Annotated in this window: 794 protein-coding genes, 4 tRNA genes, 3 rRNA genes, 9 pseudogenes and 3 riboswitches (2 of these 813 only partly in view); of the genes and pseudogenes, 304 read left to right on the top strand and 506 right to left on the bottom strand. The window is 71.4% G+C overall.

What is annotated here, in order from left to right; translation table 11 throughout:
• Window positions 1–391 carry the final stretch of an Mrp/NBP35 family ATP-binding protein gene (locus tag ACSYGO_RS29935; RefSeq protein WP_426680045.1) on the top strand. 743 nt of this gene lie to the left of the window's left edge, so 391 of the gene's 1,134 nt are visible here — the last part of the coding sequence; the start codon falls outside the window, past its left edge; its stop codon occupies window positions 389–391.
• Window positions 392–692: 301 nt separating this feature from the next.
• Here ACSYGO_RS29935 and ACSYGO_RS29930 read toward each other — a convergent pair whose 3' ends face one another.
• From ACSYGO_RS29930 to sigE, 5 genes are all read right to left on the bottom strand, one after another.
• Complete coding sequence (locus ACSYGO_RS29930) at window positions 693–1,349, bottom strand: hypothetical protein (protein ID WP_426680046.1); 657 nt, start codon at window positions 1,347–1,349, stop codon at window positions 693–695.
• Window positions 1,350–1,673: 324 nt separating this feature from the next.
• Window positions 1,674–2,114, bottom strand: a complete 441-nt coding sequence (locus ACSYGO_RS29925; RefSeq protein ID WP_345652809.1) for a sec-independent translocase — start codon at window positions 2,112–2,114, stop codon at window positions 1,674–1,676.
• A 191-nt stretch (window positions 2,115–2,305) separates the two neighbouring features.
• Complete coding sequence (locus ACSYGO_RS29920; RefSeq protein WP_460388313.1) at window positions 2,306–4,408, bottom strand: S1C family serine protease; 2,103 nt, start codon at window positions 4,406–4,408, stop codon at window positions 2,306–2,308.
• Between the two features lie 138 nt (window positions 4,409–4,546).
• Window positions 4,547–5,533, bottom strand: coding sequence for an anti-sigma factor family protein (locus ACSYGO_RS29915; protein WP_460388311.1), 987 nt, complete (start codon window positions 5,531–5,533; stop codon window positions 4,547–4,549).
• Complete coding sequence (gene sigE / locus ACSYGO_RS29910) at window positions 5,530–6,228, bottom strand: RNA polymerase sigma factor SigE (RefSeq protein WP_095936463.1); 699 nt, start codon at window positions 6,226–6,228, stop codon at window positions 5,530–5,532. The genes ACSYGO_RS29915 and sigE overlap by 4 nt, the downstream gene beginning before the upstream one ends.
• A 226-nt stretch (window positions 6,229–6,454) precedes the next feature.
• On the opposite strand from sigE, the gene ACSYGO_RS29905 reads away from it, so the two are divergent.
• Complete coding sequence (locus tag ACSYGO_RS29905; protein ID WP_078629139.1) at window positions 6,455–7,153, top strand: O-methyltransferase; 699 nt, start codon at window positions 6,455–6,457, stop codon at window positions 7,151–7,153.
• Window positions 7,154–7,533: 380 nt separating this feature from the next.
• Here the strand turns inward: ACSYGO_RS29905 and ACSYGO_RS29900 are convergent, their stop codons facing one another.
• Window positions 7,534–7,701 carry a DUF3117 domain-containing protein gene (locus ACSYGO_RS29900; RefSeq protein WP_003966491.1) on the bottom strand — a complete coding sequence of 56 codons (168 nt, stop codon included), beginning with the start codon at window positions 7,699–7,701 and terminating at the stop codon, window positions 7,534–7,536.
• Between the two features lie 363 nt (window positions 7,702–8,064).
• Between ACSYGO_RS29900 and chcB the strand changes: the two genes are divergently transcribed.
• On the top strand, window positions 8,065–8,868 hold the full coding sequence (gene chcB, locus ACSYGO_RS29895; RefSeq protein WP_460388309.1) for a 2-cyclohexenylcarbonyl CoA isomerase: 804 nt from the start codon (window positions 8,065–8,067) through the stop codon (window positions 8,866–8,868).
• A gap of 108 nt (window positions 8,869–8,976) precedes the next feature.
• Here chcB and ACSYGO_RS29890 read toward each other — a convergent pair whose 3' ends face one another.
• On the bottom strand, window positions 8,977–9,549 hold the full coding sequence (locus ACSYGO_RS29890) for a DNA-3-methyladenine glycosylase I (protein WP_432174184.1): 573 nt from the start codon (window positions 9,547–9,549) through the stop codon (window positions 8,977–8,979).
• Complete coding sequence (locus ACSYGO_RS29885; protein ID WP_028801968.1) at window positions 9,546–9,896, bottom strand: DivIVA domain-containing protein; 351 nt, start codon at window positions 9,894–9,896, stop codon at window positions 9,546–9,548. Before ACSYGO_RS29885 ends, ACSYGO_RS29890 begins: the two co-directional genes overlap by 4 nt.
• A gap of 152 nt (window positions 9,897–10,048) precedes the next feature.
• Between ACSYGO_RS29885 and folP (ACSYGO_RS29880) the strand changes: the two genes are divergently transcribed.
• A complete protein-coding gene (folP, locus tag ACSYGO_RS29880) occupies window positions 10,049–10,909 on the top strand; it encodes a dihydropteroate synthase (RefSeq protein ID WP_426680051.1) in 861 nt (286 codons plus the stop codon).
• Window positions 10,910–10,939: 30 nt separating this feature from the next.
• On the opposite strand, the gene ACSYGO_RS29875 is transcribed toward folP (ACSYGO_RS29880), so the two are convergent.
• Both ACSYGO_RS29875 and dapE read right to left on the bottom strand, forming a co-directional pair.
• Window positions 10,940–11,698, bottom strand: a complete 759-nt coding sequence (locus tag ACSYGO_RS29875) for an LOG family protein (RefSeq protein WP_426680052.1) — start codon at window positions 11,696–11,698, stop codon at window positions 10,940–10,942.
• Window positions 11,699–11,840: 142 nt separating this feature from the next.
• The gene (gene dapE, locus ACSYGO_RS29870) at window positions 11,841–12,920 is read right to left on the bottom strand and encodes a succinyl-diaminopimelate desuccinylase (protein WP_426680053.1); all 1,080 of its coding nucleotides are present in this window, start codon (window positions 12,918–12,920) and stop codon (window positions 11,841–11,843) included.
• 130 nt (window positions 12,921–13,050) lie between these two features.
• On the opposite strand from dapE, the gene ACSYGO_RS29865 reads away from it, so the two are divergent.
• Together ACSYGO_RS29865 and ACSYGO_RS29860 are read left to right on the top strand one after the other, a co-directional pair.
• The gene (locus ACSYGO_RS29865; RefSeq protein WP_432174182.1) at window positions 13,051–14,031 is read left to right on the top strand and encodes a heavy metal transporter; all 981 of its coding nucleotides are present in this window, start codon (window positions 13,051–13,053) and stop codon (window positions 14,029–14,031) included.
• 331 nt (window positions 14,032–14,362) lie between these two features.
• A complete protein-coding gene (locus ACSYGO_RS29860) occupies window positions 14,363–14,809 on the top strand; it encodes an ATP-binding protein (RefSeq protein ID WP_426680055.1) in 447 nt (148 codons plus the stop codon).
• Between the two features lie 91 nt (window positions 14,810–14,900).
• Here the strand turns inward: ACSYGO_RS29860 and ACSYGO_RS29855 are convergent, their stop codons facing one another.
• A complete protein-coding gene (locus tag ACSYGO_RS29855) occupies window positions 14,901–16,004 on the bottom strand; it encodes a bifunctional succinyldiaminopimelate transaminase/glutamate-prephenate aminotransferase (protein ID WP_432174180.1) in 1,104 nt (367 codons plus the stop codon).
• 180 nt (window positions 16,005–16,184) lie between these two features.
• The gene (gene fdxA, locus ACSYGO_RS29850) at window positions 16,185–16,505 is read right to left on the bottom strand and encodes a ferredoxin (protein ID WP_019058397.1); all 321 of its coding nucleotides are present in this window, start codon (window positions 16,503–16,505) and stop codon (window positions 16,185–16,187) included.
• A 140-nt stretch (window positions 16,506–16,645) separates the two neighbouring features.
• Here fdxA and ACSYGO_RS29845 point away from each other — a divergent pair, with 140 nt between their 5' ends.
• Together ACSYGO_RS29845 and ACSYGO_RS29840 are read left to right on the top strand one after the other, a co-directional pair.
• Window positions 16,646–17,692 (top strand): GNAT family N-acetyltransferase, encoded by a 1,047-nt coding sequence (locus ACSYGO_RS29845; RefSeq protein ID WP_460388305.1) that lies wholly within the window; start codon window positions 16,646–16,648, stop codon window positions 17,690–17,692.
• Window positions 17,693–17,709: 17 nt separating this feature from the next.
• Window positions 17,710–18,564 (top strand): transglutaminase family protein, encoded by an 855-nt coding sequence (locus tag ACSYGO_RS29840; RefSeq protein ID WP_432174178.1) that lies wholly within the window; start codon window positions 17,710–17,712, stop codon window positions 18,562–18,564.
• 6 nt (window positions 18,565–18,570) lie between these two features.
• Here ACSYGO_RS29840 and ACSYGO_RS29835 read toward each other — a convergent pair whose 3' ends face one another.
• The 9 genes from ACSYGO_RS29835 to ACSYGO_RS29795 all read right to left on the bottom strand — a co-directional run bounded on the left by ACSYGO_RS29835 (window position 18,571) and on the right by ACSYGO_RS29795 (window position 27,589).
• The gene (locus ACSYGO_RS29835; protein ID WP_028801960.1) at window positions 18,571–19,185 is read right to left on the bottom strand and encodes a response regulator transcription factor; all 615 of its coding nucleotides are present in this window, start codon (window positions 19,183–19,185) and stop codon (window positions 18,571–18,573) included.
• Complete coding sequence (locus tag ACSYGO_RS29830; protein WP_432174177.1) at window positions 19,182–20,366, bottom strand: sensor histidine kinase; 1,185 nt, start codon at window positions 20,364–20,366, stop codon at window positions 19,182–19,184. Before ACSYGO_RS29830 ends, ACSYGO_RS29835 begins: the two co-directional genes overlap by 4 nt.
• Entirely contained in the window at window positions 20,363–21,103 is a 741-nt protein-coding gene (locus ACSYGO_RS29825; protein ID WP_460388303.1) for an ABC transporter permease, read from the bottom strand. Before ACSYGO_RS29825 ends, ACSYGO_RS29830 begins: the two co-directional genes overlap by 4 nt.
• Window positions 21,100–22,023, bottom strand: a complete 924-nt coding sequence (locus tag ACSYGO_RS29820; RefSeq protein WP_426680060.1) for an ABC transporter ATP-binding protein — start codon at window positions 22,021–22,023, stop codon at window positions 21,100–21,102. Before ACSYGO_RS29820 ends, ACSYGO_RS29825 begins: the two co-directional genes overlap by 4 nt.
• A gap of 172 nt (window positions 22,024–22,195) precedes the next feature.
• Entirely contained in the window at window positions 22,196–24,355 is a 2,160-nt protein-coding gene (locus ACSYGO_RS29815) for a hypothetical protein (protein WP_460388302.1), read from the bottom strand.
• A gap of 160 nt (window positions 24,356–24,515) precedes the next feature.
• Window positions 24,516–24,935 carry a DUF6113 family protein gene (locus ACSYGO_RS29810; RefSeq protein WP_426680062.1) on the bottom strand — a complete coding sequence of 140 codons (420 nt, stop codon included), beginning with the start codon at window positions 24,933–24,935 and terminating at the stop codon, window positions 24,516–24,518.
• Window positions 24,932–25,834: an N-acetyl-1-D-myo-inositol-2-amino-2-deoxy-alpha-D-glucopyranoside deacetylase gene (gene mshB / locus ACSYGO_RS29805; protein ID WP_426680063.1), complete on the bottom strand. Its 903-nt coding sequence runs from the start codon at window positions 25,832–25,834 to the stop codon at window positions 24,932–24,934. Before mshB ends, ACSYGO_RS29810 begins: the two co-directional genes overlap by 4 nt.
• Window positions 25,835–25,988: 154 nt before the next feature.
• Window positions 25,989–26,921, bottom strand: coding sequence for a helix-turn-helix domain-containing protein (locus ACSYGO_RS29800; protein ID WP_460388300.1), 933 nt, complete (start codon window positions 26,919–26,921; stop codon window positions 25,989–25,991).
• Between the two features lie 473 nt (window positions 26,922–27,394).
• Entirely contained in the window at window positions 27,395–27,589 is a 195-nt protein-coding gene (locus ACSYGO_RS29795; protein WP_028801953.1) for a hypothetical protein, read from the bottom strand.
• A gap of 175 nt (window positions 27,590–27,764) precedes the next feature.
• Between ACSYGO_RS29795 and ACSYGO_RS29790 the strand changes: the two genes are divergently transcribed.
• Complete coding sequence (locus ACSYGO_RS29790; RefSeq protein ID WP_426680065.1) at window positions 27,765–29,921, top strand: S9 family peptidase; 2,157 nt, start codon at window positions 27,765–27,767, stop codon at window positions 29,919–29,921.
• A gap of 347 nt (window positions 29,922–30,268) precedes the next feature.
• On the opposite strand, the gene ACSYGO_RS29785 is transcribed toward ACSYGO_RS29790, so the two are convergent.
• The 5 genes from ACSYGO_RS29785 to ACSYGO_RS29765 all read right to left on the bottom strand — a co-directional run bounded on the left by ACSYGO_RS29785 (window position 30,269) and on the right by ACSYGO_RS29765 (window position 35,927).
• Window positions 30,269–31,354 (bottom strand): ABC transporter ATP-binding protein, encoded by a 1,086-nt coding sequence (locus tag ACSYGO_RS29785; RefSeq protein WP_435222447.1) that lies wholly within the window; start codon window positions 31,352–31,354, stop codon window positions 30,269–30,271.
• Complete coding sequence (locus tag ACSYGO_RS29780; protein ID WP_426680067.1) at window positions 31,335–32,330, bottom strand: ABC transporter ATP-binding protein; 996 nt, start codon at window positions 32,328–32,330, stop codon at window positions 31,335–31,337. The genes ACSYGO_RS29785 and ACSYGO_RS29780 overlap by 20 nt, the downstream gene beginning before the upstream one ends.
• 5 nt (window positions 32,331–32,335) lie before the next feature.
• Window positions 32,336–33,313 carry an ABC transporter permease gene (locus ACSYGO_RS29775; protein ID WP_426680068.1) on the bottom strand — a complete coding sequence of 326 codons (978 nt, stop codon included), beginning with the start codon at window positions 33,311–33,313 and terminating at the stop codon, window positions 32,336–32,338.
• Window positions 33,306–34,229, bottom strand: a complete 924-nt coding sequence (locus tag ACSYGO_RS29770; RefSeq protein ID WP_426680069.1) for an ABC transporter permease — start codon at window positions 34,227–34,229, stop codon at window positions 33,306–33,308. The genes ACSYGO_RS29775 and ACSYGO_RS29770 overlap by 8 nt, the downstream gene beginning before the upstream one ends.
• Window positions 34,230–34,292: 63 nt before the next feature.
• Window positions 34,293–35,927, bottom strand: a complete 1,635-nt coding sequence (locus ACSYGO_RS29765) for a peptide ABC transporter substrate-binding protein (RefSeq protein WP_426680070.1) — start codon at window positions 35,925–35,927, stop codon at window positions 34,293–34,295.
• 489 nt (window positions 35,928–36,416) lie between these two features.
• Between ACSYGO_RS29765 and ACSYGO_RS29760 the strand changes: the two genes are divergently transcribed.
• The 5 genes from ACSYGO_RS29760 (at window position 36,417) to ACSYGO_RS29740 (ending at window position 42,596) form a co-directional block, all read left to right on the top strand.
• Window positions 36,417–37,445 (top strand): ABC transporter permease, encoded by a 1,029-nt coding sequence (locus ACSYGO_RS29760; protein ID WP_426680071.1) that lies wholly within the window; start codon window positions 36,417–36,419, stop codon window positions 37,443–37,445.
• A gap of 80 nt (window positions 37,446–37,525) precedes the next feature.
• On the top strand, window positions 37,526–39,286 hold the full coding sequence (locus ACSYGO_RS29755) for an ABC transporter substrate-binding protein (RefSeq protein ID WP_426680072.1): 1,761 nt from the start codon (window positions 37,526–37,528) through the stop codon (window positions 39,284–39,286).
• A 168-nt stretch (window positions 39,287–39,454) separates the two neighbouring features.
• Window positions 39,455–40,435, top strand: a complete 981-nt coding sequence (locus ACSYGO_RS29750) for an ABC transporter permease (protein ID WP_426680073.1) — start codon at window positions 39,455–39,457, stop codon at window positions 40,433–40,435.
• Between the two features lie 57 nt (window positions 40,436–40,492).
• A complete protein-coding gene (locus ACSYGO_RS29745) occupies window positions 40,493–41,530 on the top strand; it encodes an ABC transporter ATP-binding protein (RefSeq protein WP_426680074.1) in 1,038 nt (345 codons plus the stop codon).
• A 25-nt stretch (window positions 41,531–41,555) separates the two neighbouring features.
• Window positions 41,556–42,596 carry an ABC transporter ATP-binding protein gene (locus ACSYGO_RS29740; protein WP_426680075.1) on the top strand — a complete coding sequence of 347 codons (1,041 nt, stop codon included), beginning with the start codon at window positions 41,556–41,558 and terminating at the stop codon, window positions 42,594–42,596.
• A 149-nt stretch (window positions 42,597–42,745) separates the two neighbouring features.
• On the opposite strand, the gene ACSYGO_RS29735 is transcribed toward ACSYGO_RS29740, so the two are convergent.
• Both ACSYGO_RS29735 and ACSYGO_RS29730 read right to left on the bottom strand, forming a co-directional pair.
• Window positions 42,746–43,123 (bottom strand): VOC family protein, encoded by a 378-nt coding sequence (locus tag ACSYGO_RS29735; RefSeq protein ID WP_432174211.1) that lies wholly within the window; start codon window positions 43,121–43,123, stop codon window positions 42,746–42,748.
• 9 nt (window positions 43,124–43,132) lie between these two features.
• Window positions 43,133–43,636, bottom strand: a complete 504-nt coding sequence (locus ACSYGO_RS29730) for a DinB family protein (RefSeq protein WP_426680076.1) — start codon at window positions 43,634–43,636, stop codon at window positions 43,133–43,135.
• 102 nt (window positions 43,637–43,738) lie between these two features.
• Between ACSYGO_RS29730 and ACSYGO_RS29725 the strand changes: the two genes are divergently transcribed.
• Window positions 43,739–44,482, top strand: a complete 744-nt coding sequence (locus ACSYGO_RS29725; RefSeq protein ID WP_432174169.1) for a class I SAM-dependent methyltransferase — start codon at window positions 43,739–43,741, stop codon at window positions 44,480–44,482.
• 58 nt (window positions 44,483–44,540) lie between these two features.
• Here ACSYGO_RS29725 and ACSYGO_RS29720 read toward each other — a convergent pair whose 3' ends face one another.
• The 7 genes from ACSYGO_RS29720 to ACSYGO_RS29690 form a co-directional block, all read right to left on the bottom strand.
• The gene (locus ACSYGO_RS29720; protein ID WP_432174210.1) at window positions 44,541–45,584 is read right to left on the bottom strand and encodes an ABC transporter ATP-binding protein; all 1,044 of its coding nucleotides are present in this window, start codon (window positions 45,582–45,584) and stop codon (window positions 44,541–44,543) included.
• 86 nt (window positions 45,585–45,670) lie between these two features.
• Window positions 45,671–46,735 (bottom strand): ABC transporter ATP-binding protein, encoded by a 1,065-nt coding sequence (locus ACSYGO_RS29715; RefSeq protein WP_426680078.1) that lies wholly within the window; start codon window positions 46,733–46,735, stop codon window positions 45,671–45,673.
• A 20-nt stretch (window positions 46,736–46,755) separates the two neighbouring features.
• On the bottom strand, window positions 46,756–47,733 hold the full coding sequence (locus ACSYGO_RS29710; RefSeq protein ID WP_426680079.1) for an ABC transporter permease: 978 nt from the start codon (window positions 47,731–47,733) through the stop codon (window positions 46,756–46,758).
• Window positions 47,734–47,814: 81 nt separating this feature from the next.
• Complete coding sequence (locus ACSYGO_RS29705) at window positions 47,815–49,614, bottom strand: ABC transporter substrate-binding protein (RefSeq protein ID WP_426680080.1); 1,800 nt, start codon at window positions 49,612–49,614, stop codon at window positions 47,815–47,817.
• Window positions 49,615–49,728: 114 nt separating this feature from the next.
• On the bottom strand, window positions 49,729–50,757 hold the full coding sequence (locus ACSYGO_RS29700) for an ABC transporter permease (protein WP_345652922.1): 1,029 nt from the start codon (window positions 50,755–50,757) through the stop codon (window positions 49,729–49,731).
• Between the two features lie 629 nt (window positions 50,758–51,386).
• Window positions 51,387–53,294, bottom strand: a complete 1,908-nt coding sequence (gene typA, locus ACSYGO_RS29695; RefSeq protein WP_426680081.1) for a translational GTPase TypA — start codon at window positions 53,292–53,294, stop codon at window positions 51,387–51,389.
• A 289-nt stretch (window positions 53,295–53,583) separates the two neighbouring features.
• The gene (locus ACSYGO_RS29690) at window positions 53,584–55,992 is read right to left on the bottom strand and encodes an ABC transporter family substrate-binding protein (protein ID WP_460388294.1); all 2,409 of its coding nucleotides are present in this window, start codon (window positions 55,990–55,992) and stop codon (window positions 53,584–53,586) included.
• A gap of 694 nt (window positions 55,993–56,686) precedes the next feature.
• On the opposite strand from ACSYGO_RS29690, the gene ACSYGO_RS29685 reads away from it, so the two are divergent.
• The 4 genes from ACSYGO_RS29685 to ACSYGO_RS29670 are packed head-to-tail and all read left to right on the top strand — an operon-like array spanning window position 56,687 to window position 60,580.
• Entirely contained in the window at window positions 56,687–57,013 is a 327-nt protein-coding gene (locus ACSYGO_RS29685) for a hypothetical protein (protein ID WP_460388292.1), read from the top strand.
• Window positions 57,014–57,031: 18 nt separating this feature from the next.
• Window positions 57,032–57,853, top strand: coding sequence for a hypothetical protein (locus ACSYGO_RS29680; protein ID WP_426680084.1), 822 nt, complete (start codon window positions 57,032–57,034; stop codon window positions 57,851–57,853).
• 16 nt (window positions 57,854–57,869) lie between these two features.
• A complete protein-coding gene (locus ACSYGO_RS29675; RefSeq protein WP_426680085.1) occupies window positions 57,870–59,813 on the top strand; it encodes a fumarate reductase/succinate dehydrogenase flavoprotein subunit in 1,944 nt (647 codons plus the stop codon).
• Entirely contained in the window at window positions 59,810–60,580 is a 771-nt protein-coding gene (locus tag ACSYGO_RS29670; protein WP_095936425.1) for a succinate dehydrogenase/fumarate reductase iron-sulfur subunit, read from the top strand. The genes ACSYGO_RS29675 and ACSYGO_RS29670 overlap by 4 nt, the downstream gene beginning before the upstream one ends.
• Before the next feature lie 40 nt (window positions 60,581–60,620).
• On the opposite strand, the gene ACSYGO_RS29665 is transcribed toward ACSYGO_RS29670, so the two are convergent.
• Both ACSYGO_RS29665 and ACSYGO_RS29660 read right to left on the bottom strand, forming a co-directional pair.
• A complete protein-coding gene (locus ACSYGO_RS29665) occupies window positions 60,621–60,983 on the bottom strand; it encodes a hypothetical protein (protein WP_426680086.1) in 363 nt (120 codons plus the stop codon).
• Window positions 60,984–61,079: 96 nt separating this feature from the next.
• Window positions 61,080–62,303, bottom strand: coding sequence for a glycoside hydrolase family 18 protein (locus ACSYGO_RS29660; protein WP_460388290.1), 1,224 nt, complete (start codon window positions 62,301–62,303; stop codon window positions 61,080–61,082).
• Window positions 62,304–62,828: 525 nt separating this feature from the next.
• On the opposite strand from ACSYGO_RS29660, the gene ACSYGO_RS29655 reads away from it, so the two are divergent.
• Window positions 62,829–64,418, top strand: a complete 1,590-nt coding sequence (locus tag ACSYGO_RS29655) for a hypothetical protein (protein ID WP_460388288.1) — start codon at window positions 62,829–62,831, stop codon at window positions 64,416–64,418.
• 74 nt (window positions 64,419–64,492) lie between these two features.
• Here ACSYGO_RS29655 and ACSYGO_RS29650 read toward each other — a convergent pair whose 3' ends face one another.
• The 6 genes from ACSYGO_RS29650 to ACSYGO_RS29625 form a co-directional block, all read right to left on the bottom strand.
• Window positions 64,493–67,360, bottom strand: coding sequence for a SpoIIE family protein phosphatase (locus ACSYGO_RS29650; RefSeq protein WP_426680088.1), 2,868 nt, complete (start codon window positions 67,358–67,360; stop codon window positions 64,493–64,495).
• 303 nt (window positions 67,361–67,663) lie between these two features.
• A complete protein-coding gene (locus tag ACSYGO_RS29645; RefSeq protein ID WP_426680089.1) occupies window positions 67,664–68,065 on the bottom strand; it encodes an ATP-binding protein in 402 nt (133 codons plus the stop codon).
• 225 nt (window positions 68,066–68,290) lie between these two features.
• Window positions 68,291–68,692: a (deoxy)nucleoside triphosphate pyrophosphohydrolase gene (locus tag ACSYGO_RS29640; protein ID WP_426680090.1), complete on the bottom strand. Its 402-nt coding sequence runs from the start codon at window positions 68,690–68,692 to the stop codon at window positions 68,291–68,293.
• A 30-nt stretch (window positions 68,693–68,722) separates the two neighbouring features.
• Window positions 68,723–68,905, bottom strand: a complete 183-nt coding sequence (locus ACSYGO_RS29635; RefSeq protein WP_101400465.1) for an SPOR domain-containing protein — start codon at window positions 68,903–68,905, stop codon at window positions 68,723–68,725.
• Window positions 68,906–69,570: 665 nt separating this feature from the next.
• Window positions 69,571–70,323, bottom strand: a complete 753-nt coding sequence (locus ACSYGO_RS29630; RefSeq protein ID WP_426680091.1) for a GntR family transcriptional regulator — start codon at window positions 70,321–70,323, stop codon at window positions 69,571–69,573.
• 148 nt (window positions 70,324–70,471) lie between these two features.
• Entirely contained in the window at window positions 70,472–71,827 is a 1,356-nt protein-coding gene (locus tag ACSYGO_RS29625; protein ID WP_460388286.1) for a DUF4190 domain-containing protein, read from the bottom strand.
• A 160-nt stretch (window positions 71,828–71,987) separates the two neighbouring features.
• Here ACSYGO_RS29625 and ACSYGO_RS29620 point away from each other — a divergent pair, with 160 nt between their 5' ends.
• Both ACSYGO_RS29620 and ACSYGO_RS29615 read left to right on the top strand, forming a co-directional pair.
• Complete coding sequence (locus ACSYGO_RS29620; RefSeq protein WP_460388284.1) at window positions 71,988–73,094, top strand: threonine synthase; 1,107 nt, start codon at window positions 71,988–71,990, stop codon at window positions 73,092–73,094.
• 205 nt (window positions 73,095–73,299) lie between these two features.
• Entirely contained in the window at window positions 73,300–75,897 is a 2,598-nt protein-coding gene (locus ACSYGO_RS29615; RefSeq protein ID WP_460388282.1) for a glycosyl hydrolase family 65 protein, read from the top strand.
• A gap of 57 nt (window positions 75,898–75,954) precedes the next feature.
• Here the strand turns inward: ACSYGO_RS29615 and ACSYGO_RS29610 are convergent, their stop codons facing one another.
• Entirely contained in the window at window positions 75,955–76,395 is a 441-nt protein-coding gene (locus ACSYGO_RS29610) for a MarR family winged helix-turn-helix transcriptional regulator (protein ID WP_426680095.1), read from the bottom strand.
• 191 nt (window positions 76,396–76,586) lie between these two features.
• Here ACSYGO_RS29610 and ACSYGO_RS29605 point away from each other — a divergent pair, with 191 nt between their 5' ends.
• Window positions 76,587–77,666 (top strand): SMP-30/gluconolactonase/LRE family protein, encoded by a 1,080-nt coding sequence (locus ACSYGO_RS29605; protein WP_460388280.1) that lies wholly within the window; start codon window positions 76,587–76,589, stop codon window positions 77,664–77,666.
• A gap of 78 nt (window positions 77,667–77,744) precedes the next feature.
• Here the strand turns inward: ACSYGO_RS29605 and ACSYGO_RS29600 are convergent, their stop codons facing one another.
• On the bottom strand, window positions 77,745–80,033 hold the full coding sequence (locus ACSYGO_RS29600; protein WP_460388278.1) for a DEAD/DEAH box helicase: 2,289 nt from the start codon (window positions 80,031–80,033) through the stop codon (window positions 77,745–77,747).
• 195 nt (window positions 80,034–80,228) lie between these two features.
• Here ACSYGO_RS29600 and ACSYGO_RS29595 point away from each other — a divergent pair, with 195 nt between their 5' ends.
• Entirely contained in the window at window positions 80,229–80,810 is a 582-nt protein-coding gene (locus ACSYGO_RS29595; protein ID WP_435228084.1) for a Uma2 family endonuclease, read from the top strand.
• A 69-nt stretch (window positions 80,811–80,879) separates the two neighbouring features.
• Here the strand turns inward: ACSYGO_RS29595 and ACSYGO_RS29590 are convergent, their stop codons facing one another.
• On the bottom strand, window positions 80,880–82,298 hold the full coding sequence (locus tag ACSYGO_RS29590) for an ATP-binding protein (RefSeq protein WP_426680099.1): 1,419 nt from the start codon (window positions 82,296–82,298) through the stop codon (window positions 80,880–80,882).
• A gap of 241 nt (window positions 82,299–82,539) precedes the next feature.
• Window positions 82,540–83,628 (bottom strand): redox-regulated ATPase YchF, encoded by a 1,089-nt coding sequence (gene ychF / locus ACSYGO_RS29585; RefSeq protein WP_426680100.1) that lies wholly within the window; start codon window positions 83,626–83,628, stop codon window positions 82,540–82,542.
• A gap of 269 nt (window positions 83,629–83,897) precedes the next feature.
• Here ychF and ACSYGO_RS29580 point away from each other — a divergent pair, with 269 nt between their 5' ends.
• Window positions 83,898–84,407 (top strand): DUF6542 domain-containing protein, encoded by a 510-nt coding sequence (locus ACSYGO_RS29580; protein ID WP_460388275.1) that lies wholly within the window; start codon window positions 83,898–83,900, stop codon window positions 84,405–84,407.
• Window positions 84,408–84,803: 396 nt separating this feature from the next.
• On the opposite strand, the pseudogene ppgK reads toward ACSYGO_RS29580, so the two are convergent.
• Window positions 84,804–85,554: pseudogene (ppgK, locus tag ACSYGO_RS29575) on the bottom strand (polyphosphate--glucose phosphotransferase).
• Window positions 85,555–85,583: 29 nt separating this feature from the next.
• On the bottom strand, window positions 85,584–86,600 hold the full coding sequence (locus ACSYGO_RS29570; protein ID WP_460388273.1) for a 4-hydroxy-3-methylbut-2-enyl diphosphate reductase: 1,017 nt from the start codon (window positions 86,598–86,600) through the stop codon (window positions 85,584–85,586).
• Window positions 86,601–86,695: 95 nt separating this feature from the next.
• On the opposite strand from ACSYGO_RS29570, the gene ACSYGO_RS29565 reads away from it, so the two are divergent.
• The 4 genes from ACSYGO_RS29565 (at window position 86,696) to ACSYGO_RS29550 (ending at window position 90,985) form a co-directional block, all read left to right on the top strand.
• Window positions 86,696–88,120, top strand: a complete 1,425-nt coding sequence (locus ACSYGO_RS29565) for an APC family permease (protein ID WP_460388271.1) — start codon at window positions 86,696–86,698, stop codon at window positions 88,118–88,120.
• 452 nt (window positions 88,121–88,572) lie between these two features.
• Entirely contained in the window at window positions 88,573–89,781 is a 1,209-nt protein-coding gene (gene xseA, locus ACSYGO_RS29560) for an exodeoxyribonuclease VII large subunit (RefSeq protein WP_460388269.1), read from the top strand.
• A 9-nt stretch (window positions 89,782–89,790) separates the two neighbouring features.
• Entirely contained in the window at window positions 89,791–90,030 is a 240-nt protein-coding gene (locus ACSYGO_RS29555; protein ID WP_432174154.1) for an exodeoxyribonuclease VII small subunit, read from the top strand.
• A 364-nt stretch (window positions 90,031–90,394) separates the two neighbouring features.
• Window positions 90,395–90,985, top strand: a complete 591-nt coding sequence (locus ACSYGO_RS29550; protein ID WP_432174153.1) for a malonic semialdehyde reductase — start codon at window positions 90,395–90,397, stop codon at window positions 90,983–90,985.
• Between the two features lie 104 nt (window positions 90,986–91,089).
• Here the strand turns inward: ACSYGO_RS29550 and ACSYGO_RS29545 are convergent, their stop codons facing one another.
• The gene (locus ACSYGO_RS29545) at window positions 91,090–91,608 is read right to left on the bottom strand and encodes a DUF4245 domain-containing protein (protein WP_426680110.1); all 519 of its coding nucleotides are present in this window, start codon (window positions 91,606–91,608) and stop codon (window positions 91,090–91,092) included.
• A 125-nt stretch (window positions 91,609–91,733) separates the two neighbouring features.
• On the opposite strand from ACSYGO_RS29545, the gene glpX reads away from it, so the two are divergent.
• Window positions 91,734–92,765, top strand: a complete 1,032-nt coding sequence (glpX, locus tag ACSYGO_RS29540) for a class II fructose-bisphosphatase (protein ID WP_426680111.1) — start codon at window positions 91,734–91,736, stop codon at window positions 92,763–92,765.
• Between the two features lie 234 nt (window positions 92,766–92,999).
• Here glpX and ACSYGO_RS29535 read toward each other — a convergent pair whose 3' ends face one another.
• Together ACSYGO_RS29535 and ACSYGO_RS29530 are read right to left on the bottom strand one after the other, a co-directional pair.
• Window positions 93,000–93,377, bottom strand: coding sequence for a WhiB family transcriptional regulator (locus ACSYGO_RS29535; protein WP_095936405.1), 378 nt, complete (start codon window positions 93,375–93,377; stop codon window positions 93,000–93,002).
• Window positions 93,378–93,576: 199 nt separating this feature from the next.
• A complete protein-coding gene (locus ACSYGO_RS29530) occupies window positions 93,577–94,329 on the bottom strand; it encodes a DUF1707 SHOCT-like domain-containing protein (protein WP_426680112.1) in 753 nt (250 codons plus the stop codon).
• Between the two features lie 165 nt (window positions 94,330–94,494).
• Between ACSYGO_RS29530 and ACSYGO_RS29525 the strand changes: the two genes are divergently transcribed.
• From ACSYGO_RS29525 to ACSYGO_RS29500, 6 genes are all read left to right on the top strand, one after another.
• Window positions 94,495–96,162 carry a fumarate hydratase gene (locus ACSYGO_RS29525; RefSeq protein ID WP_426680113.1) on the top strand — a complete coding sequence of 556 codons (1,668 nt, stop codon included), beginning with the start codon at window positions 94,495–94,497 and terminating at the stop codon, window positions 96,160–96,162.
• 323 nt (window positions 96,163–96,485) lie between these two features.
• A complete protein-coding gene (locus tag ACSYGO_RS29520) occupies window positions 96,486–97,889 on the top strand; it encodes a class II fumarate hydratase (protein ID WP_359504380.1) in 1,404 nt (467 codons plus the stop codon).
• Window positions 97,890–98,004: 115 nt separating this feature from the next.
• Window positions 98,005–98,697, top strand: a complete 693-nt coding sequence (gene fomD / locus ACSYGO_RS29515; RefSeq protein ID WP_426680114.1) for a cytidylyl-2-hydroxypropylphosphonate hydrolase — start codon at window positions 98,005–98,007, stop codon at window positions 98,695–98,697.
• A 454-nt stretch (window positions 98,698–99,151) separates the two neighbouring features.
• Entirely contained in the window at window positions 99,152–101,329 is a 2,178-nt protein-coding gene (locus ACSYGO_RS29510; RefSeq protein ID WP_460388263.1) for an ATP-binding SpoIIE family protein phosphatase, read from the top strand.
• 250 nt (window positions 101,330–101,579) lie between these two features.
• The gene (locus ACSYGO_RS29505; protein WP_435222368.1) at window positions 101,580–103,043 is read left to right on the top strand and encodes a catalase; all 1,464 of its coding nucleotides are present in this window, start codon (window positions 101,580–101,582) and stop codon (window positions 103,041–103,043) included.
• A 195-nt stretch (window positions 103,044–103,238) separates the two neighbouring features.
• Window positions 103,239–103,808 (top strand): DUF6461 domain-containing protein, encoded by a 570-nt coding sequence (locus ACSYGO_RS29500; protein WP_460388261.1) that lies wholly within the window; start codon window positions 103,239–103,241, stop codon window positions 103,806–103,808.
• A gap of 232 nt (window positions 103,809–104,040) precedes the next feature.
• On the opposite strand, the gene ACSYGO_RS29495 is transcribed toward ACSYGO_RS29500, so the two are convergent.
• Window positions 104,041–108,405 (bottom strand): golvesin C-terminal-like domain-containing protein, encoded by a 4,365-nt coding sequence (locus ACSYGO_RS29495; RefSeq protein ID WP_460388260.1) that lies wholly within the window; start codon window positions 108,403–108,405, stop codon window positions 104,041–104,043.
• 606 nt (window positions 108,406–109,011) lie between these two features.
• A pseudogene (locus ACSYGO_RS29490) lies at window positions 109,012–110,022 on the bottom strand (LacI family DNA-binding transcriptional regulator).
• A 313-nt stretch (window positions 110,023–110,335) separates the two neighbouring features.
• Here ACSYGO_RS29490 and ACSYGO_RS29485 point away from each other — a divergent pair.
• From ACSYGO_RS29485 to ACSYGO_RS29470, 4 genes are all read left to right on the top strand, one after another.
• Window positions 110,336–111,646, top strand: a complete 1,311-nt coding sequence (locus tag ACSYGO_RS29485; RefSeq protein WP_432173836.1) for an ABC transporter substrate-binding protein — start codon at window positions 110,336–110,338, stop codon at window positions 111,644–111,646.
• A gap of 90 nt (window positions 111,647–111,736) precedes the next feature.
• The gene (locus ACSYGO_RS29480; protein ID WP_435222363.1) at window positions 111,737–112,732 is read left to right on the top strand and encodes a carbohydrate ABC transporter permease; all 996 of its coding nucleotides are present in this window, start codon (window positions 111,737–111,739) and stop codon (window positions 112,730–112,732) included.
• Between the two features lie 12 nt (window positions 112,733–112,744).
• Complete coding sequence (locus tag ACSYGO_RS29475; protein ID WP_460388257.1) at window positions 112,745–113,665, top strand: carbohydrate ABC transporter permease; 921 nt, start codon at window positions 112,745–112,747, stop codon at window positions 113,663–113,665.
• A 108-nt stretch (window positions 113,666–113,773) separates the two neighbouring features.
• The gene (locus tag ACSYGO_RS29470; RefSeq protein WP_426680123.1) at window positions 113,774–115,213 is read left to right on the top strand and encodes a GH1 family beta-glucosidase; all 1,440 of its coding nucleotides are present in this window, start codon (window positions 113,774–113,776) and stop codon (window positions 115,211–115,213) included.
• A 198-nt stretch (window positions 115,214–115,411) separates the two neighbouring features.
• On the opposite strand, the gene ACSYGO_RS29465 is transcribed toward ACSYGO_RS29470, so the two are convergent.
• Window positions 115,412–117,730 carry a transglycosylase domain-containing protein gene (locus tag ACSYGO_RS29465; RefSeq protein WP_426680124.1) on the bottom strand — a complete coding sequence of 773 codons (2,319 nt, stop codon included), beginning with the start codon at window positions 117,728–117,730 and terminating at the stop codon, window positions 115,412–115,414.
• Window positions 117,731–117,974: 244 nt separating this feature from the next.
• On the opposite strand from ACSYGO_RS29465, the pseudogene ACSYGO_RS29460 reads away from it, so the two are divergent.
• The 5 genes and pseudogenes from ACSYGO_RS29460 to ACSYGO_RS29440 form a co-directional block, all read left to right on the top strand.
• Window positions 117,975–118,175 (top strand): annotated as a pseudogene (locus ACSYGO_RS29460) (hypothetical protein); the annotation flags it as partial.
• Window positions 118,172–118,453: a type II toxin-antitoxin system antitoxin gene (locus ACSYGO_RS29455; RefSeq protein WP_426680125.1), complete on the top strand. Its 282-nt coding sequence runs from the start codon at window positions 118,172–118,174 to the stop codon at window positions 118,451–118,453. The pseudogene ACSYGO_RS29460 and the gene ACSYGO_RS29455, both read left to right, overlap by 4 nt.
• Before the next feature lie 125 nt (window positions 118,454–118,578).
• Window positions 118,579–119,106, top strand: coding sequence for a PadR family transcriptional regulator (locus ACSYGO_RS29450; protein ID WP_095936386.1), 528 nt, complete (start codon window positions 118,579–118,581; stop codon window positions 119,104–119,106).
• On the top strand, window positions 119,103–119,792 hold the full coding sequence (locus tag ACSYGO_RS29445; protein WP_426680126.1) for an ABC transporter ATP-binding protein: 690 nt from the start codon (window positions 119,103–119,105) through the stop codon (window positions 119,790–119,792). Before ACSYGO_RS29450 ends, ACSYGO_RS29445 begins: the two co-directional genes overlap by 4 nt.
• Before the next feature lie 122 nt (window positions 119,793–119,914).
• Complete coding sequence (locus ACSYGO_RS29440; RefSeq protein ID WP_460389778.1) at window positions 119,915–122,215, top strand: ABC transporter permease; 2,301 nt, start codon at window positions 119,915–119,917, stop codon at window positions 122,213–122,215.
• Between the two features lie 58 nt (window positions 122,216–122,273).
• Here the strand turns inward: ACSYGO_RS29440 and ACSYGO_RS29435 are convergent, their stop codons facing one another.
• From ACSYGO_RS29435 to ACSYGO_RS29420, 4 genes are all read right to left on the bottom strand, one after another.
• The gene (locus ACSYGO_RS29435; RefSeq protein WP_095936383.1) at window positions 122,274–122,702 is read right to left on the bottom strand and encodes a hypothetical protein; all 429 of its coding nucleotides are present in this window, start codon (window positions 122,700–122,702) and stop codon (window positions 122,274–122,276) included.
• Between the two features lie 4 nt (window positions 122,703–122,706).
• The gene (locus tag ACSYGO_RS29430) at window positions 122,707–123,087 is read right to left on the bottom strand and encodes a roadblock/LC7 domain-containing protein (RefSeq protein WP_426680127.1); all 381 of its coding nucleotides are present in this window, start codon (window positions 123,085–123,087) and stop codon (window positions 122,707–122,709) included.
• Between the two features lie 83 nt (window positions 123,088–123,170).
• Window positions 123,171–125,057 carry a DNA polymerase III subunit gamma/tau domain-containing protein gene (locus ACSYGO_RS29425; protein ID WP_460388253.1) on the bottom strand — a complete coding sequence of 629 codons (1,887 nt, stop codon included), beginning with the start codon at window positions 125,055–125,057 and terminating at the stop codon, window positions 123,171–123,173.
• A gap of 186 nt (window positions 125,058–125,243) precedes the next feature.
• Window positions 125,244–126,218 (bottom strand): LysR substrate-binding domain-containing protein, encoded by a 975-nt coding sequence (locus ACSYGO_RS29420; protein WP_426680129.1) that lies wholly within the window; start codon window positions 126,216–126,218, stop codon window positions 125,244–125,246.
• Between the two features lie 159 nt (window positions 126,219–126,377).
• Here ACSYGO_RS29420 and ACSYGO_RS29415 point away from each other — a divergent pair, with 159 nt between their 5' ends.
• Both ACSYGO_RS29415 and ACSYGO_RS29410 read left to right on the top strand, forming a co-directional pair.
• Window positions 126,378–126,932 (top strand): peroxiredoxin, encoded by a 555-nt coding sequence (locus ACSYGO_RS29415; protein WP_426680130.1) that lies wholly within the window; start codon window positions 126,378–126,380, stop codon window positions 126,930–126,932.
• A 6-nt stretch (window positions 126,933–126,938) separates the two neighbouring features.
• Window positions 126,939–127,472, top strand: coding sequence for an alkyl hydroperoxide reductase (locus ACSYGO_RS29410; protein ID WP_426680131.1), 534 nt, complete (start codon window positions 126,939–126,941; stop codon window positions 127,470–127,472).
• Window positions 127,473–127,749: 277 nt separating this feature from the next.
• Here the strand turns inward: ACSYGO_RS29410 and ACSYGO_RS29405 are convergent, their stop codons facing one another.
• From ACSYGO_RS29405 to ACSYGO_RS29390, 4 genes are all read right to left on the bottom strand, one after another.
• A complete protein-coding gene (locus ACSYGO_RS29405) occupies window positions 127,750–129,204 on the bottom strand; it encodes an AI-2E family transporter (protein WP_432188531.1) in 1,455 nt (484 codons plus the stop codon).
• 145 nt (window positions 129,205–129,349) lie between these two features.
• Window positions 129,350–130,060, bottom strand: coding sequence for an aggregation-promoting factor C-terminal-like domain-containing protein (locus ACSYGO_RS29400; protein ID WP_460388250.1), 711 nt, complete (start codon window positions 130,058–130,060; stop codon window positions 129,350–129,352).
• A gap of 416 nt (window positions 130,061–130,476) precedes the next feature.
• Entirely contained in the window at window positions 130,477–131,802 is a 1,326-nt protein-coding gene (locus ACSYGO_RS29395; RefSeq protein ID WP_426680134.1) for a PhoH family protein, read from the bottom strand.
• A 331-nt stretch (window positions 131,803–132,133) separates the two neighbouring features.
• Complete coding sequence (locus ACSYGO_RS29390; protein ID WP_345658818.1) at window positions 132,134–132,907, bottom strand: isoprenyl transferase; 774 nt, start codon at window positions 132,905–132,907, stop codon at window positions 132,134–132,136.
• 177 nt (window positions 132,908–133,084) lie between these two features.
• On the opposite strand from ACSYGO_RS29390, the gene mgrA reads away from it, so the two are divergent.
• Both mgrA and ACSYGO_RS29380 read left to right on the top strand, forming a co-directional pair.
• Window positions 133,085–134,122 carry an L-glyceraldehyde 3-phosphate reductase gene (gene mgrA / locus ACSYGO_RS29385; protein ID WP_460388247.1) on the top strand — a complete coding sequence of 346 codons (1,038 nt, stop codon included), beginning with the start codon at window positions 133,085–133,087 and terminating at the stop codon, window positions 134,120–134,122.
• A 389-nt stretch (window positions 134,123–134,511) separates the two neighbouring features.
• Complete coding sequence (locus ACSYGO_RS29380) at window positions 134,512–134,847, top strand: DUF192 domain-containing protein (RefSeq protein ID WP_426680136.1); 336 nt, start codon at window positions 134,512–134,514, stop codon at window positions 134,845–134,847.
• A gap of 200 nt (window positions 134,848–135,047) precedes the next feature.
• Here the strand turns inward: ACSYGO_RS29380 and ACSYGO_RS29375 are convergent, their stop codons facing one another.
• A complete protein-coding gene (locus ACSYGO_RS29375; RefSeq protein WP_426680137.1) occupies window positions 135,048–135,410 on the bottom strand; it encodes a winged helix-turn-helix transcriptional regulator in 363 nt (120 codons plus the stop codon).
• A gap of 78 nt (window positions 135,411–135,488) precedes the next feature.
• Here ACSYGO_RS29375 and ACSYGO_RS29370 point away from each other — a divergent pair, with 78 nt between their 5' ends.
• Window positions 135,489–136,658: a winged helix DNA-binding domain-containing protein gene (locus ACSYGO_RS29370; protein ID WP_426680138.1), complete on the top strand. Its 1,170-nt coding sequence runs from the start codon at window positions 135,489–135,491 to the stop codon at window positions 136,656–136,658.
• A 3-nt stretch (window positions 136,659–136,661) separates the two neighbouring features.
• Here the strand turns inward: ACSYGO_RS29370 and ACSYGO_RS29365 are convergent, their stop codons facing one another.
• On the bottom strand, window positions 136,662–137,429 hold the full coding sequence (locus ACSYGO_RS29365; protein ID WP_460388244.1) for a class I SAM-dependent methyltransferase: 768 nt from the start codon (window positions 137,427–137,429) through the stop codon (window positions 136,662–136,664).
• An 84-nt stretch (window positions 137,430–137,513) separates the two neighbouring features.
• Between ACSYGO_RS29365 and ACSYGO_RS29360 the strand changes: the two genes are divergently transcribed.
• The gene (locus ACSYGO_RS29360) at window positions 137,514–137,642 is read left to right on the top strand and encodes a mycothiol transferase (protein ID WP_460388242.1); all 129 of its coding nucleotides are present in this window, start codon (window positions 137,514–137,516) and stop codon (window positions 137,640–137,642) included.
• Window positions 137,643–137,703: 61 nt separating this feature from the next.
• Here the strand turns inward: ACSYGO_RS29360 and ACSYGO_RS29355 are convergent, their stop codons facing one another.
• The 15 genes from ACSYGO_RS29355 to ACSYGO_RS29285 all read right to left on the bottom strand — a co-directional run bounded on the left by ACSYGO_RS29355 (window position 137,704) and on the right by ACSYGO_RS29285 (window position 150,784).
• Complete coding sequence (locus ACSYGO_RS29355) at window positions 137,704–138,576, bottom strand: LLM class flavin-dependent oxidoreductase (RefSeq protein ID WP_460388240.1); 873 nt, start codon at window positions 138,574–138,576, stop codon at window positions 137,704–137,706.
• Window positions 138,577–138,622: 46 nt separating this feature from the next.
• A complete protein-coding gene (locus ACSYGO_RS29350) occupies window positions 138,623–139,270 on the bottom strand; it encodes a dihydrofolate reductase family protein (RefSeq protein ID WP_426680141.1) in 648 nt (215 codons plus the stop codon).
• A gap of 119 nt (window positions 139,271–139,389) precedes the next feature.
• Window positions 139,390–140,010 carry an OmpA family protein gene (locus tag ACSYGO_RS29345; RefSeq protein WP_432188526.1) on the bottom strand — a complete coding sequence of 207 codons (621 nt, stop codon included), beginning with the start codon at window positions 140,008–140,010 and terminating at the stop codon, window positions 139,390–139,392.
• A gap of 2 nt (window positions 140,011–140,012) precedes the next feature.
• Window positions 140,013–140,606 carry a hypothetical protein gene (locus ACSYGO_RS29340; protein ID WP_460388237.1) on the bottom strand — a complete coding sequence of 198 codons (594 nt, stop codon included), beginning with the start codon at window positions 140,604–140,606 and terminating at the stop codon, window positions 140,013–140,015.
• Between the two features lie 15 nt (window positions 140,607–140,621).
• The gene (locus tag ACSYGO_RS29335; RefSeq protein WP_460389777.1) at window positions 140,622–141,161 is read right to left on the bottom strand and encodes a pilus assembly protein TadG-related protein; all 540 of its coding nucleotides are present in this window, start codon (window positions 141,159–141,161) and stop codon (window positions 140,622–140,624) included.
• Window positions 141,162–141,226: 65 nt separating this feature from the next.
• On the bottom strand, window positions 141,227–141,454 hold the full coding sequence (locus tag ACSYGO_RS29330) for a hypothetical protein (RefSeq protein WP_460389829.1): 228 nt from the start codon (window positions 141,452–141,454) through the stop codon (window positions 141,227–141,229).
• Window positions 141,455–141,574: 120 nt separating this feature from the next.
• Window positions 141,575–142,306 carry a response regulator gene (locus tag ACSYGO_RS29325; protein WP_432188524.1) on the bottom strand — a complete coding sequence of 244 codons (732 nt, stop codon included), beginning with the start codon at window positions 142,304–142,306 and terminating at the stop codon, window positions 141,575–141,577.
• Window positions 142,299–143,735, bottom strand: coding sequence for a sensor histidine kinase (locus ACSYGO_RS29320; RefSeq protein WP_460388235.1), 1,437 nt, complete (start codon window positions 143,733–143,735; stop codon window positions 142,299–142,301). Before ACSYGO_RS29320 ends, ACSYGO_RS29325 begins: the two co-directional genes overlap by 8 nt.
• On the bottom strand, window positions 143,735–144,625 hold the full coding sequence (locus tag ACSYGO_RS29315; protein ID WP_095936360.1) for a DUF5936 domain-containing protein: 891 nt from the start codon (window positions 144,623–144,625) through the stop codon (window positions 143,735–143,737). Before ACSYGO_RS29315 ends, ACSYGO_RS29320 begins: the two co-directional genes overlap by 1 nt.
• A gap of 13 nt (window positions 144,626–144,638) precedes the next feature.
• Window positions 144,639–145,580: a type II secretion system F family protein gene (locus ACSYGO_RS29310; RefSeq protein WP_432173823.1), complete on the bottom strand. Its 942-nt coding sequence runs from the start codon at window positions 145,578–145,580 to the stop codon at window positions 144,639–144,641.
• A 142-nt stretch (window positions 145,581–145,722) separates the two neighbouring features.
• Complete coding sequence (locus tag ACSYGO_RS29305) at window positions 145,723–147,063, bottom strand: CpaF family protein (protein ID WP_426680147.1); 1,341 nt, start codon at window positions 147,061–147,063, stop codon at window positions 145,723–145,725.
• 18 nt (window positions 147,064–147,081) lie between these two features.
• The gene (locus ACSYGO_RS29300; RefSeq protein WP_426680148.1) at window positions 147,082–147,447 is read right to left on the bottom strand and encodes a TadE family protein; all 366 of its coding nucleotides are present in this window, start codon (window positions 147,445–147,447) and stop codon (window positions 147,082–147,084) included.
• Window positions 147,444–149,060: an AAA family ATPase gene (locus ACSYGO_RS29295; protein ID WP_426680149.1), complete on the bottom strand. Its 1,617-nt coding sequence runs from the start codon at window positions 149,058–149,060 to the stop codon at window positions 147,444–147,446. Before ACSYGO_RS29295 ends, ACSYGO_RS29300 begins: the two co-directional genes overlap by 4 nt.
• Window positions 149,061–149,098: 38 nt before the next feature.
• A complete protein-coding gene (gene cpaB / locus ACSYGO_RS29290) occupies window positions 149,099–149,812 on the bottom strand; it encodes a Flp pilus assembly protein CpaB (protein ID WP_432188522.1) in 714 nt (237 codons plus the stop codon).
• Window positions 149,813–149,902: 90 nt separating this feature from the next.
• A complete protein-coding gene (locus tag ACSYGO_RS29285) occupies window positions 149,903–150,784 on the bottom strand; it encodes a hypothetical protein (RefSeq protein WP_432173820.1) in 882 nt (293 codons plus the stop codon).
• Between the two features lie 404 nt (window positions 150,785–151,188).
• Here ACSYGO_RS29285 and ACSYGO_RS29280 point away from each other — a divergent pair, with 404 nt between their 5' ends.
• Window positions 151,189–152,886, top strand: a complete 1,698-nt coding sequence (locus ACSYGO_RS29280) for a chitinase (RefSeq protein ID WP_460388231.1) — start codon at window positions 151,189–151,191, stop codon at window positions 152,884–152,886.
• A gap of 136 nt (window positions 152,887–153,022) precedes the next feature.
• Here ACSYGO_RS29280 and ACSYGO_RS29275 read toward each other — a convergent pair whose 3' ends face one another.
• Both ACSYGO_RS29275 and ACSYGO_RS29270 read right to left on the bottom strand, forming a co-directional pair.
• Window positions 153,023–153,370: a hypothetical protein gene (locus tag ACSYGO_RS29275; protein WP_460388229.1), complete on the bottom strand. Its 348-nt coding sequence runs from the start codon at window positions 153,368–153,370 to the stop codon at window positions 153,023–153,025.
• Between the two features lie 18 nt (window positions 153,371–153,388).
• Window positions 153,389–157,969: an RHS repeat-associated core domain-containing protein gene (locus ACSYGO_RS29270; protein ID WP_460388227.1), complete on the bottom strand. Its 4,581-nt coding sequence runs from the start codon at window positions 157,967–157,969 to the stop codon at window positions 153,389–153,391.
• A 131-nt stretch (window positions 157,970–158,100) separates the two neighbouring features.
• Here ACSYGO_RS29270 and ACSYGO_RS29265 point away from each other — a divergent pair, with 131 nt between their 5' ends.
• Entirely contained in the window at window positions 158,101–158,268 is a 168-nt protein-coding gene (locus ACSYGO_RS29265) for a hypothetical protein (RefSeq protein ID WP_435222323.1), read from the top strand.
• Between the two features lie 13 nt (window positions 158,269–158,281).
• Here ACSYGO_RS29265 and ACSYGO_RS29260 read toward each other — a convergent pair whose 3' ends face one another.
• Window positions 158,282–159,613, bottom strand: coding sequence for an Nramp family divalent metal transporter (locus ACSYGO_RS29260; RefSeq protein ID WP_432173816.1), 1,332 nt, complete (start codon window positions 159,611–159,613; stop codon window positions 158,282–158,284).
• Between the two features lie 352 nt (window positions 159,614–159,965).
• Between ACSYGO_RS29260 and ACSYGO_RS29255 the strand changes: the two genes are divergently transcribed.
• Window positions 159,966–161,330 carry a M14 family metallopeptidase gene (locus ACSYGO_RS29255; protein ID WP_432188519.1) on the top strand — a complete coding sequence of 455 codons (1,365 nt, stop codon included), beginning with the start codon at window positions 159,966–159,968 and terminating at the stop codon, window positions 161,328–161,330.
• 24 nt (window positions 161,331–161,354) lie between these two features.
• On the opposite strand, the gene ACSYGO_RS29250 is transcribed toward ACSYGO_RS29255, so the two are convergent.
• The 5 genes from ACSYGO_RS29250 to ACSYGO_RS29230 all read right to left on the bottom strand — a co-directional run bounded on the left by ACSYGO_RS29250 (window position 161,355) and on the right by ACSYGO_RS29230 (window position 166,165).
• The gene (locus ACSYGO_RS29250) at window positions 161,355–162,050 is read right to left on the bottom strand and encodes a hypothetical protein (RefSeq protein ID WP_432173814.1); all 696 of its coding nucleotides are present in this window, start codon (window positions 162,048–162,050) and stop codon (window positions 161,355–161,357) included.
• 64 nt (window positions 162,051–162,114) lie between these two features.
• On the bottom strand, window positions 162,115–163,632 hold the full coding sequence (locus tag ACSYGO_RS29245) for a GntP family permease (protein WP_460388225.1): 1,518 nt from the start codon (window positions 163,630–163,632) through the stop codon (window positions 162,115–162,117).
• Between the two features lie 132 nt (window positions 163,633–163,764).
• Window positions 163,765–164,175 carry a RidA family protein gene (locus ACSYGO_RS29240; RefSeq protein ID WP_095936347.1) on the bottom strand — a complete coding sequence of 137 codons (411 nt, stop codon included), beginning with the start codon at window positions 164,173–164,175 and terminating at the stop codon, window positions 163,765–163,767.
• The gene (locus ACSYGO_RS29235) at window positions 164,172–164,951 is read right to left on the bottom strand and encodes an IclR family transcriptional regulator (RefSeq protein ID WP_028803056.1); all 780 of its coding nucleotides are present in this window, start codon (window positions 164,949–164,951) and stop codon (window positions 164,172–164,174) included. Before ACSYGO_RS29235 ends, ACSYGO_RS29240 begins: the two co-directional genes overlap by 4 nt.
• Entirely contained in the window at window positions 164,948–166,165 is a 1,218-nt protein-coding gene (locus ACSYGO_RS29230; RefSeq protein ID WP_432173841.1) for a sugar kinase, read from the bottom strand. Before ACSYGO_RS29230 ends, ACSYGO_RS29235 begins: the two co-directional genes overlap by 4 nt.
• 333 nt (window positions 166,166–166,498) lie before the next feature.
• On the opposite strand from ACSYGO_RS29230, the gene ACSYGO_RS29225 reads away from it, so the two are divergent.
• On the top strand, window positions 166,499–167,776 hold the full coding sequence (locus ACSYGO_RS29225) for an amino acid deaminase (RefSeq protein WP_460388223.1): 1,278 nt from the start codon (window positions 166,499–166,501) through the stop codon (window positions 167,774–167,776).
• 9 nt (window positions 167,777–167,785) lie between these two features.
• Window positions 167,786–169,414, top strand: coding sequence for an N-acyl-D-amino-acid deacylase family protein (locus ACSYGO_RS29220; protein ID WP_435222313.1), 1,629 nt, complete (start codon window positions 167,786–167,788; stop codon window positions 169,412–169,414).
• A gap of 18 nt (window positions 169,415–169,432) precedes the next feature.
• On the opposite strand, the gene ACSYGO_RS29215 is transcribed toward ACSYGO_RS29220, so the two are convergent.
• Window positions 169,433–170,326 (bottom strand): S1 family peptidase, encoded by an 894-nt coding sequence (locus ACSYGO_RS29215; RefSeq protein ID WP_460388221.1) that lies wholly within the window; start codon window positions 170,324–170,326, stop codon window positions 169,433–169,435.
• Between the two features lie 155 nt (window positions 170,327–170,481).
• Window positions 170,482–171,249 (bottom strand): hypothetical protein, encoded by a 768-nt coding sequence (locus tag ACSYGO_RS29210; protein WP_460388219.1) that lies wholly within the window; start codon window positions 171,247–171,249, stop codon window positions 170,482–170,484.
• A gap of 126 nt (window positions 171,250–171,375) precedes the next feature.
• Between ACSYGO_RS29210 and ACSYGO_RS29205 the strand changes: the two genes are divergently transcribed.
• From ACSYGO_RS29205 to ACSYGO_RS29180, 6 genes are all read left to right on the top strand, one after another.
• The gene (locus ACSYGO_RS29205; protein ID WP_426677239.1) at window positions 171,376–172,587 is read left to right on the top strand and encodes a pyridoxal phosphate-dependent aminotransferase; all 1,212 of its coding nucleotides are present in this window, start codon (window positions 171,376–171,378) and stop codon (window positions 172,585–172,587) included.
• A 103-nt stretch (window positions 172,588–172,690) separates the two neighbouring features.
• Complete coding sequence (locus tag ACSYGO_RS29200; protein ID WP_460388217.1) at window positions 172,691–173,113, top strand: SCO4983 family protein; 423 nt, start codon at window positions 172,691–172,693, stop codon at window positions 173,111–173,113.
• Between the two features lie 314 nt (window positions 173,114–173,427).
• On the top strand, window positions 173,428–174,507 hold the full coding sequence (locus ACSYGO_RS29195) for a hypothetical protein (RefSeq protein WP_432173809.1): 1,080 nt from the start codon (window positions 173,428–173,430) through the stop codon (window positions 174,505–174,507).
• Between the two features lie 13 nt (window positions 174,508–174,520).
• Window positions 174,521–175,696 carry a toxic anion resistance protein gene (locus ACSYGO_RS29190; protein WP_432173808.1) on the top strand — a complete coding sequence of 392 codons (1,176 nt, stop codon included), beginning with the start codon at window positions 174,521–174,523 and terminating at the stop codon, window positions 175,694–175,696.
• Window positions 175,693–177,228 carry a substrate-binding and vWA domain-containing protein gene (locus tag ACSYGO_RS29185; RefSeq protein ID WP_432188514.1) on the top strand — a complete coding sequence of 512 codons (1,536 nt, stop codon included), beginning with the start codon at window positions 175,693–175,695 and terminating at the stop codon, window positions 177,226–177,228. The genes ACSYGO_RS29190 and ACSYGO_RS29185 overlap by 4 nt, the downstream gene beginning before the upstream one ends.
• Window positions 177,215–177,823, top strand: a complete 609-nt coding sequence (locus ACSYGO_RS29180; RefSeq protein ID WP_460388214.1) for a hypothetical protein — start codon at window positions 177,215–177,217, stop codon at window positions 177,821–177,823. Before ACSYGO_RS29185 ends, ACSYGO_RS29180 begins: the two co-directional genes overlap by 14 nt.
• A gap of 60 nt (window positions 177,824–177,883) precedes the next feature.
• Here ACSYGO_RS29180 and ACSYGO_RS29175 read toward each other — a convergent pair whose 3' ends face one another.
• From ACSYGO_RS29175 to ACSYGO_RS29145, 7 genes are all read right to left on the bottom strand, one after another.
• Complete coding sequence (locus ACSYGO_RS29175; RefSeq protein WP_426677245.1) at window positions 177,884–179,062, bottom strand: hypothetical protein; 1,179 nt, start codon at window positions 179,060–179,062, stop codon at window positions 177,884–177,886.
• Window positions 179,059–179,865 (bottom strand): PP2C family serine/threonine-protein phosphatase, encoded by an 807-nt coding sequence (locus tag ACSYGO_RS29170; RefSeq protein WP_426677246.1) that lies wholly within the window; start codon window positions 179,863–179,865, stop codon window positions 179,059–179,061. Before ACSYGO_RS29170 ends, ACSYGO_RS29175 begins: the two co-directional genes overlap by 4 nt.
• Before the next feature lie 3 nt (window positions 179,866–179,868).
• Window positions 179,869–180,630 (bottom strand): vWA domain-containing protein, encoded by a 762-nt coding sequence (locus ACSYGO_RS29165; protein WP_426677247.1) that lies wholly within the window; start codon window positions 180,628–180,630, stop codon window positions 179,869–179,871.
• A 15-nt stretch (window positions 180,631–180,645) separates the two neighbouring features.
• Complete coding sequence (locus ACSYGO_RS29160; RefSeq protein ID WP_460388211.1) at window positions 180,646–181,797, bottom strand: hypothetical protein; 1,152 nt, start codon at window positions 181,795–181,797, stop codon at window positions 180,646–180,648.
• Between the two features lie 117 nt (window positions 181,798–181,914).
• Window positions 181,915–182,379: a hypothetical protein gene (locus tag ACSYGO_RS29155; protein ID WP_426677249.1), complete on the bottom strand. Its 465-nt coding sequence runs from the start codon at window positions 182,377–182,379 to the stop codon at window positions 181,915–181,917.
• Window positions 182,366–183,352, bottom strand: coding sequence for a serine/threonine-protein kinase (locus ACSYGO_RS29150; RefSeq protein WP_426677250.1), 987 nt, complete (start codon window positions 183,350–183,352; stop codon window positions 182,366–182,368). Before ACSYGO_RS29150 ends, ACSYGO_RS29155 begins: the two co-directional genes overlap by 14 nt.
• 264 nt (window positions 183,353–183,616) lie before the next feature.
• On the bottom strand, window positions 183,617–185,452 hold the full coding sequence (locus ACSYGO_RS29145; protein ID WP_432173805.1) for a phosphoenolpyruvate carboxykinase (GTP): 1,836 nt from the start codon (window positions 185,450–185,452) through the stop codon (window positions 183,617–183,619).
• Between the two features lie 460 nt (window positions 185,453–185,912).
• On the opposite strand from ACSYGO_RS29145, the gene trhA reads away from it, so the two are divergent.
• The 4 genes from trhA to ACSYGO_RS29125 all read left to right on the top strand — a co-directional run bounded on the left by trhA (window position 185,913) and on the right by ACSYGO_RS29125 (window position 189,768).
• The gene (gene trhA / locus ACSYGO_RS29140) at window positions 185,913–186,626 is read left to right on the top strand and encodes a PAQR family membrane homeostasis protein TrhA (protein WP_426677252.1); all 714 of its coding nucleotides are present in this window, start codon (window positions 185,913–185,915) and stop codon (window positions 186,624–186,626) included.
• Window positions 186,627–186,775: 149 nt separating this feature from the next.
• Complete coding sequence (locus tag ACSYGO_RS29135; protein ID WP_460388207.1) at window positions 186,776–188,344, top strand: MFS transporter; 1,569 nt, start codon at window positions 186,776–186,778, stop codon at window positions 188,342–188,344.
• On the top strand, window positions 188,341–189,027 hold the full coding sequence (locus ACSYGO_RS29130; RefSeq protein WP_432173803.1) for a TetR/AcrR family transcriptional regulator: 687 nt from the start codon (window positions 188,341–188,343) through the stop codon (window positions 189,025–189,027). The genes ACSYGO_RS29135 and ACSYGO_RS29130 overlap by 4 nt, the downstream gene beginning before the upstream one ends.
• Window positions 189,028–189,039: 12 nt before the next feature.
• On the top strand, window positions 189,040–189,768 hold the full coding sequence (locus tag ACSYGO_RS29125) for a Mut7-C RNAse domain-containing protein (RefSeq protein ID WP_435222300.1): 729 nt from the start codon (window positions 189,040–189,042) through the stop codon (window positions 189,766–189,768).
• A 19-nt stretch (window positions 189,769–189,787) separates the two neighbouring features.
• Here ACSYGO_RS29125 and ACSYGO_RS29120 read toward each other — a convergent pair whose 3' ends face one another.
• The 5 genes from ACSYGO_RS29120 to ACSYGO_RS29100 all read right to left on the bottom strand — a co-directional run bounded on the left by ACSYGO_RS29120 (window position 189,788) and on the right by ACSYGO_RS29100 (window position 198,542).
• Window positions 189,788–192,052 (bottom strand): galactose oxidase-like domain-containing protein, encoded by a 2,265-nt coding sequence (locus ACSYGO_RS29120; protein ID WP_460389776.1) that lies wholly within the window; start codon window positions 192,050–192,052, stop codon window positions 189,788–189,790.
• Between the two features lie 152 nt (window positions 192,053–192,204).
• Entirely contained in the window at window positions 192,205–193,410 is a 1,206-nt protein-coding gene (locus tag ACSYGO_RS29115; protein ID WP_460388205.1) for a glycosyltransferase, read from the bottom strand.
• Window positions 193,407–195,065 (bottom strand): ArnT family glycosyltransferase, encoded by a 1,659-nt coding sequence (locus tag ACSYGO_RS29110; RefSeq protein WP_432173800.1) that lies wholly within the window; start codon window positions 195,063–195,065, stop codon window positions 193,407–193,409. The genes ACSYGO_RS29115 and ACSYGO_RS29110 overlap by 4 nt, the downstream gene beginning before the upstream one ends.
• Entirely contained in the window at window positions 195,062–196,324 is a 1,263-nt protein-coding gene (locus ACSYGO_RS29105; protein WP_426677258.1) for a glycosyltransferase, read from the bottom strand. Before ACSYGO_RS29105 ends, ACSYGO_RS29110 begins: the two co-directional genes overlap by 4 nt.
• A gap of 184 nt (window positions 196,325–196,508) precedes the next feature.
• Window positions 196,509–198,542: a thioredoxin domain-containing protein gene (locus ACSYGO_RS29100; RefSeq protein ID WP_426677259.1), complete on the bottom strand. Its 2,034-nt coding sequence runs from the start codon at window positions 198,540–198,542 to the stop codon at window positions 196,509–196,511.
• Window positions 198,543–198,757: 215 nt separating this feature from the next.
• Between ACSYGO_RS29100 and ACSYGO_RS29095 the strand changes: the two genes are divergently transcribed.
• From ACSYGO_RS29095 to ACSYGO_RS29080, 4 genes are read left to right on the top strand one after another with little or no spacing between them, the layout of a single operon-like run.
• The gene (locus ACSYGO_RS29095; protein WP_460388203.1) at window positions 198,758–201,958 is read left to right on the top strand and encodes a tetratricopeptide repeat protein; all 3,201 of its coding nucleotides are present in this window, start codon (window positions 198,758–198,760) and stop codon (window positions 201,956–201,958) included.
• A 7-nt stretch (window positions 201,959–201,965) separates the two neighbouring features.
• Window positions 201,966–204,575: a hypothetical protein gene (locus ACSYGO_RS29090; protein ID WP_432173798.1), complete on the top strand. Its 2,610-nt coding sequence runs from the start codon at window positions 201,966–201,968 to the stop codon at window positions 204,573–204,575.
• Window positions 204,576–204,580: 5 nt separating this feature from the next.
• Window positions 204,581–205,864, top strand: coding sequence for a CHAT domain-containing protein (locus ACSYGO_RS29085; protein WP_432173797.1), 1,284 nt, complete (start codon window positions 204,581–204,583; stop codon window positions 205,862–205,864).
• Window positions 205,861–206,883 carry a hypothetical protein gene (locus tag ACSYGO_RS29080; RefSeq protein WP_460388200.1) on the top strand — a complete coding sequence of 341 codons (1,023 nt, stop codon included), beginning with the start codon at window positions 205,861–205,863 and terminating at the stop codon, window positions 206,881–206,883. Before ACSYGO_RS29085 ends, ACSYGO_RS29080 begins: the two co-directional genes overlap by 4 nt.
• A gap of 24 nt (window positions 206,884–206,907) precedes the next feature.
• On the opposite strand, the gene ACSYGO_RS29075 is transcribed toward ACSYGO_RS29080, so the two are convergent.
• Both ACSYGO_RS29075 and mca read right to left on the bottom strand, forming a co-directional pair.
• Window positions 206,908–207,165 carry a hypothetical protein gene (locus ACSYGO_RS29075; protein WP_426677264.1) on the bottom strand — a complete coding sequence of 86 codons (258 nt, stop codon included), beginning with the start codon at window positions 207,163–207,165 and terminating at the stop codon, window positions 206,908–206,910.
• Window positions 207,158–208,018, bottom strand: coding sequence for a mycothiol conjugate amidase Mca (gene mca, locus ACSYGO_RS29070; protein ID WP_426677489.1), 861 nt, complete (start codon window positions 208,016–208,018; stop codon window positions 207,158–207,160). Before mca ends, ACSYGO_RS29075 begins: the two co-directional genes overlap by 8 nt.
• Before the next feature lie 199 nt (window positions 208,019–208,217).
• Here mca and ACSYGO_RS29065 point away from each other — a divergent pair, with 199 nt between their 5' ends.
• Window positions 208,218–208,619 (top strand): DUF4307 domain-containing protein, encoded by a 402-nt coding sequence (locus ACSYGO_RS29065; protein WP_426677265.1) that lies wholly within the window; start codon window positions 208,218–208,220, stop codon window positions 208,617–208,619.
• 211 nt (window positions 208,620–208,830) lie between these two features.
• Window positions 208,831–209,328, top strand: a complete 498-nt coding sequence (gene greA / locus ACSYGO_RS29060) for a transcription elongation factor GreA (RefSeq protein ID WP_028803024.1) — start codon at window positions 208,831–208,833, stop codon at window positions 209,326–209,328.
• 64 nt (window positions 209,329–209,392) lie between these two features.
• Here the strand turns inward: greA and ACSYGO_RS29055 are convergent, their stop codons facing one another.
• The 3 genes from ACSYGO_RS29055 to ilvA form a co-directional block, all read right to left on the bottom strand.
• The gene (locus tag ACSYGO_RS29055) at window positions 209,393–210,250 is read right to left on the bottom strand and encodes an ABC transporter permease (RefSeq protein WP_426677266.1); all 858 of its coding nucleotides are present in this window, start codon (window positions 210,248–210,250) and stop codon (window positions 209,393–209,395) included.
• On the bottom strand, window positions 210,247–211,254 hold the full coding sequence (locus ACSYGO_RS29050; RefSeq protein ID WP_426677267.1) for an ATP-binding cassette domain-containing protein: 1,008 nt from the start codon (window positions 211,252–211,254) through the stop codon (window positions 210,247–210,249). Before ACSYGO_RS29050 ends, ACSYGO_RS29055 begins: the two co-directional genes overlap by 4 nt.
• A gap of 213 nt (window positions 211,255–211,467) precedes the next feature.
• A complete protein-coding gene (gene ilvA, locus ACSYGO_RS29045; protein WP_426677268.1) occupies window positions 211,468–212,697 on the bottom strand; it encodes a threonine ammonia-lyase in 1,230 nt (409 codons plus the stop codon).
• Between the two features lie 164 nt (window positions 212,698–212,861).
• Between ilvA and ACSYGO_RS29040 the strand changes: the two genes are divergently transcribed.
• The 3 genes from ACSYGO_RS29040 (at window position 212,862) to ACSYGO_RS29030 (ending at window position 214,375) form a co-directional block, all read left to right on the top strand.
• Window positions 212,862–213,368: a MarR family winged helix-turn-helix transcriptional regulator gene (locus tag ACSYGO_RS29040; RefSeq protein WP_179332545.1), complete on the top strand. Its 507-nt coding sequence runs from the start codon at window positions 212,862–212,864 to the stop codon at window positions 213,366–213,368.
• Between the two features lie 264 nt (window positions 213,369–213,632).
• Complete coding sequence (locus ACSYGO_RS29035; protein WP_426677490.1) at window positions 213,633–214,130, top strand: sigma factor-like helix-turn-helix DNA-binding protein; 498 nt, start codon at window positions 213,633–213,635, stop codon at window positions 214,128–214,130.
• Window positions 214,127–214,375 carry a hypothetical protein gene (locus tag ACSYGO_RS29030; protein ID WP_426677269.1) on the top strand — a complete coding sequence of 83 codons (249 nt, stop codon included), beginning with the start codon at window positions 214,127–214,129 and terminating at the stop codon, window positions 214,373–214,375. The genes ACSYGO_RS29035 and ACSYGO_RS29030 overlap by 4 nt, the downstream gene beginning before the upstream one ends.
• A gap of 4 nt (window positions 214,376–214,379) precedes the next feature.
• On the opposite strand, the gene ACSYGO_RS29025 is transcribed toward ACSYGO_RS29030, so the two are convergent.
• Window positions 214,380–215,537 (bottom strand): cystathionine gamma-synthase, encoded by a 1,158-nt coding sequence (locus ACSYGO_RS29025; protein ID WP_426677270.1) that lies wholly within the window; start codon window positions 215,535–215,537, stop codon window positions 214,380–214,382.
• A 345-nt stretch (window positions 215,538–215,882) separates the two neighbouring features.
• Here ACSYGO_RS29025 and ACSYGO_RS29020 point away from each other — a divergent pair, with 345 nt between their 5' ends.
• On the top strand, window positions 215,883–217,001 hold the full coding sequence (locus tag ACSYGO_RS29020; protein ID WP_460388197.1) for a hypothetical protein: 1,119 nt from the start codon (window positions 215,883–215,885) through the stop codon (window positions 216,999–217,001).
• Between the two features lie 174 nt (window positions 217,002–217,175).
• On the opposite strand, the gene ACSYGO_RS29015 is transcribed toward ACSYGO_RS29020, so the two are convergent.
• On the bottom strand, window positions 217,176–218,426 hold the full coding sequence (locus ACSYGO_RS29015; RefSeq protein WP_460388196.1) for a S1 RNA-binding domain-containing protein: 1,251 nt from the start codon (window positions 218,424–218,426) through the stop codon (window positions 217,176–217,178).
• A gap of 640 nt (window positions 218,427–219,066) precedes the next feature.
• Between ACSYGO_RS29015 and ACSYGO_RS29010 the strand changes: the two genes are divergently transcribed.
• The 4 genes from ACSYGO_RS29010 (at window position 219,067) to ACSYGO_RS28995 (ending at window position 222,419) form a co-directional block, all read left to right on the top strand.
• Complete coding sequence (locus ACSYGO_RS29010; protein WP_426677272.1) at window positions 219,067–219,423, top strand: carboxymuconolactone decarboxylase family protein; 357 nt, start codon at window positions 219,067–219,069, stop codon at window positions 219,421–219,423.
• Window positions 219,424–219,573: 150 nt separating this feature from the next.
• Window positions 219,574–220,677 carry an NUDIX hydrolase gene (locus ACSYGO_RS29005; protein WP_426677273.1) on the top strand — a complete coding sequence of 368 codons (1,104 nt, stop codon included), beginning with the start codon at window positions 219,574–219,576 and terminating at the stop codon, window positions 220,675–220,677.
• A 150-nt stretch (window positions 220,678–220,827) separates the two neighbouring features.
• Window positions 220,828–221,247 carry a YciI family protein gene (locus ACSYGO_RS29000; RefSeq protein ID WP_426677491.1) on the top strand — a complete coding sequence of 140 codons (420 nt, stop codon included), beginning with the start codon at window positions 220,828–220,830 and terminating at the stop codon, window positions 221,245–221,247.
• The gene (locus ACSYGO_RS28995; protein WP_460388193.1) at window positions 221,244–222,419 is read left to right on the top strand and encodes an RNA polymerase sigma factor; all 1,176 of its coding nucleotides are present in this window, start codon (window positions 221,244–221,246) and stop codon (window positions 222,417–222,419) included. The genes ACSYGO_RS29000 and ACSYGO_RS28995 overlap by 4 nt, the downstream gene beginning before the upstream one ends.
• Window positions 222,420–222,592: 173 nt before the next feature.
• On the opposite strand, the gene ACSYGO_RS28990 is transcribed toward ACSYGO_RS28995, so the two are convergent.
• A complete protein-coding gene (locus ACSYGO_RS28990; protein WP_426677275.1) occupies window positions 222,593–223,636 on the bottom strand; it encodes an NAD(P)-dependent alcohol dehydrogenase in 1,044 nt (347 codons plus the stop codon).
• A gap of 175 nt (window positions 223,637–223,811) precedes the next feature.
• Here ACSYGO_RS28990 and ACSYGO_RS28985 point away from each other — a divergent pair, with 175 nt between their 5' ends.
• Window positions 223,812–224,726, top strand: a complete 915-nt coding sequence (locus tag ACSYGO_RS28985) for a helix-turn-helix domain-containing protein (protein ID WP_432173793.1) — start codon at window positions 223,812–223,814, stop codon at window positions 224,724–224,726.
• Between the two features lie 115 nt (window positions 224,727–224,841).
• Here the strand turns inward: ACSYGO_RS28985 and ACSYGO_RS28980 are convergent, their stop codons facing one another.
• The 6 genes from ACSYGO_RS28980 to ACSYGO_RS28955 form a co-directional block, all read right to left on the bottom strand.
• On the bottom strand, window positions 224,842–225,612 hold the full coding sequence (locus ACSYGO_RS28980) for a group II truncated hemoglobin (protein WP_426677277.1): 771 nt from the start codon (window positions 225,610–225,612) through the stop codon (window positions 224,842–224,844).
• Between the two features lie 117 nt (window positions 225,613–225,729).
• On the bottom strand, window positions 225,730–229,029 hold the full coding sequence (locus tag ACSYGO_RS28975; RefSeq protein ID WP_460388190.1) for a S8 family peptidase: 3,300 nt from the start codon (window positions 229,027–229,029) through the stop codon (window positions 225,730–225,732).
• A 230-nt stretch (window positions 229,030–229,259) separates the two neighbouring features.
• On the bottom strand, window positions 229,260–229,943 hold the full coding sequence (locus ACSYGO_RS28970) for an ABC transporter ATP-binding protein (RefSeq protein ID WP_426677279.1): 684 nt from the start codon (window positions 229,941–229,943) through the stop codon (window positions 229,260–229,262).
• Window positions 229,944–229,981: 38 nt separating this feature from the next.
• On the bottom strand, window positions 229,982–231,454 hold the full coding sequence (locus ACSYGO_RS28965) for an ABC transporter permease (protein WP_426677280.1): 1,473 nt from the start codon (window positions 231,452–231,454) through the stop codon (window positions 229,982–229,984).
• A gap of 196 nt (window positions 231,455–231,650) precedes the next feature.
• The gene (locus ACSYGO_RS28960; protein WP_426677281.1) at window positions 231,651–232,916 is read right to left on the bottom strand and encodes a L,D-transpeptidase; all 1,266 of its coding nucleotides are present in this window, start codon (window positions 232,914–232,916) and stop codon (window positions 231,651–231,653) included.
• 206 nt (window positions 232,917–233,122) lie between these two features.
• Complete coding sequence (locus ACSYGO_RS28955; RefSeq protein ID WP_426677282.1) at window positions 233,123–233,467, bottom strand: hypothetical protein; 345 nt, start codon at window positions 233,465–233,467, stop codon at window positions 233,123–233,125.
• Between the two features lie 110 nt (window positions 233,468–233,577).
• Between ACSYGO_RS28955 and ACSYGO_RS28950 the strand changes: the two genes are divergently transcribed.
• Together ACSYGO_RS28950 and ACSYGO_RS28945 are read left to right on the top strand one after the other, a co-directional pair.
• Entirely contained in the window at window positions 233,578–233,895 is a 318-nt protein-coding gene (locus ACSYGO_RS28950) for a hypothetical protein (RefSeq protein WP_426677283.1), read from the top strand.
• Window positions 233,896–233,933: 38 nt separating this feature from the next.
• Window positions 233,934–234,683: a DUF2625 family protein gene (locus ACSYGO_RS28945; protein ID WP_095936251.1), complete on the top strand. Its 750-nt coding sequence runs from the start codon at window positions 233,934–233,936 to the stop codon at window positions 234,681–234,683.
• A gap of 186 nt (window positions 234,684–234,869) precedes the next feature.
• On the opposite strand, the gene ACSYGO_RS28940 is transcribed toward ACSYGO_RS28945, so the two are convergent.
• The 5 genes from ACSYGO_RS28940 to ACSYGO_RS28920 form a co-directional block, all read right to left on the bottom strand.
• On the bottom strand, window positions 234,870–236,669 hold the full coding sequence (locus ACSYGO_RS28940; protein WP_432173791.1) for a DEAD/DEAH box helicase: 1,800 nt from the start codon (window positions 236,667–236,669) through the stop codon (window positions 234,870–234,872).
• Between the two features lie 133 nt (window positions 236,670–236,802).
• Complete coding sequence (locus ACSYGO_RS28935; protein ID WP_095936249.1) at window positions 236,803–237,006, bottom strand: cold-shock protein; 204 nt, start codon at window positions 237,004–237,006, stop codon at window positions 236,803–236,805.
• 218 nt (window positions 237,007–237,224) lie between these two features.
• Window positions 237,225–238,763: a histidine ammonia-lyase gene (gene hutH / locus ACSYGO_RS28930; protein ID WP_426677492.1), complete on the bottom strand. Its 1,539-nt coding sequence runs from the start codon at window positions 238,761–238,763 to the stop codon at window positions 237,225–237,227.
• A gap of 132 nt (window positions 238,764–238,895) precedes the next feature.
• Window positions 238,896–240,047, bottom strand: coding sequence for a GGDEF domain-containing protein (locus ACSYGO_RS28925; protein ID WP_460388186.1), 1,152 nt, complete (start codon window positions 240,045–240,047; stop codon window positions 238,896–238,898).
• A gap of 393 nt (window positions 240,048–240,440) precedes the next feature.
• Window positions 240,441–241,271, bottom strand: a complete 831-nt coding sequence (locus ACSYGO_RS28920; protein ID WP_435229489.1) for an enoyl-CoA hydratase/isomerase family protein — start codon at window positions 241,269–241,271, stop codon at window positions 240,441–240,443.
• Between the two features lie 442 nt (window positions 241,272–241,713).
• Here ACSYGO_RS28920 and ACSYGO_RS28915 point away from each other — a divergent pair, with 442 nt between their 5' ends.
• Entirely contained in the window at window positions 241,714–242,826 is a 1,113-nt protein-coding gene (locus tag ACSYGO_RS28915) for a hypothetical protein (protein WP_460388184.1), read from the top strand.
• Between the two features lie 85 nt (window positions 242,827–242,911).
• Here ACSYGO_RS28915 and ACSYGO_RS28910 read toward each other — a convergent pair whose 3' ends face one another.
• Together ACSYGO_RS28910 and ACSYGO_RS28905 are read right to left on the bottom strand one after the other, a co-directional pair.
• Window positions 242,912–244,006, bottom strand: coding sequence for an adenylate/guanylate cyclase domain-containing protein (locus ACSYGO_RS28910; RefSeq protein WP_426677493.1), 1,095 nt, complete (start codon window positions 244,004–244,006; stop codon window positions 242,912–242,914).
• Window positions 244,007–244,324: 318 nt separating this feature from the next.
• A complete protein-coding gene (locus tag ACSYGO_RS28905) occupies window positions 244,325–245,200 on the bottom strand; it encodes a biotin--[acetyl-CoA-carboxylase] ligase (protein WP_426677288.1) in 876 nt (291 codons plus the stop codon).
• Window positions 245,201–245,336: 136 nt separating this feature from the next.
• On the opposite strand from ACSYGO_RS28905, the gene ACSYGO_RS28900 reads away from it, so the two are divergent.
• From ACSYGO_RS28900 to ACSYGO_RS28885, 4 genes are all read left to right on the top strand, one after another.
• Complete coding sequence (locus ACSYGO_RS28900; protein ID WP_426677289.1) at window positions 245,337–246,929, top strand: acyl-CoA carboxylase subunit beta; 1,593 nt, start codon at window positions 245,337–245,339, stop codon at window positions 246,927–246,929.
• Between the two features lie 27 nt (window positions 246,930–246,956).
• Window positions 246,957–247,166 (top strand): acyl-CoA carboxylase epsilon subunit, encoded by a 210-nt coding sequence (locus ACSYGO_RS28895; RefSeq protein WP_426677290.1) that lies wholly within the window; start codon window positions 246,957–246,959, stop codon window positions 247,164–247,166.
• A gap of 144 nt (window positions 247,167–247,310) precedes the next feature.
• Entirely contained in the window at window positions 247,311–247,439 is a 129-nt protein-coding gene (mmpB, locus tag ACSYGO_RS28890) for a morphogenic membrane protein MmpB (RefSeq protein ID WP_359493777.1), read from the top strand.
• 67 nt (window positions 247,440–247,506) lie between these two features.
• Window positions 247,507–248,127, top strand: coding sequence for a Maf family protein (locus ACSYGO_RS28885; protein WP_426677291.1), 621 nt, complete (start codon window positions 247,507–247,509; stop codon window positions 248,125–248,127).
• Here ACSYGO_RS28885 and ACSYGO_RS28880 read toward each other — a convergent pair whose 3' ends face one another.
• Window positions 248,128–248,628: a hypothetical protein gene (locus tag ACSYGO_RS28880; protein ID WP_460388182.1), complete on the bottom strand. Its 501-nt coding sequence runs from the start codon at window positions 248,626–248,628 to the stop codon at window positions 248,128–248,130.
• 355 nt (window positions 248,629–248,983) lie between these two features.
• Between ACSYGO_RS28880 and ACSYGO_RS28875 the strand changes: the two genes are divergently transcribed.
• Together ACSYGO_RS28875 and ACSYGO_RS28870 are read left to right on the top strand one after the other, a co-directional pair.
• On the top strand, window positions 248,984–250,756 hold the full coding sequence (locus ACSYGO_RS28875; RefSeq protein WP_426677293.1) for an acetyl/propionyl/methylcrotonyl-CoA carboxylase subunit alpha: 1,773 nt from the start codon (window positions 248,984–248,986) through the stop codon (window positions 250,754–250,756).
• 277 nt (window positions 250,757–251,033) lie between these two features.
• Window positions 251,034–251,579 carry a TetR/AcrR family transcriptional regulator gene (locus tag ACSYGO_RS28870; RefSeq protein WP_179332551.1) on the top strand — a complete coding sequence of 182 codons (546 nt, stop codon included), beginning with the start codon at window positions 251,034–251,036 and terminating at the stop codon, window positions 251,577–251,579.
• 78 nt (window positions 251,580–251,657) lie between these two features.
• Here ACSYGO_RS28870 and ACSYGO_RS28865 read toward each other — a convergent pair whose 3' ends face one another.
• Together ACSYGO_RS28865 and ACSYGO_RS28860 are read right to left on the bottom strand one after the other, a co-directional pair.
• Window positions 251,658–252,626, bottom strand: coding sequence for a DeoR/GlpR family DNA-binding transcription regulator (locus ACSYGO_RS28865; RefSeq protein WP_078629255.1), 969 nt, complete (start codon window positions 252,624–252,626; stop codon window positions 251,658–251,660).
• 177 nt (window positions 252,627–252,803) lie between these two features.
• The gene (locus tag ACSYGO_RS28860; protein WP_095936239.1) at window positions 252,804–254,252 is read right to left on the bottom strand and encodes an NAD(P)H-quinone dehydrogenase; all 1,449 of its coding nucleotides are present in this window, start codon (window positions 254,250–254,252) and stop codon (window positions 252,804–252,806) included.
• Window positions 254,253–254,360: 108 nt separating this feature from the next.
• On the opposite strand from ACSYGO_RS28860, the gene ACSYGO_RS28855 reads away from it, so the two are divergent.
• The 4 genes from ACSYGO_RS28855 to ACSYGO_RS28840 all read left to right on the top strand — a co-directional run bounded on the left by ACSYGO_RS28855 (window position 254,361) and on the right by ACSYGO_RS28840 (window position 258,884).
• On the top strand, window positions 254,361–254,798 hold the full coding sequence (locus tag ACSYGO_RS28855; protein WP_095936238.1) for a gamma-glutamylcyclotransferase: 438 nt from the start codon (window positions 254,361–254,363) through the stop codon (window positions 254,796–254,798).
• Window positions 254,799–254,925: 127 nt separating this feature from the next.
• Window positions 254,926–255,750 carry a purine-nucleoside phosphorylase gene (locus ACSYGO_RS28850; RefSeq protein ID WP_426677295.1) on the top strand — a complete coding sequence of 275 codons (825 nt, stop codon included), beginning with the start codon at window positions 254,926–254,928 and terminating at the stop codon, window positions 255,748–255,750.
• A 112-nt stretch (window positions 255,751–255,862) separates the two neighbouring features.
• Window positions 255,863–257,503 (top strand): phospho-sugar mutase, encoded by a 1,641-nt coding sequence (locus tag ACSYGO_RS28845; protein ID WP_426677296.1) that lies wholly within the window; start codon window positions 255,863–255,865, stop codon window positions 257,501–257,503.
• A 169-nt stretch (window positions 257,504–257,672) separates the two neighbouring features.
• On the top strand, window positions 257,673–258,884 hold the full coding sequence (locus ACSYGO_RS28840; RefSeq protein WP_460388179.1) for a hypothetical protein: 1,212 nt from the start codon (window positions 257,673–257,675) through the stop codon (window positions 258,882–258,884).
• A 24-nt stretch (window positions 258,885–258,908) separates the two neighbouring features.
• On the opposite strand, the gene ACSYGO_RS28835 is transcribed toward ACSYGO_RS28840, so the two are convergent.
• Window positions 258,909–259,592 carry a PH domain-containing protein gene (locus ACSYGO_RS28835; RefSeq protein ID WP_460388177.1) on the bottom strand — a complete coding sequence of 228 codons (684 nt, stop codon included), beginning with the start codon at window positions 259,590–259,592 and terminating at the stop codon, window positions 258,909–258,911.
• A gap of 675 nt (window positions 259,593–260,267) precedes the next feature.
• On the opposite strand from ACSYGO_RS28835, the gene deoC reads away from it, so the two are divergent.
• Genes deoC through ACSYGO_RS28820 form a run of 3 tightly spaced genes read left to right on the top strand, consistent with a single transcriptional unit; the run spans window position 260,268 to window position 263,552 of the window.
• A complete protein-coding gene (deoC, locus tag ACSYGO_RS28830; RefSeq protein ID WP_037765347.1) occupies window positions 260,268–261,218 on the top strand; it encodes a deoxyribose-phosphate aldolase in 951 nt (316 codons plus the stop codon).
• Window positions 261,219–261,223: 5 nt separating this feature from the next.
• Window positions 261,224–262,675, top strand: coding sequence for an aldehyde dehydrogenase family protein (locus tag ACSYGO_RS28825; RefSeq protein ID WP_426677299.1), 1,452 nt, complete (start codon window positions 261,224–261,226; stop codon window positions 262,673–262,675).
• Entirely contained in the window at window positions 262,668–263,552 is an 885-nt protein-coding gene (locus tag ACSYGO_RS28820; protein WP_028802981.1) for an aldehyde dehydrogenase family protein, read from the top strand. The genes ACSYGO_RS28825 and ACSYGO_RS28820 overlap by 8 nt, the downstream gene beginning before the upstream one ends.
• A 123-nt stretch (window positions 263,553–263,675) precedes the next feature.
• Here ACSYGO_RS28820 and ACSYGO_RS28815 read toward each other — a convergent pair whose 3' ends face one another.
• The 3 genes from ACSYGO_RS28815 to ACSYGO_RS28805 all read right to left on the bottom strand — a co-directional run bounded on the left by ACSYGO_RS28815 (window position 263,676) and on the right by ACSYGO_RS28805 (window position 264,979).
• A complete protein-coding gene (locus tag ACSYGO_RS28815; protein ID WP_432173785.1) occupies window positions 263,676–264,086 on the bottom strand; it encodes a hypothetical protein in 411 nt (136 codons plus the stop codon).
• 114 nt (window positions 264,087–264,200) lie between these two features.
• Window positions 264,201–264,515, bottom strand: a complete 315-nt coding sequence (locus ACSYGO_RS28810) for a hypothetical protein (RefSeq protein ID WP_460389828.1) — start codon at window positions 264,513–264,515, stop codon at window positions 264,201–264,203.
• The gene (locus ACSYGO_RS28805) at window positions 264,461–264,979 is read right to left on the bottom strand and encodes an alpha/beta hydrolase (protein WP_460389775.1); all 519 of its coding nucleotides are present in this window, start codon (window positions 264,977–264,979) and stop codon (window positions 264,461–264,463) included. Before ACSYGO_RS28805 ends, ACSYGO_RS28810 begins: the two co-directional genes overlap by 55 nt.
• A 190-nt stretch (window positions 264,980–265,169) precedes the next feature.
• Between ACSYGO_RS28805 and ACSYGO_RS28800 the strand changes: the two genes are divergently transcribed.
• A complete protein-coding gene (locus tag ACSYGO_RS28800) occupies window positions 265,170–265,808 on the top strand; it encodes a uridine kinase family protein (protein WP_460388174.1) in 639 nt (212 codons plus the stop codon).
• A gap of 33 nt (window positions 265,809–265,841) precedes the next feature.
• Here ACSYGO_RS28800 and ACSYGO_RS28795 read toward each other — a convergent pair whose 3' ends face one another.
• A complete protein-coding gene (locus ACSYGO_RS28795) occupies window positions 265,842–266,249 on the bottom strand; it encodes a peptidase inhibitor family I36 protein (protein WP_426677313.1) in 408 nt (135 codons plus the stop codon).
• 216 nt (window positions 266,250–266,465) lie between these two features.
• On the opposite strand from ACSYGO_RS28795, the gene ACSYGO_RS28790 reads away from it, so the two are divergent.
• Window positions 266,466–267,488 (top strand): hypothetical protein, encoded by a 1,023-nt coding sequence (locus ACSYGO_RS28790; protein ID WP_460388171.1) that lies wholly within the window; start codon window positions 266,466–266,468, stop codon window positions 267,486–267,488.
• A gap of 157 nt (window positions 267,489–267,645) precedes the next feature.
• Here the strand turns inward: ACSYGO_RS28790 and ACSYGO_RS28785 are convergent, their stop codons facing one another.
• Window positions 267,646–268,437 carry a SigE family RNA polymerase sigma factor gene (locus ACSYGO_RS28785; protein ID WP_095936228.1) on the bottom strand — a complete coding sequence of 264 codons (792 nt, stop codon included), beginning with the start codon at window positions 268,435–268,437 and terminating at the stop codon, window positions 267,646–267,648.
• 295 nt (window positions 268,438–268,732) lie between these two features.
• Here ACSYGO_RS28785 and afsQ1 point away from each other — a divergent pair, with 295 nt between their 5' ends.
• The 5 genes from afsQ1 to ACSYGO_RS28760 all read left to right on the top strand — a co-directional run bounded on the left by afsQ1 (window position 268,733) and on the right by ACSYGO_RS28760 (window position 272,661).
• A complete protein-coding gene (afsQ1, locus tag ACSYGO_RS28780) occupies window positions 268,733–269,410 on the top strand; it encodes a two-component system response regulator AfsQ1 (protein ID WP_028802973.1) in 678 nt (225 codons plus the stop codon).
• 121 nt (window positions 269,411–269,531) lie between these two features.
• A complete protein-coding gene (locus ACSYGO_RS28775; RefSeq protein WP_426677315.1) occupies window positions 269,532–271,103 on the top strand; it encodes an ATP-binding protein in 1,572 nt (523 codons plus the stop codon).
• Window positions 271,100–271,726, top strand: coding sequence for a hypothetical protein (locus tag ACSYGO_RS28770; protein ID WP_426677316.1), 627 nt, complete (start codon window positions 271,100–271,102; stop codon window positions 271,724–271,726). Before ACSYGO_RS28775 ends, ACSYGO_RS28770 begins: the two co-directional genes overlap by 4 nt.
• A gap of 91 nt (window positions 271,727–271,817) precedes the next feature.
• Window positions 271,818–272,369: a VanZ family protein gene (locus ACSYGO_RS28765; protein ID WP_426677317.1), complete on the top strand. Its 552-nt coding sequence runs from the start codon at window positions 271,818–271,820 to the stop codon at window positions 272,367–272,369.
• 91 nt (window positions 272,370–272,460) lie between these two features.
• Entirely contained in the window at window positions 272,461–272,661 is a 201-nt protein-coding gene (locus tag ACSYGO_RS28760) for a PspC domain-containing protein (RefSeq protein ID WP_095936224.1), read from the top strand.
• Window positions 272,662–272,738: 77 nt separating this feature from the next.
• Here ACSYGO_RS28760 and ACSYGO_RS28755 read toward each other — a convergent pair whose 3' ends face one another.
• Together ACSYGO_RS28755 and ACSYGO_RS28750 are read right to left on the bottom strand one after the other, a co-directional pair.
• Window positions 272,739–273,092 (bottom strand): ATP-binding protein, encoded by a 354-nt coding sequence (locus ACSYGO_RS28755; RefSeq protein WP_426677318.1) that lies wholly within the window; start codon window positions 273,090–273,092, stop codon window positions 272,739–272,741.
• Window positions 273,093–273,231: 139 nt separating this feature from the next.
• Complete coding sequence (locus ACSYGO_RS28750; RefSeq protein WP_426677319.1) at window positions 273,232–274,386, bottom strand: adenosine deaminase; 1,155 nt, start codon at window positions 274,384–274,386, stop codon at window positions 273,232–273,234.
• Between the two features lie 113 nt (window positions 274,387–274,499).
• Between ACSYGO_RS28750 and ACSYGO_RS28745 the strand changes: the two genes are divergently transcribed.
• Complete coding sequence (locus tag ACSYGO_RS28745; RefSeq protein ID WP_426677320.1) at window positions 274,500–275,264, top strand: alpha/beta hydrolase; 765 nt, start codon at window positions 274,500–274,502, stop codon at window positions 275,262–275,264.
• A 235-nt stretch (window positions 275,265–275,499) separates the two neighbouring features.
• Here the strand turns inward: ACSYGO_RS28745 and ACSYGO_RS28740 are convergent, their stop codons facing one another.
• Window positions 275,500–276,450 (bottom strand): LysR family transcriptional regulator, encoded by a 951-nt coding sequence (locus ACSYGO_RS28740; protein WP_460389774.1) that lies wholly within the window; start codon window positions 276,448–276,450, stop codon window positions 275,500–275,502.
• A gap of 65 nt (window positions 276,451–276,515) precedes the next feature.
• Here ACSYGO_RS28740 and ACSYGO_RS28735 point away from each other — a divergent pair, with 65 nt between their 5' ends.
• Window positions 276,516–277,814 (top strand): MFS transporter, encoded by a 1,299-nt coding sequence (locus ACSYGO_RS28735; RefSeq protein ID WP_460388168.1) that lies wholly within the window; start codon window positions 276,516–276,518, stop codon window positions 277,812–277,814.
• 234 nt (window positions 277,815–278,048) lie between these two features.
• The gene (locus tag ACSYGO_RS28730) at window positions 278,049–279,056 is read left to right on the top strand and encodes a sigma-70 family RNA polymerase sigma factor (RefSeq protein ID WP_460388166.1); all 1,008 of its coding nucleotides are present in this window, start codon (window positions 278,049–278,051) and stop codon (window positions 279,054–279,056) included.
• Here ACSYGO_RS28730 and ACSYGO_RS28725 read toward each other — a convergent pair.
• Complete coding sequence (locus tag ACSYGO_RS28725) at window positions 278,949–279,335, bottom strand: STAS domain-containing protein (protein WP_426677323.1); 387 nt, start codon at window positions 279,333–279,335, stop codon at window positions 278,949–278,951. The genes ACSYGO_RS28730 and ACSYGO_RS28725 overlap by 108 nt on opposite strands.
• Before the next feature lie 122 nt (window positions 279,336–279,457).
• On the opposite strand from ACSYGO_RS28725, the gene ACSYGO_RS28720 reads away from it, so the two are divergent.
• Window positions 279,458–280,378 (top strand): AEC family transporter, encoded by a 921-nt coding sequence (locus ACSYGO_RS28720; protein WP_432189764.1) that lies wholly within the window; start codon window positions 279,458–279,460, stop codon window positions 280,376–280,378.
• Between the two features lie 57 nt (window positions 280,379–280,435).
• Here ACSYGO_RS28720 and ACSYGO_RS28715 read toward each other — a convergent pair whose 3' ends face one another.
• From ACSYGO_RS28715 to ACSYGO_RS28660, 12 genes are all read right to left on the bottom strand, one after another.
• Window positions 280,436–281,713: a thymidine phosphorylase gene (locus ACSYGO_RS28715; RefSeq protein ID WP_345656466.1), complete on the bottom strand. Its 1,278-nt coding sequence runs from the start codon at window positions 281,711–281,713 to the stop codon at window positions 280,436–280,438.
• Window positions 281,714–281,795: 82 nt separating this feature from the next.
• A complete protein-coding gene (locus ACSYGO_RS28710) occupies window positions 281,796–282,209 on the bottom strand; it encodes a cytidine deaminase (protein WP_426677325.1) in 414 nt (137 codons plus the stop codon).
• On the bottom strand, window positions 282,206–283,471 hold the full coding sequence (locus ACSYGO_RS28705) for an ABC transporter permease (protein WP_426677326.1): 1,266 nt from the start codon (window positions 283,469–283,471) through the stop codon (window positions 282,206–282,208). The genes ACSYGO_RS28710 and ACSYGO_RS28705 overlap by 4 nt, the downstream gene beginning before the upstream one ends.
• Window positions 283,468–284,592 carry an ABC transporter permease gene (locus tag ACSYGO_RS28700; RefSeq protein ID WP_432173778.1) on the bottom strand — a complete coding sequence of 375 codons (1,125 nt, stop codon included), beginning with the start codon at window positions 284,590–284,592 and terminating at the stop codon, window positions 283,468–283,470. The genes ACSYGO_RS28705 and ACSYGO_RS28700 overlap by 4 nt, the downstream gene beginning before the upstream one ends.
• Window positions 284,592–286,259, bottom strand: coding sequence for an ABC transporter ATP-binding protein (locus tag ACSYGO_RS28695; protein WP_426677328.1), 1,668 nt, complete (start codon window positions 286,257–286,259; stop codon window positions 284,592–284,594). Before ACSYGO_RS28695 ends, ACSYGO_RS28700 begins: the two co-directional genes overlap by 1 nt.
• 287 nt (window positions 286,260–286,546) lie before the next feature.
• A complete protein-coding gene (locus tag ACSYGO_RS28690; protein ID WP_426677329.1) occupies window positions 286,547–287,596 on the bottom strand; it encodes a BMP family lipoprotein in 1,050 nt (349 codons plus the stop codon).
• Between the two features lie 298 nt (window positions 287,597–287,894).
• The gene (locus ACSYGO_RS28685) at window positions 287,895–288,950 is read right to left on the bottom strand and encodes a BMP family lipoprotein (protein WP_426677330.1); all 1,056 of its coding nucleotides are present in this window, start codon (window positions 288,948–288,950) and stop codon (window positions 287,895–287,897) included.
• 305 nt (window positions 288,951–289,255) lie between these two features.
• A complete protein-coding gene (locus ACSYGO_RS28680; protein ID WP_460389773.1) occupies window positions 289,256–290,476 on the bottom strand; it encodes an amidohydrolase in 1,221 nt (406 codons plus the stop codon).
• A 349-nt stretch (window positions 290,477–290,825) separates the two neighbouring features.
• A complete protein-coding gene (locus ACSYGO_RS28675) occupies window positions 290,826–291,938 on the bottom strand; it encodes a hypothetical protein (RefSeq protein ID WP_435226877.1) in 1,113 nt (370 codons plus the stop codon).
• A 29-nt stretch (window positions 291,939–291,967) separates the two neighbouring features.
• Window positions 291,968–292,906, bottom strand: coding sequence for an N-acetylneuraminate synthase family protein (locus ACSYGO_RS28670; protein ID WP_028802952.1), 939 nt, complete (start codon window positions 292,904–292,906; stop codon window positions 291,968–291,970).
• Window positions 292,907–292,920: 14 nt separating this feature from the next.
• The gene (locus ACSYGO_RS28665) at window positions 292,921–294,234 is read right to left on the bottom strand and encodes a cytidylyltransferase domain-containing protein (RefSeq protein WP_460388162.1); all 1,314 of its coding nucleotides are present in this window, start codon (window positions 294,232–294,234) and stop codon (window positions 292,921–292,923) included.
• 80 nt (window positions 294,235–294,314) lie between these two features.
• Window positions 294,315–295,640 (bottom strand): DUF6716 putative glycosyltransferase, encoded by a 1,326-nt coding sequence (locus ACSYGO_RS28660; RefSeq protein WP_426677332.1) that lies wholly within the window; start codon window positions 295,638–295,640, stop codon window positions 294,315–294,317.
• A gap of 198 nt (window positions 295,641–295,838) precedes the next feature.
• Here ACSYGO_RS28660 and ACSYGO_RS28655 point away from each other — a divergent pair, with 198 nt between their 5' ends.
• From ACSYGO_RS28655 to ACSYGO_RS28640, 4 genes are all read left to right on the top strand, one after another.
• A complete protein-coding gene (locus ACSYGO_RS28655) occupies window positions 295,839–296,819 on the top strand; it encodes a glycosyltransferase family 2 protein (RefSeq protein ID WP_345656344.1) in 981 nt (326 codons plus the stop codon).
• Window positions 296,816–298,150 (top strand): polysialyltransferase family glycosyltransferase, encoded by a 1,335-nt coding sequence (locus tag ACSYGO_RS28650; RefSeq protein WP_432173775.1) that lies wholly within the window; start codon window positions 296,816–296,818, stop codon window positions 298,148–298,150. Before ACSYGO_RS28655 ends, ACSYGO_RS28650 begins: the two co-directional genes overlap by 4 nt.
• The gene (locus ACSYGO_RS28645) at window positions 298,147–299,316 is read left to right on the top strand and encodes an acyltransferase family protein (protein WP_426677334.1); all 1,170 of its coding nucleotides are present in this window, start codon (window positions 298,147–298,149) and stop codon (window positions 299,314–299,316) included. Before ACSYGO_RS28650 ends, ACSYGO_RS28645 begins: the two co-directional genes overlap by 4 nt.
• A 172-nt stretch (window positions 299,317–299,488) precedes the next feature.
• Entirely contained in the window at window positions 299,489–300,400 is a 912-nt protein-coding gene (locus tag ACSYGO_RS28640) for a class I SAM-dependent methyltransferase (protein WP_460388159.1), read from the top strand.
• Here ACSYGO_RS28640 and ACSYGO_RS28635 read toward each other — a convergent pair.
• Window positions 300,397–301,059, bottom strand: a complete 663-nt coding sequence (locus tag ACSYGO_RS28635) for a TetR/AcrR family transcriptional regulator (RefSeq protein WP_426677336.1) — start codon at window positions 301,057–301,059, stop codon at window positions 300,397–300,399. The genes ACSYGO_RS28640 and ACSYGO_RS28635 overlap by 4 nt on opposite strands.
• Window positions 301,060–301,121: 62 nt before the next feature.
• Between ACSYGO_RS28635 and ACSYGO_RS28630 the strand changes: the two genes are divergently transcribed.
• On the top strand, window positions 301,122–302,555 hold the full coding sequence (locus ACSYGO_RS28630) for an FAD-dependent oxidoreductase (RefSeq protein ID WP_460389772.1): 1,434 nt from the start codon (window positions 301,122–301,124) through the stop codon (window positions 302,553–302,555).
• 31 nt (window positions 302,556–302,586) lie between these two features.
• On the opposite strand, the gene leuE is transcribed toward ACSYGO_RS28630, so the two are convergent.
• The gene (gene leuE, locus ACSYGO_RS28625) at window positions 302,587–303,237 is read right to left on the bottom strand and encodes a leucine efflux protein LeuE (RefSeq protein WP_426677338.1); all 651 of its coding nucleotides are present in this window, start codon (window positions 303,235–303,237) and stop codon (window positions 302,587–302,589) included.
• A gap of 90 nt (window positions 303,238–303,327) precedes the next feature.
• Window positions 303,328–304,908: an acyl-CoA mutase large subunit family protein gene (locus ACSYGO_RS28620; RefSeq protein ID WP_426677339.1), complete on the bottom strand. Its 1,581-nt coding sequence runs from the start codon at window positions 304,906–304,908 to the stop codon at window positions 303,328–303,330.
• 245 nt (window positions 304,909–305,153) lie between these two features.
• Between ACSYGO_RS28620 and ACSYGO_RS28615 the strand changes: the two genes are divergently transcribed.
• Entirely contained in the window at window positions 305,154–305,978 is an 825-nt protein-coding gene (locus ACSYGO_RS28615) for a L,D-transpeptidase family protein (RefSeq protein WP_432189771.1), read from the top strand.
• A 286-nt stretch (window positions 305,979–306,264) separates the two neighbouring features.
• Here ACSYGO_RS28615 and ACSYGO_RS28610 read toward each other — a convergent pair whose 3' ends face one another.
• Complete coding sequence (locus tag ACSYGO_RS28610; protein WP_460388156.1) at window positions 306,265–307,332, bottom strand: hypothetical protein; 1,068 nt, start codon at window positions 307,330–307,332, stop codon at window positions 306,265–306,267.
• On the bottom strand, window positions 307,332–307,994 hold the full coding sequence (locus tag ACSYGO_RS28605; RefSeq protein ID WP_028802944.1) for an RNA polymerase sigma factor: 663 nt from the start codon (window positions 307,992–307,994) through the stop codon (window positions 307,332–307,334). Before ACSYGO_RS28605 ends, ACSYGO_RS28610 begins: the two co-directional genes overlap by 1 nt.
• Before the next feature lie 722 nt (window positions 307,995–308,716).
• On the opposite strand from ACSYGO_RS28605, the gene ACSYGO_RS28600 reads away from it, so the two are divergent.
• The 4 genes from ACSYGO_RS28600 (at window position 308,717) to ACSYGO_RS28585 (ending at window position 311,852) form a co-directional block, all read left to right on the top strand.
• Window positions 308,717–309,166, top strand: coding sequence for a hypothetical protein (locus ACSYGO_RS28600; RefSeq protein ID WP_432189773.1), 450 nt, complete (start codon window positions 308,717–308,719; stop codon window positions 309,164–309,166).
• 78 nt (window positions 309,167–309,244) lie between these two features.
• The gene (locus tag ACSYGO_RS28595; protein WP_460388154.1) at window positions 309,245–310,528 is read left to right on the top strand and encodes a hypothetical protein; all 1,284 of its coding nucleotides are present in this window, start codon (window positions 309,245–309,247) and stop codon (window positions 310,526–310,528) included.
• Window positions 310,529–310,581: 53 nt separating this feature from the next.
• Window positions 310,582–311,124: a hypothetical protein gene (locus ACSYGO_RS28590; RefSeq protein WP_460388152.1), complete on the top strand. Its 543-nt coding sequence runs from the start codon at window positions 310,582–310,584 to the stop codon at window positions 311,122–311,124.
• Window positions 311,121–311,852: an ATP-binding cassette domain-containing protein gene (locus ACSYGO_RS28585; RefSeq protein WP_460388150.1), complete on the top strand. Its 732-nt coding sequence runs from the start codon at window positions 311,121–311,123 to the stop codon at window positions 311,850–311,852. The genes ACSYGO_RS28590 and ACSYGO_RS28585 overlap by 4 nt, the downstream gene beginning before the upstream one ends.
• A gap of 33 nt (window positions 311,853–311,885) precedes the next feature.
• On the opposite strand, the gene ACSYGO_RS28580 is transcribed toward ACSYGO_RS28585, so the two are convergent.
• The 5 genes from ACSYGO_RS28580 to ACSYGO_RS28560 all read right to left on the bottom strand — a co-directional run bounded on the left by ACSYGO_RS28580 (window position 311,886) and on the right by ACSYGO_RS28560 (window position 316,496).
• A complete protein-coding gene (locus ACSYGO_RS28580) occupies window positions 311,886–312,617 on the bottom strand; it encodes a hypothetical protein (RefSeq protein WP_460388148.1) in 732 nt (243 codons plus the stop codon).
• Window positions 312,618–312,662: 45 nt separating this feature from the next.
• Entirely contained in the window at window positions 312,663–313,280 is a 618-nt protein-coding gene (locus tag ACSYGO_RS28575; protein WP_460388147.1) for an RNA polymerase sigma factor, read from the bottom strand.
• 175 nt (window positions 313,281–313,455) lie between these two features.
• Entirely contained in the window at window positions 313,456–313,902 is a 447-nt protein-coding gene (locus ACSYGO_RS28570) for a hypothetical protein (RefSeq protein WP_426677348.1), read from the bottom strand.
• A gap of 274 nt (window positions 313,903–314,176) precedes the next feature.
• A complete protein-coding gene (locus tag ACSYGO_RS28565; RefSeq protein ID WP_460388145.1) occupies window positions 314,177–315,454 on the bottom strand; it encodes a DUF4241 domain-containing protein in 1,278 nt (425 codons plus the stop codon).
• A gap of 94 nt (window positions 315,455–315,548) precedes the next feature.
• Window positions 315,549–316,496, bottom strand: a complete 948-nt coding sequence (locus tag ACSYGO_RS28560) for a hypothetical protein (RefSeq protein ID WP_460388143.1) — start codon at window positions 316,494–316,496, stop codon at window positions 315,549–315,551.
• Window positions 316,497–316,860: 364 nt separating this feature from the next.
• On the opposite strand from ACSYGO_RS28560, the gene ACSYGO_RS28555 reads away from it, so the two are divergent.
• Window positions 316,861–319,491 (top strand): FG-GAP-like repeat-containing protein, encoded by a 2,631-nt coding sequence (locus ACSYGO_RS28555; RefSeq protein ID WP_460388142.1) that lies wholly within the window; start codon window positions 316,861–316,863, stop codon window positions 319,489–319,491.
• A gap of 106 nt (window positions 319,492–319,597) precedes the next feature.
• On the opposite strand, the gene ACSYGO_RS28550 is transcribed toward ACSYGO_RS28555, so the two are convergent.
• From ACSYGO_RS28550 to ACSYGO_RS28530, 5 genes are all read right to left on the bottom strand, one after another.
• Window positions 319,598–319,984, bottom strand: coding sequence for a hypothetical protein (locus ACSYGO_RS28550; RefSeq protein WP_078629248.1), 387 nt, complete (start codon window positions 319,982–319,984; stop codon window positions 319,598–319,600).
• 266 nt (window positions 319,985–320,250) lie between these two features.
• The gene (locus tag ACSYGO_RS28545; protein ID WP_432175799.1) at window positions 320,251–320,814 is read right to left on the bottom strand and encodes a hypothetical protein; all 564 of its coding nucleotides are present in this window, start codon (window positions 320,812–320,814) and stop codon (window positions 320,251–320,253) included.
• Between the two features lie 86 nt (window positions 320,815–320,900).
• The gene (locus tag ACSYGO_RS28540) at window positions 320,901–321,404 is read right to left on the bottom strand and encodes a hypothetical protein (RefSeq protein WP_426677353.1); all 504 of its coding nucleotides are present in this window, start codon (window positions 321,402–321,404) and stop codon (window positions 320,901–320,903) included.
• 94 nt (window positions 321,405–321,498) lie between these two features.
• Window positions 321,499–322,353, bottom strand: coding sequence for a DUF4328 domain-containing protein (locus ACSYGO_RS28535; RefSeq protein WP_460388140.1), 855 nt, complete (start codon window positions 322,351–322,353; stop codon window positions 321,499–321,501).
• Between the two features lie 126 nt (window positions 322,354–322,479).
• Window positions 322,480–324,108: a beta-N-acetylhexosaminidase gene (locus tag ACSYGO_RS28530; RefSeq protein ID WP_460388139.1), complete on the bottom strand. Its 1,629-nt coding sequence runs from the start codon at window positions 324,106–324,108 to the stop codon at window positions 322,480–322,482.
• A 502-nt stretch (window positions 324,109–324,610) separates the two neighbouring features.
• On the opposite strand from ACSYGO_RS28530, the gene ACSYGO_RS28525 reads away from it, so the two are divergent.
• From ACSYGO_RS28525 to ACSYGO_RS28495, 7 genes are all read left to right on the top strand, one after another.
• Window positions 324,611–325,222, top strand: coding sequence for a 2-oxo-4-hydroxy-4-carboxy-5-ureidoimidazoline decarboxylase (locus ACSYGO_RS28525; RefSeq protein ID WP_426677497.1), 612 nt, complete (start codon window positions 324,611–324,613; stop codon window positions 325,220–325,222).
• Window positions 325,223–325,370: 148 nt separating this feature from the next.
• On the top strand, window positions 325,371–325,751 hold the full coding sequence (gene sdhC / locus ACSYGO_RS28520) for a succinate dehydrogenase, cytochrome b556 subunit (RefSeq protein WP_078629246.1): 381 nt from the start codon (window positions 325,371–325,373) through the stop codon (window positions 325,749–325,751).
• A 5-nt stretch (window positions 325,752–325,756) separates the two neighbouring features.
• Window positions 325,757–326,248 (top strand): succinate dehydrogenase hydrophobic membrane anchor subunit, encoded by a 492-nt coding sequence (locus tag ACSYGO_RS28515; protein ID WP_426677355.1) that lies wholly within the window; start codon window positions 325,757–325,759, stop codon window positions 326,246–326,248.
• A gap of 23 nt (window positions 326,249–326,271) precedes the next feature.
• Window positions 326,272–328,026 carry a succinate dehydrogenase flavoprotein subunit gene (gene sdhA / locus ACSYGO_RS28510; protein WP_426677356.1) on the top strand — a complete coding sequence of 585 codons (1,755 nt, stop codon included), beginning with the start codon at window positions 326,272–326,274 and terminating at the stop codon, window positions 328,024–328,026.
• The gene (locus ACSYGO_RS28505; RefSeq protein WP_095936182.1) at window positions 328,026–328,787 is read left to right on the top strand and encodes a succinate dehydrogenase iron-sulfur subunit; all 762 of its coding nucleotides are present in this window, start codon (window positions 328,026–328,028) and stop codon (window positions 328,785–328,787) included. Before sdhA ends, ACSYGO_RS28505 begins: the two co-directional genes overlap by 1 nt.
• A gap of 237 nt (window positions 328,788–329,024) precedes the next feature.
• On the top strand, window positions 329,025–329,492 hold the full coding sequence (locus ACSYGO_RS28500; RefSeq protein ID WP_426677357.1) for a hypothetical protein: 468 nt from the start codon (window positions 329,025–329,027) through the stop codon (window positions 329,490–329,492).
• A gap of 12 nt (window positions 329,493–329,504) precedes the next feature.
• Window positions 329,505–329,870: a hypothetical protein gene (locus ACSYGO_RS28495; protein WP_460388137.1), complete on the top strand. Its 366-nt coding sequence runs from the start codon at window positions 329,505–329,507 to the stop codon at window positions 329,868–329,870.
• Window positions 329,871–329,873: 3 nt separating this feature from the next.
• Here the strand turns inward: ACSYGO_RS28495 and ACSYGO_RS28490 are convergent, their stop codons facing one another.
• The 3 genes from ACSYGO_RS28490 to ACSYGO_RS28480 form a co-directional block, all read right to left on the bottom strand.
• Complete coding sequence (locus ACSYGO_RS28490) at window positions 329,874–330,764, bottom strand: hypothetical protein (protein ID WP_460388136.1); 891 nt, start codon at window positions 330,762–330,764, stop codon at window positions 329,874–329,876.
• 76 nt (window positions 330,765–330,840) lie between these two features.
• On the bottom strand, window positions 330,841–333,309 hold the full coding sequence (locus ACSYGO_RS28485) for a DUF4132 domain-containing protein (protein WP_460388134.1): 2,469 nt from the start codon (window positions 333,307–333,309) through the stop codon (window positions 330,841–330,843).
• 2 nt (window positions 333,310–333,311) lie between these two features.
• Window positions 333,312–333,704, bottom strand: coding sequence for a hypothetical protein (locus ACSYGO_RS28480; protein ID WP_028802932.1), 393 nt, complete (start codon window positions 333,702–333,704; stop codon window positions 333,312–333,314).
• Between the two features lie 127 nt (window positions 333,705–333,831).
• On the opposite strand from ACSYGO_RS28480, the gene ACSYGO_RS28475 reads away from it, so the two are divergent.
• From ACSYGO_RS28475 to ACSYGO_RS28460, 4 genes are all read left to right on the top strand, one after another.
• The gene (locus ACSYGO_RS28475; RefSeq protein ID WP_426677361.1) at window positions 333,832–334,248 is read left to right on the top strand and encodes a VOC family protein; all 417 of its coding nucleotides are present in this window, start codon (window positions 333,832–333,834) and stop codon (window positions 334,246–334,248) included.
• Between the two features lie 110 nt (window positions 334,249–334,358).
• Window positions 334,359–334,766, top strand: a complete 408-nt coding sequence (locus tag ACSYGO_RS28470; RefSeq protein ID WP_095936176.1) for a hypothetical protein — start codon at window positions 334,359–334,361, stop codon at window positions 334,764–334,766.
• Window positions 334,767–334,771: 5 nt separating this feature from the next.
• Window positions 334,772–335,341: a thiol-disulfide oxidoreductase DCC family protein gene (locus ACSYGO_RS28465; protein WP_426677498.1), complete on the top strand. Its 570-nt coding sequence runs from the start codon at window positions 334,772–334,774 to the stop codon at window positions 335,339–335,341.
• A gap of 10 nt (window positions 335,342–335,351) precedes the next feature.
• On the top strand, window positions 335,352–336,116 hold the full coding sequence (locus ACSYGO_RS28460; protein ID WP_426677362.1) for a TetR/AcrR family transcriptional regulator: 765 nt from the start codon (window positions 335,352–335,354) through the stop codon (window positions 336,114–336,116).
• A gap of 232 nt (window positions 336,117–336,348) precedes the next feature.
• Here ACSYGO_RS28460 and ACSYGO_RS28455 read toward each other — a convergent pair whose 3' ends face one another.
• Complete coding sequence (locus ACSYGO_RS28455; RefSeq protein ID WP_460389771.1) at window positions 336,349–338,760, bottom strand: MMPL family transporter; 2,412 nt, start codon at window positions 338,758–338,760, stop codon at window positions 336,349–336,351.
• A 175-nt stretch (window positions 338,761–338,935) separates the two neighbouring features.
• On the opposite strand from ACSYGO_RS28455, the gene ACSYGO_RS28450 reads away from it, so the two are divergent.
• The 3 genes from ACSYGO_RS28450 to ACSYGO_RS28440 all read left to right on the top strand — a co-directional run bounded on the left by ACSYGO_RS28450 (window position 338,936) and on the right by ACSYGO_RS28440 (window position 343,461).
• Entirely contained in the window at window positions 338,936–339,625 is a 690-nt protein-coding gene (locus ACSYGO_RS28450) for a response regulator transcription factor (protein WP_095936173.1), read from the top strand.
• Complete coding sequence (locus ACSYGO_RS28445; protein ID WP_432175792.1) at window positions 339,625–341,076, top strand: sensor histidine kinase; 1,452 nt, start codon at window positions 339,625–339,627, stop codon at window positions 341,074–341,076. Before ACSYGO_RS28450 ends, ACSYGO_RS28445 begins: the two co-directional genes overlap by 1 nt.
• Window positions 341,077–341,253: 177 nt before the next feature.
• Window positions 341,254–343,461, top strand: coding sequence for a sulfatase-like hydrolase/transferase (locus ACSYGO_RS28440; RefSeq protein WP_460388132.1), 2,208 nt, complete (start codon window positions 341,254–341,256; stop codon window positions 343,459–343,461).
• Window positions 343,462–343,575: 114 nt separating this feature from the next.
• On the opposite strand, the gene ACSYGO_RS28435 is transcribed toward ACSYGO_RS28440, so the two are convergent.
• From ACSYGO_RS28435 to ACSYGO_RS28425, 3 genes are all read right to left on the bottom strand, one after another.
• Window positions 343,576–345,132 carry an ABC transporter substrate-binding protein gene (locus ACSYGO_RS28435; protein WP_432175790.1) on the bottom strand — a complete coding sequence of 519 codons (1,557 nt, stop codon included), beginning with the start codon at window positions 345,130–345,132 and terminating at the stop codon, window positions 343,576–343,578.
• A 214-nt stretch (window positions 345,133–345,346) separates the two neighbouring features.
• Complete coding sequence (locus ACSYGO_RS28430; protein WP_460388130.1) at window positions 345,347–346,747, bottom strand: metallophosphoesterase; 1,401 nt, start codon at window positions 346,745–346,747, stop codon at window positions 345,347–345,349.
• A gap of 16 nt (window positions 346,748–346,763) precedes the next feature.
• Window positions 346,764–347,006: an SCO4848 family membrane protein gene (locus tag ACSYGO_RS28425; protein ID WP_028802923.1), complete on the bottom strand. Its 243-nt coding sequence runs from the start codon at window positions 347,004–347,006 to the stop codon at window positions 346,764–346,766.
• A 91-nt stretch (window positions 347,007–347,097) separates the two neighbouring features.
• Here ACSYGO_RS28425 and ACSYGO_RS28420 point away from each other — a divergent pair, with 91 nt between their 5' ends.
• Complete coding sequence (locus tag ACSYGO_RS28420; protein WP_426677367.1) at window positions 347,098–348,372, top strand: D-alanyl-D-alanine carboxypeptidase family protein; 1,275 nt, start codon at window positions 347,098–347,100, stop codon at window positions 348,370–348,372.
• On the opposite strand, the gene ACSYGO_RS28415 is transcribed toward ACSYGO_RS28420, so the two are convergent.
• The 4 genes from ACSYGO_RS28415 to ACSYGO_RS28400 are packed head-to-tail and all read right to left on the bottom strand — an operon-like array spanning window position 348,326 to window position 351,201.
• On the bottom strand, window positions 348,326–349,309 hold the full coding sequence (locus tag ACSYGO_RS28415; RefSeq protein WP_432175787.1) for a YihY/virulence factor BrkB family protein: 984 nt from the start codon (window positions 349,307–349,309) through the stop codon (window positions 348,326–348,328). The two genes, ACSYGO_RS28420 and ACSYGO_RS28415, sit on opposite strands and share 47 nt — an antisense overlap.
• The gene (locus tag ACSYGO_RS28410; RefSeq protein WP_426677369.1) at window positions 349,297–349,734 is read right to left on the bottom strand and encodes a GtrA family protein; all 438 of its coding nucleotides are present in this window, start codon (window positions 349,732–349,734) and stop codon (window positions 349,297–349,299) included. The genes ACSYGO_RS28415 and ACSYGO_RS28410 overlap by 13 nt, the downstream gene beginning before the upstream one ends.
• Complete coding sequence (locus ACSYGO_RS28405) at window positions 349,731–350,675, bottom strand: decaprenyl-phosphate phosphoribosyltransferase (protein WP_426677370.1); 945 nt, start codon at window positions 350,673–350,675, stop codon at window positions 349,731–349,733. Before ACSYGO_RS28405 ends, ACSYGO_RS28410 begins: the two co-directional genes overlap by 4 nt.
• Window positions 350,668–351,201, bottom strand: a complete 534-nt coding sequence (locus tag ACSYGO_RS28400; protein WP_426677500.1) for a phosphatase PAP2 family protein — start codon at window positions 351,199–351,201, stop codon at window positions 350,668–350,670. The genes ACSYGO_RS28405 and ACSYGO_RS28400 overlap by 8 nt, the downstream gene beginning before the upstream one ends.
• Before the next feature lie 196 nt (window positions 351,202–351,397).
• Between ACSYGO_RS28400 and ACSYGO_RS28395 the strand changes: the two genes are divergently transcribed.
• Window positions 351,398–352,747 carry an FAD-binding protein gene (locus tag ACSYGO_RS28395; protein ID WP_432188480.1) on the top strand — a complete coding sequence of 450 codons (1,350 nt, stop codon included), beginning with the start codon at window positions 351,398–351,400 and terminating at the stop codon, window positions 352,745–352,747.
• Window positions 352,748–352,847: 100 nt separating this feature from the next.
• Window positions 352,848–353,603, top strand: a complete 756-nt coding sequence (locus ACSYGO_RS28390) for a decaprenylphospho-beta-D-erythro-pentofuranosid-2-ulose 2-reductase (protein WP_426677372.1) — start codon at window positions 352,848–352,850, stop codon at window positions 353,601–353,603.
• Between the two features lie 179 nt (window positions 353,604–353,782).
• Here the strand turns inward: ACSYGO_RS28390 and ACSYGO_RS28385 are convergent, their stop codons facing one another.
• Together ACSYGO_RS28385 and trpS (ACSYGO_RS28380) are read right to left on the bottom strand one after the other, a co-directional pair.
• Complete coding sequence (locus ACSYGO_RS28385) at window positions 353,783–354,364, bottom strand: 2'-5' RNA ligase family protein (RefSeq protein ID WP_426677373.1); 582 nt, start codon at window positions 354,362–354,364, stop codon at window positions 353,783–353,785.
• A 197-nt stretch (window positions 354,365–354,561) separates the two neighbouring features.
• Window positions 354,562–355,575: a tryptophan--tRNA ligase gene (trpS, locus tag ACSYGO_RS28380; RefSeq protein ID WP_028802914.1), complete on the bottom strand. Its 1,014-nt coding sequence runs from the start codon at window positions 355,573–355,575 to the stop codon at window positions 354,562–354,564.
• A 78-nt stretch (window positions 355,576–355,653) separates the two neighbouring features.
• Between trpS (ACSYGO_RS28380) and ACSYGO_RS28375 the strand changes: the two genes are divergently transcribed.
• From ACSYGO_RS28375 to ACSYGO_RS28360, 4 genes are all read left to right on the top strand, one after another.
• Window positions 355,654–356,265: an RNA polymerase sigma factor gene (locus ACSYGO_RS28375; protein WP_426677374.1), complete on the top strand. Its 612-nt coding sequence runs from the start codon at window positions 355,654–355,656 to the stop codon at window positions 356,263–356,265.
• Complete coding sequence (locus tag ACSYGO_RS28370) at window positions 356,258–357,121, top strand: hypothetical protein (RefSeq protein ID WP_432188478.1); 864 nt, start codon at window positions 356,258–356,260, stop codon at window positions 357,119–357,121. Before ACSYGO_RS28375 ends, ACSYGO_RS28370 begins: the two co-directional genes overlap by 8 nt.
• A 140-nt stretch (window positions 357,122–357,261) precedes the next feature.
• Window positions 357,262–357,954: a hypothetical protein gene (locus ACSYGO_RS28365; RefSeq protein WP_426677376.1), complete on the top strand. Its 693-nt coding sequence runs from the start codon at window positions 357,262–357,264 to the stop codon at window positions 357,952–357,954.
• 379 nt (window positions 357,955–358,333) lie between these two features.
• Entirely contained in the window at window positions 358,334–359,008 is a 675-nt protein-coding gene (locus ACSYGO_RS28360; RefSeq protein ID WP_426677501.1) for a hypothetical protein, read from the top strand.
• A gap of 15 nt (window positions 359,009–359,023) precedes the next feature.
• Here ACSYGO_RS28360 and ACSYGO_RS28355 read toward each other — a convergent pair whose 3' ends face one another.
• Window positions 359,024–360,469 carry a glycine hydroxymethyltransferase gene (locus ACSYGO_RS28355; RefSeq protein WP_460388125.1) on the bottom strand — a complete coding sequence of 482 codons (1,446 nt, stop codon included), beginning with the start codon at window positions 360,467–360,469 and terminating at the stop codon, window positions 359,024–359,026.
• A 31-nt stretch (window positions 360,470–360,500) separates the two neighbouring features.
• Window positions 360,501–360,588: riboswitch (ZMP/ZTP riboswitch) on the bottom strand.
• Window positions 360,589–360,835: 247 nt separating this feature from the next.
• On the opposite strand from ACSYGO_RS28355, the gene rocD reads away from it, so the two are divergent.
• Window positions 360,836–362,050: an ornithine--oxo-acid transaminase gene (gene rocD, locus ACSYGO_RS28350; RefSeq protein WP_460388124.1), complete on the top strand. Its 1,215-nt coding sequence runs from the start codon at window positions 360,836–360,838 to the stop codon at window positions 362,048–362,050.
• Window positions 362,051–362,263: 213 nt separating this feature from the next.
• Here the strand turns inward: rocD and ACSYGO_RS28345 are convergent, their stop codons facing one another.
• Window positions 362,264–363,451, bottom strand: coding sequence for a glutathionylspermidine synthase family protein (locus ACSYGO_RS28345; RefSeq protein WP_460388122.1), 1,188 nt, complete (start codon window positions 363,449–363,451; stop codon window positions 362,264–362,266).
• A 14-nt stretch (window positions 363,452–363,465) separates the two neighbouring features.
• Window positions 363,466–363,810 carry a hypothetical protein gene (locus tag ACSYGO_RS28340; protein WP_028802906.1) on the bottom strand — a complete coding sequence of 115 codons (345 nt, stop codon included), beginning with the start codon at window positions 363,808–363,810 and terminating at the stop codon, window positions 363,466–363,468.
• A gap of 152 nt (window positions 363,811–363,962) precedes the next feature.
• Between ACSYGO_RS28340 and ACSYGO_RS28335 the strand changes: the two genes are divergently transcribed.
• On the top strand, window positions 363,963–364,790 hold the full coding sequence (locus tag ACSYGO_RS28335) for a DMT family protein (protein ID WP_460389770.1): 828 nt from the start codon (window positions 363,963–363,965) through the stop codon (window positions 364,788–364,790).
• A gap of 673 nt (window positions 364,791–365,463) precedes the next feature.
• Here the strand turns inward: ACSYGO_RS28335 and pdxR (ACSYGO_RS28330) are convergent.
• On the bottom strand, window positions 365,464–366,864 hold the full coding sequence (gene pdxR, locus ACSYGO_RS28330; RefSeq protein WP_426677380.1) for a MocR-like pyridoxine biosynthesis transcription factor PdxR: 1,401 nt from the start codon (window positions 366,862–366,864) through the stop codon (window positions 365,464–365,466).
• Window positions 366,865–366,912: 48 nt separating this feature from the next.
• On the opposite strand from pdxR (ACSYGO_RS28330), the gene ACSYGO_RS28325 reads away from it, so the two are divergent.
• The 3 genes from ACSYGO_RS28325 to ACSYGO_RS28315 are packed head-to-tail and all read left to right on the top strand — an operon-like array spanning window position 366,913 to window position 368,626.
• Window positions 366,913–367,431 (top strand): carboxymuconolactone decarboxylase family protein, encoded by a 519-nt coding sequence (locus ACSYGO_RS28325; protein ID WP_432175782.1) that lies wholly within the window; start codon window positions 366,913–366,915, stop codon window positions 367,429–367,431.
• Window positions 367,432–367,487: 56 nt separating this feature from the next.
• Complete coding sequence (locus tag ACSYGO_RS28320; protein ID WP_460389769.1) at window positions 367,488–367,889, top strand: carboxymuconolactone decarboxylase family protein; 402 nt, start codon at window positions 367,488–367,490, stop codon at window positions 367,887–367,889.
• The gene (locus ACSYGO_RS28315; protein WP_460388119.1) at window positions 367,883–368,626 is read left to right on the top strand and encodes an isocitrate lyase/PEP mutase family protein; all 744 of its coding nucleotides are present in this window, start codon (window positions 367,883–367,885) and stop codon (window positions 368,624–368,626) included. Before ACSYGO_RS28320 ends, ACSYGO_RS28315 begins: the two co-directional genes overlap by 7 nt.
• Window positions 368,627–368,684: 58 nt before the next feature.
• Here ACSYGO_RS28315 and ACSYGO_RS28310 read toward each other — a convergent pair whose 3' ends face one another.
• From ACSYGO_RS28310 to ACSYGO_RS28290, 5 genes are all read right to left on the bottom strand, one after another.
• Complete coding sequence (locus tag ACSYGO_RS28310; RefSeq protein ID WP_426677383.1) at window positions 368,685–369,641, bottom strand: ABC transporter substrate-binding protein; 957 nt, start codon at window positions 369,639–369,641, stop codon at window positions 368,685–368,687.
• Window position 369,642: 1 nt separating this feature from the next.
• Entirely contained in the window at window positions 369,643–371,586 is a 1,944-nt protein-coding gene (locus tag ACSYGO_RS28305) for an ABC transporter permease (protein ID WP_432175780.1), read from the bottom strand.
• The gene (locus ACSYGO_RS28300) at window positions 371,586–372,863 is read right to left on the bottom strand and encodes a quaternary amine ABC transporter ATP-binding protein (protein ID WP_426677385.1); all 1,278 of its coding nucleotides are present in this window, start codon (window positions 372,861–372,863) and stop codon (window positions 371,586–371,588) included. Before ACSYGO_RS28300 ends, ACSYGO_RS28305 begins: the two co-directional genes overlap by 1 nt.
• The gene (locus ACSYGO_RS28295; protein ID WP_432175778.1) at window positions 372,863–374,386 is read right to left on the bottom strand and encodes a GMC family oxidoreductase; all 1,524 of its coding nucleotides are present in this window, start codon (window positions 374,384–374,386) and stop codon (window positions 372,863–372,865) included. The genes ACSYGO_RS28300 and ACSYGO_RS28295 overlap by 1 nt, the downstream gene beginning before the upstream one ends.
• 77 nt (window positions 374,387–374,463) lie before the next feature.
• Window positions 374,464–375,975 (bottom strand): aldehyde dehydrogenase family protein, encoded by a 1,512-nt coding sequence (locus tag ACSYGO_RS28290; protein ID WP_432188473.1) that lies wholly within the window; start codon window positions 375,973–375,975, stop codon window positions 374,464–374,466.
• 337 nt (window positions 375,976–376,312) lie between these two features.
• Between ACSYGO_RS28290 and ACSYGO_RS28285 the strand changes: the two genes are divergently transcribed.
• Window positions 376,313–377,239, top strand: a complete 927-nt coding sequence (locus ACSYGO_RS28285) for a bifunctional helix-turn-helix transcriptional regulator/GNAT family N-acetyltransferase (RefSeq protein WP_460388117.1) — start codon at window positions 376,313–376,315, stop codon at window positions 377,237–377,239.
• 185 nt (window positions 377,240–377,424) lie between these two features.
• Here the strand turns inward: ACSYGO_RS28285 and ACSYGO_RS28280 are convergent, their stop codons facing one another.
• The 7 genes from ACSYGO_RS28280 to ACSYGO_RS28250 form a co-directional block, all read right to left on the bottom strand.
• Complete coding sequence (locus ACSYGO_RS28280; RefSeq protein WP_460388115.1) at window positions 377,425–378,420, bottom strand: hypothetical protein; 996 nt, start codon at window positions 378,418–378,420, stop codon at window positions 377,425–377,427.
• 33 nt (window positions 378,421–378,453) lie between these two features.
• Complete coding sequence (locus tag ACSYGO_RS28275; protein ID WP_426677390.1) at window positions 378,454–378,816, bottom strand: hypothetical protein; 363 nt, start codon at window positions 378,814–378,816, stop codon at window positions 378,454–378,456.
• Window positions 378,816–380,492, bottom strand: a complete 1,677-nt coding sequence (locus ACSYGO_RS28270; protein WP_426677391.1) for a hypothetical protein — start codon at window positions 380,490–380,492, stop codon at window positions 378,816–378,818. The genes ACSYGO_RS28275 and ACSYGO_RS28270 overlap by 1 nt, the downstream gene beginning before the upstream one ends.
• Window positions 380,493–380,696: 204 nt before the next feature.
• Window positions 380,697–381,686: a malate dehydrogenase gene (locus ACSYGO_RS28265; RefSeq protein ID WP_426677392.1), complete on the bottom strand. Its 990-nt coding sequence runs from the start codon at window positions 381,684–381,686 to the stop codon at window positions 380,697–380,699.
• Window positions 381,687–382,820: 1,134 nt separating this feature from the next.
• Complete coding sequence (locus ACSYGO_RS28260) at window positions 382,821–384,071, bottom strand: helix-turn-helix domain-containing protein (protein WP_460388113.1); 1,251 nt, start codon at window positions 384,069–384,071, stop codon at window positions 382,821–382,823.
• A 711-nt stretch (window positions 384,072–384,782) separates the two neighbouring features.
• On the bottom strand, window positions 384,783–385,451 hold the full coding sequence (locus tag ACSYGO_RS28255) for a response regulator transcription factor (RefSeq protein ID WP_426677394.1): 669 nt from the start codon (window positions 385,449–385,451) through the stop codon (window positions 384,783–384,785).
• Entirely contained in the window at window positions 385,448–386,620 is a 1,173-nt protein-coding gene (locus ACSYGO_RS28250; protein ID WP_426677395.1) for a sensor histidine kinase, read from the bottom strand. Before ACSYGO_RS28250 ends, ACSYGO_RS28255 begins: the two co-directional genes overlap by 4 nt.
• A 311-nt stretch (window positions 386,621–386,931) precedes the next feature.
• Here ACSYGO_RS28250 and ACSYGO_RS28245 point away from each other — a divergent pair, with 311 nt between their 5' ends.
• Complete coding sequence (locus ACSYGO_RS28245) at window positions 386,932–387,375, top strand: hypothetical protein (RefSeq protein WP_432175773.1); 444 nt, start codon at window positions 386,932–386,934, stop codon at window positions 387,373–387,375.
• Between the two features lie 74 nt (window positions 387,376–387,449).
• On the opposite strand, the gene ACSYGO_RS28240 is transcribed toward ACSYGO_RS28245, so the two are convergent.
• Window positions 387,450–387,881 (bottom strand): DUF3017 domain-containing protein, encoded by a 432-nt coding sequence (locus ACSYGO_RS28240; RefSeq protein WP_257004929.1) that lies wholly within the window; start codon window positions 387,879–387,881, stop codon window positions 387,450–387,452.
• Between the two features lie 79 nt (window positions 387,882–387,960).
• Entirely contained in the window at window positions 387,961–388,815 is an 855-nt protein-coding gene (locus ACSYGO_RS28235) for a bifunctional methylenetetrahydrofolate dehydrogenase/methenyltetrahydrofolate cyclohydrolase (RefSeq protein WP_399076982.1), read from the bottom strand.
• A 267-nt stretch (window positions 388,816–389,082) separates the two neighbouring features.
• Between ACSYGO_RS28235 and ACSYGO_RS28230 the strand changes: the two genes are divergently transcribed.
• The 3 genes from ACSYGO_RS28230 to ACSYGO_RS28220 all read left to right on the top strand — a co-directional run bounded on the left by ACSYGO_RS28230 (window position 389,083) and on the right by ACSYGO_RS28220 (window position 392,276).
• Window positions 389,083–389,721, top strand: a complete 639-nt coding sequence (locus ACSYGO_RS28230) for a hypothetical protein (RefSeq protein WP_426677397.1) — start codon at window positions 389,083–389,085, stop codon at window positions 389,719–389,721.
• Window positions 389,722–389,871: 150 nt separating this feature from the next.
• Window positions 389,872–390,627, top strand: a complete 756-nt coding sequence (locus tag ACSYGO_RS28225; protein ID WP_460388110.1) for an FHA domain-containing protein — start codon at window positions 389,872–389,874, stop codon at window positions 390,625–390,627.
• Complete coding sequence (locus tag ACSYGO_RS28220; protein ID WP_460388108.1) at window positions 390,624–392,276, top strand: protein kinase domain-containing protein; 1,653 nt, start codon at window positions 390,624–390,626, stop codon at window positions 392,274–392,276. Before ACSYGO_RS28225 ends, ACSYGO_RS28220 begins: the two co-directional genes overlap by 4 nt.
• 119 nt (window positions 392,277–392,395) lie before the next feature.
• Here ACSYGO_RS28220 and purH read toward each other — a convergent pair whose 3' ends face one another.
• The gene (purH, locus tag ACSYGO_RS28215) at window positions 392,396–393,985 is read right to left on the bottom strand and encodes a bifunctional phosphoribosylaminoimidazolecarboxamide formyltransferase/IMP cyclohydrolase (protein WP_432175771.1); all 1,590 of its coding nucleotides are present in this window, start codon (window positions 393,983–393,985) and stop codon (window positions 392,396–392,398) included.
• On the bottom strand, window positions 393,982–394,650 hold the full coding sequence (gene purN / locus ACSYGO_RS28210) for a phosphoribosylglycinamide formyltransferase (RefSeq protein WP_095936308.1): 669 nt from the start codon (window positions 394,648–394,650) through the stop codon (window positions 393,982–393,984). Before purN ends, purH begins: the two co-directional genes overlap by 4 nt.
• Window positions 394,651–395,039: 389 nt before the next feature.
• On the opposite strand from purN, the gene ACSYGO_RS28205 reads away from it, so the two are divergent.
• Window positions 395,040–395,885, top strand: a complete 846-nt coding sequence (locus ACSYGO_RS28205; RefSeq protein ID WP_460388106.1) for a hypothetical protein — start codon at window positions 395,040–395,042, stop codon at window positions 395,883–395,885.
• Between the two features lie 530 nt (window positions 395,886–396,415).
• Here ACSYGO_RS28205 and ACSYGO_RS28200 read toward each other — a convergent pair.
• Entirely contained in the window at window positions 396,416–398,512 is a 2,097-nt protein-coding gene (locus ACSYGO_RS28200; protein ID WP_460388104.1) for a cell division protein PerM, read from the bottom strand.
• A gap of 96 nt (window positions 398,513–398,608) precedes the next feature.
• On the opposite strand from ACSYGO_RS28200, the gene ACSYGO_RS28195 reads away from it, so the two are divergent.
• Entirely contained in the window at window positions 398,609–399,748 is a 1,140-nt protein-coding gene (locus tag ACSYGO_RS28195; protein ID WP_426677403.1) for a helix-turn-helix domain-containing protein, read from the top strand.
• Between the two features lie 110 nt (window positions 399,749–399,858).
• On the opposite strand, the gene sucD is transcribed toward ACSYGO_RS28195, so the two are convergent.
• The 7 genes from sucD to ACSYGO_RS28160 form a co-directional block, all read right to left on the bottom strand.
• Window positions 399,859–400,743: a succinate--CoA ligase subunit alpha gene (gene sucD, locus ACSYGO_RS28190; protein ID WP_460388102.1), complete on the bottom strand. Its 885-nt coding sequence runs from the start codon at window positions 400,741–400,743 to the stop codon at window positions 399,859–399,861.
• Window positions 400,744–400,765: 22 nt separating this feature from the next.
• Window positions 400,766–401,944 carry an ADP-forming succinate--CoA ligase subunit beta gene (gene sucC, locus ACSYGO_RS28185; protein WP_359494112.1) on the bottom strand — a complete coding sequence of 393 codons (1,179 nt, stop codon included), beginning with the start codon at window positions 401,942–401,944 and terminating at the stop codon, window positions 400,766–400,768.
• Between the two features lie 453 nt (window positions 401,945–402,397).
• A complete protein-coding gene (locus ACSYGO_RS28180; RefSeq protein ID WP_426677404.1) occupies window positions 402,398–404,065 on the bottom strand; it encodes a hypothetical protein in 1,668 nt (555 codons plus the stop codon).
• A 193-nt stretch (window positions 404,066–404,258) separates the two neighbouring features.
• Window positions 404,259–405,419 (bottom strand): hypothetical protein, encoded by a 1,161-nt coding sequence (locus tag ACSYGO_RS28175; RefSeq protein ID WP_460388100.1) that lies wholly within the window; start codon window positions 405,417–405,419, stop codon window positions 404,259–404,261.
• A gap of 131 nt (window positions 405,420–405,550) precedes the next feature.
• Window positions 405,551–406,678, bottom strand: a complete 1,128-nt coding sequence (locus ACSYGO_RS28170) for a VWA domain-containing protein (RefSeq protein ID WP_426677504.1) — start codon at window positions 406,676–406,678, stop codon at window positions 405,551–405,553.
• A 182-nt stretch (window positions 406,679–406,860) separates the two neighbouring features.
• Window positions 406,861–409,470: a DUF5682 family protein gene (locus ACSYGO_RS28165; protein ID WP_460388098.1), complete on the bottom strand. Its 2,610-nt coding sequence runs from the start codon at window positions 409,468–409,470 to the stop codon at window positions 406,861–406,863.
• Window positions 409,467–410,621 (bottom strand): ATP-binding protein, encoded by a 1,155-nt coding sequence (locus tag ACSYGO_RS28160; protein ID WP_432176252.1) that lies wholly within the window; start codon window positions 410,619–410,621, stop codon window positions 409,467–409,469. The genes ACSYGO_RS28165 and ACSYGO_RS28160 overlap by 4 nt, the downstream gene beginning before the upstream one ends.
• Window positions 410,622–410,754: 133 nt before the next feature.
• Here ACSYGO_RS28160 and ACSYGO_RS28155 point away from each other — a divergent pair, with 133 nt between their 5' ends.
• Together ACSYGO_RS28155 and ACSYGO_RS28150 are read left to right on the top strand one after the other, a co-directional pair.
• Complete coding sequence (locus tag ACSYGO_RS28155; RefSeq protein ID WP_460388097.1) at window positions 410,755–412,110, top strand: SWIM zinc finger family protein; 1,356 nt, start codon at window positions 410,755–410,757, stop codon at window positions 412,108–412,110.
• Between the two features lie 61 nt (window positions 412,111–412,171).
• Entirely contained in the window at window positions 412,172–413,794 is a 1,623-nt protein-coding gene (locus ACSYGO_RS28150; RefSeq protein ID WP_426677409.1) for a DUF5691 domain-containing protein, read from the top strand.
• Window positions 413,795–414,851: 1,057 nt separating this feature from the next.
• Here the strand turns inward: ACSYGO_RS28150 and ACSYGO_RS28145 are convergent.
• On the bottom strand, window positions 414,852–415,268 hold the full coding sequence (locus ACSYGO_RS28145) for a cobalamin B12-binding domain-containing protein (RefSeq protein ID WP_359494128.1): 417 nt from the start codon (window positions 415,266–415,268) through the stop codon (window positions 414,852–414,854).
• Window positions 415,269–415,909: 641 nt separating this feature from the next.
• Between ACSYGO_RS28145 and ACSYGO_RS28140 the strand changes: the two genes are divergently transcribed.
• Window positions 415,910–416,770, top strand: a complete 861-nt coding sequence (locus tag ACSYGO_RS28140) for an esterase/lipase family protein (protein WP_426677410.1) — start codon at window positions 415,910–415,912, stop codon at window positions 416,768–416,770.
• 334 nt (window positions 416,771–417,104) lie between these two features.
• A complete protein-coding gene (locus tag ACSYGO_RS28135; protein ID WP_426677411.1) occupies window positions 417,105–418,697 on the top strand; it encodes a M23 family metallopeptidase in 1,593 nt (530 codons plus the stop codon).
• A 226-nt stretch (window positions 418,698–418,923) separates the two neighbouring features.
• Here the strand turns inward: ACSYGO_RS28135 and pcrA are convergent, their stop codons facing one another.
• A complete protein-coding gene (gene pcrA / locus ACSYGO_RS28130) occupies window positions 418,924–421,374 on the bottom strand; it encodes a DNA helicase PcrA (protein WP_460388094.1) in 2,451 nt (816 codons plus the stop codon).
• A gap of 559 nt (window positions 421,375–421,933) precedes the next feature.
• A riboswitch (cyclic di-AMP (ydaO/yuaA leader) is annotated at window positions 421,934–422,105 on the top strand.
• Between the two features lie 8 nt (window positions 422,106–422,113).
• Between pcrA and ACSYGO_RS28125 the strand changes: the two genes are divergently transcribed.
• Both ACSYGO_RS28125 and ACSYGO_RS28120 read left to right on the top strand, forming a co-directional pair.
• Window positions 422,114–423,313 carry a C40 family peptidase gene (locus tag ACSYGO_RS28125; RefSeq protein WP_432176248.1) on the top strand — a complete coding sequence of 400 codons (1,200 nt, stop codon included), beginning with the start codon at window positions 422,114–422,116 and terminating at the stop codon, window positions 423,311–423,313.
• Between the two features lie 110 nt (window positions 423,314–423,423).
• Window positions 423,424–424,386: a tellurite resistance/C4-dicarboxylate transporter family protein gene (locus ACSYGO_RS28120; protein WP_460388092.1), complete on the top strand. Its 963-nt coding sequence runs from the start codon at window positions 423,424–423,426 to the stop codon at window positions 424,384–424,386.
• Window positions 424,387–424,462: 76 nt separating this feature from the next.
• Here the strand turns inward: ACSYGO_RS28120 and ACSYGO_RS28115 are convergent, their stop codons facing one another.
• A complete protein-coding gene (locus ACSYGO_RS28115) occupies window positions 424,463–424,816 on the bottom strand; it encodes a hypothetical protein (protein WP_095936118.1) in 354 nt (117 codons plus the stop codon).
• Window positions 424,817–425,205: 389 nt separating this feature from the next.
• Between ACSYGO_RS28115 and ACSYGO_RS28110 the strand changes: the two genes are divergently transcribed.
• Entirely contained in the window at window positions 425,206–426,267 is a 1,062-nt protein-coding gene (locus tag ACSYGO_RS28110; protein ID WP_460388090.1) for a C40 family peptidase, read from the top strand.
• 19 nt (window positions 426,268–426,286) lie between these two features.
• Here the strand turns inward: ACSYGO_RS28110 and pdxR (ACSYGO_RS28105) are convergent, their stop codons facing one another.
• On the bottom strand, window positions 426,287–427,879 hold the full coding sequence (gene pdxR, locus ACSYGO_RS28105; RefSeq protein ID WP_460388088.1) for a MocR-like pyridoxine biosynthesis transcription factor PdxR: 1,593 nt from the start codon (window positions 427,877–427,879) through the stop codon (window positions 426,287–426,289).
• Window positions 427,880–427,907: 28 nt separating this feature from the next.
• Here pdxR (ACSYGO_RS28105) and ACSYGO_RS28100 point away from each other — a divergent pair, with 28 nt between their 5' ends.
• On the top strand, window positions 427,908–428,744 hold the full coding sequence (locus ACSYGO_RS28100) for a methyltransferase domain-containing protein (protein ID WP_460388086.1): 837 nt from the start codon (window positions 427,908–427,910) through the stop codon (window positions 428,742–428,744).
• 29 nt (window positions 428,745–428,773) lie between these two features.
• Here ACSYGO_RS28100 and ACSYGO_RS28095 read toward each other — a convergent pair whose 3' ends face one another.
• Complete coding sequence (locus tag ACSYGO_RS28095; RefSeq protein ID WP_426677417.1) at window positions 428,774–429,526, bottom strand: LuxR C-terminal-related transcriptional regulator; 753 nt, start codon at window positions 429,524–429,526, stop codon at window positions 428,774–428,776.
• On the bottom strand, window positions 429,523–430,848 hold the full coding sequence (locus ACSYGO_RS28090) for an ATP-binding protein (RefSeq protein ID WP_426677418.1): 1,326 nt from the start codon (window positions 430,846–430,848) through the stop codon (window positions 429,523–429,525). Before ACSYGO_RS28090 ends, ACSYGO_RS28095 begins: the two co-directional genes overlap by 4 nt.
• 141 nt (window positions 430,849–430,989) lie before the next feature.
• Here ACSYGO_RS28090 and ACSYGO_RS28085 point away from each other — a divergent pair, with 141 nt between their 5' ends.
• Together ACSYGO_RS28085 and ACSYGO_RS28080 are read left to right on the top strand one after the other, a co-directional pair.
• The gene (locus tag ACSYGO_RS28085; protein WP_432176245.1) at window positions 430,990–432,369 is read left to right on the top strand and encodes a PspC domain-containing protein; all 1,380 of its coding nucleotides are present in this window, start codon (window positions 430,990–430,992) and stop codon (window positions 432,367–432,369) included.
• The gene (locus tag ACSYGO_RS28080) at window positions 432,356–432,562 is read left to right on the top strand and encodes a hypothetical protein (RefSeq protein WP_095936113.1); all 207 of its coding nucleotides are present in this window, start codon (window positions 432,356–432,358) and stop codon (window positions 432,560–432,562) included. The genes ACSYGO_RS28085 and ACSYGO_RS28080 overlap by 14 nt, the downstream gene beginning before the upstream one ends.
• A gap of 138 nt (window positions 432,563–432,700) precedes the next feature.
• Here ACSYGO_RS28080 and ACSYGO_RS28075 read toward each other — a convergent pair whose 3' ends face one another.
• Window positions 432,701–433,231, bottom strand: coding sequence for a DoxX family protein (locus ACSYGO_RS28075; protein WP_426677421.1), 531 nt, complete (start codon window positions 433,229–433,231; stop codon window positions 432,701–432,703).
• Between the two features lie 810 nt (window positions 433,232–434,041).
• Entirely contained in the window at window positions 434,042–435,403 is a 1,362-nt protein-coding gene (locus ACSYGO_RS28070) for a hypothetical protein (protein ID WP_460388084.1), read from the bottom strand.
• A 197-nt stretch (window positions 435,404–435,600) separates the two neighbouring features.
• Here ACSYGO_RS28070 and ACSYGO_RS28065 point away from each other — a divergent pair, with 197 nt between their 5' ends.
• Window positions 435,601–436,488 (top strand): DUF4429 domain-containing protein, encoded by an 888-nt coding sequence (locus ACSYGO_RS28065; RefSeq protein ID WP_460388082.1) that lies wholly within the window; start codon window positions 435,601–435,603, stop codon window positions 436,486–436,488.
• A 137-nt stretch (window positions 436,489–436,625) separates the two neighbouring features.
• On the opposite strand, the gene ACSYGO_RS28060 is transcribed toward ACSYGO_RS28065, so the two are convergent.
• Window positions 436,626–437,420 carry a class II aldolase/adducin family protein gene (locus ACSYGO_RS28060; RefSeq protein ID WP_426677424.1) on the bottom strand — a complete coding sequence of 265 codons (795 nt, stop codon included), beginning with the start codon at window positions 437,418–437,420 and terminating at the stop codon, window positions 436,626–436,628.
• A gap of 159 nt (window positions 437,421–437,579) precedes the next feature.
• Here ACSYGO_RS28060 and ACSYGO_RS28055 point away from each other — a divergent pair, with 159 nt between their 5' ends.
• Both ACSYGO_RS28055 and ACSYGO_RS28050 read left to right on the top strand, forming a co-directional pair.
• Window positions 437,580–438,116, top strand: a complete 537-nt coding sequence (locus ACSYGO_RS28055; protein WP_426677425.1) for a hypothetical protein — start codon at window positions 437,580–437,582, stop codon at window positions 438,114–438,116.
• Between the two features lie 454 nt (window positions 438,117–438,570).
• Entirely contained in the window at window positions 438,571–439,008 is a 438-nt protein-coding gene (locus ACSYGO_RS28050) for a pyridoxamine 5'-phosphate oxidase family protein (RefSeq protein WP_432176258.1), read from the top strand.
• 9 nt (window positions 439,009–439,017) lie between these two features.
• Here the strand turns inward: ACSYGO_RS28050 and guaA are convergent, their stop codons facing one another.
• A complete protein-coding gene (gene guaA, locus ACSYGO_RS28045; protein WP_460388080.1) occupies window positions 439,018–440,604 on the bottom strand; it encodes a glutamine-hydrolyzing GMP synthase in 1,587 nt (528 codons plus the stop codon).
• A 369-nt stretch (window positions 440,605–440,973) separates the two neighbouring features.
• Here guaA and ACSYGO_RS28040 point away from each other — a divergent pair, with 369 nt between their 5' ends.
• Complete coding sequence (locus tag ACSYGO_RS28040; RefSeq protein WP_460388078.1) at window positions 440,974–441,258, top strand: chorismate mutase; 285 nt, start codon at window positions 440,974–440,976, stop codon at window positions 441,256–441,258.
• Between the two features lie 861 nt (window positions 441,259–442,119).
• Here ACSYGO_RS28040 and ACSYGO_RS28035 read toward each other — a convergent pair.
• Window positions 442,120–443,268: a hypothetical protein gene (locus ACSYGO_RS28035; RefSeq protein WP_435226063.1), complete on the bottom strand. Its 1,149-nt coding sequence runs from the start codon at window positions 443,266–443,268 to the stop codon at window positions 442,120–442,122.
• A gap of 215 nt (window positions 443,269–443,483) precedes the next feature.
• On the opposite strand from ACSYGO_RS28035, the gene ACSYGO_RS28030 reads away from it, so the two are divergent.
• On the top strand, window positions 443,484–444,473 hold the full coding sequence (locus ACSYGO_RS28030) for an LAETG motif-containing sortase-dependent surface protein (RefSeq protein ID WP_426677429.1): 990 nt from the start codon (window positions 443,484–443,486) through the stop codon (window positions 444,471–444,473).
• 238 nt (window positions 444,474–444,711) lie between these two features.
• Here the strand turns inward: ACSYGO_RS28030 and ACSYGO_RS28025 are convergent, their stop codons facing one another.
• Together ACSYGO_RS28025 and ACSYGO_RS28020 are read right to left on the bottom strand one after the other, a co-directional pair.
• Window positions 444,712–446,520 (bottom strand): GMC oxidoreductase, encoded by a 1,809-nt coding sequence (locus ACSYGO_RS28025; RefSeq protein WP_432176241.1) that lies wholly within the window; start codon window positions 446,518–446,520, stop codon window positions 444,712–444,714.
• 135 nt (window positions 446,521–446,655) lie between these two features.
• On the bottom strand, window positions 446,656–448,311 hold the full coding sequence (locus ACSYGO_RS28020; protein WP_460388075.1) for a succinic semialdehyde dehydrogenase: 1,656 nt from the start codon (window positions 448,309–448,311) through the stop codon (window positions 446,656–446,658).
• Window positions 448,312–448,746: 435 nt separating this feature from the next.
• Here ACSYGO_RS28020 and ACSYGO_RS28015 point away from each other — a divergent pair, with 435 nt between their 5' ends.
• A complete protein-coding gene (locus ACSYGO_RS28015; RefSeq protein ID WP_460388073.1) occupies window positions 448,747–449,577 on the top strand; it encodes a hypothetical protein in 831 nt (276 codons plus the stop codon).
• A gap of 207 nt (window positions 449,578–449,784) precedes the next feature.
• Here the strand turns inward: ACSYGO_RS28015 and ACSYGO_RS28010 are convergent, their stop codons facing one another.
• The 5 genes from ACSYGO_RS28010 to ACSYGO_RS27990 form a co-directional block, all read right to left on the bottom strand.
• Window positions 449,785–451,452, bottom strand: a complete 1,668-nt coding sequence (locus tag ACSYGO_RS28010) for a serine/threonine-protein kinase (protein ID WP_460388071.1) — start codon at window positions 451,450–451,452, stop codon at window positions 449,785–449,787.
• Between the two features lie 249 nt (window positions 451,453–451,701).
• On the bottom strand, window positions 451,702–453,330 hold the full coding sequence (locus tag ACSYGO_RS28005; protein ID WP_460388069.1) for a serine/threonine-protein kinase: 1,629 nt from the start codon (window positions 453,328–453,330) through the stop codon (window positions 451,702–451,704).
• A 62-nt stretch (window positions 453,331–453,392) separates the two neighbouring features.
• On the bottom strand, window positions 453,393–455,078 hold the full coding sequence (locus ACSYGO_RS28000; RefSeq protein ID WP_426677506.1) for a serine/threonine-protein kinase: 1,686 nt from the start codon (window positions 455,076–455,078) through the stop codon (window positions 453,393–453,395).
• 196 nt (window positions 455,079–455,274) lie between these two features.
• Window positions 455,275–458,178, bottom strand: a complete 2,904-nt coding sequence (locus tag ACSYGO_RS27995) for a protein kinase domain-containing protein (protein ID WP_460388067.1) — start codon at window positions 458,176–458,178, stop codon at window positions 455,275–455,277.
• Between the two features lie 169 nt (window positions 458,179–458,347).
• A complete protein-coding gene (locus tag ACSYGO_RS27990) occupies window positions 458,348–460,474 on the bottom strand; it encodes a protein kinase domain-containing protein (protein ID WP_460388065.1) in 2,127 nt (708 codons plus the stop codon).
• Between the two features lie 183 nt (window positions 460,475–460,657).
• On the opposite strand from ACSYGO_RS27990, the gene ACSYGO_RS27985 reads away from it, so the two are divergent.
• On the top strand, window positions 460,658–461,758 hold the full coding sequence (locus ACSYGO_RS27985) for a serine hydrolase domain-containing protein (RefSeq protein ID WP_426677436.1): 1,101 nt from the start codon (window positions 460,658–460,660) through the stop codon (window positions 461,756–461,758).
• A 61-nt stretch (window positions 461,759–461,819) separates the two neighbouring features.
• Here ACSYGO_RS27985 and ACSYGO_RS27980 read toward each other — a convergent pair whose 3' ends face one another.
• A complete protein-coding gene (locus tag ACSYGO_RS27980) occupies window positions 461,820–463,526 on the bottom strand; it encodes a glycerol-3-phosphate dehydrogenase/oxidase (protein ID WP_095936094.1) in 1,707 nt (568 codons plus the stop codon).
• Window positions 463,527–463,798: 272 nt separating this feature from the next.
• Here ACSYGO_RS27980 and ACSYGO_RS27975 point away from each other — a divergent pair, with 272 nt between their 5' ends.
• The 3 genes from ACSYGO_RS27975 (at window position 463,799) to ACSYGO_RS27965 (ending at window position 465,974) form a co-directional block, all read left to right on the top strand.
• Window positions 463,799–465,007 carry a nucleotide sugar dehydrogenase gene (locus tag ACSYGO_RS27975; protein WP_426677437.1) on the top strand — a complete coding sequence of 403 codons (1,209 nt, stop codon included), beginning with the start codon at window positions 463,799–463,801 and terminating at the stop codon, window positions 465,005–465,007.
• A 152-nt stretch (window positions 465,008–465,159) separates the two neighbouring features.
• Window positions 465,160–465,705, top strand: a complete 546-nt coding sequence (locus tag ACSYGO_RS27970; protein WP_426677438.1) for a hypothetical protein — start codon at window positions 465,160–465,162, stop codon at window positions 465,703–465,705.
• A gap of 2 nt (window positions 465,706–465,707) precedes the next feature.
• Window positions 465,708–465,974, top strand: a complete 267-nt coding sequence (locus ACSYGO_RS27965) for a hypothetical protein (protein ID WP_426677439.1) — start codon at window positions 465,708–465,710, stop codon at window positions 465,972–465,974.
• A 74-nt stretch (window positions 465,975–466,048) separates the two neighbouring features.
• On the opposite strand, the gene ACSYGO_RS27960 is transcribed toward ACSYGO_RS27965, so the two are convergent.
• The 4 genes from ACSYGO_RS27960 to ACSYGO_RS27945 all read right to left on the bottom strand — a co-directional run bounded on the left by ACSYGO_RS27960 (window position 466,049) and on the right by ACSYGO_RS27945 (window position 470,556).
• Window positions 466,049–467,173, bottom strand: coding sequence for a GuaB3 family IMP dehydrogenase-related protein (locus ACSYGO_RS27960; protein ID WP_426677440.1), 1,125 nt, complete (start codon window positions 467,171–467,173; stop codon window positions 466,049–466,051).
• Between the two features lie 175 nt (window positions 467,174–467,348).
• Complete coding sequence (guaB, locus tag ACSYGO_RS27955) at window positions 467,349–468,854, bottom strand: IMP dehydrogenase (protein WP_426677441.1); 1,506 nt, start codon at window positions 468,852–468,854, stop codon at window positions 467,349–467,351.
• A gap of 246 nt (window positions 468,855–469,100) precedes the next feature.
• Complete coding sequence (locus tag ACSYGO_RS27950; protein ID WP_028805397.1) at window positions 469,101–469,676, bottom strand: sigma-70 family RNA polymerase sigma factor; 576 nt, start codon at window positions 469,674–469,676, stop codon at window positions 469,101–469,103.
• Between the two features lie 268 nt (window positions 469,677–469,944).
• Window positions 469,945–470,556 carry a response regulator transcription factor gene (locus ACSYGO_RS27945; protein ID WP_003948568.1) on the bottom strand — a complete coding sequence of 204 codons (612 nt, stop codon included), beginning with the start codon at window positions 470,554–470,556 and terminating at the stop codon, window positions 469,945–469,947.
• Window positions 470,557–470,945: 389 nt separating this feature from the next.
• Here ACSYGO_RS27945 and ACSYGO_RS27940 point away from each other — a divergent pair, with 389 nt between their 5' ends.
• Entirely contained in the window at window positions 470,946–471,275 is a 330-nt protein-coding gene (locus tag ACSYGO_RS27940) for a WhiB family transcriptional regulator (protein ID WP_028805398.1), read from the top strand.
• Window positions 471,276–471,364: 89 nt separating this feature from the next.
• Here ACSYGO_RS27940 and ACSYGO_RS27935 read toward each other — a convergent pair whose 3' ends face one another.
• The gene (locus tag ACSYGO_RS27935) at window positions 471,365–472,258 is read right to left on the bottom strand and encodes a LysR family transcriptional regulator (RefSeq protein ID WP_460388062.1); all 894 of its coding nucleotides are present in this window, start codon (window positions 472,256–472,258) and stop codon (window positions 471,365–471,367) included.
• An 80-nt stretch (window positions 472,259–472,338) separates the two neighbouring features.
• Here ACSYGO_RS27935 and ACSYGO_RS27930 point away from each other — a divergent pair, with 80 nt between their 5' ends.
• From ACSYGO_RS27930 to ACSYGO_RS27920, 3 genes are all read left to right on the top strand, one after another.
• Window positions 472,339–473,010 (top strand): MOSC domain-containing protein, encoded by a 672-nt coding sequence (locus ACSYGO_RS27930; RefSeq protein WP_432188601.1) that lies wholly within the window; start codon window positions 472,339–472,341, stop codon window positions 473,008–473,010.
• 94 nt (window positions 473,011–473,104) lie between these two features.
• On the top strand, window positions 473,105–473,878 hold the full coding sequence (locus tag ACSYGO_RS27925) for an SDR family NAD(P)-dependent oxidoreductase (RefSeq protein ID WP_426677443.1): 774 nt from the start codon (window positions 473,105–473,107) through the stop codon (window positions 473,876–473,878).
• A gap of 126 nt (window positions 473,879–474,004) precedes the next feature.
• Complete coding sequence (locus tag ACSYGO_RS27920) at window positions 474,005–474,712, top strand: ester cyclase (RefSeq protein ID WP_426677444.1); 708 nt, start codon at window positions 474,005–474,007, stop codon at window positions 474,710–474,712.
• 156 nt (window positions 474,713–474,868) lie between these two features.
• On the opposite strand, the gene groL is transcribed toward ACSYGO_RS27920, so the two are convergent.
• The 4 genes from groL to ACSYGO_RS27900 form a co-directional block, all read right to left on the bottom strand.
• On the bottom strand, window positions 474,869–476,497 hold the full coding sequence (gene groL / locus ACSYGO_RS27915; RefSeq protein ID WP_426677445.1) for a chaperonin GroEL: 1,629 nt from the start codon (window positions 476,495–476,497) through the stop codon (window positions 474,869–474,871).
• Window positions 476,498–476,608: 111 nt separating this feature from the next.
• On the bottom strand, window positions 476,609–476,917 hold the full coding sequence (gene groES, locus ACSYGO_RS27910) for a co-chaperone GroES (RefSeq protein ID WP_028805404.1): 309 nt from the start codon (window positions 476,915–476,917) through the stop codon (window positions 476,609–476,611).
• 250 nt (window positions 476,918–477,167) lie between these two features.
• Window positions 477,168–477,953, bottom strand: a complete 786-nt coding sequence (locus ACSYGO_RS27905) for a polysaccharide deacetylase family protein (protein WP_460389768.1) — start codon at window positions 477,951–477,953, stop codon at window positions 477,168–477,170.
• A 56-nt stretch (window positions 477,954–478,009) separates the two neighbouring features.
• Window positions 478,010–478,894 (bottom strand): polysaccharide deacetylase family protein, encoded by an 885-nt coding sequence (locus ACSYGO_RS27900; protein WP_432174865.1) that lies wholly within the window; start codon window positions 478,892–478,894, stop codon window positions 478,010–478,012.
• 137 nt (window positions 478,895–479,031) lie between these two features.
• On the opposite strand from ACSYGO_RS27900, the gene ACSYGO_RS27895 reads away from it, so the two are divergent.
• Complete coding sequence (locus ACSYGO_RS27895; RefSeq protein ID WP_460388060.1) at window positions 479,032–480,225, top strand: THUMP-like domain-containing protein; 1,194 nt, start codon at window positions 479,032–479,034, stop codon at window positions 480,223–480,225.
• A 209-nt stretch (window positions 480,226–480,434) separates the two neighbouring features.
• Window positions 480,435–480,737 carry a hypothetical protein gene (locus ACSYGO_RS27890; RefSeq protein ID WP_460388058.1) on the top strand — a complete coding sequence of 101 codons (303 nt, stop codon included), beginning with the start codon at window positions 480,435–480,437 and terminating at the stop codon, window positions 480,735–480,737.
• A 43-nt stretch (window positions 480,738–480,780) separates the two neighbouring features.
• Here ACSYGO_RS27890 and ACSYGO_RS27885 read toward each other — a convergent pair whose 3' ends face one another.
• From ACSYGO_RS27885 to tsaB, 16 genes and pseudogenes are all read right to left on the bottom strand, one after another.
• On the bottom strand, window positions 480,781–482,073 hold the full coding sequence (locus tag ACSYGO_RS27885) for an RNA polymerase sigma factor (protein ID WP_432188604.1): 1,293 nt from the start codon (window positions 482,071–482,073) through the stop codon (window positions 480,781–480,783).
• Window positions 482,074–482,160: 87 nt separating this feature from the next.
• Window positions 482,161–482,517, bottom strand: coding sequence for a YciI family protein (locus ACSYGO_RS27880; protein WP_028805410.1), 357 nt, complete (start codon window positions 482,515–482,517; stop codon window positions 482,161–482,163).
• Between the two features lie 188 nt (window positions 482,518–482,705).
• The gene (locus tag ACSYGO_RS27875; protein WP_460388055.1) at window positions 482,706–483,782 is read right to left on the bottom strand and encodes an LCP family protein; all 1,077 of its coding nucleotides are present in this window, start codon (window positions 483,780–483,782) and stop codon (window positions 482,706–482,708) included.
• A 105-nt stretch (window positions 483,783–483,887) separates the two neighbouring features.
• Window positions 483,888–485,249 carry an endo-1,4-beta-xylanase gene (locus tag ACSYGO_RS27870; RefSeq protein ID WP_460388053.1) on the bottom strand — a complete coding sequence of 454 codons (1,362 nt, stop codon included), beginning with the start codon at window positions 485,247–485,249 and terminating at the stop codon, window positions 483,888–483,890.
• Between the two features lie 212 nt (window positions 485,250–485,461).
• Window positions 485,462–485,728: pseudogene (locus ACSYGO_RS27865) on the bottom strand (substrate-binding domain-containing protein); the annotation flags it as partial.
• A gap of 10 nt (window positions 485,729–485,738) precedes the next feature.
• Window positions 485,739–486,589, bottom strand: a pseudogene (locus tag ACSYGO_RS27860) (IS5 family transposase).
• Window positions 486,590–486,610: 21 nt separating this feature from the next.
• A pseudogene (locus tag ACSYGO_RS27855) lies at window positions 486,611–487,417 on the bottom strand (LacI family DNA-binding transcriptional regulator); the annotation flags it as partial.
• A 109-nt stretch (window positions 487,418–487,526) separates the two neighbouring features.
• Window positions 487,527–489,755 (bottom strand): beta-xylosidase/alpha-l-arabinosidase, encoded by a 2,229-nt coding sequence (locus tag ACSYGO_RS27850; protein WP_432174870.1) that lies wholly within the window; start codon window positions 489,753–489,755, stop codon window positions 487,527–487,529.
• 86 nt (window positions 489,756–489,841) lie between these two features.
• The gene (locus ACSYGO_RS27845; RefSeq protein WP_426677454.1) at window positions 489,842–490,702 is read right to left on the bottom strand and encodes a carbohydrate ABC transporter permease; all 861 of its coding nucleotides are present in this window, start codon (window positions 490,700–490,702) and stop codon (window positions 489,842–489,844) included.
• Window positions 490,699–491,706 carry a carbohydrate ABC transporter permease gene (locus ACSYGO_RS27840; protein ID WP_432188608.1) on the bottom strand — a complete coding sequence of 336 codons (1,008 nt, stop codon included), beginning with the start codon at window positions 491,704–491,706 and terminating at the stop codon, window positions 490,699–490,701. Before ACSYGO_RS27840 ends, ACSYGO_RS27845 begins: the two co-directional genes overlap by 4 nt.
• Before the next feature lie 9 nt (window positions 491,707–491,715).
• Window positions 491,716–493,011: an extracellular solute-binding protein gene (locus ACSYGO_RS27835; protein WP_432188609.1), complete on the bottom strand. Its 1,296-nt coding sequence runs from the start codon at window positions 493,009–493,011 to the stop codon at window positions 491,716–491,718.
• A gap of 252 nt (window positions 493,012–493,263) precedes the next feature.
• Window positions 493,264–494,286 (bottom strand): LacI family DNA-binding transcriptional regulator, encoded by a 1,023-nt coding sequence (locus ACSYGO_RS27830; RefSeq protein WP_460388051.1) that lies wholly within the window; start codon window positions 494,284–494,286, stop codon window positions 493,264–493,266.
• A gap of 165 nt (window positions 494,287–494,451) precedes the next feature.
• Window positions 494,452–494,703 (bottom strand): hypothetical protein, encoded by a 252-nt coding sequence (locus ACSYGO_RS27825; protein ID WP_426677457.1) that lies wholly within the window; start codon window positions 494,701–494,703, stop codon window positions 494,452–494,454.
• Window positions 494,700–495,803 (bottom strand): tRNA (adenosine(37)-N6)-threonylcarbamoyltransferase complex transferase subunit TsaD, encoded by a 1,104-nt coding sequence (tsaD, locus tag ACSYGO_RS27820; protein ID WP_432174874.1) that lies wholly within the window; start codon window positions 495,801–495,803, stop codon window positions 494,700–494,702. The genes ACSYGO_RS27825 and tsaD overlap by 4 nt, the downstream gene beginning before the upstream one ends.
• A complete protein-coding gene (gene rimI, locus ACSYGO_RS27815) occupies window positions 495,796–496,302 on the bottom strand; it encodes a ribosomal protein S18-alanine N-acetyltransferase (RefSeq protein ID WP_345656450.1) in 507 nt (168 codons plus the stop codon). The genes tsaD and rimI overlap by 8 nt, the downstream gene beginning before the upstream one ends.
• 68 nt (window positions 496,303–496,370) lie before the next feature.
• Window positions 496,371–497,018: a tRNA (adenosine(37)-N6)-threonylcarbamoyltransferase complex dimerization subunit type 1 TsaB gene (tsaB, locus tag ACSYGO_RS27810; RefSeq protein ID WP_426677459.1), complete on the bottom strand. Its 648-nt coding sequence runs from the start codon at window positions 497,016–497,018 to the stop codon at window positions 496,371–496,373.
• A gap of 110 nt (window positions 497,019–497,128) precedes the next feature.
• On the opposite strand from tsaB, the gene ACSYGO_RS27805 reads away from it, so the two are divergent.
• Window positions 497,129–497,683 carry a hypothetical protein gene (locus ACSYGO_RS27805; protein ID WP_426677460.1) on the top strand — a complete coding sequence of 185 codons (555 nt, stop codon included), beginning with the start codon at window positions 497,129–497,131 and terminating at the stop codon, window positions 497,681–497,683.
• Between the two features lie 251 nt (window positions 497,684–497,934).
• Here ACSYGO_RS27805 and ACSYGO_RS27800 read toward each other — a convergent pair whose 3' ends face one another.
• From ACSYGO_RS27800 to glmS, 8 genes are all read right to left on the bottom strand, one after another.
• Window positions 497,935–498,105 carry a hypothetical protein gene (locus tag ACSYGO_RS27800; RefSeq protein ID WP_179332536.1) on the bottom strand — a complete coding sequence of 57 codons (171 nt, stop codon included), beginning with the start codon at window positions 498,103–498,105 and terminating at the stop codon, window positions 497,935–497,937.
• A 175-nt stretch (window positions 498,106–498,280) separates the two neighbouring features.
• The gene (gene tsaE / locus ACSYGO_RS27795) at window positions 498,281–498,814 is read right to left on the bottom strand and encodes a tRNA (adenosine(37)-N6)-threonylcarbamoyltransferase complex ATPase subunit type 1 TsaE (RefSeq protein WP_460388048.1); all 534 of its coding nucleotides are present in this window, start codon (window positions 498,812–498,814) and stop codon (window positions 498,281–498,283) included.
• Window positions 498,780–500,012, bottom strand: coding sequence for an alpha/beta fold hydrolase (locus ACSYGO_RS27790; protein WP_432174875.1), 1,233 nt, complete (start codon window positions 500,010–500,012; stop codon window positions 498,780–498,782). The genes tsaE and ACSYGO_RS27790 overlap by 35 nt, the downstream gene beginning before the upstream one ends.
• A 166-nt stretch (window positions 500,013–500,178) precedes the next feature.
• Window positions 500,179–501,336 (bottom strand): alanine racemase, encoded by a 1,158-nt coding sequence (gene alr, locus ACSYGO_RS27785; protein ID WP_426677463.1) that lies wholly within the window; start codon window positions 501,334–501,336, stop codon window positions 500,179–500,181.
• Window positions 501,337–501,412: 76 nt separating this feature from the next.
• Complete coding sequence (locus ACSYGO_RS27780; protein WP_460388046.1) at window positions 501,413–502,141, bottom strand: L,D-transpeptidase family protein; 729 nt, start codon at window positions 502,139–502,141, stop codon at window positions 501,413–501,415.
• Between the two features lie 638 nt (window positions 502,142–502,779).
• A complete protein-coding gene (locus ACSYGO_RS27775) occupies window positions 502,780–504,240 on the bottom strand; it encodes an NAD(P)H-hydrate dehydratase (RefSeq protein ID WP_432174877.1) in 1,461 nt (486 codons plus the stop codon).
• Between the two features lie 53 nt (window positions 504,241–504,293).
• Window positions 504,294–504,665 (bottom strand): holo-ACP synthase, encoded by a 372-nt coding sequence (locus tag ACSYGO_RS27770; RefSeq protein ID WP_426677466.1) that lies wholly within the window; start codon window positions 504,663–504,665, stop codon window positions 504,294–504,296.
• Between the two features lie 40 nt (window positions 504,666–504,705).
• On the bottom strand, window positions 504,706–506,553 hold the full coding sequence (gene glmS / locus ACSYGO_RS27765) for a glutamine--fructose-6-phosphate transaminase (isomerizing) (protein WP_426677467.1): 1,848 nt from the start codon (window positions 506,551–506,553) through the stop codon (window positions 504,706–504,708).
• Window positions 506,554–506,720: 167 nt separating this feature from the next.
• Between glmS and coaA the strand changes: the two genes are divergently transcribed.
• Both coaA and ACSYGO_RS27755 read left to right on the top strand, forming a co-directional pair.
• Window positions 506,721–507,710: a type I pantothenate kinase gene (gene coaA / locus ACSYGO_RS27760; RefSeq protein ID WP_426677468.1), complete on the top strand. Its 990-nt coding sequence runs from the start codon at window positions 506,721–506,723 to the stop codon at window positions 507,708–507,710.
• 16 nt (window positions 507,711–507,726) lie between these two features.
• Window positions 507,727–508,677: a DUF389 domain-containing protein gene (locus ACSYGO_RS27755; protein ID WP_426677469.1), complete on the top strand. Its 951-nt coding sequence runs from the start codon at window positions 507,727–507,729 to the stop codon at window positions 508,675–508,677.
• A gap of 6 nt (window positions 508,678–508,683) precedes the next feature.
• Here ACSYGO_RS27755 and glmM read toward each other — a convergent pair whose 3' ends face one another.
• The 4 genes from glmM to ACSYGO_RS27735 all read right to left on the bottom strand — a co-directional run bounded on the left by glmM (window position 508,684) and on the right by ACSYGO_RS27735 (window position 512,617).
• Window positions 508,684–510,042, bottom strand: a complete 1,359-nt coding sequence (gene glmM, locus ACSYGO_RS27750; RefSeq protein ID WP_426677470.1) for a phosphoglucosamine mutase — start codon at window positions 510,040–510,042, stop codon at window positions 508,684–508,686.
• A 169-nt stretch (window positions 510,043–510,211) separates the two neighbouring features.
• Complete coding sequence (rpsI, locus tag ACSYGO_RS27745) at window positions 510,212–510,733, bottom strand: 30S ribosomal protein S9 (protein WP_426677471.1); 522 nt, start codon at window positions 510,731–510,733, stop codon at window positions 510,212–510,214.
• Window positions 510,734–510,775: 42 nt separating this feature from the next.
• Complete coding sequence (gene rplM / locus ACSYGO_RS27740) at window positions 510,776–511,219, bottom strand: 50S ribosomal protein L13 (RefSeq protein WP_359494287.1); 444 nt, start codon at window positions 511,217–511,219, stop codon at window positions 510,776–510,778.
• 186 nt (window positions 511,220–511,405) lie between these two features.
• A complete protein-coding gene (locus ACSYGO_RS27735; RefSeq protein ID WP_426677472.1) occupies window positions 511,406–512,617 on the bottom strand; it encodes a glycosyltransferase family 87 protein in 1,212 nt (403 codons plus the stop codon).
• Window positions 512,618–512,691: 74 nt separating this feature from the next.
• Here ACSYGO_RS27735 and ACSYGO_RS27730 point away from each other — a divergent pair, with 74 nt between their 5' ends.
• Window positions 512,692–513,579, top strand: coding sequence for a hypothetical protein (locus tag ACSYGO_RS27730; RefSeq protein ID WP_460388042.1), 888 nt, complete (start codon window positions 512,692–512,694; stop codon window positions 513,577–513,579).
• Window positions 513,580–513,691: 112 nt separating this feature from the next.
• Here the strand turns inward: ACSYGO_RS27730 and ACSYGO_RS27725 are convergent, their stop codons facing one another.
• The 43 genes from ACSYGO_RS27725 to ACSYGO_RS27515 all read right to left on the bottom strand — a co-directional run bounded on the left by ACSYGO_RS27725 (window position 513,692) and on the right by ACSYGO_RS27515 (window position 545,645).
• Window positions 513,692–515,224 carry a glycosyltransferase family 39 protein gene (locus ACSYGO_RS27725; RefSeq protein WP_460388040.1) on the bottom strand — a complete coding sequence of 511 codons (1,533 nt, stop codon included), beginning with the start codon at window positions 515,222–515,224 and terminating at the stop codon, window positions 513,692–513,694.
• Entirely contained in the window at window positions 515,221–516,873 is a 1,653-nt protein-coding gene (locus ACSYGO_RS27720) for a glycosyltransferase family 39 protein (RefSeq protein ID WP_460388038.1), read from the bottom strand. The genes ACSYGO_RS27725 and ACSYGO_RS27720 overlap by 4 nt, the downstream gene beginning before the upstream one ends.
• Entirely contained in the window at window positions 516,870–517,853 is a 984-nt protein-coding gene (locus tag ACSYGO_RS27715) for a glycoside hydrolase family 26 protein (RefSeq protein WP_460388036.1), read from the bottom strand. Before ACSYGO_RS27715 ends, ACSYGO_RS27720 begins: the two co-directional genes overlap by 4 nt.
• The gene (locus ACSYGO_RS27710; protein ID WP_426677477.1) at window positions 517,853–519,460 is read right to left on the bottom strand and encodes a glycosyltransferase family 2 protein; all 1,608 of its coding nucleotides are present in this window, start codon (window positions 519,458–519,460) and stop codon (window positions 517,853–517,855) included. The genes ACSYGO_RS27715 and ACSYGO_RS27710 overlap by 1 nt, the downstream gene beginning before the upstream one ends.
• A 316-nt stretch (window positions 519,461–519,776) precedes the next feature.
• Window positions 519,777–520,643, bottom strand: coding sequence for a tRNA pseudouridine(38-40) synthase TruA (gene truA / locus ACSYGO_RS27705; RefSeq protein WP_426677478.1), 867 nt, complete (start codon window positions 520,641–520,643; stop codon window positions 519,777–519,779).
• 92 nt (window positions 520,644–520,735) lie between these two features.
• Complete coding sequence (rplQ, locus tag ACSYGO_RS27700) at window positions 520,736–521,239, bottom strand: 50S ribosomal protein L17 (protein ID WP_426677479.1); 504 nt, start codon at window positions 521,237–521,239, stop codon at window positions 520,736–520,738.
• Between the two features lie 171 nt (window positions 521,240–521,410).
• Window positions 521,411–522,433 (bottom strand): DNA-directed RNA polymerase subunit alpha, encoded by a 1,023-nt coding sequence (locus ACSYGO_RS27695; protein WP_003966937.1) that lies wholly within the window; start codon window positions 522,431–522,433, stop codon window positions 521,411–521,413.
• A gap of 147 nt (window positions 522,434–522,580) precedes the next feature.
• Window positions 522,581–522,985, bottom strand: coding sequence for a 30S ribosomal protein S11 (gene rpsK / locus ACSYGO_RS27690; protein ID WP_003956432.1), 405 nt, complete (start codon window positions 522,983–522,985; stop codon window positions 522,581–522,583).
• 64 nt (window positions 522,986–523,049) lie between these two features.
• A complete protein-coding gene (gene rpsM, locus ACSYGO_RS27685) occupies window positions 523,050–523,430 on the bottom strand; it encodes a 30S ribosomal protein S13 (protein ID WP_028805755.1) in 381 nt (126 codons plus the stop codon).
• A 212-nt stretch (window positions 523,431–523,642) separates the two neighbouring features.
• Complete coding sequence (gene rpmJ / locus ACSYGO_RS27680; RefSeq protein WP_003974245.1) at window positions 523,643–523,756, bottom strand: 50S ribosomal protein L36; 114 nt, start codon at window positions 523,754–523,756, stop codon at window positions 523,643–523,645.
• 69 nt (window positions 523,757–523,825) lie between these two features.
• Complete coding sequence (gene infA / locus ACSYGO_RS27675) at window positions 523,826–524,047, bottom strand: translation initiation factor IF-1 (RefSeq protein WP_003948620.1); 222 nt, start codon at window positions 524,045–524,047, stop codon at window positions 523,826–523,828.
• Window positions 524,048–524,258: 211 nt separating this feature from the next.
• Complete coding sequence (gene map / locus ACSYGO_RS27670) at window positions 524,259–525,095, bottom strand: type I methionyl aminopeptidase (RefSeq protein ID WP_426677480.1); 837 nt, start codon at window positions 525,093–525,095, stop codon at window positions 524,259–524,261.
• A gap of 239 nt (window positions 525,096–525,334) precedes the next feature.
• The gene (locus tag ACSYGO_RS27665; RefSeq protein ID WP_028805753.1) at window positions 525,335–525,991 is read right to left on the bottom strand and encodes an adenylate kinase; all 657 of its coding nucleotides are present in this window, start codon (window positions 525,989–525,991) and stop codon (window positions 525,335–525,337) included.
• Complete coding sequence (secY, locus tag ACSYGO_RS27660; RefSeq protein ID WP_426677481.1) at window positions 525,991–527,304, bottom strand: preprotein translocase subunit SecY; 1,314 nt, start codon at window positions 527,302–527,304, stop codon at window positions 525,991–525,993. Before secY ends, ACSYGO_RS27665 begins: the two co-directional genes overlap by 1 nt.
• A 245-nt stretch (window positions 527,305–527,549) precedes the next feature.
• On the bottom strand, window positions 527,550–528,005 hold the full coding sequence (gene rplO / locus ACSYGO_RS27655; RefSeq protein ID WP_003974249.1) for a 50S ribosomal protein L15: 456 nt from the start codon (window positions 528,003–528,005) through the stop codon (window positions 527,550–527,552).
• Between the two features lie 2 nt (window positions 528,006–528,007).
• On the bottom strand, window positions 528,008–528,190 hold the full coding sequence (rpmD, locus tag ACSYGO_RS27650; protein WP_003974250.1) for a 50S ribosomal protein L30: 183 nt from the start codon (window positions 528,188–528,190) through the stop codon (window positions 528,008–528,010).
• Window positions 528,190–528,795, bottom strand: a complete 606-nt coding sequence (gene rpsE / locus ACSYGO_RS27645) for a 30S ribosomal protein S5 (RefSeq protein WP_006376045.1) — start codon at window positions 528,793–528,795, stop codon at window positions 528,190–528,192. Before rpsE ends, rpmD begins: the two co-directional genes overlap by 1 nt.
• A 38-nt stretch (window positions 528,796–528,833) precedes the next feature.
• A complete protein-coding gene (rplR, locus tag ACSYGO_RS27640) occupies window positions 528,834–529,217 on the bottom strand; it encodes a 50S ribosomal protein L18 (RefSeq protein ID WP_095936049.1) in 384 nt (127 codons plus the stop codon).
• A 3-nt stretch (window positions 529,218–529,220) separates the two neighbouring features.
• Window positions 529,221–529,760: a 50S ribosomal protein L6 gene (gene rplF / locus ACSYGO_RS27635; RefSeq protein WP_095936048.1), complete on the bottom strand. Its 540-nt coding sequence runs from the start codon at window positions 529,758–529,760 to the stop codon at window positions 529,221–529,223.
• Between the two features lie 24 nt (window positions 529,761–529,784).
• The gene (rpsH, locus tag ACSYGO_RS27630; RefSeq protein WP_014674378.1) at window positions 529,785–530,183 is read right to left on the bottom strand and encodes a 30S ribosomal protein S8; all 399 of its coding nucleotides are present in this window, start codon (window positions 530,181–530,183) and stop codon (window positions 529,785–529,787) included.
• A gap of 212 nt (window positions 530,184–530,395) precedes the next feature.
• Complete coding sequence (locus ACSYGO_RS27625; RefSeq protein ID WP_003948630.1) at window positions 530,396–530,581, bottom strand: type Z 30S ribosomal protein S14; 186 nt, start codon at window positions 530,579–530,581, stop codon at window positions 530,396–530,398.
• Window positions 530,582–530,586: 5 nt separating this feature from the next.
• Window positions 530,587–531,144, bottom strand: coding sequence for a 50S ribosomal protein L5 (rplE, locus tag ACSYGO_RS27620; protein WP_095936047.1), 558 nt, complete (start codon window positions 531,142–531,144; stop codon window positions 530,587–530,589).
• Window positions 531,144–531,467: a 50S ribosomal protein L24 gene (rplX, locus tag ACSYGO_RS27615; protein WP_053674523.1), complete on the bottom strand. Its 324-nt coding sequence runs from the start codon at window positions 531,465–531,467 to the stop codon at window positions 531,144–531,146. The genes rplE and rplX overlap by 1 nt, the downstream gene beginning before the upstream one ends.
• 2 nt (window positions 531,468–531,469) lie before the next feature.
• The gene (gene rplN / locus ACSYGO_RS27610; protein ID WP_003998823.1) at window positions 531,470–531,838 is read right to left on the bottom strand and encodes a 50S ribosomal protein L14; all 369 of its coding nucleotides are present in this window, start codon (window positions 531,836–531,838) and stop codon (window positions 531,470–531,472) included.
• A gap of 104 nt (window positions 531,839–531,942) precedes the next feature.
• Window positions 531,943–532,227 (bottom strand): 30S ribosomal protein S17, encoded by a 285-nt coding sequence (gene rpsQ / locus ACSYGO_RS27605; RefSeq protein ID WP_095936046.1) that lies wholly within the window; start codon window positions 532,225–532,227, stop codon window positions 531,943–531,945.
• Window positions 532,227–532,451, bottom strand: a complete 225-nt coding sequence (gene rpmC, locus ACSYGO_RS27600; RefSeq protein ID WP_003998824.1) for a 50S ribosomal protein L29 — start codon at window positions 532,449–532,451, stop codon at window positions 532,227–532,229. Before rpmC ends, rpsQ begins: the two co-directional genes overlap by 1 nt.
• Window positions 532,451–532,870, bottom strand: coding sequence for a 50S ribosomal protein L16 (gene rplP, locus ACSYGO_RS27595; protein WP_028805743.1), 420 nt, complete (start codon window positions 532,868–532,870; stop codon window positions 532,451–532,453). The genes rpmC and rplP overlap by 1 nt, the downstream gene beginning before the upstream one ends.
• A 5-nt stretch (window positions 532,871–532,875) precedes the next feature.
• Window positions 532,876–533,709, bottom strand: coding sequence for a 30S ribosomal protein S3 (rpsC, locus tag ACSYGO_RS27590; RefSeq protein WP_028805742.1), 834 nt, complete (start codon window positions 533,707–533,709; stop codon window positions 532,876–532,878).
• Window positions 533,709–534,056, bottom strand: a complete 348-nt coding sequence (rplV, locus tag ACSYGO_RS27585; protein ID WP_003974262.1) for a 50S ribosomal protein L22 — start codon at window positions 534,054–534,056, stop codon at window positions 533,709–533,711. Before rplV ends, rpsC begins: the two co-directional genes overlap by 1 nt.
• A 42-nt stretch (window positions 534,057–534,098) precedes the next feature.
• Window positions 534,099–534,380, bottom strand: a complete 282-nt coding sequence (gene rpsS, locus ACSYGO_RS27580; RefSeq protein ID WP_005481224.1) for a 30S ribosomal protein S19 — start codon at window positions 534,378–534,380, stop codon at window positions 534,099–534,101.
• Between the two features lie 12 nt (window positions 534,381–534,392).
• Window positions 534,393–535,229: a 50S ribosomal protein L2 gene (gene rplB / locus ACSYGO_RS27575; protein WP_028805741.1), complete on the bottom strand. Its 837-nt coding sequence runs from the start codon at window positions 535,227–535,229 to the stop codon at window positions 534,393–534,395.
• A gap of 39 nt (window positions 535,230–535,268) precedes the next feature.
• The gene (rplW, locus tag ACSYGO_RS27570; protein ID WP_095936045.1) at window positions 535,269–535,685 is read right to left on the bottom strand and encodes a 50S ribosomal protein L23; all 417 of its coding nucleotides are present in this window, start codon (window positions 535,683–535,685) and stop codon (window positions 535,269–535,271) included.
• The gene (gene rplD, locus ACSYGO_RS27565) at window positions 535,685–536,338 is read right to left on the bottom strand and encodes a 50S ribosomal protein L4 (RefSeq protein WP_426677482.1); all 654 of its coding nucleotides are present in this window, start codon (window positions 536,336–536,338) and stop codon (window positions 535,685–535,687) included. The genes rplW and rplD overlap by 1 nt, the downstream gene beginning before the upstream one ends.
• Before the next feature lie 8 nt (window positions 536,339–536,346).
• Window positions 536,347–536,991: a 50S ribosomal protein L3 gene (rplC, locus tag ACSYGO_RS27560; protein ID WP_095936043.1), complete on the bottom strand. Its 645-nt coding sequence runs from the start codon at window positions 536,989–536,991 to the stop codon at window positions 536,347–536,349.
• Between the two features lie 17 nt (window positions 536,992–537,008).
• On the bottom strand, window positions 537,009–537,317 hold the full coding sequence (gene rpsJ, locus ACSYGO_RS27555; RefSeq protein WP_003948644.1) for a 30S ribosomal protein S10: 309 nt from the start codon (window positions 537,315–537,317) through the stop codon (window positions 537,009–537,011).
• A 445-nt stretch (window positions 537,318–537,762) separates the two neighbouring features.
• The gene (locus ACSYGO_RS27550; protein WP_460388023.1) at window positions 537,763–538,620 is read right to left on the bottom strand and encodes an SUKH-3 domain-containing protein; all 858 of its coding nucleotides are present in this window, start codon (window positions 538,618–538,620) and stop codon (window positions 537,763–537,765) included.
• A 144-nt stretch (window positions 538,621–538,764) separates the two neighbouring features.
• On the bottom strand, window positions 538,765–539,121 hold the full coding sequence (locus ACSYGO_RS27545) for a hypothetical protein (protein WP_426677484.1): 357 nt from the start codon (window positions 539,119–539,121) through the stop codon (window positions 538,765–538,767).
• Window positions 539,122–539,130: 9 nt separating this feature from the next.
• Complete coding sequence (locus ACSYGO_RS27540) at window positions 539,131–539,595, bottom strand: hypothetical protein (protein WP_426677485.1); 465 nt, start codon at window positions 539,593–539,595, stop codon at window positions 539,131–539,133.
• 25 nt (window positions 539,596–539,620) lie between these two features.
• Window positions 539,621–543,055, bottom strand: a complete 3,435-nt coding sequence (locus tag ACSYGO_RS27535; protein WP_460388020.1) for an RHS repeat-associated core domain-containing protein — start codon at window positions 543,053–543,055, stop codon at window positions 539,621–539,623.
• 194 nt (window positions 543,056–543,249) lie between these two features.
• Window positions 543,250–543,897 (bottom strand): hypothetical protein, encoded by a 648-nt coding sequence (locus tag ACSYGO_RS27530; RefSeq protein WP_460388019.1) that lies wholly within the window; start codon window positions 543,895–543,897, stop codon window positions 543,250–543,252.
• 2 nt (window positions 543,898–543,899) lie between these two features.
• A complete protein-coding gene (locus ACSYGO_RS27525; RefSeq protein WP_460388017.1) occupies window positions 543,900–544,430 on the bottom strand; it encodes a hypothetical protein in 531 nt (176 codons plus the stop codon).
• Between the two features lie 32 nt (window positions 544,431–544,462).
• A complete protein-coding gene (locus ACSYGO_RS27520) occupies window positions 544,463–544,957 on the bottom strand; it encodes a hypothetical protein (RefSeq protein WP_460388015.1) in 495 nt (164 codons plus the stop codon).
• 46 nt (window positions 544,958–545,003) lie between these two features.
• The gene (locus ACSYGO_RS27515) at window positions 545,004–545,645 is read right to left on the bottom strand and encodes a hypothetical protein (RefSeq protein ID WP_435222837.1); all 642 of its coding nucleotides are present in this window, start codon (window positions 545,643–545,645) and stop codon (window positions 545,004–545,006) included.
• A gap of 244 nt (window positions 545,646–545,889) precedes the next feature.
• Here ACSYGO_RS27515 and ACSYGO_RS27510 point away from each other — a divergent pair, with 244 nt between their 5' ends.
• Entirely contained in the window at window positions 545,890–546,933 is a 1,044-nt protein-coding gene (locus ACSYGO_RS27510) for a hypothetical protein (protein ID WP_460388013.1), read from the top strand.
• A gap of 133 nt (window positions 546,934–547,066) precedes the next feature.
• Complete coding sequence (locus ACSYGO_RS27505) at window positions 547,067–548,317, top strand: cytochrome P450 (protein ID WP_460388011.1); 1,251 nt, start codon at window positions 547,067–547,069, stop codon at window positions 548,315–548,317.
• Between the two features lie 114 nt (window positions 548,318–548,431).
• On the opposite strand, the gene tuf is transcribed toward ACSYGO_RS27505, so the two are convergent.
• The 4 genes from tuf to rpsL form a co-directional block, all read right to left on the bottom strand.
• Entirely contained in the window at window positions 548,432–549,625 is a 1,194-nt protein-coding gene (tuf, locus tag ACSYGO_RS27500; protein WP_093905285.1) for an elongation factor Tu, read from the bottom strand.
• A gap of 144 nt (window positions 549,626–549,769) precedes the next feature.
• A complete protein-coding gene (fusA, locus tag ACSYGO_RS27495; protein ID WP_426680618.1) occupies window positions 549,770–551,896 on the bottom strand; it encodes an elongation factor G in 2,127 nt (708 codons plus the stop codon).
• A 39-nt stretch (window positions 551,897–551,935) separates the two neighbouring features.
• Window positions 551,936–552,406: a 30S ribosomal protein S7 gene (gene rpsG, locus ACSYGO_RS27490; protein ID WP_003998848.1), complete on the bottom strand. Its 471-nt coding sequence runs from the start codon at window positions 552,404–552,406 to the stop codon at window positions 551,936–551,938.
• A gap of 2 nt (window positions 552,407–552,408) precedes the next feature.
• Window positions 552,409–552,780 carry a 30S ribosomal protein S12 gene (gene rpsL / locus ACSYGO_RS27485; RefSeq protein WP_003948652.1) on the bottom strand — a complete coding sequence of 124 codons (372 nt, stop codon included), beginning with the start codon at window positions 552,778–552,780 and terminating at the stop codon, window positions 552,409–552,411.
• A 393-nt stretch (window positions 552,781–553,173) separates the two neighbouring features.
• Between rpsL and ACSYGO_RS27480 the strand changes: the two genes are divergently transcribed.
• Window positions 553,174–554,169 (top strand): hypothetical protein, encoded by a 996-nt coding sequence (locus ACSYGO_RS27480; RefSeq protein WP_426680617.1) that lies wholly within the window; start codon window positions 553,174–553,176, stop codon window positions 554,167–554,169.
• Here ACSYGO_RS27480 and ACSYGO_RS27475 read toward each other — a convergent pair.
• From ACSYGO_RS27475 to ACSYGO_RS27420, 12 genes are all read right to left on the bottom strand, one after another.
• On the bottom strand, window positions 554,114–554,785 hold the full coding sequence (locus ACSYGO_RS27475) for a hypothetical protein (protein WP_460388008.1): 672 nt from the start codon (window positions 554,783–554,785) through the stop codon (window positions 554,114–554,116). The genes ACSYGO_RS27480 and ACSYGO_RS27475 overlap by 56 nt on opposite strands.
• Window positions 554,786–554,960: 175 nt before the next feature.
• On the bottom strand, window positions 554,961–558,860 hold the full coding sequence (locus ACSYGO_RS27470) for a DNA-directed RNA polymerase subunit beta' (RefSeq protein ID WP_426680615.1): 3,900 nt from the start codon (window positions 558,858–558,860) through the stop codon (window positions 554,961–554,963).
• A 97-nt stretch (window positions 558,861–558,957) separates the two neighbouring features.
• The gene (gene rpoB / locus ACSYGO_RS27465) at window positions 558,958–562,443 is read right to left on the bottom strand and encodes a DNA-directed RNA polymerase subunit beta (RefSeq protein ID WP_095936034.1); all 3,486 of its coding nucleotides are present in this window, start codon (window positions 562,441–562,443) and stop codon (window positions 558,958–558,960) included.
• Between the two features lie 662 nt (window positions 562,444–563,105).
• Window positions 563,106–563,489 (bottom strand): 50S ribosomal protein L7/L12, encoded by a 384-nt coding sequence (rplL, locus tag ACSYGO_RS27460; RefSeq protein ID WP_426680614.1) that lies wholly within the window; start codon window positions 563,487–563,489, stop codon window positions 563,106–563,108.
• Between the two features lie 113 nt (window positions 563,490–563,602).
• Window positions 563,603–564,133, bottom strand: a complete 531-nt coding sequence (gene rplJ, locus ACSYGO_RS27455; protein ID WP_028805112.1) for a 50S ribosomal protein L10 — start codon at window positions 564,131–564,133, stop codon at window positions 563,603–563,605.
• Window positions 564,134–564,527: 394 nt separating this feature from the next.
• The gene (locus tag ACSYGO_RS27450; RefSeq protein WP_432174895.1) at window positions 564,528–565,391 is read right to left on the bottom strand and encodes a LolA-like protein; all 864 of its coding nucleotides are present in this window, start codon (window positions 565,389–565,391) and stop codon (window positions 564,528–564,530) included.
• A gap of 218 nt (window positions 565,392–565,609) precedes the next feature.
• The gene (locus ACSYGO_RS27445; RefSeq protein ID WP_426680612.1) at window positions 565,610–566,524 is read right to left on the bottom strand and encodes a hypothetical protein; all 915 of its coding nucleotides are present in this window, start codon (window positions 566,522–566,524) and stop codon (window positions 565,610–565,612) included.
• 167 nt (window positions 566,525–566,691) lie between these two features.
• Window positions 566,692–567,417: a 50S ribosomal protein L1 gene (rplA, locus tag ACSYGO_RS27440; RefSeq protein WP_028805115.1), complete on the bottom strand. Its 726-nt coding sequence runs from the start codon at window positions 567,415–567,417 to the stop codon at window positions 566,692–566,694.
• Between the two features lie 76 nt (window positions 567,418–567,493).
• Window positions 567,494–567,928, bottom strand: a complete 435-nt coding sequence (rplK, locus tag ACSYGO_RS27435; RefSeq protein ID WP_028805116.1) for a 50S ribosomal protein L11 — start codon at window positions 567,926–567,928, stop codon at window positions 567,494–567,496.
• Window positions 567,929–568,120: 192 nt separating this feature from the next.
• Window positions 568,121–568,981: a transcription termination/antitermination protein NusG gene (gene nusG, locus ACSYGO_RS27430; protein ID WP_432174896.1), complete on the bottom strand. Its 861-nt coding sequence runs from the start codon at window positions 568,979–568,981 to the stop codon at window positions 568,121–568,123.
• Between the two features lie 77 nt (window positions 568,982–569,058).
• Window positions 569,059–569,340, bottom strand: coding sequence for a preprotein translocase subunit SecE (secE, locus tag ACSYGO_RS27425; RefSeq protein ID WP_028805118.1), 282 nt, complete (start codon window positions 569,338–569,340; stop codon window positions 569,059–569,061).
• Between the two features lie 107 nt (window positions 569,341–569,447).
• Window positions 569,448–569,520, bottom strand: a tRNA-Trp gene (locus tag ACSYGO_RS27420).
• Between the two features lie 248 nt (window positions 569,521–569,768).
• Between ACSYGO_RS27420 and ACSYGO_RS27415 the strand changes: the two genes are divergently transcribed.
• Both ACSYGO_RS27415 and ACSYGO_RS27410 read left to right on the top strand, forming a co-directional pair.
• Window positions 569,769–570,995, top strand: coding sequence for a pyridoxal phosphate-dependent aminotransferase (locus ACSYGO_RS27415; protein ID WP_426680610.1), 1,227 nt, complete (start codon window positions 569,769–569,771; stop codon window positions 570,993–570,995).
• Between the two features lie 227 nt (window positions 570,996–571,222).
• The gene (locus tag ACSYGO_RS27410) at window positions 571,223–572,254 is read left to right on the top strand and encodes an adenosine deaminase (protein WP_426680609.1); all 1,032 of its coding nucleotides are present in this window, start codon (window positions 571,223–571,225) and stop codon (window positions 572,252–572,254) included.
• A gap of 136 nt (window positions 572,255–572,390) precedes the next feature.
• On the opposite strand, the gene ACSYGO_RS27405 is transcribed toward ACSYGO_RS27410, so the two are convergent.
• The 9 genes from ACSYGO_RS27405 to ACSYGO_RS27365 form a co-directional block, all read right to left on the bottom strand.
• Window positions 572,391–573,446 carry a UDP-N-acetylmuramate dehydrogenase gene (locus ACSYGO_RS27405; RefSeq protein ID WP_460388004.1) on the bottom strand — a complete coding sequence of 352 codons (1,056 nt, stop codon included), beginning with the start codon at window positions 573,444–573,446 and terminating at the stop codon, window positions 572,391–572,393.
• Window positions 573,447–573,583: 137 nt separating this feature from the next.
• Window positions 573,584–573,964 (bottom strand): DUF3291 domain-containing protein, encoded by a 381-nt coding sequence (locus ACSYGO_RS27400; RefSeq protein ID WP_359502148.1) that lies wholly within the window; start codon window positions 573,962–573,964, stop codon window positions 573,584–573,586.
• 20 nt (window positions 573,965–573,984) lie between these two features.
• Window positions 573,985–575,460: a DHA2 family efflux MFS transporter permease subunit gene (locus ACSYGO_RS27395; RefSeq protein ID WP_460388003.1), complete on the bottom strand. Its 1,476-nt coding sequence runs from the start codon at window positions 575,458–575,460 to the stop codon at window positions 573,985–573,987.
• Window positions 575,461–575,703: 243 nt separating this feature from the next.
• Window positions 575,704–576,273: a TetR/AcrR family transcriptional regulator gene (locus ACSYGO_RS27390; RefSeq protein WP_432174899.1), complete on the bottom strand. Its 570-nt coding sequence runs from the start codon at window positions 576,271–576,273 to the stop codon at window positions 575,704–575,706.
• Window positions 576,274–576,595: 322 nt separating this feature from the next.
• Window positions 576,596–577,024, bottom strand: coding sequence for a MaoC family dehydratase (locus ACSYGO_RS27385; RefSeq protein ID WP_432188637.1), 429 nt, complete (start codon window positions 577,022–577,024; stop codon window positions 576,596–576,598).
• 1 nt (window position 577,025) lies between these two features.
• Window positions 577,026–577,478, bottom strand: coding sequence for a MaoC family dehydratase N-terminal domain-containing protein (locus tag ACSYGO_RS27380; protein WP_095936023.1), 453 nt, complete (start codon window positions 577,476–577,478; stop codon window positions 577,026–577,028).
• A 272-nt stretch (window positions 577,479–577,750) separates the two neighbouring features.
• On the bottom strand, window positions 577,751–577,915 hold the full coding sequence (rpmG, locus tag ACSYGO_RS27375; RefSeq protein ID WP_003948671.1) for a 50S ribosomal protein L33: 165 nt from the start codon (window positions 577,913–577,915) through the stop codon (window positions 577,751–577,753).
• 88 nt (window positions 577,916–578,003) lie between these two features.
• Window positions 578,004–578,076: transfer RNA gene (locus tag ACSYGO_RS27370), tRNA-Met, on the bottom strand.
• A 46-nt stretch (window positions 578,077–578,122) separates the two neighbouring features.
• Window positions 578,123–578,195, bottom strand: a tRNA-Thr gene (locus ACSYGO_RS27365).
• 304 nt (window positions 578,196–578,499) lie between these two features.
• Here ACSYGO_RS27365 and ACSYGO_RS27360 point away from each other — a divergent pair.
• Window positions 578,500–579,750, top strand: a complete 1,251-nt coding sequence (locus tag ACSYGO_RS27360; protein ID WP_460388000.1) for an amidohydrolase family protein — start codon at window positions 578,500–578,502, stop codon at window positions 579,748–579,750.
• A 427-nt stretch (window positions 579,751–580,177) separates the two neighbouring features.
• On the opposite strand, the gene ACSYGO_RS27355 is transcribed toward ACSYGO_RS27360, so the two are convergent.
• Window positions 580,178–581,284 carry a hypothetical protein gene (locus ACSYGO_RS27355; RefSeq protein WP_460387999.1) on the bottom strand — a complete coding sequence of 369 codons (1,107 nt, stop codon included), beginning with the start codon at window positions 581,282–581,284 and terminating at the stop codon, window positions 580,178–580,180.
• Between the two features lie 69 nt (window positions 581,285–581,353).
• Between ACSYGO_RS27355 and ACSYGO_RS27350 the strand changes: the two genes are divergently transcribed.
• A complete protein-coding gene (locus ACSYGO_RS27350) occupies window positions 581,354–582,010 on the top strand; it encodes an SDR family oxidoreductase (RefSeq protein WP_426680601.1) in 657 nt (218 codons plus the stop codon).
• 322 nt (window positions 582,011–582,332) lie between these two features.
• On the opposite strand, the gene ACSYGO_RS27345 is transcribed toward ACSYGO_RS27350, so the two are convergent.
• From ACSYGO_RS27345 to ACSYGO_RS27330, 4 genes are all read right to left on the bottom strand, one after another.
• Window positions 582,333–582,545, bottom strand: a complete 213-nt coding sequence (locus tag ACSYGO_RS27345; RefSeq protein WP_345656177.1) for a hypothetical protein — start codon at window positions 582,543–582,545, stop codon at window positions 582,333–582,335.
• Between the two features lie 140 nt (window positions 582,546–582,685).
• Complete coding sequence (locus ACSYGO_RS27340) at window positions 582,686–583,891, bottom strand: cytochrome P450 (protein ID WP_426680600.1); 1,206 nt, start codon at window positions 583,889–583,891, stop codon at window positions 582,686–582,688.
• Window positions 583,891–584,886, bottom strand: a complete 996-nt coding sequence (locus tag ACSYGO_RS27335; protein ID WP_426680599.1) for a DUF1259 domain-containing protein — start codon at window positions 584,884–584,886, stop codon at window positions 583,891–583,893. Before ACSYGO_RS27335 ends, ACSYGO_RS27340 begins: the two co-directional genes overlap by 1 nt.
• Before the next feature lie 395 nt (window positions 584,887–585,281).
• Window positions 585,282–585,363: transfer RNA gene (locus tag ACSYGO_RS27330), tRNA-Tyr, on the bottom strand.
• Between the two features lie 202 nt (window positions 585,364–585,565).
• On the opposite strand from ACSYGO_RS27330, the gene ACSYGO_RS27325 reads away from it, so the two are divergent.
• Window positions 585,566–586,054: a YajQ family cyclic di-GMP-binding protein gene (locus tag ACSYGO_RS27325; protein ID WP_028805132.1), complete on the top strand. Its 489-nt coding sequence runs from the start codon at window positions 585,566–585,568 to the stop codon at window positions 586,052–586,054.
• A gap of 170 nt (window positions 586,055–586,224) precedes the next feature.
• Here ACSYGO_RS27325 and ACSYGO_RS27320 read toward each other — a convergent pair whose 3' ends face one another.
• Window positions 586,225–586,491, bottom strand: coding sequence for a GlsB/YeaQ/YmgE family stress response membrane protein (locus ACSYGO_RS27320; protein ID WP_028805133.1), 267 nt, complete (start codon window positions 586,489–586,491; stop codon window positions 586,225–586,227).
• 205 nt (window positions 586,492–586,696) lie between these two features.
• Between ACSYGO_RS27320 and ACSYGO_RS27315 the strand changes: the two genes are divergently transcribed.
• Window positions 586,697–587,947: an APC family permease gene (locus tag ACSYGO_RS27315; RefSeq protein WP_460387995.1), complete on the top strand. Its 1,251-nt coding sequence runs from the start codon at window positions 586,697–586,699 to the stop codon at window positions 587,945–587,947.
• 231 nt (window positions 587,948–588,178) lie between these two features.
• Here the strand turns inward: ACSYGO_RS27315 and ACSYGO_RS27310 are convergent, their stop codons facing one another.
• The 14 genes from ACSYGO_RS27310 to ACSYGO_RS27245 all read right to left on the bottom strand — a co-directional run bounded on the left by ACSYGO_RS27310 (window position 588,179) and on the right by ACSYGO_RS27245 (window position 601,465).
• The gene (locus tag ACSYGO_RS27310; protein ID WP_460387993.1) at window positions 588,179–588,745 is read right to left on the bottom strand and encodes an SMI1/KNR4 family protein; all 567 of its coding nucleotides are present in this window, start codon (window positions 588,743–588,745) and stop codon (window positions 588,179–588,181) included.
• Window positions 588,746–588,796: 51 nt separating this feature from the next.
• Window positions 588,797–589,690 carry a barstar family protein gene (locus ACSYGO_RS27305; protein WP_460387991.1) on the bottom strand — a complete coding sequence of 298 codons (894 nt, stop codon included), beginning with the start codon at window positions 589,688–589,690 and terminating at the stop codon, window positions 588,797–588,799.
• A gap of 9 nt (window positions 589,691–589,699) precedes the next feature.
• Complete coding sequence (locus tag ACSYGO_RS27300; protein WP_028805136.1) at window positions 589,700–590,092, bottom strand: YccF domain-containing protein; 393 nt, start codon at window positions 590,090–590,092, stop codon at window positions 589,700–589,702.
• Window positions 590,089–590,952, bottom strand: a complete 864-nt coding sequence (gene htpX / locus ACSYGO_RS27295; protein WP_432174906.1) for a zinc metalloprotease HtpX — start codon at window positions 590,950–590,952, stop codon at window positions 590,089–590,091. The genes ACSYGO_RS27300 and htpX overlap by 4 nt, the downstream gene beginning before the upstream one ends.
• Window positions 590,953–591,165: 213 nt before the next feature.
• Window positions 591,166–592,665 (bottom strand): NADH-quinone oxidoreductase subunit N, encoded by a 1,500-nt coding sequence (locus ACSYGO_RS27290; RefSeq protein ID WP_432190260.1) that lies wholly within the window; start codon window positions 592,663–592,665, stop codon window positions 591,166–591,168.
• Window positions 592,662–594,239: an NADH-quinone oxidoreductase subunit M gene (locus ACSYGO_RS27285; protein WP_460387988.1), complete on the bottom strand. Its 1,578-nt coding sequence runs from the start codon at window positions 594,237–594,239 to the stop codon at window positions 592,662–592,664. The genes ACSYGO_RS27290 and ACSYGO_RS27285 overlap by 4 nt, the downstream gene beginning before the upstream one ends.
• A gap of 6 nt (window positions 594,240–594,245) precedes the next feature.
• Window positions 594,246–596,237, bottom strand: a complete 1,992-nt coding sequence (locus ACSYGO_RS27280; RefSeq protein ID WP_460387987.1) for an NADH-quinone oxidoreductase subunit 5 family protein — start codon at window positions 596,235–596,237, stop codon at window positions 594,246–594,248.
• Entirely contained in the window at window positions 596,234–596,608 is a 375-nt protein-coding gene (nuoK, locus tag ACSYGO_RS27275; RefSeq protein ID WP_095936011.1) for an NADH-quinone oxidoreductase subunit NuoK, read from the bottom strand. The genes ACSYGO_RS27280 and nuoK (ACSYGO_RS27275) overlap by 4 nt, the downstream gene beginning before the upstream one ends.
• Window positions 596,608–597,270, bottom strand: a complete 663-nt coding sequence (locus ACSYGO_RS27270; RefSeq protein ID WP_426680591.1) for an NADH-quinone oxidoreductase subunit J family protein — start codon at window positions 597,268–597,270, stop codon at window positions 596,608–596,610. Before ACSYGO_RS27270 ends, nuoK (ACSYGO_RS27275) begins: the two co-directional genes overlap by 1 nt.
• Window positions 597,267–597,893 carry a NuoI/complex I 23 kDa subunit family protein gene (locus ACSYGO_RS27265; protein ID WP_426680590.1) on the bottom strand — a complete coding sequence of 209 codons (627 nt, stop codon included), beginning with the start codon at window positions 597,891–597,893 and terminating at the stop codon, window positions 597,267–597,269. The genes ACSYGO_RS27270 and ACSYGO_RS27265 overlap by 4 nt, the downstream gene beginning before the upstream one ends.
• A 2-nt stretch (window positions 597,894–597,895) precedes the next feature.
• Window positions 597,896–598,864: a complex I subunit 1/NuoH family protein gene (locus tag ACSYGO_RS27260; protein ID WP_426680589.1), complete on the bottom strand. Its 969-nt coding sequence runs from the start codon at window positions 598,862–598,864 to the stop codon at window positions 597,896–597,898.
• Window positions 598,861–600,453, bottom strand: coding sequence for an NADH-quinone oxidoreductase subunit C (locus ACSYGO_RS27255; protein ID WP_460387984.1), 1,593 nt, complete (start codon window positions 600,451–600,453; stop codon window positions 598,861–598,863). Before ACSYGO_RS27255 ends, ACSYGO_RS27260 begins: the two co-directional genes overlap by 4 nt.
• Entirely contained in the window at window positions 600,450–601,061 is a 612-nt protein-coding gene (locus tag ACSYGO_RS27250) for an NADH-quinone oxidoreductase subunit B (RefSeq protein ID WP_460387982.1), read from the bottom strand. The genes ACSYGO_RS27255 and ACSYGO_RS27250 overlap by 4 nt, the downstream gene beginning before the upstream one ends.
• Window positions 601,052–601,465: an NADH-quinone oxidoreductase subunit A gene (locus tag ACSYGO_RS27245; RefSeq protein ID WP_028805147.1), complete on the bottom strand. Its 414-nt coding sequence runs from the start codon at window positions 601,463–601,465 to the stop codon at window positions 601,052–601,054. The genes ACSYGO_RS27250 and ACSYGO_RS27245 overlap by 10 nt, the downstream gene beginning before the upstream one ends.
• A 447-nt stretch (window positions 601,466–601,912) precedes the next feature.
• On the opposite strand from ACSYGO_RS27245, the gene ACSYGO_RS27240 reads away from it, so the two are divergent.
• The 5 genes from ACSYGO_RS27240 (at window position 601,913) to ACSYGO_RS27220 (ending at window position 609,835) form a co-directional block, all read left to right on the top strand.
• Complete coding sequence (locus ACSYGO_RS27240; protein WP_432174911.1) at window positions 601,913–603,172, top strand: sensor histidine kinase; 1,260 nt, start codon at window positions 601,913–601,915, stop codon at window positions 603,170–603,172.
• A gap of 457 nt (window positions 603,173–603,629) precedes the next feature.
• On the top strand, window positions 603,630–604,994 hold the full coding sequence (locus ACSYGO_RS27235; RefSeq protein WP_435228223.1) for a sensor histidine kinase: 1,365 nt from the start codon (window positions 603,630–603,632) through the stop codon (window positions 604,992–604,994).
• Between the two features lie 890 nt (window positions 604,995–605,884).
• Entirely contained in the window at window positions 605,885–606,544 is a 660-nt protein-coding gene (locus tag ACSYGO_RS27230) for a response regulator transcription factor (RefSeq protein ID WP_306453571.1), read from the top strand.
• A 287-nt stretch (window positions 606,545–606,831) separates the two neighbouring features.
• Complete coding sequence (locus ACSYGO_RS27225) at window positions 606,832–608,763, top strand: 2-oxoacid:acceptor oxidoreductase subunit alpha (RefSeq protein ID WP_426680698.1); 1,932 nt, start codon at window positions 606,832–606,834, stop codon at window positions 608,761–608,763.
• Window positions 608,756–609,835, top strand: coding sequence for a 2-oxoacid:ferredoxin oxidoreductase subunit beta (locus ACSYGO_RS27220; protein ID WP_426680697.1), 1,080 nt, complete (start codon window positions 608,756–608,758; stop codon window positions 609,833–609,835). Before ACSYGO_RS27225 ends, ACSYGO_RS27220 begins: the two co-directional genes overlap by 8 nt.
• A 30-nt stretch (window positions 609,836–609,865) precedes the next feature.
• Here the strand turns inward: ACSYGO_RS27220 and ACSYGO_RS27215 are convergent, their stop codons facing one another.
• Entirely contained in the window at window positions 609,866–610,270 is a 405-nt protein-coding gene (locus ACSYGO_RS27215; RefSeq protein WP_426680696.1) for a winged helix-turn-helix transcriptional regulator, read from the bottom strand.
• An 88-nt stretch (window positions 610,271–610,358) separates the two neighbouring features.
• Between ACSYGO_RS27215 and ACSYGO_RS27210 the strand changes: the two genes are divergently transcribed.
• From ACSYGO_RS27210 to ACSYGO_RS27195, 4 genes are all read left to right on the top strand, one after another.
• On the top strand, window positions 610,359–611,216 hold the full coding sequence (locus ACSYGO_RS27210; protein WP_460387979.1) for an SDR family oxidoreductase: 858 nt from the start codon (window positions 610,359–610,361) through the stop codon (window positions 611,214–611,216).
• 148 nt (window positions 611,217–611,364) lie between these two features.
• The gene (gene rarD / locus ACSYGO_RS27205; protein ID WP_460387977.1) at window positions 611,365–612,417 is read left to right on the top strand and encodes an EamA family transporter RarD; all 1,053 of its coding nucleotides are present in this window, start codon (window positions 611,365–611,367) and stop codon (window positions 612,415–612,417) included.
• 82 nt (window positions 612,418–612,499) lie between these two features.
• Complete coding sequence (locus tag ACSYGO_RS27200; RefSeq protein WP_460387975.1) at window positions 612,500–612,967, top strand: VOC family protein; 468 nt, start codon at window positions 612,500–612,502, stop codon at window positions 612,965–612,967.
• A gap of 278 nt (window positions 612,968–613,245) precedes the next feature.
• Entirely contained in the window at window positions 613,246–614,193 is a 948-nt protein-coding gene (locus tag ACSYGO_RS27195) for a M28 family metallopeptidase (protein ID WP_426680692.1), read from the top strand.
• 13 nt (window positions 614,194–614,206) lie between these two features.
• Here the strand turns inward: ACSYGO_RS27195 and ACSYGO_RS27190 are convergent, their stop codons facing one another.
• The 4 genes from ACSYGO_RS27190 to ACSYGO_RS27175 form a co-directional block, all read right to left on the bottom strand.
• The gene (locus tag ACSYGO_RS27190) at window positions 614,207–614,653 is read right to left on the bottom strand and encodes a hypothetical protein (RefSeq protein ID WP_460387973.1); all 447 of its coding nucleotides are present in this window, start codon (window positions 614,651–614,653) and stop codon (window positions 614,207–614,209) included.
• A 220-nt stretch (window positions 614,654–614,873) separates the two neighbouring features.
• On the bottom strand, window positions 614,874–617,486 hold the full coding sequence (locus tag ACSYGO_RS27185; RefSeq protein WP_460387971.1) for a hypothetical protein: 2,613 nt from the start codon (window positions 617,484–617,486) through the stop codon (window positions 614,874–614,876).
• 8 nt (window positions 617,487–617,494) lie between these two features.
• Window positions 617,495–618,196 carry a hypothetical protein gene (locus ACSYGO_RS27180; RefSeq protein ID WP_426680689.1) on the bottom strand — a complete coding sequence of 234 codons (702 nt, stop codon included), beginning with the start codon at window positions 618,194–618,196 and terminating at the stop codon, window positions 617,495–617,497.
• A 17-nt stretch (window positions 618,197–618,213) separates the two neighbouring features.
• Window positions 618,214–619,248 carry a peptidoglycan DD-metalloendopeptidase family protein gene (locus tag ACSYGO_RS27175; protein WP_426680688.1) on the bottom strand — a complete coding sequence of 345 codons (1,035 nt, stop codon included), beginning with the start codon at window positions 619,246–619,248 and terminating at the stop codon, window positions 618,214–618,216.
• Window positions 619,249–619,422: 174 nt separating this feature from the next.
• On the opposite strand from ACSYGO_RS27175, the gene ACSYGO_RS27170 reads away from it, so the two are divergent.
• From ACSYGO_RS27170 to ACSYGO_RS27105, 14 genes are all read left to right on the top strand, one after another.
• On the top strand, window positions 619,423–619,974 hold the full coding sequence (locus tag ACSYGO_RS27170) for a DUF6668 family protein (protein WP_460387968.1): 552 nt from the start codon (window positions 619,423–619,425) through the stop codon (window positions 619,972–619,974).
• Complete coding sequence (locus tag ACSYGO_RS27165; RefSeq protein ID WP_345644744.1) at window positions 619,971–620,231, top strand: hypothetical protein; 261 nt, start codon at window positions 619,971–619,973, stop codon at window positions 620,229–620,231. The genes ACSYGO_RS27170 and ACSYGO_RS27165 overlap by 4 nt, the downstream gene beginning before the upstream one ends.
• Window positions 620,232–620,578: 347 nt before the next feature.
• Window positions 620,579–620,878 (top strand): hypothetical protein, encoded by a 300-nt coding sequence (locus ACSYGO_RS27160; protein WP_028805325.1) that lies wholly within the window; start codon window positions 620,579–620,581, stop codon window positions 620,876–620,878.
• A 56-nt stretch (window positions 620,879–620,934) separates the two neighbouring features.
• Window positions 620,935–621,714 carry a hypothetical protein gene (locus ACSYGO_RS27155; RefSeq protein WP_095935971.1) on the top strand — a complete coding sequence of 260 codons (780 nt, stop codon included), beginning with the start codon at window positions 620,935–620,937 and terminating at the stop codon, window positions 621,712–621,714.
• A 1-nt stretch (window position 621,715) separates the two neighbouring features.
• On the top strand, window positions 621,716–622,858 hold the full coding sequence (locus ACSYGO_RS27150) for a hypothetical protein (RefSeq protein WP_460387966.1): 1,143 nt from the start codon (window positions 621,716–621,718) through the stop codon (window positions 622,856–622,858).
• Window positions 622,859–622,971: 113 nt separating this feature from the next.
• The gene (locus tag ACSYGO_RS27145; RefSeq protein ID WP_345644735.1) at window positions 622,972–624,465 is read left to right on the top strand and encodes an SCO6880 family protein; all 1,494 of its coding nucleotides are present in this window, start codon (window positions 622,972–622,974) and stop codon (window positions 624,463–624,465) included.
• Window positions 624,462–625,943 (top strand): ATP/GTP-binding protein, encoded by a 1,482-nt coding sequence (locus ACSYGO_RS27140; RefSeq protein WP_426680683.1) that lies wholly within the window; start codon window positions 624,462–624,464, stop codon window positions 625,941–625,943. Before ACSYGO_RS27145 ends, ACSYGO_RS27140 begins: the two co-directional genes overlap by 4 nt.
• Before the next feature lie 43 nt (window positions 625,944–625,986).
• On the top strand, window positions 625,987–627,741 hold the full coding sequence (locus ACSYGO_RS27135) for a type IV secretory system conjugative DNA transfer family protein (RefSeq protein WP_426680682.1): 1,755 nt from the start codon (window positions 625,987–625,989) through the stop codon (window positions 627,739–627,741).
• On the top strand, window positions 627,738–628,133 hold the full coding sequence (locus tag ACSYGO_RS27130; RefSeq protein ID WP_426680681.1) for a DUF4913 domain-containing protein: 396 nt from the start codon (window positions 627,738–627,740) through the stop codon (window positions 628,131–628,133). Before ACSYGO_RS27135 ends, ACSYGO_RS27130 begins: the two co-directional genes overlap by 4 nt.
• A 286-nt stretch (window positions 628,134–628,419) precedes the next feature.
• Window positions 628,420–628,869: a hypothetical protein gene (locus tag ACSYGO_RS27125; protein ID WP_460387963.1), complete on the top strand. Its 450-nt coding sequence runs from the start codon at window positions 628,420–628,422 to the stop codon at window positions 628,867–628,869.
• A 7-nt stretch (window positions 628,870–628,876) separates the two neighbouring features.
• Window positions 628,877–630,229, top strand: coding sequence for a tetrahydrofolate dehydrogenase/cyclohydrolase catalytic domain-containing protein (locus tag ACSYGO_RS27120; RefSeq protein ID WP_460387961.1), 1,353 nt, complete (start codon window positions 628,877–628,879; stop codon window positions 630,227–630,229).
• A 286-nt stretch (window positions 630,230–630,515) separates the two neighbouring features.
• Complete coding sequence (locus ACSYGO_RS27115; RefSeq protein WP_426680700.1) at window positions 630,516–631,787, top strand: amidase; 1,272 nt, start codon at window positions 630,516–630,518, stop codon at window positions 631,785–631,787.
• Window positions 631,784–632,113: a hypothetical protein gene (locus ACSYGO_RS27110; protein WP_426680678.1), complete on the top strand. Its 330-nt coding sequence runs from the start codon at window positions 631,784–631,786 to the stop codon at window positions 632,111–632,113. Before ACSYGO_RS27115 ends, ACSYGO_RS27110 begins: the two co-directional genes overlap by 4 nt.
• Window positions 632,110–633,228, top strand: coding sequence for a zeta toxin family protein (locus ACSYGO_RS27105; RefSeq protein ID WP_426680677.1), 1,119 nt, complete (start codon window positions 632,110–632,112; stop codon window positions 633,226–633,228). Before ACSYGO_RS27110 ends, ACSYGO_RS27105 begins: the two co-directional genes overlap by 4 nt.
• Before the next feature lie 4 nt (window positions 633,229–633,232).
• Here the strand turns inward: ACSYGO_RS27105 and ACSYGO_RS27100 are convergent, their stop codons facing one another.
• Window positions 633,233–633,790: a hypothetical protein gene (locus ACSYGO_RS27100; protein ID WP_432176866.1), complete on the bottom strand. Its 558-nt coding sequence runs from the start codon at window positions 633,788–633,790 to the stop codon at window positions 633,233–633,235.
• A gap of 44 nt (window positions 633,791–633,834) precedes the next feature.
• Here ACSYGO_RS27100 and ACSYGO_RS27095 point away from each other — a divergent pair, with 44 nt between their 5' ends.
• Window positions 633,835–636,594, top strand: coding sequence for a hypothetical protein (locus tag ACSYGO_RS27095; protein WP_460387959.1), 2,760 nt, complete (start codon window positions 633,835–633,837; stop codon window positions 636,592–636,594).
• A gap of 109 nt (window positions 636,595–636,703) precedes the next feature.
• Entirely contained in the window at window positions 636,704–637,297 is a 594-nt protein-coding gene (locus ACSYGO_RS27090; protein ID WP_435228649.1) for a flavodoxin family protein, read from the top strand.
• A 123-nt stretch (window positions 637,298–637,420) separates the two neighbouring features.
• Here the strand turns inward: ACSYGO_RS27090 and ACSYGO_RS27085 are convergent, their stop codons facing one another.
• From ACSYGO_RS27085 to ACSYGO_RS27065, 5 genes are all read right to left on the bottom strand, one after another.
• Window positions 637,421–638,344 (bottom strand): ABC transporter permease, encoded by a 924-nt coding sequence (locus ACSYGO_RS27085; protein ID WP_432176863.1) that lies wholly within the window; start codon window positions 638,342–638,344, stop codon window positions 637,421–637,423.
• Window positions 638,331–639,332 carry an ABC transporter ATP-binding protein gene (locus tag ACSYGO_RS27080; protein ID WP_460387957.1) on the bottom strand — a complete coding sequence of 334 codons (1,002 nt, stop codon included), beginning with the start codon at window positions 639,330–639,332 and terminating at the stop codon, window positions 638,331–638,333. The genes ACSYGO_RS27085 and ACSYGO_RS27080 overlap by 14 nt, the downstream gene beginning before the upstream one ends.
• 32 nt (window positions 639,333–639,364) lie before the next feature.
• Entirely contained in the window at window positions 639,365–640,579 is a 1,215-nt protein-coding gene (locus tag ACSYGO_RS27075; RefSeq protein WP_426680671.1) for a LolA family protein, read from the bottom strand.
• Window positions 640,580–640,853: 274 nt separating this feature from the next.
• Window positions 640,854–641,870: a CHRD domain-containing protein gene (locus ACSYGO_RS27070; RefSeq protein ID WP_432174446.1), complete on the bottom strand. Its 1,017-nt coding sequence runs from the start codon at window positions 641,868–641,870 to the stop codon at window positions 640,854–640,856.
• A 442-nt stretch (window positions 641,871–642,312) separates the two neighbouring features.
• A complete protein-coding gene (locus ACSYGO_RS27065) occupies window positions 642,313–643,323 on the bottom strand; it encodes a polyprenyl synthetase family protein (RefSeq protein WP_359499211.1) in 1,011 nt (336 codons plus the stop codon).
• 542 nt (window positions 643,324–643,865) lie between these two features.
• On the opposite strand from ACSYGO_RS27065, the gene ACSYGO_RS27060 reads away from it, so the two are divergent.
• Window positions 643,866–645,905 (top strand): CocE/NonD family hydrolase, encoded by a 2,040-nt coding sequence (locus ACSYGO_RS27060; protein ID WP_460387955.1) that lies wholly within the window; start codon window positions 643,866–643,868, stop codon window positions 645,903–645,905.
• 464 nt (window positions 645,906–646,369) lie between these two features.
• Window positions 646,370–646,482, top strand: a riboswitch (cyclic di-AMP (ydaO/yuaA leader).
• Between the two features lie 22 nt (window positions 646,483–646,504).
• A complete protein-coding gene (locus tag ACSYGO_RS27055) occupies window positions 646,505–647,236 on the top strand; it encodes a transglycosylase SLT domain-containing protein (RefSeq protein ID WP_426680668.1) in 732 nt (243 codons plus the stop codon).
• Between the two features lie 144 nt (window positions 647,237–647,380).
• Here ACSYGO_RS27055 and ACSYGO_RS27050 read toward each other — a convergent pair whose 3' ends face one another.
• The 3 genes from ACSYGO_RS27050 to ACSYGO_RS27040 all read right to left on the bottom strand — a co-directional run bounded on the left by ACSYGO_RS27050 (window position 647,381) and on the right by ACSYGO_RS27040 (window position 650,932).
• Complete coding sequence (locus ACSYGO_RS27050) at window positions 647,381–648,190, bottom strand: HAD family hydrolase (RefSeq protein ID WP_426680667.1); 810 nt, start codon at window positions 648,188–648,190, stop codon at window positions 647,381–647,383.
• Between the two features lie 203 nt (window positions 648,191–648,393).
• A complete protein-coding gene (locus ACSYGO_RS27045; protein WP_435229696.1) occupies window positions 648,394–649,662 on the bottom strand; it encodes an FAD-dependent oxidoreductase in 1,269 nt (422 codons plus the stop codon).
• A gap of 34 nt (window positions 649,663–649,696) precedes the next feature.
• Window positions 649,697–650,932 (bottom strand): carboxylate--amine ligase, encoded by a 1,236-nt coding sequence (locus ACSYGO_RS27040; RefSeq protein WP_426680665.1) that lies wholly within the window; start codon window positions 650,930–650,932, stop codon window positions 649,697–649,699.
• A gap of 253 nt (window positions 650,933–651,185) precedes the next feature.
• Here ACSYGO_RS27040 and fahA point away from each other — a divergent pair, with 253 nt between their 5' ends.
• On the top strand, window positions 651,186–652,427 hold the full coding sequence (gene fahA, locus ACSYGO_RS27035; RefSeq protein ID WP_460387953.1) for a fumarylacetoacetase: 1,242 nt from the start codon (window positions 651,186–651,188) through the stop codon (window positions 652,425–652,427).
• A 660-nt stretch (window positions 652,428–653,087) separates the two neighbouring features.
• Window positions 653,088–653,394: pseudogene (locus ACSYGO_RS27030) on the top strand (GntR family transcriptional regulator); the annotation flags it as partial.
• Window positions 653,395–653,552: 158 nt separating this feature from the next.
• Here the strand turns inward: ACSYGO_RS27030 and recQ are convergent.
• The 15 genes from recQ to ACSYGO_RS26955 all read right to left on the bottom strand — a co-directional run bounded on the left by recQ (window position 653,553) and on the right by ACSYGO_RS26955 (window position 671,803).
• The gene (gene recQ / locus ACSYGO_RS27025; RefSeq protein WP_460387951.1) at window positions 653,553–655,574 is read right to left on the bottom strand and encodes a DNA helicase RecQ; all 2,022 of its coding nucleotides are present in this window, start codon (window positions 655,572–655,574) and stop codon (window positions 653,553–653,555) included.
• Window positions 655,575–655,804: 230 nt separating this feature from the next.
• Entirely contained in the window at window positions 655,805–657,454 is a 1,650-nt protein-coding gene (nuoN, locus tag ACSYGO_RS27020; protein WP_426680662.1) for an NADH-quinone oxidoreductase subunit NuoN, read from the bottom strand.
• Window positions 657,451–659,049, bottom strand: coding sequence for an NADH-quinone oxidoreductase subunit M (locus ACSYGO_RS27015; protein WP_460387949.1), 1,599 nt, complete (start codon window positions 659,047–659,049; stop codon window positions 657,451–657,453). Before ACSYGO_RS27015 ends, nuoN begins: the two co-directional genes overlap by 4 nt.
• A 5-nt stretch (window positions 659,050–659,054) precedes the next feature.
• A complete protein-coding gene (gene nuoL / locus ACSYGO_RS27010; protein WP_460387948.1) occupies window positions 659,055–660,968 on the bottom strand; it encodes an NADH-quinone oxidoreductase subunit L in 1,914 nt (637 codons plus the stop codon).
• A 14-nt stretch (window positions 660,969–660,982) separates the two neighbouring features.
• Window positions 660,983–661,282, bottom strand: a complete 300-nt coding sequence (nuoK, locus tag ACSYGO_RS27005) for an NADH-quinone oxidoreductase subunit NuoK (RefSeq protein WP_003974374.1) — start codon at window positions 661,280–661,282, stop codon at window positions 660,983–660,985.
• Window positions 661,279–662,097: an NADH-quinone oxidoreductase subunit J gene (locus ACSYGO_RS27000; protein WP_460387946.1), complete on the bottom strand. Its 819-nt coding sequence runs from the start codon at window positions 662,095–662,097 to the stop codon at window positions 661,279–661,281. Before ACSYGO_RS27000 ends, nuoK (ACSYGO_RS27005) begins: the two co-directional genes overlap by 4 nt.
• Entirely contained in the window at window positions 662,094–662,723 is a 630-nt protein-coding gene (gene nuoI / locus ACSYGO_RS26995) for an NADH-quinone oxidoreductase subunit NuoI (protein WP_460387945.1), read from the bottom strand. The genes ACSYGO_RS27000 and nuoI overlap by 4 nt, the downstream gene beginning before the upstream one ends.
• Complete coding sequence (nuoH, locus tag ACSYGO_RS26990) at window positions 662,716–664,089, bottom strand: NADH-quinone oxidoreductase subunit NuoH (RefSeq protein ID WP_432174452.1); 1,374 nt, start codon at window positions 664,087–664,089, stop codon at window positions 662,716–662,718. Before nuoH ends, nuoI begins: the two co-directional genes overlap by 8 nt.
• Complete coding sequence (locus tag ACSYGO_RS26985) at window positions 664,086–666,590, bottom strand: NADH-quinone oxidoreductase subunit G (RefSeq protein WP_460387943.1); 2,505 nt, start codon at window positions 666,588–666,590, stop codon at window positions 664,086–664,088. Before ACSYGO_RS26985 ends, nuoH begins: the two co-directional genes overlap by 4 nt.
• A complete protein-coding gene (gene nuoF, locus ACSYGO_RS26980) occupies window positions 666,587–667,960 on the bottom strand; it encodes an NADH-quinone oxidoreductase subunit NuoF (RefSeq protein WP_426680655.1) in 1,374 nt (457 codons plus the stop codon). Before nuoF ends, ACSYGO_RS26985 begins: the two co-directional genes overlap by 4 nt.
• Window positions 667,960–668,805 carry an NADH-quinone oxidoreductase subunit NuoE gene (gene nuoE, locus ACSYGO_RS26975; RefSeq protein ID WP_095935936.1) on the bottom strand — a complete coding sequence of 282 codons (846 nt, stop codon included), beginning with the start codon at window positions 668,803–668,805 and terminating at the stop codon, window positions 667,960–667,962. Before nuoE ends, nuoF begins: the two co-directional genes overlap by 1 nt.
• Window positions 668,802–670,142, bottom strand: a complete 1,341-nt coding sequence (locus ACSYGO_RS26970; protein ID WP_426680654.1) for an NADH-quinone oxidoreductase subunit D — start codon at window positions 670,140–670,142, stop codon at window positions 668,802–668,804. The genes nuoE and ACSYGO_RS26970 overlap by 4 nt, the downstream gene beginning before the upstream one ends.
• Window positions 670,139–670,879 carry an NADH-quinone oxidoreductase subunit C gene (locus ACSYGO_RS26965; protein WP_426680653.1) on the bottom strand — a complete coding sequence of 247 codons (741 nt, stop codon included), beginning with the start codon at window positions 670,877–670,879 and terminating at the stop codon, window positions 670,139–670,141. Before ACSYGO_RS26965 ends, ACSYGO_RS26970 begins: the two co-directional genes overlap by 4 nt.
• The gene (locus ACSYGO_RS26960) at window positions 670,876–671,430 is read right to left on the bottom strand and encodes a NuoB/complex I 20 kDa subunit family protein (RefSeq protein WP_003998928.1); all 555 of its coding nucleotides are present in this window, start codon (window positions 671,428–671,430) and stop codon (window positions 670,876–670,878) included. The genes ACSYGO_RS26965 and ACSYGO_RS26960 overlap by 4 nt, the downstream gene beginning before the upstream one ends.
• Window positions 671,431–671,443: 13 nt before the next feature.
• On the bottom strand, window positions 671,444–671,803 hold the full coding sequence (locus tag ACSYGO_RS26955; protein ID WP_007383963.1) for an NADH-quinone oxidoreductase subunit A: 360 nt from the start codon (window positions 671,801–671,803) through the stop codon (window positions 671,444–671,446).
• Window positions 671,804–672,516: 713 nt separating this feature from the next.
• Here ACSYGO_RS26955 and ACSYGO_RS26950 point away from each other — a divergent pair.
• Complete coding sequence (locus ACSYGO_RS26950; protein WP_432188876.1) at window positions 672,517–673,356, top strand: C40 family peptidase; 840 nt, start codon at window positions 672,517–672,519, stop codon at window positions 673,354–673,356.
• A 116-nt stretch (window positions 673,357–673,472) separates the two neighbouring features.
• On the opposite strand, the gene ACSYGO_RS26945 is transcribed toward ACSYGO_RS26950, so the two are convergent.
• Window positions 673,473–675,302, bottom strand: a complete 1,830-nt coding sequence (locus ACSYGO_RS26945) for a hydroxysqualene dehydroxylase (RefSeq protein ID WP_460387940.1) — start codon at window positions 675,300–675,302, stop codon at window positions 673,473–673,475.
• Between the two features lie 90 nt (window positions 675,303–675,392).
• Between ACSYGO_RS26945 and def the strand changes: the two genes are divergently transcribed.
• A complete protein-coding gene (gene def, locus ACSYGO_RS26940) occupies window positions 675,393–676,019 on the top strand; it encodes a peptide deformylase (RefSeq protein ID WP_460387938.1) in 627 nt (208 codons plus the stop codon).
• A 190-nt stretch (window positions 676,020–676,209) separates the two neighbouring features.
• Here def and ACSYGO_RS26935 read toward each other — a convergent pair whose 3' ends face one another.
• Window positions 676,210–677,499, bottom strand: a complete 1,290-nt coding sequence (locus ACSYGO_RS26935; protein ID WP_426680649.1) for a geranylgeranyl reductase family protein — start codon at window positions 677,497–677,499, stop codon at window positions 676,210–676,212.
• A 100-nt stretch (window positions 677,500–677,599) separates the two neighbouring features.
• On the opposite strand from ACSYGO_RS26935, the gene ACSYGO_RS26930 reads away from it, so the two are divergent.
• Window positions 677,600–678,109, top strand: a complete 510-nt coding sequence (locus ACSYGO_RS26930) for a GNAT family N-acetyltransferase (protein ID WP_426680648.1) — start codon at window positions 677,600–677,602, stop codon at window positions 678,107–678,109.
• Between the two features lie 261 nt (window positions 678,110–678,370).
• On the top strand, window positions 678,371–678,703 hold the full coding sequence (locus ACSYGO_RS26925; protein ID WP_426680647.1) for a PASTA domain-containing protein: 333 nt from the start codon (window positions 678,371–678,373) through the stop codon (window positions 678,701–678,703).
• 64 nt (window positions 678,704–678,767) lie between these two features.
• On the opposite strand, the gene ACSYGO_RS26920 is transcribed toward ACSYGO_RS26925, so the two are convergent.
• The 4 genes from ACSYGO_RS26920 to ACSYGO_RS26905 form a co-directional block, all read right to left on the bottom strand.
• The gene (locus ACSYGO_RS26920; RefSeq protein WP_095935927.1) at window positions 678,768–679,460 is read right to left on the bottom strand and encodes a demethylmenaquinone methyltransferase; all 693 of its coding nucleotides are present in this window, start codon (window positions 679,458–679,460) and stop codon (window positions 678,768–678,770) included.
• 94 nt (window positions 679,461–679,554) lie between these two features.
• A complete protein-coding gene (locus tag ACSYGO_RS26915) occupies window positions 679,555–680,937 on the bottom strand; it encodes an acyltransferase family protein (protein ID WP_460387935.1) in 1,383 nt (460 codons plus the stop codon).
• On the bottom strand, window positions 680,938–683,235 hold the full coding sequence (locus tag ACSYGO_RS26910; protein ID WP_460387933.1) for a bifunctional polysaccharide deacetylase/glycosyltransferase family 2 protein: 2,298 nt from the start codon (window positions 683,233–683,235) through the stop codon (window positions 680,938–680,940).
• Between the two features lie 19 nt (window positions 683,236–683,254).
• Window positions 683,255–683,662 carry a hypothetical protein gene (locus ACSYGO_RS26905; protein ID WP_460387931.1) on the bottom strand — a complete coding sequence of 136 codons (408 nt, stop codon included), beginning with the start codon at window positions 683,660–683,662 and terminating at the stop codon, window positions 683,255–683,257.
• 310 nt (window positions 683,663–683,972) lie between these two features.
• Here ACSYGO_RS26905 and ACSYGO_RS26900 point away from each other — a divergent pair, with 310 nt between their 5' ends.
• Window positions 683,973–685,025, top strand: a complete 1,053-nt coding sequence (locus tag ACSYGO_RS26900; protein ID WP_460387929.1) for a chitinase — start codon at window positions 683,973–683,975, stop codon at window positions 685,023–685,025.
• Window positions 685,026–685,216: 191 nt separating this feature from the next.
• Here the strand turns inward: ACSYGO_RS26900 and ACSYGO_RS26895 are convergent, their stop codons facing one another.
• The 4 genes from ACSYGO_RS26895 to ACSYGO_RS26880 form a co-directional block, all read right to left on the bottom strand.
• On the bottom strand, window positions 685,217–685,666 hold the full coding sequence (locus ACSYGO_RS26895; protein WP_460387928.1) for an imidazolonepropionase-like domain-containing protein: 450 nt from the start codon (window positions 685,664–685,666) through the stop codon (window positions 685,217–685,219).
• Between the two features lie 7 nt (window positions 685,667–685,673).
• Window positions 685,674–686,873 (bottom strand): cyclic dehypoxanthinyl futalosine synthase, encoded by a 1,200-nt coding sequence (mqnC, locus tag ACSYGO_RS26890; protein WP_432174459.1) that lies wholly within the window; start codon window positions 686,871–686,873, stop codon window positions 685,674–685,676.
• Between the two features lie 102 nt (window positions 686,874–686,975).
• On the bottom strand, window positions 686,976–687,800 hold the full coding sequence (locus ACSYGO_RS26885) for a prepilin peptidase (RefSeq protein WP_426680640.1): 825 nt from the start codon (window positions 687,798–687,800) through the stop codon (window positions 686,976–686,978).
• 795 nt (window positions 687,801–688,595) lie between these two features.
• Window positions 688,596–691,586, bottom strand: coding sequence for a BTAD domain-containing putative transcriptional regulator (locus ACSYGO_RS26880; RefSeq protein WP_460387926.1), 2,991 nt, complete (start codon window positions 691,584–691,586; stop codon window positions 688,596–688,598).
• Between the two features lie 343 nt (window positions 691,587–691,929).
• Between ACSYGO_RS26880 and ACSYGO_RS26875 the strand changes: the two genes are divergently transcribed.
• The 6 genes and pseudogenes from ACSYGO_RS26875 (at window position 691,930) to ACSYGO_RS26850 (ending at window position 695,415) form a co-directional block, all read left to right on the top strand.
• Complete coding sequence (locus tag ACSYGO_RS26875) at window positions 691,930–692,586, top strand: hypothetical protein (protein WP_426680638.1); 657 nt, start codon at window positions 691,930–691,932, stop codon at window positions 692,584–692,586.
• Complete coding sequence (locus ACSYGO_RS26870; protein ID WP_426680637.1) at window positions 692,583–693,656, top strand: hypothetical protein; 1,074 nt, start codon at window positions 692,583–692,585, stop codon at window positions 693,654–693,656. The genes ACSYGO_RS26875 and ACSYGO_RS26870 overlap by 4 nt, the downstream gene beginning before the upstream one ends.
• Before the next feature lie 165 nt (window positions 693,657–693,821).
• A complete protein-coding gene (locus ACSYGO_RS26865; protein ID WP_426680636.1) occupies window positions 693,822–694,217 on the top strand; it encodes a hypothetical protein in 396 nt (131 codons plus the stop codon).
• Between the two features lie 124 nt (window positions 694,218–694,341).
• The gene (locus ACSYGO_RS26860) at window positions 694,342–694,716 is read left to right on the top strand and encodes a hypothetical protein (RefSeq protein ID WP_460387924.1); all 375 of its coding nucleotides are present in this window, start codon (window positions 694,342–694,344) and stop codon (window positions 694,714–694,716) included.
• Window positions 694,717–694,806: 90 nt separating this feature from the next.
• Window positions 694,807–695,055: pseudogene (locus ACSYGO_RS26855) on the top strand (hypothetical protein); the annotation flags it as partial.
• Between the two features lie 21 nt (window positions 695,056–695,076).
• The gene (locus tag ACSYGO_RS26850) at window positions 695,077–695,415 is read left to right on the top strand and encodes a hypothetical protein (RefSeq protein ID WP_028805782.1); all 339 of its coding nucleotides are present in this window, start codon (window positions 695,077–695,079) and stop codon (window positions 695,413–695,415) included.
• A gap of 101 nt (window positions 695,416–695,516) precedes the next feature.
• On the opposite strand, the gene ACSYGO_RS26845 is transcribed toward ACSYGO_RS26850, so the two are convergent.
• The 15 genes from ACSYGO_RS26845 to ACSYGO_RS26775 all read right to left on the bottom strand — a co-directional run bounded on the left by ACSYGO_RS26845 (window position 695,517) and on the right by ACSYGO_RS26775 (window position 710,882).
• Window positions 695,517–696,242: a hypothetical protein gene (locus tag ACSYGO_RS26845; protein ID WP_460387922.1), complete on the bottom strand. Its 726-nt coding sequence runs from the start codon at window positions 696,240–696,242 to the stop codon at window positions 695,517–695,519.
• A gap of 43 nt (window positions 696,243–696,285) precedes the next feature.
• Complete coding sequence (locus ACSYGO_RS26840) at window positions 696,286–696,846, bottom strand: TadE/TadG family type IV pilus assembly protein (RefSeq protein ID WP_432188863.1); 561 nt, start codon at window positions 696,844–696,846, stop codon at window positions 696,286–696,288.
• Entirely contained in the window at window positions 696,846–697,286 is a 441-nt protein-coding gene (locus tag ACSYGO_RS26835) for a TadE/TadG family type IV pilus assembly protein (protein WP_426680632.1), read from the bottom strand. The genes ACSYGO_RS26840 and ACSYGO_RS26835 overlap by 1 nt, the downstream gene beginning before the upstream one ends.
• Window positions 697,286–697,666, bottom strand: a complete 381-nt coding sequence (locus ACSYGO_RS26830) for a TadE family protein (protein ID WP_257004899.1) — start codon at window positions 697,664–697,666, stop codon at window positions 697,286–697,288. The genes ACSYGO_RS26835 and ACSYGO_RS26830 overlap by 1 nt, the downstream gene beginning before the upstream one ends.
• A gap of 107 nt (window positions 697,667–697,773) precedes the next feature.
• Window positions 697,774–698,025, bottom strand: coding sequence for a hypothetical protein (locus tag ACSYGO_RS26825; RefSeq protein WP_028805786.1), 252 nt, complete (start codon window positions 698,023–698,025; stop codon window positions 697,774–697,776).
• Between the two features lie 47 nt (window positions 698,026–698,072).
• Window positions 698,073–698,996 (bottom strand): type II secretion system F family protein, encoded by a 924-nt coding sequence (locus tag ACSYGO_RS26820; RefSeq protein WP_460387919.1) that lies wholly within the window; start codon window positions 698,994–698,996, stop codon window positions 698,073–698,075.
• Complete coding sequence (locus ACSYGO_RS26815; protein ID WP_460387918.1) at window positions 698,993–699,967, bottom strand: type II secretion system F family protein; 975 nt, start codon at window positions 699,965–699,967, stop codon at window positions 698,993–698,995. Before ACSYGO_RS26815 ends, ACSYGO_RS26820 begins: the two co-directional genes overlap by 4 nt.
• 7 nt (window positions 699,968–699,974) lie before the next feature.
• The gene (locus ACSYGO_RS26810; protein WP_426680630.1) at window positions 699,975–701,288 is read right to left on the bottom strand and encodes a CpaF family protein; all 1,314 of its coding nucleotides are present in this window, start codon (window positions 701,286–701,288) and stop codon (window positions 699,975–699,977) included.
• On the bottom strand, window positions 701,285–702,154 hold the full coding sequence (locus ACSYGO_RS26805; RefSeq protein ID WP_426680629.1) for a hypothetical protein: 870 nt from the start codon (window positions 702,152–702,154) through the stop codon (window positions 701,285–701,287). Before ACSYGO_RS26805 ends, ACSYGO_RS26810 begins: the two co-directional genes overlap by 4 nt.
• A 20-nt stretch (window positions 702,155–702,174) precedes the next feature.
• Entirely contained in the window at window positions 702,175–702,903 is a 729-nt protein-coding gene (locus ACSYGO_RS26800; protein WP_435221754.1) for a hypothetical protein, read from the bottom strand.
• A gap of 598 nt (window positions 702,904–703,501) precedes the next feature.
• Window positions 703,502–704,098, bottom strand: a complete 597-nt coding sequence (locus ACSYGO_RS26795) for a hypothetical protein (RefSeq protein WP_460387915.1) — start codon at window positions 704,096–704,098, stop codon at window positions 703,502–703,504.
• A 1-nt stretch (window position 704,099) separates the two neighbouring features.
• Entirely contained in the window at window positions 704,100–704,690 is a 591-nt protein-coding gene (locus tag ACSYGO_RS26790) for a hypothetical protein (protein ID WP_432188860.1), read from the bottom strand.
• A gap of 11 nt (window positions 704,691–704,701) precedes the next feature.
• On the bottom strand, window positions 704,702–709,285 hold the full coding sequence (locus tag ACSYGO_RS26785) for an RHS repeat-associated core domain-containing protein (RefSeq protein WP_460387913.1): 4,584 nt from the start codon (window positions 709,283–709,285) through the stop codon (window positions 704,702–704,704).
• Between the two features lie 93 nt (window positions 709,286–709,378).
• The gene (locus ACSYGO_RS26780) at window positions 709,379–710,026 is read right to left on the bottom strand and encodes a hypothetical protein (RefSeq protein ID WP_426680154.1); all 648 of its coding nucleotides are present in this window, start codon (window positions 710,024–710,026) and stop codon (window positions 709,379–709,381) included.
• Window positions 710,027–710,138: 112 nt separating this feature from the next.
• Complete coding sequence (locus tag ACSYGO_RS26775) at window positions 710,139–710,882, bottom strand: hypothetical protein (RefSeq protein WP_460387911.1); 744 nt, start codon at window positions 710,880–710,882, stop codon at window positions 710,139–710,141.
• A 449-nt stretch (window positions 710,883–711,331) separates the two neighbouring features.
• On the opposite strand from ACSYGO_RS26775, the gene ACSYGO_RS26770 reads away from it, so the two are divergent.
• The 5 genes from ACSYGO_RS26770 to ACSYGO_RS26750 are packed head-to-tail and all read left to right on the top strand — an operon-like array spanning window position 711,332 to window position 715,020.
• A complete protein-coding gene (locus tag ACSYGO_RS26770; RefSeq protein ID WP_426680155.1) occupies window positions 711,332–711,634 on the top strand; it encodes a hypothetical protein in 303 nt (100 codons plus the stop codon).
• A 7-nt stretch (window positions 711,635–711,641) separates the two neighbouring features.
• On the top strand, window positions 711,642–712,916 hold the full coding sequence (locus ACSYGO_RS26765) for an enoyl-CoA hydratase/isomerase family protein (protein ID WP_460387909.1): 1,275 nt from the start codon (window positions 711,642–711,644) through the stop codon (window positions 712,914–712,916).
• Window positions 712,917–712,929: 13 nt separating this feature from the next.
• The gene (locus ACSYGO_RS26760) at window positions 712,930–713,820 is read left to right on the top strand and encodes a hypothetical protein (protein ID WP_460387907.1); all 891 of its coding nucleotides are present in this window, start codon (window positions 712,930–712,932) and stop codon (window positions 713,818–713,820) included.
• 14 nt (window positions 713,821–713,834) lie between these two features.
• Window positions 713,835–714,485: a hypothetical protein gene (locus ACSYGO_RS26755; RefSeq protein WP_460387905.1), complete on the top strand. Its 651-nt coding sequence runs from the start codon at window positions 713,835–713,837 to the stop codon at window positions 714,483–714,485.
• Window positions 714,486–714,492: 7 nt separating this feature from the next.
• Window positions 714,493–715,020 (top strand): hypothetical protein, encoded by a 528-nt coding sequence (locus tag ACSYGO_RS26750; RefSeq protein WP_460387904.1) that lies wholly within the window; start codon window positions 714,493–714,495, stop codon window positions 715,018–715,020.
• Between the two features lie 91 nt (window positions 715,021–715,111).
• On the opposite strand, the gene ACSYGO_RS26745 is transcribed toward ACSYGO_RS26750, so the two are convergent.
• The 7 genes from ACSYGO_RS26745 to ACSYGO_RS26715 all read right to left on the bottom strand — a co-directional run bounded on the left by ACSYGO_RS26745 (window position 715,112) and on the right by ACSYGO_RS26715 (window position 721,084).
• Window positions 715,112–715,672, bottom strand: a complete 561-nt coding sequence (locus ACSYGO_RS26745) for a hypothetical protein (RefSeq protein ID WP_460387902.1) — start codon at window positions 715,670–715,672, stop codon at window positions 715,112–715,114.
• Window positions 715,673–715,708: 36 nt separating this feature from the next.
• On the bottom strand, window positions 715,709–716,317 hold the full coding sequence (locus tag ACSYGO_RS26740; protein ID WP_460387900.1) for a hypothetical protein: 609 nt from the start codon (window positions 716,315–716,317) through the stop codon (window positions 715,709–715,711).
• Entirely contained in the window at window positions 716,314–716,967 is a 654-nt protein-coding gene (locus tag ACSYGO_RS26735; protein WP_460387898.1) for a hypothetical protein, read from the bottom strand. Before ACSYGO_RS26735 ends, ACSYGO_RS26740 begins: the two co-directional genes overlap by 4 nt.
• A complete protein-coding gene (locus ACSYGO_RS26730) occupies window positions 716,964–717,746 on the bottom strand; it encodes a hypothetical protein (RefSeq protein WP_460387897.1) in 783 nt (260 codons plus the stop codon). Before ACSYGO_RS26730 ends, ACSYGO_RS26735 begins: the two co-directional genes overlap by 4 nt.
• Window positions 717,747–718,299: 553 nt before the next feature.
• Window positions 718,300–719,820 (bottom strand): putative T7SS-secreted protein, encoded by a 1,521-nt coding sequence (locus ACSYGO_RS26725; protein ID WP_460387895.1) that lies wholly within the window; start codon window positions 719,818–719,820, stop codon window positions 718,300–718,302.
• Window positions 719,817–720,140: a hypothetical protein gene (locus ACSYGO_RS26720; RefSeq protein WP_460387893.1), complete on the bottom strand. Its 324-nt coding sequence runs from the start codon at window positions 720,138–720,140 to the stop codon at window positions 719,817–719,819. The genes ACSYGO_RS26725 and ACSYGO_RS26720 overlap by 4 nt, the downstream gene beginning before the upstream one ends.
• Before the next feature lie 635 nt (window positions 720,141–720,775).
• Window positions 720,776–721,084, bottom strand: a complete 309-nt coding sequence (locus ACSYGO_RS26715; RefSeq protein WP_078629450.1) for a WXG100 family type VII secretion target — start codon at window positions 721,082–721,084, stop codon at window positions 720,776–720,778.
• A gap of 300 nt (window positions 721,085–721,384) precedes the next feature.
• On the opposite strand from ACSYGO_RS26715, the gene ACSYGO_RS26710 reads away from it, so the two are divergent.
• Window positions 721,385–725,959, top strand: coding sequence for an FtsK/SpoIIIE domain-containing protein (locus ACSYGO_RS26710; RefSeq protein WP_460387891.1), 4,575 nt, complete (start codon window positions 721,385–721,387; stop codon window positions 725,957–725,959).
• Window positions 725,960–726,270: 311 nt separating this feature from the next.
• On the opposite strand, the gene ACSYGO_RS26705 is transcribed toward ACSYGO_RS26710, so the two are convergent.
• The 3 genes from ACSYGO_RS26705 to ACSYGO_RS26695 all read right to left on the bottom strand — a co-directional run bounded on the left by ACSYGO_RS26705 (window position 726,271) and on the right by ACSYGO_RS26695 (window position 731,675).
• A complete protein-coding gene (locus tag ACSYGO_RS26705; protein ID WP_426680166.1) occupies window positions 726,271–728,649 on the bottom strand; it encodes an outer membrane protein assembly factor BamB family protein in 2,379 nt (792 codons plus the stop codon).
• 182 nt (window positions 728,650–728,831) lie between these two features.
• Window positions 728,832–730,727: a serine/threonine-protein kinase gene (locus ACSYGO_RS26700; RefSeq protein WP_460387890.1), complete on the bottom strand. Its 1,896-nt coding sequence runs from the start codon at window positions 730,725–730,727 to the stop codon at window positions 728,832–728,834.
• Window positions 730,728–730,826: 99 nt separating this feature from the next.
• Window positions 730,827–731,675 (bottom strand): menaquinone biosynthetic enzyme MqnA/MqnD family protein, encoded by an 849-nt coding sequence (locus ACSYGO_RS26695; RefSeq protein WP_426680168.1) that lies wholly within the window; start codon window positions 731,673–731,675, stop codon window positions 730,827–730,829.
• Window positions 731,676–732,007: 332 nt separating this feature from the next.
• Here ACSYGO_RS26695 and ACSYGO_RS26690 point away from each other — a divergent pair, with 332 nt between their 5' ends.
• On the top strand, window positions 732,008–732,211 hold the full coding sequence (locus ACSYGO_RS26690; RefSeq protein ID WP_010986243.1) for a cold-shock protein: 204 nt from the start codon (window positions 732,008–732,010) through the stop codon (window positions 732,209–732,211).
• Between the two features lie 144 nt (window positions 732,212–732,355).
• Here ACSYGO_RS26690 and ACSYGO_RS26685 read toward each other — a convergent pair whose 3' ends face one another.
• Window positions 732,356–732,940 (bottom strand): helix-turn-helix domain-containing protein, encoded by a 585-nt coding sequence (locus tag ACSYGO_RS26685; RefSeq protein ID WP_460387889.1) that lies wholly within the window; start codon window positions 732,938–732,940, stop codon window positions 732,356–732,358.
• Between the two features lie 68 nt (window positions 732,941–733,008).
• On the opposite strand from ACSYGO_RS26685, the gene ACSYGO_RS26680 reads away from it, so the two are divergent.
• Window positions 733,009–733,701: an AzlC family ABC transporter permease gene (locus ACSYGO_RS26680; RefSeq protein ID WP_460387888.1), complete on the top strand. Its 693-nt coding sequence runs from the start codon at window positions 733,009–733,011 to the stop codon at window positions 733,699–733,701.
• The gene (locus ACSYGO_RS26675; protein WP_460387886.1) at window positions 733,698–734,012 is read left to right on the top strand and encodes an AzlD domain-containing protein; all 315 of its coding nucleotides are present in this window, start codon (window positions 733,698–733,700) and stop codon (window positions 734,010–734,012) included. The genes ACSYGO_RS26680 and ACSYGO_RS26675 overlap by 4 nt, the downstream gene beginning before the upstream one ends.
• Window positions 734,013–734,024: 12 nt before the next feature.
• Here the strand turns inward: ACSYGO_RS26675 and ACSYGO_RS26670 are convergent, their stop codons facing one another.
• Entirely contained in the window at window positions 734,025–735,887 is a 1,863-nt protein-coding gene (locus ACSYGO_RS26670) for an AMP-dependent synthetase/ligase (protein WP_426680224.1), read from the bottom strand.
• A gap of 424 nt (window positions 735,888–736,311) precedes the next feature.
• Entirely contained in the window at window positions 736,312–737,661 is a 1,350-nt protein-coding gene (locus ACSYGO_RS26665) for an acetyl-CoA C-acetyltransferase (RefSeq protein ID WP_460387885.1), read from the bottom strand.
• An 86-nt stretch (window positions 737,662–737,747) separates the two neighbouring features.
• Here ACSYGO_RS26665 and ACSYGO_RS26660 point away from each other — a divergent pair, with 86 nt between their 5' ends.
• Both ACSYGO_RS26660 and ACSYGO_RS26655 read left to right on the top strand, forming a co-directional pair.
• Window positions 737,748–739,127, top strand: a complete 1,380-nt coding sequence (locus ACSYGO_RS26660) for a 3-oxoacyl-ACP reductase (RefSeq protein WP_460387883.1) — start codon at window positions 737,748–737,750, stop codon at window positions 739,125–739,127.
• Between the two features lie 373 nt (window positions 739,128–739,500).
• A complete protein-coding gene (locus ACSYGO_RS26655; protein ID WP_460387882.1) occupies window positions 739,501–740,490 on the top strand; it encodes a MaoC/PaaZ C-terminal domain-containing protein in 990 nt (329 codons plus the stop codon).
• Here the strand turns inward: ACSYGO_RS26655 and ACSYGO_RS26650 are convergent, their stop codons facing one another.
• The 8 genes from ACSYGO_RS26650 to ACSYGO_RS26615 all read right to left on the bottom strand — a co-directional run bounded on the left by ACSYGO_RS26650 (window position 740,491) and on the right by ACSYGO_RS26615 (window position 747,179).
• Window positions 740,491–741,138, bottom strand: coding sequence for a TetR/AcrR family transcriptional regulator (locus ACSYGO_RS26650; protein WP_426680175.1), 648 nt, complete (start codon window positions 741,136–741,138; stop codon window positions 740,491–740,493).
• An 85-nt stretch (window positions 741,139–741,223) separates the two neighbouring features.
• Window positions 741,224–741,526, bottom strand: coding sequence for a DUF4229 domain-containing protein (locus ACSYGO_RS26645; RefSeq protein WP_095935989.1), 303 nt, complete (start codon window positions 741,524–741,526; stop codon window positions 741,224–741,226).
• A gap of 127 nt (window positions 741,527–741,653) precedes the next feature.
• Entirely contained in the window at window positions 741,654–742,190 is a 537-nt protein-coding gene (locus ACSYGO_RS26640) for a GNAT family N-acetyltransferase (protein ID WP_426680176.1), read from the bottom strand.
• 7 nt (window positions 742,191–742,197) lie between these two features.
• A complete protein-coding gene (mqnE, locus tag ACSYGO_RS26635; protein ID WP_435221715.1) occupies window positions 742,198–743,361 on the bottom strand; it encodes an aminofutalosine synthase MqnE in 1,164 nt (387 codons plus the stop codon).
• 86 nt (window positions 743,362–743,447) lie between these two features.
• Entirely contained in the window at window positions 743,448–743,903 is a 456-nt protein-coding gene (locus ACSYGO_RS26630; RefSeq protein WP_095935880.1) for an Lrp/AsnC family transcriptional regulator, read from the bottom strand.
• 213 nt (window positions 743,904–744,116) lie between these two features.
• The gene (locus ACSYGO_RS26625; protein ID WP_095935879.1) at window positions 744,117–744,797 is read right to left on the bottom strand and encodes a UbiX family flavin prenyltransferase; all 681 of its coding nucleotides are present in this window, start codon (window positions 744,795–744,797) and stop codon (window positions 744,117–744,119) included.
• 31 nt (window positions 744,798–744,828) lie between these two features.
• Window positions 744,829–745,731, bottom strand: a complete 903-nt coding sequence (gene mqnP, locus ACSYGO_RS26620) for a menaquinone biosynthesis prenyltransferase MqnP (protein WP_028805062.1) — start codon at window positions 745,729–745,731, stop codon at window positions 744,829–744,831.
• Window positions 745,728–747,179: a menaquinone biosynthesis decarboxylase gene (locus tag ACSYGO_RS26615; protein WP_432174491.1), complete on the bottom strand. Its 1,452-nt coding sequence runs from the start codon at window positions 747,177–747,179 to the stop codon at window positions 745,728–745,730. Before ACSYGO_RS26615 ends, mqnP begins: the two co-directional genes overlap by 4 nt.
• A gap of 89 nt (window positions 747,180–747,268) precedes the next feature.
• Here ACSYGO_RS26615 and ACSYGO_RS26610 point away from each other — a divergent pair, with 89 nt between their 5' ends.
• Both ACSYGO_RS26610 and ACSYGO_RS26605 read left to right on the top strand, forming a co-directional pair.
• Complete coding sequence (locus tag ACSYGO_RS26610; protein WP_426680178.1) at window positions 747,269–747,664, top strand: PLD nuclease N-terminal domain-containing protein; 396 nt, start codon at window positions 747,269–747,271, stop codon at window positions 747,662–747,664.
• On the top strand, window positions 747,664–748,560 hold the full coding sequence (locus ACSYGO_RS26605; protein WP_426680179.1) for a LysR family transcriptional regulator: 897 nt from the start codon (window positions 747,664–747,666) through the stop codon (window positions 748,558–748,560). Before ACSYGO_RS26610 ends, ACSYGO_RS26605 begins: the two co-directional genes overlap by 1 nt.
• On the opposite strand, the gene ACSYGO_RS26600 is transcribed toward ACSYGO_RS26605, so the two are convergent.
• The 3 genes from ACSYGO_RS26600 to ACSYGO_RS26590 form a co-directional block, all read right to left on the bottom strand.
• On the bottom strand, window positions 748,457–749,416 hold the full coding sequence (locus ACSYGO_RS26600) for a DMT family transporter (RefSeq protein ID WP_426680180.1): 960 nt from the start codon (window positions 749,414–749,416) through the stop codon (window positions 748,457–748,459). The genes ACSYGO_RS26605 and ACSYGO_RS26600 overlap by 104 nt on opposite strands.
• Window positions 749,417–749,600: 184 nt before the next feature.
• Entirely contained in the window at window positions 749,601–749,714 is a 114-nt protein-coding gene (locus ACSYGO_RS26595; RefSeq protein ID WP_324608134.1) for a DUF397 domain-containing protein, read from the bottom strand.
• Window positions 749,677–750,624, bottom strand: coding sequence for a helix-turn-helix domain-containing protein (locus ACSYGO_RS26590; RefSeq protein WP_460387878.1), 948 nt, complete (start codon window positions 750,622–750,624; stop codon window positions 749,677–749,679). Before ACSYGO_RS26590 ends, ACSYGO_RS26595 begins: the two co-directional genes overlap by 38 nt.
• A 111-nt stretch (window positions 750,625–750,735) precedes the next feature.
• Between ACSYGO_RS26590 and ACSYGO_RS26585 the strand changes: the two are divergent.
• Window positions 750,736–751,185, top strand: a pseudogene (locus ACSYGO_RS26585) (DUF7848 domain-containing protein); the annotation flags it as partial.
• An 83-nt stretch (window positions 751,186–751,268) separates the two neighbouring features.
• Here the strand turns inward: ACSYGO_RS26585 and ACSYGO_RS26580 are convergent.
• Entirely contained in the window at window positions 751,269–751,610 is a 342-nt protein-coding gene (locus tag ACSYGO_RS26580) for an ArsR/SmtB family transcription factor (protein WP_028805057.1), read from the bottom strand.
• Window positions 751,611–751,706: 96 nt separating this feature from the next.
• Here ACSYGO_RS26580 and ACSYGO_RS26575 point away from each other — a divergent pair, with 96 nt between their 5' ends.
• Complete coding sequence (locus ACSYGO_RS26575) at window positions 751,707–752,681, top strand: quinone oxidoreductase family protein (RefSeq protein ID WP_426680183.1); 975 nt, start codon at window positions 751,707–751,709, stop codon at window positions 752,679–752,681.
• A gap of 34 nt (window positions 752,682–752,715) precedes the next feature.
• Here ACSYGO_RS26575 and ACSYGO_RS26570 read toward each other — a convergent pair whose 3' ends face one another.
• Complete coding sequence (locus tag ACSYGO_RS26570) at window positions 752,716–753,453, bottom strand: hypothetical protein (protein WP_432174496.1); 738 nt, start codon at window positions 753,451–753,453, stop codon at window positions 752,716–752,718.
• 401 nt (window positions 753,454–753,854) lie between these two features.
• Between ACSYGO_RS26570 and ACSYGO_RS26565 the strand changes: the two genes are divergently transcribed.
• From ACSYGO_RS26565 to ACSYGO_RS26540, 6 genes are all read left to right on the top strand, one after another.
• A complete protein-coding gene (locus tag ACSYGO_RS26565; RefSeq protein ID WP_432174497.1) occupies window positions 753,855–755,006 on the top strand; it encodes an abortive phage infection protein in 1,152 nt (383 codons plus the stop codon).
• Between the two features lie 220 nt (window positions 755,007–755,226).
• Window positions 755,227–755,838 carry a phosphatidylserine decarboxylase gene (locus ACSYGO_RS26560; RefSeq protein ID WP_460389767.1) on the top strand — a complete coding sequence of 204 codons (612 nt, stop codon included), beginning with the start codon at window positions 755,227–755,229 and terminating at the stop codon, window positions 755,836–755,838.
• A 144-nt stretch (window positions 755,839–755,982) separates the two neighbouring features.
• Complete coding sequence (locus tag ACSYGO_RS26555) at window positions 755,983–756,441, top strand: nucleoside deaminase (RefSeq protein ID WP_426680185.1); 459 nt, start codon at window positions 755,983–755,985, stop codon at window positions 756,439–756,441.
• Window positions 756,434–757,417: an isopenicillin N synthase family dioxygenase gene (locus ACSYGO_RS26550; RefSeq protein WP_460387875.1), complete on the top strand. Its 984-nt coding sequence runs from the start codon at window positions 756,434–756,436 to the stop codon at window positions 757,415–757,417. The genes ACSYGO_RS26555 and ACSYGO_RS26550 overlap by 8 nt, the downstream gene beginning before the upstream one ends.
• Before the next feature lie 128 nt (window positions 757,418–757,545).
• Complete coding sequence (locus ACSYGO_RS26545) at window positions 757,546–759,675, top strand: hypothetical protein (RefSeq protein ID WP_460387873.1); 2,130 nt, start codon at window positions 757,546–757,548, stop codon at window positions 759,673–759,675.
• Window positions 759,675–761,219 (top strand): ABC transporter substrate-binding protein, encoded by a 1,545-nt coding sequence (locus ACSYGO_RS26540; RefSeq protein WP_432189338.1) that lies wholly within the window; start codon window positions 759,675–759,677, stop codon window positions 761,217–761,219. Before ACSYGO_RS26545 ends, ACSYGO_RS26540 begins: the two co-directional genes overlap by 1 nt.
• Before the next feature lie 32 nt (window positions 761,220–761,251).
• Here the strand turns inward: ACSYGO_RS26540 and ACSYGO_RS26535 are convergent, their stop codons facing one another.
• The 8 genes from ACSYGO_RS26535 to hemL all read right to left on the bottom strand — a co-directional run bounded on the left by ACSYGO_RS26535 (window position 761,252) and on the right by hemL (window position 769,666).
• On the bottom strand, window positions 761,252–761,659 hold the full coding sequence (locus ACSYGO_RS26535) for an SRPBCC domain-containing protein (protein ID WP_426680189.1): 408 nt from the start codon (window positions 761,657–761,659) through the stop codon (window positions 761,252–761,254).
• Window positions 761,660–761,775: 116 nt separating this feature from the next.
• Window positions 761,776–762,867, bottom strand: a complete 1,092-nt coding sequence (gene ccsB / locus ACSYGO_RS26530; protein ID WP_432174502.1) for a c-type cytochrome biogenesis protein CcsB — start codon at window positions 762,865–762,867, stop codon at window positions 761,776–761,778.
• A complete protein-coding gene (gene resB / locus ACSYGO_RS26525; RefSeq protein WP_426680191.1) occupies window positions 762,864–764,651 on the bottom strand; it encodes a cytochrome c biogenesis protein ResB in 1,788 nt (595 codons plus the stop codon). Before resB ends, ccsB begins: the two co-directional genes overlap by 4 nt.
• A 3-nt stretch (window positions 764,652–764,654) precedes the next feature.
• Complete coding sequence (locus tag ACSYGO_RS26520) at window positions 764,655–765,416, bottom strand: cytochrome c biogenesis CcdA family protein (RefSeq protein ID WP_359503657.1); 762 nt, start codon at window positions 765,414–765,416, stop codon at window positions 764,655–764,657.
• 21 nt (window positions 765,417–765,437) lie between these two features.
• Window positions 765,438–766,061: a TlpA family protein disulfide reductase gene (locus ACSYGO_RS26515; RefSeq protein WP_426680192.1), complete on the bottom strand. Its 624-nt coding sequence runs from the start codon at window positions 766,059–766,061 to the stop codon at window positions 765,438–765,440.
• A gap of 149 nt (window positions 766,062–766,210) precedes the next feature.
• A complete protein-coding gene (locus tag ACSYGO_RS26510) occupies window positions 766,211–767,503 on the bottom strand; it encodes a polysaccharide deacetylase family protein (protein WP_460387870.1) in 1,293 nt (430 codons plus the stop codon).
• Between the two features lie 157 nt (window positions 767,504–767,660).
• Window positions 767,661–768,353, bottom strand: coding sequence for a histidine phosphatase family protein (locus ACSYGO_RS26505; RefSeq protein ID WP_426680194.1), 693 nt, complete (start codon window positions 768,351–768,353; stop codon window positions 767,661–767,663).
• The gene (hemL, locus tag ACSYGO_RS26500; RefSeq protein WP_460387868.1) at window positions 768,350–769,666 is read right to left on the bottom strand and encodes a glutamate-1-semialdehyde 2,1-aminomutase; all 1,317 of its coding nucleotides are present in this window, start codon (window positions 769,664–769,666) and stop codon (window positions 768,350–768,352) included. The genes ACSYGO_RS26505 and hemL overlap by 4 nt, the downstream gene beginning before the upstream one ends.
• Window positions 769,667–770,112: 446 nt before the next feature.
• Between hemL and ACSYGO_RS26495 the strand changes: the two genes are divergently transcribed.
• The 6 genes from ACSYGO_RS26495 (at window position 770,113) to ACSYGO_RS26470 (ending at window position 779,881) form a co-directional block, all read left to right on the top strand.
• Window positions 770,113–770,766, top strand: a complete 654-nt coding sequence (locus tag ACSYGO_RS26495) for a hypothetical protein (RefSeq protein ID WP_179332520.1) — start codon at window positions 770,113–770,115, stop codon at window positions 770,764–770,766.
• A gap of 222 nt (window positions 770,767–770,988) precedes the next feature.
• The gene (locus tag ACSYGO_RS26490; protein WP_460387866.1) at window positions 770,989–772,035 is read left to right on the top strand and encodes an alcohol dehydrogenase catalytic domain-containing protein; all 1,047 of its coding nucleotides are present in this window, start codon (window positions 770,989–770,991) and stop codon (window positions 772,033–772,035) included.
• 427 nt (window positions 772,036–772,462) lie between these two features.
• Complete coding sequence (locus ACSYGO_RS26485) at window positions 772,463–774,811, top strand: protein kinase domain-containing protein (RefSeq protein WP_460387864.1); 2,349 nt, start codon at window positions 772,463–772,465, stop codon at window positions 774,809–774,811.
• A 110-nt stretch (window positions 774,812–774,921) separates the two neighbouring features.
• Window positions 774,922–775,485, top strand: coding sequence for a hypothetical protein (locus ACSYGO_RS26480; RefSeq protein ID WP_460387862.1), 564 nt, complete (start codon window positions 774,922–774,924; stop codon window positions 775,483–775,485).
• 135 nt (window positions 775,486–775,620) lie between these two features.
• The gene (locus tag ACSYGO_RS26475; protein ID WP_460387860.1) at window positions 775,621–777,660 is read left to right on the top strand and encodes an APC family permease; all 2,040 of its coding nucleotides are present in this window, start codon (window positions 775,621–775,623) and stop codon (window positions 777,658–777,660) included.
• A 271-nt stretch (window positions 777,661–777,931) separates the two neighbouring features.
• Window positions 777,932–779,881, top strand: coding sequence for an APC family permease (locus ACSYGO_RS26470; protein WP_426680200.1), 1,950 nt, complete (start codon window positions 777,932–777,934; stop codon window positions 779,879–779,881).
• Between the two features lie 37 nt (window positions 779,882–779,918).
• On the opposite strand, the gene ACSYGO_RS26465 is transcribed toward ACSYGO_RS26470, so the two are convergent.
• The 4 genes from ACSYGO_RS26465 to ACSYGO_RS26450 form a co-directional block, all read right to left on the bottom strand.
• On the bottom strand, window positions 779,919–781,373 hold the full coding sequence (locus ACSYGO_RS26465; protein ID WP_432174509.1) for a HAMP domain-containing sensor histidine kinase: 1,455 nt from the start codon (window positions 781,371–781,373) through the stop codon (window positions 779,919–779,921).
• 66 nt (window positions 781,374–781,439) lie between these two features.
• Complete coding sequence (locus ACSYGO_RS26460) at window positions 781,440–782,171, bottom strand: response regulator transcription factor (protein WP_460387858.1); 732 nt, start codon at window positions 782,169–782,171, stop codon at window positions 781,440–781,442.
• A gap of 111 nt (window positions 782,172–782,282) precedes the next feature.
• Complete coding sequence (locus ACSYGO_RS26455) at window positions 782,283–782,966, bottom strand: CE1759 family FMN reductase (RefSeq protein WP_426680203.1); 684 nt, start codon at window positions 782,964–782,966, stop codon at window positions 782,283–782,285.
• Entirely contained in the window at window positions 782,963–784,051 is a 1,089-nt protein-coding gene (locus ACSYGO_RS26450) for an LLM class flavin-dependent oxidoreductase (RefSeq protein ID WP_460387856.1), read from the bottom strand. Before ACSYGO_RS26450 ends, ACSYGO_RS26455 begins: the two co-directional genes overlap by 4 nt.
• Before the next feature lie 132 nt (window positions 784,052–784,183).
• Between ACSYGO_RS26450 and ACSYGO_RS26445 the strand changes: the two genes are divergently transcribed.
• Both ACSYGO_RS26445 and ACSYGO_RS26440 read left to right on the top strand, forming a co-directional pair.
• Window positions 784,184–785,020, top strand: a complete 837-nt coding sequence (locus tag ACSYGO_RS26445) for an AraC family transcriptional regulator (protein ID WP_426680204.1) — start codon at window positions 784,184–784,186, stop codon at window positions 785,018–785,020.
• Window positions 785,021–785,077: 57 nt separating this feature from the next.
• The gene (locus tag ACSYGO_RS26440) at window positions 785,078–786,496 is read left to right on the top strand and encodes an MFS transporter (RefSeq protein WP_460387854.1); all 1,419 of its coding nucleotides are present in this window, start codon (window positions 785,078–785,080) and stop codon (window positions 786,494–786,496) included.
• Here ACSYGO_RS26440 and ACSYGO_RS26435 read toward each other — a convergent pair.
• Window positions 786,493–787,374 (bottom strand): NADP-dependent oxidoreductase, encoded by an 882-nt coding sequence (locus ACSYGO_RS26435; RefSeq protein WP_460387852.1) that lies wholly within the window; start codon window positions 787,372–787,374, stop codon window positions 786,493–786,495. The genes ACSYGO_RS26440 and ACSYGO_RS26435 overlap by 4 nt on opposite strands.
• 112 nt (window positions 787,375–787,486) lie before the next feature.
• Between ACSYGO_RS26435 and ACSYGO_RS26430 the strand changes: the two genes are divergently transcribed.
• Window positions 787,487–787,885 carry a winged helix-turn-helix transcriptional regulator gene (locus tag ACSYGO_RS26430; protein WP_432174514.1) on the top strand — a complete coding sequence of 133 codons (399 nt, stop codon included), beginning with the start codon at window positions 787,487–787,489 and terminating at the stop codon, window positions 787,883–787,885.
• Here the strand turns inward: ACSYGO_RS26430 and ACSYGO_RS26425 are convergent.
• Both ACSYGO_RS26425 and ACSYGO_RS26420 read right to left on the bottom strand, forming a co-directional pair.
• Window positions 787,867–788,349 (bottom strand): MarR family winged helix-turn-helix transcriptional regulator, encoded by a 483-nt coding sequence (locus ACSYGO_RS26425; RefSeq protein WP_426680208.1) that lies wholly within the window; start codon window positions 788,347–788,349, stop codon window positions 787,867–787,869. The two genes, ACSYGO_RS26430 and ACSYGO_RS26425, sit on opposite strands and share 19 nt — an antisense overlap.
• 397 nt (window positions 788,350–788,746) lie before the next feature.
• Window positions 788,747–789,034 carry a hypothetical protein gene (locus ACSYGO_RS26420; RefSeq protein WP_426680209.1) on the bottom strand — a complete coding sequence of 96 codons (288 nt, stop codon included), beginning with the start codon at window positions 789,032–789,034 and terminating at the stop codon, window positions 788,747–788,749.
• A 379-nt stretch (window positions 789,035–789,413) separates the two neighbouring features.
• Between ACSYGO_RS26420 and ACSYGO_RS26415 the strand changes: the two genes are divergently transcribed.
• From ACSYGO_RS26415 to ACSYGO_RS26395, 5 genes are all read left to right on the top strand, one after another.
• The gene (locus tag ACSYGO_RS26415; protein ID WP_426680210.1) at window positions 789,414–789,752 is read left to right on the top strand and encodes a YnfA family protein; all 339 of its coding nucleotides are present in this window, start codon (window positions 789,414–789,416) and stop codon (window positions 789,750–789,752) included.
• A gap of 147 nt (window positions 789,753–789,899) precedes the next feature.
• A complete protein-coding gene (locus tag ACSYGO_RS26410) occupies window positions 789,900–790,682 on the top strand; it encodes an SDR family NAD(P)-dependent oxidoreductase (protein WP_432174515.1) in 783 nt (260 codons plus the stop codon).
• Window positions 790,679–790,966, top strand: a complete 288-nt coding sequence (locus tag ACSYGO_RS26405; protein ID WP_460387849.1) for a hypothetical protein — start codon at window positions 790,679–790,681, stop codon at window positions 790,964–790,966. Before ACSYGO_RS26410 ends, ACSYGO_RS26405 begins: the two co-directional genes overlap by 4 nt.
• Before the next feature lie 37 nt (window positions 790,967–791,003).
• The gene (locus ACSYGO_RS26400; RefSeq protein ID WP_460387848.1) at window positions 791,004–791,786 is read left to right on the top strand and encodes a tyrosine-protein phosphatase; all 783 of its coding nucleotides are present in this window, start codon (window positions 791,004–791,006) and stop codon (window positions 791,784–791,786) included.
• A gap of 240 nt (window positions 791,787–792,026) precedes the next feature.
• Window positions 792,027–793,649, top strand: coding sequence for an alpha/beta hydrolase (locus tag ACSYGO_RS26395; RefSeq protein ID WP_460387847.1), 1,623 nt, complete (start codon window positions 792,027–792,029; stop codon window positions 793,647–793,649).
• Window positions 793,650–793,888: 239 nt separating this feature from the next.
• On the opposite strand, the gene ACSYGO_RS26390 is transcribed toward ACSYGO_RS26395, so the two are convergent.
• Entirely contained in the window at window positions 793,889–795,082 is a 1,194-nt protein-coding gene (locus ACSYGO_RS26390; protein WP_426680215.1) for an RtcB family protein, read from the bottom strand.
• 203 nt (window positions 795,083–795,285) lie between these two features.
• Here ACSYGO_RS26390 and ACSYGO_RS26385 point away from each other — a divergent pair, with 203 nt between their 5' ends.
• The 3 genes from ACSYGO_RS26385 to ACSYGO_RS26375 all read left to right on the top strand — a co-directional run bounded on the left by ACSYGO_RS26385 (window position 795,286) and on the right by ACSYGO_RS26375 (window position 798,694).
• On the top strand, window positions 795,286–796,167 hold the full coding sequence (locus tag ACSYGO_RS26385) for a DUF3558 domain-containing protein (protein WP_460387845.1): 882 nt from the start codon (window positions 795,286–795,288) through the stop codon (window positions 796,165–796,167).
• Between the two features lie 147 nt (window positions 796,168–796,314).
• Window positions 796,315–797,181 carry a DUF3558 domain-containing protein gene (locus tag ACSYGO_RS26380; RefSeq protein ID WP_432174520.1) on the top strand — a complete coding sequence of 289 codons (867 nt, stop codon included), beginning with the start codon at window positions 796,315–796,317 and terminating at the stop codon, window positions 797,179–797,181.
• Between the two features lie 163 nt (window positions 797,182–797,344).
• Complete coding sequence (locus ACSYGO_RS26375) at window positions 797,345–798,694, top strand: DUF2637 domain-containing protein (RefSeq protein WP_460387842.1); 1,350 nt, start codon at window positions 797,345–797,347, stop codon at window positions 798,692–798,694.
• A gap of 89 nt (window positions 798,695–798,783) precedes the next feature.
• On the opposite strand, the gene lysS is transcribed toward ACSYGO_RS26375, so the two are convergent.
• Window positions 798,784–800,523, bottom strand: a complete 1,740-nt coding sequence (gene lysS, locus ACSYGO_RS26370) for a lysine--tRNA ligase (RefSeq protein WP_435228590.1) — start codon at window positions 800,521–800,523, stop codon at window positions 798,784–798,786.
• A 146-nt stretch (window positions 800,524–800,669) separates the two neighbouring features.
• On the opposite strand from lysS, the gene argS reads away from it, so the two are divergent.
• The gene (argS, locus tag ACSYGO_RS26365) at window positions 800,670–802,430 is read left to right on the top strand and encodes an arginine--tRNA ligase (RefSeq protein WP_426682559.1); all 1,761 of its coding nucleotides are present in this window, start codon (window positions 800,670–800,672) and stop codon (window positions 802,428–802,430) included.
• Window positions 802,431–802,512: 82 nt separating this feature from the next.
• Here the strand turns inward: argS and ACSYGO_RS26360 are convergent, their stop codons facing one another.
• On the bottom strand, window positions 802,513–803,460 hold the full coding sequence (locus tag ACSYGO_RS26360) for a hypothetical protein (protein ID WP_426682560.1): 948 nt from the start codon (window positions 803,458–803,460) through the stop codon (window positions 802,513–802,515).
• A gap of 195 nt (window positions 803,461–803,655) precedes the next feature.
• Between ACSYGO_RS26360 and ACSYGO_RS26355 the strand changes: the two genes are divergently transcribed.
• Complete coding sequence (locus ACSYGO_RS26355) at window positions 803,656–804,537, top strand: DUF4253 domain-containing protein (protein ID WP_432176824.1); 882 nt, start codon at window positions 803,656–803,658, stop codon at window positions 804,535–804,537.
• Window positions 804,538–804,666: 129 nt separating this feature from the next.
• On the opposite strand, the gene ACSYGO_RS26350 is transcribed toward ACSYGO_RS26355, so the two are convergent.
• From ACSYGO_RS26350 to ACSYGO_RS26340, 3 genes are all read right to left on the bottom strand, one after another.
• Window positions 804,667–805,884 carry an aminotransferase-like domain-containing protein gene (locus ACSYGO_RS26350; RefSeq protein ID WP_432176823.1) on the bottom strand — a complete coding sequence of 406 codons (1,218 nt, stop codon included), beginning with the start codon at window positions 805,882–805,884 and terminating at the stop codon, window positions 804,667–804,669.
• Window positions 805,885–806,036: 152 nt separating this feature from the next.
• Complete coding sequence (locus ACSYGO_RS26345; RefSeq protein ID WP_426682563.1) at window positions 806,037–806,939, bottom strand: SAM-dependent methyltransferase; 903 nt, start codon at window positions 806,937–806,939, stop codon at window positions 806,037–806,039.
• Window positions 806,940–807,097: 158 nt separating this feature from the next.
• Window positions 807,098–807,505, bottom strand: a complete 408-nt coding sequence (locus ACSYGO_RS26340) for a DUF4232 domain-containing protein (protein ID WP_460387839.1) — start codon at window positions 807,503–807,505, stop codon at window positions 807,098–807,100.
• Here ACSYGO_RS26340 and ACSYGO_RS26335 point away from each other — a divergent pair.
• Complete coding sequence (locus ACSYGO_RS26335) at window positions 807,504–807,707, top strand: hypothetical protein (protein ID WP_426682565.1); 204 nt, start codon at window positions 807,504–807,506, stop codon at window positions 807,705–807,707. The two genes, ACSYGO_RS26340 and ACSYGO_RS26335, sit on opposite strands and share 2 nt — an antisense overlap.
• A gap of 453 nt (window positions 807,708–808,160) precedes the next feature.
• Here ACSYGO_RS26335 and ACSYGO_RS26330 read toward each other — a convergent pair whose 3' ends face one another.
• A complete protein-coding gene (locus ACSYGO_RS26330) occupies window positions 808,161–809,663 on the bottom strand; it encodes a helix-turn-helix domain-containing protein (protein ID WP_460387837.1) in 1,503 nt (500 codons plus the stop codon).
• A gap of 215 nt (window positions 809,664–809,878) precedes the next feature.
• Here ACSYGO_RS26330 and ACSYGO_RS26325 point away from each other — a divergent pair, with 215 nt between their 5' ends.
• Both ACSYGO_RS26325 and ACSYGO_RS26320 read left to right on the top strand, forming a co-directional pair.
• Window positions 809,879–810,598, top strand: a complete 720-nt coding sequence (locus ACSYGO_RS26325) for a DUF4232 domain-containing protein (RefSeq protein WP_460387835.1) — start codon at window positions 809,879–809,881, stop codon at window positions 810,596–810,598.
• A 95-nt stretch (window positions 810,599–810,693) separates the two neighbouring features.
• On the top strand, window positions 810,694–811,599 hold the full coding sequence (locus tag ACSYGO_RS26320) for an NAD(P)-dependent oxidoreductase (RefSeq protein ID WP_432190034.1): 906 nt from the start codon (window positions 810,694–810,696) through the stop codon (window positions 811,597–811,599).
• Here the strand turns inward: ACSYGO_RS26320 and hemB are convergent.
• The 6 genes from hemB to ACSYGO_RS26290 all read right to left on the bottom strand — a co-directional run bounded on the left by hemB (window position 811,585) and on the right by ACSYGO_RS26290 (window position 818,647).
• Window positions 811,585–812,583, bottom strand: a complete 999-nt coding sequence (hemB, locus tag ACSYGO_RS26315; RefSeq protein WP_426682569.1) for a porphobilinogen synthase — start codon at window positions 812,581–812,583, stop codon at window positions 811,585–811,587. The two genes, ACSYGO_RS26320 and hemB, sit on opposite strands and share 15 nt — an antisense overlap.
• A 204-nt stretch (window positions 812,584–812,787) precedes the next feature.
• Window positions 812,788–814,491 carry a bifunctional uroporphyrinogen-III C-methyltransferase/uroporphyrinogen-III synthase gene (locus tag ACSYGO_RS26310; RefSeq protein WP_426682570.1) on the bottom strand — a complete coding sequence of 568 codons (1,704 nt, stop codon included), beginning with the start codon at window positions 814,489–814,491 and terminating at the stop codon, window positions 812,788–812,790.
• Window positions 814,488–815,465, bottom strand: a complete 978-nt coding sequence (gene hemC / locus ACSYGO_RS26305) for a hydroxymethylbilane synthase (protein ID WP_426682571.1) — start codon at window positions 815,463–815,465, stop codon at window positions 814,488–814,490. Before hemC ends, ACSYGO_RS26310 begins: the two co-directional genes overlap by 4 nt.
• Window positions 815,462–817,249: a glutamyl-tRNA reductase gene (locus ACSYGO_RS26300; RefSeq protein WP_426682572.1), complete on the bottom strand. Its 1,788-nt coding sequence runs from the start codon at window positions 817,247–817,249 to the stop codon at window positions 815,462–815,464. The genes hemC and ACSYGO_RS26300 overlap by 4 nt, the downstream gene beginning before the upstream one ends.
• Complete coding sequence (locus ACSYGO_RS26295) at window positions 817,246–818,004, bottom strand: redox-sensing transcriptional repressor Rex (protein ID WP_095935822.1); 759 nt, start codon at window positions 818,002–818,004, stop codon at window positions 817,246–817,248. The genes ACSYGO_RS26300 and ACSYGO_RS26295 overlap by 4 nt, the downstream gene beginning before the upstream one ends.
• Window positions 818,005–818,368: 364 nt before the next feature.
• Complete coding sequence (locus ACSYGO_RS26290) at window positions 818,369–818,647, bottom strand: glutaredoxin family protein (RefSeq protein WP_359503959.1); 279 nt, start codon at window positions 818,645–818,647, stop codon at window positions 818,369–818,371.
• Window positions 818,648–818,831: 184 nt separating this feature from the next.
• On the opposite strand from ACSYGO_RS26290, the gene ACSYGO_RS26285 reads away from it, so the two are divergent.
• From ACSYGO_RS26285 to ACSYGO_RS26275, 3 genes are all read left to right on the top strand, one after another.
• Window positions 818,832–819,779, top strand: a complete 948-nt coding sequence (locus ACSYGO_RS26285) for an HAD family hydrolase (protein ID WP_051371535.1) — start codon at window positions 818,832–818,834, stop codon at window positions 819,777–819,779.
• Window positions 819,780–820,568: 789 nt separating this feature from the next.
• Entirely contained in the window at window positions 820,569–821,339 is a 771-nt protein-coding gene (locus ACSYGO_RS26280; protein WP_028805573.1) for an ECF subfamily RNA polymerase sigma factor, BldN family, read from the top strand.
• Between the two features lie 253 nt (window positions 821,340–821,592).
• Entirely contained in the window at window positions 821,593–822,819 is a 1,227-nt protein-coding gene (locus ACSYGO_RS26275; protein WP_432190031.1) for a DUF5667 domain-containing protein, read from the top strand.
• Window positions 822,820–822,936: 117 nt separating this feature from the next.
• Here ACSYGO_RS26275 and ACSYGO_RS26270 read toward each other — a convergent pair whose 3' ends face one another.
• From ACSYGO_RS26270 to ACSYGO_RS26215, 12 genes are all read right to left on the bottom strand, one after another.
• Entirely contained in the window at window positions 822,937–823,986 is a 1,050-nt protein-coding gene (locus tag ACSYGO_RS26270) for a lysophospholipid acyltransferase family protein (RefSeq protein WP_426682575.1), read from the bottom strand.
• A gap of 14 nt (window positions 823,987–824,000) precedes the next feature.
• Entirely contained in the window at window positions 824,001–825,062 is a 1,062-nt protein-coding gene (locus tag ACSYGO_RS26265; protein WP_095935818.1) for an NAD-dependent epimerase/dehydratase family protein, read from the bottom strand.
• 355 nt (window positions 825,063–825,417) lie between these two features.
• Window positions 825,418–825,516 (bottom strand): 30S ribosomal protein bS22, encoded by a 99-nt coding sequence (locus ACSYGO_RS26260; RefSeq protein ID WP_003948845.1) that lies wholly within the window; start codon window positions 825,514–825,516, stop codon window positions 825,418–825,420.
• 142 nt (window positions 825,517–825,658) lie between these two features.
• On the bottom strand, window positions 825,659–825,871 hold the full coding sequence (locus tag ACSYGO_RS26255) for a helix-turn-helix domain-containing protein (protein WP_004984898.1): 213 nt from the start codon (window positions 825,869–825,871) through the stop codon (window positions 825,659–825,661).
• A gap of 129 nt (window positions 825,872–826,000) precedes the next feature.
• A complete protein-coding gene (locus ACSYGO_RS26250) occupies window positions 826,001–826,816 on the bottom strand; it encodes a phosphatase (protein WP_426682576.1) in 816 nt (271 codons plus the stop codon).
• A 111-nt stretch (window positions 826,817–826,927) separates the two neighbouring features.
• Window positions 826,928–828,100 carry an acetoin utilization protein AcuC gene (locus tag ACSYGO_RS26245; protein WP_460387830.1) on the bottom strand — a complete coding sequence of 391 codons (1,173 nt, stop codon included), beginning with the start codon at window positions 828,098–828,100 and terminating at the stop codon, window positions 826,928–826,930.
• On the bottom strand, window positions 828,051–829,259 hold the full coding sequence (locus tag ACSYGO_RS26240; protein ID WP_426682578.1) for an MFS transporter: 1,209 nt from the start codon (window positions 829,257–829,259) through the stop codon (window positions 828,051–828,053). Before ACSYGO_RS26240 ends, ACSYGO_RS26245 begins: the two co-directional genes overlap by 50 nt.
• A gap of 158 nt (window positions 829,260–829,417) precedes the next feature.
• On the bottom strand, window positions 829,418–830,119 hold the full coding sequence (locus ACSYGO_RS26235) for a VC0807 family protein (protein WP_432176815.1): 702 nt from the start codon (window positions 830,117–830,119) through the stop codon (window positions 829,418–829,420).
• Between the two features lie 146 nt (window positions 830,120–830,265).
• A complete protein-coding gene (locus tag ACSYGO_RS26230; RefSeq protein ID WP_460387828.1) occupies window positions 830,266–830,910 on the bottom strand; it encodes an HAD family hydrolase in 645 nt (214 codons plus the stop codon).
• Between the two features lie 100 nt (window positions 830,911–831,010).
• A 5S ribosomal RNA gene (rrf, locus tag ACSYGO_RS26225) occupies window positions 831,011–831,127 on the bottom strand.
• Window positions 831,128–831,213: 86 nt separating this feature from the next.
• A 23S ribosomal RNA gene (locus ACSYGO_RS26220) occupies window positions 831,214–834,333 on the bottom strand.
• Window positions 834,334–834,645: 312 nt separating this feature from the next.
• Window positions 834,646–836,171 (bottom strand): 16S ribosomal RNA (locus ACSYGO_RS26215).
• The 16S, 23S and 5S rRNA genes sit together here, the layout of an rRNA operon.
• 853 nt (window positions 836,172–837,024) lie before the next feature.
• Between ACSYGO_RS26215 and trpS (ACSYGO_RS26210) the strand changes: the two genes are divergently transcribed.
• Window positions 837,025–838,023: a tryptophan--tRNA ligase gene (gene trpS / locus ACSYGO_RS26210; protein WP_460387826.1), complete on the top strand. Its 999-nt coding sequence runs from the start codon at window positions 837,025–837,027 to the stop codon at window positions 838,021–838,023.
• A gap of 193 nt (window positions 838,024–838,216) precedes the next feature.
• Here the strand turns inward: trpS (ACSYGO_RS26210) and proC are convergent, their stop codons facing one another.
• From proC to ACSYGO_RS26195, 3 genes are all read right to left on the bottom strand, one after another.
• Complete coding sequence (proC, locus tag ACSYGO_RS26205) at window positions 838,217–839,026, bottom strand: pyrroline-5-carboxylate reductase (protein ID WP_359491811.1); 810 nt, start codon at window positions 839,024–839,026, stop codon at window positions 838,217–838,219.
• Between the two features lie 96 nt (window positions 839,027–839,122).
• Window positions 839,123–839,947: an ABC transporter permease gene (locus tag ACSYGO_RS26200; RefSeq protein ID WP_426679943.1), complete on the bottom strand. Its 825-nt coding sequence runs from the start codon at window positions 839,945–839,947 to the stop codon at window positions 839,123–839,125.
• Complete coding sequence (locus tag ACSYGO_RS26195; RefSeq protein ID WP_460389766.1) at window positions 839,944–840,903, bottom strand: ABC transporter ATP-binding protein; 960 nt, start codon at window positions 840,901–840,903, stop codon at window positions 839,944–839,946. The genes ACSYGO_RS26200 and ACSYGO_RS26195 overlap by 4 nt, the downstream gene beginning before the upstream one ends.
• A gap of 322 nt (window positions 840,904–841,225) precedes the next feature.
• Between ACSYGO_RS26195 and ACSYGO_RS26190 the strand changes: the two genes are divergently transcribed.
• Complete coding sequence (locus tag ACSYGO_RS26190; RefSeq protein WP_460387823.1) at window positions 841,226–842,647, top strand: SulP family inorganic anion transporter; 1,422 nt, start codon at window positions 841,226–841,228, stop codon at window positions 842,645–842,647.
• On the opposite strand, the gene ACSYGO_RS26185 is transcribed toward ACSYGO_RS26190, so the two are convergent.
• The 3 genes from ACSYGO_RS26185 to ACSYGO_RS26175 form a co-directional block, all read right to left on the bottom strand.
• On the bottom strand, window positions 842,611–843,402 hold the full coding sequence (locus tag ACSYGO_RS26185) for a class I SAM-dependent methyltransferase (protein WP_432189161.1): 792 nt from the start codon (window positions 843,400–843,402) through the stop codon (window positions 842,611–842,613). The two genes, ACSYGO_RS26190 and ACSYGO_RS26185, sit on opposite strands and share 37 nt — an antisense overlap.
• A 411-nt stretch (window positions 843,403–843,813) precedes the next feature.
• On the bottom strand, window positions 843,814–844,308 hold the full coding sequence (locus ACSYGO_RS26180) for an EamA/RhaT family transporter (protein WP_426679940.1): 495 nt from the start codon (window positions 844,306–844,308) through the stop codon (window positions 843,814–843,816).
• Between the two features lie 74 nt (window positions 844,309–844,382).
• Entirely contained in the window at window positions 844,383–844,718 is a 336-nt protein-coding gene (locus ACSYGO_RS26175) for a peptidase (protein ID WP_426679939.1), read from the bottom strand.
• Between the two features lie 134 nt (window positions 844,719–844,852).
• On the opposite strand from ACSYGO_RS26175, the gene ACSYGO_RS26170 reads away from it, so the two are divergent.
• Entirely contained in the window at window positions 844,853–847,222 is a 2,370-nt protein-coding gene (locus ACSYGO_RS26170) for a serine/threonine-protein kinase (RefSeq protein WP_460387820.1), read from the top strand.
• A gap of 148 nt (window positions 847,223–847,370) precedes the next feature.
• Here the strand turns inward: ACSYGO_RS26170 and ilvD are convergent, their stop codons facing one another.
• The 4 genes from ilvD to ACSYGO_RS26150 form a co-directional block, all read right to left on the bottom strand.
• Window positions 847,371–849,224 carry a dihydroxy-acid dehydratase gene (gene ilvD / locus ACSYGO_RS26165; protein ID WP_426679937.1) on the bottom strand — a complete coding sequence of 618 codons (1,854 nt, stop codon included), beginning with the start codon at window positions 849,222–849,224 and terminating at the stop codon, window positions 847,371–847,373.
• Window positions 849,225–849,405: 181 nt separating this feature from the next.
• Entirely contained in the window at window positions 849,406–850,023 is a 618-nt protein-coding gene (locus ACSYGO_RS26160; protein WP_359491829.1) for a TetR/AcrR family transcriptional regulator, read from the bottom strand.
• On the bottom strand, window positions 850,020–850,844 hold the full coding sequence (locus ACSYGO_RS26155; protein WP_028799027.1) for a sugar phosphate isomerase/epimerase family protein: 825 nt from the start codon (window positions 850,842–850,844) through the stop codon (window positions 850,020–850,022). Before ACSYGO_RS26155 ends, ACSYGO_RS26160 begins: the two co-directional genes overlap by 4 nt.
• 647 nt (window positions 850,845–851,491) lie before the next feature.
• Window positions 851,492–852,424, bottom strand: a complete 933-nt coding sequence (locus ACSYGO_RS26150) for a Ppx/GppA family phosphatase (protein ID WP_095935764.1) — start codon at window positions 852,422–852,424, stop codon at window positions 851,492–851,494.
• A 71-nt stretch (window positions 852,425–852,495) separates the two neighbouring features.
• On the opposite strand from ACSYGO_RS26150, the gene ACSYGO_RS26145 reads away from it, so the two are divergent.
• A complete protein-coding gene (locus tag ACSYGO_RS26145) occupies window positions 852,496–853,344 on the top strand; it encodes a hypothetical protein (protein ID WP_426679935.1) in 849 nt (282 codons plus the stop codon).
• A 123-nt stretch (window positions 853,345–853,467) separates the two neighbouring features.
• On the opposite strand, the gene ACSYGO_RS26140 is transcribed toward ACSYGO_RS26145, so the two are convergent.
• Window positions 853,468–855,219 carry a BACON domain-containing protein gene (locus ACSYGO_RS26140; RefSeq protein ID WP_426679934.1) on the bottom strand — a complete coding sequence of 584 codons (1,752 nt, stop codon included), beginning with the start codon at window positions 855,217–855,219 and terminating at the stop codon, window positions 853,468–853,470.
• A gap of 298 nt (window positions 855,220–855,517) precedes the next feature.
• Here ACSYGO_RS26140 and radA point away from each other — a divergent pair, with 298 nt between their 5' ends.
• Together radA and disA are read left to right on the top strand one after the other, a co-directional pair.
• Window positions 855,518–856,927 carry a DNA repair protein RadA gene (radA, locus tag ACSYGO_RS26135; protein ID WP_426679933.1) on the top strand — a complete coding sequence of 470 codons (1,410 nt, stop codon included), beginning with the start codon at window positions 855,518–855,520 and terminating at the stop codon, window positions 856,925–856,927.
• Between the two features lie 68 nt (window positions 856,928–856,995).
• A complete protein-coding gene (gene disA, locus ACSYGO_RS26130) occupies window positions 856,996–858,120 on the top strand; it encodes a DNA integrity scanning diadenylate cyclase DisA (protein WP_095935760.1) in 1,125 nt (374 codons plus the stop codon).
• Window positions 858,121–858,531: 411 nt separating this feature from the next.
• Here the strand turns inward: disA and ACSYGO_RS26125 are convergent, their stop codons facing one another.
• Entirely contained in the window at window positions 858,532–859,371 is an 840-nt protein-coding gene (locus ACSYGO_RS26125) for a hypothetical protein (RefSeq protein ID WP_460387817.1), read from the bottom strand.
• A 220-nt stretch (window positions 859,372–859,591) separates the two neighbouring features.
• Here ACSYGO_RS26125 and ACSYGO_RS26120 point away from each other — a divergent pair, with 220 nt between their 5' ends.
• The 5 genes from ACSYGO_RS26120 (at window position 859,592) to cseC (ending at window position 864,295) form a co-directional block, all read left to right on the top strand.
• The gene (locus ACSYGO_RS26120) at window positions 859,592–860,500 is read left to right on the top strand and encodes an HhH-GPD family protein (RefSeq protein ID WP_426679931.1); all 909 of its coding nucleotides are present in this window, start codon (window positions 859,592–859,594) and stop codon (window positions 860,498–860,500) included.
• A 253-nt stretch (window positions 860,501–860,753) separates the two neighbouring features.
• Window positions 860,754–861,305: a SigE family RNA polymerase sigma factor gene (locus ACSYGO_RS26115; RefSeq protein ID WP_028799035.1), complete on the top strand. Its 552-nt coding sequence runs from the start codon at window positions 860,754–860,756 to the stop codon at window positions 861,303–861,305.
• Window positions 861,293–861,943, top strand: coding sequence for a hypothetical protein (locus ACSYGO_RS26110; RefSeq protein WP_426679930.1), 651 nt, complete (start codon window positions 861,293–861,295; stop codon window positions 861,941–861,943). The genes ACSYGO_RS26115 and ACSYGO_RS26110 overlap by 13 nt, the downstream gene beginning before the upstream one ends.
• A gap of 19 nt (window positions 861,944–861,962) precedes the next feature.
• Window positions 861,963–862,670, top strand: a complete 708-nt coding sequence (gene cseB / locus ACSYGO_RS26105; protein WP_426679929.1) for a two-component system response regulator CseB — start codon at window positions 861,963–861,965, stop codon at window positions 862,668–862,670.
• 8 nt (window positions 862,671–862,678) lie between these two features.
• On the top strand, window positions 862,679–864,295 hold the full coding sequence (cseC, locus tag ACSYGO_RS26100) for a two-component system sensor histidine kinase CseC (protein WP_460387814.1): 1,617 nt from the start codon (window positions 862,679–862,681) through the stop codon (window positions 864,293–864,295).
• 60 nt (window positions 864,296–864,355) lie between these two features.
• On the opposite strand, the gene ACSYGO_RS26095 is transcribed toward cseC, so the two are convergent.
• The 3 genes from ACSYGO_RS26095 to ACSYGO_RS26085 all read right to left on the bottom strand — a co-directional run bounded on the left by ACSYGO_RS26095 (window position 864,356) and on the right by ACSYGO_RS26085 (window position 867,147).
• Entirely contained in the window at window positions 864,356–864,793 is a 438-nt protein-coding gene (locus ACSYGO_RS26095; protein ID WP_426679927.1) for a VOC family protein, read from the bottom strand.
• Window positions 864,794–864,867: 74 nt separating this feature from the next.
• The gene (locus ACSYGO_RS26090) at window positions 864,868–865,299 is read right to left on the bottom strand and encodes a helix-turn-helix transcriptional regulator (protein ID WP_426679949.1); all 432 of its coding nucleotides are present in this window, start codon (window positions 865,297–865,299) and stop codon (window positions 864,868–864,870) included.
• A gap of 255 nt (window positions 865,300–865,554) precedes the next feature.
• Window positions 865,555–867,147 (bottom strand): MDR family MFS transporter, encoded by a 1,593-nt coding sequence (locus tag ACSYGO_RS26085; RefSeq protein ID WP_426679926.1) that lies wholly within the window; start codon window positions 867,145–867,147, stop codon window positions 865,555–865,557.
• Between the two features lie 193 nt (window positions 867,148–867,340).
• Between ACSYGO_RS26085 and ACSYGO_RS26080 the strand changes: the two genes are divergently transcribed.
• Window positions 867,341–867,934 (top strand): TetR/AcrR family transcriptional regulator, encoded by a 594-nt coding sequence (locus ACSYGO_RS26080; protein WP_426679925.1) that lies wholly within the window; start codon window positions 867,341–867,343, stop codon window positions 867,932–867,934.
• 67 nt (window positions 867,935–868,001) lie between these two features.
• On the opposite strand, the gene ACSYGO_RS26075 is transcribed toward ACSYGO_RS26080, so the two are convergent.
• Window positions 868,002–868,619, bottom strand: a complete 618-nt coding sequence (locus ACSYGO_RS26075) for a M23 family metallopeptidase (RefSeq protein WP_432189155.1) — start codon at window positions 868,617–868,619, stop codon at window positions 868,002–868,004.
• A 466-nt stretch (window positions 868,620–869,085) separates the two neighbouring features.
• Between ACSYGO_RS26075 and ACSYGO_RS26070 the strand changes: the two genes are divergently transcribed.
• The 3 genes from ACSYGO_RS26070 to ACSYGO_RS26060 all read left to right on the top strand — a co-directional run bounded on the left by ACSYGO_RS26070 (window position 869,086) and on the right by ACSYGO_RS26060 (window position 876,145).
• A complete protein-coding gene (locus ACSYGO_RS26070) occupies window positions 869,086–872,400 on the top strand; it encodes an NACHT domain-containing protein (protein WP_460387811.1) in 3,315 nt (1,104 codons plus the stop codon).
• An 80-nt stretch (window positions 872,401–872,480) separates the two neighbouring features.
• Entirely contained in the window at window positions 872,481–872,831 is a 351-nt protein-coding gene (locus ACSYGO_RS26065; RefSeq protein ID WP_426679922.1) for a trypco2 family protein, read from the top strand.
• Window positions 872,831–876,145 (top strand): NACHT domain-containing protein, encoded by a 3,315-nt coding sequence (locus ACSYGO_RS26060; protein WP_460387809.1) that lies wholly within the window; start codon window positions 872,831–872,833, stop codon window positions 876,143–876,145. The genes ACSYGO_RS26065 and ACSYGO_RS26060 overlap by 1 nt, the downstream gene beginning before the upstream one ends.
• Before the next feature lie 149 nt (window positions 876,146–876,294).
• On the opposite strand, the gene ACSYGO_RS26055 is transcribed toward ACSYGO_RS26060, so the two are convergent.
• Window positions 876,295–878,820, bottom strand: a complete 2,526-nt coding sequence (locus ACSYGO_RS26055; protein ID WP_095935746.1) for an ATP-dependent Clp protease ATP-binding subunit — start codon at window positions 878,818–878,820, stop codon at window positions 876,295–876,297.
• 430 nt (window positions 878,821–879,250) lie between these two features.
• Here ACSYGO_RS26055 and ACSYGO_RS26050 point away from each other — a divergent pair, with 430 nt between their 5' ends.
• Entirely contained in the window at window positions 879,251–879,952 is a 702-nt protein-coding gene (locus tag ACSYGO_RS26050; RefSeq protein WP_460387807.1) for an SCO3374 family protein, read from the top strand.
• Here the strand turns inward: ACSYGO_RS26050 and ACSYGO_RS26045 are convergent.
• The 10 genes from ACSYGO_RS26045 to ACSYGO_RS26000 form a co-directional block, all read right to left on the bottom strand.
• The gene (locus tag ACSYGO_RS26045) at window positions 879,931–880,269 is read right to left on the bottom strand and encodes a histone-like nucleoid-structuring protein Lsr2 (protein ID WP_028799045.1); all 339 of its coding nucleotides are present in this window, start codon (window positions 880,267–880,269) and stop codon (window positions 879,931–879,933) included. The two genes, ACSYGO_RS26050 and ACSYGO_RS26045, sit on opposite strands and share 22 nt — an antisense overlap.
• Before the next feature lie 226 nt (window positions 880,270–880,495).
• Entirely contained in the window at window positions 880,496–881,065 is a 570-nt protein-coding gene (locus ACSYGO_RS26040; RefSeq protein WP_095935742.1) for an amino-acid N-acetyltransferase, read from the bottom strand.
• Between the two features lie 9 nt (window positions 881,066–881,074).
• Window positions 881,075–881,515, bottom strand: a complete 441-nt coding sequence (locus ACSYGO_RS26035; protein WP_426679919.1) for a BlaI/MecI/CopY family transcriptional regulator — start codon at window positions 881,513–881,515, stop codon at window positions 881,075–881,077.
• Window positions 881,516–881,691: 176 nt separating this feature from the next.
• Window positions 881,692–881,871 (bottom strand): hypothetical protein, encoded by a 180-nt coding sequence (locus tag ACSYGO_RS26030; RefSeq protein ID WP_435224681.1) that lies wholly within the window; start codon window positions 881,869–881,871, stop codon window positions 881,692–881,694.
• A 13-nt stretch (window positions 881,872–881,884) separates the two neighbouring features.
• Window positions 881,885–882,493, bottom strand: coding sequence for a hypothetical protein (locus ACSYGO_RS26025; protein ID WP_426679948.1), 609 nt, complete (start codon window positions 882,491–882,493; stop codon window positions 881,885–881,887).
• A 193-nt stretch (window positions 882,494–882,686) separates the two neighbouring features.
• A complete protein-coding gene (locus tag ACSYGO_RS26020) occupies window positions 882,687–883,484 on the bottom strand; it encodes a type III pantothenate kinase (RefSeq protein WP_426679917.1) in 798 nt (265 codons plus the stop codon).
• Between the two features lie 8 nt (window positions 883,485–883,492).
• Window positions 883,493–884,470 (bottom strand): carboxylating nicotinate-nucleotide diphosphorylase, encoded by a 978-nt coding sequence (gene nadC / locus ACSYGO_RS26015; RefSeq protein WP_028799051.1) that lies wholly within the window; start codon window positions 884,468–884,470, stop codon window positions 883,493–883,495.
• A gap of 5 nt (window positions 884,471–884,475) precedes the next feature.
• Window positions 884,476–886,239 (bottom strand): L-aspartate oxidase, encoded by a 1,764-nt coding sequence (locus ACSYGO_RS26010; protein ID WP_426679916.1) that lies wholly within the window; start codon window positions 886,237–886,239, stop codon window positions 884,476–884,478.
• On the bottom strand, window positions 886,236–887,228 hold the full coding sequence (panC, locus tag ACSYGO_RS26005) for a pantoate--beta-alanine ligase (protein ID WP_460387804.1): 993 nt from the start codon (window positions 887,226–887,228) through the stop codon (window positions 886,236–886,238). Before panC ends, ACSYGO_RS26010 begins: the two co-directional genes overlap by 4 nt.
• 127 nt (window positions 887,229–887,355) lie before the next feature.
• A complete protein-coding gene (locus tag ACSYGO_RS26000) occupies window positions 887,356–888,303 on the bottom strand; it encodes a Rossmann-like and DUF2520 domain-containing protein (protein WP_460387803.1) in 948 nt (315 codons plus the stop codon).
• 172 nt (window positions 888,304–888,475) lie between these two features.
• Between ACSYGO_RS26000 and ACSYGO_RS25995 the strand changes: the two genes are divergently transcribed.
• A complete protein-coding gene (locus ACSYGO_RS25995; RefSeq protein ID WP_460387801.1) occupies window positions 888,476–889,699 on the top strand; it encodes a threonine aldolase family protein in 1,224 nt (407 codons plus the stop codon).
• Between the two features lie 161 nt (window positions 889,700–889,860).
• On the opposite strand, the gene ACSYGO_RS25990 is transcribed toward ACSYGO_RS25995, so the two are convergent.
• Window positions 889,861–890,079: a hypothetical protein gene (locus ACSYGO_RS25990; protein ID WP_460387800.1), complete on the bottom strand. Its 219-nt coding sequence runs from the start codon at window positions 890,077–890,079 to the stop codon at window positions 889,861–889,863.
• Between the two features lie 156 nt (window positions 890,080–890,235).
• Between ACSYGO_RS25990 and ACSYGO_RS25985 the strand changes: the two genes are divergently transcribed.
• Entirely contained in the window at window positions 890,236–891,342 is a 1,107-nt protein-coding gene (locus ACSYGO_RS25985; protein WP_426679911.1) for a DUF5937 family protein, read from the top strand.
• A 210-nt stretch (window positions 891,343–891,552) separates the two neighbouring features.
• Here ACSYGO_RS25985 and ACSYGO_RS25980 read toward each other — a convergent pair whose 3' ends face one another.
• The 3 genes from ACSYGO_RS25980 to ACSYGO_RS25970 all read right to left on the bottom strand — a co-directional run bounded on the left by ACSYGO_RS25980 (window position 891,553) and on the right by ACSYGO_RS25970 (window position 894,213).
• A complete protein-coding gene (locus ACSYGO_RS25980) occupies window positions 891,553–892,185 on the bottom strand; it encodes an AAA family ATPase (RefSeq protein WP_426679910.1) in 633 nt (210 codons plus the stop codon).
• Between the two features lie 46 nt (window positions 892,186–892,231).
• Window positions 892,232–892,903, bottom strand: coding sequence for a response regulator transcription factor (locus ACSYGO_RS25975; RefSeq protein WP_426679909.1), 672 nt, complete (start codon window positions 892,901–892,903; stop codon window positions 892,232–892,234).
• Window positions 892,904–893,007: 104 nt separating this feature from the next.
• Window positions 893,008–894,213 carry a sensor histidine kinase gene (locus ACSYGO_RS25970; RefSeq protein ID WP_426679908.1) on the bottom strand — a complete coding sequence of 402 codons (1,206 nt, stop codon included), beginning with the start codon at window positions 894,211–894,213 and terminating at the stop codon, window positions 893,008–893,010.
• A gap of 252 nt (window positions 894,214–894,465) precedes the next feature.
• On the opposite strand from ACSYGO_RS25970, the gene ACSYGO_RS25965 reads away from it, so the two are divergent.
• Window positions 894,466–895,503: an SAM-dependent methyltransferase gene (locus ACSYGO_RS25965; protein WP_460387798.1), complete on the top strand. Its 1,038-nt coding sequence runs from the start codon at window positions 894,466–894,468 to the stop codon at window positions 895,501–895,503.
• A gap of 141 nt (window positions 895,504–895,644) precedes the next feature.
• Here ACSYGO_RS25965 and ACSYGO_RS25960 read toward each other — a convergent pair whose 3' ends face one another.
• The gene (locus ACSYGO_RS25960; RefSeq protein ID WP_426679906.1) at window positions 895,645–896,796 is read right to left on the bottom strand and encodes an NADH-quinone oxidoreductase subunit D; all 1,152 of its coding nucleotides are present in this window, start codon (window positions 896,794–896,796) and stop codon (window positions 895,645–895,647) included.
• A gap of 31 nt (window positions 896,797–896,827) precedes the next feature.
• Between ACSYGO_RS25960 and ACSYGO_RS25955 the strand changes: the two genes are divergently transcribed.
• Both ACSYGO_RS25955 and ACSYGO_RS25950 read left to right on the top strand, forming a co-directional pair.
• Window positions 896,828–897,322, top strand: a complete 495-nt coding sequence (locus ACSYGO_RS25955) for a PH domain-containing protein (RefSeq protein WP_426679905.1) — start codon at window positions 896,828–896,830, stop codon at window positions 897,320–897,322.
• 56 nt (window positions 897,323–897,378) lie between these two features.
• Window positions 897,379–898,716, top strand: coding sequence for a PH domain-containing protein (locus tag ACSYGO_RS25950; protein ID WP_460389765.1), 1,338 nt, complete (start codon window positions 897,379–897,381; stop codon window positions 898,714–898,716).
• A 222-nt stretch (window positions 898,717–898,938) separates the two neighbouring features.
• On the opposite strand, the gene ACSYGO_RS25945 is transcribed toward ACSYGO_RS25950, so the two are convergent.
• Both ACSYGO_RS25945 and ACSYGO_RS25940 read right to left on the bottom strand, forming a co-directional pair.
• On the bottom strand, window positions 898,939–900,420 hold the full coding sequence (locus ACSYGO_RS25945) for a hypothetical protein (RefSeq protein WP_460387795.1): 1,482 nt from the start codon (window positions 900,418–900,420) through the stop codon (window positions 898,939–898,941).
• A 204-nt stretch (window positions 900,421–900,624) separates the two neighbouring features.
• Window positions 900,625–901,755: an alpha/beta hydrolase gene (locus ACSYGO_RS25940; RefSeq protein ID WP_460387794.1), complete on the bottom strand. Its 1,131-nt coding sequence runs from the start codon at window positions 901,753–901,755 to the stop codon at window positions 900,625–900,627.
• Window positions 901,756–901,980: 225 nt separating this feature from the next.
• Here ACSYGO_RS25940 and ACSYGO_RS25935 point away from each other — a divergent pair, with 225 nt between their 5' ends.
• From ACSYGO_RS25935 to ACSYGO_RS25910, 6 genes are all read left to right on the top strand, one after another.
• Window positions 901,981–903,786 (top strand): phosphatidylglycerol lysyltransferase domain-containing protein, encoded by a 1,806-nt coding sequence (locus tag ACSYGO_RS25935; RefSeq protein WP_460387792.1) that lies wholly within the window; start codon window positions 901,981–901,983, stop codon window positions 903,784–903,786.
• Window positions 903,787–904,020: 234 nt separating this feature from the next.
• Entirely contained in the window at window positions 904,021–904,881 is an 861-nt protein-coding gene (gene folP / locus ACSYGO_RS25930) for a dihydropteroate synthase (RefSeq protein ID WP_426679901.1), read from the top strand.
• Entirely contained in the window at window positions 904,878–905,363 is a 486-nt protein-coding gene (locus tag ACSYGO_RS25925) for a nuclear transport factor 2 family protein (protein WP_426679900.1), read from the top strand. The genes folP (ACSYGO_RS25930) and ACSYGO_RS25925 overlap by 4 nt, the downstream gene beginning before the upstream one ends.
• 248 nt (window positions 905,364–905,611) lie before the next feature.
• Window positions 905,612–905,971, top strand: coding sequence for a dihydroneopterin aldolase (gene folB, locus ACSYGO_RS25920; protein ID WP_095935720.1), 360 nt, complete (start codon window positions 905,612–905,614; stop codon window positions 905,969–905,971).
• Window positions 905,968–906,579, top strand: a complete 612-nt coding sequence (folK, locus tag ACSYGO_RS25915; protein ID WP_426679899.1) for a 2-amino-4-hydroxy-6-hydroxymethyldihydropteridine diphosphokinase — start codon at window positions 905,968–905,970, stop codon at window positions 906,577–906,579. The genes folB and folK overlap by 4 nt, the downstream gene beginning before the upstream one ends.
• An 85-nt stretch (window positions 906,580–906,664) precedes the next feature.
• Entirely contained in the window at window positions 906,665–907,150 is a 486-nt protein-coding gene (locus tag ACSYGO_RS25910; RefSeq protein ID WP_426679898.1) for a DUF3180 domain-containing protein, read from the top strand.
• A gap of 136 nt (window positions 907,151–907,286) precedes the next feature.
• Here ACSYGO_RS25910 and folE read toward each other — a convergent pair whose 3' ends face one another.
• The 4 genes from folE to tilS all read right to left on the bottom strand — a co-directional run.
• On the bottom strand, window positions 907,287–907,892 hold the full coding sequence (gene folE / locus ACSYGO_RS25905; protein ID WP_426679897.1) for a GTP cyclohydrolase I FolE: 606 nt from the start codon (window positions 907,890–907,892) through the stop codon (window positions 907,287–907,289).
• Window positions 907,893–908,036: 144 nt separating this feature from the next.
• Window positions 908,037–910,064 (bottom strand): ATP-dependent zinc metalloprotease FtsH, encoded by a 2,028-nt coding sequence (gene ftsH / locus ACSYGO_RS25900; protein ID WP_426679946.1) that lies wholly within the window; start codon window positions 910,062–910,064, stop codon window positions 908,037–908,039.
• A 200-nt stretch (window positions 910,065–910,264) separates the two neighbouring features.
• Window positions 910,265–910,825, bottom strand: coding sequence for a hypoxanthine phosphoribosyltransferase (gene hpt, locus ACSYGO_RS25895; protein WP_010986089.1), 561 nt, complete (start codon window positions 910,823–910,825; stop codon window positions 910,265–910,267).
• A gap of 76 nt (window positions 910,826–910,901) precedes the next feature.
• Window positions 910,902–911,424 carry the end of a tRNA lysidine(34) synthetase TilS gene (tilS, locus tag ACSYGO_RS25890; protein WP_095935715.1) on the bottom strand. It continues 599 nt past the right edge of the window, so 523 of the gene's 1,122 nt are visible here — the last part of the coding sequence; the start codon falls outside the window, past its right edge — the gene reads right to left on this strand; the stop codon is at window positions 910,902–910,904.

Raw genomic sequence — 911,424 nt, 5'->3', positions numbered from 1 at the left:
CACCACCCCGCAGCAGGCCGCCGCCGAGGTGGCCGAGCGCGCCGGCTCGATCGCCGTCCAGACCCACCAGAAGATCGTCGGCGTCGTCGAGAACATGTCCGGACTGCCCTGCCCGCACTGCGGCGAGATGGTCGACGTGTTCGGCACGGGCGGCGGCCAGACGGTCGCCGACGGCCTGACCCGCACGACCGGCGCCACGGTCCCGGTCCTCGGCTCCATCCCGATCGACGTCCGCCTCCGCGAGGGCGGCGACGAGGGCAAGCCGGTGGTCCTCTCCGACCCCGACTCCCCGGCGGGCTCCGCCCTCCGCTCCATCGCCGGCAAGCTCGGCGGCCGCCAGCGCGGCCTGTCGGGCATGTCCCTGGGCATCACCCCCCGAAACAAGTTCTGACCCGGACCAGGCACCCCATCGGGGCGCGAGGAACTGCGCGCGCACCCCACACGGACCCGCGGACAACACCCTCACGGAAGCGCCCCGCAAGGGGCGCGAGGAACTGCGCGCCCAGCCCCCACCGCCCCGCGGCCGACACCCGCACGAAAGGCGCCCCGCCAGGGGCGCGAGGAACTGCGCGCCCAGCCCCCACCGCCCCGCGGCCGACACCCGCACCGAGAGCACCCCAAGAGCACCAAGAAGGGGGCGCCGCCCACCAGGACGGCGCCCCCTTCCCCGTAGATCCCCGCAGAACCGCCAGCTAGGCGTACGCGCCGATGTCCTTGATCATCGCGAACCCCAGCCCATACGCACTCATCCCCCGCCCGTACGCGCCCACGTGGACGCCTTCCCGGGTGGATCCCGCGAGCACCCATCCGAACTCGGACTCGCGGTAGTGGAAGGACGTCGGCACGCCGTCCACGGGAAGGGACAGCGTGGACCAGTCGGCCCCGTTCAGGTCGTCGGCCAGCACCCACGCGGTCTCGGTCTGCTGGTCCAGCCAGTTGTCCCGCAGGCTGTGGTCCATCTGGCCGGGCCAGGTGAAGGACAACAGCCCCACACCGGCCAGCCAGGCCGCGGAGGACACCGAGGTGGCCTCCAGCAGCCCCGTGCCGTCCGCGCTGCGACGGTCGGGGCTGGCCGCGACGGTGACGACGACGGCGAACCGCTCCTTGTCCTCCGTCGCCTCACTGCGCACCGTGGGCTCGTCGCCGTGTCCGATGGAACCGTGCTCGACGGCACCGTCCGCCGACGTACCGACCTGCATCAGCCAGCGCGGGCCCGTGAACGCCTCGTCGAGGCCGTACCACGGGAAGGGCGCCAGCAGGTAGCCGTCGACCGTACGCCGGGCGGAGGGGACGTGTTGTCCGCCCTCCGCGGCCGGCGCCTGCGCGCCTACCCGACTTGTCGTCTCCATCTGCCGGACGCCTCCTCGCTCTCGTCGGACCGGGCGGCCCGCCCCCCTCGGGCGTCCTTGTCGGTCCGCACAACAACTCGGCAGCATAGCCACCCCGATCGGAGCAGCAGGGAAACCGCCCGGCGCGTGAGCCGCTTACGCGCCCGATTCAGGCGCGCGGGGCACGCCCGCACAAGGGCTGGGTGCCGAGCGCGGGTTCCGGGCCTCAGGGGCCCGGTCACGGGGGCCCTACGGCCCGGTCAGGGGGCCGCGGGGCCAGGGATCCACCGAAGAGCCGTACGGCCCCTCATGGGCGTACGGCCCGTCGAAGGGCGCCGTGACGGCTCAGGTGGCGTCCGCGTCGTAGGGCGGGCGCTCGTCCGGGTCGAGCTTCTCGCGCTTCTTGGTCATGTCGACGGAGCCGCCGCTCGCGCCACCGGAGGACGACGAGGAGTGGTCGGATTCACGGCCGTGCACGGCGTCCGTGACCTCGGCCATCTCCTTCTTCAGGTCGAAGCCGTTGCGGATCTCCTTGAGCCCCAGCTCGTCGTTGTCCAGCTGCTTGCGGATGAACGTCTTGGGGTTGAGGTCCTCGAACTCGAAGTCCTTGAACTCCGGGCCGAGTTCATCGCGGATGTCCGCCTTGGCGCTCTCGGAGAAGTCGCGGATCTTGCGGATCGTCCGAGTGACGTCCTGGATCATCTTCGGGAGCTTGTCCGGACCGAAGACGAGCACGGCGAGGACGACGAGCGTCACCAGCTCCAGCGGTCCTATGTCATTGAACACCTGATGCTCCTTGCGATGTCCTCGGTCCTCGGCCCTCGGCAGGTCTTCCGTGGTCCAGGCCGGGTCCACGGTACCTGTCGACCCCGTCCGTCCGGAACTGTCCCGGGGCTTCCGAGTTCATGTACACGGCCGGTTTTCCGTGATGTTTGCCCTTCGGAGCTGGGAGATTGCCTCCGGCTGTGAGGTTCGTGTCAGTCCCCGTCGGCCGAACCGAGCACCAGGGTGACCTTCTTCTCGGCACCGTCGCGCCGCAGGGTCAGCTGGAGCCGGTCGCCCGGCCGGTGGGCCCGTGTCTTCACGATGAGCTCCTCACCGGAGTGCACGCGCTGGCCGTCGACCTCGGTGATCACATCGCCCGGCTCGATGCCGGCCTTCGCCCCGGGGCCGCCCGCGGTGACCGGCGGGCCGCCGCCGTTGCCCTTCGTGCCGACCCGGGCGCCGTCGCCCGTGTAGTTCATGTCGAGTGTGACTCCGATCACCGGATGCGTGGCCTTGCCGGTGTTGATCAGTTCCTCGGCGACGCGCTTGCCCTGGTTGATCGGGATGGCGAAACCCAGTCCGATGGAACCGGCCTGACTGCCCTCCAGGTCGGAGCCGCTGTCGGCGGAGCGGATGGCGCTGTTGATGCCGATGACGCGGGCCTTGGAGTCGAGGAGGGGCCCTCCGGAGTTGCCGGGGTTGATCGGCGCGTCGGTCTGCAGGGCGTCCACGTACGAGACGTCGCTCCCGTCGCCCTTCTCGCCGCCCGCGGTGATGGGCCGTTCCTTGGCGCTGATGATGCCGGAGGTGACGGTGTTGGCGAGGTCGAAGGGCGCTCCGATGGCGACGACGGGGTCGCCGACCTGGACGTTGTCGGAGTTGCCGAGGGGCATGGGGTCGAGTCCGCTGACGCCGGAGACCTTGACGACCGCGAGGTCGTAGCCGCTGTCGTGTCCCACGACCTCGGCCTCGGCGCTCTCACCTCCGCTGAACGTCACGGATATCTCGCCGCTGCTGCCCGCCGGTTCGATCACGTGGTTGTTGGTGAGGATGTGGCCCTGGCCGTCCAGCACGAAGCCGGTTCCGGTGCCCTCCTCGCCGGAACCGCGCACGTGCAGGGTGACGACGCTGGGCAGGGCGTGCGCGGCGATCCCCGCCACGCTGTCCGGGGCCCGCCCCGGCGCCTCCTTGGACGCCTGGGGCAGCTCGACGCCGCCCATGCCGCCGTTGCGCTCCAGATACGCCCCTACGGCGCCTCCGACGCCCCCGGAGACGAGGGCGAGCACCACGGCCGCGAACACCAGCACCTTCGTGGCCCGCTTGCGCCGCTGCGTCACGGTCGCCACGGCGGCCCCGTTCTGCTGGAGGGCCCCCGCGGCGGCCCAGGGGTCGTAGTTCTGCCAGGGGACGTGCGCGGCGGCCGCCTCACCCTGCTGGGCGGCGTCCTGGGGGCCGCCACCCGTGTACGGGGCCACGGAGGAGGCCGGCTGCGCGGAGTGGCCCTGCGCCGCGTGCGGGACGGGTGCTCCCGCGGGCAGGTGTGTGCCGTGGGCGGGCGTACCGGCCGGGACGTGCGGGCCGGGAACGGGCGCACCGGCCTGTGCGGGCGCACCGGCCTGTGCGGGCGTACCGGCCGGGACGTGCGGAGCGGGAACGGACGCACCGGCCTGTGCGGGCACCCCATGGGCCGGCGTTCCCTGCGGGACGGGCGCCGGCGCGGGCAGGTGCGTGCCGTGCGCGGGCGTGGCCACCGGGTGCTGGACCGGCGGAGCGGGCGCCCAGGGACCGGGCCGGCCGTACGGCGGGGTGCTGTACGGATCGGGGTCGTGCAGCGGCTTGGGACGGTCCAGCTCGTAGTCGTCGGCGGTGTCCACGGGGACGCCGGCGCCGCCCGCCGCGGCCACGCCCGGCGCCGCGGGCCGAGCGGGAGCACCCGCGACGGCATCCGGCGCCCGCTCGTCCGAGGCGGGCCCGGCCACGGCACCGTCCACCACCGGTCCCGGCGCGGCGGAACCCGCGACCGGTCCGGGCACGGCGGAACCCGCAGCATCGGCGGGCCCAGCGGAACCCACGGCGAGGTCGGGCGGGACCGCGCCCCCGGCCGCACCGGCCGCCTCCGCCGCGCGGACGTCCTCCGGACCCTCCGGCGCGGTGTCGCGTGACGGGCTCGTACCGGGGACCGGCTGCGCCGTGGGCGCGGGCACGACGTCCGAAGGGCCCGGCTCCGGGTGGTGATCCGGGGTGGTTCCGGGCCCCGCGTCATGCGGCCGGGGCCTGCTCCACCACTTCGCCTTCGTGGGCTTCCCCTCGTCCATGCTCTCCCCACACCTGACCCGAGGCACAACTCGCCTACGGCCACCACAGATTGCCGATTCCGCGCCCGGGATCTCCCGTGCGGGCGCGGCTCACCCTGGATTCAACCAGGTTCACGGGCTGCCGCGCAGAGGGCGGGGTCAGCGGGCGGTACGAGAGGAGGGGGAGGTGGGGGACGGGGAGTAGGACGGGGACGACGTGGCGGCGGGGGCGGTGAGCAGACCCGGAGTGGCGAGCTCCTGGACCGCGGACCATGTGCTCAGCGCGAGCGGCTGGACATCTGTCAGCGGACGTATGAGCGGGGACATCGCCGCGGCACCCGCCATCACCGGTGTCGTCAGCGTATGCACGGCGTCCTGGCCGCGGTCCGGAGCGGGGACTCCGGGCAGCAGCGGTGCGGACACCTCGGTCGGCGCCAGAGGGCTCTCGCCGGACATCCGCTGGCCCTGCGCGAGCAGGGGGCCGACGGACCGTCGGCGCTGCGACTCGGGGGTCGTCGCGGCTCCCGGGGTCTGCGAACGGGACGGCGTGACATTGCTGCCGGCCCCGGACCCGCCCCGGGCGTCCGTGGTGTCCCCGGGCATGCCGGTGGTCACCCCGCCGAGCGCGACCGCGGCCAGCGACACCGCGCCGGCGGCGGCGAAGGCGAACCGGCGGCTGCGCGAGGACGACCGCTCGGCCTCGTGACGGCTGACGTCATGGATGCGGAAGCCACGCCCCGGGGAGGGGGGCAGGACATCGGCGTGCGGTCCGGCGGGGACGTATCCGAAGGGCTCGCCCCGCACTCCGAAGAGTCCGGGGACGCCGGTGCCTCCGGCCAGCCCGCCGCTGCCGAATCCGGCTCCGCCCAGCGGTGACCCGCTGTCGGAGTCGCCGCCCCCGGGAAGCCCCTGGAGACGGGCGAGGAAGCTTTCGGAGGGTGGCGGTGGGGCGACTTCCGCGAACACGTTCTTCAGTCGGCGCTGGGCGTCCGCCTCCGCCTTGCACTTCGCGCAGGTGGCGAGGTGGGCGAGGACGCGCTCACGCGACTCATGACCGAGCTCTCCGTCCACCAGGGCGGAGAGGCGGTCTCCCAGATGCTGCTCAGCCACGGGCCTCTCGGCTGAATTCGGCCGGGTTCCACTCACGCGGTCGCGCCCCCTCCTCCCAGCACGGGTACTCCGGCCACGGCGAACGAGCGGCGCTCGGCGCGGGCCTCGGGAGAGCGGTGGGCCAGGGCCTTGCGCAGCTGCGAGCGGCCGCGGTGGATCCGGCTGCGGACCGTGCCGAGCTTGACGCCCAGGGTCGCGGCGATCTCCTCGTACGACAGGCCCTCGATGTCGCACAGGACGACGGCGGCGCGGAACTCGGGCGCGAGGGTGTCCAGCGCCTGCTGGACGTCGGCGTCGAAGTGCGCGTCGTTGAAGACCTGCTGCGGGGACGGCTCGCGGCTGGGCAGGCGCTCGGCCGCGTCGTCGCCGAGGGCGTCGAAGCGGATGCGCTGCTTGCGGCGCACCATGTCCAGGAAGAGGTTCGTGGTGATGCGGTGCAGCCAGCCCTCGAAGGTGCCGGGCGTGTACGTGGACAGTGAGCGGAAGACGCGGACGAAGACTTCCTGCGTGAGGTCCTCGGCGTCGTGCTGGTTGCCCGTCAGACGGTAGGCGAGGCGGTAGACCCGGCCGCTGTGCGTGCTGACGATCTCCTCCCAGGTGGGCGGAGTCCACGCCTGCGACTCCGCGTCGGTGGTGAACGTCGCGGTCTGCGCCGGGGCAGCATGGAACGTGTCAGCGATGTCGGTCACGGATTTCGGCTCACCCGCCGATCTGAGTAGGCGCCGCAGCACCCCTCCCCGATCCACAGGCGCAGCCGCACCTCCCCTGTCGGCTCTGGTGGTGTCCAGTGGAGCCCCTACCATAGCCACCTCGCCCGTTAGCTCCGGATAAGCGGTTTTACGAGAATTTGATGCGCGCTCATACGACTGCGTCAGCACTTGCTCGTCGTCCCACTCCGCGTCCTGGTCCATACATTTCCCCCCGCTGTTTTCCCCACCCCTTTAAACGCCCGGTCCCATCTGCGGGTTCCCGGCACCAACGGATACAGTCACGCCGAGGCAATCACGGGGACAGGAGAGGGTCATTACCGGCAACCGGCAGACGAGCTGGGCGTTCGCCGACGCCTTTGTCGCCGAGGACGAAGCGCTGCGCTGGGCCCGGGACCGGGCTCGGGAGGCAGGGCTGCGCTCGGTGTCGCCCGGCACCGGCGCCGCGCTGCGTCTGCTCGCCGCCACCGTGGACGCGAAAGCGGTGGCGGAGATCGGGACCGGGACCGGTGTCTCCGGAATTCATCTGCTGCACGGCATGCGGCCGGACGGGGTACTGACCACGGTGGATCCGGAGCCGGAGCGCCAGCAGTTCGCCCGGCAGGCCTTCCGCGCGGCCGGTTTCGCGAGCAACCGCGCCCGCTTCATCCCGGGCCGCGCGCTGGACGTGCTGCCCCGGCTGGCGGACTCCGGGTACGACCTCGTCTTCTGCGACGGGGACCGTCTGGAGTGCCTGGACTATCTCGCTGAATCGTTGCGCCTGCTGCGGCCGGGCGGGCTCGTCGTCTTCGAGGGCGTCTTCGCGGACGGCCGCACGGTGGACTCGGGGCCGCAGCCCGCGGAGGTCGGCAGGCTGCGCGAGCTGCTGCGCGCGGTGCGCGAGAGCCAGGACCTGGTGCCGTCGCTGCTGCCGGTGGGCGACGGGCTCCTCTGCGCGGTCAAGCGCTGACCGGACCGGGCCACCGGCCACCGGCCACCGGCCACCGGCCACCGGCCACCGGGCCACCGGGCCACCGGGCCACCGGGCCACCGGGCCACCGGGCCGATCATCACGAACGGCGCGGCCTCGCCGGCCGGCCGGCGAGGCCGGATCCCGAACCAGGGCCGGCCCGGTTCCTCCAGATGGAGCGGACCGACAGGACCGACAGGACCGGACGACCAGGACCGGCCGGCGCGCGGGACCGGCTCACGGACCACCCGCCACCCCGCCGACCTGGCAGGACGCCCCTCCGACGGACGCGACACGTCAGCCCCGCGCTCCTGAAAAACGACTTCCCCGGCACCGCGTACGATGCCGGGGAAGACGAACAGGTATGGTCGCGTTCCGCGTCAGCCGACGACCTTCTTGAGGGCGTCGCCGAGCGCGTCGGCCTCGTCAGGGGTCAGCTCGACGACGAGCCGACCGCCGCCTTCGAGCGGAACGCGCATGACGATGCCCCGCCCCTCCTTGGTCACCTCGAGCGGGCCATCGCCCGTCCGCGGCTTCATGGCCGCCATGCTCGTTCCCCTTCCTGAAACCAGCTCATCGTCGCCGACGGCCCCATGGAGGGCACGCACGTCCTCTCATCGGACACACGTCACCGGCATCGAACACATTGCTTCCAGGCCATTATCCCGCATCTCAGGACCCGATGACCAACATCAGTCGGCATCGCTTGCGCAACGCGCTCGACCAAAACCACTCAATTCGGCGATGTGCCTGCGATACTGCGCCGCCGCATGGACTTCCGCCGCTCGGAATTCTTTGACGCAGGTCACATGTCCGGTCCGCGCGACCGTCGGTGATCTCCGCCATGCTGTCATCGGACACATGACGTACCGACCGGTACGACCGAGCCGCGACACCGGAGGGGACCCACCATGGCCGACACCGTGCTCTACGAGGTGAGCGACGGACTCGCGACGATCACGCTGAACCGCCCCGAGGCGATGAACGCCATGAACGTCGAGACCAAGGTCGCCCTCCGGGACGCGGCGCAGGCCGCGGCGGCGGACCCGGGTGTGCGGGCGATCCTGCTGACCGCCGCCGGTGACCGGGCGTTCTGCGTCGGTCAGGACCTCAAGGAGCACATCGGTCTGCTGGCCGCCGACAAGCAGTCGGGGTCGGGGCAGACGATGAGCACCGTGCGCGAGCACTACAACCCCATCGTGCGGGCCCTGACGGGTGCGGCGAAGCCCGTGGTCGCCGGCGTGAACGGCGTCGCGGCCGGGGCCGGCTTCGGCTTCGCGCTGGCCGCGGACTACCGGGTCGTCGCCGACACCGCGGCCTTCAACACGTCCTTCGCCGGGGTCGCGCTGACCGCCGACTCGGGCATGTCCTGGACGCTGCCCCGGGTCATCGGGCCGAGCCGCGCCGCCGACCTGCTGCTCTTCCCGCGCAGCATCACCGCGCAGGAGGCGTACGAGCTGGGCATCGCGAACCGTGTCGTGCCCGCGGCGGACCTGCGGGCCGAGGCGGAGAAGGTGGCCCGCGCGCTGGCCGAGGGCCCGACCCTCGCCTATGCGGCGCTCAAGGAGTCCCTCGCCTTCGGCTTGACCCACTCCCTGGACGAGGCGCTGGAGAAGGAGGACGAACTCCAGGGCCGGGCCGGTGCCTCGGAGGACCACACGATCGCCGTGCAGGCCTTCGTGAACAAGGAGAAGCCCAAGTACCTGGGCCAGTGACCGTGCGCGGGGCCGCCGGCCGGCGAGGACCGGCCGCGGTGCCCGCACACTCGTCGTCCGCCCGGCGCTTCTTCCCGGATCCCCGGGGTGCCGGGCGGGTCAATACACCTAGCGGACGGAACAGTCCGCCAGGTGGTCGTTCACCAGGCCGCAGGCCTGCATCAGCGCGTAGGCCGTGGTCGGGCCGACGAACCGTATGCCGCGCTTCTTGAGTGCCTTGGACAGGGCGGTCGACTCGTCGGTGACGGCAGGCACGTCGGCCAGGGTCCTCGGGGCCGGGCGGGCGGCCGGGTCCGGGGCGAACGACCAGATCAGCTCGTCCAGCTCGCCCGCCGCCCAGTCGGCCAGCACGCGCGCGTTGGCCACGGTCGCCTCGATCTTGGCGCGGTTGCGGATGATGCCGGGGTCGGCGAGGAGGCGCTCCTTGTCGGCGTCCGTGAACGTCGCGACCTTGGCGATCTCGAAACCGGCGAAGGCGGCCCGGAAGCCTGGGCGGCGGCGCAGGATGGTGATCCAGGACAGGCCGGACTGGAAGGCCTCCAGGCACAGCCGCTCGTACAGCGCGTCGTCGCCGTGGACGGGGCGGCCCCACTCGTCGTCGTGGTAGGCGACGTAGTCCTCGGTCGACAGGGCCCAGGGGCAGCGCAGGGCTCCGTCGGGGCCGGCGAGTGCGTCGCTCACCGGGAGTCCTCCTCGGTGTCCTTGTGCAGCGAGGGGCCGGGGGTCGCGCGGGCGCCGGCGAGCGCGGACTCCAGGTCGGCGATGCGGGAGTCCCGCTCGGAGATCTCGGCGCCGAGGCGGACGAGCGCGTCGTCGACGTCGGCCATGCGGTAGCCGCGCAGGGCGACGGGGAAGCGCAGCGCGTCCACGTCGGTGCGGTTCACCGGCCGGTCCTGGGGCAGCGGGTCGGCGAGCAGTTCGGGCGTGGCCTCGGGCAGGGGCGCGCTCTCGCCGCCGCCCACGACGGACAGGGTCACCGCGGCGACCACGACGGCGAGCGCGACGACCAGGAACAAGAACATGTACATCGCTGAGGTCCCCACGCTCTGGTGCCGGCACGGGCGCGCCGACGCGGAAGTACGGAAGCTGAAACTGTCAGGGTCAGATCGTGCCATGCGAGTCTGACAGTTAGGGTCGCAGGCGGCTCATCGGCGGAACTTACTGGGAGAGGTCACAGGGGATGCTCAGGCTGGGCAGGCGTGAATTCGGCACGCACGAGCCGGTGATCATGGCGATCGTGAACCGGACCCCGGACTCCTTCTACGACCAGGGAGCCACCTTCCGCGACGAGCCGGCGCTCGCGCGCGTGGAGCAGGCGGTGGCCGAGGGCGCCGCGATCATCGACATCGGCGGGGTCAAGGCGGGGCCGGGCGAGGAGGTCACGGCCGAGGAGGAGGCACGGCGCACGGTCGGTTTCGTGGCCGAGGTCCGCCGGCGCTTCCCGGACGTGGTCATCAGCGTCGACACCTGGCGGCACGAGGTGGGCGAGGCGGTCTGCGAGGCGGGCGCCGATCTGCTGAACGACGCGTGGGGCGGGGTCGATCCGCGGCTGGCGGAGGTGGCCGCGCGGTACGGGGCGGGGCTGGTGTGCACCCACGCCGGCGGGGCCGAGCCGCGTACGCGTCCGCACCGGGTCGCGTACGACGACGTCATGGCCGACATCCTGCGGGTGACCGTGGGGCTCGCCGAGCGGGCGGTGGAGCTGGGGGTGCCGCGGGAGTCCGTCCTCATCGACCCGGGGCACGACTTCGGCAAGAACACCCGGCACAGCCTGGAGGCGACGCGGCGGCTGGCCGAGATGACCGGTACGGGGTGGCCGGTGCTGGTCTCCCTGTCCAACAAGGACTTCGTCGGGGAGACGCTCGACAAGCCGGTGAAGGAGCGGGTGCTCGGGACGCTGGCGACGACCGCCGTGTCGGCGTGGCTGGGTGCCCAGGTGTACCGCGTCCACGAGGTCGCGGAGACCCGGCAGGTGCTGGACATGGTGGCGTCGATCGCGGGGCACCGGGCCCCGGCGGTCGCCCGGCGGGGGCTGGCGTAGGGGCGCTCGCCCCCACGCCGCCCGCGGGAGCTACCTGCCCGCCTCCTTCGACACCAGGGCCACCGCCTCTTCCACCTCGTCGGTCAGGTGGAAGAGCATCAGGTCCTTCTCCGAGGCCTTGCCCTGCGCGATGAGGGTGTTCCTGAGCCAGTCGACGAGGCCGCCCCAGTAGGCCGTGCCGAACAGGACGATCGGGAAGCGGGTGACCTTCTGGGTCTGGACGAGGGTGAGGGCCTCGAAGAGTTCGTCGAGGGTGCCGAGGCCGCCGGGCAGCACCACGAACCCCTGGGCGTACTTGACGAACATCATCTTGCGGACGAAGAAGTACCGGAAGTTGAGGCCGATGTCGACGTAGGGGTTGAGGCCCTGTTCGAAGGGGAGCTCGATGCCGAGGCCGACGGAGATGCCCTTCGCCTCGCAGGCACCCTTGTTGGCGGCTTCCATGGCGCCGGGGCCGCCGCCGGTGATCACGGCGAAGCCGGCCTCGACCAGGCCGCGGCCGAGGGCGACGCCCGTCTCGTACTCGGACGAGTCCACCGGGGTACGGGCCGAACCGAACACGCTGATGGCGGGCGGGAGTTCCGCCAGCGTGCCGAAGCCTTCGATGAACTCCGACTGGATGCGCAGCACCCGCCAGGGGTCGGTGTGCACCCAGTCGGACGGACCGCCCGCGTCGAGCAGCCGCTGGTCCGTGGTGCTCGCCTGCACCTGGTCCCGCCTGCGCAGCACCGGTCCCAGCCGCTGCTCCTCCGGTGGCCGCTTCTTGCCCTCGGGGTTGCCAGTAGCCATGTCCGCTCCCTCCGCATCGGGGTCTTACCCGGCCCGGTCCAAGCCGGAGACCGGGGAAGGCCGTTCCGCCCCAGCGTAGATCCACGCCGGTTACGGAGGGGGGACGCGAGCATGTCCGCCATGAACCGCCGTCGAGTACGGCTCAGGCGGTGAGCCAGGCCCTCAACCGCTCCTCGCCCGCGAGGATCTTGGCCGTTTCGACCCTTTCATCACGCTTGTGCGCCAAGTGCGGGTTGCCCGGACCATAATTCACCGCGGGGACGCCGAGGGCGCTGAAGCGGGAGACGTCCGTCCAGCCGTACTTCGGCTGCGGGGTCCCGCCGACCGCCTCGATGAACGCGGCGGCGGCCGGGTGGGAGAGCCCGGGGAGGGCGGCGCCGCTGTGGTCGTCGACGACGAACTCCTCGACACCGCAGTCCGCGAAGACCTCGCGGACGTGCGCGACGGCCTCCTCCTCGGTGCGGTCGGGCGCGTAGCGGAAATTGACGGTCACCACGCACTCGTCGGGGATGACGTTGCCGGCGACGCCGCCGGAGACGGCCACCGCGTTCAGGCCCTCGCGGTACTCGAGGCCGTCGATGACGGGGTAGCGGGGCCGGTACTCGGCGAGCCGGGCCAGGATCGGGGCGGCCGAGTGGATCGCGTTCGAGCCCATCCAGCTGCGGGCGGAGTGGGCGCGCTCGCCCGTCGTCCTGAGCAGCACCCGCAGCGTGCCCTGGCAGCCGCCCTCGACCTGGCCGTCCGAGGGCTCCAGGAGGACGGCGAAGTCGCCCTCCAGCCAGTCGGGGTGGGCCTCCGCCACGTGCTTCAGACCGTTCAGGTCCGCCGCGACCTCTTCGTTGTCGTAGAAGACGAAGGTGAGATCGCGGTTGGGGGCGGGAACGGTGGCCGCGATGCGGAGCTGGACGGCCACGCCCGACTTCATGTCGCAGGTGCCGCAGCCCCACAGCACGCCGTCCTCGTCGAGGCGGGAGGGGACGTTGTCGGCGATGGGCACGGTGTCGATGTGGCCGGCGAGGATCACGCGCTCGGCGCGGCCCAGGTTCGTCCGCGCGACGACGTTGTTGCCGTACCGGTCGACCGTCAGGTGCGGCAGGGCGCGCAGGGCGGCCTCGACGGCGTCGGCGAGCGGCTTCTCGCTGCCGCTCTCCGAGGGGAAGTCGACGAGCTGGGCGGTGAGCCGGGCGGCGTCGAGGGTGAGGTCAAGCGGGGTGTCGGCCATGGCGTCGACCCTAGCGTTTCCGGTCCGTGACCCCGCTCCGCGGCCGCAGGCGGCCGGTCGCCCCGGGCGGCTCAGAAGTTGTCCACAACCCCAGGTACCACCGACAGGACCCTCCAGTACCTTGTACGTCGTGTCAGAGCCGTCCCCCGCACCCGTCCGGCGCGGCCGCCTCCTCCGTTCCGGGGCGGCCGTCGTGGTCCTGCTCGCGCTCGCGGGCTATCTCGCCGTGCAGTACCTCACGGGAGGCACCGGCGCGCCGAGATGCAAGGTGGTCTCGGGCAAGGGCGACGGCGCGTCGTACGAGTTCACCCCGGAGCAGGCGGTGAACGCGGCGACGATCTCCGCGGTGGGCACCTCCCGGGGCATGCCCGAGCGCGCGGTGGCGATCGCCCTGGCCACGGCGCTCCAGGAGTCCGGCCTACGCAACATCACCCACGGCGACCGGGACTCGCTCGGCCTGTTCCAGCAGCGGCCCTCGCAGGGCTGGGGCACGACGAAGCAGATCATGGACCCGACGTACTCGGCGGGGATCTTCTACGAGCACCTGGCGAAGGTGCCGGGCTATTCGCGGCTGCCGCTCACCGTCGCGGCGCAGCGGGTGCAGCGCAGCGGCTATCCCCAGGCGTACGCGAAGCACGAGCCGGACGCCACCCTGCTCGCCGCGGCCCTGACCGGCCGCGCGGCGGCCACGCTGACCTGCGAGGGACGCCCGGACGCGACCGAGGCGGGCGGTTCGGACTCGGTGCGGACCGCGCTCGTACGGGACTTCGGACGCGATGTGCTCCAGGAGGCGGGTGCCGACGTGGGCGCCGCCGGTGCGTCCGCCGCGCCGTCGGCCGCCGCGTCCACTCCGGCGACGGGCGGCAGCCGGACCGTGACCGTCCCCGTGCGCGAGGGGACCTCCTCCAGCGCGGACGCCGCCCGGCGCGGCTGGGAGCTGGCGCACTGGGCCGTGGCGAACTCCTCGGCGCTGCACATCGACCGGGTGTCGTACGCCGGACGCGAGTGGACCGCCGGCAGCACCGAGGGCGAGTGGCGCACGACAGGTGCGCAGGGAAGCCCGGCCGCGGGGAAGGCCGCCGCCGAGGTCCGGATCGTCACTGCGCAGTAGTACGGCACCTCACCCGTCCGGGGGACTCGCTCCGTGTGACTCCGCCGATGTGCGCAGGTTTTCGCGCGGTCACCCCCGCCACCGCCGAATCCCTTGAGAACAAAGGGCGGTAAGGATTCGGCAGACTTTCCGACCGGGTGCCCTTTGCCCGCTTTTATCCGCAGCCGATAATGCGACGCATTGCCAACTCTTTACGTCGGGCCACCGCAACCTTCGCGGGCTTCGAGCGGTAGTCACTGCGTCCGACGCCCAGAACGATCACCGGCAGCCAGCCGGTCAACTGCCGGGCTCGGGTGGACACTTCCCCGTTCTCTCCCGTCTAAGGAGCATCATGTCCCTCCCCCTGACCCGCCGGATCGCCCGCGCCGCGCTGCTCATCGCAGCGGGAGCGGCGCCCGTGGTCGGTGCGGCCGGCTCCGCCAGCGCTGCGGCCGAACTCCCGGCCACCCCCAACCTCGGCGGGCTGACCGCCCTGGACGGGGCGAGCGTCGGCAACACCGTCGACGGTGCGGCACGGAACGTCACCGGGCTCGCGGGCGACACCGGCGGCAAGGCGGTCAAGAAGGCCGTGCCCGCCGCGGGCAAGACCGGTGGGAAGGTCGCCAAGAAGGCGACGCCGGCCGCGCAGAAGGCGGCCGGCGACGCGGCGGGGCAGGCCGGCGGCCTGCTCGGCGACACCACGAAGACGGCGACCGGTGGTGGCCTGCCGACGGACGCGGTCACCAAGGGCGGGCTGCCGACCGGCCAGCTGCCGCTGAAGGGGCTGCCGCTCGGCTGACCACCGGGCCGGTACGCCTGATCCGAGGCCGGTACGACGGAGGGGTCCGGGGAGCTGTCCCCGGACCCCTCCGCGTTGCCCGGCCGCGGGCTCAGGCCTGGCGGGACAGTCGCTCGACCGCCGCGGCGACCCGCTCGTCCGAAGCCGTCAGGGCGACCCGCACGAACGTCTCGCCCGCCGTGCCGTAGAAGTCGCCGGGGGCGACCAGGATGCCCAGCTCGGCCAGGTGGGCCACCGTGTCCCAGCAGGACTCGTCGCGGGTGGCCCAGAGGTAGAGGCTCGCCTCGCTGTGCTCGATGCGGAAGCCGTGGCCGAGCAGCGCGTCACGCAGCGCGGTGCGCCGGGCGGCGTAGCGCTCGCGCTGCTCACGGACGTGGGTGTCGTCCGAGAGGGCGGCGACCACCGCGGCCTGGGTCGGCGCGGACGTCATCATGCCGCCGTGCTTGCGGATCTGGAGGAGTTCGCCGAGGACGGCGGGGTCGCCCGCGAGGAAGGCGGCACGATAGCCGGCCAGGTTCGAGCGCTTCGAGAGGGAGTGCACCGAGACGATCCCCTCGTAGGAACCGCCGCACACGTCCGGGTGCAGCACCGAGACCGGGTCCGCCTCCCAGCCCAGCTCGATGTAGCACTCGTCGGAGAAGACCAGCACGCCGTGCTCGCGGGCCCAGGCGACGATCCGGGTCAGCTCCTCCTTGGACAGGACCCGGCCGGTGGGGTTCGACGGCGAGTTGAGCCACAGCAGCTTCAGACCCGTCGGGTCCAGTTCGGTGGGGTCGTCGTAGACGACGTGCTCGGCCCGGGCCAGCCGCGCCCCGACCTCGTACGTCGGGTACGCGAGGCGCGGGTGGGCGACCTTGTCGCCGGGGCCGAGGCCCAGCTGCGTCGGCAGCCAGGCCACGAGCTCCTTGGAGCCCACGACGGGCAGCACATGGCGGTGGGTGACGTCCCGCGCCCCGAGGCGCCGCTCCACCCAGCCCGTGAGCGCGTCCCGCAGCTCGGGCGTGCCCCACACGGTGGGATAGCCCGGCGAGTCCGCGGCCGCGACCAGAGCCTTCTGGATCAGCTCGGGCACCGGGTCGACCGGGGTGCCGACGGACAGGTCGACGATGCCGCCCGGGTGAGCGGCGGCCGTCGCCTTGTAGGGCTCCAGCTTGTCCCAGGGGAAGGTGGGAAGCCGGTCGGAGACTGCGGACACGGGATCGGGCTCACTTTCTCGTACGTACGACCCGTACGTATCGCTGGTACTCGCTGTGCTCGCCGCGGGCCGTACCCGTCGCGCGCGGCGCACGCGCCCGGTACGGCAAACGCCTCGGTCCCGTACGGCGACCGGAACGATCCGGCCGTACGGGACCGAGGCGGTGCGTGTGCGAGCCGCTTACTGGTTCTGCGGCGGCAGCGCTGCGACGAAGGGGTGGTCGCGCTCGATCAGACCGAGCTTGCTGGCGCCGCCGGGCGAGCCGAGCTCGTCGAAGAACTCGACGTTCGCCTTGTAGTAGTCCTTCCACTCTTCGGGAGTGTCGTCCTCGTAGAAGATCGCCTCGACCGGGCACACCGGCTCACAGGCTCCACAGTCGACGCATTCGTCCGGGTGGATGTACAAGGACCGGGAGCCCTCGTAGATGCAGTCGACCGGGCACTCCTCGATGCACGCCTTGTCCTTGACGTCGACACAAGGCTGCGCGATGACGTAGGTCACGCTGTCGTTCCTCCTCGATAGGGCGCTGGCGGGCCTCTTCAGGCTCCGCCGCCTGGCGCGCGGGAGCGCGGCGTCGTCGATGCCCGCCCCTAGTATCTCCGTTCTTGGGCATGATCCGAACAGGAGGGGTGAACTGACCTGTGGAAATCTCGTCGTCCGGCCGCCTTGAGGTCCGTATCACCGCTGCTGACGTGGGAAAACGTGTCTCGGTACGACGCTTGAGCGACGATGGAGACACGGGAGAGAAGTTCACCGACACGGTCGGTGTTCTCACATCATGGGACAACGGTGTGCTGCTGATCACACGGCGGACCGGCGAACGTGTCCGGATCACGGAATCCTCGCTGGTCGCGGGCAAGGTCGTGCCGGCCGCCCCGGCGCGTCGGCGGGGCCCCGCGGCCTCGTACGAGGAGCTGGCGCGGGTCTCCGCGCGGGCCTGGCGGCCGGTGGAGAGCGAGCGGCTCGGCGGATGGGAGCTGCGGGCCGCCGCCGGGTTCACCCGGCGGGCCAATTCCGTGCTGCCCCTCGGGGACCCCGGCATGCCGCTGGACGACGCGCTGGCGTACGCGAGCGCCTGGTACACCGCCCGTGACCTGCCCGCCTACGTCCAGACCGCGACCGGGGCCGAGGGCACGCAGGAGCTGCTGTGCGCGGACCTGGAGGAGCGCGGCTGGGTCCGTGAGGTGACGGCCGGCCTGTGGATCGGCTCACTCGCGCCGATCGGGGACCGGGACGCGCCGGGCGTCACGCTCTCGCGCACGGCCGACGACGCCTGGCTGGGCCGCTACCAGCGCAAGGGCCTCGGCGAGGTGGCGCTGAAGGTGTTGGGCAGCGGGCCCTCCGTGTGGTTCGCGACCGTGCCGGGCGAGGAGGGCGCGGGGCCCGCCGCGATCGGCCGCTGCGTGGTGGACGGCCGCTGGGCCGGGTTCGCCGCCGTCGAGGTCGACCCGGCGCACCGGCGCAGGGGCCTGGGCACCGCCGTGATGGCCGCCCTGGCCCGCCGGGCCCTGGACGAGGGTGCCTCGGCCGCCTGGCTCCAGGTGGAGGACGACAACGCGGCCGCACGTGCGCTGTACACCGGGATGGGCTTCGGGCCCCACCACTCCTACCACCACTACCGCCGGGGCGCGGACGCCGGAGCGGCCGGGCACGGTTTCGGCCCCGCCGAGCCGTATCGATCGGCGTGAAGGGGCACGAGTCCGGCATGCGTTGCTCTCCACAGCCACCGGAACCGGAGCGGGCCGCCGAGGTGCGACGGCTCTTCGCCGAGGAGGCCCGGACCGAACGGCCGGACCTGTCGATGCTGTGCCTGCTGATCGGGGCGGCGGCCGACGGGACGCTCGACGAGGCCGGGACGGACGCGGCGCAGATCGAGCTGGACCGGCTGGCGGGGCTGCTGCCGTTCCGTCCGGGCGGGCCGCGGTCCTGGGCCGCCGCCCTCGCCGAACTGCTGGGCGGGCGCTGCGGGTTCCACGGCTCGCCGGCCGACTACCAGCGGCTGGAGTCCTCCCTGCTGCACGAGGTGCTGATGCGGCACCGCGGGCTGCCCATCCTGCTCTCCGTGGTGTGGATGGAGGTGGCGCGACGGGCCGGCGCGCCGGTGTACGGGGTCGCCCTGCCCGGTCACTTCGTCGTGGGCTTCGGACCGGCCGAGCAGCAGGTGCTCGCCGATCCCTTCGACGGCGGGCGGGTCCTGACCGGCCCGGACGCCGAGCTGCTCGTCGCGGGGGCGACCGGCGCGCCCCTCGACCCGTCGATGCTCTCCCCCGCCGACCCGCTCGACGTCGTCCTGCGCGTCCTGAACAACATCCGGGCCTGGGCGGCCCCCCGTCCGGAGCGCTCCGACGTGTCGCTGTGGGCCGTCGAGCTGTCCCTCCTGCTGCCCGCGCACCCGGCGCGGCTGCGCTACGAGCGGGCCCAGCTCCTGGTCAAGCGCGGCGACTTCCTGGGTGGGGCCACCGAACTCGACGCGTACGCCGACGTGGTGGCCGCCGTCGACGAGCCGGCCGCGGTCCGGGTGCGCCACCAGGCCGACGCGGCACGGGCGATGCTCAACTGACCGGGCCTACAGCCAGCCCTTCTCGCGGGCGATCCGTACCGCTTCCGCCCTGTTGCGGACCGCCAGCTTCTGGATGGCGGTGGACAGGTAGTTGCGGACGGTGCCCTGGGAGAGGTGGAGGGCGGCCGCCAGCTCGGCGTTGGTGGAGCCGTCGGCGGCGGCGCGCAGCACCTCACGCTCCCGGTCGGTCAGCGGGTTGGCCCCCTCGGCGAGCGCCGCGGCCGCGAGGGTCGGGTCGATGACCCGCTCTCCGTCCAGCACCTTCCGTACCGCCGCCGCGAGTTGGGCCGCGGGGGCGTCCTTCACCAGGAAGGCGTCCGCGCCGGACTCCATGGCGCTGCGCAGATAGCCGGGGCGGCCGAACGTCGTCAGGATGAGCAACTTGACGTCCGGGAGGGCCGCGTGGACCTCGGCCGCCGCCTCGATGCCCGTCCTGCCCGGCATCTCGATGTCGAGGAGCGCGACGTCGACGTCGTGCTCGCGGGCGGCGGCCAGCACCTCGTCGCCGCGCGCCACCTGGGCGACCACCTCGATGTCCGGTTCCAGGCCCAGCAGGGCTGCCAGCGCCTCGCGGACCATCGACTGGTCCTCGGCGAGCAGGACCTTGATCGTGCGGCTCATGCACCGGATCCTACGGGGTCGTCCGCGGCGTCCGCGCCTGCCTCCGCCCCCGTCAGCGGCACCCGCGCGACCAGCCGGAAACCGTGCCGCACCCGGCCGGCCTCCAGGGTGCCGCCCGCCTTCTCCAGGCGTTCGGTCAGCCCGGTCAGACCGTTGCCGTGCGAGCCGCCGGAGCCGCCGGAACCGTCGTCCTCCACGGACAGTTCGAGCACCGGACCGTCCAGCGTCTGACGGCGCAGGAGCTCCACCGTGCAGCGCCGGGCCCCGCTGTGCCGTACGACGTTGGTGACCGCCTCGCGCAGCGCCCAGGCGAGCGCCGACTCGCTCTCCTCGGGCACGCCGGTGAGATCGGGTTCGACCGGCAGGTCGGCCCGCACGCCCGCCGCGGTCAGCGCGACCTGGGTGCCGGCGAGTTCACCCGCGAGCCGGGGCCGGCGGTAGCCGGTGACCGCCTCGCGCACGTCGACGAGGGCCTGGCGGCTGACCTGTTCGATGTCGGCGACCTGCTGGGCCGCCTTCTCCGGGTGGTCGGGAAGCATCCGCCCGGCCAGTTCGCTCTTCAGCGTGATCAGCGACAGCGAGTGCCCGAGCAGGTCGTGCAGATCTCTGGCGAGCCGCAACCGCTCCTCGTTGGCGGCGAGTTGGGCCACCGTGGCGCGGGCCTCGCGCAGCGCGATGGTCGTCCGCAGGAGCTCGCGCACGCCGGTCATGGCGAACCCGCCGAGGAAGGCGGGGATGAGCAGTCCCGCCAGATAGGCCCTGCCGCCCGGGACGATCAGGGCGACCGTCGTCAGCACGGCCGCCACGGCCGGGATGGTCAGGCGCGCCCAGCGCAGCGGGAGGGCCGCGCCGGCCGCGATGGCCACGTACACGAACAGGACGAGCCATTCCCGTCCCAGCGTGAGGGAGAGGACGGCCGCCTGCGTCGCGAGGGCGCCCAGGGAGCCGAGCACCATGCTGTTGCCGTCCCCGCGCCCCGTGCGGAAGACGAGGGCGCCGTACCAGAGCACGAAGGCGATCAGGCCGATCCAGCCGAGCACCACGACACCGGTGCTGTGTCCGCCGTGCACGAGGTCGCTGACCGGCGCGCTCAGGTAGACGAGCCAGATGCCGGTCCACACGACCTTGACGATCTGCTGCTTGCGGTTCTGCGGGCGCTGCCCGATGCCGACGCTGCTCACGCCTTCAGCGTGTCCTTCCGGTACAGCCAGGCCGCGCCGCCCACGAACAGGACGAAGGAGACGGCGAGGATGGCGAGGTCCTTCGCGTGCGGGGCGTCGCCGAGTTCGATGGCCTGCCCGAGGGCAGCGTACGCGTGCGTGGGCAGCCACTTGGCGATGTTCTGCAGCCAGTCGGGGAAGGTGGTGGTGGGCATCCACAGGCCACCGAGCATCGACAGGCCGAAGTAGGTGATCATCGTGATCGGGCGGACCACGTCACCGCTGGCGAGGTAGCCGATGGCGACGCCGAGCGCGGCGAAGACGAGGCTCCCGGCCCAGATGGCGAGGGTGAGGGCGATCCACTGCCAGGCGTCCAGCCGTACGTTCTTCACGGCCGCGGCGACCACGAAGACGATCACGATCGAGGGCAGGCTGATCACGGCGGCGCTCGCCGTCTTCGCGAACACATAGCCGCGGCCCGGCAGCGTGGTGAGCCTCAACTGCCGTACCCAGCCGCTCTCGCGCTCCTTGGCGATGCGCTCGCTGTTGCCCATCAGGACGGCGGTCAGGGCGCCGAAGGACGCCATGGAGACCATGAAGAAGGTCGGCAGGTTCAGGCCCGTCCCGTCGACCTCGGTCGTGCTGTCGGCGCTGCCCGCGATCAGCAGGAACAGGGCCGAGGGGTAGATCACCGAGAAGAACAGGAACTTGCGGTTGCGCAGGGCGCGGGTGATCTCCAGCTTGATCAGGCTGTTCACTTCGCCTTCGCCTCCTCGGCGGCCGTGATGGCGACGAAGGCCTGCTCGAGACCGAGCCCGGACACTTCGAGGTTGCGGGGGTAGACGCCGAGCCCGTACAGCGCGTGCACGGTCGCGTCGGCGTCGGAGGACTGGATGCGGACGGTCTGCCCGGACACGTCGACGGACGTCAGGAAGGGCAGCGCACGCAGCGGGCTCTCGTCGATCGGACCCTCCAGGTCGAAGGAGATCCGGCGGGCGCCGGCCTTCGCCTTGATCTCCGCCGCGGTGCCGTCGGCCAGCAGCCGGCCCCGGTGCAGGACGAGCACCCGGTCGGCTATCGCGTCGGCCTCCTCCAGGTAGTGCGTGGCGAACAGGACCGTGCGCCCCTGGTCGGCCTGTTCGCGCATGGTCGCCCAGAAGGACTGGCGGGCGGAGACGTCCATGCCGGTGGTGGGCTCGTCGAGCACGATCAGGTCGCTGTCGCCCGCGGTCGCGAGGGCGAAGCGGACGCGCTGTGCCTGGCCGCCGGAGAGCTTGTTGACCTTGCGGTCGGCAATCGCGGAGATCCCGGCCCGGGCGAGGACGTCCTGGACGCGGAAGGGCTTCGGGTGCAGGTCGCACGCGAGCTTCACCAGCTCGCCCACCGTGACCTCGTCCATCAGCCCGCCGCTCTGCAGCATGGCGCCCACCCGGCCGCCGACGATGGCCTCGCGCGGGCTGGTGCCGAAGACGCGGACCGCACCGCTGTCGGCCTGCTTGAGGCCGAGGAGGAGGTCGAGGGTGGTGGACTTGCCCGCGCCGTTGGGGCCCAGCAGGGCGACGGTCTCGCCCGGGTGCAGGTCGAGGGTCAGCCCGTCCACGGCCCGTACGCTGCCGTAGGTCTTGGTCACCGATTCGAAGCCGACCACCGAGGTGGCGGTCGCCGCAGTCGTTGTCATGGCATCCATCGTGGCGACGGACAGGGTGCCCGGGGCAGTGCAGCTTGTCGTCTCTCGGAGATGACAGATGTCATGTGCGGCGGGTGGCACACCACTTCGCGCCGCGCGTGGTCCCGGTCGTGCGAAAGGGGGGCCCGGTCGTGACCGGGCCCCCCTTCCAACCGGCTCGGGACTAGTTCGGGTCGGTCTCGATGACCGCGACGCGGTTGGTCTTGCTCATGAGCGCCTGGCGGAGGGCACCGTAGACGTCCTGCGGCGTGACGGGCGTCTTCTTGCCGTTGGCCCGGGTGATCAGCACCCCGTCGAACGTCTGCCCGTACAGCTCCTTCAGGGCGTTCAGGTCCGGCTTGTCGGTCAGCTTGCCGTCGGGGGTCGCTTCCACCCGGAGGAACTTCCACAGCGAGTTCTGCGGGCTCAGCGGGATCGAGTGCGCCGCGTCCGTCTGCACGGTCACGTTGGCCGACATCGCCGGCTTCGCGAACTTCGCCATCATCCGGTCGACCTCGGCGTTCGCGACCTTCGGCTGACGTGTCGTGGTGGCGACCTTCACCGCAGTGGTCGTGCCGGTCTCCACCTGGGCGCGGTACGCGTCCTGCACGGCCTGGGTCGAGGAGGCCGCGTCGACGCCCTTGCCCGCCTTGCCGTACACGGGGACGGCCTTGCCGGACACGAACTTGATCGTGCCGTCCTGCATCGACCCGGAGCCGCCCGCGACGCCCTCCAGCGCGGCCTGGAGCTTCTCCTCGTCGACCGGCATCACGGGCTCGACCACGCGCTCCTGGCCGAACAGCGACCCGATCACCGAGACGGGGTTGTAGTCGCTGCCCGCCGCGGCACGGACCGTGGCCTGGCTGTCGAGCTGGAGCCCGGCCTGGTCCGGCTTGAGGGTGACGGTGTCGCCGTCGACCGACAGCTTGAGCGCCGTGTTCGTGCGGTCGCCGAGGGCGTCGTCGAGCTTCCTGACGGCGTCGTCGCGGGTGCCGCCGCCGATGTCGACGCCGAGCACGGTGGTGCCCTTGGGCACGTCCGAGTGGTTCATCAGGAGGCCGGCGCCGTAGGCACCGCCGACGAGGACCACCACGAGGACGCCGAGGAGGGCCGGCTTGTTGCGGCCCTTCTTCTTGGCCGGCTTCGACGAGGCCGGGGGCTGCTGGACCGGCTCGGGCAGCTTCGGCGGGGTGTGCGGCAGCGGTCCGTCGGTGTGCGCGCCCGGCGCGAACGGTGCGTTCTGCGCGGACGGCACGACGGGGATGCCGCTGGTCAGGGTGTGGCCGGAGACGTTGTCCCCGGGGGCGCCGTAGCCGCCGGGGCCCGGCTCGGGGGCCGGCTTCTGCGGCGTGAGGATCGCGGTGTCGTCGCTCAGGCCGCCGCTGAGGCCGCCGGGTACGGCACCGGGGGCACCGGAGCCGCCCGGAGCACCGGGTCCGCCCGGCCCCGGCCTCGCGGCCAGGCTGCCGGGCGCCGCGCCGGGACCGGCGGGCGGCACCATCGGGCCGTCCCCGGTGACCGGGCCGCCGGTCGGGCCCGCGGGTCCGCCCTGGCCGTTCTCCGCGAAGTACGGGAGCTCGTCGCGGCGCGGCTCGGAGCCGCCCGCGCCGACGGCGGGGAAGGAGCCGGTGCTGCCGAGCGCTCCGGAGACGTCGAAGGAACCGGTGCCGCCGCCGTGGCCGGGGGCCACGGGTCCGGCGCCGGTGGCGCCGGGCAGCCCGGCACCGTTCGTGCCGCCGGGGCGGGGAGGGTTCGCCCCGCCGCCGCGCCGGGCTCCGCCGGAGGCGCCGGCCTGGGGACCCGGCCGCGCACCGTTCTGGCCGCCGGTGCGTCCGCCCTGCGCCGGCGCGGCGGTCGAACCGCCGGTGACGCCCGCTCCGTTGGTGGATCCGCCGCCCGGCCCGCCCTTGGGCGCACCGGACTTGCGGGGCGCGAACCAGTCGCTCGCCTTCTCCTCGGCCGCCGCGGGCGCGGCGCCGGACTGATCGGCGGCCGCCGGCGCGGGGGCGGAGCCGGCGGCGGGCGCGGGCGAACCGGCGCTCCGCGGCGGCTCCGCGGGGTTCCCGCTGCCGTCGGCGGTGTCGGCGGACGTGTCCGCGTCCGCGACGGGTGTGCGCACGACGACGGGCGGGATGGGCCGCGATCCGGGGATGTTGATCCGGATGCGCGTCGTCAGCGTTGTCTCGGTCTTGCGCTCCTCCGGCGGGTTGCCGGCGGCCGAACGGCCCGCGTCGGCACCGCTCTGGGAAGCCGTGGGGGTCCCGTACGGCGGCGTCCCCGACGGGTACGCGGCTCCACCGCGGCCGTTGGGCCCGGAGGACGAACTGTCAGTTTCACGACTCAAGGCAGGTTCTCCCGGTTGGCTCCACCGCCCGTTTACTCGACCTCATCTCGGGCAGCTCGGCGGCGCGCACCACCATACTGGCCGTGTCCGGCGCGCAAACCTCGCCCGCGAAGGAAACCCGCACGGGACCCGCACCTGTCCGATGCGGCGAAGTGGTACGTCACTTGCCAAGTCGGACGTCGGAGGCGTCCGGTTGCCGCCCCTGACCGAGGGTGGCGCACATCACAGCGACAGCCATGCCACCGAGCAGGAAGAGGTAGGAGACAAGTCCCGCGCCGAACAGGAAGTCGCCCTCGGGGCGGCTGGCGGTGAGCAGGATGACGGCCACCAGCCAGCCGGCCGCGGGTGCGACGGCCCCGGCACGTGTGCCGGTCGCCCGGCTGCCTCCGAGGAAGAGTCCGGCCGCGCCCGCGAGCGCGAGCAGCAGTCCGAGGGGGAACCAGCCGGACTGCACCAGCGCCCCGGCGGCGCCCACGAGGGCGCCGAGCAGAAAGAGCGCCAGATGGGCGGCGATCCGCCCGGCGGAGGGCCGCGTCAGCGGCTGCGCGAGCATGTTCCCGCGCTGTCCGGTCGTACTCATCGCGCGTCCGCTTCCTCTCGGTCGATCCCCGCGAACAGGTCGGTCTCCCGCGTCCCGGGCCGCTCCCCGCTCACCAACTCGTAGTACTCGGTGGTGAAGAGCGGCTGCGCCAGCTGGTTCGAGAGGACGAACCAGGGCTCGGACACCTCGATCTGGGTGGCGTGGGCCCGCATGGCGGCCGCCTTGGCGGCGGCGTACGCGGTTCCGTCGATCTCGGTGGTGATCGCCGTGTCGTCGACGACACCCGGGACGTCGGCGAGGTCGGCGGACCGGCTGAACGGCAGCTCCGGGAGCGCCTCCCGCAGTCGCGCGAACGCCTGCTCGCCCACGGAGCGCGGCACCCGGTTCCAGTAGACCTTGGTGATCTCCCAGGGGTCGCCGAGATCGCGGCGGAAGGCGGTCCCTGCGGCGAGCTCGGCGGCGCGCACGGCCACGCGGTGGGCCTTGATGTGGTCGGGGTGCCCGTATCCGCCGTCGGGGTCGTAGGTGACGAGCACCTGGGGGCGCACCTCGCGGATCACGGCGACGAGGTCGCAGGCGGCCTCGTCGAGGTCGGCGGACCAGAAGGCACCGGCGCGACGGTTCTGTTCGACACCCATCATCCCGGAGTCGCGATGGCGCCCCTGGCCGCCCAGGAACCGGTGGTCGGTGACGCCCAGTTCCTTCATGGCGGCGGCCAGCTCGCCGGCCCGGTACGGTCCGAGCCCGCCCTCGCGGTCGGGCGCCAGGTGGGCGAGTCCGGGCGGGATGACCTCGCCCTCCTCGCCGAGGGTGCAGGTCACCAGCGTCACCTGGGCGCCCTCGGCCGCGTACTTGGCCATGGTCGCGCCGTTGTTGATCGACTCGTCGTCCGGGTGCGCGTGCACCAGGAGCAGACGCCGGTCGGGCAGTTCCGTCATGGAACCCACCCTACGAGGCGGCCGCCCCGCCGGGCGTCTCCCGTCCTTCGGTCAGCCTGCGGCATCGGGGACACGCGCGTCCTCCGGTGGGTGCCCCGGCCGGCGCTCGGGGCGGGCTGGTGGCGGGGCGGGCCGACAGGGCAGCGGCTTCGCATCAGGATGACGTCCGAAGATCGGATCGACAGTCACGGCAGAGGCCGCGCGCCGGGGCGCGGAAGGCACGCTCGCAGCCGTCGCAGGTCTGGAGCGGGTGCCGGACGTCCGGTGACGCGGCGGGCGCGCGGAACGGCGGAGGAGGCGGTAGCCGGGCGGAGATGCGGTGCGCCAGTAGGGCGGCCGGGCGCCGGAGCCCCTCGGACGGCAGGTCTCCGGTCAGCGCGTGGCGTACGGCGACGGGGCTGACGTCGCGCTCCAGCCAGGCGGCGACGCCGGGCGCGAGGTGGGCCGTGTCGCTGATGGAGAGCAGCAGGCGGGGGTCGTGGCGGCGGAGGTCCGCGAGAACGTCTGCGGCAGCCTGGAGGAGGGCGGGAGAGGGGCAGGCGGGGCGTGGTACGGCGGGGAGCGGCTTGCGGGGTACGTGCCGCTCGCTCGCCTCCTGCTTCTCGCGCGCCCTGTGCATGGTGTCGGCCTCGCGTCTCCCGTGCCTTTGCGGGGCCGTTGCCGGACGGGCAGGGGCGGGGCCCGGTTCGGGCATGTCCTCGCCCCGTCGTCCCGGCTGGTTGCAGGAGACCGTGCGGGTGACGATCCGGCCGCCGGGGACGCGTTCGCGCGTACGGCGCAGGTAGCCGTGGGCTTCGAGCTCGCGCAGGGCGGCGGCGATGCGGGTCACACCCTCGGGGAAGCGGCGGGCGAGGGTCTTGATGTCGACGGGGGCGCCGGCGGGAAGGGACTGGATGTGGGCGCCGAGGCCGATCGCGAGTCCGGACAGCTCCGGGTGCTGGGCGAGGTGGTTGCCGATCACCGTGAAGCGCGTGGTGTGCCGGGTGTTGTCGTGGACGAGTCCGCCGGTGTGAGGGCGCTGCGGGGGGTTGTTCCCCGCAATGCGGGACCGGGCGCGCGGGGGCGCGCTAGGGTTCTGCGTATCCATCGGGAAGCTCTCTTCTTCCTCGGTGGTCAGGCCCTCGCACTGGGATTGGCGTCCCGGCGGGGGCCGTCGCATGTCTGCTGCCGTGTCGCGCTGAGCGTAGGGCAAGCAACCGGTCGCGAATCCAGCCGAGTTGGCGATGTTCACACGCGCGAGTGAGTTTGCCCGGCGGGCGGGAGGGGTGGGCTCGGTCGGGTTCTTTCACCGGAGTGGTTCTTGGAAAAGACCGCGCGCCGCACCGAAGCACGGCCGGCCGGGTTCCGGTGCGCGATCGACTTCCGCCCACACCGTCTTGCGCGGGGACGGTCCCGGCACTACGCGCCGCCGGTCGGCCGAGGTGTCCACCGGAACGAGGCCACGGCCGGGCCCGGCGTCGGCCGGCAGGCGTCGAGCCGAGCACCGTGAGAGCGCGGAACAGCACGGGCAGGAGTGGGCTCCGGCCGGTGGCCTCGCAAAGCCCTGGCCCCCAGGCCCGCTCAGAACTTGATGCTGCCGATCATCCCCGCGATGTTCGTGGTCAGCTCGTTGATCGTGGGAGCGACCGTCGAGGAGGCGAGGTAGAAACCGAGCAGGACACACACGATGGCGTGGGCGGCCTTCAGTCCTGACTTCTTCACCAGGATGAAGACGATGATCGCCAGCAGCACCACCGCCGAAATCGAGAGTGCCACGGCGGTTCACCTCCAAAGATCCCAGGGACATGGGGGGTCGGACATGGGGGTCGTAAATACATACGGAAGCCAGCAGGTTCATACCCACGCAGCGCTAGTGATCATAACTATCCGTACGCGCGCATCGATCGGCGCACGGCCGCACAAGGGGGCGCATGGCCAATATGGTCGGGGCATGACGAGCGAGCCTTTCTCCTTCCCGCGTCGGTACGCCCGGACGCAGCGGTTCACCTCCGGCGCACCGCGGGCGTTCACGGTGTCTCCCGACGGTTCCCGTGTCGTGTTCCTGCGGTCCCTGTCCGGCACGGACCGGGCGCATCACCTGTGGGTCCTCGACGTGCCCCGGGACGGGTCGGGAGCCTCCCCGGGCGGTGGCGGGGAGCGGGTCGCGGCCGATCCGGCGGCGCTGCTCGGCGGCGCGGGCGAGCAACTGTCCCCGGAGGAGCGGGCGCGCCGCGAACGCAGCCGTGAGGGCGGTGCCGGGATCGTCGGCTACGCCACCGACACCGCGGTCGAGCTGGCCTCTTTCGCCCTGTCGGGGAGGCTTTTCACGGCGGAGCTGCGGGCCGGGACGGCGCGTGAACTCCCCGTGGCGGGACCGGTGATCGACCCGCGTCCGTCGCCCGACGGCCGGTTCGTCGCGTACGCGGCCGGGGGCGCCCTCCGGGTCGTCGGCGCCGAGGGCGAGGACGACCGGGCCCTGGCGGAGCCGGAGCCGGCCGCGGGCGAGGGGTCGGTCTCGTACGGACTGGCCGAGTTCATCGCGGCCGAGGAAATGGGGCGTTCGCGCGGGTTCTGGTGGTCGCCCGAGAGCGACCGGCTGCTCGTCGCGCGGGTCGACGACACGCCCGTTCAGCGCTGGTGGATCGCCGATCCCGCGCAGCCCGGGACCGATCCGCAGCGGGTCGCGTATCCGGTGGCGGGCAGCGCCAACGCGGACGTACGACTCTTCGTCATCACGCTCGACGGGGTGCGCACGGAGGTCTCCTGGGACCGGGCGCGCTACCCGTATCTGGCGCATGTGCACTGGTCAGCAGGGGGTGCGCCGCTGATCCTGGTGCAGGCGCGGGACCAGCGCAGCCAGCTGTTCCTGGCGGTGGACCCGGACACCGGGACGACCCGCATGGTGCACGCGGACGAAGATCCACAATGGCTGGATCTTTTCCCTGGTGTGCCGTGCTGGAGCCCCGCCGGACAGCTCGTGCGGATCGCCGACGAGGGCGGTGCCCGGGTGCTCGCCTTCGGTGAACGCCCGCTGACGGGGCCGCAGTTGCACGTGCGTGCGGTGCTCGACGTGTCGGACGACGACGTGTTGGTCTCGGCATCGGCGGGCGAGGCTGCACCCGCCCCGGAGACCGGCGAAGTGCATGTGTACCGCGTGAACGAGCTCGGGGTGGAGCGCGTCTCACAGGAACCCGGCGTGCACTCGGCCGTGCGCGCCGGGGGCGTGACCGTGCTCGCCTCCTCGGTGCTCGACCAGCCGGGCGTCCAGGTCCATGTCCTGCGCGAGGGGAAGACGATCGCGACCGTACCTTCCCTTGCGGAAAGTCCCGGTCTGTCCCCGCGCGTGACTCTCACGCAGGGGGGCGCACGGAAAATCCCATGCGCCGTGCTTATGCCTACTGACTACGACGGTGTCACTCCCCTCCCCGTCCTCATGGACCCCTACGGCGGTCCGCACGGCCCCCGGGTGCTCGCCGCGCACAACGCCCACCTCACCTCGCAGTGGTTCGCCGACCAGGGTTTCGCCGTGATCGTCGCCGACGGGCGGGGCACTCCCGGGCGCTCCCCCGCCTGGGAGAAGGCGGTCCGCGACGACTTCACGCTCTCGCTCGACGACCAGATCGACGCCCTCCAGGGCCTCGCGGAGACGTTCCCGCTCGACCTGTCCCGGGTGGCGATCCGCGGCTGGTCGTACGGGGGGTGGCTCGCGGGGCTCGCCGTGCTGCGCCGGCCCGACGTCTTCCACGCGGGCATCGCCGGCGCCCCGGTCACGGACTGGCGGCTCTACGACACCCACTACACCGAGCGGTACCTCGGCGACCCCGCGACCGACCCGCACACGTACGCGCACAGCTCGCTGATCACCGACGAGGGGCTCTCCGAGCCCGCCGCCCGGCACGCCCCGCTGATGATCGTCCACGGCCTCGCCGACGACAACGTGGTGGTGGCGCACGCCCTGCGGCTGTCCTCCGCGCTGCTGGCCGCCGGACGCCCGCACGAGGTGCTGCCCCTGTCGGGTGTCACGCACATGACCCCGCAGGAGCAGGTCGCCGAGAACCTGCTGCTGCTCCAGGTGGACTTCCTCAAGCGCGCCCTCGGACTCGCCTGACGCCCGGGCCCGCGGTTGCGGGTGCGCAGGGGCGCGGCGCACCGGACCGGACGGGTACGCGGAAGCGGTCCCGCTCGCCGGAGAGGTCCGGCGTGCAGGGCGGGACGGCGAGCTCCGTCAGTTGCAGACGGTCGCGTAGCGGGCGGAGTCGCTCGGCAGCCGCTCCGCGGTACCGGCCGCGGGCCACGAGGCCGCCGGCACGGCAACGAGCCGGGGTGACATGGTGCACCCCGGCTCGTTCACGGCACCCGCACGGCCGTACGGTGTTCACCTTGGCGCGTCCGTATATCGGTACCGCTTCCGCCAAGTTGCCTGCGTGTTAACGAAGTTCATGCGGATTTGCACACTTATGGTGTCGACTCCGGCCCCTCCGCGGGGGGTTCGGCGCCCGGCTCCTCCGGCGGGACGACCTGCTTCTCCTCCGCGAAGTGACACGCGGAGTCGTGCGCGGCCGGCCCCTCGGTGAACCGGAACTCCGCGGGCACCGCGAGCAGCGGCACTTCCAGCGCGCACCGCTCCTGCGCCTTCCAGCAGCGGGTGCGGAAGCGGCATCCGGACGGCACGTTCGCCGGGGACGGCACGTCGCCGGTCAGGATGATCCGCTCCCGGTGCTCCCGGGCCTCCGGGTCGGGCACCGGCACGGCGGACAGCAGGGCCTGGGTGTAGGGGTGCGTCGGATGGTCGTAGATCTCGGCGTCCCTGCCGGTCTCCACGATCCGCCCGAGGTACATCACCCCGACCCGGTCGGAGATGTGCCGCACGATCGACAGGTCGTGCGCGATGAAGACGTACGACAGGTCGAACTCGTCCTGCAGTCGCTCCAGCAGGTTGACCACCTGGGCCTGCACGGAGACGTCGAGCGCGGACACCGGCTCGTCGGCGACGATGATCTCGGGCCGCAGCGCCAGCCCGCGCGCGATGCCGATGCGCTGGCGCTGGCCCCCGGAGAACTGGTGCGGATAGCGGTTGACGTACTCCGGGTTGAGCCCGACCACGTCGAGCAGATCCTGGACCCTCCTGCGGCGGTCGCCCTTCGGCGCGACCTCGGGATGGATCTCGTACGGCTCCCCGATGATGTCGCCGACGGTCATGCGCGGGTTGAGCGAGGTGTACGGGTCCTGGAAGACCATCTGGATGTTGCGGCGCACGGCCTTGAGCGCCCTGCCGGACAGCCGGGTGATGTCCTCGCCCTTGTACTTGATGGTCCCGGCCGTGGGCCGCTCCAGGTTGACCAGCATCCTGGCCACCGTGGACTTGCCGCAGCCGGACTCGCCGACGATGCCGAGGGTCTCTCCGCGGCCGAGGCGGAAGTCGACCCCGTCGACGGCCTTGACCTCGCCGATCTGCTTCTTGAACAGGATCCCCCGGGTGAGCGGGTAGTGCTTGACCAGCCCGTCCACCTCCAGGATCGTCTCAGCCGTCGCGTCGGCCATCGAGGCACTCCCTCCAGAAGAAGCAGGCGCTCCTGCGGGCCCCGCCGCTGCCCTCCACCTCCGCCTGCGGCGGCACGTCGGTCCGGCAGACGTCACGGGCCATCGGGCAGCGTGGGTGGAAGGCGCAACCCGGCGGAATACGCATGAGGTTGGGTGGCAGCCCCTTGATGGCGTAGAGCTCGTGGCCCTTCTGGTCGAGCCGCGGGATCGAGTCGAGGAGGCCCTTCGTGTAGGGGTGGGCGGGTGCCTTGTAGATGTCGTGCACGGGTGCCGACTCCACGATCCGCCCCGCGTACATCACGGCGATCCGGTCGGCGACGTCGGCGACCACGCCGAGGTCGTGGGTGATGAGGATGAGCCCCATGTCGAGTTCGCGCCGCAACTCGGCGAGCAGATCCATGACCTGGGCCTGGACGGTGACGTCGAGCGCGGTGGTCGGCTCGTCGGCGATGATCAGGGCGGGCTCCAGGGCCAGCGCCATGGCGATCATGATGCGCTGGCGCATGCCGCCGGAGAACTGGTGCGGATAGTCCCGCACCCGGTCGGCGGCGGCCGGGATACGGACCCGGTCCATCAGCTCGACCGCCTTGGCGCGGGCGTCCTTGCGGGACATGCCGCGGTGCACCACGAACATCTCACCGAGCTGGTCGCCGACGCTGAGCACCGGATTCAGGGCGGACAGCGCGTCCTGGAAGATCATCGCCATCCCGGCGCCACGGACCTTGCGCCGCTCGTCCTCCTTGAGCTTGAGCAGGTCCCTGCCCTGGAAGAGGATCTCGCCGCCGGTGATGCGCGCGGGCGGTGTGTCGAGAATGCCCATCACGGCCTGCGCGGTCACCGACTTGCCGGAGCCCGACTCGCCGAGCACGGCGAGGGTCTCCCCCTCGTCCACGCCGTAGGCGACCCCGTTGACGGCTTTGGCGACACCGTCCCTGGTCCTGAACTCCACATGCAGATCACGCACTTCGAGCAGCACGGCCGTCACCTCAGCTTCGGGTCGAGGGCGTCGCGCACCGCGTCGCCGAGCATGATGAACGCGAGCACGGTGATCGCGAGCGCGCCGGCGGGCCACAGCAGCATGTGCGGGGCCTGGCGGATGTACGCCGACGCCGAGGAGATGTCGATGCCCCAGGAGACGGTCGGGGGTTTCAGACCGACACCGAGGTAGGAGAGCGTCGCCTCCAGGGCGATGTACGTACCGAGCGCGATGGTGGCGACGACGATCACCGGCGCGACGGCGTTCGGGGCGATGTGCCGCAGCAGCAGCCGGGAGTTGGAGGCGCCGAGGGCGCGGGCGGCCTGCACGTAGTCGTTCTGCCGGGTCGTGATGACGGAGCCGCGGGCGATGCGGGAGATCTGCGGCCAGCCGAGCAGCACCATGAACCCGATGACCGGCCAGACCGTATTGCTGGTCACCACGGAGAGGAGGACCAGTCCGCCGAGCACGACGGGGATGGCGAAGAAGATGTCGGTGATGCGGGACAGGATCGAGTCCCACACCCCGCCGTAGAACCCGGCCAGTCCGCCGAGCAGTGAGCCGAGGAGGGCGACACCGAGGGTGGCGAGGACACCGACGCTGATCGAGATGCGGGTCCCGTACACGGTGCGCGTGTAGACGTCGCAGCCCTGGCCGTCGAAGCCGAAGGGATGTCCCGGCTGCGACCCTTCCTGGGCCTTGGCGAGGTCGCACTTGAGCGGGTTGCCGGAGGTGATCAGCGAGGGCCAGACGGAGATGACGACCAGGAAGAGGATGACCAGCGCGGAGACGATGAAGACGGGGTTGCGCCGCAGGTCCCGCCACGCGTCGGACCACAGCGAGCGCGGCTTCTCCTGCGGTCCGGTGCCCTCGGGTCCGCCCGGCGTCTTCTCCAGGGTGAGGGCCTCACCGGCGCCGAGGTCCATGGTGCCGCCCATCCCCGTGGGGGCGATGACGCCTTCCGGCTGCTGCGGTTCAGGCATAGCGGATCCTCGGGTCGAGTACGGCGTACAGCAGGTCGACGAGCAGGTTGGCGACCAGGAAGACGAGGACGAGGATGGTCACGAAGCCGACCACGGTCTGCGTGTTCTGCCGGACGATGCCCTGGTAGAGCTGGAAGCCGACGCCGTGGATGTTGAAGATCCGCTCGGTGACGATGGCGCCGCCCATCAGCGCGCCGATGTCGGTGCCGATGAAGGTGATCACGGGGATCAGCGAGTTGCGCAGCAGGTGCCGGGTGATCACCCTGCGCCGGGGCAGCCCCTTGGCGACGGCGGTGCGGACGTAGTCGGACCGTCTGTTCTCCGCGATGGAGGTGCGGGTCAGCCGGGTCACATAGGCGAGCGACACGGACGCGAGGACCAGACCCGGGACGATCAGCTCCCCGAAGGTGGCGTCCGGGGAGACGGACGGTCTGATCCAGCCCCACTCGACTCCGAGGAGCAGCTGGAGCAGCAGACCGGTCACGAAGGTCGGCACCGAGATGACGACGAGGGTGAGCAGCAGGACGCCGGTGTCGATCGGCCGACCGCGGCGCAGTCCGGTGACGACGCCGAGCGAGATGCCGATGACGATCTCGAAGAGGATGGCGACGATGGTCAGCCGGATGGTGACGGGGAAGGAACTGGCCATCAGCTCGGTGACCGGCTGTCCGTTGAACGCCGTCCCGAAGTCACCGGTGAACACTTTGCCCATGTATGTCAGATATTGCTGCCATACGGGCTTGTCGAGGTTGTACTCCTGGCGCAGCTGAGCGGCCGTGGCGGGGTCGCACTGCTTGTCGCCGCACAGGCCGGCGATGGGGTCGCCCATCACGTTGACCATCAGGAAGATCAGCAGGGTGGCGCCGATGAAGACCGGGATCATCTGGAGCAGGCGCCGGATCACATACCGTCCCATGGAGAGGCTCCGGGGGTCGTGGGACAGCCGGCCGCCCGCGGACGGTCCGGCTGTCCCGGCGGCTCAGCTGACCTTGATCTCGTTGTAGACGGGGACGCTGAACTGGTTGAGCGCCACGTTCGAGAGCCGTTCCGAGTAGCCGGCGCTGCCGTTCTGGTACCAGAGCGGGATGGCGGCCATGTTGTCCCGTACGACGCCTTCGGCCTGCTGGAAGAGCTGGACGGCCTTGGCGCGGTCGGTCTCGGCGTTCGCCCGGTCGACGAGCTTGTCGAAGTCCTTGTTCGACCACTTGCCGTCGTTGGAGGAGGCGTTCGTGTAGTACAGCGGCTGCAGGAAGTTCTGGATGAGCGGGTAGTCCATCTGCCAGCCGGCCCGGAAGGGGCCGGGCATCTTGTGCTGGTCGATCTGCTTGCGGAAGTCCGCGAAGGTGCCGACCGGATTGCCGACGCAGGCCCTGTCGTTGCCCAGCGCGTTGTTGATGGAGTTGCAGACGGCGTCGATCCACTCCTTGTGGGAGCCGGTGTCCGCGTTGTACGTGAGCTTGACCTGACCGCCGGGCAGGCCGCCGCCCTCCTGCACCAGCTGCTTGGCCTTGGCGGGGTCGTACTCGCAGGAGGCGCCGCACAGCCCGTCCTGGAAGCCGCCGTCCTTGCCGAGGACCGGCGAGGTCCAGTCGCTGGCCGGGGTGCGGGTCTTCTGGAAGATCGTGTCGGTGATCTGCTTGCGGTTGATCGCCATCGACAGGCCCTGGCGGACCTTCTGCGCTCCGCTCGAATCCCACTTCTCGTCGTAGAACGGGAAGGCGATCGTCTGGATGATGCCGGCCGGCGTGTTGATGTACCGGCCGCCGAGGTCGCTCTTCGCGTTCTTGAGCTGGGCGGCGGGCACGTCGTCCACGAGGTCGAGGTTGCCGGCCAGCAGGTCGGTGTAGGCGGTGTTGTTGTCGGTGTAGACCTTGAGGTCCACTCCGCTGTTCTGCGCCTTGTCCTGCCCGGGGTACGCGTCCCACTTGCGCAGGGACAGCTGCGAGCCCTTGGTGTAGGAGTCCACCGTGTACGGCCCGTTGCCGACCGGCTTCTGGAGCCAGGCGTCGTGGTCGCTGAAGAACGCGCCGGGCAGTGGCGAGAAGGCCGCGTAGCCGAGGGTGTCGGGGAAGGTCGAGAACTTCTGGTTGAGCTTGACGGTGAACGTGTCGGTACCGGTCACCTTGAGCCCGGACAGGGTGTCGGCGCTCTGGGCGCCCGAGGAGGGGTGGACCTTGTCGTAGCCCTCGATGTAGCCGAAGAAGTACGCGTTCTTCTGCTTGTTCTTCAGGCTCGCCCCGTAGTTCCAGGCGTCGACGAAGGACTTCGCCGTGACGGCCTCGCCGTTGCTGAACTTCCAGCCGTCCTTCACGGTGATCGTGAAGTTCTGCGAGTCCGGGGTCTCGATCTTCTCGGCGAGCATGTTCTGGGCCGCGCCGGTCTTGGCGTCGTAGCGCTTCAGCCCGCGGAAGATCATGTCGAGGACCTTGCCGCCCTGCACCTCGTTGGTGTTGGCCGGCTCCAGCGGGTTCTGCGGGTCTCCCCAGGAGGAACTGAGGACTCCGGCGTTGCCACCGCCACCGCCACCGTCTCCGCCGCCGCCTCCGCAGCCGGCCGCCGCGAGGGCGACCGCTGTCGCACATGCGGCCCATCTGGCGTGCGTGGCTCCACGCATGGAGTGCCTCCTCAAGAGTGCGCTGTGGCACCGCCTCCGGGTGTTCGCTTCCGGCTCCGGTGCGCCCTGCCTGTAGCGCCCAATATCGGCACAGACAGCACGTATCGCACATTCACCCCACCCGTCTGGACCCCACCGTCACCCGGATGCTTTCGGAGGCGGCCGCTCCGGATGATCTATGCAATGGATCTTCGCCGTTCGATGCAGAACCGTTGATTTGGGTGCACCAGATGTACGCATTCCGAGACTCTGGCGTCCGGTTATCGAACCCCTTGCCCGTTTCGCGCAGTTGGCCCGATTCCGGACACAGAACGGCCACGGTGCGCTACACGCGTAGTTACGCTGAGGTCAAGCCAGGGCAAAGAAGGTAAAGAGAAGCCCAAGGCGACCGAGAATTTATTGACCTTGAATGAATTGCGTTGAAAAAGTCCGGCGTAGCCCGTAGGGAGCGCCCTGCGGAGCCGTTGACCCCATCGGGCCTGGAGCACCATGACCCTCCCTACTCCTTCCGCGGCCGCATCGCTTGAGGTGACCGACGAGATCGGCCAGATCCCGGATTCGTCCGCCAACCCCAAGGGCTCGGAGAGTCGCTCCCCGGGACGACTCGCCTGGAAGCGGTTCAAGCGTGACCGCACGGGCGTCATATCCGCGTACATCGTGATCTTCTTCTTTGCGATCGCGATCCTCGCGCCGCTGATCGCAAAGCTGTACGGCAAGGACCCGTACACCACGTACGCCAGCCAGCGCCCGGAACTCCTCGACGCCTTCTCGTACCCCGCAGGTCCCAACGGCGGTATCAGCTCGGAGTTCTGGTTCGGCATCGAGCCGCAGCTGGGCCGTGACGTCTTCACCTTCCTGCTGTACGGCATCCGCACCTCCCTGGGCATCGCCGTGGCCGCCACGCTGCTGACCACCTTCATCGGTGTGGTCGTCGGCGTCACGGCCGGCTACCTGGGCGGCAAGACGGACTACCTCGTCGGCCGGATCATCGACATCCTGCTGTCGTTCCCGTCGACGCTGTTCTTCATCGCCTTCATGCCGGTGGTGTACGGCCTCTTCGTCGCCCCCGACGAGAACATCCCCACCTCGCTGCGGGCCATCTCCCTGATCCTGGTCCTCTCCGCCTTCGGCTGGGCGTCCATCGCCCGTCTGCTGCGCGGCCAGGTCCTGGGTCTGCGCGAGCGCGAGTACATCGAGGCGGCCAAGGTCACCGGTGCGTCGCCCCGGCGCATCGTGTTCAAGGAACTGCTGCCCAACCTGTGGACGCCGATCATCATCCAGTCCACGCTGATGCTCCCGGCGTTCGTGACCGCGGAGGCCGGTCTGGCCTTCCTCGGCGTCGGCATCATCGACCCCACCCCGGACTGGGGCGTCATGATCCAGCGCGGCGCCCAGTTCTACACCGAGGACATCACCTTCATGCTCTTCCCGGGCCTGTCGATGGTGATCTTCGTCCTCGCCTTCAACCTGCTCGGCGATTCGGTGCGCGACGCGCTCGACCCGAAGTCCAAGCGGTAGCCACCAGATCCACCCGGCCACTTCAGTGTCGTGCGGCCGGTAACACCCGTCCCGATCGTCCCTATAAGGCAGGCTCATCCATGTCTTTCTCCCGTAGAAACTTCCTGATCGCCACCGGCGTGGTCGCGGCCTCGTCGTCCGTCCTGACCGCCTGCGGCGGCAGCGGAAGCGACAGCAAGTCGAAGAGCAAGGTCCCCTCGGTCAGCGGCTCCAAGACCCAGGAGATCCCGGTCGGCACCAAGGCCGACTCCGTCGGCCCCGCGCCGGAGGTCAAGGGAGCGGTCAAGGGCGGCACGATCTACTCGCTCGACCAGTTCGACATGGACCACATGGACCCGGCGCAGATCTACGTCTCGACCGAGGGCGCCATCACCGTCCCGATCCTGCGTGGTCTCACCGGCTACAAGATCGACGAGAAGGGCGGCGCGACGCTGGTCGGCGACGCGGCCACCGACGCCGGCACCATGAAGGACGGCGGCAAGACCTGGACCTTCACGCTGAAGGACGGCGTGAAGTGGGAGGACGGCTCCGACGTCTCCTCCGACGACCTCCGCCACACCTTCGAGCGCCTCTTCGCCTCCTTCATCACCGAGGGCCCCCGCTACGTCCAGCAGTGGCTGGAGGGTGGCGACAAGTACAAGGGCCCCTACGGCGGCAAGAAGCTCGACTCCATCGAGGTCGACGGCAAGACCATCACGTTCCACCTCAACGAAGCCCGCACGGACTTCAACTTCACGCTCGCCATGCGCGGCTACTCCCTGGTGAACAAGAAGCACGACACCAAGGAGAAGTACGACAAGAAGCCCTTCTCCTGCGGCCCGTACAAGATCGGCGCCCGCAGCATCGGCAAGTCGCTCACCTACGTGCGCAACGAGCACTGGGACCCGAAGACCGACGCGATCCGCAACAACTACCCGGACAAGTACGTCTTCCAGTTCGGCTTCGAGCTGCTGGCCTCGACCGACCGCTACATCGCGGACAAGGGCAACGACCAGTACGCGATGTCGATCTTCAACGAGGTCGCCCCGGAGCGCATCGCCCAGGTCCTCACCAACGCGAAGCTCAAGCAGCGCGTCCTCACCGAGGTCGACACGGTCACGTACTACTGGCCGATCAACATGACCCGCATCAAGGACGTCAAGGTCCGTCAGGCCATCAACTGGGCCTGGCCGCACCAGCAGCTGCAGACGATCCGCGGCGGCGCCTCCACCAGCGAGCTCGCCACCACGATCCTCTCGCCGGTGACCCCGGGTTACCAGAAGTTCGACCTCTACGGCGTCACCAAGAAGCCCGGTGGCGACGCGGCCAAGGCCAAGGCCCTGCTGAAGGAGGCCGGCAAGGTCGGCCAGAAGCTGGTCATCGCCTACCAGTCCTCGGACAACTCGGTGAAGTCGGCCGTCGCGATCAAGAACGCCCTGGAGGCCGCCGGCTTCAAGGTCGTCAACAAGCAGGTCGACAAGTCGACCTTCTACACGCAGATCGGCAAGATCGACAACGACTTCGACCTGTTCGCGGCCGGCTGGAGCCCGGACTGGCCGAACGGTTACTCGGTCTTCTTCCCCTGCTGGAGCGGCAAGAACATCGGCGACGGCCGCAGCAACTACGCCCAGCTGAACGACCCGAGCGTCAACAAGGCGATCGACGCGGCCGCCAAGATCACCGACGTCGAGGCCGCCAACAAGGCCTGGGGCGAAGTCGACCGCCAGATCATGGAGCTCGCCGCGGTGGTCCCGGACTACCACTCCATCCGTAACTGGATGCACGGCTCCAAGGTCGGCAACGTCACGTACGACAGCGGCAACACCTGCGTCGCGCTCTGCAAGCTGTACGCGATGAAGTAAGCCGTACGACCCGGGTCCTGTCGCCGGACTCCGCCCGATCCGCCCACGAGGCGGAGAGAGCGGGTCCGGCGGCAGGGCCCAAGGGCGGTGTTCACCCGAACGCCTCCCTGCGGCCCTCCCACACCCACGCCCCCGGCGACGGCGCCCCGTCCGGAAAGTCACGCCCCCATGTCCCGCTTTCTCATCCGCCGAGTCTTCGGCGCACTGGTCATCCTCCTGATCATCAGTGCCATCACCTTCGGCCTGTTCTACGCCATTCCGCGTGACCCGGCGATGATGTCCTGCGGCAAGAACTGCACGCCCGACATGCTCGCGCAGATCCGGCACAACCTGGGCATCGACCACCCGATTCCGGTGCAGTACTGGGACTGGCTCAAGGGTGTGTTCGTCGGTCGCGACTACGGCAGCTTCGGCAACTGCAACGCCCCCTGCCTCGGCTACTCCTTCGCCAACCGCGAGCCGGTCCTCGGCACGATCCTGGACCGTCTGCCGACGACCCTCTCGCTCGCCTTCGGCGCGGCCGTCGTCTTCCTGATCTTCGGTGTCGGCGCCGGCATGCTGGCCGCCGTCAAGCAGGGCAAGTTCCTGGACAAGTTCGCCAGCTCGGCCTCGCTCTTCGGCTCCTCGCTGCAGATCTACTTCGTCGGCTACATCGCGATGTTCTTCTTCGTCGCCAAGCTCGGCCTGTTCGCGCAGCCGTCGTACACGCCGCTCAGCGAGGACCCGGTCTCCTGGTTCTCCGGACTGCTGCTGCCCTGGCTGACCCTGGCGATCATCTTCACCGCCAACTACACCCGCATGACCCGCTCCCAGCTGGTCGAGCAGCTCAGTGAGGACTACGTCCGCACGGCCCGCGCCAAGGGCCTGTCCCGTGCGAACGTGTTCTTCCGGTTCGCCTGGCGCGGTGCGATGGGCCCCATCGTCACGGTCTTCGGCATCGACCTGGGCACCCTGATCGGTGGCGCGATCATCACCGAATCGACCTTCAGCATCCAGGGCATCGGCCGCCTCGCGGTGGACTCCGTGAACAAGAGCGACCTGCCCATGCTGCTCGGCGTCACCGTCCTGTCGGCCGGCGCGATCGTGTTCTTCAACATCGTCGTCGACGCCGTCTACGCCCTCATCGACCCGCGGATCCGGCTCGCCTGACCCCGGGCACCCCGCCCCCGACAGCAACCCCGGCATCACCCCCTCAGGAGCGTCCCCGTGACGAGCACCGATCAGCAGCCCTTCCTGTCCGTCAGGGATCTGAAGGTCCACTTCTCCACCGAAGACGGCGTCGTCAAGGCCGTCGACGGTCTCTCCTTCGACCTGGCCAAGGGCAAGACGCTCGGCATCGTGGGCGAGTCCGGTTCGGGCAAGTCCGTCACGAACCTCACGATCCTGGGGCTCCACGACCGGGACCGCACCTCCATCGACGGGGAGATCCTCCTCGACGGCAAGGAGCTGCTCACCGCCGGCGAGCGGGAGCTGGAGCAGCTGCGCGGCAACAAGATGTCGATGATCTTCCAGGACGCGCTGGCCTCGCTCTCGCCGTACCACACCATCGGCAAGCAGATCGGCGAGACGTACCGCAAGCACACCGGTGCCTCCAAGAAGGAGGCCCGGGAGCGCGCCATCGAGATGCTCAGGCGCGTCGGCATCCCGCAGCCGGACGTCCGGGTGGACGACTACCCGCACCAGTTCTCCGGCGGTATGCGCCAGCGCGCCATGATCGCCATGGCCCTGGTCTGCGACCCCGAGCTGCTGATCGCGGACGAGCCGACCACCGCGCTCGACGTGACCGTGCAGGCCCAGATCATGGACCTCCTCAAGGACCTCCAGCAGGAGTTCGGCACGGCGATCATCTTCATCACGCACGACCTCGGTGTCATCGCCGACATCGCGGACGACGTGCTGGTGATGTACGGCGGCCGGTGCGTGGAGCGCGGCACCAAGAAGGAGGTGCTGCGCGCCCCGCAGCACCCGTACACCTGGGGTCTGCTGGGCTCGATGCCGAGCCTGGACGGGCCGGTCGACGTCCCTCTGTCGCCCATCCCCGGCTCGCCGCCCTCGCTGCTCAACCCGCCGTCGGGCTGCCGCTTCCACCCGCGGTGCACCTTCGCGGAGAAGGTCCAGGGCGGCCTGTGCTCCACCGAGCAGCCGCTGCTGGACATCACGGACGGGCGGGGCTCCGCCTGCCACCTCACGGACGACCAGCGCCGTGAGTTCTTCGCCGACTACGCCGCGACCCGGTCGCACTGACGGACACGAGACGGGAATCACGATCATGAGCAACACGAACCCCCTCCTGGACGTCACCGGACTGACCAAGCACTTCCCGGTCATGGGCGGCTTCCCCTTCAAGCGGAAGATCGGCGCCGTGCAGGCCGTGGACGGCCTGGACTTCCAGGTCGCCGAGGGCGAGAGCCTGGGTCTGGTCGGCGAGTCCGGCTGCGGCAAGTCGACCACGGGCCGGCTGATCACGCGTCTGCTGGAGCCCACCGGCGGCAGCATCAAGTACCGCGGCCAGGACATCACGCACGCGGGCCGCAAGCAGCTGGCTCCGGTCCGCTCCGAGATCCAGATGATCTTCCAGGACCCGTACGCCTCGCTGAACCCGCGACAGACGGTCGGCAAGATCATCTCGGGCCCCATGGAGATCAACGGGATCAACCCGCCCGGCGGCCACGAGAAGCGCGTGCGTGAGCTGCTGGAGACGGTGGGTCTCAACCCCGAGCACTACAACCGCTTCCCGCACGAGTTCTCCGGCGGTCAGCGCCAGCGCATCGGTGTGGCCCGCGCGCTCGCGCTGGAGCCCAAGCTGATCGTCGCGGACGAGCCGGTCTCCGCCCTCGACGTCTCCATCCAGGCGCAGGTCGTCAACCTGCTCCAGGAGCTCCAGCAGGACCTGGGCATCGCGTTCGTCTTCATCGCCCACGACCTCGCCGTCGTCCGCCACTTCTCGCAGCGTGTCGCGGTCATGTACCTCGGCAAGATCGTGGAGATCGCCGACCGCGACGACCTCTACAACAACCCGCGTCACCCGTACACGCGCGCCCTGCTCTCCGCCGTCCCCGAGGCGACGGCCGACGACATCCCGGCCCGCGAGCGCATCCGCCTCACCGGCGACGTGCCCTCGCCGCTCAACCCGCCGTCGGGCTGCCGTTTCCGCACCCGGTGCTGGAAGGCGACGGAGAAGTGCGCGACGGAGGCTCCGCCGCTGGTCCAGGTCGCGGGCAACAAGGAAGGCCACCTGACGGCCTGCCACTACCCCGAGACCCACGACACCGTCCCGGCGCCCCGTCTCTCCAAGGACGTCGCGGCCTGACACACCCCTTTTCGTCAGCCCGCGGCTTGCGGGACCGACTTTCGCCGGCCCATTGACCCGAGCCCACGAACGTCCGGTTCCCGGGGAAGAAGAAGGCCCGCACCCTGCTGGGTGCGGGCCTTCGTACGTTCGTCCGGCGGCGTGCGGGCTCAGCCCGCCGCGCCGCGCTCCATACAGAACTCGTTGCCCTCGGGGTCGGCGAGGGTGACCCAGCCGCGGCCGTCGGGTCGGGTGTGGTCCGCGACCACGCGGGCCCCGAGCCCGATGGCGCGCTCGACCTCCGCCCCCCGGGTGCGGTCCTGCGGCTGGAGGTCCAGATGGATGCGGTTCTTGGCCGTCTTGCCTTCGGGGACGCGCACGAACAGCAGGGCCGGTCCCCCTGACGGGTCCTGGATCACCGCCTCCGGGTCACCGGGCTTGTCGTCGTCGGCGAGCGGCCGTCCGAGCAACTCGCTCCAGAACAGCCCGAGATCGTACGGGTCTCCGGTGCAGTCGAAGGTGATGGTGCGGATGGTGGGGTTCAACAGGGCTTCTCCCTAGGAGCCGGTGCGGCCGTCGGCCAGTTCGCGCAGGATGTCGAGGTGGCCGTTGTGGCGGGCCGTCTCCTCGACCAGATGCAGGATGATCCAGCGGAGGTTCACATGGCGGCCGTCCCGGTTGGCCCGCTTCGCCTCGGCCTCCAGGTCGTGCCCGGCCACCAGATCCCGGTAGCGGGCGCTCTGCTCCTCGTACTCGTCGAGAAGCTGGGCGAGAGGGACGTCGACGGCGATGCGCATCTCGCGGTCGGGGTCCTCGTCCGTCCAGGGGCCCTCGTCCTCCTCGCCGAGGAAGACGACCTGGAACCAGAAGTACTCGACCCAGCGCAGATGGCTGATCAGCCCGCACAGGGTCATCAGCGGGGAGCCCGGCAGCGGTGCCTTGACGGCGTCCTGCGCGGAGACGCCCTCGCACTTGTCGCGGGCGGTGGCCCGGGCGTAGTCGAGGAAAGTGGCCAGCTGAGTGCGCTCGTCCCAGGAGGGAGGCGTGTCGGTTCGCGTCATCGAACGGAAGCATCCCGGCCCGACCGTTCGATGTCGAGCGATTTACCACCGGTACTTTCCGAACGTGGTTCGAGCGGCCTCGCGGGCTGACAGACTGCTGCGATGACTGATCGTTCGTTCAGTGACGTCACCCTCGCCGCCCTGTACGACGCGCTCAATCCCTGGGGCCCGAGCGACGACTTCTATCTGGACCTGGTGATGTCCGCGCGGTCGGTGCTCGATGTCGGGTGCGGGACGGGGCAGTTGCTGGGCCGGGCCCGGGAGGCCGGGCACCGCGGCAGACTGTGCGGGCTCGATCCGGCGGCGGCCATGCTGGTGCAGGCGCGGCGGTGGGACGCGGTCGAGTGGGTGCTCGGGGATCTCGCCTCCACCCGCTGGGAGCGGGAGTTCGACCTCGTGGTGATGACCGGGCACGCCTTCCAGGTCCTGCTCGGTGACGAGGAGTTGCGTGTCGCCCTCGGCACCGTGCGCGAAGCGCTGTGCGACGACGGGCGGTTCGTGTTCGAGACGCGCCATCCCGCCGCCCGCACCTGGGAGTCGTGGAGCCCCGAGCACGTGCACGAGGTGAGCGACGCGCGCGGAGCGGTCGTCCGCGTGTGGCACGAGGTGGAGGCGCCGGTGCTCGGGGAGCGGGTGACGTTCACGGAGACGTTCGAACATCCGGCGTGGGAACGGCCGCGGACCAGCCGCAGCACACTGCGCTTCCTCGGCCCCGAGGCGCTGTCCTGCTTCCTGGACGAGGCCGGGCTGGCGGTGCGCGAGCAGTTCGGGGACTGGGGGCGGGGGCCGCTGACCCCCGCCTCCCCCGAGATCATCACCGTGGCCGGCCCGGCCGGGCGCGGCTGACCGTTCCCGGCCGAGGACCGGGACGCGGAGCCCGCACGGCCGGGCCGCGATCCAGGCCCTAGTCGTCCCCGGCCTCCAGCGCCGCCAGTGCCGGATCCAGCACGATGTCCTCGGCACGCGCCTCGATGGTGGGGTCCTCCGGGAAGTGGCAGGCGGTGAGGTGCCCCTCGGCGTTGCCGGAGATGCGGACCAGTGGCGGTTCCTCCTGCGCGCACTTGTCCTGCGCCTTCCAGCAGCGCGTACGGAAACGGCAGCCGGACGGCGGGGAGATGGGGGACGGGACGTCGCCCTGGAGACGGATGCGTTCCTTCTTCTCGGCATCGATGTCGGCGTCGGGGACGGCCGACATCAGCGCGTGGGTGTACGGGTGCCGGGGGCCGGTGTACAGCGACGTACGGTCGGCGATCTCCACGATCTTGCCGAGGTACATGACCGCCACACGCTGCGAGAAGTGGCGGACGACGGCGAGGTCGTGGGCGATGAAGACGAACGCGATGCCCATCTCCCGCTGGACCTCCTGGAGGAGGTTCACCACCTGCGCCTGGATGGAGACGTCGAGGGCGGAGACCGGCTCGTCCGCCACGATCAGTTTCGGCTTGAGCGCGAGCGCGCGGGCCACACCGATGCGCTGGCGCTGACCGCCGGAGAACTCGTGCGGGAAGCGGTTGTAGTGCTCGGGGTTGAGACCCACCGTCTCCAGCAGCTCACGCACGCGCTTCTCACGCCCGCCGGGCGGGTTGACGCCGTTGATCTCCATCGGTGAGGAGATGATCGTGCCGACCGTCTGCCGCGGGTTCAGCGAGGCGTACGGGTCCTGGAAGATCATCTGGATCTCGGAGCGGATCGGGGACAGCTCACGCCGGCTGGAGCGGCTGATGTCCTTCCCGCGGTACGAGATCGTGCCGTGGGTGGGTTCCATCAGGCGGGTCAGCAGCCGTCCCGTGGTGGACTTGCCGCAGCCCGACTCGCCGACCAGTCCGAGGCTCTCACCGGGGAACACGTCGAAGGAGACGCCGTCCACGGCCTGCACGGCGCCGACCGTCCGGCGGATCGGGAAGCCTCCCTTGACCGGGAAGTACTTCTTCAGGTCGGTCACCCGCATGAGGGGTTCGCCCGGGTCCACGTCCCGCTGACCGGGGATCACATCGGTCACGACCGCGGTTTTCTCGTCGCTCACAGTCAGTCCCCTCAGCCCAGCCTGGGCCGAATCGTCTCGGTGAAGATGCGGCTCTTTTGATCCGACGTCAGATGGCAGGCGGCGCCGCGTCCCGTCGGCAGCTCGGGCCGGATGTCCACGCACCGGTCGGCGCCCTCGACCTCGTTCCGGAACGCGCACCGCGGGTGGAACGGACAGCCCGAGGGCGGGTTCAGCAGCGACGGCGGCGCTCCCGGAATGGGGGTCAACGGCTCGTCCACGTCCGCCGTCAGGCGTGGCATGGACGCCAGCAGACCCCAGGTGTACGGGTGTTGCGGAGTCTTGAGCACCTCACGGACGGTGCCGCGCTCCACCGCGCGACCCGCGTACATCACGAGCAGGTCGTCCGCCATGTTGGCGACCACGCCGAGGTCGTGGGTGATCATGATGATCGCGGAGCCGAACTCCTGCTGGAGGTCCTTGAGCAGGTCCAGGATCTGCGCCTGGACCGTCACGTCGAGGGCCGTCGTCGGCTCGTCGGCGATCAGCAGGTCCGGGTTGCAGACCAGCGACATCGCGATCATCGCGCGCTGGCGCATACCGCCGGAGAACTGGTGCGGGTAGTCGTCCACGCGCCGCTTGGCGTGCGGGATGCCCACCTTCTCCAGCATCTCGATCGCCCGCTCCCGCGCCTCCTTCTTCGAGGCGCCGGTGTGCTTGCGGAACGGTTCGCCGATCTGCCGCCCCACGCTGTGGTACGGCGACAGGGCGGTGAGCGCGTCCTGGAAGATCATCGCCATCTTGTTGCCGCGGAGCTTCTCCAGCTCCGGCTCCGTGGCGGTGATGAGTTCCTTGCCGTCGAGGACGATCTCGCCCTCGATCGTGGTGCTCAGCGGGTTGTGCAGGCCCAGGACGGTCAGGTTGGTGACGGACTTCCCCGAGCCGGACTCGCCGACGATGCCGAGCGTCGTCCCGCGCTCCAGGTCGAAGGAGAGGCCGTCGACCGCCTTGACGACGCCGTCCTCCGTGGCGAACCGGACGTGCAGATCGCGCACCGACAGGAACGCGTCGGAGGCGCCGGCGGCCGGGGCGTCCTCGGGCTTGGTGAGTGTGGTCACTTCAGAGGGCTCCTCAAGCACTAGGACAGCCGCACACGCGGGTCGATCACGGCGTACAGGGCATCCACGATGACGTTGAGCAGGAGGATGAACGCGGCGCTGAAGAGCATCACGCCCATGAGTTTCGGCAGGTCCTTGCCGACCACCGAGTCCACGGCGAGCCGTCCGATCCCGGCGAGTCCGAAGGTGAACTCGGTGACGACCGCGCCGCCGAGGAGCGCCGACAGGTCCATGCCGAGGATGGTGAGGATCGGGATCAGCGAGCCGCGCCAGGCGTACCGGAAGAAGACGTACTTACCGGTCATGCCCTTCGCACGGGCCGCGCGGACATGCTCCTCCTGGAGTTGCTCGATCATCGTCGAGCGGGACATACGTGTGTAGTTGGCGGTGAAGATGACGGACATCACGATCCACGGGATCAGCAGGCCCATGAACCACTGCGCCGGATTCTCGCTGAACGGCACGTACTTGGGCTTGTCCAGCCAGCCGGTGCTGTAGACGAAGATGCCGAGGACGACCGGGCCGAGGAAGTAGATCTGCATCGAGCTGAGCACCAGCGAAATGCTGGAGAACGTCTTGTCGAGCCAGGTCCCGCGGTAGCGGGCGGCGATGAGACCGGTGCCGAGACCGACGATCAGGAAGACGAGCAGGCCGCCGATGGTGAGCGACAGCGTCAGCGGGAAGCGGTCCATGATCGTGTCCCAGACCATCTGCTGGTCACGGAAGGAGACACCGAAGCAGGGTGCCGGGCAGTGTCCTACGGCGAAGTCGCGCCCGACGAACAGGCCGGAGAGGAACTTCCAGTACTGCACCGGGATCGGATCGTCGAGCCCCAGGTTCTTGTGGATGATCGCCAGCGCGTCCGGGGTGCAGTTCTTGCCGCACGCGAGTGTCGCCGGGTCCTGGGGGATCGCGTAGTACATGAAGAACGTGAAGGCGCTGATCAGCAGGAGGATGAGCACCGCGCCGAACGTCCGGCGAAGGATGAATCGAAGCATGGCGGAACGCTGCTCTCAGGACGGCGGCCAGGGACAGGAGCGCCCGGGGCGCACTGCGCGCAGTGCGCCCCGGGAGGGTGGTCAGCTCTTGAGGAAGACCCGGGTCGGGTCGGTGTAGCTGGTGACCGTGGAGTAGCGCAGGCCGCCCACGTTGGTGCCGGCGATCTGGAACGTCTTGGTGTAGTAGATCGGCGACGCGGGGTTGACCTTCTCGCTGATGTACTGGTTGAGCGCGGTCCAGGCCTTGGTGGCCTCGGCGGTGTCCGTGATCTTCAGGATCCGCTGGATCTCGGAGTTCACGTGGTCGTCGTTGATGTGCGCGTAGTTCGACGCACCGTCCTGGATCTGCGCGCCGTCGTACAGCGGCGGGAAGACGGTCGAGGCGGAGGACCAGTCCTGGCCCCAGCCGGTCATGTAGATGTCGAAGCCGTTCTTGACCTTGCCCACCTGCTCGTACCAGGTGGCGGCGTCGATCTCCTTCTTCTGGACGTCGAGGCCGATCTTGGTGAGGGCGTTCTCGACGAGGACCGCCTGCTGCTGGCGAACCGGGACGTTGGCGTAGGCGTAGACGATCTTCATGCCCTTGGCGCCGGCCTCGTCGATCAGCTTCTTGGCCTTCTCGATGTCACCGTTGGGCTTCTTCGAGCGCTCGAAGGGGTCGTAGCCCTTCTGGTAGCCCGGAGTGGTCGGCGACATCAGGCTGTTGGCGACCTCACCGCCGTACGCGCCACCGTCCGCCTTGTACATGGCGGTGGACGGCATGGCGTAGGTGATCGCGTCGCGGATCTTCTTGTCCTTGATGCGGTCCATGTTGAAGTTCATCTGCCACACGTACGGCGCGTAGCCCTGGATGGTGCGCTTCATCGCCGCGGCGTTGGAGACGACCTTCTGCACCTGCGTGGTCGCGACCTGACCGGTCATCATGATGGCGTTCTTGGCGTCACCACGGTCGGCGAGGATCGTCTTGGTCTGGTCCTCGTCGTCGTGGTTGATGTCGATGTTGAAGCCGTCGACGTACTGGTGACGCATGGCGTCGCTCTTGGCGTCCCAGTTGGTGTTCTTGACCAGCTTCACGCTCTTGCCGGCCTTGAACTCCGAGATCTTGTACGGGCCGATGGCGACCGGCTTGGTGTCGTACTTCGCCTTCGTGTCGGTCTTCTCCGGGACGACGGAGTAGCCGGCCATGGCCAGGGCCTGCGGCAGGTCGGGCTGGGCTTCCTTGAAGTGGAAGACGACGGTCTTGTCGTCGGGGGTGGCGAGCACCGAGTCCGGCAGGTGCTTGCCGCCCTTGAACGGACCGGCGTACGCCTTGCGGTAGGTGGTGCCGGTACCCGACAGCCACTGCTGGATGTACGACGGGCCGTCCGTGATGAACGGGTCGTAGAGCCGCTCGAAGGTGTGCCGGACGTCGGCCGAGTCGATCACATGACCGGTCTCGTCCTTGATCCCGTCCTTCAGGGTGTACGTCCACGTCTTGCCGCCGTCCGACATCTTGCCGGGGTCGGTGGCGAGGTCACCCACGACGGTGAGGGCGCCCTTGTCGTCCTCCTTGTACGTGGTGAGGCCGCGGAAGATGAGCTTGGAGAGCAGGCCGGCGTCGCTCACGTAGATCTGGCCTGGGTCGAGGTGCGAGAAGTCGTCCTCCTCGTACACCTGGATCGTGCCGCCCGGCTTGGCACCGGGGACCTCCTCGGCAGGACCCGTCGAGTCCGCTGCGGTACCCATCGTCACCGCGGCCGACTGGGCGGCGGCCTCTTTCTTGCTCTTGCTCTTGTCCTTGCCGTTGCCGCTGTCACTGCTGCTGCAGCCGGCCAGCGCGAGGGCGCCGGCCGCGACCGCGACGACGGCGGTCCGCGCTCTGCGAGAACTGATGATGCTCATGGAGTCGAGTCCACCTGCCTGTGAGTTGTGATCAGTGATCCACTGGTGCTGCCTGGCGGTGCACTGCCGGTTCGTCGCCGGCTCCCGGGTGGCAGCGGCACCCCACGCTCGGGGTCAGCGGCCCGTCTTGGGATCGAAGGCGTCCCGGACCGAGTCACCGAGGAGGTTGAACGCCACGACGAAGATGACCATGGCGACACCCGGGAAGAACATGTAGACGGGGTCCTGTTCGTAGATGTCCGACCCGATGGCGAACATCCGGCCCCAGTCGGGGGTCGGTTCGGTGTAACCGACGCCGACGAACGAGAGAAACGCGACCGACAGGATGGTGCTCGGCAGCATGTAGGTGCCCTGCACCAGGATCGGTGTGACGAGGTTGGGCAGCAGTTCCTTGCGGATGATGCGCCACGGCGAGGCGCCCGCGACCCTCGCGGCCTCGACGAACTCCCGCTCGCGCAGCGAGAGGGCGACCGCCCTGATCAGCCGGGCGAGGCCCATCCAGCCGAGGAACCACAGCACTCCGATGATCGCGAGCGCGTGGATGTAGGTGGGCGTCTCCTCGTCGGGGGCGACGAACACCGCGGTGATGACGGGCATCGAGGCGATCATGAACAGCTGCTGCGGGAACGCGAGCAGGAAGTCCGTGAGCCGGCCGAGCCAGTAGTCGACCTTGCCGCCGAAGTAGCCGCCGACCAGGCCGATCAGCACGCCCATGAAGACCATCGCGACGGTCGCCGCGAGCGCCGTGTACAGCGAGGTGCGCATGCCGTACAGGAGCTGCATGAACACATCGCGCCCGAGGGTGGGTTCGATCCCGAACCAGTACTCCGACGTGATGCCGCCGTTGGGGCCCGCCGGCATGTTGAAGTCGTTCAGGAGCGTGGGGTCGTCCTGCCCGTACAGCGTGTACGGGTTCTTGCCGTACAGCTTCGAGATCAGCGGAGCGAGGGCGGCGATCAGGAAGAAGAACAGCACCACGTAGGCGGAGACCACACCGGTGCGGTCTCGCTTGAACCGGCGCCACATCAGCTGGCCGGGCGATCGGCCCTCCAGCTTCTCCGGCGTGTCGGAACCCTTCTGCGGCGTCTGCTCGTCGACCTCGGTGGAGGCTTCCGCGCCCTCGATCTCGATCGGACTCGTCATGATTCGTCCATTTCATGGGTACGCCGAGTCCGTGGCCGCCTCAGGGTGCGGGCGGCCACGTTCGGACCATGCGGATCAGGAGAGACGTATGCCTAGCGGTCGCTGTGCGCCGCAGCGCGGCGTGCGACAACTCGCAGATGAACACGCGTAGTTGGCATCTGGTGCCTCCTCATGACTCAACCGTTGCACGGACAGGAGGGGCCCTGACTGACCTCCGACACCCCTGACGGAGGGTCAAACACCCCACTGTGCTCGTGAGTCGGCGCTGTCCCCACAGCGCATGACCCATTGACCCGAGCGTTACGCGGCTAACTATCTGACATGAGCCAACTACCGACCACTGCCTTTAGGTCTCGGTTCCATCACAGCTGTCGCGTACATCTTCCAAAATCTGGACAAAATGATCTGAGAGAGAAGCCCGCGAAACGGACGTGTTACATGCGTATCGGGCGGCAGGCTCCGCATTTCGGACACGAGAGCCGGAAAAAACCGGTTGTACGGGACGGCGTGAACGGCTAGATCTTCCGCAACGAAAAAACCCGGGCACCCCGTGACGGGGTACCCGGGCTCGATTCCCGGTGGATCAGCCGCGCGGGGCGCGGTGGATCAGCCGTGCTCGCCGACGTGGATCAGCTGTGCTTGGCGCGGCTCGCGGTGCGGGCACGGTCACGCTGGTCGAGCACGACCTTGCGGATGCGAACGGCCTCCGGGGTCACCTCGACGCACTCGTCGTCGCGGCAGAACTCCAGCGACTGCTCCAGCGAGAGCTTGCGCGGGGGCACGATCGCCTCGAACGAGTCGGCCGAGGACGACCGCATGTTCGTGAGCTTCTTCTCCTTGGTGATGTTCACGTCCATGTCGTCGGAGCGCGAGTTCTCGCCGACGATCATGCCCTCGTACACCTCGGTGCCGGGGTCGGTGAACAGCACGCCGCGCTCCTGGAGGTTCGTCATCGCGAACGCGGTGACGGCGCCGGCGCGGTCGGCGACGAGCGAGCCGTTGTTACGGGTCGCCAGCGTGCCGAACCACGGCTCGTGGCCCTCGTGGATGGAGTGGGCGATGCCCGTGCCGCGCGTGCCGGTCAGGAACTCCGTACGGAAGCCGATGAGGCCGCGGGACGGGACGACGAACTCCATGCGGACCCAGCCGGAGCCGTGGTTCGACATGTTGTCCATCCGGCCCTTGCGGACGCCCATGAGCTGCGTGACCGCGCCCATGTGCTCCTCGGGCACGTCGATCGTCATGCGCTCGACGGGCTCGTGGATCTTGCCGTCGATCTCCTGGGTGACGACCTGCGGCTTGCCGATGGTCAGCTCGAAGCCCTCACGGCGCATCTGCTCGACCAGGATGGCGAGCGCGAGCTCACCACGGCCCTGGACCTCCCAGGCGTCCGGGCGCTCGGTGTCGAGCACGCGGAGGGAGACGTTACCGATCAGCTCGCGGTCGAGGCGGTCCTTGACCTGGCGGGCGGTGACCTTGCGGTCCTTGACCGCGGCCTTGGCGTCCGCGCCCTTGCCCGTGCCACCGCGGCCGACCAGCGGCGAGGTGTTCGTGCCGATGGTCATGGAGATCGCCGGCTCGTCGACCGTGATCAGCGGCAGCGCGATCGGGTTCTCGGTGTCGGCGAGGGTCTCACCGATCATGATGTCCGGGATACCGGCGACGGCGCAGATGTCACCGGGGCCGGCCACCTCGGCGGGCTTGCGGGTGAGCGCCTCGGTCATCAGCAGCTCGGTGATGCGCACATTGGCCATCGTGCCGTCGCGCTTGATCCACGTGACGGTCTGGCCCTTGCGCAGCTCGCCCTGCTCGACGCGGAGCAGCGCGATACGGCCGAGGAAGTTGTCGGCGTCCAGGTTGGTCACGTGGGCCTGCAGCGGCGCGGACTCGTCGAAGGACGGGGCCGGGACGTGCTCCAGGATCGTGGAGAAGAACGGCTCCAGGTTGTCGCTGTCGGCCGGGACGGTGCCGTCCTCCGGCTTGGTCAGCGACGCCACGCCGTCACGCGCGCAGGCGTAGACGATCGGGAACTCGATCTGGTCCTCGTCGGCGTCCAGGTCGAGGAAGAGGTCGTACGCCTCGTTCACGACCTCGTCGATGCGCGAGTCCGGGCGGTCCGTCTTGTTGATGCACAGGATGACGGGCAGGCGGGCCTGCAGCGCCTTGCGCAGCACGAAGCGGGTCTGCGGCAGCGGGCCCTCGGAGGCGTCGACGAGGAGGACGACCGCGTCCACCATCGACAGACCGCGCTCGACCTCACCACCGAAGTCGGCGTGGCCGGGGGTGTCGATGATGTTGATCGTGATGGCGTCGCCGCCATCCTTCGGGTGGTACTTGACCGCCGTGTTCTTCGCCAGGATCGTGATGCCCTTCTCACGCTCCAGGTCGTTCGAGTCCATCATGCGGTCGTCGAGCGACTCGGCGGCGTGCGCGGCGAAGGCACCGGCCTGCTTGAGCATGGCGTCGACCAGGGTGGTCTTGCCATGGTCGACGTGGGCGACGATGGCGACGTTGCGGATGTCGTGGCGCGTGGCCATATTGAGGCGCTTCTCCCGGGGTGAGTGGACGGCCTCCGCTGCGCGGGGCCTGCCGGGCTGAACACGCCACGGCCTTACCCCATGGTACGTGGCCGCGACGGAGGCGGCCTCCGCAGGGCCACGACGGCGACGGCCCGGCGAGCTCTTTACCGAGCTCACCGGGCCTTTTCGGTCCGCCGGGTGCCACTCCCGGGGAAGGGGGACCCCAGGACGTCCCCGGCTGTTCGACCGACGGTCCCCCGCTGTTCGACGCGGGGTCCCCGGCACGCAGGGGGTGGTCCCCCGGCGGCTAGCTCTTCGACGGGCCGGCCGAGGGGTTCGCGCCCTTCTTCAGGAAGCCCATGTCCTCGTAGACCGGGGTCTGGAAGCCGAAGGCGCCGGTGTTGACGAGGGTCGAGCGGGCGGCCGTGAGCTGGGGGCGCTGGAAGAGCGGGATCGATCCGGCGGCGGCCCAGATCCGGGCGTCGGCCTTGCGGACCAGCGAGCTCGCCTCGTCCTCGTCGAGCGTGGCGATGGCCTGGTCGAAGAGCTGGTCGACCTGGTCGGTACCGACGCGGGTGTAGTTCTGCTCGACGCTCAGGGAGCCGTCGGCGGCGGGCACGGGCTTGGCGTAGATCGGGCGCGCGTCGGTGGCCGGGAAGGCGGAGGCGGGCCACGAGTAGAGCGCCAGGTCGTACTGGCCCGAGGCGATGTGGTCCTTGAAGTAGCTCTCGTCCGCGACCTTGGACACGTCGGTGCGGATGCCGATGCGCTGGAGCATCTGCGAGATGCGGTCGGCGACCGTGCGCAGTGGCTCCGAACCGGGGCCGGAGGGCAGGACGAAGCGGAGCGTCAGCGGCTTGCCGTCCTTGGCGAGCGCGCCGGCCGCGGCGCCGGCGGGGGCGGCCGTGCCCTTGGGCGCGTACGCCCCGGGCGCCCCGCCCGCCGGAGCGTCCCGATGGGCGTCCTTGTGCCCGTAGCGGGTGCCGTCGAGGTGCCCGCCGGCCTGTTCGTCCGCCGACTTGTACTGGTGGTTCCCCGAGTGGTCCTTCGGGTCGTTGTTCTGCTCCCGGTCGGCCTCGGCGGGCTTGTTGTCCTCGCCGACGATGTACGTCCCGTCGTCCCCGGAGCCGTCCTGGTCCTCGGCGTCCTCCGCCTTCTTGCCCTTGGACCCGGCGGCCTTCTCCGTCTTCTTCTCCTCGGTGATCGGCCCGCCGCGCACCCATCCCGCGTCGGAGAGCAGGGCCTGCGCCTCGGCGGTGTCCTGGTCGCCGAGCGCACCGCTGTTGTCGGCGTACGCCTGCTGGCCCGCGAGCGCGAGGTGGCTGCCGACAGGCTCGGCGGGCAGACCGAGCGGCTGGAGCACCACCCGGGCGAGTTCCTTGCGGTCGAGGGCGCGGGCCACGGCGCGGCGCACGCGCTCGTCGGCGAGCGGGCCCTCGGAGCCGTTGAGGGCGAGCTGGGTGTAGGCCGGTTCGAGGGACTTGCGGATCACGAATCCGCTCAGGCCCGCGACCTGGTCGGCCGGCTCCGCCTTCGTCCCGTGCTCCGTGCGGCGCGCGGGCTTGCCGTCGTCGGACGCGCTCGCCGACGCCTTGCCGCTCGCGCTCGCGGACGCCTTCTGGGAACCGTCGGGAGAGGCCTCACCGGACGCGCTCGCCGAGGCCCCGTCGGACGCGCTCGCGGACACGTCGGCGGACGCGCTCGCGGACGCCTCCTGCGACGTCCCGGCGTCCGCGCCCGCGGACGCCTCGCCGGATGCCGTGGATGCCGTGCCCGACGCCGACGCGGACGTGCCGGGCGAGACGTGCGCCCCCTGGAGGGGGGCGGTGCCCTTGCCGCGGGAGGCGAGGGTGATCTGCTCGGCCTGCGCGGCGTCGACCTCGGCCAGGTCGACCCGGCCCGCGGCGAGCGCGGTGGTCCGATCGGCGCGCGGGACGGCGACGAGGTCGATCTCGGAGAGCTTGGTGGGACGGCCCCACCAGCGGGGATTGCGGGTGAGGCTGACCTGCCCGGCCGTGCGGTCGACCGCCTGGACGGCGAACGGCCCGGCGGTGACCTTGAGCTTCCTGCGCGCGCCGTCGTTGAAGGTGTCCGGGGTGCCCATGACGTCCTTCGGGTACAGCGGCGAGAACAGCGACTTCCAGTCGGCGTAGGGCCGGCTGAAGGTGACGCGGACCTCCAGGTTGTTCTTGCCGCGCTCGACCTTCTCGATCCGGTCGTAGCCGGCGTTGCGGGCGGTCCAGTACGCGGTGTCCTTGCCGGACAGGGCCCGCCACTGGGCGGCGAAGTCGGCGGCGCCGATCTCCCGCCCGTCGCTCCAGACCGCCTGCTGGTTGAGCTTGTACAGCACGACCTGCTTGGGCTCGCTCTCGACGACCTTCGCGGACTCCAGGTAGTTCGGGTTGATCTGCGGGCGCCCGTTCTGGTCGAGGCGGTACATCGACGGCAGGACGGCACCGGCGACACGCGTGGTCGCGGCGTCGGCGTCCGCCTGGAAGGCGTTCAGCGTCTCCGGAACGGAGTCCACGGCCCAGCGCAGCGTGCCGCCGTCGGTGATCAGGTCACGGGACGCGGGCGCGATGTCCTGCGCGGCACTGGGCTTGCTCGCGTCGTCCTCCGAGCTGCACGCGCTGAGCAGGGGGACCGCGAGCGCTCCCGCGGTGAGGAACGCGACCGAGCGCATCACCGCGCGCAGTCCGACGCCGTCGTGGGACATCACTGCAACCTCCGGGGGATGCTCCGCTGTGGGGCAGGTCGGTTTCTGATCACGTTTGGCGGTATATGGAGCTGATCAGATCTATGCGCCCACTGAAGGGGAGAAGGGCTTCGCGGGCGCGGCGACACGGCGGTGGAGGGCCCGAAGCCCACCCGTGCGGAGCAATGCCGGACCGTGCCGGGGCCTCCGTGGCCGCCCTGAGCGCGGAACGCCCGGCCTGTCACCGCCGCGCCCCCGGAGTCGCGTCGTTCCCTGAGCCGGCCCTCCCCGGAGTCGCGTTAATCCCTGAGCCGGCCGCCCCGGAATCGACGCGCTCGGAGCCACGCCATTCCCCCGGGACCCGGTCCGCCCCAGGAGCCGCGTCGTTCCCCGGACCGGGCCCGTCCCCCGGAGCCACGACGGTCTCCCGGAGCCACGACGGTCTCCCGGGGCCACGACGGTCCCCCGGGCCCGGCCGCCTCCCCGCGCCTCGCCGCCCTCAGCGGCTCCGGAGAGCTCCGGAGGGTTCCGGGGCGCCGCGGGCTCCCGTCCCCCGCGCCCCGGCTCTCACAGCCGATCCGGTGGCCGAGCCGCGGGGGGCGTGACCTCAAATCCGTGCACGCGCCTTCACACGGGCGTATGTGACGCGCAACACTCGCAGGCGCATGAACGTTGCCGCCTGGGACCGCAGTGTCCGTGGAAGTGAGGGCAAGTCATGTCCGTGCACGACGACTTGACGTCAGTCCAGCGCTGTCTCGACGACCTCCACAGGTCGGTGGGGCGCCTGGAACAGCAGATGGGCGGCGGTCTGGAGATGCGCCGGGTGCGCGCAGACGCCGATCACCTGCGCGAGAGCGTCGCGCTGCTGCGCGAGGCCGCCTCGGGGACCTCCCCCGAGCGCTCGGCCGCGACCGCCCGGGGTGGCCCCCCGTCGCCCCGCCGACCCGACCTGGTCCCCATCCCCGACACCCCGTACGACAGCTCTCTGTGGACCGATTCGGACGACGAGGGTCTCGGCGCCCGCGACCGGCACGCCCCCTGACCCCGACCGGAGCATTCGTTGACCACTGGTACGGAACCCCATCTGAACAGCGGCGGCGTACGGTCCGGTACGCGCGCCGCGATCGCCGAACCGCATCTGCGGACCGACCGCTGGTGGCTGGCGCCCGCCGTCACGGCGGCCGGGCTGCTGGCCTTCGTCGTGTACTCGACCTGGCGGGCCTTCGCCGACTCGTACTACTACGCGGCGCCGTACGTCTCGCCCTTCTACTCGCCGTGTCTCGCGGACCGGTGCAGGACGATGCACGCCGGGCCCAACGCGGACCTCTTCGGGAGCTGGTGGGGCCTGTCCCCCGCCATCATCATCCTGATCTTCCCGCTCGGCTTCCGGCTGACCTGCTACTACTACCGCAAGGCCTACTACCGGGGCTTCTGGGCGTCGCCGCCGGCCTGCGCGGTCGCCGAACCGCACAAGAAGTACACCGGCGAGACGCGCTTCCCGCTGATCCTCCAGAACATCCACCGGTACTTCTTCTACGCGGCCGTCGTCGTCGCGGGAATCCTCACGTACGACACCGTGCTCACCTTCCGCGACGAGCACTACCGCTGGGGCCACATGGGCCTGGGCACGCTGGTGTTCCTCGTCAACATCGTCCTGATCTGGGCGTACACCGTCTCCTGCCATTCCTGCCGGCACATCGTCGGCGGCAAGCTGAAGCACTTCTCCAAACATCCCGTGCGTTACCGGATGTGGCAGTGGGTCGGGAAGCTGAATGCCCGTCACATGCTGCTGGCCTGGTCGTCGTTGGTGAGCGTGGCACTCGCCGACTTCTACGTGTACCTGGTCGCGTCCGGCGCCTTCGACGATCCGCGCTTCTTCTAGTGAGTGGGGCCTTGTGATGTCCGTGGTCGACCGGCAGGAGTGGGACGTGGTCGTGGTCGGCGCCGGTGGCGCCGGGCTGCGTGCCGCCATCGAGGCCCGGGAGCGGGGCGCCCGTACGGCGGTGATCTGCAAGTCGCTGTTCGGCAAGGCGCACACCGTGATGGCCGAGGGCGGCATCGCCGCGGCCATGGGGAACGTCAACTCCGGTGACAACTGGCAGGTTCACTTCCGCGACACCATGCGCGGCGGGAAGTTCCTCAACCAGTGGCGGATGGCCGAGCTGCACGCCACCGAGGCTCCGGACCGCGTCTGGGAACTGGAGACGTGGGGCGCGCTCTTCGACCGCACCGCGGACGGACGGATCTCGCAGCGCAACTTCGGCGGCCACGAGTATCCGCGGCTCGCCCACGTCGGCGACCGGACGGGTCTGGAACTGATCCGCACGCTCCAGCAGAAGATCGTCTCCCTCCAGCAGGAGGACATGAAGGAGACCGGGGACTACGAGTCGCGCCTGAAGGTCTACCAGGAGTGCACCGTCACCCGGATCCTGAAGGACGGCGAACGCGTCTCCGGTGCCTTCTGCTACGAGCGGGAGACCGGCCGTTTCTTCGTCCTCGAAGCGCCCTCCGTGGTGATCGCCACCGGCGGCATCGGCAAGTCCTTCAAGGTGACGTCGAACTCCTGGGAGTACACCGGCGACGGGCACGCGCTCGCCCTGCTCGCCGGTGCGCCCCTGCTGAACATGGAGTTCGTGCAGTTCCACCCGACGGGCATGGTCTGGCCGCCGTCGGTCAAGGGCATCCTCGTCACCGAGTCCGTGCGCGGCGACGGCGGAGTGCTCAGGAACTCCGAGGGCAAGCGGTTCATGTTCGACTACATCCCCGACGTCTTCAAGGAGAAGTACGCGCAGTCGGAGGAGGAGGGCGACCGCTGGTACGAGGACCCGGACCACAACCGGCGTCCCCCCGAACTGCTCCCCCGGGACGAGGTCGCGCGCGCCATCAACTCCGAGGTGAAGGCGGGCCGCGGCTCGCCGCACGGCGGTGTCTTCCTCGACGTGTCCACCCGTATGCCCGCCGAGGTGATCAGGCGCCGGCTCCCCTCGATGTACCACCAGTTCAAGGAGCTCGCCGACGTCGACATCACGGCGGAGGCGATGGAGGTCGGCCCCACCTGCCACTACGTCATGGGCGGCATCGCGGTCGACTCGGACACGGCGGCAGCCCGCGGCGTACCGGGGCTGTTCGCGGCCGGTGAGGTCGCGGGCGGCATGCACGGCTCCAACCGGCTCGGCGGCAACTCGCTCTCCGACCTGCTGGTGTTCGGCCGCCGGGCGGGCCTGCACGCGGCCGAGTACACCGCCGGCCTGGACGGCGGGCGCCCGCCCGTGGACGACGTCCAGATCGACACGGCGGCCGCGGAGGCGCTGCGGCCCTTCTCCGCCGAGGGCCCCGAGGCGGGTGAGGAGGACGGCCGCCCGCCGGAGAACCCGTACACCCTGCACCAGGAACTCCAGCAGGCCATGAACGACCTGGTCGGCATCATCCGGCGCGAGGCGGAGATGGAACAGGCCCTGGAGAAGCTCGCGGACCTGCGGGTGCGGGCACGCCGGGCCGGCGTGGAGGGGCACCGCCAGTTCAACCCGGGCTGGCACCTCGCCCTCGACCTGCGGAACATGCTGCTGGTCAGCGAGTGCGTGGCGCGGGCCGCGCTGGAACGCACCGAGTCCCGGGGCGGGCACACCCGCGAGGACCATCCGGCGATGGACCGCGCCTGGCGGCGGATCAATCTGCTCTGCCGGCTGACGGACCCGACGGGCGGACTGGCCGCGACCGACCCCGTACGCGGGCAGATCGACCTGGTCCGCGAGACCACCGACCCCATCCGCTCCGACCTGCTCGCTCTCTTCGAGAAGGAAGAGCTGGTCAAGTACCTCGCCGAAGAGGAGCTCTACGAGTGAGCAGCTACGAGGCCCGCTTCAAGGTGTGGCGGGGTGACGTCAAGGGCGGCGGCCTGGAGGACTTCGCGGTCGAGGTGAACGACGGCGAGGTGGTGCTGGACATCATCCACCGGCTCCAGGCCACACAGGCCCCCGACCTGGCCGTGCGCTGGAACTGCAAGGCGGGCAAGTGCGGTTCGTGCTCGGCGGAGATCAACGGACGGCCGCGGCTGATGTGCATGACGCGGATGTCCGTGTTCACGCGCGAGGAGACGATCACCGTCACGCCCCTGCGCGCGTTCCCCGTCGTGCGTGATCTCGTCACCGACGTCGGCTTCAACTACACGAAGGCGAGGGAGGTCCCGGCCTTCGTCCCGCCCGCCGGACTGGGACCCGGCGAGTACCGGATGCAGCAGGAGGACGTCGACCGGTCGCAGGAGTTCCGCAAGTGCATCGAGTGCTTCCTGTGCCAGGACACCTGCCATGTCGTGCGTGACCACGAGGAGAACAAGACCGCCTTCGCCGGCCCGCGCTTCCTGATGCGGGTCGCGGAGCTGGACATGCACCCGCTGGACGCCGCCGCCGACACGGGACTCGACCGCAAGGCGACCGCCCAGGACGAACACGGCCTCGGCTACTGCAACATCACCAAGTGCTGCACGGAGGTCTGCCCCGAAGGCATCAAGATCACGGACAACGCGCTGATCCCCCTGAAGGAACGCGCCGTCGACCGCAAGTACGACCCGCTGGTGTGGCTCGGGTCGAAGATCGGCAGGCGCCGCACGTAGCGGACACGAGCCGGCGGCAGGCAGTGGCCGCGGGCCCGGCTCAGGGCCGCCGGCCGGGTCGCTGCGCCGCCAGCTGGAACACGTTGCCCAGCAGGAACAGGCCCATGCCCGACAGGGCGAACGAGGTCATCTCGGCGTCGGGGCCGTGGAACGGGCCGAGGAACATGAACAGGGTCATCCCGACGCTCGCCGTCACCGCTCCGTAGCCCCACAGCTTCGGACGCAGCACGCGGTGGCGGCCCAGCGGCATCAGCCAGCCCGTCGTGATGGCCACGATCCCCAGCGTCGCGAGCGACACCACGGCCAGCACGGCCGCCGTCACCAGATACGGGTGCATCGCTCCCCCTTCCTCCGGCGCGCCGGAGGAGCACGCCGTCGCGTGGGTGGGCCGGAGCACACCCACGGGCCGATCGTGGCACGCGAGGGCCCGGGCCTCCAGAGGCCCCGCGTCAAGAACGCGTACGGAACGGATCGGTGGCTCCCGGCGGGGGCGGACGTGTCAGCGCACCCAGCCCTCCCGGTAGGCGGTCCAGTCGGCCTCGGTCGCCGCGAAGTCGACGTAGAGGGCGAGGCCGAAGCGGTCGCGGTGGCGGTCCGTGCGGGACAGGCCGAGGCGCGCGCCGCGCACGGCCGCGGTGACCGTCTCGGCGGACTCGTGGTGGCTCATGTCGTCCTCGTGGAAGAACGGCAGGCCCATCAGCAGGTCGGTCGACTCCGGGGTGACCTCCAGGGCGAGGGAGGTCTGCTGGGCGACGTAGCCGCCGTACAGGCTCTCCATCGGAAGGGCCGTGTCGTACGACATGAGGGCGATCTGGTCGACCCGGCGGGCGACCTGTCCGAAGTACCACTGGGACCACCACTTGGGGTGGTTCGTGAGGGAGCCGCGGACGGCGTGGGCGGCCGGCAGCGGGTCGATCTGGTGGGCGGCGACGGAGAGCGGCACGTGCCGGGAGCGGGTCACCTCGTGCAGGTCGTCGAGGAGGGAGAGGTAGTCGCGGTTGCCGGAGTGCAGGGGCTCGAAGTCGAAGTGGACGCCGTCGAATCCGGCCGCCAGGATCTGCCGGGTAGAGCCCACGACCGCCTTCCGGGTGTCCGCCCGCTCCATGCGCAGCCCGTGCGGCCCTTCGCTCGCCAGCGCGTCGCCGAGCCAGGCCTGCACACGTACGCCGGGCAGTTCGCGGTGCACCGCGGCGATCAGCCACGCGGCCCTCGGGTAGGCCGTCCTCGGCAGGGTCCCGTCGTGCTCCAGCGGTCCCGCGTGCACGTACAGATCGCGTATGCCGGTGCTCCGCAGCCGCGCCGCCAGCGTGGTGACGTCCGCGTCCTTCTTCCGCCCGTCGACCCAGGCGTGCCCCAGCCAGACGGCGTCACGGTTCCTCGTCGCGGTCCCGGGGCCGGGGTCCCCGGCGTAGTTCACCCGCAGGGCGATGCCCGCGACCAGGGAGGGCACCAGCAGGACGAGGACCAGCGCGAGCAGCACACGCTTGGGCCACCGCAGGCGCGGGTGCCGCCAGACCCGCCCGACGCGCCCGCGCCGGGTTCTCGCCCCGGTTCCCGGGAGGACCCCTGTCGGCTCCTCGGTGGGGTGCTGCGGGGTCTCGGCGGGGCCTGACGGAGCATCCGCGGGGGCGGACACGGTGTCGGGGGCCGCGGGGCCCGACGCGGGGCCCGACGCGGGATCGGTCGCAGGGCCCGGCTCGGGAACGGTTGCAGGGCCGGTCACGGAGTCCGGCGCGGGATCCGGCGCGGGAACGGTTGCAGGGCCGGTCGCGGGAACGGCCGCAGGACCGGTCACAGAGTCCGGCGCGGGATCCGTCGCCGAGTCCGGCGCGGGATCGGCCGCAGGACCGGTCACAGGGTCGCCCGCAGGACCGGTCGCGGAGGCCGGCACGGAACCGGTCACGGAGGCCGGCGCAGGACCGGGTCCGGGGTCCGGCACAGGATCAGGGGCGGAACCGGCTTCGGGATCCGGGGCGGGACCGGCTTCGTGGTCCGGGGCCGCCGGGGCCGCGGTGGTGGGCGGTGCGGCGGGCGATGCCGCGGCCGGTGTCCCCGTGGCGGGCTCCGCCCGCCGTGTCCCCGTCCCGGGACCGGGGCCGCCCGCACGGGCCTCGTTTCCGGAATCCGCCCGCCCAGTAGCCATCCCCCGCGCCCCTCCCGTACGTCCCCGTATCCCCCGTACCTTAGGCGCCCCCGCCTCGGCGCACCCCGGTCGCGTCTGCGCGCATGCGGCCATACGCTCCCAAATGTGACGTCGCCCCTGAGCCGAAGCCGGTCGCGCCAGGCCCCGTCGCACATAGCCGTGCGGGTGGCGCATGCCGCGCTCGGGGGGCTCATGGCGGTGGGGTGGCTGGTGTTGCCCCTGGCCACGGAGGACGGCGAGGCGCCCGTGACCGCGGCACGGAGCGCGCGGGGCACCGACGGGGCCGTGGCCCAGGAGACGGCGGTCGCGGACGGACCGGACGGGACGGCCACCGGGGACCTCGTCCTGCCGCTCGTCGCCGTCGGCACCGCGGCGGCGCTGGGGGCGTACGGATACGCGCGGCGCAGGCAGCGCGCGAGGACCCGCACGACACCCGGCGGGCACCCTGCCGGACTCCCGTCCGTGCCCGAACTCGACCGGCAGATACGGTCGTTACTCGTGGCAACCGACGACTGCGTCCGCACGAGTGCCGAGGAACTCGACTGCGCCGGGGCACAGTTCGGCGACGCGGCCGTCGAGCCGTACGCGGGCGCACTGGCCGGTGCGAGGTCCGAGCTCGCGGCGGCCTTCGGGCTCCGGCAACTGCTCGAGGAGACCGGCCGCGGCGCCGAGGACCGGGGCGCGCTGGAGGAGATCCGGGCCCACTGCGGCGACGCCGGGCGGCGGCTGGACGCGGAGGCGGCCGGGTTCGACCAGTTGCGCGGCCTGGAGCACGACGCGGCCACCGTGCTGGGGCTCACGGAGACCCGGTTCCGCGCGGTGGCGGCGCGCACCCCGGCCATGGAGACGACGCTGGGCGAGCTGCACAAGCGGTACGCCCCCTCCGCGACCGCCCCGGTGACGGGATACCGCGAACACACCAAGGAGCGGCTGGTGTTCGCCACCATCCGCCTCAACCTCGCGCGCCAGTGCGCCGACCGGGGCAAGGGCGGCAAGGCGGCGGCCTTTCTGCGTGCGGCGGAGGGCGCCCTCGGCCAGGCCGCCCTGCTCGTCGACGGGGTCGACCGGCTCGCGGGCGAACTGGGTTCGGCGGAACGGCGGTTGCCGGCCGCACTGGACGCGCTGGAGGACGATCTCGCCGAGGCGCGCGGTCCGCGCACCGACGGGGCCGTCGGTGAGCTGCCCGTGCGGGTCGCGCACGCCGAGGCACTGCTCGCCGATGTGCGCCGGGAGATCAGGGCCGGACCGTACGATCCGCTCGACGCGCTGCGGCGGGTCGCGGAGGCGGGCGTCGTCCTCGCCGAGGCGTGCGCCGTGCCCGGCGAACGCTTCCGCGCCCTGCGCGACGACGCCCTCCTTCCGGCCCGTGCGGCGGTCGGTTCCGCGGCGGACTTCGTGGCCACGAACCGGGGGGCGGTCGGCTGCACGGCGCGTACCCGTCTCGCGGCGGCCGAACAGCTCCTGGCGGCGGGGGCCTTCGCCCTCGCCGAGGTGCGGCGGGCCGACGTGCTCGCCCGGGAGGCACGGGACCTCGCGGAGCGGGACGTGCGGGCGCACGGCAACCCCACCGGGGGGTACGAGGGTGCCGGGGTCGGCGGCGCCGTGCTCGGCGGCATCCTGCTGCCCGGTGCTGCCGGTCCCGCGTGCTTCGGCGGCCCCCGCACCCGGGGCCGGCGGGCGGTGCGTCCCGGCTGACGCCCGGCCCCTGCCCACGACCCGCCGCGGCCCTTCGCGCCTCGACGGCGGGAGCAGTTGCCGGCCGCTTCGCCTCAGAACAGGCTCAGGAGCGCCTCCGCCGGGTCCACCAGGCCCGATTCGCCGTCCGGCAGGGGGAGTTCGAACCACACCGTCTTTCCGCGAGGGGTTCGCCGGGAGCCCCAGGCGGCGGACAGCAGGCCGACGAGCTGAAGGCCCCGGCCGCCCTCGTCGGTGTCCCGGGCGCGGCGGCGACGCGGCTGCACGAGGCCCGCGTCCCACACCTCGCACACCAGGGTGCGGTCGAGGAGCAGCCGGAGTCTGATCTCCCCCTCGCCGTACCGCAGTGCGTTGGTCACCAGCTCGCTGACGAGGAGTTCCGTCGTGTCCACGAGGGGCTCCAGGTCCCAGGCCTGGAGCTGGGTGCGCGCGTACTCGCGGGCGCGGCCCACGCTGCGCGGCTCGCGCGGCAGCGTCCAGTCGCCGACGGACTCGGCGGGCAGCCCCTGAACCCGTGCCATCAGCAGGGCGATGTCGTCCTCGCCGTGGTGGGTGTCGAGGGTGTTGAGGACGTGGTCGCAGACGTCCTCCAGGGGGCGGGTGGGGTCGGTCAGGGCGCCCACGAAGGCCTGCAGGCCCTCGTCGAGGGGATGGTCGCGGGATTCGACCAGCCCGTCCGTGTAGAGCGCCAGCAGCGCGCCCTCGGGGAGTTCGACCTCGACCTCCTCGAAGGGCTCGCCGCCCACGCCGAGCGGCATCCCGGGCGGCACGTCGAGCATGAGCGCGCTCTCGCCGGGTTCGACGAGAACGGGCGGCAGATGGCCCGCGTTGGCGAAGGTGCACCGGCGCGTCACGGAGTCGTAGACGGCGTACACGCAGGTCGCGAGGTACACCTCGGAGAGGTCGGCGTCGCGGGGCTGGCGGGCCGTGCGGGTGGCCTGCTGCACCCCGCCGGGGGTGCCGAGGCCGCGGGCGATCTCGTCCAGCGCCGAGAGGACCTCGGCGGGTTCCAGGTCCAGCAGCGCCAGCGTCCGTACGGCGGTGCGCAGTTCACCCATCGCCACGGCGGCGCGCAGCCCGCGCCCCATCACGTCACCGACTACCAACGCCGTGCGGTGACCGGGAAGTTCGATCACGTCGAACCAGTCGCCGCCCACCTCGGTCGCCGCGTTGCCCGGCAGATAACGGCACGCGATGTCCAGGCCGGACGCCTCGGGGTCGCCCGGGGGCAACAGGGAGCGCTGGAGGATCAGCGCGCGCTCGTGCTCACGGCGGTACAGGCGCGCGTTGTCGATGCAGACGGCGGCACGCGCGGCCAGCTCCACCGCGAGCGCGCGGTCGCGTTCCCCGAACGGCTCGCTGCCCTTCGTGCGGGAGAACTGGGCGAGCCCGACGACGGTGTCGTGGGCGACCATCGGGACGGCGAGCGTGGACTGGATGAGGCCGCCCTCGTCGGCCGGGATGTTCTGCGGCCGCGCGGTGCGCAGGGCGTCCGCGCAGGGCGAGTTGAAGGGGTAGTGGTGGACGGCGCCCACGGCCACCGGTGCGGGCCCGCCGACGAACGGCGCGTCGGCGACGGCACTGGCGAAGGCGACGCGGCGGAGTTCGGCGCTGCCGTCGGCTAGGCCCGGCGGGGTCTCGTCGCCGGCCAGCAGGCCCTGGTACAGGTCGACCGTCGCCAGGTCGCAGAACCCGGGGACGACGACGTCGAGGAGTTCGCGTGCGGTGGTCTCCAGGTCGAGGGAGTTGCCTATGCGGGCGCCGGCCTCGTTCAGGAGGGCGAGATTGCGCCGGGCGGCGGCTGCCTCACGGGCGGCGGCGCGGCGGGCGGTGATGTCGGTTCCGAGCCAGGCGATGCCGATGGGGCGCCCGGTTCCGCTGTGTACGCGGTAGAGGTTGACGGACCAGTGGCGGCGCTCGTCGGACCCGGGGACGTGGCCGGTGACATGCATGTCCGTGATGGAGTCGCCGGTCTCCATGACGCGGCGCAGGGTCGCCGAGACGCGTTCGGCCTCCGCGTGCGGCAGGTAGTCGTGGACGCCGCGTCCGCGGTGGTCGTCGACGGTGCCGCCGAAGGTCGAGGCGAAGCGCTGGTTGGCGCGGCGGACGCGCAGGTCGGTGTCGATCAGCAGGAAGCCGAAAGGAGATTGACCGAAAATCGCCTGCGAGGCGGCGAGGTCCGTCTCGATCCGGCGGAGGGTGCGGACGTCCACGACGATGCACACGGCGGCCCGCTCGCCGTCCTCCGTCGTGGTGGGCATCACATAGACCTCGGCGAGCCCCTCGACCCCTTCGCCGATGCCCTCGGGGTCCGCGTCGAGGGGGTCGGGCGCCCGGAACGGGACCACACCCGTCCACTCGCGGCCGTCCAGGATCTCCGCCATCTTGCGCTGCCCGAACTCACGCCGGTCGGGGGTGACGAACGCCTCGATGGGGTCCATGCCCACGGCGCGTTCGGAGGAGATGCCGAAGAGCTGTTCGGCGCGCAGGCTCCACTGGTCGATCAGCCCGTCGGCGCCGATGGAGAAGGAGGCGACCTTGATGTAGTCGTACATCGAGCCGGGCGGGCTGCTCTGCCACATGGTGTCGCCCGCAGAGTCGCCCTCACCGGGCGTCATGCGCAGGGAGTCGCGGGCCTCACCGCCCGCGGAACCGCCCTGGTCCCGGGCCTCGCCCCGGGGGCCTTCCCCGCTCCGGGAGGCCTCCTCGCCCCGCACCCCGCGACGGACGGCCTCCCCGGCCCTGGTGCCGCTCCCGGAACCGTCCGCGGCATCCGTCCCGCCGGGCGTCGTGCGCCGGGCGTCGCCCGCAAAGTGGCCCCCGTCGGGCGTCTCGCGCACGGAGTCGTTCCCCGAGTCGCCCGCAGGATCGCCCGACGCATCAGCCCTCGCGCCGTCCGACGGGTCCTCGGACTCCGTGGCCTTCGCTGGTATCTCGCTCACGCGAACCGTCCCCTCCAGCTCACCGCGTCCGGCACCGGTCACCGGAGGCGGCTGCCCGCAGTATCCAGCACTACGGCGCCGCACAACACGGTGTTCACGATCACAGCAGGGTCCCGATGGTTTTTGGACCCGCCGCGACATACTCCCAGTCTTCTAACCAGGTCGCGCCCCCTCGAACCAAAGAGTCCGGCAAGCGCCAGTGGCCTGAACCATACGGTCGCATCCCGTCGCGTCCGGACGTGCCCCGCCCGCCCCGCCCGGCCTGCTCACGGGGCCGCTCGGCGGGGGAGCCTCCGCGGGCGATCAGCCGGGTACCGCGAGTTCGAACCAGACGGTCTTGCCGGCCTCCGCGAGGCGGGTGCCCCAGCGCCGCGACGATCCGGCCACCAGCTGGAGTCCGCGGCCGCTCTCGTCCTCGGCGTCGGCGGTCCGCTCGCGCGGCGGTTCGGGCAGCGGGTCGGACACCTCGACCAGCAGGGTTTCGCCCGGCAGCCCGTCGGGGCGGACGAGCCGCACTCCGATGGGGCCGGTGGCGTACCGCAGGGAATTCGTCACGAGCTCGCTGACCAGCAGGGCGGCGATGTCACCGAGCGAGTCCAGCTCCCACGTGCGCAGCTGGCTCCGGACGACGGCGCGTGCCGTGCGGACGGCACCTGGCTCCGCGGGAAAGGTCCACTCGGCGCAGTCGCCTTCGGTGTCGATCACGCTCGATCACTTCCCAGGCCAGCAACCCATGTCCGGTTTCGTGGGGTTAATGGGCACATACCCGATATCCGGGGCGGCTTACCGCCCACGGAGGCGCACTGTGGCACGAACGGCGTACGAGCCGCGAAACCCGTTCCGCCCTTTCCCTACGCCATCCGTACGAGGCGTCCGTCGCGGCGACCGGGGCACGGCCGGGGCACATCGGCACGGCCGCGCGCCGGGGCGTCACGCCTGCGCGTCCAGCCTCCGCAGCGCGCCCTTCACCGCCGGGACGTCCTGGTCCAGCCAGTCCACGTCCCAGATCTCGTCGGGAGTCAGCCAGCGCAGCTCGTCGTGGTCCTCCAGGGGCCGGGGCTCTCCGGAGAGCAGCCGGGCGGTCCACACCCGCAGGACGCATCCGGGCTTCAGGGGCCACTCGCCGGGGATCCGCTCCAGCGGTTCCGCCTCCACGCCCAGTTCCTCGCGCAATTCGCGTACGAGCGCGTGCTCGGGGGTCTCCCCCTCCTCGACCTTGCCGCCCGGCAACTCCCAGCGCCCGGCCAGCTCGGGGGGCGCACTGCGGCGCGCGGCGAGCAGGCGGCCGCCGCCGAGCAGGGCGGCTCCGACGACCACGATCCGTTCCGTCATGCGCCGGAGCCTACGGGAGCGCCGCCCCGGTCACCGGCTTCCGTTCTGCGCGATGCGCTCGACCCAGTAGAGCTGCTTGTGCCCGCGATCGTCGAGGCTGTCCGCGATCTTCTGGGCCTCCGCGCGGGTCGCGTACCTGCCGACGCGATAGCGATTGCCGTTGTCGTCCTGTCGTATGACGAGCCAGGGAAGAGTGATCGTGCCGTCGTTCATCGCGCCCCTCCACTTCCCGCCCCGGGCCCCCGTCGTGCTCCGCCCTCTAAGGAAACCGCAATCCGCATATGCCCGAGCCTACGCCTAACCTTCACGCAGCGAATACGCCTTTTCACAAAGAGGTACGCAACCAGCCAATAAGGGAGCCGGGACCGGGGGGCGCGCGCCGTGCAACGCGCTGCCGGCCGCTCCTGGTGCGCCGTCGAGCAGGGCGAAGTCCGGTCCGGGCGCGGCACTTGAGAAAGGCCAGATTCCAACCGGGCGTCACGAGATGGCCACTTGGCGGCCGGCCCGGTCGGCGCGGCAGCCCCGTCACGGCAGTGGCCACCAGGCGATTCTCGTCCCGGAAGACCCGTCCGCCACAGCGCCCGCGGGCGCCCCACGCCCCTTCACTCCCGGGCCGAATCCGGGCACTTCGCACGACGACATCCTGCCCCGGGCCCACCGCCGGTCCGTGTGTCGGCACCCCTGGGCCCACCGCCGGTCCGTGTGCCGACACCCCCGAGCCCCTCGCTGGTCCGCATGTCGGCGCCCGGCCGCCGGGACGTGCCGGCCGCGGGCGGCGGGGCGGCCGCGGGCGGCGGGGCGGCCGCGGGCGGCGGGGCGGCGCCCCGCCCGCCTGTCCCCCGGCGGCACCGTCCGGCCGGCCGCCGGAACGGCGCCCGCTACTTCACCGGCAGGTGATAGGCGATCCGGTACCGGTCCGCCGGGACGACGACGTCGGCCGTCTCCACCGGACGTCCCGACGCGTAGAACGTCCGCTGGATCACCAGGACCACATGCCCGGGGACCCCGCCGAGCGCGAGCAGTTCCTCGGCGAGGCCCGGGCGCGCTCCGACCTCCTCGGTGACGTTGTCCACGATCACGTCGATGGCGGCCATGCGCTCGACCACACCCATGCCGCCGAGCGGTCCCTCCTCGGGGAGCATGACGGGGGTGCGGCCGGTGACGGCGAGGGGTTCCCAGGACGTGGAGAGCATCATCGCCTCGCCGCCGTCCCGGTAGACGTAGTGCGTGCACATCACGCGGTCGCCGGGCCGGAGGGACAGCCGCTCGGCGATGGCGCCGCTCGCCTCGACCTGCCGGCTGTGGGACTCCCAGGTGCCGCGCGCGGCGAGGTCGGCCTGCTCCTGCCGGAAGGGGGTCGCGCCACTGTCCGGGCGGTACCCGGAGCGGGCGACACGGCGCGGCACCGGGCGCTCGCGCACATAGGTGCCCGATCCGGAGCGGCCCTCGACCAGCCCTTCGGCCATGAGCACCTTGCGCGCCTCCAGGGCCACGGTGTCCGAGACGCCGTACTCCTCGCGGATTCTCGCCTGCGAGGGGAGGCGGGTGTGCGGTGGCAGCGAACCGTCGACGATCTTCTTGCGGAGATCACCCGCGACGCGCAGATACGCCGGCTGCTCACCGAATGTCACTTAGCCGCTCCCATCAGGTTGTACAGACAGCAACAGCGTGGCAACCGTGGGTTGTGCCGTGCAAGCGAAGGCCAGAGAATCACTCGATGTGATGACGAGATCTGTACAAGGGCTTTACGCAGGCACTTTCTCCCCGCTATAGCCGCCGTCACACCTCCATGCCGGTGCCACTTCCCGCGCCGCTTCCGTCGCCGCCCTCCTCGTCCACCGCCGGTGGTGTGGTGGCGAGGCCCAGAGCCTTGCGTGCGGTGACCGTCTTCTTGGGGTCGATGAGCTTCATGGCCTTCTCGTAGTGGGCGTAGAAGGCCTCGGCGTCCTCCGCCTTCGCCGCCGCGGCCCACTCCTTCCGCGACCGGCCGATGTCCTCGACCAGCGTGGCGACCGGCTTCCCGGCGGCCGGGGCGAAGGTGTGGCCGCGCAGCCGGTCCGCCTGCCGGCCGAGCGCCTCCACGACATCGGTCGCCCACTTCTTGTGGCCGGGCAGGTCGTCCTCGACGTACTCCTCGTCGGGTGCCGCCTCCATCGCCCTGTTGAGGATCTGAGCGGCCCCCAGGTAGGCGTACTGGTCGGGGTCGAGCGTCAGGGAGTCCTTGCGCAGCGAGCCCGTCAGGCTGCCCTTCTCGTCGGTGTTGCCGAACAGGCAGGTGATCTCGCGGTCGCCGAGCCGCCAGCTCTGCGAGGTCGGGGTGAAGTAGTACACGTCGACGTCGTCCGGGACGGCCCAGGTGTCCATCGCGTAGCTGTCCTTCAGCGCGTAGCACCGCTCGTCGGCCGTCTCGGTGATCGAGCTGTCTCCGGGGTAGCCGCCGCTGTCGCGGAGTTCGAAGTCCGCGAACACCTCGGCGTCGTGCTCGCCCGTGCAGGACACCTTGTCGACGTCGTACGCCATGCCCTCCAGCGCACCGCCCGGCGCGTCGAAGCACTCGCCCTTCTCGAGCGAGAAGGCGGCGCCGCCCCCGTCGTTCGCCGCGTCGCGGAAGCCGTCCCAGAAGTCGCGGGCACCGCCGGTCGCCACCGCGACCGCGAGCAGCACGACGCCGATCGACGACATCACCATGCCGCCCACGGCCATGCCCCGGCCGCGCTCCCCCCGCTTCTTGATCTGCGCGAGCGCCACGGCCCCGAGCACGAGACCGACGGCGGGCAGGAAACAGAGGATGCCGAGCACGAGGGCGGAGATGGCGAGCCCGTTGACCGGCGCCGGACTGTTGTACGGGGAGTACCCCTGGCCCCACGACTGGTACTGCCCGGGGACTCCCGGCTGCGGGTACGCCCCGGGCTGCTGGTACGGGCCCGGTTCGCCGGCCTGCGGATACGCACCGGGCTGCGGGTACGCCCCGGGCTGTTGATACGGGCCCGGTTCACCGGGCTGCGCGTACGCCCCGGGCTGCGGGTGCGGACCTTGGGAGTGCGAGGGGTACGCGGGGTGTCCGCCCGGCGGCGTCCCTGGAGGCGGGTACTGGCCCTCGGGCTGCTGCGACCCGGGCGGCGGGGGTATGGCCACGAGTTCCCTTGCTCCTAGTCCAGGCGGGATGGAACGTGCGTACGGCTGCCAACTGGCTGGGCGCATCGTAAGCGCGCGGCGGCCGGGCGCGGAACGCGGGCACCCCGCTGCCCGCCCGTCCTGCCACGGCCTCCCCGGTCACCGCGTCTAACCTGCGGGCATGACTTCCTTGCCGGACTGCTTCTGCCCCGTGGACGGCACCCGCGTCCCCGGGGGTTCCCTCGCCTGGTGCTGCCCGGTGTGCCGCGGTCCGCTCGACCTGGACTTCGCGCCGACCCCGGCCCCCCTCAAGTCCCTGACGGGGCGGGTGAACTCGCTGTGGCGGTACGCGGAGTGCCTGCCGCTGGCCGCTCCCTCGGTCAGCCTGGGTGAGGGCCGCACCCCGCTGGTCCCGCTGCGGGACGGCATCTCGGCCAAGCTCGACTTCCTGATGCCGACCCTGTCGTTCAAGGACCGCGGGGCGGTCCTGCTGGCCGAGCTGGCGCTGCGGCTGGAGCCCCGGCGGGTGCTCGCGGACAGCAGCGGCAACGCGGGCACGGCGATCGCCGCCTACTGCGCGCGGGCCTCGCTGCCCTGCACGGTGTACGTCCCCGAGGGCACCTCGCCGAAGAAGCTGGAGCAGATCGAGGCGCACGGGGCGCGGCTGCGCGTCGTCGAGGGCGACCGTGAGGCGACGGCACGGGCGGCGCGCGAGGACGCGGACGAGCCCGGCACCTTCTACGCCTCGCACGTCTTCAACCCGTACTTCCTGCACGGCACGAAGACCTACGTCCACGAACTCTGGGAGGACCTCGGCGGACGGCTCCCCGACGTCATCGTGGTCCCCGTCGGCAACGGCACCCTGCTGCTCGGCGCCGCGCTCGCCGTGGCCGAGCTGTACACCGCGGGGCTCGTGGACCGCCGGCCCGCCCTGTACGCCGTGCAGTCCGCCGCGGTCGCACCGCTGGCGCACGCCTGGTCGAAGGGCGCGGACGACCTGATCGGCGTCACCCCCATGGCGCCCACCTTCGCCGAGGGCATCGCGATCCCGGCTCCGCCGCGAGCCCGCCAGATCCTGCGGGCGGTACGGGACTCCGGGGGCACCTTCCTGACCGTGACGGAGGATCAGATCCGCCACGCCCAGGCGGATCTGGCCTCCCGCGGACTGTACGTGGAGTCCACGGGGGTGGCCTGCTGGGCGGCCATCCGGGAGGGAGCGCTCGGGGAGCGCTCGGCCGTGGTGCCGCTGTGCGGGGCGGGACTGAAGACGGGGTTGGCGCGGGCGTGACGGACGGCGGCCCGGCGCCACCGCCGGAACGGCCCCCGGGGCGAGCGTCCCGGACCCCCGGCCGGAACGGCCCGTACCGGCCGCCGGATGCGCTCCGTGCGGCACAGGGCAGTGGGCGCCCGCGCCGTCGCCGGGTGCGCTCCGTCCGTGGGACGCCCCGGCGCGCGTACCGCTGCCCGGCGGGTGCGCGCCGCATGGTCGGACGGTGATCACCCCGCGCCGCCTCGTCCCGCTGCTCGCCGCCGCCCTGCTGCTGCCCGTCCCCGCGGCGTCCGCGGCCGACGGGCCCCGGGGCTGCGCGGAGGGTGATCCCGCCTGGTCCCCCACCGCGACGACGATCGACCCCGCGGACAGCCACCACCCCTACGTCGGGAACGGCTACCTCGGCGCCCGCGTCCCGCCCGCCGGCACCGGGTACGCGGCCACCGGCGAGAGGACGGGCTGGCCCCTCTACACCCCGCGCTACGACGGCGCGTTCGTGGCGGGGCTCTACGCCCGGGGCCCGGAGAACACGGCCGGCCGCGAGGCACTGGCGGCGCTGCCCACCTGGACGGGCCTCGACATCCGCGTCGGCGACGAGACGTACGGCGCGGGCAGCCGGACCTCGCACTACCGCCAGGCCCTCTCCCTGCGCTGCGGATACGTCCGCACCTCCCTGACCTGGACGACCGCCGACGGCCGCCGCACCGACCTGACATACGACGTGCTCACCGCCCGGGACTCCCCGCACACCGCGGCCGTACGCCTGCGCCTCACCCCGCACTGGGACGGCGAGGTCACCGTCACCGACCGCATCGACGGCCGCGGGGCCCGGCGTCTCACGCAGACGGGCATGGTCCGCTCCGGCCGCCGCACCACGGGAGTGACGTTCCGCGCGGACGGCACCGCGGTGGACGGCGCGGTGGTGTCCACGCTGGACGCGCCCCGACGCCCGCGGCGGGCCACCGCACACGGCACGCTCGGCGCGGACCGGCCGGCGACGTTCCAGGTCCGCGCGGGCCACGCCGCCGACGTCACCAAGTACGTCGGCGTCGACACCTCGCTCACCGCGCACGATCCCCGCGACGCGGCCCGCAGGGCCTCACTGCGCGCCGCGGACCGCGGCTGGGACGCGCTCGTCGCGGCGCACACCGCGGCCTGGCGGGCGTTGTGGAGCGCGGACATCGAGGTGCCGGGCCACCCGGACATCCAGCTGTGGACGCGTTCGGCGCAGTACGGCCTGCTGTCCGCGCTGCGGGCCGGAGCCCGCGACAGCGTCGCACCGGCCGGGCTGACGAGCGACAACTACGCGGGCATGGTCTTCTGGGACGCCGAGACGTGGATGTTTCCGCCGCTGCTCGCCACCCGGCCCGAACTCGCCCGCCCCGTGGTCGAGTACCGCTACCGCACGCGCGGCGCGGCGGCCGACAACGCGCACAGGACCGCCGTCCAGGGGCTGTTCTATCCGTGGACGAGCGCGCGACACGGCCGGCTGTGGACCGAGTGCCAGAGCTGGAACCCGCCGCACTGCCTCACCCAGAACCACCTCCAGGGCGACATCGCGCTGGCCGTCTGGCAGTACTACCTCGCGACCGGCGACCGCGCGTGGCTGCGCACGCACGGCTGGCCGCTGCTCAAGGGCCTCGCGGAGTACTGGACTTCGCGGGCCACGGCGAACACCGACGGCTCGTACTCCGTCAAGGGGGTCGCCGGGCCGGACGAGTACAGCAACGGCGTCGACGACGGCGTGTACACGAACGGCGTCGCGGCCACCGCCCTGCGCGCCGCGACCCGCGCGGCGGCTCTCCTCGGCACACCCGCCGCCCCCGAGTGGGCCGAGGTCGCGGGCCGGCTGCGCATGCCGTACGACCCGGAGCGCAGGATCTTCCTCCAGTACGCGGGGTACGACGGGTCACGGATCAAGCAGGCGGACACCGTTCTGCTGATCTACCCGCTGGAGTGGCCGATGCCCGAGGGCGCCGCGTCCGCGACCCTCGACCACTACACGGCGCGCACCGATCCGGACGGCCCCGCGATGACCGACTCGGTGCACGCGATCGACGCGGCCGCGATCGGCGAACCGGGCTGCGCCGCGTACACCTTCCTCCAGCGCGCCTACCGGCCCTTCGCCCGCGGCCCGTTCGCCCTCTTCTCCGAGGCGCGCGGCGACAAGGCGGGCGCGGGCGACTCCCTCGCGGGCTCCCCGGCCCAGGACTTCCTCACCGGCAAGGGCGGCTTCCTCCAGATCTTCACCCACGGGCTGACGGGGCTGCGGCTGCGCGAGGACGCCCTGCGCCTCGATCCGCTGCTCCCGCCCCAACTGTCCGCCGGGGTACGCCTGTCGGGCCTGCGCTGGCGCGGCCGTACGTACGACGTCGCCATCGGGCCCAGGACCACGACCGTCCGGCTGCGCTCCGGCGCCCCCTTCACCCTGGAGACGCCCGAAGGGCGCCGCACGCTCACCGGCACCACCACCCTCAGGACCCGCCGTCCCGACCTCGCCCCGACCGCCGACCTCGCCCGCTGCCGCAAGGTGACGGCCACCTCGTCGGAGCCCGGCCTCTACCCGGAGGCGGCGGTGGACGGCAACGCGGCGACCGCGTGGGCGCCGGACACCGACCGGGCCTCCCTCACGGTCGACCTCGGACGCGTGACCCAGGTCGGGTCGGTCCGGCCCACCTGGACGACGCGGCCCGCTTCGGCCCGTGTCGACGTCTCGGCGGACGGGCGGACCTGGCACGCGCCCGACGGCGGCGCGGCCCGGTACGTACGCGTGAGCGTGCAGGGGTCCGCGGGGCTCGCCGCACTGGACGTCCGGCGCTGACGGCGGAACGGGGACCTGAACCAAGGGGGCCCAGGCGGTCTAGGGAGCCCAGGCCGGCTAGGGGCGTTCCTTCTCCAGGAGTGCGACGCACCTGCCGACGAGTCCGACGAGCGTCGCGCGCTCCTCGTCGGTGAACTCGGCGGCGAGGGCGCGTTCGACCCGCACCGCGCGGGCGTCCGCGTCGGCCAGGACCGAGCGTCCCTCTTCCGTGAGCCGGGTCTCCAGCACGTTCTTGTGCCACTCGTGCGGAGTGCGCTCGATGAGCCCGCGGTCCTGGAGGTTCTTCAGGACCGTGTTCATGGTCGGGGGCGTGACCGCGCACAGGCGGGCCAGGGCCGCTGCCGAGATGCCGGGGTTGGCGCCGAGGTGGAGCAGCGCCGAGTACTGGGCGACGGTCACGCCCGCCGGTTTGAGGACCGCGGTCTTGGTCGCGTTGAGAGCCTGTTCGGCGCGCTTGAGGTGGGAGCCGAGGCGCTCGGACACGGGCATGGACGTCATCTCCGCATGGTAGCGGCGCACCGTACAGGCGAAACGAAGATGAGCATCCACTCGTCAATAAATACATTGACGATGATTAGAGCTCTAACATAGATTCGCATGCGTTGCTCACCGCCAGATGCTCGTCGCCCTTTGCTCCCTGCTCCTTGCCCGTGCCGTGGAATTCGAGAAGCCGACCGAGAGGCACCGTCGTGTCCCGTCCGATCCAGCACCCTCCGCTCCTGGACCACACCCGTCACGCACTTCGGGAGAGCCCCTCCCGGCAGCCCTCCTCGCTGCCGCGCCGTTCGTTCCTGGCCGCCGCCGCCTCGACCGTGGCCGCGGTCGCCGTCGCCACACCGGCCGCGGCCTCCGCGCGCCGGGCCTCCGCCCCGGCCGCCGCTCGCGTCTCCACCGCCTTCGCGCTGCCCGGCGACGGCGTCTATCCCGAGGGCATCGCGGCCGACCCGCGGACCGGAGACCTGTACGTGGGCTCGTACACCACCGGTGCCGTGTACCGGGCGGCACCCGGGCGCCGCACCGCCGACGTCTTCCTGCCCGCCGGCGCGGACGGCCGGAACACCGCCAACGGGCTGAAGGCCGACGCGGCGGGACGCCTCTGGGTGACCGACTCGACCGCCGGCGTCGACGTGTACGACCTGCGGACCCGCGCGCTGCTCGCCCGTTTCGACGTGCCCGGCGACGCGCCGCGCTTCGTCAACGACCTGGCGATCGCAGCGGACGGCACCGTGTTCCTGACGGACAGCGTGCGCGAGGTCGTCCATCGGGTCACCCCGGCCGACCTGGCACGCGCCGTGGCGCGCGGCGGCCGCGGCGAACTCACCACCGCGTACGACCTCGGCGGCGTCGTGGCACCCCACCCCGCGGGCACCTTCACCCTGAACGGCATCGTCGCCCGTGGCCGCCACCTGTTCGTCGTCGACATGACCGCGGGCGCCCTCCACCGGGTGGACCTCGTCGACGGTTCCCTACGACAGGTCACCCTGCACGGGGGCGACCTGGTGAACGGCGACGGCCTGGAACTCGTGGGCGGCACGCTGTGGGCCGCCCAGAACAGGACCGACACCGTCAGCCGCTGGCACCTTTCGGCGGACGGCACCTCGGCCCGCCTGGAGCGGAGCGTCACGGACCCGGCGCTCCAGATCCCGACCACCCTGGTCCGCCACCGCGGCCGCACGCTCGTCGTCCGCTCCCAGTTCGACAAGGGCGGGCCGATGGGGCCGGGCACACCCGAGACGCCCTTCACCGTGGCTCAGGTGCACGGGATCTGAAGTGCACGGGATCTGAGGGGCACTCAGCCTCCGGGCCCGGGTGCACGGGATCTGAGGGGCACGGGATGTGAGGGGCACTCAGCCTCCGGCGGCCAGCCGCCGCTGTTCCTCCTCGACGATGCGCCGGGCCAGCCCGCCGTCCGAGACGTCGATCGCGTCCGGGGTCGCCTCCGCCGTGTCGCTACGGCGGGCGTACGCGTCGAACAGGCGGTCCTTGTCGCGCAGGATGTGCAGGAGCCGGTCGTCCACGCTGTCCGCGGCGAGCAGCCGGTGCACCTGGACCGAACGGACCTGCCCCATGCGGTGGGCACGGGCCACGGCCTGGTGCTCCAGGGTCGGCTTCACCTGCGGTTCGCAGAGCACGACCACGGACGCCGCCTGGAGATTGAGGCCGACGCCGCCGGCCTCGATCTGGCAGAGCAGTACGGCGTGCCCGTCCGTCGCCGCGAACTCGTCGACGAGCCGCTGGCGTCGGGCGGCGGGCACGCTCCCGGTGACCGGCCCGAACACGCGACCGCCGTCGGCTTCCCGGCCCGGCCCGCCGCCCGGGGCCGCGGAACCGGCCACGCTGTCGGGGCCGGACTCCTCGGGGGTCGCGTCGGCGCCCTCCTCCAGAGCCTGCCGGACGGTGGCGAGCACATCGCGGAAGTACGAGAACACGACCACCTTCAGCCCGTTCCCCGCCGCCTCCGAGACCAGCTCCCGCAGCCGCTGGAGCTTCGCGGACCTCTCCGCGTCCACGTACGCCGCCCTGCGCATCGCCATGAAGTTCCCCGCCTCGACGGCCTCCCGGTACGCCTGCCGGTCGGCCGCGCTGAACTCCTCCCACTCGTCGACGTGCAGCAGCGCGGGGAGTTCGGTGAGCACGTCCTGCTGGTTGCGGCGCAGATAGGCGGGTGCGACGGAACGGCGGAAGGCGTGCGGGCCCGCCGCCGCGCTGCTCCCGTGGATCTCCGGCAGCAGCTCGGGGCGGAGGTGGCGCACGAGAGTGCGGAACTCCTCGACGCGGTTCTCCATCGGTGTGCCGGTGAGGAACAGGACGCGGTCGCACCGGCCGGTCCAGGCCGCGACGGCCCGGGAGCGGCGGGTGTCCGGGTTCTTCACGTAGTGCGCCTCGTCGACGACGAGCATGCCCGGCGCCGCGCCGTCCGGAGCGGGCAGCGTGTGCAGCACGTCGTACGTGGTGATCGCGACGCCGCCGGTCTCCCGCCACTCGGCGTACGCGTCCTGCCGGTCCGCGCCGTGCACCGGGAGCGCGCGCAGGGTGCTGCGCGCGCGGATCTCCCTGGTCCAGTTGATCAGCACGCTGGCCGGGCACACCACCAGGAAGTGGCTGTCGCCCCGCCCCGCGAGATGGGCGAGCGCCGCGACGGCCTGGACGGTCTTGCCCAGCCCCATCTCGTCGCCGAGGACGACTCGGCGCTGCGCGAGCGCGAACCGGGCTCCGAAGGACTGGTAACCACGCAGCGAGACCCGGCGGTGGGTGTCGTCGAGCGGCTGCGCGTGGACGCGCTCGGCGATCGCGGACGGCAGGAAGCCCTCGGCGGCCTCGACGTCCCCCGCTACCCCGGGGCGGTCGGAGATCTCGGCGAGCTGGCTGTAGTACTCCGTGGAGCGCAGTTCGAAGTCGACCCACGCCTCGATGTCGGAGGCCGGTTCGCGCAGCAGGTCGGTGGCGGCCTGCGCGAGCAGCAGGCGTACGTCCCTGGCGGCGGCGTCCGCGGCCAGTTCGCGGATCTCGGCGACGGCCGCGAGCGCGTCCCGGCGCCGGCTGCGCCCCGCGAAGGCCATGCGGAGCCGTCCGCCGGCGGGGCGGGCGGCGGGCAGCAGCACCCCGAGCCGCCCGTCGAGCCGCCGGGCCGCGTCGACCGCCCGGCGCAGCTCGGGCCCGGCCTCGACCAGCCGGCCCAGGGCCATGACCAGCGCGGTGGTGCGGGGCTCGGGGTGGTCCACGTCGATCCGTACGGACACGGTCTCCTCGACCGCGCGGGCGATCTGCCGGGCGGCGGCGAGCGCCTGGTCGGCGGTCTGGGCGCCGACCCCCGGGATCTGCCGCAGTTCGTAGCGGCTCGCCTCGTGCACCGCGCGCACCGAGCCGAGGCCGGCCGCCTCGACGGCCGCGAGACGCAGTCGCCCCTCGGTGACGTCCTTCAGCCGTGAGACCGGGATGGACTCCAGTTCCTGGGCGACGAGTTCGGCGCGGAGCGGCGCCAGGGCCGTACGCACCGCCTCCACGGCGCGGGTGTGGTCGGCGAGGACGGTGCGTGCGGCCTCGTACAGCCCCGCGCCCTCGGCGAGCAGCTCGCGCGCCGCGCGCCCGACGGACGGCGGGCCGCCCGCCGCCGCTTCCGCCTCGCCCCGCGCCATGACACCCCCCGCGCCTGCGCCCACACCGCTCCGTACGCACCGATGCGCGCATCCTTCCACGCGGCGCCGACAGTCCCGCGGGGACGGGCGCGACGCCGGCCGGCCCCGTCCCCGCGCCCGCCCGGGCAGCCCCAGCTCGGTCGCACCGTCGACGATCTCGTGGCCCGGCCCTCGCCGAGTCGCTACCGTTGAACCATGACCGCACTGCCCGACTGGATGCGCCCACCGCGTGCGGAAGGCTGGTTCGCGGAGGACCTGGACCGCCTCCCCGAGGCACCCCGCCACACCGAGCTCATCGACGGAGCACTCGTCTTCATGATGTCGCCGCAGAGGTGGTGGCACGGCCACCTCGTCACCATGCTCACGCTTGCCCTCATGGAACAGGCCCCCTCGGACACCCGGGTCAGCCGCGAGATGACCATAAGGCTGGACGACCGCAATCGACCGGAACCGGACCTGCTGGTGACGACAGCCGACTTCGACGGCAACCGCACTTGGTTCGCGCCGGAGGAAGTACGACTCGTCATCGAGGTCGTCTCCCCCGAGTCCGCCCACCGCGACCGCACCGTCAAGCTCCGCAAGTACGCGGAGGCAGGCATCCCGCACTATTGGTGCATCGAGGATGAAAGCGGCGCACCTGTCGTGCACGTCTACGAACTCGACGGACCGACCGGCCGCTACGCGCCCGCGGGCATCTTCCGGGGAGCCCTGGAGCGCCCCGTGCCCTTCGAGATCAGCCTTGACCTCGACAAGCTCACCCCGCCGAGGGGCAAGTAGGGGTCGGCGTCGACGGAACGCGGAGGCCGGGATCTCACCGACTCCCGTGCCTCACCTGCCATCCGCCCCTCACAGCGGCCAAGCGGTCAGCAGATCGCCGGGGCCGTAGGCGGCATCGAGGCCCGGACAGTCGACTCCGCTGCGCGAGACCGCCACGACGGGAACAGGTTCGTCGGTGAGGGCGGCGCGGTGGCGGTGGAGAGCTGCCAGGTCGTGCCGGTCGAAGGGCGACTGCTCCAGCCACTTGACGGAGCCGACGAAGAGCAGCTCCTTGGCAATGGGGGCGCGATCCGCCCCGACGATGTCGATCTCGACGTCGTTGGTGCGGCTCCAGTAGCCGCCCACTGCGGGGGCCGCGGGCAGCCGGTCATCGGGCAGTATCCGCGCCAGAGCCTCGCGGACAAGGGGCTCGACGGCCCGGCCGCGCCAGCTGGTCCAGCTCTCCCGGATCCGCGCCAGCGTCAGATCGCCCCGCCCCCGTTCGATCTCCTCCATGGACGGGCCGAGCAGGTGCAGCCAGAACCGCAGGTAGGGATCCGTCACCCGGTAGCGGCGGTCCTTCGAGGGACGCAGCGATACAGGCAGTTCCCCAGCGACAATTCGTTTGCCCGTGAGCAGCTCCAAGGCTCGCTGCAGCGGCGTGGCGCCGATCCCACCGGCTGCACGGGCGATGTTGGTGAAGGTCCGCTCGCCACTTCCGATGGCCGCCAGCACCGTACGCGCCTGGGCCTGCGGAGGGAATTCGGCAGCCAGCGAGCGCTCGGCCGACACCAGCAGGGCCGAAACCGGGTCACTCAGCGCCTCACCGAGGAAGTCCCACAGCCCCGCGCCGCGCGGCCACTCCGCGCAGATCAGCGGCAGCCCGCCGGTGACCAGCGCGGCGTCGAAGGCTTCCGCCGGATCCAGGCCAAGCATCTGCCCCACCTCGGCGGGGTTCAGCGGTCCCAGCACCATCTCCCGGCCGCGCTGATGGAAAGGTCGTCCGTAGCTGTTCAGCGCCTCCATCATCGACAGATCGGAGCCGATGAGGACCAGCAGCACCGGCTTGGTCTCCAGCATCCGATCCCAGGACCGCTGCAGCATCCCCTCAAAGGCGCCGGCAGTATCCATCAGGTACGGCACTTCATCGATGACCAGCACGCTCGCCCGGTCGGCGGGCAGCGCCGCAGCCAGCACGTCGAATGCGGCATCCCAGCTCTCCGGCCGCGCGGCGGCCACCAGACCCGCCAGCGGAAGCGTCGAGGCTCGGGCGTCCCGGGCCAGCCGTGCCAGATCATCCCTGGGGGACGCACCCGTCGCCGCGTAGAACAGGAACGGGACGCCGGAGCGCTCCGCAAACCGCTCGACCAGTCGCGACTTGCCCACTCGGCGCCGCCCGCGCAACATCACGCATCGACCGGGCCGCTCCCCGCCAACCCCTGCCGCCACCTTCTGCAGCTCTCGCTCCAGCGTCGCCAGCTCCTGGCGACGGCCTACGAAATCCACCACGTCCGCCGGCCTCCACGGATGACACCAACAATGATGTTACTAACATTCACGTTAGCATCTCCGACCCCCGAGTCCCTGTTCCCCACAATCCCAGCACGGTACGGATGACCAGGGACGATGACAGGTGACGAGGGGGCAGCCATCCCAGCACGGAAAAAAAGCCAAGGGCCCGACTCCGAAGAGCCGGACCCCACCTGAGCTGGATATGTGCCGGACCAGCGACGTGGTGATACGTCAGCCACTACACGTTGAAGCGGAACTCCACCACGTCGCCGTCCTGCATGACGTAGTCCTTGCCCTCCATGCGGGCCTTGCCCTTGGCGCGGGCCTCGGCGACCGAGCCGGTCTCCACGAGGTCCCCGAAGGAGATGACCTCGGCCTTGATGAAGCCCTTCTGGAAGTCGGTGTGGATGACACCGGCGGCCTCGGGGGCGGTGGCGCCCTTCTTGATGGTCCAGGCCCGGGACTCCTTGGGGCCCGCCGTCAGGTAGGTCTGGAGGCCGAGCGTGTTGAAGCCGACCCGGGCGAGGGTGGCGAGGCCCGGCTCCTCCGCGCCCACGGACTCCAGCAGCTCCATGGCGTCCTCCTCGTCGAGCTCGGCGAGGTCCGCCTCCAGCTTGGCGTTGAGGAAGATCGCCTCGGCGGGGGCGACCAGGGCGCGCTGCTCGGCCTTGAAGTCCTCGTCGACCAGTTCGTCCTCGTCCACGTTGAAGACGTAGAGGAACGGCTTGGTGGTGAGCAGGTGCAGGTCGTGCAGCAGCTCCTCGTTGCCGGAGCCCTGGACGATGCCCGCGGAGAACAGCGTGTCGCCCTTCTCCAGGATCTCCTTCGCCGCCTCGACGGCCGCGACCTTGGGGGCGATGTCCTTCTTGATGCGCGACTCCTTCTGGAGGCGCGGCAGGACCTTCTCGATCGTCTGGAGGTCCGCGAGGATCAGCTCGGTGTTGATCGTCTCGATGTCGTCCTTGGGGGAGACCTTGCCGTCCACGTGGACGACGTTCTCGTCCTTGAAGGCGCGGATGACCTGGCAGATCGCGTCCGACTCGCGGATGTTCGCGAGGAACTTGTTGCCCAGGCCCTCGCCCTCGGAGGCGCCGCGCACGATGCCGGCGATGTCGACGAAGTCGACGGTCGCCGGGAGGACGCGCTGCGAGGCGAAGATCTCGGCCAACTTCGTGAGCCGGGTGTCCGGGACGCCGACCACGCCCACGTTGGGCTCGATCGTGGCGAACGGGTAGTTGGCCGCGAGCACGTCGTTCTTGGTCAGGGCGTTGAACAGGGTCGACTTGCCGACATTGGGCAGACCGACGATTCCGATCGTGAGCGACACGTTGCGACTTCCCGTACGTGAGGATGGTGTGGAGTGCGGACCGGGCCGCGTGGCCCCGGACCTCCTGGCTGACATGACCGACGTGGCGATGCGCGGGCCGATCCACCAGTCTACGGCGTGCCGGGGGCCCGGACCGGCGGCGTATCGAACGCTTGGCCAAGCTCTTCTCATCGGCGTGTCTGTGGGGCCATTCGGCACATAAACCGACCTAAGTTGGTCCAGTGGAGCAACACAGGACGCGTCCCCCTCAGTACAGGCCGCGGCGCGGCATGCCCGTTCCGGCGCAGACGGGGCGTGGCGGGGCCGACGCGGTCCGGCGGACCGCGCCCGTGGTGCGACGGCCCCCGCCGCCCCGGGCCCCCGCGGCGCGACGCCTGCCGAACCCCCGGCTCACAGGGCTGGGCACCGGGCTGTTCTGTGGCGTGACGATGTTCGCGCTGGCCTGCCTCGACCAGTTGCTGTTCGGGGCGTCGATGGTGGTGTACGGGGTGCTGTTCCTGCCGGTGTGCGCGCTGACCGCGGTATGGGTACGGCGGGGGGACCTGGCGACGGCACCCGTCGTCGTCCCCATCGCCTTCACCTTCGGACTGCTGCCCGTCGCCGACGACAGCGGCGGCCGGCTCGGGGGCCGGTTCATGGGCCTGGTCACCGCGCTGGCCCTCCAGGCGGGCTGGCTGTACGGGGGGACGCTGGTCGCGGGTCTGATCGTGACCTTCCGCAAGGTGCGGCTGATGAGCCGCCGTGCGGCGCAGCGGCGGGCGGCCCGCCGCCCGGTCTGACCCCGCCGGGCCCCGAGCGCATGCCGGGTCCGGCCTCTTGGCCCACCGCGAACCCGGACGCAGGTACGGTCCGTGCCGCTCTCCGCCCACCCCGAACCCGGTCGTACGCGGCGGAGCCCTTCACCGCCTCTGGGTGACCCCGAACCCGGGCGCATGCGCGGTCCGTGTCGCTCTCCGACCGCCATGAACCCGGGCACATGCCAGGTCGGAGTCCCCCGACGCCCCCGGGCGACCCGAACCCGGCGCAGGCGCCGTCGGAGTCCCTCACCGCCCACCGTGAACGCGGGCGCACACCCGGTCCCCATCCCCCGCCTGCTCTCCGGGCGACCGCCTCGGCCCCGGTCTGCCGTCGCGCGGCCACGGACCGGGCCGGACCGGGCCGGCCGCAGGAAGGTGTCAGCCGCCGGCCTTCGCCGCCCGCATCGCCGCCCCCACGATCCCCGCGTTGTTCTGCAGCTGCGCCGGGACGAGCTCCGCCTTGATCCCCTCGATCAGGTGCAGGAACTTGTCCGCCTTGCGGCTGACCCCGCCGCCGATGATGAAGAGCTCCGGGGAGAACAGCATCTCCACATGGGCGAGGTACTTCTGCACGCGGTGCGCCCACCGCTCCCAGGAGAGGTCCTGGTCCTCCTTGACCTTGGTGGAGGCCCGCTTCTCCGCGTCGTGGCCGCCCAGCTCCAGGTGGCCCAGCTCGGTGTTCGGGACGAGGTCGCCGTCGATGAAGAGGGCACTGCCGATGCCCGTGCCGAAGGTGAGGAGGATGACCGTGCCCTGGCGGTCGCGCCCGGCGCCGAACTGCATCTCGGCCACGCCGGCCGCGTCCGCGTCGTTCAGCACGGTCACCGGGAGGCCCCCCCAGCCGTTCGCCCAGGAGGGCCCGCGCGTCGGTGTCGATCCAGCCCTTGTCGACATTGGCCGCCGTACGGATCGTGGCACCGCCGGTGACCACGCCGGGGAAGGTGATGCCGACGGGGCCCGTCCAGCCGAAGTGGCCGACGACCTCCTTCACGCCGTCGGCCACCGCGTCCGGTGTCGCCGGATGCGGGGTCAGCACCTTGAAGCGCTCCTGCGCCAGGTCCCCGCGGTCAAGGTCCACAGGGGCGCCCTTGATGCCGGATCCGCCAATGTCCACGCCGAAGATCTGCATGGCTCTACGTTACGTCGTACGACGGACAGTCACTCCGCGGAGGGACCGGTGCCCGTGCGCCGCTCCACGAGGGCCGCCGCCTCCGCGCGCAGGTCACGGCGCAGTTCCTTCGGCAGCGAGAAGGTGATGGACTCCTCGGCGGCCTTGACGAGCTCCACGTCCTCGAAGCCGCGCTGCGACAGCCGCTCCAGGACCTGCTCGACCAGGATCTCCGGGACGGACGCGCCCGAGGTGACACCGACCGTGGTCACGCCGTCCAGCCAGGCCTCGTCGATCTCGTCGGCGAAGTCCACGAGGTACGCGTCGCGCGCGCCCGCGAGCTTGGCGACCTCGACGAGCCGCTTGGAGTTGGAGGAGTTCCGGGAGCCGACGACGATCACGAGGTCGGCTTCCGCGCCCATCTGCTTCACGGCCAGCTGGCGGTTCTGCGTGGCGTAGCAGATGTCGTCGCTGGGCGGGGAGATGAGCTGCGGGAACTTTTCCTTGAGCGCGTCGACCGTCTCCATGGTCTCGTCGACCGACAGCGTGGTCTGGGACAGCCAGACGACCTTGGACGGGTCGCGGACCTCGACCTTGGCGACGTCCTCGGGGCCGTCGACGAGGGTGATGTGGTCGGGCGCCTCACCGGAGGTGCCGATGACCTCCTCGTGGCCCTCGTGCCCGATGAGGAGGATGTCGAAGTCCTCGTTCGCGAACCGGACCGCTTCCTTGTGCACCTTGGTGACGAGGGGGCAGGTCGCGTCGATCGTGGCGAGCTTGCCGGCCGCGGCCTCCTCGTGGACCACGGGGGCGACGCCGTGCGCCGAGAACATGACGATGGACCCCTCGGGGACCTCCGCCGTCTGCTCGACGAAGATCGCGCCCTTCTTCTCCAGGGTCTGCACGACGTATTTGTTGTGGACGATCTCGTGGCGGACGTAGATCGGGGCCCCGTACTGCTCCAGGGCCTTCTCGACGGCGATCACGGCGCGGTCCACGCCCGCGCAGTAGCCCCGGGGGGCGGCGAGCAGGACACGGCGGCCAGGCGAAGCAGACATGCCCCCCATCGTAAGGCCGCGTCCGGCGGGTCGGAGATCGCCTCCTTGGGGAGACTGGTGGGGAGCCGGGAGGGGTGGGACAGGCGCGACCCTCGGGAGAGACGATGTCCGACACGCGGACCGCCGCGGACGCCGCCGGCGCCGAGCGGGGACTGCGGCGCAGCCTCGGATTCCGCGATCTGGTGGTCTACGGACTGCTGTTCATCGCGCCGATGGCGCCGGTCGGTGTCTTCGGGACCCTCGACGCCAAGTCGCACGGCGCCGTCGCGCTGGTCTACGTCGTCGCCACGGTCGCCATGGCGTTCACCGCGTTCAGCTACGCCCAGATGGTGCGTGTGGTCCCCCAGGCGGGGTCCGTGTTCGCCTACGCGCGCGCGGGGCTCGGCAGGAGCGCGGGATTCGTCGCCGGGTGGATGGTGATGCTCGACTATCTGCTCATCCCCGCGGTGGCCTACCTCTTCTCCGGGATCGCGATGAACGCCCTGGTCCCGGAGGTCTCCCGGTGGGTGTGGACGGCGCTGGCCGTGGTCGTCACCACGGCGCTGAACCTGCGGGGCGTGCGGACGGCCGCCCGGGTCGGGTTCCTGGTCCTCGCGATGGAGATCGTGGTCCTGCTCGTGTTCGTCGTCTCCGCGGTGGTGGTGCTCGGGCGGGACGGGGCCCATCGCGGCTGGCTCTCCCCGCTGTCCGGTGACGGCGCACAGGGGGTGTTCGCTCTGTCGGCGGTCGTCGGCGCCGTCTCGGTCGCGGTCCTGTCGTACCTGGGCTTCGACGCGATCGCCACGTTCGCCGAGGAGGTCACGGGCGGCTCGGAGAAGGTGGCCCGCGCGGTGCTGTTCTGCCTCGCTCTGGCGGGCGCGCTGTTCGTCGCGCAGACGTATCTGGTCGCGCTGCTGGAGCCGCTGTCGTCCGCGCAGCTGGCCGCCGATCCCGGGAAGCAGGGTTCGGCCTTCTACGACGCCGTGGACTCCTCGGTCGGTACGTGGCTGCACAACGTGGTGGCCGTGAGCAAGGCGATCGGGGCGGCGTTCGCGGCGCTCGCGGGGCAGGCCGCGGCCGGCCGGCTCCTCTTCGCGATGGCCCGTGACCGGCGGCTGCCGCGGGTCCTCGCCCGGACGGACTCGGGTGGGCCGCGGCCGGCCCTGCTGTGCGCCGCGGTCATCACGCTGGTCGCCGCGGTCTGGGCGGCGCGGCGCGACGACGGCCTGGACAAGCTGGTGTCCGTGGTGGACATCGGCGCGCTGACCGCGTTCACGCTGCTGCACGCGAGCGTGGTGGGCTGGTTCGCGGTACGCCGCCGGGGCGGGCCCGTGGTGTGGTGGCGGCACGTCCTCGTGCCGGTCGTCGGGGCGGCGGTCACCGTCGCGGTGATCGTCGAGGCGTCGGGGACGGCGCAGGTGGTGGGGGCGGTCTGGCTGGGGGTGGGGCTGGTCGTCCTGCTCGCGCAGCGGGGGCGCGCGGAGCCGGGGGCTCCCGTCGCGCCGGGCTCGCTCAGGGGGGCCTCGGACGGTTCGCCCGGTCGGCCGTGACGGGCCGGCTCCGGCGCCAGCGCCTGGGCCGACGGGAGGTCCGGCGGTCCGGTGGGTGGGCCTCGCCTCTGGTCCGGTGGGTGGGTCGGGTCCGTGCCGGTGATCCGCCCGTTGCAGCCGTCGTGTCGTCCGGTGGGTCGCCGCCGGTCCGGTGGGTGGGCCGCGCCGTCTGTCCGGTGGGTGGGTCGGGTCCGTGCCGGTGATCCGCCCGTTGCAGCCGTCGTGTGGTCCGGTGGATCAGTGCGGTGGGTTCGTGTTGCCGTCCGCAACGGGCATGTGATGCACCGGCACGGCCCCTTCCGTGAGAGGGCGACCGCGGGTGGTGGAGGGGTGCGGTCCAGGGATGATGCCGCTGGGCGGCGGCCGATGGTCGGGGCGGGGGTTCCCGGTGGCGGGCGCTGCCGGCGGGGATACCGGGGGCGCTGTCGGTGGTGGCCGTTACGCTCGGGCGCATGGCTCTCAACACGTCCGCGGACGCTCCGCTGCCCGTCGGAGAGGTGTCGCGGCTCATCGGGGGATGGATCGACCGGCTCGGCGCCGTGTGGGTCGAGGGGCAGATCACCCAGTTGTCGCGGCGCCCGGGGGCGGGCGTCGTGTTTCTGACGCTGCGCGACCCGTCGCACGACATCTCCGTGAGTGTGACCTGTTATCGGCAGGTGTTCGACGCCGTCGCCGACGTGGTGAGCGAGGGCGCCCGTGTCGTCGTACACGCGAAGCCGGAGTGGTACGCGCCGCGGGGGCAGCTGTCGCTGCGGGCCGCCGAGATAAGGCCGGTGGGCGTGGGCGAACTTCTCGCCCGGCTGGAGCAGTTGAAGAAGTCCCTGGCCGGCGAGGGGCTGTTCGCGCCCGAGCGCAAGAAGCCCCTGCCCTTCCTGCCGCAGCTCGTCGGGCTGGTGTGCGGGCGCGCCTCCGCGGCCGAGCGCGACGTCCTGGAGAACGCGCGGCACCGCTGGCCCGCCGTCCGCTTCGAGGTCCGCAATGTCGCCGTGCAGGGCGTGCACGCGGTGCCGCAGGTGGTGCAGGCCGTGAAGGACCTGGACGCAATGGACGACGTAGACGTGATCATCGTGGCGCGGGGCGGCGGCAGCGTGGAGGATCTGCTGCCGTTCTCGGACGAGCAGCTCGTACGGGCCGTGGCGGCGTGCCGTACGCCCGTCGTGTCGGCGATCGGGCACGAACCCGACACCCCTCTCCTCGACTATGTGGCCGACCTGCGCGCATCGACCCCGACGGACGCCGCCAAGAAGGTCGTGCCGGACGTCGGCGAGGAGTACGAGCGGGTGCGGTTCCTGCGGGACCGGGCGCGGCGCTGTGTGGCGTCCCTCATCGATCGCGAGGAGCGCGGCCTGGCGCACGCGCTGGCCCGGCCGTCGATAGAGGACCCGCACCGGATGGTCGAGGAGCGGGCGGACCACGTCGCCTCCCTGCTGGACCGCGGGCGGCGCACTCTCGGCCACCTCCTGGACCGGGCCGACTCCGAGCTGACGCACACGCACGCGCGCGTGGTGGCCCTCTCCCCCGCCGCCACCCTCCAGCGCGGGTACGCGGTGCTGCAGAAGGCCGACGGTCACGTGGTGCGTGACCCGGAGGAGGTCGCGGCGGACGAGACGCTGCGCGCGCGGGTCGCCGAGGGTGAATTCACGGTTCGAGTCGATGCATAGGGTGGGCGGATGACCAGCAAGGTGGACGAGGCGCTCGGGTACGAGCAGGCGCGGGACGAGCTCATCGAGGTCGTACGCCGCCTTGAGGCCGGCGGTACGACCCTGGAGGAGTCCCTCGCCCTGTGGGAGCGGGGCGAGGAGCTGGCGAAGGTGTGCCGGCGCTGGCTCGAGGGCGCACGGGCGCGCCTGGACGCGGCACTGGCCGAGGAGGAAGCGGAAGAGGAGGACGCCGCCGCCGACTCCGAGTGACCGACGCCGACGGATCCTTGGGGTTCGTCGGCGTGCCCGGTCATGGACGATGCCGGTCGGCGTGCCGTCACCCGCCATCGCGTTCACCGTCGACGTGTGTCGCCGCCACGACCGGCGCCGCGTCACGGTCACGGGCGGCGCGCCTCGTCGTCGCGATCGGCACCCTCTGACGAGGGCCGTCGGCACCGCCACTGTCGCGGTCCGCGCGCCTCGCCGCCCAGGTCAGGCCCTGTTTCATCACTTCATGGCGTGTGAAGCGGATCACCACGCCCCGCTTTTGGTTGAAACTTAAACCTCCAAGTCGTACTGTCGGTGCTGCAAGAAGATCCCCCCGGATCGACCGCACGTACCGAGAAGGTTTTCGATGTCCCTCGTTCTTGACCCCACCGCACAGGACCTGCTGTTCCGCGAGGCCCGTACCGCGAACACGTTCACCGACGAGCCGGTGACCGACGAGCAGGTGCAGGCGATCTACGACCTGGTCAAGTACGGCCCGACCGCCTTCAACCAGTCGCCGCTGCGCATCACCCTGGTCCGCTCCCCCGAGGCCCGCGAGCGCCTCGTGCAGCACATGGCCGAGGGCAACCAGCCGAAGACGGCCACCGCCCCGCTCGTCGCGATCCTCTCCGCGGACAACGAGTTCCACGAGGAGCTGCCGACCCTCTTCCCGCACTTCCCGGCCGCCAAGGACGTCTTCTTCTCCGAGCGTCCGGCCCGTGAGGGTGCCGCCGCGCTGAACGCCGCCCTGCAGGCCGCGTACTTCATCATCGGCGTCCGCGCCGCCGGCCTCGCCGCCGGCCCGATGACCGGCTTCGACTTCGCCGGCGTCCAGAAGGAGTTCCTGGACGACGACCACACCCCGCTGATGGTCGTCAACATCGGCCGCCCGGGCGACGACGCCTGGTTCCCGCGCTCCCCGCGCCTGGAGCTCGACCAGGTCATCACGACCGTCTGATCGCACGCAGGGCGCGTACACCGGCCCCGTACGCGCACGAGAAGGGCCCCCGGCACTCGGGGGCCCTTCTGCTGTCTCGGTGCGTACGGCGCGCGGAACGGGGCTCAGGAAGTGGCGAGCGACTGCGCCATCTTCGTCAGCCGGTCGAACGACGCCGTCCCCGTCACCACGGTCGTGGAGCCCTTGCCCCTCAGCACGAGCGCGTCGTAGTGGTCGCCCTCGTAGCGCTCCCAGGTCTGGTCGCCGATGCGCTGGGTGCTCTTGGTCTGCTCGGCGCCCTGGCTGGCCGTCTCGATGAACACGGCGGGCTTCTGAGTGGACTGCTCGACCGCCACGTACTGACCGTCGGGGTCGTGGAAGCCCAGGTGCCAGGCGTCGAACTCGGAGCCGTCGTAGCGCACCGACGTCGCCTTCCACGTCCGGGGCAGGCCCTCGGGCGCCGCCACGGGATAGCTCGCCGCACGGCGCGCCGTCAGCAGCTCGACACGGTAGTCGACACGCTTGAGAGGAGGCTCGGAGTCGTCGTGCGGGATGAAGATGTAGATGATGCCCGCCATGAGCCCGATGAGGCCCAGGGAGATGAGCATGTCCCGGACCGACTGCTTGCCTTTCATACCTGCCACGTACCTATCGTCGCAGGTGCCCTGGCCTGCTCATCCGTGGGGCCCCCTGCTCATTTTGTCTGCCTAACGATAGAGTCGGGACACACCCTCATCCGGCCGTCGTCGTATCAGAAAGGTGCGCTCCGATGACCGAGCATCATCTGCCGTCCGAACTCGAGGTCCCTTCCGAGGCCCCGGACCGAAACCTCGCCCTGGAACTGGTCCGGGTCACCGAAGCCGCCGCCATGGCCGCGGGCCGCTGGGTCGGCCGCGGCGACAAGAACGGCGCCGACGGCGCCGCCGTCCGGGCCATGCGGACCCTCGTCTCCACCGTCTCGATGAACGGCGTCGTCGTCATCGGTGAGGGTGAGAAGGACGAGGCCCCGATGCTCTTCAACGGGGAGCGCGTCGGCGACGGGACCGGGCCCGAGTGCGACATCGCCGTCGACCCGATCGACGGGACCACGCTCACCGCCAAGGGCATGACCAACGCGATCGCGGTGCTCGCCGCCGCCGACCGCGGCACCATGTTCGACCCGTCCGCGGTCTTCTACATGGACAAGCTGGTGACCGGCCCCGAGGCCGCCGACTTCGTCGACATCAACGCGCCCGTCTCGGTGAACATCCGGCGGGTCGCCAAGGCCAAGCGGGTCACGCCCGAGGACGTCACGGTCGTCATCCTCGACCGCCCCCGCCACGAGGGGATCATCAAGGAGATCCGGGAGACCGGCGCCCGCATCAAGCTGATCTCCGACGGCGATGTCGCCGGCTCGATCCTGGCCCTGCGCGAGGGCACCGGCATCGACCTGCTGCTCGGCATCGGCGGCACGCCCGAGGGCATCATCTCGGCCTGTGCGGTCAAGTGCCTGGGCGGCACCATCCAGGGCAAGCTGTGGCCCAAGGACGAGGACGAGCGGCAGCGCGCCATCGACGCCGGTCACGACCTCGACCGCGTGCTGACCACCGGTGACCTGGTCTCCGGCGAGAACGTGTTCTTCGTCGCGACCGGCATCACCGACGGCGAGCTGCTGCGCGGGGTGCGCTACCGCTCCGAGACGGCGACGACCGATTCGATCGTCATGCGCTCCAAGTCCGGCACCGTCCGCCAGATCAACTCCGAGCACCGGCTGAGCAAGCTGCGCGCGTACAGCGCGATCGACTTCGACCGGGCCAAGTGAGCGCCGGCGGCGTCGGGTGACCGGCGCCGCCCCGGTGCTCGAACCAGCTGTGCGGACGCGACCGGGCGGTCGCACGGGCAGCGGGTGAAGGCGGGTCCGCGGGCCCGCCGTAAGCGGTCGTACAGATGTGAAAGAGGGCGCCCTCCGTGCGGGGAGGGCGCCCTCTTTCGCGTCCGACGGACCGGGCGGGCGGCTCCGGACCCGCAAGGGCGAGCCACCCGGTCACGGCCCCGGCTAACCGGCGGCCGCTATCCTCCCCGTCGCGCGCGCGGCCTTCTTCAGTTCGAGGTCGCGGCGGCGACGCCGGGCGAGCACCACACGGCGCTCGGCGGCGGTGAGGCCACCCCACACGCCGTAGGGCTCGGGTTGCAGCAGCGCGTGTTCGCGACACTCGACCATCACCGGGCAGCGGGCACAGACTCGCTTGGCCGCCTCCTCACGCGAGAGGCGGGCAGCGGTGGGCTCCTTGGAGGGGGCGAAGAACAGGCCGGCCTCGTCTCGGCGGCACACGGCCTCCGTGTGCCATGGCGCTTCCTGATCCCTGTCCCGCACGGGCGCCCGCGGGGCCGGAACGGCAGCTACCTGCAGGGACTGATGCGGCGGTTGCAGCACGGTCTACTCCTGACGACGGCTTCGCGAGCGTGCCGGGCGCCGCGGAAAGTCCCACGGCGCCCTCCAAGAGACGATGCAGCAAGGCCTACCCGCTGTGCGCGTGCCTATGCACTGAGTTCCGAAGCCCTGGAATTCTCGTGCGCGGCACGGCCGTTGGGACTGGACCAATACGCGGCCGACGCCGTTGAATTCACAAGCGTCAACGGTCCAGGTGCTTGCGCAAACCCCTGTCGACGCGGTCCGCCACTCGCTCGCTCACGCGGCTGGTCACGCGGTCGAGAATGTCCGCGACGAGCTTGCCGCGCCTGGGCCGTGCCTCGACATTTCCCAGCACGGCGAATCCGTCGACATAGACGACCGGCGCGTGAGGATCGCCCGAATCCAGCGTGTCCACTTCGAAGTTGCCCAGGACGCCGCCGCCATTGCCGCGCAGCGAGACATTCTCCGGGACGCGGACCTCCACGTGACCGAAGACGGAAATCGCCTTGATCACGACCTGCTGGTACTCGAAGATCGCCTCGCTGAGGTCTATCTCGACGCTGCCGAAGATCGAGTACACGTGGATACGGCGGCCGGCGCGCCAGCGGCCCTTGCGGACCGCGGCGCTGAAGACCGCCACCACGTTCTCGTCGGCCTCGACCGGGATCGCGCCCGCGGCCGGGCGGTTGGGCGCCGAGGTGTACGCCGCGTTCGCCCGGGCCGCGTGGGCGGCGGGCAGGTCCTGGACGAAGCGGTCGAGCTCGCCCACGGTCTTGGTGGCGAGCACGCCCTCCACCCGCTCGGCGTGCTCCTCGGCGGTCAGGCGCCCTTCGGCGAGCGCCTCGCGCAGGATGTCGGCGATCCGGTCGCGGTCGGCGTCGGAGGCACGGAGCTCGGACGGCTGCACGGCCGTGGCCACGGTCGGCTTCGCCGCCGTCGGGGCGGTCGGGTCGGGGCGCTTGTGAAGGTCCACGGCAGCAGCGTACCCAAACGCGATAGATCGCGACTAGGGGTGTGGACGACTCTTGGGCCGGCAACTGAGCCCTACCTCACAAGCTCACCGTCCGGGCCAGGTTCTAGGCTGGTGGGCGCTGCCAATGGAGGCACGCCGCTGTCTGTCGAGTGAGGAATGGGCGAGATGCCTGAGTTCGCGTACACCGATCTGCTCCCCATGGGAGAGGACACCACCCCCTATCGGCTGGTGACCTCCGAGGGTGTCTCCACCTTCGAGGCCGACGGGCGCACGTTCCTCAAGGTCGAGCCGGAGGCGCTGCGCAAGCTCGCCGAAGAGGCCATCCACGACATCCAGCACTACCTGCGGCCCGCCCACCTCGCCCAGCTGCGCCGGATCATCGACGACCCCGAGGCGTCGGCCAACGACAAGTTCGTCGCGCTGGACCTGCTGAAGAACGCGAACATCGCGGCGGCGGGCGTCCTGCCCATGTGCCAGGACACCGGCACCGCCATCGTCATGGGCAAGCGCGGCCAGAACGTGCTCACCGAGGGCGGCGACGAGGCGGCCCTGTCCCGCGGCATCTACGACGCGTACAAGAACCTGAACCTGCGCTATTCGCAGATGGCTCCGCTCACCATGTGGGAGGAGAAGAACACCGGCTCGAACCTGCCGGCGCAGATCGAGCTGTACGCGACCGACGGCGGCGCCTACAAGTTCCTCTTCATGGCCAAGGGCGGCGGCAGCGCCAACAAGTCGTTCCTCTACCAGGAGACGAAGGCGGTCCTCAACGAGGGCTCCATGATGAAGTTCCTGGAGGAGAAGATCCGCTCGCTCGGCACGGCGGCCTGCCCGCCGTACCACCTGGCGATCGTCGTCGGCGGCACCAGCGCCGAGTACGCGCTCAAGACCGCGAAGTACGCCTCCGCCCACTACCTGGACGAGATCCCGGCGGAGGGTTCCGAGCTCGGGCACGGTTTCCGGGACAAGGAGCTGGAGGAGAAGGTCTTCGAGCTGACGCAGAAGATCGGGATCGGCGCGCAGTTCGGCGGCAAGTACTTCTGCCACGACGTGCGTGTGGTCCGTCTGCCCCGGCACGGCGCGTCCTGCCCGGTCGCGATCGCCGTGTCCTGCTCGGCCGACCGCCAGGCCGTCGCGAAGATCACCGCCGAGGGCGTGTTCCTGGAGCAGCTGGAGACCGACCCGGCGCGCTTCCTGCCGGACACCACCGACGAGCACCTGGACGAGTCGTCGGACGTGGTCCGCATCGACCTCAACCAGCCGATGGACGACATCCTCGCCGAGCTCACCAAGTACCCGGTCAAGACCCGGCTCTCGCTCTCCGGTCCGCTCGTCGTGGCCCGTGACATCGCGCACGCCAAGATCAAGGAGCGGCTCGACGCGGGTGAGGAGATGCCGCAGTACCTGAAGGACCACCCGGTGTACTACGCGGGCCCGGCCAAGACGCCCGAGGGCTACGCGTCCGGTTCCTTCGGCCCGACGACGGCCGGCCGCATGGACTCCTACGTCGAGCAGTTCCAGGCGGCGGGCGGCTCCAAGGTGATGCTGGCCAAGGGCAACCGGTCCCAGCAGGTCACGGACGCGTGCGGCAGCCACGGCGGCTTCTACCTCGGCTCCATCGGCGGTCCCGCCGCGCGTCTGGCACAGGACTGCATCAAGAAGGTCGAGGTCGTCGAGTACGAGGAGCTCGGCATGGAGGCCGTCTGGAAGATCGAGGTCGAGGACTTCCCGGCGTTCGTCGTGGTCGACGACAAGGGCAACGACTTCTTCAAGGACCCGGCGCCCGCGCCGACGTTCACGTCGATCCCGGTCCGGGGCCCCGGCCTGGCGTAGGACGCCCCGGGCGTCGCGACGGACGCGCGACGCCTCCGGCGTCATGAAGGACTCGCGCAGGGCCGCTCCTCGGGGGGTGGCCCTGCGCGACCGGGGGTCCGCCGAAAGGGCCGCTCCGTCGGAGCGGCCCTTTCGGCGTGTGCGGGTGAGGGCGGTCCATCCCGAGGGCTGTCCTCCGCCGCCTCCGCGCGCGTGTCCAGGACGGGCGGCGTGCCCGTGGCGTACGGCTGGTCCGCCCGGACGAACACCCTCCGCCCCGCTGACCGGCCGCGGTGGGAACACCCGTGGGGTCCAGGATGCTGTCCCCCATGGAGGTGTCGTCAATGACAGATGGCCAGGCGGAAACCGCGTACCGGACCGAGCACGACTCCATGGGTGAGGTCCGGGTGCCGGCCGACGCGAAGTGGCGGGCGCAGACACAGCGCGCCGTGGAGAACTTCCCGATCTCGGGGCAGCGGATCGAGCGGGCCCACATCGAGGCGCTCGCCCGGATCAAGGCCGCCGCGGCGAAGGTGAACGGCGAGCTGGGCGTGATCGGCAAGGACGTCGCGGAGGCGATCCAGGAGGCCGCCGCCGAGGTCGCGGAGGGCCGCTGGGACGCGCACTTCCCGGTCGACGTGTTCCAGACGGGGTCCGGGACGTCGTCCAACATGAACACCAACGAGGTCATCGCCACGCTCGCGAGCGAGCGGCTCGGCCGGGACGTGCACCCCAACGACCAGGTGAACGCGTCCCAGTCGTCGAACGACGTGTTCCCCTCCTCCATCCACATCGCCGCGACCGCGGCCGTGACCCGGGACCTGATCCCCGCGCTGGAGCATCTGGCGACCGCGCTGGAGCGCAAGGCGCGGGAGTTCGCCGACGTCGTGAAGTCCGGGCGCACGCACCTGATGGACGCGACACCCGTGACGCTGGGGCAGGAGTTCGGTGGGTACGCGGCCCAGGTCCGGTACGGGGTGGAGCGGCTGCGCGCCTCGCTGCCCCGGCTCGCCGAACTGCCGCTCGGCGGCACCGCCGTGGGGACCGGGATCAACACGCCGCCGGGATTCTCCGCCGCCGTCATCGCGGAGGTGGCCCGGGCCACGGGGCTGCCGCTGACGGAGGCCCGCGACCACTTCGAGGCGCAGGGCGCGCGCGACGGCATCGTCGAGACCAGCGGGCAGCTCAGGACCGTCGCGGTGGGTCTGACGAAGATCGCCAACGATCTGCGGTGGATGGCCTCCGGGCCGCGCACCGGTCTGGCCGAGATCGCCCTGCCCGACCTCCAGCCCGGATCGTCGATCATGCCGGGGAAGGTGAACCCCGTCATCCCGGAGGCCGTGCTCATGGTCGCCGCCCAGGTCACCGGGAACGACGCCACGGTCGCGGTGGCCGGAGCGGCCGGGAACTTCGAACTGAACGTCATGCTGCCGGTCATCGCCAGGAACGTCCTGGAGTCGGTCCGGCTGCTCGCCAATGTGTCCCGGCTGCTCGCCGACCGCACCGTCGACGGGATCGTCGCGCACCGCGAGCGGGCCCGCGAGTACGCCGAGTCGTCACCGTCCGTGGTGACGCCGCTCAACAAGTACATCGGGTACGAGGAGGCCGCGAAGGTCGCCAAGAAGGCGCTGGCGGAGCGGAAGACGATCCGCCAGGTGGTCCTGGAGTCCGGTCACGTGGAGCGCGGGGACCTCACCCTGGAGCAGCTGGACGAGGCGCTGGATGTCCTGCGGATGACGCGCCCGTGACGGCTCCCGCCTCTCCGCGGACGCCGGATGACATGGCGGTTACGTCCTGGGCCGGCTGACGAGAACCGTGACGCGTGCCGCAGCGTCGTATGCCTGGGGCACCTAATATCTGTTCATGGCAGACGGTGGAGCGGTGAGGCGAGTGGGAGCGGACGGGCCGGCGGAGCACTGGACCCCCGGCAGTCACATCCTGTGGCGGTACCGGGAGAACGCCGGCGCGCGCTTCCACATCTGCCGTCCGGTGACCGTCGTGCGCGATGATCCGGAGCTGCTCGCCGTGTGGATGGCCCCGGGCACGGAGTGCGTGAAGCCGGTGCTGGCCGACGGTACGCCGGTGCACGGGGAGCCGCTCGAGTCGCGCTACACCAAGCCGCGCTCGGTGCTGCGCGACCGCTGGTTCGGCACCGGGGTGCTGAAGCTGGCGCGGCCCGGGGACGCCTGGTCGGTGTGGCTGTTCTGGGATCCGGGCTGGCGTTTCAAGAACTGGTACGTGAATCTTGAGGCACCGCTGACCCGTTGGGAGGGCGGGGTCGACTCCGAGGACCACTTCCTGGACATCTCCGTCCACCCGGACCGGAGTTGGCGCTGGCTCGACGAGGACGAGTTCGCGATGGCCCAGCGGGCCGGTCTGATGGACGCTCAACTGGCGGCGCGGGTGCGGGAGGCGGGCTGGTCGGCCGTGGATGTGATCACGTCGTGGGGCGCGCCGTTCTCGGACGGATGGCAGCACTGGCGGCCGGATCCGTCCTGGCCGGTTCCCTTCCTGCCCGATGACTGGGACCGTACGCCCGCGCACGTGTCCTCATGAGACCCTTGATGCGCCCCCGTGGTACAACCGTAGGATCGTCTTCCGCAAGGGCGCACCGCAGCAACAACTCCCGCAGTACGAGCCGGGCTTGACCATATGTCATCGAGGGGCGGCAGGACGTGAGCGAGCGGTACGAGGGGCACGGCGGCGCGGCCCGTGGCGGACCGGACACAGCGGCGTCCCGCGCGGCGCTGCCGTCGGCGTCCGGCGCGCGGTCGCGTACGGTTTCCCTGTCGGCGTCGTCCGGCACGGCGTCGTCCGCGCGGCCCGCAGGGCTGCCTGACGCGGTGTCGCGCACGGCGCTCCGGTCGGCGCGGCCCGTCCCCGGCACGGCCGCGGCCGTGCTCACCCTCGGGCCCGACCCCGACGACGCGCAGATTCCGTTCCTGGGGCACACATTCCGGGTATCGGGGCTGCGGGACGAACTGCACGCACGGCGCGCAGCCCCGGACGGATGGATTCGACACGCGTGACGGAGTACCCCACCTCGCACGAGCGCCGCCAGCCCGGTGCCGGCCGGCCGCCCGCCCCCGCGGACCCCCGCGGGGCGCTCCTGCGTACCCCGGAACAGTCGTCATCCCTGCCGGGTGCCTCCGCGTTACCCGTCCAGTCCGCCCGCACGGGCGACGCGCCCCAGGGACCGGCCGCCGCCACGCCGTGCGGCCGGCGCGCCACCGGTCAGGTCTCGGCCGACGTCGACATGACGTCGTCGTCGGGCTCCTCCGGCACCGGCGCGTCCACACCGCCGCCCGCCTCCTCCGGCTCCGAACACTCCCAGCCGTCGGCGACCGAACCCGACACGCACCGCCCGCGCCCCGCGCCGGAGGGCATCCCGGCCCAGCCGGCCGCGGAGCAGGACCGCCCGCCGCGCGCCCTCGGCGCCAAGGAGCGGCGCACCGGGCAGACGCTGCCGCAGGGCGGCCCGATGCCGATGCGCAGGGACGGCGACCGGCTGCGCTTCGTGGGCGCGGCGACCCGAAGGATCGCGCGCGGCATCGACCTCGACGAGATCGTGATGGGCCTGTGCCGGGCCACCGTGCCGACGTTCTCGGACGCGATCCTCGTCTATCTGCGCGACCCGCTGCCGGTCGGCGACGAGCGGCCCACCGGGCCCCTCGTGCTGCGGCTGCGGCGCACCGACCGGATTCCCGAGGAGCGGGACACGGACGGCGGCTTCATGCCCGCGCTGCGGCCCGAGCCGAGCGAACTGTCGGCGATGACGGCCGAGCTGTGCGAGGTGCGCCCTGGCGGTGCCCTCGCCGAGGTGCTGCGCGGTGTCCGCCCGGTGTTCGCGGACGCGCCCGCCGCACGGGCGGCGCTGCCCGAGCTGCTCGGCGACGATCTGGTGGTCCCCGGCGGGCAGCGCGCGATCCTGGCCCCGCTGCGCGGGCGCCGCAGGGTGATCGGCGCGGCCCTGTTCCTGCGCCGCCCGGAGCGTCTCGCCTTCGAGGCGGACGATCTGCTGGTCGCCGCGCAGCTCGCCACACACAGTGCCCTCGGCATCGACAAGGCCGTGCTGTACGGGCGTGAGGCGTACATCGCCGACGAGCTCCAGCGCACGATGCTGCCCGAGACGCTGCCGCGGCCCACGGGCGTGCGGCTGGCCAGCCGCTACCTGCCCGCCGCCGAGACGGCGCGCGTCGGCGGGGACTGGTACGACGCGATCCCGCTGCCGGGCAGCCGGGTCGCCCTGGTCGTCGGTGACGTCATGGGGCACTCGATGACGTCGGCGGCGATCATGGGGCAGCTGCGGACGACCGCGCAGACCCTCGCGGGGCTGGATCTGCCGCCTCAGGAGGTGCTGCACCACCTCGACGAGCAGGCGCAGCGGCTGGGCACCGACCGCATGGCGACCTGCCTGTACGCGGTCTACGACCCGGTCTCGCACCGCATCACCATCGCCAACGCCGGCCATCCGCCGCCGGTCCTGCTGCATCTGGGCGGGCGCGCCGAGGTGCTGCGGGTGCCGCCGGGCGCCCCGATCGGCGTGGGTGGCGTGGACTTCGAGGCGGTCGAGCTGGACGCGCCTGCCGGGGCGACGCTGCTGCTGTACACCGACGGTCTGGTCGAGTCCCGGCTCAGGGACGTGTGGACCGGCATAGAGCAGCTGCGGGAGCGGCTGGCCGCCACGGCGCAGCTGACCGGGCCCGACCACCCGCCGCCGCTGGAGGCGCTGTGCGACGAGGTGCTCGACATGCTCGGTCCGGGTGACCGGGACGACGACATCGCGCTGCTCGCGGCCCGCTTCGACGGGATCGCGCCGAGCGACGTCGCGTACTGGTTCCTGGAGCCGGAGGACGCCGCTCCGGGGCGGGCCCGCAAGCTGGCCCGGCGCGCGCTGTCACGGTGGGGCCTGGAGGAGCTGACCGACTCGGTGGAGCTGCTCGTCAGCGAGGTCGTGACGAACGCCGTGCGCTATGCGTCACGGCCGGTGACGCTGCGGCTGCTGCGGACCGACGTCCTGCGCTGCGAGGTCGGTGACGACGTGCCGCAGCTGCCCAGGCTGCGGCAGGCCCGCGCCACCGACGAGGGCGGCCGTGGGCTGTACCTGGTGAACCGGCTGGCCAGGCGGTGGGGCGCGACACGGCTGAGCACCGGAAAGGTCGTCTGGTTCGAGTTGAACCGGGGCTGAGGGGGGTACTCGCCCCGTCTCACCCCGGGGCGGCCCGGACCGGCACGGACGTGCGGCGCCGGGCGCCTGTGCCCGGCGCCGGGCCGATTTCCGGCGTCGGCATCCCCGTCGGCGCCGGACCGGTGCCGGGACCGGACAGGGTCCAGATGTGGACGAACTCGGTCCACATGTTGCCGACATTCCGTCGGCGGCGTTGACTGCTGGGGTGAGCGAAGCGACCTGACGACTCTTTTCCGACGGGAGGACGCTCGTGACGCAGGCACCCCAGAAGGCTCCGTACACCACGAACAACGTCGGGAATCCGGTGGAGAGCGACGAGCACTCGCTCACCGTCGGCCCCGACGGACCGATCCTGCTCCAGGACCACTACCTGATCGAGAAGATGGCCCAGTTCAACCGGGAACGGGTCCCCGAGCGGGTGGTGCACGCCAAGGGCAGTGGAGCGTACGGATTCTTCGAAGTCACCAACGACGTCAGTCAGTTCACCAAGGCGGATCTCTTCCAGCCGGGCAAGCGCACCGAGATGCTGGCACGGTTCTCCACCGTCGCCGGCGAGCAGGGATCGCCGGACACCTGGCGCGACCCCCGCGGCTTCGCGCTCAAGTTCTACACGGAGCTCGGCAATTACGACCTGGTGGGCAACAACACTCCGGTCTTCTTCGTCCGTGACACGATCAAGTTCCAGGACTTCATCCGCTCGCAGAAGCGCCACCCGGCGACCGGGCTGCGCAGCAACGACATGCAGTGGGACTTCTGGACGCTCTCGCCCGAGTCGGCGCACCAGGTCACCTGGCTGATGGGCGACCGCGGCATCCCCAAGACGTACCGCCACATGAACGGCTACTCGTCCCACACCTACATGTGGATCAACGGTGCCGGTGAGCGGTTCTGGGTGAAGTACCACTTCAAGACCGACCAGGGCATCGACTTCCTCACCCAGGCGGAGGCCGACGAGCTGGCCGGCACGGACGCCGACGTGCACCGCCGGGACCTGTACGAGTCGATCGAGTCGGGGAACGCTCCGAGCTGGACGCTGAAGGTCCAGATCATGCCGTTCGACGACGCGGCGGACTACCGCTTCAATCCGTTCGACCTGACGAAGGTCTGGCCGCACGGGGACTACCCGCTCATCGACGTCGGCCGGATGACCCTGCACAGGAATCCCGAGGACTACTTCATCCACATCGAGCAGGCCGCCTTCGAGCCCTCGAACCTGGTCCCGGGCATCGGCCCCTCGCCGGACAAGATGCTGCTGGGCCGGCTCTTCTCGTACCCGGACACGCACCGGTACCGGATCGGCCCCAACTACAGCCAGCTGCCGCCCAACCGGCCGCACTCCCCGGTCAACTCGTACGCCAAGGACGGCCCGATGCGCTACGAGCCGTCGAACGCCGCCCGGCCGTACGCGCCCAACTCGTACGGCGGACCCGACGCCGACTACGGGCAGTTCGGGGATCCGGCGAGCTGGGAGACCGCGGGCGAGCTGGTGCGCGAGGCGTACCGGCTGCACAGCGAGGACGACGACTGGGGGCAGCCCGGCACGCTGGTCCGCCAGGTGCTCGACGACGCGGCCCGTGACCGGCTGGTGTCGAACGTCACCGGGCATCTGAAGGCCGACGTGTCGCGGCCGGTCCTGGACCGCGCGCTCCAGTACTGGCGCAACATCGACAAGGAGATCGGCGACCGGATCGCGCACCAGGTCAACGGAGGCTGACCCGGTCCCGTCCGGACGACCCCGGCGCCCCGCCCCTGCACACCGCGGAGGGCGGGGCGTCGTCGTCGCAGATCATTTTCAGCCGCCGTGGTGGCGAAGGCCGCGCCGTCGTCCGCGAACCCGGATACGGTTCCGGAACACCGGAAGGGCCGGATCGGGCGGGCCCGTGCGGCGGCGAGAGGCGGGGACGGCACTGTGGACGGCATCGCATGGATCCGGGAGACCTACGACGCCTACTGCGTCACCTTCGCCAAAGGCCTGAGCGCGGAGGAACTGGTCCGCCGGATGGGCGGGGCCCCCGGGCGGATCATGCCTTCCCTGTCCGCCGAGGACGCGCTGGAGCTCGCCGGCGACAAGGGCCCGGTCGCCCGGCTGGGCACGAGCAACGGCTGGGCCTTCGCCCTGGAACCCGCGAGCGCCGAGGGCACCGACCGGCGCCTGCTGCGGCGCGTCTCCGAGGGCACCGAGGCGGTCATGCTGCTGGACAGCGGGATGCCGCCGTACTGGTTCGTCCACGCCCGCGACGGCGAGATCGCGGCGGACTTCGAACCGGGCGTGGAGGCCGAGCAGATCGGCGGCAGCGACCCGTCGTTCCTCGTCCCGGCCATGCAGAGCGCGGGCATGCTGCTGCCGGACGGCACGGCGGACCCGGAGGACTGGGAGCCCGAGCAGCGGATCCTCACCGTGGCGGAACGGGTCTTCGCGCTGGACCTCCCCCGCACGGCACTCGAGGCCGGAACGCTGCCGGCGGTTCTTCTGTCCTGAGGGCTGTCCCGGACGCGCCGGACGCGCCGGATGCACCGGCGCGGCGCGTTCCGTCGCGCCGGGCCGTCCGTCCCACCTGGCCGTCCGTCCCGCGGGGCCGTCCGTCCTGGCGGGTCGGCGCGGAGACCGGAGCCCGGCCGGCCGGCATGACGCCGATCGGCCGGGCTCCTGTGGGCCGGGCGGTCGCGGGCACGGCTCCGGCCGTGCCCGCGGGACCTGACGGTCCGCTGCCCTACCGGGTACGGACCACACAGATCTGCGAGAGATCCGTGCACCCCTCGAAGCCCGGCACGCTCACATAGAACGCGTCCTTGTCGAGCATCCGGTTGTTCGGCACGAAGAACAGGCCGATCCGGTTGGCCGCTCCCGAGTTCTCGTCGCCCGGAATGCTGGCCCGGCCGCAGATCTCGTTCCAGGTGTTCACCCGGGCGTAGCGCGGGTCCTCCAGCAGGGTCCAGCCGGTGCTGAGCGGCTTGGCGTACAGCTGGGTGCACTCCTTGCCGTTGCTCACCGCCTGCGGGGGCATGCCACCGCTCTGGTAGGTCGCCGCGAACGGGTACTCGTCACAGCTCGACGTGCTGTTCGGCGGCTTCGAGTCGGGGTGGCCGACGAACTTGTCGGGTCCGCTCGTCGGACAGATCACCTTGCGGTTCGCCTTCTGGCGGTCGGTGCTCGCCAGGTAGTTCAGCGGCGAACTGTGATCGCGGCTGCCCGGGTGGTACGGCAGCTTCTGCATGAGGATCCAGTAGAACGCCGCCGCCGAGGGGTTCGCCTCGGTGTTGACGACGTACGTCGGGATGTAGTCGGGGAAGACGCATCCCACCGTGCTCTTGCCCTTGGCCTCACGGTCGCAGCGGATGCCGAGCTTCCCGCTCGGCGGCTGGTAGTCCGCACCGCCGTTCGGGGCGCCGCCCATGGTCGAGGAGAGGATCCAGTTCAGGTGGACGGTCTCGTTGCCCGCCGTGCCCGACCAGGTGTGGTCGATCCGGCCGACCGCCTCGTGCTTGTCGAGGCCCGACCACTCCGGCAGGCCGGACCAGGTGATCCCGGCCGACGAGCAGTTGGACTGGCAGAAGGACTGCACGTTGATCGTGACGGGCGGAACCTTCGGGTCGACCGTCGTCGGCTGGACCGACACGGTCTGCTGGATCGTGGGGCTGTCGAGGTTCAGGTCGATCTCGTGCTTGTACGCGTAGATGTTCTGCGCGATGGGCGTGCCGTTCTCGTACAGCGTGGCCGAGAAGCTGTCCTGGAGACACGCTCTGGTGCGTGTGTAGAACATGTCGGCGCCGCTCTTGGAGCAGAACGCGGTGCCCGCCGCGGCCGCGGCCCCCTTGCGCTGCGCCGTCTTCCCGGCCGGCTTCCCTCGGAACTCCAGACAGACCTCGGAGTCCTTCTTGCCCTTGACGGCACGGCAGTCGAAGGCACGCGGGTGTTCGTCGGCGGTCGCCCCCGCGCGGGAGGACTGCACACCGGGCCGCGGGAAGACGTGTCCGGGCAGGGTGGTGACGGGCTCCACCGCGGGCGGCTCGGGAGCGCCGGGGTTCCACTCCGGCAGCCGCATGTCGGTGATCAGGTCGTAGCTGCCCGGCACGAAGGCCACCGCGTCGAAGGCGATGTCCTGGTCCCCGGTGCCGTCCGGGGTGATGGTGTCCAGCCGCACCGCGGCTGCGTTGTCGAAGCGGTACGCGCCGAGCGACACCCAGCGGTTGCCGTCTCCGGGCTGCTTGATCGTGCGGGTCTCGGTCCCGTACGCGGTGTCGATCTCGTACCGCGCGTAGTTGGTCTGCGCTCCGTGGTCGGGCAGATGCACCATGACCTTCGCCTGGCCCTTGAGCGTGTCCTTCAGCTTCCAGGTGCCGGTGATCTTCAGCCGCCGGCCCTTGGCGTCGTCCTGGCGGGTGTGGCCGAAGTAGAAGTGGCCGCCGAAGCCCGCGCCCAGCTGGTGGAGGTCGACCTTGGCGGGATAGACGGTCTCCACTCCGTTGTTGGCGAAGTTGAAGCTGAACGTCCCGGAGTTCGTCCAGGAGTTGGTGCAGCCGGGGCGGACGACCGGGGTGCCCGCCGGCACGTCGTCGACGACGATCGCGTTGCCCGGAAGGCCGCTGGTGCTGCACACGGGCGGGTACGCCGTGCCGTCGGCCTCCTCCGGCATGCTGTCACCGAAGCGGATGAACTCGTATCCGCACGTGTCGGCGCAGTCGCTCTTCCAGGTCACCGGCTTGTTCCACCAGCACTGGAAGTCGCTGCGTCCGCAAGGCCCGCTGCTCGCGGTGTCGTTGGAGGCGCCGTCGGAAATCCGGGCCGGGTCGCAGCTGTTGGAGGAGTTGCAGAACGCGTCCTCCGGTGCCTTGAGGTGGGCGCGGTTGTACAGGGCGCTGCCCTTGACCGTGACGGCCTCGGAGGTGCCGTTCCAGGTGGAGGGGCGGAAGGCCGGGACCATCACGCCCGGGGACTCCAGGAAGGACGGCGGGTGTGCGGCGAAGCCGAGGACCTTCTCCTGGTAGGGCCAGTTCTGCGGGCGGGCGGCGGCGCTGGCGTCCTCGCCGCCTGCGGCGTTCTCCATGAACGGCAGGCGTCCGGCGTCCCATTCGGGGTTGGCGGGGTTGTTCGCCCAGCCCAGGCCCCAGGGCGAGCCGTTGCCGGCGTTGGGGTGGAAGCCGGAGTTGTACGCCCACAGGGCGAAGTACCAGTTCTCGGGCCGTCCCGTGGTGCCGTGGTTGGCGATCATGCCGGCGGCGCGGGTCTCGTTCCACTTGGAGATGAGGGTCTGCAGGCCCGCGGAGATGTTCGCGGTGTAGTCCAGGGCGGCGGCCCGCTGCTTCTGGTAGTCCCAGGCGGCACCGCCGTGGCCGTCCTCGCGTCCGGCCATCCGCATGTGGTCGGTGATCTGCGTGATGCCGTAACCGCAGTCCGCCTTGGCGAAGTTGACGTCCCAGTCGTTGCTGGTGTCGCCGTCGTAGAGGTTGATGCCGTAGTAGTTGCCGATCAGCGGGCTGGCGGTGACGCCCGGCACGGCCGAGCGGGCGGCCTGCCACATGTTCGACTCCTGGGTGGTCACGCCGAGCATGACCTGCGCCATGGCGCGACCGCCGCCGTCCAGCGCCGGGTTCAGGAAGAGGGCCTGCGGCATGTAGGCGGGCATGCCGAGGTTCTTCCAGTTCGCCGCACGCGAGATGTGCGTGTTGAGCATGCCCTTGACGGCCTGGTCGACCGCCCACTCCACCTGGCGGGGCTTGGGCTGCATGGCCTGGTTGCGCGGGTCGTTGCGGGGCACGGAGCAGGTGCGCTCCGACTCCACCGGGTCGCTCGGGTCACCGGCGGCCGTCGCGGTCACCGACGCCTTGCCGCCGCCTCCGGAACCGGTCAGCAGACCCGGCGAGGCGTCACGGCCCTGGCCCGCGAAGGCCGACACCCGCCGGGCCGGGTCCACGGTGAAGGACGCCGCACGCCCCGTGGCGCGGGTGGTCAGGGACATCTTCACCGTACGCGCCTTGGCGGTCTCGCCGGGCAGCAGCAGCGTGCCCTTGCCGTCGGCCCATGTCGTGCGGGTCAGGACGGCCTCGCCGCGCGAGGAGACGGTGGCGTCCTTCGGCACCGACGCCAACCGCCGTACGGTGGACGGAAGTCGGTCGGCCGTCGGTCGCGTGCTGCCGGTCACGTACACGGTGCCGGCGCTCCGGGTCAGCCCCGTCTCGGTCGCGAGCCCCTTGGCCAGTACGGCAGCACGCGTACCGCGCGGGTCCGGGTGCGCCACGGCGTCGGCCGCGATGCGCTTCACCCGGGACGTGGCGCCACGCTTGTCGAGGAAGGCCAGCCCGCCGTCGCCGTCGGGCGTGAGCCGGTAGGGGACACCGTCGGTGCGGACGAGGGCCTTGCGCGTGCCACGGGCGTCGATCTTGACGACCTCCGCGCCGGAGGCCGCGAGGACAGAGCCGTGCGCGGCCGGGACGGCCGAGGTGACCTGTCCTGTCAGCGCGATCGGCTTGCCCACCCTGCCCGTCGACGCGTCCAGCCGGAACAGCCGGGTGCCGGGCAGGTCTTCGCCCCCGGACTGGGTCAGGACCACCGACTCCCCCGGCCCGCAGCCCGGGTTGTAGTACGACAGCGATGCCTTGAGCTTCAGCTTCGTCACCCGGCCGGAGGCCAGATCGACGACAGCGGTGAACCCGCCCCGGGCCATCAGCTGGGGTTTGTTGGTGAAAGTGCGGGGCGCGTAGACCACTACTGCCCGCTTGCCCGAACCGGTGACGCAGATGTTGCCGATCCAGGCGTCGGCGTCGAATCCCGGCTCGGAAAGCGACGCCGTGCTGTGCCAGGTGTAGCCGTCCTTCTTCCGGGCCGTGAGGATGTGGAATCCCTCCGCGTCACCCGATGTGGTCCACGCCAGGTCGCCCGAATTCTTCCAGGTCCTGCCCAGTACCGCGGCCCGCTCTGCCGCCGGCACCGCGTCGCGCCGTTTTTCGGCCGCCGTCTTCGTGGCGGGAGCCGCCGGTGCGGGCGGGGCGGCCCAGGCCACGGCCTGGGTCAGTCCCGCGAGCACCGCCCCGGCCGCCACGGCGGCCAGCGGTGCCCTCGTTCGTCTGTGGAATCTCAACGGTTCTCCTTCACAAATGGGCTCCCGCGATGCGGGAGTTCTGGAAGGGGAAAGGGCGCATGAAACGCAATCCGGGCACGCGTGACAGCCCGCGCACGGTCGTCGGAATTCGTGAATACAGGCCGTAAAGAGGCGCGGGCCACTGGTCAGTGTGGAGCGCGCGTTGCCACTTGGGTTCCCTCCCCGTTACCGGAAAGCATGATCCGCGCGCGCAGCCCGGGTCAACAAAATTCTCATCGAACTCTGAGCTTCCGGAACGTCTGGCCAATAATCGACCGTCGACATATCCGGTAAGTCCCGCCCGCGCACGAGGAAAAGGGCGTCCGGTGAATCACCGGGCGCCGTTTTCGCATGCTGCTGCACGGTGTCCTCGGCTTCGGCGCAGGCATCCGTGTCCGACCCGGCAGACCCCGGCCAAGGGCTGTCCCGTAATCCCTGGCGGGCACGCGACGACAGCTACAGCACCTCGCCGCGTTGTCGGATCGCCCGCATACGCCCAGTACGAGGACGACCGCCCCCTGCGTTCGGCGGGAGGACCCCCCACCGCCTCGCGATGCACCGCATCCGACGCCGCGCGCCGATCCACCAGGGATTGCGGGACAGCCCTCAGGCCGACTCGCGCACCACCAGTTCCGTCGGCAGCATCACCTGCTGCCGGGCCCCACCGTGCTGGGTGATCTCGGTGAGGATCCGGACCATCGTGCGGCCCAGTTCCTCCACCGGCTGGCGCACCGTGGTCAGGGGCGGGTGAGCATAGCGGGCGAGTGAGTCCTCGAATCCGACGACGGCGACGTCACCGGGTACCTGCCGCTGCCGGCGGCGCAGTTCTTCCAGGGCGCCGAGCGCCATGAGGTCGGAGGCGGCGAACACGGCGTCCAGGTCAGGGGCGCGTTCAAGAAGCGAAAACATCGCCCGGCGGCCGCTTTCCCAGCTGAAGTCGCCGGTCTCGACCAGGACTTCGCTTGCAGGTGCCCCCGCTTCGCGATGAGCGGTGCGCCAGCCCTCGAGCCGGCTGCGGCCGACGTCCATGTCCAGCGGGCCGGCGATCGTGGCGATCTTGGTGCGTCCGCTGCCCAGCAGGTGCCGCACGGCCTCCGCCGCCCCGCCGGCGTTGTCGGCGTGCACGTAGCTCAGCCGCTCGCCGACGTCGCGGCGGCCGGCCAGCACGGTGGGCAGACCCAGGTCCTCCAGCATCCCGGGCAGCGGATCGTCGGCGTGGACGGAGACCAGCAGGACGCCGTCCACGCGGCGTGCCGCCACCGACTCGGTGAGCTGCTCCCGCTCGGCCTAGTCGCGGACGAGCATCAACTGCAGCTGCGTCCGGCTGTCGGCGAGGGCTTCGCTGACGCCGCGGATCAGTGCCGCGAAGAACGGTTCCGAGCCGAGTCGGCTCGCCGATTCCGGGATGACCAGGGCCACCGCGTCGGTGCGACTGGTCACGAGACCGCGGGCGACCGTGTTGGGGACGTAGTTGAGTTCCTTGATCGCCGCCAGGACCCTGGCCCGGGCGTCGGCGCTGACCAGCTCCGAGCCGTTGACGACCCGGGACACCGTCGTCCTGCCCACACCCGCACGGGCGGCGACCGTCTTGATCGTCGGGCGGCGATTCCCAGCCATGCGCTCCCCTCCCGGCAGCCGCGGCAGTGTCTGCCGCGCTGATGACCTGCACCGATTCTTGCAGACGCCGCTGTCGCGCGGGCCCGGCGCCGTCCAGGAACGACGAACGCGATGGCCGGCCAATCTCCCTTCGTCGCGTTCAAGTCATTGACAGATCGGCTCGATGCGGTGAGTCTGCCATGCGTCGGTGGGAACGTACCCACCTTTTCTTCGGTCCGGGATGGGCACGTTCCCACCACCCCACCAGAGCCGCAGTAGTCGTCGCAAAGCGTGTCAATTCGACGCGTCCGCGTCGCCGCCTAGGAGGAGACCCATGAGCAGTCCCGGTTCGTTCGGCAGAAAGAGGCTGGCGTCAGCAGCTGCGGCCGTATGCGCGTTGGCGCTCGTCGCCGGCTGCGGCAGCAGTGACGGCTCGGTCACGGGCGGTGGCAAGAAGGACGGCAGGACCGTCATCACCATGGGCATGTTCGGGGTGATGGGCTTCAAGGAGTCGGGCCTTCTCGAGCAGTACGAGAAGGAGCACCCGGACGTCGAGATCAAGGCCGAGATAGCCGGCGACGAGCAGACCTACTACACCGCGCTGCAGACCCATCTCGCCGCGGGCAACGGCCTGAAGGACATCCAGGGCATCGAGATCGGCCGGGCCAAGGAGATCACCGAGACGCAGGCCGCCAACTTCGCCGACTTCTCCAAGACGCCGGGCACCGACCATTTCCTGCCCTGGAAGCAGTCCCAGATCACCACCGAGGACGGCAAGGTGCTGGGCCTCGGGACCGACGCCGGCCCGATGGCCGTGTGCTACCGCAAGGACTACTTCGCCCAGGCCGGCCTGCCCACCGACCGCGAGCAGGTCAGCAAGCTGTGGGCGGGCGACTGGAAGAAGTACGTCGAGGTCGGCCGCACCTTCAAGAAGGACTTCAAGGGCGGCCGCGTGTCGTACATGGACTCCTCCAGCGGCCTGTTCAACGCCATGGTCTACGGCTACCCGCAGCAGTACTACAGCGAGAACGGCGACCTGATCTACGACAAGAACCCGGTCGTCAAGCAGGCCTGGAACCTTGCCGCGGACGCCGCCGACGACGGGCTGAGCGCGAAGTTGCGCCAGTTCCAGCCCGGTTGGGACCCGGGACTGGCCAACGGCACCTTCGCCACCGCGGTCTGCCCGGCGTGGATGCTGAGCCACATCAGCGAGAAGGCCGGTGAGAAGAACAAGGGCAAGTGGGACGTCGCCAGGGCCCCCAAGGGGGCCAACTGGGGCGGTTCCTTCCTCGGCGTGATGGAGAAGAGTCCGGTGAAGGCGGAGGCCCAGAAGCTCGTCGCCTGGCTGACCGCTCCGGAGCAGCAGGCCTACATCTTCAAGAAGCTGGGCAACTTCCCCTCCTCTCGCCAGGCGCTGGACCAGGACGACGTCAAGAACGTCACCTCCGCGTACTTCAGCGACGCGCCGATCGGCCAGATCTTCGGTGCCGCCGCGCAGGAGATCCCCGACAAGCAGGTCCTCGGCCGCAAGGACGGCACGATCAAGGACACCTTCACCCAGGGCCTGGCCCTGGTCGAGCAGGGCCAGTCGCGGGACAAGGCGTGGAAGACCACCGCTGAGCGCATCGACAAGGCGGTCGGCTGACCCTCGGGCCTCCGACCCCCCGGGCGCGCCCGCACTCTGCCGGCGCGCCCGGGGCCCGGCTCAGACATCCGCTCTCAGGAAGGAAGTCCGGTGGCCACCTCCACCACCAACGCCCTGGCCGGCGAGGAGCGTTCAGGTCCGCCCACGAAGACCCCCGGCGGGGAGACGGGCCGGCGGCGCAGCGCGCTGCTGCACCGGCTCGACCTCAAGGGCGCGCCGTATGCGTTCGTCGCGCCGTTCTTCGTGGTCTTCGCCGCGTTCAGCTTCTACCCCCTCGTGTACACGGCGTGGATCTCGCTGCACCACGTGGAACTGGCCACCCTCGACTCCATGCAGTGGGTGGCGTTCGACAACTACGTCGACCTGTTCAAGGACTCACGGTTCTGGAACGCGCTGCAGAACACCATCACCATCGGCGTCATCTCCACGGTGCCGCAGCTGCTGATGGCGCTCGGAATGGCGCACCTGCTCAACTACCGGATGCGCGCCTCGCTGTTCTTCCGCGTCGCGTCACTGGTGCCCTACGCCACCTCGGTCGGCGCGGCCGCCCTCGTGTTCACCATGCTCTTCGAACGCGACTTCGGCATGATCAACTGGGTGCTCGGCTGGGTCGGCATCGACCCGCTGGACTGGGAGGCCGACAAGTGGCCCGCCCAGGTGGCCATTTCCACCATCGTGATCTGGCGATGGACCGGCTACAACGCGCTGCTGTACCTGGCGGCCATGCAGGCCATCCCTGCCGAGCGGTACGAGGCGGCGTCCCTCGACGGCGCCTCACGGTGGAAGCAGTTCACCCATGTCACCGTTCCCGGGATCCGCTCCACCGTCGTCTTCACCATCGTGCTCTCCACCATCGGCGCCACCCAGCTGTTCGGTGAGCCGCTGATCTTCGGCCAGGGGCCCAACGGGGTCACCGGCGGCGCGGACAACCAGTACCAGACGCTGGGTCTGCTGCTGTACGAGGAGGGCTGGAAGAACTACCAGATGGGCCGCGCGGCGACCGTCGCCTGGGCGATGTTCCTGCTGCTCATCCTCGTCTTCGCGGCGCAGCGCCTGATCCGCCGGCTGCGCCCCCGCACGCCCTGACCAGGAGCCGTCATGACCGTCAACTCCCTCCCGGTCCGCACGGACACCGCGGTCCGGACCCCCGCCCCGAAAGCCCCTCGCACCGGCCGTCGGCTGCTGCGCATACGCGCCGGCCGCCAGCACCACGCCGGCCCGCTCGCCTACGTCCTGCTCGCCGTCATGGCGATCGTGTCGGTCTTCCCGCTGTACTGGACGATGGTGGCGGCCTCCACGGACAACACCCGGGTCAGCCAGACGCCTCCGCCGTTCCTGCCCGGCCCCAACCTGTTCAGCAACCTCGCCCGCGCGTGGGACGAGGCGGCGATGGGGAAGGCCATGATCAACAGTCTGATCGTGGCCGGGGTCATCGCACTGTCCACGGTGCTGTTCGCGACGCTGGCGGGCTTCGCCTTCGCCAAACTGCGGTTCAAGGGACGCAACATCCTGCTGACGCTGGTGATCGGCACCATGATGGTGCCGCCGCAGCTCGGCGTCGTACCGCTCTTCATGATGATGTCCGAGCTCGGCTGGTCGCAGCAGCTGCCGGCCGTCATCTTCCCCACGCTGGTGAGCGCGGTCGGGGTGTTCTTCATGCGGCAGTACCTCTCGGAGGCGCTGCCGGACGAGCTCGTCGAGGCGGGACGCGTGGACGGCGCGCACTCGCTGCGGATCTTCTGGAGCATCGTGCTTCCGGTCGCACGGCCCGCGATGGCGGTCCTGTTCATGATCACGTTCGTGCACGCGTGGAACGACTTCTTCTGGCCCTTCGTGGTGCTCGACATGACGAACCCGACCGTCCCGGTCGCGCTCACCCAGCTCAGCGCCGGCTATGTCCGCGACCAGTCACTGATCATGGCGGGTGCCCTGCTGGGCACCCTGCCGCTGCTGGCGATGTTCATCGTCTTCGGCCGCCAGATCGTCAGCGGGATCATGGCCGGCGCCGTCAAGGGCTGACGTCGGCCGGCCTTCCGCACCGGCCCGGCGCCCGGTCACCGGGCCGCCCCCCCTTTCGTATCCCTGTTTCTTCGCACCCCCCGCGACACACCCCTTGAGAGGATCTACGTGGTCACCGCAGCACGACATGGCGGATCTGCCCCGGACGCGGCCCGAACCTTCCCCGACGGCTTCCTGTGGGGCTCCGCGACCGCCTCGTACCAGATCGAGGGCGCAACCGCCGAAGATGGCCGCACCCCCTCCATCTGGGACGTCTACGCCCGCACCCCCGGCCGCGTCCGCAACGGCGACACCGGCGACGTCGCCACGGACCACTACCACCGCTGGCGCGAGGACGTCGCGCTCCTGGCCGACCTCGGCCTCGGCGCCTACCGCTTCTCCCTCGCCTGGCCCCGGATCCAGCCCACCGGCCGCGGCCCCGCCGTCCAGAAGGGCCTGGACTTCTACCGTCGTCTGGTCGACGACCTGCTGGCCAAGGGCATCACGCCCGTGGCCACGCTCTACCACTGGGACCTGCCGCAGGAGTTGGAGGACGCGGGAGGCTGGCCCGAGCGTGTCACGGCCGAGCGGTTCGCCGAGTACGCGGGCATCGCCGCGGACGCCCTCGGCGACCGGGTGAAGACCTGGACCACGCTCAACGAGCCCTGGTGCAGCGCCTTCCTCGGCTACGGCTCCGGGGTCCACGCCCCCGGCCGCACCGACCCGGTCGCCGCCCTGCGCGCCGCCCACCACCTCAATCTGGGACACGGACTGGCCGTGCAGGCACTGCGCGGCGCGCTTCCCGCCGACGCCCAGTGCTCGGTCACGCTGAACTTCCACGAGGTGCGCCCACTGACCGGCAGCGACGCCGACACCGACGCCGCCCGCCGGATCGACGCGCTCGCCAACCGGGTCTTCACCGGCCCGATGCTGCAGGGCGCCTATCCGGAGGACCTCCTCAAGGACACGGCGGCCCTGACGGACTGGTCCTTCGTACGCGACGGCGACCTCCGGCAGGTCAACCAGCCGCTGGACTTCCTCGGCATCAACTACTACACGCCCACGCTGGTTTCGGAGGCCGACGGCAGCGGCACGCACAACGCGGACGGACACGGCAGGAGCACGCACAGCCCCTGGCCCGGAGCGGACCTGGTCGCCTTCCACCAGCCTCCCGGCGACACCACCGCCATGGGCTGGGCCGTCGACCCCACCGGCCTGTACGACCTGCTGCGCCGGGTGTCATCCGAATTCCCCGCCCTGCCGCTGGTCATCACGGAGAACGGGGCGGCCTTCGACGACTACGCCGACCCCTCCGGCAAGGTCAACGACCCCGACCGGATCGCCTACGTGCGCGGCCACCTGGCCGCCGTGCACCAGGCCATCACCGACGGCGCGGACGTACGCGGCTACTTCCTGTGGTCGCTGCTGGACAACTTCGAGTGGGGGTACGGCTACAGCAAGCGCTTCGGCGCCGTCTACGTCGACTACCCGACGGGCACCCGCATCCCCAAGGCCAGTGCCCGCTGGTACTCCGAGGTGGCCCGCACCGGCGTCCTGCCCGGCGCCTGACCGGACCGGGTGGCGGCACCACCCTGCCCGCCCCGCACGGTGCCGCCACCGCGGATCCTGTCCCCGGCCCGTTTCCCACGGGCCGGGGACAGGATCAACTCACCGTCCCGGCAGGGAGATCGGCTCTCCGGGCGGCGGCGGCCGGGGCCTCCCCCGGCTGCGGGCACCCGGTGGATCACCGGGTGCCCCTTCCGCACGCTACTGACTGTCCGGATCGAGGGGGTTGTCGGGAATTCCGTCGGTCGGTGTCCCCGTCGGCGTGGTCGGCCTCGTGGTCGTCGGCTCGGTCGTCGTCGGCTCGTCCGTCGGAGACGGCGGACTGCTGCTCGTCGGCGGCTCCGTGGTCGGCTCCTCGGTGGTCGGAGTCGACGACGGCGTACTGGACGGCGTCTGGGTGCGGGTGGGCAGATCGGTCGGCTCCACAGCCGCGCCCGACGTGGTGTCGAGGTCGAACTTGGTGACCTTGCCGTCCAGCGCGTCGAAGGTGTACGCCGCCCAGATCTGCGCCGGGAAGCCACCGCCGTTGACGCGGCCGCCCTCGGCGACGAGGCCGGTGGCGCCCTTCATGGAGACGTGCTTGCCCGCATCGGCGGTACCGACCGCGCCCTCACCGAACAGGCCGACCGAGGTGACCAGGTCCGGCGTGTAGCCGGTGAACCAGGCCGACTTGTTGTTGTCGGACGTACCCGTCTTGCCGGCGACCTGCTGGCCGCCGCGGGACGGGTTGTCCCGCACGGACGTCCTGGCCGTACCGTCGTCGACCACGCCGGTCAGCACCGAGGTGACGGTGTCGGCCGCCTCCTCGCTGATGACCGGGTCGCCGATCGGGTCGGGGAAGTCGACCGAACGGTCCTTGTGCTCGGCCTTGGCGACGATGGCCGGGGTGACCTTCTTGCCGTGGTTGTCGAGCGTGGCGTAGACGCCGGCCATCTCCAGCGGGCTCGCGCCCATGGAGCCGAGGGTCTGGGCGGGCACCGCGTCGAGACCCTTGGTGTCCATGCCGAGCTTGTCCGCGACCTTCAGGACCTCGTCCATGCCGACGTCGACGCCCATCTGCGCGAAGACGGAGTTGATGGACTTGTTCATCGCGGTCTGCACGGTGACGTCGCCGTAGCTGTGCTCGTCCTCGTTCGGCGGGGCGAAGCCGATGTCGCTGCCGACCACGGGCCGGCGGTTCGTGCCGTCGTAGACCGTGTTCGCCGTGATGGGCCTGTCGCGCTGCGTCTTGGCCTCCTCCTCCAGGGCGGCGGCGAAGATCAGCGGCTTGAAGGTCGAGGCGACCTGGTAGTCCCGGCGCGTGGCGTTGTTGTAGTAGTGCTTGAAGTAGTCCTTGCCGCCGTACATCGCGAGGACCCTGCCGTTCTTCGGGTCGACGGAGACGGCACCGGCCTGGATGTTGCCGTCGACCTTGCGCTTCTTCGGGTCCAGCTTGCTGGTGAGCTGCGCCTTGACGGTCTTCTCCAGCAGGGCCTGCTTCTTCTTGTCGATGTTGAGCGTGATGGTCCAGCCGCCGGCCTCCACCATCGCCTGGGCCTGGTCCAGGTCGGAGGCCGTGCCGTCGCTGACGAGCTGCTTGGCCAGTTCGTTCTCTGCGGACTTGACCAGGTAGCCGGTCTGGCCCTCCATGCCCGGGGCGCCCTGGGGGTCCTTCGGCACGGGGAACTTCAGCCCTTGGCGCTCGCCGGAGTCCAGCCAGCCCTGCTCGACCATGTTGTCGAGGGTGTAGTTCCAGCGGGCGGTGACCAGCTTCTTGCCGGTGGCCGTCGCGACGCCCCAGTCGTACTGGCTCGGGGCCTGGAGCAGCGAGGCGAGGTAGGCGCCCTGCGCGACGTTCAGCTCGCTCGCGTCGACGCGGTAGTACGCCTGCGCCGCGGCCTGGATGCCGTAGGCGTTGCGGCCGTAGTAGCTGGTGTTGATGTAGCCCGCGAGGATGTCGTCCTTGGACTTCTGGCGGTCCACCTTCAGGGAGATGACCAGTTCCTTCAGCTTGCGCGTGACGGTCTGGTCCTGGTTCAGGTAGTAGTTCTTCACGTACTGCTGGGTGATCGTCGAGCCGCCCTGCTTGCCCTTGCCCGACAGGGTGTTGATCAGACCGCGGGCCGTGCCCTTGAGGTCGACGCCGGAGTCCTTGTAGAAGGACTTGTTCTCGGCGGCGACGAAGGTCTTCTGGACGCTCTTCGGCACCTTGGACAGGTCCACGACCTCACGGTTGACCTTGCCCGTGCGGGCGAGGACGTCGCCGTTGCGGTACTTGTAGATGTTGCTCTGCAGCCGTGCGGCCGCGTTGCCCTTGGGGACGTCGACGACCATGTAGAGCACGATGAAGGCGCCCATGCCGAGCAGGCAGAGGCCGAAGAACGTCCCGGTGATCGTCTTCCAGTTGACGAACCGGCGTATGCCGCTGCGTCGGCTCTTTCCCCCGGCCGGCGCGCCCGCGGCGCCCGCTCCGGACGAGCGCTTGGGCGCCGCGCGGCGGCCCCGTGCCTGCCGCGCTCGTCTCTCTTCCGCTCGTCCCATGGGTCGATCCGCTCCGCTTCACTCTCGTGTGGCACACAGGTTCGTCGCTCAGGTCAGCTCAGAAAGCTAACACCGCGCGCTATGACAAAGGGCCGCCGATCCGGTCTTTTCCGGACGTGACAATCAGCACGCCGGGCGCTCCCTCCCCAACGAAATCGACGAGCGGGAGGGGTGGAAGGTTGCCGAGCGATTTAAAGTGTTATCAGTTAGCTAGAAGGAAGCTATGCCGTACGGCCCGGCGGCAGTGCACGGCGCGGTCGGCATGGCCGAGGCGGCGATCGCCCGGATCACCGTGGGCGTACCTCCCATGCCCTTCAGGCAGTGCGGGGACATCGTGGAGCTGGATTCGGAGCGGAAGGCGGCGATGGTGTCGAACCTGATGGTGGTGCCGTGCGGGGACCGCGTGGCGCAGCCGGTCCTGAACACCGGGACCCTCCACCGGTGACGACTCCCTCCGAGGGGGCGTCCCCTCAGCGTCGGCCGCAGCAGCGCAAGCAGGTGCTGCTGCGGCTGGACCCGTTGGTGTACGAGGCGCTCGCACGCTGGGCCGGGGACGAACTGCGGTCCGCCAACGCGCAGATCGAGTTCCTGCTGCGGAAGGCGCTGGCCGAGGCGGGACGCCTGCCCGGCGGGACCGGGCCGCTGCCCCGGCGGGGACGGCCGCCGGCGGAACCCGAGGGCCACCCCCACCAGGAACGACCGCCGGCGGAACCCGGAACGTAGGGCGTCGCCCGTCACCGGTGACAGAACCGTGACAATCACCCCTCACCTGCATCGCGGTACGCGCCGCCATGATCTACACACTGGGCGTATACATACGGCGTATACACCGTGTGTAGAGTGCTCGCATGTCCATCGGTCACACCCTCCTGGGGCTCCTGGAGTCCGGGCCGCGTCACGGCTACGACCTGAAGCGGGCCTTCGACGAGAAGTTCGGTCACGACCGGCCGCTGCACTACGGCCAGGTCTATTCGACGATGTCCCGGCTACTGAAGAACGGACTCGTCGAAGTCGACGGGATCGAGCCGGGCGGCGGGCCCGAGCGCAAGCGGTACGCCATCACCGACGCCGGCATCACCGACGTGCAGCAGTGGCTCGCGACGCCGGAGAAGCCCGAGCCCTATCTCCAGTCGACCCTCTACACGAAGGTCGTGCTCGCGCTCCTCACGCACCGCAACGCCGCCGAGATCCTCGACACGCAGCGCTCCGAGCACCTGCGCATGATGCGCATCCTGACCGACCGCAAGCGCAAGGGCGACCTCGCCGACCAGCTGATCTGCGACCACGCCCTCTTCCACCTGGAGGCCGACCTGCGGTGGCTGGAGCTCACCGCCGCGCGCCTCGACAAGCTCGCCGAGGCGGTGACGACCCGATGACTCCCCCACCCGGTTCCCTGCTCACCGCCTCGGACCTGCGCAAGGCGTACGGGCCGACGACCGCCCTGGACGGCGCCGAGTTCTCCATCCACCCCGGCGAGGTCGTCGCCGTCATGGGCCCGTCCGGCTCCGGCAAGTCCACGCTGCTGCACTGCCTCGCCGGGATCGTGACACCCGACTCCGGGTCGATCACGTACAACGGCCGCGAGATGGCCACGATGAACGACGCGCAGCGCAGCGCCCTGCGCCGCAGCGACTTCGGCTTCGTCTTCCAGTTCGGCCAGCTCGTACCGGAGTTGACCTGCGTCGAGAACGTCGCCCTGCCGCTCCGGCTGAACGGGACGGGCCGCAAGGAGGCCGAGCGCGCCGCCCTCACATGGATGGAACAGCTGGAGGTCGACGACCTCGAGGGCAAGCGCCCCGGCGAGGTCTCCGGCGGTCAGGGACAGCGCGTCGCCGTCGCCCGTTCGCTGGTCACCAACCCGCGCGTGCTGTTCGCGGACGAGCCGACCGGCGCGCTCGACTCCCTCAACGGCGAACGCGTGATGCAGCTCCTCACCGACGCCGCACGCTCGACCAACGCCGCCGTCGTGCTCGTCACGCACGAGGCGCGGGTGGCCGCGTACTCGGACCGCGAGATCGTCGTGCGCGACGGCAAGTCCCGGGACATGGAGCGGATCGTATGAGTGTCCGTCCCTCTGCCGGGACCGGCCCGGCCGGGGCTCCGCCCGGCCCCTCGCCCGTCGCCGCGCCCGCCGGGGAACCGCGTGTCCCGCGCGGCCTGCGGCAGTGGTCCCGTGACCTCGCCATGGGCGCCAGGTTCGCGGTGACCGGTGGCCGCGAGGCCTGGGTGCGCGTGCTGCTCACCGCCGTCGGCGTCGGCCTCGGCGTGGCCCTGCTGCTGCTCACCACGGCCATACCGAGCGCCCTGGGCTCCCGCCACGACCGGGAACAGAGCCGCAACGACATGACGTACCGCTCGGACGTCCTGAAGAAGTCGGACCGCACGCTGCTCGTCGCGACCGCCGGCACCACCTTCCACGACAAGGACGTACGCGGACGGGTGCTGCGGCCCGAGGGCCCCCGGGCGCCGCTGCCGCCCGGGCTGAAGGAGTTCCCCGCGGCCGGCGACATGGTCGTCTCGCCCGCCCTGGACCGGCTGCTCAAGTCCCCGGACGGCAAACTGCTCCGCGAGCGCCTGAACTACCGCATCACCGGCACGATCGCCGACAGCGGCCTCGTCGACCCGCACGAGCTCGCCTACTACGCGGGCTCCGACAGCCTGAAGGCGACCTCGCAGACGACCGGCCGGATCGAACGCATCGACTCGTTCGGGGCCGACAACCCGTCCGAGGCCATGGACCCCGTCCTGCTGCTGCTCGTCCTGATCGTCTTCGTGGTGCTCCTGATGCCGGTCGGCGTCTTCATCGCGGCGGCCGTACGGTTCGGCGGCGAGCGGCGCGACCGCAGGCTCGCGGCGCTCCGGCTGGTCGGCGCGGACGGGCGGATGACCCGGCGGATCGCGGCGGGCGAGGCGCTGGCCGGCGCCCTGGTCGGGCTGGTGCTCGGCGCCGGGTTCTTCCTGATCGGACGCCAGCTCGCCGGAATGATGGAGGTCTTCCGGGTCAGTGTGTTCCCCGGTGACCTCAATCCGGCGCCCGGCCTGGTGGCACTGGTCGCCGTCGCCGTCCCGGCCGCCGCCGTCGCCGTGACGCTGTTCGCGCTGCGCGGGGTCGTCATCGAGCCGCTGGGCGTGGTCCGTACGGCCCGGCCTTCGCGACGCCGGCTCTGGTGGCGGCTGCTGCTGCCGCTCGGCGGTCTCGCCCTCCTCTACCCGATGATCGGGCAGGGACGCGACAACGGAGACTTCAACCAGTACCTCGTCATCGGCGGCGTCATGCTGCTGCTGGTCGGCATCACCGCCCTGCTCCCCTGGGTCGTCGAGGCGGTCGTCGCCCGGCTGAACTCCGGCGGTGTCGCCTGGCAACTGGCGATCCGCAGGCTCCAGTTGAGCAGCGGCACCGCGGCCCGCATGGTCAACGGCATCGCGGTGGCGGTGGCCGGCGCGATCGCCCTGCAGATGCTGTTCGCCGGCGTCGACAGCGACTACACCAAGGTCAGCAAGAACGACCTCACCCGCGCCCAGATGTCCATGGGGGTGCCCGACGGCCTCCCGGCGAGCGAGGTCGCCCGGCGGCTCTCCGCGACCGAGGGCGTCCGGCACACCGTCGCCCTCGCCAACAGCCAGGTCGGCGACGGCAGGAACGAGCCGGAGCGCCAGGCGTCCGTGACCGTCGGCGACTGCGCCGCCCTGCGCGAGGTCGCCCGGCTGCCCTCCTGCAAGGACGGCGACGTCTTCGCCGTGCCGAACGCCCGGTGGGACGAGTACACCGAGCAGCTGGACAAGGCCGGCACCAAGCTCTACATCGACCCGTCCTACGGCAGCGACAACAAGGGCAGGGAGATCGCCTGGACGGTACCCGAGGGGGTCCGGGAGGCGGCCGCGCGCAAGGACCCGCAGGGCGACGAGCGCGGGGGCTTCCTGTTCACCCCGGCCGCGCTGCCCGAGAAGGCGGAGCCGGCCCTGTACGGGACCGTCTTCATCGCGCTCGACGAGTCGGTGCCGGACGTACGGGAACTCGTCCGCAACACCGCGGCGGAGATCGACCCGCTCGCCGATCCCTTCACCTGGAGCGAGTCGACCCAGTCGAAGCGGTTCACGTCCATCCGCACCGGCCTGTTCGTCGGCGCGACCTGCGTCCTCGTGCTCATCGGGGCGAGCCTGCTGGTCTCCCAGCTGGAGCAGCTGCGCGAGCGCAAGAAGCTGCTGTCGTCGCTGGTCGCCTTCGGCACCCGGCGCCGCACGCTGAGCCTGTCCGTGCTGTGGCAGACCGCGATCCCCATCGCGCTGGGCCTGGCGCTGGCGTCGGTCGTCGGCCTGACGCTCGGCACGGTGCTGCTCAAGATGACCAGCACGCCGGTCGGCGTGGACTGGGCGAGCGTGCTGTCGATGACGGGCATCGGCGCGGCGGTCGTGGTGCTGGTGACGGCACTCAGTCTGCCGCCGCTCATCCGTCTGATGCGGCCGGACGGGCTGCGCACGGAGTAGCCGGACGGCGCCGCGCGCGGGCGGCCCTTCCCCACCGGGGAGGGCCGCCCTTCGGCGTTCAGAGCCCGTACTCCCGCACCACGCGCCGGGTCTGGGCGAAGAGCATGCCGACGTTCACCGACTTACGGCAGACGACCACGGCGACCACGTCCTGCTGCTCGCTCATGCGCACGAACAGGTGCGTGAGGTTGTCGCTGTTCACCAGGATCTCCTGGAAGAAGTGCTGGTCGCTCTCGCTGCCGCGGCGTTCCTTGAAGACGTCCTCGATCATCTGCACCGTGCGCCCCTGGAACAGGTCGAGGGTCGCGCCCGCGAGCAGGTCCAGCACCTCGGGCGGGTGGTTGTCGACGGTCTCGTACGACAGCAGCATCCCGGTCGCCATGTCGACGACGCCCGAGGCGACGCAGTCCGGTGCGTCGGTACGCAGTGCCTTGACCAGGCCCATGACCTGGTCGGAGAAGCCCGATGTCATCCGCTTGCTCGCCATCCTCTCAAACTCCTTCGGTAGCGGTCAGGATCGAACCGATGCGTCCCAGGGCCGGCCGGGTCTCCTCGTGCAGACGCTCGATGTCGATGCCCTCGTCGCCGAGCACGACCATCAGCGCCGTGTCGCCGACGGCGTAGAAGGCCGCGCAGCCCTGACTTCCGTACGTCACCGTCTGCCGGAAGGTGCCGCGGCCCGTCGCCTCGGCGGCGCGCCGGGCGATGCCCAGGCCCGCCGCGGCGATCGCGGCGAGCCCCTCCGGGTCGATGGTGGCGGCGGTGTCCGCCGCGATGAGCATTCCGTCCGCGGCTGCCACGGCCGTGTCGGTGATTCCGGTGACCTGCTCCCGCAGGCCTCTCATTTCCATCGCCAGTGCCTCGTGATTCATGTGCCGAACTCCCTGACAGCTGATCGCATTTGCTTGTTCTCGCGCTGACGAACGCGCGTCCACTACGCAGTTCTCCGGGAATGTCAGGTACCGGAATCCGGGGTCCAGATCCGGTTGCGCAGACGGAAGAACCCTTTCCAGCTCCCCCCGGCCGTTTCCGGGGCGAGAGTCTCGGTGATGCCGCTCGCCCCTGGTTTTCGCCGGGGCAGCGACGGCGCGTGGGGGGAAGGGGGGCCGCCCGGTGGTCCGGGCTCGCCCGCGGTGTGTTCGACCCCGGCCGACGGCTCGGACCCGGCCGGCTCCTCGGGTCCCGGCGCCGCGGTCCCGGGCTGCCCGGGCCCGGCCTGATCGGCGGGGGCGCCCCCGGATTCGGGCCACTCGGACTCGGGCCAACGGATCTCGGGCCATCCGGCGTCGGCCCACCGGGCGTAGGGCCACTCCGCGTCGGCCGGGTCGGCCCCGGCACGCCCGGTGTCGGCCTGTTCGGGCTCGGCGGGCCCGGGAGACACGGGAGGGGTGCTTCCGTCCTCGGACCGCCCGGCGTCGACGAGTTCGGGAAGGGTGCTCCCCTCCTGGGACCGCCCGGCGTCGACGGGCTCGGGAAGGGTGCCGCCGGCCTCGGGCGACTCGGCGTCCGCAGCCTCGGGAACCGTGCTGCCCTCCTGGGACCGCCCGGCGTCGACGGACTCGGGAAGGGTGCCGCCGGCCTCGGGCGACTCGGCGTCCGCAGCCTCGGGAAGCGTGCTGCCCTCCTGGGACCGCCCGGCGTCGACGGGCTCGCCTCCACCGCTGCCGGCCTCGGACCGCTCGGCGCCCGCGGACCCGGCACCGGTGCTCCCGGCGTCGGGCCGATCGGCATCGGACCGATCGGCATCGGACCGATCGGCATCGGCAGGCTCCTCACCGCCGCGCCCGGCCGCCGGCCGCTCGGTACCGGGGGGCTCGGCCTCGGCGGTCCCACCCTCGGCGGGACCACCGACGGAGGGCCCGGCGTCAGGGGGCCCGGCGTCGGAGGGACCCGCGCCGCCGACGTGCTCCGCGCCGCCGGACTCCGCGGCGCCGGACTCCGCGCCGCTCGGCTCCGCGTCGGCGGGCTCGGCGCCCGTGCCGCCCTCGTCGGCGGGCTCGTCCGCCCCGGTCTGCTCGGCGTAAGTGCGCCCGGGTGTCTCCTCCGGCGGCGGGCGGTGGCCCGGCGTGCCGGTGGCCGGCGGGGTCCGGGCGGCTATCGGTCCGGTGACCGGAATGCTGATCGGGGCGACGGCCCCGGAGTCCCCGGCGAGTTCCAGCAGGCCGTCGCCGAGCATGCGGGCCATCGCGACGGTGACGGTGTAGACACCGAGGCCGGTCGCGAAGGCGATGTCACGTGCGGTCCGCCGCCCGTCGGCGTGGGCCAGCAGCTCCCGCTGGAGCCCGGGGAGACCGGCTTCGGCACCGTCGGCGGCCGGGGTGGGCACCGGCCGTTCGCGCTCGGGCCGCACGGGGCACGGCAGGGCGGCGACGGCGGCCAGTTTCCGTGTCGCGTCCTGGAGCAGCCTCGCGGGCTGTTCCCCCACCGCGACCGGAGCGAGCGGCTCGCCGGCGTCGAGCGGGGCGCAGCCGTCGACCCGTCCGGCGACGACCGCGAAGGCCGCGTCCTGCGTGGCCATCACACAGACGACCCTGAGCTGCGCGGCCCCCGCGTACCCGTGGGCGATCAGCCCGGCCTGCGGCCAGCGCGGGCCCTCGTTCTCCCGGAGCAGCTCCGCCCACTGGTCGCCGCTGACGCGCCCGGTCCGCAGCAGTCTGGCCTCCGGCCCGGGTGCGCCGGGGCTCTCGACGGCGACGACGAGTCCGTCCCGCAGATGGAAGGCACCCCCGGGCCTGCCGGACACCCGCAGTCTCCCCGTCGCCCGCGAGTCCTGGCACTCGGTGAGGGCGTGCGACAGCAGGTCGAATCCGACCCGGCCAAGGGAATCCCGAATGCCCGACATCACTCCCCTTGGAGATTCCGGCACTTCTCGAACTTCGCACAGATGCCTGATGCATCACGCTGAAGTGGAATGTGTATCAGTCCGGGGGCATATCTCAGCGAGAGTCGCACTACCTGACGGAAGTTGAAATATCCCGTCTCTCAATAGCCTTCATCGGTCGTCCGGTTGACCGACTCTGCACCGCCGTCAGGCGTCCGCGCCCAATACTCGGACGGGCAGCGGGCACAGCGCCTCGCGCAGTGCCGCGGCGAGTTCCTCGTACTCCGTGCTCCGTGCGGCGCCCGCACGCATGGCGAGGGCGATACGACGGGTCGGCGCCGGATCGGCGAAGTATCCGGTGAGCAGCTGATTGCTGCGGGTCGTCTCGACCTTGACGGCGGTGCGTGGCAGCAGCGTGACGCCGAGACCGCCGGCGACGAGCTGGACGAGCGTGGAGAGTCCGGCGGCGGTGGTGGTGACGGGAGCGTCGGCGCGGCCCGCCTCACGGCAGATGTCGAGGGCCTGGTCGCGCAGGCAGTGACCCTCGTCCAGCAGCAGGAGGTTGAGTTCGCGCAGCGCTTCGCGGGGGATGCCCTCTCTGCCGCCCAGCCAGTGGTCCAGCGGGGTGACCAGCACGAAGTCCTCGTCGAACAACGGGAGTTCGACCACTCCGGGCACCCCGAGCGGCACGGCGAGCAGCAGCAGGTCGAGCCGGCCGACCGCGAGGCCCTCCAGCAGGCTCGCGGTCTGCTCCTCGTGGACCTGGAGGTCGAGGTCGGGGTAGCGGTCGTGGACGAGCCTGAGGACGGTGGGCAGGAGGTAGGGCGCGACGGTGGGGATGACGCCGAGACGCAGGGCCCCGGTGAACGGCGCCCGCACCGCCTCCGCCTCCTCCAGCAGGGCCCCGACCTCGTCGAGCACGGCCTTCGCCCGTACGGCGAGGCGCTCACCGGCGGGCGAGAGGAGCACCTTGCGCGTCGTACGCTCCAGCAGCGTCACACCGAGGGTCTCCTCCAGCACCGAGACCGCGCCGGACAGGGCGGGCTGGCTCATGCCGATCGCGGCGGCGGCATCACGGAAGTGCAGGTGCTCGGCCACGGCGGCGAAGGCGCGCAGCTGGGCGAGACTGGGCTGACGGCGCCCGTTCCCCTTGGGGCCCGCCTTGCCGATGGGGCTCGCCATGCCCGTACCTCTTCACTCGTAGTCACTGATAGCTGTTGCCGATCAACTTGACCGAGTGTAGCTATTTCCGCAATCAATGCAGCCTGTGCCAACATCAGCTTCGTCCAACCCATGGGAAACGCCCTCAAAAGGGGTTTTTCCTCGCTGCAAGGAGAGCGTGTGCTCACTGTCGGTGACAAGTTCCCCGAGTTCGATCTGACTGCCTGTGTCTCGCTGGAGAAGGGCAAGGAGTTCGAGCAGATCAACCACAAGACCTACGAGGGCCAGTGGAAGATCATCTTTGCGTGGCCCAAGGACTTCACCTTCGTGTGCCCGACCGAGATCGCGGCCTTCGGCAAGCTGAACGACGAGTTCGCCGACCGTGACGCCCAGGTCCTCGGCTTCTCCGGCGACTCCGAGTTCGTGCACCACGCCTGGCGCAAGGACCACGACGACCTGCGCGACCTGCCCTTCCCGATGATGGCCGACTCGAAGCACGAGCTCATGCGTGACCTCGGCATCGAGGGCGAGGACGGCTTCGCCAAGCGTGCCGTGTTCATCGTCGACCAGAACAACGAGATCCAGTTCTCCATGGTGACCGCCGGTTCCGTCGGCCGTAACCCCAAGGAGGTCCTGCGGGTCCTGGACGCCCTGCAGACCGACGAGCTGTGCCCGTGCAACTGGACCAAGGGCGAGAACACCCTCGACCCGGTCGCGCTGCTGGCCGGTGAGTGACCTTTCATGGCCCTCGACGAACTGAAGTCCGCCCTGCCGGACTACGCCAAGGACCTGCGCCTGAACCTGGGCTCGGTCATCGGCAACAGCGACCTTCCGCAGCAGCAGCTGTGGGGCACCGTGCTCGCCTGCGCCATCGCGTCGCGGTCTCCGCGCGTGCTGCGTGAGCTGGAGCCGGAGGCGAAGGCCCAGCTGTCGCCGGAGGCGTACACGGCCGCCAAGGCCGCGGCCGCCGTCATGGCGATGAACAACGTCTTCTACCGGACGCGGCATCTGCTCTCCGACCCGGAGTACGGGACGCTGCGGGCCGGGCTGCGGATGAACGTCATCGGCAACCCCGGTGTCGAGAAGGTCGACTTCGAGCTCTGGTCGCTCGCCGTGTCCGCCGTGAACGGGTGCGGGCAGTGCCTCGACTCGCACGAGCAGGTGCTCCGCAAGGCCGGTGTCGACCGGGAGACGATCCAGGAAGCGTTCAAGATCGCTGCGGTGGTTCAGGCCGTCGGTACGACGCTGGACGCCGAGGCGGTCCTCGCCGGCTGACCCTCCGGGTCCCCCCTTCGCCCCGTCCACCGTCCCCGGTGGGCGGGGCGAGGTGTTTTCGCCCCCGCCGCCCCTACCCGTCCCTTGTCCCTGGTGGCTCCGCCCCCAGACCCCCGCATCGGCCTGACGGCCTCGTCCTCAATCGCCGGACGGGCTCAAATCTCCCCCACCGCACGCACAGCGGCTCCCGGGCGAAGCGGGCGAAGCGGGCGAACTTCCCTCGCCCCAGGCCGGACGAGGCCGTTCAGGCCGATGGCTCGGTGTGCGCGGGGATCCGCTACGGCGTCGGGGAGCTCGTGGCGGCCGCGTCCGCCGCGGTGGCGCCCCGCGGCTCCGGGGCATGGCGGCGGGACGCCTCCTGGGCGTACGAACGCAGGTACACCACCACGGTGTTGGTGACCGCGACGAGCGGCACCGCGACCACCGCTCCGCCGATCCCGGCCACCATGCCGCCCGCGGCCACGGACAGCACCACGGCGAGCGGATGCACCCGTACCGCCCGGCCGAGGATGAACGGCTGGAGGATGTGCCCCTCGATCTGCTGCACGGCGAGCACGACGACCAGCGTCATGACGGCGGTGAAGACGCCCTGCGTCACCAGCGCCACGACGACCGCCAGCGCACCGGAGATCACCGCGCCCACGAGCGGGATGAACGCGCCGAGGAAGATGAACACGGCGAGCGGCACGGCCATCGGCACGTCGAGGAAGTAGATGCCGAGGCCGATGAAGATGGCGTCGATCAGCGCGACGATCACCGTGCCGCGGACGTACGCCGTCAGGGTGCGCCACGCGCGCGGGCCCGCTCCCGCGACGCCGGGCCGGGCGGCGGCCGGGACGAGCTTGAGCGTCCACTGCCAGATGCGCTTGCCGTCGTAGAGGAGGAAGAGGGTCGAGAACATCGTCAGGAGGATGCCGGTGAGGGCCTCGACGATGACCGTCACGCCTTCGAGGCCCGCCGAGGTGATCTGGTCGGTGTTCGCGCCGACCGCCTCGCGCAGGTTCTTCGCGATCTCGTTGATCTGCTTGTCCGTCACATGGAACGGGCTGTTGAGGAGCCACTTGCGCAACTCGTCGATGCCGTCCTGGATCTGGTCGGAGAGGTTGTCGATGTTCTCCTGGACCTGCCAGACCACGAACCAGCCGACCAGCCCCATGATGACGAAGCCGAGGATCGCGGTGAGCGCGGTGGCCAGTCCGCGCGGCACCCCGACGCGCTTGAGGCGGGCCACGGTCGGCTGGAGCAGCGCGGTGATGAGCAGCGCCGCCACGAAGGCCAGGACCACGAGCTGTACCGCGCTGATGACCCGCATCAGCACCCAGACGGTCCCCGCGAGCACGAGCAGCCGCCAGCCGGCCTCGGCCGCGACACGCACCCCCCACGGTACGGCCAGCGCCGGGTCGGGACGTCCGGCCGTCACGGGACCGTGCGCGGCAGGCGCGGGTGCGGACGTGACGGTGGTGTCGCCGCCGGCGGAGCGGTGCCCGGCGCCGTCGGCGGGGTGGTCCTCAGGGGCGGTCACCGCGTCGTCGCCGGTCGCGGCCCCGGCGGTCCCGGATCCGGGCCGCGCGTCCTCGGGGGCTCTTCTCACATGCGGGACTTCCGGTCCGTCCTCCGTGGACAGGGAGCCCTGGGACTCCTTCTCCACTTCGGCGCGGCGTTCGTCCAACCGCTCCCCCAGCTCGGACAGTCCGGCGCCCAGCCGGCCGAGCCACCCTGGCACTCGCGACATGATCCGTCCTCTTCCCCCGTTGCGCCCCACCACTCCCCCCTGGAGTCGTCGGCTCCGACCGTACATGGCCGAAGCCCCTCCCCCTAGGACGGGGAGGGGCTTCGCAAGGTTGAGCGGTTCGAGCGGCCGACGTGCGGCCCGGTGCTCAGTACCAGTTGTTCGCCTGCCAGAACGTCCAGGCCTCACAGGGGCTGCCGTAGCGGCTGTCCATGTAGTTGAGGCCCCACTTGATCTGGGTGGCCGGGTTCGTCTGCCAGTCGGAACCGACCGACGACATCTTGGAACCGGGCAGTGCCTGGAAGAGACCGTAGGCGCCGGAGGAGGCGTTGACCGCCTTGTAGTTCCAGCTGGACTCGTGGTCCACGATGTTGCTGAAGCACTGGAACTGGCCGGACGGCACCATCTGGCGTGCCATCGCCTGGATCTGCGCGACGGTGTACGAGCTCTGGACGGAGAAGCTGGAGGCGTCACGCGTCGCGGAGCGGCTGGCCGCTTCCTGCGCCGCCTTGCGCTCCTTGGCTTCCTTCTCCGCCTTCTCCGCCGCCTTCTCCGCTGCCTGCTGCTTCGCGACGGCGTCCTCGGCGGCCTGCTTGCGGGCAGCCTCCTCGGCGTCCTTCTTGGCGCTCGCGTCGGCGGCGATCGCCTGCGCGTCGGCCTGCTGCGTCAGCGATGCGGTCTGCACCTGGGCCTGCTGGCCCGCGGGTATGTCCGCGAGGAGGGTCGAGTCGCCTGCCGTCGCCTCGGCGTCGTTCGAGGGCTGGGCGGTGCTGCCCGAGGCAACTCCGACGACGCTTCCGACAGCGGTGACCGCGGTGGCCGAGGCCACTGCGAATCCCCGGACCGAAATCCGGCTCACACGGTTTCCTTCCAGCATCGCCCGCTTAGGTGACCCTCGCGGACGCAATCGTGCCCCTTGGCGCTGGCCTCCCAACTGCGGGGTCACGGGAGGCACGGGCCCGGTGGGCAACTCCCGTGAAGGGAGCGCCGCGTGGTGCGCGGGCGGCATACGACGGCTCTATGGAGTTCTGAGGTTCCTGTTGTGCCGTACCGCTGGGGGTACAGGTGTGTCGTATGCGGGGCCTGACAGGAGTGAGACTCTGCCGTAACCGGACGCCGCAAGGCAATTCTGTGTTGCGTGTGAAAGCTCACACCTCGTTTGCCCCAGAAGTTTTACGGAAACGAGCACACGCCAAGACGCCGCCCGGCTAGGCTCTTCGCCTTTGCCGGACGGCGCCAACTACCGCGTATCCGCCACCCTTTGAACAGGTGGGGTCAGATCTGCCCGTCCTCCAGCATTTCGGTCACAAGGGCAGCAATCTGGGACCTCTCGGACCGGTTGAGGGTGACATGCGCGAAGAGCGGATGCCCCTTCAATTTCTCCACGACGGCGACGACTCCGTCGTACCGGCCGACCCGCAAATTGTCCCTTTGTGCCACGTCATGGGTGAGAACAACCCGGGAATTCGCCCCGATCCGTGACAGCACGGTCAGCAGGACGTTCCGTTCCAGGGACTGCGCCTCGTCCACGATCACGAAGGCGTCGTGGAGGGAGCGGCCCCGGATGTGGGTGAGCGGCAGGACCTCCAGCATGCCGCGCGCCGTGACCTCTTCGATGACTTCGCGGCTGGTGACCGCGGAGAGCGTGTCGAAGACCGCCTGCGCCCAGGGGCTCATCTTCTCGGACTCGGAGCCGGGCAGATAGCCGAGCTCCTGCCCGCCGACCGCGTACAGCGGGCGGAAGACCATCACCTTCTGGTGCTGGCGCCGCTCCAGGACGGCCTCCAGGCCCGCGCAGAGCGCGAGCGCGGACTTGCCGGTGCCGGCCCGGCCGCCCATGGACACGATGCCCACTTCGGGGTCGAGCAGCAGGTCGAGCGCGATGCGCTGCTCGGCGCTGCGGCCCTTGATGCCGAAGGCCTCCCGGTCGCCGCGCACCAGCCGGACATTGCCCTCGGAGGTGACACGGCCGAGGGCCTTGCCGCGCTCCGACTGGATCGTCAGGCCCGTGTGGACGGGCAGGTCGGCCGCTTCGGGCACGTAGGCGTGACCCTCTTCGAAGAGGATGTCCACCTGCTCGCCGGACAGGGTCAGTTCGGACATTCCGGTCCAGCCGGAGGAGCCCGTGATGGCCAGTTCCGCGCGGTACTCCTCGGCGAGGAGACCGACGGAGGACGCCTTGATCCTGAGCGGCAGGTCCTTCGAGACGACGGTGACGTCGTACCCCTCGGCCTGCAGGTTGCGGGCGACCGCGAGGATGCGGGAGTCGTTGTCCCCCAGGCGGTACCCGCTGGGCAGGACGCTGGGGTCCGAGTGGTTGAGCTCGACGCGTACGGTCCCGCCGAGGTCCCCGATCGGGATGGGGGAGTCGAGGCGGCCGTGCCGTACCCGGAACTCGTCGAGCAGGCGGAGGGCCTGCCGGGCGAAGTAGCCGAGTTCGGGATGGTGCCGCTTGGCCTCCAGCTCCGTGACCACGACGATCGGGAGCACGACCTCGTGCTCGTCGAAGCGGCTCAGGGCGTTGGGGTCGGCCAGCAGGACGCTGGTGTCGAGAACATAGGTGCGCCGGTCTGGCTTGTGGCGCTTTGTGCTGGTCACCACGGAAGGACGTACCCCCTCGGATGAGGTCGGGGAGCGACGAAGGAGATCTGGACCGGTCTCGGGCACCGATGCGCGGGCCGAAAACCGGCCCTCCGCTTCGTCCGTACTGACCGCACGGTCGGGCTGGTGCAAAGGGCCTCCCGGGCGGACGGCCCCGTGCCGCCCGCTGAGATACGACACCCGTGGTTCGGGCATCGACCTGGAAGGCTTATGCCCTTTAACGAGCCACGCCATGCCACGGCATATGACGGCGCGTTCGTTAACTCCAGATGACGTGCGTCCCGTCCCGCGGTCCGGGACGTCCCTCACCGGCCGTGGGACCGGTCCCCGGTCAGCCGCCGTACCGCCGGTGACGAGCCGCGTAGTCGCGCAGGGCACGCAGGAAGTCGACCTTGCGGAAGGCCGGCCAGAAGACTTCGCAGAAGTAGTACTCGGAGTGGGCGGTCTGCCAGAGCATGAATCCGGACAGCCGCTGCTCGCCGCTCGTGCGGATCACCAGGTCCGGATCCGGCTGGGCCCCGGTGTAGAGGTGCTTGCCGATGGCGTCGACGTCGACGGCGTCGGCGAGGTCCTCCATCGAGGTGCCCTTGTCGGCGGCGTCGAGGATCATCGAGCGCACGGCGTCGGCGATCTCCTGGCGGCCGCCGTACCCGATCGCGACATTGACGAGTATCCCGTCGACGTGCGCCGTGGACTCCTCGGCCTCCTTGAGCACCGTCTGCATCTGCGGGGGCAGCAGGTCGAGCGTGCCCACGTGGTGCACGCGCCAGCGGCCGTCGGCGGCGAGGGTGCGGACGACGCCCTCGATGATGCCGAGCAGCGGGACGAGCTCCTCCTGCGGACGGTCGAAGTTGTCCGTGGACAGCAGCCACAGGGTGACGACCTCGACGTCGGTCTCGGAGCACCAGCCGAGGAACTCCTCGATCTTGTCCGCTCCGGCCCGGTGCCCCTGCGCGGTCGTGGAACCCGCCGCCTTGGCCCAGCGCCGGTTGCCGTCCATGATGACGCCGATGTGCTTGGGCACCTGGTCGTGGTCGAGGTGGCCTTCCACCCTGCGTGCATAGAACCTGACCAGCAGACGGCGCAGGTTTTCGCGCAGGTTCACGTGTTGTCAGCCCCTCCGTGTGGAAGTGACAGGTGCGCGGCTGAGCGCAAGCCCTGTCCATATGGCGGTCCCCGTCGGCGAAGCCTACCCCCGGAGCACGTCTGCCCGGGGAGCACCCCCGGGCGCCCGGCCGGGCCGTCACCCGGGTCGCCGTCGGCCTGTCGTAGTTTCGTATGCATGAACGACATGTCTGCATACCGCGCCGCAACGGAGCGGTACGACTCGATGGAATACCGCCGTACGGGCCACAGCGGGCTCAAGCTGCCCGCCGTCTCGCTGGGCCTGTGGCACAACTTCGGCGACGACCGTTCGCTCGACTCCCAGCGCGCGATCCTGCGCCGCGCGTTCGACCTGGGCGTCACCCACTTCGACCTCGCCAACAACTACGGTCCGCCGCCCGGTTCCGCCGAGCTCAACTTCGGCAAGCTGCTCCGCCAGGACTTCGCTCCGTACCGTGACGAGCTGGTCATCTCCACCAAGGCGGGCTACCTCATGCACCCCGGGCCGTACGGCGAGTGGGGTTCGCGCAAGTACCTGCTGTCGTCCCTGGACGCCTCGCTGAAGCGGATGGGCGTGGACCACGTCGACATCTTCTACTCGCACCGCTTCGATCCGGACACCCCGCTGGAGGAGACGATGGGCGCGCTCGCGTCCGCGGTCCAGCAGGGCAAGGCGCTGTACGTGGGTGTGTCGTCGTACACCGCCGAGCAGACCGCCGAAGCGGCCCGCATCCTCACCGGGATGGGCGTCCGCCCGCTCATCCACCAGCCCTCGTACTCGATGATCAACCGCTGGACCGAGGACGACGGCCTGCTCGACACGCTGGAGGACGCCGGCATGGGCTGCATCTCCTTCGTGCCGCTGGCGCAGGGCCTGCTGACGGGCAAGTACCTCAAGGGGATCCCGGAGGGCTCGCGTGCCACGCAGGGCAAGTCGCTGGACCCGAACCTCCTGAGCGACGAGGTGGTCCGCCGGCTGAACGGGCTGAACGACATCGCGGCCCGCCGCGGCCAGTCCCTCGCCCAGCTCGCGCTCACCTGGGTGCTGCGCGACGAGCGGATGACCTCGGCCCTCATCGGCGCGTCCAGCGTGGCGCAGCTGGAGGAGAACATGGCCGCGCTGGCCGCCCCGAAGCTGACGGACGAGGAGCTGAAGGAGATCGACACCTTCGCCGTGTCGACGCCGGGGACGAACATCTGGGCCGGTCGGCGCTGAGTCACCGCCGCCGGCGCGTACGGCGGCCGGGGCGCACGGGGGGCGCCCGCCGGGCCGTCGGCCGCGGGCATGAAAAACGGGCCGGTCCGTGGGGGGGGAGACGGACCGGCCCGAGGGGGGGTTTCCACCATAACCCTTCGTAAGTGATGCTGCGTGCATCGGCGTGCCACAACTACTCTCCGAAACCGTCCGGCGACGCCACGGTGGGGGCGGAATCTCTGATTCAGGGCCTGATCATGGCCGAATCGCAACTGATTCCAAGGGATTCGCGAAGGATCCGCGAAGATCCGATGGGCACACCCCCGGCCGCGCCGACCCGCCGCGACGTACTCCACGCGAGTGACGGGGGCTCCGCCCGAGTGCTTGACGCGGCCGCTAGCTTCGCACCCATGGCCACCTTCACGACGGAGCGGACGACCGGGCCGGTGCCACTGGAACTCGCCCTGTCGGCGCGCGCCCGGCGCCGGGGACTGCTCGGTCGCGACGGTATCGACGGCGCGCTGCTGCTGAGCCCGGCGAGCTCGGTGCACACGTTCGGGATGCGGTTCGCGATCGATGTCGCCTATCTGGACCGCGACTCCCGGGTCCTCGCGGTGCGCACGATGCCTCCGGGTCGTGTGGGACTGCCCCGGCCACGGGCCCGGCACGTCCTGGAGGCGGAGGCCGGGGCGATGGAACGCTGGGGCGTACGGCCCGGGGCGCGGGTCACGGTGCGGCACCCCTGACCGCACGTCAGAAATGCAGGCAGCACCGCGCAGCCCCCTCCTCTGCGCGGTGCCACACGCGCAGCTTTGCTCACGCGAATTACCTTGGTCTGAACTTACGTGAGGCGAACATCCGAAGCGAGCCGCCCTCGATAACGATGTGGAAACCCTGTGCCGGTTCCGTGTCGCTGCTCGGGACATCCGACATATGGGCGCTCATCTCACGCACCAGATGCCGCATGGGGATGTTTTCGGTCAATCAGCTCACCCATGTGCCGATCACCCCATTCCCCCAGCGGCAGCAGCGCGGTGTTGAGCGCCTCCCCCAGCTCGGTCAGTGAGTACTCGACGCGGGGCGGGACCTCCCCGTACACCTCCCGGTGCACGATCCCGTCGGCCTCCAGTTCGCGCAGCTGCTGGCTCAGCACCTTCTCGCTGACCCCCTGGACGTGGCGGCGCAGCTCTCCGAAGCGGAGGGTCCCGCCGACGTGCAGCGCCCACAGGATCATCGGCTTCCATTTGCCCCCCACTACGTCCACGGCGGCATCGAGACCGCAGGTGTAGGGGCCCTTGCCCTTCGACATGGTCAACTCCTCGGCGGATGCGCCGCCTTCGACGGAAGCGGACAGAATCTGGCCTCTTTCCCGCCTAACGTCGTCCGCATGACCTTGAGGATCACATGGGACGAGGCGAGCGCGCGGCGAATGGAGCGGCAGTTCCTGGCCGTTCCCGCGCCGGCCGGGACACCGCTCGCGGAGGTGGTCGGCGCGATGCTCGGCGCGCACGCGCAGATCCTGTCGGCGGCGGAGATGTCGGTCGGCGTGCGCGCGGACGGGGTGACACGGGCGGACGTGCGCACGGCGCTGTGGGAGGACCGGTCCCTGGTGAAGACCTTCGGCCCGCGCGGCACGCTGCATCTGCTGCCGACCGCGGAACTTCCCCTCTGGACGGCCGCGTTGACCGCGATCCCCACCGGACCGAGCACGTCCGCACCCGCCGTCCGGCTGACCGCGGCGCAGGCGGACGAGGTCGTCGCGGCGATCGGCGACGCCCTCGACGGGGCCTGCCTCACCGTCGACGAACTGAGCGAGGAGGTCGTACGGCGCACCGGACCGTGGGCCGGCGATCTCGTGATGCCCGCCTTCCAGGGGATGTGGCCGCGCTGGCGGCAGGTGATGCACCGGGCGGGCCAGCGGGGCGCGCTGTGCCTCGGCCCGAACAGGGGCCGCAAGGTCACCTACACCCGGCCGCCGCACTTCACGCCGCTCGACACGGACGAGACGGCCGCTCGCGCGCTGGGGATCGCCCGGCTCGTCCACCGGTATCTGACCGCGTACGGTCCCGCGACCCCGGCGCACTTCGCCAAATGGGCCGCCGCGCCGCGCGGTTGGGCCGGCGAGCTGTTCGCCTCGCTGGCCGCGAGCGGGGAGATCGAGGAGGTCGACTTCCTGGGCGGCCCGGCGTGGGTGGTGGCGGGCGACACGGAGTTCCCGCGGGAGCCGGTGCGCGGGGTGCGACTGCTGCCGTACTTCGACGCGTACGGCATCGCGGTCCAGCCGCGCGAGGTGCTGTTCCCCGGGCCGGCGTACGAACGGGCCCTTGCCCGCGGCCAGGCGGGCAACCATCCCGTCCTGCTCGTCGACGGCGTGGTCGCCGGCGTCTGGCACCAGCGGCGCCAGGGCCGGCGCACCACGGTCACGGTCGAGCCGCTCGGCGAACTGACGGCCGCCGCCGAGCGGGAGCTGGCCGAGCGCGTGGAGCGGATCGGCGAGATCCTGGAGGCGACGCCGGACCTGGTGGTCGGCACGGTGACCGCGGGTCCGCACGCCTGACCCCTACGCCGGCTTGCGCGCCGCGATCAGGAAGCGGGCGCTGTGGGTGACGAACGGGCCCTCCGCCTCGATCCGCTCGTGCAGCGAGCGCAGCAGGGGCCGGTACTCGTCGACGGTGAAGCCCGGGACCATCCAGATCACCTTGCGCAGGAAGTGGACGACGGCCCCGATGTCGAAGAACTCGATGCGCAGCCGCTCCGCCCGCAGGTCCACCACGTCGAGCCCGGCGGCCTCGGCGGCGGCCCGGGCACGCTCCGGGTCACGGGCGTTCTTCCGCTCCTCCGGCTGCGGTCCGAGGAAGTACTCGACGAGCTCCACAGCGCTCGCGGGACCGATCTGCTGGGAGAAGTAGGTGCCGCCGGGGCGCAGGACCCGGGCGATCTCCGCCCAGTACGTGTCCACGGGATGACGGCTGGTGACCAGGTCGAAGGCCTCGGCCGCGAACGGGAGCGGCGCCTCCTCCGGGGAGGCGACGACCACCGCGCCGCGCGGGTGCAGCAGGGCGGTGGCCCGGGCGACGTTCGGCGGCCAGCCCTCGGTCGCCACCATCAGTGGCGGCAACTGCGGTGCGGAGTCGAGGACTTCACCGCCGCCGGTCTGGATGTCCAGCGCGGCCGTCGCGTCGGCCAGTCGCTCCCCCATCGCCTTCGCGTACCCCCACGAGGGCCGCTCCTCCGTGGCCCGGCCCTCGAACCAGGAGAAGTCCCAGCCGTCGACGGAGACGGCTGCGGCCTCGGCGACGAGGTCCTCGAAAGTGCGGCTGTTGTCCATGGCGGGCATCCTCCCAGCGGCCGCGTGCCGGAGCGACGCATTTTCCCCGGCGGCACTGTCGGTGGCCGCTGCCGCGTTGCGGGCATGACGACGCATCCGGCAACCGTCCGGGTGCCCTGCGCCGGCGCTGCGGAGACCGCACGGCACGCCGGGCACACGGACGTCGTGCGCGAGCTGATCGACGGGGCGACGGGCGGCCACCGGCCCGGGTGAGGCGGGCCAGGAGCCGACGGTCTGCCCGGGACCGCCACGCCCGCGCCCCGACGCAGCTCCCTCAGTCGACGAGGGGGCGCACCTCGCGCGCGGCGAAGCGGATGAAGCCCTCGGGGTCGGGCTCGTCGGCGGTGGGCTGGAGGACCACGGTGTCGGCGCCCGCCTCCGCGAGGCGCCGCACGGCCTCGGCGACGGCCTCCGCGTCCCCGGCGGCTCCGTGGTCCGGCACCGGGTTCTCGCCGTCGGCCTCGATCTCGGCGCGCAGCCGGGCGGCGGCGCCCGGCCCGGTGGCGGTGAGGAGGTAGACGACCACCGGGTGGTGTTCCGTGCGGCCCGCCGCCCGCCGGCCCTCGTCGATGAGGCGGCGGGCCCGGCGTACACCTTCGGGGGTGGTGGAGGCGGTGAGGATGGTTCCGTCGGCGGCCTCGCCCGCGAGCCGGAGCGTGCGCGGGCCGGTGGCACCCGTGAACACCTCGGGCGCCTCCGCGGGCGGCCAGTCCAGCGCGACGCCGTCGAGCTTCACGTACCGTCCGTCCGTGGTCAACCGCTCGCCCAGCAGCAGGGCGCGCAGCGCCTGGAGGTGCTCGCGCAGCAGGGTCACGGGCGACTCGGCCCGCGCGCCGACCTGCCCCATCCAGTCCTGGACGCCGTGGCCCACGCCGAGCACCGCGCGCCCGGGGAACAGGCGGTGCAGTGTGGCGGCCTCCATCGCGGTGACCGCGACGTTCCGCAGGGGGACGGGCAGCAGGCCCACGCCCACCCGCAGCCGTTCCGTCCAGGCGAGCGCGGCCGAGGCGGCGGAGACGCCGCCTTCGAGGAAGCAGTCCTCCCACAGCCACAGTTCTCCGAGGCCCTCGGAGTCCGCCAGTCGCGCGAGGGAGCGGAGCCGCTCGGGAGGCAGTTGGGGCCGGAACACGGCACCGAGTCCAGTCATACGGCCTTCCTAGCGAGGGCGGGTGTCACGGACAACCGCATTACGCCTAGGCGGTGTTGCCGCCGTCGCCGACTTCGGCACCCTCGATCCCGACGTCGGCCTCGGCCTCCGTCCCGCTGCCCGCGGTGTCCGCGTCGGCGCGCTCGTACCGCAGCAGTACGACTCCATTGCCGAAGGGCCGTGACTCGACGAGCCGGAGCCGGGTCATCGTGTCCGTCTCCGAGAAGAGGCGCCTGCCCCGGCCGAGCAGCACGGGGTGCACGTACACCCGGAACTCGTCGACGAGGCCGTGGCGCATGAACTCGGCGGCCAGCTCGGCCCCGCCGAGCCCCAGGTCGCCCAGCGACCGCTCCTTCAGTTCCCGGATGCTCTCGGGCACGACCTCCGGCACGATCGTGGTGTGCCACTCGGCCCGCTCCAGCGTCCGCGAGAACACCACCTTGGGGATGCTCCGCCAGATCCGGGCGAACTCCACCATCGTGGGCGGGCTGTCGGGGTCCTTGTCGGCCGTCGGCCAGAACGCGGCCATCAGCTCGTACGTCACGCGCCCGCTCAGCAGGGCGCCCATGTTCCGGATCTCCTCGTTGAAGTGCGCGTGCAGTTCCTCGTCGACGAGATGCCAGTCGATCTCGCGGTTCGGTCCCTCGAAGAATCCGTCGAGGGACACCGACATCATCAGGATGATCTTGGGCACGGGGTCGTCACCTCACCGAAGGCGGACGTCGGGGTCCTGGGGCGCCTCATTGTCACTCCCCCGCGGCCGTCCCGGGCCCTACGGCATCCCGACGGCGCGGCGCCGCCACCTGCCGCGCCTCAGCCGCCGCGCGGGAACGTCACCTCCACACGACGGTTCTTCCTGCGGCCCTGCTCGGAGGTGTTGTCGGCGATCGGGTAGTCCTCGCTGTAACCCCGCACCTCGAAGGTGATGTCCGTCGAGCCGAGATCCCCGGCCAGGACGTCGTGGACGGCCTCGGCACGCTTCTTCGACAGGGTCAGTCCGTGCGCGTAGGAGCCGAGGTTGTCGGTGAAGCCGAAGACCCGCACGGTCGTCGCCTTCTGCGCCTTGATCTCGTCCGCGATCGCCTGGATCCGGGAACGGGCCTCCGGGTTCAGCTTCGAACTGTCCTTGGGGAACAGCACCTCCGCCTGGAGCGCGAACGACACGTCCTCGTTCGTGTCCTCCCGGCGCTCCTCCCCGCCGAGGTCCTCCACGACGGACTTGATGTCCAGCACCTTCGCGGGCGCGAGCGTGGCGCCGTCGGCGAGCTTCAGCCCGGGGCTGTTGGCATCCACCTCGGGGGGCGGGGAGGTGGTGACGCTGCCGGGTGGGGCGCTGGGGTCGTCGTCGGCGTGGGCCGGTCCACCGGTGAGCACCAGCGTGGCGAGCACGGCGAGTGCCGTGAGGACGTGCGGGGCACGGGGGGTGGGGGCCATGGTTACTCGCCCTCGGAGATCTCGATGGGCGCGGGAGGCATGGCGCCGACCTGGAAGTCGACCTTCGTGGTGTCGGCGGGTGGGGCGGGGAACTGGGCGAACCACTGAGCGGTCGCACCCTGGCGGACGCCGCCGGTGAACTGCGTGCACAGGCAGCGGCCAGACGTGTCCCTGAGGATGAAGTACTTCTTCTTGCCCTTCTGGTCGATCAGGGCGGCACCCGCGATGGATGAGCCGTTCTTCGCCAGCTCCCGCTCCTCGCCACGCCAATTCGCCGCGATCCAGGTGTTGTCCGTGTTGTTGGTCACCGTGCCCTCGACGGTGACGAACCCACCGCTGTCGCGTTTGGCGGAGGTGACCGTGAGGGTCAGTCCGTTCTCACCCTTGACCTCGGCAAGTACCTGATCCGCCTGCGGCGCCTGCGATTGCGTCCTGTCCCCGTCGCTGCTCTTCGAGCTGGCCGCCGAGGGCGAGGCACCCTCGTCGTTCCCGCCGTCACCGCCTCCGCCGCAGCCGGCCACCGTGAGGAGCAGCCCAGTCGTGATCGCCACTGCGCTCAACGCACTGCGGCCCTTCATGGTGTGCCGAAAGTCCATCAGTACGGCTTCCTCTCACTCGGCCAGTCGCACGGAGAACAGCACGGACGCGTCCGGGAGGTCGTCCGGATCGAAGTCCCCGGGATCTATGTTCACGATCTCCCCGTCACAGCTCAGTTCGACGGGTTTCTCGGGATCCGCGTCCGGATCGAAATCGCAACGCGGCTTGATGATGGCAACGGCGTGAGCCGTGGCCCGCTTGTTCTCCGTGCCGGGAATGAGCGATTTGCCGACCGTGTAGTTGGTCTGGATGTCGGCCTGGTATCCGGAATAGCCGTCCTTCGTGACGGGCTGTACGCCCTGAAGCGTCGAGTCGTTCTCCGCGGCCAACTGCTGGGCCGCGGCCGCCGCACCCGTGCCGGGGAGGTCCTGGCCTCCGTCCAGCCAGTCGAGCCAGTCGTCGTCCTGGCCGATCGCATCCGTCAGGTGGTCGATCAATTCGTCCCGGGCGTCCTGCGCCGCCGCCAACGCCGCAGCGTCCGCCGCGGATTGAGCTCCATTGCGGGCGGACGCTGCCTGGGCGAAAGCGAAGAAGGCGAACGCGGCGAAGAGCAGAATCCCCGTCAGCCAGATGTAGATCGGGAGAGTCTGCCCTCGGTCGCTCAGCAGATGTGCGGCTGTCAGCCGCCGATGACGTCCTGGACCGCGTTGAGGATCGCTGTCGAGATCAGACCGTCCAGACCGAGGCTGTCGATCAACGTGAAGATCCCCGCAATGATGATCATCAGGCCCGCATACTCCACGAACCCGGCCCCGGCGTCCCGCTTCCGGCCGCGCATCCGGTCGGAGACCGTGCTCGCCCAGGTTTCCACCCGAACCGTCGCCCTGAGCTTCCAGTCCTTCGTCACCACGGCCCCTGCCCTCCCACCCGACGCCACAACCACCGACCCGTGCACCGTACGTGAGAGAGCGCCTACTGCGAGTGGGCCCAGGGGCCCAACTTCCCCGGCTCGGGGAGAGGGGCGGAGTCATCGGGTCCACCCCTCGTGTGTCGTGCCCAGCCAGTGGGCGATCGCTTCGCTGCGCGAGGAGGCGTGCAGCTTTGCGAAGATGCGGTTGATGTGATTCTTGACGGTCTTCTCGCTGATGAAGCAGGCGGCGGCGATCTGCCGGTTGTTCATGCCGGACGCGATGAGATCCATGACCTCCACCTCCCTTGAACTCAGGCCGAAGTCGGTCTGGTCGGGGGCGCGGCGGTGCAGCCCCGCCGCGTGTGCGAGTCGAGCCTTCGACGACTGTGCCACAACTGATTGCAGATGCGAAGAGTTTTCGTTCGGTTCGTGCGAAACGCCGGGCGAGACCGAGCCAGTGGGCCGCCCTGCCCGCACATCCCGTACCGCGGTGATGAGTTCGGCGGCGGTGAACTCGCCGTGGACGAGGTATCCGGAGGCGCCGCGGCGCAGCGCTTCGGCCACCACCTCGGGTTCGCGGCTGTAGGTCAGCATCATCACGGGGGCGAGCCGGGACAGCCGGGGCAGGGCCGTGAGGCCGTCCGTGCCGGGCATGCGGACGTCGAGGAGGACGACGTCCGGGAGGAGGCGGGCGGCGGATTCGAGGGCCTCGTCGCCGTCCGCCGCCGCGGCGACGACCTCGATGTCGGGGTGGCCGCCCAGCAGGGCGGTGAGTCCCGCCCGGACGACCGGGTTGTCGTCGGCCACGAGTACGCGCAGGGGCGGGCCGGAGAGTGCCTGGTCAGGCATGAGCGGCCTCCTGTCGGGGGGTGTGGGGGGCGGCTGCGGGGAGCGGAAGCGTCAGGTGGATCTCGGTGCCTCCCCGCACGGGCCGGCGCAGGAGGAGGCGAGCGCCGAGGGTGGCGGCCCGTTCCGTCATGCCGAGCAGACCGAAGTGGCCGGTTCTCGTCAGGTCGGCGAGGTCGTCGAGGGTCACTCCGGGAGGAAGGCCGGACCCGTCGTCCCGTATCCGGAGCACGAACTCGTTCTCGGAGACGTCGAGTTCGACACTCGCCCGGGTGGCGCCGGCGTGGCGGTGGACGTTCTCCAGGGCTTCGGCGGCGATCGCCAGGACGTGCCGGGCGGTGGTGCGGGGCAGGACGGGAGGGCCGCCCCGGTGCCGCAGGTCCGTGGCGAGGTGCGTGCGGGCCTGGAAGTCGGCCGCGCGGGCGCGGAGTTCGGGGAGGAGGTCCGTGTCGGGCGGTGCGGTCAGGTCGGTGTGACGGCGCAGGTCGCAGAGCAGGGCCCGGGACTCGCCGGCCGCGAGGCGTGCCGCGTCGGCCACCGTCGCCGCCTGGCGCTTGAGCGTGACGGGGTCGCCGGTGTCCGCGGAGGCGGCCAGTGCCTCCGCCGCGAGGGCGAGGCCGTGCAGGGTCTTGGCGACGGAGTCGTGCATCTCGCGGGCGAGGCGGGCCCGTTCGGACTCCACGGCCTCCGCGACGGCGAGCCGGGAGGTGGCCTCGGCCAGTGCCTGGCTGGCGGTGCCGAACCGGAACATCAGGTTGCGCAGGGTGACGCCGATGATGCCGGCGCCGATGCAGAAGCCGGCGATGAGGAGGGTGTTGGCGCCCGCTCCGGGGCGGTGTTCCCAGGCCCGGAGGACGGTGAGGAGGACGATCAGCTGGAGCCCGGTGAAGACGCCGCTGCCGCGCCAGCCGTACAGCAGGCCCGACAGGAGGGGGGTGCAGACGGTCGCGTACGCGAGCGGTGAGGCGGGCGACGCGGTGAGCAGGAGCACCGCTCCGAAGGTCAGGTCGACGGCCATCAGGGTGGGGTGGGCCAGCAGCCGGGGGCCGAACCGCTCCCAGTCCCTGAGCATGGCGTACGAGCCCATGACGCCGAGGACGGCGGCGGCGAGGACCGCGTAGCGCGGCGGGCCGTCGGCCGCGTTCGTCATGGCGAAGGGGGCGCCGATGGCGATGGCGGCCAGCCGTACGGCGAAGGCCTGGCGGCACAGGGCCTGGAGTGCGTTGAGCTGGAGTCGGACGCTGCCGGGGGGCGGTGCGTCGTCCGCCAGATACCCGGCGCCGCCGCCCTTGGGCCAGCCGGGGCGGAGGCGGCCGGCGAGGCGGCGGAGGCCGGTGGCCGCGCGGAGAATCCGCCGCCCGGCGAGGCCCGTAGGGGGCCGCGGGCCGTGGGCCGGGGGGTGGACGCCCGCACGGGCGCGGAGGCCGTTCATCAGCGGCCCAGGATCGAGCCGAAGTCGGTGCCCGACCCGAGGAACATGCCGGTCGCGATGAGGATCATCGTCGCGGGGAGCATGAAGACGAGGGTCACCATGGTCGCCTTGGGGATGGTCTTGGCGGCGCGGCGCCGGGCGTTCTGGGCGTCGGTGCGGCGCATGTCCGTGGCGAGCTGGATGAGGGTCTCGGCGATCGGGGAGCCGAGTTCCTCGCCCTGCTGGAGGGCGGAGACGAACTGGGAGACCTGTTCGGAGGAGTTGCGCCTGCGCAGTTCGTCGAATGCCTGGCGGCGGCTGACACCCATGTCCATCTGGCGCAGGGTGATGCGCAGTTCGTCCGCCCACGGGCCCTCGTACTTCTCGGCGACCCGGTCGAGGGCCTGGCGGAAGCCGAGGCCGGCGGAGACCACGACGGCGAGGACGTCGAGGAAGTCGGGGAGGGTGCGGTCGATGACCTCCTTGCGTTCGCGGACGGCCTGCCAGATGAGGGCGTCGGCGGCCAGCAGGCCGAAGGCGAGGGCCAGCGCGGCGAAGAGAAGCTGTCCGTTGGAGAGGAAGACGAAGGCGAGGACGACGCCGAAGATGCCGTAGACGGCGCGGCGGGCCGCGTACCGGTTGAGGGTCAGGCCGCCGGGGTTGCCCGCCATGTCGATGCGGCGGCGCTTGGCGTCGACGCGGCGGGGGCCCATCAGGCGCAGCACCGCGGGCGCGAAGCGCATGCCGAGGCGGTCGACGGCCGAGTCGGCCTTGGAGACGCGGCTCGCGCCGACCTCCAGGGCGAGGGAGAGGTCGCTGGGAAGTCTGGCGTCGGCGCGGATCATGCGGATGCCCAGGAGGACGCCCGCGACGGCCGCGCCCATCAGGACGGCGAGCAGCAGCGGCAGCATGGTGATCCCTCCCTCACACTTCGATCTTGCCGAGGCGGCGGATGACGAAGAAGCCGACGGTGTAGAGGCCGAGGGCGAGCAGGACGAGCCCCTGGCCGAGCGGGGAGCCGGTGACGCGGGCGAGGGCCCCCTCGTTCGACGAGTTGATCAGCACCAGTGAGCCGACGCCGAGGAACGGGACGGTGAAGGCGGTCGCGTTCACCTCGGAGAGCATGGTGCGGACCTCGCGGCGGGTCTCCTTGCGGTCCTCCAGGGTCTGGGTGAGGTTGCGCAGCGAGCTGACGACCGAGCCGCCCGCCTTGTTGGCGAGGACGAGAGTGGTGACGAGGACGATCAGCTCGCGGGAGGGCAGGCGTTCGGAGAGTTCGGCGAGGGCGTCGTCGACGGTCCTGCCCAGCGTCAGCTGGTGGGCGACGTGGGCGAGTTCCTCGCCGGCCGGGGCCTCCAGCTCCTCGGCCGCCATGGCGAGAGCGGTGCGCAGGGCGAGTCCGGCGGCGGTCGCGTTCGCCAGCAGGCGGGCCACGTCGGGCAGTTGGTTGATGAAGGCCTCGATGCGTTTCTGGCGCTGCCAGTTGAGGAAGATGGCGGCGCTCCAGACGCCCACGAACGCGGCGATCGGGCCGAAGAAGGGGGCGAGGGTGGCGGCCGCGATGAGCCAGAGGGCGACGACGACGGCGGTGACGTAGGTGAAGAACTCCCCTGCCGTCAGGTCGAGTCCGGTCGCGGACAGGCGCAGGTGGATCGTGCGGCCGAGGCGGGTGCGGCGCAGCCGGCGGTCGATGCCCGCGAAGCGGCGTACCCGGCCTGCCGCGGTGCGTAGCGGGCCGCCGCCGGAGAGGCGGTCGACGAGTTCCTGGCGCTGGGCGCGGCCGGAGGCGTACGTGTGGACGCCCGCGACGGCGAGGGTGCCGCACAGCACGGTCGCGCCGAGGGCGAGGAGAGCGGGGTTGTTCACGACTCGCTCCTCTCGGTCGTGGGCGGCGTCCGGTGGCCTGCCCGGTACTTCCCGGTGGTGAGCCGTGTCCGGCGGCCCGCCCGGGGCTTCCCGGTCGTGAGCCACGTCCGGTGGCCTGCCGGGGGCTTCTCGGTCGTGGGCGTCATCCGATGGCCTGCCTCGTGTTGAGGACGTCGATGGCCTCGGTGACGCCGAAGGCGGGCGGCAGCGGCTCGTTGGCGACGTACAGCTTCTCCGCGACGACGCGCGGAAGGGGGAGGTGCTCGAAGTGGCCGTGGACGACGCGGTCGGGTCCGGCGGGACGCGGCACGAAGCGGGTCACGGGCGTGACGCGGAACTGTTCGCGGCCGTGGGAGACGAGCAGGGCGATCTCGGTGACCTTGCGGGAGCCGTCGGCGTGCCGGGTGAGCTGGACGACGACGTCGACGGCGGAGTTGATCTGGTCCTTCAGGGCCTCGAAGGGGATCTGCACCTCGGACATCGAGCCGAGGGTCTGCAGGCGCATGAGGGCGTCCTCGGCCGAGTTGGCGTGCACGGTGGCGAGCGATCCGTCGTGGCCCGTGGACATGGCCTGGAGCATGTCGAGGGTCTCGCCGCCGCGGACCTCCCCGACGATGATGCGGTCGGGGCGCATGCGCAGGGAGTTGCGGACCAGGTCGCGGATGGTGATCTGGCCCTTGCCCTCCACGTTCGGGGGCCGGGATTCCAGGCGGATGACATGCTCCTGCTGGAGCTGGAGCTCGGCCGAGTCCTCGATGGTGATGATGCGCTCGCGCGCGGGGATGAGCCCGGAGAGGGCGTTCAGCAGGGTGGTCTTCCCGCTGCCCGTGCCGCCGCTGACGATGACGTTGAAGCGGGCCCGCACGAAGGCCGCGAGCAGCATGAGCATCTGTTCGTCGAGCGAGCCGAGCCCGATGAGTTCGGGGAGGGTGTAGGCGCGCGGGAAGCGGCGGATCGTGAGGGTCGGGCCGGTGAGGGCGAGCGGCGGGATGATGACGTTGACGCGTTCGCCGGTGGGGAGGCGGGCGTCGACCATCGGGTTCGACTCGTCGACGCGCCGGTTGACCGTGGAGACGATGCGTTCGATGGTCTGCATGAGCTGTTCGTCGGAGGCGAAGCGCAGGGGGAGCTGCTCGACGCGGCCGGCGCGCTCCACAAAGATCGAGTCCGGTCCGTTGACCATGATCTCGGTGATCGACGCGTCGGCGAGCAGCGGTTCGAGGACGCCGAGTCCGAGGGCCTCGTCCACCACGCGGCGGATCAGCTGGGAGCGTTCCGCGGAGGAGAGGACCGGGCCCTCACGGCTGATGATGTGGCCCAGTACGCGTTCCAGGCGTACCCGGCGCTCGGCCGCCGCGAGGCTCGACATCTCGGCGAGGTCGATCTCTTCGAGGAGCTTGGCGCGGTAGACGGCGACGAGGTGTCCGTCCTCACGGCCGGGTCCCCCCTCGTCGGGGGCGGCGATGCGGGATCGCAGGCTCATGGGTGCGGCTCCTCCCGGTCAGTCGTCGGTAGGCATGGTGGCGTGACGGGTCACGTCCCAGCCGCCGAGGAAGGGGATGACGGAGGGGACGTGGACGGTGACGGTGGCGGTCGTGGTGTCGGCGCCCTTGGCCGGCTGGGGCACGGCGGGGTCCAGCCATCCGCTGACGGCGGCGGTCCCCGCGGCCACCCCGTCCCCGTCGTGCTGCGAGGCGGCCCGGGCCGCGGCGCGCGCTCCCGAGCCGGCCTGGTTGACGCCGTAGCCGACGAGGCCGAGCTGGATGGCGGCCATGCCGATGAGGAGCAGGATGGGCAGGAACCCGGTGAACTCTAGGATGGAGACGCCCCGGTCGTCCCAGCGGCGGCGCGCTGCGGGCGGGCTCATCCGTCGTCCCCCTCCAGTGCCGCGCCCGCGCTGCCGCTCACGTGCCAGCCCGCGTCGAAGCCCGGGAAGAACAGCGGCACGTCGACCTCGACGTCCGCCTTCATGACGGGGCCCGCGGGGGTGCAGGCGATGTCGGCGTCCTTCCAGGCGCCGGGCAGATGCTTGCCGCCCGCCGCGCCGCAGGCGCCCGCGTAGTCCCCGTCGACCGCGTACGCCGCCGTCGCCGCGCGGGCCGCCTCGTCGGCGGCGTTCCCGGCCAGGGAGTACGAGTAGCCGTACAGCACGCACTGCCACAGGATCGTCATGACGACGAGCAGCAGCGGGAACATCCCGGCGAATTCGAGGGTGACCGCGCCCCGGTCGCCGCCCCGGCGCCGCAGCGTCAGCGCGCCGCGGTCCGCGGGCGCCTTGCGGCGTCGGCCCCCTCCCCCGCCTTCCTGCGCGGCGACCAGGCCCAGCTCGCCGGCGAGCGTCCAGAGGGCCTGCTTCACGGTGGAGCGGCTGTCGAGGTCCTGGAGCCGGCCGGCGTCGACGACGGAGTGGAGTTCCTTGAAGGCGGCGGGGACCGCGGTCCGGGCGACCCTGGTGCCGGTGACGCGTTCGACGAGGGAGGGCTGGATCTCCGTCGCGCGGGTGTGCCGGTTGACGACCGTGGTGGTCTCCTCGGCCTTGCGGATCTGGAGGCGGTCCCACATGCGGACCATGCGCTTGGCGGCCCGCACGGCGACGACGTCAGGGGTGACGAGGAGCAGCGCCTGGTCGGCCATCTCCACGGCCGCCGCGGTGGCGGCGTTCATCTGGGAGCCGCAGTCGACGACCACCACGTCGTGGCGGGAGCGCAGGGTGCCGAGGACCTGCCGGGTGACCCGGTCGGTGACCTCTTCGCCGCGTTCGCCCTCCGCGGGTGCCAGCAGCAGGCCGATGCCGCTGTCGTGGGTGTACACGGCGTCCTGGAGGACGCGGTGGCTGATGTCGCTGATGCCCGCCAGGTCGGCCACCGACCGGCGGAACTGCACGTCCAGGTAGGACGCCACGTCGCCGGACTGGAGGTCCAGGTCGAGCAGGGCGACGGTGCGGCCGGACGCCCGCGCCGCCAGGGCGAGCTGGACGGCCGTGACGGTGGCGCCGACGCCGCCCTTGGCGCCGGTCACCGTGAGGACGGTGCCGCCGGGGCCGGTGTACAGCTCGGGGGTTCCGCTGTGCAGGTGGCGTCGCATGCCGGCGGACCAGGTGGCGGCCGCCTGGACGCGTTCGGCGAGGGCGTCGTAGCCGAGGGGCAGGCCGATGATGCCGCGGGCGCCGGAGTCCATGGCGGCGGTCAGCACGGCGGTGCTGTTGTCGGCGGTGATGAGGACGACGCCGACCGCCGGGAAGCGCATCACCAGGTCGCGGATCAGCTCCAGCGCCGGGACGGGGCCGATGCGCTCGTGGACCAGCACCACTTCGGGCAGCTCGTCGAGGGACTCCCCGGCGAGGCGGGCGAGGGTGTCGAGGAGGGCCGTGGAGTCGGGGACGGGAGGGGCCGGTTCGGCGTCGGCGAGCTGGCTGAGCAGCGTGGTGAGCGCCCGGGCCGAGTCGATGTCGCCGACGGCGGGGAGGATGCGGATGGTCATCGGCGAAGCCCCCCGGGGACGGTCCTCATGCGCGCCTCCTACTTGTCCTCGTTGAGGGTGTACGTGCGGTCGCCGGGCGCGACGGACGCGTCGGAGCCGCCGGCGACCAGGGCGAGACGTACGTGTTCCGCGAACGACTCGGCGTACGCCACGCGTTGGGCGTCGGCCGTGTCGAGCGCGAAGGTGATCGGGACGGCCTGGTTGGCGCTGTTGCGGCGGTCGGAGCTGGACTGGCCGGGGTCGAGGGCGGTGAGCGTGCCGACGTCGATGACGCGGGCGTTCTCGACGATGACCTTGGACTGGTCGGTGCCCTTGTCGTTCTCGGCCTTGAAGGTGGCGTAGATGTTGACCCGCGAGCCGGGGTTGATCTTGCCGGCGACGCCGGTCGACGCGTCGATCATGATGGCGATCTCCTGCTGGCCCGCGTCGAGCGCGGGCCGGTCCACGATCATGTCGGTCTGGAGCAGCGAGCCCTTCTCCAGCCGGGTCACCGCGATCTTGCCGCGGATCTGGGAGAGACTGGTGACGGCGGTGGACGACAGCCAGCGCTCGGGCATGGAGATCTTCTGGAACTGGTCGGCCGTCAGCTCCTTGTAGGGCGCGATGTCGCCCTTGAGGCGGTACGCCGCCACCTCCGGTCCGACCTTGGAGTTCACGTCGCGGATCACCGAGAGCACTCCGGCGAAGGCGCCGAGGGCGCACAGGGCCGAGAGGACCAGCAGGATGACGCCGCGGCGCTGGCGCGAGTTCACTACATCTCACCTCGGTGATGGAGCATGATCCGGACAACCTCGATCTGCGGGGGACGGCGGGGTCGATCGGTCGTGCTGGTACGCGTGTGCCTAGGTGGCACCCCGGGGCAGGGCGCGTACGGAGGATGCTGCCCGGACGGCGGTGGCCGGAAGCTCCTGTGCGGGTGGTGGCGGCAGCGGCGCGGCGCAGAACCCGCAGCGGTCACCGATGAGTTCGAGGCCGCACCAGTGGCACTCGTCGCGCCGGACCGACGACACGAGCTGGTAGAGCACGGAGACGTCGTACAGTCCGGCGGCGAACTCGGTGAGCCGTGACGTGCCCCACCAGCGGGCCGATTCCTGCGGCAGCGGGACGGTCGCGACGCCCTGCACGCGCCAGCCGGGCGCGAGGGTCGCGGTGACCCAGTCGGAGGGCGGCTGACCGGCGGCGACGTGCATCCGGGTGCCGAACTCGGGCCCGGGGAGCTCGTCCTGGCCGACCCTGACGAGTTCGGGCCGCGGGTTGGCCAGGACGGCGAACTGGGCGCCCGGCACCCAGGACTTGGCGTGCGACTTCAGCGACACCGGGACCCGGTCGAGCTTGGCGACCGAGCCGAGCAGGGCTCCGGCGTAGATGTAGTGCGCGAGCAGGCGGGCCGCGGAGGCGAGCACTCCGGGGCTGAAGTCGCAGACCGAGAGCTGTCTCAACTGCTGGGCCAGCAGGGCGAGTCCGAGCGGTGGCAGGTCGACGGCGAGCAGCGCGACGCGGTCGCTCTCCAGGACGGAGCGGGCGGTGTGCAGCCGCTGGACGGCGGAGTCCTCGGCGGAGGACGAATGGAGCGCGATGACGTACCCGTGCTGCTCGACGAGGGCGTGCAGTGCGGTGAGGGAGCTTTCGAGGGTGTCGAGCGGATGGACGACCGCGGGCGGGGTCTGCCGGTCGTGCGGCGGAAGCACCAGGTCGGGACTGGTGACGGCTATCGCGGTCGGCACGCTGCACACACCCCGTTCGCTGCGGCGGGGTGGTCAACCACCGCCTCAGATCGCCCCTTTATCGCCATGGAACGTCACAGATGGCCACAGATCGTCACTGTGACGTCCTCTTGCATCAGCACCATATCCACGGCATGCCCCGCTCAACACCGACTTCGCGAGATCAACTCACCGAAGGTGGGGGCGTGATCAACGGAGAGTGATCCGCATATGCCACAACTCCGCTCTCCGGCAGACCCGTTGAGGAGCTCGCGGGCTCCAGAGGTCTTGACAACCGAATTGGTCTGGACCAACTTGTACATCCAACGGTGGCCACCGTTCCGCACCTCTCCGTACGCCTCCCCTCCTTCCCCCCCTTCCCTCCCCTTCCCCTCACGGAGGTCCCAGTGGACCGCGTATCAGGCATGCCCGGACGCAGACGCGTCTGGGCGGGGCTCCTCTCCGCCGCGCTCGCCGCGTCTGCCCTCACCCTCACCGGCCTGGCCACCGACGCCGCGGCCGCCGACGTCAACAACGCCAAGAACGGCGGCTACGAGTCGGGCCTCGGCAACTGGACGTGCTCCGCGGGCAGCGGCACGACCGTCTCCTCGCCGGTGCACGGCGGCTCGGCGGCCCTGAAGGCCACACCCGCCGGGCAGGACAACGCCAAGTGCACCCAGACCGTCGCGGTCAAGCCCAACTCGACGTACACGCTGAGCGCGTGGGTCCAGGGCGGCTACACCTACCTCGGCGCGACCGGCACCGGGACCACCGACGTGTCGACGTGGACGCCCGACTCCTCGTCCTGGAAGCAGCTGACGACCACGTTCACCACCGGTTCGTCGACGACCTCGGTGACCGTCTACACGCACGGCTGGTACGGACAGGCCGCGTACTACGCGGACGACCTGTCGGTGTTCGGACCCGACGGAGGCGGTGGCGGCGACCCGGCCCCGACCGTTCCCGCGGCCCCCGGCGGTCTGGCCGTCTCGTCCACGACCTCCTCGTCCGTCTCGCTCGCCTGGAACACGGTCTCGGGCGCCACGGGCTACAACGTCTACCAGGGCTCCACGAAGGTCCAGTCGGTGACGGGCACCTCCGCGACCGTCTCCGGACTCGCCGCCTCCACCTCGTACTCCTTCCAGGTCACCGCCACGAACTCGGCCGGTGAGTCGGTCAAGTCGTCGGCCGTCACCGGCACCACGAACGCCTCCTCGGGCGGCGGCGGTGGCGGCGCCGTACCGGCGCACGCCGTGACGGGCTACTGGCAGAACTTCAACAACGGCGCCAAGGTCCAGAAGATCTCCGACGTCCAGTCGCAGTACGACATCATCGCCGTGGCCTTCGCCGACGCGACCGGTACGCCGGGCGCGGTGAGCTTCAACCTCGACTCTGCCGGGCTCGGCGGCTACACCGTCGACCAGTTCAAGGCGGACATCAAGGCCAAGCAGGCCGCGGGCAAGAAGGTCATCATCTCCATCGGCGGCCAGAACGGCACCGTGTCGGTGAGCGACTCCGCGTCCGCGACGAACTTCGCCAACTCCGTCTACTCCCTGATGCAGACGTACGGCTTCGACGGCGTCGACATCGACCTGGAGAACGGTCTCAACGCGACCTACATGACGCAGGCGCTGCGCTCCCTGTCCTCGAAGGCGGGCTCGTCCCTCGTCATCACGATGGCCCCGCAGACGATCGACATGCAGTCCACGTCGAACTCCTACTTCCAGACGGCCCTGAACATCAAGGACATCCTGACCGTCGTCAACATGCAGTACTACAACAGCGGCTCGATGCTCGGCTGCGACGGCAAGGTCTACTCGCAGGGCTCGGTGGACTTCCTGACGGCCCTCGCCTGCATCCAGCTGGAGGGCGGCCTCGCCCCGTCGCAGGTGGGCCTCGGCCTCCCCGCCTCCACCAGCGGCGCGGGCAGCGGCTACGTCTCCCCGACGATCGTGAACAACGCCCTCGACTGCCTGACCAAGGGCACCAACTGCGGCTCCTTCAAGCCCTCCAGGACGTACCCGGGTCTGCGCGGCGCGATGACCTGGTCGACGAACTGGGACGCGTCGGCGGGCAACGCCTGGTCGAACGCGGTGGGACCGCACGTGCACGCGCTCGGCTGACCCTCCCCGTCAGCAGGACGAAGGTCCGGCCCCGGCTGCGCCACAGCCGGGGCCGGACCGCGTCCGGGGGCGACGGGCCGCGTCGCGGCCCCTACCGCCCGGCCGCGGACGCCTCAGGAGCGGGCGGTACCCCGCCTTACGAGAACCGCTGGGGCAGCACGCCGGAGTCCCACAGCCTGTCCAGGTTCCGGAAGAAGCCGCCGAAGTCCTTGGCCATGGCGGCACGTTCGTCCGTCGACAGCTTCTCCATCGGGTCGGTGAAGTCGAAGGTCCCGAGGTCGGGTCCGGTCCACCCCTTGAAGCGCCGGCAGTGGGCGCACCACATGTAGCTGATCAGTGAGGGGCGCACGCGGAGGTGACTGCGGTACACGTAGGTGCGCACCGCGGAGTGCCCGCAGGCGGGACAGACCCGCTCCGACTGGTCCTCGTAGAACTTCGGGCCCGCCACCAGTTCCCTGACCTGGTCCGCGTCGAACTCTCGCATGCCTGCTTCCTCGTTCACTCAGCCGCCTCGGGCGCGGAACCGTTCGAGCATCTGCTGCCCGTACAGCTCCGCCATTTCCTCGTCGCCGGGCGTCGTGATGTACGCCCTGTCGTTGTGGGCGTCCTGCATCCCCCGACGAGCCGCCTGCTGATGGTGGTGCATGGTCTCGTGGAAGACTGTACTGACCGCCTCGTCCATGCTGCGCAGGCCGAGGTCCGAGATCTCGATCACGGGACGTCCGCGCGGCCCCAGCATGGGGAAGCCGGCCGCGGTGTGCGGACTGTTCCCGAAGGCCGGACCCAGGGGCCCGTCGATCTGGGGGACGTGCACGATGTCGTAGTGCTCGACGGACATCCCCCGCCGGCCGAGCGCCATCCGCAACTGTCGGACGCTCACCGCCGGACCGAGCTGTCCGCCCGGCACGCGCTGCGAGGCGCCACGGTAGTGGTTGATGATCGCCGGGCCGCAGGGGGCGAGTCCCAGCGGGTCGCTCCACACGAGCGGGTTGTCCGTGTACGCGTAGTCGTTGGGCGCCGGGTCGAGTCCCAGGGGGTCGGGCGTCAGATAGCGCCCTGTCGCCGAGTCGTAGTAGCGGTGCCGGTTGTAGTCGAGCCCGGTCTCGGGGTCGTTGTACTGGCCCGGGAACCTGACCGGGCAGTCGATGTCGTCGCCGGCCGTGGGCTGTCCGGCGCCCCAGATCGTGGCCCGGCGCCGCCAGGTCACCCGCCCCTGGGCGTCGACCAGTTCGCTCGGCGCTCCGGCCAGATCGGTCACGATGGCGCGGAACCGCACGTCGACCTCGTCCTGCGACAGGCCTGCCGGTTCGATCCTGTCGACCTGCGCGAGGGGGCGCGGGACCGGCGCGGGCGAGAACTCCCACGTCGTCACGTGCCGGGCGGAGTCGGGCGCCGCCCGGTGTGTCTGTTCGGCGAGGCTGTCGCGGTCCCAGACGAAGACCGTCTCGCTCCGCGTCCGCCCGCTGTCGTCGACCAGCCGCTTGGAGATCCGGCGCCCCAGCGGGTCGTAGGCGTACCGCCAGGTGGTGCCCTCGGGTGTGCCCACGGTCAGCAGCCGGCCGAGCGTGTCCCAGGTGTAGCTCCACGTCCGGCTCCCCCCGGACAGCAGCCGCACGGTCCTGCGCACGACCCGCCCGTACGCGTCGTACGTGTAGCTGATCCGGCCGGAGCGTCGCAGCCGTGTGCCGGCGGCGACCGCGTCCTCGCCGGGATTGCCCGCCGTGGCCTCGCTCATGTTCCCGGCCGCGTCGTACGCGTACCGCTCCGTCCAACCCGCCGCGTCGACGCCGGTGACACGTCCCACGGGATCGAGTGCGTAGCGGCGGGCCCCGTCCGCCCAGGCGTCGACGCCGGTGGGTATCCCGTCGGGCCGGTACGTGTAGCGGCGCCTCTCCTGCACACGCCGGTCCGCGGCGTCGACCAGCGTCTGCTCCGTCAGCCGGAAGTCCTCGTCCCAGCTCTGGGAGAGCACCCGGGACGCGCCGAGGTCACGGCCAGTCTCGCGGCCCGCCGCGTCGTAGGCGAAGCGCAGCGACTGCGGGCCGATGTGCAGAGCTGCGGGACGGTGTCCCGGGTCGTACTCCCAGCGGCTGACGACGCCCTCGGGGGTGGTCCGCCGCGTGCGCCGCCCCAGCTCGTCGTAGCTGCTGGACACGGTGCGTCCGTTGCAGGTCTCCGCGATCAGCTGGCCTGCGGCGTCATAGGCGAACTCCACCTCCGCGTGCGCGTTGGCCACACGGATCATGCGTCCGGCCGGGGTGTAGGAGAAGACGGCCGTCTCGTCGGCGCTGCGCCGCGTGACGACGTTGCCCGCGGTGTCCCGCTCGTAGTCGACCGTGTGGTCCGGTCCCTCGCTCCGCTCGACGAGCTGTCGTGCCGCGTCGTGTCGGTAGGTGATCCGGCGGCCGTTGAAGTCCTCCTCGGTCACCGTGTTGCCCACCGGGTCGTATCCGTACGACCACACCGCGCCGCCGGCGTTCGCCACGCTCAGCAGCCTGAGTTCACTGTCGTAGGCGAACGTCAGGACCGAGCCGTCCGGGGTCGTCCGCGTCCTGACGAGGTCGAAGGGGCCGTAGGTCCAGCTCGTGGAGCCGCCCGCCGCGTCACGATGCTCCAGGACGTTGCCCTCGCCGTCGTAGCGCCAGTGCTCCGTGGCCCCGCTCGGCTTCGTGCGCCAGGCCAGCCGCCCCTCGGGGGTCCAGCCGAAGCGCGAGACGCCGCCGACGGGATCGGTGCTCTCGACGATGCGGCCGAAGGCGTCACGGACGCAGGACGACACCGCGCCGGCCGTGTCCGTGACCCGGCGCGGCAGACCGGCCCCGTCGCGCTCGACGCGCCGCACACCGCCCAGGGCGTCGACGGTCTCGACGAGACCGCCGTGATCGTCGTAACGGTGCCGGGTGACGGCACCGCCCGCGTCGGCGGTCGCCACCAGATCGCCGCGCTCCCCGTACGTGTGGAAGGCCTGTGCCCCGTCCGGGTCGGTGGCGTGCACCGGCAGACCGAGACCGTCGTGGGCGAGCGTCGCGGTGGTGCCCTCGGGGTACTCGACCTCGGTGTTCCGGCCGTGCTCGTCGTAGCGGTACCGGGTGGTGCGGCCCAGCGGATCCGTGATCGTCCGCAGCCGGTCGTACCGGTCCCAGGTGCGGGTGGTCGTGTGGCCGAGCGGGTCGGTCTCGGTCAGGAGCTGGAGGGTGTCGCTGAAGGTGTAGAGCGTGGAGTGGCCCAGCGAGTTCCGTACGGTGGTGGTGCGGGCGTTCTCGTCGTACGCGTAGGCGTAGTCGAGGATTCCGTCCGTGCCGCCCGCGTGGACGCATCGCCCCTGCCGGTCGTACGTGTAGCCGTACCAGGTGCCATTGCGGTCCTCCCAGCGGGTGACACGACGCCGGTCGTCGTAGGAGAACCTCAGGGGAAGCCCCGAGGAGTCGTGAACCTCGGAGAGGTTGCCGCGCTCGTCGTACGCGTAGCGCACCAGGACCGGCTGCCCGGGGGCGCTGAGGAGGTTCATGGCGGTGACTCGGCCCGCCTCGGCCGTCACTCCGACGCGGTAGCCGCCGTGGTGGGTGATCGTCTCGGGTGCGCCGTCGGGGGTGTAGGAGATGCGCAGCGTGTTGTCGTGCCGGTCGGTGACCGCGTCGAGGAGGAGTTCGGCGCCGGTGGAGCCGGGCTGGGCCCGGAAGTGCAGGCTACGGCCCGTCTGGGGCTGCCGGACGGTCATACGGCCGTCCGGGCCGTCGGTCCACTCCAGCGGCCAGCGGGGGCCTTCGACCGGCAGGACGTCCAGACCGGGCTCGGGCACGGGATAGATCAGCACCATCCCGTCGTCGGCGACGAACCGCACCCCGTCGGCGTCGAGCAGCAGACGCTGATCGAGGGTGGAGATCCAGCTGGGCCCGAACCAGCGGCCCGAGCGGGCACCGGTGCGGTGGTGGCGTTCCACGGCGAGCGGCAGGATTCCCGGCAGGAGCACGTCCCGGGCCGACATGACCATCTGGCCGGTCGCCACGTCGATCGGGTCACCGCGGGTGAAGAGCGTCTTCATCTGCCGCGCGCCCGAACGGGCGCCCTTTGCAAGTCCCTTGAGCCCGAGGGCCATGCCTTTCAGGCCGGTCTTGCCGAAGGCCTTCAGCCCCTTCGCCAGTCCACCGAGGGTGGTGATCCCCTTGCCGCCGGGTATGCAGTCCAGCGCCGCGAACGCCACGTCCCACAGGGAGGCCTGGCCCTTGCGATATTTGTTGAGCGTGTCCGCGAGGACGACGAGCGCGGCGATCAGCACGATCGCGCCGAGGATCGGACCGCCGATGATCATCGCGATGATCCCGACCACCGCGACAACCACCTTGCACACCGCGACGATGGTGTCCCAGTTGTCGGAGAACCAGTCCCCGACCTCCTCCCACCACTTCCGGTTGTGGATCCCCGCGTCCGACGCCTCGTCGATCTTCGTCTTCGCCGTACGAGCAGCCTCCTCACGCATCTTCCGCGCGTCCTCGGCCATCTTCTTCGCCGCGTCCAACGCACCGCTCGCGCTCGTCACGTCCGACCGCGCCGACGTCTGCGCCGACTTGGCATGCTGCGCATCCCGCGTCGCCGCACGCACCTTGCCCTCGTCCGGCTTCTCCTTGTCCTTGCTCCCGGTCGGATCGTCCTTGTACTTGTCCGCCTCCTTGTTCGCCCGCGTCACCCACGAATCAGCCGAGGAGAGCCGGGACTTGGCCGAGGACAGGTCGGACCGCGCCTCACGACCCTTCGCGAGCGCCTTGTCGGCCAGCGCCTGCGCACGCTCCAACACCGGCCAATACACGGCCAGCGCATCCCCGGCCATCTCGTACGACTTCTTCAGCTTCTTCAACTGCTTCGGCACACCCGAGAACTCGTCCCCGAACGCCTTCGCCGACTTCCCCGCCCACTTCAGAACAGCGTCCTCGTCCGCCATCCCCTTGACCGAACGCAACGCCTCCCCGACATCGTCCGCGAAGTCCAGCAAATTCTTCGCCAGATGACGCACACGGTCCGGATCACCCGGCGTCGGATCCTTCTCCAGATCCAGGACATGCCAGTCCCCCGGCCGATTCCCCGCCACGCCGCAACCCCCGTCACGTTTGCCGCAGTAACTCTCGTACGCACCAGTGAAGTTACTGGATGTTCCTGTCCGGCGTGGAGGACAGCAGGTCCGGAGCAGCGACTGGCGGACGCGGCGAGCGGGGTGAAACCGTGATGTGGACCGCCGACACGATCAGGGTCGACGGCACGCGTGTGGTCGTCAGTGCGTTCAACGCGGGGAACCAGGAGAGCGCGGCGACCCGCGCCACCCCCGCGCTGACCATGAAGGAGCTGCGGACGATCGCCCTCAGCCCGAAGTGGCACGAGCTGCTCAAGTGACCTGCACGGCCCCTCAGAGGAACTCCGACCACGGCTGGTCCCAGATCTGCTTGACGCACAGGACGAGGAAGAGCAGCCCGGCGATCGCCAGCATGGCGTTGCTCAGCGGGCCGTTGCGCCATTCGCGGGGTGTGCGGGAGGAGTTGAGGAGCCAGATCAGGGTGAGGGCGAGGAAGGGCAGGAAGGCCGCGCCCAGGACTCCGTACAGGATGACGAGCCGGAAGGGTTCGCCCTGGAAGAGGAGCACGATCGGAGGGAAGGTCAGCCAGAGCAGGTAGGCGCGGAAGGGCCAGGACTTCTCGCGCCCGCCGGCCGCGACCTCCTCGCCCGTGACCTGCTCCCGGGTCCGGTAGCGCGCCACGAAGTCCGCGAACATCAGGCTCACGCCGTGCCAGACGCCGATGAGCGAGGTGAAGGAGGTCGCGAAGAAGCCGATCAGGAAGAACTTCGCGGTCGCCGTGCCGTACTCCTCCTCCAGGATGTCGCCGAGCTGGATCAGCCCCTGGTCGCCACTGGCGATGGCAACGTTCGCCGAGTGCAGCAGCTCCGCGCCGACGAAGAGCATCGCGACGACGAAGATGCCGGTGGTGATGTAGGCGACCCGGTTGTCGAGGCGCATCACCTTCATCCAGCCCGTGTTCGTCCAGCCCTTGGCGTTGACCCAGTAGCCGTACGCGGCCAGCGTGATCGTGCCGCCGACCCCGCCGATCAGGCCGAGCGTGTTGAGGACCGAGTCCTTCTCGTCGGGCAGTACGGGGAGCAGTCCCGCGAGGGCGTCGCCGAGGTTCGGTGTGACGCGGACCGCGAGGTAGACGGTGACGACGAACATCACGCCGACCAGCACCGTCATGACCTTCTCGAAGACCTCGTACCGGTTGAACCAGACGAAGACCAGGCCGACGAGCCCGCACAGGACGGCCCACGGCTTGATGGACCAGTCGTCCGGGAAGACGCCCGGGAACAGGGCCTGCAGCGGCAGCGCGCTCGACGACATCGCGGCCGCGCCGTAGACGAAGCCCCAGACGACCGCGTAGACGACGAAGAAGTACGTCGTCCAGCGGCCGAGGCTCGCCCAGCCGTCGAAGAGGGTGCGACCGGTGGACAGGTGCCAGCGGCCCGCCGCCTCGGCCAGGGAGATCTTGACCAGGCAGCCGATGACGGCGGCCCACAGCAGCGTGTAGCCGAAGTTGCTGCCCGCGATGAGGGTGGCGACGAGGTCGCCGGCGCCGACGCCGGTCGCGGCGACGACGATCCCGGGCCCGATGTACCTCCAACTGGACTTGCGGGGGCGGGAGTCGGACTCCCCTGACGCCGGCTTCTCGGACTTCCCGGTGGTCTCCGTCATGCGGTCAAGAAAGCGTAAAGCGTGGTGGTGACACAAGGGCGCGTACGCCGATCGCCACGCGATGTGCACCCATCGGGCACACGACCCCCGGCCGGAGCGGGCGGGCCCGGACCTGGCGCATGCGCCCGTCCGCGCACCGGGCACAGCGCCGCGCCCGACGCGGACCGCGTACGCCACCGGACTGAATTTCGGCCGATTCCCGCCATCGCCGCTTTGTCATCGCTTGACCTGCTCATGCCACGGTCGCACCATGAGCGCCGCACCCGCACCAGGCACGTCGCCATGAACCACCCCCCGCTCCACTCCCCACATTCCGGAGATCCCGGAATTCCTGGAGACACAAGGAGACTTCATGCGACTTCGCATACGCGGCAGCGGCGCGACCGGGTCGAGGAGAGGCGGTCGGCGCACCGCCGCCCTCGCCGTCCTCGCGGCCTTCGCCCTCGCGGCCCCCCTCACCGCCTCCGTCACCGACGCCACCGCGAGCGGAGCGGGAGCCCACGCCCCCTCCGCCGACGACGTCCGCCAGTACGAGATCCATCAGAGCACCACACCGGTGACCCGCACGGCCATCCAGCAGACCGGTGTCACCGTGGACGAGGCCGACGAGGAGACCGTCGTCGTCTCGGGCCGCGCGGACCAGATCAGGAAACTGCGCGCGCTCGGCTACGACGTCTCGCCGCTGGGCTCGGCACCGGACCGGTCGGGCGGCGCCGGTGACCTCCGGCTCTTCGACTTCCCGTCGGCGGACTCGAAGTACCACAACTACGCCGAGATGAACACGGAGATCGACCAGCGCCTCGCCGCGTACCCGAACATCATGAGCAAGCGGGTGATCGGCAAGTCCTACCAGGGCCGGGACATCGTCGCCATCAAGGTCAGCGACAACGTGGCCACCGACGAGAACGAGCCCGAGGTCCTCTTCACCTTCCACCAGCACGCCCGCGAGCACCTGACCGTCGAGATGGCGCTGTACCTGCTCCGCGAACTCGGCGCGGGCTACGGCTCCGACTCCCGCGTCACCACCATGGTGAACAGCCGCGAGATCTGGATCGTCCCCGACCTCAACCCCGACGGCGGCGAGTACGACATCGCGACCGGCTCCTACCGCTCGTGGCGCAAGAACCGCCAGCCCAACAGCGGCAGTTCGTACGTCGGCACCGACCTGAACCGCAACTGGAACTACAAGTGGGGCTGCTGCGGCGGCTCTTCGGGGTCGAAGTCGTCCGAGACCTACCGCGGCACGTCCGCCGAGTCGGCACCCGAGGTGAAGGTCGTCGCCGACTTCGTCCGCGGCCGGGTCGTCGGCGGCAAGCAGCAGATCACCGCCGGGATCGACTTCCACACGTACAGCGAGCTGGTGCTGTGGCCGTTCGGGTACACGTACTCGAACACCACGACCGGGATGACCGCGGACGACTACAACGCCTTCAGGACCGTCGGCGAGAAGATGGCCGCCAGCAACGGCTACACGCCCGAGCAGTCCAGCGACCTCTACATCACGGACGGCTCGATCGACGACTACCTGTGGGGCACCCAGAAGATCTTCAGCTACACCTTCGAGATGTACCCGGCGTCCGGAGGCGGCGGCTTCTACCCGCCCGACGAGGTCATCGAGCGGGAGACGGCACGCAACCGCGACGCGGTGCTGCAACTCCTGGAGAACGCCGACTGCATGTACCGGTCGATCGGGAAGGCCGACCAGTACTGCAGCTAGCCGGGGCGCGGTGCCCCGCGTCCGTCACGCGGCGTCGCCCTCGGCGTCCTTCGAGTCCTCGGCGTCCTCGCCGTCCTCGAAGTAGGCGTCCAGGACCTCGTCGAGCCGCGACTCCCACTCCTTGAAGCGCGACCTGGCCGTCGCCTCGATCTCGATCGGGTACCAGCGGCGGTCAGGCGTGTGGACGGTGACGGTGAACCGCTTGCCGAAGCGCGGGGACTCCGTCTCGACGGCCCCGATCTCGTCCCAGCGGAACTCCGCCTCCTGGTCGTCCAGGCGCAGCCGTACGCCGCGGTGGTCGGCCGTGATCGAGGCGCGGCGGTCGGAGGCCTCGAAGACGGGACCGTCGGGGTCGGCCGCGTCCTCCGCGTCCGCCTCGTCCCCGTCGCCTTCCGCCTCGTCGTCCGCGTCCTCGGCGGAGGTGTCGGCCGCCGCCTTCCGGGGGCCGGCCTCCGCGGTCTCCTCGTCGTCCGTACGGTCCGCGTCGACCGCGTCGTCCGTCGCGTCGGAGGCCGTCTCCTCGCCGTCGGACTCACCGGACTCCGCCGCCTTCGACGAGGTCTCCCCGACCGTGCCGTCGTCGGCCGCGGCGTCCTCGGCCGCGGTGCCGGACACCGCGTCCTCGGGCTCCGCGGCCGCGGGCGAGGTGAGTCCGGGGACGAAGGCCGGGTCGAATCCGGCGCCCAGGGGCTGGCTGCTCGAACCTATGCGCTGCTCCACAGCGGGCAGTATGGTCGACGATCCTGTGTCGCACACAGCCAGCCCCGACTTCGTTATCAGACGCCTACACGACCAGGCTGACCGCGGCGGCCACGGCGAAGCCCGCCACGGACAGCACGCTCTCCAGCACGGTCCACGTCTTCAGCGTGTCGCGCTCACTGATGCCGAAGTACTTGGCGACCATCCAGAACCCGCCGTCGTTGACGTGCGAGGCGAAGATGGAGCCCGCCGAGATCGCCATGATGACCAGGGCGACGAAGGCCTGGGAGTGGTGACCCTCCGTCAGCAGCGGGGCCACGATGCCCGCGGTCGTGACGATGGCGACCGTCGCCGAGCCCTGGGCCACCCGCAGGACCACGGAGATCAGATAGGACAGGACGATCACCGGGAGACCGACGTCGTTGAAGGTGTCGGAGAGCGCCTGGGCGACACCGCTCGCCTTCAGAACGGCTCCGAAGATGCCGCCGGCGCCGACCACGAGCAGGATGTTGCCGACCGGCTTCAGGGACGAGGTCGACACCGTCTCCAGGGACTTGCGGGACCAGCCGCGGCGGATGCCGAGCAGGTAGTACGCGAGGAGCAGGGCGATCGTGAGGGCCACGAACGGGCTGCCGAAGAACTCGATGACCGAGCGGACGGTGGACGGGTCCAGGGCGATCGACGAGAAGGTGGCCGCGAGGCTCAGCACCAGCGGCGTACCGATGATGCCGAGGACCGTGCCGAGCGGCACCGGCTTCTCCTGGGGCGCCACTCCCGACGCGCGCTGCTCCTCGACGACCGCCTGCTTGGCCTCCGCCGCGGCCTCGACCATGTCCTGCGGCACGGGGACGAACAGGCGCCTGCCGATCCAGGCGGAGTACACCCAGGCGGCCAGGACGGCGGGGACGCCGCAGACGATGCCCATGAGGATGACCCAGCCGAGCTGGACGTGCAGCAGACCGGCCGCGGCCACCGGGCCGGGGTGCGGGGGCAGGAACGCGTGGGTCATGGACAGGCCGGCGAGCAGCGGCAGGCAGTAGAGCAGGATGGACTTGCCGGAGCGCTTGGCGGCGGCGTACACGATCGGCGCGAGGACGAAGATGCCCACGTCGAAGAAGACCGGGATGCCGAAGATCAGGCCGGTCAGGCCCATGGCGAGCGGTGCGCGCTTCTCGCCGAACAGATTGAGCAGCCGGGACGCCAACACCTCGGCGCCGCCGCTGACTTCGAGGATGGCGCCGAGCATGGTGCCCAGGCCGATGATGATGGCGACATGGCCGAGGATGCCGCCCATGCCGGACTCGATGACGGAGACGGCCGTCGACCGCTGGACCGTGCCGAAGAGTTCGGTGACCGACAGTCCCGAGGCCAGGCCGACGGCTATGGAGACGGCGAGCAGGGCCACGAACGGCTGGAGCCTGGCCTTGATGATGAGGAACAGCAGCAGGGCGATGCCGAGGGCGGCGACGGTGAGCAGCCCGGCGGTGCCGTCGACGAGGAGGAGCAGACCGCCGGTGTGGGGTGGTGTCTCAGGGGTGGCCGGGGCCGGCGCCGCGAGCGGATGCGACGGCACCGAGGACCAGAGGGACAGGGGGGACGCCATGGAGGGCCTCTGTTTCGTAAGTGCATGGTGCTTTCGGGCAGGGGGAATCGCGGCACGGCGCCCCGGGGATGACGGGTGTGGGGCGCCGCGCCGTGACGGCGTGCGGGAGTGCGGGTGGTGCGAGGGTGCGTGTCAGCCGAGGACGGCGAGCACGTCGATCTCGATGAGGAGTCCGGCCGGCAGTCCGACGTAGACCGTGGTGCGGGCGGCGGGGGGCGCGGTGAGGCCCTGCTCCTCGAAGTACTGGTTGTAGATCTCGTTCATCTCGGCGAAGTGGCCGACGTCCGTGAGGTAGACGCGGATCATCATCGCGTCGTCCCAGCTCGCGCCGCCCTCCTCGAGGATCGCCTTGACGTTGGCGAGGGTCTGGAGGGTCTGCTCGCGCAGGGTCGGCCCGGCGGGCGTCGGGGGCTTGCCCTCCTCGGCGGGCAGGAAGCCGACCTGGCCGGCGACCTGGAGGATGTTGCCCTTCTTCACCCCGTGCGAGAACTTCGCGGGCGGGGTCGTGTGCGTCTTCGGGGTGAGGGCGATCTTGTCCGTCATTCCGTGCTCATTTCTTGGGGGGCTTCCTTCGTGGGGGTCCTGCCCGAGTAGTCGCGGCTGATGGCGTCGGCGGTACGGCGCACCAGCGGGAGCAGGGTGAGGAGTTCGTCGGCGGTGACGACGACATTGGGCGCGGACACCGACATGGCGGCGGCGACGCGGCCGTCCGCGCCGCGGATGGGGGCGGCGACGCAGTTGATGGACTCCTCGTGGCCACCGAGGTCGGTGGCCCAGCCCTGTTCGCGCACCGTCGCCAGCTCCTTGAGGAAGGCGGGCGCGTTGGGGATCGAACGGGCCGTGTACATGGGGTAGTCGAGCTTGTCGGCGAGAGCGCGCCGCTCGGCCTCGGGGAGGTCGGCGAGCAGCAGTTTGGCGACCGCGGCGACGGTGATGGCGACGGGCTTGCCGATGCGCGAGTACATGCGCACGGGGTAGCGGCTCTCCACCTTGTCGATGTAGAGGACCTCGTTCTCCTCGTAGACGGCGAGGTGGACGGTGTGTCCGCACTGCTCGTTGAGGCGTACGAGGTGGGGGTGGGCGATCTCGCGCACGTCGAGGTTCTCCACGGCCTCCTGGGCGAGGGCGAAGAGGCGGGCGCCGAGGCGGTAGCGCTGGTCGGACTGGCGGTAGACGAGTCCGTGCTCGTGCAGGGTGCGCAGCAGCCGCAGCGCGGTGGACTTGTGCACGCCGAGCCGGTCGGCGACCTGGCCGAGGTCGGCGGGGCCCTCGGCGAGCAGCGGCAGGATGCTGAGCGCGCGGTCGACGGTCTGACTCATGGCGTGCGTACCTCCTCCTCGGCCCGATCGACGGTTCGATCGGCGGCGTGGCCGATGGCTTTCGTCCAGCCGGGGCCGAGTCGAAGTCTCCCCCACGCGTCGTCGTCGAGAGCGGCCAGGCGGTCGGCGTGGTCGCGGGACGGCGGCGTGGCGAGGTCGCCGGGGACGGTGAGCGCGGCGGCGGCCATGAGGTGGCCGTGCCGGAGCCGGTCGCGGACGGGCAGTCCGCGCAGGGTGGCGGAGAGGAAGCCGGCGGCGAAGGCGTCCCCGGCGCCGACGGCGGCGACGACGTCGACGCGCAGGGCGGGCACGAAGGTGGCGGTGCCGGCTGCGCCGTCGCCACGCTCGGAGGCGGCGACGCCCTGCCCCCGGCCGCCGGGGGCGTCCCCTTCGTCGGTCCCACCGACGCCGACGCGCGCTTCACCCCGGCCGGCGGGACCGGGCCGCTCGCCCCGGCCTCCGAGGCCTTCCCCTTCGACCCCTTCGGGCCCGGCGTCTCCACCGGCTCCGGCGAGCGCCTCGCTCCGGTCGGTGGCGGTCTTCTCGAACACCGTCGCCCCCGCCTCGCCCTGCTTGACGACCAGGACGCCGGGCTCGGGCAGGGCGTCGCGGACGGCGCGCGCCCCGTGCAGTCCCCAGGCGTCCCGCGCCTCGTCCTCGCCGACGAAGACGATGTCGGCGCCGCGGGCCAGGTCGAGCAGGACCCGCGGGCCCGCGGCGTCGCGCCACAGTCCGGGGCGGTGGTTGACGTCGAAGGAGACGAGCGGACGGCCGGGCCGGCGCGCGGTGAGTTCGCGCATCAGGCCGAGGCAGTCCTCGGACAGCGCGGCGGTGATGCCGGACAGGTGCAGCACGCGGCCGGCACGGACGGCGTCCAGGTCCAGGGTGTCGGCGGCCATCGCGGAGGCGGCGGACCCGGCCCGGTAGTAGGCGACTTCGTGGGCGTCGGTCGCCCGGTCGCCCGCGGTGCGGAAGTAGATGCCGGTCGGGCGCTCGGGGTCGCGGCGCACCGCGGAGGTGTCGACGCCGTACGCGGCGATGGTCTCCACGAGGTGGTCGCCGAACCCGTCCGCGCCGACCCGGCCGACCCAGCGCGCGGTGTGCCCGGCACAGGCGAGCACACACGCCACGTTGGACTCGGCGCCCCCGATGCCCCGCTCGAAGGACGGGACGTCGGCGAGGCGGCCCGGCCGGGAGGGCAGGAAGGTGACCATGGACTCGCCGAGCGCGACCACGTCGACGAGGTCGCCGAAGCCGGCGGCGGCCTCGTGGGGCGCGGTGTCAACGGGTCCGTCGGTGGTCACGATGGCTGAGGCTCCTTGGTCTCGCGGGCACGGCATGGTGGACACTCCAGGGCCTGCCGTCGCGCTCCCCTCCTCCCTTCGGGCGGGCGGCGGGGGGCGACGGCAGGGCCTCGCGGCCAACGGCACCGTTGACCCTGCGTCGGCTGGGATGTTAGACAGCAGTAAGCGACATACGCAATGACCGTTGCACATTGCGCAACGCATCAGCGGAGCGCGGGCAGCACACCTCATCAAGGAGGCCCCATGGGCGCCGACACCGCCGCAGCACAGCTCGCCGCTCTCACGGCGGACCGTGTCGACCACCGCTTCAAGGGCCTCCCGCCGGACGCCGACGGACTGACCGTCGGCGAGCTCGCCGCCCAGCGCCGCAACCTGTTCACGGACGGCTTCACCACCCCGGTCCTCGCGCTCTCCGCCGAGCGGCTCCAGCACAACCTGGCCCTGATGGAGACGTACGCCACCCGGCACGGCCTCGCCTTCGCGCCGCACGGCAAGACGTCGATGGCCCCGCAGCTGTTCTGGCAGCAGATCGAGCACGGCGCGTGGGGCATCACGCTGGCGGTCCCCCACCAGGTGCGTGTGGCACGGCGGTTCGGGATCGACCGGATCTTCCTGGCGAACGAGCTCGTCGACCACGCGGCGCTGCGCTGGATCGCCGCCGAGCTCGCCCGGGACGAGGACTTCCGCTTCATCTGTTACGTGGACTCCGTGCGCGGTGTGGAGCTGATGGACGCGGCGCTGGCCGGCACCGCCCGCCCCGTGGACGTGGTCGTGGAGCTCGCCGCGGGCGAGGGCGCCCGCACCGGCGTCCGCACGGAGGCCGAGTGCGCGGCGGTCGCCGACGCGGTGGCCGCGACGACGACGCTGCGGCTGGTGGGCGTGGCGGGGTACGAGGGCGAGGTGCCGCAGGCGGACCAGGAGCGTGTGCACGCCTGGCTGCGCCGGCTCACCGCGCTGGCGGCGGACTTCGACAAGGCGGGCCGGTTCGCGGGTCTGGAGGAGATCGTCGTCAGCGCGGGCGGCAGCGCCTGGTTCGACGCGGTCGCCGACGTCTTCGCGGAGATCCCCGCGCTCTCCCGGCCGGTCCTGAAGCTGCTGCGCTCCGGCGCGTACGTCTCCCACGACGACGGCCACTACCGCAAGCTGACCCCCTTCACCCGCGTCCCGGAGGAGGGCGCGCTGCACCCCGCCTTCCGGCTGTGGGCCCAGGTGGTCTCCCGGCCCAGCGCCGACCAGGCCTTCGCCAACGCGGGCAAGCGGGACGCGGCGTACGACCTGGATCTGCCCGAGGCGCAGGTGGTGCGGCGTGACGGCGTCGAGCACCCGGCGAGCGGCGTCGAGGTGACCGGGCTCTCCGACCAGCACGCGTGGCTGCGCACCGCCCCGGGCGCGGAGCTGCGGGTCGGCGACTGGCTCGGCATGGGCCTGTCCCACCCCTGCACGTCCTTCGACAAGTGGGAGCTGATTCCCGTGGTGGAGCAGGACGGCACGGTCGTCGACTACGTCCGCACGTTCTTCTAGGAGGCCGCCGTGCTGGATCTCGTCATCCGTGACGCCGACGTCGTCGACGGCACCGGTGCGCCCTCGTACCGCGCCGACGTGGTCGTCGACGGCGGCCGGATCGTCTCGATCGTCAAGGAGGCCGCGGCGGCGGGCTGCCAGCGCCCCACCGCGTCCCGGGAACTGGACGCCGAGGGCCTGGTCCTCGCCCCCGGTTTCATCGACATGCACGCGCACAGCGACCTGGCGCTGCTGCGCGACCCGGACCACAGCGCGAAGGCCGCGCAGGGGGTGACCCTGGAGGTCATCGGCCAGGACGGCCTGTCGTACGCGCCGGTGGACGACCGCACGCTCGCCGAGGTCCGCAGGGCGATCACCGGCTGGAACGGCCACGGCGACGACATCGACTTCACCTGGCGGTCGGTCGGCGAGTACCTGGACCGGCTCGACCACGGTTTCGACGGCGAGGGCATCGCGGTCAACGCCGCGTACCTGATCCCGCAGGGCACCGTGCGCATGCTGGCGGTCGGCTGGGAGGACCGCGAGGCGACGCCCGCGGAGCTGGACCGGATGCGCCGGCTGGTGGCCGACGGCCTGCGGGAGGGCGCCGTCGGCATGTCGTCCGGGCTGACGTACACACCCGGGATGTACGCCAAGGACTCCGAACTGACGGAACTGTGCCGGGTGGTGGCCGCGCACGGCGGCTACTACTGCCCGCACCACCGCTCCTACGGGGCGGGCGCCCTGGAGGCGTACGAGGAGATGGTCGCCCTCACCCGCGAGGCCGGCTGCCCGCTGCACCTCGCCCACGCCACCATGAACTTCGGCGTGAACAAGGGGCGGGCCCCGCACCTGCTGGCCCTGCTGGACGAGGCGCTGGCAGGCGGCGCGGACATCACCCTGGACACCTATCCCTACACGCCGGGCTGCACCACGCTCGTGGCGATGCTGCCCAGCTGGGCGAGCGAGGGCGGCCCGGAGGCGATCCTCGCCCGGCTGCGGGACGACGCGACCGCCGAGCGGATCCGGCACCACATGGAGGTCGTCGGCGCGGACGGCTGCCACGGCGTCCCCATCGAGTGGGACACCATCGAGATCTCCGGCGTGAGCGACCCCGGTCTCGCCCCCTATGTCGGCCGCACGGTGCGGCAGTCCGCGGACGAACGCGGCGAGAGTCCCTGGCGCACCGCCCGCCGTCTGCTGGTCGAGGACCGGCTCGGACCGACGATCCTCCAGCACGTCGGCCACGAGGAGAACGTCCGGGCGATCATGCGCCACCCCGTGCACACGGGCGGCTCGGACGGCATCCTGCGGGGCGACAAGCCGCACCCGCGCGCGTACGGCACCTTCCCGCACTACCTGGGCCGGTACGTAAGGGAGTTGGGCGTGCTGTCGCTGGAGGAGTGCGTCGCCCACCTCACCGGCCGCCCGGCCGCCCGGCTGCGGCTGCCCGACCGTGGGATCGTCCGCGAGGGCAACCGCGCCGACCTGGTCCTGTTCGACCCGGCCACGGTCGCGGCGGGTTCCACCTTCGAGGCCCCGCGCACGCTGCCGACCGGTATCCCGTACGTCCTCGTCGACGGCCGTTTCGTGATCGAGGACGGGCGCAGGACGGATGTGCTGGCGGGGCGGGCGGTCCGCCGCGAGCCGACCGGATGACCACCCGCCGCGCAGCGGTTACGGCTTGGGCAGGGTGCAGCCGGAGCGGCTCAGGTCGAGCTTGTTGTCGAGCCCGAAGCACGGGACGATCTGGTAGGTCTCCTCGGCGTAGTTGATGCCCTGGCGAACCGTCACGGTGCCGTTGGCGTCGACCTCACAGGGGTTGTTGACGGTGCAGCGCCCGCCGTCCTCGTTGCCGGTGTTGTTGACGGCGACGACCTTGCCGGTGGAGTTGTCGACGACGGGTGAACCGGACGTGCCCCCGATGGTGTTGCAGGCGGAGGTGTAGCGGACCGAGTCCTTCCAGGTCCAGTCGCCCTCCTTGAGGCGGTACACGAACCCGTCGATGTTGCAGCTGTAGATGCGCTTCCAGTAGCCGGAGACGACCTTGATGGCCGTGCCGGCGACCGGGTGCGTGTCGCTCAGCGTCAGGGCGCTGATGCCGTACGAGCTCTTGATCTGCGCGTAGGTGCGGGTGAGCTGGTAGATCGTGACGTCCGTGTCGGTCATCGTGGAGTACGCGACCTTGCTGGCGCGCAGCGTCGCGACCCTGGTGCCCGCGGAGTTGAGCAGGCCGAACGAGCGGCTGGAGGCCTGGTCGACGATGACCTCGCCGGGCTCCGGGAAACCGGTCTCAAGGCAGTGGCCGTTGGAGAGCACGAGCGCGGGGTCGTCGTCCTCGGAGCCGGGCATCCGGACGACCGAGCCGGAGCAGTTGCTGAGCGAGACGGTGCCGGCGAAGTCCACGGCCTGCACGGCGGGCGCCCGGTCGGGCGACGCCTTCCCGGCCGACGTCCGCTCCTGGACCGGTGATTGCGCGGCGCGGTCGGGTGCGGGTGCCGCGACCGCGGGTGCCGCACCCGCCCCGGCGATCACCAGGGCGAAGAGCGCGGCGACGAGAGGCTTTCTCATGTGGGGGTCCCCTCTTGCGACTTGGGGCGACCGAAGGTTTTCCGGTCACCCTTCTGTTTTGTCATGCGCATTGTGAGGCGCAAGGGGTGAGGGGACAAGGAGTTGTTTCCGGCCTCGTTTCGACTTCCGGGAATGCGCCGGCGGGCCCCACAGGGCTACTTGGGCCGCTTGGTGGCGCCCTGGCCGCGGCCGGGGTGGCCGTTGGAGTTGCCGGGGGCCGACGGGGACGCTCCGGTCACCGTGGGACTCGGGGACGCGGTGGTCTTCGGGGCGCCGGACGACGAGGCCGTCGCTGTGGCGGAAGGCGTGGCGTCCCGGGTCGCGGAAGCTGACCCGCCGGGCGGTCCGCTCGCGGTCGCGCCGTCCGTGCCGCCGCCCTCCCCGCCCGCGGACGGCACGACCGGGACCTCGGAGTCGTCACCGGCGCCGTCGTCCCCGCTGCGTCCCGCGGGCGCGGGGCCCCCGGACGGTGCCGAGTCGAAGGCTCCCGAGAGCGCCGCGCCGAGGACGACGACGCACACGGCTCCGGCGCCCACGGCGAGCCGGCGGACCAGCCGGGTGCGACGGCGGCGGCGCAGCCGGTCGCGGCGGCCCGCCGCGTCGCCGGCGGCCGGGTTCCACGCGGCGTCCCACGGCTGTGCGGGTTCGTCGGCGGCCGGGCCCTGCGCGGCGTCCCGCTCCTGTGCGGTGTCACCGACCGCTGCGGCCGGTCGCCCGCCGACGGCCGCCTCACCGGCGGCTGTGTGGCCGACGCCCTCGTATCCCTCGCCGGCGGCCGTGTCGCCGACGCCGTCGTATCCCTCCTGCCAGCCGTGCGCCTCGGCCGGATCGGCGTACGTGTCATAGGCCGGGGAGGCCTCGCCGTCGCTCTGCGGGAGGTACACCTTCGGCGGGATCTCGGGATCGCCGGGCTGCCAGGACATGAGGGCGGATTGTAGAGACCCCAAGGGGTCCGGGCCCAGTGCGGGGACGAAAGCGACGGAACCGGCACGTCTCACGTGGTGGAAAACACCCCCCACCATGCGTTACGCGGCCGTAAGCTCACGGGCATGCAGGTGATCCAGTCCACGAAGCTCGCCAACGTCTGCTACGAGATCCGGGGTCCGGTTCTTGAGGAGGCGATGCGGCTGGAAGCAGCCGGTCACCGCATCCTCAAGCTCAACACGGGCAACCCGGCCGCCTTCGGGTTCGAGTGCCCGCCGGAGATCCTGGAGGACATCCTCCGCAACGTCTCCTCCGCGCACGGGTACGGCGACGCCAAGGGCCTGCTCGCCGCGCGCCGGGCCGTCGTCATGCACAACCAGACGCTGGGCATCGAGACGGACGTCGAGCACGTCTTCGTCGGCAACGGCGTCTCCGAGCTGATCGTGATGGCGATGCAGGCCCTGCTGGACGACGGCGACGAGGTCCTGGTGCCCGCCCCGGACTACCCGCTGTGGACGGCGGCCGTCTCCCTGTCCGGCGGTACGGCGGTGCACTACCACTGCGACGAGCAGTCCGACTGGATGCCCGACCTCGCCGACATCGAGCGGAAGGTCACCGACCGCACCAAGGCGATCGTCATCATCAACCCGAACAACCCGACCGGCGCGGTCTACGACGAGGCGATGATCCGGGGGCTCACCGACATCGCCCGGCGGCACAACCTGCTGGTCTGCTCCGACGAGATCTACGACAAGATCCTCTACGACGACGTGACGCACACGGCGACGGCGGCGGTGGCCCCCGACCTGCTCACCCTCACCTTCAACGGCATGTCGAAGGCGTACCGGGTGGCGGGCTACCGGGTGGGCTGGATGTCGGTCTCGGGGCCGCGCGCGCACGCCGAGTCGTACATCGAGGGGCTGACGATCCTCGCGAACATGCGCCTGTGCGCGAACATGCCGGGCCAGCACGGGGTGGTGGCCGCGCTGAGCGGACGGCAGACGATCAACGACCTGGTGCTGCCCGGCGGCCGGCTGAAGGAGCAGCGGGACGTCGCCTACGAGCTGCTGACCCAGATCCCGGGCGTGACGTGCGTCAAGCCGAAGGGGGCGTTGTATCTCTTCCCGCGCCTGGACCCCAAGGTCTTCAAGATCAAGGACGACCGGCAGATGGTCCTCGACCTGCTGCGCCGCGAGAAGATCATGGTCGTGCAGGGGACGGGCTTCAACTGGCCCGAGGCGGACCACTTCCGGGTGGTCACCCTGCCGACGGTCGCCGATCTGACGGACGCGGTGACGCGGATCGGGAAGTTCCTGGACGGCTACACCCAGCCCTGACGCTCACGCTGTGTGCGCGCCGTGCACAAATCTGCGACTCGACTCAACTTTAGACGAAATCCAAGCTAGGATGGCTTCCTGTCAGAGCACAGGAGGCCATCCCATGTACGAACCGATCCGCACCAAGTCGGTCCACACGATGGCCGGCACCACTTCCTCGGACTTCCCCCACCGGTCGCGCGAGGAGGAGCTGGACATCCAGCTCGCCGGTCACCTCGCGGCGCTGCTCGCGGTCACGGACGAGATCCGGGCTCTCGCGCCCTCCGCCGACCTGGACGCGGCCGCCGAGCGGCTCACCGCGCAGGTGGCGCGGCTGCGGGGCGGGGCGACACCGGTGCGTGCCGCGGTGGCCACGGCCCTGCACGAGCCGCACCTGGTGGCGCTCCATCAGCGGGCGCACGCGCTCGCCGGCCGCGCCCTCGTCGTCGCGGCGTCCCGCGCCGACACCGCGGCGGCGATCCTCGCCGCCGAGCGCATGGACGCCCATGCCCCGGTCGCCGAGCCCCGCGAGCTCGCGCCCCACTGAGCCTCCGGGCTCCCCCTCGACGGCCCCGGTCCGCGTGCACCCGCAGCGACGCGCGGACCGGGCGCCATATGACCCGCACCTCGCGGTCCGGATCGCCCGGTCGCCGCAGCCCGGCACGACGCCGAGCAGGAGGAACACCCAGGCACGGCAGCGGATCCACCCCCTCGCACCCGAACGGCTGAGACAGGGTGGTGGGGTGCGCCGTGCGCGCCGCCAGGAGGCGCCCCCTCCGGTTGCGTACCGGGACCCGGTGGTCACCCCCTGTTCACCCGCCGAGACCGGGAACGTTGGGTTCCGAGGCGCACGCTCCAGGCGTGAGACGTATCGCAGGAATCGTCCTGGCGGTGCTGTTGATCGGCGGAGTGGCAGCAGCCGTCGTCGCAGGCCGCGAAGGTCAGGACAAGGGCACGGCAACGAAGACCGTGCGAGGAGTGATCGGATCGGAGAAGGCGGAGTTCTTCGCCGATCCCGACGTGGTGAAGGCCCTGGCCGCCAAGGGCTACACCGTGAAGACGGAGACGTCCGGGTCATGGGCCATGGAAGGGCTCGACCTCAAGGGGTACGACTTCGCGTTTCCGTCCAGCCAGGCACCGGCCGACGAGCTCGCCGGCAAGTACCACGCACGGCAGCCGCTGCCGAGGCCCTTCTACTCGCCGGTCGTCGTCGTGGCGCACCGCAGCGCGGCACAGGTCCTGGCCGCCAACGGGCTCGCCACCCTCGACAGGAACACCGGCACCCTCAAAATGGGGGCCTATCTCGACGCCGCCCGGCACGACCGGACCTGGCAGCAGCTCAAGGGCGCCGCGGCACACGGTGAACTGACCGGCACGCTCTACATCGCCACCACCGACCCGGCCACCTCCAACTCCGGTGCCCTCTACCTCGCCGCCGCCTCCTACGTGGCCGACAAGGGACGCGTCGCGGCCTCCACCGCCGACGTCGAGCGCACCGCGCCCCTGATGCGCAAGCTCATCAGTGTGCAGGGCGCCCAGCAGTCCAGCACGGACGCGGCGTTCCGGGACTTCATCAGCGGCGCGGGCAATCCGCTCGTCCTCGTCTACGAGTCCCAGGTCGCCGCGCTGCTCGGCGAGGACGGCGGGCGGGAGGCGGGCGACCTCACCGTCCTGTACCCGGACACCACGGCCAACAGCGACCACACGGTGGTCCCGCTCACCGATGCCGGCCGCGCGCTCGGCGAACTCCTCAGCACCGACCCGACGCTGCGCGGGCTCGCCGTCCGGCACGGGTTCCGGCCGCAGGGCGCGACCGCCGAGTTCACCGCGGCGACCGCGGGCCGCACCTCGTACCTCAATCAGAAGCTGACCGGCGTCCGGCAGGCGCCCGTGCCCGCCTCCAAGGTGCTGCACGAGATGGCGCGCCGGGCCGGGAACTAGGGGGAAGCACCAAGTGACCAGCACAGACAACGAGTTCACCCTCACGCCGCCGGAGGCCGTGTCGGCCGTGCCCCGCGAGAAGGCCGGCGGGCTCGTCCCCGTCGAACCGTCCGTGCGGGACGAGATGGCGCGCCGCGCCGCCGAGTACGTCGGCGGACTCGCCGGCCTCGACGCCCGCTCCCCCGAATTCGCCGGAAAGGTCGGCGAGATCACGGGTCTGGGTGCCGGGGAGATGCGGGGCGCCGCCGCACAGTCCAACCGCATGCTGGAGCGCACGCTGCGCAGCCTGCCCGGCAAGGGCGAGGACGCCCAGTCCCATGTCGCGGGGTCCCTCGTCGAACTCCGGCGCGTGGTCGAGGACCTGGACCCGCGGGACCTGCCCGCGAGCAAGGGGAGGAAGTTCCTCTCCCGGCTCCCCGGCGGCAACAGGCTGCGCGACCACGTCGCCAAGTACGCCTCCGCGCAGGGCACCCTGAACAAGATCGTCGGCTCGCTGCGCGGCGGCCAGGACGAACTGCGCCGGGACAACGCCGCGTTGCAGACCGAACGGGTCCGCCTGTGGGAGACGATGGGCAAGCTCCAGGAGTACGTCGTCCTCACCCAGGCCCTGGACACGGCCGTCGAGGAGCACATCGAGGGCGTCGGGTCCACGGACCCGGCGCAGGCCGACAGCCTGCGCTCCGACGTGCTGTTCCCGGTGCGCCAGAAGCACCAGGACCTGCTCACCCAGCTCGCCGTGTGCGCCCAGGGCTACCTCGCCATGGACGTGGTGCGGCGCAACAACGACGAGTTGATCAAGGGCGTCGACCGCGCGGCCACCACCACGGTCTCCGCCCTGCGCATCTCCGTGATGCTGGCCTCCGCCCTGGACAACCAGCGCAAGGTCGTCGACCAGGTCAACGCCCTGCGCGGCACCACCGAGGACCTCATCCGCGGCAACGCCGAGATGCTCGCCACCCAGAGCGGCGAGATCCAGCGGATCGCCGCCGACCCCGCCGTCGGCGCGGAGACCCTGCGCAGCGCCTTCCAGCAGATCTACCGCACGCTCGACGCGATCGACACGTACAAGGTCCAGGCGACGGAGTCGATGGCCGCGACGGTCGAGTCCCTGACGGCCGAGCTCCAACACGCGGGCGCCTATCTGGAGCGCAGCCGGTCGCAGGGCGCGCTGGAAGGCGGACTCGGATGAGACGACGCGCGGCGTGCGCCGTCGTGGCCCTCCTCGCGGTCGCGGCGTGCACGGCACCCGGGGACGAGAAGTCCGGCGGCGGAGCGCCCGGGCCCGGCACCCTGCGGGTCCTCGCCTCCAGCGAACTCGCGGACATGAAGCCGGTCCTCGACCGGATCCACGAGGACACCGGCATCACGGTGAAGCCGACCTACATGGGCACGCTCGCCGCCGTCGACCTGCTGGCGAAGGGCGGGGCGGACCGGTCGTACGACGCGCTGTGGCTGTCGTCGAACGACTATCTGCGGCTGCGTCCGGACGCGGCGCGCCGGGTGGTCTCGGAGACGCCCGTCATGTCGAGCCCGGTGGCCATCGGGGTGAAGCCGGCCACCGTGACCGAGCTGGGCTGGAATCCGGACGACGTCACCTGGTCCCAGGTCGAGAAGGCCGTGGCGGACGGGAAGCTGACGTACGGGATGACCGACCCCGCACGCTCCAACTCCGGTTTCTCCACGCTGATCTCGGTGGCCTCGGGCCTGTCCGGCGCGCAGTCGGCCCTCACGGACGCGGACGTGCGGAAGGCGACCCCGCGGCTGCGGGAGTTCTTCGCGGGACAGAAGCTGACATCGGGGTCCTCGGGCTGGCTGGCCACCGCGTACCGGCGGCGCGGCACCGTGGACGCGCTGTTCAACTACGAGTCGGTGCTGGAGGGGGTGAAGGGGCTCACGGTGATCCGGCCGCGCGACGGCGTGGTCACCGCCGACTACCCCCTCTCCTCGCTCGCCACCGGCTCGGCGGACACCCGCGAGACCGTGCGCCGCCTCGCCGAGGCCCTGCGCACCCCGGCCGTCCAGCGGGAGATCACCCGGCGGACGCACCGCCGCCCGGTCGTCGCCTCGGTGCCCCCGGCGCCCGGGCTCGGCACGAGCAGGCGGCGCGAACTCCCCTTCCCCGGGAGCCGTTCCGTCGCCGACCGCCTCCTCGACTCGTACGAGAACAAGCTCCGCCGGCCGTCGCGGACCGTCTATGTCCTCGACACCTCCGGCTCGATGGGCGGCGACCGGCTCGGCCGGCTGAAGAAGGCGCTGACCGATCTGACGGGCGACTTCCGCGACCGCGAGGAGGTGACGCTGATGCCGTTCGGCTCGAAGGTCAAGAGCGTCCGCACGCACGTGGTGCGGCCCGAGGACCCGGAGACCGGGCTCGACGGCATCCGCGAGGACACCCGCGCGCTCACCGCCGACGGCGACACCGCGATCTACACGTCGCTGGAGAAGGCGTACGGACATCTCGGGTCCGGCGACGACACGTTCACGTCGATCGTGCTGATGACGGACGGCGAGAACACGACGGGCGCGGGCCCCCGGGAGTTCGACGGCTTCTACGGCCGGCTCCCCGCGGGGCAACGCGAGATCCCGGTCTTCCCCATCCTGTTCGGCGACTCCGACCGGAGCGAGCTCCAGCACATCGCCGACCTGACGGGCGGCCGTCTCTTCGACGCCCGCAAGGGCTCGCTCGACGGCGCCTTCGAGGAGATCCGTGGCTACCAGTAGGCTCGTCCGCCACCTCGAATCCCGTAAGAACCTCGCCGGCAGTGCGTGCGGGCTCCTCGGCCTGGCGCTGACCTTCACCGGACTCGCGGGCCCCTACTGGCCCTTCGTCGTCGCGGGCCTGTACGGCGCGGGCGCGCTGATCGCCCCGCCCGAGCGCCCCGCCCTGCCGGACTTCCCCGATCCCTCCGCCCAACTGGAGGAACTGCGCGGGGACTTCGAGAAGCTGCGCGCGTATCTGGACGGCGTCGAGCTGCCGCCGGCCGCGGCGGGCCGGCTCACCGAGCTGACCGAACTCCTCGCGGCGCTGCTGGATCCCGGCTGGGTCGCCGAGGTCCTCGCCCAGGACCCGGAGGGCGTGCACATGCTGTCCCGGGCGGTACGGCAGGACATCCCCGAGGCCGTCGACACGTTCGTACGGACGAGGTGGTGGACCCGGCTGGCACCCGGCACCGAACCGCCGGAACGCCATCTGGAGCGCCAGCTCACCCTGCTGCACGAGGAGTCGGACCGGCTCGCGACGACGCTGCGGGAGGTCGAGGCACGCCGGCAGGAGTCGCACACGCGCTATCTGGAGGACCGGGGCCGCGCGCAGTGACGTCCGGCGGGCGCGGCACCGGTCCCGCCGTGAGCGCCGCAGGGGCGTGCCGGGGAGTCGTCAGCGTGTGACCCCGATGATCACCAGGACCACGATCACCGCGATCAGCACGGCGACCTTGAGGGCCGCGGGCCACGGTCCGTCCGGGCCACCGGGGTCCTGGCCCTGTCCCTGCCGGGGGTCCGGCACGGGTACGGACACCGGCGGCGGCCCGTTGAACACGTCGTGCCCGGTGGTCGCCGCCCGGGTGCACCACGGACAGGACGTGAGGTGGGAGCCGAAGGTGTGCAGCGGGCGGCTCGGGCAGACCCGCACCAGTGACCGTTCCTTGTCCAGCGCGCGCAGCCACGCCTCCGCCGGAGGGCGTGCGGCGGGCGCGTGCACACCGGGGCCGAAGGCGGCGCGGGCCAGGGTGAGCAGTTCGGGGGGCAGTACGGACGGGTCGATGGTGCCGCGCGGGATGACCACGCGCTCCGGGCGTACGACGTAGGAGCAGCTGGCGGCGATGTTGTCCTTGACGGTCGACTCGGAGGCGCTGTCGTGCGGGACGCCCCCGAAGGGGTGGTTGCCGGCCGTCAGCAGCTGGTAGACGAGGACGGCGAGGGCGAAGTCGTCGGTGGCGCGGGTGGCGGGGCCGCCGGCCTGCCGCTCGGGGGACGAGTAGTCCGTGGTGTGCATCAGGCAGGGGAAGAGTTCGCCGTTCACCGGGTCGTTGAAGGCGATCGAGTCGCAGTCCAGGAAGGTGACGAAGCCGTTCGCGTCGACCACCACGTTGCTGCTGGAGAAGTCGCCGATGACGAGGTTGTCGTAGTGCATGCGGGCGGTCATGAAGGCCAGGTTCCAGGCGACGCCGAGCAGGAAGCGCCAGTCGGCCCGGTCGGGGAACAGCTTGAGGCGCTGGGCTCGGGTGAACAGGCCGATGACCTGCACGTGATCGGGTTCGCCGAAGCGGCGCATGGCGTAGCCGAGGAACTCCCCCTGCGGGCCGCGGGCGAGCGCGGTGGGCCAGGCCAGCTCGGGCGGCTGGGAGCGGTCGGTGGGGCGGGCGGCGAGCGGTGACATGGTCAGCATCCGCATCAGCCGCCGCTCCTGCTCCAGGCCGGGCGGCTCCCGGTAGAGCTTCACGACGATGCCGTCGTCGCCGACGACCGGGAACACGGCGGCCTGGCCGCCGCCCTTGAGGGGCAGTTCCGCGAGGGTGACCGGCTTCCCGTCGAGGAACACCGTGAGCCCGCTCATGGCCGCGCCTTGAGCACGGCCCGCAACAGTGTCTTGTCGTCGGCGTTCAGGGCGGTCAGGCGGTCCGACCTCAGCAGGGTCGCGAGGCCCTCGTGGGCGCTGTCGGTGACCGGGCCGGGGGCGTCGAGGGAGCGGAACACGGCGTCGACGAAGGAGACGTTCGGGGACGGCGTGCCGCTGCCCGCGCGGTTCAGCGCCGCCTGCACGAGTCCGTCGGTGGACAGCAGCACCCCGTCGATCCCTTCGTCGGACACGCAGTCGGTGTGCACCCAGCGGGCCGCGTCCGGGGAGGTGAGGAAGACCGTCTCGTTGCTGTACTCGCTCGCCGCCATCGCCTGCGGCAGCAGATGGAACTGCCGCTCGCCGTCCTCCGCACCGGCCCGCAGCACGACGAAGCCGTCGCCCACGGTGAGATGGCCCAGCCAGCCCGGCGTCAGCACCACGACGGTGAGGGTGGTGGCGAAGTCCGCGGCCTCGGCCCCGGTCCGGTCCAGGAACACCTTGCTGACGTCGTGGAAGGCGTCCTCCAGCAGCTCGTGGACGGCCTCGCCGGGCTGGCAGTCCGCCGCCGCGGCGGCCCGCCGCGCGAAGTGCTCCGCGGCCAGGTCCACCGCGAGCCGGGACCCCTCCTCGGAGCGCGGCCTGCTGCCTGCGCCGTCCGCGACCGCGAGGACCGCCACCGACGGCGACGCGACGTAGGCGCAGGCGTCCTGGCAGGGCAGGCCCTGGCGGCGGTGGCGGTAGCCCTCGACGCTCATGCCGTGGATCCGCCACGGCGACTCCCGCTCGTCGACGGTGGCCATCGGTCAGGATTCCCAGGCCGGGCGCTGCGTCTTGAACTGGCTGAAGATCTTCTCGAAGACCTCGTCGCCGGCGCCCTTCTGCTCAGCGTTCGCGCTGGCGGACATCATCTGGAGCAGCTCGCGGAAGGGGAATCCCTGGAGCCGGGCGTTGAACTTCGGCGCGAAGGCCTGGAGCACCTGCTCGCCCATGTCCGTGATGCCGCCGACGCCTATCGCGTACAGCCGGAAGCGGCGGGCGCGCTGCTCGTCGGCGAGGACGGGGATCAACCGGTGCCAGGAGTCGGTGAGATGGCCGGTGCCGTCGGTCGGCAGCCCGTCGGTGACCAGGCAGATCTGCGGCCGGTAGTACTGGAGGCCGGACGCCCGCAGCTCGGCCTTGCGGGCCGCGACGATGTGCATCGACAGCTCCAGCGCCTCCGTCATCAGGGTCACCCCGGCGGCGGTGAGCTGCGGCGGCTGGAAGGTGTGCGCGGGCACGAAGGGGCTCACCGGGGCGCGGGGGGCGAGGAGCTGGGGGCCGCGCCAGGCGGCGACGCCCTGGCCGCCGAAGGTGACCACGGCGACCTCCACGCTGTAGCTGAGGCTGACGTCGTCGTGCAGTTCCCGGGTCCACTCCATGAGCGCGTTGTTGAGCGTCTGGATGGGCGGTCCGGCCATGGAGCTCGACGTGTCGAGGCAGAGCACGAGCGGCAGCCGCTGCGCGTTGTTCTCGAACTCGATGTCGGCATACTCCGCCGGCAGCGTGGGCGGGTACTCGCTGTGCATCTGTGTCTCCTGGTCTCAGGTCCTGGTGCCGTTGGCGTGCCGTCCGGTGGCCGGCGGGAACGCGTACAGGACGTCGGAGTCCCGTTCCCGCGCGTCGGTGACGTCGACGAGCCCGCCGGGGGCGGGGGGCGGCCGGCCGGGCTCGGCCCACACCGCCCGGTAGAGCACACGGTCGATCTCGACGTAGCCCTGCGGGTGCAGTTCGGTGCGGACGACGGCCGACCTGGCGGGGCCGGGCACATTGCCGACCCGGCGTCCGTACCGGGGTGTCGGTGTCACCCTGAGGCGGGTGGTGGTCTCGTCGCGCGGTCGGGTGGCGGTCTCGTCGCGCCGGTGGCTGGGTGCCGTGGTGGGCGGGACGGCCCCGACTCCGGGTGCGGCGAGGGCACGGCGGGACAGGGTGCCCACCGCGCGGGAGGACCGGCGGATCAGGAACAGCAGGGCGGCGAGCAGGACGACGAGCAGGACGCACAGGACCGCGAGGATCTGGGTGGCGGTGTCCCAGCCGGCGCCCGAGGCCTGGTCGGACGCCTTGTCCGCGCCCTTGCCCGCCCCCGACGTCTGCTTGCCGTCGGCTTTCTCGGTGTTCCTGGACGTGTCCGAGGGCGTGGCCGTGCCGCCGAACGGCGGGCCGGAAGGGACGGCGACGGCGTACGTGTGCTCGGAGAGGTCGACCGCCTGGTGCTCGGCGATCAGGTCGGCACCGCGCAGCGGGCCCTTGGCGAGCCGGGTGCACAGGTCCTTGGGGTTCTTGGGCCGGCAGACCTGGAGGTTCGTCAGTTCGCTCACGGCCTCGGCGGGCAGCCGGTCGATCGTGGCGTCCTGCTCGACGAGCCGGCCGGTCGCGTTCGCCAGCAGGAGGAGCACGGTGCCGCCGCCTCCGGTGTGCCGGTTCTTCGGCACCTCGACGACGAGGTGGGCGTGGTCGCGCCACAGGGCGCCCTCGACGTCCCTGCGTTCCTGCGCGTTGCCGTCGAACCGCACCGGTTCGTCGAGCGTGACCCGTACGGTGCCGTCGTCGATGTTCCGCGACCAGCACTGGAGGCGCTCCCTGAAGGCCTTGCCGCAGGACGCGTCGGCCGCCGATCCCACTGCCGCCGCGGCGGCTGCCGGAGCCGTCGCGAGCAGCATTCCGGAAAGCGCGATGGAGCAGAACGAACGCCGCATGGGCAACCCCCCGTGGCCTGAAAGGCGCACCCCCGTCGCCTTGAAAGGCACTCGCCCATATTGGGGCCAACCGGTGGGCGTCCGAAAGGGGTTCGGGCCACATGACGGGTTTCACTTCTACAACTTGAATACCTGATGGCAGCGGGTGAACATCTGCCGCGCCCGTTCCACCCAATCACTGGCCAAAGCATCGAAATCCGTTTGGGTCATACGGCAGGTCAGCGGGAGGTCGCACACTCCGGCCAGGCAGGGGCGCGGTCCGCGCACGTCCCACACGGACAACATGGGGTTCAGTTGTTCGGTATTCCATGCGTTCGACGCCGCGGCGGCGACGGCCAGTTGATCCTGGCGCAGATAATGACCGTCGGTCGCGAACGCGACGAGAAGCCGTTTGGTCGTCATGAATCGCACGGTGACCATCCGTCCCGTTTCCTCGAGATCGAATTGCATGGAAACGGAAACGGTGTCGGTCACGGTGTGGTAATTCCGCCTGGCCACCCAGTTCTGCACCAACTGCCGCCAGTGCGTGCCGATCTCGAGGATGTCGTGGCCCCGGCCGGGAAAGGACTCAGGCGTCGCCACGGCCCACCGCCTCGGCGACCATCCTGTCGGTCAGACCGGCGTCCAGCAGCGCCTGCGCGTGCAGCAGCAGACAGGACGGCACGGACTCGCTGACGCTCTGCCGGCGCCGGTTGGCCAGTTCGTGGGTGCGCACCTTGATGCTGTGCGCCACGGTCGGCGGCGGCCAGGACGCCGGTTTCGGGGTCTGCTCCAGCAGGCCGGCGAGCAGCGTGTCCAGCGCGGGCCGGTCCTGCGGCTGCTTGGCCAGGCAGCCGGAGATCAGCTCCCGCATCCCCGCGGGAACGCCGTCGAGTTCGGGTTCGGCCAGCACGACCCGGTAGCGCACCGCCTCACCGCTGCCGTGCGGCGGGCGGCCGGTCAGCGCGTACACCAGGACGCCGCCGAGGGAGAACACGTCGCTCGGCGGGCCCACCGGAGCCCCCTTGATCTGTTCCGGCGACATGAAGGGCGGGGTGCCGACGACCACGCCGACCTGGGTGAGGCCGGGAGCGCCGTCCACCCGGGAGATCCCGAAGTCGATGACGCGCGGACCGTCGGAGGCGAGGAGCACGTTCGCCGGTTTCAGGTCGCGGTGCACGACACGGGCGGCGTGGATGGCCTGGAGCGCCTCCACCAGGCCCGCGCCGAGCCGGCGCACCTGTGGCTCGGGCAGCGGCCCGTCGGTGCGGACCGCCTCGGCGAGCGAGGGGCCGGGGACGTACATCGTGGCCAGCCAGGGGAGTTCGGCCTCCGTGTCGGCGTCGACCACGGCCGCGGTGTAGGCGCCGCTCACCACGCGTGCCGCGGCGACCTCGCGGGCGAACCGCTCCCGGAACTCGTGCTCGGCCGCCAGTTCCGGCCGCACCACCTTCACGGCGACCTCGCGCCCGGCCGGCGATCGTCCGAGATACACCCATCCCATCCCGCCGGATCCGAGCCGTCCCACGATGCGGTAGGGCCCGATCTTCATGGGATCGCTGACCGGTGTGCGCACCCCGCTCACCTCATTTCGGGGTTAGTTGCAGGATGTCAGGAGTGTCCCGCGAACGTGCGACTTTTTCAGCCGGTCCGGCACGTTCCGCGCACCGGGCGCCGCGGACCCCGGGACGGGCGGGGGCGGCGGGGAGCACGGAAAGAGCCGGGACCCCGCACGCCGTTGTGCGGGGTCCCGGCTCCTGTGAGGTGGTATCACCGCGGCCGGTCGTGACGATCGCTGGTCAGGGCACATCCAAACCGGCCGCGGAGTCTGTACGGGGACTCAGCCCAGGCGCTGCACCAGCGCGCGGTACTCGTCCCACAGTTCCTTCGGGGTGTGGTCGCCGAAGGTGTTGAGGTGCTCGGGCACCAGAGCGGCCTCCTCGCGCCACACGTCCTTGTCGACGGTGAGCAGGAAGTCGAGGTCCGACTCGGACAGTTCGAGCCCCTTGGTGTCGAGGGCGCCCTTGGCCGGCAGGATGCCGATCGGCGTCTCGACGCCCTCGGCCCGGCCGTCCAGGCGGTCCACGATCCACTTCAGGACGCGGCTGTTCTCGCCGAAGCCCGGCCACACGAACTTGCCCGCGTCGTTCTTGCGGAACCAGTTCACGTAGTAGATCTTCGGGAGCTTCGACTGGTCCTTGTCCTTGGCGACGTCGACCCAGTGGCCCATGTAGTCGCCCATGTTGTAGCCGCAGAACGGCAGCATCGCGAACGGGTCGCGGCGCAGTTCGCCGACCTTGCCCTCGGCGGCGGCGGTCTTCTCGGAGGCGACGTTCGCGCCGAGGAAGACACCGTGGTTCCAGTCGAAGGACTCGGTGACCAGCGGGACCGCGGTGGCCCGGCGGCCGCCGAAGAGGATCGCCGAGATCGGCACGCCCTTGGGGTCCTCCCACTCGGGCGCGATGATCGGGCACTGCGAGGCGGGCACCGTGAAGCGGGCGTTCGGGTGCGCGGCGGGCGTGCCGGACTCCGGCGTCCAGTCGTTGCCCTTCCAGTCGGTGAGGTGGGCCGGAGTCTCCTCCGTCATGCCCTCCCACCAGATGTCGTTGTCGTCGGTCAGCGCGACGTTGGTGAAGACCGAGTTGCCCCAGAGCGTCTTCATCGCGTTGGCGTTGGTGTGCTCACCGGTGCCGGGCGCGACGCCGAAGAAGCCGGCCTCGGGGTTGATCGCGTAGAGGCGGCCGTCCTCGCCGAACCGCATCCAGGCGATGTCGTCGCCGATGGTCTCGACCGTCCAGCCGGAGACCGTGGGCTCCAGCATGGCGAGGTTGGTCTTGCCGCAGGCGCTCGGGAAGGCGGCGGCGACGTACTTGGACTCACCCTGCGGCGGGGTCAGTTTGAGGATCAGCATGTGCTCGGCGAGCCAGCCCTCGTCGCGCGCCATGACGGAGGCGATGCGCAGGGCGTAGCACTTCTTGCCGAGCAGCGCGTTGCCGCCGTAGCCCGAGCCGTACGACCAGATCTCGCGGGTCTCGGGGAAGTGGGAGATGTACTTCGTGGAGTTGCACGGCCACGGCACGTCCTCCTCGCCCTCGGCGAGCGGCGCTCCGAGCGTGTGCACGGCACGCACGAAGAAGCCGTCGGAGCCGAGTTCGTCGAGGACCGGCTGTCCCATGCGGGTCATGGTGCGCATGGACACGGCGACGTAGGCGGAGTCGGTGATCTCGACGCCTATCGCGGAGAGGTCGGAGCCGAGGGGGCCCATGCAGAACGGGACGACGTACATCGTCCGGCCCTTCATCGAACCGCGGAAGATGCCGCCCTGCCCGCCCTCGCCGGAGAAGATCTCCCGCATCTCGGCGGGGGCCTTCCAGTGGTTGGTCGGGCCCGCGTCCTCTTCCTTCTCGGAGCAGATGAAGGTCCGGTCCTCGACCCGCGCGACATCGGTCGGGTCGGAGGCGGCGTAGTACGAGTTGGGGCGCTTGATCGGGTCGAGCTTCTTGAAGGTGCCCTTGCGGACGAGCTCCTCGCTCAGTCGCTCGTACTCGGCCTCGGATCCGTCACACCAGACCACGCTGTCCGGCTCGGTCAGTGCTGCGATCTCGTTGACCCACGAGATCAGTTCCTGGTGGTTGGTGGGGACGGCGGTTGTGGGAGCCGCGATGTCGCGCGCCACGATTGCTCCTAAATGAGGGGTTTTGTTGTTGTGCCCCGTGGGGGCTGCGACCCGGATGCTTCACGGTTGTCGATCTCTGGCGCTCATCCGGTGCCGACCGCACTCATTTGATCATCCGACGCATCCGCGCATATGTCCAGAGGTCCTCACACCTGAGCGGAGTGAGCATCGCCACTCGCCGGAGGGTTTCCTCCCGCACACCCGGGGTTCATCCCGGGTACCCACGGGCCGGGACGGGTCACCTGCGCGGGCCGGACCGCCGCTCCCCGCCGCCCGGACACCCCGCGGAGCACGCGCTTCGCGCACGGACACGGCCGAAGACCCGGACCGCACCGGAGGCCGGACCACCCCGCCGCACCCCCCGGGCGCTCCCGCCGCTCGCGTGAGACCATGGCCACTGACGGCGTTCCATCACGCCGCGCTGATACGTAACTTACGGTTCCGTAGGTACCATGCGCGCATGACTGCGTCCGTCCCCGACGCGCCCACGGACTCGCCGGCCGACGGCGCCGGTCCCGACGCGCTCTCCCCGTCGCATCCGGTCAAGCCCAAACTGCGCGGCTGGCTGCACCTCGGCATGTTTCCGGCCGTCCTCGTCTCGGGCCTGGTGCTCACGGCCCTCGCGGACTCCACCCGCGGCCGTATCGCCTGCGGAATCTACGTCCTGACGGCCTGCCTGCTGTTCGGCGTCAGCGCGCTGTATCACCGGGGCGACTGGAGCCCCCGCATGGACGGCGTCCTGCGCAGGCTCGACCACGCCAACATCTTCCTGATCATCGCGGGCACCTACACCCCGCTGACCATGCTGCTGCTGCCGAGCGCCAAGGGGCAGTGGCTCCTGTGGGGGATCTGGGCCGCCGCGGCGGCCGGCATCGTCTTCCGGGTCTTCTGGGTCGGCGCACCACGCTGGCTCTACACCCCCTGCTACATCGCCATGGGCTGGGCGGCCGTCTTCTTCCTCCCGGACTTCATGCGCGCGGGCGGGATCGCGGTCCTCGTCCTCGTCATCGTCGGCGGCCTGCTCTACAGCGCCGGCGGGGTCATCTACGGCATCAAGCGGCCGAACCCGTCACCGCGCTGGTTCGGCTTCCACGAGGTCTTCCACTCCTTCACCCTCGCCGCGTTCGTCGTGCACTACGTCGGCATCTCGCTGGTGGCCTACCAGCACGGATAGCCCCTGCGACCTCCCTGCACCCAAGGGCCGCGGCTTTCGAGCCGCGGCCCTTCGTCGTACCCGGACACGGCCTCTGGACCGCCCCGGGACGACGTCCGGCCGTGGAGCCATATTGACAGACACCTCTTTTTGGGAGCTACTCTCATTTCATGGTGACTCTCACAGATGATGACGCCGCGGGGCGCGACCCCCGCCGCTGGTGGGCCCTCGGTGCCCTGGTCGCGAGCCTGCTCGTGCTCGGTTTCGACATGACGATCCTCAACGTCGCGCTGCCGACGATGGCCCGGGACCTGGGTGCCTCCACGGGCGAGCAGCAGTGGATGGCGGACGCGTACGTCGTCGTCTTCGCCGCGCTGATGCTCCCGGCGGGCCTGCTCGGCGACCGCTTCGGACGGCGCCGCATACTCATCGCCGGTCTCGGCGTCTTCCTCGCCGGATCCCTGGTCGGCGCCCTCGTCGACGACGTCGCCTGGGTGGTCGTCGCCCGCGCGCTGATGGGGATCGGCGGCGCGCTCGTGATGCCGCTCGCCCTGGCCGTGCTGCCCTCGCTGTTCGGACCGGACGAGCAGACCAAGGCGGTCGGCGCGGTCTCGGCCGCCTCCGCGCTGGGGCTGCCGCTCGGCCCGATCGTCGGCGGCTGGCTGCTCGACCACTTCTGGTGGGGCTCGGTCTTCGTGATCAACGTGCCCATGGCGGCCATCGGCATCACGGCCTGCCTCTTCCTGCTCCCCGAGACCCGCGACCCCTCCTCCCCCAAGGTCGACGCCGTGTCCACCGCCCTCACCGCGGCCGGACTCAGCATCCTGATCTACGCGATCATCGAGGCCCCGCACCGCGGCTGGGGCGACCCGCTCGTCCTCGGCCTCCTCGGCGCCGCGGTCGTCCTGGTCGCGCTGCTCGTCCTGCGCGAGCGCCGCAGTGTCCGCCCGATGCTCGACCTCTCCCTGCTCGCCCAGCGCGGTTTCCTCCTCAACACGCTGGCCGCGACGCTGGTCATGTTCGTGCTGTCGGGCCTGATGTTCGTGCTGCCGCAGTACCTCCAGGCGGTGCTCGGGCACGACGCGTTCGGCACGGGTGTACGGATGCTGCCGATGATGGGCGGACTGCTGATCGCGTCCCGCGCCGCGGGCCCGGTGCTGGCGCGGTTCGGGCCACGCGCCGTGATCAGCGCGGGTCTCGTCGTCCTCGCCTTCGCCGCGATCCTCGGCAGCCGCACCTCCGTCGACGACGGCTACGGCTTCACCGCCCTGTGGCTGTCCGTGGCCGGACTCGGCTTCGGTTTCGCCGTGGTGCCCGCGATGTCCGCCGCCATCGGCGCGCTCCCCCGCGACCGGGCCGGCAGCGGCTCCGGACTGCTGATGACGGTGCGCCAGGTGGGCAGCGCGACCGGCATCGCCCTGCTCGGCTCGCTCCTCGCGAGCGCCTACGCCGACCGCCTCGACACCTCCGCCCTGCCGCGCGCCGCCGCCGACGCGGCCGGCGACTCCGTGGTCGGCGCCCACGTGGTCGCCGGCCGGCTCGGCGACCACGCGCTGGCCGCCTCCGCGGACGCCGCGTACATCCACGGCATGAACCTGGTCCTGCTGGTCAGCGGCGTCGCCGCGCTGGTGACCGCCCTGCTGGCCGCGGCACTGCTGCGCAACCCCGAACCGGCGCCCGGCACCGCCCCCGAGCCGCACACCGGCATGGCCCCGGCACCGGCCGATGCCGGACAATGAACACCATGGCCGCCACCGCACACAGTTCCGCCTCCGCCGCGGAGCCCCGGCCCGGGCTCCGCGAGCGGAAGAAGATGAAGACCCGGACCGCGATCCGCGACGCGACGTACCGGCTGATCCAGCAGCAGGGGTACGACGCGACCACCGTCGAACAGATCGCGGAGGCGGCCGAGGTCTCCCCGTCCACGGTGTTCCGCTACTTCCCGACCAAGGAGGACATCGTCCTCACCGACGAGTACGACCCGATGCTCGAGGAGGAACTCCGCGCGCGCCCCGCGGACGAGCCGTGGTTCGACTCCCTGCGGTACGTGCTGCGCAAGGCGATCACCCTGGGCGACGACGAGGGGCCGGAGGTGACCCGGCTGCGCACCCGGCTGATGGTGGAGGTGCCCGCGGTGCGCTCCCGGATGATGGAGAGCATGTCGGTCACCGGCCGGCTGCTGTGCCGGGCCGTCGGCGAGCGCACCGGCCTCGACCCGGAGGGTCTGGAGGTGCGGGTCTTCGCGATGTCGCTGATCGGCGGGCTGATGGAGACCTCCCTGTACTGGGCGGAGGGCGGCCACCGCGAGGACTTCGCCGACGTCGTGGACCGGGCGGTGGACGTCCTGGAGCACGGTCTGGGCAGCGCGCCCGGGAAGGCCGCGGGCGCGGAAACCCCCAGGCCCCAGGGGCATCCCGCGTGACATGCTGACGGGGTGAACGGACCGGAGATCGACGTCGAATTCGCCCCCGAACTGGGGATGTTCGTCCCGCACGCGCGACGCACGGGCGCCACCGCCGTGGGCACCGACGGATCCTCCACGCTCGGCCATGTCGTCGAGTCGCTCGGCGTCCCGCTGACCGAGGTGGGGGCCCTGGTCGTGGACGGGCGACCGGTGTCCTTCTCGCACATCCCGGCGGCCGGCGAATCCGTCCGGGTGGGTGCCGTCGAGCGCCCGCAGCAGGTGCCCGGCGCCCCGCTCCGCTTCCTCCTCGACGTCCACCTCGGCACGCTCGCCCGCCGGCTGCGGCTGCTGGGCGTCGACACGGCGTACGAGTCCACGGACATCGGCGACCCGGCGCTCGCCGCCCGGTCCGCGGCCGAGCGGCGCGTCATGCTCAGCCGTGACCGCGGCCTGCTGCGCCGCCGCGAGCTGTGGGCGGGCGCCTACATCTACAGCACCCGGCCCGACGACCAACTCCGTGACGTCCTCGGCCGGTTCGCACCGGAGCTGAGGCCGTGGACGCGCTGCACCGCGTGCAACGGCCTGCTCACCGCGGCCACCAAGGAGCAGGTCGCGGACCAGCTGGAGGGCGGCACCCAGCGGTCGTACGACGTCTTCGCGCAGTGCGGCGAGTGCGGGCGCGCCTACTGGAAGGGCGCGCACCACGACCGTCTGGAGGCCATCGTGGTGCGCGCCCTGGCGGAGTTCGGGAGCCGCTGAGGCGGCGGCTCCCGGGGATCTAACGCCTCACCAGATCCCGTGCGCCGCAGGCGAGTCCGTCCCTGCTGGGGTCGAGCCCCAGCGGATCGTCCTTGCCGTTGACCTTCAGCCGCCCGTAGTCGTTCTTCTTCAGCCAGGCGCAGCGGGAGGCCGTGGTCTTCTTCACCCCGTCCGGGAAGACCGTCGGCACACAGACACCGACGCCGCCGTAATGGCGGTCGCAGCCGGAGACGGCGGTGCCGACCTTCTGCGAACTCCGCTTCCGGCCCGGCTCGGCGGCCTTGCCCTCCAGGGAGTCGGCGAAGGAGTGGACGTGCGCCGAGGCGGTGTCCGCCGCGAGCGCGGACGGTCCCTGGAGGTGCACCCACTTCGCGACGGAGGGCACTCCGCCCGCGTCGACGGCGAAGAGCATGTACCAGCCCGGCGGCGCCAGGTCGGGGTTGCTCGTCACGTTCAGGTCGACGTTGTCGCCGTCCACGGACAGCGGCAGATCCACGAACCGCTGGTTGGGGTCCGAGGAGTGGGTCACCGCGGCCGGGCGGATCAGCTCGGCCTTGGCGATGGGCCGGTCGACGGTGATGCGCTGCGTGTCGCCGTACACCCACTCGCTGTCGATCACCGAGGTGATCGTGGGGCGGGTGCCCTTGAGGAGGTAGGGCGGGGTGTAGATGGACACGTTGTGGTTCCAGGTGCCGTTGCCCGGGTTGTCGCCGGTGGCCATCACCCGGCCGTCGGGCAGCAGGAACGCGGACGAGTGGTAGCCGCGGGCCTCCGGGTCGGCGGCCACCGGGTCGAAGGCCGAGGTCGCCGGGTCGAAGATCGACGCCTCGAAGACGGGGTCGGCGCGGTTGTGCAGGCCGCCGCCCGTCTCCAGGACCTTCCCGTCGGGCAGCAGGACGGCGGAGACGTACATCTTGCCCTGGTCGCCGGTCTGGGCGACCTTGCCGTCGCCCAGGTCCACCGTGCCCTGCGGGATCGGCGGGCCGGCGGTGTAGACCGGGTCGGCGGCCTTGAGGTCGATGATGTCGGTGAGCCGGTTGGCGTCCGGGTTGGAGTCGATGTTGCCGCCGCCGAGCGTCAGGACCTTCTGGTCCTGGGCCGGGGGCAGCAGCACGCTCGCGGACTGGTCACGCTGGTCCTTGTTCCGGAGCCCCGGGACCGATGTCGTGGTGTTGGCGTCGTAGTCGTAGATCGCGGAGCCCGTGCCCGGGGTGCCGTTGCCGAAGACATGGCTGCCCGAGTAGAAGAGCCGGCCGTCCTGCATGAGGATCATCGACGGGTACAGGCCCCAGTACGACCAGGTCTGGTTGACCTGCCACAGCGGCAGCCACTTCTGCTCGGCCGCCGACCAACGTTCGGCGGTCACCGAGCCGGTGGAGTCCTCGCGCAGTCCGCCGAAGGAGATGATGTCGCCGTTGCCGAGCTCGGTGGCCGACGGATACCAGTGGCCGTCGTTCATGTCGTTGGTCCTGCTGTACGTCTCGGTGTCCGGGTCGAAGACGTACGAGTCCTTGTAGCCCTCGTACCCGTGGCCGCCCGCGACCGGGAACGCCTTGTTGCCGCTCATGACCAGGACTCGCCCGTCGGACAGCTGGACGTGCCCGGCGCAGAACATGTCCTTCGGCGTGGGGATCACCTTGTACGTGCCGTTCGCCGGGTCGTAGACCGCGCTGGTGAACGTGCCCGCCTCGAAGTTCTCCTCGCTGTTGCCGGATCCCGCGATCAGCAGCACCTTGCCGTTCTTGAGGACGACGGAGTGCATGGACCGCACCGGGTTCTGGGTGGGCAGCACCGTCCACCTGCCGTCGGCGCACTCCTTCGCCGTGCCGGTGCACTGGGCGGGCGGGACCGGGTCGGAGACCTGTTCCATCGTGTAGTCGTCGGTGGTCGCCGAACCCGTGCCGTACACCGAGACACCCCAGGTGATGCGGTCGGTGCCGGCCGGGACCGCGGGCGTGCGGACCGTGGCTTGGGTCCAGTCGGCCGCCATGTCCAGGGTCTTGAGGTCGGTCCAGTACTGCCAGCCCGCCGTCGTGTCGTGCCGGAACAGCGTGATCGCGGCGTCGGGAGTGGTGGTCTTGTACCAGAGGCCCAGGTCGTACTGCTTGCCCGCGCCGACCACCGGGGCGCAGTCGGTGGACTCGGTGATCAGCGCCTTGCGGTCGCCGTCGGCCCGGCGGGTCAGCGAGACCTTCATGGCCTTGGTCCCGGAGTGGGAGTCGGCGACGGTGGCGAACGTGAAGTCGTTGTCGCCCCAGCCGGACTTCTCCCAGCAGTGGGGCATGCCGTCGGTGCCGGCGGTCTCGAACCCCGGGTTCGTGACGAGGTTGGCGGCCGACGCGGGCTGCGGCGCCACGAGCAGCAGGCCGGCGGCGAGGCCCGCCACGGCCAGCAGCGAGGTGGTCCGGCTCGGTCGCCCGCGGAATCCGGTTCTTCTCACGCGCTTCTCCTCGCTGTGCGGCTCCGGCCCGCCGACGTGCCACGCCGGCGCGGCAGATAGATCAGCGCCTCGGTCCCCACGAAGCGCAGGACGAACGTCGTCACCAGGGCCAGTGCGGTGGCGGAGAGCGCGCCCATCCCGAAGCGGTCGACGAACAGCGCGATCAGCGGGATCCGCAGCACCAGGTCGGCATTGGCGAGCAGCGCGAACCGGCCGACACGGTCCCACCAGTGCCGGTGCCCGCGCCGCTCGCGGAACAGCAGATGCTCGATGAGCAGGAAGTTCCAGGCGACCCCGAGCTGGTTGGCGAGGATCTCCGCCGGTACGTAGTGCACTCCGGCGGCGGTGAGGCCGTACAGGCCGAGCAGGTTCGGCACGAAGCCGGTGGCGCCGATCAGCCCGAAGACGATCATGCGGGCGACGGGTGAGGCGGTGCGCAGGCCGACGAGGTGGCGCAGGAAGCGGAAGCCCTCCTGCGCGGTCGACTTGGACTCGCCCGCGTACCGGTCCTGGAAGACGAAGGGCACCTCGGTGACCTGCCGAGGGCGGCTGCGGACGGCGAGTTCGAGCAGGATCTTGTAGCCGAGCGGCTGGAGGACGTCGGCGGTGACGGCGCTGCGGCGGATCGCGAAGAAGCCGCTCATCGGGTCGCTGATGCCGCTCAGCCGGCGCGGGAAGAGCGACTTGGTCAGCCAGGTCGCGCCGCGCGAGACGGCGATGCGGTAGCCGCCCGCGAGGCCCGCGCGGCTGCCGCCCTCGATGTACCGGCTGGCGACGACGAGCCCCGCGCCGGAGCGTTCGCCGCGGGCCACCAGTTCCGGCACCAGAGACGGCGGATGCTGGAGGTCGCCGTCCATGACGACGATCCAGTCGGAGCCGGCCGCCTTCAGTCCCTCGACGACAGCGCCGCCGAGCCCGCCCACGGGTTCGTCGCGGTGCAGCACCGTCACGGGGAACGGGCAGTCCTGCGCCACCCGCGAGATGACGTCCGGGGTGTCGTCGGTCGAGTCGTCCACGAAGACGACCTCGCAGGGCAGCCGCGCGGGCACCGCCTCGGTGATGCGGTGCAGCAACTCCCGTATGTTCGCGGACTCGTTGAAGGTCGGTACGACGATGGTGACGGCGCCCGGCTCGGGGATCTCGGCCGGGTGTACCGCCGGATCCCCCAGTTCGTCCGGGACAGTGCTCTCGAAGCTGCTCATCGACTGCCTCCGGACGTCGCCGTGGTGGTGGTGTCGTTGACGTGCCTGATCTCGATGCGGTCCTCGCCCCGGCCGAAGGTCGCGACGGGTGTCGAGTGCTCGATGGCGGCCTTCACGGTGGGCAGGTCGACGGCGTCGCGCCGGACCGTCGGGGAGGCGACGACGTAGTCGAGGTCGCGCCAGCCGCGCGGCATCGTCCTGGTGACCGCCGGGTCGAGGTCGGCCTTGTAGAACCAGATGACGCCGAGGCCGGGCCGGTAGCCCTGGTGCACGAGGTCGAGCCAGAGGGCGTCGTCGACGAGGACCCGGGTGTCCCGCGGGTCCTTCACCTCGGTCCGCAGCCAGGCGGACGCGGCCCGGTAGGGCGCGTTCGCGTCCGTGGTCACGGCGGTGCGGTCCCCGTCGTACCAGTCGGGCACGACATAGGCCCCGGCGGCCACCACGAGCACCGCCGCCAGGCCGCGGCGTCCCCAGGTGACGTACGTCTTCTCGGCGGTGCCGCGCCACCGTCGCAGTACCGCGTGGGAGACGCTCGCGGCACCGCCGGCCAGGACCAGGGCGAGGAACGGCAGGGCCTGGATGACGTACATGGCGGGCAGGTAGCCGCTGGGGCGCATCGCCACCAGGGCGAGGATCGCGACGGTGAGCGCGGGTCCGGCGAGGGCGCGCGCGGTGACCGACCAGCGCCAGGTGACCAGGAGCAGCAGGGCGCCGGCGAGCCCGCCGAGCGGCAGGACGCGGTCGTAGTACAGCCAGGAGTGCAGGACTCCGTACGAACCGCTGCCGGGGTCGAGGACGAAGCCGGAGCCGGGGCGGCTCATCTGGTACGTGATGCCGTCCCAGAGGGAGACGTGCCCGGAGCCGGGGAACAACTCGCCCTTGAGCAGGGCGAAGAGCGGGTACGCGAGGCCGATCAGCACGCAGGCGGTGACGGCTCCGGTGAGCGCGAACTTGCGGGTGTCGCGGTGGCTGTGGCGCCACATGGTGACGAACAGCGCGGGCAGGACGACGAGCATCGTCTCCTTGGTGAGCACGGCGGCCGCGGCCGCGACGCCCGCCCCGAAGTGGTGCCACAGATGGCGGCTCGGGGACGCGGCCAGGCAGAACGCGAGGAGCGTCCACATCACCGCGATGTTGTCGAGGAAGATCTCGCGCTGGAGCACGACCGACAGCGGGGACAGCCCGAAGAGGACCATCGCGAGGCCGGCCGCCCACGTCGGCAGCGAGAGGCGGCGGGCGAGCACGTACACGAGGACCGCGCTGACGGCGCTGATCAGCAGCATCGCCGTGCGCATCGAGCCGACGGTCATCGAGGAGGGACTGAGGTGCGCGGGGATCCAGGTCAGCAGGGCGATCTGGATCCAGCCGAGCGGCGGGTGGTCGTACCAGTACGTGTAGTGGGCCAGGCCCTTGCCCTGCTGGACGGCCCAGGCCTGGGCGAGGTAGGTGCCCTCGTCGTCGCTGAGGGTGGGGTAGTCGGCGATGTTCCAGCCCTGGACGACGAGGATCGCCGCGAGCAGCACCCCGCACAGGATGAGATCCGGGCGTGAGCTGCGAAAGCGCGGGGACGGGCGGGTGGCGGGGACGTTTTTGGGCGCAAGCGGCCGCTGCGCGGGGACCGTGGGTGTGGTCGCCGCGGGAAGAGTGGAGGTCACGCGGGAACGTCCTCTCGGATCGCTTCGGTGAGGTGCGCGCCGACATGACTGGTCAGCTCCCAGTCGTTGCGGCCCCGCTGCTCGCGCCAGACGGCGCGTACGGCGGCGCCCGCCAGCAGCACCTGGTAGAACGGGCCGCCGACGATCAGCTTCAGATAGTGGACGAAGCGGACCCGCAGCCCGTACTGCTTGCCGAAGTCGTGCAGTCCGACCAGTTCGAAGACGAACGTGACCAGGGCGGTCACCGCCGGCAGGAAGGTGATGAAGGCGATGCCGACCGGCACGTCGAGGAAGAGCGCGATGGCCACGTTGAGCGGGATGATCACGCCGGAGACGGCCTGAAGATAGGGCGTCATCAGCGTGTAGCGGGCGAGCAGCCGCTGCCCGAAGCCGGGGAGCTGTTTCCAGTCCCTCTTCCGGTAGACCTGGAGGAAGCCCTGGTTCCACCGGGTGCGCTGCTTCAGCAGGGACATCAGCGAGCCCGGGGTCTCCTCCTTGGTCACCATGTCGGAGTCGTAGGCGACGACGACCTTCTTGCCGACGCTGGAGAGGCGTACACCGAGGTCGCAGTCCTCGGCGAGGCAGTCGGGGTCCCAGCCGTCGGCCTCCCGCAGGACGTCCGTGCGGACGAAGACGGTGTTGCCGCCGAGCGGGATGAATCCTTTCTGCGCGTGCAGATGGAGCCGCGAGCGGAACCAGAAGAAGTACTCCAGGCAGTTGCGCAGGCTGTACCAGCTGGAGTGGAAGTTGATGAGCTGGACGCCGCCCTGGACGACGTCCGCGCCCGTGGTGCGGAAGGCGTGGTCGACGTGGGCGAGCAGCTCCGGGTGGACCTGGTCCTCGGCGTCGAAGACCCCGACCACGGCGCCCCGGCAGTGCGGCAGGGCCGTGTTCATGGCCTTCGGCTTGTTCTTCTTCTCGTGGTGGTCGACGACCACGCGTACCCGCGGGTCGCGCGCCTCGGCGGCGCGGGCCACCGCGGTCGTCTCGGGGTCGTCGTGGCCGACGATCACGATGATCTCGAAGTCGGTGTGGCTGGATTCGAGCAGCCGCTGGATGGTGTGGTCCAGCACGGCCTGCTCGTGGCGCGCGGGCAGCAGCAGCGAGAAGGACAGGCCCTCCCCGCCGTCCGGGCTGCTGAAGCGGGTGGAGGCCAGCACCTCGGGCGTACGCCACGCGTGCATCTGCCACCACAGGGTGAAGGCGGCCATCCAGAAGAGCGCCAGTGAAACGGCAGCAATGAAGACAGATGTGAGCAAAAGATCCCCCCAGATCTCCAATAACCCCCCAGCCGCGACAGTGACTCACATCTGCCGCGACTGGGTCAGAGACTATGGGGGATCTGTGAAGCGCACAGGATCTTCCGGTGAAGAGCGTGTTTCTTCACACTCGGTCGGTTACCTGAACAATCCGAACACTGTGGACGTTCGGGCGACTTGGAGATCAGGGGTTTCGGCCACCGAGGGCCGCTTCGAGCCGTTCGGGGTCGGTCGTCGGGACGTCGCAGGTGAAGTTACGGCAGACGTACGCGGCGGGCCGCCCGTCGACCAGAAGTCGGCCGGAAAGCAACGGTAGTTCGTCGCTGTCCGCCACCCCCGCGGCGACGACGGCACCCGGCGCCGTACCCAGGAGCGCCGTACGGTGCAGCGCCCTGGTCGCCGGATCGCCGGCCGGTCCCACGACCGCGACCTCCCGCGGTCCGTCGAGGAGCGCCTCGGCCACCGCGAGACCCCAGCCGATGAAGCGCGGCGCGCGCGGGCCCAGGGCCTTCACCACTCCCAACGCCCGCTCGGCGGCGGTGCGATGGGGCTCGGCACCGGTCTGCGCGGCATAGCTCAGCAGCGCCCCGGCCGCGGCACTCCACCCCGAGGGCGTGGCGTTGTCGGTGGGGTCCTGCGGCCGGCGGATCAACTCCTCGGCGTCGGCCGCCGTGTCGAACAGCGCGCCCGACTCGGCGTCCGTGAACTGCGTGAGCACATGGTCGAGCAGGAAGCCCGCGAACTCCAGCCAGACCCCCTCCCCGGTGACGGACGCCAGCGCCAGGAAACCCTCGGAGACATCCGCGTAGTCCTCCAGCACACCGGCGTTGGCCCCGACGTGACCGTCCTTGCTGGTACGGGCCAGTCGCGCGTGGTCGTCCATGTGCAGCCGCACCAGGAGGTCGGCCGCGCCGATCGCGGCGTCCACGAGGTCGGGGCGGCCGAAGTAGGCGCCGGTCTCCGCCAGGGCGGCGATCGCGAGGCCGTTCCACGCGGCGACCACCTTGTCGTCCCGGCCGGGGGCGGGACGGCCGGCGCGCGCGGCGAACAGCCGCTGCTGCACGGAGGCGATCCGGTCCGCGTCGACGACACCCTCGTGCTGGGGCAGCCGCAGCACGGAGGCGCCCTCCTCGAAGGTGCCCTCCTCCGTCACCCCGAAGTGCTGGGCGGCGAGTTCGGCGTCCTCACCGAGGACCTCGCGCAGCTGCTCCGGCGTCCACACGTAGTACGCGCCCTCGACGTGGCGGCCCGTCCCGTCGTCGCTGTCGGCGTCCAGGGCGGAGGCGAACCCGCCCTCCTCGGTGCGCAGTTCACGCACCATGAAGTCCGCGGTCTCCAGGGCGACGCGGCGCGCGAGCTCGGAGCCGGTGACGCGCCACAGATGGGCGTAGACCCGGCACAGCAGCGCGTTGTCGTACAGCATCTTCTCGAAGTGCGGCACGATCCACTCGCGGTCGACGGAGTACCGGGCGAACCCCCCGCCCAGCTGGTCGTAGATGCCGCCGCGCGCCATCCGTTCACAGGTGTCCACGGCCATCTGGAGCGCGCCCTCGGAGCCGGTCCGCGCGTGGTGCCGCAACAGGAACTCGATCACCATGGACGGCGGGAACTTCGGCGCCCCGCCGAATCCGCCGCGCGCCGTGTCGTAGTCCCGGGTGAGCCCGAGGAGCGCGCCGGCCAGCTCCTCCTCGCCGGGCACCCGGCCGTCGCCGAAACTCATCTCGCGGCCGGCCAGGTCCCGCACGATCTTCCCCGCGACCTCGGCGACCTCGTCGCGCCGGTCGGTCCAGGCGCTGGTGACGCCCTCCAGGATCTGCGGGAAGGACGGCATTCCGTGCCGGGGCGCGGGCGGGAAGTAGGTGCCGAAGTAGAACGGCTCGGCGTCCGGTGTGAGGAACACGGTCATGGGCCAGCCGCCCTGCCCGGTCGCTGCCTGCACGGCCTCCATGTAGACGGCGTCGACGTCCGGCCGCTCCTCGCGGTCGACCTTGACGCACACGAAGTGCTCGTTCAGGTACGCGGCGGTCGCGTCGTCCTCGAAGGACTCGTGCGCCATGACATGGCACCAGTGACAGCTGCTGTAGCCGACGCTCAGCAGCACCGGCACGTTCCGTTCGCGGGCCTCGTCGAAGGCCTCGGCCGACCAGGGCCACCAGTCGACGGGGTTGTCGGCGTGCTGGAGCAGATACGGGGACGTCTCATGGGCCAGTCGGTTCACACTCCCACTCTCCCACGGTGTCCCGGGCGGCGGAGAAGCACGCGGCTGCCGGGCGCGCCCCCGGCGGGTGAGCCGTCCTCGCCGGGCTCCGGGGACCTGCCCGGCGTGGCGGAACAGGGCGGGCACTGCGCCAATGATCGACGGTCCTCTGTCCTTCACGTCCCGCACGAAGGACACTCGTAGGCCAAGGAGTTGCTGCCGGAGGGGGACGTGACATGCGGGACAGCCATCGGGCGGAGGCCGAGCGGCTGTTGGCCCGGGCCGTCGAGGAGGAGGTGCGGCGGTCGGGCGGGCGCGTCGACGGGGGCGTGCTGCTGTCGCGGGCACGGGCCGCCCTCGACGCGATGGGACAGACGGCCACCGAGGAGTACGGAGCGTACACACGCGCACTCGACGAGGCCGAGGCGGGACAGCTGACGTTCGGGCAGCGCTACGCACGGGAGCGCGCCGGCACGTCCTTGCTGGTCACGGCGGTGGCGGCGGCAGCCGCCGTCGTCGCGGACCTCGCGTTCGGCACGGGCGCGGGCACGGCGGTCGGCGCGGGCGCCACCGTCGCCGTGGCGGGAGCCGCGGCCACCGTGCTCAAGGTGACCGCCTCGCACGTGCCGGCCGCCAGCCGCCGGGCCGGGGCGCTCGGGCAGCCCGGCGGTGCCGAACAGCTGCGCCTGCAGTGGCTGACCGCCCTGGAGGTCCGGGGCATCCGCCCCTTCCTCGACCAGCAGCGCGTGCTCAGCGCCTCCACGGGCGCCAAGCAGGGGGCGCCCCAGCTGCGCCGCACCGACAAAAGCGCGGCCGCCCGGCGACGCAATGTCCTGGAGCAGTCCTTCGGCCAACTGCCCAAGCCGGAGGGCCCGTTCGCCGGCCGGCGGACGGAGCTGTCGCGGATCGCCCAGTGGGTGCAAGCGGCACGCGCGAGCACCGAGACCCGGCCGACGGTCGTGGTGCTGCACGGAGCGCCCGGCTCCGGCCGCAGCACCCTCGCCGTCCGGGCGGCGCACGACCTCAGGGACCAGTTCCGCGGCGCGTGCGTGGTGGACCTGCGGGGCGACAGCCCGGACGACCCGCCGCTGACCACCCGGGACGCCCTGCTGCATCTCCTCAACCGGCTCGGCGCGCCCCGCGAGCAGCTCCTCTTCCGCGAACGCGCCTCACAGGACCAGCAGGTCAGGCGGCTGAGCGAGCTCTACCACCAGCATCTGACGGACCTGCCCGTGACGATCGTGCTGGACGACGCCAGCGACGCCGGACAGGTGCGCACCCTGATCCCCGAGCGCTCCGACAGCCTGGTCCTGGTCACCTCCCGCAAACCGCTCGACCTGTCCGCCGACCTCACCGCCTGGGTGCACCAGCTCCCCGTCGAGGCACTGGACGCGGCCGGCGGCGAGGAACTGCTGAACGCGGCGGCCCAGGACGCCTCTGGCCCGTACGACGCCGAATCCAGCGACCGGGTACGGGAGTTGTGCGGCGGGCTGCCGCTCGCCCTGCGCATCGCGGGCTCCTGCCTCGGCCCGCGCACCCCGCGCCGGCTGGCCACCGACCTGGAGGCGTACGGCCCGGTGGAGCCCGTCGAGCGGGTGCTGTGGCTGCGCTACACCGACCAGTCGGACATGGCCCGCCGGCTGCTGCGCCGGCTGGCCCTGGCGGGCCGCGCCTCCCTGGGCGCCGCCGCGGCTGCCTCCCTGCTGGCGACGGACGAACCGGAGGCGACCCGCCATCTCACCGCGCTCTCGCAGGCGGGGCTGATCGACCATGTGCGCGGCAGCCGGTACCGCCTGCACGACCTGGTCCGCTCCTTCGCCGCGGCCCGGCTGATGGACGAGGAGGAGCCCTCCGAGCGCACGGCGGCCCAGGAACGCCTGATCGTGAACTACGCGGAACTCGCCGACTCGGTGATCCGCCTCGTCGACGGCAAGACGTCCACCCGTGCGGACCAGTTCGGCCCGCACGGCTTCACCTCGCTCGACGCGGCGCTGCGCTGGCTGGACGACGAGTCGAGCTTCATCACGGCGGCGCTGCGGCACGCCGAGGGCGTCAACCAGGCGGCGGTGCTCAATCTGCTCGGCGCCCTGTGCGACTACTGCCTGCTGCGCGGCGACCTCTACCGTCTGGGCGAGATCAGCGAGCTGACCCAGGCCGTCGACCAGGGACTGCTGGTCCGCTCGGTCCAGTGGCGCACCGGCATCGCTGCCCGCCAGCTGGGCGAACTGGACAAGGCGCGCACCACCCTGGCCTCCGTCGTGGACCTCTACTTCGAGGCGCACCACGACGCGGGCGCGGCCCGGGCACTGTGCTCCCTCGGCATCACCCTGCACCACCAGGGCAACCTCACCGAGGCGGCGGCCAAGCTCCAGGAGGCGATGGATCTCCAGGCCTCCCCCGGCCTGGCGGCCGACCGGGCCTGGACGATGCACGCGCTCGCCGCGGTGGAACGGGACCGGTCCCGGCTCGCCCAGGCGCTCGACCTGCTGACCCAGGCCCTCGTCCTGCACCGCGAGAGCGAATCCGTGCACGGCGAGGCGTGGACCCACTTCCACCTCGGCCAGCTCGGCCTGCGCATGGGCGACGTACCGCGCGCCGACCGCGAGCTGCGCGAGGCCCTGGACCTGTACGGCCGCACCCGCGACCCCCGCGGCGAGGCCTGGGCCCTCACCCAGCTGGCCCGCGCCCGGCTCGTCGAGGGCGACCCGTCCTCCGCGGTCGACGGTCTGCGCCAGGCCGCGTCCCGCCACCGCGAGAACGAGGACGCGCGCGGCGAGGCCTGGACCGTCTACTACCTCGGCCAGGCCCTGGAGGAGACCGGCAACCTGAACCAGGCGGTCCGCGAGCTGGAGCGCTCCCGGACGATGTTCTCCCGCATGCGGGACGTGTACGGCCTCGCGTGCGCCCGGCACCACTCGGCCCGGGTCACCCGCGACCAGCGCGCCGCCCAGACCGGCTCCCTGCGCAACTCCGGCTTCGCCCGCCAGCTCCTCGTCGACGCGCGCGCCGACTTCCAGCGCATCGGTGTCGCCCACGGCGAGGCGTGGACCTGCCTGGAGCTCGCGGTCGTCGACGCGGGGAACGCGCGCACGCAGCAGGCCCTGACCCTGTGCGACGAGGCGGTGGACCTCTTCACCTCGTACGGCGACCGGCGGGGCGGGGACTGGGCCCGCTTCCTGCGCTGCACCCTGCTCCCGTACGCGGCCCCCGGGGGCTACGAGGTGGGCGCCGCCGTCGCCGAGGAGGAGCTCGCCCAGCTGTCCCGCGCCGGCCACACCTCCCGCGACGGAAAGCTGGACGACTGCATCGAGGCGTACCGGCTGCTGCTGGAGCGCGGGGTCGACCTGGACGCCGGCTGGCAGGCCTGGCGTCTGGGCCTGGTCCCGGGCCGCCACGCCCGGGACGTGATGGGGGTGCCGGTGCCGTCGGCCCGGTAGGGCGGTCGTGGCGTTCGTGGAGGAGGGGGATCCGGTGGAGCTGGTCGGGCGCGCGCGGGAACTGGCCGGTGCGCGAGAGCAGTTGGCGGGTGGCTGCCCGCTGGTGGTGACCGGCGAGCCCGGCATGGGCAAGTCCGCCTTTCTCGGCGTGCTCGCGCGGCAACTCGCCGAGGAGCGGGGGCTTCCGGTGTTCCGCGTGCGGGCCGCGGACTTCGGGCTCCGGTCCGACGTCACGCTGCTGCGGCTGCTGGGCGCGTGCGGCGAGGCCGGTGCGCGGGCCCTCGGCGACCTGGTCGGGCAGGCTCCGGCGACGGTCCCGGACACCGTCGTGCACATCTGCCGGCAGCTGTTCCTCGCGTATCCCGCCGTCGTCGTCGTGGACGGAGTCCCCACGGACTCCGCGGCGAACGACCTGCTGGCCGACCTGGTCAGCGCCTTCTCACGGACGTCGTCGGTCCTCCTGATGGGCTCGACGGACGCCCGGCCGCCGCAGGGCGCGCCCGTCGCTCTCTGTCACCTGCGACCGCTGGACCGGACCGACTCGGCGACCCTCGTCGGCGAGGCGGCCGGGCACCCCGCCCTCACCTCCGCGGGAGAGTCCCTCGACGGGCTGGTGGAGGCCACGCGGGGCCTTCCCCTGCTGGCCCGGATCGTGGGGGCCCAGGTGGCGGTCGCGGTGAGCAGCGGGCGTCCTCCCACGCCCGTGCGGCTGCCGGCCCCGGCGTGGATGGCCGACGAGGCACGGAAGCTGCTCGAAACCCTGTCCGCCCTCGACACCGAGGAGTTTCCGGCGGAACTGCTGGACACGCTGGCGCAACGGCCCGGGGCGGTCCACGAACTGTGCCGGTACGAACTGCTCCAGCCGGCCGGGGAGGGCGTTCTCCGGCTGCCTCCCGTGATCCGTTCGCTGGTCGACCGGAACTGGAGCGACGCCGAACTGCGCGACCGGTCGGCCGATGCCGAACGGGCTCTCGCCGCAGCCGCCGAGGCGAACCCCGCCGCGTACGGCGGCCATCCGGCCGCCGTCGTCGACCTGGTCGGCCGTCCGGCCGTCCCGGACGTCTTCGCCGACTCCCTGGCCCATCATCTGGCCCGGCACGGCCGCCTCGCCGAGGTGCTGGTCCTGCGGCAGCTCCTCTGGGTCAGGACGGGGCGGGTGACGCCGGATGCGCACCTGGCCGTCGCCGCCCGGGAATCCGGGCAGCCGGAACGGGTGCCGGCTCTCCCTGCCGGACGCCCGGCCGACGACGAGGGTGTCCTCGAACAGGCCGTCACCGCCCACCACATGGGCCGGCTCCGCGATGCCGACGCCCACCTCTCCGCCCTCCCGTCCGGCCGCGGTGCCGACCCATGGGTCCTCCTCACCCGCGCCGCGGTCCTCTGCGACCGGGGGGATCTGCGCGCCGTCGGGCCGCTGCTCCGCCGCGCCGTGGAGGCTCATCAGGTCAGGGGCGACCGACGCGGCGAGGCGTGGACGGTGTTCCAGTACGGGCGGCTGTGTCTGCTGCGCGGCGAGGTCGAGGACGCGGAGAAGCTCCTGCACAGCGCGAGGGAGGAGTTCCACACCCACGGCGAGTCACGGGGTGTGGCCTGGGCGGCGACCGAACTCGGGCGGCTGTCGCTGCAATTGGGCACCGCCGACATCGAAGGGCTCTACGACGCACGGCTTCTGCACGAGGTGGAAGGCGACCCGCGCGGCGCGGTCTGGGCGCACCTGTGGTGGATCCTGGCGATGACGGACGCGCCGGGTTTCCTGTGGGAGCACGAGTTCCCGGCGGTGACGAACCGCTTCCGAGAGGTCGGCGACCGGCTCGGCGAGGCCTGGGCACTGCACCACCACGCGCTGGCCCTGGGCCGTACGAGCGGCACGGCCGACGGGCGGAGCGAGGCGGATCCGCTGTTCGACGAGGCCCTCCGGCTCTTCGAGGTCACGGACTGTGTGCACGGCACGGCCTGGACCCTGCTGGAGCGTGCCCTCCACGACCCCGCACGCCGGTTCCCGCAACACCGCTGGGCGGGCGACATCCGTCACTGGTTCGGTCTCGTCGGCGACGAGGCGGGCGAGGCCTGGGTCGAGCTCGCCGAGTCGGCGACGGGCTCCGAGCCGTCCTACGAGCTGGCCGCCCGCTACCCCGCCGACCTCCTGGACGCGGTGGAATGGGCCCCGAACGGCAATCTCCGCATTCCCCGCGCCGCCCGCTACACCCAGCCCGAGCCCCGCGCCGACGCCCACGATCCGGAGGCGTCCAGATCCCGCGTGCGGGTGACTCTGCTGGACGGCACCCCCACCCGCATCGCCCTGGAGATCGTCTCCGGCGCCCGGCACCCGTGGTCCACGGACCAGCGCCCCGCACTCACCGCCCGCGCCGTCCCGCTCACCCTCGCCGAGGTCGAGCCCCTGCACGCCATCAGCACCGAGGGGGCGGAGTTCCGCTTCGTCCCGCGTCTGCCCGGTCGCCACCGCATCCGCTTCACGATCACCGACCAGGCCACCGGAACCGTCCTGCAGCAGGTCGAGACGGAGATCGACGTGTGGACGATCGGCCCGGCCCCGCGCACGGCGGTTCCCGAAGAGGCGCGGCGTGCGACGGCCGCCGAACCCGTGTGGAGGGCCTGAGCCCCATGCCCGGCGAACTTCCCACCGAGGTCGTCCAGGACCCGAGTCACGGCTTCACCCGGCAGCCCGCCGCCTCCGTCCGCCACCCGGATCTGGTCCTCGCCCTCGACGCGTACGCCGACGACCACATCCGGGCCCGGATGTACGGGCCGGCGGTCCCACCGTCCCCGACCGAGCACGCACTGAGGCTGAGTGTGCGGCCCGCGGCGGTGACCGCGGCGGCGGCGGGCCTGCGGGAGCTGTGGAAGCGGGAACTGGTCGACTTCCAGCCGGTGGACGAGCACGGCATCCCCGTCATGGACCGTCCACTGCTGCCGTACGCCACGTGCGCGGATCTCACGGCGGAACCCGAGGAGGAGCACCGCGAGATCCTCGACGAGCTGGCCCGGCAGGGCGCCTACCTGCTGTACGGCGAGCTCCTGGGCGACGGCGGCGCGGGCACCCGGCGCTTCCGTGACGTCCTGACCCGGGTGCTGAGCAGCGACCGCACGCTGCGGATCCGTGTCGACTCCGACCTGTTCCTGCCCTGGCCGATGCTCTGCCTGCCGGAGGATCCGGCCTACGGCCCGGACGACGTCTTCCGGCGCTTCCTCGGCTACCGGCACCAGATCGAACAGACCGGCAGCTACTACCCGTCCATCGCCGACGACGAGTCCGCACCGCCGCCGCCCGTACCGGTGGTGAGCCTGAACCACGACAAGGGCATCGACCCGGAAGGCCGCACCCGGGCCGCCGACGTCGAGACCGCCCTCGCGACGAACACCGTCGCCGTCGAACGCACCCTGCGCAAGGAACTGCTGGACGCCTTCAGCTCGGGCGCCCTGGACGAGCAGCTGATGTACTTCTGGTGCCACGGACACTTCCGGCACACCGCCGACGACAGCGCTCCGCTGCTCGTCGTGCAGTTGAGCGACCGCAAGGACATCGACGCCCGCAGCGTCAGAGCACGGCGCACCTCCGAGGACCCACTGCTCCCCTACCGGCCCCTGGTGCTGCTGAACGCCTGCTACGCGGGGCTGCCGGGCTCCGCCGAGCTGGTCCACCTGGGGGGCGCCCTCATCGAGGCGGGCGCGGGCGGTGTGCTGGGGCCGCAGATCGAGATGCCGCAGATGTTCGCCGCCGAGTACGCGTACGCGTTCGTCACCCGCTATCTGGGCGGCCGGGAGACCGCCGGCGAGATCGCCCACGGGCTGGCCCGGCACTTCGCCGACACCTGGAGCAATCCGCTGGGCTTCGCCTACACCCTGCACTGCGGCATGGACAGCAGACTGGAGCGGATCACCGAATGAACGCCACCGCGGCCGGGTTCCGCGCCCCCGACATCCGCACCTTCGACCTCGACGAGTCCGGGTGGCCGCTGCGCCCCACCCGGTCGGGCCCACGCCCGGTGCCCGCCGCGCACCTCGACGCGTATGTCGCCCAGCACCTCACGCCGGCGCCCTGGGCCACCGACATCGTCGTGTACGTGCACGGCTGGCAGACCTCCCGGGACGCGGCGCTGGACGCCGTCCGCGACCTCCTCGGCCTGGTGTCCCGGCAGTACGAGGGGCGTCGCGGGCTCTATCCCCGACTCGCCCGTCCGGGACGGCCGTTCGTTCCCTGGCCGGTCCTGGTCCGCTGGCCGTCCCGTTCCCTGCCGTCGCTCGGCGGCTACCGCCGTATCCGGGACCGGGCACACGCCATGTCCACCGGTGGACATGCCGCGCGGGTCATCGGACAGCTGCTGGGCTATCTGGACCGCCATCGGGCGGATCCGGCCGCCGCTCCCGTGCTGGCGAACCGCGACGGGCAGTACCTGCACCTCGTCGGGCACTCCTTCGGCTGCCGCTTCCTGTGCGAGGCCGTGCAGTGGGCGGCGGACGGGCCGCCGGGGGCCACACTCGGCTGGAGCACTCCGAAGCCGTCGGGCCGCCCGTTCACGGTCGACTCGATGCTGCTGCTGCAGATGGCGAGCCCCCGCGACGCGTTCGCCTCGACCTTCCGGGCGCTCGCCGGGGCGCCGCTGCACGGTCCGGTCGTGGCGACGTACTCGCAGCACGACCGTGCCACCGGCTTCTGGCATCTGCGCGCGGAGAAACGCGCGGGCATCGGGTACGCCGGCATCGGCACGGCGCCCGCGCCGGTGTCCGCCCTCGCCATGCGGGGCGTCGAGGAGCCGTATCCGCACGGCGTCCTCGACCACCGGTTCGTCAGCGTCGACGCCAGTGCCGTGTTCACCCGGGGCAACGGCCCGGCGGGCGCGCACTCCGACCACCTGCGGCCGGAGTCCGCGCACCTGCTGCTGTCCCTGGCGGACCATTCGCGCTGAGCCCCGCTCGGCGCGAGGTCCGGCTCAGCCCTTCGCCGGGGAGGCCTTCCCGCCGGAGCCGGCGGCGCCCTTGCCGGGGGCCGCCGTGTCCTTCTCCGGGTCCTCCTCGAAGGTGACCTTGCCCATGTGGCGGTTCATGGACTTCATCAGCCCCCACACGGCCAGGGCCATCACCGCGAAGACGATGAAGCCGAGGACGCCGGGGGTGACCTTGTTCTCGTCGACCTCCTTGGCGAGGGGGACGAGGTGCGTCAGTGCCTGGCTTGCGCTCATGTCAGGCATTGTCGCGGATGCCCGCGAAGAGGTCGTCCTCGGGGAGGGAGGTGTCGACGAGAGACTTGGCGAGCTCGTACTCCTCGGTCGGCCAGACCTCCTTCTGGAGCTCCATCGGGACCTTGAACCAGCCGCCGTCGGGGTCGATCTGCGTGGCGTGCGCGATGAGCGCCTTGTCACGGATCTCGAAGAACTCGGCGCACGGGATGTGCGTGGTCAGCGTGCGCTCCTTGCGCTCGAACTCGCTCCAGCGCTTCAGCCACTCCCCGTACGGGGAGTCCAGGCCGCGGTCCAGCATGGCGCGGTGCAGCGCCTCGGTGCGCGGGCGGTTGAAGCCCTGGTTGTAGTACAGCTTCTGCGGCTGGAAACCCGGGCCGTACTCGGATTCCGGGTACTTCTCGGTGTCGGCCGCACCCTCGAACGCCACCATCGAGATCTTGTGGGTCATGATGTGGTCGGGGTGCGGGTAGCCGCCGTTCTCGTCGTAGGTGGTGATCACCTGCGGGCGGAAGGCGCGGATCTGCTTGACCAGCTCACCGGCCGCCTTGTCCACGTCCTCCAGGGCGAAACAGCCCTCGGGAAGGGGCGGCAGCGGGTCGCCCTCGGGAAGGCCCGAGTCGACGAAGCCGAGCCATTCCTGCTTGATGCCGAGGATCTCGCGGGCCTCGTCCATCTCCTTCTTGCGTACCTCGTGGATGTGCTCCTCGATGTACTTGTCGCCCTGGAGCTTCGGATTGAGGATGGAGCCGCGCTCGCCGCCCGTGCAGGTCACGACCAGCACGTCCACCCCCTCGGACACGTACTTCGCCATGGTCGCCGCGCCCTTGCTCGACTCGTCGTCGGGGTGGGCGTGGACGGCCATCAGTCGCAGCTGGTCAGTCAAGACTCAATCCTCGGTCGGTCGGCTGTCGCCTCAATGGTGGTTCAGCGGTCGGCGCCCGGCGTGAGAGAGCGCCTCGGGCGGCTTCTATAGTGACGGAATCGGGGGAGCAATAATTCCAGGGCCCTGTCTACGGGCCCCCTTCCAGGACCCTGGTCCCGGCCCTGCCGAGAGGACGATCATGAGTACGGCGAGCACCCAGCTGCCCGAGGGCCGCTACGGCCGCTCCGCGGACGAGCGTGCCGACCGGAAACTCAAGATCATCGGTGGTGTTCTGGGCGTCGCCCTGCTGGCCCTGATCGGCTGGTTCGCGTCCTACTACGTCGGCGGCAGCAAGATCAGCGCGGAAGTGATCACCTTCAAGGCGGTCTCGGACAGCGCCGTCGAGGTGCACCTGGAAGTGCGCAAGGACGCGGACGCCCACGGCTACTGCACGCTGCGCTCGCAGTCCGAGGACGGCGGGGAGGTGGGCCGGGCGGACTTCCGCTTCGACCAGAGCTCGTCACGCGTCGACAAGGTGGTTACCCTGCGTACGACGGCCCGTGGCACCACGGCGGAGCTGCTCGGCTGTCACGCGGACTGAGCGGACCGGCAGGCGGCGGGACCACCCGGCGGGCATCACCCGCAGCTCCTACCAGCACATACCCGCTGACCTGCATTGACGTAATTCTGATGCGTTATGTCCTCCCTTTCGAGCCACTGAATTGTTAGGCTCGTGGTTTCGCCCACCCGTGAAGGAACATTCTTCTGGGTAGGGCGATGCTTTGTATTCCCAGTACCTACGAGGAGCACCTGTGACCCAGACCAGCGAGAACGTCACCTGGCTGACCCAGGAGGCGTACAACCAGCTCAAGGCCGAGCTGGAGTACCTGTCTGGTCCTGCGCGCACGGAGATCGCCGCCAAGATCGCGGCCGCGCGCGAGGAGGGCGACCTGCGCGAGAACGGCGGGTACCACGCGGCCAAGGAGGAGCAGGGCAAGCAGGAGCTCCGTGTGCGCCAGCTGACCCAGCTCCTGGAGAACGCCAAGGTCGGCGAGGCTCCCGCGGCGGACGGTGTGGTCGCACCGGGCATGGTCGTCACCATCGCCTTCGACGGCGACGAGGACGACACCCTGGTCTTCCTGCTGGCTTCGCGCGAGTACGCGAGCTCCGACATCGAGACCTACTCCCCGCAGTCCCCGCTGGGCTCCGGTGTGAACGGCAAGAAGGTCGGCGAGGACGCCCAGTACGAGCTGCCGAACGGCAAGCTCGCCTCGGTGAAGATCCTCAAGGCCGAGCCGTACCAGGGCTGAGCCCGGGACCGACGACTACGACGATGCCCCCGGCAAGCACGGCCGGGGGCATCGTCATGTCGTGTCACGCGGTGGCGGACCGGTACTTGCGCACCGCCAGGGTCCGGAAGAGCACGATGATCAGGACCGAGTAGATCACCGAGGCCCAGACCGAGTGCTGCATGGGCCAGGCTTCCGACGTGGACTGCCCCGGGTTGGCGAAGAGCACCCGGCAGGCCTGGACGGTGGCGCTGAACGGGTTCCAGTCGGCGATGTGGCGCAGCCAGGGCGTCATGTTGCTGGAGTCCACGAACGCGTTCGAGATGAACGTGACCGGGAAGAGCCAGATCAGTCCGCCGGAGGTGGCCGCCTCGGGGGTGCGCACGGACAGGCCGATGAGCGCGCCGATCCAGGTGAACGCGTACCCCAGCAGGAGCAGGAGGCCGAAGGCGCCCAGCACCTTGAAGACGTTGGTGTCGCCGTCGGAGCCGACGCGCCAGCCGACCAGGAGGGCGACCACCGCGAGGACCAGCAGGGTCAGCGCGGTCTGGACGAGGTCGGCGAGCGTGCGCCCGGTCAGCACCGCTCCGCGCGCCATGGGCAGCGAGCGGAAGCGGTCGATCAGGCCCTTGTGCATGTCGTCGGCGATGCCCGCGCCGGCGCCCGCGGTGGCGAAGGTGACGGTCTGCGCGAAGATGCCGGCCATCAGGAAGTTGCGGTAGTCGGTGGGGCTGGTGCTGCCGCCGATCTGCATGGAGCCGCCGAAGACGTAGCTGAACAGCACCACGAACATGATCGGCTGGATCAGCCCGAAGATCACCATCTCCGGGATCCGGGACATCCTGATCAGGTTGCGCTTGGCGACGACCAGCGAGTCGCGCACGGACTGGCTGACCGGGTTCGAGGGTGCCGTGAGCTGCACGGCGTCACTGACGGCACTCACTTGCCGGTCTCCTTCTTGCGCTGACGGCCCGTGCCGTCCACCGCTGGGTTGTCCTCGTCCTTCGCCTCGGCCACATGGCCCGTGAGGGAGAGGAAGACGTCGTCGAGGGTGGGGCGGCGCAGGCCGATGTCGTCGATCTCGATGCCGCGGGTGTCCAGCTCGCGGATGACTTCCGCGAGGAGCTTCGCGCCGCCGGTGACGGGCACGGTGAGCTTGCGGGTGTGCTCCTCGACCGTGGTCTCGCCCTTGCCGAAGCCGCGCAGCACCTCGGAGGCGGTCGCCATGTGCTCGCGGTCGTGCACGACGACCTCGACCCGCTCGCCGCCGGTCTGCGCCTTGAGCTGGTCGGCGGTGCCACGGGCGATGACGCGGCCGTGGTCGACCACGCAGATGTCGTGCGCGAGGTGGTCGGCCTCTTCGAGGTACTGGGTGGTGAGCAGCAGCGTCGTGCCCCCGGAGACCAGCTGCTTGATGACGTCCCACAGCTGCTGGCGGTTGCGCGGGTCGAGGCCGGTCGTCGGCTCGTCCATGAACATCACCGGCGGCGAGACGACCAGGGCGGCCGCCAGGTCGAGCCGGCGGCGCATGCCGCCCGAGTACGTCTTGGCGGTGCGGTCGGCGGCCTCGCTGAGGTTGAACTGCTCCAGCAGCTCCTCGGCACGGACCTTCGCCGCCTTCGCCTTCATCTGGTAGAGCTGGCCGACCATCTGGAGGTTCTCGCGGCCGGTCAGATATTCGTCGACCGCGGCGAACTGCCCGGAGAGGCCGACCCTGCGGCGGACCGCGTCGGGGTTCTTGAGCACGTCCACGCCCGCGACGACCGCCTTGCCGCTGTCGGGGCGCAGCAGGGTCGTCAGGCAGCGGACCGCGGTGGTCTTGCCCGCGCCGTTCGGACCGAGCAGGCCCAGGACGGTGCCCTCCGGGACATCGAGATCGACGCCGTCCAGAGCCCTTACGTCACCGAAGGTCTTCACCAGGCCTTCGGCATAGATGGCGCCTGGCATGTGAGTTTCTCCACGTCGTTGGGGATTTTCATGGAAATGTCTTACTTTTGCCCTGTACGGCACGCCCGGCTGGCGGGGTCTTCGTCCGCGGGCCGGGCATACGGCAAGGGGCACACCGTAACGCGATGTATCGCGTCACTCAACAGATTTTTCCATCCGGGACCGACAGTGGGACGAACAGTGGCCCTGACCTCGGCCGATGCCTCGCCGGGCTCAGTCGATGACGGTGTACCCCGCCTCGCGCAGCGCCAGATTCACCTCGGCGCAGTGCTCGGGCCCCTTCGTCTCCAGGTGCAGCTCGACCTCCACCTCCGTGAGCCCGAGCCGTGGGTCGGTCCGTACGTGGCTCACATCGAGGACGTTAGCGTCCGCCACTGACAACACCCCGAGAAGTGTGGCGAGAGCCCCGGGACGGTCGGTCAGCCGCAAGGTGACCGCGAGGTAGCGGCCGCTCGCCGCCATGCCGTGCCGCAGGATGCGCTGGATCAGCAGCGGGTCCACGTTCCCGCCCGACAGCAGGGCCACCACCGGGCCCTCGAAGCTGCGCGGATCCCGCAGCAGCGCGGCGACCGGGCTCGCGCCGGCCGGCTCCACGACCAGCTTGGCGCGCTCCAGGCACAGCAGGAGCGCGCTCGACAGATTGTTCTCGGAGACCGTGCGGACCTCGTCCACCAGTTCGTCGACGATCCGGAACGGCACGTCGCCGGGCCGGCCGACCTTGATGCCGTCGGCCATCGTCGCCGGGTTGTCGATCGACAGCGGGCGCCCCGCCGCCAGCGAAGGCGGGTACGCGGCGGCGCCCTCGGCCTGCACACCCACGATCCGCACGTCCGGGCGGATCGTCTTCACGGCGAGCGCGACGCCCGCGGCCAGCCCTCCGCCGCCCATGCCGACGACGATCGTGCGCACCTCCGGGCACTGCTCCAGGATCTCCAGCCCGACCGTGCCCTGGCCCGCGATGACGTCCGGGTGGTCGAAGGGGTGGATGAAGACGGCACCCGTCTCCGCCGCGTACGCCTGAGCGGCGGCGAGCGTCTCGTCCACCACCTGGCCGTGCAGCCGCACGTCGGCCCCGTAGTCGCGGGTCGCCGCGACCTTCGGCAGCGGGGCACCCGTCGGCATGAACACCGTGGCGCGCACGCCGAGCAGCGCGGAGGCCAGCGCGACGCCCTGCGCGTGGTTGCCGGCGCTCGCCGCGACCACGCCCGCCGCGCGCTCCTCCGGCAGCAGCCCGGCGATCCGCACGTAGGCGCCGCGCAGCTTGAACGAACCGGTCCGCTGAAGGTTCTCGCACTTGAAGTGGACCGGAGCGCCGACCAGCTGGGTGAGGTACCTGCTGCCCTCCATCGCGGTCATCCGCGCCACGCCCGTCAGCATCTTCTGCGCGCCACGGACGTCGTCGAGAGTCACGCTGGGAAAGGAGTCAGCCGTGCTGTAGCTCATGACCACCAGTCTCGCAGTTCACGCGGGTCCGCTCCCTGCTTGACCACGCTGCGAGACTGGTTTGCGCAGCGCCGGTACGACCCGCCTCCCGGCCGCGTACCCTGTCCCCCAACCCAGCCTCCCACGCATGAATTGAGCCCCCGGCCATGCCCACAACACCTGAAATGTCGATGGACATGACGACCGTCGGTGACACCGGTCTTCTCGACACGCTGCAGCACGAGGTCGCGGTGTTCGCGCGCCGTGCCGAACAGACCCGGCTCGGCGGGGTGGGGCAGGTGCGCAACTCCATGGACCGCGCCGCGTACCTGCTGCTCAACCGCCTCGACAAGGAAGGCCCGATGGGCGTCAAGGCGCTCGCCGCGAGCATGGGCATCGACTCCTCGACGGTCACCCGGCAGGTGGCCCCGCTCGTCGACACCGGGCTCGTGAAGCGGACCTCGCACCCCGAGGACGGGCGCGCGGTGGTGCTCCAGCTGTCGCCGCGCGGGCAGGCCCGGCTCGACGAAGTGCGCTCCTCCCGGCGTCAGTTGATGGCCGAGCTGACCCACGACTGGGCGCCGGAGGAGCGTGAGGCCTTCTGCACGCTCCTCACGCGCTTCAATGGCGCCCTCTCCGCACGTCAGGCGGCCCAGGGCGGGCCCGTCGCCGAGTCCCAGCCGACTTCCTGACCTCCGCGGGCGCACTTCACCGTGTCGGAGGCCCGGAGCGCCGCCGCCGCACGCGCGTGCCGGCCCGCCCGGAGGACGGCCCCCCGGGAGGGGGTGTCCGACGCGGGCCGGGTGTGCCCGCGCTCGCGTGGGTGTGCCCCGGGCTCTTGACCGGAAGGCGGCGCCTGGCCTCATATGAGACCGGGTCCTCCTCGTACGCGGTGCGGCATGCCGTACCCGGCCGGGACCCCGTCCCCACGGGGGCGCTCTCAGGCGGGAGGCATGGTGCGAGAACGGCAGGCGTCCCAAGGCGCCCGCCGAGCCCGGGAGTTCGAGGCGTTCGTCGCGGGCGCGGCAGGGCGGCTGCTGCATGCCGCCACGCTGCTCACGGCCGAACCCCGCAACGCCAACCCGCGCGCGCGACGCCTGCTGGTGCTGGCCCTCGCCCACACGTACGCCTCCTGGGACCGGCTGCGCGGCGAGGACCCGTACGACTGCGCCCGCCAGCAGCTGGCCGTCCGCTTCGCGCGTTCGGCCTGGCACCAGTACGGGAGCTTCGGCCGACCGCGCCCCTCCCCCGACCACGTGCTGGCCCGGCTCACGCCCCAGCAGCGGCTGATCCTGGTGCTGCGGCTGTACGAGGGGGTCGCCGAGGAACAGACGGCGGCCCTGCTCGGGCTGCCGGTGGAACGGGTGCGGACGATCTGCGCCCGCTCGATGGCGACGCTGCTGCACCCGCCGCGGGGCCCGGCACCGGCCGTCGTGGAGGTGGCGCCGTCATGAACCTGCACGAGCGTGAGGCGGCCGTACGGCGGATGCTGGAGCAGGCGCCGCCCACGGTGCCGCCCGACCTGCACGCCGACGTCGTCCGCCGCGGGAGCCGCATGCTGCGCCGCAGGAGGGCGGCCCGGCGCCTGATGTGGCTGGTGCTGTTCGCCGCGGCCGTCGCCTTCACCGTGTGGGCGGCGACGGCCCGCCCGTGGGTGGAGCCGCCGTCACAGACGACCCCACCGCTGACCGGCTGGTGAACGGCTACTGCCCGAGGGCCTGCTGAAGGTCCTGGAGCAGGTCGTCGACGTTCTCGATGCCCACGGAGAGGCGTACGAGGTCGGCGGGGACCTCCAGCGCCGAACCGGCCGCCGACGCGTGCGTCATGCGTCCCGGGTGCTCGATCAGGGACTCGACGCCGCCGAGGGACTCGCCCAGCGTGAACACCTTGGCGCGGTTGCAGACCTCGACGGCCGCCTCCTCGCCGCCGTCGACCTGGAAGGAGACCATGCCGCCGAAGGCCTTCATCTGCTTGGCGGCGATCTCGTGACCGGGGTGCTCCGGCAGGCCCGGGTACAGGACGCGGGTCACGCGCGGGTGCCGGGTGAGCATCTCGGCGATCTTGCCCGCGTTCTCGCTGTGCCGGTCCATGCGCACGGACAGCGTCTTGGTCCCGCGCAGCACGAGCCAGGAGTCGAAGGGGCCGGCCACCGCGCCCATCGCGTTCTGGTGGTATGCCAGCTCCTCGCCGAGCTCCTGGTCACCCGTGATCAGGGCACCCCCGACCACGTCCGAGTGCCCGCCCATGTACTTGGTCAGGGAGTGCACGACGACGTCCGCGCCCAGCGCCAGCGGCTGCTGGAGGTAGGGGGTGGCGAAGGTGTTGTCGACGACGAGCCGGGCGCCCGCCTCGCGCGCGATCTGGGCGACCGCCGCGATGTCGGTGATGCCGAGCAGCGGGTTGGAGGGCGTCTCGACCCAGACGGCCTTCGTCTTCGGGGTGAGGGCGGCGCGCACCGAGTCGGGGTCGCTCGTGTCGGCCACGGACCACTCGACGCCCCATCGGGAGACGACCTTCGCGAAGAGGCGGAAGGTGCCGCCGTACGCGTCGTTCGGGATGACCACGTGGTCGCCGGGGCTGAGCAGCGTACGCAACAGGCAGTCCTCGGCCGCCAGTCCGGACGCGAACGCGAGGCCGCGACGGCCGCCCTCCAGGGCAGCGAGGTTCTCTTCCAGTGCGGTCCTGGTGGGGTTGGCGCTGCGGCTGTACTCGTAACCGCCGCGCAGCCCGCCGACGCCGTCCTGCTTGTAGGTCGAGACCTGGTAGATCGGCGGGACGACCGCGCCGGTGAGGGGATCGGCGGTGTTGCCCGCGTGGATCGCGAGGGTCTCGAAATGCTGACTGATGTGCCTGTCGCTCATGGGTCCCGAGCGTAGTGCGCCCGGGCGCCCGATGGCGTCGCACGCCCCTGACGCGACGGCCCGGGTCGGTCCGGGCGGATCCGGACCGGGGCCGGGGCCGGGGCCGGACCGTGCGGGACCGGGGCGGCCAGGGTCGGACACACGTGCGGCGGGGCCGGACCGGTCGGCCGGGGGCGGACCGGTCGGCCGGGGCCGGACGAGGGCGGGCGGGCCGGGCCCGGAGCCTGCCCGTCGGCCGACCTGAGCCTGTCCGTCGGCCGGCCGGAGCCTGCTCGCCGACCGGCCGGCCGGAGCAATACCGGACCGGGTTGGCCAATTGTCGGACCCGTCTGGTTCGCTTGTGACATGGAGATTCTCTGGGTCCTGATGGCGCTGGCCATGTTCAGCCTGGTCCTGCTGCCGGTGCTGAGGCGCAGGAGTGCCGGAATTCAGCAGGTCGCGCCCGGCGACCCGGACGCCGCGGACCCGGCGGACTACGGATTCCTGCGGCAGGAGGAGCTGGACATCCGCATGCCCGGCCCGGACCGCGACCTGCTGCAGGTGCTCGACCTCGTGCAGCGCACCCAGGACTACCGCGCCGCCTCGCAGCTCCTCGCGGGCACCGAGAGCGACGGGGAGCGCCGGTGGCAGCGGGTGCAGGCCTTCGCGGGCGCCGCGTCCCTGGAGCTCCAGCAGCGCCCCGGCGGGGTGAGCGAGACGCCCGGCGGGCAGTGGCTGCGCGTGTGGCGGGCCGAGGCCCCGAAGGACGCGGGCGGCGCCGCGGTGCACGCGGAGTTCCTGGTGCAGCAGGCGTGGCGCACCTCGACGCCCGGGACCGACGAGTTCCGGATCATCATGGAGGAGGCGAAGTCCGCCTGCGCCGAGGCCGCGCTGCTCGCCCCCGGCGACCCGGTGCCGTACATCGTCGAGCTGTCCGTGGCCCGCGGACTGTCCTACCCCCAGCCCGAGTTCGAACAGCTCTGGCTGAAGATCCTGGACCGCGCGCCCTCCCACATGGGGGCGCATCTGGCGGCCCTGCACTACTGGTGCGAGAAGTGGCACGGCTCGCGGGACGTGGCCTACTCGTTCGCGGAGGCCGCCGCGGCGCGCGCCCCGCAGGGCTCGCTCCTCGCCGCGATGCCGCTCTTCGCGGTCTTCGAGCACCTCCCCGAGGTGAACCTGGTCCGCAGCTTCTATCAGAGCGAGGTCGTGACGAAGGCGGTGCACGGCGCGCTGTTCGCGGTGCACGCCGCCCGCCCCGACGACCCGATGCTGGCCCACGTCCGCCACCTCCTGATCTTCTTCCTGGTCCGCAGCGAGCGCTGGGCCGAGGCCATGGACCAGCTCGTGCACGTGGACGGCCACGTGGGCGCGCTGCCCTGGACCCTCACCGCCGACCCGGCCTCGGACTACGCGATATACCGCGCGCTCGCGGTGGCGGGATACGAGGCGAACGGCGGCAGCCCGGCGACACTCCCGCACTGACACCGATGGCTCTGCCCGCCGACGCCGCGCCACGCCGCCGTGACCGAGGGCTCCCCTCACCTGAGCGGTCCCGCAGCCGCCGAGCCGGACGCCGTCGGGATCGACGAGCGACCGGACCACGGCGTCGACGGGTGCTCCGGAGGCGCGCCGAGCGGACGAGGCCACCGTCGCCGATCAGGCTCCACCGCAGCCCGTCGTGTCGTCCGCCAGCGCGCTCAGCGACAACGACACACGCTCTCTCACCATGTCGACGTCGAGGATCTTCGCCGAGATCTCCTGTCCGACGGTGACCACGTCCGACGGGTGGGCGATGTGTCTCCGGGACAGCTCCGGCAAGTTGATCATTGCGGTGAAACCACCGATGTCCACGAACGTCACACCGAACGAGGCGATCCGCGTGACCACACCCGTGACGGTCTGGCCGCGCCGGAGGGTCTTCAGGAAGGCCCAGTCCCGGTCGCTCGGGGTCTGCCCCGTCCGCCACCGGGCCCTCAGCACACCGTCGCGGTCAGTCAGTACCGCGGTGAACAGGGGGTGACGTGCGTCGGCGTCGAGGGGCAGCACGGCGGCGGCCCGAGCGTCCGCCATCCGCGCGGCCAGTGTCCCGTGCTCGGTCTCGTCGACGATCGCACCGGTGATCACCCCGTCGCGGTCCTCCCACACGACCTCCGCCGGACCGTCCTGGGGGAGCGTGGCGAGGACGGCATCGATGTCTGCGGAGAGGTCCGGCCAGACGGTCAGCCGGGCCCGGGGCGCGAGCCCCGCGCGGACTCCGTCCAGCCTGCCCGCGTCCAGGCGGTGCCAGCGGGAGGCCCCGTCGACGAACTCCTCCTCCAGCAGGACGGCTTGCCGCCCGGCGACGAACCAGCTCAGACGCGCCCAGAACTCGTCGTCGGCGGGCCGCTGCGCACCGGGCTCGTCGAACTCCGCGTCGTAGGGCGAGACCTCCAGGCGTTCCGGGAAGAGCCCCAGCGCCCGCGTCCGGGCGACGGCACCCTCACAGGGCCGGTCGCTGCCGACATAGACGTACTGGTCCCAGCCGACGTGCACGGCGAACACGCCCTCGACCTCCAGGCGGCACCAGACGCCGTGGTCGCGGAGCATGGCCCGGACCAGTTCCAGACCGGCGCGGAGGGAGATCTCCGCTCCGTCGTGGAACTCGCTGAGATCAAACGGGAAGATCCCGGCCGGGCCGTGGCCGTCGACCGCCGGCTCCCGGCCGAACCGGACGAGGCCGGCTGTCGCCGGCTCGCGCACGGCCAGGCGGTCGACCCCAGTGGCCGAGGCGAAGGCGGCGACAGCTTCCAAATAGGCTGCCTCCACCGGCCCGTGATCGCTGACCGTGTCCTCGCTGCCCGAATAGCTGCCGTGCTCGTCACGGTCGGCGGGGTCGTACTTGGTGATCCGGTGGACGAAGGACGGCACGCTGCTCCACGCGACGGTCGGCGACGTCCAACAGACGTCGGGGTCGCGAGCGTAACCCGTTCAGGGACGCCGCACGGAGCCGCCGTGGTGCCGGAGCCCCGCCCCCGCGCCGCTCAGCCCGACGACGGCCGCCCGGGCACTCGGACGCCGGCCGCGACGAGAAGGGTGATCCGGCCGAGCGGGCGATAAGCAGGCATTCGCGGAAGCGCTGGTGGTCCCGGCCGTGAACGAGCTCGTCGGCGGCGCGCGCTGCGAGGAGCTTTGGATGCCTGAAGCCGTGCGACCTCGGGTCCGGGAACGCGTAGTCCCGGAGGTTGATGAACGCGCCGCCCCCGTAGGCGAGTTCGATCCCCCGTGGCACCGCAGCCCAGCGGGCGAGGCACCCCCTGCGGATCCGTGGGGCCCGGCGGGCTCGTGTCGTGGGGCGTCGTCGAGAACCGGCGCCCCGCGGACGGGCGGGGGGCGTCGCGCACCGCGGCGAAGGCCGGCGTTCCCGCGGGACGCGAGACGCTGCACGACCGCCGCGCGCGCTGCTCGGGACGCACTTACGCTGAGAGGACTAACCGCCGACACGCAGGGGAATCCCGCGTTCCGCGGGTGGCGTGTGCGGCTCCTCACGGCACCGGAAGGTGGTCCCGTCATGGCCACTGCGTCTGACGCTCCCGTTCTCGACACGATCGCCGCGATGACCATCGATTCCATCGAGCGCTGCGGCATGGACGAGAGGACCCTGATCCTCACCCGTATCGCCGCGCTGGTGGCCATGGACGCCCCGCCGATCTCGTACCTGGCCCATGTCGATCCCGCGCTCAAGGCCGATCTGAGCATCGAGCAGTTGCAGGACGTGCTGATAGCCATCGCCCCCGTCGTGGGCACGGCACGTGTCATGTCGGCCGCGGGTCACATCGCCCAGGCGTTCGGCGTCGCCATCGCGCTGGCCGACAGCGAGGCCGAGGCCATCGCCAGGGCCGAGGCCCAGAGCCGCGGTCATTCCTGAACGACGGCCCGCCGCCGGGGACTCCCGGCACGGACGACCAGCACGGACGACCAGCAGAGACGACCGGCAAGAAGACCGGCAGGGGCAGGCAGGGATAACGGAAGGGGCACGACGCCTCCTGGCAACGTCAAGATCCATAGTGTCTGCGGCATGGACGGAATCGATGTTGCCAACGGCGTCGTGGGTGCCGTGCTCGGCATGGTGTTCGCGGTGCTGTTCCAGCAGCCGTTGCAGGACGCCTGGTACCGGCTGCGCCGGCGCTCGAGGAGCGCGATCCGCACGATGCGGCGGCGGGAGGAGTCGGAAGCGGCCTGGCGGACGTTCTCGCTCGGCCCCCTGCAGACGTCCGCCCTGATCGTCGAAGGCGACGGGGAGTCGCCGGTGCCGCCCGAGACGATCTACGTCCAGGTGCTGGAGGACGAGGTCCGGCTGCCCCCGGACATGGCCGGCTGGCGGGACGAGATCGCCGAGGAGAGCGAACGGCTGCGTGCGGAGGGGCGCACTCCGCTGTGGAACGGCCCGCGGTACGCCGTCGAGTCGTTCGACATGTCCCGTACCGCCCTGGACGAGCGGCCCGAGGTCCACCTGAGGCTGCGCCCGACCGACTACTACACCTTCCTCGCCGCGCAGCAGCTGGACCGCCGGCTCCCCGACGGCAGCACCCCCCGGTCCCGCCATCTCGATCCGGACGCGCCGCTGGCGGCTCCGGCCTTCCTCCAGTGCAGTTTCGCCGTCAACGTCGCGGTGGTGACCGCCGACGACATGCTGGTGGTGAGCCGGCGCAGCGACCGGGTCCGCATGGCGCCGGGCGTCTGGAACTCCTCGGTCAACGAGGGCCTTTCACGGCACATCGACTCCTCGGGCAGGAGCGCCCCGGACCTGCACGCGGCGGCCCGGCGCGGCATGCGGGAGGAACTGTCCCTGGAGCCCCACGAGTACACGCTCGATCTTCTGGCCTTCGTCCTGGACACGCACAAGCGGCACTGGAGCGCCCACTTCCACGCCAAGCTGAACGAGCTCTCCGGCGAGAACCTGCGGACGCGGATGAGCAGGGGCGTCGCCGACCGGTGGGAACACCAGGCCATCGACTACGTACCCTTCCGTCCGACGACGGTGGTCAAGTACATGCTGCGGCCCGACCGCATCCACCGCTGGGCGCCCCTGGCCCCGGCGCTCTTCCACCTCTCCCTGGTGCACGCCTACAGCCGTACGCATGTCGAGCGGGCGGAGGCACAGGTCCTGCGGCGCCTGTAGCGGCCCGGCCACGTCGTGTGCGGCTCGCCCTCCGGTCCCGCCACGACGGCCCGGAAGAAATTCGGGCGGCGATGTCGAGAACGCGTGACCGGCTCCGTCCCCGAGGTGAACGCGACCACAATGGGCCGCACGAACACCGAGGAGACCACCATGGCCAAGTACCTGCTGCTCAAGCACTACCGCGGCGCCCCGGCTTCGATCAACGACGTGCCGATGGAGCAGTGGACGCCGGAGGAGATCTCGGCGCACGTGCAGTACATGAACGACTTCGCGGCCCGGCTCGAGAAGACCGGCGAGTTCGTCGGCGGTCAGGCGCTCGCCCCCGAGGGAGAGTGGGTCCGGTACGACGGTGAGGGGCGCCCGCCGGTCACCGACGGACCGTTCGCCGAGACCAAGGACCTGATCGCCGGCTGGATGGTGATCGACGTCGACAGCCACGAGCGGGCCGTCGAACTGGCCGGAGAGCTGTCGGCCGCCCCCGGGGCGGGCGGCAAGCCGATCCACGAGTGGCTCGAACTGCGCCCGTTCCTGGCCGCGGAGCCCTCCGTCACGGAGTGCCCCCATCGATGAACGAGGCCCTGCTCCGGAGCCTCACGCCGAGCGTGCTCGCCGTCCTCGTCCGCCGCGGAGCCGACTTCGCGGCGGCCGAGGACGCCGTGCAGGACGCGCTCGTCGAGGCGCTCCGCGTCTGGCCGGCCGATCCGCCGCGCGATCCGAAGGCCTGGCTGGTCACCGTGGCCTGGCGCAAGTTCCTCGACGCCAACCGCGCCGACACGGCCAGGCGTCGGCGTGAGGACCTCGTCGACGAGGAGCCCGCGCCGGGTCCCGCGCCCGCGGCGGACGACACGCTCCAGCTCTACTTCCTGTGCGCCCACCCGTCGCTGACGCCGTCGTCCGCGGTCGCGCTCACGCTGCGCGCGGTCGGCGGGCTGACCACCCGCCAGATCGCCCAGGCCTACCTGGTGCCCGAGGCGACCATGGCGCAGCGCATCAGCCGGGCCAAGCGCACCGTCTCCGGCGTGCGGTTCGACCGGCCCGGGGACGTCGCCACCGTGCTGCGCGTCCTCTACCTGGTCTTCAACGAGGGCTACTCCGGCGACGTCGACCTCGCCGCCGAGGCCATCCGGCTCACCCGGCAGCTCGCGGCGTCGATCGACCACCCGGAGGTGGCGGGGCTGCTCGCCCTGATGCTGCTCCACCACGCCCGGCGCGCCGCCCGGACCGCGGCCGACGGCGGTCTGGTGCCGCTCGCCGAGCAGGACCGCGGCCGGTGGGACACCCAGATGATCGCCGAGGGCGTCGAGATCCTTCAGACGGCCCTCGCCCGCGACCGGCTGGGCGAGTTCCAGGCCCAGGCCGCCATCGCCGCGCTACACGCCGACGCGCCCACCGTCGAGGAGACCGACTGGGTGCAGATCGTCGAGTGGTACGACGAGCTCGTGCGCCTGACCGACAGCCCGGTCGTCCGGCTCAACCGCGTGGTCGCCGTCGGCGAGGCCGACGGCCCGCGCGCCGGGCTGGCGGCGCTCGCGGCGCTGGACGACGCCTCCGCGAGCTCTTCGAGCGGCAAGAACCCCATGCCCCGCCGCACCGCGGTGGCGGCCTACCTCCACGAGCGCGACGGCGACCTGGTCACGGCGGCACGGCTGTACGCGGAGGCGGCCCGCAAGGCACCGAACCTCGCCGAGCGCGACCATCTGACCCGCCAGGCGGCCCGGCTCAACTCCCGCCGGAGCCGCTGACGGCCCACGCGCCGGCTCTCGCGGCAGCCGGCTCCGGTGGCCCCGGGCCGATCCCGTCCCGCACCGGGCAGGGCGTCGGAACGCACGCGGGCGGCGTGGGCTGCCGACATGGAAGGGCGCCCGCGGGCCGTGCGGCCCCGGGCGCCCCTCACCGGCACACAGGCCGGCCGACATTAGATCGTCGCGGTGTCGATCACGAAGCGGTAGCGGACGTCGCTCGCCAGCACCCGCTCGTACGCGTCGTTGATCTCGGACGCGCTGATCAGCTCGATCTCGGCGCCGAAGCCGTGCTCGGCGCAGAAGTCGAGCATCTCCTGGGTCTCCCGGATGCCGCCGATGCCGGAGCCCGCGAGGGTCTTGCGGCCGCCGATCACCGAGAAGAGGTTGAGCCTGACCGGCTCCTCGGGGGCGCCGACGTTCACGAAGGCACCGTCGGTCCTGAGGAGGGACAGGTAGACGTCCAGGTCCAGCGGGGCCGAGACCGTGGACAGGATGACGTCGAACGTGCCGCGCAGCTCCTCGAAGGTCTTCGGGTCGCTGGTGGCGTAGTAGTGGTCGGCGCCCAGCTTCAGGCCGTCGTCCTTCTTGCGCAGCGACTGCGACAGGACGGTGACCTCGGCGCCCAGCGCGTGGGCGATCTTGACGCCCATGTGGCCGAGGCCGCCCATGCCGAGGACGGCGACCTTCTTGCCGGGACCGGCGTTCCAGTGCTTGAGCGGGGAGTACGTGGTGATGCCGGCGCAGAGAAGGGGTGCGGCCACGTCCAGGGACAGGCCGTCGGGGATGCGGACGACGTAGTTCTCGTCGACGACGATCTTCTCGGAGTAGCCGCCGTAGGTGGGCTCGCCGTCCTTGCCGACCGCGTTGTACGTGCCGGTCATTCCGCCGCCGGTGCAGTACTGCTCCAGGCCCGCCTTGCAGTTGTCGCACTCGCGGCAGGAGTCGACCATGCAGCCGACGCCCACACGGTCGCCGACCTTGTACTTGGTGACGTCGGAGCCGACCTCGGAGACGACGCCGGCGATCTCGTGACCGGGCACCATCGGGAAGATGGCCTCGCCCCAGCCCTCGCGGGCCTGGTGGATGTCGGAGTGGCAGATGCCGGCGAACTTGATGTCGATCAGGACGTCGGACGCGCCGACCTCGCGGCGCTCGATGGTGGTGCGCTCCAGCGGAGCCTTGGCGGCGGGAGCGGCGTAGGCAGCAACAGTGGTCATGCCGGGAGTTCTCCTCAGGAGTGGTCTGTGCCGTGCCCGGCCGGCTCCGGCCGGGCACGATCCCCAGAGTGCCTCCGGCGCGGGGCTTCACCCAGGCCACGGCTTTGCGTACGTCCAGCGGTCCTACTACTGGCGGGGTCAGGATCCTCTGCGTACGACCGTGAATACTGGACGTATGAGCGAACAGCCCTCTCAGGAGCCCACCGGGGAAGTGGGCCGGTCGCTGGACCGGCGTGCGGAGCTGAGCGAGTTCCTGCGCAGTCGCCGGGCCCGGCTGAAGCCCGAGGACGTGGGGTTGCCGGACTTCGGACGGCACCGCCGTGTACCCGGGCTGCGCCGCGAGGAGCTGGCGCAGCTGGCCGGGGTGTCCGTGGCGTACTACACGCGGCTGGAGCAGGGCAACGGCCGGAACGTGTCGGCGGAGGTCCTCGACGCGATCGCGCGGGCGCTGCGGCTGACGGATGCCGAGCACGCGCATCTCACCCACCTGGCGAAACCCAAGCAGCACAAGAAGAAGCAGGCGGCCCGGCCGCAGCAGGTGCGCCCGGCGCTGCGGCAGCTGCTCGACTCGATGGACGGCGTCCCGGCGTACCTCACCGGGCGGCGCTCCGACATCCTCGCCTGGAACCGGATGGCCGCGGCGATCTTCGGCGACTGGTCCGAGATGCCGCCCCAGGAGCGCAACTGGGCGCGTCTGGTGTTCCTGAAGCCCGAGTACCGGGACCTGTACGTGGAGTGGGAGCAGAAGGCGATCGACATCGTCTGCATGCTGCGGATGGACGCGGGCTGCCACCCGGACGATCCACGACTGTCCGCGCTGGTCGGGGAGCTCTCCGTGAAGAGCGCGGACTTCCGCCGGCTGTGGGCGACGCACGACGTGAAGGAGAAGAGCCACGGGATGAAGCATCTGCGGCATCCCCTGGTGGGCGAGCTGTCGCTGCGCTTCGAGTCCTTCCGGCTGCTCGACGACGGTGAGCTGGCCCTGATCACGTATCACGCGGAGCCGGACTCGGCCTCGGCGGAGGCGCTGCGTCTGCTGGCGTCCTGGGGCACGGACGCGACCCGTGCGGGGGCGGCCGCACCGCAGTAGGACGACCGGCACGCCCCGCACACCGGGTCACGCCGCCGTGCCGTGCGCCACGGGCCGCCACGACGGGCACCGCACCCGGCGTGACGGGCCCGTCACGCCCGGCACGGCGGCCCCGTCACGGCTGGTACGGCGGCGCGGCGCCCCAGGTCCACTTCGGCACCGGCTGCTCTCCCGGAGGGGTCGCGTCGGGGCCGGAGAAATAGACGGCGAGACGTGTGCCCCACTCCACGTAGGCGAGGAAGGCCGAGCGGAACTCGGCGTCGCTGGGCAGCCCGGCGTCGTCGGCGGCGTCCTGGAGGAGGTTCACCCAGCGGCGGCGCTGCACCTCGGTGATGTTCTTGCCGAAGTGCTTGGCGACCATGTGCCCGTGGCCGCCCTGCGTCTCGGAGTACGCCGGCGGGCCGCCGAAGACCTCGCCGAGCCAGAGCGCCACGTGGACGGCGTGCTCGGGGGCCAGGTCCGCGAACAGGGGCGCCAGGAGGTCGTCCTTGAGCACCTTGCCGTAGAAGGACTCGGTGAGCCGGGTGAAGGCCTCGGCGCCGCCCGCCCAGGAGTAGAGCGTGGGGACCGACGCGCCGGCGCCGCGCACCGTCGTCGGTTTGTAGTGGCGCATCTCCTCGATGTCACCGATGAAGGGGCGGATCTCGGCGAGGAAGCCGGGGAAGAGCTCCGAATTGCGGAAGCCCTCGATGTGGTCCTCGGTCGACGTCCAGGTGATCCGCAGGATGAAGTGCTCGAAGTCCTCCTCGCAGCGGGCGAGTTCGTAGTCGACGCACTGCGGGGCGGCGGCGAGCCGGACGGCCGCCCGCGTGTAGGCGGCCAGGAACTCGGCCGACCGGTCCTCGGGGATGCGATAGCGGATGTATTCGACGGTCGAAGCGGTCATGCCCTCACACAAACACGGACGGCCCGTCGGAAGCTCTGCTTCCGACGGGCCGCCGCCGCGTGTCAGCGTTGGGCGAAACGGGTCAGCGCCCGGTGGACCCGGGCCGCGCCGCCACGGTCACTTGCCGTAGTAGGCGTTGTAGATCGAGATCGTGGACTTGTTGCCCTTCTTGTCGGCGATCTTGGCGTGGAACGAGACGCCCTTGCCCTTCGCCGGGTTCTTGTAGGTGATCCTGCCGTTCCTGACGTCGACCTTGGTCCAGGTCTGGCCGTAGTCGTAGCTGACGTACACGGACAGCGAGCCGAGGTTGGCCCCCGCGGCGGCGCCCTGGACGGTGACCGGGACGGTGACCTCGCGGCCGGCCGGTCCGCGGCTGTCCAGGCCGAGCGGTGCGCCGAAGCGGGCCGTGGACACGGGCAGCTTCACCCCGTCGGCCTTCTTGGAGCGGAACGTCCAGGAGGCGTCGATCCGGGTGGAGGCCGCGGCCACCTTCACGGAGCGCTTGACGGAGGTGGTCAGCCGGTAGGACGCGTCGGCGTCCGGCACCTTGAAGCGGCCGCTGCCGTCCAGCGGGTCGTCGTTCTCGGCGATCTTCGTGCCGTTGCGGTACAGCGTCGTCCTGACCGACGTCACGAGGGAGGCCCCGGCGTGCGACTGCCCGTCGGCGAGCATCGGCAGGTAGCCGCTGATGTAGCGGCCGTCGCGGAACACGCCGTACGAGCTGCTGAGCTTCGGGCCGAAGACACCGGTGTTGAAGGTCTTCGTGTAGCTCCTGCCCGCCGCGAAGGTCTGTGCTTCGCCGAGCGTGTAGAAGGCCTCGCCGAGCGGGAAGCCGTCGGCGTCCTTGCCGCCGAACTGCTCGAAGTCGAGGCTCCACCGCACGCGGTCGCCGGTGGACACGTGCAGCGTGCGGGTGCCGGGCAGCTTCTGCTCGACCCCGACACCGAAGGCGAAGTCGTCGGTCAGATAGCCGTACGCGGTGACGGCGCCCGTCTTGCCGGAGGCGGCGGCGCCCATACCGGTCTTCACGGTGGCCAGGTCGCCCGCCTTGTAGTGCTTGACGTGCGCGCCCTGGAGCTTGGTCACCTTGCCGCCGGTGAAGATGTCGTACTCGGTGTCGTCGCCCTTGGTCCAGACGCCCGACCAGCTCTGCGTCAGGCCGGTGGAGAGCGCCGGGCCGATGTGCGCGACCCGCAGGTCCGCGAAGGACTCCATGCCGACTCCGAAGCCGAAGTCGGAGGGTGCGTACATGTACGAGACGACCGCGGAGACGGGCTCGGCCCCGGCGTCCGGCACGGTGATGTCGGCGGACCTGGCCGTCCGCTGGTCGATGGTCACCGAGACGTTGCGGGTGACGCTCAGCCGGGGCTGGACGAGCCAGTCCAGGCCGCCTTCCAGCTTCTCGGGGTCCTTCACCAGCTGGGAGTTCAGGGTGTAGGTGCCCTTGGGGACCCGGACGGTCTCCGCGGCGTCGGTGCCCTGCGTGACGTAGTCGCGGCCCGCGCCGGTGTACGGGGTCAGACCGGTGAAGTGGGTGGGCTTCTCCCCGTCCCGCGCCACGTACTTCAGCTTGACGTCGTAGGACTCCACCTCGCGCTGCACGGCGGCGGCGGTGCGCACGGACTGGCCGCCGCCCGTGGCGGTCACGTACGCCGCGTACGCGCCGTCGGTGGTGCCGCCCAGCTTCGTGTCGGCCGTGATGCCGACGGAGGCCCTGCCGCCCGCCGGGACCTTCACCGTCTTCGCGCCGAGCGTGAAGAAGCCCGCGGGGGCCGGCCGGCCCTTGGGGCCGGTGGCGGTCACCGCGAGGGTCAGGGTGACGTCGGTCTTGCCCACGTTGCGGTAGGTGACGCTGCGGGTCACCGGCTTGTCGTCGGTGTGCGGCCACTGCGCGACGGGGAACGCGACCGAGCTGGGGTCGGCGATGACGGTCTGCTTGATCGCCCGGTCGACGGCGATACGGCCGGTTCCCTGCTGGAACGGCGTGTACGCGCCGCCTTTCGCGGAGCCTGTGAGCGCGCCCTTCAGCTCGGCGAACGTCCAGTCCGGGTGCTCCTGCTTGAGGATCGCGGCGGCGCCCGCGACGTGCGGGGTCGCCATCGACGTACCGGAGATCGTCAGATAGCCCGGCGGCCGCTCGCCGACCTCCTTGGCGATGACGCTGCCCGGGGCCGCCGCGGCCGTGATGTCCACGCCCGGTGCGGTCACGTCGGGCTTGATCGCGCCGTCGAGGCCGGGGCCGCGGCTGGAGAAGGACGCCAGCTTGTCCTTGTCGTCGACGGCGCCGACGGTGAGCGCGTCGGCCGCGCTGCCCGGGGAGCCGATGGTCTGCTCGCCGAAGTCGCCGTCGTTGCCCGCGGCGATGGCGAAGAGGATGCCCTTCTCCTCGGAGAGCTTGTTGACCTCCGCTTCCAGCGGGTCGATCTCCGGCGTGTCACCTCCACCCAGGCTGAGGTTGACGATGTCCGCGCCCTGGTCGGCCGCCCACTCCATGCCGGCGAGGATGCCGGAGTCGTCGCCGTAGCCGTCGTCGCTGAGGACCTTGCCGTTGAGGATCTTCGCGCCGGGCGCGACGCCCTTGTACGTGCCGTTCGACTTCGCGCCGGTGCCCGCCGCGATGGACGCGACGTGGGTGCCGTGCCCGAAGTGGTCGGTGGCGTCGGCGGAGGTGGAGAAGTTCTTGGCGGCGATCACCTGGTCCTTGAGGTCCGGGTGGGCCGCGTCGACCCCGGTGTCCAGGACGGCGATCTTGACGCCCTTGCCGTCGTAGCCGGCCGCCCACGCCTTGGGGGCGCCGATCTGGGGCACCGACTTGTCGAGGCTCGCCTTGCGGACGCCGTCGAGCCAGACGTGCGCGATGCCCGCGGCGGCCGTGCCGTCGTCCGTGACCGCGTTCCACAGCTCGGCCGCGTCCTGCCGCGGGGTGAGGACCGCGTCCGCGTTCAGCGACCTGAGGGTCCTGCGGACCGTGCCCGCGTCGCGGACGTCGGCCCTGGCGGCGGCCGCGGCGCCGCGGTAGCCGACGATCAGCTTCAGGCCCTGCTTCTGGGCCTTGCGGGTGGCGGCCCGGTTCAGTTCGGTGACGTCGAAGAGGCGCTTGTCGAGCCGCCCGGAGGCGATCAGCCGCTGGGCGTCGGCCGGCACGACGAAGGTGTGGCCGGCCGTCTTGCGGACGAACACGGGTATGTGGGCGCGGCCTTCGGCGCGTTCGAAGCCGACGACCCGTCCCCCGGCGTCGACGGCCACCCGGTCGCCGGTGATCAGCGTGATGTGGTGGCGGGCGGTGAGCCCGGAGGTCCCCTTGGCCGCGGTGGTGCTGCTCGGGTGTGCGGCCTCGGCCGACGCCGGGCCGGTCATGCCCGCCGTCAGGGCCACGGCGGCCGCCGTGGCGATGCTCGCGGCGCACGTTCTTTTCACTTGTCTGCGCAAGTCTCCCCCTGGAGATGTGATCCGGACGAGGAACTCGTTCATCCGGCCGGGGGAGGTCCCGTACACATGCGCGTGCACCCCCCGGAACACGCAGTATGCCCGGGGGGTGATCAGCCGCCAATACAGTGGCGACGGTGAAGAGTTGACGGGGTTGTTCCGCTACGCCCCCGCACTCCCCCTTCTGTCCCTCTTCATGCCGTCGCGCCTCCTGCGCTCCTTCATGCCCCCGCGTTCTCCTTGACGGTGATCCGGCCCTTGCGGATCGTCGCGAGTCGCGGGGCCTTCTTCGCGATCGACGAGTCGTGGGTGACCATGATGAAAGTGAGCCCGTACTCCTTCCACATGGCTTCCAGTACGTCCATGATCTCGTCGCGCATGGACTCGTCGAGGTTTCCCGTGGGTTCGTCGGCGAGCAGCACCTTGGGCTGCTTGACCAGGGCGCGGGCGATCGCGACGCGCTGCTGCTGACCGCCGGAGAGTTCGGCGGGCAGATGGCCGAGGCGCTCGGCGAGGCCCACCGACTCCAGTGCCGCGGCGGCCCGTTCGCGCCGCGCCTTCGTCTTCACGCCGAGGGGGACGAGAGCGGTCTCGACGTTCTCCTGGGCGGTGAGCGTGGGAATCAGGTTGAAGCTCTGGAACACGAAACCGATGTTCTCGCTGCGCACCCGGGTCAGCTTGGCCTCGGACAGTTTCGCCATGTCCGTGCCGTCGAGTTCGACGCTGCCGGAGGTGGGACGGTCGAGTCCGCCCAGCATCTGGAGAAGGGTGGACTTTCCGCCGCCGGTGGGGCCCTGGATGACGAGCCGGTCCCCGGACCCGATGGTCAGATCGACACCGGCGAGCGCGTCGACGACTTCCTTGCCCCGCGTATAGCGCTTGGTGACGCCTCTGAGTTCGTACATGGTGCAACTCCTGGGATACGTGAGTACGTGGGGCCGGGCTATTCGACGCGGCGCAGGGCGTCGGCGGGGCGCAGCCGGGAGGCGCGCCAGCCGCCGAAGGCGCCGGCGACGAGCCCGCCGGTGACGGCGAGGGCGACCGCGACGACGATGGTGTTGAGGCTGACGGGCGCGGTGAGCGCGACGTCGAGGGCCTTGCTCGCGGTCTGCCGGCCGGGGCCGCCGAAGACGCCGCCGCCCGGACCGCCGCCGCCGGGGCCGCCGGATCCGCCGTTCGAACCGCCCAGCTCCGCCTGGAGGGTGGGGCTGATCTCGGTGACGACGTACGCGCCGGCGAGGCCGATCGCGATGCCGAGGGCGCCGCCGACCAGGCCGTTGACGATGGCCTCGCCGACGACCTGGCGGGTCACCCGGCCCGACTTCCAGCCGAGCGCCTTGAGGGTGCCGAACTCGCGCACGCGGCGGGAGACGGCCGAGGAGGTGAGCAGGCCCGCCACCAGGAAGGCGGCGACGAGCACCGCGATCGACAGCCACTTGCCGACGTTCGAGGCCAGGTCGGAAGCGGTGGACAGGGAGCCGGAGACGGTGTCGGCGAGGTCCGCTGAGGTGGTGACCGTGGTGCCGGAGATGTTCTTCTGGATGGTGCTCTTGACGCTGTCGATCTGCTGCGAGTCGGACGCCTTGACGTAGATCGTGGTGACCTTGTTCTTGGAGTCGCTGAGCGTCTGCGCCTGCTTGAGCGGGATGTACAGGTTGGCCGCCGCGTCACCGCTGTCGGGCGTCGCGATGCCGATGACCTTGTACTTGACGCTCTTGATGGTGACGGTGCCGCCGACCTTGAGCTTCTTCTCCTTGGCGTACGACTTGTCGGCGACGACGACCTTGGCGTCGGTCTCCGAGGTCTTGAAGGTGCGTCCGCTGGTGATCTTCGAGGAGGTCAGCGGGCCGAGGGCGGGCTTGGTGACGTCGGTGCCGAAGACCGAGTAGTTGTTGACGTCGAAGTTGGCGCCGCCGCCCTCGACGCGGCCCTGCGGGGGCTGCTGGGTGCCGGGGCCGCCCTGCCGGTTGCCGCCGCCGCTGTTCGGGTCCTGCTTGAACTGGCCGCGCGTGAACTGGCCGTTGATGCGGACGACCTGCAGGCTCAGGCCGCCGACGGAGTCCGCGACGCCCTGCTGCGAGTCCACCTTGGAGACGGTGGAGGAGGCCAGGGTCTGGAAGCCCTGCACCATGACACGGTCGCTGCTCTGCTCCTCGTCCGAGTCGCTGTCCCGGGCGTCGAAGTTGAACCGCGGGCGCTGGCTGGAGCCGGTCGCGGGCGCCGCCGCCTTGGTGACCGTCATGTCCGTGCCCAGTCCGTACAGCGACTGGAGGACCTTGCCCTGCGCCTTCTCCATGCCGGAGGACACGGAACTGACCACGATGACCAGGGCGATGCCCAGGGCAAGCCCGGAGGCGACGACGAGGGCCGCCTTTCTGCGGCGGCGCAGTTCGCGCCTCAGGTAGGTGAAGAACATGGCCGCAAGCTAGGTACGGCGCGTGATGAAGGGATAAGGCCGAAATAAGAGAACGATGAGAAGACTGTGCCGGGCCGTCAGAACGGCTGTGCACCGGCCCGGAACCCTGTGCGGGCGGTGAGCACGCGGCCCGGCGAACGCGAAGGCGGCGGCGACCCCTCAGGGGGTCGCCGCCGCCTCGGCGGGTTCAGCGGGCTCAGACGGCCGAGCCGGCCTTCCACGCCGCCCAGTCCAGGTTCCAGCCGTTGAGGCCGTTGTCCGGGGCGATGGTCTTGTCGCCGGTGTTCTTCACCACGACGACGTCACCGATGAGCGAGTTGTCGTAGAACCACGCGGCAGGGGTGTTCTTGTCGTTGGCACCCTTGGTGTCGGACAGACCGACACAGCCGTGGCTGGTGTTCACCGCGCCGAAGATGGACTTGGCGCCCCAGTAGTTGCCGTGGATGAAGGTGCCGGAGCTCGACAGACGCATGGCGTGCGGCACGTCCTTGATGTCGTACTCGCCCTTGCCGTCGTCGTTCGTGAAGCCGACGGTCGAGCCGTCCATCCGGGTCTCCTTGAACTTCTCGGAGATCACCATCTGGCCCTGGTACGTCTTGTTCTCGGGGGAGCCCGCCGAGATCGGGATGGTCTTGATGGTCTTGCCGTCCTTGGTGACCTTCATGGTCTTGGTCTTGGCGTCGACGATCGAGACCTGGTTGCGGCCGATCTTGAAGGTGACCGTCTTCTGCTGCACGCCGTAGACGCCGCTCGCGCCCTCGACGCCGTCGAGGTCGAGCTTCAGGGTCACGGTGGAGCCGCCGGTCCAGTAGCTCTCGGGCCGGAAGTCCAGACGGTTGGCGCTGAACCAGTGGCCGACGACCTCCTGGCCGCTGCTGGAGGAGACGGTGATCCCCTTCTGCACGGCGGCCTTGTCGGTGATCGCCTTGTTGAAGTTGATCGAGACCGGCATGCCGACGCCGACGGTGGAGCCGTCCTCCGGCGTGAAGTTGCCTATGAAGCTGTTCGCCGGGGAGACCGTCGTGAACGAGGCGTTCTCATGGGCGGTGCGGCCCTCGGAGTCGGTGGCCTCGGCGGCGATCTTGTAGGTGGTGGCCCGCTGGAGCTGGCCGGTCGGCTTCCAGCTCTTCTTGTCGGCGGATATCTGGCCCGCGACCGCGGTGCCCTCCGCGGTCTGCATGGTGACGGACGTGAGCTTGCCCTTGCTCACCGTGACCGCGGTGCCGTTGTTGATGGAGGCGTTGTCGGAGCCGTCCTTGGGCGTGATCTTGATCTGGGCCTCTGAGGTCTTCTTGGCCGCCGCCTCGTCGACCTTCGCCTGCGACGAGCTGTCGCCGCCGTTGCCGTCGGCCTTGGCGTTGCCGTCACTGCAGCCAGAGAGCACCAGAACACCGCCGAGCAGTGCGGACGCGGCTATCAGGCCCCTGCGCCGCTTACTGTCCGTCATCACACGCTTCTCCATCGTCGCCGAATCACCAAAAGTCTCGAATGGCCCCGCAGGAACCATCAACGCTACGACCGGTTCGTCCCGTTCCACACCTCTCGGAAGTGTGGGGCACACCACGTTCGGACATGCGCCGCGTGGTGCGGATGCGGTCAGTGCGTCTGCTGAGACGAAGAAACCCCGGACGGCGGTTGCCGCCCGGGGTCACGTTTCCCCAAGCCGCGTCAGCCGAGCGTGTCTTCCTCGTCGTCCTCGTCAGCATCATCCTCGTCGAGGTCCCAGTCGGGCGAATCGGGGTCGTATTCGATGGGCTCGCTGCTCCACGACGCCTGCGCGAGCTCGATCCCGGGCACCTCGCTGACCAGGTCGAACGGGTCCACCAGATAGGCGAGCGCCTCGGCCGTGTCTTCCGTCACTGCGTTCTCGGCGTGCGCGCGCTCGTCCGCGGGCATGTCGGCGTCCCCGGCGATCCGCCGCAGCGCGGCCTTGGTGACGGCGTCGGCGTCGTCGATCTCCAGCACGAGTTCGACACGAAGCCGCACAAACTGTGATGTCTCAGGAGTACTCATGGGACGGAGCGTAAGGCCCAGGGGTTGCGCGACTTTCCCACGACCCGCGCCTTTCATTAGCATCGCCCCACACGGCCAATTCGCCCGCGCCACAAGGGGATCGATATTTCGTGTCCGCCGCACGTCGATCGTTGCTGACCGCCACCGCAGCCGGGACCCTCCTGGGTGCCCTGTGGTTCGTCCCGTCCGCCAACGCGACCCAGGACCAACCCGGTCCGGGCGTCTCCGCGTCGGCCACCGCGACGACGACCCCCGAGGCGCGCACCGCGACGGACCCGGACACGCAGTCCGACGGGCCCCACACCCAGCTCGCCGACACCGGAAGCGTCGACACGACGCCGTACGTCGTCGGCGGCACCCTCTTCCTCGCCCTGGGCGCCGGATTCGTGACGTACTCGGTGCGCCGCGAGCGCACGATGGCCTGCTGAGAGCAGTACTCCGGTCCGGACCGACCCACGGGGAATCCATGCGAGACCTGACCGAGCTGACCGACGTCGAGGAGCCCTCCTGGCCGCTCCTGTCCGAGGCACTCGCCGCGAGCGGGGTGTCCATGGACGTGCTGCCCGCGGACCCGGCGCTGGGGCGCGCCACCCTGCTCCAGCTCCAGGTCACCGCGCGGTCCTGGCTGGGCGGTCTGGTGCTCAACTGCGGTGGCCTGGTGCTGGACAGCGGCTGGCTGCGCATCTACGGCAGCCCGGCCGCCGACACCTCCACGGGACTGCCCGGCGCGTCGGCGGACCTGCCGAGCCTCGCCGAGGTCAACGAGTTCCCCGAGCGGTTCGACCCGTCCTGGCGCCCCGCGAACGGACTCGTCGTCGGCCACGACGTGCTGGGCGGGGTCTTCCTCGTCAACGGCGCCGACCCGGAAGCGGCCGGCCGCCCCGGACGCCCCGGCGAGATCGTCTACTTCGCGCCGGACTCGCTGCGCTGGGAGGCCCTCGAAGTGGGCCACGGGGCGTGGCTCGAATGGTTCCTGCGCGAGGGCACCGACCGGTTCTACGACACCCTGCGCTGGCCGGGCTGGCGTGCCGAGTCCGGCCTCCTGGGCGGGACGCAGGGCCTCTCCGTCGTCCCGTTCCTGTGGTCGGCCGAGGCGCGCCGCGATCTGCACTCGACCAGCCGTCGCGCGGTGCCGCTGGCCGAAATCCTCCAGCTCCACCGGGACTTCGCCCTGAAGCTCGACAAGGTCGACCCCGGATTCTTCGGCAGCCCCTGACGCGGTCGGGGCACGGGGCCCGCCGGGCCCCGCTCCCCCGGCGAGGCGCGGCTCGGCCGGGCGGCTCGCCGGGACGGGCCGGCGGGGCGGCTCGAAAGCCGTCGCCCACCGGGCCGCTGCTGCGTCCCCGCGGGGCGCGGCACCGGCTGCCCTGCCGCGGGCCGCCGACGGGCTTCCGCGGGCGCGTTACGCGGCCCTGCGGCCGCCGCCGTCCCTGCCTCCGCCGTCCCTGCCGCCACGGCCCGCGCCACCGCGGTTCTGCCCGCCGCGGCCGCGACCGCCACCGCTCTGCGCCACGGCGTCCTGGCCACGGCCCGTGCGGCGGCGCGGAGCGCGCCCGGCGCCGTCCGTGCGGGCCGAGCCCGTGCCGCCCTCGGCGGTCGTACGCCGCCCGCCGCCGTCACCGGAACCGCCGCGGCGTCCCGTGCCGGTACGGGTCCTGCCGCGCGGCTTCGGCTGCTCGGCGGGCTGCGGCACCTCGATGACCACGGGGACGCCGGAGGGCTCGCGGGCTCCGGTCAGCCGGGTCAGCTCCTCGTCGCTGGACCGGACACGGGCGGTGCGCGGGGAGATGCCGGCGTCGGCCATCAGCCGGGTCATCTCCCGCTTCTGCTCCGGGAGTACGAGGGTGACGACGCTGCCGGACTCGCCCGCGCGCGCGGTGCGTCCGCCGCGGTGCAGATAGTCCTTGTGGTCGGTGGGCGGGTCCACGTTGACGACCAGGTCGAGGTCGTCGATGTGGATGCCGCGGGCCGCCACGTTGGTGGCGACCAGCGCGGTGACCTGACCGTTCTTGAACTGGTCGAGGGTGCGGTTGCGCTGCGGCTGGCTGCGCCCGCCGTGCAGCGCGGACGCCCGTACGCCGTTGGCGAGCAGCCGCTTGGTGAAGCGGTCGGCGCCGCGCTTGGTGTCGACGAAGAGGATCACCCGGCCGTCGCGCGCCGCGATCCGCATGGCGACGGCCTTCTTGTCGGTCTCGTCGGCCACGTGCAGCACGTGGTGCTCCATGGTGGTCACCGCGCCCGCCGACGGGTCGACGGAGTGCACCACGGGGTCGGTGAGGAACATCCGCACGAGGCGGTCGATGTTCTTGTCGAGCGTCGCCGAGAACAGCAGTCGCTGACCACCCGGCTCGACCTGCCGCAGCAGCGCTGTGACCTGCGGCAAGAAGCCCATGTCGGCCATCTGGTCGGCCTCGTCGAGCACGGTGATCGCGACCTGGTCCAGGACGCAGTCACCCCGCTCTATGAGGTCCTTGAGCCGGCCCGGGGTGGCCACCAGCACCTCGGCGCCGCGGCGCAGCGCACCGGCCTGGCGGCCGATCGACATCCCGCCGACGGCCGTGGCGACGCGCAGCTGGACGGAGGTCGCGTACGGCGTCAGCGCGTCGTCGACCTGCTGGGCCAGCTCACGGGTGGGCACCAGGACGAGGGCGAGCGGCGCCCTGGGTTCGGCACGGCGGCCCGCGGTGCGCGCCAGCAGGGCGAGCCCGAAGGCCAGCGTCTTGCCCGATCCCGTACGGCCACGTCCGAGGACGTCGCGGCCCGCGAGGGAGTTGGGCAGGGTCGCGCCCTGGATCGGGAAGGGCTCGGTGACACCGTTCGCCGCGAGGGTCTTCGTCAGCGCGGCCGGCATGTCCAGGGCGTCGAAGGAGTCGACGGCGGGCAGCGCGGGCGTGAGGGTCTCAGGCAGGGAGAACTCCTGCGGCGGCGTGACCTGGCGGGGCGCGCCCCTGCCGGCACCACGGCCGGCGCCGCGGCCCGCGTTCCGCGCGGCACCACCCGTCCGAGCCGCGCCGCCGGACCTGGCGGAACCGCCGGTCCTCGCGGAACCACCGCTGCGTGCCGGGCCGTCGGACTTCGCGCCGCTGTTCTGCACGGCGCCGCCGTTCCTCGTGGCACCGCCGTTGTGGGCGGCGCCGCCGCTCTGGGCGTCGCCACGTGCGCGCGTCGGCCGCTTACGGGCGGGACGTTCGGATCGAGTCATGCTGGATCTGGTTTTCCTTCCTGGGCCCCACGGACTGCACGCACCGAGCCCGTCCGCGGACGGGCGTTCACAGCACGAGCCGGGGCCCGCACCCGAAGGTGCGGGCCCCGGCTCTGGAAAAGCGCGTCCCCGATCAGGCGGGGATGATGTTCTCCGCCTGCAGGCCCTTCTGGCCCTGCGTGACGTCGAACGAGACCTTCTGGCCCTCCAGCAGCTCACGGAAGCCGGAGCTCGCGATGTTGGAGTAGTGGGCGAAGACGTCGGGGCCGCCGCCGTCCTGCTCGATGAAGCCGAAGCCCTTTTCCGAGTTGAACCACTTCACGGTTCCTGTAGCCATGTTGTTCTCCCGAACAGGTAAGGGTCCCATCCGGAGATGCACCGGGAAAATGCCGGAGATGCCGGTAAAACAAAACGCGCCTGCGGAAGATTCCGATCAGGCGCACAAAGTAAATGGGTACCAAAACGTATCAATGGGAGACCCTAGCACACCGGGGAGGGCAGCCCGGTGCGGAGGGGCGCCGGCGGACGGCGCCCCTCCGCGTACCACGGGGTCCGCTACTGCAGCGGGCCGGTGACCGGCTCCACGGCCTTCAGCACCCCGCCCGCGCGCACGAACGCGTCCGCCGCCTCCAGGTCGGGGGCGAGGAAGCGGTCCGGGCCGGGACCCTGGACGCCGGCCGCGCGGACGGCGTCGATGACCGCCTGCGTCGCGGGGGCCGGGGCCAGGCCCTCACGCAGCTCGACCGCACGCGTGGCGGCGTACAGCTCGATGGCGACGATGCGGGTCAGGTTGCCCACCGCGGTGCGCAGCTTGCGCGCCGCGGACCAGCCCATGGAGACGTGGTCCTCCTGCATCGCGGAGGACGGGATGGAGTCCGCGGACGCCGGGACGGCGAGGCGCTTCATCTCGCTCACCAGGGCGGCCTGCGTGTACTGAGCGATCATCAGGCCCGAGTCGACACCGGCGTCGTCCGCGAGGAACGGCGGCAGGCCGTGCGAACGGTTCTTGTCGAGGAGGCGGTCGGTGCGGCGCTCGGCGATGGAGCCGAGGTCGGCGGCGGCGATCGCGAGGAAGTCGAGCACGTAGGCGACGGGGGCGCCGTGGAAGTTGCCGTTCGACTCGACGCGGCCGTCGGGCAGCACGACCGGGTTGTCGACCGCCGAGGCCAGCTCGCGCTCGGCGACCGTGCGCGCGTGGGCGAGGGTGTCGCGGCCCGCGCCGGCGACCTGCGGCGCGCAGCGCACGGAGTAGGCGTCCTGGACGCGCGGGGCGTCGTCCTGGTGGTGCCCGGTGAGCTCCGAACCCTTCAGCACGGCCAGCATGTTGGCGGCGCTGGCGCCCTGTCCGGGGTGCGGGCGGATGGCATGCAGTTCGGGCGCGAGGACCTTGTCGGTGCCGAGCAGCGCTTCGAGCGAGAGGGCGGCCGTGACGTCGGCCGACTTGTACAGCGCCTCCAGGTCGGCGAGGGCCATGACCAGCATGCCGAGCATGCCGTCGGTGCCGTTCAGGAGGGCGAGTCCCTCCTTCTCGCGGAGCTCCACGGGGGTGATGCCGTGTTCGGCGAGGAGCTCGCCGGCGGGGCGGACGGTGCCGTCGGGGCCCTCCGCGTCACCCTCGCCCATGAGCGTGAGCGCGCAGTGGGACAGCGGCGCCAGGTCGCCGGAGCAGCCGAGCGAGCCGTATTCGTGGACGACCGGGGTGATCCCGGCGTTCAGGATGTCCGCCATGGTCTGCGCGACCTCGGGGCGTACGCCCGTGTGGCCGGAGCAGACGGTCTTGAGCCGCAGGAACATCAGCGCGCGGACGACCTCGCGCTCGACGCGCGGGCCCATCCCGGCCGCGTGCGAGCGGACGATGTTGCGCTGCAGCTGGGCGCGCAGCTCCTGGCTGATGTGCCGGGTCGCGAGGGCGCCGAACCCGGTGGAGACGCCGTAGACGGGCTCCGGCTTGGCCGCCAGCGCGTCCACGATCTCGCGGGCCGCGGCGAGGGCCGCCACCGCCTCGCCGGAGAGCTCGATCCGGGCGTCGTCGCGCGCCACGGCAAGAACGTCGGACGCGGTCACCCCGGACGTCCCCACCACCACAGTGTGCATATCCATATTCAGGAGCGTACGCAGTGAATTCGTTGATGTCACTAGTGGGTGCCGGGTTGACCCCTTACTCCGGCGAACGTCACAGCGGACCTCCGGACGTCCGGAACCGCCCGGTCCGCGGCGGCGGGCAGGTCAGGGGCGCAACTGGTGGCGTCCGCGGAAGCGGCGGCGCTCCCCCTCGGTGGGCGACGGAGCGTCCGCGAGCTGCATGACCGGGTCGTCGGGGCCCTCGCGCCCGGCGACGACGGGCCGAGCCGCGCGGACGGCCTTGGCCCGGTACTGGGCCGCGTCCGCGAGCCGGAAGAGCCGACGGGCGGACCGTACGGGCCCGATCGCCTCCTCGGTCGAGGCGACCCCGCACGCCACGCCCTCGCCGAGCTCCAACTCGGCCGCACGGCGGCACAGTTCGTCGGCGATCCGGACCACGGCGGCCGCCGGCGGACCCACCGCCAGCAGACAGAACTCGTCACCGCCGAGACGGGCGGCCAGGGTGCCCGGAAGCATGGCCCCGCACAGGGACAGCACCGACCCGAACCGTTCGAGGAGCCGGTCGCCGACCGCGTGTCCGCGGGTGTCGTTGACGCGCTTGAGCCCGTTCAGGTCGCAGACCACGAGGCTGACCACGACGCCGTCCTTCTTGTACTGCTCGACCGCTTCGTCGAGGCGCATGTCGACGGCACGGCGGTTGGCGAGCCCGGTGAGGGAGTCCGTGAACGCCAGCCGCCGCGCCTCCTCCAGGCGTTCGGTCTGCGCTATCCCGGCGGCGACGACGGAGGCGAGCACGGTCGCGAAGTCGGCGTCGGCCCGGCCGAAGACCGGGGTACCGGCGGAGCGGGCCACGTACAGCTCACCCCAGGCCCGGCCGTGCAGCACGATCGGGGCGACCACGCAGCAGCCGCGCCCCCGTCGGCGCAGTGCGGCGACGCGCTGGTGGCAGTACCCGGCACCGCCGCCCGCCGGGCCGTCGGCGGTCTCCACCCAGGCGTTCGGGCCACCGCCGCCCGCCCAGCGCTCGTGCAGGAACTCGGTGATCTCCGGGAACTGGTGCACCGGATAGGACTCCCCGTCCGGGAACTCGGCCTCGTCCGCCGCCCGGTCGCCCACGTTGGCGAGCACCCTCAACCGCCCGAGCTCGCGCTCCCACACGGAGAGCGCGGCGAAGCTTCCGGCCAGCGCGTGGCACGCGCCGAGGGCCGCGGCCCGCCACGACTCGCGCGGGGTGCGTGCCGCCGCCATCCCCTGCGCCAGCTCCACCACGGCCTTCAGCCGACTGTCCTCACCCATCACCCCAGGCTAGGTAAAAACATGGCATTTAGGGACATTGATACGGCGAACAGGGGTCCGAGCGGGCGGGAGCGGCGGGAGGGAGCCCGGCAGGAGCCGCGGGAGGGCGCCCGAAGCAAGCCCGGCAGGAGCCGCCGGAAGCCGCCCGAAGCAAGCCCGCCCGGAGCGCCGGAGGGAACCGCCGGAGACGGCCCAGTGCGAACCGCCCGAAGCGCCGGAGGAAACCACCTGAAGGGGCCCTGCGCGAACCGCCTGAGGCGTCGGACGGAGTCACCGGAGACGGCCCGGCGCGAGCCGCCCGAAGCGCCGGAGGAAACCGCCGGAAGAGACGGGCGAGGCCCCGGCGGGAGCCCTACCGGGCGTTCCCGCCGGACAGACGCCGGCCGACCCTTCTCACTCGCCGGGCCACTGCGGGGTGCGCTTCTCGTTGAACGCCGCCACGCCCTCGGCCCGGTCCCCCGAGAAGGCGACCGACCGCCATGCGGCGTCCTCGACCTCCAGGCCGGCACGCAGGTCCAGGCCGTGACCGAGCCGCAGCGCCCGCTTGGCCGCGCGCAGGCCGACGGGAGAGTTCGCGGCGATGCGCGCGGCGAGCGCGAGGGCCTCCGCCGTGTCCTGTCCCGCCTCCACCAGCTCGTCCACGAGTCCCAACTCCCGCGCCTCGGCCGCCTCCAGGCGCCGCGCCGAGAAGATGAGCTCGGCCGCGCGGGCCGCACCCACCCGCCGGGGCAGCAGCTGCGTGCCGCCACCGCCGGGGATCACCCCGACGGACACCTCGGGCAGCCCGACGACCGCCGTGCGGTCGGCGACGATCAGGTCGCACGACAGCGCCAGCTCGAACCCGCCGCCCAGGGCGAAGCCGTGCACGGCCGCGATGGTCGGCATCGGCAGCTCCAGGACACCCGTGTACGCGGCCCGCGCCACCGGGCGCTGCCGCACCAGGTCGGCGTCGCTGAAGGAATTGCGCTCCTTCAGGTCGGCGCCGACGCAGAAGGCCCGCTCATGGGTGGACGCGAGCACCACCACGCGGACGTCCCGGTCGGCGGCGAGCGCATCGCAGGCCCCGGCGATCGAGCGGGCCATCTCGGTGGACACCGCGTTCATGGCCTTGGGCCGGTCGAGGGCGAGCTCGGCGACGTGTCCGTGCCGCCGTACGGCGACGAACTCCCCGAACCGCCGCTCGTCGACCTGCTCCGTCGTCGACTCCGGCCCCTGCTCCGCCATGACGCCCTCCCGGTTAACGTGGGTTAACAACCGACGCCCCGATCATCGCAGCCGACGCCGCCCCAGGAAACCCGCTCCCCCGCCCCGTACGTCCCCGTTCGGGTGACATCCGGCCCAACTCCCGCCCATCGCGCGCGAACCGTGCATAACCTGCGCACCGCCACAGCGCTTCGGGGGGGCGCGGGCACGTAGGGGAGGGACGACCATGACGAACGGCCGTACGACAGACGTCGACAGGACCCGCCCGGAACCTCAGGCCGGCCCCACGAGGAACAGCGCGCCCCGGACCGGCCCCGCGCCGGCCCGCACGACAGATCCGGCTCCTTCCGGAACGGCCCCGGCCCCCACCACCGCCGCGGCCCGACCGGCCGGCCTCACGCCCACACCCACCGACACGTCCGGGAACGCCACCCGCGGGGCCGCCGACAGCGGTGGGCCGTCGGTGAGCGGCACGCGAGGTGTCGCGTCGAGGGACGGCACGGGCGACGGCCCGTCGAGGCCCGGCACGGACGGCACGCGCCGCACCTCGGCCGCCGCGGACACCGACGGCACCCCGGAGAGCGGTACGGCCGCCGACGGCACCCCGCCGACCGACAGCCCGGGCACCCGCCCCACATCCCCCGCCACAGCCGGGAACGGGCCCGCGCCGACCGGCGCGGGCTGCGTGCGGCGCACCTCGGACACCGACGGCACCCCGGAGAGCGATACGGCCGCCAAGGGCTCCTCGGAGGGCGGCGCACACGGCGGCGGCGCCTCGGAATCGGAAGGCGATACGGCCGTCGGCGGCCGCACGGAAGGCGGCGCAGGCTGCGCTCGGCGCTCCGGAAGCGGTCGTGTCGGCGCGAAGGGCGGCCCGGTCCGGTCCGCCCCCATGGTGGACGGTGCCCGCGGGACCCGGACCGAGTCCTCGGGGCCCCGCCTGCACGAGGGGGCGCCGAAGTCCGGTGACACGGCCGTCCCGCCCGGACGGTTCCGCCCCGTGCGGGGCCGGCACCGCAGACCGCGGCCGAGGCGGGTGCTCTTCGCCGTAGGGGGACTCGCGCTCGCCGCGGGGGCGCTGAGCCTCGCGCGGGTGGCCCCCGACTCGGTGATCGGGGGTGGCGGGAGCGCGGAGGCCGAGCCGCGCGCGGGGAACGCCACGGACCCCGCGGGCTCGGCGGGGTCCGCCGTCACCACGGTGGAGGCGGTGCCCTCGGCGCGATCGACCGCCGCCACGGCATCCGGCGTGATGGGCGGTGCCGCCACGACTCCGGCACCGGACGACAGCACCACGCCCTCGGCGCCGTCGACGACGCCCTCGGCCGTCCCGACGACGCCGTGGCCCCACGGCAGTGCCGTCGCGAGCGACGCACCGGGCGCGACGGGCATCCCCTCCGTGCCGATGACCACCCCGCCGCCGCGGGCGACGACCGCCCCGGCCACTCCGACGCCGGCGCCGGGCACCAGCAGTCACGCCCCGGCGCCGCGGCCCGAGCCGCCGGGCGTCTGCGTCCCGATCGTCGGCATCTGTGTGCACGGCCTGTCGGGGCCCGGTCTCCCGGGTCTGCCCGGATGAGCGGCCGACGGCCCGGCCGGTGCCCCGGTGTCCGGCCTGCCCCGGCGACCGGCCCACGGTCCGGCCGGTGCGCGGAAACCCGGGGCTACGCCTCGGTGTCCCGGCGCGCGAGCAGCCACGGCTCGATCACACCGAGGCCACGCACCGGGCGCTGCCACATCGGCTGGAGGGCGAAGCGGTAGGTGGGCGGTTCCTCGCCCTCCTTCTCGGCGGTGGCCGCGGCCTCGGCGGCCTCCGCCTCGGACGCGGGGGCCTCCGCGGTGCGGATCAGTTCCTCCGCGAACGCGCCGTCCACCAGGACCGCGTCGCGCGGCGCTATCGACGTGAGCCGGCTCGCGAGGTTCACGGTGGTGCCGAAGACGTCGCCCATCCGCGTGGTCACCGTGCCGAAGGCGATGCCGACGCGCAGCTCGGGCATCGTCTCGTCGTGCGCCATCGTCTCGATGAGCCGCAGGGCGATCTCGGCGGCGATCCCGGCGTCGTCCGCCGCGTACAGCACCTCGTCGCCCAGGGTCTTGATGAGGCGTCCCCCGTGCGCGGCCACCAGGTCGGCGGCGGTGGTCTCGAAGGCCTCGACGAGTTCGCCGAGTTCCTCCTCCTCCATGCGGCGGGTCAGCCGGGTGAAGCCCACCAGGTCGGCGAAGCCGACGGCGAGGCGCCGGTCGACCATCTCCTCGTCGTCCGCCGCCTGCACGACCCGGCCGGTGGCGGCGGCGAGCTGGCGCCGCCAGACGTAGACGAGGAACTCCTCCAGCTCGGGCAGGAGCAGCTCGATCAGGGGGTACGTGACCTCGGTGCGGGTCATCCCCGGTTCCGGGGGCTCCGTGAGGCCCTCCAGGAAGGAGTCGATCTGCCACTCGGCGAGACGGGCCGTGGTCTGGCCGGTGGAACGGGCGACCTGCACCGCCATGGCCTCGCTGAGCAGCCCCGCCTCGACGAGACCGGCCAGGCGCCGCAGGGCGAGCACGTCCGCCTCGGTGAGCGCCTTGGCCTGCCCGATGTCGGCGAAGCCCATGGCCCGCCAGAAGCGGGACGCCAGTTCCATGGAGACACCGGCGCTGCGGGCTGCCTGGAACGGCGTGTAGCGGCGCTCCGCGCCGAGGATGAGCCCCTCCAGGCGGAGCGCCAGGGGGTCCTCGCCGTCCTCGGGCTCGGCGGGGAGGTCCACGCGGCCGTTCAGGTCGGTACGGGCGTCGGGGCCCGTGTCGGACCCGGCGTCCGGCCGTGTCCCGGGCCGGGCGCCGGCCGGCGAGGGCGACGCGTCGGTGACCGGCCCGGCGGTACGGCCCGGCTCGCCGTCGGGAGCGGGCCGGGCGCCCGCGTCGGAGCCGGTGTCGTCGACGGTCACGCCTGCTGCCCTTCCGATCTGCCGAGGTCAGATATCGGCCGCGCTCAACTCTACGGCAGGTGTGCGCTGGCTCACTCCCGACGCCGGGACCCAGGTCGGGAGGTTTCCACGGGCACCGTCCCGGCCGGGGTTTTCGGCCGCCGGGGCTCCCTACGCGGACCGCAGGTGCACCACGTCGCCCGCGCCGACGGGCTGCTGCACGCCCGCTTCCGTGGCGATGACCAGCCGGCCGTCCGCGTCCAGGGCGACGGCCTCGCCGGTGATCGTGCGGTCGCCGGGCAGTTCGGCGCGGACCGCTCGTCCGAGCGTCGCGCACCCGGCGGCGTACGTCTCCTGGAGACCGGAGGCGACGGGGTCGCCCGCGGCGTCGCGCCACCGCAGGTACCAGTCCTCCAGGGACCGCAGCACGGCCCGCAGCACGGTGTCACGGTCCGTGCTGACCGCTCCCGCGAGCGCCAGCGATCCGGCCCCCGGCACCGGCAGTTCGTCCTCGCGCAGGGTGACGTTGATGCCGATGCCGACCACCACGGAGTCCGTCCCGGCGCGCTCGGCGAGGATGCCTCCGGCCTTGCGTTCCTCCCCGTCGACGGTCACCAGCAGGTCGTTGGGCCACTTGAGTGCCGTGTCGACGCCGGCGGCGCGGGACAGCGCGGTCGCGACGGCGACGCCGGTGAGCAGCGGCAGCCAGCCCCAGCGCTCCACCGGGACCCCGGTGGGCTTGAGCAGGACGGAGAAGAAGAGGCCGGAGCGGGCGGGCGCCGTCCAGCTGCGGTCGAGACGGCCGCGCCCGGCGTTCTGTTCCTCGGCGACGAGGACGGCGCCCTCGTCCGCCTTCCCGTCGCCCGCCAGGGCGACGAGGTCGGAGTTCGTGGATCCGGTGCGCTCCACCACCTGGACATCGCGCCACAGGCTGCCGTGCTCGCCGTCGCGGACGAGCGCCCGGTTCAGGGCGGTGGCATTCAGGGGCGGTCGGTCCAGGTCGGACCACCGGTTGTCGTTCGCGTCTGAAGCATCTCGCGGCGTCATGCAACCCACCCTAGGTGTGGTAAACGCCGCACTGCTGAACGGTAGGCACGCCACTACGCTACGGATGAGTAGCAAGTCCCCCTTCTGAGCACCTCACCCTCACGTCCCCCTAGAGCAGGCAGGGAGCCGCATCCCGATGTCCGAGCCGGAAGAGCTGCAACACCCCGACATCCACACCACCGCGGGCAAGCTCGCGGACTTGCAGCGCCGCATCCAAGAGGCGACGCACGCCGGCTCGGAGCGCGCCGTCGAGAAGCAGCACGCGAAGGGCAAGCTGACGGCCCGTGAGCGCATCGAACTCCTGATGGACGAGGGGTCCTTCGTCGAGTTCGACGAGTTCGCCCGGCACCGCTCCACCGACTTCGGGCTGGAGAAGAACCGTCCCTACGGCGACGGTGTCGTCACCGGCTACGGCATGGTCGACGGCCGTCCCGTCGCCGTGTTCTCGCAGGACTTCACCGTCTTCGGCGGCGCGCTCGGCGAGGTCTTCGGCCAGAAGATCATGAAGGTGATGGACTTCGCGCTGAAGACCGGCTGCCCGGTCATCGGCATCAACGACTCCGGCGGCGCCCGCATCCAGGAAGGCGTCAGCGCGCTGGGCATGTACGGCGAGATCTTCCGCCGCAACACCCACGCCTCCGGCGTCATCCCGCAGATCTCGCTCGTGGTCGGCCCCTGCGCGGGCGGCGCGGTCTACTCCCCCGCCATCACCGACTTCACGATCATGGTCGACCAGACCTCGCACATGTTCATCACCGGCCCCGACGTCATCAAGACGGTCACCGGCGAGGACGTCGGCTTCGAGGAACTGGGCGGCGCCCGCACCCACAACGCCACCTCCGGCGTCGCCCACCACATGGCCGGCGACGAGAAGGACGCCATCGAGTACGTCAAGCAGCTCCTGTCGTACCTGCCGTCCAACAACCTCTCCGAGCCTCCCGCGTTCGCCGAGGAGGCCGACCTCGCCCCGACCGACGAGGACCGCGAGCTGGACACCATCGTGCCCGACAGCGCGAACCAGCCGTACGACATGCACGCGGTCATCGAACACGTCCTGGACGACGCCGAGTTCTTCGAGACCCAGCCGCTGTTCGCGCCCAACATCCTCACCGGCTTCGGCCGCGTCGAGGGCCACCCCGTCGGCATCGTCGCCAACCAGCCGATGCAGTTCGCCGGCTGCCTGGACATCGACGCCAGCGAGAAGGCCGCCCGCTTCGTGCGCACCTGCGACGCCTTCAACGTCCCGGTCATCACCTTCGTCGACGTCCCCGGCTTCCTGCCCGGCGTCGGCCAGGAGCACGAGGGCATCATCCGCCGCGGCGCCAAGCTGATCTACGCCTACGCCGAGGCCACCGTGCCCCTGATCACGGTCATCACCCGCAAGGCCTTCGGCGGCGCCTACGACGTCATGGGCTCCAAGCACCTGGGCGCCGACATCAACCTGGCCTGGCCCACCGCCCAGATCGCCGTCATGGGTGCCCAGGGCGCGGTCAACATCCTGCACCGCCGCACCATCGCCGCCGCCGAGGACCAGGACGCCACCCGCGCCCGCCTCATCCAGGAGTACGAGGACACGCTCCTCAACCCCTACACGGCCGCCGAACGCGGTTACATCGACGGCGTGATCATGCCCTCGCAGACCCGCTCGCACATCGTCCGCGGCCTGCGTCAGCTGCGCACCAAGCGGGAATCACTCCCTCCGAAGAAGCACGGCAACATCCCCCTCTAGACCCCGATCGGACTCCTGGGAGCAGACATGACGATCAAGGTCGTACGGGGCAATCCGACCCCCGAGGAGCTGGCCGCCGCACTGGCGGTGGTCAGGGCGCGCGCCGCGGCGGCGGCCTCGGCCCCGTCGGGCGCGCGCCGCGAACCGGACGCCTGGGCCGACCCGGCCCGGCTGGCGATGAGCCGCCTGCCGGCCCCGGGGCCGAAGGCGTGGGGCCGCACCTACTGGCCCGCCTAGGACGACGGCCCGGGGTTCGTGGACGGCCGGCGCGGGACTTCCCGGGCCGGCCGCCGGGACCCCGGGTCCGTGTCCCGCGAGCCCCCGGAAGTTGAGTACGCGTACTCAGGCGCCCGGCCCCCTGCCCGCCGCACGATCGGGGACATGCTGTGGTCCGACCCCGAGAACGAACCCCCCGAGGAACTCCGCGACATGCAGGAGATGTTGCGGCGCCTGGGCATTCTCGTGGCGCTGGCCATGGTGCTCGCGATGATCCTGCTCGGCGTGACATGAGTGGCCCGGGCGAGCGAAGCGGACGGACACCGGCCGGCGGCCCGCACCGCGCCGATACCCTGAGCGCATGACCGATCAGCCGCGCCGCCGTCTCGTGCTGGCCTCGCAGTCCCCCGCCCGGCTCAACCTGCTGCGGCAGGCCGGACTCGCCCCCGAGGTGATCGTGAGCGGGGTGGACGAGGAGGCCGTCAGCGCCCCCACCCCCGCCGAACTCGCCCTCGCGCTGGCCGAGGCGAAGGCCTCCGTCGTCGCAGCCCGCCCCGAGGTGCAGGGCGCACTGGTGATCGGCTGCGACTCCGTCCTCGACCTGGACGGCCAGGCCCTGGGCAAGCCCGCGGACAGCGAGGAGGCCACCGCGCGCTGGAAGGCGATGCGCGGCCGGGCCGGGACCCTCCAGACGGGGCACTGCGTCTACGACACGGCGGCCAAGCGCTACGCCTCGGCGACCGCGTCCACCGTGGTCCGCTTCGGCGAGCCCACGGACGAGGAGATCGCCGCCTACGTCGCCTCGGGCGAACCCCTCCACGTGGCGGGCGCCTTCACCCTCGACGGCCGCTCGGCGCCGTTCATCGAGGGCATCGACGGCGACCACGGCAATGTCATCGGCATCTCGCTGCCGCTCGTGCGCAGGCTCCTCGCCGAGCTGGGCGTCGGCATCACCGAGCTGTGGACGCCGCGGGAGAAGTGATCAGGAGGCGGAGGGGGCCGGAGGGGCCGCGACCGGGGCTCCTCCGCCGTTGTCGCCGTCCTTGCCGTCCTTGCCGTCCTCGGGCACGGCGTCGGCCGGACCGGCCGCCGCACGGCGGTCGTACGCCAGCAGGGTGAACACGATCAGCCCGAGCACGACCATCATGAAGGCGAACGCGCCCCAGCCCACGAGCCCCACCGTGAACGCGCCGAGCAGGCCGTGCACCACGGCGGCGCTGATCAGCAGGACACGCCCGAGAACGCGCGGTGCGCGGTCGCGGAGGGCGACCAGCAGGGCGGTCAGGGCACAGGCCGCGAAGTACAGGCCGAAGACCAGCCCGCCGACCTTCGACGACACGGACATCATGTCGGGGTCGAGCCCTGCCAGGGACATGTCCTGACGGTCGACGACCACGCCGAGGAACCAGTTCAGCAGCGCGATGCCGATCGCCTCCACGAAGAGCACGATCGCCGTCGCCCACGCCACCGGTCTGCGCACCACCGGTCCCCACCCACTTCCGCGTGCTGTTACTCCCAGTACGTTCAAGACATCGCGAACGCTACTAACGGGTAAACCGCGGGACAAGAGGTCTGCGCGGGGCAAAGAATCATTGGGCCATTCGTAGGGACTCCACAAAGAAACCTTGTGGGCCGCAGCACGGAGTCACAGAGACCTTGACCACACCGGAGGGCTAGGGTTCAGGGAAGGATTCCAGCGTGCTGCGGTGCGACAAGGGATTTCGCGGGTCGGTCGAGCCTCGCATCACGCTCCGTGTGGGCAAGCTCACCACTGGGGACGGGTCGAAACGTCGTGTCGGCTGTCCCTAAACTCGGCTTGTTTCAAGGAGGGAGCCATCGTGCGCAAGGTGCTCATCGCCAACCGTGGCGAAATCGCTGTCCGCGTGGCCCGGGCATGCCGGGATGCCGGGATCGCAAGCGTTGCCGTCTATGCCGAACCGGACCGGGACGCTCTGCATGTCCGTGCGGCGGACGAAGCGTTCGCGTTGGGCGGTGACACCCCGGCCACCAGTTACCTGGACATCGCCAAGGTGCTCCAGGCCGCCAAGGACTCGGGGGCGGACGCGATCCACCCCGGTTACGGCTTCCTGTCCGAGAACGCGGAGTTCGCGCAGGCCGTTCTGGACGCCGACCTGATCTGGATCGGCCCGCCGCCGCACGCCATCCGCGACCTGGGCGACAAGGTCGCCGCCCGGCACATCGCCCAGCGCGCCGGTGCCCCGCTGGTCGCCGGCACCCCCGACCCGGTCTCCGGGGCCGACGAGGTCGTCGCGTTCGCCCAGGAGCACGGCCTGCCCATCGCGATCAAGGCCGCCTTCGGCGGCGGCGGCCGCGGTCTGAAGGTCGCCCGCACCCTCGAAGAGGTCCCGGAGCTCTACGAGTCGGCCGTGCGCGAGGCCGTCGCCGCCTTCGGCCGCGGCGAGTGCTTCGTCGAGCGCTACCTCGACAAGCCCCGCCACGTCGAGACCCAGTGCCTGGCCGACACCCACGGCAACGTGGTCGTCGTCTCGACCCGCGACTGCTCCCTGCAGCGCCGCCACCAGAAGCTCGTCGAGGAAGCTCCCGCCCCCTTCCTGTCCGACGCGCAGGTCCAGGAGCTCTACTCCTCCTCCAAGGCCATCCTCAAGGAGGCCGGCTACGTCGGCGCGGGCACCGTGGAGTTCCTCGTCGGCAACGACGGCACGATCTCCTTCCTGGAGGTCAACACCCGCCTCCAGGTCGAGCACCCGGTCACCGAGGAAGTCGCCGGCATCGACCTGGTCCGCGAGATGTTCCGCATCGCCGACGGCGAGGCCCTCGGCTACGACGACCCGGAACTGCGCGGCCACTCCTTCGAGTTCCGCATCAACGGCGAGGACCCGGGCCGCAACTTCCTGCCCGCCCCCGGCACCGTCACCCGTTTCGACCCGCCCACCGGTCCCGGCGTGCGCCTGGACGCCGGTGTCGAGGCCGGCAGCGTGATCGGCCCCGCCTGGGACTCCCTGCTCGCCAAGCTCATCGTCACCGGCGCCACCCGCGAGCAGGCCCTGCAGCGTGCCTCCCGGGCCCTGGAGGAGTTCCAGGTCGAGGGCATGGCCACCGCCATCCCCTTCCACCGCGCGGTGGTCAAGGACCCGGCCTTCGCCCCCGAGCTGACCGGCACCACCAACCCGTTCACGGTCCACACCCGCTGGATCGAGACCCAGTTCGTGAACGAGATCAAGCCGTTCGCCGCTCCGGCCGACGCCGAGACCGACGAGGAGCCGGGCCGCGAGACCGTCGTCGTCGAGGTCGGCGGCAAGCGCCTGGAAGTCTCCCTGCCCTCCTCCCTGGGCATGTCGCTGGCCCGCACCGGCCTCGCCGCGGGCGCCAAGCCCAAGCGTCGCGCCGCCAAGAAGTCTGGCCCCGTCGCGTCGGGCGACACCCTGGCCTCCCCCATGCAGGGCACGATCGTCAAGATCGCTGTCGAGGAGGGCCAGGAGGTCAAGGAAGGCGACCTCGTCGTCGTCCTCGAAGCGATGAAGATGGAGCAGCCGCTCAACGCCCACCGCTCCGGCACCGTCAAGGGCCTGTCCGCCGAGGTCGGCGCCTCCGTCACCGCGGGCGCCGCCATCTGCGAGATCAAGGACTGACCCGCGGCCCCGGCCACGGACAACGGAACAGCAGCACCGAATCCGGGAGCGCCCGGCGGACCGCATCGACCGGTCCGCCGGGCGCTCCGGTGCTGTCGGCGCCCGTCACCGTCCGGGCGTGCGGGTGCCGCCCGGGGCGACCGCCCGCGGGCGCCGATGGCATGCTGGACCGCATCCGCACGGCAGGAGAGGTCAGGTGGCGGCCATGGCGGGCCCGACCGCACGGGAGAGGGCGCACGTCCCCGCGTCCCCGGCAGGCCACGGGGCGCCGCGCGGCATGCGTGCCGACGCCCGGCGCAACCACGAACGGCTGGTCGCCGAGGCGCGGTCCGCGTTCGCCGAGCACGGCACCGACGCGTCCCTGGAGGACGTGGCCCGGCGTGCGGGGGTGGGGATCGGCACGCTGTACCGCCACTTCCCCAATCGGCACTCCCTGATGAGCGCGGTGTTCGAGGACGCGGTCGGCGACCTGCTGTCCCGCTCGCGCGAGCTCCTCGACGCACCGCAGCCGTGCACCGCCCTGGTGGAGTGGCTGCGCGCCATCATCACTCATGCGGGTGAGTACCGCGGGCTCGCGCGTGCCCTCATGTCGGCCGCCCGGGACGACACTTCGGATCTCGCGCGGTGCAGCGGCCCGATGACCGAGGCGGGCAGCGCCCTACTGCGCCGCGCCCAGGACGCCGGCGCCGTACGCCCCGACGTCTCGATCGGCGATCTGCTCCAGCTGACCAACGCGATCGCGCTGGCCGCCGAGGAGACCCCGGACGAGCCCGAACTGGCGGACCGTCTGCTCGGCCTGACCCTGCGTGGCCTGAAGGCGTGACCCCGCGCGGGGCCCGGCCGGTGGGACAGGCCCCGTCGCAGGCCCCCGCGGGAGTGCCGGAGGGCCCGTCAGGAGCGGTCAGCGGCGGCGGAGATCGGCCACCCTGGCCCGCTCGCCCTGCGGCTGTTCCCCGAGGACCGTGGCACTGCGCAGCTGCGGGCCCGTGCCCGGAACCACCTGGCCGCGGCGCGGTCCCGGGAGGGGGACGTCCCGGCGCGGCTGACGCCCCGCCGGGACGGGATCCCCTCCCGCACCGCCCGAGGCGGATGACCCCGCCACCGCGATCTGGACGCCCTGGTCGGCCAGCGCCTGGAGTTCGGTGACCGCGCGGTCGTCGTGCGCCGGCGGCTCGTCGGTGACCAGACGCGTGATCACGTCGGTCGGCACGGTCTGGAACATCGTGTCCGTGCCGAGCTTGGTGTGGTCGGCGAGGACGACGACCTCGGCCGCCGCCTGCACCAGGGCCCGGTCGACGGACGCCGAGAGCATGTTGGACGTGGACAGGCCGCGCTCGGCGGTCAGCCCGCTCCCGGACAGGAAGGCCCGGGAGACGCGCAGCCCCTGGAGGGACTGCTCGGCGCCGGAGCCGACCAGGGCGTAGTTGGAACCGCGCAGGGTGCCGCCGGTCATCACGACCTCGACACGGTTGGCGTGGGCCAGCGCCTGTGCCACCAGCAGGGAGTTGGTGACGACGGTCAGTCCGGGCACCCGCGCGAGCCGGCGTGCCAGCTCCTGCGTGGTGGTCCCCGCGCCCACCACGATGGCCTCGCCCTCTTCGACGAGACCCGCGGCGAGATCGGCGATGGCCGTCTTCTCGGCGGTCGCGAGATGCGATTTCTGCGGAAAGCCGGACTCTCGCGTGAACCCGCCCGGCAATACCGCACCGCCATGCCGGCGGTCGAGGAGTCCTTCTGCCTCCAGTGCGCGCACGTCCCGCCGTACGGTCACTTCGGAGGTCTGGACGACGCGGGCGAGCTCACGGAGCGACACGGCCCCGTTCGCACGCACCATTTCGAGGATCAATTGGCGACGTTCTGCAGCGAACACGAAACTGACAGTAACCCCAACGACCGTCTGGTTTCAGCAGTTTGCGCCGAATAACAGAAGTTGTTCGCATGGCAGGGCGCTAAGTGGTATAGGCGCCTACTCGCGCCGCCTATGCCGTACGAATGGTCGACGACTCCCCGTGACCGGCCGGGGAGCGTCGTGGGACGTCAGCGGGCCTCAGCCCTCTCCGGTGGCCTTCCGGGTGTGCAACTGCCGTGCCACCTCGGCGATCGAGCCCGAGAGCGAGGGGTACACGGTGAAGGCCTTCGCGATCTGCTCGACCGTCAGATTGTTGTCGACCGCGATCGAGATCGGATGGATCAGTTCCGAGGCGCGCGGTGCCACCACGACACCGCCGACCACGATCCCGGTGCCGGGGCGGCAGAAGATCTTGACGAAGCCGTCCCGGATGCCCTGCATCTTGGCGCGCGGGTTGCGCAGCAGCGGCAGCTTCACGACGCGGGCCTCGATCTTGCCGGCGTCGACGTCCGCCTGGGTGTAGCCCACGGTGGCGATCTCGGGGTCGGTGAAGACGTTCGACGAGACCGTCTTCAGGTTCAGCGGGGCCACCGCGTCGCCGAGGAAGTGGTACATGGCGATACGGCCCTGCATGGCCGCGACGGACGCGAGAGCGAACACACCGGTCACGTCACCGGCCGCGTACACACCCGGAGCGGTCGTCCGCGACACCTTGTCGGTCCAGATGTGACCGGAGTCCCTGACCTTGACGCCGGCTTCCTCCAGGCCCATCCCGCTGCTGTTCGGGATGGCGCCGACCGCCATCAGGCAGTGCGAGCCGCTGATGACCCGGCCGTCGGAGAGCGTGACCTCGACGCGGTCGCCGACCCGCTTCGCGGACTCCGCGCGGGAACGCGCCATGACGTTCATGCCGCGGCGGCGGAAGACGTCCTCCAGGACGGCCGCCGCGTCCGGGTCCTCGCCGGGCAGCACCCGGTCGCGGCTGGAGACGAGCGTGACGCGCGAGCCGAGCGCCTGGTAGGCGCCCGCGAACTCGGCACCGGTGACACCGGAACCGACCACGATGAGCTCCTCGGGGAGCTCGTCGAGGTCGTAGACCTGGGTCCAGTTCAGGATGCGCTCGCCGTCGGGCTGCGCGTCGGGCAGCTCACGGGGGTGACCGCCGGTCGCGATGAGGACGGCGTCGGCGACGAGTGTCTCCTCGGTGCCGTCCGCGGCCCGCACGACGACCTTGCGGGAGCCGTCCAGGGCCTGCATGCCCTCCAGGCGTCCCCGGCCGCGCAGGACGCGTGCGCCGGCACGCGTGACGGAGGCCGTGATGTCGTGCGACTGGGCGAGCGCGAGACGCTTCACACGGCGGTTGACCTTGCCGAGGTCGACGCCGACCACCTTGGCCGCCTGCTCCAGCGGAGGCGTGTCGTCGGCGACGATGATCCCCAGCTCCTCGTACGAGGAGTCGAAGGTGGTCATCACCTCGGCCGTGGCGATGAGGGTCTTCGACGGCACGCAGTCGGTGAGCACCGACGCCCCGCCCAGACCGTCGCAGTCGACGACGGTCACCTCCGCGCCGAGCTGGGCGGCCACCAGGGCCGCCTCGTATCCGCCGGGTCCGCCACCGATGATCACGATCCGAGTCACGTACTCCATTGTCCCGCACGCTTCAAGGTGCCGACGCCCCGGGGGCCGACGCGCGTGCTTTCGAGCCACTTCTGTTACGCGAGAGGCGCACGGGTCCGCTGCCGTACCCTCGACCGCATGTCGCTCTACGCCGCGTACGCCGGCAATCTCGACCCGCGGCTGATGACGCGCCGCGCCCCGCATTCGCCGCTCCGCGCCATCGGCTGGCTGAACGGCTGGCGGCTCACGTTCGGCGGGGAGCACATGGGCTGGGAGGGCGCGCTCGCGACGATCGTCGAGGCGCCGGGCTCGCAGGTGTTCGTGGCGCTGTACGACATCGCCCCGCCGGACGAGGACTCCATGGACCGCTGGGAGGGGGTCGGCCTCGACGTCTACCGGCGGATGCGCGTACGCGTGCACACGCTGGAGGGCGAGGAATCCGCGTGGGTGTACGTCCTCAACGGGTACGAGGGCGGTCTCCCCTCGGCGCGCTACCTCGGCGAGGTCGCCGACGCGGCGGAGTCGGCCGGGGCGCCGCACGACTACGTCATGGAGCTCCGCAAGCGGCCCTGCTGAGCCCGTCGCGAAGATCGCCTTCCCCGTCGTCCGCCGCACGTCTTGTCGGAAACGACAAGACAACGATCGCAAGACCGTGAGCTCCATCATCTACGCGCGTAGGCCAGGACCGGCTACGCTCATCCGCGTGAACGCATCTCTTCTTCCGGACGACATCCAGGGCGACCCCTACGCCGCCGCCGACGCCGCCGCCTCGCGTCTGCGCGAGCTGACGGGCGCCGAGACCCACGACGTCGCCCTCGTGATGGGCTCCGGCTGGGCTCCGGCCGTGGACGCCCTCGGCTCCCCCGAGGCCGAGTTCCCGGTCACCGAGCTGCCCGGCTTCCCCCCGCCGGCCGTCGAGGGGCACGGCGGCACGATCCGCTCGTACCGGCTCGGTGACAAGCGCGCCCTGGTCTTCCTGGGCCGCACCCACTACTACGAGGGTCGCGGCGTCGCCTCCGTCGCGCACGGCGTACGGACCGCCGTCGCCGCCGGCTGCAAGACCATCGTGCTCACCAACGGCTGCGGCGGTCTGCGCGAGGGCATGCGCCCCGGGCAGCCGGTGCTGATCAGCGACCACATCAACCTGACGGCCACCTCGCCGATCGTCGGCGCGAACTTCGTGGACCTGACGGACCTGTACTCGCCGCGGCTGCGCGCGCTGTGCAAGGAGGTCGACCCCAGCCTGGAGGAGGGCGTCTACGCGCAGTTCCCCGGGCCGCACTACGAGACGCCCGCCGAGATCCGGATGGCCCGGGTCATCGGCGCGGACCTCGTGGGCATGTCGACCACCCTGGAAGCCATCGCCGCGCGTGAGGCGGGCGCCGAGGTGCTCGGCATCTCCCTCGTCACCAACCTCGCCGCGGGCATGACGGGCGAACCCCTCAACCACGAGGAGGTCCTCCAGGCCGGCCGCGACTCCGCCGCCCGCATGGGCGAGCTGCTCACGCAGGTGCTGGACCGGCTGTAGTCCGGCTCGGGCCGCGGTTCCCCCGGCCCCTGGGGGACGACAGGGGCGCAGGGGCGGACCCGTCGTGACGGCCGCCGGCGACGTAGAAGACGAAGAGAGAGGTTCACCCGAGGTGCAGGACGAACTCATCGCACGGGCCGAGGCGTGGCTGGCCGAGGACCCCGACGCGGACACCCGTGCGGAACTCGCCGCGCTGATCGACGCCGGGGACGTCACGGAGATCGCCGCGCGCTTCAGCGGCACCCTGCAGTTCGGCACCGCCGGTCTGCGCGGCGAGCTCGGCGCGGGCCCGATGCGGATGAACCGCTCCGTCGTCATACGCGCCGCCGCGGGCCTGGCCGCCTACCTGAAGGCCGGCGGGCAGGCCGGCGGTCTCGTCGTCATCGGCTACGACGCCCGTCACAAGTCCGCGGACTTCGCACGCGACACCGCGGCGGTGATGACGGGCGCGGGGCTGCGCGCCGCCGTGCTCCCCCGGCCGCTGCCCACCCCCGTCCTCGCCTTCGCCATCCGGCATCTCGGCGCGGTGGCGGGCGTCGAGGTCACCGCCAGCCACAACCCGCCCCGCGACAACGGCTACAAGGTCTACCTGGGCGACGGTTCGCAGATCGTCCCCCCGGCGGACGCGGAGATCGCGGCCGAGATCGACGCCGTCCGCGCGCTCGCCGACGTGCCCCGCCCGGAGTCCGGCTGGGAGACCCTCGGCGAGGACGTCCTGGACGCCTATCTGGCCCGTACGGACGCCGTGCTGGCCGAAGGGTCGCCGCGTACCGCCCGCACCGTCTACACGGCGATGCACGGCGTCGGCAAGGACGTGGTGCTCGCGGCCTTCGAGCGGGCGGGCTTCCCCGCACCGGTCCTGGTCGCCGAACAGGCCGAGCCGGATCCGGACTTCCCCACCGTCGCCTTCCCCAACCCGGAAGAGCCCGGCGCGATGGACCTCGCCTTCGCGAAGGCCCGCGAGACCGGCCCCGACCTGATCGTCGCGAACGACCCCGACGCCGACCGCTGCGCGGTGGCCGTCAGGGAGCGCGGCGAAGCGGGCGACTGGCGGATGCTGCGCGGTGACGAGGTCGGCGCGCTGCTCGGCGAGCACCTGGTGCGCCGCGGGGCGCGCGGCACCTTCGCCGAGTCGATCGTCTCCTCGTCCCTGCTCGGCCGGATCGCCGAGAAGGCCGGCCTGCCGTACGTGGAGACCCTCACCGGCTTCAAGTGGATCGCCCGCGCGGACGGGCTGCGCTACGGGTACGAGGAGGCGCTCGGCTACTGCGTCGACCCGGACGGCGTGCGCGACAAGGACGGCATCACCGCCGCCCTCCTGATCACCGAGCTCGCCTCCGAGCTCAAGGAGCAGGGACGGACCCTGCTGGACCTCCTCGACGACATCGCCGTCGAGTACGGCCTGCACGCCACCGACCAGCTGTCGGTCCGGGTGGAGGACCTGTCCGTCATCGCCGACGCCATGCTGCGCCTGCGCGAGCGGCCGCCGACCCGGCTCGGCGGCCTGGCGATCACGAACGCCGAGGACCTGACCAAGGGCACGGACACCCTCCCGCCCACGGACGGCCTGCGCTACACGCTGGAGGGCGCGCGGGTCGTCGTCCGCCCGAGCGGCACGGAGCCGAAGCTGAAGTGCTACCTGGAGGTCGTGGTGCCCGTGGGTTCCCGGGACGACCTCCCCGAGGCCCACGCCGAGGCCGCCGCGCTGCTCGCGGCGATCAAGCGGGACCTGTCGGCCGCGGCCGGCATCTGAAGCCGCCCGGTGCGGGCCCCTCGAACGGACGGGCCCGCACCGAACACCTTTCCCATCACCGCCCTTACGGGTGATTTCCGCACGGCAGTTGTCGCAGCACTCCCGGGCGCCGCCGCGGGACCGAGGCACGGTTACCGGTAGCGCACCGCCGAGTCCCAGGAGCTGCCGCGTGCCCTCGACCGCTTCCCGGCCGACAACCGCCCCACCCCGGAACGCCCCGAGCGGACTCTCCCCCACCATCCGGCGCCCGCCGCGGCAGGCCACCGTCGTGGCCCGGTTCCGGGCCGCGCTGCGCCGCGCGGCCCCCGCCCTGCTCGCCTACGCGGCCGTACGCCTCGTCGGCCTGCTCGTGCTCACCGTGTGGGCCCACCGCCGGCACCACGGCGTCTGGCCGCTGCTGGCGGCGAAATGGGACGCGGACTGGTACCTCGGCATCGCCGACCACGGCTACGCGCGTGTGCTGGGCGCCGCCTACGACGCCAACAACCTCGCCTTCTTCCCGCTGTACCCGGTGCTCGTCAAGGCGGTCGCCGCCGTCACTCCGGGCACCCGTGCCACGACCGGCGTCGCGATCGCCGTCGTGGGCTCCTTCGCCGCCGCCTGGGGGATCCACGCGGTGGGCAGCCATCTGCACGGCCGCCGCGTGGGTGTCCTGCTGACCGTGCTGTGGGCGGCGCTCCCGGTGGGTCTGGTCGAGTGGATGGGGTACACGGAGTCGCTGTTCACCGCGTTCGCCGCGTGGTCGCTGTACGCGGTGCTCACCGGCCGCTGGCTCTGGGCCGGTTCGCTGGCGGCGCTGTCGGGACTGACCCGCCCGACGGGCATCGCGGTCGCCGCGGCGGTCACCGTCGCGGCCCTGCTGTCGCTGCGCCGCGGATTCTCCGCCCGCGCGCTCGCGGCGGCCCTGACCGCCCCCGCCGGCTGGCTGGCGTACGTCGGCTGGGTGGGCCTGCGCCTGCACCGCTGGGACGGCTACTTCGCCGTCCAGCGGCTGTGGCACAACGAGTGGGACGGGGGCACCGAGACCCTGCGCCGGCTGCGGGAGATCCTCGGGCAGAACTCGACGCCCGAACTGTTCTACGTCATGGTCACCGCGACACTGCTGGTGTCCGTCGCCCTGTACGCGCTGTCCCTCTGGGACCGCCAGCCGCTCCCGCTGCTGGTCTTCACCGGGGTCCTGCTGCTGATCGTCCTCGGCAGCGGGGGCGTCTACTTCCCGCGGGCCCGTTTCCTGCTGCCCGGCTTCCCGCTGCTGCTCCCGGCGGCCCTGCACCTGGCCCGGTCCTCGCCCCGGTTCCGCACCGTGGCACTCACCGGCGCGATCCTGCTCTCGGCGTACTGCAGCGCGTACATGGCGCTGGTGTGGCCGAGCGCTCCGTGACCCGGCCGCCCCGCGGGGTGCGGGTCAGCCCGTCGCCAGCAGGATGACCAGCAGGACCGCCCCGGCGATCGCGGGTCCCATCACCTCGTACGCCCAGCGCACGGTGACCTCGCCCTGTGCGCCCTGCTCGCCGGCCCTGGCCTCCGCGAGCCGGCGCAGATCGTCCATGATCTGGTCGGTCGTGGCACGGGTCGGCGCGGTGGCGGGCTGGTGGGAGCGGCCGAAGCCCATCGGTGACGGACGGCCCGCCGAGCCCGGACGGCGTCCGTCACCGCCGGCGGCGGCACGGGCCTGCTGCTTGGCGACCTTCTTGCGGGCGCGCAGCGAGACGGGCACCGCCCACAGCTGGTACTTCGTGCCGGAGGCGGCGACGACCTCGTTGGAGTAGCTGGAGCGCAGGGAGGCGACCTGGGCCCAGGGCAGCACGATGACGCGGAACGGGTTGCGGACGCGCAGCCGGTCCTCGTTCGCGAAGACCGCGGGCCGCAGGGTGAACGCGGACACCAGCGGCACGACGAGGATCAGCGCGGCGAGGGCCAGCCAGGGGGTGCGGCCGTGTCCCGAGATCAGCGCGTCCACGCCGAGCCAGCCCGCGATGAGGAGCAGCAGGGCGCCGCCCGCGATACCGGCGGGCGACCGGTAGATCCGGTCCTTCGACTCGGGTCGCGAGGCGTCCGGTACGGGTGACTGGGGGTCCGGGGTGCTCATGGCCCCGATTGTGCCCGACGCCCCCACCACCCCCACCCCTACCCCGCCCACCAGAGGCCCCCGGCCTCCCGGAAGCCTCCCCGCCGACCGAAGGCCCACCACCCGACCCCCCGGCTTCGTCCCGCCCGACCGCCCCGCGCCCTCCGGGACTTCCCCACGGCCCGGCCCGTCCACCGGACGATCCCCTGGACCTTCCCCGCAAGATCCAACCCCTCCGGCGCTCGAGGAGCGGGGTCCGGGATGGAGCCTCCAGGGCAAGGAACGGGTGGCTCCCACCCGCCCCGACACTCCGCCGGCAAGACCCAGCTCCTCCAGCGTTCGAGGAACGGGGTCCGGCACGGAGCCCGGGGCAAAGGACGGGGCAATGGACGGGAGGCTCCACCCCCGGACGCGCAAGATCCAGCCCCTCCGGCGCTCGAGGAGCGGGGTCCGGGGCGGAGCCCCGGGGCGAGGGACGGGCAGGGGCGGAGGGGGCGACATCCCGGCCGGCCTCAGAATGGGGAGGAACGGACGGGATCGCCCCGGCCCGGGGACCGAAGGCGGACGGACGGCCGAGAGCGCGGCCCCGCCCTCGCCCCACCCGGGGAGCGCCCCCACACCGGAAGTGATGAGGCACCCACTCCCGCCCCGGGGGTGTACAGCCGCTACGCGCGTAGATATGCTCGTCTGGTGACCATGCCCACCTCTGCACCCGCTGCCCTCGCTGACGCCACCGCGTCCGACAGCACGCTGCGCCGCTTCCTCCACGGGCTGCCCGGCGTCGACGCGGTCGGACTGGAGGCGCGCGCCGCCTCGCTCGGCACCCGTTCCATCAAGACCACCGCGAAGGCGTACGCCATCGACCTCGCCATCTCGATGGTCGACCTGACGACGCTGGAAGGCGCGGACACCCCGGGCAAGGTCCGGGCGCTCGGCGCCAAGGCGGTCCACCCCGACCCGACCGACCCCGCGACCCCCACCACGGCCGCCGTCTGCGTCTATCCCGACATGGTGGCCGTCGCCAAGGAGGCCGTCGCCGGCTCCGGTGTGAAGGTCGCCTCGGTGGCCACCGCCTTCCCGGCGGGCCGCGCCGCGCTCGACGTGAAGCTGGCCGACGTGCGTGACGCCGTCGCCGCGGGCGCCGACGAGATCGACATGGTCATCGACCGCGGGGCCTTCCTCGCGGGCCACTACATGAAGGTGTACGAGGAGATCGTCGCCGTGAAGGAGGCCTCGGGCGCCGCGCGCCTGAAGGTCATCTTCGAGACCGGCGAGCTGTCGACGTACGACAACATCCGCCGCGCCTCCTGGCTCGGCATGCTGGCCGGTGCGGACTTCATCAAGACCTCCACCGGCAAGGTCGCCGTGAACGCGACGCCGGCGAACACGCTGCTCATGCTGGAGGCGGTCCGCGACTTCCGCGCGCAGACCGGGGTGCAGGTCGGTGTGAAGCCGGCCGGCGGCATCCGCACCTCCAAGGACGCCATCAAGTTCCTGGTCCTGGTGAACGAGACGGCGGGCGAGGACTGGCTCGACAACCACTGGTTCCGCTTCGGCGCCTCCTCGCTCCTGAACGACCTGCTGATGCAGCGTCAGAAGCTCGCCACCGGCCGCTACTCCGGCCCCGACTACGTGACGGTGGACTGATCTACATGACCATCGAGAAGCGGTCATCCGCATTCGAGTACGCGCCCGCGCCGGAGTCCCGCGCGGTCGTCGACATCGCCCCGTCGTACGGGCTCTTCATCGACGGCGAGTTCACCGAGGCGGCGGACGGCAGGGTCTTCAAGACCGTCAGCCCCGCCACCGAGGAGGTCCTCTCCGAGGTCGCCCAGGCCGGTGCCGAGGACGTCGACCGTGCCGTGAAGGCGGCCCGCAAGGCGTTCGAGAAGTGGTCGGCACTGCCCGGCTCCGAGCGCGCCAAGTACCTCTTCCGCATCGCGCGGATCATCCAGGAGCGCTCCCGTGAGCTCGCCGTCCTGGAGACGCTGGACAACGGCAAGCCCATCAAGGAGACCCGCGACGCGGACCTCCCCCTGGTCGCCGCGCACTTCTTCTACTACGCGGGCTGGGCCGACAAGCTCGACCACGCCGGCTTCGGCGCGGACCCCCGGCCCCTCGGCGTCGCGGGCCAGGTCATCCCCTGGAACTTCCCGCTGCTGATGCTGGCGTGGAAGATCGCCCCGGCGCTGGCGACCGGCAACACGGTCGTGCTGAAGCCGGCCGAGACCACGCCGCTGAGCGCCCTGTTCTTCGCGGACATCTGCCGCCAGGCGGGCCTGCCCAAGGGCGTCGTCAACATCCTTCCGGGGTACGGCGACGCGGGCGCGGCGCTCGTCGAGCACCCCGACGTGAACAAGGTGGCCTTCACCGGCTCCACCGCCGTCGGCAAGGCGATCGCCCGTCAGGTCGCGGGCACCGACAAGAAGGTCACGCTCGAACTGGGCGGCAAGGGCGCGAACATCGTCTTCGACGACGCCCCGATCGACCAGGCCGTCGAGGGCATCGTCGGCGGCATCTTCTTCAACCAGGGCCAGGTCTGCTGCGCGGGCTCCCGCCTGCTCGTCCAGGAGTCGATCCACGACGAGCTGCTGGACTCCCTCAAGCGCCGGCTGTCCACCCTGCGTCTGGGCGACCCGCTCGACAAGAACACCGACATCGGGGCGATCAACTCCGCCGAGCAGCTCGCGCGGATCACCGCGCTCGCGGACAAGGGCGAGGCCGAGGGCGCCGAGCGCTGGTCGCCGGCCTGCGAACTGCCCTCGTCCGGCTACTGGTTCGCGCCGACGCTGTTCACGAACGTCACCCAGGCGCACACCATCGCCCGGGACGAGATCTTCGGCCCGGTGCTGTCGGTCCTGACCTTCCGCACCCCGGACGAGGCGGTCGCCAAGGCCAACAACTCCCAGTACGGCCTGTCGGCGGGCATCTGGACGGAGAAGGGCTCCCGCATCCTGGCGGTGGCGAACAAGCTCCGCGCCGGTGTCGTCTGGTCCAACACGTTCAACAAGTTCGACCCGACCTCGCCGTTCGGCGGCTACAAGGAGTCGGGCTTCGGCCGCGAGGGCGGTCGTCACGGCCTGGAGGCGTACCTCGATGTCTGACCGTTTGAGCGTCTTCAAGACCTACAAGCTGTACGTGGGCGGGAAGTTCCCGCGTTCCGAGAGCGGCCGGGTGTTCGAGGTGACCGACTCCAAGGGCAAGTGGCTGGCGAACGCGCCGCAGTCGAGCCGCAAGGACGCCCGTGACGCGGTCGTCGCCGCGCGCAAGGCGTTCGGCGGCTGGTCCGGGGCGACGGCGTACAACCGCGGCCAGGTCCTCTACCGCGTCGCGGAGATGCTGGAGGGCCGCAAGGAGCAGTTCGTGCGGGAGGTCGCGGACGCCGAGGGGCTGTCGAAGTCGAAGGCCGCGGCCGTCGTGGACGCGACGATCGACCGGTGGGTCTGGTACGCGGGCTGGACGGACAAGATCGCCCAGGTCGTGGGCGGCGGCAACCCGGTCGCGGGCCCGTACTTCAACCTGTCCACGCCCGAGCCGACGGGTGTCGTGGCCGTGCTGGCCCCGCAGGAGTCGTCCTTCCTGGGCCTGGTCTCGGTGCTCGCCCCGGTGATCGCGACGGGCAACACGGCCGTCGTGGTCACCAGTGAGAAGTCCCCGCTCCCGGCGCTGTCGCTGGGCGAGGTGCTGGCGACCTCCGACGTCCCCGGCGGCGTCGTCAACGTGCTGTCGGGCCGGACCGCGGAGATCGCGGCGCCGCTGGCCGCGCACCAGGACGTCAACGCGATCGACCTCGCGGGCGCCGACGAGGCGCTGGCCAAGGAGCTGGAGATCGCCGCCGCGGACAATCTCAAGCGGGTCGTCCGTCCACAGGCTGTGGATTATTTTGCGACGCCGGGCATCGAGCGCCTCACGGCGTTCCTGGAGACGAAGACCGTCTGGCACCCGACCGGCGCGCTGGGCGCGTCCGGCTCGTCCTACTGAGCCCTTCGTCCCGCGCCTCGCACCGAGGACCCGGGACCCCGATCCGTGTCCCCGGGGTCCCGCACGACAGAGAGCCGCGCTTCCCCTCCGTCCGGGGGGAGCGCGGCTCTCTCGTGTCCGGCGTCAGCCGTGCAGCAGGCCCGTCGCACTGCCGAGGACCGGGATGCTGCCCACCGACGGCGCCTGCGCGAGCGGCCTGGTCAGCGCCTGCGACGACAGCGGCTTGAAGTCGGCGAGCTGTGTGCCCACCCCGTTGTCGAGCGGGTCCACTCCGGTGCCGGCCAGCGGGTTGGGCTTGAGTCCCTCCACAGGGCCGGTCACGTATCCCACGGTGCCGGTCAGGGCCTCGACGCCCGCCTGCGGGTCGAGGTTGCCCAGGGAGGTGGGCCGGGTGCGCATGACGTCCACGGCGGGCGCCGTGTCCGCGAAGGCCGGGGTGGCCGCGGCCGCGCCGGCAGCGACCACCCCGACCGCGGCGGCGATGCGCGCGGTGGTGCGGGCCATGGTGGTCTGCCGGGCTGCGTGTCGCGCCATCAGATTTCCTCTTCGAAGAGCGGAGAGCAACGTGAACGACACGCACAGTAGTTGACCCGTGTGCGTTCCGGGCCGTCCCTGCGGCGGATTCGCCCCTGCGGGTCAAAGGGCATATCAGCGCCAGTCCACCGTGTGCGTCAGCCGTACCCCGTGCGTGGTGAAGTCGATCTCGATCCGGTCCTGTTCGGCCATGGTGAAGCCGCTGTGGAAACTGCTGCGGTCGGCGCCGATGTAGACGTAGTGCACCCGTCCGGGGTGGCTCAGCCCTTCGTACGAGAAGAGCTCGGCCATCATGTCGCGCAGGCCGTAGTGCAGCGCCTTGGTGCCGGTGGTGAAGGTGCCCCGCCAGGCGGCCGAGGAGTCGCGCACGACGGTCACCTCGGCGGTGACCTGCCTCGGCGGCGTCCCCAGGAAGAGCCAGGGGGCCACGCCCGCGTCGCAGAGCTTCGCGTACGAGAGATGGCCCGCGTGCCGCTGGAAGCGTCCGATGCCGGTGAGGTCGTTGCCGAAGGTGTAGCCGGCGTACCGCGGGGTGCCGGACGCGTCGGTGACGCTCCCGGCTCCGGTCCGCGGCGGGCGCGGCCCGCTCCTCCTCGCCGAGCACCGCGTGCAGTCGGCCCAGCCCGGTCGAGCGGAAGATCGCGGCCTCGCGCCGGACGGTGAAGCCGGGGTGGTGCAGCAGGACTCAGGAAGGAGCCGCCCAGGCAGTGCCCGAAGAGGGACGGCGGGGCGTCGTCGCCGATCCACCGCCGCACGTGGGCGACGGCGTTCGCACAGTCGCCGACGATGGTGTCGACGTCCGGTACGTCCCGCCGGTCGCCGCCGCTGATGCCGCTGCCGCGCCGGTCCAGGAAGAAGAAGGCGATGTCGTTGTCGGCGCACCGCTGGCCCACCTCCCACAGCCGGCCGAGCCGGTGTCCGGACAGGGGCACGAGGCAGTGGCGGGCCAGGAGCCGGAACCGGCCACGGAACCCGTCACGGGCTGATTCCGGCAGGGCCGGGGCGGGCCCGGAGAGGGGGATAATGTCCTGGAGGCGTCCGACGCGTGGCGAAGCCAGGCCGATTCACAGAAGGTCCAGAACTTTGGGTACCCAGCCCCCGATACCCACCCGTGTGGTGCTGCTCTGCGGCCCCTCCGGCTCCGGGAAGTCCCTTCTCGCGGCGGACTCCGGGCTCCCCGTCCTCCGCCTCGACGACTTCTACAAGGAGGGCACCGACCCGACGCTGCCGCTGGTCGAGGACAGCCAGGACATCGACTGGGACCATCCGCTGTCCTGGGACGCGGACACCGCGGTCGCCGCGATCGAGCAGCTGTGCCGTACGGGAGGGACCACGATCCCCGTGTACGACATCTCGCTCAGCGCCCGTACCGGCAGCGAGACGCTGCGCTTCGAGCGGACGCCGCTGTTCATCGCGGAGGGGGTCTTCGCCGCGGAGATCGTGGAGCGCTGCCGGGAGCTGGGCCTGCTGGCGGACGCGCTGTGCCTGTCGCGCGGCCCGGTCACCACGTTCCGCCGGCGGTTCGTGCGCGATCTGCGCGAGGGCCGCAAGTCGGTGCCGTTCCTGCTGCGCCGCGGCTGGCGGCTGATGCGCGCCGAGCGCTCGATCGTGGCGCGCCAGGCGGCCCTGGGCGCGCACCCCTGTGACAAGGCCGAGGCGCTGGGCCGGCTCACCGCCGCTGCCGCCGGACACCGGGTGACCGCGCGCCCGACGGCGGCTTAGCGGCCCGGCGCCCGGTGGCGCGGCGCGGGTCGGTCAGCCGCCCGGGCAGCCCGCGGTGGCACCGGACCAGCAGTGCGAGGACCACTTGTTGTCGTCCGAGCCCGTGAAGTTCGTGGAGGCGCCGGCCGGCACGCCCCACCTGTCGCCGGCCCAGTTGTCCAGCTGGTAGAACCACAGGTTGTTGTCGGGGTCCCTGTTCTTGGCCGCGCTCGCCTTGTTGTCGATGGTGGTCGACGTTCCGTGGAAGACGAGACCGCTGTAGCTCTTCTTGCTGGACAGCGTGTCGTAGATGCCGCCCGAGTAGTCCGCGAGGCGGTAGATGCAGGCCTCGTCCGTGTTGCAGGTGCCGTCGTTACTGGCCGCCTGCGCGGGGATCGTCGCGGCGAGGACCGCGGCGACGGACATCGCCGATGCGGCCGCGAGAACGCGTGCTCTTCTCATTCCGTACCCTTCCTTCCGGCGCTGTGGGGCCCACCGCCCGCGCGGGCGGAGAGCGCCGTACTGCGCTCGTGACCCTGGCACACCCACCGGCGCCGTACCGGAACGCGTTCCGGTGAATGGCCGAAAGATCGTCGATCATGACCAGAAACCCCGCACTCGAACCGCCATTCGCCTGAGGGCACTTGACGGCCCGCATCGCGAATGATCATCTGAAACATGCTCAACTGGACGAGACCGGCGGCCCGTTCCGCGGCGGCGCTCACCGTGACGGCCACCGTCGCGCTCCTCGCCACCGCCTGCTCCCCGGGCGAGCAGGCCCGGGGCGGACACGACGGGCAGGACGGCGAGGACACCGCGCCCGCGGTCGCCACCTCCTTCGCCCACGCCCCGAAGGCGTACCCCCTGGACGCCTATATCCCGGACGCGCGGGAGACCGATGCCGTCAATCGCGCCGTCTCCGTCCTGGCCCGCTCCTGCATGCAGAAGTACGGCGTGAGCCGGCCCGCCTACCAGGCGCCCGCCGGTGAGATGCCGCCCCACGCACGCAAGTACGGGCCCACGGACCTGGAGTCGGTCCGCGTCTACGGCTACAAGCCGCCGCTGCCCGACGGCGTCACCAAGCGGCAGGCCGTGGCGGCGCAGCAGCGGGGCGCGGCGCAGGAGCGGACGATCACGCCCGCCGCGAAGGCCGTCTACACCGGTACCGCACAGCGGGCCGACAAGAAGAGCGGAACGGCCGCGGCCCCGGTACCGGACGGGGTGCCCGAGGGCGGCTGTCACGGCGCGGCCCAGCGCGCCGCCCTGGCCGACCGGGCGGCCGACGACCTGATGGTCGTTCAGAACCTGTTCCTCGAAGCCTCCGCCACCACCCGCGAGGACGCCGCGGTCCGCGCTCTCGACAAGCGGTGGAGCGCCTGCATGGCCAAGTCCGGGCTGCGCTATCCCGACCCGCTCTCCGCGGTCGACGACACCACCTGGCGCAGCCGGCGGACGAGCCCGGACGGACCGCACCCGGACTTCCCCGCCCCCTCGGCCGAGGAGATCAGGACGGCGGAGGCCGACGTGCGCTGCAAGAGCGCCACCGACTACGTGGTGACGCGTCACGACATCGAGTCAGGGCACCAGAAGCGGCTGATCGGGCAACACGAGAAGACACTGGCCGCGGTCGCGGAACGCAAGCAGCGCATGGTCGAGCGGTCGCGCTCGGTCCTCGCGGACGCGAAGAAGAAGACGGAGTAGTCCGGGACGCGCGGGCACACGAAAAGAGGTCCAGGCGAACCCCCCGTCCGCCTGGACCTTCTCTCGTTTCCCCCGTGGTCCCCCGTGACCCCGTTGGTTCCCCCCGGCACCACTCCCCCGAGTGCTGCCTGTTTCCCCTTGCGTTCCCCCCAGGCCTTCAGGCGACGAGCTCCCCGAAGGACTCCTCCTCGTCACGGCCGAAGCTGAGGACCTCGTCCTCGCGCAGCCGGCGGAGGGACCGCCAGATGCTCGACTTCACCGTGCCGACACTGATGTCGAGGATGTCCGCGATCTCCGGGTCGGTGCGGCCCTCGTAGTAACGGAGGACCAGCATCGTCCGCTGGAGTTCCGGCAGCCGGGCGAGCGCCTGCCACAGCACGGCGCGCAGCTCGGTGCCGCGCATCGCGTCCGTGTCACCGGCCGTCTCCGGCAGTTCCTCGGTCGGGTACTCGTTCAGCTTGCGGCGGCGCCACGCGCTGATGTGCAGGTTCGTCATGGTGCGGCGGAGGTAGCCCCCCACCGCGGCCTTGTCGCTGATCCGGTCCCAGGCCTTGTACGTCGAGAACAGCGCGCTCTGCAGCAGGTCCTCGGCCTCGAACCGGTCACCGGTGAGGTGATAGGCGGTTGCGTACAGGGAGGCACGACGCTCCTGGACGTAGGCGGTGAACGCCGCTTCCGCATTCGCCGTCTCCGCCGTCTGGCGGCGTTCCCCCGTGCCCTCCCCGTACGCGGCTCCCCCGTGAGCCTTCCCCCCGGCAGCGCCCGCGGCGGATGCCGCGGGGCTCTCCCCCGTGAACGCGTCAACCACCGTCATGTACGCGGTGTGCTGACGCCCGGTGCCGCGAGCGCACCCCCGCCCGCTCACGGCACCGGACTTCTCCGTGACCCGGGTGACGTCGTGCAGACGCGTGACAACTGCGCTAGTGCTGGTGCTGTGCAGCGTGTTCATCTCGCGCCCCCCGTCGTGGAGTCCCGGTTCTTCGGTTCGTTCGCCGTACTGCCTTGCTTGTGTCGAAAAGCTTGCCCGGGGCACTTCATGGACGTGTCCGCCGACTGTCACAGACCTGTCACAGGGCCCGTCCGTGGGCGCGCCACAGGCCGATCACAGAGAAGAGCGGTACGACTACGCAGATGACCACTCGGGTCCTCGCCGCCACGCGGGAGGGCCCTCCTTCTGTGCGGGAGATGGATGGGAGCGCTCCAACGGTCGATACCCGGCCATGACATGGGCCAGAATGACGTTCGTGCCTTCCCTGTTGCTGATCGAGGACGACGACGCCATCCGTACGGCCCTGGAGCTCTCTTTGACGCGCCAGGGACACCGTGTGGCCACCGCTGCCACCGGCGAGGACGGTCTGAAACTGCTGCGCGAGCAGCGACCGGACCTGATCGTGCTGGATGTGATGCTGCCCGGCATCGACGGATTCGAGGTGTGCCGGCGCATCCGGCGCACCGACCAGCTGCCGATCATCCTGCTGACCGCGCGCAGCGACGACATCGACGTCGTGGTCGGCCTGGAGTCCGGCGCCGACGACTATGTCGTCAAGCCCGTGCAGGGCCGGGTGCTCGACGCCCGTATCCGTGCCGTGCTGCGACGCGGCGAACGTGAGGCCAACGACTCGGCCACGTTCGGCTCGCTGGTCATCGACCGCGCCGCGATGACGGTCACCAAGAACGGCGAGGACCTCCAACTGACGCCCACCGAGCTGCGGTTGCTGCTGGAGCTGAGCCGCCGCCCCGGTCAGGCGCTGTCCCGCCAGCAGTTGCTGCGTCTGGTGTGGGAGCACGACTACCTGGGCGACTCGCGGCTGGTCGACGCGTGTGTGCAGCGACTGCGCGCCAAGGTCGAGGACGTCCCCTCCTCCCCCACCCTGATCCGCACCGTGCGGGGCGTCGGCTACCGCCTGGACAGTCCGTCGTGAGCGACGCGAGGGCGGCCGTCGGGCCGCGCCCCGACGGGGGCCGTCGTCGAACCCTGCGCACACCGGGACCGCCGCTCGTGTCCGTGCGCCGCACGCGCGGGGAAGCGAGCGTCCGGACACCGTGACCAAACCGCAGGACAAGCTCCGTGGCTGGGCCGCGGCGCGCAAGGCGCTGCTGTCCGGCCTGCGTTTCACCAGTCTGCGGCTGCGGCTGGTCGTGGTGTTCGGGCTGGTCGCGCTCACCGCCGCCGTGTCGGCGTCGGGCATCGCCTACTGGCTCAACCGCGAGGCCGTGCTGACGCGTACGCAGGACGCGGTGCTGCGCGACTTCCAGCAGGAGATGCGCAACCACGCGAGCATGCTGCCGGTGCACCCCGGGCAGGACGAACTCCAGCGCACGGCCGGGCAGATGGCCAACAGCAGCCAGCGTTTCAGCGTGCTGCTGGTCGCCGAGGACAGCGCCGGCAAGACCGTCGTCGGCAACTCCTCGCTGGACACCTTCACGCTGGAGGACGTGCCCGAGTCCCTGCAGAAGGCGGTGAACAAGAAGCAGCCGCTGAACTCGAACAACAAGTCCGAGTACCACCTGTACTGGCAGCGCATCACCGACAACGACAAGCCGTACCTCGTGGGCGGCGCCAAGGTGATCGGCGGCACCACCACCGGCTACATGCTCAAGTCCCTCGAACCCGAGGCGAAGGACCTCAACTCGCTCGCGTGGTCCCTGGGCATCGCCACCGGCCTCGCGCTGATCGGCTCCGCGCTGCTCGCCCAGGCGGCGGCGACCACGGTCCTCAAGCCCGTGCACCGTCTGGGCATCGCGGCCCGCCGCCTCGGCGAGGGCAAGCTCGACACCCGGCTGCGCGTCTCCGGCACCGACGAACTCGCCGACCTGTCGAGGACGTTCAACCGTACGGCGGAGGCACTGGAGAAACGGGTCGCGGACATGAGCGCCCGGGACGAGGCCTCGCGCCGCTTCGTGGCGGACATGTCGCACGAACTGCGGACGCCGCTGACGGCGATCACGGCCGTCACCGAGGTCCTGGAGGAGGAGCTCGACGCGGAGACCGGCAGCGTCGACCCGATGATCGAGCCGGCCGTGCGCCTCGTCGTCAGCGAGACCCGCAGACTCGGCGACCTCGTCGAGAACCTGATGGAGGTCACCCGCTTCGACGCCGGCACCGCGCGCCTCGTCCTCGACGACGTGGACATCGCCGACCAGATCACGGCGTGCATCGACGCGCGGGCCTGGCTGGACGCGGTGGACCTGGACGCGGAGCGCGGCATCATGGCGCGCCTCGACCCGCGCCGCCTCGACGTCATCCTGGCGAACCTGATCGGCAACGCCCTCAAGCACGGCGGCTCGCCGGTGCGGGTGGCCGTGCGGCTGGAGGGCGAGGAACTGGTCATCCAGGTGCGGGACCACGGTCCCGGCATCCCCGAGGACGTCCTGCCGCACGTCTTCGACCGCTTCTACAAGGCGAGCGCGTCGCGCCCGCGCTCCGAGGGCAGCGGTCTCGGACTGTCCATCGCCCTGGAGAACGCGCACATCCACGGCGGCGAGATCACCGCGGCGAACTCCCCCGAGGGAGGCGCGGTGTTCACGCTGCGCCTGCCCCAGGACGCGTCGGAGCTGCTCACCGACGACCCCCGCGACAGGAACGGGAACGGCACGGAAGGCACCGCCGGATGACCACCGCACGACCCCTCCGCAGGCGTGGCGTACGCCCCTGGCTGGCCGTCCCGCTGCTCGCCGCGCTGCTCGCGGGCTGCGGCATCCGCTCCACCCAGGTCCCCACGGACTTCGGCCCCGCGCCGTCCCGGGTGCCATGCGCCCTGTCGGGCACCGACATCTCCACCCAGTCCTCGCGGGGGGTGCCGGTCCAGGTCTTCCTGCTGTGCTCGGCCCAGTTGGTCACCGTCGACCGGTCGGTCCGCATCCCGGACGGGACCGCGGAGGCGGCGCGCCGCGTCCTGGTCGCCCAGGGGCTCCTCGACGAGCTGGCCGAGACGCCCTCCCCGACCGAGCAGCAGGCCGGCTACACCACGGACGTCCGCGGCGGCATGACGGTCAGCGGTCCCCGGGGCAGGGATCCCGAGGACACGCTCCGGCTGAGCACCCCGCCGGAGAACCTCACCCGGGCGGCGCTGGCCCAGATCGTCTGCACCTTCGCCGACTCGGCCGCGGCGGAGGACGACGGCTCGGTGGTCCTCGGCGGTCCCGTGCCGGCCCCGCTCCGCAGCTACCAGTGCACCCCCGAGGTCCGATCCGAGCCCGGGACCAACGCACCCCCGTCGTCGGCGGTCGAGGGGTAGGGATACCGCCGACCGGGTGGGGCGGGAGTCCGGACGGGTCGAAAACCTGTCGCCCGGAACCGATCGTGCCGGGCGCCGCGTCTTGGGGGTCGTGCAGCGTCAAGGCTCAGACGGCGGCAGTGCCGTGACCCGCGTCCGTGTGGCAGGAGGTGTCCTCCTCGTCGCACACCTCGCCCTCGTCGCCTGGATCACACTGCGCCCCCTGGACGTCCCCTGGGTGAGCGCCGCCAATCTGCGGCCGTTCGCGGGGATCAGAGCCGACCTCGCGCTGGGCCCCCAGGAGGCGGCCCGCCGCATCGCCGAGGGGGTCGGTCTGCTCGCCCCGCTCGGGGTGCTGCTTCCCCTGGCCGGCGGCAAGCTGGCCGTCTCCCGTCTCGGCTCCCTGGCCCGTACGGTCGCCGCGGGCGCCCTGATCTCGCTGGGCATCGAGCTCCTGCAGACCGGCGTACCGGGGCAGGTCGTGGACGTCGACTCCATGCTGCTCAACACGGTGGGCGTGGCCCTCGCCCACCTCGCCGTCGTGCCCGCGGTCCGCGCCCGGCTCCGCCGTCGGACCGAGACCCACGGCGGCGCGGCCCTTCCCCGGGAGGACATGGCTCAGGGTCGGACCCCGACGATTCCCAGGGTCGGGATCGCACCGTAGAGCGAGGCCTGTCCCGCTTCGTCCGCGTAGCGTCGAAGACATCGAAGGCCGGAGAGTCCGGCACTCGTCGACGGTTCGCGAAGGAGCCACCATGACCGCCCTTGCCCGCCCCACGAACGGCCGCATGATCGGCGGAGTGTGCGCCGCGCTGGCACGGCGCTTCGGCACCTCCGCGACCACGATGCGCGTCATCTTCCTGGTGTCGTGCCTGCTGCCCGGCCCGCAGTTCCTGCTCTACATAGCGCTGTGGATCCTGTTCCCGTCCGAGGACAAGGCCCGCACGGCCTGGTGAGCCTCCTGCTCCGTACGCGCCGATGGGGCGCACCCCAACCGGGGTGCGCCCCATCGGCGTTGTGCACACGGCCGACGTCAGCCGATCGGCAGACCGTTCACCGGGAGGCCGTGGGTGGGCAGTCCCTGCACCGGCAGGCCTCCGAGCAGTCCGGCCACCGGCGCGGTGGGCCCGTCGGCGAGGAGCTTCGCGGCGGCGGGCTGTGCGGCTGCCACACCCGTGCCGAGTGCGCCCTGCCCCTGGGTGAGCGCCTCACCGGCACCGGGCAGCGCCTTGGCGACGTTCTCGGCGGGCAGGGTCTGGGTGACCGTGTCCAGCGCCGCGGAGGTGTCCGGCACGGCCGGCGCCGCGTCGGCGGCACCCGCGCCGGCCGCGGCGAAGGCGGCACCGAGAGCGGCGACACCGAGGGTCTTGGCAGCAGACTGCTTCATTTCTAACGCGTCCTTGGATCCGTGAGACGGGGTGAGCGGTCCAAAAACGTAAACACGCGAGGCAACGCGTCGCAAACATCGAAAAACGGCCGAGTCATGGAGATGGAGTGAAGGACCGGCCGCCTCCCGACGCCTCCCATCAGGCCTGATTCGTCGCAGAACCGCTGGTGGAGGCAGTCTGCTGGAACAGCCATTCGGACTTCAGTTCTGCATATCCGGGCTTGATCACGTCATTGATCATGGCCAGTCGTTCATCGAAAGGAATGAATGCTGACTTCATAGCATTGACCGAGAACCATTGCATGTCGTCGAGCGTGTAACCGAATGCGTCGACAAGGTGCTCGAATTCACGGGTCATGCTCGTACCGGACATGAGCCGGTTGTCGGTGTTCACCGTCGCGCGGAAGTGCAGCCGTCGCAGCAGTCCGATCGGATGGGCGCCGTACGAGTCGGCGGCACCGGTCTGGAGGTTGGAGCTGGGGCACAGCTCCAGCGGGATGCGCTTGTCGCGGACGTACGAGGCCAGTCGCCCGAGCTCCACCGAGCCGTCCTCGCGCACCTGGATGTCGTCGATGATCCGGACGCCGTGGCCGAGCCGGTCGGCGCCGCACCACTGGAGTGCCTGCCAGATGGAGGGCAGCCCGAAGGCCTCGCCGGCGTGGATGGTGAAGTGGTTGTTCTCGCGCTTGAGGTACTCGAAGGCGTCGAGGTGCCGGGTGGGCGGGTAGCCCGCCTCGGCACCGGCGATGTCGAACCCGACGACGCCCAAGTCGCGGTAGCGGTTGGCCAGTTCGGCGATCTCCAGGGCGCGGGCCGCGTGCCGCATGGCGGTCAGCAGCGCGCCGACCCTGATCCGGTGGCCGTTCTCCCGGGCGCGGCGCTCCCCTTCCCGGAAGCCCTCGTTGACCGCCTCGACGACCTCTTCGAGAGTGAGGCCGCCCTCCAGGTGCTGCTCGGGCGCGTAGCGGACCTCGGCGTAGACGACGCCGTCCTCGGCGAGGTCCTCGGCGCACTCGGCGGCGACCCGGACGAGGGCGTCCCGGGTCTGCATGACGGCGCACGTGTGGGCGAAGGTCTCCAGGTACCGCTCCAGGGAGCCGGAGTCCGCGGCCTCGCGGAACCAGACGCCGAGCTTCTCGGGATCGGTCTCGGGGAGACCGGAGTACCCCGTCTCCTCGGCGAGTTCGACGATCGTGCCGGGGCGCAGGCCCCCGTCGAGGTGGTCGTGCAGCAGCACCTTGGGCGCCCGGCGGATCTGTTCCGAGCTCGGCGTGTTCTGGATCTGGCTCGTCATTTCCGCACTGTAGCCCCTACGCGCGTAGAACTCCTGTTGTACGAACCCGTCGATACGTAACGGTGACCGTGCGGACGGGTGGCGTACACCGTCGCTTCTGACACTGTTCTGTCATGGCACAGCAAGCGACGCCGGTCCGCACGGCCCGGCTGGGGAGGGCGCTCGGCCCGGAGCCGACGGCGGTCAGCGCAGTGGTTCTGCTGCTCCCGGGCGGCGAGGAGACCTCCGCCCGCAGGCCGTCCCCCATGATGGCGACCGCCTCGGTCCGGGCGCTGGGGCGCCGCCTCACCCGCGCCGGACAGGCGGACGGCCTGGTCACGCACGTGGTGCACTACCGGTTTCGCGGCTGGAACGGCAGCGAGGCGCATCTGGCGGGCGACGCTTCCTGGGCCGTCGACGAGGTCGTACGCCGCTACGGCGACGTCCCCGTCTGCCTCGTCGGCATCGGCATGGGCGGCCGGGCGGCACTGCGCTCGGCCGGTCACTCCGCCGTCAACTCCGTCCTGGCGCTGGCGCCTTGGCTGCCCGAGGAGGACGTGGCGGCGCCACCCGAACCGGTGAAGCAGCTGGCCGGCCGGCGGGTGCTGATCGTGCACGGCACCAACGACGAACGCACCGACCCGGAGCTGTCCTTCCGGCTCGCGGCGCGCGCGAAGAAGGCCAACCGCGACATCTGCCGCTTCGAGGTCCACTCCGACGGACACGCGCTGCACCAGTACCGGCACGAAGTCCTCGCGCTGGCCGAGGACTTCGTGCTGGGGACGCTGTTCGGGCACTCCTTCTCCCGGCCCGTGGAGGACGCGCTGGCGGCGCCGCCGCCGCTGGGTCTGCGGATGCCGCTGGCGGCGGGTTTCGGGCAGTCGCTGAAGCGGCGCTGAGGTTCCTGCCGTCCCCGTCGGCCCTGCCGTCTTCGGCCGGGAGCCGGCACGGGCTACGGGCCGGGGCGCAGGCGGGGCGCAGGCCGGGGACCGGCGGGGCGCCGCGCGGGATGTCGTACGGCCGGACAGCCGGGGGCCCGGCGGGGCGCCGCGCGGGATGTGTCGTGCGGCCGGACAGCCGGGGACCGGCGGGGCGCCGCGCGGGATGCCGTACGGCCGGACAGCCGAGTCCCGGTCAGTCCGGCAGGAGATGCCCCCGCCGGGACAGCAGGAACCTCTTGAACGCGGCCACCGGCGGCGTGTCCGGATGGCCGTCCAGCCAGGCCACCCCGATCTCACGCACGGCGCGCGGAGCGGTGACGGTGAGCTCGACGACTCCCGGCCGGGCCACGGCCGGCGGCGGCAGCAGGGCCACGCCGAGGTCGGCGGCCACCAGCCCGCGGAGCGTCTCGGTCTCCTCCCCCTCGAAGGCGATCCGGGGTTTGAAGCCGGCCTCCCGGCACAGGTCGTCGGTGATGCGGCGCAGCCCGTAGCCGGGTTCGAGGGTCACGAAGGTCTCGTCCGCGGCCTCGGCGAGACGGATGCGCTTGCGGGAGGCGAGCCGGTGGTCGGCCGGCACCACGAGCCGCAGCTTCTGCTCGTCGAGACGGCGGGCCACCAGGTCGGGCGCGTCCGGCACGGGCGAGGTGAGGCACAGGTCCAGCTCGCCCGAGCGCAGCCGCTCCAGCATCGCCTCGCCGTAGTTCTGGACGAGGCTGAAGCGGACGCGGGGGTGATCGGCGCGGAAGGCGCGGATCAGTCCCGGGACGGTCTCCGACCCCATGGTGTGCAGGAAGCCGAAGGCGACCTTGCCGGTGGCCGGGTCGGCGTCCGCCCGCACCTCGTCGGCGGCGCGCTCGATCTCGGACAGGGCGCGCTCGACGGAGGCGAGGAAGGTGCGGCCCGCGGGGGTCAGCGAGACCGTACGGCCGCGGCGGGCGAACAGGTCGACGCCCAGGTCCTGTTCGAGCCTCACCATGGCCCGCGACAGCGTCGACTGCGGGACCCGCAACTCCTGGGCGGCCCGGGTCACGTGCTCGATGCGGGCGACCCCGGCGAAGTACGCGAGGCGTGGCGCGAGCACCGCCGCGATGTCTTCTGTGTCACTGGACGGTGACAGGCGCGTCTCTGACCTCTTCTCATGCATCACGGGAACGATTATGACAATTCCATGCATTGGACGGATGAGCTGCGGCTGCTTAGTTTCGAGGTATGCCTTCCGCCAGTACCGGGGCGTCCACCACCCTGGACGCCGTCACTCCGTCCGCTTCCACCGCCTCCGCGCCCGTCTCCGGGTCCGACACCCGCATGGCCCCGGGTGGGCCGGGATACCGCCGGATGAGCTTCGCCCTCTTCCTGGCGGGCGTCGCGACCTTCGCGCTCCTCTACTCCACCCAGGCCCTCCTCCCCCTCGTCTCCACGGACTTCGGGGTCACCGCGAGTGAGGCGAGCTGGACGGTGTCGGCCGCGACCGGCGCACTGGCCCTCTTCGTCCTGCCCATGAGCGCCCTGTCGGAGCGCTTCGGACGGCGTACGTTGATGACGGCGTCCCTGGCGGTGGCGGTGACGGTCGGGCTGCTGGTCCCCTTCGCCCCCTCGATCGGCGCGCTGGTCGCGCTGCGCGCGGTGCAGGGCGCGGCACTGGCCGGGCTCCCGGCCTCGGCGACCGCGTACCTGGCCGAGGAGGTCCGCCCCAAGGCGCTGATCACGGCGATCGGCCTGTTCGTGGCGGGCAACAGCGTCGGCGGGATGAGCGGCCGGGTCATCACCGGCTGGGTCGCGCAGGAGTGGGGCTGGCGGGTCGCCGTCGGCGCGATCGGAGTGATCGCGGTGGCCTGCGCGATCGCGTTCCGGCTGCTGCTCCCGGCGCCCCGGCACTTCACGCCCGGGTCGCTGCGGCCGCGGGTGCTGGCCCGCACGGTCCGCGACCACCTCGCGAACCCCCTGCTGTGCCGGCTGTACGCGATCGGCGCGCTGTTCATGATGGTGTTCGGCGGGGTCTACACCGTGATCGGCTACCGCCTGACCGACGCCCCCTTCTCCCTCCCGCAGGGCATCGTCGGCTCGATCTTCCTCGTCTACCTGGTGGGCACCGTGTCCGCGTCGACCGCGGGCCGGCTCGTCACCCGACTCGGCCGCCGGGGCGCGCTGTACCTGGCGGGCGGCACGACCACCGCGGGGCTCCTGCTCTCCCTGGCCGACTCGCTGGCCATGGTCCTGATCGGGCTGGTCCTGATCACCGCGGGCTTCTTCGCCGGACACGCCGTGGCGTCGTCGTCCGTCAGCCACACCGCTCAGCGGGGGCGCGCCCAGGCGTCGGCGCTCTACCAGTCCGCGTACTACATCGGGTCCAGCGCCGGCAGCACGCTCGGGGCGGTCGCCTTCCACGCGGGGGGCTGGGCCGGGACCGTGGCCCTCGGCCTGTTCGCCGTCCTCGGCGTCGTCACCATCACCCTCTTCGGCTCCCACGCGGCCCGCGCCCACACCCGCACGGCGGCCGCGGCCCACTGAGGTCCGCGGCCCCGCGCCGGGGCCCAGCCCGTCCGGCGATGGAGGACGAGGCCGTCCGGGCCGCTGCGCGGTTCCGCGGACCAAGCCCCGAGGACACCCGGGAGCCCCGCGGCCAGACCTCTTCCGAGCTGCGGGTTCGTCCACTCCGGGGGCCATTGTCAGTGGGCTGCGGTAGCTTCCGAGGTGCTGGCGCGACGACGCGCGGAACGGAACAGCCTCAGGGGTGGGTTGGCGATGACCGACGGTACGGCGACGACGACAGACCTGGACGTCCGGCTTGAAAAGCACCGGGTCGAGCTGACGGGCTACTGCTATCGCATGCTCGGCTCCTCCTTCGAGGCCGAGGACGCGGTCCAGGACACGATGGTCCGCGCCTGGCGGAGCTACGACAAGTTCGAGGGCCGCTCCTCGATGCGGTCCTGGCTGTACCGCATCGCGACGAACGTCTGCCTGGACATGCTGAACGCGGGCAACCGAAGGGCTCGTCCCATGGACCTCTCCGCCCCCTCGCCGCTGGCCCAGGCGGCACTCACCCCCCGACCGGACAACACATGGCTGGAGCCGGTCCCCGACGCGCGCGTGCTCCCGACCACCGAGGACCCGGCCGAGGCCGCGGTCGCGAAGGAGTCGGTGCGCCTCGCCTTCATGGCGGCCCTCCAGCAACTGCCGCCCAAGCAGCGTGCCGTGCTCATCCTGCGCGAGGTCCTCGCGTGGAAGGCGAGCGAGGTCGCCGAGCTCCTCGGCACCTCGGTCGCGTCGGTCAACAGCGCGCTCCAGCGGGCCCGCGCGACGCTCGCCGACAGTGACGCGGCGGGCGTCGACGCCGCCGTGTCCGACCCGCTCGACGAGGAACAGAGCAAGCTCCTGGAGCGCTATGTGGCCGCGTTCGAGGGGTATGACATGACGGCGCTGACGGCGCTGCTGCACGAGGACGCGATCATGACGATGCCGCCGTTCGACCTGTGGCTGCGCGGCACGGACGACATCACCGGATTCATGACGACCATGGGCGCCGCGTGCGAGGGCTCGCGACTGGTCCCGGTCGAGGTGAACGGCCTGCCCGGCTTCGCGCAGTACAAGCCCGACCCGCAGGAGGGCGGGTTCACGCCCTGGGCGGTCCAGGTGCTGGAGATCTCAAAGGGGCGCATCGCCGGTTTCCACTGCTTCCTGGACACCGCCCGCTGGTTCCCGCTCTTCGGGCTCCCCCTCCGTCTCGAAGCGGAGACCGACCAGGGCGAGTAGGCCGCGCAGCGCGGGGTCCGGGCCGCGAAGACGTATGCGGCCCCCCGCGCGCCGGGCGGTCAGCTCCAGTCGGGCCAGCGCGTCGACGACGGCCAGCCCCGGCGGGCCGATCCCGGCGACGTCGCAGACCACGACCCCGCCCCCGGCCGCCTTCAGCCGGGTGAGCAGGTCGTCGCAGAGCCGGGGCACCTCGTCCCTGGTGACGAGTCCTGGCAGCACGAGTACGGCGGGTGTCGTGGAATCCACAGTCAGTAGACCGATCGGGAGCGGGGAACTCATCGCGTAGTCCGTAAAGGATCACATTGACCTGCGCCCAGCCTTCCCCGGAGGGTTAGGTGTATGCCCCAAGAATCAGTGCCTCCCGCGATGGCCGACGGCTTCCTCACTGCCGGGGAGGTGCCGTGCAGGGGGTGCTGACGGGCTTCGCGGTCATCGCCGTGGTGATCGGCGTCGGGTATGTGATCGGCCGGCGCGGCCACCTCGGGGACAACGGCCGGGAGGTGCTGACGAAGCTCGCCTTCCATGTCGCCTCCCCCGCACTGCTGTTCACCACGCTCGCGCAGGCCGACCTGTCGGTCATCTTCTCCAGCCGCCTGCTGGTCACGGCGATGAGCACGGCCGCGGCGGCCGGTGTGTTCGTCGCGGTCGGCGTCGTACGCCGCTGGGGCGTGGGCCGCACGACGATCGGCGCGCTCTGCTCCAGCTACGTCAACTCCGGGAACCTGGGCATCCCGATCGCCGTGTACGTGCTCGGCGACGCCTCGCTGGTGGCGCCCGTGCTGCTGTTCCAGCAGATCATGGTCACCCCCATCGCCCTCACCGTCCTCGACCTCACCGGGGGCGGCGAGAAGCGTCCCCTGTGGCAGCGGCTGATCACCCCGCTGCGCAACCCCATCGCGGTCGGCTCGCTCGGCGGGGTCGCGGTGTCGGCGACCGGTCTGACCGTGCCGGGACCGATCCTCGACCCGCTCCAGCTGATCGGGGGCATGTCGGTGCCCGCGGTGCTGCTGGCGTTCGGCATCTCGCTGTGCGGCAGCAGCATGCCGGGGCGCGGCTTCGACCGGCATCCGGTGCTGCTGTCCGTCGCGTTGAAGGCGGTCGGCCAGCCGCTCGCCGCCTGGGCGCTGGCCGTCGGCCTGTTCGGACTGCACGGCGCGCCGCTGCTCGACGTGGTGGTCACCTCGGCCCTGCCCGCCGCGCAGAACCTGTTCACGTACGCCTCGCGCTACCGGGTCGGCGAGACCCTGGCCCGCGAGTCGATCCTGCTGTCGACGATCCTCGCCGTGCCGGTCCTCGTGGTGGTCGCGGCCGTGCTGGGCTGACGCCGGAACGCCGACGGGGCCGGCGCCGAAGCGCCGGCCCCGTCGGGGTCGTTCCGGTCAGGCGATCCGGTCGAGCACGATCGGCGTCGCCGTGAAGTCCGTGCCGGCGTCCGCGATGTCGTACGAACCGTCGACCGCCTGCAGCGCGTACTCGAAGCGCTCCGGGGTGTCGGTGTGCAGGGTGAGCAGCGGCTGGCCTGCGGTCACCGTGTCGCCCGGCTTGGCGTGCAGTTCGACGCCCGCGCCGGCCTGCACCGGGTCCTCCTTGCGGGCGCGGCCGGCGCCGAGGCGCCAGGCGGCGATGCCGATGTCGTACGCGTCGAGACGGGTCAGCACGCCGGAGGCCGGGGCGGTCACCACGTGCTGCTCACGGGCGACGGGCAGCGCGGCGTCCGGGTCGCCGCCCTGCGCGGCGATCATGCGGCGCCACACGTCCATCGCGGAGCCGTCGGCCAGCGCCTTCGCCGGGTCCGCGTCCTTGATGCCGGCGGCGTCGAGCATCTCGCGCGCGAGCGCGACGGTGAGGTCGACGACGTCGGCCGGGCCGCCGCCCGCCAGGACCTCCACGGACTCGCGGACCTCCAGGGCGTTGCCCGCGGTCAGGCCGAGCGGCGTCGACATGTCGGTGAGCAGCGCGACCGTCTTCACGCCGTGGTCGGTGCCGAGGCCCACCATCGTGGACGCCAGCTCGCGCGCGTCCTCGATGGTCTTCATGAACGCGCCGGTGCCGACCTTCACGTCCAGGACGAGCGAGCCCGTGCCCTCCGCGATCTTCTTCGACATGATCGAGGAGGCGATCAGCGGGATCGCCTCGACCGTGCCGGTCACGTCGCGCAGCGCGTACAGCTTCTTGTCCGCGGGAGCCAGGCCGTCGCCCGCCGCGCAGATCACCGCGCCGGTCGTGTCGAGGACGTCCAGCATCTCCTCGTTGGACAGCAGCGCGCGCCAGCCGGGGATGGACTCCAGCTTGTCAAGCGTGCCGCCGGTGTGGCCGAGGCCGCGTCCGGACAGCTGCGGGACCGCCGCGCCGCAGGCGGCCACGAGGGGCGCCAGCGGAAGCGTGATCTTGTCGCCGACGCCACCCGTCGAGTGCTTGTCGGCCGTCGGGCGGGACAGCGAGGAGAAGTCCATGCGCTCGCCGGAGGCGATCATCGCCGCGGTCCAGCGGGCGATCTCGCGGCGGTTCATGCCGTTGAGCAGGATCGCCATGTTGAGCGCGGCCATCTGGTAGTCGGCGACCTCGCCGCGGGTGTACGCGTCGACGACCCAGTCGATCTGCGCGTCGCTGAGCTCACCGCGGTCCCGCTTGGTGCGGATGACGGAGACGGCGTCCATGGCCATGGCTTTCCTTCCGAAGAAATGGGCGGCCCCTCCCGGCGGGATCAGGAGATCACAGGACCGGGAGGGGCCGCGGGAATTACTGGGCGAGATGGCCGGGCCCGAAGGCCTGCGGCAGCATCTCGGAGAGCGGCAGGACTCCGGCCGGGGTCTCCAGCAGCAGGTCGGGGCCGCCGAACTCGAAGAGCAGCTGGCGGCAGCGCCCGCACGGGACGAGGATCTCGCCCTGTCCGTCGACACACGTGAAGTGCGTCAGCCGGCCGCCGCCCGTGTTCTGCAGCTGGGAGACCAGGCCGCACTCGGCGCACAGCCCGAGCCCGTACGAGGCGTTCTCGACGTTGCAGCCGGAGACGGTCCGGCCGTCGTCGACGAGGGCCGCGCAGCCGACCGGGTAGCCCGAGTACGGGGAGTACGAGCGGGACATGGCGTCCCGCGCGACGGCCCGCAGGGCCTCCCAGTCGACGTCCGCGGGTCCCGCGCCGGCGGCGGTCACTTGCCCTGTCCCTTCCGATACGGCATGCCGTCCGCCTTCGGCATGCGCAGACGCTGCGCCGAGAGCGAGAGGACGAGCAGGGTGATGACGTACGGCGTGGCCGAGACGATCTGGTTCGGCACCTCGTCGGTGAGGGAGTACCAGAGGAACACGAGCACACCGACGGCCAGGGTGATCACGGAGGTCACGTACTTCTTCTTGACCGCCGACCAGATCGCGCCGATGACGAGCAGGATGGCGCCGAGGAGCAGCAGCGCGTGGACGTTCTCGGCGCCGCCGCGCAGGTTGAGGCTGTCGGTGTAGCCGAACAGGCCCGCGCCGATGGCGAGTCCGCCCGGCATCCAGTTGCCGAAGATCATCGCGGCGAGACCGATGTAACCGCGGCCGCTGGTCTGGCCCTCCAGGTAGAAGGGGTTGGCGACGATCGACAGGAAGACACCGCCGAGGCCGGCCAGGCCACCGGAGATGATCACGGCCAGGTACTTGTACTTGTAGACGTTGACACCCAGCGACTCGGCCGCGATCGGGTTCTCGCCGCAGGACCGCAGGCGCAGACCGAAGGGCGTACGCCACAGGATCCACCAGGTGGCGGGGATCAGCGCGACGGCGATCAGGGTCAGCCAGGAGACGTTGGTGACCAGGCCGCCGAGCAGACCCGCGATGTCCGAGACGAAGAACCAGCCCTTGGAGTTGAGCGTGCTGAGCCAGTCGGAGAGTCCTGGCACCGTGAAGTGGCCGAGGGACTCGACCGGCGGGGACTGCTTGGCCGAGCCGCCCTGGACGCCCTCGAAGGCGAGGGGGGCGAGGTAGCGGGTGGCTCCGAGCGCCAGGATGTTGATGGCCACACCGGAGACGATGTGGTTGACGTTGAAGGTGACGGTGATGATCGCGTGCAGCAGACCGCCGATCGCGCCGCCGATGATGCCGACCAGGACACCGGTCCACGGACCCCACTGGTAGCCGGCCCAGGCGCCGAACCAGGTGCCGAGGATCATCATGCCTTCGAGGCCGATGTTGACGACGCCCGAGCGCTCCGCCCAGAGGCCGCCGAGACCGGCGAGGCCGATCGGGACGGCCAGCTGGAGCGCGGTCGACATCTGGCTGACGTTGGTGATGCCGTCGGCGCCGGTGATGATGCGGACGATCGAGGTCAGCGCCAGGCCGCCCGCGATGACCAGCAGGAGGACGGGGAGCGACAGCCGGCGGCTGCCGGGTGCCGCGGGCTGCAGCGTGGGCTGGTTGACGTCGGTTGCGGTGGTCATCGGCCAGCCACCTCCTTCTCGGTGTTGTTGGCGGCGCCGAGGACGTGGCCCGCGGCGAGTTCCGCGCCGACACGGCGCTGCTGACGGCGCAGGCCCCACTCGCGCACGGCCTCGTACGAGACGACGACCGAGATCACGATCAGGCCCTGCATGATGACCGCGATCTCCTTGTCATAGCCGTGGAAGTCGAGCTCGGGCGACGCCTTCTCGAGCCAGGCCCACAGCAGGGCCGCGAAGGCGATGCCCACCGGGCTGTTGCGGCCGAGCAGCGCGATGCCGATGCCGAGGAAGCCGATGCCGGTCGGGAAGTTCAGGCTGTAGGTGTGCGTGTCGCCGAGCAGGATCGGCAGGCCCGCGAGGCCGGCCATGCCGCCGGACAGAAGCATGGCGGTGAGCACCATGCGCTTGGAGCTCACACCGCTGGCTGCAGCGGCGGACTCGGAGGCGCCGGAGGCACGCAGGTCGAAGCCGAAGCGGGTGCGGTTGAGGACGATCCAGTAGCCGATGCCGAGGACGAACGCGAGGATCACCAGGCCGTAGATCTCTCCGGCCTCGCCCATGTTGAAGCCGGGCACCCAGCCGGACTCGTGCATCTCGCCGGTGGTGTTGTTGTTGCCGATCTTGACGCCGAAGACGCTGGGCAGCCACAGGTAGGCGATGACGGAGGTCGCGATCGCGTTGAGCATGATCGTCGCGACGACCTCGCTGACGCCGCGGGTGACCTTGAGGACGCCGGCGATGCCGGCCCAGAACGCGCCGGTGAAGACCGCGGTCAGGATCAGCAGCGGGAGCTGGAGCGCCGCGGGCAGCGCGACGTGGGCGCCGACGATCGCGGCCATCATGGCGGCGAGCTGGTACTGGCCGTCCACACCGATGTTGAACAGGTTCATCCGGAAGCCGATGGCCACCGCGAGGGCCGCGATGTAGTACAGCGAGGCCTGGTTGATGATCAGGACCTGGATGTCGGAGAACGTGGCCTGCTCGAACATGATCGAGTACGGCTCGATCGGGTTCTTGCCCGAGGCGATCAGCACGACCGAGGTCAGCGCCACGGCCACGACGAGCGCGATGACCGGCCCGGCCACCGCGAGGAGCAGGCGCTCCTTGTCGAACTTCTTCATCAGCGGGCCTCGTCTTCCGGGGCGTCTGCCGGGGTTTCGGCGTGCTCTTCGAGCTCCGCCTGCGCTGCGAGCTCTTCGTTCTCGAGGTGTCCGGAGGCGGCGCCGGTCATGGCCGAGCCGAGCTCCTCCGGGGTGATGGTGGCCGGGTCGGCGTCCGCGACGAGCCGGCCGTTGTAGATCACCCGGAGCGTGTCGGACAGGCCGATCAGCTCGTCCAGGTCCGCGGAGATCAGCAGCACGGCCAGGCCCTCGCGGCGCGCCGCACGGATCTGGTCCCAGATCTGCGCCTGCGCGCCGACGTCCACACCGCGGGTGGGGTGGGCGGCGATCAGGAACTTCGGGTTGTGGCTCATCTCGCGGCCGACGATCAGCTTCTGCTGGTTGCCGCCGGACAGGGAGGCGGCGGTGACGTCGATGCCGGGCGTACGGACGTCGTACTCCTTGACGATCCGCTTGGTGTCCTCCTGGGCGCCCTTGATGTCGAGCCAGACGCCCTTCGCGTTGGGCTTCTCGGTGACATGGCCGAGGATGCGGTTCTCCCAGAGCGGGGCTTCCAGGAGGAGACCGTGCCGGTGGCGGTCCTCGGGGATGTAGCCGATGCCCTGCTCGCGGCGCTTGCGGGTGGCCCAGGCGGTGATGTCCTCACCGAGGAAGGTGACGGAGCCGGTGTCGGCGCGCTTGAGGCCGATCAGCGCGTCGATGAGCTCGGTCTGGCCGTTGCCCTCGACGCCGGCGATGCCCATGACCTCGCCCGCGTGGATGGTGAAGGTGACGTCGTCGAGGACACGCTTGACCGCGTCGGCGGTCTCGGCCTTGTCCTCCGTGACCAGTCCGCTGTCGGGCGTCGGCTCGGCGAGGTCGCCGAGGGCGGCGCCACCGCTGGCGAAGGCCGTGAGGCCCTTGACCTGGATGACCGGCTGGTCCGTGACGGTGGACTCGGCGGTCTCCGGCGTGGGCAGCTCGCTGCCGACCATCAGTTCGGCGAGCTGGCGGGGAGTCGTCTCGGAGGGGACGGCGGTGCCGACCGTCGTACCGCGGCGGATGACCGTGATGTCGTCGGCGACCGACAGGACCTCGCCCAGCTTGTGCGAGATGAAGATGACGGACAGGCCCTCGGACTTGAGCTCGCGCAGGTTGTCGAAGAGTGCGTCGACCTCCTGCGGCACGAGCACGGCGGTGGGCTCGTCCAGGATGAGGATGCGGGCGCCGCGGTAGAGAACCTTGAGGATCTCCACACGCTGGCGGTCGGCGACACCGAGGTTCTCGACCAGGACGTCGGGGCGGACGCCGAGGCCGTAGCGCTCGGAGATCTCCTTGATCTTGCGGCGGGCCTTGGCGCCGATGCCGTACAGCTTCTCGCTGCCCAGGACGACGTTCTCCAGGACGGTGAGGTTGTCGGCCAGCATGAAGTGCTGGTGGACCATGCCGATGCCGCGCACGATGGCGTCGGCGGGCGACGAGAAGGTGACCTGCTCGCCGTCGACGGCGATGGTGCCCTCGTCCGGCTTCTGCATGCCGTAGAGGATCTTCATCAGCGTCGACTTGCCGGCACCGTTCTCGCCGACGAGCGCGTGGACCGTGCCCTTGCGGACGCTGAGATGGATGTCGTGGTTGGCCACGACACCGGGGAACCGCTTGGTGATCCCGGCGAGTTCGACAGCGGTCACCTGACCGTTGACCGCGCCGGCCGGAGGGCTGCTGGACGCGTTGATGGCGCACTCTCCTGAGGGAAAGGGGGTCGTCTACGCGCGTAGCGCCCCTACGGCAACGAAGGGGGCCACGCCCCGCGAGAACGGGATACGGGGAGCCAGACTCCTCGTATCCCGTTGAGCGGACGTAACCCCGCGGTTACCAAGCGGCTCCGAGGCAGGACAGGTACGCTCCCGTGCCGGGCGGCAGGGGGATGCGCCTGTACGTCCTCGGAACCGCATGGCTGCTCCTGAGGTCTTGCTCGTCAGCTGGTCTTGACCTTGATCTCGCCGCTGACGATCTTCTCCTGGGCCGCCTTGACGGCGTCCTGGATCGCCTTGTTGCTCTTGAACTCCGGGTTGGAATCGGCCAGGCCGACCTCACCGGTCTTCAGATCGCCCCGTACGATACCGGTCTCCGGCTTGCCGTCCTCGACCGACTTCGCAAGGTTGTACACAGCACTCGCCACGTTCTTGGTCGCCGAAGTCAGGATCGAGTCCTTGTACTTGGCCAGCGCTTCCTGCTGGTACTGGTCGGAGTCGACACCGATCGCCCACACCTTGTTGGCGGCGGCGGCCTCGATGACGCCCTGACCCGACAGACCGGCCGCCGCGTAGACGACGTCGGCCTTCTTCTCGATCTGGCCCTCGGCGGCCGTCTTGCCCTTGTCGGGGCTGGAGAAGCCGCCCTCCTCGGCGGTCTGCGTCAGGTACTGGGAGAGGACCTTGACGCCCGGCTTGGTGTCCTTGACGCCCTGCTCGAAGCCCGCCTCGAACTTGTGGATCAGCGGAACGTCCACGCCGCCCACGAAGCCGACCGTGTCGGACTTGGTGGCCTTGGCGGCCGCGACACCGGCGAGGTAGGAGGCCTCCTGCTCGGAGAAGACCAGGTCCGCGACGTTCTTCGACGTGACGGTGGAGTCGTCGACGATGCCGAAGGTGGTGTCGGGGTACTTCTCCGCGGCGGCCTTGATGGCCGGGCCGTAGGCGTAGCCGATGCCGATGACCGGGTTGTAGCCCTGCTTGGCCAGCGAGACCAGGCGCTGCGTCTTGTCCGCGTCCGTCTCGCCGTCGGTGGGCTCGACGTCGGCGGTCTCGTACTTGAACTCCGCCTTCGCCTTCTTCAGGCCCTCGTACGCGGCGTCGTTGAAGGACTGGTCGCCCTTGCCGCCGACGTCGTACGCGATGGCGAGGCCCTTGTCACCCTTGCTGTCCGAGGACGAGCTGGAGGTCGAGGTGCCGCCACAGGCGGAGAGGGCGAGGGCGAGAGAGGCGGTCGCAGTACCTGCGAGCGCGATGCGGGTAACCCGGCGCATGTGTTGTGCTCCTGTCGTACAAGCGCCTGACGGTTCAGCTTCGGCGCTGGCTTCGCCGCAGATTAACGCGCGTAGACCAACTAGAAAACCCCTTCTGTCCACCTTGTTATCCGGCTGTGCCCGACGCCACGTACGCGCCGGACGGAGACTTGCCGAACGCAAAGGCGCTGTGGCGGTGGGTGACCTGCGCGGGGCACACGAGAGCGGGCGGGCACCGTGGGTGCCCGCCCGCTCTGTGTAACTTCGACCACATTCGCCGGTTCCGGCGCGGGCGAGCCTCAGCGCGCCCGTGCGGTCACTACTCGGTCTTGACCTTGATGGAGCCGCCGACGATGCCCTCCTTGGCCTTGGCCACGGCGTCGGTGAGGCCGGAGATCTCCGCCATCTTCGGGTTGCTGTCGGCGAGGCCGACGCCGTTCACCTTCAGGTCGAAGGTCTGCGTGCCGGTCAGCGGCTTGCCGTCCTTGACGGACTTGGCGAGCGAGTACACGGCACCGCCGACGTCCTTGAGCGCGGAGGTCAGGATGTAGTCCTTGTACTTGGCCAGCGCTTCCTGCTTGTACTGGTCGGAGTCGACGCCGATGGCCCACACCTTCGCCTTGGCGGCGGCCTCGATCACGCCCTGACCGGACAGGCCGGCCGCCTGGTAGACGACGTCGGCCTTCTTCTCGATCTGGCCCTCGGCGGCGGCCTTGCCCTTGTCGGGGCTGGAGAAGCCGCCCTCCTCGGCGGTCTGCGTCAGGTACTGCGAGAGGACCTTGACGCCCGGCTTGGTGTCCTGGACACCCTGCTTGTAGCCCGCCTCGAACTTGTGGATCAGCGGGATGTCCACGCCGCCCACGAAGCCGACCGTGTTGGACTTGGTGGCCTTGGCGGCCGCGACACCGGCGAGGTAGGAGGACTCCTGCTCGGCGAAGACCAGGGACGCCACGTTGTCGCCCTCGACGACCGAGTCGACGATGCCGAAGCTGGTCTTCGGGTACTTCTTGGCCACCGCCTCCAGGGCGGGACCGTAGGCGAAGCCGATGCCGATGACCGGGTTGTAGCCCTGCTTGGCCAGCGACGCGAGGCGCTGCTCCTTGTCGGCGTCGGTCTCGCCGTCGGTGGGCTCGATGTCGGCGGTGTCGTACTTGAACTCCGCCTTCGCCTTCTTCAGGCCCTCGTACGCGGCGTCGTTGAAGGACTGGTCGCCCTTGCCGCCGACGTCGTAGGCAATGGCGAGACCCTTGCCGGTCTTGCTGCTGTCGCCGCTGCCCTTGTCGCTGTCATTGCTGGTGCCGCCGCAGGCCGTGGCGGCGAGTGCGAGCGACGCGACCCCCACCGCGACGCGGGTCAGGCTGGATATCCGACGCATCTGAAGTTCCCCATTCTCCAAAGCCCCGCAGTGGGTGCTGAGTTCGGCGCAGATTAACGCGCGTAGACCGTCCAGGGAACGGGGTACCGCGTGGCCGTTATCCATTCGTGCCGATGGCCGGTTACGTCCTTGTGAACCACGGGGCCGAAAGGAGCAAGGGGACGCACAACACCCGCCACCGGCATCACCCTTCGCGTCCGCAAGGAGCGGACCGCGTGACGAGGCCCGTGGCCATGGATGGCTTCGCCCACGCTACTGCGCGACGGTGAAGGGCGCGACCGATTCGCCGGTCGCGCCCGTCCTCCTCACGCCCCGGCGTCCAGCAGTGCCGCGGCCGTGAACAGCTCGACGCCGACAGTGATGGCCGACTCGTCCGCGTCGAAGTCTCCGCGGTGCAGGTCACGGGTGGTGCGGTCGCCCGGCGTCCGGACCCCGAGACGGGCCATCGCGCCCGGCACATGCTCCAGGTACCAGGAGAAGTCCTCGCCGCCGAGGCTCTGTTCGGTGTCCTCGATGGAGTGCGCCCCGCGCCGTGCGGTCATCGCGTGACGCAGGAGTTCCGAGACGGCCGGGTCGTTGACGACCGGGGGGACGCCGCGGATGTAGTTGATCTCGGACTTGGCGCGGTAGAGGTTCGCGATCTCGTCGATCGCGGCGTGCAGCAGGTCGGGCGCGGCCCGCCAGGCCTCCAGGTCCAGGCAGCGCACGGTCCCGGAGAGCTCCGCGTGCTGCGGGATGACGTTGCAGGCGTGGCCCGACTCGATACGGCCCCAGGTCACGGCGAGCCCGCTGCGGGCGTCGACGCGCCGGGCGACGAGGGCCGGCACGTCGGTGACGACACGGGCGGCCGCGGTGACGAGGTCGGTGGTGAGGTGAGGGCGCGCGGTGTGCCCGCCCGCGCCGTCGAGTGAGACCTCGAGCCGGTCGCACGCCGAGGTGATGGCGCCGTGCCGCAGTCCGATGCGCCCCGCGTCGACCCTCGGGTCGCAGTGCACGCCGATGATGCGTCCCACGCCGTCGAGGACGCCCGAGTCGATCGCGTCCGGGGCACCGCCGGGCAGCACCTCCTCCGCGGGCTGGAAGATCAGCCGCACAGGGTGGGGCAGCCGCCCCTCGCGGTGCAGCTCGGCGAGGACCAGCCCGGCGCCGAGCACGACCGTCGTGTGGATGTCGTGGCCGCAGGCATGGGCACGGTCGGGCACGGTGGACCGGTACGCACAGTCGGTCTTGGTGTCCGGGATGGGCAGCGCGTCGATGTCGGCGCGCAGCGCGAGCATGGGCCGTACGCCGTCCCGGTCGCCGATGTCGCAGATGAGTCCGGTGCCGATGGCGAGCACCTGCGGCTGAAGGCCGGCCTGCTCCAGGCGCGCCTTGAGCGCCGCCGTGGTGCGGAACTCCTGGTTGCCGAGCTCGGGGTGCATGTGCAGGTCTCGGCGGAACGCAACGAGTTCGGCGCGCAGTGCCTCGGGCAGCGCGCCGGGGAGCAGCGGTTCCCCGGGGAGATCGGCCTCGGACTCTCGGGACATCAGTTGGTTCACCCTTTGAAGGGTAGGGCGATCGGGCGGCCGACCGACCCACGATCAACAAAACTTCAGCCCGTTAGGGGAAGAAAAATCGGCCGCGCACCGCATAGCTATTGGCGGGGATGGGTAAACTCGCCCGGCTTTCCGGGCGATTGGATCTTGGGCCGATGTGGTGACCGGCCCTCGATTCCGGTCCGCGCGGGCACGCGGAACCCGTCCGGGGAACGCTCGGGGTTCCCGAGGCCATTCCCGTACCCCACGCATACCACGTCCGCGCCCCTCGCCCGCCGCCGGACGCTCATGTGAGCGCCACTGTTCCAACACGGGGCGTACGCCTCGGGGTGTCGGGGCGTCAGGCCGTGCTCACCGCCGAGAGCCGGTGGACGTCGCGTGCGGTGCCCGTGACCCCCGACAGGAAGCCCTGCGCCCGCGGGGAGGCGTTCTCCGTCAGCCAGGCCGGGTCGATGTCGCAGACGGCCACGCGGACCTCGGTGCCCACGAGGGCGAGCGGGAGGGTGTGGACGACCGTCGACGGGAAGCTCAGGATCGTACGGCCGATGGGGCCGCGGCGGGCGATCAGTTCGAGGGGCAGGTCGGGGCGGACGATCTCCAGCCCGGTCTCGGCGGCCAGCCGGTGCAGCTTGTCGGTGCTCTCGCGGCGGTGCGCGAAGTAACGGGTCGCGCCGTGGGCGGCGGCGAGCGAGCGCACCGCCTCCAGGTAGCGATCCGGGTCGACGACACCGGTCTCGACGAGGGACGTGCCGACGAGGTCGGCGCCCTTGGTGATGCGGGGCGGCCCGAAGCGGGCGCGGGTCCAGGAGAAGTCGTTGGCGGTGATGCGGACGCCGTCGGGTGCCGATTCGATCGGCATGGAGGAGAAGACCTCGACGGTGCGGTGCTCGGTCGGGGTGAGACGACGGCGGGCCGAGGCGGAGACCGGCGCGAAGAGCACGTCGCGCGCGCCGGGGCGGCCACCGCGCCGGTGCCAGCGCACCAGGCGCTCGCCGCGCGCGAGCTGGGCGACGAACTCCATCGTCGCCGTGCCGTCGTCGACCACGACCAGGTCCTGGGCCCGGGTGATGGTGAGCAGCAGCTGCACGTACCGGGAGAAGGGGTCCCCCATGACGATGCGCCGGGCCCGGCGGAGCAGCGGGGCCAGTCCCCCGATGGTGTGGAAGGGGGCCGTGGTGCCGCCGCGCGCCTCCTCCCAGCGGACCTCGTGGCCCTCGTCGCGGGCCAGCTCGGCCATGCGGCGCAACTGGCCGCGGGTCATCGGGTCGTTCGGGGACAGGACGACGAGGGTGAGCTCCGCGCCGGGCGCCGTCGCGCGGGTGAGCCCCGCGTCGGCCGCCGCCGCGGCACTGTGGGCGTGCGTGTGCGCCCACTCCAGCACGTTCAGGAGCTGTACCGGACTCTCGACGAAGGCGAGGGTATGGCTGCCGGCGGAACCGGCGCGGGGGCTCATCAGTGTACGACCGTCCCGTCGTAAGGCGCTCAGACCGCGACCGGCTCGCCCGCAGCGGCGGCGATCTCCGCCTCGGCGACGACGCCCGCGACACGGCGCAGCTTCTTCATGGGGCCGAGCTCGGACTCGTAGACCTTCTTGACGCCGTCACCGAGGGAGGCCTCGATGGTGCGGATGTCACGGACGAGGCGGGTCAGGCCCTGCGGCTCGACGGAGGCCGCCTGGTCGGAGCCCCACATGGCGCGGTCGAGGGTGATGTGGCGCTCGACGAAGGTGGCGCCCAGGGCGACCGCGGCGAGCGTGGTCTGCAGGCCGGTCTCGTGGCCCGAGTAGCCGATCGGGACGTTCGGGTACTCGGCCTGCAGGGTGTTGATGACGCGCAGGTTGAGCTCCTCGGCCTTGGCCGGGTAGGTCGACGTGGCGTGGCACAGCAGGATGTTGTCCGAGCCGAGGACCTCGACCGCGTGGCGGATCTGCTTCGGGGTCGACATGCCGGTGGACAGGATGACCGTGCGGCCGGTGGCGCGCAGCGAACGCAGCAGCTCGTCGTCGGTCAGGGACGCGGACGCGACCTTGTGGGCCGGGACGTCGAACTTCTCCAGGAAGGCGACGGCCTCGGTGTCCCACGGGGAGGCGAACCAGGCGATGCCCTTCTCCTTGGAGTACTCGTCGATCTGGCGGTACTCGTCCTCACCGAACTCCACGCGGTGGCGGTAGTCGATGTAGGTCATGCGGCCCCAGGGGGTGTCGCGCTCGATGTCCCACTGGTCGCGCGGGGTGCAGATCTCCGGCGTGCGCTTCTGGAACTTCACGGCGTCGCAGCCGGCCTCGGCGGCGGCGTCGATCAGCTTGAAGGCGTTCTCGAGCTCGCCGTTGTGGTTGATGCCGATCTCGCCGACGACGTAGACGGGGTGGCCCGGGCCGGCGGTCTTCGAACCGAAGGTTCGCAGACGGGAGTTGGTGCTCATGGTGGAGAAGTTCCTTACTTGTCGAGGGAATCGAGAGAGGGGCCGAGGATCCAGCTGGCGATCTCTCGGATCGCGCCGTCACCGCCGGGGACGGTGGTGACCGCGCGTGCGGCGCCGCGCACGACGTCGTGGGCGCTCGCGACCGCCACGGGCCAGCCGACGAGGGCGAAGCACGGGAGGTCGTTGACGTCGTTGCCGACGTAGAGCACGCGCTCAGGCGCGATGCCCTGCTCCTCGCACCACTGCTTCAGTGCGAGGTCTTTCCGGTCGATGCCGTGCAGCACGGGGATCTGGAGCTTGCGTGCGCGTGCGGCGACGACCGGGTTCTTCTCCGTGGACAGGACGAGCATCGTCAGGCCGCTCCTGCGGAGGGCCGCGATGCCGAGGCCGTCCCCGCGGTGCACGGAGACGATCTCCCGTCCGTCGGAGTCGATCAGCACCCTGTCGTCGGTCTGGGTGCCGTCGAAGTCGAGGACGACCGCGTCGATGTCGTCGGCGGTCGGGAGGGATCCGGGACGGTTGGCGTCGAAGAGGGGCGCGAGGGCACGGGCGCGGGCGAGGTCGTGCGGGTCGTCGATCTCCAGGACCCGCGCGGGGTCGGTGCGCACCAGTTCGGTGCGGCCGAAGAAGCGGTGCTTGTGCTCGCGCAGGCCCGTCGCGTCCATCGCGTAGGCCGCGCCGGTCTCCAGGAGGTCCTGGGGGCGGTCCTGGCGCCGGGGGCGGAAGGACTTGTCGTGGTTGACGCCGTAGCCGCCGTCCGTGCTGGTGGAGTTGGCGACCTTGGTGGTGCCTCCCGCGCCGGCCGCGCTCGCCTCGGCGGTGTGCGCGGTGTCCACGACGGCGGGGTCGTCGGCCGCGTCCCGCCAGATGAACCCGTGGAACGGGGCCACGGTCAGGGCGGTGTCCGCGCCGTTCTCGACGACCGCCGCGGCGACGCCGTCGATGTCCTCGCGGACGATGAACGGGCTGGTGCACTGGACGAGCAGGACCACGTCGACGGCCGAGCCGTGCAGCGCCTCGTGGGCGTCCATGGCGTGCAGGACGGCGGCCTCGGAGGTGGCGGTGTCACCGGCGATGGCGGCGGGGCGCAGCACGACCTCGGCGCCGGCCTGCCGGGCCGCCGCCGCGATCGCCTGGTCGTCCGTGGAGACCACGACGTCCGTGACGAGGCGGGTCGCGCGGCACTCGCGCACCGCGCGGGCCACCAGCGGCACACCGCCGACCGGGAGGAGGTTCTTCGCGGGCACACCCTTGGAGCCGCCGCGCGCGGGGATCACCGCGAGCACCCGGCGCATCGGCGCCGCTTGGTCCGCTTCCTGATGGGTCATGCGCTGTTCTCCTTGACGAGGGAGGCGAGAGAGGCGTGGGGGGCGGGGGCTTCCGGGCGCGTCGCTCCGGCCGGCGGCGCTCACAGCTCACCCATCCGCCGGATCACCGGTGCCACGCGCTGGACGCCGTGGCGGTAGGCGCCGCGGGCCGCCCGGCGCACGATCTGCCGTACGGGACTGGGCTCCTTGTCCGCCGCGGGCGCGCCGGGCAGCGGGCTGCCGTCCGGGCCGAGGTGGTGGCGGGCGAGGATGCCGGGCAGGTAGCCGGGCGCGGTGACGGGCGTGTAGTAGGGCGCGAGCGGCGGCAGGCTCCCGGCCTCCAGCAGCTCGCCGATGCGCAGGCGCGCCCCGTCGAAGGCCGTCTCGTAGGAGCCCTGCCGGGAGGAGGGACCCCCGGCGACGACGCCCTGCCGGGCCACCCAGGCCGCGTCGGGCGTGGGCCGGTGTCCGTCGTCGAGCTGGTCCCAGGAGGCGAGGCAGCCGGAGCCGACGAAGTGGTGGTTGCCGAGCGCCTCGCGCACCCCGAGGTCGGTCAGGACGACGGTGGGGATGCGCCGGTGCAGCGACTCCAGGGCCGCGGTGGAGCTGACCGTGACCAGCAGGTCGGTACGGTCCAGGACCTCGCCCATGTGCCCGTACACGAGGCGGAAGTTGGGCGGCAGGTCGGTCTTCTGCGCCAGCTTCTGGTAGGGCAGTTCCTCGATGTGCGTGGTGTGCTCGCCCGGCTTGGAGCGCAGTTTGAGCAGCACCTCGCGCTCCGGGTGCAGGCGGGCGTGCCCGATCAGCCGGTCGAGCAGGTACGTGCGGTCCTTGCGGCTCTCCGGCACCGAGGGCTGCGCGGCGAAGACGACCGTGTACGGGTCGTTCCCGGTGTAGTCCGCACCGCCGAGGAAGGGCAGCGCGACCTCGGTCACCGAGGAGGCGTCGGCGCCCACTCCTTCGTACACGGCCCGGAACCGGTCCGCGTCCTGGCGGGAGTTGGCGAGAACCAGGTCCGCGCCGTGCCGCAGGAGCAGGCCGTCGGCGAGCTTCTCGTAGACGACGCCGACGTAGCCGGTGACGACCACGGGCCGCCGCGTGCGCCCGTCCCAGGCGTGGGCGAGGCCGTGCAACATCGCCTGGACGGCGCCGCCGACCAGCGCGAGGACCAGGACGTCGTACGGCTCCTTCGCCATCTCGCGCAGGAATTCGACGGCGGTGACCTCGCGGAGGGAATCCGCGCGGACGCCGACCTCTTCGAGCTGGCGGGCGGTGGGAGTGGCACGGCCGCGCAGGAGGAAGCCGTCGAGGCGCATGTCCGATTCGGCAGGGGAAAGGCGGTTCGCGGTGAGCGAGCCCCATTTCCACCGGGTATCGGAATCCGCAAGGACGGCCACCCGCAGGGACTTCGTGGTACTTGCTGGCACGTCGAAGACGCTAGGAAGCCATTTCGAGGTGCGGCCCAACCCGAATGCAACAAACGGTTAACAGCACATCGACGAATGGCGAATCGGGCCGCGCCACGCACGGAAATCAGCTGGGTTCACGGCTTCGCCACGCGTCGTTCACCTGACATCTCACCAACGGTCAAGACGAATGCCGGGCCGCCGCCTAACGTCACGTGGGTGGTCAAGCTCTCCGTCATCGTGCCGTTCTACAACGTGCAGCAATATGCGCCCGACACCCTGAAGAGCCTGCGTGCGAACACACGCGAGGACTTCGAATTCATTCTCGTCGACGACTGCTCGCGCGACGAGACACCTGACATTCTCGCGCGCGCGGAGCGCGAGCTCCCGGGTGCGGTGTATGTCAGACACGAGAAGAACGGAGGGCTGGCGACCGCGCGGAACACGGGCATCGACACCGCGCGCGGCGAATACCTCACGTTCCTCGACGGGGACGACTGGCTCGCCCCCGGCTACTACCAGCAACTCCTGTCGTCCATCGAGGAGTTGGGCTGCGACTTCGTGCGCACCGACCATGTCCAGTGCACCGCGCGGGCCCGCACCGTGAACCGGGTCCCGCACGGCCGGCGCGGCGTGGTGATGAATCCCCGCGACGCGATCCTGCCCGCCGACCGGTCCACGTCCGTCGACTACGCGTACGCCTGGGCGGGCATCTACCACCGCCGTCTGGTCGACCGCGGCCTGCTGCACTTCACCGACGGGCTGCGTACGGCCGAGGACCGGCCGTGGATCTGGAAGCTGCACCGGGAGGCCGAATCCTTCGCCACGGTGGGACTGCTCGGTGTGTTCTACCGGCGTGGTGTGGCCTCCTCACTGACGCAGATCGGCGACGTACGTCAGCTGGATTTCATTCGGGCGTTCGATCAGGTCGTGGCGGAAACCGCCGAGGACCGTGACGCGGAAAAGCTCCTGCCCAAAGCCGTGCGCACGTATTGCGCGATTATTTCCCATCACCTTGGATCCATCGAAAGGTTCGAGCCACCCGTGGCACGGAAACTCAAGTCGATGAGCGCGGTCGCCCTGCGGCGCATGCCGCAGGACGTGCTCGACGACGCCCTCGATTCGATGGACGTCCAGCGCGCCACCCGGCTGCGCCGGCTGCGCCGCCGGCCCGCTCCCGGCACGGGGGTGGCCGCGTGACCACCCAGATCTTCATGGCGTCCACGCTGTACGGCACGGCCACACTCGCCGCCGCGCTGGACACCGACTGCTTCGCCCCCGCCGACCGGCGCATCCTGCTCGTCTCCAACAACGCGGCGACGCCCGAGACGACGCCAGGCGTGGACGAGATGCCGGGCTTCGAACGGCTGCGCGGCCGGTTCGACGACGTGATCTCGTGGAACGAGACCATCTCGCCGTTCCACCCCGGCGGCTGGGCCCCGCGCCTGGACGACGTGCCCATGTGGGAGCGGCACCTGCGGCTCGCCTGGGACCTCGGCGACGACGACGTCGAGCTGGCCGTCGAGTCGATCCAGGTGAACCCGGCGCTGGGCGTGGCGCAGATCTTCACCGGCGCGCCCGTCACCGTGTACGCCGACGGCCTGATGAGCTACGGCCCCACCCGCAACAAGATCGACCCCTTGGTCGGCACCCGGGTGACCCGGCTGCTCCACCTGGACCTCGTCCCCGGTCTGGTCCCTCTGCTGCTCACCGAGTTCGACGTGCGGCCGGAGATCGTGCCGACGGACGCGTTCGTCAAGGTGCTCGGCGAACTCGTCGACACCGGCGACGCGTTGCCCGCGATCGACGAGCCCGCGCTGCTCCTCGGCCAGTACCTCTCAGCGCTCGGCATCCTCACCGCCGAGGAGGAGGAGGACCTGCACGTACGGATGCTGAAGGGCGCGATCGCGCTCGGTCACACCCGCGTGGTGTTCAAACCGCATCCGACGGCTCCCGCCCGCTGGTCGCGCACCCTGGAGAAGGAGGCCGAGCGACTCGGCGCCGACCTCACCGTGCTGGACACACCGGTCCTCGCCGAGGTGCTCTACCAGCGGATGCGCCCCGCCCTGGTCGTCGGCTGCTTCTCCACCGCGCTGCTCACGGCGTCCGCGTTGTACGGCCTGCCCGTCGCCCGCATCGGCACCGGGTCGCTGCTGGACCGCCTCACCCCGTACGAGAACAGCAACCGCATCCCCGTCACCGTCGTGGACGCCCTGCTGCCGGAGCTCACGGACAAGGCGGCGGTCGCCGAGCAGCGGCGCGCCCTGGACGTCACGGCGCTCACCGCGCTCGTGCAGGCCGTCGGCTTCGCGATGCAGCCGAAGATCTACCCGGAACTGCGCGGAACCGCCGAGGACTATCTGACGCACCATCTGAACGACGACACCTGGCGGTACTTCAAGCGCCGCAGGCTCACCTCGCTGGCGCTGCCCGGCGCGGTCCCGGCGCAGCTCGCCTTCATCCCGCGCAACGCGACGGTCCGCCGGGTGGCCCGCCGCGCCCGGTCGCTGAAGCGGGCGACGCTCGGATGACCGCCCCGGCCGCCGGGCCCGCCTCAGCGCCCCCGGACACCACGCCCACGACATCCACGCCGGGCACCGGGGCCGACGGCGTCCCGCCCCGGATACTGCGCCGGGCGCACGCTCCGCGCCTGCGTGCGCTCGACGGACTGCGGCTCGTCGCCGCGCTGATGGTCGCCGGGTACCACTACGGCGGACGCGACGGCGAGGTGACGCAGGCGTGGGGCAGTTCGCCCCAGCATCAATTCCCCCTGCTGCACTCGTACTTCGCATACGGCTGTCTGGGCGTCCAGGTCTTCTTCGTCATCAGCGGGTTCGTGATCTGCATGAGCGGCTGGGGCCGCACCCTGCGCGCGTTCTTCGCCTCCCGAGCCTCCCGCCTGCTGCCCGCCTACTGGGCGGCGATCGTCATCGTGACGGCGGTGTTCGCGCTGCCCGTGGTCGCGTACAAGGCGGTCTCGCCGAGCGACGCGCTGGTGAACCTGACGATGCTCCAGCAGCCCCTGGGCGTCGACCGGGTGCTCGGCGTGTGCTGGACGCTGTGGGCGGAGGTCCGCTTCTACGCCCTGTTCGCGCTGTGCATCGTGCTGCCCGGCGCGAGCCGGCAGCGGGTGATCCTCTTCTGCGCGGGCTGGACGCTGGCGGCGGCGATCGCGCAGGCCGCGAACGAGCCGCTCCTCAACCTGGTCCTGATGCCGGAGTACGCGCCGTTCTTCATCGGCGGTGTCGGCCTCTACCTCGTGCACCGCGACCGGCGGGACGCGTACGCCTGGGGAATCGTCGGCGTGAGCTGGCTGATCGGCCAGCACTACGCGGTCCAGCGGCTGTGGCACGCTCCCAACCCGGACTTCTTCTCGTACCGCACCTCGTTCGGCATCGTCCTCGTCGTCACGCTCGGCTACGTGGCCGTGGCCGCGATCGCGCTCGGCTGGCTGAACTGGGCGAACTGGCGCTGGCTGAGCGTCGCCGGCGCGCTGACGTATCCCTTCTACCTGGTCCACGAGCACCTGGGCTGGGTCGCCATCCAGGCCTATCACCGCACGCTGCACATCCCGTCCTACGGCACGTTCCTGCTGACGGTCGCCACGATGCTGCTGCTGGCCTGGCTGCTCAACCGCTACGTCGAGGAGTGGCTCACTCCGAAGATCCGCACGGCCCTGTCGCGCGTCCGCTCCTAGCGGCCCTCGATCGCCGGGCCGGCCCACTACGGCCGGTCCGGCGCCCGGCGACGTGGACGTCCGGACGTGTTGGCCTGCCGTTCATCTCGGCGGCCGTTTGGGGGTGTGTCCCCGGGCAGGCGTACGGCAGTCCCCGTACCCCGCCAGCTCCGCCAGGGAGTGATCTCTCCTCATGACAGCCGTACCCGGCACGACCCGGCCGCCCCGCACGCTCGACGACGTCCCCGGCTGGTTCCCCGTTCTCGACCAGGTGCTCTTCGACTGGTTCCTCGACCGGCAGGAGGGCACCGGCGTCCGGGGCGACCTGCTGGAGGTCGGGGTCTACCTGGGCAAGAGCGCGATCTTCCTGGGGCGCCGCCCGCGGGAGGACGAGCGCTACACCGTGTGCGACCTCTTCGAGGGCGACGCACCCGACGACGCCAACGAGGCGGAGTCGACGAAGTCGTACCGCACGCTCACCCGGCGCGCCTTCGAGGAGAACTACCTCTCCTTCCACGACACCCTGCCCCGCGTCCTCCAGGGCCCCAGTTCCCGCGTCCCCGCCGAGGTCGCTCCCGGCTCCTGCCGGTTCGTCCACATCGACGCCTCGCACCTGTACGAGCACGTGCACGGCGACATCGGCGCCGCCCACGACGTGCTGCTGCCCGGCGGGGTGGTGGTCCTGGACGACTTCCGCTCGGAGCACACGCCGGGCGTCTCGATCGCCGTGTGGGAGGCCGTGCTCAACCGGGGCCTTCGCCCGATCTGTCTGAGCACGCAGAAGCTGTACGGCACCTGGGGCGATCCCGGCCCCGTGCAGGAGGAGCTGCTGGCGATGGCGCGCGGGCGCGGGGACTGCCGGCTCAGCGTCCAGGAGGCGGCCGGCCACCGCATCGTCCGCCTCAAATCGGACGGCATGAGGGCACCGGAGTTCCCGCCCGCGCGGTTCGCGCCGTCCCCGGGGGGTGCCGCACCGGACGGCGCGCCCGCCTCCGCCACGCCGGCCCCGCGCCCCGCGCGCCGCCGCGGGCGCCGTCTGGCCGCCGACCTGCTGCCGCCCGTCGTCACCCGGGTGATCCGCAACGCCCGCACGGGCCGCGGCTAGCGGGAGTCTCCTCCCGCGCCGTAGCGGGCCTCGATGCCCGCGATCACCAGGGCCAGCCCTTCCTCGAAGTGCTGGTCGTAGTCCTCGAAGATCTCCGCGCCCGCCGCGGCCGACAGGGGGAAGTCGGCCATCAGGCGGGCGCGTTCTTCGACGTCGTACCCCTCGCGGCGCTCCCCCGGCAGGGGCTGGACGCCCTGTTCCTCGGTGACGTAGCCGATCGTGTAGAGGAAAGCCGTCGTCGTCGCGCGGACCGCCTGGGCGAGGGTGTGGCCGGCCTCGGTGAACAGCCGCAGGGTCCGCTCCATCTCGACCGCGTGCAGGGTGCCGGTGAAGCGTGAGCCGCTGAAGACCTTGGCGCCGTCGCGGTAGCTCAGCAGCGCGGTGCGCAGTGCGCGGTTGGCGGTCAGGAGGCGCTGCTGCCAGGTGGTGTCGGCCGTGCCCCGGGCGTCGTCGACCATGCGCCGGTACATCTCCGTCGCCATCTCGTCGAGCAGTTCCTGCTTGTTCTTGAAGTGCCAGTACAGGGCCGGCGCCTGGACGTTCAGCTCCTTGGCGATGGCGCGGAGGGTGAGGCCGTCGAGACCGGCCTCGTTCAGCAGCCGCAGCGCGGTGGCGACGACCTGCTTCTTGTCCAGCTTGGGGGCTCTCTGAGTGACCACGCTTGACAGTTTAACGCTGTTAAGCGCATGCTGCGGTCATGGAACTTAACAGCGTTAAGGAGATGGTCGTGGACAAGGACGCACGCGTCGGCACGGACGTACTCGTCGTGGGGGCCGGCCCCACCGGACTCGCCCTCGCCGTCGACCTCGCCCGGCGCGGCGTGCCCGCACTCGTGGTGGAGCGCTCCGCCGCGCTCTTCCCCGGCTCGCGCGGCAAGGGACTCCAGCCCCGCACCCTGGAGGTCCTCGACGACCTCGGCGTGCACGACGCGATCCAGCGGGCCGGCGGCCCCTACCCGGTCGGCATGATCTGGCGCGACGGCGAGCGGCAGGCCGAGCACCGGATGTTCGACGAGAGCCCTGCGAGCGAGACCGCGCCGTACACCACGCCGTGGATGGTGCCCCAGTGGCGCACGCAGGAGATCCTCTTCGCGCGGCTGGAGGAACTGGGCGGCGAGGTCGCCTTCGGGCGGGAACTCGTCTCGCTCTCCCAGGACGCGGACGGGGTGACCGCCCGCTTCGCCGCCGGCCCGCCCGTCCGTGCGCGGTACGCGGTCGCCGCCGACGGAGGCCGTTCCGCGGTGCGACGCGCGCTCGGGATCGGCATGACGGGCGAGACCGTGGACCCGAGTCCGACCCTGGTGGCCGACGTCCGCGTCAGCGGGCTCGACCGCGACAACTGGCACGTCTTCCTGCCGGCCGGGGAGGGCGGGGGATTCCTCGCGCTCTGCCCCCTCGCGGGCACCGACGACTTCCAGCTCACGGCCCAGTTCCCCGAGGGCACGGACGTCGACCTGTCCCCCGACGCCATCCGCAAGGTGGTCGCCGCCCGCACGCACCTGGCGCCCGACGCGGTGACCGAGGTCCGCTGGGCCTCGGACTTCCGCCCGCGCACGGGGCTCGCCGAACGCTTCCGCGCGGGCCGCGTGTTCCTCGCCGGGGACGCCGCGCACATCCACTCCCCCGCCGGCGGACAGGGCCTCAACACCAGCATCCAGGACGCGTACAACCTGGGCTGGAAGCTCGGCGCGGTGCTGCGCGACGGGGCGCCCGACGCACTCCTCGACTCGTACGAGGAGGAACGGCTGCCCAACGCCGCCGACATGCTCGGCCTGTCCACGCGGGTCCACCGCGGCGAGGTCCGGCGCGGGGCGGCCACCCAGCAGCTCGGGCTCGGCTACCGCGACCGCACGCTCGCGGTGGAGACCCGCTCGGGCCTCGCCGAGGACGCGCTGCACGCGGGCGACCGCGCCCCCGACGGCATCCGCGACGGCGTACGCCTCTTCGACGCCTTCCGGGGGCCGCGGTGGACGCTGCTGGCGGTCGGCACGGACACGGACCTGCCGCACCTCTCCGGCGCCCGCACCCTCCGGATCGCGGACCACGACGCCTACGGGCGCGGCCTGTTCCTCGTCCGCCCGGACGGTTACGTCGGCTGGGCGGGCACCTCGGCGGAGGGTCTCGCGTCGTACGCGGCCGGCGTGGGCCTGCGGTGAGCGGACCGCCGGCCGACCGGCCGGCGGAGCGTCAGGCGCTGGCGAGCGTGAGCTTCACGGCGAAGCCGAGGAAGAGGGCGCCCGCGGCGGTCGTGGCACCCGCGGACAGCCGCTTGCGCCTGCGGAAGGCCGACGCCAACCGGGTGCCGCTGAAGATCAGCGCCGTGAGGTAGAGGAAGCTGGCGAGCTGCGCGAAGGCGCCCAGGACCACGAAGGACAGGGCGGGGTGGGCGTAGCCCGGGTCCACGAACTGCACGAAGAAGGCGACGAAGAACAGGATCGCCTTCGGGTTGAACAGGCTGATCACGAGCGCGCGCCGGTACGGCCGTTCCCCGGCGGCCTCCACGGCCTCGCCGGACTCCACGACCCGCTCCCGCCGGGTCCGCCACATCCCCCGGGCGGCCCGCAGCATTCCGACCGCCAGCCACGTCAGATAGCCGGCGCCCGCGTACTTCACGATCCCGAACAGCACGGCGTTCGCCTGCAGCAGCGAGGCGACGCCCGCCGCCGACAGCGTCATCAGCACGGTGTCCCCGCACCACACGCCGGCGGCGGCGGTGTAACCGGCGCGGACGCCCCGGCGGGCCGCGACCGAGAGCACGTACAGCGAGTTCGGACCGGGCAGCAGCACGATCAGCACGAGGCCCGCCAGATAGGTGGGCAGATCAATGACACCAAGCATGAGGTGGAGTGTCGCACGCGCGCGCGACACTCCACCCACGGGTTTCGCCCGGTGAGACGGGGGCGGTCCGGGCGTGGACCGCGGGCCGGCTCAGAAGGCGTCGGACGGCACGTACGTGCCCCAGACCTCGCGCAGCGCGTTGCAGACCTCGCCGACCGTGGCGCGGGCACGGAGGGCGTCCTTCATCGGGTAGAGGACGTTGTCCGTGCCCTCGGCCGCCTTCTTGAGGTCGGCGAGGGCGGCGTCCACCGCGGCCTGGTCGCGCTCGGCGCGCAGCTTCGCGAGGCGCTCGGCCTGCTGGGCCTCGATCGCCGGGTCGACGCGGAGCGGCTCGTAGGGCTCCTCGACATCGACCGTGTAGCGGTTGACGCCGACGACGACCCGCTCGCCCGAGTCGGTCTCCTGGGCGATCCGGTACGCCGAGCGCTCGATCTCGTTCTTCTGGAAGCCGTGCTCGATGGCGTTGACCGCCCCGCCCAGGTCCTCGACCTTGCCCATGAGTCGGACGGCCGCGGCCTCGACCTCGTCGGTCATCTTCTCGATGACGTACGAGCCCGCGAAGGGGTCCACGGTGGCGGTGACGTCCGTCTCGTACGCCAGCACCTGCTGGGTGCGCAGCGCCAGGCGCGCGGACTTGTCGGTGGGGAGCGCGATCGCCTCGTCGAAGGAGTTGGTGTGCAGGGACTGCGTGCCGCCGAGGACGGCGGCCAGCCCCTGGACGGCGACGCGGACCAGGTTCACCTCCGGCTGCTGCGCGGTCAGCTGCACGCCGGCGGTCTGCGTGTGGAAGCGCAGCATGAGGGACTTCGGGTTCTTGGCGCCGAACTCGTCCCGCATGACCCGGGCCCAGATCCTGCGCGCGGCACGGAACTTGGCGACCTCTTCGAGGATCGTCGTGCGGGCGACGAAGAAGAAGGAGAGGCGGGGGGCGAAGTCGTCCACGTCCATGCCGGCGGCGACCGCCGTGCGGACGTACTCGATGCCGTCGGCGAGGGTGAACGCGATCTCCTGCGCGGGCGAGGCACCCGCCTCCGCCATGTGGTAGCCCGAGATCGAGATGGTGTTCCACTTCGGGATCTCGGCCTTGCAGTACTTGAAGATGTCCGCGATCAGACGCAGCGAGGGCTTCGGCGGGAAGATGTACGTGCCCCGCGCGATGTACTCCTTGAGCACGTCGTTCTGGATCGTGCCCGTCAGCTGGTCGGCCGGCACGCCCTGCTCCTCGCCGACCAGCTGGTACATCAGCAGGAGCAGCGACGCGGGCGCGTTGATGGTCATCGACGTGGAGACCTTGTCCAGCGGGATCCCGCCGAACAGCACGCGCATGTCGTCGATCGAGTCGATGGCGACGCCGACCTTGCCGACCTCACCGTGCGCGATGGCCGCGTCCGAGTCGTGGCCCATCTGGGTGGGCAGGTCGAAGGCGACCGACAGGCCCATGGTGCCGTTGGCGATCAGCTGCTTGTAGCGGGCGTTGGACTCCACGGCCGTGCCGAAGCCGGCGTACTGCCGCATCGTCCACGGGCGGCCGGTGTACATCGACGGATACACACCGCGGGTGAAGGGGTACGAACCCGGCGCGCCCAGCTTCTCGGACGGGTCCCAGCCCTCCAGAGCCTCCGGCCCGTACACCGGCTCGATGGGCAGACCGGACTCGGATTCGCGCGCCATGTGCTGTGCCTCCCGCTGAAGCTACTTACTAGTAGGATCCGACCCTCGCGACGGACTGTAGCGGCGGCCGTGCGCCCGGTGGAGTGCCCCACGCTGGGACCTTCCTCACAGACCGGTTCACGGACCTGTTCCGCGGTTCGTTTCGTTTCGTTTCGGTGTCTCGCTCTCCACCATGCCGTCTAGTTCGCAACCGGTCACGCGCGGGGAGCATCTCAGGTGACACAACAGCGAAACGGGGGGTCCGAATGCGTACGACGGGCATGGGGAGATCGCTGGCCGCGCTCGCGGCCCTCATCGTGCTGAGCGGCTGCACGGCGCAGGCCGTGGACGCCCACGGGAAGCAGCCGCCGCCCGTGCGCGGCGGCAGCGGCGGCCCGTCGGCGTCCGAGGACGGCAAGGAGAGCGGGAAGCCGAGCGGCAAGCCGGGCGCCACCGCCCCGAAGGTCCTGTGGTCCCGGGGCGACAAGGGCCGGGACGTCCGCGAGCTCCAGGCCCGGCTGCACCAGGTCGCCTGGCTCATCACCGCGCCGACGGGGAGGTACGACTCCCCGACGGTGAAGGCGGTCAAGGGCTTCCAGGGCAAGCGGGGTCTGCCGCGCACCGGTGAGCTGGACACCGTCACCTGGCAGCGGCTGCGGAAGATGACGCACGAGCCGGCGTCCTGGGAGCTGTACCCGTATGGCGGTCAGCCGGCCGCGAAGCCGGATCCGCGGTGCATGACGGGCCGGGTGCTGTGCATCAGCAAGACGAGCCGGACGCTGCGCTGGATGGTCGACGGGAAGACCGTCTCGGCGATGGACGTGCGGTTCGGTTCGCAGTACACGCCGACCCGCGAGGGTGTGTTCAGCGTCTATTTCAAGTCGCGGTACCACGTGTCGACGATCTATCACACGGCCATGCCCTACGCGATGTTCTTCAGCGGGGGCCAGGCGGTCCATTACTCCTCGGACTTCGCGGCCCGCGGCTACTACGGCGCTTCGCACGGCTGCGTCAACGTCCGGGACGAGGGGAAGATCGCTGCCCTGTTCGCACAGGTCCGCAACGGCGACAAGGTCGTCGTGTACTGGTGAGCGCCGGGGGCGCGGGAGAGGGTGTGGGGCGCGGGCGGGACCGGGGGAACGTGTCCCGCCCGCGCCAGGTGCACAGAGCCGTGGGTACGGGGGGAACCCCGGCTCCGTGCTACGGCCGATGACCAGTCGGCTCACCCATTACTGCGTTGCGGCGGCCGAAAACGTCACACCCGGACCGAAGAAAGTTGAAAGAAGTACGAAACCGCAGGTCAGAGGCGCTGCCCCTGCGCCGGGTGCGGCAACGCGCCGAGGACCCGCGCACCGCGGCGGGGTGCGCACGGCGCTTTCAGTGGGCGGTGAGGAGCGACGTGAGGGCGCTCGTCGCCGCCGTCGGCGACGGCGACGGCGACGGTGACGTCCGGGGCAGCAGTGGGCTCAGCGCGGAGTACGAGGGCGACGGCGTGCCGATGACGCCGTTGTGGTGGCCGTCACCGGGCAGTATGTGATGGCTGTCGCCGTCACCGCCCTGGTCGCCCTGGTCCCCCTGGTCTCCCCGGTCGTCACGGCCGGAGCCCTTGCCGTCGCCCTCGTCGCGGTCGGAGCGGTCGTCGAGCCGGTTCAGCAGTCCGGCGCAGTAGGTCTTCACCCGTCCACTGCCGCCCGCCGCGTCCTCCAGGCCGCGCCTGCGGCCCGCGTCGAGGTCCTTGCCGGCCAGGATGTCGCGGCAGGACAGCCGCGTACGCCTCCACCACTCGCGCGTGCGGTCGGAGTCTTCCTTGCCCTTGGAGCCCGGCCGGGTACCCCGGGTGGCGTCGTCGTCCGTCCGGTCGTCCGGCGAGGTCGGGCCGGAGGGGCCGTTCGTGGTGCCGTCGGGCGTCGGCGTCCCGGAGCCGCCGGGAGTCGCCGGCGACGGCGAGACGAGGGGCTGTTCCGGTGTTCGGGCCGCGGTGACCGAGGCGGCCGGAGCGGGCTTGTCGTCACGGAACGGAGTCGGCAGGACGCCGGTCCCGGCCGCCACGGCGACCCCGCCGATCATGCCCGCGGCCAGCGCCGCGGCGAGCCCGACCCGCACGGGACGGCCCCAGCGGACCCCACGGCGGCCCACTCCGGGCCGCCCGATCCGTACGAGTCCGGCGTCCGCCGCATGCGCCCCGGGACGGGCGAGGGCACGGCGGCCGAGCTGCACGGCCTCGCCGTCTCCGCTGGTACGTGCCTTGCGGAAGGCGGCCAACACGGCTTCCTCGCCCGGGAGTTCAGCGTCGTGCGGGACGGGTCCCGCGGACAGCGCTCCGAGCGCGCCGGCAAGCCGTTCCGCCTGGGCCCGGGAGTCGGCGTCGACGGCTTCCAGCGGCTCACCGCGCAGCAATCGCTCCGCCGCTTCGCGGTCCAGCCACCTGTACTGCTCGTCGGCCATCACATGTCCTTCTGCGTCCGCGAACGCGTATGCGTCACACCCGCGGACGTCACCGCGCGTGTGCGCGATCCTCTTTGTGGGGGAACGGCACCGAGTCCGCCGCCGGTGTCCGCGTCGCCGCCGAGCAGCTCCGCGAGCCGCTTCAGGCCGCGGTGGGCCGCCGTGCGGACCGCGCCCGGGCGCTTGCCGAGGGTCTCCGCGGCCGACTTGGCGTCCAGGCCGACGACGACGCGCAGGACGACGGCCTCCGCCTGGTCCTGCGGGAGCTGGGCTATCAGCGAGAGGGTGCTGTCGGTGGCGAGTGCCTCGATGGCCTCACCCGCGGTGTCGGACTCGGCGGCCCTGCCGGTCAGTTCGGTCTCGTCGCCGCCTATCGCGGGTCGCCGCCCGCGCATCCGTACGTGGTCGAGCGCCCGGTTGCGGGCGATGCGGGCGGCCCACCCGCGGAACCGGTCGGCATCGCCGCTGAACCGCTCCAGGTCACGCGCGATCTGCAACCAGGCCTCGGACGTGACGTCTTCCGCGTCCGCCTCGCCGACCAGCGTCCGTACATATCCGAGCAGCCGTGGGTGCACCGTGCGGTACACAGTCCGGAACGCGGTCTCGTCCCCGTCCTGTGCAGCAAGCACCGCGGCGGTCAGCTCCGCGTCGTCCCCCAGCACCGCGCCTCTCTTGCGCCTAAGCCGGCGCCGCTTCCGCGGACCGGGTTCTCGCCGTCGTGGTCGTCGTTCGCCGGCCGCGGCTCCAGGACCGCGGTCGGCTGCGGCGGCCTGTCGTCCCCCGCACTCCGGCGCGAAAGGCACGTTACGGCGTGAAACCGCTGCTCGTCCATGTTCGTACAGCATGCAACTAAGTCGTGACGCAGAGAGGTGTGACACAAAACGCAGCCGCGGCGCTGTAGAGAGTACGGGCCGCCGCGCGGCCCGTGCCGCGCGACGGCCGGGGCCTCTCCTGTGGGGGGTGGCGGCCCCGGCCGTCTCCGTGGCATCTCGTTCCGGCCTCGGACGACGCGTCGCGTCGCCGGCCGATGCGACCGACACGTGACCCATCGGTCAGACGCCTCACGCGAGCCTCCCCGTCCCGATGCGCCGAGCCGTGCCGGACTCCGGCTTGCGGGCCCCATCGACTCGACACCTGCCACGCCGGGCCACCCGTGGACGGCGGCCGAACGCCGAACGCCGGGCGCGCCCGATGCTCCCTCAACTGCCGTGCGGGGCACGCCCATGTCCGGCTTGCAGCCGTATCGACCGACCGGGCCGACGAGGAAAACACTCGCTGTTTACTTTTCATTGACTCCAAGATCAACTGTTCGCTACCTTCCACGCCTCGCCCGATGTGGACAGGCCCCGGGGGCCGCACCGGGTGAGAGATGAGGAGTTCCCGCATGTCGGGCAGATCTTCCAAGCGTGTGTCCACCGTGGTCGCGATGGCGTCGGCCTTCGTCCTTGCGATGTCCTCCGGCGCCTGGGCCAACTGGTCGAGCACCATCAACTCGTGGACGGACGGCGGCGGCTCCAACGGACAGTCCCGCTACTGGGCGGACCAGAGCTACTCGGAGATCATTTTCAAGGGCTGCACCGTGCAGGGCGGCAAGGACACCACCGGTGTCGAGTTGTGGGACTACGACGCGCTGTCGTCCAACGACTTCTACGGCGAGAAGACCTTCACCAACTGTTTCGACGGCTCGACCTACGCGAGCCGGGGCGAGTACACCGGTCTGCCCGAGGAGTCGGACTACTTCTTCCAGCTCGACAACGTCGGCGGCGGGAGCAACGCGTGCTGCCTGCTGTGGGCGACCTACGCGGGAGTCGACACCACTCTCGAAGACGCCTGATCAGTGATCTGCAGCGTGGTGTCTCGCCGTCGGCGAGACACCACGCCCCTTGTTCGGACCACTCCAGGAAGTCGAGAAGTGAAACCCCTCACACTCATCAGGTCCAGCAGTGCGCTGAGGGTCGCCCCTGTCGCCCTGCTTCTCGTGTTCGCCTACTACGCCACCGATCTCGGTGACGATCTTCGCGTCGATCCGCTGGGCTACTCCGCCACTGTGGTCGACGCGGTGCTGCGCAACCTGCTGCCCGTGGCCTTCGCGGTTGCCTCGGGTCTCGCCGCGTGGGAGGCGCGGAAGCTGGGAGCCTCCGAGATCTGGAAGCTGGGCGCGGTGCGATCGCGCTACACCATCGCCGCGCAGCAGCTGGCTCCCGTTGTCGCACTGGCCTGGTTGCTCCTCATCCTTCCCACGCTGTGTGCCCTTGTCCAAAGGCAGGTTGCGCCCGACCTGCCCGGCCTCACCCTGCTGGCCTTCGGACTGGTGCTCTGCGTCGCCCACGGCGTCGTCGGATTCGCCGCCGGAGCCGCCATTCGGCACATCTCCGTAGTGCCCGTCGTCGCGGTCACCGACTTCCTGGCCGTCGGCTGGTCCACCGGCCTGTCGACGCCGTGGCCCCGGCATCTCAGCGGCCTCTTCGCCGGCAAGATGATGTTCGGCGAACTGCCCACTCCCGCCGCCTTCGCGGCTCCTCTCCTGCTGGCCGTCGGCTCCGCCTGCGCCATGGCGCTGCTCTGGGCACCTGTTTCTCGCGCGCTACGAGGAGCCGTCGCGGGAGCACTCGTCCTCGCCTGCGCGTTCGGATCGTTCTCCGTGGTCGGCGACTGGAGTTACATAGGCCCACGGACCACCGGTCACGGCACCCTGGCCTGTGCCGGGCAGTCCCCCCGCATCTGTCTGCCCGAGGCGCGCGCCGAGCGCATCTCCGCTCTCGCCGAGGAAGCGAAGGCGACGCTGGAAGCCCTGCGCCGAGCCGGTCTGCCTGCCGAGCCGACTTCCATCACAGACACCTCTCTCAGCCTCCGGTATCCCGAACCATCCACGAAGAGCGACTGGACCGTGCCACTCGTCTTCGGCGAGGCGACCGGCACCGTTCGTTACCAGATCGCCCGCGAAGTGGTGCGTTTCGCATGCGCCCCTCCCGCCACCGCTCCCGCCCGCCTTGTGTACTACTGGGTGTCCTTCCAAGTGGGCCAGGGGGACACCTACTTGAAGCGGCTCAGCTCCGAGCCCGATTTCACGGCTCAGGAACGCAGTCGTATTCAAGACCGGGTAGGAGAGGTTCTGCGGTCGAGCAGGGCGCAACAGATGGGCTGGTACGAGAAGACCGTGGCGGAGGCCTGCAAGAAGAACGGGAAGACAACGTGATGTGGTGGCTGCGCGCCCGTCGCGCGCACACTCGGCTGCCCCTGGGTTTCCTGATGTTCACGCTTCTGGCGGCGATCGTTCAGGACACCCCCCTCTTCCTGCCGTCCATCTGGTCCGGCGGCTCCGAGATCGTGCAAGCCGTCACGCTTGTTCCGCTCGTGCTGACCTCGGTCCTCTTCGACTGTCTGCACACGCGGCTGGACGCCGCCGAGGCCACCGGGATCCGACCCGTCAGGTTCTTCGACGTCCTGCTCGCACTCGGCGTGGTGGCACTCGCGCTGGTCGTGGGCGAGGTGATCGCCACGGTCTCCGGGGCCGCATCGGCCGAGACACTGGGCCGCAACACGGCCTTCCTCGCCGGCCTCACCCTGTTGTGCGGAGCTCTCTTCGGGAGATCCGCAGTCCTCGTCCCCGCACTGTGGCCGCTGATCGGCGTACTTTTCGGCATGAGGGCGGCCGGCGACGCCTATCCGTGGACCGTACTCCTCGAACCGCCTGGCACCTGGTACGCCTCCGTGGGAGCCCTCCTGATGCTCACCACCGGCGTCGGTGCCCACCTCCTTTCACCGAACCGCTTCGCACGGAGAGCCGCATGACCCTCGTTCTCGATTCCTGCACCTTCGCCTACGGCCGGCGGCGGGCTGCCGTGCTGAAGGACTTCGACTACCGCCTTCCGGACGGCCTGACCATCCTTCTCGGACCGAACGGGGCGGGCAAGTCCACGATGTTGCAGCTGGCTGCCGCCGTCACCGCGCCCCAACGGGGAACCGTGACGTGGGACGGACTCGACGCGAAGAGCAAGGAGTACCGGCGGACGGTGGCCTGGATGCCGCAGAACATCACTCCCCTGCCCTCACTGACGGCACGGGAGTACGTCGCTTACGTGGGCTGGCTGAAGGGAATGAGCAGGGCCGATGCCTGGGACAACGCTCCTCGCGCGCTGTCCCGCGTCGAGATGTCGAAGCACGCCGACACCCGCACCGGCCGGCTCTCGGGCGGCCAGCTGAGGCGTGTGGGTGTGGCCTGTGCCCTGGTCCACGACGCACGTGTGCTCCTCCTCGATGAACCCACGGCCGGCATGGACCCACGTCAGCGACGGGTTTTCCGCGACCTCCTTGCCGCGGTCAAGGACGAGGTCCGCATCCTGCTGTCCACGCACGACGTGACCGACCTCGCCGAAGAGGCCGATCACGTGTCCGTTCTGGTCGGCGGACGTCTCGTACAGAGCGGATCGACCGGCGAGTTCCTCGCCCACACTCCGCCCGGTACGGCGCAGGGCCGGGCTGCCGAAGGGGCCTATACGACCCTGCTCGAGTCGGCCTGACCGGTCGGGCGAGGGGAACGCTCGCGAACGGTGCTACGGCTTGCCGTTGGACTTCGCCGGTTTCGTCGGTGACGCGGTCGCGGGCGAAGCCGGCCCCTGCGTGGCGCCCGGCTGCTTGGTGTTCCCGGTCCCGGTCCGCGGCGCGTCGGCCAACTGCTCGGCGCAGTAGGCCGCGACCTTGTCCTCGCCCCCGGCGGCGGTGACGAGACGCTGCCAGGCCGTCGAGTTCAGGGCCTTGCCCGGGTCCTTCACCGAGTCGTAGGCGCGGCAGTGGGCGACGGTGTCCTGGGCCTGCGTCGGGTGGGCGGACGCACGGCCCCGCCCGGTGAGGTCCGGGGCGGCAGCGGTGGGCGATTCCCGCGGGACGGACTCGGCGGCGGGACGGTCCGGAACGCTCCTCGACGGCCGTGCCGTGGCCCTGCCCTGGTCGTCGCCGTCCTCGTCGGACGCCGAGCCGATCGCCGCGACCGCGACCCCGCCCAGCGTCAGACTGGCCAGCAGCACGGCACACATGGCCTTCAGCGAACGGATCGGCCGCCGCCGCTCCCGCGGCCGCCAGTCGTCGCGGCGCCGGGTCGGCGCGATGAGCGCGCCTTCGTCCCGGGCGGCACGGAAGGCGGCGACGGCACGGGCCTCGCCCTCGGCGTCGACGGTCTCCGCCCGCACGGCGGAGGCGAGGAGCTCGCCGAGGTCGGGCCGGCCCGCTTCGCCCGGGTGCGCGACCCGACGGTCGGACGAGCCGCCGTGACCGTGTCGTTCACCCATGTCCGGATCCATCCCTGCCCGACACTTTCTTGGACTTCTTGCCGTTCATCTCGACTCCCCCAGCGTTCTGGGGCCTTCATCCGTCACACCGCCGACGCCGAGCTGCTGGGCCAGGCGCTTGAGGCCGCGGTGGGCCGCGGTGCGCACCGCTCCCGGCCGCTTGCCCAGGACCCGCGCGGCGGCCGGCCCGTCGAGTCCGACGACCACGCGCAGGAGGACCGCCTCCGCCTGGTCGCGCGGCAGTCCCGCCACCAGGCGCAGGGCGTCCTGTGTGGAGAGGGACTCCAGCGCCTGGTCGTGCGTGTTGTGCGAGCCGGGCAGTTCGAGCAGGTCCTGTTCCAGGACGGTCGCCCGGGGCCGCACCTTGAGCCGGCGCAGATGGTCCAGTGCGCGATGCCGGGCGATGGTCGCGGTCCAGCCGCGGAAGCCCGCTCCGTCGCCCCGGAAGCGTCCGAGGTCCCGCGCGATCTCCAGCCAGGCGTCGGACGCCACGTCCTCCGCGTCGTCGCCGACGATCCCGCGCAGGTACCCGAGCAGTCCGGGCTGCACGATCCGGTAGGCGACCGCGAAGGCGGCCTCGTCCCCCTCCTGCGCCCGCGCGACGGCCGCGCCCAGCTCCGCGTCGCGTGCCTGCACGCGGCGGGGTTCCCCTCCTAGACCCAACACAGTCCTCGTTTTGTACCGAGATCGTCCGGATTCACGCCGTGCGACACGGTCGGCCGCGTGCACGCTTCCACGCCCCTCTGCGTCAGGCGGCACAGAAATGTCACAGCCTGTCAGGCACCTCACACGTCCCACGTCCCCCTGACGCCGTTCCGGCACGATGGGCACGCCCCCTTCACCCGGATCGCCTGCCACCGCCGGCCGCGGCCCTGACCTGCGGAACCCGTCCGTGCAGCTGCAGATAGAACGTCCGCACGGACTCGCGTTCCCCGGCCTCGAAACGCTTGACGACCTTCCCGAGCGGATTCCAGACCCTCCCGTCGGGCATCCGCACACCGCAGGGCTGGCCGAACAGCTCGCGCTGCCCGTCGTCGAGCTCGACCCAGCGCGCCCCGGCCCGCCGCACCAGGACCTCGCCGGTGTAGGCGCCGATCCCGAACAGCACCTGCTGGACGGCGGCCCGATCGGACCCGCCCTTGCGCAGACCGTCCAGGATGAAGTCGACGACGCGCAGGCTGTTGACGGAGTAGTCCAGCGGCAGCCGGTTCCGCGCCGTGACCTGTCGCACGAACCGCTCCGCGTGCCGACGCATCCTCAGCTCGGCCGGCCCCCGCTCCTCCATGGCTCCCGCTCCTCACTCCACGGCGCACGAGCGCGCCACTCCCCCGGTCACCAGACCAAGCGGAATGCGCGTCTCGAACATCACGTGCGGCGACAGTGACAAAGGTCATGCGAGGAAAGCCCCGTCCTCATACAACTATTCGGTCGGCTCAAGCGTCGGATGCCCTCGCGCCGACGGACCGCCCGGGCCGGACCGCCCGGACCTCCCGGACCGCCCGGGCCGGACCGCCGGGGTCGGCCCTCCCGGGACCGGACCTCCCGCGGGCCGCACCCGGCTATTCCGTGGCCCGGTCCTCCCCCGCGCCCGTCGGCAGCAGCTCCGCCCCGCTCAGGATCAGCATGTCCGCCACGAAGCAGGCGACCTCACCGTCGGCGTCCCGGCCGATCCACACCGGATAGGCGCCGTCGCCCCGGCCGCTCGGGTAGGCGATCAGGTTGGTACCGGTGGCCGCGTCGCCCACGACGGCGATGCCGTGGTCGTCCTCCGTCAGCACGCCCGACACCTGGCCGTCCCAGAACCTGCGGCCGAGGTCCGCGGCCGTGCTCGCGTCGGCGAAGGCGCCGGTGCCGGCGTCCACGCCGAAGCCGTAGAACTGCCCGTCCCGCAGGAGCCGTTCGTCCTGTCCGGGGAGCAGCGCCGACTCCCATCGCACCGCCGGACGTTCGGACACGAGGACGCGGGCCGCGGTGTACTCGTCGAGGATCAGCGTCCGCCCCTCGTGCTCGGCCGTGTACCCCGCGGAGGCGAGCTGCACCGGATAGTCGCCGGGCGCCACCGTCACCGTGAACCCGGCGTCCTGCTCGCACTCCCCGTACGTGGGGTCGCGGGCCACCAGCCGCCCGCTGGGCAGCCGCAGCGTCCCGGCCGGGATCGGGTCCCAGACGGTGTACTCCTGCCGGTCCGTCGAGAAGCGGGCGCCGGGCGTGAACAGCTCGTTCAGGTGCCGGGGCCGCATCCCCCGCGGCGCCCGCCAGTTCGGGCCGCAGGCCTCGCCGGTCCGGGCGACCTCCACGACCTCCCGCAGTTCGCAGCCGGGCGCCTGATCGCTGCCGAGCGGCGCGAGCAGCCCCTTCCACCGCCCGAACTCCGGTACGGGGAACCACCGTTGTTCCTCGGGGACGTCCGCGGTGGTGTGCCGCGAGCCACCCATGTCGCCCTGCGGTTCGACGATCTGGGTCCCCCGCCCGTCCGGCCACAGCTCGATCGTCACCCGCCCCGCGTCCGACGCGAATTCCGGGCTCCCCTCGTCGGGGTAGGCCCAGCCGCGCCGGCAGGTGAGGTAGAGCCGGTCCGCCGTGAGCCGCCGCAGGTCCACCTCCATGAACCGCCGCCCGTGCAGGTCGGACACCCAGAGGCCGAGGTAGTGGTGCGACCAGTCGACGTGCGCGACGATCGCCCCGAGGCTGTCGGCCTGCCGCAGCACCACCGCGTACGGCTCCCCCGCGGCGTCACGGGCCGCGGCGGCCTCGGCACCGATCGGCCCGAGCACGACCCCGCGCCCGAAGTCCCACCCCTCGCCGTACACGACATCGATGATCTCCGTGCCGTTCATCGGGCCGCTCCCCTCCTCGCTCGCTCACACAGTCGGACACAGGATCCGGAGTCCCCGGGCGCCGCTCTCCCGGCACCCGGGGCTCCGGAAGAAGTCATCGATCGGCGTCGGCGGGCAGCGTCACCCTGCCCGTGAACACGCCGTGGTTGTCGGCCCGTACCTCCTGGCTCACCGTGATGTCTCCGCCGCGGTACGGGACGAGGAACGTGTACGCGTAGCGGTGCGAGACGAGCCGGTATCCGTGCGCAGCATCCAGGTTCCATGTCTCGGTGAAGCTCTTGAGCGTGATGCTGCCGTCGGCCGCCGTCACCCCGGCGGCACGCAGTTGGACGAGCGTGGGTTCCATCTCCCGGACGGCCCGCTTCAGCGCGGGACGGCTGCGGGCGGCCGCCAACGACCAGCCGGCGGCGGAGACCTGGAGGCGCACGTCACGGCCGCCGGCGCCCGTCCGCCGCACCTTCGCGCTCTTGGCGTACGCGCCGAACGCCTCCAGCTCGGCCAAGGGATCCTCGACGTCGTTGGCGATGCCGGGGTCGGACAGCGGCCCCTGCTTCCACGCCTCGGCGCCCTCCTTGACGTAGCCGGTGCCGCCGACGACGTAGACCAGCTCGGGCTTGCGCACCTCCTTGCTGGTGGTGATCAGGCCTTTCTGCCGGAGCGCGGCGGGGGCCGTGGTGCGGTCGGCCGTCGCCGTGTACGTGGCGGTGGAGGGCCGCTGCCCCTGCATGAGGAGCGTCTCGCTGCCGCGCAGGGCGAACGTCCACCCCTTCTCGGCCGCCATGGCCTGCCGGGCCCTGGCGGTGAACTGTTCCGCGGTCCTCGGCTTCGGCGCCGGCCCGCGCCCGGCACCGGGGCGTGACGTGGCCGTCGGCCCGTCCTCGGCCCGCGTCGCCCGCGAAGCGGCGGAGCGCTCGCCCGCCGACTTCCGCTTCCCGCCGCCGTGCGACGAGCATCCGGAGACGGCGACCGCGGTCGCGACCGCCACCGACAGCGCGGCGACCGCGCGCCGCTTTCCTGGGCGAAGACGTGTTCCGGGCAGCACGGAGTAACCCTTCGGCAGGGAGGGAGAGCTCGATTGCGGCCCGGTTATACAACAGCCGCCGACGCGACCGCGAGCGTCCGGGCATAACGGCACACATCGGAATTCCGGCCGTCACATCCGGTGCGACGGGCTCGAACCTGTCGTGCCGTCCGGGTCGTTGGGCGACGCAGGTCGCAGCGCCCTGTGGTGACGCTTTGCGATCGCTGTGCGCTGTGACTCATCGGACCACCCGTGTGACGGGTGGTGTCTTTGAGGACTTGTTTCCGAGAGATGTTTTCCAGGGGTGGGACAATTGAGTCGCAGGACTGGCCATGCTTACAAACCGCTGACTCTGAAGCGGAGAGCATGGCTGACGATCGGGGCCGTGGTACTGGGCGGCGCGGGCGTCGTCACCTATGCCGTAGCAAACCCGTCCGCACAGCCGGACGACCGTGCCGGGGCGCGCAAGCCCGCCGTGCACACGGTCAAACTCAAGGACAAGGGCGCCGGCCGCAAGGGCCTCGGCAAGCAGGACACCGACCGCTTCAGCGCCGTACTGCTGACCTGGAGCGACCCGGACGCGAAGCCGAAGGGCACGCCCGAGGTGCGGTACCGGGAGCGGGAGTCCGGCAAGTGGTCGGGGTGGCAGAAGCTGCCGGACGACCCGTTCTCGGCCGACGGCGAGGAAGGCAGGAAGGCCGCTCAGCGCGGCGGCACGGCATCCGTGTGGACCGGCGACGCGGACGGCGTCGAGGTCCGTGTGATCGGCGCCGACGGCACGGAGGCCGCGGGGCAGCCGGCCGGCATGGACGTGCGGCTGCTCGACCCGGGCACCGATCCGAAGCGGAGCACGGAGCCCGCGGCGTACTCGCTCCCGGTGGAGGAGACCACGCCCGCGACGACCGACTCGCCGACCCCGGCCGACCCGGTACCGACGACGACGGACCCCGCGACCCCGACGGACACCGCCTCGCCCACCGACACCGCCTCGCCGACCACCGAGCCGCCGAGCCCGTCGTCGACCGACACCGCCTCGCCGACGCCGTCGCCCACCGACACCGTCCCCGCGCCCCGCCCGTCGACGGTGGTCAAGCCGCCGGTCATCACCCAGGCGGAGTGGGGCGCGTCGACCGACTACGACGGAACGCCCGCGTACGGCACCGAGATCAAGGCCGCCGTGGTCCACCACACCGGTGTGGACAGCGACAACAAACTCTCCTGCGGCGAGTCCCGCGCCCGGATGCGCACCATCCAGCAGGAGCACTTCTCGCGCGGCTACTTCGACATCGGCTACAACTTCGTCGTCGACAAGTGCGGTCAGATCTTCGAGGGCCGCAGCGGCGGCATGGACCTGCCCGTGGTCGGCGCGCACGACATCGGCTTCAACACCAACACGGTCGGCATCTCGTACATAGGCAACTACGAGAACGCGAAGCCGACCCGCGCGGGCCTGGAGGCCATCTCGCGCATCGTCGCCTGGAAGTTCGGCATGTACGGCGTCGACCCCAACGGCAAGGTGACGCTGGTCTCCGGCAGCCCCAAGGGCCAGGACGGCAACCTCGTCGACAAGGGCACGTCGATCACGCTGCCGACGGTCTTCGGACACCGCGACACCAACGCCACCGCGTGCCCCGGCGCCAACCTCTACCCGAAGCTCGCCGAGATCCGCAGGTACGCCGCGAGCGCCGGCCGGAACTCCGCGATCCCGACCTCCGACTACAACCGCGACGGCGTGAGCGACCTCGTCGCCGGTACGCCCAAGGCGTCGGGCGGCTTCGGCAGCCTCGCCGTGGTGCCCGGCGGCCTGAACGGCCCGGTCCCGGCGTCGAAGGTGACGCTCACGCAGAACAGCGCGGGTGTCCCCGGCTCCTCCGAGGCGGGCGACAGCTGGGGTGCCGCCACCGCGTGGGGCGACGTGAACGGCGACGGCTACGCGGACCTCGCGGTCGGCGCGCCCGGCGAGGACGACACGAGCGGCAACGCGGACCGCGGCTCGGTCACCGTGCTCTACGGTCCCGCCCTGAACACCGGCTTCTCGTACGCCACCTCCGGCGTGACCGCCGCCGGCGCCAAGCTCGGCTCGGCCGTCGCGGTCGGCGACTTCGACGCGAACGGCAAGGCGGACGTGTTCGCCGCGGGCACCGGCAAGGGCGGCAACTGGAACGCCCGCCTCACCGGCGGCGCCACCCAGACCGGCACCCTCACCACCTCGACGAGCGCGATCGCGTACGCCGACGCCGCCACCGGCGACTTCAACCGGGACGGCTACACGGACGTGGCCCTCAACTACCGTGACGCGGGCGGCATCGGCCGGGTCACCTGGTTCAAGGGCGGCGCGTCGGGCCTGACGAAGGTGTCCACGCTCAGCGTGAAGGGCGGCCGTTCCATCGCCGCCGGTGACGTGAACGGCAACGGCTACGACGACATCGTCATCGGCCAGCCCTACACCTCGGAGTCCGGCGCCGTCTCCGGCGGCCAGGTCACCATGGTCCCCGGCACCTCCACCGGCTTCACCACCACCGGCATGACGACGGTCCAGCAGGACACCGCGGGTGTGCCGGGCGCCAACGAGTCCGGTGACGCGCTCGGTTCGTCCGTGTCCGTCGGCGACTACAACCTCGACGGTTACGCCGACGTCCTCGCCGGCGCGCCGAACGAGGACATCACACGCGACTCGGTCAACCGCTCCAACGCCGGCACCACCCTGCTGCTGAAGGGCACCTCGACGGGCCTGACCGGGTCCGGCTCGATCGCCGTGTCCCAGGACACCTCCGGGGTGCCCGGCTCCACCGAGACCGACGACAAGCTCGGCTCGGCCGTCTCGCTCGCCGACCTCTCCGGGTACGGCCGCACCGACCTGGTCCTCGGCACCGAGGGCGAGGACGGCGGCGACGGCATCCTGCTGTACGTGCCCAGCAACAGCACCGGCCTCGGTCTGACGCAGGCCACGGTCTACAGCAAGACCATGCTCGGCACTCCGGCGGGCGCCCACCTGGGACAGACGCTGACGCCGTAACGGCAGCGATCCCCGCCAGGGCCACGAGGGGGCCGTGCACCATACGGACGTATGGCGCACGGCCCCTTCTTCGTGCGCGGACCCGGGCTGATCCCGGCGAAACCCTCTAGCCCACGGCCTCGCGGCACAGCAGCCGCAGCGAGCCGTCGCCCGCGTAGCAGCGACGGGCCTCCTCGATCGGGTCCCACAGGCGCCCGTCGGGCGTGCGCAGCCAGTGGTCGCCGCCCGTCTCCCACCATTCGCCGCCCGTGCACCTGACGACGACCTCACCGGCGTACGCGCCGAATCCGCGCAGCGCCGTCTCGACGGCCGCGAACGGCGCGCCCTCCCGGCGTATCTCCTCGATCAGCCGGTCCACGCGCCACAGGCTCTGGGCCGAATAGTCGAGGCGCAGCCGGGCGCCCTCGCGCATCGTCGCGACCGTGTCCGCCGCCCAGCGCACGGGCTTCGCCGCCGCCGGGGGCCTCGTTGCCCGAGTCGAGTCCACACTCATTGCGTTCACATTCCCAAGAGCGTGGTCGGGACCGGATTCGTCACGCGCCCGGCGGGTGTTCGCGACACCGGCTCAGGACCGCCATCTCCCTCGCCGGACAGTCACAGGAACCCCTCAGGCCGACGGGTTTGGACCTGCCGCGGCCACCGACGCGTCCGCCCGTGCCCGGACCGGCCCGAACCGGCCCGCACCCTCCTGGACCATCCCGAACCGCCCCGTACCGGTCCGCGCCGGCCGGTCCGCGCCGGCCGGTCCCGTGTGCGCGCCTACGCCCTTCCGCGTGCCCTGCGCGACACCACCGCCCGCAGCACGCGCCGCCCCTCCGTGGACACGTCCAGGGCCGGACGCAGTCCTCCGGTGCCGTGGTCGGCGAGCAGTTCCAGGACGGTGACCTGGCGGCGCAGTTCGGCGGCGACGAGCGGCGACATGCCGTCCGTGCGGCCCTCACGGCGGGACGTCACGCACGACGCGCCGTCCTCGGCGGCGTCCAGCAGCCGGTGGATCTGCAGGGCCGCGACGGAACAGGCGTCGGCCCAGGGGCGCAGGTCGGCGGCGGAGCACTCGGCGGGTGCCGCGTCGAGCATGCGGCGGGCGAGCACGACGGCCTCGTCCTCGTCGGCCGCGGCCGGCTCGGGGGCATCGGCGTCGAGTCTGGTGCGCGCCTCCTTCAGGCGGTCGCCCCATGCGTTCCCGTCCGCCAGGCTCGCCCACAGCGGCCGCAGGATCTCGTCGTCGCCGCCCAGCAGAGGCACGCACCGATCCAAACAAGCCAGCCCGCTCGCCGCCAGACCTCGCTCGTCGGCCTGAGCGATCAGTTCCACCAGGCTCATCGCGCCTCCCTCGAAATGCCTCGACAGGGCGCCTCTGTCTCACGGAGCCCGCACTTCCCCTTACTGCGTGCGACGGTCCGGGAGTGTCACAGGGGCACCACACCGAGTCGGTCGAGGAACCGGAAGAAGAGGTTTTCGGCCAACGGGTCGGGGCCCGCGGTCAGCACGTCGAGCAGCGATTCCGCGGTGACGGCGTGACCGGCCTCGGCGGCCCAGGCGACGGCCCGCGCGGCGGCGTCGCCCGGTTCGAGGAAGTAGTCGTCGACGCCGGGCTCGTCCTCGCCGCCGCCCAGGTACCCGGCCATCGCCTCCCGCGCCAGGCAGGTGGTCCACGCGCCGCTCTCGGGGGCGGCGGCCTCGACGGCCACGCAGTCGCTGTCCATGACGTATCCGAAGAGAGCGGGCGCGCCGGTCTCCCGGGCGAGTGCGTTCATGTTCCCGACGTCCCCGTCGCCGCCCGGGTACTCCCACACCTGCCAGCCCGCCGGCGCCGTGCCGCGCAGCACCATGCCGCGCGCCCCGGCCAGCGTGTCCAGCTCCGCGAGCGGTGCCTCGCTTCTGCCCACGACGTAGTAGCCCCAGTAGCCCATGCCGGTTCCCCCCGGTGTCTCGGTTCGGCGACTCGGGCCGAATACACCACAGGGATAAGGCAGTTGGCTACGGAAAGGGATGATTCGGTGCGGGTCAGGCCGCCGCGGCGAGGAGCGGACCGCGCCGGGCCTTGTCGTCCTGCATACGGGTCAGACGCCGCACGAAGAGCACCGCGAGGACGGCGGCCACCACCCACAGGACCTCGGCGACTCCCAGCATGCCCATCGCCTCGCGCAGTTCGGCGGGCGTGTCGGCGCTCGGTACGGACCGGCCGGCCAGCCGGTCGGTGAGCGCGGCGGCCACCCACGTGAGCCACCAGGAGTTGAGGAGGACGTGCGACGACGACGGCATCCGCGTCCCGTCCGCCAGAGACAGGGTCGGCAGCGGTGCGCTCGCGTCCCAGATGTCGGCGGCGACACGGCGCGGGAACCACAGGTTCACCACGGGAACGAACCAGCCCCAGACGGCCCAGCCGCGGCTCATCCCGTGCTCCTGCGGCCCGAACACCTCGGCGTTGACCCGCACCCGGTGGAACCAGCAGACGAACACGACGGCAGTGGCGATCTCCAGCGTGAACTGGAGCCTGCCCGAGACGACGAGGAGCCGGTTCGCCCGGTCCACGTCGTCCTGGTCCACCGCCGCGAACGCCCCCGCGGCGATGTCGCCGACGAGCCCGTACGCCGAGAAGACCGAGTAGAGGGCGAAGAGTCCGGCGGCGGCCGACACGACGAGCATGACGACCGTGGCCTGGGCGAGACCGACGGGCGAGCGCAGCTGCGCGGCGGGCGGCTGCGAGCTGCCCGACCGCTGCGAGCTGCCCGACCGCTGCGAGCCGGCGAACCGCCGTGCGCTGCCCGGCCGATGGGGGGCGGCCGTCGCGACGATGCAGATGTCGCACAGGCCGTCCCCGGCCGTCGCTTCGAAGTGCCGGCAGTGCGTGCAGAGCATGGCTGAGGGACCCCCCACGGGTTCAGAAGACGGAGACCGGGCGGGTCCCTCCCCAGGACCTCGCGCACGGCATGCGGAACATACGGTTCGCCGCACCCGGCCGTCCACCCCGTTGAGGGCCCGTGCTCAGTCCAGCCGGTTCGCGAGTGCCTTGAAGTCCGCCCAGGACAGCGCCGGTTTCCGGGGGTCCCACAGCTTCTGGACCGTCGCGCGCAGCGGCATGCGGATGCCGGCGGCGACCTGGTCCTGCGTCTGGGCGGCCGAGCGGTCGCACCAGACGGCGAGGCTCCCGCCGAGGATCTGGGAGTCGTACTTCGCGGACACCGCCGTCGATCCGCGCAGGACGAGCGGGGTCCACTGTTCGTAGATGCGCTGCCCGGTCGGGTACACGAAGGTCTGGGGCTCGCCGAGGACGTAGTAGAGGTACTCGTCGTTGTAGTTGATGACCTTGCGGCCTTCGCTCAGGTACTCGACCGGCAGCCGGGCCCCGATCTCCTTGCCCGTCCAGTACGCCACCTGGAGATCGGCGTCCGCCTGGACCTGGCCGCCGCGGAAGAACCCGTCGTTCCACGCCCGTGCCGTCCGGTCGTGGCCGTGGACGACGGCGGCCCGGTCGTTGAGCCAGCCGGTCGCCAGGTCGGCGACGCTCGCGCCGGGCCCGTACTTGGTGCGGGCGGCGGTGGCCAGCTGCGGGAAGGACGCCGCCGGGTTCGACACCGTCAGCGCCTGGTACTCGTCGCCGCCGAGGTGCCAGTACGGGCCGGGGAAGAGGTCCGCGTACTCGTCGAGCAGGTCGTCGAGCAGGTCCGCCGCGGCGGGCTTCGAGATGTCGACGGCGCCCCGCGTGGCGACGCCCGACACGTTGCGCAGCTGGAGGTCGGGGTGCGCGGCGATGACCGCGCCCAGGTGGCCCGGCGAGTCGATCTCGGGGACGACATCGATGTGCCGGCTCGCGGCGAGGTCGATGATCCTGCGGACCTCCGCCTTGCTGAGGTGCTCCTTCGAGACGATCTCGGGGTGCGTGTCCGACTCGATGCGGAAGCCCTGGTCGTCCGAGAAGTGCAGGCCGAGCTGGTTGAACTTCAGGTCGCCCAGCTCACGGACCCGGTCCTCGATCCAGTCGGCCGTGAAGTGCTTGCGGGCGATGTCGAGCATGAACCCGCGCTGCGCCTTCGCGGGCCGGTCGTTCACGACCCCCTCCGGCGCGGTGCCGCCGCCGTGCACCTCCTGCTTGAGGGTGCGCGTGCCGTAGAAGACTCCGGCCTCGGCGGGGGCCGTGATGGTGACCCGGCGGTTCTTGACGGTCAGGGTGTACGACTCGGGGCCCGCGCCGCCGTGGTCGAGGCCGAGCTCCACGTCGCCGTCCTTGGCTCCCGTCCGCCCCGCGTACGTCAGCTTCAGCTCTCCCGCGATCAGCCGTCCCTCGTCGGCGAGTGCCTCGTCGCGCACGACCACGCGGGCCCCGGAGGCGGGACGCCAGCCGGGCCCCCGGGCCGGGGTGTGCTCCCGTACGGCGGGAATGGTCCGGGGCGCCTGCGACAGGGGGTACGACCGGGTCGGCGAGGGCTGCGCGCCGGGCGAGGTGCCCGACCGGGCGGCCGTCGACGTCCCGGCCCCCGTCGGCTCCCCGTCGCCTCCGGGCCAGAACGCGAAGGCCACGGCGACGGCGCCCGCCACGACCACGGCCGCGCCGCCCGCGACGGCGCCCGTGCGCCGGGGCCGCCGCTTCGGTGGCCGCCGCCTGCGGCCGGTCACAGCGCGCCTCCCGTGCCGGCGGACCTGCTTCGGCAGGGAGCGGCGGCGTCCGGCGCACACCGGGAGCCGTCGGGCGCGGGCGCCGACTGCCCTCGCAGGGTGAACCGTGGGGCCGCATGTCCTCGCGCGGCTTGCGCCGTCCGGGCGAACTGTGGGGCCGTCGGATCGCGCCGGGCGTGGCGCGGCGGCCGCGGAGGTATCGAGGAGACCTCCGCGCCTCCGGGCGCTCCCCGCATACCCCCGCGAACGTTCCGCATCACGCTGCCCTCACTTCGCCACCGAGGTCCACTGCACAGCGAACCTAAGCCCAGAGCCCGCATCATCCGTCCACCGCACATTCCGAAACTCTCCCGTGCGGGTGAAATTCGGGCATCCATCGGACAGCTTCCAGCACACCTCGATAGCGTGAGTGGCACAACTTTCACTCCTTCCCCTGCCGAAACACCCGTGACGCCCACGACGTCACGGCCCGGACCTTCTCTCCCACCGCCGAGGACCTACGCTGCCGTCGCACCGTCACCCACGCCTCCCCGGCCAGGTCGCCCTCCCCGAGCAGAAGAGCGCGGCACCGTCCCCGGGCCGCCTCGCACGGTTCAACGCCGCGCCCGCCGACGTGGTCACCCGTGCCCTGCTCGCGTGCTGCGGCAGCCTGCGCTGGGCCCAGCGCCTGGCCGACCACCGGCCCTACCCGGACCTGGGCGCGCTGCTCGCCGCGGCCGACGAGGCGGCGTACGACCTGACCCCCGCCGACCTCGCCGAGGCGCTGGCCGGCGAGTCGCTCACGCTGCTGCCGGACGGCGCGTACTCCGCCGCGCACACCGCGCTGAGCGCCGCGCACGCCGCATACGAGAGCCGGTTCGGTCACGTGTTCGTCATCTGTCTCGACGACCTCGGCCCGGAGGAGGCGCTCGACCAGGTGCTGGCCGGAATCCGGGCCCGCCTGGCGAACGAGCCCGAGGAGGAACGCGTCCTGACGGCCGAGGAGCTCAGGCGACTCGCCCGGGGACGCATCTCCCGGCTTGTACGTACGTTCGACGATCCGTCCGGATCTCGTCCGGAAACAGCGGAATCAACGGATTCGGGCCACCCGGATAGCCCGTACGTGCCTGTTTGATTGCCTGTTTGATCACACCAGCGGGGCCGCTGTAAGCGTTCCGACAAGTCGTCGCTACGATGGCCGGGGCCGGTGGACCGTACCCGGCCGGGCCCGACCGACACAGAAGCCGGCGCGGCCCCAATCCCCGCTCCCGGAGGGTTCTTCCGTGCCGGCTGGAACGCTGTACCGCGGCCGGGAAGGAATGTGGTCCTGGGTGGCTCACCGAGTCACCGGCGTCCTCATCTTCTTCTTCCTGTTCGTACACGTGCTGGACACCGCTCTCGTCCGTGTCTCCCCCGAGGACTACGACAAGGTCGTGTCCACGTACAAGACGCCGATCGTCGCGCTGCTGGAGTACGGCCTCGTCGCCGCCATCCTCTTCCACGCGCTCAACGGCCTGCGCGTCATCGCCGTCGACTTCTGGTCGAAGGGCCCGCGCTACCAGAAGCAGATGCTCTGGTCCGTCGTCGGTATCTGGATCGTGCTGATGGCCGGGGCGCTCTACCCCGTCCTCGGTCACGCATTCCGCGAAGTCTTCGGGAGCTGACGCAGATGTCCACTACTGACACCGCCGCTTCCGGCATCGGCCCCGTCGAGGGCGCGGGCGCATTCTCGGCGTACAGCGTCGACAACCCCGCCCCGGTCATCGAGGCCCCCCGCAAGCGCACCAAGAAGACCCCGAAGTCGACCCGCGGCAATTTCGAGATGTACGGCTGGCTGTTCATGCGCCTGTCCGGCATCGTCCTGGTCGTCCTGGTCATCGGCCACCTGCTCATCCAGCTCGTCCTCGACGGCGGCGTCTCCAAGGTCGGCTTCGCCTTCGTGGCCGGCCGCTGGGCCAACCCGTGGTGGCAGGTCTGGGACCTCGCGATGCTGTGGCTCGCCATGCTGCACGGCGCCAACGGCCTGCGTACCGTCATCAACGACTACGCGGAGCGCGCCGACACGCGCCTTTGGCTGAAGGGCCTGCTGTACACCGCCACGGTGTTCACGATCCTGCTGGGCACGCTGGTGATCTTCACCTTCGACCCGAACATCCGCTAGGCACGGGGCTGAGGCAACCACTCATGAAGATCCACAAGTACGACACCGTCATCGTCGGCGCCGGTGGCGCCGGCATGCGCGCCGCCATCGAGGCGACGAAGCGCAGCCGCACCGCCGTGCTGACGAAGCTCTACCCGACCCGCTCCCACACGGGCGCCGCGCAGGGCGGCATGGCCGCCGCGCTCGCCAACGTGGAGGAGGACAACTGGGAGTGGCACACCTTCGACACGGTCAAGGGCGGTGACTACCTGGTCGACCAGGACGCCGCCGAGATCCTGGCGAAGGAGGCCATCGACTCGGTCCTCGACCTGGAGAAGATGGGCCTTCCGTTCAACCGGACGCCCGACGGGACGATCGACCAGCGCCGCTTCGGCGGCCACAGCCGCAACCACGGCGAGGCCCCGGTCCGCCGCTCCTGCTACGCGGCCGACCGCACCGGTCACATGATCCTCCAGACGCTGTACCAGAACTGCGTGAAGGAGGGCGTGGAGTTCTTCAACGAGTTCTACGTCCTCGACCAGCTGATCACCGAGGTCGACGGGGTCAAGCGCTCGGCGGGCGTCGTCGCCTACGAGCTCGCGACCGGCGAGATCCACGTCTTCCAGGCGAAGGCCGTGATCTACGCGTCCGGCGGCACCGGCAAGTTCTTCAAGGTGACCTCCAACGCGCACACGCTGACCGGTGACGGCCAGGCCGCCGTCTACCGCCGCGGGCTGCCGCTGGAGGACATGGAGTTCTTCCAGTTCCACCCGACCGGCATCTGGCGCATGGGCATCCTGCTGACGGAGGGCGCCCGCGGTGAGGGCGGCATCCTCCGCAACAAGGACGGCGAGCGCTTCATGGAGAAGTACGCGCCGGTCATGAAGGACCTCGCGTCCCGTGACGTCGTCTCCCGCTCCATCTACACGGAGATCCGCGAGGGCCGCGGCTGCGGTCCCGAGGGCGACCACGTCTACCTCGACCTCACGCACCTCCCGCCGGAGCAGCTCGACGCCAAGCTGCCCGACATCACGGAGTTTGCGCGCACCTACCTCGGCATCGAGCCCTACACGGACCCGATCCCGATCCAGCCCACCGCGCACTACGCGATGGGCGGCATCCCGACGAACGTCGAGGGTGAGGTCCTGTCGGACAACACCACCGTCGTCCCGGGCCTGTACGCCGCCGGCGAGGTCGCCTGTGTCTCCGTGCACGGCGCCAACCGCCTCGGCACCAACTCGCTCCTGGACATCAACGTGTTCGGGCGCCGCGCCGGCATCGCCGCCGCCGAGTACTCGGCGAAGGCCGACTACGTCGAGCTGCCGGAGAACCCGTCCGAGCAGGTCGTCGCGCAGGTCGAGCAGCTGCGGGCCTCCACCGGCACCGAGCGGGTCGCGGAGATCCGCCGGGAGCTCCAGGAGTGCATGGACGCCAACGTGATGGTGTTCCGCACCGAGCAGACGATCAAGACGGCGGTCGAGAAGATCGCCGAGCTGCGCGAGCGGTACAAGAACGTCTCGATCCAGGACAAGGGCAAGCGGTTCAACACGGACCTGCTGGAGGCCATCGAGCTGGGCAACCTGCTCGACCTGGCCGAGGTCATGGCCGTGTCCGCCCTCGCCCGCAAGGAGTCCCGCGGCGGTCACTACCGCGAGGACTACCCGAACCGCGACGACGTCAACTTCATGCGCCACACCATGGCGTACCGCGAGGTCGGCGACGACGGCACCGAGTCCATCCGTCTCGACTACAAGCCGGTCGTCCAGACCCGCTACCAGCCGATGGAGCGTAAGTACTGATGGCTACCCCTGTTCTGGACAAGGTCGAGGCGGAGTCCGCCGCCTCTCCCTACATCACCGTCACCTTCCGGATCCGCCGCTTCAACCCGGAGATCTCGGCGGAGGCGGTCTGGGAAGACTTCCAGCTGGAGATCGACCCGAAGGAGCGCGTCCTCGACGGTCTGCACAAGATCAAGTGGGACGTCGACGGCACGCTGACCTTCCGTCGCTCCTGCGCGCACGGCATCTGCGGCTCGGACGCCATGCGGATCAACGGCAAGAACCGCCTTGCCTGCAAGACGCTGATCAAGGACATCAACCCCGAGAAGCCGATCACGGTCGAGCCCATCAAGGGCCTGACGGTCCTCAAGGACCTGGTCGTCGACATGGAGCCGTTCTTCCAGGCGTACCGCGACGTCATGCCCTTCCTCATCACGAAGGACACGAACGAGCCGACGCGTGAGCGTTTCCAGACCGCCGAGGACCGCGAGCGCTTCGACGACACGACCAAGTGCATCCTGTGCGCGGCGTGCACGTCCTCGTGCCCGGTGTTCTGGAACGACGGCCAGTACTTCGGTCCGGCCGCCATCGTGAACGCCCACCGCTTCATCTTCGACTCGCGCGACGAGGCGGGCGAGCAGCGCCTGGAGATCCTCAACGACAAGGACGGCGTGTGGCGTTGCCGCACGACGTTCAACTGCACGGACGCCTGCCCGCGCGGCATCGAGGTCACCAAGGCGATCCAGGAAGTGAAGAGGGCGCTGATCACTCGGCGTTTCTGACGTTCCTCTCAGTTCGTCACCGAGGGCCCCGCTCCATCCAGGAGTGGGGCCCTCGGGTTTTGTCGCCACTTTGGCGATTTCGGTCGGGTTCCGACACTGCTGAACGAAATATTCCACTGTCACACTGCCAACCGGGGATTGGGGGGCCTGGTGACCGGAGGGACGTCGGGATCGTCGGGTGGTGGCGGCTACGCCCCGAAGCACGGGTACGGTGCAGCGGCGAAAGAAGCGCACTTCGTGGCGGCTCCCCTGCTCACAGCGGCGGCGCTCTCCCTGGCGGGCGTTGTGGCCGGGGCGGACGACGAGTTCCGCTGGCCGGGGGCAACACTCGTCCTGCTGGTGATCACAGCCATGACACTGATCTTCAGCATGCAACTCGCCTACAACGCCCGCCTCTACCTCTTCGGCGTGGAGGACCTCAGGAATCACTACGCAGGCCTGAGGGGCGAAGGAGTCGTACCCGACCTGCGGATCCAACAGGAGTACACGGCTGCCGACCGGCGCTGGCGTGAGGGCCACAGGAACGCCGTCCTCGCCTTCAATACCGGAACCACACTTCTCGGCCTGGGCATAGCCGCGTCCCTCGCGCCGCCCGACTGCGGAAAGCAGGCGGTCTGGCGCTGGACTGCTGCGGCCATCGTGCTGGCGGGTACGGCCGCGGACACGATCTGGGTGTTCTGGAAGCTTCGCGATGTCCGGACCTGAACGGAGGAGAACATGGCACACGATGCAGTGCATGCCGTACTGCCCGGTGAGGTTCCGCCCGGCATGCTGTGTCCGGACTGCGCTCGGGAAATCCCACCGCAGGCGATCGGTTCTCGGATGCGCCGTAAGCCCACTCTCCAGGCGGCCTACGAGGCCGCGCTCGCGCTGAATCCCGAGGCTCTCAGGAAGCACTTGGACCCGGCGAGGAACTCCTTCGAGCACGGCATCATGCAGAACGGGGACCAGATTCGGCCATGCCGTTTCAACGGCTACCCTTCATGGTTCCTCGCCCACTGCCGCACCGTCGAGGAAGTGGAAGCCTGGCTGCCCAAACTGAGCCCGTGGTGGCCCCTTCCGACCCCTCCCAGCGGGCGCTGACCCTCACTGGTCGCCCGACACTCGGTGATCGTACGCAACGTCGTCCGTTCCATTGCCCGCAAGGAGTTGGGAGAGGCGGAAGAACGTCTCCTCCTCTCCGTCCGAGTCCGGGGGCAAGGGCTGGTGCAGGGCCGTGAGCAGGTCGAAGCGGTGCAGATCGTACGCCACGTGCATCAGACCGGAGTACGTCTGCGCCGCTGTCACCGCGCCCTTGTAGGCAACCGCGGCCAGCAACAGGGTCACTGCGCACGTCCACCATCGGGACGGCTCGTCGTACAGGGCCGCGGCGCCCGTCGCAGTGAGAGCCAGGAACGACCAGCACAGGTTGACCGAGGTGTCGAGGGCGTCGCGGGTGGAGCGGAGCATGCCCGCCATGCGGTCGGAGACCTGGGGGTAGAGGCGGGGCCACGAGGTCAGTGTGGTCAGGCCGTAGCGTTCGCCTGCGCTCAGTTCGCCGGCTCGCAGGGCGTTGCCCAGGGATGTGGGCAGGAGTACGTCGGCAGGTGGCTGAGCGGCGAGGCGACGGCGGGCGTCCGTCTGGATCCGCCGGGCCGTGTTCCCTGCTGTGGTCCATTCGGCGCGTTTCCGCAGCGCCTGCCATCGTCTGCGCTGCACCTCGGACAGCACCCCGGCAAGCACCGCAGTGAGCGCCCAGCGGTCCCAGTACCCCTCCAGCACACGGACCGCCCGGACCTGGAAGGGCTGCAGCAGGAGGCCGAGGAGGGATGCGCACACGGTGACCACGAGGAGCGCGCCGACTGCGGTGAGCGGACGCTCCGGCACCGCCGCACCCCAGTCACTGCGCCCCGAAAAGCTGCCTGCCCGCACGAGTGCGAGTACGCCCGTGACGAACAGGGCGCAGGGTGCGAACTGGACCGCCAACACCCGTCGCACGCAGCTCGCCCTCCCCTTGCGCCCCTCGCGTTCTCAGTATGGGTACAGGAGGGACACGTGGTCCGTGCGGGGAGGGCTACAACTGACTCAGGATCGAAGGGTCCGTGATCCCCGTGTCGTCCGCCAGGAGGAGCGCCTTGCTGAGGATCACGCCCAGCATGCGGTCGCCCTCGAAGGGGAGGTAGCCGGTTCCCGGGGCCGCGGCGCCGGACTTGGGGACGATGCACAGGTACTGGTCGTTCGGGGTCATGAGGATGTTGCCCGAGCCGAGGTGGATCTTGTACGTGTGGCGTTCGCCCCTGACGTGCAGGAAGCGGCCCTCCAGGGTGCAGCGGTCGGCTATCGCCAGGCGCGGGACCAGGCGGTCCAGGAGGGCTCGGCGGGTCTCGGCGCTCTGGTTCAGCTCGCCGAAGCCGTACGTCGTCCAGTACTCGCGGAAGCGTCCGCCGGGGCCGCCGTCCTGCCAGGTCGGGTCGTTCCCGACGCTTCCGACGCCGACGAACAGGTCCACGTCGCACAGGACTTCGGACAGGACGAGGGGCGGGACATCGGTGAGCGGGACGGGCTCCACCGGCTCCTGCCCGTCCCGCAGCCACATGCGGTACTCGCCGCCGCAGCAGTGCGCCGAGTTCTCCGGGGCGTCGATCGGATAGAAGCGGACCTGGTCGGTGCGCAGGCGCAGATAGCTGCCCGACTCGGTGGTGTCCTCGCCGTACTCCTCGCCGTCGCCCTCGACCCAGTACTCGGCGCGCAGGCCCCACTGGGGCAGGTCGCGTGAGGCGGGCGGCGCCTCGTCGTCGACGCACAGACGGAGCTTGTTGCGCCAGCCCCTGATCGCGGCGAGGGAGTTGAACTGGTGCTGGCGCAGGATGTGCGCCGCGAAACGGTTCGAGTAGGTGCCCGTGGCGCGCTCGGCGTCCGTGAGCAGGTACACCTCGCGGTGGGCCTGCTTGAAGGGCTGGGTGATCTCGTGCCGCTCCAGCCAGTCCCGCCAGGCGACGACCTCGGCGGGCGCGCGGCCGACGGGGTGCCACAGTTCGGCTTCGGAGCCGTCGGTCACGGGCTCGTCGGCGAGGGTGCGCAGCTCGCCGTCCGCGAACCCGGCGGGCGTGCCGTCGACGGTCCACAGGAGACGGCGGGCGAGCGTGCCCACCAGAGGATGGTCGAGGTAGCGCTCGCGCCACGCGCCGTACGCCCAGGTGCGCCGGGCGAGGAACTGGCGGTCCAGACGCTCCGCCTGCGCCGACAGCATCCTGTCGATGTCCTTGACCGCCGCCTTCAGCTCCTTGAGCTCCTCGGCGTGGTCGCGCCGCACCGTCGCGGGCACCGCCTTCACCGGCTTGCCCGCCGCGTTGCGCCAGCTCAGCACCGCCCGGGAGCCGTGGACGTCGAGCGTCGCGGTGGCCTCGCCGAACCGGTGCACGGCCCTGCCGACCTCGTCGAGGCCGTACGCCGGGACGGCCAGTTCCTCGATCTCCTCCCGGCTCAGCCCGAGGGCCACGGCCCGCGCCTCCAGTGCGCCGTCGAGCAGCTTCGCCGTGTTCTTGTACGTCACCCGGGTGGCGAGCCGGGCGAGTTCGGCGAGCGCGGCCTCGCTGTCGATGCGGGTGAGGGCGACGACCCCGGCGTTGGCGACCTTCGGATTGCGCGGGCCGAGTCCGGCGACCTTCTTCAGGGAGGTCTCGACGAGCGTGCCGAGCGCCCTGGCGGTGCCGGGGTGGGCGGGCAGGAGGGAGAGCAGCCAGGCGAGGCCGCGCAGCGCGTTGGCGTTCCAGGGGTCGTACGCGTTGTTGATGTCCGCCTCCCACGACCTGCGCTCCAGCGGGAGGGTCCGGGGGCGGCCGACGAGGGCGAGCCAGGGCAGCACGGTGTCGCGGACGCGGTCCGGGCCGAGGGCGTCGATGAGCGCGGCGGCCCGCTTGTCCCATGTGGCGCTGGGCTTGGAGGCGGTGGCCGAGGCGGCGTGGGCGAGCAGCGCGCGCCAGGGGTCGTCGGGCCCGGAGAGGTGTTCCATGGCCGTCTCGGCCCACTCCTCCCCGACGTTGAGGACCGGTTCGGTGAGCTTCTTCGCCAGTTCGCCCAGCTCGTGGGAGCGGTACGCGTCCATGGCGGTGCGGCGGAAGACCGCGACGACGGCGGGGGCGAGGGGGCGTCCGGCGGCCAGCTCCGCCTCGGCCAGGACGTCGAGCCGTGCCGCGTACCAGAAGGAGTGCTGCCGGCCGAGCTCGTCGAGCTGCTTGAGGCGTTCGGGGACGAGCCGGTCGCCGGGGAGGTCTCTGGCGAGGATGCCGATCAGCGTCATCGCGTTGCTCTTGGCGGCCGATTCCTCCCCGACCGAGTGGTAGCGCGCCACCAGGGCGTCGGCGAGCACGGTCCGCCGCTCGACGGGCAGTTCGCGCAGCAGGTCGAGCATCGTCGCCCAGCCGCCGCCCCAGTGGCCCTTGTTCTCCAGGGCGGCCTTGAGGGCCAGGTCGGCGACCTTGCCCATGTTGTCCTCGGCGATCCGGTTGCGGATGCGCTGTTCGTAGGACCGCGTGCCGGTCATGGTCAGCCCCCCACCAGTGCGACGAGCTTCAGGAAGGTGACCTCGGTGCCGAGGACGAGGTCGATCTCCTCATCGAGGTCGGTCAGCTGCCGGTCCCCGACGAGCACCAGGAAACCGTTCCCCGCGAAGGCCGCGAGGGCCAGGTCCGTCTGCGCCTGCGGGTCTATCCGCCGGGGCGTGCGCAACGCGTATCCGTTCAGCACGCGCTCGGTGTCCTCCGGCTGCACCAGCCCCTGGAACACCCCCGTGGCACGCGCGTTGTACTCGGCGACCTCCTGGAAGACCCTGCGCCGGATCAACTCGCGCAACGCGAGCCGCTCCTCGGCGATCTCGACCCCCCAGCCGGCGCTCCGGCCCCCACTCGTCGTCTCGTCGACGAACGTCACCATTCCCATGCCGAAGACCGTACGAGACGCCACTGACAACGGACGGGCCCGAGGTTCCTCATCCCAATGGGTGATCGCGGGCCGGGCCCGCGGTCGGCTCTGCTCCGCGGTCGGTCAGGATCCCTAACCTGATGACATGTCAGATGACGTGTCATACGAACTGCTCGGAATCGACAACGTGCTGCTGCCCGTCGGGAATCTCGACGAGGCGGTCCGCTTCTACGAGCTGGCCGGTTTCCCGGTGGCGTTCCGGCTCGACGAGGCCGGGATCGCCGCGTTGAAGGTGGGCGGCGAGACGCCGGGCGTGCTGCTGCGGCTGGACGAGGAGCTGAGCCACCGGCCGCCGCCGTGGGCCGTGCCGCGGGTGTGGCTGGAGGTCCGGGACGCCCGCGCCGCGGCGATCGCTCTCGCCGCGGCGGGGATCCGGCCGCTGGACGCCCCCTTCCCCGTCGCCACCGGATGGACCGTCGAGATCGCCGACCCCTGGGGCAACGTCGTGGGCCTCACGGACTACAACAAGCGGCCCGAACTGGCCCGCGCCGCACGGACATAGCGACGGCGCGCGGGCGACCGCACGCCCACCCCTCGACTTGAACATGTTCAAAAGGAGGTCTACATTCATTCCCGACAGCGTTTTGAACGCGTTCAAGAAGGGGTGGGGACATGGACCTCACAGTCGTCGCGTACGTCATCTACCTGCTGGTCAGCATCGCGCTGACCGTCTGGGTGGCACGCACCCTGAGCCGCAACGGACGGATCTTCCTGGCCGACGTGCTGCACGGCAACGAGAAGCTCGCCGACGCCGTCAACCACCTGCTGGTGGTCGGCTTCTACCTGGTCAACCTGGGCTTCGTCGCGCTCTACCTGAACCAGGACGAGACGATCGGCAACGCCAGGGAGGTCTTCGAGGCCCTGTCGACCAAGCTCGGCGTCGTCCTGCTCGTCCTCGGGGTCATGCACCTGGGGAACGTCTACGTGCTCAACAAGATCCGGCGCCGCGGCGTGATGGAGCGGGAGCAGCTGCCGCCCGTCGCACCCACCGGCTGGGTCGCGCCGACGGCCGGGGCGTGACCCCGGTGGCCGGCGCCGCCGCCACCGGGAACCGGGACGCCGCGCGCGTCCCGGTCCTCGGGCTCACCGTCCTTTACGACGCTCAGTGCCCGCTGTGCGGCTTCCTCCGTGACTGGCTGGCGCGCCAGCCCTGCCTGGTCCCCCTCCGGTTCGTGCCGGCCGCGTCGGCCGAGGCCCGGCAGCGCTTCCCGGAGCTCGATCACGCGGCGACCCTCGGCGAGATCACCGTCGTCGGGGACGGCGGACAGGTCTACAAGGGGCCCGCCGCCTGGATCGTGACCCTCTGGGCGCTGCGCGAGCACCGGCCGCTCGCGCACCGGCTGAGCACACCGGCCGGCTCCCGGCTGGCGAAGGGCGCGGTCCTCGCCGCCGCGAAGTGGCGCGGGGCCCACGCGAACGGTCAGTGGTCCGGCTCCCCCGGCAACGGGCAGTGGTCCGGCTCCCCCGACCGCGGTCAGTGGGGCGGCGGCGCCTACCACTGGGGCGACGGATGGCGTTACGAACCGGGCTCGGGATGGACGTACGAGCCGCCCGCCTGCGACAGCGGGGCCTGCTCCACGGGGCCCACTCGTTAGGCTCGTCCCCGTGCCAGCACCGACAGACCGCCCCGGTCCCGACGAGAGCCCCGAGAAGGGGTCCGCCAAGAGCCCCGCGAAGAGCGAGCAGACCCGTGCCCTGATCCTGGAGACGGCGATGCGCCTGTTCCAGGAGCGGGGCTACGACAAGACGACCATGCGGGCCATCGCGAAGGAGGCCGGGGTCTCCGTCGGGAACGCGTACTACTACTTCGACGGCAAGGAACACCTGATCCAGGGCTTCTACGACCGGATCGCGGCCGAGCACCAGGTGGCGGTGCGGGAGGTGCTGGACCGCGAGACGGACCTGGAGGCCCGGATCGGCGGTGTGCTGAAGGCCTGGCTGGACATCGCGACCCCGTACCACGAGTTCGCGGTGCAGTTCTTCAAGAACGCCGCCGACCCGGACAGCCCGCTCAGCCCCTTCTCCCCGGAGTCGGAGCACGCGCGCGTGGAGGCCATCAGCGTCCACCGGGAAGTGCTCGCCGGGGCGAAGACCAAGGTGCCGGAGGAACTGCGGGACGTGCTGCCCGAGTTGCTGTGGCTCTCCCAGATGGGACTCGTCCTGTACTGGGTGTTCGACCGCACGGAAGGACGCGAGCGCAGCTACCGGCTCGCCGAGCGGGGCGCCCGCCTCACCGCGCGCGGAGTCTCCCTCGCCCGCTTCCGCGTCCTGCGGCCGCTCGTCCTCGAGGTGCACGAACTGTTCACGGACTTCCTGCCCGGCATGACCAAGGCGCTGCCCGACCCGTCGAAGCCGAAGAAGAAGGGCTGAGGGCTGTCCCGTCATCCCTGGTGGATCAGCGCGCGGCGTCGGATGCGGCGCATCGCAAGGCGGAGGGCCGTCCTCATGCCGGGCGTATTCGGGCGATCCGACAACGCGGCGAGGTGCCGTAGTTGTCGTCGTGCGCCCGCCAGGGATGACGGGACAGCCCTCAGCGACCGGGCCCGTGCCCGCAGCAGGGGGCACGGGCACGGACCCGGACGCCGTCACGGACCGCGGCCGTTCAGTTGACCGCGTCCACCTCCCCCTGCAACAGCTCCACGTCGTGCACGAGCGGTTCGTCGGACACCACCACGTGGTGCGCCCGCGCCCCGTACGACGGAGCGGTCGCCGAGAGCAGATACGTGCCCGGGGCCGGTACCGAGACGATGTACGAGCCGTCCGCCAGTGACGTCACCCGGTCCAGCTGGCGTCCGCCCTTGGACAGCAGCGTGAGGACCGCGCCGTCGACCGCCGCGCCCTCCGCGTCGCGGACGAAGCCGTGCACCACCGACGCGCTGCCCGCCGCCACGGAGGCGGTGGGCTCGGGCCGCTCATCCGCCGGCTCCACCGCCAGGTGCGGCAGCCGCTTGTCCAGCCCCGCGGGCAGCCACCAGTTGGCGTTGCCGAGCAGATGCATCGCCGCCGGCACCAGCGCCGTACGCAGGATGAAGGCGTCGAGGGCGACGGCCGCGGCCAGGCCCACCCCGGCCATCGCCGCGCCCGAGTCGCCGCTCAGCACGAAGGCCAGGAACACACAGACCATGATCAGGGCCGCGGAGTTGATGACGCGGCTGGTCTCCGCGAGGCCGACGCGCACGGCGCGCGCGTTGTCCTTGGTGTGCACCCACTCCTCGTGCATCCGGCTCACCAGGAACACCTGATAGTCCATGGACAGGCCGAACAGCAGCGACAGCATGATGACCGGCAGGAAGGCGTTGATCGGCCCCTCCTTGCCGAGGCCGAGCAGCTCCAGCCCCCAGCCCCACTGGAAGATCGCCACCAGGACGCCGAAGGACGCGGCGGCCGCGATCAGGTTCATCAGCGCCGCCGTCAGCGGCACCACGAGGGAGCGGAAGGCGACCAGCAGGAGCAGGAAGCCGAGGCCGATGATCGTGGCCACGAAGTACGGCAGCCGGTCGCCGGTGATGGTCGCGAAGTCCTTGGATACGGCCGTCACCCCGCCCACATGGGCCTGGGCCCCCGCCTGTGGGATCACCCGGTCCCGCAGCGTGTCGATGAGCTCGTCGGTCCGCTCCGACTGCGGCGACGTCCTGGGCACCACCTGGATCACCGTCACGCCGTTCGCGGGCGGCAGCGCGGCGGCCCTGGCGACCCCGTCGGTCGCCCGGATGTCCTCGACCAGCGTGTCCGTGTCCCCGCTGGACGCCACCACCTGCAAGGGGCCGTTGAAGCCGGGGCCGAAGCCCTCGGCGAGCAGGTCGTAGGCCTTCCGGGTCGTCGTCGACGCGTCGTCGTTGCCCTGGTCGGTGGCGCCGAGCCGCAGGCCGAGGACCGGCAGCGCGAGCACGGCCATGACGGCCACGGCCAGGACGGCGATCGTGCGGGGGCGCCGCTGCACGGTCCGCGACCAGCGGGCCGCCGCGCCGCTCGTGCGCTCCGGCTCGGGCCCCGTCGCGGCGAGCCTGCGCCGCTGACGGCGGCTGAGGACCCGGGTGCCGAGCACGCCGAGGAGCGCGGGCAGCAGGGTGACCGCGGCGAGCACGCTGAACACGACGGTGAGCGAGGTGCCGATGACGACACCGTCCAGGAAGCGGAGATTGGTGACGAGCATCCCGGCGAGTGCGATGCACACGGTGCCGCCCGCGAACAGCACGGCCCGCCCCGAGGTGTTGAGGGCGGTGACCGCGGCCTCCTCCGGGTCCGCGCCGCGCAGGATGCCGCGCCGGTGCCGGGTGACGATGAACAGCGCGTAGTCGATGCCGACTCCGAGCCCGATCAGGGTGGCGAGCAGCGGGGCGAGGTCGGGCACGTCGGTGACGTGGCTGATCAGCTGGGTGGAGAACAGGCCGGTGCCGACTCCGAAGATCGCGACGCCGATCGGCAGGAGCATCGCGAACAGCGAGCCGAACGCGAGGAACAGCACGACGGCCGCGGCCAGGATGCCGACCATCTCGGCGAGCCCGGTGGGCGGTTCCTGCACCCGCTGGATCGCCTGCCCGCCCAACTCGACCTGAAGCCCTCCGCGTTCGGCCCCCTGTGCGGTGTCGAGGACGTCCTGCACGAGCTCCTTGGGTACCGCGTTGGCCTGCTCGGCGAAGGTGATCTGCGCGTAGGCGATCTTCCCGTCCGAGCTGATCTGCGCCGCTCCCTGCGCGCCGGAGTACGGCCCCGCGACCCCTCCGACTCCCTTCATCCTGCCGATGTCGTCCAGTGCGGGCTGGATCCGGGACCGGACGTCCTGGTCCCGGACCGTCCCCTCGTCGACCTTCCACACCACCGTGTCGGTGTCTCCCGCGCTGTCCGGGAAGGCCTTCTCCATCAGGTCGTACGCGCGCTTGGAGTCCGTGTTCGGAAGGGAGAAGACATTCGCGTAGTCCGTGCCCGCGGTGGACGCCGCGAAGCCCAGTCCGAACAGTCCCCCCAGCCACAGCAACAGGACCACCAGCCGGTGCCGATAGCACCACCGTGCCAATGCCGCCACGCTCAACGCTCCTTGTTCGTCGGTCGAATCGGTCCGTCGGTCCCCCAGGTCCTGCACCCACCCTCCGTGCCGCGGCGCGCGCGGGGACACGACACGCCCATGACTCTCAAGGAACTCCAAAGCGGGAGCCGCCCCGTGGGGCGACGGGCGTACGGATACTGGGGGCATGACCGCTCACGAGGGGGCCACCGTCCTCGTCGTCGAGGACGAGCCGAGCATCGCGGATGTCCTCGCCATCGCCCTGCGCTACCACCGCTTCGAGGTGATGACCGCCGGCACCGTCCGCGAGGCGCTCGCGCTCGCCGAGCGCACCCGGCCCGACGCGGCCCTGCTCGACGTGATGCTGCCGGACGGCGACGGCCGGGCGCTCGGCCGTGAACTGCGCGGGCGGCGACCGGACCTGGCGATCGTGTTCCTCACCGCGCGGGACGCCCCCGCCGAGATCGTGGGCGCGCTCGGCTTCGGCGACGACTACATCACCAAGCCGTTCAACATCGACGAGGTCGTCGCCCGCATCACCGCCGTGCTGCGCCGCACCCGCTCCGACGACGTCCTGCCGCAACGTCCGCCGCTGCGCTACGGCGACCTGGAGCTGGACGAGACCACGTACCGCGTGCACCGTTCGGGCCGCACGGTCGAACTCACCCCCACCGAGTACGCCCTGCTGCGCTTCCTCGTGCGCAACGGCGGGCGGATCGTCCCCAAGGAGCAACTCCTGCGCCACGTATGGCAGTACGAGCACTCCGCCGAGTCCACCGTCGTGGAGACGTACATCAGCTATCTGCGGCGCAAGCTCGAACCGCTGGGCCCGCCGTTGATCCAGACCCGGCGGGGCGTCGGCTACGGGCTCGCCTGATGATCCGGCTCCCGCCCTACATCCCGCTCCCCCGCTGCCGGCACGGTCTGCGCTCCCTGCGCGGCAAGCTGACCCTCGCGAACGTGGCCCTGCTGGCCCTCGGCATCGTCGTGACGACCGCCGTGAGCCTGATGGGCATGCGGCACTATCTGCTCGACCAGGTCGACGCGGAGCTCGACCAGACGCGGAAGTCGCTGAGCAGCGCCCGGCTCAGCATGCGGGAGATCGACTCGCTGAGCACCCTCGCCTTCATCCGCGACCGGCTCGTCCCCGCGACCGAGGAGTCCCCGAAACCGGACTCGGTCTTCGCCTGGGTCGACGGGAAGGGCGAGGCGGTCTCCCTCGGCGGCTTCGAACCGACCGACACCCAGAAGGCCTTCGCGGACGCCGTGGGCGACCCCGGCGCGCTCGCCCGTGCCGGGGAACCGCACGACGTCACCGTGCGCGGGGACGCCTACCGGGCGACCGCCGCCCGGCTCACCGACGGCACGTACGTCCTGCTCGCCACGTCGACGGAGGGCCTGCACCAGGGCATAGCGAAGGCGCTCCGGCTCGATCTGACCGTCGGCACCCTGCTGCTGGCGCTCCTCGCGGTGCTCACGATGATCGGTGTCAGCCGCCGGATGCGCCCGCTGGAGGACATGGTGGAGACCTCGTCGGCGATCGCCGAGGGGGACCTCACCCGGCGCGTGCCCTCCAGCCACCATCCGACACAGGAGGTCGAGCAGCTGCGGATCGCCCTCAACTCGATGCTCCAGCAGGTGGAATCGGCGTACCGGACGCGCGAGCGCAGCGCGGCCCAGCTGCGCCGCTTCGTCGGGGACGCCTCGCACGAGCTGCGCACCCCGCTGGCCGCCATCCGCGGCTACCTCCAGCTGTACGACAAGGGGATGCTGACGGATCCGGCCGAGCGCCGCAGGGCCTGGGACCGGATGAACGCCGAAGTCGACCGCATGGGACGGCTGGTGGACGAGCTGCTGACCCTGGCCCGCCTCGACCAGCGCCCCGAACTGCGGTTCCGGAACATCGACCTGAGCCGGCTGGTGCGGGACGCCGCCGAGGACCTGCGGGCCCAGCAGCCGGAGCGGCCGGTGACCGTGGGCGCGGACGGCACGCTGCTCGTGCACGCCGACGAGTCGGGGCTGCGGCAAGTACTCGGCAACCTCGTGGGGAACGTACGCACCCACACGCCCGCCGACGTGCCGGTGCGGCTCGGTGTGGAGCGCGAGGACGGGGTGGTCCGTCTGTGTGTCGCGGACGAGGGGCCGGGGCTCCCGGAGGAGGACGCCGCCCGCATCTTCGACCGGTTCTTCCGGACCGGGGGCGGGGCGGGCAGCGGGCTCGGCATGGCCATCGTGCAGGGTGTGGTGACGGCGCACGGTGGCGAGGTGGCGGTGGCGACGGCACCGGGCCGGGGGCTGGCGGTGACGGTGACACTGCCGGTGCGGTGACGGCCCCGCGTACGCCCGCCGCCGGCACGGTGACCTGCTAGAACGGACTTGGGAAGAAGCTGACCGGGACGATTGAACGCAGGCAGCCACGACGCCGTACACAGGTGAAGGCGGCCCTGACGTCTCCAGCCTGGTCCGCCGCGCCATCACCGGGCTTCGCACGGAAGGACCGCCGGGTTGTCGTCCAACACGAGTTCTCGACAGCTGCCGCACACGGACGAGGAGACTCCGCAGGCGGGGCCGGCGCCGAAGCCGCCCGCGGACACCGCCACCGGGGACACCACCGCGCCGGGGGACGGTGACACCGCCGGGGACCCCGCCGCGTCCGAGGACGGCGACACCGCCGCGCCCGGGGACGGTGGCACCGCCGGGAGCGCTGTCGCGTCCGAGGACGACGGCGCCCCTCCGGCCGGAGCCACCCCGGCGGAAGGCCCCGCCACGCCGGACACCACCCCGGGTGACAGCGCCTCGGCCGACACCACCCCCGGTGACAGCACCTCAGCCGACACCGCTCCCGATCAAGGCGGCTCGGGGGACGCCGGCCCTGGTGACAGCGACACGGCCGAGGCCGCCCCCGACGACAGCGACGCGACGGACACCACCCCCGGCGACAACAACGCGACAGACGCCACCCCCGGTGGCAGCGACGCGGCCGACACCGCCTCCGTCCCAGGTGACGGCGCGGCCTCCGACGGCTCGCCGGCGCCCGTCCGCTCCCGATGGCGGCTGCGGCGCGGGCGTGGCTGGCGGCAGAAGCACCCCGTCGCCGCCCGCATCCTGGCGTGGACCCTGACCTTCCTGGCCGCCGCGCTCGTGCTGTTCGCGCTGCTGATGCCGAGCAAGGTGGACAACTTCCGGCCCGCCGAGTTCACCCGCATCCCGGCAGAGGCGATCTTCGGCGCCGCCGTGCTGATCGTCCTGCCGCGCACCCCGCGGATCGTCGTGGCCGCGCTCGCCGGGCTCGGCCTGGGCGCGCTGACGGTCCTGAACCTCCTCGACATCGGCTTCAACGAGTATCTGGGCCGGGGCTTCAACGTCGTCCTCGACTGGAGCCTGTTCGGCGACGCGGAGGCCTATCTGCGGGACACGATGGGCGGCAGGGGCGCGCTCGCCATCGTCGTCGCCGCCGTGGCGCTGGTGATCGCCGTGCTCGCCCTCACCGCGCTGGCGGTGGTCCGGCTCGGCAACCTCCTGGCCCGGTACAGCGTCGTCTCGACACGGACGACGCTGGTGCTGGGAACCGTCTGGATCACCTGCGCGGCGCTCGGCGTGCAGGTCGCCGACGTACCGATCGCCGCCGACCACACGGCCGCGGTCGTCCAGGACCGTGCCCATCGCGTGCGGGAGACGCTGCGGGACGAGGCGGCGTTCGCCCGGATCGCCAAGAAGGACGACTTCGCCGACACCCCGCCGGACCAGCTGCTGACCGGGCTGCGCGGCAAGGACATGATGATCACGTTCATCGAGAGCTACGGCCGCAGCGCCATCGAGGATCCGGTCATCGCACCCGGCGTCGACGCGACCCTGACCGCCGAGAACGACAAGCTGCGCGAGGCCGGGTTCGCGGCGAAGAGCGGCTGGCTCACCTCGGCGACGTACGGCGGAAGCAGCTGGCTGGGCCACTCGACCTTCCTCTCGGGCCTGTGGATCAACAACCAGCAGCGCTACCGCACGGTCACCGCGGGCGAGCACCTCACCCTCACCAAGGCCTTCCGCAAGACGGGCGCCTGGGACACGGTCGGCATCATGCCGGGCGTCCAGAAGGCCTGGCCGGAAGCCAAGTTCTACGGCCTCGACAAGGTCTACGACTCCCGTGAACTCGGCTACAAGGGGCCGAAGTTCAGCTGGTCGACCATGCCCGACCAGTACGCCCTGACCGCGTTCGAGCGCCTGGTGCACGGAAAGAAGCACGACAAGCCGCTGATGTCGGAGATCATCCTGACCTCCAGCCACCAGCCGTGGGCGCCGATCCCGAAGACGGTCCCGCAGGACCAGGTCGGCGACGGCTCGGTCTACGACGCCATCGAGAAGGCGGGCAAGAAGCCCTCGGACATCATCACCGACTCCACCAAGTCGAAGCAGGAGTACGGGAAGTCCATCCAGTACTCGGTGACCAGCCTCATCGACTACCTGGTGAAGTACGGCGACAAGAACACCGTGCTGGTCTTCCTCGGCGACCACCAGCCCATCGCCCGGGTCAGCGGCAACCACGCCAGCCGTGACGTCCCCTGCGCGATCGTCGCGAAGGACCCGAAGGTCCTCGACAGGATCGCCGGCTGGGGCTGGTCGGACGGGCTTCAGCCCGAACACGACGCCCCGGTGTGGAAGATGAGCTCGTTCCGGGACCGCTTCCTGACGGCGTACGGGTCCACGCCCTCCCCCTGACAGCCCTCGCAGCCCTCGCAGCCGCTCACCCTGCCGGCCGGCCCGCCCGGGGACACTCCGGGCGGGCTCACCGTGTCACGGAGCGGGGGCGGTCCCGCGGTGTCCCGTGCGCGGTCAGATCCAGCCGAGCCTCCAGAGCCGGAACACGCCGGTCCCGTCCGACAGGTACTGGCCGCCCCCGACGTCCTCGCTGCTGAGGACGTACTCCTTGCGCTGCCACAGCGGAATCAGCGGGACGTCCTCGGCCACCACGTCCTGCAGCTGCCGGAAGTCGCTCGTCGTGCGGCTGCGGTCCGCGGCCTGCTGCGTGTCCAGGATGAGCTGGTCGACGGCCTTGCTGCTGTAGCCGTTCTTCATGCTGTTGCCGGTGCCGACGAGCTGGGCGCCGAAGGTGTCCGGGTCGGGGTAGTCGGCGACCCAGCCGACCGCCCAGGCGTCCAGCTTCCCCTCCGCGTACCGCTTCTGGAAGTCGGTCCACTCGTAGCCCCGGGTGGTCACCTGGAACAGCCCGCTCGCCTCCAGCTGCCGCTTGAGTTCGGCGGCCTCCGGCCCGGCCGCGCCCCGCCCGCGGCCGTACCCGTAGGTGAAGCGCACGGGCAGGTCGACCCCGGCCTCCTCCAGCAGCTCCCGCGCCTTCTTGCGGTCCGGCTTGGGGTAGGCGTCGAAGAACGACGTCGAGTGCCCGGTGATGCCCGCCGGGATCAGCCCGTACAGCGCGTCGGTCGTGCCCTTGTACGTCCGGCTGACCAGTTCCTCGCGGTTGATGACCGCGGCGATGGCCTGCCGTACCCGCCGGTCGTGCAGCGGCGAGCCCGCCCGTACGTCGAGGACGAGGTTGCGGGTCTCGGCGCTGTCGACCTCCGTGACCCGCTGCCCGGGATCGCTCGGCGAGAGGCGGGCGAGCAGGTCGGGGGGCAGCTGGCGGGCCGCCACGTCGAACTTCTTCGCCTTCCAGCCGTCCGCCAGCTCCTGTGAGGTGCGGTAGTAGCGCAGCACGACGGGCCTGCCGGTCTCGCCGACGGCGCCCTTGTAGCGGGGGTTGGGACGGAGCACGGCCCGCTCGTCCTTCGTATACGTCTTCAGGACGTACGGTCCGGTGCCGTCGGCACCGGTGTCGGTGCGCAGTGTGCGCCGCGGGTAGCGGTCGCGGTCGACGATCGAACCGGCGGCGGTCGCCACCTTGAACGGGAACGTGGCGTCGGGCGACGACAGATGGAAGGTGACGGTCTGTCCGCTCGCGTCCACCGTGCCGAGGGTGGCGAAGAGCGAGGCGGGGCCCACCTCGGAGTTGATGCGCTTGACCCGCTCGAAGGAGTACTTGACGTCCTCGGCGGTCGCCTTGCGGCCGCTCGGGAAGGTCAGGTCGTCGCGCAGCGTGCAGCGGTACGTCCGCAGGCCTGTGCCGACGAAGCCGCAGGTCCTCGCCGCGTCCGGGACGGGGGCGGCACCGCCCGGCTCGAACGTCAGCAACGACTGGAAGACGTTGCTGAACAGCGCCCAGGAGCCTGCGTCATAGGCGCCGGCCGGGTCGAGCGAGGTGACGGCGTCCGTCGTCCCGACCGTGATGGTCCGGTTGTCGTCCTCCTGCGCCGGCAACAGCTGCCAGGCGCCCACACCCACGCCCGCCAGTACGAGCAGCGTCGCCAGAATCCGCATGCGAACAGATCGCATCGGTGCCCTCCCCAGGCCCACCGCGGGTCACTCCCCTAGTGACGCGGATCACCTAACCACAGGTGTTTCGGGCGAGGGAGGGGCTTTGTGAAACCTGGACCGGGCGGATCCGAACGTTCATTTCAGGCCTGTTTCACAGCTGGTTCCCAGACTTCTCCGGGGCCCTTTCCCGGCCTGCTCCGGAGCCCGCTCGCGCGGGCCCCGGGGCCGGTTCTCACGCCTGCCGGGAGGCCAGTTCGACGACCGTGATGTCCGAGGGCGCGCCCACCCGTGTCGGCGGCCCCCAGGCTCCCGCGCCGCGGGAGACGTAGAGCTGGGTGTCCCCGTAGCGCTCCAGTCCGGCGAGCGTCGGGTTGGCGGCGTCCGCGACGAGGTTCCCGGGCCACAACTGCCCTCCGTGGGTGTGCCCGGAGAGCTGGAGGTCGACCCCGTGGCGCACGGCCTCGTGGATCTGTACGGGCTGGTGGGCGAGGAGCACGCAGGCCCGCGAGGTGTCCCTGTCCCCGAGCGCCCTGCCGAAGTCGGGCCCCTGGCCCTCGCTCTCGCCCTGCACGTCGTTGACGCCCGCGAGATCGAATCCGGCGAGCTCGGTGCGCGCGTTCTCCAGCGGGTGGATGCCCAGCTCGCGCACCTGCCGGACCCACTGTTCGGCGCCGGAGAAGTACTCGTGGTTCCCGGTGACGAAGAAGGCCCCGTGGCGGGCCCGCAGTCCGGCCAGCGGCGCGGCGGCGGGTCCGAGGTCCTTCACACTGCCGTCGACCAGGTCACCGACCACGGCGATGAGATCGGGCTGTGTGGAGTTGATCGTGTCGACGACCTTCTGCGCGAAGCCCCGTCCGAGCACCGGGCCGAGGTGGATGTCGCTGACCACCGCGATCCGGAAGCCGTGCGCGGAACGCGGCAGCTTGGTGAGCGGCACGGTGACCCGCTTCACCGCGGGCCCGCGCAGGACCCCGTACGTCCCGTAGCCGACCGTCCCCGCGGCCGCCGCGGCGGCCGCGCCTCCGACCACCCGCGAGACGAAGAGCCGTCGGGAAGGCCCGGTGGCTCCGGCCGCGTCCGGGGCGGATCCTCCCGCGGCACCCGGCTCCGCGGAAGGGGTCGGGCCGTCGGCGGTCGGCGCGCCGGCGAGGCCCGTGGCGCGAGCACCCGGCTCGGTGGCCGCCCCTTGGGACGCGCCGCGGCCCGGCGCCGAGCCGACGGTGACGTCGCGCGCCCCGGTGACGACCGCGGCCGGTGCCCCGGCGACGGCGGTCCCGTCCTCGGCGGCGGACGGCCGCCCGGCCGCGGCGCTCCGCCGGGTGAGCCCCCATCGCCCGAGCGGCCGCAGGACCTCCCCCGCCAGGAGCGCCAGCAACAGGTAGAGGGACAGCGCCATCCATAGGAACCCGGGCCACGCCAGCACCTGCTGGAGCAGGAACGGCGCCCCCGCGCGCTCGCTCGCGACCGCGCCGAACATCAGCAGCGGTCCCGCGACGAAGAGCACGGTGCCCGAACGGCGCGCGAGCCCCGGCCCGGACGTGGTGTCCCGCACGAGGCGCCGCCAGGCGTACCAGTGCAGCGCGCAGAAGGCCGCCAGCACGGCGAGACCCACCAGTACGAACACGATCACCACGTCGTGGAATCCCCCGTCATGACGTCCGGCGCAAAGCGCGTACCCCGCGCAACCCGATGACCCCGACGACCGTCCCCAAGACAAAGGAGACGACGGCGAGCGTCAGGTGCACCCAGAAGTACGCCGTCGGATCACCCGCGTCGTCGAACGCCAGCCCGCTGCCGTCCTTGTACAGATTCTTGATGAAAGTGACCCAAATGACCCAGCTCCACACCCCGAAGGCGAGCAGGAACCAGGACACGGGGCGGCTGAGCTTCATGGGTTCAGTATCGCCGTCGTCGGCCGGGACCCGGTGTCGGGGTGGGGAGGGTGATGGGACTTCCCGACCGGAGCCCTGTACTTTCTCGACCGTGCCCGCCACCAAAAAGACCGTCAAGCGATCCTTGTTGGTCACTTCAGCCACTCTGTTGTCCCTTTCGCTGACGGCCGCCCCGGCCCTGGCCGACGGATCCGCCTCACCGAGCACCAGCCCGAGCGCCACTCCCCCGGCGGACATGTCGGTCGTCGGCGGCGAACGGCTCGGCCGGCCGGGCACCCAGGTGGATCTCGGCAGCGGCGCCCCCGTCCTGCCCAAGGACCTGACCGCACGCTCCTGGATCGTCGCCGACGCCGAGTCCGGTGACGTGCTGGCCGCGCACAACGCGCACTGGCGGCTGCCCCCGGCGAGCACCATGAAGATGCTGTTCGCCGACACATTGCTGCCGAAGTTCCCGAAGTCCACCGAGCACAAGGTGGTCCCCTCCGACCTGGCGGGCATCGGCTCGGGCTCCAGCATGGTGGGGATAAAGGAGAACGAGACCTACACGGTCCACGACCTGTGGCTCGGCGTCTTCCTGCGCTCCGGCAACGACGCCGTGCACGTGCTGTCCGCGATGAACGACGGCGTCGACCGGACGGTCGAGGACATGCAGGCACACGCCACCGAACTCCAGGCCCTCGACACGAACGTGGTCAGCCCGGACGGCTACGACGCCAAGGGGCAGGTGTCCTCGGCGTACGACCTGACGCTGTTCGCCCGCTCGGGGCTTCAGAAGAAGGACTTCCGGGAGTACTGCTCGACGGTGCGGGCCGAGTTCCCGGGCGAGACGAAGAAGAACAAGAAGGGCAAGAAGAGCCGCGAGTCCTTCGAGATCCAGAACACCAACCGTCTCCTGACCGGCGACAGCGACATCTCCACCTACCAGGGCATCGCCGGGGTCAAGAACGGCAACACCACGAACGCGGGCGCCACCTTCACCGGTGTCGCCGAGCGCGACGGCAAGGTGCTCCTCGTCACGGTCATGAACCCGGAGAAGAACGAACACAACGAGGTCTACAAGGAGACCGCGCGGCTGTTCGACTGGGGTTTCCAGGCCGCGGGCAAGATCCAGCCGGTCGGTGAACTGGTGCCCCCGAAGGGCGTCGACACCACCGCGCAGCCGGGCGCGAAGGCGTCCGGCGGGACCCCCGAGGCCGACCGCGCGTCCAGCAAGCCGGTGGCGGCCGCCACCGGTGCCCAGAGCGGTTCGAGCGGCATCGGGATCGCGCTGGCGGTGGCGGGCGGCTTCGTCGTCCTGCTCGCGGCGGGCGTGTTCCTCGTCAACCGCCGGTGGCCGCTGCCCGACCTGATGCGCCGTCGCCGCTGACCGGCGAACGCGCCGCGCCGCCCCTCGCCGGGGCCCCGCCCTGGGCCTCAGGCTCCTGCGGGGGCGGCGCGCCCTCCTCCGCCGGGGACTCCTCGCTCGGCGTCGCCGTCCACGCGGCGCAGAACAGCAGCAGTTTCGCGGTGAAGTTGATCCACAGCAGCAGCGCGATCGGCACGCCGAAGGCGCCGTACATGCTCTTCGAGGCGACGCCCCGCATGTAGCCGCTGAGCAGCAGCTTGAGCAGCTCGAAGCCGGCCGCGCCGATGAGCGCGGCGACGATCAGCCGGTGGCGCGGCGGCTCGACACCGGGCAGCAGCGTCAGCACGTACAGCAGGAGCAGGAACCCGGCGAGCACCGCGACGGCGAACGCGGCGACCCGGAGCACGGTCTCGCCCCAGCCGCTCTCGTCGATGGACAACCGTCGGGCCGTCCAGCCCACCGTCGAGGACGCGATGGTGGAGGCGGCGACGGTGACGAGCACCGCGCCGCCGAGTCCGACGAGCACACCCGCGTCCTTGATCTTGCGCAGGAACGGGTTCTCCTCACTGTCCGGCAGCTCCCAGACGGCCCGCAGGCACTCCCGCATCGAGCCGACCCAGCCGATGCCGGTGAACAGCAGGACGGCACCGGCGATCACTCCGATCGTGGCGGCGTTCTGGACGAGGCCGTTGATGTCCAGCTGGTCGGAGATCCCGGGCACCTGCTCGGCCAGCTTGTCCTGGAGGTCCTTCTGCTGCTGGGTGCTCAGGGTGGCCGCCGCGATCGCCGCGGCGACCGTCAGCAGCGGGAACAGCGCCACGAAGCTGATGAACGTCATGGCCGCGGCGAGCCGCGTCCACTTCACCCGGTCCAGACGCTCGTACGAGCGCCACGCGTGCGTGGCCATCAGGCGTGTGACCAACGGCCCCACGCCGGGGAGCTTCTTCAGCCAGTCCATGATCCGACTCTGCCCTCACCTCGGAAAACCAATGTCCGGGTACCCCAAAAACGCAGGACAGTGGCGATCGCCATGCCGATTCCTGCCCCCGAGACGGTGTCCGCGCGCTGCGAGGTGAAGCCGAGACCGTAGTGACTGACGGCGATGCACAACAGCTGGACGAGGGCGCCGGCGATGTTCACCGCGAAGAAGACCGCGTACTGGCGCATGCCGCGCACCGCCGTGTGCCGGTAGGTGCCGAGCGCGTTGCCCGCGTAGGCGACCGAGCAGCCCGCCACGAACGACAGCGCCTTGGCGGTCAACGGGTCCAGCCCCACGGGTCCGCGCAGCCAGACGAACAGGCCGAGGTCGGTGGCGTAGGCGAGGATTCCTGCGGTGGCGAAGCCGAGGAGCTCCTGGCCGAGCCCCCGCTGGGCGACGCTCACCAGTTCGCCACCGCGAGCCCGTACATCGCCAGCCAGACCAGGCCGATGAGGGCGAGGGCACGGTCGTGCAGGACCACGTCCTCGGGCTCGCCCGCGGTGCCGCGGTCGGCGAAGACGGCGTAGCGCAGGACCGCCAGGATGAAGGCCACCATCGACAGCTGCCGCCACGGGAGCAGGCCGGCGTTCGGCACCCCGCCCTCCTCGAGGGCCCACAGGCAGTAGCCGAGGACGGAGACCCCGGCGGCCAGCTGCCACACGAAGCGCAGGTAGCCGGTGGTGTACTCGGTGAGCAACGCGCGCGTGGCGCCCGCCTTCCCGGCCATCTGCACGGCCTCGGAGTAACGCTTCGCCGAGACCATGAACAGCGCCCCGAAGCCGGTGGTGATCAGGAACCAGCGCGAGAGCGGGATGCCGAGGGCGAGCCCGCCGACCATCGCACGCATCAGGAATCCGGTCGTGACGACGACGAGGTCGACCACCAGGACGTGCTTCAGGCTGACGCAGTACGCCAGTTGCATGCCGATGTACGCGGTCAGCAGGGCGGCGACGGCCGGTGAGCAGAGCACGGCCGCGGCGGCCGGCGCGAGGACCGCGAGGGCGCCTCCGACGGCGTACGCGGCCGGGACGGGGACCTGGCCCGCGGCGACCGGGCGGTGCCGCTTGACCGGGTGCGCCCGGTCGGCGTCGGCGTCCCGGGCGTCGTTGATCAGGTACACGGCGGCGGCACAGGCGGTGAACAGCGCGAAGACGAGAACGAGTTGGACGAGCGCGTGCTCGGAGAAGAGCCGTCCCGCGGCGGCCGGGGCGGCCACGACGAGCACGTTCTTCACCCACTGGCGGGGTCGTGCGGTCCTGAGCAGGCCGCGGGCCAGACCGCCCAGCCCCCGCTCCGGTGCCGCGGCGGCCGGTGTGCGCTCCAGGAGCGCCGTGCGCTCAGCCATGGCCGCCCCCGATCCAGCGGGCGCCCAGCCGGGCCGTCAGGGCCCCCAGGGCGGCGCCCGCGGCGACGTCCGAGGGGTAGTGGACGCCGACGACGAGCCGGGAGAGGCACATCGCGGCGGCGACCGGCGTGGCCACGTGGGCGCCGAGCGCGCCGAAGGCGACCGCCGCGGCCGCCGACGAGGAGGCGTGCGAGCTCGGGAAGGAGTGGCGCCCGGCCGTGCGCGCCAGCGGCACCAGGTGGGCCGGGCGCGGACGGCGCACGATCCGCTTCACCCCCATGCTGGCGAGGTGCGCGGTCGTGGTGAGCGCCGTCGCGCGCAGCCACGCGGCCCGCCGCTCACGGTCGACGGCGGCCCCGGTGAGCCCCGCCGCCAGCCACAGCGCGCCGTGCTCGCCGCTCCAGGACAGGGCGCGCGCGACGGCCGCCACCCGCGGATGTTCCGTACCGCACTCGTGGAGCGCGGCCAGCAGTCGACGGTCCACGTCCTCGCCGAGCCCGTGCGCGTCGTCACGCCAGTGGTCCATGTCGAGCCGTCGGCCCACGTCGTCCCGGTCGTCCCGGTCGTCAAGGTCGTCCATGCGATCTCACTCTTCTAGGGAGTGGCCGCAGAATTACGGCAATCTTGGACGACATCCCATTAATCACCCATTTCGGTGAGGAGCCGTGAGGTAAGGGATGATTCCGGTGTTATGCACCCTTGTCGGCGCTACGGTCACGGTCATGCCTGCCGACACCGTCTCCGTCACGGGTTGGGGCCGCACCGCCCCGACCGCCGCCCGTCTGGTCCGCCCGCGCACGTACGAGGAGGCGGCGGCCGCGGTCCGGGCGTGCGGGGCACGCGGCAGCATCGCCCGGGGCCTCGGACGGGCGTACGGGGACGCCGCGCAGAACGCGGGCGGAGCCGTGCTCGACATGACGGGCCTCGACCGGATCCACGCGATCGACGCGGACGGCGGCACCGTCCTGTGCGACGCCGGGGTGTCCCTGCACCGGCTGATGGAAGTCCTGCTGCCCCTCGGCTGGTTCGTGCCGGTCACCCCCGGAACCCGCTACGTGACGGTCGGCGGCGCGATCGGCGCGGACATCCACGGCAAGAACCACCACGTGTCGGGCTCGTTCGCCCGCCACGTCCTCTCCTTCGAACTCCTCACCGCCGACGGCCGGATCCGTACGGTCGGCCACGGCACCCCCCTCTTCGACGCGACCGCCGGCGGCATGGGCCTGACCGGCGTGATCCTCACCGCGACCGTCCGGCTCCAGCCCGTCGAAACCGCGTTGATGTCCGTCGACACCGAACGCGCCGCGGACCTGGACGACTTGATGGCCCGCCTCACCGCCACCGACCACCGCTACCGGTACTCGGTCGCCTGGATCGATCTGCTCGCCCGCGGCACCTCACTAGGGCGCTCGGTACTGACCCGGGGCGAGCACGCGCCGCTGGACGCGCTGCCGCCCCGCGCGCGCCGGCACCCCCTGGCGTTCCGCCCCGCGCAGTTCCCCGCCGCCCCGTCGTTCGTGCCGGAGGGCCTCCTGGGGCGTACGTCGGTGGGGCTGTTCAACGAGCTCTGGTACCGCAAGGCGCCACGCGCGCGTGCCGGTGAACTGCAGAAGATCTCGACCTTCTTCCACCCCCTCGACGGCGTACCGCACTGGAACCGGGTCTACGGACGCGGCGGCTTCGTCCAGTACCAGTTCGTCGTCGGACACGGGCAGGAGGAGGCCCTGCACCGGATCGTGCGCCGTATCTCCGAGCACCGGTGCCCGTCCTTCCTCGCCGTCCTCAAGCGCTTCGGGGAGGCCGATCCCGGCTGGCTGTCCTTCCCCGTGCCCGGCTGGACCCTCGCCCTGGACGTCCCCGCGAACCTGACGGGGCTCGGCGCCTTCCTCGACGAACTGGACGAGGAGGTGGCCGCGGCCGGCGGCCGGGTGTACCTGGCCAAGGACGCGCGGCTGCGCCCCGAGCTGCTGGCCGGGATGTATCCGCGGATCGCCGAGTTCCGCGCCCTGCGGCAGGAACTGGACCCCGCGCGGGTCTTCACCTCCGACCTGTCCCGACGCCTCGACCTCTAGTCCCGCACGCCGGCCGCCGCTCCGGCACGCCCTTCGCGGCCCCCGTCCCCGCCGCCCGCGCACCCCCGTCGCCCGCCCTCTCTCGCCCTTAGGAGCTGCCATGAAGGACGCCTTCGGCATCCCCCAGTCCCTGCTGATCCTCGGCGGTACGTCCGAGATCGCGCTGGCCACCGCGCGGCGTCTGATCGTCCGGCGCACCCGCACCGTGTGGCTGGCCGGACGCCCGTCGCCGGAGCTGGAGCGGGCCGCCGGGCAGCTGCGCGGGATGGGCGCGGACGTCCGTACCGTCGCCTTCGACGCCCTCGACGGCGCCTCCCACGAGACCGTGCTCGGCAAGGTCTTCGCGGAGGGCGACATCGACATGGTGCTGCTCGCCTTCGGCGTCCTCGGCGACCAGGCACGGGACGAGAAGGAGCCGTTGGCCGCGGCGCGGGTCGCGCAGACCAACTACACGGGTGCGGTGTCCGCGGGCCTGATCGCGGCACGGGCGCTCCAGTCGCAGGGGCACGGCTCCCTGGTGGTGCTCTCCTCGGTCGCCGGCGAGCGCGCCCGCCGCTCCAACTTCATCTACGGCTCCAGCAAGGCGGGCCTCGACGCCTTCTCGCAGGGCCTGGGCGACGCGCTGTACGGCACGGGCGTGCACGTGATGGTCGTACGGCCCGGATTCGTGCGGACGAAGATGACGGCGGGGCTGCCGCAGGCACCGATGGCCACCACTCCCGAGGCGGTCGCGGCGGCCGTCGAGACGGGTCTGCGGCGTCGGTCGGAGACGGTGTGGGTACCGGGGGCGCTGCGGTTCGTGATGGCGGCCCTGCGGCACCTGCCGCGCCCGCTGTTCCGGCGACTGCCGATCTGACACCCGCGCGGGTGCCGGGTCGGGCTCCTGAGGAGACACGGGGCCGCGGACCCGGCAGGGCGTGGGTGCCGGGTGCTCGTGCGGAGACCGGGAGCCCGGTGGCGCGCTCCCGGGGTCACCCCGGGCGACGTCCCGCGCGGCGCTCCGGCGGGCGGCAGGCGCTCAGCGGGCCGGGACGCTCAGCGGGCCGGCAGTGTGCTGTCGACCTCGGGTGCCCCCGCCTGCGGCGGCACCAGCGTGCCGCCGAAGGGGAACTCCCGCAGCTTGCGCCAGATGCCGTCGGCGCCCTGCTCGTACAGCGCGAATCCGGCGCACGGCCACTGGGCCTCGTACCCGGACAGCTCCTCGAAGGCCCGGTCCATCGCGGCGTCGTCGATGCCGTGCGCCACGGTGACGTGCGGGTGATACGGGAAGTGCAGCTCGCGGGCGACGGGACCGGACGCGTCCCGGACCTGCATCTGCAGCCGGGTACAGGCCTCGGCCCCCTCGACGACCCGCACGAAGACGACGGGCGACAGGGGGCGGAAGGTGCCCGTGCCGTACAGCCGCATCGGGAAGGGGCGCCCGGCGGTGGCGACCCCGGTGAGGTGCGCCTCGACCGCGGGCAGCGCCGAGTCGTCGATCTCCGTCGGCGGCAGCAGGGTGACGTGCGTGGGGATGCCGGAAGCCGCGGCGTCGCCGAAGCTCAGGCGCCGCTCCTGGAGCAGGCTGCCGTGAGGCTCCGGGACCGCGATCGACACGCCGATCGTTACGGTCCCCACGTCGTCTCCTGTCGTTGTTCAGAGGTCCGCCGCCCCGGCGCGGGCAGGGGTGGCTGCTCGTCCGGTCCGGCTATCGACTGTACGGCGGTACGGCCCGTCGGCGGCGGCCGTACGAGTGTCGCGCTCGTCTCGTACGCACTGCCGAACGGGCTGTGGTAGGGGCGGTCGCACCGCTGCCGTGGCAGCGGTGCCGGCCGTCAGTGCTTGGCGGGCAGGAAGCCGACCCTGTCGTACGCCTGGGAGAGCGTCTCCGCGGCGACGACACGCGCCTTCTCGGCGCCCTTGGCCAGGATCGAGTCGAGCGTCTCCGGGTCGTCCAGATACTGCTGGGTGCGCTCCCGGAACGGCGTCACGAAGTCGACCATGACCTCGGCGAGGTCCGTCTTGAGCGCACCGTAGCCCTTGCCGGTGTACTTCTGCTCCAGTTCCGCGATACCGGTGCCGGTGAGGGTCGAGTAGATGGTCAGCAGGTTGCTGATACCCGGCTTCAGGTCCGCGTCATACCTGATGACGGTGTCCGTGTCCGTGACCGCGCTCTTGACCTTCTTGGCGGTCGCCTTCGGGTCGTCGAGCAGGTTGATGAGGCCCTTCGGCGTCGACGCCGACTTGCTCATCTTGATCGTCGGGTCCTGGAGGTCGAAGATCTTCGCCGTCTCCTTGAGGATGTACGGCTTCGGGATCGTGAACGTCTGGCCGAAACGGCCGTTGAAACGCTCGGCGAGGTCGCGGGTGAGCTCGATGTGCTGGCGCTGGTCCTCGCCGACCGGGACCTCGTTGGCCTGGTACAGCAGGATGTCCGCGACCTGGAGGACCGGGTAGGTGAACAGACCGACGGAGGCCCGGTCGGCACCCTGCTTGGCGGACTTGTCCTTGAACTGGGTCATGCGGGACGCCTCGCCGAAGCCGGTCAGGCAGTTCATGATCCAGGCGAGCTGGGCGTGCTCGGGGACGTGGCTCTGGACGAACAGCGTGCAGCGCTCCGGGTCGAGACCGGCGGCGAGCAGCTGCGCGGCGGCGAGCCGGGTGTTGGCGCGCAGGTCCGCGGGGTCCTGCGGCACGGTGATCGCGTGCAGGTCGACGACCATGTAGAACGCGTCGTGGGACTCCTGGAGGGCCACCCACTGGCGGACCGCGCCCAGGTAGTTGCCGAGGTGGAACGAGCCCGCGGTGGGCTGGATCCCGGAGAGGACGCGAGGACGATCTGAGGCCATGGGGCCCATTCTCTCAGGTGACTCTCATTGCTCGGGAACAGGTGGGAACCGATCCGTCTCCGGCGGTGTAACAAGAGTGTGAGGACGCGGGAGGGGGGCCGCATCGTCGTCGACGAGGCCGTGGTGATCGCACGCGTACGCGCCGGTGAGCCGGAGGCGTACGCGGACCTGGTCCGTGCCCACACGGGCATCGCGATCAGGGCGGCCAGGGCGCTGGGGGCGGGTGCGGACGCGGAGGACGTGGTGCAGCAGGCCTTCATCAAGGCGTACTGCTCGCTGGGGCGCTTTCGGGACGGCGCGGCGTTCAAGCCGTGGCTGCTGTCGATCGTCGCCAATGAGACGAGGAACACAGTGCGGACGGCGGTGCGCCAGCGGACCCTGGCGGGCCGGGAGGCCGCCTTCGTGGAGGCGGAGCCGCTGATACCCGAAGCGGCGGACCCGGCGGTCGCGGCGCTGGAGACGGAGCGCCGGACGGCGCTGCTGGCCGCCCTGGAGCAGCTGAGCGAGGAGCACCGCCTCGTCGTCACCTACCGCTATCTGCTGGAGATGGACGAGCCCGAGACGGCGCAGGCGCTGGGCTGGCCGCGCGGCACGGTCAAGTCCCGGCTCAACCGCGCCCTGCGCAAGCTGAGCCGGCTGCTGCCGGACTTGGGGGCCCTGGACCGGGAAGGGGGTGAAGGGCATGAGTGAGCGGAGCGGGGCGGACGGGTCCCGCGGCGACCGGAGGCGGCGGGGCGGCGAGGACGTCTCGCGGCTGCCGGAGGAGCTCCGGGCGCTCGGGCGCTCGCTGGACCGGCCGGATGCGGCCGACGGCGAGTCGATGGTCGAGCGGGTCCTGGAGCAGATGCTCGCCGAGCACATCCCGGTCCCGGTGGCCGAGCCGCCGGGCGTCCGCGACCGGATGCGGGCGGTGCTGCGCTGGGCGCGGGCACGCCGGCGCGGGCTGACGGCGGGCCTGTGCGGACTGCTCACGGTTCTCGTGCTCACGCCTCCGGTGCGCGCCGCGGTCGTCGACTGGTTCGGCTTCGGCGGGGTCGAGGTGCGGTACGACCCGTCGGCGGTGCCCTCGCCCGGCGCGCGGGTGCCGGGGTGCGGGCCTTCGCTGACCCTGGCGCAGGCCGGACGGCGGGCCGGGTTCACCCCGCTCGTGCCCGGCGCCCTCGGCGTGCCGGACGCCGTGACGGTGACGCGTGAGCCGAAGGGGCGCCTGCTGATGAGCCTGTGCTGGCAGGAGCACGGGCGCACGGTCCGGCTGGACGAGTACCCCGCGCAGCTGGACATCGGCTTCTCCAAGACGGTGCGTGAGCCCCCGGAATGGGTGGCGCTCGGCGCCCCCGAGGACTACGGCCGCCAGGCCCTGTGGTTCGCGAAGCCGCATCTGCTGAGCTTCTGGCTGGTCGACGACGACGGCGACCGCTTCACCCGCTCTGTACGGACGGCGGGGCCCACGCTGCTGTGGCTGCACTCCGGCGGTGAGGTGACCCTGCGTCTGGAGGGCGTGTCCTCGAAGGAGCGGGCGGTGGCGATCGCCAAGTCGTTGAAATAGCACGTGTTTCCGGCCGGTGAGGCAGCTCGCGAATCCGTCGGTGCCGAGTGGGAACCCCGGCGGGTCGAGCGGTGTACCAGAAGTGACACATCGCGTGCGGGCGGGCCGCACGCGGGGCGACCGGCTGGTTGGGGGTCCGGATGCGCAGGCTTCGTGAACTGCTCTCGGTGACGGGGGCTTCGGCCGTGGCACTCGCGGTGGTGCTGATCGCGGCGCCCTCGGCGACGGCCGGTGGACCGACGAGCGTGCTGGTGGTCTCGCCGGAGAGCGCGCAGACCGCCTCGCTGTACTACTCGGACGAGGAGTACGGGGAGTTGACGCGCCTGCTGGGCGAGCCCGACGCGGGCGACCGTGAGGAGCCGCCGGGCCTGAGCGCGGCGAGCGGGCGTCAGCTCAATGTCACCTGGCTGGCGCACGACGTGTCGCCGTGGCGGGTCGACCGCGTCTATCCGGACTCGTCGCGCGGCAAGGAGGTCTGGATACACACGGCCACCGACCTCCAGAGCATGAACGGCTACTGGCACAAGGCCGAGCACCCCGCCCAGATGCGGGCGCTGTTCAAGAAGCTCGGCGTCCTGGGCAAGCCGTCGCCCGAGGGGGCGGCGGGAATCCCCCCGGGCGCGGGGGAGTCGGCGGACGACTCCGCCGGCGCGGCGACCCCGACCCCGGCCGGGGAGGTCCGCGCGGGGACGACCACGAGGCCGGCCGCGGCCGCCTCCGACGAGGGCACCGACTGGTGGTGGGCTCTGCCCGGAGCGGCAGCCGGTGCGCTGCTGGCCCGGCTGTGGCGGCCCCGCAGGGGTGAACCTCACCAGGAGTTGCTGGACATGTGAGGAGCCGCGCGGAGGCGGGCAGACCGGTGAGGGGGACGCATGGGGAAGAGGGGGACGCATGAGATTCCGGATCGGACAGGAGGGGCCCCGGCCCGCCTGGCGGGGGCGCCGACCCGACACGAGGAGCCGGCGCCTCGCCGGGACGAGACCACGGAACGGCGGGGTGGCGCCGCGGCTCGGCGAGACGGGGGCGCAGCTCGACGGAGGCGGGCCGTGGACCGGCGGGGCCGCGTCGTGGCGCGGCGGGACGCGAGCGAGGGCCGGCGGCGCGAGGGCGTGGACTCGCGGGACACGAGCGAGGGCCGGCGCAAGGCGCCGGACCGGCGGGACGCGAGTGGGGACCGGTGGGAGGAGGGTGTGGCTTCTGGTGCTGGTCGTCATGGCGTCGGCCGCGCTCGGCGCTCCGGGCGCTCGGGCCTCCGCACCGGATGCGGCACACGACTCGGCGCGCAGCTCGGTGCGGGCGAAGGCCGACACCCCCGACCTGGCGCTGGTCGTCGCCGGTGACACGGGACGGGCGACCTCGCTGCACTCCGGGGAGCGGGACTTCGTACGGCTGTGGCGGCTGCTCTCCCCGCGGTACACGGGGACGGAGCGGGTTCCCGAGGCATGGGTGGAGGGCCGTTTCCCCGAAGTGCGGGCCACCGTGATCTGGGGGCTCACAGGGGTCGGGGGCTGGCCGCAGACCAGCAGGGCACCGGGTGGTGATGTCGCCATCGAGCGTCAGGACCAGGTGTTCGTCGCCGCGGACGGCACTCCATGGGTGCGGACGGATCCTTCCCCCGACGTCCGGGACGACGACATCCGCTGGCACCGGGCACCGCGCGCGGTGTTCGACCAACTGGACGAGGAGGGAGACCTGTTCGGCTCGGGCAGTGCCGCGGGTCGCGTGGCGGAGCCGGACGCGGCGGACAGCGTGAGGTGGGCGGTGCCCGGGCTGGCGGCGGGGCTGGTCCTCGGTGCGGGGAGCTCCGTCCTGATACGCCGCGCGGCGGCCCGGCGTGAGGCTGCCGGACCGCCGCGGGAACCACGACAGGAGCTGATCGATCTGTAGCCCGCGCGAGGCGCGTCAGCCGAGGTCGATCTCCGGGTAGAGCGGGAAACCGGCGAGCAGGTCGGTGGCGCGGTGGGCGATCTCGTCGGAGATCTTCGCGTCCAGGACGTGCTGGGCCTTGGACGGGCTGCCCTTGGCCGTGGTGCCGGGCTCGGCGGAGGTCAGGACGCGGTCGATCAGGCCCGCGATCTCGTCCATCTCGGCCGTGCCCAGACCACGGGTGGTCAGCGCGGGCGTGCCGATGCGGATGCCGGAGGTGTACCAGGCGCCGTTGGGGTCGGCGGGGATGGCGTTGCGGTTGGTGACGATGCCCGAGTCGAGCAGGGCGGACTCGGCCTGACGGCCGGTGAGGCCGTAGGAGGTGGCGACGTCGATCAGGTTGAGGTGGTTGTCGGTGCCGCCGGTGACCAGCGTGGCGCCGCGGCACATCAGACCCTCGGCGAGGGCACGGGAGTTGTCGACGACGGCCTGTGCGTAGTCGCGGAACTCGGGGCGTCGTGCCTCGGCGAGCGCGACGGCCTTGGCCGCCATGACGTGCGGGAGGGGGCCGCCGAGGACCATCGGGCAGCCGCGGTCGACCTGTTCGGCGAGGCTCTCGTCGCACAGCACCATGCCGCCGCGCGGGCCGCGCAGCGACTTGTGCGTGGTGGTGGTGACGATCTGGGCGTGCGGGACGGGGTCGAAGTCTCCGGTGAGCACCTTGCCGGCGACGAGGCCCGCGAAGTGCGCCATGTCGACCATGAGCGTGGCGCCGACCTCGTCGGCGATCTCGCGCATGATCCGGAAGTTCACCAGACGGGGGTAGGCGGAGTAGCCGGCGACGAGGATGAGCGGCTTGAACTCGCGGGCGGAGGTGCGCAGGGCCTCGTAGTCGATGAGGCCGGTGGCGGGGTCGGTGCCATAGGAGCGCTGGTCGAACATCTTGCCGGAGATGTTCGGGCGGAAGCCGTGGGTGAGGTGGCCGCCGGCGTCGAGGGACATGCCGAGCATGCGCTGGTTGCCGAAGGCGTGGCGCAGTTCGGCCCAGTCGGCCTCGGTGAGGTCGTTGACGTTGCGGACGCCGGCGCGCTCCAGGGCGGGGGCCTCGACGCGGGCGGCGAGGACGGCCCAGAAGGCCACGAGGTTGGCGTCGATGCCGGAGTGCGGCTGGGCGTAGGCGTGCTCGGCGCCGAAGAGCTCGCGGGCGTGCTCGGCGGCGAGGGCCTCGACGGTGTCGACGTTGCGGCAGCCGGCGTAGAAGCGGCGGCCGACGGTCCCCTCGGCGTACTTGTCGCTGAACCAGTTGCCCATGGCGAGGAGCGTGGCCGGGGAGGCGTAGTTCTCCGACGCGATCAGCTTGAGCATGTCGCGCTGGTCGGCGACCTCCTGGCCGATGGCGTCGGCGACGCGGGGCTCCACGGCCCGGATCACGTCCAGGGCACTGCGGAACGCGGTGGACTCGGTGGAAAGGGGCTCTGGCATGACGGCCTCCGGACGTGGTGTTCAGCGTTCACGGGTCGGCCCAGGCGCACGGCACACAGTTCGAGGGGCCGCTCCCCGATGGTCGGTCCCATCCCAGCGCGCCAGTCACGGCCCCGCCGGTCAGCCTACCGGGCGCGCCGGATCTGCGGGTTCCCCGGTCCACCATGCGAGCGACGGTAGGAAGGAGTCCGGGGCCCACCGTCGGCGGGCGCCACTCCCCGCCCGGGAGGACACGCCGTCCCCCGCCCGGGAGCACGTATCCACCCGTCGTCCGGGAAGCGCGAGCCGCCCGGTCCGGGCGGCACGTGCCGCCCCGTGCGCGGGCCCGCGCGTCGCCCGTGCCGCTCGTCAAGAAACGGAGATCGCGTGACCGCTACGGAGACGACGAAGGCGTTCATCGCCTCGGCCGACGCGCACAGCGCGCACAACTACCACCCGCTGCCGGTCGTCGTGGCGACGGCGGACGGGGCCTGGATGACGGACGTCGAGGGGCGCCGTTACCTCGACATGCTGGCCGGATACTCGGCGCTGAACTTCGGGCACGGCAACCGGCGGCTGATCGAGGCGGCGAAGGCGCAACTGGAGCGGGTGACGCTGACGTCGCGGGCGTTCCACCACGACCGGTTCGCGGACTTCTGCCGGGAGCTGGCGGCGCTGTGCGGCATGGAGATGGTGCTGCCGATGAACACCGGCGCGGAGGCGGTGGAGACCGCGGTGAAGACGGCCCGGAAGTGGGGGTACCGCGTGAAGGGGGTGCCCGCGGAGAGGGCGAAGATCGTCGTCGCGGGGAACAACTTCCACGGCCGTACGACCACGCTCATCAGTTTCTCCACGGACCCGGAGGCCCGGGCGGACTTCGGGCCGTACACGCCGGGCTTCGAGATCGTGCCGTACGGGGACCTGACCGCGATGCGGGCGGCGCTGACGGAGAACACCGTCGCCGTGCTGCTGGAGCCGATCCAGGGCGAGGCGGGCGTGCTGGTGCCGCCCCCGGGCTACCTGCCGGGGGTGCGGGAACTGACCCGGGAGCGGAACGTGCTGTTCGTCGCGGACGAGATCCAGTCGGGTCTCGGCCGTACGGGGAAGACGTTCGCGTGCGAGCACGAGGGGGTGGTGCCGGACGTGTACGTGCTGGGCAAGGCGCTCGGGGGCGGGGTCGTCCCCGTGTCGGCGGTGGTGGCGGGCGCCGACGTGCTGGGGGTGTTCCGGCCCGGGGAACACGGTTCGACGTTCGGGGGCAATCCGCTGGCCTGCGCGGTGGCGTTGGAGGTGATCGCGATGCTGCGGTCGGGCGAGTACCAGCGGCGGGCGGCCGAGCTGGGTGCGCATCTGCACCAGGAGCTGGGCCGGTTGAAGGACTCCGGTCATGTCACGCAGGTCCGCGGGCGCGGGCTGTGGGCGGGCGTCGACATCGCCCCGGCGTACGGCACGGGCCGGGAGATCTCCGAGAAGCTGGTGGACCGGGGCGTCCTGGTGAAGGACACCCACGGCGTCACGATCCGGATCGCCCCGCCGCTGGTCATCTCCGAGGAGGACCTCGACTGGGGGCTCGGCCGACTCCGCGAGGTGCTGGGGGTCTAGGGGCGGGTTTGGGAGCCGGTGGGGTCCGGCGCGGTCCCCGGGATGCTCCGGGTCCCGGGTCCCGTGGCAGGGCGGCCCGGGGGTCGCCGAGGCTCGGCGCCGGGTCCGGGGGTACAGGCACGGCGCCGGGTCCGGGGCGCGGGTGCCCGCCGCGGCACGGGATCCAGCGCCGGCCCCCGTGTCGCCGGGGGCCGGGGTTCGCGCGTCGGGCCGTCAGAGGATCACGTGCGGCAGGAAGCGGGCGTACTCGTCCGTGACCAGGCCGGACGACTCGCGGATGCCGAGGCCCGCCGACTCGTCCTCGACGACCCAGGCGCCCAGGACGACGCGGTTGCCGTCGAAGGACGGGAGGGGGGCCAGTTCCTGGTAGGCGCAGGGCTCGTCGGTGCGTACGGCCGGGGCGGCGCCCGGTTCGTGCACGGTGACCCCGGCGCCCTCGCGGCCGAGGAGCGGCTTGGCCACGTAGCCGCGGTCGGCGGCCAGTTCGCGTGGGCCGTCGAGGTAGGCGGGGAGCAGGTTGGGGTGGTCCGGGTAGAGCTCCCAGAGGACGGCGAGGAGGGCCTTGTTGGAGAGGAGCATCTTCCAGGCCGGCTCGATCCACAGCGTCGTCCCCGTGCCGCCGCCGTTGTCGAGGGTGTCCAGGACGTGTCCGGCGAAGCGGTCGGCGGTGAGCCACTCCCAGGGGTAGAGCTTGAAGCAGCTGCGGATGAAGCGGAGCGAGGTGTCGACGAAGCGGCCGGAGAGGGGGTCCCAGCCGATCTCCTCCATGGAGATCCAGTCGGTGTCGAGGCCCGCCTGCTCGGCGGTCTCCTTGAGGTAGGCGACCGTCATCAGGTCCTCGCCGAGTTCGTCGGCGGAGGAGTGCGCGAAGTGCAGCGGGCTGCCCGGCGGCAGGAGGGGCGCCTGCTTCTTCCAGGCGGCGACGAGGCGTTCGTGCAGGGAGTTCCACTGGTCGGCGCCGGGGAAGCGGTCCTCCATCCAGAACCACTGCGGGCTCGCGGCCTCGACGAGGGAGGTCGGCGTGTCGGCGTTGTACTCCAGCAGCTTGGCCGGGCCCGTGCCGTCGTAGCGCAGGTCGAAACGGCCGTAGACGGAGGGGAGTTCGGCGCGCCGCCGCCAGGCCTCGGCGACGGCCCGCACGACGTGCGGGTCGGTGATGCCGAGGTCGGCGAAGCGGTCCGTGCGGACGATGTGCTCGGCCGCGGCCAGGCACATGCGGTGCAGTTCGTCCACGACCTCCTCCAGCGCCTCGACCTCGGGGAGCGAGAAGACGTAGTACGCGCTCTCGTCCCAGTAGGGGCGCAGGGAGTCGTCGGGGTGACGGGTGAGCGGGTAGATGAGGCCCTGTTCCTCGACGGTCCGCTGCCAGTCGGGGCGGGGTGCGATGGTGCGGCGTTCCACGGGACGTCTCCTGCTCAGCCGCCGGAGCTGCCCTTGCCGCTGCCGAAGCCGCCGCGGTCGACGCCGCTGTGGCTGCCGCCCGAACCGCCGGAGCCCTTGCCGGGCTTGACGAAGGAGCCGCCGTCGACCCAGCCGCTCTTCTTCTTGCCGCCGTAGTACCAACTGCCGTTGACGGACACCTTGGTGGACTTGCAGTTCTTGTCGGCGACGACCCGGTAGCCCTTGGCGAGGTTGTAGCTGTCGCGGTCGACGCAGCGCTTGTCCGGCTCCGAGGAGCAGGCCGTGAGTGCGGCGGCGAGGAGTCCCATGCCGCCGAGCACGACGGTGCCCGAGCGCAGTTGACGACGTGTGTCCGCCATGTCCGTTCCCCCGTTGTTTCTTTCGGTTCGACTTTGCTTCGTTTGCGATTCTTCTTGGCCGTTCGGCGATCAGAGTAGAGAGCACCGCAGGACGAGCGCGCGACGGCCCCCTGCGATGCAGGCTCCCCTACAGTCGGTTCGTGCTGTTTGGAATGGTGTGCGCGCTTGGTGCGTCGGTCTGCTTCGGAACCGCGACCGTGCTCCAGGCGATGGCGGCGCGCGCGGCGGCCGGCACCGGGCCGGGCGGGGACGCGGCGCTGTTGCTGCGCGCGCTGCGGCAATGGCGCTATCTGGCCGGGCTCGCGCTCGACGGGGTCGGGTTCCTGCTCCAGATCGCCGCGCTGCGGTCGATTCCGATCTACGCGGTGGGGGCGGCGCTCGCCGCGAGCCTCGCCGTGACGGCCGTCGTGGCCTCACGGCTGCTGCGGGTGCGGCTGAGCCGGGTCGAGTGGGGCGCGGTGGGTCTGGTGTGCGCGGGGCTCGCGATGCTGGGGCTGGCGTCCGGCACCGAGGGCGACCGCCCGGGGTCGGCGCCCCTGAAGTACGCCATGCTGGGCACGGCCGTCGGGGTACTGCTGCTGGGCCTCGTGAGCGGGCGGCTGCCCGAGCGGGGGCGCCCGCTCGTCCTCGGTCTCGGCGCCGGCTTCGGCTTCGGTGTGGTCGAGGTGTCGGTGCGGCTCATCGACGACCTCGACCCCGGTGCGCTGCTGGCCAATCCGGCGACGTATGCACTGCTCATCGGCGGCGGCGCGGCGTTCCTGCTGCTCACCTCGGCCCTTCAGCGCGGCTCCGTGACGACCGCGACCGCCGGGCTGGTGATCGGGGAGACGATCGGGCCCGCCCTGGTGGGCGTGGTGTGGCTGGGCGACCGCACGCGGGAGGGGCTCGCCTGGCTGGCGGTCCTCGGCTTCGCGGTCGCGGTGGCGGGCGCGCTGGCGCTGGCCCGCTTCGGCGAGGCCCCGGTGCAGGAATCGCCGTAGCCGCTCCGGCCCGATCGGCGGGCGGCGGGCGGCGGGCGGCGGGCGGCGGGCGGCGGGCGGCGGGCGGCGGGCGGCGGGGTCCGCTTCGTCGCGGCTCCGGTGCGCGCACACGGCAGCCGCTCCCGGCCCGCGCGGCGGGCAGCGTCCACGCCCGCACGGCGGGTGGCATGGTCCATGTCCGCCCGGCCCATCCACGTGATCCACATCCGCACGGCGGGTGGCACGGTCCACGTCCGCCCGGCAGGTGGCGTGATCCATGTCCGCCCGGCCCATCTACAGGAGCCGCTCCCGGCTCGCCCTCGGCGAGGCCTCGCTGCAGAGAACACGACGGCCCCTCGGGCTCCGCGGCAACCGAAAGCCGGGGCCGCGAGCCAGGCCGGGAACCCGGGCGCCGCCGGCCGAGGCCGGGAGCCCGGGCCACGAGCCGGTGAACGGGAGCCGGGTCCGGGAGCCCGGACAGCGAGCCGGGAAACGAGAGCCCGAGCCCGGACCACGACCCGGGAAACGAAAGCCGAGTCCCCGAGCCCGGACCACGACCCGGAGAACGCAGGCCAGGGCCGAGGACCGGGGCCGAGAGCCGGGCGCCGGTGAGCCGGGGCCGAGAGCCAGGCGCCGGTGAGCCGGGGCCGAGAGCCAGGCGCCGGTGAGCCGGGGCCGAGAGCCGGGCGCCGGCTCAGGGCAGCGCCCGGCACAGCGCGTCGAGCGCCCCCGACCACGCGTGGTCCGGCGGTGTCCCGTACCCCACCACCAGCGCGTCCTGCGGTTCCGTGACCGCGTCGGGGTGGCGGTAGCGCGTCAGGCCGTGGACGGCCAGCCCCTGCCAGGCCGCCGCCCGGACCACCGACTGTTCGGTGCCCGCGGGGAGCCTGAGGACGGCGTGCAGGCCGGCCGCGATTCCGGTGGCGTGGACCGACGGGGCGCGATCGGCGAGGGCGGCGACCAGCGCGTCGCGGCGCCGCCGGTAGCGCAACCGGGCCGCCCGGACGTGCCGGTCGTAGGCGCCGGAGGTGAGGAACTCCGCGAGGGTGAGCTGGTCCAGCGCCCCGGTCGACCAGCCCCCGCCGCCCTTGAGCGCGGTGACCTCGGGGGCGAGCGACGGCGGCAGGACCAGCCAGCCCAGCCGCAGCGCGGGGGCCAGGGACTTGCTCGCGGTGCCGAGGTGGACGACGTGCTGCGGGTCCAGTCCCTGGAGCGCGCCGACGGGCTGGCGGTCGTAGCGGAACTCGCCGTCGTAGTCGTCCTCCAGGATCAGGCCGCCGGTGCGGCGGGCCCAGTCCACGACGGCGGCCCGGCGGTCCGGATGGAGCGGCACCCCCATGGGGAACTGGTGCGCGGGCGTGAGCAGGACGGCTCCGACCCCGGCCAGGTCGTCGGTGCGGGCGCCGAGTCCGTCGAGGGGCAGGGGGACGGTCCGCAGGCCCGAACGGTGCAGGAGGTTCCAGTGCAGGTCGAGCCCGTAGGCCTCGACGGCCACGGAGCGCACGCCGCGCTGCCGCAGCACCGCGCCGAGCAGCGTCAGGCCGTCGGCGAAGCCGGAGCAGATCACGATGCGCTCCGGATCGGCCCGCACGCCGCGGGCGCGGGACAGGTAGCCGGACAGGGCGGTGCGCAGTTCGGGGCGGCCGCGCGGATCGCCGTAGCCGAGGGCCTCGTGCGACGCGGCGGTCAGCGCCCGGCGGGCCGCCCTGAGCCACGCGGTGCGCGGGAAGGAGGCGAGGTCCGGGCTGCCGGGGACGAGGTCGTAGGCGGGGCGTCCCTGCTCACGGCGGCGCGGCGCCGTCTCCGGTGCGGGCGGGACGACCGTCCGCTCGGCCACCCTGGTGCCCGAGCCCTGGCGTGCGGTGAGCCAGCCCTCGGCGACGAGGTCGGCGTACGCGTCGGCGACCGTGTTGCGGGCGATACCCAGGTCGACGGCGAGCGACCGGGAGGAGGGGAGCCGGGTGCCGGGCGCGAGCCGGCCGCTGCGGACGGCCTCGCGCAACGCGTCCGTCAGCCCTTTGCGCACCCCGGACCCGGTCGGCTCGACATGGAGGTCGAATCCCTCGGCCCCCAAACTGGCCCATGACTTTGCCATGGAAATGGACCATACTCCTGGGCTACTCCGTCCGTAGTGTCGGGACACATGACGACGCATGACGACACCACGACCACCGGCCGCACCACCGAATACGTTCCCGAGCACACGCCCCGCCTGGACTGGGCCAAGCTCGCCCCCGACGTGTACAAGGCGATGATCAAGCTCGACGCGGCGGCCCGTAAGGGGCTGGACCCCGTGATCCTGGAGCTGGTGAAGATCCGCGCCTCGCAGCTCAACCACTGCGCCTTCTGCCTGGACATGCACACCAAGGACGCGATCGCCGCGGGCGAGAGCGTCGAGCGGATCATCCAGCTCGGCGCGTGGGAGGAGTCGAGGCACTTCTACACGCAGAAGGAGGTCGCGGCGCTCGAACTGACCGATGCGGTCACGGTCCTGACGGACGGTTTCGTGCCCGACGAGGTGTACGAGCAGGCCGCGAAGCACTTCGAGGAGGCCGAACTGGCCCAGCTGATCGCCGCGATCACGGTGATCAACGCCTGGAACCGGTTCGGCGTGACCTGCCGGCTGGTGGCCGGGCACTACCGGGCCGGACAGTACAAGTGACGGGCTCGGACGGGAACACCCGTACGAGCCACCTGGACGCCGAGGTGCGGACCGCGATGCAGGCGTTCAGCGCCGCCGCGAAGAAGGGTCTCGGGGACCCGGCGCTCGCGGAGATGGTCATGATCCGCGCCTCGCAGATCAACCACTGCGCGTTCTGTCTCGACATGCATGCGAAGCTCGCCCGCAAGCACGGGGTCGACGACGACCGCATCCAGCTCCTCAACGCCTGGGAGGAGGCCGAGGAGGCGTTCAGCGAACGCGAACGGGCGGCGTTCGCCCTGACCGACGCGGTCACCGTCCTGACGGACGGTTTCGTCCCGGACGAGGTCTACGAGCGCGCCGCCGAGCACTTCGACGAGACGGGGCTCGCGCATCTCGTCGGGCTGATCACCGTCATCAACAGCTGGAACCGGCTGATGGTGACCCGGCGCATCGCACCGGGCGCCATCGCATGGTGAGTCACGGCACGGACAAAACCGAGACGTTCCGGGCACTGCACCGGGGCCGGCCGCCGGGTGACCCGCTGGTGCTGCCGGGCCCCTGGGACGCGGCCAGCGCGCGGGTGTTCGTGGACGCCGGGTTCCCGGCGCTCGCCACGCCCAGCGCCGGGGTCGCCGCCTCCCTCGGGTACGAGGACGGGGCGACGCCCGCCGAGGAGATGTTCGCGGCGGTCGCGCGCATCGTCCGCGCGGTCGACGTGCCCGTGTCCGCGGACGTGGAGGACGGCTACGGGCTCCCGCCCGAGGAGCTGGTGGAGCGGCTCCTCGGGACGGGTGCGGTCGGCTGCAACCTGGAGGACTCGGCGGGAGGCGTCCTCAAGGACCCCGCCCGGCACGCCGACTGGCTGGCCGAGGTGCGGGCCGCCGCCGGCGACCGGCTCTTCGTCAACGCCCGGGTCGACACGTTCGTGTGCGGGGACCCCGACCCGGAGCGGGCGATCGAGCGGGCCGCGTTGTACGTCGCCGCCGGCGCCGACTGCGTGTACCCCATCGGCGCTCCCGTCGGCGTACTCCCCCGGCTGCGCGCCGGGATCGACGGGCCCGTCAACGTGTTCGCCAGGACCGGCGACGCCCCGCTCGACGAGCAGCTCGCGGAGCTCGGCGAACGGGGCGCCACCCGCGTCACGTTCGGGCCGGGGTTGCAGCGCCGGGCCGCTCAGGCCCTGGGGGACATCGCCGCGGAACTCCGGCGGTAGGCAGGACGCCCCGCCGCCGGCGGTACTCCGGCGGCGGGGCCCGCGATGGCAGGCAGGGTCAGGTCAGCCACGCCCGCCACGTCGACTCATGGCCGCCCACCCACTTCTTCGCCGCCTCCTCGGGCGTCAGCTTGTCGTTGGCGATCATCAGGGAGACCTCGTTCTGGTCCTCGGTCGTCCACTTGAACTTCTTCAGGAAGTCCGCCGCCTTGCCGCCGCTCTTGGCGAAGTCCGTGTTGAGGTACTTCTGGAGCGGGGTGTGCGGATAGGCGCAGGCGACCTTGGCGGCGTCGGCGTCGCAGCCCTCCTTGTAGGCGGGGAGCTTCACCTCCGTCATCGGGACCTTCTCGAAGAGCCACTGCGGGGAGTACCAGTAGGTGAGGAAGGGCTTCTTCTCCTTGGCGAACTGCTTGATCTGGGTGATCTGCGCCGCCTCGGAACCCGCGAACACCACCTGGTAGTTCAGCTTCAGGTTGCTCACCAGCGCCTTGTCGTTGGTGACGTAGGACGGGGAGCCGTCCAGGAGCTGGCCCTTGCCGCCGCTCTCGGCCGTACGCATCTGGTCGGCGTACTTGTCGAGGTTCTTCCAGTCGGTCACGTCCGGGTGCTGCTCGGCGAAGTACGTCGGGACGTACCAGCCGATGTGCCCGGTCACCCCGAGCTGCCCGCCCTTCGTGATGGTCTTCTTGTCGTCGACGTACCGCTTCTCCTGGTCGGGGTGGCCCCAGTCCTCCAGGATCGCGTCGACGCGGCCCTGGCTGAGCGCGTCCCAGGCGGGGACCTCGTCGACCTGGACGGTGTCGACGCGGTAGCCCATCTCGTGCTCCAGCAGGTACTGGGCGACGGCCACGTTGGCCTGCGCGCCCACCCAGGACTGCACGGACAGGGTGACCGTCTTCGCGCCCTGGGCGTTCGCGAACGGCGAGGCCTGCTTGGTCATGTCGGCGGCGCCGCAGCCGGTCAGCAGCAGGAGCGCCGATCCGCCCGCCACCACGGCGGTGGTACGAAGTCGCATGTCACGCTCCCTTCTTCGCGCGGCGTTCGGTGGGCTGGGTCACCCGGTCGAGCATCAGGCCGAGGCAGACGATCGCGGCGCCGGCGACCAGGCCGGTCGCCAGGTCGCCCTGCGCCAGGCCGAAGACGACGTCGTAGCCGAGCGCTCCGCCGCCGACGAGACCGCCGATGATGACCACGGCGAGGACGAGTACGACGCCCTGGTTGACGGCGAGCAGCAGGGCCGGCCGGGCCAGCGGCAGCTGGACCTGGCGCAACTGCTGTCCGCTGGTCGCACCCATCGAGCGGGCCGACTCGAGCGCGGCGGGGTCCACCGCGCGCAGCCCCTGGGTGGTGATGCGGACCACGGCGGGCAGGGCGTAGACGACGGCCGCGGCGACGGCGGGCGCGCGGCCCACGCCGAACAGCGCCACCACCGGGATCAGGTAGACGAACTGCGGCATGGTCTGGAAGACGTCCAGCACGGGCCGCAGCAACCGCTCGACGCGCTCGCTGCGCGCCGCCGCGATACCGGTGGCGAAGCCCAGTACCAGGGTCACCGCGACCGCCGCGAGGACCTGCGACAGCGTGTCCAGGGACGGCTTCCACACGCCCAGCACGCCGATCGCGGCCATCGCGAGGACGGCGGTGAGCGCGGTGCGCCAGGTGCCGATCAGCCAGGCCAGAGCGGCGACGATCAGCAGCACCGACCACCAGGGCAGCCACAGCAGGCCGTCCCGGAGCGGGTCGAGGACCCAGGTCGTGAAGTGGCCCGCCCAGTCGGCGGTGCCCCCGATGACGGGGACGCCGGAGTAGAGGTGGTTCGTCATCCAGTCGACGACCCGGTTCACGGGCTCGGCGATGCCCACCACCCACGATCCGGGCCAGTCGAGACGGCCGGCGAGGCGTCCGACGACCGCGACGGCCACGGCGGCGGCCGCGGCGTACGCCCAGGGCGCGAGGGCGCGTTCCGACTCGCCGAGCCGCTCCCCCGCGGCGGCGGTGACACGGTCCAGGACGACGGCGAGCAGCACGATGGGGATGCCGGCGGCGAGCGCGGCGCCCACGTCGACGGAGGCGAGGGCCTGGTAGACGCGGTCACCGAGGCCGCCCGCACCGATCACGGACGCGATGACGGCCATGGACAGCGCCATCATGATCGTCTGGTTGAGGCCGAGCAGGAGCTCCTTGCGGGCCAGCGGGAGCCGGGCCGTGGTCAGCCGCTGACGGGCGGTGGCGCCCAGCGAGGCGACGGCCTCCATCACACCGGTGTCCGCGTCGCGCAGGCCGAGCGCGGTGAGGCGGGCCATGGGCGGGGCGGCGTAGACGACGGTGGCGAGCACGGCCGCGGGGACACCGATGCCGAAGACCAGCACGACGGGGAGCAGGTAGGCGAAGGCGGGCAGGACCTGCATGGTGTCCAGGACGGGCCGCAGCGCGCGGTACGTGCGGTCGGACAGGCCCGCGGCCAGGCCGAGCAGGGCGCCCAGGACGACGGACGCGAGGACGGCGACCACCATGAGCGCCAGTGTCTGCATGGTGGGCACCCACATACCGAGCACGCCGCAGGCGAGGAACGCCGCGGCCGTGCCGAGCGCCAGCCGTACACCGGCGGTCCGCCAGGCGACGAGTGCCGCCACGGCCGTCACGCCGGCCCAGCCGGCGGCGAGCAGCACGAGGTAGACGGCGCGCACGGCCAGGACGACGCCGTTGCTGACGTACCCGAAGAAGTACAGGAACAGCGGGTGGCTGTCCCGGTTGTCGATGATCCAGTCGCTGGTCCGGCCGAGCGGCCCGCCGAGGTCGACGGTGAGGGCGTGCGGCCAGGTGCCGCTGGCCCAGCGGGAGTCGAGGACGGGTACGACGACGGCCGCGGCGACGGCGAGCAGTAGGAGCTTGCCCACGGCCCGGTGTCTGAGCAGTCCGCCGATCCGGGAGGGGGCGAGCGGCGCGGTGACGGTGGCCATCAGACCACCTCCTTGTCCTGCTCCGTTCCGGCGGCGGCGCCGAGGTCGGACCCGCTCCCGGTGGACGCGTCGAGGTCGGACCCGCTCCCGGCCGCGCTGTCCCGACCGGAGCCGGACTCGGCGGCGTCGGCGCGACCGGACCCGGTCACGTCAGTACGACCGGACCCGGCCTGTGCCGCGTCACCCGCACCGGACCCGGCCTGTGCCGCGTCACCCGCGCCGGACTGCGTCCCGGCGACGACGCCGAGCAGGCGCTCGTGGTCGACGACGCCGAGGCAGCGGCCGCCGTCCATGACCCGGGCGGGGGCGCCGGTCCGGGCCACCGCCTCGATCGCCTGGGACACGGTCGCGTCGGGCGTCAGGGCCGGACCGCTGCCCGCCTCCTGCGCGGACGCCGCCCGCATCGCGGTACGGACGGTCACGACCTGCTCGCGCGGGACGTCCCGGACGAACTCCCGTACGTAGTCGTCGGCGGGCGAGCCGACGATCTCCTCGGGGGTGCCGAGCTGGACGATCCTGCCGTCGCGCATCAGGGCGATCCGGTCGCCCAGGCGCAGGGCCTCGTTCAGGTCGTGGGTGATGAAGACCATCGTGCGGCCCTCCTCGCGGTGCAGCCGGACGACCTCCTCCTGCATGTCGCGCCGGATCAGCGGGTCGAGCGCGCTGAACGGCTCGTCGAACAGCAGGACCTCCGGGTCCACCGCGAGCGCGCGGGCCAGGCCGACGCGCTGCTGCTGACCGCCGGAGAGCTGGCCCGGCCTGCGCTGCTCCAGGCCCTCCAGGCCGACCTTGGTGACGATCTCCGCGGCCCTGGCGCGGCGCTCCTCCTTGCCGACGCCCTGGATCTCCAGGCCGTAGGCGACGTTGTCGAGGACCGTGCGGTGCGGCAGCAGGCCGAAGTGCTGGAAGACCATCGCGGCGCGGTGGCGGCGGAGTTCGCGCAGCCGGGTCCGGTCCATGGCGAGGACGTCCTCGCCGTCGATGGCGAGGCTGCCGGACGTCGGTTCGATGAGCCGCGTCAGGCACCGGACCAGGGTGGACTTGCCGGAGCCGGACAGGCCCATGACGACGAAGACCTCGCCCTTGCGCACGTCGAAGCCGACGTCGCGGACGGCGGCCGTGCAGCCGGTGCGCGAGCGCAGCTCGGCGGGGGCGAGCGCGGCGAGTTCGGGGTCCGCGGGGACGCGCTCGGCCTTCGGGCCGAACACCTTCCACAGGTTGTGCACGGAGAAGACGGGCTCGACGGCCTTGTTCTCCTGGAGGGTTGCCGTACTCATCACTCACCACCACCGATCAGATCGACGCACTTCTCCCCGACCATGAGCACCCCGATCATCGGGTTCACGGCGGGCATGGTCGGGAAGACGGACGCGTCGGCGATCCGGATCCCGTCGAGGCCGCGGATGCGCAGCTCGGGGTCCACGACGGCGAGTTCGTCGGCCGGGTCACCCATGCGGCAGGTGCCCGCGGGGTGGTAGACGGTGTGCGCGACCTGGCGGGCGTAGGCGCTGAGCTCCTCGTCGTCCGTGATGCCGGGTCCGGGGCACACCTCCCGCTTGAGCCAGCCGGCCAGCGGCTCGGACTTGGCGATCTCGCGGGCGATCTTGATGCCGTCGACGAGGGTGCGCCCGTCGTAGTCGTCCTCGTCCGTGAAGTAGCGGAAGTCCAGGGCGGGCTTGACGGACGGGTCGGCGCTGGTGAGGTACAGCCGGCCGCGGCTGCGCGGCTTGGGGATGTTCGGGGTCATCGAGACGCCGTGCGCCGGGCGTTCGTAGCCCAGCCGCTCCGGGTTGTCCGTGAAGGGGACCTGGTAGAAGTGGAACATCAGGTCGGGTCCCTGGTGCTCCGGGTCGCGGCGGACGAACAGGCCCGCGTCGGAGTCCATCGCGGAGTTCTCGGGGATCGGACCGTCGGTCTCCCACACGATGACCGACTCGGGGTGGTCGAGCAGGTTCTCGCCGACCCCGGGCAGGTCGTGGGCGACGGGTATCCCGAGCCGCTCCAGGTCCTCCTTCGGCCCGATGCCGGAGTGCATCAGCAGCCGCGGCGAGTCCACGGCGCCCGCGCACAGCACGACCTCGTTCCGCGCGCTCACGAGGATCTCCTCGCCGTCCTTGGTGCGCACGTGCACGCCCGTCGCGCGGGTCCCGTCCAGCTCCAGCCGGTACGCCCAGGTCTCCAGCAGGATCGTCAGATTGGGCCGCTGGTCCATGACGGGGTGCAGGTACGCCACGGACGCGCTCGACCGCTTGTTGTTCTCGGGGTGGTAGGCGAGGTCGAAGAAGCCGGCGCCCTCGGTGAACGGCTTCTTGTTGAAGCCCTCGACGCGCGGCACGCCGAGCGCGGCCTGGGCGGCGTCGACGAAGTCGCGGGCGATGGCGTTCCGGTCCTTCTCGTCGACCGGGACGATGTTGTTGAGCAGGCGCGCGTAGTACGCCTCCATCGGCACCGCGCCCCAGCCCTCGGCGCCCGACGCCTCCCACTCGTCCCAGTCGGACGGCAGCGGCTTGAACGCGATCAGCGTGTTGTGGGACGAGCAGCCGCCGAGCACCCGGGCGCGGCTGTGCCGGATGTGCGAGTTGCCGCGCGGCTGCGGGGTCGTCGGGTAGTCGTAGTCGAGTTCCCCGCCGAGCAGGCCCATCCAGCGGCGCAGGGTGAGGACGTCGTCGCGGTCCACGTCACTGGGGCCGCCTTCGATGACGGCGACGGTGACGTCGGGGTTCTCGGTGAGGCGGGAGGCGATCACGGAGCCCGCCGTGCCGCCGCCGATGACGACGTAGTCGTACGTGTTCTCGTGCATGTGGTCGTGCTCCAAGGTGCGGGTGGTGGGGGTTGCGTCGAGGGCCGGATGGCCACCGGTCCGGGCGGGGACCGGTGTCAGCCCGCGAACCAGCGGACCGGCCTGGGCGCCAGGTTCTGGTACACGTGCTTGGTCTCGCGGTACTCGGCGAGACCGGCCGGGCCGAGTTCGCGCCCCACACCGCTCTTTCCGAATCCGCCCCACTCCGCCTGCGGGAGGTAGGGGTGGAAGTCGTTGATCCACACGGTGCCGTGCCGCAGTCGTCCGGCGACGCGCCGGGCGCGGCCCGCGTCGGCGGTCCAGACGGCGCCGGCGAGCCCGTACTCGGTGTCGTTGGCGAGGGCGACGGCCTCGTCCTCGGTGCGGAAGGTCTCCACGGTCAGGACGGGTCCGAACACCTCCTCGCGGACGACCTTCATGTCGCGGTGGCACTGGTCGAGGACGGTCGGCTCGTAGAAGTAGCCGGTGGCGGGCCGCACGTCGGACGGCTCGGGCCGCTTGCCGCCGGAGCGCAGCACCGCCCCCTCGGCGAGCGCGGAGGCGACGTACGCCTCCGTCTTCTCGCGCTGCTGCTCGGAGACGAGCGGACCGCACTCGACGCCGTCCTCGGTGCCGCGGCCGAGCCTGATCCGGGCGGCACGGCGGGCGAGTTCGGCGACGAACCGCTCGCGGACCGATTCCTCGACGATGAGCCGCGAACCGGCCGAGCAGACCTGCCCGCTGTGGATGAAGGCGGCGTTGAGGGCCTGGTCGACCGCGGTGTCGAAGCCCTCCTCGGTGGCGCACGCGTCGGCGAAGACGACGTTCGGGTTCTTGCCGCCCAGCTCCAGGGCGACCTTCTTGACGCCCGCCGCGGCGGCCTGGCCGACCTTGGTCCCGCTGACGAGCCCGCCGGTGAAGGAGACGAGGTCGACGCCGGGGTGCTCGGCGAGGCGCGCGCCGACGCTCTGGCCGGGCCCGGTGACGATGTTGGCGACGCCGGCCGGGAGTCCGGCCTCGGCGAGCAGCCGGATCAGGGCGACGGTCGTCAGCGGGGTGATCTCGCTCGGCTTGACGACGAAGGTGTTCCCGGCGGCGAGCGCGGGGGCGATCTTCCAACTGGCCTGGAGCAGGGGGTAGTTCCAGGGGGTGATCATCGTGCACACGCCGACCGGTTCGTGCACCACGACGCTGTGGACCTCGTCGGTCCCGGCGTCCACGACCCGGCCGCCGCCCTCGCCCACGACGAGATCGGCGAAGTAGCGGAAGGCGTCGGCGACGCAGTCGATGTCGACGCGGCCCTCCTCGACGGTCTTGCCCGCGTCACGGCTCTCGAGCAGCCCGAGCTCCTCGCGGTCGCGCACCAGAAGGTCGGCGACGCGGCGGAGCAGGGCGGCCCGGTCGGCGACGCGGGTGCGGGGCCAGGGGCCCTCGTCGAAGGCGCGGCGGGCCGCCTCGACGGCCGCGTCCGCGTCCCGCTCGTCACCCTCCGCGACCACGGCGAACGGCTTGGCATCGGCGGGATCGAGGATCTCGCGGGTGGCGCGGGAGACGGCGTCGCGCCATTCGCCGCCCACGTGGATGGTCTGTGCTGCCTGCTGTCCGGCCATGATCGGTGTTGCCTTCCGTTCCTGTTCCGTGCCCCCGGGTCACACGCATGTCGCCCTTGGGGACCGGGAGCACCTGCCCGCCGACCTCGGATGCATGCACAACCGGTCACCAAAAGTGCCCCGGGTCACTGAAAAGTCCCAGCAAATCGGACCAGAACGGCTCAAAACTCCTACCGAGAGTGACCGGACCGCGGGGTGCGGCCCCCGAGCGAGCCGACGCCGGGCACCGGGCACCGGGCACCGGGCACCGGGCACCGGGCACCGGGCACCGGGCACCGGGCACCGGATCCAGCACACCCTGGACGCCGAACTTTCCTTTGACTAAAGTCAAAGAAATATGGAGCCCGTGTCAGCGAACCCGTCAGCGCCCCCGCCGGCCCACCAGGTGCGTGCGCTGCGCCGCTTCAATCGCTACTTCACCCGCCGCATCGGCGCGCTCGACGACCACTACCTCGGGCAGGACCGCCCGCTCGGCGAGGCCAGGCTGCTGTTCGAGATCGGCGCCGAGGGCGCCTCGCTGCGCGAGCTGAGGAGCCGACTCGGGCTGGACGCCGGGTACTTGAGCCGCATGGTGCGAGCCCTGGAGACACAGGGGCTCGTCCGGGTGACGGTCCACCCGCACGACAACCGGCTGCGGGTCGCCGAACTCACCACGGCCGGACGGACCGAGGTGACCGAGCAGAACCGGCTGGCCGACGAGCTGGCGGAAGGGCTGCTCGCCGGGCTCGGCGGACGGCAGCGCGACGAGCTGACCGCCGCCCTCGGCACCGCCCAGCGGCTCCTGCGGCTCGCCGCGATCACGGTCGTACGCGTCGACGGCGCCTCGCGCAACGCCCGCGACTGCCTCGCCGCCTACGCCGCCGACATCGACGCCCGCTTCCCCGAGGGCTTCGACCCCGCCGCCCTCGTCCGTCCCCACGAGGTGTCGGGGGACGCGGGCGCCTTCCTCGTCGCCTACGAGGAGGGACGGCCCGTGGCCTGCGGGGCACTGCGCCGGCTCGAACCGGGAGTGGGCGAGATCCGGCACGTGTGGGTGCACCCCGACGCCCGCCGGCTCGGCCTCGCGCGGCGCGTCCTGCACGGCCTCGAGGAGCACGCCGCCGCACTCGGCTGCACCGTCGTCCGGCTCGACACGCACGCGGTGCTCACCGAGGCGCAGGCCATGTACCGGGCGTGCGGGTACACGGAGATCCCGCGGTACGACGACAACGTGTACGCGGCCCACTGGTTCGAGAAGCGGCTGTCGTCCACCGCGGAGCGCTGAGGGCTGTCCCGTCATCCCTGGTGGATCAGCGCGGCGTCGGATGCGGTGCATCGCAAGGCGGTGGGGGTCCCCCCACTGAAGGCAGGGGGCGGACGTGCTCATACCGGGCGCATTCGGGCGCCCCTCCAACGCGGCGAGGTGCCGTGGCTGTCGTCGTGCGCCCGCCAGGGATCACGGGAGCGCCCTCAAGTACCGTTCGCGCAGTCGGCGCCCGTGGGGCAGAAGGAGTTCACGGCCGTCGTCAGGTCACCGGTCATGTCGCCGCCCTCGGGACCGCTCGCGTTGATCGCGTACAGCGTGCCGTCGGCGGCCCGGAAGCGGTGGTCGACGACGTGCGTCGGTCCGTTGTCCTTGCTGTCGTAGCGGTAGGTGACCTCGATCCAGTCGGAGCCCGACTCCCGTCCCAGGAACTGATAGCCGTTCAGCTTCCCCCAGATCGTCTCGGCCTTGTCCATCGACTCGGCCAGGGAGTTCTCCTTGACCTCGAACAGCATCAGCCTGCGGTCACCACCGGGGGACGTGTACGTGACGACCTGCGCCAGCTTGCCCCGCTCCTCCTTGCGCGCCCAGCCGTCCGGCACGTCCACCGTGTAGCCGACCGGGTCCACCGCCCGGCTGTACCCGGGCGCGGGTGCCGCGACGGTGGGCTGCGCCGAGTCGGCGAAGGTGTCGTCGCTGCCGGAGGCCTGCCCGGTCTCCTGCGGGGGCGCCGTCTGCGTGGCCGTGACGGTCACCGCCGGCGACGACACGCCGGCGTCCGTACGGCCTGCCGTGTCGTCCCTGGTCAGCGCCCACACTCCGCCGCCCACCCCGCCCGCGAGGACGGCCACCGCCACGATCACCACGAGCAGCCGGCGCGAGTCCGCTCCGCCGGAGGGCGGGCGGCCTCCGCCGGGAGCCGGACCGGGCACGGGCGGCTGCGGAAACGGGTACGGCGCCTGCTGCGGCAGCTGTGGCGGCTGCTGCGGGAGCTGTGGCGGCGGAGGAGGAGGAACCGCGGGCGGATACCCGTCCGGGCGCAGGGTCCCCGCCTGCGTCGGCGCGGACGCCCACCACTGCGCCTGCGCGTCCGGCGGCGTCCCCGTGGCACCGGATCCGCCCGCTGCGTCGCTCCCGTCGCGCACGCCGGTGCCGTCGTCGTCGATCCACCGCTGACGGTCCGCGTCCCACCGCTGTGTCATCTCGTCACCCCCGTTCTTCCCCGACCGCTGCCGCTAGCCCGCGAGCTGTGCGATCACCTGCACGACGGCGGCCGTCGAGGCCAGCCCCGCGACCGCCGCCGCGGCGGTCTCCAGCCGCATGCGCAGCCGTCCGAGCCGCGCCGGGTCGGCCCGGCCGGTGCGCTCGATCTCCCCCTGCACCACGGCGAGTTCGCCGTCGAGCCCGGCCGTGTCGTCCGTCGCGGTGAGCAGCCGCAGATGGTCCCGCAGGGTGCGCACCGCCTCCAGGAGCTCCGCCGTGCTCCCGTCGGCGGCGCTCGCGCGCGGCGCCTCGTGGTACTCGGCCCTGCCGTGGTCGCCGAAGTTCACCGCGCTGCGGGTGATCCGCCCGACCCGTCCGTCCGTACCGTCGCCCATCACTGGTCCCCCTCCGTGTACGACGCTCCGCCACTGCCCATGGCGACCGCGCTCCTGCTGATCCGGCCCACCACGTTGCCGCCGCTCATCTGCCCGATGAACTGGCCGCCCGCGGCGACGTTGACGATGTTCTGCTCGAAGAGTCCCGTCTCGCAGCCGCTGCGCCGCAGCGCCTCGCGGACCCCGCTCGCGATGCGGTCCTGGACGGTCTTGATGTAGCGGCTGACGTCCATCTCCTGGAAGAGGGACAGCCGATCGGTGCTGCCCATCTCCCGCACGGACACCAACGGCGCGTCGGGCGGGGCCTGTTCGGGCCGGGCCAGCCAGATGCGCAGGCACTGGACGAGCGTGAACAGCCCGGACAGTCCGGCCACCACGCCCGTCGCGGGGGCGGACAGCAGGGTCCTCACCACCTCACGGCGCGTTCCGCCGTCCCGGGCGGCGGCGATGGCGTCCACCCGCCGGTACTCCTCGTCGACCGGCCCGAGGACGTGCGGCACGACCTCCAGGACGAGCATGCCGCCCTGGGTGTGCACGCGGACCAGTACCGACACCACGACCTGCTCGTCCCACGCGCCGATCCGGATGCGCAGGAAGTGGCGGCGGGCCTCACCGCCCTCGTCGACCGCCCCGTCGAGGTGCGCCCGGGCGGACGACGGCTCGTACACGCCCTCGTACCGGCCGACGCCCGACGGCAGATAGACGAATTCCTCCACCTCCAGGTCCTTGAGCCGGTCCCGGCTGGTAAGCGCGGCGGAATCACGCAGCGCCTCCAGCTTCGGCACGACCAGGTCGAGGATCTGCCGGTTCGTCAGCCTCACCGCGGTCCGCTGCCCGTTCGCCGACCCGTCGACGCGCTGGTCCGGCAGGAGTCCGTCCAGGCTGTCCCCCGGTTTCCGGGCGGGGGTGATCTCCATGGCGAACGACCAGGGCTCGTACGGTTTTCCGGCGCCGACGAAGGGCCGGTACGCGTCGTAGAGCGCGACGCCGGCGTGCTGCTCCCAGGTGACGGCACGCGCGATACGCGTCTCGCGCTCGCTCCCCCTGGGCAGCGGGACCGATGTGCGGGCGAAGGCGTCACGGGCGAGTTCGACGCCCATGACCTCGGCCACGCGGGCGCGGTGCAGGCCGATCACGAAGGCCATCAGCAGCGGGAAGAGGAGCGCGAAGGGGTCGTCGGGAAGTCTGGCGAGCGCGTAGGCCCAGTAGCCGAGTTCCAGGAACCGTGCCACGAAGGTGAGTCCCCAGGCGGTCGCCCGCCGCGGCAGGTGGAGGCGGGCGGTCTCGTCCCGGCTCACGGCGTACATCGTCGTGCCCCAGCCGGAGGCGGCCCGCGCGAGCCAGAGGAGCACGCAGACCGACGCGTAGTACAGCACCGCGACGGAGCCCGACAGCATCGCGATGCCCCCGGGATCCGCCACCGACGTCTCCACCGCGAGGAACACGGCCCAGATCACGAGCAGCGCGACCCCCGTCGATGCCTCCCGGCGGCGCGCCCGTAACGCGTGGGCGAGCACGGCGACGACGTCCACCCCGAGGGACGGTGCCGCGGGGCGCTCCTCGTGCCCGACGAGCTCGTCGATCACCCTGGCCCGGAAGGCCGAATCCAGATGGGCCCCGGCGCACAGCAGCCGAGTGGCCTCGCTGTGCGCGTACCGTCGCCCGGATCCCGTCACTGGGATCACCCCCGCCGTGTTTCCCCCGGCCGCCCCCCGGTTCCCTGGGCGGCTCGCACGTCACGACGATAGTGAGGTCTACCCCCACTGCACCCTTCTTTATGGCGACAAAGCACGCATGTTCGATACGTACTTTCCCTACGCACGCGTCGGCCCCCGCCCGGAATCGCTTCCCGGGCGGGGGCCGACGCAGGTGTGGGTGGCTCAGATGAGGCCGAGGGCGCGAACAGCCTCGCGCTCCTCCTCCAGCTCCTTCACCGACGCGTCGATGCGGGAGCGGGAGAACTCGTTGATGTCCAGGCCCTGGACGATCTCGTACCGGCCGTCCTTGGTGGTGACGGGGAAGGAGGAGATGAGACCCTCCGGCACGCCGTAGGAACCGTCCGACGGGATACCCATGGAGGTCCAGTTGCCGGCCTCGGTGCCGTTGACCCACGTGTACACGTGGTCGATGGCGGCGTTGGCGGCCGAGGCGGCGGAGGACGCGCCACGGGCCTCGATGATCGCGGCACCACGCTTGGCGACGGTCGGGATGAAGTCCTCGGCCAGCCACTTCTCATCATTGACGACCTCGGCGGCGTTCTTGCCGGCCACCGTGGCGTGGAAGATGTCGGGGTACTGGGTGGCGGAGTGGTTGCCCCAGATGGTCAGACGCTTGATGTCGGCGACCGTGCTGCCCGTCTTCTTCGCGAGCTGGGTCAGCGCGCGGTTGTGGTCCAGGCGGGTCATGGCCGTGAAGCGCTCGGCCGGTACGTCCGGGGCGGCGGCCTGCGCGATGAGCGCGTTGGTGTTCGCCGGGTTGCCGACGACCAGGATCTTGACGTCGTCCGCGGCGTGGTCGTTGATGGCCTTGCCCTGCGGCTTGAAGATGCCGCCGTTGGCCTCCAGGAGGTCACCGCGCTCCATGCCCTTGGTGCGCGGGCGGGCGCCGACGAGCAGACCGACGTTGGTGCCGTCGAAGGCGACGTTCGGGTCGTCCGTGATGTCGATGCCCTGAAGGAGCGGGAAGGCGCAGTCGTCGAGCTCCATGGCGGTGCCCTCGGCGGCCTTCAGCGCCGGCGTGATCTCCAGGAGGCGCAGCTTGACCGGCACGTCCGCGCCGAGCAGCTGGCCGGAGGCGATGCGGAAGAGCAGGGCGTAACCGATCTGGCCGGCCGCGCCGGTGACGGTGACGTTCACGGGAGTGCGGGTCATGGCGTTCTCCGTATGACAGCTGGCGGTGGGGCGTCCCTGCCCCGGGTGCAGGATCGTCCCTGGCAACCGCCGCAATGATCGATCAAAGGTTCGGATGATCGATCTCTCGGCGTCAAGAGAGATCCGCCCGTCAGGCTATCGCGCCTCCAGCACCCCGGACGTCCGGGTTCGTGTGGCCCACCCCACAGACCGCCCGAGCGGTGGCGGCCGCCGGTCCGGGAGAGGGGGACGCGGCGGCCGCCATCGGGGTCACCGGGCGGTGTCCGGGAGGGTTGCCCCTCCCGGACGGCGCCGGATCCCGTGGGGTACGGAACGCCTGCCCCGATCCCTCCGGACCATGCCCCCCCTGGACTCCGTCCCGCCCCGATCGGCCGGAACGGCCGCGCCTTCAAACGCCGGACGGGCTGAGGCACTGCCCCTCACCCCGACCACACGGCCCCCGGAGGCGGGGCAACTCGGCCTGCACGGCCTCGTCCTCAAGCGCCGGACGGGCTGGAAGGCGGCTCCCTGTCCTCGATGCGGGGCGGGGTACGTGGTGCCGCACGCATGAGAGGGGGACGCACCCGACCCCGTGAGGCACCCGGAACTCAGCCAGATCGGCCTGAACGGCCTCGTCCTCAAACGCCGGACGGGCTGAAGGGTGGCTCTCTGCCCTCAAGGCGAAACGGGCCGGGAGCTGGCGCCCGGCGGGCAGGGAACTGCCCGCCGAACGGCACGGGAGCTGCCGCCGGACGAGACGGAAGGTGGTGCCGGACCGGACGGGAACCGCCGCCGAACGGCACGGAAGCCGCCGGCAGTCTGGACGGAAGGTGCCGCCGGACCGGACGGGAACTGCCGTCGGACACGGCACGGGAACTGCCGCCGGACGGGTCAACGGTCGGCCCTCAGCCCCACTCACACCCGCAGTCGCCCATGCACCGAAGGGGCCGTGCCGGTGCATCACATGCCCGTTGCGGACGGCAACACAAGCCCACCGCACTGAACCACCGGACCACACGACGGCTGCAACGGGCGGATCACCGGCACGGACCCGACCCACCCACCGGACCCGAGGCGAGGCCAGGCCCACCGGACCCGAGGCGAGGCCAGGCCCACCGCACCGGAGGCGAAACGGCCCGACAGCAACCGCTGCTTCTACTTCGTGCAGCCCTTCTGCCCGGACTTCAGCGTCGCGCACGCCGTCGCGTCGCCCGCGTCCTTCACCGCGACCATCGGCGTGTAGGCGTCCGTGTCCGCCTGGACCGACCCGGTCTGCTTCGCCGCGCCGCCCGAGGACACGTCCACCTGGTCACCGGCCGCGGCCTGGGTGATGCGGGCCCAGGCAGCACCGCAGGTCTTGCTGTAGCGCACCTCGACGAGCGCCGTACCGACCGTCGCGCTGGACGTCGTCCGGGCCAGTTCGCCGCCGCAGCCCATGTTCTCGGGGTCCTTGCCGGTGCACTCGGCCCCGCTGCACTTGACCCCGGCCGGCAGATCGGGATTCGCGGCCGCGGAGGTCGCGGGCGACTTCGGTGTACCGCCCGCCTCCTTCTTGTCGTCCCCGCTGGTGAGGAACACGGCCACAGCAACCACCACGAGCGCCCCCACGACCCCCGCGAGGAACATCGTCAGCCGCCGCTTCCGCCGCGCTCCGTCCCCCGCCGCACGGCGCGCTCCCCCGGGCCGCGCGTCCTGAGGCCCGCCCGGCCCCGCGCCCGGCCCCGCCGGTCCACCGGGCCGCGCCGGTCCGGCCGACGCCGAGGGCCCGTACCGCCCCACCGGATCCGACGGCGAGGGAACGACGCCCCAACTGCCGCCCCGCGCCCCACTTCCGTACGAGGACGAGGAGGACGAGGAGGACGAGGACGACTCACCCGCGTCCGGCCCGGTCGGCTGCACCGGCACGGAAGACACAGAAGACCCGGACGAGCCGGACGACGGCACCGTGGGCGACACCCCCGCGGGCCCGGCAACCCCGGGCGTCACGGTCGCGCTGCCGCCCTTGCGCGTGGCCTGCCGCCCGCTGCCCCCCTTGCCCGGCGCCGACCCCGGCCCCGGCCCCGGCCCGAACTCACCGAGCGCGGCACGCGCCTGGGAGATCCGGATCGCCTCCATGGTCATGTCGTGGCGCATCTCCGAGCGGCTCCAGGCACGCTCGGCCAGCTCCCACATGGTCGTCAGATGGACGGGATTCGTCCCGGTCACCTCGGCGAGCGCGACGATCGCACCCTTGGGCGCGAGAAGCCGTCCGTTGAGGTATCGCTCCCAGGACGTCTTGCTGTAGCCCGTGCGGTCGGCGACAGCGGCGACGCTCAGACCGCTCCGGTCCACGAGCCGGCGCAGCTGACTGGCGAACTCCTTGACCTGCGGATCGAGTTCATCCGGCAAGGCCCTCCAACGAGGCATTGCTTCCCCCCTCTTTCCCCCGTACGTGCACGACTGTTCCCCCTGCGCACGGCGCCTCCGCCGAGTCCCCGTTCTGGCTACCCACAGGGATGCGCCCGGTCAGGATCTCAGTTCCCGGGATGGGGGCGCACGGGAGCATCGAACCGGGGCATGCACCGTTGCACGCCCGCCGGACCGCGGTCCAGTGTCCCACCGGCATCTTGTACGACCGGCCGAACCCCCTGCCCCCACCAGGACGCCCCAACCGCCCGGATTGCCCACGTTATCCCGGCTGTTGCCGTGGATCGGCGCACATCCTCCAACTTGTCAAGACATCGACACAACGGGAACACAAGAGCGACCTCAGGGGCCACGGAAGGACTCGGCTCCCCCGGCAGCGACGGCATCACAACGGACGGCGGGACGGAGCGGGAGCGCCGAACCGGGAGAGGGAACCGGACGTCACCCGCCGCCGGGCCGCGGTTCCCGGGGCTCAACGCGGACTCCGTACCGGAATGGTCACTTCCGTGCCACAGCGAACTGCCAGGTGTTGAAGAGCCTGTCGGCGGTGCACAAGGGTTGACCCAGGGCGGAACACCCGCCCGGCCGCGGCCCGTCCTTACTCGGGGGAGAGGACGGGCCGCTCTCGTACCCACCCCGCCCCAGGCGCTGCCGCACCCGCCCGCCCCGCCCCACCCCGGCTCCACCCAAAGGGCGGCACCGCCCCCGCACTCAGCCCCGAGGCGTGACCAGCCCGGTCTCGTAGGCGACCACGACGGCCTGCGCCCTGCTGTCGAGGTCGAGCTTGGTCATCGTGCGGTTGAGATGCGTCTTCACGGTCGCCTCGCTGATGTAGAGGCGGTCGGCGATCTCCAGGTTGGACAGACCGCCCGCGATGAGCTTCAGGACCTCCAGCTCGCGCGAGGTCAGCGCGGCGAGGTCCGGCGGCGGCGCGGCGTCCGGGGCGGCCCCCGCCTGCCGGGCGAACGCCTCGACCAGGCGCCGGGTGACGCTGGGCGCGAAGAGCGTGTCGCCCCCGCCGACGGCGGCCACCGCGGCGAGCAGCCGCTCGGGCCCGGAGTCCTTGAGCAGGAACCCCGAGGCGCCGGCCCGCAGCGCCCCGTACACGTACTCGTCGAGGTCGAAGGTGGTGAGGACGAGGATGCGCGGAGCGGGCTCGGCCGCCTCGGCCAGGATGCGTTCGGTGGCGCGGATGCCGTTCGTGCCGGGCATCCGGATGTCCATCAGGACCACGTCGGGCCGCGTCTCGGCGGCGAGCCGGACCGCTTCGTCGCCGTCTTCCGCCTCGCCGACGACCTCGACGCCGGGCGCCGCGTTCAGCAGCCCCACGAGCCCGGCCCGGATGAGGTACTGGTCGTCGACGACGAGCACTGTGGTCATGCCGTGGTCTCGTCCCCCCGCCGTTCGGTCCGCGCGGAGGCGGGCAGGGTCAGCCGCACGGCGAAACCACCCTCGCTCAGCGGGCCGATACTGATCGTCCCGCCGTAGAGCTTGGCCCGCTCCCGCATGCCGATCAAGCCGTGCCCGCCGGCTCGGGCCACTCTGTCCGGAATCACCTCCTCTCCGTCGTTCGTGACGGAGACGGTCACCTGGTGCTCCTGGTAGTGGAGTTCGACGGACGCGGTGGCGTGCCGGGCGTGCTTCAGGATGTTGGTGAGGGCTTCCTGGACGACGCGGTAGGCGCAGAGTTCGACGCCGGGTGCGAGCGGGCGCGGGGCGCCCCGGACCTGCAGCCCGACGGGCACGCCCCCGGCGCGCACCCGCTCGACGAGGTCGCCGAGACGTGCCAGTCCGGGCATGGGCGCGGCCGGGCTCCCGTCGCGTTCCTTGAGGTCCTCCTCGCGCAACACCTGGAGCATGCGGCGCAGTTCGTCGAGGGCCTCACCGCTGGTGTCCGCGATGGTGCCGAGCGCGGTGCGGGCGGTGGCCGGGTCGGAGTCGAAGACGAACCGGGCGAGGCCGGCCTGCACCGATATCACCGACATGTGGTGGGCGACGACGTCGTGCAGTTCGCGGGCCATGCGTCCGCGCTCCGCGGCGACTTCGCGGCGCGCCCGCTCGGCCTGCTCCGCGCGCAGCCGGCGGGTGAGTTCGGCGGAGCGCCGGGCCAGGAAGCCGAAACGCCACAGCACGGCGGAGAACAGCAGGGCCTGTGCGACGACGGAGGCCATGGCGTCGCTGTCGCTGACCAGTCCGGCGTAGACCCACATGGTGACGAGCAGCCCGGCGCAGAGGGCGGTGGTACGGGCCTGCCGCACCGACGCCACGGTGTAGAGGGCGAGCATCGGGCCGAAGGTGCACACGACGGGCCAGTAGCCCAAGGTGACGTATCCAAAGGTCACCGCCTCGACCGTGCCGAAGACGACGAGGGGTGCCCGGCCGCGGAAGGCGACGGGCAGATGCGCGAGGACGACCAGCGCGTAGGCCGGTGCGTCGAGCGCCGGCCAGCCCTGCTTCGCCGACTCCTGCCCGAGCAGCACGGCCACGCAGACCATGGCGAGCGCGATCAGCGTGTCGACGGCGAACGGGCGGGGCGGCCGGAGGCGCATCGGCGCAGCGTAGCGCCGCTTCCCCGGCCCCGGCGTCAACCTTTCGCGGTACCGCGGAAGTTGCAGGAACCGCGGGCCTACCGCGGGTGATGGTGCGCGAGTTCAAACCGTCGCGGGACGCGGAGGGTGCGGGAAGGCCCGTACGTTCGGTGACCACGACGCAACACGGGACCGGCACACCGGCCCCGCACCACACCACACGGGACCGGCCCGACCACCGGCCCCACACGACGCGGGACCGACCACCGGCCCCGCACCACACGGGACCGGCCGACCACCGGCCCCGTATCCGAGAAGGGGAATCGGAACCCATGAACACTTCCGCGAGCCCGTCCACAAGCACGTCCAGGAGCACCGTCACGGGCACCCGCACCAGCACCAGCACCAGCACCCGGGGGCGCCTCGCCGTCGGCCTGGCCGCGGTGGCCCTGCTGGGCGGCGGCCTCGCCCTCGCCCCGGCGGCGACCGCCGCGCCCAAGGCACCGATGGCCGACTCCTGCACCCAGAACTGGTCCGTCTCCAGCGCCCAGGGCTACGCCAACGGCAAGTGGTGCAACCGCAACACGAAGGTCACCGGGACGGTCCACGACACCAAGTCCGACGGCCGGTGCCCGTTCGTGCGCGGCCTGCTGAACGGCGGCGGCCACGTCGACAGCGACTGGGCCGGCCCGAAGGGGGACTCCTCGCCGGTCAGGCTCTACGCCCCCGGAGGCAAGTCGTTCTACAAGGTCCAGATGATGTACATCAACTGCTGACGACCACCCCGAAAGCACGGTGGCCCGCACCCTCCGGGGGAGGCGCGGGCCACCGTCGTGCGCGTACGCCGGACTCAGCGCACCGTGAAGTGCAGCGTGTCGTCCAGGAACGGGATCACCAGCCACGGACTGGGCTGCGCCATCATCGCGAGCAGCACGATCGCGACACCCAGCACGCCGTACGTGACCATGTCGGTGAAGCGGGAGCGGACCGCGAGCATGCCCACGTCGGGCAGCATCCAGCGCATCACGGCGCCGGCCAGCAGCGCGGCGCCGATCAGGATCGTGCCGAAGCGGAACACGTCGAGCGCGGTCAGCAGCAGTCCGAGACCGACGGCCGACAGCACGGCGAGGATCGGCCACTGCCGGGCGGGCGCGGGGGCGTCCCCGGGCGCGGCCCGGCCGCCGCCCTCGGGCCGCGCGGTGTCCCGGGTGAACAGCGGGAAGCGCCGGGTGGTCCGCCGCGGCCTGCCCTCGGCGTCGGGCGCGCTGATGGCGTCCCGCACGGTCTCCTCGGCGTCCTCGACGGCCGAGTCGGCGCCGGCGCTCCGCGCGCCGCGCGCCTCGCTGTCCTCGGAGCCTCGGTCAGCCGACACTGCGCTCCGCCGCCTCCACCACGTTGACGAGCAGCTGGGCGCGGGTCATCGGGCCGACGCCGCCCGGGTTCGGGGAGATCCACGCCGCGACCTCGGCGACGTCCGGGTGCACATCGCCGACGATCTTGCCTTCGGCGCTGCGCGAGACACCGACGTCGAGGACGGCCGCGCCCGGCTTCACGTCCTCGGCCCTGACGAGGTGCGCGGAGCCCGCCGCGGCGACGATGATGTCGGCGCGCTTGAGGTGCGCGGACAGGTCGCGGGTGCCGGTGTGGCACTGGGTGACCGTGGCGTTCTCGCTGCGCCGGGTCAGCAGCAGCGGCATGGGGCGCCCGATGGTCACGCCGCGGCCGACGACCACGACCTCCGCGCCCTTGATCTCGACGCCGTACCGGCGCAGCAGGGTCAGCACGCCGTTGGGGGTGCAGGGCAGCGGGGCCGGCTCGTTCAGCACGAGACGGCCGAGGTTCATCGGGTGCAGGCCGTCCGCGTCCTTGTCCGGGTCCATCAGCTCCAGGATGCGGTTCTCGTCGATGCCCTTGGGGAGCGGCAGCTGGACGATGTAGCCGGTGCAGGCGGGGTCCTCGTTCAGTTCCCGCACCACCGCCTCGATCTCCTCCTGCGTGGCGGTCGCGGGCAGCTCACGCTGGATGGAGGCGATGCCGACCTGGGCGCAGTCGCGGTGCTTGCCCGCGACGTACTTCTGGCTGCCGGGGTCGTCCCCGACCAGGATCGTCCCGAGGCCGGGCGTGACGCCCTTCTCCTTCAGGGCCGCCACGCGGGCGGTCAGATCGGACTTGATCGCGGCTGCGGTGGCCTTGCCATCGAGAATCTGGGCGGTCATGGCTCCATCCTCGCGGATGACCCGGTCATGGTTCCAATCCGGGCACCCGGCGGCCGCCGACGACGGCCGGGACAATGTCCCGTCATGATCACTGATGTTGCACTTGCACAACACATAGGGAATGTGGCTGGACAAGTAAGAGGGGCTTAAAGAACCATGAGCAGCACAGTGCCGCGGGCAGTACCGGGGGGACGGACCGCTCTGTAGAAAATTCCTCCGACCGTGCCCCGCGTCGTCCCCGCACCAGGCAACGGAGGAACACCCGCCATGAGTTTCGGCGACCCGAACAACCCCTACGGGCAGCCGCCGCAGCAGCCTCCGGCCGCTCCCGGCTACGGCTACCCCCAGGCTCCCGGCGTACCCCCGCAGGGCTACGGATACCCGCAGCAGCCGGGGTACCCCGGCTACCCGGGCTCGAACCAGATGCTCCCGCAGACGATGCCGGGCCTGCTGGTCACGGCCCGCGTCTTCCTGTTCATCATCTCCGCGGTGCAGATCCTCGCGGCGCTCGGCTGGTTCTACGTGGCCGCCATCGCCAACGACGTCTCGAACACGGCGGACAGCTACAGCTCGTCGAACGACGACGTGTTCAGCAGCTTCAGCGACGGCGCCGACATCGCCACCGGCGTCCTCGTGCTCATCGCGCTGATCGCCGCGGGCCTCGCGGCCCTGTCCATCACGCTCGGCGTGAAGTTCGGCCGGGGCGGCCAGGGTGTCCGCATCACCACCGTCATCTACGGCGCGCTCGGCGGGATCGTCGGTCTGATCATGCTCTTCGTCGGTCTCGACTCGGGCATGGCCTCCGCCGTCATCTTCCCGCTGATCTGGGTGGTCTTCGCCGCCATCATCACGGCCGCTCCCGTCGTCGCGAGCGGCACCGCCTGGTTCGCCCGCCCGCGCTACTGAACACCTCGGCGCAGGCGTCGAGTTCGCAGCACTGAACAGTTCACGCCATTCGCTCCAAGGGCCGTGTCTCACCCGCACAAGGGGGCGACACGGCCCTGGTGTTTCTGCCTACCCTGAATCCCGTAGCCGCGCGTGCACGGGAGACGGACCTTGTACAGCATCATCGTGGTACCTCCGCCGACCACGGAGGGCGGGCACGAGACTCCCCGACTCCGGCTCGCTCCGGGCGAGCGCCTCACCTTCGGACGCTCCCCGGCGGACAACGGCCTGACGATCGCCCACGAGGGCGTCTCCCGCGCGGCCGGCGAGATCACCGCGCACAGCGCCTACTGGATCCTCAGCAATCTCTCCGCGCACCAGACGTACGTCGTGGAGAACCCGGAGGGCGCGGGCGAGCACATCAAGGTCGGCCCGGGGCGGCTGGACGCCCCCGTGCCGTTCGAGTTCTCCCGGATCGTGCTGCCGGCGGCGGGCGACCTGCTGCCCATCGAGGTGTGGGCGCCGCGCCACGACTACCTGCGCTCCCCCGGCGGCCTGGACGGGGCGACGACCGCGCCGGCCTTCTCGGTCGACCGCACCAAGCGCTACTTCGCGGTACTGGCCGCGCTGTGCGAGCCGCGGCTGCGCGGCGCACCGCACGCCCCGATCCCCACCGTCGACCAGGTCGTGGACCGGCTGAGCCCGCACTGGCCGTCCGTCACCCGCACCACCGTGCAGTGGAACATCGACTACCTGGCGGTGAAGCTGCGCCTCAAACCCGGACCCGACACGGCGGACACCGGGCCGCGCCTGAACGGCAAGAAGGAGTCGCTGGTCTCGCTGGCGCTCCGCTTCGACCTCGTCCGCGAGGACGACCTGGCCGTCCTGGCCGTCCTGGCCGCGTCCCGGGACCGGACCGCACGGTGAGCGATCCCTACGCGGTACCGGTGCCCGAGGGATACCGGGTGGGGGCCTGGGAGGTCGGCGCGCCCATCGCCACGGGGGCGTTCGGGAGCGTGTACGAGGCCCGTCTGCGCACCGGCGCGCCCCCGCCGGGAACACGCCCCGCGAACCCGGACGAGAGCGCGCCGCATCCGGGAGGCGACGGCCCCCACGGTCTTCCCGGCACGGCCGCGCTCAAGTTCCTGCCGACCGGCACACGCACCCCGCGGCAGCTGACCCATCTGCGCGAACTGGCCGAGCGCGAAGTGGAACTGCTCCGCCGGCTGCGTTCCGCGCCCCGGCTGATCCGGCTGTACGAGACCCTGACCGTCGACGACCCGGAACACCCCGGGCTCGACGGCGCCACCGTGCTCGTACTGGAGAAGGCGGAGGGCTCCCTCGCCGCGCTGCTCGCCCGTGCACCGCGTCCCGGGGACGGGCCCGCGCTGCTTGCGCAGATCTGCGAGGGGCTGGCCCAGCTGCACCGGGCGGGCTGGGTGCACGGTGACCTGAAGCCGGCCAACGTCCTGCTGATGCGGGACGGTTCCGCGCGGCTCGCCGACTTCAACATGGCCGCGGAGCTGGAGGGCACCCACGCGTACACACCCGCCTTCTCGACCCCCGACTACACCCCGCCCGAACTGCTGTGGTCCGAGATCGGCGAACGGGGCCGGCGCATCAGGCCGTCGGCCGACGTCTGGGCCTTCGGCGTGCTCTCGCATCTCGTCCTCACCGGCTCCTATCCGCTCCCGGGCGGCACCCCGTCGGCTCGCCGGGACGCGGCCGTCGCCTACGCGCGCGGCACCGACGAACTGCGTCTTTCGCCGCTGCTGCCGGACGCCTGGCGGCAGATCGTGCGGGACTGTCTGGCCCGGACGCACCGGGAGCGGATCGGCGGCGAGGCCCTGCTGCGACGGGTGGCGAAGGCGGCGGGCGCACCCCGCTCCCCTCGCGCGCTGCCGCGGCGCGTGGGCGGGAGACGGACGGTGCGCGGTGGCCGGGCCGTGCTCGGCGCGGTGGCCGGGGTCGTCGCGGCGGCCGCCGTCGGGTACGGGATCAGCGCGCTCGCGGGCGACGGCTCCGGCCGTCCGCGGCCCGGGGCGGAGCACAGCGCCACGGCGAGCGCCCCGGGGACGGGTGCGGCACGCTACGGCGCCGCCGAGCTCCGTACCGACAAGGGCGTCCCGGTCGCCTACCGCAGGCTGATCGTGGACTCGGCGCACGACTGTGTGCAGGCGCAGGTCACGCCGGCGCTGATCGCCGCGATGCTGAAGGCCGAGAGCAACTTCGACGCCCGGCTCGCCGATCCCGCCCTGGACGAGTACGGGATCGCCCGCTGGACCCCGCGCGTCCTGCGCTTCTACCTCCGCTCCGACGGAAGACCCACCGAGCGGATCCCCGAACCCCCCTTCACCCCGGCCCAGTCCGTCCCGGCCATGGGCCGCTACCTGTGCGCGATCGCGCCGCGCCTGGACGTGGGACTGAAGGGCGACGAGCGCGTGCTGATCGCCGCCTCGTACCGGACGTCGTACAGGAAAGTGAACGACGCGGGCGGAGTTCCCCCGAAGGTCCGTGCCTACGCCGACCGCGTCGCTCACTACCTCAAGGAGTACACGCCGCCCGGGAAGAAGTGACCCTGGGACTTCCGAGGTACCCCGGCGACGGGCACGGCCTCCGGCTCCCGAGGGGGAGGCCGGAGGCCGTCGTGGCGCCGCCGGGCGCGGCCGTCGCTGCTGCCGCGCCCGGGCGTCCGTCAGTGGAAGAAGTGGCGCGTGCCCGTGAAGTACATCGTGATGCCCGCCTTCTTCGCGGCCTCCACGACCAGCTCGTCACGGACCGAACCGCCGGGCTGGACCACGGCCTTGACGCCCGCCTCGGCCAGGATCTCCAGACCGTCGGGGAACGGGAAGAACGCGTCGGAGGCGGCGTACGAGCCGCGGGCGCGCTCGGCGCCGGCCCGCTCCACCGCGAGCTTCGCGGAGTCGACGCGGTTGACCTGGCCCATGCCGACACCGACGGAGGCGCCGTCCTTGGCGAGCAGGATCGCGTTGGACTTCACCGCGCGGCAGGCGCGCCAGGCGAAGGCCAGCTCGTCGAGCTCACCCTGGCTGAGCGCCTCACCGGTCGCGAGGGTCCAGCTCGCCGGGTTGTCGCCGTCGGCCTGGAGCCGGTCGGTGACCTGGAGCAGCGCGCCGCCGTCGATCTGCTTGACCTCGACCGGGTTCGCCGGAGCCCGGTGGGCGCGCAGCACGCGGATGTTCTTCTTCTTGGTGAGGGCTTCGAGGGCGCCGTCCTCGTACTCCGGCGCGACGATGACCTCGGTGAAGATCTCGGCGACCTGCTCGGCCATCTCCTTCGTCACCGGCCGGTTGACGGCGATCACACCGCCGAACGCGGACAGCGGGTCGCAGGCGTGCGCCTTGCGGTGCGCCTCCGCGACGCTCGACGCGACCGCGATGCCGCACGGGTTGGCGTGCTTGATGATCGCGACGCACGGGTCGGTGTGGTCGTACGCGGCACGGCGCGCGGCGTCCGTGTCCGTGTAGTTGTTGTACGACATCTCCTTGCCGTGCAGCTGCTCGGCCTCGGCGAGGCCGCCCGTGCCGTCGACGTACAGCGCGGCACCCTGGTGCGGGTTCTCGCCGTAGCGGAGGGTGTTCTTGCGCTCGTAGGTCGCGCCCAGGAAGTCGGGGAAGCCGCTCTCGTCGACGGCCGCGTAGTCGTCCGCGAACCAGGAGGCGACGGCGACGTCGTACGCGGCGGTGTGCTGGAAGGCCTCGGCGGCGAGCCGCTTGCGGGTGCGCAGGTCGAAGCCGCCGTCCTTGACGGCGGAGAGGACGTCGCCGTACCGGCCCGGGCTGGTCACCACGGCGACCGACGGGTGGTTCTTGGCGGCGGCGCGGACCATCGACGGTCCGCCGATGTCGATCTGCTCGACGCACTCGTCGGGCGTCGCGCCGGAGGCGACGGTCTCGCGGAACGGGTAGAGGTTGACGACGACGAGGTCGAACGGCTCGACGCCCAGCTCCGCCAGCTGCCGCTGGTGGTCGGGCAGCCGCAGGTCGGCGAGGATGCCCGCGTGGACCTTCGGGTGCAGAGTCTTGACGCGGCCGTCCAGGCACTCGGGGAAGCCGGTCAGCTCCTCGACCTTGGTGACGGGGACGCCGGCCGCGGCGATCTTCGCGGCGGTGGAGCCGGTGGACACCAGCTCGACACCGGCTTCGTGCAGCCCGCGCGCGAGCTCCTCGAGCCCGGTCTTGTCGTAGACGCTGACGAGCGCGCGCCGGATGACCCGCTTGGTGCCCTCGGTGTTCTCGGCCGTGACTGTGCTGTCGGCGGTCACTGGATAACTACCTTTCGTCCCTCAATGCGATAGCCGTTGCGGGCGAGCCGCCCCACGACATCGACGAGCAGCCTTCGCTCGACTTCCTTGATGCGCTCGTGCAGAGCGCTCTCGTCGTCCTCGTCCCGGACCTCCACCACGCCCTGCGCGATGATCGGCCCGGTGTCGACGCCGTCGTCGACGAAGTGGACGGTGCATCCGGTGACCCGCGCGCCGTACGCGAGCGCGTCGCGCACGCCGTGGGCTCCCGGGAAACTGGGCAGCAGGGCGGGATGCGTGTTGACGAACCGCCCCCCGAACCTGGCGAGGAATTCCTTCCCCACGATCTTCATGAACCCGGCGGAGACGACGAGATCGGGCTCGTACGCGGCGGTCGCCCCGGCGAGCGCCGCGTCCCACTCCTCGCGGGTGTCGTAGTCCTTGACCTTGCAGACGAAGGTCGGCAGCCCGGCCCGTTCGGCGCGCGCGAGCCCCTCGATGCCCTCCCGGTCGGCGCCCACGGCGACGATCTCGGCGCCGTAGCCCTCGGTGCCCGCGTCCGCGACGGCGTCGAGCAGTGCCTGCAGGTTCGTACCTGATCCTGAGACCAGCACGACGAGGCGCTTGGCCTTGGCCACGGCGGGGCCCTTTCTCGGGGAAGCGTTTGTACGGTCGTACGAATGCATCGCGCCCCGGGATACGGGGAAGTCTACGAAGCGGTCGACCGTCAGCAACGATACCGGCACACCGGACGGCCCCCACGGGACGGGGGCGTGGCCGGAAGGTAGCGTCTGGAGAGGATCCACCCGGGAACGTCCGGCAAGGATCCGTCCCGGAACACCGTCCCGTGCGGGGAACGCCCCGTGCGCGCGGGACGTTGACCAGGGACGGGCACGAACGCCCGGGACACCGGTCCCGGGAACACCCGCGGCGCGGGCCCCGGAAACCGGGGCCCGGGCCCTGCAAGACATCCGGGGCGCGAGTCCCGGGCAGGACGCTCGGGGCGCGCGTCGCGAGCACGACGGCGTGCGGACACGCCGCCCGCCAGATTCACCAAGGGGAAGACGCACACCTGATGCCGGACCGCAGTCTCCGACTCCCTCCGCTGCTGCTGCGCGAGCGGCGCCCTTCGCCCACCCCTCCCCGTTCGGACGGGGAGGCGCCGGCGGGTGGGCAGGGCTCCTCGGGCGGCCACGGCCAGACCGGCGGGAACGGCTCCTCGGGCGACGGCGGCCCCGACGGTCCTCCCCCGCCCTCGGACGACAACCCGTTCGCCCCGCCGCCGGAGGGCACGCCCGACCGGCCGTGGCAGCCGCGGCGCCCCACGAACGGCGGCGACACCGAGGAGAACGGCAACTCCGGGCAGCCCGGCGGCGGGTACACCCCGTGGGGCAGCCAGTGGAGCGACCGCCAGCCCGGGCCCTCGTCCGGCGGCGGCTTCGGCGACCGGCCCGGTGCTCCGCAGGGGCAGGGCGGCCCCGAGGGCCCCGGCGGCGGTCCCGGCACGGGTATGCGCTGGGACCCGACCGACCCGGCCCAGCGCCGCGCACGCTACGCGCTGCTGTGCGGCATGTGGGCGTTCTTCTTCGCCCTCTTCAGCTGGCCGTACGTGGCGCTGCTGCTCGGCGCGCTCGCCCTGTACTGGGGCGGCAGCTCCCTGCGCGCCAAGCCCCGCACCCCGGACCCGGACGCTCCGGCGCCCGCGCCCGAGGCGAGCGGGCGGCCGCAGAGGACGGCCGCGGTGAGCGGGATCGTCACCGCGTCGCTCGCCATCGTGATGGTCGCCGCGACGTTCACCGCGCACCTCGTGTACAGCGACTACTACTCCTGCACGAACGACGCGCTCACGAACGCGGCGAAGCAGTCCTGCAACGACCTCCTGCCGAAGGAGCTCAGGAGCGTCCTCGGCACGAACGGCTGACCTCCGGCCCACCGCACCGGGGGAACATCCCCGCGCCACGGGGCCGGCCCGGTCCGACCGGCCCCGTCGGCAACCCGTCGGTCACGCACCGCCCGGGCGCGATGCCGGGGCTCCCTGGCCTCGCTCCGGGACCCGGGACCCGGGGCGGCGGTCGGCCCGGCGACGTCACGCAGGTCCGCGGCCCACGTCATCGCGGGATTCACGCCCTCATCCCAAGTCCCGGGGTTCGGGCGAGCCGGCGGGCCGACGACGTCACGCAGGTCCGCGTCCCACGTACCCGAGGGCTGTAAGCCCCCACGCCGAGTCCCGGATTTCCGGCAGTCCGGCGACGTCCCGCAGACCCGCGTCCCACGTACCTGCGGGCTCCACGCCCTCGCCCCGAGTCCCGGGGTTCCGCCGACCCGGCGACGTCACGCAGCTCCGCGTCCCACGTACCCGTGGACTCCGCGCCCTCGCGCCGGGTCCCAGGGCCCCGCGGCCCGGCGCCGTCCCGCAGATCCGCGTCCCACGTGCCCGTGGGCTCCACGTCCTCACCCCGAGTCCCGGGGCTCCGCCGGCCCGGCGACGTCCCGCACGTCCGCGTCCCACGTGCCCGTGGACTCCGCAGCGTCAGGCGGGCTCGGGTCCCGAGGCTCACGGGCCTCGCGCTGAGCCGCGTCCCCGGGGTCGGAGGGTCTCGCGGTGTCGCGTGAGAGCAGGTCCCGAGGGCCCGACGGCCCCGCCGCGTCGCGTGAGAGCAGGTACCGGGGGTCCGTGAGGTCCGTGGTGTCCCAGGGAGCCGGGTCCCGGGACTCCGACGGCCTCGCGGCGTCGCCCGGGGCACGGTCCCGGGGCTCCACGGAGTCACGCACCTCCGGCCCGTCCGGCCCCGACGGCTCCGGACGCTCCGCGGCGTCGCGGACGGCCGGTTCCGGAAGTCTCGCCGCCTCCCGCAGGGCCGCCCAACGGGCCTCGCGGGACGCCTCCTCGTGCCAGGGGAACCCCTCGGAGTCCGCGGCGGGCTCCGGCCGGAAGGGCCCGGTGGCGTCCGCGGGATCCTCGTCCCACAGGGACCCAGGGGTGTCCACGGGCAGGAAGTCGTACGGCTCGAAGTCGTCGGCCGTTCCGTGGCCGGCCGCCACGGCCCCGCCGGCGGGCCCTCCGGCCGACGGCACCCCCAGGTCGTCCCCCGGTCGCGGGCGCGACAACCCCGGCCGCGAGCCCCACGGCAGCCGGAAGGGGGAGAAGGCCGGACGGCGCCGCAGGCCCGTCCCGGCCGCCGGGGCACCGCCGGCGGCGGCCACCCGCGGCCCACGCCGTACCCGCCGCCCCCGCAGCCCCACCGCCACGGGCACGCCGACGGCCGCCGCCCACAGCGCCGCCGCGGGCCCGACCTGCCACCACACGGGCCCGAAGTCGGTCAGCGCGGCGACCCCGAGCGGCCCTCCGGCCAGCGCGGCGAGCAGGCCGAACGCGCTGCCGCACAGTCCGGCGGCCAGCAGCGCGGCACCCGCCGTCCGCTTCCGGGACCAGGCCTCCTGCGCCGCTCCGTCCTGCGGTACCGCGGCAGCGACCACGAACCAGGCGAGCGTCGCCCCGGCGGCGACGGGCAACACCCCGGTCGCCCAGCCGAACGGCCCCTTCTCGCCCGGGACGGCCGCCAGCAGCGGAAAGGCGGGCAGCAGGTCGGTCGAGGCGCGGGGCCCCGCCGCGGCCACGGACAGCGGCCCGGCGACATGCCCGGTGCCCAGGACGACCCCGGGGCCGAGCCCGTAGGCCGCTCCCCAGACCGCCGCGTTCGGGACCAGCGCGAGACAGAGCAGCAGGACGGCGAGACGGCCCGACCACACGTCCGTGAGCTGCAGGAACGAGTCCCGGGCCACTCCCCCGTGCCACACCAGCGACACCGCGACGAGCAGGGCCCCGCCCCCGACGAGCAGCGCCGTCCCGGCCCCGGCGGCCCGCAGCGCGCCGCCGAGGAACCGGTCCTCGCCGCCGAGGAGCCGTTCGGCGACGGCGACGAGACGGCGTACGACTGCGGCCGGACGGGCGGGCAGGCGTCGCGGGACCCGCGACGCCCAGGGCGGCAGCGGGCCCCGGGGGCGCCCGTACGCCGTCCAGACCCCCGCGCCCGCGGCCCCCGCGGCGAGCAGCGGCAGGCACACCGCGGCCCATCCCCAGGAGGGCCGCAGTGCGCCGCCCGAGGCGTACAGGGCGGCGGCCGTACCGACGGACAGGTAGCCGGCGACGACCCCGGCCCATGCCGTGGCGGGGGCCGCCCGCACCTCCTCGGCCGCGTCCCTGGCCGCCCGGTGCACCAGCCACAGGGGCAGCGCCAGAAGGAGCAGCGGTGTCACTCCGACCGGCATGGGCAGGCCGGAGAGGGTGTCGGTGCGGATCAGCTCGACGCCGTGGGCGAGGAGCCACAGGGACGCCGCGACGTGCAGGGCTCCGCCCGGCCCGCTGTCCGGGTACGGGGAGCTGATCCACAGGGCCATGACGAGGACGGCGGAGGAGCCGAGCCCGAGGCCCGCCGCGATGGCGCCGCCGAGGAGGCCGGCGCCCAGTCCGGGTGATCGGTCGCGCAGCCGGACGAGCAGAATCGGCAACGGCGGCCTGCGGTCGGTCGTGTGGGTCACGCCCGCCATGCTCCCAACGACACGCGCTTTCCCGTCGTAACAGGCGAACCCCGGATGTGTCGCTCAATATGCATCTATGTACTTTTTCGTACGAAAGGGCGCCTCGTGACGCGGAGTCCTCAGACCCCCCTGCCCGGCCCCAAGGAGCGCCGCCGCCTGCGCGAGACCAAGTCGCTGACCCAGGCCGAGGTCGCCACGAAACTGGGCGTCACCCGCGAGACGGTGCGCTCATGGGAGTCCGGCCGCACGACGCCACGCGGCCGCAAACGGGAGGCGTACGCGAAACTGCTCACCGAACCGGTCTCCTCCGAGGCCGGGGTGACCACCCGTCAGGAGCAGTCCGTGCCCGCCCTGGTGGGCGCCGCCATCGGTCCGGGCGGCGACGCCGCGGGCTCCCCGGGGCAGGCGCCCCTGCCCGGGGCCGCCCCGGGCCCGCTGCCCGCGGACGGGCTGACGCCCGCTCAGGCCTTCGACGCGCTCTACGCGTTCTGCGCCCCCGCCCTCGTACGGCAGACGTATCTGCTCACCGGTCGGCGTGAACTGGCGCGCGAGTCCGTGGAGCGCGCCTTCCAGCAGGCCTGGCACAACTGGCCCGAGGTGGCCATGGACCGCGACCCCGCCGGGTGGGTGCGGGCGACGGCGCACGAGTACGCCCTCTCCCCCTGGCACCGGCTGCGCCCCCGCCACCGGCAGCCGGAGCCGCCGCCCGCCGACGCGGCCGACCGCGCGCTCCTGGACGCCCTGCTGACGCTGCCGCCCGTGCACCGGCGCACACTGCTGCTCTACGACGGCGTCGGCCTCGACCTGCCGGAGACGGCGGCCGAGACGGAGGCGAGCACGCCCGCCGCGGCCAACCGGCTGCTGCACGCGCGCGAGACGCTCGCGACGCGGCTGCCCGACCTGGCGGTGCCGGACGTGTTGCACCGGCGGCTCGCCGAGCTGGCGAGCACGGAGCGGCTGCGTCCCGCCAAGCCGCGCACGGTCCGCTGGGGCGGCGAGCGCCGCGCCGAGCGCTGGACCCGGGCCGCCATCGCGTTCACGGTGCTGCTCATCGGCGCGACGACGCTGACGCTGCGGACGGCCCCGGACCACTACGAGGCCCCGCTCGCGCCCGGCGAGACCGTCAACGGTCTGCCGCCCCGCTCCGCCCCGGGCCCGCTGTCGGACGAGCAGCTGCGGCTGCGCGCCAAGCTGAAGTCGGAGACGGTCAGCGGTCCGGGACGGCTGGTACCGGACGACCGCTGACACCGCGTACGAGACGTCCCGGCACCTCCGCGGTGTCCAGGGTGTCCGGACATACGGGTGGGCCCGCACCCCTCGAGGGGTGCGGGCCCACCCGCGTGGTGCTGCTGGGCTCAGCCCGCGAGGATCTCGCGCGCGAGCTTCGCCGTCTCGGTCGGCGTCTTGCCGACCTTGACGCCGGCGGCCTCGAGGGCCTCCTTCTTCGCGGCGGCCGTGCCGGAGGAGCCGGAGACGATGGCGCCGGCGTGGCCCATGGTCTTGCCCTCGGGCGCGGTGAAGCCGGCGACGTAGCCGACGACCGGCTTGGTCACGTTGGCCTTGATGAAGTCGGCCGCACGCTCCTCGGCGTCGCCGCCGATCTCACCGATCATGACGATCAGGTCGGTGTCGGGGTCGGCCTCGAACGCGGCGAGCGCGTCGATGTGCGTGGTGCCGATGATCGGGTCGCCACCGATGCCGACGGCCGACGAGAAGCCGATGTCACGGAGCTCGTACATCATCTGGTACGTCAGCGTGCCGGACTTCGAGACCAGACCGATGCGGCCCGGCTTGGTGATGTCGCCCGGGATGATGCCGGCGTTGGACTGGCCCGGGGTGATGAGACCGGGGCAGTTCGGGCCGATGATGCGGGTCTTGTTGCCCTTCGACTTCGCGTACGCCCAGAAGGCGGCGGAGTCGTGGACGGCGATGCCCTCGGTGATGACGACGGCGAGCGGGATCTCCGCGTCGATGGCCTCGACGACGGCGGCCTTGGCGAAGGCCGGCGGCACGAAGAGGACGGACACGTTGGCGCCGGTCTTCTCCATGGCCTCGGCGACCGAGCCGAAGACGGGGATCTCGTGGCCGTCGATGTCGACGGACGTGCCCGCCTTGCGCGGGTTGACGCCACCGACGATGTTCGTGCCGTCGGCCAGCATGAGCTTGGTGTGCTTCATGCCCGTGGCACCGGTCATGCCCTGGACGATGACCTTGCTGCCCTTGTTGAGGAAGATAGCCATGGCTGTGGTGTTCCCTCGTCCCTTACTTGGCCGCGGCCAGCTCGGCGGCCTTGTCGGCCGCGCCGTCCATGGTGTCCACGCGCTGCACGAGCGGGTGGTTGGCGTCCGACAGGATCTTGCGACCCAGCTCGGCGTTGTTGCCGTCGAGACGCACGACCAGCGGCTTGGTGACTTCCTCGCCCTTGTCCTTGAGCAGCTGGAGCGCCTGGACGATGCCGTTGGCGACCTCGTCACAGGCGGTGATGCCACCGAAGACGTTGACGAAGACGGACTTGACGTCCGGGTCGCCGAGGATGATCTCCAGGCCGTTCGCCATGACCGCGGCGGAGGCGCCACCGCCGATGTCGAGGAAGTTGGCGGGCTTGACGCCACCGTGGTTCTCACCGGCGTACGCGACGACGTCCAGGGTGCTCATGACGAGACCCGCGCCGTTGCCGATGATGCCGACCTCGCCGTCGAGCTTGACGTAGTTGAGGTTCTTCTCCTTGGCGGCGGCCTCGAGCGGGTTGGCCGACGCGTGGTCGACCAGCGCCTCGTGCTCCGGCTGACGGAACTCGGCGTTCTCGTCCAGGGAGACCTTGCCGTCCAGGGCGATGACGTCGCCGGAGGCGACCTTCGCCAGCGGGTTGACCTCGACGAGGAGCGCGTCCTCGGCGACGAAGGTCTTCCACAGCGTCACCAGCACGTCGGCGACCTTGTCGGCGACCTCGGCCGGGAACTTCGCGGCCGCGACGATCTCGCGGGCCTTCTCCGGGGTGACACCCTCGTTGGCGTCGATCGGCGTCTTGGCGACGGCGTCGGGGCGAGTGGCCGCCACCTCCTCGATCTCCATGCCGCCCTCGACGGACGCGATGGAGAGGAAGGTGCGGTTGGTGCGGTCCAGGAGGAAGGAGACGTAGTACTCCTCCAGGATCTCCGGGGCCGTCTCGGCGATCATCACCTTGTGGACCGTGTGGCCCTTGATGTCCATGCCGAGAATGTCCGTCGCACGCGCGACGGCCTCGTCCGGGGTGGCGGCGAGCTTCACGCCACCGGCCTTGCCACGTCCGCCGACCTTCACCTGGGCCTTGACGACGGACTTGCCACCGAGACGCTCAGTGGCTGCGCGGGCCGCCTCAGGCGTGTCGATGACTTCACCGGCCAGCACCGGTACATCGTGCTTGGCGAAGAGGTCCCTCGCCTGGTACTCGAACAGGTCCACGCGCTTCCGTCCCTATCAGTGATCTCGCGGTTCGTTGGATGCGTGGGCGTGCCGCGAAGGGCAACGTGACGTCCGCTGTCACAAGGGTGGCGCACACGGTGTCCGAGCGCGCGGCATGTCCGTCTCGCAGGTTATCGCCGCTGGCGGCGGGTCCCTAAATCGCGGGTCACACCTGAGCGGTGATACCTGTCACATGATGCCTCACTCACTGGCACCGCGTGCCGCATGAGCAGGGCCTCACCGGGTTGGGGTTGACCCGGTGAGGCCCCTTGAACAGCCCCGAAGGGCTCAGGCAGGGCGGTCCCCACCCCAATGGGGACCGCTCTGCCCATCCGCGGGGTTCCGGTCGGACGGTCCGACGGGTTTCGGCCGTCCGGGTCCGTCGGCCCCGAGGAGTCGGTCGGGTGCCGTACGACCGCCCTCGCCGCGGGCGGGTCGTACGACGGGGGTGCCTCAGGCCCCGTACGTGCCGTACTGGGCGCCAGGCAGGTAGCTCGGGGCGACGGACTCGGCCACGCCCCGGACGCCGTCGACGGCGTGGCCGGCCAGCGGGCCGCCGGTCGCGGCGGCGGTACCGGTCAGGTCCTGCGCGAAGGGACCGGCCTGGGCGACGACACCGGCCGCGAACGGGTCGACCTGGCCGACCACGCCGTCCGCGAACGGCCGCACGTCGCCCGTGACGCCGTACGCCAGCCCGGTGGCGCTGCCCGCGACCCCGTCCGCCACGGGCTGCACGAAGTCCACGACGGGCTGCGCCGCGTCGGCCACTCCCCCGGCGAAGGCCGGCACGTCGCCGGTGACGACGCCCTGTGCGAACGGGGCGACCTGGCCCGTGACGCCGTGCGCGAACCCGCCCGCGGCCCCCACGACACCGCCCGCGAACGGCTGGACGTCGCCGACCACACCGTGCGCGAGCGTGCCCGCGTCCGCGACGGCCTGGCCGGCGACCGGGACGACGCCGTGCACCGCGGCCTGGGCCACGGGCGGCAGCACCGAGCCGGCCGCGTCGCCGACGACCTGGCCGACGGCTCCGTGCACGACCGGCTGCGCGTCACCCACGACGCCGTACGCGAGGCCGCCCGCGTCACCCGTGACACCGTGCGCGAGGCCCGTCGCGTCGGCCGTGGCGCCGTACGCCACCGCCGTCACGCCGTCCACCGCGCCGTGGGCCAGCGTGGTCGCGCCCCCGACAGCCCCGTACGCCAGCGGCGCGACCTGGCCGACGGCGTGCTCCGCCACCGGAGTGACGCCCTGGACGGCGGTCGCGGCGACGGGCGGCAGCGCCGACGCGGCCGTCTCGTCCACCACCGGGATCGCGATGCCGGTGGCGGTGCCGACGGCTCCGCCGACCTGTGCGGGCGCGCCGGTCGCCGTCCGCGCCGCCGTGCCCGTGGCACCGGCGGCCGTGTTCCCGGCCGTCCGCTCCGCCGTGGCGACGGTCTGCCGGACCCCGGTCCGGGCGGCCGAGGGCACGCCGGCGGCGGTGCGCTGGACGGCGGCGAGCTTGCTCTGCGCCCCGGCGAGCGCCTCCTCCACCTCCGGCGCGAACGCCGAGAGCGGGCCGAAGAGGTAGTCGATCTCGCCCTGCGGGGTGCCGGTGTCGGCGACGGTCTGCCGCGCCGTGTCCGCGGTGTGCCGCGCGGTGGCGGTGGCGCTCCCGGCGTGGGAGAGGTGGGTGACGGCGGGGACCTCGGCCTCGACGTAGCGGCGGGCGTGGTCGGCGGTCGTCGCCGCGCCCTGAGCGGTCCTCGCCGTGTGCTGGGCCGTCGTGGTCGCCGTCGTCGCCGCCGTGGTGGCGGTGCTTCCGGCCTGCGCGACGTGGCTGCCGGCCGTCGCCCGCGCCTGGGCGACGGTGCCCGGGACCGAGGAGGTCACGTCGTCGACGGCGGTGCCGCCGGTGACGGCGGACACCGTGTCGTGCACGTCGTTCGTCACGTTCCCGACGGCGGAGTCGACGGTGCCGGTCACCGCGCCGACGGCGTCGGTCACGCCGACGCTCGCGTCGGGAGCGGACACGGACGACGCCGGCAGTTCGTCCGCGCTCGCGGCGGCGGAGCCGAGCGCCCACGCGCCGGTGACGCCGGCGGCTATGACGATGGAACGGCGGATGTTCTTGTTCATGCTGCGTCAGATCCTTCGGGATTCCGAGAGTTCGGGAGATTCCGGGGAGTCGCTGAACACCGGTGAGATCCGGTGGATTCAGGTGAGTTCCTTGGGCTTCCGTCCGGGATTCGGAGGGGTGCCCGGACGGCGGGCAGACCTGTTCCGCCCCCGCGCGGCAGGTCGCTCAGCGGGGAGGGGAGGAGAGGGCTGCCTAGCCGGGGAAAACGGGAATGTCCCGGTACCTGTCCCGGGTCTCGGCCGCGGTCACGGCCGCGGAGGCGCCGGGCACGAGCCGCAGCGGTGCCCGGTGGACGGGGGTGATGGCGTGCGGATCGCCGTGCCGCGGCGCGCCGTTGTCGACCGCGGAACGGTCGATCAGCACGCCGGTCGTGTCGTCCGCGGGTGCCTGGCGCGCGGGTGACTGCAGCGTCGGTACGCCGTCGTGGGCGCGGCGCGGCGCACCCGCCCAGACGTCCGCGCCGTGCGTGCCGGGGCCGAACACCGGGTCGGCGGACGGCGCGTGCTGGCGTCGTGCCGCGTGCTGCCCGGCCGTGGCGGGCCGGTTGTTCTGCGCCGCCGCGCCGTGAGCGGGCGGCACGGAGCCGGCCGGCAGGGGCTGCGCACCCGCGGGCGGGAGCGCAGGCAGGTCCGGCAGACCCGGAAGCCCCGGTACGGACGGGAGTCCGTCCGGCGGGGTCTCGGGCAGTCCACCGGTGACCGTCTCCACCAGGTCACCGACCGGCCGCACGACCGCACCGGTGGCGGGCCGCACGAGATCGTCGACCGGCTGGACGACGTGCCGGACGGTGTCGGTGACCGTGTCGGTCACGTGCGTGACCACCCCCGCGACGGGGGCGGGGGCGCCGTCGACGGCGGGGGCGGGACGCCCCGCCCGGGTGTCGTGCGACGCGGGTGTCCCAGGTACCGCCTGCGGGACCCGTGTCCCGTCCGTCGTACGCGTCGCGGGCGCGGGCACTGGCGTGGCGGGCACGGGCGCCGTCCCGGCCGTGGACTTGGACCGGTCCGTGGACTTGGTCTCGGCCGTGGAGTCCGACTTGGCCGTGGACTTGACCCGGCCTTCGTCCGCGACGGTGGCCGCCGGCTCGGAGGCTCCCTCGGAGTCGCGGACCGCTTCCGTCCCGGTCTCAGGGGAGCGGGGCGCCAGCACGTGGTGCACCGCGTCCGCCGTCGACCGGACGACACCCGCCGCCGGCCCGGGGACTGTGCCGTCGGCGGCCTGCGCCCGCTCTCCGCAGAGGAGGGCGACGGCGAACAATCCACCCATCAGCAGCGCCAGTTGCAGCGCACGCCGCCCAGCCGCCTCACGCGTCACGCGCGAAGCGGCACCGGACAGCACGGCTGACAGGGGCAAGAGGGGGAGGGTCCTCCCGTACGAAGGGAAAGAAGATGGCACTGGGCCGCGTCGATCCTTGCACGGGACTCCCGAGGTTGCGCAAGTCCCCTGTTACCGATGGGTACTCATGTCCGGATTTTCCATTCCGCTCACCTGGTGTCCGGTATCGGCAGTGGCCGCTTCTCGATCGCAGCCGCCATGACCTCGGGGAACAGGTCGGGCGTGCAGGCGAACGCCGGTGCGTCGAGCGCCGCGAGCGCCGCCGCGTGCTCACGGTCGTACGCGGGTGCCCCTTCGTCGGACAGCGCGAGCAGCGTCACGAACTGCACTCCCGACGCCTTCATCGCAGCAACCCGCTTCAGCATCTCGTTGCGTATGCCGCCCTCGTAGAGGTCGCTGATGAGGACGACCACCGTGTCGGCGGGCCTGGTGATCTGGGACTGGCAGTACGCGAGGGCTCTGTTGATGTCCGTACCGCCACCGAGCTGGGTCCCGAAGAGGACGTCCACCGGGTCGTCGAGCTGGTCGGTGAGGTCGACGACGGCGGTGTCGAAGACGACGAGGCGGGTGGCGATGGACCTCATCGACGCGAGGACGGCCCCGAACACGGAGGCGTACACGACGGAGGCCGCCATCGAGCCCGACTGGTCGATGCAGAGGATGACCTCCTTCTTCACGGACTGCGAGGCGCGGCCGTACCCGATGAGCCGCTCGGGCACGATCGTGCGGTACTCGGGCAGATAGTGCTTGAGGTTGGCCGCGATCGTGCGGTTCCAGTCGATGTCGTGGTGACGCGGCCTGCTGATCCGGGCACTGCGGTCGAGAGCTCCGGTGAGGGTCGCCCGGGTACGGGTGGCGAGCCGCTTCTCCAGGTCCTCGACCACCTTGCGCACGACGGCCCGTGCCGTCTCCTTGGTCGTCTCCGGCATGGCCTTGTTCAGCGAGAGGAGGGTGCCCACCAGGTGCACGTCGGCCTCCACGGCCTCCAGCATCTCGGGCTCCAGAAGCAGCGTGGAGAGCCCCAGCCGGTCGATGGCGTCGCGCTGCATGACCTGCACGACGGAGGACGGGAAGTACGTCCGGATGTCGCCGAGCCAGCGCGCGACCGACGGCGCGGACGCCCCGAGCCCCGCCGAACGCGACCGCCCCGACTGAGCCTGGTTCCCCTTCCCGTACAGCGCGGCGAGCGCTCCGTCCATCGCCGCGTCCTGCCCGGCGAGCGCACATCCGGTGCCGTCCGCCTCGTCGCCCCCGAGCACGAGCCGCCAGCGCCGCATCCGCTCACCGGCCGCGTCGGGCGCCGCAGACGGACCGGGGGTGGCGGCGGTGACGGGCGCGGGAGTGCCGGCCGCGGGGGTGCCGGCCGTGGTGGGGGTGGAGGTCGCGCCAGGTGTGCCGGGCCTGGTGGTGGGCGTGCCGGGCGTGGTGGTGGTCGCGCCGGGCGTGTTCAACGGTGCGGTCATCGGGCCGCCTCCACAAGGTCGTCCAGGTAGGTCACGTCATCGGATTCGTCCAGCCCGAGCAGCAGGGTCAGCACCGGCAGCACGGCGTCCGCGCGCCCGATGTCGAGGCCGGGCGCGAACCCGGGCATCCCGGAGGCGGTGGTCTCGGTGCTCCCCGTCGCACGCGGGCCGCGCCGGAGCAGTTCGCCCAGCGTTCGGCGTACTCCGGCCTCGTACGCCGAGAACGTCCGTCGCAGCAGCGGCAGTACATCGGTGAACGCCTCCGCCGGCACGCCGGTCAGCCACGCGTCCACCAGCCCGAGCAGCCGCTCGTCGTGCACGAGCAGCATCCCGCCCCCGGAGCCGCCTCCGACGAAGCCCTCGATCCACGCGGCCGCGTCCCCGGGTGCCGTCCCCGGCGACAGCACCAGCCCCATCAGCCGGGCGGCCTCGTCCTGCGCCAACTCCCCGTCGTCCAGGAGAAGTCGCACGGTCCGCCCCCGGACCACTCCCGGCACCGTGTCGCGGGCGGTCAGCACCCGCAGCACGGAGTGCCAGCGGTGGCGTATGCCGACGGACGGGTCGGCCCGGTCGGAGGACGGGGAGTCGCTCGATGGCGAGGAACCGCCGGGAGTCGGGGAGCCGCCGGACGACGAGGAACCGCCGGAGGACCGGGAGCCGCCGGCCGATGACGTCGTGAGCGTCTCCGCCAGCAGCCCCACCGCGCCGTGCACCGCGTCCACATGACGCCGCATCTCCTCGGCAGCCTCCGCGTCGAGGGAAGCGCAGGCCGGCGGCAGTCCGACGAAGATCCGCTCGGCAAGACCCTCGGCCACCCCGGTGAGGGCGTGGGTGTCCGTACCCCGCACATCGCCGTACCGCAGGGAGCGGACGAGGGCGGGCAGGGCCTGTGCGAGATGGCCGACGTCCGCGTCGAGAGCGGCCCGGTCGGCGAGGACCCGCATCACGACGGGCAGCGCTTCGGGCAGTTCGGCGAGGAGGCAGCGCTCGGAGAGCGCCGTGACGTCCGCCAGCGAGGGCGCCGAGACGGCGTCCGCCTCGGCTCTGGCGGTGGCGGCGGCCAGTACCGTCGTGCCCCACACGCCGGCCTCGGCGACCCGCACGGACAGCTCCGGTTCCCAGCGCAGCCGCCAGGTCTCCCGGAACGTGCCGGTGCTGCCGCGTGACGCCGTGGGCTCACCCCAGGACACGCCCAGGAGCCGCAGACGGTGCAGCAGTCTGCTGCGTCCGGCGTCGGTCTCCTTGCGCAGGTCCAGCTCCAACTCCCGCTCCAGCGCCTCCGGTTTCATCCGCAGCCGCCGCTGGAGTCGTGCCAGGTCGCGCTGCAACGGCACGGCGGGCGCCGATTCCGGCACCTCCCCGAGCACGTCGCCGACCACCAGCCGGTCCCGCACGAGCGACAGCGGGACGTCCGAGCCCTCGCACATCACGGCCCGTACCGCGTCGGTGGTCTCGGTGAGGCCCGGCAGGGGGCGGCCACGCATCGCGGCGAGCGTGTCGGCCAGCCGCACCGCCTCGATCACATGGGCGGAGGAAACCCCCTGGTCCTCCTCGCGCAGCAGCCGGGCCACCTTGGTCATCCACCGCTCGACCGGGCGGTCCGGGGCGCTGAACAGATGCCCGTACCAGCCCGGGGAGTCGATGCCCGCGCCGTACCCGCTGACGCGGGAGAGCCGGCGATGCGTCCACGGCACCCAGGTCAGGTCGGGCTTGACCTTGGGCAGGCCCTTGAGCAGCGCCCGGTCGGCACCGACCGTGGTCTTCCGGCGCAGCGCGGGCACGTGCCAGGCGCCGCACACGACGGCCACGTCGTCCCCGCACTCGCGCTGGGCCGCCCGGACCTGGAGTCGCATGTACGCCTCGCGCACCAGGTCCCGGTCGTGCCCGCCGGCCCCGTACGTCTCCCGGAGCGCGTCCATCGCCTCTTCGAGCACGGCGAACGGGGCGAACGGGTCTCCTTGCGCGCCCGCCCGGTGCTCGACGACGTCCTCCCACCAGCGCTCGGGGTCGTCATAGCCCGCGGTCTCGGCGAGGACGGCCAGGGGGTCGATCCGTACGGCCGCCTCGGTCACCTCTGCCGCGGGGGACGACTCGTGGTCGCGGTCCTGCCTGTCACCGTCGCCTCTCCGCTCCTCCCCGCCGCTCTCCTTCTCTTCTTTCTTCTCCCCTTCTTCCTTCTCCTCCTCTTTCTGCTCCCCCTCTTTCTGCTCCCCCTCTTTCTGTTCCTCTTCTTTCTCCCGCGGAGAGTCGTCCCCGTCTCCCCAGGCCAGCGTGTGGGCTGCCGGGAGGTCGATGAAGCGGGCCGGGACTCCGTGGTCCAGGGCCCAGCGGATCGCCACCCACTCCGGCGAGAACTCGGCCAGCGGCCAGAAGGCCGAGCGGCCGGGCTCGTCCACGACATGGGCCAGGAGGGCGACCGGGGGCCGCATGTCCTCGTCGGCGGCGAGCGGGACGAGCGCGTCCGCCTCCGGGGGCCCCTCGATCAGCACGACCCGGGGTGCCGCCGCGTCCAGCGCGGCGCGCACGGCTCGCGCGGAACCAGGCCCGTGGTGCCGCACGCCGAGCAGCAGCGGCCCCCGCTCCCGGTCGCTCCGGGCTCCGCTCATGCGCTCACCTCGCGGCAGGCCCGGTAGAAGTCCTTCCAGCCGTCCCGCTCGCGGACGACCGCCTCCAGATACTCCTGCCAGATGACTCGGTCGGCCGCCGGGTCCCGGACCACGGCGCCGAGGATGCCGGCCGCGACGTCGCCCGCCCGCAGGACGCCGTCCCCGAAGTGGGCGGCCAGGGCGAGGCCGTTGGTGACGACGGAGATCGCCTCGGCGGTGGACAGTGTGCCGCTGGGCGACTTCAGCTTCGTGCGCCCGTCGGCCGTGACGCCGTCGCGCAGCTCGCGGAAGACGGTGACGACGCGACGGATCTCGTCGACGCCGTCGGGCACGGCGGGCAGGTCGAGGGAGCGGCCGATCTGCTCGACGCGGCGCGAGACGATGTCGACCTCCGCGTCGGCGCTCTCCGGCAGCGGCAGCACCACCGTGTTGAACCGGCGGCGCAGCGCGCTCGACAGTTCATTGACCCCGCGGTCGCGGTCGTTGGCCGTGGCGATCAGGTTGAACCCGCGGACCGCCTGTACCTCCTGGCCCAACTCCGGGATGGGCAGGGTCTTCTCGGACAGGATCGTGATCAGCGTGTCCTGCACGTCGGCGGGGATGCGGGTCAGCTCCTCCACGCGGGCCGTCATGCCCTCGGCCATGGCCCGCATGACCGGGCTGGGCACGAGGGCGTCGCGGCTCGGGCCGTGCGCGAGCAGCTGCGCGTAGTTCCAGCCGTACCGGATCGCTTCCTCCGGTGTGCCCGCCGTGCCCTGCACGAGCAGCGTCGAGTCGCCGCTGACAGCGGCGGCCAGGTGCTCGGACACCCAGGTCTTGGCCGTGCCCGGCACGCCGAGCAGGAGCAGTGCGCGGTCGGTGGCGAGCGTGGTGACGGCGACCTCGACGATACGGCGCGGGCCCACGTACTTCGGTGTGATCACCGTGCCGTCCGGCAGGGTGCCGCCCAGCAGATAGGTCGCCACGGCCCACGGCGACAGCCGCCAGCGGGCCGGGCGCGGGCGATCGTCCTGCGCCGCCAGCGCGTCGAGTTCGGCCGCGAAGGCGTGCTCGGCGTGCGGTCGCAGCGCCTCGGCCGCCCCCTCGACAGTGGCTCCCGCGAACTCTTCCGCGGGCGCCTCGGCGGACGTCGGTTCAACGGACACGGACATGGCTCGGTCCCCCTCCAGCTCGGCCGGTTCGGATCTGGCTCCACCGTGCACCACGGCACTGACAGTGCGCTCTGACCTGCACGAACGACGTCGCGAGGGTCGATTGTCAGTGGCGGGACCTACCTTCGATGGCATGACACAGCAGGGGGTGCGCTGGACGGCGGATCAGGTGCTGGCACTGGCGCCTGACGCCGCGTCACGCAAGGCGGGAAGCAAACTCGGCGCGGCCGGGCCGTGGTCCGAGGCGGGCAGTTCTGACGAGGGGACCGTGTGGGGACTGTGCAAGGGAAGTGGCAGCAAGCCGTATCAGACGGTCATCGACATCGCGGACTCCACCGGGCCCGCCTACAAATGCAGTTGTCCGAGCCGGAAGTTCCCGTGCAAGCACGCGCTGGGGCTGCTGCTGCTCTGGGCGGGCGGCGACGGCACGGTGCCGCATGCGCAGGCACCGGACTGGGCCGAGCAGTGGATAGAAGGACGAAGAGCGCGCTCGGAGAAGAAGAGGACGGCGGGCGAGGCATCTGGAGCGTCCTCGGCGGGTGATCCGGAAGCGGCGCGGCGCAGGGCGGAACGGCGCGCCGAGCGGATCACGGCCGGTGCGGCCGAGTTGGAGCAGCGGCTGGCCGACCTGCTGCGCGGCGGCCTCGCCACGGCCGAGCAGGCGGGATACGGGATGTGGGAGGAGACGGCGGCCCGCATGGTCGACGCGCAGGCGCCCGGTCTGGCCGCGCGGGTAAGGGAGTTGGGGGCGATCCCGTCGTCCGGGCCCGGCTGGCCCGTGCGTCTGCTGGAGGAGTGCGCGCTGCTGCACCTCCTCGATCAGGGCTGGCTGCGGCGCGAGCTGCTGCCGGACGGCCTGGCCGCGACGGTCCGTTCGCGGGTCGGCCTGTCCGGCTCGGCGGACGGTCGGCCGGTGCGGGACCGCTGGCTGGTCCTGGCGCAGTACGACACGTCGGACGCCCGGCTCACGACGCGCAGGATCTGGCTGTACGGCGCGGAGTCCGGGCGTGCGGCGCTGCTCCTCTCTTATGGGGCGGCCGGTCGCGCACCCGAACTGGCGCTGCCCGTGGGGCTGGCCTTCGAGGCGGAGGTGTCCGCCTATCCGGGCGCCGGTCAGCTGCGGGCCGCGCTCGGCGAGCAGTTCACGCCTCCCGCGCCCGCGGCGATACGGCCGCCGGGCACGACCACCCTTCAGGCCGTCGAGCGCTACGGCGAAGCGCTGCGGGCCGACCCGTGGCTGAACTCGTACCCGGTCACCCTGGACCGGGTCGTACCCACCCCCGACGGCGACAGCTGGCAACTGGCGGATGAGGAGGGGGAGTTGGCGCTGCCCCTCACTCCTTCCTCGCGCTCCCGTCCCGATCTGTGGCGTCTGGTCGCGCTCTCCGGCGGCGCGCCGGTCACGGTCTTCGGCGAGTGCGGCCACCGCGGCTTCACCCCGCTGACGGCCTGGTCGGAGGGCCCCGGGGACGCGGTGCCCCTGTGCTGACGGCACGGCCGGCCGGCAGCACCCGCACGGGCCACACCCCATCCGTACGGAAAGGACGCTCATGAACACGACCTCGGCCCCGGCGGGCGCGCCCGCCGGTGGCTCCTGGGAGGAGCTCGTCACGGTGGCGCTGCTCGGCACGGAGCGGCGTACTCCTCCCGGACTGCGGCCCGGCCGGGAGGCGCCGGTGGCGTTGCTGGACGCGGCCGCCGTGGAGACGCTGCGGCGGCGGGCCGGTGTCCGCCCCGCGCGGGCCGCGGCGCGACCGGAGCCGGCGGCACGGGATCCCCGGCCCTCGCTGCCGCCCGCGGCGGCCCGCAGGCTGGCGATGCTGCTCGCGGACCGGCCGGGCACGGGAGGCGGGGGCCGCAGAGGGACGGCCCCGGACCTGATGGAGTTGCTGCCCCAGTGGCTCCAACTGGCCAACGCGCGCGGCTTCGCGGCGCCCCCTCAGGCGTTGCCCGCGCTCCTCGACGCAGCCCGCGGCCGCACGGATCTGCGGCCGGCCGCCCTGGCCTTCGCGGGACCGCGGGCGGTGTGGCTGGCGCGGCTGAACCCGGAGTGGCGGTTCGCGCTGCGCTCCGCGCCGGGCGGCGGTGCCGCGCTGCCGGGCCCGGAGGAGACCGAGCGGGTCGAGCGGCTGTGGCAGGAGGGACTGTTCGCGGAGCGGGTCGCGCTGCTCGGCGCCATCCGCGCCCATGATCCTGATGCCGCACGGGAGTTGCTGACCACGACGTGGACGACGGAGCGGGCGGAGGACCGGCTGATGTTCCTCGATTCGCTGCGGTCCGGGCTGTGCCCGGCCGACGAGCCCTTCCTGGAGCGGGCGCTGGCGGACCGCAGCCGCAACGTACGGGCGACGGCCGCGGAGCTCCTGTCCGCGCTGCCCGATTCCGCGCTCGCGGCCCGGATGGCGGCACGAGCCGGTTCGTGCGTGGCCGTGGACCGTACGCGGGGCACGCCCACGATCGTCGTCGAGGCTCCGCACGAGTGCGACGCCGGCATGGAGCGGGACGGAGTGGTAGCGAAGCCGCCCACCGGCCGGGGTGAACGGTCCTGGTGGCTGGGCCAGTTGGTCGAGGCGGCCCCGCTGCGCGTCTGGCAGGAGCGGCTCGGGGGGCGCACGCCGGAGGAGATCGTGACGTTGCCCGTGGCGGACGACTGGCAGGGCGAGCTGCATGCCGCCTGGTGCCGGGCGGCGGTGCGCCAGCGTGATCCCGGATGGTCCAGGGCGCTGCTGGGCGCGCCGGCCGCGCCGGAGGCCGGCGGGCCCGGGGCGGTCTCCCTGGCCGAGCGGTCGAAGCTGCTCGCCACGCTCGGCTCCGCGGAGCGCGCGGAGTGGGTGGCGGGGTTCATCGGGACGCACGGACTGTCGGAGGCGTTCCAACTGCTGGGGGTGTGCGCGGTGCCCTGGGCCGGGCCCCTGGGGCGGGCGGTGGTGGACGCGCTCAACATCGCGCGGGACGCCGGAAGCTATCCGTGGAGCTTCAGCGGGGTGATGGGGCTCGCGGAGCGGTGTCTGGATCCGGCGGAGGCGGGGCGGCTCGAAGGGCTCACCTCCGTGCCGGACGAGTCGGAGAACGCGGCGCCGGGAGCGGGCAGCTATTGGGCCGAGGCGTTCCAGCGCCTTGTCACGACGTTGCGGTTGCGCGCGGCGATGGCCTCCGAGCTCGGGGAGCCGTGAGGCACCTCGCCGCGCCGGCCCGCCATGAGGGGTTCTCGCCCGACCGGGCCGACTTCGGCAGCGTCTCGCCGCCGGGGCCCTGTCGGGGAGCCTCGCCCCGCCCGGTCCACGTCGGGGGGCGCCCAGGCCGGCCCGTCTCGACGGCCTGGCCCCACCGGCCCACGTCGGGGAGGCTCACCCAGGCCAGCCCTCCTCGGCGGCCTCTCCCCACCCGACCCACATCGGGAAGGCTCACCCAGCGCGGCCCGTCTCGACGGCGCCTCGCCCCATCCGGCCCGTCTCGACGGCCTCGCCCCATCCGGCCCGTCTCGACGGCCTCGCCCCATCCGGCCCACGCCGGAGGGGACCCAGACCAGCCCTCCTCGGCGGCCTCTCCCCACCCGACCCACATCGGAAGGCTCACCCAGCCCGGCCCACCTCGGGGCAGCACACGAACGGGCGCACGGGAAAGGGCACCCGGCCCACGTCGGCAACCTCGTCCCACCCGGCCCACCGGCCCCCGGTCCGGCCCACCCGCGAAGCACGCCAGGCCCCGGATCGCACCCGTATGGGGGACGCGCACCAGCCCGTGCCCCCATCCGCGCGCCCACGCCCGGCACCACTGGTCGCCCCGGTCTCGCTCATCGCCGGCGCCGGCCCCTGGGTCACCCGGGTCCTCTGGCTCCCGGGTCTCGGGTCTCGGGTCTCGGCTCTCGGCTCTCGGCTCTCGGCTCTCGGCTCTCGGCTCTCGGCTCTCGGACAGCAACGAGCCCCGTGCGCCGCGCGCACGGGGCTCGTCCCGGAAGCCGTAGCCGGACAGGCCGCACCGCGGCCGGTCCCGCGGCTCGGGCGAACGCCACGGTCCGTCCCGCCGCGCTGGACCCCACGGCGCAAGACCTGGCTCGATCCACTCGTGGGCGACCACCGAGCGTCACACCCCAGCCGACCACCCGACAGACCGCCCGACCGCCCGGCGCCGCAAGCAGCCCACCAGGCAGCCCACAGGCAGCCCGCAGTCAGCGACAGGCAACCGCGGACAGCCCCGAGCCGCATCCCGGCCGGGGACGACCGCGGAGCGTCACGCCTCTGCCGGCTGCCTCACGTTGGCCCGCACCCAGTCCACGATCGACGCGGTCGTCGCGCCGGGGGTGAAGATCTCCGCGACGCCCTTCTCCTTGAGAGGGGCGATGTCCGCCTCGGGGATGATGCCGCCGCCGAAGACCTTGATGTCCTCCGCGTCGCGCTGCCTCAGGAGCTCGATCACGGCCGCGAAGAGCGTGTTGTGGGCACCGGAGAGGATGGAGAGGCCGATCGCGTCGGCGTCCTCCTGGATCGCGGTGTCGACGATCTGCTCAGGGGTCTGATGGAGCCCGGTGTAGATGACCTCCATACCGGCGTCGCGCAGCGCCCGCGCGATCACCTTGGCCCCGCGATCGTGGCCGTCGAGCCCCGGCTTTGCCACGACCACGCGGATCGGACCGGCTGCCACACCCATCACTGCCTCCATGAACCGACTACATCAACCTGCACCGACACCGATTGTGACTGCCGACACATGGCCACCGACTACTGACTATTCACACATATCGCAGAATCCGCCGCTCACCACACCGGATGTGCCTCGCAGCCCGGGCGCCCCAGGGCCTACGGCCGGGTAAGTGAACGAACGTTATCGCCAGCATCCCGCACCCGGCAGTTTCGCGGTGGAGACCGAGGGGGAAATCACACACTGGGACAAGTTCGCCGCGCATCGCTCCGAATCCGGCGGCACCAGCGCCGCACGGACGTGCGGCACACAGGCCTCGGCCGGAGCCCTGCGCACAGGAGAGCCGCACAGGTGGCCTCGCCTCCACGGCGTCAGCGGGACACCGTGGTGATGAGGGCACCGGGGACGGTCCGACAGCAAGGAGCCAGGCCGGTACGAGAACCACGGGACGACGAGGACGGCTCCACGACACCGCCGCAGGGTCGCACCGACGGCGAGGAGTCCAATCACTTCCCCCGGCAGGGCGCCACGTAGCGTCACGGTGCACGGTGCACCGCGTACGCGCTGTCGGTCACCGCCGCCGCCACGGCTCTCCATGAGGGCACACGGGGGACAGAGCGGTCCTGCCGCGTGCCGACTGGAGGTCGGCCATGAAGGTCACCAGGGCAGCGACGCCCTTTCTCCCCCTCTGTCAGCTTCTGTTTCCGAGCAGACTGGCCGGGCTTTCAGTGACCCTCCTGAAAGCGACGGCCCTGGAGATCGCGATCCTCGCCGGTCACCTCCTCCTCTACCCCTCCGGCATCGTCCAGGAGCGCCGCTCCACTCCCGCGCTGCCCTCGCCCGACACGGCACAGCTCCCCACCGAGGCCAAGCCCCCGGTCGTCCTGCTGCACGGCTTCATCGACAACCGCTCCGTCTTCGTCCTGCTGCGCCGCAACCTCGCCCAGCACGGCCGGCAGCACGTGGAGTCCCTCAACTACTCGCCGCTGACGTGCGACATCCGCACCGCCGCGGAACTGCTCGGCCGGCACATCGAGGAGATCTGCGAGCGCACGGGCCATCCGCGGGTGGACATCGTCGGGCACAGCCTCGGCGGCCTGATCGCGCGGTACTACGCGCAGTGCCTCGGCGGCGACGCCCACGTCCGCACCCTCGTCACGCTCGGCACCCCGCACTCGGGCACCCGGGTCGCCCCGCTGATGAACGCGCACCCGATCGTGCGTCAGATGCGCCCCGGCTCCGAGGTGATCGAGGAACTGGCCATGCCCGCACCGGGCTGCCGGACCCAGTTCGTCAGCTTCTGGAGCGATCTGGACCATCTGATGGACCCGCTGGAGTCGGCCTGCGTCGACCACCCCGACCTGCTCGCGCACAACGTCCGCGTGAGCGGCGTCGGCCATCTGGCCCTGCCGGTGCACCCGGCCGTGGCGACCGGCATACGGCAGGCGCTCGACATGGAGGAGGCCGACATCCGGACGGCCACCCGGGCGGGAGGTCTGACGGTCGCGTGACGACGGCCGGCGGTCGCGCGGCGGTGGGCGCGCGCGTGACCGCCGCCGGGGTTGCCGCGACGGCCCATTGAGGCGCTCGCCGCCCTCACTTCACGGTCGCCGACACCCGGAAAAAGGCTCCACGACCCCCGTCGGACAGCCCCACGACACCCCTGGCGCTTCGAACATTCATCGAACACCAGGCCAAAGTCGTGCCCGCCCTCCCCCGAAACACGGCCGAATGCCCGTTTCCCGAGAACGGGAAACCTGACGAAGATTGTCGCGCCCGCGTACCGCCGGGTACAGTCGCCGCACTGCTCTGCCAGCCCCTGTTGTCGAGGCGAAAGAGAAGTTGGTGAACGACCGTCACCCGTCGGGGACCGTGACTCCCCCGGCTCCGGCCTCCGATGCCGCCTCGGCGCTCCATGCGCCGTACGGCGCACAGGAAGCCCAGTACGGCGACTTCACCACGTACGACGCCTACGCCGCCCATGGTTATGACGCGGGTGTCGGCACGACCGGTTCCTATGCGACCGCGACCTTCGAGACCGACCCCCTCTTCGGGGACATGTCGGGCCAGGGCACGGGGTCCTACGACGCCACGCAGTGGAGCACCGGCAGCCACCAGACGCTGAACTACGACCCGTACGCGGCGCAGCACCAGGCGGCCTACGACACCGGCAGCTACGAGACGACGGCATGGGCGTCCGGCTACCAGCAGCTCGCCGACATCCCCGCGCAGCACCCGAGCCCGGAGGCGTCGGGCCAGTGGGACGCCGGCGCCTGGCTCCAGCCGGACCAGTCGGTCGACCCCTCCCAGCAGTGGGGCGTGCCGGCCCAGGAAACGGGTGCGTACGACGCCACGCAGTGGAACACCGCCGGCGGCCACGACCCGTACGAGGCGTACGAGTATCCGCAGCAGGACGGGTACGAGCAGCAGCACGCCCAGCAGGAGACGTACGAGCAGCCGCACGGCCACGCCGAGGCGTACGAGCAGCCCGAGACGCACGCGTCCGCGCCCTTCGACCAGCAGGCGACCGCCACCTTCGAGCACGTCTCGTACGACCAGCACATCGACGCGGACGACGAGTTCGAGTCCTTCACCGACGACGCGGACGCGTCGGCCGATGACGACGGCGACTACGAGGCCCCGCTGCTCGACGACATGGAGGAGGTCGTCCCGGCCCCCCGTGCCGCGCGCTCGGGCTCCCGCTCCCGTCGCCGCAGCCCCGCGAAACGTTCCGCTCTGCTGACCGTCGCCGTTCCCTCGGCCTGCGTGATGGGCGTCGCCGGCATCGCCGCCGCCTCCGTGGGCAACCTCGGCGGGGACGACGGCAAGGACACCACGGCGAGCGCCCCGGATCCCACGGCCGTGAAGCCGTCCACCGCCAACAACAAGCTGGACACCCAGCTCCAGAGTCTGTCCGCGGGCGCGGACGACTTCGCCGACCGGGCCAGCCGCACGCAGGAACGTATCGACCTCAAGGCCCAGCAGGCGGCCGACAGGAAGAAGGCGGCGGAGGAAGCGGCCCGCAAGGAGCGGCTGCGTCCCAAGTTCGCCCTCCCGGTGGCGCGTAAGGGCCTCAGTGCCTACTTCGGCCAGGCGGGCATCAACTGGATGTCCGTGCACACGGGCATCGACTTCCCGGTCTCCTACGGCACGCCGGTGATGGCCGCGACCGACGGAACCGTCCGCACGCAGTGGAACAGCGCGTACGGGAACATGATGATCGTCACCGCGAAGGACGGCACGGAGACGTGGTACTGCCACCTCTCCACGTACAAGGTCGCCTCCGGCACCGCGGTGAAGGCCGGCGACCAGATCGCCTTCTCCGGGAACTCCGGCAACTCGACCGGCCCGCACCTGCACTTCGAGGTCCGGCCGGCCGGCGGTTCGGCGATCGACCCGCTGCCGTGGCTGCGCAGCCACGGACTGGACCCGACGTAACGATCCCGGGCCCACGCCACCGTCCCGGCCCCACAACACCCTTGCCCCACAACACCCTTGCCCCGCGACCACCCGCGCTCTCGCGCGTCCGGGCCCGCTTCCCCGAGGCACGGCCGACGACGCCGCGAGGCCGTACGCCCGGCCAGGCGCTCTCCCTCCCAGGCGTCCCGCGGGCGGACCGGGCCCGCGGGCCTGTCGAGCGACAGGCCCCACGGGCTCCCGGCTACTAGAGCTTCTCCACCGGCGCGTACCGCAGCAGCAGCCGCTTCGGCTTCGCCTCGCCGAAGTCGACCGTCGCCTCGGCGTTCGCGCCCGTCCCCTTCACACCGACGACGGTGCCGAGGCCGAACTGGTCGTGCGTGACCCGGTCCCCGACGGCCAGCGAGACCACCGGCTTCTCCGAGATCCCACGCCCCGTCGCGAACCCGGACGCCCCGGAGGCCGCGGACCGCGAACGGGAGGACGACAGCGAGGCGGCGATCCCCGACGTCGGACCGGAGGACACGGGAGACGTCGCCCCGGTGCGCTTCCAGTCCAGATGCGTGGCCGGGATCTCCTCAAGGAACCGGGACGGCGGGTTGTACGAGGGCTGGCCCCACGCGCTGCGCATCGACGACCGCGTGAGGTAGAGCCGCTCCCGCGCGCGCGTGATGCCGACGTACGCCAGGCGCCGCTCCTCCTCCAGCTCCTTGACCTGTCCCAGCGCGCGCATGTGCGGGAAGACGCCGTCCTCCATGCCGGTCAGGAAGACCACGGGGAATTCGAGGCCCTTGGCGGTGTGCAGGGTCATCAGGGTGATGACGCCGTTGCCGTCCTCCTCGTCCGGGATCTGGTCGGAGTCGGCGACGAGCGCGACCCGCTCCAGGAACTCGGAGAGGCCGGCCGCGGCCTCGCCCTCACCGGACTCCTGCTCGAACTCCAGGGCCACGGCGGCGAGTTCCTGGAGGTTCTCGATCCGTGTCTCGTCCTGCGGGTCGGTCGAGGCCTGCAACTCGGCGAGGTAGCCGGTGCGTTCGAGGACCGCCTCCAGGACGGTGGCCGGGCCGGCACCCGACTCGACGATCGTCCGGAGGTCCTCCATCAGCGTGTTGAACCGCTTGACCGCGTTCGTCGAGCGGGCCGCCATCCCGTACGCCTCGTCCACGCGGCGCAGCGCCTGCGGGAAGCTGATCTTCTCGCGCTGCGACAGGGCGTCGATCATCGCTTCGGCGCGCTCGCCGATGCCGCGCTTGGGAACGTTCAGGATGCGGCGCAGCGGGACCGAGTCCTCGGGGTTGGACAGCACCCTGAGGTACGCGAGGACGTCCCGGACCTCCTTGCGCTCGTAGAAGCGGACGCCGCCGACGACCTTGTAGGGCAGGCCGACGCGGATGAAGACCTCTTCGAAGACACGGGACTGCGCGTTGGTGCGGTAGAAGACGGCGACGTCGCCCGCCTTCGCCTCGCCCGCGTCGGTGAGACGGTCTATCTCGTCGGCGACGAACTGGGCCTCGTCGTGCTCCGTGTCGGCCACGTAGCCGGTGATGTTGGAACCGGCGCCCGCGTTGGTCCACAGATTCTTCGGGCGCCGTGATTCATTGCGCTCGATGACCGCGTTGGCCGCGGAGAGGATCGTCTGGGTGGAGCGGTAGTTCTGTTCGAGCAGGATCGTCGTCGCGTCCGTGTAGTCCTCCTCGAACTGGAGGATGTTGCGGATGGTCGCGCCGCGGAAGGCGTAGATCGACTGGTCGGCGTCACCCACGACGCACAGCTCGCCGGGGTCGCTGTCGGCCGGCCCCACCAGCTCCCTGACCAGGGCGTACTGCGCGTGGTTCGTGTCCTGGTACTCGTCGACCAGGACGTGGCGGAAGCGGCGGCGGTAGTGCTCGGCGACGTCCGGGAAGGCGCGCAGCAGATTGACCGTCGTCATGATCAGGTCGTCGAAGTCGAGCGCGTTGGCCTCGCGCAGGCGCGACTGGTAGAGCGCGTAGGCCTGGGCGAGGGTCTTCTCGAAACCGTCGGCGGCCTGGTTCGCGAAGTCCTCCTCGTCGATCAGCTCGTTCTTCAGGTTCGAGATCTTGGCGCTGAAGGACTTCGGCGGGAAGCGCTTGGGGTCGAGGTCCAGGTCGCGGCAGACCAGGGCCATCAGACGCTTGCTGTCGGCGGCGTCGTAGATCGAGAAGGACGACGTGAAGCCGAGCTTCTTGCTCTCGCGGCGCAGGATGCGGACACAGGCGCTGTGGAAGGTCATCACCCACATCGCGTTGGCGCGCGGGCCGACGAGCTGCTCGACGCGCTCCTTCATCTCGCCCGCGGCCTTGTTCGTGAAGGTGATCGCGAGGATCTGGCCGGGGTGGACGTGCCGCTCGGCCAGCAGATGGGCGATCCGGTGGGTGAGCACACGGGTCTTGCCCGAGCCCGCGCCGGCCACGATGAGCAGCGGGGAGCCGGAGTGGACGACGGCGGCGCGCTGGTTCTCGTTCAGTCCGTCGAGCAGCGTCGCCGGGTCCAGGGCGGGGCGGTGCGCGCCGTCGCGGTAGTACGCGTCCCTGGCCGTGGGCACGTCGAAGCGGCCGCCGAACAGGTCGTCCGGAATCGGCTCCGGCGCCTCGTCCTCGGGCGGCGGCGGGGGCTCTTCCTCGTGGGCCCCGGAGGGCTTGAGGTCCGCCAGGAAGCTGTCGTCAAAGAGGCTGCTCATCGCTCTCCGAGTCTAGGCCGCCCCACCGACAACCGGCTGCCGCCCCGGAAAGTCCGCCCCGATCGGGGTGCCCGTCCGTCTCCGCGGCGCCCGTGGAGGCCGATGATCTTCCCGTACGGGCCTGTGCGAGCCCGGCCCCTCCCTGGCCAGCTCCCGGGCCGACGAACCCCGTCCCGCGCCCACCCGGCTCCGCGAGCCCCTCGCGCCGCCCGCGGCTCCGTGAGCCCCGTGCGCCGCCCGCGCGGACTCCGCGAGCCCCATGCCCTGCTCCGGCGGCCCCTCTCCGCCGTCCCCGCCCTCTCCGCCCTCTCCGCCGCCTCCACCGTGACCCACGTCACCCTCAAAGCCCGCGCGGCGCGCCCCGCACCCCCACCGAGACCCCTCCATCTCCGTCACCCTCCAGAGCGTCCGGGCCACGATCGGTGAGAGTGGCGCTTTTCATGGCCAAGGTCACGAAAATGTATCGGGCATATCGCACATCAACCTTCACAGAGGCCACACGAATTGGCTAGCGTGCCGCACAGGCCGCTCGACCCCCACCGGCGAACGTCGCCGGGCCGTGCGGCCTCCGCCGAATTCGGCCTGCCCTCGCGGCGACCGGAACCGGGGACCCACCGACCTTGGGGTGAATCGGTCCAACTGCCTTGTGGGGCAAGGACCGTAGGGCAAACCTTCCGGATCCACCCGCCCGAACCCGACAGCTAACTCGGTAGGCGGATGACGGAAGGAGTCGCCTCTCTTGGCGTCGCACCGCAAATGGCGTCCCGCGGGTTCGCGTATGGCAGGCATACGTACCCCCGCTCTCGCGACGGCCGCCCTCACCTCCGTGGCCCTGCTCTCCCAGACGGCGAACGCGTCCCCCTCCGCCGAGCCCAAGCCGAGCCTCGAAGAAGTCGAGAAGAAGGTCAACGACCTCTACCACCAGGCCGAGACGGCCACCGAGAAGTACAACGCGACCAGGGAGAAGACGGCCAAGCAGCAGGAGCGCGTCGACACCCTGCGCGACGACGTCGCCAAGCGCACCGAGAAGCTCAACTCCGCGCGTGAGGAACTGGGTTCGTTCGCGGCCGCGCAGTACCGCACCGGGGCCGCCGCCCCCGACACCGCGACCCTCCTGCTCGCCGACGACCCGCAGGACTACTTCGACCAGACTCAGCTGATGAACCGTCTGACCACTCGCCAGAAGGCGGCCGTCGACGACTACATCACCGAGCAGGCCGCCACCACGAAGAAGCGCGCGGAGGCCGCCAAGAGCCTGGAGACGCTGTCCTCCTCGCAGGACGCGCTCAAGAAGTCCAAGGCCGACGTCCAGAGCAAGCTCACCGAGGCGCGCGACCTGCTCTCGAAGCTGACCGCGGAGGAGAAGGCCCGGCTCGCCGCGATCGAGAAGAAGAAGCAGGAGGAGGCCGCGCGCAAGGCCGCGGAACTGGCGAAGCAGCAGGCCGCCGCCGAGGCCGCGAAGAAGGCGGCGGCCGCGCAGGAGTCGTCGTCCAGCGACACCAGCACCGGCTCGACGGGCTCCACGGGCTCCACCGGCTCGACGGGTTCCACCGGCTCGACGTCCACGGGCTCGACGTCCACGGCGAAGGCGGACAAGGCGGTCGCCTTCGCCCGCGCCCAGATCGGCAAGCCGTACGTGTGGGGCGCCACCGGACCGGACTCGTACGACTGCTCGGGCTTCACGCAGGCCGCCTGGAAGGCCGCCGGGGTCTCGCTCCCGCGCGTCACCTACGACCAGGTGAACGCGGGCACGACCGTCTCCCTCTCCGACGCGAAGCCGGGTGACCTGGTGTTCTTCTACGACGACATCAGCCACGTCGGCCTCTACATCGGCAACGGCATGATGATCCACGCGCCGAAGCCGGGCGCGTACGTGCGCGAGGAGTCGATCTACTACGACGGCACGTCGGCGATCCACAGCGTGGTGCGCCCGGCGTAGGCCCTCCCGCGGACGGCGCTTCCTGCCGGGCACGCGCGCGCGGGGCATATCGGGCACCCCGCGCGCGTGCCCCACGGGCAACTCGCCCGTCGGTCCATAGCATCGTCGGCATGCCAGCCCTCTCCCAGCTCCGCGCCTGGTGGGCGGAGCACCCGCCCGCCGCCGGTGCCGCCGTGATGGCCACGGGCATCGTCTCGGTCGGGCTGCACATGGCCGACCACGAGACGCTGTCCCGTATCGCGCTGGTCCTGGCCTGCGTGGCCTGGGTCGGGCTCGCCGCGGACTTCGTCCTGCGGCTGCTGCGGGAACGGCCGCGCTGGGTGGGAGAGGCGTACACGCCGGCCGCGCTCACCGCCGTCGCGGCCACCACCGTGATCGGGACACGCCTGTCCCTCCTGGGGTGGCAGGTCGCCGCGGAGGCCCTGCTCGCCCTGTCGGCCGTGCTCTGGCCCGTGCTGCTGTGGTGCGTCGTACGCCACTGGAAGCACCGGATGCCGGGAGGCGTGTTCCTCGTGTGCGTGGCCACGCAGGGGCTCGCGGTACTGGCCGCCACGCTCGCCGCGGCCGTCGGCCCGGAGTGGCTCGCGCACGCCGCGCTCGTGCTGTTCTGGCTCGGACTCGCGCTGTACGTGGTGGCGTACACGCACTTCGACACCCGCGAGGTGGCGCGGGGGGCCGGGGACCAGTGGGTGGCCGGCGGCGCGCTCGCCATCTCGGCGCTGGCCGGGGCCAAGCTCGTCGCGGCGCACCACGTGAACCCGTACCTGTGGAACGACGACGACCAGAGCGTCCTGCGCACCGCGACCGTCGCCGTGCTCGTCCTCGCGGTCGCCTGGTACTGCGTCCTCGTCGTCGCGGAACTGATCTGGCCGCGCCCGCGCTACGACGTACGACGCTGGGCGACGGTCTTCCCGATGGGGATGACGGCGGTGGCCACCCTGACCACGTCGTCCGCGCTCGGCCACCCCTGGCTCAGGGGATGGGGGGACGTGCTGCTGTGGATCGCGGTGGCGGCGTGGCTGGCCGCCGCGGTGGGGGCCGCCCGGTCCGCGGCGGCGTACGAGCGGGCGTGAGCGGACGGCCGACGGCCCTTCGCCGCGCTCAGGCCTTCGCCACGCCCGGGCGCCCGCCCTGCCGAGGCCGCCGCGCTCAGGTCCAGAGGACGGCGATGAAGATGTTGGCCGTCGTCAGCAGGCCGACGAGCCCGAAGAGGCGCTTGTCCACCTGCTCGTCGTCCCGCTTCACGTAGACCAGCCCCAGGATCACGATCAGCAGGGCCAGCTTCACGCCGATCTTGATGTTGTCGACCGGGTTGTCGTCGGCCTGGTTGAGGCCGACCAGCACGACACCGGTGACCAGCATGGTCAGCGCGCCGTGCAGCATCGCGGGGACGAAGCGGGCGGTGCCCCGGCCCATCGCCTTCATCTGGGTGAGGAAGCCACCGAGGAGCGAGGCGATGCCGATGATGTGCAGGCCGACGAAGAGATGGATGAGTACGTCCATGAGGCCGGAGCCTAATCGGACGCCTCTGTCCCGCTTGTCACCGGCCCACCCCGTAGCACCGGAGCACCGCCGGGCGCCCCGGATTCGGCGCTTCGGTCATTGCACCGCGTGAAGTCGGTGACGGCAGGCGGGGATCACGGCCGCATCCGGTCACCGGGCGCTCCAGTCCCGTCAGTTCCGTACATGCTGTTACCAACCCGTCACTCTCAGGTTTAGCGTCCTCCACCAGGTGACCGGCTCCCCAACGCCGTCCGGGCCAGGGACGGCCGTCGGCCACCTCCGCCGAGAAGGTCCGGCGGCGGCTCGTTCCCCCTGTGCGGGCCGCTGCCGGACGCTCGACCGCTTGACCGCGATCCCCTGAGCGGTCGTACGGAAGGATGTGGGCCCTCGTGGCAGCGCACCGCAAGCCCAGACAGCGCTCGCTCGGCGGAAACACGGCCCGCACGGCCGCCACCATCGCTCTCGCCGGGGCGGCCACCGCGACCGGCTTCGACGGGACCGGACACGCCGAGCCCCAACTGTCCCCCGCACAGGTGAAGGCCAAGGTCGACAAGTTGTACGAGGAGGCCGAGGTGGCCACCGAGAAGTACAACGGCGCCAAGGAGAAGGCCGACAAGGCGCAGAGCCGGCTCGACGAACTGCGCGACGAGGTGGCACGCAAGCAGGACCGTCTCAACTCGGCGCGTGAGGCGCTGGGTTCGATGGCCGCGGCGCAGTACCGCAGCGGCGGCCTGGACCCGGCACTGCAACTCGCGCTCTCCGACGATCCCGACCAGTACCTGGAAGGTGCCGCGTTCGCCGAACGGGCGGGCAGCCGGCAGGCCACCGCGGTGTCCCGGGTGCGCAAGCAACTGCGGGAGATCGAGCGGCTGCGCGGCGCCGCGCACGTCGAGGTCGCCTCGCTCAAGTCGCGGCAGGCCGAGCTGAAGCGGCACAAGAAGACCATCAACGGCAAGCTCACCTCGGCGCGGCGGCTGCTGGGACAGCTCAGCGAGGAACAGCGCGCCGCGCTCGGGGACGCGGGCGGCGCCGAACACGCCTCGCGTTCCTCGGCCCGCGACCTGACGCCCGTGACGCCGTCCGGCTCGGTCAAGGCTCCCGACTCCCGTGCCGCGACCGCCGTGTCGTACGCCTACGGAAAGCTCGGCAGCCCCTACGTCTGGGGCGCCACCGGCCCCGACGCCTTCGACTGCTCCGGCCTCATCCAGGCCGCGTACCGCTCCGCGGGCATCTCGCTGCCCCGCACGACGTACGCCCAGATCAACGCCGGCCGACGGGTCTCCCGCTCCGAACTCAGCCCCGGCGATCTCGTGTTCTTCTACTCGGGCATCAGCCACGTGGGCATCTACGTGGGCAACGGGCAGATGATCCACGCGCCGAATCCCTCGGCGCCCGTGCGGCTGGCACCGGTCGACTCGATGCCGTTCGCGGGGGCCACGCGGGTGGCCTGAGTGCCGTGCGCCGCCGGTGTCAGCGGATGTCCCGTACCGCGGCGCCGATCGCCGCCACACCGTCGGTGATGGCCGTGGCCGGGGAGGCGGCATAGCCGAGGAGCAGACCGGGCGGGCCGGGACGCAGGCGGTGCCAGGACAGGGGATGGGCCTTGACGCCGCGCGCCAGGGCGGCGGCGGCCAGTTCGATGTCCGCGCATGCCGCCGCCGCGCCCTCCTCGAAGGTGATCAGGAGGTGCAGCCCCGCCGCCGCGCCGTGCACCACCGCGCCCGGCAGGTGGTCGCGGATCGCCCTGATCATGGCGTCGCGGCGGCGCCGGTGCCGGCGCCGCAACAGCCGCAGATGGCGCTCCAGTTCACCCGATTCCATGAGCCGGGCCAGGACGAGCTGAGGCAGGGCGGCATTGCCGAGGTCCGCGAACCGTTTCGCGGACACCAGCGCGTCGTGGAGCCCCGCAGGGGCGAGCAGCCAGCCCGTCCGCAGCGCGGGGGCCAGCAGCTTGGACACGCTGCCCACGTAACAGACCCGCTCGGGCAGCATCGACCGCAGTGCGGGCACGGGCGGCCGGTCGTAGCGGTGCTCGGCGTCGTAGTCGTCCTCCACGATCAGACCGCCGTCCGCGGCCCAGCGCATCAGTGCCCTGCGTCGCGCGCCGCCGAGTACGACGCCGGTCGGGAACTGGTGGGCCGGAGTGAGCACCACGGCCCGGTGTCCGCCCAGTTCGTCCACGCGGACTCCCCCGGCGTCGACGGCGACCGGCGGCGTACGCAGTCCCTGGCGGTTCAGGTGCTGTCGCACGCCGAGCGATCCGGGGTCCTCCACCGCGATCTCCTCGATCCCCTGCGCGCGCAGCACCTGGCCGGTCAGCGCCAGCGCCTGCGCGGTGCCCGCCACGACGATCACCTCGTCCGGGTCGGCCCCGATGCCGCGGTTCCGGGCCAGCCAGTGCGCCACGGCCCGGCGCAGCTCCGGTGTTCCACGCGGGTCGCCGTACCCGAACCCCGATGCGGGAAGTCCGGCGAACACCTCCCGCTCGGCGCGCAGCCAGGCCGCCCGCGGGAACGCCGCCAGATCGGGGACGCCGGGTGAGAGATCGACACGGGCGGGGGCGGACCGCACGAGGTCGAAGACGTCCTCACCCGGCGGAACACCGAACAGACCCTGCCGGGAGGCCTGTCGGCGGGAATCCCGCGGCGCCCGCGGCGAGGGTGTGCGGGCCGGGGCGGCCACGACGACGGTTCCGTTGCGGCCGCGGCCCGCCACGCGCCCCTCCTCGGCGAGACGCCGGTACGCCTCGGTCACCACGCCGCGCGAGACGTGCAGCTCCGCGGCGAGAACCCGGGTCGCGGGGAGGCGGCTCCCGAGCGGCAGCCGTCCGTCGGAGACCGCCCGCCGCAACTGTTCCGCCAGCCAGTCGGCCCGTCCGCCCGACGGAGCCCCGCCGATGTCGAGTTGCAGGAAGTCGGACCCCTCCGCCCCGCCACCCGCCCCGTCGCCGGGCTCTTCCCGTGCCCCGTGCTCCCCGTGCCGGAAGCCGGTCCCCGGCGGCTCACCCACCATCGGGCCGCCGTTTATGGACCCGTCATCAGGCTCGCTTTTGGACCTGTCCACCGGACCATTCTCGGACGAGGCTCTCCTCATGACCACACCCATCGACTACGTCCACGGCTACTCCGCCCACGAGAGCCGTCGCCTCGGAGACCAGGCCGACACGCTCGCCGCGCTCCTGCACGCCGGCACGGCCTATCCGGCGGGCAGCAAGGTCCTTGAGGCCGGCTGCGGGGTGGGTGCGCAGACGCTGCATCTGGTGGCGCGGAGCCCCGGCGCGCACGTCACCGCGGTCGACGTCTCGGCCGAGTCGCTCGCCCAGGCCCGTGCCCGCATCAGCGCCCACGCGCCCGCGGCCCAGGTGACCTGGCAGCAGGCCGACCTGTTCGAACTCCCTTTTCCGGACGGTGAATTCGACCACGTCTTCGTCTGCTTCGTCCTGGAACACCTGGCCGACCCGCGCGAGGCCCTCGCCGCCCTGCGCCGCGTCCTGCGGCCCGGCGGCAGCCTCACCGTCATCGAGGGCGACCACGGCTCGACGTTCTTCCACCCGGACAGTGCCTACGCGCACGCGGCGGTCGACTGTCTGGTCCAGCTCCAGTCCACGGCGGGCGGCGACGCGCTGATCGGCCGGCGACTGCACCCGCTGGTCACCGCGGCGGGTTACGAGCAGGTGGTGGTCCGCCCCCGCACGGTCTCCACGGACCGCTCCCGTCCCACCCTGGTCAACGGCTTCACCCGCAGCACCTTCATCGCCATGATCGAGTCCGTACGGCAGGAGGCGCTCGCCGCCGGGCTGACGACCCCCGCCGACTGGGACCGGGGCATCGACGACCTCCGCCGCACCACTGCCGACGACGGCACCTTCCACTACACGTTCTTCAAGGCGGTCGCCGTGAACCCGGCGGAGCCCGGCCGACTCGGCTGAGCCCCGCGGCGTCCGGGGCCCCGGCCCGGTCAGACCAGCCGGCGCGCCGTGGCCCAGCGGGTCAGCTCGTGCCGGTTCGACAGCTGGAGCTTCCTCAGCACCGCCGAGACATGGGACTCGACCGTCTTCACCGAGATGAAGAGCTGCTTGGCGATCTCCTTGTACGCGTAACCGCGGGCGATGAGGCGCAACACCTCGCGCTCGCGCTGGGTGAGGCGGTCGAGGTCCTCGTCGACGGGCGGGGCGTCGGTCGACGCGAACGCGTCCAGCACGAAGCCGGCCAGCCGCGGCGAGAAGACCGCGTCGCCGTCCTGCACCCGGAAGATCGAGTCGACGAGGTCGGTGCCCGTGATCGTCTTGGTGACATACCCCCGGGCGCCGCCGCGGATCACCCCGATGACGTCCTCCGCGGCGTCCGACACGGACAGCGCGAGGAAACGCACCGGCTGCTCGGCGTCCGCCATCAACGGGGCGCAACGGCGCAGCACTTCGACACCGCCGCCGCCCGGCAGGTGCACATCCAGCAGCACGACCTCGGGCCGCGTGGCGGTGATCACCGTGACCGCCTGGTCGACGTCGGCGGCCTCACCGACGACCTCGACACCGGTGCTCTCGGTCTGCCCGATCTCTGCCTGCACGCCCGTACGGAACATGCGGTGATCGTCGACCAGCACGACGCGCACATGGCGCCCGGCCCCGGCCGCGGCCCCTTGGGACGCGGAGGCCGAAGGGGTCTCCTCAGCAGAACTGCCGGACTCCACAGGCCCGTTCGCGTCGCTCATGACGTCTTCTCCGCCCTCTCCATCTCCAACTCGACCTCCGTGCCTCCGTCGGGCACCGCGCGCAGCCGCGCCGTGCCGCCATTGCGCTCCATGCGGCCGATGATCGATTCTCTGACGCCCATACGGTCGGCGGGTATCGCGTCGAGGTCGAAGCCTGGACCGCGGTCGCGGACGGACACGAAGACCGTCCTGCCCTCGACTTCGGCGTAGACCTGTACGGCGCCGCCCTCGCCACCGTACTTGGCGGCGTTCACCATCGCTTCCCGCGCGGCCTGCATCTGTGCGCCGATGCGTTCGTCGAGGGGGCAGTCGCCGACGATGACGACCTCGATGGGGACACCGTGCTTGTCCTCGACCTCGGCGGCATTGCGGCGCACCGCCTCCGCGAGGGTGTCGGGTTCCTCGGCCTCGTCCTTCCCGGTGCCCTCCGGCTTGTACAACCAGGCGCGCAGGTCACGCTCCTGGGCCCGGGCCAGTCGCCGCACCTCGTTGCCATTGTCCGCGTTGCGCTGGATCAGGGTCAGGGTGTGCAGCACGGAGTCGTGGACATGGGCGGCCACCTCGGCGCGCTCCTGAGCACGGATGCGCATCAGACGCTCCTCGGAGAGGTCCTGCGTCATGCGGACGAGATACGGGCCGGCGAGGAGCGCTATGCCGACCAGGACGGCCAGCGCCGCCTGGAGCACGGAGCCGAGGTGCGCGGCCGAGCCCTGGAGGACGAATATCCCGGACACACCGGCGGTGACGAGCAGGACACCGGCCGCGGAGCGCAGCAGCGTGAGCGTGCGACGACGACGGCCCACCTCCACCCAGCGGGCCCGCCTGGCGTTGTCCGCCTGCCGCCAGACCAGGGCGACGCCCGCGCCGACGAGGACCGTCGGCCACAGATACGCCTTGGCTCCCCCGCCGAGATTCACATTGCCGACGAAGATCATGGCCACGACGACCATGAGGAGCAGCGCGACGATCTGGCCCCGGTCCGGCTTGCGGGCCACGAGTCTGCGGCGGCCGTCCGGCGAGGTCTCCGTGCCGAAGGACGGCGGGCGTCCGGAGTCGACCCCGCCGACACCGAGCGGCACGAAGAACCAGAACGCGGCATACAGCAGCGCCCCCAGCCCGTCCGCCATGAACAGTCCGACGAACACGAGCCGCACCCAGATCACGGGCAGCCCGAGATGCCCGGCGAGCCCTCGCGCCACGCCCCCGAGCCAGCGTCCGTCGCTGCTGCGGTAGAGCTTGCGCGGGGGCCGCGGGTCGTCGACGGGCATCGCTGCGGCATCCGGCATGCCATCGATGTTCACACGCCCGGCGGACACGGGCATCAGGGTCCGCCCCGGATACACCCCTGATCTTCGGAAAACCGGCGCCGCGCACCCTCCTCCACCCCCGTCAGGGCCGATATCAGGGTTGCGCCAGGGTCATCCCGACTCCCCTCACCCCTCCCCGCCCGTCACCATGGACCCATGACAGATCAGCAGCACGCGGCGGCGGAGCCGGACCCCGGCCCCGACGGCCTCGGCGCCCCGCCCCCGGGCACCGGGCCGCGGGACACCGTGCCGCCCGCCGAGGGCGAGCCGCCGCACGCGCCGGAGGTCCCGCGCAAGTTCCGGCGCGACCGCCGGCACAAGATGCTGGGCGGGGTGTGCGCCGGTCTGGGCCGCCAGTGCGACATGGACCCGGTGATCTTCCGGGTGGTGCTCGCGGTGCTCTCCGCGACGGGCGGCATCGGTCTGATCTTCTACGGCTTCGTCTGGCTGTTCGTCCCGTACGACGACGATGACGAGAACGAGGTGCGCAAGCTCCTCACCGGCCGCGTGGACGGCCAGGCACTGGCCGCCGTGCTCTTCGCCCTGGTCGGCTGCGGCGTACTGCTCTCCATGCTGAAGAACGGCAGCGTGCTCGCCTTCTCCGTCGTCCTCTCCCTCCTGTTGGCCGGCGCGGGCTACTGGTCGCAGCATCGCGGCGCCCCCGACCCCGACCCGCTCGCCGCCCAGGCCGTCGCCGACGCCCCGCCGGAGGCGCAGGCCCCGCCCGTGCCCGCGTCCTACCCGTCGTGGTGGCGCGACCCGATCGTCAAGGACGGGTCGCACGTGGGCGGCACCGGCTATCTGTGGGGGCCGAGCGACACCGGGGACCGGGACGTGGCGGCCGCGGTCTCCATCGCCCGCGGCACCTCGCGCCCCGGTGTGCGCACGAGGGACGAGCCGAAGCCGCGCGGTCCCCGCTGGATCGGCGGCTGGGTGTTCCTGCTCGCGCTCGTCGCCGGCGGCCTGGGCACGGGCCTCACCTGGGACGACCGGGCGCTCGGCACCAGCCTGCAGACCGGCCTGGCCTGCGCGCTGATCGTGTTCGGCCTCGGCATAGCCGTCAGCGCCTTCCTGGGGCGCACCGGCGCTGGATCGATCTTCCTGGCCGTGGTCACGGCGGCCCTGCTGGCCGCGTCCGCGGCGCTCCCCAAGGACATCACCACCCAGTGGGTCCGGACGTACTGGACCCCCACGGCGGCGGCCGACGTCCGGGAGAACTACGACCTGGGCACCGGAGTGGGCACCCTCGACCTCACGCACCTGGACCTCGCCAAGGGCCAGACGGTGACGACGACCGCCGAGGTCGGCATCGGCCGGCTCAAGGTCGTCGTCCCCAAGGACGCGACCGTGAAGCTGAGCATCGACGTGGGCGTCGGGGACATCCAGCTGCCCGGCGAGGACGAGAAGGACGTGGACGTGGAGCCGGGCAAGTCCAAGGAACTGACGCTGTCGCCCACCGGCAAGGCCGGCGGCACGCTGGACATCGACCTGCATGTCGGTATCGGACAGGCGGAGGTGGCCCGTGCTGCGTCATGAGTTCCAGCCGGGAAAGCTGGTCGCCGGAGTCTTCCTCACCCTCGCGGGCGTGATCTACGCCGGCGACGCGGGCGGCGCCTGGCAGACGCCGTGGTTCGTGGTGATCCCCGTGGTCACGGGCGGCCTCTGCCTGGCGGGGGCGGTGGCGTCCGTCACCCACGCCGTCCGCAGACGCCGCACCGAACGCGGCTAGGGGGCGTCGCTCGGATCAGGCCGCGGCGCATCGCAAGGCGGAGCCTCACCCGCGTACGGGACGTACGCGGGTAAGGCGACAACGCGGCGAGATGCCGCGCCAGGTGTCGCGGACCCGAGCTGATCCGAACGACACCCGCTAGCTGAATCCCCCGGCCCGTTCCGAGCGCCGGGCCCGCAGGGCCGCGTCCACGGAGAAGTACGACGCGCCCGCGAGGACGAGGGGCAGCCAGGCCATCAGGTAGGCGAGGTCGTTGCCGTAGTAGTACGGGTCGGAGGCCCAGCTGACCGTCAGCCACAGGCTCAGCGAGATCAGCGCTCCGCCCAGCGCGGCGAGGCGGGCCAGCAGGCCGATCAAGGTGCCGATGCCGACGGCGAGTTCGCCCAGGGCGATGGCGTAGCCGAAGCCGACGGGGTTCTTCAGGGCGAGGTCCACGAGGGCCGGGATGGCGGAGGAGTCCCGCGCGGAGCGCATGATGTCGCCGACCGAGCCGGAGCCGGCGCTCTGCATGAAGGCGCTGTCGGTGAGTTTGTCCAGGCCGGCGTAGATGAAGGTGACGCCGAGGAAGACGCGCAACGGGAGGAGGGCGTAGCGGGTGGCCGTGTCCCGCCAGTCGCCTCGGTGGCCCGGGTAGGAGGTGTGAGTATCCATTCGCATACCGTGAGTCATCGCCGTCCGCCGCCTCTCACCCAGGTGCCGTTGCCCCTCAACAGACCATACGTATGACGATCGGCTCCCGCTCAATCCCTGCGGCGCCTTTTTTCGCGCGTCCGCGTGTCCCTTGCCGTCCGCCCGGGGGCAACCCCACCGGCGTCTCTCGCCCCCTCCACCCCTACCCGACCCGAACCCCCGGGGGCTCCGCCCCCGCACCCCCGTTCGGCCTGGACGGCCTCGTCCTCAAGCGCCGGACGGGCTGAGGCACTGCCCCCGACCCCGACTACAACGCCCCCACCGCGGGGTGGGGAAAATCGGCGTGGACGGCCTCGTCCTCAAACGCCGGACGGGCTGAAAGGTGGCTCTCTGCCCTCGGGGCGGGACGGGAGCTGGCGTCGGAAGGGAACCGTCGCGAGGCGGGCCGGAGCCAGCGCCGGAAGGGAATCGCCGCTGAGCGGGGCGGGGCGGAGCGGGCAGACAGTGCCGCACAGGTGGGATGTGGCAGGAACCCAGGATGGACGCACCCGCAGTCGCCTTCTCACCGAAGGAGCCGTGCCGGTGCATCAAATGCCCGTTGCGGACGGCAACACGACCCCACCGCACTGAACCACCGGACCACACGACGGCTGCAACGGGCGGATCACCGGCACGGACCCGACCCACCCACCGAACCGAAGGCGCGACCCACCCACCGGACCGGCACCGACCCACCGGACCGAAGGCGCGACCACCCACCGGACCAGAGGCGAGGCCCGGCCCACCGGACCGGAGCCGAAACAGCCGGCCCCAGCACGCCCCGCCCCGGCGGGCACGCCCCGGCGACCGTCAGTCCGTCACATCGATCGCGTACCGGTTCGTCTCGACCCCGGCAGCCGTCACCACCTGCACCTCGACCCGCCCCGGCTCCACATCCACCGGCACGGGCACCGTCAGCAACGCATCCGTGGGGTTGCTGAAGCCCCCGGTCACCGGCACCAGCGGCACATGCACATGCACGGCCCCGATCCGGACCACCATCCGCGACAGCCCGTCCGCCGCCTGCGCCCCGGGCGGCACGAACCCGGCCCCCCGGATCTCGATGTCGTCACCGGTCCGGATGGGCGCGTCGAGATCCCCGGCCTCCCGGGACCGCACCACGGAGAGGATCACCGGCCGCCCACCCTCGGCGTACTTGCCCGCGAGGTACGTACCCGCCGACACCAGCACCAGCAGCGCCAGCCCCCACGGAAGGTCCGGCAACTGCTCCGGCCGCCGAGCCAGCCGCACCCCCGCGAAGACGAGCGCCACCGCACTGATCACCACGTACTGGATGTCCGCGAAGCCCCCCTTCCCCGCATCGTCCGTGAGGAGATCGGCGGCCCGCGGCCGATCGGCCCGCACCTTCTGCAACCGCTGCCCCAGAACCCGCAGCCCCACCACCCGCCGCACCAGCACCGCCACCCCGCACACCACGGCGACGACCGTGACCACACCCGCGCCCCGCGCAAGCTCCAGCCCGGCGATCAGTTCGTCCCGCCGCCCGTGCGCGGACGCCGCCGCGAGCTGCCCGACGAGCACCAGCACCGCGTACACCACGAACAGCACCCACCCCCCGGCCACCGCCCGGGACGTGGAGAGCCGGTTGTCCTCACCGATGACAGGAGCGAGCGCACCGCCACGGCTCCGGTGCAGCCAGGCCGCGCCCGTCAGCAGCCCGGCCACCACGACCGCCGCGACCAGCCCGGCGGTCCGCGCCGCCGTCCACCCCGCACCGATCGCGGTGAGCGCCTGCGCCAGCAGGAGCACACCGACACCGCTCCAGACGGCGTACGCGGTGTACCGCCACAGCCGCGCCAGCCAGGCCGCGCCCTCCAGCCGCCCGCGCTCGGCGACGAGGTCCGCGGACTGGGTCAGTTCGTCGGAGACCCACTGCCGGGACGCGGACGCCGAGTGCGCGACGCCGGCCGGCAGCCCGCGCCCGGACGCCAACTCGTCGCGCTTCGCGAGGAATTCGGCGACGGCACGCCGGTGCCCCGCCCGCGCCCCGTGCGGGCAGTCCCCACAGGTGCAGCCCCCTTCATGGGCACCACCGCGGGCACCTCCCGGGCCTCCCCCGGACGCACCCGGGAACGCACCGGGATCCGCCCCCTGCCCGGCTCCCGCCCCGGCACCGCGCCCCGCACCGTGTCTCGCCTCCTGCACCGCCACGCCCGCTGCCGCCTTCCCGCGCCGCACATCTCCGCGCAGCCAGACCTTCCGTACGCCTGACTGCCGCACAACTGCCTTACAACTGCCCCGCGATGACAGCGAATTGTGCCGTACGGAACACGGCCCGCATCCGGCAGGTCTGGTCAGCGTGGGTGAAGCACGGGCGCCCGTGTTGACCGGGCTGCGAGAATTTCCCCATGGCCGAGATCATCCAGCGCGACGGGACCTGGGCCTTCGACGGCAGCACGGTCAGGATCACGCCGGGGCTCCACCGTTCCGTGCCGCTGTTCCGCCAGACGTACGGGGAGATCACCGTCCCGCTGGAGGCGGTGTCGGGCATCGTCTACGAACCCGAGCGCAAACGGGGCCGGCTGCGGCTCAGGCTGCGCGAGGGCTCGGACCCGCTGCTCCAGGCGACCGGGGGCAGACTGCCCGACGCGGCGGACCCGTACCGGCTCACGGTCGACGTCGACCGGTCCGGTGTCGCGGAGTACGTCGCCGAGGAGATCCGCCGCGCGCTGCTGCTGGACCAGATCCCCAAGGAACCGGCGCGGACCTACCTCCTGGCGGGCCCGCCGGTCCCGGTGTCGGTGCGCTCCAGCGACGGGACGGTCTCGTTCGACGGCGCACAGGTGCGGATCGACTGGTCGGACACGTCGGACCGGGTGAAGCGGGCGACCGGCCCGCGGATCATCGCGGTGGGCGACCTCGTACAGGTCGAGTGGCTGCCCAACTCCGGTTACGAGGACGGGTTCCTGCGTTTCGTCACCCGCGAGACGGTGTTCTCCAAGCTGCCGCCCGAGAAGGACCCGTACGCCCTGGACCTGTGGGGCAGCACGCGCCGTGACCTGCTGACGGCGCTGGTCGCCGCGGCGGTGACGGCGCGTCTGCCCCATCCGTCCACGCGGACGGGCGAGCACGTGGACCGGGAACGTCCCGCGTTGACGGCGGCGACACCGCCCGCGTCGGACCGGCACGACGTACTGCTGCGCCGGCTCAGGGAGTTGGGCGAGCTGCACCGTGCCGGGGTCCTGACGGACGAGGAGTTCGCCCTGACGAAGGCGGCGGTCCTGCGCGACTTCTGACGCACGACCCGACGCCACCCCACACCCGACAACCGATGACCCCAATGCACCGCCCCCCATGCACCGCCCCCGACGCACCGCCCTCCGACGCACCCCCCTACACACCGTCCTCCGACGCACCGCCCCCAACACCACGCCTACGACAACAGATCCGGCTCACTCCGGCTGATGTCCTGCCACAACGGCTGGTAGTTGATCCACGCCACCAGATCACCGCCGAGCTGTTCACGCGTGGCGACCGCCTGCTTGTGGTCGATGAGGACGGGACGCCCCGCGGCCTTGGCGGTGAGCTGGACCTGGCAGGACCGCTCCATGGACAGGAACCACCAGGCGGCGGCGTCCACCGAGTCACCCACGGTCAGCAGCCCGTGGTTGCGCAGGACGAGCGCCTTGCGGGTGTCGAGCGCGGCGGCGATCCGACGGCCCTCCTCGGCGTCGACGGCGACACCGCTGTACGCGTCGTACAGCGCGTGATCTTCGTAGAAGGCGCAGCTCTCCTGGGTGATCGGGTCGAGCAGGTCGCCCAGCGCGGCGAGGGCGCGCCCGTGCACGGAGTGGCAGTGCGCGACGGCGACGACGTCGGGCCGGGCGGCGTGGACCTGGGCGTGCACGGTGAACGCCGCCTGGTTCACGTGGTAGCGGCCCTCGATCACCTGCCCGTCCTGGTTGGCCAGGACCAGGTCGCCGACGGTCACGTGCTTGAAGGGCATCCCGAACGGATTGACCCAGAAGCAGTCGCTGTACTCGGGGTCGCGCGCCGTGATGTGTCCGGAGACCCCGTCCTCGAACCCGAGCCGGCCGAAGACGCGCAGCGCCCCGGCCAGCCGCTCCTTGCGGTGCCGCCGCTCGTCGTCGACCGAGTCGTGCATCGGCGGCATGGCGAACCGGAGCCGGTCGGTGGGTAGGGGCAGGGGCGGGGTGGGCCCGTGCATATGTCCTCCAGCACTGGCGTGTGCGGTACGGAGCGGAAGTTACCCGGGGTCAGCGCAGGAGAACAGAGTCGTTCGGTGAAGAGATGGCCACAACCGTGGCCGGAGGTCAGTGGTCTGTCTGGGTGACACCGACCCACGCCTGGGACACGGGAGGCACGCATGAACCGCGCGGAGCGGCGGATCCTCGTCCTGCTCGGGCAGCTCGCGGAGCGGGACTTCGTCGTCGTCGACGATCTCGGCGGCTCACCGCGCCGGCTCGCCACGCTCGCGTACGTGGCCGAGCAGCACGGTTTTCGTTACGCGCGGGCGCACCGGGTGGGACGTGCGCTGCAGATCCAACTGGTGCGCACCGAGCGCGCGGGAACGGCACCGAAGGCCGAGGACTCGCGTGCCGTGCCGGGGCTGCGTCCCGGCACGCTCCGACCGCTCGGGGAGGCGGCGCGGACGGTACGCGGGCTCCGGGACCGGATCGAGTTCGACGCGATGGCCGAGGACCCGAGCGCGTGGTCCCGCGCGGCGATCATGACGGGCTGCGCGCTCTTCGTCTCCCTGGTCTGCGCGGTGTACGGCTGGCGTGCGGCGCTGATCGGGTTCGCCGTCGCGGAGGCGTTGTCCATGGGCTTCCTGGCCCTGGAGGTCGCCCACCGCCGCAGGGTGGCGCGCCGCGTCGGCACGGCGGGCCTGGCCTCCGGCTGACCGGAACCAGGGCGCCCGGCTCCGGCGTCGGCCCGGTTCGTCGCCGTGGCGGGTGGCGGATGCGGGGTGACCGCGGGACGGTGGGGGCTGGTCACGCAGTTCCCCGCGCCCTTGGCGGAGTGGTCCCAGCCGGAACTCATCCGTGCGGGCCGGGTGCCCGAGCACAGGTACCCGACACCGACACAGACATCGACACCGAGATCGACATCGTCAGACACACGGAAGGGCACACGGAAACCAGACAGAAGACGTCCGGTATCCACGCCACACTCCTCGCATGACCGAGCACCCCACTCCCCGCCCACCGGCCCCCGCCCCCTCGTCACCCGAGGCACCCGAGGCACCCGAGGCACCCGAGGCACCGTCGGCGCCCCCGGCACCGTCGGCACAATCGGCACGATCGGCACCGCCGAGCCCGGCGAACTGGGCGGCCTTCGCCGCCGCGGAACCGGATCTGGCCGGCACGGTCGAGGACCGCTTCGGCGGTTTCACGCACCACGTCCTGGCGACCCTCCGCAAGGACGGCTCGCCCCGCACGACCGGCCTGGAGGTGCGCTTCCTGGACGGCGAGCTGTGGCTCGGCATGATGCCCGGCTCGCTCAAGGCCCTCGACCTGCGCCGCGATCCGCGCTTCGCGCTCCAGGCGAACCCGGGGCCGGGCACGGGCATGGGCGGCGGGGACGTGCGGATCAGCGGCCGAGCGGTGGAGGTCGGCGACGAGGACGCGGCGACGAAGGCCGCGTACGTGAAAGAGGTGGAACCGCCGCAGCCGTTCCACCTCTTCCGCACCGAGTTGACGGAGGTCGTACGGACCTACGTCGAGGACGACACGTATCTGGTCGCCGAGGTCTGGCGGCCCGGAGAGCCGGTGCGGACTCTCAAGCGGACGTGACCTGGGGATCTACTCCCACTCGATGGTGCCCGGGGGCTTGGACGTCACGTCCAGGACGACGCGGTTGACGTCCGCCACCTCGTTCGTGATGCGGGTGGAGATCTTGGCGAGGACCTCGTACGGCAGGCGCGACCAGTCGGCCGTCATGGCGTCCTCGCTGGAGACCGGACGCAGGACGATCGGGTGACCGTACGTACGGCCGTCGCCCTGGACGCCCACGGAGCGGACGTCGGCGAGCAGGACGACCGGGCACTGCCAGATGTCGCGGTCGAGGCCGGCGGCCGTGAGTTCCTCATGGGCGATGGCGTCGGCCTCGCGCAGCAGGTCGAGGCGCTCCTTGGTGACCTCGCCGACGATGCGGATGCCGAGGCCGGGGCCGGGGAACGGCTGGCGCTGGACGATCTCGTCCGGCAGGCCGAGCTCCTGGCCGACCATGCGGACCTCGTCCTTGAAGAGCTTGCGCAGCGGCTCGACGAGCTCGAACTCGAGGTCCTCGGGGAGGCCGCCCACGTTGTGGTGGGACTTGATGTTGGCCGTGCCGGTGCCGCCGCCGGACTCGACGACGTCCGGGTAGAGGGTGCCCTGGACCAGGAAGGCGACGTCCTCGCCCTCGGCGGCCTCGGCGATGATCTCCGCCTGGGCCTGCTCGAAGACGCGGATGAACTCGCGCCCGATGATCTTCCGCTTCTCCTCGGGGTCGGAGACCCCGGCCAGCGCGGCGAGGAAGCGCTCCTCCGCGTCCACGACCTTCAGCTGGACGCCGGTGGCCGCGACGAAGTCCTTCTCGACCTGCTCGGTCTCGTCCTTGCGCATCAGACCGTGGTCGACGTAGACGCAGGTCAGCTGGGAGCCGATGGCCTTCTGGACGAGGGCGGCGGCGACGGCGGAGTCCACGCCGCCGGACAGGCCGCAGATGGCGCGCTTGCTGCCGACCTGCTCGCGGATGAGGGCGACCTGCTCGTCGATGACGTTGCCGGTGGTCCAGTTCGGCTTGAGGCCGGCACCGCGGTACAGGAAGTGCTCCAGCACCTGCTGGCCGTGCGTGGAGTGCATCACCTCGGGGTGGTACTGCACGCCGTAGAGCTTCTGCTCGTCGTTCTCGAAGGCCGCGACCGGGACGACGTCCGTGGACGCCGTGACGGTGAAGCCCTCGGGGGCGGCGCTGCACGCGTCGCCGTGCGACATCCACACCGACTGCTCGTCCGGGGTGCCCTCGAAGAGGGTGGAGCCGGACTTCGAGACGTGCAGGGGCGTGCGGCCGTACTCGCGGGCGCCGGTGTTGTCGACCGTGCCGCCGAGTGCCGTCGCCATCAGCTGGAAGCCGTAGCACATGCCGAACACGGGGACGCCGGCCTCGAAGATCTCGCGGTCGAGGCGCGGGGCACTCTCCGCGTAGACCGACGAGGGGCCGCCGGAGAGGATGATCGCCGCCGGGTTCTTGGCGAGCATCTCCGCGACGGGCATGGTGCTCGGCACGATCTCGCTGTAGACCCGGGCCTCGCGGACGCGACGGGCGATGAGCTGGGCGTACTGCGCACCGAAGTCGACGACCAGGACGGTGTCGGGGGCGGCGGCAGCGGGGGTCGCTGATGACACGGGTTGCCTTCCGGCGGTGAGCATGGTGTGTGTGGTGCCGAGTCTACCGGGGGCCGGGACCGTGGCGCCTACGCCGGGTTTGTCACCCCCGCCCGGGGCCCGCGGGAGCGCCCCGCCCGGGGTCTCAGCATCCGAACGAGCTTGGTCCGCGTCCGCCGCCGGTGCATACTGACCGCATGCTCACGCACCAGACCGCCGCGATCTTCGCGTTTACCTATGGCAACCGGCCCACCGGCTGCCATGGTCGTGCTGCTTGAGCAACTGACAAGCGACTTCCCAGGCGCCCCGGGCCGACAAGGCCCGGGGCGCCTGCCGTTTCCGGGCCCTGCCGCCCCGGGGCACGCCTCCCACGGACAGAGGAGCCCCACCATGGCCGACGTACTCGACAAGACCGGCGCCCGCACCGACGAGGCCGCCGATGTGATCACCGGTGCCCGCGAGCGCATCGACGCGCTGGACGACCGGATCATCGGTCTCATGCAGGAACGCATGGCCGTCTCGGCGGTGATCCAGGAGGCCCGGATCTCGTCCGGCGGCCGACGGGTGAACCTCTCGCGCGAGATGGAGGTGCTCGGCCACTACAGGAAGGCGCTGGGCAAGCCCGGCACCTCCCTGGCGATGACGCTGCTGGAGCTGTGCCGGGGCCGCGTCTGACCGCGTCGGGGCCGCCTCTGAACCCCGTACGCGGCGTACGCACGTACGCATGTCGTCTCACCCGTACGGCGCGTGACCGGGTCGCCGCGGGCTTCGTTGGTCCCGGTGTCCGTGTCAGCCAGGGGCGGGCCCGAAAGAACCACGCGTGGCTCCACTGGAGCGATGAGACGTACGGATCGTGCCGTGCGTCGTGGGACCTCGCTCCAGGGGTGTGACCGGACGGCAGGGGACAGCAGCCCGGTCACTCAAGAGAACGGTCGGCTCCGGGGACGCCCGGGGCCGACCGGCGGAATCCCTTCGGAGGCGGTCACGACGGTTGCGGAGGCCGTCGCCCGTCCAGCACGATGCGAGAACGGCTCCCGTACGAACCCGCCGGCACCCTGCCAGTCCCGTACGAACAGCCCGCACGACCCAGTCCCGCACGACGACCGGTCCCGTACGAACACCCGGCACGACTCAGTCCCGTAGGCATCAGTCCCGCAGGCATCGGTCCCGTACGAACGGCCCACCGTACGAGAACACCCGCCGTACGAGAACGACCCCGGCTCTCATGGCGGACACCCCCGTAGCCGACCGATCAGCCCACCGGATCCACTCCACACCGCAGTACGCCCGCACCACCCGCTTGCCAAAGGTCGACACCACGTGCGCGCCTCGAACGCGCCGGGGCGCACGACCGGCGGTCACACCGGACCACCCCCGGACCGGCGACGCACCCCCCGGCGTCGCTCCCAGGCACCGGCGCTGCCCTGACGTCGGTGCTGACTGAAGAAGGGCCCCGCGGCTCCTCCCTGATCCCTCGGCTCCGCCCGAGCAGGGACCACCGCGGGGCCCTTCGCCATGTCGTGCCGTGTTCTTGGTCTAGGTGCGGGACACCGTGCCGCAGGCGCCCGGCTCGGCGTGCTGGATGTCGCGGCTGCGGTCGTACGGGTCGACGGTGGGGCCCGACGGGTCCGGGCCGCCGGGGTCGGCCGCGTCGAACCGCGGGTGCAGGAAGCCGTCGTAGACGTCGCAGGCCGAGTTGGCCAGGTCGCGGTCGTAGCGCAGGACGGCGAGCTTGCCGGGGGTGACCCGGTACTTCGTCGGGTCGGAGACCTCCAGGTCGAGGACCCGGCGCACGATGGTGCGGGTCACCTCGGTGGAGTTGTTGTCGGCCCGGGTCACGGGATACACGAAGCTGTAGTCGGCGTGGATGACGACGGAGGCGCGCTCGCCCGCCTTGAAGGTGATCCGGCCGCGCGTCTTGACCACGTCCCCGACGAGCCGGATCTCCTTGGGGTCGAACCGGGTGAACAGCGCGAGCGGATCCTGGTCCTTGCCCGGTGACCGCAGCCAGGCGTTCACGTCGTCGAGCATCTTCGGCTGCTTCGGGTCGAGGGTGTCGATCGCCGCCTCGGGGCGTTCGCCGCGCAGCGTCGCCGGGTCGAGGTTCGCCTCGACGAGCAGGGTCCTGGTGCGCCGCAGTGCGGTGGCGACCTGCGCCTCGGTGAGCGGGCCGACCGCGGTGGCCCGGGGGACGACGATGCCGTCCGCGCCGTCGGCCCAGCGCTCGGCGGGCGATCCGGCGAACGGCCTGTCCAGCGTCGGGGTGCCGGACGACGCGGAGGGTGCCGCCGTCGGAGGTGCCGTCTCGTCGGGGAGCCGGGAGGCCGCGGGCGCGTCGTCGGACGACGTCCCGAAGGGGTCGCCCGGCAGCAGGGACGGCTTCATCGCCACGACCGCCACCACGACGGCGAGCGGCACGCCGATGGCGGCCCACAGGCGTCGGCGCCGTCCGGAGCGGCGATTCACCTCCTGCAACGAAGGGCCGACCCGCCAGCTCTCCGGCCGGTCGCCGCGCTCGTCCTGCTGCCGCAGCCGCTCGGTCACCATGCGCGCCCGCGCGGACGGCTCCTTGGGAGCCGAACTCCGGATGTCGCGCTCGGTGTCGCGGGCGAACTGCTCCCACACGTCGTCGCTGAAGGACGAATCCCCGTTCCCACCCGGCTTGTTGTCAGACACGAGGGACATTTCTAAGCGGTTCGAAAGGGCTTGCACAAGTCGCACTCGGATGTGACTCAGCACACATAAAAATCATGTGAGGTACAGGACAACCATTCCCAGGTCCCACCGGTCACACCTGCAGAACCAACGGCCACACCCGCGCCCCACACGCGGAGGCCTCACCCAGACGAGCCCAATCGAGCGCCGGCGAACGTGCGGCGCACCGGACTTTCGAGGTCTTCATGAAGCTTCGCCGTGCCATGGCCGCTGCGGCCGCGACGGCTGCCATAGCCCCGCTGGCGCTGCTGTCGGCGCCGGCCGCGTTCGCGACGGACGACACCACTGCCACTCCGACCGCCAGCGCAACCGCATCCGAGTCTCCGAGCGAGTCGGCGTCGCCGAGCGCCACCGAGACCACTCCCGAGGCGACCGAGTCCGCGAGCGCCTCGGCGTCCGCGACCGAGTCCGCCCCGGCCCCGAGCGACTCCGCGTCCGCTTCCGCCACGTCCCCGGCGCCGAGCACCTCCGCTCCGGAGGAGTCCGAGTCGCCCGACCCGGAGCCTTCCGAGTGCGAGGACTCCAAGGTCGACGTGTCCATCACCGGTCTGCCCGGCAAGATCGCGGTGGGCAGCGGCTGGCACAAGTTCTCGCTGAACGTGGCGAACAACTCCGAGTCCACCCTGAGCGACCTCGGCTTCTTCGCCGGCGCCTCCTCCGACAAGGCGGGTGAGGACCTCTTCCAGAGCAAGAAGGTCCAGCTCCAGGCCTACAACCCGGACGAGAAGGTCTGGGAGGACGTCGACTCCGAGGGCTACGCGGTCGGCTTCGTCGGCTACACCGACGAGCTCAAGCCCGACTACGAGGTCAACATCCCGATGCGCATCAACGTGAAGTCCAGCGCCCCGGTCGGCGCCGGCTTCTCCCTGGGCGCCAGCATCTACGGCGACGCCGACGGCGAGTGCACGGGCTTCGGCGAGGTCGCGTACAAGTTCCAGATCGTCGCCGCGGGCACGGACACCGACGGCACCAAGCCGCAGGAAGGCGGCAAGGTCCCGGTCTCGGACAAGCCCGCCGACAAGGGCAACACGCCCGAGGTCGACGGCAGCCTGGCCGAGACGGGCTCCAGCTCCGCCCTGCCGATGATCGGTCTCGTCGGCGGTGTCGCCGTCGTCGCCGGCGCCGGCGCGGTGTACGTCGTCCGTCGCCGCAACTCGGGCGGCGCGACCGCGTAACGCGGCCGCTCCCTCGGACACCTGGGCAGCACGCCTGGTACGAGAAGAAGGACCTGCGCTCGGAGGGGGGCGCAGGTCCTTCTTTCTTTTTTCCGTGAGGGGCCGACCTTCCTTCTTCCGTGAGGGGCCGGCTTGCTTCCGGACTTTCCTTCCGGACTTTCTTCCGTGAGGGGCGGCCCGGGGGCGCGGGGGCCGCGCGCCGGGCGGGTGGCGCCGGCGCGCGCAGGACCCCCGCGGGTCACTTCTTCGGCGGCACCGCGGGTATCCCCAGGAACGGCAGCTTCAGCGCGCCGAACGCGTCCGCCGGGACGGCGGGGTGCAGCGGCTCCACCGGCTTCAGCCGCTCGTACGCCGCCCCCGGCGCCGGACGCGGGTCGGCCTCGCCCTTGTTGGGCCAGTACGACATCGCCCGCTCGGCCTGGGCGGTGATGGTGAGCGACGGGTTGACGCCGAGGTTCGCGGAGACCGCGGCGCCGTCGACCACGGAGATGCCCGGGTGGCCGTACAGCCGGTGGTACGGGTCGATGACGCCTGCCTCGGCGTCGGCGCCGATCGGACAGCCGCCCAGGAAGTGCGCGGTCAGCGGCGTCCCCATCAGCTCGCCCACGTTGCTGCCCGCGAAGCCGTTGATCTCGGCGGCGATCGCGGAGGCGCTTTCCGAAGCCGCCTTGATCTGCTTGGGGTTGGGCGCCCCGTGGCCCTGCCGGGCGGTTAGCAGTCCCTTGCCCGCGCCCTTCGGCTTCAGGTACGTCGTCAGGGAGTTGTCCAGCGACTGCATCACCAGGCCGATGATGGTCCGCTCGGACCAGCGGCGGTTCGACAGCGAGCGGGCCACCAGGACGGGGTGCCGCGCGGCGTTGGCCAGCCAGCCCAGCACCCTCGACGAGCCCTCCGCGTACGGGACTTGGAGGATGGACAGGCCGCCCATCGAGTTGGATCCCTTGCCGTAGCGGACCGGCTCGATGTGGGTGTTCTCGTCGGGGTGGATGGAGGATGTGATGGCGACACCGCGGGTGAAGTCGACGCGCTGCTCGCCGGTGGCCTTGCGGTAGCGGCGGTTGTCGGTCTGCGCGCCCACCAGCGCCTCGGAGTTGGTGCGGGTCAGCTCGCCCAGCTTCTGCGACAGGTACGGCAGCTGGCCGCCCGCCTTCATGCGGTGCAGCAGGGTCTGCGTGCCGTAGGTGCCGGCCGCGAGGACGACCCGCTCCGCCGTGAAGGTCCGCCCCTCCCCCTTGCGTTTGCGGTCCGTGGGCAGGGTCTGGACGGCGTACCCGCCCCGCGAGTCGTCGGTGACGGACACCACGGTCGTCATGGGGTGGACCACGGCGCCCGCCTTCTCGGCGAGGTGGAGGTAGTTCTCGTTGAGGGTGTTCTTCGCGCCGTGACGGCAGCCGGTCATGCACTCGCCGCACTCGGTGCACGCCTTGCGGCTGGGTCCGGCACCGCCGAAGTACGGGTCGGCGATCTCCTGGCCGGGGCCCGCCTTCGCACCGCCGTCGGCGTCCTGGCCGTCCCCGAAGAAGACACCCACCGGCGCCATGTGGAAGGTGTCGCCGACGCCCATCGCCTCGGCCGCGGCCTTGAGGTGGACGTCCGACGGGGTCATGGTCGGGTTGAGCCGTACGCCCAGCATGCGCCGGGCCTGGTCGTAGTACGGCTTCAACTCCCCTTCCCAGTCGGTGATGTCCTTCCACTGCGGGTCCTCGAAGAAGGGCTTCGGGGGGACGTAGAGGGTGTTGGCGTAGTTGAGGGAACCGCCGCCGACGCCCGCGCCCGCCAGCACCATGACGTTGCCCAGCAGATGGATGCGCTGGATGCCGTACATGCCGAGCTTCGGGGCCCACAGGTAGTTCTTGATGTCCCAGGAGTTCTTGGGCAGGGAGTCCCGGGTGAAGCGGCGGCCCGCTTCGAGGACGCCGACGCGATACCCCTTCTCCGTCAGGCGCAGGGCGGTGACGGAACCACCGAAGCCGGAGCCGACGACGATGACGTCGTAGTCGTACGCCGTCTCGTCCGGCTGATTCTGGGCAGAGCTCTCCTGTGACACGTGCTGCTCTCCTCGTTTCTCCTCGTCGAGAACCGCTGTGAGGAGCGGTGCGAAAGGGTGGGACGGACAGGGGGACGATCGGGGGACGGGCCGGGGAAGGGCGGGCGGACGGGCCCGCCCCGGGGGCCGCGGCGTCTAGCGGAGCCGGAACGCCTTCATGACCTTGAGGCTCCGGCTCATGAACGCCGCGTACTTCTCGTCGTCCATGCCGAGCGACGGCGCCATCGGCAGCAGCCGCTGCTGGGCGACCGTCTGGGCCTCCGTGTACTTGAGGATGCCCTCGGAGCCGTGCCGGCGGCCGAGACCGGAGTCCTTCATGCCGCCCATCGGCGACTGGACGCTGCCGTACGCGGGCGCGTAGCCCTCGTTGACGTTGACCGTGCCGGTGCGCAGCCGGGCCGCGACCGCGCGGCCCCGGCGGCCGTCCTTGGTCCACACGGACGAATTGAGGCCGTAGGGCGTGGCGTTGGCGAGCTCGACGACCTCGTCCTCGGTCTTGAAGCGGTAGAGGGAGACGACGGGCCCGAAGGTCTCCTCGGCGCAGACGGCCATCGGTGCCTCGACGCCGTCGAGAATGGTCGGCTCGTAGAAGTAGGGGCCGATGTCGGGGCGGGCGACCCCGCCGGCGACGACCTTGGCGCCCTTGGCGACGGCCTCCTCCACGTGCCGGGTCACGGTCTCCAGCTGCCGCTCGCCGACCAGGGAGCCCATGTCGGCGCCGTAGGCCAGCGAGGTGCCGAGGCGCATGGCCCTGGTGCGGGCGGCGAACCGGTCCGCGAACGCGTCGGCGACGGACTCGTGGACGTAGAGCCGCTCGATGGAGATGCAGAGCTGGCCGGCCGAGGAGAAGCAGGCACGGACGGCGCCCGCGGCGGCCTTGTCGATGTCGGCGTCCTCCAGGACCACCATGGCGTTCTTGCCGCCGAGTTCGAGGGAGACGCCGACGAGGCGGGCCGCGGCGCCCTGGGCGACCTCGCGTCCGGTGCGCGTGGACCCGGTGAAGGAGACGTAGTCGGCGTGCTTGACGATCTCGGGACCCACGACGGGTCCGTCGCCGATGACGACCTGGAAGACCTCGGCGGGCAGCCCCGCCTCGATGAGCAGGTCGCGCGCCCACAGAGCGGTGAGGCAGGTCTCGGTGTCGGGCTTCATCACGACGGCGTTGCCCGCGACGAACGCCGGGAGGGCGTCGCCGACGGACAGTTCGAGCGGGTAGTTCCAGGGGGCGATCTGGCCGACGACACCGCGCGGGTGGCGCAGCTCGGTGACCTTGGTGAGGGTCGGCACGGCGCCAGTGTGCCGCTTGGGCCTCAGGTACGCGGGCGCCTTGCGTCCGTAGTGCCGTGCGGCGACCGTGACGGCCTGGACCTCCTCGTGCGCGTGCAGCCGGGCCTTGCCGGTCTCCAGCTGGATGAGGTCCAGCACCTCGGCCTGCCGGGCGAGGACGAGGTCGTGGAAGCGCAGGAGCACGGCGGCGCGCTGCCGGACGGGCGTGGCTCCCCAGGCGATCTGCGCCGTGCGGGCCCGCGCGAACGCGTCGGCGACGTCCTCGGGGGTGGACTCGGGCAGGTCGGCCAGCTTCTCGCCGGTGAACGGGGTGTGGTTGGCGGTCCGCCCGGAGCCTGCCACGCCCTTGGTGAGCTGGGCCACCAGCTCGGGCGTCACGACGTCGGCTGCGGTGCGGGCCCCCGCGGGGGCGGGCGCGAGGGGGTTGGTACCGGGCCTGGCCGTACCGGCCTCGTCGCCGCTGGTCGTTTCCGTGGCCTGCTCCGTGGCCTGCGAGTCCGTCATGAGCCGCAGGGTATGCCTGCCCGGCCCCTTTGGGTACCCGTCGGTAATCGGCTTTCACCGACTGCACACACGCTGCCAGTGATCGCTGGCAACAAACACCCTGATCAGGGCGTTGTTCGCCCGACGATCACGGGTTGATGACATCGCGGGGACGTCGCCGGGACACCGCGGGGACGACCGGGACGCCCTCGGCGGACGCCCGGGGCGTCCTCCCCCCAGGGCGGACGACCGGGGCGGCGTCGGCCGACGACCCCGGCGCCGTGAACGGAGGACCGCACCGTCCGCGCCAGGACCTCGTCACCCGACGACCCCTCAAAGTCCCTACGGCACACGGACGATGCGGGTGCGAACGCTTCCGACCTTGATCGGTTGACGATTCCTTGACCCGTCCCTCATAGTCCTTTCACCCTCGGACGGATCGAAGGATCGACAAAGATGAACAGACTCGCGCTGTCGCGCGCAGGCGTCGCCGCGGTCGCCTCGGCCCTCACCCTCACCCTGGCCACCGGCTGCTCCGACAGCGGCTCCGACGACGGCGGCAGGACCACCGGCGCGGACAAGGAGACCACTGCCGCGAAGGCCCTCAGCGGCGCCGAGCTGAAGCAGCGGATCATCGTCACGAGCGACGTCGACGGCTACAAGGTCGAGTCGACGGACAAGTTCGGCGGGTTCACCACCACCAAGGACGACCTCGAGGTGGAGGACGCGAAGTGCGCGCCGATCGCCTACGTCATGGCGGGGCTCGCGCCCGGTGACTCCGCCGCCGACGTCAAGCGCGTCGTCACGCAGGACCCCTCGGCCTCCCCCGGCGCGTCCCCCTCCAAGAAGCTGGAGGACATGACGGACGAGGAGCTCGACGACGCGATGAAGTCGATCACCGATGCCCTGACCGGCACGGTGACGATCGTCTCGCTCTCCTCCTACGAGGGCGACGGCGCCGAGAAGACCCTGTCCTCGGTGTCCGACGCGGTGAAGGGCTGCGCGGGCGGCTTCAAGGTCGCGGACAAGGGCGACGCCCAGAAGATCACCAAGGTGGAGGGCGAGAAGTCCTCCGGAAAGGGCGACGAGGCCCTCGCGTTCGCGGTGACCGTGGACGCCGACGGTGGCGACGTGACCGTGCACGGCGAGGTCGTCCGCCACGGCGGCACGATCGCCACGTACTACACGCTGAGCCTGGCCGCGTTCTCGGGCGAGACCGCGGACGGCGCCGCCGACTACGACATCCCGTCCGAGATCATCAAGGCCCAGACCGCCAAGCTGGCCTGATCCCCGCCCGGGCCGCCGGTCGGTCCGGCTCGCCGGAAGCCGCCGCTCCGGCCCGAGCCGGGACTGCCGGCCCGAGCCGGGACCGCCGGCCCGAGCCGGGACCGCCGGCCCGAGCCGGGACCGCCGGCCCGAGGCGGGACCGCCGGTCCGAGGCGGGTCCGGGCCGCCGAAGCGGCCTGAGGGCGACCCCTCCCCGCGACGGAGCCCTCAGAGCTTGTCGATGTCCAGGTTCGCGATCGCCGCCTTTGCGACTTCACGGCCGCGTGCCGTGAAGTCGCCCTTGCCCGGGTAGCTGATGGTGAGCTTGTACATGTCGCCCGCGGACGACTTGTAGTAGAAGATCTTCACCTCGCACGGGCGGGGGTTCTGGCTGTCGGTGGTCGTGTAGCGCACCGTGTTCTCCGCGGCGGGCTTGCCCTCGTACTTGGTGCTCCCGTCCGTGGACGTCCCCGGCCCCTCGGGCATGTTCAGGGCGTACTCGCCGCCCTCCTTGAACTTGTCGTTGTCGGCGTACATCTCGGCGGCGGCCGAGCCCTTGATCTGCTTACTGGTGTCCTCCCGCTCCCTGGCCAGCGTGAGGCCGACCCAGATGCTGCCGCTCAAGTCGGTGTACCTGACCCAGTGGGTCTTGTCCGACGAGCGGTCGGGCCTGCTCACCTGGTAGCCCTCGGGCACCGCGAGCGTCGCGGCGACGTCCTTCTCGTGCACCTTCTTCCAGCCGTCCGGCAGCGGCCCCGCGAAGGGGTCGGCGATCACCAGGTACGCCGCCACGGCCGCCGCGACGAGCGCCGCACCGATGCCGAGCAGGGCCTTGCGGCCCACCCGGATGCCCTTACCGTCCGGCAACGCGACCTGCGTGACCTGCGCGACCTGGGTGGGCGCCGGGGCCGGGGGTCGCGCCGCCTCCTCCAGGAGCCGACGCACCCGGTCCGCGCCCGGCCGGCGTGAGGGGTCCTTGTCCAGCAGGCCGTTGATGACCTCGGCGAGCGGGCCGCTCGCCGAGGCGGGCGCCGCGGGCGTGGAGTTGAGGACCGACTGGAGCGTCGCGGGCGTGTTGCTGCGCCGGAACGGGGAGACGCCCTCGGTCGCCGTGTAGAGCACCACGCCGAGCGACCACAGGTCGGACGCCGGTCCGGGGCGCTGCCCCAGCACCCGTTCCGGAGCGATGTACTCGGGTGAGCCGACGAAGCCGCCGGTGTCCGTCAGATTGGTCTCGCCCTCGATCTGCGCGATGCCGAAGTCGGTGAGGACGACGCGGTCGTGACGGCCCAGCAGGACGTTGTCGGGCTTGACGTCACGGTGCAGGATGCCTGCCGCGTGCGCGGCCTCCAGGGCTCCGAGGACCTCCAGGCCGACGCGTGCGGCCTCGCGGACGCCGAGCGTGCCCTCCTGGAGGGCGTCTCCCAGCGAGCGGCCCTGCACGAGCTCCATGACGATCCAGGGCTGTCCCTCCACGACCGCGACGTCGTGGACGTTCACGACCGCCGGGTGGTCGAGCCGTGCGGCGGCGCGCGCCTCGCGGCGCATCCGCTCGAAGGCGTTGGAGCGTTCACGCTCGGGAAGGTGGTCCGGGACGCGCGGTTCCTTGACGGCGACCTCGCGGTCCACCGTCTCGTCCTTGGCCCGCCAGACCGTTCCCATGCCGCCGTGCCCGAGCTTGGCGAGCAGGCGGTAGCGGCCGGCGATCAGCCGGCCCGTCCCCGGGTCCTGCGCGGCGTGGGCCTGCTGCTCGGGGACGACCTGGGTGGGCGTGGCGTAGGGATTGCCCGGGTACGGGACGGCCGGCTGTGGTGCCGGTGCCGCCGGGCGAGGCGGTTGCAGACCGAAACTGGTTGGTTCGTCGGCCCCGTGCGGGACTCCCCCGTTGTTGCTCATGTCTCCATCTCTATCGTGGTGGGGGCTTGGGCTTCCAGCCCCGTCGGCGGCCGGTCACAGACCCGTGACGCGCGCCATCCCTTATCTCCTGTTTACGGCAGTACGTGCGGCCTGCTCCCGGGCCCCTGCGCCAGGATCCCTGCGTACGCGGCCGTCGCGGGACGCGCAGGCACCCGCTCGGGTGGGTCGCCATGAACCGCCGCGCAGGCACCCGTTCAGGACGCCATGAACCGCCGCGCGGGCACCCGTTCAGGACGCCGTGAACGTGTCCACCGCCACGTCGAAGTACTCCTTCGCCTCCGTCACCTTCCCGACCGGCGCCGAGACCCACACGTCGTACATCCGGCCGTCCTCCTCCCAGCACAGGTCGTAGGTGTGCCGGGCCCCCTCCGCGTCGTCGAAGCCGTCCCAGGTGAACTGCCACAACGCGGCGGGCGCTCCGGCGTGGGTGGTCTGCTTGACGACGCCGTCGCGGTAACCCGGGTTGTTCGCCGGGCCCTTGGCGGCGGACTCCCGCATCACCGCGAGCGGGCCGCCCGGTTCGGGGTCGGCCACCTTGATGCCGATCCGGAAAGTCTGTCCCGGTGACATGTAGAAGACCCGCTCCCCTTGCGGATCGCGGGTGAACCCGTCGGGCACGGCGAGCGAGAAGCCCTGGTCCCGCGCGACGTGGTAGCCCGAGGGCGCGGTGCGGGAGGTGTCGGAAGGGCTCTGCCGCCGGGTCACGGTCACCGTCGGGGCGGGGCGCTCGGGCGACGCGGACGGCGTACGCGAAGCGCCGGGCGTACTCGGTGTGCCGGACGTGTGGGCCGTGCTCGACGAGGAGGGTGTACCGCCCCCGCCACCGCCGTCGTTCATCAGCAGTGCCGCCGCCGACACGCCCGCGCCGGCCATCGCGGCGACCAGGGCCGCGGCGACCAGGACACCCCGCGTGGACTGCTTCGGCGGGCCGTCCGCCACGGTGCCGGTCGACGGGGACGGCACGGGCTTCGGTCTGGGCACGTCGCGCTGTGTCGGCGTGTACGGCACCGACAGCCGCGGCGTACGCCCGGTGTCCCGGAAGGCGCGCAGCATCCGCTCCGCCTCGGCCGCGCCGAGCCGCCGCTCGGGATCCCGTTCCAGCAGGCCGCGCACGACGGGCAGGAGCGGCGCGGCCTGGGCGGGCGGGCGGATCTCGTCGACGACGACGGCGTGCAGGATGCCGCCCAACGAGTCCCGGCGGAAGGGTGATTCGCCGCTCAGGATCGTGCACAGCAGCGCGCCGAGCGACCACAGGTCGGACTCGGGTCCCGTCCTGACCCCGGACATCCGCTCGGGAGCGGTGTATTCGGGCGAGCCGACGAACGCGCCGCTCTCGGTCAGCGTCGTCGCGCCCGCCACCTGGGCGATGCCGAAGTCGGTGAGCACGACGCGGTCGCTGCCCGCCTCCAGCAGGACGTTGGCGGGCTTGAGGTCGCGGTGCAGGACACCCGCGTCGTGTGCGCGGCGCAGCGCGCCGAGGAGATCGATACCGATGCGTGCGGCCTCGCGGGCATCCACCGGCCCGCGCGCGGAGATCCGTTCGGCGAGGGAACCGCCGTCGATGAGCTCCATCACGATGTACGGCCGTTCGTCGTCCTCGACGACGTCGTGCACGACGATGATGTGCGGGTGCCGCAGCTGCGCGACGGCACGGGCCTCGCGCAGGGTGCGGTCGCGTTGCTGCCGGGCCTCGTCCGCCGAGAGCGAGTCGTCGAGGGAGAGTTCCTTCACCGCCACCTGCCGGCCGAGCAACTGGTCGGTGGCACGCCAGACGACCCCCATGCCGCCGCGCCCGATCCTGGCGGTCAGCCGGTAACGGCCCGCGATCACACGGACGTTCTCCCCCTCGGTCCCCATGGGCCCCATCATGCCGCACCGGACGCGGACCCTCCGGGGCGGCGACGACGGCGTGGGCGGTATCAGGCCTTGGGGCGCCAGCCCCGCAGCACCACGTCGAACTGCTCGCGGGCGGTGGCCCAGTCCGCTGCGGGCGCCGACATGTAGATCGCGTACTCGACGCCGTCACGGTCGAGGTAGGTCTGCTCGATGGCACGGCGGGGGCCCGGGAACGGCGTCTGCTTGGGCAGCGCGGTCCAGGTGAAGTCCCACAGCGAGCCGGGGCAGTCGCGGAAGGTGTTGGACTGGAGGCCCACCCGCGAGTAGGCCTGGAGCTTCGTCAGCTGCTTCTCCAGGTCCAGCTGGTGCATGTACGGGTTCTCGAAGTCCGGCGAGTCGTCCACGGCGATGCGGATGAAGTGCTTCCCGCCGTCGGGCGTGTAGTCGACCTGCGAGCCGTTGGCCTGCCGCTGCCACTTCTTGCTGGGCAGCGCGAGGCTGAAGCCGTCCACGTCGTGCACGCGCACCCAGCTGTCGGGGACGGCGCCGGCGGGGGTCGGGGTGGACTGCCCGCTCCTGCCGGTCCCGCCGGTCCCCTTGCCGGTCCGGGTACCACCCGTGCCGGTGACCGAGGTGTTGTCCTTGCGCCAGTCGCTCACGTACTTGACGCCGATGGCGGTGCCTCCGCCGACGAGCGCCGCCAGCACGACGACGAGGGCGGTGATGGGGCCGCGCCGCCGCTTGCGCGGGGCGGGCGCGGCTCCCGCGTGCAGGGTCTGGTGCGCGGTGACACCGGGTCCGCCGTAGGCCGGCCCGGGGCCGCCGTAGGGCACGCCCGGTCCGCCGTGCGACGGCGGCATGTGCGCGCCGGTCCCGTGGTCCGAGTGCCCGGGACGGCGCGTGACGTCCGTGTCCAGGTGTTCCGTCGGCACGTACGCCTGCGCGGCCTTCGGCCGGCGTCCCTCCACGGCCTCGGCGAGCATCTGCTCGGTCTCCTGAGGGCTCGGGCGTGTGGCGGGGTCCTTGCGCAGCAACGCGGTGATGACGGGCTCCAGCGGGCCGGCGTACTGCGGCGGCGGCGGTTCCTCGTCGACCACGGCCTGCATGGTGCTCAGCGGCGAGGTGCGGCGGAACGGAGACCTGCCCTCCACCGCCGTGTACAGCGTCGCGCCGAGTGCCCACAGGTCGGAGGAGGGCCCTGGGTCGTGCCCACGGACCCGTTCGGGCGCCAGATAGTCCACGGAACCGACGATCTCGCCGGTGCGCGTGATGGTCGTGTCGCCCTCGACCTGCGCGATGCCGAAGTCGGTCAGCAGGACGCGCCGGTCGGCGGACAGCAGGACGTTGCCCGGTTTGACGTCACGGTGGAGTACGCCGGCGGCGTGGGCGGCCCGCAGGGCGCGGAGCACCCACAGCCCGATCCGGGCCGCCTCGACGGGTTCGACGCGGCCCTGTTCCTTGACCTCGTCGGCCAGCGAGTTGCCCTCGACCAGCTCCATGACGATCCACGGACGGTTGTCGTGCTCCAGGACGTCGTGCACGGTGACGACGGCCGAGTGGTTGATCCGGGCGGCGGCCCGCGCCTCCGCATGGGTGCGGGCGAGCAACCGGGCCAGGTCGCCCTCGGCGACGTACAGCGCGGCGGTCAGCTCTTTGACCGCGACCGCGCGGTGCAGCACCTCGTCGTGTGCGCGCCACACACGGCCCATGCCACCGCTGCCGATGGAGTCGACAAGCCGGTAGCGGCCCGCGAGGAGCAGGCCCTGCATCTGATTCACGTTTCCCCGCAATGGTCTTGACAGGGTCAGACTAAAGAGCGGTCCCCGCGCAGGGAACAAGCGGGGTCGTACGGAGACCGCACTGTGACGGTTCTCCCTTCCGTGTACGGAAGGGAACCATCCGATGTTCACGCCTCTCGCCTGCGCACACCGGTGTTCAGGGGCCGGACGCCCGTACGGTCCGTGCTCAGCCGGTGACTTGGTAGGTCTGCGACGCCTGCTCGTACAGGCGGGTCACCTCGTCGCGCTCGGCCTCGGGGCCGCGTACCTGCACCACGTGGTAGCGCCCGCCGACGAGGATCGCGAGGTTGCGGACGTAGAGGGAGCGGCCCTGGGAGTCCTGCCAGGTGAACTGGCCCTCGGCCATGGCCCGTCCGCCCACGTCGATGCGCCGCATCCCGCTGGACGTCGCCCAGGTCGAGTCCCGGAACGGCTGCAACTCCTTCTCGCTCTCCCGCTGGTACGTCATCGGGTCGCTGCCGTACGTCCCGGTGCCGTCCCGGCCGGGCACGACGATGAGCTCGAAGTCGCCCTGGGAGTAGACGACCTGACCGCGACCGTTCTTCGGGGCGCGGTCCCAGCCGCTCGCCACGGCGACCCGGAATCCCTCGGGGTCCTTGCGCAGGGTGAAGCCCCGGGCGACGTCCGGGTCGTCCGGGTCCTGCGAGGCGGCCGAACTGGACGCCCCCGACGGACTCTTGTCCGTGCCCGGGGAGGTCTGGTCGGGGCGTGGCTCACTGCTCGCCTTCGCGTCCCCGCCCGTGTCGGGCGGGGAACCGACGTCCCCTGCGGAGCCGGTCCGCTCGCCCGCCGAACCGCCGCTCCGGTCGGCCTTGGGCATGAAGACCATGGCGTACGCGATCGCGGCGGCCAGCAGGAGCAGGACCAGCAGGAGCAGGTTCCGGCCGAGCCGGCGGGGTTTCGCCGTCCGGTCCTGTCTGGCGCGCTTGTGGCGGGCGTGCGGGCTGGTCGCGGGCAGCCCGGCACGGCGCCTGCGGACGAGCTCGCCCCGGCGCCGCACGATCGGCAGCCGGCTCGGGTCGACGGGCGGTGCCGCGACGACATGTGCCCCGGCCTCCGGTTCCGGCGCGGACCGCACCAAGGACCGCAGCCAGCCGCGCAGTTCCTCGAAGTCGAGGCGTTCGGTGGGGTCCTGGCGCAGCAGCGACTCCACGACGGGCCGCAGCGGCCCGCACTCCTCCGCGAACGCGGGCGGCTCCGCGCACACCAGCTGCACCAGCTCGGCGGTGTTCTCCTCCGGGTAGGGCGCGTGGCCCTGCACGGCGCGGAAGAGCAGCGCGCCCAGCGCCCACAGGTCGGTCGCGGGGCCGATCGGCGCCGCCAGCTGCCAGTTCTCGTGGACGGGACCGGCCTGTTCGGGCGCCCACCGCTCGGTCACGGGGCCGACCACGGCCATCCGGGCCTGCCGGGCCCGCTCCGCGGCGAGCGCCGTGCCGGGCCCGCGCCGCGAGGGCGCGGCACCGACGAGCTCGCCCCAGCCGCCGCTCCCGGCCTGCACGTCCCGTGCCTGCGGGCCCTGCCCCGGTCCGTCCTCGGTTCCGTAGGACCGGCCCTGTGTACGTCCGTCACCGGGTGCCCGGCCGGCGTCGGCGCCCCGAGGGGCGCCGTGGGTCTGCGCGGGCACGCCCGGGCCATCGCCCGGCCCGGTGGTGGAGGTCTGCTGTCCGGGGGCGAGCGCGGGCAGGCCGCTCCGTGCGACCGCACCGCCGTGCGCGCCTCCGGGGAGCGCGCCCTGCCGGCCGTCGCCGCCGACGGCCCCGGCTCGCGGCTGCGCGCCGTGCCAGCTGCCGCGGCCTCCGACGCCGTACGGATCGGCGATCTGACCGGGAGGTGCGGTGTGCGGGCGCTCCACGCCCTGGCCCGGCAGCTGGGGCGGTCCGCCGTGTCCGGCCTCGTGCGGGCCGGGGCTTCCCGGCACCTGGGCGTCGGGCTGTCCGGGGTGCTCCGGGGGCCTGGGCGCCGGGAGCGCGAACCGGTCGCCCCGCTGTTCCTCCTGTACGCGTGCCGCGGCGCGCGCCCCGGCACGGTACGCGGCGATGGCTCCTGCCCGCGCCGCCCGGATGTCGCCGCCGGGTCCGCCCGCGCCTCGGCCGCCCCCGGTGGCCGGGCCGCCCGCTTCGAGCGCCCGCGGGCCGGTGCCCGCCGCGGCGGCTCCGGGCATCCCCGGAAGGGACGTGCCGTGCTCCGCGCGCGCCTCGATCGCGGCCCGTCGCGCCGCCTCGGGGTCGGCTCCGGACGAGGCGGCCACGGCGACGCCGGGCACACCGCCGTTCCCGGAAGCGGGACCGCCGGGCCCGCGGCCTCCGCCGCCCCGGGGCGCTCCCCGCGTGCCGGGTCCCACGCCGGCGCGCGAGGTGTCCGCGCCCGCCGGACCGCCGTGCCCTGCCGGTCCGTGCCCCGCCCGACCGCTGCCCTCGGGTCCGGTCCCCGGCACGGGTTCGCCGCCGACGTCCTCACGGGCCGGCACCGGGTCGTACCCGCACAGCGCTTCCTCGGCGGCCCCCGCGGCGAGACCGGTCAGCATGACCCGGCCGTCGTCGCAGACGAGCACCGTGCGCACGGTGATGTTGCGGTGCACCCAGCCGTGCGCGTGCAGAACGCGCAGCGCGGTGAGGACGTCCGCGGCGACCTCGGCGGCGCGGTACGGGCTCAGCGGCTTCTCGGCGAGCAGCGCGGCCAGGGACCTGGCCGGCACCAACTCGCTCACTATCCACAGCGACCCGCCCTCGGCGAACACGTCGAAGACCTGGTCGAGCCGGGGATGGTCCGGGATCTGCGCGGCGGCCTGGGCGGCCTCGACGGCCCTGCGCACGGCCGGTTCGGTGGGCCGGCGGGTGGTCCGCGCGGACGCCCGCCGTGCCCCGCCGTCCCGGGCCACGAACCCCTCGGGCAGTCCGTCCGCGTCGAGCACCTCGGCCTCGACGACCTCCGGCAACGGCACCTGCCGTACCAGGACTTCCTGCCCGCTGTAGGTGTCGAAGGCGCGGGACTCGGCGAACTCGTACTCGTCGGACGGGGGCAGCGGCAGCCGGTAGCGGTCGGCGAGGACCCGTCCCGCATAGTCGTCCACGATGCCTCCCCCGGCCGATCGGTTGGTCAATTCCGTTCGCCTTGCGTTCCGTTACGGCTTCGTACGGTCCGCAACCACTCACGATACGTGCCGGAGGCAACCCGCAAGCGGGGATGCGAGATCTCAGGGCCACCATCCGTGGCGGAACGTCACACCGGTGAGCGGTACGTCACGACTTCGGCTGGAACGTCTTGGTCAGCGTCTTCCAGGTGTCCTTGCGCAGATCGCTGTCCCAGTCGGCCGCTTTCGCCGTGTACATCAGGGCATATCCCTGATGCGGGTCAACGACGAATCCGCGGTCGATGGACCGGTACTCGGTGCCGCCCTCCGAGTAGGTGAACTCCCAGTCGGCCGTGTTCCAGCCGCGATAGTCCACCTTCTCTATGCGCACCCGCTGGTACTGCGAGCGCACCATGTACCGCTCCTGGTTCTTCCAGTCCGCGACCGGGTCGTCCTTCGGCGTCGTCGTCCAGCCGACGAGGAGCTTCTGACCGTCGGGGCCGGTGAAGCGGGTACCCGCGGCGCCCGTGGACTGGTACTTCCATCCCTTCGGAAGCCCGATCGAGAAGCCCTGCGCGCTCTTGTACTTGGACACGGCCGTGGAGTCCGACCCCTTGCCGCCGTCCGAGCCGCCCGACGGGGCCTCCGCGCTCGCCGACGGGTCCGACGTGTCGTCCGCGTTCCCGTCCTCGCCGGAGCCCTTGCCCTTGTCCTCGTCCGACTTGTCGTCGCCGCTGTCCGTGTGGGCGGCGCCGCCCTTGTCGTTGTCGTCGCTGCCGCTGCCGCCGGCGGTCACACCGCTGGACGCGGCCGACTTGGTGTCGCCGCTCTTGCCGCCCTTGGCCCCCTCGTCGTCCCCGCCGCCGAGCGTGAGCGCCAGCACGGTCCCGAGCACGGCCAGTGCCACGAGCACCGCGACGATCACCAGCGTCCGGCGCGGTACGACATCCGTGAGCGACGCCCGCGGCGCCGGCCGCGGCGGACGCTCCGGAGCCACCGGCCAGCCCGACCCGGAGACACCGCCGGCCGAACCCGCCGAGCCCGCGGAAGCCGCCGCCGAGCCCGCCGCCGAACCGGAGTCCGACGACGCTCCGTCACGAGCCCCCGTCTTCCCGGCGGAGGCCGCCCCGGCCCCGGAGGCCTTCCCGGACACCGGCTCCGAGGGCGACGACGAGGTGGCCGCACCGGCGGAGGCCGCTCGCTCGCTCCCCGCCGTACCGGCGGACTCCTTCGCACGCGCCGTCGCCGCCGCGGTGGCGGCTCCGGCGGCCGAGGCGGCCTTGCGCACGGAACGCAGCGCTCCGCGCAGCCGGTCCCCGGCCTCCTCGCCCCGCTTGCCCGAGGCGCCGCCCGAACTTCCCTTGCCAGCACCCTCGTCGGGCACCGGCGGCAGGGCAACGACCTTCGTCGCGTCGACCGGCTCCGGCTCCGCCTTCTTCGGCTCGGGCGTGTGCAGCACCTCGTTGAGCAGGGAGCGCGCGCCCGCGTCGTCGAGCCGCTGCGCGGGGTCCTTGGCCAGCAGGCCGTAGATCACGCTCTCCAGGGGGCCCGCGTTCTTCGGCTGCTCGACCGGCTCGGTCATCACCGCGGTGAGCGTGGCGATCGCGGAACCCTTGTCGTACGGAGGGACGCCCTCCACCGACGCGTACAGCAGACCGCCCAGCGACCACAGGTCGGCCGCGGGGCCGGGCTTGTGCCCGCGGGCCCGCTCCGGCGAGATGTAGGAGGGGGCGCCGACGAGCATGCCGGTCGAGGTGATGGACGGGTCGCCCTCGACCTGGGCGATGCCGAAGTCGGTCAGCACGACCCGGCCGTCGTCGGAGATCAGCACGTTCGACGGCTTCACGTCCCGGTGCAGGATGCCCTCACGGTGCGCCGAGCGGAGCACGTCGAGTATCGCCAGACCCACCTCCGCGGCGCGCCGCGGTGTGAGCAGCCCGTCCTCGCGGATGACCTCGGCGAGCGACTTCCCCTCGACGAGCTCCATCACGATCCACGGCCTGTTGTCCTCGTCGACCACGTCGAAGACCGTCACCGCGCCGTTGTTGCGGATCCGGGCGATCGCCTTGGCCTCGCGCAAGGTGCGCGTGACCAGCCGTCGCTTCTCCTCCTCGTCGATGCTCGACGGGAACCGCAGCTCCTTGACGGCGACCGTGCGGCCCAGGGTCTCGTCCTTGGCCCGCCACACCGTGCCCATGCCGCCGCGGCCGAGAACATCCCCCAGCCGGTACCGCCCGGCGAGGAGACGTTCGCTCTTGTCCTGACGGGATGCTCCCGCCCGCTCCGCCTCCGACATGCGTCCCCTCATGCAACCCGCCCTGACAGAGCCTCCATTGTCCCTCACCCGACAAGCGCTCAGCGCCCAGGGTGCCTCTCACGCGACGACGGCCCGGCGACCGCGACGTCATTCGGGCCGGGACCGCCGCGGACCCGCGGGACGACGTCCCGCATGATGGACCGCGACAAGGAAGGACCGCCGATGCCTGCGCGCCGGACACCTCGGACACTCCTGGCCATACCCGTGTCCCTGGCGCTGTTCCTGCTGGTCCCGGCCGACCTGCCGGACCAGGCTCCGGCGAGCTCACCGACCGGACCCTCGGTCCGTTCCCGAAGTCCTGTCGCAGCCGCTACGGACGCCGCGCTGGCCCGTCTCGTCACCCGGGGCGGGGCCCCGGCCGCCGCTCTGCTGGCCCGCGAGGAGTCCGGCACGCGCTTCGCCACCACCGGTGGCGCGATGGCGCGCTCCGACCACTTCCGGGCGGGCAGTGTCACCAAGACGTTCATCGCGACGGTGGTCCTGCAACTCGCCGCCGAGCACCGGCTGTCCCTGTCCGACACCGTGGACGACCACCTGCCCGGTCTGGTGCGCGGCGCCGGCAACGACGGCCGCGAACTGACCCTGCGCGCCCTGCTGACGCACACCAGCGGCCTGCACGACTTCACCGCGGACACCGGGGGCACCGTCCCCGTCACCCCGCTTCAGGCCGTACACATCGCGCTCACCCACCCTCCGGCCGACCGCGGCCGCTTCGCCTACTCCAACACCAATTACGTACTGCTCGGCCTGGTCGTCGAGCAGGTAACCGGCCACTCCTACGCCGCCGAGGCGGAGCGGCGCATCATCGCCCCCCTCGGCCTGTCAGGAACATCCTTCCCGGGAAGCCGCAGCTCCCTTCCCTCACCGCACGGCCGGGCGTACGCCGCGGACGGGTCCGACGTCACCACGCTCGACCCGCGCGTGGCCGGCGCGGCGGGCGAGCTGGTCAGCACCCTCGCCGACCTGAACCGCTTCTACGCGGCCCTGCTCGGCGGCGACCTGCTGCCCCCGCACCTGCTGCGCGAGATGCGCGACACCCGCACCGCACACGGCTCGTACGGCATGGGGCTGTTCCCCGTAGAACTGTCGTGCGGCGTCACGGTGTGGGGGCACAACGGCCGGATCAGCGGCAGCTACGTGCGCACCGCGGCCACCGTCGACGGCCGTCACGTCCTCACCTTCCGGGTGAACACGGACGGACTGGCAGATCCCGGCCTCGAACCCGCGCTGCTCGCAGCCGAGTTCTGCCCCCGCACCTCGTAGAACGACTGGATTCCGGGCAAAGATCCCCACTCCCGACACTCGTTCGAGTGACGAGCGCGGTCTACAGCGGCACGATGTCCGGCGCTCCGAGCCGCGCCGCGTCCGCCGTCAGGTCGTCGGGCTGCCGCTGCGACTCCCGCTCGGCCTCGACGCGCTTCTCGTAGTGCTCGACCTCGCGCTCGATCTGGTCCTTGTCCCAGCCGAGGACGGGGGCCATCAGTTCGGCGGCCTCGCGGGCGCTGCGGGTGCCGCGGTCGAAGGTCTCGATGGAGATGCGGGTGCGCCGCGTCAGGACGTCGTCGAGGTGCCGGGCGCCCTCGTGCGAGGCGGCGTAGACGATCTCGGCGCGGAGATAGTCCTCGGCGGCAGCCAGGGGCTCGCCCAGGGAGGGGTCCTCGGCGATGAGGTCGAGGAGTTCCTCGGCGAGCGACCCGTACCGGTTCAACAGGTGCTCGACGCGCACCACATGGATTCCGGTGCGCTGCGCGATCCTCGCCCGCGCGTTCCACAGGGCGTAATAACCCTCTGCCCCGAGCAGCGGCGTCTCCTCGGTGACGCATTCGGCGACCCGCTGGTCGAGGCCGTGCACCGCCTCGTCCACCGCGTCCTTGGCCATCACCCGGTACGTCGTGTACTTGCCGCCGGCCACGACGACGAGCCCGGGCACGGGGTGGGCCACGGTGTGCTCGCGCGAGAGCTTGCTGGTGGCGTCCGACTCCCCGGCGAGCAGCGGCCGCAGGCCCGCGTAGACGCCCTGGACGTCGTCTCGGGTGAGCGGGACCGCCAGCACCGAATTCACGTGTTCCAGGAGGTAGTCGATGTCGGCGCTGGACGCGGCGGGGTGGGCCTTGTCGAGGTCCCAGTCGGTGTCCGTGGTGCCGACGATCCAGTGCCGGCCCCAGGGGATCACGAAGAGGACGGACTTCTCGGTGCGCAGGATCAGGCCCGTCGTCGAGTTGATCCGGTCCTTCGGCACGACCAGATGGATGCCCTTGGAGGCCCGTACGTGGAACTGGCCGCGCTCCCCGACCATCGCCTGGGTGTCGTCGGTCCACACGCCCGTGGCGTTGACGACCTGCTTGGCGCGGATCTCGTACTCCCCGCCGCCTTCGACGTCCTGGACGCGGGCGCCGACGACCCGTTCGCCCTCGCGCAGGAAGCTGGTGACGCGGGCGCGGTTGGCGACCTTCGCGCCGTACGACGCGGCGGTGCGGACCAGGGTGGCGACATAGCGGGCGTCGTCCATCTGCGCGTCGTAGTACTGCAGGGCGCCGACCAGGGCGTCCTTCTTCAAGGCGGGCGCGACGCGCAGGGCCTGTCGGCGGCTCAGGTGACGGTGCCTGGGCAGGCCTCGGCCGTGGCCCCGGGCCAGCGACATGGCGTCGTAGAGCGCGACGCCCGAGCCCGCGTAGAACCGCTCCCAGCCCTTGTGCTGGAGCGGGTAGAGGAACGGGACGGGCTTCACGAGGTGCGGTGCGAGCCGTTCGAGGAGGAGGCCGCGCTCCTTGAGGGCCTCGCGGACCAGGGCGAAGTCGAGCATCTCCAGATAGCGCAGCCCACCGTGGATCAGCTTGCTGGACCTGCTGGACGTGCCTGATGCCCAGTCACGGGCCTCGACCAGGCCCGTGGACAGGCCGCGTGTCACGGCGTCGAGCGCGGTGCCCGCGCCGACCACTCCCGCGCCCACGACCAGCACGTCCAGCTCGCGCTCGGCCATCCCCGCCAGTGCCTCGGCACGCTCGGCCGGCCCCAGTGTCGCTGTCCTCATCGCTGCCTCCCGCTGTCCGTCGCGCTGGCCGCACCTGTCCGGCGAGACCGGGCTCGCATCCCCCCGCCCTCAAGTCTGACCGCGATGCCCTGCTTCGGCCACCGTCCGCTCCTCAGCCTGTGGACAACTCTCGACGACGCGCGGGGAATCTCGACCAAACAATCCAGCAAATCGGTCATATTTACTCCTAGTGTGACATTGCACTCGCTCGTTCTGTCCACCGGGCTTGCGCACCTGTCCCGCTTCGGCTACTGGGAAGGACGGCCCACGCCATGCCCGCAGATCTCGCCGTCATCGGACTCGGTCATCTCGGCCTGCCCCTGGCTCAGGCCGCCGTGGCCGTCGGCATCCCCACACTCGGCTACGGAACGGGGCCGGAAAGCGGCCCCCTCACCCCGGCCGAGCTGCGCCGGATGCTCGCGGGGGGCTTCCGGCCGACCACCAACCCGGCCGAACTGGGCCGGGTACGCACCGCGGTCATCTGTGCGCCGACCCCGCGAGGCGCGGACGGCGGCCCCGACCTCGGCCAGGTGGAGGCCGCCGCCCGCACCCTGGCCACCCGGCTGCGCCCGCACACCACGGTGATCCTGGAATCACCCGTGTACCCCGGAACCACCGAGGATTTCCTGCGTCCTCTGCTCGAAGAGGGTTCGGGGCTGCGCGCGGGGCGCGACTTCTTCCTCGCCTACTCCCCCGGCCGGGTGGACCCCGGCAACCGCGACTTCACGCCCGCCAACACACCCAAGGTCATCGGCGGCCTGACCCCCGCCTGCACCGAGTCGGCCGCCGCCTTCTACGGCCGTCTCACCGACAAGGTGGTACGCGCGCGTGGACCGCGCGAGGCCGAGACCGTGCAGCTGCTGGAGACCAACTACCGCCACGTCAACATCGCGCTGGTCAACGAGATGGCGGTGCTCTGCAACGGCCTGGGCGTCGACCTGTGGGACGTCATCCGGTGCGCCGAGACGAAGCCGTTCGGCTTCCAGGCGTTCCGTCCGGGCCCCGGTGTGGGCGGGCACGGCACGGCCCAGGACCTCGGCGGCCACGCGGGGCGCACCCTGCGGATGGTCGAACTGGCCCGGCAGGTCAACGACCAGATGCCGCAGTACGTCATCCAGCGCGCCGCCACGCTCCTCAACGAGCACGGGAAATCGGCCCGCGGCGCACGCGTGCTCCTCCTCGGCGTCACCTACAAGGCGGATGTCGTCGACCAACAGGGCTCCCCGGCCCACGAGATCGCGGTCCGGCTGATGGAACTCGGCGCCTCCGTCAGCTATCACGACCCCTACGTGCCGGCGTGGAGCGTCCTGGACCGGCCCGTGCCACGCGCCGACTCCCTCTACGAGGCCGCGGCCGACGCCGACCTGACGATCCTGATCCAGCAGCACCGCACCTACGACCTGCAAGGTCTGTCCGTGAAGGCCCAACTCCTCCTGGACACACGGGGAGCGACTCCGACAGGAGCGGCGCACCGCCTCTGACCTCCCGGTAATCCCCTCCCACCCGGTCACCCGGGCCTGCTACTGTGCGGCAGCTCTCGCACACAGGTGCGCCCGGGTCCCGGGCGCCCACAGGTGTGCTCCCACGCCTTGCGCACACCACAGGTGCGCCCGCATTCCCTGGGGGGAACCACATGAGTCAGTCGACTCCGCCGCCGTCCGGCCCGCCGCTCGACAACCCGTACGCCGGTCAGGCGCCCGACCCCGGGCAGGGTGCCCCGCAGGGCGCGCCCCAGCCGGGCTTCCCGGTCGCCCCGGTGGCGCCGGCCGCTCCGGTGCGCGACAACCTGGCGCTCGGCCTGGCCGCCGCCTTCGTCGCCGCGCTGGTCTCCGCGGGCGTCTACGGCGCCATCATCGGCCTGACCAAGCACGAGATCGGCTGGGCCGCGGTCGGCGTCGGCTTCCTCGTCGGCCTCGCCGCGGGACGCGTCGGTGGCCGCAACCAGATCCTGCCGGTCGCCAGCGTGATCCTGTCCGTCGCCTCGATCTACCTCGGCCAGCTCGTCGGCGAGGCCATGATCGGCGCCAAGGAGCTCGGTGTCGGCTTCAACGAGGTCTTCTTCGACCACTTCGACGTGGTCCAGGAGGCATGGAAGGCCGAGGCCGACCCGCTCACGTTCGTCTTCTTCGCGATCGCCGCGTACGTCGCGTTCTCCAGCACCCGCAAGGCCGGGGTCTGACGATGCCCGTCCCCCTCTTCCTCATGGTCCTCGGCATCACGGCCATGACGGGCGGAGGCTGGCTCGCCTTCGACATCCGGGGCGCGTCCGCGGCGATGGAGGCCTACCAGCAGCGCAATCATGAGTTGCGCGCCGCCGCGGCCGGCACGTTCGACCCGCCCGACAAGTGGATCACCGCCCGCGGTTTCCGCGCCGTCGGCGCAGTCGTCGGTCTGTGCGGCGTGTTCCTCGCACTCGCCGGCGTCGCCGAGATGCTGACGGGCGGCTGAACCGGGCGCCGGGCACTTGAAAGGGCCCGTCCACCTCGCGGTGGACGGGCCCTTCGCCTTCGGCCGAGTGCGGCCTAGCGCTTGTGCTGGGAGTCCGCGACCGTCACCTCGACGCGCTGGAACTCCTTGAGCTCGCTGTAGCCGGTGGTGGCCATGGCGCGGCGGAGGGCGCCGAAGAAGTTCATCGAGCCGTCGGGGGTGTGCGAGGGGCCCGTGAGGACCTCCTCGATGGTGCCGACGGTGCCGAGGTCCACCTTCTTGCCGCGCGGCAGCTCCTCGTTGACCGCCTCCATGCCCCAGTGGTGGCCACGGCCCGGGGCGTCGGTCGCGCGCGCGAGCGGGGAGCCCATCATCACCGAGTCGGCGCCGCAGGCGATCGCCTTGGGGAGGTCCCCGGACCAGCCGACGCCACCGTCCGCGATGACGTGCACGTACCGGCCGCCGGACTCGTCCATGTAGTCGCGGCGGGCCGCGGCGACGTCCGCGACCGCGGTGGCCATGGGCACCTGGATGCCCAGGACGTTGCGCGTGGTGTGCGCGGCACCGCCGCCGAAGCCGACGAGGACACCCGCCGCGCCGGTGCGCATGAGGTGCAGGGCCGCCGTGTACGTGGCGCAGCCGCCGACGATCACCGGGACGTCGAGCTCGTAGATGAACTGCTTCAGGTTCAGCGGCTCGGAGGCGCCCGAGACGTGCTCGGCGGAGACCGTGGTGCCGCGGATGACGAAGATGTCCACGCCCGCGTCCACGACGGCCTTGGAGAACTGGGCCGTGCGCTGCGGGGACAGGGCCGCGGCGGTGACGACGCCGGAGTCGCGCACCTCCTTGATGCGCTGCCCGATCAGCTCCTCCTTGATGGGAGCCGCGTAGATCTCCTGGATGCGGCGGGTCGCGGTCTCCGCGTCCAGCTCGGCGATCTCGTCGAGCAGCGGCTGCGGGTCCTCGTACCGCGTCCAGAGGCCTTCGAGGTTGAGGACGCCCAGGCCGCCCAGCTCGCCGATGCGGATCGCGGTGGCCGGGGAGACGACCGAGTCCATCGGGGCGGCCAGGAACGGCAGCTCGAAGCGGTAGGCGTCGATCTGCCAGGCGATCGAGACCTCCTTCGGGTCCCGCGTACGGCGGCTCGGGACGACGGCGATGTCGTCGAAGGCGTACGCCCGGCGGCCGCGCTTGCCGCGCCCGATCTCGATCTCAGTCACGTGTGTGGCCTTTCCCTCTTCGCTTCTGCGCCTCCCAGTATCCCCGACGCCCACGCCGAGGGCGGCCCCGGAACCTCCGGGACCGCCCTCGGGCCACGGATCGGGGCGTGTCCACGCGCGCGTGGACGACGATGGGCCCCCACGCGCGCGTGGGGGCCCATCCGTGCCGTACGGGTTACTTGCGGCTGTAGTTCGGCGCCTCGACCGTCATCTGGATGTCGTGCGGGTGGCTCTCCTTGAGGCCCGCCGAGGTGATCCGGACGAACCGGCCGCGCTCCTGGAGCTCGGGGACGGTCCGGCCGCCGACGTAGAACATCGACTGGCGCAGGCCGCCGACCAGCTGGTGGACGACCGCGGAGAGCGGACCGCGGTAGGGCACCTGGCCCTCGATGCCCTCGGGCACGAGCTTCTCGTCGGAGGCGACGCCCTCCTGGAAGTAGCGGTCCTTGGAGAAGGAGCGCTGCTCGCCACGGGACTGCATGGCGCCCAGGGAGCCCATGCCGCGGTACGACTTGAACTGCTTGCCGTTGATGAACAGCAGCTCGCCCGGGGACTCCTCGCAGCCGGCGAGCAGCGAGCCCAGCATCACCGTGTCGGCACCCGCGACCAGGGCCTTGGCGATGTCGCCGGAGTACTGCAGGCCGCCGTCGCCGATGACCGGGACACCGGCCTCCTTGGCGGCGAGCGACGCCTCGTAGATCGCCGTCACCTGCGGCACACCGATGCCGGCGACGACGCGGGTGGTGCAGATGGAGCCGGGGCCGACACCGACCTTGATGCCGTCTACGCCCGCGTCGATGAGCGACTGGGCACCGTCACGGGTGGCGATGTTGCCGCCGATGACGTCGACGCCGGACGAGTTCGACTTGATCTTGGCGACCATGTCGCCGACGAGGCGGGAGTGGCCGTGCGCGGTGTCGACGACGATGAAGTCGACACCGGCCTCGATGAGGGCCTGGGCGCGCTCGAAGGCGTCACCGGCCACACCGACGGCCGCGCCGACGAGCAGCCGGCCCTCGGCGTCCTTGGCGGCGTTCGGGTACTTCTCGGCCTTCACGAAGTCCTTGACCGTGATGAGGCCCTTGAGGACACCGGAGTCGTCGACGAGCGGAAGCTTCTCGATCTTGTGGCGCCGCAGCAGCTCCATGGCGTCCTGGCCGGAGATGCCGACCGTGCCGGTGACCAGCGGCATCGGCGTCATGACCTCGCGGACCTGACGCGAACGGTCGGTCTCGAAGGCCATGTCGCGGTTGGTGACGATCCCCAGGAGCTTGCCGCCGCCGTCGGTGACGGGAACCCCGGAGATGCGGAACTTGGCACAGATCGCGTCGGCCTCGGCGAGCGTCGCGTCCGGGTGCACCGTGATCGGGTCGGTCACCATGCCGGACTCGGAACGCTTGACCAGGTCGACCTGGTTGGCCTGGTCCTCGATGGACAGGTTGCGGTGGAGGACGCCGACACCGCCCTGGCGCGCCATCGCGATCGCCATGCGGGACTCGGTCACCTTGTCCATGGCTGCGGAGAGCAGCGGGATGTTCACCCGCACGTTCTTCGAGATGTACGAGGCGGTGTCGATCTGGTCGGGCGCCATGTCCGACGCGCCCGGCAGCAGCAGCACGTCGTCGTAGGTCAGCCCGAGTGTCGCGAATTTGGCGGGCACTCCGTCGACGTTGGCAGTCATGACACCTTCCCCAAATGGCCCTGATCGGTGCGGATGTCCATGCTAACGGGAAGCATGGCTCTCTCATTCCACGGTTGAGGGTGCGCTTCGGCTTCGTATGTTCGTACGGGTCCGGTGACCTCGGCGTTCATCGCGGGTCCGGCCGGGGGCACGGACAGCGGGACACCTCCCTCCGCTCTCGTCGCCCTTCGCACCTGTGCGACGGGAAATCCCGCCGGCCGCGGCACGCGGCGCGCCGACGGACCGCTACTGCTCCGCGAGCGCCCGCAGACGGCTGAGCGCCCGGTGCTGGGCCACCCGCACGGCCCCGGGTGACATTCCCAACATCTGGCCCGTCTCCTCGGCCGTCAGGCCCACCGCGATGCGCAGCAGCAACAGTTCGCGCTGGTTCTCGGGGAGGTTGGCCAGGAGCTTCTTGGCCCATTCGGCGTCACTGCTGAGCAGGGCGCGCTCCTCGGGACCGAGGGAGTCGTCGGGGCGCTCGGGCATCTCGTCCGAGGGGACGGCCGTCGAGCCGGGGTGGCGCATCGCGGCGCGCTGCAGGTCGGCGACCTTGTGCGCGGCGATGGCGAAGACGAACGCCTCGAAGGGGCGCCCGGTGTCCTTGTAGCGCGGCAGCGCGAGGAGAACGGCGACGCAGACCTCCTGCGCCAGGTCCTCCACGAAGTGCCGCGCGTCGCCCGGGAGCCGGGACAGACGGGTGCGGCAGTAGCGCAGCGCGAGTGGGTGTACGTGGGCGAGCAGGTCGTGCGTGGCCTGCTCGTCGCCGTCGACCGCGCGATGGACGAGCGCGCCGATCACCGTCGTCTCGTCTTCGCGCATCGGTCCATGGTGCCTCGGCGTCGTCCGTTCCGTGGCACCGCGTCCATAGTTGTGCACCGAAGCGTTATGAGCAGGTGCGCCGGAACTCATCTCCTGCGCCCTCCCCTTCCGCTCGACCGACCTGTCCCCGAGGAACTCCACACCTCAAGGATGCGGCATCCGCCGGGAAACGGGGATCGGGCACCGAAGAGGCTCTCTCTGAGGGCCCGGCCCCGCCCGCCGTCGAGCGGGCGGGGGCTGCTGCCGTCATACCCTCGGGGCGGCTCACCTAGCGAACCAGACCCCACCGGAAACCGAGCGCCACGGCGTGCGCGCGGTCCGAGGCGCCGAGCTTCTTGAAGAGCCGCCGGGCGTGCGTCTTGACCGTGTCCTCGGAGAGGAACAGCTCGCGGCCGATCTCGGCGTTGGAGCGGCCGTGGCTCATGCCCTCGAGGACCTGGATCTCCCGCGCGGTGAGGGTGGGCGCGGCGCCCATCTCGGCCGAACGCAGTCTGCGCGGGGCGAGCCGCCAGGTGGGGTCGGCGAGCGCCTGCGTCACGGTGGCGCGCAGCTCGGCACGCGAGGCGTCCTTGTGCAGATAGCCGCGGGCGCCGGCGGCGACGGCGAGCGCCACACCGTCCAGGTCCTCGGCGACGGTGAGCATGATGATGCGCGCACCGGGGTCGGCGGACAGCAGCCGCCGGACGGTCTCCACGCCGCCCAGTCCGGGCATGCGTACGTCCATCAGAATGAGGTCCGAACGGTCGGCACCCCAGCGGCGGAGGACTTCCTCGCCGTTGGCCGCCGTCGTCACACGCTCGACGCCGGGCACGGTCGCCACCGCGCGGCGGAGCGCCTCTCGGGCAAGCGGGGAGTCGTCGCAGACGAGGACGGATGTCATGGCCGTCCTCCGCAGCTGATGCGCGTCACCTTGAGCCTCCAGGCTGGTACGAATCGTCACCTGTGCGGTCGACACTCGCCGACGGATTCTGCCGTCTGCCCGAGCGCTTGTTCCTTCAACCGCCTCCGCACTCTCAACGATGGTCACTCGAAAGAGTTACGGGGCACTCCGTCGTCTTCGGCACTGTACGTGAGGGTGCGGACACGGTGCAGACATGCACAACGGACCCTCAATGTTTCATCACAACCTATGCCCCATTTAGACCGATTTCTTCCCATTTGCTGGTGTCTGCGGCTAGATTCGCAATGAGTCATATTTTCATCTCCTTAGATCGTAGATGTACGGTCGGTGGGGCATAGCAGCCCAGAACGGCAACAAGGGGACACGCAATGGCAGATTTCTCCCGCCTTCCCGGTCCGAACGCGGACCTCTGGGACTGGCAGCTCCTCGCGGCCTGCCGCGGGGTCGACAGCTCGCTCTTCTTCCACCCGGAGGGCGAGCGTGGTGCGGCACGGAGCGCTCGCGAGAACTCGGCCAAAGAGGTCTGCATGAGATGCCCGGTACGCGCCGAGTGCGCGGCACACGCCCTGGCGGTGCGCGAGCCGTACGGCGTGTGGGGCGGACTGACCGAGGACGAGCGCGAAGAGCTCATGGGGCGGGCGCGCAACCGGCTGGTCTCGGCATCGGCCGGTGGAAGCAGTCACGCTTCGAACAACTGAAGGAACGTTTCTTCACTTCGGGCACGCGTGCACGTGCCCCCGTTTTGACCTGCACGCACGCGTGCGGCCCGACGTCCGCGACCGGTCCGTCAGCGGGCGGCGGCCCGTGCCAGCCGGTCGAGCGTGGCCGCCACCGCCGGCACCTGCGCCAGATCCGGCAGCGTGAGCGCGACGATCTCGCGCCGCACCGGCGGCTCCACCGTCACCGTGCGGGCCCGCTTGGGCCGGACGGACTCGATGGCCAGTTCCGGGAGGACCGCGACGCCGAGGCCCGCGCCCACGAGACCGACCACGGCCGGGTAGTCGTCGGTGGCGAAGTCGATGCGGGGCTCGAAGCCCGCGCCCCGGCACACCTCGACCAACTGTCCGCGGCAGCGCGGGCAGCCCGCGATCCACGACTCGCCCGCGAACTCGCCGATGGCCACCGAACCGGCCGCGGCGAGACGGTGACGCTCGGGCACCAGCGCGACGAGCCGGTCCGTCAGCAGGGGGCGGACGACGAGGTCGTCCCACTCCTCACCGCCCGTGCCCTCGTAGCGGAAGGCCAGCGCGATGTCGCAGTCGCCGTCCCGGAGCTTCTCCACGGACTCGGGCGGCTCGGCCTCCTCCAGGAAGACGCGCGTCCCCGGGTGCGCGGCGCGCAGTGCGGCGAGGGCGGTCGGCACGAGGGTGGAGCTCCCGCTGGGGAAGGACACGAGCCGGACCCGGCCCGCGCGCAGGCCGGCGATCGCGGCGACCTCCTCCTCGGCGGCCGTGAGACCGGACAGGATGCTCGCGGCGTGCTTGACCAGCGCCTCGCCCGCCTCGGTCAGGCGCATCTCACGACCGGAGCGGATCAGCAGAGGCGTGCCGACGGAGGCCTCCAGCGCCTTCATCTGTTGGCTGACGGCCGGCTGGGTGCAGCCCAGCTCGCGCCCGGCCGCGGAGAAGGAGCCGGTGGCGGCGACGGCGCGCAGGACACGGAGATGACGGGCCTCGATCACGCTCCGAGCATAAGTGAGCCTTGGGGTGTGGCGCCAATATTGCGTCGACGCTTTGGCCGTGGTCGCCTAGCGTGGAGAGCATGAAGCTTCTGTCGCTGAATCTGGGCCGGGCACAGGCCGTCGCGTACACCGACCAGCCGGAGGGCGTGACCGGCATCGACAAGCAGCCGGTGGACGGTGCCGTGCGGGTGAGCGCGCCCGGCCCCAAGTCGATCGGCGGCAGCGGACTCGCCGGGGACGCGGTGTGCGACGGACGCCACCACGGCGGGGACGACCAGGCGGTGTACGCGGTGGCCCGCGAGGACCTCGACGACTGGGAGCGCGAGCTCGGCCGGCCGCTGCGCAACGGCGTGTTCGGGGAGAACCTCACGACCGAGGGGGTGGATGTATCCGGCGCGCGGATCGGCGAGCGCTGGCGCATCGGCTCCGAGGTCGTCCTGGAGGTCACCAGCGGGCGCATCCCCTGCCGCACCTTCCAGGGGCACCTCGGCGAGAAGGGCTGGGTCAAGCGCTTCACGCAGAAGGCCGCGCCCGGCGCGTATCTGCGGGTGATCGAGCCCGGTGAGATCCGCCCGGGCGACGCGATCGAGATCGTGCACCGGCCGGACCACGACGTCACCGTCGCGCTCCAGTTCCGCGCCGTGACGACCGAACGGGAGCTGCTGCCAAGGCTGTTGACGGTCGGCGACGCGTTGCACCCGGAGGCGCTGGCGAAGGCCCGGAAGTATGTGGCCGACCAGGGCGACCGGTAGCGGGCGGGCCACGGCGCGGGGAACTCTTCGGGCGCTGCCGGTCGTTGGGCGGCGGCGGGCGCCGGACGCCTGGCCAGGTCACTAACCTTGCGCCATGACAACGGCTCTGATTACGGGATCGACCGCGGGGATCGGTGCCGCCTTCGCGCGGCGTCTGGCGGCTGACGGGCACAACCTCGTTCTGGTGGCGCGCGACACGAAGCGACTGCAGGAGCAGGCCACCGAACTGCACGACCGGCACGGCATCGAGGCGGAGGTGCTGACGGCGGACCTGGCGACCGACGGCGGCATCGACGCGGTCGCCGCGCGCCTCGGCGACCGGAGGAACCCGGTCGACCTCCTGGTCAACAACGCGGGCTTCGGCAACAAGGGCCGCTATCTGGACGTATCGATGGCGGACGAGCTCAAGATGCTCAAGGTGCACTGCGAGGCGGTGCTCCGGCTGACGTCGGCGGCGACCGAGGTGATGCGGGAGCGCGGCCGGGGCGGAGTCGTCAACGTCGCCTCGGTGGCCGCGTTCGTGCCGCGTGGCACGTACGGCGCGTCGAAGGCATGGGTCGTGCAGTTCACGCAGGGCGCGGCGCGGGACCTCGCGGGCAGCGGGGTGCGGCTGATGGCGCTGTGCCCCGGCTTCGTGCGCACCGAGTTCCACCAGCGGGCCGGGATGGGCACGGACAACATCCCGAAGTGGATGTGGCTCGACGCGGACAAGCTGGTGGCGGCGGCGCTCGCGGACCTCGCCCGGGGCAAGTCGCTGTCGATCCCGGACCCGCGGTACAAGGCGCTGATGGGCGTGGTGAAGGTGACGCCGCGGGCGCTGCTCGGCGGGATCACGTCGAAGACGGGCCGGAAGTACGGGCCGCAGTGAGCTGGGCGGGGCCGTTAGGGCCTGTCAGCACCCTCGGGTGATATCCCCTTCAACCACGACAGTTGAGGGGGATTTTCACTAAAATGGACGCATTCATCCGGACCACGTGGGCCGGGAGGCTGCGCCATGACATTCGTGCAACTGATCGACTGCAAGACGAGTCGGTTCGACGAGATGAACCGGCTGATGGACACCTGGGTCGAGCAGACCCGGGGGAAGCGGACCGCGACGCACAGCGTCATCGGCCAGGACCGGTCCGACGCGTCCCACTTCATCGAGATCGTGGAGTTCCCCTCGTACGAGGAGGCGGTGCGGAACTCGAACCTGCCGGAGACCGACAGGATCTTCCAGGAGATGGTCGCCCTCTGCGACGAGACACCGACGTTCACGGACCTGGACGTGATCCGTGACGAGCAGCTGTACGAGGCCACCGTCCGCCGGTTCTTCGACACCGTGGCCACCGCGGGCGACCTGCCGCCGCTCAACGACCTGATGGTCGAGCACTACCACGACCACGATCCCGCCAACGAGCAGGACAACCTGGGCCTCGACGCCATGCGGCGCGAGATCGAGATGTGGCGGGGCGGGTTCGACTTCGCCTTCACCGTGGACGACCAGCTGGCCCAGGGCGACCGCGTCTGCACGCGGTGGACCTGGAACGGCACCCACACCGGCGACTTCATGGGGATCCCCCCGAGTGGGATGACGGTGACCATGACGGGGACGACCGTCTTCCGCTGCCAGGAGGACGGGAAGATCGCCGAGGGCTGGTGGCAGTACGACCGGCTGGGACTGATGGCCCAGCTCGGCGCGCTCGACGCACTGGAGACCTGAGGGCTGCCCCCGGAACACCTCGCGCGGCCCACGCGAGGCTCCGGCCCGGGTGGGACCGGCAACGCGGGAGGCCCCCGCTCCCTGTCGGGAACGGGGGCCTCCGCGAGGCACTGCTCGACGTCACGCCGGAAGCGTCACGCCGTGCGGCGCGTTGCCTCAGTGGGCGTGCCCGTGGCCGTGGCCGTGGCCCGCGTCGGCCTCCTCCTCGGCCGGCTTCTCGACGACCAGGGTCTCGGTCGTCAGGAGCAGGGAGGCGATGGAGGCGGCGTTCTCCAGGGCGGAGCGGGTGACCTTGACCGGGTCGATGACGCCGGCCTTGACCAGGTCGCCGTACTCGCCGGTCGCGGCGTTGAAGCCCTGGCCCTTGTCGAGCTCGGCGACCTTGGAGGTGATGACGTAGCCCTCCAGGCCGGCGTTCTCGGCGATCCAGCGCAGCGGCTCGACGGCGGCGCGGCGGACGACCGAGACACCCGTGGCCTCGTCGCCGGTCTTGCCGAGGTTGTCCTCGAGGACCTTCACGGCGTGGACGAGCGCGGAGCCACCACCGGAGACGATGCCCTCCTCGACCGCGGCGCGGGTCGCGGAGATGGCGTCCTCCAGACGGTGCTTCTTCTCCTTGAGCTCGACCTCGGTGGCGGCGCCGACCTTGATGACGCACACGCCGCCGGCCAGCTTCGCGAGGCGCTCCTGGAGCTTCTCGCGGTCCCAGTCGGAGTCGGTGTTCTCGATCTCGGCCTTGATCTGGTTGACGCGGCCGACGACCTCGTCGGAGCTGCCGCCACCGTCGACGATCGTGGTGTCGTCCTTGGTGACGGTCACGCGGCGGGCGCTGCCCAGCACGTCCAGGCCGACCTGGTCGAGCTTGAGGCCGACCTCCTCGGCGATGACCTGACCACCGGTGAGGGTGGCGATGTCGCCGAGCATGGCCTTGCGGCGGTCACCGAAGCCGGGGGCCTTCACGGCGACGGCGTTGAAGGTGCCGCGGATCTTGTTCACGACGAGGGTGGAGAGGGCCTCGCCCTCGACGTCCTCGGCGATGATCAGCAGCGGCTTGGAGGCGTTGGACTGGATGACCTTCTCCAGCAGCGGCAGCAGGTCCTGGATGGAGCTGACCTTGCCCTGGTGGATGAGGATGTACGGGTCCTCGAGGACGGCCTCCATGCGCTCCTGGTCCGTCACGAAGTACGGCGACAGGTAGCCCTTGTCGAAGGCCATGCCCTCGGTGAAGTCCAGCTCCAGACCGAAGGTGTTGGACTCCTCGACGGTGATGACACCGTCCTTGCCGACCTTGTCCATCGCCTCGGCGATGAGCTCGCCGACCTGCTGGTCCTGGGCGGACAGCGCGGCGACGGCGGCGATGTCGGACTTCTCGTCGATCGGGCGCGCGGTGGCGAGCAGGTCGTCGGAGACGGCCTTGACGGCCGCGTCGATGCCCCGCTTCAGCAGCGCCGGGGAGGCGCCCGCGGCGACGTTCTTCAGGCCCTCGCGCACGAGCGCCTGGGCGAGCACGGTGGCGGTGGTCGTACCGTCACCCGCGATGTCGTTGGTCTTGGTCGCCACCTCCTTTACCAGCTGGGCGCCGAGGTTCTCGTACGGGTCCTCGACCTCGACCTCGCGGGCGATGGTGACACCGTCGTTGGTGATGGTGGGGGCGCCGAACTTCTTGTCGATGACGACGTTGCGGCCCTTGGGGCCGATCGTCACCTTGACCGTGTCGGCAAGCTTGTTGACGCCGCGCTCAAGGGCGCGACGGGCGTCCTCGTCGAACTTCAGGATCTTCGCCATAGGAGCGGTTCAGCCCTCTCGGAAAACTTGGAGAAACGAACTGCGCCCCCGGCGCCCGGCTAGTTGACGTCGCGGGGGCCAGGGGCGCAGTTCACTGCAATTCTGGGTGAATTACTTCTCGACGATCGCGAGCACGTCGCGGGCCGAGAGGACGAGGTACTCCTCGCCGTTGTACTTCACCTCGGTGCCGCCGTACTTGCTGTACAGCACGACATCGCCGACGGTGACGTCGAGCTCGACGCGCTTTCCGTCCTCGATGCGGCCCGGGCCCACGGCCAGGACGACGCCCTCCTGGGGCTTCTCCTTGGCGGTGTCCGGAATGACCAGGCCAGAGGCCGTGGTCTGCTCGGCGTCCAGCGGCTGGACCACAATGCGGTCCTCGAGCGGCTTGATGGCAACCTTGGAGCTGGCGGTCGTCACGATCCGACCTCCCCCTTCGGAGATCTCACGGGGTTAACTGTCTGAGGTGGCGACCAGGTCGATCCGTCGTCGCGGGTGCCGGACCTGCCCGTCGCTATTGGCACTCTCCAGGGGGGAGTGCCAGGGCCGAGACTATGACTGCGATTAGCACTCGGTCAAGCGGAGTGCCAACGCGGCGCTTACATGTCCGCAAAACCTCGGCGCACGTCCGCGCCCGTTCAGGTCCGCTTCCCCGTCCCGGCGGCGGATGTCAGAGGTAGTCCTCCAGCCGGGCCACCGTGAATCCCTGCGTCTGGATGCGGCGCAGCAGGCGGGTCGTGGAGTCGATGAGCGTCACTCCGCCGGTGTCCTCCGGCCGGGCCAGGACGATGTCGCCCGGCCGCAGCTCGTGCCCCTGCTCGTAGCTCAGCCCTTCCGCCCGCATGGAGGCCCGCCACAGCACGACGGCGGAGACCCCGCAGTCGGCGGCGGCGCGCAGCGTGGTGTGGTCGTAGGTGCCGTACGGGGGCCGCAGCAGCCGGGGCCGGATGCCGAAGCGCTGTTTGAGCTTGTCCTGCTGACCGCAGATCTCGGCGCGCTGGCCGACATAGGGCAGGCCGCGCAGGGAGGCGTGGTCGAGGGTGTGGTTCTGCACGCTCGCGCCGACCGCGCGGAGCCGGGCGAAGTCCCCGTACCCCGGCCCGACGACCGTGTCCGTGAGGAACATGCTGACCGGCAGCCGCAGTTCACGGACCATGTCGACGAACCGCGGATCGCGCTCGGCGCCGTCGTCGTAGGTCAGGAAGACCACGCGGTCGTGGGTGGGGACGTGGTCCACGACGGGTGGCAGTCCGGGGCCGGCGGGGCGCGCGACGGTCCGGGCGGGCGGGCGCGGCGGCCGGGCGAGCGGGGCGGCGAGGCCCCAGCGGCGGTACGCCGGCTCCCGGGGCCGTACCTTCTGCGCCGCCTTCTTGCCCAGCCGCTCGATGGGGTCGACGGACTGGGCGCAGCCGGTGAGCAGCACGGCGGCGAGCAGTCCGGCACCGAGCGCACGCACCCCGCGCCGCGCCGGGTGCGGTGTCCGCGGGCGCGCCGGGCGCCGCACCCGGAGCCTCACAGGTAGTCCTCCAGGCGCGCCACCGCGTACCCCTTGTCCGTGACCTTCTTCAGGAAGCGGCGGACCATGTCGGTCATCGTGCCGTCCCAGTCGGCGCGGCCCCGGAAGTGGGTGAGGACGATGTCGCCGGGGTGCAGGTCGCGGTCGTCCTCGCGGTACTCCCAGTGGTCGACGTAGACCTCCTCGTCCCAGATCGGGGCGTACTTGATGCCGCAGGACTTGGCGGCGCGCAGGGTGTCGCCGTCGTAGTTGCCGTAGGGCGGCCGGAAGAGCGTCGGGCGCTTGCCGAACTGCTTCGTCATGATGGCCTGCATGCCGCAGATCTCCTCCCTCTGCTCGTCGTACGACAGCCCGGGGAGGTACGGGTGGTGCAGCGTGTGGTTGTTGAGGCTGACACCGCGGTCGCGCATCTCGCGGAAGTACCCGTAGTCGTCCTTGATCAGGTAATTGCTGAGGAAGGCGGTGTACGGGATCTTCAGGTCGCTCATCATCCGCAGGAACTTCGGGTCCTTCTCCTCGCCGTCGTCGATGGTGAGGAAGACGACCTTGTCCTTGGTGGGGACGGTGGTGAAGACCGGGGGCAGCCCCTCCTCCTCCTGGCCGTCCACCTCGAACCCGTCGCGGGCCTTGATCGCCGGCTTCGTGGCGGGCGGCGCCGGAGGCACGAGCGGTGCCCTGTCCAGGCCCCAGCGCTTGGCGGCGGCGACGCGCTCGGCCTGGGTGTTGCTCACCCGGTCGGCATAGGAGCCGGCGGCGGGGGACGCCTTGGCCTTCGGCTGCTGGCCGGGGGTCCCCTTGACGCCGGATTCCTCGCCGGAGCAGCCGGAGACGAGAGCGGTGAGGGCGAGCACGGCAAGACCGCCGCGAACACCGGCCCGCATTGCGGCGTGTTTATCATTTTGTCGCACTGATCGCATGGTGCGGGATCTTCCCCGCGCGAGCCCCTCACGAGGCCCCGACACCACCGCGGCCCCACGGCCGGACGCGCAGCGTCCACCGACTGGCCCACAATGGGCCAGTGAACGACGTCTCCTTCGCCTCCCTCCTCACTCCCGAGGGCCGCGCCCTGCTCGACGAGGTCCGCGGCACCGAACCGGCGCGGGAACTGGCCGTGGCCACCCGGCTGCGCCGCGAGCACCCGGCCGAGCTGGTCTCCGCCGCCCTCGGGCAGGAGCGGCTGCGGCAGCGGGCCACGGCGAAGTTCGGGGCCGAGGACGCCGAGCGGATGTTCTTCACCCCGAACGGGGTCGAGCAGTCGACGCGGACGAGCGTGGCGGCCCACCGCGCCCGGCGGTTCCAGGAGCTGGGCGTCCGCTCCGTGGCCGACCTGTGCTGCGGGATCGGCGGCGACGCGATCGCGCTGGCCCGCGCCGGTATCCGGGTCCTCGCCGTCGACCGTGACCCGCTGACCGCGGCGGTCGCCCGCGCGAACGCGGACGCGCTGGGGCTCTCGGAGCTGATCGAGGTCCGCGAGGCGGATGTCACCGCCGTCGACACCTCCGCGTACGAGGCGGTCTTCGTGGACCCGGCACGGCGCGGCGGCCGGGGCCGGATCTTCGACCCGGAGGCCTACTCGCCGCCGCTGTCCTGGGCGGTCGAGACCGCGACGAAGGCACCGCTGGCCGCCTTGAAGATCGCTCCCGGCATCCCGCACGAGACGGTGCCCGCCCAGGCCGAGGCCGAGTGGATCTCCGACGGCGGGGACGTGAAGGAGGCGGTGCTGTGGTTCGGCACCGAGCCGGGGCTGGTGCGGGCCACCCTGCTGCCAGGCCCGCGCGCGCTGCGCGGCCGGGGCCTGCCCGATCCCGCCGTGCGTCCGGTCGGCCGCTATCTGTACGAGCCCGACGGCGCCGTCATCCGCGCGCACCTGGTCGCGGAGGTGGCCGAGGACCTCGACGGCGGCCTGATCGACGAGACCATCGCCTACGTCACGGCGGACGAGCTGCGCCCGACGCCGTACGCCTCCGCCTACGAGATCACCGACCTGCTGCCCTTCAACGTCAAGCGCCTGAAGGCGTTGCTGCGGGAGCGCGAGGTCGGTGTGCTGACGGTCAAGAAGCGGGGCTCGGCCGTCGAGCCGGAGGAGCTGCGGCGGAAGGTGAAGCCGCAGGGGCCCGCTTCCGCGACGGTGTTCCTGACGCGGGTGGCGGGTGCCCCGACCATGCTGGTGGGGGGACCCGCGCAGCCGCCTGCTGCTGGTGGCGGCTGCTGAGCGGAGCGAGGTCCGGCGCGGTGACGGGCCGCGGCGCCGTGCCGGGGCGCACCGCCGAAGCACCCGAGGCCGACCCGCCGACCTTGGCCGAGGAGGACGGGCTCGCCTGCGGAGCAAGGCCGTCGTAGCCCGCCCCGTACGTCCACCGGCTGCTGCTCGCACTGATCGCAGCGCCCGCGGAATTCAGTGCCGCTGTCGACACCGAGCCGGTGCCGCCGAAGACCGCCGGACCGCCCGGGTTCGCGGCGCCCTCGACCAGGTACCTGGTGTCGGCGGAGCGGGCGGTGACGTCCGTCCACAGCAGCGGGCCGAACACGTTCGTCGCGGCGCCCGCGGCGGTGCCGCCGACCAGGCAGACCGTGGCGCCGGGCTCGAGGACCCGCGTCCGCTCCGCCTGCACGGCCGAGGAGACCGAGGCCGAGGGCGTCAGCAGGACCGCTCCGTGCTTCCTGCCCGCGAGGGCGGGCGCCGTGAGCGCGTACGACCGGCTGTCCGCAGCGGCGCAGCCGTAAGCCTTCGCCGATCACCTTGGGAATGGCGTCACGGCGGGAACGCTCACGCCCCGCCCAGCTCACGCGCCCGGGCCGTCAGCAGCTCCCGCTCCCGTTCGTTGCGGGCCAGCTCGGCCGCGCGCTCGAACTCCGCCCGCGCCTGCTCCGTGCGGCCGAGCCGGGCCAGCAGGTCGCCGCGCACGCTGGGCAGCAAGTGGTAGTCGCGCAGGGCGGGTTCACCGCAGAGGGCGTCGACGATCTCCAGGGCGGGGCCGGGCCCCTCGGCCATCGAGACGGCCACGGCACGGTTCAGCTCGACCACCGGGGACGGCGTACGGGCCGCCAGCAGGGCGTAGAGGGTGGCGATCTGCCGCCAGTCCGTGTCCTCGTACGCGTACGCCTGCGCGTGGCAGGCGGCGATGGCGGCCTGGAGGGCGTAGGGGCCCGGGCTGCCCGTGGCGACGGCGTTGGCCCGGCCCAGCGCGGTGAAGCCGCGGCGGATCAGCATGCGGTTCCAGCGGCGGCGGTTCTGGTCCCTGAGCAGGACCGGCTCACCCGAGGGAGAGGTACGGGCGGGCGTGCGGGACGCCTGGAGCTCCAGCAGGGCGGCGAGCGCGTGCACCTCGGGCTCCTTGGGCATCAGCTCGGCGAGCACGCGCGCCAGCCGCAGGGCGTCCTCGCACAGGGCGGGGCGCAGCAGGTCGTCGCCCGCCGTGGCCGCGTAGCCCTCGTTGAACACCAGGTAGATGATCTCCAGGACCGACCCCAGCCGGGCCTCCCGTTCGGGGCCGTAGGGGACCTCGAAGGCGACGCCCTTCGCCGCCAGCGTCCGCTTGGCGCGCACGATGCGCTGGGCGACCGTCGCCTCGGACGTGAGGTAGGCGCGGGCGATCTCGGCGGTCGTCAGGCCGCCCAGGAGACGCAGGGTGAGCGCGATGCGGGCCTCGGCGGAGAGGACCGGATGGCATGCGGTGAAGACGAGGCGGAGCAGGTCGTCGTCGATGTCGTCCGGGTCGGAGGGTTCGTCGACGTGGTGCGGCGCGGACAGCGAGAGGTCCCGTCCGACCTCCTCCAGCTTGCGCGCGTACCGCTCCCGGCGGCGTACGAGGTCGATGGCGCGGTGCTTGGCCGTGGCCGTCAGCCAGGCGCCCGGGTTGCCGGGCACGCCGTCCCGCGGCCACTGCTCCAGGGCCGCGACCAGCGCGTCCTGGGCGAGTTCCTCGGCGATGCCGACGTCCCGGACGATCCGGGCGACGCCGGCGATGATGCGCGGCGACTCGATCCGGAAGATCGTCTCGACGGTTTCCAGGGCGTTGCCGCCGGACCCGGCCGCGGTGATGGTGGGCTGCTCTTCCACAGCCCACCATCAGACACCCTCCGGGCGGCCGGGCCAAGCGGTCCCCGGGGCCGGGCGGCCGGGGCGGGGCCCCGGCCGTGCTCCCGGTCAGCCCTCCGCGATCTCCCGGACCTCACAGGTCACCGTCCAGTGCTCCTCGTGCACCTTCAGGAACCGCTTGGTCCACTCCAGGGCCTCGGCCATGTCCTTGCACTGCATGAGGGCGTAGCCGCCGACGACCTCCTTGGACTCGGTGAAGGGCCCGTCGGTGACGGACAGCTGCCCGCTCTGCCAGTGCACCCGCTTGCCCTGGGCGCTGGGCGTCAGCCCGGCGGTGTCGAGCATGACCCCGGCCTTCGTGATCTCCTCGATGAGCTCGCCCATCCGCTGCATCAGTTCGGGGCTCGGGCCCTCGGCGGGCGCGGTGCTCTCGTCGATCTGGACCAGCGACAGGTAGCGCGGCATGGTGACTCCTCGTATCCGTGACTCTTGTGCCTCGGAGGCGGAGCTCCTCCCCGCCTCTCACCCATGCGTCGAACGGGGCACGCCGGTATCGACACCGCTGCGGAATTTCTTCGAAGTTTTTTCTACTGATGCCGTTTTCGCAGGTCAAGAGGGTGCAAACGGGTGGGCGCCGGCTGATCGCCCCGGCGTCACCTCAGCGACTTCCACAGCTCGGCGGCCGCCGGTTCCCGGGCCACCACCCGGTTGTGGTCCGTGGGCGCGGTCACCACCGGCATCATCACCGTCTCGACGGCGTCGGACGACAGGCCGTTCAGGCTCCGGCCGAGCTTCGACAGCTCGCCCAGCGAGTCGAGTCCGGTGTCCGTCGTCAGGCTCCCGGTCACCGCGTCCGCGACCTTGTAGAGCCTGGCCGGGTCGGCGAGCAGGTCGGTGGCCGAGATCCGCGCCAGCAGCGCCTTCACCAGCTTCTGCTGGAGGCCTATGCGCCCGAGGTCGCTGCCGTCGCCGATGCCGTGGCGCGTCCGGGCCAGTGCCAGCGCCCGCGTGCCGTCGAGGTGGTGCTCGCCGGCCGTCAGGTGCAGATGGCTCTGGTCGTCGTCGATGTCCTCGTCGGTCGTGACGGTGACACCGCCGAGCGCGTCGACCAGGTCCGCGAAACCGGCGAAGTCGATCTCGATGTAGTGGTCCATGCGGATGCCGGTCATGGACTCGACCGTCTTCACCGCACAGGCCGGACCGCCCACCGCGTAGGCGCTGTTGAACATCACGCCGTACGCCACCGCCGTGGTCCCCCCGGACGGCGTGGGGCACGACGGACGGGTCACCAGGGTGTCCCGGGGGATGCTCACCACGGTCGCGTGCCTGCGGCCCTCGTCGAGGTGGACGACCATCGCCGTGTCGGAGCGCGCCCCGCCGCTGTCACCGCCGCCGAGCTTCTCGTTGCGCTCGCCGCTGCGCGAGTCGGAGCCGAGGACCAGGATGTTCAGCGCGCCGCTCGGCAGCGGGGCGGCGGAGGCGGAAGCGGACCCGGTGGCGGACGCGCTCGGCGTCGGCACCGCCCGGGCCGGCCGGTCGTCGCCGAGCGCGCCGTTGATGTCGACGCTCTTGATGTTGTGGTCGAGGTGCCAGTACGCCCAGCCGGCGCCGGACGCGCAGAGCACGAGGACGCCGGCGAGAACGGCGCCGGCCACCTTCAGCAGGCGCCGTCGGCCGCCGTGTCCCACGACGCCCTCGCGGTCGTCCCCGTGCTCGTCCTCACCCGTCACGCAGAGGAACGTAAGTCCGAATTATGACGAGCAGGAACCTGTTCTCGGGTTTCCTTCGGAAATTCTCAGACTTCTCAGGCGTACCTCAGCGATCGCGGTGCGCGCTCAGCCCAGGGTCACCGTCGGGGCCGGATTGCTCCCGCTCCACGAGGCGTTGAAGCCGAAGGACACCGAACCGCCGCTCGGTACCGTCCCGTTGTAGGACGCGTTGGAGCAGCTGACGGCGGCACCGGTCTGCGTGCAGGTGGCGTTCCAGGCCTGGGTGATCCGCTGGCCCGCGCCGTACGTCCAGTTCACCTTCCACGACGACAGCGCGGCCCCGGAGCAGGCGATCGTCACCTGGCCCGTGAAGCCCGTGTTCCACTGGCTCGTGACGCCGTACGTCACGGTGCACGCGCCGGTGGGAGGCGGCGTCGACGTCCCGCCCAGCGAGGCCGCGATCGCGGAGTACGCCGGTTTCGGGGCGTAGTTCTCGTCGTACGGGGTCGCCGCGCCGTAGCCCGGGAAGACGTCCGGGATCCAGGAGTCGGAGTCCGTGAAGCCCCAGACGGTGACACCGGCGCACCGGGTGACCGCCACGCACGCGTCGAACACGGCCTTGTAGTCCGCGGCCTGCTGCGCCAGCTTCGAGCCGTCGGCGGGGAGTTGCATACGGATGTCCAGCTCGGTGACCGCGACGTCGACGCCGAGGTCGGCGAAGCGCTGGATGTTCTGCTGGAGCGTGCCGGGGACCTGGCCGAGGATCAGGTGGGCCTGCAGGCCGACGCCGTCGATCGGGACGCCGCGCTCCTTCAGCGACTTGACCAGGTTGTAGAGGGCGGTGCTCTTCGCGTTGACGCCCTCGACGTTGTAGTCGTTGATGTAGAGCTTGGCGCTCGGGTCGGCGGCGTGCGCCCAGGTCAGCGCCTGGGCGATGTAGTCGGCGCCGAGGCCGTTGTACCAGAGCGTCGAGCGGTAGGTGCCGTCCTCGTTGAACGGCTCGTTCACCACGTCCCAGGCCGCCAGCTTGCCCTTGTACCGGGTGACTTCGGTGGTGATGTGGTCCTGGAGCAGGCCGCTGAGCTGTGCCTGCGTCCAGGTGCCGTTCGTCAGCCAGCTCGGGTTCTGGCTGTGCCAGACGAGGGTGTGCCCGCGCACCTGCTGGTTGTGGGCCTGGGCGAAGGCGACGATCTGGTCGGCCTCGGACCAGTTGAAGCTGCCCCGGGTGGGCTCGACCGAGCCCCATTTCATGGCGTTGCCCGGGGTCAGCGAGTTGAACTGCCCGCCGGCGAGGTCGCCGTAGGTGCCGGTGAGCTTGGATCCGGTGACCGCGGTGCCGATGACCTTGCCCTTGGCGGCGGCGAGGTCGCGCAGCGGGGTGTCGGCGGCGTGGGCGGTCGTCCCGGCGGCGAGCATGGCGGCCACGGCCGCGGCGCCCGTGAACAAGGCCGAGAGTCGTTTCCCTAAGGATGTTCTGGAGGTTCTCATGGCGGGTGCCTCCGAAAGTTTCGGTCGTTCAACCGATTGACTTCGGAGCAGTATGGGAGCGCTCCCATAACTCGTCAAGACATCCGTCACGCCTGTATCGCCCTCCTCGCCGAGCGGGGGGCACCGCCGTGCGAACACGGCAGCCGCCGTACGGGGTCGGCCGCGGTGCCGAGGCGCGTCGCCGTGCCGGGGTCCGCCGCCGGACGTCCCCACTACGCCGGTGGCGCGCCGGTGCTGCTGCGCACCACGAGGCTCGTGGCCAGTTCCACGCGTGTCGCCGACGGCGGCCGCTCCTCGCGGCCCAGCTGGAGCACCAGCCGCGCCGCCGCCTCGGCCATCTCGGTGAGCGGCTGCCGCACCGTCGTCAGCGGCGGGCCGACCCAGCGGGCCACCGGCAGGTCGTCGAACCCGACGACACTCAGATCCCCGGGGATGCGCAGCCCGAGCTCGCGCGCGGCCTCGTACAGGCCTAGGAGTTGTCGTCAAATGTCACGCCCACATCAGGAGCGATGCGAGGGTGACGGCTGCCTGGTATGACTCGGCGGTCTTGTCGTAGCGGGTCGCGATGCCGCGCCACTGTTTGAGTCGGTTGAAGCAGCGTTCCACGACGTTGCGACGCTTGTAGAGCTGCTTGTCGAAGGCCGGCGGGCGCCCGCCACGGCTGCCGCGCTTGAGCCTGTTGCGGACCTGGTCGGCCCGCTCGGGGATCGTGTGGGCGATGCCGTGCCGCCTGAGCCAGGTGCGGATGGCCCGGGAGCTGTAGCCCTTGTCGCCCAGGACATGGGCGGGTCGCACGCGGGGTCGTCCCGGGCCGATGCGGGGCACCCGGATCGCTTCCATCACGGCGGTGAACTGGGTGCAGTCGTTGGTGTTGCCGCCTGTGAGGGTGAAAGCGAGCGGGCGGCCGACGCTGTCGCAGGCGAGGTGGATTTTGCTGGTCAGGCCGCCGCGGGAGCGTCCGAGGGCGGGGCTGCGGAGCCCCCTTTTCGAGCTCCGGCGGCGTGCTGGTGGGCGCGGACGACGGTCGAGTCGACCGACACCAGCCAATCGATGTCCCCGGCCGCGTCGGCCCGCGCCTGGGCGCTACGGAGCATCCGCTCGAAGGTGCCGTCCGCCGCCCACCGCCGGAAACGGGTGTGCAGCGTGGCCCACGGCCCGTACCGCTCGGGCACATCACGCCAGGCCGTCCCGGTACGGAACTTCCACACGATCCCGTTGAGGACCCGTCGGTCGTCCAACCGCTTCCGCCCCCGCAAGGATGCAGGCAGCAGCGGCCGGACGAACTCCCACTCAGCATCGGACAGTTCATGGCGGCGTATCACCCAACCATGATCCACCATCCAAGATCATTTGAAGACACGTCCTAGCGCCTGGAGGTCGTTGCCCGCGAAGACGGCGGTGGGCCGGTCCGGGAGGCGCAGCAGTTCGAGGCCCGCCCGGTAGCCGCTGTCGTGGTGGAAGGTGCCCGGCCGGATCAGGGCCGGGTCGCACGGCAGGCCCGCCGTCTCCAGCGCGGCCCGGTACCCGTCGACGCGGGCGCGGCTGCACATCATGCGGGTGGGCCCGCTGATCGCGCCGATCCGGGTGTGGCCCAGCTCGACGAGATGACGGGTGGCGGCCAGGCCGCCGTGCCAGTTGGTGGCCCCGACGGACGGCACGTCGTCGCCCGGGTCGCCGGCCGGGTCCATCACCACGAACGGGATGGACCTGCTGGTCAGCAGCGCCTGCCCGGACTCGTCGAGACCGGAGAGCACGAGGACCACGCCGTGCGGGCGGCGGGCGGCGACCTGGTCCGCCCAGGTGCGTCCGGGGGTCAGCCGGCCCGCGCTCTCGGAGAGGACGACGCTCAGCCCCTCGTCCCGGGCGACGTTCTCGACGCCCCGGATCACCTCCATCGCCCAGGCGCTCTCCAGCTCGTGGAAGACCAGGTCGATGAGGGGCGAGCGGGTCGCCTCGGCCCGGCGCCGCCGGTAGCCGTAGGAACGCAGCAGCGCCTCCACGCGCGTACGCGTCCCGGGGGCCACGTCCGCGCGGCCGTTGAGCACCTTCGAAACGGTCGGCGCGGACACACCGGCCTCGCGGGCGATCTCGGCGAGCGTCGCGGACCGCGCGGGCGGACGTGCCGACATGCGTGTTCCCGGGGTTCGCGGCGGCTTCGCGGGATTCATGGGCGGGATCGTAGCCCCGCCCACCCGCGCGCCGACCCTCCTTTGCGCGCCATGCGCCGGCGGAACGATCGGCGCTTGGCGCGAAAGTGTCGGAGCTCGTCCCGCCGCCTCACTTCACGCGCACCTCGCACCGCATCCGCCGCCCGGGCCCCACCACCCGCTCGGCTCCGGTCAAGGTCACCGGCACCGTCCAGCGCACCGCCTCGTCCGCGCCGGAGACCGCCAACCGCAGCTCCAGCGCCCCGGGTTCGACGATCCGGTCGCCGTCGGGTCCGGTGTACGCGGCCAGGTCCGCGGGCACGGTGAAGTGCACCTCCGCCGACGTGCCCGCCTCCAGCGGCACCCGCGCGTAGCCGATCAGCCGGACCACGGGCCGCGCCACCTTGCCGACCGGGTCGTGGAGATAGAGCTGGACGACCTCCGTGCCGGCCCGCTCCCCCGTGTTGCGGACGGTCAGCCGCAGCGTCGTCACGCCGTCCGTCGGGAACGAAGGGTCGTCGACCGTCGGCGGCTGCCAGTCCCAGGTCGTGTAGGACAGGCCGTGCCCGAACGGGAACAGCGGGGTGGGGTCGAGACTGCTCGCCTCGCCCCGGCGGCCCAGCGGCGGCGCCAGATACGTGCCCGGCTGCCCGCCGGGGTCGCGGGGCACGCTCACCGGGAGCCGCCCCGAGGGGTTGACGCGTCCGGACAGCACACCGGCGACGGCGGAGCCGCCCGCCTGGCCCGCGAAGAAGGCCTGCACCACCGCCGCGCACCGGTCCGCCCAGCGGCCGAGCGCGTACGGGCGCCCGGAGAGCACGACCAGCACGACCGGGGTCCCCGACGCCAGCGCCTTCTCCACCACCTCGCCCTGTCCGTCGGGCAGTTCCAGGTCGGCCGCGTCGCAGCCCTCGCCCGACGTGCCGCGTCCGAACAGCCCGGAGCGGTCGCCGACGGCGACGACACACACGTCGGCCGCGACCGGGTCCTCGGTGAACTCGGTGTCCGGCAGTTCCGCGCGCAGCGCTTCGAGCAGCGTGGGCACCTCGACGCCCATCGGCACGTCGGGGTGGTCGAGCAGGACGTGGCGGGGGAAGGTGTAGCAGCCGAGGAGGGCCGCCGCGTCGTCGGCGAGCGGGCCCAGCACGGCGATCCTCCCGGTGCCCGGTGCGAGCGGCAGCACCCCGCCGTTGGCCAGCAGGGTGACCGACTCCTCGGCCAGCTGCCGTGCCAGCGCCCGCATGTGGGGCGGGTCGAGGTCCACGGCGGCGGTGTCCGTGACGGGCGACGACCAGTCGGGGTCCAGCAGGCCGAGCTCGCACTTCTGGGTCAGGACCCGCAGCGCGGCCCGGTCCACGAGCTCCCCGTCGAGCGGCCCGGCGCCGTAGCAGCGCACCGCGGGCAGTTCCACGTCCACGCCCGCGGCGAGGGCCAGCGCCGCGGCCCCGGCCGGCGAGTCGGTGATCGCGTGCGTCGACTCCAGGAAGGAGACGCCGAAGTAGTCGGCGACCACGGTGCCGGTGAACTGCCATTCCTCGCGGAGCAGTTCGGTGAGCAGCCGGTGGTGGGCGTGCGCGGGCAGTCCGTCGAGGTCGTTGTACGCGGCCATCACCGAACGGGCGCCGCCCTCCCGCACCGCCATCTCGAACGGGGGCAGGATGACGTCGGCGAGCTCGCGCGGGCCGATCGACGCGGGCGCGTGGTTGCGGCCGGCGCGCGAGGCCGAGTACCCGGCGAAGTGCTTGAGGGTGGCGACGACGCCCGCCGACTCCAGACCCTGGACGTAGGCGGTGCCGATGGTCGCGACGAGGTACGGGTCCTCGCCGATCGACTCCTCGGTGCGGCCCCAGCGGGGGTCGCGCACGACGTCGAGCACGGGGGCCAGGCCCTGGTGGACGCCGACCGAGCGCATGGAGGCGCCGATCGCCGAGGCCATCTCCCGCACCAGGGCGGGGTCGAAGGCGGCACCCCAGGCGAGCGGGGTGGGGAAGACGGTGGCCCGCCAGGCGGTGAAGCCGGTGAGGCACTCCTCGTGGGCGAGCGCGGGCAGCCGGAAGCGGTTGGCCGACCGGATGCGTTCCTGGAGGGAGGCCAGCCGGGCGGCGCCCTCCGCGGGGTCGACGGGGGCGGTGCCGAAGGGGCGGGTGAGCTGGCCCAGCCCGTCGGGGAGGAGTTCCGCCAGGTCGATGTCCTCGGACAGGGCGTGCTGGAGCGGCGCCATGTCCCCTCCGGGCGTCTCGTCGGAGCCGGGCCAGACGCTGTAGAGCTGGGCGATCCGCTCGCGCGGGGTCATCCGGGCGAGCAGGTCGGCGGCACGGACGTCGGCGGGCAGAGCGGGATCCTGCCAGGGGTGGGTCATGTAACTCCTCACGTCGGTGAAGTGGTTCGGCGACGGAACGGGTCCGCCGGGGCCCGCCCGGACGGGCGTGCCCCGCGGGACGGGCCCTATCCCTTGGTCGCGCCGAGCGTGATGCCGCCGATCAACTGGCGTTCGGCGACCGCGTAGAAGGCGAGGGCGGGTGCCATGGCGAGCACCAGGTACGCGAAGATGCGGGCCACGTCCGAGGCGTACTGGCCCTGGAACTGCTGGATGCCGACGGGGATCGTCCACCAGGTGGGCTCGCTGAAGACGAGCAGCGGGAGCAGGAACTGGTTCCAGCTGCTGACGATGGCGAGGACGGAGACCGTGCCGAGCGCGGGCCGGGCCAGCGGCAGCAGGATGCGCCAGAAGAAGCCGAAGCGGGAGCAGCCGTCGAGGGTCGCGGCCTCCTCCAGTTCGCCGGGGATCTCCCGGAAGAACCCGCGCAGGATGATGATCGTCACCGGCAGTCCGAAGGCCGCCTCGGGCAGGATCACGCCCCAGGGGTTGTCGAGGAGCCCGAAGGTGCGCAGCAGGATGAACAGCGGCAGGATCGCCACCGCGAACGGGAACATCAGGCCCATGGTGAACAGCGTGAACACCAGCTCCCGCCCGCGGAAGGCGAACCGGGCCAGCGCGAACGCGGCGAGCGCGGCGGTCGCCACGGTGAGCAGGGTGGCGCCCACGGCGATCACCGTGCTGCTTCCGACGGACCGCCAGAACGCGCCCGAGCCGAGCAGGGACGTGTAGTTCGACGTCACCCAGGGCGACGGCAGTCCGAACGGGTTGCTGGAGAGCTGTTCGGTCGACTTGAAACCGGAGACGAGCGTGTACAGGAGCGGGGTGACCATGAAGACGCCGACCACCCAGAGGACCGCGTACACGGGGAGGGTGCGCAGCCTGCGCCGGCGTACGACGCTCTTCGGGACGCCCGTCGCGCCGCTCATCGGTTGGCTCGCATGGTGGTGAGGGCTCCTTCGGTGTCACGGCGCAGCACGAAGCGCTGGTAGGCGAGGGCGAAGACCAGGCTGATGAGGAACATCACGACGCTGATGGCGCTCGCGTAGCCCATCTGATAGCGCTTGAAGCCGTACTGGACCATGCTGATCGCCATCGTCTCGGAGGCGTGGTCGGGGCCGCCCGTGGTGATCACCCAGACCAGGTCGAAGAGCTGGATGGAGAAGATGACGGACAGGAACGCGCTGATCCGCAGGGTCGGCGCGAGCAGCGGCAGCGTGATGTGGCGGAAGCGCTGCCAGGTGCCGGCGCCGTCGATGCGGGCCGCCTCGTACAGCTCGGCCGGAATGCCCTGGAGGCCGGCCAGGTAGAGCATCATGTGGAAGCCGAAGTACTTCCACGTCATGACGAGGAAGAGCGTGGGCAGGACCGTGTTCCGTCCCGCGAACCACTCCCCGCCGAGCCCGTCGAGCCCCACCGCGCCGAGCAGCCGGTCGGCGAGTCCGTCCCCCGGCGCGAAGATCATGCCGAACAGCACGCCCGTGATGACCTCGGACAGGATGTACGGGGCGAAGAACAGCATCCGGTAGACGGCCCGGCCCCGCAGCTCCTGGTTGAGCAGCACGGCCATGGCGAGCGCGAACGGCAGTTGGAGGGCGATGGAGAAGCCGATCAGCAGCCCGCCGCGCCACAGGTCCCCGAGGAACACCGGGTCCTCGAACAGCCGGGTGTAGTTGCCGAACCCGGTGACGTCCGTGGGTGAACCGAATCCGCCCCAGTCGAAGAAGCTGACGTAGAACGCGTACCCCATCGGCACCAGCACCAGGAGGCCGAACAGGGCGAGCGCGGGGACCGTGAAGACGACCGCCGAGAGCCAGTCGCCCAGACGGCGCAGCACGGGCCTGCGCGGCCCGGCGGCCGGGGGCACGGTCCCCGGCTCCGGCACCTTGCCGAGTTCGGGCGCGTACGGGGTCGATGTCGTCGAATGCGTCATCGGTGGCCGCTAGCTCTTCTCGCTCTTGGCCACCTGGGTGACCGAACGGGTCACTTGCTGCGGGGACTTGGAGCCCGCGATGAGTGCGGCGACGCTGTCGTTGATCTCCTGGCCGACGGCGGGGGCGTACGCCTGGTCGAGGTAGAGCTGGAAGCCGGTGGCCGAGTTCAGCGCGTCGGACACGGCGGTGAGGTTGGCGTCGGTCAGCGCGGAGCGCACGTCCTTGGACACCGGGATCAGTCCGGTGTCCTTGACCAGCTTGGCGGCGAACTCCTTCTCGGCGAAGAACTTCAGGAACTCCACCGCCGCGTCCGGCGCGCCCTTGCGCACCGCGTGGCCGCCGCCTCCGCCGAACACCTCGGTGAGCGCGCCCTGTCCGCCCTCGACGGCGGGGAACGAGAAGAAGCCGAGGTCCTTGCCGATGCCCTTGCCGGCGTCGCTCTCGACGACGGGCGCCCACTGGCCCATCAGTTCCATGGCCGCCTTGCCGTTGCCCATCGCGGCCGCCTCGCCGTTGGGCGTGGAGTAGGCCGCGCCGAGGAAGCCCTTCTGGAACGGTTCGAGGGCGACGAGGTCCTTGAGGTGTTCGCCCGCCTTGACGAAGCCCTCGCCGGTGAAGTCGGCGTCGGTGGCGGCCTTCTGCATCGCGTCGAGTCCGGCGACCCGCATCGCGAGGTACGCCCAGTAGTACATGCCGGGCCACTTCTCCTTGCCGGCCAGGGCGATGGGCGTGATCCCCGCGCTCTTCAGGGCCTTGACGGCGTCGAGGTAGGCGGACCAGGTGGTGGGCGGGCTCGCGATCTCGGCCTTGGCGAAGAGCGCCTTGTTGTACCAGAACCCGACCATGCCGATGTCGAACGGGACGGCGTACGTCTTGTCGTCGAAGCGGTAGGCCGCCAGGGCGGCGGGCACGTACTGCTTCGTCCAGGGCGCCACCTTGTCCGTCAGGTCCTCGACCAGGCCGGCGTCGATCTGCTGCTGGAGGACGCCGCCGCCCCAGGTGTGGAAGATGTCCGGCAGCTTTCCCGAGGTGGTCAGCGCGGTCATCTTCGACTTGTACGCCTCGTTCTCCAGCGTGACGACCTTGATCTTCACGTCGGGGTGCGCCGCCTCGAACTCCTTGGCGCGCTGGGCCCACAGCTTCTTCGCGGGCTGGGTGGTGGTGATGTTCCACCACTCGATGGTGGTCTTGCCCGAGCTGTTCCCGCTGTCGGAGGAGCCGCACGCGCTCAGGGCGGCCGCACCCAGTCCGGTCGCCGCTGAGGCCGCCATGAACCCGCGGCGGGAGAGAGAGGTGTTGCCCAACGCTCGCATCGCACACCTTCCGGAAGAGAGCCGAAAATTATCGGTCGAGTGCGCACGGAAGTTACGGGCGCGCGACAGGTATGTCAACGCTCCTGACAAATATGGGAGTCGGCGGGCCCCGGACCCCTCGCCGACCTCGGGGAACGGCACGCCGGCGCCGGGAGGGCACGCGGCGGCGGGGACCCGGGCGGGCGCGCGCGAGCCTCTCGGACGGCGGTGGGCGAACGTCTCGGACGGCGGCGGGCGAACGACTCAGACGGCCGGCGCCGCCGTGCTCGCCCGCACGACCAGCTCGGTCGCGAGCTCCACCCGGGGCGACGCCGGCTCCTCGCCGAGCGCGAGCCGCAGCACCGTGCGCGTGGCCAGCTTGCCCATGTCGGCCAGCGGCTGGCGCACGGTCGTCAGCGGCGGCGCCGACCAGCGGACCTCGGGCAGGTCGTCGAACCCGACGACGCTCATGTCCTCGGGCACCCGCAGGCCGCGGCGGCGCAGCGCCTCGATCGCGCCGAGCGCCATCTGGTCGCTGGCGGCGAACAGCGCGGTCGGCGGTTCGGCCAGGTCGAGCAGGGTGTTGCAGCCGTCGAAACCGGCCTGGTGGTAGAAGTCGCCCGGCACGATCAGGGCGTCGTCGACCTCGACGCCCGCACCCTCCAGCGCGGCCCGGTAGCCGTCGAGGCGGGCCCGCGAGCAGAGCAGCCGCGGGGGCCCGGCGACGAAGCCGATCCTGCGGTGGCCGAGGCCGAGCAGATGCTCCGTGGCGGCCATGCCGCCGGCCCAGTTGGTGGCGCCGACGGTGGGCGCGTCCAGGGACGGCGACCCCGCGGGGTCGATGACGACGAGCGGCACACCGAGGCGCCGCAGCTCCTCGTGCAGCCGCGGTTCGAGGACGGAGGTCACCAGGATCACGCCGTCCGAGGCGCGGGCGCGCAGATTGGTCATCCACTGCCGGGCGGAGCCCGAGGCGCCGTGGATCGCGGAGACCACCGTGCCCACGCCCGCGGCGTGCGCGACGTCCTCGACCCCTCGGATGATCTCCACCGCCCAGGGGCTGTCGAGGTCGTTGAAGACGAGGTCGATGAGGGCGGCACGGTTCCCCGGCGCGGACGGCTTGCGCCGGTAGCCGTGGTGCCGCAGCAGGTCCTCGATCCGGGCCCGGGTCTCCGGGGAGACGTCCGAGCGGCCGTTGACGACACGCGACACGGTGGGCACCGAGACCCCGGCCTGCCGGGCGATCTCGGTGATCGTCACCTTGTTCCTGATGCTCTCCCGGGCCACTGCGCCCACCTCCGTCGACGTGTCAGGTCGCCCCCTACGGTTCCATACGCGCAGGCGAAACTTTGCAGGAGTCTTCCGGAAAACAGTGGTCCACGGGAAGCCCGGACCGGCCGACCCCGAGGCACCCGTCCCGGACAGCGTCCGGGACTCCCCCGCGGAACCCGCTCAGGACACCGCCTCGAACCTCCACCGGTGCACCGCCCGGGTCACCAACTCCCCGTCGGGTTCGGGCAGTTCCGGCAGCTCCGCGTCGTACGCGGCGTCCCACCAGGTGATGACGAGCACCCGGTCCTGGGGAGCCCGCAGGGTCTCCCGGCGCAGCGGCGCGCCGGACAGTTCCTGCGCCCGCACCCAGGCGAGCAGGTCCTCCCCGCGCCCCGGCACGGCCCGTGCCTCCCACATCAGGGCGACGGTCACGAGTACAGGTTCTCCTTGCTGACCTCGTGCACGTGGTCGTGGGAGTGCGAGTGGGACTGGCCGGGCACGTGCGGGTCCGTCACCGGGAGGGACGAGTCGGCGGACAGGTCCCAGTCGGAGGCGGCCCGGTTGCGCGCCACCATCTCCGCGCCGAGGGCGGCCACCATGGCGCCGTTGTCCGTGCACAGCTTGGGCCGCGGCACCCGCAGCCGGATCCCGGCCGCCTCGCAGCGCTCCGCGGCGAGCGCACGCAGCCGGGAGTTGGCGGCCACACCGCCACCGATCATGAGGTGGTCCACGCCCTCGTCCTTGCAGGCCCGTACGGCCTTGCGGGTCAGCACGTCCACGACCGCCTCCTGGAAGGACGCCGCCACGTCACGCACCGGCACCTCCTCCCCCGCCGCCCGCCGCGCCTCGATCCAGCGGGCCACCGCGGTCTTCAGACCGGAGAACGAGAAGTCGTACGCGGGATCGCGCGGCCCGGTGAGCCCGCGCGGGAACGTGATCGCCTGCGGGTCGCCCTCCTTGGCGTACCGGTCGATGACCGGGCCGCCCGGGAAGCCGAGGTTCAGCACGCGCGCGATCTTGTCGAAGGCCTCGCCCGCGGCGTCGTCGATGGTCGCGCCCATCGGCCGCACGTCGGCCGTGATGTCCGAGGACAGCAGCAGCGAGGAGTGACCGCCCGAGACGAGGAGTGCCATGGTCGGCTCCGGCAGCGCCCCGTGCTCCAGCTGGTCCACGCAGATGTGCGAGGCGAGGTGGTTGACGCCGTACAGCGGCTTGCCGAGCGCGTACGCGTACGCCTTCGCGGCGGAGACGCCGACGAGCAGCGCGCCGGCGAGGCCGGGGCCCGCGGTCACCGCGATGCCGTCGAGGTCACGGGCGCTGACGCCCGCCTCCTTCAGCGCGCGGTCGATGGTCGGCACCATCGCCTCCAGGTGGGCCCGGGAGGCGACCTCGGGCACGACTCCGCCGAACCGGGCGTGCTCGTCGACGCTGGACGCGATCGCGTCCGCGAGCAGGGTCGTGCCGCGGACGATGCCGACGCCGGTCTCGTCGCAGGAGGTCTCGATACCGAGGACGAGTGGTTCGTCAGCCATTGCTCTCTGTTCCTTGTCCGCCGTTTGCTGAGGGGGAGCCTGCTCCCGGGCCGCTGTCCGCAGCCGTGTTGAGGCGCATGACCAGGGCGTCGACGTTCCCCGGCTGGTAGTAGCCGCGCCGGACGCCGATGGCTTCGAAGCCGAAGCGTTCGTAGAGCTTCTGCGCGCGGACGTTGTCCACCCGGCATTCGAGCATCACCTGGGCGCACTCGAACGCGGTCGCGGCACGCAGCAGCTCGGTGAGCAGCCGGGCGCCGAGCCCGGTGCCCCACTGGTCGCGGGCGACGGCGATGGTCTGCACGTCGCCCAGGTCGCCCGCGGCGGCGAGCCCGGCGTACCCGACGAGCCGCTCCCCGTCGAGGGCCACGACGTACCGGCGCGTCGCCTCGGGCCCGCGCGCGTGGGCCAGCTCGGACCAGAACATGCCCCGGGACCAGGCGTCCTCGGGGAACAGGTCCTTCTCCAGTTCCAGTACGGGATCGATGTCCCACCAGCGCATCTCGCGCACGTCCGCCCCGCCGGGCGGCGGCGTGGTCGGAGGGCGGCTTCCAGGAGACGGGTGGTCGGTCACTTGGGGGTGACCACCTTGTAGTTCTTGGGCACCTGGGCGTCCGGCCGGCGCAGGTAGAGCGGCCGGGGCGCCTCCAGTTCGACGCCCGCGGCGAGCCGTTCCGCGGCCAGCGAGGCCATCGCGGCCGCCGAGACGTGCTCGGGCGCGTGCGCGTCCGGGAAGGTGTCGGGGTAGAGCAGCGCGCCCGCTCCGACGGCGGGCAGTCCGCCGACGTCCAGGTCGCCGGGGCGGTCCACGGCGGGGTCGGTGACGCGCGTGCGCCGGTCGGCGTAGCGCGCCCAGTAGACCTCCTTGCGGCGGGCGTCCGTCGCCGCCACGAAGGGGCCGTCGAGATCGGCCGCGTACGCGAGCGCGTCGAGGGTGCACACGCCGTGCACCGGCACGCCGAGGGCGAGTCCGAAGGTGTCGGCGGTCATGAGGCCGACGCGCAGGCCGGTGTACGGGCCGGGGCCCACGCCGACGACGATGCCGGTGACGGCGTCGAGCCGGTGGCCCGCCTCGGCGAGCACGCGGTCCACGGCCGGGAGGAGCAGCTCCCCGTGGCGGCGTGCGTCGACCTGGCTCGACGAGGCGATGACGGACGTGCCGTCGTGCAGCGCGACGGTCACGGCGGGGGTGGCGGTATCCAGAGCGAGCAAGAGCACGCAAACAGCCTACGGCGCCCGAGCCGGACGTACGGCCGCCCCGGTCTCCCGCTCCCCTGCTGCTACCGTCACAGCAAGGACGTACGAAGTACGAGAGGTGGGCACACAAGGTGGCTAGGAGCAGCTCGGGATTCGTGGCCGGGCTCACCGTGGCGGCGGTCGCCGCAGTCGGCTTCCTCGCCTACCAGGCGTCCGCGAGCGTGCCGGACACCCTGGGCAAGCCGCAGGCCGACGCCTCCCCCAAGGCCGCCACCTCGAAGGCTCCCCGCGACAAGAAGAACCCGGCGGCCCTGCCCGCGCAGTCCGGCCGGGGCGAGCGGGTCGTGTACTCGACCGACGACGACCGGGTGTGGCTGGTCGGCGCGAACAACAAGGTCCGGCGCACCTTCAAGGTGACGCCCGGGACGCTGGACCCGGCCGCGGGCACCTACGCCGTCACCTCACGGGCGCGGGCGGTCTCCGGATCGGACGGCGCGCAGATCGAGCACGTGGTGCGGTTCCACCTGGTCGACGGCATCGCCATCGGCTTCAGCGCGGCGGTGAACGGCTCGACGGAAGCCCCGGACCCCACCAAGAAGCTCGGCGGCATCCGCGAGACCCGTGCGGACGGTGACGCGATGTGGTCGTTCGCGACGATCGGCGTGAAGGTCGTCGTCATCCGCTGACCCGGGAGGCGGACCGCACGACCGGTTCGCGGACCACCTGCCAGTTACCGCCTGCCGGTCACCGCCTGCCGGTCACCGCCTGCCGTCCACGGGCCCGGTCGCGCGCCGTCCGACCGTCCACCGGCCCGGTCGCTCCCTGCCCGCGGTCCAGCGGCCCGCCCGAGGGCCGTCACGGTCGCACCGCGCCGCCCGTCGTGGGGCGTCGGCCGGCTCCGGCGAAGGGCCCTGCAGAACAACCCGTTCGTGGGACGTCAAGCGGCCTTGCGGGGCTGTCCGGTCACCGGGACCTCGGGGAGCGGCTCCGGCTCCCTCGGCGGGCGGGACACCGCCTCGGCCGCGGCGCACGACGCCAGCAGGTCCCGCATCGACACCCCGGCCACCCCGCGCGGCTGAGCCGGCACGTCACGTTCTGAAGCCGACATGGACGCCTCCTGGGGCTTCGGCGGCAAGCGTGGTTAGGTAGCCCTAACTACGGTCTTGCTCCATGTCACCATGCCCGGGACACCGAACGCAATATCTTGCCGACGTCTTGTCGGAACGTTCACCGGGACCGATGCCGTCGCGGGGCGGATCGAGCAGAGCCGCAGGGCGCGGCCGTCAGGACGCGAGCACGCTCAGGTCCACCGGCGCCCAGCGGTCGCCCAGGCCCGTCACCGTGACGTGCCGGACCTCGTCGGTGGTATCGCCGACGGCGCGGTGGATGACGACGTGCAGACGCTCGTCCGTCAGCTCCTCGACCTTGCCCTCGCCCCACTCCACGACGATCACCGAGTCGGACAGCGAGACGTCGAGGTCGAGGTCCTCCATCTCGTCGAGCCCGCCGCCGAGGCGGTACGCGTCCACGTGCAGGAGCGGGGGTCCGCCGCCCAGCGACGGGTGGACGCGCGCGATGACGAACGTCGGGGAGGTGACCGCGCCCCGGACGCCGAGCCCCTCACCGAGACCGCGGGTCAGCGTGGTCTTGCCCGCGCCGAGCTCGCCGTTGAGCATCACGAGGTCACCCGGGCGCAGCAGCTTGGCGAGCCGGCGGCCCAGCTCCTGCATCTGTTCGGGGGAGCTGACGGTGATCTGCACGCTGACTCCGTGCTGCGCGGGCTCAGCCGGGTTGTGCGGTGCTGCTGGTGCTTCCATAGCCACCCACGGTAGCCCCTGCCGGGACGGCACCCGCGCGCATCAGCAGGTCGGCAAGGCGGTCTATGACGACCTCGGGGTGCTCCAGCATCACCAGGTGCCCCGCGTCGGGCACGAGGACCAGCTCGGCGTCCGGCAGCAGATCGGCGATGGCCTCGCTGTGCTCGCTCGGCGTCACCAGGTCCTTGACCCCGGCGAGGACGAGGACGGGCAGGTCGGTGAAGCGGGCGAGCGCCTCGGTCTTGTCGTGGTCGGTGAACGCCGGGTAGAACTCGGCGACCACGTCGATCGGGGTGCTCTCGATCATCCGCTCCGCGAAGCGCTCCACGGCGGGATCGACGTCCCGGCCCGCGAACGAGTACCGCTTGATCACCCCGGCGAACAGGTCGGCCGTCGCCCGCCGTCCCCGCTCCACCAGCGCGGCCTGCTGCCCGAGCGCGCGCAGTACTCCCGGCAGCACCCGCCGTACGGCGTTGACGCCGGCGAGCGGCAGACCGAAGTTGACCTCTCCGAGCCGTCCCGACGACGTGCCCACCAGGGCGACGGCGACGACCCGGTCGCGGACCAGCTCGGGGTACTGGTCGGCGAGGGCCATGACGGTCATGCCGCCCATGGAGTGCCCGACGAGCACGATCGGGCCCTCGGGGACGGCCGCGTCGATGACGGCCTTCAGGTCGCGGCCGAGCTGGTCGATGGTGACCGGGGTGCGCTCCTCCAGCTGGGCGGCACCCCGCCCGGACCGTCCGTGGCTGCGCTGGTCCCAGTGCACGGTCCGTACGACACCTCGCAGGGCGGCGCGCTGGAAGTGCCAGGAGTCCTGGTTGAGGCAGTAGCCGTGGCTGAAGACGACGGTGACGGGCGCCGGGGCCTTGCGGCCGAAGAGCCGGCGACGGCGCGGGGCGAGCGGGGCCTCCGGCTCGGCGTCGTCGACCTCGTAGTAGAGCTCGGTGCCGTCGTCGGCGTACGCCTTGCCGGGGGTGCCGCGCAGCGCGCCGTACGGACCCGCCGAGTCGAGCGCGAGGCGGGCCTTCCTGCGCATGCTGCGGCCGACAGTGAGCCGCTCTATGGCGACTCCGGCGGCGGCGCCCGCGGCCACGACACCTATCGCGGCACCGGCGACACCGGCCTTGCGCCAGTTCCCGGCGGAGGCGGCGGCCGAGGCCGCACTCGCGACGGCCCCCGCGCTGCTCTCGCTCACGTCCAGCTCCTCTTCGCTCTGGGCTCTCGGCCTTGCGCCACGTGCTGTTCGCTCCGGGCTCCCGGGCCTGCGCTCCCGGCCGTCCGCCCGCCGCGCCGCTCATGGCCGCGCCGCTCATGGCCGCCGGGGTCCGGCGCGTGCCCGGCCGCCCGTGTCACCCGTCCTGCTACCCGTCTCGTTCCTCGTTCACATTCACGTAGACGCGGGGAACGCGGGTTCCGATCCGGGTGACGATTTCGTAGGCGATCGTGCCCGCCGCGCGGGCCCAGTCCTCGGCGGTCGGCTCGCCGCGGTCGCCGGGACCGAACAGGACCGCCTCCGCACCGGGCTCGGGCTCGTCCCCGCCGAGGTCGACGACGAACTGGTCCATGGCGACCCGGCCCGCCACCGTGCGCCACTTGCCGCCGACCAGGACCGGTCCGGTGCCGGAGGCGTGCCGCGGGATGCCGTCCGCGTAGCCCACGGGCACCAGGCCGAGGGTGGTGTCGCCGGGTGTCGTGTAGTGGTGTCCGTAGCTCACGCCGTGCCCCGCCGGGACGTGCTTGACCAGCGCGAGCGACGCGCTCAGCGTCATCACCGGACGCAGCCCGAAGTCGGCCGGTGTGCCGAGCTCCGGGCTCGGCGAGACGCCGTACACCGCGATCCCGGTGCGAACCAGGTCGAAATGGCTGTCGGGAATCGTCAGCGTGGCGGGCGAGTTGGCGATGTGCCGCACCTCGGGGCGGGCGCCCCGCTGCTCGGCGTACGCCACCATCTCGCGGAACAGGGTGAGTTGGGCCTCGATGGAGGGGTGGCCCGGCTCGTCCGCGCAGGCGAGGTGCGACCAGAGACCGGTGACCTCGACGAGTCCCCGGGCCTGCGCCTGAAGGGCGTGGTCGACCAGTTCCGGCCAGTCGGCTGGCTGGCAGCCGTTGCGCCCGAGGCCGGTGTCGGCCTTGAGCTGGACGCGGGCCGGTCTGCCGACGCGTCCGGCCGCCTCCACGACCTCCCGCAGGGCCCACATGCCGCTGACGGAGACGTCGAGGTCGGCCTCGACGGCACGCTCCCAGGGGCCGCCCGGTGTCCAGAGCCAGCACATGATGCGTCCGGGCAGTCCGGCCTCCCGCAGAGCGAGGGCCTCCTCGGGCGTGGCGGTGCCCAGCCAGGTGGCGCCCGCCTCGCGCGCCGCGCGGGCACAGGGCACCGCCCCGTGGCCGTACGCGTCGGACTTGACCACGGCCATCAGGGCCGCGGACGGCGCGTGGGCACGCAGGGTCCGTACGTTGGCACGCAGGGCGGCCAGGTCGATCTCGGCACGGGCGCGCAGGGGTGCTGTCTCGTTCATCGCGCCCCCAGTGTCTCAGAGGGGTCGGACGGCCCTTCGGCGCCGGTGTCGCCGGCGCCCGTCCGGCGGCTCCTCATCAGGTCCCCGGCCTGCGGCCCCACACGTACACACGGTCGCCCTTCTTCAGGACGTCCCACAGCTTGCGGGCGTCCGCGAGCCGGAGATTGACGCAGCCCCACGAGCCGTCGGGGTCGTGGACGCTGCCCCGGATGGCGTGGAAGGCCTGTCCCCCGCTGAAGAACTGGCTGTACTGCATGGGGGTGTTGTACAGCGTCGACCAGTGGTTCTCGTGCTTCCAGTAGACCGTGAACCAGCCGGTGCGGGTCCGGTGGCCGGCCCGACCGCTGCGCATCGACACCGGGCCCCACAGCACCGTTGTCCCCTTCTGCACCCAGGAGAGCTGACGGGTCAGGTCCACGCAGGCGACGCGGTACGAGCGCACCGGGCACTTGCCCGCCACGTTCGGGTTCCTCAGGCCGGCGAGCTGTCGGATCCGGGTCCAGGTGACGGGTCCCGCGAAGCCGACGTCCGGTTTGATCGCGTACCGCTTCTGGAACGCGCGGATGGCCCGGCAGTCGGCGGGCGACTGCTTTCCGTCCGCCTTCAGGCCGAGCCCGCGCTCCACCCGCCGCTGGTAGGGGCCCGTCTGCTCGGTGCACGCCGCGGCGGCACCCGCGACAGTGTGGTCGGACCCCGGGCCGGGGGCCACGGGGCCCGGCTCCGCCGCCGCCGGGCCCGCGGGCAGGGCGACCAGTGTGGCCAGCAGCACCGCGGCGCCGCGGCGCGTCATTCGTCCGCTCATCATGCGATCAGCGAACGCAACGGGCCCGCGCGGGCGGGCGCGCCGCGCGGACCGGGTCCCCCGATCCGGTCAACACCGCTCCACGAACGCCACAAGGCCCGCACCGGCCCGCCGCACTCCCGGACGCGGACACCGAGGACCGGGAAGGCCCCGCGCGGGCCACGCGGGCACGACGTACGCTCAGCCCCGGACGCCGAAACCGGAAAGACCCCGCACAGGCGCCTCACGGGCACGGCGTGCTCTCAGACCCGGAGGGAGGAGGAACCGCGCACGGGTCCTCGGCCGCGACGCCCTCTCGACCGCGGCCCCGAAGACCGGAAGGCCCTCACGCGGGCCCCCGGGGCGCGGCGCCTCCCCGGCGCGGATGCCGAAGACCGGCGAAATCCCGGACGGCCCCCGCGAACGCAACGCCTCCCCGCGCGAACCCCGAAGACCCGGGAAACCCCACGCCCCCCGCACGCGCAACGCCCCCCGGCGCGGGCACCGAAGGCGGCGGGCCCCCGCAAGGCCCCGCGAACGCAACGCCTCCGCGCGCGAACCCCGAAGACCCGGGAAACCCCGCACGCCCCGCACGCACGACGCTCCCCGGCGCGGGCGCCGAAGGCGGGGAGCCCCCGCAAGGGCCCGGCGGCACCGCCCTCTCAGGCGCGGACGTCGCGCCACGCCTCCGGGAGGGCCTCGGCCACGTCGTGGGCGCCGGCGGGCGCGCCGTCCGCGGCGAAGCGCCCCGCGAGCCCGTGGAGGTAGGCGGCGACGCTGCCCGCGTCCAGCGGGGACAGCCCGGCCGCGAGCAGCGACCCGGCCAGGCCCGACAGCACGTCACCGCTCCCCGCGGTGGCGAGCCACGCCGTCCCGGTCGGGTTCACCCGCACCGGCCCGCCGTCCGCGTCGGCGACCAGCGTGGTCGCCCCCTTGAGCAGCACCGTCGCCCCGTACAGCCGGGCGAGCTCCCGCGCGGAGGACAGCCGGGAGGCCTCGACCGTCTCGCGCGGGACACCGAGCAGCGCGGCGGCCTCCCCGGCGTGCGGGGTCATCAGCGTGGGCGCGGTGCGGGCGCGGACGGCGGAACGGTCGGCGAGCCGCAGCCCGTCCGCGTCCACCAGTACCGGCACGTCCGCGGCGAGCACCTCGGCGACCGCCGACGCGTCGTCCCCCGCCCCGGGCCCCACGACCCAGGCCTGGACCCGTCCGGCCCGCGCGGGGCCCCCGTCGGACACGAGCGTCTCGGGGAAGCGGGCGATGACGGCGTCCGCGGCGGGCCCGACGTACCGCACGGCGCCCGCTCCGCCGCGCAGTGCGCCGGAGACGGCGAGGACGGCCGCTCCGGGGTAGCGCGCGGACCCGGCGGCGATTCCGACGACACCGCGCCGGTACTTGTCGCTCGCCGCCCCCGGCAGTGGCAGCCGCGCGGCGACGTCGGCGTGCTGGAGCGCCTCCAGTCCGGCCTCGGCGGGCAGCGTGAGCCCGATGTCGACGAGGCGTACGGAACCGGCGTACTCGCGTGCCGGATCGACGAGCAGCCCCGGCTTGTGCGTCCCGAAGGTCACCGTCAGATCGGCGCGGACGGCCTCGCCGTGGACCTCTCCGGTGTCCGCCTCGACGCCGCTGGGCAGGTCGACGGCGACGACGACCGCGCGGGAGTCGCGCAGGAGTGCGGCCAGCGGTGCGGCGTCGGGGCGCAGTCCGCCCTTGCCGCCGATGCCCACGATGCCGTCGACGACGAGGTCGGCCCGGCCGATGAGCTCCTCGACGGCCCGCGGCGCGGCCCCGGAGCCGTCGGCCGGGACGCCCGATGTCACGGCACCGCCCGCGCGGCGCAGCGCGGCCAGTCCCCCGGGGTGCGTCCGGTCGGGGGCGAGCAGCACCGCCGTGACCCCCGCTCCGCGGCGGGCGAGGCGCGCCCCCGCGTACAGGGCGTCGCCGCCGTTGTCGCCGCTGCCGATCAGCAGCACCACCCGGCTGCCGTACACCCGCCCCAGCAACTCCGCGCACGTCACGGCCAGTCCGGCGGCGGCGCGTTGCATCAACGCTCCCTCGGGCAGCCGTGCCATCAGCTCCCGCTCGGCGGTTCTCACGGTCTCCACGCTGTACGCAGTACGCATAGGCCGAGTCTCCCGCACCGGCGCCCGCCGCGCGGCCCGCGCGCCGGGCCGGGCTACCCCTCGGCCACCACCACCGCCGAGGCCACCCCGGCGTCGTGGCTCAGCGACACGTGCCACGAGCTCACGCCGAGTTCGGCCGCCCGGGCGGCCACCGTGCCCTTCACCCGCAGGCGCGGCTGTCCGCTGGACTCGACGTAGACCTCGGCGTCGGTCCAGTGCAGTCCGGCCGGGGCGCCCAGCGCCTTGGCGAGCGCCTCTTTGGCGGCGAAGCGGGCGGCCAGCGAGGCGATGCCCCTGCGTTCGCCGCTCGGCAGGTGCAACTCCTGTTCCACAAAGACCCGTTCGGCCAGTCCGGGCGTGCGTTCCAGCGCCGCCCGGAACCGGTCGATCTCGGCCACGTCGATACCGACCCCGATGATGCTCATGCCCCGCACCCTAAAGGGGCGGGCCGTGCCAGAGGCCCGCTCACTCCACCGTCACCGACTTGGCGAGGTTCCGCGGCTGGTCCACCTCGTTCCCGCGGGCCGTCGCCAGCTCGCAGGCGAACACCTGGAGGGGAACCGTGGACACCAGCGGCTGGAGCAGGGTCGGGGTGGCCGGGATGCGGATCAGATGGTCCGCGTACGGGACCACCGCCTCGTCGCCCTCCTCCGCGATGACGATGGTGCGGGCGCCGCGGGCCCGGATCTCCTGGATGTTGGACACGATCTTGTCGTGCAGGACCGAGCGCCCGCGCGGGGACGGCACCACGACCACGACCGGCATGTCCTCCTCGATGAGCGCGATCGGCCCGTGCTTGAGCTCGCCCGCCGCGAAGCCCTCGGCGTGCATGTACGCCAGTTCCTTCAGCTTGAGGGCGCCTTCGAGGGCGACGGGGTAGCCCACGTGGCGGCCCAGGAAGAGGACGGTGTCCTTCTCGGCGAGGGTGCGCGCGAGTTCCCGTACCGGCTCCATGGTCTCCAGGACCCGCTCGACCTCGCGGGAGATCCGGGACAGCTCGCGGATGACGGCCTGGATCTCGTCGCCCCACTTGGTGCCCCGCACCTGGCCGAGGTAGAGCGCCACCAGGTAGCAGGCGACGAGCTGCGTCAGGAACGCCTTGGTGGACGCGACGGCGACCTCGGGGCCGGCGTGCGTGTACAGCACGGCGTCCGACTCGCGAGGAATCGTCGAGCCGTTGGTGTTGCAGATCGCCAGCACCTTGGAGCCCTGCTCACGGGCGTGCCGCAGCGCCATCAGGGTGTCCATGGTCTCGCCGGACTGCGAGATGGCGATGACGAGGGTGCGCGGGGCGAGGATCGGGTCGCGGTAGCGGAACTCGCTGGCCAGCTCGACCTCGCAGGGGATGCGCGTCCAGTGCTCGATGGCGTACTTCGCGATCATCCCGGCGTGGAAGGCGGTGCCGCACGCGACGATGACCACCTTGTCGACCTCGCGCAGCACCGCCGCGGGAATGCGCACCTCGTCCAGGGTCAGCGAACCGGCCGTGTCGATGCGCCCGAGCAGGGTGTCGGCGACCGCCTTGGGCTGCTCGGCGATCTCCTTGAGCATGAAGTAGTCGTAGCCGCCCTTCTCGGCGGCCGAGGCGTCCCAGTCCACGTGGTACGAGCGCACTTCGGCGGGCCGGCCGTCGAAGCCGGTGACGGTGACGCCGTCGCGGCGCAGCTCCACGACCTGGTCCTGGCCCAGTTCGACGGCGGAGCGGGTGTGGGCGATGAACGCGGCGACGTCCGAGGCGAGGAAGGCCTCGCCCTCGCCGACACCGACGACGAGCGGCGAGTTCCGGCGCGCCCCGACGACCACGTCGGGCTCGTCGGCGTGCACCGCGACGAGGGTGAACGCGCCCTCCAGGCGCAGGCACACCAGCCGCATGGCCTCCGCGAGGTCGGCGCAGGAGGAGAACTCCTCGGCGAGCAGGTGGGCGACGACCTCCGTGTCGGTCTCGGAGGCCAGTTCGTGTCCGCGCTCGGCGAGTTCGGCGCGGAGCGCGGCGAAGTTCTCGATGATGCCGTTGTGGACGACGGCGACGCGGCCCGCGTTGTCGAGGTGCGGGTGCGCGTTGGCGTCGGTGGGACCGCCGTGCGTGGCCCAGCGGGTGTGCCCGATGCCCGTCGTGCCGGTCGGCAGCGGCCGGTCGACCAGTTCCTTCTCCAGGTTGACGAGCTTGCCCGCCTTCTTCGCGGCGGCGAGCCCGCCGTCCGATGTCACGGCGACGCCCGCCGAGTCGTATCCCCGGTACTCCAGCCGCTTCAGTCCGGCCATCACCACGTCAAGCGCCGACTGCGACCCCACGTATCCCACGATTCCGCACATGGCGGCAGCGTACGGGCCCATGCCCGCCCGTTCCCGGCATCCCGTGCCCGATATCGGAAATTGCGGCCGCCTTTCGCACGACCGCAGGGCGCCGTTCCGGGCGGCCGGGTCACCCCGCGTGACGGACCCCACCCTCCATCGCGTCCATACTCCCGTAACAATGGACTGTGATCTCTCCGGTCTCCTCGTCGCCGCGGAGCGCCCACCGGTCCAAGCCGGAGGCGACTCCCTACGTCGACCTCACCCGTGCCGAGTGGAGCGCGCTGCGTGACAAGACGCCGCTCCCGCTGACCGCCGAGGAGGTCGAGAAGCTGCGCGGCCTGGGCGATGTCATCGACCTCGACGAAGTGCGGGACATCTATCTGCCGCTGTCCAGACTGCTCAATCTGTACGTCGGCGCCACGGACGGGCTAAGAGGCGCCCTGAACACGTTCCTCGGCGAGACGGGCTCCCAGGCGGGCACCCCGTTCGTCATAGGCGTCGCCGGTTCGGTCGCCGTCGGCAAGTCCACCGTCGCCCGGCTGCTCCAGGCCCTGCTCTCCCGCTGGCCCGAGCACCCGCGCGTCGAACTGGTCACCACGGACGGCTTCCTGCTCCCCACCAAGGAGCTGGAGGCCCGCGGGCTGATGTCGCGAAAAGGTTTCCCCGAGTCCTACGACCGCCGGGCCCTGACCCGGTTCGTCGCGGACATCAAGGCGGGCAAGGACGAGGTGACGGCACCCGTCTACTCGCACCTGATCTACGACATCGTGCCCGGCCGGAAACTCACGGTCCGGCGCCCCGACATCCTCATCGTCGAGGGCCTGAACGTGCTCCAGCCCGCGCTGCCCGGCAAGGACGGCCGCACCCGCGTCGGCCTCGCCGACTACTTCGACTTCAGCGTGTACGTCGACGCCCGCACCGAGGACATCGAGCACTGGTACCTCAGCCGCTTCACGAAGCTGCGTGACACCGCCTTCCAGAACCCGTCGTCGTACTTCCGCAAGTACACGCAGGTCTCCGAGGAGGAGGCGCTGGACTACGCCCGCACGACCTGGCGGACCATCAACAAGCCCAACCTGGTGGAGAACGTGGCCCCCACCCGTGGCCGGGCGACCCTCGTCGTGCGCAAGGGCGCGGACCACAAGGTGCAGCGGCTCAGCCTGCGCAAGCTGTGACCACTACGCTGCGGCCATGCTGCATCTGCGTCTGATCACACCCGCCGACCGGACCGACGACGTGGTCCGCCTGATCGAGGGCACGGTCGGCACCGCCCATGTCGTGGTGCTGCCGGGCGCCGCCCGCAATCCGGCGGGCGACGTGGTGATGTGCGACGTCGCGCGCGAGGCGGGCGACGCGCTCATCGGCGGCCTGCGGGAGCTGGGGCTCGACAGCACCGGTTCCATCGCGGTCGAGGACATCGATCTGTCCCTGTCGACGCGTGCCGACAAGGCCGAGGAGGAAGCACCCGGCGAGGGGGCGGACGCGGTGCTCTGGGAGCACCTCGAGGACGCCACGCACGAGGAGTCGACGCTGTCGGTGACGTACGTCGCCTTCATCACGATCGCCACGATGATCGCGGCCTGCGGTGTGGTCCTCGACAACGCGGTATTGATCGTGGGCGCGATGGCGGTGGGCCCGGAGTTCGGGCCGCTGGCCGGCTTCTGCACCGCGCTCGTGCAGCGGCACGCGCGGCTCGCCCTGCGGTCGCTGACGGCGCTGCTCGCCGGCTTCGCGATAGCCATGGCGGCGACGGTGCTGTTCAGCCTGTTCATGGACGCGGTGGGCCTGTTCAGCGAGGCGCAGCTGGAGGCGGACCGGCCCAACACGGGCTTCATCTACGCACCCGACTGGTTCTCGTTCGTCGTCGCGGTGCTCGCGGGCGCCGCCGGCATGCTGTCGCTGACGTCCGCGAAGTCCGGCGCCCTGGTCGGCGTCGCGATCTCCGTGACCACGGTGCCGGCCGCCGCGAACGCCGCCGTGGCCCTGAGCTACGGGGACATGGGCCAGACCTGGGGATCGGCCAAGCAGCTCCTGCTGAACCTGCTGGGCATCGTCCTGGCCGGTGCCCTCACCCTGCTCGCCCAGAAGTGGTTCTGGGCGAGGCAGCGCGAGGGCCGCGAGTCCCCGGTGGCGGCTTCCTAGGGCCTCCTAGCCGAGCGCCGACTTCACCGCGTCGGCGAGCCGGCCGGCCACCGACCGGGCGTGGTCGATGTCGGCGGCCTCGACCATGACCCGCACCAGCGGCTCGGTGCCGGAGGGACGCAGCAGCACCCGTCCGGTGGAGCCGAGTTCGCGTTCGGCGTCGGCGACCGCGGCGGACAGCTCGGCCGAGGTCTTCACCCGCGACTTGTCGACGTCGGGCACGTTGATGAGCACCTGCGGCAGCCGCTCCATGACGGAGGCGAGGTCCTGGAGCGTACGGCCCGTCTGGGCGACCCGGGCCGCGAGGAGCAGGCCGGTCAGCGTGCCGTCGCCGGTGGTGGCGTGGTCGAGGACGATGACGTGTCCGGACTGCTCGCCGCCGAGGGCGTATCCGTGCCGCTTCATCTCCTCCAGCACGTAGCGGTCGCCGACCGCGGTCTGCAGGAGGGTGAGGCCCTCGCGCTCCATGGCGAGCTTGAAGCCCAGGTTCGACATGACCGTGGCGACGACGGTGTCCGAGCGCAGCGCGGACCGCTCGCGCATCGCCAGCGCGAGGACGGCGAGGATCTGGTCGCCGTCGATCTCGGCGCCGGTGTGGTCCACGGCGAGGCAGCGGTCGGCGTCGCCGTCGTGCGCGATGCCGAGGTCGGCGCCGTGCTCGACGACGGCGGCCTGGAGTTTGCCCAGGTGGGTGGAGCCGCAGCCGTCGTTGATGTTCAGGCCGTCCGGCTCCGTGCCGATGGTGACGATCTCGGCGCCCGCGCGGGCGAAGGCCTCGGGCGACACCCGGGCGGCGGCGCCGTGGGCCTCGTCGAGGACGACCTTCAGACCGTCGAGACGGTTCGGGAGGACACCGATCAGGTGGGCGACGTACTGGTCGAAGCCCTGGTCGTAGGAGTTCACCCGTCCGACGCCGGCACCGGTGGGCCGGTCCCAGGGGGCGCCGGTGCGGTGCTCCTCGTAGACGGCCTCGATCTTGTCCTCCAGCTCGTCGGCGAGCTTGTGGCCGCCGCGGGCGAAGAACTTGATGCCGTTGTCGGGCATGGCGTTGTGGCTGGCGGAGAGCATGACGCCGAGGTCGGCGCCGAGCGCTCCGGTGAGGTACGCCACCGCGGGGGTGGGCAGCACTCCTACGCGCAGGACGTCCACGCCGGCGCTGGCCAGGCCCGCGACCACGGCGGCCTCCAGGAACTCCCCGGACGCGCGCGGGTCCCGCCCGACCACCGCCACCGGCCGGTGGCCCTCAAAGGTGCCCGCCTCGGCCAGTACGTGCGCCGCCGCCACGGAGAGCCCGAGCGCGAGCTCGGCCGTCAGATCCGCGTTGGCGACACCGCGCACGCCGTCCGTGCCGAAGAGTCGTCCCACTTGTCCTCCTGAGGAAGCTTCAGAATTCGGAAGTCATCCGATCACATGAGCCTTTGAGCGCCTTGTGCCGTTATACGCCCAAGGCTAGTGATATACGAACGCCCCGGCGGCACTGTGGCGTGCCGCCGGGGCGTTCGGACGTACTACGAGTACGAGCAGGCAGCGAAGATTAACGCTTGCTGTACTGCGGGGCCTTGCGGGCCTTCTTGAGACCGGCCTTCTTGCGCTCGACCGCACGGTCGTCGCGCTTGAGGAAGCCGGCCTTCTTCAGGGCGCCGCGGTTGTTGTCGACGTCGGCCTCGTTCAGCGCACGGGCGACACCGAGGCGCAGGGCGCCGGCCTGGCCGGAGACGCCGCCGCCGGAGATGCGGGCGATGATGTCGTAACGGCCCTCGAGCTCGAGCACCTTGAAGGGCTCGTTGACTTCCTGCTGGTGCACCTTGTTGGGGAAGTAGTCCTCAAGGGTGCGGCCGTTGATCTTCCACTTGCCGGTGCCCGGGACGATCCGGACGCGGGCAATGGCGTTCTTGCGACGGCCCAGGCCGGCGGCCGGCTGCGGGTCGCCGAAGCGGGAGGCCATGGACTCCGAGGTGTACTCGCCCTCGACGGGAACCTCGGACTCGGTGGTGTACTGGTCGATGTCGACGAGCTCAGTCTCTTCGACCGGCTGCTCAACGGTGGTCTCGGCCACGATTCTCCTCAGATTTCTTTTCGTCTTAGGGGGTGGCCGGAACTACTGCGCGACCTGGGTGATCTCGAACGGCACCGGCTGCTGGGCAGCGTGCGGGTGCTGGTCGCCCGAGTAGACCTTCAGCTTCGAGAGCATCTGACGGCCCAGGGAGTTCTTGGGGAGCATGCCCTTGACGGCCTTCTCGATGGCCTTCTCGGGGTTCTTGTCCAGCAGCTCGTCGTAGCGGACGGAGCGCAGACCACCCGGGTAGCCGGAGTGGCGGTACGCCATCTTCTGGGTCCGCTTGTTGCCGGACAGGTGCACCTTGTCGGCGTTGATGATGACGACGAAGTCACCGGCGTCGACGTGCGGGGCAAAGATCGGCTTGTGCTTGCCCCGCAGGAGGTTGGCGGCGGTGGTCGCCAGACGGCCGAGGACGACGTCCTGGGCGTCGATGACGTGCCACTGGCGAGTGATGTCGCCGGGCTTGGGGCTGTACGTACGCACGGTTCGTAGCCTTCGCTTCTTCAGTGAGTGGGTCCTGACAAGGCCACCACGGACGATCACGACAGCCCTGACCGCACTGCGGTGACGCATACCGCGTGCTGGTCGCTGGTCATCGGCCCCGGTGGACCGGTGTAAGGGCCCCTCACGTGAGAATGAGAAAGCCAATACACATAACGAACCGCAAGCCTACCCGCGACGGCCCGGACGGGTCAAAACGCGCGTGGGCAGGTTCGTCCCCGGCCGCGGCACCGTGGGAGATCCGCCCGGCGCGGGACGCCGGGCCGTCGCCACGGCGGCAGCCAGTACACAAAGGGTAAGGCAGTCCCGGAAGGCGCGCCGCGTCACCGGCTCCAGCCAGGGCCAGGCGAGGCCGGGCACCTGCGGCACCAGGGCCAGCCAGAACCAGGGGCCGCGGGCCGCCGAGCCGGGCAGCGGCAGCCCCGCGAGCAGCAGCGGCAGCACGACCAGCAGGTAGTGGTCGTACGACGGGCGGGACACAAGGAACGCGGAGAGCATCAGCAGGGCCGCGGTCTCGACGAGCCGCAGCGGCCCGGGGTCGTCGCGGCGCCAGCGCCGGTGGGCGCACCAGCACCCGGCGAGCGCCGCCGACGCGGCCAGCGCGACGGCCACCGGCCGGGGCACCCCGGCCCGCGGCAGCACCGCAGCCGGCGACGCCTCGTACAGACGTACGAACGCGTCGTGTCCCCGCAGCAGGAAGGGCAGCGTCCGCGTGACGAAACCCGCGGGGTCGGGCATGAGCAGCGCCGCCGCGCCGGAGACCGCGCCCGGCAGCGCCACAAGGACGGCCAGCCCCCGCCACTGCCGCGCGAAGAGGAAGAGGAGCGCGACCGGCGCGAGGAGCGGCTTCAGGGCGATCGCGATCCCGATCACCACCCCGGACGCCACCCAGCGCCCCCGCACCGCGCACAGCAGCCCCAGCGGAAGGGCGGCAGCCGCCGTCACGGTCCAGTTGCCGAGCGCCACCAGGTGACCGAAGGGCGCGAAACCCAGCGCGAGCGCGGTGAGGCCGAGCACGGCGAAGCGGCTGCGCGGCGACGTCCCGTGGATGCGCAGGGCGCAGACCCAGCCCGCCACCAGCAGGCAGGTCACCGCCAGCGGGACCAGCACACGCAGCGCGGCCTGCGGCAGGAGCGCCTGCGGCGCCGCGGCGACGACGGCGCCGGGCAGATAGAGGAAGTGCGGGTCGGCGTAGGGCGAGCCGCCGTGCAGCCAACTCCGGGCCGCCCGCACGACGATCGCGTTGTCCATCCCGCCGTCCGAGCTCGCTCGGGCGACATTTACGACGGGGACGCACAGCGCGAACGCCAGCACTGTCCACATATGCCAGGTCGCGGGCCGCACCAACCACCCGCAGATGTCACTTTTGCCCGTGTTCATGCAGGTCACGCTAGGGGCTCAAGTGCGCCGTGACGCGGAACGGCACCCCCCGGCGCACGTCTAAGATGCGGCGCATGAGTTATGGGCAGGGTGGGCAGGGACAGGCCCCTTGGGATCCCTGGAAGCCGGGTTCTCAGCAGCCTCAGTGGAGCGGTCAGAACGCGGGCGGGACTCCTGACTGGGCGGCACTCGCCGAGGCGTCGGAAACGCGGAACAAGCGCCGCAGGCTGCTGTTCATCGCCGGCGGAGCGCTCGCGACCGTCGCGGTCGGCGCGGCCGTCGCCGTGGCCGTCGTCTCCGCGAACGGCAACGACCAGGCCTCCAACCAGCCTTCGAACCTGCCGGCCACCGCGGACATCCCCAACTCCAGTACCGCGCCCGCCCCGTCCTTCGAGCCGACCTCGGCCCCGCCGCCGCTGGACCCGAAGGACTTCATATCCAGCGCGAAGAAGGACACGGCCCCGCTCAGCCCGGACATCCTCTTCCCGGGCACGCAGCTCACGATGGGCGACCGCGTCTACCGCAAGGGTCCGACGGCCGACACCAAGAAGTGCGCCTCGGCCGCGAAGGCCACCCTCCCTGCGGTCCTCACCAAGAACGACTGCACCCGCATGCTGCGCGTCACCTACGTCAAGGACGGCGTCGCGGTGACGGTCGGCGTGGCCGTGTTCGACACCGAGGCGGAGGCGGCCAAGGCCCGGCACGAGGCGGACAAGAAGAGCATCGTCGCCTCGCTGTCCGGAAACGGCGTCAAGTCCTTCTGCGACTCCGCCGTCTGCCGCTCGACCACCAACGTCTACGGCCGCTACGTCTACTTCACGCTCGCTGGGTTCACCGACGGCAAGAACGTGACGACCAAGGACACCAAGGTCTTCACGACCGGCAACGACCTCGGCGAGTTCACCTTCCGGCAGATCCGCCGTCGCGGCGAGGCCCAGGCCTCCGCCGCGGCCAACGAGTGACGCACCCCGGCCCGCCGCGCGGGCGACACACCGGGCACTGACCGAGAGCCCGTGCCGCCTCGGTACCCCGGCAGGCCGGGAGGCGGGACGGCGTGCGGCACACCGGGCCGCGTCAGCGACGGCGCTCCAGCAGCTGCACCGTGACATGGCGCAGCCGCTCGGTGCGCACCACCGTGTACCGCCCTTCCAGCACCGCGGCCGTGCTCGCCCGCAGGGGGGTGCGGGTGGCGCCCGGCCCGGTCGACACCAGCCACAGCCGCCGGCGGCCCGACAGGCAGTCGGCGGGCACGTCGCACTCGACGGCCGCGTACGAGCCGGTCTGCCGGGCCGTCCGCCGCGCCAGGACGTCGTCGGGCCGGGTGCCCCCGCGCAGCTCGTACGCCATGGCCTTGCGCTCCCCGAACACCCCGCTGTAGAGGATGCCGTCGCCCGGGTGCTGAGCGGCCCGCACCACACGCCCGGCGCCCGCGAAGTCCGGCTCGTCCGGCAGGTCCTGACGTGCCGCCAGCACCGCGGGCCACACCTGGACGGTGAACCCGGCGACGGCCCCGGTCAGCAGCAGCGCGCCCGTCACCCGCCGCCTGCGTCCCGTCCGTGCCGCGCCGGTCACCACGTCCGCGCACCGGACGGCACCGGCCGCCGCGAGCAGCAGCCAGGCCGGGACGGTGAACAGCAGGTACCGGGGCAGGAAGAGATGCAGCCGGTCGGAGGTGACGAAGGTCAGAACGGGCGGCAGCAGCGCCCATACGCTAGGCACGGCTCCCTGGCGTCCGGCGGTCAGCAGCCCCACGGCGCCGAGGGTCATCACCGCGACGGCGGCGGACCACGAGCCGAGGAGTTCCACCGGGTACTCCCCCAGATCGCTCAGGACCGGATTGTTCCAGGCGATCTGCTGGACCTGGCCGGCTCCCTCGGTCGCCATCGGGACCACCGCGGACGTCCCGAGCACCGTCGCGCACCCGAACGCCCAGTGCGCGATCGGGTCGCCGGCGCGCCTGGCCCGTACGACCGCGACGGCATGGGCGGGCAGCACGCTCAGCGCGACCAGGTGGCTGAAGCCGGTCAGGGCGACCGCCAGGGTGTAGAGCGTCCAGCTCCCGAGGCTCGGCCGGTCGAGAGCGCGCAGCAGGACGAGGGTGGCGAGCAGGGCGAAGAGCACCGCGAAGGCGTAGGGGCGTGCTTCCTGCCCGTACCGCGTCACCGTCGGCAGCACGGCGAACAGCAGGCCCGCCACCAGCCCCGTGCGCGCGTCGGACAACTGTCTCCCGAGCAGCGCGAGCAGTCCGGCGGACGCGGCCATGGCCAGTGCCCCGGGCAGCCGCAGGGCGGCGGGCGAGGTGCCCGCGAGAGCGGTCCACAGGTGCATGACGACGTAGAACGGTGTGAGGACGACGTCGATGTGCCCGGTCAGCCGGCCGAGGTCGGGGTAGCTGAGTGTCGACGCCCACCAGGTCGCGTGCTCGTCGCGCCACAACTGGCGGTGCCCGATGCCGGGCAGGACGACGGCCAGCGCGAGCACGGTGGGCGGCCCGGACACCAGCAGGGGAACCCGCCGGCCCCCGCGCACGGCGCCGCGGGTCGCGTCGGCGGTGCCGGCCGCGGCGTCCCGGGGCGGGCCGGCGAGTGCGGCGCTCGGGGAGGTCATCGCTTCACCCAGATCCGGTAGTAGCCCCGGCCCTCGCCGGACGGCGCGGTGCGCGAGGGGCGGTCCGCGTCGGTGTCGTCCGCGCCGTGGAAGGGCACGTGGGCGAGCAGCCGGTAGTGCGGATTCCCGCGCACCGCGTCCGTGACGACGGCGTCCACCCTCGGGTTCGTGGATCCGTCGAGCACGATCAGGTCGAACTCGCCGTCGCGCAGCGCCGCCCGGTAGGCGTCGTCGCCGGTGTGCCGGGTGTGGTTCCGGTCCGTGTACACCAGGCCGAACACGCTCTGCCACTGGCGCCGCGTGGTCCTGTCGCGCAGGTAGTAGGCGGGAACCTCCGGCGTCGAACAGAGGTAGTGGCCCCTGTCGTTCACGTCGGCGGAGATGGTCCGGATCATCAGGGAGGAGTCGGGCCAGTTGCCGAAGCGCCGGTCCGCCTGCGCGATGCCCAGGCACAGCGTCGCCGTCCACAGTGCGATGCCGAGATGCGGGTGCCGCACATGCGCGCCCATCAGCCGGGTGAGGCCGACGCCGGCCATCGGAGCCGCGAAGAGCAGACCGAACCCGATGTGCTTGAACAGCGACACCACGGTCCCCAGGTGCATCTGGTAGGCGGGGGCGAGCAGCGCCGTGCCGCACAGCAGCAGACCCAGCATCGCCCGCCGTCGACGGCTCGGACCGCCGAGCCGCCGCGCGAGCGGTGACTCCTGCATGCGGCCTTGCCGGGCGTACGCGATCGCTCCGCCGACGGCGGTGAGGAACACCAGGCCGCCCCACTCGGCCGACCGCCGCAGCAGATGGACGGCGCCGTCCGTGCCGTGCTCGCGGGCGGTGGTGGTGTGCCGGACGCCGGCCATCACGTCGCCGCCGTACGCGGCGGCCGCGAGCAGGACACCGGTGCCGAGCAGCAGGAGGAGGGGCCGTACGAGCGCCCGGCGGCCCCGGTGCGGGCGTGCCGTGAGCAGCGCCAGACCGAGGAGGGTCGGCAGGTACAGGCCGGCCGCGTACTTCACGCCGACCGCGAGCGCCGCGACGGGCGCGGCGAGCAGTACGGCGTGGGCGGGCGCCCGGTCGGTGCGCACCACGATCCAGGTGGCCAGCGCGAGAAGGAACAGCGCGGGCGCGTCGTAGGTGGCGAAGTACCCCATGACGACGGTCGACTGGAGCACCGCGAACAGCGCGGCGGCGGCCAGCGCGGCCCGTTCGTTGAACAGCCGCCGGGTGAAGGAGTACAGCAGCCCGGTGGTGCCCAGCATGAGGAGCAGGCTCAGCGTCCGCGCGCCGGGCAGTCCGAACCACCCGTCCACGATCGCCGCCGGCACCGGGTACAGCTGCGGCGAACCGGAGAAATAGGCGGCGTAGTCCATCGGCAGCGGGGTGCCGTGCAGCAGGTGCCGCAGCTCTGCGTGACCGGCCGTCAGGTACAGGGCCTCGTCCTGGAACGCCGTGTTCTCCAGCCGCAGCGACAGCGCCGCCTGGAACGCCAGGACGCACAGCAGGACCGCCCGGCCGACCCAGGTGCGCCGTGCGCTGCCCGCCATGCTCCAGGCCGCCTCCGGCACCTTCGGGAGGTGGTAGCCCGACGGCTGCTGCTCGCCGGGCTGGGCCGGGACCGGGGAGACGACACGCGGTCCGCGGTCCGTCGACGTCATCTCGCCTTCCGCACGTCGAAGCCGTAGAGGTCGTTCGCGGCCAGGCGCCGGAACTCGGCGACGCCCTCCGGGTCCGTGGCGAGCCGCCAGTCGGCGCGCGCCTTGTGGTCGAACCAGGCGAACCCGATGATGTCGCGGGAGGCGCTGACGCCGTCGAAGAGGGCCCGTACGTGCTCCTTGCGGTGCGGCCCGGGCATGGCGCCGGTCTCCAGCAGGAGCCGCGGCTTCTGGCCGAACCGGTCGATCTCCGCCAGGGTCGATCCGAACAGGCCGTCGAAGGAGTGCGGGTCCCAGTCGGTGAAGTACCCGACCAGGCCGACCCAGTCGACGTAGTTGTCGCCCGGGTAGTAGGGACTCAGGTCCTTGTGGGTGCCCGGTTCGACGATGTTCGGCGACCAGGTCCAGATCACATTGGTGGCGCCGGCGTCCTCGAAGACGTCGTGGAGGTGCCGCCAGGCCCTGACGTACTCCCGGGGCGTGGTCTCGGTGGACCCCCACTCCTCCCAGTCGCCGTTCATCTCGTCCGCGAAGCTGATCGCGACCGGGATGTTCAGGGTGCGGACCGCCTTGGCGTACTCCTGGAGGTAGTCGTCGGAGACCCCGTCGGCGACCTGGGTGAGGGAGATGTCCCGCGGCTCCCAGGACACGACGGTGAGCGCCCCGGAGTTCCAGGCGTTGCGCACGCCCGTCGCGTCGAACCCGTCGTGCCAGGCGGCGTAGTACGCGATGAGGTTCGGCTGCTTGCCGACCATCTGTGTCCAGTCGTGCACCGGATCCATGGAGGTCGGCGCCTTGGGCCGGGACACCCCGATGTACTTCTTCGCGGGCTGGAGCAGCGGGCGTACGTCGTAGGGCAGCCCCTCGGGGGCCGCTGCGGCCCCGGCACGGTGGGCGGTCGAGCCCGGGGCGCAGGCGGTCACCGCGAGCACGAGGGCGGCGAGCGGCACGAGCAGGGCGGCGGTGGCGCGCGAGACGCGCATCAGGTGGCTCCCATCGCACGGGGCGGCAGCAGGACCCTTCCGACGATCAGCGCGTAGAAGAGTCCGGAGGACAAGAGGAGGGCGAAGTCGGCGGGGTCGAGGGTGAGCGTGCGCCAGGCGGCGGCACCGACCCAGAGCAGCGCGGTGCCGCCGCCCCACAGCAGGACACCGGCCCGGCGCCGTCCGGTCCCGCTCCGCTTCGCCGCGGCGGAGCCGGTCGCCTGCCAGCCCATGCGCCGGCGGCGCAGGATGTCCCAGATCGCGAAGGCGTGCGCCCAGCCGTACATCATGCGGACCGCCCAGGCCTCCAGGCGGTAGGGGACGCGGTGCCAGAGCGGGAACACGACCGTGGTGTAGAGGACACCGGGCAGGACCAGCCAGAGGTTCGCGACGACGGGCTTGTCCGGGAACGCCAGCAGCAGCAGGATCGGCACGACGGGCGCCACGAAGGTGAACAGGGCCGTGTGGATGTAGTAGAGGAAGCCCGACAGGTAGCAGAGCCGGCTGACGGTCCGCAGCCTGGCCTGCCAGAACTTCGCACTGCCGAGCAGGCTCATCGAGCCGGCGCACCAGCGGTACTGCTGGTTGAGGAAGGCCTCGGGGTCGTCGGGGCAGACGCCCGCCGACAGCGCGACCGGCACATAGCGCAGGTCCCAGCCCAGCCGCCGCAGGTCGAATCCGGTGTGCACGTCCTCCGAGTGCTCGATGAGGGTGGTGCCGCCGTTCTCCTCCAGTGCGGCGCGCCGGTAGACGGCGCAGCTGCCGACGCAGATCGCCCCGTCCCGGCTCTGCCGGGAGACCTGGACGGCCCGGTAGAACAGCTCCTGGACGGCCCCCGCCCCGCGCTCGATCCAGTTCTGTGCGTCGAGGACGCGGAAGTACTGCGGGGACTGGACGATGGCGAGCCGTTCGTCCGCCGCCAGGTACGGGAGCAGTTCGTCGAGCAGATCGGCGCGCGGGGCGAAGTCGGCGTCGAGTACGAGGATGTACGTGCCGTCGGTGCGTTCGAAGCCGAAGTGCAGGTTGCCGGCCTTCTTGAACCAGCCGCGGTTGCTGCGGGTGGCGTAGCGGAAGCCGAAGTCGGCGGCCATCGCGCGCAGTTCGGGACTGGCCGAGTCGTCGAGGACGAACGGCTCGCACGCGCCCGGGTAGTGGTCGGCGAGCGCGCGCACGTGGGTCCAGGTGTTGTGCAGCACCTCGATGGGCTCGCCGCACACCGGCAGGAAGACGTCGACCGTGGGAGGGGTGTCGGGGCGCCAGTCGCCCACGAGTCTTCGGTGCCGTCCGAGGTCGAAGTCGCGGCTGAACAGGTTCACCCGCAGCGAGATCAGGTAGTAGAGCAGAGTGAACGCCAGGAACGGGGCGAACAGCCACAACAACGGTGTGGAGGACGCCAGTCGGTACTGGCTCACCACCAGGCAGCAGACGCTGATCAGCGAGGCGCCGGTCAGCATCCACAGGCGGCGCCCGGCGTAGGCGTACTTCTCGGTGTCCGACGGCGGGACCGGCAGCAGGCCGGGGGCCGCCGGTGCGCCCGGCCGATCCCTGAGGGTCTGCCGGTCTCGCTCGCCCGGCCGCACCACACGGGCGGCCTCCACTGAACTCATACGGGTCTCCCGGACCGCCCGCCCCGTACGGATCGAGGCGATGTGCCGGGAAATCTAGGACGGGCCCCCCGGAGCTCCGGGGCGACGCGATCGAACACGCCCGCACTTGACCCGAAATAATGGAACGCTTACCCGAAACGCCCCAAAGGGCTGTTCATATGACAAGCCGGGTCCTCTGTGGCCGACCGGAGCGACGGACCGTCACATCGGCCAACTGCCACTTCCGCGCGCCCACTTGGGATACGCCCCCGGTCCGTCCCACCGGCTCCGCGGGACCGGCACCCGCAGGGAGCACCCCGCGTGACGGCGCAGGCGGTCAGCAGGCTTCGCACTCCGGGGCCCCGGGCAGCGTGCGCCTGTTCCGGGCCTCCTTGTTCCGCGCGGCCAGCAACTCGTCGGCGGGGTAGCCCACTTCTTCGAGCGTCAGCCCGTGCGGCCGTACGACATGCACGGCCGAGTCCCGTACGCCCGCGGCCAGCACCTTGCCGGGCCAGTCGGCACCGCGGTGCCCGTCCCCCACGAACAGCAGCGCCCCGATCAGCGACCGCACCATGTTGTGGCAGAAGGCGTCGGCGCGGACGGTGGCCGTGATGATCCCGTCGTGACCGCGGACCAGGCTCAGTTCCTGGAGCGTGCGGATCGTCGTCGCGCCCTCGCGCTTCTTGCAGTAGGCGGCGAAGTCGTGCTCGCCGAGGAGCCGCCCGGCCGCCTCGTTCATGGCGTCGACGTCCAACGGCCAGTCGTGCCACAGGACATGGTTGCGCAGCAGCGGGTCCACACCGCCGGGGTTGTCCGTGACCCGGTAGGCGTAGCGTCGCCAGATCGCGGAGAAGCGGGCGTTGAACCCGGCGGGCGCCTCGGCCAGCCGCCAGATGCGCACGTCCTTGGGCAGCCGTCCGGCCAGCCGCTTCAGCAGCTTCTCCTGGTGTTCGGCCCACAGCGCCTCGGGCAGATCGACGTGGGCCACCTGGCCGCGGGCGTGCACCCCCGCGTCCGTGCGCCCGGCCACGGTCAGCTCGTACGTGGTGTCCTTCGACCGGGTCACCGTCCGCAGGGCGTCCTCGATCTCCGCCTGCACGGTCCTGCGGCCCCCGGCCTGCTTGGCCCAGCCGGAGAACTCGGTGCCGTCGTACGACAGATCCATCCGCACCCGCACGAACCCGGGCGCCGCCTCATCACTCACAAACAGATCCTCTCAAGGCTCGGTCCCCTGCCCGGGGACGCGAAAGCGGGCCCGCCCCGCAGGGACGGACCCGCTCAACGCAAGGCGATGCCTCAGGCGTCCTTGGACTCCTCGGCGGCCTCCTCGGCCGGCTTGGCGTCCTCGACGACCTCGGCCGGAGCCTCGGTCTTGACCTCGGCGTCCTTGGCGGCACGCTTCGTGGCCGCCTCGGCCTCACCGGTGGCCTGCTGGGCCACGGTCAGGGCCTCCACCAGCTCGATGACAGCCATGGGCGCGTTGTCGCCACGGCGGTTACCGATCTTGGTGATACGGGTGTAACCACCCGGGCGGTTCTCGTAGCGCGGGCCGATCTCGGTGAAGAGCGTGTGCACGACGCTCTTGTCCGTGATCACCGCGAGCACCTGGCGGCGGTTGTGAAGGTCACCCTTCTTCGCCTTGGTGACCAGACGCTCCGCGTACGGGCGCAGGCGGCGGGCCTTCGCCTCGGTGGTGGTGATGCGGCCGTGCTCGAAGAGCGACTTCGCGAGGTTCGCGAGGAGCAGCTTCTCGTGCGCGGCGCTGCCGCCCAGACGGGCACCCTTGGTGGGCTTCGGCATTGTTCTTCTCCTGTGTGTCTGCCCCGGCCGTATCAGGTACCGAGGTCAGTATCCGAGCAGGCGGTCGCCTGTCGGAGATCCAGGCTCCCGAGGGGGCCTGGAAAGGGCGCGGGGAACTGCGCGATCAGCCACAGCGCACCCGCGCCCGGGTACGGACCGGTGGTCCCGAGCTCAGTACTGCTCGGTCTCCACGAAGCCCGCGTCCGCGTCGTCGTCGGCGCCGAAGGCGTCGGCGGCGGCGGTCGGGTCGAATCCGGGCGGGCTGTCCTTCAGGGCCAGGCCCATGCCGGCCAGCTTCGCCTTGACCTCGTCGATGGACTTCGCACCGAAGTTGCGGATGTCCAGGAGGTCGGCCTCGGAGCGGGCGACGAGCTCACCCACGGAGTGGATGCCCTCACGCTTGAGGCAGTTGTACGAGCGGACCGTGAGCTCCAGCTCCTCGATCGGCAGCGCGAGGTCGGCGGCAAGGGCGGCGTCCGTGGGGGACGGGCCCATGTCGATGCCCTCGGCGTCGATGTTGAGCTCGCGGGCCAGACCGAACAGCTCGACCAGGGTCTTGCCGGCCGACGCCATGGCGTCACGGGGACGCATGGCCTGCTTGGTCTCGACGTCGACGATCAGCTTGTCGAAGTCGGTGCGCTGCTCGACACGGGTCGCCTCGACCTTGTACGTGACCTTCAGCACGGGGCTGTAGATGGAGTCGACCGGGATACGGCCGATCTCCTGGCCCACCTGCTTGTTCTGCACGGCGGAGACGTAGCCGCGACCGCGCTCGACGGTCAGCTCCATCTCCAGCTTGCCCTTGCCGTTGAGCGTGGCGAGGACCAGGTCGGGGTTGTGCACCTCGACACCGGCCGGGGGCGCGATGTCGGCGGCGGTGACGAGACCCGGGCCCTGCTTGCGCAGGTACATCACGACGGGCTCGTCGTGCTCCGAGGAGACGACCAGCTGCTTGATGTTGAGGATCAGGTCGGTGACGTCCTCCTTGACGCCCGGCACGGTGGTGAACTCGTGCAGAACGCCGTCGATGCGGATGGACGTGACCGCCGCACCCGGGATCGAGGAGAGGAGCGTACGACGCAGGGAGTTGCCGAGGGTGTAGCCGAAGCCCGGCTCCAGCGGCTCGATCACGAACCGGGAGCGGAACTCGTCGACGACCTCTTCGGTCAACGAGGGACGCTGAGCGATCAGCATGTGTGGATCAGTCCTTCTTTCGTGGACGCCCGCTATTTGACGCCCGACGGAACCGCACGGTCACCCGTGCGGGGTACTGCAAGGGTACGGGCGGCACGACCCGAAGGAGCCGTACCGCCCGAAAACCTCAGACCGAGCAGCCGTGCGTCAGACGCGACGGCGCTTGGGCGGACGGCAGCCGTTGTGCGGGGTGGGGGTGACGTCCTGGATGGAGCCGACCTCGAGGCCCGTGGCCTGGAGGGAGCGGATCGCGGTCTCGCGACCGGAGCCCGGGCCCTTCACGAAGACGTCGACCTTGCGCATGCCGTGCTCCTGCGCGCGGCGGGCGGCCGACTCGGCGGCCATCTGCGCGGCGAAGGGGGTGGACTTGCGCGAGCCCTTGAAGCCGACGTGGCCGGCGGAGGCCCAGGAGATCACGTTGCCCGAGGGGTCCGTGATCGAGACGATCGTGTTGTTGAACGTGCTCTTGATGTGCGCGTGGCCGTGAGCGACGTTCTTCTTTTCCTTGCGGCGCACCTTCTTGGCAGCGCCCTGACGACCCTTGGGGGGCATCTATTACTCCTACGGGAGGTGGTCGGTCCTACAGCGAAGACCGCTGATGAGCGTCCGCTGAGGACTACTTCTTGCCCGGCTTCTTCTTACCGGCGATGGCGCGACGCGGGCCCTTGCGGGTACGAGCGTTCGTGCTGGTGCGCTGACCGTGGACGGGCAGGCCACGGCGGTGGCGCAGACCCTGGTAGCAGCCGATCTCGACCTTGCGGCGGATGTCGGCCTGAATCTCACGACGGAGGTCACCCTCGGTCTTCAGATTGGCGTCCACGTACTCGCGGATCTTGACCAGCTCCTCCTCGGAGAGGTCACGAACGCGGGTGTTCGGGTTCACGCCGGTCTCGGCCAGCGTCTGCTGGGAAAGGGTCCGGCCGATGCCGAACACGTAGGTGAGGGCGACCTCCACACGCTTGTCGCGCGGGATGTCAACACCGGAAACGCGTGCCATTCAATGGCTCCAGTTGTCGTTCGGAGGTCTTCCGCAGAACCGGCTCCCAGCCGCCGTACCAGGTACGAACTGGGTCCCCGGCCTCCGCCCGGGGGTGTCGGAACCGAAGTGGACTGATCTGCGATCTGAACGTTCGGGTCCGGGTTCTGCGTATGAACATGTACTGCTATGCGTCGCGCGAGATCTGCGGGTGCAGAAGGTGCGGTCGTGCGTCAGCCCTGGCGCTGCTTGTGGCGCGGGTTGTCGCAGATGACCATGACCCGACCGTGACGGCGGATCACCCTGCACTTGTCGCAGATCTTCTTGACGCTCGGCTTGACCTTCATTGGGTGAGGTTCTCCGGGTCAGTGCCACCCCCCGCGCCCCGGAACGGGAACACGGAGCAAAGGCAAGATCTACTTGTACCGGTAGACGATCCGGCCACGCGTCAGGTCGTACGGAGACAGCTCCACCACGACCCGGTCGTCAGGGAGGATGCGGATGTAGTGCATACGCATCTTGCCGCTGATGTGTGCCAGGACCTGGTGGCCGTTCTGGAGCTCGACCTTGAACATGGCGTTCGGAAGAGACTCGACGACAGTGCCCTCGATCTCGATGGCACCTTGCTTCTTGGCCACGCTTCGCCCTTCGAATCGACTACCTTGATCGGCTCCCCGCGGGTGCATGCAGGCATGCGGGTGCACGGGAGCCGACGAGTCAGTCTACGTCAGTGGTCTCGGAAAGACGAATCGAGAAAGAATGCCCAGCTGGGGAGATCTTTAAGCCAGCGGGTGAAAGCGACGGCGCGACCGGCGGGGCCGCGCGCCGTCGGGACGGGTCCCGCGCCGATCAGGCGAGCGGGTCCGGGGCGGCGGTGACGCCGTACTCGGCCAGCTTGGCCTTGCCCCCGTCCGGGGCGGTGAGGACCAGCGGGCCCTGCTCCGTCAGCGCGACGGAGTGCTCCCAGTGCGAGGACCATGTGCCGTCCGTCGTGATGACGGTCCATTCGTCCTCGAGGACCTCGGTCTTCGGCGTGCCGAGCGACACCATCGGCTCGATGGCGAGGCAGAGACCGGGGACCAGCTTGGGGCCCTTGCCGCGCCGGCGCTCGACATAGTTGAGCAGGTGCGGGTCCATGTGCATCTCGGTGCCGATGCCGTGGCCGCCGTAGTCCTCGATGATCCCGTAGCGGCCGCCGCCGGGCTTGGGCTGACGGCGGATGTATGTCTCGATGGCGCGGGAGACGTCCACGAGGCGGTTGCCCTGCTTCATCGCCGCGATGCCCGCCCACATCGACTCCTCGGTCACCCGGGAGAGCTCGACCAGTTCCGGGGCGTGACCGCTGCCGACGAACGCCGTGAACGCGGCGTCGCCGTGCCAGCCGTCCACGATCGCGCCGGCGTCGATGGAGATGATGTCGCCGTCCTTCAGGACGGTCTTCTCGTCCGGGATGCCGTGGACGACGACCTCGTTGGCCGAGGTGCAGATCGTCGCGGGGAAGCCGCCGTACCCGAGGAAGTTCGACTTCGCCCCGTGCTCGGCGAGCACCTTGCGGGCCACCTCGTCGAGGTCCTTGGTGGTGGCGCCGGGCACGGCCGCCTCACGGGTGGCCGCATGAATGGCGGCGACGACCAGCCCCGCCTCGCGCATCTTGGCGATCTGCTCGGGGGTCTTGATCTGCACCATGGCGGCTGCGGCCTTTCTGACCGGAGAGTACGGACGCTTCAGCTTCAACGATACGGGGCGGTTGCGGCGCGGCCGGCGCCGGAGGGGCAGGCCTGTGCGCCGACGCGGGACTCGGGCTCTTGCCGGATCGGGGGCGCTCCGCCGACGCGGGGGCTGCTCTCACGCCTCGGCCGCGACACCCTCTCAGGATGCCGCGGCCGAAGTGACGTGCCGGCTGTGCGTTCCCGCGTCCCGCGGTACTACGCGGCCTCGCGGGCCAGGGCCTCCATCGCGCGCCCCGTGACCTCTTCCACCTTGCCGAGCGCGGAGATCGTGACGACCAGGCCCTGGGCCTTGTAGTAGTCGATGATCGGCTCGGTCTGCGTGTGGTAGACCTCGAGGCGCTTGCGGACGGTCTCCTCGGAGTCGTCGTCCCGCTGGTACAGCTCGCCGCCGCAGACGTCGCAGACGCCTTCCTTCTTCGGCTGCTTGTACGTGACGTGGAAGACGTGCGCCGAGTCGTTGCGGCAGATGCGGCGGCCGGCGATGCGCTTGACCACCTCGTCCTCGGGGACCTCCAGGTCCAGAACCGCGTCCAGCTTCATGCCCTCGGACTGCAGCATCTCGTCCAGCGCCTCGGCCTGCGAGACGTTGCGCGGGAAGCCGTCCAGGAGGAAGCCGTTCTCCGCGTCGGGCTGCTCCATGCGGTCCTTGGCCATCGCGATGGTGACCTCGTCGGGTACCAGCTCGCCCTTGTCCATGTAGGACTTCGCCAGTTTGCCCAGTTCCGTCTGCCGGCTGATGTTGGCGCGGAACAGGTCGCCCGTGGAGATGTGCGGGATCGACAGGTTCTTGGCGAGGAACGCAGCCTGCGTTCCCTTGCCGGCACCGGGCGGCCCGACGAGGACGATTCGCATCAGCGGAGGAACCCTTCGTAATTGCGCTGCTGAAGCTGGCTCTCGATCTGCTTCACCGTCTCGAGACCGACACCCACGATGATCAGGATGCTGGTACCACCGAACGGGAAGTTCTGGCTTGCCCCGAAGCCAACCAACGCCATCGTCGGTACGAGAGCGATCAGACCCAGATACAGCGAACCCGGCCAGGTGATCCGGTTGAGCACGTAGCTGAGGTACTCAGCGGTCGGTCGGCCAGCCCGGATACCCGGGATGAAGCCACCATACTTCTTCATGTTGTCCGCGACTTCCTCGGGGTTGAACGAGATCGCCACGTAGAAGAACGCGAAGAAAACGATCAGAAGGAAGTACATAGTGATGTAAATCGGGTGGTCGCCCTTGGTCAGGTTCTGCGTGATCCAGGTTTTCCAGCCCGAGTCACTCTTGGAGAACTGCGCAATCAGGGCGGGAATGTAGAGCAGCGACGACGCGAAGATGACAGGAATCACACCCGCCTGATTCACCTTCAACGGGATGTAGGTGGACGTACCACCGTAGGAACGGCGGCCGATCATGCGCTTCGCGTACTGGACCGGAATGCGGCGCTGAGCCTGCTCGACGAAGACGACCAGGCCGACCATGACGAGACCGACCAGGATCACGGTGCCGAACTCGATCCAGCCGTCGGCCAGCGAGCCCTGCTCCTTGATGGCCCACAGCGCGGACGGGAACGTCGCGGCGATCGAGATGAACATCAGGATCGACATGCCGTTGCCGATGCCACGGTCGGTGACGAGCTCACCGAGCCACATGACGACGGCCGTACCGGCGGTCATGGTGACGACCATGGTGATGGTCGTGAAGATCGACTGGTCCGGCACGATCTGGTTGGCCACCGGGCAGCCGCTGAACAGGGCGCCACTGCGTGCGGTCGCGACCAGGCCGGTGCCCTGGAGGATGGCGAGGGCCACCGTCAGGTAACGGGTGTACTGCGTGATCTTCGCGGTGCCGGCCTGGCCCTCCTTCTTGAGGGCTTCGAGGCGCGGGATCACCACCGTCAGCAGCTGCAGAATGATGCTCGCCGTGATGTACGGCATGATGCCGAGCGCGAAGATCGTGATCTGCAGCAGCGCGCCACCACTGAACATGTTGACCAGGCCGAACAGACCCTGGTTGCCCTTGGCCACGTCGATACAGGTCTGGACGTTCTTGTAGTCGACGCCCGGGATCGGGATGTGGGTACCGACGCGGTAGACCACGATGATGCCGAGCGTGAAGAGCAGCTTCTTGCGCAGGTCGGGCGTCCTGAACGCCCGGGCGAACGCGGTGAGCACGGTGCCTCCTGCGACCCCCGCGCTACTGCGTCAGAGGTGACGGTCTTGAGGTTCGACGGATTACTGACAGCTAACCAACAGTCAAAGGCCGTCCGGAGTTCCCCAAGGGCCACGCCGGACGAAAATCAACAGTGCAGGCCACCTTACCGGCGACACTGCCCCCCTTGGAACGACCAACCGGGGATGCCCCTTTTGTGGGGCATCCCCGGTCGGGATCGCTCAAGTCATCGAGACGCCTGATGAATTCAGACGAGCTCGGTGACGGTACCGCCGGCGGCGGTGATCTTCTCCTTGGCGGAGCCGGAGACGGCGTCGACCGTCACCTGCAGCGCCACGGAGATCTCGCCCTGGCCGAGGACCTTGACGAGGCTGTTCTTGCGAACGGCACCCTTGGCGACGAGACCCTCGACGGTGACCTCGCCACCCTCCGGGTACAGCGCGGCCAGCTTGTCGAGGTTCACGACCTGGAACTCGGTCTTGAACGGGTTCTTGAAGCCCTTCAGCTTCGGGAGACGCATGTGGAGGGGCATCTGCCCACCCTCGAAGCGCTCCGGAACCTGGTAGCGGGCCTTCGTGCCCTTGGTACCACGACCGGCCGTCTTACCCTTCGACGCCTCACCACGACCCACACGGGTCTTGGCGGTCTTGGCGCCGGGGGCGGGACGGAGGTTGTGGATCTTGAGCGGGTTGTTCTCCGCCATGATCAGTCGACCTCCTCGACCGTCACGAGGTGGCGGACGGTGTGCACCATGCCGCGGAACTCGGGGCGGTCCTCCTTGACGACCTGCGTGTTGATGCCCTTGAGACCAAGGGAGCGCAGGGTGTCACGGTGGTTCTGCTTGCTGCCGATGTACGACTTCACCTGCGTGATCTTGAGCTGCGCCATTACGCACCAGCCCCGGCACGCGCACGGAGAAGAGCCGCGGGGGCGACGTCCTCGAGGGGCAGACCACGGCGAGCCGCGATCTCCTCGGGACGCTGCAGGCCCTTGAGGGCCGCCACGGTGGCGTGCACGATGTTGATCGCGTTCGAAGAACCGAGCGACTTCGACAGGATGTCGTGAACGCCGGCGCACTCGAGCACTGCACGCACGGGACCACCGGCGATAACGCCGGTACCGGGGGAAGCAGGCTTGAGCAGGACGACGCCCGCGGCCTTCTCGCCCGTGATCGGGTGCGGGATGGTGCCCTGGATACGGGGGACCTTGAAGAAGTGCTTCTTGGCCTCTTCAACACCCTTGGCGATCGCGGCCGGCACCTCCTTGGCCTTGCCGTAACCGACACCGACGGTGCCGTCACCATCGCCCACCACGACCAGCGCGGTGAAGCTGAAGCGACGACCACCCTTCACAACCTTGGCGACGCGGTTGATCGCGACAACGCGCTCAACGTACGCGGTCTTCTCGGCGGCAGCAGCGCCGCCGTCACGGCCCTTCCGGTCCCGCCGCTCGCCGCCACCGGCACCGCTTCCACGGCGCTGGGGTCCAGCCATTGGATTACCTCTCTCTTTCCGCTAGCTACGGAAGCGGCTCAGAACTTGAGCCCGGCTTCGCGGGCGGCGTCCGCCAGGGCGGCGATGCGCCCGGCGTACTGGTTTCCACCACGGTCGAATACGACAGTCTCGACACCGGCGGCCTTGGCACGCTCGGCGACCAGGGCGCCGACCGACTTGGCCTGCGCCGACTTGTCGCCCTCGCCACCACGGATCGTGGTGTCCAGGGTCGACGCCGACGCGAGGGTGTGACCCTGCACGTCGTCGATGACCTGGGCCACGATGTGGCGGTTGGAGCGCGTCACGACCAGGCGCGGACGCTCAGCCGTACCCGAGATGTGCTTACGGATCCGGATGTGACGACGCTTGATGGCAGCACGCTTGTAAGCGTCGCCCTTAGCAATCTTGACACCGTATGCCATGGCTTACTTACCCGCCTTTCCGACCTTGCGGCGGATGACTTCGCCTTCGTACTTGACGCCCTTGGCCTTGTACGGGTCGGGCTTGCGCAGCTTGCGGATGTTGGCCGCAACCTCGCCGACCTTCTGCTTGTCGATGCCCTCGACCGAGAAACGGGTGGGGGCCTCCACCTTGAAGGTGATGCCCTCGGGGGCCTCGACGGTGATCGGGTGGCTGTAGCCGAGCGAGAACTCCAGGTTGGAGCCCTTGGCGACAACGCGGTAACCGACACCGCTGATCTCGAGCTTCTTCACGTAACCCTGGGTCACGCCGGTGATCATGTTCGCCACCAGCGTGCGGGACAGGCCGTGGAGGGCCTTGTTCTGACGCTCGTCGTTCGGGCGGGTGACGTTCAGGACGCCGTCCTCACCCTTAGCGATCTCGATCGGCGACGCGACGGTGTGGGTGAGGTTGCCCTTGGGGCCCTTCACCTGGACCGTGCGGCCGTCGATGGTGACGTCCACGCCGGCGGGAACCGTGATGGGGAGCTTGCCAATGCGCGACATAGCTGTTTCCTCCGTTCCCTTCCGCTACCAGACGTAGGCGAGAACTTCTCCGCCTACGCCCTTCTTGCCGGCCTGCTTGTCGGTGAGGAGCCCGTGAGACGTGGAGATGATCGCCACGCCGAGGCCGCCGAGCACCTTCGGCAGGTTGGTGGACTTCGCGTAAACCCGGAGACCGGGCTTGGAGATCCGCTTGATGCCCGCGATGGAGCGCTCACGGTTGGGGCCGAACTTCAGCTCCAGGACGAGGTTCTTGCCGACCTCGGCGTCCTCGACCTTCCAGCCCGTGATGAAGCCCTCCTGCTGGAGGATCTCCGCGATGTGCGACTTGATCTTGCTGTGCGGCATCGACACCGAGTCGTGGTATGCCGAGTTCGCGTTACGCAGACGCGTAAGCATGTCTGCGATCGGATCAGTCATGGTCATGAATTGGCCTTCGGCCTCTCTCGCCGGGGTTTCCTGTATGCGCCATCCCTCTCCCCACTCATGGGCGGGACGGGTGCGGCGCGGGGACCTACGGCGTAGTAAGTCGTACGGGCGTCAGGGCGCCCAACCCTCCTAGCCTAAGCCATGGAGGGATGGGCCCCTGACAGTGCCCTTTGCTTACCGAGAGCCTTGGGAATCCCGAATTACCGGGACTACCAGGAGCTCTTGGTCACGCCCGGCAGCTCGCCACGGTGAGCCATCTCACGAAGGCACACGCGGCACAGGCCGAACTTGCGGTACACGGAGTGCGGGCGGCCGCAGCGCTGGCAGCGGGTGTAGCCACGCACACCGAACTTGGGCTTACGAGCAGCCTTGGCAATCAGAGCCTTCTTCGCCATCTCGCTTACGCCTCCTTGAAGGGGAAGCCGAGGTGACGGAGAAGGGCACGGCCCTCAGCGTCGTTGGCCGCCGTGGTCACCACGGTGATGTCCATGCCCCGGGTACGGTCGATCTTGTCCTGGTCGATCTCGTGGAACATGACCTGCTCCGTGAGACCGAAGGTGTAGTTGCCACGGCCGTCGAACTGCTTGGGGGACAGGCCGCGGAAGTCGCGGATGCGCGGCAGCGCGAGCGACAGGGTGCGGTCCAGGAACTCCCACATGCGGTCGCCACGGAGCGTGACGTGGGCACCGATCGGCTGACCCTCACGCAGCTTGAACTGCGCGATGGACTTGCGGGCCTTGGTGACGGCCGGCTTCTGACCGGTGATCGTGGTGAGGTCACGGATGGCGCCCTCGATCAGCTTGGAGTCGCGGGCGGCGTCGCCCACACCCATGTTGACCACGATCTTGACGAGGCCGGGAACCTGCATGACGTTCTCGTACGAGAACTCCTCACGCAGCTTGCCCGCGATCTCCTCGCGGTACTTCGTCTTGAGACGCGGAGTGGTGGTGGTAGCCATCAGATGTCCTCACCCGTCCGCTTGGCAACGCGGATCTTGTTGCCCTCGTCGTCGAAGCGGTAACCGACGCGCGTGACGACCTTGTTGCCGTCCTTCTCCACGACGAGCTGAACGTTGCTCACGTGAATCGGGGCCTCGGTGGTCACGATGCCGCCGGCCTGCGAACCGCGAGCGGTGGGGCCGGCCTTCGTGTGCTTCTTGACCCGGTTGACACCCTCGACCAGGACGCGCTCGTCGCGCGGGTAAGCGGCAATGACCTTGCCCTGCTTGCCCTTGTCCTTACCGGTGATGACCTGGACCAGGTCGCCCTTCTTGATCTTCATGCTTACAGCACCTCCGGCGCGAGCGAGATGATCTTCATGAACTTCTTCTCGCGCAGCTCACGGCCGACGGGGCCGAAGATACGGGTGCCGCGAGGGTCGCCGTCGTTCTTCAGAATGACGGCGGCGTTCTCGTCGAAGCGGATGTACGAGCCGTCCGGACGGCGGCGCTCCTTGACGGTGCGAACGATGACCGCCTTGACGACGTCACCCTTCTTCACGTTGCCACCGGGGATCGCGTCCTTGACGGTGGCGACGATGACGTCACCGATGCCCGCGTAGCGGCGACCGGAGCCACCGAGCACACGGATGCAAAGGATCTCCTTCGCACCAGTGTTGTCGGCGACACGCAGTCGCGACTCCTGCTGGATCACGTCTATCTCCTGATTGTCTGCCGGTTCCCGGCAGGGGCCGCCCGCATGGACGGGCCCCTGCCGAGCCTGGCGGAACTGTTCCTAGGGGGTCCCCCTAGGAGGGATTACTTGGCCTTCTCGAGAATCTCGACGACGCGCCAGCGCTTCGTCGCGGACAGCGGCCGGGTCTCCATGAGGAGGACGCGGTCGCCGACGCCCGCAGCGTTCTGCTCGTCGTGGGCCTTGAGCTTGTTCGTACGGCGGATGACCTTGCCGTACAGCGCGTGCTTGACGCGGTCCTCGACGGCGACGACGACGGTCTTGTCCATCTTGTCGCTGACGACCAGACCCTCACGGGTCTTGCGGAAACCGCGCTCGGTCTTCTGCTCAGTCACGTTGCTCTCGCTCATCAGGCGCTCTCCACCGTCTCGATGCCCAGCTCGCGCTCACGCATCAGGGTGTAGATCCGCGCGATGTCCTTACGGACGGCCTTGAGCCGACCGTGGTTCTCGAGCTGACCGGTCGCCGCCTGGAAGCGGAGGTTGAACAGCTCTTCCTTGGCTTCGCGAAGCTTCGCAAGAAGCTCCTCGTCACCCAGTTCGCGCAGCTCGGACGCCTTGGTACCGGCCGACATCACGCTTCACCTGCCTCGCGCTTGACGATCCGGCACTTCATCGGCAGCTTGTGGGCTGCGCGAGTCAGGGCCTCACGGGCGATCTTCTCGTTGGGGTAGGACAGCTCGAACATGACCCGGCCCGGGTGCACGTTCGCGACCCACCACTCGGGGGAACCCTTACCGGAACCCATGCGGGTCTCGGCGGGCTTCTTCGTCAGCGGGCGGTCCGGGTAGATGTTGATCCAGACCTTGCCGCCACGCTTGATGTGGCGGGTCATCGCGATACGAGCCGCCTCGATCTGGCGGTTGGTCACGTACGCCGGCGTGAGGGCCTGGATGCCGTACTCGCCGAACGCAACCTGCGTACCGCCCTTGGCCTGACCACGGCGCTTCGGGTGGTGCTGCTTGCGGTGCTTGACCCTACGGGGGATCAGCATGTCGGTCAGGCCTCCGTTCCGGTGCTCTCAGCCGGAGCAGCGGCGGTCGCCTCGGCCTTGGGGGCCTCGGCGGCGGGAGCCTGCTGCTGCGGCTTGCGGCCGCGACCGCCACGCTCGCCACCACGGCCACCACGGCCGGCCGGGCGGTCGTTGCCACCACGGGCCGGGCGGTTGCCGGCGCGGGCAGCGGCGTTCTCGGCGCGGACCTCGGCGATGTTCTTGACGTCGCCCTTGTAGATCCAGACCTTCACGCCGATGCGGCCGAAGGTCGTCTTGGCCTCGAAGAAGCCGTAGTCGACGTTCGCGCGGAGCGTGTGCAGGGGCACACGGCCCTCGCGGTAGAACTCCGAGCGGGACATCTCGGCGCCACCGAGGCGGCCACCGCACTGGATCTTGATGCCCTTGGCGCCCGCCTTCATCGCCGACTGCATGCTCTTGCGCATGGCGCGGCGGAAGGAGACGCGGGAGGAGAGCTGCTCGGCAACGGCCTGGGCAACCAGCTGAGCGTCGGTCTCGGGGTTCTTGACCTCGAGGATGTTCAGCTGGACCTGCTTGCCCGTGAGCTTCTCGAGGTCGCCGCGGATGCGGTCGGCCTCGGCGCCACGGCGGCCGATGACGATGCCCGGACGAGCGGTGTGGATGTCCACACGCACGCGGTCACGGGTGCGCTCGATCTCAACCTTCGAGATGCCGGCGCGCTCCATGCCGGACGTCATCATCCGACGGATGGCGACGTCTTCCTTGACGTAGTCCTTGTACAGCTTGTCGGCGTACCAACGCGACTTGAAGTCGGTCGTGACACCGAGCCGGAACCCATGCGGGTTAACCTTCTGGCCCATTACCGGGTTCCTTCCTTGCTGCTGACGACCACGGTGATGTGGCTGGTCCGCTTGCGGATCCGGTAGGCGCGGCCCTGGGCGCGCGGACGGAACCGCTTCAGGGTCGGGCCCTCGTCGACGTACGCCTCGGAGATGAAGAGGCTGTCGGCGTCGGTGTGGTCGTAGTTGTGCGCGGCGTTGGCGATGGCGCTGTCAAGCACCTTGCCGACCGGCACGCTCGCGGCCTGCGGGGCGAAACGCAGGACCGCCTGAGCCTCCGTGGCATCCATGCCACGGATAAGGTCCACCACGCGGCGGGCCTTCATGGGCGTGACGCGGATGTACCGCGCCTGGGCCCTGGCTTCCATGGTTGTCCTTCCAGTGTCTGTCATGGTCATTCCACCCCGCTGTTAGCGGCGCTTCGACTTCCGGTCGTCCTTGACGTGACCCCGGAAGGTGCGCGTCGGCGAGAACTCGCCGAGCTTGTGGCCGACCATCGACTCGGTGACAAACACCGGAATGTGGGTCTTGCCGTTGTGCACCGCGATCGTGTGGCCGAGCATGGCCGGGATGATCATCGAGCGACGGGACCAGGTCTTGATGACGTTCTTGGTGCCGGCTTCGTTCTGTACGTCCACCTTCTTGATCAGGTGGTCGTCGACGAAGGGCCCCTTCTTGAGACTGCGCGGCATCTAAACCCGCTCCTAGCGCTTCTTGTTCGTCTTGCGGCGGCGGACGATGTACTTGTTCGAAGCCTTCTTCGGCGAACGAGTACGACCCTCCTTCTGACCCCACGGGGAGACCGGGTGGCGACCACCGGAGGTCTTGCCCTCACCACCACCGTGCGGGTGGTCAACCGGGTTCATCGCCACACCGCGGACGGTCGGGCGAACGCCCAGCCAGCGCTTGCGGCCGGCCTTACCCCAGTTGATGTTGCTCTGCTCGGCGTTGCCGACCTCACCGACGGTGGCGCGGCAGCGCACGTCGACCAGGCGGATCTCACCGGACGGCATGCGGAGGTGAGCCATCTGGCCCTCCTTCGCGAGCAGCTGCACGGAGGCACCGGCGGAGCGGGCGAACTTGGCACCGCCACCGGGACGGAGCTCGATCGCGTGGATCGTGGTACCGACCGGGATGTTGCGGAGGGCCAGGTTGTTGCCCGGCTTGATGTCGGCCCCGGGACCGTTCTCGACGCGGTCACCCTGCGACAGGTTGCGGGGGGCGAGGATGTAGCGCTTCTCGCCGTCCGCGTAGTGAAGCAGCGCGATGCGCGCGGTGCGGTTGGGGTCGTACTCGATGTGCGCGACCTTCGCCGGCACGCCGTCCTTGTCGTGACGACGGAAGTCGATCACGCGGTAGGCGCGCTTGTGTCCGCCACCCTGGTGGCGAACGGTCACACGACCGGCGTTGTTACGGCCGCCCTTGCTGTGCAGCGGGCGGACCAGCGACTTCTCCGGCGTGGACCGCGTGACCTCGACGAAGTCGGCGACGCTGGAGCCACGACGGCCCGGCGTAGTCGGCTTGTACTTGCGGATTCCCATTTCTCAGTCCTCGTCCGATATTCGGACCAGGGCGCTCCGTTAGGAGGCCTGGCCGAAGATGTCGATACGGTCGCCCTCAGCGAGGGTCACGATCGCGCGCTTGCTGTCCGCACGCTTGCCGAAGCCGGTGCGGGTGCGCTTGCGCTTGCCCTGACGGTTGATCGTGTTGACCCCGGTGACCTTGACCGAGAAGACCGCCTGGACGGCCTCCTTGATCTGGGTCTTGTTGGCCCGCGGGTCGACGATGAAGGTGTACTTGCCCTCGTCGAGCAGCGCGTAGCTCTTCTCCGAGACGACCGGCTTGAGGAGCACGTCACGGGGGTCCGTGAAGGACTTGCTCAGCGGGGTCTCGACGGTGTTCTTGCCCTCGGTGGCGTGGCGCTTCGCCTTGGCGACGCGCGCAGCCTTCGCGGCCTTGGCGGCCTTCGAGGCGATGCTCGGGTGACGCGTAGCCATCAGGCTTCGCTCCCTTCGGTGTCAGCGGCCTTGGGGCCAGACACGAAGGACTCGAAAGCGGCCTGGGTGAAGACCACGTCGTCCGAGACGAGAACGTCGTACGTGTTCAGCTGGCCCGGCTCCAGGATGTGGACCTGGGGCAGGTTGCGGGCGGAGAGCAGCCCGGCCTCGTCGTTCCGCTCGATGACCAGGAGCACGTTCTTGCGCTCCGAGATCTTGCCGAGCAGGTTCTTCGCGGCCTTGGTGGAGATCTCGCCCTCGACCACGCCGGAGACGACGTGGATGCGGTTGTTGCGGGCCCGGTCGGTGAGGGCGTGGCGCAGGGCCGCGGCCTTCATCTTCTTCGGGGTCCGCTGCGAGTAGTCACGCGGCACGGGACCGTGCACGACGCCACCACCGGCGAACTGCGGCGCGCGGGTCGAACCCTGACGGGCGCGACCGGTGCCCTTCTGGCGGTACGGCTTCTTGCCGCCACCACGGACCTCGCCACGGGTCTTGGTCTTGTGCGTGCCCTGTCGGGCAGCGGCCAGCTGCGCGACGACGACCTGGTGGATCAGCGGAATGCTGACCTTCTCGACGTCGAAGATCTCCGCGGGGAGCTCGACCGTCCCGGTCTTGTCGCCTGCCGGCGAAAGGATGTCAACAGTGCTCATCGGTTACCTCAGGCCCCCTTGGCCGCGGTGCGGACCAGGACGAGGCCGCCGTTCGGACCGGGAACCGCGCCCTTGATGAGCAGCAGACCCTTCTCCGCGTCAACGGCGTGGACGGTCAGGTTCTGGGTGGTGACCCGCTCGTTGCCCATGCGACCCGCCATGCGGAGGCCCTTGAACACACGGCCCGGGGTGGCACAGCCACCGATGGAACCGGGAGAGCGGTGCTTGCGCTGGGTGCCGTGACCGGCGCCGAGGCCCTTGAAGTTGTGACGCTTCATGACACCGGCGAAGCCCTTGCCCTTGCTCTTGCCGGTCACGTCCACCTTGACGCCGGCCTCGAAGACCTCAGCGGAGATCTCCTGACCCAGCGTGTACTCGGAGGCGTCCGCGGTGCGGATCTCGACGAGGTGGCGGCGGGGGGTGACGTCGGCCTTGGCGAAGTGACCCTTGAGGGGCTTGTTCACCTTGCGCGGGTCGATCTCGCCGAAGGCGATCTGGACCGACTCGTAGCCGTCGGTGTCGTTCGTACGGACCTGGGTGACGACGTTGGGGCCGGCCTTGACGACGGTGACCGGAACAACACGGTTGTTCTCGTCCCACACCTGCGTCATGCCGAGCTTCTCGCCCAGGATGCCCTTGATCTGCTTAGCCATTCTCAGATCACCGACCCTTAGAGCTTGATCTCGATGTCGACACCGGCCGGAAGGTCGAGTCGCATCAGAGAGTCAACGGTCTTGGGCGTCGGGTCGAGGATGTCGATCAGGCGCTTGTGCGTGCGCATCTCGAAGTGCTCGCGCGAGTCCTTGTACTTGTGCGGCGACTTGATGACGCAGTACACGTTCTTCTCAGTGGGCAGCGGCACCGGGCCCGCGACCGACGCACCAGTGCGGGTCACCGTCTCGACGATCTTCTTCGCCGAGGAGTCGATGACCTCGTGGTCGTAGGCCTTGAGCCGGATGCGGATCTTCTGTCCCGCCATGGCTACTCAGTAGTCCTTTGTCTCGTAAAACGCTCTGGAACCCGGGGGTCCGCGTCCTGACCTCCGACCCACGCGGTCGGGCGTGTCGCGCTCCCACTGACAGGGATATCCACAAGGGATTTCCCTGCTCGGGACGCGGCTCAGCCCTGAAGGCAACCGCTGGACCGGGGGCTGAACACCCACCGGGCGCCTGGTCGGCACCCCGCTGACACTTCCCGGAAGATTCCCGTACGTCCGCCCCAGCGCTGCCTTCCGACAGTTGGAGCGACGAGTACTGTGGGACTCGCTTCCAGTCCTCCCGGCGGGAGGCGCGCAGCATCGGCACTCGACCGAGCAACCCCGCTAGTCTGCCATACACGACAGCGGGCTGGCCAATCGAGCCGGAGAGAATACCCCGAGCGTGACGCAGGTCAAACCCGGGGCTGATCTCCCGCTCGGCCCGTGATCAGCAGCCGGCTTCCGGACGAACCGGACTGGTGAGCCTTTCCAGGGCCTCGTCGGGTGTTGCGGCCCACAGCGAGACCGTGTCCATGCCCGTGTAGACCGCGCCGTCGTCCGCCATCGCCAGGTACCGGTTCCGGCGGTCGACCATGCCGAGGGGATAGAGATCGGCTCCGGCCTGCTCACCGAGGTCGTCGAGGATCTCGGCGTCCCACATGGCCTGGAGCGGGTCCAGCTGGAAGTCCATCCACGGCATGGTGTCCAAGGGTGCACGGGAGGGAATCCCGACGTGACCGAATTCAGCGAGGAACCGGCGCGCGGCATCGTGCATCTCGTACTCACCGGTCTCCAGCAGGATGCTTTCCCAGGTCGTCACCGGGATCGACCTGCCCTGAAACCAGCCGCCCGCCCGCAGCACGCGATCCGTCCGGACAGGCCATCGCAGCTCGGCCGCTGCGTCGTCGCTCTCCGTGGCGTCCGTGACATCGAGCCGCCGCCAGAACGCCTGGGCGCCCGGGGGCACCTCGACGGTCCCGGAGACGGTCCGAGCACCCTGCGCCGCGACCAGCCGGTCCAGTGCCTGATCCACGGTCTCGCCGAGCAGTTCCACTCGGTCCCCGGCAATGAAGAGGCGGCCGTCCTCGGCGATGCCCAGGCGACTGCTCCCTTCATCCGCCCTGCCCACGGGGTACAAGGTGGTGCCTGCTTCCCGGCTCATCCCGCCGTACTGCTCCTCCTCCCACTCGGCCTGGAGGGGGTCGAACCGTATGGCCGACCGGGTCGTGAGCGGATCGGCGGGCCACCCGTACGTCACCAGCCCGCCGAAGGCACGAAGGAAGCGTCGAGCGGCTTCATGGGGCACGAAGGCGCCGCGCCTCCCGCAGGATCCACTCCCACGTGTCCGTCGGCACAGCACGGTCGGGCCGCCACCCTGCCCGGCGAAGCACACCGTCGGTCTCCGAGGACCAGGACCAGGTCTGGTCGCTCCCCATTCACAACACCGCCCTCACGCCCAATTGATCAAGGACAGTTGACAGGGCGTGTCGTCGATGGCGTTTTCGGCGATGCTCTTGCGACCGAGACCTTCTGCCCGCAACGCGGCGTATAGCTCAGGCATCAACGCACCGTTGAGTCGGGCCGTGACACCAGCCGCGGTGAACGCGAACCCCCGCTGATCGCGATCCGGCAACTGCATCGCTCTGACAATGCGCGGTGCCCCATCCTCCAACGAACAGTTGAAAGCCAGCCCGATGGCAGCTGTACCGAGATGACCTTCGCCAAGCCCGAAAGCGGCATCCCCCTCGACACGGTCGTCCATGCTCACCAGACGTTCACCGGTTTCCCAGTCCCACTCGGATGCCATGGCCGTCCGTCAACGGCGTCCGCGCAGGGCCTTCCAGGCGTCCTCGGCCGCGTACATGACGGTCAACCGCCAGGCGTCCAGCTTGTCCACCACGGTTGTCCGCACCATCTGCCACTTGAACCACGGCGGCAGATCCCGGAACGGCACGAAGGTCAAGGTGTCCCTGATGGCGTGCTCGGCGAAGCGGCCGCGGCCCTCGGCGCGCAGCGCCGCGTACAGCTCCGGGGTCAGTTCGCCATTGAGCCGGGCCGCAGCGCCTGCCGCGGTGAACGCGAACCCGCGCTGATTGGGATCCGTCAACTGCATAGCCCTGACAATCCGGGGTGACGCTTCGTCCAGTGAGCAGTTGAAGGCCAACCCGATCACCGCTGAACCGAGCGGCCACTCGCCTCGCTCGAAGGCGGCGTCGACCTCGGCAGGGTCGTCGATATGCGACACACCTTCGCCGGTTTCCCAGTCCCATTCGGCCGCCATGACGATTCTTCCTTTCCTCCGCCCGTCAGCCATCGCACGGAGGCGGGAGCACCTTCTGCTTCTTCTTGTTGTTGATCATCTTTTCCTTGACCAGTCTGGTCAGGTCGTTCTCCCCGACACTCTTCGACGGGTACTTGCCCTGCACGTGGCCGTGATAGATCTCCTTGACGATCTTGCCGTTCTTGTCGGTACGGTACTCGTGCCGGTCGAGGACCACGATCTCGTTGTTCACGTGGTCCACGCCAATGCGCCGGAATTCGGCCGGGTTGTTCGGGTCCCCCAACGGGATGGACCGGTCCAGCGCCGCTTGGCCGTCCGCGGGGGCACGGCCGATCTCGCCCTTGGCCGACGAGCTGCTGCCCGACCCGTGCTTGTCGTACGTCGAGTCGTCGTAGATGCGGACCGGCTCGTCGCCCTCCAGACCGAGCGGGTCGGTCCAGCGGAAGGGGTTGTCGACGTATGCGTGGTGGTTGGGGGACGGGTCCAGGCCCAGCGGGTCGGGAGAAAGGTAGCTCGCGGTGTCCGGGTCGTAGTAGCGGGACAGGTTGTAGTGCAGGCCGGTTTCCGGGTCGCGGTACTGGCCCGGGAAGGCCAGCGGGCACAGCCCGCCGTCGTCGCCGGCCAGAGGTCTTCCCCACAGGCTGGTGGCGGACTTCCAGGCGATCGCGCCGTCCTGCCCGACGAGTTCGCTGGGGGTGCCGACCAGGTCGGTGACGATCGCGTAGAACTGCCTGCTGACCTCATCCGGGTCGGCGGTGCGCCGCTGGCTGCGCACCTGGGCCGCCGCGCGGTGCGTGCCCGGCTCCCAGTCCCAGGTGTCGGTCTCCACCACGTCGTCGCGGAGCGTCTGCTGCTCCGCGAGGTTGGTGCCGTCCCAGGTGAAGAGGATCTCGTCGGCGACCGAACCGTCCTCTTGCACACGGAACTTGGCGGTGCGCCGGCCGAGCGCGTCGTAGCGGTACCGCCATACGCCGCTGCCGGGCGTCGCCGCCTCGGTCAGCCGGTCCTCGGCGTCCCAGGTGTAGGTCCAGATCCGGCGCAGCCCGGACAGCGTCCGCCGGATCACGCGGGCCACGCGCCCCTGGGCGTCGTGCTCGTACGTGGTGCGGCCCGCCGAGTCGACCATCGTCCCGGAGTGCTGCGCCGGACCCTGAGCGCCCTCTCCGCCGGGGGCCGGGTGGCTGGCGGCGGCGAGGTTGCCGAGGTCGTCGTAGGCGTAGGACTCGGTCCAGGACTCGGCCGACACCCGCGTGACGCGGCCCGCGCGGTCGAGGTCGAACCTGCGGGTGCCGCCGAGCCGGTCGGCGATCCCGGTCAGGTGACCGTCCGCGCGATAGGCGTAGGCGCGGGACTGCCGCACGGTCGCGCCACCGGTGCCGCCGTCGTCGGCGCTCCCCGACCGGATGATCTGTTCGACGAGGCGGTGGGAGGAGTCCCAGGACTGCGTCAGTGTGGCGGCGCCGTCGAGGTCGCGGGCGGTTTCCCGGCCGGCCGCGTCGTGTGTGAAGGTCAGCGCGCCGCCCTCGGTGACGAGCGAGGTGGGCAGCCCCGCGGAGTCGTACGACCAGTGCGAAGTCGCGCCGGAGGGCGTGGTCCGCCTCACTCGTCGGCCCAGCGGGTCGTACGCGCTCGTGACGGTCCGGCCGTCGACGGTCTCGCTGACGATCCGGCCCACCGCGTCGTAGCCGTAGACGACCGTGCTGCCGGGGTGCACCGCCTCGAGCAGGCGTCCTGCCGGGTCGTAGCGCAGCGACGTGACCACGCCGTCGCCGGTGCGCGACGTCACCACACGGCCCTCGGCGTCACGGGTCATCCGCACCGTCTGGCCACTGCCGTTCGCCCGCTCGACCTGGCGGCCGACCGGGTCGCAGACGTAGGTGAGTGTGCGGCGGTTGAAGTCCGTCTCAGCGATCAGGCAGCCCACCGCGTCATAGCGGTAACTCCACTCGTCGCCGCACGGATTGGTCACGGCGGTGAGCCGCATCTCGGTGTCGTGGGTGAAGCGGTAGCGTGTGCCGTCCGGGTCGGTCCTGGACGTAGGCCGGTTGAACGGCCCGTACTCGAATGAAGTGGTGAACCCGCCCGCATCACAGTGCTCGGTGAGGTTGCCCTCCGCGTCGTACGACCAGGTCTCCCGGCCACCGTCCGCGCGCTCGCGCCACAGCAACAGGCCCTCGGGGGTCCAGCCCTGGCGGACAGTCCCGCCGACCGGGTCCTGGATGCGCACGACACGGCCGCACGCGTCCCTGTGCACGGTGACGACACTGCCGCGCGGATCGACGACCCGCGTCGGAAGCCCCGCCCCGTCGGTGTCGAACCGGATCGTGTCGCCCAGCGCGTCGGTCTCCGTGATCCGGTGCCCGTGTTCGTCGTAGGTGTACGAACTCACCGCGCCCAGCGGGTCGGTGGTGGTGAGCAGGTTGCCCCGGTCGTCGTACACGCACTCCCAGCGAGCCCCGTCGGCCTCCGTGACGGAGACCGGCAGGAGGTCGTCGTACGCCACCTGGATGCTGGTGCCGTCCGGCCGGTCCAGGCGCACCGGCTGGCCCTGCTCGTCGAGGGTGTAGCGGGTCGTGTTGCCCAGCTCGTCGGTACGGGACAGCAGCCCCCCGAAGGCGTCGTGCTCGGTGTGCACGGCGAAGCCCAAGGGGTCGACAACACGGGTGAGGTGGAGATGCTCGTCGTAGTGGTACGCGGTGCGGTGGCCGAGGCTGTCGGTCATCGTGGTGACGCGCCACACGTCGTCGTACGCGAACCGCGCGGACATCGCGCCGTCCTGCCCTGTGCCGCGCACCACGCGGTCTGTGGCGCCGTCGTAGTCGTAGCGGTACCAGCGGTCGTTCCGGTCGGTCCAGGAGGTGACGCGGCCGAGTTCGTCGTACGTCAGCCGGTAGGGGCGGCCCGCGGAGTCGGCTATCCCGGTGAGGTGACGGTCGGGATCCTCATAGAGGTAGGTGCGCAGGACCGTGCCGGGGCGGGGGCCGGTCGCGCTGCCGGTGGACTCGTTCTCGGTGGACTCGTTCTCGGTGGACTCGTTCTCGGTGGACTCCAGGAGCCGCAGAGCTGTGATCCGGCCGTCTTCGGTGTCGACGGCGAGGTGGTAGCCGCCGGAATGGCGGACCGCGACAGGCGCGCCCTCGGCGGTCCGCCGGAAGTCGATGCGTTGCCCGTTGGGGTCGGTGACGGCGCACAGCGGGAGCACGACAGCTGTTCCGCTGCCGGCGCCAGGAGAATCCGGGACGATCGCGGGGCCGTAATGCCGGGTCAACCCCGTGAGGGGGTCGCTGACCACGACGCTGCCGCCGGGGGTTCCGTCCCAGGTCAGCGGCCGCCTCGGACCGTGGCTCGGCAGTACTGGGATCCCAGGCTCCGGCACCGGATAGACCTGGAGCATGCCGTCCGCACTCGCGCAGACGGCACCCTCGCCATCGAGTTCGAGGCGTTCGTCGAAGGTCGACATCCACGCCGGCCCGAGGAGGACGCGGTAAGGCAGGTGATCAGTTCCCCGAGGCGAAGGTCACGACGTCCGCCCACGCGGTGGGGGCGAGTGCCGGGCGGGGCCCCTGGAGGTTCTTGCAGTTGCGGCGCCGGGTCTCCGTCCGTCCTCCGGTCGAGACCGGGCCGATGCCGGGACCCTCCGGGCGGTCCTGCGCCTCACTCCCCCGGAGCGAGCAGACGCTCCAGCTGTTCGTCGTACGCCCGGTAGCCCGCCTTGCCCCACTCGGGCGCTCCGGACCGGGGGCTGAGGGTGGCGGGCAGACGGGCCACCCGCCATATGCGGAAGACCGTCCCGGCGGAGCTGCGGCCCGTGGCGTCCGCCAGGTCGCAGGCAATGCGGAGAAGGCCGGCGATACGCTCCGCTCCCTCCCCCGGCTTCACCCGTGCCGTGATGGCGGCCGCTGTCAGCGCCTCCAGGAGGCAGGTCGACTGGAGGTCGGCGCCCATACGGCACATGCGCCGCACGACCTGCGGTTCCTCCAGCCGTTCGAGGAGCTGCGGGACCCCGGTCACGGCCCCCGACCACAGCAGGAGGGATGCCGAGGTCACCGGGTGATCGCGCAGGTAGCCGAGCTCGTCCGCGATCGCCATCGCCGGTGCACCGAACCGCCCCACCTCCCGGATGCCGTCCAGCAGGCCTGCCACCTCGCCGCTCCTGACCGCCAGGAAGCCGCCCACCGAGACGTCGGCGAGTCTCCACGTGCCCGTCGCGTTCACCGCGCCGATCTCCACGATGCCGCCGAGCGAGGCGAAGACGGTGCGCGCGAGCACCGACTCCGGTATCGGGGTGACCTGCTCTGCCACGGTCAGCCGTCCCAGGGGGCGCGCACCGGTTTGCGGGTCCACCACGCGCCCAGTTCGGCGCCCGGCTCCTCATTCGCCGGACGTATCCACGGACGCAGCGAGCGCTCGGGGTCCGGGACGCCGGCTGCGTCAAAGCGCACGTCCAGCCGGGCCGGCAGCCTTCCCGGCGCACCCGCGGCCGCCGCCACCGGCAGAGCCCGCATCAGCTCCTCAAGAGCGTCGCGGGAGCGCAGGTCGTTGCCGTATGCACTGATCGGGTAGAGGTCCTCCCCCGGCCGGCCCGGCTCCATCCGGCGGACCACCCGCTCCCAGGACGCGAACCGGTCCGCCACCGAGTACACGGGCGCCGTGATCCTGTCCCGCAGCGCGGACGCCACCCGCGACCGCTCCGCGTCGCACCGTGCGACCGCTCGCAGGACCGGCTCGGCCAACGCCGCCCACACGGCCCGGCTCTCCGGCGCCGCCCAGAACACGTCGTACGGCGCCCGCACGCCACCGGGCCCAACCCGCCGGTGCTCCGGTTCGCCCGCCAACTCGCCTACTTCTTCAGCTGGTTCAGTCCTCCTCATCGCCGTCCCCCCCTCTTCCGCCAACGGCGTCCGCGCAGGGACTTCCAGGCGTCCTCGGCCGCGTACGTGACGGTCATCCGCCAGGCGTCCAGCTTGTCCACCACGGTTGTCCGCACCATCTGCCACTTGAACCACGGCGGCAGATCCCGGAACGGCACGTAGTCGAGGGTGTCGTCGATGGCGTTCTCGGCGATGCTCTTGCGACCGGGGCCTTCCGCCCGCAACGCGGCGTACAGCTCGGGTGTCAACGCACCGTTGAGTCGGGCCGCAACGCCGGCCGCGGTGAACGCGAACCCCCGCTGACCGCGATCCGGCAACTGCATCGCTCTGATGATCCGAGGCGACGCATCCTCCAACGAACAATTGAAGGCCAACCCGATCACCGCCGTCCCAAGACGCCGCTCGCCGCGCTCGAACGCCGCGTCCACCTCGGCGGGGTCGTCGATACCCAGCAGACCCTCACCGCTCCCCCAGTCCCACTCGGACACCATGGCCGTCCTTGCGCTCCCGCCCCTCACTCAGTCGCCGTCGGCGCGATCACGGATACGGATCGATCAGATCCTCCAACACCTGGGCGTAGCTGCGGAGACCGGCCTTGACGCTGTTCTCCGCGGGTGAATCGGGACGCAGTACGTCCGGCAGGAAGGTGACGCGCCACATCCGGAAGGTGTCGGATGCGGCTCGCTCGGGGTCGGCGTCCAGCAGGGATCCCGCCGTCCGCACGGTGTCGACCAACAGCGGCGCGACGGCCCCGGGGCCGGAGTCTCTCACCGTGGCCGCTCCGACAAGGGCGTCCAGGAGGGTGGTCAACTGAAGATCGCCGCCCATGTGAACCATGCGTCGCAGCACGACAGGGTCGTCGGTGTCGGGGGGATACCCCTCGATGCATCCGGAGTACATCGACAGGTACTCGGCCGTCACCTCACGCCCGTCGTTCCACCCTCCCTGCATCTCGAAGATCGCCATCGTCTCGGGACAGAAGTCACCGATGACCCTGATCAGCTCCAGCAGGCGATCGATCTCGCGCCGGTGACCCGCCACGAAGTCGGCGAGTGAGACGTCCCGCAGGGGGCGTGCCCCCGATTCCCTTACCGCACCGATCTCCAGAATCGCCCACAGTGGAGCGAATACGTCGTAGCCCAGTCCGGTCTCGGAAATCGGAGCGCGCTTTCCCGTCATACCGAAGAACCCCGCCTCCATCGGACAAGTACCTGGACGTGCTTCGCCAGCGCGGTGTCGTGAACAGCTCAGGGGGCAACGTCCCATGGAACCGCATCGCTGTGAAAGCGAACCGATACCCGTCGACACCATGATCGCGTGCCCCGCCGAGCGCCATGGCCCGACGATGTCCCACCTCGACGGCACCCGCTGGGCAGCAACCACCCGTACAGGCAGAGGAGTTCGCCGTACGTACCCTCTTCCCATGTCCCGCACCACTCCGCCCCGTCCGCTCGACGTCACCGCGCTCTTCCCGGAGGTCGCGTCGCTGGCCCGTAGTGCCGTCCGGCTGCATCCGCGTGCGGGTGCCCCCACGGTCGCGGACAGTTCGATCGGCGGGCCCCTGCTGTGGCCCGCCGAGGAGCCGTGGCCGACCTGCCTGGACCATGTCGGGGGCCGGCTGCGCGGGATCGCCCCCGACGACGTACGGCTGCGGCGGCGCACTCTCGCCGAGGCGTGGAACCGGCCGCGTGCCGAGGGTGCCGAGCTGCTCACCCCGCAGGAGCGGGTCGTCGTCGACCGGGGCTCGGCCGAGGTGCGGATAGCGCAGGCCGGACCGGTCCCCCTGATCCCGGTGGCGCAGCTGTACGCCGCCGACGTCCCGTCGCTGCCCCGCCCGCCCGGTACGGACCTGCTGCAAGTGCTGTGGTGCCCCTTCGACCACGAGGACTACGTCCCCGCCGCCCGGCTGCGCTGGCGGGCCTCCGCCGAGGTCACCGACCCGCTTCGCGCCGCCCCGCAGCCGGAGCTGATCGGCACCGGCGACTATCTGCCCGAGCCCTGCCTCCTGCACCCCGAGACCGTCACCGAGTACCCGGCGCCGCACGAGCTGCCCGAGGACCTGGCGGAGCGGATCGAGCTCTGGGAGGAGAGCCAGTACTCGGACGAGAACGACGAGGACGACGAAGACGACGAGGCCGGGGACTCCGGCACCGTCGACTATCAGTACGACCTCAGCGTCGCCCCCGGCTGCAAGCTCGGCGGTCACGCCCCCTGGAGCTTCAGCGACCCCTTCCCGATGGCCTGCCCCGAATGCGGTGCGGACGTGCGGCCCCTGCTGACCCTCGACGGCGCCGAATGGGACGGTGGCAGCGGGAGCTGGCGGCCGGTCGAGGACGCCGGCTACACGGGCCTGCACTTCCTCGGCCCGGCCTGCTCCACCCAGCTCACCATCGGCCGGAGCTACAACCTGCAGATCTACGTGTGCACGGCGTCGTACGACCATCCGCACGTGCAGAACATGCAGTGACGGATCCGCCGTCGGGCGGCCGTAGGTGCCACCGGCGGCCACCTCCGCGCAGCCGCACCGGGCCGCCTCTTCCCGGCCCCCACCTGGAGCACTCCCCCGCGACACCCCACCACCCCCGTCCGATGGTGGACCCATGGCAGAAGACACCACCACCCTGGCCGGACCGCCCGACGGACAGCCCGACGAGGGTCCGCTACCTCCCGTGCGGGACTGGCCGGACGTCGGGACGAACGCGACCGACTTCGATCCGGTGCTCGCGGAGCTGATGCGGGAGGGACCGCTGACCCGGATCCGGCTGCCGCACGGGGAGGAGGACTGGGCGTGGCTGGCGACGCGCTACGACGACGTCAAGATGATCACGAACGACGCGCGGTTCAGCCGCGCCGAGGCGTCCGTACGGCAGTTCACGCGGCTGGCGCCGCACTTCGCGCCCCGGCCCGGCGCGCTGGCCTGGGCCGACCAGCCGGACCACAACCGGCTCCGTCGCGCCGCCTCGACCGCCTACACGGTGAGCGCGGTACGGCGGCTGCGCCCCCGTGCCCAGGAGATGCTCGACGAGCTGGTCGACGCCATGGTGCAGGACGGGCCGCCCGCCGACTTGGTCGAGCGGGTGCTCGAACCCTTCCCGATCTCCGTGGTGTGCGAGGTCATGGGTGTCCCGGCCGACGAACGCCGGAAGGTGCACGACTGGACGCGGGAGATCATCTCCACCGCGGGCGGCGCCGAGGCCTCCGAGCGCGCCAAGAAGGGCCTGTTCGGCTGGATCGCGCAGGCCGTCCGCGACCGCGGCGACAGCGACGGCCAGGACGTGCTGTCGCTGCTCGGCGCGGCGGTGAAGAGCGGTGAGCTGCGGCACGAGGAGGCGGTCAGTGTCGCCGGCCCGCTGCAGATCGGCGGTGAGGCGCTCACCAACAACAGCGGCCAGATGTTCTTCCTGCTGCTGACCCGGCCCGAGCTGCTGGAGCGCGTACGCGAGGACCCCGCGTCGCGCCCCGCCGTCGTCGAGGAACTGCTGCGCTACATCCCGCACCGCACCGCGGTGGGCCTCCCCCGTATCGCCCTGGAGGACGTCGAGATCGGGGGTGTCCGCGTCAGCAAGGGCGACCCGGTCTACGTGTCCTACCTGGCCGCCAACCGCGATCCGTCGGTCTTCCCGGATCCGGACCTCATCGACGTCGACCGGGACGCCGGCGCGCACATGGCCTTCGGCAACGGCCCGCACTACTGCACGGGCGCCATCTTCTCCCGCATGCAGATCGAGCTGTTGCTCGACACCCTGCTGGAGCGTCTGCCCGGGCTGCGGCTCGCCGTGCCCCCGGACGAGGTCCCGTTCCGGCGGCGCACGATGATCCGCGGTCCTGAAGCCCTGCCGATCGCCTGGTAGGCGGCGCCGGGAAGCCCGGCGGGCAGAGCCGGGAGAACAGCGAAAGGGCCCGTACGACCGAAGTCGTACGGGCCCTTCCAGGAGCTCTGTCAGGAGCTACCAGGTCGGATCAACTTACTTGTTGATCTTGGTGACCTGGCCGGCGCCGACGGTCCGGCCACCCTCACGGATGGCGAACTTGAGGCCCTCCTCCATGGCGACGGGCTGGATGAGCTCGACCTTCATCTCAGTGTTGTCGCCCGGCATGACCATCTCCGTGCCCTCGGGGAGGGTCACAACACCGGTCACGTCAGTCGTACGGAAGTAGAACTGCGGACGGTAGTTGTTGAAGAACGGCGTGTGGCGGCCACCCTCGTCCTTGGACAGGATGTAGGCCTGGGCCTCGAACTCGGTGTGCGGGGTGACCGAGCCCGGCTTGATGATGACCTGGCCGCGCTCGACGTCCTCGCGCTTGATGCCGCGGAGCAGCAGACCGACGTTCTCACCGGCCTGGCCCTCGTCGAGCAGCTTGCGGAACATCTCGATGCCGGTGACCGTGGTGGTGGTCTTCTCCTGCTTGATGCCCACGATGTCGACGGTCTCGTTGACCTTGAGGACACCACGCTCGATACGGCCGGTGACGACCGTACCGCGACCGGTGATCGTGAAGACGTCCTCGATCGGCATGAGGAACGGCTTGTCGACGTCACGCTCGGGCTGCGGGATGTTCTCGTCGACGGCCTTCATCAGGTCGAGGACGGACTGGCCCCACTCCTTGTCGCCCTCAAGGGCCTTGAGCGCCGAGACCTTGACGACCGGCAGGTCGTCGCCCGGGAACTCGTACTCGGAGAGGAGCTCACGAACCTCGAGCTCGACGAGCTCCAGGATCTCCTCGTCGTCCACCATGTCGGCCTTGTTCAGGGCGACGACGATGTACGGAACGCCGACCTGGCGGGCCAGGAGCACGTGCTCCTTGGTCTGCGGCATCGGGCCGTCGGTGGCGGCAACCACGAGGATGGCGCCGTCCATCTGCGCCGCACCCGTGATCATGTTCTTGATGTAGTCCGCGTGACCGGGGCAGTCGACGTGGGCGTAGTGACGCGTCTCGGTCTGGTACTCGACGTGCGCGATCGAGATGGTGATACCGCGCTGGCGCTCCTCAGGAGCCTTGTCGATCTGGTCGAAGGCCGAGGCCTCGTTCAGGTCCGGGTACGCGTCGTGCAGCACCTTGGTAATGGCGGCCGTGAGGGTCGTCTTACCGTGGTCAATGTGACCGATGGTGCCGATGTTGACGTGCGGCTTAGTCCGCTCGAACTTCGCCTTCGCCACTGGGGTCCTCCTGTGGAGTGGTTCTGTACGCCTTACTCATCGGCGCCAGGGTGATCTTTGCTGGGGTGCCGCCCGCCGGGGTTCTTCCCTGGGGTCGGAACCCCGGCGTTCGGTGTCAAGCCTAAAGCGTGTGAACGGGGTGCGTTACTCGCCCTTGGCCTTCGCGATGATCTCCTCGGCGACGTTCCGCGGAACCTCGGCGTAGGAGTCGAACTGCATCGAGTAGCTTGCGCGACCCGACGTCTTGCTGCGGAGGTCTCCGACGTAGCCGAACATCTCCGAGAGGGGCACGAGGCCCTTCACGACGCGGGCACCGGCCCGCTCCTCCATGGCCTGGATCTGACCACGGCGGGAGTTGATGTCGCCGATGACCTCACCCATGTAGTCCTCGGGCGTGGTGACCTCGACGGCCATCATCGGCTCGAGCAGCACGGGGCTGGCCTTGCGCGCGGCCTCCTTGAAGGCCTGCGAACCGGCGATCTTGAACGCGAGCTCGGAGGAGTCGACCTCGTGGTAGCCACCGTCGAGAAGAATGACGCGGACGCCCGTCATCTCGTAGCCCGCCAGGATGCCGAACTGCATGGCCTCCTGCGCACCCGCGTCGACCGAAGGGATGTACTCCTTCGGGATGCGGCCACCGGTGACCTTGTTCACGAACTCGTACGAGGCGTCGCCGCCCTCGATCGGCTCGATCGCGATCTGCACCTTGGCGAACTGACCGGTACCACCGGTCTGCTTCTTGTGCGTGTAGTCGTGACGCTCGACGCCCTTGCGGATCGTCTCGCGGTACGCGACCTGCGGCTTGCCGACGTTGGCCTCGACCTTGAACTCACGGCGCATGCGGTCGACCAGCACCTCGAGGTGCAGCTCGCCCATACCGCCGATGATGGTCTGGCCGGTCTCCTCGTCCGAGTGAACCTGGAAGGAGGGGTCCTCCTCCGCGAGACGCTGGATGGCGACACCCAGCTTCTCCTGGTCACCCTTGGACTTGGGCTCGATGGCGACCTGGATGACCGGCGCCGGGAAGTCCATGGACTCCAGGATCACCGGGCTCTTGTCGTCGGACAGCGTCTCACCGGTGGTGGTCTGCTTCAGGCCCATGACGGCGACGATGTCGCCGGCGCCCACCGACTCGATCTCCTCACGCTTGTTCGCGTGCATGCGGTAGATCTTGCCGATGCGCTCCTTCTTGCCCTTGACGGAGTTCAGCACGGCGGTGCCGGACTCCAGGCGGCCCGAGTAGACCCGGACGAAGGTGAGCTTGCCCAGGTGCGGGTCGCTCATGATCTTGAACGCGAGGGCGGAGAGCGGCTCGTCGTCGGACGGCTTGCGCTTGACGACCAGCTCCGGGTCCTTCACGTCGTGGCCTTCGATGGCCTCGACGTCAAGCGGAGTCGGCAGGTAGCGCACGACCGCGTCGAGCAGGGGCTGAACGCCCTTGTTCTTGAACGCGGTGCCGCAGAACACCGGGGTGACCGTGGTGTCGTTGGACTTGCCGGACGCGATGGTGATGCGACGGATCGCGGCGTACAGCTGCTCCTCGGTGGGCTCCTGGCCCTCCAGGAACAGCTCCATGATCTCTTCGTCGTTCTCCGCGACGGCCTCGACCAGCTTGCCGCGCCACTCCTCGGCGGCCTCGGTGTGCGTGGCCGGGATGTCGACGACGTCGTACATCTCGCCCTTCGCCGCCTCGGCGGACCACACGAGCGCCTTCATGCGGACCAGGTCCACGACGCCCTTGAAGTCGGCCTCGGCACCGATCGGGAGCTGCATGACGAGCGGCTGGGCGCCCAGGCGGTCCGAGATCATGTCCACGCAGCGGTGGAACTCGGCGCCGGTACGGTCCAGCTTGTTCACGAAGCAGATGCGCGGCACGCCGTAACGGTCGGCCTGACGCCACACCGTCTCGGACTGCGGCTCGACACCGGCGACACCGTCGAACACCGTGACGGCACCGTCGAGGACGCGCAGCGAGCGCTCCACCTCGACCGTGAAGTCGACGTGGCCCGGGGTGTCGATGATGTTGATCGTGTAGTCGTTGTCCTCGAGCGGCCAGTGACAGGTGGTGGCAGCAGAGGTGATCGTGATGCCACGCTCCTGCTCCTGCTCCATCCAGTCCATGGTGGCAGCGCCGTCGTGGACTTCACCGATCTTGTAGCTGACGCCGGTGTAGAAGAGGATCCGCTCGGTGGTGGTCGTCTTGCCCGCGTCGATGTGGGCCATGATCCCGATGTTTCGGACCCTGGCCAGGTCAAGTGAAGTGGTAGCCATAAGGCTTCAGTCTTCTCTCGGTCTCGATGTGGGTAGCGACTACCAGCGGTAGTGCGCGAAGGCCTTGTTGGACTCGGCCATCTTGTGGGTGTCCTCGCGCTTCTTCACGGCCGCACCGAGGCCGTTCGAGGCGTCGAGAAGCTCGTTGAGCAGACGCTCGGTCATGGTCTTCTCGCGACGGGCGCGGGAGTAGCCGACCAGCCAGCGCAGCGCCAGGGTGTTGGCGCGGCCGGGCTTGACCTCGACCGGCACCTGGTAGGTGGCGCCACCGACACGGCGGGACTTGACCTCGAGGGTCGGCTTGATGTTCTCGAGAGCGCGCTTCAGCGTGATGACCGGGTCGTTGCCGGTCTTCTCGCGCAGGCCCTCCATGGCGCCGTAGACGATGCGCTCGGCGGTGGAGCGCTTGCCGTTCAGCAGCACCTTGTTGATCAGGGAGGTGACAAGAGGAGAACCGTAGACCGGGTCGATGATGACCGGGCGCTTCGGGGCGGGGCCCTTACGAGGCATTCTTACTTCTCCTTCTTGGCGCCGTAGCGGCTGCGGGCCTGCTTGCGGTTCTTGACACCCTGGGTGTCGAGCGAACCACGGATGATCTTGTAGCGAACACCCGGCAGGTCCTTCACACGGCCGCCGCGCACGAGCACGATGGAGTGCTCCTGCAGGTTGTGTCCCTCACCCGGAATGTAAGCGGTGACCTCGATCCCGCTGGTCAGACGCACACGCGCGACCTTACGCAGGGCCGAGTTCGGCTTCTTCGGGGTGGTCGTGAACACACGCGTGCAGACGCCACGACGCTGAGGGGAACCCTCGAGTGCGGGCGTCTTGTTCTTCTCGACCTTGTCCTGCCGGCCCTTACGGACCAGCTGCTGGATCGTAGGCACTACTTCTCCGGTTTCTGTGTGCCGAATGGTGAAGCTAACCTGGAACGTCGCCGACCCACGCGGTCGGGTGTGTCGAAGCTGCTGACTTCCGCCGTGAGGCGAAAAGGGCGCAGATTACGGTGGCCGCGCACGGCACCCCTTGCGGTTGAAGGCACGCACGGGGGCCAGGGCACACCCCAGGCACAAGGTCTGAGCGTACCTACCTCATTCGCTGTGGTCAAAACAAATGGAGTCCGGAGCCCCCAGGATGCGGGCGATGTCAAGCCGCTGTACCCTGCGTGATCTTCGAATCGGCGATCGACGCATGTCGGTGCGACCGGTGCGCGGGGAGCGGTCAGCCGGGCGGAGGGTCTCCACGTGCGGGCCCGACAGCGCGCCGACAGACTGAGGATCATGTCCGCGCCACGGGTGCCCCCGGCCGCCCCCGATCCCCCTCCAGCGCGCTCACCCCTCTCGACGTTCGGGGAGAAGGTGGCGTACGTCGCGGCACCGGGGACCGTCGCCTTCGCCCTGCTCTACTACTTCGGCAGCCTGTACGTCAGGGAGTACTACTCCGCCCTCGGCGTGGTGCCCGAGGATCTCGGGATGTCCGTGCAGAACGTCGTGGCCAGCAGCACGAGCGCGATCTTCTTTCCCCTGTGTGTCCTGCTGGTCGGCGGGCTGATCATGTTCCTGATGTTCGGCTGGCTGGGACGGGCGCTGGCCGGGCCGGGGCATGACACTCATCGCCGTACGGCGATCATCCTGCTGCTTGCCGTCGGTGCGGCCATGGTGCTCGTGGGCCTTCCGGCCTTGTTCTCGTACCTGCCGGTGCTTTTCCCGGCGGGCTGGCCGCGCGTCTTCGTGCCGGCCCTGATGGTGGCCGTGGGGTCCACACTGGCCGTCTGTGCGGTCCATCTGCGACTGGGCCGGAGCACGGGGGGCACGGTCCGGCGGAGCCCCGCCGACGACCGCGTGTGGCTGGCGGTGGGCGCGCTGCTGATCGGGTTGCTGACGGTGAGCCTCTTCTACGACATGGCGCAGTACGCGGTCGTGGCCGGTCGCAGCGATGCCAGGCTGGACGCGAGAAGGGGGTACAAGGACACCCCGTTCGTGGTGGTCCACTCACGGGTGCTCCTCACCCACTCCGCGAAGGACATCGAGTTCCGCGACCGCGGCAGCGCGAACGGGCCGTACCGGTACGAGTACCGGGGCTTCCGTCTCCTCGCCAAGTCACCGACCCGCTTCTACCTGGTCCCCTACACCTCGCGCTGGAAGGACCGCCGCGTGGTGGTACTGCCCGACGACCGCACCGCCTGGCTGGAGATCCGCAGCGCCGAGAAGACCGCCGGCGCTACGTCTGCGGGGCCGGCGTCTCGTCTTCGGCAGGCGTCGGCGGATCGGTGGTGACGGGCTCGTCCGTCGTGGGCTCGTCCGTCGTGGGTTCGTCGGTCGTGGGCTCCGAGGTGGTCGGATCCGTGTCCGAGGTCGGGCCCTCGGTCGCTTCGCCGTGGATGGCGGCCGTGATGGTGGAGCCGTCGGCCAGCGTGAGCGTCAACTCACCGGTGTACGGGCCCGGTTGTGTCGGCGTGTACTGGAAGACCAGTCCGCAGCCCTCCGGCGGAACCTCGCCCAGACACTTCTGGATCATCTCGGCCTCTTCGCCCCCGATCTCGCCCTTGGCGTCCTGCAGGGGCGTGGTGCGCGCCTGCTCCGACGCCTCGAGGTCCACCTCCCCCTGGACCGGCTTGCCCACCTGCGTCGGCGGAAGCTCGATGTCGGACGCGGAGGCCTCCTCGGTGTCGCTGCCCAGGAAGATCTTGCCGTCCGGCTCGCTCTCGCCCGTGGCTGTCTCGTTCTCGTCGGGGGTCTGTGTCGCGTCCTCGTCCGGGGTCCGTGTCGCGTCCTCCTCGATCCCACTGGACACCGTCTCGGAGGGCTCGGTAGGCGTCGCCCCTCCCCCACAGGCCGTCGTCGCCCCCAACACCGCCGCCACGGCCAGGCATCGGGCAATCGCTGACGTCATGGCGTCGGCACCTCCGTGTCCGTTCGGCCGGGTCCGGCACAAGCTCGCACACCGGCCGACGGGCAGACACGGACCGCGGTCGCCGACACGGAGCGATCACTCGAACGACAGACCCGAACAACGCCGAAGGGCGGTCACCCCACAGGGTGACCGCCCTTCAGTTCAAGCTGCTCGCTTACTGGTTGTACGGACCGTAGTCGTAGTCCTCCAGCGGAACGGCCTGGCCGGAGCCCGTGCCGAACGGCGAGTAGTCGATGTCGTCGTAGCCGACGGCCGAGTACATCGCGGCCTTGGCCTCCTCGGTCGGCTCGACCCGGATGTTGCGGTAGCGGGACAGACCCGTACCGGCCGGGATGAGCTTACCGATGATGACGTTCTCCTTGAGGCCGATGAGGCTGTCGGACTTGGCGTTGATCGCCGCGTCCGTCAGAACTCGGGTCGTCTCCTGGAAGGAGGCGGCCGACAGCCAGGATTCCGTCGCCAGCGAGGCCTTGGTGATACCCATGAGCTGCGGACGACCCGAAGCCGGGTGACCACCCTCCTGGACCACACGACGGTTCTCGGTCTCGAACTTCGAGCGCTCGACCAGCTCGCCGGGCAGCAGCTCCGCGTCGCCCGACTCGATGATCGTCACACGGCGCAGCATCTGCCGGATGATGATCTCGATGTGCTTGTCGTGGATCGACACACCCTGCGAGTTGTAGACCTTCTGGACCTCGCCGACCAGGTGGACCTGGACGGCACGCTGACCCAGGATGCGCAGCACGTCGTGCGGGTTGGTGGCACCCACGGTGAGCTTCTGGCCCACCTCGACGTGCTCGCCCTCGCTGACCAGGAGTCGGGCACGCTTCGAGATCGGGAACGCCGTCTCGTCGCTGCCGTCGTCCGGGGTGACGACGATCTTCTTGGTCTTCTCGGTCTCCTCGATCCGCACGCGGCCGGAGGCCTCGGAGATCGGGGCGACACCCTTCGGGGTACGGGCCTCGAAGAGCTCGACGACACGGGGCAGACCCTGGGTGATGTCGTCACCGGCCACACCACCGGTGTGGAAGGTACGCATCGTCAGCTGGGTACCGGGCTCACCGATGGACTGGGCGGCGATGATGCCGACCGCCTCACCGATGTCGACCAGCTTGCCCGTGGCCAGCGAACGGCCGTAGCACATGGCGCAGGTGCCGACGGCGGACTCGCAGGTCAGGACCGAGCGGGTCTTGACCTCCTCGATGCCGTGCTTGACCAGCTCGTCGATGAGGACGTCGCCCAGGTCGGTGTTGGCCGGGGCCAGCACCACGCCGTCGACGACGATGTCCTCGGCCAGCGCACGTGCGTACACGCTGGTCTCGACGTTGTCCGCCTTGCGCAGGACGCCGTCCGCGCCGCGCTCCGCGATGTGCAGCTTGAGGCCACGGTCGGTGCCGCAGTCCTCCTCGCGGATGATGACGTCCTGGGAGACGTCGACCAGACGACGGGTGAGGTAACCCGAGTCGGCGGTACGCAGAGCGGTGTCCGCCAGACCCTTACGGGCACCGTGCGTGGAGATGAAGTACTCCAGCACGGACAGGCCCTCACGGAAGGACGCCTTGATCGGACGCGGGATCGTCTCGTTCTTCGCGTTCGACACCAGACCACGCATACCGGCGATCTGACGCATCTGCATCATGTTTCCTCGGGCACCCGAGTCAACCATCATGAAGATGGGGTTCGTCTTCGGGAAGTTCGCGTTCATCGCCTCGGCGACCTCGTTGGTCGCCTTGGTCCAGATCGCGATGAGTTCCTGCGTGCGCTCGTCCTTGGTGATCAGACCGCGCTCGTACTGCTTCTGGACCTTCTCGTCCTGCGCCTCGTAGCCCTTGACGATCTCCTTCTTCGCCTCGGGAACGACGATGTCGGAGATGGCCACGGTGACGCCGGAGCGGGTGGCCCAGTAGAAGCCGGCCGCCTTCAGGTTGTCGAGCGTCGCCGCCACGATGACCTTGGGGTAGCGCTCGGCGAGGTCGTTGACGATCTCGGAGAGCTGCTTCTTGCCGACCTCGTAGTCGACGAACGGGTAGTCCTCGGGCAGCAGCTCGTTGAAGAGCGCGCGGCCCAGCGTGGTCTTCAGGCGGAAGGTGTCACCCTGCTGCCACTCCGGCTCGCCCTCCTCCTGCGCCGGCGGGGTCCAGCCGCGCGGCGGGATGGTGCCCACCGGGAAGCGGATGTCCACGCGCGACTGCAGCGAGAGCTCGCCGGCGTCGAACGCCATGATCGCCTCGGCCGCGGAGCCGAAGGACCGGTCCTCGCCCTTGACGTTGCGCAGCGCGCCGTCGGTGGTCAGGAAGAACAGACCGAGGACCATGTCCTGGGTCGGCATCGTGACCGGGCGGCCGTCGGCCGGCTTGAGGATGTTGTTCGAGGACAGCATCAGGATGCGGGCCTCGGCCTGCGCCTCCGCGGACAGCGGAAGGTGTACGGCCATCTGGTCACCGTCGAAGTCCGCGTTGAACGCGGTGCAGACGAGCGGGTGGATCTGGATGGCCTTGCCCTCGACCAGCTGGGGCTCGAAGGCCTGGATGCCGAGGCGGTGCAGCGTGGGCGCACGGTTCAGCAGAACCGGGTGCTCGGCGATGACCTCTTCGAGGACGTCGTACACGACCGTGCGGCCGCGCTCGACCATCCGCTTGGCGCTCTTGATGTTCTGCGCGTGGTTCAGGTCGACCAGGCGCTTCATCACGAACGGCTTGAAGAGCTCCAGCGCCATGGCCTTCGGCAGACCACACTGGTGCAGCTTCAGCTGCGGACCCACGACGATCACGGAACGCGCGGAGTAGTCCACACGCTTACCGAGCAGGTTCTGACGGAATCGACCCTGCTTGCCCTTCAGCATGTCGCTGAGGGACTTCAGCGGACGGTTGCCGGGGCCCGTCACCGGGCGACCACGACGGCCGTTGTCGAAGAGGGCGTCGACCGCCTCCTGGAGCATGCGCTTCTCGTTGTTCACGATGATCTCGGGCGCGCCGAGGTCGAGAAGCCGCTTCAGGCGGTTGTTGCGGTTGATGACACGGCGGTACAGGTCGTTCAGGTCGGAGGTCGCGAAGCGGCCACCGTCCAGCTGCACCATCGGACGCAGGTCCGGCGGGATGACCGGCACGCAGTCGAGCACCATGCCCTTGGGGCTGTTGCTGGTCTGCAGGAACGCGGAGACGACCTTGAGGCGCTTGAGCGCACGGGTCTTCTTCTGGCCCTTGCCGGTACGGATGATCTCGCGGAGGCGCTCGGCCTCCTCCTCCAGGTCGAAGGACTCCAGGCGCTTCTGCAGCGCCGCGGCACCCATCGAACCGTCGAAGTACGTGCCGAAGCGGTCACGCAGCTCGCGGTAGAGGAGCTCGTCGCCCTCCAGGTCCTGGACCTTGAGGTTCTTGAAGCGGGTCCACACCTCGTCGAGACGGTCGATCTCGCGCTGCGCACGGTCGCGCAGCTGCTTCATCTCGCGCTCGGCACCCTCGCGCACCTTGCGGCGCACGTCGGCCTTGGCACCCTCGGCCTCCAGCTCGGCCAGGTCGGTCTCGAGCTTCTTGGCGCGGGCCTCGAGGTCGGCGTCGCGGCGGTTCTCGATCTGCTGACGCTCGACGGAGACGTGGGCCTCCAGCGAGGGCAGGTCGCGGGTGCGGCGCTCCTCGTCGACGTACGTGATCATGTACGCCGCGAAGTAGATGACCTTCTCCAGGTCCTTCGGGGCGAGGTCGAGCAGGTAGCCGAGGCGCGACGGAACGCCCTTGAAGTACCAGATGTGGGTGACGGGAGCGGCCAGCTCGATGTGGCCCATCCGCTCACGGCGCACCTTGGCGCGCGTGACCTCGACGCCACAGCGCTCACAGATGATGCCCTTGAAGCGGACACGCTTGTACTTGCCGCAGTAGCACTCCCAGTCCCGGGTCGGACCGAAGATCTTCTCGCAGAAGAGTCCGTCCTTTTCGGGCTTGAGGGTGCGGTAGTTGATGGTCTCGGGCTTCTTGACCTCGCCGTGGCTCCACTGACGGATGTCGTCAGCGGTGGCCAGGCCGATCCGGAGCTCGTCGAAGAAGTTGACGTCGAGCACTATGCGTCAATCCCTCTCAGGGTCGTAAGTCTGTGGTCTGAAACGGGGGCCTGGGGGTCGGCGGGGCCCTGTGGGTAAGGGCCCCGCCGGACTCCCGTCAGACCTCTTCGACGCTGCTCGGCTCGCGCCGGGACAGGTCGATGCCGAGCTCCTCCGCCGCGCGGAAGACGTCCTCGTCGGTGTCACGCATTTCGATGGACATACCGTCGCTGGACAGCACCTCCACGTTCAGGCAGAGAGACTGCATCTCCTTGATGAGCACCTTGAAGGACTCGGGGATGCCGGGCTCGGGGATGTTCTCGCCCTTGACGATGGCCTCGTAGACCTTCACGCGGCCGGTGACGTCGTCGGACTTGATGGTCAGCAGCTCCTGGAGGGCGTACGCGGCGCCGTAAGCCTCCAGCGCCCACACCTCCATCTCACCGAAGCGCTGGCCACCGAACTGGGCCTTACCACCCAGCGGCTGCTGGGTGATCATCGAGTACGGACCGGTCGAGCGGGCGTGCAGCTTGTCGTCGACCAGGTGGTGCAGCTTGAGGATGTACATGTACCCGACCGAGATCGGGTCCGGGAACGGCTCACCGGAGCGGCCGTCGAACAGCCTCGCCTTACCGGTCGGGAGCACCATGCGCTCTCCGTCGCGGTTCGGGATGGTGTGCTGCAGCAGGCCCGCGAGCTCGTCCTCACGCGCACCGTCGAAGACCGGGGTGGCGACGTTGGTGCGCGGGGCGACCTGGTCGGCACCGATGGCCTGCAGGCGCTGCGCCCACTCGTCGGCCAGGCCGGAGACGTCCCAGCCGCGGCTGGCGAGCCAGCCGAGGTGGATCTCCAGCACCTGTCCCGGGTTCATTCGGGACGGCACACCGAGGGGGTTGAGGATGATGTCGACCGGGGTGCCGTCCTCGAGGAACGGCATGTCCTCGATCGGCAGGATCTTGGAGATGACACCCTTGTTGCCGTGACGGCCGGCGAGCTTGTCACCGTCCGTGATCTTGCGCTTCTGCGCCACGTAGACACGAACCAGCTGGTTCACGCCCGGCGGCAGCTCGTCGCCCTCCTCACGGTCGAAGACGCGGACGCCGATGACCTTGCCGGTCTCGCCGTGCGGCACCTTCAGGGAGGTGTCGCGGACCTCGCGGGCCTTCTCACCGAAGATCGCGCGGAGCAGGCGCTCCTCGGGGGTCAGCTCGGTCTCACCCTTGGGGGTCACCTTGCCGACGAGGATGTCGCCGGCGATGACCTCGGCACCGATGCGGATGATGCCGCGCTCGTCGAGGTCGGCGAGGACCTCCTCGGAGACGTTCGGGATGTCCCGGGTGATCTCCTCGGGGCCGAGCTTGGTGTCACGGGCGTCGACCTCGTGCTCCTCGATGTGGATCGAGGAGAGGACGTCGTCCTGCACGAGGCGCTGCGACAGGATGATCGCGTCCTCGTAGTTGTGACCCTCCCACGGCATGAACGCCACGAGCAGGTTCTTGCCGAGCGCCATCTCGCCGTTCTCGGTCGCCGGGCCGTCGGCCAGGACCTGGCCGGCGATGACCCGGGCGCCCTCGTCCACGACAACCTTCTGGTTGACGGAGGTGCCCTGGTTGGAGCGCGAGAACTTCGCGAGGCGGTACGTGGTGTACGTGCCGTCGTCGTTGGCGGTGGTGATGTAGTCCGCGGAGACCTCCTGGACCACACCGTCCTTCTCCGACTTGAGCACGTCGCCGGCGTCGACCGCGCAGCGGTACTCCATGCCGGTGCCGACGAGCGGCGCCTCGGACTTAATCAGCGGCACGGCCTGACGCATCATGTTCGCGCCCATGAGGGCACGGTTGGCGTCGTCGTGCTCGAGGAACGGGATCATGGCGGTCGCGACCGACACCATCTGGCGCGGCGAGACGTCCATGTAGTCGACGTCGTCACCGGGGACGTAGTCGACCTCGCCGCCACGACGGCGGACCAGGACGCGGGACTCCTCGAAGCGGAGCTCGTCCGTCAGCGGCGCGTTGGCCTGCGCGATGACGAATCGGTCCTCTTCGTCGGCGGTCAGGTAGTCGACCTCGTCGGTGACGACACCCTCGACGACCTTGCGGTACGGCGTCTCGACGAAGCCGAACGCGTTGACGCGGCCGTAGGAGGCGAGCGAGCCGATCAGACCGATGTTCGGGCCTTCGGGCGTCTCGATCGGGCACATGCGGCCGTAGTGCGAGGGGTGCACGTCACGGACCTCGAAGCCGGCCCGCTCACGGGACAGACCACCCGGGCCGAGCGCGGACAGACGACGCTTGTGCGTCAGCCCGGACAGCGGGTTGTTCTGGTCCATGAACTGCGACAGCTGGCTGGTGCCGAAGAACTCCTTGATGGAGGCGACGACCGGCCGGATGTTGATCAGGGTCTGCGGCGTGATCGCCTCGACGTCCTGGGTCGTCATGCGCTCGCGGACGACGCGCTCCATACGAGCCAGACCCGTGCGGACCTGGTTCTGGATGAGCTCGCCGACGTTGCGCAGACGACGGTTGCCGAAGTGGTCGATGTCGTCGGTCTCGACGACGATCGACGTGCCGTTGTCACCGACGGTCTCGGTCTCACCGGCGTGCAGCTTCACCAGGTACTTGATCGTCGAGATGATGTCCTCGACGGTCAGGATGCCGGCGTCGAGCGGGGCGTCGCCGCCCAGCTTCTTGTTGACCTTGTAGCGGCCGACCTTCGCGAGGTCGTAGCGCTTCGGGTTGAAGTAGAGGTTCTCGAGCAGCGTCTGCGCGGCCTCACGCGTGGGGGGCTCGCCCGGACGCAGCTTGCGGTAGATGTCGAGCAGCGCGTCGTCCTGGCCCTGGGTGTGGTCCTTCTCCAGGGTGGCGCGCATGGACTCGTACTCGCCGAACTCCTCGAGGATCTGCTCGGTCGTCCAACCGAGGGCCTTGAGCAGGACGGTCACGGACTGCTTGCGCTTGCGGTCGATGCGCACACCGACCATGTCGCGCTTGTCGATCTCCATCTCCAGCCAGGCACCCCGGGACGGGATGACCTTGGCCGAGAAGATGTCCTTGTCGGACGTCTTGTCGATGGAGGAGTCGAAGTAGACGCCCGGCGAGCGGACGAGCTGCGACACCACGACACGCTCGGTGCCGTTGATGACGAAGGTGCCCTTGTTGGTCATGAGCGGGAAGTCGCCCATGAAGACCGTCTGGGACTTGATCTCGCCGGTCTCGTTGTTGGTGAACTCGGCGGTGACGAAGAGCGGGGCCGCGTACGTGAAGTCGCGCTCCTTGCACTCGTCGATGGAGTTCTTCGGGGGCTCGAAGCGGTGGTCGCGGAACGTCAGCGACATCGACCCGGAGAAGTCCTCGATCGGGGAGATCTCCTCGAAGATCTCCTCCAGACCGGACTTCGTGGGGACGTCCTGTCCGTTGTCCAGAGCCGCCTCGACACGAGCCTTCCACGCGTCGTTGCCGAGCAGCCAGTCGAAGCTCTCGGTTTGCAACGCAAGAAGGTTCGGAACCTCAAGGGGCTCCTTGATCTTTGCAAAGGAGATGCGCAGCGGGGCGGTGCTGGCGCCGTTGTTCGTATTCGCGGTCGAGGCAGTGCGCGAGGCGGCCAAGAGGGGGTCCTTCCGAGGGCTCGGACTCACTACGCGCGTACCGGTCCCATGCTGGACACAGAGAGAGGGCCGTTCCCGAATCAGCCGAATAAGGCCAGGTCAGGGACGATTCAATCGTCGGTGCTCATACACGGGCATGCCCCTGGTGACGGGCAGGAGGCAGCTAACAGGCAGCGCAAAGGGTCAGTGTAGCCACTCGGCCCACTGATGTCCAGTCCCGGTTTTTGAGACCCTCGTTGTTCTCAACACCTGCGGCAAGCCACGCCCTCAATGCACATCGATACTGCCCTCTTCGTCGTCGATCCATGCCTCGGATTCGGATCGTTGTGACGACGCGTCCTGAGAATTGCGCGCTGCGTGCGGTTCGTCAAGGCCCCCCATGCCCCAAGCAAGTGCCGCGATCGTCACGTGCGGCACCTCTTGCAACCCGTCTTGCGGCCCGTCACAGGGCGGGCGGAGGCACAACGAAGATCACCATACTCGTCGCCACCGACAGCGCAAGGCAGCCGCCGCGGCGACCCCCTGGAACGCCGAAGAGCGACCACCCAGTTGGGTGATCGCTCTTCAGTGCGTCAGCGTTACAGCGCCGTCGGAACGCCTCGTGGCGCCGCCGGAGGGAGCTGCTTCAGCTCGCAGGTACGGTCCGCGGGGACCGTGAGGTCTTACTTGACCTCGACAGCCGCACCGGCGGCCTTGAGGGACTCGGCGGCCTTCTCAGCGGCCTCCTTGTTGACCTTCTCCAGGACCGGCTTCGGGGTGCCGTCGACGAGGTCCTTGGCCTCCTTCAGACCCAGGGAGGTCAGCTCGCGCACGACCTTGATGACCTGGATCTTCTTGTCGCCGGCGCCTGTGAGGATGACGTCGAACTCGTCCTTCTCCTCGGCGGCCTCGGCCGGGGCACCGGGGGCGCCCGGGGCGGCAACGGCGACGGCCGCGGCGGCGGTGACGTCGAACTTCTCCTCGAAGGCCTTCACGAACTCGGAGAGCTCGATGAGGGTCATCTCCTCGAACTGAGCGAGCAGGTCTTCCTGGCTGAGCTTCGCCATGATGGGCGATCCTTCCACTAATTCGGCTGGTGCCGGATGTACATGTCGGCGGGCGTACTTTCGGCCCGCTTCGACCGTCGCCTCAGGCGGCGTCGGTCAACGTGCGAGCCGAATTACTCGGCACCGCCCTGCTCGTCCTGCTTGGCACGAAGAGCGTCCACGGTGCGGACGAGCTTCGAGGGAAGCGCCTGGAAGAGCTGCGCAGTCTGCGTCTGCTTGCCCTTGAAGGCGCCCGCCAGCTTGGCGAGCAGAACCTCGCGGGACTCGAGGTCCGCAAGCTTCTTGATCTCGTCGGCGGACAGCGCCTTGCCGTCAAGGACACCGCCCTTGATGACGAGGTTCGGGTTGTCCTTGGCGAAGTCACGAAGACCCTTCGCCGACACCACCGGGTCACCGGTGATGAAAGCGACCGCCGTCGGACCGTTGAACAGGTCGTCGAGCGTGGAGATCCCGGCCTCGTTGGCCGCAATCTTGGTCAGCGTGTTCTTCACCACGGCGTACTGGGCGTCGTCACCGAGCGAACGACGCAGCGTCTTGAGCTGCGCCACGGTGAGACCCCGGTACTCGGTCAGCACAGCGGCGTTCGAGCTGCGGAACTGGTCCGCGAGCTCGGCTACCGCGGCAGCCTTGTCGGGCCTTGCCATAGAGCGTGGCCTCCTTCCGGGTGATGAGGACCGCTCGGAAGGGGCTGGGCAAAACGAAACGCCCCGGCGCAGGCGCTCGGGGCGTAGCTCGACCGGTTCGTTCGCATGCTGGGCAAGCGGACTCCGGGAGCACATCCACAATCACCTGCGCGGGTCGTCCGCAGTTCAGCGGATCCTTCGGCCGCCACGTCCTCTTACGAGCACACGGCAACGACCAGCGGTCTTTGGCTTCTGGAGAACAGTACGTGAAGGGGGCGCCGCCGAGCAAATCCGTCAAGGGGCGCTCCCCCGGGGCCCACGGGCCCGCACTCACCGGCCCTGGAACGGGGCGGGCATGGCCCGGGGCGGGCGGGCCGGGGCCGGGACCCGACGGGTCCGGCCGGCCCGCGGCGGGTCAGCCCTGGGCGCCCTTCAGCATCTCGGCGAGGTCGACGGTGTCGCCGGCGGCCGGGGCCTTGATCGACACCGGCTTGTTGAAGTCGAGGAAGGTGATGGTCACGTCGAACGGGCCCTTGTCCGCGTCGGCGCGCGTGCGGAACTGCTTGGTGTGGTCGTCGCCGTCGATCCACATGTCCATCGTGAGCTTGTCGATGCCCAGGTCCTCGTACTGCTTGAGGCTCTTCTCGCGGCGCTCGCGGGTCGACTTCTTCTCGTCCTTGAAGCTCGCGCGCAGGGCGTCGAGGGTGACCGTGCCCTTGTAGTGGGTGGTCTCGACGCCGTCGACCTTCTCGGCGCCGACCTTCTTCACGTCCTTGGAGCCGGACAGGAAGGTGGACTCCTGGGCGGGGTTCTGGTCGGCCTGGTCGGAGAGCTTGCTCGCGTCGAACCCCGGGGAGCCGTCCCCGCGCTCGGCCATCCCGGACATGTCGAACTTCATCCAGTGCTTGCCGTCGAGTTCCTTGGCGGCGTCCTCGCCCCCGCCCAGGTACATGGCCTTGTCGACGAGCCGCAGTTCCGTCGTGCCGCCGTCCTGGCCGGCCGCCGTGATCTTCATGCTCATGGCCAGCGGCTCCATGTTCATCGCCGCGGTGGCCTTGACCCGGCCCGACTCCGGGACCGTGCCGCTCATCCGGTAGCGAAGGGACGTGATGTCCTCGCTGTTCTTGGCCGCTCTGGCGACGGCCGCGGCGGGTGCCATCTTCGGCTCGTCCTCGGCCTTCGACTTGGAGCAGCCGACGGCGCCGCCGCCCAGGACCAGCGCGGCCAGCGCCGCTCCGGTCGCCCCACGCCGCACGGTTGCGCGAACAGAAATCCCCATGCTTCCCCCCAGGAAACACTTGAGTGATACACAGACTGGCCGTGAGCGTATCCCAAGGGGTGCGGGTGGTCCTCTTCAATTCCCGTGGGACGGACGGGGCGGACGGGGCGGACGGGGCGGGTGGGAGTCGGGCCAGGGAGGCGCGGGGCAGAGCGAGGCCCCGCGTGCCCGGCCTGGCGGGGTGCGGCGCGCACGCCGCACCCGCCGCACGCCGGTCCTCAGGAGCTGGTGCCGCCGGTCGCGCCCTGCTGCTGCATGAGGTCCTTGAAGTCGGCGGTGTCGCCGGCCGGCGGCTCCTCGGCCGAGACCTTCACGCCGTAGTCGCTGTAGTAGGCGGTGGAGGACATGGTGCCGGTGGACAGCTCGCCCTTCTCGACCTTCTTGACCAGGAGGTCGTCGCCGTTGACCCAGATGTCGATCTGTTCCGTGCTGACGCCGGCCTGGGTGAGCTGCTTCTTCAGGTCGGCCAGCTGGCCGGCGCTGAGGTTGGAGCCCTTGCCGGCGAGGTCCGCGACGTCCACGGTGCCGGAGTAGTGCGTGGTCTGCTCGCCGCGCACCGTCTCCTCGCCGACCTTGCGGACGTCGCCGGAGGCCAGCAGGAGCTTCACGGACTGGTTCGGCGTGGTGTTCTGCATCTGGTCCTTCAGATACGCGCCGGAGCCGCCGCCGAGCTTGGCGAGGTCGTCGTACCCGTACCGGATCCAGTGCTTGCCGCCCGCCTGCTGGGCGAACTTGTCGCTCATCCGCGCGTAGTACGCGTCGGGCAGATAGCGGGCCTGCATCGAGGTGCTGCCCGTCTGACGCATCGTGTCGGCCATGGTGCCGCCGGTGTACGTGATGGTCAGGTTGCCGGTGAGGCCGTCGGCCCAGCCCATGACTCCGTCGGCCTTCATGGACATCAGCGTGCCCATGGTCGTCGTCGACTCGACCTTGGCGGAGTCGGCGGAGTCGGTGGACTTCTCCGCGGAGCGCAGGGCGGCGACGGGACTGACGTGCGTGGTGCCCTTGTGCACCGCCTTGTCGTCCTTGCCGGAGCCCCCCGAGGAGTCCGAGGAATTGCAGGCGGCCACCCCTGTCAGCGCGCTGACCAGCGCGATCGAGAGGGTCACGCGACGCACGGTCGTGCTCTTCATTCGTCCCACCCCTATGCGAAATCTGTGTCCTGCACGCTAGCGCAGCCCACTGACACACGTATCCGGATTCTTCGTCCGCAGACAGGGACGGGCCCCGCACCTCGAAAGGTTGCGGGGCCCGTGTCAAGAACGCGTGCGCGACGCGGTCACCGGGGTGAGCTCAGGGCTCAGACGGCGGCCGGGTCCTCCTCGACGAGGAGGTTGCGGGTGCGGTTCGGGTCGACCGGAACGCCGGGGCCGATCGTGGTGCTGATCGCGGCCTTCTTGATGTAGCGACCCTTGGCGGCCGACGGCTTCAGACGAAGGATCTCTTCGAGCGCGGCGCCGTAGTTCTCCACCAGCTTGGTGTCGTCGAAGGACACCTTGCCGATGATGAAGTGCAGGTTCGAGTGCTTGTCGACGCGGAACTCGATCTTGCCACCCTTGATCTCGGTGACAGCCTTCGCGACGTCCGGGGTCACGGTGCCGGTCTTGGGGTTCGGCATGAGACCACGGGGACCGAGGACGCGGCCGAGGCGACCGACCTTGCCCATGAGGTCCGGGGTGGCGACGACGGCGTCGAAGTCCAGACGGCCCTTCGCCACCTCGTCGATCAGCTCGTCGGAGCCGACGATGTCGGCGCCCGCGGCAGTCGCGGCCTCGGCACGCTCACCGGTCGCGAAGACCAGGACCCGGGCGGTCTTGCCGGTGCCGTGCGGGAGGTTCACGGTGCCACGGACCATCTGGTCGGCCTTGCGCGGGTCGACACCCAGACGGAAGGCGACCTCGACGGTGCCGTCGAACTTGGTCGTGGAGGTCTCCTTGGCGAGACGGACGGCCTCGAGCGGGGCGTAGAGCTTGTCCCGGTCGACCTTGGCGTCCGCAGCGCGGAGAGACTTGCTGCGCTTGCTCACTACTGCTCCTGATGTGTTCTGAGGAGTCGTGGTGCGGGCCGAGCAGGCCCTTCCACGGTTGTCCTGAAGGTGGGTGTCAGCCCTCGACCGTGATGCCCATGGAACGGGCGGTGCCGGCGATGATCTTCGCGGCGGCGTCCAGGTCGTTGGCGTTGAGGTCGGGCATCTTGGTGGTGGCGATCTCGCGGACCTGCGCCTCGGTGATCTTGGCGACCTTGGTCTTGTGCGGCTCGCCGGAGCCCTTCTCGACACCCGCGGCCTTGAGGATCATCTTCGCGGCCGGCGGCGTCTTGGTGATGAAGGTGAAGGAACGGTCCTCGTAGACCGTGATCTCCACCGGGATGACCCAACCGCGCTGCGACTCGGTCGCGGCGTTGTAGGCCTTGCAGAACTCCATGATGTTGACGCCGTGCTGACCCAGCGCCGGGCCGACCGGCGGAGCCGGGTTGGCGGCGCCGGCCTGGATCTGGAGCTTGATGAGCCCCGTGACCTTCTTCTTCTTGGGAGGCATGTGCTCTCTCCGGGTCCTAGTGAGAGTTTTCAGCTTCCGTCCGGTTCATCCGGATGGAGGCATACCGCACAACGATAACGGGTATCCTCGTGCGGCCAAAAACCGAGCAGGTCAGACGGTCTCCCGCGAGCGGGAGGTGCCCCCATTGAGAGCCCGTCTGACCTGTTCGGAAGCAGTGGATCCGAAAGAACGTCAGTTCTTCTGGATCTGGTCGAAGGAGAGCTCGACCGGGGTCTCGCGGCCGAAGATCTCGACGAGGCCCTTGACCTTCTTCGAGTCGGCGTTGATCTCGTTGATGGTCGCCTGCAGCGTGGCGAAGGGGCCGTCGGTGACGGTGACCGAGTCGCCGACCTCGAAGTCCAGCACCTGGACCTCGACCTTGCGCTGCGGGGCGGGCTTGCCCTCGGCCTCGGCGGCCTCGCGGGCGGCCTTCTCCTCGGCCTCGGGGGCGAGCATCTTGACGATCTCGTCCAGGGTCAGCGGGTACGGGTCGTAGGCGTTGCCCACGAAGCCGGTGACGCCGGGGGTGTTGCGGACGACGCCCCAGGACTCGTTCGTCAGGTCCATGCGGACCAGGACGTAGCCCGGGAGCTTGTTCTGCTTGATCGTCTTGCGCTCGCCGTTCTTGATCTGCGCGACCTCTTCCTGCGGCACCTCGGCCTGGAAGATGAAGTCCTCGACGTTCAGCGAGACGGCGCGCTGTTCGAGGTTGGTCTTCACGCGGTTCTCGTAACCGGCGTAGGTGTGGATGACGTACCACTCACCGGGGAGGGTGCGCAGTTCCTCGCGCAGCGCGGTGACGGGGTCGACGGGCTCGGCCTCTTCTTCGGCCTCTTCCTCGTCGAGGGCCTCCTCGGAGACCTCTTCGTCCTCGACGTCCTCACCGGACTCGTCCTCGACGTGGAGGGCGGCCTCTTCGGCGGGCTCGCCGGCTTCGGCGTCGGCAGCGTCGACCTCGTCCGGGTCCTCGGTGTCCGCGCCCTCCACGATGTCGAGCTCGTCCTCGACGGACTCGACCGACTCGGAGGCGTCGTTCAGGTTCGGGTCAGACACGGTGGCTGCTTCTTCCTGGATGCATGGGGGTGGAACACGCGAAAGGGGCGCCGGTGACGGCGCCCTTCGCTCTCGGCTCAGCCGAAGACGTACTTGGCGGCGTGGTTGAGCCCATAGTCAATCACGGTCACCAAGGCGATCATGATGACAACGAAGACAATCACCACTGTGGTGTACGTCGTCAGCTGGTTGCGAGTCGGCCAGACGACCTTGCGGAGCTCCGCGATGATCTGGCGGTAGAAGGTGGCAAGGCGCTTCAGCGGGCCCTGCTTGGCTCGCTTACCGCCCTTGCGGGGCTTCTTCTTGGACTCGGGCGCCTCGGCATCAGGCATGTCGATGGAGCCCACGGCGTCCGTCACTCGTCCTCACCTGATTCCGGGTCGTGGCCGTGCCGCGCCCGGTTGAGCCGCACGGCGGTGCATTGCAGTACGTACATGCGCACACATCCTGGCGAAGGAGTGTGTAGCAGGGCCGGAGGGACTTGAACCCCCAACCGCTGGTTTTGGAGACCAGTGCTCTACCAATTGAGCTACGACCCTTTGATTTCCCCCAACGTACCGCATTCGCCCGGGTGCTCGTTGTGCACCGGGTGAGTGCGGCCGGTGAAGGCCAACGAGGTGAGAGTGTACGTGCTCCTGAGCCGGGCGTCGAACAGAAAGTGTCCGCACGGGCCTCCCATGACGAAGATCCACTGGTGAGCCGTCCGGATCCGGACAGATGTTCTGTGGATGTTCAGTCCGTGAAACCCGCGTGCCGGGGGCGTTTCGGGTCTGAAACGATGGGTGCCATGAGCGCTGCAACCCCTCCCACCGAGCGCCGGGTCTCCGCCCGAGTCGGCGCGATCTCCGAGTCCGCCACCCTCGCCGTGGACGCCAAGGCCAAGGCCCTCAAGGCCGCCGGGCGTCCGGTGATCGGCTTCGGCGCCGGTGAGCCCGACTTCCCGACCCCGGGCTACATCGTCGAGGCCGCCATCGAGGCGTGCAAGAACCCGAAGTACCACCGCTACACGCCGGCCGGCGGTCTGCCCGAGCTGAAGTCCGCCATCGCGGCGAAGACCCTGCGCGACTCCGGCTACGAGGTGGAGGCCGCCCAGGTCCTGGTCACCAACGGTGGCAAGCAGGCCATCTACGAGGCCTTCGCCGCGATCCTCGACCCGGGCGACGAGGTCATCGTCCCGGCGCCGTACTGGACGACGTACCCGGAGTCGATCCGTCTCGCCGGCGGTGTGCCGGTGGAGGTCGTCGCCGACGAGACCACCGGCTACCGCGTCTCGGTCGAGCAGCTGGAGGCGGCCCGCACCGAGAACACCAAGGTGCTGCTGTTCGTCTCCCCGTCGAACCCGACCGGCGCGGTCTACAGCCGTGAGCAGATCGAGGAGATCGGCCGCTGGGCCGCCGAGAAGGGCCTGTGGGTCCTGACCGACGAGATCTACGAGCACCTGGTCTACGGGGACGCCGAGTTCCACTCCCTGCCGGTGGTCGTGCCCGAGCTGCGCGACAAGTGCATCGTGGTCAACGGCGTCGCCAAGACGTACGCGATGACCGGCTGGCGCGTGGGCTGGGTCATCGGCCCGAAGGACGTCGTCAAGGCCGCGACGAACCTCCAGTCGCACGCCACGTCCAACGTCTCCAACGTGGCGCAGGTCGCCGCGCTCGCCGCCGTTTCCGGCGGCCTGGAGGCCGTCGCCGAGATGCGCGAGGCCTTCGACCGCCGCCGCAAGACCATCGTGCGCATGCTGAACGAGATCGACGGCGTGCTCTGCCCGGAGCCCGAGGGCGCCTTCTACGCGTACCCGTCGGTCAAGGGCCTGCTCGGCAAGGAGATCCGCGGCAAGCGCCCGCAGGACACCGTCGAGCTGGCCGCGCTGATCCTGGAGGAGGCCGAGGTCGCGGTCGTCCCGGGCGAGGCCTTCGGCACGCCGGGCTATCTGCGTCTGTCGTACGCCCTCGGTGACGAGGACCTCGTCGAGGGTGTCTCGCGGATCCAGAAGCTGCTGGCCGAGGCGCGGGACTGACGTTCCCGTACGCCCCTTGGGGGCGTCGTTCTCGATGTCGCGCTCCACGCGCGCGTGTACGGGCCGCTTCCCTTCGGGGAGGCGGCCCGTCCGCTTCAGGTGCCCCCACCGGCCCGCCCGGCCGGGTGCCGCCGGCCGCGGGGAGCCGGCCCGATCGTCCGTGCGATCAAGGCCACTAAAGGGGAAACGGCTACCGGGAGAGCGGGGAGGTACGGCAGGATCCTGGGATGGAGCGTGTACGTGATGTCTCTGAGCTGCCGAAAGCCCATCTGCACCTGCACTTCACCGGTTCGATGCGGCCGACCACCCTGCTGGAGCTGGCCGACAAATACGGTGTCCGGCTGCCGGAGGCGCTGACCGACGCGCTGACCAGCGGGGAGCCGCCGAGACTGCGGGCGACCGACGAGCGCGGATGGTTCCGCTTCCAGCGCCTGTACGACGCGGCCCGCTCGTGTCTGAGGGAACCCGAGGACATCCAGCGGCTGGTCCGCGAGGCCGCCGAGGAGGACCTGCGGGACGGCTCGGGCTGGCTGGAGATCCAGGTCGACCCGACGTCGTACGCCCCGCGTCTGGGCGGGCTCATCCCGGCGCTGGAGGTGATCCTGGACGCCGTGGACTCGGCGGTGCGGGACACCGGTCTCGGGATGCGCGTCCTGGTGGCGGCGAACCGGATGAAGCACCCGCTGGACGCCCGCACGCTGGCCCGTCTCGCGGTGCGCTACGCGGACCGGGGCATCGTCGGTTTCGGGCTCTCCAACGACGAACGGCGCGGCATGGCACGGGACTTCGACCGGGCCTTCGCCATCGCGCGCGACGGCGGGCTGCTGTCCGCCCCGCACGGCGGGGAGCTGACCGGCCCGGCCTCGGTACGTGACTGCCTGGACGACCTGCACGCCTCCCGGATCGGCCACGGGGTGCGGGCCGCGGAGGACCCGCGGCTGCTGAAGCGCCTCGCGGACCGCCAGGTCACCTGTGAGGTGTGTCCGGCCTCGAACGTCGCCCTGGGCGTCTACGAGAAGCCCGAGGACGTCCCCTTGCGCACTTTGTTCGAGGCGGGTGTCCCGATGGCGCTCGGCGCCGACGATCCGCTGCTCTTCGGTTCCCGCCTGGCCGCCCAGTACGACATCGCCCGCCGCCACCACGCCTTCACGGACGCGGAGCTCGCCGAGCTGGCGCGCCAGTCCATCCGCGGTTCGGCGGCCCCGGAGGACGTGCGGGCGAAGCTGCTGGCGGGGGTCGACGACTGGCTGACGTCCTGAGGGGCGGCACGCGGTCGTCCGGGGCGGGCCCGGACGGCAGTGTGCGGGGCGTGAGGCTGTGCCGCGCCCGCACGCGCCGGGCGGGCCGGTGCCAGGGTGAGCGCGTCCGGGGCGGAGTGGACGACGCCCGCGCTCTCTAGAGGCGTACGCCGACCGTGACGGGCTCGTTGACCAGGGTGATCCCGAAGGCCTCGTGGACGCCGGCGACGACCTCGCGGGCCAGCGCGAGGAGGTCCTCGGTGGTGGCCTCGCCCCGGTTGGTGAGGGCGAGCGTGTGCTTGGTGGAGATCCGGGCGGGCCCGCTGCCGTAGCCCTTGGTGAAGCCGGACTTGTCGATCAGCCAGGCCGCGGAGGTCTTGGTGTGGCCGTCGCCCGCCGGGTACGCGGGCGGCACGGTCCCGGCGCCGAGCCGGTCCTCCACGCGCGCGTGGAACGCGGCGAACTCCTCGTCGTTGAGGATCGGGTTCGTGAAGAACGACCCGGCGGACCAGGTGTCGTGGTCCTCGGGGTCCAGGACCATGCCCTTGCCGGAGCGCAGCCCCAGCACCGTCTCGCGGGCGGCCGCCAGCGGCACCCGGTCGCCGGGTCCCACGCCGAGCACGCGGGCCGTCTCCGCGTACCTGATCGGCGCCGACAGTCCCTCCGCGTCCTCCAGCCGGAAGCGGACACGGAGCACGACGTAACGGTCGGGGTCGGCCTTGAAGCGGCTGTGCCGGTACGAGAAGGCGCACTCCGCGTTCGTCAGCGTGACCGTCTCGCGCGCCGTGCGGTCGTAGGCGACCACTTCGGTGATCGTCGACGACACTTCCTGGCCGTACGCGCCCACGTTCTGGATCGGGGTGGCGCCCGCGGAGCCGGGGATGCCGGCGAGGCACTCGATGCCGGCGAGTCCGGCCTCGACGGTGCGGGCGACCGCGTCGGTCCACACCTCGCCGGCCGCCAGCTCCAGCCGCGTGCCGTCGAGCGCGAAGCCGGTCGTCGCGATGCGCAGGGCCGTGCCGTCGAAGCCCTTGTCGCCGATGACCAGGTTCGATCCGCCGCCGATGAGCAGCAGCGGCGTACCGGTGTCGTCGGCCTCGCGCACGGCGGCGACGACCTCGGCGTCGGTCGTGGCGGTGATCAGCCGGGTGGCCGGGCCCCCGAGCCGGAAGGTGGTCAGCGGGGCGAGCGGGGCGTCGTGGAGTTCCTGCACGCGCCCAAGACTACGAGAAGGGCCGGGCGCGTCCGGCCACCGGTGGCGGCGGACAGGGCGGCGTACGCCCTCCGTGGCGGCGCGGACACGGCTGTGGCCCCGCCGTCGGGGCGGGGCCACAGCCGTGTCACGTGCGGTCAGTCGAAGCGCCGCAGCACCTGCGCCCAGTCGAGGGGCAGCTCGTCCGCGGACGTCTTCCAGGTGAGGAACTTCGCGTCCTTCATCTGGTGCCGCAGGCCTCCCGCGGCCGGGGCGTGCGGGCCGGAGCGGGCGAACTCCTTGAGGGCGGCGGGCGACTCCCAGGCGGACACGGTCCAGAAGGTGCGCCGCAGGGGCGCCGCCTTCAGCGAGGCGCCGTACGCGCCGGGGGCCTTGCCGACCTGCCGCCACACGCCCGGCGTCCGCGCGAAGAACCGGAGCGCTCCCCACAGGGTGCGGGTCTCGAACCGGGAGGCCATCACATGCACCTCGGTGTCCCGCGGGGGCGTGTTCGGCACGGTCCAGGGAAGGGTGGGCATGTCCGGGCTCCTTCCGGGCTTCAGCGGGAGACGGTCTCGAGGGCGGGGGCCGGCGAGGAGGACGCGACGGGCGTCCGCGCGGCACGGCGTGCGGACGGGATGACCAGGGCCGCGATGCCCGCCAGGGCGACGACCGAGGAACCGACCACGAGGGCGGGCCGCAGGCCGTCGACGAAGCTCTGCGCGGACTCGTAGCCGCCCTGCGCCGAGAAGATCGAGGACATCACCGCGATACCGAGCGCGCCGCCCACCTCGCGCAGCGCGTTGTTGGCTCCGGAGGCGATGCCCTGCTCGGTGGCGCGGACGCTGGACATGACCAGGTTGGAGGCGGGCGCGAAGTACAGGGACATCCCGACGCCGCTGATGATCAGCGCGGGCAGCTGGGAGAGGTACGAGGCGTCGGCGGCGATCACGGTGGCGTAGTACGCGAGGCCCGCGGCCTGGAGGAAGAGGCCGGTGGCGACCACCGGGCGCCCGCCGATGCGGTCGGAGAGGTAGCCGGCGATCGGCGCGACGAGCATCGGCATGCCGGTCCACGGCAGCATCCGCAGTCCCGCCTCGGTCGGCGAGTAGCCGAGGACGCCCTGCATGTACTGGCTGAGCAGGAAGATCGAGCCGAACATTCCGAGGAACATCAGCAGGCTCGCGGCGTTGATCCCGGCGAAGGCGCGGGAGCGGAAGAGCCGCATCGGCAGCATCGGGTTCTTGGCGCGGCTGCCGTGCAGGACGAATCCGGCGAGCAGCGCGGTGCCCGCGAACAGGCCGGTCAGCACGAGCGGGCTGGTCCAGCCGTCGGCGGGTCCGCGGACCAGGCTGTAGACGATCCCGAAGAGGCCGCCGCTGGCGAGCAGGGTGCCGGGGACGTCGAGCCGGGCGCCGGTGCCGTGCGACTCGGAGAGGCGCAGCCGGGCGAGCGGCAGCAGGGTCAGGCCGAGCGGCACGTTCAGCCAGAAGATCCAGTGCCAGGACACGTGTTCGGTGAGGCTGCCGCCGATGAGCGGGCCGGAGGCGACCGCGAGTCCGTTGACGGCACCCCAGATCCCGTACGCCATCCCGCGCCTGGCGGGCGGAACCGCCGCGGTCAGCAGGGTCAGGGTCAGGGGCATCATGATCGCCGCGCCGACGCCCTGGACCGCCCGGGCGGCGATCAGGGAGTCGATGCCGGGCGCCATGGCCGCGGCGGCCGAGGCACCGGTGAAGACGCCCAGCCCGACGAGGAAGAGCCGTCGGCGTCCGAAGCGGTCACCGAGTGCGGCGCCGAACATGAGCAGGACGGCGAAGGTGAGCGTGTAGGCGCTCACGGTCCATTCCAGGTCGTCCAGCGCTCCCCCGAGGTCCTTGCGGATCGAGGGCAGGGCGGTGGTGACGACGAGGTTGTCGAGGGCCGCCATGAATCCGGCGACGCTGGTGATGACGAGGGCCCAGACTGCTCCCCCGCGACGTGCGGCCGGTTCCGTGCGTCCCGCCGGTGCGGACTGTGCGGTTCCCTGTGACATCGCTCCCCCAGAGCATGATGGCAATGAAAGGTTAGTTATTGCTGACTAACTTCCGCGGGCATGGAGAGGGCAGAAATCCCCCCGACTCCGCACTCGCGGTTTCTGCGTCCGTCCCAGGCCTCAGCCTGCGTTCCTCAAAGCCTCAGCCCGTCCGTCTCGGGCCTCAGTGCACCCATCTCGGGCCTCGGCCCGTCGAACCCGTCGGGCCGGAGGGGCCCGCAAGGCCCGCCGGACCCGTCACGCCTACTTCTCCAGCCGGCCCGTGATCCTCGCCGACGGGTAGAGCCCTTCCCAGACCCGGTGCTCGGGCGGGAAGCCCATCGACACCAGGCAGTTGACGAGCATTCCGTACGCCATGAAGGTCGCGGTCTCGTCCACGTCCGCACCCAGCGGTACGTGGACCACGTCCCAGAGCCGCATCCAGCCGGCCCGCACCGCCTCGCCGAGTTCATGGTCACCGGCCTCCTCGGCCGCCGCCACGGCGACGTACATCTGCATCTGCATGAGCAGCCGCTCCGGCTGCTCGGCGATGACCTTGACGTACGCGTTCGCCATGGCATGCAGGGCGTCTTCGCCCTGCAGCCCCTCGGAGGCCTCCTCGAAGGTGCGCCGAGTGAGCTCCATGCAGTACTCGGCCGCCGCGAGGAAGATCGCCTTCTTGCCCGGGAAGAGGCGGAAGAGATACGGCTGCGAGACGCCGACGCGCTTGGCGATCGCCTCGGTGGACGTGCCGTAGTAGCCGCCGCGAGCGAACTCGCTCATCGCCGCGCGGATGACGCTCTCGCGCCTCTCTTCTGCGCTCATCCTGACCATGCGAGTAAGTTAGTACTCAATCACTAACTACGTCAAGGGGTGTCGGGGAGGGCCGGGAGCCCGGGGGCGTCCGGCACACGGGGAGGGCGCCGGGAGTAGTAGAGGGGAGTGGCGGGAACAGGAGCAGGGCCGGCGACGGAACGCCCTGCCCTCGCGGCGCGTTGGGGCCGGTAGGGGTCCTCCCACGCGTAAGGGGCGCCCCGCAATGGAGAACGCCCCTTACTTCCGCCGCACGCTCGCGGCACTTCCGTCGTGCCGTCGCGGCACTTCCGTCGTGCCGTCGCGGCACTTCGGTCATGCCGTCGCGGCCCGGTCCGGCCGCTCAGGCCAGCCGTACGACCGCTCGTGACATGCCCAGGACCTTCTGGCCCGCGCTGGTCGCGGTGAGGTCGACGCGGACGGTGTTGTCGTCGAGCTTCGCGCCGATCTTGGCGCTGACCTCGATCGTGGCGCCCTTGTCGTCGTTCGGGACGACGACGGGCTTGGTGAAGCGGACGCCGTACTCGATGACCGCGCCCGGGTCGCCGACCCAGTCGGTGACGACGCGGATCGCCTCGGCCATGGTGAACATGCCGTGCGCGATGACGTCGGGGAGGCCGACCTCGACCGCGAACTTCTCGTTCCAGTGGATCGGGTTGAAGTCCCCGGAGGCGCCCGCGTACTGGACCAGGGTGGCCCGGGTGACGGGGAAGGTCTGGGCCGGCAGCTCGGTGCCGACCTCGACGTCCGCGTAAGTGATCTTCGCCGTCATGTCAGCCCTCCTCCGCCGCGCGCGCGACCAGCTTCGTGACGGCCGTCACGACGTGCTCGCCCGATTCGTCGTGGACCTCGCCACGGATGTCCAGGATGTCGTTGCCCGCGAGGGACTTGATCGACTCGATCGTCGAGGTGACCGTGAGCCGGTCGCCCGCACGCACCGGGCGGGTGTAGGCGAACTTCTGGTCGCCGTGCACCACCCGGCTGTAGTCGAGGCCCAGTTGCGGGTCCTGAACGACCTGGCCGGCGGCCTTGAATGTGATCGCGAACACGAAGGTCGGCGGGGCGATCACGTCGGCGTGCCCGAGCGCCTTGGCGGCCTCCGGGTCCGTGTACGCGGGGTTGAGGTCCCCGACGGCCTCCGCGAACTCGCGGATCTTCTCCCGGCCGACCTCGTAGGGGTCGGTGGGCGGGTAGGACCGCCCCACGAAGGACTGGTCGAGCGCCATGGGCTCGGCACCTCCTGGTTGTCTTCGCTGGACTCGGCGTCCCGGCCGGCGGAATGTCGTCCCGTCCGGACCGGAACGGATTCCCGTCCCGCCCGGGCCGGGACGGGACGTCGCTCTGTCATAGCCGGGCGGGCTGTCTTGGCTCTATAACGACGCGGCGCCCTGCGGCGACGCGGCACTCGTCCGGACCCGCCGCGCCCTGGGGCGCCGCGGCTCCACAACGACGCGAGGCCGCCCCCCGCGAAGGGGACGGCCTCGTGTACGAGCCTGATTTATCGCGTCTCGCGGTGCGCGGTGTGCGCGTTGCAACGCGGGCAGTGCTTCTTCATCTCCAGTCGGTCCGGGTTGTTACGCCGGTTCTTCTTGGTGATGTAGTTCCGCTCCTTGCACTCCACGCAGGCCAGCGTGATCTTCGGGCGGACGTCGGTGGCAGCCACAGGAGTGCTCCTTGACGAACGGATGGGACGATTAACGCATAGAAGAGTAGCCGATCGAAGGACCGACCCCACAATCGGCTACTGTCAGTAGCGGTGACCGGACTTGAACCGGTGACACAGCGATTATGAGCCGCTTGCTCTACCGACTGAGCTACACCGCTGTGATGCGATCGGGCCCCGTCTTGCGACGGGAACCTCTCACACCAGAGCCCCAATACGGAATCGAACCGTAGACCTTCTCCTTACCATGGAGACGCTCTGCCGACTGAGCTATTGGGGCGAGCGATGAAGACATTACACGGTAGGCCGCCGATCGCCCAAATCCGTTTCGCGGCACCCGCCCCGGCCTGTTCCCTTCCGCTTCCGCGCGCGTTCCCACGGGCCTTCCGGAGCCCCTCACGCACCCCTGATCACCAGGGATCACCCTGGGTCCGCGCGTTCCGGAACCGGCAGGCCACACCGGTACGACTATTGCGCTCCTCCCCGACGCGGGCGAGTTGCCACCCTAGGCTCGACTCACGCTGAGTGATCTTGAGTCCCGCTCCTCGCGGGCGCCCGTCCCGCACCCGAGCCCCAGGAGCGCGATGCCCGACAGCCAGCCGCAGCCGCCCCACTCCTGGTCGGGCCAGGCCGACACGGCCACCCTGCTGCTGTGCGGGGCGCGGCTCACCGACGGCCGGACCGTGGACGTACGGCTGGGCGGCGGGCGCATCGAGGCGGTCGGCACCGCGGGAAGCCTGGCGACAGGGGTCGCCGGCACCCTCGCCGCGAAGGTGGACCTCGACGGCTACCTGCTCCTGCCCGCCCCGGCCGAGCCGCACGCCCACGTGGACACCGCGCTGACGGCCGACGGCGAGGGGCCGCTCGCGTACGACTCCCCGGAGGTCCAGCGCCGGGCCACCGAGGCGGCGCTGCTGCAACTCGGGCACGGCGCCACGGCGCTGCGCTCTCACGTGCGCGTCGGCGACGTACAGGGGCTGGACGCGCTGGCGGCGGTGCTCCAGGCCCGGCGGTCGCTGCGTGGGCTCGCCGAGCTGACGGCGGTGGCGATGCCGCGGGTGCTGACCGGGGTCGCCGGGGCGGACGGCCTGGCGATGCTGCGGGACGCCGTGAAGATGGGCGCCACCGTGGTGGGTGGCTGCCCGGACACCGACCCCGATCCGACGGGATACGTGGAGGCGGTCCTGGAAATGGCCGAGGAGCTCGGCTGCCCGGTCGACCTGCACACGGACGGCGCCGACCCGGCCCGGCTCGCCCGGCTCACAGCGATGGCGAGCGGGCTGCGGGCCGGTGTGACGCTCGGCCCGTGCGCCGGTCTCGGACGGCTGCCAGCCGAGGCGGCCTCCCGCGCGGCCGACCAGCTCGCCGCGGCGGGGATCACGGTGGTGTGCCTGCCGCAGGGCGGCTGCGGGTCGGTGGACCGCCGGGGAGTGGCGCCCGTACGGATGCTGCGCGCCGCGGGTGTACGCGTGGCGGCGGGCAGCGGCGCCCTGCGCGACCTGTCGAACCCTGTCGGGCGGGGCGACCCGTTGGAGGCCGCGTACCTGCTGGCCTCGCGATGGGGGCTGCGCCCGGAGGAGGCCTACGACGCCGTGGCGGGTGCGGCACGGGCCGCGCTGGGTCTGCCCGAGGTGCGGGTGGAGGCGGGTTTCCCGGCCGAGTTGCTCGCGGTACGGGGCGAAGGGCTCGCGGGAGCGCTGTCGTTGGCGTACAGCCGGATCGTGGTGCACCGCGGGCGGGTGGTGGCGCGGACCAGCGCGGTGCGGGAGTACTGCAACTCGGCGACCGTGGCCGGAATGGACCTGCCACGGCAGGGGCGGGCCGAATCGTCGTGAGGCACGCCGAGCCGCGTTCCGTGCGCCGCGCGGGACGACCGCCCGGCGCGCCTGGGAGCCGCTCCCGCGGGGCGGGACAAGCCTTGTAGAGGCCTGCACGGAGCGGGACTCGCCTCGGAGCGGGACTCGCCTCGGAGCAGGGCGCACCTCGCAGCAGGGCTCGCCTCGGAGCGGGGCTCGCTTCGGAGCAGGTCTGCTCGAAGCGGGGCGCGCCTCAAAGGCGCTCGCACGGATCAGGGCGGGACCGGGGAGCTCTTCGCCTGGGAGCAGGGCGCTCCCTGGGACCCGCGCGCGTGGAGTGTTCTCGTGCTGCCCTCACCGCGCGCCTTCGAAGGCCGGGGCCCGCAGCCCCGGCCACTCCCGTGCCCCGGAGTCGACTCCCGCCCCGGGGCGGGAGTCATGAACCTCTGGAGTTCGTCGCCTTCCTCTAGAGCTCGTCGCCGCCGAACAGCCCGCCGGCGAGCGGGCTGCCGCCGGGAACCTTGTCCACGGGGATCTCCGTGGCCCCCGCCGGCGCGTTGACGTCGCCCGCATCGGAGAACTTCAGGACCAGCGGCAGCTTCACGGACTTCGGGGCGTCGGCGAGGACACCGAGGTCGATCTTGACCTGGGTGAGGTCGCCGTTCTTCAGCGTGAAGTCGACCGCGACCTTCTTGTTCGGGGCGTCCTTGAGCTCCTTGTCCGTGGGGAGTTCCGTACCGGGCGGAAGGTCGCCCTCCAGTGGACGGAGCTTGTCGAAGACCCCGCGGATCAGCTCGCGGAAGTTGGCCTTGGCCACGACGTGTTCGGTGCCGTCGCCGCCGCTCTTGGTGTGGAAGGTGACGTCACGGGCGATGACACCGCGGACGGCCTTGAGGATCTTCCGCTGGGTCTTGGCGTCGACGTCGCCGGCCGATCCCTTTGCGCCGCGCTTGTGCGACTTCTGGGCCTTGGCCAGCTCACGGGTGTCGACCTTCACCCAGTCGCCCTCGAGGATCTTCTTGAACTCCTTCTCGGAGTCCGGGATCTGGTCGGCCGTCGGCATGGGGACACCCATGGCCTTGCCGATGGCCTTCATGTCGGAGCGGTAGTACGTGAAGTCGCCGACGACCCGGTACTCGGCGAGGACGCCGTCGGCCCCCGAGATCTTGAGGCTCGTACCGATCAGGTCCTTCTCGCCCGAATCCTCCAGCGGCTTACGGGACTTGACGGCGACATCCACGCGCAGGCCGCTGACGAACTTCCCGAACTCCGGCGGCATGGCCTCGTCGGCGTCGCCGGACGCGTTCGCCAGCGAGGTGATCGCGTCGGGGGAGGCGTCGAGGTCCAACTGGAAGGCGAGGGACTTCTTTTCGCCGAGTTGGTCGACGGCGTGGTCGACCTTCTGTCCGGCGGTGAGGTTCTTGACCGTGCCGCAGGCGGCAGCGGTGGCGAGGAGGACGGCGGCGCAGCCGGCCGCGGTGACGGTCTTGCGTATGGCGGTGATGATGCTCTCCTCTGCGACGCCGCGCGCGTCCGCGCGACGTCCCCTCGAATCCTCGTTCTCAGTGATCACACATGTGACACATGAGCCGCTCACAAGGTTGTGCGGCGAACGCGTCCGTCCGGGCGTACGGTCGGAAACATGCGCATTGTCATCGCTGGAGGTCATGGTCAGATCGCGCTGCGGCTGGAGCGGCTGCTCGCCGCGCGCGGCGACGAGGTCGCGGGTATCATCCGGCGCCCCGAGCAGGGCGACGATCTGCGGGAAGCCGGCGCCGAGCCGGTTCTGTGCGACCTGGAGTCGGCTTCGGTGGAGGAGGTGGCCGCGCACCTGCAGGGCGCCGATGCCGCCGTCTTCGCGGCGGGCGCGGGTCCGGGCAGCGGGGCGGCCCGCAAGGAGACGGTGGACAAGGGGGCCGCGATCCTGTTCGCGGACGCGGCGGAACGCGCGGGCGTGCGCCGTCATGTGGTCGTGTCGTCGATGGGCGCGGACCCCGCGCACGAGGGGGACGACGTGTTCGACGCGTATCTGCGCGCCAAGGGCGAGGCCGACGTGTACGTACGCAGTCGTCCGGGCCTGGACTGGACGATCCTGCGCCCCGGGGGCCTGATCGACGACGCCGGCACCGGTCTCGTACGTCTGGAGGCGCACACCGGCCGCGGCATGATTCCGCGCGACGACGTCGCCGCGGTCCTCGCGGAGCTGGTGGACAGCTCGGCGACGGCCGGGCTGACCCTGGAACTGATCAGCGGCTCGACGCCGGTCTCGGTGGGGGTCAAGTCGGTGGCGGGGAACTAGACGGCGGCGTATCCGCGGCTGCGGGGCGCGCCCTGCTCTGGGCCCGGTCGTCTCTGCGCGCGGGGGGCGGCACGCTCCCGGTGTTCGTCAAGGGTGCCCCAGGTGCTCGTCAGGGGTGCCTGGGTGCTCGTCAGACGCGCTCCGGGTGCGTGTCGGGGGTGCCGCGGGTGATCGTCGCGCGTGCTCCGGGTGCTGGTCGGGCAGGCCGCGGATGCTCGTCGGGCGAGCCGCCGATGCTCGTCCGGCTCGGTCCGGGGGTACGTCAGAACAGCGGGAGCTGTCCGGGCGTACGTCAGAACAACGGGAGCTGTCCGGGCGTACGTCAGAACAGCGGGAGCTGTCCGGGGAAGTCGGGGACCGTGTACCCGTCCAGTGTCGGCTGGGCCATGCCCGTCTGCGCCTGCCGGCGTGAGCCGGGGCACGAGACCAGCGCTCCGCTCCCCCGCGGGCCCGGCGGGTCGTGCCGCGCGAACCGGCCCGCGACGACGGCGATCTCCCGGCGGCACTCGGGGCAGTTCCTGCGACGCGACGACATGGGTCCAGTCTGCCCCGGCCGGGCGGCACGCAGGCACAGCCCGCCCTTCACGGGGGTACGAAGAACCCCCGCCGGACCGCGTTCTCGCGATCCGGCGGGGGTTTCCCCGAGCGAAGGGCCGACGGCGTCGGCAGGTGGTCCTACCAAGTGACCGGCAGCTCCAGCGGGAAGCGCCGGATCGTCTGCTGGTCCCATCGCACCTCGTCCGGCGGCACTGCGAGCTTCAGCCCGGGGAAGCGCTGCATGAGGCGGCCGACGGCCACTTCGAGCTCCGCCATGGCCAGCGGGACGGCGATGCAGCGGTGCCCGCCCCAGCCGAACGTCATGTGCGGACGGTTCGGGCGGTCGACGTCGATGACGTCCGGCTTCGGGTAGCGCTCCGGGTCGCGGTTGGCCGCCAGGTACGAGACGTGGACGAAGTCGCCCGCCCGGATCTGTGCGCCGTCCAGCTCCAGGTCCTCCAGAGCCATCCGCGGAATGCCGACCCCCTTGCGGAACGGGATGTAGCGGAGCATCTCGTGCAGGACGTCGGTGAGCGTCTCGGGCCGGCGCCTGATGTGGTCCTCGAGCTCGGGGTGGGTGAGGAGCAGGTAGACGATGTTGCTGATCTCGCAGGTCGCGGTGTCCTGGCCGCTGAGGGCCAGGGTCAGCGCCATGACCGCCAGTTCGTTGTCGTCGAGGTGGTCCTCGCCGTCCCGCGCCTCGGCCATCAGGCTGATGAGGTCGTCGCCGGGTGAATGGCGGCGCTGCTCGACGAGTTCGGCGAAGTAGGCCGTCAGATCGGCCTTGGCCTTCGCGGCCGCGTCCTTGTTGTGCGCGTCGACGACCAACAGCCGGAGCACGTTCTCCTGCATCCGGGGCCAGTCCTCCCGCGCGACGCCGAGGAGGTCGAGGACGGTGTGCTGGGGAAGCGTGGTGGAGAGGTGCTTGGCCAGGTCCGTCGGCGGGCCCTTCTCCTCCATCTCGTCGAGCAGGAGGTCCGCGAGCCGGACGATCCGGTGCCGCATGCCGTCGACCCGCTGCTGGGTGAAGGCCTGCGACGCCAGCTGGCGTACACGGCTGCTGTGCGGCGGATCCATCACGTTGATGGACTCGGGCGAGACGATGGGCTCGGCCGTGAGCCGGGGGTAGTCGTGGCCGATGATGGCCGCCCGGCTCAGACGCTGGTCGGTGGTCACGTGCTTGACGGCGTCGAAGCCGGTGACCAGCCAGGCGTCGGCCTCGCCGTAGGGCAGCCGGATGCGGGCCGGGGCGTCACGGTGCATCAGCTTCGCGAGCACCGGGTCGAAGTCGAGTGCTTCGCTGTAGTCGAACGGGCAGGTGGGCGTCTCTTTGTCACCGGTCATCAGCCGGCTCCTCCAGGCATAGGTACGACGTTGGTGGTGTCCACTGCGTGACGAAGGCCGGCGGCGAGCTTCACCGCGTCGTCGACGGCCCAGAAGTGGACGAAGAACAGGCGTGGTTCGTCGGTCAGGTTGTGGTGGTGGACCTCGACGAGCTCGACGCCGTTGCGCCGCAGGGCGACGAGTGCGGGCTGGACCTCCTCGGCGGTCATCGCCAGGTCACCGCTGATCGCCGCCCGTCCGCCGCCCAGTGCCTGGAAGTTGACGGAGGTGGTGGCGCCCAGTCCCGGGGGAAGGATCAGGTGGCCGTCGGCGATGGTCTCGCGGCGGGCGAAGACGCTCTTGTAGATCTCGTCGTCCGCGTAGCCCTTGACTCCCAGCGCGGCGTCGATCGCGGCGGTGTCCAGGTCGATGGGCGGCGAGGCGACGGTGGGTTCGGCGGGCGGGGTGCCGGTGCAGTCGAACGCGGCACGCAGGCCGCGGGCGACGGCGACCGGATCGTCGCCGTGGGCGTGCAGATGGACCCACCAGACGTCCGGCTCGTGAGCGAGCAGGTGCTTGTGGATGGCGGTCTGCATGATCCCGTGGTCCTGCAGCACGTCGATGAAGTGCTGCAGTTCGCGTTCGGTGACCACGGCGTCGCCCATGAGGAGCGTGCTGTGGTCGGTGTACCGGACGAAGGACACGTGCGTGCCCAGGGCGAGGGTGGGGTTGATCCGGACTCCGCGGGTGAAGACCGTGAGGTCCTTGCGCGGCATGCCCGTGTGGTACATGAACCGCTTCATGTCGCCGGGCCGGCCGAGGGCCTTGCCCACGTCCGCCCAGTCGGCCAGTTTTGTCAGCACCGGCTCGGCCATTGCCCGCCCGTTTCGGGTGGAGAGGGCGCGAGCTTCGCTCGGGGCCCCGGTCAGCACGGGCGCGAGGGCCGCCACGGCCAACACACGACGCCGCGACGTGATGGGCCGGGAGTGGTTGTCCTGCCGTCGATCGTCAGCCATGTCATATGCCTCCTGGCCGTGATGGAAACACGCAGGACGGCGCGGACCCGTGATCTGCGCGGCCATGTGCGGCCAGGTGGACCAACGGAGTCTCCTGACCGCGTGGACGGCTCCGCCACCCGCGTCACGACGTCTCGCGGGGCCGCCGCACGGTCGCGGTGGCCGTCGGCGGAGCGGGACTCCTCACGCCTCCCGGTGACGGATACCACGTGGCGTCGAGGGCTCCGGGCGAGCGGTGGCGAGGGGCCGGGTACGGCGTCCACGGCACCCGTCCGCCCGCTCGGGACGAGGTGTTCGAACACGCGACGACGCACGACGGAAGCCGGCCGCCCACGCATACGAAGAAACCCCCTCCGAACTGCGTTTCCGCAGTTCGGAGGGGGTTTACCTTCATGTGGCGGCGCCAGGATTCGAACCTGGGAAGGCTGAGCCGGCAGATTTACAGTCTGCTCCCTTTGGCCGCTCGGGCACACCGCCGGGTTTGCTGCTGTGAGCTCCGCTTTTCGGCGGTGCTCCCTGGCAACGACGTAAACGATACCTGATGCTCGGGGATGCTTCGCCACCCAATTGATCGACGCTCGGAGGGAGGGGGGTGGCTAGGCTTATGCGGATGCGGCCGGGGACCGACGCCGGGCTCGACGGCCGCCCCTACGCACCCCGATACAAGGAGCCACAGGACATGGCCGACTCCAGTTTCGACATCGTCTCGAAGGTCGAGCGGCAGGAGGTCGACAACGCCCTCAACCAGGCCGCCAAGGAGATCTCGCAGCGCTACGACTTCAAGAACGTCGGCGCCTCCATCTCGTGGTCCGGCGAGAAGATCCTGATGGAGGCGAACTCCGAGGAGCGGGTGAAGGCCATCCTCGATGTGTTCGAGACCAAGCTGATCAAGCGGGGCATCTCGCTGAAGGCGCTGGACGCCGGTGAGCCGCAGCTCTCCGGCAAGGAGTACAAGATCTTCGCCTCCATCGAGGAGGGCATCTCCCAGGAGAACGCCAAGAAGGTGGCGAAGATCATTCGCGACGAGGGCCCCAAGGGCGTGAAGGCCCAGGTCCAGGGCGACGAGCTGCGTGTCAGCTCGAAGAGCCGTGACGACCTGCAGGCCGTTCAGGCCCTCCTCAAGGGCAAGGACTTCGACTTCGCACTGCAGTTCGTGAACTACCGGTAGCAGTCGCCGGCCGGCGGCGGTGGCCTGCGCCAACCGGTCCCGTCGGCCGGTCCGTTGCGGCTACGGCTACGGCTACGGCTACGGCTACGAGGAAGGGTGGGCACCAAGGGTGCCCACCCTTCTCGCCTGCTGGCCGCGGTCTCGGGGTGGGTGCTCAGCGGCGCGCGTCGTCAGCGTCGTGAGTCGCCGAACAGGATGCGGTAGAGGACCAGTAGCACCAGCGAGCCGCCGATCGCCGCCGCCCAGGTGGCTCCGTCGTAGAAGTGCTTGGTGATGGGGTGGTCGAGCCAGCGGGCCGAGATCCAGCCGCCGATGAACGCGCCGGCGATGCCGATGACGGTCGTCCCGACGAAGCCGCCCGGGTCGCGACCCGGCAGGAGGAACTTGGCGATGGCGCCGGCCAGCAGCCCCAGAATGATCCATCCGATGATGCCCATGTCCTGAACCTGCCCTTCCGCGCTGTGTCCACGCTGTCCCGGACCTGTGATTCCGGTCGGGCCGGGATGTGCCGTCGCTTTTCGTCTCCGGCGCGGACTGCGCGTGTGTCGGTGCTGTCGTGCGGTGCCGTTCTTCGATGGCGCCTCGGTGAACAAGACGTCACCGCGGCTCCGCTCGGTTGCGTTGATCAGTAAGGTGCGGCGCATGACTCCGTCCGGTTCCGAACTTCGGCGCACTCTGGGCGTCGGCGACGCCGTGGTCATCGGGCTGGGCTCCATGGTCGGCGCCGGGATCTTCGCCGCGCTGGGACCCGCGGCCCGGGCGGCCGGGACCGGGCTCCTGCTCGGGCTCGCGGTGGCCGCCGTGGTGGCCTACTGCAACGCGATGTCCTCGGCGCGCCTCGCCGCCCTGTACCCCGCCTCTGGCGGCACGTACGTCTACGGACGCGAGCGGCTCGGTGCCTTCTGGGGGTATCTGGCGGGCTGGTCGTTCGTCGTGGGCAAGACGGCCTCCTGTGCGGCGATGGCGCTCACCGTGGGGGCGTACGTCTGGCCGGAGCAGGCGCACGCGGTGGCGGTCGCGGCCGTGGTGGCGCTGACCGCGGTGAACTACGGGGGCGTACAGAAGTCGGCCTGGCTGACGCGGGTGATCGTGGCGGTGGTGCTGGCGGTCCTCGCTTCCGTGGTGGTCGTCTGTCTGGGCTCGGGCGCCTCGGACGCCGGGCGGCTGGACGTCGGTGTCTCGACCGGAGCGGGCGGGGTGCTCCAGGCGGCCGGGCTGCTCTTCTTCGCGTTCGCCGGGTACGCGCGGATCGCGACCCTCGGCGAGGAGGTGCGGGATCCTGCGCGCACCATCCCGCGGGCGATTCCGCTGGCGCTGGGGATCGCGCTGGTGGTGTACGTGATGGTGGCGGTGGCCGTCCTTTCCGTGCTGGGGCCGGCCGGGCTCGGCCGTGCTTCGGCGCCGCTCGCCGACGCGGTCCGCGCGGCCGGTGCGCCCGGGTTCGTGCCGGTGGTGCGGGTGGGGGCCGCCGTGGCGGCGCTGGGTTCGCTGCTCGCCCTGATCCTGGGGGTGTCGCGGACGACGCTGGCGATGGCCCGCGACCGTCATCTGCCGGGTGCTCTGGCCGCCGTGCATCCACGCTTCCAGGTGCCGCACCGGGCGGAACTGGCCGTGGGCGCGGTGGTGGCCGCGCTGGCCGCGACGGTGGACGTGCGGGGCGCGATCGGGTTCTCCTCCTTCGGTGTGCTGGCCTACTACGCGGTGGCCAATGCGTCCGCGTGGACGCTGAGTTCGGCCTCTTTGCAGCGGGTCGTGCCCGTGGTGGGTGTGATCGGGTGTGCGACGCTCGCGTTCGCCCTGCCCGCGGTGTCGGTGGTGGTGGGCGCGGCCGTGGTGGGGGCGGGCGCGCTGGCGTACGGCGTGCGGCGGTGGGTGGCGTCGCGGTCGTCGTGACGGCGGCATGCGGTCGACTTGGCAGCGGCCCACGATCTGACGGCAGCGGGCAGCGTCCCGGTGTCGTGACGGCGACCCGCGGTCGTACGGCAGCGGGCCATGTCGCGGTGGTCGTGACGGCGGCCCCGCAACCGGACGGCGCGGGCGACATCCCGTGGTCGTGACGGCGACCCGTGATCGGGGGTCGGCGCAGGGGGCTGGTCCGGCGGCGTAGGGCCTCGGTATCGCGGGCTAGGAGGCCTGGGCCGTCGTGGTGCGTATGCGGAAGTCGGGCCAAAGGGCCAGGTCCGCGCCGTCGTTGGCCTCCTCGTACCAGCCCGTGCCGTCGAGCCAGGTGCGCAGCCAGGTCGTGAGGTCGGGTGAGTCGACGAACCAGGCTTCCTCGGCCGTGTCGCCGTTCGGCTCGAAGAGCAGGACCGGGCCTCTGGGGTCATGGCAGTCCACGCACGCGTACATGCCGCAGCCCCAGTGGGATATCGGCAGGATTCCCTCCGGCCAGGGCCAGTCGGGGTCCTTGCGGGCGCTCTTGCGGTTGGCGAGGTACTGCGGGACGGCTGCCGGTTCGCCCGACGGAGGGCCGTCGAGCAGGGGCAGCAGGCCGTAGCACGGGCCGAACCCGCCGTCTCCTATACGCAGGTAGAGCGCGGCGAGCAGGGGCGGCAGCGGGAAGCCCAGGGTGGCCTCGGCGCGGGCGACCGCGGCCCGGTCCACGGGGGCGGGGAGCGAAGGCCAGCCCCACGGCCGGGTGGTGCGGGCCTCGGTGGAGACCCGAGCCAGCAACTGCTCGATTTCGGTCATGAGTTCATGATGCAGCGCGCCACCGACAATCGGGCAGCCTGTGGACAACCCTCAGACGGTCCGGACGTCGACGGCTCTTCCGGCGAGGTGGGCGAGGAGTTCTTCGAAGTCGGGCGGGCGTCGGCCGGGGTGCGGGGTGGCGTCCCGATGGCCGCGGGCGGCGCCGAGGCGGGCTCGGGCGACGTCCGCGTCGTGCCAGACGAGTGTGAACGGCCAGGCGGCGCCCCAGCCGCCGCGCAGGCATTCGTCGAGGGTGCCGAGGTCCCGCCCGAAGTAGCCGGCGGGGCCGTTCACGGCTTCGCCGAGCGCGCAGAAGAAGCCGTGCTCGTCGGTGACGTGGCGGCCGTCGAGGTGATGGGTGGTCCCGGCGGGTGTGTCCGGCTGCCCGACGGTGCGGTTCACCGCGGCGGTGCTGAGCCAGAAGGCGCGGGCCTCGGGCCCGCAGCGGGCCCAGGCGTTGGCTGTCGCCGGGCGGCCCTGCCACCACAGGTCCCAGACCTCGGACGCCGCGCTCGGCGGTCGCTCCGACCACGGGTCGAGAGTGAGGTCCACGAGGCCGGGGCCGTGTGCGGAGGGCATCCATGCGGTGAGTTCGCCCTCGACGGCGGTCTGGACGGTGCGGCCGTGCACGTCGAGGCGCAGCAGGTTCGCGTGGCCCAGGTCTTCCTCGCCCGCGTTCAGAGCCCTTTGAAGGGCTCCCTGAGGAGTGCAGCCGAGCAGCCGCAGAGGCGGCTCCGGCGGTTCGGGCCGCCGTCCGTAAGGGAGTTCGTCGGGTGACGCGCCGTCGTGCGGTTCTCGCACCTCGTGTGTGGGCGGGGGCGGGGCGTCGAACAGGCCCTCGCAGTCGGCGCACCGGGCCCAGGTCTCCTCCTGGGCGTCCGTGCCGCCGAGTGCGGCCGCCGCGTCGTACGACTGCAGCAGGTACCTCGGCGGCCCCTCCCCCACGCCCATGCGCTAGCGCGACGCGAACGGCTGATCCGTGCGCACGATTTCGCGTCCCAGGGGGAGCAGCGAGACCGGGATGAGCTTGAAGTTGGCGATGCCGAACGGGATGCCGATGATCGTGATGCACAGCAGCACACCCGTGACGATGTGGGCCAGGGCGAGCCACCAGCCCGCCAGGACCAGCCACAGGACGTTGCCGATGCAGGAGGGGGCACCCGCGTCGCGGCGCTCCACCGTCGTATAGCCGAACGGCCACAGCGCGTAGATGCCGATGCGGAAGGCCGCTATGCCGAACGGGATGCCGATGATCGTGATGCACAGGATCACCCCCGCGGCCAGGTAGCCGAGGAACAGCCAGAAGCCGCTGAGGACGAGCCAAATGACGTTCAGGATTGTCTTCACTGCTGGCGACCTGCCATCTGCTCGAGACGGGCGATGCGCTCCGCCATCGGCGGGTGCGTGGAGAACATCTTCGACATTCCCTGGCCCGGACGGAAGGGGTTGGCGATCATCATGTGGCTGGCGGTCTCGATCCGCGGCTCCGGGGGCAGCGGCAACTGCTTGGTGCCCGCGTCGAGCTTGCGCAGCGCGCTCGCGAGGGCGAGGGGGTCACCGGTGATGTGGGCGCCGGAGGCGTCGGCCTCGTACTCCCTGGAGCGGCTGATGGCGAGCTGGATGAGGGACGCCGCGAGCGGGCCGAGGATCATGATCAGCAGCAGGCCGAGGATGCCCGGGCCGTCGTCGTCGTTGGACCGGCCGATCGGGATGAGCCAGGCGAAGTTGACCAGGAACATGATCACGGACGCGAGGGCGCCGGCGACGGACGAGATCAGGATGTCGCGGTTGTAGACATGGCTGAGTTCGTGGCCGATGACTCCGCGCAGCTCGCGCTCGTCCAGGATGCGCAGGATGCCTTCCGTGCAGCACACCGCGGCGTTGCGCGGGTTGCGGCCGGTCGCAAAGGCGTTCGGTGCGTCCGTCGGGGAGATGTACAGGCGCGGCATGGGCTGGCGGGCCTGGGTGGAGAGCTCGCGGACGATGCGGTACAGCGCCGGGGCCTCGAATTCGCTGACCGGGCGGGCGCGCATCGCGCGTAGAGCCAGTTTGTCGCTGTTCCAGTACGCGTACGCGTTCGTGCCGATGGCGACGAACAGCGCGACGACGAGACCGGTACGCCCGAAGAAACTGCCGATGACGATGATGAGTGCGGACAGTCCCCCGAGGAGTACGGCGGTCCTGAGCCCGTTGTGCCGGCGGTGCACGGTACGCCCTCCAAGTGGTGCGGCAGGGGAACCCATTGCTTGCTGATGCTGCTTCCACTCTTCAGTGGACCCTCCCGTACTGGTCAACGCCAGACGGGGAGCACTAGTTCCCTTGTGCGCGCACCGGCGCGCGTGGGCCGTCCGGGTGATGGCGGACGGCGGCCACGCGCGCGTGGGTGCGGTGCGAGCTGCCCGTGCCCGCGGCCGTGCGGGTCAGAAGAGTCCGGTCGCGGAGAACCTCAGGACCAGCTGGGGCGCACCGGACAGCGCGATGCCGAGTACGGCCGTCAGGGCGAGCGCGGCCGTGAGCGGGGCCGGTACACGATGCTTGACCGGCTCGCCTTCGGGGGCGCGGAAGAGCAGCGTCGTCCACTGGAGGTAGTAGAAGAGCGCGATCACGACGTTGACGGCCATGACCACGGCCAGCCAGCCGAGCCCGGCGTCGACGGCCGCCGAGAACACGGTGACCTTGGCGAAGAGGCCGATGATGCCCGGGGGCAGTCCCGCGAGGCAGAGCAGGAAGAAGCCCAGGAGCAGCGCCGACAGGGGGCTCTGCGCGTACAGGCCCCGGTAGTCGCTGACGCGGTTCAGGCGGCTTCTGCGGCCGACGACGGCGGCCACGGCGAAGGCGCCCAGGTTCACTGCGGCGTACATGAGGGCGTAGGCCACGGTGGAGCCGATGGCCTTCTCGGCGTCCTTGGAGTAGGCGGCGGCCGCGATCGGCACCAGGAGGTAGCCGGCCTGGCCGACCGAGGACCAGGCGAGCAGGCGTACCGCGCTGTACGCGCGCGTGGCCTGCTGCCGCAGGGCTCCGACGTTGCCCACCGTCATGGTGAGGGCGGCGAGTGCGGCCAGGGCCGGGCCCCAGACGTCCGCGTAGGACGGGAAGGCGACGACGGTGACGAGGATCAGTCCGGAGAAGCCGACCGCCTTGCCGACGACCGAGAGGTAGGCGGCGATCGGCAGGGGCGCTCCCACGTAGGTGTCGGGCACCCAGAAGTGGAAGGGCACGGCCGCCGTCTTGAAGGCGAAGCCGACGAGGGTGAGGACGACGCCGGTCTGGGCGAGGGTGTCGAACTGTCCGTCGACTTTCTGGATCTTGTCCGCGATCCGGGTGAGGTAGAGGGTGCCGGTCGTCGCGTAGACGAAGCTGATGCCCATGAGGCTCACGGCGGTCGCGGTGACCGAGGACAGGAAGAACTTCAGGGCCGCCTCGGAGGACTTCCTGTCGCCGTACTTGATGCCGACGAGCGCGAAGGCGGGCAGCGAGGCGACCTCCAGGGCGACGATGAGGGTCGCGAGGTCGCGGGAGGCGGGCAGCAGGGCGGCACCGGCGGCCGAGGAGAGCAGCAGGAACCAGTACTCCCCCTCGGGGAGTTCCCGGTCGGCGTCCTTGATGGCCGTGACCGACAGCAGGGCGGCCAGGAGCGCGCCGCCGAGGACGAGGAACTGGATGACGAGGGTGAACCGGTCCGCCGTGTAGCTGCAGACACCGGCGTCGCCGGTCAGGCAGAAGGTGGCGCGGTCGCCGCCCCGCAGGGGCAGCAGCATCAGCGCGGACGCGGCGAGGCCCGCCACCGACACCCAGCCGAGGACGGCTTTCCTGGCGTCGCCGATGAACAGGTCGGCGACGAGCACGACGAGTCCGACGACCGCGGCGAGGGTGGGCGGCGCGATGGCGAGCCAGTCGACGGACTGGACCAGGGAGCTCATCGGGTGCCTCCTGCGAGGAGCTGCTGGACGGCCGGGTCGGTGAGGCCGAGGAGGGCCCTGGGCCACAGGCCGGCGACGACGGTGAGGGCGACGAGCGGCGTCCAGGCGGCGAACTCGTAGCTCTGGACGTCGGCGAGCTTCGGGCTGCCCGGCTGCGGGGTGGCGCCCATGCAGACGCGGCGTACGACGACCAGCATGTACGCGGCGGTGAGCAGGGTGCCGAACGCGGCGATCGCCATGAAGGTCAGATACGTGGGACGGCTGAGGTCGTCGGCGGGATCGAACGCGCCGAACAGCGCCAGCATCTCGCCCCAGAACCCGGCGAGGCCCGGCAGTCCGAGCGAGGCGACGGCGGCGAAGGCGAGGAGCCCGCCGAGGCGGGGCGCCTTGCCGTAGAGCGCGGCGCCGGTCTCCTCGGCGAGGGTGTCGAGGTCGGTGGTGCCCGTGCGGTCCTTCAGCGCCCCGACGAGGAAGAAGAGGAGCCCGGTGATGAGGCCGTGCGCGATGTTGGCGAACAGCGCGCCGTTCACGCCGGTCGGGGTCATGGTCGCGATGCCGAGCAGCACGAAGCCCATGTGACCGACGGACGAGTACGCGATGAGCCGCTTGAGGTCGCCCTTCGCGCCCTGTCTGGCGAGGGCCAGGCAGGCCAGCGATCCGTAGATGATCCCGACCACGGCGAAGGCCGCGAGGTACGGGGCGAAGGTGTGCATGCCGTCCGGCGTGATCGGCAGCAGGATCCGGACGAATCCGTACGTACCCATCTTGAGCAGGACACCGGCCAGCAGGACCGAGCCGACGGTCGGCGCGGCGGTGTGCGCGTCCGGCAGCCAGCTGTGCAGCGGCCACATCGGCGTCTTGACCGCGAGCCCGATCCCGACCGCCAGAACGGCGACGACCTGCACAGATGTGGTCAGCGACCGGCCGTTGTCAGTGGCGAGTGCCACCATGTCGAATGTGCCCGCCTTGATCCCGATCAGGAGCAGGCCCAGCAGCATGACGACCGAACCGAGCAGCGTGTAGAGGATGAACTTCCAGGCCGCGGCCTGGCGCTCCGCACCGCCCCAGCGGGCGATGAGGAAGTACATCGGGATGAGCACCGTCTCGAAGGCGAGGAAGAACAGCAGCAGGTCGAGGACGGCGAAGGTCGCGAGGGTGCCGGACTCGAGGACGAGCAGCAGCGCGACGAAGGCCTTCGGGGTCGGGCCCGCGGGCATCTTGAAGTAGCTGTACAGCGCGCACAGGAAGGTCAGCAGCGCGGTCAGGACCAGAAGGGGGAGGGAAATGCCGTCGACACCGAGGTGGATGCGCACGTCGAGTGCGGGGATCCAGCTGATGTCCGTCGTGGCCTGCATCTTCGACGGCTGGTCGTGGTCGAAGCCGAGCGCGAGGACGATCGCCGCGATGAGCACGGCGCCGGTGACGGTCACCCCGTGCCGCAGCACGGCCTGGTCGGGCGACTTCCCCTTCAGCCCGGGCGGGGCGGGCAGAAGAGCCGCCGCGGCCCCGATGAGCGGGCCGACGACGATGAACGCGAGAAGGATCTGCATCACGGATTCACTGATATCGATCACGCCTGCTCACGCTCCCGTGGCGACGAGGAGGGCGGCGACCACCAGGACGACGGTGCCGGCGAGCAGCGCGCTCACATAGGTCTGCACATTGCCGGTCTGGGCGCGGCGTACGGCCGCGCCGAGCCAGCGGGGTAGGGCCGCCGCACCGCGTACGTAGGTGTCGACGACCTCGCGGTCGAGGAACCGGACGAGCGAGGCCCCGGCCCGGACCGGCCGGACGAAGAGCGCCGAGTACACGGCGTCGAGGTGGAAGCCGACGGCCGCGTGGCGGTGCAGCGGGCCGAGCAGCAGCCGGCCCGGGTCCGCCGGGTCGGGCGCGTAGGCCACGTCACCGAACGCGGACGCGTGCAGTGCGATGGCCTCGGCCTCGACCGTCCCCGCGTCGGCGTCCGGGTGGGCCACCACGGCACCGAGGGGCACGCGCGCCGCCATCGCGGTGGTGTGCCGCCAGGCGCCGTAGGTGACCAGTCCGCCGACCAGGGCGAGTCCTGTTCCGAGGACGGAGGTGGTGAGGACCGGTGTCAGATCGCGGCCGTCGAACCAGTCGGGCAGCGTGCCGTACGCCAGACCGAAGACGAGCGACGGGACGGCGAGCACCCACAGCACGGCGGTCATGCTGAGCGGCTGCCTGCCGTGGTCGGGGACCTCGGCGCCCTGACCGCGGAATGCCAGCAGCCACAGCCGGGTGGCGTACGCGGCGGTGAGCACGGCGGTGATCAGCCCGGAGACGAGGACGATCCAGCCCGCGGCACCGGGGGCGTGCTCGGTGTGACCGGTGGCGACGTGCTCGGCGGCGCCGAGGACGGCCTCCTTGGAGAAGAAGCCGCTGAACGGCGGGATCGCGGCGAGCGCGAGCAGCGCCACGGTCATCGTCCAGTAGGCGTCCGGGACGCGGTCGCGCAGGCCCTTCATGCGGGACATGACGGCCAGCGAGTTGGTGCCGGAGGCGTGGATGATCACGCCGGCGGCGAGGAACAGCAGGGCCTTGAAGGCGCCGTGCGCCATGAGGTGGAAGACGGCGGCGTCACGGTCGCCGACGGCGAGGGCGCCGGTCATGTAGCCGAGCTGGCCGATCGTCGAGTAGGCGAGGACGCGTTTGATGTCGTCCTGGGCGAGCGCGGCGAGCGCCGAACCGGCCATCGTGACGGCGGCCATGACGGCGAGGACGACCATCGCGGCCGCGGAGGCCTGAAAGACGGGAAGGAGCCGGGCGATGAAGTAGACACCGGCGGCGACCATCGTCGCGGCGTGGATGAGCGCGGAGACGGGCGTGGGGCCCGCCATCGCGTCGGGAAGCCAGGTGTGCAGCGGGAACTGCGCCGACTTGCCGGCCACACCGGCGAGGAGCAGCAGGGCGACCAGCGTCGGATGGTGCAGTCCGCCGCTCGCGACGGTGCCGAGGACCGTGGTGATGCGGAAGGACCCGGCGTCGGTGGCGAGGGCGAACAGGCCGATGAGGAAGGGGACGTCGCCGAGCTTGGTGACCAGGAAGGCCTTGATGGAGGCGGCTCGGGCCTCGGGGGTCTCCCAGTAGTGGCCGACCAGGAAGTAGGAGCAGATGCCCATGATCTCCCAGCCGACCAGCAGCACCATCAGGTCGCCGGAGTAGACGACGAGCAGCATCGCGGAGGTGAACAGGGAGACGAGAGCGGCGTACGAGGGGTAGCGCGGGTCGTCGCGCAGGTAGCCCGTCGAGTAGATCTGCACGCAGGAGGCGACGACGCCGACGAGTACGGCGACGAGGGCGGCGAAGCCGTCGATGTGCAGGGCGAGTTCGATGGGGACGGAGCCGGTCGGGGTGAGCTCGGTGTGCGAGTCGATGGCCGGACCGCCGCCTTGACGGACGGCGACGAGGACGGCGAGGACGAGCGAGGTGAGGGACGGCAGGACCGCGAGGGGACGCACGTAGCCGGGGGCCGTGCGGCCGAGGAGCAGTCCGGCCGCGGCGCCCAGGAACGGAAGGAGGGGGACGAGGACGGCGAGGGTGGTGGTGGTCACGCGGTGGCCTCAGCCTTCTCGTCTGCCGTGACGGTGGCCTCGTCGGGGCCGTGCGGCTCGGCGCTGTCGCGGAGCTTGTCGATGTCCGAGGTGCCGCGGCCCCGGTACACGGCGAGGACGATCGCCAGACCGATGCCGATCTCGGCGGCCGCGATGGCGATGGTGAACAGGGTCAGGGCCTGGCCGGAGTGCAGGGTGTCCCGCGCGGCCCTGGAGAGCCAGACGTCGAAGGCGACGAGGTTCAGGTTGACGGCGTTGAGCATCAGCTCGACGGACATCAGGACCAGGATCGCGTTGCGGCGCGCGAGGACTCCGTACAGGCCCGTGCAGAACAGGAGGGCGGAGAGCACGGCGGGATAGGCGAGGTGCATCAGCGGGTCCCTTCCTTGTCGCTCCGGCCGTTCGGGGCGTTCCGCGCGCCGGGGACGGTCCGGGCGCTCGGGGTGGGCGCCGCGTCCGCCTTCGCCTTGCGGGACAGGACGATCGCGCCGACCAGGGCGGCGAGCAGGAGCACGGAGAGCGCTTCGAAGGGAAGGACCCAGCTCTGGAAGAGGCTCGCGCCGGTCACCTCGGTTGATCCGGCGGGGGCGCCGTCCAGGTCGACCCAGGTCGTGCGGAACGCGTCGACGACGACCCAGACCAGGGCTGCCGCCGCGGCGACGGCCACGGTCAGCGCGGCCCAGCGGTTGCCGGAGTCGGCGTCCGGCGAGCGGCCGATGGGCGCCTTGGTGAGCATCAGTCCGAACAGCAGGAGGACGACGACGGAACCAACGTAGATGAGGACCTGCACCCAGGCGATGAACTCGGCGGTGAGCAGGAGGTACTCGACGGCGAGACCGCCGAGCGTCACCACGAGCCACAGCGCGGCGTGCACCAGCTGCTTGGTGGTGACGGTGACGAGTGCGGCGCCGAAGGTGACGAGGCCGACGAGGAGGAAGGCGATCTCGACGCCGGTCGGGGAGAGGAAGCCGTGGCTCTGGGCGGCCGCGGTGGTGGCCCGCGCCGTCGCGGCCGTGGCTGCTGCGAGGCTCACGACTCACCGTCCTGCTGCGCGGGGCGTTCGGGGGTGTCCGCGGCCGGAGGCTCGGCCGGGGCGGGGGCCGCGGTCTCGGCCTGCGCGGCGGCCTCCTCGGCGGCGAGCTTGTCGGCGGCCTTGCGGGCGGCGGCGATCTCCTTCGGCTCCTCCGCGCTCGGGTCGAGGGCGGGCGGGGCCGGGACGGTCCACATCCACTCGCGGAGCTTGTCGCGCTCGTGGGTGAGTTCGTGGATGTCGGTCTCCGCGTACTCGAACTCCGGGGACCAGAACAGCGCGTCGAAAGGACAGACCTCGATGCAGATACCGCAGTACATGCACAGGGAGAAGTCGATGGCGAAGCGGTCGAGGACGTTGCGGCTGCGCTCACGGCCGCCGGGGGCCGCGGGCGGGACCGTCTCCTTGTGGGAGTCGATGTAGATGCACCAGTCGGGGCACTCTCGGGCGCACAGCATGCAGACCGTGCAGTTCTCCTCGAAGAGGCCGATGACGCCGCGGGTGCGGGGCGGGAGTTCGGGCTGGGCGTCCGGGTACTGCGCGGTGACGGTCTTCTTCGTCATCGTGCGGAGGGTGACGGCCAGCCCCTTGGCGAGGCCGGAGCCGGGGATCGACAGGCGGGACATGGTTAGGAGATCACCACCTTGACGATGCCGGTGAGGGCGATCTGGGAGAGGGAGAGGGGCACGAGGAGGGTCCAGGAGAACTTCTGCAGCTGGTCCTCGCGCATGCGGGGGTAGGTGACGCGCAGCCAGATCACGACGAAGGCGAGCAGCGCGGTCTTCAGCAGGGTCCACACCCAGCCGAGGCCGTCCGCGCCCCAGGGGCCGTGCCAGCCGCCCAGGAACAGGACGGTGGTCAGCCCGCACAGGACGACGATCCCGGCGTACTCGGCGAGGAGGAAGAGGGCGAAACGCAGACCCGTGTACTCGGTGTACGCGCCGAAGATGATCTCGGAGTCGGCGACGGGCATGTCGAAGGGAGGGCGCTGGAGTTCGGCGAGGCCGGCCACGAAGAACACGATCGCGCCGACGATCTGCCAGGGCAGCCACCACCACTCGAAGGCGTCGACGATGCCCGGCAGGGAGACGGTGCCGGCGGCCATCGCGACGGAGGCGGCGGTCAGCAGCATCGGGAGTTCGTAGGCGAGGAGCTGCGCGGCGGTGCGGAGGCCGCCGAGGAGGGAGAACTTGTTGGCCGAGGCCCAGCCCGCCATGAGCGAGCCGAGGACTCCGACGCCCATCACGGCGAGCACGAAGAAGATGCCCGCGTCGACGGCCTCGCCGACCGCGCCCTCGCCCGGGCCGATGGGGATGGCGAGCAGGACGAGGAGGTACGGGAGGAGGGCGACGGCGGGGGCGAGCTGGAAGATGCGCCGGTCCGCTCCCGTCGGGACGACGTCCTCCTTCTGCGCGAACTTCACGCCGTCCGCGACCAGCTGGGCCCAGCCGTGGAAGCCACCCGCGTACATCGGGCCGAGGCGGCCCTGCATGTGGGCCATCACCTTGTGCTCGGTCTGACCGACGATCAGGGGGAAGGTCAGGAACACGACGAAGACGACGAGGAGTCGCAGGGCGACGTCGAGAGCGTCGTTCACTGCATGCCTCCGGAGGGGTCGTCGGGGTGGGGGTCGGTGCCGGTACCGGTGACGGTGTCAGTACCGGTACCGGGTGCGGCGCCGGGTGCCGTATCCGGTGCGGTCCGGGGTTTTGGGGCCGCGTCGGGCTCGGGGGCGGCCTCGGACGTCGGTTTCGCCTCGGGCTCGGGTGCCGTGTCGGGCTCGGGTGCCGTGTCGGGTTCCGGCGCCGCGTCGGGCTCGGGGGCGGCCTCGGACGCCGGTTTCGCCTCGGACGCCGGTTTCGCCTCGGGCTCGGGTGTGGTCTCGGGCTCGGGTGTCGGCGTGGGCCGGGGCGCCGCATCGGGCTCGCTGGCGTCGGCAGGAACTGGCGTCGGTGCCGGCTCGGGGGCGTTCGCGGGGCCCGGGGCCGGCTTCGACTCCGGCTCCGGCTCGGGCTCCGGCTTCGGTTTCCGTTCCGGTTCCTCGTCGAAGGCGGGGCGGGCGTGGTGCCACGGCGCGTCCGAGCTGCGCGACGCGGTGGGCCTCGCTGCCGCGGCGGGAGTCGTGGGCGAGGCGGTCGGCGCCGGCGCCTCGGGGGTGGCCGGTTCGGAGGCCGGCACTTCAGGGGTGGCCGGAGCCGTCGCCTCGGCGGAGGGCGCCGGCCCGGTGGCGTCCGGGGTTCCCGCGGCGTCCGGGGTTCCGGCGGCGCGCTGCGAGGCGGAGCCCTGGCTCGCGCTGCGGGCCCGGCGCGGCCCGGCAGGTGCGCTGGGCCGCTCAGAGGCATCCGGCTGCTCCGGAGCCGACGGCCGGTCCGGCGCGGGCGCCTCGTCCGAGGCGGGCGCCGGGGCTTCGGTGCGCTGTGAAGCGGAGCCCTGGCTCGCGCTGCGGGCCCGCCGGGGTGCGGCCGGCGTCTCCGCGTCGGCGGCGGCAGCGCCTGCGGCAGCCGCACCGGCTGCCGCGGCGGTCTGGCTCGCCGAGCCCTCTCCCGCGGTACGGGCCCTGCGTACGGGTCGGTCACCGGCGGCGCGGGCGGCACCCCGGGCCGGGCGGGCCGGGGCCGGCGGGAGCTGGCCCTTGAGGGGGCCCCACTCGTTGGGGTCGGGGACGCCGGGCGGAAGCATCTGGCGGCGCTTCGGACCACCGTGTTCCGACTCACCGGGCTCCTTCGCGCCGGGCCAGGCCTTGGCGACGCGGGCGGCCAGGACGAAGTCCTTGCGCAGGGGGTGGCCCTCGAAGCCCTCGGGCAGGAGGAGCGGGTCGAGTCCGGGGTGGCCCTCGAAGGTCACGCCGAACATCTCGTGGGTCTCGCGCTCGTGCCAGGAGGCACCCGCGTACACGGAGACGGCGGAGGGGAGGGTGGCGGCGGCGTGCGGCACGGTCGTACGGACCAGCAGGCGGCGCACCGGGGACAGCGCCACGACGTGTGCCGAGACGCGGAAGCCGGTGCCGGGTTCGTCGACGGCGCTCAGCCAGTCGAAGAAGGTGCAGCCCAGCGTGGTCCGGGCGGTCTCGAGGGCGGCGAGCCATGCGGTGGGGGGCACGTCGACCGTCAGGACGTCGTACGACTCGTCGGCCGTGGCCTCGGGGCCGAAGAGGTCCTCGATGGGGGCGGTGAGCCAGCCGGTCACTTGTCACCCTCCCCCGAGTTCGTGGCGGGCGGCTCCACCAGGCCGCTCTGGAGCGCGGCGGCGGACGGACGGTCCGCCGCAGAGCCGTAGCGCTCGCCGAGTGATTCGCGGGCGATCTTCTCCTGGAGCTTGAGGATGCCCTGGAGGAGCGCCTCGGGACGCGGCGGGCAGCCGGGGACGTAGACGTCGACCGGGATGATCTGGTCGACGCCCTTGGTGACGGAGTACGAGTCCCAGTAGGGGCCGCCGCAGTTGGAGCAGGCGCCGAAGGAGATGACGTACTTGGGTTCGGGCATCTGCTCGTACAGGCGCTTCACGGCCGGGGCCATCTTGTCCGTGACCGTGCCGGACACGACCATCAGGTCGGCCTGGCGGGGACCCGGCGCGAAGGGGATCACGCCGAGGCGGATGAAGTCGTGGCGGGCCATGGACGCGGCGATGAACTCGATCGCGCAGCAGGCGAGGCCGAAGTTGAAGACCCACAGCGAGTAGCGGCGCCCCCAGTTCAGGACGACCTTCATCGGCTCGGGCGCCAGGCGGGCGAGCGCGCCGAGCCGCTTGGGCTCGGGAAGCAGCACGGGCTCGGGGTTCGAGGGGGTCACGTCCATGCCAGGACGCCCTTCTTGTATGCGTACAGCAGGCCGACGGCGAGGAAGCCGAGGAAGATGAACATCTCGACGAGCGTCGCGGCGCCGTAGCCGGGCGCGGCGAAGACCGTCGCCCAGGGGAAGAGGAAGATCGAGTCGACGGCGAAGATGACGTAGAGGAAGGCGTAGACGTAGTAGCGGACCTGGGTGTGGGCCCAGCCCTCGCCGACAGGGTCGACACCGCACTCGTAGGTCAGGAGTTTCTCCGGGGTGGGGACCACGGGACGCAGCAGGCGTCCCGCCCCGAAGGCGACGGCGACGAAGAGCACGCCCACGACGGCGAGCAGTCCGACCACCGAGTAGGACTGGAAGTAGTCCGCCGCGACGACGGCCCCGGTCGCCGTGACTACGGTCGGTTCCGGCACGTCAGCCCCTCGCTCCCTGACCTTGTTGCGCCCCGTCGTGCGCCCGTCGCGCACTCTGCGATGCGCCTTGTTCGACGATCTGTACGGACGGGAGTCTAGGGCCTGCTAAAGAGACCGTAAGCAGCCCGTCACGCCAGGACCACCCCGCACGGGCAGGACCGGGCCAGGAGACGGTCCCGGCCCCGTCCTGGGAGGCGGGCAGTCGACGGACCGGAGGCGGGCCGGTCCCTCGACGGAGGCGGGCCGGTCCCTTGGCAAAGACGGTCCGGACCGGGGGCGGGGCGGAGTCGGGGAAGCGGAGAGCAGGACGCGGGAAGACAGGGGAGCACATCCCGGTGCGTACCGCGAGCTCGCGGGTCCCGGCATGACGGGGGTGGGGTTTTCCCCCGTGCATCGGGGCGGCCCACCTCATGGCGCCGCGGCGCGCCGCCGGGCACGCTTGCGGATATGACCGAACGCATCACGCTCACCGGCCCGCCGGGAAGAACCTCCGGCGCTGTGCCGGGCGGCCCGCCGGGCACGGCGGACGACGCCCCGTCCGGCGGACGTCCCGACGGCGACAGCCTGCCTCCCGCACGCCTCGCCTACGACCCGCAGACGTGGCGGGAGATCGCGTATCTCCTGGTCAACCTGCCGGTCGCGCTCGTCGGTTTCATCTACGTCGCGACGCTGATGTTCACGGGTGCGGGGCTCGCCGTGACGGTCGTCGGGCTGCCGCTGCTCGCGGGCGGGCTGCGGGGTGCTCGTCAGCTGGGCAAGGCGGAGCGAGCGCGGGCCCGGGCGCTGCTCGGGCTGCGGATCGACGAGCCCAGCCCGCTGCCGGTGCGCCGGACCGGGTTCTTCGGCTGGCTGTGGTCGAGCCTGAAGGACCCGGTGGGCTGGCGGACGGTGCTGTACGACTTCATCCGGCTGCCGTGGGGCATCGTCACCTTCACGGTGACGCTCACGGGGCTGTTCGTGCTGTGGCCGGTGCTGCCGTTCGTCGCGCGGGCGCTGACGAACGTGGACCGGGCCCTGGTCCGCGGGCTGCTGTCACCGTCCGACGAGCTGGAGCGGCGGATCGCCGAACTGGAGTCCGACCGGGGGGTCGTGGTCGACACCGCGGCGGCGGACCTGCGCCGCATCGAGCGCGATCTGCACGACGGGGCGCAGGCCCGGCTGGTGAACCTGGCGATGGGGCTGGGCCTGGCCAAGGAGAAGCTGCTGGAGGATCCCGACGCGGCGGCGGCCATGGTCGACGAGGCGCACGGCGAGGTGAAGCTCGCGCTGCAGGAACTGCGCGACCTGGCCCGCGGCATCCACCCCGCGGTCCTCACCGACCGCGGCCTGGACGCGGCGCTGTCCGCGGTCGCGTCCCGCTGCACGGTGCCGGTGAAGGTGACGGCCGAGCTGGAGAGTCGGCCGGCGGCGGCGATCGAGGGCATCGCCTACTTCACGGTCTCCGAGCTGCTGCAGAACGTGAGCAAGCACAGCGGGGCGCGGTCCGCGTCCGTCGACGTGTGGCGGGCGGACGACCGGCTGCTCATACAGGTGTGGGACGACGGCCGCGGCGGGGCCAGTCTCGACGGCGGTACGGGGATGGCGGGCCTCGCGGACCGGCTCGGCGCGGTCGACGGGCTGTTCGTCATCGAGTCGCCGGTCGGTGGCCCGACCGTCGTCACGGCGGAGCTGCCGTGGCGGGACCGGCGTGACGACGCCGTCCGCTGAGCCGCCGCGCACCGGCGTCCAGGCCGGCCCCGCCACGAGCCCGGCCCCGCCACACGCCCGGCCCCGCCACGAGCCCAGCCGAGCCACGAGCCCGGCCCCGCCACGAGCCCGGCCGAGCCAAGAGCCCGGCCGAGCCACCTGCCCCAGGGCGATCCGCGCACCGGGGCATCGCACGCCCGGAGGCTCCATCCGCCCCTGACGTGCCGGCGTCGGCGAGGCCCGGGTGGCGGCCCCACGCACGGGTGGCGGCGGTCCCGTGCTCGACGACGCCATGGGGAACGCGTACGGCACGTGCGGGGCGTCGTGCCGTACGCCCGTGCGGGGCCTCGCACGGGCCGAGGTAGGGAAAACCCCCGCCCCGAGACGCCGACGCGCTCCATGGTCCGGGGAGGCCGTGAGCAGCAGAGTTGAGACACCAGCCGACGAGCGGGTCGAGACGAGCAGAACGGACGGGGCGATGGCCACGGAGTCCACGGAGTACGGACAGGGATACGGGTACCGCGGCGGGCCCGGTTCCCGGGGGACGGATGCCGGTGAGCGACGGCGTCGGCTCCCGACCGCGCTGCGGGCGCCGGTCGAGGCCCGCAGCTGGCGTGAGCTCGGCTACGTGATGCTGAGCCTGCCGCTCGGGATCATCATGTTCACGTTCGCCGTCACGATGGTCTCGCTCGGTGCCGGCCTGCTGGTCACCTTCCTGGGGATCCCGGTGCTCGCCGCCGGTCTCGCCGGCTGCCGCGGCTTCGGCGCGCTGGAGCGGGCGCGGGCACGCGGACTGCTCGGCGCCGAGGTGGCCGAGCCGGAGCCGCTGCGGATGAAGAAGCGGGGAGCGGGCGCGTGGATGGGCGCCATGCTCAAGAGCGGCACGTCGTGGCGGCACCTGCTGTACACGGTGGTCCAGTTCCCGTGGTCGGTGTTCTCCTTCGTGGTGGCGCTCGCCTTCTGGTCGTACGGCTGGCTGATGCTCACCTATCCGCTGTGGTTCTGGCTCTTCCCGATGTACGGGGGACAGGGCGGGCTCCAGCTGTACGGCGACGGGACGCACTCCGTCTACCTCGACAACCCGTTCGAGATAGCGGTGACCGCGGTGGTGGGGCTGCTCTTCACGATGGCCACGCCGTGGATCGTGCGGGCGCTGACGACGGTGGACCGGCTGATGGTGCACGGGCTGCTCGGTCCGTCACGGCTGGCGACGCGGGTGGTGGAGCTGGAGTCGGACCGCGGGGTGGTCGTGGACACGGCGGCGGCGGACCTGCGCCGCATCGAGCGCGATCTGCACGACGGGGCGCAGGCCCGGCTGGTCGCTCTGGCGATGGACCTGGGTCTGGCCAAGGAGAAGCTGACGGAGGACCCGCAGGCCGCGGCGCGGATGGTGGACGAGGCGCACGGCGAGGTGAAGACCGCGTTGCAGGAGCTGCGTGACCTGGCCCGCGGCATCCACCCCGCGGTCCTCACCGACCGCGGCCTGGACGCGGCACTGTCCGCGGTCGCGTCCCGCTGCACCGTTCCGGTGCAGGTAGAGGTCGATCTGCCGGCGCGGCCCGCCCCCGCGATCGAGGGGATCGCCTACTTCACCGTCTCCGAGCTGCTGCAGAACATCAGCAAGCACTCCCGGGCCACGCGCGCCACGGTGGACGTGTGGCGGGTGGAGAACCGGCTGATGCTCCAGGTCACCGACAACGGCTTGGGTGGGGCCGACGTCTCCGCCGGGTCGGGGCTCGCGGGGCTCGCGGAGCGGCTCGACGCCGTGGACGGGATCCTGGTGGTGGACTCCCCTGTGGCCGGGCCGACCCGGGTCACGGCGGAGCTGCCCTGGCGCGGCTGACCGGCGGCCGGGCCTCGCGCGGTCGGGCCTCGCGCGGTCGGCCCTCGCGCGGCCGGCCCTCGCGCGGCCGGCGGGCCGTGGCTCTCCTGGGCCTCGCCTCCGGTCCGGTGGGTGGGTCGAGTCCGTGCCGGTGGGTGGGTCGGGTGAGTGGGTCGCCTCCGGTCCGGTGGGTGGGTCGCCTCCGGTCCGGTGGGTGGGTCGGGTCCGTGCCGGTGATCCGCCCGTTGCAGCCGTTGTGCGGGGCGGTGCTGGTAGGACCTCGGTGGGTGGGTGGCGCCGTCCGCAACGGGCATTTGATTCACCGGCACGGCCCCTTCCGTGAGCGGGCGAGTGCGGGCGGCAGTGGGTTGCGACCGCAGGTGAGAGGGCGTGTGAGGTGCGCGGGGGCCGTCGGCTCAGCCCCTTCCGGGGGACGCCGGGGGACGGCCGCAGTGGGTCGGGGCGGTGGGCGAGAGGGCGGGCCGGGTGCGCGGGGGCCGTCGGCGCAGCCCCTTCCGTGGGACGCCGGGTGCGGGCCGCAGTGGGTTGCGGCCGTGGGCGAGGGCGGGCCAGGTGCGCGGGGCTCACCGGCGCGGTCTTCCGCGCGTGGGTGGGCCCGTGAGGTGGTGGATGCGCTCAGGTTCCGCCTCTGGCCCGGGACGGGCCGAAAACCGGCGCTCCAGCGGGGCGCGCAGTGATCATTATCGGTCGCGTGGCGGCCGAAACCCGAAGTCATGCCTCCCTAATCCCGTTGCCCGGGCGCAGGCCGGTCCGAATGCTGGAATGCTGGGGTCTGTCGTACGAGCGGGGACGAACCCGGCACGGGCCGGGAGCGGACCCCGGACGGACCGGGACACCCTCGGTCCGGTCCGGGGACGGGCTCTGGGGGGCCGAGAATCGTGGAGGACAGGGTGCGGGTGGTCATCGCCGAGGATTCAGTGCTGCTCAGGGAGGGCCTGACCCGGTTGTTGACGGACCGCGGGCACGACGTCGTGGCCGGTGTGGGCGACGGTGAGGCGCTGATCAAGACCATCACCGAGTTCGCGGCGCAGGACGCGCTGCCGGACGTCGTCGTCGCCGATGTGCGGATGCCGCCGACGCACACCGACGAGGGGGTCAGGGCCGCGGTACAGCTGCGCAAGGCGCATCCCGGCCTCGGTGTGCTCGTGCTGTCGCAGTACGTGGAGGAGCAGTACGCCACCGAACTGCTGGCCGGTTCCAGCCGCGGGGTCGGCTATCTGCTCAAGGACCGCGTGGCCGAGGTGCGGGAGTTCGTGGACGCGGTGGTGCGGGTGGCCCAGGGGGGCACCGCGCTCGATCCGGAGGTCGTGGCGCAGCTGCTCGGGCGCAGCCGCAAGCAGGACGTGCTGGCCGGGCTCACGCCCCGGGAGCGGGAGGTCCTGGGGCTGATGGCCGAAGGGCGGACGAACTCGGCGATCGCACGGCAGCTGGTGGTCAGCGACGGAGCCGTCGAGAAGCACGTCAGCAACATCTTCCTGAAGCTGGGACTGTCGCCGAGTGACGGGGATCACCGGCGTGTTCTCGCCGTCCTCACCTACCTGAACTCATGACGGGCTGACACTGTGTCAGTTATGGGGCGAGGCTCGGCGCAGCACGGGCCCCGCCGCACGAAAAGCCCACAACAAGCCCAGAACCGACGGACGAGCCGGGAGCGTCATCCAGGAAAGAACCCGGGGGGCGGGTAAATCATGACAAGTCAGGGTGCCAGGCCGTCTCAGATTGATGTCCATCATGTGAATGGCCACGGGAAGGCGACCCTTACCGACGTAGGGTTGAAAAGGGGAAGGTCCGCGGGAAGGCCGCTCCCCGACAGCCGCCTCGAAGGAGGTCCAGTTCAGTGACGAGCCAGGTCAGTAGCCCAGCGGAGCATGCCGATGGAGCCGTCGTAGGGGAACAGCGCAAACCGGCCGGGACGAAGGACGTCCGCCGGCTGGACCGGGTGATCATCCGGTTCGCGGGGGACTCCGGTGACGGTATGCAGCTCACCGGCGACCGCTTCACCTCCGAGACCGCTTCCTTCGGCAACGACCTCTCGACCCTGCCGAACTTCCCTGCCGAGATCCGAGCGCCCGCAGGCACCCTGCCGGGCGTTTCGTCGTTCCAGCTGCACTTCGCGGACCACGACATCCTCACGCCCGGTGACGCGCCGAACGTGCTGGTCGCGATGAATCCGGCCGCCCTGAAGGCGAACATCGGGGACGTGCCGCGCGGCGCGGAGATCATCGTCAACACGGACGAGTTCACCAAGCGGGCGATGACGAAGGTCGGCTACGCGAACAGTCCGCTGGAGGACGGCTCCCTGGACGGCTTCAACGTCCACCCGGTGCCGCTGACCACGCTCACGGTCGAGGCGCTCAGGGAGTTCGAGCTCTCGCGCAAGGAGGCCGAGCGCTCGAAGAACATGTTCGCGCTGGGTCTGCTGTCGTGGATGTACCACCGGCCGACCGAGGGGACCGAGAAGTTCCTGCAGAGCAAGTTCGCCAAGAAGCCGGACATCGCCGCGGCGAACATCGCCGCCTTCCGCGCGGGCTGGAACTTCGGCGAGACCACCGAGGACTTCGCCGTCTCCTACGAGGTGGCGCCGGCCGCGAAGACGTTCCCGACCGGCACCTACCGGAACATCTCGGGGAACCTGGCCCTGTCGTACGGTCTCATCGCCGCCTCGCAGCAGGCCGACCTGCCGCTGTACCTCGGCTCGTACCCGATCACGCCGGCCTCCGACATCCTGCACGAGCTGAGCAAGCACAAGAACTTCGGCGTCCGCACCTTCCAGGCCGAGGACGAGATCGCGGGCATCGGGGCGGCCCTGGGCGCCGCGTTCGGCGGTTCGCTCGCCGTCACCACGACCTCGGGGCCGGGTGTGGCGCTGAAGTCGGAGACGATCGGTCTGGCGGTGTCGCTCGAACTGCCGCTGCTGGTTGTCGACATCCAGCGCGGCGGCCCGTCGACGGGCCTGCCCACCAAGACCGAGCAGGCCGACCTGCTCCAGGCGATGTTCGGCCGCAACGGCGAGGCACCCGTCCCGGTCGTCGCTCCGCGCACCCCCGCCGACTGCTTCGACGCGGCCCTGGAAGCCGCCCGGATCGCGCTGACCTACCGCACCCCCGTCTTCCTGCTCTCCGACGGCTACCTCGCCAACGGCAGCGAACCCTGGCGCATCCCCGACACCGACGAACTGCCCGACCTGCGCGTCCAGTTCGCCCAGGGACCCAACCACACCCTGGACGACGGCACCGAGGTCTTCTGGCCGTACAAACGCGACCCGCAGACCCTCGCCCGCCCCTGGGCCATCCCCGGCACCCCCGGCCTGGAACACCGCATCGGCGGCATCGAGAAGGAGGACGGCACGGGCAACATCTCGTACGCCCCTGCCAACCACGACTTCATGGTGCGCACCCGCCAGGCCAAGATCGACGGCATCGACGTCCCCGACGTCGACGTCGACGACCCCTCCGGCCAGGCCCGCACCCTCGTCCTGGGCTGGGGCTCCACCTACGGCCCCATCACCGCCGCCGTCCGCCGGCTGCGCAACGCCGGAGAGCACATCGCGCAGGCCCACCTGCGCCACCTCAACCCCTTCCCACGGAATCTGGGCACGGTGCTGGGGCGTTACGAGAAGGTGGTGATCCCCGAGATGAACCTCGGCCAGCTCGCCACGCTCGTCCGGGCGAAGTACCTGGTGGACGCCCACTCGTACAACCAGGTGAACGGCATGCCGTTCAAGGCCGAGCAACTCGCCACGGCTCTCAAGGAGGCCATCGATGGCTGAGACGTCCACGGAAGGCACGGGCACGATCGAGGCGCTTTCCCTCGTCCCCAAGGCCGAGGCCAGGCAGTCCATGAAGGACTTCAAGTCCGATCAGGAAGTGCGCTGGTGCCCCGGCTGCGGTGACTACGCGATCCTGGCCGCCGTCCAGGGCTTCATGCCCGAACTCGGCCTGGCCAAGGAGAACATCGTCTTCGTCTCCGGCATCGGCTGCTCCTCCCGCTTCCCGTACTACATGAACACGTACGGCATGCACTCCATCCACGGCCGCGCCCCCGCCATCGCCACCGGACTCGCCTCCTCCCGCCGCGACCTGTCCGTCTGGGTCGTCACCGGCGACGGCGACGCCCTCTCCATCGGCGGCAACCACCTCATCCACGCCCTGCGCCGCAACGTCAACCTCAAGATCCTGCTCTTCAACAACCGCATCTACGGCCTCACCAAAGGCCAGTACAGCCCCACCAGCGAAGTCGGCAAGATCACCAAATCCACCCCCATGGGCTCCCTCGACGCCCCCTTCAACCCCGTCTCCCTCGCCCTCGGAGCCGAAGCCTCCTTCGTCGCCCGCACCATCGACTCCGACCGCAAACACCTCACCGACGTCCTGCGCCAGGCCGCCGCCCACCCCGGCACCGCCCTCGTCGAGATCTACCAGAACTGCAACATCTTCAACGACGGCGCCTTCGACGCCCTCAAGGACCAGCAACAGGCCCAGGAAGCCGTCATCCGCCTCGAACACGGCCGGCCCATCCGCTTCGGCACCGACAACACCCGCGGCGTCATCCGCGACCCCCACACCGGGGACCTGAGCGTCGTCACCGTCACCCCCGACAACGAAGCCGACATCCTCGTCCACGACGCCCACTCCCCCTCCCCCACCACCGCCTTCGCCCTCTCCCGCCTCGCCGACCCGCACACCCTGCACCACACCCCCATCGGCGTCCTGCGCGCCGTCGACCGCCCCGTCTACGACACCCAGATGGCCGACCAACTCGACACCGCCATCGAACAGAACGGCAAGGGCGACCTCGCCACACTGCTCGCGGGCGGGGACACCTGGACGGTCGTCGGCTGAGACGCGGCCGCCGCGCGGTGAGTCAGCCCTTCACGAGGCCCGGGAGCTCGCCTCCCGGGCCTCGTCGTATGTGTGGCGGGCCCGCTCCACGTCGTCCATGCGCTCCGCGGTCCACGACGCGAGGGCCTTCACCTGCACGGCGGCCTCCCGTCCCAGGTCGGTGAGCGAGTAGTCGACGCGCGGCGGGATGACCGGTTTGGCGTCGCGGTGCACCAGCCCGTCGCGCTCCAGCGTCTGCAGGGTCTGCGTCAGCATCTTCTCGCTGACCCGCCCGATCGCGCGGCGCAGCTCGCTGAAGCGGAACGGGCGCTCCAGGAGCTCGATCAGGACGAGCACGCCCCAGCGGCTGGTGACGTGCTCCAGGACCAGGCGGTAGGGGCACATCGCCTCGCCGACGGTGTACTTGTTCTCTGCTGCTCCGGTACTTACTGCCATGCCAGTACCTTACTTGAAAGTGGGTACTTTCGCAGAGTTAGTGCACCTCCTAGGGTGAGTGTCAGACCACCCCACAAGGAGTTCACTCATGAGCATCGTCGTCACCGGAGCCACCGGACACCTCGGCCGTCACGTCATCGACGGCCTGCTGGAGAAGGTCCCGGCCTCCGAGATCGTCGCCGTCGTCCGCAGCGAGGAGAAGGCCGCCGACCTCGCCGCCCGCGGCGTCGAGCTGCGCGTGGCCGACTACAGCGCGCCCGAGACCCTGAAGGGCGCCTTCGCCGCCGGCGACAGGGTGCTGCTGATCTCCGGCAACGCGGTCGGGCAGCGCATCCCGCAGCACACCGCCGTGATCGACGCCGCGAAGGAGGCCGGGGTCGCGCAGCTCGCGTACACCGGTGTGCTGGGCGGGCCGGCGGCCGACTTCGAGCTGGCGGACGACCACAAGGGCACCGAGCAGGCGATCCTCGACTCCGGCCTGCCGTACACCTTCCTGCGCAACGGCTGGTACCACGAGAACTACACCGAGAACCTCGCCCCGGTGCTGGAACACGACGCTGTCGTCGCCTCCGCCGGCGAGGGCCGCATCGCCTCCGCCTCCCGCGCCGACTACGCGGCGGCGGCGGTCGCCGTGCTGACCGGCGAGGGGCACGAGAACAAGGCGTACGAGCTGAGCGGCGACACGGCGTGGGGCCTGGCCGAGTACGCGGCCGAGCTGAGCGCGCAGACGGGCCGGGAGATCGCGTACAACAACGTGCCCGGCGAGGTGCTCCAGGGCATTCTCACCGGTGCGGGCCTGCCCGAGCCGTTCGCGGCGATCCTCGTGGACGTCGACGCGGCCGTGGAACGCGGCCTGCTCGCCGGAACCAGCGGCGACCTGTCCCGCCTCATCGGCCGCCCGACCACCCCGCTCGCCGAGTCGATCAAGACCGCGCTGAAGGGCTGAACCCCGCACCCCCGGGGTCCCGTCGCCGCCACCCCCCGCCTGTCATGACCGTATGGCGATACGGGCATGACAGGCGGGGGTCCTCGGCGCTACCTTCTTCGAGACTTCCGCCGCACGAGAGCGGCGGTCACACGAGAAGGAGGCAGCGGTGGCCGCGACGTCGAAGAGCGAGCAGCGCGTAGGTCTGCTGAACGGCTTCGCGGCGTACGGCATGTGGGGGCTCGTCCCTCTCTTCTGGCCGTTGCTGAAGCCCGCCGGGGCGGTCGAGATCCTCGCCCACCGGATGGTCTGGTCCCTCGGCGTGGTCGGCATCGCGCTGCTGGTCATGCGGCGCTGGGCCTGGGCGGGCGAGCTGCTGCGGCAGCCGCGCAAGCTGGGCCTGATCACCGTCGCCGCGGCCGTCATCACGGTCAACTGGGGCGTCTACATCTGGGCCGTCAACAGCGGACACGTGGTGGAGGCGTCACTCGGCTACTTCATCAACCCGCTCGTCACCATCGCGATGGGCGTCCTCATCCTCAAGGAACGGCTGCGGCCCGTGCAGTGGGCGGCCGTCGGCGTCGGCTTCAGCGCGGTCCTCGTCCTCACCATCGGCTACGGCCGGCCACCGTGGATCTCCCTCTGCCTCGCCTTCTCCTTCGCCACCTACGGGCTGGTGAAGAAGAAGGTCAACCTCGGCGGCATCGAGTCGCTCGCCGCCGAGACCGCGATCCAGTTCCTGCCCGCGCTCGCCTACCTGGTGTGGCTGGGCTCCCAGGGAGACGCGACCTTCGCCGCGCAGGGCGGGGGGCACGCCCTGCTGCTCGCCGCGACCGGTGTGGTGACGGCGCTCCCCCTCGTCTGCTTCGGGGCGGCGGCGATCCGCGTGCCGCTGTCGACGCTGGGCCTGTTGCAGTACCTCGCACCGGTCTTCCAGTTCCTGCTCGGCATCCTCTACTTCCACGAGGCCATGCCGGCCGAGCGCTGGGCCGGGTTCGCGCTGGTCTGGCTCGCGCTGTCGCTGCTCACCTTCGACGCGCTGCGCACCGCGCGGCGGGCGGCCCGCCGGCTGCGGGACGCCGGCCGCGCCTCGCAGGCCGAGGTCACCGAGGCCGCGGAGATCGCCGTGGGGACCGAGGTCGTCACCGGCGCGGACGCCGTCGTGAGCCCCGGCACCGCCCCGGACGCCGGCCCGGTCGCCGTCCCGCGGGAGCACGCGTAGGGGGTACTGCCCGGGCACCGCGCCGTCCGGCCGCGGGACCGGTTCGGCGGCCCGGCCTCCGAAGCGCCGGCGGACTGGCAGGATGCCCGCCATGACGCCAACTCCCCTGCACTGGAAGCTCGTCGTCGATTCCTCCGACCCGCACGCCCAGGCCGACTTCTGGGCCGCCGCGCTCCACTACCGGGCCGAGGACAACAGCGCGCTGGTGGAACGGCTGCTGGAGATCGGCGCGCTGCCGGCCGAGGCCACCGTCGACTTCCACGGCCGCGCGACCTTCCGGGACCTGATCGCCGTACGGCATCCGGACGACCCGTACGACGAGGAGAGCGGCACCGGTCTCGGCCGGCGGCTGCTCTTCCAGCGCGTACCGGAGGCCAAGACCGTCAAGAACCGGCTCCATCTCGATCTGCACACGGCGCCGGGAGAGCGCGCGGCCGAGGTCGAGCGGCTGACGGAGCTGGGGGCGAGCGTGTTGCGGCACGTGAAGGAACCGGCCGGCGAGTGGGCGGTGATGGCCGACCCGGAGGGGAACGAGTTCTGCGTGCACTAGCGCCTGCCCCACCATTCCCGGCGCGCCCGAAGGGCGGGACGTACGCGGGGGCCGTGACGTCGGACGTACGGCGCCGCGGGGGCCGTGACTTCGGACGTGCGGCGTCGCGGGGGCCCTGACTTCGGACGTGCGGCGTCGCGGGGGCCCTGACTTCGGACGTGCAGCGCTGCGGGGTTCCGGTATGCGGACGGGGGTGACCGGAATCCGCTCTTGACGGAGCGTCAGCCTCACCCCCACCATCGGGCTCCCCACTCACTGCGGAATTCGGAGCCCCCCACATGAAGCTCTCCGTTCCCGGACGTGCCGTCGCCGCTGCCCTCGTGGCGGCCACCACGCTCCTCACCACCGGTTCCATAGCCGGCGCGGCGCCCGCGTCCCCCCGCGCGGCCGCCGCCCCCGACCTCCCCGTCGCCAACGTCAAGGCGCATCTCGCGCAGTTGCAGTCCATCGCCACCGCCAACGGCGGCAACCGGGCGCACGGCCGTGCCGGCTACAAGGCGTCCATCGACTACGTGAAGGCGAAGCTGGACGCGGCCGGGTTCACCACGACCCTCCAGCAGTTCACCTCGTCCGGACGCACCGGCTACAACCTGATCGCCGACTGGCCCGGCGGCGACTCCAATCAGGTCGTCATGGCCGGATCCCACCTCGACAGCGTGACCGCGGGGCCCGGCATCAACGACAACGGGTCCGGGTCCGCGGCCGTCCTGGAGACGGCGCTCGCCGTGTCCCGCGCGCAGTACAAGCCCACCAAACACCTCCGATTCGCCTGGTGGGGCGCGGAGGAGCTCGGCATGGTCGGCTCCCGGTACTACGTCAACAACCTCTCCTCCGCGAACCGCTCGAAGATCAGCGGCTATCTGAACTTCGACATGATCGGCTCCCCGAACCCCGGCTACTTCGTCTACGACGACGACCCCGCCATCGAGAAGACCTTCAAGGACTACTTCACGGGCCTGGGCATCGCGACGGAGCCGGAGACCGAGGGCGACGGCCGCTCCGACCACGCCCCCTTCAAGAACGCCGGCATCCCGGTCGGCGGCCTCTTCAGCGGCGCCGACTACGTCAAGACGACGGCTCAGGCCGCGAAGTGGGGCGGTACGGCGGGTCAGCCGTTCGACCGCTGCTACCACTCCTCCTGCGACACGACGTCGAACATCAACGACACCGCGCTGGACCGCAACGGCGACGCCCTCGCCCATGCGGTGTGGACGCTGTCGTCCTAGGCAGGCGTCCCGGTCAGCGCCGCGGCCCCGGCGGCGGCGCGGCCGGTGGCCGTGCCGGGCCCGCGACGGGGGTCACCGCCCTCGCCGCGGGCCCCTTGCGGCCCAACTCCCGTACGGTGTCCGCGCGTTCCACGGTGAGCGCGTGGCCGGCGGCCGGCGTGGAGACCGAACGCATCCTGGCGGCGACCACCGCCGGCACGCGCCCGCCGAGGGCGACGTCGGCCGCCACACGCGAGCGCAGGGCGCCGACCCGGGCCAGGTGATGCTGCAACTCGCCCGCGCCGAGCGACTCGACGTGGACGTCCACCGCGGCCCGTACGGCGGCCGGGGGCGTCGGGATCGGAGCGGCGCCCCGCGGGCCTGCGGGCGTCGCCGCGCGATCGGTGCGGCCCCGCTTCCCGGCACCGCCCGGCGTGACGGTGCGCCAACTCATTGTGCCGGTCAGCTCGTTGACGGTCACCTCGGTACGCGGGGCCGGGTCGCCGGCCCGCGGAGCACGGGCACCCGGGCGGGCCGCCCTCGTTCCCGGCTGCGATGAGCGGCGGCGGGCCGCGGCGGCCCGGCCGGCCACGGCACCCGGCTCCCCGAGCCCGGCGACCCCGGACGCGCCGGCCCCGACCGCACCCGCCCCTGGCCGGCCCCCTCCTCGTCCCGCGGGACCGCGCCGCGCGCCCCTGCCGTCACTGACCATGGGCCCGGGGCGTCTGCGCGTAGGGGTTGTCGGCCATGACACGGGCACGCTCGGACAGGCGGCCCATGCGGGTACGCGCCGACTCGAGCTGCTCGATGTCCTCGGCGGCGGGACCGCCGTCGGCCGCGAGCTCCGCCCACACGCCGATCAGGTCACGTCCCAGGTGCAGCCCCTGGAGCGGGTCGCGGACGGCGCGCCAGGCCGCCGCCGCGCTCTGCACGTTGCCGTACGCGGCACGCGGGTCCCGGTGGCGTCGGCGGACCTGTGCGAGGTCCAGCGACAGGTGGAAGGACCTGAGCGCGTCGCCCGCCAAGTAGGCGATGTAAGCGGTCAGTTCGCGCAGCTTCAGCACCTCGGGGTGGTCCTGGCCGAGCGAGTGCGACGCCTCCGCGACGGCCTGCTCCGCCATGCCCGCGGCCGCCTCGATCCGGCCCATCTTCACGGCCTCGTTGATCCGGGCCACGGGCTCCTGGAGGAACTGCGGCGAGCCGTCGCCCTCCGGCGCCTGGTCGAGCACGGCCTCGGCGACGGCGTCGAAGCCCCGCACCGGAGCGGGCTTCGGCTCCGGCTCGGCCTCCGGGTCCAGCAGGGGCGCGGGCTCGCTCGCGGCCTTGCGCACGGGGGCGGGCTCGGCCACCGGGGCCGGCCCGAACTCCCCCGTCGGCGCGGCCACCGCAGCGGCGGCCGACTCGGGCACGGCCCGCAGTACGTGCGTCGCCGCGCTCCCCGGCAGCGGCTTCGGCTCCGGTACGGCACGCAGGACGAACGTCGCGGGCGTGGGCCCCTCCGCGACGGGCTGCGGCGCGGGGGCCGGAGCAGGCGCGGGGGCCGGCTCGGGCCGCAGCGCGGCAGCGGGCGGCTGCACGGGAGCGGGCGGCTGCGCGGGAGCGGCCTGCGGCTCCGGCGCGGCAGTCGGCCTCGGCGCGGACGCGTGCTCGGACTCCGGCGCGCGAACCGGCTGCGGCGCGGGCCCGAACTCGGCCGCGACGGGAGCGGACTCCGGTGCGGGAGCGGGCTGCGGCGCGGGCCCGAACTCCGCCACGGCAGGCGCGGGCTGCGCGACGGGAGCGGGGGCCCGTTCCGGCGCGGGGGCAACCGCGGGCGACGCGTCCGGCTCGGGCCGCTGCGGCTGCGGCACGGGCCTGAACTCCTGGGTGACAGGCAGGGACGCCGGTGCCGGTTCGGGCAACGGGCGCGGCGCGGGCTGCGGGTCCCGCAGGTGCGCGGGCGCCACCTCGGAATGCAGCTGCAGCGCAGCCGCCGGAGCGGGCTCGGTCCCGGGAGCCGCACCCGACTCGGGCCGGACGACCGCGGCGGGCCGCTGCTGCGGCTCCGGTGCGGCGACGGGCCGCGGCTCCTCGATCGGCCGCGGCGCAGGCGCGAACTCCGGCCGCGAGACGGGCGCGTGCTCGGGCTCCGGCACAGGGGCGGGAGCAACCGCGGTCGCCACGTCCGGCTCGGGCAGCAATACCGCCGCGGGCCGCTGCTGCGGCTCTGGCGCGGGGGGAGCAGGAGCGGGTGCGGGTGCGGGTGCCACCTCCGGCTCGGGCCGCAGCGCAGGCGCGGGAGCAGGGGCGGGTGTCGGCTCCGGCGCGCGGACCGGCTCCGGCGCGGCGACCGGCCGCGGCTCCGCGATCGGCCCCCCTGCCGGCCCGAACTCCGGCCGCGACACCGGCGCGTGCTCGGGTTCCGGTACGAAGGCGGGAGCGGGCGCGGGCGCCACGTCCGGCTCGGGCCGCAGCACCGCCGCGGGCCGCTGCTGCGGCTCCGGCGCGAGGGCGGGAGCGGGAGCGGGCACGGGCTCGGGCGCGCGGACCGGCTGCGGCGCGGGCCCGAACTCGGCCGCGACGGGCGCGGACTCCGGTGCGGGAACGGGCCGCGGCGCAGGCGCGAACTCCGGTGCCACGGGGGCCGCCTGCGGCACGGGAGCCGGTGTCGGCGCGGGCTGCGTCTCCGGCGCGGGCACCGGCCGCGGCGCGGGAGCCGGCTGCGGTGCGGGGGCGGGCTCCGGGGCCGGCTGGAGGTCCGGTTCCGGTACCGCGCGCAGGACGTACGTCGCCTTGTCCCGGTGAGGAACCGGCGCCGCCCCCTCCCCGGACACCGGCGTCTGCGGCTGGGCCTGGGACACCGGCGCGGGCGCCTGCGGCTGGACCGGGGAAACCGGCGCCTGTGGCTGGGCCTGGGGCGCCGGCCCGGTCTGCCGCGGCTCCGGTCGCGCCGACGGCTCCGGCTCGGCGGCCGTCACCGGTGCCCCCGGGCCCACCCGCACGGGCTCCCCGGCGTACTGGCTGGACCCGTCCACGTGCACCTGGAGCGGCACGACGTACCCGATGCGCTCGTCGTCGACGGTGGCGAGGACCGGATGGCCGGTGGCGAGGACGAGCCGGTGCAGGTAGGTGAGGACGGCGGCCTGGACGGTCTCGCCGGGCGCGGCGACGACCGGCATCCCGCCGACCGTCGCGCCACCGCCCGTACGGTCCGCGGTCACCGGCACGTGCACCTCGATCGGCGTCACCCCGGTGGCCGGCTGCCCTCCGGGGGCGACACCGCCCGAGCGCTGCCGCTTGAGTTCCCGCTTCTGTTCGCGGCTGAGTCGAGACATCGGTTCCCTCACTCGGGGTGTTCGGTCGAGGCGGCGGAGGACGGAGTCGAGGAGGACGCGGCGGACGATTCCGGGGACGGGGGGACCGCGGCCTCCACCGCGTTCACCTCGTCGACGTGCCACGGCCGGCCCTTCCCTGCCCGCGTGAGCTTGAGGAAGACGTTCGCGCGCGGCCCGGTGCCCGTCCAGCCGTCACGGCCGTGCGCCGTGCCGTCGACGTAGAGGGCGCGGTAGGCGAGGACGGCCGTGTCCCTGGGGCCGTCGCCGTCGTCGTCGGGGGTCACCTCCACCGTGGTCCAGGCCTTGTGCCCGGCCCAGGTGTTCCAGGCGTCGCCCGCACCGCTGGCCGGCCGGTAGGACCGCTCGGCAGCGGCCTTCTTCGCCGTGAACCAGCGCGCCGAGCGCAGCACGGCGTCGTGCGGACCGGAGTCGTACTTCGTGTCATGGCCGTACGCCACCTCCGCCCACGCCTCCGATACGTCCGTCGCGTCCGTCCCGTCGACGCCCGACGGGCTCGGCACCCGCGCGTCCGCGCCCAGCGGCTTGCCGGACGGGAGGGGTGCCTTCGGCGCCACCGAGGGCACCGCGGAGGGCGACGCACCCGGCGCACCCACCACATCACGATGGTCCTGCAGGCCACAGCCCGTCAACGCCACCAGGCCCGTCACGGACACGACCGCGACGGCGATCGTCCTCGTTCGCGTGCTCATCGTCGCCTCCCTCCCTCTCACTTCAGCCCCAGCCAGGGTGCCGGGTCCACGTACTTGTTGTTCTGCTGGACCTCGAAGTGCGCGTGCGGTCCGGTCGAGTAGCCGGTGGAGCCCACCGCGCCGACCTTCTGACCGACCTTCACCTTCTGACCGACACGGACGCTGAGGGCGGACATGTGGTTGTAGGTGGTCGATATCTGGTCGCCGTCGATGGTTCCGTGGGAGATCACGACACGGTTTCCGTACCCGTTGGACCATCCGGCGAAGGTGACCGTCCCGTCCCGGGCCGCCATGAACCGCGTACCGGCCGCGGCGCCGAAGTCGATGCCCGTGTGCAGCTTTCTGACGTGCAGGATCGGGTGCATGCGCATGCCGTACGGCGAGGTGATGGGCGGCTTGCCGGGAAGCGGCATCGCCATCTGCTGCCCGTCGGGGATCTTGCCCGGCGGGTCGTCCACCGACTCGTACTTGGCGATGAGCGACTTGATCGTGGCGACGTAGTTCTGGGTCTCGGTGTACGGGGGCATGCCGCCGTACTGGTGCACCGCGCCCGGTCCCGCGTTGTACGCGGCGAGCGCGAGGTCCAGGGTCTCGCCGCGCGCCTCACCACGGTTCTTGTAGCCCTCGACCTGCTTGGCGAGCGCGCAGTCGTAGCGGCCCTGGGCCATGATCGCGTCGCCCGGATCGTACGGGGACACCCGGCCGTTGCCGTCGTCGTCCCGTCCCCAGGTCTGCCAGGTCCCGGGCATGAACTGCGACAACCCCTCGGCGCCCACGGGCGACTGGGCATTGGGGTTCCAGCCCGACTCCGCCTCGATCTGCGCGGCGATGACGGCGGGCTTGATGACGTCGCACAACGCGCCCGCCTTGAGGACCCACGGAACGTACTGCTGCGGAACGGCGCCGTCCTTCAACCCGCCGCCACCGCCCGCCCCGCCGCCGTCCTCACTCGATGCCCCGCTCACTCCGACCATCATGACCACCGGCATGATCACCGCGGCTATGCAACCGCCGACCACCCAGGTCATGGTGCTTCCGCCCCCGTTGGACATGGGCTCCCCTCAGCCTCAAGATCCGGTCGTGTACATGCTGTTGAGTCTCTCGGCTCCCACCCGTTGCCTGCGTCACCGCGACGTCACAGGCTCGTCCCAGGAACTCACACCCCGTTACCTAACCTGTTCGGGCGACGTGAAGATCGGTGGGGCCGACGACGGAGGAGAGTGGCGATGAAGGGGGTCGCGATGCAGGGGAACGAACGGCACGGGCCGGACGGGCCCGAGATCTGGATCCGCGGTCCGGTCGGCGAACCGGATCCGCGGCAGCGCGAGGAGGGGCCCGCGCCCGCTCAAGCCGTCGTCAGTCCACGGCAGTTCGCCTGGGTCGCCACGCACGGCGGGGCCGGCGCCTCGACGCTCGCCACCGTCTTCGGCGGTCACGACGCGGGCCGCAGCTGGCCGCGGCCGGACCAGGGCGAGCCGGGCTCGGTGCTGCTCGTCGGCCGGACGCACGCCGCCGGTCTGGAGGCCGTCTCGCACACGCTCGACATCTTCCGGCGCGGCGACGCGCCGCCGGGGCTCGACCTCGACGCCATCGTCCTGGTCGCGGACGCACCCGGCCGGCTGCCCCGTCAACTCGCCCAGCGCATCAAGGTGATCAGCTCCGTCATCGACGTCTACCGGGTGCCGTGGGTGCCCGACTGGCGCACCGGCGACCTGACCGGACCGCTGCCGCGCGAGATCACATCACTGGCCCGACTGACCGGGAGGACCACCCCATGAGCACCCTGCACGCCCTGACCGGCACACTGGCCGCGGGCCCGCCCACCGGTGTCACCAGAGAGCTCGACTTCGTGCTCAACCTCATCGCCTGGCTGGTCACCGCGGCCGGTGTGGCGGGGCTGCTGATCGTGGGCAGCCGGATGGCGCTGGCCGTGAAGACCGGTGACGGGGACGAGCACATGAGCCAGTTCCTGATGGTGATGGGCGCCTGTGTCATCGGCGCCACGGCGGGCCCGATCGTCGGCTTCGTCATCTGAGCCGTCGCCCCCGTCGACGCGCCCCTCTGTTTTGAGGGGTGAGCTCCCCCTCGTTCGTTTCCACCTGAGGCACCCTCACTTCGCAGTGAGGGTGCCTCAGTTCGTCGCGCCCGGCCGTCGTCCCACGTGCTACTTGATGACGAACTCTTCCCGTGTGTCACGGACACGTCACCGACAGGTGCTGGATCACTACATCGCTTGGCCGGACCCCACAGCAGTCGCCAAGCTCACTGTGCAACCGGGAACCCGGGCGCCACACCGCCCTCGTCCCTCCTGCGCGACCGCTCAAGCACCGCTCACAGCAAGCACGTTGTCGGCGAGGCAGCCGACCACATCGGGGAGAAGCCATGTTCAAGGCGATTGCAGCCAAGGCACACGAGTACATCTATCTGGCGGACGGAAAGGTCCCCGACCCCAACCGCAACGCGCCGGGCGCACTGACCGGCAAGGTCGACACCGTCCTCGGCATCCTCGCCTGGGCCGGCACCGCGGCGGGCGTCGCGGGTGTGCTCATCACCGGCGCGATGATGGCGATCTCCATGCGCCGCGGCGAGGGCTCGGAGCACATGGGCCGCCTCGGCATGGTCCTCGGCGGCTGTGTCCTGGTCGCCACCGCGGGTCCTGTCGTCACCTTCGTCTTCGCCTGACCGCCGGGCGACCGGACGAACCGATTCGACGACCCGATCCGAAGGGAGCGCAAACCATGCTGAACTCCGGCCGGTCCCAAGGGGGCAGCGGGGAGTGGGAGCAGCCGTTCTGGCAGCAGCGAGGCTGGATCCTGTCGGCCGGGTTCCTGCTGGTGCTGCTCGTTCTCGCCGTCTTCACGATGCTGGACGGCGGCGGCGGACGGTCGCCGCAGGCGTCGGGCGACCCGGACCCGAATCCGACCTCGTCCTCCGGCTCGCACTCGGGCGGGGGCAAGGAGGGTGCGGACGCCCGGCCCGCCGGCTGCCGTACCGACGACAGCGACCAGGCGAAGCCGACGAGCGTGCCGAAGGACTTCACCTGGAAGGCCGACGGCACCGGCCTGGTGCCGGTCTCGAAGACGGTGGGCCCGCTCAAGTACGACGGACCGGTCTGGTCCTGCTTCGCGCACACGCCGATGGGCGCCGTGCTGGCCGCCCACGCCATCACCGACCACCTCAGCTACCAGGGCTGGCGCGAGGTCGTGGACCGTCAGGTCGTCGCCGGCCCCGGCCGCGACGCGCTGATCCGCAGCCGCACCGCCGAGGGCGACAAGCCCAGCTCGGGTTCGCAGGACGCGGGCGGCTACGCCGGCTTCACGGTCCTGTCCTACGACAAGCAGAAGACGACGGTGATGGTCGTGGTCCGCGTCCCCGGCAAGGACGCCTACGGCACCGCGTCGGTGACCATGCGCTGGGACGACGGCGACTGGAAGCTCGCGCCGGACGCCGACGGCACGGTCTATTCCGGTATGTCGCAGGTCAGCGGCACCAAGGGCTTCGTCACGTGGGGGGCGTGAGATGAGTTGCAGCTGGAAGATCGTCGACTGTGTGATCGACGAGGTCGGTTCGGAGTTCACCGAGGGTGCCGTCACCGTCTTCGCCAAGGCCATCGGTGACGCCGCGGCCGAGGTGCTCAAGGCGCTCAACGGCGTCTGGATGCACGTCGACGTGGACGACCCCTCCCAGCCCATCGGGCTCATCGACGCGGAGATCGACTGGATCGTCGCGTACGTGGCCGTGGCGTCGCTGCTGGTGGCCGCGATCAGAATGGCCCTGGAACGCAAGGGCCAGCCCATGAAGCAGGCCTTCATGGGCATGTGGAAGGTCATCCTGGTCGGCGCGGTCGCCGTGCCGGTGGTGCAGGCGCTGACCAAGGCGTCGGACCTGTACGCCCAGCACGTGTACGCCAAGTCCGACCTAGGCGACCGCGCGTCGACGATGCTCGGCGTCATCACGCTCAACCAACCGGGTCTGGTGCTCATCTTCGGTCTGCTGGTGATGCTGTCGAGCTTCGTGCAGATCTGTCTGATGTACATCCGCATCGGTGTCCTGATCATGCTCGTCGGCACACTGCCGCTGGCCGCCGCCTCCTCGATGACCGGGTGGGGCGAGGGCTGGTGGAAGAAGCACGTCGGCTGGCTCGGGGCCTGGCTGCTCTACAAGCCGGCCGCGGCACTGATCATCTATTCGGCCACGTCGATGACGCAGGACACCAAGAACCTCGACCAGACCATCGCCGGCATGGGCATGCTGATCATGGCGGTCTTCGCCCTGCCGGCCCTGCTCAAGCTGATCGTCCCCGCGACGGCTGCCCTCGGCGGCACCTCCGGCGGCACGGTCGCACTCAACGCGGCCAACAACGTGGCCACCGGGGCCGTGAGCATCGCCGCGGGCGGTGCCGGCGGCGGCGGTGGAGGCGGCGGCGGTGCGGCCGGTCCCAAGGGCTCGCCGTCCGCGGGTGCCGGCTCCTCCGCCGGCGGGGCCGGTGGCGCGGGAGGCGCCGCCGCAGGAGGCGGTGCCGCCGCGGCGGGAGCCGCCACGGGTGGCGCGGCCCTCGCGGTGCAGGCCGCCGCGGTCGCCGTGCAGACCGGTGTCGCAGCCGCCTCGGAAGTCGCCAACTCCCTTGACGACAACGACGGCATGAAGGGCCACAACCAGTAGGCAGCAGGCCGCCAGGCCCCGGGAGCGGGGCGGGCCGCCCGACGAGGCGGCGCCCCGCTCCCCCGTCCCCGTACACCCGAAGCACTTTGAGTCGAGCCGGAAGAAGGAACCCCATGTCCACCGACGCCATGACGCGTCCCACGTACGGGAACTGGCGCAGGCCCCGCCGTCCCGGACTCGGTCCGCTGGGTCTGCTCGGCACCGTCGTCGCCTTCGGCGGACTGCTGGTGGCACTGCTGGCGTCACTGGTGTCGCTGCTGGCCGCGGTGGTCGTGCTGGTGCCGGTCGCGCTGTTCCTCGCCCCGCTGGCGCTGCGCACCGTCGACGGCCGCAACGTCTACCAGGTCCTCGCGATCCGCATCGGCTGGATGAAGCGCAAGGCGAACGGCTCGCACACCTACGTCTCCGGGCCGCTGTCCAAGCGTCCCGGCGGGCGCTACCAGCCGCCGGGCCTGCTGGCCCGCACCAAGATGTACGAGGGCCGCGACGCCTACAACCGCTCCTTCGGCGTGCTGCACCACCCGGGCCGCGGCCTGTACACCGTGGTGCTGGCCTGTGAACCGGACGGCGGTTCGCTGGTCGACCCCGAGCAGGTCGACATCTGGGTGGCCTCCTGGGGCGACTGGCTGTCGCGGCTGTCGCACGAGCCGGGTCTGCGCGGCGCGCAGGTCGTCGTGGAGACGGCCCCGGACACCGGGACGCGGCTGGCGGCCGAGGTGCTGCCGCGCATCTCGCCGAACGCTCCGGCGGCGGCCCGCGCCGTGATGGAGGAGGTCGTGGAGCGCTACCCGTCGGCCTCCTCCGAGATGCACACGTACATCGCGCTCACCTACGGCCCCACCGGCGGCCCCAAGCGTGAGGTCGAGGACATCATCACCGATCTGTCGATGCGGCTGCCGGGGCTGCTGTCCGGGCTGGTCGCGGCCGGCGGCGGCAGCGCGTACCCGCTGGCGGCGGAGCGGCTCGCCGAGATCGTGCGGGTGGCGTTCGACCCGGCCGTCGCCCCCGACGTGCTCAGTGCCCGCGCCGAACACTCCACCACCGGGCTGGAGTGGAGCGACGCGGGCCCGGCGGCGGCCGTCGAGACCGTCACCGCGTACAAGCACGACTCGGGTGTCTCGCGCACCTGGATGCTGACGCTCGCGCCGCGCGGCACGGTCAGGTCGAGCGTGCTGCGCGGCCTCCTCGAACCCGCGCCGGGTACCCGGCGCAAGCGGGTCTCCCTCATCTACCGGCCCATCGACCCGGCGACCTCCGCCCGCATCGTGGAGTCCGACCGGCGCTCCGCCCACTTCATGGCGGGCTCACGGCGCGGTCTCGTGCAGGCGCGGGCCAGCTCCGAGATGCAGGCGGCCGAGCAGACCGCCGCCGAGGAGGCGGCGGGCGCGGGGCTCGTGGAGTTCTCGCTGATGGTGACCGTCACCGTCGACGACGAGGAGCAGTTGCAGGACGCGGCCATCACCGTCCGCAACCTGCAGGCCTCGTCCCGCATCCTGATGCGCCCCGCGGACCGTATGCAGGCCTCCGCGTTCACCTGCACGCTGCCGGTCGGCCTGCTGCCGTGGGAGCACACCCTCGTTCCGTACCAGATCCGGGAGGCGCTGTGAGCAAGCAGTCGACGCCGAGGCCGCAGGTGGCACCGCCGCGCGGCTGGTACGGCCCCGCCGGCGGCCAGGTCGGCCACGTCGACCCGCCCGCGCTGTGGCGGGCGACCACCGTGCAGGCGTGCGGGCTGTGGCCGTTCGCGGCGGGCTCCGGCGCGCCCATGACGGGCGTCCCGCTGGGCCAGCACCTGCACACCGGGGCGACGGTGTGCGGCGACCCCATCTCCTGGTTCACGCGGGCCCGTTACATCTCCAACCCGTCCCTGTTCATGCTCGGCATGCCGGGTCTGGGCAAGTCGACGCTGGTCAACCGGATGCTCATCGGGATGTCGGCGACGGGCATCACCCCGCTGGTGCTCGGCGACCTGAAGCCCGACTACGCCGACACGGTCAGGGCGCTGGGCGGCCAGGTCATCTCGATCGGCCGCGGCGTCGGCGGCATCAACGTCCTCGACCCGGGCGCGATGGGCGAGGCGGCGGTGCGCATCGGCGGCGAGCGCGGCCGGGTGCTGGCCGCCGAGGCCCACGGCCGGGTGCTGAACATGGTCGCGGCGCTCATCACAATCGTGCGCGGCCGTCCGATGGACGACCACGAGCAGTCGGTGCTCTCCGCCTGTCTGCACCACCTGGCGGAGCGTACGAAGCCGGGGCGGGCCCCGCTGCTGCCCGATCTGCTGAAGGTGCTCGACGAGGGCCCCGACCGGGTCCGCGCGGTGACGCTGGACCGGGGCAACGTGGCCCGGTACCAGGAGGCCGTGGATCCGCTGCACCGCTCGCTGTTGGGCGTGCTGGACGGCCCCCTCGGCGACACCTTCGCGGCCGAGACGTCGACCCGGATCAACCCGGCGTCCCCCGCCGTGTGCGTGGACATCTCCCGCATCGGTGAGGCGGACACCCAGCTGACCGCGGCCGCGATGCTCGCCGCCTGGTCGGACGGGCTCGGCACGGTGGCCGCCGCGCATGCGCTCGCGGACGCCGGACTGGCCCCGCAGCGCTGGTTCTTCACCGTCCTGGACGAGCTGTGGCGCCCGCTGCGGGCCGCGTCCGGCATCGTCGAGCGGATCGACGCGCTGACCCGGCTCAACCGGTCGCTCGGCCTCGGCGACGCGAAGATCACGCACACGCTGAAGGACGCCGAGGCGCTGGGCAGCGAGGCGGACCGCGCCAAGGCGCGGGGCTTCGTGGAGCGGGCCGGCATGGTCGTCTGCGCGGGCCTTCCCCGTACCGAGATGAAGGAACTCGGCGAGATCGTGGGGATGTCCGAGCGGGAGATCGAACTGGTGTCGTCCTGGTCGTCCCCGCCGGGCTGGGCGAGCACGGGCGGGAACGAGGAGCCGCCCGGCCGCGGCCGGTTCCTGATCAAGGTGGGCGGTCGTCCCGGCATCCCGATCAAGGTGTCCATCACGGACACCGAGCGGGCGCTGCACAACACCAACACGCGCTGGTCGGAGGCCGGTCCGAGCCTGTCCAAGGGCGCGTAGGGCGAGCCGCGGGGGCGGCAGGACACCACAACGGGGAGCAGCAGTGAGCAGCACACGCAAGAGTCAGCACAGCGGGGAGGACTTCCTCCCCTGGATCGTGCCGGGCGCGGCCTTCCTCGTCGGCACGCTCTTCTTCGGGGCCTGGCTGGGCGGCACGGCCGGAGCCGCGGTGAGCGGCGCCGGCTGGGACCCGCCGCCCTTCGGCCTGGCCACGATGTCCACGCTGGTCAAGGACGGCCCGGCCGCGGTGTGGCCGACGGCGTCGGCCGGCGCGGTCGCCGCGGGCATGGCGACGGTCTTCGGCGCGGTCGTCGCCGTCGTGGTCGTCCTCGTCGTGCTGGTGCGGGGCCGGACGGCCGGGCCCAGCGGGCTCGCGGGCCGCAAGGAACTCGCCGGCCTCCTGCCCAAGGGCGCCGAGCGGCGGGCCCGTGAGCTCCGCCCGGCGCTGGCGAAGCAGGGGAGGATCACCGCGGACGACACGGGGAACCTCCTCGGCAACCTGGAGCCCAACGGCCCCGAACTCCGCTCCAGCTACGAGGACGTGGAGCTGGACCTGATGGCCCCGCGCGCGGGCAAGTCCACGGGCATCGCGGTGCCGCGCGTGCTGCGGGCCCGCGGCAGCGTACTGCTGACGTCGAACAAGGCCGACGTCTACAGCGTGACGCGCGCCGAGCGCGAACGCGTCGGCCGGGTGTGGACGTTCGACCCGCAGGGCATCGCGCACTCGCCGCGCACCCTGTGGTGGGACATGCTCGCCGACGCGTCGACGATCGAGGGCGCCCGCCGCCTGGCCGGGCACTTCGTGGGCGCCGTCAACGACGACGCGACCCGCCGCGACTTCTGGATCTCGGCGGCCCAGAACACCCTCACCGCCCTCTTCCACGCGGCCCAGCGCGGCGGCCGGCAGATCGGCGAGGTGCTGGCCTGGCTGGCGGACCCGGCCGACCGCACGCCCGTCGACCTGCTGAGGGACGCCGGCATGGCGGCCCTCGCGGACCAGCTCCAGGGCACCATGCAGGGCGCCGTGGAGACCCGGGACGGCATCTACGAGACGGCCCGGCAGTGCGTGGCGTGCCTGCTCGACCCGGCGATCGCCGCATGGGTGACGCCGGACCCGGACCTGCCGCAGTTCCTGCCGGACCGGCACGTGCTGTCGAACGACACGCTCTACCTGCTGTCCAAGGACGGCGGCGGTTCGGCGGCCGGTGTGATCGCCGCGGCGGCGGACTCGGTGCTGCGTGCGGGGGTCGTGGCGGCGGAACGCATGGGCGGGCGGCTGGAGCCGCCGATGACGGCCGTGCTCGACGAGGCCGCCAACGTCTGCCGGATCTCCGATCTGCCCGACCTGTACTCGCACTTCGGCTCGCGCGGCATCAACATCGTGACCCTGCTGCAGAGTTACCGGCAGGGTGCGCGGGTGTGGGGCGAGGCCGGCATGGACGCGCTCTGGTCGGCCGCCACCATCAAGCTCCTCGGCGCCGGTCTGGACGACGCCGACTTCGTGGAGAAGGTCTCCCGGCTCGTCGGCGAGCACGACGTGTCGACGGTCAGCTGGTCCAAGGGCAAGGAAGGACGGTCCCGTTCGACGTCGTACCGGCTGGAGCGCATCCTGCCCGCCGACCGCATCCGAGCCCTGCCCAAGGGCACCGCGCTGCTCCTGGCCACCGGCGTCAAGCCGGCGCTGGTCAGGCTGCGGCCCTGGTACGCCGAACCCGGCGCCGACCGCATCGCGACCGCGGCGCAGGCCGAGGTCAAAGCCATCACCGCCCGTGCCGCCGAAGGGATCACGACCCGATGACGACCGCCGAAGCGCAGTCCGCCCCGCCGTTCATCCTGTACCTCGACGGCCAGGAGTACGCCGACGAGATGACCGGGCTCTCCGTCTGGGTCTCGGACCTGCTGCTGCCCGTGTACGGCCGCGAGGTCACCTCGCAGCAGCCCTGGTGCCCGCGCTGGTGGGAGCACCTGGAGGCGGTGGCCCGGCTGCACGGTCTGTGGCTGGCCTGGCAGGAGCACACCGACCCGGCCGCGGGCGCGTCCGGACCGGCGGTCTGGCACCGCGACCACCTCGGGCCCGTGCTCGCCGAACTCCGCTCGCCCGCCGGTCCGTTCGCGGGCTGCAAGGAGGGCAGCCACCGCGCGAAGACCGCACCGTTCGCCGAGCCGTACGACACACGTCCGGGCCTGTGACCCGGACCCGGCGGCCAGGTCGCGCAAGCGGCCGCGTCCCTACACTGAACCGGCGGCCGGAAGATCACCGCCGGGGTCCGGACCGCGCAGGGCCGAGGACCGCCCGGACGCGACGCGGACCGGACCGGACGGAACCTGCCGGACACGCCCGCCGGCCGCCCGCCGACGCCGGGGCGCCCCGCCGCACGGACCCGGCCGGCCGCCCGGTGCCCACCGCCGGGCGGCGGGGACTGCCGTCACGGACGGGCCGTCCCCGCCGTTCGCACCTCGTCGAGGAGAAGCACACATGAACCACCCGCACACCCCGTACTTCGAGGACGTCGTCGACTGGCGGCACCACCGGGCGGGACACGCGCACACCCTGGTGCGCGCCGTCCGCTCCGGCGACGGACGCCGGGCGGTGGCCGTCGTGTCGGAGCTGGCGAGCAACCCCGACGACCGGGGCATCACCGACGACTTCGGCTCGGTCGCCGACGCCGCGCTGCCGGTGCTGCGCCGGGCCTTCGGACCGCAGCTCGAACAGGTCGACTGGATCGCCCACTTCGGGCCCTTCTCCTACCACGACCCGACGGGCCCCGAGACCTTCACCCGGGTCACCGTGACTCCCGGTCCCACGGGGCACCGCGACGATCTGTCCGGCGACGAGCCGCTGGCGGCGAGCCGGGTGGAGGAGCTGCTGGGCCGCGGGCTCGACCCCGTCGCCCAGGCGCTCGCACGGATCGAGCGGGCGGGATGAGGCGCCGATGACCGAGCATGTGTCGGGCCGGGACGTCCTGCGTCAGGCCAAGGAGCTCTACCAGCCCTACCGTGACGCCGTGGAGCCCACGGGACAACGGGTGGCGATCATCCGCTTCGAGCCGGCCGCCACCGATCCGCAGGACTGGCGGGTGCGCCTGGAGGCCTCCAAGGTCTCCGCCGAGCAGAAGGTGAAGAGCTTCGAGCACCTCGGCTTCAAGGCGGACCACATCGTGATGCCGCCGGGCACCACGCGTGCGCAGTTCGCCGAGACCCTGGACCGCGCCAACCAGGATCCCGCGACCCGCGCGATCATCGTCCAGTTCCCGCCGCCCGCCCATCTGCGTCCGCTCGTCGAGCGGATGGACCCGGCCAAGGACATCGACGCACTGCTCAAGGGCCGCTCCCAGTACGCGGCGTGCGCGACGGCGGAGGGCATCTGCCGTGTGGTGCAGCCCTTCGCGCAGGACGATCCGACGATCGCGGTGGTGGGCAGCAAGGGCTTCGTCGGACAGGGCGTGGTGCACACGCTGCGGGAGCAGGGCCACCGGCTGATGGAACTCGACGCCGGGGACGACCTGCGGCGGGTGCGCGACGCCGACATCGTCGTCTCGGTGACCGGCAATCCCGGGATCCTGGGACCCGACCATCTGCGGCCGCACCACCGGCTCGTCGTCGACTCCGGTTTCGTGCCGCAGCCGGACGGCAGTGTGCGCGGCGACGTCCAGCGGGCCGCGTACGGCATCCCGCAGCACCTCACTCCCGTGCCCGGCGGCATCGGGCCCGTCGAGATGGCCACCTTGATGGAGCGGGTGGTGCGCAGGGAGGTCGATCCGGCCGCGCCGTCCTGGAAGGTCGAGCCGCGCCCGTACCTGACCAAGGAGCAGATGGCGCAGGGCGCGTCGGCGGCGCCCGCGGCCTCGGTGGCGGCCGCCGCCGGACGCGGGTCCACCGCCGGGCAGGGAAGCGCCGCCGGTCAGGCCACCTCCGCGACTCAAGGAGCTCCGGAGAGCCGGACGACATCGGCGAAGCAGACGGGGTCCGCAGGCCAAGGGCCGACGAACCAGACAGGGTCCGCGAGCCAGACCGGGCCGACGAACCAGACGGGGTCCACGAGCCAGACCGGGCCGACGAACCAGGCGGCAGGACCCGCGAGCCAGACGGGATCGGCTGCTCAGGGGCCGCCCGCTCCGGGCAACCCCGTGGCCCAGGCCGCGAAGCTGCGCGGCGCCGGTGGGGCCGGGAGCGGGGGCGGTACGAACACGGCGGGCGGGCCCTCCGCCGGCGGCGGCCCGGCGGCACCGGTCCGTCCGCAGCTCCCCCAGCAGCCGAGGCCGCCGGCCCCGGGGCCCGGCCGCTGAACCACGCCGCGCGAGCCGCGGGGCACCGGCCGGGACGAGACCGTACGACACTTGTCCCGGCCCTGCCCCGCCCACGCGCCGCATACCGTCCCGCACCAGCCCCGCCCGCACCTCACGCATCCCTCGCGTGCCCCGCACGCATCCTGCCCGCCGTACCGAAGGAGCCTCGGCCGACGCCATGAGACCCGAAGCGGAAGTGGACCCGGCCCCGGCGCGGGCCCCGGAACCGGACGCCCTGCGGTGGCTGTCGGCCGAGGACACCGCCGCGGCCGTCCGTACGCGCACCATGAGCGCGGTCGACGCGGTCGCCGCCGCGCTGACGCGGATCGCGCGGGTGGACCCCGGCCTCTCGGCGTTCGCGGAGGTGTGGGCCGAGGAGGCCCTCGGGCGGGCCGCCGAGGTGGACGCACGGGTCGCCGAGGGCGCGTGGCTGCCGCTCGCAGGCGTTCCGATCGGCGTCAAGGGCCGGCACGGACTGCGCGCGGCGGGCGCCCTGGTCGCGGCCGGCTGTGTGCCGGTCGGTGCCACGTCGGTGCCCGGCCCGGGCACGCCCTGGCAGACGTGGGGCCTCGGGGCGCACGGCCGGACCGTCAACCCGTGGCGGGCCGACCGGACGCCGGGCGGTTCCTCGGCCGGCTCCGCGGCGGCGGTGGCGGCGGGGCTGGTACCGCTGGCGACCGGCAGCGACGGCGCGGGCTCCGTGCGGATTCCCGCGGCGTGGTGCGGTGTCCTCGGGCTGAAGACCACGACCGGCCGTCTCCCGTCAGCCGACCGCACCGGACTGACCGCTGCCGGAGTCCTCACGCGCAGCGCCTCGGACGCCGCCGCGTACTGGCGGGTCGTGGCCGCCGGCCCGGACGGGACCCCCGCCGGGCCGCCGCCCTCCTCCGCACAGCAACGCCCTTCCGCACAGCACCCCCCTTCCGCACCGCCCGGCGCCCCCGTGTCGCCGGTCCCCGCCGTCTGGTCCGCCGACCTCGGGTTCGCCGACACCGATCCCGGCATCGCCGCCCGCGCGTTCGCGGAGGTGCGGCGGCTCGCCGCGGCAGGGATCGTCCGCCTGGTGGAGCGCGAGGTGACCCTGACGGACCCGGGGCCCGCCTGGCTGGCCCTGCGGACGCCGGGCGGCGACGTCTCCCGGGCGCGGACCGTGCGGGCGGCCAACGACCGTCGTCTCGCGGAGCTGTTCGGCGAGGTCCCGCTGCTGCTGACACCGGCCACACCGAACCCGCCGCACGGTCACGAGGGCCCCGGCGAGCGCTACTCGACCGCTCTCACCTGGGCGTTCAACCTGAGCGGACATCCCGCGGCGAGTGTCCCCGCAGGTCTCGGCCCGGACCGCTGCCCGGTCGGGCTCCAACTGGTCGCCGCGCACGACCGCGAACCACTGCTGCTGGACGTCGCGCGGCGGGCCGAGCGGCACCGGCCCGCCCTCGTTCCCGTCTTCGACGGAGGACGGGACGGGGCGGCACCACCCGCCGCGGCCGCCGCGTCGACCACGGACAGCACCCCGGCCGGCCCCGAGACCAGAAGCAGACGAGGAGGACCCCACCGATGAACGAGACTCCCGCACACGGCGCCCCCGACGGCGCGACCCCGGGGGCCGGTCCGGCCCCCTCCCTGCGCGCCTATCTCGGCCTCTACTCCGCCGGGTTCGTCGGGCGCGAGGAGATGATCGCGACCGTCGCCGCCTGGCCCTTCGAGCCCGAGGAGGGGCTCGACGAAGGGCATCCCGAACCCACCCACCAGGACAACACCCTGTCCGTGGTCTCCGCCGCGCGGCTGCTCGGGCAGCTGACCCGCGAGGACGTGGCGGAGATCCAGCGCCGCATCGACCTCCGCGCCGACGGCGGGGCGGGCGGCGGGGCCGAACGGCGGCCATGACCCCGCACGACGGGCCGGAGGCGGGGCTCGCACCTGAATACCGCACGCTGTACCGGGTGTTGCAGACCCGGATGTCGGCCGGCGGCGATCTGGCGCCGGGTGACGGCGACACGTACAGCCGGTTCCGGCACGGCGCGCTGTGGACGCCGGACCGCGAGCGCCTGCACGAGGCCGTCCTGGAGGACTTCAAGGCCCGCTGCGCCGGACTGCCGCGCGACGGCCACGCGGCGCTGCTCACCGCCGGGGCGCCCGGCGCGGGCAAGGGCGGCGCGCTGCGCGGACTCGCCGAGTGGCAGGGACGTGACGACGAGCTGGGCCGGGCGCTGACCCGGGTGCACGGCATCGACGTACGCGACTACGTGGTGCTGGACCCGGACGAGTTCAAGGTGGCGCTGTCCGAGCACGGCGGCACGCCTCGTCTTCCGGACCACGCGCGCGAGTTGCCGGGCGGTCGCCTGCTGTCCCCGTCGGAGACGGCCTCGCTCACGCACCGCGAGTCGGCGTTCCTCCAGGGCGTCTTCGAGCAGTGGGCACGGGCCGAGGGCCACAACCTGCTCTACGACGCGACGCTGCGCGACCAGCGGTGGAACGAGCAGCTCCTCGGCGACCTGCGTGCCGGCGGCTACGACAGGCGGGTCCTGCTGTCCGTGGAGGTGCCGGTCGAGCAGTGCCTCGCCCAGAACGCGAGCCGCTGGCAGCGCGGCCGGGCCGACTTCGACGCGGGCCGTGACCGGTACGGAGGACGTATGGCACCCGAGGACATGATCAAGGACCTCTATGCGCGGAGCACCTCGGGGCGCGGCTTCTCCGTCGGTCGCGAGAACGCCGAGAAGCTGGTGGCGTCCGGGCTGGCGACCGGCCTGATCACTTCGGAACGGGGGGATTTCCCGGCCGTCCCGGGCGGGCCCGGCGCGCCGGCGGACCGCACGGCACGGGCGGGACTCGGGACGGGTGCCGCCCCCGCCTTCCGGGAGGGTGACGCCGTCCTGCGCGTCGCCGCCGCGGGCCGGCTGCGCTCGGGCTCCGGTACGGCCACGGGCGGGCCGCCGGCGGCGCCCGCCGGCCCGGCGGTCACGGTCAGGACGCCTGCGCCCCGGCCCCCGCGGACGCCATGAACAGCTATGCGCCCGCCGGCGGGCTGAACCGGTCGACACCCGCGAGGATGCGCTGCTTGCGCGCCTGGTTGTCGAGCAGCCGGGCCCGGCTGAAGCGGGTCGCGTCCTTGCGGTGCAGCTCGCGGCCGAGGTCGGAGGTGAAGCGCTCCGCGGGGACCTCCTCGGCGCCCTCCGGAAGGAACTTGAGGACCTCGTCGAGCGCAGCGAGTGCGTACGCGAAGCTCGCGCGGTGGTCGCGCTGTTCGGCGGGCGGCACGTTCAGCAGCCGCAGCCCGGAGTCCGTGCCGACCTGGTCCGACACCCACAGGAACTCGCCGGGGTCGATGATCCGGGACGGCTCCGCACCGCCGAACGCCGGTGGCGCGGGCGGCAGTTCGTCGGACATGACGAACGCGAACGAGCGGGTGCGGCCGCACTGCGGGCACACGCCCTCGTACACGGCGACCAACGCGCCGTCACGCTCTTCGAGACGGTGCTCGCGCTCGAAGTCCCTCGCTCCGCACGCGCAGGCGTGCAGGTCCATGTAGAGGTGCGCTTCTTGAGTCGAACGAGCGATCAGCATGCCAAAATCCTACGTGCCACGAGGCGGCCGAGGGGGAAGTGCCAGTGGAGCAGGAACCGTACGACAGCAGGGCGGGGAACGCGCGGCCGGGGACAGACGGTGCGGCGCCGCACGGGGGGCCCGTTCCCGGGGAGATCACCGTCATCACGGCGACCGACGTGGCGGGAAGCCGTTTCACCGGCGGCACCGGAACGGCCCCGGAACCGGGCCGGCAGGCAGCCGTCGTCGCGCAGGCCCAGGCCGTGCTGCCGATGGTCGTACAGAGCCTGTACGCCGAGCAGTTGCGCTCCGTGGAGCTGCGGGGTGCGGACACGGGTGACCCGCACTTCGTGCTCGCCGACCGCCGGGGCAAGGAGCTCACGCTGCGCGTGGACGCGGTGCCGCTGCCGACCGGCACGGTCGCCCGCATGCATGTCAACACCACCTCGGACCACCACTTCGTGCAGCTCTCCGACCGGATGGACCCGCAGCAGGTGGGCCGGGCGCTGAGCCACGAGCTCGGCGAGATGCTCGCGGTGCGCGAGCGGGCGGTGCAGGCCGCGGCCGGCGACCCCTCGGTCGCCGGGGTGGCGCCGCCGCGGGAGGCGCTGCTGACGCGCGGCCGGCTCACCGCCGCCGAGGAGGGTTTCCGGCTGACCGAGGAGGACCTCGGCCGGGTCGGCGAGCTGAACCACCTCGCCGCCCGGATGACGGACGCGACGCTGGACACCGCTCAACGCGCCGAAGCACGCGAGGAGTTGTCCGCCCTCATCGATCACACCGGGCTCCGCCCGCAGGCCCCTGCCGGATCCGAGCGGTTCGACCGTGAGCTCCAGGCCGCGGACCTGCGCCTGAACTCGATCGAACCTCATCTGACGCCCCGGGCCTGGCAGGCGGTGTCCCATCTCGCCGTACCCGCCGAGCAGTTGTCCGGCCAGGACGCGGCGGACCTCCAGGCGTTCCGGTCCCGCGCCGCGTACACCCTGCCGCTCGGCAACGGGCCGCCGATGCCGGGCATGCGCCCTGACGGCACCCCCGTTCCCCGCGAGGAACTCGCCGCGGCGGCGGCCGAGGCGGCCGACCGGCGCACCCGGGCGAGCGCCGCCACCCTGGACCAGCTGCGCGCCGAGGCCGCGGCGACCGGTGAGTGGCCCACCCGGCGGGTGATGATCGGCGGCGGCGCGAGCCTCGTCGGCCGTGATCCGGACGCCCTGCTCGTCGACGCGCGGGGCCGCTGGCACCTGGACCCGGGCCAGGGCATCGTGCAGTCCGCCGACCAGGTCCGGGACATGCGGGCGACCGGGCTGGGCGACGCCCACCAGTTCGTCGACCCGACCGGGCGGGTGCCCCGGGACGCCGTGCGCCTGTGGGAGGACGAGCTGGCCGTGCGCGGACCGGTCGTCGACGGGACCGCGCGGCTGCTGCCCGCGCAGGACGGCCGTCTGTACGCGCACATCCGGCCGGGCGACGGCTCTCCGGACGTGTATGTGCAGGTCGAGGGCGTGCCGACGGTCGCCACCGGTCTGCCGCCCGAGATGGTGCCGGGCGTCGACCGTCGTGACGTGGTGAACCTGCCCGAGGCGATCGGCGCCGTACGCGGACAGCTGCCCGCCGACTCCCCGGTCCACGAACGTCTCGCCGGGGCGCCCGACGCACGGCGGACGCTCCAGGTCCTGCGCGAGGAAGGGGTGCTGGACACCCTGCGGGCCCACGACGGGGCCCGGCCCGCGCTCCGGACGCTGGACGCCACCGCGCAGTGGGAGCAGGCCAGGGCCACGGCGCCCGGGCGGGTCTTCCTCGGCGACGAGATCGCGGAGAACCGTTTCGACGTGAGCGCCGCGGATGCGCCGAGGACGTGGCTGGTCGCGGGGGCGGGCGGCACGGGCGTGGCCGACGCGGAGATCATCCTGGAGGCCGACCCGCAGGCCCGCGTCACCATCTACGGACCGAACCTGCCGCCCGCGCTGGAGAACCAGGTCCAGTTCACCGCCATGCGCGAGCGTTTCGTCGCCGAGTACGGCGGCGACGGCCGGCTCACCATCGACATCCACCCCGACAACCGGGTCGGTGCCGTGCAGATGCACACCGGGCCCGACGGGAAGCCCCGGTTCCGGGAGGGGCACGTGGAGGCGGAGGCGTACCTCGCCAGCCTCGGGCGCACCGCACCGGTCCCGGAGCCGCTCCGGGACCTGGGCGAGCAGACCCGCGCCGCGGGCGGGCAGGTGCGCGGCGACCTGATGTTCGACCACGACCGGCAGTACCTCGGCTACGGCATGACCTTCGAGTCCGGCGGGCAGCAGCGCCGCGTCGAGGTGACCGGCGCCGCCTCCCAGGCGCTGCCCCGCGACGTCTTCCCGCGCGACACCCAGGCCGCGCTGGGCGCCATGGCCGCCCGGCAGGTCCCGGCCCAGAGCGGCAACGCGGCCCCCGGTTTCGCGCCGACGGCCCAGCAGTCCGTGCGCCTGGCGCAGGCACGGGAGCAGGGGACGGTGGAACGCCACGCGGCGGTGCCGGAGAGCTGGCGGCGACCGGCCGCGGCAGCGGGGACGACGCCGGCCTCCGGCCCTTCGACCGGCCGCTCCTCGCCCGCGGCAGCGTCCACGGGCACCCCGTCGGCCGCCCCCGCCGACCCGGTCGCGGGCGCCCCGGCCGCCGGCCCCGCCAATCCCGTCGCGGGCGCCGCACGGCGCCAGTCCGGCCAGGGTTCGGCCGCTCCGGGCGGCCCGGTGCCGGGCTCGGCACCCGGGCCGGCGTCGCCCGGGCAGCCGCCACGCGTCCAGCGCCCGCCTCAGCCCGGCGGGGGAGGCGGCGCGCCGGGGCGGTGACGCGGGAGTCATGGGTCCACTGGACGACTGCATGCGTGTGCATATATTGTTCACGCATGTAGTCGCTTGCAGTCGCTTGCAGTCGCTCGCGCGTACCCCAGGGGGACCCATGACCCGCCGATTCCTGTTCCTGCTCGGCAGCAGCCGTAGCGACGGCAACACCGAGCTGCTCGCGCGCGAGGCCGCCGAGCAGCTGCCCGGCGACGTCGAGCAGCGCTGGCTGAGCCTCGCCGAGCATCCGCTGCCCGACTTCACGGACCTGCGGCGCGACAGCGACCACCTGCTCCCGCCCGCCGGAAGCGACGTCGCACTGCTGCTCGACGCCACCCTCGCGGCCACCGACATCGTGATCGCCTCGCCGCTGTACTGGTACTCGGTGTCCGGCCTCACCAAGCGCTACCTGGACTACTGGTCGGGCTGGCTGCGCACCCCCGGCATCGACTTCAAGGCCACGATGGCGGGACGCACCCTCTGGGGCGTCACCGCACTGGCCCACGAGGAGCAGGAGGTCGCCGACCCGCTGGTCGACACCCTCAACCACTCCGCCGCGTACATGAGGATGCGCTTCGGAGGGGTCCTGCTCGGCAACGGCAGCCGGCGCGGCGACGTGTTGGAGGACGCCGAGGCGCTGGCGCGCGCGAAGACGTTCTTCGCGCAGGAGCCGCCGCTCGCCCGCTTCCCCTACGAGTCGGCCACCGTCTGACCGCCACCGCGCGCCCGCAGCCCGCACGGCGGCCTCCGGCGCGGTGATGTCCTGCCGGTCGAAGGCCTCCTGCGCGGTGATGTCCTGCCGGTCGAGGCCCTCCGTCGGGACGGTGGCGTCCGTCTAGACGGTGATGTCCTTCGCCGCGAACCGCGCCCACGCCGCCGACCCGAACACGGCGGCGTACAGGCCCTGAAGGCCCAGGTTGCGGACCAGATCGTCCCAGTACACCGGTTCACGCATGAGGTCCGCGAAGGACAGCCAGTAGTGCGAGAAGAAGTACGGCTGGAGCGCGTGCAGCTGGGGGATCTGGTCGAGGATCTGGACGGTGATGAGGAGGCCGACCGTCGTCGCCATGGCCGCGATGCCGCTGTTCGTCAGGGTGGAGACGAACAGGCCGAGCGCCGCGACCCCGACCAGGGAGGCGGCGACGACCAGGGCGATGAACAGCGCCCGGCCGAGGCCTTCCGCGAAGCTGATCCGGGTCCCGGAGATCGTCGTCAGGTCTCCCAGCGGGAACAGCAGCGCGCCCACCGTGAGCGCCGAGACCGCCACGACGAGCGTGGCGACCAGACAGAACGTCATCGTGGTGGCGTACTTGGTGAGCAGCAGCCGGGTGCGGCCCGCCGGGGCGACCAGGAGATAGCGCAGCGTCCCCGCGTTCGCCTCGCCCGCGATCGCGTCACCGGCGATGACGCCGATCGCCATCGGCAGGAAGAACGGGAGCGTCGCGGCCAGCGCGGTGAAGACCAGGAACAGACCGTTGTTGGTGACCTGCGAGATGAACGCGGGGCCTTCACCGCCGCCCGCCGCCGAGCCGTCACTCGTCTCGATCTTGATGGCCGTCCCGACCAGGATCGGCACGGCCGCGAGCACGCCCAGCAGGGCTATCGTCCGCCATCGCCGGAAGGTGGTGACCAATTCACTGCGGAACAGCCCGAAGGTCCACAGCAGACCGGGGGACCGCGCGGCCCCGGCCGGGTCCACCGCGGCCCCGCCCGGGTCCGGCCGCGTGTCCGGCCCCGGCACCGCCTCAGCCCGCGACATCGAACCCCTCCCCCGTCAGCGCCACGAACGCGTCCTCCAGTGAGGCCCGTTCCACCCCGAAACCGCGGACCCGTACGCCCGCCGTCACCAACGCGGCGTTGAGCTCGGCGAGTTCACGGTCCGGGGGCTCGGCCGTCACCCCCGTCTCGGTCACCACGAGATCCGCCACGCCCTGTTCCTTCAGCACGCGCGCCGCGTCACCCGGGTCCGGGGTGGTCACCACCAGCCGGCCCCGCGCACCGGCGGCGAGCTCGGCCACCGCGCCCTGGACGACCAGCCGCCCCTGCGTCATCACGGCGGCATGCGTGCACACCTGCTCGATCTCGTCGAGCAGGTGTGAGGACAGGAAGACGGTCGTGCCGTCGGAGGCCAGCTCACGCACGAGGGCCCGGATCTCCCGCATGCCCTGCGGATCCAGGCCGTTGGTCGGCTCGTCCAGGACGAGCAGGCGGCGCGGCTGGAGCAGCGCCGCGGCGAGACCGAGCCGCTGTTTCATGCCCAGCGAGTACGCCTTGGCCTTCTTGCCCGCCGCCGCGGTGAGGCCGACCCGGTCGAGGGCGTCCGCGACACGGATGTGCCGGGTGCGCGGGTCGGCCGTCGGGTCGGCGGCGTCGTACCGCATGAGGTTGTCGCGCCCCGAGAGGAAGCCGTACAGCGCGGGGCCCTCGATGAGGGCCCCGACCTGTGGGAGCACGGCGCGCGTGGCACGGGGCATGGGCCGCCCCAGGACGCGCGCCGTGCCCGAGGTCGGCTCGATCAGGCCCATCAGCATGCGGATGGTGGTGGTCTTGCCGGACCCGTTGGGCCCGAGGAAGCCGAAGACGCTGCCCGCCGGGACGGTCAGGTCCAGGCCGTCGACGGCGAGCTGTCCGCCGCGGTAGCGCTTGGTGAGGGCGCGGGTGGCGATCACCGCGTCCTCGGCGGGCACGGCGCCCGCGCCACCCGTGTCGTCCGACCGGTCGGACTCGGCGGCGGACAGCTCCTCCATGGGCTCCCTCGGTTCGCTCGACTGCGGGGGACTCAGTGGGCGGCGTCGGCCGCCTTCACCAGGGCGTCCTTGGTGACGGCACCCGCGTACACCTTGCCGTCGTCCGTGATCAGCGCGTTGACCAGGCGGGTCGAGAAGACCGTACCCGAGCCGAACGTGCCGGAGACCTGGTCGCCGAGGGAGTTCAGGAACCCGTCGACGTCGCCGTTGCCGGACGAGCCCGACGGCATGCCCTGGCCGCCCGTGTCGAACTCGGCGATCGAGTTCCAGCCCTTGCCGATGGTCTTCAGGCCGCCGAGACCCTCACCGAGCCCCATGCCGAAGTCCTCGCCGGACTTCCGGGAGTGCTCCGGCGCCTTGGACTCGTCGGCCTCGGTGACCTTCGCGCCCTTCGGCGGGGTGAAGTCGAACGTCGACGCGGCCGGCGCGGAGAAGTCGACCTTGGTGAAGCCCGCGTCGACGACGGCCGCGCCGCCGCTCGCCGGCGTCAGCGTGAACTTCAGCGGCAGACCCGTCTTCGCGTCCACCCCGATGCTGATCGCACCGACCGTGGAGCCGGACTGCTTCGGCTTGATGACCAGCCGGTACGCGTCCCGGCCCGCGATCTGGGCGGTGCCGTCGACGGTCACGGAGGTCGTGTCGTCGACCGCCTTCAGCGCTTCCTCGGCGAAGTCCTTGGGTGTGGCCGGGACGTCCTCGGGCGCCTTGCCCTTCTTCTCCTCGGACCGGGGCGCGGTCGCGTGGTACGCCTCGTTCGACTTGCTGTCGTACGCCCATACGTCGTCGCCGTTGTGGATGACGCTGTACTCGGCCGCGCTGTCCAGCAGGGAGATCCTGCCCTTGTCCGGGCCGTCGGCGGCGACGCGCAGCGTGTGCGTGCCGGAGGCCAGTTCGAGGAGCTTGGACTGCGGGTCGGCGGAGGAGCCGCCGTCACCCTCGGCGGCGCCGGAGGCGAAGCCGCTCGCCAGGCCGCCCAGGTCGGGCAGTCCGAGATCGGTGCTGATCTTGACCGTGCCGGACAGCTGCTGGACGTCGGACTCGGCGATCTTCTCGATGAGCTGCTGCGCGGTGACCTTGGGCAGGTCGGGGTCACCGGAGTCGGCGAGTGCCGGGACCAGCCCGATGGTCGCCGCCGCCACCCCCACCACCGCGACCGGGACGACATACCTGGCGGCCTTGCGCCGCCCGGAGCGCACGTCCTCGGCCTCGTCGGCCTTCGTGCTGTCGTCGGATTCGTACGGTGCCATGTGTGCCTTACCTCCGTCGTCGGCGGCGGCCCTACCGTCGTGCCCTTCTCCACTCCTAAGCCGCCATTCTCACCCGAACCGGTGAGGAGTGGTGTTATCCATCTGACCAAATCGGCCGGAGGGAAGCGTCAGACCCCGGACTCAACTCCGCGTACTCCTGCGGTATGACGCGAGGAGGCGGTGTCTCCCCCGACCCGTAGGGGTCGGGGGAGACACCGCCCGGGCCGACGGGCCGCCGTGCCCGGTACCGGGCCGGGCACGGCGGCCCGCGGGGTCAGCGCTGCACGAACACGTAGTCCGCCTGGTACGGCACGCCCACCACGGTGCCCGGCGTACAGGACCCGGCGGGGGCGACGCCGCCCACGGTGTTGAGGCGGAGGATCTCCTGCGTCCCCGCCAGCAGACCGCGGTGCTTGCCGGAGCCGGTGGCCTTGAGGTCCAACTCGGGGATGTTCTTGTCGCCGTTCGGGGTCTTGGAGATCAGTGCGCCGGTGACGGCGCTGCCGTCGGGCGCGACCCACTGCGGCGTACCGGAGCCGGGCTTCACGAACGAGTGGGCGATGTGCCCGCCGAGCCGGGCCGAGACGTCGCGCTGGACGAAGGCCCGGCCGCCGTCCGCGGCGGTCTTGCACTCGTAGATCTGCCTGCCCCGGACGACCGAGGCCTGGAAGTTGTCCAGGGCGTTGTGGAAGTCGAAGGTGCCGGTGACCTTGTGGAGCTGGCCGCGGACGGCGCCGCCGGGGAACTCGGCGGTGTGCAGATTGGCGTAGAAGGAACCGGGGTCGGTCTTCAGCGCGTCGAGCAGGGCCGCGTCCTCGACCTCGACGGTGCCGACGACGCTGTGGTGCCTGATCTTGCCGAGCAGCTTGGTGAAGTCGACCTTGACGCCGCCGTTGGTGCCCTTGGCGCCCTGGTGGATGTGGAGCAGGGTCGGCCTGCCGGTGCCGCGCCAGGTCACGGCGACGGACACCTTGTTGCCCTTGACCTTGATGAACTCCAGTGCCGCGCCGTCCTTGTCGCCGACGGCGGGGCCGCCCTGGACGGGCACCTCGTTGGCGCCGCGCAGGCTGGTGGCGAGGATCGTCCCGCCGCTGCCTCCCATGACGCCGCTCTGCGTGACGACGGTCCGGTCGTCGTGCGCGGAGTGGCTCGTGCCGCGGTCTTCGCGGTGACTGCCGCTGTCGGCGACCGCCGGGATGACGGCGGCGGCGACACCGGCCGCGGCGGCGACCGCGACACCGGTCAGGATCAGGCCCTTGCGACGCGTACTGATCGTGGCGTTCGATCCCATGATTCTGTTTTCTCCCCGTACTTCAGCCGACGCCCCCTGCGTCAGCTTCTGGGCATGAGTACGGACATGATCTGACCCTGGACTCATTCCAATCGAGTGACACACGTCACACGACCGAGTGAGCACCGAACACACCGGAACCCCTCGGGACGGGCCCGCCCGGACACCACCGGCACCCACAACCCCCGGGCACGACCGCTCAGCCCGTCCGGCGCTTGAGGACGAGGCCGTCCAGGCCGACCGGACACCACAGGCACCCACAACCCCCGGGCACGACCACTCAGCCCGTCCGGCGCTTGAGGACGAGGCCGTCCAGGCCGATCAGAGGGCACGGAAAACGAGCCCGAGCCCGAGCGCAGGCAACAAGCCGAGCGCGGACCGAGGCAGAGGGCGTGGACCAGGACCAGGACCGGGGCCGAGCGTGGACCGGGGCCGGGCCAGGTCAGCCGGCCCGGTGCACCACCGCGTCCACCAGCTCCACGAGCGCCGCCTTGGCATCACACTCCGGCAACGGAGCCAGCGCCGCACGCGCCTCCTCCGCGTACCGCACGGTGTCCCGCCGCGCCTGCTCCAGGGCCGGGTGGGACCGCAGCCGGGCCAGCGCCTCGGCGTGCCGCGCGTCGTCGGTCAGGTCGGAGTCGAGCAGCTCGCACAGGGCGATGTCGTCCGCGAGCCCGAGCCGCTCCGCGCGCTCACGCAGCCGGAGCACCGGCAGCGTGGGGATGCCCTCGCGCAGGTCCGTGCCGGGCGTCTTGCCGGACTCGTGCGAGTCGGACGCGATGTCCAGCACGTCGTCCGCGAGCTGGAAGGCGACACCGAGACGCTCCCCGTACTGGGTGAGCACGTCGACGACCGTCTCGTCGGCGCCCGACATCATCGCGCCGAACCGGCAGGCGACGGCGACCAGCGAACCGGTCTTGCCGCTCAGGACGTCGAGGTAGTGATCGACCGGGTCGCGCCCGTCGCGCGGCCCCGCGGTCTCCAGGATCTGCCCGGTCACCAGCCGTTCGAACGCCTCGGCCTGGATGCGGACCGCCTCGGGCCCGAGGTCGGCCAGGATGTAGGAGGCGCGGGCGAAGAGGAAGTCGCCGGTCAGGACGGCGACCGAGTTGCCCCAGCGGGTGTTGGCGCTCGGCACCCCGCGCCGTACGTCCGCCTCGTCCATCACGTCGTCGTGGTACAGCGTGGCGAGGTGGGTGAGCTCGACGACCACCGCCGAGGGCACGACACCCGGCGCGTAGGGATCACCGAACTGCGCGGCGAGCGTCACGAGGAGCGGCCGGAACCGCTTCCCGCCGGCCCGCACGAGGTGCTGGGCGGCTTCCGTGATGAAGGGGACCTCGCTCTTGGTGGCTTCGAGCAAACCCTCCTCGACAGCCGCCAATCCGGCCTGGACATCGGCTTCGAGAGCCTGGTCCCGCACGCTCAGCCCGAACGGCCCGACGACGGTCACGAGAGGTTCTCCTGTCTGCTGACGATCACATGGCGAAACTCGGTCGATCATTCGGTCGATGACACGGTTTGTCGATGTGTCGCTGCCATCACTCAAGTCAGCGTATCCGGTCACGTTTCGATCACCACGAGCGCCCACCGTCCCCCGGCCGACTTGGCTCCGGCAGGAGGTACCTCCATGCCCGGGCGGTATCCGATCACCAACGGTATGTTCACGACCAGCCGATACCCGACGACATGTGGCGATACGTTCCGATGTAACCGGAAGTGGGTGACCGTGTCCCGAACCTGCGCGGAGCCGAGCCCGGCGGCCGGCCCTCGTCGCCGACCGATCGGCATCACCTGGCCGGACGCACGCACACGGCGGAACACATTCCCTCGATGGACGCCGCGCACGGCGCCGCCCACCGAGGTAACTCCCACGCACCCCGCGCTCCCCACGCACCGCAAGGGCCCGCCGGGCCGCTCCGACAGGCCGCGCCCCACGACCGTGCCGAACCGTCCGAGTCCCACGGCTCCGCCGGGCCCGGGAGCGCGGTGATCATGCACATCCGTACGTCCTTCCCGTACGAGACCGCCCACGAGGACCTCTGGATCCCTCTCCCGGACGGCACCCGTCTGTACGCGCGCGTCTGGCGCCCGCTGACCGAGGAACGCGTACCCGCTCTCCTCGAATACCTTCCGCACCGCCTCACGGACCGGACCGCGCCGCGCGACCGGCAGCGCCACCCCTGGTACGCGGGCCACGGCTACGCCTCCGTCCGCGTGGACATCCGCGGGCACGGCAATTCGGAGGGCGTGCCCGCGGACGCGCACGCGCAGGCGGAGCTGGACGACGGCGTGGAGGTGGTCAACTGGCTGGCCGCCCAGCCCTGGTGCACCGGAAGCGTCGGCATGTTCGGCATCTCCTGGGGCGGCTTCGACTCCCTGCGGATCGCGGCCCTCGCACCCGAGCCGCTCAAGGCGGTCGTCGCGGTCTGCTCGACGGACGACCGCTACGACAACGACGTCCACTACGCAGGAGGTTCCGTACGGGCCGCCGGCCTGCACGCCCGGTCGGCCGCGACGCTCGCCTCCGCCGCCCTTCCCCCGGACCCGGCGCACGTGGGCGAGGTGATGTGGCGGGACATGTGGGTGAAGCGGCTCCAGGCGGTGGAGCCACCGGTCCACACCTGGCTGGAGCACCAGACCCGGGACGCGTACTGGCGCCACGGGAGTGTCCGCGAGGACTACGGAGCGATCCGGGCGGCGGTCCTCGCGGTCGGCGGCTGGCACGACCCGTACCGCGACACGGTGCTGCGTCTTGTCGAGCACCTGCCACCCGATCGCGTACGCGGAGTGATCGGCCCGTGGTCGCACCAGTACCCCGACCGGGACCGGCCGCCCGGCCCTGCGATCGGCTTCCTCCAGGAGACCCTGCGCTGGTGGGACCACTGGCTGCGCACCCCGGCGACGCCCGGCCCCGGCCCCGGCCCCGGCCCCGGCCCCGGCCCCGGCGACATCATGGCGGAGCCGCTCCTGCGCTCGTACGTCATGGACGCGCGCCCTCCGGCGACGACGTACCCGGTGATCACCGGCCGCTGGGTGGGTGATCACGTCTGGCCGTCACCCTCCGTGACCTGGGTCACCTACGCGCTCCAGGGCGACCCGGTGACGGTGCGCTCACCGCAGCACACGGGGGTGGACGCGGGCCGCGCCGTCCCGCGTGGCCACGACGCCGACCTGCCTCCGGACCAGCGGGAGGAGGACGCCCGGTCGGTCTGCTTCGAGTTCGAGGTCACAGAGGAGACCTGGGTCCTGGGCCGCCCGGCGGTCCGGCTGCGGCTCACGTCACACTCCCCCCGCGGCCAGGTGATCGCCCGGCTGTGCGACGTGGCTCCCGACGGCGCCTCGACGCTCGTCACCCGGGGCGTGCTGAACCTGTCGGCGCGCCACGGCAGCGACCGCGCCACGGCGTGGGCGCCGGGCGCGACGGAGGACGTGCTCGTCGAGCTGGACGCCATCGGCCACGCGTTCCCGCCCGGGCATCACGTCCGGCTCGCCGTCTCGTCCGCGTACTGGCCGTGGGTCTGGCCGCAGCCCGGACGGATGACCGGCTTCACCCTGGACCCGGCGGCCGGCGTCCTCGAACTCCCGGTGAGGGAGCGGGAGTCGGACCCGACGATCGCCTTCGAAGAGCCGGAGCAGTCCGCGCCCCTCGGGGCGGTCTCCCCCGCGACGCTGGACGAGCCGCACCCCGAACGGCTCCTCGTGCGCGACGTCGCCAAGGGCGAGTGGCGCCTGGAGACCGACCCCCGTCACGAATGCACCCGTATCCACCCGGACGGTCTCGAAGTCACCGAAGACGTCAGGGAGTCGTACACGATCGACGAGTCCGGCCCCTTGTCGGCGCGAGCCCACTCGGCCTGGTCGGTCCGCTTCCACCGCCCCGACCTCGCCTGGGACGCCCGTGTGACGACGCGATCGGAACTCGCCTGTTCCTATGGGGAGTTCATCGCCTCTGACGAGGTCATCTGCACGGACGGCGACGAGGTGGTCTTCCACCGGACGTGGGAGAAGCGGATCCCGCGCACGGCGGGCTAGGCCCGCCACCCGCCCGACTCTGCCCGCCGGGCGGCCGGAAGCACGGCCGCCCGGCCCCGCGGAACCCCCTGCACCCTGTCCGAGTTGCCCGAATCGCGGCCTCCCGGCCATCGCCTTCCGATGTCCGAATTGCCCACCTCGTACACATAGCTCACCAGGGCGTGATGTCCGAGTTGCCGGTCTTGCCGCTTTAGTTGGCCTTGGTCTCGTGAGTTGGGTCACGTGCACCCTTGTCCGGGAATTTACGCCGTCTTCACAGGATCCCTTTACTAAAGGCAAGTTGAGGATCCAATTCCGGTTGAATCGGACGTATTGACGCTGCCCTAATCAGGAGAAAGCGATCTTCGTCCGAAATTCAGACCTTGTTCCCGACATGTGCTCTCGCATACGTTCACGTCGATCCCGGGCGGATCGCCGAATCCTGCCGCCGCCCGGACCCACCCACCCACGCACACACGGCAGGAGCGGGGGACCCAGACAAGCCGTCGATCCGGGACAAACCGGAACGACTAGGGGTCAAGCCGCACAGAGAGCGCGGCCGGGCACCTCCCCGCCCGAACCCGACAGCTCACCTCGCAGGCACAGGAGAGGAAACCGCCATGTCCGGACGACTCATGAACCGCCGCTTCAGGACCAGCCCCCTCATCACCCGTGGCGTGCTCGCCGCCGGTGTGGGCGGAGTCGCCCTCGCACTCCCCCTCCTGAGCGCCACCGGCGCCCAGGCCGCCACCGCGACGCAGACCGTCCGGGCGACCGTCCCCCAGGTGCAGCTCCTCACGTACACCGTGGTCGCCGGCGACACCCTCCAGACCGTCGCCAAGAAGAACCCGTCGAGCGGCGGCTGGCAGGCCCTGTACGACGCGAACAAGGCCGTCATCGGCCCCGACGCCGCCCACCTGCGCCCGGGACTGGTGCTGACGGTGGGCACGAAGAACCTCGCGACCGGCGTGGTGTCCCCGCTGACCAAGGCCGCACCGGCGGCAGCGGCCCCCTCCTCCGGCAAGAAGTACGCCAACAACCTGGACGGCTGGATCAAGCACTCCCTGGACATCATGGCCAAGGAGCGCATACCCGGCACGTACAACGGCATCCACCGCAACGTGATGCGCGAGTCCTCCGGCAACCCCCGCGCCATCAACAACTGGGACTCCAACGCCGCCGCCGGCATCCCCTCGAAGGGCCTGCTCCAGGTGATCGACCCCACCTTCAAGGCGTACCACGTCCCCGGCACCTCGATGGACCCGTACGACCCGGTCGCGAACATCACGGCCGCCTGCAACTACGCCGCGGCGAAGTACGGCTCGATCGACAACGTCAACGGACCGTACTGACCCGACGACAGCGGCACATCGCCTCTTCGGGGCGCGCGGCGGACCTCCGCTCGCGCCCCGAATCGGCATCTATGTCCGCTTCTTCCACTTTCTGCTGTCGAGGTGTCCGCGCCCCGGCAGGACGTCCGCACCGCGACGAGACGTCTACAGCCCGAAGAGCCGTTCCAGAACGACCGCGATGCCGTCGTCCTCGTTCGACAAGGTCACCTCGTCGGCCACCGCCTTCAGTTCCGGATGCGCGTTGGCCATGGCGATCCCACGGGCCGCCCAGTCGAACATGGGGATGTCATTGGGCATGTCGCCGAAGGCGAGGGTCTCGGCGGGCGCGAGACCGAGGTGCGCCGCGGCGAGGGCGAGACCCGTCGCCTTGGTCACGCCGCATGGCTGGAGTTCGACGGTGCCCGGCCCCGACATGGTGACCGTCGCCAGCGAACCGACCACCGACCGTGCCGCCGACGCCAACTCGTCGTCGGTCAGGGAAGGGTGGCGCAGCAGCACCTTGCTGATGGGTTCCGTCCACAGGTCGTCGCGCCGCCGCACCCGTACCGCGGGGAGCGTCGGGTGGGGCATCACGTAACCCGGCTCGATCAGGGTCAGCCCGTCCACGCCGTCCTGGTCCACCGCCGCGTACAGCAGGCCGACTTCCGCCTCGATCTTGCCGAGCGCCGTCTCCGCCAGTTCCCTGTCCAGGGTCACCGACCACAGCATCCGGTCCGCCCCGGCGTCGTACAGCTGCGCCCCCTGCCCGCACACCGCCAGTCCCTCGCCGCCGAGTTCGTCCAGCAGCGGTCGCACCCTCGGTGCGGGACGGCCCGTCACCACGAGATGCCGGGCGCCCGCCTCGGCCACCCTCGCCAGCGCGGCCCGCGACCGGTCGGAGAGGGTGTCGTCGCCGCGCAGCAGCGTTCCGTCCAGGTCAGTGGCGATGAGTGAATATGCAGTCGGAGCGGCCATGATCCGAAGAATACGGATCGCACGACTCAACGGCCCGCCGTGAACCGGACGACGTCCGGTATCCCGCCCGCAACTCCCTTCACCGTCCGGACGTCAGGGGCGGTTCGCCGTACAACTCGTGCGCGCGGTACGCGGAGACACCCCATTTCCACTGCCGCGCGAGGGCGAGGGCGCGCCTCGCCCGCGACGCCCCTCGCCCCAACTCACCTGTGTGCGGCGGCCAGATGCCCGGTCAGCCGGGGCGAGGCGAACTCGGTCCCGCACACGAACCGCATCACCGGCCCGTACGAGGCCGCCGCCGGCAGCCCGGTGAAGTACAGGCCGCGGACGGAGGAGCGGTAGCCCGCGCCCAGCCTCGGAGTGCCGCGGCTGACCGCCAGTCCGGTGCGCAGCTCGTGACCGAGGAAGTCCATCGCCGCGATGTCGACGCGGTAGCCGGTCGCCGCGACGACATGGTCGGCGAAGAGTTCCTCGGCCCGGCCCCCATGGGTCCGGACGGTCAGGACGGGACTGCCCTCGCGCACCTCGGTGCGGACGATCCGCTCGACCTCACGGACCTCGACCTTGCCCTCGAAGCGGTCGCGCAGCCACCAGGCGCCGAGCGGGCCGAGCACCCGGCGCACCAAGTAGTGCCGGGCCCGCGCGGGCAGGTGGCGATAGGGCTGCGGGTAGTAGCTCAGCGCCCACAGGGACCAGGCGCGGCCGAAGGGGGACTCGGGGCGCAGCCTCGGCTGGTTCCACGGGGGTGCGCCGAAGTCCACGGCGCCCCTGCCCCGGGACACCACCCGCACCCGCGCGCCCGCCTCCGCCGCGAGCGCCGCCGTCTCCAGGGCGGACTGGCCGGCGCCGACGACGATCAGCTCCTTGCCGGAGAACCGGCTCAGGTCGTGGTGCTGGGAGCTGTGCGAGACGGGGCCCGTGGGGGTGGGGCCGTCGGCCACCGCGCTCGCGAGCTCGGGAGGCAGATGGTCGAGTCCGGACAGACCGGTGGCCACCACGACGGCCCGCGCGGTGAACAACTCCCCCGAGTCCAGCTTGAGTTCGAAACCGTCCGGGCTCTCGGCGGCTCCGGAGCGAGCGGAACCGCCCGAGCGGCCGGAACCGCCGGAGCGGCCGCGGCCGGCCTTGCGGTCGACGGAGACGACGCGCACCCGCTCCAGCTCGGGCACCAGTTTCTGCTGGAACCACTCGCCGTACGCGATGAACGTCTCGACGGGGATGATGTCCTCGTCCGTGACGAGGCGCGGTATCCCTGCCGCGTCGCAGTAGTCGAGGAGTGTGTGCCCGCGCTGCGGGGCGTCGATGGTGGACGCGGCCGGGGTCGACTTGAGGAGCATTCCCTCGGGCATGTGGTCGCGCCAGCTCACCATGGGCTCGCCGAAGACACGCACCGGGACACCGCGGGCCCGCAGATGGGCCGCGGTCGACAGGCCGAACGGCCCGGCACCGATGACTGCTACCGGATGAATCACGAAGTCCCCTCCCCAGGACGTCGGACGTCTTCCGTCACTTCGTGGTGGTGCTGCCGCGGCGGTTGGTGCGCCACAGCTGATACAGGTGCTTCGCGCCCGGCCGCACGAAGCGCGCGAGCATCGTGAAGAACGGCCGCGGGTCGTCACCCGCGAGCCAGGCCAGCTCCGTACCGCTCGCGCGAGCCGGTGCGTGCGGTGTCGTGTAGCCGCTGCGCCGGTAGGCGAGCAGTGCCGGCAGGTCGATGTTCTCCACGATGTAGCGGTGACCGGCCCGCTGTTCCCCCTCCGGAACGGCGCGCCCGGTCAGATCCAGATGCATGGCCCGGACAACGTCGATCCCCGACTCGTTCTCGAAGAGGCGGAACTGCGCGCCCATCCGCGGGTTGAAGTCGAGGAGCTTGTACTGCCCGTCGCGCCGGTCGAAGCGCAGGTCGAGGTCGATGATGCCGCTGAAGCCGATCTCCTTGATGAACCGGGCGGCGAGGTCGGCGAGTTCCGGATTGTCGACGACGTACGCGTTCGCCGTCATGCCCGCGTGCGGCGGCCAGGAGCGGACCTTGACGCCCGTGAACATCGCGAGCGGCGTCGAGTCCGCGTCGAAGTACGCGTGCACGATCCAGTCCTCCGCGTCCTCCCTGGGCAGGTACTCCTGGAGGATCACACCCGGTTGCGGGCCCCAGTCCCGGGCGAGCGTCAGCAGGCCCTCGCGGGTCGCGATCCGCGTCGTGCCGTTCACGGCCGGGCGGCTGCGGCGCACGAACGCCTCGCGGTTCTTGGCGACGACGGGAAAGCGGGCGCTCTCGGCGAACTCGACGATGTCCTCGTACGACTGCGGAAAGGCCGCCGCGGGACTCGGGATGCCGTGTTCGACGCACAGTTCGTGCAGGCCCTGCTTGCTGGCGAGCCGGCGGGGCAGCTTGGCGTCCACGCGCGGGAAGAGGAAGCGGTCGCCCAACTCGTCCTGGTGCTCGGCGATGAGGACGGCGGCCTCCTCGTCCGTCGGCACGAGGACCGTCGGCCGCCCGATCCGCCCGCCGATCCGCAGCAGCCCTTCGACGAGCCGCTCCGGTTCCTCCGTCCCCGTCGTCGGCCAGACGAACGCACGGCGCAGATAGCGCGAGCTCGCAGCCGGTGTGTAACGGTCCTCGGTGATCGCATACATCGGGATGCCCAGCCGGCCCAGACTCCGGATGGCACCCACCCCACCGTGGTGCAGCGGATAATCGCCGAACTTCACGATGAGGCCCGGAACATGCTGGTCGGCGTGCACCGGCGCACTTCTGGAGCTCCTGGCCACGGGTCCCCCCACGCGTCCCCCTACGGACCGGACCCACCCCGTCCGTGTCCCCAAAGGACGCTAAGCCGGAATTGCCACGTCCGACAAGGAAAATTCGGACATTGCAAACTCTTTAGGCACTGCCACAGCAGGGTCACTCCCCCGTAACGTGTGCCGCGACCACACGGAACGTGTGGCCCACCTGGATCAGACGACGCGTACGAATCCGAAAGCGAGGCACCTACCGATGCCCCCCGTCGATGTCCCCGAGGGCGATCCCTTCGGCCCGCACAACCTTCCGTACGGCGTGTTCTCCCCGAACGGCGACCCGGGCGGTTCCGCGGAGCGGCGCGTCGGCGTCCGGCTCGGCGACCACGTGCTCGACGCGGGTGCCGCCGCCCGCGCGCTCGGTTCCCCGTACGCCGAGCTCCTCGCGCAGCCCACGCTGAACCCGCTGCTCGCGGCCGGCCGCACCGCCTGGTCCGACGTGCGCCGGGCGCTCACGGCCTGGGTGACCGTCCCGGCCCACCGGGAGACCCTCGAACCGCACGTCCACCCGCTGTCCGAGGTCACGCTGCACCTTCCCTTCGAGGTGGCGGACTACGTCGACTTCTACGCCTCCGAGAACCACGCCCGGAACGTCGGTCAGATCTTCCGGCCCGACGCCGCCGACTCCCTCACGCCCAACTGGAAGCATCTGCCGATCGGTTACCACGGCCGCTCCGGCACGGTCGTGGTGTCCGGCACGGACGTCGTGCGCCCCTCCGGGCAGCGGAAGGCGCCCGCCGATGCCGAGCCCGTCTTCGGTCCCTCCGTCCGCCTCGACATCGAGGCGGAGGTCGGTTTCGTGGTCGGCGCCCCCTCCCTCATGGGCACGCCCGTCCCGCTCTCCTCCTTCCGCGACCACGTCTTCGGCCTGTGCCTCCTCAACGACTGGTCGGCGCGCGACATCCAGGCGTGGGAGTACGTGCCCCTCGGCCCGTTCCTCGGCAAGTCCTTCGCCACGTCGGTGTCGGCGTGGATCACCCCGCTCGACGCCCTGGACGGCGCCCTGGTCGCGCCGCCCGCCCGCACGCACCCCCTGCTCCCCTACCTCGACGACTCCGCCGAGGAACCGGGCGGCTACGACCTGCGGATCTCCGTGGCGATCAACGGTCACGTCGTCTCCGAACCGCCCTTCTCCACCATGTACTGGACCGCCGCGCAGCAGCTCGCCCACATGACGGTGAACGGCGCCTCCCTGCGCACCGGCGACCTGTACGGCTCCGGCACCGTCAGCGGCCCCTCCGACGCCGAGCGTGGTTCCCTCCTGGAACTCACCTGGAACGGCCGCGACCCGCTCGAACTCCCCGACGGCAAGCGCGCCTTCCTGGAGGACGGCGACGAGGTGACCCTGACGGCCTGGGCACCCGGTCCCGGCGGAACCAAGGTGGGACTGGGAGAGGTCCGCGGCCGCATCACCAGCGCCCTGGGCGGCACGGAGGCCTAGCCTGCGGAGGCCCAGGGGGACGCCCGGCGGCGCGGGGGCCGGGAACCTGGGCACACGCCCGGCGCATCCGAGGCCGGGGGCTCAGGGGCACGCCCCGCAGCGCGGAGGCCCGAGGCCCAGGGGCACGCCCCGCGGCGCGGGGGCCGGGAACCTGGGCACGCGCCCGGCGCCGCGGAGGCCGGGAGCCCGGGCACACGCCCGGCGCATCCGAGGCCGGGGGCTCAGGGGCACGCCCCGCAGCGCGGAGGCCCGAGGCCCAGGGGCACGCCCCGCGGCGCGGGGGCCGGGAACCTGGGCACGCGCCCGGCACCGCGGAGGCCGGGAGCCCGGGCACACGCCCGGCACCGCGGAGGCCCGGGGCCCAGAAGCACGCCCGGCGGCGCGGAGGCCGGGAACCTGGGCACGCGCCCGGCGCATCCGAGGCCGGGAGCCCGGGCACACGCCCGGCGCATGCGAAGCCGGAGGCCTAGGGGCACGCCCGGCACCGCGGAGGCCCGGGGGCCGGGGGCCGGATCGGCCCCCGCCCCGCCTCGGCCGCCGGTGGCAGATCTTCGCCGGCACCGCCGAAAGCTGCAGGTCAGGTCGGTGCTCGCCGCGCGCCCAAGTGGCGCAACACTCCAGCAACACCACTCGCCGCACCGCGTCGGTATCGTCCGGCGCATGCTCACCGACCGCATCCGCGACCACGCCGGCCAGGGCGCGACCACCGTCGCCGCCCGCCGGCGTCGGCTGCGCGCGGACCGGGCGCGGCAACTCGCCGACCTCCTCCGCCGGCAGGTGCTGACCAGCGGCTATCCGGACGGCTCCCTGCCGCACGAGGCCGCCCTCGGCACGGACTACCGCGCCTCGCGCAACACCGTCCGCCAGGCCCTGGACCTGCTGCGCGCCGAAGGCCTGGTGGAACGCCTGCCCGGCGTCGGCACCGTCGTCGTGGCACGGAAGTACCCGCACGGACTCGACCGGGTCCCCGCGACCACGAGCGCCATGACGCCAGACCCCATGACGCCAGACCCCATGACGCCAGACCCCATTACGTCAGACCCCGCGGCCCCGAGCCCCCTTCGGCACAGAGCGACCCGCGAAGTGCCGCACCCCGGTGGCCCGGTCCCGGAGGACTCGGGTGTCCTATATCCAGTCCTCCGGCTCCGGCTCCTGGCTCAGCTCGGGCCAGTCCGGGTCCGGTGCCTGGTCAGCGGCAGGGGCCGGGGCCGGGGCCGGGCCGGTTGACGGGGCCGGGGTCGCGGCGGGGGCGCCGCCCAGCGAGGCGAGCACCTCCAGCACTCCCTCGCCGTACGTCGCCAGCTTCTTCTCGCCCACGCCGCCGATGCCGCCCAGGTCGGCCACCGAGGTGGGCCACACCGTGGCGATCTCGCGGAGCGTGGCGTCGTGGAAGATGACGTACGCCGGGACGCCCTGCTCGCGGGCCTGCTCGGCTCGCCAGGAGCGCAGCGCCTCGAAGGCGGGGACGAGCTCCGGGGGCAGCTCTGCCGCGGCGGCCTTGGCCTTGCGCTCGCCCTTGGACCCGGACGACGAGCGGGGTGCGGCCTGCCGCTTCGGTTCCTTGCGCAGCGGCACCTCACGCTCGCGGCGCAACACCTCACCGCTGGTCTCGGTGAGCACCAGCGTCCCGTACTCGCCCTCGACGGCCAACAGCCCCTGGGCGAGCAACTGCCGTACGGCGCCGCGCCATTCGGGCTCGGACAGGTCCTCGCCGATGCCGAACACCGACAGCTGGTCGTGGTCGAACTGGATCACCTTGGCGGTGCGCCGCCCCAGCAGGATGTCGATGATCTGTCCCGCGCCGAACTTCTGGCCCCGCTCGCGCTGCAGTCGCACCACCGTGGACAGCAGCTTCTGCGCCGCCACCGTGCCGTCCCAGGTGTCGGGCGGAGTCAGGCAGGTGTCGCAGTTGCCGCAGGCCGGGGTGTGCTGCTCCTGGCCGAAGTAGGCGAGGAGCTGGGACCGGCGGCACTGGGCCGTCTCACACAGCGCCAGCATGGCGTCGAGATGGGCGGCGGCCCGGCGGCGGAACGCCTCGTCGCCCTCCGAGCCCTGGATCAGCTTGCGCTGCTGGACCACGTCCTGAAGGCCGTACGCCATCCAGGCCGTGGACGGCAGTCCGTCGCGGCCGGCGCGGCCCGTCTCCTGGTAGTAGCCCTCGACCGACTTCGGCAGGTCGAGGTGGGCGACGAACCGGACGTCCGGCTTGTCGATGCCCATCCCGAAGGCGATGGTGGCGACCACCACGAGCCCCTCCTCGCGCAGGAAGCGCGACTGGTGGGCGGCGCGGGTGCCGGCGTCCAGACCCGCGTGGTACGGCACCGCCTCGATGCCGTTGCGGGAGAGGAACTCGGCGGTCTTCTCCACCGAATTACGGGAGAGGCAGTACACGATGCCCGCGTCGCCCGCGTGCTCCTCGCGCAGGAACGACAGCAGCTGCTTCTTGGGGTCAGCCTTCCCGACGATCCGGTACTGGATGTTGGGGCGGTCGAAGCTCGCCTCGAAGTGGCGGGCCTTCGGCATGCCCAGTCGCTGGGTGATCTCCTGGTGCGTGGCGTGCGTGGCGGTGGCCGTCAGGGCGATCCGCGGGACGTCGGGCCAGCGCTCTCCGAGCACCGACAGTGCGAGGTAGTCGGGGCGGAAGTCGTGGCCCCACTGGGCCACGCAGTGCGCCTCGTCGACGGCGAACACGGAGATCTTCGCGCGGGACAGCAGGTCCAGTGTGGTGTCCAGGCGGAGCCGCTCGGGCGCCAGATACAGCACGTCCAGCTCGCCCGCGAGGAGCTCCGCCTCCACCATGCGGCGCTCGTCGAAGTCCTGCGTGGAGTTCATGAACCCGGCGCGCACGCCGAGCGCGCGCAGCGCGTCGACCTGGTCCTGCATCAGGGCGATGAGCGGGGAGACCACGACACCCGTGCCCGGTCTGACCAGTGCGGGAATCTGATAGCAGAGCGACTTGCCGCCGCCCGTCGGCATCAGCACGACCGCGTCACCGCCGGCCACCACGTGCTCGATGATCGCTTCCTGTTCACCACGGAAGGCGTCGTACCCGAAGACACGGTGGAGCGTGGCCAGCGCCTCGCTGTCGCCCTGTGTCATCGTCGTGTCCGCTCCGGTCATCGCACCCGTCCCGCCCGTCCCGCTCATCGCTCGTCGTCCCCCGTATGTCGTGCTTCACCCACGACAGCCACCATAGGGCTCCGCGCCGACACCCTCGGAGTTATCCACAGGCTGCTACGGCATCGCTGCCCTCCGTGCGCCTGAGTCCTCCACCCCGCGCGCCCGGCTCGGCGCGCCCGGTCCGCCGGCAACGCGTCGGGCCCCGCTCCCGGTGAGGGAGCGGGGCCCGACGCCTGTGCACGTCCCGGCCCGCGGGGTCAGCGGACGAAGACCCCGGCCTGACTCGCCAGGTCCAGGAAGTACTGCGGCGCGACACCGAGCACCAGGGTGACCGCGACGCCCACGCCGATCGCCGTCATGGTCAACGGCGACGGCACGGCGACCGTCGGGCCCTCGGGCCGCGGCTCACTGAAGAACATGAGCACGATGACGCGGATGTAGAAGAACGCCGCGATCGCCGACGAGATCACACCGACCACGACCAGCGCGCTCGCGCCGCCCTCCGCCGCCGCCTTGAACACGGCGAACTTCCCGGCGAATCCGGAGGTCAGCGGGATGCCGGCGAAGGCCAGCAGGAACACCGCGAAGACCGCGGCCACCAGCGGGGACCTGCGTCCGAGACCCGCCCACTTGGACAGGTGGGTGGCCTCGCCGCCCGCGTCCCGCACGAGCGTCACGACGGCGAAGGCGCCGATGGTGACGAACGAGTACGCGCCCAGGTAGAAGAGGACGGACGAGACGCCGTCGGGCGAGGTCGCGATGACACCCGCGAGGATGAAGCCCGCGTGCGCGATCGACGAGTACGCCAGCAGTCGCTTGATGTCCGTCTGTGTGATCGCGACGATCGCGCCGCCCAGCATGGTCACGATCGCGACGGCCCACATGACCGGCCGCCAGTCCCAGCGCAGGCCCGGCAGGACGACGTACAGCAGGCGCAGCAGCGCGCCGAAGGCGGCCACCTTCGTCGCCGCGGCCATGAAGCCGGTCACGGGGGTCGGCGCGCCCTGGTAGACGTCCGGCGTCCACATGTGGAACGGCACGGCGCCGACCTTGAACAGCAGCCCCATGGCGAGCATGGCGGCGCCGATGAGCAGCAGCGCGTCGTTGCCCATGGTGCCGGCGAGCGCCGGGTCGACGTTCTGCACGGTGCCGTCGACGACCTGCGCGATCGTCGCGTACGACACGGAGCCCGCGTAGCCGTACAGCAGGGCGATGCCGAACAGGGTGAACGCGGAGGCGAAGGCGCCGAGCAGGAAGTACTTGACCGCCGCCTCCTGCGACATGAGCCGCTTGCGGCGGGCCACCGCGCACAGGAGGTACAGCGGGAGCGAGAAGACCTCCAGGGCCACGAAGAGCGTCAGCAGGTCGTTGGCCGAGGGGAAGACGAGCATGCCGGCGATGGCGAAGAGCAGGAGCGGGAACACCTCGGTGGTGGTGAACCCGGCCTTGACGGCGGCCTTCTCGCTGTCGCTGCCGGGCACGGACGCGGCCTGCGCGGCGAACGAGTCGACGCGGTTGCCGTGGGCCTCCGGGTCCAGTCGCCGCTCGGCGAAGGTGAACACGCCGAGCAGGCCGGCCAGCAGGATCGTGCCCTGGAGGAACAGGGCCGGTCCGTCGACGGCGATGGCGCCCATCGCCGCGATGTGCGCCTTCGTGGTGCCGTATCCGCCCGCCGCGAGCGCGACGACCGCGGCGAAGGCGGCGGCGAGCGCGACGACGGCGACGAACACCTGGGCGTAGTAGCGCGACTTGCGCGGCACGAACGCCTCGATCAGCACCCCGACGACGGCCGCACCGACGACGATCAAGGTGGGCGACAATTGCCCGTATTCGATCTTCGGTGCGTCGATCTTCGAGATCGGATCGGCTGCGGTTGTCCACAGGCTGTGGACGGCTGCTGCGCTCACTTGGCCGCCTCCACCTCGGGCTTGGGGTCCGTCTTGTGTACGTCTGACATGGTCTGCTTGACCGCCGGATTGACGATGTCGGTGACGGGCTTCGGGTAGACGCCCAGGAAGATCAACAGGGCGATCAGCGGGGCGACCACCAGGAGCTCGCGCACCCTGAGGTCGGGCATCTCGGCGACCTCCGCCTTCACCGGGCCCGTCATCGTCCGCTGGTAGAGGACGAGCGTGTAGAGCGCGGCGAGGACGATGCCGAAGGTGGCGATGATGCCGACCACCGGATAGCGCGTGAACGTGCCGACCAGGACCAGGAACTCACTCACGAAGGGCGCGAGTCCCGGGAGCGAGAGCGTGGCGAGCCCGCCGATCAGGAAGGTGCCGGCGAGGATCGGTGCGACCTTCTGCACCCCTCCGTAGTCGGCGATCAGGCGCGAGCCGCGCCGCGAGATCAGGAAGCCGGCCACCAGCATCAGGGCGGCGGTCGAGATCCCGTGGTTGACCATGTACAGCGTCGCGCCCGACTGGCCCTGGCTGGTCATCGCGAAGATGCCCATGATGATGAACCCGAAGTGCGAGATCGACGCGTACGCGACCAGGCGCTTGATGTCGCGCTGGCCGACCGCGAGCAGGGCGCCGTAGACGATGCTGATGAGCGCCAGCACGAGGATGGCGGGCGTCGCCCACTTCGAGGCCTCCGGGAAGAGCTGGAGGCAGAAGCGGAGCATCGCGAAGGTGCCGACCTTGTCGACGACCGCCGTGATCAGCACGGCGACCGGGGCGGTGGCCTCACCCATGGCGTTCGGCAGCCAGGTGTGCAGCGGCCACAGGGGCGCCTTCACCGCGAAGGCGAAGAAGAAGCCGAGGAAGAGCCACCGCTCCGTGTTGGTCGCCATGTGCAGCGATCCGTTGGCGCGGGCCTGCACGATCTCCTGGAGCGAGAAGTTCCCGGCGACCACGTAGAGACCGATGACGGCGGCCAGCATGATCAGGCCGCCGACCAGGTTGTAGAGGAGGAACTTCACGGCGGCGTACGAGCGTTGTGTCGCGGCGGCCGCGTCCCCTTCGGCGGCGGAGGCGGCCGACCGGTACGCGCCGTGCGCCCTGTCCCCGAAGCCACCGATGAGGAAGTACATCGGGATGAGCATGGCTTCGAAGAAGATGTAGAAGAGGAAGACGTCGGTGGCCTCGAACGAGATGATCACCATCGCCTCGACGGCGAGGATCAGCGCGAAGAAGCCCTGGGTGGGACGCCACCGCGAGCTGCCCGTCTCCTGCGGGTCGGCGTCGTGCCAGCCCGCGAGGATGATGAACGGGATCAGCAGCGCGGTGAGCGCGACCAGCGCCACCCCGATGCCGTCCACACCCAGCTCGTAGCGCACACCGAAGTCCGCGATCCAGGGATGGGACTCGGTGAGCTGGTAGCGCGCGCCGTCGGGATCGAAGCGCACCAGGGTCACCGCGGCGAGCGCCAGGGTGCCCAGGGAGACGAGCAGCGCCAGCCACTTGGCGGCGACGCGCTGCGCGGCCGGCACGGCGGCCGTGGCGATCGCCCCGAGCGCCGGGAGCGCCGCCGTCGCTGTCAGCAGAGGAAAGGACATCGGTATCAGACCGCCCTCATCAGCAGGGTCGCAGCGATGAGGACCGCCGCACCGCCGAACATCGAGACCGCGTAACTGCGCGCATAGCCGTTCTGCAGCCTGCGCAGCCGGCCGGAGAGGCCGCCCACGGAGGCCGCCGTGCCGTTGACGACGCCGTCGACCAGCGTGTGGTCGACGTACACCAGGGAGCGGGTGAGGTGCTCGCCACCGCGCACCAGCACGATGTGGTTGAAGTCGTCCTGGTACAGATCGCGCCGGGCGGCCCGGGTTGCCAGGGAACCCCGCGGGGCGACCACCGGGACGGGACGGCGCCCGTACTGGGCGTACGCGATTCCGGCGCCGACGACGAGCAGCACCATCGTGGCCAGCGTGACCGTGAGGGCGCTGACCGGCGAGTCCCCTTCGGAGTGCCCGGTGACCGGCTCCAGCCAGTGCAGGAAGCGGTCGCCGATGCTGAACAGTCCGCCCGCGAAGACCGATCCGAAGGCCAGCACGATCATGGGGATCGTCATCGACCTGGGCGACTCGTGCGGGTGCGGCTCATGGCCGTCCGCGTCCGGCTGCCAGCGCTTCTCACCGAAGAAGGTCATGAGCATCACGCGCGTCATGTAGTACGCGGTGATGGCCGCGCCGAGCAGGGCCGCGCCGCCGAGGATCCAGCCCTCGGTGCCGCCCTTGGCGAAGGCCGCCTCGATGATCTTGTCCTTGGAGAAGAAGCCGGACAGGCCCGGGAAGCCGATGATCGCGAGATAGCCGAGGCCGAAGGTGACGAAGGTGATCGGCATGTACTTCCTGAGGCCGCCGAACTTCCGCATGTCGACCTCGTCGTTCATGCCGTGCATGACCGACCCGGCGCCGAGGAAGAGCCCGGCCTTGAAGAAGCCGTGCGTCACCAGGTGCATGATCGCCCAGACGTAGCCGATGGGGCCGAGGCCCGCGGCCAGCACCATGTAGCCGATCTGGGACATGGTCGAGCCGGCCAGCGCCTTCTTGATGTCGTCCTTCGCGCAACCGACGATCGCACCGAACAGGAGCGTGACGGCACCGACGACGGTGACGACGAGCTGTGCGTCGGGCGCCGCGTTGAAGATCGCGCCGGAGCGGACGATGAGGTAGACACCCGCGGTCACCATCGTCGCGGCGTGGATGAGGGCCGAGACCGGGGTCGGGCCCTCCATCGCGTCCCCGAGCCAGGACTGCAGCGGCACCTGGGCGGACTTGCCGCAGGCCGCGAGGAGCAGCATCAGGGCGATGGCGGTCAGCTTGCCCTCGCTCGCGCCCTGCGTCAGCCCCGCCTCCCCGTGGGTGCCGAGGACCGGACCGAACGCGAAGGTCCCGAAGGTGGTGAACATCAGCATGATGGCGATCGACAGGCCCATGTCGCCGACGCGGTTGACCAGGAAGGCCTTCTTCGCGGCGGTGGCGGCGCTGGGCTTGTGCTGCCAGAAGCCGATCAGCAGGTACGAGGCGAGACCCACGCCCTCCCAGCCGACGTACAGCAACAGGTAGTTGTCGGCGAGGACGAGCAGCAGCATCGCCGCGAGGAACAGGTTCAGATAGCCGAAGAAGCGGCGGCGGCGCTCGTCGTGCTCCATGTACCCGACGGAGTACAGGTGGATCAGCGAGCCGACACCGGAGATCAGCAGCACGAACGTCATCGACAGCTGGTCGAGCTGGAAGGACACGTCGGCCTGGAAGCCGGCGACCGGGATCCAGCTGAACAGGTGCTGGCTGATGGTCCGGTCGTCGGGGCTCTTGCCGAGCATGTCGGCGAAGAGCACGACGCCCATCACGAACGAGGCCGAGGCGAGCGCCGTACCGATCCAGTGGCCGACGGCGTCCAGCCGCCGGCCGCCGCACAGCAGTACGGCCGCTCCGAGCAGGGGCGCCGCGATCAGCAGCGCAATCAGGTTCTCCACGATTCAGCGACCCCTCAGAGCTTCATCAGGCTGGCGTCGTCGACCGAGGCCGAGTGGCGGGAACGGAACAGCGACACGATGATCGCGAGCCCGACCACGACCTCCGCGGCGGCGACGACCATCGTGAAGAAGGCGATGATCTGGCCGTCGAGATTGCCGTGCATGCGGGAGAAGGCGACGAACGCGAGGTTGCAGGCGTTGAGCATGAGCTCGATGCACATGAACACCACGATCGCGTTGCGTCTGATCAGTACGCCGGTGGCACCGATCGTGAACAACAGGGCCGCGAGATAGAGGTAGTTGACCGGGTTCACTTCGACCCCTCCCCCGTCTTCGTGCGCTCCAGGCGCTCCTCGGCACGCTGCTCCAGGGCCTTCAGATCGCTCAGTGCCTCGGTCGACACGTCACGGATCTGGCCGCGCTCGCGCAGCGTCTTGTTCACGGTCAGCTCGGCCGGGGTGCCGTCGGGGAGCAGGCCCGCGATGTCCACCGCGTTGTGCCGGGCGTAGACGCCGGGCGCCGGGAGCGGCGGTACGTGCTTGCCCTCGCGCACACGCTGCTCGGCCAGCTCGCGCTGGGTCTTGGCGCGCTCGGTGCGCTCGCGGTGCGTGAGCACCATGGCGCCGACGGCGGCCGTGATGAGCAGGGCGCCGGTGATCTCGAACGCGAACACGTACTTCGTGAAGATGAGGGCGGCGAGGCCCTCCACATTGCCGTTCGCGTTCGCCTTGGCCAGGCCGTTGAAGTCCTTGATGGAGGCGTTGCCGATGCCGCCGAGGAGCAGGACGCCGAAGCCGAGACCGCACACCAGGGCCAGCCAGCGCTGCCCCTTGATGGTCTCCTTCAGCGAGTCCGCAGCGGTGACACCGACGAGCATGACCACGAACAGGAACAGCATCATGATCGCGCCCGTGTAGACGACGATCTGGACGATGCCCAGGAAGTACGCGCCGTTGGCCAGGTAGAACACCGCAAGGATGATCATGGTCCCGGCGAGGCAGAGCGCGCTGTGCACGGCCTTCCTCATGAAGACGGTGCACAGGGCGCCGATCACGGCGACGGTGCCCAGGACCCAGAACTGGAAGGCCTCCCCGGTGGAGGTGAAGTATGCGGCCAGCTGTGCGCTCATTCCTCCGCCTCCTCACCGGCGGGCGCACCCGGCGCGTTCGCCGAGACGGGCACCTCGCCCTTGGAGAGGGCCACTTGGCGCTGCGTGCCGGGCGCGGCCTCGGTCACCAGGCCCCGGTAGTAGTCCTGCTCGTCGGTGCCCGGGAAGATCGCGTGCGGTGTGTCGACCATGCCCTCGTCGAGCCCGGCGAGCAGCTGCTCCTTGGTGTAGATGAGGTTGGCCCGGCTGGAGTCGGCCAGCTCGAACTCGTTCGTCATCGTGAGCGCGCGCGTGGGGCACGCCTCGATGCACAGTCCGCACAGGATGCAGCGGGCGTAGTTGATCTGGTAGACGCGGCCGTACCGCTCGCCCGGCGAGTAGCGCTCCTCGTCGGTGTTGTCCGCGCCCTCCACGTAGATCGCGTCCGCGGGGCAGGCCCAGGCGCAGAGCTCACAGCCGACGCACTTCTCCAGGCCGTCCGGATGGCGATTGAGCTGGTGCCGGCCGTGGAACCGCGGAGCGGTGGTCTTCTGCTGCTCCGGGTACTGCTCGGTCAGCCGCTTCTTGAACATGGCCTTGAAGGTCACGCCGAAGCCGGCGACGGGGTTCTGGAAACCCTGCTTGGTCTCCTTCGGCTCCTCAGCCATCGGACCCCTCCTTTCCGTCACGAGTTCCACCCATTGATCCGTCACTCGCAGTATCGGACCCGCCACTGACAATGAGCTCCCGCTCGCGGCGCGAGCGGCGCCTCGGCACCGGTGGCAACTCCTGCCCCGGCAGCGGCGGCACGGGGAATCCACCGGCCATCGGGTCGAAGGCGGCGGGTTCGGCGGGCACCTCCCGGGCCCCCTGCTTGTCGCGGAAGATGTCCGCGACGAAGGAGAGCAGCAGCAGGACGAGGACGCCGCCGCCCACGTACAGGGCGATGTCCGCGAAGTCGTAGTTCTCGTTCCTGAGCGTCCGTACGGTCGCGACGAGCATCAGCCAGACCACGGAGACCGGGATGAGGACCTTCCAGCCGAGCTTCATCAGCTGGTCGTAGCGGACGCGCGGGAGCGTGCCGCGCAGCCAGATGAAGAAGAAGAGCAGCAGCTGCACCTTGATGACGAACCACGCCATCGGCCACCAGCCGTGGTTGGCGCCCTCCCAGAAGGTGCTGATCGGCCACGGGGCCCGCCAGCCGCCCAGGAAGAGCGTCACCGACACCGCCGAGACCGTCACCATGTTCACGTACTCGGCGAGCATGAACAGCGCGAACTTGATCGACGAGTACTCGGTGTTGAAGCCGCCGACGAGGTCGCCCTCGGACTCCGGCATGTCGAACGGCGCGCGGTTGGTCTCTCCGACCATCGTCACGATGTAGATCAGGAACGAGACCGGCAGCAGGATGATGTACCAGCGGTCCTGCTGCTGCTCGACGATCGTCGAGGTGGACATCGACCCGGAGTAGAGGAACACCGAGGCGAAGGCGGCGCCCATGGCGATCTCGTAGGAGATCATCTGCGCGCAGGACCGCAGACCGCCCAGCAGGGGGTAGGTCGATCCGGAGCTCCAGCCCGCCAGCACGATGCCGTAGATGCCGACGGAGGCGACCGCGAGGATGTAGAGCATCGCGATCGGCAGGTCGGTCAGCTGCATCGTGGTGCGGTGGCCGAAGATCGAGATCTCGTTGCCCGCGGGGCCGAAGGGGATCACCGCGATCGCCATGAAGGCCGGGATGGCCGCGACGATCGGCGCGAGGACGTAGACCACCTTGTCCGCGCGTTTGACGATGACGTCTTCCTTGAGCATCAGCTTGATGCCGTCGGCGAGCGACTGGAGCATGCCCCAGGGGCCGTGCCGGTTCGGGCCGATGCGCAGCTGCATCCACGCGACGACCTTGCGCTCCCACACGATGGAGAAGAGCACGGTCAGCATGAGGAAGGCGAAGCAGAAGACCGCCTTGATGACGACCAGCCACCACGGGTCGCGGCCGAACATGGAGAGGTCTTCAGCGGCGAGGTACGGGCTCATGCCTCCACCTCCTTGGGGGCCTCGGCGGCGGAGCCCGCCGGACCGATACGGACGAGTGCGCCGGGTCGCGCCCCGGTGTCGGAGGCGACGCCCGTTCCGGTGGAGTTCAGCGGGAGCCAGACCACGCGGTCGGGCATCTCGGTGATCTGGAGGGGGAGTTCGACCACTCCGGAGGGACCGGTCACGGCGAGGAGGTCGCCGTTCCCGACGCCCGCCTCGGCGGCCGTGGCGGCCGACACGCGCGCGCGTGCGGCGTGCCGGGTCCCGGCGAGCGCCGGGTCGCCCTCCTGGAGGCGGCCCTGGTCGAGCAGCAGACGGTGTCCGGCGAGGACGGCCTCGCCGGCGGCCGGCCGCGGCAGCTGCACGGCGCTCTCCAGGGGCTCGGTGGCCCGCGGCCCGTCCCAGGCGCCGAGCCGGTCCAGCTCGCCGCGCGCGGTGCGCAGGTCCGGCAGGCCCAGGTGCACGTCCATGGCGTCGGCCAGCATCTGCAGGATGCGTGCGTCGGTGGGTGCCAGGCGTCGGGTCATCTGGTCGGGCTTGAGCGCGGCCTCGAAGAGGCGGGCGCGGCCCTCCCAGTTGAGGAAGGTGCCCGCCTTCTCGGCGACGGCCGCGACGGGAAGCACCACGTCGGCGCGCTCGGTGACCTCGCTGGGGCGCTGCTCCAGCGACACCACGAAGCCCACTTCGGACAGGGCGGCACGCGCGCGTGCCGGGTCCGGGAGGTCGGCGACCTCCACGCCCGCCACCAGCAGGGCGCGCAGTTCGCCGCCCGCGGCGGCCTCGACGATCCGGCCGGTGTCACGGCCGTAGCGGTGCGGGAGCTCGGAGACGCCCCAGGCGGCGGCGACCTCCTCTCGCGCGCGGGGGTCGGTGGCCGGGCGTCCGCCCGGCAGCAGCGACGGCAGCGCGCCCGCCTCGATCGCGCCGCGCTCCCCTGCCCGGCGCGGAATCCACACCAGCTGGGCGCCCGTGGCGGACGCGGCGCGTACGGCCGCGGTGAACCCGCCGACCACGGAGGCGAGGCGCTCACCGACGACGATCACGGCGCCCTCGGTGCGCAGCGCCTGCGCGGCCTCGGCTCCGTCGCCCTCCAGGCCGACACCGCTCGCGAGGGCGTCCAGCCATTCGGTCTCGGTGCCGGGCGCGGCGGCCAGCAGGACGCCGCCCGCCTTCTCCAGTCCGCGCGTCGCGTGCGTGGCGAGCGAGAACGTCTTCTGGCGGTGCCCGCGCCAGGCCTTGCGCAGCCGCAGGAAGACGCCGGGCGCCTCCTCCTCCGACTCGAAGCCGACCAGCAGGACGGCGGGCGCCTTCTCCAGGGAGGTGTAGGTGACGCCCGAGCCGTCCAGGTCCCGGCCCCGTCCGGCGACGCGGGCCGCCAGGAAGTCGGCCTCCTCGGCGCTGTGCACGCGCGCGCGGAAGTCGATGTCGTTCGTGTCGAGGGCCACGCGCGCGAACTTGCTGTAGGCGTAGGCGTCCTCGACGGTGAGCCGGCCGCCGGTGAGGACACCGGTCCGGCCCCGGGCCGCGAGCAGCCCCTGCGCCGCCGCTTCCAGCGCCTCCGGCCAGGAGGCGGGCTCCAGCTCACCCGACGCACCGCGCACGAGGGGCGTCTCCAGGCGGTCGCGCTGCTGCGCGTACCGGAACCCGAACCGTCCCTTGTCGCAGATCCACTCCTCGTTGACCTCGGGGTCCGGGGCCGCGAGGCGCCGCATGACCTTGCCGCGCCGGTGGTCGGTGCGCGTGGCGCAGCCTCCGGAGCAGTGCTCGCACACGGAGTGCGAGGAGATGAGGTCGAAGGGGCGCGAGCGGAATCGGTACGCCGACGACGTCAGCGCGCCGACCGGGCAGATCTGGATGGTGTTGCCCGAGAAGTACGACTCGAAGGGGTCGCCCTCACCTGTGCCGACCTGCTGGAGCGCGCCGCGCTCGATCAGCTCGATCATCGGGTCGCCGGCGATCTGGTTGGAGAAGCGGGTGCAACGGGCGCACAGCACGCACCGCTCCCGGTCGAGCAGCACCTGCGTGGAGATCGCCACCGGCTTCTCGTACGTCCGCTTCCTGCCCTCGAAGCGGGACTCGGCGTTGCCGTGCGACATGGCCTGGTTCTGCAGCGGGCACTCGCCGCCCTTGTCGCAGACCGGGCAGTCCAGCGGGTGGTTGATGAGCAGCAGCTCCATCACGCCGTGCTGGGCCTTCTCCGCCACCGGGGAGGTGAGATGAGTCTTGACGACCATCCCGTCCGTACACGTGATCGTGCAGGACGCCATGGGCTTGCGCTGGCCCTCGACCTCGACGATGCACTGGCGGCAGGCCCCCGCCGGGTCGAGCAGCGGATGGTCGCAGAACCGGGGGATCTCGATGCCGAGCTCCTCGGCGGCCCGGATGACCAGGGTGCCCTTGGGCACGCTGATCTCGGCCCCGTCGATCGTCAGCGAGACGAGATCTTCCCGCGGGACCGCAGCCTCCCCGCCTCCGGAGGGAGCGCTGGTGGTCACTGTCATGCGTTCACCTCCGTGCGGTCGGCCCAAGCGGTGGACTTGGCCGGGTCAAAGGGGCAGCCGCGGCCCGTGATGTGCTGCTCGTACTCCTCACGGAAGTACTTGAGCGAGGAGAAGATCGGCGAGGCGGCGCCGTCGCCGAGGGCGCAGAACGACTTGCCGTTGATGTTGTCGGCGATGTCGTTCAGCTTGTCGAGGTCGGACATGAGGCCCTTGCCGGCCTCGATGTCGCGCAGCAACTGCACGAGCCAGTACGTCCCTTCACGGCACGGCGTGCACTTGCCGCAGGACTCGTGGGCGTAGAACTCGGTCCACCGGGTGACGGCCCGCACCACGCAGGTCGTCTCGTCGAAGCACTGGAGCGCCTTGGTGCCGAGCATGGAACCCGCGGCGCCGACCCCTTCGTAGTCGAGGGGGACGTCGAGGTGCTCGTCGGTGAACATCGGCGTGGAGGAGCCGCCCGGCGTCCAGAACTTCAGCCGGTGGCCGGGCCGCATTCCGCCGCTCATGTCGAGGAGCTGGCGGAGGGTGATGCCGAGCGGGGCCTCGTACTGGCCGGGGTTCGCGACATGGCCGCTGAGCGAGTAGAGCGTGAAGCCCGGGGACTTCTCGCTGCCCATCGACCTGAACCATTCCTTGCCTTTGTGCAGGATTGCGGGAACGGATGCGATGGATTCGACGTTGTTCACCACAGTCGGGCACGCATAGAGGCCCGCGACGGCAGGGAAGGGGGGACGGAGCCGCGGTTGGCCGCGGCGGCCTTCGAGCGAGTCGAGCAGTGCGGTCTCCTCGCCGCAGATGTACGCGCCCGCGCCCGCGTGCACGGTGAGCTGGAGGTCGAGCCCGCTGCCCAGGATGTTCTCGCCGAGGTAGCCCGCCTCGTATGCCTCGCGCACGGCCTCGTGCAGCCGCCGCAGGACGGGGACCACTTCACCGCGCAGATAGATGAAGGCATGCGAAGACCGGATGGCGTAGCACGCGATCACAATGCCCTCGATGAGGCTGTGCGGGTTCGCGAAGAGGAGCGGGATGTCCTTGCAGGTTCCCGGCTCCGACTCGTCGGCGTTGACAACCAGATAGTGCGGCTTGCCGTCGCCCTGCGGAATGAACTGCCACTTCATTCCGGTGGGGAATCCGGCACCGCCGCGACCGCGCAGTCCGGATTCCTTGACATAGGCGATGAGGTCGTCCGGCGACATCGCGAGCGCCTTGCGCAGACCCTCGTATCCGTCGTGCCTGCGGTAGACGTCCAGCGTCCAGGACTTCTCCTCGTCCCAGAAGGCCGAGAGCACGGGCGCCAGCAGCTTCTCGGGGCTGGACTCTCCCCCGGCCTCCGGCTGCGAGGTGCTCCCGTATTGGGTGGACAAGGTCATCACTCCCCCTCCTCGGCGACGGGACCCGCCGGGTGGGCCGGGTCGGAGGCCGATGTGTCCTGCGGCGCGTCGTGCGAGCTCAGGTGCTCGGGGTGCGGCTGGTCCTGAGGCGCCCCGCCGCCGCGCGGGTGCACCACGCGCGCGGGGGCGGCCTCACCCTTGGCCAGCCGGAGCCCGATCAGCGACGCGTGGCCGGCGCTGCCGCTCGCCTCGACGGCTCCGGCGCGCTCGTCGGGGAAGCCCGCGAGGATCCGGGCGGTGTCCTTGAAGGTGCACAGCGGGGCACCGCGAGTGGGCTCGACCTGTGCTCCGGCGACCAGGTCGTCGACGAGGCGTTTCGCGGAGTCCACGGTCTGGTTGTCGAAGAACTCCCAGTTGACCATCACGACCGGCGCGAAGTCGCAGGCCGCGTTGCATTCGATGTGCTCCAGGGTGACCTTGCCGTCCTCGGTGGTCTCGCCGTTGCCGACGCCCAGGTGGTCCTGGAGTGCCTCGAAGATCGCGTCGCCGCCCATGACCGCGCACAGGGTGTTGGTGCAGACGCCCACCTGGTAGTCGCCGGAGGGCTTGCGCCGGTACATCGAGTAGAAGGTCGCGACCGCGGTGACCTCGGCCGTGGTCAGGCCGAGCACCTCCGCGCAGAACCGCATTCCCGTCCGCGTGACGTGGCCCTCCTCCGACTGCACGAGGTGCAGCAGCGGCAGGAGCGCCGAGCGGGAGTCCGGATAGCGGGCGACGACCTCCCGCGCGTCGGCTTCGAGCCTGGCCCGGACGTCGTCCGGGTAGTCGGGCGCGGGCAGGTGGGGCATGCCCAGGCTGACGCCCTCGGAGGGGGTGGTGGTCACCGGTCGACGCCTCCCATCACGGGGTCGATGGACGCCACGGCGACGATGACGTCGGCGACCTGGCCGCCCTCGCACATCGCCGCCATGGCCTGGAGATTGGTGAAGGACGGGTCCCGGAAGTGGACCCGGTAGGGGCGGGTGCCTCCGTCGGACGCGACGTGCACCCCGAGCTCGCCCTTGGGCGATTCGACCGCGACGTACGCCTGGCCCGGCGGGACGCGGAAGCCTTCGGTCACCAGCTTGAAGTGGTGGATCAGGGCCTCCATGGAGGTGCCCATGATGTTCTTGATGTGGTCGAGGGAGTTGCCGAGACCGTCGGGGCCGAGCGCGAGCTGGGCGGGCCAGGCGATCTTCTTGTCGGCGACCATCACCGGTCCCGGCTGGAGCCGGTCCAGGCACTGCTCGACGATGCGCAGCGACTGCCGCATCTCCTCCAGGCGGATCAGGAAGCGGCCGTAGGAGTCGCAGGTGTCGGCGGTCGGCACCTCGAAGTCGTACGTCTCGTAGCCGCAGTACGGCTGGGACTTGCGCAGGTCGTGCGGCAGGCCGGCGGAGCGGAGGATCGGGCCGGTGGCGCCGAGGGCCATGCAGCCGGCCAGGTCGAGGTAGCCGACGTCCTGCATGCGGGCCTTGAAGATGGGGTTCCCGGTGGCGAGCTTGTCGTACTCGGGAAGGTTCTTCTTCATCTTCTTCACGAACTCGCGGATCTGGTCCACGGCGCCCGGGGGCAGGTCCTGGGCGAGGCCGCCGGGGCGGATGTAGGCGTGGTTCATCCGCAGGCCGGTGATCAGCTCGTAGATGTCGAGAATGAGTTCACGATCACGGAATCCGTAGATCATGATCGTGGTGGCGCCGAGTTCCATGCCGCCGGTGGCGATGCACACGAGGTGGGACGAGAGCCGGTTCAGCTCCATCATGAGGACGCGGATGATCGTGGCGCGGTCGGGGACCTGGTCCTCGATGCCGAGGAGCTTCTCGACCGCGAGGCAGTACGCCGTCTCGTTGAAGAACGGCGTCAGGTAGTCCATGCGCGTCACGAACGTGGTGCCCTGCGTCCACGTGCGGAACTCGAGGTTCTTCTCGATGCCGGTGTGGAGGTAGCCGATGCCGCAGCGGGCCTCGGTGACCGTCTCGCCGTCGATCTCCAGGATGAGCCGGAGCACGCCGTGCGTGGACGGGTGCTGCGGACCCATGTTGACGATGATGCGCTCGTCGTCGGAGGTGGCCGCGGTCTGGGCGATCTCGTCCCAGTCACCGCCGGTGACCGTGTAGACGGTGCCCTCGGTCGTCTCGCGGGCCGACGCGGCTGATGCAGAAGAAGGGGTCTGCGTGCTCATGAGTACGACCTCCGCTGGTCCGGAGCCGGGATCTGGGCGCCCTTGTACTCGACGGGGATGCCGCCGAGGGGGTAGTCCTTGCGCTGCGGAAAGCCTTGCCAGTCGTCCGGCATCATGATCCGCGTCAGTGCCGGGTGGCCGTCGAAGATCAGTCCGAAGAAGTCGTACGTCTCGCGCTCGTGCCAGTCGTTGGTCGGATAGACGGAGACGAGCGAGGGGACGTGCGGGTCGGCGTCGGGGGCGCTGACCTCCAGCCGGATCAGCCGGTTGTGGGTGATCGAGCGCAGGTGGTAGACGGCGTGCAGCTCGCGGCCCTTGTCGTGCGGGTAGTGGACCCCGGAGACACCGGTGCACAGCTCGAAGCGGAGGGCCGGGTCGTCGCGCAGGGTCTGGGCGACGCGGACCAGGTGCTCGCGCTCGATGTGGAAGGTGATCTCGCCGCGGTCGACGACCGTCTTCTCGACGGCGTTGTCGGGGACGAGTCCCTGTTCCTCCAGGGCGCCCTCCAGCTCGTCGGCGACCTCGTCGAACCAGCCGCCGTAGGGGCGGGTGGCCGGGCCCGGGAGCCGGACGGAGCGGACCAGGCCGCCGTAACCCGAGGTGTCGCCGCCGTTGTCGGCGCCGAACATGCCCCGCTGGACGCGGATCTCCTCGCCGCCCTCGCCACGCTGGCCGGGGAGGTTCGAGGCTCCGAGGTCCTTCTCGGGGTTGACTCCGTTGCCGTTCGCGTCGCTCACCGCAGCAGGCCCTTCATCTCGATGGTGGGGAGCGCCTTGAGCGCCGCTTCCTCCGCCTCGCGGGCCGCCTCCTCGGCGTTCACGCCGAGCTTGGAGGTCTGGATCTTCTGGTGGAGCTTGAGGATCGCGTCCATCAGCATCTCGGGCCGTGGCGGACAGCCCGGCAAATAGATGTCGACCGGGACGATGTGGTCGACTCCCTGCACAATGGCGTAGTTGTTGAACATTCCACCCGATGAGGCACAAACCCCCATGGAGATCACCCACTTGGGATTGGGCATCTGGTCGTAGACCTGCCGCAGCACCGGCGCCATCTTCTGGCTGACCCGGCCGGCGACGATCATCAGGTCCGCCTGTCGCGGCGACCCGCGGAAGACCTCCATGCCGAAGCGCGCCAGGTCGTAGCGCCCGGCGCCGGTGGTCATCATCTCGATGGCGCAACAGGCGAGTCCGAACGTCGCGGGGAAGACGGACGCCTTGCGCACCCATCCCGCGGCCTGCTCGACGGTGGTCAGCAGGAATCCGCTCGGCAGCTTTTCTTCGAGTCCCATGTCTTAAGGCCCCTCAGTCCCATTCCAGGCCGCCGCGCCGCCATACGTACGCGTACGCGACGAAGACGGTGAGCACGAAGAGCAGCATCTCCACGAGCCCGAAAACACCCAGGGCGTCGAAGGTGACGGCCCAGGGGTAGAGGAAGACGATCTCGATGTCGAAGACGATGAAGAGCATCGCCGTCAGGTAGTACTTGATGGGGAAGCGCCCGCCGCCGGCCGGCGTGGGGGTCGGCTCGATGCCGCACTCGTAGGCTTCGAGCTTGGCGCGGTTGTACCGCTTCGGACCGATCAGCGTGGCCATGACCACGGAGAAGATCGCAAAGCCTGCCCCGAGGGCTCCCAGTACGAGGATCGGCGCATACGCGTTCACGCTCCTCGCTCCTCTCAGTCGGCACTGACTGGTGGCGGTTCGGCGGGCAAGCACTCCCGCCCCACAGGCCCCACGAGCTCCACCCGTCCCGGCGAAGATCGCGAACATGTGAAGCAGGTCACAAGCCCGACTGCCTCGCATCTTATGCCCGCCGGTCTGTGATCTGCGACACGGGGTATTACACAAGCTTTGTGATCTCCACCACCTGACGAACGATCATGAAGTCGTATGAGCAGTGATCTTCATACGCGAAGCGTCCGGTCGATCACCAGAGGTGACATTTCCGCTCGTCACCGCAGGTCCGAGGCGGCGTCTCCATATCAAGAGACTTCCTCTGCATGCAAATTCGAGTTGGACGCGGACCCTTGATAGAGGACCGCGTTCACACTTCGGAGGGAGCTCCGCGGCCGATGTGGACGCGTGCACGCGTTCACGAGCGGGGGACGGGTGGAGCTCACGCGCGGGACGCCGTCGCCCCGGTGACCGTTCCGTGACCTGCGCCACATCTGCCTATGGGTCAGATAAACCGGGCTTGGCCATCGGCTTCAACCGGTGGTAGGTGGCGGGCAATTCGGACGTAATACAGAAAGCCCATGATCACGGGCTTGACGAGGGCTGTCCGCAATGCCCGTTACGGCGTCAATAAAGAGTGACGCGCGACGATTTCGGCGGCCGATTGAACAACTGTGGCGCACCACACGTTTCTTGAAGGTATGGAGGAGCCCCTGGTACCGCTTGTACCCATGTCCCACACCGCTCACATACGAAGCCACCGGAAACCCCGTCGCAACGCGTCGGCGCTCGCGATGCGCGCCGGTGTTGCCGGTGGCGTCCTCAGCACCCTGGCCGTGGCCGGTGCGTCCGGTTCGGCGAACGCCGCCGAGCCCGTGACGCAGACCCTCGAACTGCCCACCCTGACGGCCGACCTGGCCACCCAGGTCGCGCAGTCCGCGGACGCCACCCAGCAGGCCGCGGCCAACTACGAGCTGCAGGCGGAGCGTGACGCGGCCGCCGCAAAGGCCGCAAAGCAGGCCAAGGCGGACCTCGCCGAGGCCAAGCACAAGGCCGAGGCCAAGAAGAAGGCCGCCGCCGAAGCCGCGCGCAGGGCTGCCGCCGCCGAGGCCGCCTCGCGCTCGTCGGAGCGGACCACCCTCTCCGCCTCCGCGTCCACGTCCACGAACGTCTCCGCCCCGGCCAGCGGAAGCGTCGCGACCGTCATCGCCTTCCTCAAGGCGCAGGTCGGCGACGCCTACGTCATGGGCGGCACGGGCCCGAACGCGTGGGACTGCTCGGGCCTCGTGCAGGCCGCGTTCAAGCAGGTCGGTGTCGACCTGCCGCGCGTCTCGCAGGACCAGTCGACGTCCGGCACGCCGGTCTCGCTGTCCAACCTCCAGGTCGGCGACATCCTGTACTGGGGTTCCGCCGGTTCGGCGTACCACGTGGGTGTGTACATCGGGAACGGCCAGTACCTGGACGCCGCCAACCCCTCCAAGGGTGTGGTGATTCAGGACCTTTCGGGCTATCCGGCCACGGGCGCGGTCCGCGTCCTCTGAGCCCTCGCCGTGAGGGCCGCCGCCTCGGGGCGGCGGCCCTTTCGTGCTGCCCGCCCGCGTCTCCGTCCTGCCGCCTTCCCGCCTCCCTCCGGCTCCGCGCCCCTGTCCGGGACCGCCTATCCGAGGTCGAAGGTGTTCGGCAGGCCGAGCTTGTGGCGGAGTTCGTCCACCCGCTTCAGCGGCTCCATCTCCGGGGGGCGGTACAGCTCCCAGACGCGACACCGCTCGGTGTCCGAATCGTCCGCTTCCAGCAGTGCGTTGACGGCCCGCCGCGCCGATTCGTTCGCGCCCTCCATCGTCGCCAGGTCGACGTCCGTGCGGACGTAGTCGCCGGCGAGGAAGAAGTTCGGGACCGCGGTGCCGGCGGTGGGCCGGTTGTAGAGCGTGCCCGTGGGATGGATGAGGAGCTGCTCGCGGTTCTGCGGGTCCGGGCCGCCCAGACCCGTCACGGCCGGGTCCATGAACCAGCCGATCCGGTCCTCGTCCCTGAGCGTCGTTTTCCCGGAGTCGTTCAGCCCGTCCTTCAGCTGCGCCCACAGTTCGGCGACGATCTCTTCCTTGGTGCACTCACGGGCCGTCCTGCCGTACAGGATCCCGGGTTTGTCCCACTCGGAGACGATCACGGACAGGCAGTCGCGGGCCTCGCCGTCGCCGTAGTCGCGCGAAAAGTCCCGTACGTCCCAGAACTGGGCCTGGCCGATGCCCGTCACCGACCACGGTGAGTCGAGGCAGTTGATGTGGCCGTGCACGACCGGGGTGGGCGTGCGCAGGTAGAACATCACGCCGGTCATCCAGTCCGTCCGCAGCGCGTCGCACCGGCCGAGCTGCCGGTCCGCCGCGCGCAGGGCGGGGCCCCAGGTCGCGCGGGCGTGCTCCACGGGCATCGCGGAGAGGTAGTGGTCGGCGGTGACCGTCCGCTCCCGGCCCCCGTCACGGTCCGACACACGGACCCCCGTCACCCGGCCCTGCGCGTACAGCACCTCCCGGACCTGGGTGCCGAGGACGAACTCGACACCGAGGGAACGCAGATGCGTCTCCCAGGGGTCGATCCACGCCTCGCTCGTCGGCGCGTTCAGGACGCGGTCGACGTCGGCGTCGCCGTCCATGCCGCGGCCCAGCAGCCCCCACAGCAGGAGGGCCTCGATGATGACGCGGCCGACCGTGCGGGTGGAGGCGATCTCGGCGCGGGTGGCGACGAGGTTGCGGGTCTGCCCGATGCCCAGCAGGGTCTGGTACTCCGTGCTCATCTCGCCCGCGCGGATGAAGTCCCACCAGGGCACCTTCTCCCACTGGTCCTCACGGCGGGCGTCGCAACTGGTGAGGTGGACGAGCAGCCGGTCGGCGAAGTAGGCGGCCTCGTGGGCCGGCAGGCGGGTGCCGAGGTCGAGGACGGAGAGGATCTGGTCGCGGAGCCAGGACGGAGTGATGTCGCCGGGGGCGGGCACCGTGGTGGCCCGGCGCAGCGGGAAGTGGAGGTCGGGCCGGCCCGCGTCCCGCGCGAACAGCGCCTCGGTGCCGCCGCGGAGGTTGTCGTGGACTCCGCCCGTGTTGCCGGGGAAGGGGATGCGGCGCATCGTGTCCGGGAGGTTCCGGTAGAAACCGGGAAAGAAACGGAAGCCGTGCTCGCCGGGGAGCGGTCCGCGTCCACCGGCGCCGGTCCCGGGGACGTCCATCGAGCGGGCCTTGCCGCCGAGTCGGTCGTAGTACTCGTAGACGGTCACGGCGTAGCCGCGCTCGGCGAGTTCGTGGGCGGCGCTGAGGCCCGAGACCCCGCCGCCGAGGACGGCGACCCGCCTGCCCGGGGCCGGAGCGGCCGCGGCGCTCCCGGCCGTCCCTAAGGAGACGGCGGCGGCCGTGGCTCCTACCGCTCCTCCGGCCGCGGCCAGGAAACGTCTGCGGGTCTGTCCGGTGTGCTCCTGGGACTGCAGCGCGTGTTCTGTTGTCATGAGCAACGGAGGGTAGGGAGGGGCTCCGGAAGCCGGAACCCCGTCGGCCCGCCACCCACAGCATCCTCACAATCACCGGGAGAGACAGTCATGCCACGTGTGTTCGTCCAGGGAAGCCCCGTCGACACGTATCCGCGGCTCGCGCCGGAGGCCCGGCGGGGTGCGGTACGACGGATCACCGAGGTCGGCGAGGAGGTGCTGCACAAGCCATGCCGGGACGTGACCGAGTTCGGGCCCGATCTCGCCGCGCTCATCGACGACATGTTCCTGACGATGTACGTCGCGGAAGGCGCCGGTCTCGCGGCGAACCAGGTCGGGGTCGCGCTGCGCCTGTTCGTCTACGACTGCCCGGACGACGCGGGGGTCCGGCACGTCGGGCACATCGTCAATCCGGTGCTGGAGCCGCTCGACCCGGCCGGGCGCCGGCTGCTCGACGAGGGCGAGGGCTGCCTGTCGGTGCCGGGCGCCGTGATGGACGTACCGCGTCCGGACCGGGCCGTCGTGCGCGGGCAGGACCGGGACGGCCGTCCGGTCCGCGTCGAGGGCACCGGGTACTTCGCCCGCTGCCTCGCCCACGAGACCGACCACCTGGGCGGGCGGGTCTATCTGGACCGGCTCTCCGGGCGGGAGCGCAAGGAGGCCCTGCGGCAGGTGGCGGACCGGCGCGAGGAGGTCTTCGCGCGCCGGGCCGCCCATCTGGAGGCGCTCGGTTCCTGAGGCGAGCCCTGCCGGCGCCGCCCGGTCCCCGAGAGGGGCCTCGCGGACCGCGCCTTCCACGGCCGCGGGCGGGCGGCCCGGTGAGCGTCCCGGTGCCGCCCCCCTCACGCAGGGCGGCCCCGGGGAGGGCGTGCTCTCGGTCGAGGCGTCACCGGTGCCGCTCCCTCGGACGGAGGGGGCGGCGCCGAAGCTAGGCCTTCGGCGCGACCTTGCTTAGGCCGTTGATGATCCGGTCCATCGCGTCGCCGCCGGTCGGGTCCGTCAGGTTCGCGAGCATCTTCAGCGTGAACTTCATCAGCATCGGGTGGGTCAGCCCGCGCTGCGTGGCGATCTTCATGACCTTCGGGTTGCCGATGAGCTTCACGAACGCGCGGCCGAGCGTGTAGTAGCCGCCGTAGGTGTCCTTGAGGACGCGCGGGTAGCGCTGGAGGGCGAGTTCGCGCTGCGCCGGTGTGGCGCGCGAGTGCGCCTGGACGATGACGTCGGCGGCGATCTGGCCGGACTCCATGGCGTAGGCGATGCCCTCGCCGTTGAAGGGGTTCACCAGGCCGCCGGCGTCGCCGACCAGCAACAGGCCCTTGGTGTAGTGCGGCTGGCGGTTGAAGGCCATCGGGAGGGCGGCGCCGCGGATCGGGCCCGTCATGTTCTCCGGGGTGTAGCCCCAGTCCTCCGGCATGGACGCGCACCAGGCCTTGAGCACCTCGCGCCAGTCCAGTTCCTTGAAGGAGTCGGAGGTGTTGAGGACGCCGAGGCCGACGTTCGACGTGCCGTCGCCCATGCCGAAGATCCAGCCGTAGCCGGGCAGGAGACGGTCCTCGGGACCGCGCCGGTCCCACAGTTCCAGCCAGGACTCCAGGTAGTCGTCCTCGTGACGCGGCGAGGTGAAGTACGTCCGGACCGCGACGCCCATCGGACGGTCCTCGCGGCGGTGCAGCCCCATCGCCAGGGAGAGCCGCGTGGAGTTGCCGTCGGCGGCGACGACGAGCGGGGCGTGGAAGGTGACCTCGCGCTTCTCCTCACCGAGCTTGGCGTGGACGCCGGTGATGCGGCCGGTGCGGTCGTCGACGATCGGGGCGCCGACGTTGCAGCGCTCGTACAGCCGCGCGCCCGCCTTCTGCGCCTGCCGCGCCAGCTGTTCGTCGAAGTCGTCCCGCTTGCGCACGAGTCCGTAGTCGGGGAAGGAGGCGAGATCCGGCCAGTCCAGCTGGAGGCGCACACCGCCGCCGATGATCCGCAGGCCCTTGTTCCGGAGCCAGCCCGCTTCCTCCGAGATGTCGATGCCCATCGAGACGAGCTGCTTGGTGGCGCGCGGGGTCAGGCCGTCACCGCACACCTTCTCCCGCGGGAACGCGGTCTTCTCCAGGAGCAGGACGTCGAGCCCCGCCTTCGCGAGGTAGTACGCGGTGGTGGAACCGGCTGGCCCGGCCCCGACGACGATGACATCGGCGGTGTTTTCGGAGAGGGGCTGGGGCTCGGTCACGGCGGGGTCTCCCCAAGACTCGAAATCAACGTGCCGACGGGCACTGGACATGGGCAGTCTATGCAGCGGTACTGATCACCCGGCTGAAGGGCTGCCCCCCGTGAACCGAGCTCTCCCCGACGTACGGCTCCGTGTCCCCACCGACGAGGACGCCTTCGCCTGGCACCGGATCTTCGCAGACCCGGAGGTCATGGAGTTCCACGGGGGCAGGGCGGCCGAACTGTCCGTGTACGAGGAGCTCACCGCGCGGCAGCGGCGGCACGACGCGGAGCACGGCTTCTGCCTGTGGACGATGGTCGGCCCGGAGGGAGAGGTGCTGGGCTTCACGGGGGCGCAGCCGTGGCCGCACGGGTGGGGGCCGACCGGCGAGATCGAGATCGGCTGGCGGCTGGGACGGGCGCACTGGGGCAAGGGGTACGTCACGGCGGCGGCCCGCACCACCCTGGAGCGGGTCCGCGCGGCCGGGGTCCATGATGTCGTGGCCATGGTCAACGCACGCAACGAACGCTCCATCGCCGTCACGAAGCGGCTCGGCATGGAGCTCGCCGAGCGGTTCACGACTCCGGTGACGGGCCAGGAGGGCCACCGCTACCGCCTGACACTGGCCTGAGCGCCCCGGCACCGGCCCGCGCGGCGCGGCGGCACCCCCGGCCCCGCCCGCGTGACCCGGCGCCACCCCCGGCAGCGGCCCGCGCGGCCCGACTGCGCCCGACTGCGCCCGGCATCGGCTCGCGCGGGGCCGGCGCGGCACCCCTGCCGCCGGCCCGAGCGCTCCCCCGCACCGGCCCGCGCGGGACCGGCGGCGCCTCTGACGACTTCCGGATGGCACCGGCGGAGGCTTACCCTTCCGGTACCGCTGGGGGTGAAGCTTGTGCAGATAACACCCAAGACACCCGAAGTGCGCGTACCGCGGCTCGTCGGCCTGATGGCCGTGGACGCGCGTGAGACGGCCGAGGCGCAAGGGGTGCTGCTCGTCGCACCGGACCGGCCCGACTTCCTGCGCACGGTCGTCGACTATGTCGTACGGCAGTACCCGCCACCCGGCGTGGAGGTCCCGCGCGGTGCCCTGGTCACCGTGTGGTTCGACCTCGGTGACTCGGAGGGCGGCGCGGGGGTGCGCGAGCCGCGCCTGCCACGTCCGCCGTCGGGCGGGATGCGCCGCGAACTCGACGAGCCCGGTGATCCTTTCGTGGTGCCGCACTGAGCGACCGCGCCGGTACACCGCCGCGGCCCGCGCGCCGACCGCTCCGTGGCCGGCCGCGCCGCGGTCAGGCCTTGAAGCCCCGGTGCAGGGCCACGACCCCGCCCGTCAGGTTCCGCCACGCCACCTTCGACCAGCCCGCCTTGCGCAGCCGCTCGGCCAGTTCGGGCTGCGTCGGCCAGGCACGGATGGACTCGGCGAGATAGACGTACGCATCCGGGTTGGAGGAGACGGCGCGGGCGACCGGCGGCAGCGCGCGCATCAGGTACTCGGTGTACACCGTGCGGAACGGCGCCCAGGTGGGGTGCGAGAACTCGCAGATCACGACCCGCCCGCCGGGCTTCGTCACCCGGTACAGCTCGCTCAGCGCGGTGTCGGTGTCCTGCACGTTGCGCAGCCCGAAGGAGATGGTGACCGCGTCGAAGGTGTCGTCCTTGAAGGGCAGCTTCGTCGCGTCGCCCGCGGTGAGCGGCAGCCACGGGTGGTTCCTCTTGCCGACCCGCAGCATCCCCAGGGAGAAGTCGCAGGGGACGACGTAGGCGCCGGTGCGCGCGAAGGGCAGCGAGGAGGTCGCCGTACCGGCCGCGAGGTCGAGGATCTTCTGCGCGGGCCGCGCGTCGACGGCCTTGGCGACCTCTCTGCGCCACACCCTGTCCTGGCCCAGCGACAGCAGGTCGTTCGTCAGGTCGTACCGTTCCGCCACGTCGTCGAACATCGAGGCGACTTCGTGCGGCTGCTTGTCCAGGGATGCGCGGGTCACGGGCCCATTGTGGCAGTACGGGCCGGGCGACTCTCCGGCACCCGGCCCGTACGCCGGCCCCGCGTCCCCCCTGGAGACCTCCGCCGGGCCCCGCTCAGGGAAGGAGTCTCGGCTTCTTCCTGGCCGCCACGTCCTCGACCCAGCCGAAGAGCGGGACGGCGATCCAGATCAGCAGCCAGCCGATGCCGAACATGAACCACTGGCTCTCCAGCGGGAGCCACTTCTCGAAGGCCGGCACCTTCCAGAACTGATCGATCAGCGGGACCGCGAGCACCAGGGCGATCTCGTGCCAGAGATAGATCGTCACGGCCCGGCCGTTGAAGATCGTCACGATCCGGTCGAGGCGCCGGAAGCGGGCGAGCCACGCGAAGTCCACGTCGTAGTACGCCTTGAAGTACATCAGGAGCGTCACGAAGCCGGCCGACCAGAAGGCCTGCGCGAGCGGGATCTCGTCCAGGTCGTAGGTGCCGGCCGCCGCCTGTTGCGCGAACGCGTACCAGCCTCCGCAGGCGAGGGCGGCCAGCGACGCCAGGACGACCGGCCCCGGCCTCAGCCGCTGGAGCACACCCTCGCGGTGCGCGAATCCGAGGAGCCAGCAGAACCCGTACGTCGCCAGGTCCGTGAGGGCGCTGCCGAAGCGGTCGTACGGCGGCTGCCAGACGTACTGGAAGACCACGATCGGAACGAGGGACAGCAGCAGGACGGGGATCGGGGCCCTGCGGAAGATCCGCAGGAGCAGCGGGGAGAGCAGCACGAACCAGAGGTACGTCCGCAGGTACCAGAGGATCTCCCAGGCCTGTGCGCCCCACTGGTTGCCCGGCGGGTCGCCGACCGGCACGATCCAGAACACGATCTGCCAGCCCGGCATCCAGTCGTGGATCAGCATGGCGACCACGACGAAGACCCCCCAGAACCAGAAGGGCGGCAGCAGCCGCCGCATCCGGCTTCGGACCACCTTGAGGGCGGGCCGTTCCAGGGACTTCGCCATCAGGGTGCCGGCGAGCGCGAACATCACGCCCATCGAGGGGAAGACCAGGCCTGCCCAGGCCCAGCCGAAGGTGTGGTAGGTCACGACACGCACCAGGGCTACGGCGCGGAGGGCGTCGAAGTAGCGGTCGCGGCCCTGCGCTCCCGCTTCTGCTCCCGTCCGCGGCGCGGACTCCTCCGGCGCGGGGAGTGGTTGCTCCGCCGTGTCGCCGCCGGGGTCAGGTTCCGCGCGGTCCGGTTCCGCGGGGGCCGGCGGTGCGGTCGGGTCCCAGCCGTGCGGCGCCGCGGGAGCACCGCCCGCGGCGGTGTACTCGGGAGACAGCTCGCCGTACGCCTGCGGCTGCCCGGCCCGGCCGTACGGATCGGGCTGCTCGCCATGGCCGTACGGATCGGGCTGCTGCACGGATCCGGATTCGTAGCCGTATCCGTAGCCGTATCCCTGCTGCGGGTACTGCCCGTACTGCCCTTGACGGTCCTGGTCCCAGCTCATCTAGCTCACCCCCGCCGGGGTGCCGACCTCGCCCGTGCGCTTGAGTTTCTGCCAGCGCAGACGTCCGCCGGTGAGGGCCGTGACGCAGGAGTGGATCAGGACCAGGTACATCATCTGCCGGTACGCGAGTTGCTGGAGCGGCAGCATCGCGAGGTAGCGGTACTTCTCCCGGTCGAGCCGGAAGGCGTAGGCGGCGCAGACGAGTTGGACGGCGAGGACGGCCAGCCAGGCGAGCAGGGCCGCGCGGAAGTCCACGAAGACCATCGAGTAGAGGGTGAACACGTCGATGAGCGGCGCGAAGACCGGCGTGACGATCTGGAAGAGCACGACGAGGGGCATGCCCACCCGGCCGAAGCGGCCCGAAGGGCCCTTGTCCGTCAGGGACTTGCGGTGCTTCCACAGCGCCTGCATGGTGCCGTACGACCATCGGTAGCGCTGCGACCACAGCTGCCTGAGCGAACCCGGCGCCTCCGTCCAGGCCCTGGCGTGCTCCTGATAGACGACGCGCCAGCCCGCCCGGTGCATGGCGATGGTGATGTCGGTGTCCTCGGCGAGCGTGTCCTCGCTCATGCCGCCGACCTCCAGCACCGCGTCCCTGCGGAAGGCCCCGATGGCGCCCGGGATGGTGGGCATGCAGCGCAGCAGGTCGTACATGCGGCGGTCGAGGTTGAAGCCCATCACGTACTCGATGTGCTGCCAGGCGCCGATCACGGTGGTGCGGTTGCCGACCTTGGCGTTGCCCGCGACCGCGCCGATCTCCGGGTCGGCGAAGGGCTGCACGAGCTGGTGCACGGCGTCCGGTTCGAAGACGGTGTCGCCGTCCATCATCACGACGATGTCGTATCTGGCGTTGCGTACGCCGTTGTTGAGCGCGGCCGGCTTGCCCGCGTTCTCCTGCCGGACGACCCGGACGTTGGGCATGCCGAGCGACTCGGCGATCTCGGACGTGTTGTCCGTCGACCCGTCGTCGACGACGATGATCTCGATCGGATGGGTGCTCCTGGCCAGCGACTTGAGGGTGTTGGCGATGCACTCCTTCTCGTTGTAGGCGGGCACGATCACGGACACGGGTTCGGTGACCGGCGGCCCCCAGCTGAACCTCCCGCCCCGGCCGCGCCCGCGGTTGCGCTGCCGGTGGTGGCGGCGGGCGAGGACCAGCATCATCGCGAAGCGGCCCATGACGGCGACTCCGACGACGACGAGGAACCAGGACAGGGCCGGTACGACCCACTCGGCCACGGCGACGGCCCAGATGAGGGCCCTGCCCTCGTAGAGCGTCGCGCCGGTGGCGGTGCGGTGGGCGGCCTGCTCGGTGTCGATCGTGGCGGCGCCGGCCGAGCCGGGGCGCGCCCCTCGGCCGTCCGCCCCGGCCGCTCCCCCGGCGGCGGCCTGCCGAGTGCCGTCGGCACCTGAGCGGTTCAGCCGGGCCTGCGCGCCGCTGACCGTGGTGAAGGTGTAGCCCTTCGCCTTCATCTTCTTGATGTACGTGTCGAGCGCCTCGACCGTCTGCGAGCGGTCGCCGCCCGCGTCGTGCATGAGGACGATGGCGCCCTTGTTCTTCTTCGGCGTCGCCCACTGGACGATCTTCGAGACGCCCGGCTTCTTCCAGTCGTCGCTGTCGGTGTCGACGAAGACGCTGGTGTAGCCGAGACCGCCGATCTCCTTGTAGACGGGCCAGCTGTAGTTGTCGACGGCGTCGATCTCCGACGAGTACGGGGCGCGGAACAGCGTGGTGGTGACGCCCGCGGCGCCCGCGAGGGCGAGCTGGGTCTGGTTCAGCTCGCGCTTGAGCCGGGCCGCGCCCTGGTAGGAGAGGTCGACGTGGGTGAAGGTGTGGATGCCCACCTCGTTGCCCTGCTCCACGAGCTTCTTCACGATGCCCGGGTAGCGCGAGACCATCGAGCCGACCATGAAGAAGGTGCCCTCGACGTCGTTGTCCTCCAGGACCTCGAGGACCTGGGGCGTCCAGGTGGCCGTCGGCCCGTCGTCGAAGGTGAGCACGATGGTCTTCGCCGGCACCGACTGGGTCTTCGCCGTGCCGTTGTCGAAGGTCAGGATGGGCCCGCCGTCGAGGATCTTCTCGGGGACCTTGTCGTAGGCCGCGCCGTCGCGCACGCGTGAGTCGTTGCCGATCTCGGAGCGCAGATAGCCGTCGAGGAGCATCACGCTGACGAGGGCCAGCAGGAGCAGGAGGGCGAGGATGACGCGCGGCTTCTGCAGCGCCGCGGCCCTGCCGGCGGCCCGCTCCATCCTGGAGGGGGCACGGCGGCGGCCGCGCGAGGGCGTCGTCGTAGTCATGAGAGTGGCTGCGTCCCGGTCAGTTGGCGCCGGTGGAGGCGGACACGGAGGGAGCGGAGGAAGGGGCGGTGCCGCTGGGCAGGCCCGACGGCGCGGTCCCGGTGGGGGCGCCGGTGGGGGCGCCGGTGGGGGCCGTGCCGCCCTGCGGCCGCATGCCACCGCCTCCGGGGGCGGATCCGGCCCGGCCACCGTCGAAGGGGAACAGCGCGGACGGCGTCAGCGAGGTGCCCCAGCCCATGAAGGCCATGCCGAGCACGCAGGCGTACCCGAGGCAGACGACACCGACGAGCGTGCCGAGGCGGCGCAGCAGGCGCGCTCTGCGCCCGGAGTTGTCAACGAAGACGGGGCCCTCGGCGGCCCCGTGGCCGCGTTTGCGGCGACGGCCGCGGGCGGTTGCGCGGCTTTCGACGGCGGACTCGGATTGCATTCCCCGGAGATTAAGGCGCCTTTATGTGCGAGAAACTCGGTCTCCCATGTGAGGCGCCCATGAGAGACGCCTCAATCTGTCCTTTCTCTATGAGATTTCCCGGACGACCGTCTCCCCAGGCCGCCACGCCGATGGGCGATACGCCCCACTTCAGTGCACCGTTTCACCCCCTTATGACCCCTTCGTCGCACGGCATCGTCCCGCCTGATCTCCATTCGGGATTCCCGACCTGGTGTGCCACATTTCCCCTACGGATTCGGTGGTTTGTTTCCGTCCTGAGACAGAGATCACGAGAGCGGGTGCTTACGCAATGAGGAGTTTCCTGAAGCCCGCCGCCGGGCTCGTCTGCCTGGTGGCGCTGGCCTGTGCGGGGTGCTCCTCGGACGGTGGCGGGGCGTCGGACACGGCCTCCCCACGGTCGGGCGGGACGCGTACGGCACCCGCGCCCAGCGGCGGCGACAGCGACGGCGACAGCTCGACGTCGGCCACCTCGTACGCCCCGTACGTGAGCGCCACCACCGCCTCCGCCACGGACTCCAGCGGGTCGCCGACGACGTACAACCTGGCCTTCGTGATCTCCGACGGCAGCTCCTGCACGCCGAAGTGGAACGGGACGTACGCCCTCGGCGACTCTGCCGTGGCGTCGCGGATCTCGGCGCTGAAGAAGTCGGGTGCGAGCGTGCGCGTGTCCTTCGGCGGAGCCTCCGGGAAGGAACTCGCCTCCACCTGCGACAGCGCGAGCGCTCTCGCCGCGGCCTACGGTGCCGCGCTCGACGCCGCCGGCTCGTCCCAGGCGGACTTCGACATCGAGGGCGACGAGCTGATCGACTCCGACTCGGTGGCGCTGCGCTCCGAGGCGATCGCGCTGCTCCAGAAGGAGCGCACCGATCTGGAGGTCTCCTTCACCCTGCCCGTGATGCCGTCCGGACTCGACGACGACAGCCTCGCCCTCCTGGAGTCCGCCAACGACCACTCCGTGAAGGTCGCCACGGTCGACATCATGACGATGAACTACGGCAGTTCGTACGCGGGCGACATGGGCGACTACGCGATCACGTCCGCCGAGGCGGTCCACGACCAGCTGGAGGACGTCTTCGGGCTGTCGGGCGCGGGCGCCTGGCAGGGCCTCGCGCTCACCTCGATGATCGGTGTCAACGACGTCGACAACGAGACGTTCACGCTCTCCGACGCCGCCCAGGTCCGCGCGTTCGCCGAGGAGAAGGAGGTCGCGTGGGTCTCCATGTGGTCGACGTTCCGCGACCGGCAGTGCGTGGACGACGACGCCGAGTCCGATGACGCGGCCACCGACTGCAGTGGGGTGCAGCAGAGTTCGGGGGCGTTCGGGAAGGCCCTCGCCGGCTGACCCGGCCGCCGCGCGCGGGGGTGCGTGCGCGCGACGCCGGAGCAACGCGCCTACCAGCACGGCGTGTTAGCGGGCAGGCCCAGTGTTCTCCCGGGCGGGCCAGGGGTGTTGGCGGGCAAGACTGGGGTGCCAGCAGGCGAGTCCGGGGTGCCGGCGGGCGGGACCCAGGTCGTGCGCCGTCCGACGACGGTCTAGCGGCGCCGGTGCACCAGGCGTCCCCCGCACACCGTCGCGAGGCACGTCCCGTCCGCGTCGAAGACCGCGAGGTCGGCCCGCCCGTTGTCGGTGATCACCGGTGTCCGGGGGTGCGCGAGCACGGCGACGTCGTTGCGCGCGGCCGCGGCGCGCAGGCCGGCGTCGTCCGCGTACGCCTCCAGCACCGCGGTGGCGCCCGACTTCAGTACGGCGTGCACGCGTTCGCGGGGGCTCGGTGCCGTGGGCAGGGCCCCTTCGTGGACGCGGGCGGGCCCGAGGGAGCCGGGCCAGCGGCGCACGCGCGCCCCGGGGAACCGCTCCAGCAGCTCGTCCAGCGGCCCCACGCCCGCGACACGGTCCCCCTCGACGGCCACGGCGCCGTCCTTGAGCGGCGCCGTGTCGCCCCAGCTGCGCCGGAGCTCGTCGGCGGTGTGGATCGTCAGCACGGCGTGGCTAGTTGGAGGCGAGCAGCTTCAGCTCGGGGTGTGCCGTACCGCCCTCGATCGCGGTCGACGAGATGTGGGACATGACGCGCTCGTCGACGGGGTCGTTCGCCGGGTCGTCGTGGACCACGATGTGCTCGTACGTCGTGGCCCGCTGGGCGGGCACGCGGTCGGCCTTGCGGATCAGGTCGATGATCTCCATGCGGTTGGAGCGGTGCTTGGCGCCCGCGGAGGACACCACGTTCTCCTCCAGCATGATCGAGCCCAGGTCGTCCGCGCCGTAGTGCAGGGAGAGCTGGCCGGCCTCCTTGCCGGTGGTCAGCCAGGAGCCCTGGATGTGCGCCACGTTGTCGAGGAAGAGGCGGGCGATCGCGATCATCCGCAGGTACTCGAAGAGCGTGGCCTGCGTACGGCCCTTGAGGTGGTTGTTCTCGGGCTGGTACGTGTACGGGATGAAGGCGCGGAAGCCGCCCGTCCGGTCCTGCACGTCACGGATCATCCGCAGGTGCTCGATGCGCTCGGCGTTGGTCTCGCCCGTGCCCATGAGCATCGTGGACGTCGACTCCACACCGAGCCGGTGCGCCGTCTCCATGATCTCCAGCCAGCGCTCGCCGCTCTCCTTCAGCGGGGCGATCGCCTTGCGGGGCCGCTCCGGCAGCAGCTCGGCACCGGCGCCGGCGAAGGAGTCGAGTCCGGCGGAGTGGATGCGCTGGATCGCCTCCTCGACGCTCACCTTGGAGATGCGGGCCATGTGCTCGACCTCGGACGCGCCGAGCGAGTGGATGACGAGCTGCGGGTACGCGGCCTTGATCGCGGAGAAGTGCTTCTCGTAGTACTCGACGCCGTAGTCCGGGTGGTGACCGCCCTGGAACATGATCTGCGTGCCGCCGAGCTCGACGGTCTCGGCGCAGCGCCGCAGGATGTCGTCGAGGTCGCGCGTCCAGCCCTTGGCGGTGTCCTTGGGGGCCGCGTAGAAGGCGCAGAACTTGCACGCCGTGACGCACACGTTCGTGTAGTTGATGTTGCGCTCGATGATGTACGTCGCGATGTGCTCCGTACCGGCGTACCGGCGGCGGCGCACGGCGTCGGCAGCGGCACCCAGGGCGTGCAGCGGGGCGTCCCGGTAGAGGTCGAGCGCCTCCTCGGGGGTGATCCGCCCGCCTGCGGCGGCACGGTCGAGGACGGACTGGAGGTCGGCCTTCTCGGTCACCGGGGCGTCCCTTTCGGAGGGGTGTGGGCGGACCGATCCAGCCTACGCCAGCCACCTCGGGGGCTCGACGCCAGCCCGCACACCCCGTGGCCACGGCCCCGTTCAGGCCGCGTACGCGCCGATCAGCAGCCCCACGTAGGCGCCCGCGACCAGGAAGGGCCCGAAGGGGATCGACGTCTTGCGTCCGGCGCGCCGCACCACGACCAAACCCATCCCGTACAGCCCGCCGAACAGGAACCCGGCGAAGGTGCCCAGCAGCACCACGCTCCACCCGTACCAGCCGAGTACGGCCCCGAGGCCCAGCGCGAGTTTCACGTCCCCGAACCCCATGCCGTTCGGGTTGATGAGGAAGAGGAGGAAGTACGCGCCCCCGAGCGCGAGCGACCCGTACAGCGCGGTCAGCCAGTCCCCGGCGTGCTCGGGCACGAGCGCGGCCGCCCCGAGCAAGACGAGCGCGGCCCCGGCGAGCGGCAGGGTCAGCACGTCCGGCAGCCGCTGCACCCGGAAGTCCACCACGGCGAGCAGCACGCCGAGGGGTGCGAGCAGCAGCCAGACGGCGAGCTCCGGCCGGGTACCGGTGGCGAGGGCGAGACCGGCGCAGACGACCGCGGTGGTGAGGGAGATGAGAGACACGCCGGGGCCGTATGCGGACGGGGCGTCGCCCAGGGCCACCCGGCCCGCGTCGCCGGACACCTGCGACGCCGTACGCGGGATGCCGGGCGCACGCCCCCGGCCGCCGCACTCCGGGCAGCGGGCGAGCCCGAGCCAGCCGCGTGCCGGGCCGGTGAGGGCGTGTCCCTCGGGGCAGCGGTCGCACCACGGCTCGTCCGGCCGCACGGACAGGCGGTACGCGGGCCGGGGCACCAGCAGCCCGGCCGCCGCGCCCCAGAGAGCGGCCCCGACGGCCACCCAGAGTTCGAGGTCCACGCATTCACCCCAAGAGTTCGTTTGCTGCCGCGGGTCATCGTCGCGCAGGGCACGCCGGGTGGGCCACCGTCCGTGGGACGGATCGGCGGGGCGTCGTCCCGCCGGGCGGTCAGCGGGCCCGCCTCCCGCCGGTGGCGTGCGGACCGGCGGGGCCGTCGTCCGCGGATCGGATCAGCCGGCCCGGACCCACGCGGCGCGGACCGCGTGGGCGCGCGGCCCGGGGCTCGGACCGCGGCGCGGGACTCGGACCGCGGGGCGGGACTCGGACCGCGGGGCGGGACTCGGACCGCGGCGCGGATCACCACGGGTCGGGTCGTCGCCCGCGGGGCGGACCGGACCGGGCGTCCTCCCGCAGGGGGTGGATCGCCTCGGCGCGTGCCCCGCAAAGGGCTGACCGCCTCGACGCGTTCTCCCGCACGGGGCTGACCGTCTCGCCGCGTATCCCTCAAGGGGCTGACCGTCTCGACGCGGCCCCCGCAAGGGCGGATCGCCTCGACGCGGCCCCCGCAAAGGGCTGACCGCCTCGACGCGTACCGCCACAGAGGAGGGGGCGTCGTCGCGCGGTGCGCGGAGGCCTCCTCGCGCGGGGTGGCGGCCTCGTCGCCCGGGGCGGGCCCCCGTTGGGCACAGCCGGTCCGCGGCGGGTGCACAGCCGGTCCCCGGCGAGAACAGCCGGCCCCCGGCGGGCACAGCCGGTCCCCGGCGAGCGCACAGCCGGACCCGGCGGGCGCACAGGCGGCCCCCGGCGAGCACGGCCGACCCCCGCCCGGCCCACGGCCCCGCGCACCGCCCGGCTCATCCGACGGCGGCGACACCGCTCCGCCACGTCGGCAGCAGCTCGTCCAGCAGCGCCTCGGTGCGCGGCGGCAGTCCGCGCGCACCGCTGCGGGCGACCAGGTCCGCGGCGAGACGCTTCATACGGTCGCCGTCACCGGTCGTGTGCGTCGCGCGCAGCAGTTCGTTCCACAGGCGCTCGTCGGCGGGAGCGGAGTTCAGGGCGGCGTCGAGGGCCTCGATGGCCTTCTCCGCGCGGTCCTTCTCCAGGTGGAAGGCGGACAGCGCGAGCCCGATGTCCGCGACGAGCAACGGGAGTTGCGCGTCGATGATCTCGTGCGTGAGCCAGCCGTACCGGCCGGCGGGCCGGTCGGCGAGCAGCGGACCACGCACCAGGACGAGCGCGTCGGTGAGCAACCGCCCGCGTACCGCACGGCTGTCGACGCCCTTGCCCTGCGTCGCCTCGTGGTACAGCGACCGCAGCACGTCCAGGTCGGAGACGACCGACTTGGCGAGCGTGAGCCGCCCGGTGGCATCGGTGCCGAGGCGGGCGGTGCCGTCCGGGTCGGTGCCCAGCCAGCCGCGCAGCCGCTCGACGAGCGCGTCCCGCACGTCGTCGGTGACGCCGCGCGGCCACAGCGCGGACGACAGCACCCGCGGGTGCACGCCCTCGCGGTGCAGGAGCAGCAGCGCGAGCGCCTCGTGCATCAGCGGGCTGCGCTCGCCGTCGGGCGTGTCCAGACCGATGATCTCGTACGGGCCCACCAGCCGCGCGTACACCGCCGGACGGCCCTGCTCGCTGATGTCGACGAGGAACGGCGGCGCCGCGGAGTTGGTGCTCTCCCGCTCGGGATCCGCCTCGACGAACAGCTCCACGACCGCCCGCTGCTGCGCCACCGGCAGCGACTGGGCGTCGAGTTCGAGGCCGAGCAGCGGTGCGAGCAGCTTGCCCTCGCCGGTGATCTCCATCTCCCAGGCGGCGCCCGGCAGATCGCCGCTCTCCGTGCCGACGAGGTAGCCGATGCCGAGCCGGCTCGCGTCGGCGGCGAGTTCGGCGAGCTTGACGGCGTCCTCGGCGGACGGCTCGGCGGCGAGCAGCACCAGGTGCGGGGCCCAGCGGGTGTGCTGGGCGGGCCCAGTACGGCCGGTGAGCACGGAGTCGTGGCCGGCGGCGCCCAGCGCGCCGCGCCGCTGTCGCGTCTCCGCCTCCATGGTCTCCACGAGCGCCTCGACGTCGTCGAGGTGGCGCAGCCGGTTGGGCGCCAGCGGCGTGAGGTCCTCGCCGAAGCCGACGAGCGTGATCGTCATGCGGTCGGACCAGCCGTTGGTCGCCAACTCGGCGGCGACGGAGGCGAAGACGCCCGCACGGTCGCTCGCGCTGCCGCTCAGCGACACGATGCCGGGGACGGACTCAAGGTTGAGGAGCAGCCGGGAGTCGTCCATCGTCCCGAGGCTGACGAGGCCGGGGTAGGGAGCGGCGGTGTCGACGTCCTCGTACCGCTCCGCGTCGGCGCGCGCCAGCATCCAGAACGTCTGGTCCTGCCCGAGCTGCCAGGGCGCGGGCGGCTTCCCGGCCGGCTGGGCGAGCTGGAGGTGCAGGTCGCCGTTGCCGCTGAGCCAGGCCGCGTAGACGGTCGGCAGCGGGCGGGACTCGGCGGCTAGCGCCGCGGCGAGCCCGCGCAGCGACAGGTCGAGCAGGCGTACGCCCTCCGGGTCGGCGCCCACCAGCAGCGCGTCCTGGGCGTCCGCGGCCGAACCGGTGGGGACCGGCGGTTCCATGCCGCGCCGCCCGCCGACCGCGCCGAGCGCCGACTGCCACAGGGCCTGGCGGCGCCGGCGGCCGAGCGCGCCGAGCAGGCCCGCGGCGAGGAGGGGGGCGCCGACGAGCGTCTCGGGCAGCCCGAAGGGGAACCCGCTCTCCTCGGCGGCCGAGGAGTCCGAGGCGTGCGAGGCGCCCTGCTCGTGCCGCTGGTCCCCGCCACGGCCGACGCCCTGGTCGCCGCCCGGCCGCTGATGGGGCAGGTGGATGTGGGCGGTGTCCCGGTCGCCGGCGCCCTGCTGCCCGCCGCCCTGCTGGTGGTCGCCGGTCTTCGCGTAGTCGTGGATCTGCTGCTGGACCTGCTCGGAGACCTTCGGCGCCTCGTCGGGCAGCTCGACGAGATCGCCGCCGTGGGCGTCGCCGGGCATCTCCAGGATCCAGCCGGGGCGGATCAGACTCGCCTCGGAGAGCTTGGAACCGTCGGGCTGCGTACGGTCCTTGTTGAGCTGGTAGATCTCCTTGTAGCGGCGCCCGTCGCCGAGGTGCCGCTCGGCGATCTCCCACAGCGAGTCGTGGTGGCGCCCCTCGGGCGGATGGATCCGGTAGTACTTGGTGTCGCCCTCCTGGGCGGCGTGACCGCTCCCGGCGTCGGCGTGCGACGCCGCCTCGGCGGCCTGCTCGGCGAGCGCGGCGGCCGCGCTGGACGCGGCCTGCTCCTGCTGCTGCGCGAACAGCCCGCCCGGGGTCTGCTGGGCGGCGGCGACCGTGCCACGCTGGTTGCCTTCCAGGCTCTGGCCGAGCTGCGAGAGGCCCGGCGCGAAGCTGGCCGCGGTGGCGCCGACGAGCAGCAGCGCGGCGACGAGCTGACGGGCGAGCAGCTGACTCGGACCGGCGCCGGGGACGCGGTTCGGCAGACCCACGCCCGACAGCGCGGCCTTCACCTCGACGAGCACGCAGGCGGTGAACTGGGCCCAGGCGAACCACACGATCACCGTCAGCACATTGATGAACGTGCCGACCGTGATCTCCTGCTGGAGCCAGTCCAGCGAGGGCGCCCCGTGCGGCAGCGGCCACCCCACGCTGACCACGAGCGCGCCCGGAACGCCGACGAGCAGCACCAGCAGCGCGACGAACGCGGCGGTCGCCTTCGCGAAGTCCCCGAACGTCCGTCGGCGCCGGGGCAGCGGCTGCGGCGTCCGATTCCTCGGACCCGGCGTGCTTCCCGTCGAGCTTGAAGTGGTGCGTCGGGCCATGGCGGGTGTCCTGGGGTCGTGTGGTGAGGGAGGCGAGAGCTTGGAGCTGCTGAGGTGGTCCGGGGGTGTGCTGAGCCTATCGAGATCGTACGGAGGTCGTCGAAGGTCAGACAGGGGGCGGGACTTGAGCGACGGCCCGCTTTACCGGCCCTCACCCCCTAAGTCCGACTTGCCCGTTGCCCCGGAATCCGTGTCCCGCCTCAGCTCATCATCATTCGCAACCGTCATGTCACAGTTCTCACGGTCCCCACACAATCCCCCGTTGCCGCCCCGATGCCCTCTACGCACCCCTGATAGCTTCGTTCTCTGCTGCACACATGCCGAACACAGGGGGAGAAAGCCCGTGTCCCGTCGCGCCCTGACCACAGCCGCCGCCGCACTCACCGCGACCACGGCCCTCCTGCTCACCGCCTGCGGCGGAGGCGACGACAAGTCCTCGGACGACATCAAGGGCGCGGACACGGGCTCGACGTCCCCGTCGGCTTCGGCGTCGGGGGGTTCCCAGGCCGGCCGGCCCGACGTGAGCGTGCCCAAGGACCTGGACCTGGTCTTCGACTTCGACACCCCGTCCGACGCCAAGCACGCGGCGGCGCTCGCGGACGCACAGAACTACATCCGCGCCCTCGACCACGGCATCGACAAGCAGGACCCCGAGGATCCCGCGTACCAGTTCTACTCGGACGGCAGCGCCTCCCAGTACGCCAAGTCCCAGATCCAGGCATGGGTCAAGGGCGGCTGGACCGTGACCGGCACGGACAAGTACTACGACGCCGAGACCAACGCCGTGGGCAAGGGCAAGCGCGTCCTCGTCAGCTTCTGCAGAAACCAGGCGGAGTTTTTCGGCAAGGAGATCAAGACCGGAAAGGTCCTGCGCACCAAGGAGAGCCTGAGCAGCTATCAGAAGTTCACCATGATGATGTTCCCGCCGAGCGGCTCCTCACCCGCCTGGAAGGCACAGGTGATCGAGGTCAAGGGGAAGGCGAAGGAGTGCCAGGCATGAGGATGCGCGGACGTTCTTCCCACTGGACCCCGGCGGCGGTGGCGGCATTGGTGCTTTGGAGCGGAGGCACGGCGTACGCGGACGGTCCAGCGGACAACACCACGCCGCCGACGGGCCCTTCGGGCAACTCCGACGGCAACGGCAACATCAACGCCTCGGCCACCCAGTCCCAGATCAAGGTCCGCCAAGTGAAGGGCCCCACCACGGGCAAGCGGGGCAACGTCACGTCGGTCGACCCCAGCTGGGAGCCTCCGGCGTGCTGGTACGAGCCCGTCATGACGCCCGAGCAACTGAAGAAGTTCTCGGAAACGAACGGCAATGGCGATGTCGGTGTCCACGAGACGTGGATCGGCAAGGGGCTGTGGACGGACCACTACCGGGACGAGAAGCCTGAGAAGAACTTCGACGACACCTGGTCCACCGCACCCGGCTACAAGGACTACAACATAGGCAAGAAAGGGTACTTCTGGCGCAGCGTCGCACCGGACGACACGGACCCCAAGTCGTGGGACTGCGGCCGGATCATGTTCTGGCAGGACGGCAACACGGTCCCGCAGGTCCCGAACGCCCCGACCCCGAAGACGCTCGCCGAGTACGCCTACAACCAGGTCAAGATCCCGGACACCGAGATCGAGCTGAAGCCCGAGGGCAAGTCCACGGTCAATCTGCCCACGTGGATCTGGCTCGACAAGGGCACCTTCCAGGACGTCACCGTCCGCGCCGAGCTCCCGAACACCAATCTGTGGGCGGAGACCACGGCCAAGCCGGTCGCGCTGCATCTGGAGCCTGGTACGGAGGACGCCGAGACGTTCCCGGCCTCCGGCGAGTGCAAGATCAACGACGACGGCTCGATCGGCACCCCGTACAAGAAGGGCGACTCCGACAGGACGCCGCCGTGCGGCATCGAGTACCTGCGCGCCACGAGCGGCGCCCCGTACCAGCTGAAGGCCTCCATCACCTGGCAGATCTCCTGGGAAGGCACCGGCGGCGCCAAGGGCGACCTCCCGGACGGCACCTTCGAGACGACCCAGGACATGAATGTCCAGGAGATCCAGTCGATCAACCGCTAGGTCCACGCGCTCAGACGTCGCCCACATCGGCACGGAGCCGTGCCGCACGGCGATCGAGACGCGGCCCGGCGGCAGCAAAGTCCTTACCGGGAACACGGATTGATCCGGCGGCTCACCCTGCCGTCGCCGAGCCCACCGCAAGGGCGGCGCAACCGAGGAGCTCAGATGATCCGCCCCGTCGGCTTCTTCTCCGAACTCGACCCGGGTTGGGGACTCCCCCACGACGGGTTCATGCGCGATGCCATGAACCCGGCGGGAGAGCCCGACGAGGCGAAGATCGTCTCCTACCTCAGAAGCGGCGCGGCGATCTGGAGCGAAACGAGCGCGGGCCCCGACGTCCTGGACCCCGAAGCTCCCGGCCTGTGCGGCATCGGATCGCTGTACACGGACGGAACCTGGCTGTGGCGTGAAGATCTCCCCTACTACCTCGGCACGTATCACCTGTCCCTGCCCGCGGAGTTCGTCGCCCACGTCAGGGCCGCCCACCATCAGGTGCCGGAAGTGCCGGAAACCCGACTGATGGAAATCCTGGAACGGGACCTCGGAATCGACGTGACGTAGGCATAGGCAGAGGCCGGTGAAAGAAACGTCTGAGGCAGAGCGGGGATCTCCTCGACGATCGGACGTTCGAGCTTTAATGCGGAACGCTTCTGTTCAGGTAAAGCCGCTGTCTAAGGATCACGGCATGACGTCAGTACCCGCTCCGCGGCGCATCGGCGAGGCGGCGAGTGAGATCGAGTGCTCCGTCGGTGCACTCGCGGGAGATCTCGCCGCGAAGCTTGCCACGTATATGGAGACTGCAGAACCGCTGCTCTTCTCCCCCGGTACTCTTCCCGACCCCTTTTCCGATTCCGAGGGAATGCGGGTTCGTGTCGGTGTCATGACGGACGGGACCTGGGTATGGAATCTGGCCTGGTCCGACTACGTCCAGTACCACCGCGTGGCCCCGCCCGCCGAGTTCATCCGGCATGCGGAGTCCCTCGGCTTCGCACCACCCGAGATTTCGGAGGACGAAGCCATGCGGCTCGCCGAAGCTGCGGGGCTCCCGATGCCCGACTGAGCGCCGCGGCCACCACGCCTGCCCCGATCGACGACCCCGCCCGCCCGGGCGACTCCGGTGCCGTGTACATGGGCTGCATGGCGGAGAACCTGGCGTACGGTCACGACCGTCGACATCCCCGAAGTCGGCCCGGCCGCCCGGACGTTCGGTGTCGAGGACGTTCCCGTCGCGCAGGGAGACACCCGTACCCTTCGTATGGTGCTGACCCAGACGTACATTCCCGTACCGGGAACCGCCGACCAGGTGGTGCTCGTCTCCGGGGCCAGCCCGGTGCTGGACCTGGCGGAGGCGTTCCACGACATCTTCGACGCCGTGACCGGCACGTTCCGCTTCGTCTGACGAATCAAGGGGGAACCGCACATGGGCACGGGCAAGAGCGACCTCGCGCTCCCGCTCAGCGAGCTGGAGGACTACGGCGGGCGGCTGCGCGACATCAAGACCCGGCTGAACCACACCAAGAAGCTCTTCGAGTCCTACAAGGACGACCTCGGCGACCACACGGTCTACGACGCGCTCGACGACTTCGAGTCCGGCTGGGAGGACGGCCGTGAGGACATCTCCCAGGCCCTCGACGCCCTCGCCGACATGTCCGACGCCGTCGTCCGCGAGTTCAAGAAGCTCGACGACAAGCTGGCCAAGGACGTCTCCGACGGGGTGAAGACGGAGAAGAAGGGCGGCAAGGGCGACGGCGGGAAGTAGCGCCGGCCCGGGCGCATCGCACCGCGCCGGCCGGCGTCACGCCTCGCGCAGTACCGCCGGCGTGGCGCTGGTCCGGGCGCATCGCAGCGCACCGTCCGGCGTCACGCCTCGCGCAGGACCGCCAGCGCGAACGCCAGGCGGCGGTCCAGCCAAGGGGCGTGCGGGTGGTACACCCGCACGCCGTCCAGGTGGTCGGAGGTGAGGACCAGGTCCTCCTCCTCGTCCCCCGTACGCCACGTCACCGGCTTCCACACGTGCGTACTGCGCTGGTCGCCGCCCTCGGCACCCAGACCGGCGACGGAGTCGACGACGCCGGAGACGAGGGCGCCGGCCCCGCGGACCGCCTTCTCCCTGCCCCGCGCGGCGATGTCCTTCGCACTGCCCCTGGCCCAGTGGTAGCGAGCCACGATCTCCGGGTGTCCGGGCTGCCGCAGCCACCAGCCGTGCTGGACGGCCCGCTTGGCGGCGGAGGTGCGGTGCACGTGCCCCAGTTCCGTTCCGTCGGCGCCGGTCACGCGGTAGGCGGTGCCGCGGCTCACGGGCGTGAGGACGCACAGCGGTGCCCCGCCGGGCCCGACGGCCGCGTGCAGCTCGTACGACGGGGACCTGTCGTCGGCCTCACCGAGGCGTGTGACGACCGCCGCCGGGGCGAAGTACCGCACGCCGTCCCGCATCGTCGGTTCCCGTACGGCCCGCTCCCCCGTCAGCGCCTTGCGGCGGAAGGCCGCCGGGCGCAGCACGTCGCCGACGACGAAGCCGCCGACGCCGCCGGTCCCTTCCCAGGGCACGGGTTCGACGACCGGATCGTCCCTCTTCCGCCCGAACACCGCCACGCCACCTCCGCTCGTCCGCCGCCGCGGCGGCGCCGGCTCAGCCGACCTCGTTCTCTGCCACCGCGCTGCCGTGCACGACGACGTCGCCGCCGTAGAACATGCCGGTGAAGACCGGGGAGTAGGTGAGCTGGACCTCGACCTCGACCTGGTTCTCGTCCGCCGCCACGCAGTGCGTGGCGGCGATGTCCGCGCCGGACATGCCCATCTCGCGGGCGAACGCCTTCACGCGGGCCCCGCAGTTCTGGTAGCGGATGGGGGCGCCGCCCTTGCCCTGGTTCTGGTAGAGGGCTTCCTTGTCGACGTCCTGGGCGGCGTAGCGGGCGGCCTGTTCGGCTATGTCCGCGGCCCGCTCCCGCTTGGAGATCGACATGCCGCCGTCGATGACGAAGGCCGACAGGGAGAGGAAGACGATCGCGAAGATGATGACCGCGCCGGCACCGGACCCCCGGTCGTCCAGGCGGGCGCGGCGCGCCCCGGCCCACTCCCGGGCGCGGGTACGCAGCCCCGAGCAGGCCTCGCCGTCGCCCGGCCCGCTCCGCCCCGCCCGGGCACCCGGCCCGGCTTGTCCCACCGCTGCGCGCAGCCTCATGTGCCCCATCACGCCTTCCTCTTGAAGGGGTCGAGCGGCGAGGTGAACGAGCTGGTCAGGGTCGTCGGGACGTCCAGGCCGAGCATGGCGAGACCCCGCACCTGGCAGCTGACCTCGACCGTGAAGAGCTCGGCGTCCGCGAATCCGGTGCTGGTCTTGGTGACCGTCACCGGGCCGGAGCACACGTCCGCGAGGTCGGCGTCGGCCGCCTTCTGCGCCTCGGACATGGCGGTGGCCTCCTCCCGCTGGAGGGATCCGGCGCGTGCCGCGTCCCGCGCGGCACCGTCGAGCGCGCCCCGGCCGTCCACGAGCTGCCCGAAGGCCACCAGGACGAGGATGAAGAGGATCATCACGGGGGCGAGGATCACCACCTCCACGGTGGACAGTCCCCGGTCGCCCTCACGGCATGCCGTCACCCGGTCCCGTACGAAGGAGACGAGTGCCGCCATCAGTTCTCGCCCTCCTTCACGAATCTCTCCACCGGGCCCACCGACTGGGCGTGCACCGTGAGGTCCAGGCCCGGGAACACCGTGGGCACCTTGGCCGTGATCTCCACCCCGACCTTGTTCTGCTCGGGCTGGAGCAGCTTCACGTCCGGGGACAGGACCAGCTGCGGGCCGAGCTGGCGGATGTAGCTGTCGACGACGTCGCGTGCCTCGCCCCGCCACGCTCCGGGCTGTTCGTCGGCCGTGGCGCGGGCCTTGCGGGCGCCTGCCTGGGCCGCCGCCTGGGCCACGTGATCGGCGAAGAAGTACAGCGCGAACTGCACCGTCGCGAAGATCATGAAGAAGAGCACCGGCGTGAGCAGCACGAACTCGATCGCGGTCATGCCGGAGTCGCCGCGGGCGGAGGCGGCCTCCACCCGGCGGCGTACCCAGCGACGTACCCCTGGACGTGCGCGCACCCGTGTCCCCGTGTGAGAAGTAGCGGAACGGCTCAGCAGGTCTTGCCGGCGTCCGCGCCCTTGATGCAGTCGCCCACCTTGTTGGCGCCGTCGCTGAGGGCGGCGTTGATGATGGCGGCGACCACGCCGACGATCGCGACGACGACGGCGGAGATGATGACCCACTCCACCGCGGACGCACCCCGGTCGAGTTCGCCGGAGCGGGCGCGCTGCACCCGGCCCTGGAGGAAGGTGATCAGGAAGTCCACCCCCGGGATCCCGGTGCTGAAGTTCCGTCCGTTCATGGTGAGTTGTCCTCTCGAAATGACGTGGATGAAGTTGTCGGTCGGCGTCAGACCTGGAAGACGCGCATGGCGGCGGGAAAGATCAGGAAGACCAGGAAGCCTGCGCACAGCAGCAGCTGGGCGACGAGCATCGACTGCGACTTCTCGCCCGCGCTGCCCTCGATCTCGGAGAGCTCGCGGTGCCGCATGGTCTCGGCGCGGGAGGCGAGCGACTCGCGGACCTTCGCGCCGTCGTCCGCGACCAGCGCCAGGGAGGCCGACAGGTCCTTCAGTTCCTCGACGCCGAGTTCCTCGCCCAGCGAGCCGAGGGCCTGCCACTGGCTGATGCCGGTGATGCGGGCGTCGGCGAGCGCGTTGCGGATGCGCTGGGTGGCCCACCCGTCGGAGACCTCGGCGGCGGCCATCAGCGCCTCGGGCAGGCCCCGCCCGCCGGCCAGGCTCATCGACACGAGGTCCAGGTACGCGCCGATCACGCGCCGCAGGTCGCGCCGCTTGTCCGCCGCGTCCCGCCGCACCTCCACGTCGGGGAGGAAGAAGAAGACGAGGGCGAACAGCAGGGCCAGCCAGACCGGGATGATCGGGCTGCTGCCGAAGCCGAGCGTCCAGACGACGGCGAAGAGGAACGGTCCGAAGAACACGCCGGCGGCGGCCAGCAGCACCTTCGTCGCGAGGAACTTCTCCCAGCTCCGGTTCAGGACGGCCAGGTCGGCGCGCAGCGAGCGCTGCTCCCAGCCCTGCTGGAGGTAGAACTCGGCGACGCGGGTTCCGACTTGGGCCCGCAGGCTGCCGAGTTTCCCGGCGTCCTGTCCGCCGCGGTGCGCGGATTCGTACGCGGCGCCCCGCGCCCGCATCGCGTCGATGCGGGCGACCTGCGCGACCGCGCTGCGCTTCGACGGCATGAGGGCGCGTACGAGTGCGTAGGCGCCCAGGCCCAGGACGGCGCCGATCAGGATCGGCATGGTCAGGTTCATCGACGTACCGCCTCATCGGTGGAAGCCGGCGTACGGGGGCGCACGAACTGCACCGACGACTCGTCGCGCACCAGGAACCGCTCGGGCGTCTCGATGGTGGAGAGCTTGCGCAGCCACCAGAAGCCGAGCGCGAACAGGCCGCAGACGCAGGCGAGTACGAGCTGCCCGACCGCCGTGCCGTACGGCTTGACGAAGTCGCGGTTGAAGATCGACAGGCCGAGGACGAAGGCGATCGACACGGCGACGACGATCTGCACCGAGCGGCGGGTCGAGGCGCGCTGGGCCATCACGCGCTGGCGCATGTCGACCTCCTCACGGGCCGACTTGGCGAGCGCGCCGAGCACTTGGCGCAGACCGGGTCCGCGCAGCCGGGCGTTGAGGATCAGTGCGGCCACGATGATGTCCGCGGACGCGTCGTCGATCTCGTCGGCCAGTTGCTGCAGGGCCTCGGGCAGCGGCGTACGGGAACGCAGCCGGTCCACCAGGGAGTCCAGGTGGGGTCGCAGCACGGGGGCCGCGGCGCGTGCCGAGGCGGGGATGGCCTGTTCCAGGCCGACCGCTCCGGCGATGGTGTCGCGCAGCGACTCGGTCCAGGACGCGAGGGCCTCCACCCGGCGCATCGCGGCGCGCTCCTCGGAGGCGCCGCCGAAGAGCTTGTCCCAGAAGAAGACGAGGATTCCGGCGGCGATTCCGGCGACGGCCCACCGGGTCAGCAGCAGGACGACGAGTCCCACGATGGCGGCGGTGGATCCGCGCCGGCCGGCGAACCGGACGAGCTCACCGGCCCGTTCGCTCGCCTTCTGCTTCTCGTGCTCGGGCTTGGCCGGCAGTCCGCGGACCGCGACGGCGAACAGTGCGATGCCGCCGCCCACGGCGACGCCGGAGGCGAGCGCGAACAGGACGGTGGTGGAGAACAGTCCGCCCATGGAGCCGAGCGAGTCGAGCGCGGCGAGGGAAGTCATGTCCGTCATGCGATGATCAGCCCCAATTCCCGCCGCCGGGCAGCCGGTAGCCGTGCTGGACCAGGTCGTCGAGGCAGGAGAGGGGCGCGTGCGGGACGACCCGTCCGTCGGGTGCCTCGGCGAACACCTCGCTGGACAGCACCCGGCCGTCGACGCCGTTGACCTCGCGCACGGAGGTGACCATGCGCTGGAGCCGGCCGCCCGTCTGGTAGTTGTTGCGCCGCTGGATGAAGACGACGAAGTTCACCGCGCCCGCGACGAGCATCTGGCTGGCCTCGATGGGCAGTCGCTCGGTCGCCTGGAGCGCGTAGGTGGAGATGCGGTTGAAGACCTCGCTGGAGCTGTTCGCGTGGATCGTGGACAGCGAGCCGTCGTTGCCCTGCGACATGGCGTTCAGCATGGTCACGATCTCGTCGCCGAGGACCTCACCGACGATGACCCGGGAGGGGTTCATACGGAGCGATCGGCGTACCAGCTCGGCCATGGTGATGGCGCCCTGGCCCTCGGAGTTGGGCAGCCGTTCCTCGAAGGCCACCACGTTCGGGTGCAGGTCGGTGAAGGTGTCGAGGCCCAGCTCCAGGGCCCGTTCGACGGTGATGAGGCGCTCGTGCGGCGGGATCTCGTTGGCGAGGGCGCGCAGCAGGGTGGTCTTTCCGGCGTTGGTGGCGCCGGCGATCATGATGTTCTTGCGGGCGCGGACGGCGCAGGCGAGGAAGTGGGCGACCTCGGGCGTGATGGTGCCGTTCCCGACCAGGTCGGAGACGAAGACCTTGCCCATCCGCGCGCGGCGGATGGACAGTGCGGGGCGCCGCGTCACGTCCATGACGGCGGAGAGCCGCGACCCGTCCGGCAGCCGCAGGTCGAGCTGCGGGTTGGCGGAGTCGAAGGGCCGGGAGGAGAGGCCGGAGTAGGCGCCCAGCACCTGGATGAGCTCGATCAGTTCCTCGTCGTTCTCGGCGACGGGATCGCCCTTGACCTCGCGGCCGTCCGCGTAGCCGATGAAGACCTGGTCGTACCCGTTGATGTCGATGTTCTCGACTTCCGGGTTGTCGAGGAGCGGCTGGAGGCGGCCCACGCCGAACAGCGCGGCGTGCACGGCGGCCGCATACTGCTCCTCGGTCTCGGCGTCGAGGGGGGTGCGTCCGAGGTTGATCTCGGTTCGGGCGTAGTCCTCGAGTATCTGGGCTATGACCGCCCGCGCGTAGTGCCGTTCGTCCTCGTTGGACATCGGCGTGACCCCGCGGACCTGGTCCTCGCGGCGCTGTTCGGCGATACGGTCACCGGCGTCCTGCCGGAACCGCTTGACCAGCTGGTGGTCGACGGCGGTCATCGCCCTGCTCCGGCGGCGGGCTGACCGTGCGGCCCCTGGGCCCCGTGGGTTCCGGCGGCCGGTACGGTCCAGGCGGCGCCGTACTGCTGGTACAGGTCCGCGGTGACCTTGCGGGCCGAGCGGATGAGCAGCGACTTGTCGAGCCGTCCGCGCTTGCGTCCCGCCAACTGGTCGGCGCCCGCGGGGTCGTCGGCGAGGGTGCCCACGACGCGCGCACCGGTCTGCGCCGCCACCAGCATGTCGTTGACCTGGTGGACGAGCTTCGCGGAGTCGCCGGGGTCGGTGACGAGGACGACGCCGATGAGCGGCGTGGCGAGGGTCGCGGCGCCGCGGGGGCCGCCGTGCAGCTTGGCGGCGAGGGCGGCGGCCCGGTCGCGTACGCGGGCGATGGCCTCCGGCTCCGTGCGGGAGACCAGCAGGACCAGGGCGGCCTGCGAGAACATCTCGACGACGGGGGTCTCGCCGCTGATCCGGCCGCAGTCGGCGATGACGTCCGCGGGCGCGTGCGGGGAATCGGCGAGCTGCGCGAACGCCCGGCCGAGGGTGGGCCACAGTCCGGCGAGACCGGCGGCCTGTTCGGCGATGCCGAGCCCGACCAGCACCTCCAGGCCGCCGCTCAACGGCTGTACGTGATCCCAGAGTTGGTCGGGCACGAGACCACGCCGGGCGGTCGCCGCGATGGACAGCATGCCGGTGTTGGGGTTCAGCGGACCCCCGTGGGCCGCCGCGCTGCGGTAGACGAGGTCGCCGCCCGCGGGGTCCGTCTCGGCGAGCAGGACCCGGCGGGGCCAGACCGCGGCGAGGGCGACGGCGGCGGTCGTGACGCCGGGGGATCCCTTGTCGGCGGCGAGGGCGATGAGCGCCATGGCTTCTACTCCACTCGCCCTCAGTTGCCGGAGACCAGGACGAGGGAGACCGCGTTGGCGGCGGCGGCGCGGGTCAGTGCCGCCGCGTCGCTCTCGTCGACGGTCACCGTGACCTGCTTGTTGGTGCTGCTGATGGTGCTGTCGCTGTCGTCCGGCACGCTGGTGACGCGGGCCGCGGAGACGATCGGCGTGCTGCTTGCGCCGCTCGACGACGAGCCGGACCTCTCCGAGGAGGAGGACGACGACGAGGAAGAGGAGCTGTCACCGACGAAGTAGGCGGCGACGATGTCGCCGGACTTCAGGTCGGCCGGGTACTGGCCCTCCTTGAGGGAGAGACCGACGACGGCCTTGCCGGCGGGGAGGCTGCTCCTGCTCGCGAACATGTCGCCGATGACGACGGTCCCGTCGTAGATGGTGGACTTCGCCTTGAGTGCCTTGAGGCCGGTCCGCTGGTTCCAGCGGACGTAGTTGATGGAGGGGTCGTCCGCGACCATCACCGAGGTGATGTGGTCGCCCACGGACTCGCCGGCCTGGATGTCGGCCGTCACCCGGACGACCTCGACACGGTCGCCGGCCCGCAGCACCAGCATGGTGGCGCCGAGGGCGCCGACGAGGATGAGGAGGACCGCGAGAGCGGCGAGCGCGGGTTTGCGCTCGCGAGGCGCCGAGGGCAGACGCTCACCCATCGCCGGCTGCGCCGACGTGGCGGAACGGTTGTTGCCCGCCCCCGTACGCTCTTGGATCTTCACGCAACCGCTCCCCGTACACCCAAGAAGATTTCTGCCAATTCACATGCCAATTGGGACACTTCGCCCCCGGTCCGCCCGAGTTGGACGTACCGCCCGACCTGGCCGGATAGCCAGCGCTGGAGCGAGTGTCAAGCCATGGCACCGTATCAGCCGCACATAAGCCCCTCAAGACGCGTCAGGGACCGCTGACATCGGCGGACTCGTCGTTGTTCACGCGCAACGGAGGGCGTCTGGTTCCCTGTTGGGGAAGGGAATCCGACCAGGCACTCCGGTGTGCGGGCGCGAATCGAGGAAGGCCCCGGTCCCGGCGATTCGTCACGGACTGCGCACGAGGCCTGCACGAGGTGCTCACGGCCGGGCCGCCCGGCCGTGATCTTTCAGTCGCACGGGGGACGGGATGAGGGGCCGGCACCGTGGGGCCGGGGTGCGCCGGACCCGCCTCCGGGGTGCCGTCGCGGCGTGGCGCAGCCGTCGCCCCGTGCCCCGGGTCCCGGATCGTCGCCGGGGCGGGGTGCTCTGGTCCCACCTTCTGTGGCTGCCAACGGGGCGGGGCGTGCTGTCGCTCCGATGCTCGGATTCTCTGCGTCCGCCCACGCCGTCACAGCGCCGCGTGATGCTCCGCGAACTCGGCGATCGCCTCGGCAGGATTGGCCGCCTCGGTGGCTTCCGCCTCCCAGCCGGGACGGTCCATGTCGAACACCACGACCGGGACCGGTCGTCCGAGGGCCCGTTCGAGGTGCCCGTCGGCCCGCAGGCGTCGGGCGACGTCGATGCAGACGGCGTCGAAGTGCGCGACGAGTTCGTCGTCACGGGCGTCCCGCTCGTCCTCGGAGAGCGTGCCGTCGTCCTCGTACCAGAGCCCCTGGGCCCGCGCCTCGGCCAGGTGCAGGGCGCTGCCGACCGGGTCCTCGGGCACGTGGCCGACCGTCTCGAAGCCCTCCAACAGCCAGTACGCGTACTCCCATCGGGCGGTCCCCTCGTACGAGCACTCCTGCTCCAGGACCCGGCGGACCTCGCTCTGCGTGTTGTAGCCGATGGCCACGTACGGACAGCGGGGGTCCTGGTCCACGCGCCAGATGCGGAACGAGACGACGTAGATCTCGGGCTTGAGCGCCTCGGGGAAGCCGTCCACGATGCGCACGGCCTCCTTCAGCACGTGCTCCCGGAGGGCCACTTCCCCGGCTTCGTCGCTCATGTCAGAACCCCCACGGGTTGTGATGCGGAACCAGATCCGGATCCTCCGACCACACCAGCCGCGCCTCCACCTGGTCGCCCAGCAGCGCGGTCAGACGCTCGACCGCCCAGCCGTTCCAGCAGACAGCCGTCGGAAACCCCGTCGAGCGGAACGCCGGCACATCCGCCGGCACCGCCTCCGGCCGGAACACCGACCGCTGCACCCGGCCCAGCTGGTCCGGCGGCGACGACCTCTCCATGTCCAGGCAGTCGGCCACCCGCTCCACCAGGTACAACAGGTACTCGTCCGCCGCCTTCTCGATCCGCACCGGCAACAGCCGGCCCGCCTTCTCCAGGTCGTCCCGCAGCAGATCCGCGATACGGCGGCTCAGGACGGGGGAACCGGGGGTTCCGGTCGGAAACTCGTTCTTCTTCCAGCGCGGGTCGCCCACCCACTCCGCAGTGAGCTCCGTGGGATACATCCCGGTCGAACCGCCCAGCTGCCAGCGCATCAGCTCCACCCGCACATCGTCGAACTGGAGCATCTGGAACTCTCGCATGCTCGGCAACAGGCGATACAGGGACAGCGGAGTTCGGCGGTCTTCGGTCGTCATGGCGCCTTCCATCAGAATGTGAGCCTTGTCCAACGCGCTGTCGGGGCAGGCAGGTTGTTCACCATCTGGCCGGGCGACAGCTCGTGTTCGACCTCACGCCCGATGGTGCGCAGTTCCGCGCGTATCGAGTTGCCGATCTGGGCATTGTTGAGGCCCGCGGCCAGTCCTGCTGCTTCCGTGTCCCTGAGATGCTCATTGAGCCTCAGCAAGAACGGATTGCGGTGGGTGAAGTTGTGGGGCCGTGGGTGCCCCAAGGGTATGCCGTTGGCCGCCTCGTCGATGTCCACGCCGTACCGGGCCAGAATGGCGCGGCTGTCCGCGGTGCGGCCGACCACGCGGTTCAGGGTGGAGGGGACGATGTGTGCCGCCGCCTGACCGGCCAGCACCGGGCGCCCGTCCGCGGCCAGGTTCTTGCCGAGGACGCGGGAGTGGCAGATCAGTCCCAGGTAGTCGATCCACCGGAGCGGGTTCGGGACATACGCCCGCGGGTTGGGCCCGGCGTCCAGGCCGAGCGGATCCGGACTGATGTAGGCGGCGGTGGTCGGGTCGTAGTGCCGCAGGTTGTTGTAGTGGAGCCCTGATTCCGGGTCGAAGTACTGCCCCGGGAAGCGCAGGGGCGTGCTGGTGACGGCGTCCGGCTCCCCTGTGGTCAGTCCCCAGAGCGTGGCACTGGAGCGCCAGCCGACACCGCCCGTCTCGTCGACGAGTTCGGTCGGGGTGCCCACCAGGTCGGTCACGATGGCGTAGAAGCGCTCGTCGACGACCTCCTGCGAGGCGTCGGCCAGGAGCGTGCGCTCCGTCTGGGTGACGGGGGCGAAGCCGTCGCGGTCCCAGGTGAGGACCACTTCCTCGGGGCGTCCCGGGACGGGCGCCGTCTGCTCCACGAGGTGCGGCCCGTCCCAAGTGAAGCGGATCTCCTCGACGACCGGGGCCGCCTGCGGGTGCGTGTCGGCGCCGGGCGCGAGGCGCTGTTTGGCGACCCGCCGTCCCAGTGAGTCGTACACGTAGCGCCATACCGTGCCGTCCGGGGTGGTGACGCTCGTGAGCCGGTCCTCGCCGTTCCATGTGTAGCGCCAGATGTCCGGCTTGCGGGACAGGCGCGTCCTGCGGCGCACGACCACCCGACCGGCGGCGTCGTACTCGTAGTGGACGGAGCCGGCCCGGGTGACGCGGTTGCCCGAATGTTCGCGCACGCCGCGGGCCTCGGGGGCGGGCCGGCCGTCGGGCCACTCCGCCCGCGTCTGGTTGCCCGCGGCGTCGTAGGCGTACGTCTCGGACCAGTCGGCGGCGCGTACCGCCGTGACACGGGCCGCCGCGTCCTGCTCGAAGGCACGGAGACCGGTGGTCCGGTCGAACAGGGAGCTCGGAGTGCCGTCGGCCTGGTAGGTGTACGTCCGGTCGGCCAGGGGTTGTGCGCTGCCGGACGCCGTCACCCTCATGGACGTGGGGCGGTGGTACGCGTCCCAGCCGCGGGTCAGGACGACCTCGCCACCGCCCAGCCCCCGGGCGGTCTCGCGGCCGAGCTCGTCGTGCGCGGAGTGAAGGGCATGCCCGGAGGCCACGAGGGCGGTGCGACGGCCGGCGGCGTCGTAGGCGTACGTGGTGGTGGCGCCGGTCGGGGTGGTCCTTCGCGTGGGCCTGCCCAGGACGTCGTACTCCGTCGTGAGTGCCCGGCCGTCGGCGGCCTCGCCGATCACCCGGCCCGCCGCGTCGTACGCGTACGTCAGGGTCACGTCGGGGCCCGCGGCCCTCAGGACGCGGCCGGCGGAATCGTGCGTGTAGACCGTCGACCGGCCGTCCACGGTCTTCTCACACTGGTTGCCCACCTCGTCGTACGCGAACGCCGTCGACTGGCCCAGCGGGTTCGTCCGGCTGAGGAGCTGCCCTGCGGCGTCGTAGACGTACGAGACCGTGCGGCCGTCGAAGTCGGACTCGGTGACGAGGCGGCCGGCGGCGTCGCTCGTGTAGTCCCAGGTGAGTCCGTGCGGACCCGTGACCTGAAGGAGCCGGAGCTCCGTGTCGTGCGTGAACGTGTGGCGCGCACCGTCGGGCGTGGTGCGTGAGGCGAGCACTCCGAGCGGACCGTAGGTGTTCCGGGTGACCCGTCCCATGGGATCCGTGTGGGTGAGCAGATTGCCCTCGCCGTCGTAGGTCCAGGACTCGGTCGCGCCGTCCGGTCCGGTCCTGGCCGCCGGACGGCCCTCCACGGTCCACGCGAAGCGCGTCGTGTCGCCCAGCGGGTCCGTGACGCTGCTGCGTCGCCCGAAGGCGTCGTAGGCCGCATGGGTCACGACGCCGAGCGGGTTCGTCACGGACGTCGGCTGGCCGGCGGCGTTGTTGACGAACCGCGTCACCGCGCCCACCGCGTCCGTCACCGAGGCCACGGCCCCGCTTCGATCGCGGGTGAACCGTGTGACGGCCCCGTCCGCCGACGTCAGAGCGGAGCAGTTTCCGCGTTCGTCCCATTCCTGACGGGTGACGGCTCCGTCGTACGTCACCGTCTCGACCGGCCGGCCGAGGTCGTCGTGGCGAACGGTCGAGGCCGAGCCGTCGGGCAGGCGCACGCCGACGAGGTGGCCCGTCGGTCCCCAGTCGAGGCGGATCGTGCGGCCCAGCTCATCGGTGCGTGACAGCAGTTGGTCGCGCTGGTCCCATTCCTGGAGGACGGTGTGCCCCAGCGGGTCGGTCTCGGCGACCAGTTGGTAGAAGTCGTTGAACCCGTACGTGGTGGTGTGCCCCAGCGAGTTGACGGCCGTGGTCACGTGCGCCTCGTCGTCGTACGCGAAGGTGTAGTCGAGGACGCCGTCGATGCCGTGGGCCGCGACACAGCGGTCCTCACCGTCGTACGTGTAGCGGTACCAGGCCCCCGTACGGTCCTCCCAGCCGGTGACGCGCCGCCTGTCGTCGTAGAAGAGCCGCTGCGGCCGTCCGGAGGAGTCGTGGATCTCGGCGAGATTGCCGTCCTGGTCGTAGCCGTAGCGCAGGAGGGTGGGCCGGTCCGGAGCGCTGAGCAGGGTCAGCGCCGTGACCCGCCGGTGCTCCGTGGTCACGCCGATGCGGTAGCCGCCGTGATGGGCGACTTCGGTGGGCAGGCCGGTCGCGTCGTAGGCGATCGTCATCGTGTTGTCGTTGCGGTCGCTGACGGCAGCCAGCGGAAGTTCACCCGCGGGCCTGCCGGGGAGCGGCCGGAATCGAAGGGTCACACCGGCGTGCGGCTGGTGCACCGTGAGCTCGCCTCCCGTGGCGCCGTCCCAGCTCAGGGGCCAGTGCGGGCCCTCGACGGGCAGCAGTTCCAGGCCCGGCTCGGGTACCGGGTAGTGGAGGACCATGCCGTCGGCGGTGGCGAACCTCACCCCGGTGGCGTCGAGCAGCAGCCGCTGATCAAGCGTGGACGTCCAGCTCCGGCCGAAGAGGCGGCCGCTGCGGGTGCCGGTGCGGTGGTGGCGCTCGATGAGAAGAGGGAGAACGCCGTCGAGTTGGACGTCCGTTGCCGACGTGACCATCTGGCCCGTGGCCATGTCGATGGGGTCACCGCAGGTGAAGAGCTTCTTCATCTGCCGGCCCATGAGCCGTGCGTTCTTGCCCATCCCCTTGATGCCCATGGCCATGCCCTTGAGGCCCATCTTGCCGAGGCCCCTCATGCCCTTGGCGAGCTTGCCCAGGCTGGTCAGCCCCTTGCCGCCGGGTATGCAGTCCAGCGCAGCGAAGGCCACGTCCCACAGGGACGCTTGGCCCTTCGCGTATTTGTTGAGGGTGTCCGCGAGAACGACGAGGGCGGCGATCAGCACGATCGCGCCGAGGATCGGACCACCGATGATCATCGCGATGATCCCGACCACCGCCACGACCACCTTGCACACCGCGACGATGGTGTCCCAGTTGTCGGAGAACCAGTCCCCGACCTCCTCCCACCACTTCCGGTTGTGGATCCCCGCGTCCGACGCCTCGTCGATCTTCGTCTTCGCCGTACGAGCAGCCTCCTCACGCATCTTCCGCGCGTCCTCGGCCATCTTCTTCGCCGCGTCCAACGCACCGCTCGCACTCGTCACGTCCGACCGCGCCGACGTCTGCGCCGACTGCGCATGCTGCGCATCCCGCGTCGCCGCACGCACCTTCGCCTCGTCCGGCTTCTCCTTGTCCCTGCTCCCGGCCGGATCGTCCTTGTACTTGTCCGCCTCCTTGTTCGCCCGCGTCACCCACGAATCAGCCGACGAAAGACGCGACTTGGCCGAAGAAAGGTCGGACTGCGCCTCACGGCCCTTGGCGAGGGCCTTGTCCGCCAGCGCCTGCGCACGCTCCAGCTCCGGCCAGTACGCCGCCAGCGCATCCCCGGCCATCTCGTACGACTTCTTCAGCTTCTTCAACTGCTTCGGCACACCCGAGAACTCGTCCCCGAACGCCTTCGCCGACTTCCCCGCCCACTTCAGAACAGCGTCCTCGTCCGCCATCCCCTTGACCGAACGCAACGCCTCCCCGACATCGTCCGCGAAGTCCAGCAAATTCTTCGCCAGATGACGCACACGGTCCGGATCACCGGGAGTGGGGTCCTTGTCCAGATCCAGGACATGCCAGTCCCCCGGCCGATTCCCCGCCATACCGCAACCCCCGTCACGCCCACACCACAACAACCGTACGGACGATCGAAGTTACTAGGGATGCGCGGGTGACGGGAAGGCCGTTCGCCCGGCCTAGTTCGCGAAGCGGAACGTCGAGGTGATGGCGTCGAAGATGTCGAAGAAGGAGTCCGCGAGGTCGAGTACCTGGCTGCTCCCGGCGACGAGGGCGACCTTGCCCTCCTGGCCCGGCACGGGGATGAACGTTTGCATGAGCACGGCGCGGACGGTGCGGTTGAGGGCGTCGTCCGGCACGGGGATGTCCTCGATGCCGTAGGTGCGGGCCGCCGGTCCCACGCCGGCGATGTCGACGGTGGTCACCTTCCGCCAGGCGTCGCCCTCCTTCTTCGCCTCACGCACGGCGAGCTGGCCCGCGATCGTCGCGGGGTCCGTCGAGAGGGGGTCACCGGACTGGGTCCGGCCGCCGACGATCGAGACGGTGACGGACGCGGTGATGGGGGTGTCGCCGCCGAAGCTCTCCGCCATGCAGCCGCAGTACAGCGCGCCCGACTTCCACGCGTCGCCCGCGGACTTCCGCAGGAAGGCGGTGTACGTGTCGCGGTACGCGGCCAGCTCCGGGTGCTGCTCGATCCGTTCGCCGACCATGCGCCGTATGGAGTCGTCGCGGGACTCGGGCCGCACGTCGAACTCCCACCACGACTCGGGCACCTTGATGCGAAAGCCACCGCGCTCGATGGTGAGCGTCTCCATGTAGCGGGCCATGGCGCGTCCCCCGTTGCTCGTCCTTCAGTTCGGCCGGGTCAGCCTACGAGGTGACGCGCGGCATCATGCGGGCGCCTCGGCCCGTCCCGGGATCAGCAGCCCGACACTTCGCTCAGACGTACAAGGACCGTTCCGCGAAGGAGAGCAGATCGTCGAGTTGGATCTCCTCGGGCGCACCGGCGTCCGGCTCCCACTCCGCCACGAGGTGGACGCCGTGCCACTCCACGCGCCACACCTGGTGATGCCTGTTCTCGAACTCGACGAAGCTGCCCGGGCCCCCTTCCAGCAGCTGGATCTCCTCCATCAGGCGGCGTGGCTCGGCGAGACCACGTCCGGGGTTCGTGCTCCGCCCCTTCGTCCGCGTATTGGCGTAGCGCATCTTGAGGTAGGGGACGGGGTCCCGATCCAGGTTGTTCATGCGCAGCATCCGGTACCGGGTCACCGCCTCGTCGAGCGTCTCGTCCCCGGAGAACTCGTCGGCGTACGCCGGGAACGTGAGACGGACCAACGGGGCCAGGTCCGGATTCTCGACACGGTGGAAACGGTGTACTTCGGCGCCCACTCCGGCGACGACGTCGAATGTCCGCCCTGTCGGCGCCACGAAACCCGGGGCCGCCCCGAGATGGGGGTTGCGAAGAAAGATGTCCGCTTCATGGTCTCTCGCGAACATCACGGTGGCTGACGCGAGTTCCTGGTCGTAGGAATCCCTGCCGCTCAGCTGAAGCAGGCGCTCGCCGTCGGCCGAGAGCGCCCCGGCGAAATCGATGCCCGGCGCCGGCGTCCAGTGCCAGGCGTCGTCGAGTCCCGGAATCGAGGTGGCGTTCGGAAATCCGGTCACAACTGCGCGAATATCCATGGCTTCTCCTGAGTCGACGGCACGAGTATCCGTCGTCGACTTCCTACGCACGGGCGTCCGTCGTCCGGCCTCCTTCGCGAGGGTTCTCGGACCACTCCTTCACTTCCAGACGGTCCGTACGGGTAGATGCCGTTTCGCGTGGCGCCGTCGGAATGCGAGCCGGGCAAAGGCCTGTCAGTGAGTACGCGGACGCCCCGCAACCCCTTCCCAACCACCCCAATCCCCCCGATCCACCCTTCGCGATACGCAACAGCGAAAACTTCCCCGCCGCACCAAGGCCAGGCAAATGCAGCCCCATAGGCACCCCAAACAACAGTCGGAGAGGTGCCCTCCCGGGCGCGGTGGCCGAAAGCATCCTTAGGATTGGCCGGACGATCGCCGTGGCCGGAAGGGCGTCCGCTCGCTCCCGTCGGGGTGATCTGTTCACAGAGGCAACGGGGACGGACATCGTGAGTGATCTACGGCTCGAGGGCACGATCTTCGAGGACCTGAGGAAAACGTTCTCCACCGTCACGGACCGCATGGACACCGCCCGCCGCACACTGCGCGGCACCGACGGTTCGGTCGTCGGGGACGCGGGTCTCGTGGAGGACGTGCACGACTTCGCCGACGACTGGGGCTACGGCATCAAGCAGCTCGGCAAGCACACCCAGGGCGCCATCAAGATGATCGACAAGATCGGCGAGTCCTTCGAGAAGCTCGACCTGGACCTCGCCGAATCGCTCAAGTCCCCGAAGAAGAAGGGGCACTGAGGCGCGCATGGGACGCCCTTCCCTTCCCCACATAGGCTGGGACCCGACGCCGGGTGACGTCGAGCAGACGCGTGAGCTCGCCAAGAAGCTCGGCGGGCTCGCGGGTGAACTCGGCACTGCTCTGCGGGAGTTGCAGCAGATCGAGTGCGGTGCCTGGAAGGGCAGGACCGCGCTCGCGTTCAGCGAGCACATCTCCACCGATGTCACGCCGCTGATCAAGAAGAGCCACGACTCCTTCGACAAGGCCTCGCGTGCCCTGCACCGCTGGGCCGGGCAGCTCTCCGACTTCCAGGACGAGGCCGACCGGCTGGAGAAGACCGCCGGCGAGAAACTCGACGCCGAGGACAAGGCCGAGAAGAAGGCCGAGGGCAAGGGCAGCGACGAGCTCGGCAAGGCGTCCGGCGCGGTGGACAAGGTCATCAGCGACGTCCACGACCTCGAGGACCGCTACAAGAAGGCCGCGGCCCTCATCAGCAAGGACCTCGACAAGGCCGCCGACATCGCACCGGACGAGCCCGGGTTCTGGGACAAGCTGGGGCACGGGATCGCGGACGCGTGGGACGCGACCGGCGAGTGGATCAAGGATCACGCGGATCTGATCGCCTTCATCGGCGACCTGCTCAGTGATCTGACCGCGATCCTGGGACTGCTGGCCATCATCACCATCCCCTTCGAGCCCCTCGGCGCCATCTTCGGTGCCGCGGCTCTCCTCGCCAGCGGTCTCGCCCTGTTGAGCCACTCCATAGCGAAGGCCGCCGGGGCGGACGTCAGCTGGATGGAGATAGGTACGGACGCCCTCGGGCTGCTGCCGGGCATCGGCCTGTTCGGCAAGGGGGTCAAGGTGGCCACCAAGGCGACTGCGGCGGAGCGGGCCCTGATGTTCGGCAAGGGGATGCAGGGCACGGAACTGGCGGCCGGCGCCCGCAACCTCTTCGCCACCGGAGAACTGGCGCAGAAGGTGGAGGGCGGACTCCCTCTGCTGAGCAAGCGGATCGTGCTGGGCGGCTCTTTCAAGGAGATCGGTTTCATCAGCTCGGGCTCCGGAACCATGAACCGTCTGGCGGGACTCGCCGAAGCGGGCTACCACCAGGGCCAGTGGATCGGGACCAAGGGGTTGAAACTCATCACCGCCAACAGGCTGGCCCTGAACCCGGAGACACCCGTGGGTATCGCCCTCGACGCCGCGGGCAAGATCGGCCCGAAGATCACCACCATCACGCAGCACATCGGGGAAGCGGTCAACCCTGGCGACCGCTTCCACGACGCGGCCACCTCACACTGAAGGCACCATTCGGATGGCTACTTGGCAACCCGCTCCCGGAGAGACCCTCCTGGCACGTACCTCTGGCTGCTTCGCCACCGGCACGGCCGTCGCCGTCGCGGGTATGCGGTGGTTCCGGGACACGGAGCGCAACGACATCCAGCACGAGCTGACGGGGTGGCCCGAAGGCCCGGACTTCACCATCCGGTCGAAGACCGAGCGGCGGACCCGGGCAGCCGGCGGTTTCGCGGGCCGTGCCCTCGCTCTGGCGGTCATGGGTGCGGTGGAAGCGCTGGCTTCCGCGGGGAGCGTCGGCAGCAGTCCAAGGGGGACCGGTTCCGCGCAGGACCGTGCGAACGAGGTCGAGGACTTCCCCGTCCTGTGGGCGGCGCCCGGCGCGCTGGCACGGACGCTTCCCTGGCAGCTCGATCCGGGGCGCTGCCCGGAGGGCTACCGCACCCACGTCATCGTCACCGATCGCCGCGTACTCGTTGTCGGCTTTACCGACGACGACACGGCGCGGGACGAGGTGCTCTGGGAGACGGACCGCGACACGATCGCGCGGGTCGAACGCAGGACGTTCACGCGGATGGGGGTGGAGGCGCAGATCGTCTTCGCCGACGGGTCCTGGTGCAGGCTCGCCCCGCCGGAGGCCGACAGCCACTGGGAGGTCGTACGCCATCTCGCCCACGCGTCCGAAGTCGTCCCGCCCGAGGAGCTGACGCCAGGCCAGCGGGAGACCGTGGCCGCCTTCGCGGCGGAGCACGCCGCGCTCCGCACCGTGGTGACACGACGGCCCAGCGGCCATCTCACGATCGAAGCGGTCTCGAAGCCGATTCCCGACCCGAGCACGGGCACGGATCCCCACCTGAAGATCATGGGGTCCGACGGCGAGCCCGTGAAGTCCAAGCCAGGCGACCTCTGACCGGAACGGCCCGCATGACCACCTCGACCAGCTCCATACCTTCCGTGACCTCCGACGGGTCCGACATCCCTCCTGTCCGGTTCTCCGTCCCCGAGGGCCTCTTCACCCTCCCCATAGCCCCCACGGTCGAGCAACGCACCGCTCTTGCACACGAGTTCGTCCGCGAGCTCTATGCGCGGGGCGACGAGTCGATCTGGGCGCCCGCAGCCCCCTACTACGCGGCGATCGCCGAGTACATGGCCGGCGAGGGCGTCTCGTACTCGGCCATGGGGCTCTTCTCGACCGAGGAGGGCGGTGTCGCCCAGTGCGCGTTCACCGTGGCGGCGGTGGAGACCGACCAGACGGACCCGGAGGTCGCCGCCCAGGGCACACTGGCAGTCCTCACCAAGGACCCGCTCAACGACGCCCGTCGGCTCGATCTGCCCTGCGGCCCCGCGGTCTCCTGCATCACCCTGCGTGAACTCACCCTGGATCCGTCGGTGACCGCGAGTGGTGAGGAGGCGAAACTCCTCACGGGACAGATCCAGGTCCACGTGCCCTTCCCGACGGGCCCGTACACGGCGGTCTTCACGCTCTGCACGGCGTCGACGGAGTACTGGGGCGAGTTCTGCGACATGGTCGCGGCAATCCTGCAGACCGTCTCCTTCGTCGAGCCGGAGGACTGAACCCGCCATGGACGAGACCATCGTCGGTCGGTCCGGTCCGGACGCTGCCTGGCCGCACCGGACACCCCTCGGCACTGCCTGGCGGGGCGTCGCCGTCCTCGCGTTCACGCTCGTCGCCATGGCCGCCGGTGCATGGCTCGGCTCCTTGCTCGTCCCGTACGACGACCGTGCCGTGACGCTCCCCACCGGGCCGGTCGCCCTGGCGGTGGGTGGTCTGATCGGGGCGTGGCTTCGGGCACGCAACGGTTTCCTCGCCGTCGGAATGATCGGGAGCCTCGTGGGTTCCCAGGCCGGTGCCCACCTCCTGCACGACGGCCGCGTCTCACTGCATCCCCCGTACCTCGCCCACTCCCACTGGACGATCTACGAAGTCTCGCTCCTGGCCCTCGGCACCGTCGCCGCGCTGGTCGCCGTCGTCTGGGGCACGGTCAGCGGTCACCGCCGTCCCCGTCCGTACTCGGACAAGAAACAGCCGGACGCGGGGAGGCGGTCCGCGGCGGAGGAAGCCGACACCCAGGAGTCCACGTCGTCCTGAGGAGCCCCTCGCCGCGCCCGAGGCCCGTTTCGCCGGCCCTCTGTGCGGGCGGTCCACCTGCGCGAGGGGGTCCGTCAGCGCCCACGGTCGGCTACCGCTGCCGTCCCGCCCGGCTCTTCCCCTTGCCCTTCTTGCGCAGCCTGCGCAGGCGTTCGCGTTCGCGCGCACCCCGCGCCTCGGACCGGGCGCCGCGCAGGCGGAAGCAGAGCAGCCCCAGAAGGGCCACGGTCAGCAGGTACGCGAGAAGAGCGCCGCCCGTGCCCGGGATGTACTGGCAACTCATCCTGTACGAGGGGCAGTTCTTGCCAGGCAGGGCTCCCATCAGGTACATCCCCGGAGCGGCGGCGGCCACCCAGCGGACGGCCGCGCCGGTCCTCCGGGCCGTACGGTGCAGGCGCGGACGTCCGGAGGGCCCATCACCGAGCCGACCGCCTCCGAACGCGCCGCCGAGCGTGACCAGCCCGAGAACGCACCCCACGGCCCACGGCCCGCCCGGCCGGTCCAGGAGCTCCGGTGCGGTCTCCCGTACGAACCCCCGCCATGTCCCGAGGGCCAGCAGGATCGCCGCGGCGACCGCCAGCAGACCGAGGACGAACCCGGCGATCGCGAGCCCTTGCCGCGCCCGCGATCCGTTGCCTGTCTCGTCCGGCACCTGTCTCTTTCTTCTCGGAGCCGCCGTCAGGGGGGCTCATGACTCCACGGTCAGCGTCTTGACGATGCCGTCCGCCGTGTCCTCCATCGCCTCGGCGATGCCCGGCACCGTCCAGGACATGAGGAAGACCACTGCGCTCTCAGTGCCGGTCGGCAAGAGTCCGTAGGTGAGGGTCTCCAGCAGGACCCCGGGGCCGCCGGGCGGGGCGTCGTCGGCGGCGAAGTCCTGACGGATACGTACGGCGGGCCCGGCCGGCTCGTCGGTGCGCGTGACATGCGGAGGCCCGAAGTCGTGCGCACTGAAGATCTCTGCCAGCCACTCCAGGGTGATACGCGGGACGGTTTCATCGGGATGAATGAGATCGACTTCCAGCAGTCCCAGCGCAGCGTCGAAGCCATCGGGGTAGAACGCGAAGGCGTAGAAGGGGTCGCGGCCAAGGCTGTCCTCAGCTCTGGCGCGCAGGTCGGCCCGCACGGTCTTCGTATCGATGTCGTACCCGGCCGCCCGGCTTCTCTCGACGATTTCTGCAGCCGCCTCCGCGCACCAGCCGTCTACGTCCGCCCCCGGGCCGACGGGCAGGGGAATCCAGTCCGACGGGCAGGAGATCCCATAGGTGAGACTGGGTACGGGTGTCACCTCGCTCATCCTTGTCCGTCTTTCCAGGTGAGTGATCCTGCGATCGCATCAAAGAGCTCGACCATGGCGTCGGCGATCTGGATGAGGGGCGTGGAGAACCTGAGCAGCAGACTCATCTCGCTACGTGGAACGGCGAGTTGATAGTCCACTGTCACGGCCGGCAGCGCAGGCACATCTCCCTCTTCGGGAGTGGCGGCGGGCGGCGGGGGCGCCTCCGTGACCGGATCGACGCGGACCTTAAGGGCCTTACCGGCCGCGAGTTCCCGCATCGAGACCGTGCGTCCCACGCCTGCCTGGGCCGCGAGGTCGTCGGCCAAGTCCTGGAGAGGTGGCAACTGCCCCCCGGGCCTACGCGGAGGGATCAAGGTGATTAGCAGGGAGGCGGGGATCGTGAGGGCACCGGCTTGCTGGAGGCTGAGATAGAGCTCGATTCCCCCCTGGTCGAAGGCATTCGCGGCGCGTTCGAGTAGCTCCTGCCGGAGGAGACGACGCAGCCGCGGCTCGTTGTCGACGCCACTGAACTGCCGGTTCACCAGGGCATCGACGGACTGCTGTCGACGCTCCGGTTCCAGGTCCACCCGGAACCAGCCGTCCGGCAGCAGCAGCTGATAGTCGGAGGGAGGAGGCTGGGTGCGGTCGTCGTCGAGTGGGGTGGTCACGGTGACTCCGGTGCGGCGGGTTTGTCGAGTTTCAGACGGGAGGCCAGCTGATGGACCGCGACGGGGGCGAGTTCGGCGACGACGGTCAGAACGGCCAGCACGCCCGCCACTCGTGCGGGCCACTGGTCAGACAGGAGTGGGGGCAGCAGAAGCAGAGCGAAGACCGGGACGACGATCGGTTCGCCGCCCCCGATGACTGCAGAGCGCCAACTCGTCAGCTCTCGTGCTTCCTTGGCCCTCAGTGGCGACAGACGCATCGCGTCTGCGTTCAGGTCGTGGTTCTGCCACCAGGGGTCATCCTTCGGCACGCGCCGCGTCTTCTCGTCTGATACGGGAACCCCGAGTGCGGCGACGAGCTTCGACCAGGCTTCCTGCCCGTGAGGACCGGCGAACCACCACTGCCAGGGCAGCAGAGCCCGCGCCGCGTTCGCTGAGTCCCGGAACTCGACGCCGAGGACGGCACCCGAGGCCGGGTGCGTCAGACGCACCAGCTTGACGACTCCGTGCGCTCCGCCCCTCGGGATCCACCGCTCCGCACCGAGCGTGTCGGTGAGAACGACGTCCTGCGGGAGGACGTGTACGGCAGCCGTGTCGCAGAACCTGCGTGTGGCCCCCCGGCCCGGCTCGGGTACGGGTACCACGGTGTCGGCGCCCGCGAGCGACTTGTCCCGTCGGCCACGGAGTCTCTGTGCAAGGCGGACGGCGAGGTCCGCTCCTGGCACGAGGAAGAGTCCGGCCGCGGCCACCAGGGCTGTCCATGCATTGCCGCTGCTCGCCATGGGAACGATGAAAAAGAATACGAACCAGAGGAGCATCCCGATGCCCCTCGCCCAGTTACGCCAGGCAGGAAGGTCACGGTGTACCGCGTGGTCAGGCCGCACATGCGATGCCTGCGCCTCGGAACGATCCCCGGATTCCGCACCCTGCTCCAGGGGAATCCGCATCTCGGCCGTGAGTCGGCGCAGGCCGGTCCGGTCGAGGCACTGCGTGGGGCTGAGATGCAGCAACCCGACGACACCCGCCTCCGGAAGCCACTCGGCCAACGGGACGCTGAGGATCGTCCTCTCGTCGGCGCCCTTGAAGTGGACCACTCCCCACCGGTCGGCCGACGGCTTCTTCACCTCGCCCGATTCGGTCGGTGGGATGAAGACAGCACGGACGATGCCGCCCTGCCCGACGATGTACCGACGCTCTCGCAGCCGCCTGTCCCGGACGATCAGCTCGTTCCCTCGTCGGTGCAGGCGCGCGTGACGCACCACCTCCACGGCGTGGGATTCCGCTCTCCTCGGCCGCAAGGCCGTTTCCGGAAGCGTCATTCCGGTGTCGGATCGACTAGCCATTGCTCGTTGTCCAAGCGTCCTTGATTCCCGTGGCCGCCCAGAGCCCGTCGTCCAGCACATCGGAACTGAAGACATGTCCGATCGGGGCGGTCAATTCCTTCTTGTCCGCGGCGTCGATGAACGACGCCACGCCAGTCGAAGCTTGCCAGATGTGCGTCTGGGTCTTGAAGACGTCCATCGCGGCCTTGACCTCGTCGACATTGCGTACCGACGGGGCGATGTCGACGATGTCGCGGGTGAGGCTGTCGAGTCCACTGTCGCCGACCTTGATCTCCACTCCCCTCCAGGTGCTGCCCTGGCCCAGCTGCCTCAGATTGCTCCACCCGAGGTCCTTCACGCCCTTAAAGCCTTCGATCATCTCCTTGCCGATGGCTTTGGGGCTGAAGGCCTCTGCGACGCGTCCGGCACCGGGGAACCATCCCTTGGGTGTGGAAGACACCGCTTCCGCACCGGCCTTGCCCCGCAAGGCGCCGCCGCTCAGGCGATTGGCCTGCTTCCAGGCCGCCTGCTCCGCTCTCTTGAAGGCAGCGCTCCCCTTCTTCGCCACAACTCGTTCCATGGCCTGCTTGAAGGCAGCCGAGCGAGCCATTCCCTTGGCTCCCTGCATCGCGCCCTTCGCTCCGGCGATGGCGCCTCGACCGATACCCATAGTTGCCAGGCCCACAACGTCAAGGGCGACATCGAACCAGCTCCCCTCCCCCGCGAGCGCCAGCAGGACGTGCCCGAGCAGGGAGATGATGGTGGCGGCCAGCGCGATGGATCCCAGAATGCCCGCGAGGGCCTGGCCGATGACGGGGATCCATCCGACGAGCAGCGACAAGGTCCCGCAGATGGTGGCGACCCATCCCGCCACGTCGAGGACCTTCTGGATCCACCCGGCGTTGTCGTGCACCCAGTCCTTGAACTTGTCCCAGCGGCCGTCCTTCAGACCGTCGTGGTCGATGGCGTGCCGGATGGCGTCTCGCGCCCTCTTGGCGGCGGCGTCACGCACGTCCTTGGCCGCTTCGAGGTCCTTCTTCGCCCGTTCCATCGCCGAAGTCGCCGCCTCCTGGCGCTTCTCCAGCTTCTTGCGGTCCGGGTCGTCGTCCGCGGTGTCCTTGGGCAGTTTGTCGATGGCGCCGGAACTCGTGGTGTGTTCGTCGTGCGCGTCCTTCGCGTCGCGCAGCGCCTTGTCCGCCATGGTCTGCGCGCGGTGGAGTTCGGAGGCGTACTCCTTCGAGGGGCCGCCGTCGACCACCTTCTCTCCCATGGCGTCCGCGGCCACGTCATAGCGTTTGAACGCCTTTTGCAGCTTCCCCTCGGCTTCTTCGGCCTCTTTGCGGAATTCCTCGGCGGCCTTGCTCTTCCATGCTTCCACGGACGAGAGCGCTTTGATCTCTTTCGCCTGCTTCTTGATGGCTTCCGCCGTCTTCCGCAGTTCACGACCGAGTTGGGCGACTTCCTCGGGATCTCCGGGAATCGGATCCGAGGACTCTCCGATCACCGTCCACTCGTCGGCGCGGGGGCGTGTCACTTCTTTCCTCCCTTGCCGCCGTCGGCCTTCTTGTCCGTGCCGCGGAGCGCCTCGGCCAGCTGGTGATCGATGTCCTCGTACGCCTTGGCCGCCGTGGACAGGATCTCCGAGAGCTTCTTCAATTCGTCCGTCAGACGCTCGCGGTGAATCTTCCAGTTGCTGCCGAAGTCGTCGAAGACGTCGACCAGCCCCTGCTCGCCGAGTGTGCCGACGCCCAGCCCATCGGCCGGGTTCGCATTGCCGCTGAACTCCCGATGGATCTTGGAGAGGGATCGGGCACTCTCCTTGATGCGGTCGGTATCAGCTGTCTGGTCCGACATGACTTCCCCTGCAGAGACGGTTCACGGAAACCGGGGACGACAGAGGTGCGTCTTCGCCACCGGTCATGTGACGCCCTCCGTCTCCCACTCGCCGCAGGGCCGGCCCCCGTGGCTCCTGACGCGGATGATGGATCTTCCACGTGAGCCAGCAGCCTACTAACGGCGCTTGCAGGAGCACACCCTGCTTCTGCCACGGGCAGGCAGGGGCCTCCGTGCGGGCGGGCGCCGCAGGGCCTGTGACCGGCAGCGGGTCTTCGAGCACCCCGGGCACAGCTCGTTGCCGACGGGAAGCGACGAGCGACCGCCGTCGTCGACAACGTGCCCTGGAGACGGGGCAGTCGGACGCCTCCGGGTGGAACGCGGCATCGTATGCGCGTCGCGGCCGAGATGCCCGCGGGAGAGAGGACCGCCGAGGATCCCCAGCCCGCCTACGACGGACGGACGTTGCGTGTCCGTTTCAAGGACGGCTTCCTGGTCGGTGCTCGCCGCCGAGGAGCAGCACAGCGCGATCCGCATGTGCATGTTGCGCCGCTCGCGGACCGGTGAGGCCGGCGTCGACGAGGTCGGGGACGACGGGCGCGCCGGGACACCGCAAGTGCCCCGTCGCGCCCACGCATCGCAGCGGACGCGGCCCGCTACTTCCCCTTGACGCCCTTGGCGAGCTGGTCGTCCAGGTCCTCGTACGCCTTCGCGGCGTCGTCGAGGAACTTGGCCATGCCCTTGAGGCCCTCCAGGGTGTCCTTCATGCCCTTGGTGAACTCCTTGAAGGAGTCGTCGAAGGCCTGCGAACCCTTCGCGGTCGTGTAGCCGTCCGCGACCAGGCCGTCGATGTAACTGTCGAGCCCGTGGAGCTTGTCCTCCATCTTCTCCTTCTCGTGGCCCAGACGCTTCGCAGCGTGCCGCATCTTCTCGTATGTGATGTCTGCGTCTTTGCCGCCGGCCATGTGGCGTCCTCCATGCTTCAACTCGCCGCAGGGCCAACCCCCGTGGCTCCTGATGCGGATGATGCGATCTTCCGCATTGAGCAAGCAGCTTACTTACGGCGCTTGCAGGAGCACACCCCGGTTCTGTCACGGGCGCGCTCCGGCCCTGTACGGGCGGGCGCCGCCGGGCCTGTGACCGGCGGCGGGTCTTCAAGGAGCCCTCACACGGCTCGTTGCCTGCGGGAAGGCGGGAGCGGCTATCGTCGTGGGCACTGTGGCCGGCGTTCCGGGAGCGGCCTCAGGTGGCTGGGGAGGACGAGAGTGCGCCTGACTCTGACCGTCGTCGATCCGCTCGGCGGTGCCACCGCCGACGTGGTTCTTGATGCGGATCCCGAGTCCTCGGTGGGGGACATCGCCAAGGAGCTGGCGGCGCACGTCGGGTACAGCGGCGGCGCGCAGATCATCCCGATCGGGCAGCACCAGGCCGCGAGCGGCGGGGCGCCCGTCGCGTACGTCGACGGGTATCCCGTCGATCCCGGCGCGACGATAGGGACCTCGCCGCTGCGCGAGGGCGCCGTCGTCAGCCTGCACGACCCCGCCGGGTGTCTGCCGGGCGAGCCGTCCGGGCTCGTCGAGCTGCGGGTCGCGGGCGGTCCGGCGGCCGGCGCGGTGCACCGGCTCGGGATCGGCCGGTACGACATCGGCAGCGGGCCCGCCGCCTACATCCGCGTCGACGACCCGGAACTCCCGCAGCGGGCCCTGACACTGTCCGTGGCGACGGACGGGACCTGCAAGGTCGCCGTGCACGGGGACGCGAAGGACAAGGAGAGCGTCACCCTCGACGGGTCGGCCGTCGAGGAGCGCGACAGTGACGAGTGGCCGCTCGGCAGCCAGATCGCCGTCGGCAACACCCTTTTCGAGCTGGACCGTTACACGCCCCCGAACGCCGCCCTGAAGTGGGCGGACGACGGTGCGGGCCTCGACTACAACCGGCCGCCCCGACTGCATCCGCCGGAGCGGGAGACCAAGTTCCGGCTGCCCAGCCCCGTTCGTGACTACGAGGCCCGGCCGCTGCCCTGGCTGATGGCGCTGACGCCGCTGGTCAGTGCCGTCGTCATGGTGATGGTCTTCGGGCGCTGGTACTACATGATCATGGCGCTGCTGAGCCCGCTCATCATGCTCGGCAACTACTTCATGGACAAGAAGCAGGGACGCAAGTCCCATGCCAAGCAGGTCAAGGAGTACAAGGAGCACAAGGAGCGGATCGAGAAGGACGCCCAGGAGGCGCTGGTCGCCGAACGGCTCGACCGGCGGCAGGCCGTACCCGACCCGGCGGCCGTCCTGTCGCTGGGCACCGGGCCGCGCACCCGGCTGTGGGAGCGCCGCCGCACCGACGCGGACCATCTGCTGCTGCGCGTCGGGACCGGCCGGCTGCCCTCCGAGGTCGTGCTCGACGATCCGGAGCAGGACGACCACAAGCGTGAGGTCACCTGGACCATCGAGGACGCTCCGGTCGCGCTGCCGCTGCGTGAGCGCGGGGTCGTCGGCATCGCGGGCCCCGGCGATTCGGCGCAGGCGCTGGGGCGTTGGGCCGTCGCGCAGACGGCCGTGCTGCACAGCCCGCTCGACGTGCAGTTCTACGTACTGACGGAGAACAGCGGCCGGGAGGGCTGGGACTGGGTGCGGTGGCTGCCGCACAGCCGGCCCTCGGGCGCCCAGGACGCCAACGTCCTCATCGGTACGGACGCGGAGACCGTCGGCGCCCGCATCGGCGAGCTGACGCAGCTGCTCGACGCCCGGCAGAAGGCGGCCAGACAGAACGGCAACAAGGCGTCGTTCAACGACCCGGACATCGTCGTCGTGTGGGACGGTTCGCGCCGGCTGCGTTCCATGCCGGGTGTGGTGCGGCTGCTGCGCGAGGGTCCCGCCATGTCGATGTACGCGATCTGTCTGGACGCCGAGGAGCGGTTCCTGCCCGGCGAGTGCCAGGCCATCGTGATCGCGGAGCCGAAGCCCGAGGAGCACACCGTCCCGCAGCAGCGGGTCGCACCGGGCGCCCCGGCGGCCCCCGGCGGTTTCCCTTCCTTCCACGCCTGGCACGCCGCCGACGCCGACGACTCCGCGGCGGGCGCGGAGCAGGCGCTCGAACTGCGGTTGCGTGTCCAGCAGACGGGTGTGGCGCGCGTCCGCGACGTGCGGCCGGACTTCGTCTCGGCGGCCTGGTGCGCTCGGCTGTCGCGTGCCCTGTCCCCGCTGCGCGACATCAGCGGCGAGACCGAGGACTCGGCGCTTCCGGGCGCCAGCCGGCTGCTCGACGTGCTCCAGCTGGAGCCGCCGACCGGTGACGCGATCACCGCGCGCTGGCGGATGGGCGGCCAGTCGACGATGGCGGTCATCGGCGAGTCGTACGACGGCCCGTTCGGCATCGACATGCGCCGGGACGGCCCGCACGGTCTGATCGCGGGCACCACCGGTTCCGGAAAGTCGGAGTTGCTGCAGACCATCGTGGCGTCGCTGGCCGTGGCCAACACGCCGGAGAACATGACGTTCGTCCTCGTCGACTACAAGGGTGGCTCGGCGTTCAAGGACTGCGTCAAACTCCCGCACACCGTCGGCATGGTGACCGACCTCGACGCCCATCTCGTCGAGCGTGCCCTGGAGTCGCTGGGTGCCGAGCTGAAGCGGCGCGAGCACATCCTCGCCGCGGCCGACGCCAAGGACATCGAGGACTACCAGGACCTCGTGCGCCGCGACCCGTCGCACGCGCCGGTGCCCCGACTCCTCATCGTCATCGACGAGTTCGCGTCCATGGTGCGTGACCTGCCGGACTTCGTGACCGGCCTGGTGAACATCGCGCAGCGGGGCCGCTCGCTGGGCATCCACCTGCTGCTCGCCACGCAGCGGCCGAGCGGTGTGGTCTCCCCCGAGATCCGGGCGAACACCAACCTGCGGATCGCCCTGCGGGTCACCGACGGCGGCGAGTCCAGCGACGTCATCGACTCCCCCGAGGCCGGGCACATCTCCAAGAGCACCCCGGGACGGGCCTACGTCCGCCTCGGGCACGCCTCGCTGGTGCCGTTCCAGTCGGGCCGTGTCGGCGGCCGTCGTCCCGGCGCCGCCGATCCGACGGTGCTCGCCCCGTGGGCGGGCCCGCTCGGCTGGGAGGACCTGGGCCGGGCCGCGCTGGTGAAGCCGAAGGCGCAGCAGCGCGAGGAGGAGGAGATCACCGACCTGAAGGTGCTGGTGGACGCGGTCCGCGAGGCCAACCAGGCGCTCGGCATCCCCGCCCAGCACAGCCCGTGGCTGCCCGCGCTGTCCGACACCCTGCTGCTCGACGAGATCCCGGTGCCCGCCTTCTCGGGCGGACCGGGCAAGCTGCCGCCCGCCCCGTACGGTGTGGAGGACCTGCCCGCCGACCAGGCCCGCCGCCCCGTCGTCGTGGACTTCGCCTCGTTCGGTCATCTCCTCGTCGGCGGTGCGCCGCGCAGTGGCCGCTCGCAGATCCTGCGGACTCTCGCGGGTTCGCTGGCGCGGACGCACTCGGCGGCGGACGTGCACCTGTACGGCATCGACTGCGGCAACGGCGCCCTGAACGCGCTGACCCGGCTGCCGCACTGCGGGGCCGTCGTCAGCCGCAACCAGACCGAACGCGTGGTCCGTCTCATCGCCCGCCTCAAGGGTGAACTCACCCGTCGTCAGGACCTGTTGGCCGACAAGGGGTTCGCGGACATCGGCGAGCAGCGGGCCGCGGTGCCGGAGGAGGAGCGGCTGCCGCACATCGTGGTGCTGCTCGACCGCTGGGAGGGCTGGCTGCCGACGCTCGGCGAGTACGACCACGGCGACCTGACCGACCAGCTGACCGCGATGATGCGGGAGGGCGCGAGCGTCGGCCTGCACATGGTGATGACGGGTGACCGCCAGATCCTGTCGACCCGCATCGGCTCGCTGACCGAGGACAAGTACGGTCTGCGGCTCGCGGACCGCTCGGACTTCTCGCTGCTCGGCATCAACGCCCGCAAGGTCCCCGAGGAGATCCCGCCGGGCCGCGGCTACCGCAACGAGCACGGCACCGAGACCCAGTTCGCGCTGCTCTCCGAGGACTCCACGGGTCAGGGGCAGGCCGCGGCGATCGCCGCGATCGGCGAGGCCGCGACGGCCCGTGACGCGGATCTGCCGCGCTCGCGGCGCCCGTTCCGCGTCGACGTCCTGCCCACCCGGATCTCCTTCACGGACGCCTGGGAGATGCGCGACCCGGACGCCTCCCGCTCCAGGCTGTGGAGCCTGGTCGGCATCGGCGGCGACGACATCATGGGCTTCGGTCCGGACCTCGCGCAGGGTGTGCCGACGTTCGTCATCACCGGTCCGGCCAAGTCGGGCCGTAGTACGACCCTGATGAACATGGCGAAGTCGTATCTGGCGCAGGGCGTCCGCATCGTCGTCGCCGCGCCGCGCCCGTCGCCGTTGCGTGAACTCGACGGTGTGGACGGCGTGCTGAAGGTGTTCGACGAGGACGACATCGAGAGCGACGACCTGCGCGAGGCCATCGACTCGGCCACGGTGCAGGAGCCCGTCGTGGTCCTCGTCGACGACGGCGAGGTGCTGGAGGACTGCGACGCCGAGACCGTGTTCAAGCGGATCGTGCAGCGCGGCGCGGAGCGTGGTCTCGGCCTGGTCATCGCCGGTGACGAGGACGACGTGTGCAGCGGCTTCTCCGGCTGGCAGGTGGAGATGAAGAAGGGCCGCCGCGGAATCCTGCTCTCCCCGCAGGACTCCTCGGCGGGCGAGCTCATCGGCATCCGCACGAACCGGAGCATGGTCGGCGGGCCGGTGGCCCCGGGCAAGGGGCTGCTGCACCTGGGCGACGGCGAGCCGCTGACGGTCACGACGCCGATGTGACGCGGGCCGACGGCACCCGCACCGAGAAGCGGGCGACGGCACGCACACCGATGTGACGCACGCGCGCCCCGGTCCGGAGCACCTCCGGGCCGGGGCGCGCGAGCGAGAGCGGCGGGCCGGACCGACCCGGCGGCGGCGTACGGCCCGCCTCCGGGTCCGGGGGCACTCAGGTCCGGGGGCACTCAGGTCCAGGGACACTCAGGTCCAGGGACGCTCAGGTCCGGGTCACGATCAGGTCCGGGGCCCCTCAGGTCCGGGTCACGATCAGGTCCGGGTCACGCGGCCCCGCGGTTCCCGGCCGGGGCCCGCGCTCACACGGCGGGCAGCGCGTAGATCTCGTACCCGTGCGTCGCCAGCAGCCGGTTGCCGGAGATGGTGACCCGCCAGGGTTCACCCGGGCCCTTGTTGTCGTTGTAGACCCAGCGGGACTTGCCCGTCTTCGCCTCCATGGCGAAGATGCCGCCCTCGTCCCAGTAGGACGCGCCGTACAGGGTCGCTCCGGCCCGCAGGAACGTCGTGGGCGCCCGGCGGGCCCCGGGGTCCTCGCAGAGCCAGATCTTCTTCCCGGTCCTGACCTCGACGGCCCACACCCCGCCGTCGTGGTCGGCGACGTACAGCACGTCGTCGATGACCGTGGGCTCGTCGAAGCCGCGGCGGCCGTTGGGCGACAGCGTCCACACGACCTCGCCGGTGTCCGCGTCGAGGGCCGTCAGCTTGTCGCCCTGGAGGAAGACGAGACCCGAGGCGACCTTGGGGGTCCAGCTCCAGTCGTCGCCGAGCTTCTTCGTCCACAGCTGCTGACCGGTCGCGGTGTCGCGGACGGTCAGGTTGTACTTGGAGTCCGCGTAGGCGAGGTGCTTCCCCGAGGCCGTGCCCTGGACGTCCCAGTTGTCGGTGCCCCAGTCGCGCATCTGCGACCACACCTGCCGGCGCGTGCCGATGTCGATCGCGGCGATGCCCTTGCGGTAGTCGGTGGCGCTGTGCGAGTCGTTCAGGTCCGTCACCGTGACGTAGACGTGCTTGGCGTCGACGGCGACGGTCTCGTCGAGGTCCAGCTTCTTGTCGAGGCGTGCGCGCCATGCCTCCTTGCCCGTGGTCACGTCCAGGGCCACGAGGACGCCGTCGAAGTCCCCGTCGGCGAGGAACAGGGTGCCGTCGACGAGCAGCGGCAGGGCACCGGACCTGGCGACCCCCTTGCGGGACCACTTCGGCTTGCCCGTCTTCACGTCGTACGCCACCAGCGGGTCGCCGATGACGAGGAGCAGGCCGTCGTGGATCATCAGCGGCACGTCGTCGCTCGTGCTGTCCTCGGGCACCGACCGGTGCCACAGGGCCTGCGGTGCCGTGCCGGCGGGCGGCGTCGTGAAGGTCTCCGCGTCGGGCCCGGTGGAGCCGCCCGCACCCGTCGAGGTGTCGGAGGAGCCGCCGTCCCGTGACAGCCACCAGGCGGTGCCGCCCCCGACGACCGCGACACCGGCGACGCCGGCCGTCAGTCCGAGGAAGCGGCGCCGCGAGGGCGCCGGGGCGGAAGGGGGCGTGCCGAGGGCGACCGTGCCGGGCAGAGGGGTGCCGGTGCCGTCGGCCGGACCGCCGGGGATGCCGCCTGCCGGGGTGCCGTACGCCGGGGCGGGGGTGCCGTGGGCGGGCGGATAGCCGTAGCCCGGCACCGGCGTCCCGGCCGGGGCGGAGGTGCCCTGCGCGGGGGTGCCCGGGGCCGGTGTGCCGCCCTGCATCGCCGGCGGCGGGCCGAAGACCGGTGCCGTGGCGGGGGCCTGTCCAGGAGCCGGGGCGTCCGGGGCCTCCAGGTCCAGGATGCCCGCCGCGTGTGTCGCGATGGTCGAGGCGACCGCCGACGGCAGCCAGTCGGTGAGCACGCTGTCGATGCCGCCCGGTGCGAGGGCCGCCACGAGTTCGCCGGGGGCGGGCCGCTGGTCCGGCTCCTTCAGCAGGCACGCCCGGATCAGGCCGAGCAGGGACTGCGGTACGCCGGTGAGGTCGGGCTCGCCGTGCACGATCTGGTAGAGCATGGCCGCGTGGGAGGCCGCGCCGTCACCGAAGGCGTTGTGGCCGGTCGCCGCGAAGGTCAGGACGGCACCCAGCGAGAAGACGTCGCCCGGCGTGCCGACGTCCCGTCCCATGGCCTGCTCCGGGGGCATGTAGCCGGGCGAGCCGACCACGACTCCCGTCTGGGTCATGCGGTTTCCGTCCACGGCGCGCGCGATGCCGAAGTCGATGACGCGGGGGCCGTCGGCGGCCAGCAGCACGTTGGACGGCTTGAGGTCGCGGTGGATGAGGCCGGCCGCGTGGATCTCCTGGAGGGCCGTCGCGAGGCCCGCGCCGAGTGCGCGGACGGTGCGCTCGGGCAGCGCGCCGTGGGCGTCGACCACGTCCGTGAGGTCGGGGCCGAGCACGTACGAGGTCGCCAGCCACGGCAGCGCCGCGTCCGGGTCGGCGTCGACGACCGGGGCGGTGTGCCGGCCCGAGACCGCGCGGGCTATCTCCACCTCGTGCTCGAAGCGGCGGCGGAAGTCGGCGTCCGCGGCCAGGTCGGGGCGCACCACCTTCACCGCGACCGTGCGCCCGCCGGGTGAACGGGCCAGGTACACCCGGCCCATGCCGCCCGCACCCAGTCTTCGCAGCAGCCGGTAGCTCCCCAACTCCCGCGGATCGTCCGGCTGCAGTGTCTCCATGGTCGGGCCTTCCCCGTTGTCGACGCCGTGAACGGCGTCCCGTCGCGGCGTGGTTGCGAGCGGTGCGGTGGTGTTCGCTATCGCAGACACAGTAGTGACGGGTGGGGCGGGCGGGGCGGGCAGGGGCGCTGGAGGGTGTCGTTCGGATCAGCTCGGGTCCGCCCTGATCCAGACGAAACCCCCTAGTCGACCTTGGACATGCGGGCCACCGGGTCTCCCGCCTCCGAGTTGTCCGTCTCGTACCTGAGGTCGTCGCCGACGGGGGTGAGCCGCACCTCGTGCCGGCCCTTCGTGCACACGTCGCGGTTGGACTTGCTCGCGACGCTCGTGGCGACGAGCTGCTGCCTGCTGACCTTCTTCAGCACGAACACCGCGTCGCAGATGCCGCCGATCTGGTCGGTCTGCCGGAAGGTGCCCAACTCCTCGCCCACGGCGGCCTGGTGGAGGGTGACACGGAAGGTGCCCATGGGAAGCGTGCCACCGAGGGCGAGGGCGTCGCCCTCCCAGGTGCCGAGGTAGGCGGCGGGGACGGTGCCGGGGGCCTCGCCGGCGTCCGTGCCGGACGGGCGGGGAGTCGCGCTCGCGGTCGCCGCGGGACCGGTCTGCGCCGGGCCCGCACCCTGGTCGTTGGTGTCGCCGCCGCCGCCCGGCATCAGGTCGAACAGGAACGCCGAGCCCACCGTGACCGCTGCGAGGGCTCCCGCGACGGCCAGCGCGACGGTGCAACTGACCTTCCGTCCCCGTCCGTTCGCGCCCGTGACCGAGGTCGCGGCGACGCTGACGGAGACCTTGCCGGGGTGGCCGGCGGCGGGGGACGTCCCCTCGGGTGCGGCGTCCTGCGGCTGCGCCGGGCGCTGCTCGGGCAGGTGTGCCGGGCTGGGAGGCATGGTGGGCGGCGGCCCGAATCCGGCGGGCGGCGGCCCGAAGCCCTGCGCGGGCGGCCCGAACGCCCCGCCGCCGGAGGGGAGAACGCCCTCGGCGGACGCCGGACCCGGCTCTGCGGGCGCCCCCGCGGCGGAGCCCTGACCCGTCGGAACGGACGCCTCCGGGGCGGAGGCCCGCCCGGGCCAGGAGGGCGCCGCCCCCGCGACCGGGGCATCCGTGGCGGAGGCCGCGCCGGACGCGCCGCCCACCGAGGGGCTGCTGAACCCCACCGGCCCGGACGGCGGTGCGGTGTCCACCGCCTCCAGGTTCAGCAACTGCACGGCGCTGCGGCTGACTTGCTCCACCAGCGGTCCGGGCAGCCAGCCCGCCGTCACGAGCCGGGCCGCCCCGTCGGGGGCCAGGCGTCCGGCCACCTCGTCCGGGGCCGGGCGCGCGGCGGGGTCCTTGGCCAGGCAGGCCGCCACCAGTTCGCGCAACTCGCCCGGTACGGCGTCCAGTCGGGGCTCCTCGTGCACCACCTTGTAGAGGAGGGACGCGGAGGAGTCGCCGGGGAAGGGGGGTTCGCCCGTCGCCGCGTAGACGAGGACCGCGCCCAGCGAGAAGACGTCCGCCGCTCCGGCGACGCCTTTGCCGAGGATCTGTTCGGGCGACATGTAGCCGGGGGAGCCGACCGAGACGCCCGTCGAGGTCAGGGAGGCGGTGCCGTCCGTGGCACGGGCGATGCCGAAGTCGATGAGGAGGGGGCCGTCGAGGGTGAGCAGGACGTTGGAGGGTTTGACGTCGCGGTGCACCAGGCCGAGCGTGTGGACCGCCGACAGCGCCTCGGCTAGGCCGGCGCCCAGCACCCGTACCGAGTGCGGGGGAAGGGGGCCGCGGCCGTCCGTGACGGCGGTGGCGAGCGAGGGGCCGGCCGCGTAGCCCGTGGCGACCCACGGGACGGACGCCTCCGGGTCCGCGTCGAGGACGGGCGCCGTCCACGCGCCGCCCACCCGCCGCGCGGCCTCGACCTCGCGGCGGAAACGGGCACGGAACTCCTCGTCGAGCGCGAAGTGCGGGTGCACGATCTTGACGGCGACCGTGCGGCCGCCCGCGCTGCGCCCCAGGTACACGCGCCCCATCCCGCCGGAGCCCAGCCGGCCGAGCAGCCGGTAGGGCCCCACGACGGTGGGTTCGTCGGCTCCGAGCGGCTGCATGGCGTCATCCCCTCCCCCGTACGCTCTGGACGCACTGCCCAGCAGCGTAGTTCCGTACGCGTCCCGGGCCCGGCACGCGGGGCCCGGGACTCGGCGGACTCAGGCCTCCAGCAGCCGTACGTCCACGTCGGCCGGGAAGCCGGTGGTCGTGCCGACCCGGCGGGCGAACTCCCGTACGGCCTCCAACTGGGGGGCGCCGAACCGGAAGTCGAGCGTCGTGAAGTACCGCTCCAGGACCTGCTCGTCGAAGGCCTCCCAGCGGGCGGCCTGCTCGGCGACCTTGGTGACCTCGACGAGGGAGAGGTCCCGGGAGGACAGGAAGGCCTCGTGCACCTTGCGCGTGACGACGGGCTCGCGCTCCAGGTAGTCGCGCCGGGCGGCCCACACGGCGAAGACGAACGGCAGGCCCGTCCATTCCTTCCACAGGCTGCCGAGGTCGTGCACCTCCAGGCCGTACTTCGGGCCGTCGAGGAGGTTGGCGCGCAGGGCGGCGTCGCCGATGAGCACGGCGGCGTCGGCCTCCTGCATCATCAGGCTGAGGTCCGGCGGGCACGTGTAGTACGACGGCTGGACGCCGATCTTCTCGGCGAGCAGCAGCTGGGCGAGGCGCACGGAGGTGCGGGAGGTCGAGCCGAGTGCGACCCGGGCGCCGTCCAGCTGGTCCAGGGGGACCTGGGAGACGATCACGCAGGACATCACCGGGCCGTCGCAGCCGACGGCGATGTCGGGGAAGGCGACGAGTTCGTCGGCGTGCTTGAGGAACTCGACGAGCGTGATGGGCCCGATGTCGAGATCGCCCTGCACCAGCTTCTCGCTGAGCTTCTCCGGGGTGTCCTTGGTGAGCTCGAAGTCGAGGAGCGTGCCCGTTCTCGCGAGCCCCCAGTACAGGGGCAGGCAGTTCAGGAACTGGATGTGGCCGACGCGCGGCCGGGTGCGAGAATTGTCCACATCGCGAGGCTAGCCCCCATGGGGTACGGTGCTGGCTCCAGGGTCCCCGACGGATACCGGAAAGTCCTTCGACCCCTTCTGTCAACCCTCGTGACACCGCTACGTCAACCCGCTTCCGACCTGGGTCAAACATTCGGGTGACGTGATCTTGCCCTCTATTGCTTTCGGCTGCCTGCGTGCTAGGCTCGCCGCAAGTTGCAGTTTGGTTTCCCTTGCAGTACAGAGCCTGCGGAGCATGTGACCGCGGGCTCTAGTCGTTTTCAGACGTATGCAGTTGTTTACACAATCGCAGGTTCTGGAGCAGGGCAACCCTTTGGGCCCAAGGAGGGCTTATGGCTACCGGAACCGTGAAGTGGTTCAACGCCGAAAAGGGCTTTGGTTTCATTGCCCAGGAAGGCGGCGGCCCGGACGTCTTCGTCCACTACTCCGCGATCAACGCGAGCGGCTTCCGCTCTCTCGAGGAGAACCAGTCGGTTTCCTTCGACGTCACGCAGGGCCCGAAGGGTCCGCAGGCGGAGAACGTCACCCCGCTCTAAGCCTTCGGCTCCATGAGCCCGATGCTTTGATCCGGACCTGATAGCAGTACCCAAGGAGCCCCGTGCCGTTCGGCGACGGGGCTCCTGCCTTTTCCCCTTCGTGTCCGTTCCCGCCTTTTCCCGCCGGGCGGGCCGGAGAATGCCTCACACGTGCTGCATGACCAGGACGAAAGCCGTTCCGGGTGCAAGCGCCTCGTACGCGTGTGGAACGTCGCCCCGGTACGACATGTAGTCACCGGCGCCGAGTTCGACCGTCTCGCCGCGCGGCCCCGCCGCCAGCCGTCCGGCGCCCACGATCAGATGCTCCACCGTCCCCGGGATGTGCGGGTCCGACGCGCGGACCGCGCCGGGTTCCATCCGCAGGTGGTAGATGTCCCGCCGGGCCCCGGGAGGGCTCGCCGAGAGGAGCGTCGCCGCGTAGTCGGCCCGCTCCGAGTGGACGGTCGGCCCCTCGCCCGCGCGGATCACCTGGACGGCCGGCGCCGGCGGTTCGACCAGCGCGCTGAACGGGACGCCGAGCGCGACGCCCAGCGCCCACAGGGTCTCCACGCTCGGATTGCCGCCCGCCGTCTCCAGCTGGGACAGCGTGGACTTCGCGATGCCGGCGCGTTTGGCCAGCTCGGAGAGGGAGAGTCCGGCGCGGGTCCGTTCCCGGCGCAGGGACGCCGCGATCCAGTCGAGGGGAAGGCGGGTCGGGGGGCCGTCGCGCCCGTCGGTCGGCTCGGTCATGGCGTTCGCTCCATCGGTATGTTCGTTCGACTTGACGAACAGGTCCGTCACTGTTCATTGTAGAAAACATGCGTTCGCTCATCCGAACACCCTTCGGCGCTCCGTCCGCCCTCGACCCGCGGCTGCTGCGGGACGTGGGCCTGGTCTGTCTCGCCGGCGGGATCGTCGGCGTCTCGTTCGGGGCGATCGCCGTCGCGGGCGGGCTGCCGGTCTGGGTGCCGGTGGTGATGTCGCTGATCGTGTACGCGGGTTCCGCCCAGTTCAGCGCGGTGGGGATCCTGCTGGCCGGGGGCGGGCCGTTCGCCGCGGCGGCCACGGGGCTGCTGCTCAACACCCGCACGGCGGCCTTCGGTCTCGCCGTCGCGGACGTCATCGGCCGCGGACGCCTGGCGCGGCTCGTCGGCGCCCATCTCGTCACCGACGAGACGGTCGCCTTCGCCCTGGCCCAGTCCGATCCCGCCCGCCGCCGGGCCGCCTTCTGGATCTCCGGTCTCGGCCTGTACGCCTCCTGGAACCTGTGTGCCCTCGGCGGCGCCCTGGCCGGGAGCGCACTGGGCGACACCGCGCGGTACGGCCTCGACGCGGCGTTCCCGGCGGTGCTGGTGGCGCTGGTGCTGCCCGCGCTGCGCGAGGACGCGGACGTGCGGCGCGCCGCGCTCGCCGGAGCGGCCGTGGCCCTGGCCCTGACGCCGTTCGTCCCGGTCGGCGTGCCGGTGCTGTCGGCCCTGACGGGCCTGCTCGCCTTCCGGAGGCCGGCGTGAGCGCGACGGTCGCCGCGATCCTGGCGCTCGCCGTCGGGACGTACGCCTTCCGGCTGGTCGGCCCCGTGCTGCACGGGCGGGTCGAACTGTCCGCGCGCGTCCGGCACTTGCTGTCGTCCGCGGCCGTGGTCCTGCTGGTCGCGCTGCTCGCCACGGGGGCGTTCACCGAGGCCCGGGGGTTCGCGGGCTGGGCCCGGCCCCTGGGAGTGCTGGCGGGCGGGGTGCTCGCCTGGCGCCGGGTGCCGTTCGTGGTGGTGGTGCTGGGGGCGGGCGCCACGACCGCGGCCCTGCGGGCGGCGGGGCTGGGCTGACCGCCCCGGCGCTCACTTCGCGTACAGGCCCTCGATCGCGTCGGCGAAGTCCCGGGCGATCGCTTCCCTGCGCAGCTTCATCGACGGGGTCAGATGACCCGCCTCCTCGGTGAAGTCCCCCGGCAGGACGGTGAAGCGGCGGATCGACTCGGGCCGGGAGACGAGCCGGTTGGCGTCGTCGACGGCACGCTGCAGGATCGCGAGCAACTGCGCGTCGTCCGTGAGGAGTTCCGCGGGGACGGCGTGCTTGCCGTTCATCCGCCGCCAGTGGGCGACGCCCTCGGGGTCCAGCGTGATGAGAGCGGAGACGTACGGGCGGCGGTCGCCGACCACCATGCACTGCGCGATCAGCGGGTGGGAGCGCAGCCAGTCCTCCAGCGGTGCCGGGGCGACGTTCTTGCCGCCCGCGGTGATCAGGATCTCCTTCTTGCGGCCGGTGATGGCCAGATAGCCGCCGTCGTCGAGCTCCCCCAGGTCGCCCGTCGCGAACCAGCCGTCCGGCGCGGCGTCCACCACACCGCCCGCGTGCGGGTCCCAGTAGCCGCGGAACAGCTGGCCGCCGCTGAGCAGGATCTCGCCGTCGGCGGCGATCCGCACCCGGGTGCCCGGCAGGGGCCAGCCGACCGTGCCCAGCCGCGGTTTCTGCGGTGGGGTGACGGTGGCGGCGGCGGTGGTCTCGGTGAGGCCGTACCCCTCGTATATCTCGATGCCGGCGCCCGCGTAGAACGCGGCGAGCCGGCGGCCGAGCGGGGAGCCGCCGCAGATGGCGTAACGGACCCTGCCGCCCAGCGCGTTGCGGATACGGCGGTAGACGAGCGGGTCGTAGAGGGCGCGGGCGGCGCGCAGGCTGCGGCTGGGTCCGGGGCCCGTGCCGTGCTGCCGCGCCTCGACCGCCTCGCCGTAGCGGCGCGCTATCCCGGCCGCCCGGTCGAAGGAGGCGCCCCGGCCCATGCGTTCGGCCGTCGCACGGCCGGTGTTGAAGACCTTCTCCAGGACGTACGGGATGGCCAGCAGGAAGGTCGGCTTGAAGGAGGCGAGGTCCGCGAGGAGGTCCTCCGTCTGGAGGCTCGGCGCGTGGCCGATCTTCACGCGCGCGCGCAGACAGGCGATCGCGACCATGCGCCCGAAGACGTGGGACAGGGGCAGGAAGAGGAGCGTGGAGGCCGCGTCGGAGGTCTTGGCCTTGAAGATGGGGTGGAGGAGTTCGATCGCGTTGTCGACCTCGGCGAAGAAGTTGCCGTGGGTCAGCACGCAGCCCTTGGGGCGGCCGGTCGTGCCGGAGGTGTAGATGAGGGTGGCGAGGGTGTCGGGCCCCAGCACCCCGCGGCGCACGGTGACTTCCTGGTCGGGGACCTGCCGGCCGAGTTCCGCGAGCCGCTCCACGTGCCCCTTCTCGAAGACCCACATGTGCCGCAGGTCGGGCATCCGGTCGAGTTCCGGGCCGAGTGCGGCGGCCTGGGACACGGACTCCGTGGCGAGCGCGACGGCGCCGGAGTCCTGGAGGATCCACCGGGTCTGGAAGACCGAGGAGGTCGGGTAGACGGGCACGGTCACCAGACCGGCGGCCCAGGCGGCGAAGTCGAGGAGCGTCCACTCGTACGTCGTGCGCGCCATGATGGCGATGCGGTCGCCCGGTACGAGCCCTTCCGCGATCAGCCCCTTCGCCACCGCGAGGACCTGCGCGGCGAACTCCGCGGCGGACACGTCCTTCCAGGTGCCGTCCTGCGCCTTCCGGCTCAGGACCACCTCGCCGGGCGCCGCGTCCGCGTTGTCGAAGGGGATGTCCGCGAGGGATCCGTGCCGCACCTGTCCGACCAGCGGGGGGACGGAGACCTCGCGCACCACGCCGTCCAGCCGCCTGATTTCGGGCTCCATGAGGGGAGGTACGGGGGAGTACAGGCTGGGCACGGGGCGGCTCCTTGTCGACCGGGGGCCAAGGTGGCGTGAGGGTCGCGAACCCTCATACGGCCCTGGGAGACGGGCGGTTCACGAGAAATTCCGCGCGTGGCGCGGGGGTGTTCACGGGGAAGGGGGACGGGAGCGCGGAGTGGCGGCAACCACGCGAGACGGGGATCGTACGGCTCCCACGTGTGGGGTTTGTGGGGCTTTGGGGCGGGCGCGGTGCGAGTTACCCCTGGTATCCGAGGTTTCTCCCGGGTCCGGCCTTCGCTTCTGCGCTTCGAATACGTCTTCCCCCACAACACCCCTCCGCGTCCACATCTCCTCCACCTCTCCGCGACCGGCGCCCGCTGCGCGGGCCGAGCCGGGGGTGAGCTTGCACGGACCGGACCGACGGTCGCTAGGCAGGCCGTTCCAGAATGGCCGTGACACCCTGGCCGCCCGCCGCGCAGACGGAGATGAGGCCACGCCCCGGCGCGTCCCGTTCCGCGAGGAGCTTCGCCAGCGTCGCCACGATGCGGGCGCCCGTGGCGGCGAAGGGGTGCCCGGTGGCGAGCGACGAGCCCGCGACGTTCAGGCGGGAACGGTCCACCGGCCCGAGACCGCGCTTCTCCCATGCGGCCAGGGTGGCGAGGACCTGGGAGGCGAACGCCTCGTGGACCTCGACGAAGTCGAAGTCGTCCAGGGCGAGCCCGGCGCGCTCCAGCATGCGCGGGACGGCGTGGGCGGGGGCCATCAGCAGACCGTCCTCGCCGCCCGCCACGTCGCCCCCGACGAAGTCGACAGCGGCCGTCTCGTACGCGGTCAGGTACGCGAGCGGTGCCAGACCGCGGGCCTCGGCCCACTCGTCGCTCGCGAGGAGGACCACGGCGGCGCCGTCCGTCAGGGGGGTCGAGTTCCCCGCCGTCATGGTCGGGCCGGGGCCGTCGAGCCCGAACACCGGCTTGAGTGCGGCGAGTTTCCCGGTCGTCGAACCGGGCCGCAGGTTCTGGTCGCGCTCCAGCCCACGGAAGGGGACGACGAGGTCGTCCAGCAGTCCGCGTTCGTACGCCGCCGCCAGCCGCTGGTGGCTGGCGGCCGCGAGTTCGTCCTGCGCCTCGCGCGTCACGCCCCACGCGCGGGCGGTCACGGCGGCGTGCTCGCCCATGGACAGGCCGGTGCGCGGTTCGGCGTTACGCGGGACGTCCGGGACGAGATGGGAGGGGCGGATCCGGGAGAGCGCGCCGAGCCGCGCCCGCACCGACTTCGCGCGGCGGGCTTCGAGGAGGATGCGGCGCAGCGCGTCGTTGACGCCCAGCGGGGCGTCGCTCGCCGTGTCGGCACCTCCGGCGACCGCGGACTCCGTCTGACCGAGAGTGATCTTGTTGGCGGCGGCGACGACGGCCTGCAGGCCGGTGCCGCAGGCCTGCTGGATGTCGTACGCCGGAGTACGGGCGTCGAGCGCCGAGCCGAGGACCGTCTCGCGGGCGAGGTTGAAGTCGCGGCTGTGCTTGAGGACCGCCCCCGCGACCAACTCCCCCACCGCGCCGGGGCCTTCGAGCCCGAAGCGCCGGACGAGGCCGTCGACCGCCGCGGTCAGCATCTCCTGGTTGGAGGCGGTGGCGTAGGGGCCGTCGGACCGGGCGAAGGGGATGCGGGTGCCGCCGACCACGGCGACGGGGCGGGTGCGCGCGAGTCCTGGTGCCGGTCGGTCCTGCAGCGGCCGGTCCGGCTCCGGACGGCCGGGCGTCGGGGGTTCTTGGGGGCTCATCTCGACCTGTTCCTTGCCCTTGACGTAGCCTTACCCTCGGTAACCTTACTCCGGAGTAAATTTACGCCCGAGCTGGGAGTTGGACAATGGCCGACCGCTATCTGAGCTTCACCGGCACCGCGCCCGGTCGCTTTCTGACCCGTCGGCTCGGGCTGCCGCAGCCCTCCGCGCTGCACCGCTGGTCGACCGGACGTCCGCTGCTCGAAGGCGGATCGCTGCACCTCACGGCGGGCAAGCCGGGCCTCGACGGGCTGGCCGGTGTGCTGGCCCGCACGGGGCCGCACGCCCGGACCGCGGACGGCCTCTCCGCGGACTCCGCCCCGCCCGCGGACGGGAGTTCCGGCGACGACGACCGTCCCGCCGCCGTCGTCCTCGACGCGACCGGTGTCGCCGACGTGGACGCGCTCGCCGAGGTGCACGCGGCACTGCACCCCGTGGTGCGCTCGGTCTCCGACAGCGGCCGGGTGGTCGTCCTCGGGGCGCCCCTCGACCCGGCCGACCACCGGCAGGCCGCCGCCCAGCAGGCCCTGGAGGGCTTCGTACGGTCGCTCGGCAAGGAGGTCGGGCGGGGCCGGACGGTGACACTGCTGCGGCTCACCGACGCCGGCGCCGCCGAGTCGACGCTCCGTTTCTTCCTGTCGCCCAAGTCCGCCTACGTCAGCGGCCAGGTCGTCGAGGTGACCGCGCCGGGGCGGCCGGACGACGGTCCGGCCGAGACACCCGCGGACCCGGACCGGCCCCTGGCCGGGCGGACCGCGCTCGTCACCGGAGCCGCGCGGGGCATCGGCGAGGCCGTCGCCGAGACGCTGGCACGGGACGGTGCGCGCGTGGTGTGCCTGGACGTGCCGGCCGCCGGGGCCGGGCTCGACGCGCTCGCCGCGCGCCTCGGGGGTGTCGCGCTGCCGCTCGACATCACCGCCGCCGACGCGGGGGCGCGCATGGTGGCCGCCCTGCCCGACGGGCTGGACGTGCTCGTGCACAACGCGGGGATCACCCGCGACCGCAGGCTCGTCAACATGGCCGCGGAGCGCTGGAGTTCCGTGCTCGACGTGAACCTGGCGAGCGTGCTGCGCACGACGGACGCGCTGCTCGACGCCGGGACGCTGCGGCCGGGCGGGCGGATCGTCGCGACCGCCTCGATCGCCGGGATCGCGGGGAACGCCGGGCAGACCAACTACGCCGCGTCCAAGGCGGGGATCGTGGGGCTGGTGCGGGGGCTGGCACCCGGGGCCCTGGCGGAGCACGGTGTCACGGTGAACGCGGTGGCTCCCGGGTTCATCGAGACGAAGATGACGGCGGCGGTGCCACTGTTCATCCGCGAGGCCGGGCGACGGATGAACTCCCTTGCGCAGGGGGGACTTCCGGTCGACGTCGCCGAGACGACGGCGTGGCTCGCGCATCCGGGATCCGGGGCCGTGAACGGGCAGGTCGTCCGGGTGTGCGGGCAGAGTCTGCTCGGCGCATGAGGCCGGGCCGGACGCGGGCCCGTCCGGCGCCCGCACCCGGGAGCCCGATGACCTGCCCCCGACGCCGCCCTGGTGCCGGACGGCCTCGCCCCGAGAGCACCCCGGGACCCGACGACCTCGCCCCGACCGCACTCCGGGGCCCGACGGCTTCGCCCCGACGCCACCCCGGGCCCGACGGCCTCTCCACGAGAACACCCCGGGACCCGACGACCTCGCCCCGACCGCACTCCAGGACCTGACGACCTCCCCCGACCGCACCCCGGGCTCCGGCCCCAGTCCCCTCCTCGGCCCGAACGGCCCGTGCCCGAACAGCCCGTGCCCGAACAGCCCCGTCCCAGAACGCCGGACCGACCGCGATCCCTCTGGAGCTCCCATGGACACCCGCACACTCACCTCCTCACCGGCCCTCCTCCCGGCGCTCGCCCGCGGTGCGCTGCTCTCGCCCCTGCGGCGGCCCCGGTCCGACGCACCCGTGCCGTCGACCCGGCTCGTCCTGCCCGGGGTGCGCGTCGATCTCGCCCGGCTGGCCGCCTACGAGCGGGTGTGCGGCTTCGCGACGGGATCGCGGGCGCTGCCGCCGACCTATCCGCACGTGCTGGGGTTCCCGCTGGCCATGCGGATCATGGCGGGCCGGGGGTTCCCGCTTCCGCTGCTCGGCCTCGTGCACACGTCGATCGAGATCACGCAGTGGAGCGCGCCGCCCGTGACGGCCGAGTACGAACTCGCCGTGCACGTCGAGCGGCTGGTGCCGCACCGGCGGGGCACCGAGGCGCGGGTGCTGACCGAGGCGCGGGTCGACGGCGGACTGGTGTGGGAGTCGAGGAGCACGTATCTGGCACGGCACCGTCGGCGCGACGGTGACACGGCCCCCGAAGCCGCGGCCACGGACCCGACAGGCGCGGGCGGCACGGGCGGCACGGGCCGGACGGGCGGCGCGACCGGCACGGGCGGCCCGAGCGGCACGACTGGCGTGGGCGGCACGGAAGACACGAGCGGCGCGGAAGGCCCGAGGGCCACGGGCAGCACGGAAGGCACGTCGCTTCCCGCACGGGCCGAGTGGCGGCTGGCGGGCGACGTCGGGCGTCGGTACGCGGCCGTGTCCGGGGACCGCAACCCCATTCACCTGCGCCCTTTCACCGCCCGCCTCTTCGGCTTCCCGCGTGCGATCGCCCACGGCATGTGGACCGTCGCCCGCTGTCTCGCCGAGTACGGGCCGCAGGGCGAGGTGACCGTGCGCGCCGATTTCAGGACCCCCGTCCTGCTGCCGGGCACGGTGACGTACGCCGCCGAGGGCCCGGCCTTCGAGCTCCGGGACGAAGACCGCGTCCACCTCACCGGCGAGGTGCGCCCGGCCCTGTGGTGATCAGTCCTGCGGCGGCGGGGACCAGGGACGGCCCTCCATCATGTTGCCGAGGCCCGACCAGGCGAAGTTCATCAGCGTGGCCGCGGCCTGCTTGGCGGAGATGCCGGGGGCGGCGTTGGCCCAGGCCGCGAGGGACTCGGCGGCGCCGACGAGGGCCTCGGCGAGTCCCGCGACCTCCCGTTCGGGCAGGGACGGGTCGCGGTGCGCCTCGCGGGCGGCGACGGCGATCAACTGGGTGACGAAGACGACGAGTTCCTCGCGCATCGCGAGCACCTCGGCGGCGAACGGCTCCCCGTGCGTCCGGGCCTGGAGGTGCAGGACCGCCCAGCCGTCCGGGTTCTCGGCGGTGTGCGTGAAGAACGCCCGCAGCCCTTCCCAGAGTTGACGGTCGGCGGGAATGCCCGGGCGGACGCCCGCGCGGACGGCATCGGTGAGCGCCTTGGCCTCACGGCGGATGCAGGCGGTGAAGAGGTCTTCCTTGGAGTTGAGGTACAGGTACACCAACGGCTTGGACACGCCCGCCAGATCGGCGATCTCGTCCATCGAAGCGGCCCGGTACCCGCGCTGCCCGAAGGTCCGTACGGCGGCGTCCAGCATCTGCTGTTCGCGCACCGCGCGCGGCATCCGCTTGTTCTTCACAGCACCCATGCGGGCAAGCGTACGATCGGCCGCCGCCGGGGGCGGACCGTACGGAGCACGAAGAGCGGCCGCCGGGGCGGAGCCGCGCGGGGTGCTAGGAGGGCTGGCCCTGCGCCCCGCGGGCGGCGTCGTCGGCGATGTCCTCCTGGCCGCGGTTGCGGTCCAGGTTGGCCTTGGCGCGGTCCACGCGTGCGACGACCTGGGCCGAGGCGCGGTCGCGCTCCTTGCGCAGGACGACGAAGCTGATCGGCGCGGAGATCACCAGGGCGAGCAGGACGACCCACATGAAGTTGGAGTCGCCGAGGCCGCGGGGGGCGATCCCGGAGTAGACGAGGCCCCAGACGACCACGAGGCAGCCCGCGAAGATCCCAAGGCGCATCAGTGTGTAGCGGAGCATGTCCATCCACTCTTCCGTTCCGAGGGCGTCCTCCCGGCCCGGGCGGGGCCCGGAACCCGGGAAAACATCCCAAAGGTCACCGTCCAGTGAAGCACGGGCGCACGGCGATCTTTCCGGGGGGTCCGCCTCAGGCCGCGATCCGCGACAGAGGCCGCAGCATCGTGATGTCGTCCCGGTCGTCGCCGGGTGCGACCCGGATGGCCTCGGGGACCCGGCCGACCTCCTCGTAGCCGCAGGAGGCGTAGAAGTTCTCCAGACCGAGGCCGCCGCGGCAGGTCAGCCGTATCGCCTCGACGCCGTCGAGGCCGGACGCGGCGTCCTCGGCGGCGGCCAGCAGGTCGCGCCCGTACCCCTTGCCCTGGTGACGCGGGTGCACCATCACCGTGTACAGCCACACCCAGTGCCGCATGAGCCGGTGGGTGTTGTGCGTGAGGAACGCCGTCGCGGCGACGGTGCCGTCCTCGTCCCGGCCGACCAGCAGCCGGGTGCGGCCCTCCACCATGGCGACGAGGTGCTTCAGGAGCTCGGGCCGTATGTCGTCCCGGGCGACGGGCGGCACGAAGCCGACGGAGCCGCCGGCGTTCGTGACGTCCACCCACAGATCGAGCAGTTCGTCCCGCAGGGCGGGGGTCGTCGCGGGGTCCAGTTCGAAGGTCAGTGCCACGTACGTGTCACACCCGCATCGGCTGGGGCGACTCGCGGCGCGCCGGGTCCGGACCGTCGTACTCGCGGATGATCTCGTACCGGGTGTTCCGCTCCACCGGGCGGAAGCCCGCGTCGCGGATCAGGTCGAGGAGGTCCTCACGGGTCAGCTTGTTCGGCGTGCCGTAGTTGTCCGCGTCGTGCGTGATCTTGTACTCGACGACCGAGCCGTCCATGTCGTCGGCGCCGTGCTGGAGGGCGAGCTGGGCGGTCTGCACACCGTGCATCACCCAGAACACCTTGACGTGCGGCACGTTGTCGAAGAGGAGACGGGACACGGCGAAGGTCTTCAGCGCCTCGGCCCCGGTCGCCATCTGGGTGCGCGCCTGGAGACGGTTGCGGACCTTGCCGTCCTTCATGTCGACGAAGTCGTGCTGGTAGCGCAGCGGGATGAAGACCTGGAAGCCGCCCGTCTCGTCCTGGAGCTCACGCAGGCGCAGTACGTGGTCGACGCGGTGGCGGGGCTCCTCGATGTGCCCGTACAGCATCGTGCACGGGGTCTTCAGACCCTTCTCGTGCGCGAGCCGGTGGATGCGCGACCAGTCCTCCCAGTGGGTGCGGTGGTCGACGATGTGCTGCCGGACCTCCCAGTCGAAGATCTCCGCGCCGCCGCCGGTGAGGGACTCCAGACCGGCGTCGATCAGCTCGTCGAGGATCTCCGAGGCGGACAGCCCGGAGATCGTCTCGAAGTGATGGATCTCCGTGGCGGTGAAGGCCTTCAGCGAGACGTCGGGCAGCGCCTTCTTCAGCTCGCTGAGCGACCGCGGGTAGTAGCGCCAGGGCAGGTTCGGGTGCAGTCCGTTGACGATGTGCAGCTCGGTGAGGTTCTCGCTCTCCATCGCCTTGGCGAGGCGGACGGCCTCCTCGATGCGCATCGTGTACGCGTCCTTCTCGCCCGGCTTGCGCTGGAACGAGCAGTACGCGCAGGACGCGGTGCACACGTTCGTCATGTTGAGGTGACGGTTGACGTTGAAGTGGACCACGTCACCGTTCTTGCGGGTGCGCACCTCGTGGGCGAGCCCGCCGAGCCAGGCCAGATCGTCCGACTCGTACAGCGCGATGCCGTCCTCGCGGGTCAGCCGCTCACCGGCCCGGACCTTGTCCTCCAGCTCGCGCTTGAGCCCGACGTCCATGCTCTTACCTCTCCTCGTGACGAACCGTGACAACCGTACTCCCCCGGCTTCGCGGCGGGAGCGGCCCCCATCAGGTGCTTCGTGCCCTACTGCTCCTCGGGCAGCTCGCCCACCCGGTTCTCCCACTTCGTGGACAGGACGATGGTCGTACGGGTGCGGGAGACGCCCTTGGTGCCCGACAGGCGCCGGATGGTCTTCTCCAGGCCGTCCACGTCGCTCGACCGCACCTTGAGCATGAAGGAGTCGTCGCCCGCGATGAACCAGCAGTCCTCGATCTCGCCGAGGTCCCGCAGCCGGCGGGCCACGTCCTCGTGGTCGGCGGCGTCGGAGAGCGAGATGCCGATCAGGGCGGTGACGCCGAGGCCGAGCGAGGCCGAGTCGACCGTCGCGCGGTAACCGGTGATGACACCGGCCGCCTCCAGCCGGTTGATGCGGTCGGTGACGCTGGGTCCCGACAGACCGACGAGGCGCCCCAGCTCCGCGTAGGAGGCCCGGCCGTTCTCCCTAAGGGCCTGGATGAGCTGCCTGTCCACCGCGTCCATGCGATCGATAGCCTTCCGCTGAAGAGTTCTGAAAAGTCCTGAACCGAACTGCCTGTACTGAACTGCCTGTGCTGAACCGTCTGTGCTGAACCGTCTGTGCTGAACGGACCGCCTGGTGTGAGCTGTCCGTGCCGCGCTGTCCGTGCTGATCCGACCGAGCCGTACCGTCCGAGGTGAGCCGCCTGCGCCTGCCGCGTGGGTGGTGCGGCCGTCTCAGGTGGCGCCGCCGCGGGAGCCGCCGCCGAGTTCGCCCTCCCACCGGCGGTACAGGTCGTGTTCCACGCCCGCCGCGTCGAGGACCCGGCCGGCCACGAAGTCCACCAGGTCCTGGATGTGTGTGGCCCCCGCGTAGAAGGCCGGTGAGGCCGGCAGCACGGTGGCGCCCGCGTCGTCCAGGGAGACCAGGTGCCGCAGCGTCTGGCCGTTCAGCGGGGTCTCCCGGACGGCGACGACCAGCTTGCGCGACTCCTTGAGCGTGACGCTCGCGGCGCGTTGCAGCAGGTCCTTGGAGAGGCCGAGGGCGACCCCCGCCACACAGGCGGTCGAGGCGGGCACGATGAGCATGCCCTTCGCCGGGTACGAGCCCGACGAGGGGCCCGCCGCGAGGTCGCCCGCGCTCCAGTGGCGTACGCCGTCGACGCTCACGTCGAAGGTGCCGGGCTTGCCGTCGGCGCCCCGGGCCAGCCACTCGCGCAGGTCGTCCTGCCAGTGGGCGTCCCGGAAGGGCAGACCGGTCTCGTCGAGCAGCGTGAGCCGCGAGGCCCGGCTGACGACCAGGTCGACGCTCTCCCCGGCCGCCAGGAGCGCACGCAGCACTGCGGCGGCGTACGGCGTACCGGAGGCGCCCGACACCCCCACGATCCAAGGCCGGCGCTGCGTCTGTCCTGGCTTCATGATGTCGAGCCTATCCGGCCACCGCCCGGTTTCAGACCGTGAGCCCGCGCACCAGCAGATCGAGCAGGGCGCAGACGAACAGGGCGATGCCGATGAATCCGTTGACGCTGAAGAACGCGCGGTTCAGGCGGGACAGGTCGTGCGGCTTGACGATGGAGTGCTCGTAGAGGAAGGCGCCCGCCACGATGACCAGGCCGAGCCAGAAGAACGCGCCGGCGCCGGTGGCGACGGCGTACCAGACGAACAGGCCCGTGGTGACGGCGTGGCAGCCGCGCGCGCCCCAGATCGCGGCCGGGATGCCGAAGCGCGCCGGCACCGACATGACGCCGATCTCGCGGTCCGTCTCGACGTCCTGGCACGCGTAGATCAGGTCGAAGCCGCCGATCCAGATGCCGACGGCGAGACCGAGGACGACGGCCTCCCAGGACCATTCGCCGGTGATCGCGAGCCAGCCGCCGACCGGGCCCATGGCCTGGGCGAGGCCGAGGATGGCCTGCGGGAAGTTCGTGAACCGCTTGCCGTAGGGGTAGACCACCATCGGGATCACCGCGACGGGGGCGAGGGCGAGACAGAGCGGGTTGAGCAGCGCCGCCGAGCCCAGGAAGATCACGACCGCGATGAGGGCGCCCGTCCAGGCGTGCTTGACCGACATCGCGCCGGTGACGAGCTCGCGGTGGGCGGTGCGCGGATTGCGGGCGTCGATCTCCCGGTCGATGATCCGGTTGACGGCCATCGCGAAGGTCCGCAGGCCCACCATGCAGACGGTGACCAGCAGCAGCCGGCCCCAGTGGATGTTCTTGTCCCACTGGAACATCGCGGTGAGGGCGGCGATGTACGCGAAGGGCAGCGCGAACACCGAGTGCTCGATCATCACGAGGCGCAGGAACGCCTTGGTGCGGCCCGGCTGCGGGATCGCCGCGGAAGCTGAACTCACAGGCCGTACTCCTTCCAGCGGCGGTCGACCTTCGCCGCCGTCTCCGGGTCGGAGAGGACCATCTCGGGCCAGCCGCCGTCCCGGGTGTAACCCTCCTCGGGCCACTTCTTCGTCGCGTCGATGCCCGCCTTGCCGCCCCAGAACTGCTGGTAGGAGGCGTGGTCGAGATGGTCGACCGGGCCTTCGACGACGCTGAGGTCACGGGCGTAGTCCGTGTTGCCCAGCGCCCGCCAGGCGACCTCGTGCAGATCGTGCACGTCGCAGTCCGCGTCGACGACCACGATGAGTTTGGTGAGGGACATCATGTGGGCGCCCCAGACGGCGTGCATCACCTTCTGGGCGTGTTTGGGGTACTTCTTGTCGATCGAGACGATCGCGCAGTTGTGGAAGCCGCCCGCCTCGGGCAGGTGGTAGTCCACGATGTCCGGCACGATGATCTTCAGCAGAGGCAGGAAGAACCGCTCCGTGGCCCGGCCGAGCGGCCCGTCCTCGGTGGGCGGACGGCCGACCACGATCGACTGGAGCAGCGGCCGCTTGCGCATGGTGACGCAGTCGATGGTGAGGGCCGGGAAGGGCTCCTGCGGGGTGTAGAACCCGGTGTGGTCGCCGAAGGGACCCTCCGGGAGCATCTCGCCCGGCTCCAGCCACCCCTCCAGCACGACCTCGGCCTGCGCCGGGACCTGGAGCGGCACGGTCTTGCAGTCGACCATCTCGATCCGCTTGCCCTGGATGAACCCGGCGAAGAGGTACTCGTCGATGTCACCGGGCAGCGGGGCGGTCGAGGCGTACGTCACGGCCGGCGGGCACCCGAAGGCGATCGCGACCGGGAGCCGCTCGCCGCGGCGGGCCGCGACCTGGTAGTGGTTCCGGCTGTCCTTGTGGATCTGCCAGTGCATGCCGATGGTGCGCTTGTCGTGGCGCTGGAGCCGGTACAGCCCGAGATTGCGGATGCCGCTCTCCGGGTCCTTGGTGTGCGTGAGCCCGAGGTTGAAGAACGAGCCGCCGTCCTGCGGCCAGGTGAACAGGGCCGGAAGGGTGTCGAGGTCGACGTCGTCGCCGCGCAGCACCACCTCCTGCACCGGCGCGTCCTTGACCTTCTTCGGCGGCACGTGGGTCATCGCGCCGAGCTTCCCGAAGGCCTCGCGCACCCCGACGAAGCCGTGCGGCAGTTCCGGCCTGAGCAGTCCGCCGATCTTGTCGGAGATCTCGGCGTACGACTTCAGCCCGAGGGCCTTCAGCAGCCGCCGGTCGGTCCCGAAGACGTTCATCGCGAGGGGCATCGCGGAGCCGCGCACGTTCTCGAAGAGCAGCGCGGGCCCGCCGGACTTCTGCACCCGGTCGACGATCTCCCCGACCTCCAGATACGGGTCGACCTCGGCCTTGATGCGCTTGAGGTCGCCCTCGCGCTCCAGCGCCCGGAGCAGGGAGCGAAGATCGTCGTAAGCCATGTGTCCAAGTATCGGCCACCGGCTACCCTGTGCCCGTCACCGGGGCCCCTGTGCCGCCCCGCAACTGCTCACTGGGGGTTCGTTCGGGCATGGTCAGGTATCTGCCGTTCCTTCTGGTCCTGGCGCTGTGGATCTACGCGTTCATCGACTGTCTGAACACTCCGGAGGAAGAGGTCCGCGGCCTGCCGAAGGTGGTGTGGGTGATCATCATCCTGCTCTTCGGCGAGGTGCTGGTCGGGCCCGTCGCCTGGCTGGTGGCCGGCAAGACCCGCCGGGCCCCGGTGGGCGGTTCCACCCCGTCGGAGTGGCACCGCAACGCCCGCACCCAGTACGTCGCCCCGGACGACAATCCCGAGTTCCTCAAGTCTCTGAAGGCGGAGAACGCCAAGGACGAGGCGCTCCTGAAGGACTGGGAGGCGGACCTGCGGCGCCGCGAGGAGGAGCTGCGCCGCCGTGAGCACGGCGAGGAACCGAAGGACGGCTGATGGAACTGCGGCTGCTGGTCACCTTCGAGAAGGTCGCGACGGTGCTGAGCTTCACACAGGCGGCCGCCGAGCTGAAGTACGCCCAGTCCAGCGTGACCGGTCAGATCCGTGCGCTGGAGTCCTCGCTGGGCACGGAGCTGTTCGACCGGCTGGGCAGCCGTATCCGGCTGACGGAGTCCGGTGAGCGGCTGCTGCCCTACGCCCGGCAGATCATCGAGCTGACCGAGGAGGCCCGGGCCGCGGTCGTGGGCGCCGAGGAGCCCTCCGGTGCGCTGACCGTCGGCACCATGGAGTCGCTGACCTCGTACCGGCTGCTGCCGCTGCTGGAGCTGTTCCACCACCGCTACCCGGGGGTGCGGCTGTCGCTGCGCACGACGATCGGGGACGAGACCCGTCAGGCCTTGCGGCAGGGCGCGTACGACGTGGGCTTCCTGATGGAGGAGGAGACCCGGCACGCGGGGCTGGACGTCGCGGTGCTCGCGGTGGAGCCGCTGGCGCTGGTGGCGGCGCCGGGCCACGCCCTCGCGGGGGCGCGGGCCGCGCGGACCGCGGATCTCGTCGGGCAGTCGCTGCTGGCGACCGAACCGGGCTGCGCCTACCGGGACTTGTTCGAGCGGGAGCTCAACTCCGTCGAACCGGCGGGCTCCGGGGTGTCCTTCACGGAGTTCGGCACGATCGAGGCGACCAAGCGAGCCGCGGCGGCCGGCCTCGGGATCGCGTTGCTGCCCGAGGTGACGGTCGCCGCGGAACTCGCGGAGGGAACGCTGGTGCGGTTGCCGTGGGAGGCGCCGTTCACGCTTCGGACGCAACTGGCGTGGCGGGCCGGGAAGCGGCTTCCCGGTCATGTGCGGCTGTTCGTGGAGCAGGCGCGGCGGCTGGTGTCCGAGGAAGGGTGACCCGCAGGCTCGCGGTCACGATCAGCGGGACGCCGAGGGCCTGCACGAGCCCGATGTGGTGCCCGTAGACCACCCAGTCCATGACCATGGCGACGGCCGGATACGTGAAGGCCAGCACGGCGATCTTCGCGGTCGGGAGCTTGGCGTACGCCGCGTACATCAGCACGTACATCAGGCCGGTGTGGATGATGCCGAGGCCGACCAGCCAGCCCCAGTCCGCGCCGGTGCCCCGCATGGCGCCGAAGTCGGCGAAGGGCAGCAGCAGCGGGATGCCGACGAGGACCTGGACGAGGGCGATGAGGTGCGGGCGGACGCCCGTGATGCGCTTGGTGACCAGTGTGGACAGGCCGTACAGCAGCGCGGCGAGGAGCGCCTGTCCGACGCCGAGCAGGTACGTGCCGCCGCTGGTGAAGTCGGCGGGGGTGACGCCCGAGACGAGGACGAGTCCCGCGAAGGCGACCGCGACCCAGCCGATCTTCGAGGCGGTGAGCCGCTCGCGGAAGAGCAGGGCGCCCAGCAGGACCACGTAGAACGGCTGGGTGTGGTAGACGACCGTGGCGACGGAGATCGAGGTGTTCTCGTACGACTGGAAGAGCAGGACCCAGTTGAAGACGATGAACACCCCGCCGAGTGCGGCGAGTCCGAGGGTGCGCGGGGTGAAGCCGTGGCCGCGGAAGTAGCCGCGGGCGAGGGCGTAGCCGCCGAGGGCGAGCGCCCCGAAGAGCACCCGGAAGAAGACCACGTTGAAGGGTGAGGCCCCGGACTCGACGACGAAGACGCCGAGGGTCCCGGAGAGCATCATGGCGGCGGTGAGCTGGGCGGTGCCCTTGTTCTCGAGTGCGCTCTTGGAGGTCATGGACACGAAGGTAGGAGCGGGTGCCGGGGTGGGGCCACGGGCCAGTGGGGCGTCCTGCCGATGGCCCCATCGGGGGCGTCGATGAGCCCTCGTCGGGGCCCGGCGCCCCGTCGCCCCGAGGGCATCGACGACGTCGACCTCGACGAGGCGGCGCGGGTCCTCCCGGAACGGACCCGGCGGTCGGTCAGCGCAGCGCCGCGGTGAACGCCGCCCACGCGGTCCGGGTGATCAACAGGACGGGTCCGTCAGGGGTCTTGCTGTCACGGACGGGGACGAGACCGGGGGTAGCGGGGGCCACTTCGACGCAGTCGCCGCCGTTTGCTCCGCTGTAGCTGCTCTTGATCCAGCGGGCTGTGCTCAGATCGTGGCTCTTCATGATGCTCGTACCCTTCCATCACGTCGCTGATCAGAGCGGCGGACTGAGGGGCTGACAGAGCGTCCGCCCGGAGCACATCATAGGTCCGGCTGTGGCGCGCGAAGATGGCTGGATCGTCGCTGAAGTGCCCCCGGTCCAGCGACTCCGAGTAGACCCACCGGTGCCTGTCGGGCAGCTCGATCAGCGACAGGGAGGTGTCCGGGCGGTCGATGTCGGCACGCCCCAACGGGACGACCTGAATACGGATGTTGGGGCGCCGCCCGATGTCGAGCAGGTGGGCGCACTGGTCCCGCATCACCGCGGGGCTCCCCACCAGGTGGCGCAGACAGATCTCGTCCAGCACCACGAGGTAGAGCGGTCCGTCGTCGGCGTGGAAGCGCTGCTGTCGGCTCAGACGCGCCCTGACCCGCTCGGCGACATCGCCCGGCCCGGCAAGGCGGCGGGCGAACAGGGCAGTTGCGTAGTCGGCCGTCTGCAGCAGACCTGGTATCACCTGCGTCTGATACGCGCGTACGGCGACAGCCTCGGCGTCCATCCGCGCCCTGCGGTCGAACCAGTCCGGATGCTCCACCTGCGGATACCAGTCGATGCGGCCCCACAGCCGCGTCAACACCCCGCCCGAGCCGAGCAGTTCGTCGCAGCGCTTGGCGAACGTGTCCTGCGGTACCCGCGTCCCCGCCTCGACGCGGGCCACGTGGGACCGGTCGCAGGGGATCTCGCGCGCGAGGCCTTCCTGGGTGAGGAGCGCGACCTCGCGGAAGTGCTTCAGCACCTCGCCGAACACGGCGGCGGTACTGGCCGCCGCTCCTCCCTCCGCGTTGCGTCGGCTCACGGCATCCCCCTCCGTGACAGTGGGCCACTGTCACGCGTCCGGCATTGATACCGACCGTTCCCCTCGGCGACGCTCGATACACACAGGGTGACCGATCGGTGCGGAGCGAACATGACCGGGCAGGCGAAGCGGTGGGAACCGGGAACGATCGTCCACGACCCGCGGACGGGCCGGGTGGGCGAGTACCGCGGCCAGGCGGGCCCGTACGCGATGCTGCGGCCCGTCGGCGGCGGTCGGGAGTGGGAGGCGGACCCGGCACTGATCCGGCCGGCGACGCCGGAGGAACGGCTCGGCGCGGGCGTGCGGGCCGCCAACGCCCGTTCCGCGCAGGCCACGGACAGGCGCCGTGTCTTCCGGTACGTGCCGTACGCGATCGCGCAGGACACGACGGCGGAGCCGGAGTACGAGGCGCGCTGCGTCTCGGGGGACGAGGCCGACTGCGGCGCGGGGTCCGGTCCGCGCCCGGACCCGGCCGAGGTCGAGGAGTGGCAGCGCCTGCACACCCAGGACACCCGGCACACGCGCTACCGGCGCCATTTCGCGGACTACGCGGTCCTGGAACCGGCCGAACCCGTCGGCGCGACGCCCCCGCCGCCCGCCTTCACCGGTCCGCCGCCCGCGCAGGGGCGGCACCCCGGTGCGCCTCAGCCGTCCTGAGCGTCCCGCAGGACGAGCGCGAGGAGGCCGGGGAAGCGGGTGTCGAACTCGTCGCGGCGCAGGCGGTTGACGCGCTTGGGCCCCTCGTCGCGCTGCTCCACGAGTCCCGCGCCGCGCAGCACCGCGAAGTGATGACTGAGGGCCGCCTTGCCGACGGGCACGTCGAAACTGCCGCAACTGCGGCTCCACTCCGCGGAGTCGGCCAACTCCCTCACCAGCGTGATGCGTACGGGGTCGGCGAGGGCGGCCAGGGCGGTCTGCACGGAGACCTGGTCCGGGTGGGTGTGCTCGGGCGCGGCCCGATGGCTGGTGCCGGTCCGCTGTGCCACGCCGTGCTCCCCTCGCCGCCCCTTGCAGAGTGTTCGATGAAAACCATACACTCCCGAGTGTTCGCTTTTCATTGAACAGTCGCGGAGGGGTGTGCCATGCGCGCGGTCGAGTTCGAGGAGTACGGCGGTCCCGAGGTCCTTCGGGTCGTGGAGGCGGAGGTCCCGGAGCCGGGCCCCGGGCAGGTGAGCATCGACGTCGCGTACACCGGCGTGAACTTCGCCGACCTGAAGGCGAGGTCCGAGGGCTACCGGGTGCCGGGCCTCCCGTTCGTGCCCGGACTGGAGGTGTCCGGGCGGATCAGGGCGGTCGGGGCCGGCGTCGAGGGACTGGCCGTCGGTCAGGAGGTCGCCGCGCTGACGGAGGGCGGCGCGTACGCGGAGGTGACCGTGGCCGACGCGGTGACCGTGTTCCCGCTCCCGGACGGGGTCGGCCTGCGCACCGGCGCCACCCTCCCGACGGTCGTGCCGACCGCCTACGCCCTGCTGCACACCGTCGGCCGGCTCCAGCCCGGCGAGACCGTGCTCGTGCAGGGCGCGGCGGGCGGGGTCGGCACCGTCCTGGGGCAGTTGGCGAAGGCGGCGGGCGCCGGGACGGTGTACGGCGTGGTGTCGGCCGCCGCGAAGGCGGAGTACGCCGCCGAACAGGGCTACGACGAGGTCTTCGTGGGCTCCTTCACCGACGAGGTCCGCGCGGCGACCGACGGCCGCGGCGTCGACCTGGCCCTGGACCCGGTCGGCGGCGACACCCTGCGCGGCAGCCTCGCCTCCCTCGCCCCCTTCGGCCGCCTGGTCTCGTACGGGAACGCCGGCGGCGCGGAACCCTGGACGGTGGGCCAGCCCGAGCTCTACCCCACCGGCCTGTCCGTCGCGGGCTTCTCCATCCTCGGCCTGGCCCGGACCGCCCCCGCCGCCCTCCGCGAGATCGCCCAGAAGGCCTTCCGCACGGTCGTCGACGGCTCGGTGTCCCTGCCGGTGACGGCGGAGTTCCCGCTGAAGGACGCACCGGAGGCGCACCGGCTGATGGGGTCCCGGACCAGCACCGGGAAGCTGCTCCTGAGGGTGGCCGACTGAGCTCCGCGCCGGCGCAGAGTCGGGTCCGGCGAGGTCAGCCCTGCTCCCAGACCGTCGCCTCGACCGTGATGTGGTCCGGGTCCGGAATGCCGCTCACCCTGAAGAAGCCGACACGGCCTCCCTCCGTCGTGAAGCAGCCCATGTCACCCTCCTGCACGTCCAGTTGACTTCGGCCCAACTGGGTGCCGAGAAGGTCGGAGCACTGCTGCCGCCCCGGCGTGCCGGGGCCCGGCCAGGCGGCGAGCGCGTTGCCGTATACCTCGCGCGGCGCCCGGATGGCGAGGTCGCCGACCGGCGCGCGGTCCGGCGGGACGGCATCCAGGAACCAGCCCCGGACACCGGCGCTGCCGTCCAGGATCAGCGTGCCCCGCCACCGGGCGCGCGCGGGCGCGGGCACCGGGGTGTGCGAGGGCAGGTCGGCGGAGGGCGAGGCGGCGGGGGCGGACGGGGTGGTGGACGAGGGCGGCACCGGGGACGCGGAGGAGCGGGACGGCGACGCCGAGGAGGGGGAAGAGGGGCCCCCGGGCGCCGTCGACTGCGGCTCCTCGGGAGAACTGGGCCGCGGGGAACCGGTGTCGGGAGCGGCGCCGGCCCCCGAGGGCCTGCTCAGCGCGACGGTCACCGTCACCACGGCGGCGAGCAGAGCGGCGCTCAGGGTGCCGACGAGCCCGATGACCGCCGCCTTGACGGCGGGTTCCTGCCGCCGGAACCAGGCGGTCGGACCGGTCGCGGAACGTCGGCCCCCCGTCGAGGGTGTGCCTGGGTCTGTCATCTTCCCCCTCGCGGAAGAGCCTGTCCCGGTGACCGGCGACGCGTGCGGCACTCTGCGGTGCGGTGCGGCCGATGGTCCGTGCGGTGTGGTCGATGTCCACAGCATGCCCATCGCGGGTGCCGCAGGACAACGAGGCGGACGGGGCGCACGGGGCGCGGCCGGCCGGTGCCCCGACGCCGGATGCCGGGCTGTCGCGGCCGGGCCGTCGGCACTCCGGTCCACCGTCCTCGCCCGCCGACCGTGAAGCAGCCGCGACCGCAACGGCCTTGAGGTACCGCTCGCCCTCTCCTCGGTCGCACCCGCCCCCATCCTTCGGACCGCCTCCGTAGACCATCGGCCGACGACGGGCACCCCGGACGGTTCCCACACTGGGTGCACGACCAAGGGCATCGGGAGGCGCGATGGGAACGCGGGGGATCAGCAGGGCACGGTTCCTGGGGCTGGCCGCGGGGGCCGGGGGCGCGGTGGCGCTGTCGGCGGGGGCCGCGGGACAGGCCCGGGCGGCCGCGGCGGCCCCGGGCGCGACAACGGGCGGGCGGCGGCGCGGACTGTCGTACCGGGGAGTGGTGTACGAGGTCGGGGACGGAGAGACACCGGCGACCGCGTGGAGTGCCCGGCGGATGCGCGCCGATCTGCGGGCCGTCGCCCACGATCTGCACGCCGACTCCGTCAAGGTGACCGGAGACGGCGTCGAACGGCTCACCGCCACCGCGGGCGAGGCGGCGGAGCGCGGGCTCGGCGTCTGGCTCGAACCGACCCTCGGGGACGTGCCCGAGCGGGACATCCTCGACCACCTCGCGGAGACCGGCGCCTTCGCCGAGCGGCTGCGCCGGCAGGGCGCCCGGGTGCACCTCAGCGTGGGCTGCGAGTTCCTGCTGTACGTCCCCGGGATCGTGCCCGGCGCGAACATCCTGGAACGGGTGGAGAACCTGCTCAAGGGCACCTACGACCCCGTACGCACCGCACGGGAACTGCGCCGGTTCACGGCGCGGGCCGCGTCGAGGGGCCGGTCCGTCTTCGGCGGACGGCTGACGTACGCCGCCGCGCAGGACGAGGACGTGGACTGGCGGCAGTTCGACCTCGTCGGCCTCGACTACTACGGCTGCTTCGGGCGGCGCGACCAGTACGTCCGCGATCTGGCCCGCTACCGCCGCTTCGGCAAGCCCGTCGCCGTCATGGAGTTCGGCTGCTGCACCTTCCGGGGTGCGCCGGAACTGGGCGGCATGGGCTGGGACGTCGTCGACCGCACGAAGGAACCGCCCGAGGTGCGCAAGGGCCTGGTGCGCAGCGAACGCACCCAGGCCGCGTACCTGACGGACGTGCTGGCGGTGTTCGAGTCGATGGGGCTGTACTCGGCGATGGCGTACACCTTCGTCTCCCCGGACGCCCCGCACCGCCCGCACGACCCGCGCCACGACCTCGACATGGCGAGCTACGGCCTCGTCAAACCGGTCGAGAACCGTCCGGGCCACCCGGAGTCCGGCTGGCACTGGGAACCGAAGGAGTCCTTCCACGCGTTGGCCCGGCAGTACGCGCGGTCCCGCGACCGCTGACCGCGGCCGGGCGGGTTCGCGCCGTACTCCCCCAGGTGGAAGGCTGCTTCCGCCGCCGTCCACCCCGGGGACGAGGGGCCACCGCGGCGTCGGCCTCCGGGAGGGCCCGACACCGTCATGCAGGTGGAGCCTCGGCCCGCGGGGAACGCGGCAGCATGGAAACCCCGTCCGAACCTCATGCTCAGGAGTTCTCGTGTCCGTTCCTGCCGGTGCCCGTCCGATGCGTCTCGCGCGCGGAGCATCGCCGTGGCTCGTCCCGACCGTGGCCACCGCGGCGCTCAGCCTGGCCCGCGCGCGCCGCTCCGGCGTGGCCAAGGCCGTGGCCGTACCCGCCACCGCGCTCGCGGCGGGCATGCTGTGGTTCTTCCGCGACCCCGAGCGCGAGATCGCTCCGGGCCGCGTCATCTCGCCCGCCGACGGTGTGGTGCAGAGCATCATGCCGTGGAAGGACGGGCGCACCCGCGTCGCCATCTTCATGAGCCCGCTCAACGTCCACGTCAACCGCGCGCCGCTGTCCGGCACGGTGACGTCCGTCGAGCACGTCCCCGGCGGGTTCGTTCCGGCGTTCAACAAGGAGAGCGAGAACAACGAACGCGTCGTCTGGCACTTCGACACCGAGCTCGGTGACATCGAGATGATCCAGATCGCCGGCACGGTGGCCCGCCGCATCGTGCCCTACGTCCCCGAGGGCACCAAGGTCGAGCAGGGCGACCGGATCGGCCTGATCCGCTTCGGCTCGCGCGTCGACATCTACCTCCCGGAGGGTGTGGAGCCCGCGGTCGAGGTCGGTCAGAAGACCACGGCAGGCATCACCCGCCTCGACCGCGACTGAGGACGGTCCGCGGCCGGCTCCTCGGCTCACCGGCCTGACCGCGGCGACGCGGCACGACCGGCGGCACCGCACGTCCGCGACGCGGCGCGAACGGCGGCGCGCCGCGTCGTTGCCCCGGCCCTCCGGCCACAGGAGAGTGGGGGCATGGAGCGCATCGATCAGGCACGGGCGCGCGCGTGGCTCGCCGTCGCCCTCGCGGAGGCCCGCGCCGGGCTCGCCGAGGGCGGCATCCCCATCGGGGCGGCGCTGTACGGCGCGGACGGCACCCTGCTGGGCCGCGGCCACAACCGCCGGGTCCAGGACGGCGACCCCTCGGCGCATGCCGAGACGGCCGCCTTCCGGGCCGCGGGACGGCAGCGGTCCTACCGCGGCACGACCATGGTGACCACGCTCTCGCCGTGCTGGTACTGCAGCGGCCTGGTCCGGCAGTTCGGCATCTCCCGGGTCGTCGTCGGCGAGGCGGAGACCTTCCACGGCGGCCACGACTGGCTCGCCGGGCACGGTGTGGAGATCGTCGTGCTGGACGACCCGGAGTGCGCCGCGCTGATGCGCGCCTTCATCGAGGACGACCCCGCACTGTGGAACGAGGACATCGGTGACTGACCCGAAGGCCCCGGCAGGCCCCCGCATCCCCACCGTCGACCTGCGGCCCTGGCTCTCCGGCGACCCGGACGCCCGCGCCGCGACCGCCCGCACCGTGGACGACGCCCTCCGCACGGCGGGCTTCCTGCTGGTCACCGGGCACGGCGTCGACCCGGCGCTGCGCGCCCGCATCCGCACCGCCGCCCGCGCCTTCTTCACCCTGCCCGCCGCCGTGAAGCAGCCGTACGCCGCCCGGGTCGGGGGGCGCGGCTGGCTCGGCCCGGGCGCCGAGGCCAACGCCTACGCGGAGGGCACCGAGACACCGCCCGACCTCAAGGAGTCGCTGACCTTCGCCACGCACGAGCCCTTCGAGGACCCCGAGGTCAACGCCGAGTGGTACGCGCCGAACGTCTGGCCGGCCGAGGTCCCGGAGCTGCGGGAGCTGTGCGAGGAGTACCTGGCGCGGATGGGCGAGCTGGAGAACCGGCTGCTCGTCCTGCTCGGTGAGGCCCTGGGGCTGGCACCGGACTTCTTCACCCGGCACATGGACCACCCGACGTACGGCTTCAACATCAACTGGTATCCGGGGACGGAGGTGCTCGGCGAGCCCGAGCCGGGCCAGTTCCGCATCGGCCCGCACACCGACTTCGGCACGGTCACGATCCTCGACCGGCAGGCGGGCCGGGGTGGTCTCCAGGTGCACACGGACGAGGGCGGCTGGCAGGACGCGCCCTTCGACCCGGCGGCGTTCACCATCAACATCGGTGACCTGATGGCCCGTTGGACGGGTGACCGGTGGCGTTCGGGGCGCCACCGGGTGCTGCCGCCGCCCTCGGACGCACCGGCGGAGGAGCTGATGTCGCTGGTCTACTTCGGCGAGTGCACGCCGGGGACGCTCGTCGAGTCCGTCCCCGCACCCGTGGGCCGTGTCGTGTACGAGCCCGTCGACTCGCACGTCTACCTGCGCGAGAAGCTGAACTCGATCACAGTCGGCTGACCGGCGGACACTTTTCGTAACCCAACGGACACCGTGCGCCCTATCCCGAACCAACTCCCCCTTTTTACACTGGTGTTGATACACCTCACAGCAGCACATCGGACCGGACCGCGCCAGGGGGAGATGCGGTGCACACAGGGCTGCACGGCCGGGGAGCGCTGTTCGACACCGATCCGCCCGGACTCGCGTCCCGGCTGGTCGGCCTGCGTCCGTACCAACTCCGCTCGACGCCGTACGAACACCCCGGCGAACTGCCCTTCGTGGTGTTCGCGGGCGGACGCGGGCTCGGCAAGAGCGCCGTGCTGCGGGAGCTGCGGGACGCCTACCGCGGGCACACACCCGTCGCGCTGATCGACGGCGAGGACGGCCAGTTCGCCGCCCCGCCGCCCGAGCGTCCGGCGGAGTCCTGGTCGCCGGTCGGACAGGCACTCACCACGATCGCCGAACAGCTCGCCGAGCCGGTGACGGGCGCCGGGCGGATCGGTTTTCCGAGACTGGCGGCGGGTCTGCTCGCCGTGGCGGCGGGCGGCTGGAGCAACCGGGACGTGCCGCGCATCCGGCAGGAGGCGGAACGCATCCTGCTGCTCAACGAGACCGGCACCTGGCTGTCGGGCTTCGCCGGCCGCTGGGTGAGCAAGGTCATCTCCAAGCTCGTCGCCTCCATGAGCGGCACCGGCCCGGTGGTGGAACCGATCATCGAGGCGACCCTGGAGGCGTTCGCCGAGGGGGTCGCCCCGGCCCACCGCCGGCTGCGCAAGGCCGCCACCTGGTACCGGGACTACCCCAACGCGGGCGGCAGCCCCAAGCTGGCCCTCATCCTGCTGTCCCGGCACTTCCGGGCGGGCGGCGACTCGCTCCGGCACGCCGAACGCCATCTCGTACGGGCCCTGCTCGCCGACCTCGACGACGCCTACTCGGGCGTCGTGCAGCGTTCGCACCGGCGCGGGCGTCCCGTCGTCCTCATCGACAACGTGCAGGAACCGGCGGGCCTCGGCCTGCTGGAGCCGGTCCTGCGCGACCGCGCCGAAGGCATCGCCGACCAGGTCGTCTTCTGCGCGGCGCTGCGCGGCTACGCCCACCCCGCCCTGCGCAACGCGGGCCGCCGCACCCTCCCCGAGGCGGCCCGGGAGAGCGGCTGGGAGCCGGGCACCTCACCGTCCTCGCGCGCGCTGCTCGTCTCCCTGCCGCCGCTGACGCCCGACGACACCCTGCACATCGTCGACACCGTCGCCCAAGGCACGTCCCCGGCACCCGGCGCCGCGGACGTGCCGCCGCACCTCCCGCACGCCACCCACCGGCTGACCGGGGGCAGCCCCCTCGGCATCACCCTGCTGGCCGGCTCAGCCCGCCAGAACCTGCCCCAAGGGGCCGACTCCCTCGGCCAGTTGCTCACCTCCGACGTCGCCCTGCACGAGGACGGGGACGGCCGCCCCACCTATCAGGAGCTCCTCGCCCACCTGGTGCCCGGCGGGCGGCTCGACGAGCTGACCGTGCTCGCCGCGGCGCACGACCGCGCCTCGGCGTGTGTGCTCGCCGAGGCCCAACTCCCCGAGGACTTCGGCGCGTCGGGCGTCCTCGACCTGGAGGAGCGGCTCACCGCGGAGGGCTGGCCGACGGCCGCCGGACAGTTCGTCGCAGACCCCTTCCTGCGCGCCCTGCTCCTGCTGCGGCTGCACCACGCCGACCCGGACCACGCGCGCTGGCGGGCCGTGCACCGCACCCTCGTCGACCACTACCAGGACACCGGCGAGGCGACCGCGCAGGACACCGCCCGCTATCGGCTGCACCACGAACTCGCCCTGGGCAAGGCCGACTCCGCGGTGGCCCAGCTGCGCGACACCTTCCCGCGCACCGACACCCGGGACTGGCTGTCGTCGCTCCTCTTCATCGCGTCCGCGCCGTACTTCCACCCGCACGACCCGGACGGCCGGGACTTCGACGGCCACGACCACCGGGCCTCCGTCGCACTCGGCCACACCGACGCGGCGCAGCAGCCCCCGGACAGCGTGGACGCCGTGCTGCATCTGCGGGTGCGGCGGCTGCTGCACGCCGTCTGGCAGCTGACCGACCCGCTGGTCCTGCCGGACCCGAAGGTGACCGAGCGGCTGCGCTTCGAGCTGGAACAGCTGTCGAACCTGCGGCCGGCGGGCAACGCCCTGCTGTGGCGGGCCTCGCGGGACTGGCCGGCGGACGCCCTGGCCGGCCGCCCCTTCCAGGTCCCGGGCGACGACGACGAGACCGGGAACGGAGGCAGGTGATGGTGCGCGTGTGGACGTGGCTGCGCGAAGACATCTGGGAGATTCGTTTCCGCCGGTATGTCGCACTGACGCTCGTGGCCGCCCTCGCGGGCCTCGGCGTGTGGGGCGGCATGACGGCCGCCAAGGAGAACCGCTCCTGCGCCCCGGGGGTCGTCCAGCCGAAGGGCAGCGACGAGTGCGTGGGCGTCTCGTGGACGACGTACGCCTTCGGCCGCCCGCGGTTCGCCGAGACCATCCGGGCCATCAACCGGGAGAACCACCGCCTGTCCCCCGGCAGTTACGTCACCGTCGCCCTGCTCGAACCCTTCACCGCGACCGACGCGGACAACCTCGGCGACGTGCTGCACGAACTCCAGGGCGCCTACCTGGCCCAGTACCAGGCCAACCACGACACGACCGGCCTCAAGCCGAAGATCCGGCTGGTGCTCGCCAACCCCGGCGCCACCGGGGCGCACTGGCGGCACACCGTCGACCAGCTGGAGCGCATGACGAAGGGCCCCGACCGGCTGCGCGCGGTGACCGGGGTCGGCCTGAGCACCGACAACAACAAGAAGGCCGTCCAGGAGCTGACCCGCCGGGGCATCCCGGTGATCGGCAGCTCCATCACCGCCGACGACCTCGCCAACGGGCAGGGCGGCAAGGACCCCTTCCCCGGGCTCGCCCGCGTCTCCCCCACCAACACCGACGAGGCCCGCGCCCTCGCCTCGTTCGCCAAGGTGTCGGCCGCCGACGCGTTCCTGGTCTACGACCGGACGGGCGACCCGTACACGCGCACCCTCCAGCGGTCCTTCGAGAAGATGCTCAAGGGCTCCCGCTACGAGGCGCAGCCCTTCACCCCGCCCGCCGACCGCAGCAAGGAGGGCAGCACCGCCAATGTGTTCGCGCAGGTCAGCAACATCCTGTGCAACACGCCGAAGACCACGGACACCATCCTCTTCGCCGGTCGGCACACCCAACTGCGGCAGTTCATCAACGCGTTGGGGGCACGCGGCTGCGTCGACCGCCGGTTCACGGTCCTCACCGGCGACGAGGGCTCGTACCTGGCCGGGGACAAGGACCTCGACCCGGCCGCCCTCAAGGACCCCCTGCTGACCGTGCGGTACACGGCGCTCGCCCATCCGGACGCCTGGCCGAGGGACGGCGCGCGGACCGGCGGCAGCGCGGCCGACGCGAAGGTGCTCCGGGATCTGCTGGCGAGCGCCGCGCGCGAGCCGGCCGGTCCCATCGGGAAGGTCGGCCTGGACGACGGCCAGCTGATCATCGCCTACGACGCCATGCGGCTCGCGGTGCACGGCATCCGCGGGGCGTCACCGACCGGCAAGGTCCCCGCGCTGCGGGACGTGGGGCTCCAGTGGCCGCAGGTGAAGGGCACACAGCTGCGGGTGAACGGGGCGAGCGGATGGATCTGCCTGGACGCCCACGGCAACCCGTACGACAAGGCCGTGCCGATCGTGGAACTCACCCCGGACAGCCGCACCCGGTTCGTGCGGATCGCCTGGCCGGAGGGGAAGCCGCCGGCGAAGGAGTGCCTGCCGCCGTCCTAGGGGCGGCAGCGCGGGGCACGGGGCGGCGGGTCCTAGCCACCGAGCTGCCGGGCGAGGCGTTCGAAGCGGGCCCGCCATTCCGGGTCCCGCTCCGCCTCGGTCTCATGGGTGAAGCGGACCGTGGTGCCCTCGGGCACCCCGTGCTCCAGATGGAACCGGACCCGGCCGCGCCCCTCGACGGTGTACTCCGCGATGCGCTCCACGTCCCAGGCGGTGATCCGTCCGGCGCCCAGGCCGCTCAGGGTGACGGCCCCGCCGAGCCGCGGCTCGAACGGATCGGCGTCGGCCAGCCACCCGCGCAGTCCCGCGGGGGTGGCCAGTGCCGCCCAGACCTTTTCCACAGGCTGGGGAAGACGCAGCAGGAAGTGCAGGACCCGCGCGTTCCCCCGCATCTCGGTGGCGCCCTCTTCGATCGGTGGCCGCTCGATGGGTTGGGTCATGACTCCAGCGTGGCCCGTGGTGGCCGGATCCGCACGCGTGACCGGCCCTGACCTGCATTTTCGTTGCTCAGGGTGGTCGGCCGGCCGCCTCGAGGCGGCCGGCCGGACGACGTCGGCTAGACGCCCGCGTAGGAGTGCTTGCCGCTCACGAAGATGTTCACGCCGTAGTAGTTGAACAGCCAGCAGGCGAAGGCGATCAGCGCGATGTACGCCGCCTTGCGGCCCTTCCAGCCGGCCGTCGCACGGGCGTGCAGGTAGCAGGCGTAGGCGACCCAGGTGATGAACGCCCACGTCTCCTTGGGGTCCCAGCCCCAGTAGCGGCCCCAGGCGTCGCCCGCCCAGATGGCGCCCGCGATGATCGTGAACGTCCACAGCGGGAAGACGGCGGCGTTCACGCGATAGGAGAACTTGTCGAGCGAGGCCGAGGCGGGCAGCCGCTCCAGCACGGAGGTCGCGAAGCGTCCGGGCTTCCCGCCGCCGGCCAGCTTGTTCTCGTACGAGTCCTTGAACAGGTAGAGCAGCGTGCCGACGGCACCCACGTAGAAGACGGCGCCGCACAGGATCGCGGTCGAGACGTGGATGTACAGCCAGTACGAGTGCAGGGCCGGGACCAGCTGGTCGCTCGCCGTGTACAGGACGGTGACGGCGAGTCCGAGGTCGAGCAGGACCGAGGTGACCAGGAAGAGACCCAGCCAGCGCACGTTCTTCTTCAGGGCCAGCAGCGCGAGGTACACGCCCACCGCGACCGTGGAGAAGGTGATGTTGAACTCGTACATGTTGCCCCACGGCGCGCGCTGCACCGACAGGGCGCGGGTGAGTACGCCGGCGGCCTCGACGGCCCAGGCGAGCACGGTGAGGGACACCGCGATCCGGCCGTAGAGGTCGCCCTGCTCGTCGCCGCCGTGCGCCCCGGGCCCGTCGGGCACGTCGCGGGCGCCGGCCGCGGAGCGGGTGACGACCTTCGGCCGCTCCAGGACGGCGGTGCCGCCGGCCGTCTGCACGGTGACCGCGGGGGTGGTCGCGGCGCCCGCGCCCTGCTCGCCCTTGGCGGTGAGCGCCTGCGCGGTGCGGGCGACCTTGCTGCGGCTGCCGAAGAGCCACTCGGTGATGTACGCGAAGAAGGCCAGCGTGTAGACGGCCATCGAGGAGTAGATCAGCACATTGCTGATGTGAGCGAGGTGTTCGTTGGTGGCGGTGGCGAGAGTCACTGCTTCTCAGCCCCTTCGGCGGCAGATACGGCGTGCGGGTCGGGGGTGTCCTGATCGGACCCGGGCGTGTCCGGGCCGGGTTCGGGGGCGCTGGGCGCCTGTTCGTGCACGAGCGCGGCGAGGTCGCCGAGCTCCTCGGGGAGCTTCGCGGACTCGCTGCGGCCGAGGCCCGCCATCTCGACGACGGTGACGCCGTCGGTACCGGTGGTGGCCCGCACCCAGACGCGGCGGCGCTGGATGAACAGGGATCCGGCGAGGCCGAAGATCGCGACGAAGGCTCCCACCAGCGCCCAGTCGCTGCCGGGCTGCTGGGTGACCTGGAAGCCCGCCCACTCCTTGACGTCCTTCTCGAAGGTGATCGAGCCGGCGCCGTCCGGCAGCTTCATGGTCTCGCCGGGCAGCAGCCTCGCCTTGAGGATGGCGCCCTTGGCGTCCTTGAACTGCTTCATCTTGGAGGTGTCGAGCTGGTACACGTTCTGCGGGAGGCCCGAGTCGACCCCGAGGCTGCCGTGGAAGCCGGACACCGCGAGCACGGGGAAGTCCAGTGCGGGGAACTGGGAGAACATCGTACCCTTGCCGGCACCCGCGAACGTCGGCACGAAGAAGGCGGAGAAGCCGAGCTGCTCGCTGCGGCCCTGCGCGTTCCGGTAGCCGTCCATCACCTTGATCGCGCCCTGCGAGGTGACGTTCGCGTCCAGCGGCAGCAGCGGCACGGGCTGGTGGAAGACGACCTTGCCCTTGCCGTCCCGGACGGTGACGACGGGCGCGTAGCCGTGGCTGACCAGGTAGACCTTCGAGTCGCCGATCTCCAGCGGCTCGTTGACCTTGATGGTCTTCTTCCGCGGCTTGCCGTACGCGCCCTCGCTGTAGGTGACCTCCGCCTGGTACGTGCGTGGGGTGCCCTTGTTGGGCCCGGTCCGCTCGTAGGTGCCGGTGAAGTTCTTCAGGTCGAAGCTGAACGGCGTCAGGTCGTCGTTGCTGAAGAGGTTGCCCGACTTGAAGTCGTCGTACTGGAGGAGCGTGTTGGAGAAGCCGTCGCCCTCGACGATCAGCTTGTTGCCCTCGGACTTGAAGAGCTGGCCCCAGGCGAAGGCGACGAGCATCACGACGAGCGCGATGTGGAAGAGCAGGTTGCCGGTCTCGCGCAGATAGCCCTTCTCGGCCGCCACGGCGTCGCCGTCGAGGTGGGCGCGGAACCGCCGCTGCTTGAGCACCTTGAGGGCGGTCTCGCGGACCTCCTCGGGCGCGGCCCCGGTACGCCACGTGGCATACGCGGGAAGCCGCGTCAGCCGCTTCGGGGCGCCCGGCGGACGGCCCCGCAGCTGTCCGACGAACTGCCAGGTGCGCGGCACGATGCAGCCGATGAGCGAGACGAACAGCAGGATGTAGATCGCCGAGAACCACACCGAGCTGTACACGTGGAACAGCCCGAGCTTGTCGTAGACCGGCCCCAGCAGGCTGTGCCGGTCCTTGAAGTCGGCCACCTTCTGCGCGTCGGTCCCGGACTGCGGGATCAGCGAGCCGGGGATCGCGCCGAGCGACAGCAGGAAGAGCAGGATCAGCGCGACCCGCATCGAGGTCAGCTGCCGCCAGAACCAGCGGGCCCAGCCGACGACCTCGCGTCCGGTCCAGGTGATCCAGCCGATGGCGCCGGGCGCCCGCGAACCGCCGAAGGAGCCGGGCATCGCCGTCTCCACGGGCGCGGTGGACAGCTGCGAGCCGGCCGCGCCGAGCTCGCCCGACGCGTCCGGTTCCGTCGTCTTGCCGGTGTCAGTGGTGCTCATGGGTCAGATCCCTACCGTGAAGCCGTCGGACCAGGTTTGCATCTGCTGCACGATGCTGTCCCACGCACCGGTGAGCAGGAGCAGGCCGGTCACGATCATCATTCCGCCGCCGATCCGCATCACCCAGGTGTAGTGCCGCTTGACCCAGCCGAAGGCGCCGAGCGCCTTGCGGAAGGCGACCGCGGCCAGGACGAAGGGGATGCCGAGCCCGAGGCAGTACGCGACGGTCAGTATGGCGCCCCGTCCGGCGCTCGCCTGGTTCGCGGCGAGGATCTGCACGGAGGAGAGGGTCGGGCCGAGGCAGGGGGTCCAGCCGATCCCGAAGAGCGCGCCGAGCAGCGGCGCTCCCGCCAGACCGGTCACCGGCCGCTTGTGGAAGCGGAATTCGCGCTGCGTCAGGAAGGGCATGCCGCCCAGGAAGAACACGCCCATGAGGACCATGAGGGCGCCGAGCACCTTGGACAGGGCCGCCTGGTACTCGTGCAGGGTCGAGCCGAAGTAACCGAAGAGCGCGCCGCCGGACACGAACACGACGGTGAAGCCCAGCACGAACAGGCTCGCGCCGACCGCCATGCGCCCGCGTCTGGCCTCCGCCAGGTCGGTGCCGCTGACCCCGGTGACGTAGGAGAGGTAGCCGGGGACCAGGGGCAGCACGCACGGGGAGAAGAAGGAGACGAGCCCCCCGACCACGGCGATCGGGAAGGCGAGCAGCAGGGCGCCGCTGTAGACCGTCTCGTTCCTGCCGGTGGACTCGGCCAGGGACATGGCGAGGAGGGACACGTCAGGTCACTTCTCCGCGAGTACGGGGTCGAGCATCTTGCGCAGGTTGTCCTCGCTGAGCGCCTGGAGCGTCCGGGCGGCGACCTTGCCCTCGCGGTCGATGACGAGGGTGGAGGGGATCAGCTGCGGGTTGAGCGTGCCCTTCTTGAAGCGGAGCATCAGCTTGCCCGTGGGGTCGTAGAGGCTCGGGTAGCTGACGCCGTGTTCCTTCTCGAAGGCGAGGGCCGGGGCGGTGCTGGAGTCGCGGGTGTTGATGCCCACGAACTGCACGCCCTGGTCCTTGGTGTCCTGGTAGACCCGCTCGAAGTTGGCGGCCTCGGCCCGGCACGGTCCGCACCAGGAGCCCCAGACGTTGAGCACGACGACCTTGCCCTTGAAGTCGCGGACGTCGAGCTGCTTGCCGTCGACGGTCTTGCCCGACAGGTCCGGGATCGCGGTCCGGTGGCCCTTGGCCGCGGTGTCGACGCCGTTCTTGCCGGCGACGAAGTTGGTGTTGCCCGCTCCTCCCGAGGTGCCTCCGGAGGTGCACGCGGACAGGACGAGCGCGGCGACGGCGGCCCCGGCGGCGAGCAGGGCGACGCGGCTACGGGTGCGGTTCGGGCGCTGGTCGGCGCGGCAGGCGGCACTCATGTGAAAAGTTTCGCATGCCCGTTTCGGGGATCTTCCGCACCCCCCTTGCGGGCGGAAACCCGCATATCAGGCGGCCTCTCGGGCTCCTCGTCGACGCCCGTGCGGGTGCCCGCACCCACAGGGGCGTGATTGCCCTGGCTTGCAGCGTTTCAGGTGTCGCTGTCCGCGTCGGCCCCGGAGCCCCGGCCCGGACCCTTGCCTACGTCCCGCAGGAACGTCTTCCAGCCACCCGCCGGCCGCTCCCCCACCTCCAGCGACCGGAGCCTGGCGAGGACCTCGGGCCGCTGCACGTCCAGCCAGTCCGCGAAGTCCCGGAAGGAGACCAGGCGGATGTCCGCGCCGTCCTCCCGCTGCCGGGCGACGTGCGTGAAGGCCTGCTCGACGGCGTCCATGTAGATGCCGCCGTTCCACTCCTCGAAGTGGTTGCCGATGAAGAACGGCGCACGGTTCGTCTCGTAGGCCCGCTGGAACCCGGAGATGTAGGACTGGGCGGCCTGGGTGCGCCAGGCCGGGTAGTTGTACGACGGCGCCCTGGTCGTGTTGACCGACTGGTTGGCGAGGATGTTGTAGTCCATCGAGAGGACCTCGAAGGTGTGCCCCGGGAAGGGCATCCCCTGGAGGGGCAGGTCCCACAGGCCCTGGTTCTTCCGCGGCCAGCGCTGGCGGCCGCCGGGCGAGGAGGCGTCGTAGCGCCAGCCGAGCTCGCGCGCCGTGGGCAGCAGGTTCTCCTGGCCGAGCAGGCACGGGGTGCGTCCGCCGACGAGTTCCTTGTCGTAGTCGAAGGGCAGCGCGGGCAGATCGGTCCAGCCCGTGTTGGTCCGCCACTCCTTCACGAAGGACTTGGCCTGTTCGATCTCGCTGTGCCACTGGGAGGGGGTCCAGTCGGCGACCGAACCGTAGCCCGCGCAGAAGTGGCCGTTGAAGTGGGTGCCGATCTCGTGGCCGGCCAGCCAGGCACGGCGGACGAGCTTCAGCGTCTGCCTGATGTGGTCGTCGGTGAGGTAGCCGATGTCCGAGGCGCCCCTGGCGTTGTTGGGCGGGTCGTACAGGCGCTTCTTCGACTCGGGCAGCAGGTACAGCCCGGAGAGGAAGAACGTCATCCGGGCGTCGTACTTCTCGGCGAGTCCGAGGAAGCGGTCGAAGAGGCCGGTGCCGACCTCGCCCGCGCCGTCCCAGGAGAAGACCACGAACTGCGGCGGGGTCTCGCCGGGCTGCAGGGGTTCGGGCCGGTCCGGCCGGCCCGGCTGCTCGCCGGTGAAGGCGGTGGAGCCGTCACCGATCGGCTTGGCGGCCTGCCGCGGGGCGCCGGGGTGTCCGTCGCCCCGGGAACCGCCGCCCCGGCCCGTGGCGTCCTGTGGGGTGGTACCGCACGCGGCAAGTCCCAGGCCGGCCGCGGCACCTGCCCCGAGGCCGATCATTCCCCTCCGGCTGATGTCCCGCATGCGGTCCCCATTTCATCGCGCCCTCTCAGCTGGCTCTCAGCTGGCACTCCATGAGAGGGCACGACGAACACGGGGGTTCAGTCCCACACGCACGTATTTATGTGATTTTACGAAGATACGCTCATATGGCAGGACATCCTGGGGAGACGACGGGTCGTCAGGCCCCGAACGCCTTGCCCGCGCCCTTCACCGGCTTCGCGCCCGCGAGGAGATGCGCCGGCACGAGGTCCCGGGCGGGCTCGGTGTAGCCCACGGAAACGATCTTGTCGCCCCGGTAGGTGAACGTCGTCAGGGACGCCAGCGTGCACTGCCGCTTGCGCGGGTCGTGCCACAGCCGCCGACGCTCGACATAGCTGCGCACGATCCAGATCGGCAGCTGGTGGCTGACCAGCACCGCCTCGTGCCCGCGCGCCGCGTCCTTGGCCGCGTCCAGCGCGCCCATCATCCGGACGACCTGGTCCACGTACGGCTCGCCCCAGGACGGCTTGAACGGATTGACCAGGTGCTTCCAGTTCTCCGGGCGCCGCAGCGCACCGTCCCCGACACCGAAGGTCTTGCCCTGGAAGACGTTGTCGGCCTCGATGAGCCGCCCGTCGGTCGCGAGGTCGAGCCCGTGCGCCTTCGCGATCGGGGTCGCCGTCTCCTGCGCCCGCTCCAGGGGCGAGGCGACGACGTGGGTGACATCGCGGGACGCCAGGTGGTCGGCGACCCGGTCGGCCATCTGCCGCCCCAGTTCGGACAGGTGGTAGCCGGGCAGCCGCCCGTACAGCACCCCGTCCGGGTTGGCGACCTCGCCGTGCCGCATCAGGTGGACGACGGTGATGTCCGTGGTGTTGCCGTTGTCACTCATGCACTGGCCTCCGCCGCTGCCCGCGCCGCCGCCGGAAGGGCGTCGGCGATCCGCTGAACCGCCTGCTCGTCGTGCGCCGTCGACACGAACCACGACTCGAAGGAGGACGGCGGCAGGTACACGCCCTGCGCCAGCATCGAGTGGAAGAAGGCGGTGTACCGGAAGGACTCCTGCGCCTTCGCGTCCTCGTAGTCACGCACCTCCCGCCCGGTGAAGAAGACGGAGAACATGTTGGAGGCGCTCTGCAGCCGGTGCGCGACGCCCTCCTTGGCCAGTGCCTCGGACACCAGCGTCCGGATCTGCTCGGAGACCGCGTCGATCTTCTCGTAGGCGGCCTCGTCGAGCAGTCGCAGCTGCGCGAGACCGGCGGCGGTGGCGACCGGGTTCCCGGACAGCGTGCCCGCCTGGTAGACCGGCCCAGCCGGCGCGAGGTGCGCCATCACCTCGGCACGGCCACCGAAGGCCGCCGCCGGGAAGCCGCCGCCCATCACCTTGCCGAAGGTCATGAGGTCGGGGCGTACGCCGTCGATCCCGTACCAGCCGGCCCTGCTCGTGCGGAAGCCGGTCATGACCTCGTCGGAGATGAACAGGGCGCCGTTCTTCGCGCAGGCGTCCTTGAGGCCCTGGTTGAAGCCGGGCCGCGGCGGCACGACGCCCATGTTCCCGGGCGAGGCCTCGGTGATCACACAGGCGATCTCGCCGGGGTGCGCGTGGAAGGCGGCGTTCACCGCCTCCAGGTCGTTGTACGGGAGGACGATCGTGTCGCCGGCCTGGGCGCCGGTGACGCCCGGGGTGTCGGGGAGCGCGAAGGTGGCGACGCCGGAGCCCGCCGCGGCGAGCAGCGAGTCGACGTGCCCGTGGTAGCAGCCGGCGAACTTGATCACCTTGGAGCGCCGGGTGAACCCGCGGGCGAGCCGGATCGCCGACATGGTCGCCTCGGTGCCGCTGGAGACGAGCCGGACCTGCTCGACGGGCTCGACGCGCGCGACGATCTCCTCGGCGAGCGCGACCTCGCCCTCGCCGGGAGTGCCGAAGGACGTGCCGCGCGAGACGGCTTCCTGGACCGCCGCGACGACCTCGGGCCGAGAGTGTCCGAGAATCATCGGCCCCCAGGAACAGACGAGGTCGACGTACTCACGGCCGTCGGCGTCCGTGAGGTACGGACCCGCACCGGACACCATGAACCGGGGCGTACCGCCCACGGCGCGGAAGGCCCGCACGGGAGAGTTCACGCCACCGGGCGTGACGGCCGCCGCACGGTCGAATAGGGCCTGCGAGGCCGGTGCTTCGTAGGGATAGGGCAGTTCGGTCATGACCTGCGACGTCTCCGACTCCGGGGGGCTAGTGACCTCCTCAGGGTAGGCCAGGGTCCGAGGGCGGCCGTGAGGGGAAGAGCACGCGGGCGTGAACGCGGGAACCCGGCACGACGTACGGCTTCTCGTAGGCGTCCCCCATCGGCTCCCGCTTCCGGGAAGCCGTACGGGACCGCGTACGTTGCAGGTACGCAAGGTCCCGGAATCGCGGGGATCCGGCGGGCCGGTGCCCGGCACGAGGACCGGGCGGCGCCCCCGGCCATCTGCAAAACTGGGGCCCGGCAGGGACAGCTCACAGGAACGGTGGTGTTCAGAGGCCGCGAAGATCCCGCGGAACAGGTGTTTCAGCGCACGTTTCGGCGTGCGGCCGTGGGGGAGGTCACTGTCACGATGATCGGGTTGCGTGGCGGGGGTCGCGCGCCTTAGAAAAGCAGTCGGGTGGAGATATGCATCGCGGTGGCGGACTGGGCGAGGGGACCGACGACCTCGGGCCTCGGCGTGCCCGGCGGGGAAGGCACCGGCGCGAAGCGGAGGAAGCGGCCGAGGCACGCAGGACCCAGGGATCGCAGGGATCCCAGCTATCTCCGGGAGCGCAAGGTGAGCCCGAGCGGAGCGACCGCGGGGTCGATCGGCTGAGGGCCGGGAGCGGGAATGGTGGCCGGGTGGGGGTGACGTACAAATACTTCGGCGCGCCGGACGGCGCCACGGCGGCACGTGTCCCGATCTCGATGCGCCCCGAAGAACTCGGCGGCGACGAACTCGGCATGAACGGCATGTTCACCAAGATCAAGCCGGAGACGATGGCCGCGATGGTCCTCACCGGCATCGAAGGCGTCCCCCTGCACAAGGTGCCGCCCCTGGAACTGGTCGTCCTGCACCCCGACTACGCCGTCGTCAAACTCCCCATGACCGTCGTGGACCCGCTGCGCGGCATCGGCGAGGAAGCGGTCGGCGCGGCCGCCTTCATCTGGTCGACCGTCCCCGACCGGGGCGGCCCCCGGGACGCGTTCAACGTGTACCAGCTGCTGCACGAGTGGCAGGACTTCTCCCACCGCCTGCACGAGGCAGGCCACCAGCCGTACTGCCTGGTCTGGCCCTGAGGCCGGTCCCCCGGGCTCCCGGGGCGTCGCCGGGCGGTGGCATCCCCGGGCCCGCCGCGCGCGCGGTGCGTGCGCCGGCCGTCCGCGGACATGCCGATGCGGCGCAGGCCTGCCTATCGTCGAAGAGGGAGACCGCGGCGGACCACCCTCGGCCGGTCACGTCCTGACGAGCGAGTGCGTGCGGCCCGTCCCCGGCCCCACACCGCTACGAAGGGCTGGATCATGTCTGCTTCCACCGCTTCCGCCTCCACCGGCACCCTGCGTGCCGCGCAGGTCTCCGAGCCCGGTGGCACCCCGGAGCTCGCCCAGGTCGCCGCACGGGAGCCGGGTCCCGGATCGGTGCGGATCACCGTCGAGGCATGCGGGGTGTGCCACTCCGACCTGCTGATCGCCTCGGGCGCGCTGCCCGGGACCACGTTCCCGGTCACGCCGGGTCACGAGATCGCCGGCCGGATCGACACCCTCGGCGAGAACGTCACCGGCTGGCAGGTCGGGGACCGGGTCGCCGTCGGCTGGTACGGCGGCAGTTGCGGGCACTGCGACGCCTGCCGCAGCGGCGACGCGGTCATGTGCCCCGAACTGGCCGTCCCGGGCGTCGCCTACCCCGGCGGGTACGCCGACTCGGTCGTGGTGCCCGCCGTCGCCCTCGCCGCGATCCCGGACGAGCTGACCGCGGTCGAAGCGGCACCGCTGGCCTGCGCGGGCGTGACGGTCTTCAACGCCCTGCGTCACACCACCGCCGGCCCCGGCGACACCGTCGCCGTACTGGGCCTGGGCGGCCTCGGCCACCTCGGCGTGCAGTTCGCGCAGAAGATGGGCTTCGACACCGTCGCCATCGCACGCGGCCAGGAGAAGAGGGACCTGGCGCACAAGCTCGGCGCCGCCCACTACATCGACAGCACCACCGAGGACGTCGCCGAGGCGCTCCAGGCGCTCGGCGGCGTCAAGGTGGTCCTGGCCACCGTCACGAACGCGGACGCGATGTCCGCCACCATCGACGGACTCGGCCGCCGCGGCGAACTCGCCATCGTCGGCATCTCCCCCGAACCGCTCCAGGTCAACGGCCTGCAACTGCTGCAGGGGGCACGGAAGGTCTACGCCCACGCCTCCGGCGCCGCCGTCGACACCCAGGACACCCTGCGCTTCGCCGCCCAGAGCGGTGTGCGCGCCTGGACCGAGGAGGTTCCGCTGGAGGAGACGGCCGCCGCGGTCGAGAAGATGACGAGCGGTCAGGCACGGTTCCGCATGGTGCTCACCACCGGCCACTGAGGCACAGGGGGCGGCCGAAGGCGTGCGAGCGGCGGACCCCTCGTGCGCCTTCGTCCCTGCGCGCGCTCCGGTGAACCCCGACCCACCCCGGCGCTGCGCGCGGTCCGGTGAACCCCGACCCGCCTCGACGCTGCGCGCGGTCCGGTGGACCCCGATCCGCCCCGACGATGTCCGCGGTCCGGTGAACCCCGATCCACCCCGGCCCTGCGCGCGGTCCGGTGGACCCCGATCCGCCCCGGCGCTGTGCGCGCTCCGGTGAGCCCCGATCCACCCCGGCGCTGTGCGCGCTCCGATGGACCCCGATCCGCCTCGACGCTGCGCGCGGTCCGGTGGACCCCGCTGCCCACGACTCCCTGACGGTCCGCCACACCCCATGCAGTACGTTGGCGGGCCGGGTCGGTGATGCGCCGGGGGAAGGGCCTGACACGTGCGGGGACGAAGGCTGGACGACCGCTACGAACTGATCGAGCTCATCGGCTCGGGCGGCATGGGCGAGGTCTGGCGGGCCAGGGACGAGCAGCTGGACCGCGAGGTGGCGGTCAAGATCCTCCGCGCGGCGGGGGACGACGAGGCCGAACGGACGGAGCGGCTCGGCCGGTTCCGGCGCGAGGCCCGGGTCGCCGCCGCCCTCGACAGCCCGCACATCGTCACCGTGCACGACCACGGGACGGACGGTGAGAGCCCCTACCTCGTGATGGCCCTCGTCGAGGGCCGCACGCTGGAGCAGATCCTGCGCGACAGCGGGCGGGTGCCGGTCGAGGACGCGCTGCGCTGGACCGCCGACGTGTGCCGCGGCCTGAGCGCCGCGCACCGTGCGGGTGTCGTCCACCGCGACATCAAGCCCGCCAACATCATGGTCACCGGCGAGGGCACGGCGTCCACCGCCAGGATCGTCGACTTCGGCATCGCGCGGTTCACCGAATTCCGGTCCACCGACGCGCGGTTGACGCACACCGGCCGGCTGCCCTTCGGCAGCGTCCAGTACATGGCGCCCGAACGCTTCCGGCAGCTCCGGGGCGACGGCCGTACGGACCTGTACGCGGTGGGCTGCGTCCTGTACGAACTCCTCGTCGGCAGGCCCCCGTTCGTCGGGGACGCGGCGGGCATCATGTACAACCACCTGCACGACGAGCCGCTGCGACCGAGCCGGGCCCGCGCCGAACTCGGCCCCGCCGTGGACCGGTTGGTGCTCGACCTGATGGCGAAGGACCCCGACGACCGGCCCGCGGACGCGGACGCGGCGCTCGCACGCATCGAGGCGTCGGCGCGGCCGTCCGCCCCTGCCGCCGCGGAGCCGCCCGCGGCACCGGACCCTGCCCCGGACCCGGACCCGCAACCGGCTCCGGTCCCGGAATCGGCCCCCGCTCCGGCTCCGGCTCCGGCGGCTCGAACAGCCGACGGCGCGAGCGAATCGGCCCCCGAGGACGCGAGGCCGCCGGCGCCCGCCCCACGGCTGTCGGCCGGGCACGTCGTCAAGGACGCCGACGAGCGGCGCGGAACGCGGTCCCCCTGGACCCCCGCGGCCCCGCGCCGCTCCCCCCGCCGCACCGTCCGGCTCGCCGTCGCCGCCGCCGCGCTCCTCGCCGTCGGCGTCCCGGCCGGCATCGCCCTGAGCACGTCGTCCTCCGACCGCCCCGAGCCCCAGGGCCAGGGCCGCCCGGTCCCCGGACGGACCTCCGCCGCCCCGACGACGTACACGCTCGGCGTCGGCTACGCCTGGGGCGACGACGAGGACGGCCGGGTGCCCGAGATCCGCGCCCGTGTCGTGCGGGCCGCCCTGAAGGAGGCCGAGCGCAGGGCGAAGCGGAAGATCCCCGTGCGCGTCGTCGCGGTGGAGGACTACGGGCAGACGCCCGCGGAGAAGCTCTTGGAGCAGCACCCGGGGATGATCGCCATGGTCGGCGACATCGGGGACTTCGCGAGCGCCGACGTGGACTGGTCGCCGCGCATGGCGATGGTCGACACCTGCGAGTCCGGGGGCGACCCGGACCACGAGTACGCCCTCCCGGCGGCCGAGTACGAGGCGGGGCGCCAGGCGGGCCGCTATCTGGCCGGGGCGTACGGCGCGAGCCGGGTCGTGGAGACGTCGAAGAGCTACTGGGACACAGACACCGACAAGGACACCTTCGGGCACGGGCTGCGCGCCGCCGGACTCACCGCGCTGCCGCTGCCCTCGCAGAAGGGGACCGAGGACATGAGCCGGAGCCGGATCGAGCGCGATCTCGGCACGGCCCGGCCGGACGCCGTGGTGGTGTCCGACCTGCGGGCCGGCGGCGGTGAGGAGAACCTCGTGCCGGCCGCCCGCGGGCGCGGCACGCTCGTCGCCGTCCACGACGTCTACGGGTCCGCCTGCGACGTCTCGTCCGACCTGGAGATGTTCGCCCGGCAGGACCGGCAGCCGGCCGACGGAAGCCTGCGCTTCCGTACCTTCAACGACGAGCGGCAGAAGCCCGACTGCACGGACTTCCCGAAGCTGTGCACCGCATCGGCCGAGTTGCGCGCCCTGCTGAAGCACCGCGGCACGGCGGAGCTGTACGACGCCACGCTCGCCGTCGCCGCGGGCATCGACCGGGTGGCCGGGGAGGACGGCGACCGGCCCGCCGCGGACCTCGCCCGCACCCGGCTCCGGGCCGTCCTCGAAGACGTCGAGACCGACGGGCTCCTCGGGCACTACGCCTTCAAGGACCACCAGGCGACGGCCCGTCCGGTGTGGGTCGACCGTCTGGTCGACGGCCGGTGGAAGCAACTGGGGACAGTTCGCCGGCTCACCGGGTGACGTCCCGCGGCAGAGCGGCCGACGTCTTGTCGCGACGCTGACGCGCGCGGTCGTCAGAGTCCCGTCAAGGGAGGCAGCACCCGGCCTCCCGTGGCTCTACCGTCGCTCCCATGGAACGCGGCAACGACGCGGTCGACGCATCCCCGCCACCGCCCACGGCGACCGGAACGGCACCGGAGACGGCCTTCGACCGGCACTGGTCCCAGGACCTGCTCACCTCGGTGCGCTGCTCGGTACTGCTCCTCGGCCTGCTGCTCCTGGTCGACGGGGGTGCCGGCACCCTGACCGGTCCGCGCGCCGCCCTGTGGGTGGGCCTGGCGGCGCTGCTCTTCGTCCTGCTCTTCCCCGCCCGGGTGTCGGCGGGCCAGGGCTGGCTGGTGTCGCGGCGGCTGCTGGGCACGCGACGCGTGCGCACCGACGAACTGGTGTCGGTGCGCTGTCTGGACGGGATCGGCCAGCGCCTCGTACTGCGGGACACCTTCGGTGCCCGGGTGGAGATCGACCCGCAGGTCCTGATCTCCAACCCGCCGCTGTGGTACCGGCTGGACGAGGACGCCCGGCTCTCCGACCGCCGCGGCTCGCTGACGTGCGGGGCGACCGCGCTGCGCCGCATGGCGGAGAGGATCGACCGCGAGACGGCGCGGACGGTGTTCGAGGTGTCCGGGCTCGACTGAGGTCCGGCCGCCGGCCGCCGGCCCGGCCGGTTGCTCCGAATGCACGACGGCGGCGGGATCCTAACGGGTCGCTTGCCGCCCGACGGCGCCGTCAGGCTCCCCGTCGGCCCCCGCCCCCCGGCTTACGCTCCGGCCGTGCTCAACGTGACGGCGATCCTGAAGCGGCTGGTGATCGGCCGGGCCATGCGCAGCGAGGAGCTGCACGAGACGCTGCTGCCCAAGCGGCTCGCCCTGCCGATCTTCGCCTCGGACCCGCTGTCGTCGGTGGCGTACGCGACCCAGGAGATCCTGCTCGTCCTCACGCTCGGCGGGCTGACGTATCTGCACTTCACGCCGTGGATCGCGGCCGCGGTCGTGGCGCTGATGACGGTCGTGGTGCTGTCGTACCGCCAGGTGGTGCACGCCTATCCGAGCGGCGGCGGCTCGTACGAGGTGGTCTCGACGAACCTCGGCCCGTCCGCCGGTCTGGTCGTCGCGGCCTCGCTCCTCGTCGACTACGTGATGACGGTGGCCGTGTCCGTCGCCTCCGGGGTCGACAACATCATCTCGGCCGTCCCCGGGCTCGTCGGCCAGCGCGTGCCGCTCGCGATCCTCTTCGTCGCGCTGCTCACCGCGATGAACCTGCGGGGCGTACGCGAGTCGGGGCGGGCGTTCGCCACGCCGACGTACCTGTTCATCGGCGGCGTCCTGATCATGGTGATCACCGGTCTGGTCCGCTACCTCCTCGGGAACGCGCCGGTCGCCGAGAGCGCGCGGTACGGCATCAGCCCCGCGCCCGGCGACGCCCACCTCGCCGGTCTGGCCCTGCTGATGCTGGTGCTGCGCGCCTTCTCCTCCGGGTGCACGGCGCTGACCGGTGTGGAGGCGATCTCCAACGGCGTACCGGCCTTCCGCAAGCCGAAGCCGAAGAACGCGGCCACCACGATGGCGGCGATGGGCGTCACCGCGATCGCGATGTTCGCCGGCGTCACCACCCTGGCGATGGTCTCCAAGGTGCACATCACCGACGACGCCTGCCGGCTGACGGGGCTGGACGGCGACTGCTCGTCGTACACCCAGCGCACGGTGATCGCGCAGATCGCGGCGGCGGTCTTCGGCGGCGAGCAGAGCGTCGGCTTCTACGTCATCCAGGCGACGACGGCGCTGGTCCTGATCCTGGCGGCGAACACCGCCTTCAACGGCTTCCCGCTGCTGGCGTCGATCCTCGCCCAGCACCGCTACCTGCCCCGCCAGCTGCACAACCGGGGCGACCGGCTGGCGTTCTCCAACGGCATCCTGGCCCTCGCACTCGTCGCGGGCCTGCTGCTGTGGGGCTACCGGGCGAACGTCACGAGCCTCATCCACCTCTACATCCTGGGCGTGTTCACCTCCTTCACGCTCTCCCAGCTCGGCATGGTCCGGCACTGGAACGGCGAGCTCCGCTCGGAGCGCGACCCCGCCACACGGCGACGCCACCACACGGCACGGGTGGTCAACGCCGTGGGCGCGGTGGTCACCGGGCTGGTCCTCGTCATCGTCCTGGCGACGAAGTTCACCGAGGGCGCGTGGCTGGCGGTGCTCGCCGCGACGGTGCTGTGGGTGATGATGCGCGGGATCCGACGCCACTACGACGCCGTGGGCGCGGAGCTGGCGGTCGACGACCCCCGGAGCGAACTCGTGCCGCCGTCCCGGGTGCTGGGCATCGTGCTGGTCTCCCGGCTGCACAAGCCGACCCTGCGGGCCCTGTCGTACGCGCGTGCCTTCCGCCCCGACCAGCTGGAGGCGCTCACCGTCTCCGTCGACCGCGAGGAGGCGACGGCGCTGCGCGAACGCTGGGAGGAGTACGGCATCGACGTACCGCTGAAGATCATCGATTCCCCGTACCGCGAGGTGACCCGGCCCGTCGTCGAGTACGTCCGCTCCATCCGCCGGGAGAGCCCCCGCGACCTCGTCGCCGTCTTCGTCCCCGAGTACGTCGTCGGCCACTGGTGGGAGAACCTGCTGCACAACCAGTCCGCGCTGTGGCTCAAGAGCCGTCTGCTCTTCACTCCGGGCGTGATGATCACCAGCGTTCCCTGGCAGCTCAGCTCCTCGGAGCGGGCGAACCACCCGACGCCCCGGGCGCCCGGCGCGGTCCGCCGCGGTGTGCCCCGGGGGACGCGGCCGGCCGGCTCGCGCGACGGACGACGCGGGTGACCGGCCCTGACGCGATCGACCGGCTCGTCCTGACGCGATCGACCGGCTCGTCCTGACGCGGTGGGCCGGCTCGTCCTGACGCGGTGGGCCGGTGGATCTTGACACGGCTGACCAGTGGATCTTGACGCGGCCTTGATGCGTCTTAACGCGGTCTTGATGCGTTCGGCCCTCACATCCACGGGCCCGGGAATCACTCTCTGCTTACGCTGGTCTCGCCGTCTCCGCGATGGCCGGAACCGATCGCAGAGCCGCCCGTCAGGAGCACCCGCCGATGGCCACCACCACACCCGCCCGAGCGAACCGCTTGCGGGCCTGGATGCTGGAAGGCCTGTCCGACATGGCCAAGACCCCCCAGGGGGCGCACGCCACGCCGGAGCAGGCCCACAAGGGCCAGCGGTGGTGGCGGGTGATGTGCCTGACCGGCGTCGACTACTTCTCCACTCTCGGCTACCAGCCGGGCATCGCCGCGCTGGCGGCCGGACTGCTGTCGCCCGTGGCGACCATCGTGCTGGTGATCGTCACCCTCGCGGGCGCGCTGCCCGTCTACCGCCGGGTGGCGGAGGAGAGCCCGCGCGGCGAGGGTTCGATCGCCATGCTGGAACGGCTGCTGTCGTTCTGGAAGGGCAAGCTGTTCGTCCTCACCCTGCTCGGCTTCGCCGCCACCGACTTCCTGATCACCATCACCCTCTCCGCGGCGGACGCCTCCACCCACCTGGTGGAGAACCCTCACCTGACCAGCGTCCTGCACGACAAGCAGATGGTGATCACCCTGATACTCGTCGCCCTGCTGGGCGCGGTGTTCCTCAAGGGATTCCTGGAGGCGATCGGCGTGGCCGTCGTCCTCGTCGGGATCTATCTGTCCCTCAACCTCGTGGTCGTGATCAGCGGCCTGTGGCACGTGATCACCGCGGGTCATGTGATCACCGACTGGTCCAGCGCCCTCACCACGGAGCACGGCAACGTCTTCGCGATGGTCGGTGTGGCCCTCCTGGTCTTCCCGAAACTCGCGCTCGGCCTCTCCGGCTTCGAGACCGGGGTCGCGGTGATGCCCCACGTCGAGGGCGACCCGACGGACACCGAGGAGAAGCCGACCGGCCGTATCCGCGGCACGAAGAAGCTGCTGACCACCGCCGCCGTGATCATGAGCGTCTTCCTGATCTGCACGAGCTTCATCACGACGCTCCTGATCCCGGAGGACGAGTTCAAGTCGGGCGGCCAGGCCAACGGCCGCGCGCTGGCCTACCTGGCGCACGAGTACCTGGGCAACGCCTTCGGCACGGTCTACGACGCCTCCACCATCGCGATCCTGTGGTTCGCCGGCGCCTCCGCCATGGCCGGGCTGCTCAATCTGATGCCCCGCTACCTGCCCCGCTACGGAATGGCCCCGCACTGGGCGCGCGCCGTACGCCCGATGGTGATCGTCTTCACCCTGGTCGCCTTCCTGGTCACCTGGATCTTCGACGCCGACGTCGACGCGCAGGGCGGCGCCTACGCCACCGGCGTGCTGGTGCTCATCAGCTCCGCGGCCATCGCGGTGACCATCGCCGCGCGCAAGGCCCGCCAGCGGGGCTGGACCATCGGCTTCGCGGTGATCTCCGCGGTGTTCTTGTACACGACCGTCGTGAACGTCATCGAGCGGCCGGACGGCGTGAAGATCGGTGCCTGCTTCATCGCGGGGATCATCCTGGTCTCGCTGCTGTCCCGGCTCGCCCGCGCCTTCGAGCTGCGCGTCACCAGCGTGACGCTCGACGACATGGCGGAACGATTCATCAGGGATATGTCCAGTCGTCGCATCCGGTTCATCGCCAACGAGCCCGGACAGCGGGACAAGGCCGAGTACCGCGAGAAGATCGAGCAGATCCGGCAGGACAACGACGTCCCCATGCAGGAGGACTTCGTGTTCGTCGAGGTCACCGTGCTGGACCCCTCGGAGTTCGAGACGGGTCTCACCGTGCGCGGCGAGGTGCTGCACGACCGCTACCGCGTGCTGACCCTGGAGTCGGCGTCCATCCCCAACGCGCTGGCCGCGCTGCTGCTGCACGTGCGCGACTCCACCCGGTGCACCCCGCACATCTACTTCGAGTGGACCGAGGGCGACCCGTTCACCAACTTCCTCCGGTTCTTCCTCTTCGGGCAGGGCGAGGTCGCCCCCGTCACCCGGGAGGTCCTCCGCGAGGCCGAGCCGGACCGCTCCCGCCGCCCCCGGGTCCACGTGGGCTGACCGGCGGGCTCCCCGGGGCGCCGGGGCCGGGCATCGGCTACCGGCCGTCGTCCCCGGCCCGCTGCACCCCGACGGTGAACCCGATCACCGTGCCCCCGCCCTCCCGCCGGAAGGCGAACGCCGCACCCCCGTGCGCCGTGGCCACCTCACGGACGATGGACAGGCCGAGCCCCGAGCCGGGCAGGCTCCGCGCGTCGGCGGCCCGGTAGAACCGGTCGAAGACGCGGCCGAGGTCCTCGTCCGCCATCCCCGGCCCCCGGTCGAGCACCTCGACCCGCACGGGCCCGGGATGCCCCGCACCCGGAACGGACGGGTCCACGCCGGCCTCGGCGCCCGGCCGCCACCGGCCCGACACCACCACCTCGATCGGCGCCGCCCCGCCCCGGTCGAACTTCGCCGCGTTCTCCACGAGGTTGGACACCGCCCGTTGCAGCGCGGTGGACCGGCCCTCCACGGTCGTGTCGCCGCGCGCGGTGACCGTGATGTCCCGCCCGGACCTGCGCCGCGCGACGATCGCGACGTCCTCGGCGAGTTCCGCGAGGTCGAGCCGCCGGACGGGCTCGGTGTCGGACCGGCCGGCCGCCAGCGCGACGAGTTCGTTGACGAGGTCGGTCAGCTCGCGGGACTCCAGGGCGAGGTCGGCGACGAGTTCCTCCCGGACGCCGGGCGGCAGTTCGTCGATGCGCCGGAGCATGGAGATGTTGGTGCGCAGCGAGGTCAGCGGCGTCCGCAGTTCGTGGCCCGCGTCCTGGACGAGCCGCCGCTGGTCCTCCTCGGACTGGGCGAGCCGCACCAGCATCCGGTCGAAGGAACGGCCGAGCCGGCCGACCTCGTCGTATCCGGTGACGGGCACCTGGATGCCGAGGCGGCCGGTGCGGGCGACGTCTTCGGCCGCCCCGGCGAGCCGGACCAGACGGCGGGTGATCCGCCGGGCCAGCCACCAGCCGAACAGTCCCGCGGCGACCACGACGGCCGCCACGAGCAGCACGGTCCGCTGCTGGAGTTCGCGCAGCAGGTCCTCGGTGTCGCTGAACTGCTGGGCGACCTGCACCGCGCCCCGCCCGCCGCCGAGCGCGACCGTGGCGACCCGGTAGCGGTCGCCCCCGACGTCGACCTCCTTGTGCTCGTCCAGCCCGCCCGCCGTCCCGTGGTCGGCGACGGCCCGGTCCGCGGCACGCACGGGCAGCGGCGGGCTGCCCCGGTCGACGATCGCGCCGCCGGGGCCGAGGACCTGCACATCGGTGCGGCTGGGCCGGATGATGTCGTCGAGCGGCCCGTCGTGATCGGAGTCGGAGGCGGCGAAGTCGGCCGGGTGCAGGGCCCGCTCGCGCACCTGGTCGCGCAGGTCCTGGACGACCTCCGCGAAGACGGTCTGCTGGTCGACGCGCACGAGCCGGGCGGCGGCGTCGTAGCTGAGGAAGCCGACGAGGACGGTGACGGCGGCGGCGACGGCCGCGAAGGACAGGGTGAAGGTGGCCCGCAGGGAGGACACCCGCCGGAATCTGGTCCGGGGGAACCGGATCCACCCCGCCCCGCCCGCGGTGGGCCGGCGCGGCACTCAGTCCTCCCTCAGCACGTACCCCACGCCCCGCACCGTGTGGATGAGCGCCGGCGCCCCCGGCTGGTCGAGCTTGCGCCGCAGGTAGCCGACGTACACGGCGAGGTTCTTGGAGCCGGGTCCGAAGTCGTAGCCCCAGATCCGGTCGTAGATGGTGGCGTGGTCGAGGACGATGCCGGTGTTGCGGACGAGGAGTTCGAGGAGTTCGAACTCGGTGCGGGTCAGTTCCAGCTCCCGCTGCCCGCGCCAGGCCCGCCGTGCCTGGACGTCCATGCGGATGCCCGCGGCGGCGACCTGGCCCGGGGTGTCCTTCGCGGCGGCGGCCTGCGCGGGCACCGGGGCCGGTGTCGCGCCGTCGGCGCGGTCACCGGTGCGGCGCAGCAGGGCGCGCAGCCGGGCGAAGACCTCCTCGACGTCGAACGGCTTGACCACGTAGTCGTCGGCACCGGCGTCGAGGCCGGCGATGCGGTCGACGGTCTCGACGAGCGCGGTGAGCATGAGGATCGGCGTGCGATCGCCCTCCGCGCGCAGCACGCGGCACACCTGGAGGCCGTCGATGCCGGGCATCATCACGTCCAGCACGAGCACGTCCGGCGGGGTGCGGTGGGCCTGCGCGAGCGCCTCGACGCCGTCGGCGACGGCCGTCACCTCGTACCCCTCCAGCGTCAGCGCCCTCTCCAGGGCGTGGCGGATGGCGCGGTCGTCCTCGGCGAGCAGCACAGTCTGGGGCACTCCACCAGTCTGCCAAGCCCGTGGCGGCACACCACCTGATGATCATGGGTGCGGGGGGCTTCTTACCCGGATCACACCTCCGGGGCGAAGCCCGCCACGGGCCTGGTGGCGCTACGGCCGCAGCGCCGCGAGCTGCTGCTCGAAGGGGACGACCGTGAACGCGTCGGCCGAGTCCACCGAGGTGACGGCGCCCTTGAGGGAGCGGGGCGCGATGGCCGCGGCCGTGTCGGTGTCCGGGACCGCGGGGGCCCTCTCCGCGCGGGCCCCGGGAACCGTCCCGGCCGCCGACGCCCCCATGAACCGGGCCAGCTCCGCGCCCGCCCGTTCGATGCGCCCTTCCAGCCCCTCGTCGCCCCAGTCCTCCGAGGCCGCGTAGACGGCGGTCGGCAGCACCACGGCGCGCAGGTACGAGAAGAGCGGGCGCAGGGCGTGCTCGGTGACCAGGGAGTGGCGCGGGGTGCCGCCGGTCGCGCCGACGAGCACCGGCTTCCCGGTCAGCGAGTCCTTGTCGATGACGTCGAAGAAGGACTTGAACAGCCCGCTGTAGGACGCCGAGAAGACGGGCGTCACGGCGATCAGGCCGTCCGCCGCGGCCACCGCGTCCAGCGCGGCGGCCAGGCGCCGCGCCGGGAAGCCGGTGACCATGTGGTGGGCGATGTCGGTGGCCAGGTCGCGCAGTTCGACGACCTGGACCTCGACGTCGGCGTGCCGGGCGGTCGCCGCGGCAAGCCGGTCGGCGAGCAGCCGGGTCGACGACGGGGAGCTCAGCCCCGCCGAGACGACGACGAGCTTCATGCGACGGTCACCTCCTTGGCGGCGGCCACGCGGGCCGCGTGGGTGGGGGCCTCGGGCACGTCGGCCGGACGCCCCTTGGCGAACTCCTCGCGCAGGACGGGCACGACCTCCTCGCCCAGCATGTCGAGCTGTTCGAGGACGGTCTTCAGCGGCAGTCCCGCGTGGTCGATCAGGAAGAGCTGGCGCTGGTAGTCGCCGGCGTACTCCCGGAAGGACAGGGTCCTCTCGATCACCTGCTGCGGCGAGCCCACGGTCAGCGGGGTCTGCTCGGTGAAGTCCTCCAGGGACGGCCCGTGCCCGTAGACCGGCGCGTTGTCGAAGTACGGCCGGAACTCGCGCACGGCGTCCTGGGAGTTCTTCCGCATGAACACCTGGCCGCCGAGCCCGACGATGGCCTGCTCCGGGGTGCCGTGCCCGTAGTGGGCGTAGCGCTGGCGGTACAGGTTCACCATCTGCTTGGTGTGGGAGGCGGGCCAGAAGATGTTGTTGTGGAAGAAGCCGTCGCCGTAGTAGGCGGCCTGCTCGGCGATCTCGGGGGAACGGATCGAGCCGTGCCACACGAAGGGCGCGACTCCGTCGAGCGGGCGCGGGGTGGAGGTGAAGGACTGGAGGGGCGTGCGGAACTTGCCCTCCCAGGTCACCACGTCCTCGTCCCACAGGCGGCGCAGCAGGGCGTAGTTCTCGACGGCGAGGTTGATGCCCTCGCGGATGTCCTTGCCGAACCAGGGGTAGACGGGACCGGTGTTGCCACGGCCCATCATCAGGTCGACGCGGCCGTCCGCGACGTGCTGGAGCATCGCGAAGTCCTCGGCGATCTTCACCGGGTCGTTCGTGGTGATGAGGGTCGTGGAGGTGGACAGGACGAGGTTCTCGGTGCGGGCGGCTATGTAGCCGAGCATCGTCGTCGGCGAGGACGGGACGAAGGGCGGGTTGTGGTGCTCGCCGGTGGCGAAGACGTCGAGCCCGACCTCCTCGGCCTTCTGCGCGATGGCGAGCATGGCCTTGATGCGCTCGCCCTCGCTCGGCGTCCGGCCGTTCGTCGGGTCGGTCGTGACGTCGCCGACGGTGAAGATCCCGAACTGCATGGCTGCTCACCTTCCAAGTTGTTGACGGTTCAACTATACCCACAGAACCGCACCCGGCCGCCACCTATTCCCCCGGCCTCCGGACCACCCGGTCCCCACCCCCCGACGCGGCGGCCGACGTACGATCCGGCCATGGCAGAACCCCGTCGCGACACCCGCGGGATCGTCGACCCGTCCGCACTGCTGACCCGCGTACGGTTCCGCCGCCACCTGCCCGCCGAGGCTCTGCGCCGGCACGTGGAGACGTACTGGTTCATCGACTGGGACCTGCCGGAGCCGTACGCCTCGCACGTCGTCCCGCACCCGTCGGTGAACGTCACGTTCCAGTGGGACGAGGACGAGGGACCGCCCTACGGCGAGGTGACCGGTGTCGCGCTCGGCCTGTTCACCCGGAAGCTGACCGGGCGGGGCCGGGTGTGCGGGGCGAAGTTCTGGCCCGGGGCCTTCCGGCCGTTCACCCCGTGGGCGCCGGTGTCGCGATGGACCGGCCACGCGCTGCCGGTCCAGGACGTGTTCACGCGGGCCGCCTTCGCCGCGCCCCCGGAGGACACCGCCCGCGCGGTCGTGACCCCCGCCGACGACCGCGCCCGGGTGGCCGCGCTCGACGCCGTCCTGCTCTCGCTCACCCCGGAGCCCGACCCGCAGGCCGACCTCGCCGGGGAACTGGTCGGCCGCATCCGCACCGACCGGGAGATGCGGCGCGTGGGCGATCTCGCCGGCTCGGCGGGCCTCTCGGTACGCGCGCTCCAGCGGCTCTTCTCCGCGTACGTCGGCGTCAGCCCCAAGTGGATCATCCTGCGCTACCGCATCCATGAGGCCCTGGAGCTCGCCGGGACCCGCCGGGACGTCGACTGGGCCGCACTCGCCGCCGACCTCGGATATGCCGACCAGGCCCACCTGGTACGGGACTTCACGGCGACGGTGGGCGTGCCGCCGACGGTGTACGCGACCGCGCAGCAGACCTCCTGACGCACCCGTCACCAATTCGCTTGACCGCGCCGCACCCCGTGCCGCACATTTATCTGCGTGACACAGATACTGCACAACACAAAAGAAGCGGCCCATCCACCCGCACGCACCCGCTGGGCGATCCTGGCAGTCGTCCTCGCCGCCGACGTCCTCGACCTCCTCGACGCCACCATCACGAACATCGCGGCCCCGACGATCGCCGAGGACCTGCACGGCGGCACGAGCCTCGTCCAATGGCTCGGCGCCTCCTACGCCCTCGCCCTCGGCGTGCTCCTCGTCCTCGGCGGACGCCTCGGCGACAAGTACGGCCGTCGCCGCCTCTTCCTCACCGGCCTCGCCGGTTTCACCGCCGCCTCGGTCGCCTGCGGTCTGGCACCCGACCCCCGGACCCTCGTCGCCGCCCGCCTCGTCCAGGGCGCCTTCGGCGCGCTCGTCGTCCCGCAGGGCTTCGGCATCCTCGGCGCCGCCTGGCCCCGCGACCAGATCGGCAAGGCGTACAGCCTCTTCGGACCGGTGATGGGCCTCTCGGCCGTCGGCGGCCCGGTCCTCGCCGGCTTCCTCATCGACACGGACGTCGCCGGCCTCGGCTGGCGCGGTATGTTCCTCATCAACCTGCTCCTCGGCGGCGCCGCGCTCGCCGCCGCCGTCCGGCTGCTCCCGCGCGACAGCGGCGACCGCACCGTCACCGTCGACGGCCCCGGCTCCGCCCTCCTCGCCGCCACCATGCTGGGCCTGCTGTCCGGCCTGATCGACGGCTCCGCACACGGCTGGACCCTCAGGAGCACCGCCCTGACGACCGCCGGACTCCTGCTCTTCGCGGCCTTCTGCCACCGCCAGCGCACCGCCGCGACCCCCCTGATCCAGCCCTCCCTCCTGCACAACCGGGGCTTCACCTCAGGACTCCTGACCGGCGTCGTGTTCTTCGCCGCGGTCTCCGGACTCCTCTACGTCGTCTCCCTCTTCCTCCAGCAGGGACTCGGCCGGTCCCCCGCGGGCGCCGCGCTCGGCCTGACCCCCCTGTCCGCCGGCATCGTCGTCGCCTCGATCGCCTGCTACCGCCTGATCGGCACACTGGGCCGCCGGCTGACCCTCGCCGGTTTCCTGATCACGTCCGCCGGGACCGGCTGGCTGCTCGCCCTCGTCGCGAGCTCCGGCACCGGCACCGCCGCCTGGGCCCTCGTCCCGCCCCTGATGGTCGTCGGCCTCGGGATGGGCACCTGCTTCGGCTCCCTGTACGACGTCACCATCGGGGACATCGCCCCCGCCGAGGCAGGCAGCGCGGGCGGCTCGCTCGGCGCGGTCCAGCAGCTCGCCAACGCGATCGGCGCCGCCGCGGTCACCACCCTGTACTTCGGAACGCACGGCGGCGAGGCCCACGCCACCGCCGTGAGCCTCGCCGCCGTCACCACCGTCGCCCTGCTGTGCTGCCCCCTGGTGCTGCTCCTTCCCCGCAAGGCGCAGGAGGAGCAGCACTAGGGGACGAGCACCAGCCGCCCCCGCAGCCCGCCCTCCGCCAGCCGCGTGTGCGCCTTGGCCGCCTCGTCCAGCGGGTAGGTCTCGGCGACCCGCGTCGTCAGCACCGCCGCGTCGACGAGCCGCACCAGCTCCGCGAGACGCGCCCCGTCCGGCGCGACCTCCACCGAGCCGGTCCGCACCCCGCGCACGGACTCCGGATGGGCGCCCGGAATGACCCCCACGAAGGCACCCCCGTCACGCACCCACTCCAGCGCGGTGCCACCGAGCAGCGCCGCGTCCAGGACCCCGTCCACCGCGGCGGGCTGCGGCCCGAAGCGGTCGGCTCCCAGCGACCGCACCAGGTCCTCGTCGGCGGCCCGCGCCACGCCCGTCACCGTCAGACCGCGATGGGCGGCGAGCTGGACGGCGTATCCGCCCACCGCACCCGCGGCACCGGTGACCAGCAGGCTCTGGCCCGGCTCCAGGCCCAGCAGGTCGAGGGCCTGCGAGGCGGTCAGCGCGTTCAGCGGCAGCGTCGCGGCGTGCACGGCGTCGACCGAGCCGGGCGCCGACGCCACCGCACCGGCGTCGACGACCACGTGGTCGGCGTGCGTACCGAGCGTCTTGCCGGGCCCGTACGCCAGAGCCACCACCTCGTCCCCCACGCTCCACCCGGTGGCCACGCCCACCGCGTCGACGGTCCCGGCCACGTCCCAGCCGAGCCCGAACCGCTTGCCCGCACCGCCGAAGACACCCGCCCGCACGCCGGCGTCCACCGGGTTGAGGGCGGCGGCGGCCACCTTGATCCGCACCTGACCGGCCCCGGGCTCGGGCACCTCGACCTCGGCGACCTCCACGACGTCGGGCCCACCGAACCGATTCACCAGTACCGCACGCATGGCAACGCTCCCCACTCATTGGGTTTCTTTCCCGTTGCAACAACCCTAGGAAGAGTTACTATCCATTAGTAAGTAGGCACCTGAAGGTGCGTACGTCACCCGGAGGTGAGCCATGGCGACCACGACCGCGGCGCAGCGGCGCGAGCAGGCGCGCATCGAGTACGACGCGTTCATCAAGAGCTGCCCCACCAACCAGCTCCTCGACCGGATCAGCGACAAGTGGGTCAGCCTGGTCGTCAGCGCGCTCGCCGGGGGATCCATGCGCTACAGCGACCTCGGCCGCAAGATCGCGGGCGTCAGCCCCAAGATGCTGACGCAGACGCTGCGTTCACTGGAGCGCGACGGGATCGTCGCCCGCACGGTCACCCCGTCCGTGCCCGTCCGCGTCGACTACGAACTCACGCCCCTCGGCGCCAGCCTCAGCTGCCTGCTCTCCGCCGTGAAGGACTGGGCGGAGCTGCACATCGAGGAGGTCAACGACGCCCGGGAGCGCTACGACTCCACGCCCTGAAGGCCGCCGCCCCGCAGCCGGGCGATCTGCTCACCGGTGAACTCCACGGTGCGCCGCATGTGCCCGATGATCAGGGCGAGTTCCTCTTCCTCGAGCCCGTCGAACAGGGCGAACCAGCCGCCGCCCAGCCGGTCCCACATCCGCCCGAACTCGGCCATCTTCTCCGGCACGACCGCCACGAGCACCCGCCGCCGGTCGGCCGCGTCGCGCTCCCGCACGACGTACCCGGCCTTCTCCAGCCGGTCCACCAGCCGGGTAGCCGACCCGGTGGTCAGCCCGGTCAGCTCCCCGATCCGCCCGATCGTCACGGGCTCGTCCTCCAGGCTGAGCAGGTTCACGCACTGCAGATCGGTCGGATGCAGGTTCAGATGATCGGCGACGGCCTGGTTGAAGAGCGCGTACGACGCCATGTAGCGCCGCGACACCGTGGCCAACTCCCCCATCAGATGCTCCCGAGCCGCCATCACCACACCTTTCAGCAGGACACACCATCGTAAGCACCACCACCGCACCCCACGCCCCCGCACCGCCCCCGCCCACTCCGCGCAGGGGCCGCCCCCGTCCACTCCGCAGCCACCAAAGCGGCCGCACCCCACTCACACCCGCAGTCGCCCCCTCCCCGAAGGGGCCGCACCCCCCTCACACCCGCACTCGCCCTCTCACGGAAGGGGCCGTGCCGGTGCATCACCTGCCCGTTGCGGACGGCAACACGACCCCACCGCACTGAACCACCGGACCACACGACGGCTGCAACGGGCGGATCACCGGCACGGACCCGACCCACCCACCGGACAGACGGCGAAACGGCCCGGAGGCGAAACGGCCCGGAGAAACGGCCCGAAGGCGAAACGGCCCGAACTCCTAGAACGCGTAGGAGTCCCCCGTGTCCAGCACCAGCACCCGCTGCCGGTCATTGGCCCGGTTGGAATCCACCGCCCCGCCACCCCACACGGTGTCGATCCCCAGCGTCACCTCCGAGGGCACCCCCTTCAGCAGCACCGACATCCGGATCTCCCGCCCGGCCCCGTCCGCGGACAGCGCCCCGGTCCGGCACACCAGGTCCCGCGCCCCCGCCCGCGCACAGCCGTCCGGCAGCCACTGCACATCGGCCAGCGCGGCCGACCAGCGCAGCCGCACGGTCGCGTCCATGACGGCATTCGGCCCGTGGTTCCGCGGCGTCAACCGCAGAGCAACGCGCCCCGCGTCCATGGACACCCGCCCGTGATACGCGAGATCCGCCTCGGGAGCCGCCGCGCTCACCGGAGTCACGCCCGCCACCGCGAGCCCCACGCCCGCACCCACCACACACAGCGTCCGCACCCACATGACGTCATTACCTCCGCTAGGGCCACCGCGTCCGTCACATGGATGTATCCCACCCCGGCCACCCCCCAGGCGCCGTCCATCAGGTGAAGCCCACGCACCGCAACCCACCCACCGCTCCCACCCACGCACCACAACCCACTCCCCCCACCGCCCCCACCCACGCACCGCAACCCACCCCGCACCCCCATGCAAGAGTGACCGCATGCTCATCGCCCGCTCAGCAGCCCTCTTCGTCGTCGCCGCCCTCTTCGAGATCGGCGGCGCATGGCTGATCTGGCAGGGCCTGCGCGAGCACCGCGGCTGGCTCTGGATCACCGGCGGCGTCCTCGCCCTCGGCGCCTACGGCTTCGTCGCCACCTTCCAGCCGGACGCGCACTTCGGCCGCATCCTCGCGGCCTACGGCGGGATCTTCGTCGCCGGCTCGATCCTGTGGGGCGTGGTCGCGGACGGCTACCGCCCCGACCGCTGGGACATCACCGGTGCGGCGATCTGCCTGGCCGGCATGGCCGTGATCATGTGGGCCCCGAGGAACAGCGGCTGACCTCCCACCCCTCGGACCGTCGAGCCGCCCACCGACCCCGTCGCCTACCCTGACAGAGCCGATGCCGGAACCGATCTCCCCGCCAGGGCCGATCGCCGCGCACGACGTAGACCGCCGCAACACACCGCGCCAGCCGAGGAGCCAGACATGACCGCGCCCGCCGCGCCCGCCGCCCCCTCCCGCATCGCCGTCGTCACCGGCGCGAGCAGCGGCATCGGCGCGGCAACGGCGAGGCAGCTCGCCGCGGCCGGCTACCGCGTCGTGCTGACGGCCCGCCGCAAGGACCGCATCGAGGCGCTCGCGGAGGAGATCGGCACGGCCGGCGGCCAGGCGACGGCGTACGCGCTCGACGTCACGGACCGCGCGGCGGTCGACGAGTTCGCCACCGCGTTCAAGACGATCGGCGTCCTGGTCAACAACGCGGGCGGCGCGCTCGGCGCGGACCCGGTGTCGACCGGCGACCCCGCCGACTGGCGCCAGATGTACGAGACGAACGTCATCGGCACCCTGAACGTCACGCAGGCCCTCCTGCCCGCGCTCACCGCGAGCGGCGACGGCACCGTGGTGGTGCTGTCCTCGACGGCGGGCCACGGCACGTACGAGGGCGGGGGCGGCTACGTCGCGGCCAAGCACGCCGAGCACGTGCTGGCCGAGACCCTGCGCCTGGAGATCGTCGGCACACCGGTCCGCGTGATCGAGGTGGCGCCGGGCATGGTCAAGACGGACGAGTTCGCGCTGACCCGCTTCGGCGGGGACACCGAGAAGGCCGCCAAGGTGTACGCGGGTGTCGCCGAGCCGCTCACGGCGGACGACGTGGCGGACACCATCACGTGGGCGGTGACCCGGCCCAGCCACGTCAACATCGACCTGCTCGTCGTCCGCCCCCGCGCGCAGGCGTCGAACACGAAGGTCCACCGGGACCTCGGATGACGGACTCCACCGCAGAGCCACCCGCCGCGGAACCACCCACCGCGGAACCACTCACCGCAGAACCCACCGCCGCAGAACCACCCACTCCAGAACCCGCGGCCGCAGAACCCCCCGCCGCAGAACCCCCCGCCGGAGAACCCCCCACCCCACCCACGCTCGAACAACGCCGCCTGGCCGAGGAGAAGAAGAACGAGCGGATGGTCTGGTACTACCTGGCGTACTTCCTCTTCGGCATCCACATCGTGGCGTTCGTCATGATCTACGCGGTGCGGCACGCGAAGTGACCGCACCCGCCGCACCGTCCACGTACGCTCGCACGGTGTGAACGGACACATACCCTTCAGGCGTCTGCACAACTTCCGTGACCTGGGCGGCCGCACGACGGCGGACGGCCGCACGGTCCGTCCGGGCCGGCTGTTCCGGGCGGACTCGCTGGGCAAGCTCGAAGGCGACGACTGGGACCGCTTCCTGTCGCTGGGCATCCGCACGGTGATCGACCTGCGCTACCCGTGGGAGATCGAGGCCAAGGGCCGGGTCCCGGAGCACCCCTCGCTCGCGTACCACAATCTGAGCATCGAGCACCGGCCGTACGACCAGGCGGCGTTGACCCCGTCCGTCGACCCGGGCCCGTACCTCGCGGCACGTTACGCGGAGGTCGCCGCGGACGGCGTGGCGGAGATCCGCGCGACGCTGGAGCTGATCGCGACGGCGGACGAGGGCCCCGTGGTCTTCCACTGCGCGTCGGGCAAGGACCGTACGGGTCTGGTGGCCGCGCTGGTGCTGTCGCTGCTGGGGGTCGCCGAGGACGCGGTCGTCGAGGACTTCACGCTCACGGAGCGGGCGACGGCCGCGCTGCGCGCGGACTGGCGGGCGGCGAACCCGGACCGTTCCCTGACCTGGCCGGGCTACGGCCGCGCACCGGCCGAGGTGATGACCGGTTTCCTCGCGGGCCTGACGTCCCGTCACGGCTCGGTGGAGGGCTACGTCAGGAACGCGCTGGGCCTTGACACGGCGTTCGTCGAACGACTCCGGGCGGCCCTCCTGGACGGGCCGGCGGCCGGCAGCGGACCGTGGAGGGCGGCTGGGACGGCCCGTACACGGTGACGCCCTTCGAGAAGCGTCTCCGACCTGCTCCTCTCTCTTCGCGTCTCCGACCTGCTCCTCTCTCTTCTACGGCCAGGTGGCAGAAGGCTCCCCGACGGCAGCGGATCGGCCATTCGGATGCGGTCGGCTCGCGGGCGCCGCCGGGCCGCGGTGTCGTGGACGCGGGTGCCTGCCGACGCCCCGCGCGGGGGCGCCTCCAGCGTTCGGCCGCGCAGGGACCCGGCCGTGAAAGGACAGGGGATGCGAATATCCGGGCCCGTGGCGGGCCGCAGATGTCATGCCGCGTTCGTCACCGCGGTGCTGGTCTGCTCGACGGTGCTGACCGGGCCGGACCCCGCCGCGGCCGGTGGCACGCCCACCCCTTCGGTACCTGCCCCGCGGCTGGACTGGAGCCCCTGCGTCCAGGGCAGCCCGTACGACTGCGCGACCGCGAGGGTGCCGCTGGACTACCGCGATCCGGGCGGTCGCCTCATCGACCTGGCGGTCATCCGGCACAAGGCGACCGGGCCCGGGCGGCGGATCGGCACCCTGTTCTTCAACCCCGGCGGACCCGGCGGTCCGGGAACCGTGCAGATGCCGCAGAACTACGGGGCGTTCCCGCGCGAGGTGCGGGAACGGTTCGACATCGTCAGCTGGGATCCACGGGGTGTCGGCAGCAGCACCGCGGTGAACTGCTTCACGAGCGCCGGGGAGGCCGAGGCGTGGGGCGCCGGCAAACCCGCCGGGTTCCCCGTGGGCGAGCAGGAGCGGGCGGTCTGGGCCTCCGCGTACCGGGATCTGGCCCGCCGCTGTCAGCAGCGGGACCCCGACCTCCTGCGCCATGTGTCGACCGCCGAGACCGCCCGCGACCTCGACCAGCTCCGCCGTGCGGTGGGCGACCCGCAGCTCACCTTCATGGGCGTCTCCTACGGCACGATCCTCGGCGCCACGTACGCCGGGCTCTTCCCCGGCAAGGTCCGTGCCATGGCCCTCGACAGCAACATCGACCCGCAGGCCTGGACGAACCACGGCTCCGACGACGCCTCGCTCACGACGTTCCTGCGGATGGGCTCGGACCGGAGCGCGGCGGGGGTCCTGGACCGTTTCCTCACCCTGTGCGGGTCCGCCGGTGCCGCCCGCTGCGCCTTCGCCGCCGACGGCCCGAAGGCGACCCGGGACAAGTTCGACCAGCTGCTGCGGCGGCTCCGGGAGCACCCGGTGGGTGAATGGACGTACGCCCGCACCGTCGCCGAGGTGGTGAGCGGCCTCTACATCGTGCATCCGGGGTGGGCGGACCTCGCGGCCCGGCTGCAGAGCCTGTGGCAGGGGCGCGCCCCGCGGACGCCGCCGCCTCCGCCCGCGCCGCCGGTCCCGCATCCGAGCCCTTACCTGGGCGAGGAGCAGGCCGCCGCGGTGCTGTGCGGCGACAGCCCGAATCCACGTGCCCTCGCCGCGTACCCGGCGCAGGAGGACACCGCCGCCGCGCGTGCGGGCGACGTCGGGCGCTACTGGGCGTGGGCCGCCTCGCCGTGCGCCGTCTGGCCGGCCGTCGCGGCCGACCGCTACCGCGGCCCGTGGAACAGGCCGACGGCCCACCCCGTCCTGGTGGTCGGCACCACCTACGACCCTTCCACCCCGTATCCGGATTCGCAGGGCATGGCCCGGGAACTGGGCGACGCCCGTCTGCTCACCCACGACGGGTACGGCCACACCGAGCTGTACAACCCCAGCGGCTGCGTCGCGGAACACGAGAGCCGCTACTTGATCGACGGCGTGCTCCCTCCGCCCGGAACGCACTGCCGGCAGGACACGCCCCCCTTCCCGGCGCCCAAGCCGACCGGCGGGATGGCCACCGGCAGCGGGGCGACGGCCGACAGAACCTGACCCCCGTCGACGTAACCCACCCGGAAAAGCGGCACCCCGCGGGCGTCACCCGCCCGGGAAACGGCACTCCGCCTACGTCGTCCACCCGGCACGGCGGCATCCCGCCGCCGTCGCCCGCCCCGGAAGCCGGCCGCCCCACCGGGCCCCCGCACGGCGACGGGCCCCGGACCGTACGGTCCGGGGCCCGTCGGGCCGTCGGGGTGCGGGCCGGGGCAGGCCGGCCGGTGAGGTGCCGGCCGTCAGCCCTTCACGCAGACGACCTGCTTGAGCTTCGCCACGACCTCCACGAGGTCGCTCTGCTGGTCGATGACCTGCTCGATCGGCTTGTAGGCGCCCGGGATCTCGTCGACGACGCCGGAGTCCTTGCGGCACTCGACCCCGCGCGTCTGCTCCTCCAGGTCCTTCGTGGAGAAGCGGCGCTTGGCCGCGTTGCGGCTCATGCGCCGGCCGGCGCCGTGCGAGGCGGAGTTGAACGCCTTCTCGTTGCCGAGACCCTTCACGATGTACGAACCGGTGCCCATCGAGCCGGGGATGATCCCGTACTCGCCGGAGCCCGCGCGGATCGCGCCCTTGCGGGTGACGAGGAGGTCCATGCCCTCGTACCGCTCCTCCGCCACGTAGTTGTGGTGGCAGGAGATCTCCTGCTCGAAGGTCGGCTTCGCCTTCCGGAACTCCTTGCGGATCACGTCCTTCAGGAGGCCCATCATGAGCGCGCGGTTGTGCTTCGCGTACTCCTGCGCCCAGAACAGGTCGTTGCGGTAGGCGGCCATCTGCGGGGTGTCGGCGACGAAGACCGCGAGGTCGCGGTCGACGAGGCCCTGGTTGTGCGGGAGCTTCTGGGCGACGCCGATGTGGTGCTCGGCGAGTTCCTTGCCGATGTTGCGCGAACCCGAGTGCAGCATGAGCCACACCGCTCCGGACGTGTCGACGCACACCTCGACGAAGTGGTTGCCGCCGCCGAGCGTCCCCATCTGGAGGGAGGCCCGCTCCTGCCGGAACTTGACCGCGTCCGCGACCCCGTCGAAACGGCCCCAGAAGTCGTCCCACCCGGCGGTGGCCATTCCGTGGAAGCGTCCCGGGTCGACCGGGGAGTCGTGCATCCCGCGGCCCACCGGAATGGCCTCCTCGATCTTGGAGCGCAGACGCGACAGGTCGCCCGGGAGGTCGTTCTCGGTGAGCGAGGTCCTGACGGCGGACATTCCGCAGCCGATGTCCACGCCCACCGCGGCGGGGCACACGGCGTCCCGCATGGCGATGACGGAGCCGACGGTCGCGCCCTTGCCGTAGTGCACGTCGGGCATCACGGCGAGGCCCTTGATCCACGGCAGGGTCGCCACGTTCTGGAGCTGGCGCAGCGCCACGTCCTCCACGGACGCCGGATCGGTCCACATGCGGATGGGGACCTTCGCGCCCGGCATCTCCACGTAACTCATATCGTCCTCATTCCCCCGAAAACCATCAGAAGTCGTAAATCGCAAAACCGGCGCCAAGGTCGACGTATAGGACAACGGACCGGCGTCCACGGCTGTGCGTGCGATACACATTGTCTCCAGGTGCCGCCCTCGGGCGGCAACCGAATAAGCACTGGGCACCCCGGGCGGACGAGCCGCCGGGACGCGTCGAGAGGAGCCTGGCCGTGCGGCGGAAGGCATACGTACCCGGCGTCGCCGCGCTCCTGGCGGCGCTGCTGGCGGGCTGCACGGGCGGCTCGGCCGACGGCGGACCGGAGACGGACTCCAAGGGCAGCGACACGGGCACGGTGGCGCCGGCCCGGCCCGGCAAGTACCGCACGCTCCCGGAGGCGTGCAGCGCGGTCAGCCAGGACACCCTCGACACGCTGCTGCCCGGGATCGAGCAGATCGCCGACGAGAAGCAGCGCGAGAAGGCGTACGCGGGTGAGGCCACACCCACCTACGACACGGACCGGCGCGACGGGTGCCGCTGGAAGGTGGAGTCGACGTCCGCCTCCGACCGCCTGCTCGTCGACTTCGAGCGGGTCGCCTCGTACGACAACACGGTGAGCGACGACAACAAGGCCCGGGAGATCTACGCGGGCAAGGAGACGGCGGCCGACCTGCCCGAGCCGGCCGGCTCCGGTTCCACCTCCGGCCCCACCGCCGGATCCGGCACCGGTGCGCCCGGCAGCGACGCGTCGGCCTCGTCCACCCCGTCCTCTTCTTCCTCCCCGTCCTCCTCTTCTTCCTCCCCGTCCTCCTCTTCCTCCGCCTCCGCGTCGGCCCCCTCGGGCCCCTCCGCGTCCGCGAGCGTGACCCCGGCGGACCTCCAGCCGCGCACGCTCGACGACGTCGGCGACGAGGCGTTCCTCGACGACCGGCTGAGTACCGCCGCGACGGCGCGGGCGCGCACGGTGACTGTGGTCTTCCGCACGTCGAACGTGATCGTGACGATCGAGTACGCGGAGCAGCCGACCGCCTCCACGGAGGCTCCGGACAGCAAGGAAATGCAGGACAGAGCGCGGAAACTGGCCCAGAAGCTGGCCGACACACTCGACGGTTAGCGGGCCCTGGGCTCGGGTCCGCCCCCGCGGCCGAACCGCCCGAAGGGGAACCGCCGGGGCGTCCCACCGCGTACCGTGGCCCCTCGGACCCGACCGGCCGCACGCGCCACGTGCGGCCGTACCACGAGCCCTACGAGTGAAGGAACCATGCACCGACCAGCACAGCGAGCAGGCCGAGCACCGCGATTCACCCGCATCCTTGTCAGCGCAGCCGCCGTTCCGGTGATGCTCGTCGCCGCGGGCTGCTCCTCCGACTCCGGCTCCGGTGGCGACGCGAAGAAGAGCGACGGTGCGAGCCCGGACGCGAAGGCGTCGGCGAGTGCCAGCGCGAACGCCGTGCAGCCGGCGGCGTACACGAAGCTGCCCGAGCCGTGCGCGGTGCTGTCGAAGAAGACGCTGGGCGAACTGGTCCCCAAGGGCGTCAAGTCCGGCAAAGAGGGCAAGTCGGACGACGTGTCGTCGCGGGGCAACTGCTACTGGAACAGCCTCGACAACAACGGCGTGAAGGGCTCGCAGTTCCGCTGGCTGAACGTGGCGCTGCTGCGGTTCGACTCGGACTCGCGCGGCGAGGGCGACCAGCAGGCGCACAGCTACTTCGAGAAGCAGGTCAAGGGCGCGCAGACCGCGACGGGTGCGAAGAACACCAAGACCGAGCCGGTCTCCGGGACGGGCGACGAGGCGACCGCCGTCAGCTACGACCTGAAGAAGAAGGAAGGCTCCTTCAAGCAGCAGACGATCGTGGCGCGCGTCGAGAACGTGGTCGTCACCCTCGACTACAACGGCGCCGGTCTCGCGGGCGACAAGTCCCCGAGCGCGGCCGACCTGCTGAAGGACGCGAAGAAGGCCGCCAAGGAGGCGGTGGCCGCGGTCACCGCCTCCAACAAGGGAGAGGGCGCCGACGCGGGCACCTCCCCTTCGGGGTCGGCCTCCAAGCCGGCGTCGAAGTCGGCGTCGCCGTCCAAGAGCTCCTCGAAGAGCGCGAAGCCGTCCGCCTCCGCGGCGAAGAAGAGCTGACGCTTTTCCCGCCCGGTCCACGACCCAACTCGTGTTCCGGTAAGGGCTTTTGCCCGAGCCCGGTCCCTTTCAGGGCCGGGCTCGTTCCATGCCGGGCGCCCGTGGGCCGCACACATGTGCCACCCTGTTGCGCGCAACAACACGCACTGGGAGGGGAGTACGGGTGGCCGCGCCACTGCAGCTGACACGGATGCACCGCATACTCATCGGCGTGGTCGTCGCGGGTGCGGTGATCATCGCCGGTATCGGCTTCGCCGGTTCGTACGCCGCCGTCCGCGAGCTCGCGATCAAGAAGGGCTTCGGGAACTTCTCCTACGTCTTCCCGATCGGCATCGACGCCGGCATCTGTGTCCTGCTCGCCCTGGACCTGCTGCTGACCTGGATCAGGATCCCCTTCCCGCTGCTGCGCCAGACGGCATGGCTGCTGACGGCCGCCACCATCGCCTTCAACGGCGCGGCGGCCTGGCCCGACCCGCTCGGCGTCGGCATGCACGCCGTCATCCCGATCCTCTTCGTCGTCGCCGTCGAAGCCGCCCGGCACGCGATCGGCCGGATCGCCGACATCACCGCCGACAAGCACATGGAAGGCGTCCGCCTCACCCGCTGGCTGCTGTCCCCGCTGCCCACCTTCCTGCTGTGGCGCCGCATGAAGCTGTGGGAACTGCGCTCCTACGAAGCGGTCATCAAGCTCGAACAGGAACGCCTCGTCTACCAGGCCCGGCTGCGCTCCCGCTTCGGCCGCGCCTGGCGCCGCAAGGCACCCGTCGAATCCCTGATGCCCCTGCGCCTCGCCCGCTACGGCGTCCCCCTCGCCGAGACCGCCCCCTCCGGCCTGGCCGCCGCGGGCATCGAGCCGGCACTCCTTCCCCCTGCGCCGAAGCAGCCGGAGCTGGAGACGGCCGTCCCCGCCGCGGACGGCCGCGCCGCTGTGCAGGCGCCCGTGCCCCAGGACCAGCGCCGCGCTCAGGACGACGACCGGCCCGCGCCCGCCGAGCAGCCGGAGTACGGGCAGCGGCCTCAGCCGGACGGCAACCCCTGGTTCGCCCAGCCCGGGCAGAACATCGTCTACGAGGGTGGCTACGACCCCGCCTACGAGCCGCCGTACGACCCCACGTACGCCGCCGAGCAGGAGGGGTGGCAGTGGCACGACGAGCAGCAGCCTCCGATGTACGAGCCCGGACCGGAGGAGACCGGCAGTTTCCCGATCCCCGCGGGCGCGGGCGGCCGTACGCGGCAGCTGGGCGAGGGCGGCGGCACCCCGGAGCCGGAGCAGCTGCCGATCCCCTCGCCGCGTGAGGAGCAGTCCGCGCAGCCGGACGAGAAGGCCCAGGAGGAGGCGTACTACCAGGTGTTCCGTCAGTCGATAGACGGCAGCTTCCCCACGCCGCGCGTCCTCGGCGACAACATAGAGGCCACCTACGGCACGACGCTCAGCCCCAGCGCGCTGAAGAACCTCACGGACCGGTTCCAGAACCGCTTCAACGCGGAGCTGGAGGAGGACCACATCGCCTGACGGCTGTCGGCTGCGGGCCGACGTGAACGGAACGAAGGGGGGCTCCCGGTGATCACCGGGAGCCCCCCTTCGCCGTACCGTCCGGGGTGTTACGCGCCGAGCAGCTTGCGCACGCGCTCCTGCCCGACCGCGAGCAGCAGCGTGGGCAGACGCGGGCCCGTGTCGCGCCCGACGAGCAGGTGGTAGAGCAGCGCGAAGAAGGTGCGCTGGGCGACCTTGATCTCCGGCGGGAGCTCCTTGGCGGTCGCGTCGGCGCTGTAGCCGGCCTGGACCTTGGGGACGCCGTAGACGAGGTGGGTCAGGCCGTCCAGGGACCAGTTCTCCTCCAGTCCCTCCAGGAGCAGGCGCAGCGAGGCGCGGCCCCGCTCGTCGAGGGACCCCAGCAGTTCGGCGTCCGGCTCGTCGCGGACGACGGTGCGCTCCTCGGCGGGGACCTGCGTGTTGATCCAGGTCTCGGCCTTGCCGAGCCGGGGCCGGACCTCGTCGAGCGAGCCGAGCGGGTTCTGCGGATCGAGCTCGCTGAGGATGCGCAGAGTCTGGTCCTCGGCACCGGCGGTGATGTCGGCGACGGAGGCGAGCGTGCGGTACGGCATCGGACGGGGCGTCCTCGGCAGCTCCCCGGCGGCCGTGCCCACCGCGCGCGCGTACGCGGCGGCGTCGGCCGGGAGGACCGAGCCGTCGGCGACCTTGCCCGCGAGCTTGTCCCACTCGTCGTACAGCCGCTGGATCTCCTGGTCGAAGGCGATCTTGAACGACTGGTTCGGGCGACGGCGGGCGTACAGCCAGCGCAGCAGCTGCGGTTCCATGATCTGGAGCGCGTCCGCGGCCGTGGGCACGCCGCCCTTGCTGCTGGACATCTTCGCCATGCCGGAGATGCCGACGAAGGCGTACATCGGGCCGATGGGCTGCTTGCCGCCGAAGATCCCGACGATCTGCCCGCCGACCTGGAACGACGAGCCGGGCGAGGAGTGGTCGACGCCGCTCGGCTCGAAGATCACGCCCTCGTGCGCCCAGCGCATCGGCCAGTCGACCTTCCAGACCAGCTTGCCGCGGTCGAACTCGCTCAGCCGGACGGTCTCGGAGAAACCGCAGGCGGAACAGGTGTAGGTCAGCTCGGTCGTCTCGTCGTCGTACGCCGTGACGGTGGTGAGGTCCTTCTCGCACCGGCCGCAGTACGGCTTGTACGGGAAGTAGCCCGAGGTGCCGCTGCCGTCGTCCTCGGCGGCGGCGCCGGAACCCTCGGCGGCCTCCAGTTCGGCCTCGTCGACCGGCTTCTGGCCCTGCTTCTTGGCGGGGGCCTTCTTGGTCCGGTACTGGTCGAGGATCGCGTCGATGTCGCCGCGGTGCTTCATCGCGAACAGCACCTGGTCGCGGTAGGCGCCCGAGGTGTACTGCTCCGTCTGGCTGATCCCGTCGTACTCGACACCCAGCTCGGCCAGCGCCTCGACCATGGCGGCCTTGAAGTGCTCGGCCCAGTTCGGGTACTCCGAGCCCACCGGGGCCGGTACGGACGTCAGCGGCTTGCCGATGTGCTCCGCCCAGGACTCGTCGATGCCGGGGACGCCGGCCGGGACCTTGCGGTAGCGGTCGTAGTCGTCCCAGGACAACAGGTGCCGCACGGTGTACCCGCGGCGGCGGATCTCGTCGGCGACGAGGTGCGGGGTCATGACCTCGCGCAGGTTGCCGAGGTGGATGGGGCCGGAGGGCGAGAGCCCGGACGCGACGACGACCGGTTTGCCCGGGGCCCGACGCTCCGACTCGGCGATGACCTCATCCGCGTAACGGGAGACCCAGTCGGTGGTCTCGGTGCTCTGAGCCACGATCGGCACGTCCTTCTTTCTCATACGCCAGTACGGCTGACGCGTCCATTCTCCCAGCTCGGACCCGAACCGCGAAAACGGCTTTTCACCGCATGGGATACTGGGTTTTCTGTACTGAGTAACTCCCGGAACCCGAGCAGAACGGCACTCACTCCATGGCCTCGGTCACGTCCCTCACCGCTTCCGTCCACCAGCGCCTCGCGGACGCCCTCTCGGCAGCTCTGCCGGAGGCCGGTTCCGCGGACCCGCTGCTGCGACGAAGCGACCGGGCCGACTTCCAGGCCAACGGCATCCTGGCGCTCGCGAAGAAGGCCAAGGCGAACCCGCGGGAGCTGGCCACCCAGGTCGTCGCGCAGGTCGAGTCGGGTGACGTGATCAAGGACATCGAGGTCTCCGGCCCCGGCTTCCTGAACGTCACGATCACCGACAGGGCGATCACCGGGAACCTCGCCGCGCGGTACGAGGACGGCGCGCGCCTCGGCGTGCCCGTCGCGGACCACCCGGGCACGACGGTCATCGACTACGCCCAGCCGAACGTGGCGAAGGAGATGCACGTCGGCCACCTGCGGTCCGCGGTGATCGGCGACGCGGTCGTCCAGCTGCTGGAGTTCACCGGCGAGACGGTCGTCCGGCGCCACCACATCGGCGACTGGGGCACCCAGTTCGGCATGCTCATCCAGTACCTGATCGAGCACCCGCACGAGCTGGACCACAAGGGCGGCGCGGTCTCCGGCGAGGAGGCCATGTCGAACCTGAACCGGCTCTACAAGGCCGCCCGGACGGTCTTCGACTCCGACGAGGAGTTCAAGACGCGGGCGCGGCGCCGGGTGGTCGACCTCCAGGCGGGCGAGCCCGAGACGCTGGCCATGTGGCAGAAGTTCGTGGACGAGTCGAAGATCTACTTCTACTCGGTCTTCGACAAGCTGGACATGGAGATCAGCGACGCGGACGTGGTCGGCGAGTCCGGCTACAACGACATGCTGGACGAGACGTGCCGCCTCCTGGAGGAGTCGGGCGTGGCGGTCCGCTCGGACGGCGCGCTGTGCGTGTTCTTCGACGACGTGAAGGGCCCGGACGGCAACCCGGTCCCGCTGATCGTGCGGAAGTCCGACGGCGGCTACGGCTACGCGGCGACGGACCTCTCCGCGATCAGGGACCGCGTCTTCAACCTGAAGGCGACGTCGCTCATCTACGTCGTGGACGCCCGCCAGTCCCTGCACTTCAAGATGGTCTTCGAGACCGCGCGCAGGGCCGGCTGGCTGAACGACGACGTGAAGGCCCACCAGCTCGCCTTCGGCACGGTCCTCGGCAAGGACGGCAAGCCCTTCAAGACGCGTGAGGGCGAGACGGTCCGGCTGGTCGACCTGCTGGACGAGGCGGTCGAGCGGGCCTCCGCGGTCGTGCGGGAGAAGGCGCTGGACCTGTCCGAGGAGGAGATCGCCGAGCGGGGTGCCCAGGTGGGCATCGGCGCGGTGAAGTACGCGGACCTGTCGACGTCGGCGAACCGGGACTACAAGTTCGACCTGGACCAGATGGTCTCGCTGAACGGCGACACGTCCGTCTACCTCCAGTACGCGTACGCCCGTATCCAGTCGATCCTGCGGAAGGCCGGCGAGGTCCGCCCGGCCGCGCACCCGGAGCTCGAACTGGCCGGGGCGGAGCGGGCGCTGGGGCTGCACATCGACGCTTTCGCGGAGGTCGTCGCCGAGGCGGCGACCGAGTACGCCCCGCACAAGCTGGCCGCGTACCTCTACCAGCTGGCGTCGCTGTACACGACCTTCTACGACAAGTGCCCGGTCCTGAAGGCCGAGACGCCGCAGCAGGTGGAGAACCGCCTCTTCCTGTGCGACGTCACGGCCCGCACGCTGCACCAGGGCATGGCCCTGCTGGGCATCCGGACGCCCGAGCGGCTCTGACACCGCGGGCGTCCGGGCGGACACAGCCCGACGGCGGCCCCGGCGGGACGGCAGCGACCGTCCCACCGGGGCCGTCCGCCTGTCAGGCGTAGTAGTGGATGGTGCCCCGCAGCGCTGCGGCAGCGCCCTCGCAGTGCTGGACGAAGGTCGCCGCGAACGCCTCGACGGCGCCGTCGTCCCCGCGCGCCAGCCTGGTCACGGTGAACTCGCCGGTGGACGTGTTGCAGCCGCGGCCGTTGCCGTGGACGTCGAGCCCGCCGAACGTCTCGTCGCTGCTGCGCCGCGTCTCGTAGGTGCGGCCCGCCTCCAGCCGCTGTCCCGTCGGCGGGGTGAGCAGCGCCGTGTAGTACTCGCGCTTGCCAGAGACGTCGTACTGGACGCCGTCGCCCCACGCGCGCAGGCCGAACGTACTGGTGGCACCGGTGTGCCGGGCGCTCGTGCCCTGCCCGATGTAGTCCCCGGAGTCGCTGGTGTGGGCGTAGGACAGCGGAAGCGCCCGGTACTTGACGACGCCCTTGAGCGCCGGGGCCGTGGCGCTCTCGCAGTGCTGGGTGTACGTCGCGTCCAGGACGGTGATCGCGCCGGAGCCGTCCGTCTCGATCTGGTCGACCGAGAACTGCCCGTACACCTCGTTGCATCCGCGTCCGTCGCCGGAGACGTCGAGGCCCGGGGAGCGGCCGGTGCGGAACGCGGCCCTCTCCGCGTCGCGGTAGACACCGGGGTGGAGCTTCTCGCCGGCCGGCGCGGCGAGTTCGACGTCCCACCAGGTGCTGTCGGTGGACACGCGGAAGCGGGCGTACTCCGCGGAGCCCCCCACAGTGATCGTGGCCGTCCTCGCCGTGTACGCCGCGGCGGAGCCCTGCCCTATGTAGTCACCGGCCTGGCTGGTGTGGCTGTACTTGGTCACCGCAACGGGTGCGCCGCCTGCCGCCGCGGCGGGCGCGGCCAGGGCCGTGGTGAGACCGACCGTCGCCGTGAGACCTGCCAGCAGGCCGGTCAGAGCGCGTCGCCATCCTGTGCGTCGGAGCACGGATGCATCCCCCCTCCATGAGGACGGGCGCCCCCGCTGGGCACCCGTCCCTCCGTTGTAACAACCGCCACCGGCATCCATCGCGGCACTGACGCCAATCAGCCAACACCTTGTCCGTTCCACGGTGTTGCCGACGGTGTCCCCGTGAGGTGAGGGCGCGACGCGTTGTCAGTGGCGGACCCTAGAGTCACCGGCATGGCGACACTTCCGAACCCGCTGCCGCAGCTCGCGGCCGACCCGAGCGGCGCCTCGCTCGGGCTTGAACTCCCGCCCGGGACGCTGGTCGACGCGACCGACGAGGGCCCCTGGCACGAGCCGCTGCTGTGGCACGCCGACGTCCCGGCGGAGCCCGGTGGCTGGGCGGCGCTGGAGCCCGCCCGGCGGACGTCCGGTCTGCTCCCGGTGCTCCTGGACGTGGGGGGCACCCAGGGCGGCCCGCAGGACTGGGAGTTGATGCCGGACGAGACGACGTATCCCGGCGACCACGACGCCGAGGAGGTGCTCGAGGAGTTCTGGGACCAGTACGCGGCGGACAAGCTCGGCGCCGACGAGGACTACCCCGGCAAGGAGAAGGTCGTCGAGATATTCGGCGAACCCAACACGTTCGACGAGACGATCGCGCCGTACGGCCCCACGTGGCCGGGCCTCGCACCCGCCACCGGGCAGGGGGCCGACCCCGACGCCCGCGCCGCCGAGGTCGCCGACGCCCTCGCGGACGGCGGCTCGTGGCTGAAGGACCCGCGCCTGGCCCTCGTACCGGCGCGGCGCAGCGCGGACATCCCCGCGGCGGTCGGCTGGACCGGCCCGATGAACTACGAGAACGACGTGGCGCGGCTGTGCGCCGTCCTGCGTTCCTGGGAGGACCGCTTCGGGATACGCGTCGTGGCGCTCACCTTCGACCAGCTGGTCCTGTCGGTGGCCGCCCCGCCGAGCACCCGGGCGGAGGCCGAGGCCGTCGCCGCCGAGCACTTCGCCTTCTGCCCGGACAACATCACGCAGGGCCATCACGAGGTCCTGCGCGACTACGCGGCGCGGGAGGTGCTCGGCCGGCGGGTGTGGTCCTTCTGGTGGGACTGAGCCGCACGTGAGGCCGGTGGTCCCGCGACCACCGGCGTTCGCGCCCCGGCCGGTGGTCGCGCACCGGCCGGCGGTCCCGCTCCGGACGGCGGTCCCGCTCCGGACGGCGGTCCCGCTCGGGACGGCTGTCTAGCCGCGCAGCCCGGTCCTGAGCCGCCGCAACCCCTCCGCGATCTCTTCCGGGGTCTGCGTGACGAAGCACAGCCGCAGCGTCGCCGGATCGGGTGCTGCGGCGTAGAAGGGGGCTCCGGGCACGTACGCCACGTCCTGCTCCACCACGCGCGGGAGCAGGGCCGTGGTGTCGTACGACTCGGGCAGCCGCGCCCAGAGGAACATGCCGCCCTCGGGACGGGTCCAGGACGACCCGGCGGGCAGGGCCTCGGCGATGCCGGCGAGCATGGCGTCGCGCCGCTCCCGGTACACGGCGGCGACCCCGGCCACATGGGCGTCCAGGTCCCGGTCGGCCAAGTACCGTGCGGCGGCGAGCTGGTTGACGGTCGGCGTGTGCAGGTCGGCGGCCTGCTTGGCGACGGCACACGCGCGGCGCAGGGCCGCGGGCGCCCGCAGCCAGCCCAGCCGCATCCCGGGCGCCATCACCTTGGAGAAGGAGCCCAGCAGCACGGTCCGGTCCGCCGCCCCGTCGTGGGAGGCGATCCACGGGACCCGCTCGCCCTCGAAGCGGAGTTCGCCGTACGGGTCGTCCTCGATGATCCACAGTCCGCGCCGGGCGGCCACCGCGGCGACGGCGGCCCGCCGCTCGCCGGGCAGGGTGCGTCCCGTGGGGTTCTGGAACGTGGGCACGGTGTAGAGCAGCTTGGGCCGCTCGCGGGCCGTCAGCGCGTCCAGGGCGTCCGGGTCGAGGCCGTGCTCGTCGCCGGGCACGGCCACGATCCGCGCCCCCGCGAAGGAGAACGCCTGGAGCGCCGCCAGATAGCAGGGACTTTCGACGAGCACGGTGTCGCCCGGCTCCAGCAGGGCGGTGGCGAGCAGGGACAGCGCCTGCTGCGAACCGGTGGTGACGAGCACGTCGTCCGCGGTGGTCGGCAGCCCGCGGACGCGGGTCCGCTCGGCCAGCGCGGCCCGCAGCGCGGGCTCGCCCTCGGTCGTCGAGTACTGCAACGCCCGCTCGGGGACCTGTGCGAGCACGTCGCGGTAGGCGGCGGCGATGCCCTCGGCGTCGAACAGCTCCGGTGCGGGCAGGCCGCCCGCGAAGTTGATGACCTCGGGGCGCGCGGTGACCGCGAGGATGTCGCGTACCGGCGAGCCGCCGATCGCGGTGGCCCGTGCGGCGAGCGCGGGCACGGGTGCACTGCCGCTCCTGGCGGGAACGTTCTCGACGACGGTCACGATGGGCTCCTTGTCCGCGACTCCACGACGGCACTTCGTCCCGCACCCTACGGAGATCCCTGCCGTCTACACCTTTCAATTCCGCGATCCGGACGGCCGGACGCCTCCGGGGCCGTCGATCTCGGCCCGGGACCGCCCGGCCGCACCGGGGTTCAGCGCTTGACGCCCGTGGCGGCGTACACGTTGATGTCCGCGTCCGTGACGTCGTTGATGTCGCGGTAGCGGACCTTCTCGATGTCGTCGAGCCCGGCGAGATGGGCGGGATCGGCGGCCTCCGGCGCGGGCGCGGCCCCGTCGGGGCGCCAGTGGTGCGCGGGCACGACACCCGGCTCGTCCATCTCCAGCCCGCACTCCGTGAAGAACCGCTCGACCTCCGCCCGGGACCGCAGCACGAACGTGAAACCGCGCTCCGTGTAGGTGCGTTGCACGGCCCGGATGTTCTCCGGGTTGAGGTCCTCCGTGAGGTGCGTGAGCACGAGCCGGCTCCCCGAGGGCAGGGCGTCGACCAGTCGGCGCACGATCGGGTAAGCCTCCTCGTCCTCGACGAAGTGCAGGATCGCCACCAGCACCAGCGCGACGGGCTCGTCGAAGTCCAGCGTCTTGGCGGCCTGTTCGAGGATCTGCGCGGGCTGCCTGAAGTCCGCGTCGATGTAGTCGGTGCGTCCCTCGGGCCCGCTGGTGAGCAGGGCGCGTGCGTGCGCGAGGACCACCGGGTCGTTGTCGACGTACACGACCCGCGCGTCCGCGGCGATGCGCTGGGCGATCTGGTGGACGTTCTCCTGCGTCGGCAGCCCGGTGCCGATGTCGAGGAACTGGCGTATGCCCTCCTGCGCGGCCAGCGTGGTGACGGCGCGGCGCAGGAAGTCCCGGTTGTGCCGTACGTCGAGATAGCCCCGCGGGTTCGCCGCGAGCGCCGCGGCGGCGGCGTCACGGTCGACGGGGTAGTTGTCCTTGCCCCCGAGGAAGACGTCGTAGACGCGGGCCGGATGCGCCTTGGTGGTGTCGATCCTCCTTCTCAGCTCGGCGGGGTCCTGGCTGAGAGCATCACCGGGCATGGGGCCTCTCCCTGGGGAGTTCGGTCATCAAACGGGCAACAACCTAACTCCTGACGGGACTTGATAGTGCCCGCTCCGGCACGACGGCATCGAGCCGGTACGGGCGCGGGCACTGTCGTCAGGACGGCATGGAGCCGGTACGACCGCGGTCGGTGTCGTCAGGACGGCTCGGTCGCGGACACCGCGGTGACGGTCACCGTGTCGTCGCACTCGGCCAGGACGCCGTCGTCCAGGGCGACCTGGTGCGAACCGGCATCGGGGAGGCCGACCACCAGGGTCGGGTACGTGACGGGTGTCGAACCGGACTCGCAGTAGCCGTCGGCCTCGCCCTGGACCTGGACGAACGTCAGCTTCGTCCAGGCCTTGCCGCCCGGCGCGAGCAGCACCTTGGACGCGGTGCCCGAGGGCGTGACCGCCAGCGGGTGGTTCTTGTCCGGGGAGCCGTTGCCCGCACCCGCCACGGTCGGGTGGCCCTGGACGGTGCACGGCACTGAGGAGGTGTTGGTGAACCGGACGACCGCCGCGCCGGTTCCGGTGCCGTCGGGCCGGTCCTCGGCCTGGCGCATGGACGCCTCCAGGTCCGACACCCCGCAGGCCTTGGCCGCCGCGGGCGTGGACGGCGCGGACGGCGAGCCCGCACCGCCGGGAGAGGCCTTCCCCGAGGGCGGCGTCGACGTGCCGGCGGACGGAGCGCCGCTGGACGCGGCCGGCTCGGCCGGTCGACGCGACGGCGAGGAGCCGGACCCCACCCCGTCGTCGCCCGGCTGACACGCGGTCATGAACAGGGCGGCCGCCGACACGGTCACCATCGCCAGCGCTGTCCTGCGGACACCCGTCCTGTACTGCGTCCCGTACTGCATGCGGTCCCCCGAGAGAAGTTCAGGCGCCGGTCCTCACCGGCACTCGTCGCTTCAGAGCGCGGGACCGGTTCGCGGGGTTCACCTGCGAGGCGGTCTGTGACACGACGGTGACGGATTACGCCCGTAAGGCCGAAACTCCGGACAATCCACATGCACGGCGCAGTGTCCCGCCAGGCGCACCCGGCCGGCGCCGCCGCCTAGGGGGATTCGTTTGGATCAGCCCGGGTCCGCGACGCCCGGCACGGCACCTCGCCGCGTTGTCGGAACACCCGAGTACGCCCAGTACGCGAGTGATCCTCCGCCGTGCGACGCACCGCACCGTTCACCGCGGCCCGTTCCGACCTGATCCGAACGAAACCCCCTAGCCGACGGCCGCCGTCTGCCACTCGCTGCCGCCCAGCGGATAGTCGTACGCCGGCCGTCCCGCGTTCCCGCTCGTGCGGAACACCTTCCCCCGGTCGTCGATCCGTACGGTCCCGTGCCGAGTACCGCTCGACCACTCCAGCTCCAGGTACCAGCCGACGTCGTGCGCCCGCGCGTGCGCCAGCACGTAGAAGACTTCCGGATCGGACTCGCTGACCTTGTAGGGGAAGTCGCGCTGGCCGTGCTCGGGCACGACCGTCGGGCGCCCGTCGTCGAGGTCCACGCCGAAGGACTTCGTCGACACGTTGCCGCCGCAGCCCACGCCCATCGTGTAGTCGTTCCAGGGAAGCGGGCTGCCCTTGTGCACGACACGCACGTGCAGCGCCTCCAGCACGACGGTCGCCTTTCCGGTGCCCTGCACCGTGAGCGCCAGCATCTGGTCCTTGCCGGCGACACCGCCCAGCGCGCCGACCCACCCGCGGGCGTCCTGCTCGCCGGGCGGCGGGGGCACCTGCGCGGGCTCCCTGTTCACCAAGTAGTGCTGGCTGCACGGGTCTTCGAACCGGTACGGGTTGGTGGCGACCAGGGGTGCGGTGCCCTCGGCGGCGCCGGAGCCCGGTGCGGCGCCGCCCGGCGCGGTGCCGGACGCCGAGGCACCACCGCCGCGCGAGGCCGGCGCCGAGGGCGACGGGTGCCGCGTGCCGGGCGTCGCGGTGGCGGTCGCGGTGCCCGTCCCCGTCGCCGTGGTGCCGGGCGTGGCCTCGGCGGACGGCGCGACGGCCCCGGCGGACCGTTCCCCGCCCCGGTCGTCCGTGCCGGGCACGAGGTTCACGACGAGAGCGGCGGCGACGGCAGCGGCGGCCACGGCGGCTGCGGCGAGCACGACGGATCGCCGGCGCCGGGGCACCCGTGCCCGCGCGGGCACGGACCCGCCCGGTGAGGCGGGGAGGGGGTCCGTGGCATCGGAGGAGCCGGCTCCGGCGCCGGCCGCCCCCGGGGACCCGGCCTCGGCCTCCGCGTCCCCGGCGGACGAAGCCCCCGGCGCGTGAGCCGCCCCGGGTTCCCGCTCCGCCGGTTCCTGCTCCGTCGTCGCCCCGTTGCCCGCCACCACCGTGTCGGCCTTCTCCGCCCCTTCGGCCTCGACCGCCCCGTCGGCCGCCGCTGCCCGGTCCACAGTCTGCGGCCCACCCGCCGCGGACGGCACCGGCCCGGCGGACGGCACCGGCCCTGCCGACGCCTCCGGCTCCGCCGCTCCCTTGCGCCCTCGCAGCGCGTCCGCCCGAACCCACCTCCGGTGCAGCTCCAGCAGTTCGCCGGGAGTGGCCTTGCACAGCCGGGCGAGCCGTTCCACGGGCGCGTAGTCCGCCGGTACGGCGTCCCCGTTGACGTATCGGTGCAACGTCGACGCACTCACGTGCAGCCGCTTCCCCAGCACCCCGTAACTGAGTCCGGACCGCTCCTTCAACTCCCGCAGGAGCTCCGCGAAATCGTCCCGCGCCACCCTTCCCCCATCCCCCGCGTCCCGTGGCCGCGTTCCAGGGGCATGTCATTCCCCCAGGTCAGACCCCGTACAAACGTTCCGGCGTCCCGAATGCCCCGGCCACCGTGGCGGTCGGGACGGATCACCGCCCAAGCTGTTGTCATCCAAGCACGCCGCTCCCCTCGACCGGTCGAGCGGCCGCTCCAACCAGCCATACCTGCACAGGGGGACCACTCATGTCCGCACGCACCACCCGCACCCGCCTCCTCGCCGCCTCCACGGTCGCACTGGCCGCACTCGCGCTCTCGGCGTGCGACAACGGGCAGGGCGTACGGGACGAGGGCCCGTCCGCCGCGTCCAAGTCCTCGGCGCGGCCGACCGGTTCGTCGTCCACCGGAGGTTCCGACACCGGCTCCACGAGCAAGCCGGCCAGGAGCACCGGCGGCACGGACGGCGGCACCACGGCCGGCGGTTCGGGCGGTGCCTCGGGCTCGTCCGGAAAGACCTCCGGGGGCTCGACGGGCGACGGCAAGGCCGGCGGGTCCACCCGCAACGCCGCCTGCAACGGCTCCAACACGAAGACGACCGCCACCGAGGTCACCCGCCCCCTCAACCACATGCTCCTCACCGTCACCAACACCGGTTCGAAGAACTGCGACCTGACCGGCTACCCCATCGCCCGCTTCGGTGAGGCGCAGGCGGTGCCGCCGGTCGCCGAGGAGACCCACCCGCAGGCGGTCGTCACCCTCGCCCCCGGCGAGTCCGGCTACGCGGGCGTGCGCCTGTCCGCGGCGGACGGCAGCGGCGGCAACGGCTACACGGCCAAGACCCTGGTCGTCGGCTTCGACAAGGGCGCCTCCGCCCGCCCCGCGCTCCCCGCGAAGGGCGTGTACGTCGACGACAAGCTCCTGCTCACCTACTGGCAGCAGAGCCTGGACGACGCCCTGACGTACTGAGCACGGGCGGCCGGGGAGTCACTTACCGGAAGGTGAGGAGCTGACCAATTAGTGGGTACTTGTGGCGAGTTGGGGGTCCGACCAGCATGGTCCCCATGACTTCCGACGATCTTGCCGAGTCCGCGGCCGCCACGGCCCCCGCCGCCCCCGTCTCCGTCCTGGGCCTCGGCCTCATGGGCACGGCCCTGGCCTCCGCCTTCCTGAGGGCGGGGCACCCCACGACGGTGTGGAACCGCACCCCGTCGAAGACCGGCCCCCTGGTGGCCCAGGGCGCCGCCCCGGCCGACACCCCCGCCCGGGCCATCACGGGCGGCCCGCTGACCCTCGTCTGCCTCACCACCTACGACGACGTGGCCGGACTCCTCCACCCGCACGCCGACGCCCTCGCGGGCCGCACCCTGGTGAACGTCACCAACGGGACGCCCGCGCAGGCCCGGAGGACGGCGTCCTGGGCGCGGGACCACGGCATCGCGTACCTGGACGGCGGCATCATGGCCGTCCCCCCGATGATCGGGACGCCCGCGGCGTACGTCCTCTGCAGCGGCGACGAACAGGCCTACCGGACGCACCGGGGCACGCTCGCCGCGCTCGGCGGCACCCGCTGGACCGGCACCGACCCGGGCCTGGCCGCGCTGTACGACCTGTCGCTGCTGACGGGCATGTACGGGATGGTCGCGGGCGTGGCCCAGGCGTACGCCCTGATCCGTTCGGAGGGCATCGGCGCCCGGGAGTTCGCGCCGCTGCTGTCCGACTGGCTGGTCGCGATGGCCGGCGGTCTGGTCCCGGGCACCGCGGAGGCCGTCGACAGCGGACGGCATCTCACCGACGTGTCCAGCCTGGCGGTCAGCCGGGCCGCGTTCCCCGGACTCCTCGCGACCTTCGCCGAACAGGGCCTGCGCACCGAACTGTTCACACCGATGCGGGACCTGCTGGACCGGGCGGTCGCGGAGGGGTACGCCGACGACGGGCTCTCCCGCCTGGTGGACCTACTGACGGCCTAGCGTCCGGGCGGCCTCGGTGGCCCAGTAGGTGAGGATGTTCTGCGCCCCGGCCCGCTTGATGCCGGTCAGCGACTCCAGGATGGCCTTGTCCCGGTCGATCCAGCCCTTCTCCGCGGCGGCCTCGATCATCGAGTACTCGCCGGAGATCTGGTACGCGGCGACGGGCACGTCGACCGCGTCCGCGACCCGCGCGAGGACGTCCAGGTACGGGCCGGCCGGCTTGACCATCACCATGTCGGCGCCCTCCTCGAGGTCGAGCGCCAACTCCCGCATCGCCTCCCGCACGTTGGCGGGATCCTGCTGGTACGTCTTCCGGTCGCCCCGCAGCGAGGAGCCCACGGCCTCGCGGAAGGGACCGTAGAACGCCGACGAGTACTTGACGGTGTACGCCAGGATCGAGACGTCCTCACGGCCGATCTGGTCCAGCGCGTCGCGGACGACGCCGATCTGGCCGTCCATCATCCCGCTGGGTCCCACCACGTGGGCCCCGGCGTCGGCCTGCACCTGAGCCATCTCGGCGTACCGCTCCAGCGTCGCGTCGTTGTCGACGCGGCCCTCGGCGTCCAGGACCCCGCAGTGCCCGTGGTCGGTGAACTCGTCGAGGCACAGGTCCGACATGACGATCAGGTCGTCGCCGACCTCGGAGCGGACGTCGCGCAGCGCGACCTGGAGGATCCCGTCGGGGTCGGTACCCGCGGTTCCCTGGGCGTCCTTGCTGGCGTCGTCCGGCACACCGAACAGCATGATCCCGGAGACCCCGGCCTCCAGCGCCTCCACGGCGGCCTTCCGCAGGCTGTCACGCGTGTGCTGCACGACACCGGGCATCGCCGCGATCGGCACCGGCTCGCTCACGCCCTCCCGCACGAACGCGGGCAGGATGAAGTCGGCGGGGTGCAGGCGCGTCTCCGCGACCATGCGGCGCATGACAGGTGTCGTACGCAGCCGCCGCGGCCGCGTACCGGGGAAGGATCCGTACTTCGTCATACCCCCCACGCTACGCCTGCCCCAAGGGCACCTATACCGACGCTTTGTCGGCGTTCGCGACCGCGGGCCGGGCCGGGATCGGCCCGTCGGACGTCCGGGCGCGAGGCTGTGCGGGCCGCGGCGGGGGTCCGGGGACGGCAGCCCCCGTGTCCACGCGACGGGCAGGGGCCGAGGGGAGGAAACACATCCCCCGGCCCCCTGCCGTCAGGTGGTGCGGCGGCGGCGCGACCCGGGCCGGCGCTCGCTCGGCCGCGTCACCGGGTCACCGGCGTCCAGCGCGGCGGCCCGTCGGCGCAGCCCGAAGTCGGCCAGCGCCTCTGCGAGCTTGTGCACCGACGGCTCCGGCGCCATGACGTCGACCCGCAGTCCGTGCTCCTCCGCCGTCTTGGCGGTGGCGGGGCCGATGCACGCGATGACGGTCACGTTGTGCGGCTTGCCCGCGATGCCCACCAGGTTCCGCACGGTCGACGACGAGGTGAAGAGCACCGCGTCGAAGCCGCCGCCCTTGATGGCCTCGCGCGTCTCCGCCGGCGGCGGCGAGGCGCGCACGGTCCGGTAGGCCGTGACGTCGTCGACCTCCCAGCCCAGCTCGATGAGCCCGGCGACGAGCGTCTCGGTGGCGATGTCGGCACGCGGCAGGAACACCCGGTCGATCGGGTCGAACACCGGGTCGTACGGCGGCCAGTCCTCCAGCAGTCCGGCGGCCGACTGCTCACCGCTCGGCACCAGGTCCGGCTTCACGCCGAAGGCGATCAGCGCCTTCGCGGTCTGGTCGCCCACGGCCGCGACCTTGATCCCGGCGAAGGCGCGGGCGTCGAGCCCGTACTCCTCGAACTTCTCCCGCACGGCCTTGACCGCGTTCACCGAGGTGAAGGCGATCCACTCGTAGCGGCCGGTCACCAGGCCCTTGACCGCGCGCTCCATCTGCTGGGGCGTGCGCGGCGGTTCGACGGCGATGGTCGGCACCTCGTGCGGTACGGCTCCGTAGGACCGCAGCTGGTCGGAGAGCGAAGCCGCCTGCTCCTTCGTACGCGGCACGAGGACCTTCCAGCCGAACAGCGGCTTGGACTCGAACCACGACAACTGGTCGCGCTGGGCGGCTGCGGAACGCTCACCGACCACGACTATCACCGGTCGGCCGCCGTCCGGGGACGGCAGCACCTTCGCCTGCTTCAGCGTCTGCGCGATGGTGCCGAGGGTGGCGGTCCAGGTGCGCTGGCGCGTGGTGGTACCGGCGACGGTCACCGTCATCGGGGTGTCGGGCTTGCGCCCGGCCGCCACGAGTTCACCGGCGGCCGCGGCCACGGAGTCGAGCGTCGTCGAGACCACGACGGTCCCGTCGGACGCGCCGACCTCGGTCCAGCAGCGGTCGGAGGCCGTCCGCGCGTCGACGAACCGGACGTCCGCGCCCTGCGCGTCGCGCAGCGGCACACCCGCGTAGGCGGGCACGCCGACGGCGGCGGCGATGCCGGGCACGACCTCGAACGGGACGCCCGCTGCGGCGCAGGCGAGCATTTCCTCGGCGGCGTACGTATCAAGTCCCGGGTCCCCGGACACCGCACGCACGACCCGCTTGCCGCCCCGCGCGGCCTCCATGACAAGATTGGCGGCGTCCCTCGACGCGGGGTCACCAACGGTTGTTGACGCGCCGTCAACAACCGTCAGCTGAGGCGTGCCCGTGCCCAGGTACGCATCCGAAGAAGTGTCCGGATCGGTGTTCAGCACGGCGACGCTTTGTCTGGCATGCACACGCACCACGTCGAGCACCTCGTGCTCGGCGACGAGAACGTCCGCGTTCGCCAGCGCCTCAACGGCGCGCAGTGTCAGGAGTCCTGGATCCCCGGGTCCGGCACCCAGGAAGGTGACGTGCCCGTGTTCCGGACCGGCGGGAAGGTTGGTGGGGCTCAAAGTGCTCGCTCCCCCATCAGACCGGCCGCGCCCTTGGCAAGCATCTCGGCGGCGAGTTCACGGCCGAGCGCAATCGCTTGGTCATGTGTCTCGGGCACGGGACCGGTGGTGGACAGCTGCACCAGCGTCGAGCCGTCGGTCGTGCCGACGACGCCGCGCAGGCGCATCTCCTTGACAATCTGCCCGTCGGCCAGCAGGTCGGCGAGCGCGCCCACGGGTGCGCTGCAGCCGGCCTCCAGGGCGGCAAGCAGGGACCGCTCGGCGGTCACGGCGGCCCGGGTGAACGGGTCGTCGAGCTCTCCGAGCGCTGCGACGAGGTCCGCGTTGTCCGCGGCGCACTCGATCGCCAGTGCCCCCTGGCCGGGGGCGGGCAAAACAGTGTCGACCGACAGGAAGTCGGTGACCTCGTCGATACGGCCGATCCGGTTGAGTCCGGCGGCGGCGAGCACGACGGCGTCGAGTTCCCCGCTGCGCACGTACCCGATGCGGGTGTCGACGTTCCCGCGGATGGCGACCGTCTCGATCGTCATCCCGTGATTGCGCGCGTACGAGTTCAGCTGGGCCATGCGGCGCGGCGAACCGGTGCCGATGCGCGCGCCCTCGGGAAGTTCGGTGAAGGTGAGCCCGTCACGGGCGACCAGCACGTCGCGCGGGTCCTCGCGCAGCGGCACGGCGGCCAGCGCCAGGTCGTCGGGCTGCGCGGTCGGCAGGTCCTTGAGGGAGTGCACGGCGAAGTCGACGTCACCGCGCACCAGCGCCTCGCGCAGCGCGGTCACGAAGACCCCGGTGCCGCCGATCTGCGCGAGGTGCTCGCGCGAGGTGTCGCCGTACGTCGTGATCTCGACCAGCTCGACGGGGCGCCCGGTCACCCGGCTGACGGCGTCCGCCACCTGCCCGGACTGGGCCATGGCGAGTTTGCTGCGCCTGGTCCCCAGCCTCAGCGCACCTTCTCGGTGGGTTCGCGGCTCACTCATGATCGCCCTCGGTTCCTGGCGTTCTCGTTCTCGTTCTTGGGTTCGTCGTCGGCCCGCGAAACGGAGGCGACCGTCTCGGGGTCCAGGTCGAACAGGGTCCGCAGTGCGTCCGCGTACCCGGCGCCGCCCGGCTCGGCCGCGAGCTGCTTGACCCGCACGGTCGGTGCGTGCAGCAGCTTGTCGACGACGCGCCGCACGGCCTGCGTGATCTCACCGCGCTGTCTGTCGTCGAGGCCGGGCAGCCGGCCGTCGAGCCGCGCGATCTCGTTCGCGACGACGTCGGCGGCCATGGCGCGCAGGGCCACCACGGTGGGCGTGATGTGCGCCGCCCGCTGGGCGGCGCCGAAGGCGGCCACCTCGTCGGAGACGATCCTGCGCACCTGGTCGACGTCCGCGGCCATCGGCGCGTCCGCGGAGGCCTCGGCCAGCGACTCGATGTCGACGAGACGCACGCCGAGCAGCCGGTGCACGGCGGCGTCGATGTCACGGGGCATCGCGAGGTCCAGCAGCGCGAGCACGGGCGCGGGCCGGGGGGCCTCGACGACGGGCTCGGGCCTGCGGCGCTCGGGGATGCGGCCCGCGGTGGCGACGGCGGAGACCAGCGCGGCGATGGCGTCGGCGTCGCTCTCCGGGTCGAGCAGCGTGGACACGCCCGCGTCGTGGACCGTGGCGGTCCCTGCGGCGGCCGGACGCTGCGCGCGGCCCGCCGCGTCGCCCTTGTCCACCCAGGCCGCGTGCTGCTCCAGCTCGGCCGCGGCCATGCCGGCCACCGCCGCCTCGCCCAGCACCGAGAAACCAGCCGTGCTCTGCACTCCGGGCAGGTCGAGGGGGCAGCCCTCCTCGGCGCCGGCCCCGGTCGGCGCGAGCGGGGTGCCCGGCTGCGCGGTGCGGGCCGCGGGTGACGGCGTACGGGCGGACTCGGCACCGGTCACGGACCGTCCCGTGCGGCCCTCCACGGCCGCCGCGACGGCCTCGGCCGTCAGGACGAGCCCGGTGGCGCCGGTGCAGGAGACGGCGATGTCGGCACGTGTCAGCTCGACCGGTACCGACTCCATCGGTACCGCGCGGGCCGACACGTCCGTGTCCTCGCTGTCGGTGAGGATCCGGGCCAGGCGCTCGGCACGCTCGAAGGTGCGGTTGGCGATCACGATCTCGCCGACACCGGCGCGCGCGAGGGTGGCCGCGGCCAGCGAGGACATCGAGCCCGCGCCGATGACCAGGGCCTTCCTGCCCTTGGCCCAGGCCTCGACCGCCGCACCGGCGGACAGCTGCTCCAGGCCGAAGGTGACCAGGGACTGGCCCGCACGGTCGATGCCGGTCTCGGAGTGTGCACGCTTGCCGACCCGCAGTGCCTGCTGGAACAGGTCGTTCAGGAGACGGCCGGCGGTGTGCAGCTCCTGCGCGGTGGCCAGCGCGTCCTTGATCTGACCGAGGATCTGGCCCTCGCCCACGACCATCGAGTCCAGGCCGCACGCCACCGAGAAGAGGTGGTGGACCGCCCGGTCCTCGTAGTGCACGTACAGGTACGGGGTGAGCTCCTCGAGGCCGACCCCGCTGTGCTGGGCGAGCAGCAGGGACAGCTCGGCGACGCCCGCGTGGAACTTGTCCACGTCGGCGTACAGCTCGATGCGGTTGCAGGTGGCGAGCACGGCGGCCTCGGCGGCCGGTTCGGCGGCGAGGGTGTCCTGGAGCAGCTTGACCTGCGCGTCCGCGGACAGTGCGGCGCGTTCGAGGACGCTGACCGGAGCGCTGCGGTGGCTCAGCCCGACGACGAGGAGACTCATGCCGGCATCACGGCGGGGACGTCCCCGTCGGGTCCTTTCTCGTCGTCGTCCTGGTGGGCCGCGGCCACGGCACCGGCCTGCGACTCGGCTTCCTCACCGGCCTTGCGCTGCTCGTGGAACGCCAGGATCTGCAGCTCGATGGAGAGGTCGACCTTGCGCACGTCGACGCCGTCCGGGACGGACAGGACGGTCGGTGCGAAGTTCAGGATGGAGGTGACTCCGGCGGCGACCAGGCGCTCGCAGACCTGCTGGGCGACACCCGGCGGGGTGGTGATCACGCCGATGGAGACGCCGTTGTCGGAGATGATCTTCTCGAGGTCGTCGCTGTGCTGCACGGTGATCCCGGCGACCTGCTTCCCGGCCATCTCGGGATCGGCGTCGATCAGCGCGGCGACCCGGAAGCCACGGGACGCGAACCCTCCGTAATTGGCCAGCGCCGCGCCGAGGTTACCGATACCGACGATCACAACCGGCCAGTCCTGGGTCAGGCCCAGCTCACGGGAGATCTGGTAGACGAGATACTCGACGTCGTACCCCACGCCACGGGTCCCGTAGGAGCCGAGGTACGAGAAGTCCTTGCGCAGCTTCGCGGAGTTGACCCCCGCCGCGGCCGCGAGCTCCTCGGAGGAGACCGTGGGGACCGAGCGCTCCGACAGTGCGGTGAGGGCTCGGAGGTACAGCGGAAGCCTGGCGACGGTGGCCTCGGGAATCCCTCGGCTGCGGGTCGCCGGTCGGTGAGTTCGGCCAGTTGCCACGGTGCTCCTGCGGGTAGAGCGGGGCTGCAGGCGGTCACACGTACCTAGACCGCCCCGTCGAATGCAGGCTATGTCTTTGTGAACGCGTGCACAAAGATGGTGTCCGATTTGCCCGGCCAACGTGACCGGGGTCACGCGCGCCCGGCGCACACGTATGGAACCGGCGCACACGCATCTTCGTTCGGCACCTGAAGGGGGCAAAACCGCACACTCTCCTCAACGCATCCCGCCCCCGAGACCAATCGCCGTCGATCCTAGGCGACTTTCCGGACCACTTGGACTACCCAGTCAGGTCACATCGAGGTCACGGCGCGCCCACGGCGGGGCGGCACCGGCGTTCCCGCACGGGGTCCGCCGGGTGAATTCACCGTGTGAGGGCTTTGCGCAGGCGTTCCTCGTCCACCCGCCAGAACGTGTGCTGCGCGCCGTCCACCAGCACCACCGGGATCTGTTCCCAGTACTCGCGGTGCAGCGCCTCGTCCTCGGTGATGTCCTTCTGCTCCCAGGGCACACCGAGATCGCCGCAGACCTTCTCCACGACCTGCTGTGCGTCATCACACAGATGACAGCCGGGCTTCCGGATCAGTGTGACGAGCCGGTCCTGGGGGGCCTTGCGTCGAAACATGGGACTCATGTCGGCCATTCTCGCCCCGCGCACGGCGACACGGCTCCTCGACGGGCACATCCGGCGAACCTCGCCTGAACACCCGCGGAGCCGCTCCGGCGCACCGATGGGAGCACTTCTTTAACGGCTCGGTCGCGGAGAGTTCACAGCGCCGAATCCTCTCGACTCCGGAACCACCGAACAAACTGGCTATGCTCACGCCATGGCCGCTCTCGGATGGCTCACTCCCCGTAGGCGCTCCGCCACGGCGCGGAGCGTGTTGGCAGGCGAGGCCTCTGCGGAGGCAGCGCGCAAGTCCTCGCAGGAACTGTCCTCGCAGGAACTGGAAGAACCGGCACCCGACACCGCCGCGGAGGAACCGGAGTTCCCGGTCCTCGGCGACGACAGGGCCGCCGCGTTCTTCGACCTCGACAACACCGTGATGCAGGGCGCGGCCCTCTTCCACTTCGGCCGGGGCCTGTACAAGCGGCGGTTCTTCGAGACGCGCGACCTCGTCCGATTCGCCTGGCAGCAGGCGTGGTTCAGGCTCGCGGGCGTCGAGGACCCCGAGCACATGCAGGACGCGCGCGACTCCGCGCTGTCGATCGTCAAGGGACACCGCGTCTCCGAACTGATGTCGATCGGCGAGGAGATCTACGACGAGTACATGGCCGAGCGGATCTGGCCCGGCACCCGCGCCCTCGCCCAGGCACACCTCGACGCGGGCCAGAAGGTGTGGCTGGTCACGGCCGCCCCGGTGGAGATCGCCACGGTGATCGCCCGCCGCCTCGGCCTGACCGGCGCCCTCGGCACCGTCGCGGAGTCCGTCGACGGCGTCTACACCGGCAAGCTGGTCGGCGAGCCGCTGCACGGCCCGGCGAAGGCGGAGGCGGTCCGCGCCCTGGCCTCGGCGGAGGGCCTGGACCTCTCCCGCTGCGCCGCGTACAGCGACTCGCACAACGACATCCCCATGCTGTCGCTGGTCGGGCACCCCTACGCCATCAACCCCGACACCAAGCTGCGCCGGCACGCCCGGGACTCCGACTGGCGCCTGCGCGACTACCGCACCGCCCGCAAGGCCGCCAAGGTCGGCATCCCCGCCGCCGCCGGAGTCGGCGCGGTGGCCGGCGGCACCGCGGCCGCCATCGCCCTCCACCGCCGCCGCCGCTGACCCACCCCGCCGCCCCGGCCCCGGCCCACCAGGCCGGGGCCGGCCGCGTTGCCCGCACACCTCCGCGAACTCCGGGCACGCCCGGCCGCCGGAGAGCCCCGGCCGCCCGCCCGACGCCGGAGAGTCCCGGCCCGCCCGAGGCGCGAGAGTTCCAACCCGTCCAACGCCCGAGAACCCCGGCCCCGCCCGACGCCGGAGAGTCCCAACCCGTCCGAGGCCGGAGAGCCTCAGCCCGTCCGGCGCTTGAGGACGAGGCCGTCCAGGCCGATCCGGGACGCGGGACCGAAACCCGCACCCCCAGCCCTCCCGATCCGCCCAGCGCCGCGCACCCCTCCACCCGGCCGGTGCGCAAGAGTCCCAGCCCGTCCGGCGCTTGAGGGCGAGGCCGTCCAGGCCGACCGGGGGTCTGGGGGCGGAGCCCCCAGGAGTACGGGACAGGCAAGGGGCGGAGGGGGCGCAAACCGCCCGGCCGGCCACCGGGCCACGCCCAATTCAGCAGGTTCTACCCGCACAGCCCCGCCGCCAGTCCCCTTGCCGTGAGACGGCCACAACACGCCCCGCACCCAGACGGAACACGAACTAATCCGATCAACAACTGTTCACCAACCGGCACTTGAAAAGGCGTCGATCGGTAACAGAAGCGACGTAATCGATGATTTGAGCAACTGGGTGTAGCGCTGCCTGTACGAAGCGTTATTCTCCTCAGACGCAAACCGGTACCCCTCCGTCGCCACGACGGGTGAACGGTCCCGCACTGCACGTGATGGAAGCTCTGCCTCTGGGAGTCCCGTGTACTCACACGTCGGGGTTGACGCCTCGGGCCTGGCTACGCTGCGCGCAACGGTCCTGGACCGTCTTCGCGGCTTCGTCCCCACCGCGTACGCCGTACCCGCCCTCGCCGCCCCCGCGCCCGTCGGCCCCTGCTACGCGCTGGCCGACGGAAACGCGGCGGTCGGCAGACGGGGCCGCTCGAGCTCGGCCACCACCGCGCGCCGCCCGGCCGCGGACAGTGACAGCGCCAGGATGATGGACCTCGTGGAGCGCGCCCAGGCCGGCGAGGCCGACGCGTTCGGGCGGCTCTACGACCAGTACAGCGACACCGTGTACCGCTACATCTACTACCGGGTGGGCGGCAAGGCGACCGCCGAGGACCTGACGAGCGAGACCTTCCTGCGGGCCCTCAGGCGCATCGGCACCTTCACCTGGCAGGGCCGCGACTTCGGCGCCTGGCTCGTCACGATCGCCCGCAACCTGGTCGCCGACCACTTCAAGTCCAGCCGCTTCCGGCTGGAGGTGACCACCGGGGAGATGCTCGACGCGAACGAGGTCGAACGCTCCCCCGAGGACTCCGTCCTGGAGTCCCTGTCGAACGCGGCGTTGCTCGACGCCGTACGGCGCCTCAACCCGCAGCAGCAGGAGTGCGTGACGCTCCGCTTCCTCCAGGGCCTCTCGGTCGCCGAGACCGCCCGGGTGATGGGCAAGAACGAGGGCGCCATCAAGACCCTGCAGTACCGGGCCGTCCGCACCCTGGCCCGGCTGCTCCCGGACGACGCGCGCTGAAGCCGTACCACCCATAGTGATCCCACACGTTCAGCGACGATCAACTCACCTTCTGTAAAAGTCTGTTGACTTCGCGGTCCGATCATCCGTCGTCCGTAACCCAAGTGCCGCGACGCTCGTTGTGCGGGATACAGGCTCCCTGTGGTCACCCCTTGGCCAGCACTGATCACTCGATCGTGTGGATGTGGTCAGGGAGTGCAACCCTCAGGACCCCCTGGGGAGTCGACCGTCATGACGAGAGGAGGTGCCGCCAGTGATCGCGAACGTATCGGCACACCGGCGGGCGAACGCCTTCGCCCAGGCTCTGGAGGAGCAGTCCGAACAGGGCCCGGCGGCCGAGCAGCCCGATGGATCGGCACCGTCCCCGGCTGCTGCGGAACGGACCGAGGAGGGCCTGCTCCTGGCCCTCGCCACCGGTCTCGGCGAGCTGCCCAAGCCGGAGCTGGACCCCGAGGTCAAAGTCGTGCAGCGAGCACAGCTCGTCGCCGCGATGGAGGCCATGCTGCTGGAGGGCACTGCCGGGGGCGAGGGCCGCGATCCCGCGGTGCCCGAGCAGCGGACCCACCGGGCCAAGGGCGCGCACCGGGCGAGCGGGCTGGGCAAATTGCGACCGCGGTCCCGGCTGTCGAAGGGCCTGGCCGCGGGCGGACTCACCGTCGGTGTGGCCGCGGGAGCCTTCGGCGGCGTGGCCGCCGCCAGCTCCGACGCCCTCCCCGGAGATTCGCTCTACGGGCTCAAACGAGGCATGGAGGACATCAAGCTGGGCCTGGCCCACGGCGACAGCGATCGCGGCGAGCTCTACCTCGACCAGGCCTCGACCCGGCTGAGCGAAGCGCGGCGGCTGATGGAGCGGGACCGCTCGGGCCAGCTCGACCACGAGTCGCTGGGCGAGGTCCGCCGTGCCCTGTCGGGCATGCAGCACGACGCCTCGGAAGGCCACCGTCTGCTGCACGAGGCGTACGCGAGGGACGGCTCACTGGGCCCCATCCAGGCCCTGTCCGCCTTCTCACAGTCGCATCGTGAAGCCTGGGGCGCGCTGCGCGACCGGCTGCCTGTGCAGCTCGGGGACGTCAGTGACCAGGTGTCGTCGGTCTTCGACGCCATAGACGAAGAGGTCGGCCCGCTGCGCTCGTTGCTGCCCCCGACACCCTCCCCGGAGGGCACCGGCCGGCACCGCGGCAGGAGCGAGGAGGCCACCGCCTCCTCCGGGACGGACGCCCCGGCGCCCAGCACCGCCAGCAGCGGCTCCTCGGCCGGCGGTCACAGCAGCGGCAAGCCGAAGCCGTCCAGCTCGGACAGCAGCAGCGACGGCCTCATCGGCGGCAGCACGGGCGGACTCCTGGACCCGCCCAAGGACACCGCCAGTTCCTCACCGTCCGGCAGCAGGAGCACTCCGGCGAGCGAGCCGGACGTCACCCTGCCCCCGCTCCTCCCGGGCCTCCTCCCGGGCCTGGGCATCGACAGCGAGGACGCCAAGTAACGCACTGCGCGGCTGGGGGCGCCCTTCTTCGGAAGGGCGCCCCCAGCCGCGTACAGGCGCGTGTACGAACCGGTCCCGCCGAAGAACTCGGCAAGAACTCGGCAGGGCCGGAAACACTCAGAAGAACACGGACCGCCGCTGCACCAGCAGCTTGTACAGCGTGTGCTGGATCTGCTCCCTGACCTGGTCCGTCAGGTTGAACATCAGCATCGGGTCCTCGGCCGCCTCCGGCGGATAGCCGTCCGTGCGGATCGGCTCACCGAACTGGATCGTCCACTTCGTGGGCAGCGGAATCGCACCGAGCGGCCCCAGCCACGGGAAGGTCGGCGTGATCGGGAAGTACGGGAAGCCCAGCAGCCTCGCGAGGGTCTTCGCGTTGCCGATCATCGGGTAGATCTCCTCCGCGCCCACGATCGAGCACGGGATGATCGGGGTGCCCTGGCGCAGGGCGGTGGAGACGAACCCGCCGCGGCCGAAGCGCTGGAGCTTGTAGCGCTCGCTGAACGGCTTGCCGATGCCCTTGAAGCCCTCCGGCATCACACCGACCACTTCGCCCCGTTCCAGGAGCCGTTCGGCGTCCTCCGCGCAGGCCAGGGTGTGACCGGCCTTGCGGGCCAGCTCGTTGACGACCGGCAGCATGAAGACCAGGTCGGCGGCGAGGAGCCGGAGGTGCCGGCCGGCGGGGTGATTGTCGTGCACGGCGACCTGCATCATCAGGCCGTCCAGCGGCAGGGTCCCCGAGTGGTTGGCGACGATCAGCGCCCCGCCCTCGGACGGGATGTTCTCGATGCCCTTCACCTCGACGCGGAAGTACTTGTCGTACAACGGCCGGATCAGCGACATCAGGACCTGGTCGGTGAGTTCGGCGTCGTAGCCGAAGTCGTCGACCTCGTAGTCACCGGTCAGCCGACGGCGAAGGAAGGCAAGGCCCCCGGCGATACGCCGCTCCAGGCCGCCGCCGTCCTGTGGCTGCTGGGGTGGCTGTTCCTCACGCGTCACAGGAACATCATCCTGTGGGACGGCCGGGCCCGGCAGGGGCTGGACCTCACGAACCACCACGGGCTCGCCCTTGCGCCGGCTCCCCGCGGCCCGGCGCCGCTGCGGGCGCTGCATCGCAGCCCCGCGCGACCGGTCGTCATCGAACGGAATGACTTTGGCGTCCGCCATCGTTGATGCGCTCCTCAGTTGGCGCTCTGCGTCGGGGGGTGGCCGCCGCCCAGGACGGGCAGCGCGGCGATCCGGTCGACGGCCCCCGCAAGGGCCTCGGGGGGCAGGAGTCCGGGCCCCCGGCTGCGGGCGAAGTCCGCGAAGGTCTCCGCGGTCGTGTACTTCGGCTTGTAGCCCAGCGTCTCGCGCATCTGGTTCGTCGACACGACCCGGCCGTGCGTGAGCAGCCGCAGTTGCTCCGGCGAGAAGTCCGTCACGCCCAGGGTACGCACGGCGGTGCCCGCCCAGCTGAGCGCGGGCAGCAGCAGCGGCACCGTGGGCCGGCCGAGTCGTCGCGCGCACTGCGAGAGCAGTAGGACGCCGTCGCCCGCGATGTTGAACGTGCCGCTGTTGAGCGTGCCGCGCTCCGGCTCGTGCGAGGCGAGCCGCAGCACCTCGATCACGTCGTCCTCGTGCACGAACTGCAGGCGCGGGTCGTAGCCGAAGACCGTCGGCAGCACGGGCAGCGAGAAGTACGAGGCGAGCGGCGAATCCGCGCTCGGCCCGAGGATGTTCGCGAACCGCAGTACGCACACGGCCACATCGGGCCTGCGGCGCGCGAACCCGCGTACGTAGCCCTCGACCTCCACGGTGTCCTTCGCGAAGCCGCCGCTGGGCAGCGACTTGGGCGGGGTGGTCTCGGTGAAGACGGCGGGGTCGCGGGGGGCCGATCCGTACACGTTGGTACTGGACTTCACGACGAGCCGTTTGACCGTCGGCGACTTCTGGCAGGCACCCAGGAGCTGCATGGTGCCGATGACGTTGGTCTCCTTGACCGTGGTCCGGCTGCCGCCGCTCAGTGCCGTGCCGGTCACGTCCATGTGCACCACCGTGTCGACGGTGTGCTCGGCGAGCACCCGCGCGATGGCCGGCTGGCGGATGTCCGCCTGCACGAAATCGGCGCCGCCGAGATGATGCTCGGGCGGGACCGCGTCCACGGCGACCACCCGGTCGACCTGCGGGTCACGCTGGATCCGTCGCACGAACCGGCCCCCCAGCTGGCGGGCCACTCCGGTCACGAGCACGACCTTCCCCAAGATCAGCGCCTTCCTTCCAGAACTGGACGTAGCTCTGCTCGTACCCTGCCGGGTTCCCCGTGTGCCGCCAACTTAGCGGTTGGATGTTGCGCTGTGATGACTGCCCGATGCATGAAGTGACGACAGCCACAGACGTACGACCAGACCCAGCCATTCGGCCTAAGGCTCACACACGTCCGTGCGCCGCACCGGACCGGCCCCGGACCCGGGACGGACCGGCGCCCCAACCGGCGCCGAACCCGGGGCCGGACCCGCGCCCGCAGACCGCGAGGACCCGCCCGCGCGGCCGCCCGGACATGCACGTGGCCCCCCACCAGCCGGTGGGGGGCCACGTCATGCGCTTGTGCGGCGCCGCTTACTTCTTGTTGCGACGCTGAACGCGAGTGCGCTTGAGCAGCTTGCGGTGCTTCTTCTTCGCCATCCGCTTGCGCCGCTTCTTGATAACAGAGCCCACGACTACCCTCGCTCACTTCTCTTTACTCGGTGCTGGGCTGCATGGGCCCACACGACCTATGAGGGGCCAGCCTACCCGTCCGAGCGCCGAGGTCGTAATCGAGGGGTTCCGGGAGATCTCCATCGATCCCCCGGAAACGCCGTCAGGCCGTCTCCACCCCCACATAGCTCTCACGGAGGTACTCGTGAACCGCTTGCTCCGGCACCCGGAAGGACCTCCCCACCCGGATGGCCGGCAGATGACCGCTGTGCACCAGCCGGTACACGGTCATCTTCGACACTCGCATCACCGAGGCGACCTCCGCCACGGTAAGGAACTGAACCTCGTTCAGAGGCCTCTCGCCAGCTGCAGCCATGACACACCTGAACCTTCCGCACTCGACGGCCACCGGCTTCCCCTTCCGGTGACTCTTCGTCGTTGCGTGCTCACTCCCCAGACTAGGGGCGGGTGATGCGAGTGGGGAAGAGGGGATGCCATCGGCCGCCTACTGTGACAGACACGCTCGATTGAGTACATAGCGAGTAAGCGGTCGGTAGTAATCAGACCGCACAGCGTCATCAAGCGGAACGACGACGGACACCTGCCCCTCTGCCTCTCCGACGAAGAGCGCAGGATCGTCCGTATCGGCCAGCCCCATCGCCTCGAACCCCAGCTGACCTGCCCCGCAGACCCATCCGTGGTCCCCGATGACCAGCTCCGGCAGGGGGCCGCCGGCCTCCGCGGCGGCCGCCAGAGCAGTCCGAACCGGGAGCGGCGAGTGGGTGTGCGCGCCGGTCGCACGCCCGGTGGCCTGCACGCCTGGTTCGCGCACCAGCGCGACACCTTGTACGTAGTCAAGGTTGTACGTGCGTAGGCCGAACCGGGTCGTTATGTCGACACAGCTACCCTGCGCGGGGGTGAGGACCGCACATCCCGCCGCCGACAGGGCGTCCGCGAGAGCGGCGTAGAAACCGATCAGCCGGTGCGGATGACCGGTGCCGAGGAGCACCGGAGTACGGCTGCGGGCCGCCTCGCCGAGCCGCTGCGCGAAGGCGTCGAGCGCCACCAGGGTGCGCTCGGGATCGATCACATCATGCCCTGAAGTGTGCGCGGGGTCGGCCGAAACCCCGCACTTGTCGGCCATCAGCTCGATCAAGTCCTGCTGCCGCCAGGTCCATTCGGGATCGAGGCCGAGCAGCATCCGGGGATCGCGGGCGGCGAAGAGCCGATAGCTGCGCAGGCTCTCCTCGCGCGAGGTGGCCACGGGCCCGGCCAACCGGGCGGCCAGCAGGTGTGCACGCATTGCTCCGGTGCTCAACACGTCAGCGATGCTGGCGCATCCACCACTGCCGCAGGCCCAAAACGCAGAAAATGCCCCACAGTTGGCCTAATGGGTCCACAGGGCCGGCACAGCTTCCGGCCGGGACAGCCCTCAGGCCAGCAGGCCGCGCAGCGGGAACACGGCCCTGCGGGTGGCGACGATCGCCTGGTCCAGACGGTCCTCGGGGTCGTACCCCGCCTCCCAGTCCTTCCAGGGCACGGGCCAGCGACCGTCCGTCATCCGCGCCGGCGCCAACTGCCGGGCACGGGCGAAGACTTCCTGCCGCCAGCTCTCGGGGATCACCGTCTCGGGTGCCACCGGCCGGCCCGCGGCGATCGCGACCAGGTGCGTCCAGGACCGCGGCACGACCTCCACCACGGCGTACCCGCCGCCGCCGAGCGCGACCCAGCGGCCGTCCGCGTACTCGTGCGCCAGGTCGTGGCAGGCCACCTGCACGGCGCGCTGGGCGTCGAGCGAGACGGCGAGGTGCGCGAGCGGGTCCTCGAAGTGGGTGTCGGCGCCGTGCTGGGTGACCAGGACCTGCGGCCGGAAGTCCGCGATCAGCTCGGGCACCACCGAGTGGAAGGCGCGCAGCCATCCGGCGTCCCCGGTGCCGGCGGGCAGGGCGACGTTGACCGCGGAGCCCGCCGCCTTGGCGGCGCCGGTCTCCTCCGGCCATCCCGTCTGCGGGAACAGCGTCCGCGGATGCTCGTGCAGCGAGATCGTGAGAACCCTCGGGTCCTCCCAGAAGGCCGCCTGCACCCCGTCGCCGTGGTGCACGTCGACGTCGACGTACGCGACGCGCTCGGCTCCCAGTTCGAGCAGCCGGGCGATGGCGAGCGCGGCGTCGTTGTAGATGCAGAACCCGGACGCGGCACCGGGCATCGCGTGGTGCAGGCCGCCCGCGAAGTTCACGGCGTGCAGCGCGTCCGCGCGCCACACCGCCTCGGCGGCCCCCACGGACTGCCCGGCGATCAGCGCCGACACCTCGTGCATCCCGGCGAACGCGGGGTCGTCCACGGTCCCCAGCCCGTACGACGAGTCCGCGGACCCCGGGTCGGCGGACGCGGCCTTGACCGCCTCCACGTAGTCCTCGCGGTGCACGAGCCGCAGCGTGGAGTCCCCGGCGGACTTCGCCGCGACGACGTCGACGTCACGGTCGAGCCCGAAAGCACCGACCAGGCTCCGGGTCAGCGCGAGCCTGACCGGGTCCATCGGGTGCTCGGGACCGAAGTCATAGCCCGTTACTGCCTCGTCCCACATCAGCTGTGCGCGGCCGCTCATGACCGTCACCGTATCGGTTTGGTTCAGGGGCGAACGACCGGGCGTACCCCAGGGTCACCAGGACCAGCACCATCGGTACGAGCATGGCGCCCCGGTAGTTCCAGGCGTCCCCCAGCGCCCCCACCAACGGCGAACCGATCAGGAAACCCACGTAGTTGAAGATGTTCAGGCGCGCGATCGCCGTGTCCGAGGCACCAGGGAAGAGCCGTCCCGCCGCCGCGAAGGTCTGCGGCACGATCACGCACAGCCCCAGGCCCAACAGCGTGAACCCGAGCATGCCCACCCAGGCGCCGGGGGCGACCGCCACGACCGCGAAGCCGAGCGCCGCCACCACCGCCCCGAGCCGCACCACGGCCACGGCCCCGAAGCGCCGCACCCCGAAGTCGCCGATCGCCCGGCCCAGCAAGGTCGTCACCATGTACACGTTGTACGGAACGGTCGCCAGCTGCTCGGAGCTGCCCAGCACGTCCTGAAGGTATTTGGCGCTCCAGTTGGAGACCGTCGAGTCCCCGATGTACGCGAACGTCATCACCAGACACAGCGGCAGCAACAGCTTGAAGACGACGGGCCCGCCCTCGGCCGCCTCCCGCTGCTCGGGCGCGCCCCCGCCGACGTACCAGCGGCTCCCCACGAACGTGGCCGGAAGCAGCACCAGCACCACCGGCAGGTAGGACACGAGCAGCGAGAGGTGCCAGTGCGCCCCCGCCCACGCGAGCGACGCACCCACGATCCCGCCCAGGCTGTACGCGGCGTGGAACCCGAGCATGATGCTGCGCCCGTACGCCCGTTGGAGGCTCACGCCGAGCATGTTCATCGAGGCGTCGAGCGCGCCGACCGCGAGACCGAAGGCGCCCAGGGCGATCGCGACCTCGACGAGGTGGTCGCCGGCGCCGACACCGAGCAGGGCGAGCAGCACGACGGGCTGGGACCAGCGCAGCAGACGGCCGGCCGGTATCCGCTTGACCAGGTGCTCGGTGGTCACGCTGCCGACCCCGGCGAGGATGGGCACGGCGGCCAGGAAGACGGGCAGCAGCGCGTCGGATATCCCGTACCGGTCCTGGATGGCCGGGATGCGCGTCACCAGGAGCGCGAAGGTGGCGCCCTGGGCGAAGAAGCTGAACGCCAAAGAGGCCCTACCGCGCCGCAGCACATCTGTCATGGCGGCGAGCGTAGGGCCCCGGCTTACCGGTGGGTAGATCAAGCCGAAGATGAATTTTGCTCATCTCTTCGGGTGAAGCGGTGGAGCGGCACTCCGTGCGGTCGGGCCGAGCCGGTCGAGAGGCTTCCCGGGTGAACCGGGGCGGGCGGCCCCGCCGTTCAGTGGGTCCGGCCGGCCAGCTCCTGCTCCAGCAGCTTCTCCATCGGGACGACCGCGAAGCGCCCGCTGAGGAGGATGGCCAGGCCGATCGTGGCGACCATGACGACCGTGCCGAGCCAGACCATGGTGTCGACCGGCAGCGTGTACGCGCCCACCACCCGCAGGACGCACTCACCGAGCAGCGCCGCTCCCCAGATGAGGGAGAAGGTGCGCTCCGCCCGCCGGAACCGCTCGGAGCCGGCGAGCAGCCGCTCCCAGGCCACATTCTTGGCCGCGTCGCCCTTGATGAGGAACGGCTTCATCCCCTGCGTCATCATCGGCCGGCCGAGCCGCACCGACAGCAGGATGCCGATACCGACCACGCTGCTGACACCGCTGTCCTTCGCCAGCATCAGCCGCGGGTCACCGGCGACCAGGCTGAGGAGCAGTCCGGCGACGTTGACGAGGAGGATCAGCCCGGCCAGCCCGTTGAACGTGCGCTCCTTCACCAGGCTCCACAGTGTGCGCACCGCCGGCACCACACTGCTCCAGGCCAGAGCCGCCACGATGCTCATCCCGAACCCGTTCTTCAGGAGGTAGTACGACCCCAGGGGCACCGCCACGTCCATGATCAGCGGCAGGAAGCTGGGCTTGGCGGCGGCCGGGCCGGTCGCCGCGACGGCGGTCGCTTCGGTGCTGGTCTCGATGGTCGTGGCGCTCATGATCGGGTCCCTCCGTCGTCGCTGTGTACGTCCCGTTTCGATGTACTCAGCTTCGCGGTCGGACCCCGTCCGCCGACAGAAACGATCGTCCGGAGCTCCGCATGACAAATGTCAGTCGCGGCACATGGACGCCGTCACGGGCGGTGTCATACCAGCAGGTCAGCCAACTCGCCCATGTCGGAGAACAGTTGGGTGGCGCCAGCGAGCTTGGCGGCGGGTGTCATGGCGGTGAACCCGTACACGTCCATGCCTGCCGCATGCGCCGCCTGCACGCCCAGCGGGCTGTCCTCCACGACGACACACCGCTGCGGCGGTACGCCCATCCGCTCGGCGGCGTGCAGGAACAGATCGGGGGCGGGCTTGCCCCGTCCCACGTCCTGCGAGCTGAAGACGCGCTCTTCGCCGAACCACTGGTCGAGCCCCGTCTTGCGGTGCCCCACCCGGATCCGCTCATGGCTCCCGGAGGAGGCCACGCAGTACGGCACGCCGTCCGCGGCCAGCTTCTCCACCACCTGCACGGCGCCGGGAACGGGCTCCAACTCCCGCTCGAAGGCGGCGAAGACGCGCGCGTGGAAGACGTCGTCGAAGCCGTCGGGAAGCCGCCGGCCGCTGCGCTCGTACACGAGGTCGTGGATGCGGTGCATCGCCGAGCCCATGTAGTCCCTGATGGAGTCCTCATATGAGGTCGGATGCCCCAGCTCGGTGAGATGAGCGGCCAGGATCGTGTTGGAGATCCGCTCACTGTCCACCAGGACACCGTCATTGTCGAAGATCACCAGGTCGTAGCGCATGGGTCGACCCTAATCGACCCGCGAAACGACGCACAGGCAGCCCGTAAACGCAGAAAACCCCCATACCGGTATCCCGGTACAGGGGTTTTCTTCAATATTAGTTCGGCGGCGTCCTACTCTCCCACAGGGTCCCCCCTGCAGTACCATCGGCGCTGTAAGGCTTAGCTTCCGGGTTCGGAATGTAACCGGGCGTTTCCCTCACGCTATGACCACCGAAACACTATGAAACTGTCAACCGCACCGTACGTGACCTGTACGGGGTTGTTCGTGGTTTCAGAACCAACACAGTGGACGCGAGCAACTGAGGACAAGCCCTCGGCCTATTAGTACCAGTCACCTCCACGCCTTACGGCGCTTCCAGATCTGGCCTATCAACCCAGTCGTCTACTGGGAGCCTTACCCCATCAAGTGGGTGGGAGTCCTCATCTCGAAGCAGGCTTCCCGCTTAGATGCTTTCAGCGGTTATCCCTCCCGAACGTAGCCAACCAGCCATGCCCTTGGCAGGACAACTGGCACACCAGAGGTTCGTCCGTCCCGGTCCTCTCGTACTAGGGACAGCCCTTCTCAAGACTCCTACGCGCACAGCGGATAGGGACCGAACTGTCTCACGACGTTCTAAACCCAGCTCGCGTACCGCTTTAATGGGCGAACAGCCCAACCCTTGGGACCGACTCCAGCCCCAGGATGCGACGAGCCGACATCGAGGTGCCAAACCATCCCGTCGATATGGACTCTTGGGGAAGATCAGCCTGTTATCCCCGGGGTACCTTTTATCCGTTGAGCGACGGCGCTTCCACAAGCCACCGCCGGATCACTAGTCCCGACTTTCGTCCCTGCTCGACCCGTCGGTCTCACAGTCAAGCTCCCTTGTGCACTTACACTCAACACCTGATTGCCAACCAGGCTGAGGGAACCTTTGGGCGCCTCCGTTACCCTTTGGGAGGCAACCGCCCCAGTTAAACTACCCATCAGACACTGTCCCTGATCCGGATCACGGACCCAGGTTAGACATCCAGCACGACCAGAGTGGTATTTCAACGACGACTCCACAACAGCTGGCGCTGCCGCTTCAAAGTCTCCCACCTATCCTACACAAGCCGAACCGAACACCAATATCAAACTGTAGTAAAGGTCCCGGGGTCTTTCCGTCCTGCTGCGCGAAACGAGCATCTTTACTCGTAGTGCAATTTCACCGGGCCTATGGTTGAGACAGTCGAGAAGTCGTTACGCCATTCGTGCAGGTCGGAACTTACCCGACAAGGAATTTCGCTACCTTAGGATGGTTATAGTTACCACCGCCGTTTACTGGCGCTTAAGTTCTCAGCTTCGCCACCCCGAAGAGTGACTAACCGGTCCCCTTAACGTTCCAGCACCGGGCAGGCGTCAGTCCGTATACATCGCCTTACGGCTTCGCACGGACCTGTGTTTTTAGTAAACAGTCGCTTCTCGCTGGTCTCTGCGGCCACACCCAGCTCAGAGTGCAAGACTCATCACCAGACATGGCCCCCCTTCTCCCGAAGTTACGGGGGCATTTTGCCGAGTTCCTTAACCATAGTTCACCCGAACGCCTCGGTATTCTCTACCTGACCACCTGAGTCGGTTTAGGGTACGGGCCGCCATGAAACTCGCTAGAGGCTTTTCTCGACAGCATAGGATCATCCACTTCACCACAATCGGCTCGGCATCAGGTCTCAGCCACAAGTGCGACGGATTTACCTATCGCACGGCCTACACCCTTACCCCGGGACAACCACCGCCCGGGATGGACTACCTTCCTGCGTCACCCCATCACTCACCTACTACAGGTCTGGTCCGTCGGCTCCACCACTCCCCTTTGCCCGAAGGCTCCGGGGCGGCTTCACGGACTTAGCATCGCCTGGTTCGATGTTTGACGCTTCACAGCGGGTACCGGAATATCAACCGGTTATCCATCGACTACGCCTGTCGGCCTCGCCTTAGGTCCCGACTTACCCTGGGCAGATCAGCTTGACCCAGGAACCCTTAGTCAATCGGCGCACACGTTTCTCACGTGTGTATCGCTACTCATGCCTGCATTCTCACTCGTGAACCGTCCACCACTGCCTTCCGGCGCGGCTTCACCCGGCACACGACGCTCCCCTACCCATCACAGCGGGCGTTGGCCCTCTTGCTGCAATGACACGACTTCGGCGGTACGCTTGAGCCCCGCTACATTGTCGGCGCGGAATCACTAGACCAGTGAGCTATTACGCACTCTTTCAAGGGTGGCTGCTTCTAAGCCAACCTCCTGGTTGTCTGTGCGACTCCACATCCTTTCCCACTTAGCGTACGCTTAGGGGCCTTAGTCGATGCTCTGGGCTGTTTCCCTCTCGACCATGGAGCTTATCCCCCACAGTCTCACTGCCGCGCTCTCACTTACCGGCATTCGGAGTTTGGCTAAGGTCAGTAACCCGGTAGGGCCCATCGCCTATCCAGTGCTCTACCTCCGGCAAGAAACACACGACGCTGCACCTAAATGCATTTCGGGGAGAACCAGCTATCACGGAGTTTGATTGGCCTTTCACCCCTAACCACAGGTCATCCCCCAGGTTTTCAACCCTGGTGGGTTCGGTCCTCCACGACCTCTTACAGCCGCTTCAACCTGCCCATGGCTAGATCACTCCGCTTCGGGTCTTGAGCGCGCTACTAAATCGCCCTGTTCGGACTCGCTTTCGCTACGGCTTCCCCACACGGGTTAACCTCGCAACACACCGCAAACTCGCAGGCTCATTCTTCAAAAGGCACGCAGTCACGAGGCAAGCACAAGTGCTTGCCCGACGCTCCCACGGCTTGTAGGCACACGGTTTCAGGTACTATTTCACTCCGCTCCCGCGGTACTTTTCACCATTCCCTCACGGTACTATCCGCTATCGGTCACCAGGGAATATTTAGGCTTAGCGGGTGGTCCCGCCAGATTCACACGGGATTTCTCGGGCCCCGTGCTACTTGGGTGTCTCTCAAACGAGCCGCTGACGTTTCGACTACGGGGGTCTTACCCTCTACGCCGGACCTTTCGCATGTCCTTCGCCTACATCAACGGTTTCTGACTCGTCCCACGGCCGGCAGACCGTGGAAGAGAGATCCCACAACCCCCTGCATGCAACCCCTGCCGGGTCTCACACATACAAGGTTTGGCCTCATCCGGTTTCGCTCGCCACTACTCCCGGAATCACGGTTGTTTTCTCTTCCTGCGGGTACTGAGATGTTTCACTTCCCCGCGTTCCCTCCACACTGCCTATGTGTTCAGCAGCGGGTGACAGCCCATGACGACTGCCGGGTTTCCCCATTCGGAAACCCCCGGATCAAAGCCTGGTTGACGACTCCCCGGGGACTATCGTGGCCTCCCACGTCCTTCATCGGTTCCTGGTGCCAAGGCATCCACCGTGCGCCCTTAAAAACTTGGCCACAGATGCTCGCGTCCACTGTGCAGTTCTCAAACAACGACCAACCACCCGTCACACACCAAGACTTGGCGCTTTACCGGGGCCGGCACTGAAGGCAGCCATACGGCCGTACCCTCAGACACCCAACAACGTGCCCGACACCCTCGCCACTCGTGACCTGCGTTCCACGCTCCGAAGAGCAGTACTGGCAGCCCGAGATGACTGAAAGTGCCGAATAATCAACGTTCCACCCATGAGCAACCAGCATCGGACGTTCGCCGATGTACTGGCCTCTGACCTCGTCCCGAAGGACTCGGTAAGAAGTGCTCCTTAGAAAGGAGGTGATCCAGCCGCACCTTCCGGTACGGCTACCTTGTTACGACTTCGTCCCAATCGCCAGTCCCACCTTCGACAGCTCCCTCCCACAAGGGGTTGGGCCACCGGCTTCGGGTGTTACCGACTTTCGTGACGTGACGGGCGGTGTGTACAAGGCCCGGGAACGTATTCACCGCAGCAATGCTGATCTGCGATTACTAGCAACTCCGACTTCATGGGGTCGAGTTGCAGACCCCAATCCGAACTGAGACAGGCTTTTTGAGATTCGCTCCGCCTCGCGGCTTCGCAGCTCTTTGTACCTGCCATTGTAGCACGTGTGCAGCCCAAGACATAAGGGGCATGATGACTTGACGTCGTCCCCACCTTCCTCCGAGTTGACCCCGGCAGTCTCCTGTGAGTCCCCATCACCCCGAAGGGCATGCTGGCAACACAGAACAAGGGTTGCGCTCGTTGCGGGACTTAACCCAACATCTCACGACACGAGCTGACGACAGCCATGCACCACCTGTACACCGACCACAAGGGGGACCCTGTCTCCAGGGTTTTCCGGCGTATGTCAAGCCTTGGTAAGGTTCTTCGCGTTGCGTCGAATTAAGCCACATGCTCCGCTGCTTGTGCGGGCCCCCGTCAATTCCTTTGAGTTTTAGCCTTGCGGCCGTACTCCCCAGGCGGGGCACTTAATGCGTTAGCTGCGGCACCGACGACGTGGAATGTCGCCAACACCTAGTGCCCACCGTTTACGGCGTGGACTACCAGGGTATCTAATCCTGTTCGCTCCCCACGCTTTCGCTCCTCAGCGTCAGTAATGGCCCAGAGATCCGCCTTCGCCACCGGTGTTCCTCCTGATATCTGCGCATTTCACCGCTACACCAGGAATTCCGATCTCCCCTACCACACTCTAGCCTGCCCGTATCGACTGCAGACCCGGGGTTAAGCCCCGGGCTTTCACAACCGACGCGACAAGCCGCCTACGAGCTCTTTACGCCCAATAATTCCGGACAACGCTTGCGCCCTACGTATTACCGCGGCTGCTGGCACGTAGTTAGCCGGCGCTTCTTCTGCAGGTACCGTCACTTTCGCTTCTTCCCTGCTGAAAGAGGTTTACAACCCGAAGGCCGTCATCCCTCACGCGGCGTCGCTGCATCAGGCTTTCGCCCATTGTGCAATATTCCCCACTGCTGCCTCCCGTAGGAGTCTGGGCCGTGTCTCAGTCCCAGTGTGGCCGGTCGCCCTCTCAGGCCGGCTACCCGTCGTCGCCTTGGTGAGCCACTACCTCACCAACAAGCTGATAGGCCGCGGGCTCATCCTTCACCGCCGGAGCTTTCCACCCGCCGAGATGCCTCGGCAGGTCGTATCCGGTATTAGACCCCGTTTCCAGGGCTTGTCCCAGAGTGAAGGGCAGATTGCCCACGTGTTACTCACCCGTTCGCCACTAATCCACCCCGAAGGGCTTCATCGTTCGACTTGCATGTGTTAAGCACGCCGCCAGCGTTCGTCCTGAGCCAGGATCAAACTCTCCGTGAATGTTTACCGGTAATCCGGTCGAACACCACGAGAGCGGAACCAAGGAGAGGAATGATCCCCTCGGTTCACAGCGTCCTCGCTGTGCGCCTGCCAGGCAGTGCCCGGCAGGACTTTTTCAAAGGAACCTCGCCCCAGCCGAATGACTGGAGACGGGGTATCAACATATCTGGCGTTGATTTTTGGCACGCTGTTGAGTTCTCAAGGAACGGACGCTTCCTTTGTACTCACCCGAGAGACTCTCTCAGGCTTTCCTCCGGGCAGTTTCCCTTCGGTCTTGCGTTTCCGACTCTATCAGATCTTTCCGATCCGATTTCCTCGGCGCTTTCCAGGTTCCCGCTTTCGCGTTTCCCTTTCCGGCGGTTCCGACTCTATCAGACTCTTTCGTGTCCGATTCCCTGTCGGAGGGGTTTGTCTTCGCGGCTGTTGGGCCGTTCCGACGAGTGAGACTTTAGCGGAATCGCGGCCCCCGAGCTAATCGGGGTCGCGCTCTTTCGAACGCGGATTCCTCATTTCGCAAACATGCATGAAAACGCGTCGACGACGAGGTCGTCGATCGTTGAGTGCTTGGTGCGGAATGGCTGTCCGGGGACCGACCAGAGTCGGCGCTCACGTCGGACAACTCGGAGAACACTACGGACGGGGCCAGGGTGTGTCAACTCGAGCCCGGACGGTGCCCTGGAGGCGTACGCTCCTCTCCATGACAACGCGTACGTGCACCCAGCTGTGGTGGGCCGCCTGACGGCGGCCGTACTCACGTATGTACTCAACGGCCGCCGCCTCGGCGGCCGTTCTTGTATCTCCCTCCTGGAGAGCCGGCCGACGGACGCGGCGGCCTCGACCAGGAGGTGGAGAGATGACGCGGATCTTCAGCGGGGTCAAGCCGACCGGGAATCTGACGCTGGGGAACTACCTGGGGGCCGTACGGCGCTGGGCAGACGTCGATCAGCACCGGGCCGACGCCCTGTTCTGCGTCGTCGACCTGCACGCGCTGACCGTGGACCACGATCCGGCGCGGGTGCGCAGGCTCAGTAGGCAGGCGGCGACGCTGTTGCTCGCGTCCGGGCTCGATCCGGACCTGTGCACCGTGTTCGTGCAGAGCCATGTGGACGAGCACGCCCGGCTGTCGTACGTGCTGGAGTGCGTCGCGACCGACGGGGAGATGCGTCGGATGATCCAGTACAAGGAGAAGGCGTCGCGGGAGCGGGAGCGCGGCGGGAGTGTGCGGCTGTCGTTGCTGACGTATCCCGCGCTGATGGCGGCGGACATCCTGGCGTACGGAACCGACGAGGTGCCGGTCGGGGAGGACCAGACCCAGCACGTCGAGCTGACCCGGGATCTGGCGGTCCGCTTCAACCAGCGCTACGGCCATACGTTCGTGGTGCCCCGGGCCACCCGTCCGGAGGTCGCCGCACGGGTGATGAACCTCCAGGAGCCGACGTCGAAGATGGGCAAGAGCGACGACGTGGGGCCAGGGGTCGTCTATCTGCTCGACGAGCCGGATGTCGTGCGGAAGAAGATCATGCGTGCCGTGACGGACAGCGGTCAGGACGTCGTGTACGACCGGGAGGCGCGGCCGGGGGTCTCGAATCTGCTGGAGATCCTCGCGGCCTGTGAGGGTGGGAACCCCGAGGCCTTGGCCGGTGTATATGAGTCGTACGGCGCTTTGAAGAAGGACACCGCCGAGGCCGTGGTCGAGCTCCTCAGGCCCGTACAGGAGAGGCACAAGCAGTTGTGCGCGGATCCTGCGTATGTGGAGGGGGTGCTCCGAGGTGGGGCGGAGAAGGCCAGAGCCATGGCGAGGCCGAGAGTCGATGCCGCTTATCGGGCGATCGGGCTGCTGCCGGCCGGCTGACGCGGTCCCGTGCGCGTCGACAGGACTCGGCGGCGGCCGGGCGCGAAGACGCGGGGGCCGGGCCGGCGGGGTCGGTGTGAGCTGAGCGACGGCGGGCCGGTCAGGCCGGCCCACCGTCTTCCCGCTGTGCCCCGGAGGCTGCCCGGCGTCCCCGGGCTGTGCCCGGACGACCGGGCAGTCGGGAGCTGCTCGGCTAGTTGTTGCCGGAGGCCAGCTCGCGGCTGCGGTCGCGGGCCGCTTCCAGGGCGGCGATGAGCGCGGCGCGCACGCCGTGGTTCTCCAGTTCGCGGATCGCGTTGATCGTGGTGCCCGCGGGGGACGTGACGTTCTCGCGCAGCTTCACGGGGTGCTCCCCGCTGTCGCGGAGCATCACGGCGGCGCCGATCGCGGACTGGACGATCAGGTCGTGCGCCTTGTCGCGGGGCAGGCCGAGCAGGATGCCTGCGTCGGTCATGGCCTCGACCAGATAGAAGAAGTACGCCGGGCCGGAGCCGGACAGGGCGGTGCAGGCGTCCTGCTGGCTCTCCGGGACGCGGAGCGTCTTGCCGACCGCTCCGAAGATCTCCTCGGCGGTGGCGAGGTGGTCGGCGGTGGCGTGGCTGCCGGCCGAGATGACGGACATGGCCTCGTCGACGAGCGCGGGTGTGTTCGTCATGACGCGGACGACCGGGGTGCCTGTGGCCAGGCGCTCCTCGAAGAAGGAGGTGGGGATGCCGGCCGCGCCGCTGATGACGAGGCGGTCGGCGGGGATGTGCGGGGCGAGTTCGTCGAGGAGGGTGCCCATGTCCTGTGGCTTGACCGTGAGGATCAGGGTGTCGGCGGTCTTCGCCGCTTCCGGGTTGGTGACCGGGGTGACTCCGTGGCGCTCCTGGAGCTCCCTGGCCCGCTCCGGGCGCCGGGCGGTGACCAGCAGGTCGGCGGGAGCCCAGCCCGCTCGGATCATTCCGCTGAGCAGGGCTTCGCCGATCTTGCCGGTGCCGAGGACTGCGACTTTCTGCGTCATGTGCGGGTGCCCTCCGGGGTGCGTCGTCCTGGGCTCATCCTCGCACTCAGAGGGGCGGGCGGGTCGGTGTGTCCGGTGTGCGGACGGTGCGGGCCGTCAGACGGTGCGGCGCCGGAGCGTTGCGGCTCCGAGAGTGAGGACGAGCAGGGCGCAGCCCGCGACGATCACGGCGTCACGGACGAAGTCGGCCGTCATGTCCGTGTGTTTGAGGACTTCGTTCATGCCGTCGACCGCGTAGGACATGGGCAGCACGTCGGAGATGGCTTCGAGGACGGGGTGCATGTTGGGTCGGGGTGTGAACAGGCCGCAGAGGAGGAGCTGGGGGAAGATCACGGCCGGCATGAACTGGACGGCCTGGAATTCGGAGGAGGCGAAGGCGGAGACGAAGAGACCCAGGGCGGTGCCGAGGAGCGCGTCGAGCAGGGCGACGAGCAGGAGGAGCCAGGGGGAGCCGGTCACGTCGAGACCGAGGAACCAGACGGCCAGGCCCGTGGCGAGGGCGGACTGGACGATGGCCAGGCCACCGAAGGCCAGGGCGTAGCCGGCGATCAGGTCGCCCTTGCCGAGGGGCATGGCGAGGAGGCGTTCGAGGGTGCCCGAGGTGCGTTCGCGGAGTGTGGCGATCGAGGTCACCAGGAACATCGTGATCAGCGGGAAGATCCCGAGGAGGGAGGCGCCGATGGAGTCGAAGGTGGCGGGGCTCCCGTCGAAGACGTAGCGCAGCAGGAAGAGCATCACGCACGGGATGAGGATCATCAGGGCGATGGTGCGCGGGTCGTGGTGGAGCTGGCGCAGCACGCGGGTCGCCGTCGCGGTCGTGCGCGAGAGGTTGAGCGCGCTCGGGCGTGGCGCGGGGGCCGCCGACGCGCTGGTGCCGGGGCTCGCGGGTGACGTGCCGCTGGTGGTGCTGGTGGTGCTCATCGGGCGGTCTCCTTTCGGGTGGGGTCGCCGGTGTGGGAGTCGGTTGCCTGCCCGTCGCCCTTCGCGGACGCTCCGCCCGTCGCGGTCTCGTCGTCCGACGCGGTCTCGTCGCCCGACGCCGACTTGGCGTCCTTCGTCGGCTCGGCGTCCTTCGCCGACTGGTTGCCGGCCGCTGTGGCCTCGTCGACCAGGCGGAGGAAGGCGGCTTCGACGGTGTCGGAGTCGAAGCGGGCGCGCAGGGCGTCGGGGGTGTCGTCGGCGAGGATCCGGCCCTCGCGCATGAGCAGGAGGCGGTGGCAGCGCTCGGCTTCGTCCATGACATGGGAGGAGACGAGCAGGGTCGCGTTCCGCTCCGCGGCGATGGTGTGGAAGAGGTTCCACAGATCGCGGCGCAGGACGGGGTCGAGGCCCACCGTCGGTTCGTCGAGGACGAGGAGTTCCGGGGTGCCGAGGAGGGCGACCGCCAGGGAGACGCGGCTGCGCTGGCCGCCGGAGAGGTTGCCGGCGAGGGCGTCGGCGTGGGAGGTGAGGTCGACGTCGGCGATGGCCTGGGTGACGTCGGCGCGGCGGCGTTCGGCGGCGGCGCGGCCGGGGTCGAGGATCGCGGCGAAGTAGTCGAGGTTCTGGCGGACGGTCAGGTCGTCGTAGACGGAGGGCGCCTGGGTGACGTAGCCGATGCGGGAGCGGAGTGCGGGGGCGCCGGCGGGGCGGCCGAGGACGTCGAGGGTGCCGGTGACCTTCGCCTGGGTGCCGACGACGGAGCGCATGAGTGTCGACTTGCCGCAGCCGGAGGGGCCGAGCAGTCCGGTGATCTGGCCGCGGGGCACGGCGAATTCGAGTCCGCGCAGGACGGTGCGCGTTCCTCGGACGACGGTGAGGTCCTGGGCGCGGACAGCGGGCTGGTCGAAGGACGTGGAGGGGTCCGACGGGTCGGGCGGACGCGACCGAATAATCATCATGCGATGAATATTCCTCCTGCGCGGCACGCCGGTCAACCCCGGTCGCACGAGGCGGCGCAAGCGCGCGTCGGCGTGATCGGAAGGGAGCGCTCCGGGCGTGCGCGGGACGGTGCGCTTCCGTGTTCACGTGGCTGTTGCACGGAAGGGGTGCGCGATCAACGCCCCTTCCTGACAATGGATTTCAGTGCGCGGACATATGCCGCTCGGCGCCCGGACGACGGGTGCCGTGTGACCGTGTGACGCGCCGGCAGGTCCGCCGTGCCCTCCCCCGGCCCGGCACCCACGCATCTCCCGCTCGTCGACCGGAGGTGCCGTTGTCATGCGTAAAGCCGATCTACTCGCGTCCCTCGTCGTGTTCCTCGTCGCGTTGCCCCTGTGCGTGGGGGTCGCCATGGCCTCCGGTGTGCCCGCCGAACTGGGGCTGGTCACCGGGATCGTCGGCGGGCTGGTGGCCGGGGCGTTGCCCGGGAGCAGCCTCCAGGTGAGCGGGCCCGCCGCCGGGTTGACCGTCCTGGTGTACGAGGCGGTGCGTGCGTACGGCGTGGAGGCGCTGGGCGTGCTGGTGCTCGCGGCCGGGCTGGTGCAGCTCGCGCTCGGAGTGCTGCGGCTCGGACGGTGGTTCCGGGCCGTGTCCGTGGCCGTGGTGCACGGCATGCTCGCCGGGATCGGGCTCGTCCTGATCGCCGGCCAGGTGTACGCGATGGGTGACGCGACCGCGCCCGGCAGCGGGCTCGGGAAGATCGCCGGTCTGGTGTCGCTGGCGGGTGACGCGGACCCGGTGGCGCTGGCGGTCGGCGGCGCCACCGTGGCCGTACTCCTGCTGTGGCCGCGATGGCGGCGAGGGGCACGCCTGGTGCCGGCGCCGCTCGTGGCGGTGGCGCTCGCCTCACTCGCGACCGGGCTGTTCGACCTGTCGGTGCGGCGCGTCGAGGTGCGTGGCCTGCTCGATGCCGTACGCCCGCCGTCCGCCGACGATCTGGGGCGGCTCACGGAAGTGGGCGTGATCGGGACGGTGCTGGCGTTCGCGCTGATCGCCTCGGCGGAGTCCCTGTTCAGCGCGGCGGCCGTGGACCGGCTGCACCGGGGGCCGCGCACCGACTACGACCGTGAGCTGATCGCCCAGGGCGCGGGCAACACCGTGTGCGGCATGCTCGGGGCGCTGCCGATGACCGCGGTGATCGTGCGGAGCGCGGCGAACGTCCGGGCCGGGGCGCGGACCAAGGCCTCGCGGGTGCTGCACGGGGTGTGGCTGCTGCTCTTCACGGCCGTGGTGCCGGGAGTGCTCGGCGTGATCCCGGTGGCCGCGCTGGCCGGGCTGCTGGTGCACGCGGGCTGCAAGCTCGTGCCGGTGCGGGAACTGCGGCCGCTGTGGCGGGCGCACCGCGGCGAACTGGTGGTGCTCACGGTGACGGCCGTGGCCATCGTGGCCGGGAACCTCTTCGAGGGCGTGCTGGCCGGGCTGGCGCTCGCGGTGGCGAAGACGGCGTGGGACATCAGCCATGTGCACGTGGAGACGGAGGACCGCGGGGCCGCGGGCATCGTCGTACGGGTCGTCGGCAACGCCACCTTCCTGAGGCTGCCGAAGCTGCTCGACGCGTTGGAGGCGCTGCCTCACGACCGCGACGTACGGCTGGAGTTGGGCGGACTCCGGCATGTGGACCACGCGTGTGCGGCGGCCCTGGAGGGCTGGGCCGCCGGGCGGGATCACGAGCGGGTGGCCACCAGCAGGTCCACGACGTAGGTCTCCTCCACGATTCCGTCCGGGAAGAGGGGCAGGAGGTGGTTGCGCTCCTCGGCGAGGAACGCCCGGGTGGCCTCCTCGCCGAGGACCAGGAACGCCGAGTGGCTGCCGAGGTTGGCGAGATGCGTGTCGAGGGGGACGCGGCGGCTCCAGCGGACCTGGCGGCGGTCGAATTCCAGCCGCCGGCTCGGGTCGGCGGCGAGCGCGGCGGCGGCCCGGGCGCCGCTGCCGCTCTTCTCCACGACCGGGTCGATGCCGAAGTGCCGCTGGACGCGTTCGGCCTCCTCGGCGATCCACCCGACGTCCAGGGCGTCGGTGTTCCACCACAGGGCGAGGGCGCCGCCCGGACGCAGGACACGCAGCGCCTCGGGCACCGAATGGGCCGGATCGGTCCAGTGCCAGGCCTGGGCGTAGGTGAGGAAGTCGACGGAGGCGTCGGCCAGCGGGAGGGCGTCGCCGGTGCCCCGGACGATCGGTACGCCGGGCAGGGTGCGGCGGAACTGCGCGGTCATGCCCTCGCCGGGCTCCACGGCGAGCACGTCCGCGCCCCGCGCGTGCAGGAGCGCCGTCGCGATACCGGTGCCCGCACCCACGTCGACGACCCTCGCACCCGCGAGCGGGCGGGACGCCAGGTCCTCGATCGCGTCGAAGAGCGCCGGCGGGTAGGAGGGGCGGTTCGCGGCGTACTGGGCCGCGGCGGCGTTGAAGGAGTGGGCTCGGGTGGCGTGCGAGGACGCGGAGGCGGAAGCGGTCATGTGTCCATGGTGGCGGGTGGTACGAGCCGGGGGCAGGGGGCCTCGGTGGGTGCCCCTGGCTGAGCGCCGCCGCCTGCCGCCCGGTACGTGTCACGAGGGACGCCGCCTGCCGTCCGGTACGTGTCACGAGGGACGCCGCCTGCCGTCCGGTACGTGTCCCCGGGGGACGCCTCCGGGTTCCGGCTCGGCCCGCCGCGGCTGCGGACCGCGCCCGGGCGGGCCCGGCGCCTCGGCAGCCCGGCGTCACGCCACGACCGGCACGTCGGCAGCCCGGCACGTACGGGGTCCAGGAGTGGGCCCGGCCTCGGGGGCCGCGCTCTCGTTCCCGCGTCGCCCTGGAACCACGGTCAGGCACCACGGACGAACCCGACCCCGAGGACCCCGACCCCGACCCCGGTCCCGGGCCAGGAGTCAGGAGCGTCGGCCCCGCTTCTTCGACGGGTTGCCCGTGCGGCGCTTGCTGCGCCGCTCGTACTGCTGCCGTGCCTCCTCGTACTCCTCGCGGTGCAGGCGCTCGCCCGGGGCCTCGGTGAGGGAGCGGAAGAAGTAGGCGAAGAGGGAGCCGATGAAGCCGATGGCCAGCAGACCGCGGAGCGACGCCTGGCGCTCGGCGTCGGGGCGTTTGGCGAACGAGTCCCAGGTGTGCCGGAACGCGAGCGCGCTGCACACCGCGAACATCACCACGATCAGCACGGTCACCGGCTTGCCGACGTCCGCGATAGCGAGGCCCTGGTAGGCGAAGCGGAGCACGAAGCAGGAGGCCACCGCGGCGGCCAGCGACCCCACGGCGACACCGATCCGGCGGCCCGCGTAGCCGCCCTCGTGCGCCACCCAGGTCGTCCCGAAGAAACGCAGGGGCTCGGGCTGGGGGCCTGCCGGGGTGCCGGTCTCTGTCTCGTCGCTCACCCGACGATTATCGCTCCGGCGCTCCGGAGCGGGATTCCCGGCCGTCGTCGGACGACGGCCGGGACCGTCCTCGGTCAGGAGCAGCGCGGGGCGACGTATCCGTCGCTGCCGGTCTTCACGTACGCGTCCGCGACGAACTGCGCGTTGGCGATGTTGTCCCAGATCTTCGACGTCCCGTACGGGCCGGTGACCGTCTCGCCCGGGCACTGGCAGCGGATCGGGATGCTGGAGCCCGCCGGCAGGGTGCGGACGACGCTGTAGTGGGTGCCCGGGCCGCTGCGGACGTTGACGCTGTACCCCGGTGCGAGCGGGTACGTCCGCGCCGCCTCGGCGCTCAGTGTCCCGGCGCTCAGAGCCTCGGCGTCCGCCGTGTCCCCCGCGCCCGTGATCTCGATGTCCTCCGTGGCCATGCTGGCCTCCCCCCGTGAATGGTTCACGCCAAGTTCATGCTGAGCGCCGAGGCTAGCAAGCCGCCGAGGTTTCGCACGAAGCATCGACTAGGCTCTGCGCGTCGCGCGTGCGGACGAACACACGGGGGTGAGTGATGCCGCCACGGCGCAGCACCGGTACGGACGCGGAAGCGGAACATCCGCGGTACGCCGGGCAGTACCTGCTGGAGGCGGAACTCGGATCCGGTGGCATGGGCATCGTGCATCTCGCGCGGTCCGCCTCCGGGCTACGGCTCGCGGTCAAGGTCGTCCATGCCGAGTTCGCTCAAGACCCGGAATTCCGGGGGCGGTTCAGGCAAGAGGTCGCGGCGGCCCGACGGGTCAGCGGCGCCTTCACCGCGCCCGTGGTGGACGCGGATCCGGAGGCCGGACACCCCTGGATGGCCACCCTGTTCATCCCCGGGCCGACCCTTGCCGAGCATGTGAAGCGGAACGGCGCGCTGCCGCCCGCCCGGCTGCGCCATCTGATGGCCGGGCTGGCCGAGGCGCTGCGCGACATCCATCGGGCCGGTGTCGTGCACCGCGACCTCAAGCCGAGCAACGTGCTGCTGGCGGGCGACGGCCCCAAGGTCATCGACTTCGGCATCTCCCGGCCCTCGGACAGCGAGTTGCGCACCGAGACGGGCAAGTTGATCGGCACGCCGCCGTTCATGGCTCCCGAGCAGTTCCGCAGGCCACGGCAGGTCGGACCGGCCGCCGACGTCTTCGCGCTGGGCTCGGTGATCGTGCACGCGGCCACCGGGAGCGGGCCCTTCGACTCGGACAGTCCGTATCTCGTCGCGTATCAAGTCGTCCACGACGAGCCGGACTTGACAGGAGTGCCGGAGGACATCGCCGGCCTGGTCTCGCGGTGCCTTGCCAAGGAGCCCGAGGACCGGCCCACGCCGGACGAGCTGATGACCGCGCTGCGTTCGGTGTCGGCCTCGTACGACACCCAGGCGTTCATACCCGAACAGCGCACCCGGAACGGGGAGTCGGCGCGGCACGGGCAGGAGGAACGGGCGGACGCACCGCCCCCCGCGGCCGCCTCGCCGTGGACCGACCCGACGGCCGACGACGCGAGTCCCGCGTCCGGGAGCGGGCCGGTGTCCGGAGCCCGGAGCGGTCCGGCGCCCGACGCCGGGAGCGGAGCGGCGGCCGACGACGAGACGCACGCGCGCGGGAGCGGTTCGGCGCGTCCCGGGGCACCGAAGCCCGAGAACGGGCCCGCGCAGCCCGGGCCGGCAGGGACGGCAGGGGCGCCTGGCACGTCCCGGGCGGAGACCGGCTCGGCCGCGCCGCGGTCGGCCCGACGGCGTCGGCTCCTCGCCCTGGCGGCGGCCGGGCTCGCGTTGGCCGTCGGTGCCACGGTCCTCCTCGCCGGATCGGACGACCCGGCGCCGCGGAAGAAGGACACCCGGCAACGGTCGGCGAGCTCCTTCCGGCCGTGGGAGGTCGAGCTGACCGCACGGGACGCCGAGGCCACCGGCCAGCCGCACTGCACGTACACACCCCAGACCCTGTACTGCATCAGGCCCGGTGTGCTGGCCGCCGCCGTCGACGCGACGGACGGACGGGTGCTGTGGTCCCGGGACGACACCGCCCGACGGGGCACCGACGTCGCCCAGGAGCCGGTCCTCTCCGGCGGGCTCCTGCACGTCCTCAGCCGGGGCGGCAAGCAGTTGTCGGCGCTCGACCCGGCCACGGGCAGGACCCGCTGGAGCCGCGACGTCACCCGCTACGAGGGGCGCGTCGCGCACGCCGGTGGTGTCGTCCTGCTCACCGGTCCCGACTCCCGGGTCACCGCACTCGACGCGGCGACCGGGAAGGAGAAGTGGCAGCACACCCTCCCGGGACTGACGATGCCGAGTTTCTCCTCGTACGGGGACGGAGTCGCCTACGCGGTGACGGCGGCCGGGAAGGAGACCCGGGTGGCCGCGGTCGACCCGCAGACCGGTGCCATGAGCTGGCAGCGGCACCTGGCCGGGGCGCTGAGCATCGTGGGCGCGCACGACGGGGCGGTGTGGTTCACCTCGACGGCCACCGACAGCTACACCGACGCCGTCGTCCGCTACGACGTCGCCCGCCGCACGGCCGAGCGGGTCGCGCTGCGCTTCCCGCTGCCCGGCGCGCAGGCCGCCGTGGCGGGCGACACCGTCTATCTGCTGGCCGACGGCGGCGCGCTGGTGGCCGTCGACACCAGGACGTCGAAGCAGCTGTGGCGGGCGGAGACGTCCGTCAGCTGGGCGTCCGCGCCTGTCGTGGCCGGGCACCGGCTGTACCTGAGCGCCGTGGACGGCAGGCTCCTCGCGGTCGACACGGCGCGCGGCACCCTGCTCGGCCAGACGAAGGCCCGCCTGGGCGACCGGCGGGGCTCCCTCGTCAATGTGCTTCCCCCTCCGGTCGCCGCTCCGGGCCGGGTCTACGGGACCGCCCCCGACGGCTCGCTGTTCGCGGTCGACGCCCGCGATCCGTCGGCGTGGTGACGTACGAGCCCAGGGGTTCCGACTCGGCCACCTCGTGACGCCCCTCTCGCCCGGGCGTGCGTGAGGGGAAAGCGAAGGGGCCGCTCCCGAAGGAACGGCCCCTCGCACGGCTGTCGGTCGGGGCGGCCTTCGTGGCCGCCGGCCGGGCTCAGCCCAGCTTCGAGACGTCGCGCACCGCGCCCTTGTCCGCGCTGGTCGCCATCGCGGCGTAGGCGCGCAGGGCGGCGGAGACCTTGCGGTCGCGGTTCGCGGGGGCGTACACGCCGTTCAGGGCCTCGCGGCGGGCGTCCAGCTCCTCGTCCGCCACCAGCAGGTCGATCGAGCGGTTCGGGATGTCGATGCGGATGCGGTCGCCGTCCCGCACCAGGGCGATGGTGCCGCCCGCGGCCGCCTCCGGGGAGGCGTGGCCGATGGACAGGCCCGAGGTGCCGCCGGAGAAGCGGCCGTCGGTGACCAGGGCGCAGGTCTTGCCCAGGCCGCGGCCCTTCAGGTACGAGGTCGGGTACAGCATCTCCTGCATGCCCGGGCCGCCCTTGGGGCCCTCGTAGCGGATGACGACGACGTCGCCGTCCTTGACCTGCTGGGTGAGGATCTTCTGGACGGCCTCCTCCTGCGACTCGCAGACGACCGCCGGGCCCTCGAAGGTCCAGATGGACTCGTCGACACCGGCCGTCTTCACGACGCAGCCGTCGACGGCGAGGTTGCCCGTGAGGACCGCCAGGCCGCCGTCCTTGGAGTACGCGTGCTCGGCGGAGCGGATGCAGCCGCCCTCGGCGTCCTCGTCGAGGGCCTCCCAGCGCTCGGACTGGGAGAAGGCCTCGGCGGAGCGGACGCAGCCGGGGGCCGCGTGCCACATTTCGACCGCCTCGGCGGACGGGGAGCCGCCGCGCACGTCCCACGTCTTGAGCCAGTCGGCCAGGGACGGGCTGTGCACGGCGTGCACGTCCTCGTTCAGCAGGCCCGCGCGGTGCAGTTCGCCCAGCAGCGCGGGGATGCCGCCGGCGCGGTGCACGTCCTCCATGTAGTACGTGCGGTCCTTCGCCACGTTCGGGGCGACCTTGGCGAGACAGGGCACACGGCGCGAGACCTCGTTGATCTCCTCCAGGCCGAAGGGGACGCCCGCCTCCTGCGCCGCCGCCAGCAGGTGCAGGATCGTGTTGGTCGAGCCGCCCATCGCGATGTCGAGGGCCATCGCGTTCTCGAAGGCCGCGAAGGTGGCGACGTTGCGCGGCAGGACCGTCTCGTCGTCCTGCTCGTAGTAGCGGCGGGTGATGTCCATGACCGTGCGGGCGGCGTTCTCGTACAGCGCCTTGCGGGCGGTGTGCGTGGCCAGGACCGAGCCGTTGCCCGGGAGGGAGAGGCCGATCGCCTCGGTCAGGCAGTTCATCGAGTTGGCGGTGAACATGCCGGAACACGAGCCGCAGGTCGGGCAGGCGTTCTCCTCGATGCGGAGGATGTCCTCGTCCGAGATCTTGTCGTTCACGGCGTCGGAGATCGCGTCGACCAGGTCGAGCGTGCGGACCGTGCCGTCGACGAGGGTGGCGCGGCCGGACTCCATCGGGCCGCCGGAGACGAAGACCGTCGGGATGTTCAGCCGCAGGGCGGCGTTCAGCATGCCCGGGGTGATCTTGTCGCAGTTGGAGATGCAGATCAGCGCGTCGGCGCAGTGGGCCTCGACCATGTACTCGACGCTGTCGGCGATCAGGTCGCGGGAGGGCAGGCTGTAGAGCATGCCGCCGTGGCCCATGGCGATGCCGTCGTCGACGGCGATCGTGTTGAACTCGCGCGGGATGCCGCCCGCCTCCCTGATCGCCTCGCTGACGATCCGGCCGACCGGCTGGAGGTGGGTGTGGCCCGGCACGAACTCCGTGAAGGAGTTGGCGACCGCGATGATCGGCTTCCGCCCGATGTCCGCGCCCGGTACACCGGAGGCGCGCATAAGGGCGCGGGCGCCCGCCATGTTGCGGCCGTGGGTGACTGTGCGGGACCTCAGCTCGGGCATCGTCGCTCGCTCCTTCGGAGAGTAATGACTGGGTCGAGCGTACGCCGGTGCTCCAGGATCCGGACATGCGGTCCGAAATACGGGACGCACATCTCGGTCGCCGGCCGCACGCCGGCCGACGGGTTCGGACATCGGCGTACGTCGAGTGAAACAGCGGTACGCCGCCCGGGGGGCCGATCGCTCAGGGGTTCGTCAAGTGTCCCTGGACCACCGGTGCCACCCGCGCCACGATCCGCTCCAGGTCGGCCGACGCCAGGGGCTCGATCTTGATCACGTAGCGCAGCATCGCGATGCCGACGAGCTGGGCGGCGGCGAGCTCGGCGCGCAGCTCGGCGTCGGGGAGGTCGAGCTGCTGGACGATGCGGCGCAGCAGCTGCGCGGCCACGAGGCGGCGGAAGACGGCGGCGGCCGCTTCGTTGTTCACGGCGGAACGCACGATCGCGAGGAGCGGGGTGCGGGTGGCCGGGTTCTCCCAGACACCGAACACGAAGCGGGTGAGCCGTTCGCCGACGCCGTCGAGGGGGCCGTCCGCGATGGCGGCCGGAGCGGCCAGGGCGGGCGCGAAGGCGACCTCGATGGCCGCCTCGAAGACCTGCTCCTTGGTGCCGAAGTAGTGGTGCACGAGCGCGGAGTCCACCCCGGCGGCCTTCGCGATGCCCCGGACCGAGGCCTTCTCGTAGCCGCGCTCGGAGAACTCGGCGCGGGCCGCCTCCAGGATCTGGTCGCGGGTGGCGGGGGCGGCCTGGGTCTGCGTGCGGGAGGGGCGCCCCCGGCCGCGGCGGGGCGTGGCGTCCGTCACCGGCGGGGCACCTTCACCGCGGAGGCGAGGTGGAGCCGGGTGAAGGCCAGGGCCTCGGCCAGGTCGGCCTCGCGCTCGGCGCCGGACATCGCGCGGCGGGTGTTGACCTCGATGACGACGTGGCCGTCGAACCCGGACAGCGCGAGGCGTTCGAGCAGCTCCGCGCAGGGCTGGGTGCCGCGGCCCGGGACCAGGTGCTCGTCCTTGTTGGAGCCGTTGCCGTCGGCGAGGTGGACGTGGCCGAGGCGGTCGGCCATGCGGTCGATCATCTGCAGGGCGTCGGTGCGGGCCGTCGCGGTGTGGCTGAGGTCGATCGTGAAGTGCCGGTAGTCGTCCTTCGTCACGTCCCACTCGGGGGCGTACGCGAGCATCTCGCGGTCGCGGTAGCGCCAGGGGTACATGTTCTCGACGGCGAACCGTACGTCCGTCTCGTGCGCCATCCGCCAGATCCCGCTGACGAAGTCGCGCGCGTACTGGCGCTGCCAGCGGAACGGGGGGTGCACCACGACGGTCGACGCGCCCAGCTTCTCCGCCGCCGCGCGGGCGCGCTGGAGCTTGACCCACGGGTCGGTGGACCACACCCGCTGGGTGATCAGCAGACAGGGGGCGTGTACGGCGAGGATCGGGATCTGGTGGTAGTCGCTGAGCCTGCGCAGTGCCTCGATGTCCTGGCTGACCGGGTCGGTCCACACCATGACCTCGACTCCGTCGTAGCCGAGGCGTGCGGCGATCTCGAAGGCCGTCGCCGTCGACTCCGGATACACGGAGGCCGTGGACAACGCGACCTTCGCATCCGGGATGCGCACGACTGGTTCTGCCACGAGGGACAGAGTACGGGTTGGCTCCGGCCGGGGGCCGTGGGTGGTGGGCTTCCGGCCGGGGGCGTCAGGGGCTGTGGCCCGTGGTCTCCCGGCCTTTTCGCGCCGGGGGTGGGCTGTGTCACGTGGTGGGGGTCTCGGTGGTGCGGGGGTGTTTTGTCCTGTTTTTGGGGTCGGGGCTCCGGGGCGGTTCGTCCGGTTCCCGGGGGCGGGTGGGTGAGCGCGGGTTGCGACCACCCCGCCAGGCGCGCGGGGAACTGCGCGCCCGGCCCCCGCCGTGCCGCGGTCACCCCGCGTCGCCACCCGCCACGGCGTGCCCGCCCCACCGGGCGTGGTGCTGCTCCCCGCGCCTCCGGGTGGGGTGGTTTCGGCGGGCACCGGCCCGTGCGAGTTGTGTGTGGCTGGGCGCGCAGTTCCCCGCGCCCCTGGGTCCGCCGCCCCTGGGCCGTGCTCACCCGTGACCGCCGGGTGCCGCTGGGTGCGCAGTTCCTCGCGCCCCTAGGCCCGCCGGACCTCGACCGTGCTCACCCGGAACCGCCGGGTGCCGCCGGGTGCGCAGTTCCCCGCGCCCCTAGGCCCGCCGGACCCCGACGGTGCTCACCCGACACCGCCGGGTGCCGCTCGCGCCGCTGGAGGCCGCCGGGTGGGGGCTACTCCGAGGGCATGTGGTCCAGGCGGCGGAGGATGACGCCCTCTCGGAGGGCCCAGGGGCAGACCTCCAGGGTTTCGACGCCGAAGAGATCCATCGCGCCCTCGGCGACGAGCGCACCCGCGAGGAGCTGGCCCGAGCGGCCGGGGGAGACGCCCGGGAGCTCCGCGCGCTCCTCCCCGGTCATCGAGGCGAGACGCGGCACCCAGTCCTCCAGGGCCCGCCGCTTCAGCTCGCGCTGGACGTAGAGGCCCTCCGTGGAGCGCGCGGCGCCGGCGATGCGGGCCAGCTGCTTGAACGTCTTGGAGGTGGCGACCACATGGTCGGGGGCGCCGAAGCGGCTGAACTCTCCGACCGTGCGGGCGATCTGCGCCCGCACGTGGCGGCGCAGCGCCTTCACGTCGGCCGGATCGGCCGGGTCGGTGGGCAGCCAGCCGGCGGTGAGCCGCCCCGCGCCGAGCGGCAGGGACACGGCCGCGTCCGGCTCCTCGTCCATGCCGTACGCGATCTCCAGGGAGCCGCCGCCGATGTCGAGGACGAGGAGCTTGCCCGCGGACCAGCCGAACCAGCGGCGGGCGGCGAGGAAGGTGAGCCTGGCCTCCTCCTCGCCGGTCAGGACCTGGAGCTCGACGCCGGTCTCGGCCTGCACCCGGGCCAGGACGTCGTCGGCGTTGCGCGCCTCGCGGACCGCGGACGTGGCGAAGGGCAGCAGCGCCTCGACGCCCTTGTCCTCGGCGGCCTCCAACGCGTCCTGGACCGTTTCGACCAGTTTGTCGACACCCGCGGGGTCGATCGCCCCGCTCCCGTCGAGCAGTTGGGCGAGCCGCAGGTCGGCCTTGTGCGAGTGCGCGGGCAGCGGGCGGGCGCCGGGGTGGGCGTCCACCACCAGCAGATGCACCGTGTTCGAACCCACGTCGAGGACACCGAGTCTCATATACGGAACGCTACTGCCCCCACGGCCGTCGGCCGTCCCCGGAGCGGGCAGAAGCGACTTACCCTGGACGGGTGCCAAAGACGAAAAAGGCGAAGCCCGACAAATCAGCCAAGGGTTCTTCGCAGACGAAGGCGCCCAAGCCCAAGAAGTCCCCGACGAAGGCCGCCGTGTCCGACGAGAAGGGACTCGACTTCGCTCGCGCATGGGTGGAATTTCCTGATCCCGCCGATGACGAGCAGGTCTTCCGGTGCGATCTGACATGGCTGACCTCTCGCTGGAACTGCATCTTCGGAAGCGGCTGCCAGGGCATCCAGGCGGGCCGCGCCGACGACGGCTGCTGCACGCTGGGGGCGCACTTCTCGGACGAGGACGACGAGAAGCGGGTGGCCGAGCACGTGGCGCGCCTCACGCCGGACATCTGGCAGCACCATGACGTGGGCACGAAGACCGGCTGGGTCTCCGAGGACGAGGACGGCGACCGCCAGACGCGCCCGTACCAGGGCTCGTGCATCTTCCAGAACCGTCCGGGCTTCGCGGGCGGCGCGGGCTGCTCGCTGCACATCCTCGCCCTGAAGGAGGGCCGGGAACCGCTGGAGACCAAGCCGGACGTCTGCTGGCAGCTGCCGGTCCGCCGGACGTACGAGTGGATCGACCGGCCCGACGACACCCGGGTGCTCCAGGTCTCCATCGGCGAGTACGACCGCCGCGGCTGGGGCCCCGGCGGCCACGACCTGCACTGGTGGTGCACCTCGGCGACCTCCGCGCACGGCGCGGGCGACCCGGTGTACGTGTCGTACCGCCCGGAGCTGATCGAGCTCATGGGCAAGGCGGGGTACGACCGCCTCGTCGAGCTCTGCGAGGAGCGGCTGGCGTCGCAGCTGCCGCTGCTGGCACCGCACCCGGCGGACCCGACGGCCTGAGACGGGGCGCGGGGCGCGTCCACGCCCGCGGGCACGGCGGGCCGGGACGACAGGGCCGCAGAGCGTCCGCGCCCGGTGCGCCGGGCCCGGACGTCGGCCCCGGGACCGTATGGTCACGTAGCCCTACGACGACGGGGTCGGCGCGCCGCTGTCGCTCGGCGGCGGCGTCGAGCCGCCCGGGTCCGACGGCGTCGGCTCGGTGGGCGTCGGGGAGGTCGTCGGGTCGGACGGCGTCGGCGACGGGTCGGGGCCGGACGGCGGCGGGGTCGAGCCGGGGTCGGTCGGGACCGGGTCGCTGGGCGTCGGCGCCGGGTCGTGGCCCCCGGGACCGGAGGGCCCCGCGTTGCCGTAGCCGGCGATCGTGACCACGGCACCCGCGGGGGCCATCGCCACCTGCGCGCTCCAGTGGCCGACCGGCTCCCGGAGATGATCGACGTACACCTTGACCGTCACCGACTCGCCCGGGTCGAGGGTCCCCGCGGACTGGCTCAGGTAGAGCCACGAGGCTCCGGTGCGGGCGGACCAGTGGACCGGCGAACTCCCGGAGGCGGTCAGCGTGATGAGGGTGGTGTCCCCGCTGTTGCCCGCCGTCACGGCGAGCTGCCCGGCGCCCTGCCCCGGGGTGCTTCCGGGGGCGCTGACGACCTCCACGGAGACGTCCGGCGAGCGGCTGCCCTTGGTGAAGCGCGCGTCGGGCCGGGCGCTGGCGTTGCCCGCGTTCTCGTAGCCGCCCGACCCGTCGCCCTCCATGCCGTCGGGGCCGTGCGCCTCGCTCGCGGTGACCGGGCGGCCGTCGGTCCCCTCACCGGTGAGGGGCGCGCCCCGGTAGGCCGCCCAGAGGGCGAGCACCGGTGCGGCGACGACGGTGGCGACGACCGTCGTCGTGACGGCACGGGCGCGGAGCCGGTCCCGGCGGGCCGCGTGATCCTTGGGGTCCATCGGGAAGCCGCGCCGGTCGAAGCGCGGCGCGCCGCTCCGCGCGCGCGGAGCATGGGCCATCGCGGTGTGCAGCGCCCGGCGGGGCGCCTCCAGGACGGGCAGGGCGGCGGGGGTGACGCTGGTGCCGGGCCAGGCGCCGGGGACCGCGCGCTCGGCGGTGCGGCGGCAGCGGGGGCAGTCGTCGACGTGCCGGACCAGCTCGCAGCGCAGGGCGGCGCTCAGGACGAGCTGGTTGTCGCCGGTGAGGCGGGCGACGCCGGGGCAGGCGCCGGTCTCGACGACGGCGAGCGCGGCGCGGGTGCGTTCGACCTCGCAGGCGGCGGAGGCGAGCAGCTCGCGGGCGGCGGCGAGGTCCATGCCGAGGACGGCGGCGACCTCGTGGGCGGCGAGCTGGTGACGCACGGCGAGTTCGAGCGCCTCGCGCTGCTCGGGAGTGGTACCGGCGGCCTCCGGCCAGGCGAGCAGGGCGAGTTCGCCCTGGCGCCGCGCCCTGACCTCCTCGGACACGGTGGCGCTCAGCACCTCGGCCGCGCGCCGGTCGGCGGCGTCCTGGTGCGACCGGTGGGCCGCGCGCCGCCCGGAGGCGTGCGCAGCCTGGCGTCTGCGCCGGGCTTCGGTGAGCTTGCGCAGACAGGACCAGCGGGCCAGCGCGTACAGCCAGGCGCGGCGGTCGGCCGCGGACTCGGGGCCGCGCGGGCTCCGGCGCTCGGCCAGCGCGAGGACGTCGCCGAGGGCGGCGGTGGCCGAGTCGTGGTCGCACAGCACGCTCAGGCAGTAGGTGAACAGGCCGTCCAGGTACGGTTCGTAGCGCGCGGGAGGACGCTGGGCGAGGGTGCGGGCGCTCGCGCCACGGGGCGCCGCCACCCGCTTGCGGGCGGGTCCGTGCGCCCGGTGTGCGCCGGTGGTGTGCGTGGTGGTCTCCGGACTGCTGCTCATCACCCGTGCGACCGTAGGCGCCCTGAGGTGGCCCCTTCCTCCCCCTTGAGCACATTTAATCCGTACGGGTGAAACGATCCCTCAATCGGGTACACGAACCTCCGATCCCGTGGCCCAGGCCGTCACGGGCGGCGATGGCAGGCCATGGCAGATACCCCCGCGGGGTGCGCCGGCGGACCGGGAGGCGCCGGCCCGGCGAACGCCCCGGCCGAGCGCCTGCTCACCGCCCCGGCCCCGCCTCCCGGCCTTCCCCACCGGTCGGGGCCGGGGTGTCAGTGGGCTCGGTTACGGTTCCGTCATGGCTGCCCGTACGAAAACCGCGAAGGACCGGCCGTCCTACCGCTGCACCGAGTGCGGCTGGCAGACGGCCAAGTGGCTCGGCCGCTGCCCCGAGTGCCAGGCATGGGGGACGGTCGAGGAGTACGGCGCGCCTGCCGTGCGCACCACGGCGCCGGGCCGCGTCACCACCTCCGCGGTACCGATCGGGCAGGTCGACGGCCGTCAGGCCACCGCCCGCTCCACCGGCGTGCCCGAGCTGGACCGGGTCCTCGGCGGAGGCCTGGTGCCCGGCGCGGTCGTCCTGGTCGCGGGCGAGCCCGGCGTCGGCAAGTCCACCCTCCTGCTCGACGTCGCCGCGAAGTCGGCCAGCGACGAGCACCGCACGCTGTATGTGACCGGCGAGGAGTCGGCGAGCCAGGTCCGGCTGCGCGCCGACCGCATCAAGGCGATCGACGACCACCTCTATCTCGCCGCGGAGACCGATCTGGCCGCCGTCCTCGGCCACTTGGACGCGGTGAAGCCGTCCCTGCTCATCATGGACTCCGTGCAGACCGTCGCCTCCCCGGAGATCGACGGCGCCCCCGGTGGCATGGCGCAGGTGCGCGAGGTCGCCGGGGCGCTCATCCGCGCCTCCAAGGAGCGGGGCATGTCCACCCTCCTCGTGGGCCATGTCACCAAGGACGGCGCCATCGCGGGCCCCCGCCTGCTCGAACACCTCGTGGACGTCGTGCTGCACTTCGAGGGCGACCGGCACGCCCGCCTCCGGCTCGTCCGCGGAGTGAAGAACCGGTACGGGACGACGGACGAGGTCGGCTGCTTCGAGCTGCACGACGAGGGCATCACGGGCCTCGCGGACCCCTCCGGCCTGTTCCTGACGCGCCGCGACGAGCCGGTGCCCGGGACCTGCCTCACGGTGACGCTCGAAGGCCGCCGCCCCCTGGTCGCCGAAGTGCAGGCGCTCACCGTGGACTCGCAGATCCCCTCCCCGCGCCGGACGACGTCCGGCCTGGAGACCTCCCGGGTCTCGATGATGCTCGCCGTCCTGGAGCAGCGCGGACGGATCAGCGCCCTCGGCAAGCGGGACATCTACTCGGCGACGGTCGGCGGCGTGAAGCTCTCCGAGCCCGCCGCGGACCTCGCGATCGCGCTCGCGCTGGCCTCGGCCGCCAGTGACACCCCGCTTCCCAAGAACCTCGTGGCGATCGGCGAGGTGGGGCTCGCGGGCGAGGTCAGACGGGTCACGGGCGTCCAGCGCAGGCTCGCCGAAGCGCACCGCCTGGGCTTCACGCACGCCCTCGTACCGACCGACCCGGGCAAGATCCCTCCCGGTATGAAGGTCCTGGAAGTCGCGGACATGGGCGACGCGCTGCGGGTCCTTCCTCGCTCCCGTCGTCGAGAGGCCCCACGGGAGGAGGAAGAGCGCCGGTAGACTTTGCCCTGGTCTCGCCCGTCCGTACGAACCGAGGGCGACCGGAAACCTGCGACCGGAGGAGTGCAGTGGCAGCCAACGACCGGGCAGCAGCTCCCGGAAAGTCCGGTGGGAGCTCCGGTGCCGATGGCCTGATGCGCGCCTCACTGAGCGCCGTGGCACCCGGCACGGCCCTGCGCGACGGGCTCGAGCGGATTCTCCGCGGCAACACGGGCGGACTCATCGTGCTGGGCTCCGACAAGACCGTCGAAGCGATGTGTACGGGCGGTTTTGTCCTGGATGTCGAGTTCACCGCCACGCGGCTGCGCGAACTGTGCAAGCTCGACGGCGGCATCGTCCTCGACAAGGACATCACCAAGATCCTCCGGGCGGGCGTGCAGCTGGTGCCCGACCCGACGATCCCCACGGAGGAGACGGGCACGCGGCACCGCACCGCGGACCGGGTGAGCAAGCAGGTCGGCTTCCCCGTCGTCTCGGTCTCCCAGTCGATGCGCCTGATCGCGCTGTACGTCGACGGTCAGCGCCGGGTCCTGGAGGACTCCGCCGCGATCCTCTCCCGCGCCAACCAGGCGCTCGCGACCCTGGAGCGCTACAAGCTCCGCCTCGACGAGGTCGCGGGCACGCTGTCCGCGCTGGAGATCGAGGACCTGGTCACCGTCCGGGACGTCTCGGCGGTCGCCCAGCGTCTGGAGATGGTCCGCCGCATCGCCACCGAGATCGCCGAGTACGTGGTCGAACTGGGCACCGACGGGCGCCTTCTCGCGCTCCAGCTGGACGAGTTGATCGCGGGCGTGGAGCCCGAGCGCGAGCTCGTCGTACGGGACTACGTGCCGGAGCCGACCGCCAAGCGCTCCCGCACGGTCGACGAGGCACTGTCCGAACTGGACGCGCTGACCCACGCGGAGCTCCTCGAACTCTCCACCGTGGCGAGGGCGTTGGGTTACACCGGCTCCCCCGAGGCGCTGGACTCCGCGGTCTCGCCGCGCGGCTTCCGGCTGCTCGCGAAGGTGCCCCGGCTGCCCGGCGCGATCATCGACCGCCTCGTCGAGCACTTCGGCGGGCTGCAGAAGCTGCTCGCGGCCAGCGTGGACGACCTGCAGACGGTCGACGGCGTGGGCGAGGCGCGGGCGCGCAGCGTCCGCGAGGGCCTGTCCCGCCTGGCCGAGTCGTCGATCCTGGAGCGGTACGTCTAGCCGGTCCGGCGGATCGCCGGGCCCTCGGCCCTCCGGCTCCGCACTGCTCGCGCCGGCCCCCTCCGCTCGGACCACGGGCCGAGCCCCGGGCCTGGGCGCCCTGCCCGGGACCTGAGCGCCCGGGACCTGAGCGCTCGGGATCTGAGCGCCCGGGATCTGAGCGCCCGGGTCCGGCGCGCGAACCCGGCGCAGCTCGTGGGGGCGACAGGCGGGCAGGACATGACTCGCGGGCCGGCTCCCCGGCTCGGCCGCGGTTCCTGGCTCGGCGCACAGCTCCTTGTCCGGCGCACCGCCAGGCGCGGTTCCTCGGCTCGGCGCACCGCCCGGGCGTCGCGCCCGGGTCCGGCACTCACGCCGAGCTCCGGGCCCAGCCCTCGCTCCGTCCTCGTCCAGCCCTCGTTCAGCCCTCGCTCAATCCTTGGCCAGGACGAACGACGTCTGCGCCTTGGCCAGTCCGGGCGCCTTCGCCTCCACCAGGTACGTGCCCGCGGACGCCGAACCCGCCGGAGGCGTGGCGCACTCGGGCGCGCTGGCCTTGCGGTCCCACTTCACCTTGTAGATCACCTGGTCGTCGGCGGGCACGCGGTACAGCTCGCTGCCGCCGCCCTTCGGGCAGTCGTCCGAGGACCAGATGTCGTCGTCGCTCCCGGCCTGAGTGATCGTCAGCACGGTTTTCTCGGGGCCGAGATCGAGCTTGCAGGCGCTGCCCGAGGAGTTCTTGGCGATGAGATCGATCGTGGGGGTCTCGTCGGGGGCGTAGCTGTTGTGCTCGCTGTGCAGCGTCAACTTCACATTGCCGGGAGTGCAGTTGGGGAGGGTGGAGCCGGCCGGGAGCCGGTCCCCCGACCCGCCGCCGTTCTTGGACCCGTCGTCCGAGCCGCCTCCGGTCCCGCCGCCGCTCTCCTCGGAACCGCCGGAACCGGCACCGCCGGCGGAGCCGCCGCCGCTCGCGTCGCCGTCACCGTCGCCGTCGCCACCCTCGTCGCCGCCGCTGCCGCTGCCGCTCGACTCGTCGCGCCCGCCCGGGTGTTGGCTGATCGCGGGACCCGAACCGGAGGGGCCGGGAGTGATGGTGGGCGCGGGGTTCTTGCCGTTGGACCCGCCGTTGTCGTGCTGTCCGCCTCCGCCGCCGGAACCGACCACCCACACGATGAGGAGCGCCAACAGCGCGACCACAGACAGCAGAACGGCCCTCCGACGCCAGTAGATGGTGGAGGGAAGCGGCCCGACAGGATTGCGCAGAGATCCCACGGCGCAAACTGTACGAGAGATCGGCGCCGCGACTTGCCGCACCCGCCGCCCTGTCGGCAACTTTTCCGGATCATCATCCCGGGACATGGCGAGTTTTCACCCCCTCCGCCCCCACCCGTCCGGTACCTGCGGACTTCGCGCCCGGACACCGTGACGGGCCGGACGGGCCCGCGCTCAATCGCCGGACGGGCTGCAAAGATCTGGCAGGATCGACAGAGCCATGACTGCACCCACCAAACCCACCCAGAACGCCTCCGGCGAGACGCTCCACGCACCCGTCATCGCCTGGTTCGACGAGCACGCCCGTGACCTCCCGTGGCGGCGCCCCGACGCCGGTCCCTGGGGAGTGATGGTCAGCGAGTTCATGCTCCAGCAGACCCCGGTCAACCGCGTACTCCCCGTGTACGAGCAGTGGCTGGCCCGCTGGCCCCGCCCCGCCGACCTGGCGAAGGAGGCCCCGGGAGAGGCCGTCCGCGCCTGGGGCCGGCTCGGCTACCCACGGCGCGCGCTGCGCCTGCACGGCGCCGCGGTGGCCATAACGGAGCGGCACGGCGGCGACGTACCGGCGGAGCACGCCCAGCTGCTGGCACTGCCCGGCATCGGGGAGTACACGGCGGCGGCGGTCGCGTCCTTCGCCTACGGCCAGCGGCACGCCGTGCTGGACACGAATGTGCGACGGGTGTTCGCGCGGGCCGTCACCGGCGTCCAGTACCCGCCGAACGCCACCACCGCGGCCGAGCGCAAGCTCGCGCGGGCGCTGCTGCCCGAGGACGAGCACACGGCGTCGCGCTGGGCCGCCGCCTCCATGGAACTCGGCGCGCTCGTCTGCACGGCGAAGAACGAGACCTGTCACCGCTGCCCCATCGCCTCGCAGTGCGCGTGGCAGCTGGCGGGCAAGCCGGAGCACGAGGGCCCGCCGCGGCGCGGCCAGACGTACGCCGGCACGGACCGGCAGGTGCGCGGAAAGCTGCTCGCCGTGCTGCGGGAAGCGGTCGTGCCCGTGCCGCAGGCGGCACTTGACCGTGTGTGGGGCGAACCGGTGCAGCGGGCACGCGCGCTCGACGGGCTCGTCGCCGACGGACTGGTGGAGCCGCTCCCCGGTGCTCTGTATCGACTCCCTCTGACGTAGCAAAAGCATCCAAAACAGGACCAGTACGGGCAGAAAGCAGCCTCTCTCTTACCCCGCGCCTACATCCGTTACACAACCGACGGACAGCCGATTGCTTGCCGCAGGCTGTCTCGGACAACCCCGTGACAACGCCTCCGTAGCTTCATTGCCGTACCGCAGGAGCGGCCGCACAGACCGCGGCACGCCGACGGTGCGACAGCAGACGGACAACCGGCAGCAGGCAGGTCGGAAACGGGGATGGAGGCGGTTGATCATGGCGCAGGGCGAGGTGCTCGAATTCGAGGAGTACGTCCGTACCCGGCAGGACGCGCTGCTGCGCAGTGCCCGCCGCCTGGTCCCCGACCCGGTCGACGCGCAGGACCTGCTGCAGACCGCGCTCGTGCGGACGTACGGCCGCTGGGACGGCATCGCGGACAAGCGGCTGGCCGACGCCTACCTGCGCCGCGTCATGATCAACACCCGGACCGAGTGGTGGCGGGCCCGCAAGCTCGAAGAGGTGCCCACCGAGCAGCTTCCGGACGCCAGCGTCGACGACTCCACCGAGCAGCACGCGGACCGCGCGCTGCTGATGGACATCATGAAGGTTCTCGCTCCCAAGCAACGCAGTGTCGTGGTGCTGCGACACTGGGAGCAGATGTCCACGGAGGAGACGGCCGCCGCCCTCGGCATGTCGGCCGGAACGGTCAAGAGCACGCTGCACCGGGCGCTGGCCCGGCTCCGCGAGGAGCTGGAGAGCCGCGACCTCGCGGAGCGCGGCGCCCGCGCGCTCGAACCGGGTGAGGAGCGGGAGCGTTGCGCGGCCTAGAAAGTCGGGCCAGTCAGGTCCTGAAGGCGGGGAGCACGGCCACGGCCGTACTCACCGCCCTCGGCCTTTTCGTGAGCGCCTGCGCCACCGGTGGCACCGGCGCCCGCGACGAGGGCCCGGCGGGCGGCGACGCCGTCGCGAAGGGCGCCGCCACGCCCACCGCCGCCGCTTCTCCGACCAAGGCGGCTCGGCGTGTCGACGCCGTCCGGCTGGTCAAGAACGACCCGGGGGTCAGCACGGCGGTCAAGCGCGACCTGAAGCCGTGCGTCGGCGACGAGTACCCCGTCGACGTGTCGTACGGCAACCTCACCGGAAGCTCCTCGAACGACGTCGTGGTCAACGTGATGACCTGCGGCGACGCCGTCGGCATCGGCTCGTACGTGTACCGCGAGGCCAACGGCAGGTACCAGAATGTGTTCAAGGCCGAGGAACCGCCGGTCTACGCGGAGATAGACCGCGGCGATCTGGTGGTCACCCAGCAGCTGTACGAGAAGGGCGACCCGGTGTCGTACCCCTCCAGCGAAGAAGTGATCACCTACGGCTGGTCCGCGACCCGCTTCACCGAGGAGTCCCGGATCCACAACGACTACAGCAACGCGGTGGGCGGCGCCGACTCGCCCTCGCCCGAGGCGAACTGAGAACAGGCGGAGCAGACGGATGGCAGAGCAGACCCACGTCCTGTTCGTCGAGGACGACGACGTCATCCGGGAGGCCACGCAACTCGCCCTGGAGCGCGACGGCTTCGCGGTGACCGCCATGCCCGACGGACTGTCGGGCCTGGAGGCGTTCCGTGCCGACCGCCCGGACATCGCCCTGCTGGACGTGATGGTCCCCGGGCTCGACGGCGTCTCGCTGTGCCGCCGCATCCGGGACGAGTCGACCGTCCCCGTGATCATGCTGTCCGCGCGCGCCGACTCGATCGACGTCGTGCTCGGCCTGGAGGCCGGCGCCGACGACTATGTGACCAAGCCCTTCGACGGGGCCGTCCTGGTCGCCCGCATCCGCGCGGTGCTGCGCCGCTTCGGGCACGCCAACGGCGGGCGGGGCGCGGCGGCCGACGAGCCGGCCCCGGTGGACGGCGGGGTCCTCGCCTTCGGCGATCTGGAGATCGACACCGAGGGCATGGAGGTGCGCAGGAGTGGTGTGCACGTGGCGCTGACGCCCACCGAGATGCGGCTGCTGCTGGAGTTCTCCGCCGCGCCGGGTACGGTGCTGAGCCGCGACAAGCTGCTCGAACGTGTGTGGGACTACGGCTGGGGCGGTGACACCCGCGTCGTCGACGTGCATGTGCAGCGGCTGCGTACGAAGATCGGCCAGGACCGGATCGAGACGGTCCGTGGCTTCGGCTACAAGTTGAAGGCCTGAGCAGGGGTATGCGGGGGATATTTCGGCGTCCGGGGTCCGGTGAGCCGGCCGGGCGCCCGGTTCCGGGCGGACGGGCGGACGCGGGCCCGGTTCCGGGCGGACGGGCGGACGCGGGCCCGGTTCCGGGCGGACGGGCGGATGCGGGCCCGGTTCCGGGCGGACGGACGGGTACGGGCCCGGTTCCGGGCGGACGGACGGGTACGGGCCCGGTTCCGGGCGGACGGACGGGTACGGGCCCGGTTCCGGGCGGACGGACGGGTACGGGCGCGCGGCCGCGTCCCGGCGGTGCAGCGGACGACGGCTCCGACTCGGGCACGAACATCCGCACCGGCATCCGCTGGAAGCTGAGCACGGCGATCGCCCTGGTCGGCGCGCTCGTCGCGATCGCGCTGAGCCTGGTCGTGCACAACGCGGCCCGGGTGTCGATGCTCGACAACTCGCGGGATCTCGCGGACGAGCGCATCCAGCTCGCCCAGCGCATGTACGGACCCGGCAGGCCGCCGCCCTTCGGGGCCAAGATCGACGACCCGTCGATACCCAGTGACCTGCTGGAGAGCGTCTCGCACGGCCGGCGGGCCACCTACATCTCCGAGGGCACGCACGGGGTGCCGGACATCTGGGCCGCGGTACCGCTCAGGGACGGCCGGGTGCTGTCCTGGCACGAGCGGTTCACCGACCGCAACGCGGACGTCATGAAGGACCTCGACCAGGCCCTCATCATCGGGTCCATCGCGGTCGTGTTCGGCGGCAGCGCGCTCGGCGTGCTCATCGGCGGCCAGCTGTCGCGCCGGCTGCGCAAGGCCGCGGCCGCCGCGAACCAGGTCGCCAAGGGCGACACCGACGTACGGGTGCGGGACGCGATCGGCGGTGTCGTGCGCGACGAGACCGACGACCTGGCGCGGGCCGTCGACGCGATGGCGGACGCGCTCCAGCAGCGCATCGAGGCGGAGCGCCGGGTGACCGCCGACATCGCCCACGAGCTGCGCACGCCGGTGACCGGGCTGCTGACGGCGGCGGAGCTGCTGCCGCCCGGCCGTCCCACCGAACTCGTCCGGGACCGGGCGCAGGCCATGCGCACGCTCGTCGAGGACGTCCTGGAGGTCGCCCGCCTCGACGGCGCCTCCGAGCGGGCCGAGCTGCAGGACATCATGCTCGGCGAGTTCGTCACGCGGCGCGTGGCGGCGAAGGACGCGGGTGTCGAGGTGCGCGTGGTCCACGAGTCGGAGGTCACGACCGACCCGCGGCGCCTGGAGCGTGTCCTGTTCAACCTCCTCGCGAACGCCTCCCGGCACGGCAGGCCGCCCGTCGAGGTCACGGTCGAGGGCCGGGTCATCCGTGTCCGCGACCACGGCCCCGGCTTCCCGGAGAAACTCCTCGCCGAGGGCCCGAGCCGCTTCCGTACGGGCAGCACCGACCGCGCCGGCCACGGGCACGGGCTGGGCCTCACGATCGCCGCGGGGCAGGCCCGGGTGCTCGGGGCCCGGCTGACGTTCCGCAACGTACGGCCCGCCGGGGCTCCGGACGACGTGCCCGCGGAGGGCGCGGTCGCGGTGCTGTGGCTTCCGGAGCACGCCCCGACGAACACCGGGAGCTATCCGATGCTGCCGTCGGCCTCCGGCAAGTGACGGTGCGGCGGCCCCGGAACCCTCACCGGCCGGGGCCTGCCGCGGCGGGCGGGGGCACGCTCAGCAGCCGAAGTCCTTCGAGAAGTCGAGCTCCTCGCTGCGCTGGGTGAGCGAGTACCAGTTGCCGTTGTCGTCGCGGAAGATCGCCTCGATTCCGTACGGCCGCTCCTGGGGGTCCTGGAGGAACTCCACTCCGCGCGCCTTGAACTTCTCGTAGTCACCGCGGCAGTCGTCGGTACGGAAGGCGCCCGCGCCCAGCGCGCCCTTGCCGACCAGCTTCTTCAGCGCCTCCGCGGACTCCGGGTCGAGCCCCGGGCCGTCCAGGCTCATCAGCGCGAGCTCGACGTCCGGCTGGTCCTTGGCCCCCACGGTGATCCACCGCATGGGCCCCATGGCCAGGTCGTTGCGCACCTCGAAGTCGAGCTTCTCGGTGAAGAAGGCCTTGGTCCGCTCCTGGTCGAACGTCCAGACGGTGGTGATGCCCAGGCCCTTGATCATGGCTCTGCTCTCCTGTCGTCCACTGCTGCCCGTCCGGCACCAGCTCCTGCTCGCCACCGTAGGCGCGGGCCGGCTCAGGGTGCTTCTTCAGAGTTGCGGTCCTCGGCGGGCGGGGAAGCGGCCCTGTGCCGGAAGCCGCCCGCCCACAACATGGCGTAGCAGCCGGGGATGAGGGCGGCCCCCTTCCGCACGTGCTTCGTGCGGTACTCGCTCGGTGTCAGACCGGTCCACGTCTTGAAGCTCGCCGAGAAGGTGCCGAGGCTGCTGAACCCGACCAGGTGGCAGATGTCGGTGACCGAGAGGTTCGCCGTGCGCAGCATCTCCTCCGCCCGCTCGATGCGGCGGTGCGTCAGATACTGGCCGGGCGTCTCGCCGTACGCCGCCTTGAAGGCGCGGATGAAGTGATAGCGCGAGTACCCGGCGTGCGCGGCCAGCGCGTCGAGATCGAGGCCGGGCTCGGCCCAGTCCCGGTCCATCGCGTCCTTGGCCAGCCGCAGCTGCCGCATCCTGTCCACGCTCCCGATGGTGGCACGCGGCACCGACACCGCCGCGGCCGTCGCCCGGCGGCGCCGGAGCGCCCGGTCCCTCACGGGCCGGGGCCGGAGACGGGAGAAGGCCCCCGGGGCGGACAACGCCGGGGGCCTTCGGTCCGAGTACGCGCGGAACTCGGGTGGATTTCGCCGAATCCCGGAGCTCGCGGATCTCGGGTGGAGTTCGCCGGACTCCGGAGCTCGCGGAACTCGTGGGGTTCGCGGAGGGGGTCAGACCGCCTCGGCGATGCTCGCCGCGGGGGTCGCGTCCTGCGCCGCGTCGTCCGGCTTGGGCGCGCCCGCTCCCTTCAGCGGGACCTCCTTGACGAACACCGCGGCGACCAGCGCCACCACCGCCACCACGGAGCCGAGCAGGAACGCGGAGTGCGTACCGGAGGACACCGCGTACTGGTAGGCCTCGCGCGCCGCGGCGGGCAGCTTCGCCAGGCTGGCCGCGTCGAGCTGCGCGGACTGCTCCGTCACCTTGGAGCCGAGCGCTCCGGCCCGCTCGGCCATCACGTCCTGCACCCGGTGGTTGAACAGGGCGCCCATGATGGCGACGCCGAAGGAGGAACCGAGGGTCCGGAACAGGGTGGTCGAGGAGGACGCGACACCCATGTCCTTCATCTCCACGCTGTTCTGCGCGACCAGCATGGTGATCTGCATCAGGCAGCCCATGCCCGCGCCCAGCACCGCCATGTACAGACCGGAGGTCAGGCGGGTCGTCCCGGTGTCCATCTGGGCGAGCAGGAACAGGCCGACGATCATCAGGACGCTGCCGACGAGCGGGAAGACCTTGTAGCGGCCGCTGTTGGTGGTGACCCGGCCCGCGACCATCGACACCGCGAGCATCGCGCCGAGCATCGGCAGGAGCAGCAGACCGGAGTTGGTCGCGGACGCGCCCTGCACGGACTGCTGGTACAGCGGGAGGAAGAGCACCGCACCGAACATCACGAAGCCGGTGATGAAGCCGATGACGGACATCAGGGTGAAGTTGCGGCTGCGGAAGATGTGCAGCGGCATGATCGGCGCGGCGGCGCGGGTCTGCCAGAAGACGAAGCCGACGAGCGCGGCGACGCCGATGCCGATCAGCTCCATGATGCGCGCGGAGCCCCAGGAGTACTCGGTGCCGCCCCAGGTGGTGACCAGCACGATCGACGAGATGCCGAGCGCCAGCAGGCCGGCGCCGAGGTAGTCGATCTTCGCCTGGACCCGCTTCCTGGGCAGGTGCAGCACGGCGCTGACCGCGAGGAGCGCGACGACGCCGAGCGGAAGGTTGATGTAGAAGGACCAGCGCCAGCCCCAGTGGTCGGTGATGGAGCCGCCGACCAGCGGGCCGAGGATCATGGCGAAGGCCATGACGCCGGCCATCATGCCCTGGTACTTGCCGCGCTCCCGCGGCGGGATCAGGTCGCCGATGATCGCCATGACGCCGACCATGAGACCGCCGGCGCCGAGGCCCTGGACGGCGCGGAAGCCGATGAGCTGCCCCATGTCCTGGGACATGCCACTGAGCGCGGAGCCGATCAGGAAGATCACGATCGAGGTCATGAAGGCGCCCTTGCGCCCGTACATGTCGCCGAGCTTGCCCCAGATCGGGGTCGAGGCGGCGGTCGCGAGCGTGTACGCGGTGACGACCCAGGACAGGTGCTCCAGCCCGCCCAGTTCACCAACGATCGTGGGCATGGCCGTGCCCACGATCATGTTGTCGAGCATCGCGAGCAGCATCGCGATCATGAGCGCGAGCAGTACGACCCGTACGCTGCGCGGCTGTTTCCCGCCGTCCTCGGCGACCGGTGCGGCCGCTGCCGTGTTGTCCGCCATCTTTTTCCCACTCCCCTGAGTACCGCCGCCGCCCTCTGGTGCGGCCGCCGCCCCTCGACTACTTACTTGCCGACCGGCAAGTTGACTACACTCAGGGAAACTAGACCCCTAACTAGCCGGGCGTCAAGTAAGTTTAAGTAGTTTTACCAGCCGGTCGACAGGTAAGTTTTCAGGGAGCGCGAGGAGTAAGAGGATGGGCGGCACCATGGACGGCACCAAGCGACAGCGCCGCGGCGACACACGCCAGCGCATCCAGGACGTGGCCCTCGAACTCTTCTCCGAGCAGGGCTACGAGAAGACCTCGCTCCGCGAGATCGCCGAGCACCTCGACGTGACGAAGGCGGCGCTCTACTACCACTTCAAGACCAAGGAAGACATCCTCATCAGCCTCTTCCAGGACCTGTCCCGGCCCATGGACGAGCTGATCGAGTGGGGGGCGCAGCAGCCGCGCACGCTGGCGACGAAGCAGGAGATCCTGCACCGCTACAGCGACGCCCTCGCCGAGGCGGCCCCGCTCTTCCGCTTCATGCAGGAGAACCAGGCGACGGTGCGCGAGCTGCGCACGGGCGAGGACTTCAAGGACCGCATGATCCGGATGGTCGACCTGCTCAAGGAACCGGACGCCGACCTGAAGGACCAGGTCCGGTGCATCAGCGCGCTCTTCTCCATGCACGCCGGGATGTTCGTCCTCAAGGACGTCGAGGGCGACCCCGAGGACAAGCGCAAGGCGGTCCTGGAGGTCGCGATCGACCTGGTGACGCAGGCCAACGGCGGCGCCCGCACATGAGGCCGGGCGCCCCTTTCGGGACGCCCGGCCACACCTACGGGATGATCACCCTGTGGGGGTCAGGTGATCAGACGACGACACCCTGAGCGCGCAGGAAGGCGACGGGGTCGATCGCGGACCCGTAGTTCGGGGTGGTCCGGATCTCGAAGTGCAGGTGCGGGCCGCTGGAGTTGCCGGTGTTGCCGGACAGCGCGATGTGCTGACCGGTGCCGACGACCTGGCCTATCCGCACGTCGATGCGCGACAGGTGGGCGTACTGCGAGTACGTGCCGTTGCCGTGCTTGATGACGATGGCGTTGCCGTACGCGGGGCCGTCACCGGCGCCGTTGGGGCCGGCCTTGACGACGGTGCCGCCGTGCGCGGCGACGACCGGGGTGCCCTGCGGCACGGCGAAGTCCTGGCCGGAGTGCTTGTGGGCCCACATGCCGCCGGCCTGGTTGAAGCTGGCGGACAGGGCGTAACGCTTCACCGGGTCGACCCAGGAGGCGCCCTGCTTGGCGGCGACGGACTTGGCCTGGACAGTGTTCGCGGCCTTGACGGTGCCGGCACTGTTCACGCCGGTCTCGGCGGCGCTCGCGACCCCGGCGCCCAGTACGGCCGTGGCTCCGAGGCCCACGGCCAGGACGGCGGCCCGGGTGCGAATCAGGGACGTACGGGACTGACGGGACGTGACGCGCTTCGACATGTGATGACCTCGCGAGAACGGGGACTGGGACTCGGGAAACCGCCCGGTGGACATGTCGTCCGGCGAGCGGCCCATCACCTTGGTAACCCGCCACCCCACAGACCCCCAAACAGTGTGACCTACGACGTTAGGTCGTACTTCACCCAAAAACTTGATGAACCTTGACAGTTCGGACATCCCGTACCGGATCTGTCGTTTTCCTCCGTCGAAACACGGTTTAACCGCACTTCGGAGGGCTGCCCCCGCTGGAAAAAGCCCCTCACGGCCCTTCGACCCCGCGGCGCGCGGACCATCCCGAGAGCTCTGGGTCAAAGGTCCTGAATGTCCGTTTCGCTCTGTCCACTAGGCAGGTTAGTACCGGACAAAACGCCTGTGCGCCATGTCACCGGACGGCAAGATCAAGCCCCCCGGGAATGTGACCGGGGCTACGCTGCTTGCCTGGTTCAGGGCTCTTGGGGGAGGCCGTATGGATCCGTCGTTACTGGGCACGAAACTGGCGTCGAGCCTCATCGCGCCTCTGGTCAAGAAACTCTTCCGGCGCGACGGCCCGGGAGCCGGCCTCGTGGACGAGCCGGTACGCCTCTCGGCCCTGGTCTCCTTCCGCGGAGAGAAACGCACGCTCACCGAGAAGGACGTCCACCGCCTCGCCGCCCAGCTGGTCCGGGCGGCGCTCGACTCACCGGGCGAGCGCCCCTTCCCTCCCGACGAGGAGACCGCGGTCACGGACGCGCTGTCCCGCAAACTGCTCGCCCTCGGCGACCTCGACATGGACGACGTCCAGGCCGTCCGGCTCGGCCACCGCGAACTGGCCCGCAAGCTCCACCACCGGGCCCCCACCGGTGACCTCTCCGCCGACGCCTCCTACTTCCTCGACTCCCTGACCGAGTGGGCCTGCGTCCACGTCATGCACTTCTTCACCCAGCGCTCCACGTTCGTGGCGCGCACGCTGGTGGAACAGACCCGCCTGCTGGCCGAGCTCGTGGCGAAACTCGACGAGCTGATCACCCGGGTCCCGCGGCCCGACGCGCGCGACACCTCGTTCGAGCGCCGCTACCTCGCCTATGTCGCCAAGAAGCAGGGGCAGCTCACGATCTACGGGATCGACCTGACCAACTCCCCCGGCAAGTGGCCGCTGGACGCCGCGTACCTGAGCCTGGAGGCGACCGCCCCGCGCAAGCGGCTCCTCGGCTATGTGCGGCCCCACACCTTCATCACCTCGCGCCCCGGCCTCGGACGGAACGACGGCACACCCGGTGAGACCGCCGGCCCGGCAGCCGGGGAGGCCGCCGGCACCGCACCCGCGGAAGAGGCGCCCGGCACGCACCCGCCCACGACCGCCCCCGACCGGCGGCCCGCCGGCACGGACCCCCGTGGCCCACGGGCGATCCCGGCCCCGGCGAGGACCGAGGCGGGCCGGCGCCACCTCGAACGCTTCGACTCGCGCCCCGCCGACCAGGCCCTCGCCGCCCACGAACGCGTCCTGCTGCGCGGGGTCGCCGGCTCCGGCAAGACCACCCTCGTCCAGTGGCTGGCCGTCTCCGCCGCCCGCTCGGCACCGGAGGGCCCGATGTCGTACCTGCACGAGAGGGTCCCCTTCGTGCTCCCCCTGCGCACCCTCACCCGGCACGGGGAGCGGCTCCCCGTGCCGGACCGCTTCCTGGAGGCCACCGGCTGCCCGCTCGCCGCCGGCCAGCCGGAGGGCTGGGCGGACCGGGTCCTCGGCTCCCGGCGCGGACTGGTCCTCGTCGACGGCATCGACGAGGTGCCCGACGCCGAACGGGAGCGGACCCGTGCCTGGCTCAGCGACCTCATCAGCGCCTATCCCGGCAACCGCTGGCTGGTCACCTCACGGCCCTCGGCGGTGCGCGAGAACTGGCTCACGGACGACGACTTCGCCGAGCTCACCCTCTCCGCGATGAGCCCGGCGGACGTCGCCGCGTTCATCGAGCGCTGGCACACCGCCGCACGGATCGGCAGCCCGGACGAGGACGAGGCCCTCACCACGTACAAGAGCCAGTTGCTGACCGCCGTACGCAGCAAGGGGGATCTCGGCCGGCTGGCCACCAACCCGCTGATGTGCGGGCTCATCTGCGCGCTCCACCGCGACCGGCGCGGTTATCTCCCGCAAGGACGCAAGGAGTTGTACGAGGCCGCGCTCACCATGCTGCTGACGCGCCGGGACCGGGAGCGCGACATCCTGACGCTCGAACTGCAGCAGGAGCCGCAGACCCAGCTGCTCCAGCGGCTCGCGTACTGGCTGATCCGCAACGGCCGTACCGAACTCGACCGCGAACGCGCCGAGCAGATCATCGAGGAGGCCCTCCCCTCGGTGCCCGCCGCCGCAGCCCTGGGCGACGCGGCGGCCGTCTTCCGCCATCTGCTGCTGCGCAGCGGCCTGTTGCGCGAACCGGCCCCCGGCGCCGTCGACTTCATCCACCGCACCTTCCAGGACTATCTGGGAGCACGAGCGGCCGTCGAGGTATGGGACATCGGCCTGCTGATCGAGCACGCGGCCGACGACCAGTGGGAGGACGTCATCCGGATGGCCGTGGCCCACAGCAGGCCGCGCGAACGGGCCGACATCCTGACGGAGTTGCTCGCCGTGGGCGACCGGACCACGGACGTTCCGGTGCGCAACCGGGTGTTCCTGCTGGCCGCCGCCTGCCTGGAGCACGCCGCCGAACTCGACCCCGCCGTCCGGCTCGCGGTCAAGGAACGCACCGGCACACTCATCCCGCCGTCCACCTCGCAGGAGGCCGTCGAGCTCGCCACCGTCGGCCCCCTCGTCCTGGACCTGCTCCCGGGGCCCGAGGAACTCAGCGTCGAGGAGGCCGGCGCCGTCGTCGCGACCGCGCTGCACCTGGCGTCGGACGCGGCGATCCCGTACCTCACCCGATTCGCCCGCCACGACTCCCCGCGGGTCCGCGACCGGATCGTCAGAAGCTGGTCCCGGTTCGACACCGAGCGCTTCGCCCGCGAGGTCATCGCCCAGGTCGACCCGCACGAGGTCTACTTCCTGGTCACCGAAGCCGCACAGCTGCGGGCACTGCGGGCGCTGGGCGGGCGCCCCATGGTGGACGTCCAGGGCGACCTGCCCGCCGACCAGTTACGCGCATACGTCTCGGAAGTCCCGCCGACCCATCTGTGCATCCGGAGCAACAGCACCCTCACCGACGTCTCCTTCCTCGGCGGGGCGACGACGCTGACCCGCCTGGAGATCGACGCCTGCCCGCACCTGACCGACCTGTCGGCCCTGACCGGACAGACCATCGAGGCACTGATCCTCAGCGACCTGGGACCCGAGCCGGACCTGCGCCCGCTGGCGACGCTGCGCCACCTGAAGGAGCTGACCTTCGGTTTCCTGCTCGCGAGCGGCTGGCCGGCGGACACCCGGTTCCTGCACGGCTGGTCGGCCGTCGCCGCACTGCCCGAACTCGTCCATCTCCAGATGAGCGTGAGCCTGTTCGCGCTGTGCCCGGACTTCCTGGAACTCCCCGGCGTCACCGACCTCTTCCTCCTCGACGACATGGCCGGGACCCTCGACCTGGAGAGAGTCCCGGCCGTTTTCCCGCACCTGACGAAGCTGCACATCATCGGTGACGTCACCACCCGCGGCCGCCTGGACGTCTCCCCCCTGAAGGCCGCCCATGGCCTGCGGGAGCTGCTCGTCGTCCCGGGCGGGGAGGGCGAGTTGTGCGGCGCCGACCAGCTCCCGGAGCGGACCGTCGTCCATCAGCCCCAGCGCCACCTCGGCGGAACGACCTGGACCCAGCAGACGTAGCCGCCCGGTGTGCGGCGCGGCCCGCAGCACGAGGAGCCGGACGTCACCGGCGTCCTGCCCGAACCAGCAAGAGGGAGACCATGAGCAACCCCGACGAGACGCGCATCGGACTGTCCGACGCCGTGCGGAGCATCCGCGACGAGCTGCTGCTCGCGTCGCGCAACGCGGCCGGACAGGACATCGTCTTCGAACTGGGCGACATCCAGATGGAGTTCACCGTGGAGCTGCGCAAGGAGGTGAAGGCCGGCGCCAAGGTGCGCGCCTGGGTGGTGGACGCGAACGTCGACGGCACCCGCACCGGCAGCCGTACGCACAAGGTGTCCTTCACCCTGCGGGCCCAGGACGCCCGGACCGGCGCGCCGCTGAAGGTGAGCAACGAGACCGAGGGAAGTGTCGACGCCTTCGGCCGCGGCTCCTCCGCGGCACCGTGATGCTGCGCTCGGCGGCCGAACGGACCGTGGTGGTCCTGGCGGGCTCGCAGGGCAGCGGTGTGATGCTGTCCCCGCGCCTCGTGCTGACCAGCGCGCACGTCCTGCGCGACAAGGAATGGATCCGCACGGTCCATCCGGACAGCGAGCGGCCGATCCCGGGCCGGACGATCTGGCGGGACGAGGAGAGCGACGTCGCGCTGCTGCTCACCGGGGAGGAACTGGTCGCCCCGGAGAAGTGGGCGCTCGCCCGGCTGCGTTGGGGCGTCCTCGACACCACGGACCCGCTGCCCGGCTGCCAGACCGTCGGCTTCCCCGCCGTGGGACGGTACGGGCCCGAGCAGCACCTGGAGTTCGACCAGCTGACCGGGACCGTGCTCCCCATGGCGGGGCGGATCCGGTCGACGCTGGTGTGCGAGTTCGACAGACCGCCGGTCGCCCCGCCCCGGCGCGGGGAGTCACCCCTCGCCGGACTGTCCGGGGCGCCGGTGTTCGCCGGGGCCGTCCTCATCGGCGTGGTGACCGAGGTCCCGGACGGCCGGGACCACCGCCGCGTCGAGGCCGTACCCGTGTCACGCGTCCTGGAGGCGCCGGACTTCCCCCGCCATGTGATGGGCGCCGAACCCGGCCATGTGCCGCCCGTCCTGGAGCCGGTGTCGGGATTCCACCTCCGGGACGAGGAGTTCGAGCGGCACTACGCACGCGCGCTGCGGACCCGCTACCGAAAGATCGAGATCTTCGGGATCGACGAACTCGGCACCACCGAGACCACCTGGGACCTCGACACCGCCTATCTGAGCCTGGAGGCCGTCCCCACCGCACGCCCCTCCGGTCCCACCCCGGCGCAGGACTCCGTCGCCATGCCGCGCCGGGTCAACGACCTGCTCGCCGACCGCCCGAGGACCCTGCTGCGCGGCGAGGCCGGAGCCGGCAAGACCACCCTGGTGTGGTGGCTCGCCTCCCACGCGGCCTGCGGGGCACTCGGCCACGAACTCGCCGAACTGAACGACCTGGTGCCGTTCGTCGTCCCCATGCGCAGCCTGCCCACCCTCGGCATGGCCTTCCCCTCGCCCCAGCAGCTTCCCTCGGTCGCCGAACTCCCCCTCGACGGCGTCCCCGAGGGATGGGCACGCCGCGTGCTGGAGGCCGGCCGCGCCCTCATCCTGGTCGACGGCATCGACGAGGTGCCGCCGGCCGAGCGGGACGCGGCACGGCGCCGTCTCACCGACCTGCTGGGCATGTACCCGCACAACCGCTGCCTGGTCACCGTGCGGCCCCTCGCCGTCGCCAGCGACTGGCTGGCCTCGGAACACTTCGAGGAACTCCGTCTGCTGCCCATGCGGGACGACGACATCCTGGCCTTCTCCATGGCGTGGCACAACGCGGCCCGCCTCGAATGCGCGGGCTTCCGCGACGCCCACCGGGCCGCCGCCGAGCACGAGAACCTGCGCGCCCTGGAACAGGCCCTGGAACGGGAGTTGCGGCACAACACGACGCTGCGCTCACTGGCGCGCACCCCGCTGCTGGCCGGCGTCGTCTGCGCGCTGCACCGCCGCCGCAGGGGGTTCCTGCCCGAATCCCGCTGGTCCCTCTACAACGCCGCCCTGACCATGCTCCTCGGCGGCCGGGACACCCTGCGCAGGGTCGGCGCGCCGGAGGGCATCAGCCTGGGCGTCGAGGAGCATCAGCAGCTCCTCCAGACCATCGCGGCGTGGCTCGCGCGCAGCGGGCACGTCGAGTTCACCCACGCCCAGGCGGCACGGCAGATCGAGCTCGCGATGCGCGGCATGCCCCAGGTCCGCGACCAGGGCACCCCGCAGGACGTACTCGTCCACCTGCTCAACCGCAGCGGCCTCCTCCAGGAACGCAACGAGAAGGTCGTCCAGTTCATCCACCGCACCTTCCAGGACTACCTCGCGGCGAAGGAGCTCCAGGAGAGCGACGGCCTGGGCGAGCTGCTGCAGCACGCGGCCGACGAACAGTGGCAGGACATCGTCCTGCTGGCCGTCGGCCACTGCCATCGCGGCGAAGTCCGGCGTCTGGTCGAGGGGTTGGTGGAACGGGGCGACCGGGCCGAGGACGGCAGGACCCGCGGCGACATCCACGTCCTGGCGGCCCGGTGCGCGATCAGCGCGGTGGTGCTGGACGAGGAGGTGCGGGAACAGATCGCCGACCGCGTCCGGGCGCTGATCCCGCCGGCCGACGCCACCCTGGCCGCCAAGCTGACGTCCCTGGGCGCGTACGTACTGCCGCTCGTCCCCGGCCCCGAGGAGCTGAGCGCCGAAGAGGCCGAAACGGTGGTGCAGTTGGTCCGCGACATCGGGGGCCCCGCGTCGATGCCCCTGCTCCGGCGGTTCGCCCCGCACTCCTCCCCCGAGGTCCGCGCCGTCCTCACCACGGCGTGGCCGCGCTATCCGGCGGACGACTACGCCCGTGAGGTCCTCGCCCACATGGACCTGGCGGACGACCGGGTCATCGTCGTCGACAACGGCATGACGGCGGCGCTGCGTCACTGCGGGCCCATCGGCCGGCTGGTCGTGGACACACCGCTCGACGACGGAGAACTCCGCGCGTTCCTGCCGCACGAAGGCATCCGTGAAATCGAAGTCGTCGACAATCCCCGCCTGGTCTCCCTCTCCTTCGCACGGCAGGTGTCCGGGCTGACTTCCCTGCGGCTCACCGGCTGCCCGCGGGTGCGGGACCTGTCCGCGCTGGAAGGCCTGGCGCTCACCTCGCTGGGGCTGGAACTCCACGAAGTCCGGAAGGCGGATCTGGCTTCCCTCCAGCGCCTCGAACGGCTCACGTCCCTGTCGTTGGTGGGAAGTCTTCTCGACAGCGATATCCCTTTGCCCGCCGGACATCCGAACGTACGGAATCTGCGCGTCGCCAGTCAGATACCGATAGTGATCAACGAACTCGGTCAGTGGCCTTTGCTGGAGGAACTCGTCGTACAGGGCGACTGCGACGCCCACTCACTGCTCCTCGCGGCTTCGAGGGCTCCTTCACTCCACAGCCTGGACTTCTCGCTGCCTTCTCTGTACCTGCCGCGGCAGATCGAGCCGCCCAGTATCGAAGGTCTTGAGTTGCTTCCCCGCAAACCGCGCGAACTCGACCCCTTGCCCGGAATTCGAAGTCTGACGCTGAGATCGGTGGGCCGCGGCGGTTCCGCGGTGGATCTCGCCCGGGTATTTCCCTCGCTCGTCCGTCTCACCCTCCACTACCCGCGGAACGCCCCGATCGACCTGTCCCCGCTGAGCCGGCACCCCGGGCTGGTGATCGAGGCCAATGGGCGCGTACTGAGGCCCGGAGAGTTCTAGGGGGCTTCGTTCAGGCCCGGGCTGGTCCGAACGAAACCCCCTGGGGCCCTTGCCGCGCAAAAGGGTGGCCCCCCGGAACCGTGGTTCCGGGGGGCCACCCTGGTGACGCCCGGTCGGGCGCCGCTGTCATGCTCCGCGCGGGCGCGGTGTCACGCGTCCTTGCTCAGGTTCGGTCCGGCACCGCCGGCCGCCTGCTCGATCGGCGGGACGTCGGGAAGCGCGGACTTCTCCTCGCCCCGGAAGGTGAAGGTCTTGGCGTCGCCCTCGCCCTCCGTGTCGACGACCACGATGTGGCCGGGACGCAGCTCCCCGAAGAGGATCTTCTCGGAGAGGACGTCCTCGATCTCGCGCTGGATGGTCCGGCGCAGCGGCCGGGCGCCCAGGACGGGGTCGTACCCCTTCTTCGCGAGGAGCGACTTGGCGGTCGGGCTGAGCTCGATGCCCATGTCCCGGTCCTTCAGCCGCTCGTCCACCTTGGCGATCATGAGGTCGACGATCTGGATGATGTCTTCCTCGGTGAGCTGGTGGAAGACCACCGTGTCGTCGACACGGTTCAGGAACTCCGGGCGGAAGTGCTGCTTCAGCTCGTCGTTGACCTTGGCCTTCATGCGCTCGTAGCCGGTCTTGACGTCTCCCGCGGCCGCGAAGCCGAGGTTGAAGCCCTTGGAGATGTCCCGGGTACCGAGGTTGGTCGTCATGATGATGACCGTGTTCTTGAAGTCCACGACCCGGCCCTGGGAGTCGGTCAGACGACCGTCCTCCAGGATCTGCAGCAGCGAGTTGAAGATGTCCGGGTGGGCCTTCTCCACCTCGTCGAACAGGACGACGGAGAACGGCTTGCGACGGACCTTCTCGGTCAGCTGGCCGCCCTCTTCGTAGCCCACGTATCCGGGGGGCGAACCGAAGAGACGCGACACCGTGTGCTTCTCGCTGAACTCCGACATGTCGAGGGAGATCAGCGCGTCCTCGTCACCGAAGAGGAACTCGGCGAGGGTCTTCGAGAGCTCGGTCTTACCGACACCCGACGGGCCCGCGAAGATGAACGAACCACCGGGACGCTTCGGGTCCTTCAGACCCGCTCGCGTACGACGGATCGCCTGCGAGAGCGCCTTGATGGCGTCCTTCTGCCCGATGACCCGCTTGTGGAGCTCGTCCTCCATGCGGAGCAGACGCGAGGACTCCTCCTCGGTCAGCTTGAAGACCGGGATGCCGGTGGCGGTCGCGAGGACCTCGGCGATCAGCTCGCCGTCGACCTCGGCGACGACGTCCATGTCGCCGGCCTTCCACTCCTTCTCCCGCTTGGCCTTGGCGGCCAGGAGCTGCTTCTCCTTGTCGCGCAGGGACGCGGCCTTCTCGAAGTCCTGCGAGTCGATCGCGGACTCCTTGTCGCGGCGGACGCCGGCGATCTTCTCGTCGAACTCGCGGAGGTCCGGCGGCGCGGTCATCCGGCGGATGCGCATCCGGGAACCGGCCTCGTCGATCAGGTCGATCGCCTTGTCCGGCAGGAAGCGGTCCGAGATGTACCGGTCGGCCAGGGTGGCGGCCTGCACCAGTGCCTCGTCGGTGATGGAGACACGGTGGTGCGCCTCGTACCGGTCGCGCAGACCCTTGAGGATCTCGATGGTGTGCGGCAGGGACGGCTCCGCGACCTGGATGGGCTGGAAGCGGCGCTCCAGGGCCGCGTCCTTCTCCAGGTGCTTGCGGTACTCGTCAAGCGTGGTCGCACCGATGGTCTGGAGTTCACCGCGCGCCAGCATCGGCTTCAGGATCGAAGCGGCGTCGATGGCGCCCTCGGCGGCACCCGCACCGACCAGCGTGTGGAGCTCGTCGATGAACAGGATGATGTCGCCGCGGGTGCGGATCTCCTTGAGCACCTTCTTCAGGCGCTCCTCGAAGTCACCGCGGTAGCGGGAGCCGGCGACCAGCGCACCGAGGTCCAGGGTGTAGAGGTGCTTGTCCTTGAGGGTCTCGGGCACCTCGCCCTTGACGATGGCCTGGGCGAGTCCCTCGACGACGGCGGTCTTGCCGACGCCGGGCTCACCGATGAGGACCGGGTTGTTCTTGGTACGGCGGGACAGCACCTGCATGACCCGCTCGATCTCCTTCTCGCGCCCGATGACCGGGTCGAGCTTGGACTCACGAGCGGCCTGGGTGAGGTTCCGGCCGAACTGGTCGAGGACCAGGGACGTGGAGGGGGTGCCCTCGGCAGGACCGCCGGCCGCGGCGGTCTCCTTGCCCTGGTATCCGGAGAGCAGCTGGATGACCTGCTGCCGCACCCGGTTGAGGTCTGCGCCCAGCTTGACCAGGACCTGGGCGGCGACGCCCTCGCCCTCACGGATCAGGCCGAGCAGGATGTGCTCCGTGCCGATGTAGTTGTGGCCCAGCTGAAGGGCCTCGCGGAGCGACAGCTCCAGGACCTTCTTGGCACGGGGGGTGAAGGGGATGTGACCGGACGGAGCCTGCTGGCCCTGGCCGATGATCTCCTCCACCTGCTGGCGGACCGCCTCAAGCGAAATGCCGAGGCTCTCCAGGGCCTTTGCGGCGACACCTTCACCCTCGTGGATCAGGCCCAGGAGGATGTGCTCGGTGCCGATGTAGTTGTGGTTGAGCATCCGGGCTTCTTCCTGAGCCAGGACGACAACCCGCCGCGCGCGGTCGGTGAACCTCTCGAACATCGTTAATCGCTCCTCAGAGCGGTCAGGCAGTAAGGGGACGCTCCCCTCCCTGTCCTTCCGCAGCTTAGTCCCGCAAGCGGGGACCGCTCATTCCAACTGCCGACACCGTCCTTGGCCTCCTGACCCCGAACGCCGACATATGCTCCAACCCGATGGTGCGAGACGATGTTCCCGCAGGCCAGGCAGATACCCTCTCCAGCTGTACGCCGATGGCGAACGTGAGGTGCCCGAACCATGCGTGTCGCCGCTCCCACTAGGGATGTCTTACCCGCACGCACTGACACTCCATGCCGCGCGCACCGGTTCCCTCCGCTATGGGCGAACATCCTTGCGCCGCCGACCGGCCTCGCGCGCCCCCTGAACCGGCACTCTGCGCATTCACCGGAATACACAGCGTAACCTGCGGCGGCTTCCGGCGGTTGCTCCTGTCATGGTCCCCACCGTCCCTCTCCCTCGCCGGCCGCTCGGCCCGGACGATCCGGTGCGGCACTGGTACGAGAACGAACTGGGGTGGACGGCAGTGCCCGGCCGACCGCTGCGGCTCGTCACCGGGCTGCGGTTCGACGTCCTGGAGGTCCCGGCGGAGGCGGGGTACGCGGCGCTGCGGCATCTGGGTCCCACGTCTCCGGTGGCCCTGCGCGGCGGGCGGATGCTGCTGCTGGCGGCCGCGGGCAGCGCTGACGAGCTGCCCGGCCTGCTCGACTGGCTGGAGTGGGGGGATCTGCCGCTGGACCTGACGGCCATCGGTGCGGGCGGGAGCATCGAGGCCCCGGCGCCTCCATGGGGCGCCGACGGGCCGCCCGCCGGCTGCACGGCCGGGCCATCGCCCGGGCCCGGCACCGGGGCGTCCGCGGCACCTGCGGAGGAGCGGGCGGCCGGGGCCGTCACACGGCCCGCGCCGGGGGCGGGAACACGCCTGGGCTCACGAAGGGCCGCCGTCTGGCTGCGGCCCCCGGAGCCCGGCTGCGAGGTCGAGCCGGCGCTGCCGACACTGTCGGCCCTGGGCGGCCGAGCGGTCGGAGGGGGCGGTGGGGGCGCCCCCGATCTCGTACGACTCGTGGACACGATGGCGACGCACTGCCATCGCGTGAGGCTGCGGCGCGCGTGCGCTCAGCCGTTGGCCTTCTCGTAGGCCTCGCGAATGGACGCGGGAACTCGGCCACGGTCGTTGACCTCGTAGCCGTTCTCCTTCGCCCAAGCGCGGATCTGCGCGGTGTCCTGGCTGCCACCACCGGAAGCGACGCGGGCCTTTCCGCGGCCTCCAGAAGCGCGGCCTCCGGTGCGACGGCCACCCTTCACGTAGGGGTCGAGAAGGCCACGGAGCTTGTCCGCATTGGCGGTCGTGAGATCGATTTCGTACGTCTTGCCGTCCAGCGCGAACGTCACGGTCTCGTCCGCCTCGCCACCGTCGAGGTCGTCGACAAGAAGGACCTGAACCTTCTGTGCCACCGGATTTCCTTTCATCGATAACTTCAGGGCCGGGGGTCTGCGGCGTCCACCCGTTTCGCCGTCCCCTGTTATATGCAGTACTGCAGTACGTCGGAAAGCAAACCGCTTTTGCTGGAAAAACACAAACCCCTGGAGGAGACTCACAGCGGTCCGACGGCCCGGAAAGGTGCGCGTTTCGGACATAGGGAACCTGGGCAGTGCACTCCGCCGGAATACCGGCGGGCGATCACAGATGCAGAAGCATCCGACTGTTGCCCAAGGTGTTCGGTTTCACTCGTTCGAGACCGAGGAACTCCGCGACACCCTCGTCATAGGAACGAAGGAGCTCCGCGTACACATCGGTGTCGACGGGCGTCTCCCCGATCTCCACGAAGCCGTGCTTCGCGAAGAAGTCGACTTCGAAGGTCAGACAGAAAACGCGTCGAACGCCGAGCCAGCGCGCGGTCTGCAGCAACTTCTCCAGCAACTGATGTCCGACCCCGAGGCCCTTGACCGCCGGGTTCACCGCGAGAGTGCGGACTTCCGCGAGGTCTTCCCACATGACGTGCAGCGCACCGCAGCCGACCACCTCGGCGTTGTCGTCGCGTTCCGCGACCCAGAACTCCTGGATGTCCTCGTAAAGCGTGACGGTCGCTTTGTCGAGCAGGATGCGGCGCCGGACGTTCTGGTCCAGGAGGCGTCGTACGGCCGTGACATCGCTGGTCCTGGCCCGCCGGACGGTGACGGCTTTTGCTGCGGCTTCCGGTCGCTCCGCCGAAACCCCTGCCTGATGCTCTGCGGGATGCTCTGCTGGCATGAACGGACGCTATCGCCCGTCGTCGCCCTCGGGGGCGGCGGGGCTCTCGTCCGCAGGGCCCCCCGGTGGGTTCTGCCCGGCGGGGGTTTCCGGCCCCTGGACCATACGCACGGCGTCCCGCAGGGCTTCGCGCTGTTCCGCCGACATCATGCCGAAGAAGGCGACGAGAGCGGCCGCCGGGTTGTCGCTCTGCGACCACGCGTCGTTCATCAGTGCGGCAGCGTAGGCGGCTCGGGTGGAGACCGCCTCATATCGATAGGCCCGGCCCTCCGCCTCGCGGCGCACCCAGCCCTTCTGATGGAGATTGTCCAAAACGGTCATCACCGTCGTGTACGCGATGGACCGTTCCTGTTGAAGGTCTTCCAGGACTTCCCGAACGGTCACCGGGCGGTTCCACTTCCACACCCGCGTCATGACCGCGTCTTCGAGTTCTCCCAATGGGCGAGGCACGCTCAGCACAATAGTGGGAGATAGGCGACAAAAAGGGCGTACGACTCGAAAAACGTATGAGTCGTACGCCCTGGTGTCCCGTCGAAGGGGCGGGAGCGGGCCGCGGGGGGCCAGGAGGGGCAGGTGGGACGCGTCGCGGGCGGGTACGGGCCCGCCCGGAACCGCGCCGGGCGGGGTCAGGCCCCGGCGTCCTTCGCGGGCCGGGGGGCGCCCTCCGCGCGGGCGAGGGCGGCGTCGACGACGGCGTCCTCCTTGGCCTTGTTGGCGCCGCCCTGGGTCTTCACGATCGTCACGATCAGCCCGATGAAGAACACGGCCATCACTACTGGGGGCACGAGCGCGGAGACGTAGTCCATGCCCCCAGAGTAGCTAGCCCGCCGCGAGCTGCTGCGGCGGGTTCGCCGGTGGCGGCGTGGGCTTGCGCCTCGGGGGGAAGACCTCGCCCGGGGTGGGGATGGGCCTGTCCGGTCGCGGCGACCGGTCCGGGGACTGCGGCTTCGGCGCGGCGGCGGGCCGCTCGGCCGGCTTCTTCGCGGGCTCGTCGGCCGCCCGGCCGCCGGGCAGCGCCAGCAGACGGGTGCGGGACTGCGGGACCACCGGGGCCGCGCGGCCCGCCAGGCGGGTGCGCACGTCCTGTTCGGCGAGAGTCCGGCAGCGGTCCAGGAGGGCGGCCGCCACGGGGTTGCCGCGCAGCGCCCGCAGCGCCGCGAGGTCGTCGGGGACGGGCCGGTAGCCGGCCACGAGCACCTCCTCCAGGAGGGCGAGGTAGCCGGCGGCGGAGCCCGGCAGCGCGGTTCGGTAGCGGCCCAGGTCGGCCAGCAGGAAGGCCCGGAGCCTGGCTCCTTCGTGGGCGGCCTCGTCGACGGACTCGGCCAGGCGGAGACAGTCCTGGACGTCCTCGGCCGAGGCGGGGCTGGGCTGCAGGGCGAGGGCGAGAGCGCGGCGGAGCACACGCAGCTCCTCCGCGCCGAACGCCATGCCGCCGTGGGATCCGTATGGCGTGGGCATGCGCCGACGATACGCGCTAATCAGACAAAATCCGCATAGCGGTCATATCGCGGCGCGTCCGCATCGCACCGGCGCCGAACGGCCGTGGGCGGCAGCCCGCGGACACGGGGCCGCCGCCCACGGACGGGGACGGTGCGGGGCGCTGCCGGAGCGGCGGGGCCCCTCAGATGCGCGACACGTTCCGCTCGTACACCAGGCGCAGCCCGATGAGCGTCAGCCACGGCTCGTGCTCGTCGATGACCGAGGACTCGCCGAGCACCATGGGGGCCAGCCCGCCCGTGGCGATGACGGTGACGTCGTCGGGGTCGCCGGCGAGCTCGCGGGCCATCCGGTTGACGACCCCGTCGACCTGCCCGGCGAAGCCGTAGATGATCCCGGACTGCATGGCCTCGACGGTGTTCTTGCCGATCACCGCCCGCGGCCGGGCCACCTCGATCTTCCGCAGCTGCGCGCCCTTGACCCCGAGCGCGTCGACGGAGATCTCGATGCCGGGCGCGATGACACCGCCGACGTACTCGCCGCGGGCGCTGACCGCGTCGAACGTCGTCGCCGTGCCGAAGTCGACGACGATCGCGGGCCCGCCGTACAGCTCGACGGCCGCGACGGCGTTGATGATGCGGTCGGCGCCGACCTCCTTGGGGTTGTCCGTGAGGATCGGCACGCCGGTCTTCACGCCCGGCTCGACCAGGACGGCCGGCACGTCGCCGTAGTAGCGGCGGGTCACCTCGCGCAGTTCGTGCAGCACGGACGGGACCGTGGCGCAGATCGCGATGCCGTCGATCCCGTCGCCGAGCTCCTCGCCGAGCAGCGGGTGCATGCCCATGAGGCCCTGGAGGAGCACGGCGAGCTCGTCGGCGGTGCGGCGCGAGTCGGTGGAGATGCGCCAGTGCTCGACGATCTCCTCGCCGTCGAAGAGGCCGAGGACGGTGTGGGTGTTGCCCACGTCGATGGTCAGCAGCATGATCCCGGTTACTCCGCCGCTCGCAGGTCGAGGCCGATGTCCAGGATCGGGGAGGAGTGGGTCAGCGCGCCCACCGCGAGGAAGTCGACGCCCGTCTTCGCGTACGTCGCGGCGTTGTCGAGGGTGAGCCGCCCGGAGGCCTCCAGCAGCGCCCGGCCGTCGACGATGGCCACCGCCTCCTCGCACTCGACCGGCGTGAAGTTGTCCAGAAGGATGAGGTCGGCGCCCGCGTCGACGACCTCGCGGAGCTGGTGCAGCGTGTCGACCTCGACCTCGATCGGGACCTCGGGGAAGGCCTCCCGTACTGCCTCGAAGGCCTGTGCCACACCGCCCGCGGCGACCACGTGGTTGTCCTTGACCAGCGCGGCGTCCGAGAGGGACATGCGGTGGTTGACGCCGCCGCCGCAGCGCACGGCGAACTTCTCCAGGGAGCGCAGCCCCGGCGTCGTCTTGCGGGTGTCACGGACCCGGGTGCCCGTGCCCTCCAGGGCGTCCGCCCACGCGCGCGTGGCCGTCGCGATGCCGGAGAGCCGGCACAGCAGGTTCAGCGCGCTGCGCTCGGCCGTGAGCAGGTCACGGGTACGGGTGGTGACGCTCAGCAGCTTCTGGCCGGCCTCGACGCGCTCGCCGTCCTCCACGTGCCGCTCGACCTCGAACTCGTCGGTGCAGACCACGGAGATGACCGCCTCGGCCACCCGCAGGCCGGCGACGACGCCCGCGTCCCGGGCGGTGAAGTCGGCGGTGGAGACGGCGTCCTCGGGGATGGTCGCGACGGTCGTCACGTCCACGCCGTGGTCGAGGTCCTCCTGGATGGCGACGTTCGCGACGTCCTCGACCTCCAGGGGGTCGAGTCCGGCGTCGGCGAGGAGCTGGGCGAGCGCGGGGTCGAGCCCGCACTCCAGGTACGCGTCGTCCGATTCGGCGCCGCAGCCGCAGCCGTCGCCGCAGCCGCCGCTCTGGGCGAGGGGAAGGTCGGGGGTGCTCACTGCTGTCACTGCTCCTGAGAACGATGCCGAAGCGCCGGCTGGGGCTCGGGGGTCCCCCCTGGGAGGGTCGGGGGGAAGTCTGCTGTGTCGGTGGTGTGCGCCGCGAGCGTCCGGTCGGGATTCAGCCGTACGACGATGTGACGGCGCCACTGGGCGTCGTCCCGGTCGGCGCGGTCCTCCCGCCAGTGGCAGCCGCGGGTCTCCTCGCGCAGCCGGGCGGCGGCGACCAGGACGCGTGCCACGCACAGGAGGTTGGTGGCCTCCCAGGTGTCGACGCCGGGCTCGGAGGTCTTGCCGTTCTCGTCGAGGGCGTCGCGCGCGTCGGTGTGCAGCCGCTGAAGCTGGTCGGCGGCGGTGGCGAGGGACTCCGCGGAGCGCAGTACGCCCGCTCCCTCCGCCATGATCCGCTGGATCGCGAAGCGTGCCTCGGGCGCCAGCAGCGGGTGCGCGGGCTTCTCCGGGTGCGGGACCGGCTGGGGCACGCGCGCGTGCAGGCCGTTCTCCGCGCGGCTGCCCGCGATGTCGGCGGCGATGCGCTCGGCGTAGACCAGGCCCTCCAGGAGCGAGTTGGAGGCGAGCCGGTTGGCGCCGTGGACGCCGGTGCAGGCGACCTCTCCGCACGCGTACAGGCCCGGGACCGTGGTGCGGCCCCGGGAGTCGGTGCGGACTCCGCCGGAGGCGTAGTGGGCGGCCGGGGCGATCGGGATCGGCTCCTGGACGGGGTCGATGCCGTGGGCCCGGCAGGCGGCGAGGATCGTCGGGAAGCGGTGCTCCCACATCTCGGCGCCGAAGTGCCGGGCGTCGAGGAACATGTGCTCGGCGTCCCGCTCCTGCATGCGGCGCATGATGCCCTTGGCGACGATGTCCCGGGGCGCCAGCTCGGCGAGCTCGTGCTGCCCGACCATGAAGCGCACGCCGTCGGCGTCGACGAGGTGGGCTCCCTCGCCGCGCACCGCCTCGGAGACCAGCGGCTGCTGGCCCTCCGCGTCCGGGCCGAGGAAGAGCACCGTCGGGTGGAACTGCACGAACTCGAGGTCGCTGACCTCGGCCCCGGCGCGCAGGGCGAGCGCGACACCGTCCCCCGTGGACACGGACGGGTTGGTGGTCGCCGAGAAGACCTGTCCCATGCCGCCGGTGGCGAGGACGACGGCGGGGGCGTGCACGGCCCCCACGCCGTCGTGCTGGCCCTCTCCCATAACGTGCAGGGTCACACCCGCGGTGCGGCCGTCCGCGTCCGTGAGGAGGTCCAGGACGAGCGCGTTCTCGACGGTGCGCAGACCACGCGCGCGGACCGCCTCGACCAGGGCGCGGGAGATCTCGGCTCCCGTGGCGTCGCCGCCCGCGTGCGCGATGCGGCGCCGGTGGTGGCCGCCCTCGCGGGTGAGGGCCAGATCGCCCTCGGAGGACTCGTCGAAGTGGGCGCCGGTCGCGATGAGACGGCGTACGGCGTCGGGGCCCTCGGTGACGAGGATGCGGACGGCCTCCTCGTCGCACAGACCCGCGCCCGCCACCAGCGTGTCGTCGAGGTGCTGCTCGGGGGTGTCGCCCTCACCGAGGGCCGCGGCGATGCCGCCCTGCGCCCAGCGGGTGGAGCCGTCGTCCAGACGGGCCTTGGTGACCACGACGGTCCGCAGACCCGCCGCCTCGCAGCGCAGGGCCGCGGTGAGGCCCGCCACTCCCGAGCCGACGACCACGACGTCGGCGGTGAGGGCCCAGCCGGGGGCGGGCGCGTGCAGTCGTATACCAGTACCTGTGCCTGTGCCGGTCACGAGGCGGCTCCGAAGGTGAGGGGGATGTTGTCGATCAGCCGGGTCGTCCCGACCCGCGCGGCGACGGCGAGGACCGCCTCGCCGGTGAAGTCGTCCCCGACCTCGGTGAAGTCGGCGGGGTCGACCAGGGCCAGGTAGTCGAGAAGCAGCGGCGGCTTCGCGCGGGCCGCCTCGTCGAGGACGAGGCGGGCCGCCGCGCGGACGCCCGCGGGACCGCCGGGGACGGCCTTCGCCACGGCGTGGGCGTCGGCGGCGGCGCGGGACTCGCCTATGGCGCTCAGGGCCTCGGCACGCGCGCGCGTGGCGGGCACTTCACGGGCCCTCGCGCGCAGCGCCTCCTGGGCGGCGTGCCGGTCGCGGCCCGCGAACAGGGCGCCCGACAGGGCGAGCGCGGTGCGCCGCTCCTCGGCCGAGAGGTAGCGGTTGCGGCTGGAGAGGGCGAGCCCGTCCTCCTCGCGCACCGTGGGCACACCGACGATCTCCACGCCGAAGTTCAGGTCCCGGACCATGCGGCGGATGAGGGCCAGCTGCTGCGCGTCCTTCTGCCCGTACAGCGCCACGTCGGGCCGGGTGAGGTGCAGCAGCTTGGCGACGACGGTGAGCATGCCGTCGAAGTGCCCGGGCCGCGAGGAGCCCTCCAGGCGCTCGCCCATGGGGCCCGCGCTGATACGGACCTGGGGCTCGCCGCCCGGGTAGACCTCGTCGGCGGACGGGGCGAAGACGACGTCGGCGCCCGCCAGTTCGGCGATCTTCAGATCGGCGTCCAGGGTGCGCGGGTAGCGGTCGAGGTCCTCTCCCGCGCCGAACTGGAGCGGGTTGACGAAGACGGTGACGACCACTTCGCCCCGGTCCCCGGCGATCTCGCGGGCGGCGCGGACCAGCGTGGCGTGCCCCTCGTGGAGGGCGCCCATGGTCATCACGACGGCTCGGCGGCCCGCACGCGCGCGTGCGTGCAGATCCCCGGCGGTGCGCAGCAGGGCGGTGGTCATCGGGCGTCTCCGTTCTCCGGCACGCGCGTGGTCGGGCGGCCTTCGTCTGCGGTCCCGGACGCGGCCGGGCGGGCGTGGGCCGCGGACCCGCTCCGTGCCCGGACGGGCGCAGCGTCGTGCACCCCGCTCATCGGGCGTCTCCCTCGGCGCTTCCGGGACCGGCGGTTCCGGCGGTCCCGTCGGCGAGCACCCCGAGGAGGTCCTCGGCGAGCTCCGGCTTGAGCAGTCCGTGGGCGAGCGCGCGGTCGGCGGTCGCGCGGGCCATCGCCAGATAGCCCGCGACGGTCTGCGGGGCGTGCCTGCGCAGCTCGGAGACGTGCGCCGCGACGGTGCCGGCATCACCGCGGGCGACGGGGCCTGTGAGGGCGGCGTCGCCCGAGCGGAGCGCGTTGTCCAGGGCGGCGCCGAGCAGCGGGCCGAGCATCCGGTCGGGGGCCTCCACGCCGGCGGCGCGCAGCAGTTCCATGGACTCGGCCACCAGTGTCACCAGGTGGTTGGCGCCGAGCGCGAGGGCCGCGTGGTACAGCGGCCGGGACTCCTCGGCGATCCACTCGGGCTCGGCGCCCATCTCGATCACCAGGGCCTCGGCGGCCAGCCGCAGTTCCTCGGGCGCGGTGACCCCGAAGGAGCATCCGGCGAGCCGCTGGACGTCCACGGGGGTGCCGGTGAACGTCATCGCGGGGTGCAGCGCGAGCGGCAGCGCGCCGGCCCGGAGCGCGGGGTCCAGCACGCGCGCGCCGTACCGCCCGGAGGTGTGGACGAGCAGCTGGCCGGGCCGGACGGCTCCGGTCTCGGCGAGCCCCTCGACGAGACCGGGCAGGGCGTCGTCGGGGACGGTCAGCAGCACCAGGTCGGCACGCTCCAGGACCTGGGCCGGGGACACCAGCGGCACGTCGGGCAGCATCTCGGCGGCCCGCCGCCTGGAGGCGTCGGAGACCCCGGAGACGGCGACCGGCCGGTGCCCGGCGAGCTGGAGCGCCGCGGCGAGCGCGGGACCGACCCGGCCGGCCCCGACGACACCGACGGTCAGCCTGGCGGGGCGGCCCTTGGGATCTTGCTGTGGGGATGTACTCACTCGACGGCGGCCTTCCGTTCCAGTCCGCTCGGGGTACCGGACGATTTCTCGTCATGTTAACGCGATTGGTCCGAGCGGCTGTTTCCTTGTCCACAGCCTGTGGGTTTCCGCAGGTCACGCGGGTGCCGAAATCGGGGTGCTTCGTCAGGTCGGCCCGCGGGATGATCCGGTCATGAGCGACAGGACGCAAGAGGCGGCGGAACGACACGGGGACGGGACGGCCACGGACACGGAGGCGGAGGCGGGAGCGACGGCCGGCGCGGAGCCGGCGGACGGGGGGCAGGAGCGGCGGGCGGCCGCGTGGCGGGCGGCACGTCGGGTGCTGTGGCGGCCCAGCTTCCGCGACACGGTCCGCGAGCGCCTGACGTGGCTGGCGGAGACCGCCGAGGGCGTGTACGACCTCGACCGGCCGGTCGACATGTACGGCGACGGCATCGTCGAGACCCTGGAGGAACGGGTCGCGGACCTGCTCGGCCAGGAAGCCGCGGTCTTCTTCCCCACCGGCACGATGGCCCAGCAGGTCGCGCTGCGCTGCTGGGCGGGCCGCACCGGGAACCCCACGGTGGCGGTGCACGCGCTCAGCCATCCGGAGGTCCACGAGCGGCATGCGTTCAGCCAGGTCAGCGGGTTGCGTCCGGTCCGGGTGACGGACGGGCAGCGCATGCCGACCGCGGCGGAGATACGGGACTTCGACGAGCCCTTCGGGGCGCTGATGCTGGAACTGCCCCTCAGGGACGCCGGTTTCGTACTGCCCTCCTGGGAGGAGCTGTCCGAGACGGTGGAGGCCGCCCGGGAACGCGACGCGGTGGTCCACTTCGACGGGGCCCGGCTGTGGGAGTGCACCACGCACTTCGGCCGCCCCCTGGAGGAGATCGCGGGCCTCGCGGACAGCGTGTACGTGTCGTTCTACAAGTCGCTCGGGGGCCTGGGCGGGGCGGCCGTCGCGGGGCCCCGGACACTCGTCGACGAGGCGAAGGCCTGGCGGCACCGGTACGGCGGCATGGTCCTCCAGCAGTTCCCGACGGCCCTGGCCGCGCTCGTCGGCCTGGAGCGGGAGCTGCCCCGGCTGCCCGAGTACGTGGCGCACGCGCGCGTGGTGGCCGCCGCGCTGCGCGAGGGGTTCGCGGAGGCCGGGGTGCCCTGGGCCCGCGTGCACCCCGAGCAGCCCCACACCCACCAGTTCCAGGTCTGGCTGCCGTACGACGCCGACGTCCTCACGGAGGCGGGCACGGCGCAGGTCGAGGAGACGGGTGCCGGCATCTTCGGGCAGCGGTGGGGGCACGCCGGTCCCGGCCTCGCGTCCACCGAGGTCACGGTGGACGCGGCGGGGCTGGAATGGACGGCCGAGGACGTCAGGTCGGTCGTGAAGGACCTCGTGGAGCGGCTGCCGCGGTGACGTGTACGGCGGGCGCGGCCGAGCCGGTGGGCCCGCTGCCGCAGTGACCGGGCGCGGCGGGCGTCACCGAGCCGGCAGAACCACTGCCGCGCTGACGTGCACGGCGGGCGCGGCCCAGCCGGCGCGCCCGCCCGGCTCCGCACCCGCGCCCCCGCACGGGGTCAGCAGCCGACCTGTCGGCGCCGCCCGTGCAGCAGACGGACCATGGCCTCCCGCATCCGCCCGCGGGCCGGGTGTCCCGCCAGTACGGCCCGGAACTGCCGCCGGACGCGCACTTCGCGCACGAGCCGCAGGTCGTGCCGGCCGGGCGCCGGGGGCACGGGCTCGCCGTGCTGCCGGGACCGGTAGGTGTCGAGAAGGTACTGCTGGGTGATACTCACGGCCGGTCGCCTCTCGGGACGGGAGATGGGATCCGAAGGCCCGCGGTTGCCCCGGTGTCCTCCCAGGCTGCGCCCGCACGCGGCACATGTCGCCCCGATTGACGGGCGGCGTCAATCGACGGCGGCGTTGTCGGTGGCGGGGTGCACCATGGGGACATGAGCGTGCACATCGACATCTCCGGGCTGCGACGGGAGCGGATCGCCGTCGTGCCGTCCCCGCTGGCCGAGCTCGGGATGGCGCTGCACGCCCTCGCCGAGCCGGGGCACCACCCGGGCCTCCAGGCCTGGGCGACCGGGGTCACGGCCCGGCTCGACCCGCATCTCGCCGACCGGATGTGCGAGGCGGACTTCCTGTGGCGGACGACGTTCTCGGACCTGTTCCTGCCCTTCGCCGGCATCCCCGGCGGGAGCACCCTGCCGGGCGCGACCCTCGCCGACGACCTGGACCTGCTGGACAAGCTGACGGACGAGCAGTTCGTGGACGCCGCACTGGAGTTCACCTGCGCGCTGGCGTACGGCTCGCAGGAGCCCGGCTATCTCTCCGATCCCGAGGTGCGGCGCCGCGCCGTGGACCTGGCCGCCTCGCGCGGACCGCAGCAGACCCGCTTCACACAGCGCCTCCTGGAGGATCCGCCGCGCGTGCGGGCCTGGCTGAGGCAGTTCCTCCAGGACTGCGACGAGGCGTTCTTCGCGGAGACCTGGTCCCGGCTGCGCCACCAGCTCGCAGCGGAGGCCCGCCACAAGACGGACCTGCTGCGGCACAAGGGCCCCGCCGAGGCGCTGACGTCCATCTCCCCGGCGGTGTCGCTGGACGAGGCGGCCGGGCGGCTCACCGTCGACAAGCTGACGGAGGGGCACACGGTCACGGCGGACGGCGGTCTGCTCCTCGTCCCCACCAGCCTCGGGCGGCCGCACCTGATGGTGCTGCACCGGCCCGGCTGGCAGCCCGTGCTGCACTACCCCGTCGGCTCGCCCGAACTCGCCGCGCCGCCCTCCGTCGAGGAGCTGTCCCGGCGGATGACCGCGCTGTCCCACCCGGTCCGGATGCGGATCTGCCGCCATCTGGCCCGCAGCGCGTACACCACCGGCGAGCTGGCGCAGGTGCACGGGATGACGGCGCCCGAGATATCCCGCCACCTGGGAGTGCTCAAGAAGGCGGGCCTGATCTCCACGCGCCGCCGCGGCCGGTACGTGCTGCACCAGCTGGACGTCACCGTGGTGGCCCGGCTGGGCAGCGACTTCCTGGAGAGCGTCCTGCGCTGACCCGCGCACGGCACGCGCGGCAAGCCCGGTCGGCCGGTCGGCCGGTCGGGGGGCCCGTGGGTCCCGCCGACGTCGTGTCCCGCACCGACCTCCGCGAGGCACACGGCACCCGCTCGCCGGCCCGTCCGTCCGGGGCCGGCGTCGGGAGGGAAAGCCGTTCCGCCCGGGCCGGAAGCTGTTCCGTCCGAGGCAGGAGCCGTTCCGCCCGGGTCAGTCGAACCGGATGTGCCGCATGCCCGTCCACGCCCTGCGCAGCCGCCCCCGCAGCGCCCCGTCGCGGTTCGGCGTGAGCGTCAGCCCCGCCAGTACGGCGATCCGGTCCGCGGTCTTGGCCACCGTCGTGTGGTCGGTCCACAGGTGCTCGGCGAACTCGGGCTCACGCAGCCGCTCCAGGCAGTGGTCGAGCTGCTGCACGGCCCAGCTCTCGCGGCGCAGTGGGGCGTCCTTGCGCGCGACGTACCGCAGGAGGTGCCCGAAGCCGCGCTCCCGCAGCCGCTCGAGCACGGTCTCGCGCTCGGCGAGCAGCGCGAAGTGCCGTACGTCGTGGCCCCGTTCGCGCAGCCGGCCGACCGTCTCCTCGAAATAGCGGGAGTTCGTGACCGTCATGGGGGCGATGACCACGCCGTCGTGCTTGGCGAGGGCGAGGTCCAGCACCTCGACCACGCCCTCGCGCCAGGACGCCAAGTCCTGGAAATCGCCGCGCAGTTCGGGAGGCAGCATGCGCCGCAGGCCGAAACCGGCGTGTTCCGGATCGCAGATGACGCTGCCGGGCAGCCGTCGCCGGATCTCGTGTGCGGTCTGTGTCTTGCCGCCCCCGAAGGGGCCGTTGATCCACAGGAGCATGCGCAGACCCTAGTGGCCGCCGGTCACGCCGCGGTCACGCCCCGGGTCAGCCGTTTCCGCCCGCGCGCACGAGCCCCGTCTCGTAGGCGAGTACGACCACCTGCACCCGGTCGCGCAGCCCCAGCTTGGTCAGGATGCGCCCGACGTGCGTCTTCACGGTCGCCTCGGACAGCACGAGGCGGGCCGCGATCTCGCCGTTGGACAGTCCCTGCGCGACCAGGACCATGACTTCGCGCTCACGGTCGGTGAGCCGCTCCAGCTCCTTGTGCTGCGGCTGCTTGCCCGCGCTCGGCAGCATCGGGGCGAAGCGGTCGAGCAGGCGCCTGGTGGTGGAGGGGGCGACCACGGCGTCGCCGCTGTGCACGGACCGGATCGCGGTGAGCAGCTCTCCCGGGGGCACGTCCTTGAGCATGAAGCCGGAGGCGCCGGCCTTCAGCCCGGAGAAGGCGTACTCGTCGAGGTCGAAGGTGGTCAGGATCAGCACCTTCGGCGGATTGGGATCGGAACAGATCCGCCGGGTCGTCTCGACACCGTCCAGCTTCGGCATGCGCACATCCATCAGGACCACGTCGACCGCTGTGGTGCGCAGCACCTGGAGGGCCTCGACCCCGTCGCCCGCCTCGGCCACGACCTCCATGTCCGGCTGGGCGGCGAGCACCATCCGGAAACCGGTGCGCAGCAGCACCTGGTCGTCGACGAGCATGACTCGGATCGCCATCGGGGTCCTCTTCCCTCTCCACCAAAGGCCGAAAAGCTTTGGGAACAGCCAGAAACATTTGGAAACAGTCGGAAACGGTCGTTACAGGTGTCAGTGGGCCGTGGTCAATGGGCCGGTTTCAGCGGCAGCAGCGCGCTGATGCGGAAGCCTCCACCAGGCCGCGGTCCCGCGTCCAGGGTGCCGCCGACCATACCGACGCGCTCCCGCATGCCGATCAGGCCGTGGCCCTGACCGTCGGCGCCGCCCTCCTCGTACAGCTCGTGGGGCGCGCCCTTGCCGTCGTCCTCGACGAGCAGGCCGAGACCGTCGTCGAAATAGACCAGGCGCACGCTCGCACCGGTGTTCGGACCTCCGTGCTTGCGCGTGTTGGTGAGCGCCTCCTGCACGATCCGGTACGCCGTGAGCTCCACACCGCTGGGCAGCGGGCGCGGGGTCCCCTCGACCTTGAAGTCGACGGGGAGGCCCGCGGTGCGGCACTGCTCGATGAGGTCGTCGAGCTGTTCGACGTCCGGCTGCGGCACGTACTCGCCGCTCTCCTGGTGCTCGCCGGTGCGCAGCACGCCGAGCAGCCGGCGCATCTCGGCGAGGGCCTGGCGACCGGTCCCGGAGATGGTCTCCAGCGCCTTCTTGGCCTGGTCCGGCGCGGTGTCCATGACGTAGGCGGCACCGTCCGCCTGGACGACCATCACCGAGACGTTGTGCGCGACCACGTCGTGCAGCTCGCGTGCGATCCGGGCGCGCTCGGCGGCGACGGCGACCTTGGACTGCGCCTCGCGCTCCTTCTCCAGGCGCGCGGCCCGCTCCTCCAGCTGGGCGAGGTAGGCGCGGCGGGTGCGCAGGGAGTCACCGAGCACCCAGGCGAGCGCGAAGGGGACGGTCTGGAAGACGGCTATGAGGACGACGTTCAGGCCGCCCGCCTCCTGGGCGGGCCAGCGCAGCTGCGACAGGAACCCCGCGCTGAGGCCACCCGTCAGCGCGAACCGGGAGGCCCAGCGGGCGCCGTCCGCCGCGACGGTGAAGATGATCACCATCATGGCGAAGTCGGCGGGCATCACCTCGACGTCGGCGATCAGCTGGAGAAGACCCAGCCCGGCGGCCAGGACGAGCATCTTCTCGGGCATGCGGCGGCGCAGCGCGACGACGACGCACAGGAGCACGGCGATCGGGAACGCCACGGCGGGCGCCCCGTGCTGCTCCGGGGCCCCGTTGACGCTCACGAGGTTCGCGCAGGTGATCCCGAACAGGACGACGGCCCAGAAGCTGTCGACCCATGTCGGGTGCCTGCGGAGGAAGTCATAGAGGCGCTGCACGTAACCCAGAGTAGGGAAGCGTGCAGTGTGCAGGGGTCAACCGGAGGGTCGATCCGCAACCTGTGCTCGTACTCCCCAAGGTGGAGGCTCACCCCTTCCTGACGTCTGAAGCCCCCTGGCGGCAGGTCCCGGACCCGGTCGGCCGGGACGGGTGTCCGTACCGTCGCGGCGCCTCTCGCCGGGACTTCCCGCCGGGCCGGGCCCCACCGTCCGAACCCGCCCAGGGGGCCGCGCAGGCCCTAGCCTGGCCCGGTGAGACGTGAGGCGGCGGGCGAGTGGCGGGGTTGGCGCGAGGCGACCGAGGAGGCGCTGTACGGGCCGTCCGGCTTCTACCGCAGGCCCGAGGGCCCCGCCGGCCACTTCCGCACCTCGGTGCACGCCTCCCCGCTCTTCGCCGGTGCCGTGGCCCGGCTGCTGTGCCGGGTCGACGAGGCGCTCGACCACCCCGCCCGGCTGGACTTCGTGGACATGGCGGCGGGCCGCGGCGAGCTGGTGACCGGCGTGCTCGCCGCGCTCCCCGCGGAGGTGGCCGCCCGCGTGCGCGGGTACGCGGTCGAGCGCGCCGGCCGCCCCGCGGGCCTCGATCACCGGATCGAGTGGTCGGCCGGGCCCCCGCAGGGGATCACCGGGCTGCTGTTCGCCAACGAGTGGCTGGACAACGTGCCCGTGGACGTCGCCGAGGTCGACGCCGAGGGAGCACGGCGCCTGGTCCTCGTACGGGAGGACGGCACGGAACGTCTCGGGGAGCCGGTGACGGGGGCCGACGAGCGGTGGCTGCGGCGCTGGTGGCCGCTGCCCGCACAGGCGCCGTCCCCCGTGGGCGCGCGGGCCGAGATCGGGCTCCCCAGGGACACCGCCTGGGCCGCCGCGGTGGCGAGCCTGGACCGCGGGCTCGCCGTCGCCGCCGACTACGCGCACGTCGCCGCCGGCCGGCCGCCCTTCGGGACGCTCACCGGCTTCCGGGAGGGCCGGGAGACGGCGCCGGTGCCGGACGGGTCGTGCGACATCACCGCACACGTCGCGCTCGACGCGTGCGCGCTGCCCGGAGGCCGTGTGACGACGCAGCGCACGGCGCTGCGCGCGCTGGGCGTGAGCGGTGCACGCCCCCCGCTCGCGCTCGCCTCCACGGACCCCGCGGCGTACGTGCGCGCGCTGGCGGGCGCGGGGGCCGCCGCCGAGCTCACCGCGTCCGGGGGCCTCGGCGACTTCGGCTGGCTGCTCCAGCCGGTCGGGATCCCGGCGGCCCGGTTCGACGACCTGCTCGCTCCCACAGCCCCGCAGGCGCCCTGAGCCGCGCGGCCGCGCGACGGGAGGCACCGGACCCGACGGAGGCCGGACCCGACGGAGGCCCGACCCGAGGGACCCGGCCCCGGCCGGCGGGAAGCCCTGGCCGGCAGGAAAGACCGACCCGGCGGGACCCGCCCGGAGGCACTACTTGTCGATGTCCCCGACCACGAAGAACAGCGAGCCCAGGATCGCCACCATGTCGGCCACCAGTGTGCCCGGCAGCAGCTCGGTCAGCGCCTGGATGTTGTTGTACGAGGCGGAGCGCAGCTTCAGCCGGTACGGGGTCTTCTCGCCCTTGCTGACCAGGTAGTAGCCGTTGATGCCGAGGGGGTTCTCGGTCCAGGCGTACGTGTGGCCCTCGGGCGCCTTCAGGACCTTGGGCAGCCGCTGGTTGACGGGCCCCGGCGGCAGCTCGGCGAGCCGGTCGAGGCAGGCGTCCGCGAGGTCGAGCGCGTTGTGGGTCTGCTCCAGGAGGCACTCGAAGCGGGCCAGGCAGTCGCCCTCCTGGCGGGAGACGACCTTCAGGGTGTCCTGGAGGTCCCCGTACGCGAGGTACGGCTCGTCCCGGCGCAGGTCGAAGTCCACCCCGGAGGCGCGCGCGATCGGCCCGCTCACCCCGTACGCGTGCACGGTCTCCGGCGCGAGCACCCCGACACCGCGCGTACGCCCCCGGAAGATCTCGTTGCCGAGCACCAGGTCGTCGTAGATGTCCATGCGCGAGCGCAGGGCCGCGACGGAGGCACGCGCGCGTGAGGTCCATCCGGCGGGCAGGTCCTCCTTGAGGCCCCCGACCCGGTTGAACATGTAGTGCATGCGCCCGCCGGAGATCTCCTCCATGACGTGCTGGAGATCCTCACGCTCGCGGAAGGCGTGGAAGATCGGCGTGATCCCGCCCAGTTCCAGCGGGTAGGAGCCGAGGAACATCAGGTGGTTCAGGACGCGGTTGAGCTCGGCGAGCAGCGTGCGCATCCACACCGCCCGCTCGGGGACCTCCATGCCGAGCATCCGCTCCACGGCGAGGACCACGCCCAGCTCGTTCGAGAACGCGGACAGCCAGTCGTGCCGGTTGGCGAGCATGATGATCTGGCGGTAGTCGCGCGCCTCGAAGAGCTTCTCCGCACCGCGGTGCATGTAGCCGATGACCGGCTCCGCGTGCTGGATCCGCTCGCCGTCGAGCACGAGCCGCAGCCTCAGCACGCCGTGGGTCGAGGGGTGCTGGGGGCCGATGTTGAGCACCATGTCGGTGCTCTCCGCGGCGCCGCCGATACCGACCATGGTCTCCGTCGTAGGAGTCATGGTGACAGTCTCTCGTACGTACGCTTGCCGTATGGAGACGGGGACCACGGAATTCGCCGGGGCGGAGCCGGTCTGGACCGGACTGCCTCCCGGGCTGCTGCGGATGCGGCGGCTGCTGCTTGTGGTGTGGCTGGGGCTGCTCACGATCGCGGTGGGCCTGCTGACCGGGCTGCTCGTCGCCCCCGTCTGGGCCGCCTCCGCCCTCCTCCCGCTCGCCCTGATGGCGTGGGGCTGGCACATGCTGGGGCGCAACTGGCGCTCCTGGCGGTACGCGGAGCGCGCCGACGACCTGCTGATCAGCCGGGGTGTGCTGTGGCGCGAGGAGACCGTCGTGCCGTACGGGCGGATGCAGCTGGTCGAGGTGACCTCCGGGCCCGTCGAGCGGCACTTCGGGCTGGCGAGCGTGCAGCTGCACACGGCGGCCGCGGCGACCGACGCGTGCATCCCGGGCCTCGACCCGGCCGAGGCCGAGCGGCTGCGCGACCGGCTGACCGAACTCGGCGAGGCACGATCGGCGGGGCTGTGACGACGCCGCTGCCGGGCGCGGAGGACGCCCTGCCACAGGACGGGGCCGAGGGCTCCGTGCCACGGAACGGCGTGGAGGGCGCGCAGGGCGTCGCGCCGGGCGGCGGACCTCCCGCGGAGCGACGGCTGCACCCGTTCACCCCCTTTCGGCGGGCCTGGGCGCCCGTCGCCGTGATCGCCGGATGGGCCGTGCACGACCCCAACCAGGCGCAGGAGCAGCTGACCAGACTCACCACGACCGCGCTGCTCGTCGGGCTCGCGATATTCGTCCCGGGCGCCGCCCTCTACGGCTTCCTCAGCTGGTGGTTCACGCACTTCGCGGTGACCGGCACCGAACTGCGCATCCGCACCGGCCTGTTGTTCCGCCGCACCGCGCACATCCGGCTCGACCGGCTCCAGGCCGTCGACGTCACCCAGCCGCTGCTGGCCCGCGTCGCGGGCGTCGCCAAGCTCAGACTCGACGTCATCGGCACGGACAAGAAGGACGAACTGGCCTATCTGGGCGAGGGAGAGGCCCGAGCACTGCGCGCCGAACTCCTCGCCCGGGCGGCGGGGTTCGCGCCGGAGACCGCCCACGAGGTCGGCGAGGCCCCGGTGCGGCGGCTGCTGCACGTACCGCCCGGCGTCCTCGCCGTCTCCCTGGTCCTCACCGGCGCGACCTGGGGCTCGCTGGCCGCCGCGGTCGTCGTGCCGCCGCTGCTGTGGTTCGCCACCCACAGCGTGTGGACGGTCCTCGCGACCGGGTTGCCGCTGCTCGGCGCGGCGGGCGCGAGCAGCGTGGGCCGGTTCGTGGGCGAGTACGACTGGACGGTGGGCGAGTCGCCGGACGGCCTCCGCATCGACCACGGGCTCCTGGACCGTACGCACGAGACGGTGCCGCCGGGTCGCGTGCAGACGGTGCGGATCGTCGAGCCGCTGCTGTGGCGGCGGCTCGGCTGGGTGCGCGTGGAGCTGGACGTCGCCGGCTCGTCGAACTCCGTGCTCGTGCCCGTCGCCCCGCGCGCGATCGCCGAGTCGGTGATCGCCGAGGCGCTGCCCGGGGTGACGGTGCCGTCGTCCCTGTCCCGGCCGCCGCGCCGGGCCGGCTGGTGCCTGCCGGTCTGGTGGCGGGGGTACGGGCTCGCCGTGACCGACACCGTCTTCGCCGCCCGGCACGGCCTGCTGCGCCGCAGTCTCTCGCTCGTGCCGCACGCGAAGGTGCAGAGCGTACGGCTGACGCAGGGCCCCTGGAAGCGCCTCAGGAAGGTCGCCGACGTCCATGTGGACACGGGGGCCGACAAGACCGTGACGGCTCGGCTGCGGGACGCCGAGGAGGCCGCACGGCTGCTCCAGTCCCAGGCCGACCGTTCGCGGACGGGGCGGCGGGAGGCGCTGCCGGACCGGTGGATGGCATGAGGGCAGCGGCGCCCGGCCACTGCCCTCGTCCTGGTACCGCGCCCGACCCGTCCGCCGGGCCGCGATCGCTCCACGTCGCACACCGCCCGCGCGGCTGACGGGCGGCGGCGCTCCGCTCCCAGGAGACCGCGCCGCGCGGGCCTCTCAGGGGATCGCGCCGCGCCGGACTCTCAGAAGATCGGGTCGCGCGGGACTCTTGGGAAACCCGCCGCGCCGGACTCGTCAGGAGACCGCGCTGCGCAGCACGCCCACGTCGATCTGCTCGGTCTCGTCGTGCGCGGTCAGGTCGATGACCTGTCCGACGCCGCGGGCCGCTTCGTCGGCCGGCTTGAACCCGGCCTCCGCCTCGGCCTTGTGCAGGGCGAGCGCCTCCTGGCCGACCACGTCGGCGAGGTCCTCGTTCTGCACGGCCTCCAGCGCGTCCGCGGACGACTCCTTCTGCGTACCGAAGAAGTCGAAGCCGCCCTCGACCGAGGGGCGCCGCACGGGGGCGGCCGGTGCCACGGCCACTGCCGTCGGCACGGTGAAGTGCCCTCCCGAGGAGGGCTTGGCGGGCAGCGCGGCCCGGGTCTGCTGCGCCGACGGGGACGACTGGGCGGGCACGGGCTGCGGCGCGTCGGCGGTCGCGTGCTGGTGCTCGCCGACCGCCTCGGACTTCCCCTGCGCCTCGTCCTCCTCCACCACGGTGTCCGTGGCCGGACCTGCCTCGCCGCGGGCCGGGCCCGCCTTCGGGGGCTCCGCGCTCGCGGTGTGCGACGCGGATCCGCCTGCGGCCGGCTCGCCCTTCGCGGACCCGACGGCCTTCAGGGACGCGCCCCGAGGGGCGTCGCTCCTCGCGGCGGCGGCACCGGACTCCTCAGACCCGGACCCCTCCGACCCGGACCCCTCCGACCCGGACTCCTCCGTCTCGGACTCCTCCGTCTCGGACGACGTCACGTCGCCCGGCGCGGACGCGGTCGTGGTCTCCGCCTCCGAAGCACCGCTCGCGATGCGGCTCAGCGCCGCGTTGGCCCGCAGGAAGAGCGAGGAGCCCGCCGGGGAGAAGACCTCGGGCGCCTCCGGCGCGTCGGCGTCGTCCGCCGCGGACTCGGGGGCCTCGGCCGGCTCGGCGGACCCGGTCGCGGGGACCTCGGCGGCCAGGTGCTCGGTCGCCTCGGGCGTGCCTTCCTCGGGCACCGCCTCCGGGACCGTCTCGGCGGCCGTCGACTCCGGCGCCGACCGTGCGGCGGGCAGCGCGCGGGCCGGGACGGTGGCCTCTATCGCGAGCCGGCGACGGCCCTCCAGGGCACTCGCCCGCTCGGTCTCCGCCGTGGCGTACCGCCGCAGCAGCGCCGCGTGCTCGTTGCGCAGGCCCGCCAGCTCCGAACGCTTCGCACGCAGCCTCTGCTCCAGCTTGGTGCGCAGCGCGCGGGACTCGTCGAGGTCGGCCTCCAGTTCGGCGACGCGTTCCTCGTGACGCCACTCGTCGCTCGCACGCGCGCGCGTGAGGTCGGCGACGCTCTTGCCCGCCGAGGCGTCCCATCGGCGCATGACGACCGCGCCGACGACCGCCGTCAGCGCGGCACCGGCGGCCAGCACACGGAGCACCACCGGCTCCGTGAACAGCCATGGCCCCACGGCACAGACGAGCGAGACACCGGCGATCGCCGAAGGAGGCAGCAGCCTGTGCAAGGGCGGGGAATGGCGGTGACGTCCACGTGGCATGGCCAGAAACTTACCGCGCGTAGGCGAATCTTGGAGCCCCGCCCGGTAAAAACACGGCTACTGCGAACCGCATGGCCGCGAACGTGCGGAATCGAAGCGTCCCGCATTCGCCCCGGGGAACGCATTCGATCTTGATCTCGACTTCCGGAGTTCGAAAAGGCTCCCCTGCCGGACCCCGCGCGCGAACGGGAATTCCGGCCCGCCTCAGCGGTCGCTGAGCCGTCCGCTGATCCATTGCAGGGTCGCCGGGATCTCCCGTCGCCAGGTGTTGAAGTTGTGGCCGCCGCTGTCGAGGATGATCGACGAGATCCGGGTGCGCCGATTGGCCTTCACGAGGTCGATGAAGTGCAGCGTGTCCCGGTAGTTGGACTCGCCCGACCTGCTGCTGCTGACGAGCAGTGAGGTGTCCGGCGCGGGCCTGTTCTTCAGGTACCAGCGCAGGTCGGCGCCGTCCCGCACCACCTTGTCGCCGCGGAAGAGGTCGCCGGTCGTGGGGTCGATCGGCGCCTTGTAGTACGCCGAGAGACCGGCCCCGGCCGCGTACGCCCCGGGATGGTGGACAGCCAGTTTCAGTGCACAGTAACCGCCCGTGGAATCGCCGACGACGCCCCAGCTCCCGGGTTTCCTGCCCACCCGGTAGTGCGCGGACACGGCGTCCGGAAGGTCCTTGGCGAAGAACGTCTCCGTCTGCGGGCCGCCGGGGACGTCCACGCACTCGGTGTCCCGCGGAGGCGCGACGGTCGGCCGCAGCATGACGAGGATCATCGGCTGCATCGTGCCGTTCTTCGCCAGCCTGTTCGCGGTCTGCGGGTAGTGCAGTGCCTTGATGAGGGCCTCGGCGGTGCCGGGGTATCCGGTGAGGACGGTGACAGCGGGAAAAGTGCGGGCCCGGTACCGCGACTGGAAGTACTCCGGGGGCAGATAGACGTACGCCGGTGTGGCGATGTGCGTCGTCCGGCCGACGACCGTGACCTTCTGGATCTGACCCCCGATCCGGGGACGGGAACCGCCCGACACGTTCACCTGCTGGGTGTCGACGACTTGGAGGGGTCCGCCGCCCGCGCCCGCGGTGCCGTTGTGGTCGACGACCACGCCCTGGCCGCTCTCCCGGCCGAAGAGGTCCGCCCAGCTGGCGTAGAACCCGAACGCCTGGTTCACACAGAGGCCGACCGAGGCGAAGACCGCCACCTGGGTGGCCAGCAGCAGTCCGATCCGTCCGCTGACGACCCGCCAGTTCCGGCGGGCCAGCCGCGGCCACCACCACACCGTGCCGACGAACAGCAGCACGGCGAACAGCACCGCCACCACCAGCACCTTGTTGCTCGTCAGACCCATGGGCTGTTCCGCCTGCGCTTTCCGTCCCGGATCCGCATCGCTCCTTCGCGCGTGCTTGCCCCGGACTTTCCTTGCCTTTTGAAACGGCTTTCCGAAGGGGAGTGAACCTGTCTCCCCAAGACACCGTCCTAGAGGGCGCAATGTCGCCGGATGCCTGATTTGGCACCGGATCCAAGGTCTCTCGCGGAACTACGGGATGCGATGTCTGTCAGGATAGATGGGGAAATGTCGGACGGGGTTCCGAGCCGAACAGGCGGGACGCGGGGCATACTCCGAGGTCCGCGTCCCGAGGCCGTCCCCGCCCTGGTCGCCCGGGCCTGCACGCTCGTCGGACTCCTGGACGTCGCCGCCGGCGTCTTCCCGCGCTTCCGGCGCAGCCGCATGCACGCCATCGCCGAGGTACTGCCCGGCGCCCTCGGCCCGTTCGCCGCCGCGCTCTCGCTCAGCGCGGGCGTGCTCCTGCTGCTGCTCGCTCACGGGCTGCGCCGCCGCAAGCGCCGGGCGTGGCGCGCCGCGGTGGTCCTGCTGCCCGCGGGCGCCGTCGCACAGTTCGCGTACCGCCACTCGGTCATCGGCGTCGTCATCTCCGCTGCCCTGCTCGCGCCCCTGCTGCGGCACCGGGGCGAGTTCGCGGCCCTGCCCGACCCGCGCAGCCGGTGGCGCGCGCTCGCCAACTTCGTCCTCATGGGCGCCGGTTCCCTCGCCCTCGGACTCGTCATCGTCAGCGTCCACGAGAACCGCATGGTCGGCGACCCGAGCCTGGCCGACCGCATCCAGCACGTCCTGTACGGCCTGGCCGGCTTCGAGGGGCCCGTCGACTACAGCGGGCCCACCTCCTGGACGGTCGCCTGCTCGCTCGGCGCCCTCGGTCTGCTGACCGCCGTCACCACCATCTACCTGGCCTTCCGCCCCGAACACCCCGCGGCCCGCCTCACCGAGGACGACGAGGCCCGGCTGCGCGCCCTTCTGGAGAAGCACGGCGGCCGCGACTCCCTCGGCCACTTCGCGCTCCGCCGCGACAAGGCCGTCGTCTTCTCGCCCAGCGGAAAGGCCGCCGTCACCTACCGCGTGGTCTCCGGGGTGATGCTCGCCAGCGGCGACCCCATCGGCGACGTCGAGGCCTGGCCCGGCGCCATCGAGCGCTTCATGGACGAGGCGAGGGCGCACTCCTGGACACCGGCCGTCATGGGCTGTTCGGAGACGGGCGGCGAGGTGTGGACCCGCGAGACCGGGCTCGACGCCCTCGAACTGGGCGACGAGGCGGTGGTGGACGTCGTGGATTTCTCCCTGGCCGGGCGCGCGATGCGGAACGTGCGCCAGATGGTGAAGCGCATCGAGCGGGCTGGTTACGAGACACGGGTACGGCGCATCCGTGACCTCGGCGAGGGCGAACTGGACCGCATACGACGTGCCGCGGAGGACTGGCGCGGCACGGACACCGAGCGCGGCTTCTCGATGGCGCTCGGCCGCATCGGCGACCCGGCCGACGGGGACTGTTTGATCGCCACCGCCCACAAGGCCGACGCCGAACCCGGCCCCTACGGTGACCTGAAGGCCGTCCTGCACTTCGTCCCGTGGGGCACGGACGGTGTGTCGCTCGACCTCATGCGCCGCGACCGCTCGGCCGACCCCGGCATGAACGAACTCCTCATCGTGGCCGCGCTCCAGGCGTCCCCCCGGCTGGGCATCGAGCAGATCTCCCTCAACTTCGCGATGTTCCGCTCGGCGCTGGCCCGCGGCGAGAAGATCGGTGCGGGGCCGGTGCTGCGCGCCTGGCGGGGCCTGCTGGTCTTCCTGTCGCGCTGGTTCCAGATCGAGTCCCTCTACAAGTTCAACGCCAAGTTCCGCCCACGCTGGGAGCCCCGCTTCGTCGTCTACGCGTCCTCCCGCGACCTCCCCCGCATCGGGTTCGCGGCGATGCAGGCGGAGGGCTTCGTGAGCCTGGCCCTTCCCCGTCCACTGCGCCGCCGCTCACCCGCACCCCGGCCGTGCGCCCATGCGCTGGCCGAGCACGGCATCAGGGCGGCCTAGCAGGGGTCGTGGCCCGGCCCCGGCGTGCGCCGTCCCACCCGGCCGGCCCCGCTCGGGCCGCCGGCCCGCACGTGCCACACGTCCGCCGGTCCTCGCGGACGTGTGGCACGCACCTCTCAAAACACCTGAATAGGTCCGATAAGAACCATCCGAGGCAACCTCCGCCGGCAGGACGGAAGCACCCCCGCCCGCCGCGGGCGAAACGGCCCCCGTCAGGAGGCCTAGGCTGGACGTATGAGCAATGAGCGCGGGCGCGGCCGGGTCGTGGGGCTGCCGACGTGGGACCGCTGCGCGGTCATGGGCGTCGTCAACGTCACCCCCGATTCCTTCTCCGACGGAGGCCGCTGGTTCGACACGACGGCAGCGGTCAAGCACGGCCTCGGCCTGGTCAGCGAGGGCGCGGACCTCGTCGACGTGGGCGGTGAGTCCACCCGCCCCGGCGCCACCCGCGTCGACGAGGCGGAGGAGCTCAAGCGGGTCATCCCCGTCGTCCGCGGCCTCGCCTCCGAGGGCGTCACCGTCTCCGTCGACACCATGCGCGCCTCCGTCGCCGAGCAGGCCCTCGCCGCCGGCGCGGCCCTCGTCAACGACGTCAGCGGCGGTCTCGCCGACCCCGCGATGATCCCCGCCGTCGCGGCCGCCGGCGCCCCCTTCGTCGTCATGCACTGGCGCGGCTTCCTGGAGGGCGGGAACGTCCAGGGGGCGTACGAGGACGTCGTCGCCGAAGTCGTCGACGAGCTCCACGCGCGCGTGGAGGCCGTGCTGGCCGGCGGTGTCGCCCCCGACCGGATCGTCGTGGACCCGGGGCTGGGCTTCTCCAAGGACCCCGAGCACGACCTCGCCCTCCTCGCCCACCTCGACCGGCTGCGCGGCCTCGGCCACCCCCTGCTCGTCGCCGCGTCCCGCAAGCGTTTCCTCGGCCGTGTCCTGGCGGGTCCCGAGGGTGCTCCGCCCCCGGCCCGCGAGCGGGACGCCGCCACCGCCGCCGTCTCCGCGCTCGCCGCCCAGCAGGGCGCCTGGGCGGTCCGCGTCCACGAGGTCAGGGCCACCGCCGACGCCGTACGGGTCGCCCGCGCCGTCGAGGGAGCCCGGTGAGCACCCCGCGGACCGACGTCGAGCAGGTCGAGCTCGCCAACACCGCCTTCTACGAGGCGATGGAACGGGGCGACTTCGAGGAGCTGTCCTCGCTGTGGCTGGACACGGAACCCGGCGGCATCGACGGCGAAGGCGCGGTGGTGTCCTGCGTCCACCCCGGCTGGCCGGTCCTGAACGGCCGCGGCGAGGTGCTGCGCTCGTACGTGCTGATCATGGCCAACACCGAGTACATCCAGTTCTTCCTCACCGACGTGCACGTCTCCGTGGCCGGCGACACGGCGCTGGTGACCTGCACCGAGAACATCCTCAGCGGCGCCCCCGCCCCCGAGGACAGCGACGAGCTGGGCCCGCTGGTCGGCCAGCTCGTCGTCGCCACGAACGTCTTCCGGCGCACCGCCGAGGGGTGGAAGCTCTGGTCGCACCACGCCTCCCCCGTTCTCGCCGAATCCAACGAGGAAGAGGACGAGAGCACCGCCGGTTGAGTGGGCGGACGGCCCGCAGGGACCAAGAAGTGGTTGGAATCACCAGTCGCGGGGTAGGGGCGGCTACCAACCCGTGAGCCGCCGCGTTCCCCAGGGGAAACGCCGGGTGAAGCCTCGCCGCCTTCGCCCGGGCACCCGCCCCCGTGGGCGAACGCTGTCGGTGCCCGCAGGTAGATTCGTTTGAGGCCGGTGTGCCGACCGCACTCGGTTCACGGCCGCCGCTACCGACGATTGCAGGAGTGATTCGCGTGGATCGTGTCGCGCTGCGCGGCCTCAAGGCCCGCGGGCACCACGGTGTCTTCCAGAAGGAACGCGAAGAAGGCCAGACCTTCATCGTGGACCTGACACTGGGCCTGGACACCCGGCCGGCCGCGGCCGACGACGACCTGGCGAAGACCGTGCACTACGGCATCGTGGCGGAAGAGGTCGTCGCCGTCGTCGAGGGCGAGCCCGTCGATCTCATCGAGACGCTCGCCGAGCGCATCGCCCAGACGTGTCTGAAGCACGAGGGAGTCCAGGAGGTCGAGGTCTGCGTCCACAAACCGGACGCTCCGATCACGGTCCCCTTCGACGACGTGACCGTCACCATCACCCGGAGCCGAGTATGACCGCCTTCTTCACCGAGGGTCAGAGCGACCCGACCGTACAGCCGGTACCCGCCTCCGTGGTGGAGCAGGTGGACGCCGCCGACACGACCCTGAGCAACCCCAAACGCGCCGTGATCTCCCTCGGCTCGAACCTGGGCAACCGCCTGGAGACCCTCCAGGGCGCCATCGACGCCCTGGAGGACACCCCCGGCGTCCGCATCAAAGCCGTCTCCCCCGTCTACGAGACGGAGCCCTGGGGCGTCGAGCCGGGCAGCCAGCCGTCGTACTTCAACGCGGTGGTGGTCCTCAGGACCACCCTCCCCCCGTCCTCGCTCCTGGAGCGGGCGCACGCGATCGAGGAGGCCTTCCACCGCGTGCGCGACGAGCGCTGGGGCCCGCGCACGATCGACGTGGACATCGTCGCGTACGCGGATGTCGTCTCCGAGGACCCGGTCCTGACCCTCCCTCACCCGCGCGCCCACGAGCGGGCCTTCGTCCTCGCCCCGTGGCACGACGTCGAGCCCACGGCCCAGCTCCCCGGCCGCGGACCCGTCGCCCAGCTCCTCACCATGGTCACCCGGGAAGGTGTCGCGCCCCGCGCCGACCTGGAACTCCGGCTGCCCGAGTAGTCGTTAAGGTCAAGACGACCACGGGCCCGACGACCGACCGCCGGACCGGACGACCGCCTGTCGGCGGGCCAACCGAAGGGGCAAAGTGAAACAGCTGCGTATCAGGACGCTGGCCGCCGTGTTCGTCGTCGCCGGTGTCCTGTCCTGGGCGGGCGCCCGCCTGTGGAACGCGGTGGGCACGCTCCCCAGGGTCCCCCTCGCCGCCCCCGTCGTCCTCGCGCTGATCGCCGTGGTCCTGCTGGCCACGGCGCTCTCGCTGCGCGCACGCCTGAAGGCCCAGCGTGAGCGGCGCCCCGGCGCCAAGGGAGTGGACCCCCTGATGGCGGCCCGCGCGGTCGTCTTCGGCCAGGCGAGCGCCCTGGTCGCCGCCCTGGTCTCCGGGATGTACGGCGGCGCGGGCGTGTTCCTCCTGGAGTCCCTGGAGATCCCCGCCATCCGCGACCAGGCGATCTACGCCGGGCTGTCCGTCGTCGCCGGAATCGGCGTCATAGCGGCCGCCTTCTTCCTGGAGCGGGTCTGCAAGCTTCCCGAGGACGACGACAGCAACGGCGGCACGGCCCCGGCCGCGTGACGCCCGCCCGGCCCGATGAGCGGGGCCATCGGCCGGCCGACGGCCCCCGACAGCACGATCCCCCTCCGGTCGGCGAGTCGTTCGCCGACCGAAGGGGGAGCTGTTCACAGGGGACCGGACACCACCGGCGATCCGGTCAGCGCGCCAGTATCAGGCTCATCGCCTCGGCACGGGTCGTGGCGTCCCGGAGCTGACCGCGCACCGCGGACGTCGTGGTCTTGGCGCCCGGCTTGCGGATGCCCCGCACCGACATGCACATGTGCTCGGCCTCGATGACGACGATCGCGCCCCGCGCGTCCAGGATCCGCATGAGGGAGTCGGCGATCTGCGTGGTGAGCCGCTCCTGCACCTGGGGTCGGCGGGCGAACACCTCCACCAGCCGCGCGAGCTTCGACAGTCCGGTGATCTTGCCCGAATCCGCCGGGATGTAGCCGACGTGCGCCACACCGTGGAACGGCAGCAGGTGGTGCTCGCACAGGGAGACGATCTCGATGTCCTTGACCAGGACCATCTCGTCGTGCCCGAGGTCGAAGGTCGTCGTCAGGACGTCCTCGGGCTCCTGCCGCAGACCCGCCAGGAGCTCCCTGTACGCCCTCGCCACACGCCCCGGCGTCTCCTTGAGGCCCTCACGGTCCGGGTCCTCACCGACGGCGATGAGGAGCTCCCGCACGGCGTTCTCGGCACGCTTCTCGTCGAACTCGCCGATCACGCCCTCGCCGTCCAGCGTCACGGGGTCGGTCATGTGGTCCTCGTTCCTGTGGATCTTGCGCGTGCCGGTCGACGCGTCCAAACATGCGGGCGTATCAAACGAAAGCCGCGCCCCCCAGGCTAGAACCTGGGGGGCGCGGCTTTCATTCCGGGCCTGGCGGGGCGCCGGGAGCCCTGATCAGCTCTCGGCGCGGTCCTCCGTGGCGGTGTCCGTCGCGGGGACGGACTCCGTCGCGTTGGCGATGGCCGGCGTCGCGCCGTTCGCGCCGTTCGTCAGGGACAGCTCCTTGGGGGAGAGCACCGGCGGACGGGTGGACGGGGTGCGCCGGGACGAGCCGGTCCACGCGGGGCGGGCCGGGCGCTTGACGATGGGGGCGAAGATCTCGGCGATCTCCTCCTTGCCCAGCGTCTCCTTCTCCAGCAGCTGGAGCACCAGGTTGTCGAGGACGTCGCGGTTCTCGACCAGGATCTCCCAGGCCTCGTTGTGCGCGTTCTCGATGAGCTTCTTGACTTCCTCGTCCACCAGCGCGGCGACCTCTTCCGAGTAGTCGCGCTGGTGAGCCATCTCACGTCCGAGGAAGGGCTCGGTGTTGTCGCCGCCGAACTTGATGGCACCGAGACGCTCGGTCATGCCGTACTGCGTGACCATCGCGCGGGCCGTGGTGGTGGCCTTCTCGATGTCGTTCGCCGCGCCGGTGGTCGGGTCGTGGAAGACGAGCTCCTCCGCGGCGCGCCCGCCCAGCATGTACGCGAGCTGGTCGAGCATCTCGTTGCGCGTGGTGGAGTACTTGTCCTCGTCCGGCAGGACCATCGTGTAGCCGAGGGCACGGCCGCGCGACAGGATCGTGATCTTGTGGACCGGGTCGGAGTTCGGGGATGCCGCCGCGACCAGGGCGTGTCCGCCCTCGTGGTACGCGGTGATCTTCTTCTCCTTGTCCGACATGATCCGGGTCCGCTTCTGCGGGCCCGCGACCACACGGTCGATCGCCTCGTCCAGCATGGAGTTGTCGATCAGCTTGCGGTCGCTGCGGGCGGTGAGCAGCGCGGCCTCGTTGAGGACGTTGCTCAGGTCCGCACCGGTGAAGCCCGGGGTGCGGCGCGCGACGGCCGACAGGTCGACGTCCGGAGCGACCGGCTTGCCCTTCTGGTGGACCTTGAGGATCTCCAGACGGCCCTGCATGTCCGGGCGGTCGACCGCGATCTGACGGTCGAAGCGGCCGGGACGCAGGAGAGCCGGGTCGAGGATGTCGGGCCGGTTCGTGGCGGCGATCAGGATGACGCCGCCCTTCACGTCGAAGCCGTCCATCTCGACGAGCAGCTGGTTCAGGGTCTGCTCGCGCTCGTCGTGACCACCGCCGAGGCCGGCGCCGCGGTGGCGGCCGACCGCGTCGATCTCGTCGACGAAGACGATCGCCGGGGCGTTCGCCTTGGCCTGCTCGAACAGGTCACGGACTCGGGAGGCACCGACACCGACGAACATCTCGACGAAGTCGGAACCGGAGATCGAGTAGAAGGGGACGCCGGCCTCGCCCGCGACGGCGCGCGCGAGCAGCGTCTTGCCCGTACCGGGAGGCCCGTAGAGGAGCACGCCCTTGGGGATCTTGGCCCCGACGGCCTGGAACTTCGCCGGCTCCTGGAGGAACTCCTTGATCTCCTGAAGCTCCTCGACCGCCTCGTCCGAGCCCGCGACGTCGGAGAACGTCGTCTTCGGGGTGTCCTTGGTGATGAGCTTCGCCTTGGACTTCCCGAAGTTCATGACCCGGGAGCCGCCGCCCTGCATCTGGTTCATCAGGAACAGGAAGACGACGACGATGAGGACGAAGGGGAGCAGGGACAGCAGAATGCCGACGAACGGGTTCTGCTTGGACGGCGAAACCGTGTAGCCGTCCGGGATCTGCTTGTTCTGGAACTTGTCTTGAAGGACCCCGGCGAGGGTCACGCCCTGGTCGCCGATGTAGCTCGCCTGGATCTTGGAGCTGCCGTCGACCTTCTCGCCGTCCTTCAGCGAGACCTTGATGATCTGCTCGTCGCCGGTGGTGAGTTTCGCCGACTCGACCTTGTTCTCATTGATCGCCTGGACCACCTGGCCGGTGTCCACCGTCTTGTAGCCGCCGGACGAGCCGACGACCTGCATCAACACGACCACGGCAAGGACGGCCAGCACGATCCACATGACCGGCCCACGGAAGTATCGCTTCACGTCCATCCATACGGAGCGGTGCCGCCCCGTCCCTCCTGCCATAGTGAGTTTGATAAAGACTGTTCTTCGGACGGTACCCCAGCATTGTCACCCGAAGCCGCAGTGGACTGCTGGCAATCCCGCCTACGCATGCTCCAACGGCGCGAAACCCGCTGGGGTTCCCGGACGTCTTACAAGGACTGTGCCGCCCCGCGAAGGGCGGGCGGTCAGCCGCCGTAGACGTGAGGCGCGAGCGTACCGACGAACGGGAGGTTGCGGTACTTCTCGGCGTAGTCGAGGCCGTACCCGATCACGAACTCGTTCGGGATGTCGAAGCCGACCCACTCCACGTCGATCGCGACCTTCGCCGCCTCCGGCTTGCGCAGCAGCGTGCACACCTTGAGGGAGGCGGGCTCGCGGGAGCCGAGGTTGGAGATCAGCCAGGACAGGGTCAGCCCGGAGTCGATGATGTCCTCGACGATCAGGACGTGCTTGCCCTTGATGTCGGTGTCCAGGTCCTTGAGGATCCGCACCACGCCGGAGGACTGCGTCCCCGCGCCGTACGAGGACACGGCCATCCAGTCCATGGTGACCGGGGTGGACAGCGCGCGCGCCAGGTCCGCCATGACCATGACGGCGCCCTTGAGGACTCCGACGATCAGCAGGTCCTTGCCCGCGTACTCCGCGTCGATCTTCGCCGCCAGCTCAGCCAGCTTCGCGTCGATCTCTTCCTTGGTGATGAGCACCGACTTGAGGTCGGTGCCCATGTCTTTCGCGTCCACCCGCATTCACTTTCGGTCGTCCCACCGGCTGACCGGTCCCTTCCCGGAGGGGAGACCGGGCGCCTCACTGGGGGGCGCGATTTCAGCCTTGCCGAATCACCAGTCTGCCACCCTGTCGCTGAGCGACGACTTTGCCCGGGAGATTGATGGCCTTCTGGCCGCGCCATCCGGTGATCAGCCGGTCGACTTCTTCGATGTGCCGGGCGAAGAGCGAACCGGCCGGTGCGCCTGCCTCGATGGCGGCGCGGCGCAGGATGCGGCGGCGCACGGCGGGGGGCAGGGCGTAGAGCTTGGCGCACTCCAGGAGGCCGGCCGCGTCGCGTACGGACGCCTCGGCCTGGCTGGCCCACGCGTCGAGGGCGTCGGCGTCGTCGCGGGAGAGCTGGGCCGTACGGGCGAGGGCCTCGACGACCCCCTTGCCGAGCGCCTTCTCCAGGGCGGGCAGGCCTTCGTGGCGCAGCCGGGAGCGGGTGTAGGCCGGGTCGGTGTTGTGCGGGTCGTCCCACACGGGCAGCGACTGGACCATGCAGGCCTTGCGGGCGGTCTGCCGGTCCAGGTGCAGGAACGGGCGCCGGTAACGGCCGTCGGCCCCCGAGACCGCGGCC

Source organism: Streptomyces krungchingensis, assembly GCF_054729265.1.
This window is presented reverse-complemented; position numbering and strand designations above follow the sequence as displayed.

Bases quoted from the DNA above. Each gene is read 5' to 3' on its own strand.
- ACSYGO_RS27780 (WP_460388046.1), bottom strand. From the start codon at position 502,141: ATGATGAGCGGACGAATGACGCGCCGCGGCGCCGCGGTGCTGCTGGCC.
- ACSYGO_RS25995 (WP_460387801.1), top strand. From the start codon at position 888,476: ATGAGCGACAGGACGCAAGAGGCGGCGGAACGACACGGGGACGGGACG.
- ACSYGO_RS29175 (WP_426677245.1), bottom strand. From the start codon at position 179,062: ATGAGCGGGCTCACGGTGTTCCTCGACGGGAAGCCGGTCACCCTCGCG.
- ACSYGO_RS26630 (WP_095935880.1), bottom strand. From the start codon at position 743,903: ATGGACGCGGTGGACAGGCAGCTCATCCAGGCCCTTAGGGAGAACGGC.
- ACSYGO_RS26055 (WP_095935746.1), bottom strand. From the start codon at position 878,820: ATGTTCGAGAGGTTCACCGACCGCGCGCGGCGGGTTGTCGTCCTGGCT.
- ACSYGO_RS26860 (WP_460387924.1), top strand. From the start codon at position 694,342: ATGACGTCAGTACCCGCTCCGCGGCGCATCGGCGAGGCGGCGAGTGAG.
- ACSYGO_RS29225 (WP_460388223.1), top strand. From the start codon at position 166,499: ATGGGCGCCGACACCGCCGCAGCACAGCTCGCCGCTCTCACGGCGGAC.
- ACSYGO_RS29755 (WP_426680072.1), top strand. From the start codon at position 37,526: ATGTCTTTCTCCCGTAGAAACTTCCTGATCGCCACCGGCGTGGTCGCG.
- ACSYGO_RS29685 (WP_460388292.1), top strand. From the start codon at position 56,687: ATGTCCGTGCACGACGACTTGACGTCAGTCCAGCGCTGTCTCGACGAC.
- ACSYGO_RS26355 (WP_432176824.1), top strand. From the start codon at position 803,656: ATGGCGACACTTCCGAACCCGCTGCCGCAGCTCGCGGCCGACCCGAGC.
- ACSYGO_RS26490 (WP_460387866.1), top strand. From the start codon at position 770,989: ATGTCTGCTTCCACCGCTTCCGCCTCCACCGGCACCCTGCGTGCCGCG.
- ACSYGO_RS29510 (WP_460388263.1), top strand. From the start codon at position 99,152: ATGGATTCGACACGCGTGACGGAGTACCCCACCTCGCACGAGCGCCGC.
- ACSYGO_RS29820 (WP_426680060.1), bottom strand. From the start codon at position 22,023: ATGACAACGACTGCGGCGACCGCCACCTCGGTGGTCGGCTTCGAATCG.
- ACSYGO_RS27515 (WP_435222837.1), bottom strand. From the start codon at position 545,645: ATGACGGGAAAGCGCGCTCCGATTTCCGAGACCGGACTGGGCTACGAC.
- trhA (WP_426677252.1), top strand. From the start codon at position 185,913: ATGACTGCGTCCGTCCCCGACGCGCCCACGGACTCGCCGGCCGACGGC.
- rplE (WP_095936047.1), bottom strand. From the start codon at position 531,144: ATGGCTACCACCACCACTCCGCGTCTCAAGACGAAGTACCGCGAGGAG.
- ACSYGO_RS28145 (WP_359494128.1), bottom strand. From the start codon at position 415,268: ATGGGTGTGGCAGCCGGTCCGATCCGCGTGGTCGTGGCAAAGCCGGGG.
- ACSYGO_RS27510 (WP_460388013.1), top strand. From the start codon at position 545,890: ATGTCCCGCACCACTCCGCCCCGTCCGCTCGACGTCACCGCGCTCTTC.
- ACSYGO_RS29410 (WP_426680131.1), top strand. From the start codon at position 126,939: ATGGCCCTCGACGAACTGAAGTCCGCCCTGCCGGACTACGCCAAGGAC.
- ACSYGO_RS25940 (WP_460387794.1), bottom strand. From the start codon at position 901,755: ATGGGTCTGACGAGCAACAAGGTGCTGGTGGTGGCGGTGCTGTTCGCC.
- ACSYGO_RS28640 (WP_460388159.1), top strand. From the start codon at position 299,489: ATGACAGCCGTACCCGGCACGACCCGGCCGCCCCGCACGCTCGACGAC.
- ACSYGO_RS28010 (WP_460388071.1), bottom strand. From the start codon at position 451,452: ATGAGCAACAACGGGGGAGTCCCGCACGGGGCCGACGAACCAACCAGT.
- ACSYGO_RS26050 (WP_460387807.1), top strand. From the start codon at position 879,251: ATGGTCCCCACCGTCCCTCTCCCTCGCCGGCCGCTCGGCCCGGACGAT.
- cseB (WP_426679929.1), top strand. From the start codon at position 861,963: ATGGCAGAGCAGACCCACGTCCTGTTCGTCGAGGACGACGACGTCATC.
- ACSYGO_RS26335 (WP_426682565.1), top strand. From the start codon at position 807,504: ATGGACGCCTCCAGGTCCGACACCCCGCAGGCCTTGGCCGCCGCGGGC.
- ACSYGO_RS26905 (WP_460387931.1), bottom strand. From the start codon at position 683,662: ATGCAATCCGAGTCCGCCGTCGAAAGCCGCGCAACCGCCCGCGGCCGT.
- ACSYGO_RS28965 (WP_426677280.1), bottom strand. From the start codon at position 231,454: ATGTTCTTCACCTACCTGAGGCGCGAACTGCGCCGCCGCAGAAAGGCG.
- rplB (WP_028805741.1), bottom strand. From the start codon at position 535,229: ATGGGAATCCGCAAGTACAAGCCGACTACGCCGGGCCGTCGTGGCTCC.
- ACSYGO_RS29440 (WP_460389778.1), top strand. From the start codon at position 119,915: ATGGGCGCCAGGTTCGCGGTGACCGGTGGCCGCGAGGCCTGGGTGCGC.
- ACSYGO_RS29445 (WP_426680126.1), top strand. From the start codon at position 119,103: ATGACTCCCCCACCCGGTTCCCTGCTCACCGCCTCGGACCTGCGCAAG.
- ACSYGO_RS26075 (WP_432189155.1), bottom strand. From the start codon at position 868,619: ATGTCGAAGCGCGTCACGTCCCGTCAGTCCCGTACGTCCCTGATTCGC.
- ACSYGO_RS26865 (WP_426680636.1), top strand. From the start codon at position 693,822: ATGATCCGCCCCGTCGGCTTCTTCTCCGAACTCGACCCGGGTTGGGGA.
- ACSYGO_RS28665 (WP_460388162.1), bottom strand. From the start codon at position 294,234: ATGACCCATCAGGAAGCGGACCAAGCGGCGCCGATGCGCCGGGTGCTC.
- ACSYGO_RS27250 (WP_460387982.1), bottom strand. From the start codon at position 601,061: ATGGACGTGACCCCCTCGAACCCCGAGCCCGTGCTGCTTCCCGAGCCC.
- ACSYGO_RS26520 (WP_359503657.1), bottom strand. From the start codon at position 765,416: ATGTCCCTGGCCGAGTCCACCGGCAGGAACGAGACGGTCTACAGCGGC.
- ACSYGO_RS28060 (WP_426677424.1), bottom strand. From the start codon at position 437,420: ATGCACGGGCCCACCCCGCCCCTGCCCCTACCCACCGACCGGCTCCGG.
- ACSYGO_RS26470 (WP_426680200.1), top strand. From the start codon at position 777,932: ATGGCCACCACCACACCCGCCCGAGCGAACCGCTTGCGGGCCTGGATG.
- ACSYGO_RS28435 (WP_432175790.1), bottom strand. From the start codon at position 345,132: ATGCGATCTGTTCGCATGCGGATTCTGGCGACGCTGCTCGTACTGGCG.
- ACSYGO_RS27715 (WP_460388036.1), bottom strand. From the start codon at position 517,853: ATGCGCGTCTCGCGCGCCACCGCCGCCCTGCTCGTGCCGCTCGCCGCC.
- ACSYGO_RS27075 (WP_426680671.1), bottom strand. From the start codon at position 640,579: ATGGCACCGTACGAATCCGACGACAGCACGAAGGCCGACGAGGCCGAG.
- ACSYGO_RS28600 (WP_432189773.1), top strand. From the start codon at position 308,717: ATGTCGGGCAGATCTTCCAAGCGTGTGTCCACCGTGGTCGCGATGGCG.
- ACSYGO_RS26200 (WP_426679943.1), bottom strand. From the start codon at position 839,947: ATGAGCACCACCAGCACCACCAGCGGCACGTCACCCGCGAGCCCCGGC.
- ACSYGO_RS27215 (WP_426680696.1), bottom strand. From the start codon at position 610,270: ATGGCAGTAAGTACCGGAGCAGCAGAGAACAAGTACACCGTCGGCGAG.
- ACSYGO_RS28120 (WP_460388092.1), top strand. From the start codon at position 423,424: ATGCCAGCCCTCTCCCAGCTCCGCGCCTGGTGGGCGGAGCACCCGCCC.
- resB (WP_426680191.1), bottom strand. From the start codon at position 764,651: ATGAGCACCACTGACACCGGCAAGACGACGGAACCGGACGCGTCGGGC.
- ACSYGO_RS29930 (WP_426680046.1), bottom strand. From the start codon at position 1,349: ATGGAGACGACAAGTCGGGTAGGCGCGCAGGCGCCGGCCGCGGAGGGC.
- ACSYGO_RS29050 (WP_426677267.1), bottom strand. From the start codon at position 211,254: ATGCCAGGCGCCATCTATGCCGAAGGCCTGGTGAAGACCTTCGGTGAC.
- ACSYGO_RS29770 (WP_426680069.1), bottom strand. From the start codon at position 34,229: ATGGGACGGTATGTGATCCGGCGCCTGCTCCAGATGATCCCGGTCTTC.
- ACSYGO_RS26945 (WP_460387940.1), bottom strand. From the start codon at position 675,302: ATGACAACAGAACACGCGCTGCAGTCCCAGGAGCACACCGGACAGACC.
- ACSYGO_RS29405 (WP_432188531.1), bottom strand. From the start codon at position 129,204: ATGTCGCGAGTGCCAGGGTGGCTCGGCCGGCTGGGCGCCGGACTGTCC.
- ACSYGO_RS26080 (WP_426679925.1), top strand. From the start codon at position 867,341: ATGGGCGGCACCATGGACGGCACCAAGCGACAGCGCCGCGGCGACACA.
- glmS (WP_426677467.1), bottom strand. From the start codon at position 506,553: ATGTGCGGAATCGTGGGATACGTGGGGTCGCAGTCGGCGCTTGACGTG.
- ACSYGO_RS29185 (WP_432188514.1), top strand. From the start codon at position 175,693: ATGAGACGACGCGCGGCGTGCGCCGTCGTGGCCCTCCTCGCGGTCGCG.
- ACSYGO_RS26340 (WP_460387839.1), bottom strand. From the start codon at position 807,505: ATGCGCCAGGCCGAGGACCGGCCCGACGGCACCGGAACCGGCGCGGCG.
- ACSYGO_RS26555 (WP_426680185.1), top strand. From the start codon at position 755,983: ATGGAGCGCATCGATCAGGCACGGGCGCGCGCGTGGCTCGCCGTCGCC.
- ACSYGO_RS29800 (WP_460388300.1), bottom strand. From the start codon at position 26,921: ATGGATACGCAGAACCCTAGCGCGCCCCCGCGCGCCCGGTCCCGCATT.
- ACSYGO_RS28685 (WP_426677330.1), bottom strand. From the start codon at position 288,950: ATGCGTCGGATATCCAGCCTGACCCGCGTCGCGGTGGGGGTCGCGTCG.
- cseC (WP_460387814.1), top strand. From the start codon at position 862,679: ATGCGGGGGATATTTCGGCGTCCGGGGTCCGGTGAGCCGGCCGGGCGC.
- rplW (WP_095936045.1), bottom strand. From the start codon at position 535,685: ATGGCTACGCGTCACCCGAGCATCGCCTCGAAGGCCGCCAAGGCCGCG.
- ACSYGO_RS28835 (WP_460388177.1), bottom strand. From the start codon at position 259,592: ATGAGCACCCCGGACCCCCAGTCACCCGTACCGGACGCCTCGCGACCC.
- ACSYGO_RS26095 (WP_426679927.1), bottom strand. From the start codon at position 864,793: ATGATCAAGGGCCTGGGCATCACCACCGTCTGGACGTTCGACCAGGAG.
- ACSYGO_RS26715 (WP_078629450.1), bottom strand. From the start codon at position 721,084: ATGGCCGGCGGCAAAGACGCAGACATCACATACGAGAAGATGCGGCAC.
- ACSYGO_RS25980 (WP_426679910.1), bottom strand. From the start codon at position 892,185: ATGCTCCTGTGGATCAACGGCCCCTTCGGGGGCGGCAAGACACAGACC.
- ACSYGO_RS28315 (WP_460388119.1), top strand. From the start codon at position 367,883: ATGGTGAGTCACGGCACGGACAAAACCGAGACGTTCCGGGCACTGCAC.
- ACSYGO_RS26230 (WP_460387828.1), bottom strand. From the start codon at position 830,910: ATGCGCTACGACCTGGTGATCTTCGACAATGACGGTGTCCTGGTGGAC.
- ACSYGO_RS26090 (WP_426679949.1), bottom strand. From the start codon at position 865,299: ATGCGGCAGCTGCGGCTGGCCAAGGACGCGATGGACCGGGACTGGGCC.
- chcB (WP_460388309.1), top strand. From the start codon at position 8,065: ATGGCCGACACCGTGCTCTACGAGGTGAGCGACGGACTCGCGACGATC.
- ACSYGO_RS29230 (WP_432173841.1), bottom strand. From the start codon at position 166,165: ATGGTCACCTTCCTGCCCTCCCGGCCGGGCCGCCTCGCCGACGTCCCG.
- ACSYGO_RS27540 (WP_426677485.1), bottom strand. From the start codon at position 539,595: ATGGCGGCCGAATGGGACTGGGAAACCGGCGAAGGTGTGTCGCATATC.
- ACSYGO_RS26190 (WP_460387823.1), top strand. From the start codon at position 841,226: ATGCGTAAAGCCGATCTACTCGCGTCCCTCGTCGTGTTCCTCGTCGCG.
- ACSYGO_RS26680 (WP_460387888.1), top strand. From the start codon at position 733,009: ATGCGTTCGCTCATCCGAACACCCTTCGGCGCTCCGTCCGCCCTCGAC.
- ACSYGO_RS29700 (WP_345652922.1), bottom strand. From the start codon at position 50,757: ATGACGAGTCCGATCGAGATCGAGGGCGCGGAAGCCTCCACCGAGGTC.
- ACSYGO_RS26670 (WP_426680224.1), bottom strand. From the start codon at position 735,887: ATGGAGCCCGAAATCAGGCGGCTGGACGGCGTGGTGCGCGAGGTCTCC.
- ACSYGO_RS26270 (WP_426682575.1), bottom strand. From the start codon at position 823,986: ATGGCGGACGCCAAAGTCATTCCGTTCGATGACGACCGGTCGCGCGGG.
- ACSYGO_RS28790 (WP_460388171.1), top strand. From the start codon at position 266,466: ATGCTCAACTGGACGAGACCGGCGGCCCGTTCCGCGGCGGCGCTCACC.
- rpmD (WP_003974250.1), bottom strand. From the start codon at position 528,190: ATGGCGCAGCTCAAGATCACGCAGGTGAAGTCGTACATCGGCAGCAAG.
- hutH (WP_426677492.1), bottom strand. From the start codon at position 238,763: ATGCACACTGTGGTGGTGGGGACGTCCGGGGTGACCGCGTCCGACGTT.
- ACSYGO_RS28320 (WP_460389769.1), top strand. From the start codon at position 367,488: ATGCAGGCGTTCAGCGCCGCCGCGAAGAAGGGTCTCGGGGACCCGGCG.
- ACSYGO_RS27450 (WP_432174895.1), bottom strand. From the start codon at position 565,391: ATGGGGATTTCTGTTCGCGCAACCGTGCGGCGTGGGGCGACCGGAGCG.
- ACSYGO_RS29215 (WP_460388221.1), bottom strand. From the start codon at position 170,326: ATGAGAAAGCCTCTCGTCGCCGCGCTCTTCGCCCTGGTGATCGCCGGG.
- ACSYGO_RS27050 (WP_426680667.1), bottom strand. From the start codon at position 648,190: ATGGCCGCTCCGACTGCATATTCACTCATCGCCACTGACCTGGACGGA.
- ACSYGO_RS26625 (WP_095935879.1), bottom strand. From the start codon at position 744,797: ATGAAGCCAGGACAGACGCAGCGCCGGCCTTGGATCGTGGGGGTGTCG.
- ACSYGO_RS27080 (WP_460387957.1), bottom strand. From the start codon at position 639,332: ATGGAGGAGCTGTCCGCCGCCGAGTCCGACCGGTCGGACGACACGGGT.
- ACSYGO_RS26820 (WP_460387919.1), bottom strand. From the start codon at position 698,996: ATGAACCTGACCATGCCGATCCTGATCGGCGCCGTCCTGGGCCTGGGC.
- rpsH (WP_014674378.1), bottom strand. From the start codon at position 530,183: ATGACCATGACTGATCCGATCGCAGACATGCTTACGCGTCTGCGTAAC.
- ACSYGO_RS28340 (WP_028802906.1), bottom strand. From the start codon at position 363,810: ATGGCGGACACACGTCGTCAACTGCGCTCGGGCACCGTCGTGCTCGGC.
- rpsJ (WP_003948644.1), bottom strand. From the start codon at position 537,317: ATGGCGGGACAGAAGATCCGCATCCGGCTCAAGGCCTACGACCACGAG.
- ACSYGO_RS29380 (WP_426680136.1), top strand. From the start codon at position 134,512: ATGGCCACCTTCACGACGGAGCGGACGACCGGGCCGGTGCCACTGGAA.
- ACSYGO_RS26170 (WP_460387820.1), top strand. From the start codon at position 844,853: ATGCCGCCACGGCGCAGCACCGGTACGGACGCGGAAGCGGAACATCCG.
- ACSYGO_RS28365 (WP_426677376.1), top strand. From the start codon at position 357,262: ATGCGCAGGCTTCGTGAACTGCTCTCGGTGACGGGGGCTTCGGCCGTG.
- ACSYGO_RS26685 (WP_460387889.1), bottom strand. From the start codon at position 732,940: ATGACCGAGCCGACCGACGGGCGCGACGGCCCCCCGACCCGCCTTCCC.
- ACSYGO_RS27325 (WP_028805132.1), top strand. From the start codon at position 585,566: ATGGCCGACTCCAGTTTCGACATCGTCTCGAAGGTCGAGCGGCAGGAG.
- ACSYGO_RS29020 (WP_460388197.1), top strand. From the start codon at position 215,883: ATGGAGATTCTCTGGGTCCTGATGGCGCTGGCCATGTTCAGCCTGGTC.
- ACSYGO_RS26810 (WP_426680630.1), bottom strand. From the start codon at position 701,288: ATGACCGCCGTCGACCACCAGCTGGTCAAGCGGTTCCGGCAGGACGCC.
- ACSYGO_RS26870 (WP_426680637.1), top strand. From the start codon at position 692,583: ATGAGGATGCGCGGACGTTCTTCCCACTGGACCCCGGCGGCGGTGGCG.
- ACSYGO_RS29205 (WP_426677239.1), top strand. From the start codon at position 171,376: ATGCAGGTGATCCAGTCCACGAAGCTCGCCAACGTCTGCTACGAGATC.
- ACSYGO_RS28885 (WP_426677291.1), top strand. From the start codon at position 247,507: ATGACCGATCAGCCGCGCCGCCGTCTCGTGCTGGCCTCGCAGTCCCCC.
- ACSYGO_RS28395 (WP_432188480.1), top strand. From the start codon at position 351,398: ATGCCTGCCGACACCGTCTCCGTCACGGGTTGGGGCCGCACCGCCCCG.
- ACSYGO_RS25935 (WP_460387792.1), top strand. From the start codon at position 901,981: ATGTCGGACGGGGTTCCGAGCCGAACAGGCGGGACGCGGGGCATACTC.
- ACSYGO_RS28095 (WP_426677417.1), bottom strand. From the start codon at position 429,526: ATGAGCGACGCGAACGGGCCTGTGGAGTCCGGCAGTTCTGCTGAGGAG.
- rplC (WP_095936043.1), bottom strand. From the start codon at position 536,991: ATGGCTAAGCAGATCAAGGGCATCCTGGGCGAGAAGCTCGGCATGACG.
- ACSYGO_RS27930 (WP_432188601.1), top strand. From the start codon at position 472,339: ATGAAGCTTCTGTCGCTGAATCTGGGCCGGGCACAGGCCGTCGCGTAC.
- ACSYGO_RS29920 (WP_460388313.1), bottom strand. From the start codon at position 4,408: ATGGACGAGGGGAAGCCCACGAAGGCGAAGTGGTGGAGCAGGCCCCGG.
- ACSYGO_RS28565 (WP_460388145.1), bottom strand. From the start codon at position 315,454: ATGAACGGCACGGAGATCATCGATGTCGTGTACGGCGAGGGGTGGGAC.
- ACSYGO_RS26730 (WP_460387897.1), bottom strand. From the start codon at position 717,746: ATGGCGAGCAGCGGCAATGCATGGACAGCCCTGGTGGCCGCGGCCGGA.
- ACSYGO_RS26610 (WP_426680178.1), top strand. From the start codon at position 747,269: ATGGTCAGGTATCTGCCGTTCCTTCTGGTCCTGGCGCTGTGGATCTAC.
- ACSYGO_RS28990 (WP_426677275.1), bottom strand. From the start codon at position 223,636: ATGACCACTGTTGCTGCCTACGCCGCTCCCGCCGCCAAGGCTCCGCTG.
- ACSYGO_RS29120 (WP_460389776.1), bottom strand. From the start codon at position 192,052: ATGCCCCACTGCTGGGAGAAGTCCGGCTGGGGCGACAACGACTTCACG.
- folP (WP_426680051.1), top strand. From the start codon at position 10,049: ATGCTCAGGCTGGGCAGGCGTGAATTCGGCACGCACGAGCCGGTGATC.
- ACSYGO_RS28495 (WP_460388137.1), top strand. From the start codon at position 329,505: ATGGCACACGATGCAGTGCATGCCGTACTGCCCGGTGAGGTTCCGCCC.
- ACSYGO_RS26420 (WP_426680209.1), bottom strand. From the start codon at position 789,034: ATGGACGCGACCGTGCGGCTGCGCTGGTCGGCCGCGCTGGCCGATGTG.
- ACSYGO_RS27155 (WP_095935971.1), top strand. From the start codon at position 620,935: ATGCTGAACTCCGGCCGGTCCCAAGGGGGCAGCGGGGAGTGGGAGCAG.
- ACSYGO_RS29300 (WP_426680148.1), bottom strand. From the start codon at position 147,447: ATGAGCCCGCCCGCAGCGCGCCGCCGCTGGGACGACCGGGGCGTCTCC.
- ACSYGO_RS28620 (WP_426677339.1), bottom strand. From the start codon at position 304,908: ATGGCGCGCGAATCCGAGTCCGGTCTGCCCATCGAGCCGGTGTACGGG.
- ACSYGO_RS28115 (WP_095936118.1), bottom strand. From the start codon at position 424,816: ATGGACGTACTCATCCATCTCTTCGTCGGCCTGCACATCATCGGCATC.
- ACSYGO_RS28265 (WP_426677392.1), bottom strand. From the start codon at position 381,686: ATGACCCGCACTCCCGTGAACGTCACCGTCACCGGCGCGGCCGGCCAG.
- rpmJ (WP_003974245.1), bottom strand. From the start codon at position 523,756: ATGAAGGTCAAGCCGAGCGTCAAGAAGATCTGCGACAAGTGCAGGGTG.
- recQ (WP_460387951.1), bottom strand. From the start codon at position 655,574: ATGAGCGGGACGGGCGGGACGGGTGCGATGACCGGAGCGGACACGACG.
- ACSYGO_RS28670 (WP_028802952.1), bottom strand. From the start codon at position 292,906: ATGAGCACCAACTCCCGTCTGCGAACCTTCGGTTCGAAGACCGCCGGC.
- ACSYGO_RS27335 (WP_426680599.1), bottom strand. From the start codon at position 584,886: ATGGCTGACGATCGACGGCAGGACAACCACTCCCGGCCCATCACGTCG.
- hemC (WP_426682571.1), bottom strand. From the start codon at position 815,465: ATGAGTGAGCCGCGAACCCACCGAGAAGGTGCGCTGAGGCTGGGGACC.
- ACSYGO_RS29520 (WP_359504380.1), top strand. From the start codon at position 96,486: ATGACAGATGGCCAGGCGGAAACCGCGTACCGGACCGAGCACGACTCC.
- ACSYGO_RS28180 (WP_426677404.1), bottom strand. From the start codon at position 404,065: ATGAACAAGAACATCCGCCGTTCCATCGTCATAGCCGCCGGCGTCACC.
- ACSYGO_RS29550 (WP_432174153.1), top strand. From the start codon at position 90,395: ATGTCCCTCGTTCTTGACCCCACCGCACAGGACCTGCTGTTCCGCGAG.
- ACSYGO_RS27015 (WP_460387949.1), bottom strand. From the start codon at position 659,049: ATGTCCTTTCCTCTGCTGACAGCGACGGCGGCGCTCCCGGCGCTCGGG.
- def (WP_460387938.1), top strand. From the start codon at position 675,393: ATGCCACGTGTGTTCGTCCAGGGAAGCCCCGTCGACACGTATCCGCGG.
- ACSYGO_RS26605 (WP_426680179.1), top strand. From the start codon at position 747,664: ATGGAACTGCGGCTGCTGGTCACCTTCGAGAAGGTCGCGACGGTGCTG.
- ACSYGO_RS27730 (WP_460388042.1), top strand. From the start codon at position 512,692: ATGAGTTATGGGCAGGGTGGGCAGGGACAGGCCCCTTGGGATCCCTGG.
- ACSYGO_RS29765 (WP_426680070.1), bottom strand. From the start codon at position 35,927: ATGCGTGGAGCCACGCACGCCAGATGGGCCGCATGTGCGACAGCGGTC.
- ACSYGO_RS26535 (WP_426680189.1), bottom strand. From the start codon at position 761,659: ATGACCCAACCCATCGAGCGGCCACCGATCGAAGAGGGCGCCACCGAG.
- argS (WP_426682559.1), top strand. From the start codon at position 800,670: ATGGCCTCGGTCACGTCCCTCACCGCTTCCGTCCACCAGCGCCTCGCG.
- ACSYGO_RS27695 (WP_003966937.1), bottom strand. From the start codon at position 522,433: ATGCTGATCGCTCAGCGTCCCTCGTTGACCGAAGAGGTCGTCGACGAG.
- ACSYGO_RS28945 (WP_095936251.1), top strand. From the start codon at position 233,934: ATGCGAGACCTGACCGAGCTGACCGACGTCGAGGAGCCCTCCTGGCCG.
- pdxR (WP_426677380.1), bottom strand. From the start codon at position 366,864: ATGGCAAAGTCATGGGCCAGTTTGGGGGCCGAGGGATTCGACCTCCAT.
- ACSYGO_RS28860 (WP_095936239.1), bottom strand. From the start codon at position 254,252: ATGGAGTACGTGACTCGGATCGTGATCATCGGTGGCGGACCCGGCGGA.
- hpt (WP_010986089.1), bottom strand. From the start codon at position 910,825: ATGCGGGTGGACGCGAAAGACATGGGCACCGACCTCAAGTCGGTGCTC.
- ACSYGO_RS29305 (WP_426680147.1), bottom strand. From the start codon at position 147,063: ATGAGCCTGCGATCCCGCATCGCCGCCCCCGACGAGGGGGGACCCGGC.
- rpsC (WP_028805742.1), bottom strand. From the start codon at position 533,709: ATGGGCCAGAAGGTTAACCCGCATGGGTTCCGGCTCGGTGTCACGACC.
- mgrA (WP_460388247.1), top strand. From the start codon at position 133,085: ATGAACGACATGTCTGCATACCGCGCCGCAACGGAGCGGTACGACTCG.
- ACSYGO_RS28040 (WP_460388078.1), top strand. From the start codon at position 440,974: ATGGCCGACGTACTCGACAAGACCGGCGCCCGCACCGACGAGGCCGCC.
- ACSYGO_RS29900 (WP_003966491.1), bottom strand. From the start codon at position 7,701: ATGGCGGCCATGAAGCCGCGGACGGGCGATGGCCCGCTCGAGGTGACC.
- ACSYGO_RS28325 (WP_432175782.1), top strand. From the start codon at position 366,913: ATGACGACGCATGACGACACCACGACCACCGGCCGCACCACCGAATAC.
- ACSYGO_RS27480 (WP_426680617.1), top strand. From the start codon at position 553,174: ATGTCCGCGCCACGGGTGCCCCCGGCCGCCCCCGATCCCCCTCCAGCG.
- ACSYGO_RS27770 (WP_426677466.1), bottom strand. From the start codon at position 504,665: ATGAGCATCATCGGGGTCGGTATCGACGTGGCCGAGATCGACCGGTTC.
- ACSYGO_RS28940 (WP_432173791.1), bottom strand. From the start codon at position 236,669: ATGACTCGATCCGAACGTCCCGCCCGTAAGCGGCCGACGCGCGCACGT.
- mqnE (WP_435221715.1), bottom strand. From the start codon at position 743,361: ATGGACGTCGGGCTCAAGCGCGAGCTGGAGGACAAGGTCCGGGCCGGT.
- ACSYGO_RS27445 (WP_426680612.1), bottom strand. From the start codon at position 566,524: ATGAAGAGCACGACCGTGCGTCGCGTGACCCTCTCGATCGCGCTGGTC.
- ACSYGO_RS25955 (WP_426679905.1), top strand. From the start codon at position 896,828: ATGGAGACGGGGACCACGGAATTCGCCGGGGCGGAGCCGGTCTGGACC.
- ACSYGO_RS26255 (WP_004984898.1), bottom strand. From the start codon at position 825,871: ATGGCTGCAGCTGGCGAGAGGCCTCTGAACGAGGTTCAGTTCCTTACC.
- folK (WP_426679899.1), top strand. From the start codon at position 905,968: ATGACCGCCTTCTTCACCGAGGGTCAGAGCGACCCGACCGTACAGCCG.
- ACSYGO_RS26505 (WP_426680194.1), bottom strand. From the start codon at position 768,353: ATGAGTGACAACGGCAACACCACGGACATCACCGTCGTCCACCTGATG.
- ACSYGO_RS29420 (WP_426680129.1), bottom strand. From the start codon at position 126,218: ATGGCGAGCCCCATCGGCAAGGCGGGCCCCAAGGGGAACGGGCGCCGT.
- ACSYGO_RS29465 (WP_426680124.1), bottom strand. From the start codon at position 117,730: ATGGGACGAGCGGAAGAGAGACGAGCGCGGCAGGCACGGGGCCGCCGC.
- rpsM (WP_028805755.1), bottom strand. From the start codon at position 523,430: ATGGCACGCGTTTCCGGTGTTGACATCCCGCGCGACAAGCGTGTGGAG.
- trpS (WP_028802914.1), bottom strand. From the start codon at position 355,575: ATGGCCTCAGATCGTCCTCGCGTCCTCTCCGGGATCCAGCCCACCGCG.
- trpS (WP_460387826.1), top strand. From the start codon at position 837,025: ATGACGCGGATCTTCAGCGGGGTCAAGCCGACCGGGAATCTGACGCTG.
- ACSYGO_RS27380 (WP_095936023.1), bottom strand. From the start codon at position 577,478: ATGGCGCTCGACCAGTCCTTCGTGGGGCGGTCCTACCCGCCCACCGAC.
- ACSYGO_RS26720 (WP_460387893.1), bottom strand. From the start codon at position 720,140: ATGTCGGACCAGACAGCTGATACCGACCGCATCAAGGAGAGTGCCCGA.
- ACSYGO_RS27110 (WP_426680678.1), top strand. From the start codon at position 631,784: ATGAACGAGACTCCCGCACACGGCGCCCCCGACGGCGCGACCCCGGGG.
- rplL (WP_426680614.1), bottom strand. From the start codon at position 563,489: ATGGCGAAGCTCAGCCAGGAAGACCTGCTCGCTCAGTTCGAGGAGATG.
- ACSYGO_RS27120 (WP_460387961.1), top strand. From the start codon at position 628,877: ATGACCGAGCATGTGTCGGGCCGGGACGTCCTGCGTCAGGCCAAGGAG.
- alr (WP_426677463.1), bottom strand. From the start codon at position 501,336: ATGAACGAGACAGCACCCCTGCGCGCCCGTGCCGAGATCGACCTGGCC.
- ACSYGO_RS26405 (WP_460387849.1), top strand. From the start codon at position 790,679: ATGACGGACTCCACCGCAGAGCCACCCGCCGCGGAACCACCCACCGCG.
- ACSYGO_RS25985 (WP_426679911.1), top strand. From the start codon at position 890,236: ATGAGCGTGCACATCGACATCTCCGGGCTGCGACGGGAGCGGATCGCC.
- ACSYGO_RS27385 (WP_432188637.1), bottom strand. From the start codon at position 577,024: ATGACGGCGAAGATCACTTACGCGGACGTCGAGGTCGGCACCGAGCTG.
- ACSYGO_RS26455 (WP_426680203.1), bottom strand. From the start codon at position 782,966: ATGAAGCTCGTCGTCGTCTCGGCGGGGCTGAGCTCCCCGTCGTCGACC.
- ACSYGO_RS29340 (WP_460388237.1), bottom strand. From the start codon at position 140,606: ATGGACTTTCGGCACACCATGAAGGGCCGCAGTGCGTTGAGCGCAGTG.
- ACSYGO_RS29345 (WP_432188526.1), bottom strand. From the start codon at position 140,010: ATGGCCCCCACCCCCCGTGCCCCGCACGTCCTCACGGCACTCGCCGTG.
- ACSYGO_RS28260 (WP_460388113.1), bottom strand. From the start codon at position 384,071: ATGCCTCGTTGGAGGGCCTTGCCGGATGAACTCGATCCGCAGGTCAAG.
- ACSYGO_RS26285 (WP_051371535.1), top strand. From the start codon at position 818,832: ATGGCCGCTCTCGGATGGCTCACTCCCCGTAGGCGCTCCGCCACGGCG.
- ACSYGO_RS27350 (WP_426680601.1), top strand. From the start codon at position 581,354: ATGCGCATTGTCATCGCTGGAGGTCATGGTCAGATCGCGCTGCGGCTG.
- ACSYGO_RS27100 (WP_432176866.1), bottom strand. From the start codon at position 633,790: ATGCTGATCGCTCGTTCGACTCAAGAAGCGCACCTCTACATGGACCTG.
- ACSYGO_RS27775 (WP_432174877.1), bottom strand. From the start codon at position 504,240: ATGCGTACTGCGTACAGCGTGGAGACCGTGAGAACCGCCGAGCGGGAG.
- ACSYGO_RS26345 (WP_426682563.1), bottom strand. From the start codon at position 806,939: ATGCCCGGTGATGCTCTCAGCCAGGACCCCGCCGAGCTGAGAAGGAGG.
- ACSYGO_RS29360 (WP_460388242.1), top strand. From the start codon at position 137,514: ATGACGACGCATCCGGCAACCGTCCGGGTGCCCTGCGCCGGCGCTGCG.
- ACSYGO_RS27180 (WP_426680689.1), bottom strand. From the start codon at position 618,196: ATGAGCACGCGAACGAGGACGATCGCCGTCGCGGTCGTGTCCGTGACG.
- ACSYGO_RS27150 (WP_460387966.1), top strand. From the start codon at position 621,716: ATGAGTTGCAGCTGGAAGATCGTCGACTGTGTGATCGACGAGGTCGGT.
- ACSYGO_RS26840 (WP_432188863.1), bottom strand. From the start codon at position 696,846: ATGGGGCACATGAGGCTGCGCGCAGCGGTGGGACAAGCCGGGCCGGGT.
- ACSYGO_RS26390 (WP_426680215.1), bottom strand. From the start codon at position 795,082: ATGAGTTACGTGGAGATGCCGGGCGCGAAGGTCCCCATCCGCATGTGG.
- nuoI (WP_460387945.1), bottom strand. From the start codon at position 662,723: ATGGCTGAGGAGCCGAAGGAGACCAAGCAGGGTTTCCAGAACCCCGTC.
- ACSYGO_RS26300 (WP_426682572.1), bottom strand. From the start codon at position 817,249: ATGAGTCTCCTCGTCGTCGGGCTGAGCCACCGCAGCGCTCCGGTCAGC.
- ACSYGO_RS26450 (WP_460387856.1), bottom strand. From the start codon at position 784,051: ATGCAGTTCGGGATCTTCACCGTCGGCGACGTCACGACCGACCCGACG.
- ACSYGO_RS27310 (WP_460387993.1), bottom strand. From the start codon at position 588,745: ATGACCGAAATCGAGCAGTTGCTGGCTCGGGTCTCCACCGAGGCCCGC.
- ACSYGO_RS26650 (WP_426680175.1), bottom strand. From the start codon at position 741,138: ATGGGTGCTGTGAAGAACAAGCGGATGCCGCGCGCGGTGCGCGAACAG.
- ACSYGO_RS28230 (WP_426677397.1), top strand. From the start codon at position 389,083: ATGAGTTTCGGCGACCCGAACAACCCCTACGGGCAGCCGCCGCAGCAG.
- ACSYGO_RS28735 (WP_460388168.1), top strand. From the start codon at position 276,516: ATGCCTTCCGCCAGTACCGGGGCGTCCACCACCCTGGACGCCGTCACT.
- ACSYGO_RS28370 (WP_432188478.1), top strand. From the start codon at position 356,258: ATGAGTGAGCGGAGCGGGGCGGACGGGTCCCGCGGCGACCGGAGGCGG.
- ACSYGO_RS27070 (WP_432174446.1), bottom strand. From the start codon at position 641,870: ATGGGATCGAACGCCACGATCAGTACGCGTCGCAAGGGCCTGATCCTG.
- ACSYGO_RS26030 (WP_435224681.1), bottom strand. From the start codon at position 881,871: ATGGACTACGTCTCCGCGCTCGTGCCCCCAGTAGTGATGGCCGTGTTC.
- ACSYGO_RS28470 (WP_095936176.1), top strand. From the start codon at position 334,359: ATGGACCTCACAGTCGTCGCGTACGTCATCTACCTGCTGGTCAGCATC.
- ACSYGO_RS29260 (WP_432173816.1), bottom strand. From the start codon at position 159,613: ATGACGGAGACCACCGGGAAGTCCGAGAAGCCGGCGTCAGGGGAGTCC.
- ACSYGO_RS28535 (WP_460388140.1), bottom strand. From the start codon at position 322,353: ATGCTCTGCACGCACTGCCGGCACTTCGAAGCGACGGCCGGGGACGGC.
- ACSYGO_RS28290 (WP_432188473.1), bottom strand. From the start codon at position 375,975: ATGGCCGGACAGCAGGCAGCACAGACCATCCACGTGGGCGGCGAATGG.
- ACSYGO_RS27985 (WP_426677436.1), top strand. From the start codon at position 460,658: ATGCCTGCGCGCCGGACACCTCGGACACTCCTGGCCATACCCGTGTCC.
- folE (WP_426679897.1), bottom strand. From the start codon at position 907,892: ATGACCGACCCCGTGACGCTGGACGGCGAGGGCGTGATCGGCGAGTTC.
- ACSYGO_RS28425 (WP_028802923.1), bottom strand. From the start codon at position 347,006: ATGAAGCTCAGCCGCCCCGTGTCCTGGTTCCTGCTCGCCTTCGGGGTG.
- ACSYGO_RS28055 (WP_426677425.1), top strand. From the start codon at position 437,580: ATGAACCGCGCGGAGCGGCGGATCCTCGTCCTGCTCGGGCAGCTCGCG.
- ACSYGO_RS29710 (WP_426680079.1), bottom strand. From the start codon at position 47,733: ATGCTTCGATTCATCCTTCGCCGGACGTTCGGCGCGGTGCTCATCCTC.
- rpsG (WP_003998848.1), bottom strand. From the start codon at position 552,406: ATGCCTCGTAAGGGCCCCGCCCCGAAGCGCCCGGTCATCATCGACCCG.
- ACSYGO_RS29840 (WP_432174178.1), top strand. From the start codon at position 17,710: ATGCGTTGCTCTCCACAGCCACCGGAACCGGAGCGGGCCGCCGAGGTG.
- ACSYGO_RS29450 (WP_095936386.1), top strand. From the start codon at position 118,579: ATGTCCATCGGTCACACCCTCCTGGGGCTCCTGGAGTCCGGGCCGCGT.
- leuE (WP_426677338.1), bottom strand. From the start codon at position 303,237: ATGCTTGGTGTCATTGATCTGCCCACCTATCTGGCGGGCCTCGTGCTG.
- ACSYGO_RS27945 (WP_003948568.1), bottom strand. From the start codon at position 470,556: ATGACATCCGTCCTCGTCTGCGACGACTCCCCGCTTGCCCGAGAGGCG.
- ACSYGO_RS26020 (WP_426679917.1), bottom strand. From the start codon at position 883,484: ATGCTGCTGACCATCGACGTGGGCAACACCCACACCGTCCTCGGCCTC.
- mshB (WP_426680063.1), bottom strand. From the start codon at position 25,834: ATGACGGAACTGCCCGACCGGCGTCTGCTCCTGGTGCACGCGCACCCG.
- ACSYGO_RS26140 (WP_426679934.1), bottom strand. From the start codon at position 855,219: ATGAGCAGCAGTCCGGAGACCACCACGCACACCACCGGCGCACACCGG.
- ACSYGO_RS29245 (WP_460388225.1), bottom strand. From the start codon at position 163,632: ATGGCGTCCCCCCTGTCCCTCTGGTCCTCGGTGCCGTCGCATCCGCTC.
- ACSYGO_RS28065 (WP_460388082.1), top strand. From the start codon at position 435,601: ATGGCCGAGATCATCCAGCGCGACGGGACCTGGGCCTTCGACGGCAGC.
- ACSYGO_RS28415 (WP_432175787.1), bottom strand. From the start codon at position 349,309: ATGGACTGGCTGAAGAAGCTCCCCGGCGTGGGGCCGTTGGTCACACGC.
- ACSYGO_RS28675 (WP_435226877.1), bottom strand. From the start codon at position 291,938: ATGAGCCCCCGCGCCGGTTCCGCCGGCAGCCATACCCTCGCCTTCGTC.
- ACSYGO_RS29030 (WP_426677269.1), top strand. From the start codon at position 214,127: ATGAACCTGCACGAGCGTGAGGCGGCCGTACGGCGGATGCTGGAGCAG.
- ACSYGO_RS26245 (WP_460387830.1), bottom strand. From the start codon at position 828,100: ATGAGCGGCCGCGCACAGCTGATGTGGGACGAGGCAGTAACGGGCTAT.
- ACSYGO_RS26040 (WP_095935742.1), bottom strand. From the start codon at position 881,065: ATGCCAGCAGAGCATCCCGCAGAGCATCAGGCAGGGGTTTCGGCGGAG.
- ACSYGO_RS29325 (WP_432188524.1), bottom strand. From the start codon at position 142,306: ATGCCTGACCAGGCACTCTCCGGCCCGCCCCTGCGCGTACTCGTGGCC.
- groL (WP_426677445.1), bottom strand. From the start codon at position 476,497: ATGGCGAAGATCCTGAAGTTCGACGAGGACGCCCGTCGCGCCCTTGAG.
- ACSYGO_RS26515 (WP_426680192.1), bottom strand. From the start codon at position 766,061: ATGAGTGCCGCCTGCCGCGCCGACCAGCGCCCGAACCGCACCCGTAGC.
- ACSYGO_RS28450 (WP_095936173.1), top strand. From the start codon at position 338,936: ATGACCGCTCACGAGGGGGCCACCGTCCTCGTCGTCGAGGACGAGCCG.
- ACSYGO_RS27165 (WP_345644744.1), top strand. From the start codon at position 619,971: ATGAGCACCCTGCACGCCCTGACCGGCACACTGGCCGCGGGCCCGCCC.
- ACSYGO_RS26755 (WP_460387905.1), top strand. From the start codon at position 713,835: ATGACCACCTCGACCAGCTCCATACCTTCCGTGACCTCCGACGGGTCC.
- ACSYGO_RS26750 (WP_460387904.1), top strand. From the start codon at position 714,493: ATGGACGAGACCATCGTCGGTCGGTCCGGTCCGGACGCTGCCTGGCCG.
- ACSYGO_RS28390 (WP_426677372.1), top strand. From the start codon at position 352,848: ATGAAGGACGCCTTCGGCATCCCCCAGTCCCTGCTGATCCTCGGCGGT.
- ACSYGO_RS29040 (WP_179332545.1), top strand. From the start codon at position 212,862: ATGTCGATGGACATGACGACCGTCGGTGACACCGGTCTTCTCGACACG.
- ACSYGO_RS28985 (WP_432173793.1), top strand. From the start codon at position 223,812: ATGAGCGAACAGCCCTCTCAGGAGCCCACCGGGGAAGTGGGCCGGTCG.
- radA (WP_426679933.1), top strand. From the start codon at position 855,518: ATGGCTGCCCGTACGAAAACCGCGAAGGACCGGCCGTCCTACCGCTGC.
- ACSYGO_RS29885 (WP_028801968.1), bottom strand. From the start codon at position 9,896: ATGTACATGTTCTTGTTCCTGGTCGTCGCGCTCGCCGTCGTGGTCGCC.
- rpsS (WP_005481224.1), bottom strand. From the start codon at position 534,380: ATGCCGCGCAGTCTCAAGAAGGGGCCCTTCGTCGACGACCACCTGATC.
- ACSYGO_RS29810 (WP_426680062.1), bottom strand. From the start codon at position 24,935: ATGAGTACGACCGGACAGCGCGGGAACATGCTCGCGCAGCCGCTGACG.
- ACSYGO_RS26445 (WP_426680204.1), top strand. From the start codon at position 784,184: ATGGCAGAACCCCGTCGCGACACCCGCGGGATCGTCGACCCGTCCGCA.
- ACSYGO_RS29720 (WP_432174210.1), bottom strand. From the start codon at position 45,584: ATGCGGGTGACCGACCTGAAGAAGTACTTCCCGGTCAAGGGAGGCTTC.
- ACSYGO_RS26560 (WP_460389767.1), top strand. From the start codon at position 755,227: ATGCGTCTCGCGCGCGGAGCATCGCCGTGGCTCGTCCCGACCGTGGCC.
- ACSYGO_RS27235 (WP_435228223.1), top strand. From the start codon at position 603,630: ATGGCCACGGAGTCCACGGAGTACGGACAGGGATACGGGTACCGCGGC.
- ACSYGO_RS28960 (WP_426677281.1), bottom strand. From the start codon at position 232,916: ATGGAGAAGCGTGTGATGACGGACAGTAAGCGGCGCAGGGGCCTGATA.
- ACSYGO_RS27725 (WP_460388040.1), bottom strand. From the start codon at position 515,224: ATGACCTCCCCGAGCGCCGCACTCGCCGGCCCGCCCCGGGACGCCGCG.
- rplP (WP_028805743.1), bottom strand. From the start codon at position 532,870: ATGCTGATCCCCCGTAGGGTCAAGCACCGCAAGCAGCACCACCCGAAG.
- hemB (WP_426682569.1), bottom strand. From the start codon at position 812,583: ATGACGAAGTACGGATCCTTCCCCGGTACGCGGCCGCGGCGGCTGCGT.
- ACSYGO_RS26985 (WP_460387943.1), bottom strand. From the start codon at position 666,590: ATGACAGTGACCACCAGCGCTCCCTCCGGAGGCGGGGAGGCTGCGGTC.
- ACSYGO_RS26690 (WP_010986243.1), top strand. From the start codon at position 732,008: ATGGCTACCGGAACCGTGAAGTGGTTCAACGCCGAAAAGGGCTTTGGT.
- ACSYGO_RS26615 (WP_432174491.1), bottom strand. From the start codon at position 747,179: ATGGCTTACGACGATCTTCGCTCCCTGCTCCGGGCGCTGGAGCGCGAG.
- ACSYGO_RS26835 (WP_426680632.1), bottom strand. From the start codon at position 697,286: ATGGCGGCACTCGTCTCCTTCGTACGGGACCGGGTGACGGCATGCCGT.
- ACSYGO_RS28170 (WP_426677504.1), bottom strand. From the start codon at position 406,678: ATGCGGCGCTGGCGGCTCGTGCTCGGGGGCGACGAGGCGGACGGCACC.
- ACSYGO_RS29320 (WP_460388235.1), bottom strand. From the start codon at position 143,735: ATGAACGGCCTCCGCGCCCGTGCGGGCGTCCACCCCCCGGCCCACGGC.
- ACSYGO_RS29295 (WP_426680149.1), bottom strand. From the start codon at position 149,060: ATGACCATCCGCATCCTCCCCGCCGTCGGCGACATCGACTCGGCCCGG.
- ACSYGO_RS27880 (WP_028805410.1), bottom strand. From the start codon at position 482,517: ATGCCGCGCTACCTGTCGCTGGTCCAGATCGACGAGAGCACCGCGCCC.
- ACSYGO_RS26900 (WP_460387929.1), top strand. From the start codon at position 683,973: ATGAGGAGTTTCCTGAAGCCCGCCGCCGGGCTCGTCTGCCTGGTGGCG.
- ACSYGO_RS26785 (WP_460387913.1), bottom strand. From the start codon at position 709,285: ATGGCGGGGAATCGGCCGGGGGACTGGCATGTCCTGGATCTGGACAAG.
- ACSYGO_RS26185 (WP_432189161.1), bottom strand. From the start codon at position 843,402: ATGACCGCTTCCGCCTCCGCGTCCTCGCACGCCACCCGAGCCCACTCC.
- ACSYGO_RS28100 (WP_460388086.1), top strand. From the start codon at position 427,908: ATGACCACACCCATCGACTACGTCCACGGCTACTCCGCCCACGAGAGC.
- map (WP_426677480.1), bottom strand. From the start codon at position 525,095: ATGGTGCAGATCAAGACCCCCGAGCAGATCGCCAAGATGCGCGAGGCG.
- ACSYGO_RS29075 (WP_426677264.1), bottom strand. From the start codon at position 207,165: ATGCCTGACATGAGCGCAAGCCAGGCACTGACGCACCTCGTCCCCCTC.
- ACSYGO_RS29475 (WP_460388257.1), top strand. From the start codon at position 112,745: ATGACCGTCAACTCCCTCCCGGTCCGCACGGACACCGCGGTCCGGACC.
- ACSYGO_RS28770 (WP_426677316.1), top strand. From the start codon at position 271,100: ATGACCACCGCACGACCCCTCCGCAGGCGTGGCGTACGCCCCTGGCTG.
- ACSYGO_RS26805 (WP_426680629.1), bottom strand. From the start codon at position 702,154: ATGGCGCTCATCGCCCTCGCCGCCGACAAGGGATCCCCCGGCGTCACG.
- ACSYGO_RS28630 (WP_460389772.1), top strand. From the start codon at position 301,122: ATGGTCGTGGACAAGGACGCACGCGTCGGCACGGACGTACTCGTCGTG.
- ACSYGO_RS26395 (WP_460387847.1), top strand. From the start codon at position 792,027: ATGCGAATATCCGGGCCCGTGGCGGGCCGCAGATGTCATGCCGCGTTC.
- ACSYGO_RS29740 (WP_426680075.1), top strand. From the start codon at position 41,556: ATGAGCAACACGAACCCCCTCCTGGACGTCACCGGACTGACCAAGCAC.
- ACSYGO_RS28280 (WP_460388115.1), bottom strand. From the start codon at position 378,420: ATGACACAGCGGTGGGACGCGGACCGTCAGCGGTGGATCGACGACGAC.
- ACSYGO_RS29065 (WP_426677265.1), top strand. From the start codon at position 208,218: ATGAGTACGGCGAGCACCCAGCTGCCCGAGGGCCGCTACGGCCGCTCC.
- ACSYGO_RS27505 (WP_460388011.1), top strand. From the start codon at position 547,067: ATGGCAGAAGACACCACCACCCTGGCCGGACCGCCCGACGGACAGCCC.
- ACSYGO_RS29240 (WP_095936347.1), bottom strand. From the start codon at position 164,175: ATGACGGACAAGATCGCCCTCACCCCGAAGACGCACACGACCCCGCCC.
- ACSYGO_RS27315 (WP_460387995.1), top strand. From the start codon at position 586,697: ATGACTCCGTCCGGTTCCGAACTTCGGCGCACTCTGGGCGTCGGCGAC.
- ACSYGO_RS28740 (WP_460389774.1), bottom strand. From the start codon at position 276,450: ATGCATGAGAAGAGGTCAGAGACGCGCCTGTCACCGTCCAGTGACACA.
- ACSYGO_RS28730 (WP_460388166.1), top strand. From the start codon at position 278,049: ATGACCGACGGTACGGCGACGACGACAGACCTGGACGTCCGGCTTGAA.
- ACSYGO_RS26195 (WP_460389766.1), bottom strand. From the start codon at position 840,903: ATGATTATTCGGTCGCGTCCGCCCGACCCGTCGGACCCCTCCACGTCC.
- ACSYGO_RS29875 (WP_426680052.1), bottom strand. From the start codon at position 11,698: ATGGCTACTGGCAACCCCGAGGGCAAGAAGCGGCCACCGGAGGAGCAG.
- ACSYGO_RS26915 (WP_460387935.1), bottom strand. From the start codon at position 680,937: ATGAGCTGGGACCAGGACCGTCAAGGGCAGTACGGGCAGTACCCGCAG.
- ACSYGO_RS28305 (WP_432175780.1), bottom strand. From the start codon at position 371,586: ATGGCCACCGTCACCGCGCCGCTCGCCCCCTCCCGGATCGGCGGACTG.
- ACSYGO_RS26150 (WP_095935764.1), bottom strand. From the start codon at position 852,424: ATGAGACTCGGTGTCCTCGACGTGGGTTCGAACACGGTGCATCTGCTG.
- rplX (WP_053674523.1), bottom strand. From the start codon at position 531,467: ATGAAGATCAAGAAGGGCGACCTGGTCCAGGTCATCACCGGTAAGGAC.
- ACSYGO_RS28035 (WP_435226063.1), bottom strand. From the start codon at position 443,268: ATGTCCCTCGTGTCTGACAACAAGCCGGGTGGGAACGGGGATTCGTCC.
- ACSYGO_RS28995 (WP_460388193.1), top strand. From the start codon at position 221,244: ATGAACGAGGCCCTGCTCCGGAGCCTCACGCCGAGCGTGCTCGCCGTC.
- ACSYGO_RS27840 (WP_432188608.1), bottom strand. From the start codon at position 491,706: ATGACGCATTCGACGACATCGACCCCGTACGCGCCCGAACTCGGCAAG.
- ACSYGO_RS28405 (WP_426677370.1), bottom strand. From the start codon at position 350,675: ATGGCTGAGCGCACGGCGCTCCTGGAGCGCACACCGGCCGCCGCGGCA.
- ACSYGO_RS28020 (WP_460388075.1), bottom strand. From the start codon at position 448,311: ATGACGGACTCGCAGGCCACGGAGCAGGCCACGGAAACGACCAGCGGC.
- mca (WP_426677489.1), bottom strand. From the start codon at position 208,018: ATGGCCGTCCACGCCCACCCCGACGACGAGTCGAGCAAGGGCGCGGCG.
- ACSYGO_RS29170 (WP_426677246.1), bottom strand. From the start codon at position 179,865: ATGGCCACCGTCGACGAGCGGGAGTCGCCGTGGCGGATCCACGGCATG.
- ACSYGO_RS27900 (WP_432174865.1), bottom strand. From the start codon at position 478,894: ATGCGGGCCGGTGTTCGCGGCGGTCTTGCCGTGCTCGCCCTCACCGCT.
- ACSYGO_RS27950 (WP_028805397.1), bottom strand. From the start codon at position 469,676: ATGCGCGAAGACGAGACGACGGTGATCGGCGCGCTCGTCCATCGCGCG.
- rpsE (WP_006376045.1), bottom strand. From the start codon at position 528,795: ATGGCTGGACCCCAGCGCCGTGGAAGCGGTGCCGGTGGCGGCGAGCGG.
- ACSYGO_RS29580 (WP_460388275.1), top strand. From the start codon at position 83,898: ATGCCCGTTCCGGCGCAGACGGGGCGTGGCGGGGCCGACGCGGTCCGG.
- ACSYGO_RS27175 (WP_426680688.1), bottom strand. From the start codon at position 619,248: ATGTCCAACGGGGGCGGAAGCACCATGACCTGGGTGGTCGGCGGTTGC.
- ACSYGO_RS27170 (WP_460387968.1), top strand. From the start codon at position 619,423: ATGAAGGGGGTCGCGATGCAGGGGAACGAACGGCACGGGCCGGACGGG.
- ACSYGO_RS28895 (WP_426677290.1), top strand. From the start codon at position 246,957: ATGACGATCAAGGTCGTACGGGGCAATCCGACCCCCGAGGAGCTGGCC.
- ACSYGO_RS29600 (WP_460388278.1), bottom strand. From the start codon at position 80,033: ATGGCGCGGGGCGAGGCGGAAGCGGCGGCGGGCGGCCCGCCGTCCGTC.
- nuoK (WP_095936011.1), bottom strand. From the start codon at position 596,608: ATGCACCTCGCCTATCCCGCCGTGCTCTCCGCCCTCCTGTTCTGCACG.
- ACSYGO_RS26575 (WP_426680183.1), top strand. From the start codon at position 751,707: ATGCGCGCGGTCGAGTTCGAGGAGTACGGCGGTCCCGAGGTCCTTCGG.
- ACSYGO_RS29005 (WP_426677273.1), top strand. From the start codon at position 219,574: ATGGACGGAATCGATGTTGCCAACGGCGTCGTGGGTGCCGTGCTCGGC.
- ACSYGO_RS26325 (WP_460387835.1), top strand. From the start codon at position 809,879: ATGTCCGCACGCACCACCCGCACCCGCCTCCTCGCCGCCTCCACGGTC.
- ACSYGO_RS28550 (WP_078629248.1), bottom strand. From the start codon at position 319,984: ATGAGTGTGGACTCGACTCGGGCAACGAGGCCCCCGGCGGCGGCGAAG.
- ACSYGO_RS28690 (WP_426677329.1), bottom strand. From the start codon at position 287,596: ATGCGCCGGGTTACCCGCATCGCGCTCGCAGGTACTGCGACCGCCTCT.
- ACSYGO_RS28755 (WP_426677318.1), bottom strand. From the start codon at position 273,092: ATGAAGCAGTCTGCTGCCAAGACCCTCGGTGTCGCCGCTCTCGGTGCC.
- ACSYGO_RS27125 (WP_460387963.1), top strand. From the start codon at position 628,420: ATGAACCACCCGCACACCCCGTACTTCGAGGACGTCGTCGACTGGCGG.
- ACSYGO_RS26910 (WP_460387933.1), bottom strand. From the start codon at position 683,235: ATGACTACGACGACGCCCTCGCGCGGCCGCCGCCGTGCCCCCTCCAGG.
- ACSYGO_RS28905 (WP_426677288.1), bottom strand. From the start codon at position 245,200: ATGACGCCGCGAGATGCTTCAGACGCGAACGACAACCGGTGGTCCGAC.
- ACSYGO_RS25960 (WP_426679906.1), bottom strand. From the start codon at position 896,796: ATGACTCCTACGACGGAGACCATGGTCGGTATCGGCGGCGCCGCGGAG.
- ACSYGO_RS27320 (WP_028805133.1), bottom strand. From the start codon at position 586,491: ATGGGCATCATCGGATGGATCATTCTGGGGCTGCTGGCCGGCGCCATC.
- ACSYGO_RS27720 (WP_460388038.1), bottom strand. From the start codon at position 516,873: ATGACGTCGACGGACCGCGGACCGCGTGTCGTCTCCCCGGTCCCGGCC.
- ACSYGO_RS29485 (WP_432173836.1), top strand. From the start codon at position 110,336: ATGAGCAGTCCCGGTTCGTTCGGCAGAAAGAGGCTGGCGTCAGCAGCT.
- rimI (WP_345656450.1), bottom strand. From the start codon at position 496,302: ATGCGCTGGTGGGACATCGATCCCGTACTGGAACTGGAGAAGGACCTG.
- ACSYGO_RS28155 (WP_460388097.1), top strand. From the start codon at position 410,755: ATGACACAGCAGGGGGTGCGCTGGACGGCGGATCAGGTGCTGGCACTG.
- ACSYGO_RS28705 (WP_426677326.1), bottom strand. From the start codon at position 283,471: ATGACCACCGCAACCGACGTCAACCAGCCCACGCTGCAGCCCGCGGCA.
- ACSYGO_RS29000 (WP_426677491.1), top strand. From the start codon at position 220,828: ATGGCCAAGTACCTGCTGCTCAAGCACTACCGCGGCGCCCCGGCTTCG.
- ACSYGO_RS27625 (WP_003948630.1), bottom strand. From the start codon at position 530,581: ATGGCGAAGAAGGCTCTGATTGCCAAGGCTGCTCGTAAGCCCAAGTTC.
- ACSYGO_RS26025 (WP_426679948.1), bottom strand. From the start codon at position 882,493: ATGGCGTTCGGCGCGGAGGAGCTGCGTGTGCTCCGCCGCGCTCTCGCC.
- ACSYGO_RS28505 (WP_095936182.1), top strand. From the start codon at position 328,026: ATGGCTACCCCTGTTCTGGACAAGGTCGAGGCGGAGTCCGCCGCCTCT.
- ACSYGO_RS28955 (WP_426677282.1), bottom strand. From the start codon at position 233,467: ATGAGTACTCCTGAGACATCACAGTTTGTGCGGCTTCGTGTCGAACTC.
- ACSYGO_RS27240 (WP_432174911.1), top strand. From the start codon at position 601,913: ATGACCGAACGCATCACGCTCACCGGCCCGCCGGGAAGAACCTCCGGC.
- rplQ (WP_426677479.1), bottom strand. From the start codon at position 521,239: ATGCCGAAGCCCACCAAGGGTGCCCGTCTGGGCGGCAGCGCCGCGCAC.
- ACSYGO_RS26430 (WP_432174514.1), top strand. From the start codon at position 787,487: ATGGCGACCACGACCGCGGCGCAGCGGCGCGAGCAGGCGCGCATCGAG.
- ACSYGO_RS29315 (WP_095936360.1), bottom strand. From the start codon at position 144,625: ATGCTGCCGCTGCTGCTCGCCGTCCTGATGGGCGCGGCCGTCGCGGGC.
- ACSYGO_RS26660 (WP_460387883.1), top strand. From the start codon at position 737,748: ATGGCCGACCGCTATCTGAGCTTCACCGGCACCGCGCCCGGTCGCTTT.
- ACSYGO_RS28700 (WP_432173778.1), bottom strand. From the start codon at position 284,592: ATGAAGAAGTTCGACAAGGAGCGCCTGCTCCTCGCGGTGGCCGGGCCG.
- ACSYGO_RS28900 (WP_426677289.1), top strand. From the start codon at position 245,337: ATGTCCGAGCCGGAAGAGCTGCAACACCCCGACATCCACACCACCGCG.
- ACSYGO_RS26425 (WP_426680208.1), bottom strand. From the start codon at position 788,349: ATGGCGGCTCGGGAGCATCTGATGGGGGAGTTGGCCACGGTGTCGCGG.
- ACSYGO_RS29675 (WP_426680085.1), top strand. From the start codon at position 57,870: ATGTCCGTGGTCGACCGGCAGGAGTGGGACGTGGTCGTGGTCGGCGCC.
- ACSYGO_RS29165 (WP_426677247.1), bottom strand. From the start codon at position 180,630: ATGCACAGCGAGTACCCGCCCACGCTGCCGGCGGAGTATGCCGACATC.
- rplO (WP_003974249.1), bottom strand. From the start codon at position 528,005: ATGGCGGAGAACAACCCGCTCAAGATCCACAACCTCCGTCCCGCCCCC.
- ACSYGO_RS29200 (WP_460388217.1), top strand. From the start codon at position 172,691: ATGTACGAACCGATCCGCACCAAGTCGGTCCACACGATGGCCGGCACC.
- deoC (WP_037765347.1), top strand. From the start codon at position 260,268: ATGCCCACCTCTGCACCCGCTGCCCTCGCTGACGCCACCGCGTCCGAC.
- ACSYGO_RS27060 (WP_460387955.1), top strand. From the start codon at position 643,866: ATGCACATCCGTACGTCCTTCCCGTACGAGACCGCCCACGAGGACCTC.
- ACSYGO_RS29790 (WP_426680065.1), top strand. From the start codon at position 27,765: ATGACGAGCGAGCCTTTCTCCTTCCCGCGTCGGTACGCCCGGACGCAG.
- ACSYGO_RS25945 (WP_460387795.1), bottom strand. From the start codon at position 900,420: ATGCCACGTGGACGTCACCGCCATTCCCCGCCCTTGCACAGGCTGCTG.
- ACSYGO_RS26115 (WP_028799035.1), top strand. From the start codon at position 860,754: ATGGCGCAGGGCGAGGTGCTCGAATTCGAGGAGTACGTCCGTACCCGG.
- ACSYGO_RS29235 (WP_028803056.1), bottom strand. From the start codon at position 164,951: ATGAGTCAGACCGTCGACCGCGCGCTCAGCATCCTGCCGCTGCTCGCC.
- ACSYGO_RS28085 (WP_432176245.1), top strand. From the start codon at position 430,990: ATGACAGATCAGCAGCACGCGGCGGCGGAGCCGGACCCCGGCCCCGAC.
- ACSYGO_RS28360 (WP_426677501.1), top strand. From the start codon at position 358,334: ATGGCGTCGGCCGCGCTCGGCGCTCCGGGCGCTCGGGCCTCCGCACCG.
- ACSYGO_RS26510 (WP_460387870.1), bottom strand. From the start codon at position 767,503: ATGCGGGACATCAGCCGGAGGGGAATGATCGGCCTCGGGGCAGGTGCC.
- ACSYGO_RS26495 (WP_179332520.1), top strand. From the start codon at position 770,113: ATGCATCGCGGTGGCGGACTGGGCGAGGGGACCGACGACCTCGGGCCT.
- ACSYGO_RS28870 (WP_179332551.1), top strand. From the start codon at position 251,034: ATGCGTGCCGACGCCCGGCGCAACCACGAACGGCTGGTCGCCGAGGCG.
- ACSYGO_RS27185 (WP_460387971.1), bottom strand. From the start codon at position 617,486: ATGTCTCGACTCAGCCGCGAACAGAAGCGGGAACTCAAGCGGCAGCGC.
- ACSYGO_RS26775 (WP_460387911.1), bottom strand. From the start codon at position 710,882: ATGGATATTCGCGCAGTTGTGACCGGATTTCCGAACGCCACCTCGATT.
- ACSYGO_RS26645 (WP_095935989.1), bottom strand. From the start codon at position 741,526: ATGCTCCGCTACACACTGATGCGCCTTGGGATCTTCGCGGGCTGCCTC.
- ACSYGO_RS29730 (WP_426680076.1), bottom strand. From the start codon at position 43,636: ATGACGCGAACCGACACGCCTCCCTCCTGGGACGAGCGCACTCAGCTG.
- ACSYGO_RS28590 (WP_460388152.1), top strand. From the start codon at position 310,582: ATGTTCACGCTTCTGGCGGCGATCGTTCAGGACACCCCCCTCTTCCTG.
- ACSYGO_RS28570 (WP_426677348.1), bottom strand. From the start codon at position 313,902: ATGGAGGAGCGGGGGCCGGCCGAGCTGAGGATGCGTCGGCACGCGGAG.
- ACSYGO_RS26085 (WP_426679926.1), bottom strand. From the start codon at position 867,147: ATGGCGGACAACACGGCAGCGGCCGCACCGGTCGCCGAGGACGGCGGG.
- ACSYGO_RS29135 (WP_460388207.1), top strand. From the start codon at position 186,776: ATGGTGACTCTCACAGATGATGACGCCGCGGGGCGCGACCCCCGCCGC.
- ACSYGO_RS27970 (WP_426677438.1), top strand. From the start codon at position 465,160: ATGAGTCAGTCGACTCCGCCGCCGTCCGGCCCGCCGCTCGACAACCCG.
- ACSYGO_RS26175 (WP_426679939.1), bottom strand. From the start codon at position 844,718: ATGGCCACGGAGGACATCGAGATCACGGGCGCGGGGGACACGGCGGAC.
- ACSYGO_RS29115 (WP_460388205.1), bottom strand. From the start codon at position 193,410: ATGAGCAGCTTCGAGAGCACTGTCCCGGACGAACTGGGGGATCCGGCG.
- ACSYGO_RS28920 (WP_435229489.1), bottom strand. From the start codon at position 241,271: ATGGCGGAGCAGGGGCCGGAGTCGACGACGGAGCAGGTCGACGAGCGG.
- hemL (WP_460387868.1), bottom strand. From the start codon at position 769,666: ATGACCGAACTGCCCTATCCCTACGAAGCACCGGCCTCGCAGGCCCTA.
- ACSYGO_RS29375 (WP_426680137.1), bottom strand. From the start codon at position 135,410: ATGTCGAAGGGCAAGGGCCCCTACACCTGCGGTCTCGATGCCGCCGTG.
- rplV (WP_003974262.1), bottom strand. From the start codon at position 534,056: ATGGAAGCCAGGGCCCAGGCGCGGTACATCCGCGTCACGCCCATGAAG.
- ACSYGO_RS27390 (WP_432174899.1), bottom strand. From the start codon at position 576,273: ATGGTCAGGATGAGCGCAGAAGAGAGGCGCGAGAGCGTCATCCGCGCG.
- ACSYGO_RS27055 (WP_426680668.1), top strand. From the start codon at position 646,505: ATGTCCGGACGACTCATGAACCGCCGCTTCAGGACCAGCCCCCTCATC.
- panC (WP_460387804.1), bottom strand. From the start codon at position 887,228: ATGACCACCGCCCTGCTGCGCACCGCCGGGGATCTGCACGCACGCGCG.
- ACSYGO_RS26780 (WP_426680154.1), bottom strand. From the start codon at position 710,026: ATGGCCCGCTACATGGAGACGCTCACCATCGAGCGCGGTGGCTTTCGC.
- ACSYGO_RS29365 (WP_460388244.1), bottom strand. From the start codon at position 137,429: ATGGACAACAGCCGCACTTTCGAGGACCTCGTCGCCGAGGCCGCAGCC.
- ACSYGO_RS28785 (WP_095936228.1), bottom strand. From the start codon at position 268,437: ATGAACACGCTGCACAGCACCAGCACTAGCGCAGTTGTCACGCGTCTG.
- ACSYGO_RS27400 (WP_359502148.1), bottom strand. From the start codon at position 573,964: ATGCCCACCCTTCCCTGGACCGTGCCGAACACGCCCCCGCGGGACACC.
- ACSYGO_RS25975 (WP_426679909.1), bottom strand. From the start codon at position 892,903: ATGGCGATCCGAGTCATGCTCGTCGACGACCAGGTGCTGCTGCGCACC.
- ACSYGO_RS28075 (WP_426677421.1), bottom strand. From the start codon at position 433,231: ATGACTCACGGTATGCGAATGGATACTCACACCTCCTACCCGGGCCAC.
- ACSYGO_RS28645 (WP_426677334.1), top strand. From the start codon at position 298,147: ATGACCGCCCCGGCCGCCGGGCCCGCCTCAGCGCCCCCGGACACCACG.
- sucD (WP_460388102.1), bottom strand. From the start codon at position 400,743: ATGGCTATCTTCCTCAACAAGGGCAGCAAGGTCATCGTCCAGGGCATG.
- ACSYGO_RS29430 (WP_426680127.1), bottom strand. From the start codon at position 123,087: ATGAATCACGAGGCACTGGCGATGGAAATGAGAGGCCTGCGGGAGCAG.
- ACSYGO_RS28355 (WP_460388125.1), bottom strand. From the start codon at position 360,469: ATGCCAGAGCCCCTTTCCACCGAGTCCACCGCGTTCCGCAGTGCCCTG.
- ACSYGO_RS26290 (WP_359503959.1), bottom strand. From the start codon at position 818,647: ATGGCCGACATGAGTCCCATGTTTCGACGCAAGGCCCCCCAGGACCGG.
- ACSYGO_RS29785 (WP_435222447.1), bottom strand. From the start codon at position 31,354: ATGGCCGACGCGACGGCTGAGACGATCCTGGAGGTGGACGGGCTGGTC.
- ACSYGO_RS28485 (WP_460388134.1), bottom strand. From the start codon at position 333,309: ATGACCGGCACGCGGTCCTACGAACAGCGCATCCGCAACCGGATCGCC.
- ACSYGO_RS27340 (WP_426680600.1), bottom strand. From the start codon at position 583,891: ATGACCGGTGACAAAGAGACGCCCACCTGCCCGTTCGACTACAGCGAA.
- ACSYGO_RS27710 (WP_426677477.1), bottom strand. From the start codon at position 519,460: ATGAGTTCAGTGGAGGCCGCCCGTGTGGTGCGGCCGGGCGAGCGAGAC.
- ACSYGO_RS27545 (WP_426677484.1), bottom strand. From the start codon at position 539,121: ATGGCATCCGAGTGGGACTGGGAAACCGGTGAACGTCTGGTGAGCATG.
- ACSYGO_RS28165 (WP_460388098.1), bottom strand. From the start codon at position 409,470: ATGAGCGGAGCCCGGAGCGACCGGGAGCGGGGGCCGCTGCTGCTCGGC.
- ACSYGO_RS27870 (WP_460388053.1), bottom strand. From the start codon at position 485,249: ATGAGAACCTCCAGAACATCCTTAGGGAAACGACTCTCGGCCTTGTTC.
- ACSYGO_RS26815 (WP_460387918.1), bottom strand. From the start codon at position 699,967: ATGACGGACATGACTTCCCTCGCCGCGCTCGACTCGCTCGGCTCCATG.
- ACSYGO_RS28015 (WP_460388073.1), top strand. From the start codon at position 448,747: ATGAACAGACTCGCGCTGTCGCGCGCAGGCGTCGCCGCGGTCGCCTCG.
- ACSYGO_RS28150 (WP_426677409.1), top strand. From the start codon at position 412,172: ATGAACACGACCTCGGCCCCGGCGGGCGCGCCCGCCGGTGGCTCCTGG.
- rpmC (WP_003998824.1), bottom strand. From the start codon at position 532,451: ATGTCGGCCGGTACCAAGGCGTCCGAGCTGCGCGAACTGGGTGACGAG.
- ACSYGO_RS27940 (WP_028805398.1), top strand. From the start codon at position 470,946: ATGGCAGATTTCTCCCGCCTTCCCGGTCCGAACGCGGACCTCTGGGAC.
- typA (WP_426680081.1), bottom strand. From the start codon at position 53,294: ATGGCCACGCGCCACGACATCCGCAACGTCGCCATCGTCGCCCACGTC.
- ACSYGO_RS29025 (WP_426677270.1), bottom strand. From the start codon at position 215,537: ATGAGCGACAGGCACATCAGTCAGCATTTCGAGACCCTCGCGATCCAC.
- ACSYGO_RS28980 (WP_426677277.1), bottom strand. From the start codon at position 225,612: ATGACCGCTTCGACCGTCGAATACATCCGCTATCGCATCCCCGAGGAC.
- ACSYGO_RS26235 (WP_432176815.1), bottom strand. From the start codon at position 830,119: ATGAGCGCCACGACCATCGAGACCAGCACCGAAGCGACCGCCGTCGCG.
- ACSYGO_RS27145 (WP_345644735.1), top strand. From the start codon at position 622,972: ATGTCCACCGACGCCATGACGCGTCCCACGTACGGGAACTGGCGCAGG.
- ACSYGO_RS26540 (WP_432189338.1), top strand. From the start codon at position 759,675: ATGGTGCGCGTGTGGACGTGGCTGCGCGAAGACATCTGGGAGATTCGT.
- ACSYGO_RS27130 (WP_426680681.1), top strand. From the start codon at position 627,738: ATGACGACCGCCGAAGCGCAGTCCGCCCCGCCGTTCATCCTGTACCTC.
- ACSYGO_RS26060 (WP_460387809.1), top strand. From the start codon at position 872,831: ATGCTGCGCTCGGCGGCCGAACGGACCGTGGTGGTCCTGGCGGGCTCG.
- ACSYGO_RS29640 (WP_426680090.1), bottom strand. From the start codon at position 68,692: ATGACGGAACGGATCGTGGTCGTCGGAGCCGCCCTGCTCGGCGGCGGC.
- ACSYGO_RS28245 (WP_432175773.1), top strand. From the start codon at position 386,932: ATGAACACTTCCGCGAGCCCGTCCACAAGCACGTCCAGGAGCACCGTC.
- ACSYGO_RS29280 (WP_460388231.1), top strand. From the start codon at position 151,189: ATGCCCGGACGCAGACGCGTCTGGGCGGGGCTCCTCTCCGCCGCGCTC.
- ACSYGO_RS28795 (WP_426677313.1), bottom strand. From the start codon at position 266,249: ATGAGAAGAGCACGCGTTCTCGCGGCCGCATCGGCGATGTCCGTCGCC.
- ACSYGO_RS26600 (WP_426680180.1), bottom strand. From the start codon at position 749,416: ATGACCTCCAAGAGCGCACTCGAGAACAAGGGCACCGCCCAGCTCACC.
- ACSYGO_RS29160 (WP_460388211.1), bottom strand. From the start codon at position 181,797: ATGCGGCGTTCGTTCTGCTCCATCGCGCTTTCCGGAATGCTGCTCGCG.
- rplR (WP_095936049.1), bottom strand. From the start codon at position 529,217: ATGGCATACGGTGTCAAGATTGCTAAGGGCGACGCTTACAAGCGTGCT.
- ACSYGO_RS28140 (WP_426677410.1), top strand. From the start codon at position 415,910: ATGAAGGTCACCAGGGCAGCGACGCCCTTTCTCCCCCTCTGTCAGCTT.
- ACSYGO_RS29620 (WP_460388284.1), top strand. From the start codon at position 71,988: ATGACTTCCTTGCCGGACTGCTTCTGCCCCGTGGACGGCACCCGCGTC.
- ACSYGO_RS27290 (WP_432190260.1), bottom strand. From the start codon at position 592,665: ATGAGCTCCCTGGTCCAGTCCGTCGACTGGCTCGCCATCGCGCCGCCC.
- ACSYGO_RS28295 (WP_432175778.1), bottom strand. From the start codon at position 374,386: ATGCACGAGAACACGTACGACTACGTCGTCATCGGCGGCGGCACGGCG.
- ACSYGO_RS29835 (WP_028801960.1), bottom strand. From the start codon at position 19,185: ATGAGCCGCACGATCAAGGTCCTGCTCGCCGAGGACCAGTCGATGGTC.
- ACSYGO_RS27735 (WP_426677472.1), bottom strand. From the start codon at position 512,617: ATGAACACGGGCAAAAGTGACATCTGCGGGTGGTTGGTGCGGCCCGCG.
- ACSYGO_RS26880 (WP_460387926.1), bottom strand. From the start codon at position 691,586: ATGGCCCGACGCACCACTTCAAGCTCGACGGGAAGCACGCCGGGTCCG.
- glpX (WP_426680111.1), top strand. From the start codon at position 91,734: ATGACCGAGCATCATCTGCCGTCCGAACTCGAGGTCCCTTCCGAGGCC.
- ACSYGO_RS27085 (WP_432176863.1), bottom strand. From the start codon at position 638,344: ATGTCGCGGGCTGAGGCGGTGCCGGGGCCGGACACGCGGCCGGACCCG.
- ACSYGO_RS29705 (WP_426680080.1), bottom strand. From the start codon at position 49,614: ATGAGCATCATCAGTTCTCGCAGAGCGCGGACCGCCGTCGTCGCGGTC.
- rpsQ (WP_095936046.1), bottom strand. From the start codon at position 532,227: ATGAGCGAGAGCAACGTGACTGAGCAGAAGACCGAGCGCGGTTTCCGC.
- sdhA (WP_426677356.1), top strand. From the start codon at position 326,272: ATGAAGATCCACAAGTACGACACCGTCATCGTCGGCGCCGGTGGCGCC.
- ACSYGO_RS27090 (WP_435228649.1), top strand. From the start codon at position 636,704: ATGACCCGCCGATTCCTGTTCCTGCTCGGCAGCAGCCGTAGCGACGGC.
- nuoH (WP_432174452.1), bottom strand. From the start codon at position 664,089: ATGAGCCCGTACCTCGCCGCTGAAGACCTCTCCATGTTCGGCCGCGAC.
- ACSYGO_RS28480 (WP_028802932.1), bottom strand. From the start codon at position 333,704: ATGGGAATGGTGACGTTCGTCGACGAGACGACGAGTGGGGGCCGGAGC.
- ACSYGO_RS27920 (WP_426677444.1), top strand. From the start codon at position 474,005: ATGACATTCGTGCAACTGATCGACTGCAAGACGAGTCGGTTCGACGAG.
- ACSYGO_RS28310 (WP_426677383.1), bottom strand. From the start codon at position 369,641: ATGCGACTTCGTACCACCGCCGTGGTGGCGGGCGGATCGGCGCTCCTG.
- ACSYGO_RS26665 (WP_460387885.1), bottom strand. From the start codon at position 737,661: ATGAGCCCCCAAGAACCCCCGACGCCCGGCCGTCCGGAGCCGGACCGG.
- ACSYGO_RS29255 (WP_432188519.1), top strand. From the start codon at position 159,966: ATGCGACTTCGCATACGCGGCAGCGGCGCGACCGGGTCGAGGAGAGGC.
- ACSYGO_RS28475 (WP_426677361.1), top strand. From the start codon at position 333,832: ATGTCAGATGACGTGTCATACGAACTGCTCGGAATCGACAACGTGCTG.
- ftsH (WP_426679946.1), bottom strand. From the start codon at position 910,064: ATGGACGTGAAGCGATACTTCCGTGGGCCGGTCATGTGGATCGTGCTG.
- ACSYGO_RS27925 (WP_426677443.1), top strand. From the start codon at position 473,105: ATGACAACGGCTCTGATTACGGGATCGACCGCGGGGATCGGTGCCGCC.
- ilvD (WP_426679937.1), bottom strand. From the start codon at position 849,224: ATGCCCGAGCTGAGGTCCCGCACAGTCACCCACGGCCGCAACATGGCG.
- pcrA (WP_460388094.1), bottom strand. From the start codon at position 421,374: ATGAGCAGCCTCTTTGACGACAGCTTCCTGGCGGACCTCAAGCCCTCC.
- ACSYGO_RS28760 (WP_095936224.1), top strand. From the start codon at position 272,461: ATGACCGCCCTTGCCCGCCCCACGAACGGCCGCATGATCGGCGGAGTG.
- ACSYGO_RS26565 (WP_432174497.1), top strand. From the start codon at position 753,855: ATGGGAACGCGGGGGATCAGCAGGGCACGGTTCCTGGGGCTGGCCGCG.
- ACSYGO_RS28250 (WP_426677395.1), bottom strand. From the start codon at position 386,620: ATGCGCCTCCGGCCGCCCCGCCCGTTCGCCGTCGACACGCTGATCGCG.
- ACSYGO_RS26825 (WP_028805786.1), bottom strand. From the start codon at position 698,025: ATGAACGGACGGAACTTCAGCACCGGGATCCCGGGGGTGGACTTCCTG.
- ACSYGO_RS26950 (WP_432188876.1), top strand. From the start codon at position 672,517: ATGGAGGAGCCCCTGGTACCGCTTGTACCCATGTCCCACACCGCTCAC.
- rplD (WP_426677482.1), bottom strand. From the start codon at position 536,338: ATGAGCACTGTTGACATCCTTTCGCCGGCAGGCGACAAGACCGGGACG.
- ACSYGO_RS28090 (WP_426677418.1), bottom strand. From the start codon at position 430,848: ATGCCCGTGTCCGCCGGGCGTGTGAACATCGATGGCATGCCGGATGCC.
- ACSYGO_RS29860 (WP_426680055.1), top strand. From the start codon at position 14,363: ATGTCCCTCCCCCTGACCCGCCGGATCGCCCGCGCCGCGCTGCTCATC.
- purN (WP_095936308.1), bottom strand. From the start codon at position 394,650: ATGCATTCGTACGACCGTACAAACGCTTCCCCGAGAAAGGGCCCCGCC.
- fomD (WP_426680114.1), top strand. From the start codon at position 98,005: ATGGCAGACGGTGGAGCGGTGAGGCGAGTGGGAGCGGACGGGCCGGCG.
- ACSYGO_RS28715 (WP_345656466.1), bottom strand. From the start codon at position 281,713: ATGGACGCCGTCTCCGTCATCCGCACCAAGCGGGACCGCGGTGAGCTC.
- ACSYGO_RS28680 (WP_460389773.1), bottom strand. From the start codon at position 290,476: ATGTCCCGAGAGTCCGAGGCCGATCTCCCCGGGGAACCGCTGCTCCCC.
- ACSYGO_RS29355 (WP_460388240.1), bottom strand. From the start codon at position 138,576: ATGACTGGACTCGGTGCCGTGTTCCGGCCCCAACTGCCTCCCGAGCGG.
- ACSYGO_RS26120 (WP_426679931.1), top strand. From the start codon at position 859,592: ATGACTGCACCCACCAAACCCACCCAGAACGCCTCCGGCGAGACGCTC.
- ACSYGO_RS27160 (WP_028805325.1), top strand. From the start codon at position 620,579: ATGTTCAAGGCGATTGCAGCCAAGGCACACGAGTACATCTATCTGGCG.
- ACSYGO_RS28275 (WP_426677390.1), bottom strand. From the start codon at position 378,816: ATGGGCGACGGTACGGACGGACGGGTCGGGCGGATCACCCGCAGCGCG.
- ACSYGO_RS26705 (WP_426680166.1), bottom strand. From the start codon at position 728,649: ATGGAGACACTGCAGCCGGACGATCCGCGGGAGTTGGGGAGCTACCGG.
- ACSYGO_RS27845 (WP_426677454.1), bottom strand. From the start codon at position 490,702: ATGAGCGGCGCGACGGGCGTCCCGAAGAGCGTCGTACGCCGGCGCAGG.
- ACSYGO_RS26850 (WP_028805782.1), top strand. From the start codon at position 695,077: ATGGGCACGGGCAAGAGCGACCTCGCGCTCCCGCTCAGCGAGCTGGAG.
- mmpB (WP_359493777.1), top strand. From the start codon at position 247,311: ATGCTGTGGTCCGACCCCGAGAACGAACCCCCCGAGGAACTCCGCGAC.
- ACSYGO_RS29570 (WP_460388273.1), bottom strand. From the start codon at position 86,600: ATGGGGGGCATGTCTGCTTCGCCTGGCCGCCGTGTCCTGCTCGCCGCC.
- ACSYGO_RS26380 (WP_432174520.1), top strand. From the start codon at position 796,315: ATGCACCGACCAGCACAGCGAGCAGGCCGAGCACCGCGATTCACCCGC.
- ACSYGO_RS28855 (WP_095936238.1), top strand. From the start codon at position 254,361: ATGTCGCTCTACGCCGCGTACGCCGGCAATCTCGACCCGCGGCTGATG.
- ACSYGO_RS26070 (WP_460387811.1), top strand. From the start codon at position 869,086: ATGGATCCGTCGTTACTGGGCACGAAACTGGCGTCGAGCCTCATCGCG.
- ACSYGO_RS27345 (WP_345656177.1), bottom strand. From the start codon at position 582,545: ATGTCGTCGCGTCGCAGGAACTGCCCCGAGTGCCGCCGGGAGATCGCC.
- ACSYGO_RS29275 (WP_460388229.1), bottom strand. From the start codon at position 153,370: ATGCGAGAGTTCGACGCGGACCAGGTCAGGGAACTGGTGGCGGGCCCG.
- ilvA (WP_426677268.1), bottom strand. From the start codon at position 212,697: ATGAGCTACAGCACGGCTGACTCCTTTCCCAGCGTGACTCTCGACGAC.
- rplF (WP_095936048.1), bottom strand. From the start codon at position 529,760: ATGTCGCGCATTGGCAAGCTCCCCATCACGGTTCCCGCCGGCGTGGAC.
- ACSYGO_RS27965 (WP_426677439.1), top strand. From the start codon at position 465,708: ATGCCCGTCCCCCTCTTCCTCATGGTCCTCGGCATCACGGCCATGACG.
- ACSYGO_RS28000 (WP_426677506.1), bottom strand. From the start codon at position 455,078: ATGCAGGGCCTGCTCCTCGCGGGCCGCTACCGGCTTGTCGACTCCATC.
- ACSYGO_RS28935 (WP_095936249.1), bottom strand. From the start codon at position 237,006: ATGGCTACAGGAACCGTGAAGTGGTTCAACTCGGAAAAGGGCTTCGGC.
- rpsK (WP_003956432.1), bottom strand. From the start codon at position 522,985: ATGCCCCCCAAGGGTCGTCAGGGCGCTGCCAAGAAGGTGCGCCGCAAG.
- ACSYGO_RS29750 (WP_426680073.1), top strand. From the start codon at position 39,455: ATGTCCCGCTTTCTCATCCGCCGAGTCTTCGGCGCACTGGTCATCCTC.
- ACSYGO_RS28285 (WP_460388117.1), top strand. From the start codon at position 376,313: ATGGAGCCCGTGTCAGCGAACCCGTCAGCGCCCCCGCCGGCCCACCAG.
- ACSYGO_RS27850 (WP_432174870.1), bottom strand. From the start codon at position 489,755: ATGACCCACCCCTGGCAGGATCCCGCTCTGCCCGCCGACGTCCGTGCC.
- ACSYGO_RS27000 (WP_460387946.1), bottom strand. From the start codon at position 662,097: ATGAGCGCACAGCTGGCCGCATACTTCACCTCCACCGGGGAGGCCTTC.
- ACSYGO_RS28580 (WP_460388148.1), bottom strand. From the start codon at position 312,617: ATGGGTGAACGACACGGTCACGGCGGCTCGTCCGACCGTCGGGTCGCG.
- nuoF (WP_426680655.1), bottom strand. From the start codon at position 667,960: ATGACCTTGTCCACCCAATACGGGAGCACCTCGCAGCCGGAGGCCGGG.
- ACSYGO_RS26830 (WP_257004899.1), bottom strand. From the start codon at position 697,666: ATGACCGCGATCGAGTTCGTGCTGCTCACGCCGGTGCTCTTCTTCATG.
- ACSYGO_RS29010 (WP_426677272.1), top strand. From the start codon at position 219,067: ATGGCCACTGCGTCTGACGCTCCCGTTCTCGACACGATCGCCGCGATG.
- xseA (WP_460388269.1), top strand. From the start codon at position 88,573: ATGGCTCTCAACACGTCCGCGGACGCTCCGCTGCCCGTCGGAGAGGTG.
- ACSYGO_RS28815 (WP_432173785.1), bottom strand. From the start codon at position 264,086: ATGGCGCGACACGCAGCCCGGCAGACCACCATGGCCCGCACCACCGCG.
- ACSYGO_RS26435 (WP_460387852.1), bottom strand. From the start codon at position 787,374: ATGCGTGCGGTACTGGTGAATCGGTTCGGTGGGCCCGACGTCGTGGAG.
- ACSYGO_RS29565 (WP_460388271.1), top strand. From the start codon at position 86,696: ATGTCCGACACGCGGACCGCCGCGGACGCCGCCGGCGCCGAGCGGGGA.
- ACSYGO_RS29525 (WP_426680113.1), top strand. From the start codon at position 94,495: ATGCCTGAGTTCGCGTACACCGATCTGCTCCCCATGGGAGAGGACACC.
- ACSYGO_RS27520 (WP_460388015.1), bottom strand. From the start codon at position 544,957: ATGGTGTCCGAGTGGGACTGGGGGAGCGGTGAGGGTCTGCTGGGTATC.
- ACSYGO_RS29425 (WP_460388253.1), bottom strand. From the start codon at position 125,057: ATGTCGGGCATTCGGGATTCCCTTGGCCGGGTCGGATTCGACCTGCTG.
- ACSYGO_RS27115 (WP_426680700.1), top strand. From the start codon at position 630,516: ATGAGCGCGGTCGACGCGGTCGCCGCCGCGCTGACGCGGATCGCGCGG.
- ACSYGO_RS26970 (WP_426680654.1), bottom strand. From the start codon at position 670,142: ATGAGCACGCAGACCCCTTCTTCTGCATCAGCCGCGTCGGCCCGCGAG.
- ACSYGO_RS28925 (WP_460388186.1), bottom strand. From the start codon at position 240,047: ATGGGTGAGGACAGTCGGCTGAAGGCCGTGGTGGAGCTGGCGCAGGGG.
- ACSYGO_RS26570 (WP_432174496.1), bottom strand. From the start codon at position 753,453: ATGACAGACCCAGGCACACCCTCGACGGGGGGCCGACGTTCCGCGACC.
- dapE (WP_426680053.1), bottom strand. From the start codon at position 12,920: ATGGCCGACACCCCGCTTGACCTCACCCTCGACGCCGCCCGGCTCACC.
- tsaE (WP_460388048.1), bottom strand. From the start codon at position 498,814: ATGGAAGCACCAGCAGCACCGCACAACCCGGCTGAGCCCGCGCAGCAC.
- ACSYGO_RS26760 (WP_460387907.1), top strand. From the start codon at position 712,930: ATGGCTACTTGGCAACCCGCTCCCGGAGAGACCCTCCTGGCACGTACC.
- ACSYGO_RS28820 (WP_028802981.1), top strand. From the start codon at position 262,668: ATGTCTGACCGTTTGAGCGTCTTCAAGACCTACAAGCTGTACGTGGGC.
- ACSYGO_RS28200 (WP_460388104.1), bottom strand. From the start codon at position 398,512: ATGGCGGGCGTGACCCACACGACCGACCGCAGGCCGCCGTTGCCGATT.
- ACSYGO_RS26765 (WP_460387909.1), top strand. From the start codon at position 711,642: ATGGGACGCCCTTCCCTTCCCCACATAGGCTGGGACCCGACGCCGGGT.
- ACSYGO_RS27195 (WP_426680692.1), top strand. From the start codon at position 613,246: ATGAAGCTCTCCGTTCCCGGACGTGCCGTCGCCGCTGCCCTCGTGGCG.
- ACSYGO_RS26795 (WP_460387915.1), bottom strand. From the start codon at position 704,098: ATGAGCGACGAAGCCGGGGAAGTGGCCCTCCGGGAGCACGTGCTGAAG.
- ACSYGO_RS29210 (WP_460388219.1), bottom strand. From the start codon at position 171,249: ATGTCCTGGCAGCCCGGCGATCCCGAGATCCCGCCGAAGGTGTACCTC.
- ACSYGO_RS27105 (WP_426680677.1), top strand. From the start codon at position 632,110: ATGACCCCGCACGACGGGCCGGAGGCGGGGCTCGCACCTGAATACCGC.
- ACSYGO_RS28300 (WP_426677385.1), bottom strand. From the start codon at position 372,863: ATGAGTACGGCAACCCTCCAGGAGAACAAGGCCGTCGAGCCCGTCTTC.
- ACSYGO_RS27395 (WP_460388003.1), bottom strand. From the start codon at position 575,460: ATGTCACAGGGAACCGCACAGTCCGCACCGGCGGGACGCACGGAACCG.
- ACSYGO_RS29635 (WP_101400465.1), bottom strand. From the start codon at position 68,905: ATGAACGACGGCACGATCACTCTTCCCTGGCTCGTCATACGACAGGAC.
- ACSYGO_RS26415 (WP_426680210.1), top strand. From the start codon at position 789,414: ATGCTCATCGCCCGCTCAGCAGCCCTCTTCGTCGTCGCCGCCCTCTTC.
- ACSYGO_RS27360 (WP_460388000.1), top strand. From the start codon at position 578,500: ATGCCCGACAGCCAGCCGCAGCCGCCCCACTCCTGGTCGGGCCAGGCC.
- folP (WP_426679901.1), top strand. From the start codon at position 904,021: ATGAGCAATGAGCGCGGGCGCGGCCGGGTCGTGGGGCTGCCGACGTGG.
- ACSYGO_RS28825 (WP_426677299.1), top strand. From the start codon at position 261,224: ATGACCATCGAGAAGCGGTCATCCGCATTCGAGTACGCGCCCGCGCCG.
- ACSYGO_RS28335 (WP_460389770.1), top strand. From the start codon at position 363,963: ATGGTGTGCGCGCTTGGTGCGTCGGTCTGCTTCGGAACCGCGACCGTG.
- ACSYGO_RS28585 (WP_460388150.1), top strand. From the start codon at position 311,121: ATGACCCTCGTTCTCGATTCCTGCACCTTCGCCTACGGCCGGCGGCGG.
- ACSYGO_RS28160 (WP_432176252.1), bottom strand. From the start codon at position 410,621: ATGTCCGTGTCCGTTGAACCGACGTCCGCCGAGGCGCCCGCGGAAGAG.
- ACSYGO_RS29370 (WP_426680138.1), top strand. From the start codon at position 135,489: ATGACCTTGAGGATCACATGGGACGAGGCGAGCGCGCGGCGAATGGAG.
- ACSYGO_RS28255 (WP_426677394.1), bottom strand. From the start codon at position 385,451: ATGACCACAGTGCTCGTCGTCGACGACCAGTACCTCATCCGGGCCGGG.
- ACSYGO_RS26740 (WP_460387900.1), bottom strand. From the start codon at position 716,317: ATGAGCGAGGTGACACCCGTACCCAGTCTCACCTATGGGATCTCCTGC.
- rplK (WP_028805116.1), bottom strand. From the start codon at position 567,928: ATGCCTCCCAAGAAGAAGAAGGTCACGGGGCTCATCAAGCTCCAGATC.
- ACSYGO_RS27410 (WP_426680609.1), top strand. From the start codon at position 571,223: ATGGAGCGTGTACGTGATGTCTCTGAGCTGCCGAAAGCCCATCTGCAC.
- ACSYGO_RS29555 (WP_432174154.1), top strand. From the start codon at position 89,791: ATGACCAGCAAGGTGGACGAGGCGCTCGGGTACGAGCAGGCGCGGGAC.
- ACSYGO_RS29080 (WP_460388200.1), top strand. From the start codon at position 205,861: ATGAACGCCACCGCGGCCGGGTTCCGCGCCCCCGACATCCGCACCTTC.
- ACSYGO_RS29595 (WP_435228084.1), top strand. From the start codon at position 80,229: ATGACCGCACTGCCCGACTGGATGCGCCCACCGCGTGCGGAAGGCTGG.
- ACSYGO_RS26700 (WP_460387890.1), bottom strand. From the start codon at position 730,727: ATGCAGCCGCTCGGAGCCGACGAACCCACCGTCGTGGGGCCCTACCGG.
- ACSYGO_RS27265 (WP_426680590.1), bottom strand. From the start codon at position 597,893: ATGTCCCGCCTGTCGATCCCCGGCTCCGGCCTCGCCAAGGGGCTGGCC.
- ACSYGO_RS27990 (WP_460388065.1), bottom strand. From the start codon at position 460,474: ATGTCGGAGGCGGAGCGGGCGGGAGCATCCCGTCAGGACAAGAGCGAA.
- ACSYGO_RS28235 (WP_399076982.1), bottom strand. From the start codon at position 388,815: ATGACCGCCCAGATTCTCGATGGCAAGGCCACCGCAGCCGCGATCAAG.
- ACSYGO_RS28400 (WP_426677500.1), bottom strand. From the start codon at position 351,201: ATGGACCACTGGCGTGACGACGCGCACGGGCTCGGCGAGGACGTGGAC.
- ACSYGO_RS27800 (WP_179332536.1), bottom strand. From the start codon at position 498,105: ATGTCGGCTTCAGAACGTGACGTGCCGGCTCAGCCGCGCGGGGTGGCC.
- ACSYGO_RS29435 (WP_095936383.1), bottom strand. From the start codon at position 122,702: ATGGCGAGCAAGCGGATGACATCGGGCTTCTCCGACCAGGTCATGGGC.
- ACSYGO_RS28515 (WP_426677355.1), top strand. From the start codon at position 325,757: ATGTCCACTACTGACACCGCCGCTTCCGGCATCGGCCCCGTCGAGGGC.
- ACSYGO_RS26480 (WP_460387862.1), top strand. From the start codon at position 774,922: ATGGAACGCGGCAACGACGCGGTCGACGCATCCCCGCCACCGCCCACG.
- ACSYGO_RS28745 (WP_426677320.1), top strand. From the start codon at position 274,500: ATGGCACAGCAAGCGACGCCGGTCCGCACGGCCCGGCTGGGGAGGGCG.
- ACSYGO_RS28445 (WP_432175792.1), top strand. From the start codon at position 339,625: ATGATCCGGCTCCCGCCCTACATCCCGCTCCCCCGCTGCCGGCACGGT.
- ACSYGO_RS28725 (WP_426677323.1), bottom strand. From the start codon at position 279,335: ATGAGTTCCCCGCTCCCGATCGGTCTACTGACTGTGGATTCCACGACA.
- ACSYGO_RS26320 (WP_432190034.1), top strand. From the start codon at position 810,694: ATGACTTCCGACGATCTTGCCGAGTCCGCGGCCGCCACGGCCCCCGCC.
- ACSYGO_RS27200 (WP_460387975.1), top strand. From the start codon at position 612,500: ATGCCCGCCATGACGCCAACTCCCCTGCACTGGAAGCTCGTCGTCGAT.
- fusA (WP_426680618.1), bottom strand. From the start codon at position 551,896: ATGGCTACCACTTCACTTGACCTGGCCAGGGTCCGAAACATCGGGATC.
- ACSYGO_RS28545 (WP_432175799.1), bottom strand. From the start codon at position 320,814: ATGAGCCTGGTGGAACTGATCGCTCAGGCCGACGAGCGAGGTCTGGCG.
- ACSYGO_RS27755 (WP_426677469.1), top strand. From the start codon at position 507,727: ATGCTGCATCTGCGTCTGATCACACCCGCCGACCGGACCGACGACGTG.
- ACSYGO_RS28615 (WP_432189771.1), top strand. From the start codon at position 305,154: ATGCGTACGACGGGCATGGGGAGATCGCTGGCCGCGCTCGCGGCCCTC.
- ACSYGO_RS26790 (WP_432188860.1), bottom strand. From the start codon at position 704,690: ATGACGACCGAAGACCGCCGAACTCCGCTGTCCCTGTATCGCCTGTTG.
- ACSYGO_RS29130 (WP_432173803.1), top strand. From the start codon at position 188,341: ATGAACACCATGGCCGCCACCGCACACAGTTCCGCCTCCGCCGCGGAG.
- ACSYGO_RS28610 (WP_460388156.1), bottom strand. From the start codon at position 307,332: ATGGCCGACGAGCAGTACAGGTGGCTGGACCGCGAAGCGGCGGAGCGA.
- ACSYGO_RS27975 (WP_426677437.1), top strand. From the start codon at position 463,799: ATGCCCGCAGATCTCGCCGTCATCGGACTCGGTCATCTCGGCCTGCCC.
- tsaD (WP_432174874.1), bottom strand. From the start codon at position 495,803: ATGGCTGACGAACCACTCGTCCTCGGTATCGAGACCTCCTGCGACGAG.
- ACSYGO_RS27535 (WP_460388020.1), bottom strand. From the start codon at position 543,055: ATGTCGACCTTCGACGAACGCCTCGAACTCGATGGCGAGGGTGCCGTC.
- ACSYGO_RS29725 (WP_432174169.1), top strand. From the start codon at position 43,739: ATGACTGATCGTTCGTTCAGTGACGTCACCCTCGCCGCCCTGTACGAC.
- ACSYGO_RS26655 (WP_460387882.1), top strand. From the start codon at position 739,501: ATGGACACCCGCACACTCACCTCCTCACCGGCCCTCCTCCCGGCGCTC.
- ACSYGO_RS27220 (WP_426680697.1), top strand. From the start codon at position 608,756: ATGGCTGAGACGTCCACGGAAGGCACGGGCACGATCGAGGCGCTTTCC.
- ACSYGO_RS29690 (WP_460388294.1), bottom strand. From the start codon at position 55,992: ATGTCCCACGACGGCGTCGGACTGCGCGCGGTGATGCGCTCGGTCGCG.
- ACSYGO_RS28750 (WP_426677319.1), bottom strand. From the start codon at position 274,386: ATGACGAGCCAGATCCAGAACACGCCGAGCTCGGAACAGATCCGCCGG.
- ACSYGO_RS29095 (WP_460388203.1), top strand. From the start codon at position 198,758: ATGCGGGACAGCCATCGGGCGGAGGCCGAGCGGCTGTTGGCCCGGGCC.
- rplJ (WP_028805112.1), bottom strand. From the start codon at position 564,133: ATGGCAAGGCCCGACAAGGCTGCCGCGGTAGCCGAGCTCGCGGACCAG.
- ACSYGO_RS28540 (WP_426677353.1), bottom strand. From the start codon at position 321,404: ATGGGCTACTGGGGCTACTACGTCGTGGGCAGAAGCGAGGCACCGCTC.
- ACSYGO_RS27415 (WP_426680610.1), top strand. From the start codon at position 569,769: ATGAGCGCTGCAACCCCTCCCACCGAGCGCCGGGTCTCCGCCCGAGTC.
- ACSYGO_RS29775 (WP_426680068.1), bottom strand. From the start codon at position 33,313: ATGCCTGAACCGCAGCAGCCGGAAGGCGTCATCGCCCCCACGGGGATG.
- ACSYGO_RS28030 (WP_426677429.1), top strand. From the start codon at position 443,484: ATGAAGCTTCGCCGTGCCATGGCCGCTGCGGCCGCGACGGCTGCCATA.
- ACSYGO_RS27475 (WP_460388008.1), bottom strand. From the start codon at position 554,785: ATGACGTCAGCGATTGCCCGATGCCTGGCCGTGGCGGCGGTGTTGGGG.
- ACSYGO_RS29610 (WP_426680095.1), bottom strand. From the start codon at position 76,395: ATGACGTCCATGCCCGTGTCCGAGCGCCTCGGCTCCCACCTCAAGCGC.
- ACSYGO_RS28205 (WP_460388106.1), top strand. From the start codon at position 395,040: ATGCCGGACCGCAGTCTCCGACTCCCTCCGCTGCTGCTGCGCGAGCGG.
- ACSYGO_RS27980 (WP_095936094.1), bottom strand. From the start codon at position 463,526: ATGAGGACAGCGACACTGGGGCCGGCCGAGCGTGCCGAGGCACTGGCG.
- ACSYGO_RS27210 (WP_460387979.1), top strand. From the start codon at position 610,359: ATGAGCATCGTCGTCACCGGAGCCACCGGACACCTCGGCCGTCACGTC.
- ACSYGO_RS27665 (WP_028805753.1), bottom strand. From the start codon at position 525,991: ATGCGAATCGTCCTCGTCGGGCCGCCCGGTGCCGGCAAGGGAACGCAG.
- guaB (WP_426677441.1), bottom strand. From the start codon at position 468,854: ATGACTGCCAACGTCGACGGAGTGCCCGCCAAATTCGCGACACTCGGG.
- ACSYGO_RS26410 (WP_432174515.1), top strand. From the start codon at position 789,900: ATGACCGCGCCCGCCGCGCCCGCCGCCCCCTCCCGCATCGCCGTCGTC.
- fahA (WP_460387953.1), top strand. From the start codon at position 651,186: ATGCCCCCCGTCGATGTCCCCGAGGGCGATCCCTTCGGCCCGCACAAC.
- ACSYGO_RS29085 (WP_432173797.1), top strand. From the start codon at position 204,581: ATGCCCGGCGAACTTCCCACCGAGGTCGTCCAGGACCCGAGTCACGGC.
- ACSYGO_RS28970 (WP_426677279.1), bottom strand. From the start codon at position 229,943: ATGTACGAACTCAGAGGCGTCACCAAGCGCTATACGCGGGGCAAGGAA.
- ACSYGO_RS28005 (WP_460388069.1), bottom strand. From the start codon at position 453,330: ATGGGGACCGAGGGGGAGAACGTCCGTGTGATCGCGGGCCGTTACCGG.
- ACSYGO_RS26960 (WP_003998928.1), bottom strand. From the start codon at position 671,430: ATGGGACTCGAAGAAAAGCTGCCGAGCGGATTCCTGCTGACCACCGTC.
- ACSYGO_RS29760 (WP_426680071.1), top strand. From the start codon at position 36,417: ATGACCCTCCCTACTCCTTCCGCGGCCGCATCGCTTGAGGTGACCGAC.
- ACSYGO_RS26240 (WP_426682578.1), bottom strand. From the start codon at position 829,259: ATGACAGATGTGCTGCGGCGCGGTAGGGCCTCTTTGGCGTTCAGCTTC.
- ACSYGO_RS26065 (WP_426679922.1), top strand. From the start codon at position 872,481: ATGAGCAACCCCGACGAGACGCGCATCGGACTGTCCGACGCCGTGCGG.
- proC (WP_359491811.1), bottom strand. From the start codon at position 839,026: ATGACGCAGAAAGTCGCAGTCCTCGGCACCGGCAAGATCGGCGAAGCC.